Genomic DNA, 922746 nt, shown 5'->3' on the forward strand with positions numbered 1-922746 from the left:
CCTGGCCCGGGGCTATCGGGGCGACCCGCAGCGGACGGCCGACAAGTTCGTCCGGTACGCCGGACGGCGCTGGTACCGCAGCGGTGATCTGGCCCGCTACCGGCCGGACGGGACGCTGGAGTTCCTCGGCCGCGCCGACCACCAGGTGAAGATCCACGGTCACCGGATCGAACCCGGCGAGATCGAGGCGGCGCTGGTCGCGCACTCGGCGATCGAGCAGGCTGTCGTCGTCGTGGCCGGTGAAGGACCGTCCCGGCGACTGTCCGCGGTGGTGACGGTACCGGCCGGCGCCACCGGGACGGGGCCACCGGACGATCTGGACGGTTGGCTCGCCGAGCGGCTGCCCGAACACATGCGGTGCGCGGCCGTCACCGTGTGGCCACGGCTGCCGTTGACCGGCAACGGCAAGGTGGACCGGGCAGCGGTTCGGGCCGCGCTGGCCGCCGACACGCAGCGGCGACGCACCGGTGACCGGCTGACGCAACCGCCCCGGGGCGCGCTGGAGACCCTGGTCGCCGGTGCCTGGTCCGAACTGCTCGGCGTACCGCGGGTGGGCCGGGAGGATTCGTTCTTCGCCCTCGGTGGCGACTCGTTGCTCGCCACCGGCCTGCTGGCCCGGCTGCACGGCAGCGGCGTACGCGGGGCCCGGCTGGCCGCCCTGTTCGCGAACCCCCGGCTGGCGGACTTCGCCGCCGGGCTGGTGCTGGACGCCGCACCCCAGCCCGGGTCGGCGGCCGCCGGCCCGGTGGTGGTCGCCGACCCGGCGCACCGGCACGAACCGTTCCCGCCGACGGACGTCCAACGCGCCTATTTCGTGGGCCGCGACCCCCGGCTGCCGCTGGGTGGCGTCGGCACCTGGCAGTACATCGAGTTCGACGGCGTCGATGTCGACCTGGACCGGCTGCGACGCGCCTGGCAGCGGCTGGTGCACCGGCACGAGATGCTCCGGGCGGTGTTCGACGCCGACGGCAACCAGCGGATCCTGTCCCAGGTGCCGCCGGTACGGATCGAGCTGGTCGACGTGGACGATGCCGATCCGGCCGCGGCGTTGGCGGACCTTCGGGCGACGCGGTCGCATCTGCTGACCGACCTGACCCGCTGGCCGCTGTTCGACCTGGCGGCGGTCCGTTACCGGGCGGCCGGACAGGTACGCACCAGGGTCGCGGTCGGACTCGACTACATCGTCTTCGACGCCTTGTCGATCATGACGCTCTACACCGAAGCCGATCTGCTCTACCAGCAGCCAGAGGCCGACCTGCCACCGATCGAGGTGTCGTTTCGCGACTACCTCCTGCAGGTCGCACCGGACCCCGAGGTCGTCGAGCAGGACCAACGTTACTGGACGCAACGGCTGACCGGTCTGCCGCCGGCACCGCAGCTGCCGACCACCCGTCACCCGGCGGAGGTGACGCGGCCACAGTTCACCCGTCGGCAGCACTGGCTGACGCCGCAGCGGTGGGCCGCGATCAGGGACCGCGCCCGCCGGCACGGGCTCACCCCGTCGACGGTGCTGCTCGCCGCGTACGCCGAGGTGCTCGGCGCCTGGAGCGGCCGCCGCGACCTGACCGTCACTCTCACCCTGTTCAACCGGCGTGACGCGCATCCGCACATCTACCGGGTGCTCGGCGATTTCACCACCTTGTCGCTGGCCGACTACCGGCCGACGACCGGCGGCACCTTCCTGGCCGACGTCACCGCCTTGCACCGACGGATGGGCGAAGACCTGGACCATCGCGAGATCAGCCCGTCGTGGTTGCTGCGTGAGCTGGCCCGCTCCACCGGCAGCATGGAATCGATGCCGGTGGTCTTCACCAGCGCCATCGGCGTCGGCGACGGGGTGTCGATGGACCGCTCTGTCGGCTTTCCGCAGCCGGTCTGGGGCATCTCCCAGTCGCCGCAGGTGTGCCTGGACAACCAGGTGCTGGAGTCACGCTCAGGGCTGCTGGTGACCTGGGACAGTGTCGACGAGCTGTTCCTGCCCGGGGTGCTGGACGCGATGTTCGACGCCTACCTGGGGCTGCTCGACCGGCTCGCCGGCACGGCGTGGGACGCGCCGCTACCGGCGCTGCTGCCGGCCGGTCAGCGGGCGGTCCGGAACCGGGTGAACGCCACCGCCACGCCGGTCCCCCGACAGCTGCTACACGATGCCGCGTTCGCCGCCGCCGGCCGCACGCCGGACCGTTCCGCGTTGATCTGGCACGAGGCCAGCGGCGAACGGGCCGTCCTGACCCACGGTGAGCTGGCCGAGCGGGCACTGCGGGTCGCGGGGGCGCTCGGCACCCTCGGAGTGCGTCGGGGCGACCCGGTGGCGATCACCCTGCCGAAGGGCCCGCAGCAGGTGGCCGCCGCCCTTGGCGTGCTCGCCGCCGGCGCGGTGTACGTTCCGGTCGGCGTGGAGCAACCCGCGCTACGCCGCGAGCGGATCTACCGGGACGCGGGCGCCGTAGCGGTGATCGTCGCCGAAGCCGCGGACAGCGGCGGGCTGCCGGCGCTCTCGCCGCAGGCCGCGCTCACGGCGGCGCCGTTGGCCGCGCCGGTGCCGGTCGGACCGGACGACCCGGCGTACGTCATCTTCACCTCCGGTTCCACCGGCGCCCCGAAGGGTGTCGAGATCAGCCATGACGCCGCGGCGAACACCTGCACCGACATCACCACGAGGTTCGGCGTCGGACCCGACGACCGGATGCTCGCCCTGTCCGCGCTCGACTTCGACCTGTCGGTGTACGACATCTTCGGCGTCCTCGGTGCCGGTGGCGCCCTGGTGCTGCCCGCGGAACAGGAGCGACGCGACGCGACGCGCTGGCTGCGCCTGGTCGCCGAGCATGGTGTCACGCTGTGGAACACCGTACCGACGCTGTTGGACATGCTGCTGGTGGCGGCCGAACCCGGTCCGCTACCGGCGAGCCTGCGGCTGGCGTTGGTGTCCGGCGACTGGGTGGGCCTGGACCTGCCCGGCCGGCTGCGGGCCGCCACGGCCGACCGGACCGGTGGAGCGTGCCGGCTGGTCGCCCTCGGTGGCGCCACCGAGGCATCGATCTGGTCCAATGCGATCGAGGTGGCCGACGTGCCCGGGCACTGGCGGTCGGTCCCGTACGGACTCCCGCTGGCCAACCAGGCGTACCGGGTGGTGGACGACGCCGGACGCGACCGGCCGGACTGGGTGGCGGGCGAGTTGTGGATCGGCGGCCGAGGGGTGGCCCGCGGCTACCGGGGCGACCCGGACCGGACCGCGCGCAAGTTCGTCACCGACGGGTCGGGTCGCTGGTACCGCACCGGGGACCTGGGCCGCTACTGGCCGGACGGGACACTGGAGTTCCTGGGCCGGGTCGACCATCAGGTCAAGATCGGTGGTCACCGGTTGGAGCTCGGCGAGATCGAGGCCGCCATGGAGGCGCATCCGGGGACCGGCCGGGCCGTGGTGGTGGTCGTCGGTGAGCGCGGCGCCCGTCGGCTGCACGCGTTCGTCGAGGTCGGGAGCAGCCGACCGGACGGGGCCGGTGGCGGCCGACCCGACGAGGCCGGTGGCGACGGGTCGGGCGTGGCGCGCTCGTTGCGACGCTTTCTCGGCGAACGGCTGCCCGGGTACGCGATCCCGGCCCGGATCACCGGGCTCGACGCCCTGCCGCTCACCGGCAACGGCAAGGTGGACCGGACGGCGTTGCAGGACCGCGCTGCGACGGCCGGCGGTGAGCCGCGCGGGCGGCCACCAGCCGGCGACGCGGAGACGGCGGTCGCGCAGATCTGGCAGGACCTGCTGGAGACGACGGTGTCCGACCGGGAGGCGAACTTCTTCGCCCTCGGCGGGGACAGCGTCAGCGCACTACGGATGCTCACGGCCGTCCGCCAGCGGTGCGGCGTCGAGATCCCGGTCCGGCGGTTCCTGGCGGCGGCGACCGTGGCCGAGGTGGCGGCGGCCGTCGAGGCGGCGACCCCGGAGACTAATGAAAACGAGTACGATTTCGGACTACTATGACCCGCATCGACAGAACCCGACCGTTGACGACGGTCCTCGGCCCGATCCGGGGCCGGCTGGCGCTCGCGATCGCGCTGCAGGCCCTGGCCAGCGCCGCCGGCGTCGGCGTGCTCGTCGCCATGGTGCAGATCGGCGACCGGTTGCTGAGCCCCACCGCCTCGGACCCGGTGTGGCCGGTCGCCCTGGCCGGCGTCGGCGCGGCGCTGGCCGCCGTGCTGGTCACCACCGCGGCGAACGTCGTCACCCATCTCGCCGACAGCGCGCTGCAACTACGGCTACGCCGGGCGTTGGCCGACCGTCTCGGCCGGGTTCCGCTGACCTGGTACGCGCACCGTGGTTCCGGCCAGGTGAAGAAGGTGGTGCACGACGACGTGCAGGCGATGCACTACCTGGTGGCGCACACGGTGCTCGACGTGACCGCGGTGGTCGTGACGCCGCTGGTCGCGCTGGCGTACCTGGTTGGCGTGGCGTGGTGGCTCGCCCTGGTCTGCGTGCTGCCGCTGGCCGCCGGGCTCGGGCTGTTCCGGTGGGCGATGGCCGGCGCGGGACCGAAGATGGCGGCGTACGGCCGGGCGGCACGCGAGATCAACAGCGCGGCGGTGGAGTTCGTCGACGGCATCGCCGTGCTGAAGACCTTCGGGCAGGCCGGCGTCGCGCACCGCCGGTTCCGGCAGGCCGCCGACGCCTTCAGTGAATTCTTCGCCCGCTGGGCCGCCGGCACCACCGGCGTCACCACCGCGTCACAGCTCGTGGTCACCGCACCCATCGTGCTGCTGATCGTTCTCGGCGTCGGCGTACCCGCCGCCGTCGGCGGGCAGCTCGCGCCGTCGGCGCTGGTCGCGTTCGTCCTGCTGGCCCCTGCGGTGGCCGCGCCGGCGGCCGGTATCGGCACCCGGGTACAGGCCCTGCGGACCGGCCTGGGCGCGGCAGCCGAGGTCGCTGCGCTCATCGACGGCGACGACAGCGACGGCAGTGACAGCCAAGGCAACAGCGACGGCAGCGGCGACGGCAGCGGCGCGCCGGGCCGGGCTCGGGGCCGGCCGGACGGGACCGTCGTGCGGTTGACCGGCCTCGGCTTCTCCTATGACGGCACGCACCGGGTGCTCGATGATGTCGACCTGGAACTCGCCCCCGGCACGGTCACCGCGCTGGTCGGCCCGTCCGGGGCCGGCAAGTCGACGGTCGCCCGGCTGCTCGCCGGCTTCCACCGACCCACCGCCGGCGAGGTCAGCATCGGCGGGGTCGCCGTCGGGGATCTGGACCCTGCGGTCCTGCACCGCACGGTCGGGTTCGTCCTGCAGGAGGTCATCCTGCTGCGGGCCAGCGTGGCGGAGAACATCGCGCTGGCCCGGCCGGACGCCAGCGTCGCCGAGATCACCGCCGCCGCCCAGGCGGCGCACATCCACGACCGGATCACCGAGGAACCGCGTGGCTACGACGCGGTCGTCGGGGTCGACGTGTCCTTCTCCGGCGGCGAGGCGCAACGGATCTCCATCGCCCGCGCCCTGCTCGCCGATCCGCCGGTGCTGGTGCTCGACGAGGCGACCGCCTACGCGGACCCGCACGCCGAGGCCGCGATCCAGCGGGCCCTGTCCGCCCTTGCCGCCGAGCGCACCCTGCTGGTCATCGCGCACCGGCTGGCCAGCGTCCGCGCCGCCGACCAGATCGTCGTACTCGACCGGGGACGCGTCGTCGAGCGGGGCCGCCACGACGAGTTGCTCGCCGCCGACGGCCGGTACGCCCGGTTGTGGTGGGCTCAGGAAACCGGCCGGTCGGCACCGGTCGAGCTGATTCGGGAGTCGACATGATCCGTGCCCTGTCCAGCGCCGTCGGCCCCGCCCAGGCCGGGCCGCTACGGCGGTTGCTCGTGCTGCTGGTCGCGGCGGCCACCGCCCAGGGTGTCGCCTACGCCCTGCTGGTGCCGCTGATCCGGGCGGTGCTGGGCGATCGGCCTGCGGCGGCGCTGCCCTGGCTGGTCGCCTTCGGTGTCGCGGTCGCCGGCTATGCCGTGCTGACCTGGTCGGGGCAGTACCTCGGCTTCGCCACCGGGCAGGCCGTGGCCCGGGTGCTGCACCAGCGGCTCGGCGAGAAGATCGCCCAGTTGCCCCTGGGCTGGTTCACCCCGGCGCGTACCGGCGAGCTCAGCCGGCTGGCCAGCCAGAGCGTGCTGCAGCTGATGAACGTGCCCGCGCACCTGCTGCGGCCGGTGGTCACCGCCGCGGTGACCCCACTGGTGGTGGTGCTGGCGCTGCTGGTCGTCGAGCCACGACTGGGGACGACCGTCGCCGTGGCCGCGCCGGTGCTGCTGCTCATCCTGCGCTGGAGCAACCGGGCCATCGCCCACGCCGACGCCGACCGGCACCGGGTGACAGACGACGCGGCGAGCCGGATCATCGAGTTCGCCCAGGCACAGCCACTGCTGCGGGCGTACGGGCGAACCGCCCGGGAGCACCGCCTGCTCGACGACACCCTGGTGGCGCAGAGCCGGGCGGACCGGGCCCTGCTGCGCCGCGCGGTCGTCGGCCTGGTGTCCTTCGGATTCGCCGTACGGGCCCTGCTCGGCGCCGTGCTGCTGCTCGGGGTCCACCTCGCGCTCGGCGGCGTGCTGGACGCGGCGACGCTGATCGCCGTGCTGGTGCTGACCGTCCGGTTCACCGAGCCGCTGGCCACCGCCGCCGAACTCGGCGCCTCGCTGCGGATGGCGGCCGGACATCTCGCCGGGGTGAACCGGGTGCTGCGGGCCGCCACGCTGCCGGAACCGCGGCACCCGCGGCAACCGGACGGCACCGAGGTCGTCTTCGACGACGTACGGTTCGGCTACGACGGGCGGCCGGTGCTGCGCGGGGTCAGTTTCACGCTGCCCGAACGCAGTATGACCGCGTTGGTCGGCCCGTCGGGTGCCGGCAAGACGACGGCGGCCCGGCTGCTCGCCCGGTTCTGGGACGTCGACGCCGGAGCGGTACGCGTCGGTGGTGTCGACGTCCGGGAAATGACAGCCGCGGATCTGGCGTCCCGGGTGTCCTTCGTCTTCCAGGACGTGTACCTGTTCGAGGGCACGCTCGCCGACAACATCCGGCTCGGCCGGCCGGACGCCGGCGACGACGAGGTGCGCGCGGCCGCCGCCCAGGCCGGTCTCGCCGAGGCCCTCGCCGATCTGCCGACCGGCCTGGACACCCCGGTGGGTGAGGGCGGCACGGCGTTGTCCGGCGGCCAGCGCCAGCGGGTGTCGATCGCTCGGGCGCTGCTCAAGAACGCCCCGATCGTCGTCCTCGACGAGGCGACCGCGTCGCTGGACGCCGAAGCCGACGCGGCGGTGCAGACGGCCGTGGCCGCGCTGGCCCGCCGGGCGACCCTCCTGGTGATCGCCCACCGGTTGCAGACCGTGCGGGCCGCCGACCAGATCCTGGTGCTCTCCGACGGGCGGATCAGCGACCGGGGTACCCACGATGAACTCGTCCAGCGGACCGGCCTGTACGCGTCGTTCTGGCGGGAACGCGTCGAGACGCAGGGATGGCGCCTCGTCGACCGCTAGCGACGTGCCCGGTCACTGGTGTGTTGGCGGCAGGGACGCAACCGGCGGCCACCGTGCCGGTGGCCGCCGGTTTCAGTGGTCGTCCCAGTGCCCCTCGTGCCGGGCGTGTCGGTGCCCGTCGTGCACGTAGTCCACGTGTCCGTCGTGCGGCACCGCGACGTGCCCACACCCGTCGCGGTGCTCGTGGTTGTGGTGGTCGTGCACCTGGTGAGCGCCGGGCTCGCACTCGTCGAAGTGGCCCTGGTGCTCACGGTGCAGGTGACCGTCGTGGACGTAGTCGACGTGTTCCTGGTGCGGAACGGCGACATGCCCGCAGTCCGTCCCGTGTCGGTGTGTGTGCGCCGGGTGTTCCTGATGGGTCTGTGCGGTTGTCATTACCCCTCCTACGACGAAGCCCCGCTATGCCATAAACGGTAACGAAGGCAGCTCTGATTCTCCCGGATTCGGCGACAAACCGCCCGGTCAGCTGTCAGGCACGGGGTCGTTCGGCCGCAGAGGGTTACCAGGACGCCTTGCGGATGCCGGGCAGTTCGCCGCGCAGCGCCATCTCCCGGAAACGCACCCGCGACAGGCCGAAGCGACTCAGCACGCCGCGGGGGCGACCGTCGATCGCGTCACGGCTGCGGCGTCGGATCCGGCTGGAGTCACGGGGCAGGGCGGCGAGTTTGCGGACCGCCTCGGCCCGCTGGTCGGGTCCGGTGCCAGGGGCCGCGATCAGCCTCTTGAGGGCGGCCCGTTGGTCGGCGTGGCGGGCGACCAGGATCTCGCGACGTTTCTCCCGCTCGACCAGGCTACGGCGGGCCATCAGCGCTCCTCCCGGAACTCGACGTGCCGACGGGCGATGGGGTCGTACTTGCGCAGCACCAGTCGGTCAGGGTTGTTACGGCGGTTCTTGCGGGTGACGTAGGTGTAGCCGGTGCCGGCGGTGCTGCGCATCTTGATCACGGGTCGGATCTCGGTGCTTCGGGCCATCAGATCTTCACTCCCCGGGCGCGCAGACGGGCGACGACGGCGTCGATGCCGTCACGGTCGATGATCCGCAGACCGGTGGTGCTCACGTTGAGGCGGATGGTGCGCCCGTCGGCGAGCCGGAACCGGCGGCGCTGAATGTTGGGATTCCACCGGCGGCGGGTACGGCGGTGGGAGTGGGACACCGCGTTGCCGAAGCTGGGCTTGGCGCCGGTGACGTCACAGATGTTCGACATGCGATTCACTTTACAACGACAATCGTTTCCAACAGGATGTGGGGGTGAACACCGACCCGACCACCACCGTTTCTCCACCGGACCTTGACCGACGTCCCGCCGTCACCGTCATCACCAGTTTCTCCGAGGTGGCGGCCGCCGCCGTCGCACGGCGGTTGCTGGACACCGGCGAGCGGCTGCTCGTGGTCAGCCACGACATCGGCGCCATCCGCTCCGGACGGGTGCACCGCACGGTACGCGACGCAGACGGCCTGGTCGAGGACGCCGCCGTGGATCTGGTGCATGGTTGTGTGTCGTGCACGCTGCGCGAAGACGTGCTGCCGACCCTGGCCCGGCTCGCCGACCGGCATCCGGCACACGGGATCGTGCTGGTGCTGCCCACCGTGGTCGAGCCCGAGGCGGTCGCGGCGGCATGCGCACACTGCCTGGTGGACGGGACACCGGTGACGGCCACGGTGCGCTTCGACTCGTACGTCACGGTGGTCGACGCCGCCTCCCTGCTCGACGATCTGGCCAGCACCGACGACCTGTGCGACCGGCAGTTGCACGCCGCTGCCGACGACCACCGGGCCGTCGCCGATGTGGTGGTACGCCAGATCGAGTACGCCGACACGGTGCTGCTGTGGGAACGCTCCGGCGACCCCTTCGAGCGGGCGCGGCTGTCCGCACTGCTGTACCGGCTCGCGCCGTGGGCCAGGCACCTGAAGCTCGGCACGAAGCAGGACAACGGCCGGCACGGCGATCCGGCCGCCGCGTTGCTGCGCACCGGCCGCCACGATCCGGCGGTGCCGGGCACGCTCGGTCGCGCCCTGGAAGGGTTTCCGATCGCCGTGCATGCGCCAGACAGCGACTGTGGAGTGGTGTCGATGCTGTTCGAGGCCCGCCGCCCGTTCCATCCTCAGCGGCTCTACGACGCGTTGGAGGATGTCACCGAGAACCTGCTCCGCGGGCGGGGACAGTTGTGGATCGCCAGCCAGCCCGACGCCGTGGTGGGGTTCGAGTTCGCCGGCGGGGGCGTCGGAATGGGCAGTCTCGGCTACTGGCTGGCGGCACTGCCGACAGACCGGTGGGGTGAGGCGAGCGACTGCCGTCGGCTGGCCGCAGACCTCGACTGGGACCCCTACTACGGTGACCGCCGCACAGCGCTGGCGTTCGTCGGCATGCAACTCGACGCGACGGCGCTCACCGAGTTGTTGACCGATTGCCTGCTCACCGACGACGAGATCGCCGACGGATTCGACACCTGGCGGAACCTGCCGGACCCATTCGCCGGCTGTTTCCCACTCGGCGACGACGACGCCCCGGCGCACGCCACCTCGGCCGACCCGTCGTGACCCCTGCCGCGCGGCCGGCGGCGTCACCGGCCGCCGGCCGCCTCGATCAGGGTCCGGGTGATCTCGTGCCGCGGTGAGCTGAGCACCGCCGGGGTCGCACCGGACTCGACCACCTTGCCGGAGTCGAGCACCACGATCTCGTCGGTCCACCCGGCCACGGCCGCCAGGTCGTGGGTGATCAGCACCACCCCGAGCCCGAGATCCCGGCGCAGTTCGGCCAGCACGGCCAGCACCCTGCCCGCCGTCTGCACGTCGAGCGCGGACGTCACCTCGTCGCAGATCAGCACCCGAGGGCGGCAGGCCAACGCCCGGGCGAGATTGACCCGTTGGCGCTCCCCACCGGAGAGCTGGCCCGGCCGGCGGTCGGCGAAGCCAACCGGCAGATGCACCCGGTCCAGGAGCTCCGCCGCCGCCGCGCGAGCCGCCCGCTGGTCAAGACCACGCAGCTGCCGTAGCGGACGCAGCAGGGCGTGCCCCACCGTCTCCACCGGGTTCAGCGCCGCCGCACTGTCCTGGGACACCAACTGCAGGTCACGTCGCTGGATGGGGCTACGCCGCCGGGTGGCCGCCGCCAGCAGCGCACCGTCGAGGCGTACCGCGCCGTCGTACGGATGCAGTCCGACCAGGCAGCGGGCGAGCGTCGACTTGCCGGCGCCCGACGGACCGACCACGGCGAGGCACCCCCCGGCGGGTAGGGCGAGGTCCACCGCGGCGAGTGCGGCTCGGCGACCGTACCGGGTGCACAGGTGCCGCACCGTCAGAACCGGACCAGCCAGCCCGGCCAGCCCAGCCGGATCAGCCGACCCGGCCAGCCCAGCCAGCCCGGCGACAGTGTCTTGCGCTGTCGGCGACGGTGCCGGCGCGAGCACCCGGGCAGCGGCACCCGCAAGCGCCCGGCGGCCGGCTTCCAGGACGAGCACCTCGTCGCTGACCGCGTGGACCAGGTCCGGATCATGGCTGATCAGCAGAGTGGCCCGGTCGCCGGTCAGCGAGGTGATCAAGTCCCGCACACCGCGTGCCAGAACCGAGTCGAGGCCAACTGTCGGTTCGTCGAGAACCAGCAGATCGGGGTCGGCGGCCAAGGCGACGGCGAACGCGACGCGCTGTGCCTGACCACCGGAGATCTGGTGCGGGTAGCGACGCAGGAACTCGACGTCGGTGGGCAGCCGTACGGTCTCCAGCAGACTGGCTACGTCGGGCGGGCGACCCGCCGCCGCCCCGGTTCCGGCGCGGGTCACCGCCTCGGTGAGCTGGCTGGACAGTCGGCGGGCGGGGTTCAACGTGGCGGTGGCGTCCTGTGGCAGGTAGGCCACCCGACGGCCGCGCACCGCCGCGGCGCCGGCCGGCGTGAACGGGTCGTGGCCGGCGACCCGGACGGTGCCGGCCCGGCGGACCAGCCCCGGCCGGACATGTCCCAGCAGGGTCAGTGCGGTGGTGCTCTTGCCGGACCCGGAACGTCCCATCAGCGCCACCACCTGCCCGGCGGCGACCTGCAGCTGAACACCGTCGACCGTGGGGGGCCCGCCCGACACCGGACCGATGACGAGTCCGTCGACCGCAGCCAACGGCCCGATCTGTGCCGCCGGCCCGCCCCGCGCCGCGTCGGTCGATGGCCCAGCGGCCGGCGCCGGCTCGACACTCACCGGTCGGCCCACCGTGCGGCGGCGTCGTCGGCCAGCAGGTTCACCGAGACGGTGAACACCACCAGCAACAGCGCCGGAAGTACCACCGGCCAGATCGTCAGACCGATCCCGGACGCGTTCTCGCTGACCATACGGCCCCAGTTCGGGGTGGGCGGGCCCGCGCCGAGACCCAGAAAGCCGGCGGTGGCAGTCAGGTGCACGGCGGCCGAGAACCGGATCCCCGCCTCGGCGAGCATGGTGCCGGCGACGTTCGGGATGACGTCGTGCCGGATGATCCGCCATTGGCCGTCGCCCCGCGCCCGGGCGGTGTCGACGAAGCCGCGGACCGCCACCTGCCGGGTCGCCGCGCGCATCACCCGCACCGAGAAGGGCAAGCTGACCAGCGCCACCCCGACGAGAACCGCACCGTTGCTGCCCGGGAAGCCGGCGGCCAACACCAACAGCACCAACAGGCCGGGAACGACGGCGACGACGTCGACCAGCCGGACCACCAGTTCCCCGATCCGCCGCCCGGCCAGGCCGGCGAACACGCCGAGAAGCGCCCCGCACGCACTGGCGAGGGCGGTCGCGCCGACGGCCAGGATCACCACGGCGCGGCCACCGTGCAACAGCCGGCTCAACACGTCGCGACCGACGGCGTCGGTGCCGGCCGGATGCGCGACGCTCGGGGTGTCGAACGGCAGCCCGACCGGAGCTGTCGGCGACCCGGTGGCCAGCAGCGGGCCGGCCAGCGCCACGAGCACGACACCGGCGGCCGCGACACCGGCGGTGAGCAGGGTCACGCGGGAATGGGCGGCGCGCCCGGCGGCCACCACAGGCGCGACGTCGCTCACGACCGGCCCCGCAACGCCGGGCTCAGCACCAGGTGTGCGACATCGCCGAGCAGCAGCACGGCGAGCGCGATGGCGCACGTCGCCAGGGCGAGGCCCTGGACCATCGGCACGTCCCGGTTGGCCACCGCCTGCTGAAGTTCGTAACCGATGCCGGGATAGTTGAACAGGGTCTCGACGACGACCGCCCCGCCGACGAGTCCGGCGAACATCACCGCGGTCACCTGCACGGCGGGTCCCACCGCGTTGGGTAGCACGTGCCGCACGGCGAGCCGGAGTCCGGTCACGCCACGCAGCCGGGCCGCCTCGACGTACGGTGCCGCCGCGATATCCGCGACCGAGGCCCGCAGCAGTCGCGCGGCTGCCGCGATCGCGGCGACCGACAGCGCGGCGACGGGCAGCACCAGGATCCGGGGCTCGTCCCAGGGGCGACCGCCGATCGGCACCAGCGAAACCTCGGGCAGCAGGCCGAGGCCGGCGGCGAAGACGGCGACCAGCAGTGCCGCGACGAGGAACTCGGGTATCCCGACCGCGACCAGGGTCGCGGTGCTGACCAGCCGATCCGCGCGCCGGCCGGCCCGCATGCCCGCGACCAGGCCGACCGCGACGGCGAGCGGTACCGCCAGCGCCATGGCCAGGCTGGTCAGCAGCAGACTGTTCGGCAGCCGGTCGACGAGCACCTCGGTGACCTCGCGACGGCCGACGTACCCGGTACCGAGATCGCCGCGTACCGCAGCGGCTGCCCAGTCGACGTACCGGCGCGCCGCAGGCGCGTCGAGGCCGAGTTCCCGGCGCAGCTGCTCCCGCTCGGACACGGTGGCGTCGGCCCCGGCGACGGCACCGACCGCGTCGCCCGGCAGCACCTCGGTCACGGTGAAGATCAACGCGGACAGGATGGCGAGGACCAGTGCCGCGGCGGCGCTACGCCGGGCGACGAGAACGGCGACCCGGACGAGGCTCACGCCAGGTATGCCTGCTCGAAGCTGCTGAACGGCTCGTCGCGGACGCCGTACACGGCGGTCGTGTGCCCGTTGATCGACGGGGCGAAGACCGGGATCACCTGGTTTCCCTCCTCCCAGATCAACCGCTGTGCCCGCACCGCCGCGTCCCGGCGCAGGTCGGGGTCGACGGCGCTGCGGGCCTGCGCGACGAGGTCGTCGATGTCCGGGCGGTTGAAGCCGAAGGTGGACGGTGAACCGGCGGTGCGGGTCGCGGCGTAGCTGGACAACGGCGGCACCGCCGGACCGTAGCTGGCGGCGAACGGCAACTGGACGTAGGCCGCGAAATCGGAGAACAGTTGTCCGGTGGGACGCTGGTCGAGGGTGGCCTCGATGCCGACCGCTTTGAGATTCTCGACGACGACCGTCGCGGTTTCGGCCATGCCGGCTACCTCGGGCGCGGTGGTGACGGCGACCTCGATGGTGCCGACACCGGCCTCGGTGAGCAGCGCTTTGGCCCGATCCGGATCGTACGGCCGCTGCTCGATCTCGTCGGCGTAGTCGCTGAATCCGAGGGAGGCGAGGTCGTTGCCGACAAAAGCCCGGTCGAAGAAGACATTGCGGACGATCGCCTCCCGGTCGATCGCGTACTTGACCGCCTGGCGGACCCGCACGTCGGCGAACGGGGCGAAGGACAGGTTGAGCCCGAAGGACAGTGACGTGGCGTACGGCAGGTCGGACACGGCGACCGCGAACCGCCCGTCCCCCTCGACGGTACGGGCGGCGACCGGTCCGATGTCGCTGACGAAGTCGACCTGCCCGCCGGTGAGCGCGTTCACCCGAGCGGTGGCGTCAGGGACGGTCCGCAGCTCCAAACCGTCCAGGTACGGCCCGCCGCCGAGGGCGAGCCCGTAGTAGTCGTCGTGACGGGTGAACACGGCACCCTGGCCAGGCTCGAACTCGACCAGCTTGAACGGCCCGCAGGTCGGCATGTCCGGGGTGAACTCGGTGGTGCCGTCCTTGAAGACCAGGGTGCTCTGGCAGAGCACGAGCCGACCGTCGGCGATCGGCCGAAGCGTCGGCAGCACGAGGGTCGCATCGTCGGTGACGGTCGCGGCCGCCAGGTCGAAGTTCTGCGACGGAGGCTTGAGGAAGGGCAGCGAGCCGAGCGCGACCGGGGCGTTGAGCGAGTAGAGCAGGTCACGGGCCGTGAGTGTGGAACCGTCGGTGAAGGTGACACCGGGGCGGACCTTCACGGTGTACGTCCGCAGATCCTCACTGACATCGATCCGCTCGAGTACGCCGTACCGAACACCATGCTCCGCCGCCGGATCGAGCACACCGAGCGCGCCGTGCGTGCACCGGGCCCGGACGTAGTCCAAGCCGGTCGGCCCCATCAGGAAATTGAGCGTCTCGGCCGCGCCGCCGCCGACGAAGGCGGCCCGCAGGGTGCCACCGGACCTGGGCGTCGGTGTGCCGGACACCGCTCCGGCGGCAGGGCCGGTGTCATCGTTCGAACAGGCGGCGAGTATCGGCGCGCCCGCCACGGCGGCCAACGACATCGCGCCGGTCCGCAGCAGTGTGCGCCGGTCGAAAGAACGCGCCAAGGGATGCTCCTCGGGAAGGGTCGAGCACAGGAAGGACGGGAAAACCCCGCTCCCGACAGCATCGCCGGGATGAAAACCATTGTCAACTAGGCAGCTCGCCCACCCATCGAAGGGCACCGGACGGACAGAGGGCGGCCACCTCCCGCAACGCGTCGCCGTCCAACCGGTCCGCGCCACCGCCCCGCCACACCACGACACCGACGTCCGGATCCTGGTCGAACAGTTCCGGCGCGAAGCGCACGCAGTGACCCGCACCGACACAGCGATCAGGATCGACCAGGAGCTCACCCATGCCAGCACCACCAGTACGTCGAGCCGACCGCCAGTAGAAAATGGTTTTCATTGTATCGGGTTGAACGCCGCACGCAACGACCAGGTGCCGATGAGCGACGTCGCGCTCAGCGCCGAGGCCGACCGCTGGGTGTCGACGGGCGAGCCGACGCGGATCAGATCGGGACGATCCCCTCCAGCACGGTGCCGGCACCGGGTGCCGACCGCACCGTCACGGTGCCGCCCGCCGCGGCCACCCGGTCGCTGATGTGGCCCAACCTCGACCCGGCCGGCAGCCCGGCCGGGTCGAAGCCCGGCCCGCGGTCGGAGACCGCGAACCACAGTCCCCGGTAGGTGTCCCGCAGCACCACCGCGGTCTCGGCACCTGGGGCGTGCTTACGCGCGTTGGTCACCGCCTCCAGACAGGCGTAGAAGACGGCGGTCTCGACAGCGGCCGGATAGCGGCGCGGCGGCCCGTCGGGCAGGCTCAGGGTCACGCCGTCATACCGGCCGACCTCCGCCTGCAGTGCCTGCCGCAGGCCGCCGGTGACCAGGCCGACCGGCAGGATACCGGCGGCCGTGTCCCGCAGCACCGCCTCGGCGGCACCGACCTGCTCGGCGAGCGCGTCGATACGGCCGACGACGGCCACGGCGTCACCGGCCGCCACCTCGTGTTCCAGCAGGCCGAGAGTGAGACGCAGGTTGACCAGGTGGTGCTGGGCGCCGTCGTGCAGGTTTCGTTCCAGCGCACGGCGGCGGTCGTCCATCTGCGCTACGGTCCGACGGCGGGACGACGCGATCTCTTCGGCGTGGGCGACGGCCGCGTCGAGTTCGCGGCGCAGCGCCACCGCCAGCCGGGCGGCGTCCAGCACCGGTCCCAGCACGGTCAGCACGTCGCGCAGCAGGCGGCGTCGGGCACCGAACAGCACCGGCCCGGACAGCGCCAGCCAGCCCACCGGTGTACCCGCGAAAAGCACCTCGTGTAGGCGCAGCGGGCCCGGGGCGGCCGCCCGCGACTCGGCGGCCCAGTCGTGCCACTCGATCGCCTCGGCCGGCTCTGCCACCGATGCGCTGCCGTCGCCCGCGCCCAGGTTGCCCGCGCCGGGGTTGCCCGCGCCGGTGCCGTCCACGCCGCCGGGCGAACCGACCAAAGCGATCCGGCACCGCCGTACCCGAAGTCCTCGCCCGACCTCCCGGGCCACGGCGGCCAGGTCGGGTGCCTCGCGTCCCACCCGGCCGGCACCGATGATCCGGCCGATGACGAGCTCCCGGTGGTCGTCGGCCATCCGTTCAGCCCTCGATCCGCAGCGTGCGCAGATAGGTGATCACCGCGAGCACCCGGCGGTGGTACGCGCCGCTGTCGGCGGGCAGGCCGAGCTTGGCGAAGATGGCGGTGGCGTGCTTCTCCACCGCCTTGGTGGACATGAACAACGCGTTGGCGATACCCACGTTGGAGCGTCCCTCCGCCATCAGCCGCAGCACGTCACGCTCCCGTGGTGACATCTCGGCGAGACGATCACCGGTCGCCTGCCGGGCGTCCACCAACTGCTGCGCTATCTCAGGTTCGATCACCACTTCGCCCTCGGCCACCCGCTGCAGGGTGCCGCTGAGCGCCGAGACGTCGACGATCCGGTCCTTGAGCCGGTATCCGATGCGATCGGTGCCGATCTGCAGCATGCGGATCAGATAGTGTGACTGTGCGTAGTTGGACAACAGCAGGATCCCGGTCGCTGGGTGGCTACGGCGCAGGGTGGCCGCCGTGGCCAGGCCACCGTCCGGTTCGGGTGGCATCCGGATGTCGAGGATGACCACGTCGGCGGGCTTCCGATCGAGCAGTGTGACCACCTCGTCGCCGTGCGACGCCCAGCCCACGACCTCGTGCCCCGACGCGCCCAGCAGCATGGCCAAGCCCTCGCGGAACAGAGCCGAGTCCTCCGCGATGGCGATCCGCATGGGGCTATCGTGGCGCACCAACCGGGTTCCCGCCGAGTACCACGCCAGAGTCGCAGCCGACGGCGGGTCGGCCCACGGCACGGATGCCGGTCACTGGGCCTCGGGTGATCGGGGCAACCGGGTCAGCAGCCCTTCGGCCGACCGGGCGAGCTGGCGGTACGCGGCCTGCTCATGCGGATCCACGGCGGCCTGCTCGGCCAACGAACGCCACCAGGAGATCTGCTCGATCGCCACGCGGCGCTGCTGATCCGGATCCGTCTCCTCGGGCAACCCGAGCCGGGCCGGGATGGACCGGCTGACGGTATCGAGCAGCCGCAGCGCCACGTGGCGCTGCGGCTCGGTCAGCGGCAGCGCACCGGTGCGGATTCGGCGCAGCAGTAGGCGCTCGTCGAGTTCATGGCTGTTGGCGCGAAGCCGCTCGTACTCGTAACCCAGCCATCCGCCGGGATCCCGGCGGATGATCTTTCCGAGGCGGTCGATCACCCGTCGGGCCACGGCCAACGCGGCGGCCGGGTCCCCACCGGCACCGGCCAATAGCGCCTCTGGCGCCTCTCGATCAAGCATGGTCAGCAGCTCGCACAGCACGGCCCGATCGGGCTCGTCGGTCACCTCCACCGCAGCCCGCAGCAGGGAGCGCGTCCGCTCGACGAGGTCCGTGCCGTCGTCGGTGTCGACCACCAGGTGCGGCAGCGCCGGCCACACGGCCGGGCCGGCGGCGATCATCGCGGGGACCACCGGCGTCAACCGGGCCGGTACCCAGGCGCGCAGCACCAGCTCCGCACCGCTGGTCTCGGCGCCGATCGCGCCGCCGAGGGCGGCCAGCCGGTCATCGACCGCGGGAAGCATCTCGCGCACCGGGCTCGTCGAGGTCGTCTCCGGCTCGGTCACCGTCACCGTGGCGAGCTCACCGTCGACGCTGAGCCGCACCAGCAGCGGCCGGCCGGTCGGCGCGCCGACCGCCAACGCCGGCAGCACCGCGGCGACGGCCCAGTACAGCCCGGACTCCACCTCCCGGCCCACGTCGGCCAGGGCACCGCGGATCCGCACCGGTCTGGGCAGCGTGGTCGCCAGCTCACGCAGGGCGTCCACGATCCCGCACTCGTCCAGCACGTACGGGTACACCCCACGCGCCATCGCCCGGAAGCGTTCGATCAGATGGTCCAACGCACCGCGCAACTCGGCGATGGCGACCAGCGTCGACTGCCGCGCCGCAGGACCGGACAGATCGGCTCCGCCGGCCTGATCGCGCAGCTGATCGACCCTGGCCCGGATCTCGGCCAGTCTGCCGCCGCCAAGGGTGATCAGGTCGCCGACCATCCGCCGGCTCTCCACATCGGCCGCGGTGGAGAGTCGCTCCCGGGAGGCGGCCAAGGCGGTGGAGAGCGCGGCTGCGTCGTCGATCCGCCGACGCAGCTCCTGATCCAACTGGGACCCGCGAAGCAGCAGCGCCAGGTAGCCGATGGCCGCGCCGACCCGCTGCCGCTCCCGGTTGCTCACCGGACGCCGCCCAGGCAGCTGTGACAGGGCCAGCACTCCCCGATCGACCTCGCCGTCGACGATCGGCATCAGCAGCGCCACGGCCGGCATCGTGCCCAGGACCGCCGCCGAGGGAATCCGGTGCGGCCCGGCCAGCCGATTACCGGACTCGGCGACCCGGGTGAGCCAGCCGTCGGGTGTCCGCGACCAGACCACCGCAGAGCGGTCACCGGCGGCGGTCTCCAGCACCGCGTCGAACAGCCGGTCGCTCGACGCGTCGGGGGTGGCCCGGCGAACAGCACCCAACAGCGCGTCCAGCACCGGCGCGTCGTCCGCAGGGGGATCCGGCCGCGGCGTGGCGGCCGACGAGCGCCCGGTGTCCGATAAGGACCACCCGTGCATGGTTCCTCCCGTCCCTTGACAGCCAGACTACTTCAGGTGCCGCCGCTATCGAGACATCGCCGGCCAGAGCACCCGCCGGAGCCGATGGGTGTCCCGGCGAACCCACCGCCCCGCCTTGGTCGTGCGTATGACGACACGGCCGGTGTACCGGCCGACCGAGACGGAAGGTGGTGGCGGTGACAGCAGCCGTCGAGGCACCGCACGCCTATCGGCACGATCTGCCGCGCCGCGCCGCCGGCCAGGACGGCGGGAACGCCGTCACCCTGACTGAGCAGCTGGTCGGCACCGCTTCCCTGCCCGGCGCCACCGCGGTGCCGCTGGACTGGCCACCGGAGGGGGTGCTGCTGGACTGGTTGCGCCGGCTCACCGCCCCGGCCCTCTACACCACCGGGAACGAGGAATTGGCCGCCCGGCGATGGTTCGCCGGTGACCCGTACGGGTTGCGGGTGTTGCCGGCACCGCCGCCGTTCCTGGCCGGGCGGGACGTCCGGGCGCTACCCGCCGGTCAGGTCGCGCCGCTGCTCCGCCGGCTCAGCATGACCCGGTCGGCACCGGACCCGACCGAGCTGACCGCTGCGGCGCTGGCCGTTCAGGCTGGTCCGCTGAGCGTCGCGGAACGGGATCCACGGTCCCGCCGCTGGGGGCAGCCGCCGGAGTCCGGCGCCCCACCGCTGCCCGACATGACCGAGATCCCCCGGCTGGTGCACGGCATCTGGCTCGGCCGGCCGATCCCGGAGACCAGCGTCTTCTGGCGCAACTACGGCGACCTGGCCGACCGCTATCAGGGCCGGGTGGACGTGGTGCTCTGGACCGATCTGCCACGCGAGCGGTTGACGACCGGGCCTGGGCGCCGGCTCCGCGACTGGGCCCGCGCCCATGGCGTCCACCTGGTCAACGTGCACGAGGTCTTCCACGCCGCCGCTCCGATGACGCTGCACGCGGCGTACACCAACGAGATGTGCAAGCAACTGCCACGCGGGTACGCGGCCGCCAGCGACCTGCTCCGAATCGAGATCGTCCACCGTTTCGGTGGCATGTACGCCGACGGCGACCTGGGGTTCGGCTCCGGGCTCGAAGAGCTGATCGACCGAGTGGCCGGCTGCCCGCACGGCTTCACCTTCAGCCTCAAACAGGACGGATCCGTTTTCTCTGACATGATCATCGCACCGGCCCGCCACCCCGCGATCGCGCTCTACCGGGAGCTGACCCGGCTGCGGTACTTCCTCGACCAGCCCGCCCTCTTCGGTGGTATCCGGCGGATGGCCGGTGCCTTCGCCCAGACGGACCGCCAGGAGGAGCGGTACGTCACCACGCCGCGCACCGGCCGGATGCACATCGCCACGCTGCGCCTGGTCGGCATGCACCGGGGGCATCTGGTGTCCGGCCACCCGGTGGTCCGGGAGGGTCGTGAGATGAGCTGGCTGCCGCCCACTCCCGGTGCCGATCCCACCATGCGCCACCTGGGCGACCAGATGCTGCCGGTACTGCAACGCACCGTCACGTTCCTCCGCTGGCAGTTGCTGGCCCGCAACGGTGACCTCTACCTGACCGCCGCCGCACCGGTCATCCGTGGGTTGCCGGACCCGGACACGGCCTGGGTCGCGCTGCTGCGTGCCCTCGCCGAGCTCACCTCGGACGTCGCCCCGGTCCGGTCGGTCACCGACCTGCGCCGCAACGACGACCTGACTCTCCACCCGGTCGAGCTCCCGCCCACCGCCCGTTGTCTGATTACCCGGCCCGGACACGACGCGTGGATCGGTGCGGTGCTGACCAGCGGCGACACCGCGTGGTTACTGGAGGAACGCACCCGCCGGGCGGGCCTGCGGGCGGCCGGGCGATGACCGCCGTGGCATGCCTGCTGCGCCAGGCCGATCTGCTGGCCGAGGTCCGCGATCAGGCCGCCGCCGAGATGTCGGCCTTCGACGCCGGACTGGCCGAGCGTAGCCGCCGCCGCGCCCCATGGCCGGCGCAGGAGCTGGCCGAGATCCTGGTCGACGCCGACACCGTCGCACGGGTGCTCGGTTCCGGCGCCGCCGACCAGGCGCAGCGGGCGGCGTCCACGCGGGCCCAGGCGATCCTCGCCGGCCACCCCGACCTGCCCGCCGGACGGGTCCGGGCCGCGGTCGCGGCCGCCGGGGCGCTGGTCCGGATGTCCTGCCTGGCCGCCGCGCTGGGCACGCCGACGCACCGGGAACGGATCCGGCGGCTCGCTGGTGAGCTACGCTCGGCCCCCGCCGGTAGCGGGCCGCCGGTCGACCTCGCCCACCCGTCCCCGCTGCGGGCGCACGTCCGTACCGCGGTCCTCGCCCGGGCCGCGGCGGCCGCGCGCACCGCCCGGCTGGCCGGGTCGTGCGCACCGCCTCGGTACGCCCGCCCCGCCCACCGGGAACGCATCGACGAACTGACCGCACGACTGGTCGCCACCGCCTGCGTTCCCGGTGCCTCCGGCGCCCCGCTGGAGGCACCCCGGGATCCGCGGCTGCTCGGCTGGCTGCGCTCCGTCGTCGGTGGCGATCGGCTGTACGAGTACGGCGTCGAGGAGGCGGCCGCCCGGCGGTGGCTGGGTGGGGACATCTACGGCCACCGCCACCCCCGGCCCGCCCCGGACTTCCTGGCCGGCCTGGACGTACGGGCCCTGCCGCCCCGGCTCGTGGCACCGTTCCTGCGCCGGATGAGCCTGACCCGGCCGCGACCCACCGCCGCCGAACTGACACCGGCGGCCCTGGCCGACGAGGCCGCACCGGTCAGCGCCGCCGAGCGGGATCCCGCCGCACCCGCCTGGGCCGACACCGGGGCGGTGCCGGTGCCGCCGCTGCCGGCGCTGATCGAGATCCCACGGGTGGTGCACGGCATCTGGCTGGGCCGCCCGATGCCGCAGAGCAGCGTCTTCTGGCAGCGCTACGGTGACCTCGCCCGAGGCTATGCGGGCGAGCTGGACGTCGTGCTCTGGACCGATCTGTCCCGGGACCGCCTTGACACGCCGGCCGCCGCCCGGCTGCTGGGCTGGGCCCGTGCGCACGGCATCCATGTGGTCGACGCGGCCGAGATCTTCCACGCCACCGCGCCGATGCTGCTGCACAGCCAGTACGCCCTGGAAATGTGCCGACAGTTGCCGGCCGGCTTCGCCGGGGCCAGCGACCATCTCCGGGTCGAGATCGCCTACCGCTTCGGTGGGCTCTACGCCGACGGGGACATGGTGTTCGCCCCGACCGGGATCCCCGAGTTGCTGGACCGGGTCGCCGCCTCGCCCTGTGGATTCGCGCTGAACGCGGTCGGCAGGCTGGCGGTCTCCAACGATCTGATCGCGGCGCCGGCCGGCCATCCGGCGCTGGCACTGTGGCGGGAGATCGGCCGGCTGAACTACTACCGGCCGGTCGGCGACCTGTACGGCGGGACCGCTCGGGTCCTCGCCGATCCGCGACGTAGCGGCGCGGCCTGGACCTGGACCGTCACCCCGGCCCGCAGCGGTCGAATCCAGCACCATCTGCTGCGGCGCCTGGGCATCACCGGTGCCGACCTCACCCGGGTCCAGCCCACGATCACGTTCACCAACGAACTGAGCTGGGTGCCGCCGGCCACCGGCGAACCGCCCGTGCCGCACCCCGACGGCGCCGACGTGCTGCCGGTGCTGCAACGCACCATCGCCTACCTGCGTTGGCAGCTACTCGCCCGCGGCGGCGACCTGCACCTGAGCGCGGTCAGTCCGATTATCGCGGGGCTACCCGAACCGGACCTCGCCTGGTCGGCGCTGATCGCGGCGCTGCGGCCACTCGGCCGGGACCTGCCGGAGATCCGCTCCGCCACCGTCGCCCGCCGGTACGACAACCACGTGGTCCGGCAGGTGACGCTGCCTCCGGCGGCCCGCGCACTGCTGCGGCCCGCATCCGGCGACGACTGGCTCGGCGCCGGTCACGACGGCGGCCGGCGCCAGGTGTGGTTCCTGGGCGAGCAGGTGATGCCGGCGCGGCTGGCCGGTCCACCACGGCGGCCGGCCGCCGTGGCAGCCGCCGGCCCGGTCGACACTCGCTGGCGGCCGCGCTGAACTCCGGCCGCCCACCCGGACGTGCGAAAAGCATGGACCGACCGGCGGTAGGCGACGTTTGCGGTGAAGGGGGATCGGTGTTGAGGTTGGCACACACGGACGGTGACCTCGCCCGAACCAGCGGCTACATGATCGACCTGCCCGACGGCTGGGTCACCGAGACCGTCCCGCCCGGCGTACTCATCGCCGAGGAGGGCCGGCCCGCACTGCCGCCGCTGCCGGTCGACCCGGCTTACCACGACCTCGTCGTCTGGTCGGCGGGTCCGGTGCCGAACACCGTCGTCGCCGCGGTCGCGCGGCTGGCCCGGTCGCTGCCGGCCGACACGCAGCAGCGGCTGCGTCTGGTCGCGTTGGAAGGTACCGACCCACTGCCGCTGATCGACCTGGCCGGTGCCCTACGACTGCCGGTATGCCACCTGCGCAAGGCCGTACCGGCACCCGACCATGCCCCGCCACCGGCCGTCGCGACGAGGTCACCGACGGGTCCGGTCGGCCGGGCGGTCGGCTGGCCGGCGACTATCCCACCGGCGCCACCGATCCCAGCAGCACCGATGATCCCGCCGGCACCACCGATCCCACCAGCGCCAGCGATCCCACCGGCGACGCCGATCCCACCGGCCATGCTGGCGCGGTCCGTGGCCGAGGTTCTACCCGGCACCCCCACCCGGCCGAGGGACACCGCCGTGGGAGTCGAGCCGGCCGCGCCGGCGAGGCGGACCGGCCCGGTCCCGGTCCCGGTCCCGGTCCCGGTCGCATCGACCGTACGGGCCGCGCCGGCGGAATCGACCACGCCGACCGATCCCGCCGGGTCCGCCGATCCGCTGCCGCCGGCACCGGCCACCAGCGGTTCCCCGGCGGTCGGCCGGGCCCCGGCACCGGCCGGCGCGGCCCGGCGAACCCTCTCCGTCGGCGCGGACGGCCGGGTACGGGTGACCAGCACCCGGACGGGCGTCCATCGCCCGCCGCACCTGAGGACCCCGCCGGGCCCGCCTCCCGTCGAGCCACCGCCGGCCAGTGGGACAACGCCGCCGGCCAGCAGAGAAACACCGCCGGCCAGCAGGGGAACACCGCCGGCCAGCGTCCCGGCCAGCCCGACCACGCCCGTACCGGCCATGCCGCCGGCCGTGCCCGCCATGCCGTCGCGGCTTGGACCCGCTCCGCGTCCAGCGGACCCTCCGGCCGGCCGCGCGGAGGCGTCGTCCGCCGTAGACGTGGCCCCCGTGCCACCAGCGCCGGTGCCGCTGGCCGACACCGTGGCCACCGCTGGCATCTCCACACCGGAGCCCGTCGCCACACCGGAGCCCGTCGCCACACCGGACGCGGGGATCGCACCGCCGGGCGAGATCACGGCAGTGCCATGCTGGGACGACCACCGCAGCTCGGCCGAGGACCGCCAGCGATTCCGGTCCTCGTTGGGCTGGCAGTACGACGTCGCCGCCCGGTACGTGACCCGACTGCTGGCCGACCGGCCGGGTCTGCGGGCCACCGGTGACGCTGGTCTGGCGACCGACCTGGCCGCCGTCCAGGTGTTCGCGATGGCATCGGACCATGGACCGCTCGACACCCGCCACGCCGGTTCGTCGTCCCCGGCCGCTCAACCGTTCCTCTCCTGCCTGGTCAGCGGCCTGCACCGATTGCCGGCGGTGTCGGGCCCGGTGTTGCGGGGCGGGCCGGCGGATCGCCGGACGGCGTCGTCCTACCGGCCCGGTGCCGAATTCGTCGAACCCGGTCCACTGCTGGCCGTCGCCGACCTCACCGCGCTGGTGCCCGGATCCGTGGAACTGTTCATCTGGTCGCACACGGCGCGCCGGCTGGCGGGCCTGGTCGATCCGGCGGACGCCGCCGCCGTGACGTTCCTGCCAGGCACGGTGTTCCGGGTGTTGGCGGTGGATGACGACAGCGACCCGGCCCGGGTGCTGCTGACCGAGGTACCGGCGGGTGGGCACCGGCAGTTCGACCAGGCCAGGGCCGACCGCATCGCCACCCGGCTGCGCGGTGCCATCGCCGATCGCACCGCCGATCTGTCGACCGCCGCCGACGCTGCCGGACCGGAGCCCGCCGCGTTCCTGACCCGACTGGCGGTCCTGCCCGGCCCGCGACCGGTCAGCCCGCGACCGGTCAGCCCGCAACCGGGCCAGCCGCGACCGGACGGCGACACACCGCAATCGGTTGGCACCACACTCGGAGGCACGATATGACCATCAATGGTGTGCGGGACGGGTCGGTCACCGCCATGTCCAGAACGGTCGCGTCCAGTCTGGCCGTCCTGTCGACGACACCGGTCCCGGCGGCGGCCGAGACCTTCGCGGCGCTGGCATTCTCCATGGCCGGCCGGCTCGCCGACGACGTCCGAGCCGTGCTCCGTACCCACATCGCCGACGACGCCGTGGCGCAGGCCGGTGCCCTGCTCGCCGAGGCGCTGGCGGACGGGGAGGTGGAGCTCACCGCGCACGAGACCGAGCTGGCCCGTCAATGTCTGAGCGCCGCCGGGGTGGACTCGCGGTGGCTACCGGCCGGCGGAGCGCCGGCCGCACCGACGACACCGGCCATGCCCGAGTACCGGTTCAGCCCCGCGCCGGACGGGCCGGCTCCGGAGCTGCTGGCGGCGGCGACGTCGGTGGTCGGATGGACGCCGGGCCTACACGGGCTGTGGCAGACGCTGCGGACCTCCCGCCGGGCCACCGCCGAGCCGGTCTGGCTGGCCGAGGCGACGGTCGACGCCGACCTGGTCGAGCTCACCGCCGAGATCCAGCATCGGCTGGCGGCTGCTGGCGAGGTGCCGCCCCGGGTCGAGGTGTTCACCCCGCAGACCGCGCTCACCGACTACCACCGCCGCGCCCTGGACCGCGCCGGACTGGTGTGGCTCGCGCCGGAGCTGCCCGAGCTCCAGGTCGCGCGGGTGTACGACGGTGCCGACCCGGACGGCTCACCGTACTTCACGCCGCATCATCCACACACGACCGGCCCGGAGCGCGACCGACTGCTCGCCTATCTGGAGGGAGCCACCGTGGTGCTCGCCGACATCGCGGACGGGGCGGACGTACTGGAGCCGGAGTCGGGCCGTGCGGTACCGATGGCCTTCCGTACCGACGGCACCTGGGTTTGGACCGACGCGATCGCCTACTACCTGCGACAGCACGGGCTGGCACCGGAGCCTGGGCTGGCCGGCCACGTCCTCGCCGCCACGGGCCGGCCGTCGGCCGCCAGCCCACTGACCGTGGCCCGGGCGCTGGTAGCCGTGGCCGACCCCGAGTTCGACGAGCCGGCCCGGCTCACGCGGTGGGTGTAGTCGTGGCCCGCCGCGCCCGGGACGGGCGTCCCTTGTCGAGCCGGTGCCGACGGTGACCGCCAGGCTGGCCCAGAGCCGGGTCATCCTCACCGTCGCGCCCGCGCGGGCCGACTGCTACCGCACCATCGGCGACGCGATCGCGGCCGCCTCGGCCGGCGACGTCATCTCGATCAGGCCGGGGACGTACCACGAGTCGCTGGTGCTGCACCGCGACGTCACCCTGAGCGCCAGCTCGGCCGGGGAGGTGCGGATCGAGCACCACGACGGTCCCGCCATCCGGATGGCCACCGAGACCGCGGTCCTGTCCGGTCTGACCGTGACCCATCGCGGGCAGCGATCGACGGCGATCGAGGTGCCGTCCGGGAGCCTGCGCCTGGAGGAGTGTCTGATCGACGTCGACTCGGCGGCCGGGCTGTGGGTGTACGGCACCGGCGAGGTGGTCGCGCGCTCCTGTCGCTTCCAGAACTCGACCGGCGCCGGCGCCATCCTGACCGACGGCGGTCGCGGGCACATCACCGACTGCACCTTCACCCACATCCACGCCTCGGCGGTGGTGATCCGCTCGGGCGCCGACCCCGTCGTCTCGGGATGCACCTTCACCCACTTGGCGGCGAGCGCCCTGCTGGCCAGCGACGGTGCCCGCGGTGTGGTGGAAGACTGCCGGATCGAGCAGGTCGGCAACCCGGCGATCGCGGTGGAGAGCGACAGCCGCCCCATCCTGCGCCGACTCACCATCCGCCGGCCGGCCGGTGCCGGCATCCTGGTCGCCTCCGCCTCCACCCCGGAATTCGAGGACTGCACCGTGCTGGACGCCGCGGCACAGGGCATGGTCCTGGCCGATCGCGCCGCGCCCGAGGTTCGCCGGCTGTCAGTGCAGAATCCTGGCGGGTACGGCATCCACGTGCTGGGCAAGTCCGGTGGCGCGCTCTCCGGCTGCGAGGTCCTCTCCGCCGGGGCCGCCGCCGTACACCTCAGTGACTGCTCGACCACCTTCGACGCGCTGACCATCCGCGGCGGCGACCACGAGGGCGTGCTGGTGAGCGACGGCCGGGTGGTGGTCACCGACAGCACCGTGCAGGGCACGGCCGGTGCCGGCGTACGGGTCGGTGGCGGCGGGGTGGCCGAGCTGAGCGTGACCACGGTCCGCGAGTGCGGCACCGGGATCGAGTGGCGTTCCGGCGCCGCCGGTAGCGCGCTCAGCTGCGAGGTGACGGGCAACCACGGCGACGGCGTCGTGGTGGACACCGATGGCGAGGTGAGCCTGCGGGACTGTCGGCTGACCGCCAACGGCGGCACCGGGCTGCGGGTGACCGCCGGTGGCCGGAGCCCTCGTCGGGTCGCCGTGGAAAGCGCCGGCAACGGCAGCCCGGACGAGGTTCCCGCGGCGACGGATCGCCACGAGGCCGCCGCGGATCCGGCGGCGCGGCGCGAGGACGGGTCGGAACCGGACGGCCGGCCGGGCCTACCGGCCGACACCGCCGTACGCGCCGACGACGATCCGGATACGGCGGCACCGGACTCCGGTGGCGACACCGGCGACCGCCCCGGTTCGCTGCGTGCTCTGCTCCAGCAGCTCGACGCGCTGGTCGGTCTGGACGGGGTCAAGCGCGAGGTGGCCACGCTGGTCCGGTTGTACCAGATGGCCGAGCGGCGCACCAGGGCCGGGCTGCCCGCACCACCGTTGAGCCGTCACCTCGTCTTCACCGGCAACCCCGGTACCGGTAAGACCACGGTGGCCCGGCTGTACGGCATGATCCTCACGAAGCTCGGCGTGCTGCCGAACGGGCAGCTCGTCGAGGTGGGCCGTCCCGACCTGGTGGCCAGCGTGGTGGGTGGTACCGCGCTGAAGACCACCGAACGGTTCACCGAGGCGATCGGCGGGGTGCTGTTCATCGACGAGGCGTACACCCTGGCACCGGCCGGCGCCGGCGGCCCGGACTTCGGTCGGGAGGCGATCGACACCCTGGTGAAACTGATGGAGGACCACCGCGACGAGGTCGTGGTCATCGTCGCCGGCTACACCCACGAGATGCGCAGCTTCCTGGCCGCCAATCCCGGTCTGGCCTCCCGGTTCTCCAAGACCGTCGAGTTCGCTGACTACGCGCCCGGTGACCTGGTGCAGATCGTCGACGGGTTCTGCCGCAGCCACGGCTACCGGCTGGAGTTCGAGACCCGTTCGGCGCTGCTGACCTACTTTCAGCGACTGCCCCGGGACAACGCCTTCGGCAACGGGCGCAGCGCCCGCAAGGTCTTCGAGGAGATGCTCGGCCGGCACGCCTACCGGCTGGGCGACGAACCCGAGATCAACGAGGCGGCGATGACCTGGCTACTCCCGGAGGACCTGCCCGATCTGCCGGTCGGCGGGGTCGGCGCCGGTGCCGGCGCGGGCGACACCGAGCGGGTGGAGACCCTGCTGGCGGAGCTGGAGCGGATGGTCGGTCTGGGCGATGTCAAGCGGGAGGTGGCCAGTCTGGTCGACCTGCTGGCCTCGGCCCGGCAGCGGCAGGCGGCCGGGTTGCCCGCCCCGCCGATCAGCCGGCATCTGATCTTCGCGGGCCCACCGGGCACCGGGAAGACCACCGTCGCCCGGCTGTACGGGCAGATCCTGGCCTCGCTCGGGGTGCTGCACCGCGGCCAGGTGGTCGAGGTGGGGCGGGCCGACCTCGTCGCCTCCTACGTCGGCCAGACCGCCCGCAAAACCACCGACGCCTTCGACCGGGCCCGCGGTGGGGTGCTGTTCATCGACGAGGCGTACGCCCTGTCCAGCAACTCGGGTGGCGGCGGGGACTTCGGCAAGGAGGCCATCGACACGCTCGTGAAGCTGATGGAGGACCACCGCGACGACGTGGTCGTGATCGCCGCCGGCTATGAAAGCGACATGGCTCGTTTCCTGACGGCCAACCAGGGCCTGGCCTCGCGCTTCTCCCGGCAGATCCGGTTCGGCAACTACAGCACCGACGAGCTCGTCACCATCGTCAACCATCACGCGACCGCAGCCGGCTACGAGTGCACCGGGCCGACGATCGGCGCGCTGCGGGCGCATTTCGCCGGCACCGCGCGTGGACCGTCGTTCGGCAACGGCCGCTATGCCCGTCAGGTGCTGGACGAGGCGATCACCCGGCATGCCCGTCGGATGCGGGCCAGCGCCGCACCGACGGTGGAGGAGATGACCCTGTTGCTGCCCGAGGACATCGCCGATCCTGGCGAGGTGGGCATGCATGCGGCCGGATGACGGCGCGCCCCGCCGCCCGACGGTCAGCCGACCAGCAGGGTGCGGTCGACGACGCCCCGCAGCCGACGGAGGCCGTAGAAGATGCGGCTCTTGACCGTACCGAGGGGAATCCCCAGCCTGCGGGCGACCTGCGCGGCGGTGCGATCGCGCAGGAACATCTCCACCAGCACGATCCGGTGCTCGGCGGGGAGCACACCGAGCGCGTCGTCCAGCGCGATCCTGGTCAGGCCGCCGGTGACGTCCTCCCGGGCGGGTGGCTCCGCCACACCGGCCAGCTCGATCTCCGGCGGCCGGCGCCGCGCCGCGCGGTGCTGGTCCACCGCGATGTTGTGGGCCACCTGCTTCAGCCAGCCACGCACCGAGCCCCGTTCGGCGGTCAGCTTCTCGACGTGTTGCCACGCCTTGACGAAGGTTTCCTGGACGACGTCCTCGGCCATGTGCCGGTCGCCACCGGTCAACCGGATGCAGTAGCCGAGGAGCATTTCCCGATGCTGTTCGATGACGGCCCGTAGGGCCGCGTCGCGCGACGACTCGGTCCTGGGATTCCGGACGTCCGCCTCATGGAGATCCATGAGATCGAGTCTCAGCCGGTGGCGGAGGAAAAACGGTGGGAGCAGCCCGAGAGTACGGTGGGACGACCCGCAAACTCACCGGGGGAAAACCCTACCCGGGCCCGCCGGACCCTGGCAGTTCCCGGTCTTCGGAGGTGACCGGTGCGGATAGCACTCGCGGACGACGGCGCATTGTTCCGCAACGGCCTGCAGATGCTGCTGGAGGCCGCCGGACACGAGGTCGTTGAGGCGTTCGACAACGGCGACGACCTCGTCGAGGCGGTCCACGCCGAGCCGGTGGACGTCGCCATACTGGACATTCGAATGCCGCCCGAGCCGGAGGGTGGGCTCACCACCGCGGGTCGGCTCCGCGCCAGCCACCCCACCCTCGGCATCCTGTTGCTGTCCCATCACGCGGAGACCCGTTACCTGTCCCGGATGCTGGAGATCGGGCCGAGCCGCATCGGCTACCGGCTGAAGGACCAGATCACCAGCGTGGCGGCGCTGCACGATACGTTGACCCGGATCGTCGCCGGCGAGATCGTCATCGACACCCGCCTGACCAGCAAGCTGGTGGAGTACTCGCAGACCCGGCAGGACGAACTGCGCCACGAGTTGTCCGGTCAGGAGCTGCGGGTGCTGCGGCTGATGGCGACCGGGCTGTCGAACGCGGGGATCGCCGAGGAGATGGGCGTGACCCGCAAGGCGGTGGAGAAGCATGTCAGCGCGGTCTTCACCAAGCTGTCCCTGCCCGACACCTCGGCCGACAACCGGCGGGTGCTGGCCGTGCTGCGCTATCTCGGCTCCTGAGCGGGGCGGTGGGCCCGACCGCCCCTGGCCCGTGGGCGGCGGACCGGCACCACCGCCCAGAGCCGCCGACCGACCAGCGCGACCAGCGCCAGGAGTCCGATCACGCCGAGCATCAACAGCTGTGGCAGGGTGCCTGATCCCGTGCCGGCCGATCGGATGTCCCGCGTGGCGGGCGCGATCCCGGATCCCGGCGCGCCGACAGCGGCCGGTGGATCGACCAGCCCCCAGCCGTACCTGCTGTCCGGCGCTGGGCCGCCCAGTGGGTCGGCCGTTGTCTTGATCCGCTGCACCACCTGGGCCGCGGTGAGGTCCGGGTGGGCCGCCCGGACCAGCGCGACCGCCCCGGCGACCAGCGCCACCGCGTACTGGGTGCCGGTGACCTCACGCGGGTCGCCTGCCGTGTCGAGACTGCGCACGCCCGCGCCGGGTGCCGCGACGTCGACGGTGTTCGGCGGGTGGGTCGCGACCAGCGTGCCGTCCTCGGCCACCCCGGCCACCCGCAGCACCGGGCTGAAGAGCCGGTTCGCGACGGTGGGCTGCGTGGTCGGCGCCCCCGCAACGACCACCACGTCGGCGTCGGCGGCGGCGCGGATCGCCGCGACCACCGCAGGGTCGTCGGTCTCCACGTAGGAGCCCAACGCGATCACCGTGGTACCCGCCGCCACCGCCACCTGGATCGCCGTCACCTGGTCCGCCGGCCGAGCGGTGGTGCCGGTCGTCACCACCCGCAGCGGCAGGATGTCGACCTCCGGCGCGACCCCGGGCGGCACACCGGCATCAGCCGGGGCACCGATCAGGTGGGCCATCGCCGTACCGGTGCCGAGGCAGTCGAGGTCTCCCCCACTGCCCCCACCAGCCACGTCGACACCGCTGCCGATCCGGTCGGCCAGCGGTGACCCGCCCACGTCGACCCCGGAGTCGACCAGGGCCACCGTGACCCCGGCACCGCGGGTGCGGGACCAGGCCCGGTCGACGGCGAGGCGATGTTGTGCCCAGTCCGATCCGGTCGCAGTGGCCGGCTCCGGCGTCGGGCATCCCGGCAACGGCGCGCCGGGATCGTCGGCGGCGACAGAACCTTCGGCCGGATCGGCGGCGGTGGGGTCGGGGTCCTCGGCGGTGGGGTCCTCGGCGCCCGGCGATGGCGTGACCGGCCGGTCGCCGGGCTGGCCGGGCCAGCCCGGCCGGTGGGGGTAGCCACCGTCGCCGGGTCGGCCGTACCAGTCCGGCGGCAGTTCCACGCCCACGGCCGCTACGGCCGCGGCCGGCCCGGGACCGACGACGTCGGTCACCGCCACCGCTGGCGCGCCGATCAGCGCGAGACAGCTGCCCCAGACGACAACCCCCCGAGTGGACACCTGCACCCACCTCCGGTCGTGCGGCCACGGGGCTGCGCCCCGCTCGCTTCCAGTGTCACGGCACCGGCGGCGGGGAATTCATCTCCCACTCACCACGGTCATTTATTATCAACGCCCGTCGACTCGGACACCACCCACCGGATCGCCCACCGTGCGGAGCCCGGCACCATGACGGCCGTCGGGTCCACTGCCGGCCGGGGTGAGCCGATGGGAGAGCGGCAGCAGAAAACAGCGCGCCGGAGTGAGGGGCAATGACATACGGTCTCGGAATCGACGTCGGGACCAGCTTCACGGCCGCGGCGCTGGGAAACGGCACGCACGCCGAGATGCTGCCACTGAGCGATGTGTCCCTTGTCACTCCGTCTGTGGTCTTCGCCGATCCCGACGGCGTACTGCTCACCGGCGAAGCCGCGGCGCGGCGGGCCGAACGCGAGCCGGCGCGGGCGGTACGGGAGTTCAAGCGCCGTCTCGGTGACCCGACGCCGATCGTGCTCGGCGGCCGGGAGTACTCGCCACCCGAATTGATCGCCGCCCTGGTGCGCGACGTCGTCGACACGGCCCGGCAGGTCACCGGTGGCCGGGACCCGGACGCCGTGGTGTTGACCTGCCCGGCGATCTGGGGTCCGTACCGACTCGAACAGTTCGCCGAGGTCAGTGCCCTGGCCGAAGTGGAGCACTGCCGGGTGGTCACCGAGCCGGAAGCGGCGGCGGCGTTCTATCTGCCGGGGCGCTCGCCCGCGGTTGGCCGGCTGGTGGCCGTCTACGACCTGGGCGGTACCACTTTCGACACGGCGGTGCTGCGCAGCACCGGCGACGGCTGGGAACTGCTCGGTGATCCGGAAGGAGTCGACGGCACCGGCGGTGTCGACTTCGACCTGGCCGTGCTCGGCCTGCTGGACGAGCGCCTGGGCGGGGCGGTGAGCCGGCTGGACCGCACCCGGCCGGAGCAGGCCGCGGCGCTGACCAGGTTGCGCCAGGACGCGGTCCGGCTCAAGGAGTCGCTCTCCACCGAGACCGAGACGACCCTGTCGGTGCTGCTGCCGGACGGGCCGAGCGAGGTACGGCTGACCCGCGCGGAGTTCGAGGACCGGATCTCCCCGGTCCTCGAGCCCACGATCGAGGCGATGCACCGGGCACTGGCCTCCGCCGGACTGTCCCCCTCGATGCTCGACACCATCCTGCTCAGCGGCGGCTCGTCCCGGATACCGCTGGTGGCCCGACGGCTGGCGAAGGAGTTCGCCCGCCCGGTACGCACCGTCGCTCAGCCCGAGCACGTGGTGGCGACGGGAGCGGCCGCCCTGGCCCACGCCGACGCCGCCGCCCGCGCCGACGAGCCGGGCCGGACCGTCGGCGCGGGCGGCGCTACCACCCCGGGCCGGCGTCCCGACCGCGGCGGTCGCGGCGGCTCGGCCAGGCCGGTCATCGCGGCGGCCGCAGCGCTGCTCACGGTGCTGTCCGTGGGCACGATCTGGTTCGGTGTCGCGGCACCGGACAGCCCGGACGATCCGGCCATCTCGGCCTCGTCGCCGCGGCCTGCCGCAGACACGGGAACCTCGGCGGGAGCGCACCTGACCGATGTCCTGCCGGAGGTGGGCGACCGGCCCCAGGGGGTGGCGGTCTCCCCGGACGGCACCCGGCTGTGGGTGCCCAGCCTGCTCTCCGGCGAGGTCCGAGTGATCGACACGACCACCGGAGAGACCCAGGAGGTCATCACCACCCCGCAGCCGCCGCAGTACGTCGTGGTGGCACCGGACGGCGCGCGGGCGTTCGTCACCACCATGGCCGAGGGGGTGACGAACTCGCTGCTGGCCTACGACACCCGGACCTTCACACTGCTGGCCACGATCGCGGTGGGCCGCACACCCTTCCCCCCGTCGATCAGTCTCGACGGCCGGGTGCTGTGGGTTCCGGACCACAGCGGACCGTCGATCGTGGTGGTGGATCCGGTGGCGCTGCGCTCCTACGGCGTGATCGACGTCGACCCGGCACCCCGCGGGGTGGCCTTCATGCCCGATGGGCGCACCGGCTTCGCGGTGGCCTACGAGTCCGGCGTGGTGGACGTGCTGGACGTCACACAGGCACGGGTCGTCGACCGGTTTCCGGTCGGGCCCGGACCGGTCGCGGTCGCCCTGAGCCGCGACGGTGCGATCGGGGCGACGGCCGACTTCGACGCCGGCACGGTCTCGCTGTTCGACACCGTCAGCCACGAGGTGGTCGCCACGGTGCCGGTGGGCCTGCGTCCCCGGTCGCTGGCGTTCGGTGCCGATGGCCGGTACCTCTACCTGGTCACCGAAGGCGACGACACGTTCACGGTGCTCGACACGGTGACCCACACCGTGGTGCAGACCGTCGTGGTCGGTCAGCAGCCATGGAGCGTCACGGTGGACCGGCGCGGCGAGCACGCGTGGGTGAGTAACGCCACCGACGACACGGTGACCGTGCTGTCGCTGAACTGAGCCCCCGTCGCGTGGCCGCGCCGCCCTCGCCGAGCCGCGCCGTCGGCCCCGGTCGAGCCACGCCGTGATCCTGGTCAACCGGCACCGCCCGACGCGGCCGACGACGTCGCCGCCGGCCGTTGGACCCGCTGGCGTCGGCGGGCCGCGACGATCGCCGCCACCGCCATCGCACCGACCGCCGAGCCGACCGCCACGCCGCCGAGCCAGGCCGCCGCAGCCCGGGTGCTCCGTGGGTCGTACGGCCGCACCGACGGACCGAGCTGCGGCGGGGGTGGTCCGGCGAGTTCGTCGCCCGGCACCGGAACCGGCGGGGGGTCCACCGCGCTGACCGCAGCCATCGGGTCCACCACGCCGGCACCGAGGCTGCGCCGGGCGGACGGCGGGGCCGGGTCTGCGGTACCGGTGAGCCGGGCCCGGACCTGCGCCGGAGTCGCCCCCGGCAGGTAGCCACGGACCAGGGCGGCGACGCCCGCTACGAAGCCGGTCGCCAGCGCCTCGGCCGAGGCGGTGACGTTGCCCCTGCCCGTCGGAGCCACACTGATCAGGTCGGTGCCGGGGGCTGCCAGGTCCGGCACCGCCGGATCCGTGCCGTCGGCACCGACGGCGGTGGCCGTACCGGCGCCGTCGCTGTCGATGGCTGCCACCGACAGCACCGTCGGCAGCACCGCAGGCTGCGCAGGGGTGCCGTCGCCAGCGAACTGGTCGACGGCGGTGGCGACGACCAGCCGGTCGGAGCGCTCGGCGTACTCGACCGCGCTGGTCAGTGCCGGTGACCCGAACGGGGCGGTCGGCACCACCACGATGATCGACGCTCCGCCCTGCACGGCTGCCTCGATACCCTCGGCGAGTCGGTCCGGGTGGATGCTCTCGAACTGGTCGGCGACCCGGATCGGCAGGATCCGGGCGCCGGGCGCGATCCCGGAGAAACCTGTCCCCGGCATCCCGGCCGCGGCGACAAGGCCGGCCACGAACGTGCCGTGGCCGGAGCAGTCGGTGTCGGCCGGCCCGCCGGTGAGCACGTCCCGCCCGCGCAGCACCCGCCCGGCCAGCGCCGGCGCCGTGCCGCTCACCCCGGTGTCGAGGACGGCCACGACGATGCCGTCGCCGCGGCTGAACGTCCAGGCACGCTCCGGCGCAAGCCGCGTCTGTGGCCAGGGCCGCTGCGGGTACGGCGTGGTGGCCGGCGGCGCGCACTCGGCCCGTGCTGCGGCCAGCGTGGCCGTGCCCACGCCCACGTTCACGCCTACGCCCACGGCTGGAACGGACCGAGCCGGGACCGGAGCGGACCGGGCAGGCTGCGCCGCGATCGGCGTGGTGAGCAGCCCGACCAGCAGGACGGCGCCGAACGCCGCGGCGGCGGTCATCCCGCGCCCTCCGATCCGTTCTGGCCGGGTTCGACCCAGCCCAGCTGCAGCTGCGTAGCGGTCCGGCGGGTGACCACCATGCCGCGCCCGGGTGGGAAGACCCGCGGGCGCATGCCGTTGAGCAGTGGCATCTCGTTCGGTGGGCAGGAGAGCACGAGATCAGGGGTGTTCGACTCGTGCAGCCGACGGATCACCGAATCCATCGACAGCCGCGACGATCCGGCGGCCGGGCGGGCGAGCACCACGTGTAGACCGATGTCGGCCGCCACGGGTAGTAGGTCCACGATGCTGTCCAACGGGCTCGCACCCACGGAACTCATCAGCAGGTCGTAGTCGTCGACGAGGAGGTAGTACTCCGGGCCAGACCACCAATCCCGGCGGGCCAGCTGCTGCGGGGTTATCTCCGCGCCCGGCAGCCGGTCGCGCAGCTCACCGGCCAGCCCGGACACCACCTGCCCGGCGAGCGAGCCGGTGTACGCTGCGCCGGCCCGGTACTCCTGCGGCACCTCCGCCAGCATCGCCCGCCGGCTGTCCAGCAGCACGATCTGCACCTCGGTCGACGCGAAGGTGCCCACGAGTGCCCGCGCCACCAGACGCAGCAGGCCGGACTTGCCGCTGCCGGAGTCGCCGAGCACCGTCAGGTGTGGATTGACCCCGAAGTCGTGCCAGACCGGTTGAAGGTCCCGCTCGGCCTGACCGAGCGGCATGCGCAGGCTGCCGCCGGTCGCGGAGCGTTCGCTGGCCGGCAACTCAGCGGCCGGCAGCAGGCCCGGCAGCATCCGTACCTCGGGCGCCGCCGGACCGTACCAGCTGTCCGCCACCGCCTCGGCCAGCGCCCGGGCGGCCTCGGTGATGTCGGTCGTGCGGGACCGGCCGTCGATGCGCGGAATCGTCGCCAGGTAGTGCAGCTTCTCCATGGTCAGCCCACGGCCGGGTTGGCGGGGCACGGTGGCCGCCGCCCGGATGTCGATCAACGAGTCGATCGAGTCGCCCAGTCGCAGCTCCACGCGGTTGCCGAGCTGGTCGCGCAGGGAACTGTGGATGTCCGACCACCTGCTGCTGGTCAGCAGCAGGTGCACCCCGTAGTTGAGCCCGCGCCCGGCCAGCTGGCGAATCGCCGCGTCCTGTTCGTCGAACTCCGCGCGCAGCGCGGACCAGCCGTCCACGACCAGGAACACGTCACCGTACGGGTCCTGCACGGTGCCGGCGCGGCGGGCGGCCCGGTACGCTGCCATCCCCTCCAGTCCGTGCTGGGCGAAGACGCGTTCCCGCCGGGCGACCAGGTCCTGCACCTCGGAGACGGTCCGGCTGACCCGTTCCGGCTGGAGCCGGTTGGCGATACCGCCGACGTGCGGCAGGCCGCTCAGCGAGGCCAGGCTGCCGCCGCCGAAGTCCAGGCAGTAGAACTGCACCTCGGTCGGGGTGTGGGTGAGCGCGAGCGCGGCGATCACCGTCCGCAACAGGGTGCTCTTGCCCGACTGCGGTCCGCCGGCGATGCCGACGTGCCCGCCGACCCCGCTCATGTCCAGCATGTAGAGATCGCGAATCTGCTCGAACGGCTTGTCGATCACGCCGATCGGCACGATCAGCTGGCCACGGCCCGGCCAGGTGGCCGAGGTCAGGCCCAGCTCCGGATCGGGCAGTAGCGGTGGCAGCACCTGGTCCAGGGTGGCCGGCGAGGTCAACGGGGGCAGCCAGACCTGGTGGGCCGGCGGCCCCTTGCCCCGCAGCCGGCCGACCGCCACCTGGAGCAGCGTCTCCTCGGTCTCGGTGGGGCCGGCGGTGGTCGGGACCGGGGTCGGTTCGGGCGCCAGCTCCGCCACCCGGGTGGCACCGAAGCGCACCACCTGCCGACGGACCTCCTCCTGCCGCTGCTCCTGAGTACGGCGCTGGTACCGGCCGGAGACGTAGGCCGCCTTGAATCGGATCAGCGTCGACACGTCGGTGCGGATGTACCCGTTTCCGGGTGCGCCGGGCAGCTGGTAGGCGTCCGGCACACCGATCACCGACCGGCTCTCCATCGCCGAGAAGGTCCGCAGCGAGATCCGGTAGGACAGGTGGCTTTCCAGCTTGTGCATTCGGCCGTCGTCGACCCGCTGACTGGCCAGCAGCAGGTGCACGCCCAGCGAACGACCCAGCCGACCGATCATGACGAACAGTTCGGCGAAATCGGGGTGGCTGGCCAGCAGCTCGCTGAACTCGTCGACCACGACGAACAACGTCGGTAGCGGTTCCAGCGCAGCGCCGGCCTTGCGGGCGCTCTCGTACGCCAGCAACGAGCTGTAGTTGCCGGCCCGTCGCAGCAGCTCCTGGCGGCGGATCAGTTCGCCCTGGATGGCGTCGCGCATCCGCAGGACCAACGCCTCCTCGTCCGCGAGATTGGTGATCACCGCCGAGGTGTGCGGCAGCTCCTCCAGGCCGAGGAAGGTGGCCCCGCCCTTGAAGTCGGTGAGCACGAAGTTCAGGTACTCCGACGAGTGGGTCATGGCCAACGCCAGGACCAGGGTCCGCAGCAGTTCGCTCTTGCCGGAGCCGGTGGCGCCGATGAGCAGACCGTGCGGGCCCATCCCGCCCTGTGCCGCCTCCTTGATGTCCAGCTCCACCACCTTGCCGTCCTCGGCGATGCCGATCGGCACCCGGAACCGGTCCGCCAGGGCCGCGGTGCGCCGCCAGGTGACGGCCGGGTCCAGCGCGTCGATGTCACCGATGCCCAGCAGCGTGCCCAGGTCGAAGTCGGTCACCATGGGCTCGACCACGTCGTGGGTGGCGCCCAGCCGGTACGGCGAGATGGTCCGGGACAGCGCCGCGGCCCGGGTCAGCGACAGGGTGTCGGGTCGGCCCAGTGAGGTACGGGTCTCCTCGCCGGTGCGGTTGGTGTTCACCATGTCCAGTGCCCCGGTGCCGACGTCCAGGCGCAGCGCGCTGCGGCCGCGCGGCAGCGCCGTCTCGGTGGTGACCGCGATGATGATCGCGTTGCGGTAGCCGGCACCGACCAGCCGCGACTCCGGCGGTACGGCGACACCGTCGAGTAGCACGACCACGAACGGTTCCTCCCGGTCCGGAGAGGCACCCGCCTCGAACCGCCCGCGTCGGTCGAGGTCGCCGACCAACAGCCGGTCCAGGGCCGTGATGTCCTCCACCAGCATCCGGGCGCTGCCGGCACCGTCCTGATCGGCCGTGTGCTGGGTGTGTGGCAGCCACTTGACCCAGTCCCACTCGGCCGAGCGCGACGGTGTGGTGCAGACCACGATCCGCAGGTCGTCCGGGGAGTGGAAGGTCACCAGCTGGGCCAGCAGCGCCCGGACCAGACCACGGGCGGGCGCGGCCTCACCTTCCATCTGCACGTGCGCGAATCCCCGCAGGAAGATCGCGGTGGGCAGGTCACCGACCGTGCCGTAGGCCGCGATGAACCGCCGCAGCGCGCGGGCGCTGAGCGGTTCGAGGTCCTCGATCGGCTTGGTCTGCATCGGCTTGATGGTCAACGCCAGCCGCTGCGCGCAGCGGCTGACCCGCACCTCGGCGAAGTCCGCGTGGGCGCGCCGACGTTCCCACAGCCGGCCGGTCAACGCCACCGACCACAGCCCTTCCGGCTCGGGATGCCGCCACAGCAGCGCCGTACGCTGCTCGGCCGCAGCGGACCGGACCTGCTTGCGCATCTGGCCCAGGTACCGCAGATAGTCCCGCCGTTCGCCACGCATCTTGCCGCGCCGGTTCCCACCACCGCGTCCCAGGCCCATGAACATTCCGGAGAGCATCATCAGCCCGAACCCCATGGGCATCAGCGAGCTGCCGAAGTTCGAGGTGCCGCCCTGCATCATCGGGATGACCACCATCATGGACATGGCGAGCCCGCCCACGCCCATCGGGATCATGAAGAACAACCAGTTCATGCCGCCGTTGCCCGCCTCCAGCAGCCCCGGTGGCTCCTGCAACGACAACTCACCGGTCGGCATCTCCGGCGGTTTGCGGCGGGCGGGGCGTCGGTAGATGGTCACGCTCACGGTGGCTCCTCGGCTCGGTCCGCGCGGCGGTACCGGCCGTCGGCCCCGCCGACTACTGCACGCCGGCGAGGCGCCCAACGGATCGATGTCGGCCGGAGAATCCCTCGGCATGGCTGAACCCGGGAACCGACCGACGCCGTGCTCAAGCCATGAGCACTCAGGTGACCGGCACGGGAGAGGTATGCCGGCTGACCGTGTACGGCCCCCGATCCCGGGTGGAGCTGGCGGTGCCCGCGCACGTGCCGCTCACCGATCTGATGCCCACCGTCCTCGGCTATCTGGGCCCGGAGCTGGCCGACTCTGGTCTGACGCACGGCGGCTGGATCCTGCAACGGATGGGCGAACCGCCGCTGGAGGAGGATCTGGGCACCGCCGCGCTGGGCCTCTACGACGGTGACATCCTGCACCTGCGTCCCCGCAACGACCAGCTGGCGCCGGTCGACTACGACGATCTGGCCGATGGGGTGGCCGAGGGCATCGCCGAGCGTGGCGACGCCTGGCGTCCCCGGCACACCCACCAGCTGGTCCTGGCCTGTGCCGGTGGGTTGCTGGCGGTCGGTGTGGCGGTCTCGGCGATGTTGGCCGGCGGGCTGGTGGCGGTCGTCTCCGGGCTGCTGGCCGTGCTCGGCCTGATCGGCGCTGCGGCCGGGTTCGTGCACGGCTACGGCGAACGCGGTGCCGGCGCGGTGCTGGCGGTCGGCGCGGTCGTCCAAGCGGCGGTCGCCGGGCTGATGCTGCCGGCGGTCGAGTCCGGGATCGCCTGGCAGCCGCCGCTGTCGCCGGGGGGTGTGCTGGGTGCGGGTGGACTGGTCGCGGTGGCCGCGCTGGGCGCCCGCGCCGCCACCGGTGCGCTGGTGGAGCCGCTTACCGGAACCGCGCTGGCGGGCGTGCTGGCCGCGCTCACCGCGGCGTTCTGGGCCGTGTTCCAGGACGCGCCGGCCGCCGCCGCCCTGGTGCTCCCGGTCGTGCTGCTGCTGGGCTATCTGGCACCGGCGCTGGCCGCCCGGCTGGCCCGGCTGACCGTCGAGTCGCCGGTGCTCACCGCCGACGAGTTCCAACAAAGACTCGACCCGGTGCCCGCGGCGGACCTACGGCGCCGGACCGCCGCGGCGGACGCCTACCTCACCTCGCTGTACGTCGCCCTTGGGGTGGTCGCGGCCGCCCTCATGATCATCATTGCCATCGAGTCCGGGCTGTCCAGCACGTTGCTGGTGATCGCCGCCGGGATCCTGATCCTGCTGCACTCGCGGGAGCTGGTCGCCGCCCGGCAGCGGATCGCCACCTTCGTCGCCGGGGTGACCGGGCCGGTCGCGCTGCTGATCGGCACCTGTCTCGGGCTGGCACCGGGATGGCGGCTGACCGTCTTCTGGGCGCTGATCTGGGCCACGGTGCTCGCCTGCGTGCTGGCCCGGCGGCTGCCCCGGCAGCGGCTGCTGCCTCGCTGGGGCCTGCTCGGTGACATCACGCACTGGGTGGTCGCGGCGAGCATCCTGCCGCTGGCGATCGCCGTGGCCGGGCTGTACGCACGGGTGCGTGGGCTGTGGCTGTGAGCGTCGCCCGGCCCCGCCGGCCGGCACCTGCCAGGCAGCCGGTCGCCGGGCCGGTCGGGACCGTGGAGGTGTGCCATGCACTCCCGGCGTGACCAGGTCGAGGCGTATTCCTTCGCCAACAACCGGCTGCGCTCGGCGCTGGTGCGGGGCGAGCCGGACGCGCCCCGCGCGCCGCTACGCCGTACCCCGATCGGGCTGATCATCGGCGCGGTGCTGGCCCTGCTCGGAATCGGCGGGGTCGCCCTGCTGGCGCTGATCAAACCGGGCAGCACGCCCCGCTGGCGGCAATCCGGCGTACTGATCATCGAGAAGCAGACCGGCATCCGGTACGTGTACGACGGCGGTCAGTTGCACCCGGTGTTCAACTACGCCTCCGCCCGCCTGCTGCTGCCCGAGGATTTCGACACGGCGGCGGTGAGCGCCTCGACGTTGGCGTCCGTGCCCCGGGGCAACCGGATCGGGATCGAAGGCGCGCCGGAGATACTGCCGGGCACCGCCGCCGGTGGACGCTCCTGGCTGGTCTGCGCCCCGCCGGCCACGGCGGTGGACGGTCAGGTCACGCCACAGGTGACGGTGCTGCTCGACCCGGAACCGCCACCGCAGGACGCCCCCGCCGCGGTGGCGCTGGTCCACGGCCCGGACGGCACCCGCTTCGTCGTGCACGGCGGGGTACGCATGAAGGTCACCGCGGACTGGGTGATCCCGGCGCTGGGCTACCTCGAGGAGCAGTCGGTCCCGGTGACCGGTAGCTGGCTCGACGTGCTGCCGGCCGGCCCGGACCTCGGCGCGCTGGACGTGGCCGGCCGCGGCGTGCCGGGCCCGGACCTCGCCGGCACCGCCACTCGGGTCGGTCAGATCCTCGTCGCCACCGAGCCTGGCCTGCCGAAACGGTACTTCCTCGTCACCTCCGACGGCCTCGTCCCGGTCAATCAGACCGTGGTCGCCCTGGTCCTCGGTGACCCGGCCTCCCGCGAGGTCTACCTCGACGGCGCGTACCCCGTCCCGATCGACCCCGCCACGCTGGCCACGGCACGGCTGCTGACCACCCCGGACTGGGCGGAGCGGCTGCCCGACCTGCCCCGACAGGTGTCGGCGCGGGCCGACCAGGTGCCCTGTGCCCAGCTACGGACCGACGGTGACGAGGTGCACTACACACTGGTGACGGTGCCCGCGCCGAAGGCACAGGTCCCGCCCGTCCGGGAGCCGCACACCGTGGCCGACGCCCGTACGGCCGGAGGCTTCTCGGCGCCAGCCGGCGGCGGTGCGCTGGTCCGCACCCTGCCAGCGCCCGGCGCAGCGGGGATCGGTCTTCATCTCATCGTCGAGACCGGCGCGCGGTATCCGCTGGCCGACGAGGAGGCCGCCACCGCGCTGGGTTTCGCCCCGTCCGGCGCGGCACCGATTCCCGCAGCGTTGCTCACCATGCTGCCGACCGGCCCGGAGCTGCGGGTCCTGGGGGGTGATCGCTGAGGCCGCCGCCGGTGTCCGGGTCGGCACCGACCCGGACGGACACCGGCCGTCCGTGGCCGAGTGCCGCGGACAGACCGACCGTACCTACCGGGGCACGGGCCCCGGCCATCGAACCCGCACAACGATCCGAAGGGAGACCTCACGTGGCGATCACCGGCTACGGCGGCAGCATGACCGCGCAGGAACTCGGTCTGAACGAGTCCATGCTGACGACGATCATCAACGCGTCCGCAACGGCCACCACGGAGATGAACCGCCTGGGCTCGCAGGTCGAGACGACCGGCCAGGCCATGGCCAACGCCATGCGCTCCGACGCCGGCATCATCCTGCGTAACCGGCTGCAGCTCTGGCGCGACGACTACACCGCCATCGCCCGGTCCTTCGACGAGCTCAACAACCGGGCCGAAGCCATGCTGCTGGCACTGCGCAACGCCAACGCCGACGCCGGCAACGAAGCCGCAGCGGGCTGACCGACTACTTGAAGGAGAGACACCATGGCCGACAGCTGGTCAGTCCATAACCCCGGAACCCACGAAGCCAACGACATGCTGCTGGCCGCGGCCGCCCAGTGCGGGACGATCATTGAACAGCTCAATGACGTGCTGCGCAACATGGCCGTGGCGACGCAGAACAGCGGCATCCCGCTCTGGAGCGACCTGATGAACCAGTGGAGCAGGCAGTATCAGGACATGATCCTGCGGATCGAACGCAGCTCGGTCGCCGGGCAGGAGGCGCACCTCGCGTACCTCAACGGCGACCGGCAGAGCGTCCACATCATGCGGTGACGGGGAGCGCACGATGGCCGACGACGGCGACGTCATCAAATTCGACGAAGCCACCTTCGACAATCTCATCAGGTTCATGACGGACTGCAAGGATCAGCTGGACACCGAGTTTCTCCGGCCACGGTCCGGCTGCATGCTCGACAGTTCGCTCGGCACCTACCTACGGCCCGGCTCAAGCGAGTGGCCGGTGGTCACCACGATCACGGAGGGAGGTTCCGGGTTCGGCGGCTCGGTGCGCCAGCGGCTGGAGGCGCTGAGCACGGAGTGGGAGGAGTTCATCACGGCGCTGCGTGACGCCAAGACCGTCTTCAAGGATTCGGACGACCTGGCGACGATGTCCGCGCGCGAGTTTCTGGAGCAGCATCCGGAGCTGGCACCGCCGAACACCCCGTCACCCGACGGCGTCATCTGACCGGCCCGTTTCGCACCGCCGGCCGGGTCCCGGCGCGCTAGCCGTGCCGGGACCCGGCCGTGCGCCCGGCCCGTCCGCCGCCGCACCCGTACGCGGCACCCGCGCCCGCCCGCAGGACAGGAGTTCGCCATGGCCGATCCGGTCACACCCACCGGCAACGAAACCACCCCGCCGCCACCGGGGCTCACCGAGGAGTTGCGTCGGGTGACCGGCGATCAGATCGCGAACCTGTGGGCACTGGGTCAGGCGCGGTGGTTCGTTCTCAATCCGGCCAGCCTGAATACCACCGCCATCACTGCGGACCCGATCGGATACGTCGCCCTCGGCAAGCAGTACTTCGGTGTGTCGGTCGACTGGGCGGCGGTGGACGCCTGGGAACGCACCGTCGACCTGCTCGACACGGTCACCGCTGCCATGCTCACCGGCGTCCGCGGTGCTGAGGACGTCCGGACCCTCGACGCCTTCTTCGACGTACTCACCCTCCTGGCGAACTACCTCGGTGCCCGCGGTCAGCAACTGGACCGCTGGGTCGAACTCGTCGGTTCGACCGGGCAAGGGCTCGACGGCGGCGCGGCGTCGGTGGTACGGGAGACCCTGATCCGGTACGGCACCGCCCTGGGCGAGTGGCGGGCGATGCTGACCACGGACCGGGCCGTGCCGCTACCCACCGCCGTGGACCTCGCCCGCACGGCGCTGCGCCGGTTCAACACCGATGTCGCCGAGTCCTGGGAGAGCGCACGGGGGCAGGGGTTACGGGACCGGATCCGTACCGCCATCGGTGACGAGATCATCGCGATCCAGACCCATCTGGTCAGCGGGGGGATCGTGCTGGGCACGCCCGGTTACGTCCTCGCCGACTGGGATCCGACCGCCCAGTCGGACCTGCCGGCCAGCCAGGCCGACCTCGACGCCTTCGCGGCGCGCACCGAGGCACATATCCTCGCGGTCCTCGGCTCCTACCCACGCGGCGGACTGCAGGACCCTGCGGCCTGGCAGGCCATCAACCAGGCCGTCACCGACCGGGTGGCCCCGCTGATCACGCAGCTCGACCTGGTCGCTTACGAGCGCCGAGTCACGGTGGAGAACGCCTACACCGAGTTGGCCGTCGGACTAAATCCGACGTTGAAGGTCCCAGACACCACGGTCACCATCAGGGATCAGGTGGTTGACCCGAACCAGGACGACGGTGTGGCGGCACCACCGGACACCTCGGCACAGCCCGGCGGGTCCGATGCCGGCGCCGAGACGCCGTTGTTCCTGGTCACCACCCCCGGTGGCGGTGCCCCCGAGGTGATCGCCGTCGGTGCCGGCCCGGGCAGCGACGTCCCAGGCGGTCTCGGCGACCAGCCCGGCGGTGGCGTCGACGGCACAGGGTTCGACGGCATCGAGGTGGTACTGCCGCTGGTCCTGTCCGGCCCCGGCGCCGTGGCAGGGCTCGGCGGGTCCCGCGACGACCTCGCCACGAGAGTCGATCTCGACGTCACCGCGAACTTCGCCGCGCCCGACGACAGCGTCAACGCCGGCATCGACCTCGACTCGACCGACTCGACCGGCGTCGTCGGCGGCGTCGGCGGCGTCGGTCTGCTGGCGCTGACCGGTCTACCGAGGTCCGGCTCCGGTACGGACTCCGATCCGCCGACGGTCGACGCGGCCCGGACCACGCCGGCGGCCGGCACCCTCGGGGACCAGGACTCCGACGGGCCGCCGGTGGTACTGCCTCCGTTCGTTACGACCGTAGGCGTCGGCACCAACCAATCCGGTGCCGGTGCGGGCGGCCGTAGCGCGGCGACGGAGCCGGCCGGTGCCTCATCACCTGCCGCGCCGCCCGGCAGCGGATCAGCCGGCAACGCCCCGGCCCCCTTTCCCCGCACGGGCGCGACCACCACCGTGCCGTCCCTCGGGCCGACCGGCCCGGCGACGCCGACCGGCGGCGCTGCGGGATTGCCCGGGGTGGGCGCAGCGGCGGGGTTCGCGGCCCCGGTCGGCTGGGACGGCCGGATCGGCGGTCCCGGCGGCCCGGGCCCCGTCCCACCAAGCGGGCCCACGGTGCTGCACGGTTCGCCGGGTAGCGGCTACCAGTCGCCGGGTTTCTGGCCGACCGGCCAGTACGGCAGCTCACCGTCCCAGCTCGCCGGCTCGCCGGCGGCGTTCGGCAGGGCGACCGGCCCGCTCGGTGCCGCTGGCGGCCTTGGCCTGGCCGGCCGGTCCGGGCGTTCCGGATTCCGCGGCCGAGCCGAGCTGATCCGCACGCTGGGCCGTCACGGCATGCCGGCGGACCCGCCCGCCGCCCGCCTCGGACCAGTGGACGCACTTTTCGGACCGGCCGATGCGCGGCCCGGACACGGCGGTACACGGCCGGGGAAGAGTGGCCGTGATCAGTCGTCGGGCGAGCACGACGACTCGTGGTTGCCCGCGTGGCCGGGCCGACGATCGGACGGGGTGGTCGGCCCGATCGACGACGAGGAGACTCCCGAGAACTTCGCTCCGGTCGCCGGGCTCGGCACGGTCCTGCTGCTCGGCACCGCCCGACGCCGTGCCGAGGACGAGGACGACGACGAGTACCGGGACCAGTCCCGGCGCGGCCGGGCCAATGGCGTCATCGACGGAAGCGAGTAAGCGGTGGCCGGGGATGATGGAACCCCATCGATCGACAACATCCACTGGAACCAGTGGACGTTCGTCATGGTCCTCAAGGCCCTGACCGGGACCGGCTTGGCGATCGACGACGTGCTACAGGGTCCCTTCGTCGAATGGAATGGCAGCTTCGACGGAGAGAAGGGCGACGCGCAGGGCGACTGGTCCTATCACGCCTGGGAAAAGGCCTACTTCAGCATCACCGTCAACCACGACGCGATCCGGAACCTCAAGGATCGCATGGAGCAGATCACCGACGTCGTGGGCATGCTCTTCACCGACAAGGCGTACGACGACATCGACCTGAACACCCTGACCACCGCACGGGACATGATCTACCAGTTCCAGCGGACGCTGGACACCCTCGCCGACGGGATGCACCAGTGGGTCGCCCAGGCCACCGGCCCGGACGGCCCGCTGGATGGCAAGGCCGTCGACGTCCTCCGCACCCGCGCCGAGGGGTACGCCAAAACCCTCGACCGCTGGGTCAACCAGATCAACGACAATTACGGCAGCTCCCTGCCATCGGCCTTCTACAGCGCCGACAACGACGCCCGTACCCTCGTGCACCTGCTGAAGGTACTCATCTCGGACATCACCATACCGCCGTTCAACAGTTCGGTAGCCGACACCATCAGCCGCCTGCCCGAGTACGCGATCGGCGTCGTCAAGCAGAAGATCTGGCAGCAGATGTACGACAAGGGTCTGCTCGTCGCACACAAGGACACCTACCAGCTCGACAACATTTGGCAGTACTACTATTTCTGGTCGGGCTTCGACGAGTCGACGGCGTACGAGGCCGCCGAGACGTACATCCGGCAGTCACTCTCCGCCGTGCCGGAACTCGGAAACGTGATGGATCCACAGACATGGATCGCAATCAATCGGGAGATCGCCGACAGGCTGGCGGAAGTTCGGCAGAACCACCTGGACGAGCCGGTGCGCTCATCGATCGAACGCACTCATGAACGGTACGAGGTGCTGGGCCGGAGCTTTCCCAACCTGGCCGATCCGATCGTGGCCGAGGCCAACATGGTGGAGTGGGGCCCGTGTGCCTTCGGCAACGGCCCGTTCGGCAATCTCGGACCGAATGACAACCCCTTCGACGGCCTGTTCAACAACATGTTCTGCGGCATGGACGACAACCCTTTCGACGGCCTGTTCAACAACATGTTCTGCGGCATGGACGACAGCCCCTTCGACGGCCTGTTCAACAACATGTTCTGCGGCATGGACGACAGCCCGGCCGACGGCCTGTTCAACGACACGCCGTTCAGAGCCCTCGTCAACGGTCCCGACGGGCTCGGTGGCGTCACCGGCGACGGCCAGGACGTGCCCGTCCCGAACCTCCTCACTTCGACCGGGTTCGAGATTCCACCGGGCGTCAACGCGGACGGGTCCGCCGAGCTGCCCCTGGGGCTGGGCGACGAGGTCATGTTGGGGCCGAACGGGGCGCCCGCCCTCGGACCGAACGGCGAACTCATCGGCACCGACGGTCAATCGATCCTCGGCCCCAACGGACTGCCCATCTTCAGCGCCGTCGGCGGAGGACTCAATCGCGGGCCCAACGGGCAGGTCATCGGCCCGAACGGACAACCCGTGCTGGGGCCCAACGGGGAGCTGCTCGACATCGACGGTACCCCGATCCTCGGCCCCAACGGCGAACTCATCGGACCCGACCGCACCCCGATCCTCGGCCCCAACGGCGAGCCCGTCCTGGGGAACGCGGACGGCTCTGAAGCAGGAGGTGGGATCACACCGCCCAACCTGCCGGGCGGCAACATCGCGACGCTCCTGCCCGAACTCAGCGGTGGCGGTGGTGGCGGCGGATCTCTGCCGGGAATCGGTGCGGGAGTCGGGGGTGCCGGTGGGGGCGGCGGAATCTCTCCGCCGCAGATCGGCGACGGCTCGACCGGTGGCGGGCTCGGCGAGGCTGCCCAGGTGCTCTCCGACGGTAGTATCACGCCGATTGCCGGCCCCACCGCGGCTCCGACACCGATGAACCCCGACGCGCTGGCCAACCACCTCGCCGACCGGGGGATCAGCACCGACGGGTCGGGCGGTATGCCCTTCTATCCGCCGATGGGCGGAATGGGCGGAATGGGCGGTCAGCCCAACCGCGACGACCGGGAACGCCAGACCTGGCTGACCGAGGACGAAGCGGTGTGGGGCACTGCGGTCGGTGCGGCCAGCGGGGTCATCGGCCGTCCCGATGAGGACGATGATGACTCGGTCGAGGAGTTGGTGCTGCTCGGGCCGGTGCGTGGTCCCCGCCCGGGCCCCAAGACCGACCGGCGCCGCCCCGGCGACACCACCGGCGACCAGCGGCGGCCGCGCGCCAGCGACGAGCAGGCCGGCACTACGAGCGACCAGGCAGTCTACTCCGAACAGCGGAACTGACGGCGTAGCCCGGCGGGGGAGCTGGCTGATCCGGGTATCATTCGGTCTCCTCAGGCCGACCGCACCAAGCCCGCCTCCGCGCTACCAGAATGCGGGCCAGTGCTCCGGAAGCCCGCGAAGTACGAGCCTGACCAGAGTTTGTTGGCCCGGTGGTAGTGGCGTGCGAGGTCGGGGAATTCCTGCCGCAGGCGGCGCGACGACCCGCCCTTCAGTGAGTTGACCTGGCGGGCCACGGCGACTTGGGGTGGGTGGTTGACCAGCAGGTGGACGTGGCTGTGACCACCGTTGAACTCGACCAGCTCGGCCTCGAAGTCCGCGCATATGCCCTCAACTCATGCCATAGACCAAGATGATATCGTGTGGTTCGTGCGGCTCCGGTACCAGTTCCGTGTCTATCCGACACCCCGCCAGCAGGTTGAGCTGGCTCGGGCGTTCGGGTGCGCGCGGGTGGTGTTCAACGACGGGCTGCGCGCAAGGCCGCCGGGCAGGCGGACTTCAACGACCGTGGAGCGCGGGTAGGACCGGGACCGCGTCCCGGCACCGCGCGGTGAAACGGTAACCCACCAGAACACTGCGCGTGTCACGCGCAGTGTGGCTGGAATCGCCGCCGTTTAGGACGGCGAGGATGTCAATCCGTCGACCTTCCCGAAACTTCCGGCGAGGTCGCCGCGCGCAAGCCCTTCGGCTGGCTCACCGGGCGCCTCGAAGACGTTCGCTGCCATCGCCGACGACACCGGCACGGTCGAACAGGTTCAGACGCCGCGGGCGCTGAAGGCGGCCCAGCGCAGGCTACGCCGTGCGATCAAGGCCCAGGCCCACGCCCGGGACGTCAGCGACAACAGCGCCAGGCCCGCGGAATGGGCGGGGAGGCCCGGCGGACGAGGAGCTACGTCCCGGCCGCAGTCCCGCCGCCCGGCGATCGCGGGGTCGGGTCGTCGAGCCGGGACAGCGCGCCGTCCATGAAGCCGGCCATGTCGATGTTGCCATCCGGGCTCAGACCGTCCGGCTCAAGGCCACCGGGCATGAGCGCCCGCGCGGCCCGCATCGCCTCCGTCGACGCCTGCTCCAAGGCGGCGTTCACCGTCTCCATCACCACACTGGCCAGTTCCGCCGGCGGCATGGACCGGTGCCGGTTCCCCTTGATCACCAGCTCGGTGAGTCGACCCCGTCCGCCCACGGTGACCGAGACCATCCGGTCCTTGGAGTGCACCGTCGTCGTACGGGCGGCGGTTTCCGCTTGAAACTCGCGGATCCGCTCCCCTTGCTCACGCAACCGCGCCATGGCGGTCTCCAGGTCGTGCATCTGGAACGACATGGTTCCTCATTCCTCACGCCGGACCGCCCACCGCCGGACAGCCGTGTGACCCTGCACGCTCGCCTGCTGCCGGTGGGTTCACTGTCAAGGACGCGGCGGTCCGCTGTGACGGACGTTCACGGCAGGGCGTCCGTCCGGTCGTCATTCGGGTCGGCGGTCTCGTTGCTGCCCGGGTCAACGATTTCGTCGATCACCGGCTCCGGATCAGCGGCCTCGATGTTGTTCTCACGATCCGACTCGGCCGCGCCAAGGCGATCGGTGACGTCGTACCATCGCGCCTCGCCGTTGGTGAAGGCGGCGACGAGGATCACGCGGTCGTCGGTGCGCCATGAGGTCATCGCGGCCACGCTGGCCGGTCCGAGCAGTGTCAGGATTGTGTCGGCACGCGCTGGATCCCACAGTCGGATCGTTGCGTCCTCGCCGCCGGAGGCGAGCAGATCCGCCGACCCGTCGGGCTGGGAGATCGGTGTCAGTGACCGCACCGCGCCGGTGTGGGTGCGTAGCGGTGGCTGGATCGTCACGCCGGTGCGGGGGTTCCACAGAAGTATCGTGCCTGTGCTGTCCGCGGAGGCCAGTATGGGGCCCTGCGGTCGGCTCAGCGAGGTCAGCGCCGTCACCGCGTCGACGTGGGTCCACCCCTGTTCCGGCGCGGTGGTGTCCGTCCACGCCGCCACGATCGCGGTGAGTCGGCCGATCTCCCGGCTGGTCCAGGCGCCGTCGGTCAGGCTCCACAGTCGGATGCTGCCGTGGCTGTCGGCGGAAGCCAGCAGTGGTGGCTCCGCCGGCCCGGTCATCGAGGCCAGGGCGGTCACGGCGGCGGTGTGACCGGTCAGTACGGCGTGGCGCAACAGCACGGTGCCACCCCACGGCCACCGTTGGCGCGCCGACTCGGGCCGCGGCTGCCACAACCGCACCGTACCGTCGCCGCCGGCGGAGGCGAGCAGCGGCTGTCCGCCCGCGCCTGCGGTGGGCGCCAACGCGCTCACCCCGCCGTCGTGGGCGGCCACCGGCCGGCCGATCCGGTCGCCGGTCGACGGATCCCAGATGCTGACCCGCCCGTCCGGGCCGCCGGCCGCGAGTAGTGGCGGTCCCGCCGGCCGTGGCAGCGCCACCAGTAGCTGTGTGCCGGTGCCGTGCCCGGAGGCCATCGGTTCCGGCGCGGCGGCCGGTTCCGGGTCGGGCGCGGCCAGCAGGTCGACGCGGCTATCGGCCGTGTCGGTGTCCGGTGGTGGATTCCAGGTGCTGAGGTGGAGTGTGCCGTCGTGGCTGCCGAGGGCGAGTGTCGTCTCCCCGTCGGGGCCGGACACCGTGGTCAGCGACGACACGTCGGCCGCCGTGGACAGTCCGGTCAGCGCGGCGGGTAGGACGCCGCCGGAGGGAGGCCGGTGCAACCAGTCGGCCCACGGTGGATCGAGGGTGACGTCGAGCAGGCGCACAAACCCGTCGCTGTGGAAGGGGTGTGAGTCGGCCACCACGCTGCGGGTCGGGTGCAGGTAGACCCAGAGTCGACCGTTGGTCGGCCAGTCGTCGTCGGCTCGGATCGGGACGCCGCCGACGGTGGTGTCCCGATCCGGGCTCAGCGCGCTGGCGTCCACCTGCACCGCGGCTGCCTCGGGATGTGGTGCCACCTCGGGTGCGACGTCGCCGAGTTCTGCTGCGGCCTGCTCGACCGCGGTGAGCTGGTCGGCCAGCTGGGTCAGCTGGGTCGTGGAGAAGCCGGTGATCGCCGTACCGACCGTGCCGGGCGTCAACTCGCGCAAGGCCGGCTGCGTTCGCAACGGTAGCCGCGCCCGCCGGTAGGCGGCGTACCGCTGGTCGAGCCGCTCGCGCGCCACGGCGCCGGCACCGGCCTGCTCGGCCGCCGCCCGAGCGTCGATCTCCTGCTCGGCGAGAGTCACTCGGTGGTTCAGGGACCCGTGCCGTGTGGACATCCGCAGCCAGCGGTCGACCAAAGAACTGCGCAGGTTGTCGACGTCCTCCGTCGTGTCGGTGCCCTGGTCGGTGGTGGTCTGCACGGACGCGGCGTTGTCCTCGGCCGGGGTGGTCCACCCGAGGCGTTCCCGGTCCGCCAGGGCGGCGGTGTCGGTCAGGAACAGCGGCACGTAGGTGCCGCCCAGGTGGCCGACCAGTAGCAGCGGGCCGGCGGTGCCGAAGGTCAGGCCGGCCTGCCAGCGCCCGTCCCGCAGCTCTACCAGCTGGACCCGCACCTCGTAGTTGGCGGCGACGGCGTCGAGCAGGCCCGGGTCGTACGCGTCGACGCCCTGTCGGGTGCGCAGGTCCCGGACCGCCGGATGTGCCGCACCCAACGCGGCCTTCAGCGCTTCGAGCAGCTGTAGCGCCTCGACGTCGGCGTACCGCTGCGGCCGGTACGCCCGCAGCAGCTGGGCCAGCGAGTCCAGCAGGCACAGCATGCCCGCGCCGTCGCTGGTGCCCTGCCGCAACCAGGACGGCAGCCTGGTCGCCCACTGCCACCCGGGCGCGTCGGCGATCCGCAACTGCCCGTCCTGCGTGGACCACCGCTGGTCGGCCTCGGCCACCGTGGTCTCCGCATGGGTGTCCCACCGTTCGCTGAGGAACAGGAAGTGGCTGACCGCCCGGTACAGCGGTGCCGGATCGGCCGGAGCCACGGCCTGGCCGTCCGCCGTGGTATCCGGCTGTGCCACCACCGCCTGGTATGTCTGAGCCAACCGCCGGCCCAGATCCACCAGTCGCTGCACCCGGGCTCCCAGCGCCGGATGCCCCGGGCCGTCCAACAGCTCCGCCGCCCGCCGCCACCGATTGCCGAAGTCGGCCGCGTCGGCGCGGCGCGCGATCTCCCGCAGCGCCGACCGTACCCGATGCCACTGTGCCGCCTCGGAGCCGGTGGCCGGCCGCTGCGTCACCGCCGGTGTGCCGGCCGCATCCGCCGGGACGTCGGCGAACGTCGCCTCCACCGGCCACAGGTCGACCGACGACCGGTACTCCAGGACCATTGTCGACAGCCAGCCACCGGGCCAGGCGTGCACCACGAGGAACAACGGCTCGGGTACCGCCAGCTCCGGCGGCGTCAGTGCACCGTCCAGGAAGATGTCCAGCAGGTTCTGAACCGCGGTCTCCGCCGGCAGGACCCCGGTCAGGCCCGGTGCCTGCAGCACCACGACCCGCGCGTCGGCCGGGACAAGGCCCGCTGGCCCCAGATCGGGTGCGTCCCGCCGGTCGCGGTCCTCGCCCGGAAACGGCATATGCTGACGCAGCCAGAGCACCCGCTGTCCGGGTAGACCCCAGCCGGTGTCCGCCTCCACGAACACCCACCCGGTCTCGCCGAGATAGTGGTAGGCCTGCTGCCCGGGGGTGGTCCAGTCACGATCCCGGCTCAGCTGGTACGGCCCCACCCCCGAACCGGTGTCGTCCCGGATACCCTGCGGGTCGAACACCGGGAAGAACCAGATCTGGTATCCGAGCGCCCGGAACGTGCGCCGGCCGGCGAAGTCGAATTGGAACACGTGGTACCTGCTGAACCGGGACGGGTCACCGGAGAACCAGCTCACACTCATCGGCTCGGTCAGCTGCGACTCGAAGACCGCCACCGGCCCGGTGTGCCCGAACTGCATCCGCAGCGCGGCCACCGCCTGAACCGACTCCGGTGTCATCAGCTGACCCCGGTACGGGCGGAGCAGGACGCCCGCGTCCGGGTGAATCCAGACACCGCCGCCCGCACCGGTCAAGTGGGGGCGGATCAGATCCGTCACGCTGGCCGCGTCCGTACGCTGGAACCGCAGCACCATCCACCGTCGGCGGTCCGAGTGCCCCTGCCAGTCCTGCGCCCCCACCAGGTCGAGTCGGGCCTCGGCGAGCGCCTCGCCCGCGGTGTGAGTCAGCGGGGGTTCCAACGCCAGATAGGTGTTCCGTCGGTCGTCCACACCCGCCACGCCCTGGTAGAGCAGATGCGTGACCTGCTCGATCATTCGCTCCATCACGGGCCGGTAGACGCCGGTCGGCGCGTTGATGCCGACCAGTTCGGTCGTCGGCGACCACTCCGGCCCGTGCCTGCTGATGTAGGCGGCGAACTGCGCAGCCGTCACGGGAACCAGCCGGTGACCACCGGTCGTGGGCTCGGGCAGCAGGGGCGCCCCTTCCCGGCTGACGCTGAAGTACACGACCCGCCGGAGTGGCTCGGTGACGAACGCCGGTGCCCGCGGCTCGACCCGATCCCCCTCGTCGAACTGGTCCGCCTCGAAGAACTCGTTCGCCCCCCACCCGACCAGCAGGGCGCCGAACACGATCGAGGTCACCCGCCCGGCGGGTTGCCGGGTCAGCCACACCCACACCGAACTGAAGAAGCCGCCCTGATCAGAACCCTCCGGCCCGGGATCCGGCTCGGCGGCCCACTGCCGGTAGAGGGCCTCGACCGCGGCACCGAACCACACCCCGCTGGCACGCGGCGCCGCACGCTCCCCGTCGGGGGTGACACCACCGTCCCGGGTCGCCGCGGTGAGCGTGAACACCTCACCCCGACCGGTGGCGGGATCCACGTTCGCCAACCACGGCCCGCCGCCGAACCCCGGCCCCAGGACCAGTCCCGCCATCGGCGCGAGCGAGTCCTGCGACACACCGAGAACAGCGGGAAGCTCGGTCCGTCCCACGCCCACCCACAGCTGATCGCCCGAGGCCCGATCGTGTGGCCCGCCCGCCTGCGGCGCATCGGTCGGGTAGCCGAAGGCGTGGAAGTCACGGCCGGGCAGACCCCGGTCGTCGAACCGCACTCGGTGGCTGCCCCCGGCCACCTCGGCCACCTGCCGGCCCTGTCGGGGCCGCAGCGCCACCAGGCCCACGTCGAGCTGGGTCGCGCCCTGCCGGAACTCCTCCGTGACGTTCCAGCGGCGGGCCCGCCACCGGACCAGGGCACCGTCCCCCGCCGGCCCGCCATCGTCGACCCGCACACCATCGTCGACCCGCACACCATCGTCGACCGGCGCGCCGTCGACGCGGTGCTCCGGGAAGTAGACAGACACCTCCTCGGCCAGACCACCATGCGCGGCGTCGAAAAGCACCCGGCCAGCCGTCATCACCAGGTTGCCGGTGACGCTGTCCACGACCACCCCGGTGGCCCAGGCCTCCCCTCCGTCCGGGAAGCGCGCCCACACCCGCCCCACGGTCGCCCGCAACAGGCGCACGGCCGGCTCGCCGAACGAGACGAACGCGTCGCCGGTGAACGGCACCGGCAGCCGCGGTAGCGATGGCGTCACGGTCGGGTTCAGCGCCCGGTGCATCTGCCGGTGCCACAGCCACGGCGCGGGCTCGCCGGCGATCACCAGGTCACTCGCCGCGTGATAGTCGGAGCCGACGATACCGCCCGCGTCCGGGTAGGCCGCGTACAACGCCGCGAGCTCCCGCCGCAGCCTGTCCAGCTCACGGTACTGCGCACTGTTCTGGGTGTTGAGGAACCGGTTGTCGCCGGTGCCGACGGCGAGCATCAGCCGGTGCGGCGCCAGCCGCAACGCCGCCAGCCAGGCTCGGAACAGGGCCGGCAGCCCAGCGGTGCTGTCCGGTCCGAGACTCACCGTCACCCAGTCGATGTCGTACCCCGTCCGCTCCAGCAGCCGCGCGACGTTGGCCAGGCCGTCACGGCCCAGGCGCAGCGGCGGCGGGACCGACACGGCCACCACGAAGCCGCGCGGAAACGACGCCCGCAACTCGGTGACAAGGCGACGCACCAGATCCATCGACACGCCCGCCGCCAGGTTCAGGTCCACCCCGTCCAACTCGTGCCGGTACAGGAACTCCTCCAGCATCGGGTAGACCCGGTCGAAGTCGTATTCGAGCCCCATCAGGCTCACGTCGGTGGCCGCACCGACCCGGGCCAGCACCCGGGTCTCGCGCTCCCGAAGCTGCTCCAGGTCCGCCCACATCCGCTCCAGGTCTGCCGACTCCGGCGAGCGCAGGCCGACCATGATCTGTCCTTCATGGACCCCTACCGGACCCACCACCACGTCCGAAGCGGCACCCGCCACCGGCAGCGGTGACACGTACCGGTTGCCGACCTGCTGATCGAACTGGGTCAGGTAGTTCGCCACCACCCGCGGCGGCCCGGCCACCGGCGGCCCCGGCTCCACCGGCGGAGCCACCGGCGCCATCCAGCCCACCACCAACATCCCCACCAACTGCGGAAGCAACCCCGGCACGCCGCCGCGCAACCGCAGCGGCTCCATCCGCCACGACAGACCCGCGTCCGCCCGTACGAAGACCACCTCGGCGTCCCGACCCGTGACCGGATCCACCGCGACGAACCGATTCGCACCCAGATACCGACCGGTCACCTCCACCAGCCCGGTCTCTCCGGGCACCCGCGCCACGATGGTGGGTCGCAGCCGATCCACCGGCCGGCCGGGCCGCCGACTCCGGGCCGAGGCGACCAAGTCGGTCACCGCATGCCCGAACGCACCAGCCTCACCCCGGCGCAACTCACGCAACGCCGCCGCCCGCCGTGGCGGCAGGTTCGGCACCTGCCGGGAGTCGAGGAAGTTCCACCGGGCGCGCAACTGATCCGGTCTCGGCGGACCCTCACCAGCACCCACCACCAGACGGAACCACCCCTCGGCCCGGACCATCGCCGCCACCAGGTCGGCAAACAGCGCCGCAGGGTCGCCGTCGACCGGTACCAGCACCGACCACCGCGACCTGTCCAGACGCACCCGACCGTCGGTCGACACCCCCACCCGCAGCCGGGTCATTCCGACCAGATCCGCGATCCACTCCACGACCTCGACCACCTCGGCGGGACCAGCCCCCGGCCGGGACAACACCTCGGTGCCCCGCTGCAACGCCCACGCCAACCGGTCGGGCTCCACCAACCGGATCGCACCCCATGCCGTGCGGAACCCGACAGGCGATTCCATCGGCTGATCCAGGATCATCTGGTCGATTCGTCGCCCGCGCAGCGCGGTCACGCCCTCCGACAGGCGAACCGCCAGATCAGCGTCGACCGCCTCGTCGACCACCGGGACCAGGCGGATCACGACCCGGTGACCGCTGTGCTGGCCGATGGCGCGACCCAGCGCCGTGCCGAGTTGCGCCAGCAGAGCCGGGCCGGTCGGGACCGATGCGTGCGCCGGTGAGCCGGCCGGTGGAAGCGGCAGCAGATCCGCGCCGGCCCGGTAGAAGACGACCTGTTCATCGGCGGCGGACCGGGCCGGATTGGCTGCGGCGCCGCCCATCGACCAGATCCCCGCCGCCCGGTCGAGCGGCCGGAGATCACGGAGCCAGATCGACAACCACATATCGTCCAGGTCGACGATCTCGGCCAGGTCGTCCTTGTCCCGCCCGGCATCCGCGGTCAACTCCAGCAGCCGCTGCAACCGTACCGGGTCGACATCGCCGTACCAGTCGGGAGTGACGGTCCGCAGCAGCCGTGCCAGCGCGGTCTCCCCGGCGGGGAACCAGCCGTCGGCGTGGTGGGCGGCCAGCACCCGGTAGGCCGCCGCCAGCCGCTGCGGTGTCAACCCGAACACCCCGTACGCGCGAGCCGCCAGATAGCCGGCGGCGAGCAGGTTACCCCGGGTGGTCCGCTCGTCGACCCCAGTCGCCGCAGGCGCCGCCGACGCAGCCAACCGCCCGGCCAGCCGGTCCAGCGCCGCGACCACGGCGTCCGGGTCCTGCTCGGCCGCTGCGACACCAGCCGTGTCCAACAGTCCAGCCACCAGGTCGTGACCGGAAAAACCGATGTCGGGGCCGTCCGGATCCTCCGGTACGTAGCCGACCTCGTCCAGCATCGACTCCACGCCGAAGGCCGCCGTGACGATCCGACGCTCAGCCTCGCTGACCGGGTGCAGCAGGTCGTCGGCGGCCGTCGGGAGCACCACGGGGCGGGGCTCCGGCCGGTGTACCCGTACGAATCCCGATTCGGTGGTGGCGCCGACATGGCTGGCCAACGCGCGGCCGATCCACATCCCGAGCACCCACACCGCCCACGGGGTCTGCCGCGACGCCAGCCCGATCACCACCGGCGGATCGTCGTCGCGCACCACTGGTGGTTCGTCGGCGGGCCCGATCCACACCCGGCGACCGACCAGCTGCGTGTGCCAACCCGGCATCAGCTGATACCGGCCCGCGCCGACGCTTCGCAGACTGACCGGCTGAAAGTCCAGATCGGGCCGTCTCGGCTCGGTGTGCACGGTGTAGTAGCGGGCTCCTGGGCCGAGGGAGCGACGGTGATCCCCGCTGTAGGCCACGAAATGGTCGGCCACCGCCCCGGAGGGCTCCACCAGGTCGACGTCGAGCGCGAGCACCCGATCGCCGCCCAGCACCGCGGCCAGCTCCACCGCCTGTCGGGCGCTCAGCGGCGCGGCGGGCAGCAGCTCCACCATCGTTCCCGCGGGCACGTCGTCGCGCAGCCGCCGCAGTGCCTGTTCGGCCTGGCCGGCGTCGGCGACCTCGATCACCACCAGCATGCCCTCGCGGCGCGGCAACCGGATCGGCGCGGCCGTCGTCGAGGGCGACGGCCGCAGGAAGACGCCAGCAGCCCCGGCCGGCATGTGGGGGTACCTGTCCGGAGTGCCCAACGGAATGCTGTCGTACCCGTCGGTCGGGGGCAGGTGAGCGGCCGCCGTGCCCCAACGGTGTACCGACCCCGCCTCCTGAATCCACAGGCCGAGCAGGAAGGCCTGGGCCTCGTGCAACAGGCTCAGGTAGAGGGCCCGTCCCGTAGCCGCGAACGTTTCGACCTGGCTCACCGCCCGCCACACGCGTTCCCCGAGCCGACCACCGGCACGGCTGGCGTCCGCCGCCGTCAACCACCGCTGAACGCGGTCCATCAGCTTGCTCCGCCGGGCGAGAAGCTCATAGATCGCACTCTGGTCAGGGTGGTCCAGCCCATGCCGCGACAGCAGCGCCGCCACCGCCCGCTGCGCCGCGTCGAGCTGACTACCCGGCTCGTCCAGCAGTTCGCGGCGTACCTGCGGATCGTCGATCATGTCTTCCAGCACGGTCGGGTCGCCGGTCTCGATCACCCGCCACCGGGCCCGCGTCGCCTCCTGCGCGGAGTGGAGTTTTTCGTGCACCAGCGCGTCCCGCGAGACGTCCGCGTTCAGGTCGTACCGCTGCCGCAATCGCCAACGCCGAGGGCTGAAGGAGGCCGCGGCGTGATGTCCGGCGGGCATCTGCCCCACCCGCTCGTGTCCGCGTGGCCTGGGCGTGTGCAGGAGCCAACTCATCCGGCGGTCGAGGCGTCGCCAGGCGTCCAGCACGCTGCCGCTCTCATCGCTGGTGAGCCGACGGTTGTCCTGCTCCACCAACGTCGGAATCTCGTCGACCAGTTCCCGCGCCCCCAGGACCCGGTTGGTGTAGGCCAGGTGCGGCGCGCCCAACGAGTCGGTGGCGATCTGATGGACGTCACGCAGCACCGACTGCGCCGTCTCGTCGGCGGGGTCGAGGTGGACCCGCCGGGCGTCCAGGTCGACACTGGTGCCATGGTCGCCGACCACCACCGTCCATCCGGCCTCGATCAGGGCGGCCACCCGGGTGTCGAGCGGCAGCGGTGGTTGCGCACTCACCACCCGGACCGCGCGGCCCGCGGAATCCTCCTCCACCCTCGCCCGGACCCGGACAGTCTCACCGAGCACCTGGGCCTGGTAGAGATGCGAGTCGTCGATCGCGATGTCGGGTTGAACCCGCGAACCCGTGCTGACGACGTGCCAGACGAACTCCCGCGCCTTGTCCTCCGCCGATCGCAGCCCGCTCCGCCGCCCCAGCCCGTGCAGCACCTGCGCGACGTGGTCGTCACCCGCCGACGTCCAACCGACCTGCCTCGCCTGCTGGTAGAAGTAGACGCCGTCCGGGGTGGAGAACATCCCACCGCGCACCCCCGGTGCCCGTTGGCCCGACACCAGGCTCGTCAGCGTCGGCCGCGACCCGCCCGAGCCGCCACCCCGCAACCGCGGCGACGGTTCGGCGCCGGTCCCCCGCCGGCTCGGGGCCGGGACGATGTCCCGCAGCATGAACACGACCGGATCGAGCATCAGCGCGATGATCTCCCCGGACAACAGCACCCCGGTATCGACCAGCCGCAACCTCCCCTGCGATCCCGACGTCCCCCCCAGAGCAGCGACGACCGCCTCGGCCGACACACCCCGGACCGTACCGTCCCGACCGATCACCGTGCCCGACGGCGGATGCAGGAAACCATCCGCCACCACCCGCCACCCGGTACCGGGCACCTCCACCCCGTCCGGCCGCCGAACCCGCCCATCGACACTGTTCACCTCGAACGACACCACCGAGTCACCCGAGAAGAACCGCCCACCCCGCCAGTCCGCCACCGGGTCGGCGACCGGTGCCGGATCAACCACCGACTGCGGCGTGTTCGCCGCGTGCGGCTCCTGTCGGATGGCCGCCAGTTCTACCTGCAGTCGCTGTACGCTGCGGGCCTGCTCGGCCTGGTCGCCTCGCTTGTGGTCCATCTCCTCGCGGTGGCGGCGCTGCTCCTCGTATCGCGCCGCTTCTCGCCGCGTGTCGCGCTTCAGCCGCTGTTCACGTTCGGCGTCCTGCTGCTCGCGTTGTCTGCGTTGGGTCTCGTACCGTTTCTCGTCCGCCGCGGTCTCCTGGGCGCGCCGCTCGTCCAGGTCCAGGCGTCGACGCTCGTCCGGGGCAAGTTGTTCCCGGGACCACAGCGGTGTGAAGTGCAGCGCTCGGTGGAGCAGGTAGAACGTCGGACCTGTCGCACCTCTGATGGGGTGCGGTGTGATCCGTGCCGGGGTGTCGGTGCTCTGCAGGATCTGCAGCCGGAAGCCGAATGCCGTGGTGATCAGGTCGTGCAGCTGCGGATCGTAGACGTCGAGCATCCGATCGGCGGTGAGGTCGGCGCGCAGTTCGCTGTCCTGGGGCAGGGTTCCCAGCAGATACCGGTACAGCATGCTGGGGGTCATCAGCTCGTCTCGCGGGTGTTGCGGATCGCGTGTCTGGTGGTTGCGGATCAGTTGGGCCAGCGCGTCGAGCAGACACCGGTTGGCGGTCCCGGAGGCCCTGCCAACGATCAGGGTCTTCGGCAGGTCGGGCGCGGCGGTGCCCCGCCGGAGCTGGAACTCTCCGTCCTCCGCCCTCGTCCATGGTGTCTGCTGGGTGTTCCGTGTTCGGGGGCTGTCCGGTTCCCGGGTCTTGGCCGGCTCCGGCGGCAGGGTCTCTTTGCCGGTGGGGGGCAGGGACCGGTTGGGTGGCGGGGTGACCGACGGGTCGTCCGGGTGGGCGAAGATGTGTCCGTGGTGGCGGCTGAGGAACTCGGCCTCGTCGCGTGGCAGGATGCCGTACATGCGGCCGGGTACCCGTGCCTGCCGGGTGCCGTGGGTGACGAAGGTGCCGGTGAACTCGTAGACCACGAACTGGGTGTCGAACACGAAGTTCGACTCGATGTAGTCTCCGGCCGAGCTTGTCGGCTCGTGCTCGGACTTACGGTGGCCGTCGTATCCGATCCCGCCGCCGGCTGCGCCGTCCGTGCCGAAGATCCGCTGGGGATGGAAGCTGACGTCGCCCTTCCATTCGCTGGCGAGGATTTTCTTGATCTCCGGTTCGACCGCGATCTCCGGAAAGTTGAGCTCGGTGCCGTTGAACGACGCGAGCGGCCGTCCCCCGGTGACCCGGAAACCCTGCCGTAGCTCGCGGCCGTCGATCGAGGGCACCTTCAGCTTGTGCCGCAGCAGGTCGGGGCCGTTGGCACGGATGTTGGCCTTGCTCAACGCCACGGCCAGGATGTCGCCGTCGACCCGGGCCGGGTGCAGGTCCGGGGTCGACCGTGACCGCGGGTTCGACGTCGCGGCGCTTTCCGCGGCCGCCGCGACGCGTGACGCCTGCGGTGCGTCGATCATCAGGACGTAGCGGGCGAGCCGCTCGGTGAAGTCTTCGGCCGTGGTGGGCGATGTCGCCTTCTCCGGGATCTTCGGCGACGGCGAGATCGCGTCGGGTCGGGTCACCGGGTGGTCTCTGACCATGAACTGGGGCACCAGCACCCGGACCCGCCCGGCGATCTTGGGTCGCACGTCCAGCCGGGTGGCGCGGTGGTGGGGCAGCAGCGACCTCGCCGCCCGCGCCGGCGTGGTCGCCACCCGGACCGCTTCGGGCACCTCGGTGACGTCGAACAGTTCGACCCGCAGCGCCAGGTCGTGGGTGAACTCCTCCGAGCGGCCGTCGACCGGTGGTCCCTCGGTCGGCGTCTGCTTCGAGTCCCGGACCGCGACCCGGCGGATGTCCCGTTTGGTGATGGTCCGTTCGTGTTCGTGCTTCGTCAACGACTTGTGGTCGGCGCTGGCGGAGATGTCCCACCGGAAGCGGTCGTGCACGCTACGGCCGACGATCTTGACCAGATCCCACACCCACGAGGAGACCCGCTCGGTGGCGTCGGTGGCGATGTCGAACGACTGCCCGCCCGCCGTGCCCGTGGCGTCCGAGCGCCAGCGCCGGTAGGTTCCCTTCTTCCAGTCGGCGCTCACCCGGATCTTGATCTTCCGTGTGACGCCCGTCAACTCGCCGGTCGTGTTCCGCCACGGCACGGTGATCGTGTGCTCGATCGCGCCGCCTTTGAGGTTGGTCGCGGTGCGACGCAGCGCCCGGTCGGAGAACTTGTTCGTGATGCCCCGGATTGTGTCGGTCGGTACGTCGCGGTGCGCCTGGTCGAGCGCACCGTGCCGCACCAGAAGGTCCTTGATCGTCGTGACCAGCCCCGGTGCCGAGAAATCGATCGGGGTGGCGAGCGCCAGCGCGGCGTCATCGTCGACGTAGCCCGTCGTTGTCTGCTGCTGCGGGGTGGCGTCGACCGTCGGGTCGTCCGCTCGCTCACCGTCGGGCACCGTGAAGTTCAGGTCGGTCGCGGCCACGTGCGGGGCGGCCAGCAGCGCGCCTCCGCCGATCCACAGGTGGTCCTGCTCCGTCGATACCTCACCGGTGTCCTTCCACCGGTAGCTGGTCAGCTCGTAGAACGCGTCGGCCCGGTTGCGGTAGCCCTCCGGGGCGTAGCCGGCCATGGCGATGGTCAGATTGCCTCCAACCTCGTTACGGGACTCGCCCGTGGCCTTCTCCCACGCCGGCCGCGGCGGCGTCCAGAAGATTCGGTTACTGAACGCGCCCCCGTCGGCGACGTCGCCGGTGCGGGTCCCGCCACCGGTCGGCGGCGGTTTGGTACCGCCACGCTGGCGGGGCAGCAGATGGGATCCGGAATGCCCGGCCGTGGCATGATCAAGCCCGGAGTGATCGGAATCCGCGCCGTGTTCCTCGCTGTCGTGGTGTTCCTCGCCGTGCTCGCCGAAAATCTTCGCCAGTCCGGGCAGCCCCACGCCCAGCTCCGCGATCTTGGTTTCGGATCCCCGCACGACGCTGTACCGGCCGTCGGTCTCCAGATAGTCCTCGGTGGAGGCGTCCCGCCGACCTTCGTACCGGGGGTTGAACATCCGCAGCTTGACCGTGAGGGCGCGGTTCCACCCGTCCTTGGGAGCAAGCACGATGACCGCCGGATCATCCGAGATCATCTCCTCGAACCGGCCCGGCATGTTCGTCGTCGCCAATTCCTCACGGATCTCGATCGGAATGTCCGAGCGCTCATAGACCGGATCCTCACCGCCGTGGCGGCGCACCAGGTCGCCGGCGGTCAGGGTGAGGAACTGCGAGCCGTGCAGCATCGCCGCCAACCCGGACAACGCGCCGGAGGGCATCCGCCACTCGCGCTGGCCGGCCAGCGCCTGGTCGATCACCGCCCGGTTGGAGTGCGGCGAGAACCGTTTCACCTCCAGCACCGGCTCCGGCGCCGGCGCACCCGGCTTGCCGGGCTGTACCGGCAGGTACTGCGACGGCACCCACAGCGGCGTCCAGAACCGCGCATCGTCCAGGAACGTCGGAGTCGCCCGCGAGTGCAGAACGTCGCTGCGGCGTACCGCCCCGTACACACCCCACGGCGTGCGGTAGTCGAACCGTCGGGCGGTGCCGTTGAGCCGCTCCCGAAAGTACATCTTGCTGCCCGTGGTGGTCTGCGCGCTGCGGTGACGTCCATACCCGGCGCCATACCGGCCGTTGACGTCCACCAGGTACCCGTGCGGCAGGTGCGGGTGACCGCCGAACTCGACCTCCCCGTCGACCGCCCAGCCCTTCGACTCACCGACATCGGCCGCGAACGCGGTCTTGTTCTGCACGTCGATCGACATCCCCGGCACCTCGACCGAAGGACGCAGCAGATTCTCGATCAACGTCGAAGCGGACACCTCGAAGACGTAGTCACCCAGTGCCAGCTGATAGTCGATACCGCCGGTCACCGCGTCGACATACCGCGCGCGCAGGCCGGGTGCGCCGAACCGGATCGCCAGCTCACGCAGCACCTTGGTGTAGCTCTCCTGGCTCAGCAGGTGACGCACACCGTACGACGGATCGGCAACCATCGACATGAGGGTGGTCAACGCGGCGAAGAACACCTCGTCGGCACCCGGTACCTCCTTCACCCTGGCCGGCCACACCGCCTTACGGCTGGCCAGCTCCGGCGGCTCGTACGGATCCGAAGTCGGTGACGAATCGTCGCCCAGCGGCGTCGACGGAACCGGACGATGCCACACGGTGGGGATCGTCAGGCCGTCGGCCAGAGTCTCGAAAGCGAGCGCGCCGCTGATCGCCCCGTCGTCGTCCACCATGAAACGCAACGGCGTCTGGTCGGCCGTCGCCGCACCGCGCCCGGCCGGAGGCAGCGTCAGCACCCGCACCGAGTCCGGACTCTCCCGCAGCGCATGCCACTGCGGCTGATCGACGATCGCGGCCGGCAGATCGACCTGCACCGGACCGTGCCGCCGGGCGAAGGCCAACAACTGCGTCGCGTTACGGATCGGATTGCCCGCGGTGAACGGACGCCGCCCGTCGACCGCCGTGCGAGCCGTGTCGGCCGCCGTCCGGGAGGTGTCGCCCGTCGGCGCGGTGCCCAGCGGTGCAGTCGCCGGCGGTGTCGCCGCCACCGCCGGCGACTCCTCGCGCCGCAACGGGGTCAGCCACCGCTGCGGGTTCGCCACACCGCCGTCGGCGTCGACGAACCCGTCCAACGCACCGATGATCTCACCGTCGTGGTCGACGAGGAACCGCAGCCGCGTCTGGCCCTGCGGCAGCGGAACGGCCCGGCCATCCCACGCGGCGCGGATCACCCGCACCTGCGGTGGGGACTCGTCGGCGAGCGCCCGCCACTGCGGCGGCACGGCAACCTCCGCAGGCAGGTAGACCTGCACCGGTCCGAACTTCCGGGCGTAGGCGACGAGCTGGTCGACGGTGCGCACCGGGTGCACCGCGGTGAACGGGTCGTTCGGCCGCGCCGGCGGCCGCTCGGGCGCCGGCGCGGTCTGCGGCATCCACCGGTGCGGCAAATCGACCCCGTGGTAGCCGAACGCGCCGAGGACCGCGCCGTCGTCGCCCACCATGAACCGCAGCGGTGTCTGGTCCGGCAGGGGGATCGCCAGCACGGACGGTTCGGTGATCACCGTGATCCGAGGGTCACCGGCCAGCCTGCGCCAGTCAGCGAGAGCAGCCACCTCGGCCGGCACGTGCACCTGGGTCGCACCATGCCTGGCGGCGTACGCCTCCAACTCCTCGACGCTGGTGACCTGGTTGCCCTCGGTGAACGGATCGGTCTGCGTCGTGAAGTAGTCCCGCACGTTGTCGACCACCGCGTGGTACAGGTACTTGCCGCCCCGCCACGCCACGGCGAAGGGCCGCGTCATGCCACGCAGATGGTCCCGCAACTCGTTCGGATGCACACCGGGCCAGCTCGGATCCCACTCGAACCTCGCCGACGCGGCCGTGTCGTCGCCGTCGGCCCGGCGCGCGACACCCGCCGGGCCGAACACGGTGGCGGTGGCGTCGTCGACGAGACTCGGCGTCATCACCGCACCCAGAGCACGGTGCTCGAACTGGGCGGCGTCCTCGTGGGCGATCGCCAACTCACTCATCGTGGTGGCCCTGACCGGCGGACCCAAATCACGATCAGCCGACAAGAGCCGGATCTCCACGTCCCACTCGGCCGCGTACCGCTGCTGCCCCCGCTTCCGGTCATTCATGAAAGCCGTCTTCGCCTGCACCTGCTGCGCGAGGGTGTAGCCGAAGGTCCGTTCCACCTGCACACTCAGCGGAGTGAGCGAGACCGACAGGGACTTCAGCAGGAGAAAATCCAGCGGGAACTTCGCCGCGGCCTTCGTCCCACGCGACCGTCCGCCCTTGACCGTGTACGTGGACGCCTGGTCATCGCGAAGATTGACCGGCGCCCCCCCGACATGCGCCACCCGCCGCAAGGTCGCCCGGGTCAGCAGAGTGGCCTTCGTCCCATCCGGCATCTCGATCTCGTTCGACACGTAGGAACCCGTGGTGACGAACCGGCTCCGGTCCTTGAACCCCTTCTCGTTCACATACTCACCGCGAATCTCCCGCAGCGTCTCGGCCCGCTTGGCGCTGTCGCCCACCGACTGCATCCGGAAGATACGAAAACGCGAGAAATTGGTGTTACGCAGCCGGTCGGCCAGTCGGGTGAGCAGCGGCTCCACGTTGAACGCGTTCAGGGTATGGCCGACCTCGAACAACGCGCTCGGTTCGACCACGTTCCGCCACTCGCCGTACTTCGCCGCGTCCTCCAGCCGGGCGAACGCCGCTGGATAGCCCACCACCACATGCCGCTCCAGTACCGCGCGCTCCGGCAGCAACGTGCCGTCACGCTCCACCGCGACACTGATATCAGCCAAATACACGTCCATCTCGCCGGGCAGCGACCGGGAACCCGACTGCACCTCGTGCGCCACACCCCGGTGCAGGCCACCGCCACGGCCCACCTTCAGCCCGACCTTGCCGGCCAGCAGACCCAGGGTGTTCGTCACCCCACGAAGAAGACCCTCCGGCCCGAAATCTCCCTGATGCCCCACGTCCCGAACAGTGGCGTCCTTCGTCGTCGTATCCCCGTAACGGCTGGTGTTCTGCGTCACCCAACTCCGACCCGCATGCGCACCCACATCCAGATGTTCGGCGTGCTCATGGTTGCTCGTGCCGAACCGGATCACCGCCCAGTGGCCACCCGCCTCGACCACCAGCCCCTCACGCAACAACACCGTCCAACGGGTAGGGTCACGGCTCGCCAACTCCTCACGCAGCACCGTACGAAGCCTCCGCCGCAGAGCCGCCTCCTCTGGATGGCCGTACACCGCCATGATGCGGTCCACCGCGGTATCCAACGCCGCACGCTCCGCCGCCACCACCGCCGCCGTACGGGTACCGCCCCGCGGCACGACCACCACGTCGGGATCAGCGAACGGCATCACATGCTGAACGTACGAGTCACCGTCCATACCCTCCTCGGCGAACCACGGCAGGACATGCTGCGGCTCCACCCGCTCCGTCGGCGTGGGCGACGGCGGCCCACCACCGGGTTCCGACGGCTGCGAATCGGTCAGACCCGACTCCATCGACGGAATCCGGCTCGGACGCCGACGCCGGTTCGACGGCGCCGGCGACGGAGTGGGCGACCGACTCCACGCATCCACCGACGACGGATCCACGTGACCACGCTGACGCACCCGACCATGGCGGCCCCGGGAACCGGTAGACCCCTGCCCGGCGGAGTATTCCGAATCGCTGGGATAGTCGTTGTCCGAGGAAAGCACAGCGTCCTGCCCACCGAGGGTCGGCGCGGATCGACGCGGCCGAACCCCCCGCCCCCGCTGCGACTCAGCGTCGCCACCCTCCGAATCATCAGTGTCCCGACGCGCCCCCGGCGACGACTCGACGTCCGAATCCCGCCTCGGCCGAACCTCCCGACGACCAGCACCCGACACGACGTCCTGACTGGGCTCGTCATCGACGTGACTCACCGTGATCTGCGGCACCCCAGGCGACTGCGACGGCTGCTCACCGGTCCGCCCGACCGGCACCATGCCCTCCTGTGGATCCCTTGGGCTGGCCAGCACGGAGCCGGGGCTGGCCAAATCGGAGCCGGTGCCGCCCGCCTCGGTGGCGGCGACCGCTGCGGCGAGATCCACCTCGATCAGCGACGACGGGTCGAACAGGTCAACCACGACCTGCCGGCGGTGCGGGTCGACCGTCGGCTCACCGGACCGCACCGTCCAGCCCTGCGCGAACAGCTGGCGCAGCCGGGCACTCCGACGACGGTCCCGCTCCACGACCGGGTCCAGTGGCGTCGGTCGCATCGCCCGGACCACCGCGCCGTCGGCGTCGACCTTCGCCCGGATCATCACCTCGGTGCCGTTCACCACGGCCCGGTACATCTGGAAGCCGGGTAGCAGCAAGTCGCGGCGGACCCGGTTGGCGGGGTCGACGACCCGCCGCACCAGGTCGTACGCGACAGCCTGGGCCGGTGCGGGCGGGACCGGCTCCCCGTCGGTGGAGCCGGTCAGGCCGGCCTCCCGGGCCAGCTCGTCGAAGTACCGGACGTCCGACGGCGACAGCACATCCCCGGTCCAGGTCCGAGCGCCGTCCTGGTCGGACCTGGCATGTAGCCGGTAGACGTCGCGCCCGGTGACCGGGTCGACGATCTGAAACGTGTTCGCGTCCACCATCCGCCCGGACACCGGTCGGCTCCGCCCGTCGTCCAGTGTTTCGGTCACCACCGACAGCCGCGGATCGGCCGGCGTCCACCCCGGCCGGTCGCCGGCCCACCGATGGCCGGCCGGTGCCACCGACCGACCGGCCGTGGGCAGCGTCCACCCGGCGCTCTCCAGCTGCCGCCGGGCCGTGTCGTGGACCGCCTCTCGCCGGCCGCGGTAGTGGTGCGCGGCGTCGGTCGATCGGTCGGCGAGCAGCTCCATCCCGTACACATCCTGACGGATCCGCCGGACAGAACTGTTGATCACGTTCGTGGAAAGGAAGAACTCGGTGTCCGTCTGCCGGGTCGCGTCCCAGGTGACCAGATGCAGCGCGCCGGGGACATCCGAGTCGTTGGTCAGCGACCAGGCCTCGACGTGATCGTCACCCGCCCGTACCCGGGCCGTGTACCGACCGCGTGGCTCCCCGTCCGGCGCGAACACCTGGTAGGCGATCTCCTCGCTCTCCGGCCGGCGGGTGACCGTCACGTACGACCCGTCCGGTGCCGTGGCCAGCCGGCCGTCCGACGCCACCGGGGCGGGTCCGACCTGCTGCGCCTCCCGCAGGGTCCGCAGCGCATCCTGCTCGAAGACGTTTATTTCGACCCGCCGGGCCGTCTCGTCGACCACGCCGAAGCGCCCCGGCACGATCGTCCATTCCGCCTCGCGCAGCTCGGCCAGGATCCCGTCCGCGTCGAACTCGAGCAGCGCCTCGTCGAGCGGGACCGGCCGCCGCACACCGAGGACGGTGCCGTCCTCAGCCACCCTCGCCCGAACGGTGACCGGACGCCCGTTGACGATCTGCCGGTAGACGCCGAACCCGGGAAGCAGCAGATCATCGCGAATTCGATGCTCGGGGCGGACCACCTGCTGGACGAATCTGAGGGCCTTGTCCGCCGGGGTACGGCCACCGGACACCTTGTCCAGCCGGTGGCGCGCCCGCTGCCAGCGGCGGTACACGGCGTCCCCCCAGCTCTGGCCGGTATGGTCCGGTCGAGGTTGATCGGCCGAGGTCCAGCCAAGCTCCTTGGCCAATCGGTAGAAGTACCGTGCGGCGGGCGGGGACAGCACACCGCCCATCCACTCCCGGCTGCCCTCCGGCCCGACCGTGGCGAACAGCCGGTAGATTTCCCGGCCATCGTCCGGGTCGACGATCTGGAAAGTGTTCGAGTCGACCTGTCGCCCGGACACCTCCCGGCGGCTCCCGTCCGACAGGGTCTCCGTGACCACGTCGAGCCGCACCCCGTCGACCGAGGTGGGCACCCAGCCGACCCGGTCGCCCCGCTCCCAGGCATGGAAGAACGGTGCCGTTGTCGCCGTACCCCCGTCCGGGGCGAGCGTCCACCCCATCCGCTCCAGTTGCGCCCGCGCCGCCCGGTTCGCCTCCTGCCGCGGCATCTCGTAGGTACGCGCCCCGTCGCCCGAACGCCGTGTGCCGGGTAGCACCCGCATCCGATACGTGCCCTGACGAACCTTGTCCACCTTGTGGTTGACCACGCTGCCGGACCGGAAGCTCGCCTTGGTACTGTGCTGGGTCACGAACCAGGTGTTCAGGTGCAGCGCGCCGGCAAGCTCCGAATTGTTCCGCAGCCGCCACGTCTCGACATAGCCGTGCTCGCCCCCGGTACTCGCCCCATCCTCCTCCACGGTCTTCGACTCAAAGCTGCCGCGCGGCCGGCCGTCCGGACCGATGATCTCGTAGCCGGTATGTCCGGGAGCGGGGACGTCCGGACGCACCCGGGCGACCACGTACGAGCCGTCAGGGGCCTTGGCCACCGTGTACGCGCGCCACCACGCCGGCCGGGAAGTCTCCACGGCCGACGGACCAGGCTGCTGCGGAGTCGACACCGGGGAACGCACCGCCACCGGACCCCGCGCCGGACCACCAGGACTGGCGACGACGTCGCCGTCGACGGCGGCGACCCCCACGCCGGACGGTTGGTCCCCGTCAATGACCTGCGCCCCGTCGGCCGCGGCGACCTCAGCGGCCAGCGACAGGTCGGGGTAGCCACGCCGCGGTGCGAAAAGCCGGTCGAGATGCCGTTCGCTTTCGATGGCCGGCGCCTCCAGCGGCAGCGCGGCGAACTCCGCCAGAGCCGCCCAGTGCGCCGCCCGCGCCTGGATCAGATCGATGGCGAGCCGCAGCCGGTCGCGCAGCCCGGCGGACGAATCGGCCACTGCGGCGTCGTACCGGGCCTGGACCCGCTCCACGTCCCGACGCCGGTCCCGCTCGACCGCCTCGACCCGACGGCGCACCTGCGCATCGTCGCCCAACAGCGACTCGTACAACTCCCGGGCGTACTCGTACTCAGGGGTGCCCGGGATCATCGGATTGTCCACCGCAGCCTGCAACACGGCGTCCTCGTCGGTGTCGAAGACCGTCCTCAGCTCCGCGACCGTTCGGTGGGTGACGGCCAGGTAGCGGGCGATCGCGAAGTGCTGCTCGACGTGCACCCACTCGTGGCGCAGCGTGCCTACGACGGCCGCCCAGGAGGTCACCCGGTCGGCCAGCAACACCCGCCACGACTTGCGGTCGAAGCCACCGTCCAAGCCGTTGAGCTGCTCGCCGGTGACCAGCCGCGGCGCGGGAACGTGCCCCGGGCTCGGCTGACCGGTGTCGACGTGCGACACCGGGTTGCCCTCTGGCCCGGTCAGGTAGGCGAACAGGTCGCCCACGGCCCGGCGCAGCTCAGCCCGGGTCGGCACGGCGCTCAGCTGCCCGCCGATCCGCTCGGCCTGCCGATGGTAGTCGACCAGGGCCCGATCCTCCGGCCGGTGATGGTCCGGCCGCTCACCGACCAACTCCCGCACGTGCAGCCGGGTCAACTCCCCATCCGACAGCCGGTCGAGCCACGCCCGCAGATCGGCCCAGACCGCGTCCGGTGGCTGGTGCCCCGGCGCACCGACGTACAACCGGAGTCGACCGGCAGCGGGCTCGGCGAGCTCCGCCGCGATCACACTCGCCGGTACGCCCGGCGGCCGAACCCAGATGACGTCGGCGAACCGGACGATCGCCCAAACCCGGTCCGAGCCTCGCGGCTGTTGATCCGTGCTCGGCGGCTCGGTCGACCCGCCATCAGCCGGCAGGGCCGGCGACAGCCCCTCCAGTCGCCGCCCCATCATCAGGTCTTCCACCGGTGCGCGTAGCGTCGCCGCCGAATCCCGAGTATCGGTCTGTACGCCGGCGTGGAAGTCGCGCATGGTGACGCTCTCCGCAGAAGCGGCAGGCGGCATCGGGTTGCGCGGCGGTGCCGGGACGATGTCCCGCAGCATGAACACGACCGGATCGAGCATCAGCGCGATGATCTCCCCGGACAACAGCACCCCGGTATCGACCAGCCGCAACCTCCCCTGCGATCCCGACGTCCCCCCCAGAGCAGCGACGACCGCCTCGGCCGACACACCCCGGACCGTACCGTCCCGACCGATCACCGTGCCCGACGGCGGATGCAGGAAACCATCCGCCACCACCCGCCACCCGGTACCGGGCACCTCCACCCCGTCCGGCCGCCGAACCCGCCCATCGACACTGTTCACCTCGAACGACACCACCGAGTCACCCGAGAAGAACCGCCCACCCCGCCAGTCCGCCACCGGGTCGGCGACCGGTGCCGGATCAACCACCGACTGCGGCGTGTTCGCCGCGTGCGGCTCCTGCCCGATGCTGGTCGACGTGGTTTCCTCGTTGACCCGTTGTCGTTCGGCCGTGGTCCACGCGTCCGCCGTGTCCTGCTCGATCGTGTTCCACGTGTCCGCTTCGTCGCGCAGCGCCGCCGCCCACACCCGCGCGGTGTCCTCGCTCACCCGCTGCTGTTCAGCTTCCGCCCACGCGTCTGCCACCTCCCGCTCGATCGTGTTCCACGTGTCTGCTTCGTCAGCCAGCGCCGCCGTCAACGCCCGCGTGGTTTCCTCGTTGACCCGTTGTCGTTCGGCTGTGGTCCACGCGTCCGCCGTGTCCTGCTCGATCGTGTTCCACGTGTCCGCTTCGTCGCGCAGCGCCGCCGCCCACACCCGCGCGGTGTCCTGTCGTGTGGTGTGGTGGCGGCGGTGGGCGGCGATGAGTTGGTCGAGGTTCGCTGGTGTCAGTCCGTCTGGTGGGAGAGGGCCGGCGCCGAGGTAGCGTGCGATCGTGTCGGCGTAGTCGCGTGGCGGTCGGCCGGGCCGCCAGATGGTCTGGGTCAGCTGTGGTGTGTCCGGGTCCGCCGGGACGACGGTGATCGCGGCGTGTGCGTGCTCCGCCGTGTCGACGAACTGGACCCGGACACGTAGGACCGGCCGTTGCGCGTCCACCTGGAGTTTGTGTTTCGGCAGGTTGAGCTCGGTTTCGACGCCTCGCACGACGTCGCCGCGGATCTGCGCCAGCTGTTGTGGTGAGATGTCCGGACCGCTGGTGAGGTGGACGCGGACGAGGGTGTTCCATTGCTTGTGGGTCGCCGACAGCTGGTACCGCACGACGGTACGGCGGTCGTTGTCCGGCGCCGGCCGGCCGGAGGGCCCGGAAGCCTGGTCGTTCAGGTCGGTGTCGATTTCGGTCACCTGCGGCCGGATGTGCTTGATCGTGACGGCGCGGAACGGTTCACCAACCTGGTTGGCCAGTTCCTGTGCTGCTGTGCGTACCCACCGCTCGGCCTGTTCCGGTGTGACGTCCTCCCGGACGTCCAGGCTCATGTACCGGCCGGACTGGTCGTTGGCCTCCCACAGTCCGGTCTCAGGATCCCGGTGGAACTCGCCAGCGACCCGCAGACGGTTCGCGTAGGCGCGGCCCGGTTCCTCGACAACGGTTCGGAAACGGGCGCCGATGGTGGTGTGCCCCAGGTTATCCAGTTCCGCGCGTAGCTGCGCCTCGGTGAGGCCGGGCCTCGCGGCCAGCAGGGCGTCCCGTTCGTCGCGCAGCAGCGCCGAGAACGCCTCCTCGGAGCCGACGAAAACCTGTCCGCTCTCGGTCACGATGTACTGCCAATTCACGTCGGGCCGGTTCCAGTACACCTGCGGCACGAACTCGTCCAGCGGCATCCACAGCGGGTTTATCCGGACCTCGGTTCCCATCACCTCGAATCCCGCTCTGTCTTCACCGTCATCCGGCTGCTCGTGCGGCTTGACCCGCTTGGGGTAGATCGCGGGACCAAGGGTGTGGTCCGCCTCGGCGCCGGACGCCATGCCGGTGGGCGCGTAGGACGGGTACACCATGTTCGGGTAGGGGGCGGGCTCGCGGACGAGATACCAGCCGTCGTTGTCCGGCACGAACTCGTCGCGGGTCATCACGGTGGTCGACGAGGTGTGTTCTCCTGGCTGGTAGACCAGGACATTGCCGTCGGGCTGAACCCGGGCGGCCCGGATCCGCCGGTCCCGCCCAACCGCCACGATGTCGGTGCCGGTGGGCAGCGGGCGCCGCCGGGCCGGAGCACCCGCATCGGTGTCGGAGTGCCCGGCGTCGTCGTCGGGTGACCCGACGCGCAGGGCGGGCGGCTGGCCCAGGCGCCGCCACATGTCCCGGCGTAGCTGATCGACCATGAACCGGGCGGACCGCGGTCCGGCGAGCCGCTGGTGGGTCACCTGCGCCGCAGCGGTTTGCAGGCCGGCTGGATCGAGTTCGTCGACCCGCAGGCCATCGGCGGACGCCCCGTCGACCAGCCACTGCACGGCCAGGTGGGGAACCGCGCTCGCGGTCGCGGTGGGATGCCACACCTGCCCGGCCGGCGCCGGGCCGACCGTGAGCGCACGCCAGCTGGCCGTGACGACGGTGCCCGGCTCGCTGACGTGGATCACGCCCGCGCCGTCCTCGTACAGGTGAGGGCCGGGTCCGGTCGCCGGCGGCGACACGACGGCTGGGCCGGTCCAGACCACGGGCACGCCGGGACCGACCGCCCGCGACGACGGCGGCGACGACGGTGGTGGTGGTGGTGCGGCGGCGGCAGCGATCGCGTCGGCCAGGTCGCCGCCCATCAGCTGGCGCGGCCCACCACCGGCGGGGAAGTACACCCAGGTGCTGGGCGTAACGTCGGTGGGGTCGGCCGAACGGTCGGGCAGCCGGCCAAGACTCACCGCGCGCAGGTGCCCGTCTGTGTCGAGCAGAACGTCGTCGACGCTGGCGACCACACCCTGGCCGAAACGCTGGGCGAACCGGCCGGCCAGCGCCCCGGCCCCGGAGGCGAGACTGGCTCCACGGTTGAGCACCAGGACCAACGGCTGTTCCCGACGCGACGGGTGCTGCGCCCACCAGTCGACGAGCTGCTCCTCGGTCATGCTGTCCACACCGGTCGTTGGCCGACCGTCACCGTCCAGACGGGTGACACCACGGCTGACGGTGCCGGTGTGCGGGTCGTACCCGTCGACGACGAGCACCTGCCATCCATCGACACCCGTCATCATCGACACGGCTCGGCTGCGGGCAGCGTCCGCGGCGGTGTCACCGGAGGGCAGGTGCACCGCGCCGGTCATGGTGACGGCATCGTGATCGGTTCCCCGCCACACCGCGTCGGCTCGCAAACCCGTCGATACCCGTGCGGTCGTCCACTGGTCGGCCGCCCAGGCCAGCACCTCCGCCAACAGCTCTGGATGCGCCATCTGGGCCGAATCGACCCTGAGCTGGTGCGGCTGTTCCCGGTGGCTGCCGACAGCGGCGTGCCACAGATCGTCCGGAGCGAGCCGCAGCTGCGCCCGGGCTCCGGCGCCAAGATCCTCCGAGGTCACCCGCATGACGAAGCGGTCACCACGATCCGGGAGGAACACCTTGACCAGACCGTCCTCGCGCACATCGAACCGGTACCGGCCGACCCGCGCGGTGTCCGTGCCCACCGCGTCCCACAACTGCCCGGCCAACGTCTGCTTGCCGGAGCTGCGGGCCTGCGCCAAGTGCTCGGCGAGCACCCGCCGCGAGGCACCGCGCGGCTTGGGGCCGATCAGCGGGATCTCCCGCAACCTCGACAGCTCGGCGTCGTCCCGCACCGGGTAGCGGTACCGGGCGTCCAGATCGGCGGCGACCGCGGTCCACCGTCGGCCCTCCGGATCCTGCTCACGACGCAGACCCAGCCTGTCCAGCAGCACAACGGTCTTCTTGCGGACCTGCTCGCCGTCCAGATCGGCACGGGCACCGTACCTCGGATCACCGACACGCCGTAGATCCCGCGCGAGCTCGTACAACCGAGCCACGTTCTGCCGGTCCCGGTGCGACAACCGCAGGTCCCCGTCCGGCACCGGCCCACGCGACAGCGCCGGCGGATCGGCGTGGTACCACGCGTCGGTCGCCCGGACGGCACCACGCCGGGCGAGTTGGGCAACGTGCGACAGCCGCAACCGCAACGACCGCGGCAGGTCCCACACCCGGTGCTGCCGGTCCACTGCGGCGATCCTGCCGTTCGCCACCGATGCGATCCCCGCCAACACGGAGACCTCCGCAGCCAGATCCGCCGTCGGTACCGGCTGCCGGGCCTCGCGGAGCTTGCGCTGGACGTCGAAGTACGCGTACTTCGGAATCATGCTCCGGGTCAGGATCTCACCCGTGAGCGCCAGCAACCGGGCGGCGAACGCACCCACCACCGTGACGGGCAACGCCACCGTACCGATCGGGAAGGCCACGCTGCCGGCCACCGCGGCCCCACCCGCCGCCACGAGCGCGGCCGGACCCTTGTAGTAGTAGTTCAGCCGCTTGGAGACCTCACTCGGTCTACCCGCCGCCTTGGCGGCCTTTCCGTACGCCGCCGCCTCAGCCAGACTGCGCAGCCGCACGAACCGCAGAGTCCGCGGTAGCCAGTGCCGTCCCGGGTCGACCGTCTCATCGATCGCCACCGGACGGGCCCGGTCCTGCCGGTTCCGCCCATCGTCGGCGTAGCGGTCCAGCAGATACTCCGCCATCTCGTCAAGGAATATCAGCCGCTGCAGCGCATCCCAGGATGCGACGTTCTGCGCGAGCAGGGCCTCGTGCGGGCGCAACCGCGCCCACCCCGCACCATAGGCGAGGCCGCCGAGCGCGGCGGAGAACAGGTTGCCGTCAGCCAGGTTGATCGCGCTGTTCCAGATGTGCGACAGCGCCGTCGACGGCGCCTGCGCGGCGGCGGCCTGACCTCCGTACCAGGACGCGTTGGTCAGCGCGATCGGCTTGTCGGGCGTGACACCCCGCTCCGTCAGACGGTAGGTCTGCTGTTGGCTGCTCCGCAACGGATTACGGAGCAGCTGGCGCATGTCGTCGTTCAGACTCCTGGACTCGGCCTCGATCCGCTGACGCAGAGGCTGGATCGTCTCGCGGAGGCTGTCCAGGTGTTGCCGAACGTCGGGCGTGAGCGGGATGCCCAGCCCGTCCTGCCGGGTCGCCAGCTCCCGCATCAGGTAGTACATGCGCTCCACCGCGGTGTTGCGGATGTGGTCCACGGTGAGCTGCGCCTCGTGCCGGTTGCGCGCCCCCGTGATCCGGTTCGGGTGGTAGGCCAACCAGTCCCAAAGTGCGTTGACCGAGTTGAATCCGAACGTCAGCGCCGCGCCCTCGAGGCCCATGACCTCCGAGCCGGTCGGCGACGCGGCCAACGTGATCAGGTTGACTCCCGACCGGGCATTGCCGGCCGGCGTTCGTTTCTCGAAGTTCGATCTCGGTCCCGGCAACCGCGGCCAGACGAACTCGCGGGTACCCACCACCTCGGGCGGGTCACGCGTCAGATCCGGCGGTTTGCGCAGCAGGGCCCGCGCCGGCCCTTCCCGGTTACGGCTCGTCCGCGCGGCGCTCGAATCCGCGAACGCCTGCGCCGGCGCGCCGGCACTGCTGCTGGCCATACTGCCCGCGACGAGAGCCGGCAGCCGACCCACGAGCTCGCCGCTCACTCCCGTCGTGACGATCGCCGGCGCGGTAGCGATCACCCGCCGCGCGAAATACAACCAGTAACCAGGAGCATTGGCTGGTATCGGCTCGGCCGCCCGGCCGGTGAGCGCGGCGTTCACCGCGTCCACGACCTCAGCCGGCAGCTCCGCCCGACTGTCCCGCAGCAGGCCCCGGGCACGCTCCGCCGCGCGTGCCTGCGCCAACTCGACCGCCCGATGGCGGTACGCCCTCCACCACACCCGGCCGCGGGCCAGCTTGCCGAACCGCGAACGACCCGCCTGCAACTGCTTGAACGCCTCCAACTCCCCGACCAGCCGCCGGGCGCTCAGCTCGGCCTCACCCGGCACGACACGCGGTGCCGATGCCTCGTCGGAACCGGCCGGTGGCAGCGAGGCGGCAGCCGCCAACCACCGGGCGAGAGCGCCGGCACCACCCACCCGCAACGCGGCGTCACTGGCATCCCGCCGCACCCGCATCACAAATCCGCCGTCGGCCCGTCGAACGTCCACCGGCGAATCCCGCGTCACCCCAGGACCATCGACGTCGACAACAAGCTCGAGAGACATCGTGACGATGTTCTCGGCGTCCGCACCCGGCAGCCGAGAACCCGACTCACCCAACAGGCGCAGAGAGTGACGATCACCATCCCTGGTCACCGCGACCGACCGCAGCTGCGGCAGCACGTCCAACGCCACCGTGATCTCCCGCTCGACCGCTGCGGTGACCGTCTCGGCCTTGGTGTCCGCCCGCGTGTCGAAGACCCGCCTCCAATACAGCTCGGTCGCCGGACCCGGCAACGACCCCACCCGCCGCAGCAACGCCGGACCGCGCACCAGCGAATCCTTCTGATCGCCGAGCACCCCCAGCTCGCCCAGCATGATGGTGACGTCTGTGGCCAGATCGGTCGAGGTCGCAGCTGGCGCGCTGTCGGGCGCTGCCGGTAGCACCGCGAACTCCACGAGTCGTTGCCGCAGCCGAGACACCCGACGGACATCATCCGGCGACCGTGGGTCCAGCTTCGGCGAATACCACTTGGCCGGCCGCCCACCCACAACCAACTCATCACCACGAGGCTGCCGGTACACCACCCTGCGCAACACCCGACCCACGGCCGCACGCCCATCGGCGACCCGGCCACCCACCGACGGCGCGGCCTCGGTGCCCGCGACACTCGCCGACTCGGCGACCACACCCGACTCGGCCCGCTCCAGCGCAACCAGCGGCGGGACTTTCGGCGGAACCAGCGAGTCATCGACCTGACCCACCAGGTGGTCCATCCCGTTCCGCATGCCCTGATACGCCACCAGAACACCACCGAACATCTGCCGCCACCACTGGATGCCGTCCGCCGACGTCGTGACCGGAAGATCCTCGACCACCCGATCAAGCTCCGCGTCAAACCTGTCCAGCTCGCCTTGAGCGAACCTGGCATCGGCATCATCCGCCTGCAGCCGCTGCTGCACCGCAGGCACAGCGTCAAGCCGCTGCTTCCACTGGCCGTGCCAGTCCCGCAGACCGTTCGCGGCCGCCCGGAGACCCTCCAAACTCTCCGGCACGAACACCATCACATCCGGCCGGGACTCATCATCATTCGTTCTCGGCGTCGTCTCCGACTCTGTCGGCACCTCCAACCGTGTTTCGGGCAACGGAGCAGGGACCTCCCGCCCCTTGCCCTTCCACCTCGGATCGCGTTCCGGATCGGACGGGTCGCTACCGGCAACTTCCGTGTCGAATGCCTCCACCGTCAACGGGCGCTGACCCGACGACGGACCACCATCAGCCGACGAACTGGAGGAACCGCCCGGGTGCGCGCCGACCCGCTCGGGCTCCGGTCCGCCCACCGGCCGCCGGTCCTCGGCGGCAACCTGGATGCTCTCGGCCATCGGATAGAACCTCAGGTCCGTAAGGTCCGGCGGGAGCTTCCCTACGGTGTGGTCGTACGCGTTGATGAACGCGGGACCACCGGACGACTTGACCACCAGGTAGAGGTGTCCGTCTGGGCTGCGCGGCGTGGTGACGCGGAGGAAGCCCTGCGAGAACAGCGACGCGTCGGTCATCGCCCGCTCCACCGCGCCGTAGTCGGGCACATCGGTGGCCTGCTGCTCGGACAACCAGGTCAGGACACGGTCCAGCGACCGGGCGTCGCGGAGACCGCCCGGCCGGGTCAACCGCACGCCCTTGCCGGCGAAATACTCATACAACGCCAACGCCGAGTCCACACAGACCTCGACGTAGCCCTTCTCTCCCGCACGTGGATTGACCACCGGCAGCTCCCGGCCCAGCGCGGCGAGCTCGTCGACCAGCTGTTCCTTGGACAACCCGACGTCGACCGTCGGGTCGGACAGGCCTTCCAAGGCCGGGGACAACGGTACGAACCGCACCTCCTGCGGCAGAGCCGGCAGGGTTGCCTGCTCGCGGGTCTCGGCATCGACGAAAGCCACCTCGCCGTTCCACGAGTGGTGCACCACGGTCATGACCGGCGGTGCCCCGGGCCCGGCGTGGGTCACCAGCACCCCGGCAGCGCCCGTGGGAGCGTCCGCCACCACTCGCTCGATCCGCTGGTAGCTGGCCGTGTCCGGGTTCATCCGGTTGCCGACCGGGCCGGACTCCACCCCTGCCTGGCCGAATCCCGCCACGGCCGTGGCGAACAGCCGCGCCGACGCACTAGACCGCCCGCCGGTGATCTGGGCGATCAGCAGGCCTGTCGCCGCCACCCGCCGTTCGACGGTCGACGCGCTCTCCCGCGCATGGTGCGGCGGCAGGTCACCGTACAGGCGACGCACGGTTCCCGGCGGCATTCCCGGCGTCACCGGGTGTCCGGCGCTGGACGGCACGCCGTCCGCCAGGCTGCTCGCGCCGGCCCCGTCCTGCGGGGACTCGTCGTGCCGAGGCGCGTCGTGGCCGGGCCCTCCGTCGGCGAACACGTCCACGTCAACCCTTGGACGAGAATCCGTTTCGCCGCGAGGCGGCTGTTGATCCGTTTCGCCGCGAGGCGGCTGCTGATCCGTGCCCGACGGCTCCTGGCCCGTCCCCGGCACCGCCCCGTCGCCAGTGACCGATTCGGGGCTGGCCAGCCCGTCCGGTCCGTCGCTCGTCAACGCCGGCCCGCGCACGCCGGGCACGCTGCTCTGGGAGATCACGTTCGCCGGGCCGGGCGGCGTGGCGCCACTAGTTCCGGCCCGGCCCGGCGTCGCCGTCGGCGAGGTGCCCGGTGCGCCGGTGGTCGGCGACTCGGGAACCGGCACCCTGGCGGTCGCCGGGTTGGGGGCCGGTGGCTGCGCCGTGCTCTCGCCGGGGGTCGCCTGCGCCGCCACTGGCCGGGCTGCCGAGCTCGCCGCCGATTGTTGACCGCCGGTTGGAGTCGTGCCCTGAGAAGCCGTGCCCGCAGGAGCCACACCGGGCAGCACCGCATCCGGCGCGATCGCATCCGCTGCGACCGCATCCGGCGTGGCCACACCCGAGATGTGCACCGGCGGGCCGGTCGTCTCCGACTCCGGCTCTGTCTCCGGCTGTGGTCCGAGCTCCCTCGCCGACACCGGTGGCGCGATGGGCGTGTAGGCCGGCGGCGGGGTGGTCGGTACCGAGGGTGGCACCGTCGACAGCGCCGGGCCGAACGCGGACTCGGCCCCGGCCCCGGCCCTGGCCCCGGCACCAGTCACCGGCGCCGCCGTCCCCTCCGTCTGCGACGCGCCGTCGCCAGCGGTGTACGGCGGCGGCGGTTCCTCGTCGACCGGTTCCCCGTCCCGATCGGTTCCGCTCGACGTCACGTCCGCCGCGCCGCCGGCTCCGGCCACCGTGATCGGTAGCTCCCATGGATTCGGCGTACGCAGTTTGAAACCGGTTCCCAGCCCGGTGCCAAGCTGCGACGCCAGCCCTGAGGTCAGGCCGGCGCTGGCGGCGAACGGGTTGATCTCGCCGGTGGCCGCCCACTCGGTGAGGAACTCGTGCAGCGATTCCTGGACCAGTTGTTCGGTGTTGTGGATCGCGGCCAGCTTCCACCGGTCGGCACCGACCAGCTTCAACTGGCCGCCGGTCAGCCGGAAGATGTCCTCGGCGATCTCCCGACTCACCTGTTGGGGCGTCTTCGCGCCCAGTTCACCGACCCGTTTGTTGACGATCGCCGCCAGATCCTTCTCGGTGATCGTCACACCAGGTCCTGCGCCGTTCTTGCCTGCGGCTCCCTTGCCCGCGCCGGTGGCACCGTTGCCGCCCAGATCCTTGATCACGGCACCGGCGGCCCCGCCCGCGCCGTCTGCTCCGGCCCGGCCCGCCACGTTCCCGCCGCCGACCCCGACGCCCACCAGAGTCAGCTTGATCTTCAACGCGCCGGTCATCTTCTTCGCCACCCATTGGGTGACGGCACCCAGCGGCACCGCCAGCGCCCCACCGATGGCACCGATCTTGACCGCCATCAGGACCTGCTCGTCGCGGGCCTCCTCCCATCCCGGGGTCCCCTTGTGCACTGCCTTCTGCCACTCCGCCGCGAGCCCCACGATCGCGGTCTGGAAGGCGATGCCGAAGAATTCGGCCTCGGCGATCGCCCACAGCACCCGCAGGATGCCCCGGTTGGCGATGAACCTGAACGCCGCGTACCGCCCGGCCAGCCAGGCCAACGAGCCGCCAAAAGTGACCTCGGCCATCGCGTACGCCCAGATCACCTCGGCCATCAGCTGAACGAGTTCGAGCAGCAGCGCCGACTTGGTGATGCCGACGTTCCAGCCGATCCCGCGCAACATCTGGGCGATCTGCCGGAATTCGGCGGCGAGGCTGGCCAGGTAGTGCGGCTCGGCCACGACGTACGGAGCCAGCCGATCCGCGAACGCCTGCTCACTCTGCCCGAACATGCTCGACCGGATCTTCCGGACGATCTGCACCAGCTCCGGCTCGACCCCGGTTTCCAGGATGGCTGCCCACGCGTCCCACTTGTCGGCGAGTGCCAGCAGAACGTCCTCGTTCTCTGGTGGAAACTCGTCGCCGGCCGCGACCAGGAACAGCTTACGCAGCGCCTCACTCTCGATCATGATCGCCACGAGAACCACCCCAGCCGGCCGACGACGCCATTGAGCCCTTGCTTCGATCTCGAAACTGGCGGTGTCACCCGCCGCGCGGGGCGGCTATCCGCCGCGCCGGCCGCCAGCGGAGTCGATCGCGGAGTCGTCGGCTGCTGCCAGCACCTGGCCGGAGCCCACCACCGAGCCACCGTGGTCAAGGATCAGCGTCTTCAGCATCCGGACGAACTCCCGGCTCGCCTCGGCGGACGGCTTGTAGTTCTTCTCCAGCAGGTGGGTGATGTGGCCGGCGCCGCCGGCCGAGTAGGAAAAGTGGGCGGCCGTCCACTCCATGTCTTCGAGCAGCGCGGCGATGATGTCCGACACCGTCGCGAGATCGACACCACCCCGTATCAGATTCTCCGGATCCGCAGCGATGTAGTCCTCGGAGCCTGCCATCAGACACCACCCTCTCGGCACGGCACGACCGGTCGTCACCTGCACGCCCCATCACCCCTCAAGGGTTCAGGTCGCGTCGTGACGATCCAGCACCGCCGGAACGAGGTTCAGCACCCTGGCATGCCAACCACGCCGGCGCCCGCACGCTTACACTTGCATCTACCGATGCCGCTGGATTTCACCAGCCGGCTGGGCCAACGGCGTTCGGAGGACAGCGACGATGGGTCGGACCTTCTCCGAGAGGCTGCGACATTCGCTCTACCTTGCACACCGCACGGCCGAACAGGCACGCTATCTCGACGCCCTGATGGAGGGGCGGCTCACGGTGGGCGGGTTCGGCGAACTGGCGACTCAGCGGTACTTCATCTTCCAGGCGTTCGAGGAGTCCGCGGCGCTCGTGCGCGACGATCCGGTCAGTGGCCGGTTCGTCTTCGAGGAGCTGGACCGGCTCGCCATCCTCCGCGACGACCTGGCTTTCTACCACGGTCCTGACTGGCAGGACCACATCGAACCGCTGCCCGAGACCTCGACGCACTGCCGGCGCATCACCGAGCTGGCGCGGACCTGGCCGGCCGGGTACGTCGCCCACTACTACGTCCGCTATCTCGGCGACCTGTCCGGTGGGCAGGTGTTCCGCAGCAGGATGGCACGTCACCAGGGCCTGACCGGACACGGCATTAGATTCTACGAATTTGCCGATGTTCCCGATGTGACCGCTTTCCGGGACCGCTACCACGCGTTGCTCGATTCAGTGGCCTGGGACGAGTCGGAACGTGACCGCGTCGCGCAGGAGGCGGTGCAGGCGTTCCGGATGACCAATGCCCTGTTCGCGGCGCTGGCGAACCGGGTGCTGGGCCCGGCCTGACACCCATCACCGGAGAGGTGGCTGACGGAGCCTGATGAGCGACGTGCTGGCGGATCCGATCACCGCCGTCCTGCGGGTGCTTCGGGTGGACAGGGTTCCCATGCTGAGCGGAATCCCGATGTTGGCCGCTGATCTGTACCGGACGAATGCCCGGCTGTGGTCGCTGGAGGACGAGGCGCGTAGTCCCGTCGACGACGCACGGCTCGGGCGGGTGAAGAGATCGGTGGACAAGCACAACGTGGCCCGCTCCGACCTGGTGACGGAGATCGATCACCTGTCGTCCGCGGCCCTGCCTGCCGACGGTGTCGATGTCCCGCCGTTGTCCTGCACGGTTGGCCTGACCCTGGACCGGCTCACCGTGGCAGTCCTACGGGTGCGAAGGTTCGACGAGACGGGAGACCGTCGCGTCGGGTACGCGCGACGCCAGCTTGCCGACCTGAACACCGCCACAGTGACCGATTGGACGGATCTGTGGCTCAGCCGCAGGCGGCTGCCCTGCGCCGGAGTCCTCAAGCGCTATCTGCCGGCTCCGGCGGCGGAACCGATCTGAGCGACCGGCAGTAGGCGTCCAAGATCCGGACAGGCAGGTACTCCGATGCAGCAGACAGGCACGCGACACCGATCATCAGAGTTTGTCTACGCTCGGTGATCGATGGAGTCCCGTGTTTCCGATCGTACGGTCCGCCGGCGCCTGCACCGGTGGTGACCACCATCCAATCCCTCGATCGAGCCGGACATCCCGGTCACGACGGTCCGCAGGTCGCTGGGACGGGCCGAGGACTTGCCGGTCCGCCGGTGCCAGGCGAGGGGGTCTCCCGATCTTTGGCGTTCGCCAACTCGGTCTTCGGCGGGCGGCGACTGCGGCCGTGACCATGCCGTCCTGTTCGGGCCGTCGTTTGAGGTGGCCGTCGAGCGGGCGTTCCTCTCGTGACCGCCGTCGGTCACTCGGCGATGATTAGCTCGGGCGGTGCCACCACATGGACGAGATAGGTGAACAGCGCTGGGTGCGAGATGGAGTGTGCAGCTATCCACAGGTTGACGGACCACGACCCGGAGCCATCGCGCCCGTGCTCGGCGATCGCTGCCCAATCGCGCACCCCCGCAGGGCGCAGGGCTGCGCCGACGTCCCACGTTTCGGCGACGGCGACCGAGGCGGTGATCGTCGACGGCGGGCCGGCGTAGGTGAGCCCGTCGGGGAGTGGCAGCGTCGTCTCGACGATGGTGTCGGTCGACGAGTAGATGCCGAAACGCTTCGGCTTGGCAGCGACCATGCGAATCCGCCCGCTGTGAATCGTCAGGCGTGCTCGGCCGCCTTCGGGCGTGGTGATCAACGAGTCGATCGATGGAGCAGGGTCGATTTTGAACTCGATCTTGGTCGCCACGTTGGCCACCCTACACCGCGGTCGACGGCCGCGTCCTGAAACATCCCGGGCTTGGCTTCGACGAGCGCCGGAGAAGGGACATGGGACGTGCACGCGGACGGTCAGGGGCGGCGTGGTCGCCGGGGCGGCCTGGCCTGGCACGCGTTGCACCCCGGCCTCGCCCGCACTGCCGCCGCCGGCCTCCGCCGGTCCTGGGAACGCCCCGCCAGCGCGCCGAAACCCCTCCCGGCCAGGCCCTGGCCGGCCACCCGGCCGACACAACCACCACCCCGCCACCCGCCACGACGTCCACAACCATCACCAGCACAAAGCCGGCCAACATACGGAAGAAAACTGAAGAAGCCGACCAATCCAAGACCACGCCGAACAGGTTAAAGATCAAGCTTAGGGCCGTACCCGGCCCGCATTCACCCCGCCCGCCGGTCGAGTGGCTCGCGCTCGACCAGCAGGCGGTCCAGGTTCGCGGCCACAACGGCTTCGTCCTTGGTGGAGAAGTACCACTGCGCGGTACGTCGTACTCCTTCGGCTAGGCCGATCCGCGGTACGTACCCGAGCAGCGCGCGGGACAGCGCGGTGTCGGCGGTACGGGTCAGCGGTCCGACCGGCATGTCCGGCCGGCTCACGATCCGGGCCTGACGTCCGGTGACCCGCAGTACCAGTTCAGCGGCACCGCGCACGGTGTGCGACTCGTCGCTGGCGATGTTCACCGCGCCTCCGTCGTCGATGCGTTGGGCGGCCAGCAGGGTCATCCGGACCAGATCGTCGATATAGATCCAGCACCGCACCTGGTCACCGGTCCCCCACACCTCGAACGGATCGGTGCCGACGAACGCCCGGGCGATCATCGCGACAATGGCGTGTGACTCGCCGCACTGGGGTCCGTAGGCGGTGAAGTATCGACAGATCGCGGCACCGAGACCATGCTCCCGGTGCAGGTTCCGCAACGTCAGCTCGCCCATGAGTTTGGCCATCCCGTACATCCCGTCCGGGTCGTACGGCGGCCCGACCTGGTCCTCCCGCAGCGGCCGGTGCCCGGTGTCGGCCCGCTGGAGATAGCCGGGGTAGACGCAGGCCGATGAGGCGAGGACGACCTTGTCCACACCCGCGTTCAGCGCCCCACGCAGAACGTTCTGGTCGATCACGACGTTCTCGGCACAGATTGTCTGGTAGTTGTCGATGTATCCTCGTCCGCCATGGGCCGCCGCGAGGTGGAACACGATCTCCGCACCGGCGCAGGCCGCGTCGGCCGCCGGCCGGGACCGCAGGTCGAGTCGGAGTATGTCCAGGTCACCGGCGATGTCGTGGAGGTTGTGCTGGCTGCCGCTGGAAAAGTCGTCAACGACCCGGACGGCGGCACCGGCTTCCAGCAGGGCGCGGCAGAGGTGCGATCCGATGAACGAGGCTCCGCCGGTGACGGTCACCGCACGCCCGGCGAAGAACCGGCTCCCTGTTGCGTTCATACCGGCGTGCTGACGACGAGTTGGTGCCCTTCGGGCAGCTGGACGGAGAACTCGAACCGCCCCCAGGGCTGGTCCGTGACCGGCTCCGGCACGCAACCTCCAGCACGCAGGCACCGCTCACGCAGCACCTCGGCCGGGGCCCCGGCGTGCAGGTAGACCACCGCCGGGGCGATCCGGCTCGCGGGTGGGGCGAGCGCCAACTGGATGCCACGGCTACTGCTCCACGGCCCGAACCGGACCCCGGCTCTGCTGAGTGGTCGGCCGTGACGGAACGCCAGCGTGCAGTTCAGCGCCTCCTGGAGGAAGTCCAGTGTGCTGCCCACGTCGCGGACCGCGAGCACGACTTCGGCGGCGTACAGGTCCGCGGGATCCTCACTGCGCCGCCTTCCCAGAACCACCGTTTCGTGCCGTTGGCCATCCGGATGGCGGGCAGCGAACCGGCCCCGTTCGGTGAGTCCCGCCCGCCGGGCCACCGCCAGCGACGCGGTGTTGGTCGCATCGGCCCACACCTCCACCAGGTCGAGTCCGCCCTGGCCGAGCAGGTGGGCCACGACCGCGGCGACGGCGTCGCCCATGACGCCCTGCCGCCATGCGTCCTGGCGCAGCATCCAGGACAGGCCGGGGGGCGAGGTGGCCCCGATCAGCTCGACTAGCCCCAGGGCCGTCTGACCACCGGCGAGGCGGATCGACCAGATCCGGGCGCCCGGCAGACCGCACCGGGCCGTCAGCCGGCGCCGGGTCTCGTCGGGTGAGCCCGACGCGGGCTCGTGCAGCCAGCGAGCCATCACCAGCGGATCGGCGTATGCGACGTGTAGGTCCATCAGATCCCGGTCGAGGTCGAGCGGGGCAAGCCGTAGCCGGTCATTCGTCAGCTCCATGGTCGCCTTCCTCGGCCGCAACCGGGTGGAAAGTCAGGCTGTAGAGTTCACCGAAGATCGGCAACACGTAGGGTGCCTCGCCCCGGCCGAGGGCCGCGGCGTCCTCGCGGATCCGGGTGGCGGCGTCCACGGCCGGTCCCGGCCAGCTCACTCTGATCTCGTTCATACCGCTGCGGGTAGTCGTCGCGGATACGGGAAGATTCGTGACACCCCAACTCGGGCCTGCCGTGAACTGCCCGACGGAGGCGCCGTTGACGGTCAGCCGGACAGGATCCGGCGCCCCGGCGCGGTGCCGGTGGGTCACCCGTAGGACGCCGTCGACGGGCCGGTCCAGGGTGAGGCGCAGCTCGGTTTCCCGCAGGTTGGCCTGGAGGTAGCACCTGGGCGGGGTGTAGTTGCGTACCGCGCCGACCCCGAGGATCGTCGAGGCGATGTCGAGCAACTCGACCACCGGTGCCGCCGCGGGCGGGGCACCGTCTGCCCCGGCGCTGGTCTGCACCGGCGTGTCAGCGCCGGTGAGCATCCCGGCCAGGCACTCCCGCAGGGTCCACAGTCTGGACTCGTGCGGCCGGTAGTCGCTGAGCCGTTCGAACATCAGAGCCGCGTTGGGATCGGCGGCCAGCGGGCCGAGATGCGGGCTCGCCCAGACCGGGCCGGGGCGGGCCAGAAGCCGGTCGAGCGAAGCGAGCGTCAGTCGGATCGGCGGGTGGCTGGTCAGGGCCCGGTCGAGGTAGCGGCGGACGACGGCGGCCGGCTGGCCGCAGAACGCATTGTAGGTCGCCGCCAGAACCAGGCTGACGGCGCGTTCGCGTCCGTCGACCGGTCGGTGGGCACCGCTGCCCGGCGGCTCGTCGGTGATCTGCCGGGCCACGGCCGCCATGGCACGGTCGACACCGCTGTGGCTGAGGTGGCAGTAGTCGAGGAAGTGGTCGGGGTCGGGCAGCTCCGGTGCGTCGTCGCTGCCCAACTGGCTGCGCAGATCAACGACGCCGAGGCCGTGCTCGTGGGCGAACGCGACAAGCCGGTCCTGTACCAACCGGGGTGTACGGGGCAGATACTTGATCATGAGACCGCAGACGCTGTCGCGTGACTGCTCGAACGCCTCCCGGGCGGCGGCGTGCCGGCCCGTCGCCGCAAGCGCCGTACCGAGCAGGTGACCCGGTACCGGGCTGAGTCCGTCGTCCAGGCCAATCATCTCCGCGGCGATGTCGGTCACGTCCTCCCAGCGGCCGTCGGCCAGCGCGGCGAGAGCCCGTTGCCGCGCCGCGTACCAGCGGGACAGGGTCTTCTCCTCCATCATCGGAACGTCGATGGCGTCCACCGGTCCCAGCGGTGACCATCCGCAGAGATTGAACTCCGGTATCACCAGCACGACCCGTACCCCGGTGTCGTCACGGAGGCACCGCAGGTCGGCGAGCAGGTCGTCCATCTGCGGCAGCAGGATGTCGTTGAGCAGGGCGTCGCGCATGGCGCGGTATCCGCCGGACCGCAGGGCGTCGGCGAGCAGTGCCGTGCGGCCGGGGTGCAGGCCGTCGTACGACGATATGGTCCAGTTGTTGCCGGCGAAGACCACGACCACGTCGGGGGCGAGCCGGACGACCTCGTGGACCATCTGTCGCAGCTGTGCCAGGCTCAGGCTGGTCCGGGCGAGGTCGATGCACTGGTACCCGGGTCCCCCGGTGGCGTCGAGATGCCGAGCCAGGGACATGGTGGGGTTGTACACCGGGTCGAGCAGATAGCCCCGGGCGGTCGACTCGCCCAGCAGCACGACCCGTCGGGCGTCCCCTTTACCCGGTACGTCCTGCGCAGTCGACCAGGTGCTCGTCTCCGCGGTCGAGACACCGTCGCGGCGGCGCAGTCCCGGGCCCGTCCCGGTGTCGGTGACGTCCCACACGCCGATCCGCGCCGCTGCGGCCGGGGTGGGGTGGGCGGCGTCGCCGCCGGCCCGCAGCCACTGCAGCATCCTGATGGTCTCGGCGCCCCGGGCGTCGCCGAGCAGATCCGCCAACCGGTCCGCGGCCCCGACGGGGTCGGTTGGTTCCGGCACGGGCACCTCCTAGACGAAGAACGAGTAGCTAGACGAAGAACGAGTAGCTGTCGTTGTGGACACGTGGCGCGTACCGGTCGGCGGCCCGGCTGAGATGGTCGCGCCAGGTCGGCGGCACGGCCTCGCGCAGGATCAGGACGTCATCGACCACAAGCGCGTCGAGTCCGGCCCGGACGAAGCAGGACAGCGCGTCCAACGAGTCGTTGACGAGCGGTTCCCCCGCGACGTTGAAGGAGGTGTTGAGCAGTACCGGTACACCGGTACGTCGGCCGAAGCTGGTGAGCAGGGCGTGGAACCGGGGAGCGACGTCCCTCGCCACCGTCTGCACCCGGGCCGAACCGTCGACGTGCGACACCGCAGGCAGCGTCACGCCGGGACGGACGGCCGCCGTCTCCAGCATGAACGGGGAGTCGACATCGAGGTCGAACAGGTCGCTCGCGCGCTCGGCGACCACGGCGGGCGCGAACGGCCGGAACTCCTCCCGCTTCTTCACCCGCCGGTTGATCCGGTCCCGCATGTCGGGGTCGCGAGGGTCGGCGAGGATCGAGCGTCCGCCGAGCGCACGAGGACCGAACTCCATCCGGCCCTGATGCCATCCCACGACAGCGCCCCCGACGAGCAGGTCGGTGACCCGGTCGATCAGTTCGGTCTCGCGGCCGAGATAGTCCTCGTACGGCACGGCCGCCTCCGCCAGCACGGCGGTCAGGGCACCCCGCCCCGGACAGGGACCGAGCCTGGCGTCGGCGAGCCGGGCTACCACACGACCGCCGGTCGCCCGGTGGTGCGCCAGCAGCGCGGCGCCGGCCGCGGATCCGGCGTCTCCCGGCGCCGGTGGCACGAACCAGTGGCGAAACGGGCCGCGGCGGCGGAGCCGGGAGTTGGCCACGCAGTTGAGGGCGACACCGCCGGCGTAACAGAGGTTGTCCGACGGATGGGTCCGGTGCAGGTGCCCCAGCGCCTGCCCGAGCAGGTCCTCAAGAAGCAGTTGGACGCTACTGGCCAGGTCCCGGTGGGTGTCGTCGATCTCGCCGCCGGGTGGCCGCGGCGCGACACCGAGATGCGCGACGAGGGCGTCAGGGTAGAGCGGGCCGCCCAGGCGCGGTCGCACGAGTGTGGGGTCCAACCGGAGCTGGCCGTCCGGGCCGGTCTCGACCAGCGCGGCCAGGCGGTCGTGATACCGGGGACGACCGTACGCGGCGAGGCCCATGACCTTGTACTCGTCGGAGTTGACCGAGAAGCCCAGGAAGGCCGTGATCGTGCTGTAGAGAAGTCCGAGCGAGTGCGGGAACTGGACCTGCGTGGTGATGCGGACGCCGTCGCCGTCACCCGCGCCGTAGCTGGTGGTCGTCCACTCCCCCACCGCGTCCGCGGTGAACAGGGCCGCTTCCTCGAAGCCGGACAGGTAGAAGGCATTGGCGGCGTGTGCCTCATGGTGCTCGACGGTGCGGAACGGGCCGTCGAACCCGAGCCGTTCCCGCAGCTCACGTTCCGGCTGGGTCGCGTCCAGCCGCGGCATGCGCCGCGGGTCGGCGTCGCCGGACAGCGCGAGCCACAGCTGCCGACCCAGCTTGCGCCGTGGGTTCTCGTAGTACGCCAGGACGTCGACGTCGGCCGGGCTCAGGCCGACCTCCGCAAGACACGACCGGTACGCGTACAGCGGCACGTCGCGGTCGTGCCGGCGCCGGGTGAAACGTTCTTCCTGCGCCGCCGCGACCAGGCGGCCGTCCACGACGACCGCGCAGGCCGAGTCGTGGTAGAACGCCGACACCCCGACCACGATCATCCGCGTCCACCGCCTCCCGTGGTCCGGACCCGGAGCCTGCCCTCGTACAGTTCCACCGATGCCAGCTGACGGCTGTCCATATAGGAGCGGATGAACTCGCCCATGCCCGGGTTCAGGGTGATCTCGACGCCGTCGCCGGTCCTGGCGATGCGCTCGAGCTGCATCGAGGTCATGAAGCTGTGCATCTCGTCAGTCCGGTTGGCCTGGTCCCGGCGCACCACCGCCGCGGGGTCGGTGAGGTACGGGTTGACGGTGTCCAGGATCAGCACCACCCGTGGGACGGTCCCTTCGTGCCGGACCTCGTGTTCGAACGAGTCGTCGAAGGTGAAGCTGGCACCTTCCTCCCACCGGCGTTCCCGGTCGCCGACCCGGATCCGTGCGTCCGGGTCGGTACGGACGCAGAAGTGCGTTCGCGCCTTCGCGTTGGTCGGCCCGCAGTGCGGGGCGATCCAGGTGCCGGGCTGCAGCCACGAGACCATCACGAAGCCGATGCCGGCCGCTGTCGCCTCGGGAATGGCGGACACCGCTTCGGCGGTCTCCGGCAGCAGTTCGCAGGCGCGATCGAACCGGCGGCCCCGGTCCCACAGCATCAACTGGTGCCAGAGGCCGCCCCGCACGGTGGATCCGTTCAGCCCGGCGGTGGAGAAGCCGGCTCGGGTCGGGTCCGCGATGGCGTCGATCTCAGCGCGGATCCGCTCCCATCGTTGCCGCAGGTGGGACGTGAACCAGAATTCGCCCGGCTCGAACAACGCGCACCGGTGGGTGACCGGATGCAGTTCGATCGGTCGCTGCAGCCGCTCCGTCCAGAGTCCACCGGCCACCGCCAGGTCGGCGATCTGGTAGGCGGGGCCGGTGAGTCCTTCGCCGAGCAGGTCGCAGATCAGGCTCTCGTACTGTTTGCGCAGTCGGCCGGTCGTGTCGGCGGGGACCGGCGAGCCGGCGGCCCGGGCGGTCGCCTCGGTGCGCGGGTTCATCCAGCCTCCTGCTCGGTACCGGCGGGTCCGATCAGATCTCGGTCGTCGGGTACGGCGAAGTTGAGCTGATCGTGGCAGAACCGTTCCCAGGACGGGGTGACGCGGTCAAAGACGACCTGTTCACCGGGCCAGACCGAACGGGTGACGGTGAGGTCGTCGTGCAGGAACAGCACGCCGTCGGCCGGGTGGTCGGGGTTCGGCGGCCAGTCGTCGAACCTGGCCAGTTCCCGCTCGGGATAGGCACGGCAGTACGGCTGCCAGGGCCGGGCCCGCTCGTCCGTGGCCCGGATCGCCTCGGTCACGGCGACACGGCCGGCTGCCAGTGCGATCTCGTACGGGGTCTGTCCGTCGGGGCCTTCCTCGTACGGGTCGGCACCGGCTGCGAGGAGCCGCACGACCTGCGCCAGGTCACCGCGTCCGGCCGCGTGGTCGAAGGCGCTCCACCCGTCGGCGTCCCGATGGGTCCGGTCGACGTCGGTCATCGTCCCTCCCGTTCCGGTTCCGCCGGGTGCCGGCCGTCCACCCCGGGTGTCCCGGCACCGACCACGAGTCGTCCATCGCGCAGTTCGACCGAGTCGGCGCCCCTCCCGTCGAGGTAATGGGCCACCTGGCGTGCGGTGGCCGGGTCGAGGTCGGCGCGTACCGCGGCACCGTCGCGTTGCACCCGGCGCAGGCCACGGGCGCGTAGGAACCCGGCGGCGCGGTCCTCGAACGAGCCCTGGTTCGCGACGAGCAGATCCAGGTTCACGGGGTCGAGCGCGGGATGGCAGACGTCCATGAGCAGAACCACCCGGGGCGATTCACCCTCGTGCCACACTTCGTGGTCGAACGAGTCGTCGAAGACCAGGCACCGTCCCTCCTGCCAGGTGACGGTCTCCGCGCCGACGCGCATCCGGGTGCCTGCGGGTACCCGCAGGCCGAGATGCACGCGGAGGCGGGCGTTGGTGCCACCGCAGTGTGGCCGGATGTGGGTGCCTGGATGGAGCCAGGAGAGGGTCACCACGCCGATCCCGGCGGCGGTCGCCTCCGGGATGCCCTCGATGAGCGAGGCGGTGACCGGGAAGCGGGCACACGCTTCGGCGAACCGGTGCCCGGCCTCGTAGAAGGTGATCTCCTCCCACCGTCCGGCGCCGACCAGCGACTGGTCTGCGGACACGAACCCCGCCCCGCTCGGGTCGGTGACGCGGTCGACCTCGGCACGGATCAGGTGGTAGTTCTCCTCCAGGTAGCGGCAGAACCAGAAGTCGGCCGGATCGTGGACGGCTCGCGGGGGCAGTGACGGCAGGTAGTGCTCGGGGCGTTGCAGGGGGTCGCGCCAGATGCCTTCGGCGACGGCGAGGTCGGCGTACCTGCGGGCGCCGTCCGGTCCGGACTCCTCGGCCAGGACCTCGATCAGTCGGTTGTAGGCGGTACGCACCGCCGCCGACCAGCGGGGTGTCGTCGACATCGGTGTTCCTTTCGGTCGGACGGCGTGGATTCAGCCACGGCCGAGGGCCAGGCCGTGCGTCATGGTGTAGGCGAGGTGAGTGATGTAGGCCCGGTGGATGGTGGCGGGTTCCATCCGGAAGCCGCGGTCGTCTTCGACGAACCGGCCGCCGCACTCGGCGAGCAGGGCCAGCCACGCGGCGAAGTGCGGGGTACACCGCAGATCCGCGAAGGCGAGCCCGGTCAAGGCGTGGAACCGTTCGTGGTCGATGCCCTCCCTGGTCATCAGGGCACCGCCGACCAGGGCGGTGAGCCGCTGCGGGTGGGCCAGCGAGAACCTCTCGACGTGCGCGAACTCGCGCGGTGCGGCCAGATAGCCGGCGTGATCGGCATTGCCGTTGAGCAGCAGGTGGTGGCCGAGGATCGACTCCGTTCCGCTGCCGAAGCCGATCTTGTCGCCGGCCAGGTCGTACTTGTAGTTCCCGTCGATGTCCTCGTGCCGGGCGTGCCGGACCCAGTATCCGTGGCAGTACTCGTGGTACCCGGCGTCGGTGAGCATGCCCATCGCCAGCTCGTACGAACCGATCATCGAGTCGCGGTCCCAGGCACGCAGGATATTCCGGTCGAGTTGCATCGCCATCACCGTCCGGGGGGTGGCACGGTACGGGTAGACCGAGACGTGCGGCGGATCCAGGGCGAGCACCGCCTCCAGGGTGCGGGCCAGGTCAGCGGGGTCGGTGTCGGTCGGGAAGCTGCTGACCAGGTCGATGTTGAAGTTGTCGATCCCGGCACGGCGCAGGGCGTCGACCGCGGCGATGGCCTGTGCCGGGTCGTGACCCCGGCCGGCGCGGCGCAACTGGCGGGGGTCGAGTGACTGCACTCCGACGCTGACCCGGTCGACTCCCAGGTCTCGCATCGCGGTCAGCTTCTCGTCGGTCAGATCGTTCGGAGTCGTCTCCATCGACCACTGCACCAGCTCCGAGAGGTCGAACGAGTCGTCCAGGGCCTGGTGTATCCGGCGCATCTCGTCCGGCGCCAGGCGCGTGGGGGTGCCACCTCCCCAGTACATGACATGTGGCCGGTACCCGAGCCTGGTGAGGACAGCGCCGTAGAACCGGATCTGGTCGCACAGCGCGTCAAGGTACGGTCGCCGCCCCGCCCCGTCGGTACGCAGCCGACGCGTCGGCACGTCGGCGACCCAGTCGCAGAAGTGGCACTTGGTGGCGCAGAACGGGACGTTGACGTACAGCTCCAGCGGCGGAGCGGACCGGGCGGACGCGACTTCCGCGACGGCGGCCAGCAGGCTGGCAGCCGGCATCCGACGGGTCGGCCCGCCGCCGGAGGCCGCCGGCCCGGTCATCGGGCACCCCGGCGGCCGACGACGAACCCGGGCATGACCAGGCGGTCGAGGCCGCCCTCGACGAAAGTGCGCAGGGCGTCCGACGGGGTCTGCGCGATCGGCTCGCCCTTCGTGTTCAGGCTCGTGTTGAGCACCATCGGGATACCGGTGCGGGCGGCGAACGCGTGGATCAGGTCGTGGTAGGCCGGGTTGTCCCGCCGGGCCACGGTCTGCAGCCGGGCGGTGCCGTCGATGTGGGTGACCGCGTCGACGCCGCCGCGCAGCACCGGGGCCGCCCGGAGCATGAAGGGGCTGTCCCGGATCCCGAACCACCGCACCGCGTGCTCGTCGAGCACCGCCGGCGCGAGCGGCCGGAAGTGCTCCCGGAACTTGACCGTCGCGTTGATCCGGTCCCGCGTCGCCGCGTCTCGGGGGTCGGCGAGGATGCTGCGGTGGCCCAGGGCCCGCGGACCGACCTCACCGGCCCCGTCGAACCAGCCGACCACCTCGCCGGCGGCCAGCAGGTCGGCGGTCCGCGCGATGTAGTCGCCCGTCGACTCGACGGCGATTCGATCGGCGTGCTCGGCCAGCGCTCGCCGGATCGCCGGCTCCGGGTACTCCCGGCCCGCGTACATCAGTTCCGCCGCCGTGTACCCGCGGCGCGGATGCCCGAGTACGTGATGCCAGTGCCACAGCGCCGCGCCGATCGCGGTGCCGTCGTCGCCGCAGGCCGGATGCAGGTGGATGCGCTCGAACCCCGAACGTCGGAACGCGAGTTCGTTGGCGACCACGTTGAGGGCGGTGCCACCGGACAGTGCGATGGCCGGCTCGACGCCGGTGCGGGCGGCGTGGTCGGCGAGTTGCTCGAAGACCGTGCACAGTTGCCGTTCGAGGCCGAGCTGGATATAGAACGCGAGGGTGGCGTTGAGGTCGCGGCCGGCGACCGTGACCATCCGGGGGTCCTTGTCCGCCAGAGTGACCAGCTGCCGGAAGGTGCGTACGTCGGCCGCCTCGGCGGCTGCCCCTGCGGGCGGGCGACCGTACGGTGCCAGTGCCATGACCTTGCCGGCACCGACGATGGCCGACCCGAACTGGAGGTTGGCGACCTGGCAGTAGCCGATGTTGGCGTTGAACCAGGCGTCGAAGTCGACCAGCAGTGGCTGGAGCCGGTGGGCCCGGCCGACGAAGGCCCGGCAGCCGGTGGGGTCGATGGCCAGTGCCACGGCGGACTCGAACGGCGAGGTGTAGTAGGCGGCGGCGGCGTGGATCAGGTGGTGGTCCGGATTGACGGTGCACGGGATGCGGCGACCGCGGATTCGCACGGCCGTGTTGGTCTGGTTGACCCAGAACTCGAACCAGGTGTGTTTCAGATCGGAGCCGTGCAGTGTCCGGATGTCGGGTGAATCCATGTTGTGCAGGTTGCACAGCAACACGTGGTCGACGTCGGCTAGGTCGACGCCGGCCTGGGCGAGCAGTTCTTCCAGGTCCTCCTCGCGCAGGCCGGGATGTTTCTTGAGGCGGGAGAACCGCTCCGTGGTGAGGTAGCCGCGGATTCGGCCGTCGACCAGCACGACGCCGGAGCCGTCGTGGTTGTAGTTGATCGACAGGATCACCCGGGTCGGTCGGGACCGGTCACCGTCCATTCCGTGCTCCGCTCTGGTTGGCACGTAGTTGGTCCGTCGTCGCCGCCCACACCTGGTCGACGTCGAGGTCGGTGAGGCACCGGGGGTACGACGACCGTGGCCCCCGGTACGGCACGACGCAGTCGTACGCGCAGCGCCGCCCGGCCACCTCGTCCACCCCGTGCGTGATGGACTGGCACGGGTAGTACAGCGAGACACCCCGGTGCCGGGGGTACACACGCGACCACAGCGCCTCGGTGCCGGTCGGCCCGTACACCACGACGGTGGGCACGCCGAGTGCCGCGGCGACGTGGGCCAGACCGGAATCGTTGCCGACCACGACCTCCAGCCCGGTGAGGAGGTTGGCCGTCCGGTTGAGCGGATGGTCGACATCCAGGTGGACGACCGCGTCCGGCCGGCGGGCCAGCACGTGATCGCGCAACGCCGTCAGCTCCGGCAGCTCCGCCGCCGTGCCGAGCAGGTACAGGCTGGCCCCGAGTTCGTCGACGAGCCGGTCACACAGCGCCTCGTACCGGGCGAGCGGCCAACGGCGGTTCCAGTGCGGCTGGCCGCCGGGATGGATGCCGACGCGCGGGGCGGGTGCCGCCAGTTCGGCCACCGGTTCGGGCCGTACCGGCAGTGGGGGGACCACCTCCTCCGGACACGGCCGGGGGCCGCCGAGCGCGCCGGCGAAGGCGCACGCGAAGTCATGGAGGTCGCAGCGGTCCGGGCGGGCCGGCAGCCGGACACGACGGGTCAGGTCCGCATCGGACGCAAGCCCTCGGGGCAGGCCGATCCGTACGCCGATGTCCGCCCGGCGGGCATGGCCGGCATCGAGTACCCGCGAGCCGGGATCGACGACGCACAGGTCGAATCGGCGGTCGGCCAACTGCCGCACGAACTCGTCGTAGCGGCCCTCGTCGGTCGTCGTCGGATCGGGACAGATCAGGACGTCGGTCAGGATCATGTGCCGGTGGAGCGGTTCGGCGAAGCGGCGGTGCAGTCCCTCCCCGACGACCAGGGTGATCTCGGCAGCCGGCCGGGTCCGCCGCAGCACCTCCAGCAGGATGTTGCGTTGGAGCAGGTCGCCCAGCCCTGGCAGGTGGAGTTGAGCGAAGACGCAGACGCGCCGGTCGGCGGGAGCGGTGTGCGGCACCGCTCCCGTGCCGGTGGCGCCGTCACGGTTCAACGACACGCTCCAGCTGTCCCTGGCCGGTGAACGTGGCCAGGTCGATGTCGGCCACGCACCGGACATCCTCGAAGTCGAGGTTCAGGGTGCCGACGAGATGGACGGTGCCGGTGCCCGCCGTGAAGTCCGCCGCTGACCGGTCGGTGGCCGTGTCATCGACACGTACCCCGAGTTCGGTGCCGCCGACGGTGCCGGGAAAGCGGACGAACACGTAGCCACGGTCCAGCGCCTCCTTGAAGGCGGCCGGACCGAGTTCGATACGGGGCACCGCCTCCACCGGGTGCGGACCGGCACAGAGCCGGTCCAGCAGGGACGGTCCCTCGTCCGCCGGCGTGGCGAGGTCGTCGTCGTACGGGTCGTCGGCGTGCTCGGCCATGTGACGACGCAGGCTCAACGGCCGCATGTCGGTCCATACCTCGTCGATGTGGGCCAGGCACTCCTGCCGCACACCGGTCATCCCCGACGGCCGCCAGCCATCGGGAAGGTCCTGGTCGACGGGCCAGATCGAATACTGCTCCTCGTCGTTGATCACGACCCGGTAGATCTGCTCATCCGGTTCCATGGTCTGGGTCACTGTTCCTCCTCCGGTTCGTCATCGGTCCGGGCCGGCACGGCCACGGTCCGTGCGGCGACGTCGTCCCAGGCGGTCGGGGCGGCCATGCCGACCACGATCCGACGCGGGCCGGTGAACGGTTCGCGGCCGTGTGCCGCGAGCAGGTTGTCCACCAGCAGCACGTCACCGGCCCGCCAGGGCACGGCCACCTCCTCGGCCGCGTATGCGCAGGCGAGAACGTCCCGCGTGCCGGGGTCGACGGGACGGCCGTCGCCGTAGCGGACGTTGTGGGGCAGATCCTCCTCAGCCACCTGCGACGCCAGCGCCGTCCGCAGTTCGGCCGGCAGGGTGTACGGGTGGAAGAAGGTCGCGTGGTTGAACCACACCTGCTCCCCGGTCACCGGGTGCACGGCGATCGCGGGCCGGGTCTGCCGGGTGCGCAACCGGCCGCCGGGCCGCCACTCCGCCTCGATGTCGTGATCGCGGCAGTACCTCTCGACCTCTTCCCTGTCCCGGGTGCCGAACACCTCCGGCCAGTCCAGTCCGAGGCCGCCACCGAAGGTACGGACGTAGGTCACGCCCAGTTCGAGAAACCGCTGGCGGACGGCGGGCGGGATCCGTCGCAGCACGCGACGGACGTCTGCGAGCGGCGTGGCACCGCCAGTGTCCGGGGCGGTCAGGCAGCCGAAGACCAGCAGACGGGGAAAGACCGACTGGTATGAATTCTCGTTGTGCAGGGCGATGCGCTGGTCGTCGGGATGGTCGGTGGCGGTGTAGACCCGTTCGGCCAGTTCGGTGCGCGGGGTCGACCGTTCACCGTACGCCTGCCGCGCTCCGGCCAGCGCGGTCACCACGTCGCCGAACGAGTCGAGGGTGACCCCGAACCCGCGGAACAGGACCGCTCCCGCCCGGTGCAGCCGCGCCCGCAGCTCGTCCCGGTGCGCCGTGGCGTAGTCGGTCAGGGTCGTACCGGGTCGGGTCGCGGCCAACTCGACCGGAAGCCCGTACCCGGTCGGGGCGACGTGTTCCCGGACGCCCCAGGCGTCCATGACGAGCCGTCCGGCGCGACGCTGTCCGACGACGGGGCCGGTCACCGGGTCGCTCCGGCCGGTACCCCGCCGAGCAGGGCGTGTACGAACCGGTCCTGCGCGCCGAGGGCGAACAGGTCCGGCAACGCGGCGGTGTCCATCGCGCCGACCGGACAGAGTCCGAGGTCACGTTCGGCGGCGACCTGGCCGAGCAGCTGTGTCATCGCGCCGGCCTCGAAGACCGTGAAGTCCCAGGCCAGGTCGGCGTAGTCGGGCTTACTGATCGCCGACATCCGGCCGACCAGGAACAGCGAGAAGGCCGACTGACGGAACGTGGCGCGGTTGATCTCGCGATGGGCGGTGGCGGACAGGGTACCGGCCGGGTCGAGCAGGACGAGCTGGTCTCGTCCAGGGTGGTAGTAGTAGCTTCCCGCAGCCAGGCCGGTGACCCGTCCCGGGGCCACCAGCAGGTACACCTGTACCGGGTAGCTGCCGCCGGCCGACGGGTACCAGAGCTTGTCCCGGCCGCCGGACCGGATCCGGCGGGTGGCTCCCAGCAGAGGGCCGAGCGCGGCGAGATCGACCGGCTGCGGGCCGAAGGTCCGGGTGGTGCGCCGGGCCGCGATCCGGTCGTCGGCGACACCGCCGAGCGCGACGACCGGACGGACGTCAAGGTCGTCGCGGACCGCACCGGTCGGTCGCGGCCCGGCCGCAGCCGCAGCCGTGGCCGGCCCGGTCGGATCGGTGGCCAGGTGGCTGCCGACGATCACCGCGATGGTCGGGTATGCCAGCAGTTCCTCGACGTCGACGGCGATGCCGGCCTCCTCCTCCATCACGGTGGCGAGGCGGACCAGCTGCATCGAGCTCACGCCGAGATCCATCAGGTTGTCGTCCGGTTCGATGTCGTCGACGTCGAGGAGCCGGCTGGCCACGGCGGTCACCCGGCGGGTGAGTTCGATGGCACGGTCGTCCGCCGCCCGGGGCACCGCCTGCGGTGTGACGACCGGCGGGGACGCCGGCTGCGACAGGTCACCAGCGGCGGCCAGCACCGCCCGGTCCACCCGCCCGTCGCGGGCCAGCGGCAGCGTCTCGACGATCTCCGTACGGGCCGGCAGCAGGAAGGGCGACACCCGGCCGCGCAGATGGGTGGTCAGGTCGGCGACCGACGCGGTGGCACCGTTTCGCAGGCGGACGTAGGCCGCGGGTCGGCGGTCGGCGGCCGACACCACGATGACGGCCTGCCGGACAGCCGGGTGCGTATGCAGGGCGATCTCCGCGTCCCGCAGGTTCACCGTCCCCCCTCGCGCGGGCAGCTGTGTCGACTCGTCGCCGACCACCTCGACGAGACCGTCCGGGCGGAGACGTCCGAACAGGTCGGTGGAGAGCAGGTGCTCGCCGGTCTCCGGGTGAGCGACGGCCGCGTCCGGGGTGGCCGGCACCGGTTCACCGAGCAGCCCGCCGGCGTACAGCCGCCCGGTGACCCACACCGGGCAGGGCCGTCGGGTCTCGGACAGGACGTACAGCCGCTGGTTCGCGACAGGGGCGCCCACGGGTACCGACCGCCAGTCGTCCGGCGGCGCGGCCACGTCGTGCAGGACGGTGAACGGGCCGGGCTCCACCGGTGCGGTCGCGTACAGCACCGTCAGGCTCCGCCCTGCGGCCTCGCGGAGTTCGAGAACCCGGCTGGGCGCGAGCCAACCGCCGGAGACGACCACCGCGCGCAGGGTCGACGGCAGCGGTTCGTCCGTCCGGGCCAGGTGGGCGAGCAAATCGTCGAGCATCGCGGTCGTCGGGAACCACACCGTGACCCCGTCGCGGCGCATCTGCGCCAGCCAGTTCCGGGGATCGTGCCGGTGCTCGTTCTCGGCGAAGACCACGGTCGCGCCGGCGAGCAGGGTGCCGAAGGTCTCGTGCAGCCAGCTCCCGGACTCGGCGGGCGCCAGGGAGAACACCCGGTCGTCGGGATCGAGGCAGAGCCGGCGGTTGACCTCGGCGAGGGCGTTGAGCAGCACCCGATGCGGGTATCCCGTCCAGGCCGTCGATCCGTCTGCCGGGACGCCGCGGGGCAGCACGAACGCCATCGCGGTGCCGTCCGCTGCCGCGCGGTCCACAGGTACGTCGGCGGCGGGCGGGTCGCGACGGGGCGTCACGACGACCGCCCCGTCCGGCCGGTCGGTCCGGCCGGAACGTCCCCGGTCGGTCACCACCGCGCTCACGCCCGGTACGGCCGGTCGCCCGGCGTCGCCGCTGGCCGGCAGCGGCGTAACGCAGGTGCCGCCGGCGTGCAGGACCGCGACGGCGGCGGCGAACCGCTCCCACCCGGCCTCGACGTCGAGTAGCACCCGGTGTCCCGGTCCCACCGCCGCCACCAGGTGCGCGGCGATGTCCGCGACGTGGTCCCAGAGCTGTTTTCGGGTCAGGGTCTCCCAGAGCCCGATCACGGCGGCATGGTGCGGGCCGGCAACGACGAGGTCGGCGACCAGGGAGTCCAGGGTGCCGGCGGGGACCGACGCCACGACGCCGTTGACCGCCGTGATCAGCGCGCGTTGGTCGTCCGGCAGCGGGACGAAGACCTGATGGTCGGTACTAGTCATCGGCGGACACCTCGGCGGTAGCGGACGGACGGGACGTGTCCGCTCCGGTGGCCGGGCCGGCCAGGGTACGGAGCAGACGGTGGAAGGCATCGATCATGGCCTCGACCAGGTCCGGTGGAAACGCCTCGGACGCGTAGTCCCAGGTGCAGACCAGCCGTCCGGCGTCCTCGGTCACCTGGTGGTCGAGCAGGACCTGAGGCGTCTGGCTCAGCGCGTACACCGGTCTGGCCACCCAGCCGGCTCCGACGGGTCGGTCACCGGTGGGAACAAGCGCGCTGGTGAACACCACCGGCATCATCGTCTCGCCACGGGCCGCCGGGTCGCTGCGCAGCATGCGCAGCACCTCGACCCCGCTCACCGCGCGGTGCTCCAGATCCGTGAAGATCTGTCGCTGAACCCGGGTCGCGATGTCCCAGAAGGACCCCTCGGTACAGTCCATCACCAGCAGGGTGGTCGTCGTGAAGTCCCCGACCAGCGCGTCGACGTCGGGGTGCACCGGCAGCCGGTCGAAGGTGGTCAGGTTGACCGTGAACCGGGGACGTTCGCTCCAGCCGGCGAGGATCTGCCCGAAGGCCGCACAGATCAGGGCCGACGGAGTGACGCTCGCCTGGGCGGCCCGTTCCCGCAGCGCCCGCCAGCTCAGGCGGTCCAGTTCGACCGTGCGTCGGGCGAAGACCGCTGCGGACAGCTCCTGCGGCCGGCGGAGTAGCGGCAGGGCCGGGGGCGGTGGCAGCTCGGACAGCCGCTGCTGCCAGTAGCGCAACGCGGCCCCGTTCGTGGCGTTCCGGTGGTGCCGCACCGCCAGCACGTAGTCCCGGAACGTCAGTCCGAGCGGCGGCGGGTCGAACGCCGGCTCGGCGTAACGGGCCTGGAGCTCGCCGGTGAGCAGCTGGATGCTGCGGGCGTCGACCATCATCAGGTCGATGCTCAGGTACAACCGGGTCACGGTCCGGTCCAGCCGCACGGCGTGCATCGCGAACAGTGGCCACCGGCCGACGTCGCGCACCTCGTGGGACAGGAGGTCGCGGAGCCGATCCAGTTCGCGCCGGGTCTGCTCCGGCGGGGCGCCGGACAGGTCGGTGACCGGGATCCGGTAGCCGGGCACGGTCGACAGGACCTGCTGCCGGCCGTCGGCGAGGACCACCGTCCGCAGTGCCGGGTGCCGGTCGAGGAGGCCACGGACCGCCGCTTCGAGCCGAGGCACGTCCAGGTCGGTGATGTCGAACTCCAGATAGCTGTGCGTGGCCACGCCGCCCAACGCGGTCTCGGTGCGTCGCCCCAGCCAGTAGGCCTGCTGGATGTCGGTGAGCGGGAACGGTGCGAAGGCTCCCGCCGGATCGGGTTCGACAGTGACCACGGCGTCCGGTGCTACGGCGCGGGCGCGCCGGGCGGCGACCGTGGCCGCCAGTGCGGCGACGGTCGGCGCGTCGAACAGGTCGGGCAGGGATATCCGGATCTGCAACTCCTGCTGCAGCCGGGTCAGCAGGCGTACCGCGACGATGGAGGTGCCGCCGAGGGCGAAGAAGTTGTCGTCTTGGTCGACGTGTTCGGCGGGCAGCATCTCCTGCCACAGGTTCCGCAGGTGCTGGACGAGTTCGTCGGTCACCCCGGACGCCGGGCGCGGAGGGTTCGGGGCGCCGGGCGACCGGAGCAGCCGGGCCAGCGCCTCGTGGTCGACCTTGCCGTTGGTGGTGAGCGGAATCCGGTCCGCGACGGTCCAGGTGGTGGGCAGCAGGTAGTCCGGCAGGACCTCGCCGGCCTGCCGGCGCAGGCTGTCGAGGTCGAGTTCCCGGCCCGGGGCCGGGACCACGAAGGCCGCCAGCCGTCGTCCCTGCTCGGCAGAGCCGACGGCCGCCACCACGACGGCGCCGACCAGCCCGGTACGGTCGATCGCCGCCTCGACTTCGCCGAGTTCGACCCGGAACCCGTTGACCTTCACCTGCCGGTCCTTGCGGCCGAGGAACTCCAGGTCACCGTCGGGCAGGTACCGGGCGAGGTCACCGGTGCGGTACAGCCGCTCGCCCGTTCGGGGATGGGTGACGAAGGCGCGTTCGGTCAGGTCGCTGTCGCGCCAGTAGCCGCGGGCCACGCCGGTGCCAGCGATGTAGAGGTCTCCGGGCACCCAGTCCGGCCGGTCGTCCATGACCGCGTCGAGCACGTACAGGCGCTGGTTGGCCATCGGCCGGCCGTAGGGGATGCTGCGCCATCGCCGGTCGACCTGCCCGATCGGGTACCAGACCGACCAGATCGAGCACTCGGTCGCCCCGCCGAGACTCGTCACCTGGGCCTCGGTGAGCGCTCGGATGCGCTCCGGCAGCGGCACCGGGATCCAGTCGCCGCTGAGCAGCACCGTGCGCAGCGACGCCAGCGACCGCGGGTCGCCGGACTCGGCCCGCTCGACCAGCAGACCGGCCAGGGCAGGCACCGAGTTCCAGATCGTGATGCGTTCCTGGCGTACCAGGCGCAGCCAGTGTGCCGGGTCACGGCGGCCGGCATGTCCCGGCAGAACGACGCATCCGCCGACGGCGAGCAGCCCGAACAGGTCGTACACGGCGAGGTCGAAGCTGAGGGCGGAGACGGCCAGCACCCGGTCGGCCGGGCCCACTCCGAACCGCTCGTTGACGCAGTCGATCGTGTTGGCGGCGGCCGCATGGTCGATCGCGACGCCCTTCGGCTCGCCGCTGGATCCGGAGGTGAAGATGACGTAGGCGAGGTCGTGCGGCGACGATCGGCACGGCACCGGTCCGGGTACGTCGCGTAGCGCCGTGTCGTCGTCGACCGCGATGCTCCGGACACCGGGTACGGCCGGCAGACTCTCCCGCAGCGACACCTGGGTGAGCAGCACCCGTACGCCGGCCCGGCGGACCAGTGAGACGAACCGCCGCGCCGGTAGCTGTGGGTCGAGAGGGAGGAACGCGGCACCGGAGTACAGGATGCCGAGCGCCGCGACGACCTGTTGCCACCCGCCGTGGGTGGCGATCGCCACCAGCGTGTCCGGACGTACGCCCAGGGCCTGCAGGGTGTGGGCGAGCCGGCGGGCCCGCTGGTCCAGCTCCGCGTACGTCATCCGGACATCGCCGTCCACCACCGCCACCGCCGTGGGGTGGCGCCCGGCGGCGACAGCGACGCTGTCGTGTAGGCGGCGGGCGGGCAGCGCGCGGTTGGTGTCGTTCGCCCGGGCCCGTACGGACGCCTGGTGCGGTGGGATGGGTGGGCGGATCGGACCGGACCAGTCGGCCCGGCGGGCCAGGCGTTCCAGGAGATCCTGGTAGGCGGTGAACATGTCGTCGAGAACGCCAGGGGCGAACTGGTCCTCGACCGCGTCCCAGTTGAACAGCAGTTCGCCGCGTACCTCGCTGACCTGGTGGTCGAGCTGCACCTGTGGGGTCTGGGTTATCCCGTAGCGCAGCTCGCCGAGAGTCTCCGGGTTCGCTGGCCCGGTGCCGGTGGCGGTCATCGGCAGGTTGGAGGTGAAGACGACCGGAGTGACCAGTTGCGGGGCGATCCCCCGGGCCAGCGCCCAGTCGCGCAGCACGGTGACCCCGCTGACCGTCGAGCGGTCCAGGTCGGACCAGAGCCGGTCCTGCAGTGCCCGGGCACGCTCCTCGAACGGGCCCGGCGCACGGTGGTCGACCTCCAGCACGGTGAGTGAGGTGAAGTCGCCGACGATGCGGGGCAGTTGCGGGTGCAGCGGTGCCCGGTCGAAGACGGTCAGCATGAGGCAGTAGTGCGGCCGGGCGCTCCAGGCGGTGAGGATCTCGGTGAACGCGGCCAGCAGCAGACCCGAGGGGGTCAGGCCGGCCGCCGCCGCCCGGCGTTTGACGGCGGACCAGTCGGGTTCGGCCAGCCGGGCTTGGCGGCGGTGGAACCGCGGCGGGTCGGCGGATGCGGTTCCCGCAGGCCCGGGCAGGTCGGGGCCGGGCGGAAGCGTAGGTATCCGGGCAGCCCAGTACTCGTGGGCCGCCCGGTGCCGGGCGTGGTCGTGGCGCGCCGTACGGTGCAGCACCCAGTCCCGGAAGTCGACGGTCAGTTCCGGGAAGTCGCGGTCCGGGTGATGGTAGCGCTCGGCCAGTTCGTCCATGACCAGTCCGAAGCTGAACGCGTCGCAGATCAGCGCGTCGATGCTGACCGCGAGCAACGCCCGGGGCGGCCCGGCCGGTCCGGCACGACCGTCGAGGAGTCCGGCCCGCACCTCGAACAGCGGCCAGGTGTGCGGGTCGAGCAACTGGTGGGACATCTGCCTGCGGATGGCCGCCAGCCGGGCCTCGCACCTCGTCGCGTCGAGTCCGCGCAGGTCGTGGGTTGTCATCTGGTACGGCGGTACCTCGGTGAGCACCTGTTGGGTGCCGTCCGGGCGGAGCACGGCACGCAGCATGGGATGGCGCCGGACGACCGCCCGCAGCGCGGCCACGAACCGGACGGGGTCGAAATCGTCGACCGCGATCTCCAGGTAGGCGTGGGTGGAGACGCCGCCGAGCCGCAGGTCCTCCCGCCGGCCGACGTAGTACGCCTCCTGTACCTCGGTCAGCGGGAACGGTTCGTACCGGTTGGCGGGATCGGGCACCAGCGGGTCGGTGGCGGCGGGACCGGACCGCTCCATCCCGACGATGCGGACGGCCAGGTCGACCACGGTCGGCGCGGCGAAGATGTCGGCCAGTTCCAGACTCACCGACAGGCGCTCGGAGAGCGTCCGGACGAGCTCGGCGGCCAGCACCGAGTGCCCACCGGAAAGGAAGAAGTCGTGCTCGCGCCCGATCGCCGGGACGCCGAGCACCTCTGCGAACGCGGCGGCGACGACCTTCTCGACCGGGCCGGGCGAAGCGGTGGGGCCGGGTGCGGTGTCCGGGGCCGGGTGCGTGGTGGCAAGTGCCGACCGGTCGATCTTGCCGGTGTCGGTACGGGGCAACGCGTCGACCGCCACCAGCCGCGAGGGCACCATGTAGTGCGGAAGCCGACCGCGCAGGAAGCCGGCGATCTCGGCCGGGTCGGCCACGGCACCGGTCGCCGCGACGAGGTGCGCGACGAGGGTGGACGCCCCGGTGGTGTCCGGCGGGGCGGTGACCACGGCGGCACGTACCGCCGGGTGGCGCAGCAGTTCCTCCTCCACCTCGCCCGGCTCGATCCGGTGCCCCCGGACCTGCACCTGGCTGTCGCCCCGACCCAGGTAGACCAGGTGGCCGTCGGCGCGGCGGCGGGCCAGGTCCCCGGTGCGGAACACCCGTGCCCCCGGTGGGCCGACCGGATCCGGCCGGAACCTCGCGGCGGTGTCGCCGGGGCGGCCGTCGTAGCCCCGGGCGACGGCGTGACCGCCGATCTGGAGTTCGCCGCGGACCAGGTCGGCCACTGGTCGACCGTCGGCGTCGCCGACCCAGGCCTCGACGCCGTCGATCGGTCGGCCGACCGGCACCGGCCGACCGACCGGCACCCGCACCGTGGCAGCGGTCGCGTCGGCGGCCACCTCCGAGGAGCCGTAGAGGTTGAGCAGCGTGGCATGGGGCAGCGCCCGGTGGAACCGGTCGGCCAGCGCGGACCGCAGTTCCTCACCACTGGTCATCCAGATCCGGACGCCGGCCAGCCGGCTGCGGCGCTCCGGCGCCACGTCGAGCAGCATGGCCAGCAGCGCCGGGACCACCAGCAGACGGTCGATGCGCTGGGCCGCCAGCCAGTCGCACAGCCGGTCGGGGTCGGTGGTCACGCCATCGGTGGCGATCACGACAGTGGCGCCGACGCTCAACGGGCCGAAGGTTTCCGCGATCGAGTCCACGAACGACAGCGAGGTGCGCGCGGCGCACCGCCGCCCGACCTGGATCGGGTACGCCCGTCCCATCCAGCGCAGCCGGTTGGCGACGCCGAGGTGGTGCCCGACGACGAGCTTGGGCCGGCCGGTGGAGCCGGAGGTGTGGATCAGGTAGGCAGCCTGGTGGGGGTGCACCGGAAGGTGTGGATTCCGGTGGTCGCGGGCAGCGATCTCCTTCGCGTCCCGGTCCAGCAGCACCAGGTGGAGATCGTCGGGAACGACGGCGGCGAGGGCCGTGGTCGTGACGGCGGTCCGGGCCCCGGCCGCGGCGACAGCGGCGGCCAGCCGTGCGGGCGGGTGGTCCGGGTCCAGGGTGAAGAAGGCGGCACCGGCCTTGAGTACCGCGAGTCGTGCGGTCACCGACTCCGCCGAGCGGGCCAGGCAGATCGCCACCCGGTGTTCGGCGCGTACGCCGGCCGACCGCAGCTGCCGGGCCAGACGGTTGGCGGCGGCGTTGAGGGTACGGTAGGTCAGCTGTCGGTCACCGTCGCGTACCGCCACGACGTCCGGGTGGCGGGCCGCAGCGTCCTGCACCATGTCGTGTACCGTGCCGGCGTCACCAGCCGCCGGCCGGTGTCCACCGGGTCGGGCCAGGAGCAGATCCGCACAGCGGACGTCGGGATCGTCGGCGGCCCGGGTGAGGACGGCACGCAGGTGCCGGCCGAGCAGCGCCACGGTGTCGGGGACGAATATCGTGCTGTCGTACTGGACGGCGACCCCCAGCCCGCGCGGGCCGTCGCTGACCTCGACGACCAGGTCGAACGGGGTGTTGCCGAGCCGGAGATCGTGGGTGTGCGCCGTCAGCCCGGGCAGGTCGAGCCGGGGTGCCGGCAGCTGGGGCGTGCACAGCACCCGGATCGGTCCGGTGGGTCCGGTCGACCGGTCGACACGCAGCAGGTCTCGCACTCTTTCGTACGGCAGTTCCTGGTGCGCGTAGGCGTCCTGGACCCGGTGCCGGACGTGCGCCCAGAGTTCCCGCAGGCTCGGCCGTCCCGGTACGGCGATCCGCAGCGGAAGTACGTTGACGAAGTAGCCGACCACCCGCCTCCACTCGGGCCGGGTACGGCCGGCGGCGAGCGTTCCCACGACGATGTCGTCCTGCCCACTCACCTGTCGCAGTACGGCCACCAGTGCCGTCAGCACGAGCATGAATGTGGATCCGCCGGTGGTCCGCCGGAGCCTGGCCAGGCGGTCGGACAGGTCGGGCCCGAGATCGACGCGGTGCTGGGCGCCCCGGGGCCCGGTGGCGGGTGTGGCGGGCTCGTCGACCGGCAGGTCCAGCCGGGGCAGGTCGCGGACCACGGTCCGCCAGTAGTCGGTCAGGGCGGTGAGTTCGTCGCCGGTGAGCCGGTTCTGTTGCCACCGGGTGTAGTCCCGGTAGCGGGCCACCGGCGGCGGCACCAGCCAGGGGGTTCCGGCGGTCAGGCTGGTGTAGCAAGCGGACAGTTCGGACACCAGGATGCCGTGCGACCAGCCGTCGGTGATCGCGTGGTGCAGCACGAGCAGCAGGCAGTGGTCGGCCGGTCCGAGGTGGTAGACGACGGCCCGCCACAGCGGGCCCAGGTCCGGGTCGAACGGGCGGCGGGCCTCGGCGCGGGCCAGGCCGGCGACGACCTCCGGCAGGTCGTCGCCGGTGGTGGTGGTCCCGGCCGCGGTGAGGTCCACCAACCGCACCGGCACCCCGACGGTGGCGTGCACCACCTGCGTCAGCCGGCCGTCGACCGGGTGCAGGGTCGTGCGCAGGGACTCGTGTCGCCGGGTCAGCCGTGCGAGGCTCGACCGCAGTGCCGGTAGCCGCAGCGGTCCGCGCAGCCGGATCGCCGTGGCGTACGTGTTCTGTGCGGGATCGTCGCCGATCCACATCCGTTGTTGGCCGGGTGACGCCGGCCAGGACCCCGAGGTGGCATCGGATTCGGTTGGCGGGCCGTCGTCGAGCCGGCGCCGGACGATCGCTTCGAGGCGCCGGCGCTGCTCGGCGGTGAGTGCCTCGACCCGGCGGGCGAGGTCCGGCGGGAGGGCGGCACCGGCGACGTGGTCAGCCATGCCCGACCGCCTCGGCGATGCCGGGCGGGCCGGTGGGCCGGTCCGGGTCGGGAACGGCGAAGCGCACCGCGATCAGCGGTTCCGGGGTGTCGGCGAGGACGGTGACCGGGGTCGTGGCCGTGACGACGAGGCAGCGGCCCGGACCCCAGCCGGTCGGGGTCCCGGCGACCAGTGATGTGCCATGGTCGGGTACCCGCAGGCCGTACCAGACCACGAGGCATCCGTCGGCGACGGCCGGTGCCGTGGGCAGGTCACCCACGGGTGCCAGGACCAGCAGGTCGATGGCGCCGGACTCGGGCAGCGTCGCCTCCGGGATGCCGAGCAGCACGTCTCGCACCACCGGGTGGTCCGTGTGCGCGGCCGGCAGCCATCCACCGTCGGCGAACAGCGGGATCCGTCGGGGTACCGGGGTGGGTTCCGCTATCGCGGCCAGGTCACCGGTCATCCGGTGCCGGTTCTCGGCGAGGTAGTCGGTGAACCAGAAGGTGTCCGCGTCTCGGTGGCCGGCGCGCAGCTTCTCGGCCTCGGCGACACGCTGCGGCGTCGTCCGCAGGAACAGTGCGTGGTCACCGAAGGATTTCCGCCGGGTCATCCGGTGCCGCTGGTACGTCGCGTCGAACGGCGCCTTGTAGTCCTGGTAGTGCAGGTGCTCCACGAAGACGTCGGGGACGGCGTGGAGCCGGCCGGCCCGCTCGGCGATGTCGAAGACCCACGTTTCGACCTCCCACTGGGAGAAGATCGTGGGCACGAAGTAGCCGAGGGTCTCGTACCAGGCGCGGGTGACGATCGGGAAGTCACGCCCGCCGTCGGGATACTGCCCGCCGTCGAAGTACAGGCAGAACAGCTCGTCGGGACGCCGCGCCGACAGATCGCTCACCCGGGTGTCGAGAGCCGCGTCCCAGCCGTGGTCGACGTAGAACTGGTCGTCGTTGGCCATCATCAGCAGGTCGCCGGTTGCCGCGGCGGCGAGGGCGTTCCAGGCTGACGGAACGCCGACCGGGTCGCCGACGAGCAGTTCGCACCGGCACCCCTCGACAACGCCGGAGGCCAGCAGGGCGCGGTAGTCCGGCAGCGCCGGGTCGTCCCCGTCGACATAGAACAGCAGCTCGACGCGGGTCGGGTCGGCCGCGGTGCGGGCAACGCTACGGATGAACCGGCGCACCTGTGCCACCCGGTCGCGGGTGGGGCACAACAGCGACAGTCGCCGCCGAGGGCCGCCGAGGGCGGGGCCGTTGCGCCGGTACGCCCACCGGCTCCGCAGCCGGCGCAACCCGAGCCCTGGCCGGTGCAGCAGATGCCAGCGGGCCGACAGGCTCGCGTTGAGCACGGTGACGACCCAGGCCCGGCCACCGCCGGTGTCCCGCAACGCCCGGGTGGCGACGTCCTGGAGGCTGCGGGCACGGTACCGCCGTAGGTGTCCCGACAGCAGCCGCAGCAGATCGATGATCTGTCCCTTGTCAGGCATCGGCGTCGACCCCGATACCTGACACCGTCCGGCGGCGGGTGGTGCCGAGCCGGTGTGCCGCCCCGTCCCGCAGTGCCTGCCGCTGGTCCTCCCGGCTACGGTCCCAGGCCGCGTGGGCGGTGCCGGCCAGCGCGGCGAGGCGCTGACCGGGATCGGTCACCGCGGCACTGATCGTGACGGCCAGCACGGCGAGTATCCCGTCGACGGTGGGACGGTCCAGCCGTCGGTCGTCGAACCGGGCCCGGAGCACCGGTTCGGTTCCCGGGGCGTACTCCAGCACCAGCGGGTAGCCCTCCTCGACGACCACCGACAGCCGGTCGACACGCAGGCCGGCGACCTCGTCACCGGCGCCGATCCAGGTCGGGTAGTTCTCCACCACCACGATGCTGTCGAACAGGCCGGTTCCGTGGGCCAGTCCGACCTGCCGTTCGATGTCGCTCAGCGCGTCGTGCTGCCGTTGCCGTACCTCGGACAGTCTCGCTTGGACGTCGTGCAGCCAGTCGAGGACGGTCGCCTCCGGCGATGTGGACACTCGTAGCGGGAGTGTGTTGACGAACATGCCGATGCTCTCGGTCACCCCGGGCAGGTGGGGTGGACGGCCGGCGAGCGTGACCCCGTGCACCGTGTCCCAGGTGCCGGTACGCAGGCCGAGCAGCAGCGCCCACGCGGCGTGCACGACGGCGGCGGCCGTGATGCCGTAGGCACCGGCGAGGTCGGTGAGGGTCCCGGCCACCGGTGCGGGCACGGTGAGTTCCGTTATGGGCCGGCCGGACGTCGTCACCTGGCCGTCGACACAGCCAGGGCCGGCGATCCGGGTGGCCTGCGTCAGGTCGGCGAACCGACGCGCCCAGAATCCGTCCCCTTCCCGGACGGTGTCCCTCAACGGGTCGAGGTAGTCCAGGAACGGCGGTCTACGGCGGGGCGACGGCGGTTTCCCTGCCCGCAGCCGGCGGTAGCAGTCGAAGACGTCCCGCAGCACCAGTTGTTGGGACCAGCCGTCCAGGATCAGGTGGTGGTAGGTCCAGACGCACCGGTGTTCGCGCTCCCGCTCGGCGACGACGGTGAGCCGCATCAACGGCCCGGTCTCGAGGTCGAAACCGTCCTGCCGGTCGCTGTCGAGCAGATGGGCGAAGGACTGCTCCCGGTCGGACGGCTCCATCCCCCGGTGGTCGAGGAGGCGCAGCGGCATCCGCAGCCCGGCGACGACCCGCTGGCGGGCCGAAGCGCCGCCGCGCCAAGTGACCACCGTGCGCAGCACCGGGTTGGCGTCGAAGACAGCCTGCCAGGCGTCATCGAACGCGGTGTGGTCGAGGTCACCTGTCAGCCGGCAGGACACCTGCACGACGTAGGCACCAGGGGTGCTGCCACCCACCGCGTGGTACAGCATCCCCTGCTGCAGTGCGGTGAGCGGGTGTTCGCCGTCGGTGTCCGTCGCTTCGGTGTCGTACCCGGCCGGGACCGGTGCCGCCCGGGCCGCGACCACCCGGACGGTACGGCCGGCCAGCAGCTGGTCCGGTTCGAGATGGCAACCCCTCTCCTGGGCACGGGCCACCACGACGATGGCGTGGACCGAGTCGCCCCCCAGCTCGAAGTAGTCGTCGTCGATCCCGACCCGGTCGACGCCCAGCACCTCCTGCCAGATGGTGGCCAGCAGCCGCTCCGCGTCGGTGCGCGGTGGGGCGTACTCGGCCGACGGGCCGTCGACGCGGGCCAGGTCGGCGAGCCAGTGCGCGGGGAGTTCGCCGGTCGGCCCGGTCAGGTCGTCGTCGTCATCGACGCGGGACATCGCCTCCTCCTTCCCCCGCGGTGGCCGCGCCGGCGGCCGTCAGCGGTGCGACGACCGCGGTGGCGTGCGGGTTCTCGACCAGGGCGCGCAGTGCTGCCGTGTAGTGGTCGGCGATCGCCCTGACCTGGGCGGCGCCGAACTCGCGCGGGTCGTACTCCAGCAGTACCGTCGGCCGACGTGCCGCGCCGGTCAGGTGTACGTGGGTGGTCAGCGGTACGTAGGTCTGGTCCGGTGCCCGCAGGTCGTCAAGCCGCAGTCCGGTCCTCGCGGCGAACCGGTCGTACAGGTGGAAGTGGGTGAACACGAACAACGTGTTGAACAGCCGGGCGGCACCGAACCGGCGCTGGGCCTCTACCAGCGGGTACCGCCGGTAGGTGGCGATACGGGCTTCCGCCTGTTGCATCGTCCGGGACAGGTCACCCCAGCTGCCGGTGGTGGCGCCGACACGCAGCGGCAGCAGATTGTTGAACATGCCGACGGTGATGTCCCCGCCGGGGCGCTCGGGGCGGCCGTTGGCCTGTAGCCCGGTCACGATGTCGTCGGCGCCGGTCAGGGCACGCACCACCGCGACGTGCGCGGCCAGGGTCACGTGCTTGACGCCGGTGCCCAGTCGACGGGCCAGCTCGGGGATCGCCGCGGCCACGTCGGGCGGCAGGGGCACGACGTGGCGTCGTTGTGCCCCGCCGGTGTCGGCCGGCGACCAGCGGGGCACCAGGGTCGGGTGGACGCCGGACAGTTCCCGGGCCCAGAACCGCTGGTGGTCGACGGACCGCATGGCGGCCTGCTCGGCCGCCACGAAGTCGCGGTACTCCGGCCCTGGCGGCGGCCCGGCCGGGCCTGTCCGGTCGGCCGCGGCGGCTGCAACGGCAGGCAGGCCATGGTCGGCCAGGATCTCGGTCAGCAGGGTCGCGTCGCACCAGCCGTCGAGCGCGAAGCTGCTCACGGTCAACCGGAACGTGGCGCCGGCGTCGTGGGCGGTGAACCGCACCAGCGGACCGGTCGCCGTGTCGAACAACCGGTGCCGTTCGGCGGCCAGCCAGCCGTCGATCGCCGTCCGCTGTTCGGGGCCGGGAAGTTCGCGCAGGTCGACGACGTCCAGTGGCACCGGCAGGTCGGCATGGACCAGTTGGGTCGGTTCGGCGAACGAGACGAGGTCGAAGGTGGAGCGCAGGTAGGCGTGTCGCCGTACCGCCCGGGCGACGGCCCGCTCCAGTACGCGGCGGTCCAGCGGGACTGGCACCAGCACGCTGGTCAGATACACCTCGTAGTCGGCGCCGCCGGCCCGCCGCGCCAGCAGGGCCCGTTGTCCCATCGAGATCGGGTAGGCGTCGACGACACCGGGCCGGCTGACCGCCGCCGGGCACAGGTCGAAGGGTCCGGTCACCGGCTCGCCGGGCACGTCCGTACCGGCCCGGTCATCGATCGCGGTGGCCAGGGCCCGGACGGTCGGATATCTCAGGACGTCGGTGACGGTGATCGGCAGCCCGTCGACCCGGGCCGCGGCGACCAGGCGCAGCGCGCGTATCGAGTCACCACCGAGGGCGAAGAAGTCCGCGTCGACGTCGACAGCCTCCACGTCGAGGTGGTCGGCCCACAGCCGGCCGAGCCGGCCGTGGGTGCCGGTCGCGGGAACCGGGCCCGCGGCGGGTCCGACGGGTGGCGGTGGCAGGGACGCCAGGTCGAGCTTGCCGTTGCCGGTCGTCGGCAGCCGGTCGACGGGCACGATCGCCACCGGCACCATGTACGCCGGAAGTTCTCCGCGCAGCCGCTCGCGTATCGCCTGCGGTGCCGGTGCGGCGTCGCCGGCCGCCACGACGTAGCCGACCAGCGTCGGCTGTCCATCTCGTCCGAGCCGTACGGCCACGACCGCGTCGGCCACGCCGGGCTGGCGGCCCAGTACGGCCGACACCTCGCCCGGTTCGATCCGGTTGCCGGCGATCTTGACCTGCCGGTCCCGACGGCCGAGGAATTCCAGCGCGTCGTCGTGCCGGGACCGGGCCAGGTCACCGCTGCGGTAGAAGCGTGCGCCGGGCGCGGCGTCGGGAACCGGGACGAAGGTGTCGGCGGTGAGCCCCGGGGCGTCGAGGTAGCCGCGGGCCAGACAGACGCCGCCGAGGAAGAGCTCACCAGGGGCCCGGGGCGGCACCGGACGGCGACCGTCGTCGAGGACCCGGCACTCGACGTTGGCGATCGGGGTGCCGATCGGCACCAGCGCGTCCGGATCGGCGGTGCATCGCCAGGCGGTGACGTCGACGGCGGCCTCGGTCGGGCCGTACAGGTTCGCCACCTGCGCGTCGAGCACCCGGACGGCCCGGGCGGCCAGCGGTCCGGTCAGGGACTCACCGCTGCACACGACCAGCCGCAGCGACCGGACGGCCGCCGGGTCACCGGCCGCTTCGGTCACGAACTCCGTCAGCATCGTCGGCACGAAGTGCGCCACCTGTACCCGCTGAGTCCTGGCGACGTCCAGCAGGTGTCGGGGGTCGCGATGCCCTCCCGGCCCGACGATCACCGCCCGCGCGCCGACGGCCAGCGGCCAGAAGATCTCCCACATCGACACGTCGAACGTGAGTGGTGTCTTGTGCAGGACCCGGTCGCCGGGGGCGAGCGGATAGGTCTCCGCCATCCACAGAATCCGGTTGACCACGGCCGCGTGCGGCACCACGACGCCCTTGGGGGTGCCGGTCGAGCCCGAGGTGTGCAGGACGTACGCGGCCTGGGCCGGGTGGATCGGCACCGGCGCCGGCATCGGCGCCGTATCGTCGAGGCCGTCGGTGGTGACGACCGGTAGCCCGAACCGGGTGGCCCGGGCAGCCAGGTCGCCGTGGGTCAGGACGAGGCGGGCCCCGCTGCCGCCGATCATCGCGGAAAGCCGCGGGCCGGGTTCGTCGGGGTCGAGCGGCATCACCGCCGCCCCCGCGTAGAGGATGCCCAGGTACGCCATGACGGTGCGGGTGCCGCGCCCGGCCAGCAAGGCCACCGGCTCGTCCGGCCGGACACCGTGTCGCCGCAGCCGGGCGGCTAGCCGGAGGGCGGCGGTGTGCAGTCCCCGGTACGTCAGTTGCCGGCCGGCTCCGTCGGCGGCCACCACGGCGACCGCGTCGGGGTGGTTCGTGGCCGTCGCCGCGACGACCTGACCCAGCCCGACCACGGGTCGGGGCCGGAGCGCACCGGCCGCTGCGGCGCGGACCCGCCGGCGACCCGCCGTGTCGAGCAGGGCGAGCGCACCGATCGGGCGGGTCGGCGTGCCGGCGGCGTCGGTGAGTAGTCGGGTGTAGGTGTCGGCGAGCGAGGCGACGGTCTCGGGTCCGAGGAGGTCGGTGCGGTATTCCCAGACGGCGACCAGTTCGCCGTCGACGTCGGCCATCCGGACCGACAGGTCGACCTGTGACCATCTGCTGTGCGCGGGCAGTGTCTCGACGTTCAGGTCGCCGACCCGCAGCGTGGTGGCGATGCCCAGGGCCAGGGCGCGGAGGCCGTCCTCGGCAGCGCCGTACTCCTGGTGCAGGGTGAACAGGGTCTGCACCAGGGCGGCCTGACCGGCCCCCGGGCCGGCACCGGCGTCGGCTCCGGCGACGATCCGGTGGTACGGATGGCTCGCGTGTGCCATCGCGCCGAGGAGCTCACCGGCGACGGCGTGCAGGTGTTCGCGGAAGGGTCGATGCGGCGTGTACCGGGAGCGGATCGGCACCAGGTCGACCAGATAGCCGACCGTCGCGGCCAGGTCCGGGTCGGCCCGGGCCGCGAGCGGGGTGCCGACCAGCAGGTCGGTCTGGCCGGTGAACCGATGCAGGAGCACCTGGTATCCGGCGAGCAGGACGTTGAACAGGGTGCAGCCGTGACCGGCCGCGACCTGCCGCAGCAAGGCGGTCAGCGGTCGGGACAGCCGGGCGACGTGGCTGGCGCCGGTGAACCCCCGCACGGCCGGACGGGCGAAGTCGATGGGCAGGTCCAGGTGGTGTGACGCGCCGGCAAGACGCTCGCGCCAGTAGCCGCCGTGCCGGTCGTCAGGGGGTGGCCCGAGCGCCGCGGGCGGAGCGGGCCGTACGGGCAGGCCGGCCCGATCGGCGGCCAGGTCACGTAGCAGCACCACCATGGACCAGAAGTCCATGACCAGGTGGTGCGCCGCGATCAAGAATACGGTCTCGCCCGGCGTACGTCGGACCGCGACCAGCCGTACCGCCGTGACGGCCAGGTCGAACGGGCGGTCGGTGAGCTCGTCCAGCAGGACGGCGAGGCGTTGCGGGTCCATTCCGGTGGCGTCGATGCGGGTGAGTGGCGCGGGTTCCCCGTCGACCCGGTACCACGGCTGCCCGTCCCGGTCCTCGAACCTGGTCCGCAACGCCGGGTGGCGTCGGCCGAGACGGTCGACGACCGCGGTGAGCCATTCGTCGACCCCGTCGCCGCGAAACACCAGGGCCCGGCCCAGGTGGTAGGCGGCGGCGGCCGGTGCCAGCCGTTGTTCGAACCAGAGCCCACGCCGTCGGTCGGTCACCGGCAGCCAGCCGACGTCGTCCACGGCAGGCGGCGGTGGCGGTGCCGGGATCCGCCGGCCGGCCCGCAGGTCGGCGACCACCCGGGCCGCGATGGTGGTCGCGCTCCGGCCGTCGAGCAGCCAATCCGTCGGGACGTCCACGGCGTAGCGAAGCCGCACGGCGTGGCGGAGTTCGAGGGCCGTCACCGAGCCGATCCCGAGTTCGACAAGCGGGCGGACGGTCGGTTCGGTAGCGGCCGGCGTGGCCGTGGTACCGAGCCGGTGGCCGGCGAGCTCGAGCAGGGCGACGGCCAGGTGGGCGGCGGCCGGGCCGGGATCGCCGTCCCGCAGGTCGTCGACTGCCGGCCAGGTCACCGGCTCCGGACCGGCCGGGCCGTCGAGCGGCACCTCGTGGTAGATCGGTAGCGTGCCCTCGAGGTAGGCCCTTCGGCAGTCACTCCGGCGGATCTTGCCGCTGGTCGTCTTCGGCACGCCGCCCCGGCGCAGCAGGACCAGCGTGGACACCTCGACGCCGTGCTCGCGCAGGATCCCGGCGCGTACGGCGGAGGCGACCGGTTCGGTCCGGCGGGGTCCGGGATAGCTGTTCAGCTCGCCGCAGACCACGATCCGCTCCGAACCGTCGGCCTCGATGCCGAACGCGGCCACGCTGCCGGGTCGGATCAGGTGGTGGGCCTGCTCGACCGTCGCCTCGATGTCATGCGGATAGTGGTTCCGGCCCCGAACGACGATCATGTCGGTGCGGCGCCCGGTGACGTACAGCCCGCCGTCGCGGAGGCAGCCGAGATCACCGGTGCGCAGGTACGACCGCTGCGGCCGGTCGGGCAGCCGGGCACCGAAGGTGGCGGCGGACTCGGCCGGGTCGTTCCAGTAGCCCTGGGCGACGCCGGGGCCGGCGATCCAGATCTCCCCCACCGTGCCGTCCGGGCAGGGCAGTCCGGTGTCCGGATCGACGACGCGTACCTCGGTCGCAAGGCCGGGCGAACCGCACTCGACGAGTTCCACCGAGTCGTCCGGAGCACCGTCGTGGAAGCGTCCGGTCGCGAGGCTGGCCCGGTCGGCGTACCGGGTCAGCAGTCCGCGACCGGCTGGTGGTCCGGTGACCAGCAGGGTCGCCTCGGCCATCCCGAAGCACGGGAAGTGGGCCCCGGCCGCGAAGCCGTACCGGGCGAACTCGGCGCTGAACCGGCGCAGGGTCGAGGCCCGTACCGGTTCCGCGGCGTTGAACGCCACCCGCCAGCTGCGCAGGTCCAGGCCCTCCCGGTCCGCTTCGGTGGTCCGGCGCAGGCACAGTTCGTAGGCGAAGTTGGGTCCGCCGCTGGTGTGTGCGGCGTACCGGGATATCGCCTCCAGCCAGCGGATCGGATGGTGCAGGAAGGCCGCCGGCGGCATCAGGACCGACAACGAGCCGAGAAACAGCGGTTGCATGATCGTCGCGACGAGGCCCATGTCGTGGAAGAGCGGCTGCCATCCGACGAATGTCGAGTCCTCGTCGTGGCCGCAGGCCGCGGCGATGAGCCGTTCGTTGGCCATGATGTTGCCGTGGCTGATCATCGCGCCGCGCGGGGTGCGGGTGGAACCGGAGGTGTACTGGAGGAACGCCAGACCGTCGGGCCGGATGCCGGGCTCCGTCCAGTCGGCGGCGGCATCGTCACCGATGGCGGCGATGTCGATCGCACGCAGTCCGGCCAGTTCGGCGTCGTCGCCGGCGTTGGTGAGTACCGCGGCCGGCGTGCAGGCCGTCCGGATCGCGCGCAGCCGTCGCCGGCCGGCGGCGGCCCGGGGTGAGTCGCACGGCACGGCCACGGCACCGGCGTACAGGCAGCCGAGGAACGCCTGCACGTAGGACGGGCCCGACGGATAGGCGATCAGGATCCGTTCGCCGGCCAACCGGTGTGCGCCGAGCACGGCGGCGATCGCCCGGGCCCGGACGTCCATCTCGCGGAAGGTGTACCGGTGTGTCTCGGCCGCCGTGTCGTCGAGGAACGCGTAAGCCGGGCGGTCCGGGCTGTGCTCGGCGTGCCGACGGGTGACCCCGACGATGGTGTCGGTCAGTCCGGCCATCGGTGCTCCCCCGTCGCGCCGGTGACCTCGGCGAGGGCCTCCTCGATGGCCCGGCGGCCCCGTTCGGCCACCATCTCGTCGACGGTCGCCGCGAGCGAGGCGATGTCGAGCGCCTGGTAGATCCGGCGTACCGGGGCGTCGACCCGGAACTGCTCGACGATACGGGCGTGGAACTGGGTGACCACCAGCGAGTCGCCGCCGAGGTCGAACACGTTGTCCGTCACCCCGATCGCGGTGGCGGACTCGAATCCGAGCAGGTCGGCCAGGATCTCCGCGAGGGCCGCCTCCGTCGACGTGGCCGGACGGCCCCGGCCGACCGGGTCCGGCAGCGTCCCGCTACGGCGGGTCAGTTCGTCCCGGTCCACCTTCCCGTTGCGGGTCAACGGCAGTTCGTCGACGACGACTATCCGGGCCGGCACCATGTACCGCGGCAGCCGGGCGGCCAGTAGCTTGCGTACGGCGTTCTCGTCGACGGCCGCGTCGGCCGCCGGCACCACGTACCCGACCAGATGCGCGCGGTCCCGTGTGGTGCCGAGTACGACGGCTGCCGACCGGATCCCCGGTTGCGCCGACAGCGCCGACTCGACCTCCCCGGGCTCGACCCGGTGGCCCCGGAGTTTGACCTGGTTGTCGCTGCGGCCCTGGTAGGCCAGTCCACCACCGGGCAGGACCCGGGCCAGATCACCGGAGCGGTATCCCCTGCCTCCGCCGGCCAGCGGCCGGAACCGGGCCGCGGTCAGGCCGGGTCTGCCCAGGTAGCCGCGGGACACCCCGACGCCGCCCACGGTGATCTCACCCTTGCCTCCCTCGGGCAGACTCTCGCCGCGGGGATTGTGCACCCGCACCGTCTGCCCGGGCAGGGCCAGCCCGATCGGACTGCCCGGGCCGGTCCCGGCCCGGGCCGCGGCCGTGTCACCGGCGGTCAACCGGCGCACCGTCGCGTGCACGGTGGTCTCGGTGATCCCGTACAGGTTGGTCAGGACCGGCCGCCGATCGCCGAAGGTGGCGAACCAGCGGTCGAGGCCGGCGACGTCGCACGCCTCGCCGGCGAGCAGGACGGTCCGCAGCGGGCCGGGCGTCCCGGCCCCCAGCACGAAGGGTGCGAGCTGCGCGAACGCGCTGGGCGTCTGGCTGAGCACGGCGACCTGTTCGGAGCGCAGGTGCCGGCACAACTCGTCGGGGACGCGGGCGAGGTCCGCCGGGACGATCACCAGCCGGCCGCCCTCGGTGAGCGCGGCCCACATCTCGAAGACCGACACGTCGAAGGCGGGTGCGTGGGTCATCGACCAGACCCGCTCCCGGTCGGCGGGCAGCGCGGTGGACCGGACCGATTCGATGACCCCGGCCAGGTTGGCGTGGGTCACCAGGACGGTCTTGGGCTCACCGGTGCTGCCCGAGGTCGAGATCGCGTAGAGGGCGTTCGCCGGGTCGACCGGAGGGCCGGGGGTCGCCCCGGCGGGACCGGGGTCCGCCAGCGCATCGTCCAGCAGGATCTGGTCGACCGGCGCGTCGAGCAGGCCGGTGCGGCTCACCGCCAGCCGGAGTCCGGCGTTCGCGCAGACCGTCGCCTGCCGACCGGCCGGGTCGTCCGGATCGATCGGCAGGTAGGCACCGCCGGCCCTGGCGACGGCGAGCGCGGCGACGACCAGGCCGGGCGAGCGGTCCAGGCAGATGCCCACCAACGTCTCCGGACCGACGCCCCGGGCCCGTAGGTGACGGGCCAACCGGGCGGAACGGGTGTCCAGCGCGCGGTAGGTGAGATGGGTGCCGTGCCAGGTCACCGCGATGGCGTCCGGCTGGCGGGCCGCCACCTCGGCGACCAGGTCGTGCAGGCAGCGGTGGGCGGCCGGGGCAGGGCCCGGCGCGGCCCGTTCGCGTCGCGTCGGTGGTGTGGTCGGAGCGGGCCGGTCTGCATCGGCGAGGCCGCCGACCAGGGCGGCGTTGACGGTCTGGGCGATTCGTGCCGCCAGCTGGGTGGTGAGACGGCGCGGATCGTATTCCAGGTCGAGGTCGAGCCCTCCATCGCGCGGGCTCGCGGTCAGGGCCAGCGCGAACTTCGGCATCACGGCCACATCGGGACGTGACTCGGCATGGACACCGGGTAGCGCGACCGCCGCCCGTGGGGTGTTCTGCAGGGTGAACGCGGCCGCGAACAGGGGATGGTCACCGAGTGTCCGATGTGGCTGAATTTCCTCGACTATCCGTTCGGGTGGGACGTCCTGATCGGCGAGGGCGGCCCGGACAGCCGTGTGGGTCCGCTGGACGAGGGTGGCGAAGGACGGTTCGCCGGCAAGGTCCAGCCGTAGCGGCAGCATCGTGGCGAAGGCACCGACGAGGGGTTCGAGGGCCGCCCGGGTACGTCCGGCGACAGCCGTACCGATCACCAGGTCGGTCTGGCCGCCGGCACCGTAGAGAGCCCACGCGTAGGCGCTGAGCAGGACGACGAAGGGAGTGGTCCGCATCGCGCGGGCGGCCCCGGTCAGGTCGGTCACCAGCGCGGCGGGCAGCTGCTGCCGGATCGACCGGGCCGGTTCCGAGTGGGTGGCCGGCGGTGCGTCGGCGAGCAGCTCCAGCCCCAGCTTGGCGCCGTCGAGCCGGCGTACCCACCGGGCCAGTCCGGCGTCGTCCTGGGCCGGGCTACCAGGTTCGCGCTGCCAGGCCGCGAAGTCCGCGTACCTGACGGGCAGCGCAGCCAGGCCGGCGGGCCGTCCCTGCGCACCGGCCCGGTAGCCGGCGCTGAGTTCGGACAGGAGGATTCCCAGCGACCACCCGTCGCTGGCGACGTGGTGCCGGGTGATCAGCAAGGTGTGCCGGTCGGCGGCGGTGCGGACCAGCAGTACCCGCAGAACGGGGCCGGTGGCCAGGTCGAAGGGGCGGGCCGCCTCGGCCGCGGCGATCGCGTCCACCGTGGCCTCGCACGCCCGTGGTGGCAGGCCGCTCAGGTCGACCAGTGCGAGCCGGGTCGACCGGGGCCGGGTCGACCCGGGATCGTCGACGATCGTCACCGGACGCCCCCGTCGGCTGCCGTAGCGGGTCCGCAGCACGTCGTGCCGACGGACGACGGTGTCGACCGCCGCCCGCAGCGCGACCTGCCGCAACGGCCCTGACAGGTCCAACCGCAGCGGCAGGTTGTAGGCGGTGTCGTTCGGCCGAAGCATCCATTCCAACCACATCCGCTCCTGGGCGTAGGACAGCACCGACGGCGCCGGGCCGGGCCGCCGCAGCGGTTCCATCCACTCTCCCGCGGTCACCCGACCACCCCCGCCACCGCGCGCTGCACCATGGCGGCGATCGCGGCGGGTGTCAGGTGGTCGAACGCCTCGGCCATGGTCAGTTCGACGCCGTACTCGTCGCGCAGCATCGCCAGGAGCCGCAGGGCGAGCAGGGAGTCGCCGCCGAGGTCGAAGAAGTCGTCGGAGCCGGCCACCTCCGGTACGCCGAGCAGGGACGAAAACAGCGCGGCGACACGCTGCGGCACGCCGGCCACGGGTCCCCGCGCCTGTCCGGTCATGGCCGCGGGGACCGGCCCGGCCCGTTCGGCCGGTGCCGGTTGGTCGGGGTACGCCTGGTGTCGCCGCAGCAGTTCGTCGAGGTCCTGACTCGAGACCACGATCCGGGGTGCCACGCCGTGGGTGAGGACCCGGTCGAGAATCTCGGTTCCTTCCGCACGGCTGATCGCGCCGAGCAGGTCACCGTCTGCTCCGGGGCCTCCGGGCAGCAACGGTTTCGACGCGGCGGGACCGCGTCGCCGCTGGGCCGTGGCCCACATGCCGTCCTCGCTCCAGTCGGTCCAGGCGACCGACACGGTGATCCCCGGGTGCCGGGCCGACCGGTATGCGGCGTACGCGTCGAGGAACTCGTTGCCGGCGACGTATCCGACCTCGCCGAACTTGAGCTTGTGCAGGACGGTGCCGATCGAGGAGCACAGGACGAGGAAATCCAGGCGACGGTCGCCGAGCACGGTGTCGAGCACCAGCACCCCCCGGGTCTTGGCGCCCATCGCCGCGTCGGTGTCGGCACGGCCGCGACGCAGGATCATCCCGGCCGTGTCGGGCACACCGGCCGCGTGTACGACGCCGGTCAACGGGCCGAACCGTCGCTCGGTCTCGGCGACGGCGGTACGCATCGCGGCGAGGTCGGTCAGGTCCGCGTGGTGGACGGCGACCGTGATGCCCTGGTCGCGAAGGCTCAGCAGCCGGCGCACGGCGTCACCGACCGGATCGCCTGCGGGCGCCCCGCGATGGTTCTCCCAGTCCGGCTCGGCCGGCAGGCGGCGGCGGGTGGTCAGCGCGAGCCGGCCGCCGGCCCGACCGAGCCAGCCGGCGATGGCGAGGCCGATCCCGCCGAGACCGCCGCAGATCAGGTACACACCGCCGGGGCGTGGTCGGACCACGCAGGGCCGACTGCCGGGCGGGGTGAGTGGGCGGGCGGCATGGTGGGCGGCGAACCGGCGTCGACCACGGTATGCGACCACGGTGGACCGGTCGGCGCCGAGCAGTTCGGCGACCACCTGGTCGGCCGCTGCGGTTGGTTGCCGACCGGCAGCGGCTGGAAGGTCCACGGCGGTGCACGACACGGCCGGGAACTCGCGCGGGATGACCTTGACCGCGGCCAGGACGGTGGCGCTCTCCGGATGGGTCAGGTCGTCGCCGAGCACGTCCTGGGCGCCGCTGGTCACCGTCACCAGTCGGACCGGCTGCCGCTGTCCGCCGAGGGCGCGAGCGACGTTCAGCAGGCTGTGCAGGCCGTAGGTCTGGCTGCGGTCGACGGTGTCCGGGCCGGCGGCGCTTCCCCGAGCCTCCGCCTCCTGCTGGGCCCACAGGTGTACGACCAGGCCGACCGGGCGTCCGGTGGCGGCGAGCTCGTCGACGAGCAACCGGTACGGCTGCGGGTCGGCGGGGTCGATGGTCCGGTGTCCCGGCCGGTCGACGCTGGCCACCGCGACCACGGCCACCTGGTGGTCGGTTAGTCGCCGGGTGATCTCGTCAGCCAGCGGACCGCCGTCGCTGAGCAGCAGGCAACTGTCACCGTCCACCGGCGGGCCGGCAATCGGCGGTGGGACGTGCCGCCAGCCGGGCTGGTAGGTCCAGCCGGTCAGGTCGGGGCGTTTCGCGGGCCACCGCTCGGCGGTCGCGGCTGGCGGGGCGGCGGGAGAGCCGGGTTCCTGGGCCAGCAGGAGGGCGCCGTCGGTTGGCCCGGTCGACGGGATGACGACGTCCGTCGCGGCGAAGGCCATCCCGTCGAGCAGGGTGGCCCATCGCGCGGCGTCGAGCAGGGGGCCGCCCCGCCGTCCGTCGACAGCGGACCACCATGCCTCCGACAGGCCCCAGATCATCGGCAACCAGCGGTCGGTGGCGGTCGTCTCGACGAACATGAGCAGCCCGCCCGGGGCGAGCAGCGAACGCAGCTGGGTCAGGCTGGCCCGGATGTCGGGGGTCGCGTGCAGTACGTCCAGCCCGCACACGACGTCGTAGCGGCGGCCGGCGAGCCCTTGGTCGGCCGGGTTCCGGCTGATGTCCAGGACGCCGGCGCGGACCCAGTCGAGCCGTCGGCGGCGCGCCTGCGCGGCCAGTCGGGACACGAACGACCGGGAGATGTCGGTAGCGTGGTAGACGGCCCGGTCAGCGCCGAGCGTCGCGGTCACCTCCCGGGTCAGCGCGCCGGTGCCGGCACCGACCTCCAGGATCCGCAGGGGGCGGCCCGATCCGTCGGTGAGCCGTCGCAGCGCCTGCCCGACGAGCCGGGTGAGCCGACCGACGGCACGGTGTTCGACGGTCCGCTCGGTCAGGGTCCGGGTGAACAGGTCGGCCCGGCCGTCCGGGTAGAGCGTGCGGAGCCCTTCGCCGGCCTCCGACAGGGCCCGAGGGTAGTGCTCGGCGCAGTGGACCAGCAGCTCGACGAGCCCGGCGAACCCGGGGTAGGTGTGCGTGAGCCGGGCCGCGCTCGCGTCGATGTGGGCCCGGTCGACGCCGGAAAGGTCCGGCCCGGTCCGGAAGGTCACCAGGGTGCCGGTGCGGTCCACCCGCCCGTCCCGGGCCAGTGCGGCGAGTTGGACGTCGACGAAGGGCAGGTACGGGGCCCGGACGCCGAGCCGGTCGGTGAGGTCGGCGACCTCGTAGGCGCGGCCGGCGCGGACGTCGACTCCGGCCCGCGTGAAGTACCACAGGATCAGCTCGGCGCAGAAGCCGTCCAGTGCGGCACGCAGCCCACGGTGGTCGTCCACCCCGCGTAGTTCGCCGGGTTCGGCGGCCAGCGCGGCCCGCAGCTGCGGGCCGAGGTCGGCGAGGGCGTCCACCGGCGCCGGCTGCGGCATCGGGTCGATCCAGTGCCGGCGGCGGTGCAGCCGGTGGCCGGGCAGGGCGACGCGGCGGTGCCGCTGAGGACGGTGGACGGCCGCCCAGTCGACGGCGCAGCCGGCCGTCCACAGCTCGGCCAACAACGGGGTCAGCGTCGGTCGGGACCCGGTGGGTAGGACGGGCACCAGCCGGTGCGGTGTCTGGAACGCGGGGTGCTGCGGCGGTGCGGTCCGGGTGACGCCGGCCGCCACCACCACGACCGGGCCGGCTTCGGCGTGTCGACCGATCTCGTCGGCACGATCCGCAGAGCCGGCCGACGGGCCGTCGCCGGCCACCGCCCGGACCGCGTCGACGAGGGCGAGCCGGCCGGTCAGCGTGGCCGTCACCAGGACACCGACGTCGCGGCCAAGCACCGCGCCGACCGGTACGCCCCACCCGGTGAGGGTACGGCCGAGGGCGTAGCCGACGGCGAAGGCGGCCGACGGTCGGTGGGTGGACGGATCCGCGCCCGCCTCGGCCAGCAACCGCGTGCACTCGGCCAGGTGCAGGTCGAGCACGGGTTCGGCGCCGCGCGCGACGGTCACTGTCCACGGTTGGTCGCCGAGAGCGATCACCACGGCCGGGTCGTCGGAGACGGGGGTGTCCGGTACGGCGATCCGGTCGAGTTGCCGGGCGACGTCCTGCGGGTCCAGGCCGGTGACGGCGTGTCGGTACGGCAGGGGCCGGCGCAGGGCGAGGGTCGCGGCGACGTCGGCGAGGTCCACCGCCGGGTCGGCACGCAGGTGCCCGGCGATGTCCCGGGCGGTGCGTCGCAACGCCTGCGGACTGGTGGCGGACAGGACGAGGACCTGCTCGTGACGCAGCGCCCGGGACCGGATCGGCGGGGGCGGCGGTTGTTCGAGCACCACGTGGGCGTTGGTCCCACCGATGCCGAAGGAGCTGACGCCGGCCCGGCGCGGTCCGGGACCGGCCGGCCAGGCGACGGTCCGGTCGCAGACCCGAAACGGGGAGTTCGCCCAGTCGATGACGGGATTGGGGTGACGTAGGTGCAGGCTCGCCGGAATCACCGCGTCCCGGACCGCCAGCGCCGCTTTCACCAGGCCGACGATGCCGGCGGCGGCGTCGAGGTGGCCGATGTTCGACTTGACCGAGCCCAGGTGGCAGTAGCCGCGGCGGCTGGTTCCGGCCCGGAACGCCTCGGTCAGTGCGGCGACCTCGATCGGGTCGCCGAGTCGGGTGCCGGTCCCGTGTGCCTCGACGTATCCGATCGACTCGGGTGGGGCGCCGGCGACCGCCTGGGCCTCGATGACGACCTCGGTCTGCCCGGCGGCGGCCGGTGCGGTGAACCCGACCTTCGCGGCACCGTCGTTGTTCACGGCCGTGCCGAGGATCAGGGCGTGGATGTGGTCGCTGTCGCGCAGCGCGTCGGAGCGCCGCTTGAGCAGGACGACCGCGCCGCCGTTGCCGCCGACCGTGCCTGCGGCGGACGCGTCGAAGGCGGCGCAGCGGCCGTCGGGCGAGTAGACGCCGTCCTCGGTCCAGACGTGGCCCTGGCCGTGCGGCGTCTGAACCGCGACTCCCCCGGCCAGGGCGAGGTCGCATTCGTGGCCCTGCAGACTGCGTACGGCGAGGTGGACCGCGACGAGTGAGGACGAGCAGGCCGAGCCGACGGCGAAGCTCGGCCCGGTCAGCCCGAGCTTGTACGAGACAGTGGTCGCCGCGAAGTCCTTGTCGTTGTGCATCAGCAGGTGCAGGCCGTCGCGGCGCTGCCGGGCCCGTCGTACGTGCGGATCGCCGGTGAGGAGATTGCGCACGAGGTAGGTGCTCAGCCCGGTGGCCAGAAAGACGCCAGTCGGCGCACCGGTCGTCGCGGGGTCGACGCCGACGGCGTCGAACGCCTGCCAGGCGAGTTCCAGGCACAGTCGGTGCTGCGGATCCATGATGTCGGCCTCGTGCGGCGGGTAGCCGAAGAAGGACGCGTCGAACATGGCCGGGTCGTCGAGCAGACCTTCCGCGCCGACGAACCGGGGGTGCAGGACATGTTCCGGGTCGTGGTCGTCCATCAGCAGGTCACGGCCCTGGAACCGAGTGATCGACTCGACCTCGCCGCGCAGGTTGTCCCAGAACTGCTCGACGCTGTCGGCCCCGGGGACGCGGGCGGCCATCGAGACGACGGCGATCGGCTCGGCCGCGTCGAGGATCGACTCCATCATGTCCGTCCCCGTCCGGTCGGCCGGGGGCGGCTGACCGCTGCGGCGCGTCGCCGTTCGGCGCGATCGGCGGCCCGTTGCGCGGCCTTGCGGACAGCGTGGACCGCACCGGGTCGGTCAGCCAGGTATTCGGCCAGCGCGGCGACGCTGGCGTACCGGAACAGTTCCCGTACCGTCAGGTCGGGCGCCACCTCGCCGACCAGCTGTCGATGCAGCCGCAGCAACGCGAGTGAGTCGCCGCCGGCCTCGAAGAAGCCGTCGTGGATGCCGATCTCGGATCTCCCGAGGGCCGTCCGCCACGCCTGGGCCAGAATGTGTTCCAGGTCGGTGCGCGGTGCGGCGGTGGCGGTGCCCCGCGGCGTCAGCTGCCCGGCCATCCGGGTCAGCTCGGCCCGGTCGGCCTTGCCGGTGCGCAGCAGCGGAATCCGGGGCAGAAACTCCAGCACGGCCGGAACCAGGTACGCGGGCAGTTCGGCGCGCAGGGCGCGGAGTACGCGGGCCCGGGTCGCGGTCTCGTCACCGGCCGCGCCGCCGGTCTCGTCGCTAGCGCCGCCGGTCTCGTCGCCGACGCCGCCGGTGACCACGAAGGCGACCAGACGGTTGGCGTGGCCGACCACCGCCGCGTCCAGGATTCCGGGTTGCCGACGCAGCGCCGCGCTCACCTCGTCCGGCTCGATGCGACGCCCCAACAGCTTGATCTGCTGGTCGCGTCGGCCGACCAGGTGCACGGTGCCGTCGGGGCCGCGGTGGCCGTAGTCGCCGGTGCGGTAGAAGCGTTCACCGGCGGCGCCCGGTGCGGGCACGAAGCTCTCGGCGGTGAGTCCGGGCCGGGCGGAGTAGCCACGGGCCACGCAGGCACCGCCGAGGGCGAGTTCGCCGACCGCCTGGGCGGGCACCGGCCGCATCCGCCCGTCGACGACGCGGCACTGGGTGTTGGTGATGGGCCGGCCGACGGCGACCGGGATCCGGGCGTCACGGTCACATTCCCAGGCGAGCACCTCGACGGACGCCTCCGTCGGGCCGTAGAGGTTGTACAACCGGGCGACGAGCAGCGTCGCCGCCCGGCGGGCGAGTTCGTCGGAAAGGGCCTCGCCGCTGCACGCAACGGTGCGCAGCGACGCGAGCCGGTCCCCGACGGCCGCGACCTCGGCGAGGAACGGGGCGAGCATCGACGGTACGAAGTGGGTGTAGCCGATGCGTTCGAGGCGGATCAGGTCGACCAGGTAACGGGGGTCGCGTTCGCCGCCGGGTTCGGCGACGACCAGGCAGCCGCCGCCCGCCAGAGGCCAGAACAGTTCCGGGACCGAGACGTCGAACGCGAGGGAGGTCTTGAGCAGCACCCGTTCGGCCGACCGGAGCGGCAGGGCCTCTTGCGCCCAGGCGACCCGGTTCACGATGCCCCGGTGCGGCACCACGACGGCCTTGGGCCGCCCGGCGCTGCCAGAGGTGAACATCACGTACGCCGCCTGCTCCGGGTGTGTCCGCGCGGCGACGACGGACCGCCGGGGGCCGCCGGGGGCCGCCGGGGGCCGGGTGGGCCCACCGCCGATCGGCCGCAGCACATCGTCGACCATCACCGATGGCACGCCGAGGCCGGCGACCCGATCGGTCAGCGGCCGGTGGGTGACCACGACGGTGGCCCCGGCCTCGGCCAGCAGAGCGCGGATCCGCCCGTCGGGATCGTCCGGGTCGAGTGGCACCACGGCCCCGCCGGCCATCAGGATCGCGAGGTAGCTGACGGGGATGCCGATCCCCCGTGGTTGCAGGACCGCGACGGTCCGTTCCGCCCCGACCCCACGGTCGCGCAGGAGGCGGGCGAGGCGGCCAGCGGCCCGCCAGAGCGTGGCGTAGCTGACATGCAGCCGGTCACCGCCGGTGGGAGCGACGACGGCGACCGCGTCAGGACGCCCGCGCACCATCGCCGACACCAGCGTGTGCAGTCCGGTGGTCGGGTCCTGCGGTCGCCGCGGGCCCGACGAGCCACGCAGCGCCTCGGCACGTTGTACGGGATCGAGCAGATCGACGGCGGCCGTCGGGGCGTCCGGGTCGCGGCCGAGCGCGCGGACGAACGTCGCGAGATGCTGTGCGAAGGCCGCCAGTTCGGCCGGTGTGGCGTAGCGCGGGTCGGCCTCCAGTTCGAGTTGCCAGCCGGTGTCGCAGGCGGTGACGGCGACCGTCAACGGATACTTGGCGGCGGCGACCGGCACCGGTTGGACGGCACACTCCAGCCCGGGCAGTTGGGGCGCCGGGGTGGCCGTCTGGTAGGTCAGCAGCACCGGCACGGACGGGTTCCCCGCTTCCGGCCCGACCGGCCCGACCGGCCCGACCGGACCGGTCAGCCGGTTCAGCGGTACGGCGCGCCGGGCGAGCGCGTCGAGCACGACGTCGCGGGCCTGGCGGAGCAGGCTACGCATCGACTGCCGTGGGTCGACCCGCAGTCGCAGCGGGACGACGTTCACCAGCAGACCGACCACGTCGCCGTAGCGGGGCCCGTCGCGTAGCGAGACAGGGGTGCCGACGATGGTCGAGGGCTGTCCGTTGTACCGGTTCAGCAGGAGGGTGACGACGGCGAGCAACCCCATGAACGGGGTGGCGCGCTCGGCGGCGCAGAGCCTGCCCAGCCGGGTGATGTCGGCACCGTCCAGTCGGGTGGTGTACCGGGACGGTTGCCCGCCGGTACGACCGCCGCCGGCGAAGACGCGGCCGTCCCCGCCGGTGTCGAGGTCGGCGACGGGCAGGGCCGGGCGGTCGAGGTGCCAGCCGTGGGCGGCCGCGACGGCGTCGTCGCCGGCCGGACGTGGTCTCGGGGGCAGGCCGCGAAGGCCGGCGGTGTAGCACCGGGTGAGGTCGGCGCAGATCACGGCCAGCGAGTCCCGGTCGAAGATCAGGTGGTGCAGGTCGAGCACGAGCAGATGCCGGACCGGGCCGAGGCGTATCAGCAGCCACCGGGCCGGGCCGTCGGTGCCCAGGTCGAACGGTCGCCGGCTGAGTTCGCCGATCAGCCGCCGTGCCACACCGTCGCGGTCCGCGGCGGGTACGCCGCTCAGGTCGACCAGCCGTGGCCGGGGTGGCTCGTCGCGGACCGTCTGCCACGGACCGTCGGGTTCGTCCACGAACACCGTGCGCAGTGTGTCGTGCCAGCGGCCGACCTGGCTGACGGCACGACGCAGCGTGCTGACCCGCAGTTTTCCGACCAGGTCGATCGCGGTGCAGCAGTTGAACGCGGTGTCCTGCGGGTCGAGTCGGTGCAGGAACCACAACCCGCGCTGGCCGGGCGTCAGGGCGAGCCGGCCGTCGCGGGGGCGGTTCATTCCGGACCGTCCAGCCGCTCGTCCGGAGTCGGCCGGCCGGTGCTGCCCGCACCCACCGCGCCGACCCGGGCGGCGAGTTGAACGACGGTCGGGGCGTCGAACAGCGTCCGGACCGACAGCGTGGTGCCGAACATCCTGTTGGTGGCGGCGATCACCTGCATGGCACGCAGCGACTCGCCGCCGATGTCGAAGAACCGTTCGTACACGCCGACCCGGTCCAGCTTCAGCACGCTGCACCAGATCGCGGCGATGGCGCGTTCGATCTCGTCGCGCGGTGCCACGTACTCGGCGACGTCGGACAGGCGCGCGTGCTCGACGGGAAGCAGCGCCGACCGGTCGATCTTCCCGGTGGCGGTCAGTGGCAGGGTCTCCATCACCACCACCGCCGACGGCACCATGTATCTCGGCAGGCGTTCGCGTACGTGGTCCCGGACCGCCTCGGCGGACACCGGCTGCCCGGCGACCGCTGCCAGGTACGCCACCAGGCGCCGTTCGCCGGTGGCGTCGCCCTCGGCGACGACGATCGCCCGCCGTACCGACGGGTGGGCCTCGAGTACGCCCTCGACCGCGCCGAGTTCGACCCGGAAGCCCCGGATCTTCACCTGGTGATCGTTACGGCCGTGGAACTCCAGGTCGCCCGTTGGCAGTACCCGTCCCAGGTCGCCGGTGGCGTACCAGCGCCGACCCGGCTCCACGGCGTACGGATCGGGCAGGAAGCTGGCCGCCGTCTCGGCGGGTCGCCGATGGTAGCCGCGGGCCACGCCGGCACCGCCGATGTGCAGCTCACCGACGACCCCGATCGGTACGAGATGGCCGTGGTGGTCGACCGGAAGCACGTGGACTCCCTGGACTGGTCGGCCGATCGGCAGCTGAACCTCGTCGGCGGGTGTGGTCGACCCGGGCGGGACGGACCACAGGGTCGCCCACACCGTCGCCTCGGTCGGGCCGTACTCGTTGTGCAGCGTGCCGGCGGGTAGCGAACGCGCGACGTTGCCGGCGAGGTCGGCCGGACACGACTCACCGGCGGACACGACCGCCCGCAGGGAGTGCAGGTCGCCGCCGCGACCCTGGTCGAGCAGCAGGGTCAGCAGCGACGGTACCCCGAGGGTGTGACTCGGCCGCCGGGTGGCGACGAGGTCCACGAGGTCGGCCGGTTCGCGCTGGGCACCCTCTGCCGGCAGCAGCAGGGTGCCGCCCTGGCTCAAGGTCCAGAAGATCCCGGCGACCGAGCTGTCGAAGGCGTACGAGGACAGCAGCAGGTAGCGTTCGACCGGCTCGGGGTACGCCGTGTGCCGGGCCAGGGTGGACCGCACCGCGCAGTGGTGTTCGACGACGACCCCCTTGGGCCGTCCGGTCGAGCCCGACGTGTAGATCAGGTATGCCGCGTTGCCGGGTGCCACGGCCGTGGCCGGTGCCGCCGACGATTGACCGGCGGCGGCCGAGATCGTCGCGTCGACCGGGAGCGTGCGGATGCCGGCCGGCATCCGCACGGCGGGGTCGGCCTGGGCGAGAACGAGGTCGCAGCCGGCGTCGGTCAGGACCATGTCGAGGTGTTCGCCGGGTTGCGTCGGGTCCAGAGGCAGGTACGCGCCGCCCGCCTTGAGCACGGCGAGCAGTGCCACGATCATGCCGGCCGACCGTTCCACGAGTACGCCGACGACCTTCTCCGGGCCGACGCCGTGCGCCCGCAGCAGGTGGGCGAGCCGGTTGGCGCGCCGGTCGAGTTCCCGGTAGCTGACCATCGCGAGGTCGTGTTGCACGGCCACCGCGTCCGGCGTGCGCACCGCCCACTGCTCGACGAGGTGGTGCAGGCACCGGTCGTCGGCGGCGGCGGCCGGCCCCCAGCCGACCTCGCGCAGGCGGGCCAGATCGGCCGACGGTGCACGGGTCCGGGCGTGGTAGAGACCGTCCGGGTCGGCGGCGATCGCCTCCAGCGCCCCGGCGTAGCACTCGCGTACGCCCGCCATCAGCTCCGCCGAGAACTGCAGACTGTCGTACTCGAGCCGGACCTCGAGGTCGCCGGTCTGCCGGTTGAGTCGGAAGATGGCGCAGAACGGGAAGGTGGACTCGCCGTACAGGTCGGTCGCCACGTGGCCGACGCCGCGCTCGGTCCACCGGTCCAGAACTCCGAAGACGTGGTAGTTGGTGAAGAAGAACAGCGTCTCGGCCAGTGGCTCGCTGCCCTGGTGCCGTTTGAGCTCGGCCATCGGCAGCCGCCGGTACGGCATCGACGCCCGTTCGGACTCCAGGCCGGCGAGCATCAGGTCGCGCCAGGTGCCGCCCCGCGTGGCTACCCGCAGGGCGAGGCTGTTGACGAACAGGCCGATGGCGGAGCTGCCGTCCGCGCTCTCCGGACGACCGTTGCCGACGGTGTAGGTCAGCGTGTCGGCGTGTCCGCCGTAGGTGGACATCACAGCGAGGTGCGCGGCCATCAGCACGTTCTTCATCGGCAGGGCGCTGTCGCGGGCGACCTGCTTGAGCCGGTCGGACAGTTCGGCCGGCACCGGCACCTCGATGCGTACGATCTCCCGGGCGCCCTTGTCGGCCCGGGGGCCGCCGACCGGGCGGGGCAGCCGCATGACGGTGGCCCCGTCCAGGTACCGCTCCCAGAACTCGTAGTGGCGGCGGTCCTGCAGGGCTTGCAGTTCCAGCGCGACGGCGTCGCGCATGGTGGACGAGGGTGCGCGCAGCGCGACCGGCTCGTCGAAGACGACGGCGAAGTACTGGCTGAACAGTTCGGCGATCATGAGCGCTTCGCTCCAACCGTCGACGATCTCGTGGTGGAAGCCGTAGGTGAACTGCCACTCATCGTCGGTGAGGCGGTGGACCCGGAAGCGGATCAGCGGGTACTCGTGCAGTTCGAATCCACGTGCCTTTTCCGCCGCGATCCACGCGTCGACGCGTTCGACCCGTCGCGCGGGCGGCAGCGCCCGGAGGTCTTCGGTGGACAGCGGGGACTCGAAGTCGGCGTGCACGAGCTGCAGCGGCCGGCTGAATCCGCTCATGTCGAACGACGTACGCAGCATCGGGTGTCGCGCGACGAGCTGGTCGACCGCGGCGCGCAGGGCCTCGCCGTCGTAGGGTGCCCGGAGCCGGATGGAGGCGATCGCGTGGTAGACCGCCGACTTCTCCGCGAAGTCCCGGTGGAAGATCATGCCTTCCTGGAGGAGGTTCAGTGGGAAGGCGTCCGCCACGCCGGCCGGGACTCGGGCGCGGTCCTCGTCGGACAGAAGGGAGAACGGCTCGCTCACCGGTGCCGGCACCGTGGCGGAGCGGGCCAGCAAATGCTCGGCGCAGGCCCGGACGGTCGGGTGGGCGTGCAGTTCGGCCACGGAGACGTCGATCCCCCGTGCCTGGGCCCGGCTGACCACCATGATGCTGCGGATCGAATCTCCGCCCAGGATGAAGTAGTTGTCGTCGATGCCGACCGCGTCGAGCCCGAGGACGGTGGCCACCGAGTTGGCGAGGATCTCCTCGACGTCGGTGCGTGGAGCGACCAGGTCGACGTCGGGGCGTACCCGCACGCCCGGCTTTGGCAGCCGGGCCCGGTCCAGCTTGCCGTTGACGGTCATCGGCAGGCCGGGCAGGACGAGGATGGCGCGGGGGACCAGTTGTTCGGGCAGCCGGTCCCGGCAGTGCCCCAGCAGCGTCCCACGGTCCACCGCCGGGCCCGGCCGACGGCAGACGACGTACGCGGCGAGAAACGGGTGTCCGCCCAGGGGTGACGAACCGCCCGGGTCCTCGTCGCGGCGCTGCACGACGACGGCCTGGGCGACGTCCGGGTGGTCGAGCAGGACCGCCTCGATCTCGCCGGGCTCGACCCGGACGCCGTTCACCTTGACCTGCGCGTCGGCCCGGCCGAGGTATTCCAGGACGCCGTCGGGTCGCCACCGGCCGAGGTCGCCGGTGCGGTACCAGCGGCCCGGGTCCGGGTCGTCGGGGTCGGTCAGAAATCGCCGGCCGGTCAGCTCCCGCTGGTTGAGGTAGCCGATGGCGACGCCGGAGCCGCCGATGTAGATTTCGCCGACAGCACCGTCGGGAACCAGGTCGGGCAGCGTCCCGTCGCTTCCCGGTGTGGTCCGTACCCGCACCGAGATGCTGGTGCCGGCGATCGGCCGCCCGATCGGTACCGGCCCGGAGTCCGGATCGTCGTCGCCGACCAGGTAGGTGATGCTGCCCACGACGGTCTCGGTGGGGCCGTACTCGTTGACGACCCGCACGCCGGCGTCACGGAACCGGACCGTCGACCGGGCGTCGAGCGCCTCGCCGCCGACGACCAGGGTGCGCACCGAGCGGGTCAGGTCGCCGGTCAGCATGGGGCCGAGCAGGTCCAGATGGGTCGGGGTCAGCTTGACCAGGGTCAGATCGGTGCCCGCCCGCAACGCCGCGCCGACGGCGGTGACTCCGCCGTCGGGCATGAGCAGGGCGCGCTGTCCGACCAGCAGCGGACCGAGCAGGGTGGTCAGGGTGAAGTCGAAGCCGATCGACGAGTGGGTCAGCACGCCGGTGCCGTCGCGCATTCCGTACGCCTCGACGCACCAGCCGAGATAGTTGGCCAGCCCGCGGTGGGGCACCAGCACCCCGTTGGGCTTGCCGGTGCTGCCGGAGGTGTAGAGCACATAGGCGGGGTCGTCCGGCCCGACCGGCGGGCCGGCCGGGCGGGGGGACGCGGCCCGCACCGTGGACCAGTCCTCGGCGGGCACGATCCGGTGGCGGGCGCCGGCGAGTAGCGGCTCGGTGCGGTGCGCGCAGGTGCCGATGAGGACCCGGGCGCCGGTGTCGGTGAGCAGGTGGGCCAGCCGGCGGGGCGGATGGGCCGGGTCGACCGGCACGAAGGCCGCCCCGACCCGAAGGACGCCGAGGAGCGCCACCGGCAGGTCGGTGTCGCGGTCGAGGCTGACCAGCACCGGCTCTCCCCTGGCGACCCCCAGGTGGTACAGGTGGTTGGCGAGTTGGTCGGCACGCCGGTCGAGGTCGCGGTAGGTCAGTTCGTCCGACCCGGCCACCACGGCGACGGCGTCCGGAGTCCGGGCCGCCTGGGCGGCGATCGTGTCCTGGACCGGGCCGGCCCACCGGGCGGGCTCGACGGATCGGCCCCGGGTCAGCAGTCGCGCGCGGTGCGCGTCGCAGACGAGTCGAAGCCGGCCGAGTGGGGTCCGGGGCCGGTCGACGAGGTCGCGCAGTGCGGTCACGAGGCATTCGCCGAACCCGGCCGCTGCGGCCGGGGTGAGCACCCCGTCGTGGTAGCCGAGCCGGATCCATGTCTCGTCGGCCCGTTCGAGGCAGGCCAGTCGGACGCCCGGCGGGCCGGCAGCGGACGTGTCGACGAGGTCGGTCTCGGTCAGCAGGTGGAAGACCACGTCGCCGGCGTGCACCGGCGCGGGTGCCTGGGCGTACTCGAAGCCGAACCACGGGACGCCGTCGCTAGGCTGGGCCAGACGGGGGTCGAGGTGGTCGATGCGGGCGCGGCCCGAGGCGACCGCCCCGGCGACCGTGGCCAGCAGGTCCGCCGTCGGCCGGTCCACGTCCGCCCGTACCGGTACCGGAACGGTCCGGGCGAAGGCGCCGACGGCACGGGAGATGGCCGGGTACCCGCGGGCCGGGTAGACGACGTCGAGGACCACGTCGGTGGCACCGACGAACCGGGCGGCGACGACCGCGAAAACGCCGGCCACCAGGTCCGGTACGGTATGGCCGAGTTCCGCACCGAGAGCCGCCAGCCGGGCGGTGAGGGCCGCTTCCCAGCGCCAGTCCACGGTCCGCGTGCCGCTTCCGGCCGGAGGTGGCGGCTGCGTGGCGGCCGTTTCGGTCGCGGTCAACTGCTCCGCCCAGGCGCGTCGCTCGGCGGCACCGTCGGCGGCGTCGAGCAGATCGTGGTGCCAGGCGGCGAAGTCGGCGTACTGGAGGACGTCGTCCGGGTCGTCGGTGTGCGGTCGCTCGTACCGTGTCGCGAGTTCGGCCGCCAGCAGCCGCAGCGAGGTCCGGTCGACGACCGCGGGGTGCCCGGCCACGTCGACGTCGACCGTTCCGTCGTCCGCCGGCCCGACACGGATCCGGACCGCCGGCCCGGTGGCGAGGTCGACGCCGGCACCGTCGGACGGGTCCGGTGGGGCAGACCCGACGGTGACCGAGGCCGGCATCGGCCCGGAGTGGACGGTCTGGGTCACGGTGCCGTCCCCGAGGTCGCTGACCGTGGTACGCAGCGATTCGTGCCGTCGGAGCACGGCTCGGGCGGCGTCGGCCAGGCGGGACACGTCGACCGGACCGCGGACCTGGATCCGGGCCCGGACGGCGGCGCCGACGAGTTGTCGCAGCCGGATCTGGACCGGCGAGGCGAGAAACGTCGAATCGTCGGTGGCGGTGGTATGCACAGCGTGCCGCTCAGGCCGGGAATGGGGTCGGTCGCGGCGGCGTCTCGCCTGCCGTCCTGTCCGTTGGAGCAGGTTGCGCAGTAACGAGAGAAATCACGCCAAGCCACCCCACAGATCTGCATATTCGAGTAGGTAAATCAAATGCTAATCGCGGCGGCCGACCGGAGCAATGGCTGCGGATCATGGAGCGTCGGGCAACCGCGGTCACACCTCACCGACCAGGCCGTAGCGCAGCCGCAGGGCGCAGACACTGCCGATGACGTGTAGCAGCCGGTCGGACACCGGGCTCACCGCACGTGCGTCACCGGCGATCCGGTCCAGGAAGCTCCGCACCGCCCCGAGATCGAACAGGCCGGCACCGTCGAGCACCCCCTCGTCGATCCAGCGCCGGATCCCGACCGCCGCCCGCGCGGGCCGGTTGCCCGGCGGGGCGAAGAACGGCCGCTTCTCGCCGCCGCGCACCTCTGCGGTCAGATAGCCGGTCATCGCGTCGCGCAACACCTGCTTGACCTGCCCTCGACGGAACTCGGCCAACGGCAACGACCGCACCGCCTCGAACAACCGGTGGTCCAGCAGCGGCAGCCGAACCTCGACCGACCGGGCCATGTCCAGCCGCTCCGCGGCCAGCATGTAGTTGCAGAACCAGGTCCGGAGAAACAGGTAGAGCGACTGGTGCACCGGCGCCCGCCCGTCGAGCTGTGGCCAGGCCGCGTCGATGAGACCGCCGAGGCTGTCGCGATCGACGAACCGCGCCCGCAACTGTGGATGCAGCAGCGGCCGGACGACCGAGGTGGTGGTCAGCTGCCGGTCGACCAGCCAGCCCGGCAGGAACCCGAGCCGGTCGAGCGTGCCTCGCAGGGTCGGCATCGCCGGCGCGGCGGCCAGCACCCGGGCGAACCGCTGCCGGACGGCCGGATCCGCCACCACGCCCAGGGCGAGGTCGGCGTGCAGATGCCGGTAGCCGCAAAAGAGTTCGTCGCCGCCGTCGCCGGCCAGCACCACCCGCAGCCCGGCCCGCCGGACCGCCGAACTGTGGGCCAGCCGCGCGGCACCGTGGCCGTTCTCCTGCAACATCTCACCGGTCTGCGCCGCCTCCGGATGGTGCGCCGAGAGCCGTGCGCCGTCGACGATCACCTCGTGGTGGTCGGCGCCCCAGTAGGCCGCCGTCCGCCCGGCCACCTCGCCCTCGTCCAGGGTGGACCCCGGGAACCGTACCGTGAACGTCCGTGGCGGACCGTGACCCGCCGCGACTCCCACCACCGCCGAGGAGTCGAGGCCGCCGCTGAGATGGAAACCTACCGGCACGTCGGCGACCAGCCGGAGCCGCACCGCCTCCTCGACCTGGCCGCGCACCAGGGCCGCGGCCTCGCCCACGGGGAGCGCCGGGCCGGCCACCTGCCCGGCCGGCGGGTAGTCGAGGTCCCAGTACGGCACGACCCGCACCCCGTCGGCATCGGCACGCAGCATGCTCCCGGGCGGCACCTGGAAGATGCCCGCGAACAGGGTCCGGTCCGGCGCGAAACAGGCATGCAGGTAGTCGTGGAACGACTCGGCGTCCCAGCGGGGTACCGCCCCCGCGGCGAGGAGCGCCTTGATCTCGGACGCCACCACCAGTCGCCCGGCGATCCAGGTGTAGTACAGCGGTTTGACGCCGAACCGGTCGCGCACGGCCAGGAACCGCTGCCGGCTCTCGTCCCAGAGCACCACGGCGAACTCGCCGCGCAGCGACTCCACGAATCCGCTCGGATCCTCCTCATAGAGGTGTACGGCGATCTCGCTGTCGGACTCGGTCCGCAGCCGGTGCCCCTGGGCGACGAGTTTCCGCTGCCACCGCCGATGGTCGTAGAATTCGCCGTTTATCACTGCCCGTACGTCACCGGCCCAGTTGCGGACCGGCTGGTCCCCGTTGGCGATCCCGACCACGGCCAGCCGGGCCTGAGCCAGCCCGGCGCGGCCGGAGGGGGCGACCCAGCACCCGGTGGCGTCCGGGCCCCGGTGCCGGAGCACCGCGATCGGGGCCAGATCGCCTGGTGCCACCCCGGCGTCGGGCGACCAGAGCGCCACCAGTCCGCACATGTCTACTCCCGCCCGCCCCGGTGCCCGGCACCGCGCGCCGCCACCGCGGCGTCCCGCTCGCAGCGCAGGCGGGCCGCCGCGGCCGCCCGTAGGGCGCTGTCCGGCTCGCGGGCCAGCCAGGCGTGGTCCACCTTGCCGTTGGCGGTGCGCGGCAGGGCCGGCACCACGACGAACCGGGCCGGGACGCTCGCCGCCGGCAGTCGCTGCGCCAACAGCCGTCGCACGGTGTCCCGGTCGGGTGCGGCGCCGGATCCGACGACGAGGTACGCCACCAGGACGGTCCGCCCGGCGGCCGGCCGGCCGCACACCGCGGCCTCCCGGATCCCGGGTACCGTCCGTAGCGCCGACTCGACCTCGGCCGGCTCCACCCGGTATCCACGGATCTTGAGCTGCCGGTCGACCCGGCCGTGGAAGTGCAGCACACCGGCGGTATCGGCGCTGGCCAGATCACCGGTACGGTACCGCCGGGCACCCGGCCGGTCGGGATCGGGTCGGAACCGGTCCGCGGTCAGGCCCGGCCGGTCGAGATAGCCGCGGGCCAGGGCCGGCCCGCCGACGGACAACTCGGCCCGGCCGCCGGGCGCGGCGCCGCGGTCCACGGTCGCCGACGCGTACGGCACCGCGACGCCGATCGGCACGGCCTGCGGATCGGTCGGCGCCACCTGGTGTACGCAGCAACCCACGGTCGCCTCGGTCGGCCCGTATTCGTTGATCACCTCGGTTGCCGGCACACCGCGCCACCACGGCTCGACCTGGTTACGGAACAGTGCCTCGCCGCCGACGACGAGGACGTCCACCACGGTCGTCGCGGCGGGGCGTGACGCCAGGGCCGCCGCCACCGCGTCCAGATGCGACGGGGTGAGCTTGACCGTCCCCCACCGGCGGCCCGTCAGCGCGGCGGCCAGCGCCGTCGGCCCGGAGTCGGCGAGCAGCACGACCCGGGCCCCTCGCAACAGGGGCGCGAACAGGCCGGTGATCGTGAGGTCGAACGCGGGCGAGGTCGGCACCAGGACCGGGGCCTGCCGTACGTAACGGGTGGCCGCCCAGTCCAGATAGTAGGCAAGCGCCCGGTGCGGGACCACGACCCCTTTGGCCGCCCCGGTGGAGCCCGAGGTGTACATGACGTACGCCGTCTGGTCGGGATGGACCGTCGGCAGCCGGCACGTCCCGATGTGTGCCAGCGGCCCGTGTACGGACATCGGTGGAGCACCCGGGTCGGGACCGGCGTCCCCGTCGACCAGCAGGACGACGGCTCCGCTGGCGCGGACGATCTCCTGTCGCCGCCGCTCGGGGTGGGCCACGTCGACCGGCACGAACGCGGCGCCGCAGCGGAGCACCGCGAGCAGCGCCACCACCAAGCCGCGGTCGCGACGCAGACAGACGGCGACTCTGTGTTCCGGGCCGGCGCCCGCCGCCACGAGTCGGCGGGCCAGATCTCCGGATCGCCGGTACAGCTGTGCATAGCTCAAAAAGCCGGCGTCGTCCTCGACCGCCACGGCGTCCGGTGTCGTCGCCACGACCTCGGCCAACCGGTCACAGACCAGCGGCGGTTCCTCCCCGACACGCATCAGGCCCGCCCCGGACCGTCGGTGCGGCCCGGCCCCAACCGCGTGCAGCGATGGCCGACAATGGCGGGGTGAGCACTTCGCCGCCCGGTGAGCCGGAGCCCACGCCCGTCCCACCTTGGACCTTCGCCATCAGTCCACGCAACCACGATCCCTCCCGGGCCTGGGACGAGATCGACACCACGGTGCGGCTCGCCGACCGGTACGGGTTCACCGGCGTCCTCGCCCACACCGGCAACGACACGCTGGTCGACCCGTGGTTGGTGGGCCAGCACGCGCTCGCGGTGTCGGACCGGCTGGTGCCGCTGGTCGCGGTGAACCCCGTCTACCACCACCCGTTCGCGGTCGCGCAGCTCGCCTCGTCGCTCAGCTACCGGTACCGTCGCCCGCTGTTTCTGAACTTCGTCGCCGGTACGTCGACACCAGACCGGCTGGCCCTCGGCGACGACACCGACCACGACCGCCGATACGTACGCCTGCGGGAATACGCCGACCTGGTCCTGCGCCTGGTCGGTGATCCCGCGCCGGTGACCGCCGACGGGGAGTTCTACCGACTGCGTGGGGCCCGGCTGCGGCTGCCGGCCGGCGACGGCCTGCGACCGGTTCCGTTCGTGGCCGGGCATTCCCCGGCCGCCCGGGAGACCGCCCGGGCACTGGACGCGGTCCACGTCGGGATGTTCCCGACCGACCTTCGCACGCCCGACCAGACCGGGGTCTACGCCGGCCTCATCGTCCGCGCGGACGATGAGCAGGCATGGCGGGTCGCCCGGGAACGTTACCCGCACGATCCGGACCTCGAAAGGGCCGCCGTCGCCGCGCTGCGGTACACCGACGCCGTCTGGCGGCGGGAGGCGGTCCGCCCATCCGCCGCCGGGCGTCCCGAGGTGGGCCATCTGTGGACCGCGCCCATGCGCAGCCTGCGCGCGGACTGCCCGTACCTGGTCGGCGGCGTCGAGACGCTGGCCCCGGTGTTGGCGGCGGTGCTGGCCGGCGGGGTCCGCGCGGTCGTCGTCGACCTGGCGCCGACCGAGGCCGACTTCCGGTGGGCGCGAGAGCTGTTGCGACGCGCCACCGACCTGGTGGCGGTCACCGCTGCCGCGGACCTGCCCCCACCTCACGGAAGCCTCGGCCGGTAGAGCTGGAACCAGGTCGACGCTTCCAGCAACCACTCCAGCATCCCGCGTCCCGTCTGGTCGAGATCGCCGGGGTCGACGGCGACCGCGCGGCGCAGCCATCGGCCGTCGAAGAACCGCAGCGCGTCGCAGGAGTCCTCGGCGACCAGGTCGGCGACCTGCCGCTGTACCTCGGCCAGGTACCGCCGACCCACCATCGACGGGTAGTGGCTCTTGCGCCGGCGCCTGACCGGGTCCGGCAGCAGATCGGCGGTCGCCGCCCGCAGCAGTGACTTCTCGCGCCCGTCCGCGGCCCGCACGGACCATGAGGTGCCGAACACGTAGTCGACGAGCCGATGGTCGCAGAACGGCACCCGGATCTCCAGGCCGAGCGCCATCCCGATGCGGTCCTTGCGTTCCAGCAGCGCGGGTAGCAGCCGGGTCAGGTGCAGGTGTCCGATCTCGCGAAGTCGCCGCTCGGTGGCATCGCCCCGGTCGTCGCCGGGCACTTCGGCCAGTGCCTCCCGGTACCGCGCGTCGACGTAGGACCACAGCTGCAGGTCGGCGCTGAACGCGGCCGACAGCGGTGTGCGGCCGGCCGCCGCGTCCGCGACCGGGTCGCCCCGCGACGACGGCGGGGCGAGCCACGGAAACGTCGCGGCCGCCTGTGCCCCCGGATCGTGGAACCACCGGTATCCACCGAAGATCTCGTCGGCTCCCTCGCCGGACAGCACCACGGTGCGGTGCCGACGTACCTCCCGCAGGAACAGGTAGAGGGAGCCGTCCAGGTTCGCCATCCCGGCGGCGGCGTCGCGGGCCGTCACGGTCGCCGCACGGACGGCCGGCGCGGCCGCGGAGACCGGATCGACCCGCACCGTCTGGTGGTCGCTGCCGATCGCGGCGACGATTTGCTCCACGTACGGGCGGTCGACGTCCTGCTCGTCGTGGCCGGCGACGCCGTGCGGGCCGGCCAGGGTGAGTGAAAAGGTGGCCGGTGTCCGGTCGGGCCCGTGCGCGGCGGCCAGCGCGGTCAGTACGCTGGAGTCCAGTCCGCCGGACAACAGCAGTCCGACCGGAACGTCGGCGACGAGTTGTGTCGTGACGATGTCGGCGAGCAGGTCGCGCACCGTCGTGGCGGCCAGTACGGGGTCGTCGTCGTGACCGGCCGCCGTCGGGTGCCAGTAGGCGTGTTCGGTGGCGCCGGTCCGGTCGGCCACCAGCAGGTGTCCCGGCCGGAGGGCCCGGACGCCGCGCCACACGCTGTAGCCGGGGGTGGCGGTCAGGCCGGCCAGCTCACGCAGGGCGTCCCCGTCGAGGACCGCCGGTACCAGCGGATGGGCCAGCAGTGCCTTCGGTTCCGATCCGAACAGCACACCGTCGTCGGTCAGCCGGTAGTACATCGGCTTGACGCCGAGCCGGTCCCGGACCAGAAGCAGCCGCTCCCGGCGACCGTCCCAGAGCGCCACCGAGTACATGCCGGTCAACCGGTGCACGAACTCGTCACCCCACTCCAGGTAGGCCCGGAGCACCACCTCGGTGTCGCTGCTGCTGTGGAAGCCATGGCCGTGCCGACGCAGTTCGTCGCGCAGACCGCGGTGGTTGTAGGTCTCGCCGCCGTAGCCGATGACGACCGGCCCGCCGGGAAGACGCGCGACCATCGGCTGGGCCCCGCCGTCCGGATCGATCACCGCCAGCCGGCGGTGGCCGATCGCGGCCCGCCGGTCGCACCAGACGGCGTCGTCGTCCGGCCCACGGTGGGCCAGCGCCGCGGTCATCGCGGCGACCGTCGTCCGGTGCTGCCGGAGGTCCCGCTCGAAGGCCACCCAGCCGGCGATGCCACACATCGCGGCCCGCCCCGTCAGCTGCCGGCCGGGCGGGTCAGCCCGTCGGTCAGCCAGCGCACCGCGGCGGCGACGTCGTCGGCGCGTTGCGGGGACATCAGCTCGATGTGTGTGCCGGGGACGACGGTCACCTCGCACCGACCGGTGAACACCTCCCGCCACAGCTGCGGATCGGGCCTGGTCAGCGTCGAGTCGCTGGCGACGACGACCCCGGTCGCCCCCGGGTACGCCGCGACCTGGTAGCCGGACAGCGCCTCGGCACCGCGTTCGATGTTGTCGTAGAGCCGCCGGCCGGTCTCCAGGTCGAGTCCGCGGAGGGTCCGGGCACAGTCCCGGATGATCGCGGTGATCCGGTCCGGCACGTCCCACGCGGTGAACTCGGCCAGGCTGGCGGTGAGCCCCGCGGTGCGGGCGAACTGCCAGATCGACTCGACGGCGGTCGGCACCTCCTGCGCGCCGAGGCGGATCAGCGCGTCGATCAGGACCAGGGTCGGCGCGGGTCGGCCCGCCGACCACAGCTGCTGGGCCGCTTCGAGGGCGACGAAGCAGCCGAACGAGAAGCCGATCACACAGTCCGGGTCGGGTCGGCCTTTGCGGGCCATCGCGGCGAGTCCCCGGGCCGCCATGGCCGAGATCGAGTCGCCGGCAGGTACCGCCGGCGCGGTCAGGACGCCATACACGGTCCATCCCGGCAGCCTGGCGCTGAAGTGGGTGGCGACGTCCACGCCGCCGTCGATTCCGGGATAGAGCATGGCCGTACGGGCGCCTCCGGCACCGTTGAGCTTGACGGCCAGTGCCCGGGTCGGCGGTGGCGGGGTTCGCTCCACGTACTGTCCCTTCTCTGCTTCGGCCGTGTGGCCCTTCATCCGGTCGTGGTGTCCGGTGGCGGCCCGCCGGCGGCTCCGGCCACCAGCGCCGCCAAGTCGGCGATCGTCGGGCTTTCCATCACCGCGCCGATCGACATCTCGACGCCGAGGTCGTCGTTGATCTGGTCGACCAGCAACGCGGTACGCAACGAGTTGCCGCCGACGGCGAAGAAGTTGTCCGTCGGGTCGACCGGTGCCCCGTCCAGCACCTCCGAGACGATGCCACGGACGAGGGGCAGCCATGCCTCGATCGTCTCCGGTGCCGGCCCGGCTACCACGGCCGACACACCATCCACAGTGATCGTCCGGGGAACGAACTCCGGAGGCAGCATCGATTCCAGCCACTCCGTGAGCACCATCGTGTCGAAGGGGTCGGTCGGATTCGGGTCGGCCAGTCGAATCCGGGCGCTCAGGCCGGCCGGCCCAGGTCCGGCCAGTTCCGCGTCCGAGACGGCCGGATGGCCGACGATGATCCGCTCCACACTGGCGAGGTCGCCGGGTACCCCGTCGACCAAAACGGCCCCTCCGGTGCCCGGCCAGTGCTCCAGGCCGGGCACCGCCGGCTCGTCGGCGCGCCGTACGAGCCCGGCGTCGGCGGGGACCAGCCGCACCCCGAGCAGGCGCTGGAACGCCTCCTCGTCGGCGCTGTCCAGCGTCCCGGCGACGAGCCAGACGACGCGGAGCGTCTCCCGGGCCGCCAGGAGCAGGTACGCCAGCCGGTCACCGGCACCCAACAGGACACGGATCTCGGCAGCGGTCAGTTCGGCGACCGTGGCCCCTTCCCGCCAGATCGCTTCCAGCGCGTACACCAGATGGTGCCGTTCGGCCCGGCTGGCCAGGACCACGCGGGCGCCCGTGGCCAGTGCCGGCAGCATCCGCAGAGGCGCGGTACCCGAGGTCGCCCCGCCACGGTAGAGCACGCTGTCGCACGGGCCGAGCCCGGTGCCGACGACGGCGGCACCGACCGCACGGGCGACCGACTCCTGGTCGATGCGGCGCACGGCGGTCGGCTCGGTGGCGCCGACCGGGCAGGTGAGGTAGCCGTCCCGGGTCGGTCCGCGGTACCGGATGGGTCCGGGACGTGGGCCCCGCAGCCGTACCGGCAGGACCGGGCCGGTGCCGACCCGGCCCCAGCGGCACAGGTCCTCGGTGGCGGCCACGACCGGGCCGACACCGGCGAGACGGGCCATGCCGGTGACGGCCGGCTCGGGCCACGAGCGGTCGACCACCAGTGGAGCGACGCCGGCGGTCAGCGCGGCGAGCAGCCCGACCGGCAGTGTCCCGTCCGGACGCACACACAACGCGACCGGATCGTCGGGGCGGTCGTCGGGCACCGCCCCGATCAGCGCCGCGGCCAGGTTGTCGGCCGCCGCCACCAGGGCGGCGTACCGGATCGAGGTACCGGCCGTGGCGACGGCGACGGCGTCGGGGCGTCGTGCCGCCCAGGTCCGGACCGGGTCGAGCAGATCGACTCCCAAGGGCGACGGGTCAGTGCGCATCGAGGGTCTCCCCGCGGTGCGTCGCCGGCCTGGTTTCCAGCGATGTCGCGACCTGTTCCAGCGGCTGCGGTCCGAGCAGTGCCCGGCCGCGCAGGCCGGTCCAGCCGGCCAGTTCCAGGCTGCGCTGGATGCTCGGCACCAGGGCGGCGTGGCCGCCCTGCGCGTGGTAGCTGTCGTCTCCCCGTACCGTCGGGTTGGCCGTCACCTGCCGGACGGCGGCCAGCAACGCCGTGACCTGCGACCGGTCCGCCGGCGGTGCCGGCGGTGCCGGCGGGCCCGCCGTCGCGGGTCGGACCAGAATCTCGTCGGGCCGCACGACACCCGGATGGTCCCAGTGCGCCAGCAACGGGTGCAGCGGATCGGGCAGGTCGCCGACCACCTCGAGTCGGGCGACCAGCCGTGGGTCGCCGTCACCGGCCGGCCCGACGTGGGCCGTACGCACCCGCGGATCGGCCAGCCAGAGGTCGCGCATGAGTTCCGGGTCGGCCCACACCCCGTCACGGGCAAAGCAGCCGTCCGCAGGGCGTGGCCAGTCGGCGGGCAGCGTGGCCGCGACCTCGTCAGGGGTGGGGTCGGCGCCGGCCGCGACGTCACACAGCAGCGACTCGACGGCCCGCAGCACGGTCAGCATGGCCGGGTCGTCGAAGACCCGGCGTTCGGCCATCAGGGCCAGTACGCAACCGTCCTCGGAGTCCGCGACGGACAGTTCCAGTCCGCGTTTGGCGCTGTCGACCGTTCCCCACTCGATGGTGGTACGCGCCCGAACGCCGGCCGATATGCGGCGGGTGCGGCCGGTGTAGCCGTCGCCGGCCGTACCGGCCATGGCATGGTAGTACGCGTCGACGTGGGTGAGCCCGCCACGGCTCGTCCAGAGCGCGGACCGGTCGTCGAGAAAGTCGGCGTAGTCGTAGTCGGCGAAACGTTGGGCGTGCAGCATGGCCCCGGCGGTGGCCGCGACGGCCGCCGCGAACCGTGTCCGTGGCGGGATGTCGACATCGACGATGACCGGTTGCAGTCGGGTCTCGACCGTGGGGCCGGCACCCGGGCGTACCCCTTTGTCCGACACCAGGGACCAGCGTACCGACGATCCGGTGTAGCAGCGCAGCACCACACTGGCCGCCGCGAGCACCACGCCGGCCGTGGCCTGCCCGCACCGACGGGCCACCGTGGGCAGCGCCAGCGCCAGCGCCGGCGACGTCAGGGTCAGCGTCCGCACGGTGCCGAGGCCGCCGCGCGCGGCCCGGAACGGCAACGACACCGTCGGTACGCCGCGCAGCAGCCTGGCCCAGTGCTCGCGGGCCTGCCGCCGCTGTGTCCGCCGGGCGGTGTCGGATTCATGGGCGAGGCGCTCGTCGATGGTGCCGGCGGCGGGCAGTACCGGCTCGGTGTTGCTGAGCCGGGCACCGAGCAGGGTGCTGAACTCGCGGTCGAGCAGTCCGAGCGCGTCAAGGTCGGCGACGTGCCGGTGGATGGCGACGGCCAGGTACCTCGGCTGCTCGTCGAGGGTCAGCAGGGCCACCTGCATCGGCCAGTACGTCTCGATGTCGGCCGACCGGCGGCTGAGGTCGTCGACCAGGCCGGTCACGCCGACGTACCCGCAGTCCTCCAGCCGCCGTACCGGCACGTCGGTGTCGGTGGCCGGATCGACGACCGCGGCCATGCCCAGTCCTGGGCGGTGCGCGACCCTGGTCCGCAACGCCGCGTGCCGGGCGGCGACCGCCTGCACGGTGGCCGAGACGTCCGTGGTCCGGCATCCGGGCGGGAGCGCGACCAGCCGGGTCGTCACGTACTGGTGCCGCAGCGCCGGCGGCGCTTCGAGCATCTGGAAGATCCAGAAGAACTGGCTGCGGCTCAACGGCCGCGCGGGTTCATCCATCGCCCGCTCCCGCCCAGTCCGCGCCGGTCGGGACCACCGTGTGAGCGGTGGTGACGCGAGAGTCCAGCCGGTTGAGCAGTCCGGTGACCTGGTGTGCGGTGGCTGCCACTGCGGCGGTGGCGTGCGCGCGCTCGTCCACGTACCAGGTCAGATCGACCGTGTCGGCAGTCACCCGGACCTCGACCAGCAGACCCGCCGCCGTGCCGGGGGGCGTGACGACCCGGCTGTCCCGGTCCGGTGGCCGGATCCGGATCTCAGGTACCGCGACGGCGGTCGTCCTCCGCCGGGCCGGCGCGGCCGGCGCGCCACCGGGAACCACGTGCCGGTCCGGGACGGTGGCGTAGCAGCCGACGAGATCGGTTCCCGGTGGTGCCCCCAGAGCTGTGACCGCATGATCCTCCGTCGGGTCGTCGACCGGGATGTCGAGTTCCTGCATGCCGTGAGCCTGTGCCAGCACCGTGCCGACGGCTGACGGCACTGTCGTGCCCGGTGGTGCCGCACTGGTACCGGGGACCACCCGGCCGGCCGGGTCGGGGGCCGTGGATGTGCCTGCGCCGTCGGGCGGCCCCGGATTCGGCGCACGGCCCGGTTCCGGTCCGGTGGCGCCGGTGTCGGTCTGCCTGGTACACCAGTCGCGCCAGGTCGGTCGGGCCGGCTGCGTCACGACCGGCTCGCCGTCGAGGACCACGGCGACGGTCGATCGGAGCGTCCGGACGGCCCGGTCGAAGGACGTGGCGTCGCAGACTACCGGGTGGATGGCGACGAGCAGCCACGGATGGTCCGGACCGTCGTGGTCGAGCAGGACGAAGTGCGTCAACGGCACCGCGCCCACCTGACGCGGATCGGGCAACAGCCGGTGCAGGTCCCATCCGTTCGGCCTGCCGTCGAGCCGGATCCGGGTCAGGACGTCCTCGGTGACCGGCGGATCGGTGATGCGTTGTGCCGGAGTCCCGTCGACGGTGAGCCGGACCCGCAGCGCGTCGTACCGGCTGAGCACGCTGCGGGCAGCGACCTCCAACGACTGGTCGTTCCAGCCCGAAGCACCTCGTGGACGCAGGACCGCGAGGCGCCACCGCGAGCGGGTCGGCCCGGTATGCTCCAGCAGCGCTCGCTGCGCCCTGGTCAGTGGTAGCGCGTCGGGGGCGCCGTCGCCCGGGCTCCGCACCGTCTCGACCACGGCCCACAGGGTCGGTGCCCGGTACAACTGGTCGATGCCGATGTCGATGCCGGTGGACTCGGCCGCGTCCACGATCAGGGCGGCCCGCAGCGAGTTCCCGCCGGCGTCGAGGAACGACCGGTCGAAGGCGGTCTCGTCGACCTCGAGCGTCTCCCGCAGGATGCCCACCAGGTGTGCCCGTGAGCTCATCCGGCGGCGATCTCACGGACGACGGACCGACGCATCTTGCCCTCCCGGGTCCGTGGCAGCCGTTCGGTAAACTGCACCGTTCGTGGAACCCGCGCCTCGTCCAGCCGCTGCCGGCAGTGGTCGAGGACGGTGTTCCCGTCGAGCCGGCCGGCCGCGTGGGAGACCGGCTCGACCACGGCGTGCAGGAGGAGCCGTCCCCCGGCGTCGACCACTCCGACGACCGCGACGTCGGCGACCAGCGGGTGCTCGCCGATCACCTCTTCGAGCATGGACGGGTACACGGTCTGTCCATCGATCCGCAGGGCTTCCGACAGCCGGTCGGCGATGAACAGGTAGCCGTCCTCGTCGAGCCAGCCCAGGTCGGCAACACTGACGTACGTCGGATCGTCGGCGGCGACGCGCAGTTCGCTGCTGCCGACGTAGTAGTTCGCCGGGCCGGAGCTCTGGGCCACGAACACCTCGCCGATGGTGCCGGGTGCCACGTCCTTGCCCTGCTCGTCGAGGATGCGGATACCCTGGCCGCGACCGACGGTGCCCGGTCGCCGCAGCCACTCCTGCCCGTCGCACATGATGGGGCGGGCGGATCCGCCGACCTCGCTGCTCGAGTACACCTCGTGGACGCGCTTGGCCCCGACGAGCCCGATCCAGCCACGTTTGACCCATTGGGGACATTGGGTGCCGCCGTGCGAGACCCGATCGAGGCGGCGGTAGACCGATGTTTCCAGGTCGGGATGGACCAGAATTCGTCCCATGTGGAACGGCGACAGGCACAGGGAGTAGACCGTGTGCTCGCGCAGGACGGCGGTGACGGTGTCGACCGCGAAGTCTCGCATCGTGATGACCCGGCAGCCGGTCAGCACAACGTGCAACGCCAGCGTGAGTTTGCCGGTGCTGTACAGGTCGCCGCAGACCAGCCGGGTCCCGTCCACGCCGCCGGGTTCGGGTACGCCCGTCGCATGCGGCGAACTGGACCGGCCGACGCCGCGGAACGTGTACGACACCACCTTCGGCAGCCCGGTCGAACCGCCCGAGGTGAGGTACAGGTACGGCGCGGACCGTTCGTCGCCGGTCGACGGCGGCCGCGTCGGCGGCGCCCCCGCCGACGCGCCGCCGCCGGCCAGCAGCGTTTCCCGCAGTTGCGCGCCGGCGGCGGCGTCCAGGACCAGGGTCGGGCCGATCGCGTCCTTGACCAGACCGAGCAACGCTTGTTTGTCCGCGACCGGCAGGGTCGTGCTGATCGGCAGGACCGAGCCGCCGTGCATCCAGGTACCGAAGAGGTAGCTCAGGTAGAGCGGGTCGTTGTCCAGGTCGAGGACGATCAACGTCTCGGGGCCGGTGCCGAGGCGCCGCAGGTGGTCGCGGAACCGGCGGCTGGTGGCCAACAGCTGCGCGTAGGTCAGCGACTCCAGTGCGCCGTCGGGCGCCGCGACGGCGAACGCGACGGTGTCCGGGTGATCGCGGGCCAACTCCTCGATCCGCCCGACGAGGTCGGCGCGGCTGGTGGTCGGGATGCTCACAGCTGGTCTCCTCACGGTGGTGGTCCCGGCTACCGACCGGGCCGGGCCGTACCTCATCGCCCCGAGCTCCGGTACAGGGAGGCATAGAGCCCTTCTCGCGCGAGCAGTGTGTCGTGGCCGCCCTTCTCGACGACCTTGCCGTCGGCGATCACCACGATGGCGTCGGCCGATCGGATGGTCGACAACCGGTGTGCCATGACCAGGGCGGTCCGTCCGCGCAGGACTTCGCGCAGCGCCTGCTGAACAAGCCGTTCGGACACGCCGTCGAGGTGAGCGGTCGCCTCGTCCAGGACCACGATCACCGGACTCTTGAGGAACAACCGGGCGAGGGCGAGCCGTTGCCGCTCTCCGCCGGACAGCCGCTGGCCGCGGTCCCCGACGACGGTGTCGAGTCCAAGCGGCAGTCCCTGTACGAACTCCAGCAACTGTGCGGCCTCCAAGGCCCGGTACAGGTCGGCGTCGGACGCGTCCGGCCGCGCATAGCACAGATTGGTTCGGATGGTGTCGTGGAACAGAAACGTCTCCTGACTGACCACTCCGACCGCGGCCCGGACCGCTCCGAGCCGGTAGTCCCTCAGGTCGATGCCGTTGATCCGGATCGACCCGCTGTCCGGGTCGTACAGGCGGGCGAGCAGGTGCCCGATCGTGGACTTACCCGCCCCGGAAGGGCCGACGAGCGCGGTGACCGTGCCGGGCCGCAGCTCGAACGACACGGTGTGCAGTACGCTGGTCCCGCTGCGTCGTCCGGGCAGCCGTACCTCGTCGAGGCCGGCCGTGGTGAGCTGGTCGGTCGCGGGATAGGCGAAGCTGACCTGGTCGAAGCGCACTCGCGGAGGCTCGGTCGGGTCGACGGGACCCTTGCGGCCCGAGTCGACCACCGGAGGCTTCAGGTCGAGGATGGCGAAGACGCGTTCGAAGCTGACCATCGCATTCATCACGTCCACATGCACGTTGATCAGCCCGGCGATCGGGCCGTACAGCCGTCCGATCAGGGCGACGAGCGCGATGAGCGCCCCGAGCTGCATCGATCCCTCGGTCACCAGTACACCACCGAGTCCGTAGACGCCTGCCGTCGCGATCGCGGCGACGCCGGTGAGGGTGACCATGAGAATCTGTCCACGACGGACCGAGACGACCCCGAGCTCCCTGGCCCGGCCGGCGTGACGGGAGAAGGCGGTGGCCTCGTCGTGGTCGCGGCCGTAGAGCATGACCAGCATGGCCCCGGAGGCGCTGAACCGCTCCGCGGCGGTGGACGCCATCTCCGCGTTGACACCCATCTGGGCCCGGGCTACGGACCGCAGGCCACGGGCCACGACCTGCCCGGTCACGAAGAAGGCGGGCAGCAGCAGCACCGCGATCACCGCGACGGGCCAGGAGACCACGAACATGGTGACGATCACCGAGACGACCGCGACCACGTTGGCGAGCAGGCCGGCCAGTGTCGAGGTCAGTGCCCGTTGGGCACCGATGACGTCGGTGTTGAGCCGCGAGACCAGCGCACCGGTGTGTACCTGGGTGAAGAAGGTCAGCGACATGCGCTGGATGTGCCGGACGAGTTCGGTGCGCAGGTCGAAGATGATGGACTCACCGATCCGTGCGGACACCATCCGCTGCGCGTAGCTGAGCAGCGCCTCCCCCACCGCGACGATGGCCGCGATGGTGGCGAGCGCGGCGACCGCCGTGGTGTCCTGGCGGGCGATGCCCACCTCCACGATCGCCTGCAGGAGCAGCGGGGTCGCCACGATCGCAGCGGAGCCGGCCAGCACGAGCAGGCAGAGGATGAGCAGGCCGACGCGGTACGGGCGGGCGTAGCGGAGTATGCGGCGCAGCGTTCCCGGGGCCAGCCTGCGTTCGGCGGGACCATTACCGACCAGCGAGCCGAGCGCTACCCAGCCGATACCGCTCTCCGCCACGACCGACACCTCCCACTATTCGGTCACGACCGCTGCCCGCCAGACGGGTGAGGCCCTGATCTCACGGGGGGTGAACCGGCCGCTGACCCACTGTCCCGCCGAGAACAGCAGGGTCTGGTCGGCGTGGTGCGGTGAGGTCGGGTCAGCCGACTGCGAGTAGGTCATCACGGTCTTCGCCCGGGGCGCGCGGCCCGGACGGAACTCGACGACCTGCACGAAGCTCGACCCGGACGAGACATCGACGTTTCCCCGCGCTGGATCCCAGACCGGCATCACCACGTTCAGCAGACCGACGTGCGGCGCGGTGCCCGGTACCGGAATCGTCATGCCCGCCCGGGTCACCGACTGATGGTCGCCGAGCGGGGCGTCCAGGGGGACGCCGGCGTTCTCCAGCAGCAGTGCCGCGTCGCCGAAAGCCCGCTGCACCTGCGGCTGGTCCCCGGCAAGGGTGTGTGGAGTGGTCAGCGGTTCGGCCGGGTCGAACGGATGCTGCCAGTAGCCGCCGGCGATCCGTCCGGCGTACGAGATGAACCAACTGAACAGCAGCGCGCCGCGGCTGTCGAGCCGGAACGAGCCGTCCCAGGCGGCCAGCGCCGCGCAGCCGTCGGTGACGTCCACCAGTCCACCGCCGGTGGACGGCGCCTTACCGTCGGGGAACGCCGCGCACATCCGCACGACGCCGTCGTGGGCGAGGTCGGCCACCCGGGCGTGGTTGCCGTAGAAGGCGCCGGCAAGGGTGTCCAGGGAGTGGCCGCGACCGGGTAGTCCGTCGGTGCCGGCGATCCGGGCCTCGACCGACAGGAGTCCTTCCTGGGTACGGAAGGAACGCTGCGTGCCGACGTCGCCGACGCCACGCGGATAGCCGGTCAGTGGGGCCTGGGCGTTGGTCAGCCACGGGCTGTCGTTGAAGTTGGCGACGTAGTCGCGGCGGGTGAGGCTGGGCAGCCGGCCCGTCCCGAAGATGCCGGGTTCGACAGCGTCGTCGTCGCGCGCCCAGGCGCAGTCGCTCCGTGCCCCGTCGAGCACCGAGATGCCGACGAGGGGGAACATCTGCCGGCCCAGTGCCGTACCGCAGCGGGTGGCGTGCTCGTCGGTGACGTGTGGAACCACCTGGTAGTCGGCGTAGAGTGCGTGGCCGTAGCGGTCAGCGGCGACGGTGTTGACCCAGGGCGCGCCCTGGCTGGTTGCCAGTGCCCGGGCGACGCTGGTGGTATCCCGCGCGGTACCGATGCCGAGCCAGGTGTTGAGCAGCCGAAGGTTGGTGGCGTTGGCGTCCCGGACCGTGTGCAGGGTGGCGCCCCAGGGCAGCGGGATGCCGTACGCACTGGCGATGACCGGCCCGTAGCGGGTCTCGTGGAAGGTCCGCTCGACCGTGTCGAGGGAGCCGTCCGGCTGTCGGACCTCGACGCTGACGTCCAGGGTCGTCGTCGGCTCGGCAGCGCCGTCGACGACGTACTCGGTGGGCCGACCCGGCGTGGTCGGCATCTCGAACAGACCGATGGTCGCCGCCGTCGAAACGGTGTGGCTCCAGGTCACGTTCTGGTTGTGGCCGACGAGGACCATGGGCAGGCCGAGCAGGCTCGCCCCGGAGACATCCAGCCGGCCGGGAATGGTGAGGTGGCTTTGCCAGAACCGACGGGCTCCCTGCCAGGGGAAGTGCGGGTTGCCGAGCAGTGCGCCGCGCACTCCACGGCTGCCCTGGTCGCCGACGGCGATCGCATTGCTACCCAGCTCCTGATCCACGCGCCGCGCTTCGACGGCCGCGGCGATGCGGTGTGCCGCGGTGGCGGGATCGACCTGCGTGGCCGCGGTGGTGAAGGCCACGGCGGCGGGCGCGGCGGTCACGATGTCGTTGGCGAGGCTGCCCGCCCCGCTCATCGTCGTCACGGCGTAGACGTGCCGGTACACGTCCATGTCACTGATCGGCCGGACCCAGGCGGCACCGCGGCAGGCGGGATCGGAGATCCGGTCGACACCGGTTTGGCGCAGGTACCGGTTGTAGCCGGCGACGTAGCCACGGACCAGGTCCGCGACCTCGGGGCGCGGCCCGAGCGGCGCCCGGGTACGGGCCAGCCGCTCGACCACGCCGCTGGCCTTGATACGTCCGAAGTAGAGGTCGCTGTGCAGGCTGTTGACGGCGGCGGTCAGGTCGCTGGCGGGTGCGTCCGCGCCCAGGTACCGGGATCGCTCGGCACGCACCGTCAGGTAGATGTCGGCGAGGGCGCAGACGTTGTCCTTGGCTGCGGCGTATCCGTAGCCGAGACCGAGGCCGGTGAACGAGGTCGCCGAGATGTGCGGGATACCGTACTCGGTGTACTGGACCAGGGCCCAGGTCCGTCCGCGGCCGGGAGCCGCGGTGGCGGCCGACCCACCGACGAGGATGGTGGCTCCGGCCGTGACGGCCGCCATGACGGCGGCCAGCAGGATCCGTCTCGTGCCCGTGGGACCGCCAGCGCTCTGCATGCGATTCGCCTCTCTGCCGAACGCGGCGGACCCGCCAGGAACGTGGGGAGAACGATAACGGCATCGGCGGACACCGAATCGCTACATCGACGATGATCCTCGCACGCTCGAAGCGCCCCGGAAAGACCATGCGAATGTAATGTTTGCTCACGCGGCTTCGATCAGGACTAGTGCCACCTCTGCGAATGAACCGGACGATCACCTACTTATCAAGGGCAACCGGCACGGCGCCGAAGCAGTGCGGGTCCGGGTGGCGCCTCGCCGCCCTCCACGGGGGTACGCGGAGATCGTCATCCCGGTACCGGCGGTCGGGTCCGGACACGATCGCGGCGGCCGGGGACGCGGCGCTCATCGGCGACGGTGAAGCCGTGCGACGATGGCACCAGCGCCGCGGCAGCCGGTGCGGCGAAGCAGACCACCGCGCAGACGGCGAGGACCGCGGTCGCGCCGAACTGGTCGATCGCAGGGGCGATGAGCGCGAGACCGACGGGTGCGAGGCCATAGGAGAGCAGGAAATCCAGGGAGGAGACCCGGGCGAGTTTGGCCGGCTCGATCTCGCGCTGGGCGGCGGTGAACCACGGCACGTTGAACAGCTCGACGCCGATGCCGGCGAGCACGTACGCGGCGATGATCAGTCCCGGGTGTACCGGCAGGAGCAGGCTCAGCGGCGCGAACCCGTAGAGCGAGAGCCCGGCGAGCGCCGCCCAGCCCTGGGCCCGGGGCCGCCATCTCGCAATGATCATGGCGCCGACGAGCGCACCGATGGTGTACGTGGTCATCGCGGCGGCCAGCACGGCCTCGTTGTCGTAGCGGTCCCGGCTGACCAGCGGCAGGACGACAAAGGTGGCCGAGTATCCGGTGGTGATCACCGCGGTCAGCGCGGCCAGGCCGGCGAGAAACCAGGGGTGCCGGCGGGCCTCACGCACGCCGTCGGCGAATTCGGCCAGGACGTTCGGCCTGGTGGCGGACGGGACGGGCGAGCCGGCTCCGGCGGGCGGGATCAGCGCCGCCACCAGCCACAGCGCGCCGACGCCCCACAACAGCACCGGGGTGGAGACGACCGCGGCCAGCAGGGCGGTGAGGGTCGGCGCCACCAGGGTGGTGACCCGGACCGCGAGGGTGATCGCGGCGTTCGCCTGCTGCCGCTGCGGCTCGGCGACGACCTCGGCGGTCAGCGCCTGAAAGACCGGACGGCACGCGCCCTGCCCGGCGCCCATCACCGCCGCCGCGACCGCGGCCAGCAAGAGTGACCGGCCCAGGCTCATCGCCATCACGGGCGCGGCGACGGCGGCCATCAACCCGGACCCCAGCACCGTCCGCCGCCGCGAGTACCGGTCGGCCAGCACGCCGCCGACCGGCACGGCGACGAGGAAGCCCGCGGTGCGGGTGGCCAGGAGCACTCCGAGCTCGGCCGCGGTCAGCGACCGGTCGAGCACCGCCAGTCCGAGGACGAACGGCAGCGCCCACGTCGCCACGCCGGAGGCCATCGTGCCGGTCCACAACCGGAGGAAGGACAGGCTGCGCAGCAGGGGCACCGGCCTGGCGTGGGTCCCGACAGCGTCGTCGAGCATACGCATCGATCTCCAGTCATGGAAACGACAACGATTGCCAACAGAGTAGCGGTTGTTGTCGCAGTCGTGATGAACTGAGGCACGGTCCGCCACTCGGGTCCGGTCGTCGAAGATCCTTACCGCGGAGCCGTTGCGCGCCGCGGCTCCGCACCTCGTGGCCGGCTCGTTCGACGCGGGCCCGCGCGCGGCGCGACCGCGGCGGCCCACTCGATCGCCGCCTCCAGTCGATGTGCGACGGGCTCCGGGGCGTCGGGCGTCCTGGGACGGCCCCTCACGGCGTCCTGTCCCGTTGCGGACGGACAGGTGTGACACCTGTGCCCGCCGTGGCGGGGTCGTCTGAGCCCTCGTCCCTTTGCCGGGCGGCGCCCCGGCTCACCTCCGAGGTGATCGTTTTCGCGGCGGCCGTCCTCACGTCGGTGGCAGCCAGGTAGGTGACTCGCAGGATGCCGGTGATGGGTTCGCGGTCGACGAGTACGGTGACGCCGTAGACCGACTCGATCAGGTCGGAGGTGAGTACGGTCTGCGGTGTGCCGGCGGCGACCACCTGCCCGTGGTCGAGGACGACGAGGTGGTCGCAGTAGCGGGCGGCGAGGTTGAGGTCGTGCAGAGCGACGACGCAGGTGACCTCCAGGGATCCCAGCAGGTCGAGGAGTTCGAGCTGGTGGCGGATGTCGAGGTGGTTGGTGGGTTCGTCGAGCAGGATCTCCCGAGGCTCCTGGGCGAGGGCCCGGGCGAGTTGAGCGCGCTGCTTCTCCCCTCCCGAAAGGGTGTGCCAGCTCTGGTGCTGCTTGTCGGCGACGTCGACCCGGTCCAGTGCCGCATCGATGATCCGCTGATCGCGCTCGGTCAGTGCGTCGAAACGACCCCGAAACGGTGTACGGCCGAGCTCCACGACCTGGCGGACGCTGACGTGGTTGTGGGCGGTCACGTCCTGTTCGACGACGGCGAGCCGCCGGGCGAGCACCCGGCGGCTGAGGTCGCGCAGGCTGGTGTCGTCGTATCGGACGGCTCCGGTGTCGGGGCGGCGCAGTCCGGCGAGCAGGCGCAGCAGCGTCGACTTGCCCGAGCCGTTGGGGCCGAGGAGCCCGACGATCTTCCGGTCCTGGGCGGCCATCTCGATGCTGTCCAGCAGCCGGTGGCCCTTGACCGACCAGGAGAGGTCGGTGGCGGTGATCCGGCCCATCAGGACTCCAGACGCTTCAGGACCAGCGCGAAGGCGGGCGCGCCGAGAAGTGCGGTGATGACGCCCGCGGGTAGTTCGTGCGGCGTGAACGCGGTCCGGGTGAACGTGTCCACCCAGATCAGGAGGATGGCACCGACGATCGCGGACAGCGGAAGCAGCGAGCGGTGCATCGGGCTCGCCAGAATGCGGACAGCGTGCGGAACGAGCAGCCCGATGAAGCCGATCGCGCCGGAGGCCGCCACGGCCGCCGCCGTCATGAGCGAGGTCAGCACCATCAGCCAGATGCGGACCACGGTGACGTTGATCCCCAGAGCGGCTGCCGCGTCCCAGCCGAACGTGAAGGCGTCCAGGGCCGGCGCAAAGAACACGACGGCGAGCACCCCGACCAGAACGATCACGACAGTGACGGTCACCCCCTCCCATCTGGCTCCCGCGAGGGTGCCGAGCAGCCAGTAGGTGAAGCCGCGGGTGGAGTTCGCGTCGCCGCTGACCATGAGGATGAGCGAGGTGACCGCGGCGAAGAACTGGGACACGAGCACGCCGGTGAGCACCACCCGGGTAGGGCTGGCGACGCGCCCCCCACCGAGCAGTACCAGCAGCAGGCCGAAAGCGACCAGGCCACCGACGAAGGCTCCGGTGGAGAGGGAGATGCCGCCGCCGATACCCAACAGGAGAACGGCTACCGCGCCGGTCGAGGCACCAGAGGAGACCCCCAGCAGGTAAGGATCGGCCAGAGGGTTCCTGGTGATCGCTTGCAGCACCGCTCCCGAGACCGCCAGTGCCGTGCCGACGGCGGCGGCCAGCAACACACGCGGGAAGCGTGACTCCCAGATCAGGGCGTCCAGCAATTTCGGCAGCGGCGGGTTCGGGGCGATCCTGCCCAGGCCGACATGCCGCAGGATCGTGGACACGACATCGAGGAAGCCGATGTCCGCGCTCCCGAACAAAGACGCCACGACGATCGACACCAGCAGCCCGGCTGCGGCCAGGAAAAGGAAGGCCACCACCGAGGCACGGCGCAGACGCGCCGGAACCATCTCATGGCCGCTGATCGGGTTGCTGGCGCGTCCGGCGGTGGTGCGTGGATTCGCTGTCATGACGGGTCGGCTGCTCACCGGAACTTGTTCAGGCCTTCGACCAGCGCGGGAACCACGTACACGCTGCCGTAGGAAGGGTCCATCTGGGCGCCGGGGATGGTGATGAACCGGTCGTCTGTCACCGCGCCGAGATTGCTGGTGAGCGGGTCGTTCTTGAGCAGGTCGATCTTCTCGATCGCGGTGTCGTTGGGTTCGCCCCTGGTCAGATCGGCCAGGATGATGACATCGGGATCCCGGGCGGCGACCTCGTCCCAATTCACCTCGGCCCACTTGGTCGACGCGTCATCGAAGATGTTCTCGACGCCGACGAGGTCGGAGATGTGCTGCGGCAGACCGCCGGGACCCGCGGCCCACGGAGTGCCGTCGTAGGTGGAGTAGAACCACATCACCTTCAGCGGGGTGTCCCGATTCTCGACGGCGCCCAACGCCTCGTCCACCACGGACTGCTGTTCGATCGCCAGCCTGTCCCCGGCGGCCGGCATGTCGAAGATCTTGGCCAACTGGCGGTACTCGTCGTACATCATCTCGAAGTCCGCGCCGGCCACGCTGACGTGCTCGGTGCAGTCGAGTTCGGTGATGTAGGTCGGCACGCCCAACTCGTGCAGCTGGTCCCGGTCGCCGGACTGCGCCGCGGTGAGAAAGCTCCCGAACGAGGTGTAGACGAACTCCGGCTGTGCTTCCAGCAGCTTCTCGTGGTTGATCGGCTGTCCGTGCGCGGACAGGATCGGGATCTTCCGGTACTGCTCGGCGATCTCGTCCGGCGGCTCGTAGATCTCGTAACCCGATCCGACGACCCGCTCGCCCACCCCCAGGTGGATGAGGATCTCGGCGGCTGTCTGGTTCAGCGTGACGACCCGCTGCGGCGCCGCCTCGAAGGTCACGTCGGTCCCGCAGTTGTTGATGGTGAACGGGTAGTTCGTCGCGCCCGTCCCCGTCGTCGCTTCTCCCCCGGCCGCGTCGGAAGACTCACCGCCCGCGCAGCCCGCGAGCACGAGCACCGCCACGGTGATCAAGGTACCAACACCCGTTTTCGTTTTCATTGAAGGCAGGGTATCAGCTCGCATGTGGACGGCGAAGGGCCCGGGAGAACCCCTGATTCCACGGTGGCGCCGTCGGATGTCGTGTCCGTTGCGGCCGAACCCTCGGTCCGGGAACCAGCCAGCGACCCCGAGGCGGCGGCGGACGTCCTCGACGCTCGGGTGGCCATAGGTTGTCGATCGTGGCGCCGGCGAAGGCATGGCCGAACAGTTCCGTGGCCCTCGCTGAGGGTCGAACCACGAAGCGATTGGTTCACCCATGATCAATTTATGCCGGAGTCAAGGCAGTGATCGACGCCAATCGACCTATTGCATATGGTTATCGATTGCAGTAGACATGATGGAGTGACCACGTCGCGATCAGGACAAGGTTTGCTGACCGGAGTCCACCCCTTCCCCCTCACCGCCCTGCGGCATCCCGCCGTCGCTACGCTTCTGGACGAACACCGGGACCTGCTGGCCGAGCTTCTGGACGGTCTGGGCTCACCGCTGCATGTCGTGCTGCCGGAGGTCTTCGAGGAGAACGTCACCGCCCTGCGGCAGGCGTTCGCCGAGACGGGCGCCGACGTCGACATCCTGTTCGCCAAGAAGGCGAACAAGGCCGACTGCTACGTCAGGTCGGCCGCCGCCCTCGGCGTCGGAATCGACGCCGCCAGTACCTCCGAACTGGTCAAAGCCCTGGCCGGCGGAGTGCCCGGACACCGGATCGGCATTTCCGGCCCGGAAAAAGACGACACACTGCACACGCTCGCCGTCCAACACGACTGTCTGGTCGCCATCGACTCGATCAGCGAACTTCGTAGGCTGGCCGCGACCGCACGACTCGCACACCGAAAGGTCAGGGTGCTGCTACGTGCCCGGACGACGAGTCAACCGGGAAGTCGCTTCGGCATGGCCGCCGCCGAGCGCGACGCGACCGTCAACCTGTGTCTGGAACTCACCGACCACGTGAGCTTCCGTGGATTCTCGTTCCACTTGAACGGCTATTCCCCCGAGGAACGGGCGACGGCGGCGAACGAAATGATAGAGCACTGCCTCGACGCCAGACGGCGCGGCGCGCTGTCCGTCGAGTTGGTCGACATCGGCGGCGGGCTACCAATGCGTTATGTCGATCCACCACTCTGGGACGAGTTCATCCGACAGAACGAGCCTGCCCACTACCACCCGACCAAGACCTCCAGGGGCTTCTACTTCTATCCGTACGGAGGACAGCCTCCCACCCAGGCCGCGCGCACGATCATGAACCACCCGGTCGACGGTGACGAAAGCCTGTCAGCGAAGGCTGCCCGCAACGGCATCCGTTTCATCGTCGAGCCCGGCCGGTCGCTGTTGGACCAGGCCGGCTTCACCGTGTACCGCGTCCAGCAGGTCGACGACCGGCGGGACACCGACGGGTACGCGATCGTCACCGTCACGGGCAACAGCCTGAGTCTGTGCGAACAGTGGTTCAACACCGACTACCTCCCGGATCCCCTGCTGGTATCCACCCAGTCCGGTGCCGACGAGGTGTTTCCGGCCTGTGTCGCGGGCTCGACCTGTCTGGAGAACGACATGGTCACCTGGCGGAAGATCGGTTTCCCCCGGCCGGTGCGGCCCGGTGATCACCTGGTCTACCTCAACACCGCCGGCTACCACATGGACTTCCTCGAATCACGGTTCCACGACACCCCACTGCCGTTGAAAGCGGTTCTCCGGCTCGGCGACGCATCACCGCGCTGGCGACTGGACGGAATCTGACCCCGCCTCGAAACGAAGGAGAAGCCTCGCATGTCACAGAGCTACGCCGCGCCCGGACAGTTGTGGTTGTTGCCGCAGTCGGAGCAGGAAGGGCTGGATTTCGACTACCGTCAGGTACTCGACGTCGTCGAGGGGGCCTACCGCGCCCTGCGTGAAAGAGGGTCGAACAACCCGGTCAAGACGGTCATCGAGGACCCGGACGATCACTCGTTGAGCTACTCGATGGTGGCCAGGGACGCCGGTACCGACACCGTGTGTTTCAAGGCCGTCTACGAGTTCGATCCGAGCCGCAGCCGGGACAGCTACCGATTCCATTCGTTCATCTTCATCGCCGATGACACCACCGGGACGCCGATCGCGCTGATGGACGTGGTGAAACTCGGGCCGTTGCGGTCGTCTGCCAGCAGCGCGCTGTTCGCCCGCGCGGCCTGCCCGGACGCTCGAACCGCCCTGGTCGTCGGCACCGGCGTCCAAGGGCAGATGGCCCTGCCGATGCTGCTCGCAGCGCTTCCGGAATTGGATCGCTTGCAGGTGTTCGGCACCTATCCCGATGGTCTGCGCGCCGTGCAGAACAGTGTGGACGGCCGCGAGGTCGAGATCGTGGACGATCTCCAGAAAGCCGCGGGCGAAGCGGACATCCTGATCGGCGCCGCAGGTTTGTCGGTGACGAAGGTGGTCCAGCGCGAGTGGGTGAAACCAGGAGCGATCGCCGTGCTGCTCGGCTACGGCGTGCACGACGTGTTCCACGGCGCGGACTACCGCATCGCCACGGACATCACTCAGATGCATGTCACCTGTGGCAAGCTGCGGGCCGCTGACGGCAGCCTGCCCCCGGTGGACGCCGAACTGCCGGACATCCTGCTCGGCCGGGCACCGGCCCGGCGCGATCCCGACGATGTGGTCTTCGCCTACAACAGCGGTATGGCGGTCACTGACGCCGCGCTGGGCCGGTACATCGCCGATCTCGCGCTGGCAGCCGGACGCGGGCAGCGGGTCGACTTCTGGTGAGCGCTGTCCCGCTGACCACACTGTCCTCCTGGAAGACCGTTCCATGAGTCGCACCCTCGAACCAGCGACGTCGGCGTCCGTGGTGCGCCGGGTGGTGGCGGGCCTGCCCGCCTACGATCCCGGCGCCGACCCGGACGAGGTGGCCACGCTCAGCGGCGCCGCCCGCGTGATCAAGCTCTCCAACAACGAGAGCCCGTTCGGTGTCTCCCCGGCGGCCGCCGAAGCCGTGCGCCTACGCCTGGCCCGTGGTGTCTCCCGCTATCCCGATCCCACTGGCAAACGGCTGGCCGAGGCCATCGGGAAGAGCCTGACCGTGCCTGCCGAGCGGATCATACTCGGCAACGGTTCGGAGAACATCCTGGAACTGCTGTGCCAGGCAGTTCTCGATCCGGGCGATCTGGTGACCACCCAGGCGCCTGGGTTCAGCCTGCATGAGATCTTTCCACGCATGGTCGGCGCCCGGGTCGAGAAGGTCCCGGTCACCGCGGAGTTCGGGTTTGACGCGGCCGCCTGGCGGCACGCACTGGCCGCCGGCCCGAAACTTGTCTTCCTTGCCAACCCCTGCAACCCGACCGGCGCGATGCTCAGTGTCGGCGAGCTGGAGCGTATCGTGGCCGACACCTCGAAGTCGGCCCTACTTGTGCTCGACGAGGCGTACTGCGAGTTCGCCCGCCCCGACCCGGACTACCCCGACGGGCTGGCGGTCCTGCACGGGCAGGACCGACCGTGGATGGTGTTGCGCACCTTCTCCAAGGCCTACGGCCTGGCGGGCGTCAGAGTGGGGTTCGGCGTCGCGTCCGACGCCACGCTGGTCCAGGCGCTCGACCGGGTCCGCGCTCCCTACAACGTCAACCAACTGGCTCAGGACGCCGCCATCGCCGCACTGGGCGACCGCGCGCACCTGGCGGACACCGTCCGGCGGACCGGCCGTGAGATCGCCCGGGTCACGGACATGTTGCGCCGAGCGGGCTTCCGGGTGGCACCGTCCTCGGCCAACTTCGTGTTCATCGACACGAGCTGCCGCTCCGACCGGGTCGCCGAGGAGTTGCACCGCGCCGGGATCATCGTCAAGGCGTGGCGCGAGCCGGGATACGAGAACTTCATCCGAGCCTCACTGTCGCTTCCCGAAGACAACGACATCTTCGTGCGGTGTCTGATGGAAATCTGTGCGAAGGGCTAGCAATGATCAGAGACAAGGTATCCGACCTCATCGGGCGGACACCGCTGCTCAGGCTGGCGGTACCGGACGGAGCAGGAACCGTCCTGCTGAAGATGGAGCAGTACAACCCCACCGGCACCGCCAAGATCCGGATGGCCAGGAACATGGTGGACGAGGCCGAAGAGCAAGGGCTGCTCACCCCTGGCGGGTGGCTGGTGGAGGCCACCTCCGGCAACACCGGGCTCGGTCTGGCGCTCATCGCCGCCGAACGCGGATACAAGTTCACCGCAGTGGTGGACAATCACTCCAGCGTCGACAAGCTGCGCGGAATGCTCGCCTACGGTGCCGAGTTGCTCAACGTCGGCGGAGACGAGGACGGACTGGCCACCGCCGAACGGTACGCTACGGCCCGCCGGCTCGCGGTCGAGCAGGGCGCGTACTGTACCGCGCAGGACAGCAATCCGGGCAATCCCAACGGCTACCGACCCCTCGCCCGCGAGTTGCACGACGACTTGGGTGTGGACATCCACTACCTGTACGGGGCGGTCGGCACCGGTGGTTCGCTCTGCGGCACCGGCCGCGTCCTGCGGGAGCACGTTCCGGACCTGAAGATCATCGGTGTCGAGCCGGTGGGCTCCGTCAACTTCGGCGGGGAAGAGGCTCCTTACCACCAGTCCGGTACCGGGACGCCGGTGCCCTCGGAGATCTGCGACACCCTCGACTACGACCTGATCGACGAGGGGATCAAGGTCAGTGACTCGGAGGCCTTCGAGACCTGTCGCTACCTGGCCAGGAACTTCGGCATCCTGATCGGCGGCTCGGCGGGCGGCGTGGTGTACAAGGCGTTGGAGCGGGCGCTGAGCGTCGGGCCGGAGACCACGATCGTCGTGCTGGTGTGCGACGGCGGTGAGAGGTACCTGGACACCGTGTTCAACGACGGTTGGATGGCGGCCAACGGCTTGTTCGACGCGCGTGTCGTCGACCGGCTCGCCTCGATGCTGCGGTACGCTCCGGCCGACCGCATCAGGAAGATGCCTGACGAATTCCGCTGATTCGCTGTCCAGTGGGATTGTTCAGCGCCACTCGAGCGGCCCGCTACCACGAGTCAGCGCGTCGGTCTCCACCGCGCTGAACAATCCTCAATGCTTGCCCGTGTCGGCGGCTCAGCCCGCCACCCGCCGCCCGATTTGAGAACGACAACGATTTTCATTTAGGGTAGCGACGGTGAGACCGATAACTGATTGTGTTGCCCGGGCGGCGCCACCCGGCCCGTTCTCATGAGGTCAAGGGGTCTACCGGTTGTGGAGGTGCCGCTGTGTGGTCGACGGTGAAGTTGTTTCTGGGCCTGCGTCCGCGAGCCTGGGTGGAGATAGCCGGTCTGGTCGGGTTGATGTTGCTGGTGACAGCGACGTATGTCGGCCAGGGTCTGATGATCGCGGATCTGCTCTTCAGGGTGTTCTCGTCGGTCGATGTCGGTGGCCTGCTGGCACCGCTGGCCGTGATCGGCGTGCTGCAGGTGCTCCGGATCGTGCTGCTCGTGGCGCGGGACTCGTGGGCGCCGCAGGTGTCGGCACGGGTGAAGGAGGCGGTACGTGAAGGGCTGACGCTGAAGTTGATGGAGATCGGGCCCGGGCAGGCGCAGCGAATGCGTGCCGGTGATCTGCAGTCCACACTGGTGGACTCGGTCGAGTTGCTTGACCCGCTGGTGGGCCGGTTCGTGCCGACCGTGTTGGCGTCCGTGTTGGGGTCCTGTCTCGCCTCGGTGTACGTGATAGCGGTCGATCCAGCCGTGGGTCTGGTCGTGCTCGCGTGTGCGTTGCTGGCACCGCTGTCCAAGCTGGTCGGCGAACGATCGATCAGGGAGCGTGGTGGCCGCTGGATGGTGTCCTACCGGGGCATGTACTCCGAGAGCCTGGATGCCGTGCAGGGGATGGCGACGCTCAAGGCGTTCAATGCCAGCGGCCGACGCGGCCGGGAGTTGATCGAGCGTGGTGAGGCGTTTTGCCGGGACTCCATCAGGTTGATGGTCGCGTGGTGCGGCGCATCGAGCATCGGCACGTTGATGGTGCCCATCGGTACGACGGCCGCGGTGGGCCTGGGCGCCTGGCACGCGGCCACTGGCTCGGTGAGCGTCGCGGGACTGTTCACGATCCTGATGCTGACTCGCGAGACCTTCCGGCCCATGAACGAGCTGGAGGTGGCATACCACTCGGCGTACTACGCCATCCCGGCCGGACGCGCGGTCGCCGATGTGCTACGCCTGCAACCGCACGTGAAGGACACGGCGACCACGGCGCCGGCATTGCGGCGCGACCCTCCTGGTCTGGAGTTTCACGATCTCCGGTTCTGCTACCCGACCCGGCGTGCACCGGCACTGGACGGGTTCAACCTGGTGGTCGCGCCGGGTGAGCGGGTGGCCATCGTGGGCCGTTCCGGAGCGGGGAAGAGCACCGTGATCGGGCTGTTGATGCGCTACTTCGACGGCGATGCGGGCTCGGTCCGCGTCGACGGCCGTGACATCCGCGAGTTCCCGCTGGCCAACCTACGATCACTGATTGGCGTCGTGGCACAGGACACCTACCTGTTCCACGGCACGGTTCGCGAGAATCTGCTGCTCGCTAGACCGGACGCCACCGACGCGCAGATCAGTCGCGCGGTGGCCGCGGCGCAGGCCGCCGATTTCATCGCCCACCTGCCCCAGGGCTTCGAGACCATCGTCGGCGAGCGCGGCCTGAAACTGTCCGGTGGCGAGCGTCAACGCATCGCGATCGCGCGTGCGCTGCTCAAGGACGCTCCCGTGCTCGTGCTCGACGAGCCGACGTCGAGCATCGACGCCGCCAACGAGGCGGAGATCACCCAGGCTCTCGGTGACCTGACACGTGGCCGGACGACGGTCGTCATCGCGCACAGGCTGTCCACCGTACGCGACGCCGACCGGATCGTGGTGATGGAGTCCGGCCGGGTGGTCGAGTTCGGCAGTCACCCAGACCTGGTGGCACGCAAGGGCCTCTACGCCGAACTCGTCGCGACCCAGACTGGAGCGCCCGCATGACCTCGACCGCCCATACCCACGTTCACACTCACACCCACGAGCACGGCGTCAGCCACGACCACGACCACGGCGTCGGCCACGGTCAGGATGGCACGCCGGCGTCCGGCCGATCGCTGGTCACCAGGCTGAGGAGCCTGATGCCCCTGCTGGGCGAGCACCGCCGACTCATCACGGTGGCCTATCTGGCCGGTGTGCTGCACCAACTGCTCCTGCTCGCCTCATCCGGGATCGGCGCGTACGTGGTGGCACGGGCGGCCACGGGAGCCTCGCTGGGCCAGCTCACCGGCTGGCTGATCGTGCTCGGCTGCCTGATCGTGCCGCTGGTCGTCCTGACCATCGCCGACAGCACCTACGCCCACGTCGCCGCCTTCCGCGCGCTGGCCGACACCCGGGCGAAGGTGTTCGCCGCCTTCGAACGGCTCTCACCCGGCTACATGCTCGAACGGCGTTCCGGCGACCTCGGCTCGGCCGTTGTCGCCGACGTGGAACAGATCGAGCTGTTCTTCGCCCACACCCTCAGCCCGCTGGCCGTCGCGTCGACCGTCCCGGTGGCCACCACCGTCGCGCTGGGCTGGTTCCACTGGTCGCTGGCCTGCGTTCTTGTTCCGGTCCTGCTGCTGCTCGCCTCGGTTCCGGCATGGTTGCGGCGCCAGGCCGAGCTGCACGGACACGAGCTACGCGACTCCCTCAGCCAGATGAGCGCCGACAACACCGACACCTTCCAGGGACTGCGCGAACTGGTGAACTTCGGTGCACACTCCCAGCGACTCGAGCTGCTCCGCAAACAGAGCGTCCGGTTGGCCACAGCGAAGTCCGCGCACGGACGCCGTAGCGGCATCGAGTACGCCGCCACGGACACCATCGCCCTCCTGGGAATACTCGTGGTGCTGGTCTTGGGCGCGTGGCTCGTCGTCGCGGGCCAGCTCGACCGCACACTCTTTCCGGTCGCTGTCGTACTCGCCGCGATGGCGATGCTGCCGGTGCTGAAAGTGACCGAGGTCGCACGCGAGTTGTCCATGGTCGCGTCATCAGCTGACCGCATCAACACCCTGCTCGACGCGCCTGCTCCGGTCTCGGACCTGGTCAGCCGGCCGCCCGAAGGGCTGATCGTGCCGCATGTCCGCTTCGACACCGTCACCTTCGCCTACCGCGGTGACCTGGCACCGGCCGTGCGGGACATCAGCTTCGAGATCCGCCCTGGCGAGACCGTCGCGCTGGTGGGTCACTCCGGCGCGGGCAAATCGACCTGTGCCAACCTGCTGCTCAGATTCTGGGACGTCACCGCCGGGTCGGTGTCCGTGGGCGGGCACGACGTCCGCGACTTCCCGCAGGAAGACCTCCGCCGCCTCATGACATTGGTGCCGCAGGACACCTTCCTGTTCAATACGAGCCTGCGTGAGAACATCCGCCTCGGCCGTGCCGACGCCTCCGACGACGAGGTCGAGGCTGCCGCGCGGGCCGCCCAGGCCCACGAGTTCATCACGACGCTGCCGGACGGCTACGACACCGTCGCGGGCGAACTCGGCGCACTCATGTCCGGCGGGCAGCGGCAACGGATCGCGATCGCACGGGCGCTGCTGAAAGACGCCCCCATCCTCGTCATGGACGAGGCGGTGTCGAACCTCGACGCCGCGAGCGAGCAAGCGGTCAACCAGGCGATGGACGAGGCCCGGCACGGCCGTACCACCCTGATCATCGCCCACCGGCTGTCCACCATCCGGACCGCCGACCGGATCGTCATGCTGTCCGGCGGGCGAATGGTCGAGACCGGAACCCACGAGGAGCTCGTCGCCGTCGGCGGTGCATACGTCGATCTGCTCGCCTCGCAACTCGAGGGATGAGGTCCCTGCCGCCCCGCACGACGGCCGGGTCACCGACGACGGCGACCCGGCCGTCACGCACTACCAGCCGGCTCCCCCACCAGCAGGTCGCCACCGCTGGCCGGCACACTGGACCGCCCGCCGGATCGGGACCAGGCACGGTCGCCGGTACGCGCCGAGGCACGCCCTCGACCTTCTGGTGATCACTTGCTCTGAGATCCGGGGCGAGCGTACTTCTTGCGGAACTTCTCGACCCTGCCGGCGGTGTCGAGCAGGCGCTGCTTGCCGGTCCAGAAGGGGTGGCTGGCCGACGAGATCTGGACGTCGATGACCGGATAGGTGTTACCGTCGGTCCACTCGATCATCTGGTCGCTGGTAGCGGTGGATCGGGTGAGGAAGGCGAAGTCGGCGCCCTTGTCGCGGTAGACGACAGGCCGGTACTCGGGGTGGATTCCGGGCTTCATCCGTTCTGAACTCCTTCGGTGTCGGTGTCGGTGTCGGTGTCGGTATCGGCTGTCACGGTGCGGGTCGAGGTCTGCGGTGACGACGACACTACGCTCCTCGACAGCTAACGAAAATCATTGTCGTTATTGTCACCGATCGGGCGCCGAAGTCAACGACGTTCCTCGGAAATCGCGACGTCCTGCATCCAGCCGATTCCGACGTGAGCCGGCCAGCCGACCAGGCCGACGACCAGGCCTGACCACGACCAGCCCGACCACGACCAGTGCCCTCGCTCAGGACCGCGTCGCTCGTACGACTCCGAGTTCTCCGAGCTCGGTGGTGAACCCGGCCGCCGACAGTTCGCCGATCAGCTGCGCTGGCGATATCACCTGCCAGGCGTATTCGGCCACGATCTCACGTACTGATCGGTCGTCATCGTCGAGCACCCGGTAGCGCATCCGCCAGGTGACCCGGTCAGGTCCGGCCGGCCGCGCGGATGCGCTGCCCTGGTAGCGGAGCCGGCCGATCCGCACGGTGGTGAACTCGGTTTCGGCGACGGCGACCGCCGTGTCCGGCGGCTGCAGGTTGACCACCAGCGGGGCGCCGACACTCAGCCGGCCGGCCAGGCGCTGCCAGAGCGCGCGGCGGTCCGCCGCTGTCAGATGGCCGATCACGTTGATCGCCAATGCCGCACCGAGCGTTTCCGGCAGCGCGACCTGTTCGGCGGTAGCGGCGACGACCGTCGTGCGGGCGGCGAGATCCGGGTCGTCGACGATGCGGGCGTGCAGGGCCGCGCGTTGGACCGGCGACGGCTCGACCGCGATGATTTCGCATGCCGGCACGGTTTCGGCCAAGACCTGAACGCCGCGCCCGCTTCCCGCCCCCAGGTCCACGGCGGGAGCATCGACGCGGGCGCCCGCGAGCGCCTGTCGGACCGGGTCCCGCAGCGCCTGCCAGGCGTCGATGCTCAGCAGGTCGAGGAACTCGCCGGATTCCTGGTACTGATCGGGCAACGGTGTCTCCTCATGAGTTCTGCGAGTCAGGACGATCGAAGCGCAACGGTCCCATCATGAACCTACGCAGTCGCCGGGGTCGACGTCGGTCGGGTCGACCTCGCCGACGACGACCGCCAGGGTGAAGGCGTCCGACAGCGGTGCGCCGTCGGCCCTGCTGCCGGTACGTTCGAACGCGAGGCAGTAGCTGCCCTGCGCCGTGAACATCCAGTTGCCGTGCGCGTAGGTGCCCGCGCTGATCCTGGCCGAGTCCTGGTGCCCGTTGGTGGAGTCGACGATGTGTATCGGCGCCCCGAACGGCCCGGTCTGGTAGATGAACACATCGCCGGGTCCGTCGACGGCCGTCAACGACCAGGACAGTCCATCCCCGGCGAGGTCGGTGGGGCGGATGCCCTTCGCGGACCAGCCCGGCCAGAGCAGGCCTGGTTGTTCGGCCTGGGGCAGGCCCCAGACGGGACTGCCCACCGGGCCGATGAATCCGTACTCGTCACTGGGCACCGCCGTCTGAGACGCCGGGAGCAGTTGGAGGACCACGTCCGACGGCTCATGCCGGAACACCCCGCTGCCGTCCGAGGAGTGGGAGATCCCCTCGATCGTCAGGTCCCTCACCACGGTTCGCAACCCACCGTCGTCGAGCGTCGAAGCGATGTCCACGTACCCGCTGTTGAGGATGACCGCACCGGATGCGGTCCGGGACCAGTTCGGCACGTTCCAGGGATCGTCGACCGGGTCCGGGTCGCCACCGGGTAGCAGGTCCGCGCACCCCTGCGGGTCGACGCCGCTCGGATCGGCCTCGCCGACGACGACCGCCAGGGTGAAGGCGTCCGACAGCGGCGCGCCGTCGGCCCTGCTACCGGTACGTTCGAACGCGAGGCAGTAGCTGCCCTGCGCCGTGAACGTCCAGTTGGCGTGCACGTGCGAGCCGGCACTGATCCGCGTCGTGTCCGGCAGTCCGTTGGCGGAGTCGAAGATGTGCACCGGCGCGCCGAACGGGCCGGTCTGGTGGACGAAGACGTCGCCCGGCCCCCGGGCGGCGGTGAATGTCCAGTCCAGCCCGCCGCCGGCCAGGTCGGTCGGACGAATGGTCTCGGCGGACCAGCCTGGCCAGAGCAGGCCTGGTTGTTCGGTCTGCGGCAGGTTCCAGATCCGGCTGCCGACCGGTCCGATGAAGGAGTACATCTCATTCGGCACGGTCGTCGCGGACTCCGGGAGCAGTTGAAGGACCACGTCCGGCATTTCGTGCCAGTACGCCCCGTCGCCGTCGGATGCGTGGGCGAGCCCCTCCGTGGTGGTGTCCTTCACCCGGGTACGCAGTCCGCCGTCGTCGAGCGTCGAAGCGATGTCGACGTGTCCGCTGTTGAGGATGACCGCACCGGATGTGGTCCGGGACCAGTTCGGCACGTTCCAGGGATCGTCGACCGGGTCCGGGTCGCCACCGGGGACGGGCACTTCCTCGGGCCGGGTGGGCCGTCCACCGTCGACGCAGGGCCTCGTCAACGTCTCGGCGTCGTGGGTGAACGAGGCACCCGGGTAGGTGCCGTCGGGGTTGGCCCGGACGGTGGGGTCGAGCGGGCCGTCGACCACGAATGTGAGGGTCCGACGATCCACCGCCTCGTGGCCACCGGGCAGGTCAGCCGCCCATTCCAGGGTCAGGCAGTACTTTCCCGGTCGGCTGAAGGACCACCGGACGGCGCTGTTCGTCTCACCGCCGCCCGCACCTGGCCACAACCGGTGGGGCTCGGTCTGGCCGGTGGCGGTGTTGAACACGAACGGCCCGCTCTGGGTGAGGCCATGCGACAATGCCACATCGCCCGGTCCCGCCACCGAGTGCAGCGACCATCGCAGGTCGCCGTGGAGCTGCTCGGGCCGGATCCCGGTGGTGTCCCAGCGGATCACCTGCATGGAGTTGCCGTACACACCGGTGTCGAAGCCGGGCACGTTGCCGGTGCCGGCCCTGAACAGCGCCGCCGGGCGGTGGAAGATCACACTTTCCGGGTCGTGCGGTGTGCCGGGTGCCGCCAGGGTCGGGTCGAGGACCGCGAGCTGGGTCTCCAGGCCTCCACCAGCGATCGTGCTGACCAGGGACGACGCGGCCGAACCGAGCACGGACGGCGCCGACACCGGATCCGCTGCCGGCACGCCGGCGCCGCGCTCGGGGTAGTCCTGCGTCCGTCCGCACGGCGTGACGGTCGACGCGTCGGTGCCGTCCCCGACCGCGAGGGTGAGCTGCTGTGCGTCGGCGACCCGTCGCCCGTCCGCGGTCTGCGCTTCGATGGTCATCGCGATGCAGTAGACACCGGGCCGGGTGATCGACCAGTTGAAGTGGGCGTGTGTGTGCAGCGGTACCCACCGCGCCGCCGGCAGGCCGAGTTTCGTGCCGAACACCGGCAGATCGATGCGCTCCATGCCGATGCCGGCCCGCTGGGGGTACCCCTCCCACAGGACGACATCGCCGGGGGCGGGCTGGTCGTCCGGCCCGGTGACCGCGTCGACCCGCCACAACACCCTGTCCTGTCCCAACCCGACCAATGTCGACGACTCGGTGCTCAGTCCGGCCCAGGGCGCGCCCGGCAGCTGGCCCAGCGGCAGATTCCAGTACGACGTGGCAGGCGGGGCGATGAATGACCAGTCGTCACCGGGCGCGTACGCGGTAGGGGTCGTCAGTTTGACCGAGTCCGGGACGACCATGACCAGGTCGTCGTACTCGATCCACTCGGTCCGAAATTCACCGGGTACGTCGTACCTGGCCCGCAACGACAACGCGTCCACACCGTCGACGGGGTCGATCCGCGCCGCGACCGCGTCGATGTGGCCGTCACGGACGACCCAGTCGGCCACCGACGGGTCACCGGGATCCGTCGGATCGGTCGGGTCCGTCGGATCGGTCGGATCACCGGGGTCGGTGTGGCCGGGGGTGTCACCGCACTGGGCATCGGACGCGATGTCGTCGCCGACCGCCACCCGCAGCCGCACCGAGGCGCTCGCGGTCGCACCATCCGACAGCGGTGCGCTCGTCGTCACTGTCAGGCAGTACATCCCGACCGCCGAGAAGCGAAATCGGTCATTGATCGTCGTACGGGGTGCCAGCTCGATAGGGGTCGACCCCTGCGGCGTGCCGTCGCGTTGGACCCCGGTGCCGAACCGGAAGCCGGCCGGGGCGTTCGGTTCCGGGGACAGGAACGGCAGATCGGGAAGCTGATAGAAGGCGACATCGCCCGGCCCGGTCACCTCCGAGAAGGCGAAGGAGATGCGACCGTCGTCGGCGAGCAGATCGTCGTAGTAGTCGTAGCCCGCGAGCCCCCGGGTGGACAGCGACAGCTTGACCGCCGACGATCCGGTGAGCCAGCCCTCGGTCGCGTAGCCCGGCGCACCCGCCGCGCCCAGCCAGGCGTACGCCTCGGCGTCGGGCACCGGATAGGATGCCTGCGCCGGCAGTCGGAACCCAAGCACACCGCCCGTGACCTCGGTGATCTCACCACGGTCAGCGAGGCCAATGACCATCCCACCGCCCTCGACCGGATACGAGGTCAACTCGTACTCACCCGAGGAGATCTCCTCCGGCACCGTCGCGGCGGCCGACGTCGGGGTGGACATCAGCGTGGTCATGACAGCGACCACCGCCATGACCACGTACGTCGGCCTCGGCTTCCGCCGACACCGTTCAACAGGCTTCACGGGCTTCCTTCCGAGCTACACGGTCCTGTTTCATCCAGCCGGCAGGGGCGGCCGCGCCTCGGCCGCCCCTGCCGCGCGAAGATCAGGGGACGATGACGAACTTCGCAGCCATCCAGTTCTGGGTGGACAGCGGTGCCGAGGCGGAGAATCCGAAGTACAGGTTGTAGGTCTGCGGCGTGGTCGCCTTCGACGGCGCGTAGAAGCGCCACTCGAAGTGGACGTGCGTCCCCGAGGCGAGCGGGTACGTCCCCGACCCGGTGCCCAGTACCTGCGAGCCCGCCGAGTTGAACAGCCGGACGTCACCCGGATTCGCGCCAGCGGCGCTCATCCACGCCGCACCGCTTCCCGGGCAGGATCCTTCGAAGTTGAACCCCACCCAGGGCGCGGACGACTGGGTGGCCGAGGCGATGTCGACCGTCCAGTAGCCGGCGGTCCCGGTCGTCGGCACCCAGGTCACGGCGGTGCTCAGGTCGTCGTAGACGAACGCGTAGTTGTGCATGTCCACCGGGTTGATCGGCGTGCCCGAACCGATCTTCGTCGTCAGGGCGAGCGTCGGGCTGGATGGACACTCGATGTTGACGATGTCGATGTGGCCCGAAGTGATGTCGTTCGTCGCGTAGACACCCGCGTATGCGGCCGAACTACCGACTACGGCCAGCAGGAACCCGCAGACGCCGGTGGCGACGGCGGCGACGGCGTGCCGCCTCACTCCGCGCCAAACGCCGGCTTTTCTCGTTGTCGGGACAGCAGTCACGTCTCAGTCGCCCTTCACTCGCTGGAGCTCGAGATCGCCCGGTCAGCCCACGGTGGACACGAACATCCGCATCACATGAGCTGATGAAAATGGCTTTCATCTTCATCTAAACGGCCGATCATTGCCCTGTCAAGACGGTCTAGTGAGAACCCGAGGAGACCACCGTCCTACCGTGACGCCGGCGTGCCCGTGCACGTCCCGCGGAAGATCGCCGACCACGGATCGCTCAGCACGACGCAGCGATTCCTGGACCCGACCAGGCAAACGCAACAGCGCCCAACCAGGTAACCCCACGGGCACGGCAAAGTCGGAGGGTGTGCGGCTGAGGACTCCGCGTTGAGGTCTGGAGTGGATTTGACGGAACGGGCACGGCTCCGGTGATCTTGAGGTTGTCTACGCCTTCGGATCACCTTGTGGAGTACCGTACCCGCGCCTGCATCATTGCTGATCAACGCTGTCCAGGGCCAGTCGGACCAGAGGACACGGCCTGTCCTGTTGGGCCGTGACGGGCAGGAAAGCCTGGTGACGGCGTTGTCGCGGGTTCCCGATCCGCGAGACGCGCGGGGTGTCCGGCATCGGCTTCCGACGGTGGTCGGGTTGGCCCTCGCCGCGGTCCTGGCCGGAAGTGTGTCGGTGTACGCGGTCGGGCAGTGGATCGCCGGATGTTCGCAGAAGACGTTGAAGGCGTTCGGTGCCCGGGTGGACCCGGTGACCGGCCGGTACGTCGGCCCGGACGAGAAGACGGTGCGGGGGTTGTGTGCCCGACTCGACGGTGACGCGTTGGACGCCGCCGTGGGCCGGTGGCTGCAGCGCCGCGCGGACGCGGCGGCGCGGGCGAAAGCCCGGGTCGGGGTGCGGCCGTCGCGGGACCGTAAGGCCCGACGCCGGGCCAAGGCCGCTGGCCAGCGACGCCGCCGCGCCAGCGCGCGGGACCGTCACCGGCCACGGTTGCCGCAGGTCGCGATGGACGGCAAGACCAGCCGGGGCGCGCGGACCCGCGACCGGGCGGCGCCGCGTCTGCTGGCCGCGCTCACCTGCGCCGGGGTGGTCCTCGCCCAGTGTCAGATCCCGGGCAGGAGCAACGAGATCGCCGCGTTCACCGGGCTGTTGACGCCGTTGGACCTCGCTGATCACGTGGTGACCGCCGACGCGATGCAGACGCGGCGCACGCATGCCCGCTGGCTGCGGGAGGTCAAGAAGGCGCATTTCGTGTTCCCGGTGCTCGACAACCAGCCGACCCTGTTCGACCGGCTCGACGCGCTGGACTGGGCCGGGGTGCCGGTCACCGGGCGCAGTGTGGATGACGACCGGGGCCGCCACGAGGTACGTACCGTCCAGGTCATGCCCGCCCCGCCGGATCTGAACTTTCCGCACGTCGCGCAGGTGTTCCTGATCGAGCGCGCCGTCACCGTGAAGGGCCGTACCAGCTACCAGGCGATGCTGTATGTCACCAGCCTCACCGCCGGACAGGCCGACGCCGCTGATCTGCTGGCCTACGTCCGTCAGCACTGGGGAATCGAGGTCCTCCACTGGGTGAGGGATGTGACCTTCCGGGAGGACGCTTCCCGGATCCGTACCGGCAACGCGCCGCGCGTCATGGCGACCCTACGAAACGTGTCGGTCAGCCTCCTGAGAATCCACGACACCACCAACATCGCCGCCGCCCTGCGCTACAACGCCCGCAACAACAGCCGAATCCTCAAACTCCTACAACTCCAACCAGCCTAAACATCAACCCGGCCGACTTTGCCGTGCCCGTGCAATGACGCACTGCGACGACGAAGCTCCGGGGAACGAGGTCTGTGAGAAGACCTCGTCACGCCGGAGCTTCGTTCTCACTCCACACCAGACACGCCAGACGTGATCACATCGCGATACCCCGCACGCCTGGCCGATCACGATTTTGCCCTGACCTGCGGTGAGCACCCCGTGTTCGGCAGCCGTGCGGATAACGAGCGTAGTGGTAGGATCGTGGGACTAGAGGTTGAAATTGTCCCGGGGAAAGATGTGTGGCTTGTCTCCGGCGATGATCACAAGGTAGGAGAAATTGTCGAGAATGCCCTTGTTTTTCAAACTCTCGACCGCAGGAGCGGCCATGAGCTTGAACCAGCCGCTGGAATCCTGATTCTTCAGGGTATCGAAGGCTGGGCACTCGGTGACATGGATGACCACGAAGACCTCCAGGACGTCCTTGTACTTGGTCAGCTTATTTGACAGGTTACTGGCGATCTGTGTGACCAGGGCATCGCTGTCCTTAGCGTTCTGTACCACTACATGATCGCCTGCCGCCTCATTTTCCTGCTTTCCTTGGAAGCTGTAGTCCGGTTTGAGGGCGCTTCCCCCCTTCTGACTGCCGGGTTCGATCCAGGTGGCGTTGTTTTGCCACAGCATCTTGGCGCTGACCAGCTCCAATAGCTGCTTGTAGGTGTTCGTCGGGAACGTGGTCGCCGGCAGTGGGCGAGCTTCCTTCGTATCCTGATTGATCACGGGCAGCAGTTTCCGCATCTCATCGAGCACCTGCTGAGCTGCCATGGCAGGGTCGTTGGCAATCAGCGTGTCGACCAGTTTCGTCGCCAGATTGCGCATGTTCTCGTTCTTCAGGTGATTCTTCATCAAGTTGTTCTTTGGGCCGAGCACCTCGTTTTTTTCGATCAAGTTCTTGATTGTCGGCCCCCAGACGTCGTTCCAGCTGTGCGCCAGTGGTTGTGCCATCGATGACTCCTCGTGAGTGGTAGCGAACCGCCGACTCCGGCCGGCTCGGATCCGGCGGTGCTGCCGGACCATTCACCAGATGCCGCGCACCGGGCGCCAGATACGGAGAGTCGGGAACCCGACCGCCCACCTCCGGTGGGGTCGTGTCACACGGTGACTTCAAAGTCGTGTGCTTCGCCGGGCCTTCGGCGTTGTGGCTGGTCGAGCGGGTGAGGTCGGTCGGGCTCCGCGTTTTTGATCACGGTGTGGTCGCGGGTGAGTCTCTCTTGGACGTCGTTCGCCCGGGATTGGTGATGCCGCACGGGTGCCTAGGGTCCGCAGGGGCAGCGGTCCGGGCCGGCACGGTACCGCTGGGGGCTCGGAACGGGAGTTGACATGAGGACGGGGTTCCTCGTAGATCAGTGAATCTCTCACAAAACGCTGACCGGAACCAGGAACCCCGTGCCTGCCGAGTGCGCCATCACCGAACGCCCGTTGACCATCGCCGATCTGCCGGATCTGCTTCCCGCCGTGATGGAACCCGTCTACGACCAGGTGTTGCCGGCCTGGCTCGGCGGCGACGCGGCGGTCCTGCCCGAACAGATGCCCCGCGGGCTACCGGCTACCGCGGCCCGCCAGTTGACCACGGCGTTGGCACCCCAGCGGCCGCGGCGGACCGGCCGGGCCGTACCGGTCACCGGGTCAGGGCGGGCCAGAGCCGGTGATCCGGTGACGGTCGACGAGGCCGGGGTGGCCCGGTTGCGGGGCTTTCTGGCCCAGATCGTCGACCGGCGGGCGTTGCGGGGACGCCGGTACCCGCTGCCGTATTTGCTGGCCCTGCCGATGCTGGCGATGCCCGCCGGTCACCTCGACCTGACCGCCATCGGCGAGTGGGTGGCCGACGCCCCTGACGCATTGCTGCTGGCGTTGGGTGCCCCGACCCGCCGTGACGGGCGACCCCGCCGGCCCGACACCAAGACGATCGCCGAGGCCCCGGCCGTGCACGGCGCCGACTACGACCGCGTCCTGTGCGCCTTTACCGCCGCGATGGCCCGCACCCAGCACCGCGACACCAACGGCGGCCCGCTACGCCGCTGCCTGCACATCGACGGCAAGCTCAGCACGGCGCCGCCCGGCCCGGCGAGCGCACACCGATACTGCTGGCCGCCCGCGCCGACGACGGCACCATCGCCGCGCAACACGCGGTCCCGGTCGACAAAACCAACGAAATCACCGTGTTCGGCCCGATGGTCGACCAGATCAGCGACTCCCAGGTGACCGGCACCGTCTTCACCGCCGACCAGCTCCACACCCAACGCGAGCACGCCCGTTACCGGCACAGCCGCGCCGCGTTCTTCGTGTTCACCGTCGGCGGCAACCAGCCCAGGCTGTTCGCCGCCATCGACACCGTGGCCTGGCACCTGATCGGGGTCGAACACGCCACCATCGACCGCGGTCACGGACGCATCGAGGTCCGCACCATCCGCGCCCTGCCCGCCACGCCCACCATCGCCGGCCTGTTCCCGCACGCCGCCCAAGTGTTCCTACTCGAACGCTCCATCTACACGCTCGACGGCGAACCCCTCGGCGCTGTCGCGGTCCTGGGTATCACCAACCTCGCACCCGCCCAAGCCGACCCCGCCGCGCTGCTCGCCTATGTTCGCGGCCACTGGTCCATCGAATCACTTCACTGGCTCCGTGACGCCGTGCTCGGCGAGGACGACAGCCGCGTGTCCACCGCCAGCCGGGCCATGACCGCCCTACGCAACCTGGTCATCGGACTGTTCCGGCTGGCCGGGATCACCCGGATCAGCAGCCAACTACGCCACAACAGCCGCGACCCCTACCGCCGCCCACTACTCCTGCTAGTGCCGTATCAGGGAACGTTTGCCTCGTGACGCGCCGTGCGGGTGCTGGTCCGGGCGGTGGGGTGCCGCCAGGCTGTCCGGGTGGGAGAACGAGTACGCGTCCGTGAGATCGACGACGACGAGGGCCGGCGCCTGTTGCGGATCATCCGTAGAGGTACGGGCTCGGTGGTGACCTGGCGACGGGCTCAGATGGTGTTGCTGTCCGCGCAGGGCATGTCCGTGGGCACGATCGCGGAGGTGACGTTCACCAGCGGAGACCGGGTCCGCGACGTGATCCACAACTTCAACGCTGACGGCTTCGACTCGCTCTACCCGAAGTACAAGGGTGGCCGGCCGAGGACGTTCACCCTGCCGGAACGGCGTGAGATCAAGAAGATCGCCAAGTCCACGCCGGCCGAGCACGGTCTGCCGTTCTCGACCTGGAGTCTGGCCAAGCTGGCCGACTTCCTGGTCGCTGAGGGGGTGGTCGACGACATCAGCCACGAGGGCCTACGGGTCCTGCTCCGCGAGGAGGGCGTCTCGTTTCAACGGGTGAAGACCTGGAAGACCTTCCGCGACCCCGACTACGCCGCCAAGAAGGCCCGCGTCGAGCACCTCTACGCGATCGCCGACGGCGAGGTCGTCCCCGAGGCCGGTGAGCCCGACGTCATCTTCTGCCTGGACGAGTTCGGCCCGTTGAATCTGCAGCCCCACCCCGGACGGCAGTGGGCCGAACGCGGTGGACGGCACAAGGACCCCGAGCGTGGGCCCAGGCCCCGCCGGCGGGCGACATACACCCGCCCCCACGGCGTCCGCCACCTGTTCGCCGCCTACGACCTGGGCGCGGACAAGCTCTACGGCCACATCAAGCCGACGAAGCACCGGACACGGTTCCTGGAGTTCTGCCGCTACCTGCGCGGCCTGCACCCACCCGGGACCCGGATCGCGATCGTCCTGGACAACTACTCCCCGCACCTGAGCACGAAGAAGGACACCCGCGTCGGCGACTGGGCCGCCGCGAACAACGTCGAGTTCGCCTACACGCCGACCAACAGTTCCTGGCTCAACCGCATCGAGGCCCAGTTCACCGCTCTGCGCTACTTCACCCTCGATGGCACCGACCACACCAGCCACGCCGAGCAGGGCAGCATGATCCGCCGCTACATCATCTGGCGGAACAAGCACGCCGCCGACGAACGCCTACGCGAGGTAGTCAACAGGGCCAACGTTGCCTGACGCGGCACTAGGACTCGCGAAACCCGCCAGAGATCAACCAGACACCGAAACGTGACCAAACGCCACAGGCAACCCGAACAACACTCCTCGACAGGAGTCGATGACCTGCACGAACTACCGCCCGTCACGAACTTTGAAGACGCCCTGGGTCGTGTCACGGGCACGGCAAAGTCGAAGCCGGCTGCGTACGTTGTGCGACGACTTGGCCCTCGACCGACGCAACCAGGCATTCGCCACCGGCGCGGAGTCCTGGGAGGTGTGGTGGGCGGCCGTGACGGCCGAACCGATGCTCGCCGACGCGCTCGCCTTGCGCCCGACACTGTGGCCCGACGGTGCGCGTGACTGGACCGGCTCCACACACCACTTCCACGAGTCCGCTCTCCTCGACGCCGGGTTCGCCGAGGCGGGCGTCGTCTGGCAGGACCTCCACGAACGCATCGTCGTCGGACTGCGATGACAGATCTGGCCGACTCTCCTCGTGGCGACGACGGCAGCTGAAACGCCGCGCCGACGGTGTGCCGCACCCACAGCGTACGCGGGCACCTGGACCGGTGATCAGTGTGCTCGAAGGTCGTGCTCGATCGTGGCGAAGAAGTCGTGTGCGAGGGCGGTGAGCTCAGTGCCGGCCGTGTCTGGGGTGCCGGCGCCGAATGGGGGCTGCGGGGCGTATTCGGCACCGAGTTCGAGGAAACGGGCGTAGTCGTTGCCGCGGAGACGTCCGACCAAGGTCAGGGCGAGATCCATCCCGGCTGTCACTCCGGCTGCGGTGAGAATGTTCCCGTCGGCAACGACGCGCTCGTCGACGGGGATGGCGCCGTAGCCGGCGAGCAGGTGTCGCACGGACCAGTGCGACGTGGCGCGGCGGCGGGTGAGCAGTCCTGCTGCGGCAAGGGCGATCGCACCGGTGCAGACGCTGGCGACGGTTGCGGCGGTTGTCCCGAGCCTACGGATCATGGTCATCGCCGCCGGATCGGTGAGCAGGACTTTGGTGTCACCGCCGGGCACGAGGAGCACGGTCGGGGTCTTTGGCACTTCCGCCAGTGTGGTCGTGGGGATGAGCGGGAGCCCGTTCGCGCTGGTGACCGGTTCGGCCGCCGCCCCGGTGGTGGCGAGGTGAATGGTGGCGCCGATCATGGAGGAGAGGAAGTAGTAGGGGCCGATGACGTCGAGGATGTCGAAGCCCGGGTGCAGCACGACGACGAGGTTCTCGTCCCCGCTGAGGGTGACTCCGGGGCGCGCGGCGAGCGCGTTGTGCGCGGTGGCGGAGCGGTCCCACGCGGCCTGCGCGGCGGGGTCGCTGATCTCGCCGCCGGTCGTCGCGGTGAAGGCGTCGTGGAGGGTGGCGAGATGCTTTTGCGCCGCTGCGGCGGTGTCCTGGGGATGGTGATTGGTCATGGTTGGCTCCCTAATGTGTAGACCAGCTGGAGACGTCCGGTCAGGGGGTTGGTGAGTCCGACAGCTCTGACGCCGAAGACCTCGTGGAGCAGGTCGGGGGTGAAGACTGCTTCGGGTGTTCCGACGGCGATGATCGATCCCTGCGAGAGGACGATCACACGGTCGCAGTAGGCGGCCGCGTGGTTCAGGTCGTGCAGGGTGACCAGTGTCGTGATCTGCAGGCTTCGCACGAGCGAGAGCAGTTCGAGCTGGTGGCGGATGTCAAGGTGGTTCGTGGGCTCGTCGAGCACCAGGACGCGTGGCTCCTGCGCGAGCGCGCGAGCCAACTGCACCCGCTGGCGCTCCCCACCGGACAGCGTGCTGACATTACGGTCGGCGAAGGATACGACGCCGGCCGCCGTCATCGCGTGCTCCACCGCACGACGGTCGTCCGCGTCGTCGGCACCGAGCAGGCGGCCGTGCGGAATCCGGCCAGTTGCGACGCACTCGGCGACGGTCAGCTCGAGATCGCTCGGACTGTCCTGGACGACGGCTGCCGTGATGCGGGCGGCCGTGCGAGCCGGCATCGCCCATACGTCCCGGCCATCGGCCTGCACCCGGCCAGTGGTGGGCTTCAGCGTCCGGTAGACGGTCCGGAGCAGGGTGGATTTGCCGCTGCCGTTCGGTCCAACGAGCCCGACGACATCAGCCTCGGCGGTGAGCGCGATCCGCTCGATGATGCGCCGGCCGGCGATCTCGACGCTGACGCCGTCGACGTGCAGTCTGACCCCGCCACGAGCGACGGCATCGGGCCTGCTCATCGGTCACTGCGCCCGGCGCGGCGTAGCAGCCAGAGGAAGAACGGCGCCCCGATCACAGCGGTGAGCAGCCCGACGGGTAGCTCTGAAGGGGCCAGGACCAGGCGGGCGGCGATGTCGACGACGACGAGCAGCACGCCGCCGGCCAGCGCGGAGGCGGGCAGAACCCATCGATGATCGGACCCGACCACCAGCCGAACCGCGTGCGGTACGACGAGTCCGACGAAGCCGATCGCGCCACTGACCGCGACGACGACACCGACGAGCAGCGAGGTAATGATGAACAGGATGAGCCGGACGCGGCCGACGTCGACGCCGAGACTTGCGGCGGTCTCGTCACCGATGAGAAACGCGTTCAGGATGCGGGCCATCAGCACGAGCGCAACCGTGGCGATGACGAGCACGAGGGCGGGCAGACCGAGATCATCCCAGTCGGCGGCTGCCAGGCTTCCGGAGAGCCAGGAGAGGACCTGGCTCACTCCCATGCCGGGCGCGCTCGCGCGCAGGACCAGATAACTGGTGACCGAGCTGAGCAAATACGACATTGCCACCCCTGCCAGCACCAGCCGGTTCGGGGTCACCCGGCCACGACGTTGCGCAAGCAGGAACACGACCAGTGTCGTCACCAGCGCGCCGACGAACGCCGCGGCCGGCACCGAGACCGTCGCCAGCACACCGGTCGCGAGTGTCAGCACGGCCACCGCCGCCACCGAGGCTCCGGAGGAGACGCCGAAGACGAACGGGTCGGCCAGCGGGTTGCGCACGACCGCCTGCAGCACCGCACCGGCGACCGCGAGCGACGCGCCGACGACGAGTCCCAGCAGCGCACGCGGTAGCCGGAACTCCCACACGATCCTCGCCTGCACGTCCGTGGCCGACGACCCGACGCGTGCGGGGATCACATGGTTCGCGATCACCGCGAGCACCCGGTCCGGGCCGATCGGGACGGAGCCGACCGCGACCGAGAGCACCACCGCAACCATGCACGCGATGGTCAGGACGACCACCGCGGTCCGGGGCCGGCGCCAGCGCTCGCGGACCGTGCCCGCCGCAGGCGCCGCAGCACTCACGACGCGGGAACCGGCAGATTCAGGCCCGGATGCAGGCCATTGGCGATCTCAGTCAAGCCCCGCATCACCGAGATGGAGGCGTCCGTGTCGGCGACCGGCACCTCCGCGATCCTGCCGTTCTTGACCGCCGGCAGGTCAGGGAACGTCTGCACCAGGTAGGCGCGCAGCGTCGAGAAGTCCTGGCCAGTGAAGGTTCCGACGAGGATCACATCGGCGTCGCAGACGGCGAAGTCCTCCTTGCTGACATAGACGGAGTCCGCAGGGAAGACATCCGTACCGCCGGCCGTCGTGATGGCGCTGTCGTAGATACCACCGGCCAGCACGATCAGCGGACCTTCGCCGCCGTTGTAGAACGCGACCTTGACGTTCGGCTTGCCCTTCACCGCGTCGACGACGGCCTGCTTCTCGGACTCGAGTTGCGCGATGAGCTCGTGGGCACGGTCGCTGACACCGAAGATCTTCCCGAGATCCCGCAACGTACGAATCGGCGTGTCAAGCGTCATCCTCAGCGCGTCACCGCCGTCGGCGTCACAGACGTTCGCGCCGTAGACCTGGGCACCGCCCCGCTCGATCTCCTCCACCGAGGCGTAGCCCTGCGAGGAGTCGAACGCGTACCCGGCCAAAGACTGCCCCAGAACGAGATCAGGATCCTCGTTCAGCAGCACCTCCTTCGACGGCCAGCTCATCGACGTGCCGATCGACGGAACATCCCCGACCTGCCGCGCCACCGAGGCCGGGTAGTCGGCATAGTCGCCCGCCCTCGCGACGAGACGGTCCCTGAGACCGAGCGCCAGCATCATCTCCGTCGGTGCCTGCCACAGGCTCACCACCCGTTGCGGGGCGGAGTCGAAGGTCAGCGCGCGCCCGCAGTTCTCGACCGATACCGGGTATCCCTGATCCGACGCCGCTGAAGGGTCTGCGGGTTTCGGTGCTGCGGTCGATGCGCATCCGGCGAGCACGAGCACGAGGGTCGCCGCGACCGTTGTGGTGACAGTCGTTTGATTCCTGGTCATGGGTTCCTGTTCTTCATCCGGGCGCGACCGGGATATCTCCACAACTTGTAGAGGCAACCCATCCTCCGGAAGTCCGGTGCCCCCCGACAAGTGGCAGGACCGGCCAATAGCGATAGTTTTCTGCCATGCAACATCCTCAGAGCTGCACGGACTCCAGCCGGCTACATCGCATCGCGGTACTGGCGCTCGAGCACATGCTGCCAATGGAGGTCGGCATGCCGTTCCTCGTCTTCGGCGCACCGCAGTTGCGTTACGAGGTGCTGCTGTGCGGCCGTACGCCAGGCCCCATCGAGACCGATCACGGGTGGCCGATCCTCGCCCCGCACGGGCTCGACGCCCTGGTCACGGCGGACACCGTGATCGTGCCAGCATTCCGCGGCTTCCTCGACGACGTGCCAGACGATGCCCTAGCCGCCCTCAGACTGGCTCACCGCAACGGCGCCCGCATCGCATCCATCTGCACCGGAGCCTTCGCCCTCGCCGCCGCCGGCCTCCTCGACGGCAGGCGAGCCACCACGCACTGGCAGTACACCGACGAACTCGCCCGCCGCCACCCGACCGTCGAGGTCGATCCCGGCGTGCTCTACGTCGACGCCGGGGATGTCGTCACATCAGCAGGTGTCGCCAGCGGCATCGACCTCTGCCTCCATCTGCTCCGTCGGGACCGTGGCGCCGCCGCTGCCAACAAGATCGCCAGCGGGATCGTCGCCGCGCCGTATCGCGAAGGCGGGCAGGCGCAGTTCATCCGCCGCCCGTCCGCTCCACCGCGTCCGGGCGGCCTCGGCGCGACCCAGGACTGGGCGCTGCGTCGCCTCGACCAGCCACTGACCGTCACCGACCTCGCCGACCACGCCCGGCTCCCGTTACGGACCTTCGAGCGCCGATTCACCGCCGAGACTGGCAGCACCCCGATCAGATGGCTCAACGCCGCCCGCATCGACCGAGCACGCGAGCTTTTGGAGACGACCGATGTGAGCATCGAGCACGTCGGCCGGCTCTGTGGCCTCGGCACCCCGGCCAACTTCCGACAGCACTTCCGCCGTGCGACCGGAACCACCCCACGCGAATACCGACGGGCCTTCGCAGCCGCATGAAGCCGCGTGGAGCATCAGTGTTCCGCCCTGACGCGTCACTCCACGCGTTGGAATTCCGACGGGTGCTGCGCTCCGGCTCATCGCGCTGGTCGATGTCCTGGAAGCGGCGGCGGTAGTTCGCGGGCGTGACACCAACGATGCTCAGGAAGGCTCGGTGCATCGTTTTCACAGGGCCGAAGCCGCAGCCGGCTTCACGTGCATGACCGCGAACCGGACCACGATGACGTTCAGATCGATGACGAACACGCCGATAGATCACCCGCAGCTTTTCAGTGGCCATCGGCAGCCCGGCCACACACACCGGATCATCCACCGAGCTGCTTCTCCAAACGATCAACCAATCGGGTTGTCGCCTTCATCTGCGACATCCACTCGCCACGGACAACCTCCATCCGAGTCTCAGGCACCTGTCGATGGAAAGCGTCGACAGGAAGGCCGTTACGTTCGGTGAGCCGCAGCAGGCGCGCGACGAGCCTGGTCTGCTGGCCGAACACCGGCAACTGCGGCCCGCGCGGATCTGCGAGGCCGATGAAGTAGAGCCGTTGAAGTCCGACGGGAACGGTCATGCCCGCAACGCGCAGCGGGACGCCGTCAGCCCACCGCAAAAGCGTCGAATCCAGGAACGGCAGCGTGATCCGGTAACCAGTCGCCCATAGGATCGTGTCGAAGTCGCGAGCGGTTCCGTCGGTAAAACGTACCGTCTGTTCCTCGATGCGGTCGATGGCCGGCACGACCTCGATGCGGCCATGCTGGATCCAGTACAGCAGGAGCGTGTTCAGAACTGGCGGCTGATCGTTGAGATTGCGGGTCAGTGGGAGCGGCAGGCCCGGATACGCCTCGGGCGGACCGGCCACGATGTGCACGAGGACCCGCATGACGCGCTCCTGGATCCGTGGCGGAAGCCGCGCGAGCCAGGCGATCTCCGAACGGGACCGTCCGAAGAACGCCTTGGGTTGAAACACCCTGCCCTGACGTATCGATATTGACACGTCCAGCCGGGCGTTCACCATGTCCACGGCGAGATCACAGCCGGAGTTGCCGGCGCCAACCACCAGAACCCGCTGACCGACGATGTCAGCGGGACCCCGGTACTGAGAGGAGTGCAGCGACCGGCCGGCGAAGTCGGCTGCGTCCTTCGGCAGGTGCGGATCCCAGAAGTGGCCGTTCGCTACCAGAACGCCGTCGAACCGACGGCGCAGGCCGTCCGAGGTACCAACCCACCACCCGTCCCTGCCCTGCGGGCCCTCCGGCGTCACGCTGGTCACCTCCGAGCCGAACCTGATGTGCCGGCGCAGACCAAAACGATCGGCGAAAGACGTGATGTAGGCGCACATCTGGGCACGGCTCGGGTATACCGGCAGGTCCGACGGCATCGGAAACTTCAGAAAACCCGAAACGTTCCGAGAGGAAATCAGGTGCAGCGAGTCGTAGGTTTGGTGCCACTGCCCACCCACATTCTCGCCGCGTTCGAAGCACTCCACCGCGAACCCTTGCGCGGTCAGCACCTGTAGCGCGGCCAGCCCGGCGGCACCTGCCCCGATCACGCAGTACCGGGGAACATCGCCGGATGCCGGTTCAGTCATGGAAGCATCACGCCCTCGACCACGTGAATCGGCGCAGGCGTGTCGATAACGGCGTTCACCCGCAGACCGGCTCTTTCGAAGAGCCGCTCGTACTCCGGCCTGGTCCGCTCCCGGCCACCGATGAGGATCATCATGATGTCGAGCAGCTTCCCGTACGACGGCGTGTTGCCAGGGGTGATCACATCCTGCAACACCAGCACTTTCGCATCGGGCTTCATCGCACGCCGGACCTGGCTCAGGATCGCGATAGCACGGTCGTCGTCCCAGTCGTGCAGGATGTTCTTCAGCAGATAGGCATCAACTCCAGCAGGCACCGACTCGAACATGTCACCCGAGACGATTTCCGTGCGGGCAGCGATGTCGCCTGACAGGAATTTCTCCGCCCGTGGTGTCACGTGCGGAAGCTCGAAGAGAATTCCGCGCATGTTCGGATGCCGGCTCAGTACCGTGGACAGCAGCAGACCATAACCACCGCCAATGTCCGCGACAGTCCCTACCCCGGTGAAAGGGTAGGCGGCCACGACACCGGCCGCCTCGATCGACGAAAGCTCGCTCATCATCTCACCGAACATCTTCGCCCGGTCCGGGTGCGCGGCGAAGTACTCGAAGAAGGTCTGCCCGTGGGCATGTGCCCAGATGTTGTCTCCGGTCCGCAGCCCGTGCAGGAAGCTCCCCCACGCCTGATGGTGCCAGGACTCGCCCATGATGACGGCGAACGCCCGCAGCGACTCCGGGCCGGAGCCGAGGAGACGTCCTTGGTCGGTCAGGTCGAATCGGCCCGCGTCATCCTCAGCGAAGATTCCCTCGCTCGCGAGGGTCCGCAGGACCCGGTACAGCGACGGTGCGTGCGCACCAACCTCCTGTGCAATCTCCTCGGCCGTGCGCGGACCGTTCCGGAGGGTGTCCGTGACACCCAGTGACGCCGCGGCATAGATTGAGTAGGTCAGATAGACGCCACGGCTGATCGTGGTCAGCAGCTGCACCTCTGCGGGCGTTTCAGACATCGGATACTCCTTCAACGAAGCGAGGTTCCTGCCTTGCGGTCACGGCGGACCACCAGTCGTTGATCGCGTTGATCAGCAGGTGGGTGCGGTCCGGGTGGACGATCTCAAAATGGTCGTAGGGCATACGGCGAACCCGCAGATCCGAGCAGAGCTGGGTCCAGGCCGCTCCAGGGTCCTGCCGCCGGGGTACGGCGTCTGCGATGAGCAACAGAGTCGGGGCAGATGTCGGTCGTGGGTCGTGTCCAGTCAAGGCGCGGAGATTTTCCGCGTGCACCGAGGACAATCGTCGGTATGCCTCCCGGTCGGTTCCAGGTGGCACCAGTCCGGCCTCGATCGCGAGCTGGTGGGCAACTCCTTCAGCCGTGCGCTCATCAGCGTCGCGCAACCGCACGACGCCCTGCGGCGGGTGACCGCGAGCGAGATCCGTGAGGAACTCCAGATGCCACTGCCCCGGGTGTGCTGGAAGCCTGCGTGCGGCAGCATCGGAATCGATCATGACGACTCCGCAGCGGACGCCGGTCGTGGCAAGTCCCCGCGCCACCTCGTGGGCCAGCACTCCGCCCATCGACCATCCGCCAAGGAGCACCGGTTCGTCATGCGGCAGCCGCGCGGCGTACGTCCGTGTCAAGTCTTCGAAGTCGACCGGACCAGCCGGGCCATCGCCGGTCAGCGCAGGGCTCTGAAACGCACAGACGGCCCCGGGCCATGCCGCTGCCAACGCGGTGTAGGCCGCCACGGAGCCACCTACCGGATGGAACAGCACGAGCGTCGTCCCTGTGCCGTCGGAGAGCCGCAACGGTCCGTCCGTCCGGGTCGCGGACCGGTCGGTGTTCACTACCTCGGCCAGCGCCCGCGCGGTAGGGCTTCGGAAGACCTGCCCGAACGGAACATCCACCGCGAACCGGTCCCGGATTCGCTGGGTGAGACGCAGCACGAGCAGGGAGTTCGCACCGAGTGAGAACAGGTTCTCATCGGCGCCGACCGCGTCGATCCCGAGTAGTTGCGCGCACAGTGCGGCCACCTGCCTGACGACCAGGGTCAACGGTCCGCCTGTCTCGGCGCGGACGTCCATCACGTCACCGGTCGGTGGGTCAAGACCGGCGAGCGACGTCGCGATGTCGATCTTGCCGTTCGTGTTCAACGCGAACCGCTCGACGATCGCGACCCGGCTCGGCACCAGGTAGTGCGGAAGCAGGGCACGCAGATGCCGAATCAGCTCGTCCGCCGTGAGCTCGGGGTCGTCCGGGACTGCCAGCGCCGCCAGTCGCTGGCCGGCGGTGGCGGATGCCACGGCGCCCACCGCGCATCCGCGTACCCCGGGGTGGCGGTTCAGCGCCGCCTCGACTTCGGCAGGCTCGACCCGGAAGCCGTCGATCTTGATCTGCCGGTCGCGTCGCCCCAGGAACTCGATGGTGCCGTCGGGCCAGTAACGGCCGAGGTCGCCGGTACGGTACTGCCGCTCGCCGGTTCGCGGATGCACGACGAACACCTCGGCGGTACGATCCGGATCACGCCAGTACCCGCGCGCCACACCGGCGCCGCCGATCCAGATCTCGCCGGTTGTCCACGGTGGGCAGAGTTCCCGGCGATGATCCAGTACGCGCATCGTCTGGCCGCGTAGCGGCCTGCCGTATGGCACGGAGCGCCAAGCCGGATCGACCTCGTCGGTCTCGTACCAGTTCGACCAGATCGATGCTTCGGTCGCGCCACCCATCGCGATCACCCGGGCGTCGGGCCACCGTCCCCGCAGCCGGTCCGGCAACTCGGTCGGCACCCAGTCTCCGCTGAGCAGGAACGCCCGCACCGGTGGGACCGGGCTGCTGCCGCATGCTTGGGTGAACAACTCGGCCAGTGCCGGGACGGAGTTCCACACCGTCACCCCGGCCTCGTGTGTCGCGGTGACCCAGCCTGTCGGGTCGGGGTGGGCGGTAGCTGCCGGGAGCACGAGCGCGGCACCGGCGGACAGCGTGGCGAAGACGTCCCAGACCGACAGGTCGAAGCTCAGCGAGGAGATTCCAAAGACCCGGTCGTCCGGCCCGAGGCCGATCCGGTCAGCCACCTCGCGGATCGTGTTCCACGCTGGGCCGTGCTCGATCATCACTCCCTTGGGTGTACCGGTGGATCCGGACGTGTGTATGACGTAGGCCAGGTCGGTCACGGTGTCGACCGGTGCCGCTTCGGGCACGGGCTCACCCTCATCCGGAACCACGCCGTCCAACCTGAGCACTGGTAGCCCTCGATGACCGGCCGGTAGCGACCGAGTGGTCGCGAGCACCGCTGGGGACCCGCAGGTGTCGATGAGCGCGGTACGGCGGTCCTGCGGTAGTGACGCGTCCACGGGACAGTACGCACCGCCGGCCCGCAACACGCCGAGGACCGCGACCACCTGTTCCCAGCCCTTGGCCGCGACAACCGGGACAAGGGTCCCCGGCCCGACGCCGAATCGCCGCAGCCAGGCAGCGACCGCACGGGACCGGCGTTCGAGTCCGGCGTAGTCGAGGACCAGGTCCGGCGCTATCACCGCTGGTGACTGCGGGCGGAGAACCGCTTGGGCCAGGAAGCCCGCCTCCAGCCGGGCCGGCGCGACCGGCTCGGTGTCGTTGTCGACGCTGATCCGCTTCCGGTGATCAGGGGGGATGGCGCTCGGCATGGCGGAGCCTGCGGCCGGGCCGGCCAGCTCATCGAGCATCCGACGGTAGGAGTCGAACATCAGGTCGACCATGCCGTCCGGGTACGCGTCGTCCACACTGTCCCAGACGCAGGTGACGCCGCCGTCGGGGTTGTCGACGAGCTGGTTGTCGATCAAGACCTGCGGTGTGTGGATCTCGGTGGCAGCGCTGCGGCAGGCCGGCCGCCCGATGCCGCGCGAGGCCCGGTTGGTGGCCAGCATGCTGTTGAACACGTAGGGCAGTGCGGCCCGGGTGCTCCAGCCCCGCCGGGCGGCCAGGTCCCGGCTGATCTGTACCCCGCTCACCTGTGCGTTGGCCATGTCGGACCAGAGTTGGCGCTGCAGCCGGACGGCACGGTTCCAGAAGTCGTCCTCGTGGCCGGACTCGACCGCGAGCGGCAAGGTGGCACCGAATTGACCGACAGTGTTTTCCAGCCCGGGAAGTCCGGTGGCCCAGTTCTGGTGCAGGACCGCCACACTGAAGCGCGGCACGGCGGCCCAGGCGCTCAGCGTCTCGGCAAACACATGCAGCATCGCCGTCGCAGGCAGCAGCCGGTGTGCCCGCGCCGCCGCAGTCAACGCCCGCCAGCGGGCAGCGGACAGGCAGGTTTCCCGGCGACGCATCCGGACTCCGGTCAGATCACCGGTCGGACGGGCCAGCGGAAGCTGCGGCGGACCGGGCAGGGTGTCGAGGCGGTCGTGCCAGTAGCGCACCTGGCTGTCGTAGTCGGGACCGGTCCTACGGTCGAGCACGATGCCGAGCAGTTCCCGGAAGGTGCCGGCCGGTGGCAGGACGATCGACGGGTCCTGGCACAGGGCCTGCCATTCCCGCTGCAGCAGGCGTGTCGAACGGGCGTCGAGCAGGAGCAGACTCATCGCGATCTGGACCGTCATCCGACGCCGGCGAAGCAGAAAGGCGCTGACCCGAAACAGCGGCCAGCCGGTGGGCTCGACGCCCTCGGCGGTCAGCCGGGCTCGACTGGCCGCCAGGAGATCTCGCCGCTCATCGGGGGCGAGCCCGGTCAGGTCTGCGACATCAACCGGGGGCGGCACGGCTTCCGCAGCGGTGAGGACGTGGTGAGTGCCGTCGGGAAGGATCTCGGTACGCAGGTGCTCATGCCGCCGGATCAGGGTGGTCAACGCTGCGGTCGCCCGTTCCGGGTCGGCGCCCGCGAGGTCGAACTCCAGGTACATGCTCGGTCGAATGCCGCCGAGTTCGATCATGTCGCTGGCGCCGACCAGGTAGGCGGACTGCAGGTCGGTGAGCGGAAACGTCGCGGAGGTACGGGTCGCAGCCGTACTCAGGTCAACCATGATGCCACCCGTTCTGCCAGAACCATGCAGGTCAGCGCAGGCGGGGCGCTCGGCACCGCCGGCATGGCGGACGCGTCAGCGACGTAGAGTCCCGCCAGCCCGTGCACCCGACCGAACTGGTCGACCACCGCGTACGGGTCCTCGTCCGACCCCATCCGTGCGGTACCCGCCGGATGCCAGCCAGGCACCACGAACCGACGAAGAGCACGTTCGAGCAGATCGTCGTCGTCGACCATACGTGAAGTCCACATCAGGTTCCGCTCCAGTCGTCCGGCGAACGGCGGGGTGCCCATGACCGACCAGGCAAGGCGTACCCCGACTGCCATTCGGCGCAGATCCTGGTCGTCAAGGAGGTCATGGGTGATGACCGGTACCGCCGCGGGGTCCGGCCCGGCGATCCGTACGGTTCCCCGCGCTCTCGGAGACAGGAGCATCGTATTGAGGCACAACCCGGTACGGCCGGCCAACGCCGCGCCGACACCAGGAACTGGCGCCCCGAACACATTGCCGACCAGCAGGACCGTGACGTCGGGGCCTTCTCCTGACGTCGCGAGCCGGACAGCGACCTGGTGCCAGGATTCGGTCGGCGCGCACGTACCAGGTCGCGCAATCATCCACAACGGAATGAGTGGGTGGTCGCTCAAGTTGGCACCCACACCGGGGCGGTCGGCGATCACGGCGACTCCGCAGTCCCGGAGGGCCGCTGCCGGACCGATGCCCGAGCGGAGCAGCAGCGCCGGCGTGTTGATAGCGCCGGCTGTCAGGACGACCCGGGAAGCCGGCACGGTCACGGTGCGGTCGCAGTCGCGCACCTCCACCCCGGTTGCCCGGCTTCCGGAGAACGTAATCCGAAGGGTCGTGGTCCCGGTCAGCACTCCCAGGTTGTTGCGTGAGATCGCCGGAACAAGATGCGTATCGGCGGTCGATACCCGTCGACCGGCCACCGACGTGGTGGGTAGCAGACCGGCTCCGCAGTCGGCGGCGGCGTAGAGGTCGACGTCGCACGGCATCCCGAGCGCGGCGCAGGCACCGAGGAAGGCGGCGGCGATCGGACTCAACTCGGACCGATCGAGGTGGACCACCGGTACCGGTCCACCGTGCGCGGTCTCAAGCTGGTCGAAAAGCGGTGCCACCTGTGGCCAGGCCCACGCGACGTTGCCGGCCGCCGCCCAACTGTCGAAATCAGCGGGCAGCCCTCGTGCCGCGATCGCCCCGTTGACAGCCGACGATCCGCCCAGGGTGCGTCCGATCCGGTATGGAAAGGTGCGCCCGCCGATCCGGACGTCGAAGTCCCAGTTCGCGCCGGTGAGGGTCGGTCTGCCAAGCGGACCGCCGCCGTCTGCCAGGCGGGCCGGACCGGCTTCGATCAGCAGGACTCGCCGATCCGGCTGCTCAGAGAGCCGCGCTGCCAAAACCGCTCCGCAGGTGCCGGAGCCCACAACGACGTCGTCGACGCCAGCGGTCCAGTCGAACCGTGGTCCGGGCAGCGACGGTACGGGCGACGCCAACGCTGTCGTCACCGGGTCTCCCCGGTCCGCACCGCCGCCGCTAGCTCGGCCACAGTTGGTGCCTCGAACAACAACTGCAACCCTTGCTCACCGTCGTCGAAGACCAGACCGAGTTCCCGCCCCATCCGGGACAGGATCGCCACCGCGTGCATCGAATCGGCACCGAGTTCGAACAAGTTGTCGTTCCTGCTCAGTTCGTCCACTTCAAGGATTTCGCGGATGATCGTGTGCAGGCGCCGTTCCCAGTCGTCGACGAGACCCGGATCGTCAGTAGTAGTACCCCGTGCCGGCGCGGCATCTGGTTCCGGCAGCCGCGCCAGGTCGACCTTTCCGTTCGCGGACAGCGGCATCGCCCCGAGCGTCACGTACCGACGCGGGACCATGTACCGGGGCAGCGTGGTACCCAGTGCCTCCTGGACTTTGGCGGGGTCGACCTCGTGGCCCGGCTCCGGCACCAAATAGCCGACCAGTTGTCGGGCGCCGGTCGCCGAACTCGTCCGCACCGCTGCCACCGCCTGGGCGAGTCCCGGCTGGCGGCGAAGCGCCTCGTTGATTTCGCCAAGCTCAACCCGGTAGCCGTTGATCTTCACTTGATCGTCGCGTCGGCCGAGGAACTCGATGTCCCCGTTCGGCAAGTACCGGCCCAGGTCACCGGCACGGTACAGACGCTCGCCGGTCCGCGGGTCCAGAACGAACCGGTCAGCGGTCTGTGCCGCGTCCTCCCAGTAGCCCCGGGCGAGTCCGACGCCACCGATGCAGATCTCACCAATTGCCCAAATCGGACACTCGTCCAACCCGGGAGTCCGGACGTACAGCCGCTGGTTGGCCATTGGCCGGCCATACGGAATACTCGTCCACTCAGGTGGCACATCGCCCACCGGAAACAGCACCGACCAGATCGACGCCTCCGTAGCGCCGCCGAGGCCGACCACCCGAGCATCCGGGCAGCGTTCCCGCACTCGCCCGGGTAGTGCCACCGGAATCCAGTCGCCACTGAGCATGGCGAGCCGCAGTTCGGGCGCCGCGGTGCCGGGCGCGTCCAGGAAAGCCCGCATCAGCGCTGGGACACTGTCCCAGACGCTGACCCGATGGTCACGGGCCAATCGTGACCAGTGCGCCGGGTCACGGACGCCGGAAGGCTCGGGCAGCACGAGCGCCGCGCCGGCCGACAAGGTCCCGAACACGTCATAAACCGACAGGTCGAAACTCAGCGCGGACAGACCCAACACCCGGTCCGCGGAGGTGATGGCGAACCGCCGGTTGATGTCCCGGATAGTGTTCACGGCTGCCGCATGGTCGATCATGACGCCTTTCGGCGCGCCGGTGGAACCAGAGGTGAAGATGACATATGCGAGGTCGTCCGGTGCCGGGCCGCCCGGTAGTGGATCCGTTGAAGCGGCAGCCACCCGGGGCCCTCGGGTGGCCACCACCGTCGGGCCCGGCGGCAGGTCCAGTTCCTCCGCCGTCACCACGGTCCGCACCCGGCAACGCGCCAGAAGTTCGTCCCGCCTCGCGGCCGGCCAGCTGGGATCGACCGGCAGAAACGCTGCCCCGCTCGCGGCGACCCCGAGCACGGCGACAACCTGCTCGATCCCTTTGTCCGCGACAACGCCGACGACCTCGCCAGCGGTGGCGCCCTCCGCACGCAGCGTCCACGCCAGCTGCCGTGCCCGATCGGCAAGGTCGCGGTACGTGATCCGGCCGGTACCCGTCAGCACCGCGTCAGCGCCGGGGGTCGCCTCGGCCTGCAGTTCCACCAGTTCCCAGAGCGTGGTAGGCGGATCATCGGTGTCGGTGGCGTTGACCGACGCCCGCAGCTCCGACTGGTGAGCCGGCAGCCGCACGAGGCAGCCAGGCCGGTGCCATGACCGCGAATCGGTTGCCAGGTCGGCAAGCAGTCCGGCGTGCGCCGTCATCATGTCCTCGACCAGGCCCTCGGCGAACAGTCCGTCCACCGTGTCCCAATTGACCAGCAGACTGCCGTCGACCTCCATGACCTGCAGGTCGAGCCAGACCTGCGGCGTCTGGCTGAGCCCGAACCCAAGCTCGGACAGGAACGCGGAGCCGCCAGGGGTACCCAGAGCGCTGGTGAAGACCACCGGCATCGCTGCCGCCAGTCCGGCCTCCCGCTGGCGGGCCAGCTCACGCAGCACCTGCACACCGGTGAACGACGCGTGTTCCAGGTCACGAAGCAGCTGTTCACCAATCCGCCTAGCCCGGTCGACGAAGGCGTCACCGGACCGGGCTCCTACCTCAAGCATGGTCAACGAGGTGAAGTCACCGAGAACGCGCTCCACATCCGGGTGCAGCGGCGGACGTTCGAACAGAGTGAGGTTGAGCGTCATCGACTCCTGGCCGCCCGCCCACCGGCGGAGGACGTCAGCGAAGGCGGTCATCAACAGCACTGAATCGGTGATGCCGGCGGTACGGGCACCAGCCCGCAGGGCTGCCCACATCTGCGCCGGTATCCGTTGGCTGCGCCGGGTGAACCGTACCTGTGTGACTGACGACGGTGGCCGACGCAGCGGGAGCTCGGGTGGTCCGGGCAGTGCCTCGATGCGGTTCAGCCAGTACCGGCGGGCCTGCTCGTACCGGGCTCCGGAACGCGCGGTCTGGATTGCGAGTACCAGATCGCGGTACCCCACCGAGGTCGGCGCGGGGCGCCATTGCGGTTCACGGTAGCAACGTCGCCACTGTGCGAACAGGAGAGAGATGCTGGCGAAGTCCACGACGAGGATGTTGACGCTCACGTGCAGGCGTAGATGCGCTTCACCGATGCGGGAGGTCCGGACGTCGAAAAGCGGCCAGCTATGCGCCGGTTGTGCCTGGTGAGCCATGGCCTCCCGAGTGCGTAACAGGGCCTGCTCGCGATCAGTTTCCGCGTAGGAACGCAGATCCTGGTACGCGATTCGGTACGGCGGCACCTCGGGCAGGACCCGTTGGGTGCCGTCGGGCCCTACCACGGCGCGCAGCATGTCGTTCGCGGCGACGACCCGGTCGAGAGCAGCGGCGAGCCGGTCCGGGTCGGCGTCGGACCAGTCGCCCTCGACATGGTCGAACTCGAAGTAGCAGTGGGTGGCGACCCCGCCGAGCTCGACAGCTGAGTGCGCACCGGCCCAGTAGGCGTGTTGGATGTCGGTCAACGGGAATGGTTCGTAACGGCCCGCCGGGTCGGCCGACACCGATACGGCGTCACCTGCAGCCTCGCCTCGATCGAGCAGTTCCAGCAGCACGTCCCGCTGATCACGAAGCGCGTCACGCAGTTCGGCGGTGAGCGCACCCGGTGGAGCCGACACGGCGAGTCCTGCGTCGGAGCGATGCAGCCGGACGCCCCGCTGGTGCAGTTCGCGAAGCAACTCGTGAGCGATCAAGTCTTCCTCCATCGCGATGGTCGTAGTCGGCGCGGTACCGTGCTCGTCAGGTGTCGGCCGACGCGGCTGCCTGCATCTCGGCCGCCAGCTGGGCAGCGGACGGCCCGGTGAGCAACGTGTGGTGGGTTCCGGGCAGGACGACCGCCCGGACCGGCCGATCGGTCAACTGCGACCAGCCCCAGTCCGGGGCGCAGGTGTCTGGATGGCCGTCGAACTCCTCGACGACCCCACTGTCGGCACGGATCACGATGACCGGTACCGCCAGCGTCGGTGGAACGTACCGCCCGCACGCCCGCACCACCGCGCGAAAGACCACGAAGGCGGTGTTCAGTCCGGACTCGTACGGCGGTTCGGCCACCTCGGTGCCCGGCCACAATGCTGCGATGTCGGCGTCGAACCAGCGGCGCAGGACATCGTCGTCGAGCTCCCGGACCTGCCGTGGTGCCGGAGCGTCGATGACGACGAGTTGCTCGACCTGGTGCCCGTGGTGGCGCATACGGTCGGCCATGGCCGCCGCCACGACCGCTCCCGAGGACCAGCCGCCGAGCCGATACGGTCCGTTCGGATGCCGCTGCAGCAGCGCCGCGATGTACTGATCAGCCAGCTCCGGCACCGACTCCGGGGTAGGCCTGCCGTTGTCGGGGCCGGGTGCCTGCATCGCGTAGACCCGACCGCTGAGATGGGCGGCGAGGTCGGTGTAGCACAGCACCTGCCCACCCGCCGGATGGACCAGCACCCATGGCGTTCCTGTGCCGGTCGCGGAGGATAGGTCCACCAACGGTGACCAACCGTCCGGCCCGGCCAGACGGGCTGCCAGGCGGGCCACCGTACGTTCCTGCAGCAACGCGGCGAGTGGTACGGGGCGGCCCAGCCGGCGCGCGGCCAACGCGGTGGCGCGCAACGCCGCGAACGACTGCCCGCCGAGATCGAAGAAGTCATCGTGCACACCGATCGGCTGCGTGCCCAGAATCGACTCCCACACCTCGACCAGAACCGTCTGGACGGGGTCGCTCGCCGGTACGGGCCTGTTGTCGCTGACCTTGTTCGACGGTGAGAGACGGGCCAGCCGGGCACGGTCCACCTTGCCGTTGGCCGAGAGCGGAAGCCGATCGAGAATCACGACCTGAGCCGGGACGAGGTAGCCCGGTAGCCGTTCGGCCAGCGCGGACCGGATGTCGGCGGATGCCGGCTCGGTACCGGCGGCGACGGTGACGAAGGCGACCAGCTGCCGCCCTGCGGCCGTGTCCCGGGCCACCACGGCGGCGGCGGTGACGTCGTGACCGCCGACCAGCGCGTGCTCTATCTCCCCGGGCTCCACCCGATATCCCTGGATCTTGAGCTGATTGTCCGCACGTCCGAGAAACTCGATATCGCCGTCGGGCAGGTAGCGACCCAGATCGCCGGTGCGGTAGAGCCGTTCGCCGGTGCGTGGGTGGCTGATGAACGCGGCTGCGGTCCGGGTCGGGTCGTCCAGATAGCCGCGGGCTACCCCGACGCCGCCGATGTACAGGTGGCCAGGCACCCAGGTGGGCACGTCGCGGCCAGTGTCATCGAGCACGTACCACCGCTGGCCCGCCAGCGGTCGCCCGTACGGAATACTCGTCCATCCTGGGTCGACCTCGGCTATCGGGTAGATGATCGACCAGATCGACGCCTCTGTAGCGCCTCCCAGGCTGACGATCTGGGCGGCCGGCGCGATCTGCCGGATCCGGTCCGGCAGATCGACCGGTATCCAGTCGCCGCTCAGCAGGACGAGGCGCAGTGACGGCAGCTCCGTGCCGGCCTGCGCGGCCGCGTCCACCAGGAGTTGCGCCAGGGCGGGCACCGAGTTCCAGACGGTGACGCCATGCCCGCTGATGAGGTCGGGCCAGGCGCTCGGATCAACTGGACCGGCCGGCGGGAGCATCAGTGTCGCACCGGCGGCGACGGAGCCGAAGATGTCGTAGACGGATAGGTCGAAGCTCAGCGACGAAACTCCGAGAAGTACGTCACCTGGGCCGACGCCGAATCGGCTGTTGATGTCACAGATCGTGGCGGCAGGCCCTCGATGATCCAGCACCGCGCCCTTTGGCAGTCCCGTCGACCCCGAGGTGTAGATGACATAGGCGATGTCCTCCGGGCACACGGTGGGCAGCGCCGGCCCGGGTCGCGTCCCCGCCGCACCGACGGTCAGTACGGGGCGACCGGACAACGACTCGACCCGTTCGCGCATGTCTGGGGTGGTGACCACGGCGCAGACCCCGGTCGTCAGTAGTCGAAGCCGTTCATCCGGCCAGTCCGGGTCTATCGGCACGTAGGCCGCTCCCGCCATCAGCACGCCGAACACCGCGACCGGCTGAGCGATGCCCCGGGCCGTCACGACGGCCACCCGGTCGCCCGTGCCCACTCCGGTGGCGACGATACGGCGGGCGAGCGCCGCACTGGCCTCATCCAGCTCCCGGTAGGTCAGCCTCCCGTCCGGGCCGGCCACCGCCAGGTCATCTGGGCTCCGCTCCGCGTGTTCCGGCAGCGGTGCATGGAGCAGAGCCGCAGGTGGTGCGGGCACCGCGGTGTTGAGCCAGGCCCGGTTTTGCACCTGCGACCGTGGAACGAGCGATAGTTGCCGTCCATCCCAGGTGCTGCGCTCGGCGAGCATCGTGAGAGCGGTGCGGTAACCATTTTCCATCGCGTCCAGCAGGCCCGGTGGGAACATGTCCTCGATGACGTCCCAGATCACCCACAGCCCGCCGTCCGGGAGTTCCCAGAATTCGCAGTCGAAGGTCACCTGCGGTGTCTCCAGCAGGCTGAAGACGGGCGGCTCGGTGGGTCCGACGAACAAGGCGCTGCCCACCGCGAACGGACAGACAGCTCGACCTGGCGACTGGCGTTGCCGGTTCAACGCCTGGAGAACCTTGACGCCGCTCCAGTGGGTGTGCTCCAGATCCGCCATCACCTGGCGGTGCAGACGGACGAACCGGTCCCGGACAGACTCGTCGTGCCGCCAGTCGACCTCCAGCGGGTAGAGTGCGGCGAAGTTGCCCATCACCTCGTCGATCTGCGGATGCAGGGCAAGCCGGTGCGTCACCATGTTGTTGATCAAGAAGTGCCGCGAGCCGCTCCAGACCGAGAGCATCTCGGCATGAGCGCCCAGCAGTACTGCGGTGGGGCTCAGCCCGGCACCGGCTCCCTGCAGCTTGAGCGACTCCCACAGCGCAGCGGGGAACCGCATCTCGCGCCGGCTCAGCCGGGATCGCCGGTGGGGATCCGCGCCAGCGGCAAGCGGGATCGCCGGAGCGTCGGGCAGGTCCGCCAGCCGTCGGGTCCAGTACTCCCGGGACCGCTGCCCGGCTCGCGACTCGGCCAGGCGGCGCAGCTCGAGGACGCAGTCACGGTAGCTGATCGGCGGTGCGATCAACGCCTCATCCGGATGGTCGTACGCCCGCAGCACATCGCGGATCAGCCGGAAGCTGCCCGGCGCATCGCTGAACAGGTTGTTGTTGTTCCAGTGCAGGCGGGTACGACCAGGGTCGTACCGAGTCAGTCGCACATCCAGCCATGGCCACCGATCCAGCGGCGGCTCCCGGCGACTCATCGCGGCCCGGACGGCGTCGAGTTCCCGCACCGTTTCCGGTTCGGGGCTGCCCCGCAGATCAGTGACTGGCACGCCCGGAACCACCGGATCGGATACCACCTGCAAGGTCAAATCGTCGCGGAGCACAACGAGGTCCTTGTGCTGGCGGCGCATCACCCGGCCGAGGGCATCCGCGAACCGCTCCGGGTCGAGGTCGCCGAGATCGAACTCCATGTACTGGTGCGGCTGTACGTAGTGCTCCATGCCTGGCCGGGACCCGATCAGAAAGGACTCCTGCAGGTCGGATGGCGCAAACGGGGTGTGCAGGTTGTCCGGGTCCGGTGTGATGACCGGCAGGTCGGCCGGCGCCGCGTCAACGGTGTTGGTGAGGAGCCGGATCAGGTCGGACCGAGCGACCGTCAGACGGTCCCGCAGGGCGGGAGTGAGCGCGTCTCGGGGAGCGTCGACCCGAAGTCGCCCGTCGCCGCCGACAGCGAGCCTGACGCCAGCCGCCGCAAGATCCCGCAGCAGGTCACTGACATCGTTGGTAACCGGAAGGGACGTCGTCACAGGACCAAGACCTCCCGATCGTCCTCGGTGTCGTCTTCGAAGTCCGCGTTGGTCAGTTCGCTGGCCAACAGCTGGGCGCAGATCATGTCGGCCAGTTGTCCGGTCGATGTCCCGAACAGATGCTCTGGTGCCAAATCCACGCCGAGGTCCGTACGCAGCCGCTCACGCAGTCTGATGGTGATCAGTGAGTCCGCGCCGAGCTGACTCAGTCGCCGCCGCTCGAAACCGTCCCGTGCCTCGGCGAGGTCGTCGGAGGTCAGACGCAGCAGGCCGGCAGCCCGGTCGAGTAAGACCATCAGCACGGCGCAGCGGGCGGCATCCGGATCGGTCACCGCCAGTCTGGCCAGCATCCGCGGATCCGCCGGCGCCGGTGAATCGGCCATCACCGACGGGGTCGAATGGTCCCTGGCACGGACGCTGGCAAGGAGCGTATCCGGCCGATCTCGCCCTGCCCCGTACCGCCGCCAGTCGACCCTGGCCAGAGCCACGCTGGCTGGCTGGTCGCCAGGCTGCAGCAGTCCACCGAGTGCGCCCAGCGCGACCGCCGAGGTCAGCGGCATCAGGCCGGTTTCCGTGAGCCTGGCCAGGACGTTCGTGCGCCACGCCATCCCCGTCTCGGCCCAGGGTCCCCAGCCGACGCTGACCGCCGGAAGCCCGAGACGTCGGCGGTATCGCGCCAGTGCGTCGAGATATCCATTTGCCACCGTGTACGCGGCCTGACCCTCGGTACCGAGAGTCGCAGACACCGAGGAATAGAGGACGAAGAAGTCAAGTTCGTCAGCGGTCGTGGCCTGGTGCAGTGCCCAGGCGCCACGGACCTTCGGGGCGAGCACCCGGTCGATCCGTTCGGTGTCGTGGCCGGCGAGTGAGGCGTCAGCAAGGACGCCGGCAGCATGCACGACTCCCCGCAACGGTGGTAGGTCCCGACGGATCCCGTCCACGAGGAACCGCACCGCGGCCTCGTCCGCCACGTCGGCCGGCCGTACCTCCACCTGCACGGCCTGGGCCCGCAGGCTGTCGATTGCGGACTGCTCTGCGTGAGTCCCGGTCCGCCGGCCGGTGAGGACCAGATGGCGGGCTCCGTGGCCAGCAAGCCACTGGGCGGTGGCGATCCCCAGACCACCGAGTCCCCCGGTGATCAAGTATGTCGCATCCTGGCACACTGGTGGGGTGTCGACCGCCACTGGACGTTCCGTGAGGCGGGCCTCGTGCCACCGACCGCCGCGCAGCGCCAGCCGTCGCCAGCCCTCGGTGCTGTCTGCCGCCCGCCGGATGTCGTCGAGGTTCGCCTGTCCAGGCGGCAGTTCGAGGTGGACGCAGCGCACCTGTGGGTACTCGGCGGCCAGCGTCCGGGCGAGGCCGCCGGTGACGCACTCCGTCAGGCCAGGGTCGCCGGTGGTGCAGAGCACGACTGGTCCGGTGCCACCGCCGGCCAGATAGCGGCTCAGGACCGCGATCTGCTGCGCCGTCGCCCGGTGGATCGCCTCAGTCGGTTCCGGCTGGTCGCCGCTATGGGAGTGAACGATCAGCCCGCCCGATGCCAGCAGCGGGTACTCGGCGGCGGCCATTCCCTTGAGGGACCCGGCGACCAGGGTCGATCCGGACCGGGTGGCCTGCGACCGCCACGCCTGTACGGTGGCCGGGTCGGTGCTGATGGCCAGCCACGGCTGCGACCCCGCGTAACCGGGCGGCTCGGAAACCTCATGCCAGCCGATCTCGAGGGCTGCGACCCGAGCCGGGGACAGCTCGTCGAGCGTGCCGCGAGCTATCCGGCGCAGGCGCAGTCCCGTCACGGCGGCAACGAGTCTGTCGTCGTCGGACCATACGGCCAGATCCAGCACGCGGTCACCGGTGTCGTCGACCACCTGTCGCCACGCATGGCACCAGAGAGCCGCCGGCAGCGGCCCGAGCAGCCGGACCTCGCCCGCACCGACAGGTAGCCAGGCTTCGCCGGCACCGGGCGCCAACGCGAGGGCGGTGTGGAAGCAGCCGTCGAGCAGCACCGGATGTGCCAGGTACCGCTCGTCCTCCGGACGGCCGCTGTACCGTGCCTCGATCTGGGCCACCGCCGAGTCGCCGTCGCGCCACAGCCGCCGCAGGACGCGCAGGTCCGGTCCCAGTTCGATGCCGGCGCTGGTGGCCGTCCGGTAGGTGTCCTCGACCACCAGTTCCGGCATCTCCGCGATCCGCAGACGCGGAGGGACCCGGAGCGGGGCCTCGCTCGGTTCATCATCGGGACGGTCGGAAGTCTCGGTCGGGGCGAACGCTGCGGCGTACTCCGTCCAGTCGGCCTCACCGTCAGACCTACCAAACAGCCGGATCCGTCGGCCGCTGGGGCTCTCCGTCACCTGGGTCTGCACCTGGACCGTGGATCCGTCTGGGAGGACCAACGGACGCACCACCGTCAAGTCGGCGATCGTCGTGGCTCTCGACCCCGTGCGGTCCGTGACCGCAACCATGGCCAGCTCGACGGCTGCCGACGCTGGTAGTACCCGGGCGCCGTTGAGCCGGTGCTGATCGAGGTACCACGGCCCGTCCGGTTGCAGCGTTGCCGTGAACCAGCGATGTGACGTACCGGCTACGGCTATGGACACGCCCAGCAGTGGATGCGCCGCCGCCAGCGTCGGTGGCCCGACTGTCCGTTCCGGGACCAACCAGAAGCGCTGTCGCTGGAACCGATAGGTGGGGAGCTTGGCTGCCACCGTTTCATCCGGCAGCATGCCGCTCGGCCATTCCAGTTCGATGCCGCGGACGTGGAGTCCGGCCAGTGCTTCCAGCACGGACCGGTCCTCTGGACAGCCCGGTTTGAGCAGGGCGGCGCAGCTCGCGGATGCCGGAAGGTCCGACCGGCTAAGGAGCAGCTGAGTCAGAACCGGTGTCGGCCCGAGCTCGAGGAAGGTGTTCGCCCCGAGCCCAACCAGACTGGCGACGGCTTCGTCGAAACGGACCGGCCGACGGGCTTGTTCGATCCAGTAGTCCGGCCCGCTCATCGCGTCACCGCAGGGCGCGCCGGTGAGCGTCGAGACCAGGTCCAGCTCGGCCGGGTGATAGGTCAGCCGTCCGGTCACGTCCGCCAACGCGGAAAGGATCGGCTCCATCAGCTCGCTGTGGAAGGCCCTCTCCCCGGGCAGCAGCGACACGGCGATGCCTGCCTGTCTCCATCGGGCAGCTGCCTCTGTCACAGCGTCGCGCGGTCCGGAGACCACTGTGACGTCGCCGGCATTCGTCGCGGCGACCTCAAGCCCGGTCCCCGAGATCAGGTTCCGGACCTGCCCGACGCTGGCCCGAACCGCCGCCATGGCTCCGGAGGCGGTCCGACTCATCAGCTCACCCCGGGCTGCGACCAGCTCGCACGCGTCGGCGAGGTCGAGTACCCCGGCGACGTGCGCCGCAGCGATCTCACCCACCGAGTGGCCGACCAGGTGATCGGGAACGATGCCGCAGGATTCGAGCAGTCGGTAAAGGGCGACCCCCGTGGCGAACAGGGCCGGCTGGGCGTAGCGGGTATCCGCGAGCACGGCCGTGTCAGCGCCGCCCGGCTCGGCGAACACCAAGGGCAGCAGCGGACGTTCGAGATGGCGGGCGAACTGCTCGTCCACGGCGTCGAGCGCGACGGCGAAGGCGGGGAACCGCCGGTACAGCGCCGCTCCTGCTCCCCTGCGTTGAGCCCCTTGACCAGGAAAGAGAATCGCGACGGACGGTGCGGGCTCGCCCGTGCCACGGATCACGGTGGCACCAGTCGGTGCAGTCACCTGCCCGCTGATCGCGGCCAGGCCGTCGCTGAGACTCGCCGGTGGCCCGACGACGACGGCACGTCTGGCCTGTGCGGTACGTGCGGTAGTCAAGGTCAGGGCCACACCGGCGGGATCCTCGGTGTCAGCCGACCGGTGCAGTGCCGCCGCCTGGTCGCGCAGGGCCGCGACCGTGTGACCACTGACCGGCCACGCCAAGACGTGCTCCGACGGAGCATCCCGGTCGACGGCCGGCTGCCCCGGAGCCTCCTCGATGATGACGTGTGCGTTGGTGCCGCTGATGCCGAATGAGGAGACACCGGCCCGGCGGGGCCGCAGCCCAGCCGGCCAGCTCCGGCCCTGGGAAAGCGGGACCACCCCGGACCAGTCCACATGCGGCGAGGGCTCGGTCAGGTGCAGCGAGCGCGGCAGCCGTCCATGCCTCATCGCCTCCACCACCGCGATCACGCCCGCGACGCCGGCGGCCGCCTGCGCGTGGCCGATGGCAGACTTCACCGAGCGGACCCACAGGGGATCGCCTTCCGTACGATCGCTACCGAAGACAGCCTGCAGCGCCCGCGCCTCGATCGGGTCGCCGAGCACCGTCCCGGTGCCGTGCGCCTCCACGACGTCGATATCGTCGGGGTCCAGTGCAGCGGCGGACAGCGCCGCTCGAAGCAACCGCTGCTGCGCGGGACCGCTCGGCGCGGTGAGTCCGTTGCTGGCACCATCCGCGTTGATCGCGCTGCCACGAATGACGGCGAGGACCGGGTGTCCGGCGCGACGGGCATCGTCGAGTCGTTCCAGTAAAAGGATTCCCGCTCCCTCGGCCCAGCCGGTGCCGTTGGCGTCGGCGGAAAACGACCGGCAACGTCCGTCCGCAGACAACCCTCCCTGTGTGGCGAACTCGATGAAGACGCCGGGGGTGGCGAGCACGGTCGCACCGCCTGCGAGCGCCATCCGGCACTCTCCGCGCTGCACCGCGCCGGCGGCCAGGTGCAGCGCCACCAGTGACGATGAACACGCGGTGTCCACGCTCATCGCCGGTCCGCGCAGGTCCAGCACGTAGGCCAGTCGGCCAGAAGCGACGGCCGGGGAGGTACCGGTGAGCACATGTCCCTGATAGCCGGTGGGCGGCCGGTCCAGTTGCCCGGCGTAGCCGTTCGGGCTGATGCCCACGTACACGCCGGTGTCAGTGCCGCGCATCCGGTGCGGTGCGATCCAAGCTCGTTCGAAGGCTTCCCAGGCGAGTTCAAGTAGCAGCCGCTGCTGCGGATCCATCGCGGCGGCCTCGTGGGGTGCGATGCCGAAGAACGCGGCGTCGAAACCTGCGACGTCGCGCAGGAAGCCGCCCCGGTACGCCGTCGTCGCCGCGTCGTCCCAGCCGCGGTCACGCGGAGCCGGACCGACAGCGTCGACACCATCGTCGATCAGCCGCCACAGGCTCTCGGGATCGTCCGCGCCGCCAGGGTAGCGGCAGGCCATCGCGACGATCGCCACCAGCGGAGGGCCAACCGGGCAGGTGGATCTGCGGTCACTCATGGTCACCTCGGGTCTGATAGGTGCCGGTGGGAGTGGTCGCGACGTCGTTCCCCGATGCCAGCAGTTCGCTCAGATGAGCGGCGAGTTCCTGGGGCGTCGGATAGTCGAACGGCAGCGTCGCGGGCAAGGAAAGGCCAGTAGCCGTAGACAGCATCCGCACCATTTCGGTGCCGGCGAGGGAGTCGACGCCTGCGTCACGCAGGGCTCTCCCTGGTAGTACCGCAGCCGGACCGGCATGGCCCAGCACAGTGGCGGCCGAGCTGCGTACCAGTCGCAACAACTCCCGCTGCCGCGGTCCGCCCCTGAGCTCACCGAGCCGGCTGGCCGGCTCACGTCCCGGCTGTCGGTCGTGCGTTACCAGCCGCTGGTTTATGGCAGCGGCAAGCATCATCGGGTACGGAGCGGCCACCGCCCGGTCGTAGAGATCGAGAGCCTCGGTGGGGTTCAGCACGCCGAGGCCGGAACGAGCCAGCCTTCCCCGTTGCGTCTCACCGAGTCGTTCGGTAAGCGCGCTAGGGGTATCCCACAGCCCCCAGGCGATGCTGGTGGCCGGCAAACCGGAGGCGACCCTCAGACTGGCGAGTGCGTCGAGGAAGGCGTTGGCCGCAGCGTACGACGCCTCCCCTGCGTGCCCCAACGCACCTGCGGTGGAGGAGAACAGCACGAACTGGCGCAGGGCCAGCCCGACTGTCAGCTCGTGCAGGTGCCACGCACCGAATGCCTTAGCCCGCAGCGCTTCCTCCAGCAGGTCGGAGCTCTGACGTGCCACCGTCGCCGAGGGCATGACCCCGGCGGCGTGCACGACACCAACGAGCGGATCGGTCCCAGGGATCCGGTCCACCAGGCGGGCGATCGCCGTGCGGTCCGCGAGATCGACGGCGGCGATGTCGATGGCGGCTCCGGCCGCAGACAGTTCCTCCCGCAGGCGGGCGGCATCCGGCGCCGCCGGACCGCGCCGACTGGCCAGTAGGAGCCGGCGTGCGCCGTGGTAGCGGATCAGATGCCGGGCGATCAGGGCACCGAGTGCGCCGGTGCCGCCGGTGACCAGGACCGTGCCTGGAGGCAACAGCGCCGGGTGGGAGGTCTGCGATACGACGGAGAACGCCTCGGCCAGCACCGATCCGCGCCGCACCGCGAGCCGGTCAGAGGTGTCGAGAGCGCCGATGGCGGCGAGCACAGCGGCGGCAGATCCGTGCCAGGGCAGATCCAGCAGGCCGATCCGTCCGGGGTGTTCGGCCTGCGCCGCCCGGCCAAGTCCCCAGACCGCGCCGCCGGCGCCATCCCGTACCGGATCGCTGGTTCCGGTCGTCACCGCCTGCCTGGTGGCCAGGACCAGCCGTCCCGGGGCCGGTCCCGTCCTGGCACACCACAGTCGGACCAGTGCGAGTACCCGGCCAGTGAGTTCCGCAACTGCTGCCGGCATGTCGTCAGTGACGGGATGGCACGGGTAGAGCAGGACCTCCGGATCCTCGACCCGGGTGAGTGCGTCGAGGTCGGCAACGCAGCGGGCGTCGGGTAGACCGAGTGCTGCTGCGGCGGCGGGCGTGCCCAGCACGGCGTACCTGACCGCCTGTCCGCGGCCGGTGACCGGACGCCAGTCAGGTCGGGCGAGGGTGGCCGGGTATGGCGCGTTCCCCGACAACCGGGGCTGCGTCTCGGCCACACTGTGCCAGAAGCGCTGACGCTGGAACGGATAGGTGGGCAGCGTCGGCGGCGGACCCTGGCCGGCCGGCAGCACTGGTGCCCAGTCGACCGGTTCTCCGGCGAGAAAGGCCCGCACGTGCGCATCGAGCGCTGGCCCGAGCGACTCGGGTGGAGCCGGTGTGCGGTCGTGCGGCGTACCGGCGATTTGGGTCAGCTGATGCCTGAGTTCACTGTTGGTGCGACCGTACGCGACGGCTCGACACGCGAACACCTCGCGGCCGGTCGCCAACAGCCGGCCCGCCGCGGCCAGGTTCAGATCAGGGTGGGCGGCCAGCCAGTCGTGCAGCCGGCCGGCCTGAGCCCGCAGCGCGGCGGCGGTTCGCGCGGACACCGGCCAGATCACGGTTGCCCCGCTGGTTGCCGTCTGGCCAGGGCTGCCGGTCGCCATCTCGTCTGTCGGCGGAGACTCCAGAATCAGGTGGGCGTTGGTGCCGCTGATGCCGAACGCGGAGACCGCAGCCCGACGCGGCGTTCCCCGGTCCGGCCAGGGCACAGGTGCGGTGAGCACCCGTACCGCGCCCCCGGTCCGGGTGACCGCAGGGGCGGGTGGTGACGCGTACAGCGTACGCGGCAGCATGCCGTGTTCGAGGGCAAGCAGCATCTTGACGATGCCGATCGCGCCGGCGGCGGCCTGGGCGTGGCCGATGTTCGATTTGATCGACCCGATCCAGAGCGGGCGATCGGCCACGCCGTCCGGGCGGTACGCCTCGGCAAGTGCCGCCACCTCGACGGGATCGCCCAGAGCGGTGCCGGTGCCGTGCGCCTCGACCGCATCGACATCGGAGGGGTGAAGACCGGACCGGCGCAGCGCGATGTCGATGACCTGGCGTTGAGCCGTACCGTTCGGCGCGGTCAGACCGTTGCTGGTGCCGTCGGAGTTGACTGCGCTGCCCCGGATCAGACCGTAGACCCGATGGCCGTTACGCCGGGCGTCACCGAGTCGCTGAATCACGAGGACCGCAGACCCTTCGGCCCAGGTGGTGCCGTCAGCGTGGGCCGAGAACGCCTTGCACCGCCCATTCGGCGCGAGCCCGCCCTGATGGGCGAACTCGATGAACATCCCGGGGGTGGCCATCACGGCAGCGCCACCGGCCAGGGCAAGGTCGCAGTCGCCGGCCCGTAGCCCCAGGGCTGCCTGATGGATCGCTACCAACGCCGAGGAACAGGCGGAGTCCACGGTGACCGCTGGTCCATTCGTGCCGAGCACATAGGCCAGTCGACCGGAGGCCACGCTGACCGCCGTGCCGGTGAGCCGGTACCCGGCATCGCTCGCCGGCTCGTCACCTGGTCCACTTTCGTGCAGCCGCGGGCCGTACTCCATCGGCGTCACACCGACGTAGATGCCGGTCTGGGTGCCTCGCAGTCGACTCGGACGGATGCCTGCGTTCTCCAGCGCCTCCCAGGCCACTTCAAGCAGCAGCCGCTGTTGCGGATCCATCGCGGCGGCCTCCCGCGGGCCGACGCCGAAGAAGTCGGCATCGAAAAGCGCCGCGTCGCGAAGAAAGCCGCCGTGGTAGGCAGGTTCGTCCGACCATCCTCGGTCCTGCGGGGCGGGTCCGGTGGCGTCCGTGCCGTCCGTCAGGAGACTCCAGAGGTCGGCCAATGACGCGACCCCGCCGGGAAGGCGGCATCCCACGCCGATGATGACCAACGCCTCGTCCGATGGCACGGCGTCCAGTCCCGATGGCAACGCATCCAGTGCTGATGGCTCATGCCGCTGTGTGGCCCTCGTGTCAGTGCCGTTACCCAGGTGGCCGGCGAGCGCAGTGACCGTCGGGTGCTCGTACAGGGCCTCGGTCGGCAGCGGTTGTCCGGTGGCGCGGGCGAGGCGTCCTGCCAGATCGATCACGCCGATGGAGTCCAGGCCCAGGTCTCGGAACGACCGGTCGGGAGCGATGTCTGTGGTCGGTGACAATCCGAGTACCGTTGCGGTCTCGGTCCGTACCAAGTGCCGAATCCAGCTCGGGCCGTCCAACAGCGTCTCGTCGTCGGCTCGCGCGACGACTACCGGCGCCTGGTCATGCTCCTCGGCCGCCGTCGGCGCGCCCGGCGATGGGAAGTCATCGTCGAGTGAGCAGCTGACACGTTGGAACGGATAGGTCGGCAAAGTGACCGGCTCGCCCTGCGGAAGCAGTGCCGACCAGGCCACCGGGTACCCGTGCACGTGCAAGGTGGCCAGAGCCTTGCGCACCGCCGACGCCTCGTCTGCGGCGCCGCCGAGGAGTCCCGTGACGCACTGGTCGGCTCCGGGTAGACAGCCGCGGACAAGATCGGCGACGGCGCCGTCGGAACCGAGTCCGACGAAGCAGCCAACGCCGAGCTCGACAAGCGAGCCGATGGCCTCGACGAAGCGGACCGGTTCCCGGATCTGACGGATCCAGTACTCCGCAGTGTCGATGTCGCCTGATTTGGCGAGCTTGCCGGTACATGTCGAGACGAACTTCAGTCGAGGAGCGGACATGGGCGTCGCCAGGGCCACGCGCGCGAAACCGCCGAGCATCGGTTCCATCAGTGCGCTGTGGAAGGCGTGGGTGACCTGCAGAGGACGAAGAGCGAGCCCGGCCGCTGCCAGCACCGGCAGCGCCCGGTGTACGGCATCCGAATGCCCGGCGATCACCGTCGACCGGGGTCCGTTCACCGCAGCGATCTCTACCTCGTGGTCCGCCAGGTGGACGAGTACGTCCTCGGCCGCAGCCCGGACGACTGCCATGGTCCCCCCCGGTGGAAGCAGGTCCATCTCGCGCCCCCGGGCTGCCACCATGGCTGCGGCTGTCTCAAGGCTGAACACCCCGGCGATGTAGGCCGCCGCATACTCGCCGACGGAGTGTCCGGCCACGATGTCCGGTCGAACGCCGGCCTCGGCTAGCAATGCGGCTTGGGCGATCTGGTCGGCGAAGATCGCTGGTTGGGCGTAGCGTGCGAAGCGAAGTGGGTCGTCATGCTGGTCGAAGTCGTCGACCAGCGGTTGCAGGGGGCGATCGAGGTGATCGTCAAACGCGGAGCAGACGTCCCGGTACACCGAGGAATACACCGGGAACATCCGGTTGAGATCTTGTCGAGGGCCGGGTCGTCGGCCGCCTTGACCGGCGAAGACGAACGCGAGCAGACCTGGATCCGGTCGCGTCGCCGCGGTGACGACGGCGGGATGGTCCCGCAGACCAGCTACCGCGTCGAGAGCATCGAGCACGTCACTGTGCCCAGGAGCCAGTACGGCGGCACGGTAGCGAAAGTGGGTTCGGCCGAGCGCCAAGGTACGGCACACCGACTCCAGTGACGGCCGGGCAACGTCACTCAGTGCCGCGTGCAGCCGGCTGGCCTGCGCTTTGAGCGCGCCCATAGTCGACGCGGACAGCAAAAGGACCGAGCGAGCCGGACCTTCGCCATCCGAAACCGGCGCAGGAGCGGATCCCGGTGCCTCGCTGAGCACCACGTGACAGATCGTGCCGCCGAGACCGAGCGAGGTGACCCCCGCGATCCGCGTGCCCTTCGTGGCTGGCCAGGGCTCCAGTTTCGTGGCCACCCGCAGCCCCCACTGCGGCAACGGTAGGCTCGGGATGGAGAAGTTCACGGTGGCCGGGATTGCCCGGTGATGAAGGCAGAGCAGCGTCTTCAGCAGACCGGCCGCGCCTGCGGCTCCCTCGAGGTGTCCCACGGTCGGTTTGACCGAACCGATGATCAACAGGTCGTCGCTGGCCCGGCCCGCCCCGAACACCTCCGCCAGTGCCCGCGCCTCAGCCCGGTCGCCAGCCGGGGTCCCCGTACCGTGTGTCTCGACGTAGCCGACCTGGCCTGGGTCAACACCAGCGCGGACGAGCGCGGCACGCACTGTCCGCACCTGTGCAGTCGGATCCGGATCGGTCAGGCCACGCGCACCAGTTCCTCGACCTCGGGCTGAGCCGATGAGCACCCCGTAGATCCGGTCGCCGGCAGCGACGGCAGCGCGCAACGGTTTCAACAGGACTACTGCCGCGCCTTCCCCACGCACATAGCCGTCGGCCCTCCTGTCGAATGCACGGCAGTCCCCTGTGCGGGAGAGGGCACCGGCGGCGGCTGCCGACAGCGCACCGTCGGGTACCAAATGAATGCTGACTCCACCGGCCAGCGCCATTTCGACAGCGCCAGCGGCGACGTCCTGGGCGGCGAGATCGACTGCGGTCAGCGCAGATGCCTGACCCGCGTCCACGGTGAAGGACGGTCCCCGCACCGCCAGCATGTGCGCGACCCGGTCGCTGATCATATTGCGTCCGGCGCCGGTGAAGTGGTATCGACCAGTTCTACCTGCCGTGACGGCCGCAAAGTCGTCGCCAGTGGTCCCGACATAGACGCCTAGGTCCCGACCGCTCAGCGTGCCCGGGATCGTGCCGGCGTCCTCGAGCGTCTCCCAGGCCAGCTCCAACATCAGCCGTTGCCGCGGATCCATCGCCCCGGCCTGCCGCCGGGAGACTCCGAAGAACTCCGGGTCAAATAGGTCTACCTGGTCGAGAAAGCCGCCGCGGCGCACCCCCCGCGGCAGCTGTGACGTCGCCGGCCAACGGCCGGCGGGCACCTCCGTGACCGCGGAACGCCCAGAACTCAGCAGGTCCCAGAAGGCGACCGGGTCGGCCGCTCCAGGAAGTCGACAGGCCATTCCGACGACCGCGACGGGTTGCGGCGACCAGGCTTGCCCCGCGGTCATCGGGCTGCCCCCGGCCGACGTCGGCGCACGACTCGCGGGTCGAGAGTCGATACGACGAAGAGTTGAGGCATGTCGATCAACACCGCAGTGTTATCCGTCACGCACCATTGGTCACATAGACGAAGCAAAAAGTTCCGACGATCCCTGACTTTTTGGTTAACAAGCCTGCAAACCATCTCGAACCACCCGTGACCTGCTTGCCGAGGAGCGCACCGGTTCGGTACGGCGTCCTGGTGGAGCAGGGAGCCAGCCGGCCTGCGCGGTGCCGGCGCCGACTCACCTCACCGGCTCGACATCCCCCACCAGGTGGATGTAGAGGACGCTACTGGTGACCCCGTCGACACCAAGGACCTCGTTCACGGCGTCATCGAAGTACCCACCCAGACCGATGCAGTCCCGTCCCTGCCAAGCAGCGAGTAGCGCGAGGTTCTGGGCAAGGTGACCACACTCGACCAGAACCAGCCGGTACGACCGGAGACCGTAGGCGAGACGCTGATAGGTGAGGTCGGCGACCGAGAAGACCCAGAGCGGACAGGCCGCAGCGTCGATCCGGCCGGTCGCCTTCGGCGGCGGAAGTCGAGGGTCGAGCCACATCGATGTCGGCAGTAGGCGTTCGCTGAGATCCTCCCGCGAAAGCTCATCGAGAGCATGGCGGTCGGGGTCGTACAGGTACAGCCCACGCGGCACACCGGCTACCTGGTGGCAATAGAGGAGCAATCTGATCGGGTACCGCCCGCCTCCGCTGGGGTGACTGCGCACCAGCTTCGCGGGCTGATCTCCGGGCAGCGGGGCGCTGCCGGTCACGGCCGCCGAAAAGAACAGCAGGCTGCCGAGAGCGTCCAGGCTGAAGCTGCCGACGTACCGGCCGTGCCGGCTACGCCGTCTCAGCAGAACATCCGGCAGGCTCGGGCCGTCGACACCGCTGGCATCTGGTCGTGGCAGCCGCACAGTCCGACCGGACACGGGTAGCGACGCCCGGCCCTGCTCTCCCCCCGTACTGTCATCCGCAGCCTGGTCCGGGCCCCGGAAGGCGAAGTACTTGCTCTGCTCGTGATACTGCCGGTCGAGCGCGGACGGAGCGTCCGCAAAGAACGGCACCCGTGGTTCCGCCGAGGCGGTCACCAGCGACATGATCCACGCCACCTCCGCGAGGTCCGCGTCGACCAGTCCGCAGTGCTCCCGAAGACCTTCTGCGACGAAGGCATGGAAACCACCGACGGCGTCGAAATCCTCGCGCACCATGACCCAGGCCCGCGCGTACAGCCTGGACAGCCTCGCAATCGGTCCGTCGGCGAGACCAACGACCTCGTGAGCCCGGACCGGCTGACCGTGCCAGTCCTGCTGGTTGCGGGCGTAGGACAGTTCCGCCCGGGCCCGCGCGTGCGCGTCGCCCCCGGCGATCGTCCGGGCGAACTGGCGCAGCCAGGCGACCGAGTCGGGCCAGCCAGTCCCGGTCGCCCACATGGCTGCCAGCAGGAGGTCAGCAGCGACCCGTCGACGTCGGGCCACAGATCTGTGCTGCTCGGCCAGCGTGATGAGGTCAGTCTTCGCCTCGGCCGACAGAGCAGAGGACACACGTGACCGAGATGAACTCATACATCGTTGGTCGTCGCTGTGACCGATCTGGTTCCGGGTCGCCCGGGGGGAGCTCAACCACGCCGACTCTCCTCTGAACCTCGATCCGTGGACTCACAGCCTGTACCGTGCCAGAGCTTGTCGCACATATGATCCGGCTGGCCGGTGCGCTCGGTTTGCTGGTCCATAGCGGGACCGCCGTGCTCGCGGAGGTTCTCCCACTACGCCATGAGGTGACGGTGTTGCCCCGCGGGCAGCCGCACGGTCGGCCCCGGTTGTCCTGCCCCCAGTAGGCCGTCTTCACCGGCCTGGCTTGGCCACTACCCACAATGGTTTGTACTGACCGGCTGGTCACTCAGGCCGCGTTGCCGGGCAGGCACCCGCCACACTCCGGGTTTCAGCTCGGTCAGCACGTGCAGCCAGTGCTTCGCGCCCTGACCACCGTCACCGGTCACAGACCGAAGCGACCGCCCCGCTGAAGCGACACACCACAGGTTGAAGATCAAGCTCAGGTCGAGGGCCTTGTCGTGCGGCCATCGGTCGGTGTGGCGGGTGGCCCGTGTTGAGCGGCAGGTGGACGGCGTTCAGGGCAGGGGGTGAGGGCGTCCTGCAAGGCTGCCCGGGCGCCGCGCAGGGCGAGGCGGAGCTGGTCCGGTGTGCGGCGGACCTGGGCCAGCAGGAGGCCGCCCTGGATCGCGGCCATGGTGAGGTCGGCCAGCTCCGTCACGTTCACGTCCGGACGTAGCTCGCCCGAATCCTGCATCCGGCGCAGGCCCGCGATGAGGGGGGCTTCCCAGCGCGCGAAGGCGTCCACGAACGCCTGCCGGGTCAGGTCGTCGCGGCCGCCGAGCTGGGCGGCCAGCGAGCCGATCGCGCAGCCGCCGACCGCGTCCTGCCGCGTCCCGTTGGCCACGATCGCGTCGAACCAGCGGTCGATGCCTGCCAGCGAGTCGACCTCCAGAAGCATCGGCTCCTGGGCGGCCAACACCGTGTCTACGGTGGAGTGAACTACTGAGCGGATGAGATCGTCCCGGTCGTCGAAGTAGTGGTAGAGCTGGCTGCGGCCGACCCCCGCTGCGCGTTCGACGTCGTCCAGCGTCACCGCGGCGACGCCGCGACGCTGGATGAGGTCCGCCGCCGATCCGAGGATGCGCTCCCGGGTCGCGCGCCCCCGCGTGGTGGTCGGCGTGTGTGCCATGGCATCCCCTCCGTGTTCTGAACCTCAGAGTACAGAATTTCTGTACTAGCTGATACAGTCTGCGACGAATCTCTCTGTACCAGACGATACAGTCCGTGGCGAGAAATGGAAGGAGAACCCTGCCCGCCACGTACGAGTGCCGCCGGGCATCCGGCCGTCCGGGAGCCTCTCCGTCCCGCACCACCGAAAGGAAGACCATGTTCCCGTACCGATCCACCAGGCTGCGGCGGCGTGCCACCACGCTCGGCCTCGCAGCCCTGCTCACCGCGGTCGCCGCGACCCCGGCGGCCCTCGCGGCGCCGGTGCCGGCACATCATCCCGGCCATTCCGCCGGCACCCGCCTGAGCGACGTGCGCGTCCTCGCCCACTTCGACCGGTCCGCGGGCCAAGCCGCCGAGAGCATCGCGCTGGAGCCCGACGGTGGCGTGGTCATCGGCATGATCCCCGCCCGCGAGGTGGTACGGGTCGCACCAGACGGAACCGTCCAGAGCCTCGTCACCATGCCGCTGCCTCCGGACGGCGGCGGGACCACCCCGGTCATCGGGATCCCCGTGGTCACCGGGGTCGCCCGGTCGGACAGTGGCGCCATGTACTTCCTCTACTCCGCCGGACAGGGCGGGCTGACCGGCGTCTGGCAGATCCGTCGCGCAGGTCCGCCCCGGCTCGTCGTGCCACTGCCCGCCGACACCATGCCGAACGCCCTGGTCATCGACCGCACGCGCGACCGCTTTCTGATCACCGACTCGACCGGTGGGCGCATCTGGCAGGCCCCGCTGCGCGGCGGCCGTGCCTCCGTGTGGTCGGCGGACTCGGCCCTGGCACCCAGTGGCTTCTTCGGCGCCAACGGCATGAAGATCCACAATGGCGCCGTGTGGGCGAGCAACTCCGACCGCGGCACCATCGTCCGCATCCCGGTGGCCAGGGGCGGGGGCTCCGGCCGGGCCGAGGTCCGGGCCACCGGGCTGGAGGGCATCGACGACTTCGACTTCACCGGTCGGGGCGCCGAAATCCTCGCCGCGATCAACCAGGCCAGCAAGCTCGTCCGGGTCGGCGCGGACGGCGCCCAAGAGACCCTGCTGGACGCCGAGGACGGCATGCAGGGGACCACGGCCGTCGTCGTTCGAGGGAACCGAGTCTATGTGACCAACGGCGCCAACCTGGCCGGGAACGACCCGACCCTGATGCTCGCGGAACTGCGGCGGCGCTGACGCGCCCGCTGTGGGAGGGGCCACCCGGGCGGTAACTCCTCCCACAGGCTGCGCACGCAGAGACCGCGAGGGTGCCCGACCGCTGCTGTGCGCTCGACGGGGCCGGGCCGGCTGCCCTGAAGGCGTACGCCGCAAGAGGCCGATTGGCTGTCATCCCGGTCAGGATGGTCAGCAACGGCGTGGTTGACCGGGCGGTGCACGGATGGATCGCGGACGGCAACAGCCGATCCACGGTGAAGAACTCGCTCGCTGTCCTCGCTCGCGTCATGGAGCAAGCCGTCAGGGACGGCATCATCACCCGCAACCCCGCGCAGGTGACCGGCTGGCAACGCGAGTACCGCCGCGCCGAAGACGAACTCGACGATCCGCCTCCCTCGCACTATCCGACTGGGAAGCCCTGACGGAGCTTGCCGCCGCCCTGGTCGACCGGTCCGCCGGCAACTACTCGGGATGGGCCGACGTGGTGATGTTCGCTGCGTGCACCGCTGCCCGAATCGGTGAGGTGTCCGGCGTACGCGAATAGGACATCGACCGGACAACGTGGATGTGACGGTACGCCGGCAGACCACGCCCGGACCGGGCGGTCTGATCGACAAAGGCACCAAGGGCAAGCGTGCGCGCATGGTGCCGCTCGTAGAGGAAGTACGGCCGATCGTGGCCCACCGCCTGGACGCCGCGAGTAAGCCCGATTCCCAGCTGTTCACCGGTCCACGTGGCGGACGGATCAGCACCGCTGTACTCCCATACGCAACCCACTGGGATGAGGTGGTCACCAAGCTGGGCTACGAGCATCTACGGCGGCACGATCTACGGCATACCGGCCTGGCCTGGATGGCTGACGCCGGTGTTCCGGTGCACGTGCTCCGAAAGATCGCCGGGCACGGTTCGCTGACCACGACGCAGCGGTACCTACACCCCGACCGGCAGACCATCACCGATGCCGGAACGGCGCCCAGCGCGCATCTGAAGGCCCGTCGGTCCCCAGGCGGTCCCCAGCTACGCGCGGTCTAGGTCCAACGCCGCTCGGTTAGAGCGGGTGGATGGTTAGCAAGTCTTTGTGATGATATCGACGGCTATGGTGGCTTTGTAGCTGCGTCGGTCTACGTTGGGTCCGCGGGCCTGTGAAGCTGGCCCGGTCAGGGCTGGTACCGGGCCGGCTGTCGGTGGCGTCGGTCATGGCGGTACGCAGGATCTGGTAGACGACCAGCAGGGCGTAGACCTCCTGGTCGATGCCGTCGGGAGTACGCGCGCGCAGGACCCGGCCGCCGAGGATGCTGGATTTGATCTCCAGGTAGACGGTTTCGACCTCCCACCGGCGGTGGTACAGCTTTATCAATTCGCCGACCGGGTGGGTGCGTGGGTCGAGCAGGGTGGTGACCAGCCGGTAGCCGCCCGCGCGGACGCCGTCGACGGTCCGGACGCTGATCTGAGCGTCGACGACCCGCACCCGCGCCGCGCCGACGGTCGACAGCCAGGATCCGTCGTGGTACCGGCGGGTCACCGGCAGCCGGCGGCCGTTCTTGCAGCGGATCAGCAGGTCGGCCCTGGTGGCGACGAGTGTCTGGATGAGGTCGGCGGCGGCGTAGTTACGGTCGGCCAACAGCAGCATCCCGGCGGCCAGGCTCCGGGCCAGGGTGCGGGCCTGGTCGAGTTCGCTGGTGCCGAGTGGACCGAACACGGCGTCGACGATCGAGCGGGTGCCGCAGGTCAGCAGGACACTCAGCCGTAGTGCCGGGTAGCCCGCGCCGCCGTGGTTACCCCGTTGTCTGCGGTAACGGACCCGGACCGCCTCGGCGTCGGCGACCGACATCGTGGTCCCGTCGATCGCGGTCACCAGCAGGCCCCGCCACCGCACGGCGTGTGTCGCCGTGGTGACCGCCGGGCCGCGCAGCAGATCGGACGAGGCCCGCAACGGCGTCGACCCGAGCCGTTGACGCGCCTGCCGTAACGTGCCTGAGGACGGCTCGGTCAGATCCAGCCCAGTCAGACCGGCGGTCAGTTTCCGCCACACCTGCCCGTAGCCGAGTTCGGCGAACAAGCAACCCGCCAGGATCGGGTAGACCACGACCCGGCCGGGAGTAGCCGGATCCGCTGCTGGGTACGACGGGTCGCGGCGAGGACCTCATCGACCATCTCGAAGGGCTCCCCTACAAGGGTTAGCAACGCTCGGCCCCGGCGGTGTCCTGGGTCTGCACCCTGAGTCCTCATCCTCCTACGAGGGTTAGCAACCCCGACGGGACGTGGAACGGATGGACCATTAACAATCTTTTACAAACTTGGCGGCCTCAGCTCGGTCGATTGTTGTCTAGATTCAACAGCACCCGACGCGGGCCGCACCCCGGCCCCGCCAGCCAGGCGACGCTCGGGCTTGCGGTGGCCCAAGTGGACGGAGAACCTAGATGACGAGCGGTCGGTTTCGGCAACGGAGACGGCGACCACAGCGGACACGGCTGGTGTGGTGGGGACGCGGGTCGGTGCGATGGCTGGCGGTCATGCTTGCCCTGGTCATGATGGCCGGCCTGGTTCCCGGGGCCGCGCTCGCCGCTCCGACCAAGGGGCTGGCCGCTCGTTCTGCGTTCGGCGTCGTGGACGGGCTACCCGTGCGTGTGGCCCCGGCCGGCGAGAACGACGTCGTGCTGACCGTGGACGTCGGGACCGACTACGACGCGGCGGCATTGGCGGGCGTCATCGCCGACATCAACGGCCGCAACACGCGGCTGAGCACCACCGTGAAGCAGCTCCGCGAGGAGCACATTAGCGCGATTCCCGCCACGCCGATCGATGACATCGTCGACTTCCACGGCACCCTGTCCTACGCGAACCAAGAGTTCTCGCTGCTCATTTACGGGGATCAGCCGCACACCAACGCGTCCTGGTGGCTCGAGGCCCTCGCGGCGGCGGTCGGTCTCGCCGTGACGACGCTCCTGGATAGCCTATGCGTCGCCTACCAGCCGTTCCCGTACTGCTTCGCGGCGGCCGGGGTCACCGGCACCTTCGTCTCGACCTTTATAACCGTGGCGGCCGATGGACAGTTGGGCACCGCCGACGGCTGGTTGAAGATCCTGTCGCTCACGCTTATCTCCGCCGTGCCCGGTCAGGCCGCCGGCGAGAAGCTGGCCGAGTTCGCGGAGAGCTACCTCTGGCCCTACCTGCTCAAGATCGGGAACTTCCTCAAGAAGCTGGCTCTGACGGGCTGGTCGCTCATACGGCCGTACCTCGGCGGTGCCGGTGACCTGATCCAGTGGCTCGCGCCCCGGCTTCCGGACGCGATCCGGCGGGGCCACAACCTCGGGGTGCGGTCGGCCCGGGTCATGCCGGTTGGTGACTCGATCACCCTCGGGATCGGCAGTCCGACCCTCTCAAGCTACCGGATGAGCCTTCAGCAACTGCTGCACGAACGGGGCATCCCGTCCGACTTCGTGGGGTCCCAGGTCAACGGGGTCCGGCCGCCGGGCTCGCCCGTCGAGGTGGATCCGTACCACGAGGGCCACTCCGGCTGGCGAATCGACGAGATCGCGGCGCGACTGCCCGACTGGCTGGTGACATACCGGCCCACCGTGGTGACCCTGCACCTGGGGACAAACGACATGATCCAGAACTACCAGGTAGGTACGGCGGTGGACCGGCTCGGCCAGGTCGTCGACCAGATCTTCGCGGGTCTGCCCAGGGCCACCGTCGTCGTCGCCTCGCTGGTGCCGTCCCGTACCCCGGCGATCGACGCGCGGATCCGGACATTCAATGATGGGCTGCGAAACCTGGTCCAAACCCGCGCCGCGGGCGGAGAACACCTTGTCTACGTCGACATGGGCGCGGTGACGAAGGCCGATATCGCCGACGACGTGCATCCCAACGACGCCGGTTACCTGAAGATGGCAAAGATTTTCAGCCTCGGTATCCAGTCGGCCGCGTTCGACGACTGGCTGGCCGACCCGAGCCCGGTCACGCCAGCCACCTGTAGCGGCGACCCGAACCCGGGTGGGCCGCCGTCCGGACCACGACAGGTCCAGTTCGCCGATCTCAACGGCGACGACCGGGCCGACTACCTCGCGGTGGATCCGAGGACCGGTTCGGTGCGCACCTGGCTCAACATCGGCGCCGACCGGGACGGGGACCAGTGGAAGGCATGCGGCATCACCGCCTCCGGTACGAACACCGGTGTGGGGCTCAACGGTCGGCAGGTGCAGTTCGCCGATATCGACGGGGATTTCCGGGACGACTATCTGGCCGTCGACCCGGCGACCGGATCTGTCCGGGCGTGGTCGAACGTGCGGGGCTACCAGTCCGGTGATCACTGGCTCGACCGGGGCATCATCGCTTCCGGTACGAACACCGGTGTGGGGCTCAACGGTCGGCAGGTGCAGTTCGCCGATATCGACGGGGATTTCCGGGACGACTATCTGGCCGTCGATCCGAGTACGGGTTCGGTGTGGGCGTGGCTCAACGAGGGCGCGGAGAACGGCGGCGATCGCTGGGCCGGCCGAGGGATCATCGCCTCCGGCGCCAACACGGGCGTGGGTCCGCAGGGTCGCGAGGTCCTGTTCGCCGATCTCAACGGCGACGGGTTGGACGACTACCTCTCCGTGGAAAACGACGACGGATCCGTGCGGGGCTGGCTGAACGAGTTCGCCTTCCTCGGTGGCGACCGCTGGCGGGACCGGGGCGTCATCGCCTCCGGTACGAACACCGGCGTCGGAACGCTGGGCCGGGAGGTCAGGCTCGCCGATCTCAACGGTGACGGCCGCGACGACTACCTCGCCCTCGACCGAAGCAACGGACTGGTGCACGGCTGGGTCAACGTCCGGGCGGACGACCCCGGCGACAACTGGCTCTACCGGGGTGTGATCGCATCCGGCACCAACACCGGGGTCGGCCTGGACGACGGAGTACCCCCAACCGGGCCGTCCGGTCCCCGGCAGACCATGTTCGGCGATCTCAACGGTGACGGGCGCGACGACTACCTGGCCGTCGACCCGGCCACCGGGTCCGTCCGTGCCTGGCTCAACATCAACGCGGAGAGCGGCGGCAACCGCTGGTCGGACCAGGGGATCATCGCCTCCGGCACGAACACGGGCGTCGGCAACGGCGCCAACGGTACGCCAGGGCGGGAGGTTCGGTTCGCCGATCTCAACGGTGACGGCCGCGACGACTACCTGGCCGTCGACCCGACGAACGGGCTGGTCCACGCCTGGATCAACGACGGCGCCGAGAACGGTGGCGACCGCTGGCTCGACCGGGGCATCATCGCCTCGGGCACCAACACGGGTGTGGGTCTCGGCTCCACCGGTCGGCAGGTGCGGTTCGCCGATCTCGACGGTGACGGCCGGGACGACTACCTGGCCGTCGACCCGCGCAACGGATCGGTGCGTGGCTGGATCAACGTCGGCGCCGATCGCGCCGGTGACCGCTGGGTGGACCGGGGGATCATCGCCTCAGGCACCGGAACGGGTGTCAGCGCTGGGGAGACCGGGCGGCGGGTGGTCCTCGCCGACCTCAACGGGGACGGCCTGGATGACTACCTCGTTCTCGACCCGACGAACGGGCACCTGCGCGCCTGGTTGAACAACGGCGCGCACGTCAGCGGCGACCACTGGCTGGATCGGGGCACCGTCGCCTCGGGCACCGGCACCGGCGTCGCGATCGTCGGCAAGCGGGCTCAGCTTGCCACGGTGGACCCAGACCGCCGGGCCGACTACCTCGCCGTTGACCCGGCCGACGGGTCCGTCCGAGCCTGGCTGAACAACGGTGCCGAGAGCGGCGGTGACCGATGGATCGACCGGGGCATGATTGTCTCCGGTTCCGGCGACAGTCCCACCGATCCCAACGTCGGGAGCGATTAACCGACCAGGTGATTGCCTCGCCCCGGCCACGTCTCGATCAGTCGGCCGGGGCGAGGACGGCCGTGCCGGACCAGTCGATGAACTCGTCGGCGAAGGCAGGGTCCGGCCCGTCATCCTCGTTCAGGGTCCGAGGGCGGCGTAGTACAGCCGAAGCAGTGGCCGCCGGCGGCGAGGGTGGCGACGGCCCAGGGGGGCGCAGTCGCCCGTCCAGCCTCCGCGGCTCGCGCGGATCCATCCTGACCGCGACTCACTGCAGACGACGGCCGTGGTCATGGCTGACACCGGCGGGGCGACCGGCCGTCCTGTCGCGGCCGCTCGACGACGTCGAGGGCCGACCCGCCTGCCGGCGGGTCGGCCCTCGACTGTGTTCCCGGTCAGTGTGAGCGGGGGGCCACCCGCATCCGCAGCCCGTATTTCGGGGCCAGGGTGACCAGCGGCTTGAGCGCCACCTTCTGGTCGGGTTCCAGGGTGAACCGGAACCGCTGGGCGAGCGTCGCGAGGATCAGCTTCGCCTCCATCTCGGCGAAACCCGCCCCCACGCACATCCGCTCGCCGCCGCCGAACGGCATGAACGCGTACCGGGGAATCTGGGCCTCGCGTTCCGGCGCGAACCGCTCCGGATCGAACCGGAACGGGTCCGGGAAGTACTGCTCCAGGTGGTGCATCACGTACGGCATGATGAAGATCCCGGCACCCCGGCGGATCCGGTACCCGCCCAGCTCGACGTCCTCGACCGGGGTGCGCTTGTTCAGCGTCCAGGCCGGTGGGCAGAAGCGCAGCGCCTCCTTGAAGACCATCCCGGTGTACCGCAGCCGGGGCAGGTCCTCAGCGGTCGGCGGGCGGTCCCCCAGCACCTCGTCCAGCTCGGCGCCGAGCTTCTCGGCCACCTCGGGATTCTGGGAGAGCAGGTACCAGGCCCAGGTCAGACCGTTGGCGGTGGTCTCCTGGCCAGCGACGAAGATGGTCACCGTCTCATCCCGGACCTGCTGGTCGGTCATGCCGGTGCCGTCGACCTCGTCCTGCGCCAGCAGGAACATTGACAGCAGGTCGCCCTTGTCCTGCCCGCTGGCCCGCCGCTCGGCGATGATCCGCATGACCGCCTCGTCGAGCACCCGGGTGCCGCGCTTGAGGAGCTGATGCATCGGCAGGAGTAGCCATGGCGACACGAGCATGCCGAACTTGCTGATGTTGATGGCGACGTCCTGGAGACCGGCGACCGCCCGCTGGACCTTCAGCGCCTCCTCGGCTGGCACCCCGCTGCCGAACATCGCCCGGGAGACGACGTTCAGGGTCAGCTTCATCATCTCGTGGTGCATGTCGTGCACCTCGCCCGGCCGCCAGTCCCCGATCTGGCGCAGCGAGTTCTCCACCGCGATCTCGCCGTACCCGGCCATCCGGCGGTGCCGGAACGCGGGCTGCACCAGCCGCCGCTGCCGCCGGTGGTGCTCCCCGTCGCTGGTGAGCAGCCCCTTGCCCATCCACCGGCCGAGGGTCCGCAGGTCGTGCGGGTCCTTGGCGAACTTGTCCCGGCGCAGGACCAGCACGTCGTGGATGTGGTCCGGGTGGCTGAGCAGGTAGTTGCGGGTCGGTCCGATGGTGAACGACGCGACGTCGCCGTGCGTTGCGGTCTCCATCATGAACTCGACCATGCCTTTGCCGAGGCCGGGCAGGTTACCGAGGACCGGAACGCCCTTGGGTCCCGGCGGATGCCGGTCAGCCATGGCGGGCCTCCGCCGCCGTACCGCCGCCGGCGGGCACCGGGGTCGCGGCCCCGCCGCCGGGCACCGAAGCAGCCGCCGCCGGCACGCCCCGCCGCAGCGCCACACCAATCCAGACGAACCAGACCGGGGCGGCCACCGCGCCGCCGAGCACCGCCGACACCAGCACCATCGGGCCGATGCCGAACGCCACCCCGAGGGCGGCAGTGCTGGTCAGCACGCCCAGCGCGATGCCGACGTAGTTCAGCGGTCGGCTCAACAGCCGGTGCCGCAGCGCGAGGATGCTCACCACCAGGAAGAACGGGCCGAGCGCCCCGAATCGCAGCCACGTCGCCGGGTCCATGCGCAGCAGCAGGTCGGTGGTGACGATGGCGGTACGCACCGTCGGGTCGCCGGCTGCGTACTCGCTCGCCCAGAGAGGGGTGGCGGTGACCAGGCGGAACGTCTCCACCGCGGTCACCCCGAAGGACAGGTACGCCAGGCCGGTGGTCCAACGCACCCACCCCTCGTGCCGGTCGCGGACCAGGTCAGCGATGGCGGGGATCGCCCCGAACGCGAAGATCGCGCCTAGGGCGTACCCCCCGTAGTAGAGGATCCGCGGCGTGCCGTTCTCGGCCAGCCGGGTCCACAGCTCGTGTTTGTCGTCGTGGATGAGCTGCGTCGGGTCGAGCACGAAGAACGTGGTGACCACGAGGTACGAAACACCGACCAGGATGGCGCAGGTGCCGCCGAGTCGGTGGAGCTTGAGCCGATTTTCGTCCATAGGGGACATCTCCTCGCAGCCGCCGTCAGGCCGACGGGCGGCGGGGTTCGATGGTCATCCTCAGCCCGTACCGGGGGCTGGTGGTGACCTGCATCTTCGCTTCGACCGGGTGGTCCGACACCATCCGCAGCCGGTAGCGCTGGGCGATCGTCGCCAGGGTGAGTTGCGCCTCCAGTTGGGCCAGCCGGTTGCCGATGCACAGCCGTGGCCCGCCGCCGAACGGGAAGTACGCGAACCGGGGCCGGTCGACCGACTGTTCCGGGAGGAAGCGGTCCGGGTCGAACCGGTCCGGGTCCGGCCAGAAGTCTGGGTGCCGGTGGGTCAGGTACGGGCTGATGTAGATCAGCGAACCGGCCTTGACGTGGTACCCACCGATGGTGTCTTCGGCTGCAGCGCGCCGTTCCAGCCACGGCACCGGGTAGAGCCGCAGAGTCTCCTCGAGCACCCGGTTGGTGTACGCCAACTCCGACACGTCGGCGACGGTGGGCAGCCGGTCGCCGAGCACCCGGTCCAGTTCCTCGTGCAGCCGCTCCTCGACCTCCGGGTTCCGGGACAGCTCGTACCAGGCCCAGCTCAACTGGTTCGAGGTGGTCTCGTAGCCGCCGAGCAGCAGGGTGGCGATCTCGTCACGCATCTGCTTGTCCGGGATGCCCTCGCCGGTCTCCTCGTCCCGCGCCTCCAGCAGCATCGACAGCAGGTCGTGGGTCTCGGTGCCCTGTTCCCGGCGCTCGTGCAGGATTCGGTAGATGATCCCGTCCAGTTCGCCGAGGGCAGCGGTGAACTCCTTGTTACGCCGGGTCGGCACCTTCGGCGGCGGCGCGAACGGCACCATCGTCCGGTACAGACAGTAGTTGATCACCGTGTCGAGACTGCGGGCGATCGTGGTCACCTCGTCGTCGCTGCGCAGGCCGGTGCTGAACAGCGACTTGGTGGCCACGTTCATGGACAGGTTGACCATCTCGGCGGCCACGTCCAGGGGTTCGCCCCGGTCGGCGTACCGCTGCCAGGTGTCGATCCGGTCCACCACGTCCCGCACGATGAACTCGCCGAGCTTGAGGATCCGCTGCCGGTGGAAGGCCGGCTGCATGAGCCGGCGCTGCTTCTTCCAGAAGTCCCCGTCGCTGGTGAATAGTCCCTCGCCGAAGGCCAGCTTGAGCGGCCGGTACTCGTGGGACTGCTTGTCGTAGTTGCGGCTGTTCACCTGCAGCACGTGCCGCAGGTGGTCGGGGTGGTTGACCAGGTGCACGGTGAACCCGGCGACGGTGAACCGTGCGATGTCGCCGTACTCGGTGGTGACCTGCCCGAGGAAGCCGACCAGGTCCCGCCGCAGGTCGAGCAGGCTGCCGAGGAGGAATTTGCCGCGTGGTCCCGGGGCCAGGCGACGGCCCGCCCCGGTCGGCGCGGCCGGGGTGACGCTAGCCATGCTTCTCCTTCTGTCCGATCCCGGACGCGACGCTCCGAAGCGCCGCCGCCGGGGCTACCACTGGAGCAGGACCGCCTCCTGCGAGAAGCCCGGTCCCATGCCGACGACCAGGCCGTAGGTGCCCGGTTCCAGCTCGTACGACGAGAACGTCTCGTCCATCATGTACAGCACGGTCGGCCCGGAGACGTTGCCGACGGTCCGCAGGATGTGCTGGCTGAGCTTCAGGTTCTCGTCGGTGAGGTGGAATTCCTCGGCGGTGGCGGTGAGGACCTTCGGCCCACCGGGGTGGATCAGCCAGTGGCCGATCTTGTCGACGGTGAGATCGTGGTCGGCCAGTAGCGGGTCCAGCACCGGGCGCAGGCCGGTCTTGGCCAGGCCGGGCACGTCCACGCTGAGCCGGTTGCGGAATCCGTTGTCCAGCACGTCCACCCCGGCGACGTGCAGGGTGTCGTGGAGGAACCCGGAGCGGGTGTCGACCACCCGGGGCAGCCCCGGCCGGGCGAGCGGGTGCTCGTCGCCGACCATCAGGGTCGCGGCGACCCCGTCGCCGAACAGCGCCACGGTGACGATCTGCGAGACCAGGTCGGTGTAGAAGGAACTCTCGGTCAGGTCCCGGTCGAGCGCCTCCTGGAGGTAGCCCTGGACGCCGCCCTGCCAGAAGGCGGTGCCGCCCAGTTCGCAGGTGAGCAGAATGACCGCGTCGGTGGGGTGGCCCTTGAGGTAGTCGGCCACCCGGCTGAGCCCGGCCACCCCGGCCATGCAGCCGAGCCCGTTGATCGGCACCCGCTTCATGGTCGGCGCGAACTCGATCCGGTTGATCAGGATCGCGTCGACGGTCGGCACGGAAACCACTGTGGACAGCATCGAGGTGAGCTGGTGGATCTCGGTGGACGCGATGCCCGCGCTGGCCAGCAGCTTGCGGACGGTCTTCTCGCACAGGTCGGCGGCTTCTTCGACGCAGCGCGCGGCAACCTGGCTGAACGGCGGCGGGTCGAAGAAGGTGTCCAGCGGCATGGCGAAGTACCGGCCGTCGATCTGGGTGTTCTGGAAGAGGCTGTCGATGATGTCCAGGTCGATGTCGAGTCCGATGGCCTGACAGTACTTCTTCAGGGTGCTGGCGAGGGTCTGCTGGTCGTAGTAGTACGTCGGCAGACTCGTCTCGGTGGCGACAACGTACGGCATGCTGGTCCTTTCAGCGGTGTGTCGGGGGTCAGGTCAGGTTCGTCGGCGTGGCGGCCGGGGTGGCCGGGGTGGCTGACCGGGCCAGGTCCGCGGTGAGCCGCCGGGTGAGCGCGGCCAGCAGGTCGGTCCGCTCCCGCTGGACGAAAAAGTGGTCGCCAGGGAGCAGCTCGACGGCGAACTCCCCGGTGGTCTGGCTGCGCCAGGCGTCCAGCGACTCCTCGGACACCTCGTCGTCGCGTCGGCCGCCGAACACGGTCAGCGGCATGGACAGCGGCGGCTCGGTGTGGTGGATGCGGGTCTCCACCATGGCGAAGTCCGCCCTGATCACCGGCAGGTACAGCGCGATCGCCTCCGGATCACGCAGCATCTCCTCCGGAGTGCCGTCCATCGCCCGCAGCTTCTCGATCAGCTTTGCTTCGGGCAGCCGGTGCAGCGGTGGCTCCGGGTCCGGCACGTGCGGGGCCCGCGCCGCCGACACGTACAGGTGTGCCGGGCCGGGCAGCCCTTCCCGACGCAGGTACCGGGCCAGTTCGAAGGCGATCAGGCCGCCCATGCTGTGCCCGAACACCGCGTACGGGCGGTCGAGGTGCCCGCGCAGCACGGAGCCGAGCGTGGCGGCCAGCTCGGACATCCGGGTGAACGCGGGTTCCCGGTGCCGCTGCTCCCGGCCGGGGAGCTGGATCGGGCACACGTCGACCCCGTCGGGGAGGCTGCCGGCCCAGCCCCGGAAGAGGGCGGCGCTGCCGCCGGCGTACGGCAGGCAGAACAGCCGCAGCCGGGCCGCCGGGTCGGCGGCGCGCTGGCCCAGCCAGTCGGCCGGGTCCATGCTGACGTCGGCGGTGGCTGGCCGGGACCGGCGGGCCACGATCCGGCGTGGCACCCGCACCGGCACGTCGTCCGAGGGCGAGTCCGAGGCGTCGGGCGGCGTGGTCTGCGGGGTGCCGCCGTCGGCCTGGTCGAGGACGTGCGCGACGATCCGGGCGACCGAGATGCCGGACAGGAACTCCTCCGGGGTTATCTGCGTGCCGTACATCACCCGAAGCCGGTTACGCAGCTCGAAGACCATCAGCGAGTTCAGGCCCAGCCCGAGCAGCGCTTGGTCCACGTCGAGCTGCTGGGGTTGCAGGCCGAGCACCGCCGCGACCTGCTCGCGCAGGTACCCGGTGAGCACCGCCTGCCGCTGGTCGGCGGAGACGGTCAGCAGCGCCTTGAGACTGGTCGGCGCGGCGGTCGGCACCGTCATCCCGGTTGCTGTCGGCCGGACGGCCGGGGCGCCGAGTTCGGACCGCGGTGGCCCGACGACCTGCGCGGCGGCCGACGCCGGATCGGCGACCGGGGCCGCGCCCCGGGTCACGCGCAGTCCGGTCAGCTCGGCGACCACCCGCAGGTTGGGGTCGAGCAGGCGGACGTCGCCGGTGAGGCTTTCGTCGTCGACCTCCTGGAGCGTGACGTGCGCCCACAACTCGCCGGTCGCCGGCCGTAGCACGCGCAGCCGGGCGATCTCGGCGACCCGGTGGGCGGCGGAAGCAACGGCCGGGTCCGGCGCGATCACCGGGAGCAGGTCGGCGACGCCGTGCAGCAGCCGCCAGTCCAGCGGCGACCCGTCCGCCGAGGCCGACACGGTCAGCGACGCCAGCAGTTCGCCGTCGCCGCGCCACAGCTCACGTACGGTGTCCGCGCCCGCGCCGCCGGCCAATCCGGCCGCCGCCCGGCTGGCCCGGTACGCCGCACCGGGGATCTCGGTGGCGCACCGCTGCCGGACCGCGTCGGGGGCCTCCCGGGGCGGCACGACCGGCCGCCCGGCGGGGGCGGCCCGCAGGCTGCCCTGGGCGTGCCCGGTCCACGGCCCGGTGTCATCGCCGGCAGGGCGGCTGTGCACCTGCCATCGGGCGTTCCCGTCCCGCAGGCCGGTCGTCGCCACCTGGACGACGCTCCCCCGGCTGGACGGGACGGCCGGGCCGGCGACGGTCACGTCGGTGAGCACCACCGCCGGCGACCCGGTGAGCGCGCTGGCGGCGGTGAGCGCCAGGTCGAGGTGTACGGCGGCGGGTAGGTCCGGCTCGCCGGCCAGTCCTGGCCGGGACGCCCGATCGACGGGGAGTTCCCAGAAGTGTTCGCCGCCGGGCACGGCCGCCCGCAGGTAGCGCTGCGTCGACATTGCTGTGCCGGGAGCCGGGCCGGCCGGGTCGAACTCCAGCCAGCAGCGCTGCCGCTGCCACGGGTACGCGGGCAGCCGCAGCACCGTCCGGTCGACCGGGTGCTGACGACGGAAGTCGACCCGCCGACCGAGCGCCCACAGCCCGCCGAGGGTGCCGAGCAGTACCGTCCGCTCGTCCTCCTCGCGGCGCAACGACGGCAGCGCGACCACGGCGGCGTCCGCGTGCCGGCCGCACTGTTCCACCGAGGGGAGCAGGATCGGGTGCGGGCTGATCTCGATGACCGCCGTCGGCGCGGCCGTCACGAGCTGCCCCACCACGGTGGCGAACAGCACTGGTTCACGCAGGTTGTCGGCCCAGTACTCGGCGGTGAACTCCCGGCCGTCGGTGGGCTGCCCGGTCACCGTGGAGTGGATCGGCACCGACGACGCGCGGGGGCGCACCGGTCGCAGTTCGGCGAGCAGATCCGCGCGGAGTTCGTCCACCTGCGGGCTGTGCGAGGCGAAGTCCACCCGCACCTGCCGGCAGAACACGTTTTGCTCGGTGAGCGTCTTCAGCACGGTCTCGATGGCGATGGTGTCCCCGGACAGCACGGTGGAGGTGGGGCTGTTGCTCACCGCGATGGCGAGCTGGTCCTCCAGGCCGGTGATGGCCGCCCGCGCCTCGGCCAGTGGCAGCTCCACCACGGCCATCGTGCCCCGGCCCCGGATACGCCGCACCAGGGCGCTGCGCCGGCAGATCACCCGGGCCGCGTCGTCGAGGGTGAGCGTTCCGGCGACGTGGGCCGCCGCGACCTCGCCCATCGAGTGCCCGACCACCGCGTCCGGGACGATGTTCCAGGAGCGCCACAGCGCGGCCAGGGCCACCTGCACCGCCCAGGTCATCGGCTGCACCACGTCGATCTCGTCGAGCTGCGAGGACGCCTCGTCGGCGCGCAGCTCGTCCAGGAGCGACCAGGTGACGTACGGGCGCATCGCCGCCGCGCACTCCTCGATCGCCTGCCGGAACGCCGGTTCGGTGTCGAACAGCCGTCGCCCCATGCCGACCCATTGGCCGCCCTGCCCGGGGAATACGAACACCAGCCGGCGGCGGACGTGCTGCGACCGGTCGCCGCCGGTCACGCCGGGCCGGACCGCGCCGTCGCGGTACGCGCCGAGCCGGTCGACCAGCTCGGCCCGCGAGGCGAAGGCGACCGCCAACCGGTCGTCGAGGTGGGTGCGGCGCAGGCTCGCCGTGTAGCAGAGGTCGTCCAGGTCGACGCCCGGGTCGGCGACCAGTTCCCGGTACGCCCCGGCCAGGTCCCGCAGCGCGCCCGGGTCGTGCGCGGACAGCGGCAGCAGCCGACCCCGGACCGCCGGCCCGGCCGCAGGCGGGGTGTCGGCCTGTGGGGGTTCCTCCACGACCATGTGCACGTTGGTGCCGCCGAAGCTGAGCGAGGTCACCCCGGCCAGCAGCGGCCCCTCGTACGGCCACGGGCCGCACTTGTCCTGCACCCGCAGCCGGTAGTCGTCGAACGGGATGTGCGGGTTGCCCTCGGTGTAGTGCAGGCTCGCCGGAAGCTGGCGGTGTTTCATCGCCAGCACCACCTTGAGCAGCCCGGCAAGGCCGCCGACCATCTGCAGGTGCCCGATGTTGGTCTTGACCGAGCCGATCATCAGGGGCCGGTCGGCGGGGCGGCGCGACCCGAGGATCGTGCCGAGCGCCTGCGCCTCGATCGGGTCACCGAGGATCGTGCCGGTGCCGTGCGCCTCAACGTACTGCACCGCCGCCGGGTCGACGCCGGACCGCTCGTACGCCTCGCGGAGCATCGCCTCCTGGGAGAGCCGGCTCGGCGCGGTCAGGCCGTTGCTGCGACCGTCCTGCGCGACGGCGCTGCCACGCAGCAGCGCGTGGATCGGGTCGCCGTCGGCCAACGCCCGGGACAGCGTCTTGAGCACCACCGCGGCCACGCCCTCGCCGAGCACGATGCCATCACCTTGGGCGTCGAACGCCTTGCAGCGACCGTCCGTGGCCATCACGCCCAGCTTGGTGAACCAGACGAACCCCTCCGGCTTGAGGAAGAGACCCGCCCCGCCGGCGACGGCCATCGTGCAGTCGCCGCTGCGCAGGCTCTCGCAGGCCTGGTGCACGGCCAGCAGCGACGACGAGCAGACCGCGTCCATCGTGTAGCTGGGGCCACGCAGGTCGTACACGTAGGACACCCGGTTCGCCACGATCGACCCGAACGACCCGGTGGCCGTGTAGACGTTGGCCAGGTCGGGATTGTTGAAGTTGAGCCAGCCGTACTCGCTGTGCGCCAGGCCGATGAACACGCCGGTGCGGCTGCCCTGCAACTGGGCGCGTACCTGCCCGGCGTCGTCGAACGCCTCCTGGACAACCTCCAGCATCAGCCGCTGCTGCGGGTCCATGTTCGCCGCCTCCCACGGCGAGATCCCGAAGTAGGCAGGGTCAAAGCCGTCGATCCCGTCGAGGAAGCCGCCCCAGCGGGTGCTCATCTTCCCGGGCGCCTCCGGGTCCGGGTCGTAGTACGCGTCCACGTCCCACCGGTCGGTGGGCATCTCCCGGATGACATCCGCGCCGTCGCGCAGCAGATGCCAGAACGATTCCGGGTCGTTGGCGCCGCCGGGCAGGCGGCAGCCCATCCCGATCACCGCGATCGGCTCGTGTCTGGCCCGTTCCACCTCGTCCAGTTGGGCGCGTAGTTCCCGGAGGCCCAGCAGCGCCCGTTGCAGCGGGGTCAGGTTCGGGGCGGGGCTCTCACTCATGGCGATCCCATTTCCGTGTTTCGGAGAGTTCCTGTTCCAGCAGTGCCTCGACCTCGGCGTCGGAGAGCTGGCCGATCTCCGCCAGCCAGGTGTCCCGGTCCCCGGCGACGGCCGGTGCCGTCCGGGCCGGGGGCGCCTGCGGCGCGGGCGAAGCCGGAGCCGGCTTCGCCTCGGTCGGCTGGAGGTCCCCCGCGACGAAGTCGGCCAGCGCCTCGACGGTCGGGTAGTCGAACAGCACGGTCGCCGGCAGTGACCGGTCGACGCTGAGGCTGAGCGCGTTGCGCAGTTCCACCGCCATCAGTGAGTCCAGGCCGAGCTCGTTCAGCGGACGTCGGGTGTCGAGGGTGTGCGCGGCCGCCAGACCGAGCACCCGCGCCGCCAACTCCCGGATGTGCGCCACGATCAGGTCGGTCCGGTCGTCCGGGGTGGCTTCCGCCAGGAGGGTCAGCAGCGCCCGGTGGTCGCTGCCGCCGCCGGTCGGCCCGCCGCCCGCCCCGGCCACCGTCCCGGCCACCGTGTCGGCCAGGTCGTCCAGCAGCGGCGGGCGCAGCCCGGTCGGGTACTGCCGCAAATAGTCGCCCCACTCGACCGCCACCACCCCGACCTGCGCCCGGTCGTCGGCGGCCAGCAGCGCGGCCAGCTCGGCCATGCCCTGCTCCGGTTCGAGTAGGCCCATGCCGCGTAGCGCCCAGTGCCGGTCGCCCCGGTCGTCCACGGACGCGGCCATACCCGCGCCACGCCACGGACCCCAGTTGACGCTCAACCCGGGCAGGCCCTGCCGGCGGCGTTCGGCGGCGAGCAGGTCCAGGAAGGCGTTGCCGGCCGCGTAGTTGCCCTGCCCGGCCGAGCCGAGCAGCGACGCCACCGACGAGAAGAGCACGAAGAAGTCCAGGTCGAGGCCCTGGGTGGCGCGGTGCAGGTGCCACGCCCCGGCCAGCTTCGGCCCGAGCACCCGGGCGAACCGGGACCACCCCTGCTGGAGCAGCACCCCGTCGTCGAGCATCCCGGCCGCGTGCACCACGCCACGCAGCGGCGGCAGGGACACGCTGATCTCGTCGACGACCCGGGCCACGCCGTCCGCGCGGGCGATGTCGGCCCGGACCACCTCCACCCGAGCCCCGGTCTCGCGCAGCGCCTCGACCGTCGGCCGGGTGGCGTCGGTGACGCCGCTGCGGCCCACCAGCACCAACGTCCCGGCTCCCCGGGCGACCAGCCAGCGCGCCACGTGCAGGCCCAACCCGCCCAGGCCACCCGTGATCAGGTACGTCCCGTCGGCGCGGACCAGGTCGGCGGCGTCGCCTGCCATCGGATCGATGTGGCTGACGACGACCTTGCCGACGTGCCGTGCCTGCGCCATGTACCGGAACGCGTCGACCGCCCGGGGGAGCGGGAAGACCCGCCGGGGCAGCGTACGCAGCGTCCCCGTCTCGAACCGGCGCATCAGCTCAGCCAGCAGGACGCGCACCGTCCCCGGCTCGTCCCGGGAGAGTTCCACCAGGTCGAAGGCGGTGTAGGTGATGTCGTCCCGGAGCGCGGCCACCTGCCCTGCGGACCGGATCTCCCGTTTGCCGATCTCCACGAACCGGCCGCCGGGGCGGAGCAGCCGCAGGCTCTCCACGATGAAATCCCCGGTCAGCGAGTTGAGGACGACGTCCACGCCGGCCCCGCCGGTCTGTTCGCGGATCTGGGCGGCGAAGTCGAGCGTGCGGGAGTGGAACACGTGCCGGACCCCGAGCCCGGTCAGCACCGGCCACTTGCGGGGGCTCGCCGTCGCGTATACCTCGGCGCCGACCGCCTGGGCGAGCTGCACGGCGGCCAGGCCTACGCCGCCGGCCGCCGCGTGCACCAGCACCCGGTCCCCCGGGGCGAGCCGGGCGATGTGCTCCAGCGCGTACAACGCGGTCAGGAAGGTCACCGGGATCGTCGCCCCGTCCGCGTCCCCGACCACCGCCGGCAACGGCGCGACCAGGTCAGCGTCCACCGTAACGAAGCTGCCGAAGCTCGCCGGGGCCAGGGCGACCACCCGGTCCCCCACCGCCAGGCCAGACACGCCCGCGCCGACTCCGACCACCTCGCCGACACACTCCAGGCCCAGCGGGCCAGCCTCACCCGGGTACATGCCGAGCGCGTTGAGCACGTCCCGGAAGTTCAGGCCGGTGGCCCGGACCCGCAACTCCACCTGGCCGGCGGCCGGGGCGCGGCGGGCCACCGGCCGGAGCACCAGTTGGTCCAGCACACCCGGGGCGTCCACCTCCAGCCGGAACGACTCGACGCCTGGCCGGGTCAGGTGCCGCCGGTCGTCGTCCGCGCACCGGCCCAGCCGGGCCACGTGCCGTTTCTCGGCGCGCAGCGCGACCTGGTCGTCGCGTCCACCAGCGTGCAGCTCGGCGACCAGCGACGCCACGTCGTCCCCGGTCCCGGCCGGGTCCAGGTCGATGCGGGTGCAGCACAGCTCCGGGTGCTCCAGCGCTACCGTGCCCGCCAGGCCCCACAGCGGTGCCTGACCGAGCGCGTACGGCCCGGTCGGCTCGCCGACTGGCTGCGCTCCCCTGGTCACCAGGTACGTGCGGGGCGACTGGTTACGGGTGGCCAGCGCCTGGACCAGGTGCAGGGCGCTGCCGAGGACGACCCGCTGGGCGTCCTGGAGGGCAGCCGGGTCCGCGTCCGGGTCGGCGGGCACGTCCAACGCCCACAGGTACAGCACCCCACGCCAGCCGTCGCCGGGTGTCTCGTCGAGCAGCCGGGTCAGATCCTCCGGGCGGTCCGGGTCGATCCGGTACCCGTCCGGTCCCGCCCCGTACTGCTGTCCCTGGTGAACGAACGTGCAGGTGTGGCCCCCGGCGGTCAGCGACGCCGCGACCTCCTGCCCGAGCCCGCCCTGGTCGGCGAAGACCAGCCAGCGTCCCGGTGCGACCTGGTCACCGCCTGCCTCGACCGGGCCGACGACCGGCCAGGTGATCTCGTAGCGCAGCCCGTCGGCGCCGGCGCTCGCCGGACGCACCGCCGCCGGATCCACCTGACGCAGTCGCAGTCCGCGCAGTTCCACTACGGTCCGCCCGGCCGAGTCCACCACCAGCACGTCGCCCATTACGTCGGACGCGGTGTCCCGGGTCCACGCGTACGCGCGCAGTTCGTGCTGGTCGGCGGGTGTTGCCGTCCGAAGCTGCTCCACCCGGAACGGGACGTGGATCGCCAGCCCGTCCGCCGGCTGCGGCCGGGTCAGCCCCAGCAGTTGGAAGCACGCGTCCAGCACGCCCGGGTGCACCGGGTACGAGACCGACCGGTCGAGCTGCTCCGGGACCCGGATCACGCTGGTCGCCACGCCGTCGCCGGTGTGCACGTCGGCCAGCCAGCGGAAGCTCGGGCCGAGGTCGAGGCCGGCGTCGGTGACCCGCCGGTAGAACGTGTCCAGGTCGGCCAGGGGCCGGTCGCAGCGCGCCCTCAGCTCCGCCAGGTCGGCCGGCGGCTCCGCCGGGTGGGCGTCGACGTCCAGCCCGGCCGTGGCGTACTCGGTCCAGGCCCCGTCGTCGAAGGTGACCAGCCGCAGGGTCGCCTCTTCCGAGGTCAGGACGGTCTGTACGGTGCGCTCGCCCGACTCGGGGAGCAGCAGCGGCTGGGCGAAGAGGACATCCCGCAGCCCCGCCGTCGTGGTGCCCGCCTCACCGGCCGCCGCAAGCAGCATGGCCACGTGGTGGGCGCCAGGCACCACCACCTGGTCGTGCAGCCGGTGCTCGGCCAGCAGCGGATGGTCGGTCACGCCCAGCGTGGCCTCGAAGACCGTGTCCCGCAACGACGGCGTACGCAGCCGCTGCCCGAGCAGCCGATGGTCCCCCGACCGTCGCTGGCTCCGTACTCCCGGCGTCGGTGCCGCCCAGTAGCGTTGGCGTTGGAACGGGTACGTCGGCAGGTCGACCGAGGCGGTCGACACACCACCCGCGACAGACTCCCAATCCAGGTCCACCCCTCGGACGTAAAGAACCGCAACCGCCGCCAGCATCTGCCGCCAATCGTCCCGATTCCGCCGCAGCGACGGCACCCACACCATCTCCGTGCCATCCTCAACCGACTGCCTAGCGGCCGCCAGCAACACCGGATGCGGACCGATCTCCTGCACCACCGTGCAGCCCTGACCCACAACAGTCGCCACCCCGTCAGCAAACCGCACCGAAGCCAACACATGGTCAACCCAGTAACCCGGCATACTGATCTCCCGGCCAGCGACACCACCAGTCACGTTCGACACCACCGTCCGCCTGGCCGGATGAAACGCCACCGTCTCAGCGACCCGCCGAAACGCCGGCACCATCAACGCCATCAACGGCGAATGAAACGCATGCGACACACGCAGAGCCGTCGTCCTCACCCCATCGACAGAAAGCCGGTCAGCCAACACCTCCACCGCGTCGGCCGGACCAGCCACCACCGTCTCCACCGGACTGTTCACCGCCGCCACCACGACATCGGTACCCGCCAACAGCGAAACCACCCGACCCTCGGGCAACGCCACCGCCAACATCGCCCCACCCGCCGGCAACGCCTGCATCAAACGACCCCGCGCCGCCACCAACCGCAGCCCATCCTCCAGCGAAAACACCCCCGCCACACACGCAGCGACCAACTCACCCACACTGTGACCAGCCACCACCTCAGGCTCCACACCCCAGTGCCGCCACAGCCCCGCCAACGCCCACTCCACCGCGAACAACACCGGCTGAGTGAACCCCGTCTGATCCAGAACGTCCTGAGCGACCTCACCCTCACCCTGAAACAACACCTCCAACAACGGCCGATCCAACTCACCCGCCAACAACTCCGCACACCGGTCAAGCTCCGCCCGGAACACCCGCTCCGACTCATACAGACCCCGAACCATCCCCACCCACTGGACACCCTGACCCGTGAACAGCCACCCAACCCGAGGCCGACGCCCAACCTCGACCACCCCATGAACCACCGACCGATGCTCCACACCAGCCAACCAACCCCGCAACCGCGCAACCGCCTCCACCGCATCCGACGCCACCACCGCTACACGATGCGCGAAATGACTCCGCGACACCCCCGCCGCCGCACACACCAACCCGAACGACCCCCCACCAGAAGCCTCCAACAAATCCACATACCGCTCGACAACAGCACGCAACGCCACACCATCCCGCGCCGACAACGGCAGGACGTGCACACCCCGCGTCAACCCGACGGCCACACCCTCCACCACCGGCGCCTCAGCCACGACCACATGAGCGTTCGTCCCACTCATCCCAAACGAACTCACCCCAGCAATCCGGGGCCGCTCGCCGCGGGGCCAGGGCGTGGGTACGGTGGGCACCTCGACCGGCAGCCCCGCCCAGTCGATATGCGGACTCGGCGTACGCAGGTGCAGGTGCGGCGGAATCGTCTCCTGCCGCAACGCCAGCACCAGCTTGATCAGACCGGCCATCCCAGCAGCCGCCTCCAGATGACCAATGTTCGTCTTCACCGAACCAACCAACACCGGACGATCCGCAGGCCGGTCCCGGCCGAGGACGGCGGCCAGCGCGCGTACCTCGATCGGGTCACCCAGAGAGGTGCCCGTACCGTGCGCCTCGACGTAGTCGACGTCGGAGGGCGAGATGCCGGCATCGGCCAGCGCGGTACGGATCAGCTCCTGCTGCGCAAGCCCGTTCGGCACCGTGAGGCCACCGCTCGGGCCGTCGTGGTTCACCGCCGAACCCCGGATCACCGCCAAAACCCGATCACCGTCACGCCGCGCATCCGACAACCGCTTCAACACCACAACCCCGCAACCCTCACCACGGCCGTAACCATCAGCGGAGGCATCAAAGGTCTTACACCGACCGTCGACGGCCAGGGCGCGCATCTTCGATAGGGTGATGAACGCGTCCGGGGCGAGCATGGCGTTGACCCCGCCGACCAGTGCGAGGTTGCTTTCGCCCGTGCGGAGGCTGCGCGCGGCCAGGTGCAGCGCGACCAGCGACGACGAGCACGCGGTGGTCACCGCCATACTCGGCCCCTGGAGCCCCAGCAGGTACGACAGCCGGCCGGCCGGGAAGCTCAGGTCGTTGCCGGTGCCGGCGTACAGGTCGAGCTGGCCGGGGTCGCCCGCGCCGGTCTGCAGCTGGAGGTAGTCGTTGGTCATAATGCCGACGTAGACCCCGGTCGGCGTGCCGACGAGCCGGTCCGGCACCTGACCGGCGTGCTCCAGGGCCTCCCAGGCGACCTCTAGGAGCATGCGCTGCTGCGGGTCGAGGCTGGCCGCCTCCCGGGGTGCGATGCCGAAGAAGGCCGGGTCGAACTGGTCGACGCCGTCCACGAAGTGGCCCTCGCGGGGGTACATCTTCCCCGGCCGGTCCGGGTCAGGATCGTGGTAGTCGGCCAGGTCCCAGCGTTCGCATGGCACCTCGCCGGCGGCGTCCACGCCGTCGCGCAGCACCCGCCAGAAGGACGACAGGTTGTCGCCACCGCCGGGAAACCGGCAGCTCGCCCCGATGATCGCAATCGGCTCGTGCTGCGCCCGCCGCACCTCGTCGAGTTCGGCCTCCAGCTCCTCGATGGCGACGAACGCGCGCAGGAGCGCGGACTGCTGCTGCTCGGCCCGCGTCGAGTCCTCGGTCACTTCCTTCTCCGCTCAGCGAGGGCGGCGAGTTTCTTCGCCAGCAGGTCTTCCAGGTCGTTCTCGGAGAGGTCCTTGAGCCGGTCCATCGCGTCCGTACGGGCGGCCGACTTTTCCGGTTCCGTCTGCTCCGGGCCGCTCACGTCCAGGACCAGGACGTCCTGGGCGAGGTAGGTGGTGAGCGCCTCGACGGTCGGGTACTCGAACACCACCGTCGACGGCAGCGGCGTGCCGAGCTGGCTCTGCAGGGTGTTCTTCAGCTCGATCGCCATCAACGAGTCGAGGCCGATCTCGAAGAACTTCTGCCTCGGTTCCAGGTGGTACGTGGCCGGCAGGCCGAGCACCGCGACCACCTGCCCGCAGACGTGCTGCCGGAGCAGGTCGAGGCGGTCCTGCGGCGCGGCCACCGCGAGCCGTTCGGCCAGTCGCGGCCCCGGCGTGGCCACGACCGCCCGCCGTTCCGCGGCGCGCGCCGTCCGAGCCAGCTCCCGCAGCAGCGCCGGTTCGTCCCCGGGCGGGAATCGCCGCAGGTACGTCGACCAGGTGACCGGCAGGACACCGACCTGGACCGGGTCGGCGGGCAGGATCTGCTCCAGCACCTCGATGCCCTGCTCGGGGGTGATACCGCCGATGCCAAGGGCGGCCCAGCGTCCCTCGCTCTGGCCTGCCCGCGCCGCCATCCCGGCCTCGGTCCACGGCCCCCAGTTGACGCTCACCGCCGGCAGGCCCAGTGACCTGCGGTGGTGCGCCAGCCCGTCGAGGAACGCGTTCGCGGCGGCGTAGTTGGCCTGCCCGGTGGAGCCCAGCAGCGAGGCCGCCGAGGAGAACAGCACGAAGAAGTCGAGCGGCAGGTCGCGGGTGGCCCGGTGCAGGTTCCACCCGCCCGCGACCTTGGGGGCCAGCACCCGGACGAAGTTCTCCCACGGCTGCTGGAGCAGCACCCCGTCGTCGAGGACACCGGCGGCGTGCACCACGCCGCGCAGCGGCCGGCCGGCCGGGATCGCCGTAAGCAGGCGGGTCACGTCGTCGGCGCGCGTCACGTCGGCCTGGGCCACCGTGACGGCGGCACCCGCCCGCCGCAGGTCGTCGAGGACCGTCGCGGTCGCGCCGGTCGGCTCCCGCCGACCGACCAGGATCAGATGCCCGGCGCCACGCGCCACCAGCCAGCGCGCGACCGCCAGGCCCAGCGCACCGAGGCCCCCGGTGATCAGGTACGTCCCGTCGCCGGCCACGGTCACCGCCGGTTCTCCGGCCAAAACGGTCCGCTGCGGCACGAGCCGGGCGGCCAGCCGCTCTCCCCCGCGTACGGCGATCCGGTCGCCGGTCGGCGGTGCGAGCAGTTCCCCAACCAGTGCGGCGGCGGCTTCGGTGTCGGCGGCTGCCGGATCGAGGTCCACCTGTCCGCCCCACAGTTCGGGGTGCTCCAGTTCGATCACATTGCCCAGGCCCCAGAGCGGGGTCTGCGCCACGGCCACTGTTGCCTGGCCGGCCGGGAAGGCACCCCGGGTGACCAGGTGCAGCCGCGCCGCAGTCCCGCCCGCCGCGGCGGCCAGTCCCCGGAGCAGGTGCAGCGCGGCCCGCAACGTCCGCGCCTGGGGGACGTCGAGGCCGGCCAGTTCCGGCTCGCCGTCGGCCGGGATCGCCCCCCACAGCAGCACGGCACCCCGGAACGGGACGTCCCGGTCGGCGGCCACGGTACGGAGCAGGCTCGTGACCTGGGTGGGGTCGGCGGGATCGACCTGCCAGGTGTGCTCGCCGACCGCCTCCTGGGACAGGCCGGGGTGCACGACGACCACCTGGTGTCCCCGCGCCCGCAGCGCGGCGGCCACGGCCGTACCGACACCGTTCCGGTCGGCGCAGAGCAGCCAGCGTCCGGTGCCTTCCGCAGGGGCGGACGCTGCGGGCTGCGGCTGCCACGCGATCTCGTGCAGGAGGCCCGTCGCCTCGGACCGGCCGGCGCGCAGCAGCGCGGACCGTTCGGCTCGCTTGAGGTGCAGCCCCCGGGACTCGGCCACCACCTGACCGTCGTCGTCGATCAGTCGAACGTCGGCGGTGATCGTCTCGTCGTTCGGGTCGCTGCCGGGACGCAGTCGGGCGTGTCCCCACAGCGGACGGTCGGCGGGATGAGCCCGGTGCAGCCGGAACCGGTCCAGCCCGAGCGGCACGTAGACGGCGAACTCCCTCCCGGCGGTGGACAACGTCGCGCCGACGATCTGGAAGCTGGCGTCGATCAGGCCGGGGTGCAGCACGTACCGGTCCTGACGGTCCGTGTCCTCGACGGCGCGCATTCGGCACAGAGCTTCGCCGTCCCGCCGCCAGATCCGGCTCTGCCAGCGGAACCCGGCATCGAGTTCGAGCCCGTCCCGCCAACCGCTGTCGTAGAACCAGTCGACGTAGTCCGGGTCAGCGGTGCACCGCTCCTGGATGACAGCGGGCGTCTCGTGTGGTGTACCGCTTTCGTCGTCAGCCGGGCGCAGGATGGCGGTGGCGTGGGTCGTCCAGGTCGGGTCGTCGGTGCTGCGGCTGACCAACTGGATCGGTGCTCCGTCGTCGGTGGCGGTCCCGATGACCACCTGCACCACTCGGGCCTGACCGTCGGCCAGCAGCATCGGCTGTGGGAAGACCACGTCCACGATCGCGGTCGCGGAGCCCTGGCTGTCGGTGGCAGCGGTCAGCATCGTCAGGTGGTGGGCACCGGGCACCACGATCCGGTCGTAGATGCGGTGCTCGGTGAGCAGCGGATGGGATGCCGGGGCCAACGTGGTCTCGAAGACGGTGCCGGCGAGCGCGGGCGAGGTGAGGTTCCGTCCCAGCAGGGGATGCGTGCCGCCCTCGGCGGGCGGGGTCGCGTTCCGCCGAGGAGCGACGGATGCCCAGTAGCGTTGGCGTTGGAACGGGTACGTCGGCAGGTCGACCGAGGCGGTCGACACACCACCCGCGACAGACTCCCAATCCAGGTCCACCCCTCGGACGTAAAGAACCGCGACCGCCGCCAGCATCTGCCGCCAATCGTCCCGATTCCGCCGCAGCGACGGCACCCACACCATCTCCGTGCCATCCTCAACCGACTGCCTAGCGGCCGCCAGCAACACCGGATGCGGACCGATCTCCTGCACCACCGTGCAGCCCTGACCCACAACAGTCGCCACCCCGTCAGCGAACCGCACCGAAGCCAACACATGGTCAACCCAGTAACCCGGCATACTGATCTCCCGGCCAGCGACACCACCGGTCACGTTCGACACCACCGTCCGCCTGGCCGGATGAAACGCCACCGTCTCGGCGACCCGCCGAAACGCCGGCACCATCAACGCCATCAACGGCGAATGAAACGCATGCGACACACGCAGGGCCGTCGTCCTCACCCCATCGACAGAAAGCCGGTCAGCCAACACCTCCACCGCGTCGGCCGGACCAGCCACCACCGTCTCCACCGGACTGTTCACCGCCGCCACCACGACATCGGTACCCGCCAACAGCGAGACCACCCGACCCTCGGGCAACGCCACCGCCAACATCGCCCCACCCGCCGGCAACGCCTGCATCAAACGACCCCGCGCCGCCACCAACCGCAGCCCATCCTCCAGCGAAAACACCCCCGCCACACACGCAGCGACCAACTCACCCACACTGTGACCAGCCACCACCTCAGGCTCCACACCCCAGTGCCGCCACAGCCCCGCCAACGCCCACTCCACCGCGAACAACACCGGCTGAGTGAACCCCGTCTGATCCAGAACGTCCTGAGCGACCTCACCCTCACCCTGAAACAACACCTCCAACAACGGCCGATCCAACTCACCCGCCAACAACTCCGCACACCGGTCAAGCTCCGCCCGGAACACCCGCTCCGACTCATACAGACCCCGAACCATCCCCACCCACTGGACACCCTGACCCGTGAACAGCCACCCAACCCGAGGCCGACGCCCAACCTCGACCACCCCATGAACCACCGACCGATGCTCCACACCAGCCAACCAACCCCGCAACCGCGCAACCGCCTCCACCGCATCCGACGCCACCACCGCTACACGATGCGCGAAATGACTCCGCGACACCCCCGCCGCCGCACACACCAACCCGAACGACCCCCCACCAGAAGCCTCCAACAAATCCACATACCGCTCGACAACAGCACGCAACGCCACACCATCCCGCGCCGACAACGGCAGGACGTGCACACCCCGCGTCAACCCGACGGCCACACCCTCCACCACCGGCGCCTCAGCCACGACCACATGAGCGTTCGTCCCACTCATCCCAAACGAACTCACCCCAGCAATCCGGGGCCGCTCGCCGCGGGGCCAGGGCGTGGGTACGGTGGGCACCTCGACCGGCAGCCCCGCCCAGTCGATATGCGGACTCGGCGTACGCAGGTGCAGGTGCGGCGGAATCGTCTCCTGCCGCAACGCCAGCACCAGCTTGATCAGACCGGCCATCCCAGCAGCCGCCTCCAGATGACCAATGTTCGTCTTCACCGAACCAACCAACACCGGACGATCCGGCGCGCGTCCCTCGCCGAGCGCGGCAGCCAGCGCGTCGATCTCGATCGGGTCACCCAGAGAGGTGCCCGTACCGTGCGCCTCGACGTAGTCGACGTCGGCCGGGGTGACGCCCGCGTCGGCCAGGGCAGTGCGGATCAGCTCCTGCTGCGCAAGCCCGTTCGGCACGGTCAGCCCGGAACTCGGCCCGTCGTGGTTCACCGCCGAACCCCGGATCACCGCCAAAACCCGATCACCGTCACGCCGCGCATCCGACAACCGCTTCAACACCACAACCCCGCAACCCTCACCACGGCCGTAACCATCAGCGGAGGCATCAAAGGTCTTACACCGACCATCCGGCGACAACGCCTTGGTGCGGGACAGGTAGATCGTGCCCTCGGGGGTCAGGACCAGGTGCACGCCACCGGCAAGGGCAAGGTTCGACTCGCCGGAGCGCAGGCTGCGACAGGCCAGGTGCACGGCGACCAGCGACGACGAACACGCCGTGTCGACGGCCAGGCTCGGACCCTGCAACCCGAGCAGGTACGACAGCCGCCCCGCGGCGACGCTGAACGCGTTGCCCGTGCCGGTGTACGCGTCCATGGTGGCTGGGTCGGCGGAACGGAGCATCAGGGAGTAGTCGTCGGTGCCGATGCCGACGAACACGCCCGTCCGGCTGCCCACCAGCCGGGCAGGAACCTGGCCGGCATGCTCCAACGCCTCCCACGCCACCTCCAACAACAACCGCTGCTGCGGATCCAAACTCACCGCCTCACGAGGCGACACCCCAAAGAACCCCGCATCAAAACCATCCACCCCCGACACAAAATGACCCCACCGCGTATACATCCGACCCGCCACATCCGGATCACCATCAAAGAACTCATCCACATCCCACCGATCCCCCGGCACCACACCAACACCCTCACCACCGGCCACCAACAACTCCCACAACCCACCCGGACCCACAACCCCACCCGGAAAACGACAACCCACACCCACCACCGCGATCGGTTCGGGTGCGGAACGCTTCGCTGCGTCGAGGCGCTTCTGAAGGTCGAGGACCAAGAGCGCGAGGCGCTTGGGCGGCAGGTTGGCCAGCCGCTCGTGGAGATCGCTCATGATGCCTGTCCTTCTACGCCTGAACTGTCTGCGAACATGCGGTCGATCTCGTCGTCGGACATTTGTTCGAGGTTGTCGAGCAGGTCACCCAGCTCGTCGTTCTCGGATTTCGCCGTCTGCGGCGGGGCCCCGCTCCGGCCAGCGTCCGGCGCACCGAAGATCGCCTGTTGGAGGTAGCCGACGACGGCGTCGATGGTCGGATAGTTGAAGAGCAGCGTGGCGGGTAGCTCGTACTCGAAGGCGGCCTGTACGCGGTTCTTGAACTCCAGCGCCATCAGCGAGTCCAGACCGAGGTCGAAGAGCCCCTTTCGCGGGTCGAGCGACGACTCGTCGAGCATGAGGATCTTCTCAAGTTCCCGGGTCACGTAGTCGGTCAGCGCGGTCCGGCGGCTCGCGTCGGGCAGGGCCGCGTACTGCGTACGCAGGCGGGGGGCGGTCGTCGTGTCGGCCGATGCCCCGGCGACCGCCGGCTCCCGCCGGACGACCTCCGCCAGCAGGGGACGTTCCGCGCCGAGTGGGTACCGCTCGGCGTACCGGGACCAGTCGACCGGCAGGACGCCGACCTGGGTCACCCTGCGCGCCATGATCCGTTCGAGCAGCCGGATGCCCTGCTCCGGTGGAATGATGCCGATGCCCCGCTCGGTCCAACGCTGCTGGTCGCGGTCGGTGAGGCTGGCGGCCATGCCGGAGTCGCCCCACGCACCCCAGTTGACACTGACCGCCGGCAGCCCGGAGGCACACCGGTGGTGGGCGAGCGCGTCGAGGAAGGCGTTCGCCGCCGCGTAGTTGCCCTGGCCCGGCGCACCGAGCAGGGAGGCGATCGAGGAGAACAGGACGAAGTGGTCCAGGGGCAGGTCCCGGGTGAGGGTGTGCAGATGCCACGCCCCGTCGACCTTCGGCGCGAACACCCGCGCGAACCGTTCCCAGCTCTGCTGGTGCAGCACGCCGTCGTCGAGCACGCCGGCCGTGTGGAAGACGCTCCGCAGTGGCGGCATGGTGGTGCCGATCTTGTCGAGGACGCGTCGTACGTCGTCCGCGTCGCCGACGTCGCCGCGCATCACCCGTACGTCGGCACCCTGTGCGGTGAGGTTTCGCAGCGTCTCCGCGGTGGCCTCGGACGGCGGGCGGCGGCCGACCAGGACGACGTGTCGGGCACCCCGGTCCACCAGCCACCGGGCGACGAGCAGGCCGAGCGCGCCGAGGCCACCAGTGACCAGGTGAGTGCCCTCTGCCGTGATCTGCACGGGGCTGGCGGACAAAGTGGCGGCAGCCCGGGTGACCCGGGCGACGCGGCTGCGGCCGTCGCGCCACGCGAGCTGGTGCTCGCCGCTGGCCGACCGGACAGTCCGCACGATGGTGGCCGCCGGGTCGCCGGCTTGGGGATCGAGGTCGATCAGGCCGCCCCACAGGGTGGGGTGTTCCAGGCCGACGACACTGCCCAGCCCCCAGACCGGAGCCTGGTGCGGCGTGCCGGGCGTGGTGGTGCCGCCGACCGGCTGGCCGCCTCGGGTGACTACCCGGATCTTCGGCGGTTCCGTCAGTTCGAGTGGCGCCAGTGCCTGCACGAGGTGCAGCAGACCGGCGCAGTCACGCCGGTGGGCGGCGTGCAGCGCGTCGGGGGTCACAGTGGTGTGGTCAAGGCTCCAGAGGTGCACGATGCTGGTGAGGCCGCCGCCTACCTCCGCGAGAAGCTGGCGGAAGTGGTCCGGCTGGTCGGGCGTGACCTGCCACTCGTCGTCGGCGAGGGCTGCGTACGAGTCTCCGGCGCGAACCAGATGACAGCGGGCGCCCTCGGCACGCAGCAGCGCGGCGACGGACTCGGCGACGCCGCCGGCGTCCGCGAGGAGCAGCCAGTTGCCCGGGTCGGCAGCGGCGGCTGCCTCAGGCAGGTCGTACGGTCGCCAGCTCAGCTCGTATAGCCAGTCGGCCTGCGGGTCGGTGTGGCCAGAAGGGATCTGGGCGGGGCGGGACGTGTCGACCCAGTAGCGTTGGCGTTGGAACGGGTACGTCGGCAGGTCGACCGAGGCGGTCGACACACCACCCGCGACAGACTCCCAATCCAGGTCCACCCCTCGGACGTAAAGAACCGCAACCGCCGCCAGCATCTGCCGCCAATCGTCCCGATTCCGCCGCAGCGACGGCACCCACACCATCTCCGTGCCATCCTCAACCGACTGCCTAGCGGCCGCCAGCAACACCGGATGCGGACCGATCTCCTGCACCACCGTGCAGCCCTGACCCACAACAGTCGCCACCCCGTCAGCAAACCGCACCGAAGCCAACACATGGTCAACCCAGTAACCCGGCATACTGATCTCCCGGCCAGCGACACCACCAGTCACGTTCGACACCACCGTCCGCCTGGCCGGATGAAACGCCACCGTCTCAGCGACCCGCCGAAACGCCGGCACCATCAACGCCATCAACGGCGAATGAAACGCATGCGACACACGCAGAGCCGTCGTCCTCACCCCATCGACAGAAAGCCGGTCAGCCAACACCTCCACCGCGTCGGCCGGACCAGCCACCACCGTCTCCACCGGACTGTTCACCGCCGCCACCACGACATCGGTACCCGCCAACAGCGAAACCACCCGACCCTCGGGCAACGCCACCGCCAACATCGCCCCACCCGCCGGCAACGCCTGCATCAAACGACCCCGCGCCGCCACCAACCGCAGCCCATCCTCCAGCGAAAACACCCCCGCCACACACGCAGCGACCAACTCACCCACACTGTGACCAGCCACCACCTCAGGCTCCACACCCCAGTGCCGCCACAGCCCCGCCAACGCCCACTCCACCGCGAACAACACCGGCTGAGTGAACCCCGTCTGATCCAGAACGTCCTGAGCGACCTCACCCTCACCCTGAAACAACACCTCCAACAACGGCCGATCCAACTCACCCGCCAACAACTCCGCACACCGGTCAAGCTCCGCCCGGAACACCCGCTCCGACTCATACAGACCCCGAACCATCCCCACCCACTGGACACCCTGACCCGTGAACAGCCACCCAACCCGAGGCCGACGCCCAACCTCGACCACCCCATGAACCACCGACCGATGCTCCACACCAGCCAACCAACCCCGCAACCGCGCAACCGCCTCCACCGCATCCGACGCCACCACCGCTACACGATGCGCGAAATGACTCCGCGACACCCCCGCCGCCGCACACACCAACCCGAACGACCCCCCACCAGAAGCCTCCAACAAATCCACATACCGCTCGACAACAGCACGCAACGCCACACCATCCCGCGCCGACAACGGCAGGACGTGCACACCCCGCGTCAACCCGACGGCCACACCCTCCACCACCGGCGCCTCAGCCACGACCACATGAGCGTTCGTCCCACTCATCCCAAACGAACTCACCCCAGCAATCCGGGGCCGCTCGCCGCGGGGCCAGGCGGTCGGGGCGACCGGGATCTCGGCCGGGATCGTGTCGAGGGCGATCCTGGGGTTGACGGTGTGGAAGTGGATCTGCGGCGGCAGTTGCTCCTGCTGGAGCGCCAGCACCGATTTGATCAGGCCGGCCACTCCGGCCGCCGCCTCTAAATGACCAATGTTGGCTTTGACCGAACCGAGTCGCAGTGGCCGGTCCGGGGTACGGCGGTCACCGAGCACGCTGCCCAGGGCGGCCACCTCGATCGGGTCGCCGAGGGGCGTACCGGTGCCGTGCGCCTCGACGTAGTCGACGTCGGAGGGCGAGATGCCGGCATCGGCCAGCGCGGTACGGATCAGCTCCTGCTGCGCAAGCCCGTTCGGCACGGTCAGCCCGGAACTCGGCCCGTCGTGGTTCACCGCCGAACCCCGGATCACCGCCAAAACCCGATCACCGTCACGCCGCGCATCCGACAACCGCTTCAACACCACAACCCCGCAACCCTCACCACGGCCGTAACCATCAGCGGAGGCATCAAAGGTCTTACACCGACCATCCGGCGACAACGCCTTGGCCCGGGAGAGAAAGATGTACGACTCCGGGATGATCATGAGGTTGACGCCGCCGGCGAGGGCGAGGTCGGACTCCCCGGAGCGCAGGCTGCGACAGGCCAGGTGCACGGCGACCAGCGACGACGAACACGCCGTGTCGACCATGAGGCTCGGCCCCTGCAAGCCGAGCAGGTACGACAGCCGGCCGGCCACGGCGCTGCCGATGCCCCCGGTGCCGTAGTAGGTGTCGATAATCGTTGGATCGGCGAGCTTGAGCTGGAGTTGCATGTACTCGTTGCTGATCATCCCGACGAACACGCCCGTCCGGCTGCCCACCAGCCGGGCAGGAACCTGGCCGGCATGCTCCAACGCCTCCCACGCCACCTCCAACAACAACCGCTGCTGCGGATCCAAACTCACCGCCTCACGAGGCGACACCCCAAAGAACCCCGCATCAAAACCATCCACCCCCGACACAAAATGACCCCACCGCGTATACATCCGACCCGCCACATCCGGATCACCATCAAAAAACTCATCCACATCCCAGCGATCCCCCGGCACCACACCAACACCCTCACCACCGGCCACCAACAACTCCCACAACCCACCCGGACCCACAACCCCACCCGGAAAACGACAACCCACACCCACCACCGCGATCGGTTCGCTGGTCGGTCGAGGTGCGGCGTGCTGGCCGAGGGCGAGCAGAGCCTGCTTGACCGGAGAGAGCCCAGTCGGGTCGCCGAGGTGCCGGCGGAGCAGGGTGAGGGCCTCCTCCTCGGAGATGCCGGCCAGCGCGTCGGCGGTGGGCAGGTCGCTGCCGGCGGCGGCGCGGCGGGGCGGCTCCACGGTCTCGATCCGGAAGACCTCGCGGGCGAGGTAGTCGCTGAGCGCGGCGACCGAGGCGTACTGGAAGACGACGGTCAGCGGCAGTGAGTGCGCGTCGCCGAGGGCCCGCTGGAGCCGGTTCTGGAGGTCGACGGCCATCAGGGAGGTCATGCCGAGGGCGAAGAAGCCCTGCCGGGGGTCGACCGGACTGTCGTCCTCGGTGCCGAGGGTGGCGGCAACCAGGTCGTTGACCGCGTCGGCGATCCGGGCCCGCCGCTCGGCGGGGGGTGCCGCGACGATCTCACGGACCAGGGCGGGCACCTCGGGCGTCCGCGCCGCGCGGGCGGCGGGACGGGACTCGATCCAGTAGCGCTTGCGCTGAAACGGGTAGGTGGGCAGGACGATCCGGGTCGGCGCCGCAGCGGGGGTCGCCGGATCGGCGCCCTGCACGTACGCCTCGGCCTGCCCGCCGGGATCGCTGCCCGGCGCGTCTCCGGCGGTACCCGAATCGGACGGCCCAATCGGGTCGGCCATGCCGTGCCGGACGGCGGGCTGGTTGGCGCCGGCGAGCCAGCCGGCCAGCCGGTCGGCGGCGGTGGCCCGGTCCGGGGCGAGGACGGCGAGCCGGTGCGCGAAGTGGGTCCGGCCGGTGGCGGCGGTCGCGCAGACGGCGGCCAGGTCGGGGGCGTCCGGGGCGCGGAGCAGGGTGACGTACCGCTCAGCGAGGGCACGCAGCGCCGGGGCGGTCCGGGCGGAGAGCGGCAGCAGCAGCGGGGTGGAAGCGTCGGCCGCAGCAGGGACCGCAGGCTGCGGCGCTTCGGCGACGACGAGGTGGACGTTCACGCCGCCGAGGCCGAAGGAGTTGATCCCGGCGAGTCGGCTCCGGTCGCCGGCTGGCCAGGGCAGCGGCGTGTCGGGCAGCAGGAACGGCGCGTCGGCCAGTCCGGTCTGCGGGTTGAGCGTGGTGAGGTGCAGGTGCGGGGGGATGGTGCCGTGCCGCAGGGCGAGGACCACCTTGATCAGGCTGGCGACGCCGGCGGCCAGTTCCAGGTGGCCGACATTGGTCTTGACCGAGCCGAGCGCACACGGCTGGTCGGGGTCGCGGTCGACGCCGAAGACGCGGGTGAGGGCGGTCGCCTCGACCACGTCGGCCAGTGGGGTGCCGACGCCATGCGCCTCGATCAGGTCGACCTGCCCGGGGGTGACGCCGGCGTCCCGCAGGGCCCGCCGGACGACCGCCTCCTGGGCGTGCGCGTCGGGGGCGGTCAGCGCCTCCCCGCGTCCGTTCTGGTTCATGGCCGAGCCGCGGATCACGGCCAGGATCGGGTCGCCGTCGCGCTGGGCGGCGGCGAGTCGCTTGAGGACTACCATCCCGGCGCCCTCGCCGCGTACGTAGCCGTCGGCGGCGGCGTCGAAGCTCTTGCACCGCCCGTCGGCGGCCATCATCCAGGTTTGGGAGAGCCCGATGGTGGCCTTGGGCGAGAGCATGAGGTTGACGCCGCCGGCGAGCGCCACCTGGGTGTCGCCGGCACGCAGGCTCTGACAGGCGAGGTGCACGGCGACCAGGGACGACGAGCAGCCGGTGTCCAGCGCCAGGCTCGGCCCCCGCAGGTCCAGCAGGTACGACAGCCGGTTCACGGCGATGCTGAGGGCGTTGCCGGTGACGAAGTAGGCGTTGAGGTTGGCCGGGTCGTCGAAGGCGACCGAGGCGTAGTCGTCGGTGCCGATGCCGACGAACACCCCGGTCGCGCTGCCGGCGAGCCGGGCCGGGACGATGCCGGCCCGTTCCAGCGCCTCCCAGGTGACCTCGAGGAGCATCCGGTGCTGCGGGTCCATGCTGGCCGCCTCGCCGGGTGAGATGCCGAAGAAGTGCGGGTCGAACCGGTCCACGCCGTCGACGAAGCCGCCCCAGCGGGTGTTGGCTCTGCCGGGCTCGGCGAGATCGGGATCGTAGAGGGCCGCCGCGTCCCACCGGTCCACCGGGACCTCGGTGATTGCGTCCCCGCCGTCAACGAGCAGACGCCAGAACGCGTCGGCGTCGGGCGCGCCGGGGAACCGGCAGCTCAGACCGACGACGGCGATCGGCTCAGCGGCGGGCCGGGACGACAGTCGATCGTCGTCCCGGCGGCTGCGCTCCAGGGCCATGTGGACTCGAACCCTTCCTCGGGAGATGAGACCTACTGCTCCTGCTTGACCTTCAGGAACAGGTCGACGAGTTCGTCGACGTTCTTGAGGTTGGCCAGTTCGGTGCGGGGCACCCGGATCTTGAGTTCGCGCATCGACGCCGAGACGATCTCGACGATGTCGAGGCTGCCGAGCCCGAAGTCCTTCATCGACTTGGTGGTGTCGACGGGCTGGTCGTCCAAGCCCTCGGCGTTTAGCCGGATGTGCTTGGTCACCACGTCCACGACCTGCTGACGGTCCATCTTGGGGTGCCTCCTTGTTTTGATTCGATGGTGCTGGTCAGGTGAGGTAGGTCTCGGCGACGATCTCCGCGACCTCGGGTCGGCCAAAGCAGACCCGGTGCATCAGGTGCTCGCGGGACATCGCCGCGCGCAGCAGTTGGCGTCGGGGCTGGGCCAGGGTCTCCTTGGTCAGCTCCAGCACGTGCCGGGGTTTCTCGGCGATGCGCTGGGCGAACTCCAACGCGATGGGGAACACCTCGTCGGCCGGGACGACGGCGTTGAAGAAGCCACGGTCCTCGAGGTCGCCGCCCCGGTAGTAGCGGGCGGTTAGGGTCAGCTCGGCGGCGGTGGCGGCCCCGACTGCGGCCGGTAGCAGCGCGGTGGTGCCCATCGCCGGGGTGAAGCCCATCCGGGCGAAGTTCATCGCGTACCGGCGGTTGCGGGCGGCCACCACGAGGTCGCAGCAAAGTGCCAGGACCAGCCCGCCGCCGACGGCGTGCCCCTCGATGGCGCCGACGATCGGCACCGGAAAGTCCAGCATCGGCCGGGACAGCAGCAGGTCCTTGACGTGCAGGGCACCGGAGAGCACCCGTTGCAGGGCCTCCATGGTCGCCCCGGCGCAGAACACCTCCGGCCGGCCGCGCAGGATCAGCACCTTGAGCTGCGGGTCCTGGGCGAGTTGGGCCAGGGCGGCCAGCAGCTCGTCGCAGAGCCGGTCGCTGAGGCGGTTGTCGTGCTCGGCGTCGTCGAGGGTCAGCTCGGCGACGCCGGGCTCGACCTCACGTACCCGGATGACCTGGAACATCCGTCCGCCCTCGGTAGCGTGCGAACCACGGCGGGGCGAAGCCCTCGCCGAACGACGTGACCCCCGCCAGGACGTCCGGCCGGGCCAGCCAGCCGGTGAACTGGTCGAGGCCGATCTCGATCTGCTGGTCGAGGTCGGCGGCGCTGAGCTGGTCGTAGTAGCGCTTGGTCTCGGCGAGCGCCTGCGGCGCGGACCGGAAGATCCGCTGGAGCTGGGCGCGCAGCGCCGTGCCGACGCCATTGGTGACCAGTTCGTCGACCAGGTTCCAGGTGTGCGCCTCGGCGGCCGGGATGCCCCGGGTGCTCAGGGTCATCGCCCGCAGCCGGGCCGGGCCGGTGCGCAGCAGCAGGAACGGCACGATGGTCGCCGGCACCAGGCCGACGATCGGCTCGGAGAGCATGAACCGCGCGGCCGGGGTGGCGAGCACCAGGTCGCAGGCGGCGAGCAGGCCGACGCCGCCGCCCATGGCCTCGCCGTCGGCGACCGCGATCACCGGTACCCGGGCCCGCCGGATCCGGGCCAGGCAGGCCGGGAGCCGGCGGAGCTGGTCGCGGTCCGGGAGCCGGCCGTGGACGAAGAACGCCTCCAGGTCGAGCCCACGACAGAACGTCGGCCCCTCGGCGGCGACCACCATCGCCCGGCAGTCCGGATCGGCGTCCACGGCGTCGAGCGCCGCCGTCAGCCCGTCAATCAGATCGAAGTTGATCGCGTTGCCGTTGGCGGGGGCGGCCAGCGTCACGAAGCAGACGCCGTCGGCGATCTCGGCGCGTACCGCGCGGTCCATTCCGTCAGCTCCAGCGGTAGTGACGGTGGTAGTCGCGGACGGCCTCCAGAACCAGCAGATGCTCTCCCTCGTAGCGCTGGGCGTACAGGTCGCCGACGTCCTGGGTCAGCGGCTGGTAGGTGCGTTCGTCGATGTTCGTCTCGCAGGCCTTTTCGATCTGCTCGTACTGTGCGACGGAGAGCCGGACCCGGGAGTCGAGGTGCGCGTCCAGGTCGAGGCCGCGCACGTACCCGGTGGCGTCCGGTCCGACCAGTCCGCTGTAGAACTCGGCCTGGCAGCCGGAGCCGTACGCGAAGACCGAGAGCCGATCCCCGGCGGCCAGGTCGGTGGCGGTGTACAGCATGCCGAGCAGGCAGATGAAGGTGGACGCGCCGTACGCGCTGCCGATCCGCCGGGCGAAGTGGGTGCTGGCGGCGACCCGGTCCCGCCAGCTCGCCTCGATGACCGCCTTGTCGGTGACGTTGAGCCGGTTGAGCAGGGTCTTGTGCGCGACCTTGGTCATCCCCGGGAACGGGGCGTGATAGATGTTCTTCCGGAAGTACGACTCGAAGTCGACCTCGCCGACGATTGCCTCGTACCGCTCGTAGGTCTCCTCCAGCGCGTCCAGGTAGGAGTAGAAGCTGGTCGTGCCGGTGATGATCTCGGTACGCGAGTTGGGGCGCAGCGCGTCGGACAACTCGTTGGTCCAGTAGCCGGCCTTCTCCAGTTCCAGCTCGAACACCGCCGGCTCGGCGCTGACCAGCATGGCGACCGCGCTGCCGCCGGCCATCAGCTCACCGAGGTCGTCGTCCTCGGTCTGCATGTGGTTGCGGGTGCGACTCAGGTCACTGTTGATGACCAGGGCCTTCTTGCCGGGGCAGACGTTCGACGCGACCCAGGAAGCGGCGACGCGCAGCGCGGCCGTGCCGCCGTAGCACATGTGCTTGACCTCGAAGTTGCGGCTGTGCGCGGGCAGCCGGCAGAACCGCTGCACCCAGGTGGAGATGGGCTTGCCGAAGTCCACCGCCGATTCGGTGGCAACCACGACCAGCTCGATCTGCGCACGGTCATCGTCGGTGAGCAGCCGTTCGGTGGCGTTGACGGCCAGGGTGACCGGGTCCTCGTACGGCGGAACGATGGCCCGCGACTCGTACGGGACCATCTGGCGACGTTCCAGCTCGGTGAGGGAGCCGCCACGCGCCGAGGCGAGGTCGGCGATCGTCAGGTACGCCCGACCGCCGTACAGGTTCAGTTTCTCGATGCCTACCCGCATGGGAGTTCTCCTAGCTCAGGTACGTCTGGTCGAGCAGCGCGGCGCTGCCGGGCTGGGTGAAGCAAATTCGGTTCATCAGCGGCTCGCGCGCGATCGCCTCCTGGAGGGCGTGGCGCTTGGGCAGCGCCAGCGTCTCCTTCAGCAGTTCCAGCACGTAGCGCGGCTTCTCGGCGATCTGCCCGGCCAGGTCGGTGGCGTGGGCGAGCACCTCGTCGCCGGGTACGACCGCGTTGAACAGCCGCCGATCGGCCAACTCTCGACCCTTGTAGTACTTCCCGGTGAAAATCATCTCGGCGGCGACGTGGTGACCGACGGCGGCCGGCAGCAGCACCGACAGGCCCATCGCCGGGGTGAAGCCCATGCTGGCGGAGTTGACCGCGTAGCGGCGATTCGCGGCGGCGACGGTCAGATCGCAGCACAGCGCCAGGGCCAGGCCACCGCCGACCGCGTGCCCCTCAAGGGCGCCGATCACCGGCACCGGGAAGCCCAGCAGTCGGTCGGCGAGGGCGAGCAGCCGGCGCTCGTCGTACACGCCGCTGGCCATCTCCCGGAGCATCTGGAGAGTGCCGCCGGCGCACCAGATCTCCGGGGTGCCGGTGACCAGGAGGACCTTGACCGACTCGTCGCCGGCCAGCTCGTCGAGGGCGGCGAACATCTGGTCGACCAGCTCGTAGCTGAGCCGGTTCTCCCGGGTCGGGTCGCAGATGGTGAGCTGGACGATGCCCGAGTCGAGTCGGGCCACCGCCAGAACCGGATCGTGGTGGGTCACCTCGGGTCCTCCGTCGGCCGGCGGTACTGGGCGAGTTGTTCCGGGTCCAGCCAGCAGCGCCGCCGCTGGAACGGATAGGTGGGCAGGTCCACCGGGGCGTGCGCGCCGCCGCCGAAGGCGGTCCAGTCCACCTCGACGCCGTCGGTGTGCAGGGTGGCGGCACTGGCGGTGAGGGTCTCCCAGTTGCCTACCTCCGGGTCCAGCGACCGCAGCCACCGGCCGGTCCCCCGGGGCAGGCAGCGTTTGCCCATCTCGATCAGGGTGTCCTTCGGGCCCATCTCCAGGAATGTGTCGAAGCCCTCGGCGGCGAGCGCCCGGATGGCGTCCAGGAAGCGGACCGGCTCGCGGAGCTGCCGACGCCAGTACGCGGCGTCGTGGCAAATCCCGGAACGCAGCATGGTCGCCTGATAGGTGGACATGAACGGAATGCGCGGCTCGCCGTACTCCTGCCCGGCGATGCCCTTTTCGAACTCGTCGAGGATCGGCTCCAGCAGCGGCGAGTGGGAGGCGTAGGACACCCGCAGCGGGCGGGTGAGCACGAAGTCCTCCTCCAGCCGTTCCAGCACCGCCTGCACGGCGGTCTTCTCGCCGGAGATGACGGTGTGCTCGGGGCCGTTGATGGCCGCGACGGCGACCTGGCCGGCGTACCCGTCCAGCAGCGCGGTGACGTCCTGCGCCGAGGCGGAGCAGGCGGCCATCATACCCGTCGGCGGGAGCGTGCGGGTGAGCCGGCCGCGTTCCACGATCAGCCGCACCCCGGTCTCCAAACTGAACACCCCGGCGACCCAGGCGGCGGCGTACTCGCCGAGGCTATGCCCCAGCACCGCGTCCGGTTCGACGCCCCAGGAACGCCAGGTCGCGGCGAGGGCGCACTGGAGGGCGAAGAGGGTCGGCTGGGCGTACTCGGTGTCGTCGATCGGGTAGGTGACCCCGCCGTCGGGGTAGAGGACGTCCCGCAGCCGCCACGGGTGGTGGGCGTCGAAGAGTTCGGCGCAGCGGTCGATCACACCCCGGAAGACCGGCTCGGTCCGGTACAGCTCCCGGCCCATGTCCCGGTGTTGGCCGCCCTGACCGGGAAAGATGAACGCCAGCCGCCGGCGGGTGCCGGTGGCGACGGCGCCGACCTGGACGTCGTCCGGGCGCTCGCCGGACGCGATCGCGGTCAGTGCGGCACGGGCCTGCGCGAGGTCGGTCACCGGGACCGCCACGCGGTGCGCGAAGTGGGTGCGGCGGGCGTTGGCGGTGTGGCAGAACGCGGCGAGGGTCGGGGTGGGTGGCGCGGCGAGCCGGTCGGCGTACCGGCGGGCCTGGTCGCGCACGGCGTCCTCGGTGCGGGCGGAGAGGGTGAGCAGCCGGACCGGCCGGTCGTCGGCGACCGGATCAACCGAGGCGAGCGGCTCGGCCGGAGTGTCGCCGAGGACGATGTGGGCGTTGGTGCCGCCGAAGCCGAACGAGCTGACGCCGGCGGTCCGCGCGCCCGCCGGGGACGGCCACGGGGTGCGGGCGGTGGCCACCCGCAGCGGCAGTTCAGCCCAGTCGACGTGCGGGTTCAGCTCGCGTAGGTGCAGGTGCGGGGGGATCTCGCCGTGGTGCAGGGCGAGCGCCACCTTGATCAGGCCGGTGATCCCGGCGGCGGCCTCCAGGTGCCCGGTGTTGGTCTTGACCGAGCCGAGCAGCAGCGGGCGGGCCGGGTCGCGGCCCGGGCCGAGGGTCGCGCCGAGGGCCCGGACCTCGATCGGGTCGCCGAGGGTGGTGCCGGTGCCGTGCGCCTCGACGTAGTCGACCCGGTGGCCGGGGGTGCGGGCGTCGGCGAGCGCGGCCCGGATCACCGTCTCCTGGGCGACGCCGTTCGGGGCGGTGAGGCCGTTGCTGTGACCGTCCTGGTTGACCGCCGAGCCCCGGATCACCGCGAGGACCCGGTCCCCGTCGGCGCGGGCGTCGGAGAGTCGCTTGAGAACGATCATGCCGGCGCCCTCGCCGCGCACGTAGCCGTTGGCGCTGGCGTCGAAGGTGCGGCTGCGCCCGTCCGGGGAGAGCATGCCGATCTGCGAGAACGCCGCCATGGTCTCCGGCCAGAGCATCACGTTCACCCCGCCGGCCAGGGCGACCCGGGCGGCGCCGGCGCGCAGGCTCTGGCAGGCCAGGTGCACCGCGACCAGGGACGACGAGCAGGCGGTGTCCACCGCCATGGACGCGCCGCGCAGGTCGAACAGGTACGACAGGCGGTTCGCGGCGATGCTGAACGCGGTGCCGGACAGCCCCCGGATCGGCGCGCCACCGAGCAGCAGCGAGTAGTCCCAGGTGCTGATGCCCACGTAGACGTCGGTGGCGCTGCCGGCGAGCCGGGCGGGCACCTGACCGGCGTGTTCGAGTGCCTCCCAGGCGACCTCCAGCAGCAGCCGCTGCTGGGGGTCCATGCTGGCGGCCTCGCCCAGCGAGATGCCGAAGAAGCCCGGTTCGAACTGGTCGACCCGGTCGAGGAAGCCGCCGTCGCGGGTGCTCATGGTGCCCGGGGTGGCCTGCTCGGGGTCGTGGTACGCGGCCACGTCCCAGCGGTCGGCGGGAACCTCGGAGACCAGGTCCACGCCGTCGCGCAGCCGGCTCCAGAAGGCGTCAGGGCCGTCCGCGCCGCCGGGGAGGCGGCAGCCCACCCCGATGATCGCGATCGGTTCGGTCCGGGCGCGTTCGACCTCGTCCAAGCGGGCCTGCAGGGTCTCGATGGCGACCAGGGCCCGCTTGAGCGGGGACAGCGCCTGAGAGGACGGTCCGGCGTCACTCATTGGTGTTCCTCATCTCCAGGGCGGAGAGCTTCGCGGCCAGCAGCGCCTCGACGTCCGCGTCGTCCAGGGCGGCGACCCGGGCGACCAGGTCGGCCGGGGCCTCGGGGGCAGGGCCCGGGGTCGCCGGCGGCGGGGGGGCCGGGGTGGGCGACGGTCGGGCCGGCTCGGGAAAGAGTTCTGCGAGCAGGTGGTCGGTCAGCCGGGCCACGGTGGGGTGGTCGAAGACCAGGGTGCTGGGCAGGGCGCGGCCGGCGAGCCCGCCGAGCGCGTTGCGTAGTTCGACCGCCATCAGCGAGTCCAGGCCGAGGTCCCGCAACGGTTGCTGCGGGTTGACCGGTTGGCTGGTGGGCAGCCCGAGGATGGTGACGGCGGTGTCCCGGACGTACTCCTGAAGAAGCTGCCGGCGCTCGGTGGGGTGGGCGGCGGTGATCCGCTCGCGCGGCCCACCGGTCGCCGGAGTGGGGGCCGCGCCGGTCGGGGCGGCGGCCGGGATGACGCCGAGCCGGGTCAGCAACGGCGGGGCGGCTCCGCCGTACTGGCGCAGGTGGGCCGGCCAGTCCACAGCGAACACCCCGGCCTGCACGGCGTGCGCGTCGAGGAGCCGACCGAGGGCGGCGGTGGCGTCGTCGGCGGTCAGCGGTCGGAAGCCCTGCCCGGCGAGCCGCTGCCGCTGCTGGTCGCTGAGCCGGGCGGCCATCCCGCCGTCCGCCCACGGCCCCCAGTTGACGCTGGTGGCGGGAAGCCCTCGGGCGCGGCGGTGCTGGGCGAGCGTGTCGAGGAAGGCGTTCGCGGTGACGTAGCCGCTCTGCCCGGCCGAGCCGAGCAGCGACGCGACCGACGAGCAGAGCACCAGGAAGTCCAGCGGCAGGTGCCGGGTGAGCCGGTGCAGATTCCAGCCACCGGCGACCTTCGGGGCGAGCACCCGGGCGAAGCGCGGCCAGTTCTGCTGGTCGAGCACACCGTCGTCGAGCACGCCGGCGGCGTGCACCACGCCGCGCAGTGCCGGCAGGTCGGCGGCGATCCCGGCGAGCAGGTCGGTCAGGGCGTCCGGATCGGCCACGTCGGCCTGCCGGACGTGGACCCGCGCGTCCGGGTGCAGGTCGCGCAGGGCCGCCGCGACCTGCGGTGTGGGGGCGCTGCGGCCGACCAGCACCAGGTGCCGGGCGCCGCGCGCCACCAGCCACCGGGCGATCGCCGGGCCGATCCCGCCGAGACCTCCGGTGACCAGGTACGTGGCATCGGGGTGCACGGCCGGCGGTGGCTCGTGGTTGACCACCACCTTGCCGACGTGCCGGGCCTGGGCCATATGGCGAAACGCGTCCACCGCCCGGTCCCGGACGAACGCGCGCAGCGGCAGCGGGTTGAGCCGGCCCTCCCCGAGCGCGGCGGTCAGGTCCCGCAGCAGGGTACGGACCAGCGCCGGGTCGTCGTCGGCGACCGTCCCGAGGTCGTACGGGTGGTAGGCGACGTCAGGGCGGTGGGCGGCGACCCGCTCGACCGCCCAGATGCCCCGCTTGCCGATCTCCAGGAACCGCCCGCCGGGGCGGAGCAGGTCCAGGCTGTACGGGATGAAGTCGTCGGCGAGCGAGTTGAGCACCACGTCGACGCCCGCACCGTCGGTGCGCTCACGGATCTGGTCGGCGAAGTCCAGGGTGCGCGAGTTGAAGACGTGTTGCACGCCCAGGTCGGTGAGGATCGGCCACTTGGCCGGGCTGGCGGTGGCGAACACCTCCGCCCCGGCCGCCTGGACGAGTTGCATGGCGGCCAAACCGACGCCACCGGCGGCAGCATGGATCAACACCCGGTCGCCGGGCTTGAGCGCGGCCAGGTGGTGCAGCCCGTACGCGGCGGTGCAGAACGCCACCGGGATCGTGGCAGCCTCGGCGTGGCCGAGGGTCGCCGGGAGCGGGGCGACCCGGTCGGCGGCGACGGTGACAAAGCTGGCGAAGCTCGCCGGGGCGAGCGCGAGGACCCGGTCCCCGACGGCCAGGTCCGGCACGTCCGCGCCGGCGGCCACCACCACCCCGGCGCACTCCAGGCCGAGCGGTCCTGCCTCACCCGGATACTCGCCGAGCGCGTTGAGCACATCCCGGAAGTTGAGCCCGGTGGCGTGCACCCGGATCTCCACCTCGTGCGGTGCCGGCGGCCGGCGGGCGGCCGGGTCGAAGGTGAGGTTCTCCAGGACACCCCGCGCGCGGATGCCCAGCCGCACCGGCCCGGCCTCGGCCGGCGGCGTGGCCGGCACCAGCCGGGGCACATGGACGGTGCCGGCGCGCAGCGCAAGCTGGTCCTCGGCGTCGGCGGCGCGCAGCAGGTCGGGCAGTTCCGGCGGGACCGGCCGTGGGTCGGCCGGGTCGAGGTCGAGGCAGGTCCAGCGCAGGTCGGGGCGTTCCCTTCCGACCGCCCGGGCCAGGCCCCAGACCGGCGACTGGGTCACCGCCACCGGCGCGTCGTCCGGGGTGACCGCCCGTGCGCCCCGGGTGAGCAGCCAGACCGGCGGGGTCGGGCCGTCTGCGGAGGTGAGCGCCCGGGCCAGGTCGAGCAGGACGCGGACGGTCCGTTCGTGTGCGGTCAGCACGTCGCCGGTGGTCGGTTCGGCCTCCGCCGGCCCAAGAAACGCCGGGGTGTCCAGGCCGGCGAGGTGCACGACGCCCCGCCACGGCCGGTCGGCGGTGAGCTGGCCGTGCAGCCGGGCGGCCAGGTCGTCGGCCGGGTCGGCGGGCAGCACGACGACCTCGTCGCCCCGGGCCCGCAGCAGGTCGCCGAGCGCCTCGGCGGAACCGTCCCGGTCGGCCAGGAACAGCCAGGCCCCGCCGCCGTCCCAGTCGGCCGGACGGGGTGCCCGCGCTGACTCCCAGGCGATCTCGTAACCGAGGTCAACGTTGCGGCGCAGCGCGTCCCGGCCGGCCCGCCGCAGCAGCAGCCCCTCGACCCGGGCCAGTGGCGTGCCGTCCGGGGCGTACAGGTCGAGGTCGGCGACGGTGGTGTCGTCGTCGCGGCGACGCACCGTGGCGTGGCTCCACACCTGCGCCCCGGCCGGGGCGGCCGCGGCGAACCGGTCCAGACCGATCGGCAGCCAGGCGGCGGCCAGGTCGTCGGGGAGCGCGGCCAGGAACACCTGGAGGGCCGCGTCGAGCAGCGCCGGGTGCCACCGGTACGCGCCGGCGGTGGCGGCCACGTCGGCCGGGAGGGCGACCCGACCGAGCGCCTCGTCGGTGCCCCGCCACAGGTCGCGTACGCCGGTGAAGACCGGCCCGTAGCCGATGCCGACGTCGCGCAGCCGCTGGTAGAACGGCGTGACCTCGGCCGGGGTGAGTCGGTTGCGCAGCGCCGCCACGTCGACCGGTGGTCCGGGCGGCGGGGCGTACCGGGCCACCACGCCTTCCGCGTGCCGGGTCCAGGGCTGGTCGTCAACGGCGGTGGCCGGCTGGCTGAACACACCGACGCTGCTCCGGCCACCGCCGGCGGGGGTGAGCACAGTCTGCACCGCCACCGGCGCGTCGGCGGGCAGCACCAGCGGCTCGTGCAGCACCAGGTTGGTGACCTGGGCCGGGCCTGGGTCGCCGTGGGCGGCCAGGGCCAGTTCCAGGTAACCGGTCAGCGGCAGCAGCACCGCGTCGTGGACGCGGTGGTCACCGAGGGCCCCGACGGTGGCGTCCAGGACGCTGTCGAAGGTGGGCAGGGCGGTGCGGGCCCGCCGGCCGAGCAGCGGGTGCCCGCCGGCCGGCCGGGCGACGGCGGGTCGGGCTGCCCGGCGCAGCCAGTGCCGTCGCCGCTGCCACGGGTACGCCGGCAGCTCCACGCACCGGCCGGCGGTGGGGTGCAGCCGTCCGAAGTCGACGGGGTGGCCGGCCCGGTAGAGGCCGCCGAGGGTGGTGAGCAGGGTGGTCCGTGGGTCCGCGTTGGCCCGCATCGAGGCGAGCACGACGGCCCGTTGGCCGGTGCTCTCGAACTGCTCGACGATGGGCCGGGCCAGCACCGGTTGCGGGGCGACCTCGACCACCGTCCGCAGGGTGGTCTCCACGCCGAGGTGGGCGAGGGCGTCGGCGAAGCGGACCGGTTCGCGGATGTTGCGTCCCCAGTACGCCGCGTCGAAGTCCCCGTCTCCGGCGGCGCGTCCGGTGACGGTGGAGACGATCGGCACGCTGGCCGGCTGCGGGGCGAGCCCGCGCAGCGCCGTCACCAGCGGGGCCTGGAACGGTGCCATCTGCGGGCTGTGGAAGGCGTACTCGACCCGCAACACTCGGCTGACCACGCCCCGGGCGGTGAGCGCGGCGAGCACCTCGGCGAGGGCGTCCGGGTCACCGGCGAGGACGGTGGCGGTAGGCCCGTTGACGGCGGCCACGGTGAGCCGCTCCGCGTACCCGGCGACGACCGCCTCGGCCTCGGCGACCGGCAGCGCGACGCTGGCCATCCGACCGAGCCCGTGCGCCTGCTGCATCACCCGTCCCCGGTGGTACGCGACCCGCAGCGCGTCGGCGAGAGTGAGCACCCCGGCGACGTGGGCGGCGGCGATCTCGCCGACGCTGTGGCCGATCACGGCCTCCGGTTCGATCCCCCACGAGCGCCACAGGGCGGCCAGCGAGGCCTGCACGGCGACCAGGGCGGGCTGGGCGATCTCGGTACGGTCCAGCCGGGAGCGGGTCTCGTCGGCGCGGATCTCGGCCAGCAGTGACCAGTCGGTGTGGGCGCGGAGCAGTTCGTCGCAGTGGCGCATGGTCTCGGCAAAAACCGGTTCCTGGTCCAGCAGATCGCGGCCCATTCCGGCCCACTGGGAGCCCTGCCCGGAGAAGACGAAGAGTGGCCCGGCGGGCGGGTCGGGGACGGTTCCGTCGATCGGCAAGTCGACCAGGGCGGCCAGCTTGTCGGCGAGTTCGGCGGGCGTACGGCCGGTCACCACGGCGCGGAACGGGTGGTGACTGCGCCGCACCCCGGCCGTCCAGACCAGGTCGCGCAGCGCCTGGCCGACGTCGGTGGCCAGCAGCGACCGGTACCCACCGGCCAGGTCCCGCAACGCCTGCGGGCTGCGCGCCGACAGCGGCAGCAGCTCCACCCGGTCGGCCAGGCCGTCCGTGGGCGCGGCCGGTGACGAAGCGTCGGTGGGCGCGGCCGACGTGGGACTGTCGGGTGCCGGGGCGTCGCCCACCACCAGGCAACCGTTCGTACCGGACCAGCCGAACGAGCTGACCGTGGCGTACCGGGGATGGTCGCTGGCCGGCCACGGGCGCGGCTCGGTGGGGATGACGAACCGGGTGCCGGTCAACGAGGTGTTCGGGTTGAGCGTGTGGAAGTGCAGGTGGGCGGGGATCGCCTGGTGCCGCAGGGCGAGCACGACCTTGATCAGGCCGGCAATGCCGGCGGCGGCCTCCAGGTGGCCGATGTTGGTCTTCACCGAGCCGAGCGCGATCGGCCGGCTGGTGTCGGTGGCCGGGCCGAACACCTCGGCGAGCGCCTCGACCTCGATCGGGTCGCCGAGCGCGGTGCCGGTGCCGTGGGCCTCGACGGCGTCCACGTCGGCCGGGTCGACGCCCGCGTTGCGCAACGCCTGCGCCACGATGAGCTGCTGGGAGAGACCGCTCGGCGCGGTCAGGCCGTTGGTCCGACCGTCCTGGTTGACCGCCGAGCCCCGGATCACCGCGAGGACCGGGTCGCCGTCGCGCCGCGCGTCGGAAAGTCGCTTGAGGACGATCGCCCCGCAGCCCTCGCCCCGGACGAACCCGTCGGCGGCGGCGTCAAAGGTCTTGCACCGGCCGTCGGTGGCCATCATCCGCATCTTGGTGGTGGCCATGGTGAAGTGCGGGGCCAGCGCCAGGTTCACCCCGCCGGCCAACGCGATGTGGCACTCGCCGGAGCGCAGGCTCTGGCAGGCAAGGTGCACCGCGACCAGGGACGACGAGCAGGCGGTATCCAGCGCGACGCTGGGCCCACGCAGGTCGAGCAGGTACGAGATGCGCCCGGCCAGGACGCTGTGTGAGGTACCGGTGCCAGTGTAAGTGTCGATCTGGTCGGGGTCGGCGTACTGGAGCCAGGTGTAGTCGTTGCTGTGGCTGTGGACGCCGACGAACACGCCGGTCTGGCTGCCGGCGAGCCGGTCGGTGGTCTGGCCGGCGTGCTCCAAGGCCTCCCAGGCGACCTCCAGCATGATCCGCTGCTGCGGGTCCATCTGGTCGGCCTCCCGAGGGGAGATGCCGAAGAAGGCGGCGTCGAAGCGGTCCACCTGGTCGAGGAAGCCGCCCCAACGGCTGCTGATCCGGCCGGGCACGGTCGGGTCCGGGTCGTAGAGGGTGTCGGCGTCCCACCGGTCGGCCGGGACCTCGGTGATCGCGTCCACCCCGTCGCGCAGCAGCGCCCAGAACGCCTCCGGGCTGTTCGCGCCTCCGGGTAACCGGCAGCTCAGACCGACGATCGCGATCGGTTCGGTGCGGGCACGCTCGGTGACCTCGAGTTTGGCGCGCAGGTCGCGCACTGCGGTCAACGCGCGTTGCAGCGTCGCCGCCGAGGGGTGTGCTGAGGACATGTCGGTTCCTTGTCCGCCGTCAGGTCTCGAGGTCATTGAGCTCTCGGGCGAGGAGCGCTTCGAGGTCGTCGACCGAGAGCCCGCCCAGGTCGTCGTCGCCCGTCTGGTCACCGGAGGTGGAGTCGGCATGGTTGGCGGATTCGGTCGGCTCGTCCTGTTTCGGGGGTTCCTCCGGGGCGTCGAGCGGGACGCCCAGCCGGTCGGCGAGGTAGGGCACGAGCACCTCGATCGTCGGGTAGTTCCAGATCAGCGTCGCGGACAGTGCCAGGTGCAGGCCAGCCTCCAGCCGGTTGCGCAGTTCGAGGGACATCAGCGAGTCGAAGCCGAGGCTGCGCAGCGGCGTGTCCACCCCGACCCGGGACGGGGCCAGCCGCAGCACCCGGGCCGCCTCCGCACGGACGTACGCCTCGACGGCGGCCCGCCGACGGCGACCCGGCGGGGCGGCGAGGAAGCGTCCCCGAACGCCGTCCGACGCGGGCCGCTCGGCGGCTGCGGTGCCGAGCAGCGCGAGCTGGTTGGTCCGCCCGGCGGCCGGGTACGCGGCCACCCACTCGGCGGCGTCGAACGGCATTACCGCGACCTGGGCGCTCTGCTGCCCGAGCAGCGCGCCGAGCACCGCGACGCCCTGGTCGGGGGTGATCGCCCGCAGTCCGCGCAGCGCCTCCTGGCCGCCCTGCTCCAGACGGGCGGCCATACCCACCGCCGACCAGGGACACCAGTTGACGCTGAGCGCGGGCAGGCCGGCCGCCCGACGGGCGTGGGCCAACGCGTCCAGGAAGGCGTTCCCGGCGGCGTAGCTGCTCTGCCCGGGTGAGCCGAGCACCGAGGTCACCGAGGAGAACAGGACGAAGAAGTCCAGCGGGTCGACGCCTGTCTGGGTGTGCAGGTGCCAGGCGGCGTCGACCTTGGGACGGGTCACCCGCCGGTACCGCTGCGCGGTCTGCTGGAGCAGGATGCCGTCGTCGAGAACCCCGGCGGCGTGCACCACACCGCGCAACGGAGGCAGGTGGGCGTGGACGTGGTCAAGCACCCGAGCCACCTCGGACGGGTCGGTGACGTCGGCGGCGAAGGCCGTCACCCGGACGCCGGCGTCGGCCAACTCGTTCAGGGTGGGCTGCGCGGCGGCCGATGCGCCACTGCGGCCGACCAGGACGAGCTGGGTGGCCCCCCGCTCGGCGAGCCAGCGGGCGACCCGCAGGCCGAGCCCGCCGAACCCGCCGGTGATCAGGTAACTGGCGTCGGCGGGCAGCCGGCCGACACCAGCGGTGGGATGGACCTCGACCGTGACCGGGTCGGTCACCGTCAGCACGATCTTGCCGATGTGGCCCGCCTGCTCCATCAGGTGGAAGGCGTGCTGCGCCTGGCCCACCGGGAACCGGCGCACCGGCAGCGGCTGGAGTTCCCCGGCGTCGACCCGGGCGACGATGCGCCGCAGCAGCCCGCCCACCAACGCGGTGCGCTCGGTGAACATCAGGTCCAGGTCGACGGCGAAGAACGACAGGTTCCGGCGGAACGGGCCGAGCCCGAGCGACCGGTCCTGGTAGATGTCCCGCTTGCCGATCTCCACGAACCGCCCGTACGGGGCGAGCGCGCCGACGCCGTGCGCGATGAGGTCCCCGGAGAGCGAGTTGAGGACGACGTCCACACCCCGCCCGTCGGTCTCGGCGCGGACCTGGTCGGCGAACGCCGCCGACCGGGAGTCCATCACGTGCCGCACGCCCAGCGACGTGAGATGGGCGCGCTTCTCGTTGCTGCCGGCGGTGGCGAACACCTCCGCCCCGGCGGCGTGGGCGAGCTGCACGGCGGCCAGCCCGACCCCGCCCGCGGCGGCATGCACCAGGACCCGCTCGCCGGGCTCGATCCGGGCGAGGTGCTCCAGCGCGTGCGCGGCGGTAAGGAAGGCGATCGGGATGGTGGCGGCCTCGGCGAAGTCGAGGCGCTCGGGTTTGGGCGCGACGAGCCGCGCGTCGGCGAGGACGTGGCTGCCGATGCCGTGCGGGGCGACCGCCACCACCGGGTCGCCGACCCGCAGGTCGGTGACGTCCGGTCCGACCGCCGCGATAACCCCGGCGCACTCGTCGCCGAGCGTCACCTCGGCGGTATCGTCGAGCCCGGGGTAGAGGCCGAGGGTCTTCAGGACGTCGCGGAAATTCAGCCCGCTGGCCCGAACCTCGACCAGCACCTGCCCCGGCCCCGGGGCGAGCGGGGCGACGGCGCGCAGGTGGAGCTGGTCGAGGGTGCCGACCCGGCCGATGGCGAGCCGGAACGGGCGGTCCCCGGCCGGCTCCGGTTCGACGGTCGGTTCCTCGGCGGTGGCCGGGACCAGGCGGGAGACCAGCACGTCGGTGCCGCGCAGGGCGAGTTCGGGTTCCTCGACCGGGGCGGTCAAGACGGTGAGCAGCGCGGCGTCCTCGTCGGGCAGGTCCGTCCCGAGGTCGACGCGGGTGCAGTCCAGGTCCGGGTGTTCGTGCGCGATGGTCCGGCCGAGCCCCCAGAGCGGGGCCTGGGCGACCGCCGTAGCCCGGTCCGTGGGGCGAACGGCCTGGCTGTCCCGGGTGACCAGCCAGAGTCGGGGGCGCGTGGTACCGGGCACGTCGTGCAGCGCCGCGACCAGGTGCCGAACGCTGTCGGCGACCAACCGGTGGTTGGGTTCCCAGCCGTCGGCGGTGTCCGTCCCGGGCACCACCGTGTCCAGCGCCCAGCGGTGCACCACCCCGCGCAGCGTGGGCTGCCCCGGGGCGAAGACCTCGGCGAGCAGGTCGCGCAGGTGCTCGGGGCAGGTCGGGTCGACCTGGTAGGCGTACGGCCCAAGACGTTGGTAGCGGTCGCCGGGGCGGGCCACGACGCAGGTGCCGCCCCGGGCGGTCAGCGCGGCGTCCAGGGTGGTGTCCCGGTCGGCGAGGAGCAGCCACCCTCCGGTGAGGTCGGCCGTACCGGCGTCGGCGGTCAACGCCGGGGCGGGCTGCCAGCGGATCTGGTAGAGCAGGTCGGCGCCGTCGGCCACGCTCCGAGCCAGGCGGCGCAGCCGTAGGCCGGTGACGACGACCAGGACCCGGCCGTCCGGGGCGTGGACCGTCAGGTCGGCGGTGTGCTCGTCGGTGTCGGTGGTGTTGCGGAGCCGGGCGTGGCAGGTGACCTCGGTGCCGGGGCGGTTTCGCAGGTCGAGGCGTTCGACGCCGACCGGCACGTAGGTGTCGGCGGGCTGCGTCGGGAGCGCGGCGAGGGCGACCTGGAGGCAGGCGTCCAACAGTGCGGGGTGCATGGTGTAACCGCCGCCGGCCTCGCCGTGGACCTGCGCCCACGCCTCGCCGTCGGTTCGGCGGAGCTGTCGTACGCCCTGGAAGTGGGGGCCGTAGTCGAGTCCCCGGGCGCGCATCGCCGCGTAGTGGGTCTCGCCCGGTTCGGGCAGTTCGGGTCGGGTGGCGTCGGCAGCCGGGGCGGTGTCGCCGGTGCGGCGGGCGGTGCCCCGGGCGTGGACGAGCCAGTCGCCGGGGCGGCCGTCCTCGTCGGGTTGGCGGCTGGCGCACCGGAAGGCGAGCCCGCTGGTCGGGTGGCCAGCGAGAGTCACCTGGACGGTGACCGGCCGATCACTCAACGCGAGCGGCTCGGTGATCTCCAGGTCGGCGACGGAGACGGCCGGGCCGAGCCGGTCGGTCGCGGCGGCCAGCGCCATCTCCAGGTACCCGGTGGCGGGGAGCAGCACCTGGCCCCGGACCCGATGGTCGGCGAGGTAGGGCAGCCGGTCGACGTGCAGGTCGGTGGTCCAGAGGTGGGTGCCCTGGTCGAGGGAGGACTCGACGCGTGCACCGAGCAGCGGGTGGCCGACCGGCTGGCCAGCCCGGACGGTGTGCTCCGGCCAGTGGCGTTCCCGCTGCCAGGGGTACTCGGGGAGGCGGACGACCTCGCCGGCGCCGGGGTGCAGGGCCGTCCAGTCGAGCGGGACGCCCAGCCGGTACAGCTCACCGGCGGTGTCCAGCATGGTGAGTCGTTCGCCGGTGTCTCGTCGGGTGGAGGTGAGGACCACCGCACCACCAGAACGCCGACACGACTCCTCGATCGCCCCACCCAACACCGGATGCGGACTGACCTCCAAAAAACACGTCAACCCATCAACCAGCAACCGCTCCACCATCGGCGCAAATCGCACCGGCTCCCGCAGATTCTCCCACCAGTACCCCGCCCCCAACTCCACACCAGACAACACCTCACCCCGCACCGTCGAATACAACGGCACCGACGCCACCCGCGGCGACACCCCCACCAACCCCGCCAAAAGATCATCACGCAACCCATCCACCTGCGGAGAATGCGACGCCACATCCACCTGCACCCGCCGCGCGAACACCCCCCGACCCGACAACTCCCCCACCACCGCATCCACCGCACCCGACGACCCTGCCACCACCGTCGTCACCGGACCATTCCACGCCGCCACCACCACCTCACCACCAAACCCAGCCACCACCTCCCCCACCTCAACCGCACCCAACCCCACCACCGCCATCGCACCCACCCCCGACACCCGCCGCATCAACCCACTCCGCACACAGATCACCCGAGCCGCATCACCCAACGACAACGCCCCCGCCACACACGCCGCCGCCACCTCACCCATCGAATGCCCCACCACCGCCGCCGGCTCCACACCCCACGACCGCCACATCGCCGCCAACCCCACCTGCACCGCAAACAACACCGGCTGCACCACATCGATCCCCTCCAGGACCGACCCACCCTCCAACACCTCCACCAACGACCAATCCACCAACCCCGCAAACGCCCCCTCACACGCCAACACCACCTCCCGAAACACCGGCTCCCGACGCCACAACTCCCGACCCATCCCCACCCACTGACCACCCTGACCCGGAAACACGAACACCACCTTGCGAGCGGTTCCGCCGGGCACAGGGGTGGCCGGACGGTCGTCGGCGAGCCGGACGGTCAGCTTCTCCACCAGGTCGGCGTGGGAGGTGGCGGCGACGGCGAGCCGAACGGCGTGGTGGTCCCGCCGGAGGGCGGCGGTGTGGCCGAGGTCGCGCAGTCGTACGTTCGGGTGCCGGCCGAGCAGTTCGACGGTGCGTCGGGTGAGGTCGGTCAGCGCGTCCGGGGTGTGGGCCGAGAGCGGGACGAGGACCGGGTCCTGCGCCGTCCGCGCGTCGACGGCGCCGATCACCTCGTCGGCGGTGGGCCCGGCGTCGTCGACCGCCGGTGGGACGGGCGTGGTCGGCGCGGCGGGTCGGGTCGGCGCGTCCGGCAGCGTCAGGTCGACCGGGGTGACGTCCTGCGGGTAGAGGGCGGGCCAGTGCAACGGGTGACCGAGCCGGTAGAGGGTGGCGGCGGTGTCCAGCAGCGCACCGCGCTCGTCCTCGTCTCGTCGGGTGGAGGTGAGGACCACCGCACCACCAGAACGCCGACACGACTCCTCGATCGCCCCACCCAACACCGGATGCGGACTGACCTCCAAAAAACACGTCAACCCATCAACCAGCAACCGCTCCACCATCGGCGCAAATCGCACCGGCTCCCGCAGATTCTCCCACCAGTACCCCGCCCCCAACTCCACACCAGACAACACCTCACCCCGCACCGTCGAATACAACGGCACCGACGCCACCCGCGGCGACACCCCCACCAACCCCGCCAAAAGATCATCACGCAACCCATCCACCTGCGGAGAATGCGACGCCACATCCACCTGCACCCGCCGCGCGAACACCCCCCGACCCGACAACTCCCCCACCACCGCATCCACCGCACCCGACGACCCTGCCACCACCGTCGTCACCGGACCATTCCACGCCGCCACCACCACCTCACCACCAAACCCAGCCACCACCTCCCCCACCTCAACCGCACCCAACCCCACCACCGCCATCGCACCCACCCCCGACACCCGCCGCATCAACCCACTCCGCACACAGATCACCCGAGCCGCATCACCCAACGACAACGCCCCCGCCACACACGCCGCCGCCACCTCACCCATCGAATGCCCCACCACCGCCGCCGGCTCCACACCCCACGACCGCCACATCGCCGCCAACCCCACCTGCACCGCAAACAACACCGGCTGCACCACATCGATCCCCTCCAGGACCGACCCACCCTCCAACACCTCCACCAACGACCAATCCACCAACCCCGCAAACGCCCCCTCACACGCCAACACCACCTCCCGAAACACCGGCTCCCGACGCCACAACTCCCGACCCATCCCCACCCACTGACCACCCTGACCCGGAAACACGAACACCACCTTGCGAGCGGTTCCGCCGGGCACAGGGGTGGCCGGACGGTCGTCGGCGAGCCACCGGTCGAGCCCGGCGGCCAGCTCGTCGCCGGTCCGCGCGGTCACCGCCGTGCGGTACGGCTGCCCGACGCCCCGGCCGGCCAGGGTCCAGCCGAGCCCGGCAAGGGTCCAGCCGAGCCCGGCCCGGTCGAGCGGTCCGGTGGCGGCGTCCCGGACGGCACCAGCCGAGTCGACCGGACCGGCCACGGCGTCGCGGACGATCCCGGCCAGCTCGCGCAGTCCGGCCTCGCTGGCTGCGGCAAGCGGCAGGAGTTGGGCCGGCTGCGCGGTCGCCCCGGCCAGCACGACGTGGCAGTTGGTGCCCCCGAACCCGAACGCGCTGACCCCGGCCAGGGGGATCTCCTCCGGGTACGGCCACGGCTCGGTGGTGCGCGGCACCCGCAGCCGCAGCCCGTCGAAATCGATGTGCGGGTTGGGCGTCTCGAAGTGGAGGTTCCCCGGAATGGTCCGGTGCCGGACGGCCAGAGCGGCCTTGATCAGGCCGGCGATGCCGGCGGCGGCCTCCAGGTGACCGATGTTGGTCTTCACCGAGCCCAGCACGAGCGGACGCTCCGCCGGCCGGCCCGCGCCCAGGACGGCACCGATCGCGTTCGCCTCGATCGGGTCGCCGAGCAGGGTGCCGGTGCCGTGGGTTTCCACGTAGTGCACCCGGTCCGGCGCGACGCCCGCCCGGTCGTACGCGGCCCGCAGCATCGCCACCTGCGCCTGCGGGTTCGGCGCGGTCAGGCCGTTGCTGAAACCGTCGTTGTTGACCGTGGAGCCGGCGATCAGGCAGTACACCGGGTCGCCGTCGGCCAGTGCCCGGGACAGCGGCTTGAGTACGACGAGGCCGGCGCCCTCACCACGGACGTAGCCGTTGGCGCGGGCGTCGAACGCCTTGGAGCGGCCGTCCGGGGCCATCGCCCCGAACTTCGACATCGCCACCGTGCTCTCCGGGGCAAGGGTCAGGTTCACCCCGCCGGCCAACGCCATCGTCGCCTCACCGGTACGCAGGCTCTGGCAGGCGAGGTGGACGGCGACCAGCGCGGACGAGCAGGCGGTGTCGACGGCCAGGCTCGGCCCTTGGAGCCCGAGCAGGTACGACACCCGGGCCGCGACGATGCTGAGGTCCTGCCCGGTCGCGGTGTGCGCGGTGACGTCCTCGGCGTGGTGACCGAACAGGTGGCCGTAGTCGTGCCACATCGCCCCGCAGAACACGCCGGTGGCGCTGTCCCGCAGGGATCCCGGGGCGATCCCGGCGTCTTCGAGGGCCTCCCAGGCCAGCTCGAGGACGAGGCGCTGCTGCGGGTCCATCTGGAGGACCTCGCGGGGGGCGAGTCCGAAGAAGCCTGCGTCGAAGCGGTCGACATGTTCGAGGAAGCCACCCCAGCGGGTGTTCATCTTGCCGGGGGCGTCCGGCGCGGAACTGAAGAACTGTTCGATGTCCCACCGCCCGGCCGGCACTTCAGTAATCGCGTCGACACCCTGCGTCAGCAGTTTCCAGTACGCCCTGACGTTCGGGGCGCCGGGAAAGCGGCACGCCATTCCGACAATGGCGATCGGCTCCGATTCCCGGGTGATCGGAGACCTACTCGGCGTGACCTTCTCTTCGTCGCCGCAAGTGAGGAAACGGACCAACGAGTCGATGGTGGGGTGATCCCAGACAAGCGTTGCAGGAAGGGGCCGTCCGACGAATTCGGCGAGCGCGGCGATGAGGCCGGCGGCGCGCAGCGAATCGAGGCCGTACCGGTGGAACCGTTCGTACGCGTCCAGGCCAGCGGCGTCGAGGTCGAGTTGCGTAGCCAACCATTCCCGCAGCCAGGTCTCCACCTGGACAGCGGTGAGGGAATCGTGACTCGGGACTTCCGGATCGTCGTGACGCATGAACTTGTCCTAACGGGAGAATCCTCCACTTGGCCGGGTTCGTTCGCCGACGAGCGGTACGCGGCGAGAGCCAGGCCGGCCGAGGAAGGCTGCCGACGCGGTGGGTGACTGGCGCGGTTCTACGGGTCAGGAAGTGCGGGGCACCCCGGGCGGCAGGGAAAGTCTCACCGGCTCAGGCCGACGGCGGTGGTGGGCTGGGCCAGGACGGCACGTTCTCGGCGTCGCGACGGAACGCGTCGTCGGCGCGGCGAATGTGACCGATCGAGAACGGCCGGACATCGTCCACCTTGACGTTTCCCCCACAGCTCACCTCGATACGCAGAGCGACCGTCAGCCCGTGTGCGCCAGGCCGGAAAGGACAGGAGTATCGGCAGCCCGAAGGCCCGAACACCTGCTCGGCATGCCGTCCCAGCATTGGCCCGATGACGCCCCCGCGAATCTCCAACGGGCCACGAGGGGGATGCTAGCAGCAAGACGTGAAGGGTGCACGTGACCGCACGGTGTCGGTTTCGGGTGATCTGTTGTGGATCAGTAGCAGTTCTTTCGGAGCAAGCTCCATTACGGATTAGTCGACGGCCACAACCATCAGGGCCGAAACAATTTCCCCCGCCGGCAGCCCAGCCGGCAACCCCGAGCAGGGGTTTCACCACGGCGGCGCGTGCCGCACCATGGCCTGTAGCCATTGGTGATTGTCTCGACGTCGATGCTGAGTGCGGCGCGATGTTCGACGACACAGGGTGAGCTGCCATGCAGACCTCGACCTATCTCGACCCGTTACCTTTTTGATCGTCCCCAGCCGGGGACGGCTCGGTCGCCCGGCCCGGTATGACTGAATGCCCCTGTCGTACGGAGGATCCGGGGGGTGTTGTCGCCGAGCCGGATGGCGTCGGCGGACCGCTGATAGGGACCCAGCCATCCCGACGTGGGTAGGTCTCTCCGTAACGTGGATGCCGGCAGTCCGGCGCCGTGCATCGATCAGTGCTGTGCCGCACCAGCCACCGGCCAGTCTGGCGCACCCGCTGCCGGTCGGTGCGCAGCGCCGCAGCAGCGATGTGTTCGTTGCGGTGGATTGGGACGTCAACGTCGTGGAACGCGTCGCCGAGTTCGCCTCGGTAGCGCATCGGGCTTGCCGAAGTGCGCGTCGAGGATGACAGCGACGTCGACGCCGGCGAGGCGCTGATCTCTTTGGGCCTGCGGTCGATGCCGCCGGCGGTGGAGTTCGTCGTCCGGATACGGCTCGCCGTCACGCGGCAGAGCTGAACTCGGATGTTGCTGATGCAAGCGCAGGGCGTGTTCGAACAGGGTGCTCCGGGGTCCGAGCGATCCAGGCTCGGTCGACACGCTCACCGGCGGACGAAGGACTCGATTCTGTCGATCATGGCGGCGATGATGCCAGCCCCAACCGATCAAGGCAAGCAGAGCAGCGCACCGACTGGCTGCGCCGCCGGGTGTACGAACTGATGGCCGAGGTCGGGGTACGGAAGGTCCGGCCGTACGACGCGCGACATGCCTGCCTGACTTACCTCACAACGGTGGGCGTACCTGATGTGGTGCTGGCAGCCTGGGCTGGCCACGCGGACGGCGGCACTCTTGCCAAGCGAAACGTCAGTACCCAAAGTTTCAGCAGTACGAGCGTACCGGATGGATTGTGAGATAGGGCAGCGAAAGGCCTTGACTCACCGGAGTGAATCAAGGCCCTGACCTGCTGTTGAACTGTCGGGACGGCCGGATTCGAACCGACGACCCCTTGTTACCAACCGTAACCATCCCGACCGTGTCATTGACTGTCAGAAATAGGCACTGAGCTGCACGAACACGATCAAGCGATGATCGCTGCTTGTCACTGGTTGTCAACGTCCGGCGGGGGTTTTCGGGGGGTAAACGAGGGCAGGCCGACAGGACGTCGCCAGGTTCCGCGGCCCCGCTCCCCCACATCGAGACCACCACCGCGGTGTACGAGCAGCGGCGACACAGCGAGCCGACGCCGAGCCGACCGTGGCAGCGAGCCTGCCGGGTGCTGCGCGATATCTCGGTTGGGCTGCGACTGACGCCGGGTGATGATGGAGGCAGGCACCGGGCAACTGGCAACGAATGGGGGTAGGAACGTGGCTGCGGACGATGATGTGCGTCCCGACGGGCGAATCGCCACACCGGCGACGCGCCAGCTCCGCGTAGCTACCCGCGCACTCCGCCTTCACCTGGACGAGCTCCCCATCGACTACCGCCTCGACGTGCCTGGCGATCGCTTCCTGGCTGGGTTGGCATTCATGTTTGCCCGTCAGCGCTACGACTGCGCCGACTCGATGATCGGCGCCGGTTTCGGCGGCACGGTAATCGGCTCCATGGCCCGCAGCCTGTTTGTGGACGGGTTGCGATGGCTATGGATCGCTGAACAGCCCGAGCGTCGCCGGAGCCTGTTGGGCGATCTGCTCGAAGAGCGCAACCGCATCTGCGTGCTGCTCGAAGAGACCGGCGCCAGCTGCCCGAACCTGGCCCGCTGGTTCATGCCCCTCCCCGATGTTGCCGACCTGACGGGCGAGTCTCTGGCGTGGCTGGACGCACGGTCAATGCCGAGTGAGGATGAGCTGCTCAACGACTTCCTCGCCACATCTCGATCGGACCGGTCGATGCCGCAGGCCCACAACAATCACACAATGCTCGTGCAGCGGACGCGGGAGCTAATGGAGTTGGCGGGTCTACGTGGGGCCGTGATGGTTCTCGCCCATGCTGGACACGGCAACCATCTGGGATTGCAGAGCAGCTTGACCGACGACGGGGTGCCTGGCCATGACCTGCGAGCCGATCACGAGGCACTGTTCATGCAGGTAGCAGCCGTTGGAGTCACGGCCGCCCTGCTCGGCACAGCAGCTGCCGTCCCCGAGCTATGGCCGGCCGACGTTGATCGCGAGTCCTTCCTACAACGCACGGTCGACCTAACCGAGGACATCACGGCGACCTGACCCCCCATTTTCACGCCTGCGAGGCGTCCCGAAGAGACCGGGTGACTTGGTAGTGGCTGGACGCGGTAGATGCGGATGGCCGCTGGCCTACCCCGTGCCTGGTTCGGGGCGAACCGGCGAGCGGCCGAACGAGGTGACCGTCTGCCCAGGGCTCGGACATGATCAGGTTCGCACATACCAGCCGGCGATGTCTCACTCCGAGGTTCCATCCGCGACCGCCACTGCTGCTCACGGATGCTGCTTACGCCCTCGTGCGGGCCACGGCTACAACCAAGCATCGAGTTACGGTGCATAGCGCCTGAGCCGCCACCATGTCGTCAAGCACTCAGAGGACGGACTCGCGCCCTGATCCGCATGGAAGTTCCACGCAACCGCCCAGCGCCTATTCGGACGGAAAGGTCCAGGTAGGGCACCAGCGAACGAGAGGGTCATTCGTGACTGGTGCGGTCGGTTGACCAGGCAGTACAGTCCGGAACACTGCACTTGATCAATGGCCGATTGATCGATTGTCTCTACCGGACCACCCTGGGGGTGAGGTGCGTGACCGGAAGTGGGCCGCCAACGAGGCGATCCGGGGGTCGCCGCCGGGCCTGGGCTTCCACCCGACGTCGACCCAGGCACGGCGACCGAGGAATGGGGTGCGGACAGCGACTGCGGTCGAGCGGGGGGTGGTTTCCCGACCGTAGACTGCCGGAACGTCTTCGACGGACTGCCCTCCCCGGAAGCATCCGTCACGCTCCGCACGGGCAGCTGGGACCAACAGCTGCCCACCGCGCTCATCTACCTCCACTTGCTGGACAGGAGGCCGACCGGAACATGCCGCCTGTGCATGTAACGAACGGCGCACCTGAGCGCGCTGCAATTCTCAAGTCAAGGTTCCGCCCGGCGGAAGTAGTCAACCGGTTCGAAGTGGGCGTTCGGAACACCAGCCTGAACGACACGGCGTTCACCCGGAGCGTTCCGCAGCGATGGTTACGGACCTACAACACAGGCAGGTCATAACGGACAAAACTGTCGTTTACGGCTCGCACAACTGTTTACGAACGGTGAACACCTACCCGACCAGTCCTCACGTTGCTATTTCTATCTACCGGGGCACCACTTCACCCTGCAGCGGAGGACCAACCACCGCAGGGCGGAGTACTGCGGAGCGTGCATCCCTCAGCCCTCCACTACATCCGAAGGAGACAGCGTTGTCGCCTGTACAGCGCAACCCGTACCGTCGGTGGCAGGAGTTGGCGGGCTCCGGCACTGCGGTTCCCAACCGGATGACCGGGACCAACGGTCGTCTCGCCTCCCCGCTTCAGAACCTCTCCGTGACGCTTCGCGCGCCGGCACGTCTCGCTCTAGAGCGCCGACGCATGGCTCACCGACAGGGCGGTGCCACCAGTCAGCCCGGCCGTCGGACACGGGAGGGCTGACTCCGCTGCGCCAGGGCGACAGAGGGTCACCCTGCGTATGGCGGCAACTACAATGAAAAATCAAGAACAGCATCCGGCCAGCCCGGAGACTAGCGCGATCGCCCAGTTTGGGTACGACCTCCGCAAGCTGCGTCAAGAGGCCAAGCTCAGCTACGGCGCTATCGCCCTCAGCAGTTACTACTCAAAGAGCGCAGTCTGGGGCGCCGACCAGGGCCACAACCTCCCGTCACCCAACCTCCTGAAAGCCTTCGTGACGGCCTGTGGTGGTGACCCTGACGAGTGGATCGCTCGCAGGAATACCCTCGCCGGCGCCGAAGCAGGCCGGGGGGCGAACCAGCGCCAGATGCCTCGCAGCCAAGACCTGCCTGCCCCTGATCCGGCTGAAGCCTCTACTCCGGATGAGTATGTGGACGCGCTGAAGAAGCTTCGCGAGTGGTCAGGCCTCTCCTTCCGGGAGGTCGCCCAGCGGACGGAGCATCTCCCCAAGCGCGTAGCTCCATCGACGCTGTGCGCTGCCCTGCAGCGAACGAGCCTGCCCAGCCGCAAGCTAGTCGAGAGCTTCCTCATCGCCGCTGACCTGCCAAGTCCGGAGCAAGAAGTTTGGCTCCGTGTCTGGCAGAGGCTCAAGGATGGCAAGTCCAGGGAGCGCCCCAGCAGCCCTCAGACCGCCCGCCCGGACCAGGTGACGCTCGAACAAGCCGATGATCAACTCATCGACCGCAGTCCAGGATCTCCGAAGCCATCGGCGTTCCATCTACGCGACTGGGTACTCGTCGATGGAGAGTGGCGCGAAGCGGAAGCAGGCCGGCCGCGAACCCCACTTCGACAGCGCATCCGGCAGGAGCTACGAACCTGGAGTCACCTGTCAATGAGCCAGAGCGTGGTCATGGCCATCCTGCTCATCACTGTGATCCTGCTGATACTCGTCGCAGTGAGCGGACCCTCGCTGCCGATCGAGTAGGTTCACTCCGGAGCGTCTTGGGGCGAGTGCCGACCGCACCGGCACCAGGGACGCCCCGACGATGAGCCGATAGAACACCGAGCACCACTAGATCGAACACTTGTTCTAGTTCGGGCACCCTCGAGGGCCGCTCCGACGAGAGCGACACGCCGAAGACGTGCGGTGCTTGACTCCACGCACCGGCAGCACAAAGCTATTCGTGAATGAGCCTCGAGAGTTCCACCCGAGGATCAGAATTGTTGGACGCGGGAACATATCTGCGAGCGTCCACAACCCCGGTTCCATCAGCAGGGAACGCCGCTGGACGGAATAGCCTGTTGGGTAATTCGGTTACCTGTGAGCAACCACACGCAAGGCAGGATGATGTGACCTGGAATCCGGGCATTCCACTGAGACGGAGCGAGCCGACGTACCGCGTCAGCGCAACCGACGGCGAAAACGCCACCCGCGGCAACTCCTGCTCGCTCAGCCTCGCGCTGAAGGCGAGGCCAGAGACCTATCCGGATACCGGCGGATGGCACCTCCGACGGCAGCCCATGCTGCTCGGCACCCTGATGAACGCCATCAAACAGGTTGAACGGCATCTCGCAGCAGGGATCGCACGGGACGAGGCTGTTCAACTTGGACGCCTCGCCTTCACCGCGTGGCAAGACGGCGCGCGGCGGTTCCTCGATCACGCCCTCAACCTGTACTACCAGTACCACGAGGCGCGGGTGGAGCAGCTTGGACAACTTCGATTCCTTGGCCCAACGAGCAGCCTCAGGAAGGCCGACACAGCAACCCTCACGGTCTGGGGACCAGTATACGAGGCCCCGGGCGACGTCATCGAGATACGTAGATTTAGGCTGGGCTCAGCTCAGACTCCCACAACCGCATGGGCATACATCGCAGCGCATATTGCCGCACATACCGGTACCGAGAACAGCGTACAGAGGATCTGGGTCAGCGAGATCGGCCTGATTGACGGGATTGAACACCACGTTCTACCGGGCATCACTCCTGAACACGCTGACGAGCTGTATGAACTACACGGGAGGAGTGCCGCGAAAGCCGCCGCTATGGGCACCGAGGCCGTGCCGGGACACGGCTGTGCCCAGTGCAGAATCGGGGGTGCCTGTGGCAAACTAATGTCCCTGCCTGGCTTCCTGGCAGCAAAACAGCGGAGAGATTGGACGGGGTCGCTGTCAGCATCTGACCTTGAGGTGTACGACCGGTGCCCGTCTCAGTGGTACATGGAACGCGACCTGCACCTCCCCAGCTCGCAGGAGCACAGCGAGTACCGGGTTCGCGGCGTGTCCGTCCACCGCTGGCTGGCCGCTGCGCACCGTCGCGGTCATCGATGCTCGCCCTCCGATCTCCCCGTACCAGGATCGGACACCGCGCCCTTCGGTACCGACGTCCTCGATCCCGACGAGTATCGACTTGCCTATCCGTACCTCCTGCAGCACCTGGGCGGATGCCCGCTGCAGGCAGGCCGGATCGACGAGTTCATGCCCGAGCAGACACTGTATGGCTTCGACCCGGCAGCCGACCTGGTGATCGCCACGAAGGTCGACGCCGCGTGGCGTGTTGGCGACAGCTTTGTCCTCCGCGAGGTCAAGACAGTTCATGCGCTGCCTCTGGGCGACAAGGATGAACTCTTCACCCGCTACCTCGCCGTGGCATGGGGACTACGGGCACTTGAGGCGGGCATGGCCAAGCGCTTCGGCGCGGTCCGAGGCGAGGTCGAGCTTGAGCTGCTTTCACCCGAGGGCAGCGTCGTGCACCACTACTCGACGGATGACCTACCCCTGATGAAGATGGCTCGAGGTCGCATCAGGCGACTCGGTCACCGGTGGCTCGCCGACAACGATTGGAGTCCTCAACCAAACCCGGGTTGTAGCAGTTGTGGCGTCCGACGGTGGTGCGCCTCTGCGGATGAGTGGGCGAACCGGACTCCCGCAGCTGTGACCGCCGGATCAAGCTTCCTGTAGGGAAGGACAGACAGGGTGACGTCAGGGCCGGGCAAGCCATCCCCGCGCATGATGCCACAAAGGCAGACGCGGCTACCTCCGGCAGAGACCATGCCGGAACGCCCTCGGCCTGCCTTCAGTCAGGTCCTCCCCCGCCGAGGGTCGCCGGACACTACCCTGTATCTCGACACTGGTGTCATGCTCTGCGCAGCTGCTCGGCAGTGGCTATCGTTCATACTTTTCGGTTACTACGCGGGTCGTGTCCAGATCACCAGCGCCGTACTGGACGAGATCCGCTACCGCACCAAGCCTCGGGCCGAGAACAGTGGCTGGATGCAGTCTGCCGCGTCGGAGGCGGTTCGCGTCATCGGTCTGCGGCCAAGCCTCGTGGACGATAGCGAGCAGTACGACGCCAAGATCTTCGATGACGTCCATCGGCGCCTGCAATCGCTAGCCGAGGCTGCCGGAAAAGCTGTCGGTGGAAACCGGCATACAGGCGAAGCCGAGTCGATTGCCCGCTGCGTCGCCCTTGTCAAAGATGGCGAGAAGGTCATCTTCCTGACGAACGACACCGATGCAAGCAGGGTTGCGGCAGAACACAGGATCGCGACGCTCCATTTTGGAAGCATTCTTCAAGAACTCGTTTGCGCTGGCAGACTCGACACGAATCGAGCCAGCAATCTCCTCCAGGAGGTACTGCAGCACTCCGGGATCAATCCCGGCGCGATCGGAGCGCTGAGCTGTCTCGCTTCCGGCGGCTCCTGCCTCACCTGCGACGACCTGGCCAGGAGACTCTAGCCCTTCCGCCGCACGCAGAGGATCACCGTGGTGTAGGCCGATAGCCCTGCTCACACAGCTCGCGCTCGACTTCTACCAGCTCCGTTGAACGACCAAGCACTCTCGCAACAGTCGGAACTCCAACCAGACTCTGCCGGTAGGCGTCGAGGGCCATCGAGAGACACCAGTTCGAGGCACCACGGGCATGCTGCGTCGCGCACTCCCGGTTCCACTGCTCCTCAAGCCCCGCCTCGCGCATTATAGTCTCAATTCGAGCGCCCGTTCTCGTATACGGCCCCATGGCTTCTTCGGGAACATCCGCAACCTCGACTAGAGTGCGCACGCTAGCGCGACGACTAAGTCCGAAATGCATCATGAACTTTGCGAGAGCAACGCCGTACGTGTCGTAAACCCCTCTTGGCGCATGCTCCGACCAGAATTCCCGAACGGCCAAATCCGGAGCAAGAAAGTGTCGAGCAAACGACTCAGCCCTGATCTCAGCATCATCCATATCCTCATCGTCCTTGCGATTCACGAAGACACCATGGCTGTCTCGATAGAGAATATGGCATAGCTCATGAGCTAAGGTATACCGCTGCCGACCCCACCAGGTAGTACTGTTCACCAGCACAACAGCCTGCCAAGAATCCTGCGATAGATCTCGCACGGTTACGCCTTGAATAGGTTCAGGCAGAGGCTCGAATATGACAGCTGCACCGAGATTTTCGATAAGCTCGGCAATATCGCCGACGGGCTCTTCGTCATCCAGGTCAAGCAGATCACGTAGCCGCTCAGCAGTTTGAGCAGCCACGCCTTTGGCGAACGAACCGGTCGCGACAGCACGACGTGCATATTCTGCGGCCTCGCTTGTACGAATCGCTTCCTGCGGATACCAAGCCAGCAAGAGCTTCAAGTCTTCAAGCGCGTCCTCGGCCCGGCGGCAGGCCGCTTGGATATCCTCCTCCAGCACACTCGCGCTGGAGCGGAGAACCCTGGCTACGTTATTCACCGGCACATCACCCACGAGCACAGCAAGAGAGACACCGCTACAGACCGACAACTCCGCCAGCTGGTGGCGGCGAGGGGCCACGCGTCCCTCCAGTGCATCAGCTAGCCAGCCACCGTCCGCAGGCAGCCCGAGCTGCTCGTATAGATCTTCGACTGGCCGTGGACAGCCCGCGGTAAGCGCTTCACGCAAGCGCCTAGACCACTCCGGCAACCTCTCGACCTGACCCATCCCTACCACTGCGCCCCAGCCATCACTTTTGGTAGTCGGCCTACTACGGCTTGGTGACGGTAACGATACTCTGCCGGTACGGCAAAATCACCCTCCGCAAGCACAAGGCACCTCCGGTCCCGCCAGAGCGGAGGCTGCATGTGCATCTGCACAATACCCAAACAGACCTTCACGTATGCACCCAGAGTCCGCACTCCTTGTAACGGATCGATGAACTACCAGGTTCAAGCCGCATCCTCCCGGACAACCGCAGGTCGAGGTTCGACCATGTTCCCATCGAGCATCCAGGCGAAAGCTACGCCCGACTTGGGTGAAGCCCATCCGTGAAAACTCACGGTGACCGAGGGTGAGGCCAGGCTACGCCGGCTGCGCTGCGCCGCTGCCTGCCACTGGCAATGCAATCCAAGACGTCACGCGTCGGGAAGCCGCGTCCTCCGCACCAGAAACTAACGGCTACACCACGTTTGGCCTGCACAATGTCTACATGAAACAAGTGTCCGCTTCGTTGCCCCACCGACTGGTAAGTGTAGGTGATCTTGCTCAAGGGTCTCTCGGAAATTAGGCCACCTCCAGGGCCTGCCATGTAACTCTGCGCACTTCCCGATGCCAAGCGCCACACAGGGGGCGCACAGCCATCTACGATCAGTTGAACAAGCTGGAAGGCCTCAGGTGATGAGCCATTGAGGCAGCCGACAGGCCGGAAGTGCCAGGCTTTTGCGAGGGTTGCGTCGTGCAGGAGCCGTCGATGGACGGCGTCATCAGACACGCTCACGAAGCGCATGGCAGCAGACGTCGACACCACCCGATACTCGTACCTCGCGGAAGCGACCAACATCGCCCCCTTGCCCGATACAGGTCCACCCTTCCATGGGCTGAGCACCACCGACATGTGCAGGCCGTGCCACCGTTCAGTTGCACACACCACCTGCGAACGGAGGTCCCCGTAGAGGTCCGCAGCAAGGTCACTGTCGCCTGGTCCGACAGTCAGGCAGTTCCGGATGGTCCTGTCGAGGCTCTCCGCAGAAGCAAGCTGCGCCAAGGCCTTCGGCTCGAAGGTGGAGCCCTCAACCACGGCGTTTTCTCGGCGTGCCGGCGCCTCCCGGTTGAGGACCTGGCGCACGCGTTGGATCGCTCGCTCTTCAGCGTCCCTGCGATCAAGGTACTCGAACACGATCATGATGAGGCCTGTCGTCAGCAGTGCTGAGCCAATGTCTGCAACGGGGAACCACCGGAACGCAGACCACCCTGAGGTTGATGGCTCACACGCTGCAACCAGCAACAGCATCACGCTGACAGACGCGGTCAGGGTAGCAGGAAACGCGAGCTTCGTGCGATACAACCGATCTGGCGGATTACCCGCATATCCGTTAGGAACTATATCAACCGTGTCAATGGCTACCCCGCGCTGCATGAAGCGCGCAGAGTCCACAAGCGCTGACGGCTTCGTGCAGCACATGACCATCTCAGCCGCCAGTCCGGCCTCCCCATCACCGCCTAGGCGCTGGGATGTCACGCTCACCACCCGGATTTTGCCTAGTGCGAGCTCTTTCCGTTTGTGTCGTTCGGGTTGGCATAGTCCTGTCGCAGATTAGGTCGGAGTACAGGTTTAGATACCCTTTTGGGCGAGTGGGGTGATGGGGAGCCTGCCGAGGACGGGTACGGGGGCAAAGGCTTCGGCGTACCGGACACCGGCGCGTCCGCCGTGGAGGCGGGCCAGGGTTTCGGCCATGGGGCCGAAGTGTTCGGTGATGGGTTGGGACTGGTGCACGGCGAGCGCGGTGGTCTTGGTGCGCCAGGCAGGGGTGATGTCGATGATGGTGGACAGATGGAGTGGGTGTCCGTGGCGGTCGAGGTTGTGGTAGCTGTCGCAGGTGTAGACGGCGTGGGGTCTGCCGGTGCTGATGACGACGTCGGGTAGCGCGGCGATCAGCGTCTGCGCGGCGTGTTGGTGCTCGGGGTGGATGTCGTCGGGGTTGTGGGTGATGACGACGTCAGGCTGAACGCCGACGAGTAGTTCCCGCACTGTGTCGACGGTGATGGCGTCGAGTAGGTGCGGTGTCGCGCCGAGGATTCGGGCGCCGGCGACGGCTTCCCGACGTCGTGTCGGGTTGAGGCCGGGCACCGCGATGGTGGCGGGTATGCCGGTGGCGGCGTGTACGGCGAGGGTTCCGCCGGCCCAGAGTTCGGCGTCGTCGGGGTGGGCCATGACGGTGAGGATTCCGCCGGTGGGGGTGGTTACCACAGTCCGAGTTCCTCAACGATGTCTGCTGGTCGGGGTAGTGCGGGGCTGGGGGTGCCGGTCGGGTGGTGGGGCAGGTCGAGGGTGGTGGTGAGCCGGATGAGGTCGCGCCATTTGAGGGCGAGGTCGTACTGCTCGGCGACGGTTCGGCCGCGGCCGGTGGTGAGCCGTCCTGAGGCGGGGAGGTCCTCCAGGTGGAGTCCGCCGTCGAGGAGTCGTGCGGCGGTCTTGGCGCCGATGCCATGGACGCCCGGTATCTCGTCGGCGGGGTCGCCGGCCAGGGCCCGGAAGTCGGCCCATTGGTCGGGGGTGACCTGGTGGCGGGCGTACACCTCGTCGGGGGTGACGAGCCGGTGGCCGGCGCGGAAGCGGGTGTTGAGGACGTGTACGCGGTCGGTGACGAGTTGGTAGTAGTCCCGGTCGCGGGACATGACGATCACGGGTCGCGGCGCAGGCGTGGTGTGGACGAGGGTGGCGATGACGTCGTCGGCTTCGGCGTGTTCGAGCTCGATCCAAGCTATGCCACAGTTGTCGAGTCCTCGCTTGACGTCGGGCAGGAAGCGCAGCGGTAGGAGGGCGTCGTCGTCGGTGGGTCGGCTGGCCTTGTACCCGTCGTGTTTCTGCTGGCGTGCCTGCGAGCCGTGTTCGCCGTCCCAGACGACGATGACCTCGGGGTTGCCGCCGGGAATCTCGTTGCGGATCGCGACCCGTAGCAGGGCGAAGAAGGCGAACAGCCCGGTGAGCAGGCGGGTCCTGTCGCGGGAGTAGATCGGTGCCGGGAAGCCGAAGGTGGCTCCCCACAGGAGGTTGTGTCCGTCGACGAGCAGCAGCGGTGGGGCGGCTGTGGCGTCGGCGGGGATCGGGAGCGTTGGCTGCATGGGGCGACCGCCCATCAGCTCACCACCTTCAGGAGTTGGCCAGCGATGTGGGCGGGTCGATAGTCCCGCGCGCGGTAGTAGCCGACCCTGGAGATGCGTTCGTAGCGTACCGGGTCGTGCAGGAGCTGGTCGGCGGCGCGCCACAGCCCGGCGTGGCCGCTGGCCTGCTCGACGATGACTCCACCGTCGCCGATGAGCGTCGGGAGGTGGTCGACGGCGAGGGCGATGACGGGGGTGCCGACGGACATTGCTTCGAGGGCGACCAGGCCGAACGTCTCGGCCAGGGAGGGCATGATGCAGACGCTGGCGGCGGCGAGCCAGGCCGGCACCTCCGCCCATCGCAGACCTGCCCGGAGCTGCACTCCGGCTCCGGCGGCAAGACGCCGCGCTTCACCAAGTAGCTGAGACTGGCCGCCGGTGCAGGTCTCGAACCCGGCCGCGGCCAAGGCGATCTCGACGTCATACCCGGACGGGCGATCGCTCGCAAGAGCGAGCAGCTGCGTGACCCCCTTCTCCGTGCCCAGTCTCGCGACGACGCGGATCGGACCTTCCCGACGTAGCCGATGGCGCTGGGGCTCCGGTGCTGGCGGGTGGTCGGTGAGCAAAGGGTTCGGGACAACCTCCCAGCGGGAGGTGTCGTAGCCGTTGGCGGCGGCGCGTCGCAGGACGATGTCGGAGGGGGCGATGACGGTGTGGGCTCGGGGCAGGGCGGCGGCCAGGTCGGTGTGGTGGCCGACGACGTGCATGCCGAGGACTCGGCGGGGCGTGTCGGTGGTGGGCATGACCCGGCCGAGTCCCCAGAGGCTGTCGACGTACACGGCGATCTCGACCTGGTGCGCGGCGAACGTGCTGGTCAGCTCGGCGCGGATCGTCGTTTCGGCGGCGGTGATGGGGTCGCGCAGGCTGTCGTCGTCGCAGGGGTGCGGAATGCGCAGGCTGTCGAGGGTGACGACGGGTGCGGCGGCGTAGCTGGGTGGCGCGGTGCGGTCGGCGGTGATGATGACGGCACGGTGGCCGCTGGCGGTGAGGCCGGTGACGGTGCCGGCTACGGCGCGTTCCATGCCGGCGGGGGCGTCCGGTCGCCAGGAGGCGAGGATGAAGGCGACGGTTGTCATCGGTGTTGCGCGGCGTCGGGGACGGCGAGGTCTTCGACGGGTGTGGCGGTAGGGAGGGGCGATTCCCAGGGGAAGTGCACCCAGTCGTCGGTGTCCCAGATCCACAGGTGGGGGTTGTAGTCGGCTCCGGTGTTGCGGCACAGGACGGCGGTGTGGACGACCGATCCCGCCCAGAGGTACGGGAACAGTCTCGGGTAGAGCGTGTCGATGGTTGCGCCGGTGCCGCAGATGTCGTCGACGAGCAGGATGTTGCCCAGCAGGCGGGTGTCGCGCAGCACGGTGGTGAGTGGCCGCAGGTCGAGGGTGACGTGGCCGGTGGCCTGGGTGTAGATGGCGTCGGTGGGGTTGTGTTGGGCGTCGACCCGTAGGACCCGGGCGTCGAGGCGTGCGGCGAGGCTGTGGGACAGGGGTACGCCGCCGTTGGCGATGCCGATGATCGCCCCGATGGGTCCGATCCGGTTGGTCACTTCGCGGGCGAGGAGGCTGACCGCCTGTTCGTAGGCGTCTGCGGTGAGCCGTAAGACACGGCGGTGGGTGAAGGTCCGCTGGGCGGTGCGGCTGGTCATGCGGATCCGTCCTTCGCGGTGAGGGTGAGGTCGGCGGGTGTGGTCAGCGGCTTCAGTCCGGCGATGGCCAGGCCGCGCTGGTCGTTGCGCCAGATGCGGCCGTCGGCGCGGACGACGGTGAATCCGCCCGCGAGTTCGCGGGTGCGCAGCCGGACGCGCAGGGTGTCCGGGATGTGCAGGCGGTGCACGTGGTCGAGTGCGGCGACGTCGGTGAGCATCTGGTTCTGTTGGTGCAGGCCGGCGCCGATGGGCAGCATCTGGAGCAGGGTCAGGCCGTTGACGCCGAGGTCGTGTGCGAGGTCGATCATGCGTTGGGTTTCGGGCTGGTTGGTGGCCATCAGCACGGTCTGGATCTGGACGGAGACGCGGGCCTGGACGGCGGTACGGATTCCGGCGATGGCGTGGGTGAAGCTGCCGGTGCCGCGTAGCCGGTCGTGGGTGGCCTCGGTCGCTCCGTCGAGGGAGACCCGGATGGCATCGACGACGCCTGCGAGGTGCGGGACGCGGCGTTGCAGGTGGGTGCCGTTGGTGGTGATCGATACTGCAGCGCGTCCGCCTGCGGTGACGGTGTGGACCAGGGCGGGTAGGTCTTTGAGGAGCAGCGGTTCGCCGCCGCTGATGTCCACGCCGAGGATGTCGCTGCTGGCGAGGATCTGGGCGATGCGGCGGCGGTCGGCGGGTCCGAGCTCGCGGACGCTGGTGTCGTCGAGGCAGTGCGAGCAGTGCAGGTTGCAGCGGACGATCGGTGACCAGCAGATACTGGCCGGTTGGGATCGGGCGTGCTGGTCGGGAGCGACGACCGGCCACCGGTTGACCTCGGCTAGGTCTCCGCTCCATCTGCCGGCGGGTAGCGGGTGTGGGGCGTGGTGGGTCAGTCCGGTCGCCGGGTCGTGGGCGAGGCGCCCATTGACGCCATATACACGAGAGGTCACCGCAGTACCTCCGCGTGCGCGAGCAGGGCGTGTGCCCGGGAGGCGAGGTCGGCTTTCCGCTGGGTGGGGGCGGGCTCGCCGAGGAGGTGCCGGTAGTAGGCGATGCGCGCTGGGGCGCTGGCCAGCTTCGCCCGCCATTGGATTGCGGCGTCGGGTGCGTCGATGTGCCAGGCGCGGAGCTGACGCAGGGGTGTGATCTTGCAGCCGGCGGCGATCAGCGTCGCGCCGAGGTGGGTGTCCTCGGCTCCCCAGCCGGCGGCGGTCCATCCGGGGTCAAATGCGCCGACGTGGGTGACGGCTGCGCGGGGCGCGGCGACTAGGGCGGTGACGACCATCCTCGGCAGGTCCCAGTCGAAGTAGCGGGCGCCGTGGCCGAGATCGACGAAGTCGTGGGTGTCGTCGAGCGGGCGCAGGTCCATTGGCTGGTGGTAGACGTCGCCGGTGTAGAACATGGGTTTGCCGACTGGTGGGGTCCACCGGACGCGGTGGTCAGCGTGCAGGTCCGGCTCGCCTTCGGGGACCTCGGCCCGCAGGTAGCGGCCGGGCTGGTAGCCGATGTTGTGCCGGAATCCGACCTGAACGAGGCCGGGGTGGGCCCGTACGGCGATGTCGGCGAGGGCATGTGCGGTCAACACCATGTCGGCGTCGAGGTAGACGACGGTGTCGGCGTCGGCGAGGTGGGTGCCGACGTTACGGGCGGCGGCGGCACCCACCTGTGCGGGCAGCCGGTAGGCGGTGTCGACGGCGGGGTGCAGCCGGATGATGGCCGGGGTGTCGTCGGTGGACGCGTCGTCGATCACGATGACTTGGACCGTTCCGGAGGTGTCCTGCTTCGCGAGCGCGTCGAGCACGACGGGCAGGCTGTAGGCGTTGTCGTGTGCGGGAATCACCACCGATAGGACGGTTCCCGCCGCCATCGCCGCTGGCGTCGGTTCGTGCCAGCCCAGCCCGGTACGGGCGGTGAACGCTGCGGTCAGGTCGGTGTAGTCGTTGTCGCTGGCGGCCAGCACCTGGGCCAGGGTCGGCATGGTCACCATCCCCAGGTGTCGAGGACACGGGCGGCGTCGGGCCAGCCGTACGCGTGGTCGGCGATCCAGTGCACCCGGGGACGTGCGGCAAGGGCGAGCAGGTCGGCGAGCAGGACCAGGTACAGCGGTTCGGCGACGACGAGGATCTCGTCCGGTACGCCGGTGGCGTCAAACTCGGCGGTCAGCGCCGCCGCTATCCGTGGCCGCAACTCGGCGGCGCGGTGCGGATCCAGCGGCCGGTCGTAGGTGTGCAACGGGGTGTCGGCGTGCACGAATCCGTGTTCGGCACTGAGGAACCGGACTCGGTCACGGTGTGGCCAGTAGCCGAGCCGACCGCGCATCGGGCGGATACAGCCGCCGTCGTAGAGGTCGAACGCGGCCAACGCGTCGCGGGCGGGTGTCTTCTCCGCCGAGCAGCCGACGATGACAAGACCGTCGCTGACAGGCAGCGCAGGGCTGTGGTTCATGCTGGCCTCACCGGGCGTACGCCGATTCCCGCGCTGCGACACTCGGCGTGCACGGCGTTGAGGAACGTGCAGCGGGCGTACAACGAGGGAGAGGCGTAGGAGCCGCCTCTGATCACGTACCCGCGTCCCATGGTTGGTGTGGACGTCCACTCCCAGCAGTTGCCGGCCACGTCGAGCAGGCCCTCCGGGGTCGCCCCGGCCGGGTGGGCGCCCACCGGCCCGCACCGGACGTGTTCGACCTGCGCGCCGCGCAGGCGGGCGAGGTCCGGCCGCCAGGCGTCCTCGCCCCATGGCCAGGTCCGCCGCTGCCGGCCGGCGGCGATCCATTCCCACTCCGTCGAGGTGGGCAGCCGTCCACCGGCCGCGGCGGCGAGCCGGACGGCCTGGGCGTGGTCGACCTCGACGACCGGCAGGTCCGGGCTCGGCGTCTGGTCGGCCCAGCCCAGCTGCCGGTACGTCAGCTGCCGGTACGTCAACGGTGTGGCCGCCACGAGCAGGTCGATCACCGTACGTTCCCGGGCCGTGTCCCCGAACCGGCCGCTGCCGCCGGGCACGGGCAGCCACCGCAGCACCGGCACCGGCCTGCTCCTACCGTCCGTGTTGACGGCCTGCGGCGTATCGGTGCTGTACATGTCTCTCCCCTCATCCATTGATCAGGAACAGGTCTTCGGGATGCGCCAGGTGCGGCGGCCGGATTCGGCTCTTGCGCACGTTCGGCGCGAGCCCCACCGTCGCGAGCGCACGGGCGATCCGCTCGTACGCGATAGCCGCGCCAGCGCGGTCAGGTGCGAGCGCGGCGTAGTTGTCCGCGAAACGCACCACCGTCAGTCCGTCGAGCCGCGCGTCCACCTGTGCCAGCCGCAGGTGGAACACCACCGGCCACAGGCCGCTACCGGGCACCATCGGGGTCGGCAGCGCACCCAACGCGCGGCGGAACCGCGCCAGGAACGCACCGTCCTTCACGTGTACGGCCAGCCAGCCGACCAGCTCGTCGACGGTGCCGCCCTGTGACGCCCCGGCGACGTCGACGTCCGCGACACAACGCCGTCCCGCTCTCTGATGCTCGTCGGCATGCCGCACCGAGGTGATCCGGTTGCGGCCGGCCCGGTACCCCGACACCCAGCCGGCGAGCACCCTCGCCTCCATGATCGGAGTGAGCGCGTCGCGCATCGCCCGGTGCACGATCCGGTCCTCCACCGTCGGGATCGCCGCCGGGAAGGTCTTGCCGGTGTAGCTCGGAATCCACACCTGCCGCAGCGGAGCCGGCTGCCAGGAGCCAGCCCGCAGACGCTCAGCCAGCACCGCGAGCCGGTCCCGCAGACCCACCCGGTACGCCGCCCAGGTCATCCCGTCGACACCGGGTGCCGACGCCCGCCGCATACAGGCGCGGGCCGCCGCGACCAGATGAACCGGATCGACGAGGTACGACATCAGGGAGTGCGCCGCGAGGGCCGAATCCGGTACGCTCGATCCAGCCTGGACGGCAGGAACGATCCCGCCCCCCACAGCGTCACCCGAGCCGCTACCCGACACGCGCGGCCGATGGGGCCGGGAACGACGGCCCCGTCCAGGCCCTTCCCCTTCATGATGGGTCGAGTCACCGGCCACGGACGTCACCCCACGCCAACACGTGCAGCCGCGAGGTCAGGTTCCATCCCCGTCGCACGACCTCGTCGGCCAGGCCCCGCAGCCCGGTCAGCACCTGATCCGCTGCGGTGCCCTCCGGCATCACCCACACCGGGTCCAGTCCGAACCGCTGCTGCAGGCTGGCGATCTCGTCAAGGTCCGCCGGGCCGGACGCGACGAACTTGAACCGCGCCCGCCCGGTGCGCGCGAACGCTTCCAACGCCTCACCGACTGTCCGGCGCAGCTGGTCACGCGGGGCGCTGAAGCTCGCCAGCTTTGGCGAGACGTTCCAGTCCACCAGGTCCGCCACCGCCGGGTCGGGCACCACCGTGCCGTTGGTCTCCACCTCCACCCGCCGGCCGGCAGCAGCCAGCTCGGCGAGCAGCGGCACCAGCTCGGCCTGCTGAAGCAGCGGCTCACCGCCGGTGACCACCACCAGCCGGGCCGGCTGGTCCAGCACCCACCGCAGCACCGCGTCCGTCGAACGCCGGGTCGCTTCACGCGCCGGGTCGAACCGGCTCCAATCCCAGGTGTACGGGGTGTCGCACGACGGGCAGGACAGGTTGCACCGCGACAGCCGGACGAACAACGCCTGCTGGCCGCAGCTCGGCCCCTCGCCCTGCACCGTCGCGAACATCTCTGACACCAGCAGCCCGCCGGCCGACGCGCTCATGACCGACCGTCCGCCGGGGCGTACTCCGCGTACGTCGACGCGGTCTCACCGACGCGGACGGCCCTCAGCTGGACCGTCACGGGCAGGGGCAGGTTCTCCTGGCACCACTCGTAGAGAAACCACGCCAGGTTCTCGCTCGTCGGCGCGACGTCGAGCACCTCCGTCAGGTCCCGGTGGTCGAACGTTGCGGCCAGGTACTCGCCGAGCGGCGCCAGGTCGGCGAAGTCCACCACGAACCCCGGCGGCACGAGGTCGGGACTGGTGACAAGGACCTCGACGGTGTAGCTGTGCCCGTGCAGCCGCCCGCACTTGTGATCGGCGGGCAGACCGGAGATCCGATGAGCGGCCTCGAACCGGAACGACTTTCTGATCGTGAACACCTACCCCACCTTGTATTCCGTCGGGTCCGCCACGTTGGCGACGGAGAAGGCCTCACGACGCTCGACGCAGGTCCCGCACGTGCCGCAGTGCCGTGCGCCGCCTCGGTAGCACGACCAGGTGTCGGCGAACGGCACACCCAACCGGGCGCCTTCGGCGACAACCTCCGACTTGTGCATCGTGATGAACGGTGTGAGGACCGCGAAGTCCGGGTCGAGGAAGCCCTGGTTCGCCACCCGCACCATCTGCTCGTACGCGGCGACGAAGCTCGGCCGGCAGTCCGGATAGATTGGATGGTCACCAGCATGAGCGCCGTACGCGACCGCGACAGCGCCGATGGCGACCGCGTGCGCCACCGCTACATCGAGCATGATCGCGTTACGGTTCGGCACAACCGTCGCCCTCATCGAGGCATCGCTGTAGTGCCCGTCGGGGGTCGCCACCGCGGAATCGGTCAGCGACGACCCCGACAGCAGGTCGGCGATCGTCCCGAGATTGACGACTCGGTGCACGCCTCCGACCCTCGCGGCCGTTCGCCACGCGAACTCCAGCTCCCGGCGATGCGACTGCCCATAGTTGAACGACAGCATCGTCAGGTCGCAGCCCTCGGCCCGCAGGCGGTGGGCGAGCACGGTGCTGTCCAACCCGCCGGAAAGCACCAACACCACTTTCCTTGGCTTTCCCGCTTTCACCCCGCTAGGTCCGTATCCCATCGCCCCTCCTGGCGTCACCTGAAACGTGCGTGAGGTCTGCCGTACGTTCGTGGTCTCTTATCGAGGTGAGAACCTCGGTCACAGCCCGCCGCCCGCAAGCAGCGCGACTCCGGCAAGGGTCAGGAACTCTGCCCTCGCGGACGGATCGTCGGCGAGCGTGCCGCGCCATCCCACGCTGACGGTTGTCGCACCGTGCGCTCTGATGCCTCTGCGGGTCATGCAGGTGTGCTCGGCGACGACGACAGCCCCGGCGCCGCGTGCCCTCAGCTCGTTGAACAGCCAGCCCACGATCTGTTGGGTGAGGCTCTCTTGGACCTGCGGGCGTCGGGCGAACATCTCCACCAGTCGAGCGATCTTCGACAGGCCGAGGATGCGGCCGTCGGGGAGGTAGCCAACGTGCGCGACCCCTGTGAACGGCAAGAAGTGGTGCTCGCACAGCGACACGAACGGCACCGCGCGTGCCAGAACCAGATCCCGGTGCCCCGCGTCGTTCGCGAAGGTCGTCGGTGCGAACTGCGGGCCGGCCAGCAACTCCCGGTAGGCCGCCACCATCCGCGCCGCGCTACGCGACCGGGAGTCCGTGTCCAAGGTGACACCCAGCTCCGTCAGGAACTGCTCGGCGGCACGTTCCGCGGCCTCCACGTCGACAGAGCCGGAGGGCATCGGATCACGCCCCCGACTCGCGGGTCACGTCGCGACCCGTCTGCGCCTGCGCGAGGAGCACATTCAGTACGTCACGCATCGCCGCGCCCTGGGCGAGGCGCACGTAGTGCGAGCGCATCTCCTCGTAGCTGCCCAGCTCCACCCGGATGAAGTCGGTCTTTGGCGGGTCGTCGACGAACCGGACAAGCTGGACAGCTACCTCGGTCGGGTACCGCCCCGGCTGGGGGTTGCAGGAATGCCGGTGGCCCCAGTGCGCGGGCGGCGACGACTCGGGGTGGAACTCGCTGGGGCCGCCGGCGGTGCACTCGCTGAGATCACACCAGTCCGGGTGGTCCAGGTCGGTTGCGGTTTGCAGCTGACTGTCCATATGTAACCTTTCGAGGTACAACTTTGCTGGTCACGCCGGGGCGGCTGACCTGGCGGTGAGGGATCGGACGTCGCGCAGCCGGATCGGACGGGACGAGGTGCCGTCGAGGTCGGCGTCGGGCTCGGTACGGGCCATGACGTTGTGCGGGAGCAGCGAGTCGACGCTGGTACCACCGCCGGGACGCTGGTAGGTCACCAGCACCGCAAGGTTCGACCTGGCTTCCACGACGCCGGGTCGCCACTGGCCGGTGTGTGGGGGCCATACCCAGACGCGGTCGGACGGGCGATAGGTGGCCGCGTCGGCGATGTCATCGGGGCGGCGCTGGTGCGGGTCGGCGGCAGGGGTGGGTGGTGGCATCACGCCTCCTTCCTTGAGTTGCTATGTAATAGGTGTTGAGCCGGGTCCCGGCCTGGGCGGCGAGGTGCAGGGGTGCCGAAGCTTTGCGAGCCGTCGTCGGCCGCGCACGTCGGTCAGTCAGGCGTCCGCTTGATCAGGACCAGGGTCTTCGGGTATGGGACTGGCCGCCGGCACGGTGGAGATCGGGTGGGTGCACTCGATCCCCGCACTCCACGCACCAGCCGCTGACTTCCTTACCGAAGCAGAACCCGACGAAAACGCCGGCGAACAGGCATATCGCGGCTACCAGCACGAGAATCACGCTCTTGCTCCAATCGATAGCCTGGCCAGCGCCAGAACGGTCGGCGGAGAACCTGCGACCACCTCATTACACTTTGAGTGTGTCCAAAAATCAACACCTCAGGGAGATCGGCTTTCCATTAATCGAGCCGACGTGAGATCATCGGTAATTGTCCAGCCCATTTAGGCGGGGCCAATGTGTGTAATGGCAGATCGGTTGTATCATTTGGGCAAGACACACGCCCAAAACAAGCGGGAGGTGGTCGACAGGTGTCGGATATGGTGGGTTCTGCACTGTTGCGTCGGTACGTCGGCCGGCGACTCGAAGCGCTGCGACGACGCGCCGGCCTGACCCAGGAGCAGGCGGCCGACGCGCTCCAGAAGGGACGCGCGACGATCGCCCGTATGGAGGACGGGCACGAGGCCGTGCGCTTCCGGGACATCGACGTCAAGGCCATGCTGGAGCTCTACGGCGCGGAGCCTGAGGACGGGAGGATTCTCCTCGCGCTCACCGCCGAGACCCGCAACGGGCGGCGGAAGTCCTGGTGGCACGATCGCACCGAGACTGAGTTGCCGGCGTTCTTCGCGCTCTACGTCTCGCTGGAGGACTCCGCCGAGACGATCAGGCAGTACGAGGTCGAGCTGATCCCGGGTCTGCTCCAGACCCGGCGGTACGCCGAGGAAGTCCACGGAGTGCCGACCGGCTACATCGATGACGACGAGAAACAGCGACGCGTCGAGGTCCGGATGGAACGGCAGTCGCTGCTCACCCGCCCTCGCGCACCACACCTCAGCGTCATCCTCAACGAGGCCGTACTACACCGGCGCATCGGCGGGCGCGAGGTGATGATCGAGCAGTTCGAGCACCTGCTCGACCTGACCCGGCGCGGCAACATCAGCATCCGGGTGCTGCCGTTCACCGCCGGAGTCCACGGCGGCATGGCAGCGTCCACCCCGTTCGCGCTGCTGACCTTCCCGGTGGACCCGCAGAGCGGTGAGCCGCTGGAGCCGCCACTCGCCTACGTCGACACCCTGACCGGAGCGCTCTACCTGAACAAGCCCGGCGAGTCCGGCACCTACCAGCTCGTCTGGGAAGACATCGACCGCCGCTCACTCAACGAGGACGAGTCGAGAAGCATGATCACTTCTGTATTGGAGGCACTCCGTGAAGCCTGACCAGACCGGTGCCCAGTGGCGTAAGTCCAGCCGCAGCGGCAACGGCAACAACTGCGTGGAGGTGGCCACCAACCTCCTCCCGACGACCGGGCGGGTCCTCGTCCGCGACAGCAAGAACCCGACCGCAGCCATCCTGACCATCAGCCCGGACGACTGGCGATCCTTCGTACGCGGAGCGAGCCGCAGACACTTCACCGCCTAACAGCCAGTACGCCGCAGCCACGATGCCCGTCTCCCGGGTAGGTCCGTCCTTCGGACAGCTGACGGGGTTCGTGGCACCGATCCAGGTAGCCGGCACGCCACTGTGCCGGCTACCGCTACTGGTGGCAGTTACTCCCTCAAGTCATGGGGCTTCTCGGTGTTCTGCACGAAGACCATCACCGAACGATCATCGCCGCCGGAGACGATGAGGTGCCGGCCATCCGGTCGCGGCAGCACCGCAACCGCACTCACCCAGCCGGTATGACCAGTCAACTCGGCCAGCTGTTCACCAGTGTCGGGGTCCCACACCCGCACCGACCCATCACCGCCGCCGAAGCCGTAGCCGCCCCCGGCGCCGGAGACGATGAGGTGTCGGCCGTCCGACCCCGGCAGCACCGCAACCGCACTCACCCAGCCGGTATGACCAGTCAACTCGACCAATTGTTCACCGGTGTCGGGGTCCCACACCCGCACCGAACGATCGTCGCCGGAGACGATGAGGTGTCGGCCGTCCGACCCCGGCAGCACCGCAACCGCCCTCACCCCGCCGATGTGGCCAGTCAACTCGACCAGCTGTTCACCAGTGTCGGGGTCCCACACCCGCACCGACCCATCACCGCCGCCGAAGGCGTCGCCGCCGCCGCCAGAGACGATGAGGTGTCGGCCGTCCGACCCCGGCAGCACCGCAACCGCCCTCACCCAGCCGATGTGGCCAGTCAACTCGACCAGCTGTTCACCAGTGTCGGGGTCCCACACCCGCACCGACCCATCACCGCCGCCGAAGGCGTCGCCGCCGCCGCCAGAGACGATGAGGTGCCGGCCATCCGACCCCGGCAGCACCGCAACCGCACCCACCCAGCCGATGTGGCCAGTCAACTCGACCAGCTGTTCACCAGTGTCGGGGTCCCACACCCGCACCGACCCATCACCGCCGCGGCTTTCGTTGCCGCCGGAGACGATGCGGCTCTGGCCGTCCGACCCCGGCAGCACCGCAACCGCCCTCACCCCGCCGGTATGACCGGTCAACTCGGCCAGCTGTTCACCAGTGTCGGGGTCCCACACCCGCACCGACCCATCACCGCCGCCGCCGCCGGAGACGATGCGGCTCTGGCCGTCCGACCCCGGCAGCACCGCAACCGCACTCACCCCGCCGATGTGACCCATCAACTCGGCCAATTGTCTACTGAAACTGGGGTCCCACACCCGCACCGACCCATCAACGCCGCCGGAGACAATGCGGCTCCGGCCATCTGGGCCCGGCAGCACCGCAACCGCACTCACCCCGCCGGTATGACCAGTCAACTCGGCCAGCTGTTCACCAGTGTCGGGGTCCCACACCCGCACTGACCCATCACCGCCGCGGCTTTCGTCGCGGCCGGAGACGATGAGGTGCCGGCCATCCGACCCCGGCAGCACCGCAACCGCACCCACCCAGCCGGTATGACCAGCAAACTCGACCAGCTGTTCACCAGTGTCGGGGTCCCACACCCGCACCCACCCATCAACGAAGCCGTTGCCGCCGGAGACGATGAGGTGTCGGCCGTCCGACCCCGGCAGCACCGCAACCGCCCTCACCCAGCCGATGTGGCCAGTCAACTCGACCAATTGTTCACCAGTGTCGGGGTCCCACACCCGCACCCACCCATCAACGAAGCCGTTGCCGCCGGAGACGATGAGGTGTCGGCCGTCCGACCCCGGCAGCACCGCAACCGCACCCACCCCGCCGATGTGGCCAGTCAACTCGACCAGCTGTTCACCAGTGTCGGGGTCCCACACCCGCACTGACCCATCAACGCCGCCGCCGGAGACGATGAGGTGTCGGCCGTCCGACCCCGGCAGCACCGCAACCGCACCCACCCCGCCGGTATGACCAGCAAACTCGACCAATTGTTCACCAGTGTCGGGGTCCCACACCCGCACCGACCCATCACCGCCGCCGAAGGCGTCGCCGCCGCCGGAGACGATGAGGTGCCGGCCATCCGACCCCGGCAGCACCGCAACCGCACCCACCCAGCCGGTATGACCAGCAAACTCGACCAATTGTTCACCAGTGTCGGGGTCCCACACCCGCACCGAACGATCGCCGCCGGAGACGATGCGGCTCCGGCCGTCCGACCCCGGCAGCACCGCAACCGCGTTCACCCGGCCGATGTGGCCAGTGAGGGTACGAAAGGTCGTCCCTGACCAGATGGCAGTTTGCGCATACCATGGCCATTCGGAGTAGTCCGCGATGAGCGCGCCAGCCAGGCCGGTTGATCGGGTCTTGCGGGCCCATACATGCAGCCACCAGGCACGTCTTCCGTCAGACCAGTCGTTCCACTCACTGGTGGATGCGCTTTCCAAGGCCGCGACTGCGGCGATGGCGTCCGGAGCGCTCAGGGTGTGTCGGTGCGGCAGGATCTGGCTGGGCGGGCAGGACAGCAGGAATCCTGAATCGGGCATTAACTCGTCGAGCATCCCGGCAGCGGCGGCGTGTGTGGGTAGGCGCAGTCGCGTGTAGTCGTCGACGTCTGACCAGTCGCGCCGTCCGGTGGCCGGGCTGGCGGGTGGGACCAGCCACGTAGTGATCGTCCGGTGCGCGGTCTGCAAGGCGGCGTGCAACTCGTCGGTCAGCCCGCCGTCGATCGGTTCCTCGTTTCCGCCGTCCAGGGCGGCGGTGAACAGGTCACGCAGGCTCTGGTGGCGGACCTGGTACTGGCGGTGACGGTCCGGACCGGTGGTCACGTCGAGGAACGCGCGGGCTGGCCCATCCAGCCACACCGCCAGCTCATTGCCGGCGTCCGGCCTGTGTAGCAAAGTGGCGAGGCCGTTGCGGTCAATCGGGCGGCCGAGGGCGGCGAGCACCGCCAGCGCGGGCAGGTGCAGCGATCGCCAGTTAGGTTGGGTAGCCCATCGCTGCTGGATCTGCAGCTCGTAGTAGCCGCGCAGACCATCCGGCAGGCACAGCACATCGTTCGGTGGGCGTAGCCCAGCGCGGACCTCGTCGAGCACGTACCGCAGATAGATCCACACTCCGCGGCAGCGGTCGAGCAGCGTCGCGACGAACGTCGTCGCAGGGACCCAGCGCTCGGCTAGCACCTTGGTCAGCGCCGGATCCGGGGTTGGACCGGTGGTCGCAGCGTGCAGGTAGGCAGCCATGTCGGCCAGGTTGTCGGCACCCTCTACCTCGATCTGCGACCAGCCGACCCGCAGCGGATCCCGCAAGGCGACCAGCGGAATCCCGTATCGGCTGGTCGCCACGATGTACGCCCCCGCCGGCAAGGCGTCCGGTGCTGGTAGGCCGAGTGGAATCCCGGTGCCCATGCCCGCAGGATCCGCCTCGGCCTCGTCCAACCCGTCGACGACCAGCACCACCGGCCGGCGCTCGGCCGGCGCGAACCGCTCATCACGGGCCGCCACCGCCGCCCGAATAACCTTGGCCAGCCAGTCTGGCCGCTGCGCAGCCGCCGGGAACACGTCTCCCGGGGTGAACCTGTCCGCCAGGCCCCACGCGCCGATCAACTGCGCGGCCAGACTCTTGCGTGCCTCGATTGGGTTGCGCGCTCCGCCGTCGAGCCGAGTGAAGTGGTGCGCGCACGGCCGCGTCCACACCAGATGCGCTGCCAGTGCGCTCTTGCCGACCCCAGCTTCGCCTCGCACCACGACGTACCCACGGTCGGTGGCGGCGATCCGTTTGTCGATTTGGCTGATCAGGCCGGAGCGTCCTTGAAATCGGGCGAGATCCAGCTGCTCGTACAACGGCGCCGGATCAAAGATCGCGTCATTCAGCCGGTCGAACCGGCCCACCGTGACCTGCACGTACGTCGGTCCGGTATGCACCGTCCCGGTGATGTCCCGGCCGGCGGCGACCGCGCCCGGGGCCAGCTGCCATCTCGGTCCCACCGTTACTGAACCGGTCCCTGCTGTCGCGGCGACCAGGCCCTGCCGCCGGTGGTGTCGATGTCCGCTTGTCCGGTGATGTCCCGTCCCGCGACCACCGCGCCCGGGGCGACCCCGGACTGCGGCATCGCCTCATCGCCAGCCGTAGTGGACGGATCGGTCCGGACCCGGCCACCGAGGTCCCGACCAGCGACCACCGCACCAGCACCGATTCGCCGGTGTGATTCCGACGCTCCTCCGGCCAACCAGCCCGCTACCAGCGCCCCGAGCAGCGTCAACACTCCTGCCGCGAGCCACCACTGCCAGCCGCCCTGCAACCTGTTGATCACCGCGCTGTTCGCGGCGGCGATCATCACCGCGATGCCTGCGGCCCAGGCGACTTGCCGACCAGACACGTAACCACCCCATGATCACCAGAAGCGTCGGACCTGATACCGGGAGTCAGATCGTAGTCGGTACGAGCAATCTCCACTGCAGCACCCGGTCTGGCTCGGCAAGTACCTGGCGCGGCAGGAAGGTCGAGTGTCACCGATCACAGGACGTAGACGCCTCGGCCTTGGTGGCCTTGAAGGACGCCCCGCTCCTGGAGGCGGGCGAGGGCTTGGCGGACGGTTGGGGCTGAGCATTCGTACTGTTCGCGGAGTTCCGTTGTGGACGGGATCTTGTCCCCGGGTTTGAGGTCGCCGGTGGCGATGGCGGACTCGATGTCGCGCATGATCCGCCGGAAGACCGGCTCTGCGGGCTGGGAAGGGGTCGGCACGGCAAGGCTCCTCGCGTAGGTGAGGCCATCGCACCACGCCCGACCTGTGTTGGCAAGCAAGGCAAGTAGCTCCCCTTGACTTAGCTTACTTAGCAATCTAAGTTTTCGACCTGGTTGGGGCGTCCCTCTCGCGTAGGGGCTGGGCGGAGCGCCTCGGCCACGGCCTGCCCTCCTTCGATCTGGGCGTCCCCGTCGTCCGGACGGGAGGGCAGGCCACCTTGCCCGCCCCGCCGCCCCTGGCACGAGGGCTCGCCACCCCTTCTGACATGTGTTGCTAAGTAAGCGAGGTTTTCATGGTGTGTACGACCACCCGCCGCCGACTGCTCGCCGGTGGGGTCGCTGTCCTGGCCGGGCCGGCGATCTCGGCCTGCGGCCGCGGATCCTCTGCCGACGACGTTCCGATGGAGACGGTCACCGTGTTGACGGGCGCCGGGTTCCAAGGGCGGGAAGCGCCGCTGCTGGTGGCTCGGGCCCAGGGCTGGTTCCGCGACGAGGGCCTGGCCGTGAAGGTGCTGCCGGGCAAGGGATCGGGCGAGAACCTGAAGCTGCTGGCCGCCGGTCAGGTCGACGTCGCGACGTTGGACGTGAACGCGGCGATGATGGAGGCCAGCAGACCCGACGGCATCCGGGACTTCCGGCTGACGTCGGTGCTGCACCAGCGAAACCTCGCGTGCTTCGTGGCGTTGGCGTCGTCGGGTATCCGCACGCCGAGCGACCTGGCGGACCGGCGACTGTCGTACCTGCCGGGCGGCATCAACCACGTGCTGTTCCCGACGTACGCGAAGCTGGCCGGCTTCGACCCCTCGGGAGTGCAGTGGGTCAGCAACCCGGTGCCAGCCCAGCACGCGGCCCTACTCGCCGCCCGGAAGGTCGACGCCATCAGCCAGTTCGTGCCGGCGGTGGAATCGGTGCGGTCCGTCACCCAACAGGACGTGACCGTGCTGCCGTTCGTCGACTGGATCGGCGACCTGCATGGATCGGCGATGGCCGTGTCCACGGCGACCGCGACCGGCCGCGCCGACGTGGTGCGCCGGTTCAACCGGGCACTGCTACGCGGTCTGGACTACTGCATGCAGCATCCCGACCAGGCCGGCACGGTGTACGCGGCGCAGCCGGAGACGCAGGGCCAACAGGCCGACCTCGCCACCGCCGAACTCACCGCGCTACGCGGCTACGTCACACCCCTGCGCGCCGGACAGGTGGGTCACTTCGACCTCGGCCGGGTCGCCCGCAACATCGCGATCCTGCTCGGCGCCGGTGCCATACCCATAGGGCTGACGCCGGACGACATCATCGCCCCCGACCTCGTCGAGTGAACTGGCCCGGATCACCGATGCCCGGTCCTGCTTCGACGGCCACGACACGGCTGCAGGCGGTGACGGCGCGTGCTGTCGCGCCGGTGCTCGGTGTGGCCGGGCTGGTCGCCGTCTGGTGGACAGCCGTCGAGGTCTCCGGCATCGCCGACTACATCGTGCCGGCACCACCGGCGGTCGCCGCCGTGATCCATGACCAGCTCGGTTACCTGCTCCACCACGCCGGCGTCACCCTCACCACCGCGATGACCGGTTACGCGATCGCCGCCGCCACCGCGGTCACACTCGGCGCCGTCCTGGCCATGTCCCGACCACTCGCCCGAGCACTCACCCCGACCCTGCTGGTCCTCAGCGTGCTACCGAAACCCGCCCTGGTGCCCGTGCTGGTCATCGCACTCGGGTTCGGGGCGGGCCCGAAGATCGTCCTGGTCTGGCTGATGTGCTTCCTCCCGATCACGCTCGCGACAACCGCCGGCCTGACGACCACCCCGGCCGACCTGGTCGAGCTGGCCCGCTCGTTGACCGCGTCCCGCTGGCAGACGTTCGTCAAGGTCCGGCTGCCGGCCGCGCTACCGCACCTGCACTCCGGGCTGCGGATCGCGCTGCCCCTTGCCCTCATCGGCGCCGTCGTGTCCGAGCTGTTCGGCGGGCTCGCCGGGCTCGGCGTCGTCATCCAGAACGCCGGCACCCGCGCGGACCTCGCCTTCGCCGCCATCGCGGTCCTCGCCGCCATGAGCACCGCCCTGTACGGCCTACTCAACGCCACCTGCGCCGCGGCAGCGCCCTGGATCCACCACACCACCATCTGACCCCACATCCCGCTCGTGTAACGGACCCGAGCCGCAGCGACCCAGCCGACCCACCCTTGTCAAGGAGACACAACCGTGACCACCTCCACCTACCTGTTCGGCGACACCCCGCCCGACACCCGCAGCGACAACGCGATGATGCTCGACGCCCTGGCCGGGATGCTCGACCCGTTCTCCCGCCGCCAGCTGCGCCGCATCGGAATCCGCCCGGACGCCCGCTGCCTCGTCGTCGCCGTCGGCGCCAGCTGCATCGCCGCGACCCTCGCCGAGATGGCCGCCCACGGCGAGGTCACGGCCACCGACATCGACCTCGCCCCGTGCCGCCGCCACCCCCGCGTCCGCCTGGTCCGCCACAACATCGTCACCGACCCATTGCCCGACGACGGGTTCGACCTCATCCACATCCGGCTCCTCCTCGCACACCTGCCCGCCGACCAGCGCAGCGCCGTGCTCGCCAGGCTCGTCGACACGCTGACCCCCGGCGGCCTGCTCATCGTCGAGGAGTTCGAGCCCACCTGGCGTACCTCGGTACTGTCCGCGCCTAACCTCGACCACGCCGACCGGCTCTTCGCCACCTACCACCAAGCGTTCGGGACCGCGCTCACCACATCCGGCAACGACCCGGCGTGGGGACGGCGAGCGCACCACGCGATGCGCGGCCTCGGCCTGCACGTCGAGACGACTGGTCACACCGGCACCTGGACCGGCGGACAGGCCGGTTGCCTCCTGCCGTACGCCACCGCCGGAGTCATCCGCGACCGGCTCGCCACCGCCGGCATGACCGTCGACGACATCGACGCGTTCCGCGACCTGCTGCTCCACCCCGACCTGGTGGTCAAAGGCAACCTGGTCCTGTCCCACGTCGGCCGCGCCCCCACCAGCAGCTGACATAGCCGACAAGTGGCGACCTCGCCGACGACCTTAGGACGGAGACCCGCCGTGACCACCCGCACCATCCACGTCCGCCGCGCCACCCCCGACGACATCCCCGCCCTCACCCCGACACTCGTCGCCGCGTTCCTCCACGCCCCCGACGCCCAATGGCTCATCCCCGACCTGAACGAGCGCCGGCGTGTCTACCAGCAACTGTGCCCGGCCTTCCTCACCCACGTGATGACCACCGGCGCCGTGCACACCACCACCGAGCACACCGGTGCCGCCCTCTGGCTACCCCATACCACCACCCACACAGCTGACCCGCGCCACACCGCCCGCATCGAGCGGATCACCGACCGCCACAGCGACCGGTTCGCCACTCTCGCCGAACTCCTGCAGGCACACGCCCCACGCCGCCCCCATCTCTACCTGGCCCACCTCGGCGTAACCCCGGCCCGGCAGCGCCACGGCATCGGCACCGCTCTACTCACCTACCGGCACGCCACCTGCGACACCGCCGGCACCCCCATCCACCTCGTCGCCACCAGCCGTGCCGCACGCGACTTCTACCAGCGACTCGGCTACCACCCCACTACCACGACCACCCTGTACCTGCCCGACGGCGGACCACCCATCTGGCCCATGTGGCGTCAACCCCGCACCAGCCCACAAGGACGACAGCAATGACCCACCACGCCAGCTCATCCCCGGCAGCGCCCACCGCCCCCATCCCAGATGAAGGAACCCCGCTCACCATGCCGCCGTACCTGACGATCACGCCCACCCGGCGCGGACACCGCCCCCTGATCCGCACCCCCATCACCACCCTGCGGCACCCCGACACCCACCGCGCCATCGTCGTCGTGTCCACCATCCACTACGCCGAACCCGCCTACTACCACCAACTCCTCGACGACATCACCACCCACCAACAGCACGGATTCACCGTCCACCACGAAGGCGCCCAATACCGCACCCCCGGCGACGAACCCACCGACGCGGAACAAGACGTCCTCGCCCACCTCACCACCATGCGCGAAACCGAACGCCTCCGCATGACCGCACTCGGCTGGACCTACCAACCCACCCTGCTCCACCACCCCACCTGGCAGCGCCGCGACATGACCGACCTCGACATCATCCGCGCCGCCGGCACCGATGCGATGCTCACCGCCGTCCAACGCCGGCTACGCCTGCTCACCTGGCCCGACGAACACGTCTGGCGCCACGCCGCCTACCACGCCTGGTTCGCCCTCGCCAACCGCGCCGTCGCCCGAGCGGCACGCCGCCCCACCACCACCCGTCGCCCACACCGCAACCCCCACACCGAAGCCGTCCTCCGTGTCCTGACCGACCAACGCACCACCCTCGCCGTCACCGCAGCCACCGACACCACCGACGACCTCGTCATGATCTGGGGCGCCGCCCACCTGCCCGGCATCACCACCGCCCTCCACACCCACGGCTACCAACTCGACACCAACGCCACCCGATGGCGTACCGCCGGACACCTCCCACCGCTCATCACCTCCGCCGCCCGCTACCTCCTGCGGCGACCACCAGCACCCCACCCCCACCACCACACCCGGCCACACCAATCACCCGAATAGCGCCAGCAGACGCGACGAACGCACGCTCGTGTCCCAGCGCAGCGACACCCGCCGCGACCGCGCCGACCGGCAGAGAACCTGGTCCGATGACCGCACCGGTACCCTGCCAGCGGGCGGCGCGGCTACCAGCCGATCTCCCGCAAGAGTCGCCCGCGCCGCCCCACCGGCGAACCGTCGTCACAACCTGCGGCGGCGGCCCGCCGGCCGCGCACAACCCACCACCCGATGCTGGCAGGCAGTCGCCGCCGTCATCATCGCCGGCACCACCGCCGCCACGACCAGCTGCGCGCCAGCCCCACCACCAGCGGCGGTCACCCTCACCAAGGACACCGTCCTGTCCGAACGCATCGCCCGTATCCACCACGACCGCGCCACCGTCCGCCTCCACGACCTCACCGACCACCCCTGGCACCACGTCCGCATATTCCACGAACCCGTCACCCGCGACTACATCCAACGCACCATCGGCACCCCCATCCACATGCCCGACATCTTCACCACCAGAGGACACATCCTCGTCTTCACCAACCACGACGGCACTGTCGTGCGCACCGTCTACACCACCCCCAACAACCTCACCCCCGGCCACTACAGCAACCAGGTCATGCTCCGACCGCACTCCCAACCCGGCACCCCCACCCTGCGGCTGACCGACCCTGTCCCGCCATCACCCCCACGCCCCGAAACACCCCGAACGTGATCGACGTCGTCGTGTCGTGGGGCCGGGCGAGTGCGGCCAGGGTGTCCGTCGGACGGGCCGTCAGCCGAGGAACCCCAACGCGGCACCAGCATCACCGTCGCCACCGCTACGCCACCACCCTGCCGGCCTACACCCCAACCCAGGACCAGAACCCCGACTACCGGAGACCATCACGCAGCTCGATCGATAGGAAAAGTGATCATCCGGCCGCCGTGTTGCTCGGACCCGAGTCGGTCCCTGCAAGGCGACTGTTGAGGAGGACGTAGGGGGAGGTAGTGAGGGCTTGAGCTGTGCGTACGAAGTGGGCTGCGACGGTGTCGAGATCCGCTGTGGTGGCGGGAATGAGTGCGTCGGGTGGGGCGTGGCGTGGAGGCGCGCCAGACGCGTGCGCGTGTAGAGCTGCGCGAACAGCGGTCGCCGCAGCGATCGCGTCGACTTCGGCTTCTGGCAGGCATGCGCGCCTGGCTCGGTATCGAGCCTGATTGAGGATGTTGGGGTCGACGTAGGCGCCTACCTGGCGAAGACCGTCGAGGATTTCGATGGTGCGTCGGTAGTAGGCGTGGGAGAGGCTAGTCAGTGAGACAGGGTCGTCGAGTGGAAAGCCTTCGCCCCATGCGGACGTTCGCGACCACGTCGACCGGATGGTGATTGCGCCGTCACGAAGTGCAAGCCAGAGGGGCCACATCTGCCAGTGGCGCTGCCAGCGGGTCCACCATCGAACCAGGCGGATGTGTGGTCCGATGCTGGTTCGATGCCAGAAGATGGACAGGGCTTGGGGACGTGCTCGTGCCCGGGTAAGCCAGGTGGCGAGAATGTCAGCGGCTAGTTCGGCCTCGTTTTCTTCGGCCGGGTCGCCAGTGTGGCTGTCGACGGGTCGCGCCCCTCGGTGGCCGAGAATGATGTGGGCCAGTTCGTGGAGGACTGTCTGGGTTCGGGCTAGTAGCGGCAGGCTCGCATCGACGAAGATGAGGTCAGTGGTTGTCGAGCCCATCCACACGCCAGGTGCTTCGTGCGCGGGGATCATCAGCGGCACAATGGTGATGGGTCGCGTTCTGGTGGATCCAATGGCCTGACACCAGGCATCAACGGTATAGGGCGGGGGCGGCGGAGGCAGGTGCAGGCGGTGTAGGCGTCGTACCAGGCGGTGCCGGTGGCGCCACTGGACGCCTCCTTCTGCCTGTATACGCACCCTCTGGTCCTCCGGGCTTCTGTTCGGCACGGTCTGAGTGTGCTGGCGGGGCGGCCGCCAGCTGCCAATGATCGTGAGTCCGCGACCGGCCTGGGCGCAGTCGTCCAATCATCATGCCGGTCATCGGCCGAAGTCGGCTACTGGTCCCACTGGATGTTCCCAGCAACGGCTGTCAACGGCGGACGATCTCGCCGCAGCGGGTCAGCCGTACTGTTTGACATGGGCTGTTTGTCTGTCGCAACGGTGCCGGACCGGACGCATGCACAGCCGATGTCGACGTTGACACAACAAGACCGAGATTTCCCAAATCCACTAGCTAGGAACTATGTCCGTATATGCCTGGTCGCCCCCGCAATGTTGTCTGATTTCGACCCAGAGAACGCGCAATGAGGTGAGCATGTACGGCAGGGACTGTGACTGGAACTGATCGGAGCCCTTGGCGTCGTTGCTGTTAGCCTGGGCTGCCGGGCCACCGGGCGGGGTGACCCGACGGGCTCGACGGGGATGTGGCAACGGTCATGGGACGACGGGACTACCGGCTCGGAGCATTGACTCTTGCCACGTCCATGATCGCTGGTTTCACGTTGGCCTTCGCGATCATGCGGCTAGCGGTGCCAAGCGCTGGTCAGTGGGTATATCCCGTCGCGGCAGCCGCGATGATTGCGGTCGGCAACGCGTGTTCGGTGGAGATGCCGGTCCGGTCGGGTGCGAGGCTGACGTTCACGCCGACCGCGATCCTTGTCAGCGCGGTCGTGCTGCCGACGCCGTGGCTGGTACTGGCCACCGTGGTGGGAACCATGATCGCGAGAGTCGTCATCCGGCACCCAACGAGTGCTGCGGTACACAAGGCCATCCAAATTACGGCGAAGGATACGATCGTGGCTGCGGCGGTGGGTGCTGCGGTCGGTGTGGCCGGGGTCCAGCCGGACCTGGGTAGTGAGGTCTTGCCCGCGAGTCTGCCGTCCTATCTGATTGCCTTGGCGCTGTCGGTATTGGCGATGGTGCTCGTGGAGGCAACGGTTACCACGACGACAGTATCCCTCGCGGCAGGCAGCGCGTGGCGTACCGTCGCCGGCACGGCAGTTGATATGCGACTGGCAGTCGTACTGGCCGAGTCTCTGGTGGCTGCGGGCTTGATCGCATTGATCAAGGTGGACCTGCGACTCTTGATCGCGACGCCACTGGCGATGCTGCTGGTCTACGCGGTCTACCACCATCGCATGCAGGTGCGAGCGGAGCGAGACACCTGGCAGCGGCTGGCGGGTGTCACGGACATGCTGAACACCTCGGATCCCACGAAGGTGCTGCACACGGCGACTCGCGGCGCCGTCGAGATGTTCGGGGCTCGACAGGCTGAGGTCGAGGTCACCATTCCCGGCTCGGGTCGGCGTCTGGTCCGTGCGTGTCCGACCTGCCTGTGCTTCGATGGCCCGCCTGACGGGGTGGGTCCCATGGATCACACCGAGGCGGTGCAGACCCTGACGACAGGTAGCACAGACCCAGGCATCATCCGCATCGTTCTGCAAGGTCCGCGTGACGCGCTGTCCGGACGCGAGAGAGCCGCACTCCGAGCCTTCGGCGCGGCGTTGTCGACCTGCCTGGACAACGCAGTGGCCTACACCCATCTTGCTGCTGACGCCAAGGCGTACGCCCGCACCGCCACCCATGACGGGCTGACGGGCCTCGCCAACCGGCACGTCTTCACCGCAACCGCCGACGCGCGTTGCGCCACCGACCCGGCCGGCGTCGCAGTGCTACGTCTGCGCCTGGTGGGCTTCTCCGGCATCGCTGCCGCACTCGGCCATGCCTGCGGTGAATCTCTACTGATCACGGTGGCGGCGAGGCTGACGGACGCGGTCGCCGAAACGGGGTACCTTGCCTGCCGACTCGGCGCAGACGACTTCGCCGTCCTGCTCGCGGGGACCAGCACGGAGATGGAGAGCGAATCCTTACGCATCGCGGCGGCTCTGCATCAACCGACGGATGCAGGTGGCGTCCTGGTCAGTGTGCAAGTCAGCGTCGGACTGGCACTGGGCGGCGCAGGGATCGGTGGCAACGAGCTGCTCCACCAGGCGGACGCCGCGCTTCAGCGGGGCAGGGGTCATGGACCGATGAGGCTACCGTTGTACGACCCACAGAAAGACCAGCACGATCGGGACACTCAGCCGGCGGACCTCGTGCGCGATTTTCCCGTTGATCTTCACGCCGGCCGTGTCGGGGTCGACTTCCAGCCAGTACTTGACCTGACGACGGGCGTGCCGGTCGCCATCGAGGCGCTGGCGATGTGGCGGCATCAGCGCCACGGGGTACTGCATGTGCGGCGCTGGCGGGGGATCGCAGAGTCCGTGGTTCCACCGGTCTCGATAGCCCAAGTGGTGTTGAACGAAGCGCTGGCCGGGGCCAGAGCATTGCGTGACGCCGGCTTCGACTTGCCGGTCGCAGTGACCGTATCGGCGCCCTGCCTGCTCGATGCACGGTTCACCGGCCTGCTGTTCGGTACCCTTCTGCGCCATGCCGTCGCACCGGACCGCCTGATCCTCCAGATACCCGAAACAGACTTACTCGGCCCGGACGCCCTAACCGAGACGCTGTCCGAGATTGACAGAGCAGGTGTCCTACTGTCGCTGGAACGGTTCGGATCCGGTCCGGCGTCGCTAGCGACTCTTGCCAGGCTGCCGATCCGCGGCCTCAAGGTCGATGAGACATTCATCGACAGTATGGCGAGCCGCCAGTCGGCGGTGGTGATCCGAGCTGCGGTGACCCTCGGGGATGATCTACGAATTCCGGTCTGCGCACCCGGAGTGCGCAGCAGCGAGCAGCGGCAGGCTCTGCGCGATCTCGGCTGCCGGGTCGGACAGGGCGACGTGCTCGGTCCGCCGATGGAACGTGAACAACTCCTCGAAGCGTTGAGACAGGGCAATGGCGGTGTGCCTGGGCAGCTTGCGACCCCTTTAAAGGAGGTGCGGGTGCTGCCGTTGCGGTCCCGACACGTCAGCTGAACTACTCGTACGGACCGTGATCGACGCTGGGTCCGAAAAGATGTCCGCCTCACCATCGCCCTGATCCGGCTCGCTGGACACTCCAGGATCAAACAGGTGATGGAACGTCACCACGCCAACAAGATGCTCATCCCGGCCCTGCTCAACGCATCCCAACCATGATCAACTGACTTTGCTTCGGCTCTGCCGGATACGTAGCACAGTGGACTCTCGCGTCGACTACACTCTGTCACCGCCAAAATAAATCGTGTTTACGCCAAATGCGGCAGAAGAGGACGTTCGATGGAACACCACCGAACTCCTCACGCCGCACAATGGAGCCGTGACTGCGAGAGACGAGATCCCTACTGCGCTTCCAAACATCGTTGCGCGGAGCCTGGACGGTGCTTCCTACCTCAGGAAGTAGTCTACGAGCTTCGCCGACGAGGAAGCACCTAATCGATGATTTGGACCCACATCGTCAGCCGGATGTGCGCCAACGCGCCAAACCATCACGCTCGCACCTACGATGACCTGGATGGTGTCACAGAAACGGCTTGGGCGTCGGCAACACATCGCCTCGCCGCCGATCCGTGACGATTGCCGCTACTCCCGCACCGCAACTTCATCCGTTCGAGTCATTTCCTGGAGATCGAGCAGGTGCTTTTCGGTGTAGTCGATGGTCACATGCTCGCCGCAGAGCTCGATCTGCAGGCTACTGCCAAGCCCACCCTCCACACTTGCCTTCCATTGCCGAATTTGCAATAGTAGATCATCGCATCGAACTTCGCCATGAAGGAATTTGCTAGCGCACGTCGGGCAGAGGCACAGTGTGTTCCCCGGACGACCGATCCAAGCGGCAGCCGTGTGCGAGACAAGGTAAATCACTTCAAAGTAGGGCGTCCCGTCGCGCTTCGGGAAAGCTGCGGTACAGATCTGGCACCGGCCAGCGTAGTGCTCCAAGAAGAACTGGCGTACGGCGGGATCCTTGCCGTCCCAAACCTTCCGCCCGATGTGCCGAAAGCGGTCCTGCGATGCGGGCTCGTCCGCCACGGCTTCGCGGATGTCGTCCCGGGTCCGCTGCCGGCGGACCGTCGGGGCTCCGACTCGGCCCACCGAGGTGAGAGGTTCGTACTCCGGCTCGTGCTCCGCTGGTTTGTCAAACGCCTCTTCCAGGACAGCCGCGTACCCCTCGTGAGCAAGACCGGCATCGGCTGGCGTCTCGGTGGGGCTCTGCTCCCATCGTTCTTGGCGTTGACGCATCTGGTCGAGCTCGGCGGCCGCGTCCGGGTTCTCGGCCAGAAAGCGCAGGGTCGCCACGGACAGGTTGAGTTCTGCGCTCACCTGCACAATGGCGGAGGAGACCATGCCGAGTGCGTCGGCAAGAGCCTGGCTGGGCTCAAGATCCTCGGGCAGGTCGTCCAGCGAAAGCTTGGCGGGCTCCACGAACTCGCCTGCCCGCATCGGGAGCCACGCGTGAGAGACCGCGGCTTCCAACGCCTTTGACATCGTCTCGATGGACGTGCTGTGGGAATAGTCCTGCCGGCCCGAGGACTCTACGCTCCCTCGCAGCCGGCTCGCATTCGGCAGCAGCAGCCGATTCCAAACGTACGCCGATCGTCGGCGATCGAGGTGGGTCAGGGCGGTGTCGAGGCCGACGATGCGGAGGCCTGGGTCGAACCCGTGCAGTCCGCGGCTGTGGTCACCCCATCCGGCCCGTATAACTACGTGTCCGTCTGCATTCGGAGGCGACGTCAAGACACGCACGCCCTCCGCGACCCCCAGAAGATTCAGCTCCTGCTGGTAAGGCCGGTAGCGGTCGTGTAGGAACCAGCCGTGCGGACTGGGCAGGAAGTAGTGCTCTAGGTCTTCGTTGGACCAGTAGGCGGCGGATGGCGACCGGAACGAGAAGTCGCTACCACCTGCCGGACGACACAGCAGGAACGGCGTGTTCCGCAGCGTCTCGACCAAGGCGTCCCTGCGTTGTCTCGTCGCAGTCTGCAATGCGCGGAAGATCTTCGCGAGATCGACGTCGTGCTGGTCCGTACCGATGGCATCGGATCCGTCTCGGTATTTCGGCACGACGTATTCGAGAACCTCGTCCACGGCGTCGGGCTCCGACAGGCCGAGCTTTTCGAGGAAAGCCCGCGCCTCTGCATTGGCGGCGATCTCCGCCCGCACCGTCGGAAAGCTCGAGGGCCCCGAGCCAGGCAGGTACGCCTGCGGTCGTTCGTCGGCGCCGAACGGCGCGACATGACGACTGTCGTTCAGCCGGATCAGAGGTAATGCTCGCGCCGGCCCCGGACGGTTCCCTGGCGGCCTCGGCCTGCGCCACAGCGCCGGAGTCTGGGCAAGGAACCGGTACAGATTGACGAGCCATGCGTCCTGAGCTGTCTCCAGGAACTTCCTGTCGAGTTGGCCGACGAGCCACTCCGCGTCGAGTTCGTCGACGTTGACGACGTCGTGGAGGTAGTCCCACAGTTCGCGATTCCGCTCCCGGCTAAGCGATGCTGGCTGCCACTGCAACGGCCCAGCCGCGCCCGCCAGGGCTCCGAGTTGCTCCGGCGTCAACAACTCACGCGGGCCCGCGCCTCGGGCTAGACGCAGCCGGGTGGCGGGAGCGTGGCCCGACGGTCCGGCGACTGGGAGAAGTGGTCGGGCCCGTACAGCCTCGAGAAGCGTGTCGAACAACGGCCGCAGCAGGGAGCCTTCTGGGAAGTCCACCGGTGTGATCGGCAGAACGTCGAGGACGTCGAGCCCAAGACGGCTCTTGCGGCGCAGCTCATCCAGAGTGTCGATCAGCAGGTGGCCGACTTCCGCGATGATTCGGCTGTTATCCGGATCTTGTTCTGCGATGTTGTCCCTTGCAGGGGTGGTCCGCAGGGGAGCCTGCAGCAGGAACCCCAGGCCGGTCGGCTTGTCCGTGGGGAAATAGACGACGAGCGGCGCGTGGGGGATGCGTTCGACCAGGGCTTCGGGCGCACTACCCGTTCGCTTGAATGCGATCTCGACCCGTTGGTCGGCGTACCCGATGTGGTCCAAGGTCCGTCGGAAGACCTCCCAGTGCTGGTGATTGGTCACCCGACGGTCTTGACGGACCAGCAGCTCCACGTCTTGCGACTCTTCGCCCCGCTCCAGCCGGGTAAACGTGACAGATCCGCTGCCCTTTTCGACGATGACCTGCCTGACATCTCGGAGGAACAGCAGCGCGACCGGGTCGAACTTTGTGAGACCTCTGTCGATCTCGGAGTGGGCCCGTTCGCTCGGCACATCCTCACGGTCGAAGGGGAACTCGAACCGGGTGCGGTCGTCGGGCAGGTCCATCGGTGCATCGACGGACTCCGGGCGCACGTAATGGCGGATGCGGAAGTGCTCGCAGCCGGAATGGACAGCGGGCGCAAGGGTATAGGCGTATACGGACTTGAAGCCGATGCCGAACTTGCCGATGCTGGTCAGCTCGCCGGTCTTGGTAGAGGCGTCGACTCCGCAGATACCCCGGACGTCCTGCTCGTTGAACGGGCGGCCGTCGTGCTCGACGAGGAGTCGGTCCGGGTACAGCACGAACGTGAGCTGTGACGCGTGGGCGTCCTCGGCGTTCTGGAGCAGCTCGAGGATGAAGTGGGTACGGTCGGCGTAGAGCCGTTGCAGGAAGTCCAGGTGCCGCGTGCCCTCGCCGTACTCCCGGATGTTGTCCTGTTGAATGAGCGCGTAGTCAGTCGGCATGGCTGATCGTCAGCGCTCCTTCTGCGATCCGATGGCTGACGATGTCGATTCTGCGGCGTTGCTCCAGTTGCTCACGGCGCTGCTCAAAGTTCCGGGCCGCACGTGCTCGTTGTGCCGTCAGCATGGTCCGCATTCGAGCCTCCGTCTCGTCGGTGAGGCGGGCGTCGAGGCGCTGCAGGCCTCGCCGGTGGTGGGCTTCGAGGCTTCCAGTTCGGCGGGCCAGCAGCACCTCGTTGAGGGCGTGGGCGTCCTGCACCGCGTCCCGACGGCGCTGCTCGGCGTATGTGGCCAGCGCCGCCTTCGCTTCCTGCAGGTCGAGGGTGGACTCGTCGCTCGCGGGCAGCGCCCTGGCGAGTAGGGCGAAAAGCCGTTGCTCCACCGTCCTGCTGGCCGCTAGTCCGGCAGCGTCGACGACGAACGACACGGTGCGGAACTCCGGCCGCACGGCAATGGTCTCCCAGGTGTGACAGGCGAAGACATAGCGGCCTTCCGGCAGGCCTGGGTCAACGACCCGAAGGTGAGCCTGCAGCTGCTGGTCCTGAGCCGGTGCGAGGGCCGACACGGCGAGGCGGACGAGCGGATGGGTGGCGGTCAGGAAGGCGACCGATCGATCCTGGCTGGCTGCCTCGTCGGAGAACGTCAGCAGCAGGCCGCCGTCCTTCTGGCCGAGCCAGTTTCGTAGCTGCTGGACGGGCCGACTGCCGCCGATCCTCGCCTCATTTCGGTTCAACGCGGCGAGCAGTTCCGCCCGAGCTGCCTGGGGCAGCCGTAGCCTCAGCAGGTCGGCGGGTAGCCGATCCAGATGCCCGGAGACTGGCGGCTGTGTCACATACGCGCGGGTCAGTTCTTCCAGTTGCTGCTCGGTGACTGCCCGGCCCTCCTCGATGAGACTGTCAAGGTCCTGGGTGAGGCTGTCGTCCAAGCCAAGGAGGTCGCTGCTCGCGTCCTCGACGCCGCGCGTCTCCTCGACGAGTCGTACGGCGTTGTCGGCGAGTTGCCGAGCTCGTTCCTCCATCTGCTGTGGGGTGAGGTCCGTGCTGGTCGCGATGTCGGCCAGCTCCTGGGTCATCTCGCCAAGCACGCCTTCGAGGTCACCTACGGTGTCGCGGAAGAGGTCCAGCCGGTCCCAACAGCGATAGAAGACCCGCTCCTCGACGGTGTCGGGTGTCACGAAGTTGAGGATCAGCACCTTCGGGCTGCGCTGTCCGAACCGGTCTATGCGTCCGATGCGCTGCTCGATGCGCATCGGGTTCCAGGGGATGTCGTAGTTAACGAGTCGATCGCAGAACTCGTAGTCCAAGCCCTCACAGCCGACCTCGCTGGAGAGCAGAACGTCCACAGCGTCGGCGTTTTCTCGGTCGAGGCGGAACCGGTCTCGCAGCCGCTGCCGATCGTGCTCGGCAACGCGTCCGGTGACGACGCCGACGCGGACACCGGCTGCGGTCAGATGTTCAGCGAGGTAGCCGAGGGTGCCGAGGAAGAACGAGAAGACGAGGAGCTTCCCGGGACCGTCGACGTTGCGGGCTTCCATGACGACCTGGAGTAGGCGATCGAGTTTGGGATCGCCCGGCGGTAGCAGACGGGCCATCTCCCGTAGGTCCGGGTCCGTCGGAAGGGGAATCTTCGGTGACGCGCCGTCCGACTGAGCCTCGGGGGCGTCAGTCAGATCGGTGACGGTCGGCTCACCGGCGGCCACGATGCGCCGGGCCAGGGCGGGCAGACAGCTCGATGCCTGCCGCTCAAGGGTGTCGAGGATCAGGCGGACCACGACCGGGTCATAGCGGGCGAGCAACTGGTCACGGCGGGCTTCCAACAAGCGGTCGTAGAAGCGACGCTGTACCGGGGTGAACGGCACCGATACAGTGCGGGGCTCACGGATGGTGAATCCTCCGATGTCCCGACGGCGAGTGCGGTTCACCAGCGGAGCGAGCGTGTTCAGCTCCTCGATCTCGCGAACACACCGGACTCGGTCGTCGGTCACCAGGGTGGTCGTGTCCAGGAGCCTGCGCACGTCGTGATACCGCGGGTCGATCGCGATCGCCTGCCGCCCCCAACTGGTGTTCGCAGCAGCGTCGAGTGCCTCGAGCGCCTCCTTCGCAGCCTCCGGCATGCCGCTGCGCAGTGCCCGGACGGCGGCGTTGAGGTGTCGATTGGGCTCGACGACCTCGAAGAACGCCTGCCGATCGGGAAAGAGGTCCGGGCGGAGCAGGTTGAGCAGGGTGAACAGGTCCCGGGCCTGTGTCTGCACCGGCGTCGCTGAGAGCAGGACGAGGGCTGTACTGATCTCGCTGAGATACTCCGCGAGCGAGTGGGAGTTCGTGCCCGGCGTACGCAAATGGTGCGCCTCGTCAGCGATCACCAGGTCGAAGGAAGGTGGCGGGTCTAGCTCACGCAGCCCCTTGTCCTTCCGCCGGGTTGCGCTGCCGTTCAGGTATGCCGTCCGGGCGAACAACTCATAGTGCACAATCGCCCGCCGGTATTCCTCGGGCCAGGCTCCGTCCAGGTGAGCCTCGTTGAGGCAGTAGCGCAAGCTCGACGAGTCCAGTATCCGGAAGTCCTCATCGAAGCGGCGCATCTCTTCGCGCCACTTGACAGTGAGTGCTTTGGGGCATAGGACAAGCACGTAGTCCAGAGGCTGCCGGGCGGCCAACTCCTTCATGATCAAGCCCGCTTCGATGGTCTTCCCCACGCCGACATCGTCGGCGATGAGTAGCCGCGGCTCGTCGGCGCGGGCGAGGCGCAGGAGTGGGCGGAACTGGAATGGTACGAACTTAATCCGCGCCGCCCGTAGCGAGTAGACGTGGTCAGTCAGCGGGTGACCGAGCCTGGCGGCGACCAGTCTGGCTCTGAACTCCTCGGGAGACATGCCACCTTGGGGTGGCGCTTGTTGCGCCACTGCCAGCATGAGCTGGTCACCGGCATACTCGCGCATGATTCCTGGACCATGGAAGACGCGGTAGCGCCCGAACCCATCGGCGCTGTGGATAACCTCGATGACCGGTCCGAGCCGGCTGATGTCGGCTTGCACGGCAACGATGTCGCCCACCTTGAAGACCACCGTACGCCCCTCGAACTCGTCCCAACTACTGATCCGACCGCCGCTTCGCCCGATTCCCCGAGAGCATATGCCTGCTTCGGCCTCTCCGACCCGACCGTTCAGCCGTATGGAGATCGACCTGCGCTGAAGGAAGGATGCCAAGGAGACGCTTGCCCGAACGGCATGGCGAGGTTGCGCACGGACAGTCGGATCCTGTCGCCAGGCGGCGGTCGGAGTACGCCGGGCACTCTACGGCTCGTCGGCCGGATCTGGTACGGCGCTGACATCGACGACCGCATCATCGACAGACAGGGGCACGCCGGCCCCGGACACCCAAGGCTCAATGCCAGTAACTTAAGCCCGTCAGCGACCATCCGGCGGGCGGTGTTTCCGCAGGTCAACAGGCGTGGCGCGGACCTTATGTTAGTGGCATCGACCCAAGGTCTACCGGCCCCTTCGTCGCCGTACACGAAGGACGCACTACTCTCGGCACGACCGCGCGTCGATCTCCACCGCACTCCATCACTCACCGTGACGCTCGCCCGGCGGCAGATCAGTATGCATAGCCTTGAAGTAAATCCCAGTACTTGGGTTGGCCCTCGCCAAGCCTCTCGGGTTGCGAGTAGCACATGGCAAATCGGCCAATCTGTGACCAAGTCGCCGATCGGTCTGTCCAGCTTCATGGCCTCCAGCAGGCGGGGTTAAGGTGCCGATTCCAGAGCGGTCGCCAGTTCGGGACATTCGATGAGATCTATCGGACCCGCTCCACCCGCTTGCGAGTACCCGACGACGCGGGGAGCGGACAGCGCCAGAAGCGCAGCGTCGCGGACATAAGCCACCGCGACGGTTCGGTCTGGGCAGGCGATATGGCGTGACAGTGTCAACTGGCCGTCACTTATCTCGCACACCTCGCCGCCTGTATGTAGTCTCGCGTCTCGTCTGGGCGCTACCAGTTCCTCGATCGCCGGGACCCATCGACCTCGGGAGGGCAGCCATGGCGCTGGTCGCGCTCGCAAATCTGGAGCCACCGAACTTACCCGAGATTGCCGGCTTCTACTCCCAACTCGCTGGGGTGCTGGCCGGCTTCTCGTTTGCCGGGCTGATCGCGCTCGTGACCACTAAACGCGATGGGCACGGAGGAGCTGCTCCGATCCGGCACAGCGTCTTACCGCTCACAAGTGCTTTTGTCGCACTAGTCGCATCTAGTCTCGACTACGCGCTGGTCGCCGGAGAAACAGCCGGAACCCAGCGGGTGGCGTCGCTGCAGTCTATTGCAGGAATGGGATTCAGCATCGCTGGGATCATGCTCGTGTACTCGATCTTGGTACTGCTGTTGGACTTCGGAGCAACTGTCGGTGGAGCCGCCATCAAATTGCTCAGAAACCTGACCGTCCTTCTCCTGCCGCCCCTACTTGTCCTTCTGATGTGGGGCGGAGTGCGAGATCATCTGCTGCAGAAGTATGGAGCTGACGCGGGGTTCGTCGCAGCAGACTGGATCTCGCTCAGTGCCCTTACGGTCACGGTGGTCGCCACCGTAGGATTTCACTTTTCCTTCTCTGATCGCAGGACCGATCAGACCGGGCGAACGGCCCAACTCGCGAGCGTCGGCGCACAATTAGCATTCCTGTCGTTGCTTGGGTCTACAACCTTGATCACACTGACCACGGCGGACACAGTAATCTCCGATGCACTTCCGGTCTCGGCGACTTTGCTAGTCTGCGCATTCTGCCTCGCCATTGCTTATTCCGCTAGCCGCTACGGCTCGCAAGACGTGCAGGCTTCAGGTGCTGATACGGGAGGACTAAGCCGCGCCGAATCTGCGATGAACAAGGCTGGAGATGTTCGGATGCCGATTCACCCAGATCATCGAGAAGCCGTGCTTGAGGCGCTAGATCGACCAGTCCTCACCCGTCGCTCAGTCGAGATCTTCCCCCAAGCCTACCTGATGAATATTAGTATCATCCAGGGCGTGGCGCTTAGTGTTATGACAATTGAGACCGTGAACTTCCTCAAGACCGCCGAGCGGGAATTCATCCTGCCGTCGCTCGCGCAAGCGGCCCTGAGCCTGGCGGCTCTCGTCATTGTGTCTTACGAGTATCTGTGGTTTACCACGATCATGCGATGGACGCCAACATTCCGTGACACCGCTATACCAGTCACTCTCGGTGTGGCCGAGATCGTTCCACCGATGCTGCTTGGGTATACCACCGCTTGGTGGTTGGCATTATCCGTTTTTGCGATATTGGGCGCGGCGGCGTTCCTCAATACTGTTAGCCGACTCCGAGTGGAGATGTTTCCGGGCCATGCTCCGGTATATGAGGCAATCCGCCGGCTGCTGCGCCGATTGGCTGTCGTCTGCATCCTCACCTCAGGCGCCGGCGTGTCCGCGGCTGTTCTTGTTCAACGGAATCGCAACCACGCACCCCTAGTCTCGACAGTAAGTGCCTGTGTGATCATACTACTCAGTGTCGTCGTCATCATCGGATACAGCGAATCGGTGCTCAACAATACATATTCAGAGTACAGAGTAGGCAGGCGGCCTCCGCTCTTTGACCGTCTGCGAGGTTCTCTGCGAGACAAACGACTGCCGTCTACTAGGATGGGCCAGGCCACGCGACATGATGCCGGCATGTCACGGAATGAAAGCGGTCACGGACCGGGCCTCGGTGGTGTCGGCCTTACGTCCTCCCCGACGCCCGACGAGTGAAGACTTGGGCACTCACACCGGCAGGATAATGGCTACCACGCGTCCATGATCAGGCGCACTACTTTCGGCAGATCCGTGAGTGGGCAAACGCGCGGTGCTCGAGGAGGTCCGTTACGCACGGTTATCTCCGGAAGCCCCCCTCGCTAGACCGACGTTGGCAAGTCGTCGATTACCTGGGATGGGCTGACCAGGGTTGACCATCGTGTACCTGGCTCCGTGCAGCCGTACCCCGGTAGCTCCTCCGGTCAGTCTGGTCTGCGTCCGAGCCCGGCGTGCGCCCCCGAGCCGACCGGGTCGTCAGTGAATTCCTCAGCTGCTCCGGGCCGCCACTCGGGAAGCCAGACGAGTCCAGGCTCCTGCAACTCGAAGCTTCCGAAGAACCGGGCTACCTGTGCCCGTGATCGTGGAGTGGGCAGTGGCGCTGATCGGGCGCCGTAGGCGGCAGCGACACGCTGCGCTTCCTGCAAGGTGTAGGACTCGGCGGCACCATGGCTGATGGCCAGGTAGCTCCCGGGAGATAGCCGGTCACGCAGGTGATCGACGATCTGATAGGGGTCAGCGTCGTCGGGGACGAAGTGCAGCACCGCGACGAGGAGCAGCGCGGTGGGTTGCGCAAGGTCGATGACTGTCTGCACGTCGGGCCGGTCGAGTTGGTCGAGTAGCTGCTCAGGTCGGCGGAGGTCTGCCTCGATCGCGGTGGCGTGGGGGTTCTGGGCCAGAATCTGGTTGGCTGTCATCACGGCCACCGGGTCGATGTCGACGTAGACGACGCGAGCGTCGGGCGCGGCACTTTGGGCGATGTCGTGGACGTTGCCGGAGGTGGGGATACCCGAACCGATGTCGAGGAATTGGCGGATGCCCAGGCACACGAGTTCCTTGACCACGCGTTGCAGAAAGGCGCGGTTGGCGCGCGCCTGCCGTGGCACGTTCGGCGTGATGCTGACAACGGCTTCGGCCGCCTGGCGATCGGGAGGTAGGTGGTACCGGCCTCCCAGGAAGTAGTCGTAGACGCGGGCGGCGCTAGCCCGTCCTGGATCCACGCCGACGGTCCAGGCTTCGTCCTTGTCCACGTCCTTGTCACCTCGTTGGTTGCCGAAGGGAATCTCGGTGTCTGGGCTCAGGGGGGCGGTGCGGGGATTTCGTCGGTGGACGGGTCGTCGTTGCGGGCCGCTTTGCCTTCGATCTTGCGGGCGAGATCGGCCATGGTGGCCAGAGTCTCCAGCGACGGCGCCGACAGGCCGGCAGCTCTGAACGCCAGCCGCGCAACACCGGCGTCGTGTAGCAAGGCGACCCGATCCATGACTTCATCGACCTGGCCGGCTGCCTGCGAGTCGAGGAAGTAGGTGACCGGAACGTTGAAGAAGGTGGCGAGCGCGATCAGGACCTTGATGGTGGGGTTGTCACTCCGGCCCTTGTGTAGACGCCAGAGGTAGGTGTGAGTCACCGCCACACCCTGTTGTGAGCGAATCGCTTCGGCGACCTGCTCGTAGCTGTAGGGCTTGCCGTCCGGGCGGCGGATCCTCTCGAAGAGGTGGTTGAGTCGGCTGGCTAGTGACGCGTCGTCGCCGGCCATGCCACGTCCCTCCGTCACACCTCGGTTGTCTGCCTCCGGCAGCTCATCGATCACGGTCGCCGCTACGTGCCAGACGAGTTTATGCTTCGACCGGACAGTTATCAACCACAGGTGATGCCAGGTCGATCGGGACGGGAGCCGCATAGGTCCAGCAAGGACGTCAGCTGCTGCTTGCTGCCGCTGGTCAAGGTGGCGGCGCCACGCGTCGACCAGGCAAGTGCGCCCGGTGTCACACCGGGCGCCCACGGGGAGTTTCGGTGGGAGGCACCGTGCTGAGCAGTTCGCATCACCCGACGTGCAGCGATCGGGCCCGCAGCCCTGGTCGGCTGATCCGACGGGCGAGGATGCAACGCGGATGGACGCAGGTCCGCCTGGTGAAGGCCATGCAGGAGGAGGCCACACGCCGAGGCATTACCTTAGCCAAAGGCGAATCCCTTCAGGCCAACCTGTCGCGCTGGGAGCGCGGCAGGCAGATACCCGACCAACTGCACCGACGCGTGCTCGGCGCTGCGCTCGGCGTCGATGTCGAGCAGTTGGGCATGGACGCCGACCCCGACTTCCCGTGGTAACGCAAGACGGCCCCAGAACTGGCTAACCCATCAACCTCCGCCGGGTGGCATCCAGTCACGTCTAGTCGCGTCGTCTTCCGGGATGCGGTTGGTTTCCGGCAGGGTCTATTCGTCAGAGTCGTGGCGAGTAGAGGGTGGGGAAGTGAACGTAGACGAGCAAGTCAATCAGGCGACGCGGTCACAGGACCTTAACCAGGATGGACAGCCGCAGTCGTACGCGGAGACAATACGGATTGTCGCCCGAGGTATCCGGCAATTGCGACGCCTCCTGCGAGCCGCCCGCACCCAACAACCGCCGGGTCACGACAGGGCTCTGCGAGAGTTGTACGCGACCACGCGGGCGATAGCCATGTCCCTCAACCGGGCGCTCGACGACGATTCCGAGACCGCTGCCCGAACGGATCGCGGCACGGCGGAGTGACTGCCCACAACGTGAGCGGTGCTCGCCCGCGCCGCGAGAAGACAACCGGTTCCACTGCGCAAGTCACCAGGACTCGGCGCACACATGTCAGGACGAGAATTAGTAGGATTATGGTAGGCGGAGGGATCTACGGGTGCCGTTAGTTATGTTCAACACGCTGATGGGTGTCTGCGCTGGGCTCTCGTTGCTGCTCGTTCCGAGGCTGTGGGCGGTGATGACCAACGATCGACCACCATTGCTATTGGTCTCTTCGACAGGATTCAGTAGGTCCGGGTGGAGCGCCGCTTTCGGAGTTCTCGGCGCCATCCTGACCCTCCTCGGCTTCATCATGACGGTCGCGCACCCGTTGGCGAGGGCGAAGCCATACATCGATTCGGTCTTTGGGGAACCGTGTCTACTCCTGGGTATCGCGCTACTTGCGGCTGCCGTGTGGCTCGCGTGCACACCCGAGTCGCAGGCGTTTGACGAGCAATATGCGCGGGCTTCCCTGGCCCCGATTTCCTGGATCATCTTTGCCATAGGAATCGTGCTCCTCTGGTGCACTTTGGCGATCGTTCGGTTCGACCTTATTGGCTCCGCGCCGCAGCATGAACCGATCACAGGTCTCCTTCACGGTTCTCCCGTGGAGAACATCTTCTTCGCCCTCGTCCTGTACGGGCCATCCGCGGTAGGTTGCCTGCTGTTCCCCGCCGTCGTCCGAGGCGGAGGCCGGATCCCGTGGCTCGTCCTCTATTGGTGCTGGACGGTCGCCGGTGCCGCTTTCCTGTTCTTCAGTGCGATGAATTACTACACCCATGCCGGGATGCTCGTCAACGAGTTATCCGACGGCCCTGCCATCCGTTGGTGAGTCACCGACTGACGCATTATCGAAAGTTGTTCAACGTCATCGATTACCACACACGCGATGCTTTGCGCCTGACACCGAGGCGACGGTTGCCAGTGTCGCCATCTCCATAGACCCGAACGAGTCCGGTAGTGGCCGGACGGTCCCGGCCCGTTGAGGGGGCGGGCCGGGACCACCGAAAAGCACAGATTCAGGTGCGCTGACGAAAATTTGGGGAGTCCACGATGCGCTGGCACGAAGGAAATCATATTAGCCAGAGTGGCCGGCTCACGCCGGAAATAGGGCCGACTCTCGGATCTGGTCTTGGGGAGGAAGGTCCGCAGCGAAATGGCGCGATCAACCGACCAAGATGGAGTCGCGGATTCAGGCTCACTATGGCCATCCTTGGCGCGGTCTCCCTTGCCGGACCTGTCCCGGAAAGCGGTGGTAGCGGAAGCGGGAAAGTTGACTGCGGCGCCAATCCGAGCGCGACCGGGTGCGGTGCCATTATCGGCGCGCCAGATGACGGCGGCAGGGACGGTAACGGTGGCGGTTTGAGCTCTGTGGTGAACCGTCGGCTTATGTCTTGTCTCGTTGGCGCGTTGGCGCTGCTTGCTACGGCGTGCAGCGCCGACGAGACTTACGAGTCGCCGTCTACCTCGCAGCCTGCGACGGCATTGGGTACGTCGAGTCTCGAACCGTCCGACGCAGCAGAGCGGGACGTCCTCGCGGCGTACCGGGGCATGTGGGATGCTTTGGTGGAGGCCGGCAAGGTATCAGACCCTGACGCCCCCGACCTGCGCGAGCACGCCATTGACCAGGCGCTGACGTTGATCGTCAGCGCGCTCTACATCAATCGCGAGCAGGGCGAGATCATCCTCGGTGAACTGGTGCTCGACCCTGAGGTCACCGCTCTCACGCCCGCCGAGGAACCCACCAGGGCCACGGTCCTGGACTGTGTGAACGACGAGAACTGGTTGGAGTACAAAGCATCCGGCGGACTGGCCAACGACGTACCCGGAGGCCGGCACCGTACGACGGCGACCGTCGATCGGACCGCCGAAGGCTGGCGGGTCAGCTGGTTGATTGTGGAGGAGGCAGGGACATGCTGATCTGCGGACGACGGCTCGCGGCTCTGACCGTTGTCGTAGTGGCAGCCCTCGTGGTAGCGCCAGCAGTCGCCTACGCCGGTGGCGGTACCGGCGGTGTGCAGTGCGGCGAGAACGATCCTCGACCGGTCTGTGACGTCAACGCGGGTACCTCCGGCGAGTTGGGAAGTTTGAACCGCGGTGGAGATGGCGGGCGCCAAGGTGGGGACGGCGTGTGTCGGAATCCTTCCGGTGAGGAGATTCCGTGTCAGCGGGACGGGGCGTGGGCGGGGGTGGATGGTTGCTACTACGCGCCTACCGACCCGTCGTCGTCCACGGTCGAGGCTCTTGGAGGTCGGCCTGCGGGCGAGGGTGGCTGGTACATGCGGACCTGCTACGGAGAGGACGCATCGCTCGGGGGCGTGGTGTGGATCGCTGGCGAACCGCCGGTGGTGTCTCCGGCAGTGCTGGCCCGGCAGGCGCGGGCGCGACTCGATCTGCCGAGAGTCGTCGTTCAGATGAATCCTTCGGGCGAGCAGTTGGTCAACTTGCCGGTGTGGCTGGCGCTCGGCGACGAGTCGTGGCGTACCCAGTCGGCGAGGGCTTCCGTGCCAGGTGTCTCGGTGACGGCGACGGCGCGGCCGGTGCGGGCGAGTTGGTCGATGGGAGACGGAACGACCGTGGTCTGTGAGGGTCCGGGGACGCCGTGGGCTTCCGGAGCCGATCCGGCGAAGGCGTCGCCTGACTGCGGGCATGTCTACCGACGGTCGTCTGCTGGTGCGCCGGGCGGCGCCTACACGGTATTGGTCACGGTGACGTGGGAGGTGACCTGGGCTGGTGCGGGGCAGTCCGGCACGGTGCCGGGGCTGACCACGAGCGGGCAGGTGCAGGCCAGGGTTCAGGAGTCGCAGGCGGTCGTTCGCTAGGCCAGCCAGTTCGGTTTGTTCGAGCGCCGAGTCCGAAGAGGAGACGTCATGGCGGTGGATTCCGTGCGCCCAAGATCAGGTCGAGAGGGTGGTGCGACGGCTGCTGCCCGTGCGGGGCGGGGGCCGTGGCGGGCGGTCCGGCGGCGTCGCCGGTTGCCGTTCGTCGCGTTGGGGGGCCTTCTGGTCGTCGTGTGCGTGCTGGCTTACGCGTACGGCGCGGCACAGCTCGGCGACCGTGTCCAGGTGCTCGCGGTGGCGCGGCCGGTGGCAGCGGGGCAGGCGATCACCGCTGCGGACTTGACGCAGGTCTCGGCCGCTCGTGACTCGGGGGTACGGCTGGTGCCGGCTGCGGACGCCGCCGAGGTGGTGGGTCGTACGGCGGTGGTGCCGTTGGTGGCCGGCATGTTGTTGACGCCGGAGGTGCTCGGGGACGCGGCGTTTCCGCCGGGCGGTCAGGTGACTGCCTCGGTGGCGGTGAAGCCGGGCCAGTATCCGCAAGGGCTGGCGGCTGCGGCGCGGGTCGCGGTCTACGTTCCGGCGACGGCACGGGACGGCGGCCAACCGGACCCGGCAGCGACCTCGGCGGCTGCGCCGGACCGGTTGTCGGCGGTGGTGCTGGGGGTCGACCTCGCCGGGGATGGCCAAGGCTCGACCGTCATCACCCTGTTGTTGGACGCCTCGGATGCGCCGCTGTTGGCAGCGGCTCCGGCTGGCGCTGTGGTGTTGATGCAGACCTCACCGGTGGAGGGCTGACATGCCTCTGCTGGCGGTGACGTATGTGAAGGGTCGGCCGGGTGCGACGACGACAGCGCTCGGGTTGGCCGCGGTGGCGCCGGGTTGGGCGTGGCCAGTGGTGCTGGAGTGCGATCCGGCCGGTGGCGACCTGACACGCCGGCACCGGCTGGCGGCGGCGCCGAGCATCGTAGACCTGGCGGCTGCCTCACGGGGTGTGGCGAGCCATGCGGATGTGTTCGTTGTCGCGTCGCAACGGCTGCCGGTGGCTGAGGTGGCAGTGCCCGTGGTGGTGGCTCCGGCGGGTGGTGCGCAGACTCGTGCGGCGGTGCCGGAGTTGACCGGTGGTGAACGGGAGGTGCTGGCCGCGCCGGGTCGGGTGGTGGTGGCGGACTGCGGCCGGTCGGGACCGGGGTCGCCGGTATGGCCGCTGCTACAGCTCGCGGACGTGATGGTGGTGCTGGCGCGAGCGAACGCCGACGACCTGGCGCATCTACGGGAACACCTAGGCGACCTCGTTGGTGCGGCTCCGGGTCGCCTGGTGGTGTTGCTCGGCGCGGGCGGAGCGTATCCAGCGGCGGAAGTGGCGGATGTCCTGGCGACCCACCTCGGACAGGAACTGGCACGTGATCCGAAGGCGGTGAGCGTACTCGGTCCTTTGCCGTACGACCGGCAGGCGGCGGCGGTACTCGACGGAGATCTCACAGCCGGGCGGCGTTGGCGGCGGCTGCCGCTGATGGCCGCGTACACGCGGTTGTGGACCGACCTCACCCCGTACCTGCCTGTGGTGACCCCGCAGCGCACGGATACAGCGCAGGAGGCGACATCGTGACCGGGTCTTCCCTGCCGACCTTGGGCGTTGGTGAGGCTAGCGAGGCCGCGGTGGTGCGGCGCGTCCGGCGGGAGGTTGCCGAGCGGCTTACCTGGGACACGCGGGCACACGAGACAGCGACCGGGTCGCCGATGCCCGCCGGCGACCGCGCGGCGACGACCAGGCAATTGATCGCTGAGGTTCTGGACGCGTACGCCACGGAGGAGATGAACGCCGGCCGGCCGCCGCTGCGTCCGGATGTCGAGTCGCGGGTGGGCCGGGCGGTGGCGGACATGTTGCTCGGCGCAGGCGGCCTGCAGCCGTTGCTCAACGACAGGCGAATCGAGGAGGTCAACGCCAACGGGTGCGATCAGGTGTTCGTCCGGTACTCCGACGGCACTCGGGCACGGGTCGGGCCGATCGCCGACTCGGATGCGGAGATGGTGGAGCTGATCCGCCGGCTGGCGGCCGACGCCGGCCGCGCCGAGACCGGCGGCGAGAGCGCTGAGGAACGCCGCTGGGACCGGGCGGCCCCGGTGATGAACCTGCAACTCGCGGACGGCTCCCGCCTGCACGCAATCATGTCGGTGACGAGGCGACCGGCGCTGTCGATCCGCCGGCACGGCTACGTGAAGGTCACCCTCGCCGATCTGGAACAACTCGGCACCGTCAACCCGGTGCTGCGGGAGCTGCTGTCTGCTGCGGTGCGGGCGAGGCTGAACGTGCTCATCGCGGGGCGGGTCGGCGCGGGCAAGACGACCCTCCTGCGGGCGCTGGCGTCGGCGATCCCACCCGGCGAGCGCATCGTGACGATCGAGGACACCTACGAGCTGGCGCTCGACGCGGACAAGACCGTGCATCCGAACGTAGTGCCGTTGCAGTCGCGGGAGGCCAACGTCGAGGGCGAAGGCGCGATCGACATGAGCATGTTGTTCCGCTCGGGACTGCGCATGTCACCGGACCGCGTCATCGTCGGAGAGATCCGCGGGCACGAGGTCATCCCCATGCTCAACGCCATGTCGCAAGGTAACGACGGGTCGTTGGGCACCATCCACGCCTCGTCGTCAGGCGGTGCGCTGAAGAAGCTCATGCTCTACGCCGCACAGGCGCCGGAACGTCTGGCACCGGCCACCACCAACCTTCTCGTCGCCGAGTCCGTGCACCTGGTAGTGCATATGGGGTTCAGCGGTGACGGCAGTGGCCGGGTGCTGACCTCGGTGCGGGAGGTGGTTGGCGCGGACGGGCTGGCCGTGTCCAGCAACGAGATCTTTCGCCCCGGCCCGGACGGGCGGGCGGTGCCGGGTGCGCCGCCGTCGACCGGGCTGCTGTGGGCACTTACCCGGTACGGCTTCAACCCCGGCCTGCTCGATGACGCCCGCGCCTCGGGTGGGGGGTGGGCGTGATGGTGTTGACGGTGCCGCTGGCTGCGCTGCTGGGGGCCGGAACCGCGGTCGGGCTGGTCCTGCTGGCGGTGGGCCTGTCGCGCCGGGACGGCGGGCCCGCTGACTCCGGAGCGGACCTCGATTCGGAGTCGTGGTGGTCGAGACTGACGGCGGCCCGTGGGGCGGTCGACCGGCGTCGGGTAGCGGCGTGCCTGGCCGTCGGCGTGGTCGTCGGGGTGGTGACGCGTTGGCCGGTCGCGGCAGGTCTGGCGGCGGTCGGGGCGTGGATGCTACCGGCCATCATCGGCCCGGACCGCGATCATGCCCGCCGGGTGGCCCGGATCGAGGCCATCGCGACCTGGACGGAGGCGTTGCGGGACAACCTGTCCGCAGCGGCCGGGCTGGAGCAGGCGATCACCGCCAGCGCAATCGAATCCCCGGAGCCGATCCGTGAGGAGGTGACCCGGCTCGCGGTGCGGCTGCAGCGCAGTTGGCGGCTACCGGACGCGCTGCGCGGGTTCGCCGACGACCTGGCCGATCCGACCGCCGATCTTGTCGTCGCCGGGCTGGTGATGGCCGCGCGGGGCAGCGCCGGACAACTCGGCGACGTCCTGAGCGAGCTGGCGGCCTCGGCCCGCGCCAAGGTGGCCTCCCAGCACCGCGTCGCCGCCGCCCGCAAACGCAACCGCACCTCCGCTCGGGTCATCGTCGGTGCGACTCTCGCCATGGCCGGGATGCTGGCCCTGCTCAACCGGGGCTACCTCGCTCCGTTCGACACTCCGACCGGTCAGCTGGTGCTCCTGGCCGCCGGCGGCTGTTTCGCGTTGGCGTTCGCGTGGCTTGGCCGGCTCATGCGGGATCGAGATGCCTCCAGGGTCTTGGCGGGTGCCGCCGCGCCGGACGTGTCGCGGGCGGTGCCGACATGACCGGGCTGGTGTTGCTGGCTGGGCTCGGCACTGGCCTCGGACTGTGGCTGATGGTGGTGGGCTGGTTTCCCCGTCCACCACGTTTGGACAAAGCCCTCGACGCCCCGTACGGCATCGACGTGGTCGATGCCGCCACTACCGCCCCGCCGGTGGGGTGGTCGGGGCGGTGGGGCCGCCCGGCGGTGCGGTGGTTGCGCCGCGCCGGGCTGCCTCTTGCCTCGACCCGCCGGGACCTCGCCACCGTCGACAAGCCGGTGGAGGTGCACCTGGCCGAGCAGGCGACCGCAGCAGTGTTCGGGCTCCTGCTGCCTCCCGCCGCCGCATCGCTGCTCGCCCTGGCCGGAGTGGGCACCGGCGTGACGACGCCGGCCGCCGCGTCGCTGCTGCTCGGCGTGGCCGGGTTCCTCGCCCCGGAACTGTCGGTGAGATCGGAGGCCGCCAAGCACCGGGCCGCGTTCCGCGACGCCTTGTCGTCGTTTCTCGATCTGGTCGTGATCAGCCTCGCGTCCGGGACCGGGGTGGATCAGGCGCTTGATGACGCGGCGAAGGTCGGCTCCGGCCCTGCCTACACCGAACTGCGCTACGCCCTAGCCGAGGCGCGGCTGGCCCGGGTACCGCCGTGGGACATCCTCGCCGCCCTCGGCCGCCGGGTCGCCGTCGCCGAGTTGCAGCAGCTCGCCGCCACCGTGGGGCTGGCCGGCACCGAGGGGGCCAAGGTCCGCGCGTCCCTGCGGTCCCGCGCCATTGCCCTACGCGCCCGGCGACTCACCGACGCCGAAGGCGAGGCGAACGCCGCGACCGAACGGATGGCGCTGCCCATCGTCGCCCTGTTCGCCGGCTTCCTGATCTTCCTCGGCTATCCCGCGATGGCCGCCGTCCTCGGCGGTCTCTAGGAAGCACTCCAGTTCACCAATCCCGATCAGTCACGAATGCTCCGTACCGCATTGGAGGAACACGCAATGTCCGCTCTCCTCACCTACCTGGCCGCCGAGCTACGGCACCGCTGGCAGGCAGCCCGCGCCAACCCCGACGGCGGCTACTCCACCGAGTCCGTCCTCGTCACCGCACTGCTGGTGACCCTGGCGATCGCGGTCATCGGCATCATCGCGGTCAAGGTCGCAGGCAAGGCCAACAGCATCGACCTCGGCTGACACCAATGCCGCCAACCACCACCGTCGCGGAGCACCGCGCCGAGCGCCGACCCTCCCCAGCGCTCGGCGCGGCCAGGCGGCTACGCGCCCGCCGCCGCCTCGTCGCCGGCTCCGACACCGGCGCCGCGACCGCCGAGCTGGCCATCGCGATGCCGCTCCTGCTGCTCATCGTCATGTTCGTGATCCAGGCCGGAGTGTTCATGCACGCCACCCACATCGCCCAGAGCGCCACGAATCGCGCGGCCAACGCCGCCGCCGGCTACCAGTCCAGCGCCGCCACCGGCCGCGACGCGGGTGAGCAGACCCTCGCCGCGATCGGCGATGGGGTGCTCAAGGACCCGTCGGTGTCGGTGACCCGTACCGCCACCGAGGTCCGCACCGAGATCACCGGCACCGCCGCGACCGTGGTCCCCGGCGTACGGTGGTCGGTCCGCGCCACGGTCGTACGACCCGTTGAACGCTTCGTCCCCGACGACGGAGCCGCGCCATGACCCATGCCGCAACGCGCGCCCGGCTTGGTCAGCGAGCTACGGGCGGGGACCAAGGGACGAGCACCACCGAGGCGGTACTCGTGACCCCGCTGCTGGTCGCCGTCATGCTGTTCGTGGTGCTCTGCGGGCGGCTGGTCTCCGCTCAGATGGACCTCGACGCCGCCGCCAGCGCTGCCGCCCGGTCCGCCTCACTTGCCCGCACCGACGCCGCCGCCCACGCCGCAGCTGACCACACCGCCCGGGAGACCCTGGCCGCCCGCGCCGTCACCTGCCAGCAGGTCAGCGTCACCGTCGTCACCGGTGGACTCCAGCCAGGCGGGGCAGTCACCGTCACCCTGGCCTGCACCGTTCCCCTGTCCGATCTCGCACTGCTGTCCGTCCCCGGAACCCGCACCGTGGCGGCCACAGCGACCTCCCCAATCGACGCCTGGCGCGGAGGCACATCATGAGGCCATCCGACGTCGGCCGCTGGTGGCGGCTACGCGAACGCGCCGGAGACGACTCCGGCCAGGTGACCGCGTTCGCCGTCCTCATGATCATCGCCCTGCTCGCAGTCGCTGGGCTCGTTCTCGACGCCGGGCTGGCCCTGACGGAGAAGGTCCGCGCCCTCGACATCGCCCAGGCCGCAGCGCGCGCCGGAGCGCAGGAGCTGGACCTGTACCAGTACCGCACCCGCAACGTCGCCGAGCTCGACCCGCCACGCGCCGCGTCGGCGGCACGCGCGTGGCTCGCCTCGGCCGGCGCCACGGGTGAGGCCACCGCGACGGCGACCACCGTCACCGTCACCGTGCACCGCGCGAGCCACACCCAACTCCTGCAGATCATCGGCGTACACCAACTCGAGGTCTCCGCGACCGCAACCGCGACTGCCGTGCAAGGCGTCACCGGCCCCACCACCTGAACCCTGCCCATCTGGAGAGGACGATCACGCATGTCCCGCGCCTTCGCCGTCATCGCCCGGACCGTGCGCGCCCTGCTCGCGTTCGCCGCGCTGGCCGGCTTCACCGCCGGGGTCCCGTGGCTGCTGATCGTCACCACAGGCTGGCCCCTCGACTGGATTGGCTGGCCAACCCTCGTAGCGATACCGACCGCGAGTGACCTGCACACTGCGGTCACGAGCCCGTGGTCCGATCAGATGCTCCTCGCGCTGCTCGCCACGATCGGCTGGGTGCTGTGGGCACAGTTCCTCCGCGACACCATCATCGAGATCCTCGAGACGTCCGCCGCCGCGTCAGCAACCCGACGCGGCCAGCCCCGACCCCCGGCGAGTGGACGCGGCCCGATCCGCTGGGTTGCCGCTGTGCTCGTCGGAGCGATCGCCGGAGCAGTGCTGTTCGACGCCGCCCGCGCCGTCACCAGCCCCACCACCGCCAGCCCCACCACCGCCAGCGCCGCTGCCGCTGACGCCGCCGCCCGTCGCCCAGCTGTGAACGTCACCCCCGCACACACCGGCACCCCACAGGCGACGCAGCACGGCCCACGGCCAGCGCTGACCGTCACCGCATCCGCCACCAGCACCGCGCTCCCGCTTACTGCCCACCGCGACAACCCCACCGTCCCGGCCTGGGCACGCGACGCCCCAGGAGGGATACATCAGGTCGTCGCTGGAGACAACCTGTGGGACTTGGCCGCGACTCACCTCGGCGACCCACACCGCTGGCGGGAGATCTACAAACTCAACCGGGGACACGAACAGCCCAACGGGTACTCCCTCACCGACCCCGACCAAATCCATGTGGGCTGGATTCTTGCTCTCCCCGCCGATCAGGCGACACCCTCGTCCGAGGCCGGCAGGCCAGGCACCAGCACGCCAGAGGCCGACGAAACAGCACCACCTGAGCCGGCAATCAGTGCTACGCCAGCGCCTAGCAGCCCAGAGCCAAGCGCGGCGACACCGCGTACCGCCGAACCGAGCGCAACCGACGACTCGGCCGAAGCCGACGCACCTCAGGCGGACACCGATCCGGCCGACGACGAGCCGACCGACGACGCCGGCATCACGCTGCCTACGCAGGGCTGGATCAGCCTCGGCCTGGCCGCCGCCATCGCTGCCGTCGCCGCACTGCTACGCCTACAACGACGACGCCGCGCCCGCCTCACCTTCCCGGCACCGGCCAGCCTCGCGCCGCAACCGTCCCCGATGCCGCCGTCCCTCGCTGAAGCCGACACGATCGGCAGCCGCAACCTCGGCCGCAACGGCGATGACCACCGGCCCGCCGCACCGGCCGTGCCGGCACCGGTCGGCCTCGACGCCGACGCCGCCGAGGTCAGCCTGTTCCAGCTATCCGGCACCGGCATCGCCCTACACGGTGACGGAGCCATCCCGGCAGCCCGCGCCATCCTCGCCGCCGTCCTCACCACCAACGCCACCGAGACCGCCGTCCTACGGCCCGTGGTCGTCACCACCACCAGCCTGCTCCACCAGCTCCTCCCTGAGGAAGCCCCGGCGATGGGCCTGGACCCCGACGGCACCGCCTACGACGGGGAACGACTCATCGTCCTCGCCGACACCGCAGCGGCTGTTACCCACGCTGAAGAAGAGATGATCGGCCGCAGGCGACTGCTGGACACCTTCGACGCGAACACCATCACCGACCTCAACACCCGCACCGACCACGCCGAGACCCAGCCGCCGTACGTGCTGCTCATCGAATCGACCAGCCGCCACGCCGCCCGACTCCAAGCCGTCGCCACCCACCGCGCTGCCCTGGACCTGCACCCAGTGATCCTCGGCGACCACGAAGGCATTCCTACCGTCGATGTCACCGCAGACGGCACCACGACAGGCACCGACGAGCCGTACCCCGTGACAAGGCTGTCCACCCTGGGCGCCGATGGCCTCGCCGCCATCCTGAGCATGCTCACCGACGCCCTCGCCCGCCCCGAGCCCGGCACCGACGTCGACGACCCGCCCGCCGAAACCTCCCCAGCCGCGGCGACCGTCGAGACGACCGAGCCAGTGCCCGTCCAGCCCGACGACGCACCGGCCCTGGTACAGCTCCGAGTACTCGGCCCGGTCACAGTTGCCACCGATACCGGCCCGATCGCGACCGGAATGCGCACCGGCTCGTACACCGTCCTGGCCCTGCTCGCCGCCCACCCCACTGGCCGGACCCTCGACCAACTCGCCGCCGCCCTACACCCCGACGCTGACCCGTCCGTCGCCGTCAAACGGGTACGCACGGACATCACCTCAGCCCGGCGGGTGCTGCGCACCGCAACCGGCCACGAGGAACCCATGTTCATCGTCTACGACCCCGCCACCGGCCGATACCAGCTCGACCCCGAGACCGTCACAGTGGACCTCTGGCAGATACTCACCTCCATCAACCAGGCCACCATCGCCACCGACGAGCAGACGGCCCTCACCGCCCTACGCCGCGCGACCGATCTCTACGCAGGTGACTTCACCGAAGGCCACGACCACACCTGGGCCACCGACTACGCCACCAGCTATCGCCACCAGATCCTCACCGCCCACGCCCGCATCGCCGAAATCCTCGAAACCGACCACCCCGACCAAGCGGTCGCCGCCCTCGAACGCGCCGCCGAACTCGACCCGGTCAACGAAGAGCTGTACCAGCGGATCATGCGCATCCACGGCCGCCAGCACCGCCCTGACGCCGTACGACGCACCCTGCGCCGGCTGGAGGAACGCCTCGCCGACCTCGGCGACGCCGAACCCTCCCAGGCCACCCGTCGCGTCGCCGAACGGCAGCTCCGGCCCACCGTCCCCGTCGGCGGGACACGACCATGACCGACACCCGCCTCCAACGACTGCAGTGGGCGGTACGGGCAACGCTCGCTCTCGGCGTGGCCGCCTCTGTCACCGCGAACATCCTGCACGCTCAGCCGAACCCGATCTCCCAGGCCATCGCGGCATGGCCACCAATGGCACTGCTCATCACGGTCGAGCTGGTCACCCGCGTACCCGTGCACCGCCGTACGCTCGGCATCATCCGGATCGTCGCCGCCTCGGCCATCGCTGCCATCGCAGCCTGGATCAGCTACCACCACATGGTCGGAGTCGTCGCCCGCTACGGCGAAACCGGCACCGTGCCCTACCTCCTACCGCTCTCGGTAGACGGGCTGATCATCGTCGCGTCGGTATCACTCGTCGAACTCGCTGCCCGTCGCCGAGAAGCCGAACGCCACCTGCAGGCGGTACGGGTTCAAGCACCCGCCGCACCGGCGCCCGTTGAGCCTGCGCCCGCCACGAGCGATATCGTGCCACGCGATCGGAGATCGCTGCCCGAGTGGCCGGTCGTCCCCGGGGATACGGGCACGTCGGGTCTCGGTATGGCGCGCGACACTGCCGAACGCGTGGCAGGCGACGATGAAGCAGACGGCCGCGAAACTGGCCACGACCCCGACGCAGAGTCTCGCGATGACGACTCGTCCGACGAACCGGATGATACCGATGTGGGCCTCACCCCGGATCTCGTACCGCTGCTGCCCGCCGCCCGCGCAGCCCGCGACGAGCTGACCCGCGAAGGCAACACCGTCAGCCGAGACGCCCTCGCACGCCGACTACGCCAGAACGGCTACTCCATCCGCAACAGCGCCGTGTCGCAACTCCTCGCCACGCTGCGCCAGGAGGCGCAATCGGTCGGCGGCTCCCGCTCCACCGCGTCGGTGTAGACGTGCCGACACCCTGCTCCGCGCCGCCGACGCAGCCTGGGCGACGCTACTCGATTGTGATCGGCGATGCTCGCCCACGGCGAGCTACTGAGGCCCGGCGGGCTGATCACCTTGGCCGCCTTCAAGTGACCGCGCCGCCCTCGAGCGGCGACGGGGCGCAGGCGGGTTATCCGAGCCGCCCCATGCTGGCGCTGAGGTAGCTGAGGCCAAAGCATGGAACGGCCGGAGGTTCGCCGGCCGTCAAGGATCTCCCTACGCTGTTCTGGCCGCGTGTCTCGGAGCGCCATCTCTGCGAGCGACGTATCGCGATCAGCCTGGATCTTTTCCTTGAGCGCACGGAACGCCAAGGTGGCAACTGTCACGACGCTGCCACTCAGCGGGATCCAGACGAACAGCTCTCCGAGCCCCACGGATCGCCTCCCTCACCGTTGGTCGAGAGAGGCGCACACGCACGACTCAGCTCGACCAGTCAACCTGACTGGACCTGCTGAGTCCGTGCCGCCGGCAGCTTGGACTCTTACCTGCTGATGGTCGCACCAAGAGGTGCGCTCCGCTGAAATCAAAAGTCCGGCTCGCCTGGCTCGTAGGCCGGGCGCAAGGTGTCGGTTCTAGTATAGCCGATCGCAACCCGGCGTCGCTGCGTTCTCAGTCCGGCACCGGTCGCGTTTCAGCGCGAGCCGTACCACCGTCGCGGCGCGGCTCAGGTCGAAAGAGCCTCGTCCGGCGCCAACACCGTACTGGTTCGGTCAGGCTTGATCGTTCCATTGAGACCGGGATGGATAGACGTGGGTGACCCCCCCGGGGCATCTACCGCAACCCATCGGAAGGAATCGAGCATGGACGACCAAATACCCACACGCTGGACGATCGAGATCGATGACGACGTGTACGACGTGCTACAGCGGACTGCCTCCACCCAGGCAACCGACATCAACGGCGCGCTGCGCTACCTAATCGAGGTCCCGACATCCAGGGCTGCCGTAGGCGACGACGAGGACTGACCAGCTCGAAGGCCAAGATGCCGCCGAGGCCACTTCCCGGCCTCGGCGGCATCTCTCGTACTGAGGTGGTCTACTTCCCGCCAGCGGTGCCGCTCGACGCGTACACGGCAGCGAGCAACCTTTGTGCGGTGCGTTGGGTGATGTCGAGTTGCTTCGCCAGCACGGTGCCGAGGCCACGCCGGTCGCGCCCGATGCGATCCGCCTCGCCGACGAGAGCGATGGCGACGGGAAGCCGAGGGTCGTCGGCGTACGGGTGCGGCTTGCGGGCACCGGTCGTGCCGGGGGTACGGCCGGTGGATTGCCGGCCGGTGCGGGCGTCAGCGACGGCCCACACCGTGCGCCGGTACCACAGGCGTCGTCGCCGTCCGTCTGGCAGCATCTCTATGCGGTCGGGACGGTCGAGCAGGGTGTCGGGCAGGTTGCGGTAGGAGCCGTAGCCGAGGACCCTCGCTGCTGTGCCAGAGCCGATGAGGTCATCGGGGTTGCCGCGGCGGTCGACCTTGGTGAGCTCGGCGCGCTTCGCGGCCTGGTGTGCTTCGTGGAATGTCTCGATGTCGTCGAGCCAGAACCACTGGCGGCCGTTGCTACGGAAGCCCTCAGGGAAGCCGAATCGGGCGTGGTGGCGGTGCCAGTGGTTGACGGTGGAGTAGGCCGCGCCGGTGTGCGCGGCGACGCCGGCCCGGTCGAGGGCTGTCCGTCCGTCGATCACGCGTCGTGCCACGCCGTTCATCCTCCCTCGCGGGCGGCTCGGTGGCCGTCCGCGTCGTCGAGGTGCGTGTGGCTCGGGTCGTAGGATCGGCGGTACGTCCGGCCCGGGTATTGGTGGTCGTGTGGCCGGCAGGTGGCCCGGAGCGGGCGAGGTGGCCGGTCGGGAATTGCGCGCACCCTCGGGTGTGCCCGCCGGCCACCGACCCATGCCGAGTTAGACGTGTGGGCGCAGCACTCGCCATGCGACCTGCGCCATGCGGTGCAGGGGCAGTGCGGCGAGTTTGGCCCGGGTAGCGGGTTTGGCGGCGTCGTAGACGGTCAGGATCGCGGCGGCGGTGGTCGGGTCCACCACGACCCCGTCGATCTTGCGTGTCGCGCCGCGCATGGCTTCGCGGAGGACCTCGATCACGTGGGGGTCACCTGCGGTCGCGTCGTCGGGGAGTGCGTCGATGTCGGCCAGTTCTTGACAGTCCGGGCAGGTCACGAGGTGAGGGTCCTCGGTGACGCGGGTCAGCGGTCCGTTGTCGAGGCCGCAGACCGGGCGAGGGTGCCGGACGGACTTGGCGTGGGTGTATGCGGGTGGGCGGTGCCGCGAGGTGGTGTTCACGACGCCGCCTCTGGGGGCTCGGGCCAGATGCCCATCGGGTTGCCGGGTGTGATCTGGCCACGGCCGGGAGCAAGGGTGTCGAAGACCGTCGAGTACGTCTCGTGGAGCAGGGCACGGGTTCGTGCGAGGTGTGTGCCTCGTACCATTTTTGCTGGCATCGCGTCGGCCACCCGCTGGATGAGGCCGTAGATGTTTCGGGTCTCGATGAGGTCGGCGCAGCCGTCGCAGGCGGACCATCGTTCTCCCCATGCTTGGGTGAGTGCGTGCTCGGTGTCGGTGCGGCGGACGCGCGCGGCGTGGTGCCGGTTGCGGTAGTCGCTGACGGCCACGACCTGCGCGGTGACTCGTCGGACATCGGTGAGCTGGTTGGCGCACTGGTAGATCCAGGTGGCGTCGGGTGCGGAGCAGAAGTCGCACTCGATGATCGGGTCGGGGATCTCGGTGACCGGTACCGGCTCGGCTTTGTGGTCGCTGCGTTCGCCGCGCTGCTCGGCCGCGTGGAGGTACTCGACGATGACGCCGTGGGGGTTGAAGCGGACGTTCACGCCTCGGCGGCACCGCCGACAGTAGAGCGGTTCGCCGGTCCGGCCCGGGGGCGTGCCGGGTTCGGTCGCCCTGTCGGGGTGTCCCGGGTGGGGGTGGTTCGAGGGCATCAGTGTCCGCCTCCGGTCTTGTTGTTGCCGGGCCGGTTGGGGTTGGCCGGGTCGAGGGTCAGCGCGAGGCGTAGGCGGGCGAGGTCGACCAGGCGCCGCAGGAGGCTCGCGGTTCCGTTGGCGAGGTCGACGTCGTAGTCGTGGGCGATGCGGCAGGCGTCGCGTAGTGCCACGCACGCGGTGACGAAGGCGGTTTCTAGGGCGGCGTAGTCGTCGGCACGGGTGCACCATCCGACCTGGGCGGCCGGGTAGGTGCGCTCGGTGCCGTTGGGGAAGCGGAGGGTGTAGCTGCGTGCGTGGGTCGTGTGCGGGGTGGAGTAACGCACGTCGATGACGGTGCCGAGTCGGTATTCGGTGGCGTCGGTTGGTGCGATCACCCGGGCGGTGTCGCCGTACTCCATGGATCGGTACATCAGGACTCCGTTCAGGGGTGGGTCTAGCTGGTGGGGTGGCTGGAGGTGTGCTGCCCGTCGCCGTTCGCGTCCTCGGACGGCTCGATTCGGCTCGTCATGCCGCCCGTCGCCTGTTCGCCGGCCGGCTCGTTGTCGGTGCTTGGGCGAGGCGGGAAGGCGGGGAGAATTCCGGCGAGGATGCCGCCGCTGTGCACGTCGGTGACGGCGGCGCAGGCGATGAGCGCGGCTCCGGTGGTGAGTGCCTGGGTCGGGGTGTATCGCACCCGCACGGCGCGGGTGTTGTCGAGGGTGGTGGCGCGGATCTCGACGAGGCGTTGTTGCCAGGTGGCGACGGGCAACTCGGCGTCGGGTACAGCCGTGACGGTCGTGTGAAGCGCCTCGCGCAGCGCGGTCCGCAAGTGCTCGCGTCGGCGGGCGGCAACGGCCTCCCAGCGTGACGCTTTCCTCGTGTTTGCTGTGTGGTCGTCGTCGGTCGAGGTTGCCGCGCAGGTGCGGAACCGTTCGGCGTCGGCGGTTGCCTGGGCGAAGTCGGCAGCAAGGTCGAACAGCTGGTCGGGGTTCATGCGGGTACTCCGTTGTCAGTAAGAGGGAAAGCACTTGGTGTGCCGCGCGGCCCCGGGTCGGACCGTGGGCCGCGCGGCAACACGTGGCGGCGGTCAGGCTGGGGTGGCCGTTGGCCCGGCGACACGGTCGGGGTTGGCCGGTTGTCCGGCGGTCCCGTGGGGGTCGAACGGTGGTGTCGCCTTCAGTTGGGGCAGACTCGGGTCGAGCTTCTGCCCGATGCGGTCGAGGCTGATCGCTCCGTACGCGGTCAGGTGCGCGCCTACGGCGAGGGCCTGCGCGCCGGTGTGTAGCACGACGAGGCGGCGGCCGGTCTCGTCATGGACGTGCAGCTCGACGTGGCCGTTGGTCAGCGGCCGGACCGGCATGAAGTGCTCGACCTGCCCCGTGTGGGGCAGCGCCGCCCTGATCACCTCGACCAGGGCGGGCCACCGCTCGTTGACGAGGGCGTCCCACTGCGCGGCCCGTGCGCTCAACTGGGCGTGTTCGGCCTCGCTTGTCGCGTGCTCGGCCAACACACGGGCGACCTCGGCCGCCGCGAAGGTGGAGCACATCTCGTTGGCCAGCGCGACCACTGTCTCGGCGGTGGGTGCCGGTCCGTACAGCGGCGCGATGCTGGGCTCGGCGGGGATGGCTGCGGTCCCGGTGGCAGGATTCCCTCCGGTACCGGGGCCGGGCATGGTGGCCCGGCCCCCGTGCCGGCCCACGTCAGACCGCCAGGAGTTCGAACGCGCGGGCCTTGATGTCCGCTCCGGCACCGGTCAGCGCTCGGGTGGCCCGGACGAGGTCGGTCTTGGCGGGGGCGAAGTGGTCCACGTACTCGGTGATGGCCTGGTAGCCGGCCCACCGGGTGCCCTTGATGGCCTTCTGCGTGTCGGCGTCGCGGATGAGGTAGCGCAACGTGTTCGTCCGTTGCTTGGCGTTGTTGCGTGCCGTGTCGGAGGCGTCGTCGGCGAGGGGCCACACCTGCGCGATGATCTTCTCGAACTCGCCCATGGTCAGCGACTCGTTGATCATCTTCTCGGCTTCGCTCTCGAAGGCGTCGAACGCCTTCCACATCAGACCGAGTGCCTGGCGCGCCTCGGCGATCTTGCTGGTGACGTTCGAGGTGTGCCGGAACGTGTAGGAGCTGCGCGACCGCTGGTAGGCGAGAGCCTGCGTGTTGGCGCACACGATCCGTACCGGGGTCGCGTCGAGGCGCAGCGAAGCGGTGCCGTCGTGGCTGGTGGTGGCCGCGAGATAGAGGTCCATGTCGTCCACCCCGGCGATCCGCATCGCGCTCGGCAGCTTCATGGTCACGAACACCGACCGACCCTTGCGCATGGAGCCGGCGGTCTCGAAGTGCGCGCCGGAGGCGTCGACCAGGAGGTTGAGTGTCTCGGCGACCTGCTCGTTCTGGACCACGCTGTAGTCCTCGCCGACCACGCCGAGGTACTCGGTCTCGCCGGTGACCGGGTTGGTCCGTACGGTCATGTACTTGTCGGGGCAGTCGACCTTCGTCACGCCCTTGTCGGTGATCTCGATGCCCTGGATGGCGATCTTGCGGACCTCCCAGCCGCCGAGCCACGCCTTGCTCATGACCTCCTGGGCAGTCATGCAGGAGTCGGTGACGGTGCCGAGTTGGTGCCAGGCGGACAGCCGCGCGGAGGCGAAGGCGGTCTCGCCGTTGGCGAACGTCTCGAGTTCGTGTGCCACGGTGGCACCCCTTTCCGGTCGTGTGGTTCGGGTGGGCGGCGGGCCAGGGATTGCGACCCCGGCCGTGCCGTCACAAACAATGTTTCCTACCTCTATGGGTGCATCAAGCCGATCGAATAGAGTCGATCGAGGTTTCTGTGGCGAATCTGACGCCCGCCGCCGGGCGCGGCCTACTGGGTGTCGGTGGCCGGTCGTAGCCGCCCGTCCGGCCCGTACACATAAGCGCGAACGGTTTTGAACGGGGCCGGTAGGTACACGGTGTAGCCGTGTTCGGGGATGAACCGGGTTCGGTAGGTGCGGGTGATTCCCAACAGGTACCGGTCGGGTTTGTCGCCGTGCGACCCCGGCGGGATGGTGCCCGCCCCGGGCCGGTCGGCGCGGGCGCGGCGGTGCCGACCGAGCGCCAGATGCGGGCATAGCGACAGCGCGGCGGTCATGCAGTCGGGGTGCCCCGGTGGGTCCGCGTAGCGCATCAGCTCAGCGGCCCTCGGGCAGCCGAGGAACGCCACCCAGTAGCCCATCGGCCCACCGCACAGCGAGCACCGCCGTTCGACAGCGAGGCGGGTGGAGATAGTGGTGTTGATCGTGGTGAAGTCCACGTGCGACCCACCGCCGGGATTGGGGTGGAGGTTGACCGGCGGGATGGGCAGGCCTCGCCGCGCGTCGTGGGGACGCGCGGCCAGCGACGCCGGGAGGTCGGGCCGGTCGGCGGTGGGATCGATGCCCGATGGGCCGGTCACGACGTACCGGCCGCACGTCCGGGCCGGGCATCGGTCACGGTGATGTGCGGTTGCTGTGCCCGCAGTACGGCGTGTGCCTGTTGCCATTGCGCCTCGGTGAGGCACCGGGTGACCGGTGCGAGGTTCGCGCAGCCCATCGTCACGGCCATGAGGTCGGCGGCTTCCGGCGAGTCGAACACGGCCACCATGTCACCGCCTGCGACGACGTACACGCGTGTCTCGTCGGCGGACCGGCGCGATCTCGGGTCGGTGCGGTGGTACTCGGCCAGCCACCGGCCGACGACCTCGGCCAGGTGGCCGGTCACGTCGTCGGTGTCGTAGCCCTCGCCATCGAGCCACGCGAGGTGATCGCTCACGGTCCAATCAGGGTGGATGAGCCAGGATTGCCGGACGGCCTGCCGCATGGTCAGGCGTGCCGGAGCGCCGATCGGTTCGGCCGGTTGTGAGCCGTCGGGGCCGGGCACTGGACATAGTGGGGTGCCGTCGCGGTGGGAGGTGTCCGGACGTGGGGCGAATCCGTCGAGGGGCCAGTGACGCGGCGGCACGGGGCGGGCCGGTTCCCCGCATTCGGGGCAGCGCAGCGGCCCCGGTGCGTGCGCCGTGGCGTTGGCGGGGTGGTTGTGGTGGGGGTGGTCGTGGGTGGTCATGGTTCTTTCCTTCCGTGGCGTTTGCGGGTGGGCGTGCGGGTGCCGGGGCCGGGCAGGATGCCCGGCCCGGCGGGGCGGTGGGTCAGGCGGCTACCGGCGCGGCGGTGGCCTCGTCGGTGGTCGGATCGTCACCGGTGGTGGTGTCCTTGGGTGGGGCCATGAACGCGCGGACCTCGGCGGTCGGGGCGGGTGGGTTGTCCGTGAGGGCGTAGGTTTCGGGTGCCTCGCGGGTCAGGATCAGCACACCGGCCCCGCCGAGCTTGGCCATGGCGTTGCGGACCGCGCCGGGGCTCCGTCCGCCGATCTCACGGGCGACGGTGCCGGGGGTGACGTCGTGGCCGGTGCCGAGGTCGCGCATGAACGCCTCGACCCGGTTGCGCAACTCGTTCTTGCCGAGCTTGGCCGATCCGTCGCTGTTGATCTCACCGGTCGTACGGCCGGTGCCGGTGACACGGCGAGCGGAGGGGCGGCGGATCTTGCGGGTGTGCCCGCAGGTGGGGCACGTCGTGTGCGTCGGGGCGTTGGCCGGGTCCACAGCGGCGAGGTCGCCATCGGCGATCACCCACAGCTCGTTGCCGTCGTCGTCAACCGGCAGGCGACGGGCGGCACCGGCAACCTCCATCGCGGCGAGGATCGTGTCGCCCATCGCAACCGACAAGCCACTTTCGCCGATCGCCGCGTCAGCGGTGATCCCGTCCGGGTGCCCGCCCAGGACACCAGCCATGATCAGCACCTTCAGGTCAGGCTGACGCGCGGCGACCGGTGCCCCGGACACGGGTGCCTCGGGCAGCGTCGCCTCGTCGGTCGTGTCCGCCGCCTCGTTGGTGGTGGGTGCGTTGTCCGGCGTGGGTCCGTCGGTGGTCGCGGGTGCGTCGTCCGGCGTTGGCTCGTCGGTGGTGGCCGTCGGGTCGTCGGTGCCGGTGGGCTCGTTGGTCGGGTCTGGCGTCGTGTCAGTGGTGGCCGTCGCGTCGTCGGTGCCGGTCGCCTCGTCGGTGGAGGTGTCGTCGTCCGGGGCCGTCTCGTCGGCCGGGTCCGGGGTCGTGCCGCCGGTCGCCGGGGTGTCGTCGGCGGAGGGCGACTCGTCGGTCGTGTCGGGCGTTGCCTCGGTGGGGGTGGCGGGTTCCCAGGTGTCGGCGCTCTTGCGGTTGCCCTTGGTCGGGTCGGGCGTGCGGGTGGCGGTCCCGGCCGTTTCCATGTGCTGGAGTGCCTCGGTCACGACGGGCAGCGGCAGGCTCGCCTGTCCGGCCAACTTGCGGGCAGTGACGCCGGGGTAGTGGCGCAACGCGTCGGCCACGGCGAACCGGGCCTCGTCCGTGCCGGGGGTCAGCAGAATGTTCGCGGTCATGGCGAATACACCTCCATACAAGGGGTCGACAATGGCGATTCCGCATGCGCGTGGTGCGCATTTGTTTTGCGGTTCGCCGGGGCGGTTTTTGTTGCCCACGTCCATGGACGCTCGATACCCCGGTGATTGTCAACCACGTTGCCCAAGACTCTTTAGGTGGGACGCACCCGCACCGCTTCCGCGCTCGATTCGGGAACAGTCATGGTCGTTCGTTGCGCCGTCCGGTGGCCCCTGTTCGTCGCTGGGCCACGTTCGACACTCGCCCCTAGTGCCGCACAGGGTGGGCGACATGCGGGGCGCTCACGCCATCTGACGGGGTCGCGGATTTTCGGCCGAATAGGACGATGTCGCGTGCCTGGTTCGCCGGTCGCGCGGCGGTCACCGCAACCCATGGTGACCTCTGTGGATGGTGCCGAAAATCACTTCACTGATTCACAGGGCTACGCCTCTTTGGTGCATGAACGGAACCGGGTCAACGGCATTGCTACTCGCGGCGGGGTAGCCTTCGTGGATCTCGAAGTGCAAATGTGGTCCGGACGAGTTTCCGGAGCTTCCGACATGCCCGATTGGCTGACCGGCGATCACCGTCTGCCCGACCGTTACGGTCGGTTGCCTGACCATGTGGCAGTAGCGCGACACGATGTCGCCCGCGTGGCGGATCTCGGCGTACCAGCCGCACCCGCCGAGTCCCGGGTGGCCGTCGCTGTCGCACGGCATCGGGTCGCCGGTAGGTTCCCACGAGTTGCCATCGATGTTGCACAGGACGCGCACCACGACGCCGCCGGACGCGGCCCGGATGGTGGTGCCTTTCGGGGCCGCGATGTCGACCCCGTCGTGGCCGGGCCGGCCGGCGGTGCGGAAACCAGAACCGGCCGTACCCGGCACCGGGCGGGCCCATCCGGAGGCGCTGATCGGTGGGCCGTCGCACACGGGCAGCGTGCCGCCGGTGTACGCGGCGACGATCTCGGTTGCCTGTGCCTCGTGCCGGGCGTATGCGTCCGGGTACGCCGACCGTTGCACGGCTTGTGCCGCGTCGGTGAGCGGTAGCCGTTCCCACCCGGGCACGGCGAGGAGACGCTCGTAGAACATGGCGGCGGCGTACTCGGGGTTCATGATCTGTTCCGGGGTGTCCCACCCTTGCGACGGTCGCTGTTGGAACAGCCCCAACGAGTCGTGGTCGTTGTCCGGGCCGAGGTGCCCGTGGTTGATCAACGAGGATTCCTGGAGAGCGGTGGCAACGGCGATCACCCATCCGCGCACCGGTACCCGCATCCGCTCACCCACGGCGACGATGACCGAGGCGTTGTGGGCTTGTTCCGCCGACAACCCCGCCGGGACCGCCCCCGGTGTGGTGACCGTTCCGGCGCAGCTACCCCCGCCACCGCCACCGCCGAACACGGACGAGACGACACCGGCGGTGGCTGAGGTGAGTAGCAGCACCGCGACAGCGGCCCCGACCGCGACCCACAGGGCTACCCGTCCCACGACGCACCACCGTCCCCGCCTGGTGCGGGCAGGTCGGCCAGACGTACCCGGTCGGGGTGCCCCACGATGCGCCAGACCGGTCCCGCCGGACCGCCGGACGTCGCGGCGTGGTCAGCGGCGGCGGTGGCCACGGTCACCCCGTCCGGCACCCCGGACCGCCGCAGATGGGCGTGCAGGTTGGCCTCACGGGCGGCGGTGGGCAGCCAGACCAGCACCGGGTACGCACGTCGGGGCGGTAGTGCGGCGTAGCCGGTCAGCTTGCCCGCCACCCGGGGAAGGGTTTCGGTGCCGAGGTCGACCTCGACCCAGAACGGCACCGCCGGGCCGTTGTCGGACCACACACCGTGCCCGTCCGGGCGGACCAGGTTCCCGCACGCCTCCCGGCAGCGTGCCTCGTTCCACCACCGCGCCAACCGCGTCCCGGGGTGCGTGCGGGCGTGAGCCGTGAGCGCGACGAAGAACCCGTTCACCGTGATCAGGTGGGAGAGGGTTGGGGACATGGCGAGTCGGGCGGTGGCGTCGCGCACAGCAGCCGGACGCGGCAGCGTCTCACCCCGTCCGGCCGCGATGAGGGCCGCGCCGACCGGGCCGAGGGTCCACCTCCATGCTTGCGAGCCGGGCCGTTGGTAGTGGCGGAACCGGTCGAGGACGTCTCGATCGTGGAGGGTGTTGAGCCGGTTACGGGCACGGCCGACGGATCCGAAGGCGAGGTCGACGAGCTGGTCGGTGGTGAAGGTGCGGTGTTGGTCGAGCAGGTCGAGCAGGAGCCGGTCTCGGGGGGTGAGCCGGCCGAGTTCGCTGGCTACGACGGACGCCGTCAGGCGGGGACTGCCGGTGGCAGATGTGCGGGTAGGAGGGATATCTCTTATCAGTCGGTTCCGGTCCACGGGTCCTCCTCACCGCCGTCCACGTGCGCGTACGAGGTGTTCAAGGGGGTGTGTTCACCCGGCTGTTCGTGGTCGTTGGGCTGCTCGTTGGATCGCTCGTTAGAACTCTCGTTAGACCCCTCGCCCTGAACAGAGAAGGTGTTACGGCCCACCAGGTCAGCAGCAGCGGCGTCGACCGGGGCGGACGGTTCAGCGGTGGCCGAGGCGGTGGCGGCTTCGGCAAGTAGCCGTCGCCGCTCCTCCACCGGCAAGCCGGTGTGTTCGCGGGCCGCGCGGCGCAGCTCGCCGGCACGCCCTTTGGCGGCCGGTGGTGGCGGTTCGGCGTCGGCGGTAACCGGTGGGACGATCCGCCCGCCCGCGACCGGGCGCAGGACGACTTCGTAGCCGCCGAGGCGGATCAGGTCGCCGTCGTCGAGGTACGGGCGTAGGTGCCGGGCTTGGTCGATGGCGTCTCGGGGTGCGAGGGCGAAGTACACCTTGTTGCGGGCGTTGGCGTCGATCGCCTCTACCATGTCTCCGGACAGCTGGCCCAGGTACTGATGGGCGAGGACGAACGAGGTGTGCAAGCCACGGGCCTCGGCGAGGGCGTCATCGATCCCGATGGGCAGGTGCAGGAAGTTGTGGCACTCGTCCAACACGATCATCGCGTCGGGGCGGTCGTCCTCGGGGATGCGGGCGCGGGCGGTGGTGGCCTGCCACAGCCCCGCCAGCAGGAGGGAGCCGACCAGGCGGGTGCCGTCCTCACCGAGGACTCCCTTGGGCAGCCGGGCGAGCAGGACGCCGCCGTCGAGGATGTCGGCGAAGGAGAACGTGGTGGCCGGCACCCCGAACAGCGACGCCGCCATGGGGTGCGCCAGCACGAGGCGCAGCCGGGACAGCAGCGGGGCGACGAGGCCGGAGCGTTGGGTGGCGGGCAGCTCGTTGAACCCTTCCCAGAATTCGCCGAGGGTGCTGCCCTCCCACGCGTTCAGCTTGCTGGTGGCCGTGTTGACCCGGCTGGTCCGCCACTTCGAGTCCGACAGCAGCCGCGGTAGTTGGGCGAGGGTGGCGCCTTCGACGTGGGCGAGGGTGAGCAGGCCGTGGTAGCAGATGTCGGCGGTGCGGTGGCCCCACCAGCGTGACCACACCTTCGCCATCACCGCCGTGAGATTCGCGGCGACGTCGTGCGGGCTGCCTCCGTGTACGGCCGGGTCGAGCAGGTTGATTGCCGGTGGCGCGGTCTGTTCGTCCGGGTCGATGAGGACCAGGCGGTCACCACAGTCCTTCGGAAGCCGGGCGAGCAGGTCTCGGATGAGGTCGCCCTTGGCCGGATCGAACGCGGCCACCCCACGTCCGGCGGTCACGTCGTCGAGGATCATCCGCATCAGCAGGGTCGTCTTGCCCGTACCGGTCGGGCCGAGCGCGTGAAGGTGGTAGCGGCAGTCGACCAGAGAGATGCCGACTCGCATCGGTGGTCCGACGTTGGCGACACCGATGACCTTGCCTCCCAAGCCCTGTCGATCCTTGACAGGCACCAGGTTCAGCCTGGGGCCTTCCGGGCTGGAGGGGGGTGCCACGGCCTTGGGGTTGGTCTTGCTCATGAGGTGCTCCACGCGGTTGGCGGGTCGTCGGCGTCGGGCGCGGCATGGACTGCCGCGCGGTGGCGTGTGTCCTGCTCGGTGGCCCGGAAGATGTCGCGGGTCGCGGCCCGGCGGCGTGACGCCGCGCCGGGCAGGCCGTAGGCGGCCGGCTCGGCGGGCAACCCGGCGAGGGCGGCAGCTTCCGCCACGGAGACGAGGATCATTCGAGCCTCGGGCACCCACCGGTCGGCCGCCGCGACCGCACCATGCCGGAGCCGGCGGCGGGTGAAGTGCGCCGACAGCAACCCGAACCCGGAGCTGATATCAGCGACAGCAGCGCGAGCGGCAGGCATGGTGGGACCGGTGGCGATCGCGTGTACGGCGACGAGCAGGTGAGGTGCGTCGGCGTACTTGGCCCGCGCCCGCCGAGCCAGCTCGGCGGTGTACGGGTCGGTCGGATTGGTGCGTCTCTTCGGGCTCGACGGGCCGGGCGTGACGATGTCCAGGACGCCGATGATCAGCGCGCGTAGCCCGTCGGCGAGCAGCCCGGCGACACGGGAGACACCTCGGGGGCGGTGGACGCGCTGCGGGTTGGTCATCGCACGACGCAGCAGCCGCAGCCGGTGAGCCGGAGCCCGGCCGAGGTGGACCTGCAGAAGTGCGCCGCCGGTGCGCCCGGCCGAGGCCAGCCCGCCGTAGACCCCCCGGAGCCGGTCCTCCTCGGGGGCGCTCGCGTCCCTGCCTCGGCGGTGGGTAGGCGTGGTGTCTTCGACCAGGGGCAGCCATTCCGGCTGAGTCGGCCAGACCGCGAGGGCTGCGACGGCACCGGTCGTCGGGACGGCCGGCGGGTGGGTCTGCTCGGCCCTCACGCCGGGCCAGCCGCGTTGCAGCAGCCGCACGACGGCGGTCGGGTTGACCCCGGGTGGCAGCCACAGCCCGCAGCGCATCCCCTCCGGGTCGGCGGCGACTTCCCAGACGAGCCGGGCCGGACGCAGCGCCCACCGGCGCGGCGCGGGCAACACCGTGGCGAGTAGCCGCCACAGGCCGACCGTCGCAGCCGGGGTGGCAGTCACCGGCGGGGTGATCTCCAGCCACCGCGCGTCGGCGGCGTACCGCCGCCAGACGCTCCGCCGCCACACCGCCCACAGGACTCGGATGGCGACGAGTGCCGCCACGGCGGTCAGGAGCAGCGGCCACCGGTCCCGGGCGAGACGCCACACATCGGTGGCGTCGTCGCCCCAGGATCCGCACAGCAGCTCCCCGACGATCGAGTCGGGCACGCCGCCCTGGCCGGGCACACACACGGCGGTGTCCGAGGGCTGCGGGGACAGCGTGATCGAGGGGACCATCGGGAACTCCGATCGGTGGTGAAGGGTAGCGGGCCGGGTCAGCGGCGACGGGCGGCCGGGCCGGTGACGATCAATTCGTGCTCGGTGGTGGAGGCGTGGCTGTGGAACGCCACTCGCGCCGACCCGGCTGTGAGGAGGGCGTCTCCGCGCTGGCAGGACAGCAGGAACGCCCGCTCGCCGTCGGTGAGGCCGAACGCCTCGGACACGGCGTCGATCGCCTGCGGCGCCTGCCGCAGCAGCACCTGCGTGGCGGCGTTGGAGACGACGGCGCGGCCGGTCTTGGTAGCGAGCACATCAGCGGCGTCCTGGGTCACGACGGTCAGACCGACGCCGTACTTACGGGCGGACTTGGCCAGGGTTTCCAGGAACACACCGCCGCGCCCGCCGGACAGCAGCTTCCACGCCTCATCCACCAGCACCATCCGCAACATGTCCGGGCCGGCTCCGGAGGCGGTCGCGCCGCGTACGGTGCGCCAAATCGTGTCCAGGGTGATCAGGGTGCCGACCGGATGCAGCTGTTCGGGGAGGTCCTTGATGGCGAACACCACCAGGTGCCCGAGCGGGGCGGTCGTGGTCGGTCCATCGAACAGGCCCTTCATGCTGCCGGCGATATAGGGATGCAGGCGGGCTGCGACTCGGCGGCCGGCGTCGTCGGTGTCCTCTAGAGCTGCCGTCACGTCAGCGAGCAGCGGCGCCGGTCGTCGCCAGGTGCGCGGGTCGGTGGTGATGCCCTTCGCCCGGTACGCGGCGAGCACCGCCACGTCGAGCGAGCGGGCCTCGTCGCCGGGCAAGGGCGCGCTGGCGGCGGTGTCCCCGCTACCCATGACCGTCACGAGCGTGTGCATGAACCGTGCCCGGTCGTTGAGGGAATCGTCATCGCCGGGCGGCAGGTCGAGGGGGTTGATCTTCACCCCTGGCGCGCCGAGGCGGATGACGGTGCCGCCGACGGCGTCGGCCAGCCGCAGGTATTCGTCTTCGGGGTCGATGACGAACGCCTCCACGCCGAGGCACAGGTTGCGCAGCAGGTCGAGCTTGGCCAGGTAGGACTTGCCTTCCCCGGAGCGGGCGAGGATGACGGCGTTGTAGTTGGACTGCGCCCACCGGTCCCAGACGACCACGCCGGCCGAGTGCAGGTTCAGCCCGAACAACACGCCCATGCCGCTGTCGGCGGCGGTGTCGGGCAGGTCCGGTGACGTGAATGGAAACGTGGCGGCGAGGGCGTCGGTGTCGAAGACCCGTTTCATCTCGAGCGCGTCGAACGCCAGGGGTAGGCCGCTGATCCAGCCCTGCAACTGTCGCCAGGTCACCGGCGCGGTGTCCAGTAGCAGCGACGCGGCCAGGGACCGCACCTCGGCCGCCCGGTCTGCCAGTTCGTCCGGGGTGGTGCCGTGGACGGTCAGGTAGAGGCTGAGGCGGAACAGCCGGGCTTCGCCTCGGGCGACCCGGGCGGCCAGCTCGGCGGCGTCGGCCGCGGCGGCATCGAGCTCCGGGTCGTCGAGGCGGCCCTTGGCCGCGTCCCGCCGGCGGGAGGACTCGAACCGGCCGCGCTGCTTGCGCAGCCGCTGTGCGGCCACCGCCGGCGCGACGGGCTCGATGTGGAAGGCGGCGTCGACCAGACCCGGGTAGGCCAGGATCGGCTCGGCCCACCCCGGGCCGACCTCGGCCGGGTAGCCGACGACAGCCAGGGTGGCGCTGTAGCCGTCTCCGACCCGCACGTGTCGGCCGTCGACCTCGACGGCGTCCGGTGAGCCGGGCAGGATCACGGCCGATTCAGGCACAGCGGGCCGCCGCTTCGGCCGTAGTGCGGAGAGCAGGCTCACCGCTGGTCACCTCCGTCAGATGGGGCGTAGGACACGAGGGGTGGGGCGGCGGGGTCGAGGCTGGCCGCGAGCCGCACCGCCGCGTCCGGTCCGTCGAGGACCCGGGCGGGAACCTCGCAACCGGCGAGGGCACGAGCCGCCTCGGCCGCTGTGTGGGCGGCGTGGTGCGCGCCGCGTCGGCTCCGCACCGCGACGGTGATCTGCCGGTGCAGCAGCTCCCGCCGCGCGGCCAGGTCATCGAGAAACCGGACGTGGGCGTTGGCGGCGTCCTCCAACGCGGGATGCGGCAGCCCTGGCGCGGCGGCGAGGAACCGGTTAGCGAGGTAGGTCAGGTCGACCCGGTGCGCCCGCACCACGATCTGTACCGGGCCGTCGAGGCTGTGCAACCACCGCGCGAACCCGGCCACCAGACCGTTCTGCTCTCCCGCCGTACGCAGACCGAACGCCACCGTCGACGCCGCGACCAGACCGGTGGTGCCGTCTGAGCCGAGATCGACCAGACCCTCCGGCGTGATGCCCTTCGCCGGTAGCCGCAACGGTGCGGGCAGCGGTAGCCGGTCACCCGGCCCGGCGGTGGTGGAAACCCACGCCGGGGCCGGGATGACCGGCCCGTCGGCCGGCACGAGGTGATGCGGGCTGCGGCGGTGCCGCAGCGCCGCGAGGACCCAGGCGTCGAGGCTGATGCCGTCCCGGCGGCCGACCGCGAGAAGGAACGCCCCGGCCGCGACCGGGATCGCACCCGCGAGGAACACCAGCGGATGCACCACCGTGGCCACCGCCGTCCACGCCGCGTACAGCAGCAGACCCGCCACGGCCAGGATCACCAACTGCCGTCCCGACATACCGAACACGATTCGATCAGCACGCTCGACGTCTGCGGGAACCCGCGCCCGCATCGGGGCCTCGTTGCTACGGCGGCTCATCGCTGATCATCTCTCGGTTTCGGGGACGGACGACGCGCCGGAGCGGACGACCCCACCGACGGGGACGGCCCGGTACGGGCGGCGGTCGGACCCGCCGAGGTAGCACTGGTGACCGGGGACGGTGTCCCCGGTCGGGACGGGGCCGGGCGCGGCGACGGGGTTGCCGACTGCCGACCGTCCGGGGACGGCGGTATGGGCGGGGTCGATGGACGGGGCCGGACGGTGCTGGTGGCCGGTGCTCGCCGGGCGGTGGCCACGGGTCCGGCGGTGGGGGTTCCCGCGTTGGCGGCGGCGTGTCCGTTCGCGGTGGCGCGCCGTGCCGCTGTGGGCCGTGTGCCTGGGGTCGAGGCGCGTCGTGGCCCGCCGGTCGTTGGTGTGGCCGGAGCTGCGGAGAACACTGGTGTGACCGGGGCAGGTGGCCTGCGCGGCGCGCTCTGCGGCGCAGGAGCCGCCGAGAACGTCACCGCCGGTGCCGCGCCACCGGGTGCGGCTTTCGGTGTCGTGGTGGTGGCGTTGCTGAAGGCGACCCTGGCCGGTGGCGCGGCCGGTGCCGGCGGACTCGGCTGGGCCGGGGAAGGGTGGGAGAACTGCACGGACGGGACGCCGCCGGACGGCGGTGCCGATGGGGTGGACGGGGTCGTCGGGTGGCTGAAGGTCGGGGTGGCGTTGGTCCCAAACGGCGTCGGCAGCGGCGTGTGGACGGCCGGGGCGTGGCTGAAGGCCACCGGTCTCACCGGTCCCGGCGGGACCGAAGCTGTCCCCGGACGGGGCGGACGGGGCGGACGGGGACTGCCGGGCGACGGACGAGGACCCGGCGGACGAGGCGCTGCCGGACGGCCAGCCGTCCGTCCGGCGCTCGCGCCGCCCAGGACACCGGCCGCCGCCCCGATCGTCTTGACCATCACGAAGGCGTGGACGAGCTGACCGATCAGACCCCGGCCGTTGGATCCGAGCGGGCCGAGGACGAACTGCCGCATCCAGCCCGGCAGCTTGATCAACAGCCACAGCATCGTCAGGCACACCACAACCCCGAGGAGCCCCTGCCCGGTCGCCGGTATGCCCATCACGGTCGGTCCAGCGGGGGTGAGGAAGACCTTCACGGCGGCCATGACGACGATGGCCTGACCGAGTTGCAGGCCGAGGCAGGCCAGGACGCAGCGCCACCACAGCTGGGCCACGCCCTCGGTGAGCGGGCTGGCGTGGCAGATCAACGCCGCCGGGGCGACCCCGAACAGGATGACCAGCGCCGCCAACCGCAGCACGAACGTGAACTCCAGAACGAGGCACATCACGATCACCGCGATGGCCAGCAAGGCCATCAGGAACCCGCCGCCTCGCAGGGCGTTGTCCACGATCTGCCGGATCGCCGTCGCTGCGGTCGGCCCGTCGATCGTGTTGCCAGCGATAGCGATGGTGAGCGCGTTGGTCAGTTCGATGGCCTTCTGCCCGATGATCAGGCTGCAATTGGCCAGTGCGACGCCCACGGCGATGCGGGGCAGCACCTGCTTGAGCCCGTAGGAGGTTTGCAGGGTCTCCCTCGCGGTGACCAGGAACCCGCCGACGACGACGAACAGCACGACGACGCCATTGGCGACGATCAGGCTGGTCGTCCAGATCGCCCGCACTTGCTCATTCGCGGTGAGGTCCGGGGTGGACAGCCACGACGCGCCGAGGGCTTCCACCACCGGCTGCAGCGCCTGCTCAGCGGCCCACACGACCAGGTCAACGACGGCCTTGCGGGTCTGGCCACCGACGTCGTACCAGGCCGGATCGTCATCGACCTCCGGCGACGGCTGTCCAGTAGCCGGGGCGGGACCGGGCGTGGGCGCCGGTATGGGATCGGGATCCAGCACGTCCGGTGGCACGGTGGGAGTGCTGGGCGGGCCGGGTGCCGGGCTCGGCTGGGCGTGCGCCGGCCCGGCGAAGGCCAGCCCTCCAAGGAGCACGACGCCGAGCAGCAGCAACGCCACCCGCTGGACAACGGGATGAGGTCGAATCGAGAAGGTGACCATCACGCCACCCACGCGCCGACGATGGAGACCAGCAGCGGCGCAAGCAAGGCTCCCGCATAGCCGATTGCCGCGCTACGAAGGGCGAGCTTGCCTTTCTCGACCTCGCCGGGCTCACCGCTGGTGTAACGCAGGAAGCCCACCGTGAGGCACAGGGACGCCCACGAAAAGAGGATTCCGACCAACCAGAAACGGATGTTTTCGACAACTTGGTCGATCGACTCAACAGCCAACACAGCAAGGTCAGGCCCAGCCGCGTACGCCGCTGCCGGGACGGCGACGAAAGAGACCATCACCGCAGCGACACCGAACAGCCTCAGCGAGGCGCGGTCCGTACGAGAGAGGTCTCGGCGGGGACGGCGGACGAACGGCCGTCCCCACCCGGCGATCCCGGGGCGACGGCGAGCCGCCGCCCCGGGACGCGCAGAGGGGTTGTGTTCCATGGATGGGGCACCTCCGGTGCGCACGCCCAGGCAGCCCGCAGCAGGGCGTGGGTGCGCGAGTGGCTGGCGAAGGCGGGACCGGGCGATGCGCTTGATGAGGTGACCTCGGATGCCGACCGGAGCGGCCGTCCTCCTCACGGGAAGGCGGTGAGCCGGAGACCGTACGGGGTGTCAGCGCCGTCAGCGGTCCGGTCGGAACAGGGGTCACCTGCGCGGAGAGTCCCGCACTAGGGGATTACAAATCCGGGCCTCGGATTGGAAAACCGCAGCTCAGACAAGCCGCTCACGGACGTTTGCGGGCGGTCGGGGCGTCGAGGACCAGGGTCGAGGTGGCTTCGTTGACCACATCGTCGTACGGGTCGGACAGCTCGCCGGACTCGATCGCGGCCTTCAGCCGGGCGACGGCGGCGGTGCGCCGCTTGTAGAGGTTCCAGCGCGGCTGGCCGGTGCGTTCGGCGTACGCGGTGAGACTGACCTCTTCCAGGTGCGTCGCACCGATCAGCTCTGCCTCCTGCACGGTGATGACCCCGGCGGGGACCGCGCGGGCGAGCACGAGATCCGGGTGCCCGTACGGGGCCGGCGGCAACACCGCACCCGGAGCGTGATTCGGCACCCCGGACGACGCCGGCTCCAGGTCGCGCAGCTCGGCGCGGGCCTTGGAGAACGCGGCGGACAGCAGGTTCCCGACCACGCCCGGCTTGGCCACATCGACCGTGCTGAGCGCGCGAAGGAAGTACTCGACGATGGCGGCCTGCACGTCGCCGCTGAACAGCTTGGCCAGCAGATACGCCCTGAACCGCAGACCCGGCAACGCGACACCGACCGCACCAACCCTCCACGCTGGGTCGCCGGTACGGGCACGCTGCACGAGCAGCCGCCATGCCGCGTCCCGGGCGGCGTAACCGCAGGACGGGTGCATCAGGATCGCCGACAACTCGGGCAGGGCAATTGCCCGGCGGGGCAGAGCCAGGCCGAGGGCGCGGCCATCCACCGATAGCGGGCTCGGTCCCTGCCCCATCAGCCGAAACCGGTACTCGATGTCGTTGAGCAACGTCTCGCCGTGCCGTGCGACGGCCGGCTCGGTAGCGGGGATACGACGGTCCATGGTGGTGCTCCTCCGTGGTGACCGAGTGCCGTCCGGCGGGACTGCCGGTCGGCGCTGTGCCACCACGCCACCAGGGCGTTTGGACAGATCATGAACACTCGCGATCTTGTTCAAGCGGTCTCGACACGTGTTCAGCCCGGCTGCCGCCGATGCCCGTCGATGCGCGTTGGCGGCAGCCGACCGACACCCGGCTGAGGATGTTCAACCCGTGGTCAGGCTGTTCAACGCCCCTGCGCGCGGCCGTTACCGCTCGAGGCAGCTGACTTGAACACTCCCGCAACAGATCCACCTACACGGATGTAGTCGGAGGTCAGGAGAGGCCGCAGAACGCAACCGGCGTGATCGTGTTCAAGCCCCGAGGCGGTGAGCCCGGTCATGTTCAAGCAGAGGGGGATCTTGTTCAATCCGGCTAGCGATCTTGTTCAACCGGTCGCGGCTCCATCGCCGGCCCCTACCGATCAGGTAATGCGAACGGTGAGCCTCGTCGATGCCCGCGACCTGCGTGTACAACCTGCCGATGACCTTGTTTAGCCCCTCGGCGTAGGGCAGTGTGCCAAGGTCGGCGCGCGGCAGGCTTCCAATCCGAGGTCCGGATTTGTAATCCCCTAGTGTCAGCGCTCGTCGGCGGACGTGGCCCACACGCCCATGCCGAAGCCCCACTCCACCGCCCACGGTGACCGGCGGCAGCCGGTACCAGTCGGTCTGCTCCTACCGCCTACCCACGTCCGGCGCACCCCCGGCCGACGAGTGCCGGGGGACTGGCACGGACTTCCCCTGAACCACCTCGCCCACCTCATTCGCCGCTACACCCACGCGGGTGGTGTGGTGCTCGACCTCGACGCGCACCCCGCCGCCACCGCCGCAACCCACTACCTGCGTCGAGTGCCGGCTTGGCTGATCACCGACCGCCACGGCCCGGCCGTGCGGCTCCGAACGTCCGCCGCCGAACGCCAGGCAGCGAGACGGCCTGGTGCCGGCGTCGACCTGATCCTGGCGAGCCTGCCTAAAGGAGCACGGCACCTCACCCGGGACGACGCGGCCACAGCAATGACCACCTGGCGGCCCTTGCTGCGCCCCGGCGGTTTCCTGGTCGCCGGACTCCCACCCCGGCAGCCCCAGCCGGACGAGGTCAGCCGCCGCACCACGGTCATCGCCGCCGCCCGCGCGGTCGGGCTCTTCTACCACCAGAACATCCCCGCTGTCCTCGTCCCGCTGCCCGAGCACGAGCCACGCACCGCCCCCGAACACCCCGGCGGGGCCGACGACGGGCGAGTCCTGCTTGCCGGCCGGCATCTTCCGGTCGTTCGAGACCTGGTCGTGTTCGGGACCACCGCCACTGGTGAGGAGAACGCCCGTGTCTGAGCCTCGTCCGCCGTTTCGGACCACCGGTTTCCCTGACTCCGTGCATCCGAACCTCGCCGGGTCCGACCTTGCGGCCTTGCTCGCCGAGGGCTACCTCGGCTCGGTCTGGCTCACCGGCCAACACCCGGCCCGCGACCTGCGACGCGGCCGGTACACCCCCGAATCGATGACCCACCCCGGCAAGATGCTGCCGACCATCCCCCGATACGCCATCCGCACCTACACCAACCCCGGTGAGATCGTGCTCGACCCCATGGCCGGTATCGGCACAACCGTCATCGAGGCCATGCACCTCGGCCGACACGGCGTAGGCGTCGAGTACGAAGCCGAATGGGTCACGAAGGCTGCGGACAACATCCGCCACACCGTCCGACTCGGAGTACCGGGTCAGGGCGAGATCTTCCACGGGGACTCGACCGCGCTACCAGCCCTGCTGCCGGCGAGCCTGCACGGACAGGTCTCCCTGGTGATCACCTCACCGCCGTACGGGTCGTCCACCCACGGACACGTCCGCACCCCAGGTCCGAGACGCGGCAGGGTCCGCAAGCTCCATCACAAATACGGCAGGGCGGATAACCTCGCCTATCGCAGTCACGGAGAGCTGGCCGACGGGTTCACCGCGATCCTCGCCGGCTGCCGGATCCTGCTGCGGCCCGGTGGGCACGTCGTCGTCACCGCCCGGCCCTACCGCCGCCACGGCGAACTCATCGACATCCCCGGCATGGTCGCCGCCGCCGGCATCAACGCCGGCCTCAAACTCGTCGATGAGTGCATCGCTCTCATCTGCGGCGTCCGCGATGGCATGGTCATCCCCCGCGCCTCCTTCTTCCAGCAAAAGAACACCCGCGACGCCATCGCCACCGGCGACCCGCAATGGCTCCTGCAGCACGAAGACGTAGTGGTCCTCCGCGAGCCGCTAAGGTCCGGAAGTTCCCGCGAACCCAAGTGTTCTCACGGGGAACCGGAGGGCTCTGGTGCCCCATCCTCGCATGTCGGCCCTTGTGTTCCTGGCGAAGCTGAGGAGCCGTTGCCATGAATCGCCGGAAGGGAGATCCCGGCTGCGGCAGCTGCGAGTTCGGAGCGGATCACTTCCAGCAGACGGCCCATCCAGTTGGTGGCTCGTTCGCTACCGACGGACCAGTAGGCGGAGTCGAAGTCGACGGAGATGACGCGGGCGTCGCCGCTGGCGAGCAGGGTCTGTGCCATCTGCGGGTGCTGGGTGTACTTGGCACGCAGCAGGATGGTCATGACGGCCAGACGTGCCGAGGCCCAGTCGGCGCGGCGGGGTGCCTGCTCGGCGAGTTTGCCGGCGTCGTATCCGCGCGGCGCCGCAGCGATCTGGTCGTGCCAGTGCGGGTCGGGAGTCGACAGCGCCCAGTAGGCGTGTGTGACGCTGGGGTAGCTGTTGGCGCCGACGGTGATGGTTGCCGGGTAGTCGTTCTGCAGGACTTCGACGCCGGGTGGATCCGGCCAGCCGCGTGGGTAGACCGTCTTCGGGATCGTCAGCGTGGGCTGCATCGGGTGTTCGGGGCCGTCGGCCGGGACCCGCGCGTCCCATGTCTCGATCGCGATCTTCCGCTCGCGGAAGTACGCGACTGCCTCGGCCCGCTTCTGCTCGGTGACGACGGGGCCGTTTGGCCAGCCGTGCAATGGTTCGCCCAGGTCGGTGATCAGGATCCGCAGTGGAGCGTCTTTGCGGTCCATGTCGCCGAGGGCGTAGACGCGCAGGTGCTCGGGGATTGCCAGGTAGCGATCGCGAACCGTGCGCCGGTTGTCCTCGGTGGGGTCGGCCAGGTATGTCTGCACTGCTTGCAGGCATCGACCGGTGGAGTCGGGCCGTCCGTTGAGCCGGTCGATTTCGTCGGTTACCTCGCCGAGAAGCATCTCGGCGTTGATGGCGGAGCGGGGCTCGGTGAACCGCCACCCCGCCAGGTGGTGCGCCGATGCCCACGCGCCGTCTTCGAGGGTGGTCGCGACTCCGCCACGGCGGAGTTGTTCGGCCAGTCCGTCGAGGTCGGTGAGTCCGCCGGTGCCGCTGTCGATCGCGCCGTCGGCGTAGATGACCAGGTCGGTCAGGAAGTACGTGTCCATGTTGCGGGTGAAGATGTGCCGCCAGGTGCCTTCGACTCGTTGGCCGTCCACGGTGCGGTAGGTGCGGCGATATCTGGTCACCGGCGCACCGTAGTCCAACCGTGCCGGGAGAGTTGTTCTGCCCTCGCGGGCTGCTCAGTGCGGCGGCCGGGGTGGGGTCTGCAGGAGGATTCGGGCGTTGGTGGCGTACCGGATGGCCGTGTCCTCGCTGACGGCGAAGACCGCGGCGATGTGCAGCGGGTCGCCGCCGGTGGCGATGGCCTCCTCGAGCTGGCGGTCGATGCGCAGTCGTTCGATGGTGGCGGTCAGTCCGCGCATGTTCAGGATCCAGGTGTGGCTGACCGGGCCGTGCCGCAGGGCGCTTTCGGTGCTGACGAGCAGGTGCGGGTTGGCGGTGTTCGGCCAGCGGCGGTGCCGGTAGTCGAGCCAGTCGAGCAGTGCGTGGTGGGTCAGCTCGTCGAGTGGGCGGTCGTGGCCGGCGATGGTGATGCGCCGGCCGGGCAGGTCGACGTCGTCGAGGTGCATCGCGCGGATCTGGCCGGGGCGCGCGGCGTGGACCGCGGCCAGTACGAGGAAGAGCCGGGCCTGCGGGGTTGTCGCGGCTGTGACGGCCTGATTCAGCTCGTCGGGACGCAGCGGCTGCCAGATGGCGTCCTCGACGCGTGGTCCTCTGACCCGGGCGGTCGGATTACGAAAGATCAGGTTGCTGTGCTTGGCCCAGCCGAACAGCGACCGCAGGGCGGTGGTCGCGGTCTGGCGTGGGTTGCCGTGCAGCGTGTCCAGATACGTGCTGACGTCGTCACGGGTGACCTCCCGCAGGTGCTCACGATGCCGCGCCCAGTCGGTCAACGCGGGCACGGTAGCGGCGACATAGCCGCGAACGGTCTCGACGCGCCGGGCGCGGGTACGTGGTCCGCCATCGCGCAGGACCCGGGCCCACCGCAGCACATCGCGCTGAATGGGCGGGGCAAGGTCGGCGAGTTTGGCGTGCAGCCATGGTTCGAGGGCGGCCGGTCGGTCATCGTCGACAACGGCCATGGCGGCGAGGATCTCGATGACGTAGCCGAGGTCGGTGCAGCGGCGCACCACGATGTCCGCGAAGTCGCTGACCCGGATCAGATCGCCTTCCTGGTAGTCGGCCAGCAGCATCACCAGGACCCGTTGCATTCCCCGGCGTGTGACCGGGGCCCAGCCACGGGCCTCCGCGTTGGTGTGGGCCAGGTGCAGTGCCCAGGCCAGCCAGGGGTTGTCCGGCGCCGCGCCGTGCCGCAGATCGATTGCGGCGTAGCGGTAACTGCGCACTCCGGCGTCGAGCAGCGGCGGCTGAATCCATCCAGTGACCGGCCGGGCGGCCGGCAGTGGTGGCGGTTTGAGAGGCCGGCCCTTGACTCCGTAGCGTCGCGGCGCAGCCCGGGGCGGGGCCGTCCGCCGGTCCATGTCGGCGAAGAACAACTGGTGGTGCCGGATATCGCGCAGGTATGGCGCCAGCACCACCGCCGACCGGGCGTCATCGGCCAGGACAGTGCGAACGGTGCGGGCCTGGCACCAGCACAGCCGGCAGTAGCCCTTCTTCAGCCGTTCCCGCCGCAGGCAGGCGCCGCACTCGCCCGCCTGATGCCCGTGTCGGGGCGCGGCGAAGTTGTAACAGGCCAGGCAGACGCCTTGGGCGAAGGTCAGCCCCCAGGCCAGACACGCGGCGCAGGTGGTGACGGCTCTGCGGACAATGCTGCCGTCGCGCGCTCTCGCCACCACGGTTCAGACCGGTGGCAGGGAACGGCCGGCTCGGCGTCGGGGCACCACCGCGAGCGGTGTGGCACCGGCTGCCCGGGAGGCCACCTGACCGGCGTCCGTAGGACGGGCCACCGTGTCCGGTTCGGGGAGGAGCAGATCACCGACCTGGCAGCCGAGCACCACGCAGATGACATCCAGGTCGGCGAGCTTGACGGTGACCGGCTGCCCCGACCACAGGCCGGACATCTTGCCGGCCGAGATGACCAAGCCATGCTCGGCGAGCTGGCGTTGCAGGTCAGAAGCCTTCCAGATACCACGCTGGGCGGCGACCAGCCGCAGGTTCCACCGCATTCACGTGACTCCTTCAAGCCGCTGCGCGGCCCGTTGCTGCGCAGCCAGCCACGCCTCTTCGATCCGCGTGCGGTGCACGTGGACGTAGCGCATCGTGGTGGCGACCCAGGCGTGTCCGAGCATCTCCTGGATCGAGATGAGGTCCACGCCGTTCATGTAGAGCTGCGATGCGCAGAAGTGTCGCAGCACGTGCGGGGTGAGCCGGTCGGTCCATACCGGCAGGTGCACGGCGACCGCCGCCGCGAGCGCGGCCCGGACGGCGTCGTAGCCGACTCGGCCGCCGGCCCGTTCGGAGGGGAACAGCGGGGCGCACGGCCGGGTGTGGTCGTCACCGAACTGGCCCCACACGTCCTCGATGAACCAGTGCAATGTCCGGCCAGCGTGGTTGATCAGTGGCACCATCCGCTCTCGAGGACCCGAGCCACGCGAGCCCTTGCCGTGGCGAACATGCAGCTTGCCGAACCGACCGAGGTCCCACTTGATGTCGGCCAAGTCGAGCCGGCGGGCCTCGTTCGCCCGCAGTCCGACCTCAGCCATCAGACGGGCCGCCGTGTAGTTCCGAGCAGACGGGGCGAACTTGCGGCAGCTGGCCAGTTCCTGCGCCCAACTGGTGAACAGGGCAGTGACCTCGGCCTCGCTGGGCGGGATGCGCAGCATGGCGTCCTTGCTACCGCGCGGGCGGTTCATTTCGTCTACCGGGCAGGTCACCACCCGGCCGGTCATGGCATGCAACTCGGTCTGGTAACGCAGCTCAAGGAACGTGAAGTAGGTGCGCAGCGCCTGCGACCGGGCCAGGCGGGTGCCGCTCGGCGCGCGGCGCATCACCCGCCCGAAGTAGGCGTCCGCGTCCGCCGCCTCCATCTCCCACAACGGGCAGCCGAACCACGACCGCACCTGCTCGAGATGGCCCACGTCGCCGCGGATCGTCCCGTCGGTGAGTCCGGCCGACGCCCGCGCCAGAACGAATCCGGCCAGCGCATCCGTCTCGAACCGTTCCAACTCCTCGGCCGACGCCAGACCACGTCGCTCGCGCAGATCACGGACTGCCGCCAGGCCCAACCCAAGCCCCTCACGTTCGAGCTATCCGAGATTTCCCCGGATGCCTTGATAACGCTTCAGAAATCCCGAGGTGACGTCATCACACCCGCCCCGACCAAAATCACCCAGATCACGCTCACCCAAAAGGCTGCGCGATCAGACCGCTACCGAAACCCAAGTGATGTCGGACTCGATGACAGCAACCCCGACACGCGAGCATTCGCACCGCCGCCGACCAACGCCCCAGGTAGCAGCGAGCCGGTTGGAGGTGCGGCATGAGCACCAGCAGCCACCCGACATCCGCACCCCAGCCGTCGGCTCCGTGGTGGAGCGCCGGGCCGGTCACCCTCCACGTCGGCGACGCGCATGACGCGCTCGCCACGATGCCCGACGCATCAGTGGACTGCATCGTCACCTCACCGCCCTACTGGGGACTGCGCTCGTACGACACGGGCCAATGGCACGACGGCCACGCCGACTGCGATCACCGCCTCGCCCCAAACCCGTCAGGTGGGCAGCAGCGCTTGTGTCCGGAATGCGGAGCAGTCTGGACCGACCGCCAGTACGGCCAGGAAGCCACCATCGACGGCTACGTCAACCACCTCGTCGCCGTCTTCAACCAGGCCCGTCGCGTGCTCCACCCCCAAGGCACCCTGTGGCTCAACCTCGGCGACTCCTACGCCAGCACCGGCCCCCGCAAAGCCCAACCCCACGGCACCAACAGCGTCATCAGCGGCAACTACACCCGCCAGAAGTGGACCCCCGGAGCCGTTGCCGGACTACCCGCCAAAAGCCTGATCGGCATCCCATGGCGAGTAGCCCTCGCCCTCCAAGCCAACAACTGGATCTTGCGAAACGCGGCGGTCTGGGCAAAGACGAACGGACAGCCCTCCTCGGCCAAGGACCGGCTGACCACCACCTACGAGATGGTTTTCCTGTTCACCCGCAGTCCACGCTATTTCTTCGACCTCGACGCCATCCGCATCCCGCTGAAGGATTCCAACGACCGCCGGCTACGCGCCCCGGTCACGCACGGCAAGCCCGGCGACTCGAAGACACGCGGCCACGACCGGACCCGACCACCCGGCAAGAACCCCGGCGATGTGTGGCCCTACCCCACACGGGCATTCAAGGAAGCCCACTTCGCGGCCTACCCGATCGAGGTCCCGCTTCGGTGCATCGCAGCCGGATGCCGGCCCGACGGCGTGGTACTCGACCCGTTCAGCGGTGCCGCCACGACCGGACTCGCCGCGCTACAACTCGGCCGCCGCTACATCGGCGTCGACCTGAGCAGCAGCTACGCGGCGATAGCGCACCAGCGCATATTGCATCAGATGCAACAACTCGGGATGTCCGTCGACGACCAGGGCCAGCCAGACGAGAAGGATTGATCGATGATGCTAACTGATCTTCGACGGCTGACCTCGACGTTTGTACGATACGCCTTCCATCCCAACAATGTTGCTTCTGATGCAACGCCGATGGGAGCTGGCTGTGGCGGTGGAAATGGCCGGTTCGGCGCGGTTGGAGCTGGTCGAGGGTGTCGTCCCGCTGGATCCGCAGCGGGCGGTCGTCGAGGCGATGCTGTCGGGCTGGGCCCGGCAACAGGCGGCTCGGTTCCTCGATCAGGAGGCCACGATCGGACCGCGGTTGGCGTTGGTCCGCCGGCTGATGTCGTTCAGCGGCCTGTATCCGTGGCAGTGGACGGCCGCGGAAGCAGAGGCGTTCATCGCCGACCTGCGTTCCGGGGCCAAGCCGATCCGAGTGTCCACCGCACGGGGATACGAGATCGCGTTGCGGATGTTCTGCGAGTACGCGGCCGATGCCCGTTACGGGTGGCCGGAGCAGTGCCAGCAGCGGTTCGGCGCCTCCGTCACGCAGGTGTTCCACGAGCACAACAGCGTGGTCCACGTATCGGACTACGAGGGGGACCCGGGCCGGCGGCCGTTGACCTACGACGAGGCGCAGGCATTGTTCGATGCGTCGGACGGCCGGGTGGAGGAGATCCGGAGCCGGCGTCGGAAGGGCTCGCTGACCGCGATGCGCGACGCCGCGATGCTCAAGACCGTCTACGCGTACGGGTTACGTCGGCAGGAGTGCTGCGGCCTGGACCTGGCAGACCTGCGGCACAACCCGAAAGCAGCTCGGTACGGCCGGTTCGGGGCATTGTTCGTCCGTTTCGGCAAGGCGTCACGCGGCGGTGCGCCCAAACGGCGCACGGTCCTGACGGTGCCGGAGATGGACTGGGTCGTGCCGGTCCTGGAGCAGTGGGTGGACGAGGTCAGGCCGCTGTTGTCGCCGGGGCAGCATCCGGCGTTGTGGGTCACCGAGCGGCGCAGCCGGGTCGGCCGGCACGGACTGGACAAGGCGTTCGAGACCGTGCGGGCGGCGGCCGGACTGCCGCCGGAGTTGGATCTGCACAGTCTGCGGCACTCCTACGTCACGCATCTGGTCGAGTTCGGTTACCCGGAAAGGTTCGTGACCGAGCAGGTCGGACACAGTTACGCGGCGACCACGGCGATCTACACCGGAGTGTCGGACGAATTCCGTAACCGGCTGGTCGAGAAGGCGCTGCGCCAGCAGCTCGGCGATCTGTGGGAGGGTACCGGATGATCAAGAAGATGGGTTACCGCTGGCAGTTGCGGCAGCTGATGGCCCGAGCGGAGATGTATGCCACCAGCGACCTGGTACCGCTGCTGGCCGAGCGCGGTGTGCACCTGTCCCGCGAGCAGGTCTACCGGCTGGTGACCGCCGCGCCGCAGCGGCTGTCGATGGATGTGCTGGCGGCGCTGTGTGACATCCTCAACTGCACCCCGAACGACCTGATCGAGATCACCGAGGTCAACGCGGAGGTCCGCAAGACTGCCTCCGCTGCGGGCGGGGCGGCTCCGTCGGTGCGGCGCAGCACCGTGCGGCGGCCCGAGGGGCTATGAGCCTCGAGCAGAGCCGCCGCCGCGAGGATGCGGTGCAACGCCTCGCCACCCACCTGGTGTCCGTAGTGGATGGAATGGACGAGGCGTCGGCGTTCGCGGTGCTGGCCGTTGCCAGGGTGACCCGGTTACGGGCATTGCACGAGCTGGACGCGTGGATGGACGCGCATCCCGACGCATTGGCCGAACCCGGGGCACACTGCCCGCTGTCGCTGGTCCGCCTCGCCCACGCCCTGCACGCCGCCGGCCACACCGATGTGGTGCTGCCCGCGTGCGTCGCCTGCGGGCGGACCCTGCCCGACCTGGTGACCGGACCCGACGGTCGGATCTGCGGTCGCTGCGCTGCCCGGATGCGGATACGCGCCTGTGTCCGGTGCGGTCGCGAAGGACGGATCCTGGCCCGCCGCGCCGAAGGCGGCATCTGTCACCGCTGCTACCGCGTCGATGAACAGGTGATCACGCCCTGCGCTCGATGCGGCCGGCCACGCCAGCCGGTCGCCAGGCTCGACGACGGCTCCCCGGTCTGCGAGACCTGCTGGCAACCGGTGCGGACCTGCACGACATGCGGCACCACCGGACCGACCCATTACCGCGGGTCGGACGGACCGCTGTGCCCGGCCTGCTACCGGCGGCGTCACCAGCCGCAGCGAGCGTGCAGCCGCTGCGGGGAAGTCGCCCGCATCGCCCACCGCGGCCAGGACCCCACGGCCGAGGTCTGTTACCGCTGCTACCGGCCTCCCACCGTCGATACCCTCTGCGCCACCTGCGGACGCGCCCGACCGTGCCGGCCGGCAGGGCGGTCCGGGCCGCTGACGTGTTCGAGTTGCCGTCCGCTTCGGCGCGTCGCCTGCGCCCGCTGCGCCCGGGTCAGGATCGTCGCGGCAAACTGGCCCGTTGGCCCCATCTGCCACCCCTGCTACCAGACCGTCCTGCGGGACACCCGCGACTGCGCCCGGTGCGGGATCCGGCGCCCGCTCGTCGGACGTGACGAGACCACCGCCGCAGCGATCTGCGGTCCCTGCGCGGGCACGGACATCGGTCACCAGTGCCGCACCTGCGGCAACGAGGGCCGCATCTACGCCGAGGGGCAATGCACCCGCTGCGTGCTCCGCACTCGTCTGGTCGACCTGCTTACCGGCCCGGCCGGCGGCATCGAGCCGCAACTGGTGCCGGTACTGGAAACACTCAGCCGAGCAGATCGTCCCGAAGCGGTCATCAAGTGGCTCGCCCACAGCCCGGCCGCACGGCTGCTCGCCCAACTCGCCGCCCACGGCCGGCCAATCAGCCACGACGACCTCGACGCCGTCGCGCTCGGGCACGGCGAACGCTACGCCCGACACCTGCTCACCCACACCGGCGTCCTGCCACACCGCCACGACGACATCGAGCGCGTCGAGGTCTGGCTCGATCGGCTCCTCACCAAACACCCCGCCCACCACGCCCGCCTCGTGCGCCCCTTCGCAATCTGGCACCTGCTGCGACGCGCCCGCCGCGCCGCCACTCGCCGAACCCCGACCTCAGCGACCGGCGAACGGCTGCGCTCACACGTCAGGGTCGCGCTGGACCTACTCGACTGGATCGATGCCCGCCAGGTGACCCTCGCCGCGCTCACCCAGCCGGATCTCGAACAGTGGCTGGCCGAAGGAGCACGCCGGCGCCACACCGTGCGGCACTTCCTGAACTGGGCCACGGAGCGCGGGCTCACACCGCCTCATGAGATTCCCACTCCACCGCAGCGAGACCCGGGCGCGATCCTGGACGACGACCGACGCTGGCACCAACTCCGCCGCTGTCTGACCGACGAACAGCTACCGGACGAGGTCCGCGTCGCCGGCGCACTGATCTTGCTCTACGGGCTGACCGTGAGCCGGATCAGGCAACTCACCACGACACACATCACCATCGACAACGGCCAGACCTTCCTCACCGTCGGCGCCAAACCGCTGCCCCTACCGCCCAGCCTCGGCGAGCTCACCCAGCGACTCGCCCAAACGCCCCGCAGCCGATCCGCCCTCGCCAGCGGCAGCCCCGCACAGACCGCCTGGCTGTTCCCCGGCCTCAACACCGGACAACCACTCACCATCCACGGCCTCGGCAAAGCGCTGCGACGTCACGGCATCACCACAAGGCCAGCACGGCACGCCGCGCTCATCGCCCTGGCCGGCGAACTGCCAACTCCGATCCTCGCCGAGACCCTCGGCATCCACATCAACACCGCACGCCGCTGGGCCGGCTACCTCCAACGCGACTGGAGCACCTACCTCGCCGAACGAGCCAGCCCAGACACACCTACGGTTCCGCCAACAACGTGAGAATGGGCCGATCAGTCAGCCGGCAACTCCAGCGGCGCGGTGATAGCGAAGTGCTGGTCGACCCTCTCCACCAACGCGGCTCCTCGCGGACCCAGCCCGGTCTGCTTAGCCCACCCGGCCAAGGCGTTCAGGAAGCCGAATAAGTCCCGCTGCACGCCCAACAGGAGTTGAGGGAACGCACGACATGGAAGATCGACCCGCTGCTCGGCCCACCTGCCACGCTCACGGTTGGGCCCCCCGTCCTGCCACACCCGCACATCCTCGCCAATGACCTCAATCTCTGGTCCGGGATCATGCCCCAGCCACGGCGAACCATCGATCAATACCCGGGTCCATTCCCGCCAGTCCTCCAGGCCACAACAACAACCCGGCACGATCACCGTCCCGGCGCTCGTATCACTCAACTGCAGGCCGCCGGCGACGATGAGCAGTTCCTCGGCCAACAGTGCGTCCACAACCTCATCGCGACCGCCCGGAGACGCAACGTCGATCCGCGTGGCGAGGGAGGCCACGAACAGACCCGCCTGTTCAGCGGTGCAGCCAGCACTGAGAACCAACCACGAGCCGGGAGCCACAGCCGCGACCGGCCACGGCGCCGGTCCCTCACTGAACATCGGCACTTGAACCACTGCCTGCAGCATGATCACGCAGTCATTCAATCGGATGCCACCTGCAGCGACATCCGCATTACCAGCAAGTACCCGCATGCTCCTCAGCCAGCACGATCATGAGGAACCGCCAAGTTGGTGAGAAGGAAGCACCGTCAGCTCCGAAGGAACCCGCTCGGCTGAAGGTCAACGCCCATCAACGCCGCCCTCGGCGATGAGAACCTACACCGGCGACGCGCCCCACGCTCATGGCCCGCCCGCCAACGGTTAGGCCGCGACACGATGCCAGCGGCCAGATCAACCTCGACGACGTCTGGCAAGCGCAGACCCGACCAGAACTGCGCAGGACTCGGCCGGACCGGCAACAGGCTGGCCAGCCAGACGGCTGCCGCCAGGCCGTGCGTCCCGATGATCAGCGTGCCGCCGACCGCCGCAGCGTCTCCACCGCCTTGGGCTCGTCGCTGCCGACAAAGTAGGCCGGCGTTGCCACCAGTGGCGCCACGCCCGAGCAGCCGCCCGGCCCTCGGACCCAGACGCCACCGTTCAGCCGGGATCGCCGGATCGACCTCCGGCATCGCGTGTCGAACCAGAACGAGCCTGCCCACCGCGATCAAGGTCGCCGCTGAACCGTACCGACCTGCGGTCAGCTCGATCACCGCCAAGCATCCACCCGGATCGACGCCGCCACTCAACCCCGCACTCAGTCCCGGATAGGAGGAATAGTGCCCGCCTCGAATATTCCTACTCCACCGGTACAACGCCGGCTCCACCCCCACCTCAACCTGCCTAACGCTGACGGGGTCTCCAATGTCTAGGCAGGCACACGGGCTGCAGAGTCTTCCGCGCCCCGCCATCACGCCAGCCGGCGACAGGCTTGACGACTTCGGATCGCCACGCGTGGATCGACGTCCACAACCGGCGCAACCCGCGACCGCGCAATACAGCGGCAGCGCCATCGTCCCCCGGCCCCAGCCGAACCGGGAACCTGAAAGGACACCCAATCCGTGCCCGCCCTATCCCCTACCCGCCCCATGGTCCAGACCACTGGGTGCCACCGGTCACTGGCGGCCTACCGACAGCGTCACGTCGAACCCGCAGCCTGGTCCAGCCGACACGGTAGGCCAGCGATGAACGGCTCGACCGCCCCCGAATGGCGACCAGACCCGCTGCTGACCATCGATGACCTCGCCGCCTGGCTGGGAAAGCCGAAGAACACCCTCTACGCCTGGCACAGCCGAGGCAAGGGACCACGCGCTATCCGCGTCGGCAACACCCTGCGCTACCGGCGCAGCGAGGTCGAACGCTGGCTCGACGCCAACACCGACGCGGAGCGGTGAGCGATGGCCCGACCTGAGCTGCCCATCGGCACCTGGGGCAAGATCCGCACCGAGAAGCTCGGACCCAACCGCTACCGCGCACGGGCCCGGTTCCGCGACTACGACGGCAAGACCCGCGACATCGAGGCCACCGACACCACAGGCCCAGCCGCCGAACGAGCGTTGAAAGTCAAACTCCGCGATCGCACCACCCCCAACGACGACGAGATCACTCGGGAGACCCGCATCAGCAGACTCGCCGAACTATGGGTCGAAGAGATCACCGCCGAGGAGCGGATCGCACCACAGACCATCCACCGGTACCAGACCAGCCTGCGCGCCTCAATCCTGCCGGCCCTCGGCGGCCTCCGGATCAGAGAGGCCAGCGTCGGGCGCCTGGACCGGTTCCTGCGTGACATCGCCAAGGACCGCCCGTCGTCGGCCAAGGGAGCGAAGGTCGTCCTCAGCCAGATGTTCGCGCTGGCCGTACGCCACGGCGCGATACCCACCAACCCCGTACGCGACACCGGCCGGCTACGCAAACCTCGCCGCACGGTCGTCGCCCTCACCGACGACAACCTCCAGGCCGTCCGTACGGCGATCCGCGACTGGCAGCAGCCGATCCCCGGCAAACCCGGACCTCGGCACACCGGAGACCTGGCCGACATCGTCGACCTCATGCTCGCCACCGGCGCACGCATCGGTGAAATCCTCGCTCTGCGCTGGGAAGACCTGAACCTAGCCGCCGAACGCCCCACCCTGACGATCTGCGGCACACTGGTCTTCGTCAAAGGGAAGGGCTTCTTCCGCCAGCCCTGGACCAAGAGCGACGCCGGCTACCGAATGGTCGTCCTGCCCCGATTCGCGGTCGGCATGATCCTGGCCCGCAAGCTCGTCGCCGCAGACAACCCCCATGACGCGATCTTCGCCTCCCGACGCGGCACCTGGCTGTCACCCAACAACGTCCGCCGGCAGTGGCGCCAGGCCCGCGCCGACACCGACCTCGCCTGGGTCACCCCCCACACCTTCCGCAAGACGGTGGCCACCCTCATCAAGGAGGAGACCAACACCAAGAGCGCCGCAGCACAGCTAGGACACTCCAGCGAAGAGGTGACCGACACCTACTACATCGCCAAGCCCGCCCAAGCCCCCGACGTCTCCGAAGTCCTTGAACGCCTCGGCGCTAACCCAAGCGGACAGCGCGCACCCGCAACGCACGACGATGCCCGGGGATGACAAACCTGGTTGCCGAACCAGGTAATTGGGGGGTTTTCGGGGGGCGGTTCAAAACTTTATAGAAGAAAGTCAAAGCCCTAACCAGCGTTCCCGCTGGTCAGGGCTTTTTCTCTGTCGGGACGGCCGGATTCGAACCGACGACCCCTTGACCCCCAGTCAAGTGCGCTACCAAACTGCGCCACGTCCCGTTGCCACCCGCCTAGTGGAGCGAGCGACAGCCGCTACAGCGTAGCGCACCGCAGGCACGACCGACTCGCACCCCCGATCCGGCGGGCGGTGTCTCGACCGTTGACCCCGCCGGCTTAGGTCAGCACGTCAGCCGTGCGCCTTGCCCCTGCCCCCCGGGCCCGACTGCTTGCGTGGCCGTACGGACACCTCGATCGGGCTGCCCTGGAAGCCGTGCTCCTCACGAAGCTTGCGCTCGACGAACCGCTGGTATCCGGCGTCCAACGGGCCGGTGGTGAACAGCACGAAGCGCGGTGGCGCCACCCCGGCCTGGGTGGCGAAGAGGATACGCGGCGCCCGGCCGCCGCGTATCGGGTGCGGCGTCGCCTGGACCAGCGCGGTGAGCCACTGGTTGAGCTGTCCGGTCGGGATCCGGGTTTCCCAGCTGGCCAGGGCGGTACGCAGGGCGGGCGCGAGCCGCTCCACCGCGCGCCCGGTCCTGGCCGAGATGTTCACCCGGATCGCCCAGGGGATGCGGCGCAGGTCCCGCTCGATCTCCTTCTCCAGGTAGTAGCGCCGATCGGCGTCCACCAGGTCCCACTTGTTGAACGCGATCACCAGTGCGCGGCCCGCTTCGACGACCGTCGAGAGCACCCGCTGGTCCTGCTCGCTGAGGGTCTCGCTGGCGTCGAGCAGGACGACCGCCACCTCTGCGGCTTCGATCGCGCCAGCGGTACGCAGGCTGGCGTAGTACTCGGTGCCGCTGGCCCGGTTGGCGCGCTTACGTAATCCAGCGGTGTCGACGAACTGCCACGGCTCGCCACCGATCTCGACGATACTGTCCACCGGGTCGACAGTGGTGCCGGCGACCGAGTCGACCACCGCCCGCTCCTCCCGGGCCAGCCGGTTGAGCAGGCTGGACTTGCCGACGTTGGGCCGGCCGACGAGCGCGACCCGGCGCGGGCCGCGCGGGCCCGGTTCGGTGACCGGCGGGAGATCCGGTAACGCGTCGAGGACCGCGTCGAGCAGATCCCCGGATCCCCGACCGTGCAGTGCGGAGACCGGATACGGCTCACCGAGGCCCAGCGACCACAGGGCCGTGGCGTCCAGTTCGATGTTGGCGTTGTCCGCCTTGTTGGCCACCAGTAGGACCGGTTTGGCGCTGCGGCGCAGCATCTTGACGGCGGCCTCGTCGACGTCGGTCGCCCCGACCGTCGCGTCGACGACGAAGAGGACCACGTCGGCGGTGACGATCGCTGCCTCGGCCTGGGCGGCGATCGCCGCCGCGCGGTCGCGGGCGTCGGGTTCCCAACCACCGGTGTCGACGACGGTGAACTGCCGACCGGACCAGTGAGCGTCGTACGGGACCCGGTCGCGGGTGACCCCGGGGGTGTCCTCGACGACCGCCTGCCGACGGCCGATGATCCGGTTGACCAGTGTGGACTTGCCCACGTTGGGGCGGCCGACCACGGCCACCACCGGCACCGGCACGGTTGCCGCCGGCGCGTCCACCGGCGCCGGGACGGGTTCGGCGCTCATCCGGCGACCCGGGCGCTGAGCAGGTCACGGAGCCGGTTGACCACCTCATCGATGCCCAACGCGGTGGTGTCCAACTCGACGGCGTCGGCGGACTGCTGCAGCGGGTCGGCGGTGCGGGTCGAGTCCAACCGGTCGCGGCGGGCCAGATCCTCGGCGGTCGCCGCGACGTCGGCCGCGGTCTCGGCGCTGCGCCGGCGGGCCCGCGTTTCCGCCGACGCGGTGAGGTAGACCTTGAGGTCGGCGTCGGGGGCGACCACGGATCCGATGTCCCGGCCTTCGACGACGATCGGCGCGTGCGCCGCGATCAGGGCACGCTGCTCGGCGACGAGCAGTTCGCGGACCGCGGGTACGGCGGCGACAGCCGAGACCGCGGAGGTGACCTCGGATCCGCGGATCTCCGCGTCGACGGCGACACCGTCGGCACGCACATGGGGGGTGGCCGGATCGGTACCGATGGTGAGGATGACGTCAGCCGCGACCTTGGTCACTCCGTCGGTGTCGTGCGGGTCGACTCCGGCGCGTAACACCGCCCAGGTGACCGCCCGGTACATCGCGCCGGTATCCAGATAGCGGGCACCGGTCGCGGTGGCAAGATGCCGGGAAACGGTGGATTTACCGGATCCGGACGGACCATCCACGGCCACCACGAACGTCCCGGCCCGCACCTGCTCAGCCACCGTCGGCCTCCTCACCCCTGTCATGCTCCCACCTGGCCGCAGTCATCGCGCGAGAAGTGCGCCCCGGCGGGATGCCCGCTGTCGGGGTCCATCATGCCTGGTTAGTCGTTGACGGCGGCGAACAGGGCGGCCACCTCGGCGTTGTTCAGCCGCCGGGTCCGGCCCGGTTTGAGGTCACCGAGCCGGATCGGACCGATCGCGGTACGGACGAGCCGCGTCACCGGATGTCCGACCTCGTCGAACAACCGCCGTACGATGTGCTTGCGACCTTCGTGTAGGACGATTTCCACCTGCGCGGTCCGCCCCAGAGTGTCCAACAAGGCATATTTGTTCACCTTCGCGGGCCCGTCGTCGAGCTCGATCCCGGCCAACAGGCGCCGGCCGACCGCCCGGGGCACCGGTCCGGCGACCTCGCACAGATAGGTCTTCGGCACCTCGTACGACGGGTGCATCAACCGGTGCGCGAGCGTCCCGTCATTGGTCAGCAGCAACAGACCCTCGCTGTCGGCATCGAGCCGGCCCACGTGGTACACCCGCTGATCGATCCGGTCGAGCAGGTCCGACAGCGCGGCGCGGCCCTTCTCGTCGGCCATGGTGGAGACCACCCCACGGGGCTTGTTCATCGCGAGGTAGGCGAGCCGGCTGTCGGTCACCACCCGCTCCCCGTCGACATGGATGACCGCGTGGTGCGGGTCGACCTTGTCACCCAGGCAGGCCACCCGGCCATCCACTGTGACCCGCCGGCGGAAGATCAGGTCCTCGCAGGCCCGCCGGGATCCGACCCCGGCCGCCGCAAGCACCTTCTGCAGGCGCTGTGCGCCGTTGTCGTCATCGCTGGGCATCGGCAATCTCTTCCACGTCGTCAGGCAGGAACGGCGCGAGCGAGGGAAGTTCCTCGACGCCGTCCAAGCCCAGCTTCTCCAGAAACAGCGTGGTCGTCCGGTAGCGGTACGCACCCGTCTCCGGCTCGGTACCGCACTCCTCGATCAGGCCACGAGAAGCCAGGGTACGGATCACGCCGTCACAGTTGACACCCCGGATGGCCGACACCCGCCCCCGGGTGACCGGCTGCTTGTAGGCAACCACGGCCAGCGTCTCCAACGCGGCCTGGGTCAGCCGCACCGACTGCCCGTCAAGCACGAAACGTTCGACGTACGGCGCGTACTCCGACCGGGTGTACAGCCGCCACCCGCCGGCTATTCTCCGCAGGTCGAAGCCGTGACCGGCCGACGTGTAGCCAGCGGCGATGCGGACGAGTTCGGCGGTGATGCGCTCGCTTGGTTGTTCCAGCACCTGAGCCAGCACCGCCTCGGTCACCGGCTCGTCGACGACCAGCAGGATGGCCTCCAGCGCACCGCGTAGTTCGACGTCGTCGAGCGGTGCCGGCGCCTCGGCGCTGTCCGGCCGCGGTATGGACTGCGGTTGCGGCCGTCGCTGGCGCGGTCCCGACGCCGGCGTCTCCGCATCCGGTGCCGGGCGCGGAGGCAGGTGCGGAGACGGTTGCGGAGACGATTGCGGCTCGGTCTCCGCGACCGCCTCGGTCGGCAGTTGCGACCCGGACGACGCTGCCCGCTCGGCGTCGGGCACCGGCGATGCCGTTGGTGGGGCGGTACGCGCCCATGGCGGAACCCAGGCGGCGGCCTGCTCGGCGAGCGAGTCCGGCGGCTGATCGCTCACGGCGTAGCCTCCTGCGGCCGGGACGGTCCGCCGGCGGGCGTGGCCGGACGCTCGTCGGGCTGGCCGGCGTACTCGTCGATGGTGAGTTCCGCACCGGCGTCGGCGCCGCCGGTCCACCGGACTGTCAGCTCCCCCAACGCCTGCTCCTGACTGAAGCCCACCAGACCCTCACGGTACAGCTCCAGCAACGCCAGGAACCGGGCCACGACCTCCAAGGTGGACTCGCAGTCGAGGCAGAGCGCGGCGAAGGTGGCGGTACGGACGTGGCGTAACCGGTCCCGCAGCAGGGTGGCGTGCTCGCGGACGCTGACCCGTACCTGGTGCACGTGGTCGATCGAGACCACCGGCACCGGCCGCGGCGTCATCGCCTTGAGCGCGATCTTGGCCAGCCGCTCGGGCCCGATCCCGAGCACGAGTTCCGGCAGGGCCTGGGCGTACCGGGATTCGAGCGTGACCGACCGCGGGTAGCGGCGCCCGCCGGCCGTCTCGAGCGCGGCGATGTGCGCCGCCGCCTCCTTGAACGCCTTGTACTGCAGCAGCCGGGCGAAGAGCAGGTCACGGGCCTCCAGCAGGGCCAGATCCGCCTCGTCCTCGACCTGGGCGGCCGGCAGCAACCGGGCGGCCTTGAGGTCGAGCAGGGTGGCGGCGATCACCAGGAACTCGCTCGCCTCGTCGAGGTCCCAGTCGTCACCCATCGCCCGGATGTAGGCGATGAACTCGTCCGTGACCTGGTGCAGCGCGACTTCGGTCACATCGAGCTTGTGTTTGCCGATGAGCTGCAACAGCAGATCGAACGGCCCGGTGAAGTTCGCCAGCCGTACGGTGAATCCGTTGCTCTCTCCGGCCGGCGGGGTCTCGGCCGCGACAGCCGGCGACGCCCCGGCCGTCGCCGGTACGGCGTCCGTCTGGGCAGCTGTCGGGGCACTCACCACTCGACCGTAATGCACCAGGGCTGCGACCTGCACCGCAGGTCGGCGCGTGGCATGGCGAGCTAGCGTTCCGTCTGGTGCGCGATCACCTCGCGGGCCAACTGCCGGTAGTTGCGGGCACCGGACGAGGCCGGGTCGAGGCTGGTGATCGGCGCGCCGGCGACGGTGGACTCGGGAAACTTCACCGTCTTGGTGATCACCGTCTGGTAGACCTTGTCGCCGAACGCCTCCACGACCCGCTGCAACACCTGCCGGCAGTGGGTGGTCCGGCTGTCGTACATGGTGGCTAGGATGCCTTCGAGTTCGAGGTCGAAGTTGAGCCGCTCCCGGACCTTGTCGATGGTGTCGAGCAGCAACGCCACTCCGCGCAAACTGAAGAACTCACACTCCAGTGGAATCAGCACGCCGTGCGCCACGGTCAACGCGTTGATCGCGAGCAGCCCGAGCGAGGGCTGGCAGTCGATGAGGACGAAGTCGTACTCCTTGCGGATCGACTTGAGCACCCGGGCCAGAGCCATCTCCCGGGCGACCTCGTTGACCAGCTGGATCTCCGCCGCCGACAGGTCGATGTTCGCCGGCAGCAGATGCAGGCCGGCGACATCGGTCTTGATCAGCACGTCCTCGGCGGTGACGTCGTCCTGCATGAGCAGGTTGTAGACGGACAGGTCGAGATTGTGCGGGTTGACGCCCAGGCCGACCGACAGTGCCCCCTGCGGGTCGAAGTCGACCAGCAGCACCTTGCGGCCGTACTCGGCCAGCGCCGCACCCAGGTTGATGGTGGTCGTCGTCTTGCCGACGCCGCCCTTCTGGTTGGCCATCGCGATGATCCGGGCCGGGCCGTGGCGGTCGGTGGGCATCGGCTCGGGGATCGGCTTGCGCATGGTGTACGCCGTCGGATCGGCCGGCCCGAGCTCGGCGCTGAGGTCGAGCCCGGCCTGCTGCTCGCGGAGCGTCGAGGTCCACGCCTCGGCACGGTCACTGTTGCCCGCCATGTCCTGTGCGCCCCCTCCCGACGACTGCTCGGCGCCGGAGCCGACCGGCGTCTCCAGCGGCGTCGCCGCTGCGGGCCTCGCCTGCCGCCGTACGAAAGCCCGCGCCGCTGCCCGACTGTACGCCACCGGGTGCGGGTGCGGCGGACACCCGCCCGGCGTGTCGACACCGCACGGCCTGCGCCTGCCGACGATCGGTCAGCGGCGGGCGCGCGGGTGTGCGGTGGCGTACACCTCGCGCAGCCGGTCGACGGTCACCAGGGTATAGACCTGGGTGGTGGTGACCGACGCGTGGCCGAGCAGCTCCTGCACCACCCGCACGTCGGCACCGCCGTCGAGCAGATGGGTGGCGTACGAGTGGCGCAGGGTGTGCGGGGAGACCGCGTAGCTGCCGTTGACCGGAAGCCCGGCTCGCTGCGCGGCGCGGCGCAGCACGGTCCAGGCGCTCTGCCGCGACAGCTGCCCGCCCCGGGCGTTGAGGAAGATCGCCGCGCTGCCCCGGCCGGCCCCGGCCAGGGCCGGCCGGACCCGGGTCAGGTAGGCGCGCAGCGCGTCGGCAGCGTAGCTGCCCACCGGGACGAGCCGCTGCCGGCCGCCCTTGCCACGCAGCAGGGCCACCGCGGCGGTCAGGTCGAGGTCGTCGACGGCGGCGCCGACCGCCTCGGAGATCCGCGCTCCGGTGCCGTACAGGAACTCCAGCAGCGCCCGGTCGCGCAGTGCCAGCGGAGCGCCGGCACCGTCGATCGACCCGGCGGCGGCGAGCAGCCGCTCCACCTGGTCGACGTCGAGGGCGCGGGGCAGCCGACGCGGCGGGGCGGCCGGACGGACGTCGCGACCCGCGTCGGTCGGCGCGTACCCCTCCCGGACGGCGAACCGGTGCAGTCCTCGTACGGCACTGGCCGCCCGGGCGGTGGACGCGGCCGACAGCGGTGGCTGGTCGGGGCCGCCGGAGCGCAGGGCCGCGAGGTGGCCCGTGATGTGTGCCGGTTGCACCTGGGCGAGCTCGCCGATCCCGGCCCGAGCCAGCCCGTCCAGGTAACGTTGCAGGTCGCGGCGGTAGGACCGCAGCGTGTGGCCGGACAGCGCACGCTCGACGGTGAGGTGGTCCAGATAGCTGCGCACCGCCTGACGCAACGCCGCCGGTGCGCCGTCGCCGGTCAGCCGAGTACCTCGGCCACCGTACGGGCGGCCAGTGCGTGGGCTTCGGCGACCGGACCGTAGGTGACCTCGCCGTCGTGGGTGTTCAGGCCGGCCGCGAGGGCGGCGTCGCGACGCGACGCGTCCCGCCAGCCACGGTTGGCCAGTTCCAGCGCGTACGGCAGGGTGACGTTGGTCAACGCGTAGGTGCTGGTGTGCGGGACCGCTCCGGGCATGTTGGCCACGCAGTAGAAGACCGATTCGTGTACCCGGTACACCGGGTCCGCGTGGGTGGTGGGTCGGGAGTCCTCGAAGCAGCCGCCCTGATCGATCGAGATGTCCACCAGCACGCTGCCCGGCTTCATCCGGGAGACCAGTTCGTTGGTGACGAGCTTGGGTGCCTTCGCACCGGGGACCAGGACCGCGCCGATCACCATGTCCGCGTCGCGCACCGCGCGCTCGATCTCGTAGGTGTTCGACGCGACGGTCTGCAGGTGGCCCTGGTAGATGGCGTCGGCCTGGCGCAGCTTGTTGAGGTTGCGGTCCAGCAGCAGCACCTCGGCCTGCATGCCGAGCGCGATCGCGGCGGCGTTCATCCCGGAAACGCCGGCACCGATGACCACCACCTTCGCCGCGTACACGCCGGAGACCCCACCCATCAGCACGCCACGACCGCCGCCGGGACGCATCAGGTGGTACGCCCCGACCTGGGGGGCGAGCCGGCCGGCCACCTCGGACATCGGAGCGAGCAGCGGCAGTGCCCCGGCCGCGGTTTCCACCGTCTCGTACGCGATCGCGGTGACCCGCTGCTGGCGCAGCGCCTCGGTGCACTCCCTGGACGCGGCCAGGTGCAGGTAGGCGAACAGCACCTGCCCGGGGCGCATCCGGTGGTACTCCTCGACGACCGGCTCCTTGACCTTGAGCACCAGGTCCGCCTCGGCCCAGACCTCGTCGGCGCCGGGCAGGATCGCCGCTCCGGCGGCGGCGAACTCGTCATCGGTGATGGACGAGCCCAGGCCGGCGCCGGTCTCCACGACCACCCGGTGCCCGGCGCGCACGAACTCGTGGATACCCGCCGGGGTGATCGCGACCCGGTACTCGTGGTTCTTGACCTCGCGGGGGATTCCGACCTTCACGCTGCTGTCACCTCTTCACCGGCGGCGGTGCCCAATGCCTCCGTCGGCCGCAGTGTAGATCCGGCGGCGGGCCGATCCGCCCCGCATCGTGGCAGCCGATGTCGGATCCGGTTGACGATCTGTCATGCCGGACGGACCCCCGACGTCGGTCGGACGTGTGAACCTGCGGTAGCCGTAAGGTCAATGTTTCCCGATCAGCGTCCCAACATGTGGACCGACCCTCGGTCGAGTCGGTGACCGATCATTAGATTGCGCCCTCATGACCACTCCTCAGTACCCGGGCGCGATGGGTGTCTCGGACAAAAGCAAGGTCGTCGCCGGCGTCCTCGGTATCCTGCTCGGCGGTTTCGGTGTCGGCCGGTTCTACATGGGCGACACCAAGACCGGTGTCCTTCAGCTCGTCGTCAGCGTCCTGACCTGCGGTCTCGGCGGGATCTGGGGCTTCGTCGACGGCATCCTCATCCTGATCAACGGCGGTGTCGACGGGCAGGGCCGGCCGCTGCGCGACTGACCTGGCGATCCGCGCCGAATTGCACGCAGACCCCCGGTGGCCGGGCCGGCGACGACGTTGCCGCCCCGGCCGCCGGGAAACGGACCGTCCAGCCGCACCGGAACGGATCTTCGCACCGGAAACGGGCGTCCAGTCTCAGCGGGGCACCGGCACCGTGACCGGGCGTACCGACCGCCAGCCCGCGTCCCGGCCCCGCGCCGCGGCGAGCAACCCGGCGACCGCCGCCGCGTTGGTGATCTCGCCCGCCAGGACCATCCGCACCGCCTCGTCCAGGCCGATCCGGTGCACCTGCAGCTCCGCTTCCTCGTCGCGCCGCTGGTGCCGCTGCCGCGCCGGCACCGGCGCGAGATCCCGGGCGAGGAAGATCCTGATCAGCTCGTTGGAACAGCCCGGCGAGGTGTGCAGGTCGACCAGCAGATCGATCCGGCCGGCGGTCAGGTCTGCCTCTTCGGCCAGCTCCCGCGCAGCCGCCGCCGGCAGGTCCTCGCCGACCACGTCGATCAACCCCGCCGGCAGTTCCCACAGCCGACGGCGGACCGGGTGGCGGTACTGGTGGACCAGCACCACCCGCTCCTCGTCGTCGAGGGCCACCACCCCGACCGCGCCGACGTGACGCAGGTAGTCCCGGACGGCGAGGTTGCCACCGGGCATCGTCACCTCCTCGCTGACAACCGAGAACACCGGCCCGGTGAATCGGTCGGTCTGGGACCGGACCTGATAGGCGTGCCGCTCGTCACCGGCGCCCGCCGCGCCGCCGCCGGGCATCAGGCCGGCCCGTCGGCAGGTGCGAGATCCACCGGCAACTGGTCGGCCGCCGAGTAGGCGATCACCGCGCCGACGAACGCGTGGAACAGTGGATGGGGTCGGGTCGGGCGGCTCTTCAGCTCCGGATGGGCCTGGGTGGCCACGAAGAACGGATGTTCCGCCCGGTCGAGTTCGACGAACTCCACCAGCCGGCCGTCGGGTGACGTACCGGAGATCCGCAGGCCGGCCTTTTCCAGCACGTCCCGATAGGTGTTGTTCACCTCGTACCGGTGCCGGTGCCGTTCGCTGACCTCGGTCGTGCCGTACGCCCGCGCGACGATCGATCCGTCCACCAGCAGGGCCGGGTACGCGCCGAGGCGCATCGTGCCGCCGAGATCGCCCCTGCCGGCGACGATCTGCTCCTGGTCGGCCATGGTGGCGATGATCGGATGCGCCACGTCCTCGTCGAACTCGGCCGAGTTCGCGCCGACCAGATCCGCCGCGTTGCGGGCCACCTCGATCGCCATGCACTGCAGCCCCAGGCAGAGCCCCAGCACCGGAATGTCGTTCTCCCGCCCGTACCGGGAGGCACCGATCTTGCCTTCGATGCCCCGCACCCCGAAACCGCCCGGAATGACGATTCCGTCCACTCCGCTCAGTGCCGCCGCGGCTCCGTTCGGGCTGACGCACTCGTCGCTGGGCACCCACCGGATGTGCACCCTGGCCCGGTGGCTGAACCCGGCCGCCCGGATCGCCTCGGTCACCGACAGGTACGCGTCCGGCAGGTCCACGTACTTGCCGACCACGGCCACGGTGACCGTGTGCCGCGGATGGTGCACCCGGTGCAGCAGGTCGTCCCACCGGGTCCAGTCCACGTCCCGAAAGGACAGCCCGAGCCGGCGCACCACGTACGCGTCGAGCCCTTCGCGGTGCAGCACCTTCGGGATGTCGTAGATGCTCGGCGCGTCCGGCGCGGCGATCACCGCTTCCCGGTCGACGTCGCAGTAGAGCGACAACTTGTGCTTGAGTTTGTCCGGGATATCCCGATCGGAGCGGCACACGATCGCGTCGGGCTGGATACCGATGCTGCGCAGTGCCGCCACCGAATGCTGCGTCGGCTTGGTCTTCAGCTCCCCGGACGGCACCAGGTACGGCACCAGCGACACGTGCAGGTAGAAGCAGCGGTCCCGGCCCACGTCGTGGCGGACCTGGCGGATCGCTTCCAGGAACGGCAGCGACTCGATGTCGCCGACGGTGCCGCCGACCTCGGTGATCACCACGTCCGGGACGAGGCCCTGCTCGTCGGGCTCGCCCATGGCCCGGATCCGGGCCTTGATCTCGTTGGTGATGTGCGGGATGACCTGAACGGTGTCGCCGAGGTACTCGCCGCGCCGCTCCTTGGCGATCACCTCGGAGTAGATCTGACCGGTCGTCACGTTGGCCTTGCAGGACAGGTCACGGTCGAGGAACCGCTCGTAGTGCCCCACGTCCAGATCGGTCTCCGCGCCGTCCTCGGTGACGAACACCTCGCCGTGCTGGAACGGGTTCATGGTGCCCGGATCGACGTTGAGGTACGGGTCGAGCTTCTGCATCACCACCCGCAGCCCTCGGGCGCTGAGCAGATTGCCGAGGCTGGAGGCGGTCAGGCCCTTGCCGAGGGAGGACGCGACACCCCCGGTGACGAAGATGTGCCGTACCGTCTGTGGCGAAGGGGCCAAGGCGTGCTCCCGTGGGTCGTCTGACTGGTCGTGCAGACCGGCGCGTCACTGGAGAAGCTGCTGGCGCGATCCACGGGACTCCACGGTAACACCTGCCGAAACAGCGGGTCCGGTGACCTCGACGGGCATACCGCCGGTGGTCGGGTCCGCACCGGGCCTCGGACGGGTGCGGTCCGCGGAATGATCCAGCACCCGCAACGCGGCCAGCGCCGCCAGCGGTACGGTGACCGAGGCCGCCGCACCCGCGACGTCGAGTGCCGAGCCGGCCAGCCCTCCACCGATCACCGCCGAGACGGTGATCCCCGCCATGGCGGCCCGCACCGCCGGGTAGATGCCGAACAGCCGCTTCAGCCCGCCCCACGGCTGCAGCAACGCGAACCACACCAGCACCGCGCTGACCAGTGCGAGCACCGTCAACGGGCTGCCCATCAGCGCGGACAGGTTCGCCGCCGACCAGCGGTGCAGGGTCAGCCCGCCGGTGCCTTCGCTCAACGCCGTCACGAACCGGCCCAGGCTGCCCCGTTCCGTCTCCGGCCGCTGCAGGTCGAGCAACGCGAACCCGGCGGTCACCACCAGCCCGGCGATGGTCGCCCAGGCCAGCCGGGGCATGTTCAGCCAGCCCCCGGCGCTGATCGCCGCGGCGATGCACACCCCGGCGGTCAACGCGATCGCCCCGACCGGATCGGCGCCCAGGTACGGGCTGCCGACCAGAATCACGGCGGCGCCGCCCAGGGTCACCACCACGGTGACCCGCCACCAGCGGCGGACCCGCTGCGCCAGGCAGCCGGCGGCGAGCAGCGCACCGGCGATCAGCACCCCGAGGCCGGCCGTGCCGAGGCCGGCGTAGCGGCCGCTTTCCGACGCCGAGTACCCGGTCACACCATTGAGCTGCAGGCGCGCTCCGGTCAACACGTCCGCCGCGACCACCGCGGTAGCGATCGTGGCGACCATCGCCATCGGCCCGAGCGTGCGTCGGAACGCCCCGGTCAGTCGTACCCCGGCGGTCGCCACCGCCACCACCAGCGCCGTGACCATCGTCAGGACGAGACCCGGCTGCCCGGTGCGCCACCACGGCACGACGTGGGCCAGCAGCGTAGCCGGGATGGCCAACGCCGCGGCGATCAGCAGGACCTCGACCACGGCGGTGACCCGGCGGCCGACCGGATCGGGCCCGTCGCGGCCGGCGTTGCGCCGGGCGCGGCGCAGCAGCGGTATCACCGCCACCGCCAGCATCGTCTGGAACGTGGCGAGCAGGCCGAAGAACCAGGCCGCCGCGTGTCTCTGGGAACGGGCCTCGCGGTCGGCGTCGGCGGGGTAGGCGATCGCCGCCGACAGGTCCTCGGGCCGTCCGGGCGCCGAACTCGCCGGTTGCCCGATGAACAGCCCGTCGGGCTGGTCCCGGTCGAGCACCCGCAGGGCGGTCGGGGCCAGGTCGACCAGTTCCAGATAGCCGTCCCGGCCGGTGGTCGGCGAGGTGATCCAGCCGGCCTGCCAGCCCGGCCCTTCGGCGACGGCCACGTGCAGCCGGGTCGGTCCGCCGGTGTCGGCCAACCCGGCGACCAGCACCAGCGATCGTGGTGGGCGGGCGGCCAGCACCCGGGCGAGTTGCGCGTCGGCCCGCCGGGCCGCTGCCGCGCGCTGGTCCGGATCGTCGCCGCTGACCACTCCGGCGTCGACGATGCTGAGCACGCAGGAGGCCAGCAGGTCCCGCGGATCGGCCGGAAGTTGTGGCTCGTACCGGTCGACCCGCCCGAACGGACGCGCCGCGGCCAGTGCCGCACCCGAGCCCACGGCGGCGGTGCACCGTACCGACTCGGCCAGCGCGCCGGGTACGGCGCCCCAGGCGAGCCGTTCCTGGTTGTACCGCACGGTCGCCCGTTGTGACGGCAGGTAGCCACCGATGCCGTCCGGCTGTTCGACCGTGACCTCAAGCGGCGGGCAGGTCTCGGCCTGCTGGGTCGGGCCGAACGCCGCGTAGTTGCCGGCCCCGAGGGTGACCCAGCCGTCGGCCGGGCAGGTCGGCCGCTGTGCCGAGAGCACCGCGAGCGAGCCGATCGAGCCCTGCTCCGCCAGGCGCCACAGGGTCGGGGTGATCTGCTGGTCGACGTCGTCCCACCGCAGACCGGGCACACCGACGAGGACCACATAGTCGGCGGTACGTCCGGACGTGCCCACCGCCGGCCGCTCGGGCAGTGCCGCGATCCCGGCGGCCAGCAGCACCGACAACAGCAGCAGCGGCACGACCCGGTAGCGCATCAGCCACGCCCGTCCACGAACCCGCCGTCGGGGGCGTCCTGCCGGTCCGGGCGGGCGGCGGCGACCTCCTGGTAGACGGCGCTGACCAGATCGACGGTGTCGGTCTCGGTCGGCCAGTTCCGGGCCCGAACCGGCCCTCGCTCGGCGTAGTCGGCGCGTCGCTGGTGGTCCCGGAGCAGGTCACGTACCGCAGCGTCGAGGGCGTCGACGTCACCGGCGGGAATCAGCACCGCGGCGTCGCCGACCAACTCGGGCAGCCCGCCGACCGCGGTCGCCACCAGCGGTACGCCGGCCCGCAACGCCTCCTGGGCGAACAACTGGCGGGCCTCCCAGTCGCTGCACACCACGGCGAGATCCGCCCCGAGCAGCAGATCGGACACGTCGTTGCGGTGTCCGAGCAGGGTGACCGGTGCCCGTACCGCGGAGATCTGCGCCGCCAGCGACAGATAGCTGGGTCCGGTGCCGGCGATCGCCACCTGCGCGGGCGGGCTCAGCTCCCGCCACCGGGCCGAGACATCGACCAGCAGGTCGTACCGCTTCTGCGGATGCAGCCGGCCGACGGACAGCACCAGCGGTTGCTGGGCGCCGAGGCCGAATTCCGCGCGGACCGCGGCACGGCTGCGCCGCGGTGGCGGGAGTTGGGGCGCGGCTACCGGACCGAGCCTGGCGTCCGGTGCGCCGAGCGCGGTCGCCGTCGCGACCAGGTCCGCCGACGCGCCGAGGGTGACCTGAGCGGCCCGGGCCACCCGTCGCTGCGCCCACCGGGAGAGCCGGCCCCGCAGGCCGGTGCCGAGCACGCTGTTGTGCCAGGTGACGATGAGCGGCGCGGCCGGGCGGGCCAACGCGGCGACCAGCCCGGCCCGCAGTCCGTGCGCGTGCACCACGTCGGGACCGGCGGCGAGCACCCGGCGCACCGCGCGGACCGAGCCCACGTCGCCCGGTCCCGGGTCCGCCGGAATCTCCACCGGCACGAATCCGGCGCCGGTGGCGGTGAACCGGAACTGCTGCTCGGTGGCGAGCGGACCGCAGACCGTCACCTGGATGCCACGCTCACGCAGGCCACGGGTCAGTGACGCGACGTGCTGCCCGATCCCGCCCGTGCTGGAGGCGAGCAGCAACACCACCGAGCCGGTCCAGCTGCCCTGCGGCTGATCGCTCACCGCCATCCCGTCCCCTTCCTGTCCGGCGAAACACCGGATGTCCGCCGGCGCACCCGGCGAACCACCCCGGTCAGCAGCGGCCGCAGGTCCCGGCCGTCCAGCGCAAGCGCCACGGCGAGGAAGACCGTCACCGTGACCGCCCCCGACAGGATGCCCTGCAGCACTGCCGCCGGTACGGTCAGGGTCGCGGAACCCGCACCGCACAGGTACGCCACCGCGTGACCGGCCGCCGCGGCGGCGACGCTGGCGGTGAGCCCGGTCGCCAGAGCCCAGCTGAATCCGGCGAGCGCGCCCGCGCCCGCGCTGTGGCGCAGCGCACCGACCAACAGGGTAGCCATCACCACCATGCCCAGGCTGTTGGCCAACGCCAAGGCCAGCACCCGATGATCATCGGGCAGCGCCGCGGCCAGCAGCACGGCAGACCCGGCGACGCCGCACCAGCCGGCGGCGACCGCCGCAGCCGCGGGAGCCGGGCGACCGGCGGCGTAGAGGGCACGGGAACAGACGGCGAACAGTCCGTAGCCGATCAGACCGGGGGCGAACCCGGCGATACCGCTGGCGAGCGCGCCGGCCTGGTCAGCCGGCACGAGGAACGCCGCGACCGGATCCCGGACCGCGACGAGCACGGCCGTGCCGAGGCAGGACGACAGCAGCACGGTACGCACCGCCGGGGCCAGGGTGCTCCGGTAGCCGCTCAGGTCGCCGCTGCCGTGGGTGGCGACGAGGGTGGGGTAGGCGGCGGTGGCCAGCGGCACCGCCAGCACCGACCAGGGCAGCAGGAACACGGTGTACGACAGGGTGAACAACACGACGCTGCCGCTGGGCGGATCGCCGGCCAGGGACAGCCGTACGGCCACCAGCAGGGCCACCTGCTGGGTACCGACGGTGACCGCGCCGGCCGCGGCCAGCGCCCCGACCCGTTCCCGGGCGGCACCGGTGAACCGTAGGCCGGGCCGCAGCCGCAGTCGCAGCCGGCGCAGCGGGACGAACAGACACAGCGACAGCACCGCGACACCGGCGGTGGTGCCGACGGCGAGCAGCGCCTGTCCGGCGGCACCGACCCCGGGCAGGTCGGCCAGCCGACCCTCGGTGACGGCGAAGGCGAGATAGGTCCCGATCACGGTGACGCTGGACAGCAACGGCGCCACGACCGGCCAGGCGAACCGGTGATGCGCCTGCAGCACACCGGTCAGCACCACCGCGACGCCGTACAGCGGCAGTTGCGGGGCGAACAGCCGCAGCATCCGCGCACCGGCGTCGACCTGGTCGGGGCTGGCGTCGCCGGCGAGCAGCCCGATGATCGGCCCGGCCGCCACGGCGACCAGCACGGCGAGCGGGATCAACAGGCCCAGCGTCCAGCTGAGCAGCGCCGACGTGGTCGCCGACACGGCGGCGCGGTCGCCGGCGGCGACCGCGCCGGCGAGCAGCGGCACGACCAGGCTGGCCAGCGCGCCACCGGCGACGATCTCGAAGATGATGTTCGGGACGGTGTTGGCCGCGGTGTAGATGTCACCGAGCGCGGTCGGCCCGACCGACCAGGCGAAGACGGCGGTACGCCCGAAGCCGGCCAGCCGGCTGGCCACCGTCAGGGCGGCGATCAGGGCCGCTGCGCCGACGAGGCGGGTGGCGCCGGCCCGGGCCGCCGGCGACGCGGAGGTCATCGCCGCTACCCGGTCAGGGTGTCCGCCGCCCCAGGGCGTCGAGCTCCCGCAGTCCGGGGGTGCCCTGGATGACCTGGGTGAAGCTGACCCGCTCGCTGGCGACGGTGAGGGCGGTGAGCACCCCGAGTGCGGCGGCCCGGCCGGCCAACCCGCTGCGCTGCGCGATCGCGACGCCGAGGAGCGCGCCGAGCGCGTTGGCCCCGCAGTCACCGAGCATCACCTGCTCGTCGAGGTCGTCGCGGAGCAGCCCGGCGACCGCTCCGGCGGTGCCCGCCACCACCCCACCGGTCGGACCGGCGAGTAGCGGCGCGGCGATCAGCAGCCCGGCCTTGCCCGCCCGACCCGGTCGCAGGTCGAGCAAATTGACCAGGTTGGCGGTGCCGGCGATGACGCCCGCGCCGAGCAGCAGATCGGCTCCGGCGACGATCGGCGAACGGGCGCGGGCGCGGTGCCCGGGCGCGGCGGCGAGCAGCGAGGCCGCACCGATCCCGGCGGCACCCACGCCGATGATCTTCACCAGTCCGCTGGTGACCTGGCCCGCACGCAGCGCGGCGAGGTGTCCGGTGAAGCCTTTCGCCGTGCGCTGGCCGGGCCGGTCACCGGCGATGTCGTCGTACAGCCCGACCGCGCCCGCGCCGGTCCCGGCGACCAGCGCCGCGGCGGCGACCGCCGGATGGGCCGCGCCCAGTGCCGCGGCGGCGGACGCTCCGGCGGCCAGCGCCGGACCACCGGCGAGGCTGACCGTGCGCCCCCGGAAGTTGGTGCGGTCGAGCACGCCGCGGGCCGCGACCCGCCGGGTGGTGCGCAGCGCGGCACGGACGGCGAGGGCACCGGCACCGGCGACCAGCAGCCGGCCCAGCAGGACACGTTTGTGCATCAGGGGTTCAACTCCGCTGGCTGGCTACTCGGGACGTTTGGGCATCAGGGAGGTGGCACCGGCGCCCAGGCCGTAGTGCCCGGACTGGCCGAGGGTGAACTGCTCGGCCATGGCGAGGGCGCTGACGGCCTGCCCGGCGGTGGTGTTGCCGTTGTCGACGGTGGAGATCGTCTGGCTGATCGTCGGGTCGTCGCGGACCGCGGAGACGAGGTTGCCGTCGCTGGATCCGGTACCGGCCACCACGACCCGGCTGACCCGGTCGAACTGCACGACCAGGGTGACCACCGCGGCGTCCTTCTTGGCCGCGTCCCGGTCGACGTACGGCTGGCCACTGACCACGACCACCGCCTCGGCCGACCCGGTGACCGGCTGCTCGACCGTGATGTAGCCGGCGTCGCCGTACGCGTCGAGCACGGCGGCCAGATCGGCCGGGTCGACGGCGGGTTGCTCGGTCCGGTCCACCAGCGCGCTGGCCAGGAGGGCGCTGGAGGTCTCCACCCCGTCGCTGTTGCCCGGCAGACCGGTGGTGGGAATGGTCGGACGTGCCGCGGCGGTCGCGAGTTCCAGCAGTTCCACCCCGTTGTCGGGGTTGACGAACTTGTCCTGCACGTCGATCCGGCCGGTGATGGTGGCGCCGGCGATGTCGAGCGCGGCCAGCACCCCCTCGGCCTGGTCGCGACCGCTGGGCAGGCAGACGACCAACAGGCGGCGGCCAGCGAGCTTGTCGGCCAACAGGATCGGAGCGGCCTCGGTGACGAAGTCCTCCTCCCGGTTGACCTCCTCGCGCAGGCTGTTGACCGTCTCCCGGAGCTGCTGATTGTCCTTACGCAAAGCGTTGACATTGTCACTCAAAGAATCGACGACCGGGCCGTTGAGTGCGGCGGTGCCGACCACGAGCCCGATCGCCAGCGCGAGGAACACCGCGGTGAGCGACACCACGTGGTACCGGAAGTTGATCAAACCTGCCGCCTTATCCGATCCGTCCAGGTCGCCGCCGGTTCAGGCTAGAAAAGCTGCCCGAGCTGGAAGACGAAATTGTCCCACCACTCGGAGGCCACCCCGAGATAGGCCTTGCCGACGGTGGATACCGCAACGGCCGACGACATCGCCGCGATCGCGGACAGGACGAGCAACAGCAGCGATGAACCCGAGATGCTCTGCCGGTACAGCCGGCTGACCCCCTTGGCGTCGACCAGCTTACCGCCGACCTTCAGCCGGGTCAGAAACGTGGAGGCCATTCCGCCGCGACCCTTGTCGAGAAACTCGACCAACGTGGCGTGCGTGCCCACCGCGACGATCAACGAGGCGCCTTTCTCATCGGCCAGCAACATCGCCAGGTCCTCGCTGGTCGCGGCCGCGGGAAAGGTCAGTGCCGGCACCCCCAGTTCGCGGACCCGGTCCATGCCCGGTGCCCGGCCGTCCGGGTAGGCGTGCACGACCACCTCGGCGCCACAGCGCAACACGTCGTCGGTCACCGAGTCCATGTCCCCGACGATCATGTCGGGCGTGTAACCGGCCTCGACGAGCGCGTCCGCTCCCCCGTCGACGCCGATCAGCACCGGTTTGAACTCCCGGATGTACGGCCGCAGCACGTCCAGGTCCGCCTTGTAGTCGTAGCCCCGCACCACGATCAGGCAGTGCCGGCCACCGATCCGGGTCTCGATCGCCGGCACGCCGACGCCGTCGAGCAGCAGGTCCCGTTCCTGCTTGAGATACTCCATGGTGTTCGCGGCGAACGCCTCGAGCTGGACCGACAGTCCTTCCCGCGCGTCCGCCATCGCCCTGGCGACCGAGTCGGCGTCCTGTCGCACGCCGGTCGCCACCTGCTCGTCACCGAGCAGCACCGTGCCGGCCTCGACGCGCACGACGTCACCTTCGCGGATCCGCTCGAACGCGTCCTCGCCCACGTCGTCGATCAGCGGGATGCCGGCCTGGACGAGCACCTCGGGACCGAGGTTCGGATACCGCCCGGACACCGACGGCTTGACGTTGAGCACCGCGGCGACGCCGACCGCCACCAGCGAGTCGGCCGCGACCCGGTCGAGGTCGACATGGTCGATGACCGCGATGTCCCCTGGTCGCAGCCGGCCGACCAGGCGCTTCGTCCGGCGGTCGAGCCGAGCGGTACCGGAGATCGTTCCGGGCTCGGCGGCACGGACCCGGCGCAAGGTGGGTAGACGCATCCTGACCATCCTGGCATGTGGGGCAGCGGAATCCGACGCGACATGCCCGCGCTGCCATCGCCGGCCGGGGTGCCCCGCCGCCCGGTCCCGCGCACCCTGTTCCAGCGAACCACACTCACGCTCGCGCGGACCACACCACGTCGGGAGGCACCAGTTCGGGACTCGGCCGGCGTCTCGCTGGGTTTCGCCAGGGACGCGGTCGGTCAGCCCCGCCGTTCGCGGGCCGCGACGGCGAGGAGTTCCTCGGCGTGCGCGATACCCAGATCCGAATCGGGCAAACCGGCCAGCATCCGAGCAAGCTCCCGGGCCCGGTCGGTATCCTCCACGACCCGTACCCCGCTGGTCGTGACAGCGCCACCGGTGTCCTTGGCGACCACCAGGTGCCGGTCGGCGAACGCCGCCACCTGCGGCAGGTGGGTCACCACGAGCACCTGATGGCTACGCGCCAGCCGGGCCAGCCGGCGACCGATCTCCACCGCGGCCTGACCGCCGACGCCAGCGTCCACCTCATCGAACACCAGAGTCGGCGGGCCGCCGGAGCCGGCGAAGACAACCTCGATGGCGAGCATCACCCGGGACAGCTCACCACCGCTGGCGCCGCGCTGCAACGACAGCGCCGGTGCCCCTGGATGGGCCAGCAACCGCAGTTCGACCTCGTCGGCCCCGTCGGGTCCGACGCCCGACTCGACGCCGTCGACGCTCAGCGCCGGCTCGCCCCGGCCCACCGGACGGGCCAGCACCGCCACCTCGATCCGGGCATGCGGCATGGCCAACCCGGCGAGCTCCACGCTGACCTGTTCGGCGAAGCGGACCGCTGCCTGCCGGCGGGCCGCCGAAACCCGACTCGCCAGCTCCGCCACCTCGTCGGCCAGCCGGGCACGTTCCCGGTCGAGTTCGTCGAGCAGTTCGTCGGAGGTGTCCAACTCGGCCAGCCGGGTCTGGGCCCGCTGCGCCCAGGCGATGACCCCGTCCACGTCGTCGGCGTACTTGCGGGTGAGGCCGCGCAGTACCATCCGGCGTTCGTACAGCGCCTGCAGCCGCTGCGGATCAGCGTCCAGACCGGCCAGGTATGCCGACAGTTCCGCGGCGACGTCACCGACCAGGGTCGCCGCCTCGGCGATCCGGGCCGCCAGGTCACCCAGCACCCGGTCCACCCCGGCCTGCGCCTCCAGCGAACGGCGGGCGGTACCGAGCAGGTTGGTCGCGTCCGGGGTGTCGTCGGCCAGTTCGGCGCCGCCGGCGAGGCTGACCGCGGCCAACTGGGCGGCGGTTCGCAGGCCCTCGGCGTGTTCCAGCCGCTGTGCCTCCGCCTTGAGCTCGTCCTCCTCACCCGGCTGCGGATCCGCCCGGGTGATCTCGTCAAGGCCGAGCCGCAGCAGATCGGCCTCCTGGTTGCGTTCGCGGGCGTTACGGCGCCGGTCGTCGAGATCCTCACTGACCTGGCGCCAGCGGGCGTAGGACTCGCGCAACGCGTCGAGCAGCTTCTCGTGGTCGGCACCGGCGAAACGGTCCAGGGCGGCCCGTTGTTCGGCCGGACGCAGCAGTCGCAGCTGGTCGGACTGGCCGTGCACCGCGACCACCTGCTCGCCGATCTCGCCCAGCACCGACACCGGCATGCTCCGTCCACCGACATGGGCGCGGGAGCGCCCTTCGGCGGTGACCGTACGGGTCAGCAACAACACACCGTCGTCGTCGGGCTCGGCGCCGGCGTCGGCGATCCGCCCGTGTACGGCGGCACCGGTCGGACCGGCCAGCCGCAGCCGACCCTCCACGATGGCCCGGCCCGGATCGGCCCGCACCCGTCCCGCGTCCGCCCGGCCGCCGAAGAGCAGCCCGAGGCCGGTCACCACCATCGTCTTGCCGGCACCGGTCTCGCCGGTGATCACATTCATGCCGCGGGTCAGCGACAGCGTGGTGTCCTCGATGACGCCCAGCCCGGTGATGCGCAGCTCTTCCAGCACAGCCACCGACAGTAGTAGTGGGAAGCGTCGTTGACCACCCGGGGTTGGTCAGCGGCGGTGGCCCCGCCAGCCGTTCACCGGCAGGTCGAACTTGGCGACCAGCCGGTCACTGAACGGTCGCGGATGCAGGCGGACCACTCGGACCGGCTGCTCTCCCCGGCGGATCGTGACCCGTGCCCCCGGTGGCAGGTCGTAGACCCGCCGGCCGTCGCAGCAGAGCACCGCGAAGGTGGTGTACGGGTCGACGGTGATGACGAACGTGGAGCTCGGCGCAGTGACCAGCGGCCGGCTGAACAGCGCGTGGGCGCTGATCGGCACCAGCAGCAGGGCCTCCACCTCCGGCCACACCACCGGGCCACCGGCGGAGAAGGCGTACGCCGTGGAGCCGGTCGGCGTGGCGCAGACCACCCCGTCGGCACCGTAGCGGGACAACGGCCGCCCGTCCACGTCGACCATCAGTTCGAGCATCTGGGCACGCTGGCCCTTTTCGACGCTGATCTCGTTCAGCGCCCACGACTCGATGGTGACCCCGCCGTCCAGCTCCGCCCGTACGTCCAACGTCAACCGCTCATCCACGGTGTATTCGCGGGCGACCACCTGGCGTACCGCCCGGTCCAGGTCCCCGATCTCGGCCTCGGCGAGAAACCCGACCTTGCCGAGGTTGATACCGAGCAGCGGAGCCTTCGCGGGGCGGGCGAGTTCGGCGGCGCGCAGGAACGTGCCGTCACCGCCGAGGGCGAAGACGATCTCCGCACCGTCCGCCGCAGCCGGCCCGCCGACCGGGTGCACGCCCGGCAGATCGAGGTCGTCGGCCTCCTCGGCGACGACCCGCACCTCGAAGCCGGCCTCGATGAGATCGGCCGCGACGGTCCGGGCGTGATCGGTGCTGCGCTGCCGGCCGGTATGGGTCACCAGCAACGCCGCGCGGGCGACCGGCGACGCCACCGGAGCGCCGCCGGACGGGACTGTCGCGCTCACCGCGCTCCACCTTCTTCCATCACCGGGCCGGTCTGTATCGCTGTGCCGGTCTGGTCTGCCGGGCCCGCTTCGACGACCGCCCGCACGTGCTCGGGGTCGGCGGCCGGCGCACCGCGACGGAACCAGACAAAGAATTCCACGTTGCCCCGTGGACCTGGCAGCGGGCTGGCGATCACGGACGATACCCCGAGTCCACGGTGCGCACCGGCCGCGGTCACCGACAGGACCGCCTCGGTACGCAACGTCGCGTCCCGCACCACCCCGCCCGGACCCACCTTGTCCCGGCCGACCTCGAACTGGGGCTTGACCATCAGCAGCAGATCCCCGTCGGGCACCGTGCAGTCGGCCAACGCCGGAAGTACCAGCCGCAGCGAGATGAACGACAGGTCCGCGACGGTCAGCTCGACCCGACCACCGATCTGTTCGGCGGTGATGGCCCGCGCGTTGGTCCGTTCCAGCACCCGCACCCGGGGATCGCTGCGCAATGGCCAGGCCAACTGGCCGTACCCGACGTCGACCGCGATCACCTCGGCGGCGCCGGCGCGCAGCAGCACGTCGGTGAAACCGCCGGTCGACGCACCGGCGTCCAGGCAGCGGCGACCCGTGGCGGTCAGGCCGGTACCGGCGAGCGCACCGGCCAGTTTGTGAGCGCCCCGGGAGACGTACCCGAGCGCCGGATCGTCGCCGAGCACCCGAACCGCATCCGCCGGGTCGACCATGGCGGCGGCTTTCGCGGCGGCGACACCGCGGACCTCGACCCGGCCGGCGTCGATCAACGCGGCGGCCTGCTCGCGGGACCGGGCGAGACCGCGACGGACCAACTCGACGTCCAGACGGTTACGGCGTGCCATGGGTCTCCGGCGGGTTGCGGCGCTCAGGCCTGGTCGATGGTGGCAAGGGTTTCCTGCAGTGTCGCGTGCGCCGCCTCGTACTGGGCGATCTGGTCGGCAGGTGGCAGCCCAGCGGCGTTTCGGACCGCCTGGACCGCCGCGTCGACCGCCGGATGCCCGGTCGACTCACCAGCGGCGATCGGTCCGCCCGACGCGACCGGCCGGTCGGACCCAACCGCGCTCACGCCTCGGCCGCCGCTGCTCCGCCGGCCTTCTTCCCAGGGGTCTTCTTGGCAACGGTCTTCTTGGCGACGGTCTTTTTCGCGACCGCCTTCTTGGCGACGGCTTTCTTCGCCGTTTCCGGGGTCGACGCCGTGCCCGGCACCGACGCCTCGGGGTCGGCGGCGGTCGGCGGAATCGTCTCCTCCGCCACCGCCTCGGCGGCGGCAGCGGCGGCCCGCTGCGCCCGGGACTGCTCAAGATCACGTTCGAGTTGCGCGACCCGCTGGTTCAGCGCCGTGACCTCGTCCGCCTTCGCCAGGCCGACCGCGCCGAGCGCCCGGTCGACCTCCACCCGGACCAGCCGCGTCAGCGACTCCCGATTGGCGGTCCCCGCCGACAACACGTCCTCGACGACCGATTGCAGTTGCGCAGCGGTGGCACCGCCCTTGCCCACCAGCGACCGCGCGGTCTTCTCCGCCTTCTTTCTGGATGCCTCGGTCAGGCCGAGAGCCATTTCCAGGTACGCCCGCCAGGCGTCACGCATGTCCTTGCTCCTTCACACGAAGTGTTCGGCTGCCACGCTACCGGGACCGCCGGCCGCAGTGCGGTACGGTGCCAGTGCGACCGTTCGGCGTAATCGCCAACGGTCGCCGACCGGTGAAACGGCACCGGCGATGGGTGATGGCAGCAACGGTGCCCAGGAGGTTCAGGTGGCCAGCGTCGACGAGTGCCGGCACGCACTGCAGGAACTCGCCGGCCGGTTGGCGGCCAGCGCCGACGAGGTCCGCGAGCGGGTCAACCTGGACCGGACGCTGGCCTGCCGGATAACCGATCTCGGCACGGCCTTCCACGGACGGCTCACCGACGGGCGGCTGGTCGGTCTCGCCGACGGCGACGACCCGAGCGCGAAGATCGCCATGAGCATCGCCAGTGACGACCTGCTCGCGCTGGTCCGTGGCGACCTCGACGCCGGTCGTGCACTCGCCAGCCGGCGGCTGTCGATCAGCGCCAGTCCGTTCGATCTGCTCAAGCTACGTAAGCTGCTGTGAGCACCGGACGTCCCGGACAGCTGCCGTACCGCTCCGGGTGCCCGTCGGGCAACCGGATCAGGCCAGGCCCAGCTCGCGCAGTGCTGATCCCGCTGCCGGGCCGCTCGCCTCGACCCGTGTCGGCGCCTCGCCCTGCCAAGCCGTCCGGCACAACAGCCGCAACGCGTCCAGGGTCCGGCCGTGACCGTCGAGGGTCAGCCCGCCGTCGGCGTCACGCTGGGCCCGCCAGGATGCGGTCGCCCCGGTCGCGGTGGTGATCGGTACGGCGTCGACCTGTTCGAACAACCCGGTCAGGTCGGCCGCGACGTACGTCGGACGGCGTACCGGCGGGGCACCGAGAAGCTCTTCGGCGCCGCTGATCCCGGTCAGGACCAGCAGGCTCGCCATGCCGGCCCGATTCGCCCCTTCGATGTCGGTGTCCAACCGGTCGCCGACGACCAGCGGGCGATCGGCACCGGCACGTCGGGCCGCAGTGGTGAACAGCCCGGGCGCGGGCTTGCCGACCACCTGATCAGGCTCCCGCCCCAGCGCGGTACGCAGTGCCGCCACCAACGCACCGTTGCCCGGCAGTGGCCCACGCTTGCTGGGCAGCGTACGGTCGGTGTTGGTGGCGACCCAGGTCGCCCCGCTGCGGATCGCGACACACGCCTCGGCAAGGTCCGACCAGCCGATCCGCGGGCCGTATCCCTGTACCACCACCGCCGGTGCGGCGTCCGCGCCCGCCACCGGGATCAGGCCGACCGCAGAAATCTCCTGCCGCAACGCCTCGGCCCCGACGACGAGAACCTTGGTACCGGGCGGGTGCCGGCCGGCGAGCATCGCGGCGGTCGCGCCGGCCGACGTCAACACCTGCGCGTCGGTCGCTGGCACGCCCATCCCGGACAGCAGCGCGGCGACGTCGCCCGGGCGTCGGGAGGCGTTGTTGGTCGCGTATGCCACCGGCGAGCCACGACGCAGCAACCGGTCGACCGCGTCGACCGCGGCCGGTATCGGTTGGTCGATCAGGTAGATGACGCCGTCCAGATCGAAGATGATCAGATCGAACTCGGCGGCGAGACCGTCCTCGGCTGTGCCAGGGCCGTGGTCGTGGTCGTCGGGTGTCACGGTGCTCCGCCGACAGCCACACCGCCGCCGGGTTCGTCGTCCCCGGCGTCGTCATTTTCAGCGTCGTCGTCCTCGATGTCGTCGTCCTCAGCGTCGTCGGCGAGGACCACACCGTCGAGTTCCAGCAGGCGCTCCGCCGCGTCGGTGGATCCTTCCTCATCGGCCTCCGCCGCCCGGGCGAACCATTCCCGTGCCTCCTCGTGCCGTCCCGCGTCCAGCAACGCGTCGGCGTACGCGTATCGCAGCCGCCCGGCCCACGGCTCGCCGGAAGCGGCGGACAGCTCCCGCACCTGCAGCATGGCCACGGCGGCATCCGGCTGGCGAAGATCGCGCCGGGCGCCGGCCGCGACCATCAGCAACTCGATCGCGGCGGCCGGATCGGCGGCAGCTCGGTCGGCGCCCCGGAAGATGTCGATCGCCCGCTCCGGCCGACCGAGCGCCCGTTCGCAATCGGCCAGGACCGCGAGGTGGGTCTGCCGGCCGGTCATCCGGTGGTACGTCCGCAGTTCGGCGATCGCGGTCTGCCACTCACCAGCGTGATAGGCGGCCAGGCCCACCGCCTCGCGTACCGCGGCGATCCGGGAGGCGAGGCGGCGCGCGGCAAGCGCGTGGCCAAGTGCCGACTCCGGCTCTTCGTCGATCAGGCGTCCGGCGGCGACCAGATGCCGGGCGACCGTTTCCGCGATCGGGCGGGCCAGCCCGAGCAGTTCCGCACGGATCTCGCCGTGCAGGTCGCTGGCGGCGATGTCGTCGGCCAACGGCGGAGCGGCGACCGTCGCCGGCTCGTCGGGACGCCTGTCCTGCTCACGCCCGTCCCGGGGGGTACGCGCCCGGCGGTCACCGGCCGGTGGCGTCGCGTCGGACGGGCCGCGGCGATACGCACCCGGATTCCGCTCGGTGCCACGGTCGGTACCGCGGCGTTCGCCACGTGGTCGCGCGTCCCGATCGCGGCCAGCACGCTCCCCACCACGCCGGTCCTGTCCCTGTCTGGGCCCTTCTCCGCGCCACTCCGCCCGGCCGGACCGGCCCGGTTCGGTCTCCCGTGCGGCCCGCTGGCCTCGGTAGCCACCGCTACGGGAGCCGTCGCTACGGGCGTCACCTGGTCCTTCTTCACCCCGGTCGGGACGGCGACGGTAGCCGCCGCTGCCGCTCGACTCCGCCCGGCCGTCGCCGCGGCCGGTACGCCAGTCGTCCGATCGACGTCCGGCTGGACCGTCTCGACGTCCGGCTGAACCGTCGCCGGCGCGGTTGGATCGCGGTCGCCAGTCCCCGGACCGCTCAGTGGTGCGCGGGTTCTCGGCCCGGGTACCCCGGAAGGTGCCTGCCCGTGGCAGGTCGTCCGCCCGGCGCGACCGCTCCGGACGCCGTGCGGCGTCACCCTGGCTGGTGGAGCGGTCGGACCATCGACGGTCGCCGGATCCACTCCGGTCGGTCGGGAACCGCCTGCCACGCGACTCGTCGTCGGAACGCGTGCGACCGGAACCGCCGCCACCAACCCGGTCGCCGCGGTCGCGGCCACTCCGATCGGTCCAGGAGTCACGGTCGGTGTTCCGCCGTTGTTGGTCACGGTCGGCGGATCGCCCACTCCCGCCGTCACGGCGGCGCGGCGCGCCACCGCGGCTGTCGGTTCGACGGCTGTCACCTTGGTCACGGCGGTACCGGTCGCCGTCCTGCCCAGTAGGGTTCACGACGCTATCCTCCCTGATGCCACCCGGCCGTCACGCAGCGGGCGCACATACAGTTGAGGGTCGCTCCCCTAGGGGAGCGACCCTCAACTGTTAATGATGTCCGGCGGTGACCTACTCTCCCACACCCTCACGAGTGCAGTACCATCGGCGCTGGAGAGCTTAGCTACCGGGTTCGGAATGTAACCGGGCGTTTCCCCTCCGCCAAAACCGCCGTAACCCTCAACACAAACAACACACAGTCGTTTGCCCAGAATCACACAGTGAACGCGAACACCCTCGAAGTCAAGTCCTCGGCCTATTAGTACCGGTCAACTCAACCAGTCACCTGGCTTACATCTCCGGCCTATCAACCCAATCATCTACTGGGAGCCTTACCCCACAAAGGGTGGGATACCTCATCTCGAAGCGAGCTTCCCGCTTAGATGCTTTCAGCGGTTATCCCTTCCGAACGTAGCCAACCAGCCGTGCCCCTGGCGGGACAACTGGCACACCAGAGGTTCGTCCGTCCCGGTCCTCTCGTACTAGGGACAGCCCTTCTCAAGTATCCTACGCGCGCGGCGGATAGGGACCGAACTGTCTCACGACGTTCTAAACCCAGCTCGCGTACCGCTTTAATGGGCGAACAGCCCAACCCTTGGGACCTGCTACAGCCCCAGGATGCGACGAGCCGACATCGAGGTGCCAAACCATCCCGTCGATATGGACTCTTGGGGAAGATCAGCCTGTTATCCCCGGGGTACCTTTTATCCGTTGAGCGACACCGCTTCCACACGCAAGTGCCGGATCACTAGTCCCGACTTTCGTCCCTGCTCGACCTGTCAGTCTCACAGTCAAGCTCCCTTGTGCACTTACACTCAACACCTGATTGCCAACCAGGATGAGGGAACCTTTGGGCGCCTCCGTTACCCTTTAGGAGGCAACCGCCCCAGTTAAACTACCCACCAGACACTGTCCCTGAACCGGATCACGGTCCGAAGTTAGATACCCAAACCAACCAGAGTGGTATTTCAACAACGACTCCACCGATACTGGCGTACCAGCTTCACAGTCTCCCACCTATCCTACACAAGCTACTTCGAGTACCAATGTCAAGCTATAGTAAAGGTCCCGGGGTCTTTCCGTCCTGCCGCGCGTAACGAGCATCTTTACTCGTACTGCAATTTCGCCGGGCCTGTGGTTGAGACAGTAGGAAAGTCGTTACGCCATTCGTGCAGGTCGGAACTTACCCGACAAGGAATTTCGCTACCTTAGGATGGTTATAGTTACCACCGCCGTTTACTGGCGCTTAAGTTCTCAGCTTCGCCCCAAAGAGCTAACCGGTCCCCTTAACGTTCCAGCACCGGGCAGGCGTCAGTCCATATACATCGAATTACTTCTTCGCATGGACCTGTGTTTTTAGTAAACAGTCGCTTTCCCCTGGTCTCTGCGGCCATACAACGCTCCACCCGCAAAGGGGCTTCACGTCTCCGGCCCCCCTTCTCCCAAAGTTACGGGGGCAATTTGCCGAGTTCCTTAACCACAGTTCACCCGATCGCCTCGGTATTCTCTACCTGACCACCTGTGTCGGTTTAGGGTACGGGCCGCTCAGAACTCGCTAGAGGCTTTTCTCGGCAGCATAGGATCACTGACTTCACCTGAATCGGCTCGGCATCACGTCTCAGCCCACGCACCACGGATTTACCTATGGCACAGCCTACACGCTTACCCCGGCACAACCACCGGCCGGGCCCAGCTACCTTCCTGCGTCACCCCATCGCTTGACTACTACCCGCCAGGTTCCCACGCTCCCCGCCATCAACCCGAAGGCATCAAACAGATCGGATGGTTAGCACAACGAAGTTCATCATGGGCGTTCCTTCGCGGGTACGGGAATATCAACCCGTTATCCATCGACTACGCCTCTCGGCCTCGCCTTAGGCCCCGACTCACCCAGGGCGGATTAACCTGGCCCTGGAACCCTTGGTCATCCGGCGGAAGGGTTTCTCACCCTTCTTTCGCTACTCATGCCTGCATTCTCACTCGTGCCGCGTCCACAACTAGGTCACCCCGCTGCTTCACCCCCGGCACGACGCTCCCCTACCCATCCACACACCTGCACCACTTCCCAAAGAAAGCAGCGAAGTACACGCGTGAATGCCACAGCTTCGGCGGTGTGCTTGAGCCCCGCTACATTGTCGGCGCGGAACCACTTGACCAGTGAGCTATTACGCACTCTTTAAAGGGTGGCTGCTTCTAAGCCAACCTCCTGGTTGTCTAAGCGACCCCACATCCTTTTCCACTTAGCACACGCTTAGGGGCCTTAGCTGGCGATCTGGGCTGTTTCCCTCTCGACTACGAAGCTTATCCCCCGCAGTCTCACTGCCGCGCTCTCACTTACCGGCATTCGGAGTTTAGCTGATTTCGGTAAGCTTGTAGGCCCCCTAGACCATCCAGTGCTCTACCTCCGGCAAGAAACACGCAACGCTGCACCTAAATGCATTTCGGGGAGAACCAGCTATCACGGAGTTTGATTGGCCTTTCACCCCTAACCACAGGTCATCCCCCAACTTTTCAACGTTGGTGGGTTCGGCCCTCCACGCGGTCTTACCCGCGCTTCAGCCTGCCCATGGCTAGATCACTCCGCTTCGGGTCTAGAACATGCGACTCAACGCCCTCTTCAGACTCGCTTTCGCTACGGCTACCCCACACGGGTTAACCTCGCCACATGCCACTAACTCGCAGGCTCATTCTTCAAAAGGCACGCCGTCACCCCTCAAGGCTCCGACGGATTGTAGGCGAACGGTTTCAGGTACTATTTCACTCCCCTCCCGGGGTACTTTTCACCATTCCCTCACGGTACTCGTCCGCTATCGGTCACTAGGAAGTATTTAGGCTTACCAGGTGGTCCTGGCAGATTCACGGCAGATTTCAGGAGTCCGCCGCTACTCGGGAACATCCACAGAAGACCAGCCACTTTCGCCTACCGGACTATCACCGCCTACGGTTGGCTTTTCCACACCATTCAGCTAGCAACTGGCTTTCTCACTTCCCGACCAGATGTCAGTCTGATCAGCAGAGTCCCACAACCCCGACCACGCAACCCCTGACAGGTATCACACGCAACCGGTTTAGCCTCATCCGCTTTCGCTCGCCACTACTCACGGAATCACAATTGTTTTCTCTTCCTGCGGGTACTGAGATGTTTCACTTCCCCGCGTTCCCTCCACACACCCTATGAGTTCAGGTGCAGGTGACACCACATGACTGATGCCAGGTTACCCCATTCGGACACCCTGGGATCACAGCTCGGTTGACAGCTCCCCCAGGCCTATCGCGGCCTCCCACGTCCTTCATCGGCTCCTAGTGCCAAGGCATCCACCGTCCGCCCTTGACAACTTGACCACAAAGATGCTCGCGTCCACTGTGTAATTCTCAACAAACGACCAACCCGCAACCCCAAGCCCCACACCCAACACCACCACACGATGGCCGGTATGCGAGACCAGGCCACGCCTGGCACCAGAGACAACAACCCACACGGCTTGTTCCCTCAGGACCCAACAGGATGCCCACCACCCACACCAGCCGCACCGACACCACCCTCCACACCCCCCACACGAGGAGCAGTACTAGCAGCACCAGCCGTTGCCGGCACGAACTCACCAGTGTCTCCGCCACACGAGCACCCCCACCCCACATCCGGAGGCGGCAGGCTCCCTACCCGACCTTCGCCGGGAGAGCGCTCCTTAGAAAGGAGGTGATCCAGCCGCACCTTCCGGTACGGCTACCTTGTTACGACTTCGTCCCAATCGCCAGCCCCACCTTCGACAGCTCCCTCCCACAAGGGGTTGGGCCACCGGCTTCGGGTGTTGCCGACTTTCGTGACGTGACGGGCGGTGTGTACAAGGCCCGGGAACGTATTCACCGCAGCGTTGCTGATCTGCGATTACTAGCGACTCCGACTTCACGGGGTCGAGTTGCAGACCCCGATCCGAACTGAGACCGGCTTTTTGGGATTCGCTCCACCTCACGGTATCGCAGCCCACTGTACCGGCCATTGTAGCATGCGTGAAGCCCTGGACATAAGGGGCATGATGACTTGACGTCATCCCCACCTTCCTCCGAGTTGACCCCGGCAGTCTTCGATGAGTCCCCGCCATAACGCGCTGGCAACATCGAACGAGGGTTGCGCTCGTTGCGGGACTTAACCCAACATCTCACGACACGAGCTGACGACAGCCATGCACCACCTGTGACCGCCCCCGAAGGACCCCACATCTCTGCAGGTTTTGCGGCCATGTCAAACCCAGGTAAGGTTCTTCGCGTTGCATCGAATTAATCCGCATGCTCCGCCGCTTGTGCGGGCCCCCGTCAATTCCTTTGAGTTTTAGCCTTGCGGCCGTACTCCCCAGGCGGGGCGCTTAATGCGTTAGCTGCGGCACAGAGAACCGGAGAGGCCCCCCACACCTAGCGCCCAACGTTTACAGCGTGGACTACCAGGGTATCTAATCCTGTTCGCTCCCCACGCTTTCGCTCCTCAGCGTCAGTATCGGCCCAGAGACCCGCCTTCGCCACCGGTGTTCCTCCTGATATCTGCGCATTTCACCGCTACACCAGGAATTCCAGTCTCCCCTACCGAACTCTAGCCTGCCCGTATCGACTGCAAGCCCACAGTTGAGCTGTGGGTTTTCACAGTCGACGCGACAAGCCGCCTACGAGCTCTTTACGCCCAATAAATCCGGACAACGCTCGCGCCCTACGTCTTACCGCGGCTGCTGGCACGTAGTTGGCCGGCGCTTCTTCTGCAGGTACCGTCACTTACGCTTCGTCCCTGCTGAAAGAGGTTTACAACCCGAAGGCCGTCATCCCTCACGCGGCGTCGCTGCATCAGGCTTCCGCCCATTGTGCAATATTCCCCACTGCTGCCTCCCGTAGGAGTCTGGGCCGTGTCTCAGTCCCAGTGTGGCCGGTCGCCCTCTCAGGCCGGCTACCCGTCGTCGCCTTGGTAGGCCATCACCCCACCAACAAGCTGATAGGCCGCGAGCCCATCCCAAGCCGAAAAACTTTCCACACACCACCATGCGGCAACATGTAATATCCGGTATTAGCCCCGGTTTCCCGGGGTTATCCCAAAGCCTGGGGCAGGTTGCTCACGTGTTACTCACCCGTTCGCCGCTCGAGTACCCCGAAGGGCCTTTCCGCTCGACTTGCATGTGTTAAGCACGCCGCCAGCGTTCGTCCTGAGCCAGGATCAAACTCTCCAACAAAAACCTGTGAAGAAATCAAACCCAGCATAAAAATGCCAAGAAAACCAACCAGAAAACCATCCAAACAGACAGTCAACCAGCCGGAAACCAAACAAACTTTGGCACTGGCTTATCAAGCACCCTGTTGAGTTCTCAAAAAACAAACACACACCAGCAGAACCACCCACACCAAGCAGGCAACCCCACCAGGGCCAACCACCACACCCGACAGCCGTCGGGCGCTCTTGCTACCTTACTCCGACTCTTTCGCCCCGTCAACCCGAATTTTCCCGGATCGTGGTGCTCAGTGCCGTTTTGACCGTCTGTTCCGGTGCGCGAGGCATCGCCTCTGCTCCGTACCAGATTGTGCAGGCCGGCCGCGACGTCTCCGTCTGCTCGCCCGGTGCCCCGCCGGTCGTCAACCTTAGCCGGTCGGTTCCGTCGCGCCAAATCCGCTCCGCTGTCGCGGTTGTGACCTGTGCGACCCCGCCCGTTCAGCTCCGTTCGGCGTAGTCTCGCCCGGACCTGGTGGTCGTTCCCGCAGTCCGGCCGTACACCTTGGCTTTTAACCGCCTTTGGTGTTTTCGTCCGTTCCCTGCGGGCAGAGAGAAAGTTACGCGGCCGGATGACGGGCCGTCAAATCGAGCGGACGCGGCGCACGTCACATCATCGTCAGTCGACTATTCAAGCAGCTCGACGCCTGCAAAGGTGCGCTTCCCACGGCGCAACACCAGGAACCTGCCGTGCAGCAGCGCGGATGTCGGGACCTCGGCCTCTGCGCCCGGCACCCGCTGGTTGTTGACGTAGGCCCCACCCTCCGCGATGGCCCGACGGGCCTCGTTGAGGCTGTTCACCAGGCCAGTCTCCTTGAGTAGCGCGGCCACCGGCGGAAGCTGGCCACGGACGGTGACCAGACCTGCCTCCTGCAGCGCGGCGCGCAACGTTTCCGGTGCCAGTTCGTCGAGTGAGCCCCTACCGAACAGCGCCCGGCTGGCGGCCACCGCCTGCGCTGTCTCTAGCTCCCCGTGCACCAGAGTGGTGAGTTCGTCGGCGAGTGCCCGCTGGGCGATCCGGGCGGCCGGCCGGGCAGCGCTCTGCTCCAGCAGCTCGGTGATCTCGTGCCGGCTACGGAAACTGAAGTAGCGCAGGTACCCTGCGACGTCGCGGTCGTCGACGTTGATCCAGAACTGGTAGAAGGCGTACGGACTGGTCAACGCCGCGTCCAGCCAGATCGCACCACCTTCGGTCTTGCCGAACTTCGTCCCGTCTGCCCGCGTCACCAACGGAGTGGTGAAAGCGTGCGCCGGGCCGGCACCCCGGCGACGGACGTAGTCCACTCCGGCGGTGATGTTGCCCCACTGATCGGATCCGCCGAACTGAAGCCGGCAATCGTGCCGGCGGTGCAGCTCGAAGAAGTCGTTCGCCTGCAGCAGCTGGTAGCTGAACTCGGTGAAGCTGATCCCGCTGTCCAGCCTGGCGCGGACAACGTCGCGGGCGAGCATTCGGTTGACCGGGAAATGCTTGCCGACGTCACGCAAGAAGTCGATCACCGACATCGGGCTGGTCCAGTCGAGGTTGTTCACAGCGACCGCGGCGTTGCCCCCGGTGAACGAGACGAACGGCGCCAGCTGCGACCGGATCCGGGCGACCCATCCGGAAACCACCTCCGGTGGGTTGAGGGTACGTTCACCGCCCTCCTTCGGATCGCCGATCTGGCCGGTGGCACCTCCCACCAGGAGCAACGGTCGATGACCGGCCTGCTGTAGCCGCCGCGCGGTCAGCACCTGGACCAGGTGCCCCACGTGCAGGCTCGGCGCGGTCGGGTCGAAGCCCACGTAGAACGTGGTCGGCACGCTCAGCTGTCGGTTCAGCTCGGCGAGGTCCGTCGCGTCCTGGACCAGGCCGCGCCACTGCAGCTCGTCCAGCACCGTCGCGGTGTCGGCAGGGTGTCGTTCGTCGGTCACGGCGCGATTGTCTCCCATCGTCACCGATGCCAGGCATCCGGTTTCCCACCTGGGCGGGTGGCTCGGGCCAACTTCGCAAGGCATCGAAATATGTCGTTAATACCGTCGGTCGCCGCCGGCAACAGCTCGCACACATGATCGGCCTCCACCTATTCCATCGATCGGAGGCTCCCGTGACGGACACCACCCCCGATGTCAGCCGACGCCGGTTCCTGCAGTCGGTCGGTATCAGCGGCGGCGCCGGAGCGCTGTTCGCCACCATGGGTGCGCTGGGCCTGGCACCGACCGCCACGGCGGCGATCCCCGCGTACGAACCGCCCCGCGGCGGCGATCTGCGGGTCACCGGCCGCACACCCGGCCGGGTGATGATCCTCGGCGGTGGGATCGCCGGGTTGACCGCCGCGTACGAGTTGGGCAAGGCCGGCCATCGCTGCACCGTGCTGGAAGCCCGCGACCTCGCTGGCGGCCGGAACCTCACGGTACGCCGAGGCACCACCGAGACCGATCTGGACGGGCGGACCCAGCAGGCGGACTACTCACCCGACGGCTACTTCAACGCCGGCCCGGCCCGCATCGCCCAATGGATGGTGACCATGGACTACTGCCGGGAACTCGGTGTGCCGGTCGAGGTTTTCACCAACGCCAACGCCAACGCGCTGATCTACAACGAGACCGCGGGCATGCCACCGGGTGCCCCGGTGCGTTACCGCACGGCAAAGGCGGACATGTACGGCTACGTCGCCGAGTTGTTGGCCAAGGCGACCGATCAGGGCGCGCTCGACGGCGAGCTCACGGCCACCGACAAGGACCGGCTGCTGGCGTTCCTGCAGAGCTTCGGCGCCATCGGCGGGCGCAGCGCGGGCTGGGCGTACACCGGGACCAGCCGCCGCGGCTACACCAGCGACCCCGGCGCGGGGAACGACGTCGGCGTGCCGTTGGGCGCGCCTGCGCCGCTGTCGGAGGTCTTCGCCAGCAATGTCGGCCGGTACTTCAGCTTCGAACTCGGTTACGACCAGGCGATGCTGATGTTCCAGCCGGTCGGCGGGATGGACCGGATCGTGTCCGCCCTCGTCCGGGCGGTCGGGCCGGGCAACGTACGTACCGGTGCCGAAGTGGAGCAGGTCAGCACCGACGGCTCCGGGGTGACGGTCGCCTACCGCCGCGCGGGGCGGGTACGGCAACTGCGGGCCGACTTCTGCGTCGCGACGCTGCCGCCGCACCTGATGGCCCGGGTGCCGCACAACCTCGGTGCCGACGTCCAGTCGGCGCTGAGCGCCTTCCCCGCCTCGGCGGCCGGGAAGATCGGCATCGAGTACCGCAGCCGGTGGTGGGAGCAGGACCTGCGGATCTACGGCGGGATCACCGAGACCGACCTCGATCTCGCGCACATCTGGTATCCCTCGCACGGTTTCCACACGCAGCGGGGAATCGTCGTGGGCTACTACAACACCGGCGCGGCGGCCCGCGCCTACGGCGCGCTCACCCCGGCCGAGCGGTACGAGCGCGCGCTCGCCCAAGGTGTCAAGATCCACGGAGAGCGGTACCGGGCCGAGGCCGACGCTTCCTTTTCGATCGCCTGGCACCGCACCCGCCACATCGAGGGTGCCTGGGTCTCCGCCCCGTACGGCACCGCGGCCTACGAGCTGCTGCTACGGCCGGCGGGTCGGGTCTACTTCGCCGGTGACTGGCTCAGCCGCACGGTCGCCTGGCAGCACGGAGCGTTCCTGTCGGCCCGCGCCGCGGTCACCGGCTTGCACTCCCGGATGCTGAGCGAGCCCGCGACGACCGTCACCGATTGACCGACCGGGGTCGGCCGGCCCGGGCAGGCCGGGCCGGGTGGCCCTGCCGCGACGGCGACGGGTGCGGTCGACTGGTGGTGCCGGCACCGGCCCGGCGGTAGCGGACCGGTCGACATCCGGCGGGAGGAGCAACGACCATGAACACGACGGTGACCGCCACCGCAACCCCACCCCGGGAAGGGAGCAGCGGGTCCGCGCTGACGGTCCGGCACGTCGACGGCGAGAGCTACGCGGTCGAGGTACGGGGCCACCGGGTGCTGGTCGACCAGCCGGTCAGCGGAGGCGGCACGGACAGCGCTCCGACACCCGTCGAGCTGTTCGTCGCGTCGCTGGCCTCGTGTGTGGCGTTCTACGCCGGCCGCTACCTGGTCAGACACGGGTTGTCGCGGGAAGGACTGAGCGTGTCGGCGCGGTACGCCATGGCCGCGGATCGTCCGGCCCGGGTGGCAGCGGTCCGGATCCAGGTGGGCGTTCCAGCTGACCTGCCGCCGGGCCGGCGCGCCGCGCTGCGGGCCGTCGCCGCCCACTGCACGGTGCACAACACCCTGATCGACGCGCCGCCGGTCGAGATCACTCTCGATCCGCAGTGACCGGACCCCTCGATCCGCAGCGACCGGACCCGGTGCCGGCCGGTGTGACCGGCCGCACCGGCCACGGTACGCGGCGTCGGTGACCGCCTCGGCACGACCACGTCACGGTGATCACCGCACCGTGATCACCGAGTCGTGCCGGCGAAGTCAGTCTGTGGCAGGGTGGCACCGTGGCGACGACACCCGTGAGCCCGGCTGCCCGCGGCGCGCACCGGGCCGCACGGCTGGAGGATGCCATCCACGCCCTGCTGGAACGGCGACTGCGCCGCCGTGGCTGGGACCTGACCCTCATTCCGTACACCGGTTACGGTGCACCGGGTTGGGTACGGGTGATGGCCCGGGTGCTGCTGGGGCGCCCGGAGCCCCGGCCCCGGCGGACCAAGAAGGTCCGTGGTTGGCGCAGCTTCGCCACGTTGCCGGTCAAGCACGCCCCCGTGGTGATCGAGGCCGGCGGGAAGCGGCACGAGGTGCAGGCCGACCGCAGCGGGTTCGTCGACGAGGTGGTGCCGACCGATCTGGAGCCGGGCTGGACATCGGTCCGGCTGCACAGCGGCGAATCCGAGCCGGTGGACGCCCCGGTTCGGATCGTCGACCCGCGGGTACGGTTCGGCATCATCTCCGACATCGACGACACCGTCATGGTGACGGCACTGCCGCGACCGATGCTGGCCGCGTGGAACACCTTCGTCCTCGACGAGCATGCCCGCGCGTCGGTCGCCGGGATGGCTGTGCTGTACGAGCGGCTGGTGACGGCCCACCCCGGCGCACCCGTGCTGTACCTGTCGACGGGCGCGTGGAACGTGGCGCCGACGTTGCGCAGGTTCCTGTCCCGGCACCTCTATCCGGCGGGGCCGCTGCTGCTCACCGACTGGGGGCCGACCCCGGAACGGTGGTTCCGCAACGGCCGGGAGCACAAACGTGCGAGCCTGGCCCGGCTCGCTGAGGAGTTCCCGCAAATACGGTGGCTGCTGGTGGGCGACGACGGCCAGCACGACCATGAGATCTACGCGGAGTTCGCGGCGCAGCATCCGGACAGTGTCGCGGCGGTGGCGATCCGCCGGCTCTCTCCCACCCAGGCGGTGCTGGCCGGTAACCTGCCGGCGCCGGCCGGCGAGACCTCCCGTACCGCCGGGCCCGGGGGGCGGCGGTGGTTGTCCGCGCCGGACGGAGCCGGCCTGGCGCATCTGTTGCGCGAGGCCGAGTTGCTGTGACCGGCGTCGGTCAGCCGGCCGGCTCCTCCGTCTCGGCGACACGCTCACGCAGCCGATCGCGGATCTGTTCGGGCGTGTACGCGCGCCGACGTCGTTCCGCCCGCACGACCACGACGCCGGTCGCGGCGACTCCGACGAACGCGGCCAGGCCCACTACCTTCCACCAACGCATCGGCCTAGGGTAGTCGGGTGACCGGCGGCTCGCTGACCCTCGACGCTGCGGTGGAGTTGTCCCGTACCGGCGATTTGTGGTTGTTCCGCGGCCGGACGGTGCCGGACCGGGCGATCCAGTTGACCACCAACAGCCCGGTCAACCACGTCGGTATGGCGGTGGTGATCGAGGATCTCCCGCCGTTGATGTGGCATGCCGAACTGGGCCGGTCGCTGCCGGACATGTGGTCGGGCAACCACCACCGTGGCGTCCAGTTGCACGACCTGCGTGACGCGGTGACGGTGTGGGCCCGCCGATACGGCCAGCGCGCCTGGCTGCGGCAACTGGAGCCGCCAGCGGACACCGCGATGGAAGACGCGGTGCTGCGTACGATCGCCCGGCTCGACGGGACGCCCTTCCCGTCGACCGCCCAGCTGGGTTGGCGGTGGTTGCGCGGTCGGGTACCGACGCGCTTCGGCCGCCGTGCCGCCCGCCGGCCGGTGGAACGCGACCACCAGGAACTGGAGAGCGTGTACTGCGCCGAAGTGGTCGCGCTGACCTACGAGGCGATGGGACTGTTGCCGGCCGGGCGGCGGACCAACTGGTACGACCCGGGGCGGTTCTGGAGCGGTGACGCTCTGGCACTGCGAGCCGGGGCCCGGTTGGGCGCCGAGCTTGCCGTCGATGTCCCGGCCGCGACGGCGGACCAGGGGCGGGTCGCCGACCAGCAGGGATGACCGGCACCGGGGACGCCGGGGAGTTCGATGGCGGGCGGACCGCGCCGCAACGCCGCGATCCTGTCGGCGGCGACCGTTCGGCCCGCTGGGAACAGCGGCTCGCCGTACCGGTCGTGGTCGCCGCGTTGGCCTCGGTGCCGGCGGTGTTCCTGACCCTTGCCGGTGGGCTGCTCGCGGCGGTCGGTGAGGTGCTGCACTGGGCGAGCGGCGCGGTGCTGGTGGCCGAGACGCTGGTGCTGCTCGCGCTGTCCGCCGACAAGCTGGCCTGGCTGCGACGCAACCGTGGTCTGGTGGCGTTCACGATGGTCGTGGTCCCGGTGACGGTGCTGGTGGTAGGCCCGCTACAGGTGCTCCGGCTGCTACTCACGATCGGCACGCTGCGGCTGGTCCGCGCCCGCCGGATCGTCCGGGCCGCGATGGTGCTGCACGCCCGGTTCGGTCCGGGCGGACCGTGGTCGGGTGCGTTCGCGCTCGGCGCGGGCACCCTGGTCGCCGTGTTCGTCGCGATCACTCTGGTGGACCCGTCCTCGCGGTCCCGGGTGCTGGTGCGGCAGTGGTTCGGCTGGACCGGCAGCGGTCAGGTGGTCGCGGTCTGCCTGGCCGGCGTGATCGTGTTCGTGGCTACCTTCGTGGCGATGCGCGTCCGGCGCTCGGCCGGCGACGGCGACGGCGACGGCGACGAGCGTGGCGGCCCTGGTTCCGGACCGGCTGGCGACCCGGGGTAGTACCGGGTCAGCCCTCGGTCCCGCGGCGCTCAGCGGGCGGAGCCGTGCTCCGCGCCGGGGCCGTGTCCGGCGCCGCGGGCGCCGTACCAGTCGCCGTCGTGCAGGATCGTGGTGACCGCCCGGGTGGTCTGATCGGTCGGGTTGACGTAACGGTGCGGCAACATCGACGGAAAGTGCATGCTGTCGCCGGTCCGCAGGTGGTAACACTCGAATCCGATGTAGATGTCGAGCTCACCGGCGAGGATGAGGATCATCTCCTCGCCGGTGTGGCGGTACAGCGCCGAACTCGACTCGGCGCCGGGCCCGTAGACGAGTTCCAGGAACTCCACGTTGTTCAGTGGTCCCGGGGTCAGTCGCTCCCACCGGACGTCGCTTTCGATCTCGATCGTCGCGCGATCGGCACGTCGCACCACATAACGTGCCTCGTGCAGGTCCGTCGGCACGCTGACCGACGATGACGCCGGTTCGGCCGCGGCCTGATGTGCCACCGACCGTCCCACCGCACCGTTCGACACCGGCTCCACACCCGGGGTCATCTCCCGGAAGAAGGCGTCGACCGGCAGGTCCAGCGCCTCGGCGAAGGCGAACAGTGTGGAGACCGACGGCCGGGACTGCCCGCGCTCGATCTGGCTGACCAGGCTTGCCGACACGCCGGCCGAACGGGCCAGGTCGGACACGCGGACGCCGCGTTGGGCCCGGTAGGCGGCCAACCGCCGGCCGATGCCGTCGGCGGGATCCACGCGCGCGTCCCGGGTCCGCAGCCGGCCGGAGTGAGCAGCGAGGGCGGGGTCCGCGTCGGCCGTGTCTTGAGTAGCACTGATATCGACCATGTCCCCTTCACCATCACTACATATCCGTCGCCAACCGTGAGTGACGGTGGCTCCGAGGAGGAGTCTAACTCCTCCCGCCACCGGCGCCACACTCGGTCAGGGACCTGGGAAAACGGCCGAAACAAGGGGTTAACAAAGTCATTAAGCGCTGCTACTGTCTCTCACCAACCAGCCGGCAAAGCCGACAGTGACACTAAACGATGTGTTGTTGGTCACCCGGCGCCCGTGTCGCCTCCGAGGGGAGACCGTCCGATGAGAGAAGCCTTTGCTGGCCTCAGCAGCGACTGGAAGGAGGGCATCAACTGGTCCTCGGTGCGCTCATGGCGGTTGAACCGGGCCCGCGAGGCGATGCGCCGCCACGGACTCGGCGCCCTGCTGCTCATGTACGACGAGAACATGCGCTACGTCTCGTCCACCTACACGCCGGGCTGGAACCGGCTCAAGCCGGGACTGCGCTACGTCGTGCTCTGCGAAGGTCGCGAACCGATCGTCTACGAGCAGGGTGACATCGGCATCCATCTCAAGGCCCACAACCCCTGGATTCCGCCGCAGAACGTGCGGCACTCGTACGCCTGGATCAAGGGCGCCGTCGGGCCCGCCGCCGAGCAGCAGGTCACCAAGTTCGTCGACGCCCTGATCGGCGACCTCGACGAGGCCGGCGTGCGGGACCTGCCGCTCGGCGTCGATTTCATCGACATCAACATGATGCGGGCCTTCGAACGGGCCGGCGTCACCTGGACCGACGGCATGTCGCCGATGATGGAGGCCCGGGCGATCAAGAGCCCGGACGAGCAGAAGGCCTCCCGCATCGTCGGGGCGATCTGCGACAGCCTGCACTACGAGTTCACCCAGTTCCTCAAGCCCGGGCTGACCGAGAACGAGGTGGCCGCGTTCGGCTTCGAGTATCTGTACAGCATTCCCGGCATGGAGGACGTCGAGGACGTCATCGTCTCCTCCGGGCCCAACGCCTGGCCCAACTGGCGCAACTTCTCCGACCGGATCATCCGCCCCGGCGAACTGGTCATCATCGACCTCGCCGCGCTGACCTGGAACGGATTCAAGTCGTGCGTCTACCGCACGTACTGCGTCGGCGGCAAACCCACCGACGAGATGAAGCACTACTACGACACGGCGCACCGCTGGCTGTGGGACGCCATCGACGCGGTCAAACCCGGCGCCACCACGGCGGAGATCGCCGCCAAGTGGCCGTCGGCCAAGGAGGCCTGGGGCTACGAGGAGGAGGACCAGGCCGCCGCGAACCTGTGGGGCCACGGGCTCGGCCTGGCCCAGTACGACCGGCCGGTCATCTCCCGCATCTGGTCGCTGGACCACCCGGAGGTCATCCAACCCGGCATGGTCTTCGCGCTCGAGACCCAGCACGGCCGCAACCACGAGTTCGGCGTGCGCCTGGAGGAGATGCTCCTGGTCACCGAGTCCGGGCACGAACTGCTGTCGACGTACAAGTCCGATGAGATCATCGTCGTCGGCTGAGCGGGCGGTCCTGCCGATCGCGCTGGACGACCCCCGGGCCGCCGACCCGGCCGTCGCCGGCGCCAAGGCCGCGGCCCTGGCCAGGGCCCGCCGGGCCGGGTTGCCGGTGCTGCCCGGGGTGGTGCTGCCGGTCGCGGCAGCCGGCCCGGCGGTCGCCGCCGCCCGGCACGCGCTGGCCGAGCGGGGCGTCGGCGGGGCACGGCCGGCGGCCGGCGCGGTAGGTGTCCCGGCACCGCTACGCGCGGCCATGGCCGCCGCCGTCGACCGGCTGGGTGGGCGGGTCATCGCGCGCTCGTCGAGCCCGTTGGAGGCCGACCACCGCTGGTCCGGCGCGTTCTCCTCGATCTGCGAGGTACGCGCCGCCGACGTCGCGACCGCGGTCCGCAGTTGCTGGGCGGCGGCGTTCGCCCCCGACCCGCTCGAACGGGCCCGGCACAGCGGGTACGACCCCGCTGAACTGGCCCTGGCGGTGCTGCTGCAGCCCGAGATCGCCCCCGAGACGGGTGGGCTGATCCGCCTCGACGGGGACCGGGCCCAGGTCACCGCGGTCGCCGGGCATCCCGGGGCGCTGCTGTCCGGCTGGGTGACCGGCCAGACGTACCGGGTCGACGCGCGGACCGGCAGGCCGGAACCCGTGGCCGAGACCCGGCCCGTGCTCGGCGACGACGCCATCGCCGAGCTGGTCGAGCTCGCCCGACGTACCCACCGCCACACCGGCGGCGACCTCCTCGAATGGGCGTTGGCCGCAGGCCGGTTGCACCTGCTGCAGGTCGGCCGGCAAGAGCGCGGCGCGACGGCCCCCGGGCCGCCTGCGAGCGGACGGCCCGGCACCGGACTGCCCGCACTGCCCGGTGCCGGGCGACGGGTGACCGGCACCGTGTCGGTCGCCGGCGACGCCGTCGGTCCGCTGCGCTACGTGCAACCGCACCAGCCGTACCAGCACACCACCACCGGCGGCATCCTGGTCTGCGACCGGCCGGTGCCCGCGCTCGCACCGTTGCTGTTCGGCGCGCGCGGCCTGGTCAGCATCGCCGGACCGGTCGACTGCCACCTGGTCGAGGTCGCCCGCGCCCTCGGCGTACCGACTCTTCTGCACACCCCGGTGGAACGGATCACCGGCGGGCTCGACCGGATCAACACCGTCGACTGGCTCGCCGCCATCGACGGTGCCCGGAGCGAGCTGGTCGTCCTGCCCGCACCGGCCGGACGGCCGTCCCAGCACGACCTACCTTCCGCAGTTCGCACCTTCACCTCAGCGCTGGAGCCGACACGGCGATAGCGACCTGGGGAACAGATCGGAGTCGACGATGTCCACACCAATTCCGCGGCGGCCGCAGCGGCCCCGCCCGTTGAGCCGACGAGATCTTCTGCGCATGACCGTTTTCGGCACCGGCCTGCTGGCCGCCACGCCCAGCCTCAGCGCCTGCTTCCTGGGCGACGGGGACAGCGGTGGTGGCGACAGCGATCCGATCCGGTTCGCCTTCGCTCCCGACCCGGTCTGGGACTACCTGCTGCAGACCGGCGCCATGACCGAGTGGGAGCAGTCCGAAGGGCTACGTATCGAGACCTCATCCACCTGGGACGAGTTCGCGTTCTTCGCCGGCGGGCACGGCGACATCGTCTCCACCGCCACCTACGAACTGCCGCTGCTGGAGCAGCAGACCGGGATCAAGACGGTCACCTTCGGCAAGTACAACCTGCTGCGGATCACCCCGATCACCCGGGCGGACGCGCCGTACCAGACACTGGCCGACATCCCGAAGGGCTCCCGGATAGCGGTGCCCAGCTCGGTGGCCTCCACCCTGGTCTGGGGCATGTTCGCCCGCGAGCTGCACGACCTTGACTTCCGGGTCGGCGGCGGCGACTTCGACCTGATCGTCGAGGACCACTTCGTGATGGCCGAGCACGTCGACCGCGGCGAGGTGGAAGCGGCGCTGGTCATCCCGGAAGCGGCGATCAGCCTGCTGCGCCAGGACCGGCTCAGGGTGATGTACGGCAACCAGCTGCCGTACGAGATCTACGGCGGGATCTGCAGCTGCCAGCACCAGGGCGTGATGGGCAATCTGTTCACCGCCACCGAACAGTGGTACGACAGCCACGAGGACCAGGCACGGGCCTTCCTGGCGCTGTGGGAACGGGGCATCGACCTCTGGCGGGAGAACCAGGCCGAGATCATCCGCAGTTTCCCGCAGCACTTCTCCGTCGAGGCGGAGGAGGACATCGAGGCGATGCAGGAGTATCTGGCCGCGCACGACTGGTTCGCCGAGTCCGTCTACCTCGACCAGGGGTGGATCGACGTGGAGACCGGCATCTACGACCAGATGAAGTCCACCGGGTTCATGGAGTCCGACGCCCCGGTGCCGCGCTTCGAAGCGCTACAGCCGAGCTGATCCCCTCACCCCGCCGACCGCACCTGATCGGCCCCGCCAGCCCTGATCTCGCCCGACCTTCCCGCGGAGACATCACATGCAGACCGAAACGCTCGACGCGCGGCCCACCGGGCCGCCGGACGGGCCCGACCGGAAGCGGGCGGCGATGCGCCGGGCCGAGCGGCACAGCCGCTGGGCCTGGCGCGTCGCCGGATACCTGTTCTTCCTCGGGCTCTGGCAGTTCACCTCGACGTTCCTGGTGGCCGACTTCATCCTCCCGCCGCCGCTGGAGATCCTGACGCGGATGGTCGAGATCGTCACCTCCGGCCAGGTCTTCATCCACTTCGGCGCCACGTTGCAGACCATCGCGGTCGGCTTCCTGATCGCCTGTGTGCTGGGCACCGCGCTCGGCCTGCTGATGGGTCGCAGCCCCTGGTGGGACTCGTTCTTCCGGGACTGGGTGATGGCCACCCTGTCCACCCCGGGTCTGGTCTTCGCCCTGGTCACCGCGATGATCTTCGGCCTGGGGCAGACCGGTCCGGTCGTCGCGGTGGTGATCACCTCGATCTCGTACGTGACGGTCAACGTCGTCGAGGGGGTCCGCGCGGTCCCCCGCGACCTGGTGGAGATGTCCCGGTCTTTCGGGCGCAGCCAGACGCAGCTCATCCGGCACGTCTACCTGCCGTTCCTCGCCCCGTACTTCTTCACCGCGACCCGGTACGGCTTCTCCATCGCCTGGAAGATCGCCACCCTGACGGAGATCATCGTCGGTACCGCCGGCATCGGGTTCATGATGCGCCAGCAGTTCCAACTCTTCTCGATGGCCGGGTTCCTCGCCTGGGTGTTGTTGTTCTTCGCGTTCGCGCTGTTTCTCGAACGGGTGGTGCTGCAACGCCAGATGCGCCGGGTCCTGCGCTGGCGACCGGAGGTGGCCCAATGACCACGACCACCACCGCCGGACGCCTGTCGGTGCTGGCCGGGCCACGCCGGCAGGCCAACCGGGCCGCCCGGCACCCGCGCAGCGCCCGGGTGCTGTCCTGGGTGGCGTTCATCGCCGCCTGGCAGCTGGTCGCGCCGTTCTTGCCGACCACGCTGGTGCCGGCGCCCGCCGAGGTCGCCGTGTTCATGTGGAACGAGCTACGGATGGACACGGTCGCCCCGCACACCGTGTACGAGTCCTTCGCGCTGAGCTTCCAGCGGCTGGGCGTCGGCCTGTTCATCGCGTTCCTCGTCGGCGTACCGATCGGGCTGCTGATGGGGTTGTTCAAGCGGGCCGAGCACTTCCTGCACGACTTCGTCGTGGTCGGCCTGGCCATGCCGTCGCTGGTGTGGGCGCTGATCGCCGGCATGTGGTTCGGCTTCGGCGACACCGCCCCGGTGGTCACCGTGGTGCTGGCCGCGGTCACCTTCGTCGTGATCAACATCGCCGAGGGAGTCCGTGGCGTACCCAAGGATCTGCTGGACATGAGCGGCGCGTACGGGGTCGGCCGACTGCGCACGATCCGGCACGTGATCTTCCCGGCGCTGATGCCGTTCTTCTTCGCCGCGCTGCGCTACGGCTTGGCCAACGCCTGGAAGGGCCTGGTTCTCGCCGAGGTGTGGGCGTCCACCGAGGGCGCCGGCTGGGTGATCAAGTTCTTCTACGACGCGCACCGGGCACAGGGCATCGTCGGCTACGCCCTGTTCTTCATCCTGGTCGCCGTGTTCATCGAGCGGGTCGTGTTCGGCCGGCTGTCCAACTACGTCTTCCGGTGGCGCCCCGCCATCGGCGCCGCCCCGCCCGAGCCGGCCGGTGCCGGCGCGACGACCGACCGCACCGCAGAGAAAGCAGGGAGAGGCTGACATGGCAACGATCCGGGTGCACGAGTTGCGCAAGGAGTTCGTCACCGACACCAGCAGTGTGGTCGCGATCGAGAACATCTCGTTCGAGGTCACCGGACACGAGTTCGTCAGTGTCGTCGGCCCGTCCGGCTGCGGCAAGTCCACCCTGCTGAACATTCTCTCCGGAATCGAGCCGGTCACCAGCGGGCAGGTCGAGATCACCGAAGGCGAACGCCGGGCCCGGATGGGGTACGTGTTCCAGGCGGCCCGACTGCTGCCCTGGCGTACGGTGCTGGACAATCTCATGTTCGTCCAGCCGACCGGTGGGCCGCAGGCCCGGCAGCGGTGCGAACGCTACCTCGACATGGTGCAGCTCAAACACACCGCGAAGCAGTACCCCGGGCAGCTTTCCGGCGGCATGCAGCAGCGGGTCGGCATCGCCCGGGCGTTCTCCATCGAACCGGACATGCTGCTGATGGACGAGCCGTTCAGCCATCTCGACGCGATCACCGCCCGGTCGCTGCGCCGCGAGTTGCACGCGATGTGGATGGAGACCAAGAAGACGGTCCTGTTCGTCACCCACGACGTCAGTGAGGCGGTGGAGCTGTCCACCCGGATCGTGATGCTCGCCAAGGGTGGCCGGCTCGTCGCGGACATCCCGGTCGAGCTGCCGTTTCCCCGGGATCCGTCCTCCGACGACGTGGCACTGGCCCGCGCCGACCTGCTGCGCCGCTTCGAGTCCCTCGACCTGCTCGCCACCTGAGCGCTGTGCACGGCGCGAGAGCCGAATGCGCGAGAGCCGAAAGAAGGAACACGTGCTACGGGTAGACATACACAGTCATTTCGCCCCGGCCGACATCATCGCCGGGGCCCGGGCCGGCCGCGGGTTCGACGGCCTGCGCATCGAGCGGGACGCGGCCGGCCGGGAGCGGGTCCGCCACCGGCAGGGCTTCTGGTGGGCGGTGGATCCGACCTTCTACGACATCGAGGCCCGCCTCGCCGCCATGGACGAGCACGGCTGGGACCTGGCCGTGCTCTCGCTCACCCCGACCCTGCTGATGTACTGGCTGGCCGACGCGAGCGAGGCGGCCGGGTTCTGCCGGATGGCCAACGACACGCTCGCCGCCGCTGCCGCCGACTCCGGCGGCCGGGCGGTGGCGGTGGCCACCCTGCCGATGCAGGATCCGGCCGCCGCCGTCACCGAACTGCGCCGGGCCGTGCGGGAGCTGGGCATGAAGGGCGCCCAGATCGGTCCCCGGGTGGAGGACCTGGGGTTGGATCACCGCAGCCTCCGCCCGGTGCTGGCGGAGGCCGCCACGCTCGGCGTACCGCTGATTCTGCATCCGTACAACGCCGGTATCCGCACCGGCCTGACCGACTACTACCTCACCAACCTGGTCGGCAATCCGCTGGAGTCGACCGTCGGCGCGGCCCGGCTGATCTTCGGTGGGGTGCTCGACGAGTTGCCGGAACTGAAGTTGGTGCTGATGCACGGCGGGGGCTACCTGCCGTACCAGATCGGACGGTTCGACCACGGCCACCGGGTGCGCACCGAGACCAAGGGCTGCCAGGCCGCGCCGTCGACGTACCTGCGCCGCTTCTGGTACGACACCATCACCCACGCACCGAGCCCGCTGCAGTTTCTGATCGGACAGGTCGGCGCGGACCGGGTGGTCTACGGCACCGACTTCCCGTTCGACATGGGCGGTGGTCCGGTGGCCGCTCAGCTGGCCGGTGTCGCCCTGGCCGAGGCGGACCGGACGCGTATCGCCGGCGGCAACGCGGTCGAGCTGTTCGGGCTGGACGTGCCGGCGGGGCTGGGTGTGCGGTGATGGCCGGGTTCCGAGTGGTCGTCACCGACCAGGTGTTTCCCGACGTCGAGGTGGAGCGGGCGCTGATCGAGCAGGCCGGCGGCACCCTTGAGGTGGCCAGCGGGGATCGGACGGACGTGCTGGCCCTGGCCCGGGACGCCGACGCGCTGCTCAACACGTACTTTCCGCTGTCGGCCGCGGACCTGGCCGGGTTGTCGCGATGCCGGATCATCGCCCGGTACGGCATCGGGGTGGACAACATCGACCTGGTGGCGGCCCGAATGCGGGGGATCGCGGTGACCAACGTGCCGGACTACTGCGTCGAGGAGGTGGCGCTGCACACGGTGGCACTGCTGCTCGCCACCGTGCGGCGGGTGCCGGCCGGGGACGCGCTGGTACGGGCCGGTGGCTGGGGGGTGGGCGGGCTCGGCGAGATACACCGGCTGTCCACCCGCACCGTCGGCCTGCTCGGCTACGGCCGGATCGCCCGCCTGGTGGCCGACGTCCTGCGGCCGCTGGTCCGCCAGGTGCTGGTGCACGATCCGTACCTGGCCGGTGCCGGGCCGGACCGGTCGGTGGAACTCGCCGAACTGTACGCCGAGTCGGACATCGTCTCGGTGCACTGCCCGCTGACCGACAAGACCAGGGGCATGATCGACGCCGCCGCGCTGGCCGCGATGCGCCCCGACGTGACCGTGGTGAACACCTCGCGGGGCCCGATCGTGGTGCTGGCCGACCTGCTCGACGCGCTGCGATCCGGGCAGGTCGGCGCGGCGGCCCTGGATGTGTTCGACGCTGAACCGCCACCGGCGGCGGCCCTCGACAAAGTTCCGAATCTGCTGGTCACCCCGCACTCGGCGTTCTACTCCCTGGAGGCGATCGGCGAGTCGCAGCGCAAGGCGACCGGCCAGGTGCTGGCCGCGTTGCGTGGCGAGCCGCTTGCCTACCAGGTCACCTGAGACATCCGGAGGAACAGTGTCCAACGCATCGACACCAGCCGACACATCGACACCAGCTGGTCTGCGACGCCCGATCGGGGTCGCGGTAATCGGCTGCGGCACGGTCGGCCGGATCCGGGCCGGCATCGCCCGTGACTATCCCGCGGTGGGCTGGCTCGGCCTGTGCGACCGGGACGAGCCGCTCGGACGCAAACTGGCCGGCGACACCCGGGCCGATCTGTTCACCACCGACGCCGCCGCGCTGATCGCCCGGCCCGAGGTCGACGCGGTGATCGTGGCGACCGACGAGAACCAGCACGAGATCCCGACGACGCTGGCCGCCCGGGCCGGCAAGGCGTTGTTCATCGAGAAGCCGTTGGCCACCACCGCGGTCGGGTCGCAGCGGATCCTCACCGAGATCACCTCGGCCGGGGTGGACGCCGTGGTGGGCTACACCCAGCGGTTCCGCCGCCGGTTCCTGGCCACCAAGGCCCGGCTGGAGTCGGGCACCATCGGCGCGGTCACCACGGTGGTGACCCGGGCCTTCATGAACCAGATGGTGCCGCTGGCGACGCTGCGGCGCACCGCCGAACGGGCGACCCTCACCCCGATCGTCGTCTCCGGCACGCACAGCGTCGACATGTGCATGTGGCTGATGGCCGGTAAGGAACCGGTGAGCGTGTACGCCCGGTCGGTGGACCGGTCGCTGGGTCGGCACGGCACCAAGGACGCGACGCTGGCGATCGTCACCATGGCCGACGGCACCATCTGGAGCATGAACATCAGCTGGGCGCTGCCGACGGTGTGGCCGGGATCGGTGTACGGGCTGGAGATCGGCATCGTCGGCACCCACGGTGTGATCGACATCGAGGACACCCACCGGGACCTGGTGCTGGCCTCGGATTTCCCGCAGCCGGCCGGCTACCAGCCGGAGGGCTTCGCCGCCGGCGCCGCGCGACACGTGGACTTCCTCACCAGCTATCCACCTGGTGACCTGTGGAACGGCCAACTGTGGGGGCCGATGCGCGAGGAGACCGTCTCCTGGCTGACCCGGCTGATCAACGGTGGCCGTACCCCGCACGCGACCGTCGCCGACGGCCACCGCAACCTGCTGCTGACCATGGCGATGGACCTGTCCGCCGCCCGGCGCACCGAGATCGACCTGCCGGCCGACCCGGCCGAACTGGACACCCTGCTCGGGACGAGCGGGAAGGAGCGAGCATGACCACGATCGACGTAGGAGTGATCGGCACCGGCTGGTGCGGCGGGATCCGGGCCGCGGTGTGCGCGGCGAGCCCACTGGTGGAGTCGCTGCACGTCGCGGAGATCCGCCCGGACCGGTTGGCCGAGGTCGCGGCGCGGACCGGCGCCGTGACGGCGACGGCCGACTACCGGGAGTTCCTCGACAAGGTGGACGCGGTGTTGATCTCCGCGACTCCGGAGACCACGCACTACCCGATGGCCCGTGACTGCCTGGCCGCCGGCAAGCACGTGCTGCTGGAGAAGCCGCTGGCGCTGACCCTGGACGAGGCGGACGAGCTGATCGACCTGGCCGACTCACGGGGCCTGAAGTTCGCCGTCGGCTATTCGCAGCGGTTCAACCCCAAGCAGGCGTACGTCAAGCAGTGCCTGGTCGACGGCACCCTGGGCACGCCGGTCAGCGCGCTGGTGAGCCGGCACATCACCCGCAACCTGGGCAGGAAGATCGGTGGCCGGATCAAGCTGTCGCCGGCGGCGATGGAGGCCACCCACGACATCGACTTCGTGATGTGGTGCCTGGCACCGGCCCGGCCGGTGAGCGTGTACGCCCAGTCGGTACGCCGGGTGATGGCACCCGATCACGACGTGCCCGACTGCTCCTGGATCACCATCACCTTCGACAACGGCGTGGTCGTGGTGATCGGGGCGGGCTGGATCCTGCCGCCCGGCTACCCCAACTTCTCCACCACGACCATCGAGTTCGTCGGCTCCGACGCGGCGCTGCTGATCGACGACAGCCACCGCGACATCGTGCTGAACCGCATGTCCGGCGGCGTGGTGTTCCCGCTGTCCACCATGCCGGGCGAACAGGTCGGGCACGTCTACGCCGGCCCGATGGCCACCGAGACGACGCATTTCCTGACGGCGGTGACGGGCGACGGGCCAGTGCTGGTGCCGGCCCGGGAGGCGCGCGAGGTGATGCGGGTCTATCTGGCCGCCGATCTGTCGGCGGAGTCCGGCCAGCCGGTCGCGCTGGACCCGTACTGGCGGCCGCCGGTGCTCTCGGCCGCCGGTACGGGTTGAGGCCCGCCCCGGCAGCTCGCGGACCTGGTCCCGGTCAGCCGGGCAGGATGGCCGACGGGTCCAGGTCCCTGGCGGACGCGACGCAGTCGTGGCGCATGGTGCCGATTCCGTCGATCCGGGTCTCCAGCACGTCGCCCGGTGACAGGTAGCGGGCCGGGGTACGGCCGAAGCCGACGCCGGGCGGGGTGCCGGTGAAGATCAGGTCACCCGGGTACAGCGGGCAGACCGCGGACAGGTAGCTGATCAGCACCGGCACCGGGAACACCATGTCCCGGCTGCGGCCGTGCTGCACCACCTCGCCGTTGATCAGACAGGTCAGTTCGAGGTCGTCACGGTCGGCCAGCTCGTCCGGGGTCACCAGGTACGGACCGATCGGTCCGTAGCCGGGGAACGACTTTGCCAGGCTGAACTGCGGCGGCGCCCCGCGCATCTGCAACGTCCGGTCGGACAGGTCCTGGCCGACGGTCAGCCCGGCCACGTGGTCCCAGGCCTCGTCCACCGGTACGGCCACGGCGGTGCGGCCGATCACGGCGACCAGTTCGACCTCCCAGTCGACCGTGTCGCCGGAGAGCGTGATCGGCCCGGTCGGGCCGGCCAGGCAGGACGCGAACTTGGTGAAGATCATCGGCTGAGCGGGTTGGCTGAACCCGGACTCGGCGCTGTGATCGACGTAGTTGAGACCGACCGCGAAGATCTGCCGGGGGCGCGGCACGACCGGGCCCAGCCCCTTCTCGTCGAGACCGACGGTCACCGCGGCGGACAGGTCGGTGCCGGCCGAACCGGCACGGTGCAGGCCGGTGCTCTGCATCCAGGCGCACAGCTCGGCCCAGTCCTCGTACCCGGACTGCGGGTCGGGACCGAATCGGCCGTCGCTGGCGACGGCCACGTCGACCACACCGGCAGACGTGACGATGACCAACCGGCCGTGCAGGTTCCCCAGACGCATCGCTGCCCTCCCTATCGTGCCGGTTGATCGAGCCGGCGGCTGACCGAGACCGTATCCCAACTTTTTCGATCCTGGCAAGAATTTTCGAAAATCATCGTGATCATCAGGTCGGCACCGCTCACGCGGCGGCTACCATACCGGCATGGCGAAGGAGAAGCCGTCCGGTGCGCGTACCCTGACCGAGGATCTCCACCACCGGATTCGGGCCGACATCCTCGCCGGCAGGTTGGTGCCCGGCCGCCGGCTACGCCTGACCGAGCTGCAGCAGCAGTACGGTGCCAGCCTCGGCGTGGTCCGGGAGGCTCTGATCCGTCTCGCCGGCCAGGGCTTCGTCGACGCGCAGCCGCAGGTCGGCTTCTCGGTGACCGCGCTCAGCCGCGACGACCTGTCGGATCTCACCGAGGCGCGGGTCGCGATCGAAACTCTGGTGCTCGATCAGTCCATCACTCATGGCGACACCCGCTGGGAGGCGGATCTGGTCGCGGCCCACCATCTACTGGACCGCACACCCGAGCGCGACGCCACCGACCCCGGCATGGTCAGCGAACAATGGGCGACCACGCACCTGGCGTTTCACCGGGCGCTGCTCGACGGCTGCCCGAACCGCCGGCTGCGCGAGACCGCAGCCGCGCTGCGGTTGGCCGCCGAACTGTACCGGACGTGGTCACAGACGACGGCCACCGGCCAGACCCGCGACATCCGCGGTGAACACGCCGGGCTGCTCGCCGCCGCGCTCGACCGCGACCACGCACGAGGACGGCGGCTGCTGGCGGCGCACATCCGGTGCACCACCGAGATCCTGCTCGGACTCGGGCTGGCCGGCGACCCCGGTACCGGCAGCGGCGCACCCGTCGGAGGACAATGATCGGGTGAAACCCTGGATCCAGTTGTCCAGCGCGGATCTGGCCGCGCAACTACCGGCCGGCGAGGATCAGGAGGTGCACTTTCCGGAAGCGCTGGTCGAGACGGTACTCGCCGACTACACCACGCCGGGTCAGACGGTGCTCGACCCGTTCGCCGGATTCGGCACCACCCTCGTCACCGCGCAACGGATGGGCCGGCGCGCCATCGGCGTGGAACTGCTCCCGGACCGGGTGGCACTCATCCGCCACCGGTTGTCCGGGCACGACGACGTCGAGGTGATCAACGGTGACGCCCGGAAGCTGAGCACTCTGGTGCACGGTCCGGTCGATCTCTGCCTCACCTCGCCGCCCTACATGGACGCCGTCGACCACCCCGAGAACCCGCTCAACGCCTACGAGACCCTCGACGGCGACTACGCCACCTACCTCGACGAGCTCGGCGCGGTGTTCGAACAGGTCGCGCAGTTGCTACGGCCCGGCGGGCACGCCGTCGTGAACGTCGCGAACATGCGCGTCGACGATCGGGTGACCACTCTGGCCTGGGACGTGGGCCGGGTGGTCTCGGCACACCTCGTCCTGCGGCAGGAGTCGTTCCTCTGCTGGGACCGGCAGCCGGAGTGGCTGACCGGCGACTACTGCCTGGTGTTCCAGCGCGACGCCGCTGATACCTGCGGATGAGCCCCACCGGGCAGGTCTTCCACCGCAGCGCCAACGGTGTGTGGCTGATCGTCCGCCCGCCCGGTGGTTCCGGACGGCTCCGGACGACGGGACAGTCGTACGGCGCTGATCGCGTGATGGTCCACGGCGGCGACCGTGAGACTCCATCCGTCGATGTCGAACGTTTCCCCGGCCGACGTCGGAATGTGCCCCAGGTGGGTCAGCACCAGCCCGGCGACCGTGGTGTAGTCGCCAGCCGGGCGGCCCGGCAACTCGACCCCGATATCGGTCAGATCGTGCATCGGAAAGGTGCCCGGCACCAGGAGTGCGCCGTCGGGCTCGGTACGCACCGCCTGAACGTCCCGGTCGGTCTCGTCGTAGATCTCCCCGACGATCTCCTCCAGGACGTCCTCCAGGGTGACGATGCCGTCGACCGCGCCCCGCTCGTCCACCACCAGCGCGATGTGCTGGCGTTCCGCCTTGAACTGCCGCAGCGCGTCCACCACCGGCAGCGACTCGGGCAGCAGCATCGCGGGCCGGGCCGCCGTGTCGATCGGCCGGTCGTCCGGCATGCCCACCAGGTCACGCAGATGCACGACACCGACCGTGTCGTCGAGCATCCCGTTGCGGACCACCGGGGCCCGGGAATGACCGGAGGCGGCCAGCACGATCCGGGCGGCCTCGGCCGAGGTCCCGCTGTCCAGGGCGAAGACTTCCAGCCTGGGCACCAGCACGGCCCGCAGCCGTCGGTCGGCGATCTCCAACGCGCCCGAGATGATGGTCTGCTGCTCGGTGGTGAACGCCCGGTGCCCGCTGACGATGTCCCGCAGCTCGTCCGGGCTGATCTCGTCGCGGGCCGCCGTCGGGTCGCCACCGGTGAGCCGCACCACCAGATCGCTGGTCGCGCCGAGGGCCCAGACCGCCGGCCGGGCCAGGCTGGCCATCACGTCGAGTGGCCGGGCCACCGCCAGCGCCCATTGTTCGGCCCGTTGCATGGCGATCCGCTTGGGCGCGAGCTCACCGAAGACCAGCGTCACGAACGTGAGCAGCAGGGTGATCCCGACGATCGCCACCGGTTCGGCGGCCCGGCCGAGCCCGTCCAGCAGCGGCACGAGTGGCCGGGCCAGGGACACCGCGGCGGTGGCCGAGGCGAGGAACCCGGCGAGGGTGATCCCGATCTGGATCGTGGCGAGGAACCGGTTGGGGTCTCTGGCCAGTTTGGCCAGCACCCGCCCGGTGCGGCGGGATCGCTCCAGGCGGTGCAGTTGGCTCTCCCGCAGCGACACCAGGGCGATCTCACTGCCGGCGAAGACCGCGTTCAGGACCACCAGGATCCCGACGAGCGCCAACTGCGTCCCGTACCCCTGCACGTCTCACCTTCCGTCATCGCCCGGCGGGTCCACGCCCGCCCCGGGCGTGCACGCCTGCAATGCCCAGCCGGACCGGCCGCGAATCATGCCGGCCGGCACCACCGCGATCTTTCCGTACCGAGGACCCCTAGCATTCTCTCAGGCAGACTTCGTAGTGTCCGACCGTATGAGTTGGAAGCAGCACCTCGCCGTACGCATCGCCCGCTCCACCGGAGTCCACATCACCCGCCGCGGTGGCCGACCCGCGCTGATCCGCCGGCCGCACCGGTTGCTGCGCCAGCCGGTGTTTCTGCTCTCCTCGGTACGCTCCGGATCCACCCTGTTGCGGATGATGCTGAACAGCCATCCGGCGCTGTACGCCCCGCACGAGTTGCACCTGAGCAAACTGCAGGTGCGCTTCGGCGATCACTACATCACCGACAGCATGGCCGAGTTGGGCTGGGACGCCAACGAGGTCACCCACCTGCTGTGGGACCGGGTGCTCGACGCCGCCCTGCAGCGCAGCGGCAAGCAGGTGCTGGTCGAGAAGACGCCGCACAACGTCTTCATGTGGTCGCGGATCGCGCGGGTCTGGCCGGACGCCCGGTTCCTGTTCCTGCTGCGTCATCCGGCCGCGATCCTCGACTCGTGGAGCCGGGCCCGGCCGCAGCAGAGCCCGCAGGAGGCGGTCGAAAGCGTCGGGCGATACCTCACCCGGCTCGCCGAGGCGCAACAGGTGCTGTCCGGGCACACGGTGCGGTACGAGGATCTGGTGGCCGATCCGGCGGCGCAGACCCGGCGCATCTGTGCCTTCCTCGGACTTGAGTGGGAGCCGGCGATGATCGAGTACGGCCGGTTCGACCACGGCAGAATCAAGGCCGGGCTGGGCGACTGGACGGGTCGGATCCGCTCCGGCAACGTACAACCGGCCCGGGATCTGCCGGCCGATGTCTCGCTGCCGGATCCGCTGTACGAGCTGGCCCGCGGCTGGGACTATCCGGCCCGGCCGGCCGACTGACCGGCGTCCGACTCACCGGTACCCGGCCGGCCGGCGTCCGAGGCTGCGCTGTTCGGCCCAGCGGTGTTCGGCAGCGCCCGGCCGAGATGGATGGCCGCGGTGGCCTTGCGGAAGGCGTCCACGGCGCCGACCGGATCGCCGGCCTCGGCCAGCATCTCACCCAGCTCCGCCCAGGCCCGGGACGCCTGCCGGGAGGCGTTGAGCCGGCTCAGGGTCTGCGCGGCCTCAGCGAACGTCTCGCGGGACTCGTCCGGTTCGTCGGCCGCGGCCAGCGCGGCGGCGAGCGCCATCTGGGCCCGCGCCCGCTCCAGGTGCGCCTGCCCGCCGAGTTCGTCCAGCGACCGGCGGGCACTGCGCACCGCGCCGGCCACGTCGCCCTCGAGCAGCAGGGTGCGGGACAACTCGGTGAGCACGTAACCACGGTCGATCCCGCCGCCGATCTCGGTCAGTTCGTGCAGTGCCCGTTCGAAGGCCGAGCGGGCCTCGCCAAGGCGCGGTGGGGCGTGGCTGAGCAGGATGCAGCCGTACGCGGTGAGCAGCCGCGCCGCGCTGCGCCGGTCCCGATCGGACCGGAAGAACGCCAGCGCCTCTTCGGCGAGCTCCAGTGCCTCGCGGTAACTGCCCTGTTCGCAGGCGATCTGGCTGGCGTTCCACAAAACGGCGGCGCGGGCACGGGGGGAGCCGATCCGGTCCGCACGCTCCATCCCCTCCCGCAGCAGCCGTTCGGCCTGCCGCAGATCGCCCAGCTCCGCGTGGGCAGCGGCGACGGTGGCCAGCAGCCGGATGGCGTCTTCGGATTCCCAGGCACCGATCCGGTCGACCCGCTCCAGGGTGCCCATGCCGACCTCGACGACGCGGGTCAGCTCGCCCAGCTCGTACAGGCAGCGGATCCAGCTGATCACCATGCCGAGCGAGGCCACGAAGGCCGGGCCGTCGGCGTTGTCGCGCAGCAACGACTCGTACTGCTGGGCGGCTTCCGCCAGGCGGCCCTGCTCGGCCAGGGCCCGTGCGAGGCCGAGTTCGGCTTCGGTGCGGGTCAACGGATCCGGCGGTGCGGCGGCCAGGACGGTGCTGAACTGCCGCTCCGCCTCGCCGGGATCACCGGCCTCGATAGCGAGCCGCCCGTAGCTGAGCGTCAGTGTCGCCGGACGGGTCGCGACGGCCTCGACCTCACCGGTCAACTCGGCCACCGAGCAACCCAACGCCTCGGCGAGGTCGCGCAGCACCTCGGGCTTTGGTGACCGCCGACCGGCCTCGAGCAACGATATGTAGCTGACCGACAGACTGCCCCTGGCCAGCTCACGCTGGGTCATGTTGCGCGCGACACGCAGCGCCCGCAGCCGGCGGGGGAAGTCACGGTGAACTTGTTGACTCACGTCCGACCCCCTTATTTACTGCAGGCACGGTTATATCACCAGCAAGGGGATCCGATGAAGCTTCTTCGCGCGGGCACGGTGACCGCGCTCATCGCAGCAATCGTTCTCACCGGCGCGGGCCGCGCTCCCACGACGGGCTCGGACCTCGCGCACAGCCTGCAGGGGTGGCCGAGCTGCTGCGGAGAGCGTCACTAGTTGCAGTCAACTCGTTGACTGCTCACTGGTCAAATGCGTAACCTCCGGAACATCAGATCCACCTCCGGAGGAACATCGTGTCCGAGCCCCCCGTCGTCGTCGGTGATCCGCGACTGTCCCGGCAGGAGAGCGCGGTGCTGCTCGCCTACGTCTCCGGCCTCACCATGGCGGCCGTCGCCCGGCGGACCGGCATCGGTCTCGGCACCGCCAAGCAGTACCTGGACCGGGTCAAGCGCAAGTACGCGGCGGTCGGCCGGCCGGCCCGCACCAAGCTGGAGCTGGCCCGGCGCGCCGTCGAGGACGGCCTGCTGCCCTGGGCCGAACGGCCGCACCAGCCGGATCCGCTGACGCGACAACCGGTCCGCCGGTGACGCCCTCCCGCGCTCTGATGACGCAGCGCTAGCTCCTATCCAGCGGGACGATCAGTTGGGGGGACAGGTGGACGTCGGCGCGGTCCGCTCCGGCGGTACGGGCTGACCGTCGGATCGCCGTCGAGCCAGAACCGCCACGGTGTGTCGGAGCCGAGTGCCACCCCGACCCTGGGTCCGGCCCGGTGCGCCGCCGGTGGCACCGGCGCCACCGGCGGCGACAACGACGCCGGGCCGGTGCCGTCGAGCAGCGACGAACCGTTCGCGCCACCGTCGAGGCCGAGGGCGACCAGCAACCGGGCCGGGCCGCGCGCCAGGTCCCGGTCCGGGGCCGCCACTCCCCGGCGGACACGGGCGGACCGGTGGCCGGTGATCACCTCACCGGCGCGCAACAACACCGCCGCCGCCTGCCCGGACGGACCGGTCGTCACGTTGCCGCACCAGTGCATGCCGTAGGTGAAGTAGACGTAGAGCCGCCCCGGCGGGCCGAACATCACGGCGTTGCGCGGCGTACGGCCCCGGTGGGCGTGCGAGGCCGGATCGGCACCGACCCCGCCGTACGCTTCGACCTCGGTCAGCCGGACCGCGATGTCGCCGGCGGTGATCACGCAGCCGAGCAGGGCGCGGGCCGCCGGCACCACCGGACCGGCCAGTACGGTGGCGAGATCGATCAACGGCTGGGTCATCCCCGCAGCATGCCCGACGGACCCGGAGTTGCCGGCGGCGGCCGACGGCTGCGACGCTGTCGGCCACGGGGCGCCGACCCCACCCGCCGTCGCCGAGGAGCCGAATGACTCCCGCCACCACTCCGCAACCGCCGTACTACCTGGTCGTGTTCACCTCCACCCGGACCGACGGCGATCACGACGGGTACGCCGCAGCCGCGCGTGAGATGCTCGACCTCGCGGCCCGCCAGCCCGGTTTCCTGGGGGTGGACAGCGCCCGGGGAGCCGACGGGCTCGGCATCACCGTGTCCTACTGGCGCGACGAGCGATCCATCGCCACCTGGCGGCGGCACCTGGCCCACCGGGCCATCCAGGACCGGGGTCGCGCCGACTGGTACGCCGGGTTCGCGGTGCACGTGGCCCGGGTCGAGCGGGCCTACCGGTTCACCCGCCCGACCTGACCCACCGATCAGCGGGGTACCACCGGCTCGGCCGCCCACTGCCGCCAGCCGGCGAGTTGGGCCGCCACCGTCGCCAACTGGTCGGCGACCGGGCCGGGGCCGGTCGAGCCCGGCGTGGTCCGGGCCGCCAGGGCCGAGCGCACCGTCAGCGCCTCCCGGACGGTGCCGTCCAGGTGTTCGCTGACCAGCCGCAGGTCGTCGTCGGAGACCTCGTCGAGGGCACACTCGCGGGCCACGCACAGCGCCACCAGCTTGCCGGTGATCTCGTGCGCGTCACGGAACGGCACCCCCTTGCGGACCAGCCAGTCGGCCACCTCGGTGGCCAGAGTGAAGCCGACCGGCGCGGCGGCGGCCAGCCGGTCCACCCGTACCGTCATGGTGGAGACCATCCCGGCCAGGGCCGGCAGCAGCAGTTGCAGCGTGTCGACCGCGTCGAACGCCGGCTCCTTGTCCTCCTGCATGTCCCGGTCGTAGCTCATCGGCAGACCCTTGAGCATGGTCAGCACCGCCACCAGGCCGCCGACCAGCCGCCCGGACTTGCCCCGGGCGAGCTCGGCGATGTCGGCGTTCTTCTTCTGCGGCATGATCGACGACCCGGTGGCGAACGCGTCGTCGAGCTCCACCCAGCCGAACTCCTGCGAGGTCCAGAGCACCACCTCCTCGCCGAGCCGGGACAGGTGCACGCCGATCATCGCGGTGGCGAAGAGGAACTCGGCGGCGAAGTCGCGGTCGGCCACCGCGTCCATCGAGTTGGCGAACGACGTCCGGAAACCCAGCTCCTTGGCCACCGCCGCAGGATCCAGCGGCAGCCCGGAGCCGGCCAGCGCGCCGGCGCCCAACGGTGACACGTCGGTCCGGGCGTCCCAGTCGCGCAGCCGGTCCAGGTCGCGCAGCAACGGATGAACGTGGGCGAGCAGCCAGTGCCCGAACGTCACCGGTTGGGCGTGCTGCACGTGGGTCATCCCGGGTGCCGGGGTGTCCAGGTGTCGTTCGGCCTGCTCGGTCAGCGCGGCGGCCAGCTCGACCAGCTGCCGGGCCAGGCCACGGGCATGATCGCGCAGATAGAGACGCAGGTCGGTGGCGACCTGGTCGTTGCGTGACCGGCCGGCGCGCAGCTTGCCGCCAAGCGTGCCGAGCCGTTCCAGCAGGCCGCGTTCCAGCGCGGTGTGCACGTCCTCGTCGTCGACGCTCGGCCGGAACGACCCGGAGGCACAGGCGGCCTCCAGGTCGTCCAGCGCGGCGAGCATCCGACCCAGTTCCTCCGGGTCGAGCAGGCCGGCGGCGGCCAGCACCCGGGCGTGCGCCCGGGAGCCGGCGATGTCGTACGGTGCCAGCCGCCAGTCGAACTGGACGCTGACCGACAGCCGGGCCAACGCCTCGGCCGGCCCGCCGGCGAAGCGACCACCCCACAGGCTGGTGCGGTTGGGTCCGGCGGTGTTCTCGGTCAGGCTCTTGTCGTCCACGGCGACCATTGTGCGGGTCAGTCCCCGCTACCGGACAACCGGGCGTCGCGGGCGGTGGCCAGCCTGCTGGGCAGGCCCCACAGCTGCACGAAGCCCTTGGCCAGGCTCTGGTCGAAGGTGTCCCCGGTGTCGTAGGTGGCCAGGTTGAAGTCGTACAGGCTGGCCTCGGAGCGCCGGCCGACGACCACCGCCCGGCCGCCGTGCAGCACCATCCGGATCTCCCCGCTGACCTGGCGCTGGGTCTCGTCGATGAACACGTCGAGGGCCCGCTTGAGCGGGGAGAACCACAGGCCGTCGTAGACCAGCTCGCCCCAGCGCTGGTCGACGGTCCGCTTGAACCGGGCGAGCTCGCGCTCCACGGTGACGTTCTCCAGCTCCTGGTGGGCGGTGATCAGCGCGATCGCGCCCGGGGCCTCGTACACCTCGCGGCTCTTGATGCCGACGAGCCGGTCCTCGACCATGTCGAGCCGCCCGACGCCCTGTGCGCCGGCCCGCCGGTTCAGCTCCACCACCGCCTGGTACGGGGTGACCGTCTCGCCGTCGACGGCGACCGGGACGCCGGCGTCGAAGGTGATGGTCACCTCGTCGGCGTCGCGGGCGGTGGCCGGGTTGGCGGTGTAGGAGTACAGGTCCTCGACCGGGGCGTTCCAGATGTCCTCCAGGAAGCCGGTCTCCACGGCCCGGCCCCACAGGTTCTGGTCGATCGAGTACGGCGACTTGTGCGACACGTCGATCGGCAGGCCCTTCTCCTCGGCGAGGGCGATCGCCTTGTCCCGGGTCCAGGCGAAGTCGCGAGCCGGGGCGACGACCTTCAGCTCGGGCGCGAGCGCGCCGATGCCGACCTCGAAGCGGACCTGGTCGTTGCCTTTGCCGGTGCAGCCGTGCGACACCACGGTGCCGCCGTGCTTGCGGGCCGCGGCCACCAGGTGCTTGACGATCAGCGGCCGGCTCAGCGCCGACACCAGCGGGTAGCGGTCCATGTAGAGGGCGTTCGCCCGCAACGCCGGCAGGCAGAAGTCGGCGGCGAACTCGTCGCGGGCGTCGATCACCTCGGACTCGACCGCGCCGCAGTCGAGCGCCCGCTTGCGGATGACGTCCATGTCCTCGCCGCCCTGGCCGACGTCGACCGCGACCGCGATCACCTCGGCGCCGAGTTCCCCGGCGAGGTACGGGATGGCGACCGAGGTGTCCAGGCCGCCGGAGTAGGCGAGTACCACCCGCTCAGTCATGATGTCGTGCTCCTTGTTCTCCGTGTGCAGGGGTGGGACAGGTCAGGTGATGACTGGGCTGGGTGGGGTGGCGGCCCAGGCGGAAAGCTTGCCGGCCAGGTCGGCACCGCCGACCGGATCGCGGGCCACGACCAGGATGGTGTCGTCGCCGGCGATGGTGCCGACCACCTCCGGCAGGCCGGAGCGGTCGAGCGCGCTGGCCAGGAACTGCGCGGCACCCGGTGGGGTACGCAGCACGCAGATGTTGGCACTGGAATCTACGCCGGTCAGCAGTTCGTGCAGCAGCCGGACCAGCCGGGCCGGTGCCTGCTCGGCCGGGCGCAGCGTCGGGTTGCCGTCCTCGGGGATCAGGTAGACGGCCGGTCCGCCGTCGCGACCGCGTACCTTGACCGCGCCGAGTTCTTCCAGATCCCGCGACAGGGTGGCCTGGGTGACCTGCATGCCGTCGCCGGTGAGCAGCTCGGCCAGCTCGGTCTGCGAGCGGACCGCCTTGGCCCGGATCAGCTCGACGATGCGCGCGTGCCGCGCGGTGCGGGTGGCCGGCCCGGTCACCGGGGTGCCCCACGCTGACCGCCCGGCTGCGCGAGCAACCAGGCCAGCAGGGCCTTCTGCGCGTGCAGCCGGTTCTCCGCCTGGTCGAACACGGCGCTGTGCGCGCCGTCGAGCACCTCGTCGGTGATCTCCTCGCCGCGGTGCGCGGGCAGGCAGTGCAGCACGACCACGTCCGGCGAGGCCGCCGCGAGCAGGTCCTTGTTCACCTGGTAGGGCCAGAACGGGGTCCGCCGGTTACGCCCGTCGCCTTCCTGGCCCATCGACGTCCAGGTGTCGGTGGCGACCACGTCGGCGCCGTCGACCGCCTCCCGCGGATGCCGGATGACCTGCACCGAGCCGCCGGTCCAGGCGGCGATCTCACCGGCCCGGGCGACCACCGCCGGCGACGGGTCGTGCCCGGGTGGGCCGGAGACCCGCACGTGCATGCCGGCGGTGGCGCCGGCCAGCAGGTAGGAGTTGGCCATGTTGTTCGCCGCGTCACCGACATAGGTCAGGGTCCGCCCGGCGGTGCCGCCGCAGTGTTCCCGTACGGTCAGCAGATCGGCCAGCAGCTGGCACGGGTGGAAGCCGTCGGTGAGCGCGTTGACCACCGGTACGCCGGCGCCGGCGGCGACCTCGGCGAGCCGCTCGTCGCCGTAGGTGCGCATCACGATCGCCGCGACGTAGCGCGACAGCACCCGGGCGGCGTCGGCGAGGGTCTCGCCCCGGCCGAAGTGGGTGGCCTGGGTGTCCACCACGATCGGGTTGCCGCCGAGTTCGGCGATGCCGGCGTCGAAGGACAGCCGGGTGCGCAGGCTCTGCTTGTCGAACAGCACCGCCACCGAGCGCGGGCCGGCCAGCGGTCGGTGGCCGTACCGGTCGGCTTTCATCTCGACCGCCAGGTCCAGTACCGTGGCCTGCTCGGCCGGGCTGAGGTCGTCGTCACGCAGCAGGTGCCGGATCATGTCGCGCCTCCGGTGGTGGTGGCGGTGTCGAGGGCGCCCGGCAGCGCGGTGAGGAACTCGTCGGCCTGCTCGGCGGTGAGGATCAGCGGTGGGGCGAGCCGGATCACGTCCGGCTGGGCCGGGTTCACCAGGAAGCCGGCGTCGCGCAGCGCGGTGGCCACCGCCGCGGATTCGGGTGCGGTGAGCACGACGCCGAGCAGCAACCCGGCGCCGCGCACCGAGTCCACGAGCGGGTGGCCGAGCGCCTCGATGCCGCGCCGCAGCTGCTCACCGATCCGCTTGACGTGGTCGAGCAGTCCCTCGGCGGCGATGGTGCGCAGCACCGCGAGCGCGGCGGCGCAACAGACCGGATTGCCGCCGAAGGTGCTGCCGTGGCTGCCCGGAGTGAGCAACGCGGCCGGGTTGCCGGCCACTGAGCCGGCACCCGACGTTCCGGTGCCCGACGTTCCGGTGCCCGACGTTCCGGTGCCCGGCGAGTCGGCGAAGGCGATGCAGGCACCGATCGGCAGCCCGCCGCCGAGCCCTTTGGCCAGGGTGACCACGTCCGGCGCGATACCGTCGGCCTGGTGGGCGAACCAGTGGCCGGTACGCCCGACGCCGGTCTGCACCTCGTCGAGGGTGAGCAGGGCGCCGTGCCGCAGGGTGATCTCCCGGGCGGCGGCCAGGTAGCCCGGCGGTGGCACCACGACTCCCGCCTCGCCCTGGATCGGCTCCAGGATGACCATGGCGGTGCGCTCGGTGACGGCGGCGGCCAGCGCGTCGACGTCACCGTACGGCACGTGGGTCACCTCGCCCGGCAGCGGCCGGAACGGATCAACCTTGGTCGGCTGCCCGGTCAGCGCCAACGCCCCCATGGTCCGGCCGTGGAAACCGTCGTGGGTGGCGACCACGTGGGTCCGCCCGGTACGCCGGGACAGTTTGAACGCGGCTTCGACGGCCTCGGCCCCGGAGTTGCCGAAGAACACCGCGCCGGGCCGGCCGGTCAGCGCCAGCAGGAGTTCGGCCAGGGCGACCGGCGGCTCGGCGACGTACAGGTTGGACACGTGGCCGAGGGTGCCGATCTGGCGGGTCACCGCCTCGACGATCGCCGGGTGGGCGTGGCCCAGCACGTTGACCGCGATGCCGCCGAGCAGGTCGAGGTAGCGGCGGCCGTCCTCGGCGACGACGGTGGCGCCCTCACCACGGACCAGCGCCAGCGGCGGCGTGCCGTAGTTGTCCATCAACGAGGCGGACCAGCGGTCCCGCAGCGAGGCCATGCTAGGACTCCCCGTCGTTCGTCGGGTCAGTGACCATGGTGCCGAACCCTTCCGAGGTGAACACTTCCAGCAGTGTCGAGTGGGCGACCCGGCCGTCGACCACGTGCGCGGCGGGCACCCCGCCACGGACCGCCCGCAGGCAGGCCTCCATCTTCGGCACCATGCCGGCGGCGAGGCCGGGCAGCAGGCCGGTCAGCTCGTCGGCGGTGATCCGGCTGATCAGGCTGCTGGTGTCCGGCCAGTTGGCGTACAGGCCGGGCACGTCGGTGAGCACGACGAGCTTGCGGGCACGCAACGCGACGGCGAGCGCGGCGGCGGCGGTGTCGGCGTTGAGGTTGTGCAGCACGCCGTCGACGTCGGGAGCCACGGTGGAGATCACCGGAATCCGGCCGGCGGCGATCAGATCGGTCACCGCGGACGGGTTGACCGTGTCGACGTCACCGACCTGGCCGACGTCGACCGCTTCCCCGTCGACGTACGCGGGACGGCGTACCGCGGTGAACAGGTGCGCGTCCTCGCCGGACAGCCCGACGGCGAACGGACCGTGCTCGTTGATCAGGCCGACCAGCTCCCGGCCGACCTGGCCGACCAGCACCATCCGGACCACGTCCATGGCTTCCGGGGTGGTGACCCGCAACCCGCCCCGGAACTCGCTGGCGATGCCGAGGCGCCGCAGCATGCTGGAGATCTGTGGGCCGCCGCCGTGCACCACCACCGGGCGGATGCCGGCGTAGCGCAGGAAGACCATGTCGGCGGCGAACGCCCGCCGCAGTTGCGGGTCGATCATCGCGTTGCCACCGTACTTGACCACCACGGTGGTGCCGTGGAAACGGGCCAACCAGGGCAGCGCCTCGATCAGCGTGGCCGCCTTGGCCTGCGCGGCGCTCAGGTCGCGGCTCAACGCGCCCGGCGCGGGGCGCGAGTCGGTGCCGGTCACGTCGAGTACGCCGAGTTCTCGTGCACGTACGCGTGTGACAGGTCGTTGGTCCAGATGGTCGCGGCGTCGCCGCCGGCGTGCAGGTCGATGCGGATGTGCACCTGCCGGCCGGTGAGGTCGACCTGGTCGCGGGACGCGGCGGCGGCCCCGTCGCGGCAGATCCACACGTCGTTGATCGCCACGTCGAGCTGGTCGGGATCGAACGCGGCGTGGGTGGTGCCGACCGCCGCGAGGATCCGCCCCCAGTTGGGGTCGTTGCCGAACACCGCCGTCTTCACCAGGTTGTTACGGGCCACGGCGCGGCCGACCTCGACCGCGTCGGCCTCCCCGGCCGCGCCGGTGACCTCGATGGCGATCTCCTTCGTGGCGCCTTCGGCGTCGGCGATCAGCTGCCGGGCCAGGTCGGCGCAGGCCGCGGTGACGGCGGTGGTCAGCTCGGTCGGCTCCGGGGTGACCCCGGAGGCACCGCTGGCCAGCAACAGCACCGTGTCGTTGGTGGACAGGCAGCCGTCGGAGTCGATCCGGTCGAAGGTGACCCGGCAGGCTGCCCGCAGCGCGGCGTCGCAGGTGGCGGCGTCGACCACCGCGTCGGTGGTGAGCACGCACAGCATGGTGGCCATCGCCGGGGAGAGCATCCCGGCGCCCTTGGCCATCCCGCCGACCCGCCAGCCGGCCCCACCGGGTGGAGCCGTCCGGTCGACGACGGTGATCTTCGGCCGGGTGTCGGTCGTCATGATCGCCTCGGCGGCGGCCGACCCGCCCTCGCCGGACAGTCCCGCCACCGCCCGCTCGACCCCGGCCAGCAGGTTGCCCATCGGCAGCCGCACGCCGATCAGCCCGGTCGAGCAGACGGCGATCTCGCCGGCGCCGACCTCGACCCGCGCGCCCGACCCGGCGGGCCCGGCCGACTTGCTGAGGGTGGCGGCGACGTGCTCGGCGGTGGCGTGAGCGTCCTGGAATCCACCCGGCCCGGTGCAGGCGTTGGCACCACCGGAGTTGAGCACCACCGCCCGCAGCGCACCGGCGCGCAGCACCTGCCGGCTCCACCGTACCGGCGCGGCCTGTACCCGGTTGGCGGTGAACACCCCGGCGGCGGCGCTGACCGGCCCGTCGTTGACGACGAGGGCGACGTCGGAGGCACCGTTGCTCTTGAGACCGGCGGCCACCCCGGCTGCCCGGAACCCCCGCGCGGCGGTCACGCTCATGGTGCCGTCCCGAAAGCGGTCAGTCCGGTGGTCTCCGGCAGGCCGAGCATCAGGTTGGCGCACTGTACGGCCTGGCCGGCGGCGCCCTTGCCAAGGTTGTCGACGGCGCTGGAGACGATCACCCGGCCCGAGTCGACGTCGGCGGTCACCTGCAGGTGGCAGGCGTTGGAACCGAGGGTGGCGGCGGTGGCCGGCCAACTCCCCCGCGGAAGCACCCGCACGAACGGCTCGTCGGCGTACGCGGTGGTGAGCGCCGTGCGCGCGGCGTCGGCCGGGTCGGCGTCCGAGGTCGGTCGGGCGGTCACCGTGGCCAGAATGCCACGCGGCATCGGAGCCAGCACCGGAGTGAACGACAGGCTGGCCGCGCCGGTGGCCTGCTTGATCTCGGGCACGTGCTGGTGCGCGCCGACCTTGTACGGCGCCAGGCTGCCCATCACCTCGCTGGCCAGCAGGTGGGTCTTGGCGGCCCGGCCGGCACCGGAGGTGCCGCTGGCGGCGACCACGACGACGTCTTCGGCGGACACCACGCCAGCGGCGATGAGCGGGGCGAGCGCGAGAATGGTGGCGACGGCGTAGCAGCCGGTGGCGGCCACCCGGCCGGCGGCGGCGATCAGGGCACGCTGGCCGGGCAGCTCGGGCAGCCCGTACGTCCAGGTGCCGGCGTGCTCACTGCCGTAGTAGCGCCGCCAGGCGGCGGCGTCGCGCAGCCGGTGGTCGGCACCGATGTCGACGAGCTTGACGCCGGTGGGCAACATCGCAGCGACGGCACCGGACTCGCCGTGTGGCAGGGCGAGGAAGACCAGGTCCGCGTCGGCGAGCCCGGCCGGATCGGTCGCGGTGAGCACCAGGTCCAGGCCGGCCAGGTGCGGGTGTACGGCGGACACCGGCGCGCCCGCCTGGCGGTGTGCGGTGGCGGCGACGAGGTCGAACTCGGGGTGCCCGGCGATCAGCCGCAGCAGTTCTCCCCCGGCGTACCCGCTTGCTCCGGCGACAGCGACCCGGATACCCATACCCACCTCCGCATTTCTATGCATCGGACAGTATCAGGATGCGCCCACCCCGGCAACCCCTCTCCCACGCCCCGCGGGGCGTCAGTCGGGCAGGACCTCGACGTCGCGCCAGAAGGCCACCCGGCCCCGGATGGACTCGGCCGCAGGAGAGGGATCGGGGTAGTACCAGACAGCGTCCAGGCTGCGTCGTCCGTCGTGTTCGAGGGTGTAGTACGAGGCGTCGCCCTTCCACGGACAGTGGGTATGCGTGACGGAGTCGCGGACCAGGTCGTCGCGCAGCGCCGACCGCGGGAAGTAGTGGTTGCCCTCGACGACGACCGTGTCGTCACTCTCGGCGATCACGAGTCCGTTCCAGATGGCCTTCGGCATGCGATCCAGCGTAGCCACCGGGACCGCCGCCGCGGTCGGTGTCGAGGTACGGACGGCTGATCCACCGGTGTCCATTGTCGGCTACGGTCGGTGCACCAGTTGCCGGCCGCGCGAACGTCCCGGGATCCCGCGGCGGTGTCGCACCGGAGCGTCCTGGCGATCTTCGTCGACGTGCGCGTCTTCACCCGGTGGTCGGAGACCAACGAGTTCGCAGTTCGTGCCCCGCGAACGGCTACGCGAGACGCCGGAGGTGCACGTCGCCGGAATCTGTTTCACCGAGGACCACGGCGGTGCCATCCAGCTGCTGTATTCCGGCGTCCGGTTCCTCTGTCGGCGGGTCGGCCGAGGCGAGCCGTCCTCACGCAACCACTCCGAGCTGCGCTGGATGGGCGAGGAGGAGTTCGCCGCCACCCCGGCGGCCGAGTTCATCGATGGGCTGAAGGCCGAGGTGCTGGAGCTGCTCGTCCGCTACCGGCAGTCCCGACCGCAACGCTGATCACGGCACTCGCCGATCACGGAGCTCCTATCCGGGCGACGTGGCCCCGATCAGGATCAGCAGTCCGGAGGCGGCGCCCAGCAGCGCGGCGACGAAGGCCAGACCTTCCCGGACGTGGCGCGGCACGACCAGGTTCCGGGTCGACGGCACCGCGACGGTCGCCCGGCCGGCGCGTTCGGCGGTCGAGACCCGCGCATCGCCGGTCAAGGCCCGTGGTTCGCCGGTCAAGGCCCGTGGTCGGGTGCCGAAGAGGCGCTCGATCTTGTCGAGACGGTGCAGATGGCAGCCGATCAACAGGCCGGATCCTGGGTACGGGCAGGCACCGTCGCACCACAGTGGCTCGGCACACCGTACCGGCAGGAACATCACCGCGTACGGCAGCAGGACGACCAACGCCACGAACCAGCCCCACCGTGACGAGCCGCTGGCAAACAACGACAGCGACACCGCAGCGGCGATCGCGCCGCCGCCGAGCCGGCGGGTCTTCCATCGGGGCATGCCTCCAATGGTATGCGTGACCTCCTTGCCGACGGACACCGGGAGATACACCACCCAGCCCTTGACATAGACTTCTGTCTATTGAATGGCGGTTCGCCGGACTGCGCTGCGGCGCTACGGCGATCGACGAGGAGGTAGGCGTGCACCCCAGCGACAATCATCATGGATCGGGCGCCGCGGCGCCGGGCAGCACCCCGGGCCCCGGCATCCGGGCGACGCTCGTCGGTGCCGCGGTGTTGGCGACCACGCTGGCCGTGGCCCTGGCGGTCGCGGCGCACGGCACGCCACCACAGCTGGCCGGCGCCACCGGAGAATCCGCCACCGCCGGATCCGCAGTAGGCGCGGCCGACGCCGGCGCGGCCGACGCGGGCTCGTCCGACGCGGGTGTTGGACGGCACGGTTCCCGGTGGGTGGCCGCCTGGGCGCCGAGCCCGGTCGAAGGCAGCACGATCCCCTGGTCGGACTGCCCCGCCGGGGCCGGCCTGGCCGATCAGACGGTACGCAACGTCGCGTTCGTCAGCACCGGCGGCAGCGCGGTCCGGGTCCGGGTCACCAACACGTTCGGCACCCGGGAACTGAGGATCGGCCGCGCCTCGGTGGCGGTGCAGGGCGACGGTGCGAACGCCGCGCCGGGGACCATGCGGGAGCTGACGTTCGGCGGGCGGACAGCGACCACGGTGGCCGCCGGTGGTCGGGCGCTCAGCGATCCGGTGCAGCTGCGCGTCGCCCCGCTGAGCACCCTGCTGGTCAGCGTGCACGTGCCGGAACAGACCGGGCCGGTCACCAACCACCCGTTCACCGCGCAGGGCAACTACCTGGCCGACGGTGACCGGGCCGGGGCGACCGGCGCCGATGGGTACGCCGACACCCCGTGCTGGATGCTCGTCGACGGCATCGACGTGCGGGCGCCCGGTCGGGTGGTCGGCTCCGTCGTCGCGCTCGGCGACTCGATCACCGACACCTCGGCGACCACCGGCAACGCCAACCGGCGCTGGCCCGACCACCTGGCCCGCCGGCTGCACGCCCGCCCCGGGTCCACCCTGTCCGTGGTCAACGCCGGGCTCGGCGGCAACCGGCTGCTCGCGCCACGCGACGGTGAACCGTACTGGGGCGTGCCGGCGCTGGCCCGCCTGGAACGCGACGTCTACGCGCAGACCGGGGTCCGGTCGGTGATCCTGATGGAAGGCGTCAACGACATCGGCTACAGCGCGCCGGCCGCCGACATCATCGCCGGCTACCAGCAGGTGGTCGCACAGACCCGGGCGCAGGGGCTGCCGATCTTCGGCGGCACGGTCACCCCGTTCGGCGGATCGTTCCTGGACACGCCCGAGCGCCAGCAGATCTGGCGGGAGGTCAACGACTGGATTCGCACCAGCGGGGCGTTCGACGGCGTGATCGACTTCGCCGCGGCGGTCGCCGATCCGGTCGACCCGGCCCGGTTGGCGGCGGCCTACGACAGCGGTGACGGCCTGCACCCCAACGACGCCGGCTGTGCGGCGATGGCCGACGCGGTCGATCTGGCCGCGCTGCTGGGCACGGCCTGACCGATGTCGTTCCCGGGCCCGGACATCCCCGGCCCGGCCCGGGAACGACACCCACCCGGCGATCCCGCCCGTCCGGCGGTCAGCCGCCCACCCGGCGATCAGCTCCGCACGGGGCTCAGCTGCCGCGCAGGGTGGCGCCCAGCCGGGAAGCGGCCTCCGCTACCGCGGCGTCGCGGGCCGCCACCGCCTCCTCGACGGTCAACGTGCGGTCGGCTGCCCGGAAGGCCAGCTTGTAGGCCAGCGACTTGCGTCCGGCACCGAGCTGCTCGCCGGCGTACACGTCGAACAGCCGGACCGATTCGAGCAGCTCGCCGGCACCCTCGACGAGCGCCCGGCGGACCTGCTCGGCCGGGGTGGTCGTGTCGACGACCACCGCGACGTCGATCAGCGCGGGCGGAAATCCGGAGATCCGGGGCGCCGGGGTCACCGGGGCGTCCGGCAGCGCGTCCAGATCCAGTTCCATGGCACAGGTACGCCGGGGCAGCTCCAGCGCGGTGACCACGGTCGGGTGCAGCTCCCCGGCGTGACCGACCACCGATCCGTCGACCAGCAGTTCGGCGCAGCGCCCCGGATGCCACGGCAGGTGCTCACCGGCCCGGACCTCGACCCGGTCGGTGGGCACGCCGGCCGCGGCGAGCACCATCCGGCCGGCCTCGACCGCGTCCGCCCAGCTTGCCGTCCGGCCGGCACCCCACCAGCCGCCCGGTTCGACGTCACCGGCGAGCACCGCCGCGACGTGCCACGGCTGGTGCGGCACGGCGGCGTCGGCGGCGGCGAACTCCGCCTCGCTCGGTCGCCGGTCGACCCCCATCGCCGGGGGGGCGTCCGCGCCGGCCCGGGGATGGAACACCACGCCGATCTCGTAGAGGGCGAGGTCGCGCTGGCCACGACCGACGTTGCGACGCAGCGTGGTCAGCAGCGGCGGCAGCAGGGTGGTGCGCAGCAGCGGGTCGGTGTCGGCCAGCGGGTTGGCCAGCCGGACCGTCCGGCGGCGCGGATCGTCGGCCGACAGGCCCAGGTCGTCGGCGGCCTGCGGGGAGACGAACGGGTACGACAGCACCTCGACGTAGCCGGCTTCGGCCAGGGTGCGGGCCACCGACCGGCGGCGCCGCTGGGTGGCGGTGAGCCCGCGCCCGGCCGGGGCCGGTGGCAGCACGCTGGGCACGGCGTCGTAGCCGTCCAGCCGGACGACCTCCTCGACCAGGTCGGCCGGGTCGGTCAGGTCCGGTCGCCAGCTCGGCGGGGCGACGACCAGCGGGGCCGCCGCATCGTCCGGGGCCGAGGCCGCCGAGGTGGCGGTCGCCGGCCCGGTGGCGAGCGCACCGGCACTGGCCACCCCGGCGGTCGTACCGGTGGCGACCGTGCAGCCGACGCCGCGCAGCAGCTCGACGACCCGCTGCGGCGGGTACGGTACGCCGATCCGGCGCGCCGGTTCGGCGGCGTCGATCAGGATCGGGGCGGGCGGGGCGACATGGTCGAGGTCGAGGACCTCGGCGCCGATCTCACCGCCGGCGTGTTCGGTGAGCAACCGGACGGCGCGGTCGATGGCGACCAGCGGCAGCGCCGGATCCACGCCGCGTTCCCACCGCTTGGCGGCCTCGCTGAACAGCTTGTGCCGCCGCGCGGTCCGGCTGACCATCACCGGATCCCAGTGGGCGGCCTCGAACAGCACGGTACGGGTGCCGGGCACCACCTCGCTGGTCTCGCCGCCCATCACCGCGGCGAGCGAGATCGGCCCGGTGTCGTCGCAGATGACCATGTCCTCGGCGTCCAGCGCCCGGGCCATCCCGTCCAGGGTGGTCAGCTTCTCCCCGGCGACCGCCCGACGCACGACCAGCGGGCCGTTGACCCGGTCCAGGTCGAAGGCGTGCATCGGCTGGCCGAGTTCGAGCATCAGGTAGTTGGTGATGTCGACGGCGAGGCTGATGCTGCGTACCCCGGCGGTGGTCAGCCGACGGACCAGCCAGGCCGGCGAGGGCGCGGTCGGGTCGATGCCGCGCACCACCCGCGCGGCGAACCGGTCGCAGCCGACGGTGTCACGGACCTCGACGGGGTACGCCGGGGTCGCGGTGGCGCCGGGAGCGTCGACCGCCGCCGGGTCACGCCACGGTACGCCCAGCGCCTGGGCGAGCTCGCGGGCGATGCCACGCACCGACATGGCGTACCCCCGGTCCGGGGTGATCTCCACCTCGACCACGACGTCGTCGAGGCCGACGACGGGGCGGGCGTCGTCGCCGGGGGCGGCGGCAACCTCCGGCGCCAGCACCAGGATGCCGCTGTGGTCGTCGCCGAGACCCAGCTCCCGGGCCGAGCAGATCATGCCGTTGGAGGTGCGGCCGTACGTCCTGCGGGCGCCGATGGCGAACCCGCCGGGCAGTACGCCACCGGGCAGGATCACCACGACCCTGTCGCCCGGCGCGAAGTTGGTGGCGCCGCAGACGATCTCCTGCGGCTCGCCGGTGCCGTTGGCGGTGCCGACGTCGACCCGGCAGAACCGGATCGGCTTCTTGAACCCGGTCAGCTCCTCGATGTCGCGGACCTCGCCGACGACGAGCGGCCCGGCGACCGTACCGGCCAGGTCCACGATCGACTCGACCTCCAGGCCGAGACCGACCAGGGCGTCTTCGAGCTGCTGCGCCGACAGGTCGGCGGGCAGGTCGACGTGTTCACGCAGCCAGGAAACTCCGACCCGCATGACTTCAGACCTCCATCCCGAACGCGCGAGTGAACCGCACGTCGCCTTCGACCATGTCGCGCATGTCGCTGACCCCGTGGCGGAACATCAGGGTGCGTTCGATCCCCATGCCGAACGCGAATCCGGAGTAGACCTCCGGGTCGATGCCGCAGGCGCGCAGCACCCGGGGATTCACCATGCCGCAGCCGCCCCACTCGACCCACCGGGGGCCGTCGCGGTGCTGCGGGAACCAGACGTCGAACTCGGCGGACGGCTCGGTGAACGGGAAGTAGTGCGGCCGCCAGCGGGTACGCGCGTCCGCGCCGAACATCGCCTGGGCGAAGTGGTCGAGGGTCCCTTTGAGGTGGGCCATGGTGATGTCCCGGTCCACGACGAGCCCTTCGACCTGGTGGAACACCGGGGTGTGGGTGGCGTCGAGTTCGTCGGTGCGGTAGACCCGCCCCGGGCAGACCACGTAGATCGGCGGGGTGCGGGTGAGCATGGTGCGGGCCTGCACCGGCGAGGTGTGGGTACGCAGCACCAGACCGGGCAGGTCCAGGTGGAAGGTATCCATCAGGCCACGCGCCGGGTGGTCGGGGCCGATGTTGAGCGCGTCGAAGTTGGTCCACTCCAACTCGGCCTCGGGACCTTCGGCGATCTCGTAGCCCATGCCGACGAACAGGTCGCCGATGCGCTCCATCAGGGTGGTCAACGGGTGCCGGGCGCCGCGCGGACGCCGGTCGAACGGCAACGTGACGTCGACGCGTTCCTCGGCGAGGACCCGCCGGGCCTGCTCGATCTCCAGTTCGGCGCGGCGGGTGTCGAACGCGGCCTGCACCCCGGCGCGGGCCTCGTTGACCCGCCGGCCGGCGTCGGCCTTGGCCGCCGGCGGCAGGGCGCCGATCTCGCGGCGGGCCAGCGAGACCGGGGCACGGTCGCCGAGGTGCTGGTGGCGCAGCCCGGTCAGGGCGTCCAGGTCGCCGGCGGCGGCGAACGCCTTCTCGGCGGCGGCGACCGCCTCGGCCAGGGCATCCGGGTCGAGCAGGGCGACCTGCTTGGGATCGTATGGGTCGTTGCGGTAGGTCATGACGAGCGGGCACTCCCTCGCGGCGTGCGGCACCGGGACCGGTGACCGGCAAGAGTCTACGGACGCGCGGCGCTGCCGCAGCCCGCCGGTGGGAGCAGGGAGCAGAGTCCGGTGATCAGCCCTGCCGCCCGCCGCGACCGGCGGGCTGGCTAAACATCCGGGCGATCATCTCGTGGACTCCTCGACGGCGCTCGACGCGCCCGTCCTCGGCCGCGCTCAGCGCGCGGGTTTGCCGGGTCGTTGTGCTCTGCCTGGGCGTTGTGCTCTGGCCGAAGTGTACAGGCAGACCGCGGCGGCGGCAGCCAGGTTGAGGCTCTCGGCGCGGCCGTGCAACGGCACCCGGACCCGGGCGTCGGCCCGGGCGGCCAGGTCGGCCGGCAGGCCGTGCGCCTCGGTGCCGAACAGCCAGGCGGTGGGTGCGGCCAGCGCACCCGCGTCGGCCAGATCGTCGAGGTCGGTCTCACCGTGCCCGGTGGCGGCCAGCACCCGCAGCCCGGTGGCACGCAGCGTGTCGAGGCAGCCGGCCGGATCGGCGGCCCGGACCACGTCGACGTGGAACAGGCTGCCGGCGCTGGCCCGGACACACTTGCCGTTGTACGGATCGACGGCGGCACCGGCGAAGACGACGACGGCGGCACCGGCGGCGTCGGCGGTGCGCAGGATGGTGCCGGCGTTGCCGGGGTCGCGCACCTCGGCGAGGACCGCGACCAGCGCGGGGACGCGGCGCAGTGCGGTGGCCAGCGGTACGTCGAGGTGCACGCCGACGGCGACGACGCCCTGCGGGGTGACGGTGTCGGTGAGGGCGGCCAGCGCCTCGTCGGTGACCGGCGAGACGGTGATCCCGGCGGCGGTGGCGGCCGCGATCAGGTCGCCGTACCGGTCCGCGCCCGTGACGGTGGTGAAGACCTCGCGTACGACGCCCGGGGTCGCCAGGGCCTCCCGGACGGCTTGCGGTCCTTCGACGAGGAAACGCCGGGCGCTGTCGCGCTCGCGGCGCCGGTGCAGCCGCCGGGCGGCCACGATCCTCGGCGTACGGATGGTGAAGGGTGCCGTGCCCGCGCTCCCGGCACGGTCGAGGCGCCCGGCTGGCCGTGGTGCGGTCATGCCGGGCGCCTCGATTCGTGCCGGTTCGCGGATCAGGTCGTGCCGGTTCGCGGATCAGGTCGTGCCGGTTCGCGGGTCAGCGCTACGCCGAGGGTCGGTCCTCAGGCGGCCTGGGCGGCGGCGCCACCGGTGCCTTCGGCGGCGACCGCGTCGCGGGCCACCGTGACCAACGCCGCGAACGCGGTGGCGTCGTTGACCGCCAGATCGGCGAGAATCTTGCGGTCGACCTCGACACCGGCCAGTCGCAGGCCCTGGATGAGCCGGTTGTAGGTCATTCCGTTGGCGCGGGCGGCCGCGTTGATCCGGGTGATCCACAGCTGCCGGAAGTCGCCCTTGCGGTCGCGACGGTCCCGGTAGGCGTACTGCATCGAGTGCAGCACCTGCTCCTTGGCCTTACGGTAGAGCCGGGAGCGCTGGCCCCGGTATCCGCTGGCGTCCTCCAGCAGGGTACGGCGCTTCTTCTGGGCGTTGACGGACCGCTTGACGCGTGCCATTTCACCTACTCCTTCGGGTCACCTGGCGCGCGTCAGCGGCCGAGCAGCTTCTTGATGCGCTTGACGTCGGCCGGGGACACCTCGACGGTGCCGGTGAGCCGGCGGGTCCGGGTGGAGGGCTTACCCTCCAGCAGGTGGCGCTTGCCGGCCTGCTCGGACAGAATCTTGCCACGGCCGGTCACCTTGACCCGCTTGCCCATGCCGGTGTGGCTTTTCATCTTTGGCATTTGTTGCGTCTCTCCCCTGTCACTCGCCGGTGGTCCCGGCGGGTCCGGACGCGGCGTCCGGTGATGCCTCGACGGCACTGTCCCGGTCCCGCGACGATCCGCTACCGCGGGCTGCGGTGGCGGCAGCCGCAGCGGCCTTGGTGGCCCGGTGCGGGGCCAACACCATGATCATGTTCCGGCCGTCCTGCTTCGGCGCGGCCTCGACGTATCCCAGATCCGTGATCTCCGATTCGAGCCGGCGCAGGAGCCGGTAGCCCAGCTCCGGTCGGCTCTGTTCACGACCCCGGAACATGATCGTCACCTTGACCTTGTCGCCGGCCTTGAGAAACCGCATCACGTGACCCTTCTTGGTCTCGTAGTCGTGCGGATCGATCTTCGGCCGGAGTTTCATCTCCTTGATGACGGTCTGTTGCTGGTTACGCCGCGCTTCGCGCGCCTTCAGTGCGCTCTCGTACTTGAACTTGCCGAAGTCCATGAGCTTGCACACCGGTGGGCGCGCCATCGGCGCTACCTCAACCAGGTCCAGGTCGACGTCCGCGGCCAGCTGCAGGGCGCGCTCCAGCGGGACGATGCCCACCTGCTCGCCTTCAGGACCGACCAGTCGGACCTCACGCGCCCGGATCTGCTCGTTCACGCGCGGTTCGACGCTGATGGGGCCTCCTCCAGTCAGTGAATTTTCGGGTGCCGTATCGGCCCTGGGCGCGATCCCCTGGTGGGAGGGCGTCCGGGAAAGCAGAAGGCCCTGGCACGGGCCAGGGCCTGCTCGACCGGTCGACAGCGCCAGGTGGCGCTGACCCGGCGATGGGCTCGACCCACCGCCGAGTGACCGGACCCGACCGCTGGACGGATGTCCGCAGTGCGGGTGGGAGCAGGCGCTCCGCTTTCGCCGCCGCCATTGCCCGGCCTTCGCAGTGCCCGGCATGTGCGAACAATCGGGCGAGCGAAACACCGACAATGACAGCGTGGTCGACGCGGACAAGCCTACCAGGTCGGCTGCCTAGCCGGGGTTCCGGCACCCGTCAAGCCTCACCGGTTGCCGGTTGACGCTTTCCGGGCGTCCCGGTCCCGTCCCCGATCTCCGCAGTCGGCGGCCGGTTGGCGTCGTGCAACGCCCGCAACGCCCGGACGGCGTCGACGGCATGGTCACGGTCCACCGCCTGCAGCGCCAACACCGGCACCGTCTCGTCGTCGTGCAGCTCCAGGCTGGCCCAGGCCGCGTCACGGTCGAAACGGACCGCCCGGATCACCGGCCAGGGCAACTCGTAGGAACGGAACACGTTGCGCACCCGTACCCCGGTGGCGTCGGCCTCGATCCGGGGCCGGGCGAACATCGCGATGATGATCGCCCCCACCACGCCGAGTCCGATCATGGCGACCTGGTCGCCCCGTTGGAAGCTGCCCATGTTGTCGCCGGTGGCGCCGTCGAGCCCGAAGCTGACCGCGGTGAAGACCAGCAGCAGCGCCGCCGCCAGCGAGAAGCACATCACCCGGATCCGCCGGGGTCGCGCCGACACCGACGGCGCCGTCTTCTGTGCCCCGGCTGTTTCCTGTCCCACCACCCCACCGAGTCTGCCACACCCCGCCCGCCCACCTCGACGATCTTGGACTCATCGCGAGGTCTTGCCCGTTTCGTCCGTCGATAACTCCAAGATCGTCGCTGTCGATCGAGGAGGAGTGGGCCGGCCGGGGCTGGAGCCGCGACCGGAGATGACCACGGCGAGCAGGATCAACGCCGCACCGGCCAGCATGCCGGCTCCCGCCGACGGCCCACCCGGAACGAGGACGTCGATCAGCAGTGCCCCGACGAGCTGCCCGCCGAGGATGCCCAGCCCGGTCCGCAGCACGCCCACCGACCGGACCCCGACCAGCAGGGCGATCATCACCAGCACCCCGAACAGACCGCCCAGGTAGAGGAACCAGTCCGCCGGCCAGCCGCCGCGTGCCGCGACACCGAACGCGCCGAGCAGCGCCGCCACACTCAGCACGAACGGGGTCGCGACGGCGAAATTGACCACCGTGCCCGCAGCGGTGGTGCTGGCAGCGGAGACCCGACCGATGACCGCCGACTGCACCGCGACGGTGAGGCCGGCGGCGACGGCGAGGGCGACCAGACCGACCGCGAGCTGCCCGACCGGGCGGCCGGCCTGGGCGACGACCACCGCCACGATGCCCAGCACCGCGCCGGCCACCCGGGGCCCGGAGATGACCAGCCGGCCAGCCGGGGCCAGCCCGGTCCGGTCCACCGCCAGCCCGCCGACACTGTTGCCGGCGACCTGGGCGATGGTGAACACCGCCACGCCGAGCACGGGTACGGCGTACGTGGCGGCGATCACGAAGAAGCCGCCGCCGATCCCGCCGAGGTAGCTCCACCACGGCAGCCGGGCCCGACGCAAAACACGCAGCCCGGTCCGCATCGTCGGGAACAGCAGCAGGCCCAGCCCGATCAGCAGGGATCCGACGACGTTGTTGACGATCGCGCCGACCGGGGCGCTGCCCATCCGGGCGCCGAGTTCGGCGTTGACCGCGCTCTGCGACGCCGACGCGACCCCGCCGAGCGCGGTGACGGTCAGCGCCAGCCAGGCGGGCACGACGCGACGCGCGGTGGTGGACGGCCCGCCCGCAGCCACTGGTGGACCGGCTGTGGCAGGTGCTGGGCTGGCTGGTCGACGCACCCGCCTACTCTCACAGCCGGCCGGCCCTGGTGTCTGTGACCGAGATCGCCAGTGGTCGCCCGGCCAGGGTCAGCCAGCCGCGGTCGTCGGTGCCGCGGGCGTGATCGGCGTGATCGGCGCCATCGGCGGGATGACGGCGACCGGCGCCACCGAAGCGACCGACGCCACCGGCCCCACCGAAGCGACCGGCGGGACAGTGACCGGCGGGACGACGACGGCGGCGGACGACGGCGTGGCCGCAGCCGACGACGGCGTGGCCGGGAAGAGGCTGTCGAACACCGTGCCGCGGTCGAACTGCATGGCCCAGGCCCGGGCACGCTGCGCCAGGTCGCGCTTGTCCGCCTCCGGCATGTCCAGTACCACCCGGTCGACGGTGTCGGCGAGGGCGGTGATGTCGCCCGGCTCGACGATGACCGCCGTGTCGCCGACCGCCTCGCCGGTGCCGCCGGTCAGCGTGGTCACCACCGGCCCGCCACCGGCGAGCATCTTCTCCGTCAGGGCGATGCCGAACGTCTCGATGAAGTCGGGCTCGGGCTTGGTCGGCAGCACATAGGCCGCGCAGCCGGCCATCAGCAACGGCTTCTCGCGGTCGTCGACATCGGTGAGGAAAGTGATCCGGTCGTCCTCCACCGACAGTGCCCGGACATGCTCCAGCGCCGGTCCGGTGCCGGCGACGATCAGCCGCACCTGGTCGCGGCAGCGCATCTGGCCGTACGCGATCACCAGGTCGTAGATCCCCTTGGCCCGCGCCACCCGGGACAGGAAGAGGAGGTAGCCGCCGCGTCGCAGGCCACGGTGGGCGAGCGCGGCGTCCACCGCCGCCGGATCCGGATCGAGGTACGCCGACGCGTCGATCGGCGGGTAGCTGACGGTGACCCGTCGCCGGCACTGCTCGGCGAAGCTGGTGCCGCAGCGCGCGTCGACCTGCTCGGCGCTGGCCACGATCTCCTCTCGGGTGTACTCGGACACCGCGACGACCTCGTCGTTGGCGAGAAACGTGGTGAACAGCACGGTCGCCGCGCCGAGCCGCCCGTCCCGCAGGCACGACCTGATCACGTTGGTGACGTCGGAGCCGACGGCCTTGGCCACGGTGTGCACGTCCGGTGCGAAACCGGCCGCGCGGGCGGCCCGGACCGCGTCCTGCACGACCGTGGTGTGCGGCACCAGGTACATCGACAGGCAGGTGGTGGGCACCTGATCGGCGAGCAGCTCCACCAGCCGGCCGGTGAGACCGGCGAGGTGCCGGCCGTCGGGCACCCGGTAGTCCCCGACCGCTTCCGGCCGCTCGACGCTGATTCCCGGGCTGTACGGCAACAGCCGGTCCAGTGGCTTGAGCGGCAGGCCGGCCGCCTGCAGCGTCGGTATCGGCCAGGTCAGTAGCCGTACGTCGGAGAAGCCGCGGGTCAGCGCCACCTCGGCGAGGTTGCGGGCTTCGCCGGAGTGGCCGCAGATGACCGGGTCGGCTCTGACCACGATGACGAGACGGCGGGACGGACGGATCATCGGTTTCCTCGTTCGAGATGTAATGCTGGTGCGGATCAGCCGGGAATGAGGTGCGGGTCGGACGGGACGATCCGCGGATCGGACAGCGACGGCGGGCGGCTCTCGCATCCCCAGGCCGAGGGCCGCGGACCGAGCCGCAGATGCAGCCGGCCGCCCCGGTGCACGTCGGCCGCGCTGAGGTGGGTGGTGTCCAACGGCCTGCCGTTGAGGGTGGCCGACTGCACGTACTGCGGCGGTGGATCGCCGTCGGGGCCGTCGGCCCCGATCGGCATGTCCCGGTGCCCGCTGGTCTCGATGACGAACTCCCCGTCGCCGACGCGCAGCACGGCCCGGGCGAACGCGGGCACGTTGACCAGGAACAGACTCTGCCCGGCGACCGGAAACAGTCCCAGCGACGCCCACACGTACCACGAACTGAGCGCCCCGGAATCGTCGTTGCCCGGCAGTCCGCCGGGCCCGACGCCGAACTGCCAGGTCAGCGCCGACTGCACCACCCGGGCGGTGCGATCCGGCCGGCCGGCGTAGTGGTACGCCCAGGGCGCTTCCATGTCGGGTTCGTTGTTCAGTCCTTCGAACCGGTTGAGCGCGTACCCGGCGAGCATCTCGGCGGGCGACGGACGCCGACCGGGTTGGGTGACCGGCGCGGCGCCGAAGCCGAAGAACTGGTCGAGCTTGCCGACGAACGCCGCGTCACCGCCGGCCATGGCGATCCGGGCGGCCATGTCGTGCAGCAGCCGGAACGAGTAGTTCCACTTGCCGCCCTCGTAGAACTCCGAGTCGCGCAGCAGCCCGGTCACCGGGTCGAAGGCGTTCGACCACTGCCGGCTGCGCCGTTCCAGGTCGTCGGCGAGCCGCTGGTCGTTGAGCGCCCGGGCGATGAGGGCGGTGCAGTGGTGGGCGTACGCGAGGTCGAGGGTGTGCGATATCGGGTGCACCAGGCCGTGTTCGAAGAAGTCCTCGCCGTAGAGCCGACGCAGGTCGTCGACCATGTGCACCAGCGCCCAGCTCCAGTCCAGGCCGGCGTCCAGCCCGGCGCGCCCGAGCGCGTGGGCGTCGGCCAGCGCGGTGTGCGCCAGCGCGCTGGCCTGGCGGAAGAAGCGGTCGGCGCCGCGCGCCATCCGGTAGCCGATCGGGAAGTTGCCTTCCTCCTCGCAGACCCGGATGAGCGACTCCAGCAGGTCGGTGGCCCGGTTCGGGACGATGGCCGCGAGCAGCGGCAGCTGGGTCTTGTAGATGTCCCACATGGTGCAGATGTCGAACGCGTACGGCCCGGAGGTCGGCCAGAACGGGCTCTCGTCGTCGGCGAAGCACGGCTTGATCAGCGAGTGGTACAGCGCCGTGGCCATGACGGTGCGCCGGGCCGGCGTACCGCCCTCGACCTGGACGCGGTGGATGTGGTCGGCCCACCGGGCCCGGGTCGCGGCGCGCACCCCGTCGAACCCCGGCTGCGCCGGCCAGCACTCGCGTTCCAGGTTCTGCCGGGCCTGCTCGCAGCCGCGTAGCGAGAACCCGAGCCGGACCTCGATGGTCTGCCCGGACCGGACCGGACCCATGAACAGCATGCCGAACGGGCGCAGCGTGGTGTGCCGGATGCTGTCGAAGTCCAGCCGGGTGCCGCCGTTGATCAGCCGCCGGTCGTACCAGAGCATCTGCTGCCAGCCCGGTGGGCTGTCCACCTCCAGGTAGACCGACAGCGGCACGCCCTCCATCACCACGGTGCCCTGCGCCCGGCCGCGCCCCATGCTCTCGACCTGCGCCCGCAGCGGTACGGTGCGGCCGAGCTCGATGTCCAGGCCGCCGCAGGACAGGTCGACCACCACCCGGGCGCTGTGGTGCTCCGGGAAGGTGTAGCGGTGCACCGCGACCTTCTCCCCGACGGTCACCTCGCACCGCACTCCGGTGTCGACGGTCGCCGCGTAGTAGCCCGCCTCGGCGGTCTCGTCGTGCAGCGGCCACGCCTGTCCGAGCACGTCCAGCGGCTGCACCATCGGGGTGATCCGGACGTAGTTGTAGTACTTGCGGATCGCGCCGGTGCCGGACTGCTGGAAGTGGGTGAAGCCGGACGCCTGCAGCCGGTCGAACATCTCCTCGGGCACGCCCTCGGTGTTCTTGCTGTACCGGCCGTAGCCCGTCGGGTAGGCCCCGGAGTAGGCGCACGCCGAGACCATGCCCAGCGGCGAGGTGGCACCCGGGTGGGTGTTGCCCACCTGGGGTTTCGGCCACCACCAGGTGGCGGCCAGGCCGCGTGCTCGGGGCAGGTCGGTCGCGGCGGTGCCGATGAACGGGTCAATGTCGTCGAGAATGGCGGCACGGTACCAACGGCGGACCGTAGCCAGGTTTCGGCCAGATGAATTTCTTCCACAGGTCGATCCACGCTGATCGGTAACGACTATCCGCGTTCGGCGGTTCGCTGCACCAGCCGGCCGGTGAGGAACGGGCTCGGCGTGCCGTGCCAGCAAAGCACGAGCACATCACGGGCACGAGTGGCCGCCACGAAGAGCAGCGACCGGTCGCGCTGTCGTTCCCGCTGGTACCGCTTGGGGTCGGTGGCCCGGTACCGGTTAATCCGCTGCCGGGGCACCAGCCCGTCGCTGACCGCCGCGATGATCATCCGCTGGTACTCCAGGCCCTTGAACCGGTGCATGGTCCCGACGTGGACGCCGTCGGCCCGCTTCGGGCCATCAGGGCCGATCTCCCCGACGGACACGCCGTCCGCCGCCAGCCGGGCCATCACCTCGGCCGCCATCTCCTTGGTTGGTACGCAGACCGCCACTGACCCGTCATCAGGGCGGCCCCAGTCACGCAGCTGCTCGGCGATCAGGTCACGCTCCTGTGCCCAGGTGGCGGCACCTCGCAGGACGGGTCGGGGACCGTGCAGCACCGACCGGTACCCGGTGAGGTTCTCCTCGCCCCCGTCGAGGTCGTCGTAGACCTCGCCGGTCATGATTTCCAGCGCGTCGGCCAGGATCTGTCGGGTGGTGCGGTAGCTGAGCGTCAACCGGCGGGAACGCCCTCGGATGTTGATGCCGAGGCTGCCCAGGGTGACGTGGTTGTCGTAGATCCGCTGGTGCGTGTCACCGGCAAGGAACATGTCGTTGGGGCCGGGTGCCACCATTGCCCGCAGCAGCTTCCAGTGTGCGGCGCTGAGGTCCTGTGCCTCGTCGACGACAACATGCTGATACCTGGGCCGGTGGAAGCCCCCCGACGACTCGCTGGCAGAGTTGGCGGCGGCGACCCGGTCCATCTCCAGCCGCGCCGCCCGCTGGGCGACCTGCCGCCAGGTCCACAGACCCTGGCCGTCCAGCCAGCTGACGAACCGTTCGGTGATCTGCCAGATCCGGTCCCGCTCCGCCCGGCTCAGGCTGCGACCCCGGTTGGGGCGGCGGGCCCGGAAGTAGTCGGTACGCGAGTCGAGCACCTGCCCGAGGATGACCTGGTTCCACTCGGCGGCCAGGAACTCGGCGTCCCAGTCCGTGGTGCCAGTCTCGGCCAGGTACTCCTCCCACAGCCGCAGCACCCGGCTGTCGTCGACGATCCGCCGGCCACCGCCACTGTTGGCCTCGGCCACCACCCGGCCCGCCAGCCGGTCGATATTGACGATGTCGACCCGCTCGACGAGCTTCTCACCGCCCAGCGCCAGCAGCCGGGTGCGCAGGTCGGCGGCGAGGTTGCGGTTGAAGGTGGTGAGCAGAACGGGCTTGTCCTTGCCGGCGGGAAGCCGCCTGACCAGGTGGGCTACCCGGTGCAGGGCAACGATCGTCTTGCCGGTGCCCGGTCCGCCGCCGACCCGGGCCGGGCCGCGGAAGTTCTTCTCGGCGAGCTCGCGCTGGGCGGGGTGAAGGAAGACCTGCCACCGCTCGAAGGGCAGGTCGAGCATGGCCTGAAGGGCCTCGTCGTCGGAGGACACCTGGGTGGCGGGTCGCTGCAGCGCGGCGGTGAAGTCCTCCGGGTCCACCGACTCCCGGACCCGTACCGGTTCGGTGATGTATTCGCGCACTTCGTCTATCGGCCGGCCGTCGAACAGGGCGAGCAGCACGTCGACGGTGAGCTGTGGGGCCCGGTCGATCAGCCCGAGCAGGTCGGTTTCGGTGGCGAGTACACGGATCTGCGGCAGCAGCGGCTCCGCGACGCCGAGCGAGACCAGTTGCTTATCGGTGTAGGCGTCGAACAGCGCCTTGCTGGCGGGCTCAGGCTCGGGCTCAGGCGGCAGGACCCGGCCGACGATGCTGTCGCCGACCGGGGTCAGGTCGACCACCTCGATGCCGCCGGTGACGCGGTTGATCCGGTACGCGTAGCGGTCGAGGTTGTCGTACACCTCACCCCGGTGCTTGACCGCGACGAGGAGATACTCGCGGTTTTCGATATGCAGCAGCAGAGCCCGCAGTTCCCGGCTGATCCGGGCCGACATCAGTCGGGAGTCGCCATTCAGCGGCTTCAGATGCAGGCCCGGGTTGTCCGGGTTGTCGCGGAACTTGTGCATGAACTCGTACACGGCGCCCTTGTCGGCCCGGGTGAGCTTCATGACCTCCTTGTCGGCCCGATCCAGCATCTGCAGACCCGCCCTGGTGTTCGTCATCCCTCTCCCTTGCCGTTGGCTGCGATCCGTTCCACCAGGTCGGCGACCGACCAGTCCCGGGCCGGTCGGGCGTGCCAACCGTCCGCCGCGTACGCCTGGTCACGCCCCTCGATTTCGGGGTCGTCGTCGGGCCCGGCCAGCACGATGGCGATCCGCTTGTCGGGCCAGGCGAGCTCGGCCTGCCAGCCCTGGTCGCCCAGTTCGTAACCGACGACCGGAGCGGGCAGGCCGTGGCTCGCCAACTGCCGAGCGAGCCGGTCCAGAGTGGTTTCGTCGCGGTCGAGGTAGCGCAGCACGTCCTGCCATTGCGTGTCGACGTCGTCCGGCGCCGCCTGCGGTGGTGTCGGGTCGGCAGCCACCCCGAGCCAGGTGGCGGTCTCGTCGTCCAGCGGCGACACGCGGTGTGCCGGCGCGACGCCGGTCTGTTCGGCGGCCGGCAGCAGCGCCGGGTCGAAGGCGGTGCCCAGCGTGGAACGAGCCAACTGCCGGCCGTCACCGTCGCCCAGGGCGAGAAACTGGATCACATTGCCCCAGGCGAGCCAACTGCCCCAGCGTCGCCGATGGCCCGGTTCGCCGACGCCGGTAGCCGAGTCGTCGATGGCGGCCAAGGCCGACCAGGCCGGCGGCTGGTGGCGGGTGTCGGCGAGCAGCGTCACCGGGCACCCGTCGTCGTCGGTGGCCCGCGCGACGATGATCCGGCCGGCGGTCTTCACCGGCAACGGTTCGTCTTGTAGCGCGGCGATCACGGCGTCCGGAACTCGGGCGGAATCCACCACCGTGTGCTCGCGGGCCTGTTTGAACAGCCCGAGGACCAGTGCCTGCGCCCGACGCCGCCACCGGTCGAGATCGGGGTCGGCCAGGAAGTGCATCAGCTGGTCGATCGGGTTGGCCCAGACCGCGCGTTCCAGCTCGTCCGGATCACCACCGCCGTCCTGGTACGACGTCCGCGCGTTCCGCCGGCTGACCCCGCCGTACGGCGACCACCGGCCCGGATCTCCCTCGTCGCCCCAGGAACGTGCGTCCTCCCAGGTCGCGGCGAAGACCAGGTAGTCGTGGTCGCGCAGCCGGGCCCGCTTGTCGGCGTCGTCAGCCAACCGGTTGTACGGCGGTTGCCCGTGGTAGCGGAAACCGTCGAGGTAGACGACGACGTCCGGTGACGACGCGTCGAGGCGTTTGAAGTGCACGTCCGGGCGGGTGCCACGGATGGTGTTCTGCAGCTTCATCTGCCAACGGCTGACGTGTCGCCCGTCCGCGCCGGAGAAGGTCAGGTCCGCCAGCCGGGCCCCGTCCCGGTCGGTGCGGCGCTCGATTCGCAGCCTGGAGTCGGGCTGCTTGGGCCGGTCCAGCAGTTTGTTGAGGAACAGCAGTTCCAGCTCGCTTTCGACCTGGTCGATCAGGGAGATCTCGTCGGTCCGGGTGCCTTCCCGGATCTGCCAGCCGTCGAGCAGCCGTTCCAGCATCCCGAGCGCTTCGGCCCTGCTCATCAGCGGGAACTCGTCGTCGCGGGCATAGCGCAGCAGGCAGCGGTGGCAGACCGGCCGACCCTCGTGCCAGCATTCGCAGCTCAAGATCCGGTCGCGGGCCAGCCGCAGCACCGAGCGGAACTCCTCGGGGCGGGCCAGCCGGTGCAGGTATCCGGTGCCCTGCGGTTGGGTGTCGAAGACGACGACGAAGTTTCGGGTCTCGCCGCTACCGACCTCACCTGTGCGGCGAGGCGCGGTGTCGGGCATCGTGGCGAGCACCACCCGCAGGTGGGCCGGGTCGCCGCCGTACCGGGCGGCGATGCCGAGTCGGATGGCGGCGGCGAAGGAGACCAGTCGCTCACGCACGGCGGCGGTCACCGCCGGGATCAGGATCCGCAGCGCCTCGGTCTCCAGCTCGTGGGCGAGGATCAGGCTGACGTGGTTGGTCAGTCCGGCGGCTGTCCGCCGGTTGGGGCACCACGGCCGGTGATGCTCGGCGCCCTGCGGGACGGTCACGCCGGAGTCATGGGCGGCGACCTGTTGACTGGTGGCCGGCTCGCCGTCGACGGTGGTGCCGCCGCAGGCGGTGCAGGTGTGGAAATGGTTGATCCGTACTTCGTCGCCGGCGAACAGCTCGGTGGCCCGGTCGTAGCGTTGGGCGCCGAGGTTGAAGTGTCGGATCACCGCCCGGCGGCTGTAGTCGACACCGAACGTGTCGCGGGTGTGTCGCCAGGAAAAGTCGATCTGCTCGGGGTCGACGTCGACCGCGACGGTGGTCGAGTAGTACCGGTGTTCGCGGTCGTCGCTGTCGTCACGGATCCGGGCGTCGTCTCGTTTGTCCCGGCTGAGCACCCGGGCCGGTCGCAGCACGTTGAACAGTCGTCCGTGGTCGGCGATGCCCCGGTCGAGGCAGCGCGGGCAGGCGCTCAGGTCCTCGGCCGCGAGATGGGTGCGCACGTAGCCGCACTGGGCGCACACCCGCCACTGCCGGTACGCCGGCCGGTCGGGGGTGCCGACGTCGAGCCCGGAGATCTCGTGCCGGTAGCCGCGTACGTAGTAGTTGTTGCCGGGGGCGAGTTCGCGTAGCGCCTGGCGGGCCGGTCGGTCGTACTCCCGCAGTTCGCTGCGGAACCGACGGTCGCCCTCGCCGCTGCGTTCCTCCCAGGTGAGGGTGGCTTCCAGCGCGGTACGGGTATCGATGAGGGCGTAGTTGGGCAGCAGCCCGAGCTCGACCATGGCACCGTGCGCGGCGGCCGAGTTGATCTCGTTCATCCGGTTACGGATGGCTTTCGCCTCGGATCTCAGCTGTTTCAGCTCACGGGCGTGGCCCGGGTCGGTCTTCACCATCGTGCCGCTGGTCTGCCGGATCTCGTCGAGGCGTCGGCGCAGGTCGGATAGCCGGTCGTCCCAGGACTGTTCGGCCTCGGCCACCCGGTCGCTGATGCCGCCCCGGGCGAAGTCACGTAGCTCCTCGGCGGCGGTCGGCAGCACCCGGTCGCCGAAGAGTGCGAGGAATCCCTCGACGAGCCGGCTGGCGTCCCGGCGGGCGGCGTCGGCCAGCCCGGTCAGCCAACCGGTCGGGCCGAACAGCTGGTTGGCGCGGCGCGGCAGCGGCTGCGTCAGCCCAGGCACCTGGTCACGGGCGGCGAGGTCGATCAGGTGGGCGAGGTACTGCCGACGCAGGATCTCCACCGCAGACAGGAAACAGCCCGGCGGCACGATCTGCCCGGCGATCATGTCGCGCGGTGAGGTGAGGTAGTAGCGGTCCCGTTCCTTGCGGCCGAGCAGGGTCAGCACCAGGGCGTTGCCGCTGCGGCGACCGGCCCGCCCGGCGCGTTGCACGTAGTTGGCCGGGCCGCGCGGCAGTGACGCCAGCACCACCGCCGACAACGCCCCGATGTCGATACCCAGCTCCAGCGTGGGTGTGCAGGCCAGCACGTTCGGATCGGTGTAGCGCACGCCGTCGCGGAACTGCCGCTCGACGGTTTCCCGCTGCGCCCGGGTCAGCATGCCGGTGTGCTCACCGGTCACCACCCGGAACACCGGCCGGTGCAGGTAGAGCCGGCGGTAGTAGTCGTCCGGGGCGGTGCCGTCCAGGGCCGGGCGCAGCCGACCGGAGCAGCGGTACTGCCGGCACGGCTGGCCGACCCAGTCGACCACCCGACCCGGGTGTTCGGTCTGCTGCCAATGGCAGGTGTCGCAGCCGATACCGGCGGCGACGGCCGCATCGTCGTCCAGCCGGGTGACCCGCAGGTGGCCGGGGAGCAGCCCGTAGACGGTGTTGCCGCCCTCGGTGCTGCCGGCGGCGACGATCTGGGCGGCGGCGAGCGCGGGCAGCAGCCGGCTCAGGTAGCCGGCGGCGTCGGTCGGCTCCAGACCGAGGCAGCGGATCGCCCAGTCCTGGTACCAGTTGCCCTTCGCGGTGATCGCGTCGAACTCGGAGCGGGACTGCGGGCTGGCGAGCAGGAACGCCGGTGCGGACAGTCCACGGGGGAACGCCGGCAGACCGGGCGGGCGGCCGCCCCAGATCTGCCAGCGGGTGCCGCCCCGCTTGAGGTACGGCCGCAGCCACTCGTGGTAGACCGCTCCCCTGCTGCGCAGCCGCTCCAGCAGGCCACGCAGGAAGGCCAGGTACCGGGCGTCGTCGGGCGGATCGGTGAGCTGCCCGGGGCCGGTGAGGTGCACGTCGCGGCAGAGCGCCGCCGCGCGGGCCGGGTCGTCGAGGGCGACCTCGACTGCGACGCTGCGGGTCAACTCCAGGGTGCGGCCCTGCCGGGCCCGCAACCCGGTTTCCATGATCGCGGCGAAGACGAGCCGTTCGGCGATCAACGTCCAGGTTTCCCGGTCGCCGGTGTGTTCCCCGGCGAGCAGCCCATCAACGCCGGGCTGGTCGTGCAGGTCGGGCGGGACGACGCTGGCCAGGGTCTGCGGATCGGTGGCGGCGGCGACCATGCCGGCGAGCAGCTCGTCGAGCCCGACCGGCTCGCCGGCCGTCAGCTGGGCGGCGAGCAGTGTACGCAGGGAGAAGCCGTAGGAGCGGCTGGCGACGAAGCCGGCCCGGTGCGCCGCGTCCTGCACGGAGTCGTTGAACAGCAGTGTCTTGCGTTCCTGCGCCGCCAACTCGCCGCTGGTGAACAGCTGGGTGATCGCCACCGAGGCCAGGGTGGCCAGGCCGGCACCGAGGAACCGGATGCCGTGGTCGAGCCCGCAGGACGGGCAGCGGTCCCGCTCAGCCGCCTCGACGTTGGTGAGCTCACCGAGCACGACCACCGCGTCGTCGGTCGTCTCCCGGTCGCGAAATCTGTCGAAGGGGCGGACCCGGTGGCCGTGGTCCAACACCAGCAGGGTGCGGGACCGTTGGCGTACCTCGTCGTCGGTCGCGGCGATGAAGGCTCGGACCCGGCGCTTGTCCCGCCCCACACTGGCCCGGTAGGTCTTGTCCGGGTCGTCGTCCAGCTCGTGCGGGTCCTTCTCCGGCGACAGGGCCGCCCAGCCGGACCGTCCGCAGTGCCGGCAGTAGATGGCGGGCAGCAGCTGGTGGCGGGCACCGGCGACGACGTCGTCGTGGTCTTCGGAGCCGACGAATTCGAGGCTGCGGTGCGGTTCGCCGTACCAGCCGAACATGGGTCGTGGGGCGACGGCGCGCAACAGCCGGGAGACCGACCGCGCCCACAGGTGGGTCTCGATGTGCAGCAGTGGCCGGGTCGGGTCGTCCGGGTTGTGGGCCAGGGACAGCAGCCCGACGAAACGGGCCAACGCCCGTGCGGTGATCTCCGGACGGGTCCGCAGCGCGCCGCCCCAGCCGGTGACGTTCTTGCGCGGCAGCACGTCGATGACCTCAGCGAGGGTGCGCGGCTGGGGTCCGATGGCCTGGAGCACCGCCCGGGTCAGCGGGTGCCGGCGCAGCAGCCGGCCGAGCCGCGCCGGGTCGTCGGCGCAGCGCTCACCGAGCAGCAGCTCGGCGGCGTCATCGGCGGCGGACCGGCCACCGTCGCCGTCGCTGTCCCGGATCGCGGCCAGCTCCTCGGGGTTGGGCAGCGGTAGGCCGTACTCCTGCTCGGCGACGAACTCGTCCGGGTCGTAGCGTTCCTCGCCGATCACCGAGGTGTCGTCGAAGGCGACGCCGAAGACCTGCTCGGCGACGTCGCGGATCGCGGTGGCGCCGTCCTGGCCGCCGCCTTCGCCCAGGGTGGCGGAGGTGGCGACGGGGCAAATCGGGCCGAGTGGCCGGTCCGGGCGGGCCAGGCCGAGGGCGGCGGCGAGCCGCCGCAGCAGCATCGCCACGTCGGTGCCCTGCGCGCCGTCGTAGGTGTGGAACTCGTCGAGGACGACGTACTCCGGTTCGGCGCCTTCCCACAGCGGCAGGTCGTCGGCGCGTTGCAGCAGCAGGTCGAGCATCTTGTAGTTGGTGATCAGGACATCCGGTGAGGTGCGGCGCATCTCCGACCGTTTGGTCATCACGTGCGGGTATTCGACGGCCGCGACGTCACCGATGTAGAGCCCGGCGGTCACCCCGGCCAGTGCCGGGTCGGTCAACAGCTCGTTGACGCGCTGGGTCTGGTCGGTGGCCAACGCGTTCATCGGATAGAGCAGGATCGCCTTGACGCCGACGTGCCCGGCGGCCCGTCGCCGACGGCAGTGGTCGAGCACCGGGATCAGGAACGACTCGGTCTTGCCGGATCCGGTACCGGTGGTGATCAGCGTCGGCTGCGCCGGGCCGTCCCTGGTGGCGAGCCGGGCGAACGCCCGGGCCTGATGCAGGTAGGGCGTGAAGTCGGCGGGCGCCCAGTCGAGGTCCGCGCGCCAGTCACCCGTGGCGGGTCGGAACGGAGTGCGGATCCGCAGGTACGGGCCGCGAAAGATGCCGTGCTCGGGGTGGGTCAGGAAGCGCTGCAGCCCGTCGCGCATCCGGTCCTCACTGAGCCCGAAGGTGGTGGTGAGGTACTGCGTCAGGGTGTCACGCAGGGTGTCGGCGGCGATGGTCGGCCTCATGACGCACTCACCGGGGCATGCTACTGCGATCACACCCGGTGTCCGCATCCACCGTTGGGTCTGCGCTAACGGCGACGCCAGACTACAACCGCGCCGGCCTTGGGCAGGATCCAGTCGTCGACGGAGATCGCGATGAACCGGGTGTCGTCAAGTCCGGGTGCATACTCCACCGACGCCGGCCGGGTGAGGCCGAAGTAGTCCAGCGCCCGGATCCGGGCGATGTCCGGGACGGAGACGCTGATCGAGTAGGTTGCGGAGAACGTCGGTCTGGGTACTTCGAAGCTGAGCAGGTTGCCGTCCGCGAGAACCTTCGCGTTGAACGAGTACTGGACGAACAGGTCGGTCCGGTCGGCGAACTCCTCGGCCGGCGGGAACGCGACGTACTCACGCTCCAGGTCGTTCTTCTGAAACTGCACCTGCTGGCCGCCGAAGTTGACGCTCAGCAGCGAGAATCCCTCGTCCCACCGGCCGTCGAACTCGCCGGTCGACGGCAGCCGCCAGACCACGCCCAGGTCCGGGGAGCGCAGGAGGCGGTCGTAGTCCTCCTGCCAGGTGCCGACCTTGAAGGTGAATCTGGTGCGCTTGACGTCCGTCGTGTGGTAACCGAACTGGAGAAAGACGTCGTAGTAGTCGTGCTGTCGCCCGCTCGCCTCAGCGGTGTCCAGCCCGAACAGCTCGGCCCGCACCACCAGGTTGCGCCATCGCTCCTGGGACTCGAAGACGTTGGTACGCAGCTTGCGTGCGATCACCGTCCCCAGGTCGGCGCTCCCACTACGCAGCCGCGCGGCGTTTTCGATCACCCGGTCCAGTTCCTCGGGCGCGAGCCGGAGCGCCTCGATCCGCGAGCCCGCCGCCAACGACTGGGCCACCGCCGTGCGTACCCTGTCCTCCTGCTGCGCCAGCGCGGACCGCACCATCTCCATGAACCGGTCCTCCGCCACCTGATTCAGCAGCACCTGAAAGATGGTGATCGTCAGGCCGGCCTGGAACACCGCTATCCCGACGTCGTAGATCCGCAGCTTCGACCAGAGACTCGCCGGTGTCGAGATCGTGAGTGCCCCGTCGGGCCCGCTGGTGATGGTGGGGCTCTCCGAGGGAGTGATCAGGATCAGCAGCAACCCGACGGCCATCGCCAGCGTGCCGAGCAGCAGTCCCCGGCTGCGGTACAGGTCGGAGAGCGCTCCCAGCAGGGTCCGGCGCGATGGCGTGAGGGGGTGCACGGAACCTCATCTCCGCGACGTACTGCCGCTCGGCGGTAGGTACCTGATGACCGGCTGGTTCGCCGCCTCACTCATCGCGAGGTAGTGCCGCACGTTGGAGTAGCCAACCTGCTCACCGTCTCGGGCGAACAGCGCCGACTCGCTGCCCAGGCGTTTGAGCACCGGCACGCCGACCTCGGCCGGCACATCGGCCTGCCGGCACACCTCGACGAGTGAACGTCCCTCGTCCACCTCATCGAGCAACACCACTTCGAGCGGGGTGAACACGTGCGACGGCAGATACCCGGCGCAGAAGGCGTCGAGCAGCGCCGTCGTGTCGTCGTTCCAGCTGCCGCGCGGCAGGTCGAGCTGGCCGAACGTTCCGGAGAAGACCGCGATCTCCGCCGCGTGGATGCTGGCGCGTCCTCGATGGGCGAGCTCGACGAGACCCTCGATGCCGAACTCCCGGTACAGCAGGTTCGCTTGCCGGGTGTGGTCCCGGTAGAGCGACCAGAGCTTCGGTCGCTCGACTCCGTGGCGGCCGTAGACAAGCACATTGCGCAACGCGGCCAGTGGCACGGCGGCGGTCGCGGCAAAGCAGGTGCCGAGCACCTCGGCGATGCCCTCTTCCAGGCCCATCGCGTAGACCTCCGGGTCGACCCGGCCCGGCACCGTGTGGATGAGTTCGTGGGCGAAGAGCGCCTCGCTGTAGATCGGTCGGAGCGCGTCGCGCCGGAAGTAGACGCCGGGTCGGATGTCGTAGCGTTCCTCGTCCTCCCGGTCCGGTGCGAACGCCGCCCACCCGAACTGGTTGAACGGCGCCGGGAACTCGTCCACGATGTGCAGGTCCGACTCGCCCAGGTCCAGACCGACTTGGGTGAGCCTGGTCTTGATGGACCCGGCGGCCGCGTCGATCCGCTCCCGGACGGAGGATTCCGCATCGGGCAGCGGCGTCGCGGCGATTGTCCGCAGGTCCTCCGCGACGAGGATGTGCAGCGCCGAGGCTTCATCCCTGACCGGCCCCTGCCCCTGCGGCGCGAGGTCGTCGGCCAACGCCCGGAGCATCGCGGCGGCCGCCTCTGCGGTGACCACGGTGTCCAGGTCGATGCGCGCGGCGACGAACTCGACGAACCGATCGACGTTCGCGAACCTGCACGCCGCGAGGTACATGCCGCCGTACATGACATCGCGCACGGTCATTCCCACGATGAAACTCCCTCGTCAGCCGCCACCGCCGTTGCCATTGACCCAACCTCCGTCGCGCTTCATCGCATCATCGCCCCCGTCTCCTCCTCGTCGTCTCGGCCGTGAGGTTTTCCGGTTGCAGCGCTGCCGCAAGTCGGGACGTCTGGATGGCGACCTCTGTGGCGACCTGGCCGAACGACGCGGCCAGCCCTTCCTCGGACACCTCGGACAGGCATCTACCGGCCGCCGCGACCAGAGATGACGAGATCTCGTCCGCGCAGGCCCGCAGCAGGGCAAGGCGCTGATCCGAGGCATCGTCATGACCCCGCGCGGCCTGGAACCTCTGCGTCTCGCAGATCGTCTCGACCTGCTGGTACGGCGCGAGTACCTGGCGCATGCCGGCGTACAGGTGCGACACCAGATCATCGGCGAAGTCGTAGTAGACCCGGTAGCCGCCGGCCCGCAGCGCAACGCCTTGCCGCTCGTAGAAGCGCAGCAGCGGGGCGCCCGGGTACAACTCAAGTCGGTTCGTGAGCCGACGGTAGTTGGTGATCCGGTTGCGCGCGAGAAAGGCGAGATTCTCCGCCACGCCGTCCAGCGTAGACGTCGGCTGGAACATGATGAAGCCAGTCGAGAAGTCGATGTTCAGCCGCCGCAGCGTGGCGATGGCATCCTCCACCGCCGCTGTCGTGGTCCGCTTGCCGAAGAGCTTGATGTCTGGGTCCGTGGCCGACTCGATGCCGATCAGCACATGCCGCAGCCCGGCCGACCGCAACCGGGCCAGAATCTGCTCGTCGATCTCGTCGACCCGGCACTCGATCGAGTAGGTGATCCGAAACGGCAGGCGGTCGAGCAGGTCCGCGAACTCGAAGGCGCGGTCACGCCCCTGACCCGCGCCGCCGAGGAAGTCGTCGTCGACGATGCTGACCGCGTCGACGCCGTGGACATCGTGCAGGTAGGCGATCTCGTCAACGACCGACCTGGCGCTGCGGTGACGCCATCGCGGCAGCTCGTGGTAGCGATTGGCATAGTTGCCGGACTGGCAGAAGGTGCAGTGGGCGGCGCATCCACGACTGGTCGACATCGTGGCGTGCCCACCCCGGTACGCTCCGGCGTTCGGTTCGCGGTACGCGAACGGCAGGTCGTCGAGCCTGACGACTGGCGGACGGGGTCCAGCGCTCACGACACCGGCGCCGTCACGTACGTACAGGCCTTTCACCCCGCGGTCGTCCCGGTCGCTGAGCAGCCTCGACCAGACCTCGGAGATCACCTCATCGCCCTCGTACATGCATGCCGAATCGAGCTCAGGGCAGTCACGCATGACGTCTTCCCACAGGAACTGGAGTCCCTGGCCGCCGATCATGTAGTAGGCAGCCGGGGCGTCACGGCGCAGCCAGCGGACCAGCTCGATCGCGTCGGGAGTCTGCCTCGTGAACAGCACTCCGACACCTACCAGGACCGCGTCGCGCGCGAACTGCCGGACAGCATCCGGAGGCGGCATCGGGCACTCGTCGACCACGTGCACGTCAGCACCCAGCCGGTGCAGCATCGCCGCCACGGCTCGAAGACCCAGGCTCTCGGCGGATAGATACTCGCCATGGTCGTACGCTGGCGCGAGAAGCAGCGCCGATGGTCCACGTCGAATGGACACGGCATCCTCCGCCACCGCCTGGCACGCCGCCGGTCCCCGACCGACCTCCCCACCAGATTAAGGTTCCGTCACCGCCGAGCACTGTCGGAAATCATCACGGTCACCTGACGGGTCTCGCATCCATGCTGCGAACGGAGCTACCCCCGGAAGATGTTCTCCCGGTGCCATCTGAAGTAGCCAGCACTGGCCAGGGCGTACTCAACGATCTTTTTTCCGGCGAGCAGGTCGAGTCGTTCAGCGAGGGCGATACCAGCGTCGGCATCGTCGGCCGCGATGACACAGCCGTCGTCGCCAACGGCGATGTAGCCGGCCTCGAACAGGGCGTCGCAGCCGAACAGGCAGGCCGGCATGGCGATGTTGTCCAGGTCGCGCAGCTCGTCGTCGCTGCACGCGGCCCGTTTCTTGATGTGCGCGGCCCAGAGGAAGCGCACCGGGTATCGCTGGCCGCACAGCGCGCAATTCGCTTCAGCGGCTGACCCGAACAGCCGGCGGCGTAGGGACGCCTGTTCACCACGATGTTCGGCAGTGCCGACACGCCGGAGGTCGCCTTCGAAGGTGAAGTCACCGACCGCTGCGGAGTCCTCGTCGGGTGCCGCCAGCCTGACCACCGGCGGGCTTCCGGTAGCCCGGGCGCCTGGCAGGGTCAGCAGCACGGCCCCGATGAAGGCGCTGCGGTGGCCGACGGCACGAGGGTGGATCTCGACGCTCCGCTCCTCGACGAGGCGGGTGAGCGCATCATCGACCCAGGCGATCGGCACCTGTTGCCCTTGCGGCGACCGGCTGGTCGCCACTTTGACGTGCGGTGGCTGCACTTCGAGGATGGTGTTGGTGCGGCCGGACACGGTCGGCAGTAGCTGTCCGATGAGACGTCGCAGCAGGTCGGCGGCACCAGCAGTAGCCTCCGGCGGCACGAAAGGTGCTGCGCCGCGATCTCCGACGTGTCGGAGCAGGGCGGCCCATTCCGTGTCGGTCACCCGAAACGGGCTGCCGGCCATGGGTTGCCGGATGATCGCACTGTCAGCAAACTGCGGATCCGCCGCCAGCTCGGCTTTGGGCACGGCATCGTCGATGAAGTTGCTGGTCAGGGTGATCGGTAGCAGCCAGCGGCGGTGCCCCCGGCCGGGCGCGACCGCCCACTGTACGCCGTCCGCCGCGTCGTCCGGGTCCTCCTCAGTCGGGCTGCCCGCCACTTCGCCCAGGCCGACGACGCCGGCGTTCTTGCCGCTGACCCACAACGCGAACTGATCTCCGCTGGCGATCTCCGAGGCGTACCGCGTGATGGACCAGGAGCCCAGCTGCTGGCCAGAGGCGAAGAAGTCGTGAATCTGCCACCGCTCCGGGTTGCACTGCAACACCCACTGCGCCATGCGGCCTGCCTTCAACTCGTCACTGGCACCGCCACTTACACCGGAACGTCGGGCCACCGAGGTGTGGCCCGACGTTCCCGGCACGAGCAGCGGTTGCCATCCCGGCAAGGGGCCGGTCAGCGGGGGTCGGCGGCCTTAATGGTGGTGAGGAAGCCGGTCCAGGCCGACGGATCGAAGGCCAGCGACGGGCCGCCGCGGTCCTTTGAGTCGCGTACGCCGATGGTGTCGGCGGTGAGGCGGACCTCGACGCAGGCGGCGTTGTCGGAGCTACGGGAGGACTTGAACCAACCGCGTACCGGGTCTTGCTCGGTCATTCCATCTCCTGGGCGACCTGGCGGATCAGGGCGAGGGACTCCTCGAAGCTTAACGCCCGCTCCAGCGTCTCACCGAAGGTGATCGTGTAGTCGGCGACCCGGGTGGACTGGTCGATGATGTCGCTGGAGGTCAGCACCTCCTGCCAGACCAGGTCCGGCACCCGCATCGACGGGAACGACAGGATCTGGAACGGCCCACCGAGCGCCGGGTAGGCACCGGCCGAGAACGGGACGACATGGATCCGAGCGTGTTCCGGGTGCCGGGTCATCAGGTCCGCCAGGTGATCGAGCTGGGCGCGCATCACCGTCGGGCCGCCGATCTGCTGGCGAATCGCCCCCTCGCTGAAGATGGCGGTGACCCGCAGCGGCGGGTTCTCGGCGAGCCGGCGCTGGCGGGCCAGGCGCACCTCGATGCGCTGCTCGGTCTCAGTGAGCCGGACGTAGGTGTTTCCGCCGCGCAGGATCGCGCGGGCGTACGCCTCGGTCTGCAGCAGGCCGTTGATGAGTTCGCCCTGGTAGGTGCGGACGTGGTCGGCACCCGCTTCGTAGCCGAGGAAGCGCAGGAACTCGGCCGGGAAGAGCTGCTTGTACGTGTGCCACCAGGCGCGGGCCATCGCGCCGATCCGCAGCGCCTCCAGCTCGGTGGCCTCCTGGTCGTCGATCTCGTAGATCTTGACGAGTTGGGCGAGCCGGTCGGCGGGGAGTTTGACCTTGCCGATCTCCACTCCGGAGACGTACGCCTGGGTGATGCCGCTGCTGCGGCCGACGCCGACAGCGGTCATGCCGAGCTCCTCGCGGCGCTCACGCAACCGGAGCCCGAGCTCCATGGCGTGCACGGTGGGCGACATGGCGGCGCTGGTAGGTGTCTTACGTGTCCTTGGTGCACGTGCCATCGGTGGTCTCCCTCGCGATTGGATGGTGACCACGACATCACACCAGGTGATCATGAAACACACAAGGGGTTGATATAACTTCCCTGTCGCGCCATGCTTCCTCCACAGACCAGCATGAGTTGATCAAGGAGGCCACAGTGGCAGGACAGTTGGTGTGGGTGGACGGCGAGCAGCACGAACGGTACGGATTCTCGCTATGCCAGGTGATTAACCCGGGCACGACCGACGAGCGCTACGACCTGCTCGGGGTAATCGAGGTTCCGTTCGACCAGCGCCACCCCGAGCGCGTCGCCGACCAGCTCCACCCGTGGGCGGTCGCCACCCTCCGGGCCGCCGGATACGGCTTCGGCCACTACCTCGCCGAGCTCACCGGCCTCGACGAGGACGGCGAACCGTGGCACCACATCCGGAACGAGCACATCAATTGGTCAGGCACCGCCGTGCTGGTGCCCCAGACCTGACCGAGCGCTGGCGACGCACAGCGCCTCACTCGCCGACAGCCGAGTCGCAGTTGCCCGCTTCACCGGCGAGAACGGGATTCCGCAGGTCCCGTCGCGTGGCTATACAAGCTACGACGGCTCCCAGCCCGCATCGATGGCGTCTTGGAGTCGCTTGCTGAACACGGCATGCGCCTGGCGGTACTCGTTCTCGCGGTCAGCCTTGTAGAACGGCGCCGCGTATCCACCCGGCACCGGATTCCGCTCCGGGTCCTCCAAGTACGCTATCAGTTCATCGATACTCTCGCGCCGCTGACGCCTTCCCCACACGATGCGCTCTGACGCAATCCGACGACCGGCGGCATCGAAGTACATGCCCACTTCATACTTAGCAAGTGTTCCGTAACGCGATCGATAGACTGAAACGAGCGAGTCAGCCGTCATGCCGAGCCACACAGCAACTAGGGCGTCAAGCTCAATTAATGCAGAGCGACGGGCAAGATCCGTACGCAGCGGAGCCGCCTCACCCCACTCCCTGGAGACATCACCGAGACTGCCGACAGACGGCCACGGAATGGCCCAATCTTCAATCCTCCATGCCGATGAGTACAATTGTGACCACAGCTCACCGTACGATTCGGTTAAGCAGTTCAAACGAAGTGCCCTAAGCAGTAAAGGAAGCTCGAGGGGATGACCTTCATCAGGCACAGGCATCACAAGGGCTTCAGCTCTACTCATATGCTCGCGACCCGTTACTCTCAAAAGGTAGTCAAGAGGCAATGAGGCCCAGAATCCAGCGGTCAGCACGGTAAGCTTATCACTCTCTCGCGCCATACTCCGGACCGAATGAACATGAGTTGGCCCCGGAGGAAATATTGCAGGAAAGAGGCTGCGCTCATTTTCGGCTTTTGTCATTTCGCGCCAGAAAACGCGATACAAATCTGTGCACTTACGGGGATTTTCGCATTCCTTGAACCAGATATCCGCCTTGCTCTCATAGCGAATTCGATCACTCGCTGGAATATATTGAGTCGCCGGAAGAAAGTCTCTCGGCAGCAGCTCAAGATCCACCGGGAAATCAAAGTTACCAGTATTCGGCTCTTGTTTTGCAAATGGCGTTGCAAGAGAAAAGTTTGGTCCTTTAATTATTACATCATTCCAGGAGCTACGCAACCCTGGACGTTCATCAAACAGCCCGGCGACCCTGTCAGTTCGCTCATTAAATCCAGAACTTAGACCAAAAGCCCGATCTGACAGCCTCGGCCTCGCCCGAGCCAAGGCTTCCATCGCCGCATTCTCGGCAGTTGTCACCGGGTGGAGAAGTGGCGTCTCCTCGGCACCCAAGTCATTTCGATTCAAGAGTTGCCGCCAGACCTTCAACCTAGCCACGTCGACACGAATTAGACGGTCACGATGCGCTCGAATATCCCAATCCCGACCATTCTTGATTGCAGGCAGGGGGCCAACGCCGTGCAGGTCAGCCAAGGAGTCCATGAAGGTTTTCACCGAAAAAAGCTTGCTAGCTCGTAAGAAGTTTATACCTTTTGGTGACCCGTAAACACTCAATCCGAACTCCTGCTTCCTACCCACCGGTGGAGCAAACGCCCAGTTTGAGACATTCACAAATCCTGCCTGAATGCGCAAACGTCGATATGAAGCCGGGCGAAGAGCTCCTTCTGCGGGCCCCGTCAAATGGGTATCAGGATGCAGCAGTCCTGATACCCCGACGACCGATGCATGCCTCCACACCCGAACGATGAAGCATCGGTAGAAGTCAGCTCGTGCTCCCCCGAGAATCTGATACTCAACCCCACTTCCAACGAATGCCGAAAGTCCACTAGCAGCCGCCCTTTCGTCGAGGTAGAACTTCGATTCTGCAGGCCGGCACACTAATCTCAACCTCCACTCAGCCTCCACCTCGGCACTTGCATGACGATGCAAGACAAGCCAAGGATCAAGCTCAGCCAGCACAACCGTTTCCGTCCAATCCGGACGGACCCAAGGTGGGTTGCCGACTTGGAGGTCGAAGCCACCGTTGGCGAAAGTGTGGGCGAAGGTGAGCTCCCAGTGGAAGAAACCCTGCTGGTCGGCGATCGTCTCGGCGGCGGATAGCCAGGGAAACCGGCCGGGAAGCCGGTGTGTCTGCTCCATGCCCATCGGGCCGATCAGCGAGTCCTCGTAGTCGGTCAGCTCCTCCAGCTTGGTGAAGCCGCTGACCAGTGAGTCAGCCGGGATGTCGTGCCGGCCGACCAACGCTTCGGCGAAGGTGAGCCAGTCGTCGAGGCTGGCCAGGGCTGCCGGCCGATCGATCCGCTCAGGCCGGCTAACCTTCCGGGTCCCGGTTGGCCGCAGCGGCATCGCCAACTGCTGCGGCGGCACCTCACCCCAGAGCGAGGGTGCTTCGTAGCTGACTGGGTCGGCGTACGACGGCTCTTCCCTTACGTGGGTGACCTCGACCGGCGCGGCTGGGTACGTCGACTGGTCGGAGCCGTCCAGCAGCCCGACCTTGTCCAGCGGCCAGAACCACAGGGCGCACCAGGTGTCCATCAGGGTTTTCAGCCGCCAGTACGGCGTTCCTGCGGCGGTCAGATCGGCGAGGATCTCCTCGCGGGGCACCGCCTCGGTCACCGGGGGCAGATCGTCGGCACCCCAGACCGGGATGTGCCGGCGGATCTCCTGCTCGGAGAGGGCCAGCCGACGGCGGACCAGGGTCCACAGGAACTCGACCCGGCCAGCGAGCGCCTGGAGCCTGGCCACCTGCGACGGATTGTTCTTGCTGCCCTTCGCGTTCGGGGTGCGGCGCATCGCCGTACGCCATTTGCGGAGCCGTTCGGTCTCAGCCTTCGCCAGCTCGCGGGCCTCCTTCTCCCCCGCGACCGCGCCCCAGCCGTCGGCCGGCAGCAGGAAGTGGTGGATGGTGCCCGGCTCGATGTCGCCGTCGCGGAACGGCCTGTCCTGCGGGGCGGTGGTCAGCCACGATTTGTCGGCCAGCTGCTTCGGGTCGTACAGCTTGCGGGCACCGCCGATCAGTGAGTTACCGCGCCGCAGGTGCAGGCCGAACCAGGGCGCCTGCAGGCCGGCGTGCATGACGTTGAGCCAGATCGACACCTCGGCCAGCTCGACGGCAGTGCGGTTGAGGTCGACGCCGTAGCTGTTGTGCAGCGCGATGTACGCCTTCACCCGCTGCAGCTCCAGGTGGTACGCCTCCGGGTCGAGGCTGACGCCCAGCTCCTTCTGCCGGCGGCGCAGGTATTCGGCGGCGACCTGGTTGATCGCCTCGTTGAGGAACGCGCCGGAGCCCAGCGCCGGCTCGCAGATCGTCCAGTCGAGCAGCTCCCGCGCCCGGGTGACGGTGCCGTCCTGGTCGAGCCGGTACTTCAACGCCAGCTGGACGGTGACCTCGGTCAACGACTGCGGGGTGTAGTAGGAGGCACTGGTCTGCCGGTCGCGGCCGGCGAGCCGCCAGACAAACTGACCCGGCTCGTAGCTGACCCGGCTCCGCACCCCGGTGTAGAGGTTCTCCCGGTAGACGAAGACGCTGTCGTCGTACTCGTCGGCCTTGGAGGCCGGGATCATCCACGAGCCGTCCTTCGGGTCGCCGTGCTTGGCCACCTCGTAGAGCATTTCGGTGGCGACGAAGCCGGTGTAGGACATCAGCCCTTCGTAGACCGCGCCGAGCTGGTTGATGCCGAGCTGGGCGTACGAGATGAAGCCGCCGCGACGTTTGCGCCCGCCCTTGGTGAGCATCAGCCGGCGCAGCACCTGGTAGAGCGTGATGTTGCGTAGCCGGGTGTCGATGGTAGGGGCGGCCGGGTCATCCGGGTCGGCGTCCGGGCGCGGCAGCCGCCGGCCGATCAGGTGGGTCTTCTCCGGCAGGAACAGGTCGGAGCGCAGCGGTTCGAACCGCAGCCCGACGCCGTCGCTCGCATCGTCCGCCACCGCCACCCCGTCGCGCTGCCGGTGTCCTTTGTTGACCTTGGCGAACAGCAGGTCGAGGGATTGGTACAGGTGGAAGCCGTTTTCGGCGGACGGCGGCAGCCTGCGGGCGACCAGATCGCCGAGGCGGGCCATGCTGTAGCCGCTGACGTACTCGGGGTCATCGACCGGCAGCACGCCCAGCTCGGGGCGGGCCTCGGCGTAGAGCAGGAACAGGATCCGGTAGAGGTAGCGCAGCGCTTCCCGGCCCAGCTCCTTGGCCAGTTCGTCCAGCTGCATCACCTCCTGCGGCTGGAAACCGGCTTCCCGGATGCGGTCCAGCACCTCGTTGGCGATCAGCTCGACCGAGTCCCGCAGGCCCTGGCGCAGCTCACCGGAGACGCCGACGGCGTGCGACCGGGAGCCGGCGACCAGGTCGGCGAGGGGTTCGCTGCCGCCTTCGGCGGGCGGGCGCAGCGAGTCGGCGCCGAACAGCGCCGCGACGACGTCGAGCTCGCGCTCGTCGTTGCGGGCGTACGCGGTGTCCAGGCTGACCGCCAGGTAGCGGCCCTCACCCCAGACCGCCCGGTCTGCGAGGGTGATCACGCCACCGCTGAGGATCAGCACGTACCGCAGATTGGGCTGCTCGGCCGCGAACAGCCAGGAGGCGAGTTTCTGCCCGGTGGTGATGGTCTCGCCGCCGGCCGGGGTGAACGGGTCGAGCAGCCGACCGGCGCCGCCGGGGTCCTGGGCGGCGTCGGTGTCGACGGCCCAGCCGCAGTCGAGCGCGACGATGCCGTGGCCGGTGCTGCTGACCTCGGCGTGAGCGACCCGCACCTCGTGGTCCTGGCCGGAGCGTTCGACGGTGAGCAGCTGCGGGGCCGGGTCGAAGCCGAGGCGGCGCAGCACCTCGTCGTGCAGTTTGCGCAGCCGTTCCGCGTCGTACAGGTCGGTGTCGGCCAGCTCGGTGCGGGCGTCGAAGTAGTCGCGGCGCATCCCGCGCAGCCCGGCCCGGGGCGTTACCCGGCCGGATTTCTCCTCCTCGGCCCAGCGTTTCAGCAGGCCGCCCTTGAGGGTGGTGGGCAGCACCTCGGCGAGGTAGTGCGGAGAAAGGTATTCGCCACGGTTGGTCAGTGCGTCGAAACTCATGCGGCGGTCTCCGGCGGCGAGGCGGGCGAGGTGGGCAAGGTGGACGGAGTGAGGACGGCGAGCACCCGCAGCAGCGGGTCGCCGGCGGTTTCCAGCCGGTCGAGCAGGTCGTGCTGCTCCTGCACGGTGGCGCTGACCCGCTGGCGGCGGCGGGTCTGCTGGGCGACCGGCAGCTCGTCGAAGAGGCTGGCCTGCTCGAACCGGCCGAGCCGTTCCCGGTAGCGGCGCAGCGGTTCGGCGTTGGCCTCGGTCACCTCGTCGCGGCGGTCGGCGAGATAGTCGCGGGCGGCGTCGACGGCGGCCGGGAGCAGGTCGGTCAGCGGGTCCAGCGGGACGGGCCGTGCGGGGTTGACCATCTCGGGGCCGACGCCGGCTTCCCGCAGCACCTCGTCCATCGGGCGGATCGTCGGCGTGTCGGGCAGCCCGGCGACGGCCATCCACTGCACCACGGTCGGCTGGCCGAGCCGGTTGGTGTAGACGCCCTGGATCAGGAAGACCGGGCCGGGCACGTCGGCGGTGAGCACCGGCGCCTGCTGGCGACCGAGCCGGATCAGCACCTTGTCGACCAGCCAGTCGATCATCGGGTGTACGTCGCTGAGGTAGGCGATCTCCGGCCAGACGGTGGTGCGGCTTTCCCGCGCCTCGGCGAGTTTGCGCTGGGCGAGCCGGCGATCGAGGGTGACCTTGAGCCGCAGCTGGTCGCCTTCCTGATGTGCTTTCAGGTAGGAGCGGGGCAGGTCGGACAGGCGCGCCACCAGGTCGTCAGGGGCGTGGAAGGTCAGCAGCGTGTCTTCGCGGCGCAGGTCGAGGGCGTCCTCGGGCCGGTCGGCGTAGAGCTCCCGCAGCGCGGTGTCGACGAAGTCGCGGGTGGAGTCGAACAGTTTCGGCACCTGCGCCCGGGGCACCTCGGCGGCCTCCGGTGCGCTGCCGACCTCGGCGAGCAGCTGCGCCATCGGGTCCAGCTCGGCTTCGATGCCGGCCTCGGCGTACGACTCCTCCACGGTCTTGCCGGCGAGCAGGTCCTTGACCAGCCGGTCCTCCTCCACCTTGGCGTCGAAGTAGCCGGTGGCCGCTTCGACGCTGCCGAGAGTGCGGTGCGCGTGCTGCTCCCGGTGCAGCAGCTTCTCCGCCACCGTCCGGTCGTCCTTGGCGTCGGGCACCTCGGAGGTGAGGATCAGCGCCCGGAACTCGGGGCTGCGCCGCTGGTCGTAGCGGTCGACCCGGCCGTTGCGCTGCTCGATGCGGATCAGGCTCCACGGGATGTCGTAGTGGATCAGGTGGTGGCACTGCCGGTGCAGGTTGACGCCTTCGGAGGCGACGTCGCCGGTGAACAGCAGTCGCACCGTGCTGCCTTCCAGCTCGAACTCCTGCAGGAACCGCTGCTCCTCAGCTTCTGCGACACCGCCGTGCAGCACCCGGATGGCGGCCGGGCGGAGGCCGAGCCGGGCGGGCACCACCTCGGCGAGCCAGTTCAGCGTCGGCACCCGCTCGGAGAAGATCACCACGCGGGTGGTGCTGCCCGGCCCGACGCCGATGGACCGCAGCTCCTCGATCAGGTGGTCGAGTTTGCTGGAGTCACGGTCGGTCATCGCGGAGGTCAGCTCGGCGAGTCGGTCCAGCGCCGCCCGTTCGGTGCCGGTCGCCTTGCGGCGGCGGACGGCGACCGTCTCGGCCAGCGCGACGTGCGAGGACAGGAACGACTTCAACAACGTGTACGGGAACAGCCGGTCCTGGCCGCGGGCCGGTTCGTCGCTCCACTTGCCGGCCAGCCACACCTGGGTCAGCTCGGCGAAGATCTCCTCCTCGGCCGGGGTGGCCGGGCAGGGCACCGGCAGCGACGGTCCCCGGTCGGCCCAGCGGTCGCCGATCTGGTCCCGCACCTCCGGGCTGATCTTGGTGCGGCGCAGGTAGAGGTGGGCGATGTCGTCGGGCTGGTAGTTGCGTTTGTCGACGATCGCCGCCGGGTCGAGCAGCGAGATCAGCTCGGCGAACGACTCCTTGTCACCGTTGTGCGGGGTGGCGCTGGCCAGCAGCAGCGCGTCGGTCTTGGCGGCGAGCCGGCGGGCCAGCTCGTTACGTTGGGTGCCTTTGTTGATGAGATTGTGTGACTCGTCGATGACCACCGCGTCCCAGGTGATCGCGTCGAGGTGGTGGCCGAACTGGCCGGCGTCCTTGAGGGTGTCGACCGAGATGATCGCCCGCTTGAAGTAGGTGAACGGGTTACGCCCGGCCGGGATCTCCTGCTGGATGCGCTGGATGCCGGTGGAGTCGAGCCGCACCAGCGGGATCGCGAACCGGGTCCACAGCTCCCGTTGGAACTGCTCCAGCACCTGCTGTGGCGAGACAACCAGGATCCGTTCCCCTCGACCACGCCGGATCAGCTCGGCGAGGATCAGACCGATCTCCAGGGTCTTGCCGAGGCCGACGACGTCGGCAAGCAGAATCCGTGGCCGCAACCCGGCGAGGGCCAGCTCGACTGGGCGCAGCTGGTAGGTCAGCGGGTCGAGCAGGAACCGGTCGGCGAGCGCCAGGCCGCGCTCGGACCGGGGCAGCGGGGTGCGGCGCAGCACCGCCTCCAGGAACAGCCGGCTCTGCCGGAACCGGGACGTGTCGTCCTGGACCAGGACCGTCTCCTCCGGCCGCATCGACTGCACCTCATCGATCCCGGTGAAGAAGGTCGCCTCGATGTCCTGGACGAACTCGGACACCCCGACCGCCTTGATCATCGTGCCGTCGGGCGGGGCCGGTGTCGCCGTACGCACCAGCCACTCCTCGTCACGGACGACGATCCGCGAACCGGGCGCGAAGATGGCCTGCGAGGTGCTCATCAGGAAACCTTTCCTACCGGGTGGGGCTACGGCCGGCGGCCGGTATGACGGGCGGTCGGGGCGGCGGCCGTCAGCTGAGCAGTGTCGGCCGGCGGGCGTAACGCTGTCGCACCTGCTCCACCAGCCAGGACACTTCGGGGCGGGGCATGGGCGGGGTCGGGGTCGGTGCCGGGTCGACCGGTGCGGGCTGTTCAGCGCCCGACGGTCCGGGGTCCGTCGATGGTGGCTCCGGCTCCGGGTCGCCGAAGATCCCCCGCTCGGGGTCGACGACCGGGTCGGTCAGCTCCGGCGGGATCGGCAGGTCGCGGCTGGCGTCGAAGGTCGTCTCGACGACCATGCGGCGCAGGTCGGCGACGCTGGAGCCGCTGGTCGCGGTGGCGACCTGCAGCATCCGGTCCTTGACCGCGGCCAGGCTCGGCCGGGCAGTCGGGTCGAAGGCCAGCATCGCCCCGATGAGCTGCGTCAGCTCGACCGGCAGCCCGGTCAGGTCCGGCGGGTCCGCCGGGTCGGCGATCCGCCGCACCAGGTGCCAGCCATGCGCCTGCGGGTAAAGGTGGTGCCCGGTCAACGCGTACACGACAGTGGCGGCCAGCCCATAGACGTCCACCGCCGAGGTCAGCTCGCCGTCGCTGTCGATCTGCTCCGGCGCCATGTAGGCGGGGGTGCCGACCATCTCACCCGGTCGGGTCTGCCCGTGCTCACGACCGATCAGCACCGCCAGGCCGAAATCGATCAGCCTGGGGCCGGCGGGACCGAGGATGATGTTCTGCGGCTTCAGGTCGCGGTGCAGCAACCCTTGCTGATGCACCTTGGCCAGCCCGTCGGCCAGCAGCGCGGCGATCATCGCGGCGGTCGGCAGCGGCATCGGACCATGGGCGTCGACGTGCTGGCGCAGGGTGGCCCCCGGCACGTACTCCACCGCCAGCCAGGGTGGATCGGCATACGGGTCGGCATCCTCCAGGCGAGCCACCAACGACCCGTACACCTGCTTGAGACTGTCAACCTCGGCGGCGAACCGCGCGCGGATGCTCTCATCCTCGACGAGCTCGGGTTTGATCAACTTAAGGGCGACCCGATCGGCGGTCTGGGAGACAGCGAGATACACCTCCCCCATGCCCCCGGGCGCGATCAGCTCGACGATGCGGTAGCCGCCGATCCGCTCCGGCGCCACGTGACCTCCTCGGCGGACGCGAACCCAAGCCCAACCCAATTGACGGAACGTGTCCGTCAGGACGCATGACGCTATCGCGTCATAGATCGTCCCGCTACCAACCGAATGGCGTTTTCCGCCAAGTACCTACGCCTGATCCGCGCCCGCTTGTCCGCCAGCCGGGAAAGGGCGTGGCGGCCGGTGAGTCAGAGGCGGCAGGCGTGGATGTCGGTGACCAGGATGGCGCGGGCACCCAGGTCGTACAGCTCGTCCATGATCCGGTGCACCTCGGCGCGACGCACCATCGCCTGCACCGCCACCCAGCCCTCGCGGTGCAGCGGCGAGATGGTCGGCGACTCGATGCCCGGGGTCAGCGCGGTCGCCTGCTCCAGCAGGTCGGCGCGCACGTCGTAGGCGAGCATCACGTACCGACGGGCGACCAGGACCCCCTGCAGCCGGCGGATCAGCTGGTCGGCCTGGCCGGTGGTGGCGGCCCTGGCCGGGTGCACCAGCACCGCCGAGGAGCGCAGGATCGGCTCGCCGACGGTGACCAGGCCGGCCTGGCGCAGCGTGGCGCCGGTCTCCACCACGTCGGCGATCACGTCGGCGACGCCGAGCCGGATGGCGTTCTCCACCGCGCCGTCGAGGCGGACCACATCGGCTTTGAGGCCGTGTTCGCCGAGGTAGCTCTCGACCACCCCGGGGTACGCGGTGGCGATGCGCCGCCCGGCGATCTGCTCGGGCACCCGGGTCAGCGTCTCCGGGCGGGCGGCGAAGCGGAACGTCGCCCCGGCGAAGTCGAGGTCCAGCACCTCCTCGGCCGGACTGGCGGAGTCGATCAGCAGGTCCCGGCCGGTGATACCGAGTTCCAGCTCGCCGCTGCCGACGTAGGTGGCGATGTCGCGGGGACGCAGGTAGAAGAATTCGACGTTGTTGGCCTCGTCGCGGCAGAGGAGGTCCTTGGGGTCGGCGCGCTGCCGGTAGCCGGCCTCGCGCAGCATGTCGGCGGCCGGTCCGGAAAGGGTGCCCTTGTTGGGTACGGCGATGCGCAGCATCTCTGTCTCGCTCCTGTCGAGGGTGTGGGTCACGCGATGGTGAGGGTCACGGTCGCAAGGGCGGGTCAGAGATGTCGGTAGACGTCGTCGAGTTCCAGTCCGGTGGCCAGCATCAGCACCTGCGCCTGGTAGAGCAGCTGGGAGATCTCCTCGGCGGCCCGTTGCGGCCCTTCGTGCTCGGCGGCCATCCACGCTTCGGCCGCCTCCTCGACGACCTTCTTGCCGATCGCGTGTACGCCGCGTTCCAGCGCGGCCACCGTCGACGAGCCGGGGGTCCCGGCCGCCGCCTTGGCCTGCAACTCGGCGAACAGCTCCTCGAACGTCTTCACGGGGCCCGATTGTGGCAGCCGGTCCCCCGCCCGGTGCCCACCGGGTCCGCACCGGCCCACCAGCCGGTCACCGCACGGTGACGTCCGCGTCGACGAGGTTGCGTTTCCCGCCGCCGGAGACCATCGACTCCTCGTACGCCTCGACGGTGTAGTCGCCCGGCGGCAGGGTCAGCTCGACCGACGCCTCGCCCCGACCGGGTGCCCCGGCGTCGAGGGTGACGAACTGCTCGTGCACCACCTGGTTACCCCGGCGGACCCGCAGCTGAGCGGTGGCCTCGAAGACGCTGCCGGCCAGGTGCACGGTGAAGGTACCCCGGACCGTGGCGCCGTGCTGCGGCTCGATCAGCCACAGCAGACCGAGGGCGTCCAGCGCGGGCGCCTTGGTGAACGCCTGCGAGGTGTCGACGTGGCCCCACAGCCGAGGCACCGGTTCCCCATCGATCAGCAGCAGGATCTCCGGGTCGCCACCGACCACGCCGGCCACGGTCCAGGCGAGCTGCTGCACCGCCGCCTGCGCCGCCGGCTCGTCGAGGTTGGCGACCCGCGCGTCGGCGATGTTGACGCCGACCATGCCGTACTGGGTCCAGACGCTGGACACGGCGGCGCCGGTCGGCCACAGGGTGCGGTAGTCAGGGTCACGCAGCCGTGCGGCGGTGAGCATCTCGGTGATGGCGGCGCGCAGCTCGGGCACGGTGCCGGCGGCGGTCAACTCGAACTGGTGGAACTCGCGGTAGAGCCGCAGCCGGCCGTCGACCTCGCCGGCGTAGTAGACGGGCAGGGTGACGACGGTGGCGCCGGCCTGCTCGCCCGCCCCGCCGGCGGTGGGCGTCCCGGTCGCGGATCCGGCGACGGTGCCACCGGGACCGGGCTCCGCGGTCGCCCCGGTGGCGGCCGCGCTGGACGGGACGGGGGTGGCGGTGGCCGCCCCGGGCGGCGGCCCGGGGGGCGCGGTCGGTGGCAGGCAGCCGACGACGCCGACCATGGCGGCGGCCGCGGTCGCGACGGCGGTGCCGAGCAGGGTGACGGGCAGCCGGCGGCGACGCCGGGCGGTGATCCGCTCGCGGATCACCGGCAGCGCGTCCGGCCGTACGTCGACCCGCGCGGCGTGCCGGTGCAGCTCCCGCCGCAGCACGGTCTGGGCAAAGTCGTCGGTCTTCGGATCGTCGTCATCCATCACAAGCCGTCCAGGCTGTTGCGCAGCGCGGCGATGCCGCGCGCGGTGTGGCTCTTTACCGCACCCCGGCTGACACCCATCATGTCGGCGGTCTGAGCCTCGGACAGGTCGGCGTAGTAGCGCAGCACGATCGCCTCCCGTTGGCGCGGCGGCAGGGCACGCAGTGCGGTGATCATGTCGTCGTGGCGGAGCTGGTCGAGCGCGCCGGCTTCGGCACTGGGAGCGTCGGGGGCGGGCCGGGCGGCGGCGAGGTGGGCCTGCACGACCCGGCGGTGCCGGATCGCCGACCGGCTGCGGTTGACCACGGTCACCCGTAGGTAGGCCAGGGCCTTGTCGGCGTCGCGCAGGCGCCACCAGCGGCTGTGCAGGGCCACGTACGCGTCCTGCACGATCTCCTCGGCGAGGCCCGGCTCGTGCAGCAGCAGGGTGGCGAGGCGCACCAGCGGGCGGTAGTGCGCGGCGAACAGGCGGGTGACCGCTTCGTCCGCCGCCCACGCCGACGCTTCGCTGCGCTGCCGCGGCATCGTCCTCCCCGGATACACGTCGGTCACCAGTTCGGGTGTCACGCCGCTACGACGTGTGACACCCGCGCCTGGTTTACCGGTTGGCCGGGCAGAACGTGACGGGTCGGCGATCGGCCAGATTGGCCGCGCCGGTCAGGTCGGTCAGGTCGGTCAGGTCGCCGCAGGCGACCCGGAAGCGCCGGCGACCGCCGCGAGCGTCCGCAGGGCCAGTGCCGCGTCGAGTACGGCGACCATCGCCGACCAGCCCTTGTCCTCGACCGAGCCGGGCAGCCCGGCTCGGTCGCGGGCCTGCTCGACGGTCTCCACGGTGAGCACTCCGTGCCCGACCGGGGTGGACTCGTCCAGCGACACCCTGGTCAGGCCCTCGGTGACCGACTTGCAGACGTAGTCGAAGTGGGCGGTGGCACCGCGCACCACCACCCCCAGGGCGAGCACCGCGTCGCAGCGTCGGGCCAGGGCCTGGGCGAGGATCGGCAACTCGACCGAGCCGGCGACCCGTGCCACCCGCACGTCGGCGACGCCGCAGGCGTCGGCGGCGGCGAGAGCACGGGTGAGCATCGTGTCGACCAGGGACGCGTGCCAACGGGCGGCGACCACGCCGACGGTGAGCCCGCTCGCGTCGACGATGGAGACTCCCGGCTCCCCGAACCCGGCCACTACCCCCGCCCCCCGGCCACTTCACCGGCGGAGTCGAGCTCGTCGAGCAGGTGGCCCATCCGGTCACGTTTGGTGCGCAGGTAGCGCAGGTTCTCCGGGTGCGGATGGATGGTGAGCGGCTCCCGGCCGACGACGGTCAACCCGTACCCGGTCAGTCCGGAGATCTTGTCGGGGTTGTTGGTGAGCAGCCGGATCGAGCGCAGTCCGAGGTCGTGCAGGATCTGCGCACCGGTGCCGTAGTCGCGGGCATCGGCGGGCAGCCCGAGTTCGAGGTTGGCGTCGACGGTGTCGCGGCCCTGGTCCTGCAGCTGGTAGGCGCGCAGCTTGTGGGCCAGCCCGATGCCACGCCCCTCGTGACCCCGCAGATAGAGCACGACGCCGCGGCCCTCGGCCGCGACCCGGCGCAGGGCCGCGTCGAGCTGCGGGCCGCAGTCACACCGTAGCGAGCCGAACACGTCGCCGGTGAGGCACTCGGAGTGCACCCGCACCAGCACGTCCCGCCCGTCGTCGATGTCACCGTAGACCAGGGCGATGTGCTCGGCCGGGTCGTGGGCGACCCGGTAGCCGACGGCGCGGAACACCCCGGACGGCAATGGCAGCCGGGTCTGGGCGACCCGCTGCACGTGGGTCTCGGTACGCCGCCGGTAGGCGATCAGGTCGGCGATGGTGATCAGGGTCAGCCCGTGGTCGGCGGAGAACTTCTCCAGGTCCGGCAGGCGCATCATGCTGCCGTCGTCGTTGACGAGTTCGCACAGCACCCCGGCGGGACGCAGCCCGGCGAGCCGGGCCAGGTCGACCGCGGCTTCGGTGTGGCCGGGACGGTGCAGCACCCCACCGGCGCGTGCCCGCAGCGGCACGATGTGCCCGGGTCGGGCGAGGTCGGCGGGGCCGGTGGCCGCATCGGCGAGCAGTCGCAGGGTGTGTGCCCGGTCGGCGGCGGAGATGCCGGTGCTGACGCCTTCGCGGGCGTCGACCGTGACGGTGTACGCGGTGCCGCGCCGGTCCTGGTTGGTGTGGTACATCGGCGGCAGGTCGAGCCGGTCGCACTCGGTCTCCGGCAGCGGGGCGCAGATGTAGCCGGAGGTGTAGCGCACCATGAAGGCGACCAGCTCGGCGCTGGCGTGCTCGGCCGCGAAGATCAGATCACCCTCGTTCTCCCGGTCGGCGTCGTCGACGACCACCACGGCCCGCCCGTCGGCGAGGTCGTCGAGGGCCTGTTCCACGCTGCCGAACCGTCCGGCGGCGGTCACCGGCGGGCCTCGCTGACCTGCACCTGCTTCGCCACGTACTTCGCTATCACGTCGACCTCCAGGTTGACCGGGTCCCCGACCGTCCTACGGCCGAGGGTGGTGAGCTGCAGTGTGGTGGGGATCAGGCCGACCTCGAACCAGCCGGATGCCACACCGGTGACGGTCAGCGACACGCCGTCGACCGCGATGGATCCCTTTTCGACGACGTACCGGTGCAGGTCGCCGGGGAGACTGATCCGGACGGTGTCCCACCGCTCGCCCGGGGTCCGGGCGAGGACGGTGGCCACCCCGTCGACGTGGCCCTGCACCAGGTGTCCGCCGAGTCGGGTGGCGAGGGTCGCGGCGCGTTCCAGGTTGACCGGGTCGCCGGGCCGCAATCCGCCCAGCGAGCTGCGGTCGAGAGTCTCCTTCATGACGTCCACGGTGAACCGGTCGCGATCGACGGTGACCACGGTCAGGCAGACCCCGTCGACCGCGATGGAGTCGCCGTGCTTGGCGTCGGTGGCGACCAGCGGTCCTCGTACGGTGAGCACGCCGCCGTCGCCGTGCCGGTCGAGGACGCCGACCTCGCCCAGCTCCTCGATGATGCCGGTGAACATCGACTCAGCCCTCTTTCTGCCGCGGTACGGCGGTGATCCGCAGGTCGGGGCCGACCTGGGTGATGTCGACGATGGCGAGTTCGACCGCGTCGTCGATGGTGGACACGCCAGCGTCGGCGAGCGCCGTGGCGCCGGCACCGAGCAGCTTGGGCGCCAGGTAGCCGATGACCCGGTCGACCAGTCCGGCGCGCAGGAACGCTCCGGCGAGCACCGGACCCCCTTCGAGCAGTGCGGCCCGGATGCCGCGCTCGTAGAGGCGGCCGAGCAGCGCGGTGAGGTCGACCTGGCCGCGATGGTCGGCGCCGACATCGGCGGCGGTGGCGATCCAGGTGGGGGCGGCGGCGTCGCGGACCCGGGCGGCGACGGGGGTACGCCCGGCGCTGTCCACCACGACCCGCAGCGGCTGGCGGACGGCGGGGCGGTGGTCCCGCGGGTCGTCGTCGCACGGGTTGTCGTCACGTGGGCCACCGTCACGTAGGTCGCGGACGGTGAGCCGGGGGTCGTCGGCGAGCACCGTGCCGACCCCGGCGATGATCGCGTCGGCGGTGCCGCGCAACGTGTGCACGTCGGCGCGGGCCGCCTCCGAGGTGATCCACATGCTGGTGCCGTCGGCGGCGGCGGAGCGGCCGTCCAGGGTGGCGGCGTACTTCCAGGTGATGTACGGCCGCCGCCGACGTACCGCGGTCAGCCAGGTGACGTTGGCGGCTTCGGCCTCGTCGGCGCGTACCCCGAACTCGACGTCGATGCCGGCGGCGCGCAGGGTGTCGGCGCCGCCGGCGGCGATCGGGTTGGGATCTGGTACGGCCAGCACGACGCGGGACACCCCGGCCTCGATCAGGGCCCCAGAGCAGGGGCCGGTGCGGCCGATGTGGTTGCAGGGTTCGAGGGTGACCACGGCGGTGGCACCGCGGGCCCGGTCGCCGGCCTGGGCGAGGGCGACGAGTTCGGCGTGCGGGCCGCCGGCGTAGGCGTGGAAGCCTTCACCGACGACGGTGCCGGCGGCGTCGAGCAGGACGCAGCCGACGATCGGGTTGGGGCTGGTGGCACCGAGGCCGCGCAGGGCGAGCCCGATGGCACGTCGCATCGCTTCGTCTTCGGAGGGGCTCGCCATGGCCGTCCCTTTTCTCCTCGCCTGCCAGGGGTGCGCGATGGCGGGCGGGAGGGATGCGCCGGTCCCGGTGGGGCCGGCGACAGCCAGGCGGCGGCGGTGCCCCGGCTCGGCCACGGCGGGCCAGCCCCGGGGCGCTGCACGGAAGCGGCGTGGCGCAGGGGTGCCGTCCCGAGGCGTCCGTCCCGCGCGCTGTCTCCCATCCGGACTGTCTGGGCCGGTCCGTGCCGTGGTGGCACGGTCTGGCCCAACCGTCGGCCCCGGGGTCTCACCGGGTCCACCGGGCGTCGTTGCCGACGACCGGGTCGCGGGCTGACCACGGCTCGCGCCGTGGATCACCGCCGGTTCGGAATTTCACCGAGTCCCGCCAGCGCGTGGTGGGTGCTGTCTCTGAGTCTTACATGCCGGATGCGGCCGACCGCCAGAGACGCGACGGACGTCACAACTGTCAGATAGCCGACAGTTATTCGAGGTTGCCCAGTTGCCGGCCCTGACCGCCGATCAGTTGTGGTGCAGCCGCCGATCAGTTGTGGTGCAGCCGCCGGTCAGTTGTGGTGCAGCCGCCGGTCGACCGCGATGAACGACCCGGGCTGGCTCTTGGCGACCGACTTCATCTCGTTCGCCACCGTGATGATCTCCCGGGGGTCGCTGAACCGGCGATCCCCCGCCGACACCGCCACCCCGACCGACAGGGTGACCAGCGCGGCCTTCTGCAGTTTGCCGCGCCGGTCCTTGACCTCGATGAAGCCACGCTCGGCGTCGGACGGGTCGTAGAGCTCGTCGGCGGCCTTCTCGAACTCGACGATCGCCTTCTCGATGATCGGCCGGACCTGCTCCGGGGCGCAGACCACCACGAAGTCGTCGCCACCGATGTGGCCGAGGAAGGCCGGCGGCAACCCGACGGCCACCACCGACCGGTGCAGGCAGCGGGCCAGCGTGGCGATGAACTCGTCGCCGCGACCGAAGCCGTACACGTCGTTGACGCTTTTGAACCGATCGATGTCGATGTAGCCGACGGCGTAGTCGGCACCGCTGCGGACCCGGTCGGTGATCTCCCGGCTGACCCGGGTGTTGCCCGGCAGACCGGTCAGCGGCGACACCTCGCGGTACTCCCGGTTACGCCGCAGCGTGGAGACCACCCGGGCGATCAGCTCCGAGGTGTCGAAGGGCTTGACCAGATAGTCGTCGGCGCCGGCGGTCAGGCCGACCACCTTGTCGACCGTCATGCCCTTGGCGGTCAGCATGATGATCGGCAGGGCGGCGGTCATCGGGTCGGCGCGCAGCCGCCGGGTCAGGTCGAGCCCGCCGATGCGCGGCATCATCAGGTCGACCACCGCCAGGTCGGGACGGTGCTGCTCGATGATCTCCAGAGCTTCCTGGCCGTCGTGGGCGAGCATCACCTCGAAACCGTGCAGCCGCAGGTTGACCTCCACGAACCGGGCGATGTCGACGTCGTCGTCGACGACCAGGATCAGATCCGGCCGGGACTCGGCCCCCTCCGGGCTCACCACCGTGGCGTGGTCCGCTGGGCGACCTGGCGCAGCTGGCGTACCGCCTCGGCGGGGTCCGCGGCGCCGTACACGGCGGTGCCGGCGACGAAGGCGTCCGCGCCGGCCGCGGCGGCCTGCTCGATGGTGTCTGCGGCGATCCCGCCGTCGACCTCGATCCGCAACTCCAGGTGGCCGGTGGCGGCGTGTCGGCGCGCGGTGCGCACCTTGTCCAGCAGTTCGGGGATGAAGCGCTGCCCGCCGAACCCGGCCTTGATCGTCATGACCAGCAGGGTGTCGAAGCTGGGCAACAGGTCGAGGTACGGTTCGACCGGGGTGTCCCGGTCGATCGCCAGGCCGGCCTTTGCCCCGGCCGAGCGCAGCTCCTTGGCCAGGGCGATCGGGTCGTCGCAGGCCTCGGCGTGGAAGGTGACGTTGTAGGCGCCGGCGTCGGCGTAGCCGGGTGCCCACCGCCGCGGGTCGGTGATCATCAGGTGTACGTCGAACGGCAGCGTGGTGGCCGGCAGCAGGCTCTGCACCACCGGCAGCCCGATGGTCAGGTTGGGCACGAAGTGGTTGTCCATCACGTCGACGTGCAGCCAGTCGGCTGCGCCTTCGACCGCGTGGGCCTCGTCGGCCAGGCGGGAGAAGTCGGCGGCCAGGATGCTCGGCGCGATGATCGGCGCTGCTGCGGTCACCGCGCCAGTCTACGAACGTGAGCAAGCATCCCACAGCGGCCACCGAGGATCCCACCGGCCGGGGCACCCGGCACGCGACGGCAGGCGCCGGGGTGCTTGGGGGTCGCCCGGGCGGTGCCATCGAATCGCCGGTGGCGTCGACACCGTGCAGGAGAATCGGCGCATTTGCCGGCATCGTCGACTCATGCTAGCAGGGAAGGGATAAGTCAGAAACAAATCAGAACGTAAACAGTTCGTTACTCCCCTTGGTGGCAGCGCCAGTACCTTCGGTAAGGTGACGGCATGGGCAACGTACGGCGCATTGACGCCGGTCCGGATTCGTCCTGCACGCCACGGCCGGTTCCGCGGCTCAGCTTCCGCGAAAATCTGGCCGGAGTCCGCGCCATGCGCCGTGACCAGCTCGCTTTTCTGCAACGTTCCCGCAAGACGCACGGTGACATCTTCCGGATGCGGCTCGGCGGCCTGCCGATGGTGGTGCTCACCAACCCCGATCACGTCCACCATGTCCTCGTCGACCGGCACACGAACTACGACAAGGAGAATTTTCTCTACCGGACGGTGCGGGCGATCCTACGGGAAGGCCTGATCGGTAATCCGGGCGGTGCGACCTGGTCGCGTAATCGCCGGTTGATGCAGCCGACGTTCAACCACGCGAGCGTCGCCCGATTCGCCCCGAACATGACCGGTCAGACCGCTGAGCTGCTGCGTGCCTGGCCGCCCCGGGCCGCGTCCGGTGCGGTGGTGGACGTCGTGCCGCCGTTGGCCGACCTGGCGTTGAAGATCGTGCTCCGGTCCCTGTTCGGAGTCGACCCGGACGCCCGCAGCCGCAAGTTCGAGCGGGACTTCCTGGAGGTCAACCGCCGCCTCGGGGACTTTCTCCGGTTCCCTTTTCCGCCGCTGCACTGGCGAACACCGGCGCGCGACCGGCTGCGTTTCCTGACCCGGGAGATGGACGGCTTCGTCAGCTACCTGTTCCAGGTCCGCCAGGGCCGCACCGAGCAGGCGGACGGCCACCGGTCCGGTCCGCAGCAGCAGGACCTGTTCACCCTGCTGGTGCGCGCCGTGGACGCCGAAACCGGCACCGGACTCACCCCGACGCAGCTCGCCAACGAGGTCCTAGCCATGATCATCGCTGGCTACGAGACCACCAGCAACTCCATCGCCTGGGTGTTCTACCAGCTGGCGAGGCATCCCGAGGTGCAGCACCGGGTGCACGACGAGGTCGACGACGTCCTCGGTGGACGGATGCCGGCCTTCGACGACCTGCCCCGGCTGCCGTACTCCCGGATGGTGGTCGACGAAACCCTGCGCATGTTCACCCCCGCGTGGCAGACCATGCGTCGCGCCGTCGACGACGACGTCATCGACGGATATCACATCCCTGGCGGGACCGAACTGCACCTGAACATGTTCCTGTTACACCGCCACCCGGACTTCTGGCCCGCCCCGGACCGGTTCGACCCCGACCGGTTCACCCCGGAGGCGGTGGCCGCCCGACCCCGTCACGCGTACCAGCCGTTCGGCAGCGGCCCCCGCTACTGCATCGGCAAGCACTTCGCGTTGGCCGAACTCCACCTGATCCTCGTCATGCTCGCACAGACCTTCTCCGTCACCCTGCCCGCGGCGGATCAGCCACCGGTGGGATTCGCCCCACTGGTCACGCTGCACCCGAAGGGCGGACTCCACCTGCGGCTGTACCGCCGCTGACCGATCGGAACCCGAGAGCATATGCCCACCTACGTACGTGGTCGTCCGCAATCTGGCCTGAAGGAAATCCCGACCGTACGGGCCCGGGACCGCATCGGCGGCACCCTGGCCTTCAAGCGTGATCAGCTCGGCTTTCTCGGCCGGGGGATCGAACGCCACGGCGACATCTTCCGGTTCCGCCCCCTCGGCATTCCGATGGTGCTGGTCAATCATCCCGACTACATCCGGCACGTGCTCGTGGACGAGGGCGAGAAGTACGACAAAAACGCCGTACTGTTCAAAGTCGTCCGCCCGGTGCTACGCAAAGGGCTGATCGCGAATCCGGACATGGAGTTGTGGCGCCGGCAGCGCCGGATGATGGCGCCGCATTTCACTCCCCGTACGGTCAGCACTTTCACCCGCAACATGACGGACGAAGCCGAACAAATGCTTGTCCGCTGGGAGGCGAATTACGGCCGGGGTAAGACCCTCGACGTGACCGACGAGATCGGTCAGCTCGCACTGCGGATCGTCAACCGGTCACTGTTCAGCGCCCAGGTCGGCGACATCGCCCAGGCGTTCGAGCGGGCCTTCGGTGTCGCCAACGGCATCCTCGGCGCGTTCTTCCGCTTCCCGTTCCCGCCGCTGAGCGTGCCCATCCCCCGGCACCGGCGGTTACGCGCCGCCATCGCCGACATGGACGCCTTCGTGTCGACGTTCATCAACCGCCGGTTGCACGAACAGGTGCCCACCGGCGAGGAGACCGACCTGCTCACCCTCCTGCTGCACACCGTCGACGAGGAAGACGGCAAGGGAATGGACCTTGAGCAGCTGCACCACGAGGTGCTCAACATCTGCATCGGCGCGTACGAGACCACCACCAACACCCTGTCCTGGGCGTTCTACCTGCTCGCCCGCCACCCGGAGGCGGAGGCGAAGCTGCACGCCGAGGTCGACGAGGTGCTCGGCGGTCGGACACCGACCTTCGACGACCTGCCCCGGCTGCCGTACACCCGGATGGTCGCCGACGAGACGCTGCGCATCTACTCGCCGGCGTACCAGTTCATGCGCCGGGCGACCGACGACGACGTGATCGACGGCTACCGGGTGCCGGCCGGCACCAACATGCTGATAAACAGCTACCTCCTGCACCGGCATCCGGACTTCTGGGACGAACCGGAGCGGTTCGTGCCGGAGCGGTTCGCCCCAGGGCCGACCGCCGCCCGCCCCAAGCACGTGTACGTGCCGTTCGGCAGCGGCCACCGGGTCTGCATCGGCAAGCACTTCGCCCTCGCCGAGCTGGTCCTGGTGCTGGCCACCGTCGCCCGCCGGCACCGCCTGGTGCCGCCGCCCGGCGCGCCCGAGGTGCAGCCGGAAGCCCTGATCACGCTGCACCCCAAGGGCGGGGTGCACCTCAACCTGGAGTACCGGTGAGCCTCGATCCGATCCAGCAGACCCTCGACCGCTTCCCCTTCCAGATCAACCCGCACGTCGAGCAGGCCCGCGCACAGCTGACCCGGTGGGTGCACGACACCGGTCTGGTGCTGCGCGACTCGGCCCGCGAGCGGTTCGAGCACGCCGACTTCGGCTGGTTCGCCTCGATGGTCTACCCGAGCGCAGACGCCGGGCACGCCGAGCTGATGGCCGACTGGTTCGCCTGGCTGTTCCTGGTCGACGACCAGCTCGACGACGGGGCCGACGGGCGCAGCCTGGCGCACCTGGCCGAGGTGATGGCCGCCATGCGCTCGGTGCTGACCAGCGCCGACTTCGGCGCCTCGGTCGCCGGGCGCCGGGACGTGCCGCGCGCCGTGTCGTCGCTGGCCGACCTGTGGCGGCGCACCGCCCCGGACGCCACCGACCGCTGGCGGCGACTGTTCGTCCAGCACCTGGAGGAGTGCCTGAGCACGGCGGCCACCTGGGAGGCCGGCAACCGGCTCGCCGGCACCGTGCCGGACGAGGCGACCTACATCGCCAAGCGCCGGCACACCGGCGCGATCTACGTCTGCATGGACTTCATCGACATCGTCGAACGCATCGACGTGCCGGACACGGTCTACGACAGCCCGGCGTTCCGCACCGCGCTGGACGCCGCCTGCGACGTGGTCTGCTGGACCAACGACGTCTACTCGCTGGAGAAGGAGCGCTCCCTCGGCGAGGTGCACAACCTGGCGTACATCGTGGAACACCACCACGGCCTGGACCGGGATGCGGCGGTGGCCCGGGTGTGCGCGGCGATCGAGGCGCAGACGCGACTGTTCCTGGCCACCGAGACCGAGCTGCGGCAGACCTTCCCGCAGCACGCGGCGGTGCTCGACCCCTACCTGGCCGGGATGCGCAGCTGGATGCGCGGCAACGTGGACTGGTCCAGCCGCACCAAGCGCTACCAGTCGGCGGAGCTGGTCGGCCCGGCCCGCACCGGGGAGTATCTGGAGACGACGCTGCTCGGGAGTCAGGGTTGACCGCGCCGGCCACGGCGGCGCGTGACGCCTGGGGCCGGCTCGCGGCGGCGCGCGAGCTGATCGAACCGCAGCTGCGCCAGGCGGTGGGCCGCCTGGCGCAGCCGGTGCGCACCGTCGCCAGCTACCACTTCGGCTGGTGCGACGCCGACGGCGGCCCGGCGCAGGCGGGCTGGGGCAAAGGGTTGCGCGGCGGACTCGCGCTGGCCGGCGCCGAAGCGGTCGGTGCCCCGGTGGCGCGGGCGGTACCCGCCGCGGTCGCGGTCGAGCTGGTGCACAACTTCACCCTGCTGCACGACGACGTGATGGACGGCGACCAGACCCGGCGGGGGCGGCCGACCGCCCGGGCCGCGTTCGGCGACGCACAGGCCATCCTGGCCGGCGACGCGCTGCTCGCGCTCGCCTTCGACACGGTACGTGAGCAGCCGGACGCCGCCGCCGAGCTGTGCCAGGTGCTGTTGGATCTGGTGGCCGGGCAGAGCGCCGACGTGTCGTTCGAGTCCTGTAGCACGGTCGAGCTGGACGCGTGCCTGGCGATGGCGGCCGGCAAGACGGCGTCGCTGATCGGCGGTGCCTGCGCGGCCGGCGCGTTGAGCGGCGGTGCCGACCCGACCCGCGTCCGCGGGCTGGCCGGCTTCGGCCGCCATCTGGGAATGGCGTTCCAGCTGGTCGACGACATGCTCGGGATCTGGGGCGACCCGGCGGTGACCCGCAAGCCGGTCGGTGCCGACCTGCGGCGGCGCAAGAAGTCGCTGCCGGTGGTGTTCGCCCTGGGCAGCGGCACCCCGGCCGGCGCCGAGCTGGCCGCCCTCTACTCGATCCCGGTGCCGCTGACCGACGCTCAGGTGGACCGGGCGGCGGCGCTGGTCGAGCAGGCCGGCGGGCGGGACTGGGCGCGGCGGGAGGCGGACCGGCAACGGGCGGCGGCCATGGAGCGCCTGGCGTCCGTACGGCCGGAGCCGGCCGCCGCCGAGGCGCTGGCCGGCCTGGCCGAGCTGGCCGCGCACCGCGACCGCTGAGTCCTTCCTTGACAGGCCGAAAAGGACCGCGCCTGCCGACTGCTCGTCGTATCATGATGAATCGTGCCGTCAGACTTCGCCTTGAAAACCCTGAACACCGTCCACCGGACACTGCTGCGAGTCAGCGGCGGACGGATCGGCCGCCAGGCCATCGGCATGCCCGTACTCGAACTGGTCACCACCGGGCGACGCAGTGGAAGGTCCCGGGCGGTGATGCTCACCTCGCCGATGCGCGACGGCGAGGCGTACGTCGTGGTCGCCTCCCGCGGCGGAGACGACCAACACCCGGCGTGGTTCCTCAACCTCCGCGACGAGCCGCGGGTGCAGGTGGCCGTCGGTGGCGGTGCGCGGCAGCCGATGCTCGCCAGCATCGCCACACCGGATCAACGGGCTCGCCTGTGGCCCCAGATCACCGCGCGCCATCAGAACTACGCGAACTACCAGAAGCGGACCCGGCGTGAGATTCCGTTGGTTCTTCTTGGTCCCGTCGGCTGAGTTCCGCGGTGCCGTAGGCTCGACGGCCGGAATCCGGCTGAGGAGGAGTGGGCGGGCATGGCACGGCGGTGGAGCAGACGGTCACGGGCGATGACGCTGGTGGTGGCAGCGGCGATGACGCTGGTGACGGCCAGCGGCTGCCTGCGGCTGCCCGATCGGGTGGACCGGGCGATGACCGACGACTGGCCGTCCTTCGCCGAGCCGGTCCAGTTCGTGCCGGAGGCCGGCCGCTGCCACAACCGGGTGACGACGATCGGCACCCTGGACGACTATCTCCCGTTCGACTGCAAGCACGAACACCTTCTGGAGACCGTGTACGTCGGCACGCTGACCGGGCAGCACGACGAGGACGGCGACGCCACGGCGGAGCCGGGTTCGGCCGTCCGGCTGGCCGCTCGTGCCGAGTGCGACCAGCGGGTCGACGAGTTCCTCGGCGGCCCCTGGCAGTCCGCACGGATCGACCTGGTGGTGGTGACCCCGTCGCCGGACGCCTGGGACGGCGGTGCCCGCTGGTTCCGCTGCGATCTCGGGGAGACCGTCGGGGTCATCGACGACGACAATCTCATGCGGCGCACGACGACCTTCGCCGACGCCCTGGCCGATCCCGACAACTGGCTACGGCTGGGGTGTTACGACTCGGCGGCGGTCGGGCAGGACGACGACTCGCTCGTCGAACCACTTGAGTGCGATGTCCCGCACCAGGCCGAGTTCGTCGGCACGTACGTGGAGGACAAGCTGGGCTCCGACGCGATCGACTCGAACTCCGCCGAGATCCACGCCCGCTGTCGCAAGCTGGTGGCGAGCTACGCGAAGGTGCCGAACGATGACGACCTGCAGTACCGGGCCGGTACGATCTACCTCGGACCGTCCATGCCGGCGTGGTCCGACGGCAACCGGACCGTGCGATGCTTTGTCTGGCGTTTCGAACCACTGCTGACCCGGTCGGTGCGCGGCGGCGGCCCCGACGCCCTGCCGATCAGGTACGAGTGAGCATGGGACGATCGTACGGACGACGAGCGGTACTTCTGCTGGTGCTGGCGACGCTGGCGACCATGTTGACAAGCGGCTGCGGGCTGCTGCCGCCGGAGGGGGCCCGCGACGTGGTCGAGCGGTCCGGCCCGATGCGGGCCGCCGCGCTGGCACCTCGGCCAGGCGTCTGCTACGCGGTTGCAGGTCGTGGCGATGACTATGCCCGCTATCGGCTGGTGGCGTGTCACCGCCCGCATCTGCTGGAGACGGTGTACGTCGGTTCGATCGCCGGGGACGAATCCATGAGGGACGTTCCCCCGTCCATCGGATCGCCGGCCCGGCTGGCCGCCCGCGCGGAATGTGATCTGCCCTTCGCCGACATCCTCGGTGACGAATGGCGGGCCGGTCTGCTCCGGTTGCTCGTCGTCTTGCCGTCGGAGCAGGCCTGGCGCAACGGCGCCCGGTGGTTCCGCTGCGACCTCGGCGAGACCACCGGGGTGAACAACGACCGGCTGGTGGAGCGCGCCTACCCGTTGCATGGCGCGCTGGCCAGCGGCCGGCCGCTGGCGCTCGGATGCTTCACCTCGCCGGCGATCCACCGAGCCGGCATCGTCCTGACCAACCGGGTCGACTGCCTCGTCCCGCACCAGGCCGAGTTCGTCGGGACCTACGTCGAGGAGGAGCTCAGCTACGCAGAGGTCACCTCGGACGCCCGGCAGGTCCATGCCCGGTGCCGGCAGGTGTTGGCCCGCGCCGCGGGTCTGCCCATCGACGACGACCTGCCCCGCCGCGCCGCGACGGTCTACAGCGCGCCCCTGGAGCAGGACTGGTCGGACGGTGACCGCACGATTCGCTGTCTGGTGTGGCGCGACGACCCGCCGCTCACCCGCTCGGTGCACGGCGGCGGCACCAGCGTCCTGCCCGTCCCGCGCGGCTGATCGTCGAGTCGGGCGGTCTCCATCCCGACGACCGCCCGACTCATCGCCCCATGCCGGACATGCGACGGCAGTCGATCTGTTCAGGTCGCGTCATCCTGCCGGCCGACACATTGTTATGTGTCGATCTTGTGCCTAGGGTTGGTGATCCGTCACCGATCCACAGCTGGAGGACATCCCATGGCTATCGCCCGACGCGCGTTGACCGCCACTGCCCTGGCCGGTGCTTTGCTGTTCGCCACCGCCGGAGCGGCTGCGGCCGCCCCCGTCACGGCACCCGAGCGCGAGGCGGGAGCCGTCGTCCAGGCCGACGACTGGATCCTGCGCAACGTCTACTCGGATCAGGCTTTCTGCATCTGGTACGCCGGCTACGGGGTCGACAACGGCCTCTGGACCCAGTGGCGCTGCGAGCGGACCGTCTTCGGCACCTCCGTGTACTACTTCCTCTGGACGAACTGACATCCTCGGTAACTGTCGGTGGCAGGTCGTGGGGGCAGCGGGTAGCGCACCTGCAGGACCCGGACGGCAGCCTGATCAACCTGACCCAGCAGCTCTGACACGGACGCCGGTCGCGGCGTTCAGATCAGCCAGACGAGTTCGAGGTCGTCGATCGTGCCGCCGATACGCACCTCGGCGAGATAGCGGCGCATCAGCTTGCCCGGGTCGACGGCCTGCTCGATCTGGATCAGCGCGCCTGGCTCGCGGGCCGCCAGGGTGCTGAGCACGAGGTGTTCGAGCTGCTCGGCGGGGACCACGGCGAGCCGACAGCCGCACGGCGACCCGTACGCCCGGCCGCCGAGCATCTCCATACCGGTCAGCGCCCGCTCGCAGGCAGCGCAGAACAGCAGCCCGTCGAGCGGGTACTCCGGCCGGGCCGCGCCGCCGCGCGCGACCGGCGGCCAGTGCCCGCCGTTGCCGCCACCCCCGCCAGCGCCGCCGCCGGTCCCGGCGGCCGGTGCCGGTGCCGCGCCGCCGTGGCCTGCGGTTTCCCAGCGGTACGGGGTGTTGCCGCGCGGGTCGGGACGCTCCACGCCGCTGGCGTCGCGCCGCACGCCGCGCGCGGCCAGGGAACGGACCAGGCGTGGCTCACGGCCGATCGGCTCACCACGGAACAGGCACATGCTTGACCTCCGTCACGAGTTTCGGAATTTCGTTGTTCCACCCTTGTGGCGGACCACGTTTCCAGCCCTCGTGAGGCAGACTCAATCGTGGACGCCGGCTCGTCTCCACTGTGATGTGGCGAATTCGGCGACCAGCCCGACCAGCGGTTTCTCTTTGAAACATTGGCGCGGGTAGTGATGTGTCGGACGAGAGGAAGGTGAATCGATGCCGGTCACCGGACCGACCGTGGTGCGCCGTCAACTCGGGCGGCGGTTGCGCCGCCTGCGCGAGGAGGCGGCCCGCACCGAGCAGGAGGTGGAGCGGGCCAAGGTCTGCTCCCGTACGACGTTGTGGCGCATCGAGAACGGCAAGTTCCCGGTCAAGATGAACACCGTTCGCGGGTTGTGCTGGTTCTACGGTGCCGATCCGGAGACGACGGACGCATTGACCCGGCTCGCCGGGGCCAGTGACGACCACGGTTGGTGGGAGTCGCACGGTGACGCCGTACCGGACTGGTTCCGTTTGTACGTCGGTCTCGAAGCCGCCGCCACCGAGATCCACAACTACAACCCCGAGCTGATCCACGGCCTGTTGCAGACTCCGGACTACATGCGCGCGGTGTTCCGCGCCGCCGAGCCGCAGGCGTCCGAGCAGAAGATCGAGGGTCAGGTGTCGCTGCGGCTGGACCGGCAAATCTCCTACTACGACCGCGAGCAGCCGGCCCGGATCGTCGCCATCCTCGGCGAGGGCGCCCTCGCCCGCGAGGTCGGCGGCCCGGCGGTGATGGCCGAGCAGCGCGCTCACCTGGCCGGGCTCGGCCGACGGGTCCGGGTGGAGATCCGCGTCCTGCCTTGGTCGGCCGGTGCGCACGCGGCGATGGTCAGCCCGTTCACGTTGCTGGACTTCGCCGACCCGGACGACCCGGACATCGCCTACGTCGAGTCGCATGTGGGTGCTCGTTATCTGGAGCGTCCGGAGGAGTTGGCGGAGTACCGTCGAATTTTCCGGCTGATCCGCGAGCAGTCGGTCCCGATCGAGGAGCACCTGCGATGAAGCCCGACACCCCTTGGTTCACCTCCAGCCGCAGCGGTGGCAACGGCGGCGAGTGCGTCGAGGCCCGCCGGCACGCCGGCCACGCCGAAGTACGCGACAGCAAGGACCGCACCGGCCCCACCCTGACCTTCACCACCCGACAGTGGGGCGACTTCACCACCGCTCTACAGATCGGCGCCCTCCCCCACTGACCACTACCGATCGCCCTGTCCCCCACCCCACACCCTCAGGGTGGGGGACGCTCGTCCTCCTGACACTGGTGACGCGTGGACGTCCTTGATCCCAACCGCACTGGAGACGAAACGAGCTACTTTGCGCTGGGCAGGACACCCGACCGGACGGAGCTGGTCGACGGCTGCCTGTGGATCAGCTCGGCACCGAGCAAGCGTCACCAGCAGCTCTCCTTCCTGCTGATGTCCACGCTGTATCCGGCGGCCCGGTCTGCCGGTCTGAAGGCGTACGAGGCGATCAACGTCAGGCTGCGTACCGATCGGATCGTGATCCCAGATCTCGTCGTCGCAGACACCGACAGCGAGGGATCCGTTACCGACGCGACCGAGGTTGTGCTGATCTGCGAGATCACGTCTCCGAGCAACGCCGCCACCGATCGACTGCTCAAGATGCAGTTGTACGCCGCCGCCCGAATCTCGTGGTACCTGCGGGTTGAGCCAGAGTCGCCGGGCTCCTCCGCTGTGGCACTCCGGCTCTTCCGGCTCGACAACGAGCACTACGTCGAGCACGTGACCGCGGACAAAGGCGACGTGATGACCACCGATCAACCGTTCCGGTTCAAGATCGATACGGCCACGCTGCTCGACGAGCAGACAGCCGCCCGTCCAAAGGGCCGTGCCGTCGCCTGACCGGATCTGGGTTGGCTCACCTGGTCCAGATCGTGCCCCGAGCCTGGTATTCGAGCGCCTCCTCCACTCGGACGGCAACGTCCGCGCCCAACTCGCGCTTGACCAGGTGCAGCCCCAGGTCCAGCCCGGAGGTGATGCCGCCAGCCGTGACCAGATCGCCGTCATCGACGACCCGGGCGTTCTTGACGATGCCGCCGCGCGAGGTCAGCTGCTGCTTCGCGACGGTGTGCGTGGTGCAGGGACGGCCGTCGACCAGGCCGGCCACGGCGAGGAGCACTGCGCCGGTGCACAACGACGACATGATGAGCCTCGGCCGGGGAGCTGCGGCGAGCGCGCTGGGCAGCGCCCCGTTTTCGATCTCCGCCCAGATGCCGGGCTCGCCGGGCCGACCGCCACCGGGCACGATGATCACGTCGGCCGTCTCGGGATGCCAACCGTGCTTGACCCGCACCTCGGTGCCGAACGCTGCGGTGACCAGACGTGGCCGCCCGTGTCACGCGGTGGCGCGGCCGTCGCCGCAGCCGCAACCGGTCCGCCGGTCAGCGCCCCGACGCCCACCGCCGCCCCACCCGTCAACATCGCCCGTCGCTTCATCTACGTCCCTCCGCCACGAAGGCCAGCGGATAGATAGTCGGCGATCGGAAGGTGATGGTTCCCGGCAGACGGCTCGTCGAGTTTCCGCTGATCCGCGAGCCGTCCATGGCCGAACAGCGCCGAGCTGTAGGAGATAATGGCCGCATGGCGCAGCCACGGACGTTGTACGAGGACGGCCGGCCCTACACCGTGCCGGGGTCGCTGGAGGAGCTGACCGGGCCCACCAAGGGTGTGGTCGAGCTACCGCTGCACCTGGACTGGTCGGAGCAGGGCCGATATGACCTGTCCGACGCACGCCAGCGGAATCTGATGTACGAACGGGTCATCCGCGAATCGACGCAGGTCGAAGACCTGCGCACCTACCTACACGGCCCTACCCTGCGCCGTGTATGGCACCAGCTCTGGCTGCCCCGCAGAGTCCGATGGCTGTGGGAGTCTCGATTCCAGACTCTGGTAGGCGCTGCCTGATCATGGACCCGTTTCACCAACGACTCGCGAGTCGCGCTGGGTGCTGCGGCCAAATTCGGGTTCTGCCTGGCCGGCGGGTACGCCGTACAAGCTCACGGCTTAGGAATGGAATTCGGATCGGGCAGCGTCGGGGGTGCTGACCTGCGGAGGCGCGGCGATCTCAGCCACCGACGTTCAAGATCAGTCCGTGAATGGTCCGCGACGCGGGCGACCCTGCCGTCGGGTCTGTGTGGGAGTATGTGACGTGGCCGAGAGCCGCGAGGAGGTGAGCCGTGATGTCGAGCAACGCCGAGCAGTCGTCCGAGTGGCCGACCGCTGAGCACGTGCCGGCTGAGGAGTTGGCGCGTCGTCAGGGCGTGCGCCCGGTCGTCTCCGTCGACGACCTTGCCCGGCCGGACCTGTTCGAGTCGGATGCGGAGCTGGATGACTTCCTCGCGGACCTGTACGCCTCCCGTCGGGCTGGGGCAGAGTGAGCCTGGTTGTCCTGGATACCGATGTCGCGTCGGCAATCCTCCGGGGCCGGGTGCCTGACCGGCTTCGTGCCCGTCTGGCCGGTAGGACCCTGTGCATCACGTTCGTGACGCTCGGGGAGCTGACCAAATGGACCGTGCTGCGTAGCTGGGGGCCGCGCAAGTTGGCTGACCTGGCGCAGTGGCGGTCAGATGTCGTCGTTCTTCCGTTCGATGAGGTGGTGGCGACGACCTGGGGGCAGATCCAGGCGCGGGCGCAGCATCGGGGCCGGCCTCGGCCGACGAATGACTCCTGGATCGCGGCGTGCTGCCTGGTCGAGCGGCTACCCCTGGCGACGTTCAACGGCAAGGACTACGCCGACTTCGCCGAGTACGAGGGCCTCCGCCTCTTCGACGTCTCGTAGCTGCTGCTGCGCCTTCGGAGCCTCAGTTTGGAAGATCGTTTCCGGCTGTTGCGATCTGCCCGGATCGCCTGGTCAACGGCGGTGTCGTGCTACCCGATCATGACCGCTGCTGACCCGCCTGGGACACGGGTTACTGGCACGTGGCTGGCGCGGCAGCGCGATGGGCGCGTGGCTGTCCGGCGGCGTGTGGCTTACCGCCCCCCGGCCTGTTGGGCCGGGGGGCGGCTTGCCGTGCCGCCGGCTCTCCGCGCGCCTGTACCCCGGTACCCGGTGGCAAGCCGCGGAGCGGCGCGGCAGCCGATCGCTCCGGCCCACGATCGGGTTGAGTGCCATCGCGATCGTCACGGCGTGGCGGGGCCGCTCGTGGCCAGCGGGGTGCGACTGGCCCCGTTCGACCTAGCTAGGAACGCGCCGAGGCCGAGAAGCGCCAACGGCAGCGCCGTGGCGAGGCTGAGGAGCCGGTTGCGGGTGGTTCGACCGGCCAGGACGATCACCAGTACGCCGAGCACCGCCCGGACCACGACATGCGGGATCGGCTCGCTGCCGTAGCTCGGATCGCCGATCCGGGCCGCCTCCAAGGCCGCCTCGGTGAAGCACACCGCTCCCGGCAGGGCCGTACCGATGGTCTGTCGCCAGCCCGAGCCGCGTGCCCAGACGCCGCCGATGCCGAAGACCACTCCGGCGAGGACCCCGAAGGCCATCCAGAGCAGCGACGTCGGCGACCAGAGCCGCGACCAGTTGTCGCCCTGGATCAGCGCCGCCGCCACGTAGTAGGCGGGTCCGGCGATCACCAGTCCGGCGGCAGCACCGGCAGCCGCCCGCAGCCATCCGGTCCGGACCCAGTAGCCGAAGAAGAACGCGGCGACCGCCCACACCGCCGACGAGTTGCCGAGGTCGGCAAGGGGCCACCAAGGCATGAACTTGATCCATACGAAGTCGACGAATCCCAGCAGGAAGCCGCCGAGCACCGCGACGAGCGCGACGCGCCGATTGTCCGGATACATGATGCCGGACGTTACCGTGCCGCGAGCGCGACAGCCTCTCCTGCAGCGGGCGGCCAGCCGCGCCGCCACCTGCCCCACTCCTACGTTCCTACACGCCCTTGGGCGTGACGTGGCTTCTGACGCCGCCGCTGATCGCCGCGACCACGGCCGCGTACACGTCGGGTTTCTATACGCCCTTGGGCGTGACGTGGTTTCTGACTCGTCGACAACATTCCAGCCAACGCCAAGGTGACGTTCTCCAGTTTCTATACGCCCTTGGGCGTGACGTGGTTTCTGACGACCGACCACAGCACGAGCTCGCCACCCGCGACAAGATGTTTCTATACGCCCTTGGGCGTGACGTGGTTTCTGACTTGTGGGGGTGCGCCGGTGAGCCCGCTGACTGTCGCCCGGTTTTTATACGCCCTTGGGCGTGACGTGGTTTCTGACCTCGTGCCGGAGGATCGGGTCGAGGACCTGGAGCGGCATCTAGTTTCTATACGCCCTTGGGCGTGACGTGGTTTCTGACGCGCACCCTGGCCAGCGTGGCGGTGCTGGCCGTCCTGGTGTTTCTATACGCCCTTGGGCGTGACGTGGTTTCTGACCCGCAAGACCAACGCCAGCTGGTGGATCGACTGGACCAACAGGTTTCTATACGCCCTTGGGCGTGACGTGGTTTCTGACTCCCCCGAGAGGGTCCATGACGATGAAGCCGTGACCGGTTTCTATACGCCCTTGGGCGTGACGTGGTTTCTGACAGGCCAGGCAGGCGGTATTGGTATCCGTCGCCATGCGAGATGTTTCTATACGCCCTTGGGCGTGACGTGGTTTCTGACTGGACGTCGGTTGCCGGCACGGAGGATTTCACGCACTTCAGTGTTTCTATACGCCCTTGGGCGTGACGTGGTTTCTGACCTGGCGCGGCAGCCGCGTTGAGCGCGAGGGGGAAATCATCCCGTTTCTATACGCCCTTGGGCGTGACGTGGTTTCTGACTCGGTGGCTGGCGCGAGCCGGACACCAACCGCCTATGGCTAGACGTTTCTATACGCCCTTGGGCGTGACGTGGTTTCTGACCCGCAGGGGACCTCATGGCGGATGGCGCGCACGCCAACGCGTTTCTATACGCCCTTGGGCGTGACGTGGTTTCTGACTTGTATCAACAGGCCAGCGAGCGAATTCAGATGACACGTTTCTATACGCCCTTGGGCGTGACGTGGTTTCTGACGATCAAGGCTGCTACCAGGGAAGTCACTGGTGTCACGGGTGTGTTTCTATACGCCCTTGGGCGTGACGTGGTTTCTGACCTGAGCCGCTGTGGTCGGTCGGCGGCATCACCGCGTTTCTATACGCCCTTGGGCGTGACGTGGTTTCTGACGACCACGGCCGCGTACACGTCGGCCGCGTTTGCGCTCGCGTTTCTATACGCCCTTGGGCGTGACGTGGTTTCTGACCTTGGAATACGGCTACGCGTTAAAGGTAGCTAACAGGTTTCTATACGCCCTTGGGCGTGACGTGGTTTCTGACTTTCTAGCATGAGGTCGACAACCGCAACGCTTGTCGATCCGTTTCTATACGCCCTTGGGCGTGACGTGGTTTCTGACGATCAAGGCGGGCGTAGAACGTGACCAGATCGCTATCTAGTTTCTATACGCCCTTGGGCGTGACGTGGTTTCTGACATGGCGGGCATGCCGGGAGTCGAGACGCACCACCACTCGTGACGTTTCTATACGCCCTTGGGCGTGACGTGGTTTCTGACGGCCTATTCGCTTGCACCGTGCCGGGCGAACAGGGCACGTTTCTATACGCCCTTGGGCGTGACGTGGTTTCTGACCTGTATGCTATTGCGTCACAATTGGCACATGTGACAGCAACTGGTTTCTATACGCCCTTGGGCGTGACGTGGTTTCTGACTCGCCGCCGGCAGCCACATGCCCGTCTCCGACAGCGAACGTTTCTATACGCCCTTGGGCGTGACGTGGTTTCTGACTCGCCCTGGGCGAGGGCGACGGGCCGGTCATTGGGTTTCTATACGCCCTTGGGCGTGACGTGGTTTCTGACCACCATGGACGCAAAGAGCGTCGCGGCGGCGGCCTTCGCGTTTCTATACGCCCTTGGGCGTGACGTGGTTTCTGACTGGAGGATTAGCACACATAGAGAGGGGGTTTCATGGGTCGAGTTTCTATACGCCCTTGGGCGTGACGTGGTTTCTGACTGTAGAATTCCTTGTTGGCAAAAAACATTTGCATGTTTCTATACGCCCTTGGGCGTGACGTGGTTTCTGACCTTGTTGTCGACGGTCGATTAGGTCGAAAGAGCATTAGTTTCTATACGCCCTTGGGCGTGACGTGGTTTCTGACCACCATCTGGCGGATGGTCGCCGCCTGCCGGCACCAGAGGTTTCTATACGCCCTTGGGCGTGACGTGGTTTCTGACCCCCACGTTCCGGCGTTTCTATACGCCCTTGGGCGTGACGTGGTTTCTGACTGCCGGTGTACAAGGACGCGCTGATCTTCAACCGTAAGTTTCTATACGCCCTTGGGCGTGACGTGGTTTCTGACTGGGGTCGCCCTGTGGAAGAACTGGGACACGGTCACCAAGTTTCTATACGCCCTTGGGCGTGACGTGGTTTCTGACCTGGTCCTGCTGCGCAACGGGATCGACGAGATGATCGACCTGTTTCTATACGCCCTTGGGCGTGACGTGGTTTCTGACGCTTTAGGAATGAGGCGGACCCCATTCGAGGTTTCCTGGAGTTTCTATACGCCCTTGGGCGTGACGTGGTTTCTGACGCTTTAGGAATGAGGCGGACCCCATTCGAGGTTTCCTGGAGTTTCTATACGCCCTTGGGCGTGACGTGGTTTCTGACCGGTTGAGCTAGGTCTTGCTGACCAGGTGTACAAGTTTCTATACGCCCTTGGGCGTGACGTGGTTTCTGACTTGTCATTGCTACCAAGACGACATGGTTTCAGGTTTCTATACGCCCTTGGGCGTGACGTGGTTTCTGACCAGGGCCGCGTACCGTGAGGCGGACCTGTCGGGCAACAGCGTTTCTATACGCCCTTGGGCGTGACGTGGTTTCTGACATAGCACGTGGAACAGGTGATGAACGTGGCCTCCCCGGTTTCTATACGCCCTTGGGCGTGACGTGGTTTCTGACATAGCACGTGGAACAGGTGATGAACGTGGCCTCCCCGGTTTCTATACGCCCTTGGGCGTGACGTGGTTTCTGACATAGCACGTGGAACAGGTGATGAACGTGGCCTCCCCGGTTTCTATACGCCCTTGGGCGTGACGTGGTTTCTGACGCGTTGATGCGCCCGGTGGGCAGCCTGAATCGCGGCCAGTTTCTATACGCCCTTGGGCGTGACGTGGTTTCTGACGGCGACTCTCCAATCTCGGGGTCCGCGCCAACCCGCTCGGAGTTTCTATACGCCCTTGGGCGTGACGTGGTTTCTGACCAACTTGCCGCTGATGAACGTCGTCGACGCAGTAAATTGTTTCTATACGCCCTTGGGCGTGACGTGGTTTCTGACAAGACATCGCATTCACCATTGGTGGCGGTGTTGGTGAGCCGGTTTCTATACGCCCTTGGGCGTGACGTGGTTTCTGACGTCGGGAGGTCTGGCACGGGATGTTCGCCGTGGCACAGGGTTTCTATACGCCCTTGGGCGTGACGTGGTTTCTGACCCTACCCGCTCTGGCAGGCCCGTGACCAGCGCAGATGCACAACCCCTGCACGGCGACCTCCGGAGATCCACATTCGATAGGTGACACAGGTCACTATTTCTAGTGTTTCCGCAGCTCAGCGGCTTGCACGGCGTACCACCGATTTTCATGACCGCCTACCCAGGCCCGGATCGTCCGTCATCCGGCCTACCTTGCGCCTCCCGCACCTTTCGTCACAGCACCACCCAGTAGGGTGGCTCTGGGTCGATCCGGTGCTGACCGATCACCACCAGCTGATCCTGACAGCCAGCACAGATCGGCACGATGTGAATCGTATCCGTCTCCACGTCGATCATGCGCTCCAACCGGGCGGCGAGTCGCGCCAGCCCGGCCCGGTCGATCTGGCAGAGGAAGACGCTGCGCTGGATCCGTTCACCCCACTGGTGCAGCGCCGCCGCCACCCGCAGCCGACAGCTGTCCCGCGAGATGTCGTAGCACACGAGCACCGTCGTCAACGCCACTCCAATCCGTCCCACGGCACATCCCGCTCCACCCACGCGGCCAGCCGCTGTGCCTGCCGGTGCAGGTGGCGACGGATCGACCCGGTGAAGCCGGGCAGCGCGCTGCGGGTCACCGTCGCCATCCTCTGCTCGTACGCGTCGATCAGCACCGCCCGCCCCTCCCGGTTGAGCAGCACGCCGGCCCGGTCGGCCTCCTCGCTGCCGTGCTCCAGACCCAGCCGGTCAGTGCGGGCCAGATGCAGCACCACCTGGTCCACCACGTACGGCCGGAACTCCTCGATCAGGTCCAACGCCAGGCTCGGCCGCCGGTCCGCCGGGGTGTGCAGCAGCCCGATCGCCGGGTCGAGGCCGGCCGTCGTCAGCGCGGTCACCGCCTCGCCAAGCAGCAACGTGTAGCCGAACGACAAAGCCGAGTTGATGACGTCCAGCGGCGGTCGACGCGACCGGGTGGCGAACCGCAGCGGTGCCGGCAGCAACGCGCCCAGCGCCGCGAAGTAGGCACGGGCCGCCGCGCCCTCAGCCCCCATGATCTCGTCCCGGCTGGTCGCGCCCGCCACGGTGTCGATCGACCGGATGATCCCGAGAATCGCGGTGTCGACCTGATCGTGCCGTTCCTGCCGGCGGCTGCGGTGCAGCAGCGCCGCCTGCTTCGACAGCTTCGCCGTCACCACCGCCCGCCCGAACGTCACCGCCCGCCCCGGGTCGTCCGAGGCCGCCAGCAACGCCCGCAGCCGCTCCACCCGGCGGGTGCCGGAGCCGGCCAGGTGGCCCAGATACTGCCCACGCCAGGAGGCGAAGACCACGTCGACATCGCCGCGTAACGCCCAGTTGCGGGCACCCGCCGACAACCCCACCGGCCCGCAGAGCGCCAGGCCACGCACGTGACCGGCCGGCACGCTCAGCAGGGTGACACCGTCGGGTGAGTCCACGATCAGCCGTCCGGCCGTCACCCGCACCGTCGCGCCCGGCACGCCGACGTAGATCACCTTGGTCGGTGCCCGCTCGTCGTCCGGCGACCCGATCCCGCCGTACGGGTCGATATCACCCATATCGACGCCGAAACTCACCGCCGGACCGCCCCGTCTCCTACCGCTGTCACCACCCGCCGTTACCCGGTCGCCCGCCGATTAGCTGACCGACCTGGGCTGTGTCCGGGCGAGCAAGCGTGGTGAGATCAGGCGATGATGCGACCGCTGCTCGACGCCGGACACCGGTTCTACGTCCGCCGGCTGCGCGCCCAGCTCACCGCCACCGAGCTGCCCCGCCACCTGGCGATGGTGATGGACGGCAACCGGCGGTGGGCCCGGCAGATGGGGTTCGACGACCCAAAGGTCGGGCATCGGCACGGTGCCGAACACCTCGACGAGGTGCTGAGCTGGTGTGCCGAGATCGGCATCCGGCACGTCACGGTGTTCGTCGCCTCCGTCGACAACGTCCGCAAACGCGCGTCGGACGAGGTCGACAACCTGATGGGCATGATCGAGACCGTCGTCACGGATCGGCTGACCCGCGACGACAACATCTGGCAGCTGCACCTGGCCGGCCGACTTGAGGTGCTGCCCGACTCGACCCGGGACGCGCTGAAGCTCGCCGAGGAGGCGACCCGGCAGCGGGAGACCGGCCACCACGTGACCGTGGCCATCGGCTACGACGGCCGGGAGGAGATCGTCAACGCCGTACGGTCGCTGTTGGAAGACCAGGCACGACGCGGGGCGACGCTCGACGACATCGCGCAGCAACTGACCGCCGACCAGATCGCCGCCCACCTCTACACCAACGGACAGCCTGACCCGGATCTCGTCATCCGCACCAGCGGGGAACGCCGGGTATCCGGCTTCCTGCTGTGGCAGGCAGCCCACTCCGAGCTGCACTTCTGCGACGTCTACTGGCCCGGCTTCCGCAAGATCGACCTACTCCGGGCGCTGCGCTCGTACGCCGCCCGCAAGCGGAAACCCTGAACCCGGCTGGCCGACCCGTTCCCGTTCGCACCCGAGACCCGGCGTAGAGGCTGAAGGAGGAGCGATGAGCCCGACGAAGTGGAGGGACTGGAGGGACGTCAAGGCTGGGGCGCGTGCCGCCGGCCCCGAGTGGGACAGCCCTGACCGGGTGGCTCGACGTGCCAGGCTGCGTGAGGAGATGTCGCCGGCCGTGAGCGGTGCCCAGTTACCCGAAACCACCCGGGGCCAGGTCCAAAGGTAGCCTCGCCGACGTCACCGCCAGGTCGGTTCGAGGCGGACCAGGCCGAAGCCGCGTCCGCGCTGCGCGCCGACCCCGCTGTACGGTGCCAGCCGCATCAACCGGTCCACCGCGCCGACCAGGGCGGTCGGCCCGTCACAGACGTAGCGGATGCGGCCGAGGAAGCCCGACACCGTACGTCCGCTGACCTTGACCACGTCACTGGTGCCGTCGATGTCGCTCACCCACAGCGCGTCCCGGTCCGACCGCTCCGCCTGCCCGCCACCGCTCGGCCCGCCACCGCCCGGCAGCGGCAGCACCAGCTCCGGCAGCCCGGCAGGCGCGCTCGCCCGCCACATCGACCGCAGCCCGGCCACCACCGCCCACGGGTCCGGCCAGGGCGTGAATCCGTTGCCCCGGCGGAACGTCGCCGGGGTCAGGAACCGCAGCGACCACGCCGCATCGCCGGACGGCCGCGCCAGTTCCAACCACGACACCCCGGCCACCTGTCGCGCCCCGGTGACCAACGCGCCGACCTGACCGCCGAACCGGATCACCGCCCCCGACCCCGCCCCGGCACGCAACTTGTCGACCAAAGCGTCGTCGAGCAGGCCGACCTCGACCAGGGTGCCGGCCGGGTGCGCCACCGGCGGGCTGACGCTGTACGCCTTCGCATGTGACCGGTGCGCCGCCTCGTCCACATCGAACCACCGCGACACCACCGCGTGGACGTGTTCGAGCCGCACCCCGGCCGGGTCGACCCCCGGCACCACGAACTGCCACCTGCTCGGCATCACACACTCCTCCGCCCGGCGAACACTCGAACGTAGGCCAGCCGATCCACCCGCGACAAGTCACCGCGATCAGCCCGGTCGGTCAGGCGGGCTGGTCGAGGCGGGCCAGGTGCTCGGCGGACAGGTCGAGGTCGGCGGCGGCGGCCGAGTCACGGATCGTCTCCGGGCGCGACGCGCCGGGGATCGGGATCACGACCGGCGCCTTGGCCAGCATCCAGGCCAGGCAGACCTGCTGCGGGCTGACCCCGTACTCCCGGGCGACCTGCGCGAACACCGCGAACCGCGACCCCAGGTCGGCGGCACTGGCGATGCCGCCGAGCGGGCTCCACGGCAGGAACGCGATACCCAGCTCGGCGCAGAGCGTCAGCTCCGGCTCGCTGGAGCGAAAGGCCGGGGAGAACTGATTCTGTACGCTGACCAGCCGCCCGCCGAGGATGTCGTTGGCGAGCCGGATCTGCTGCGGGTCGGCGTTGGAGATGCCGGCGAGCCGGATCTTCCCGGCGTCGAGCAGGTCCCGGATCGCGCCGATCGAGTCCGCGTACGGCACGGTGGGGTCGGGCCGGTGGAACTGGTAGAGGCCGATCGCCTCGACGCCGAGCCGTTTCAGCGACGCCTCGCAGGCGCGCTTCAGGTAGTCGGGCGAGCCGTTCTTGGTCCACGAGCCGTCGCCGGGTCGCAGGTGGCCACCCTTCGTGGCGATCAGCACGTCGGAGGTGTCACCGCCGTAGGTCGCCACGGCGTGGGCGATCAGCGACTCGTTGTGGCCGACGTCGTCGGCGTACAGGTGGTAGGCGTCGGCGGTGTCGATCAGCGTGACACCGGCGTCCAGCGCGGCGTGGATCGTGGCGATCGACCGCTGCTCGTCGGGCCGGCCCTCGATCGACATCGGCATGCCGCCGAGGCCGATCGCGCCGACGCCGACGTCGCCGATGCGGCGGGTGTCCATGATGACTCCTTCGCGAGATGGTCCGAGTGCGCACCGCGGGTCGTGTCCCCGCGTCGCCCGGATTCCACCCTCTTACCCCACGGCTAAGCTGTCCAACAGAAGGATCCGATCCCGGCGATCAGTGTTGGTGATGAATCGTGGAGCTACGCCAGCTCGAATACTTCGTGGCGGTCGCCGAGGAGCGACACTTCACCCGCGCCGCCGAACGGATGCACGTCGCGCAGTCCGGCCTGTCGACGTCCATCCGTTCGCTGGAGCGTGAGCTGGGCGTCAGCCTGTTCGTCCGCAACACCCGCAGCGTCGAGCTGACCAACGAAGGTCGGGCTCTGCTCACCCAGGCCCGGCACGCCCTGGCCAACGTCGCCGCCGCCAAGGACGCTGTCGCCGCCGTACGCGGGCTGCTGCACGGCAAGCTGGCGGTCGGCACCCTGCAGTGCCTCGGCGCGGTCGACCTGCCGGCGGCACTGGCCCGGTTCCACACCGCCCACCCCGGCGTCGAGATCCGGCTCCGCCAGGGCGGGTCACCGGACCTGATCGAACGCGTCCGCACCGGCGACCTCGACCTGGCCTTCGTTTCGACGCCCGCGAGCCCAGTGTCCGGCGTCACGCTGGCCCCGATCCGCACCGAGCCGATGGTGCTGGCCTGCGGACCGGACCACCCACTGCGCGAACGGGCCGAGGTCGACCTGGGTGAGCTGTCCGGCGAGATCTTCGTCGACTTCTCACCGGGCTGGATCACCCGCGACGTCGCCGATCAGGCGATGGCCGCCACCGGCGTCGAACGGCGGGTCGCGTTCGAGGTCAACGACGTGCACTGGCTGCTCGACCTGGTCAGTCACGGACTGGGCGTCGCCGTCGTACCACGGTTCTTCACCACCAAGCGGACCGCCGCGCGCTTCGTACCCGTCACCGATCCGCCGCAGTGGAACCTCGCCGTCGCGACCGCGAGCGGGCGACACCCCAGCACGGCCGCGACCGCGCTGCTGGCCCTCGACGGCATCCGACCCTCGACGACGACCGGGTGAGACGTGACGTCGACTGGCCCGGCTTCCGCAAGTCGACCTGCCGCGCACACTGCGCTCGCCCGCCGACCGCAACTGGCTATCGGCCGAGGTTGAGCCGGGGCACGGTGAACGTGCCGTTACCGACCGAGTGCACCAACGGCCACAGCTCGCGGGGCCAGCCGGGTTGCCGGGCGGACCGGATGCCCAGGCCGACCGACACCTCCTGCGGCACCTGCGCGCCGAGCAGGATCGTCGCGCCCGGCGCGGTGGCCGCCTGGTCGGCGATCCACTGGGCCGCCACCGCGACGATCTGCGGATAGTCCTGCCACTGGTGGTAGATCTCCCCCGGCCGGGGCAGGTAGCGCCACTCCCGCACCGTCGTCGACGCGGTGTCCGGCAGGCCCAGCCCGGCCGCGTCGTACAGCTCGACGACGATCGGCTCCCGGCCGTTCGACGCCGCCGCGTCGTCGTGCGCGGCCCGCTGCGTCACGTCGACCGGCAACCTGGGCAGCGGGCCGAACTCGTGATGGTTCGTTCGCAGCACCAGCAGCAGCACCTCGCCCGGCTGCTGCTGGTGACCGCCCGCCGTTCCCGTCTCGTCGTCCCGGACGACCTGGAGCTGCGCGGGATGACGCTGCACCCGCAGCTCGCCGAACAATCCACCGTCCGGCCGGTCGACCGGGCTCTGAAAGGTGTGCCCGTCGTCGAGCTGCCCCACCCGCAGCGGCCCCTGCCGACCGAAACTGTCCCGCTGACGGACCCGTAGCGCCCGCCCCCGTTCGTTCGCCGTCACCCGTTGCCCGAACGCCACCGCCACCGGCCACGGTGCCCAGACGAACAGGGACCGGTCCAGCGCGGCGTCCCGGCCGTCCGGGTCGTAGCTCGCCACCTGGAAGTGCCGGACCAGCGTGTCGACGTCACGGCCCCACCGGGTCGCTTCCTTCCCCTGCGGCCACACCGCCGCCCGGTCGAAGGTGCGCAGCGGCGGCACCGGTCGGAACACGGCGAACCGGTCCCGTACGTCGCTGAGGAAGCCTTCCTTCTGCTCCGGGGTCCAACCGGCCGTCACCTCGTTGACGACGTAGGCGACGCCGAGCGTCTCCCGTAGCCGGTTCCGCCACCACCAGAGCATGACACCACTGGCGAGCGTCCCGACCGCCAGAACGCCGAAGGTCACCAGCCAGCCACCCCGGCCCCCGGTCCAGCCCTCGGCGGCCAGGTCGGGCACGATGCCACCGGCCGCGCTGAACGCGGCCGTCGCGACCGTGAAGAACACGCCGATGAACCCGGTGCCCGCCGGACCGGCCAGCCACCGCGCCAAGCGCGCCGGGTCGACGGTCCGGCGGGCAGGTCGCGCCTCCCCCGGCTGTTGCTGCGCCCCTTCGGACACTGGTCACCTCGTCCTCGTCACCGGTACGGTCAGCCGACCGTAACCACTGCACCGGCGTACGCAATCCTCCGGTCGGCCCTGCCCTGGCCCGGACGACAGGCAGTCATGGCCTGTCGGGATACCTGCGGAGCACATCCACCCGCGAGTCTGGTTGCACACGGAAGCCCACAATGAAACGATAAACTTCTATGTTGTACGCCGGAAGCGATGGCGAGCGGCAGTCCCCCGCTGCCCGCTCGGCCACCCGAGCTGACCCCGAGGCGCCCAGTTGCGCGAGGTTGCCGCCGCCCGCATCACGGTGGCGGTAGAGAGGAAAGCCCGATGAGGCTCACCCCCCGTGGCAAAGTCCCACCGTCCCACCTCCGTCGCAGAGCCGGCGCGGCCGCCGTACTCGCCGCGGCGACGGCGATGGCCACCGTGGCGGGAGTCCTGACCGCCCCGCCGCTGCTGGCCGCAACGCCCGACATCACCGTCGACACCGCCTCGTCGTACCAGACGATCGACGGCTTCGGTGCCGCCACACCGATCTTCAGCAGCGGCGGCGCCCAATGGACGACCAGCGAAGCTCAGACGCTCGTCGGCATGGGCCAGGGACAGCTCGGCCTGTCCATCGTCCGGACCGTCGTGTCACCGACGTCGAGCGAGTGGAGCTGGCCGGTCAGCAGCCTGCAGACGGCGAAGTCCTACGGATCCGACGTCAAGATCCTCGCTTCGCCGTGGACGGCTCCGGCGCACTTCAAGACCAACAACAGCCGGGTCAACGGCGGCAAGCTCCGGACCGACTACTACGACGACTACGCCGAACATCTGAACAGCTTCGTGCAGTACATGAAGAATCAGGGCGTCACGATCGACGTGACCTCGATCCAGAACGAGCCGGACTGGCACCCGGACTACGACTCGATGGACTGGACCGGCACCGAGATGCGCAACTTCGTCCGCGACCACGGTGCCAGGGTCACCGACACCGAGCTCATGGTTGGCGAATCGCTGAGATTCGCCCGCTCGTACAGCGACCCCACACTGCAGGACGCCACCGCGCGCAACAACATCGGTTATGTCGGCGGTCACCTGTACGACGCCGAAAACAGCGGAAACCTGTCCCCCTACCCACTGGCGACCCAGTACGGCAAGAACCAGTGGATGACCGAGTGGAACCTGCACGCGGCCGACGGCAGCGGTTCCAACATCTGGGGAGATCCCAGCAACACGGCCGTCTGGAACGAGACCTTGGACGACATCATGCGGACCGTACACAGGTCGATGGAGTCCGGCTGGAGTGCGTACATCTGGTGGTACGGCCGCCGCTTCTACTCCTTCATCGGCGACGGTGAGGCGCAGTACGGGACCACGAAGGGAGCGCCCCTGCGCCGCGGCTACGCGTTCTCCCAGTACGCCAAGTACGTCCGGCCCGGTGACAAGCGGGTCGCCGTCTCGAAGGGTTCGCGGGCGTCCTCTCTGGAGGTGACCGCCTACCAGGGACGGGGCAAGGTCACGTTGGTGATTCTCAACCGCTCGAACAGTACGGTCAACGACGCCGTCGTTCAGGTGCCGCAGAACATCTCGTCGGCCGAATACACCGTCACCTCACGAACCCAGAGCTCCCAGTCCCAACCGGCGAGTGTCAGCGGCGGACAGGTGAGCGTCAACGTCCCTGCCCGGAGCATCTCCACCATCACCCTCACCGAGGGCACCGCACCGCCCACCACCGCACCGCCGACGACGGCACCGCCGACGACCCCACCGCCCACCACCGCACCGCCGACCACGGCACCGCCGACCACCGCGCCACCCGCCGGAGCGTGCCGGGTGACCAACGCGGTCAACGCGTGGAACACCGGGCTGGTCGACAACATCACCATCACCAACACCGGTACGGCCGCCGTCAACGGCTGGTCGCTGCGGTTCACCCTCGCTCCCGGGCAGACCATCACCTCGGGTTGGAACGCCACGTACTCACCCACCAGCGGTCAGGTGACCGCGACGAACCTCAGTTACAACGCCTCCATACCACCAGGAGGCTCGACCAACATCGGCTTCCAGGCCACCCATGGTGGAAACAGCGCCACGCCGAGCGGCTTCAGCCTCAACGGCGCCGCCTGTAGCTGAACACGCGTTCTGGCCGGGTCCGGGAATCCGCCCGGGCCCGGCCAACGCCATCGCACCGTGCCGGAGCTCTCGCGGCGGCCAGGGGAGTACCCCAGTCGACGCTTGACGGACATCGCCGGGCGTCGTGGACTGAAGGTCCCATTGCGGTCCAGCCGTCCTGACCTTGTGTCCCATCCGTTCGGGGGATGTTGTCATGCCGGCGGTCCGTGGAGACCTGAGGAGAGATCAGTCGTGAGATTGAAGCATCGCGGTGTCGTGTTCGCGCTCGGCCTCGCAGCGACGCTGGCAGCGGTCACGCTCGGCGGTCCGCCGGCCGCCGCCGCCCACAGTGCACCAGCATCGGCGGTCTCTGCCCCCGTGGGCCGTACGAGCCAGGCGACCTGGCAGGCTGCGGGACTGTCCGAGGACGGGCAGACCATCTGCACCCGCCCCACCGTGGGCCAACGGAGCTTGGTTCTCATCAGACTCATCGGGACCTGGCCCCAGCTCGAATCGGGCGCGCAGAACCTGCCGGCTGGCTCGTCCTACGAGACGTACCCGATCTACCCGGGATCGAACGACAGCCCCACCCACCTGCGCTCCGCGGTCAACGTGCTCCTTCCAGCGCTGCCGATGGGGACCGAGGGCACCGCCGAGATCTGGCTTTCCGACGGCGTACACACGCAGACCTTCCCGTTCAACATCGTGGTGACCCCGGACTGCACGGGCTTCCGGCTCTGATGCCCGATCCGCACCGGTTTGGCACTGGCGCCCGGGGTTCCGGACGAGAAACCGGGACCCCGGGCGACGGTGCGATGGTCCGGGCCGGCCAGCGGCCCGGGCTGGGTTACAGGTTCAGCGTCCAGCTGTCCAGGTAGCCGGTGTCCAGGCTGGCCGAGTCCTGCACCCGCAGCTTCCAGACACCGTTGGCGACCTCACTCGACAGGTCCCGGGTGTAGGTCTGGAAGATGTTGTCGGTGCTGCCGCCGCTCCGGCTGTGCAGCACGTACGCGCTGCCGTCCGGCGCGATCAGCGACACGGTCAGGTCACCGATCCAGGTGTGGTAGATGCTCACCTCGATGGTGCTGTTCGGTCGGGCGAGACCGGAGCAACCGCTGATCACGACCGAGCTTTCGATGGTGGTGTGGTCGGTGATCGCGTAGTCGGTCGCGTTGGTCTGGCTGCAACCGGGCGGACCGTTGATGGTGAGGGTGAACGTGGCGGTGTGCGAGGTCTCCGGGCCGGTGCCGGTGACGGTCAACGGGTAGATCCCCGGGATCGCGGTGCCGGCGGTGCTCAGGGTGAGCCTGGCCGAGCCGCCGGAGGTGACCGAGGCCGGGGTGAAGGCGGCACGCACGCCGGTCGGCAGCCCGCTGATGCCGAACGTGACGGTGCCCGGCACGCCGACCGTGGTGGTGGTGCTGACGGCGACGGTCACCGAGTCACCCGGGTCGACCGCGCCCGCGCCCGGGCTGACGGTCAGGTCGAAGTCCTGGGTGGGCGGCACGATGTTGCCGACGTAGAGCAGTTCGTTGGGTGAGCCGCTGCCCGGGTTGGTGACGACGCCGCTGGTGGCGTCGGCGACCAGCAGGTCACGGATCTGCGCCGGGGTGTAGGCGGGGTTCGCCGCCACGGCGAGCGCGGCGGCGCCGGCGACGTGCGGGGCCGCCATCGAGGTACCGCTGATGGTGTTGGTGGCGGTGTCGCTGGTGTGCCAGGCCGAGGTGATGCTGCTGCCGGGGGCGAAGATGTCCAGGCAGGTGCCGTAGTTGGAGTAGCTGGCCCGGGCATCGGTGTTGGTGGTCGCACCGACGGTGATCGCCGTCGGGGTGCTGGCCGGCGAGTAGCTGCACGCGTTGGCGCTGGAGTTGCCGGCGGCGATCGAGTAGACGACACCGTCTGCGATGGAGGCGGTGACCGCGTCGTTGGTGGCCTGGTCGAAGCCACCGCCGAGGCTCATGTTCGCGACCGCCGGCTCGCCCGCAGCGTGATCGGCGGTGACCCAGTCGATGCCCGCGATCACCTGCGCGTAGCTGCCGCTGCCGCTGTTGTTCAGCACCCGTACGCCGACCAGGGTGACGTCCTTGGCCACACCGTACGCGGTGCCGCCGACGGTGCCGGCCACGTGCGTGCCGTGACCGTTGCCGTCGTCGGCGCTGCCGCCGTCGACGGCGTCGAAGCCGGTGACCGCCCGGCCGCCGAAGTCGTTGTGGGCGAACCGGATGCCGGTGTCGATGATGTAGGCGGTCACCCCGGACCCGGTGTTCGGGTAGGTGTAGCTGTTGTTGAGCGGCAGCGCGCTCTGGTCGATGCGGTCCAGGCCCCAGGAGGGGGTGGGGGCCTGGGTGCCGGCGAGCGAGACGGTGCGGTTCTGCTGGACGTACTTGACCGCCGGGTTGGCGGCGAGCCGCTTGGCCGCCCTTTCGGTCAGCCGCGCCTCGAAGCCGCGCAGCGCGTCGGTGTAGGTGCGGGCGACGCTGCCGCTGTGCCGGGCAGCGAGGGCCCGGGCCGTCGCACCGACCCTGGTGCGGGCGACCCGGTCGTCCTTGAAGACCACGATGTACGAGTCGGCGACGACCGATTCGCCGCCCGCGTAGAGGATGTCGCCCTTGGCCGGTTCGGCGTTGGCCGGCGCGGCGAGGGCCACCGTGGTGGCTACCGCGGTCGCGGTGAGTACGAGACGCCCGAGGCGTCGGGATGGCCGGGAGAAGATCAACTCCCGTCTCCTTTCCGATGCCCAGCCGGCCCGCTTGTGACAGGCAGGCTGGTGACGGTGTACCTGACTGACACAGATGCTAGGCCCAAATCAGATCGATGTTGAGATATGTGATTTTCGCCTGCGTTCCCGTACGCTGGCGATTTTGGCATCTTTATCCGTCAATGCCTTTCGTTGCGACAGAAAGGTGAAGACAAGACGACGTCAACGATAAATGTGGCAAACTCCGGGCAGCTACCGGGCAACTACCGGGCAGGACGTCTCATTCGCGCCCGGACAAACTCGCGCCCGTGCCGCGCGGTGTGCGGGTTCAGCCCACCGACGGGTGCACGCCGGCCGCATCGAGCACGGCGAGGTTGTCCTCCCGGGCCCGCGCGAACGCCTCGATCTCGTCGACGAACGCGTCCGTCTCGATCCTCGTCGGCTCACCCGCGCCCAGCGCCGTCAGATCGACCTCGGCCCGGTAGACGTACGACGCGTTGCCCTGCAGGGTGGCGTGCCAGGCGGACGGTTCGCCGGCCAGCCAGGCCACCGCGACGCCGCCCGGATTACGCACGGTGATCCGCTCGCCGGGCGCGGCCAGACCGAGCCGGGAATACACCGCCCGGGACGCGACGACGCCCGAGCCGCACGATCGCGTCAGCCCGGCCCCCCGCTCGTACGTCTGCACGTAGATCTCACCGTCGTCGAGCGGATGGATGAACGACAGGTTCGCCCCACGCGGCACGACGTCGGTGGCTGCGCTGATCCGCTGGCCGGTCGCCACCAGTTCGTCCTCGTCGAATTTCTCCACCACCGCCACCAGGTGGTCGTTGGGCACGGCCAGCGCGGTCAGCCCCAGCGTCGGGTGCAGCGCCGGCAGCGGCGTGTCGATGTGCGGCTGCGCGCCGGTGACCACCGGCTCGGCCGGGGCGAAGTCGATCCGCGGCATCTCGACGGCGGTCTGCCGGACCCCTTCTGCGGTCGACTCGGCCCGACGTACGACGAAGTCGGCGCCGCCGGCACGCACCACCGCCTGCTGCTCGTCGCGGGTGTCCAGGACCAGCCGGGCCAGGCAGCGCATCCCGTTGCCGCACAGCTTGGCGAACGATCCGTCGGGGTTGAAGAACGCCGCCTGCGGCACCGCCGGGGCGAGGTCGACGAAGTAGACGCCGTCGGCGCCCAGCGGGCCGGACCGGTCGCACAGCCGGCTGACCAGTCGCGGCACGTCGGCCTCGGCGGCATGGTCGCCGGGGCGGCCCTGGACGATCAGGATGTCGTTCTGCGAACCGTGCGCCTTCAGAACCGACACGCGTGTATTCATCTGGTTGCTCCAACGCCACGACGGATGACCGGACCCGGCCGCCCCACGACCGAGCCCCCGGCGTCCGGCCGAGGTGGTCTCGCGGGTTGTCCGCGACCGTCGGACGCCGGGGATCGAGTGTAGCGCCGGGCAAACCGCTACAGCGGCCAGAGGAATGTCGGTACGCCGGTTCCGGTCACCACGAATCCGAACGTGGTCGAGGCACCGGGGTTGAGGGAGCCGGCCCAGGTCGGGTTGATCACGACGTAGTGCGGCGTGGTCGCGGCGCTCTGGGCGTTCCAGAGGGAGGAAACGGCCGTACCCGCAGGCAGGGTGAACCCCACCTCCCAGCCGGTGATCGGGATGCTGAAGTTGTTGGTGACGGTCACCTCGCCGACGTAGCCGGTCGACCATACGCTGGTTTGAGTGAAGGTGATCGCGGTCGCCTGCGCCGGCGAGGAAACAGCCAACGCGGCCACCGCCCCGACGACAAGAGCCACGAGTACACCCAACATTTTCCGCATGGATCCACCACCATTCCGAAGTCGTGAACGGACTGTATCAAGCCTACTCCGGACATCGAAATAAATCCACGTAGATAAATGCATCAAATGGAGTTGGATAACGGCATACATGCGCACCCCGCCATCGAACACCCCGGACGAGACATCTCGTTGGTTGACGACAATGTGACGGCAACAATGTAACTGTCCTCCGATGAAACGGATGTCGTCAATCGGCCGCGTTCACGGCGTCCACGGTGAACAGGGCGGCCTGTGCCGGCGCGAGCAGCGGTGCCGGTAGGCCGACCTCGGCGAGCACCCGGCCGGACAGGGTGACGTCGCCGGATCTCAGCCAGCCGGGCGGCGTCACCTGTATCGCCGTTGGCTGCGGCCCGAAGTCCAGTGGGCGGACCGTGTAGCAGCGGTCCGGGTCGAGCCCGGCGAGCCGCAGCGGCACCGGCACCGCGCTTCGTGGTGCGTCCAACGCCACCAGGGCGAACACACCCGTCGACCGGTCGGCGGCGACCACCCCGTGCACCTGGCGGCCCGGATCGGGGCTGTCGTCGCGCACCAGGGTGCCGGTGTGCAGCAGTGGCCGCAGCCGCTTGTAGCAGGCGATCCACCGGGCCACGTACCCACGCTCCAAAGCGGTCGCGGCGGTGAGGTCCCACTCGATGCCGGCGTGGCCGAACAGCGCGGTGGCGAGCCGGAACCCCAGGTCCGTGGCCCGCCCGGTGATGTGGGCCGTGCCCGCGCCGAGGTGCCCGCCGAGGAACTCCAGCGGCATCAGCACGCTGGTCCAGCGCGTGATCCGCTGCCGGTCCACCGGGTCGTTGGTGTCGGAGGTCCAGAACCGGTCGACCAGGTCGAGGACACCCAGATCGATCCGGCCGCCACCGGAGGCGCAGCTTTCGATCTCCAGACCCGGGAAGGACGCCCGCAGGGCGGCGATCAGCCGGTAGGCCGCCAGGGTCTGCCGGTGCGCGCCGCCGGCGGCCAGCAGGTCCCGGTTGTGGTCCCATTTCAGAAACGCGATCGGGTACGTGGCGAGCAACGCGCTCAGCCGGTCCAGGACGTGCTCGTACGCGTCAGGCCGGGTCAGGTCGAGCACCCGCTGATGCCGCCAGGTGGGTGTGTCCGGCGCGCCGAGCACCCAGTCGGGGTGGGCGCGGGCGAGATCGGAATCCGGACTGACCATCTCCGGTTCGACCCACAGCCCGAAGTCCATGCCCCGGGCCCGCACCCGGTCGATCAGCGGGTGCAGCCCGTCCGGCCAGCGGTGCGGGTCGACGTACCAGTCACCGAGCGCACGCCGGTCGTCGGTACGCCCGGTGAACCAACCGTCGTCGAGGACGAAGCGTTCCACCCCGACCTCGGCGGCGACGTCGACGAGCCGGTCGAGCCGGTCACGGTCCTGGTCGAAGTAGACCGCCTCCCAGGTGTTGAGTACCACCGGGCGGTGGCCGCGCGCCGGCCGCCGGGACCGGATCCACGAGTGCAGGCGGGCCGACAACCCGTCCAGACCAGCGCCGGACCAGGCGGCGACGACCCACGGGGTGGTGTAGGCGTCCTGCGGTGCCAGCCGCATCTCGCCGGCGGCGAGCAGCTCGCCCGCGCCGAGCAGGCTCTGCCCACTCGGCTGCCGTTCGACCCAGAGCCGCTTGTCGCCGCTCCAGGCCAGGTGCGCCGCCCACACCTCGCCGCCACGGAAGCCGAACCCGGGCGTACCGGCGATCATCAGGTACGGGTCGTCATGACCGGGGCGGCCGTGGCGGCTCTCCCGGCTCCACGCGCCCTGGCGCATGTTCGCCCGCTGCGGGCGGCGTTCCTGCGCCCACTGGCCGGTGAAGTCGAGCAGCTCGTCGGCGCGATCGGGCACCGGCAGCAGCACGTCCAGCGAGGCAAGGTGCAACGATTCGGCGGCGGTGTTGCACACCCGGTGACGCATCCGCAGGACGCCATGTTCGGTCAGCTCGATCTCGGTGCTCACCCGCAGCCCGCCGTCGACGGCCACCGACTCGACGGTCAGCCGCTGCCCACCGGCACGGCGTACCGCCTGCAGCCGTAACCCGTCGACGCACCTGGCGACGGCTCCCGCGCTGGCCGATCCGGCCTCGCCCGCCACCCAGTACCCGGCGATGCCGGGTCGGCCGGTCCAGCCCTGCCCGGCGGTCGGCAGCAGGCTGAGCCGCAGTGGATGGTCGACCGCGCTGGGCGGCACCGGGGGCACCGCGGCGTCGGCGAGCGTGGCCAACTCGGGCTCGGCGAGGTCACCCAGGTCGGCACCCCAGTGCAGGACGACCGGTGGGTGCGGGCCGCGGGCGTCCAACACCAGGCTGGTGCCCGCCGCCCGGAGGTACGCGATCACATCGACGAAGCGTAGCCGGTCGCCGGCGTGCTGCCGGACAGCGCCGAGGCCGCGGCGGTCATCGGCAAGACGCGCGACGCGGCAGCCGGCTGACCTGCCCCAGTCCAGCCGAATGCGTTTATTCTTCTCTTTCACGAGCGGCGGCGGGTGCGACAATTCATCAGGTTAATAAACAAGAAACAGTCGCCCCAACCGCACCTGCAACCAGCATCGACGCTCTTCACGTGCTACAAACGCAGCTAGCACGTACCCCGTTGGATGAAACACGAAAGGGGCAATCTCCGTTGAGGCTTATTCAGTTTTCCGCCCGGCGGAAAGGCGGCGCGCACCGGGCCGCCGAACCGCGTTCAGCGGGCACCCGTAAAAAGCGATTGATACTCGGATCCGTCGTGGCCTCGGCACTGGTCACGGGTGCCACCGTCGCGCCTCAGGCCTACGCGGCGGAATTCACCGGTCCAGGCGTTCGCACCAGTGTCGTCGACGCGGCCACCGGTGAACCGGTGGCCGACATCTGCGTCTTCGCGGTGCCGGTATTCACTCTCAGTTTCTCCGGCCTGTGCCCGACCCGCAGCGATTCCCGGGGTCGGGTCGACGTTGCGGTTCCCGGGCCCGGCTCCTACAACCTGTTCGTGCTGCCCGACTCCGGCAGCCAATACGGGGCGCAATGGGTGAGCCAGACCGGTGGCACCGGGACGCAGAAAGAGGCGCGCTGGTTCACGTTCACCGCGGACGAGATCCTGCCGGGACCGACGATCAGACTCGACCACCGATCGGTGATCACCGGTGCGGTCAGCGACGCCGACGACGCGCCCGCCGTGCACGGGACGGTCGGGATCGTCGCGCCGGTCCCGGACGGCTCCCGCGACCCGCGCTACTCCCTGGTCGGCGAGGACGGCACGTTCGTCATCGACTGGCTGGGCCCGTACGACTGGCCGTTGCTGTTCAGCGCCGACGGGTACCCGTACCAGTGGAGCGGTCATGTCGGCAACCGGCTGCGCGCCGAGCTCGTCTCCGCGGATCCCAACGCGCTGCCGTACGACTACCAGCTCGAAAGCGGCACCGAGGTCACCGTGGAGATCCCCGACCCGCCGCAGGGCCCCGGCTATCTGGTCCTGCACAACCAGGCCACGAAGGATCCGGTCGCCGTCGCCGAGTTGGCGGCGGCAGCCACCAGTGCCCAACTCGTCGTCCTGCCCCGGCAGCCGGTGAAGATCTCCTGCCTGTGCACCGGCGAGCTGCGCTGGCATGGTGGCACCGACTTCGCCACCGCGATCGCCGAGCCGATCCGTACGAACGGGCCGCAGACGATCACCTTCGCGCTGCCCAGCTGACCCGGCCCGACCATCCGGTACGGCCCGTGGGTCCACGTCGACCTGCGGGCCGTACCGTCGCGGGGCGGCACCGTAGTCACGCAAGAGATTCGTTTGACTACGTGAAGTACAATTAGGTGCCTACGATCACCCGGCGGCGGGGGAGGCGTACGGCATGCGACGGTGGTGGTACGGGCCGGTGCTGGCGGCCATGATCCTGGCAGCGACCACGGGGTGCCTGCCCCCACCGAGAGACGGCGACGGCGCTCTCACCGACAGCTGGGCGGCGTTCGAGACACCGACACCCTTCCTGCCGCAGGTCGGCGTGTGCCACCCGTCCTCCACCAGCGACATCGGCCACCGCGACGACTACACGCCGGTCGACTGTGGCCAGCCGCACGACGTGGAGACCATCTTCGTCGGTATCTTCACCGGCGCGCACGCCGTCGACGACGACGCTCCGGCGGCCGGCTCCGCGGCCCGGCACGCCGCCCGCGAGGTCTGCGACCAGCGGGCCGAGGAGTTCCTCGGTGCCCCCTGGCAGACCGGACGAATCCGGCTACGGGTCGTCGTACCGTCGTCACCGGCCTGGCAGGGCGGTGCCCGCTGGTATCGGTGCGACGTGGGCGAGATGACCAGCATGGAGGACCGCAGTTTCGTCCCGCGCACCTCCAGTCTGGCCAACGCCCTGGCCGGGGACGCGCCACTGCGGTGGGGCTGCTTCACCCCCGAGTCCGTCGCTGGCGGAGAAGTCGGCGACCTCGTACCGGTCGCCTGCTCACAGCCGCATCAAAGTGAGTTCGCCGGGGTCTACGCCGAGCAGGACCTCGCCTACGACGAATTCGCCGGCAACGCCGACCAGGTGCACGAGCGGTGCCGCCGGGTGGTCGCCAGCTACGCCGGCCTGCCCATCGACGACGACCTGCGGTACCGCTTCGGCACCATCTACGACTATCCGTTCAAGGACGAGTGGGACGACGGCAACCAGGTGGTCCGGTGCCTGCTCTGGCGTGACGATCCGGCACTGACCGGGTCGGCCCGGGGCGGCGGCACCGAGTTCCTGCCCATCCGCTACGAGTGAGTGCTTCCCGCGGGCTCACCCGGTGCGGCGCAGCACCGCCAGGAACATCGCGTCGGTACCGTGCCGGTGTGGCCACAGCTGCACCGACGGGCCGTCCCCGAGGCCCGGCATTCCGGCCGGCAACAGCGGGCGGGCGTCGACGAAATCCACCGGTACGCCGCACCGGCGCGCCGCCTCGGTCACCGACACGTGCGTCTCCACCCGGTGCGGCGAACACGTGACGTACGCCAGCACACCGCCGGGCCGGGTCGCCCGCAGGCCGGCCACGAGCAACTCGCGCTGCAGCCGGGTCAGCGGCGGCAGATCCGCCGGCTGCCGGCGCCAGCGGGACTCGGGACGGCGGCGCAGCGAACCGAGCCCGGTGCACGGCGCGTCGACCAGCACCCGGTCGAACGACGCCGCCGGCAACTCCTGGCCAGCCCCGACCCGGCGGCCGTCCATCGCGTGCACCGTCACCGGCAGGCCGCGTACCGACTGCTCCACCAGGCGCGCCCGGTGCTCGGCGACCTCGATCGCGGTGACACCGGCCCCCCGGCCGGCGGCGAGGGCACCGAGCAGCGCGGCCTTGCCCCCCGGCCCGGCACACAGGTCCAACCAGCGGGCGTCGGAGCCTTCCGAGACCGGGGCGGCGGCCAGCGCCACGGTCACCAGCTGGGAGCCCTCGTCCTGCACGTGGGCCCGCCGCTGCCGGATCGCCGGCAACTCGCCCGGCGCGCCGCCGGACAGGTAGACCGCGTACGGGGAGAACGCCCCTGGCGCCCCGCCGACCTCGTCGGCCAACTCGACCGCGTCGGCCCGGCCCGGCCGGGCGCACAGATGCACCGACGGCCGGTCGTTGTCCTCGATCAGCAGGCGGACGGTCTCGTCCAGGTCATTGCCGAGTGCCTCGGCGAACGCCCGAACGATCCACACGGGATGGTGGTACGTCACCGCCAGATTGCCGATCGGATCGGCGGCGGGGTCCGGGGCCAGCTCCTCGATCCAGGCATCCAGATGCCGGCTGGACACCTCACGCAGTACGGCGTTGGCGAACCCGACCGCACCGGGCGCCACGTTGTGCACCAGATCCACCGTCACCGACACAGCGGCGTGCGGCGGGACCCGGGTGTGCAGCAGTTGGTACGCACCCAGCCGTAGCGCGTCGCGGGCCGGCGGGTCGATCCGGGCCACCTCGCGTCCGGACGCCCGCTCGATGATCAGGTCGAGGGTGCCGAGCAGCCGCAGCGTGCCGTACACCAGTTCAGTGGCGAACGCGGCGTCCCGGCCGGACAGCTCGCGCTCACGCAGGATCGTCGGCAGCACCAGGTTGGCGTACGCGGCGTCGCGCTGCACCGCCGCGACCGCCTCGTACGCGGCGTCGCGCGCCGGATCGATCCGCCGCCGACCATGCCGCGCCCGTTCTCCCCGGCCGCCCCGCTCTGACGCTCGCTCACTCCTCGCGCTCGCCGAGCCCTCCGTCCGCTCACGACTGCGGGGCTCACTCGCTGACGCTCGCTCACTCCTCGCGCTCGCCGAGCCCTCCGTCCGCTCACGACTGCGGGGCTCACTCGCTGACGCTCGCTCACTCCTCGCGCTCGCCGAGCCCTCCATCGTGCTCATCGGAGGAACTCACCGGTGGTGACGCGGGCACCGCGGGCCCAGTCGGCGGCGGGCATCGCCTTCTTTCCGGCCGCACGGACCTCGCCGAGCGCGACCGGCACCGACGCCGTGCCGGCCAGCAGCCGGTTGCGTTCCACCAGCAACTCCCCTGGTTTCAGGTCGGGTCCGTCGGGCACCGGCCGCACCGGACCGAGCTTGACCCGCTCGTCGCGCCACGTGGTCCACGCCCCCGGTGCCGGTGTGCACGCCCGCACCCGCCGGTCCACCGCGAACGCCGGATCGCCCCACCGCAGCTGCGCGTCCTCGACGGTCAGCTTGGGCGCGAGCGAGACCCCGTCGCCGGGCTGCGGCACCGCCCGTGCGGTGCCAGCGGCGATCGCGTCCAGGACCGCCACCAGTAACTGTGCACCGCTGTGCGCCAGCCGCTCCAGCAGATCGCCGGCCGTGTCGGTGGGCGCGATCTCGTCGGTGACGGTGCCGTACACGGGACCGGTGTCCAGCCCTTCTTCCAGTTGGAACACGCTGGCCCCGGTGACCTCGTCGCCGTGCAGCACCGCGTGCTGCACCGGCGCGGCGCCCCGCCACGCCGGCAGCAACGAGAAGTGCAGGTTCAGCCACCCGTGGGTGGGGACGGCGAGAGCAACCGGCGGAACCAGTGCGCCGTAGGCGACCACCGGTGCGCAGTCGGGTGCCAACGCGGTCAGCCGATCGAGGAACTCCGGCTCCCGTGGCCGTCGCGGGGTGAGCACCTCGACGCCACGTTCGTCGGCCCAGGCGCCCACCGGCGAGCGCACCAGCCGCCGACCCCGGCCGGCGGGGGCGTCCGGCCTGGTCACCACGGCGATCAGGTCGTGGCTGGAGGCGGCGATCGCCGCCAGCGCGGGTACGGCGACGGCCGGGGTACCGGCGAAGACCAGTCGCACGCGATCAGCCCCCCAGCCCGAACGGACTTCTCGACCCGCGCCCCAACCCACCGGCCGGCGAGCGGTGCGGGCTGACCTTGACCGTCGGCGGCGCGGCGTCGTCGTACCAGTCCGCCTCCCGGATGGCCTTCATCGCCTCCTTGCGGGTGGCGGGGTCGAGCCGGTCGAGAAAGAGCACCCCGTCGAGATGGTCGGTCTCGTGCTGGACACAGCGTGCCATCAGACCGGTGCCCACGATCTGCATCGGGTCGCCGTACTCGTTGAAGCCCTTCGCCACGACGTTGTTCCGGCGCTTGGTGTCGAAGTAGAGCCCCGGGATGGACAGGCAGCCCTCCGGGCCGTCCTGTTCCTCGGCGTCGGGGAAGTCGAGCACCGGGTTGATCAGATGGCCCAGGACGTCGTCGACGTGGAAGGCGAACACCCGCAGCCCGACCCCCAGCTGAGGGGCGGCGAGGCCGGCGCCGTTCTGCTCGACCATCGTGTCGGTGAGGTCGGCGACGAGCCCGCGCAGCTCGGCGTCGAAATCGACGACAGCCTCGGCCGGGGTGCGCAGCACCGGGTCGCCGAAGAGTCGGATGGGCTGGACGGTCACGCGGTCAGGCTCCTTGTCGTGGACGACGGTGCCTCCAGTCTACGGACGTCCGCCGACGCCGGTGACGCTCGTGTGGGCAACCGGCGCCCGGTGCCACGCCGGTCCCCGACGGCCGGCTTGCCGCCCAGATGAGCCGATCGGGCGAGTGAACGTGGACAAGAGCTGGCCGACGAACCCGACGAAGGATGGAACCGGGCGTCCCAGGCGCTGACCGCACTGATCCTGACCTATTGACGCGACGGTGATCCGGCCGTAATACTCCGAGTCTGTTAGCGCTCACATAGACGAAACTTACAGTTGTTGCGACCCGCAGGGGGCACCTCATGTTCCGACGATCGCCCCGACCAGGCCCGGGCGGACCACCACGGCCAGGTTTGGTGGCCGGCACGCTGCTGGTTGGCGCGCTGGTCGCCAGCACCCTCGCCGCCGCCGCACCGGGCCTGGCCGACCCGCCACAGCCGGATCCGGAATACACGATCACCGTCGATCCGGCCGCTGCCGGCGTGCCGATCAGTGACACCATGTACGGGGTCTTCTTCGAGGACATCAACTACGCCGCCGACGGCGGCCTCTACGCTGAACTGGTCCGCAACCGGTCCTTCGAGTTCCTGCCGGTGGACAACCAGTCCTTTACCGGGCTGACCGCCTGGACCCCGGACAGCGAGGCCGGCGGAGCCGGTGTCGCGACCCCCGTCGACGACGCCGAGCGCCTCAACGACCGCAACCGCACCTACCTGCGACTCGACCTGGACAACAGCACCGGCGGACGCTACGGGGTGACCAACTCCGGCTACAACAGCGGGATCGCGGTCGAGGCCGGCGACCGCTACGACTTCTCGGTCTGGGCCCGCACCGACGCACCCGGCAACCAGCTGACGGTCAGGCTGGTCGACGTCGACGGGCGCCGGCTCGCCGAACCGCAACGGTTCAGCGTCCGAGGCGACACCTGGACCAGGTACACCGCCACCTTCACCGCCCACCGGACCTCCGATGCCGGTCGGCTGGCGGTGCTCGCCGGCGGCACCGGCACCGTACGGCTGGACATGGTGTCGTTGTTCCCTCGGGAAACCTTCCGGGGCCGCGCCAACGGCCTGCGCAAGGACCTGGCCCAGAAGATCGAGGCGCTGCGGCCGGGCTTCGTCCGCTTCCCCGGCGGGTGTCTGGTCAACACCGGCAGCATGTACGGCTACGACGCCGGGTCGGACTGGGAACGCGCCCGATCCTTCCAGTGGAAGGACACCGTCGGCCCGGTGGAGACCCGGGCCACGAACGCCAACTTCTGGGGCTACAACCAGTCGTACGGGCTGGGCTACTTCGAGTACTTCCAGTTCGCCGAGGACATCGGCGCGATGCCGCTGCCGGTGGTGCCGGCCCTGGTCACCGGCTGCGGTCAGAACCAGGCCACCGTCGACGAGGAGTTGCTGGCCCGGCACATCTCCGACACCTTGGACCTGATCGAGTTCGCCACCGGCCCGGCCACCTCCACCTGGGGCGGGCTGCGCGCCGAGATGGGCCATCCGGAACCGTTCGGCCTCACCCACCTCGGCGTCGGCAACGAGGAGAACCTGCCCGACGAGTTCTTCGCCAACTTCCAGCGGTTCCGGTCGGCGATCGAGGCGGAGCACCCGGAGATCACCGTGATCAGCAACTCCGGCCCGGACGACCAGGGTGCCACCTTCGATCGGCTCTGGCAGCTCAACCGCGCCGCCGGGGTGGACATGGTCGACGAGCACTACTACAACAGCCCGGCCTGGTTCCTGCAGCACAACGACCGCTACGACAGCTACGACCGCACCGGGCCGAAGGTGTTCCTCGGCGAGTACGCCTCCCGGGACAGCAAGCTGTTCAACTCGCTGGCCGAGGCGGCCTACATGACCGGGCTGGAGCGCAACGCCGACATCGTCGAGATGGCCTCGTACGCCCCGCTGCTGGCCAACATCGACAACGTGCAGTGGCGGCCGGACCTGATCTGGTTCGACAACGACGAGTCCTGGGGCACCACCAGTTACCAGGTGCAGAAGCTGTTCATGACCAACGTCGGCGACCGGACGGTGCCGAGCGAGGCGACCGGGCCGACCATCGGCGCCCAGCCGATCACCGGCCGAATCGGCCTGTCCACCTGGGCCACCTCGGCGACCTACGACGACGTGAAGGTCACCACCCCGGACGGCACGGTGCTGTTCAGCGACGACTTCTCCGCCGGGGCGCAGAATTGGACGCCGGTCGCCAACCGGGGCAACTGGGCGGTGGTCGACGGCGCGTACACCCAGAGCGACACCGCCGCGCTGGACACCATGGTCGCTGCCGCCGAGATCACCGCCACCGACTACGACCTGTCCTTGACCGCCACGAAGAACGCCGGGGCGGAGGGCTTCCTCATCGGCTTCGGCGTCAAGGACGCCGGCACCTTCTACTGGTGGAACCTCGGCGGCTGGAACAACACCCAGGGCGCGGTGGAGAAGGCCACCAACGGGGCCAAGGAGACGCTGATCGCCAAACCGAACCAGGTCGCCACCGGCACCACGTACGACGTCACCGTCCAGGTCCGGGGCAACCACGTCACCCTGATCCTCGACGGACAGGTGTGGGGCGAGTTCGTCGACGACCGGGCCACCCACCCGTTCGCCCAGGTCGTCACCCGCGACGAGGCCACCGGAGACCTGCTGGTCAAGGTGGTCAACGCGCAGGAGAAGGCGGCGGTCACCCAGATCGACCTGGGCGACCTGCCGGTGCGGTCGCAGGCCCGGATGACCGTGATCAGCGGCGACCCCGGCCAGCAGAACACCCGCTCGGCCGAGCCGATCCAGCCGGTCACCACCCAGCTCACCGGCGTGGCGTCCCGTTTCACACACACCTTCGAGCCGTACTCCGTGACCTTCATCCGCATCCGCACCCAGTGAGGTGACCCAATGACGAATGAGGTGGCCCCATGACGTACGACGTGAACCGGCGTGCCCTGCTGCGCGGCGGCCTGGGCTTCGCCGCCGCCGGCCTGGCCGGCGGGCTGGCCTCCGGCGCCGGGCGCCCGGACGTCGCCGCCGCCGCACCGACCGCCGGCAACACCCCCGGCCCGGCCGGCGCACCCACCGACGCGCAGGTGTACGGCGTACCGACGATCGACCCGCTCGTCGCCCAGCGCGCCGACCCGTTCGTCACCTACCCGGTGGCCGGGATGTACTACTTCACCGGCTCGGTGCCCGAGTACGACCGGATCGTGGTCCGCGGTGCGCCCACCATCGCCGGCCTGGCCACGGCGGCGGAGACCGTCATCTGGCGGCGCCCGGCCAGCGGCCGGATGGGCGGTCACATCTGGGCTCCGGAGCTGCACCGCATCGACGGCGCGTGGTACGTCTACTTCGCCGCCGGCGACTCCGACGACGTGTTCCGGATTCGGATGTACGTGCTGGAGTCCCCGCTGGACGATCCCCGCGACCCGGCGGGCTGGCAGTTGCGTGGCCAGCTGGTCACCGAGTGGGACAGCTTCGCGCTGGACGCCACCACGTTCAGCCATCACGGCAGGCGGTACCTGGTCTGGGCCCAGGGCGAGCCGGAGATCGCGGTCAACTCCAGCCTCTACATCGCCGAGCTGGCCAACCCCTGGACGCTGCGGACCAAGCCGGTCCGCATCGCCACCCCGACCCGGCAATGGGAGGTGCAGGGGTTCGCGGTCAACGAAGGAGCGGCGGTGATCGTCCGCAACGGGCAGGTGTTCATGACCTTCTCGGCCAGTGCCACCGACTCGCGCTACTGCATGGGCCTGCTCACCGCCGACGCCGACGCCGATCTGCTCGACCACCGGTCGTGGACGAAGACCCCCGAGCCGGTCTTCGTCACCAACGAGCAGACCAGCCGGTACGGCCCGGGGCACAACTCGTTCACCGTCGCCGAGGACGGCAGGACCACCGTGCTGGTCTACCACGCCCGTGACTACCGGGACATCACCGGCGACCCGTTGTACGACCCGAACCGGCACGCCCGGGTGCAGCGGCTCTACTGGGATACCGACGGCAGTCCGCTGTTCGGCGTCCCGGTCGGCGAGGGCGGCCCGATCGTGCGGCTGTCCCCCGCCGACGCGACCCGCGACGCCTTCGTTCGCCACATCGACGCGACCGTGGTCGTGGACACCGACTCCCGGCGGCTGGCCGACACCCAGTTCCGCATCGGGGCCGGGCTGGCCGGAGCGGACACGGTGTCGGTCCAGTCGGTCGACCGGCCCGGACACTACCTGCGGGCGGTCGACGGCACGGTACGCCTGGACCCGGCCGTCGAGGGCGCCGACGGTACGGAGTTCGCCGCCCAGGCGAGCTTCCACCGGATAGCCCGGGTGAACGGGCGCATCTCGCTGCGCCTCGCCGGGGTCTCCGCGGCCTTCGTACGCCACGACAACGGGCAGCTGACCATCGGTCCCGCCGCCGGTGCGCAGTCCGCGTTCCGGCTCAGCTGAACTGGCACGGGGCCGGGGCTCCCTAGCGTCGGGCTCCCTAGCGTCGGGCTCTGCCGTCGGGCTCCATAGCGTCGGGCACCCCCTACCGTCGGGCTCCCTACAGCAGGTCGAGCGGGTCGATCTGGATCCGCACCGGCTGACCGGTCTTGCGTACGCTGCGGGTGCCGGCCGCCGCGCGTAGGCGTTGGGCGAGCTCGGCGGCCCGCGCGCGGCGGACCCGGATGAGCATCCGCTCCTGCCCCTGCCCGGCCGGCACCGGGCCGAGCAGTTCGGCACCGTCGGGCAGCAGCAGCACGGTGAGCAGGTCGGCGACGGCGTCGGCCGCACCGGTCAGGCTGGCCATCCGGGCCGCCGGCGGAAACCCGAGCTCGCGCCGGTCGGCCAGCTCCCGTGCGGCGAACCAGGCCGGATCCCAGCGCAGCAGGGCCTGCACCGGAGCGAGCCCGCCGTCGGCGACCACGACGACGCGACCGCCGGCGGCGGCGGGGCGGGCCAGCGCCGCCGCGGCCAGCCAGCGGCGCAGCGCCTCCTCGGCGGCCCGCAGGTCCGCCCGGGTCAGCAGGGCCCAGGTGTCCAGCAGCAGCACCGCGCCGTAGCCCTCGGCGGCCACCGGTTCGGCGCCGGGAGTGGCCACCACCACGGCCGACTCCGCCGGAACCCTCGTCAGCACCTCGTCGCGGCCGGACGTACGCACCGCGACGTCGGGGAAGGCCCGGCCGAGTTCCTCGGCGGTGCGCCGGGCACCGGTCACCGCGGCCCGCAGCCGCCGTTGCCGGCAGTTCGGACAGGCGTAGCCGGCGGCGGGGCGCCCACACCAGCGGCATGCGGGGGTGCCGGTGGCCGAGGGCAACGCGAGCGGCCCGGCACAGTGCGGGCAACGGGCCGGCGTACGGCAGTCGGCGCAGGACACCGCCGGCAGGTAGCCCCGGCGCGGTACCTGGACCAGCACCGGCGTGCCGGCCTGCAGGGCGGCACGGGCGGTGGTGAACGCCAGGCTGGGCAGCCGGGCGGTGGCGGCGGCCGCGTCACGGGCGAGTTGCGGGTCGTCACCGGTCGGGGTGACCAGCGCCGCCCGCTGGCGGATGGTGGCCCGGGCGGCGACGATCTCCCGGGCCCAGCCGGTCTCGACGAGTTGCTGGGCCTCACCGGAACGGGCGTGCCCGCCGAGCAGTGCGGCGGTGTCGCCGAGCTGTGCCCGGGTCAGCAGGACGTCACGGGCGTGCGGGTACGGTGCCCGGGGCTCGGCGTGCACGTCGTCGCCGTCGTCCCAGATGGCCACCAGGCCGAGGTCGGCGACCGGCGCGAACATCGCCGCCCGGGTGCCGATGACCACCTTGATGACGCCCCGGCTGGCGGCCAGGAACGCCCGGTAGCGGCGGGCCGGGCCGAGCGCCGCGGTGAGTACGGTGTGCCGGCCGGTGCCGAACAGGTCCCGCAGGGCGGCGTCGAGCCGGTCGACGTCGCGTCCGTCCGGCAGGACGGCCACCGCGCCCCGGCCACCGGCGCAGGTGGCGGCGATCGCTTCGGCGTAGCGGGCGGCCCAGTCCTCACCGGGTAGCGCACCCCACACGGCCCGCGCCGGCCGGCCGGCGGTGAGCGCCCGCAGAAACGGCGCTCCGGCCGGGTACGCCTCCCACCCGCGCCCACCCGCTCCCCCGACGATCTTGGAGTTATCGCGGTTATCTGTACCGTTTTGTCCGTCGATATGTCCAAGATCGTCGGGGGAAGGGGGTGGAGGTTCCCGCTCCACCCGGGCGTGGCGCGGGGGCACCGCCAACCGCAGTACGTCGGCGAGGTGTCCGGCGTAGCGGTCGGCGACCGCCCGGGCCAGCCGGGACACCTCGGCGGTCAGCACCGGCTCCGGCGAGACGAGCTTGTCGAGAAAGGTCAGCTTGCCGCTGTGCTCGGACACAGCGCCCCGGTCCAGTACCCAGCCGTCGACGAGCTGACCGGCGAAGCGCACCCGCACCCGGGTGCCCGCCCGCACGCCCTCGTCGAGTTCGGCCGGCACCAGGTAGTCGAACGCCCGGTCCAGGTGCGGCAGCGGCACGTCGACACAGACGCGAGCGACCGGCAGCCGCTCAGCCGGCCGCCGGCCGCTGGTGGCTCGCGGGCTCACCGCGCCATCCTGCCCACCGGCGGGCGCGGTGGACACCCTGACGACACGGCGCTCGGGTCGCGCCGAGGTGTCAGGCGCCCGCAGCGGACTTCAGATCCGCAGCCCGCTCAGTGCTCTCCCACATCAACTCGGGAATCTCCCGACCGAAATGCCCGTACGCCGCGGTCTGCTGGTAGATCGGCCGCAACAGGTTCAGGTCCCGGATGATCGCCGCCGGCCGCAGGTCGAACACCTCGCCGATCGCCCGCTCGATCCGCTCCACCGGCACGTTCTCGGTGCCGAACGTCTCCACGAACAGGCTCACCGGGTGCGCCTTGCCGATCGCGTACGCGACCTGCGCCTCGCAGCGCTCCGCCAGCCCCGCCGCCACCACGTTCTTCGCCACCCACCGCATCGCGTAGGCCGCCGAACGGTCCACCTTCGACGGGTCCTTGCCTGAGAAGGCGCCGCCGCCGTGCCGGGCGTATCCACCGTAGGTGTCAACGATGATCTTGCGACCGGTCAGACCCGCGTCGCCCATCGGCCCACCGATTTCGAAACGGCCCGTGGGGTTGACCAGCAGCCGGTAACCCTCCGTCGCCAGCTCCAGCCCTTCCAGCTCCGGCGCGATGACGTGCTCGCGCACGTCCGGCGTCAGCAACGACTCCAACGAGATGTCCGCCGCGTGCTGACTGGACACCACGACCGTGTCCAGCCGGATCGGCCGCAACCCGTCGTACTCGATGGTGACCTGCGTCTTGCCGTCCGGTCGCAGGTACGGCACGGTCCCGTCCTTGCGCACCGCCGACAACCGCCGGGCCAGCCGATGCGCCAGCGCGATCGGCAGCGGCATCAGCTCCGGCGTCTCGGAGCAGGCGAAGCCGAACATCATCCCCTGGTCGCCGGCACCCTGCGAATCCAACGCGTCACCGTCGACACCGCCCGAACGCAACTCGATCGCGGTGTCCACACCCTGCGCGATGTCCGGCGACTGCGCCCCGATCGACACGCTCACCCCGCACGACGCCCCGTCGAACCCCTTCTTCGACGAGTCGTACCCGATCCTCAGGATCGTCTCCCGTACGATCGCCGGAATATCGGCGTACGCCTGCGTCGTCACCTCACCAGCCACGTGCACCTGACCAGTCGTGATCAACGTCTCGACCGCGACCCGCGACCGCGGGTCCTGCGCCAGCAGCGCATCGAGGATCCCGTCGCTGATCTGATCAGCGATCTTGTCTGGGTGACCCTCCGTGACCGACTCGGAGGTAAAAAGACGGCGTGCCACGGTACTCCTTGATTCTGAAGTTAATCGGTTCACGGAAGTCTAGTCATCAACTCGGGGGTATGGCGCCCAGGCGAGCATCCCAGGAAAAGTCACCGGGCTTCAGCCCGGCGCGTCGGGTATCAGCCCCGCCCGAGCCGGGTGGACACCAGATCCCACACGTCGTCGGCCAACTGCTCCTTGTCGCGCTCGTCGAGCACGACGACCGTGCCGTCCGCGCCGAGCACGGTCGCCGAGTTGGCGTCCGCGCCGAACACCCGCTCGGCTCCTACCTGGTTGGCCACGATCAGGTCCGCCCGCTTGCGGGCCAGCTTCGTCCGGGCGTTGGCGACCAGGTCACCGGTCTCCGCGGCGAACGCGACCAGAATCTGTCCGGCGGGCTTGGTCGCGCCGAGCTCGGCGGCGATGTCCGGATTCGTGACCAGCTCGACTACCGGAGCCGCACCCGACTCGGCTTTCTTTATCTTGGTCGGTGCGTAGACGGCAGGTCGGAAGTCGGCCGGGGCGGCCGCCATGATCACCACATCGGCGCCGGCCGCCGCATCGACGGTGGCGGCACGCAGTTCCTCGGTCGTACCCACCCGCACCAGGTCCGCCCCGGCCGGATCGGGCAGCGACACGTTGGCGGCGACCAGCGTCACCCGTGCACCCCGGGCCACGGCGGTGCGGGCGAACGCGTACCCCTGTTTGCCGGACGACCGGTTACCGAGGAAGCGCACCGGGTCGAGCGGCTCACGGGTACCGCCGGCGGTCACCACCACCCGCAGCCCGGCGAGATCGGCCGGTGGGTTGCGGCGCCGGGCCAGTACCCGACGGGCGACCGCGAAGATCTCGGCCGGCTCCGGCAGCCGGCCCTTTCCCGAGTCGGCACCGGTCAACCGGCCGACCGCCGGCTCGATCACCAGTACGCCCCGCTCGCGCAGCAGTGCCACGTTGTGCGCCGTGGCCGGATGCTCCCACATCTCGGTGTGCATCGCCGGGGCGAGCAGCACCGGGCATCGGGCGGTGAGCAAGGTGCTGGTCAGCAGGTTGTCGGCGAGCCCGTGGGCGGCCCGGGCGAGCAGGTCCGCGGTGGCCGGGGCGACCAGGACGAGATCGGCCTGCTGTCCGAGGCGTACGTGCGGGACCTGGTCGACGTCGGACCACACGTCCTCGGCCACCGGTTGCCCGGACAGCGCCGCCCAGGTGGGCGCACCGACGAAGCGTAACGCCGCGGCGGTCGGCACCACCCGCACCCGGTGGCCGGACTCGGTCAGCAGCCGCAGCAGCTCGCAGACCTTGTAGGCGGCGATACCGCCGCCTACACCGAGGACCACCCGAGGCGACCCACCCGGCGCCGGCCCTGCCGCCGGCGGAACTCCGACCGGGGTACCGCTCAGGGCTGGTCGGTGGGCTCGGCGGTGAGCAGCCCTGCGTTGATCTCCCGCATCGCGATGGAGAGAGGCTTCTCCTGTGGAGTGGTCTCCACCAGCGGTCCGACGTACTCCAGCAGGCCCTCACCGAGCTGGCTGTAGTAGGCGTTGACCTGACGGGCGCGCTTGGCGGCGAAGATCACCAGAGCGTACTTCGACGAGGTCTTCTCCAACAGCTCGTCGATGGGTGGGTTGGTGATGCCTTCCGGATTTGCGATGGATCCCACGGATGCAACCTCTGTGTCGTCGAGTCGGTCCGCCTCGGCGAGGAAGGCATCCGCCCGGCTGTGTGCACGGCACGCGACCGGAGTGAACGCACACCGTCGGTGATGCACACCGTCGGTGACGCAGCCCCCGCTCACACCGTGCGCTGCCGCTCGGGCGACGCGCTCCCGCTCAGGCGGTGCGCTGCGGATGTGCAGGTGTCAATAATGATGAACCGAGCAATCCTACCAGCTCGGCAGCGGCGCGCTCGACATGGTCGTTGACCACGGTGACGTCGAATTCGCCCTCTGCCGCCAACTCCTCGTCGGCGTGCGCCAGGCGCCGCTGGATCGTCTCCTCGTCGTCGGTGCCGCGACCGATCAACCGCCGTTTGAGTTCCTCGACGCTCGGCGGGGCGAGGAACACCAGCTGCGCTTCGGGCATCGCGGCCCGCACCTGCCGGGCACCCTGCAGATCGATCTTCAGCAGCACCGGCTCACCGCGTCGCAACCGCTGCTCGACGGCTGCCCTCGGGGTGCCGTACAGGTTGCCCGCGAACTCGGCCCACTCCAGCAGCTGGCCGGTGGCGGCCATCCGCTCGAACTGGGGCCGGTCGACGAAGAAGTAGTGGACGCCGTCGACCTCGTAGTCGCGCATGGGGCGGGTGGTCACCGACACGGACAGCCAGATCCAGGGCGAGCGCGCCCGGATCAGCTCGATCACGCTGTCCTTGCCGACCCCGGAGGGGCCGGACAGGACGGTGAGCCGAGCTGCCGGGCGCGCGTCGTCATGCATGGTCACTGCTTGTTTCTACACCTTGCCGCGAATTAGTTCGCGGCGAACTCCCCGAGCAGGGCCTTCCGCTGCTGCTCGCCGAGACCCCGCAGGCGACGGCTGTCAGCGATCTTGAGCTTCTCCATGATCTGGGTGGCCCGGATCTTCCCGATACCGGGCATGGCCTGCAGCACGGCGGAAACCTTCAGCTTGCCGACAACGTCGTCGGACTCCGCCCGGTCGAGCACGGCGGCGAGGGTGGTCTTGCCCTGCTTGAGCTGCTCCTTCAACTCAGCACGGGCCTTACGGATCTCCGCGGCCTTCTCCAGCGCGGCTGCGCGCTGTTCGGGGGTCAGTGACGGGAGCGGCACCAGTTCTCCTCAGGTCCCTATCGCGACGGGCGGATCGCACCGCCGCATCTGAAACGTGGTGTAGCCGAGAACCAAAGGGGCATGTGGTTCCCAGCGCGGGGAAAACTAGCGGTCAGCGACGTTTTCGGCAACGTGGGTACGCCAAGATCACCTCGTCGTGAGGGATCGCTCACTCAGAACTCGACCCCGAGCACGGCCCGGCACTTAACAAGCGTCTGTTCGGTAGCGGCGCGTAGAGCGGACGGTTCGGGGCCGCTCGACAGGATCTCCCGGGAGTACGACGGCAGCACGTTGGCAAGCGCTTGCCCGAAGACGGCACGCAGGTCCTCGGGTCGTCCACCTTGCGTGCCGAGCCCCGGCGCAAGCAACGGCCCATTGACATGCGACAGTTCGTGTCCGGTCTCGCCAACAGTGGCACCGACCACCAGACCGAAACTGCCAATCGGCTCCGCACCCACGTTGAGCTGCGAAATCTCATCGATCACCATCTGCGCCACGGTGCGCCCGTCGGACGTACGGGCGTGCTGCACCGCGCGCCCTTGTGGATTTGACGTCAACGCCAGCACGAAGACACCCGCGCCATGCTTGCGTGCAAGATCGAACATCGGCGACAACGCTCCGACACCGAGATATGGGCTGGCGGTAACCGCGTCGGCGGCCAGCGGGCTGGCCGGATCGAGGTACGCGCTGGCGTACGCGGCCGCCGTCGAGCCGATGTCGCCGCGCTTCACGTCGAGTAGGACGAGCACCCCGGCGGCGCGCAACTGTCGGATAGTTGACTCAAGGACGGCCACGCCAGCGGACCCGAAACGTTCGAAGAACGCCGATTGCGGCTTTGCCACCGCGATCACGTCACCGAGCGTCTCGACGACGGTCCCGGTGAACCGGGCGAGCCCGTCCGCGTCGTCGGACAGTCCCCACCGGGCGAGCAACTCAGGGTGCGGGTCGATCCCGACACACAGTGGTCCCCGGGCGGACACCGCCCGGTGCAGTCGCTGGCCAAAGGTCTCCATCGGTTGTCCCTCCGATTCAGGCGGCACCACCGGTCCGGCCTCAGCGCGGCACAGCGGCGGCCGCGGCCGCCATCGCACGGGCGATCCGCGCGACGTCATCGTCATCCGCCAGGTACGGCGGCATGGTGTAGATCAGATCCCGGAACGGCCGCAGCCAGACCCCGGCGTCGACCGCCGCCGCCGTGGCCGCGCGCAGGTCCACCGGGCGGTCGAGCTGCACCACCCCGATGGCGCCGAGGACCCGGACCTCCCGTACCCCGGGTTGGGCGGCCACCGGCGCCAGCCCGGTACGCAGCCCCGATCCGATCCGCCGCACGGCCGCCTGCCACCACGGCGGACCTGCCGGTGTCCCGGCCCGCAGCAGGCCGATCGAGGCGCTGGCGACCGCGCACGCCAGCGGGTTGCCCATGAAGGTCGGGCCGTGCGCCAGCGCACCGCCGCCGGCGGAGATCCCGGCGGCGACCGCCGGGGTGCACAGCGTCGCCGCCAGCGTCAGGTAGCCGCCGGTGAGCGCCTTGCCCAGGCAGAGCACGTCCGGGGTGACGTCGGCGTGTTCCGCGGCGAAGAACTCCCCGGTACGGCCGAACCCGGTCGCGATCTCGTCGAAGATCAACAGGATGTCGTGTGCCGCGGTGACCTCACGCAACGCGCGCAGATACGCCGGGTGGTGAAAGCGCATGCCGCCGGCACCCTGCACCACCGGTTCCACGATCACCGCGGCCAGTTCGTCGGCGTGCCGCACGATCCCGTCCACCAGCTGGTTTAGGTACGCCTCGGCCGGCGGGGTGTCGAAGCCGCCCGGCGGCGCCGGCACGAACACCTGGGCCGGCAGAACGCCGCGCCACAGGTGGTGCATCCCGCCCACCGGGTCGCAGACGCTCATCGGGTGAAAGGTGTCCCCGTGGTAGCCGCCCCGCCAGGTGGCCAGCCGCCGCTTGCCGGGGCGGCCGCGGGCGAGCTGGTACTGCAGGCACATCTTGATCGCGACCTCGACACCGACCGACCCGGAGTCGCAGAGGAAGACGTGCTCCAGCCCGGGTGGGGTGAGTTCGACCAGGGTACGGGCCAGCCGTACCGCCGGCTCGTGGGTGAGGCCGCCGAACATCACGTGCGCCATCCGGCCGAGCTGGTCGGTGACAGCGGCGTCCAGCACCGGATGGCGGTAGCCGTGCACCGCAGCCCACCACGACGACATGCCGTCGACCAGTTCGCGGCCGTCGGCCAGCCGCAGTCGCACCCCGGCGGCACTGTCGACCACGTACGGCGGATGGGTGCCCGGCATCGCCGCGTACGGGTGCCAGACGTGCTGGTGGTCCAGCGCGAGCAGCTGGGCCACGCGGCCGTCCGACCCGCCGACGGTCATCGTGCCGGCCCGCCGTCGGTCATCATGCCGGCCCATCGTCGGTCATCGTGTCCGGGCCGCCCGGGCGATCGCCCGCACCAGCGCGGGGCCACGGTAGATGAAGCCGGTGTAGAGCTGCACCAGGCTGGCACCGGCGTCGAACATCCGGGCCGCGTCGTCGGGATCGACGATGCCACCGACCCCGACGACCGGCAGCGCTCCCCCGGTCTCCCGGTGCACGAAGGAGACCACCGCGCGGGCCCGGGCCGCCAGCGGGCGTCCGGACAGCCCGCCGGCCTGCGCAGCCAGGTGGGCGTCGGTGCCGGCCAGGCCGTCGCGCGACAGTGTGGTGTTGGTCGCGATCACCCCGGCGGCCCCACGGGCCAGACAGACCTCCAACAGTTCGGCGATGGCCGGCTCGGACAGGTCCGGCGCGATCTTCACCAGGATGGGTCGCTCCCCGGTCAGCGTCGCCAGCAACGCGTCCAGGTGCTGCCGGTCCTGCAGTTGGCGCAGCCCCGGGGTGTTCGGCGAGGAGACGTTGACGGCGAAGTACTGCCCGTACCCGCTCAGTGCCTTGTACGCGGCCACGTAGTCGTCGACCGCGTCGGCCAGCGCGACGACCTTCGACTTGCCCAACGAGATGCCCAGCGGCACCGGGCGGTCGGCGTACGCCGGGTGGGCCGGGCCGAAGCCGGCGCGTTCGTCGAGCCGGCCGAAGGCTGCCAGCCGGGCGGCGAGGGCATCGGCACCGGCGTTGTTGAATCCCATCCGGTTGATCACCGCTTCGCTGGCCGGCAGCCGGAACAGCCGTGGCCGTGAGTTGCCCGGCTGTGGGCGGGCGGTGACCGTACCGACCTCGACGAAGCCGAAGCCGAGCGCCGGCCAAGCGGGCAACGCCAGACCGTTCTTGTCCATCCCGGCGGCGAGCCCGACCGGGTTGGGAAAATCGACCCCGAAGACGGTACGCGGCGCGGCGACGGCGTAGCGGGCGCGCAGCCCCGCCAACGCCGCCGGATGCCGGGCCAGACCGGCCAGCCGGTGCAGGGTCCACTCGTGGGCGGTCTCCGCGTCGCCGCCGCCGAGCCGGAACAGCGCGTGGCGGGCCAGCCGGTAGCCGGCGGAGGTGCTCACCGGCTCGGGTCCGCCGGCACGATGCCCGGCGGCCCGGCGGCGCCCGGTCGCAGGGCGGCGTGCAGTTGCTGCAACGGGCGCACCGCCATCTCACCGTTGATCAGCGCCTCGATGCCCATCACCGCGGCGGCGACCCCCGGCACGGTGGTGACGCACGGGATGTCCGCGCCGACCGCGGCGCTGCGGATCTCGTACCCGTCGGAGCGGGCGCTGGCCCCGGACCCCTGCGGAGTGTTGACGACCAGGGACACGTCGCCGGAGGCGATCAGCGACACCGCGTCCGGCTGGCCGTCGCCGGTTTCCTCCCAGTGCTTGCTGACCAGCTCGCAGGCGATGCCATGACGGCGCAGCACCTCTGCGGTGCCGGCGGTGGCGACGATGTCGAAGCCGAGGTCGGCCAGCCGCTTCACCGGGAAGATCATCGCTCGTTTGTCCCGGTTCGCGACCGACACGAAGATCGTGCCGCTGGTCGGTAGCGAACCGTACGCGGCGGCCTGTGACTTGGCGAACGCGCTGCCGTACGCCGGGTCGATGCCCATCACCTCACCCGTGGACTTCATCTCCGGGCCGAGCAGCGAGTCGACGCCCTGGCCGGCGCGGGTGCGGAAGCGCTTGAACGGCAGCACCGCCTCCTTGACCGCGATCGGCGCGTGCGGCGGCAGGGTGCCGCCGTCGCCGGTGGCCGGCAGTAGTCCCTCGGCACGCAGTTGCCCGATGGTGGCGCCGAGCATGATCCGGGCCGCCGCCTTGGCCAGCGGCACCGCGGTCGCCTTCGAGACGAACGGCACGGTCCGCGAGGCCCGCGGGTTGGCCTCCAGCACGTACAGCACGTCGTCCTTGAGCGCGTACTGCACGTTGAGCAGGCCGCGCACCCCGACGCCCCGGGCGATCTGCTCGGTGTAGTGCCGGATGGTGGCCAGGTGCGGGGCGGCCAGGGTGATCGGCGGCAGCGCGCAGGACGAGTCACCGGAGTGGATGCCGGCCTCCTCGATGTGCTCCATCACCCCACCGAGATAGATCTCGCCGGTGGCGTCGCACAACGCGTCCACGTCGATCTCGATGGCGTCGTCGAGGAACCGGTCGACGAGCACCGGATGCTCCGGCGAGATGTCGGTGGCCCGGGTGATGTAGTCGCGCAACGTCGCGTCGTCGTAGACGATCTCCATGCCCCGCCCGCCGAGCACGTACGACGGGCGGACCAGCACCGGATAGCCGATCTCGTCGGCGATCGCCTTGGCCTGCTCGTACGACACGGCCGTGCCGTGCGCCGGGGCACGCAGCCCGGCCCGGGCCAGCACCTGCCCGAACGCGCCACGCTCCTCGGCCAGATGGATCGACTCCGGCGGGGTGCCGACGATCGGCACCCCGGCGTCGGCGAGGCGTCGGGCCAGCCCGAGCGGGGTCTGCCCGCCGAGCTGCACGATCACCCCGACCACCCCGGGCCCGCCGGCCGCCCGGCCGGCGGCGTCCTCGGCCTGCCACACCTCCAGCACGTCTTCGAAGGTGAGCGGCTCGAAATAGAGCCGATCGGCGGTGTCGTAGTCGGTGGAGACCGTTTCCGGGTTGCAGTTGACCATGACGGTTTCGTACTCGGCGAGCGCCATCACCGCGTGCACGCACGAGTAGTCGAACTCGATGCCCTGGCCGATCCGGTTCGGCCCGGAGCCCAGGATCAGCACCTTGGGCCGCTGCGACGGAGTCACCTCGGTCTCGGCGTCGTAGCTGGAGTAGTGGTACGGCGTACGGGCGGCGAACTCGGCCGCGCAGGTGTCCACGGTCTTGTAGACCGGGCGCAGGCCGAGCCGGTGCCGCAGCGTGCGGACCCCGTCCTCACCGGCCAGTTCGGGACGCAGCGCGGCGATCTGCCGGTCGGACAGCCCGGCCCGCTTGGCCCGGCGCAGCAACGCGCCGTCGAGCACCGGGGCCGCCTCGATCTCGCCACGCAGCTCGACCAGCCCGGCGATCTCGTCGAGGAACCACGGGTCGATGCCGCCGGAGGCCTCGGCGACCTGGGTGACGCTCGCGCCCAGCCGCAGCGCCCGCTCGACGGTGTAGAGCCGCCCGTCGTGCGGGGTGGCCAGCTCGGCCAGGGTGGACTCGACGGTGGCACCGGCCGGATCGGGCACCGTCCAGAAGCCGGCGGCTCTGGTCTCCATCGAGCGCATCGCCTTGTTCAGCGCCTCGGTGAAGTTGCGGCCCAGGCTCATCGCCTCGCCGACCGACTTCATCGTGGTGGTCAGCTCCGGGTCCGCGCCGGGGAACTTCTCGAACGCGAACCGGGGGATCTTGACCACGACGTAGTCGAGGACCGGCTCGAACGCGGCCGGGGTCTGTTTGGTGATGTCGTTGGGGATCTCGTCGAGGGTGTAGCCGATCGCCAGCTTGGCGGCGATCTTGGCGATCGGGAAGCCGGTGGCCTTGGACGCCAGCGCCGACGACCGCGACACCCGGGGGTTCATCTCGATCACCACGAGCCGGCCGGTGCCCGGGTGCACGGCGAACTGGATGTTGCAGCCGCCGGTGTCGACACCGACCTCGCGCAGCACCGCGATGCCCATGTCACGCATCCGCTGGTACTCGCGGTCGGTGAGGGTCATCGCCGGGGCGACGGTGACGCTGTCGCCGGTGTGCACCCCCATCGGGTCGATGTTCTCGATGGAGCAGACCACCACCACGTTGTCGTTGCGGTCGCGCATCAGCTCCAGCTCGTACTCCTTCCAGCCGAGCACGCTCTCCTCGATGAGCACCTCGTGCACCGGGGAGGCGGCCAGCCCGGCGCCGGCGATGCGGTCGAGGTCCTCGGGGGTGTGGGCCATGCCGGAGCCGAGCCCGCCCATGGTGAACGACGGCCGCACGACCACCGGCAGGCCCAGCTCGGCCACGGTGTCGTGGACCTCGGCCATGCCGTGACAGACCCGGCTGCGCGGGGTCTCGCCGCCGGCGGCGGCCACGATGTCCTTGAACAGCTGCCGGTCCTCGCCACGGCGGATGGCGTCGATGTCGGCGCCGATCAGCTCCACGCCGTACTTGTCCAGCACGCCGGCGGAATGCAGGGCGACGGCGGTGTTCAGCGCGGTCTGCCCGCCCAGGGTGGGCAGCAGTGCGTCCGGGCGTTCCCGGGCGATGACCAGCTCGACGAACTCCGGGGTGATCGGCTCGACGTAGGTGGCGTCGGCGAACTCGGGGTCGGTCATGATGGTCGCCGGGTTGGAGTTGACCAGCGATACGCGCAGCCCTTCGGCGCGCAGCACCCGGCAGGCCTGGGTGCCGGAGTAGTCGAACTCGCAGGCCTGCCCGATGATGATCGGCCCGGAGCCGATCACCAGGACATGGCGCAGATCAGTCCGCTTAGGCATGCTTTCCCTCGATGAGTTCGACGAACCGGTCGAACAGGTAATCCGCGTCGTGCGGGCCGGCGGCGGCCTCCGGGTGGTACTGGACGGTGAAGGCCGGCACGTCGCGTGCCCGCAGCCCCTCGACCACGTCGTCGTTGAGGCACAGGTGGCTCACCTCGACGCCGCCGAAGTCGGTGTCGATCACCGTGTTCAGTGGGGCGTCCACGGCGAACCCGTGGTTGTGGCTGGTCACCTCGACCTTGCCGGTGGTGCGGTCGAGCACCGGCTGGTTGATGCCGCGGTGGCCGTAACCGAGCTTGTAGGTGCCGAAGCCGAGCGCCCGACCGAGGATCTGCGAGCCGAAGCAGATGCCGAACAGCGGGGTACGCCGGGCCATCACCTGCCGGGCCAGTTCGACCGCGTGGTGGGCGGTGGCCGGGTCACCCGGACCGGGTGAGAAGAACACCGCGTCCGGTGCGGTGGCCAGGATCTCGTCCAGCGTCGAGGTGGCCGGCAGCACGTGGGTGGTCACCCCACGTTCGGCGAGCCGGCGCGGCACGTTGCGCTTGATCCCCAGGTCGAGGGCGGCGACGGTGTACCGGTGCTCGCCCTGCGCGGTCACCGTGTAGGGCTTGGCCGTGGTCACCTCGGCGGACAGGTCCGCACCGACCATCTGCGGGGACTCGCGCACCCGGGCGAGCAGCCGCTGCGGGTCGTCGGTGACACTCGACACGCCGACCCGCATCACGCCCCGGTCGCGCAGGTGCCGGGTCAGCGCCCGGGTGTCGACGCCGCAGACGCCGACCACGCCCTCGGCGGCCAGCCGCTGCTCCAGGTCGCCGGTGGCCCGCCAGTTCGACGGACGACGGGCCGGGTCGCGCACCACGTAGCCGGCCACCCAGATCTGGTCGGACTCGTCGTCGTCGGTGTTGACCCCGGTGTTGCCGATGTGCGGCGCGGTCTGCACCACCACCTGCCGGTGGTAGGACGGGTCGGTGAGGGTTTCCTGGTAGCCGGTCATCGCGGTGGTGAACACCGCCTCGCCGAACGTCTCCCCGACCGCCCCGTAGCTCTCCCCTGGGAAGACCCGGCCGTCTTCGAGGACCAGCAGCGCCGGCACGCGCCGCGGCCGGCCGCCGGTCGGCTCGCTCCGGCTGGTCGTTCCGCCCCGGCTGGCTGTCGTCTCGTTCATCGCAGGGCCTTCCCGTTCATCGCAGGGCCTTCCCGTTCATCGCAGGGCCTTCCCGTTCATCGCAGGGCCTTCCCGTCGAGCACGGTCGGCACCCCGTGCAGGAAGGTGGCGATCACCTGACCGGGCAGCACCATGTGCGCGTACGGGGTGTTGCGGCTACGGCTGGCCAGTTCGCCCGGATCGACGGTGCGGCTGGCGGTCGGGTCGACCAGGGTCAGGTTGGCCGGCGCGCCCGGCGCCGGGGTGTGCCCGTGGGCGCTCAGCCCGGCGATGCGGGCCGGGGCCCGCGACATCCGCTCGGCGATCAGGTCCCAGTCTGGGGCACCGTCGGTGCCGTGCAACGCGGTCGTGAGCAGCACCACGGACAGGGCGGTTTCCAGGCCGAGCATGCCGGGCCGGGCGTACGCCCATTCACACTCTTTGTCCTCGACCGCGTGCGGAGCGTGGTCGGTGGCGACCACGTCGATGACCCCTTCGGCGAGAGCGGCGCGCAGCGCGGCGACGTCCTCGCCGGTACGCAGCGGCGGGTTGACCTTGAACACGGGGTCGTAGCTGGCCGGTGCCTCGTGGGTGAGCAGCAGGTGATGCGGGGTGACCTCGGCGGTGATCCGGACCCCACGGGCCTTGGCCTGCCGGACGATCTCCACGCTGCCGGCGGTGGACAGGTGGCAGACGTGCAGCCGGCTGCCGACATGCTCGGCGAGCAGGGCGTCGCGGGCGATGATCGCCTCCTCGGCCACCGCGGGCCAGCCGGTCAGTCCGAGCCGGGTGGCGACCTCGCCTTCGTGCATCTGGGCACCCTCGGTCAGCCGCGGTTCCTCGGCGTGCTGGGCGATCACCCCGTCGAAGGCCTTGACGTACTCCAGGGCACGGCGCATCAGCCGGGGATCGGCCACGCAGTGTCCGTCGTCGGAGAAGATCCGGACGGTGGCCGCGGAGTCGGCCATCGCGCCGAGTTCGGCGAGGCGCCCACCGGCCAGGCCGACGGTGACCGCGCCGACCGGCTGCACGTCGACCAGCCCGGCCTCCCGGCCGAGTCGCCACACCTGCTCGACCACGCCGGCGGTGTCGGCCACCGGCGAGGTGTTGGCCATCGCGCAGACCGCGGTGTAGCCGCCCAGCGCGGCGGCCCGGGAGCCGGTCTGCACGGTCTCGGCGTCCTCGCGACCCGGTTCGCGCAGGTGGGTATGCAGGTCGACCAGGCCGGGCAGGGCGACCAGTCCGTCGGCGTCGATCGACTGGGCGCCGGCCGTACTCAGCCCGGAACCGGCCTCGGCCACGACGCCGTCGTGCACCAGCAGGTCGGTGCGGTCGCGGCCGACGACACGGACCCCTTTGATCAGGTACGAGCTCACAGCGAGTTCCTTTCCGTCGTCCGCGTGGGGTCGGTGGTGCCCGCGGTGTACCGGTGAGCGCTACCCCTCATGCGCCGGTACGCCTCATGCGCCGGCCCGGCCGCCGAGCAGCAGGTAGAGCACGGCCATCCGCACGCTTACCCCGTTGGCGACCTGTTCCACGATGGTGGAGCGGGGCGAGTCGGCGACCTCGGCGGAGATCTCCATGCCCCGGTTCATCGGTCCGGGGTGCATGACGATGGCGTGGGGAGGCAGCCGGCGCAGCCGGGAACCGTCGAGGCCGTAGCGGCGGGCGTACTCGCGGGCCGACGGGAAGTACGAGTCGGCCATCCGTTCGTGCTGCACCCGCAGCATCATCACCACGTCCGCGGTGGGCAGCGCCGCGTCCAGGTCGTAGCCGACCTGGACGCCGGGGGTGAGCGCGGTGGCGATCTCGACCGGGATCAGCGGCGGTGGCCCGACCAGGGTGATCTTGGCGCCGAGGGTGGCCAGCAGCAGGACGTTGGAGCGGGCGACCCGGCTGTGCAGCACGTCGCCGACGATCACCACGTGCAGGCCGGCCAGCCGGCCCAGCCGGGCCCGGATGGTGTACGCGTCGAGCAGCGCCTGGGTGGGGTGTTCGTGGGTGCCGTCGCCGGCGTTGACCACCGACCCGTCGACCCAGTTGGCCAGCCGGTGCGGGGCGCCCGAGGCGGGATGCCGGATGACCACCGCGTCGGCGCCCATCGCCTGCAGGGTGAGCGCGGTGTCCTTGAGGCTCTCGCCCTTGGAGACGCTGGAGCCCTTCGCCGAAAAGTTGATCACATCGGCGGACAGCCGCTTGGCCGCCGCCTCGAACGAGATGCGGGTCCGGGTGGAGTCCTCGTAGAACAGGTTGACCACGGTGCGCCCGCGCAGCGTGGGCAGCTTCTTGACCTCCCGGCCGGCCAACGCGGCGAGTTCGACGGCGGTGTCCAGGATCAGCGTGGCGCTGGCCGCGTCCAGGTCCGCGCCGGAGAGCAGGTGCTTGATCATCATCGGCCCCTGCCCTGCGGTCCGTAGAGCCGAACCTCGTCGACGCCATCGGTCTCGGCGAGCAGCACCTTGACGTTTTCGGTCAACGCGGTCGGAACGTTCTTGCCGACGTAGTCGGCCCGGATGGGTAGCCGTCGGTGCCCCCGGTCGACGAGCACGGCCAGTTGCACCGAGCTGGGCCGCCCCAGATCGCTGATCGCGTCCAGCGCCGCGCGCACGCTGCGGCCGGAATAGAGCACGTCGTCGACGAGGATCACCCGTTGACCGTCGATGCCGCCGGGCGGCAGGTCGGTCGGCCCGAGTGCCCGGGTGGCCTTGTGCCGCAGGTCGTCACGGTAGAGCGTGATATCGAGCACACCGAGGCCGACGCTGACGCCCTCGAAGGCACGGATCCGCTCGGCGAGGCGGCGCGCGAGCGGGACGCCTCGGGTGGGGATACCCAGCAGGACGGTGTCTTGCGCCCCGCTGGTCTTCTCCAGCACCTGATGGGCGATACGGTCGACCACGCGCTGAATGTCTGCGCTGGTCAAGATGGTCTTTACAGACGGTGTCAGCGCCGCCGGTGATTCGGTGGCCGGTGGGTAGGCCATGGCGGACCTCCTTCCCCGCCTCACGGGACGGGTCGTTAAAGGACGTCGGGTACCACCGGCCAGCGTCAGGCTGGTCAGCGGCCGGTCCGAAGGTTACCAGTGTCTCGGGCATGGACCGGTTCTGGGCACTGAGTGTCGCATCAGTAAGGCGAAATTCCGGGCAAGTCGTTACGATCTTGCCCACTGGCCGCCATTCACCACTTGACCACGCTTGCGAACCGCCGTACCGTCACGCTCCGTAGCGATCGCTGGGGAAAGCCCCGGGCAAGCACTGGGAGTGTCCGTATGCCCTCTGAGTACGCCAAGTCGTTGGGCGCCCGCCTGCGCTCCATCCGTCAGCAGCAGGGGCTGTCCCTGCAGGGGGTGGAGGAGAAGTCGAACGGGCGTTGGAAGGCTGTCGTCGTCGGTTCCTACGAGCGTGGGGACCGGGCAGTCACCGTCTCCCGCCTCGCCGAACTGGCCGACTTCTACCGGGTTCCGGTGTCGGAACTGCTGCCTGACGGCAGCGGTGTACGGCACGAACCCACCAGCAAGATCGTCCTGGACCTGGAGCGGCTGTACGACGAGGTCTCCGAGGACCTCGCCTACGTCGCCCGGTACGCCCGGGCGATCCAGCAGCAGCGCGGCGACTACAACGGCCGGGTGTTGTCCATCCGCGCCGACGATCTGCGCGCCTTGGCGATCGTGTACGACTCGTCGCCGTCCGGCCTCATCGAGCGGCTGAACGAGCACGGCGTACTGGTCGCCGACCCACGGGCGTTCTTCGCCTCCTGAGTACCGGCACCGGTGGGTGGGCGGTGACCTTCGCGAAGGTCACCGCCCGTCCGCCGATCACCGCCTAGTGCGGCGTGTACTCCGCGATCCGGTCGAGCAAACCGTTGAGGAACCGCGGTGAGTCGTCGGTCGACATCTGCCGGGCCAGCTCCACCGCCTCGGTGATCGCCACCGGGTCGTCGATCTCGTCGACGTAGAGCAGTTCGTACACCGCGATGCGGGCCAGGTTGCGGTCCACCACCGGCATCCGCTCCAGCGTCCACCCCTCGGCGTAGCTGCCGATCAACTCGTCGATCCGGTCGTGATGCTCGGCGACGCCCTCCACCAGGCCGATCGCGTAGTCGAGATGCTCCGGGCGGGGCGCCAGCCGCGCCACGTAGCCGACCAGCACCTGCTGCGGCGGCAGATCACGCAGGTCCGCCTCGTAGAGCACGTCCAAGGCCCGTTTACGCGCCTTGCGGCGCGCCGGCATCGGCGTCTTGGCTCCCTCGGCCATCAGGCGCGGCCGAGATAACGGCCGTCGCGCGTATCGACCTTGATCTTCTCGCCGGTGGTGATGAACAGCGGTACCTGCACCGTGGCACCGGTCTGCACCGTCGCCGGTTTGTTGCCGCCGGTCGACCGGTCGCCCTGCAGGCCGGGCTCGGTGTAGGTGATCTCCAGGACCACGCTGGTGGGCAACTCGATGTACAGCGGGACACCCTCGTGAGTGGCGACGGTCGCCTCGGCCTCGGGCAGCAGGTAGTTCGCGGCCTCACCGACCGTGCCGCCGGGCACCGGGATCTGGTCGTACGTTTCCAGATCCATGAAGACGTAGTCTTCGCCGTCGGCGTACAGGTACTGCATGGTCCGCTTGTCGACGGTGGCGGTGTCGACCTTGGTGCCCGCGTTGAAGGTCTTGTCGACCACCTTGCCGGAGAGCACGTTCTTCAGGGTGGTGCGCACGAAGGCGCCGCCCTTGCCGGGCTTGACGTGCTGGAACTCCACGACGGACCACAGCTCGCCGTCGAGGTTGAGAACCAGCCCGTTCTTCAGGTCATTGGTGGTGGCCATTTCCTGCCTTGATCTTCAATTAGCGGACGGACCCGCCAAGTCTATCGGGCAGGCCAGGACCGCCGGGAATGGGCAGCGGCGAGCGCGGCGACGTGCAGCAGCGCCAGCCGGTAGCCGTCGACGCCGAGGCCGGCGATCACCCCGGTCGCCACCGCCGACACCACCGAATGGTGCCGGAAGGCCTCCCGGGCGTGGATGTTGGAGATGTGCACCTCGACCAGCGGGCCGCGCAGCAGCGCGCAGGCGTCGCGGACCGCGTACGAGTAGTGCGACCAGGCACCCGGATTGAGCACCACCGCCGCCTCGACGTCGGCCGCCGCGTGCAACCAGCCGAGCATCTCGTGTTCGGCGTCGGTCTGGCGCACCTCGACATCGAGCCCGGCGTCGCGGCCGACCTGCTCACACATCGCCACCAGGTCGGCGTAGCTGGTCGACCCGTACACGTCGACCTGGCGGCTGCCCAGCCGGCCCAGGTTCGGTCCGTTCAGCACGTACGTCTTCATGCCGCCGCCACCTGCCGGTACGCCTCGGCCAGCAGCTCGTCGGGCGGGCCGTCGAGGATCCCCGGTCGGGCCAACTCGTCCAGCACCACCAGCCGCAGCCGGCTGCCCCGGGCCTTCTTGTCCACCCGCATCGTGGCCAGCAGATCCGGCCAGGCGTCGGCACGGTAGCCGGTCGGCAACCCGAGTGCGGTCAACACCGCCGCGTGCCGGTCGGCGACCCCGGCGTCGAGGCGTCCGGCCAGCCGGGCCAGCGTCGCCGCGTACACCAGGCCGACCGACACGGCGTGCCCGTGCCGCCAGCGGTAACCTTCCACCTTCTCGATCGCGTGCGCCAGGGTGTGCCCGTAGTTGAGCACCTCACGCAGGCCCGACTCGCGCAGATCGTCACCGACCACGTCGGCCTTGACCCGGACAGCGCGCTCGATCAGCTCACGCACGGCGGGGCCGGCCGGGCTCGCGGCGGCCGCCGGATCGGCCTCGATCAGGTCCAGGATCGCCGGATCGGCGATGAACCCGCACTTGACCACCTCCGCCAGCCCGGCCACCAGGTCCACCGGCGGCAGGCTGGCCAGCAGATCCAGGTCGGCCAGCACCCCGGCCGGTGGATGGAAGGCACCGACGAGGTTCTTGCCGGCGGCGGTGTTGACGCCGGTCTTGCCGCCCACCGCCGCGTCGACCATACCGAGCAGGCTGGTCGCGACCGGCACCCAGCGGACCCCGCGCAGCCAGCAGGCGGCGACGAACCCGGCGACGTCGGTCACCGCACCGCCGCCGACCCCGACCACCGCGTCGGTACGGGTGAAACCGGCCGCCCCGAGCGCGGCCCAGCAGTTCGCAGCCACGTCGATCGACTTGCCGGCCTCGGCGTCGGGCACCTCCACCAGCAGCGGACGGACCCCGGCGCCGGCGCACGCCGTGGCGATCCGCTCGGCGGGCGCCGTCAGCGGCGGGGCGTGCAGCACCGCCACCCGGTCCGCGCCGGGCAGCAGGTCGGGCAGGCTGGCGAGCAGGTCGCGGCCGACCAGCACGTCGTACGGGCGGTCGCCGGGCACCGGGATGCGGGTCGTGGAGTCCATCGCGGCCGAGCCTAGTCCCCGACCGGGCCGGCGGTCTTCAGCAGCATCGCCACGTCGGCGGCAACCTGCTCCGGGGTACGCCCGTCGGTGATCACCCGGTGGGTGGCGACCTGCTCGTAGAGCGGGCGGCGCTGGTCCAGCAGGTGCTTGAGGGTGGCCCGTGGGTTGAGCGCCAGCAGCGGCCGGCCGGTGCCGAGGCCGACCCGACGGACCGCGTCGGCCAGGTCGACACTCAGGTAGACAACGGTCTGCCCGGCCAGAACTGCCCGGTTCTCCGCCGCGAGGATCGCGCCGCCGCCGAGCGCCAGCACGCCCGGAAAGGTACGCGTCGCGGCCCGGACCGCCGCGCGTTCCAGCGCCCGGAAATGATCTTCGCCGTCGTCGACGAAGATCTCCGGGATCGGTTTGCCGGCGGCGGCCTCGATGTCGGTGTCGGTGTCGCGGAACTCACAGCCCAGCAACGCGGCGAGTGCCAGGCCGGTGCTGGTCTTGCCGGCACCGGGCGCCCCGACCAGCACACAGACCGGAGCCATCAGCGGATCACCAGATGGTCGAGATACCCGGACAGGTTACGGCGGATCTCGGCGACCGAGTCACCACCGAACTTCTCGGTCAACGCCTCGGCCAGCACCAACGCCACCATCGACTCGGCGACGATGGCGGCGGCCGGCACCGCGCACACGTCGGAACGCTGGTTGATCGCGGTCGCCGGCTCGCCGGTGGCCACGTCGACGGTGGACAACGCCCGGCTGAGCGAGGAGATCGGCTTCATCGCCGCCCGGACCCGCAACGGCTCACCGGTGGAGATACCGCCTTCGAGGCCGCCCGCGCGGTCGGTCACCCGGCGTACCCCGGCAGCGGTGGGGATGATCTCGTCGTGCGCGGCCGAGCCGCGCGAACGGGCCTGCTGCCAGGCGTCGCCGATCTCCACGCCCTTGATCGCCTGGATCGACATCAGCGCGGCGGCCAACCGGGCGTCGAGCTTGCGATCCCACTGCACGTGGCTGCCCAACCCCGGCGGTACGCCGTAGGCGAGCACCTCCACGACGCCGCCGAGGGTGTCGGCGTCGGCCTTGGCCGCGTCGACCTCGGCGACCATCCGCGCGCTGGCGTCCGGATCGGCGCAGCGCAGCGGGTCCGCGTCGATGCGCTCGGCGTCTTCGGGACGCGGCTGCAGGCCGGGCTTGGCCACGACGGTGCCCAGTTCGACGACGTGCGAGACGATGTCGACGCCGAGTGCCTGCCGGCACAACGCCTTGGCCACGGTGCCGACCGCGACCCGGGCGGCGGTCTCCCGGGCGCTGGCCCGTTCCAGGATCGGCCGAGCGTCGGTGTGGCCGTACTTCTGCATGCCGGCGAGGTCGGCGTGTCCCGGCCGGGGCCTGGTCAGCGGCGCGTTGCGGGCCTGGTCGGCCAACTCCTGGGGATCGACCGGGTCGGCGGCCATCACGGTGCGCCACTTCGGCCACTCCGAGTTGCCCACCCGGATCGCCACCGGGCTGCCGAGCGTCACCCCGTGCCGCAGCCCACCGACGATCTCGATCTCGTCCTGTTCGAACTTCATCCGGGCACCGCGGCCGTAGCCGAGTCGGCGACGGGCCAGCTCGCGGCCGATCTCGGCGCTGGTCACCTCGATCCCGGCGGGGACGCCCTCCAGCATCGCGACCAGCGCGACCCCGTGCGATTCACCTGCAGTCAGCCAGCGCAACACGTCGGAAAGTGTGACACGGCCCGGTCCGGGCGCCGCGCGTGTACCGGCACCGTCCCGACCTCCGGAACATCGTCCAGCTCAGCTGCCGTACGGTGGGTTCAAGATCCGGGGGGTGGTTCGTGCCGTACGACATCCGCCGCCGTCCGGTGGCGCTGCTCACCCTGCTCGGCGCGCTCACCGCCATCGGACCGTTGTCGGCCGACACGTACCTGCCGGCACTCCCGGTGATCACCGACGATCTGTCCGCCGCACCGGCCCGGGTGCAGCTGTCGCTGACCACCTGCCTGATCGGGGTGGCGCTCGGGCAACTGGTCAGTGGCCCGCTCAGCGACCGGTGGGGCCGCCGCGGACCGGTGCTCGCCGGCACCGCCGGCTACGTGCTGATCACACTCGCCTGTGCGGCCGCTCCCACCGCCGAGGTGCTCGCCGGGCTGCGCCTGGTGCAGGGTGTCGCCGGCGGGGTCGGGGTGGTGGTGGGCCGTACGGTGGTGCGGGACCTGTACTCCGGCGCGGAGGCGGCCCGGTTCTTTTCACGACTGCTGATCATTTTCGGGGTGGCGCCGATCGCCGCGCCGGTGCTGGGCGCGGTGGTACTGCGGATCACCTCCTGGCGCGGCATCTTCGTCGCGCTGGCGGTGATCGCCACCCTACTCATCGCAGCGCTGGCCCGGTGGCTTCCGGAGACCCTGCCGGTGGAGCGGCGCAATCCCGACGGGCTCGCCGGCACCGCCCGCGCTGCCCGGTCGCTGGTCACCGACCGGGCCTACCTCGGGTACGCGCTCACCCAGGGGCTCGCCTTCGCCGGCCTGTTCGCCTACCTCGGTGGTTCGTCGTACGTGCTGCAGGACGGGTTCGGACTGTCCCCCACCACGTACAGCATGGTCTTCGGCGCCAACGCGCTCGGGATGATCGTGCTCGGCCAGCTCAACGCCCGGCTGGTGCGCAGCCGTGCGCCCCGCACGCTGTTCGTCGGGGCGCTGGTCGCCGGGCTGGTGGCGGCCGGTCTACTCGTCGCCGGCGCGGCCACCGGTGAGTTGTGGCTGGTCCTTGTCCCGCTGGCCGGCTACGTCTCGACCCTCGGCATGTTGATGCCCAACGGCACGGCGCTCGCACTCGAGGACCACGCCCGGCACGCCGGCACCGCGGCGGCGTTGCTGGGCGCCATCCAGTCGGGTATCGGTTCCCTGGCCGCACCGCTGGTCGGGCTGGCCGGCACCACCAGCGCCGTGCCGATGGCACTGGTCATCGTCGCGGCGGCGACGCTGTCACTGACCGCCGTGCTGACGCTGGCCCGGCGCCGGCCCGGCTGAACGGGGCGGCGTACAGCGCGGCCCGCATCGCCGCCACCGGCGCGGTCACCCCGGTGAACTGCTCGAACTGCCCTACCGCCTGGGCCAGCAGCAGATCCAGGCCGGACACCACCGTGGTGCCGGCGGCGGTGGCGGCAACGGCCAGCGGGGTCGGCCACGGGTCGTACAGCGCGTCGAAGAAGACCTTCACCGAAGCCCAGGCCAGGTGGGCTGCCAGCGGATCGGCGATCCCCTTGGGCACCGTCGAGATCAGCACGTCGGCATCGGCCGCTGCCTGTGGCGCCGCGGTCCAGTCGGATCCGCCGACCGGTACGCCGAGCGCCGCCGCGACCGGTGCCAGTTCGTCGATCGCGGCCGCTCGGCGGGCGATCACGACGACTCCGGTGGCGGCCAGCGCGGCGGCGGCGGCCAGCGCGGCACGGGCGGTGCCACCGGCGCCGAGTACGGCGATCCGGGCGCCTGGTCGCACGCCCGCCTCGCGCAGCACGGCGACCATGCCGGGCACGTCGGTGTTGTCGGCGAACCAGCCGCCGTCGGGCCGGCGTACCAGGGTGTTGGCCGCGCCGACCGCGACCGCGACCGGCGACGCGTCGACGGCGACCGCCAGCGCCGCTTCCTTCAGCGGCATGGTGAGCGACAACCCGGCCCACTGCGGGCCGAGCCCGGCCACCAGGTCCGCCAGCTCCGTCTCGGCGCACTCGGTCGCGGTGTAGCTCCAGCCGGACAGTCCGGCGGCCCGGTAACCGGCGTTGTGGATCACCGGGGACAGTGAGTGGGCGATCGGTTTACCGAGCACACCGGCCCGCCAGCTGCCGGTCCGGCGGACGCCGTCCAGGGCGGCACCCGCCGGCTCAGAGGATGCCATTCTCCCGGGCGATCTGAATGTTGGCGTTGTGTTCGTCCAGGGTCTCCGCGAACGCCGAGCGACCTTCCTTGTCGATGGCGACGAAGTAGTGCCAGTCCGCGTCGGGCGGGTCGACCGCCCCTTCGAGCGCGACCTTGCCGGGGTTGTTGATCGGGGTGGGCGGCAGCCCGCTGTGGGCGTGGGTGCTGTACGGGTTGCTGTCGTCGTACAACTCGTCGCGGGTCATGTCCTTGGAGGCCTTGGTCGGCTGGCCGGTCAGCTCCCAGTAGTAGTTGACCGTGACGTCGAACTGCAGGCAACTACAGGGAAAGGAACCGCTGTACACCCGGTTGTAGGCGACCCGGGCCACCTTGGCGAGGTCCTCGGCGATGCCGGCCTCGGCCTGGGCGAGCGAGGCGACGATCAACGCCTCGTACGGGCTGATTCCGCCCCGCTCCGCCTGCACCCGCTCGGCGAACTCCATCTCACCGGTGACCGTGAGGAACCGGTCGACCATCAGCTTCAGGATGTCAGTCGCGGTGAGGTTGGGATCGAAGTCGTAGGTGTCGGGAAAGAGGAACCCTTCAGCGGAGGCGTCCACCTGCTTGCCGTCGGTGCGGGTCAGCCACCAGTCGGGTATCCCGAGCGCGAGCGGGTCAGCGGCCGCCGCGGCGAACTCCTCGGCCGGGATGTCGGTCGCCTCGGCCAGGGCCTGGTACATCTGCTTGGCGGTGCGCCCCTCCGGGATGGTGATCCGGTTGGACACCTTGTTCTCCAGATCGAGCAGCAGGCTCAGCGCCGTCGCCGCGCTCATCTGCAGACGCAGTCGGTAGAACCCGGGCTGGATGTTCTGGCTACGGGAGTTGGTCCTGGCCTCGCTGGTGAACGCCTTGGTGCTCTTGACCACCCCGGCCTCGACGAGCGTGTTGCCGATGTCGGTGGCGGTGTCACCCGGGCGCACCTGCACGACCACCTCACCGGTGCCGCCGCCGTCGTAGTCGGGGGTGGTGAGGAAGGACTGCACCCGGTCGAAGCCGTACCATACCCCGCCACCGAGCGCGCCGAGCAGCAGCAAGGTGACCAGCAAGGCGGCGACGGTCTTGCCCCGGCCACCGCCGGCGGACTTCTTGCGGCGGGCACCGCGCCGGTGCCGGCCCTTCTCCGCCCGGTCCTCGAAGGCAAGGTCCAGTTCGTCGATCATCACATCCGCCTCCGCTGCGCATCCAGCCAGCTCTGCAGGATCTCCACGGCAGCCGCCTGATCGACCACCGCGCGCTGGCGCCGCCCTCGGACACCTCGCTCGGACAGCCTACGGCTAGCGACCACCGTCGACATCCTTTCGTCGGTCATCAGAACGGGAATCGGTGCAATCGCCACGGTCAGTGACTGGACGTATGCCTTGACAGCCTCGGCGGCCGGGCCAAGGCGGCCGGCGAGGTTGACCGGCAGGCCGACGATAACCTCGTTCACCTCGTATTCGTCTGCTATTTGGACAATTTTCGCGATATCGGCCGGAGTCGCCGACGGCTCCAGCCGGCGGCCGTCTCGGGGCACCGTCATCAGCGGAGTGGCCAGGATGCCGTCCGGGTCGCTGATCGCCAGTCCGACCCGGACCTGCCCCACGTCGACGCCGAGTCGCCGGCCGCGCCGCGGCATCACGCCGACGCGGCGATCGCCTGCTCGACGGCGGCCAGCAAGCTGGGCGCCTCGGCCGCTGGCAGCCCGCCGCCCTGGGCCAGCTCGGCGTTACCACCGCCCCGACCGTGCAGGGCGCCTTTGACCAGCTCCGCCGCTGACAGGCCACGGCTCTTGCCCGCCGCGTTGACCGCCACCACCATCGACGCCTTGCCGTTGGCCCGCGCGACGACCGCGACCGCCGCTGGCCGACTCGGATCGATCTTTGCGCGGATCTCCTGGGCGAGGGTCCGTACCTCGTTACCGGCGGTGCCCTCGGGTGCCTGCGTGCCGACGTAGGCGACTCCGCGCACGTCCCGGGCCTGCTCCGCGAGCGTCGCCGCGCCGCCGAGGACCAGCTGCCCGCGCAGCTTCTCCAGCTCTTTCTCCGCGTCGCGCAGCTGGGTGACGGTCTGCTGTACCCGGTCGACGACCTGGTCGGCCGGCACCCGGTACAGCTCGGCCAGTCGGGCCACCAGCAGGTGCTCGCGGGCCAGGAAGTCGAATGCGTCGATGCCGACCAGTGCCTCGACCCGCCGGACTCCCGACCCGATCGACGACTCGGAGAGGATCTTCACCATGCCGAGCTGCGCCGAACGGGTCACGTGCGTGCCGCCGCACAGCTCGCGGGCGTAGTCACCGACCTCGACGACCCGCACCTCGTCGCCGTACTTCTCACCGAACAGCGCCATCGCGCCCAACCGGCGCGCCTCGTCCTGGGTGGTGAGGAACGCAGACACCTCCAGGTCTCGCAGTAGCACCTCGTTGACCTGCTGCTCGATGTCGTGCAGGACCGACGGCGAGACCGCGCCGGGGGTGTTGAAGTCGAAGCGCAGCCGTCCGGGCGCGTTCAGCGAACCGGCCTGGGTGGCCGACTCGCCGAGGAAGTTACGCATGGTCTGGTGCACCAGGTGGGTCGCGGTGTGCGAGCGGGATATCGCCCGCCGCCGGGGGATGTCGATCTCGGCGTACGCCGTCTCGCCGGCGCGCAGCTCGCCGCGGACCACCCGGGCGGAGTGCACGATCAGCCCCGGCACCGGGGACTGCACGTCGAAGATCTCCACCTGCCCGGCACCGACGGTGAGCAGCCCGGTGTCCGGCTGCTGGCCGCCGCCCTCGGCGTAGAACGGGGTGCTGTCCAGCACCAGCTCGACCACGTCACCCTCACTGGCGGCCGGCAGCACCGCACCGCCCGCGCCGAGCAGGGCGCGTACCGTCGACTCGCGGGCCACCTCGGCGTAGCCGGTGAACTCCACCGGGCCACCGGAGTCCAGCACCCCCCGATAGGCGGACATGTCGACGTGACCGGTCTTGCGCGCCTGCGCGTCCGCCTTGGCCCGGGAGCGCTGCTGCGCCATCAGCCGGCGGAATCCGTCCTGGTCGACGGCCAGTCCCTGCTCACCGGCGATTTCCAGGGTCAGGTCGATCGGGAAGCCGTACGTGTCGTGCAGCTGGAACGCCTTGTCCCCGGACAGCTGCCGGCCACCGGCCGACTTGGTCTCGGTGATCGCGGTGTCCAGGATCGTGGTTCCGGCGCGCAGCGTCGCGAGGAAGGCGTCCTCCTCGGCGTACGCGTAGGACGAGATCCGCTCGAAGTCGGCGGCCAGCTCGGGGTAGGACGGCGCCATGCAGTCCCGGGCCACCGGCAGCAGCTCCGGCAACGCGCGTTCCTGCCAGCCGAGCAATCGCACCGCCCGGATCGCCCGACGCGTGATCCGGCGCAGCACGTAGCCGCGGCCCTCGTTGGACGGGGTCACCCCGTCGCCGATCAGCATCAGCGCGGTCCGCACGTGGTCGGCGATCACCCGCAGCCGTACGTCGTCGGGGTGCGACTCGCTCGCCGCGGGTCCGGAACCGGCGCCGTAGCGTTTACCGGTGAGCTGGGCGGCCCGGTCCAGGATCGGGCGTACCTCGTCGATCTCGTAGAGGTTGTCCACCCCTTGCAGAATCGACGCGATCCGCTCCAAGCCCATGCCGGTGTCGATGTTCTTCTGCGGCAGGCCGCCAACGATCTCGAAGACCTCCTTGCTCTGGACGTTGGTGATCTCGTACTCCATGAAGACGAGATTCCAGAACTCGAGAAAGCGGTCCTCGTCGACGTCCGGGCCACCGTCCGACCCGTACGCCGGGCCCCGGTCGTAGAACAGCTCGGAGCACGGACCGGCCGGGCCGGGAATGCCCATCGACCAGAAGTTGTCCTTGTTGCCCCGGCGCACGATCCGCCGAGCCGGCACTCCGGTCCGCTGCCAGATGTCGGCCGCCTCGTCGTCGAGGTAGACGGTGACCCAGATCCGCTCCGGGTCCATGCCGAACCCGCCGTCGGACACCGGCCTGGTGACCAGGTTCCAGGCGAGCGGGATCGCCCCTTCCTTGAAATAGTCGCCGAACGAGAAGTTGCCGTTCATCTGGAAGAAGGTGCCGTGCCGGGAGGTCCTGCCGACCTCGTCGATGTCCGGGGTACGCAGACACTTCTGCACGCTTGCCGCCCGCGGGTACGGCGGGGTCCGCTGGCCCAGGAAGTACGGCACGAACTGCACCATGCCCGCGTTGATGAACAGCAGATTCGGATCATCGATCGCGGGCAGCGGAGCGGACGGCACAACGGCGTGGCCGTTACCCTCGAAGTACGCGAGGAACCGCCGCTTGATCTCCGCCGTCTTCACCGGGCGTCCTCCTGGGGAAAGATCTCGTCGTCACCGATACGCGGGTCGCCCCGCAGCTCGGCGAACTGGTCGTCGAAGGCCACGCCTTCGGCGAACGCCGCCTGGATCTGCTGCTCGCGCTCGACCATGCCCTCGCGTACGTCTTCCACGAAGGTACGGACCGACTCGACCAGGCCGCCAGCGGATTCCGACAGCGAGGCGGCGATGCCGGACGGGGAGTACGACTGGGCGGTACGGCTCAGTTTACGGACGACGAGCGCACCGACGGCGAGCCCGACGCCGAGCCACAGCAGGCGTTTCATCAGGGCGTCCTCCCGTCATCCGGCGTTGCGCCGGGCCGCCCGGCGCCGCTGCTTGAGTTCCGTACGCACGTCACGCTCGGTCTCGGCATGCCGGCGAGCGGCCGCCGCACGACGCACGCCGTATCCGAAGGCAGCCACCTTGACCAGCGGATTCGCCGCTGCCGCGGACACCACAGTGGCCAGGTTCGCGACGTTGGCCGTGACGTTCTGAGCGTGGCCGGTCATCGTGTCGATCTTGGCAAGCTGGATGTTGACCCCGTCCAGGGTGGTGTGCACCTGGCCGAGCGCGGTGTTCACGTTCTCCATCGAGGTGTTCACCTGGCCGAGCAGCGGACCGGTACGGTCGTTCAGGTCGTTGATGGCCCGGGTGGCCGCGTCCACGGTGTGCCGCAGGCGCAGGATCGGCACCGCGAGCACGAGCGCCAGCATCAGGAACGCACCAGCTGCCACCAGCGCCGCGATCTGCCCACCGTCCATGCCTGTCCTCCTCGTTCACCCGCTGCTCCGGCCAGCTTCGATCAGTGCTCCGGCCGGCTTGGGTCAGCGCACGCTGCACCACCGTGCAGACCCTACCGTCAGTGATGGCGGTCCGCTCACGACGGTTCCGTCTCCAGGTCCAGCAGCGGGTCGTCGGTGAAGATCGGGTCCGGATCCTCGCCGGTGAGCGACGGGTCGATACTCGGCTGCGGCTTCATCCGGTCGTCGCCGATCGCGTTGCGTACCTTGATCGAGACCACCGATCCGGTGCAGGTCTCCTCCGGAGGCGCCGCTGGGGCGTCGCCGGCGTCCTCGTCGGCGTCGCCGTCGGCCGGCGGTTCGACCGTGGGCCGCTGCGCCAGCAAATCGTCGGAGCAGGCCGGGGGCCGGACCCACAGGTCAAGGGTCAACTCGTCCCGGGTCCAGCAGGTGTACTGCCCGTCGACCGGTTGGGACGGGCAGAGTTCGACCTCCCACGGCAGCCAGCCCGCGTCACTGAGTGCCGCGGTGTAGACCTGGGCGGTCTCCTCGGTGCCCCGCTCGGAGGCGCTGGTGCGTTCCCGGAACCGGCAGTCGATCAGGCACCATCGGCTGCCGCTGACCGCGTCGGTGCTCTCCCCCGCCGCCCACTGCGGCACGTCGAGCCGGTCCAGTGAGTTGAAGACGGGATCCCGGGTCGCCGCCCGGATGCCGAAGTAGAGCGGAAGGGCGGCCAGTACCAGTACCGCGACCATGATGAGGGCGACAGCGCGCAGTTTGCGGTGCTGCGGGCTGAGTCCCCCCGGCTCGCTGCTTTCGCCGCCGGTTCCGATGTCTGTCTCGTCCGCCGGACCCATTGCTGCCGGACGGGGCCGTTCCCCGACGGCGCGCGGCAACTCCCCCGAATCGGAGGTGTTGACCGACGGGCGTCGAGTCACCATGGTCGGCAGGTCGGCGTGCGGGGTACCGCCGCGCGCCGGGTGCCCGCCGGGTCCACCAGGCCGGCCAGGTCCGCCGGGGCCAATGCCGCCCGGACCCATGCCGCCCGGACCCATGCCGCCCGGACCCATGCCGCCCGGCGCGTCACCGGGCACGGGACGCGGGCCGGGGCCGGTCTCCGGCCGGGACATCGGTGCGGGGCGCGGGCGTGCCTCGGGCGACGGTCCGCCGGGCCGGACCGGAGCTGACACCGCCGCACGGGCGATCGGCGGACCGGACATCGGTCGCGGTGGACCAGACATCGGCTGCGGTGGACCAGACATCGGCTGCGGTGGACCAGACATCGGCTGGGCCGGGCCACCCGAGGTCGGCCGCGGTGGAGGGCCGGAGGTGGGCTGCGGTGGCCCGCCCGACGTCGGCCGCGGCGGCCCGGACATCGGCCGCGGCACACCCGAGGTGGGCTGGCTGCCTCCCGCCGATGGCGGTGTGAACGGACCGGGCGCGGACGGCGCGGACGCGACACCGCCGGGACGGGGCGGTCCCGGTGGGCGCGACTGGGTGCTGGGGAAGGGAATCGGGCCGGAAACCGCACCCCCGGCGGCGGTCGGACCGGCCGGGCCTGAGGCCGGCGGACGCGCGTGACCAGTCGGCGGCCCCGGCGGCGGTCCGGCCAGGGCGGCGTTCGGCGGACCGGCGGGCCGGTTTTCCGGACGCGGCACCGGCTCCGGCGGACCGGCCGGCCGACGATGGCCCGGCTGTTGCGCCCCACCGGGTCCGGGAACGACCGGGGCGGCGGCACGGCTCTCCCGGTTCGGCCGATCTGGCTGTCCGTGGGAGGGACGGGCGCTGACCGGTGACACCGGGGCGACCGGCGAGCCGGGACCGGGCAGCGGCGGCACCGGACCCGGCAGCGGTCCGGACGCAGCGGGATACGCCCGGCCTGGCCCGGGCCGTCCGTCACCGTCCGGCCCGGGCCAGGCCTGTTCCGACTCGCCAGCGGGGGAAGCGTGTCGTCCTGCCCGTGGCCGTTGTGCCGCCGGGCCGCCACTTTCCGCCCCGGCCGGCCGGGTCCATCCGCCGGTCGGTTCGTCCGGCGATTCCGGTGCCCGTCGTCGGCCGACGGGCGGTTTGGCCTGGGATGGCGCGGCGGCCGGCGGCGGGCCGGCGGCCGATCCCGGTGCCGGGCGCCGAGTACCGGACGGCCCGGTCGGCACACCCGGCGGGCCCTGTGGTGCCCGCTCGGCGGGCCGCCCGGCGTCTGGCAATGGCGGAGCGTTTCCGGACTGCGGAACCACCGGCCCGGCCGTACCGGGCCGCCGGAAGGCGTCCGGAACGGAGCGTCCAGGGCGCGGATCGATCTGGTGTGCTCCGGCCACCCGTGGGTCGACCTGCCCGGCGGGCCGGGAGTCGCCGGCACGGGGGTCGACCTGCCCACGGCCACGACCGGGCTCCGGACCACGACCGGGCTCCGGACCACGACCGGGCTCCGGACCACGACCAGATTGTGGCTCGGGCCGGGCGGTGGGAGCCCGGTTCGCGAGCTCGTCGGGCCGCGTGCGCGGCACCGACCCGGCTAGCCCTTCCCCGCCGGGTCCGATGTCGATCCGCTGTTCCTTCGCCGTACGCAGATCGTCGAGCCAGCCGATTTCCTCTCCGCTGACCTCCTCCTCGACTGGTGCCCCCCGACCCCAGCGGCGGCCCTTGGCCTTGGCCTCCCGGCGCTCGTCGGGTTCCTCAGGGCGCTCAGCACCGCGCGCTCTCACTGCTGTACCTCCCCGGCAGCCTGACTGCCGCTGTCATCGGACCCCGCACCGGTGTCGGCCACCGGGCTGGACGCGCCACGCACGATCCGGCGCAGCACCGGCAACCGCGCGGCGACCGCGCGTTCGGCACCGTGCTCCGTCGGTCGGTAGTAGTCAACACCGGCGAGTTCGTCCGGTGGATACTGCTGGGTGAGCACCCCACGATGATCGTCGTGCGGGTAGTGGTAGCCACGCCCATGGCCGAGCCCGCGTGCGCCGGAATAGTGGCCGTCACGCAGGTGCGCTGGAACGGCCCCGCCCTTACCAGCCCGTACGTCGGCGACCGCGGCCGCCAACGCGGTGGTCGCGGAGTTGGACTTCGGGGCGGTGGCGAGATGGATCGTGGCCTGGGCCAGGTTGAGCTGTGCCTCGGGCAGGCCGACGTACTCGACCGCGTGTGCGGCGGCGGTGGCCACCGACAGGGCGCCCGGGTCGGCCATGCCGACGTCCTCGCTGGCGAAGATCACCATCCGGCGGGCGATGAACCGGGCGTCCTCCCCCGCCACCAGCATCCGGGCCAGCCAGTGCAGCGCCGCGTCGACGTCAGAGCCCCGCATGCTCTTGATGAACGCACTGGTCACGTCGTAGTGAGCGTCGCCATCCCGGTCGTAGCGCACCGCCGCGACATCGATTGCCTGCTCTGCGGTGCTCAGGTCGATCTCGTCGGCGTCGCGGGCGGCAGCCGCTGCCGCGGCGGCTTCCAGCGCGGTCAGCGCCTTGCGTACGTCGCCACCGGCCAACCGGACCAGATGGTCCTCGGCGGCCTTCGCAAGTCGTCGCCGGCCGCCGAGTCCGCGCTCGTCGGTCACCGCGCGCCGCAACAGGCCACGAACCGCGTCGGCGTCCAACGGCCGCAGGGTAAGCAGGACACACCGCGACAATAGTGGCGAAATAACCGAAAAGTGAGGATTTTCGGTAGTTGCGGCCAACAGCGTCACCGTCCGGTCCTCGACGGCCGCCAACAACGAATCCTGTTGGGTCTTGCTGAACCGGTGAACCTCGTCGATGAACAGCACGGTCGGCAGGCCGCCGGTACGGCGCTGCCGCCGCGCCTCGTCTATCACCGCGCGCACGTCGCGAACACCGGCGGACAACGCCGACATGGCCACGAACCGGCGATTGGTCGCCCGGGCCACCAGATGGGCGACCGTGGTCTTGCCACACCCGGGCGGCCCCCAGAGGATCACCGACATCGGTGCGTCGCCGGTCACGAGTTGCCGCAGCGGCGCGCCCGGAGCGAGCAGATGATCCTGGCCGATCAGCTCGTCGATGCTCGCCGGTCGCATCCGTACCGGCAGTGGAGCGGTGTCCGCGCCGGTCCCGCCGACTCCACGGTCCATTCCCGCAGCGCCGCCGGCCGGCGGCGCTGCGGGCAGCCCGCCCGCGGCGGAAACGGAGAAGAGGACGTCGGACTCCATCAACAAGACAGTACCGGCCCGATCTCGGACGCCGGAAATGCGCCGAGATCGGACCGGCGAGCAATGACGTGGCGCGCCCGGCTCAGCCGCGGCCGGGCCGGCGGCCCCGGTACCAGCGACCGCCTCCGGTGCTGCCGCGACCCACACCGGCGAAGTACAGGGCGAGGCAGAACAGGCCGATCAGCACCAGCGTGTTCCAGTTGAACAGGTCCGGGGCACCAAGATCGGAGTTGAGCAGGTCGAGCAGCAGAGCGAAACCAAAGACAACCGCCGCGACGATGGCGAGCATGAAATCCTCCTGGGGGGTTCAGTCGGTCGGCCACTCCATACCCAACGGCGGCGCCGGCCAATCCAGGTTGGACCGCATCACTGGTGGTCAACCGAGGTCACGGCCACGTACGGCGGGTCGGCCGGCGTCGTCGCCGTCGCCGCCAGCGCTGGCTGTGGCGATGGCGACGACGGCCGGGCGGAGCGGCGCGGAGCGACCAGGTACAGCGGTGCGGCGGCGGCCAGGGCAACGGCGCCGACCAGCATGGCGATGCTGGTGGTCAGCGCCCCGGCGATACCGGTCAGCACGAGCAGGCCGAGCGCACCCGCTGGCTGCGAGACCATCGAGTTGAGCGACACCAGGCTGGTGCGATACCGCCCTTGCGCCTGCCGGTGCAGCAGACCCATGTGCAACGGGTTTGCCGCCCCGTGCACGGCGTAACAGAGCAGGTACGCGACCACCACGGCGGCCGGGCCGGCGAACAACGCCATCGCCACCACGGTGGCGCCCTGCAGTACGCGTAGCACCGCAGCGGCGACCGGCGCGCCGACCCAGCGACTCACCACGGCCGCGCCGGCCGCCCCCGCCGCCGAGGCCACCCAGGCGGCAGTGCCGACCGGCCCGAGCCAGACAGCGGCCCGGTCGGCGTCACCCACCACCTCGGCCAGCCGGACCGGCATCAACGTCTCGAAGGCGACCATGCCGAATCCCCAGAACAACTCGACCGAGACCAGCGCGAGCACCACCCGGGACCGACGCAGCAGACCGGCGGCACCGGCGATGGCGTGCGACATGTCACGTACCGACGCGCGCAGCGCCCCGACCCCGGCTGCCGGGCGGACCTCGACCATCAGTCGGGCCACCGCCACCAAACCGGCAATCTGCAGCGCCACGGCAGCCAGCGCTGGCAGGGTCAACGCCGAGGCCGGGCCGATCCCGCCGACGGCCGGCAGCCCGCCGGTCGCCACCAGAGCGCCCGCGGCCAGCGCTCCGGCGGCGATGGCGAGGCCGCCGACCACTCCCCCAGCGCTGAGGCCCCGCTCGATGTCCGCGTCCGGTTCGACGGCCAGCGTCGCGTCCACGTACCAGGATTCCAGCGGACCGCTCTCCAACGCCCGGAAGATCCCCTGCAACGCCAGGACGACGACGAACATCGCGACCGAGTCGGCGACGACGAACATCGCCAGCGACACCAGATGCGTCACCGCCGCGGCGAGCAGCACCGGCTTACGCCCGAGTGCGTCGGCCAGACCACCGGTGGGCAACTCGAACCCGAGTACCACGAACCCTTGGACCGCCATGACCATGCCGACCTGGGGCAGGGACAGCCCACGCTCCAGCATGAACAGCACCATCACCGGGATCAGCAGGCCGGTCGGCAGCCAGCGCAGACCGAGCAGGAGCAGGTAGCGGTGACGGACCTGGGTGGTGGCCAGACCCGGCGGGTCGCCGCTCACGGCCGCTGCTCCGGTGCCGTGCCGGCCCGGCCGCCGCCACTGACACGTGGAAAGCCGTACGTGTAGAGCATCACCTGCTCGGCCGCCCCCTCGCCCGGACCGGGGTCGACGCGGAAGCGCTCGACGACCGCATGGAGTTCGGTGTTGAGCCGCCGCAGCTGATCCGGGGTCAGCGTCAACACGTAGTCGGAGTACTCAGCGGCGTCGCGCCATCGGGCCGGATAGCCGTCACGGGCGGCGTGCCAGTCCTCCGCATTGCGGACGAACTGCTGCACGAAGTAGCTGTTCAGCCAGTCGGCGGCGGCGCGGGCGTCCGGGTCGTCGTCGAACGAGGTGTTGTGCCACGACGAAACCTGGTGCACCGACCGCCACCAGCGCTCGCGACCGGTGCCCCGGGTCGGCTCCTCGCGTACCAGCCCAGCGTCGGCCAGCTTGCGCAGGTGGTAGCTGGTGGCTCCGGTGTTCGTGCCGAGTTCGTGGGCGAGCGCGGTGGCGGTCGCCGGGCCGTCCAGGCGCAGCGCGCCGAGTAGCCGCAGCCGCAGTGGATGGGCCAGGGCACGGACCTGCTCCGGGCCGAGCCAGACCGTCGACAGTTGCTCGTCCATGTCGCTCACGTCGTCCATGCCAAGCACACTATCTTTGCAGAAGATATTTGCACAACTTCTTTGCACACTGTCTCTGCGTTCCGGTCCCGGCGACGCGGACAGGCCGGGCCGCAGGGCGATTCCCACGCCCGGGGCCCGGCCCGGTGGTCCGGCAGGATGGTCCGGCAGGGTGCTCGATCAGGAGGGTTCGACCGGGGCGGCCACGCCCGCCGTACCGGCCGCCGGGGCCGGCGCGACGCCGGCCGACGGCTTCGGCTTGGCGTCCACCCCCGCCTCGGCCCGTTGCTGGGCCGTGATCGGCGTCGGCGCCCCGGTCAGCGGGTCGAAGCCACCGCGCGTCTTCGGGAAGGCGATCACCTCGCGGATCGAGTCCGCGCCGGCCAGCAGCATGCAGATCCGGTCCCAGCCGAAGGCGATGCCGCCGTGCGGCGGCGGCCCGTACTTGAACGCCTCCAGCAGGAAGCCGAACTTGTCCGCCGCCTCCTGCTCGGTGATGCCCAGCAGCTCGAACACCCGCCGCTGCACGTCCGCCCGGTGGATACGCACCGAGCCGCCACCGATCTCGTTGCCGTTGCAGACGATGTCGTACGCGTAGGCGAGGGCCGCGCCCGGCGCGCCGTCGAAGCGGTCCAGCCACTCATCGGTGGGCGAGGTGAACGGGTGGTGCACCGCGGTCCAGCCGCCCTCCTCGGTCGGCTCGAACATCGGCGCGTCCACCACCCAGCAGAACGCCCAGGCACTCTCGTCGACCAGGTTGGCCCGGCGGGCGATCTCGATGCGGGCCGCGCCGAGCAGCTCCTGCGCCTCCCGCCGGTCGGCCGACGCGGCGAAGAAGATCGCGTCGCCCGGCTTGGCGCCGACCGCGTCGGCCAGCCCACCGAGATGCTCGGCGGACAGGTTCTTCGCCACCGGGCCTCGCGGCTCGCCGGTCTCCGCGTCCAGCACCACGTACGCCAGCCCGCGTGCACCGCGCGCCTTGGCCCAGTCCTGCCACCCGTCGAGTTCCTTCCGGGTCTGCGCGGCGCCGCCGGGCATCACCACCGCGCCGACGTAGCCACCCGCGTCGATCGCCCCGGCGAACACCCGGAACGCCGTCCCGCGCAGGAAACCGGTCAGGTCGGTCAGCTCCACGCCGTAACGCAGGTCCGGCTTGTCGGAGCCGTACCGGTCCATCGCCTCGTGCCAGGTGATCCGGGGCACCGGGCCGGCGATCTCGTGCCCGGCCAGCTCCCGCCACAACGCGCCGACGATGGTTTCACCGAGCTCGATCACGTCGTCCTGGGTGACGAACGACATCTCGATGTCCAGCTGGGTGAACTCCGGCTGCCGGTCGGCCCGGAAGTCCTCGTCGCGGTAGCAGCGGGCGATCTGGTAGTAGCGCTCCATCCCGGCGACCATCAGCAACTGCTTGAACAGCTGCGGCGACTGCGGCAACGCGTACCAGGTGCCGGGCTGCAACCGCACCGGCACCAGGAAGTCACGGGCGCCCTCCGGGGTGGACCGGGTCAGCGTCGGCGTCTCGATCTCCACGAAGTCGCGTGCGTGCAGCACCGTACGGGCGATCTGGTTGGCCCGCGAGCGCAGCCGCAGGGCGCCGGCCGGGCCGCGGCGGCGCAGGTCCAGGTAGCGGTACTTGAGCCGAATGTCGTCGCCGGCGTCGACCTGGTCGTCGATCGGCAGCGGCAGCGGCGCGGCCTCGGACAGTACGGTCAGCTCGGTCGCGGTGACCTCGACCTCTCCGGTGGCCAACTCCGGGTTGTCGTTGCCCTGCGGCCGGCGCTCGACGACGCCGGTCACCCGTACGCAGAACTCGTTGCGCAGCGCGTGGGCCTGCTCCATCTCCTCGCGGAACACCACCTGCGCCACGCCGGAGGCGTCGCGCAGGTCGACGAAGATGACCCCACCGTGGTCGCGCCGGCGGGCCACCCAGCCGGCGAGTGTCACCGTCGTGCCGGCGTGCGTCGGGCGCAGGCTGCCGGCGTCATGGGTACGAATCACGGCACGGAACTCCTCATCGCGGGTACGGGGCTGCACCCGCATTCTGTCAGCCCGTCCCGCCCGCCTCGGCGGCGATCCCGGCCGCCCGACGTACCATCACCGGACCTGGCACCACCGCTGCCACCGACACCACCGCACCACCGGTCTCCGGAGTTCCCATGCTGCTGTTGAGTTTCGCCGCCGTCCTGCTGCTCGCCGTGCTGGTCTCGGCGGTCGCCCACCGCACCATCCTGTCGACGGCGGCGCTGTTCCTGGTGGCCGGCTTCCTGCTCGGACCGCAGACGACCGGGGTGCTGGACGTACGGGCGGACTCGTCGATCGTCAACACCCTGGCCGAGCTGGCGTTGTTCGCGGTGCTGTTCACCGACGGCATGCGGGTCGGCTGGTCGGACCTGCGCTCGGCCTGGCGGCTGCCCGGACGGGCGCTCGGCTGGGGCCTGCCGCTCACCCTGGTGATCACCGCGGTGCTGGCCCACTACGTGGCCGGGCTCGCCTGGCCGGAGGCGCTGCTGATCGGCGCGGTGCTGGCACCCACCGACCCGGTGTTCGCCGCCGCGCTGGTCGGCAACGAGAAGGTGCCGTACCGGCTGCGACACCTGCTCAACGTCGAGTCCGGGATCAACGACGGCCTCGCCCTGCCGTTCGTCATCCTGTTCCTGGCCGTCGCCACCGGCTCCGGCGACCTGCACCTGGGCGACCTGGCCACCGAACTCGCCATCGGTCTGGTCATCGGGGTCGCCGTACCGGCGCTGGCCATCGCGCTGGAACGGACCCGCTGGTTCGCCGCGTCCGCGCTGTACGAACCACTCAACGGAGTGGCCATCGGTTTGCTCGTGCTGGCGCTCGGCCAGGCCACGCATGGCAACCTGTTCCTGGCCGCGTTCGCCGCCGGCAGCACCATCGCCACCTTCGGCCCCCGCCAACGGGCTGCCTTCGAGCACTTCGGCGAGAGCGTCTCCGAGCTGCTCAAGCTGGCCGCGCTGCTGGTCTTCGGCGCGCTGATCTCGATCGAGTTTCTCGGTGAGATCTCCTGGCCGGGCTGGGTGTTCGCGGTGCTGGCCATCTTCGTCGCCCGGCCGGTGGCGCTGGCGATCGCGTTCGTCCGCTCCGGGCTGGCGCCCCGGGAGCAGGCGGCGGCGATGTGGTTCGGACCGAAGGGGTTCGCCTCGGTGGTCTACGGCCTGCTGGTGCTCAAATCGGGGATCAGCGCCGCCGACGAGGTGTTCCACCTGGTCGCGCTGACCATCGTGATCTCCATCCTGCTGCATTCGTCGACCGATGTGGTGGTCGCCAACGCCTTCGACGACGAACGGGAGACCCCGGCCTGGCACCACGCCCTGCGCCGCCGCAGCGCGCCGGCCACCGCTGGCAACGCCGACGATGTCCCGGACGACACCGGTGGCGCCGGTCCCGTCGGGGCGGCCGAACCGGCACGTCGCCCCGACGGCGACCAGGACTGACCGATGATCGACGTCTACCGTTGCCAGGTCATCTGACCCGGTGCCGCCTCACTGCGGAATGTCCCACGCGGTGAGCAGCAGCGTCACGGCGCCGTCGTCGGCGACACCGGTGATCTCCAGCAGGACGACCCGCCGCGCATGGCCCGCGTCGAGTGCTGCGGCGTGGCTGGTCCAGAGGCATAGGACCGTGCCTTGTCGGGCCGGTACCTGCGCCTCCGTGCCCAGCGGCGCCGTTCGGATCCGCTCGGAGCAGTCATGCGGCGTGAGCTCGGGTTGGTCGGTCTGGCTCGCCTGTACGCCGGATCCCAACCTCAGGTAGGCAGCGGCATTGCCGTACCTGCCGTACAGGGTGATTTCGACTCCGCCGGAAGAAGGGACGTCTGCCCGGGGTTCGTCCAGGTCGGCATGCATGTACCTATTGCTTGCGGTGCGCAACGTGATCGATTGTTTCTGATACCACAGGTCGTACTTGGTCTGCTCGTTGAGCACCGGCGGGTCGCTCGTATCCGCGCCCGGCGGCGAGCTGGAGACGGGGTCGGTCTCCGGGTCTCCTACTGGCGCGGTCACCGCGGAGTCACCGTCGAGCGGCGCAGACGGCTCGATCGGCGGTGCTGCCTGGCCACCGCCGCCCAGCGCGATGGCTTTGGCGTCGCCGGCCTGGTCAAGCGCGCGCCAGGCGATTACGGCAGTGGCCATCGAGGTCAGCAGCGCCAGCAACGACACGGCCGCCACCAGCAGCAGCAGACCCCGCCGGAACCGACCGCCGACCGACCGGGTCGGGCTCCCCCCGGCCGGCGGATCGACCGGAGAAGACGACGACGGACCGGGACCCGCTTCACGGATCGACATCAGAACCTCCTCAATGAATCAGCCGGTGGCCGATGTGCGTGGAAATGTTGCACCCCGCGCGGACACCACAGCAGACATACCCGAGCCGCTCGATCAAGTTATCTGATCGAGTACCGTAATAGTGCCATGCTGAAGCAAAGAATCACCTCACCGATACGGGTGTCTCATGTCTGATACCGAACATCGCCCAGCTAGCGTCACCGACAAAGCACAGCGACGCCGGATGACTGCGCCCGAAAGGTGGGTCGCAGCCGGCGCGATAGGGACCGTCATCATGGCGCTTGTGGCAGTGGCGGCCTACCTGACTCCGCTGCTCGGCTCGACCGATCACGCGAAGACCAGTGGCCCGACTAGCCCATCGGTTCCGGCTACCGCACCGCAGCAGTCGCCCACGGATTCGGCACCGTCCACACCAGGACCGGATCCCGCTGCTGCTCCGTCTGCCGCCTATCTTGCGGCGATTTCCCCCCAGGCAGGCGGATCCAATCTGACCGACCTGCCACGCGAACTGCGAGACACCTCAGAATTCGATCAAGCCGTCAAGATCGAATGCCCGAGCAATCAGAGCAACGACAAGATGCGGGATGTCATATACGAACTGCGTGGTCGGTACGACTCGTTCGAGGCCACCGTTCGGCCATTTTTCGCGAACCAGTCGGACGCGGTAATGTACGTAGACGTCTTCGCAGCGGAACGCGCACGCGACGGCAGTCTGATCTGGACAAAACGGGGCGGTCAGTACACCGCCACCGCCGCACAGCCGGCCCCGTTGACCGCAGTCGTCGACGGGGCGGAGCAGATGAAGATCCAGGTCCGGTGCGAGCTCCCGGACGGCATGGCGATCTTGGTCGACGCAGCGCTGCGTGAATGACGTCACCCGTGAGCCGGTCCAGGTGAAGACCCTCGCAGGTGAGCCCGATACGCGTACGTAACGTGATTGAAATGTCAGAATGTCAACATCTGGCACGACCCAGGTCTCGATCGCTCATGGAGGTCCGGTTTGTTTCTCACCCGGCACGAGCAGGAGCGACTGCTCATCCACGTCGCCGCCGACGTGGCCTGGAAGCGCCGTGCGAGGGGCATCCGGCTCAACCACCCGGAAGCGACCGCGGTGATCACCGCCTTCCTGCTGGAAGGTGCCCGGGACGGCCGCAGCGTGGCGGAGCTGATGGAGGCCGGGCGCACCGTGCTCGGTCGCGAGGACGTGCTCGACGGAGTGCCGGAGATGCTCCCCGAGGTGCAGGTGGAAGCCACCTTCCCCGACGGGACCAAGCTGGTGACCGTACACGAGCCGATCTCCTAGGAGCGCAGTTTGAGTGCACCACCCTCGCCGTCGGGCACCGACGGCGGCACAGTCGTTCCCGGTGAACTGATCCCCGGCGATGGGCCGATCACGCTCAACCCCGGCCGGCCGGTGCTGACCCTGCCGGTCACCAACACCGGCGACCGGCCGGTGCAGGTGGGCTCGCACTACCACTTCGCCGAGGCCAACCCGGTGCTGGACTTCGACCGGGCCGCCGCGTGGGGACACCGGCTGGCGGTCCCGGCCGGCACGTCGGTGCGCTTCGAGCCGGGCGTCGACCGGGAGGTGGCGCTGGTGCCGTTCGGCGGTCAGCGCATCGTCGCCGGGCTGCGTGGCGAATGCGCCGGTGCCTTGGCGGACGGGCGGCGGACGGGCACCGTGGGCCGCGGACACGAGGCGGGAGGTACGGCGTGAGCGGCGCCCTGGACCGGCGGCGGTACGCCGCCCTGCTCGGCCCGACCGTCGGTGACCGGATCCGTCTCGCCGACACCAACCTGCTGATCGAGGTCGACGAGGACCGGTGCGCGCCGCCCGGCGCCGACGGCACCCCGGCCTACGGCGACGAGGTCGTCTTCGGCGGCGGCAAGGTGATCCGCGAGTCGATGGGCCAGTCCCGGGCCACCCGGGCCGAGGGCGCCCCGGACACGGTGATCACCGGCGCGGTGGTGCTCGACCACTGGGGCGTCGTCAAGGCCGACGTCGGCATCCGCGACGGCCGGATCGTCGCGCTCGGCAAGGCCGGCAACCCGGACACCATGGACGGAATCCACCCTGACCTGGTGATCGGGCCGAGCACCGAGATCATCGCCGGCAACGGCAAGATCCTCACCGCCGGCGCGATCGACAGTCACGTACACCTGATCTGCCCGCAGCTGCTGGAGACCGCGCTGGCGACCGGTGTCACCACGATCCTGGGCGGCGGCACCGGGCCGGCCGAGGGCAGCAAGGCCACCACCGTCACCCCCGGCCCGTGGCACCTGGGCATGATGCTCGCCGCGCTCGACCCGTGGCCGGTCAACGTGCTGCTGCTCGGCAAGGGCAACACGGTCAGCGAAGACTCCATGTGGGAGCAGCTGCGCGGCGGTGCCGGCGGGTTCAAGCTGCACGAGGACTGGGGCACCACCCCGGCGGCGATCGACGCCTGCCTGCGGGTGGCCGACGCCTCCGGGGTGCAGGTGGCGATCCACACCGACACCCTCAACGAAGCCGGGTACGTGGAGAGCACCCTGGCGGCGATCGCCGGCCGGGCGATCCACGCGTACCACACCGAAGGTGCCGGCGGCGGGCACGCGCCCGACATCATGCGGGTGGCGTCGGAGCCCAACGTGCTGCCGTCGTCGACCAACCCGACCCGCCCGCACACCCGCAACACCCTCGACGAGCACCTCGACATGCTGATGGTCTGCCACCATCTGAACCCGAGCGTGCCCGAGGACCTGGCGTTCGCCGAGAGCCGGATCCGGCCCAGCACCATGGCCGGCGAGGACATCCTGCACGACCTCGGCGCCATCTCGATGATCGGCTCCGACTCCCAGGCGATGGGACGCATCGGCGAGGTGGTGCTGCGGACCTGGCAGACCGCGCACGTGATGAAGGCACGGCGCGGCTCGCTGCCCGGTGACGGCGCCGCCGACAACCAGCGGGCCCGACGGTACGTCGCCAAGTACACGATCTGCCCGGCGGTGGCGCACGGCATCGAGGGCGAGGTCGGCTCGATCGAGCCGGGCAAGCTGGCCGACCTGGTGCTGTGGGATCCGGCGTTCTTCGGCGTACGGCCGCATCTGGTGGTCAAGGGCGGCATGATCGCCTGGGCGCAGATGGGTGACGCCAACGCGTCGATCCCCACCCCGCAACCGATGCTGCCCCGGCCGATGTTCGGCGCCTTCGGCACCGTGCCGTCCGCGACCAGCCTGGCCTTCGTCGCGCCGGCGGCGATCGACGCGCTGCTCGGTGACCGGCTCGGCATTCGCCGGCGGCTGTCCCCCGTCGCCGACGTACGCCGCCGGGGCAAGGCCGACATGCCGCTCAACGACGCGACCCCGCGGATCGAGATCGACGCGGACACGTTCACCGTCCGCATCGACGGGGAGACGATCGAGCCGGCACCCGCGATGGAGCTGCCGATGGCGCAGCGCTACTTTCTCTTCTGATGACCGGCCGCCGATGACCGGCCTCGCGACGCTGCTCATCCTCGCCGACGGCCGGCTGCCGGCCGGCGGGCACGCCCATTCCAGCGGGCTGGAGGCGGCGGTCACCGCCGGCCGGGTGCGCGACCTGGACACCCTGGCGGGGTTCCTCACCGGCCGGCTGGCCACCGGCGGGCGCACAGCCGCCGCGTTCGCCGCTGCCGCTGCCGCGGCGGCCCCAGTCACGGCGGTCGTGAGCGGCGCCACCGGCTCCGTCGGCGGCCCGGCGCGGCTGGACGCGCTCGACGACGGACTCGACGCGCGTACCCCGTCACCCGCGCTGCGCCGCGCCTCGCGGGCCCAGGGCCGGGCGTTGCTGCGCGCCGGGCGCAGCATCTGGGCCATGCCGGCGCTCGGGCCACGCGAACGCCACCAACCGGTGGCGCTCGGCGCGGTCGCCGCCGCCGCCGGACTCGGGCCGGCCGATGCGGCGCTGGCCGCCGCCTACGGCACGGTCACCGGCCCGGCCAGCGCCGCCGTGCGTCTGCTGGGCCTCGATCCGTACGCGGTACACGCCCTGCTCGCCCGGCTGGCCCCGCAAACCGACCGGGTCGCCGCCGAGGCGGCCACCATGGCCGGGTGGCCGGTCGACGAGCTGCCCGCCGGGTCGGCCCCGCTGCCGGAGGTCGACGCCGAACACCACGCCACCTGGGAGGTGCGTCTCTTTGCGTCCTGAACCACACGTCCACGCGCACGACGGAACCGCCGAACCGCACGCCCACCCGGGCGGCGAGACACCGCACGCCCACGAGCCGGGCGAGGTGCCCCACACCCACCCGGATCCGGGGGTGGACCCGCACCCACCGCGCGCCGCCGCTGAGTCCCCGGCGTTACGTATCGGCATCGGTGGGCCGGTCGGTTCCGGCAAGACGGCGCTGGTGGCCGCGCTGTGCCGGGCACTCGCCGACGAACTGCGGCTGGCCGTGGTCACCAACGACATCTACACCACCGAGGACGCCGACTTCCTGCTGCGAAACGGTGTCCTGCCGGCGGAGCGGGTGCGCGCGGTGGAGACCGGCTGCTGCCCGCACACCGCGATCCGCGACGACATCTCCGCCAACCTCGACGCGATCGAGGACCTGTCGTACCAGCTCGGCGAGCTCGATCTGGTGCTGGTGGAAAGTGGCGGCGACAACCTGACCGCCACGTTCAGCCGAGGCCTGGTGGATCAGCAGATTTTCGTGGTCGACGTGGCCGGCGGCGACAAGGTGCCGCGCAAGGGTGGACCGGGGGTGAGCACCGCCGACCTGCTGGTGATCAACAAGACGGACCTGGCACCGCTGGTCAACGCCGATTTGTCGGTGATGCGGCGGGACGCCGCCGCCCGCCGGGGCGAGCTGCCGACCGTGTTCCTGTCGCTGGTGCAGGACCGGACGGCCACACCGGTGGCCGACTGGATCCGGGGGCTGCTGCGGGCCAGGGCGCACATGCGGGCGGAGATCGCCAGCTGATGCGGGCCCGCGCGCGGGTGGTCGCCGAGGTCGGCGCCGACGGGCGGACCCGGCTGGCCTGCCTGCGCGGCGAGCCGCCGCTGGTGCCGCGCCGCACCGGTCCCCGGCCGGTCGGTGACCGCGACGGCGAGGTGCAGGTGCATCTGGTCGGTGCGGCGGCCGGGCCGCTGGGCGGCGACGATCTGCGACTGGACGTCGAGGTCGGGCCCGGGGCCCGGTTGTGCCTGCGTACGGTGGCGGCGTCGTTGGCGTTGCCCGGGGCAGACGGCGCGCGTTCGACGCTGGAGATGGTGGTCCGGGTCGCGGCCGGCGGCGAGCTGCGCTGGCTGCCGGAGCCGCTGATCGCCGCCGCCGGCTGCCACCACCTGTCCCGCTCGGTGGTGGAGCTGGCCGACGGCGCCGCCCTGGTGTGGCGGGAGGAACTGGTCTGCGGGCGGGCCGGTGAGCCGTGCGGTGACGCCCGGATCGACACCACAGTGCGGTACGCGGGTCGGACAGTGCTGCGGACCGATCTGGCGGTCGGGCCGCACGCCGACGGCTGGGCCGGGCCAGCGGTGCTCGGCGGCGCGAAAGCGACCGGCTCGGTGCTGGTGGTACGCCCCGCATGGGCGGCCGGCGACGCTCCGGCCGCCGCCCCGCTCGGCCCGGGTGCCGCGCTGCTGCCGCTGGCTGCCGGCCCTGCGGTGCTGGTCACCGCGACCGGTGAGACCGCGCGTGGCGTCCGCGCCGCACTGGACCGCGCCGCGCTGGACCGCGCCGACCTGGACCCAACCGCGCTGGACCGTGTCCAGGTCGCCGTCGTCGGCCCGCCACCGGCAGGTGCTCAGCTGCCGACGTAGACCGCGAGGTGCTCGCCGGTGAGCGTGGAGCGGGCGGCGACGAGGTCGGCGGGGACGCCTTCGAAGACGATCCGGCCGCCGTCGTGGCCGGCACCGGGACCCAGATCGATGATCCAGTCGGCGTGTGCCATGACCGCCTGATGGTGCTCGATGACGATCACCGACTTGCCGGCGTCGACCAGCCGGTCGAGCAGGCCGAGCAACTGCTCGACGTCGGCCAGGTGCAGACCGGTGGTCGGCTCGTCGAGGACGTAGACGCCGCCCTTGTCCGCCATCTTGGTGGCCAGCTTCAGCCGCTGGCGCTCACCGCCGGACAGCGTGGTCAGCGGCTGGCCGAGGGTGAGGTAGCCGAGCCCGACGTCGGCGAGCCGACGCAGGACGGCGTGGGCGGCCGGGGTGCGCGCCTCGCCGGTGGCGAAGAACTCCTCGGCCTCGGCCACCGACATCGCCAGCACCTCGCTGATGTCGCGGCCACCGAGGAGGTACTCCAGCACCGCCGCCTGGAACCGCCGGCCCTCGCAGTCCTCGCAGACGGTGGCGACACCGGCCATCATCGCCAGATCGGTGTAGATGACCCCGGCGCCGTTGCAGGTCGGGCAGGCACCTTCGGAGTTGGCGCTGAACAACGCCGGTTTCACCCCGTTGGCCTTGGCGAACGCCTTACGGATCGGGTCGAGCAGCCCGGTGTACGTCGCCGGGTTGCTGCGCCGCGAGCCACGGATGCCGGTCTGGTCGATCGAGACCACCCCCGCGTTGGCCGGGATCGACCCGTGCAGCAGGGAACTCTTGCCGGAGCCGGCGACCCCGGTCACCACGACCAGCACTCCGAGCGGGATGTCGACGTCGACGTCGTGCAGGTTGTTGGCGTTCGCGCCACGGATCTCCAGCGTGCCGGACGCCTCGCGTACGGTCTGCTTCAGGGTGGCACGGTCGTCGAGATGACGACCGGTGACGGTGTCGCTGGCGCGCAGCCCGTCCACCGGACCTTCGAACATCACCTCGCCGCCGGCCGTGCCGGCACCCGGACCGAGGTCGACGACATGGTCGGCGATCGCGATCGTCTCCGGCTTGTGCTCGACGACGAGCACGGTGTTGCCCTTGTCTCGCAGCCGCAGCAGCAGGTTGTTCATCCGGGCGATGTCGTGCGGGTGCAGCCCGATCGTCGGCTCGTCGAAGACGTACGTGACGTCGGTCAACGACGATCCGAGGTGCCGGATCATCTTGGTGCGCTGCGCCTCACCGCCGGACAGGGTGCCGGACGGGCGGTCCAACGACAGGTAGCCGAGGCCGATCTCGACGAACGAGTCGAGGGTGTGCCGCAACGCCGTCAGCAGCGGCGCGACCGACGGCTCGGCCAGCGCCTGGACCCACTCGGCGAGGTCGCTGATCTGCATCGCGCACACGTCGGCGATGGTGACCCCGTTGATCTTCGACGACCGGGCGGCCTCGTTCAGCCGGGTGCCGTCGCAGTCGGGGCAGGTGGTGAAGGTGATCGCCCGCCGCACGAACGCCCGGATGTGCGGTTGCATCGCATCGACGTCCTTGGCCAGGAACGACTTCTGGATCCGCGGGATCAGGCCCTCGTAGGTCACGTTGACGTTGTCGACCTTGATCCGGGTCGGCTCCTTGTACAGCAGGTCGTGCAGCTGCCGCTTGGTGAACGTGCGGATCGGCTTGTCCGGGTCGAAGAAGCCGCAGCCGCCGAAGATCCGCCCGTACCAGCCGTCGACGCTGTAGCCGGGGATGGTCAACGCTCCCTCGTTGAGCGATTTGCTGTCGTCGTACAGCGCGGTCAGGTCGAAGTCGGTGACCGAGCCCCGACCCTCGCAGCGCGGACACATGCCGCCGAGCCGGGTGAAGGTCTGCTTCGTGGTCTTGCTGGCACCGCGCTCGACGGTGATCGCGCCGCTGGCCCGCACCGAGGCGAGGTTGAAGGAGAACGCGTTGGGCGGACCGACGTAGGGCTGTCCGAGCCGGCTGAACAGGATCCGCAGCATGGCGTTGGCGTCGGTGGCGGTGCCGACCGTGGACCGGGGATCACCGCCCATCCGCTCCTGGTCGACGATGATCGCGGTGGTCAGCCCGTCGAGCACGTCGACCTCGGGCCGGGCCAGCGTCGGCATGAACCCCTGGACGAAGGCGCTGTACGTCTCGTTGATCAGTCGCTGCGACTCGGCGGCGATGGTGCCGAACACGAGCGAGCTCTTGCCCGAGCCGGAGACGCCGGTGAACACGGTCAGCCGGCGTTTCGGGATCTCGACGCTGACGTCCTTGAGGTTGTTGACCCGCGCACCGTGCACGCGGATCAGGTCGTGGCTGTCGGCGGCGTGCGGCGCGGGCGGCGGTGTGCCCGTCGTGGTGGCCCTACTCATCGGATAGCCCTGTCCTATCGGGTCTCCTGGATGCGGATCAGGTTGCCGGCGGGGTCGCGCACGGCGCAGTCGCGGACCCCGTACGGCTGCTCGGTGGGCTCCTGGACGATGTCCGCGTCGGCGGCCTGCAGCTGCTCGAAGACGCTGTCGAGGTGCCTGGTGGCCAGCAGGATCCCGGCGTAGGTGCCCTTGGCCATCATCTCGGTGATGGTACGGCGTTCGTCGGCGGTGATGCCGGGGTCGACGCCCGGCGGGTGCAGCACGATGGAGGTGCCTGGCTGGTCCACCGGCCCGACCGTGAGCCAGCGCATCCCGTCGTACCCGACGTCGAGGCGGACCTCGAAGCCGAGGGTGTCGCGGTAGAAGGCCAGTGCGGCGTCCGGATCGTCGTGTGGCAGGAAGCTGGAGTGAATCGTGATGTCCATGGCGGTCACGCTAGCCACGGCGCCGGCACCCGCGCTTCTCGATTCCTGATCGGTCTGGTCACCTGTTTGGCCAGGCAGGCCGGCATCTCGGCGCGCCCGGGACCGGACCGACGCCGGTAGACGCTGGGCGGCACGCCGACCAGTTCGGTGAACCGGGTGCTGAAGGTGCCCAGCGACGCGCAACCGACCGCGAAGCAGACATCGGTGACGCTCAGGTCGCCTCGGCGCAACAGCGCCATGGCGCGTTCGATGCGCCGGGTCATCAGATAGCCGTACGGCGACTCGCCGTAGGCACGCCGGAACTCACGGCTGAGATGCCCGGCCGACAGGTGCACGCCACGGGCCAGCGCCTCCACGTCGAGTGGTCGGGCGTACTCCCGATCGATCCGGTCCCGCACGCGACGCAACAGCACCAGGTCGCGCCTGCGCTGCGCATCGGTCGGGCTGCTGGTCACCAGCGCGATGCTGCCACATCCCACCGACATCGCCCAGCCGGGACCTGGCCGCCGCGCGTCTCCTCAGGTCTGTCCGCGTTTGCTCAGGTCTGTCTGACCGGCCCCGCGACCCGCTTCTTGGGCGCGAGCCGCGGGTTCGGCGTGTGGACGACCCGCAGAAAGGCCGGCAGTCGCCATGGCCGAGGCCCGCCGACGACGACGTCGCGGCGCAACGCGGCGACGACGATGCTGATCCGGCCGGACAACATCAGACTGAAGCGGGCCGGGCGGAACCACATCCGTACGTCGACGGGGTGATCGGGTGGGGCGAGCCAGGCCCGCCGGTCGTCGAGCACGATGGTCGCGGTCGGCGTGTACGCGGTGCGGAACCGTACCGCGATCGGCCGCTTCGGCATCGCCTGTTCGGTGTTCAGCAGCTTGCCGTGGTCGTGGTGGAGCGTGCCGAGGAAGAACAGTTCCCAGTGCAGGGCGGCGTGCTCGTCGGGTATCACCCAGGGGCGGCCCAGCGCCCGGGCCATGTCCCAGCCGTGCAGCAGCAACTCACTGACCAGGTGTGCCATCAAGCCGGCCACGGGCACCCGCGCGCCGCCCAACCACCGTACGGTCCTTTCCGGCGGTATCCGCTCGGTCGCCGTCAGGATCGCGTCGATCGCGTCAGCGAGCTGGGCGGCGAGGAGATCCGGATCCCGTTCGGCGTAATGACGCAGCAGGAGTTCGTTGACCTCGGCGATGGTGTCGACGTTCGTCGAGGGAAGGATCACGTCGAGGCCGGGTGCCTGCAGCGGCGAGGCGGTGTCGTCGACGAGCGACAGATACAGCATCGCGACGGTCAGCACGTGGGCGGCGGACTCCGCCACCGTCCAGTCACGGGTCGCCATCGCCGTCGGGTTGCTGTCGACGGTCAGTAGGGACCGGAATCTGTCGCCGCTGACGCGCAGCGCCGTCCGGGCAAGCGTCCAACGCTCTGCAGGCACCACATAGCTCACTCGATCACCTTCGCACCGCCCTTCCGGGCGGTGTTCTCACAGGTTGCGCTCTGCCTGCGGCGGATCACGTATCGGCTGTCGAACCCTCGCGGACGAGGCGGTGCTGGCGTGCGTCGTACCTGGTGGCGACACGGGCGAGGGAACGCAGCATGGTACGCATGAACCAGTCGAAGCCGCGGTCGGACAGGATCCGCCGGGCCGCCAGGATCACCTTCGCGCCGCTGCCCACGGCGTATCGGGTCCGTGGCCGGCGGGCACGCACCGCCCGGGCGACGGCGTCGGCGACCACCGAGGGCGGCGACGCCGGGGCCTCCGCGACGGTGAGGATCGCCGCGCTGCGGGCGGCCTGGTCGGCGTACGGGCCGTGTCCCGAGGTGGCGAGCAGGTGCTGGCCGGCGATGGCGGGCCACTCGGTGGCGATCGCACCGGGCTGGATCACGATCACGTCGATACCCAGCGGGGCAAGTTCCATCCGCATCGAGTCGCTGAGTCCTTCGACGGCGAACTTGGTGGCGTGGTACCAGCCGCCGAGCGGCTCGTAGATCTTTCCACCGACCGACGAGATGTTGATGATGCGCCCGCTGCCCTGCCGGCGCATCTGCGGCAGCACCAGCTGCGCCAGCCGGGCCAGGCCGAACACGTTCACGTCGAACTGGCGGCGGGCCTCGTCCAGCGGCACCTCCTCGACCGCGCCGTAGGAGCCGTACCCGGCGTTGTTGACCAGCACGTCGACCCGCCCGGATTCGGCCAGTACCTGCTCGACGAGACCGACCAGCGCGGCGTCGTCGGTGACGTCGACCCGGACGGGCCGGACGCCGATGTCGGCCAGCGGGGTGATCCGGTCGAGCCGGCGGGCGACTGCGTAGACCTGATAGCCCATGGCGCGCAGCTTGCGGGCGGTGGCCTCGCCGATGCCGGAGGAGGCGCCGGTGACGATGGCGACCTTGTCGCTCATGATCTCTCCCTAGGGGTAACCAACTGGATGGTTAGATAGTCCACCTCCACACCCCAGTTGTCAACCAACCAGTTGGTACTTGAGTAGGCTGGCAGTATGGCCCGCGATTCCACCGCCACCAAGCACCGGATCCTTGACGCCGCCACCGTCGAATTCGCCGCCCACGGTCTGGCCGGCGCCCGGGTCGACCGGGTGGCCGACCGCGCCGGCGCCAACAAACAGCTCATCTACGCGTACTTCGGCAGCAAGGAACGACTCTTCGACACCACCCTCGCCACGCATCTGGAGCGGTTCATCGAGGCGGTGCCGTTCGACGCCGACGACCTGCCCGGCTACGCCGCCGCGATGTTCGACTTCGCCGTCACGCACCCGGACCTGCTCCGGCTGCTGCGGTGGCACACCCTCGAACGCCCCGGCGAACTCGCCCGGATGGAGCAGAACCACCACTCGACGCGACGCAAACTCGCCGCCCTCGCCGAGGCCCAGGCCGCCGGCCGGGTCGACGACACCCTCCCGCCTGCCGAACTGCTCGCCGTCATACTCGCCGTCGCCCAAGCCGGCGACGATCCGGCACCCGCCTCGGTGGCGGTGCGGCGGGCCAGCGTGGCCACCGCCGTACGCCGACTCGTCACCCCCGGCCAGCGACCATAGGACCGGTCGGGAACTCCTCGGTGCCGAGCACCAGCAGTTGCTGGCCCTGATCGCGGGTGACCAGCGTCTCGACGGTCGCCGGAAACTGAGCCGGATCAGCGCCGAGCGGGCCCGACGACGGCCATCGCCTGGTCGATGGCCGCTGCGAAGGTCCGCTCGGCGCCGCCGGCCAGCCACGCCTGCTGTGCGGCGAGCAGGCAGCCGAAGGCGCCCGCGACGAGCGCCCGTGGCGCCGGGTCGTCGGCGGGGTACGGCGCGCCGGCGGCGCGGGCGCGATCGCGAAGTACGGTCTCGGCGGCGTCCCCCATCAGGTGCAGTTTCGCCAGGTAGCTGGCGAGCAGGGCCGGCGTGGTGAACAGGATGCGCTGCATCGGGGCGGCGAGTTCGCGCCGGCCGGGTGCGTCGACGTGCGGGACGAACAGGTCGAAGCTGCGGCGCAGCGACTCCCACACCGGCTCGTCGGCGGGTCGCTCCCGCAGAGCCTGGAGCATTTCCTCGGCGACGAGGCCGAGCTTGCCGACCACGATGTCTTCCTTAGTGGCGAAGTAGCGGAACACGCTGCGTGGCGACATGCCGACCGCCGCAGCGACGTCGTCGATCGTCGTGGCCTCGTAGCCGCGCTCGACGAACAGCCGTTGGGCGGCCTCGGCGATTTCTCGTTGGATCGTGCGGCGGGTGCGCTCGCGCAGGCCGAGCTGGGACTCCTTCATGATACGACCACCCTAGCACCCACCGCCCTACTTGGCGGCCACTGACAACTTTGGCGTACGCTGTCGCCTGTACGACACGTACGCCAGAGAGGAACTCGTCCCATGTCCAGGCCCACCCCCACCAAGACGATCGTGATCACCGGCGCGAGTGACGGCATCGGCGCAGCCGCCGCCCGTCAGTTGCACGCCAACGGACACCGGGTCGTCATCGTCGGCCGGTCACCGCGCAAGACCCGGGCCGTCGCCGGCGAACTCGGCGTCGACTGCCACGTCGCGGACTTCGCCCGGCTCGACGACGTACGCCGGCTGGCCGCCGACCTCCACGCCGCCTACCCGCGCATCGACGTGCTCGCCAACAACGCCGGCGGGGTGTTCGGCGACCACGCCAAGACCGTCGACGGGGTCGAAAAGACCTTCCAGGTCAACCACCTGGCACCGTTCCTGCTCACAAAACTGCTGCTCGACAAGCTGATCGCGAGCCGGGCCAGCGTCATCCAGACCTCCAGCGTCGGGGCCCGCCTGGTCGGCCGGCTCGTGATCGACGACCTTGAGCACGACCGGGACTTCACCCCGGAACGCGCCTACGGCACCGCGAAGCTGGCGAACATCCTTTTCACCCGGGAGCTGCACGCCCGTTTCCACGACCAGGGCATCTCCGGCGCCGCCTTCCACCCCGGCAACGTCGCCAGCAGCTTCGGCGCCAAGTCCGACAGTCTCACCGGCCGCATCGCCCGCAACCGGCTCGCACGCGTCTTCTTCGTCAGCCCGGAGAAGGGCGCCGACCAGCTCGTCTGGCTCGCCGAGGGCGCACCCGGCAAGGACTGGCACTCGGGCGTCTACTACGAAAAGCGCAAGCCCGCCCGGCGCGTCAACAAGCAGTCAACGGACAACGCACTCGCCCATGAGTTCTGGAACCGCACCGAGACACTGCTCGCCTCCGCCGGGCAGGTCGGCGGCGTCAGTGACAGATGAGCCAAGAATCGAACCCCGCGACGTATCGTCGACCGGCGTATCCATCTCGAACGATCGGCGTCGCTCTCCTGCGTCAGGCTCGGCACAGGACCTCGCCGTGCAGGACGGCGAACCAGCCGTCGGGCGCGTCGGCCCAGCGGAGCCAGCCCGCCGAGAGACGTTCGAGGTCGGCGGGGGTGGCGGCGCCGCCAGCGACGATCTGCCGGGCCATGTCGGAGGAGACGATGCGCTCCGACCACATGGTCCCCCACCAGTGCCGGTCCTCGTCCGTGGCGTAGCACCAGACGGAAGCGCCGGGGGTGACATCGTTGAAGCCGGCGGCCAGCGCCCAGGAGAGCAGGCGGCGGCCGGCGTCCGGCTCGCCGCCGTTGGCGCGGGCGATCGCCCCGTACAGCGCGAGCCATTCGTCGAGCTCGGGTACGGCGGGATACCAGGCGAAGCGGTCGTAGTCGCTGTCGCGGGCCGCGACCACTCCCCCGGGCCGGCAGACACGGCGCATCTCGGCGAGCGCGCGGACCGGCTCGGCGACATGCTGGAGGACCTGGTGGGCGTGGACCACGTCGAACGCGTCGTCGGGGAACGGCAGTTCGTGCACGTCGGCGGTGGCGAAGTCGACGGTGGTGATGCCACGGGTCCGCGCCTCGGCCCGGGACAGCGACAGCGCTTCGTCGGTGACCTCGGTGGCGGTGACCCGGCCGGGGGCGACGAGCGCGGCGAGGTCCATGGTGAGGGTGCCGGGACCGGCACCGATGTCGAGCAACGCCTGGCCGGGCCGCAGGTGCGGCAGCAGGTACGCGGCCGAGTTTCCGGCGGTACGCCAGCGGTGGGAGCGCAGCACCGACTCGTGATGGCCGTGCGTGTATACGGCTGACATGCCCCGACGATAGGCCGATCGTCTCGTAATTCGGGAGCACCTTCTCATAGTTTGGTCACGCAGACGGCGCGGGCGACGCCGCGTCGGGGGTTCGTCCGTGCATCACAGTGGTACGCGTGTCAGCTGGCCCGGGGCGGCCGGTTCTCCTGGATCCACCGCTCGACGTCGGCCTTCAACCACACAGAGCCCATGACAAGTTCTGCGACCGGTTCCGGAAATCCTTTGCTGCGGGTAATCACGTGAACCCGTTGACGGGAGACGCCGAGCATGTGCCCGATCTCAGCCGCACCAACCAGTTCGAGGTTCACGACCTTGATACTGACCGTAGGCTTAAGCCGTTGACATGAGTCAACGTCATGCTTCATGCTATCGGGTATGACGGGCAAGGGTGACGGTTGGAGGGCCGGGACGTACAACGGGAGAGATTGCCGGACGGCGGTCAGCAACGCGCAGGCCGGTGGGACGGCACTGCTGCGGCGTCAGGTGGGGCGGTGTTTGGTGGCGCTGCGGCTCGGGGCCGGGCTGTCCCAGGACGTCGCCGCCGACAAGCTGCGACGCGGCAGCGGCACGCTGTGGCGGATCGAGGCAGGCGACCCGCTGGTCCGTTGGACCGAAGCGGACATGTCGGCGATGTGCCAGCTGTACCGGGCCGACGACGAGATCCGAAAACGGCTGCTCGCCCTCGCGGCGGAGATCGACCGCCCCAGCGGCGGCCACTGGTGGCACGACGAGTTCGCCGGACCGCCGATCGACGCCGACCCGTACCCGGTGTTCGAACAGTCCGCGACGCTCGTCCACTGCTACGGCCAGGCGACGGTCCCGGACCTGGTGCAGACCCCCGAGTACGCCGAAGCACTGCTGCGGTGCCCGGCCGGCCACCGCGACGATGACGACATCGCCGCCCGCCTCGACCAACTGGCGAACCGGCAGCGGCACCTGCTCGCCCACCCACGCCCACCGGTGCTGCAGGTGATCATCAACGAGGGCGCGCTCTGATCCGCCTCACCGCCCTGACCGGGGCGATGTATCTCGACCGGCCGGCGCATCTCGCCGCGGACGAACGGGTCTGGTCGGATCTGGCCGCCCGCGCCGCCGACGAGGACGCCAGCCGGCTGCTGACAGCGGATACCCGACAGCAACGGTCCGGCAAAGTGACCGAAACCGCAGCGGCGTCTACTCCGGGTGACTCACCAACGGTGAGGCGCACCTAGGGTTCCGCCGCCGCCGGGCAGCCGGGGACGGGACAGGTCCGAGAGGTGCAGGCGTCGGACCCGCCGGCACGGTGGGGGTGGCGTTCCACGGCGGGACAAAAGCCCGGGAGGCAGCCGGATGTCTGGCTGTGCCTCAGCCAGGCCCTCATTCGGAGGTGCCCGTGGGCTTCCACCACCACCATCACCACCATCATCAGCACCACGACCAGCAGCCCAGCGACCAGCCCGAACTGCACGGCAACTACGGCCCGGAGGCGGCGTACGCGGTCGCCCGCGAGGCCGGACTGCCCACCACCAAGTGGGAAGAGGAGGTCGCCCGGGGTCTGGAGTACGGCCTGCCCGGTGCCGACTCGATCGTCGACAAGCGGATCCCGACGTTCTCCCGTGGCGAACTGCCGCACTTCGCCGGGATCAACACCTTCCTGAAGGCACCGTACGTCGAGGACGTGCGCCGCTGCGGCGAGTACGACGTGGCGGTGCTCGGCGCACCGTTCGACGGCGGTACGACGTACCGCTCGGGGACCCGGTTCGGCCCGCAGGGCATCCGCAAGATCTCCGCGCTGTACGGGCCGTACTCGTTCGAACTCGGCGTCGACCTGCGCGAGTCGATCACGATCGCCGATCTCGGTGACGTGTTCACCATCCCGGCGAACATCGAGAAGACCTTCGACCAGATCTCCAAGGCGGTCAGCCACGTCTACTCCTCCGGGGCGTTCCCGGTGGTGCTCGGCGGTGACCACTCGATCGGCTACCCGACGGTGCGCGGCGTTGCCGAACACCTCGACGGCAACCTGGGCATCATCCACTTCGACCGGCACGTCGACACCCAGGAGACCGACCTCGACGAGCGGATGCACACCACCCCCTGGTTCCACGCCACCGACATCCCGAACGTGCCGCCGAAGAACCTGGTGCAGATCGGCATCGGTGGCTGGCAGGCACCCCGCCCCGGGGTCAAGGTCGGCCGGGAACGCGGCACCACGATCATGACGGTCACCGACTGCGTCGAGATGGGCATCGAGGCCGCCGCCGAACGGGCCCTCGACGTGGCCTGGGACGGCGCGGAGGCGGTCTGGCTGTCGTTCGACGTGGACTGCCTGGACGCCGCGTTCGTGCCGGGCACCGGCTGGCCCGAACCGGGCGGTTTCCTGCCCCGCGAGGTGCTCAAGTTCATCCAGTTGATCGCCGAGAAGCCGCTGGCCGGCATCGAGGTGGTGGAGTGCTCACCGCCGTACGACAATGCCGACATCACCTCGCTGATCGCCACCCGGGTCATCTGCGACACCATCGGCTGCCTGGTCCGGGCCGGGCATCTGCCCCGCCGCTGACCGCAGGCGGTGCTGCGCCCCTGCACCACGGTCCGCTCGGCGCGATCGGGAATCCCCGTTCAGGCGGGGCCGATCAGGTCCCACCGGTTACCGGCGATGTCGACGAAGACCACGACCCGGCCGTACGGTTCGGTGCGCGGCGTGGTCACGAACCGCACGTCGTGGTCGATCATCCGCTGGTACGCGGCCTCGAAGTCGTCCACCCGCAGGAAGAAGCCGACTCGGCCGGCCGTCTGGTTGCCGACCGCCGCCCGCTGGGCGTCGCCGTCGGCGCGGGCCAGCAGGATGCCGGTCTCGGCACCGGGCGGCCGCACCACCACCCACCGCTTCGCGCGGCCGTCGTTGGTCGTCGACGGTGAGTCCTCGACCAGCTCGAAGCCGAGGACGGTGGTGAAGAAGTCGATGGCCGGGTCGTAGTCGTCGACGATGATGGCGGTGAGCGAGATGTGCACGCCCGCAGCGTAGGTCCTCAGCTGATCGGCTGGCGGCGGCGGGCGCCGGGGCCGGGGCGGGGCAGCGCCTCGCGCGGGCTGGTCAGGTCGTGGCCGGCGGCACAGCGCAGGACGACCCCGACCTCGGCGTCGCAGTCGCGGTGTACGACGTTCAGCGGCGGGCCGTCGGGGTCGGCGCAGTAGGCGTCGCCCCACTGCAGCAGCGCGACCAGCACCGGCCACAGGTCGAGTCCCTTGCCGGTGAGCCGGTACTCGTACCGCTGCCGTTCCCCCGGCTCCTGGTACGGGTGCCGGCGCAGCAGTCCGCGCTCGACCAGCATGGTGAGCCGGTTGGTCAACACCTGGCGCGGGACGCCGGTGCGGTCGCGCATCTGGTCGAAGCGCCGTACGCCGTTGAACACCTCGCGCAGCACGACGACGGTCCACCGCTCGCCGAGGATCTCCATCGTGCGGGCGATGGTGCAGTTGTCGATCGACCAGTCGAGTGCGGTGGGTCTCACCCGCACCAGGCTAGGTCTTGTTGACAGACGCAGCAACCAGCTGCCAGGCTGCGTCTATGACGCAGACTCAGGAGCCGGCACCCGCGACCCCGCCCGCTGCCGGCGCCCGCAGCCGTACGTTCTCGTGGACCGACCCGGCGTCGCTACCGACGGCGGCGCTGAGCCAACTGTCCGGGCTCGACCAGCTCCGGTCGATGACCTCCGGCGAGGTCCCCGCCCCGCCGGTGCTGCACATGCTCGGGCTCGACGGGTTCGAGGTCGAGGCCGGACGGGCGGTCGCGCTGCTCACTCCGCAGGAGTTCCACTACAACGCGCTCGGCACCGTGCACGGCGGGGTGCTGTCGATGCTGCTGGACACCGCCGCCGGCTCAGCGGTGCACTCCGTGCTGCCGGCCGGGACGAGCTACACCTCGATCGACCTGAACGTAAAGTTCCTCCGCCCGGTCACTCTCGCCTCGGGCACGGTGCGCTGCGAGGGCACCGTGGTGCAACGTGGCCGGCGCACCGCGTACGCCGAGGCGAAGCTGACCGACGCCGCCGGGCGGCTGGCCGCCCACGCCACCTCGTCCTGCCTGCTGTTCGAGCTGCCACCGCCCAGCTGAGGGCGGCGATCGGTCAGACCGACAGCAGCCGGCGCACCGACTCGTCGCGCAGATCCTCCTTGCCGCCGGCGCGCACCACCTCGCCGGCGTCGAGGATGACGAACCGGTCGGCCAGCCGCAGGGCCAGTTCGAGGTACTGCTCGACCAGCAGGATCGCCAGGCCGGCCTCGGTGTGCAGCCGTTCGATCGCCTCCTCGATCTCGATGATGATCGACGGCTGGATGCCCTCGGTCGGTTCGTCGAGCAGCAACATCTTCGGCCGGGTGACCAGGGCGCGGGCGATCGCCAACTGCTGTTGCTGGCCGCCGGAGAGGAACCCCGCGCGGCGGCGCAGCAGCCCGCGCAGCGCCGGGAACAGATCCAACGCCTCGTCGACCGCGGACTTGTCGGTCCGTGCCGCCTCGACCGCCACCTGCAGGTTCTCCGCGACGGTCAGCTGCGGGAAGGTCTCGTGGCCCTGTGGGACGTAGCCCAGGCCGAGCCGCACCCGCTCGTGGGTGCGCAGCTTGGTGATGTCGCGGCCGGCGAAGGTGACCCGACCGGCGCGCACCGGCAGCACCCCGGTGATCGCCTTCAGCAGGGTGGTCTTGCCGACCCCGTTGCGTCCCATCACGCAGACCAGGGACCCGGCCGGGGCCTGCAGGTCGACCCCGAACAGTACTTGGGCCCGCCCGTACGAGACGTCGAGACCTTCGACGGTCAGCATGGCACTCACGACGCCTCCCGCTGGACGAGTTCGACGCTGTCCTCACCGGAGCGCCCCAGGTAGACCTGCTGCACCCGGGGGTCCGCCCGCACCTGGGCGACGGTGCCCTCACAGAGCAGTTTCCCCTCGTGCAGCACGGTGACGGTGCTGGCGAAGCGGCGCAGGAACTCCATGTCGTGCTCGATCACCAGCACCGTGTGGTCCTTGGCGACCTCGCGCAGCAGTTCACCGGTGCGTTCCCGTTCGCCGCGGCTCATCCCGGCCACCGGTTCGTCGAGCAGCAGCAGGCTGGGCTGCTGCACGATCAGCATGCCGATCTCCAGCCATTGGCGCTGCCCGTGCGACAGCACCCCGGCCGGACGGTACGCCAGCTCGGCCAGGCCGGTGGTGTCCAACGCCCGGGACACCTGGTCGGAGACACCGTGGCGGCGGCGCAGCAGGCCGACCAGCGGCCGACGGAAGCTGGCCGCCAGGTCGAGATTCTCCACGACGGTGAGCTGCTCGAACACCACGGACGTCTGGAAGGTCCGGCCGATGCCGAGCCGGACGATCCGGTGCTCACGGCGGCCGACGAGCTCCTCGCCGTTGAACCGCACCGACCCGGCCGCCGGCCGGGTCCGGCCGGTCACCACGTCGATCAGGGTCGTCTTGCCGGCACCGTTGGGGCCGATCAGGAAGCGCAGCTCCCCCGGCTCGACGGTCAGGTCGAGGTCGCTGATCGCCCGGAACCCGTCGAAGACGACGTCGAGACCGCGTACCTCCAGCTTGCCGCTCATGGCTTCGTACCCCCGACCCCGACGCTGGTCGTCGCCGGCCGCCCGGCGGCGTCGGCGGGCTCGCCGCCCGCCGCGCCGGCCGGGGAGACCGGTGCCGCCGGGCCGGATCGGCCCGGCCAGCGGTGGCGCAGCGCCGCCCAGCCGTCGGCGAGCAGCCCGGCGAGGCCGCGCGGCGCCCACATCATCACCGCGATGAACAGGCCGCCGAGCAGGTAGAGCCAGCCGGAGGGCCACTGCTCGCTGAGCACCGTACTGCCGTAGTTGAACAGGATCGCCCCGCCGACCGCACCGGCCAGCGAGAACCGTCCGCCGATGGCGACCGCCACCAGCATCTCGATGGACGGTACGACGCCGAGGTCCGCCGGCCCGAGGATGCCGACCACCGGCACGAACAGCGCACCGGCGATCCCGGCCATCGCCGCCGACAGCGCGTACACGATGGTCTTCACCACGGCCGGGTCGTAGCCGAGGAACCGCACCCGGTCCTCGCCGTCGCGGATGGCGACCAGCAGCTTGCCGAACCGGGAGTGGGTGAACTGCCAGGCGGCCAGGAAGACCAGGCCGAGCGCGCCGACCGCGACGTAGTAGACGATCCGTTTCTGCGCCGGGTCGTACAGGTCCAGACCGAAGAAGAACTGCACGTTGGTCAGGCCGTTGGTGCCGCCGGTCAGGCCCTGCTGGCCGACCAGCAGGATCACGAACGCGGCGGCCAGGGCCTGGGAGAGGACGGCGAAGTAGGCCCCGCGCACCCGCTGGCGGAACACCAGGATGCCCAGGACCAGCGCCACCACGGTGGGCAGTACCACCACCATGACCAGCGCGAACGCCGGATTGCGGAACGGCGCCCAGACCGCCGGCAGGGTCTCCACCCCGCTCCACACCATGAAGTCGGGCAGGTTTCCCGGCCCGGCGTCGGCGAGCTTGAGGTACATGCCCATGGCGTAGCCGCCGAGGCCGAAGAAGACGCCCTGGCCGAGCGTCAACATGCCGCCGCGTCCCCAGGCCAGGTAGATGCCGACCGCGACGATCGCGTAGCAGAGGTACTTGGCCAGCAGATCGAGCCGGAACGGGCTGAGCACCAGCGGTGCCACGACCAGCAGCAGCACCCCGACCGCGACGAACCCGACCGGTCCGGGCCAGCGGGCGGCCGAACGGGGCGGCCGCGCGGTGAGATCGGTCGGTCGCGCCGCGGGATCGGTCGGCCGCGCCGCGGGGTCGGTCGGCCGCGCCGCGTTCACGTCAGCGTCCGGGAACGGAGCACGAACATGCCCTGCGGACGGAACTGGAGGAAGGCCACGATCACCGCGAAGACCACCACCTTGGCCAGGCTCGCATCGGTCCAGAATTCGACGAAGCTGTTGATCACGCCGAGCGCGGTCGCCGCGATCACCGCCCCGCGCAGCTGTCCGAGTCCCCCGGCCACGACGACGAGGAACGCGTCCACGATGTAGTAGGTGCCCAGGGACGGCCCGACCGGTCCGATCAGGGTCAGCGCCACCCCGGCGACGCCGGCCAGACCGGAGCCGATGAAGAAGGTGAGCTGGTCCACCCGCTGGGTGGCCACGCCGGTCACCGCGGCGAGCTCACGGTTCTGCATCACCGCGCGCATCCGCCGGCCGTACGACAGTTTGCCCAGGTAGAGCGAGATCGCCAGCACACAGGCAATCGCCAGGGCCATGATGAACAACCGGTTGTACGGCAGCCGTACGCCGGCCACGTCCACCCCGCCGGTGAGCCAGCCGGGCGCGGTGACCTGCACGTTGGGCGCGCCGAAGATGTCCCGGGCCAACTGCTGCAGGATCAGGCTGACCCCGAAGGTGAGCAGCAGGGTGTCCAGCGGCCGGCCGTAGAACCGGCGGATCACCAGCCGTTCCAGGATCAGTCCCATGGTGCCGGCGATGACGAAGGCGACCGGCAGGGCGGCCGGGACGGCCTGCGCCCCGACCAACCCCTGCAGCATGTACGCGGTGTAGGCGCCCGCCAGGATGAACTCCCCGTGGGCCATGTTGATGACGCCCATCTGTCCGAAGGTGAACGTCAGTCCCAGCGCGATCAGGAGCAGCACCGCTCCGATGCTCGCACCGATGACCAGTTGGTTGAGAATCGCCATGGCGGGCACCTCCCTCCGTCAGCCGCCGGCCGCCGCTACGACAGGCCCTCGGCCCAGTCGTAGCCGGTCAGGTACGGGTCCGGCTTGATCGGCTCGCCGGAGTTCCACACCTCCTCGATCTGGCCGTCGGGCTGCACGACGCCGATCCTGGCCGTCTTGAAGACGTGCTGGTTGTCGCCGTCGATGGTGACCGTGCCTTCGGGGGCGTCGATGCTGATCCCGCCGGCGGCCTCCTTGACCGCCGCCACGTCGGTGCTACCGGCCGCCTCGACCGCCGCCGCCCACAGATAGACCGCGTTGTAGCCAGCCTCCATCGGGTCGGAGGTGACCTTCTCCGCGCCGTACTTGGTTTTGAACGCCTCGACGAAGGCGTCGTTGCGCTCGCCTTCGGTGGTCTGGTAATAGTTCCAGGCCACCAGATGTCCGGCGATGTTGTCCGGGCCGATGCCGACGACCTCCTCCTCGGCGACGCTGACCGACACCGTCGGCATCGCTTCGGCGCTGACTCCGGCGCTGGTCAACTGCTTGAAGAAGGCGACGTTGCTGTCGCCGTTGAGGGTGTTGAACACCGCATCCGGCTGGGCCTGCTGCAGTTTGTTCACCACGGTGCTGTACTCGGTGTGGCCCAGCGGGGTGTACTCCTCGCCGACGATCTGCATGCCGTTGGCCTCGGCGTACGCCGTGATGATCTTGTTTGCGGTACGGGGGAAGACGTAGTCGCTGCCGACCAGGAAGAGCGTCTTGTGGCCCTGCTCGGCGAGGTAGTCCAGGGCCGGGACGATCTGCTGGTTCGTGGTGGCGCCGGTGTAGAAGATGTACTCCGAGCTCTCCAACCCTTCGTACTGCACCGGATACCACAGCAGCGCCTTGTTGCGCTCGAAGACCGGCAGCATCGCCTTGCGACTCGCCGACGTCCAGCCGCCGAAGACGGTGGCGACCTTGTCCTGGGAGATGAGCTTCTGCGCCTTCTCGGCGAACGTGGGCCAGTCCGACGCGCCGTCCTCGACGACGGGCTCGATCTGCTTGCCCAGCACGCCACCGGCGGCGTTGATCTCCTCGATCGCGAGCAACTCCGCATCGCGTACGGTGACCTCGCTGATCGCCATGGTGCCGCTCAGCGAGTGCAGGATACCGACCTTGATGGTGTCGGAGTCACCACCGCCGCCGGCCGAGGACGTGGGGTCCTCGGCGCAGGCGGTCATGGCGACCAATGTCGACAATATACAGAGTGCGGCTAGGCCGCCCCGCAGGCGTCGTGGCATCCAACTTCCCTTCAGCCGAAGTGTGGGTGCCCCGAAACGTATGAAGGTCGAGTTTCACAGATCTCGACTCATCGATGTCCAACAGGTTAAGCCCGCCTCACAACCATCCTGAGCGGAGAGTGAGGACACCGGTCCAGCCAGCCACGGTGGACGGATCAGCCCCGGCCGTGCGCCGTCCGGGCCCGCCGCTCGTCGCGACGCTGCTCGAAGCGCGACGCCGCCCGCTCCAGCTCGGCCATCTGGTCGGCGAGCTGCTCGCGGGCCACCTCACCGTCGGCGTCGAGCCCGGTCACGTTCCAGATGTCCCACTGACGCAGCACCGGCGCCAGCACCTCGTCACGGTGCTGGCGCAGGTCGTAGATGCCGGCCAGGGCGATCGCCACCGACTTGCGGGCGAATCCGTCGATGCCCGCTCCCGGCATCTGGAAATCGGCGGCCACGTCGGCCACCGCCCGCATCGCCTGGCTGGGCGCCACTTCGAAGGCCGCACCGAGCAGGTTGCGGTAGAACATCATGTGCAGGTTCTCGTCGGCGGCGATCCGGGCCAGCAGCCGCTCGCAGTGCGGGTCACCGGTGGCTCTGCCCGTGTTGCGATGCGAGATCCGGGTGGCCAGCTCCTGAAACGACACGTACGCCAACGAGTGCAGCACCTCGTCACCGTGCTGGTTGACGTAACCGGTGGACATGTGCACCATCCGGGCCCGCTCCAGCGCCACCGGATCGACCGCCCGGGTCACGGTCAGATAGTCACGGATCGCGGTACCGTGCCGCCCCTCCTCGGCAGTCCACCGGTGCACCCAGGTGCCCCACGCCCCGTCGCGGCCGAACAGACTGGCGATCTCGTGGTGGTACGACGGCAGATTGTCCTCGGTCAGCAGGTTGACCACGAGCGCGGTCCGGGCCACGTCGGGGATCCGCGAGTCGTCCGGCGACCAGGGCTCGCCACCGAGCGGGCCGTCGAAGGTGCGTCCGTCGCTCCACGGCACGTACTCGTGTGGGAACCACTCCTTGGCCAGGCCGAGGTGCCGGTCGAGGTTGGCGGCGACCACCGGTTCGAGCTCGATCAGCAGCGCGGTCTGGGACATCGGGGCGGTGGTGGCGACGACGGTCAAGGACGGACTCCCTACGACGAGTAACCTACGGCAACGTAACTTACGCAACCGTAGGTTATCTCGCCCGCCACCGCCACTTCTCCCGCCCCACCCCGACAATCTTGGGCTTATCGCGGCCTTATATCCCTTTTGTCTATCGATCAGTCCAAGATCGTCGGGGACGCGGTGATGTGCGGGTGGAGGTCGCCCGGCGGTGGATGCCAGGCGGTCGCGTCCGCGGTCACCTGGTCACCGGAGCGGATGTCCTTGACGCTGTCCGGCTCGCCGTCGGCGCCGAGGAACCAGACGTACGGGATGCCGCGACGCTGCGCGTAGCGGATCTGCTTGCCGAACTTCGCCGCCGACGGCGACACCTCGGTGGCGATCCCCCGCCGCCGCAGCGCGTCGGCCACCCGGTTGCCCGCCGGCCGGTCCGCCTCGGCCGGCAACGCCACCAGCACACAGGTCGGCACCGGGCGGGACACGGCCAGCGCGTCCGCGCCGAACAGCAGACCGAGCAGCCGGGACACGCCGATGGAAATGCCGACACCGGGAAACCGGTCGGCGCCGGACGAGGCGAGATCGTCGTACCGGCCGCCGGAGCAGATTGAGCCAAACCGCTCGTACCCCCGCAGTTGGGTTTCGTAGACGGTGCCGGTGTAGTAGTCCAGGCCCCGGGCGATGCGCAGGTCGGCGACGCACAGGCCGGGCGTGTGGGCGGCGGCCGTCTCCACCACCGTGACCAGTTCGGCGAGCCCTTCGTCGAGCAACGGGTGCTCCACCCCGAGCCCGTGCACCGCGTCGGCGAACGACGCGTCCGGCGCACCGATCTCGGCCAGCGACAGGCAGGCCTTGGCCTGGCTCTCGGTGGCGCCGGCGGTGGCCATTAGCAACTCGGCCACCTGTTGTGGGCCGAGCTTGTCGAGCTTGTCGATCGCCCGCAGCGCGGCCTCGGGGTCAATCAGCCCCACGCCGCGGTAGAAGCCCTCACAGACCTTACGGTTGTTGACCTGGATGCGCACCGGTGGGATCGGCAGGGCGGCCAGCGCGTCACCGATGATCAGCGGCAACTCGGCCTCGAAATGCGGGGCGATCGTGTCCCGGTCCACGATGTCGATGTCGGCCTGCAGGAACTCGCGGTAGCGCCCCTCCTGCGGCCGTTCCCCCCGCCACACCTTCTGGATCTGGTAGCGACGGAACGGGAAGGTCAGCTTGCCGGCGTTCTCCAGCACGTAGCGGGCGAACGGCACGGTCAGGTCGAAGTGCAGCCCGAGTGCGTCGTCACCGGCTTCGGCCCCCGGATCGGCCTGCAGCCGGCGCAGCAGGTACACCTCCTTGGAGGTCTCCCCCTTGCGCAGCAACTGGTCGAGTGGCTCGACGGCCCGGGTCTCCAGCGGCGCGAAGCCGTACAGTTCGAAGGTGCGACGCAGCTGGTCGATCACGTACTGCTCGATCATCCGCTGCGGGGGCAGCCACTCCGGGAAGCCGGAGATCGGCCTTGGCTTACTCATCGGTGTCCTCGTCACAGTCCGGTACGGCGGGCCGGGGGCGCAGCCTCACGGCCAGCGACCTCGCGCAGGTGCGGATCAGCGGTCGCGCCAGCGACCTCGCGCAGGTGCGGATCAGCGGTCGCGCCAGCGACCTCGCGCAGGTACGGGTTGCTGGCACGCTCCCGGCCGATGGTGGTGGCCGGACCGTGCCCGGGCAGCACGACGGTGTCGTCGGCCAACGGCAGGATCTTGTCCCGCAGGCTGGTCAGCATCGTCGGCATGCTGCCACCGGGCAGGTCGGTGCGCCCGATCGAGCCGGCGAACAGCACGTCACCGGAGAGACAGACCTGTTCGGCGTCCCACGGCGACCCGGCGCCGGGCAGCCGGAACAGCACCGACCCGCCGGTGTGCCCGGGTGCGTGGTCGACGGTGATCTCCAGACCGGCGAGGGTCAGCGTGGTGCCGTCGGTGAGCTCGGCGACGTCGTCCGGCTCGCTGTACGGCAGCCGCCCACCGAACATCGCCGACAGGTCCGTGGACAATCCCTTGGCCGGGTCGGCCAGCATCTCCCGGTCGCCGGGATGGACGTATGCCGTGATGCCCCGCGCCCCACAGACCGGGGCCACCGAGAAGGTGTGGTCGAGGTGTCCGTGAGTGAGCAGGACCGCGGCCGGTCGCAGCCGGTGCTCGGCCAGGACCGCCTCGAGTTGGTCGAGCACCCCGATGCCCGGATCGACGACCAGGCACTGCTCGCCAGGCCCGACCGCCACCAGGTAACAGTTGGTGCCGAACATCTGCGCCGGGAACCCGGTGATGAGCACGCCTCTCCCTCCGTCCGGCCCGGCCGTTGCGGACCGCCATCGTCGAGCCTAACCGTCGCGGCGAACGGTTTGACGTGGCCCGCCCGGCGGCACCGGAGACCCATCGTTCACAATGATGATCTCCGATTGGATACGAGGTAGACCTCGTACAACAAATTCCCAGCCGATACCCGTACACTCTGGCGGGCATGTGGCGTGGCGCACCGCAATCGCGCCCGGGTCCGGCACGCCCGTCGCACGCGGTGCACGGATGATCAGGAAAGGGGAGCACGGGTGGCTTCCAGCAGGGACCGGCAGCGCAAACTGGCGCGGGCGAAGCTCGACCGGCAGATGGCCCGCCGGGCCGCCGCCGCCCGACGCAAGCGGCGAATCCGTGCCGGCGTCGGAGCGGGCGTCGCGCTGCTGGTCGTCGCCGGCGCCTCGGCCTGGGCACTCGGCGCCTTCGACCGCGAGCCGCAGACGCCCGAGGCGGCCGGCATCTGCACCTGGACACCGCAGGACGCGGCAGCCAACAGCAACCTCACCGACGTCGGTCTGCCGGAGACCACCGATCCGCCGACCACCGGGGTCCGCCCGATGACCATCACGACCGACCAGGGCGAACCGATCACCGTCGAGCTGGATCTGGCCAACGCGCCGTGCGCGGCCGCGAGTTTCGCCCATCTGGCCAGCCGCAACTTCTTCGACGACAGCACCTGCCACGAGATCACCGACGAGGGCGCCATTCTCTGCGGCGATCCCAGCGGCACCGGGCAGGGCGGGCCGACGTACTCGTACTACAGCGAGAACGTACCGACCGCGCCGCAACTGGACCCGTCCGCCGACCCGACCGTGGACCCGGCCGACCAGCCGCCGCTGTATCCGGCCGGCACCGTGGTCGCCGTCGGCGTGCCGCAGGGCAGCAACGGCAGCCAGTTCAAGATCTTCTTCGAGGACTTCACCACCGAGTTCCCCGAGTACCCGATCATTGGGCGGGTCACCAGCGGGATGGAGACCGTCGCCGCCATCGCCGCCATCCCCCGGGTGGAAAATGAGGCCGGGGCACAGGTCAAGCCCGAAACCGACGTGGTCGTCCAGAGCGTGACGGTGGGTGAGCCGGTCGAGTCCGGCCAGGCCGAGCCGGCCCCATCCACCGACCCCAGTGCGTCGGCACCGGCGGACCCGGCCTCCCCCGCAGCGGACGGGGAGGCCACCGACGGCACCGCCGGGCAGTCCTGACCAGATAATTCGATTCCAGGAGGATCCACCGTGACGTCGACCAGGGAGCGGCAGCGCGCCGCGGCTCGGGCCCGGCTCGAAAGGGAGATGGCCCAGCGCGCCGCGGCGGCGCGCAAGCGCCGCCAGTTGCAGGCCAGCATCGGCGCCGGGGTCGCCCTGCTGATCGTGGTGGCCGGCACGGTATGGCTGATCGCCAGCCTCGGCGACGACGAGACCACCACCCCCCAGGCCGAGGACGACGCCGCCGCGGTCACCTGCGTGTGGAACGAGGTGCCCGCCGAGCAGCGCAGCGGGACCACCAAGGACGTCGGCGTGCCGCCGACCACCACCCCGCCGACCAGCGGCACCCAGATCATGACGCTGGACACCAGCTTCGGCGAGATCCAGGTGACGATGGACCTGTCCGAGGTGCCGTGCACCGCCGCCAGCTTCCATCATCTGGCCAGCGAGCAGTTCTGGGACGGCACCAAGTGTCACCGGATGTTCCCGGGCATGCTGCAGTGCGGCGATCCCAGCGCCAGCGGTGATGGTTACCGGGAGACCGACGGCACCGGCGGGCCGAGCTACCAGTTCGCCAACGAGAACCTGCCGGTCGACGAGCGGCCCGCCTACCCGGCGGGTGTGGTGGCGATGGCCAACAGCGGCCCGGACACCAACGGCAGCCAGTTCTTCTTCATCTACGAAGACGTCGAGCTCAGCCCGGACTACACGGTGCTCGGCCAGGTCACCGAGGGCCTCGATGTGATCAAGGAAGCGACCGAGGCGGGACACGACGGCGCGTTCGAGCCGTCGCCGGGCGGTGGCCACCCGAACAGCGACATTGTGATCAACTCGCTGACCGTCAGCGAGCCCCAGTAGCAGCCAACCGCGATGCCCCAGAAGCATGATGATGCCTCTGGGGCATCAGGTCTGTCAGCGGTACGTGCGCTCCCGGCCGGTCGTGACCCGTGACAGGTGCCGGTACCCGTCGCCCACGGGCCGCGCCGTCGTCGGTCAGGTGCCGGAGGTGACCCGGTAGGCGTCGAAGACGCCGTCGACCTTGCGGACCGCGTTCAGCAGGTGCCCGAGGTGCTTCGGGTCGGCCATCTCGAACGAGAACCGGCTGACCGCGACCCGGTCACGGGTGGTGGTCACGGTGGCGGAGAGGATGTTGACCCGTTCCTCGGACAACACCCGGGTCACGTCGGCCAGCAGTTTGTGCCGGTCCAGCGCCTCGACCTGGATCGCCACCAGGAACGTGGACGCGGAGGTGAGCTTCCAGCTGACCTCGACCAGGCGCTCCTGCTGGACCTTCAGATCCTCCGCGTTGAAGCAGTCCTCGCGGTGCACGCTCACCCCGCCGGAGCGGGTGACGAAGCCGAACACGGCGTCCGGCGGCACCGGGGTGCAGCAGCGGGCAAGCTTGATCCAGACGTCGCTGACCCCGCGGACCACCACACCCGGGTCACCGCCGGCGTGCCGGGTTCGGGGCGGCCGGGTGGCCACCGCCGACTCGGCGATGTCCTCGGCCGCACCTTCCTCCCCGCCGAAGCTGGCCATCAACCGCTGTACGACGGTCTGCGCCGACACCTGGCTGTCGCCGACCGCCGCGTAGAGCGAAGCCACGTCGGGCAGGTGCAGATCACGGGCGATCGTCATCAGCGACTCGGAGGTGAGCATCCGCTGCAGTGGCATGCCCTGCTTGCGCATCGCCTTGGCGATCGCGTCCTTGCCGGCCTCGATCGCCTCCTCGCGGCGTTCCTTGTTGAAGTACTGCCGGATCTTGGTACGGGCACGTGGGCTCTTGACGAAGCCGAGCCAGTCCTGGGTCGGCCCGGCGGTGGCGGACTTCGAGGTGAAGATCTCAATCACGTCGCCGTTGGACAGCGTCGACTCCAGCGGCACCAACTTGCCGTTGACCCGCGCGCCGATGCACTTGTGGCCCACCTCGGTGTGCACCGCGTAGGCGAAGTCCACCGGGGTCGACCCGGTGGGCAGCGGGATCACGTCGCCCTTGGGGGTGAAGACGTACACCTCCTGGCTGGACAGGTCGAAGCGCAGCGCGTCGAGGAACTCACTCGGGTCGCTGGCCTCCCGCTGCCAGTCGAGCAACTGACGCAGCCAGGTCATCTCGTCGATGTGTGCCGGCGGACCGACGACGGTCGCGCCTTTCTGTTCCTTGTACTTCCAGTGCGCGGCGATGCCGAACTCGGCGGTGCGGTGCATCGCGTACGTCCGGATCTGCATCTCCACCGGCTTGCCGGACGGGCCGATCACCGTGGTATGCAGCGACTGGTACATGTTGAACTTCGGCATCGCGATGTAGTCCTTGAACCGGCCGGGAACCGGCTGCCAGTTCGCGTGGATCACGCCGAGTGCCGCATAGCAATCACGCACCGTGTCGACGAGAATACGGACGCCGACCAGGTCGTAGATGTCGTTGAAATCGCGCCCGCGCACGATCATCTTCTGATAGATCGAGTAGAGGTGCTTGGGCCGGCCGGTCACCTCGGCCTTGATCTTGGCCGACCGCAGGTCCAGCTGGACCTTCTGGGTCACCTTGCGCAGCTGGGTGTCGCGCTGCGGCTGGTGCTCCCCGATCAGCCGGTTGATCTCCTCGTACCGTTTGGGGAACAACGTGCCGAAGGCAAGGTCTTCCAGTTCCCACTTGACGGTGTTCATACCGAGCCGGTGCGCCAGCGGGGCCAGGATCTCCAGCGTCTCCTTCGCCTTCTGCTCCTGCTTGGCCTTGGGCAGGAAGGTGAGGGTACGCATGTTGTGCAGCCGGTCGGCGAGCTTGATCACCAGAACCCGGGGGTCCTTGGCCATCGCGACCACCATCTTGCGGATCGTCTCCGCCTTGGCCGCGTCGCCGAGCTTGACCCGGTCCAGCTTGGTGACCCCGTCGACCAGCAGCGTGACCTCGCCGCCGAAGTCGGCGCGCATCTCGTCCAGCGTGTAGCCGGTGTCCTCGATCGTGTCGTGCAGCAGGGCGGCCACCAGCGTGGTGGTGTCCATGCCCAGGTTGGCCAGGATGGTGGCGACGGCGAGCGGGTGGGTGATGTACGGGTCACCGGACTTGCGGTACTGCCCGGAGTGCCACTTGGAGGCGACGTCGAACGCCTTCTGCAGCACTCGTGGATCAGCCTTGGCGTGGCTCTGCCGGTGGGTCGCGATCAGCGGCTCGAGGACCTCGGGAATGTGCGGGGTCTGCCACGGGGCGTTGAACCGGGCCAGCCGGGCCCGTACCCGGCGTCCGGTCGGCGCACCGGCGAACCCGAAGCCGCTGGTGACGGCCGCATCCGCCGCCGGATGGTCACCGCTGCCGGCCACACCGTTGGCCACGACGGTGTCATGGCCGACGCTGACGTCCTGACCCGCGTCAGCCTCGTGATCAGCGAAGGCACCGTCACCAACGACGGCATCGTGACCCGCACTGGGATCGTGGCGCGTAGCGCCGTTTGCGCCGTTTGCACCGTTCGCACCAGGGAGCACGGGATCGGCCGACGGCTCGCCGTTGGTGGCGCTTGTCGCCGGTTTGGCCTCGCCAGTCGGGTGCACAGTGCCCTCCATGGAAGGGGCGACGTTGTAGGACACCGGCCTCCTTCAACTCTGCCGGGCTCAGCCGACCGTATCCGGCTGAGTCGCTACCGCGCTAGCCAGGAGGACCCGCCCCTGACTGACAGGGAGAGCAATATTACCCGTCTGGACCTGCCCCTGCCGGTCTGCCGGGCCGGTAGTCGTGGTCGGGTCGCCAGCATCACACCCGCCACAGGGCGTGCACCGGTCGCGGTGACAGCCGTTGCCGGCCGGCGAGAAAGCTGAGTTCGAGCAGTACGGTGAACCCGACAACGCTGCCCTGTGCCCGGTCGACGAGATCGAGGGTGGCCGCGGCGGTACCGCCGGTGGCGAGCACGTCGTCGACCACCAGGACCCGCTGACCGGCGGTGAAGGCATCCTGGTGCACCTCCAGCACCGCCTCGCCGTACTCCAGCGCGTAGGAGGCGGAGTACGAGGCCCGCGGCAGCTTGCCGGCCTTGCGGATCGGTATCACCCCGGTGCCGGTGGCGTAGGCGATCGCCGCCGCCAGCACGAACCCGCGGGCCTCGATTCCCGCCACCACGTCGAACGACTCCGCGCCGTAGTGCTCGATGATGCCGTCGATGACCTCACGGAAGGCCGGCCCGTCGGCGAACAGCGGCATCAGGTCCTTGAACACGATGCCCGGTTTGGGAAAATCCGGTACGTCGAGCACCCGGCTGGCCACCAGCGCCGCCGCCGCCGGGCCGCTGTCCCCGACGACTGATGCCTCGCTCCTCGTCACCTACGTGCCTCCGTGGCTGGGAAGGAAACCACCCGGTCAAACTGCGGCGCTCAGCGGCGCTTGGCGCCGCTGGGACGCTTGCGGCTGCTGCCCCCGCCGGGGCGTCCGCCTCGGCCACCGCCCTGACGCTTGCCGCTGGGCCGGGCACCGACCTTGGGTGCGCTGCCAGCCAGCGCGGCGTCCGGCTCCGGAGCGTCGGCATCGGTCCGCGCCGCCGCGTCCGGGTCGCCAGCGCCCGCGGCGACGGCGGTACGGCTGGCCGAGCGCTTGGCCGGGGTCTTCTCCGCCCGCTCCGCCAGCGAGGCTCGCTTGGCCTGCACCCGCTGAGTGTGCAGCCGGTATTTCGGCTCCTGCTCCTTGAGCACGGTCAGCAGCGGCGCCGAGACGAAGATCGAGGTGAAGAAGGCCGCGCCCATACCGACGAAGAGCACCAGACCGAGGTCCTTGAGGGTACCGGCACCGAGCAGGCCGGCACCGATGAACAGCAGCCCGCCGACCGGCAGCAGCGCGACGATCGAGGTGTTGATCGAGCGCATCAGGGTCTGGTTGATGGCCAGGTTGGCTGCCTCGCCGTAGGTCTGCACGCTGCTGCCGGTGATCGCCCGGGTGTTCTCCTGGATCTTGTCGAAGACCACCACGACGTCGTACAGGGCGAAACCGAGAATGGTCAGGAAGCCGACGATGGTCGACGGGGTCACCTCGAACCCGGAGACCGAGTAGATGCCTGCGGTGACGACCAGGTTGAGCACCAGACCGACGACCGCGGCGATCGCCATCCGGTATTCGAAGCGCACCACCAGGTAGATCGTCACCAGTACCACGAAGACCGCCAGGCCGAGCAGCGCCCGCTGGGTGACCTGCCCGCCCCAGGCCGCGCTGACCCGGCTGTCACTGATCTGGTCCTCGGCGATGCCGAAGCGTTCGGCCAGTGCGGTCTTGACCGCCGAGGCCTGCTCCGAGGACAGCTCGCTGGTGCGGAACAGGTAGGTGTTGCCGCCGACCTCCTGGCTGGAGACCAGCCGGACCGGCTCGTCGGTGTCGACCCCGGCGAACTCGTCGGTCAACGCCTCCTCGGCCTGCTGCAGGGTACCGACGCTGGACGGCACCTGGAACTCGTTGCCGCCGCGGAACTCGATGCCGAGGTTGAACCCGCTGAGCACGATGCTCAGCACCGCGCCGACGACCACCGCCGCGGCGACCCCGAACCAGATGTTGCGGCGGGCAATGACCGGGAGTCCGGCCTCGCCGCGGTACAAGCGGCCGGCGAAACTGCTCATGTCACGCCTCCTTCACGCGCGGGGTACGGACCGGGGTGCTCTCCTCGTCGGCGGATCTCGCCGCCCGGCCGAGGCCGCTGACCCGGGGCGACAGGAACGCCCGGGTGCGGGCCAGCATCGACATGATCGGATGCCGGAAGAGGAAGACCACGACCAGGTCGAGGACGGTGGCCAGGCCGAGCGCGAAGGCGAAGCCCTTGACCGTGCCGACCGAGACGATGTACAGGACCACCGCTGCCATCAGGGTGATCGCGTTGGCGGAAATGATCGTCCGCCGGGCACGGATCCAGGCCCGGGAGACCGCGCTGCGCGGACTCCGGCCTTCGCGGATCTCGTCTTTCAACCGTTCGAAGTAGATGACGAACGAGTCTGCGGCCACGCCGAGCGAGACGATGAACCCGGCGATGCCGGCGAGGGTCAGGGTGAAGCCGATCTGCCGGCCCAGCACCACCAGCGCGCCGAAGACCAGCAGGCCGGACAGGATCAGGCTGAAGAAGATCACCGTGCCGAGCAGTCGGTAGTAGAAGAACGCGTAGATCGCCACCAACAGCATGCCGATGCCGGCGGCCAGCAGCCCCGCCCGCAGCTGCTCGACACCCAGCGTGGCGGAGATGCTCTGCGCCTCCTGCTGCTCGAAGGTCAGTGGCAGGGCACCGTAGCGCAGGTTGCTGGCCAGCTCGTTGGCGGTTTCGTTGGTGAAGTCACCGGTGATCTGCGAGTCGCCGGTGAGCACGCCCTGGATCTCCGGCGAGGAGATGACCTCGTTGTCCAGCACGACCGCGACCCGGCACTTGCCGTCCTGGCCGAGCGCGCTGGCGTCGCACTCCTGGTCGGTGTTGTTGAACGCCTCGCGGGTCAGTTCGGTCCAGGCACGCTGCCCGGAGCCGGTGAACGACAGGCTGACCACCCACTGGCTGGTGGTCTGGTCGAGAACCCCGCTGGCGTCACTGACGTCGGTGCCGACCACCTTCGCCTCGTCGAGCAGGTACTTGATCAGCCCTTCGCAGGCGACGACCTGCTGGGACGCGTCACGGATCGAGCCGGGCTGGCGCAGTAGGAGCTTGTCGCAGGTCACGTACGGCACGTTGTACTGGACCTGCGGGGGCAGCACCCGGACCTGGGCCGGTGTCAGCTCGCCGAACGGGCGCAGCGTGTCGGCCAGCGCCGGGTCCGCGCTGAAGTCCGCCGGCGCCTGCAGCGCGGTGGCCGCTGCCCAGGCTTGCTCACCGACCGTGGCCTGTACGGCGGCCAGGTCGACCGGCCCGTCGGCCGGTGCCGGAGCCGGGGTGGCCGTCGCCGCCGGGCTGGCCTCGGCGCTCGGGCTGGGGTCGGGGCTGGGCTCGGCGGCCGGTTCGCTCGGGTCGGGCTGGGCCATGCCGCCCTCGCCGCCGGTGGCCGGGCTTTCCTCGGCCCCGGGTGAGGCGTCGGCCCCCGGGGACGCCTCGGCCTCCGGGGAGGTGCCGGGCGACGGTGACGCGTCGGCACCCTCACTCGGCGTCGGGGTCGGCTGCGGCTGCACCGGCTCGCCACCGTCGGTGGCCTTGAGCACCTTGCGGAAGCGCAACTCAGCCGCGTTGCCGATCTCGTTGAGGTCGCGATTCTGGCCCGGCAACGAAACGACGATGTTGCGGTCGCCTTCGGTGACCACCTCGGCCTCGGAGACGCCGAGGCTGTTGACCCGGTTCTCGATGATGCCGCGGGCCCGCTCCAGCGAGGCGGCCGGCGGCGGGCTGCCGTCCTCGGTGGTGGCCTCCAGGGTGACCCGGGTGCCGCCGATCAGGTCGAGGCCGAGCTTGGGCTCCAGGCGTTCCTGCCAACTGCCGCTCGCTCCGGCGAAGAACACCATGAGGTAGAGGACGGCGAAGATGAGCCCGAGTACGGCGAGTTGCCGACCGGGACGCATCTGTCCCTGAGGTGGTGCCACGGCGGTCCTGTCTCCCTGCGCGATCCGGCCGCTGGCGCCCGGTGCGGCGATGGGTGGTGCCACCGGTGCGAGCGGCTGTGGGGTGGTCGTCGTGCGTGCCGCAGCCGACCGGACGGATCAGCCATGACCGGCAGCACAACGATCAGTATCTTCGATGTAACGCGAGCCGGGTAACCCGGGGTCGTTCAATCCTTGGTCGGCACTTCGTCCGAGGTGGTGGATTCGGCCGCCGGGACGTCGTCGGCCGGGGTCTTCTGCACGACGCGGGCGATCGCCGGGCGGGCGTAGCGGGCGTGCACGCCGGGCGCCACCTCCAGCATGACGGTCTCGTCGTCGACGCTGGCGACGATGCCGTACAGCCCGCCGATGGTGACCACCTCGTCGCCGGGGCCGATCGACGACTGCATCTGCTCGGCCTCCCGGCGCCGCTTCTGCTGCGGCCGGATCATCATGAAATACATGACGCCGAACAGCAGACCGATCATCAGGATGGGCATGAAGCTGGCGCCGCCCGCGCCGTCTTGCGCCAAAAGCACAACAACAACCTTTCGTCAGCCACCCGCGGGGCCGGTTCGCGCTGCGGAGGCAGGATCCCACGTGCCGTACAGACCGCGGCGAGTCTAGTCGGTGTGACTGAGAACCTTACGGTCGGCACAGATCACGTTCAGATCACGAGACAATCTAAGCCTCATCCCCGAATAAATCCGGCAAACCGGACGGGCTGCTGCTGGGTCCACCGCGACCGGACGTCCCTACGCCGAGGGTGCCCGGCGGCGGCACCCGGCCGAAGTGCCGCCAGGTCGACTCGGTCGCCACCCGCCCACGCGGGGTCCGGGCGAGCAGACCGGCTCGGACCAGGAACGGCTCGCAGACCTCTTCCACCGTGTCCGGCTGCTCCCCGACCGCCACCGCGAGGGTGGACAATCCGACCGGACCGCCACCGAACGAGCCGATCAGCGCGGTGAGCACCGCACGGTCCAGCCGGTCCAGGCCGAGTTCGTCGACGTCGTACACGGCCAGCGCCGCCCGGGCGGTCTCCCGGTCGACCACCCCGGCGGCCCGTACCTCGGCGTAGTCGCGCACCCGGCGCAGTAGCCGGTTGGCGATGCGTGGGGTGCCCCGGGACCGGCCGGCGATCTCCGCCGCACCGTCTGGGGTGATCGGCACCGCGAGGATGCCGGCCGACCGGGTCAACAGCAGCTCCAGCTCGTTCGATTCGTAGAAGTCCAGGTGCGCGACGAAGCCGAACCGGTCGCGCATCGGACCGGTCAGTAGACCGGCCCGGGTGGTCGCGCCGACCAGGGTGAACGGCTCCACGTCGAGCGGGATGGCGGTGGCACCGGGCCCCTTGCCGACCACCACGTCGACCCGGAAGTCCTCCATCGCGCTGTAGAGCAGTTCCTCGGCCGGCCGCGCGATCCGGTGAATCTCGTCGATGAACAGCACGTCGCCCTCGGTCAGGCTGGTCAGGATCGCGGCCAGATCCCCGGAGCGCTCGATGGCCGGTCCGCTGGTCACCCGGATACCCGAGCCCAGTTCGGCCGCGACGATGTTGGCCAGCGTCGTCTTGCCCAACCCCGGCGGACCGCTGAGCAGGATGTGATCCGGCGGCGCGCCCCGGCCCATCGCGCCCTTGAGCAGCAGGTCGAGCTGGTCGCGGACCCGGTGCTGGGCGATGAACTCGGCCAGCCGGCGCGGGCGCACACTGGCCTCGGCGTCGCGCTCGGCATCGCTGGCGTACGCCGACACCAGGCCCTCGACGTCACCGTTCACCGGCTCTTGCCCAACAGCCGGATCGCCTGCTTGAGCAGCACCGGGACCGGCGGCGGCGGGTCGTCGAGGCTGTCCGCCACCGCGGCCACCGCCTGATCGGCCTGCCCGGCGGTCCAGCCGAGCCCGACCAGCGCCTGGCGTACCTGCTCGGGCCAGGCCCCGCCGGTCACCCCCGCCGCGCCGTCGGCGCCCACCGGCACCGGCCCGATCCGATCGCGCAGTTCGAGGACGAGGCGTTCGGCGCCCTTCTTGCCGATGCCCGGCACCCGGGTCAACGCCGCCGTGTCGGCGCCGCCGATCGCCTTGCGGACCGCGTCCGGGGTGAGCACCGACAGCACGGCCTGCGCCAGCCGGGGCCCGACCCCGCTGGCCGTCTGCAGCAGCTCGAACAGTTGCTTCTCGTCGTCGTCGGCGAAGCCGTAGAGGGTGAGCGAATCCTCGCGTACCACCAGGCTGGTGGCCAGCCGCGCCGGGTTGCCCGGCCGCAGGTTGGCCAGCGTGCCCGGGGCGCAGTACACGGCCAAACCGACGCCGCCGACCTCGATCACCGCGCTGTCCGGCGCCACCGCCACCACCGTGCCCCGCAGGCTCGCGATCATCGGTTCCCTCCGCTCCGGGCCGCCCGCGCCGCCGCGGCCAGCCGGTCATGCGTACCACCTCGCCAGATGTGACAGATGGCCAGGGCGAGCGCGTCTGCGGCGTCCGCCGGGCGGGGCGGTCGATCCAGCCGCAACAGCCGGGTCACCATCGCGGTCACTTGCGCCTTGTCCGCCTGGCCGGAACCGGTCACCGCCGCCTTGACCTCGCTCGGGGTGTAGGTCTGGACCGGCAGTCCGGCACGTGCGCCGGCCAGCACGGCGACCGCGCTCGCCTGCGCGGTGCCCATCACGGTACGGACGTTGTGCTGGCTGAACACCCGCTCGACGGCGACACTGTGTGGCTGGTGCTCGGCGACCAGGGCGGTCAACCGCTGGTCGAGCCGCAGCAGCCGGGCCGGCAGGTCGTCACCCGGATCGGTCTGCACCACGTGGTACGCGACCAGCCGGCACGGTCGGCCCGGCACGCCTTCCACCACGCCGACCCCGCACCTGGTCAGGCCGGGGTCGACCCCGAGCACCCGCACGCGACTCCTCCCCAGCCGACACACCCACCACACGTACGTGTGTTCGACACCCTAGCCAACCGGGCGCGGGCCCGGACAGCCGACACGCGTACCGGGGTGATCACCAACCGGCCGGGCAGCTGCAACCGCCGTGCCGATGGGCTGGGATTCCCATCTGCTGTGAGCCGTTCGAGCCAGTACTCTTCGTATCCAGAACGTTGCTCAGGTGCTCGATGCCGAGGTGATGGAGATGCCCGGGACCGATCGGCCGATCCCGCCCGGTCTCGGCAGTCCGAGTGGCGACATTAACAATGATATATCGGGTATCGTCCTAGGCCCGGTCGTCCAGGCAGGCGTCGTGCAGGGGGACGTCAATCTACGCTCACCGCTGCTGCCGGCGGCGGCCGTGGCCTCGCTCGCGCCAGCGGCGAATCTGCCTCGCCGGCCGGCAACTCGGTTCTGGGGACGGCAGTCGGCCCTGGCCGCAGTCGTGCGCCGACTCGACGAGCCCGAGCCGCGTCTGATCGGCTCCGCCGTGGTGGGCATGGCCGGCGTCGGCAAGACCGAACTCGTCCTGCAGGCGATCGACGCGCGGCGGGCCCGGTTTCCGCTCGTGTGGTGGGTCACCGGCGCGGACGCGGAGGCGGTCCAGTTCGGACTGGCCAGCCTCGCGCATCATCTCCATCCCGACACCCGGCAATGGCGGTCGGCCGCAGACGGCGCCGAGTGGGCCATGGACTGGCTTCAGTCACACGACGGGTGGCTGCTGGTGCTCGACAACGTCGAGGCCCGGTCCGATGTGGCGGCGGTGCTCGCGCGGATCGGACGGGGACCGGTGCTGCTGACCAGTCGCTGGAACCTCGACTGGTCCCGGTGCGGACTGGCGGTGAGCCCGCTCGGCGTGCTGGCCAGGGCCGACAGCGTCCGGTTCCTCCTCGATGGCACCGGCTCCACCACGGACACCGAGGGCGCCGAGCGTCTGGCCGCCGACCTGGGCGATCTGCCGATAGCGCTGCAGCAGGCGTCGGCCTACGTCAGGGAGCAGGACATGTCGTTCGACGACTACCGCGACCTGCTGGCGGCCGAGCCAGACGTGCTGTTGGATTCGCCCGCCTGGGCAGATGTGCATCGCGACAACACATCCCGGACTCTTCGGCTCAGTATCGCCAAGGTGGCCGAGACCCGCCCGAGCGCCGAGAGGTTACTCCGGGTCACCTGCTGCTTCGCCCCCGATCGGGTGCCGAGGCGGTTACTCACCGCCCGGCACCCCGAGCCGGCTGACCACCGTTCGGACGTCGCGCTGCTTCACTCGTACTCGCTGGTCAACCCCCACGACCGGAGGCTGAGCGTCCATCGGCTGCTGCGGCAACTCGTCCGCGACAGCATGGCCGTCGGCGCCGAGGAGGTGTCCTGGGCGGCGGTGCTGTTGGGCCGGGCGCGACCGGATGATCCCTTCAACGGCGTACCTGATTGGCCGCTGTGGGTGGAACTGATTCCGCATGCCGAGGCACTGGCAGCGATCGTGGCCTCCGTCGGGACCCGTCGCTCGGTCATCGACCTGGCCGACTCGGTGCACGAGATCGGTACGTTCATGCTCGCCCAGGGCTGGAACGGTCAGTCAGTGCGTTTTCTGGACCGCGCTGCCCGTGACCGGGCGGAGCGGCTCGGCCCCGACGACGCCGCGACACTCGACTCCTGGCACCGGCTCGGTGAATCGCTGCGCGGGCTCGGCCAGTTGACACAGGCCCTCGACCTGCATGAAGCCACCCTCGCGGCGCGGCTGCGACGCTTCGGAGCGGCCGACCGGCGGACGTTGCAGACGCGGGAGACGCTGGCCATCACGTACAAGGCTCTGGGCCGCACGAACGAGGCGATTCAGCAGCATGAAGCCGTCCTGCGGGACCGGATCGCCGCCCTGGGCGAGACCGATCTGGACGTACTCTGGTCGATGCACAACCTCGCCCTCGCGTACAAGCAGATCGGGCGGCTCGACGAGGCGCTAGCACTGCTGCAACGGGTGTACGCAGAACGGACCCGGGTGCTGGGGCCGGATCATCCGGACACGTTGCGCTGCCCGCACAACATCGCGAACATCCACCACGACGCCGGTCGCCATGCCGAGGCTATCGCCGTTCAGCAACGGAACGTCAGCGACCGGGTCCGGGTTCTCGGCGCAGAGCATCGTGACACCCTCCGGTCCCAGTCGAACCTCGCGGACACCTACCTCGCCGCAGGGCGAGTGGCGGATGCGCTGGCCCTTCACCGGCACACGCTCGACCAGCGGGAGAAGGCACTGGGCACCGACAACGCCGACACCCGCTGGTCACGCGAAAGGGTGAGGATCGCGCTCGGCAGAGCGGGGGGAAGTCACGACGCGTCAACTCCGCCTCCATAAGGTCACGGCGTAAGGCTCGATTCGGCGGCGCATCACTCGCTGATATATGGCGGCATGTGCAGGAGTGCATGTAAGGAAAAGCAAGATCCAGGACGTTGCCCGATCGAAGCGGCCGGGCCGACCATTCGGCGGAACGATTCGCACTCCGGACAACCGTACGGTAGTTGTGTGCGGTGCCCACAGAGGATGAAAGCTGAGACGAAACGCCAGCGGCTGACGGCGGTGCTGGTGCTACTGAGTACGTTGGTCGGCATCGGCGCCTGCGTCCCGGGCCAAGAGCCGCCACCGCCGCCGTCTCAGCGGCTCGACGTCGTCGTGAACATCTTCCCGCTCCGGTGGCTGGCCGACCGGATCGGCGGTGACCTGGTCACCGTGCGCACCATCGAGGCGGAGCCGCACGAGGAGGGACACGGGGCCGCCGACGATCCCCTGTCCGAACCGGACAGGGAGCTGATCCGTCGGGCCGACGCGAACCTCTTCGCCGGCAACATGTCCGCTGACCTGCGCGCCACGCTGGAGCAGTGGCGGCGCGCCGACCCGAACGCCCGCCTCTACGACATATCCGAACTCAACCGGCTCGATCTGAGGCCAGGTCCGGCCGAGCTGGCGGACGACCTCGTCGCGGACCGCCTCGACCCGCACTTCTGGATGGACCCGCAACGGATGGTGGTCGCCGCGGACTGGGTCACCACCCAGTTGTTCTCCGCAGTCACGTTGGATGAGGCGCTCAAGACCAACCCGGACAAGTACAAGACTGAGCTGGAGAAAAGACACGGTGACGTGGTCATCGAACTCCAGGAGTTGGACCATGACCTCAACGCCGCATTGCCAGAGGAATGCCGCGGTCGGTGGATCGTTCCGGAGCACCCGGCGTTCATGTACCTGGCAATGCGCTATGGGCTGCAGCAGTTCGCGGTGTCCGGCTTGTGGAGTGAAGACCTACCCGTACAGGTACGCCGGCAACGGGAGAAGGACCTCGCCAAACTCTTTCAGGCGGACCCCAGGCCGGCGTTTTTCTACACTATCGACAAAGACCTCAGCGATGAGGACCGCAACCAGCTGTCGAGGCTCGCCAGCGAGTACGGCATGACTCCCGGTGTCCTGGACTCGTTGGAGGAGGAACCGGCTATCACCGGCCCGGACGGCAAGACGATCACCGGCTATCCTGACGCCATGCGGGCGAACGCGCGCAACATCGCGCGCGAGTTCCGGTGCGACTAGGCAGGGGTGAGCAGTGTCCGCCATCATCGCGTCAGTCGCCGGAGTCGTCGCGGTTGCGCTCCTTCTCGTCGCTGTCGTTCCTTGGTACACCCGCCGCCGGCTGCACGGCGCGGACGACAAGGCGTACGAGCAGTTCACCGCGACCACCGAGTTGCGACGCGTCGTGGTGGAAACCATGGTCGCCGTGCTACTGCTGATCGGTGCCGTTACCGCGATCAGCGAGTACCGCGCTACCAAGAGCCGGCAGGACAGCGAGCGGTTCGCACAGGTCATCGAGCTGCTGGGCTCGTCCGACGTACCGACTCAGATCGGCGCGGTCTACGGCATGGAGGGCGTCGCCAGGTCCGATGCCGCCTACTACCCCATCGTGGACGACACGCTCAGCGCGATGATCCGGACCCGCGTTCCCTACGGTGAGTCCGCACCGGGCACGGCACCGACCGGCGATCCAGCGGACACCCCCGTCGACCCGGTGGTGCAGGCCGCCATCCGCGTCCTCGGCCGGGTACCGCACCGCAGCGATCGCCGCCTGGACCTGAGCCGGTCCAACCTGCGCGGGGTTGACCTGCTGGGAGGCGACTTCCGTAACGCTTCCTTCGACGATTCCAATCTGTACGAGGTGACAGCCTCCGGAGCGGACCTACGCGGGGCAAGCTTCCACGGCGCGGTCAGTGGCCGAGAGCTCTGCGTGGCCCGCCTTGGCGACAATCCAGGGCTGCCCACCGGCGGCTGCTGAGCCAGCCGGCCGGTAGATCAGTTCAGCTGCACGTCGATGACCGCGTTCTGGCTCAGGTCGACCGCGTACTCCAGTCGCAGACCGGTGGTGCCGGCCGGGACCTCGAACGGGACGTACCCCTCGACCGAATCGCCGGGGGCGAGAGTGACGGCGTCCGGAGCCTCCCCGACCTCGGCGTCGTAGAAGGACGGCGCGTACGTCTCGTCCGTCTCGTCGAGGAGGAAGAACTGAACGACGTTCGACTCCCACGGGTCGGCGTCGATATTTTCCACCTTCACCTGGATGTACAGCACGTCGTTACCCTCCTCGACCTCCCACAACGGGGAGCCGGCGGCGGAGGTGCCGAACGATTCGACGGTGAGCCGGCGGCCGTTGAGTTCCTCGGTGAACGGGAGTGGATCCGCCGCGGTGCTGGTGTCACCGCCGGCATCGGCGCCGTCGGCCGGTTCGTCGGCCTGCGACGGCGCCGCTGTTTCCTCGACGCTCGACGACGGCGTCCCCTCCGTCGACGAACAGCCTGCGGCGATGAGCCCGAGTACGCCGAGCACGGCGATCTGGGCAACTGCGGCAGCGAGTTTCCTGTTGGCCATCGTGTCCTCGTTTCCGGCTCTGTTTGCGACTGGGTCTGCGCACCCGAACCACGACAGCGGAGAAGCCGGCGGCTCAGGTGATCTTCGGCGCTCCCGTGAGGCTAGAGGTGGTTGTCAAACCTGGGCGTCACGTCCTCGCGATGTGGGCGGCGACCCTCGCGGCCTGACCGGGGCGTCGAGGGATGGACGGGGGACCTGCTGGCGGCCCTCCCTGGCAGCACCACCAGGTCCCCCTAGTCTGACCCAAGGTCTACTGTGGGTCGGGGTCCGGGCCGTCTGGTTGGCGTCGTGCAACGTCCGGGACAGTTCCGGCGACCGGGGCACCGGGGATTTCTCAGAACTGGGCGGAACGGGCGGGGCGGCTTCCGCGACGTCGAGGTCGGCCCCGTGGCAGCAGGTGCCACGGGGCCGACCGGACCGATGGGCGGTCAGCGGGCGGTGCCCCGGTAGCGCAGTTCGATGGGCGTGCTCGGGTACTCGACCCTGCCGGCGAAGTCGCGGTTCGCCCCGAAGGTGATGTTGGCGTCACCCTGCGGGCCGGTCCAGGTCACGGTCGTGTCGGCCGGGATGGTCTGGTCGTCGACGATGACACGGCGGTTGCTGATCATTGCGGTCAGGTCGGTGTCCGCGGTCCATGGGAGTGGGGACAGCCGGGACTCGGTCGCGAAGATCGCCGCGTCGTCGCAGATCATCGGGGTGGACGAGGCGAGCGTGCCGCGATAGCCGACGCCACCTTCGCCCGGGAACCGAGCACTACCGGTGAACGTACCGTCCGCACCGAAGGTGATGTCGGCATTGCCGTTCGGGCCAGTCCAGGTCAACTGCGTGCCTGCGGGGACCTTCTCGCCGTCGATGATGGTCTTCCGGTTGTCCAGCAGCAGGTGCAGATCGGCGTCCTTGTGCCACGGAGCTGAGCTGCTGCCCCAGCGGATCTCGGTGTCGAACACCGCCACGTCACAGACCGCCTTGAGTGCGCCACGGTAGCCGACGCCACCTTCGCCCGGGAACCGAGCACTACCGGTGAACGTACCGTCCTCACCGAAGGTGATGTCGGCATTGCCGTTCGGGCCGCTCCAGGTCAGCTGCGTACCCATGGAGGCCGACTCGGCGTCCACGATGGTCTGCCGGTTCTTCACCATGATCGTCGTCTCGGCGTCGCCGTGCCACGGGTCGGAACTGCCGCCCCAACGGATCTCGGCCGCGTAGGTCGCCGCCTCGTCGCAGGCCACCGGGGTGGACGAGGCGAGCGTGCCGCGATAGCCGACGCCACCTTCGCCCGGGAACCGAGCACTACCGGTGAACGTACCGTCCGCACCGAAGGTGATGTCGGCATTGCCGTTCGGGCCAGTCCAGGTCAACTGCGTGCCTGCGGGGACCTTCTCGCCGTCGATGATGGTCTTCCGGTTGTCTAGCAGCAGGTGCAGATCGGCGTCCTTGTGCCACGGTGCTGAGCTGCTGCCCCAGCGGATCTCGGTGTCGAACACCGCCGCCATTCCGCAGCCGGGCAGCGGTGCGGCATGCGCGGTGCCGGCGCCGAGGCCGGCGCCGAGCAGGCAGCCGGCGAACGACGCGGCGAGCAGCGCACTGGCACTACGGCTCCGGCGGTGGCCGACACCTGCGGCCGAACGTTCGGTGGCAGTCTCGTTCATGATTCTGTTCCCCTCGAAGATAGGCGGACTCTTCCATCCTGGTGCGGTTTCGCCGACGGGCTTGGAAATCATCCCGGCCGCGTCGCCCCGCTGACTGCGAGGCAGGAATTCGAGTCCGTCGTGGAATTGCATTCAGCATGGGCGCCTATTTGCCTCGACACTTCACGGAAACCTGAGGGACTTCTGAGGGAACTCTGATCAATAGATCAATGACATTCGCGAAACTTTCTTGGGAGAAATTCGCTGTCGATTAGACGACTCTGCCAATGTCGAACTTGCGACCCAGGTGTCGGGCAGTTGACACTCGGGGTCGCTCTCCGGCAGAACAACAGCGACCGTCAGGCGATCCGTTCCTGAGCCAGTTGCGGCACGAAGCGGGCGACGGTCTCGAAGTCGGCGTCCTGGTGGAGCACCGTCAACTTCAGACGGATCGCGGTGGCGATCACGAGATGGTCGGCCACCGACACCCCTCGGTGGGCGCTGTGGCCGGCGAGTTCGGTCCGCACCGCCCGAACGACCTGCCAGGCGTCGTCCGGTACCGGAACCCAAGGGTACAGGTCACGCAGCCCGCGTTCGACCTGCTCGTACGCCTTGGCATCCGCGATGGTGAGCACTTCCACGAGCACGGGATCGCAGACCGCGATCAGGCCACGCACTGCCAGGTCGGACCAGTGCGGATCGACCTGGCGGCGCAGCATCCGAACCAGGGCACTCGTGTCGACCAGGCACGACGTCACCTGTCGAGTTCGTCGAGCTGGTCGAAGTGGAGACCGCCGGAATCAGCGATTTCCTGGAGGTCAGCCAGTGCCCGCTGCCGGCGCTCGCGGCTGGACTCCACCGCCTGCCGGAGTGCCTCCGTCACCGTTTCCCGCTTCGTGCTTGTGCCCAGCGCGGCGGTGGCTTCCGCCAGCAGGTCCTCATCAAGATCCAGCAAAGTCTTGGCCACGAGATACACCTCCCAGCTGAAAATATATCGCGGTGAAGCGTATATCCCGAGGATGACGGAGACGGTCAGCCGACGGCGGCCATGATCTCGTCGGAGACGTCGAAGTTCGCGAAGACGTTCTGCACGTCGTCGCAGTCTTCGAGCACGTCGATCAGCTTGAAGATGCGCCGGGCGCCGTCCTCGTCCAGCGGCACGTTCACGCTCGGGACCAGGGACGACTCAGCCGACTCGTAGTCGATGCCGGCGTCGACCAGCGCGGTGCGCACAGCGATCAGATCGCCGGGCTCGCTGACCACCTCGAACGCCTCGCCGAGGTCGTTGACCTCCTCGGCCCCGGCGTCGAGCACCGCCAGCAGGACGTCGTCCTCGCTGAGTTCGGCCTTGGGCACGATCACCACGCCCTTGCGGGAGAACAGGTAGGACACCGAGCCCGCGTCGGCCAGCGAGCCCCCGTTGCGGGTCAGCGCGGTGCGTACCTCGGTCGCCGCCCGGTTGCGGTTGTCGGTCAGGCACTCGACCAGCAGCGCGACGCCACCTGGCCCGTACCCCTCGTACATGATGGTCTGCCAGTCGGCACCGCCGGCCTCCAGGCCGGAGCCACGCTTGACCGCCCGGTCGATGTTGTCGTTCGGGACCGAGCTCTTCTTCGCTTTCTGGATGGCGTCGTACAAGGTGGGATTGCCGGCCGGGTCGCCACCGCCGGTGCGGGCCGCGACTTCGACGTTCTTGATCAGCTTGGCGAACATCTTGCCGCGTTTGGCGTCGATGACCGCCTTCTTGTGCTTGGTCGTCGCCCACTTGGAGTGGCCGGACATGTGCACCTCCGTCGCTTCCCACCTGTGGGGTCAGCCTGCCGCAGCAGCCATCTCCACGAAGAGCTGGTGGACGCGACGGTCGCCGGTCAACTCCGGGTGGAAGGCCGTGGCGAGCAGATTGCCCTGCCGAACCGCGACAATCCTACCCGTGGCCTCTCCGGCCACCACCCGGCCCAGTACCTCGACGCCGGGTTCGACCCGTTCCACCCAGGGTGCCCGGATGAAAACGGCGTGGAACGGCGGTCCGTCGACGCCGTCGATGGCCACCGGGGCCTCGAACGAGTCGACCTGGCGGCCGAAGGCGTTGCGCCGGACGGTCATCGGGATGCCGGTGAACGACTGCTGGTCAGGTCGTCCGTCCAGAATCTCGTCGGCCAGCATGATCATTCCCGCGCAGGAGCCGTAGACCGGCATGCCGGCGCCGATCCGCTTGCGGACCGGCTCCAACAGCTCGAACTCGACGGCCAGCTTGCTGATCGTGGTCGACTCGCCCCCCGGTACGACCAGCGCGTCGACCTGGTCGAGTTCGCCCGGCCGGCGCACCGGCCGGGCGGCGGCACCGCACTCGGTGAGCGCCCGCAGGTGCTCCCGGACGTCGCCCTGCAGGGCGAGCACCCCGACCCGCAGCGAAACGCTCACCAGCCGCGCTCGGCGAGGCGGTGCGGGACCGGGATGTCGCCGACGTTGATGCCGACCATCGCCTCGCCCAGCCCTCGGGAGACCTTGGCGAGCACGTCCGGATCGTCGTAGAAGGTGGTGGCCTTGACGATCGCCGACGCCCGCTGCGCCGGGTTGCCCGACTTGAAGATGCCGGAGCCGACGAACACACCCTCCGCGCCGAGCTGCATCATCATCGCCGCGTCGGCCGGGGTGGCGATGCCACCGGCGGTGAACAGCACCACCGGCAGCTTTCCGGTCTGCGCGATTTCCTTGACCAACTCGTACGGTGCCTGCAACTCCTTGGCCGCGACATACAGCTCGTCGACGGACATCGAGGTCAGCCTGCGGATTTCCGCGCCGATACGGCGCATGTGGGTCGTGGCGTTGGAGACGTCGCCGGTGCCGGCCTCGCCCTTGGAGCGGATCATCGCGGCGCCCTCGGTGATCCGGCGCAGCGCCTCGCCGAGGTTGGTCGCCCCGCAGACGAACGGCACCGTGAAGGCCCACTTGTCGATGTGGTTGGCGTAGTCGGCCGGGGTGAGGACCTCGGACTCGTCGACGTAGTCGACGCCGAGCGCCTGCAGTACCTGGGCCTCGACGAAGTGCCCGATCCGGGCCTTGGCCATCACCGGAACGGAGACCGCGTTGATGATGCCGTCGATCATGTCGGGGTCGCTCATCCGGGACACCCCGCCCTGGGCACGGATGTCGGCGGGTACCCGTTCGAGCGCCATCACCGCGACCGCGCCGGCGTCCTCGGCGATTTTCGCCTGCTCGGGCGTGACCACATCCATGATCACCCCGCCTTTGAGCATCTCGGCCATGCCCCGCTTGACGCGGGCGGTGCCGGTGACCGCGCTGGTGGCGGCGCTGGCCGAGGCAGTCGCCTGGGCCACGGTGGTTGCCTGGTCGGTGGTCTCGGACACGACGGATCTGCTCCTCAGCGCGCGCGACGAGATCGAGATGGACGTTGCGATGCTACGTCGGCTGGCACCGGCCGCCGACAGCCAATCGGCATCCCGGTGGCCTGCACTGTGCCGTAGATCACTTCCGGTCGCGGTTACCCGCCGTCAGGCCGGCGGCGACGACTGCGCGGTGGTGGGAGCGGAAGGTGTCCCTCCCCGGGGGTGCGGATCGGATTCCCGGGCGAGCGTCGGGTCGTCGATGTCGAAGTAGCGCGGTGCGTCGTGGCGGCGGCCAAAACGCATCAGCCGCACCAACGGCCGGCGGCGGGCCAGCAACGCGTCGCGTACCAGGTCGGTGTGCAACTGCCGGGCCAGCACCAGCCGGCGGCTGGCCACCACGACCGCCTCGGTGGCGGCGTCGGCGCCGGTCAGCGTGGTGGTTCGCAACTGCCGGGTGAGGTCGTTCTCGGCCGCCTCCCGCTCCTCGGGAGAGGCTGCGTCGAGGGCGATCCGCGCCGCGGCGTACAACTCGACGGCGCGGCTCTCCTCGGCCAGCACCGCCGCCGCGGCGGCCCGGCGCAGCAGGTGGGCGTCGAGGGCCCGGGCCGCCGCCGCCACCCGGACGTGCAGCCGGTCCACCCGCGCCGCGGTCCAGGTGAGGTACGCCGACACCAGGACGACCGCGGCGCTCACGCCGACCACCCACCACATTCCCGGCATCGTAGTGCGGTCGGCCGGGCCGCTGCGGAACTGATCATCGTGGCTCAGCCCACTCCTGGTAGAGCACCCGCCCGTCGGTGGCCTCGATCGCGGCGGCGTACACCTCCAGCACCCGCCGGGCCACCGCCGGCCAGTCGAAGGCCGCGACGACCTGCCGTGCGTGCGCGGCCAGCGCCAGCCGGCGGGCGTCGTCGTCGAGCAGGCTCTCGATCGATCGCCGTAGCGCGACTGGATCACCGGTGGGGAACAGCTGACCGGCCCGCCCGTCGTCGAGCACCCGACGGAACGCATCGAGATCGCTCGCGACCACCGCGGTCCCGGCGGCCATCGCCTCGGTGAGGATCATGCCGAAGGACTCACCCCCGGTGTTCGGTGCCACGTACAGGTCCACGCTGCGTAGCATCCGCGCCTTGTCCGGCTCCGACACGAGTCCGAGAAAGGTCACTCTGTCCCGCAGCTCGGGCGGGATGCCGACGTACAGTTCGTCGCGCCGGCCTGGGCCGGCGACCAGCAACCGCAGGCCGCTGCGCTGCGGTGCGATCGCGATGAAGGCCTGGCGGAGCAGGTCGAAACCTTTACGAGGTTCGGTGAACCGGCCGAGGAAGCCGACCGTGCCACCGGATCCGGGCCGGCACTCGCCCGGCCAGCCGGGCAGGGGTTCGGCGTCGGCGAACCTGGCCACCGCCACCCCGTTCGGGATCTCCACCGCCCCACCGTCGAGGTGTTCGACCTGCACCTTGCGGGCCAGTGCGGAGACCGCGATCCGGGCGGTGATCTTCTCCAGTACCAGTTGCAGGACGCCCTGTGCGACAGCGAGTGCCCGGGAGCGGGTCATCGCGGTGTGGAAGGTGGCCACCACCGGCCCTCGGGCGCAGAGCACGGCGAGCAGGCTGACGCTGAGCGCGAACGGTTCGTGTACGTGCAGGACGTCAAAGTCACCCCGGTTGAGCCAGCGCCGGACCCGGGCGGTGACCACCGGTCCGAAGCTGACCCGGGCCACCGAGCCGTTGTACGGCACCGGCACGGACCGGCCGGCGGCGACGACGTACGGCGGCAGTGTCGCGTCCTCGTCCGCGGGCGCCAACACGCTCACCTCGTGACCGAGTTCGATCAGCGCCTCGGCGAGATCGATGACGTGGTTCTGCACTCCCCCGGGCACATCGAAGGAGTACGGGCAGACGATACCGATCCGCACGGCGCCCCTCCGCTCATCCCGGCCCGGCACCGGCGGCGGCAGGAACCTCGTCCAGCCACAGTCGCTGCATCATGTGCCAATCCTGCGGATGGCGCGCAATACCGGTCGCCAACCGGTCGGCGACCTGCTGGGTGAGCCGACGCACCCGCTCGTCGAGGGAGCCCGTGGCGGGATCGGGCAGCGGCAGCGGCCCGTCCAACGCGCCGTGCGCGACGTCCGGCTCGAACCACATGGTGGTGACGTACAACGGGGCACCGGTCCGCAGGGCGAGCAGCGCCGGCCCGGCGGGCATCCGGGTCCGACCGCCGAAGAAGGTCACCTCGACCCCACGGGCGGACAGGTCACGGTCGGCCAGCAACGGGACGATGTGCCCGGCGCTGATCCGGTCCACCAGTACGTCGAACGGGGGTCGGGGCCCCCCGGTGGCCGGAATGATCTCCATACCGAGGCGCTGCCGTACCGCGACGAACCGCTCGTACACGCCTTCCGGCCGCAGCCGTTCCGCCACCGTGGTCAGCGGCCAGCCGTTGGCCGCCACCCAGGCACCGGCGGCGTCCCAGTTGCCGGCGTGCGGCAGCGCCACAACCGCGCCCTGCCCGGCGGCCACGTGCGCTCCCAGCATGTCCGCACCGGCCAGGTGGAAGGCGGCCAGCCGCTGCGCGCGGGTGAGTGAAGGCAACCGGAACATCTCCATCCAGTACCGCGCGTACGAGCGCACCGCGTCCCGGGCAAGCAGGTCGAACTCGGCCGCCGGCAGGTCCGGGCCGACGACCCGACGCAGGTTGGCGGCCAGCCGCCGTACCCCGGGGCCGCCACGCCGGTGGGCCCGGTCGGCACCCGCGCGGAACACCGCCGCCGCGACCGGCCGGGGCATGGCCCGGACCAACCGCCAAGCCGCCGCGTAGCCCCACTCGACCGGGGTGACGCGTCGACGCCCGGTCACCCGTCCACGCCCGGTCACGCGTCGACGCCCTGGGCGCACCGCCGGGCACGGTCGGCGGCGACCGTCTGCTGATGCACGTGAGCGATCCGCTGCCAGATGGTGATCAGGGACAGCACCGCGAGCAGCCACAGCACGGCCGGCAGCCCCCAGCTCAGGCCGAGGCCGCTGAGCAGCCCACCGAGGCCGACCAGGATCAGTCGCTCGGCGCGCTCGGCTATCCCCACGTTGCAGCTCATGCCGAGTCCTTCGGCACGGGCCTTGACGTACGAGACGATGCCGCCGCCGACCAGGCAGACCAGCGCCGCTACCGCCCCGGGCCGGTCGCCGCTGACCGCGAGCCAGTACGCCACCGAGCCGAAGATCGCTCCGTCGGCGACGCGGTCCATGCTTGAGTCGAGGAAGGCACCGAAGGTGCTCGACCCGCCGCGCAGCCGGGCCATCGTGCCGTCCAGCACATCGGTCAGGGCGGACAGGGTGACGATGACCAGGCCGGCGATCAGGTGCCCGCGCGCGCCGAACCCGATCGCGCCGACGAGCACACCAGCGGTACCGGCGACCGTGACCACGTTCGGGGAGATCCCGACGCTGAGCAGTCCGCGGGCTACCGGCTCGATCACCCGGGTCATGCCCGCGCGGACGGACACTCTGAAGATCTTCGCCATGGCGGTCCCACGATAACGGTCGACGGAAACGGACGGCACGGTGGTCGTGAGCGCAACCCGGCGGCGGTCACCTCGCGCGCCGGACTTGTCTACCACGCGTCGCGGGTGTGGGATCAACATGTGAACGTGAGCAAGCTCGGCCGGGCACGGTTCACGTTACCGGCCGGGCCGTGCTCACCTCACGGTGTCGCCGCGGAATCACCCCCGCGTTCACCCCACGCACTGCAGGCAGCCAGGAGGTGCGCAGTCATGGCGCAGAAGAACCAGGACAAGGGGGCCACCGGCACCGTGCCGGTGGTGACCGACCCCGACAGGGTCCGCAACGTGGTCGTCGTCGGGCATTCCGGTGCCGGCAAGACCACGTTGGTCGAGGCACTGCTGGCCGCGTCCGGGACGATCGGTCGGGCCGGCAGCGTGCCGGACGGCACGACCGTCTGCGATCACGATCCGGCCGCCGTACGCCAGCAGCGGTCGGTCGCGCTGGCCTGCGCACCGCTGTTCCATCAGGACGTCAAGGTCAACCTGCTGGACACGCCGGGCTATGCCGACTTCATCGGTGAGTTGCGCGCCGGGCTACGGGCCGCGGACGCCGCGCTGTTCGTGGTTTGCGCCGCTGACGGAATGGACGCGGCCACCGCCGCGCTGTGGGAGGAATGCGCCACGGTCGGCATGCCGCGGGCGGTGGCGATCAGCCGGCTCGATCATCCACGCGCCGACGTCGACGAGACCGTCGCGCTGTGCCGGCGGGTGTTCGGCGACAACGTACTGCCGTTGCACCTGCCGTTGCTGGCCGACGACGGGGCGGGCGTCGCCGGGCTGCTGGACCTGCTCGACCAGCGGGTGCTGGACTACTCGGCCGGACACCCGCCGCAGGTGCGTGACCCCGATCCCGAGCACCTGCCGGCGATCGGTGCGGCCCGCAACGAACTGATCGAGGGCATCATCGCCGAAAGCGAAGACGAGACCCTGATGGACCGGTATCTGGCCGGTGAGCAGCTGGATCCGAAGGTGCTCGTCGAGGACCTGGAGACCGCGGTCGCCCGAGGGCACTTCTATCCGGTGCTGCCGGCGTGTGCGCACACGGGTGTCGGGCTCGACGCGCTGCTGTGGCTGCTGACCGCAGCCTTCCCGGCCCCGCCGGAACACCACCTGCCGGCGGTCACCGGACTCGACGGCACCCCCCGGCCGCCGCTGACCTGCGACCCGGCCGGCCCGCTGGTCGCCGAGGTGGTCCGGACCGCCGCCGACCGGCACCTGGGCCGGGTGTCGCTGGTCCGGGTCTTCTCCGGTACGTTACGTCCGGAGTTGACCGTGCATGTGTCCGGGCACGGGCTCGGCGAGCGAGGCCATCCCGATCACGACACCGACGAACGGGTCGGACACATCTACAGTCCGCTCGGCGCACAGCTGCGCGAGGTCGGCGTCTGCGTCGCCGGCGACATCTGCGCGTTGACCAAGTCGGGCAGCGCGGAGACCGGCGACACGGTCTCGGCCAGGGACGAGCCGCTGCTGATCGAGCCATGGGCGATGCCTGAACCGCTGCTGCCGGTGGCGGTGGTGGCGCGGACCCGCTCCGATGAGGACGCGATGGCCCGCAACCTCGGCCGGTTGATCGCCGGCGATCCGGCACTGCGGTTGGAACGCAACGCCGAGACCCAGCAGTTGGTGCTGTGGTGCATGGGTGAGGCGCACGCCGACGTGGTGCTGGACCGGCTGCGTGCCGGCGGAGTCGAGTTGGACACCGAGCCGGTCCGGGTGCCGCTGCGCGAGACGTTCACCGCGCCGGCCCGGGGGCACGGCCGTCACGTCAAGCAGTCTGGCGGACACGGCCAGTACGCGGTATGCGACATCGAGGTGGAACCGTTGCCGCCGGGCAGCGGGTTCGAGTTCGTCGACCGGGTGGTGGGCGGCGCGGTGCCGCACAACTACATCCCGTCGGTGGAGAAGGGGGTACGGGCGCAGCTGGGCCGCGGCATCATCGGCGAGCACCCGGTGGTGGACCTGCGGGTGACGCTGGTCGACGGCAAGGCGCACCCGGTGGACTCGTCCGACGCGGCGTTCCAGACGGCGGGTGCGCTCGCCCTGCGGGACGCGGCGGCCACCGGGCGGACGGCGCTGCTGGAACCGGTCGACGAGATCGTGGTCCGGGTGCCGGACGACTATCTCGGCGCCGTACTCAGCGATCTCAGCGGCCGTCGGGGGCGGGTGCTGGGGACCAGCCCGGACGACGACGCCGGTGCGCGAACGGTGATCCGTGCCGAGGTACCGGCCGCCGAACTGTTGCGCTACGCGGTGGAGCTGCGGTCGATGACCAGCGGGGCGGGCACGTTCCGGCGGGCGTTCGCCCGCTACGAACGCGCGCCGTCGACCTGAGGTCGTCGCCGAGGCCTGCCCCGGGGGCGCCCGCCGCGCCCCCGGCCGGTCTCGCTGCACCCGGCCGACCCAAAGTCGAACAGCAAACAAATGCGCTTTCCGAAATAAAGGAAAGCCTTACCTAATGCTGTTTGCCCAAAAAATGGTCGACCAAGCGACTTCCTGGTCCACCAGAAAGCGATGTACGGTGGTAGCGAACAAGGAGGTTGCGATGACCACTCTGCTGGAAATGCCACGCGTTCACGAATGCACGGTCACCGGGTGTGACTACAACCATGAGGGGTGCCACGCGTTCGCCATCACGATCGGCCAGCAGTCGGCGAACTGTGCCACATTCATCGACATCGGCGTCAAGGGCGGTCTGGACCGTGTCACCGCGCAGGTCGGCGCGTGCAAGCGGACGGACTGCCGGCACAACGCCGAACTCGAGTGCACGGCCCCGGCGATCCGGGTCGGTCCCGGCCGGGACGAGGCCGACTGTCTGACGTACGAGGCGCGCTGACCCACATCACCACTTTCGGAAGGCTACCCACGCCGAATCTGATCGCGCGTTGTCCGTCAGGCGTACTCATGCCTGTGCGGTATCGGGCCCAATCCGACTTTCCCCGGGCCAAGCCGCGGCAAACAGATCACGGGTATCGGCGAGCAGTTGCGGCAGCACCTTGGTCCGTCCGATCACCGGCATGAAGTTGGCGTCGCCGCCCCAGCGCGGCACCACGTGCTGATGCAGGTGGGCGGCGATGCCCGCACCGGCGACCCCGCCCTGGTTCATCCCGATGTTGAACCCGTGGGCATTGCTGACGCTGCGGACCACACGCATCGCCGTCTGGGTGACGGCGGCCAACTCCACCGTCTCCGGTCCATCGAGGTCGGGGTAGTCGGCCACGTGCCGGTACGGACAGACCAGCAGGTGCCCCGGGTTGTACGGGTAGAGGTTCAGCACCGCGAACACCCGCTCGCCCCGCGCCACCACCAGGCTCTCCCCCGCCGGTCGCCCCGGTGCCAGGCAGAACGGGCAGCCGGACGGCTTGTCGTAGCCGCCTTCGGGTCGGTCCTCACCCGAGATGTAGGCCATCCGGTGCGGGGTCCAGAGCCGTTCCAGCCCGTCCGGCTCCGGCTGCCCCGTCACACCAGTCACACCATGATCCTATCGGGCGCTCAGTTGGCGGTCGGGCTACTGTTCGTGCGCGAGGCCACCACGTCGACGACGTGGGCCACCGCCTCAGCCACCGGCACCCCGTTACGTTGCGAGCCGTCGCGGTAACGGAACGAGACCGTGCCGGCGGCCACGTCGGCGTCACCGGCGATCGCCATGAACGGCACCTTCTGCTGTTGGGCGGTGCGGATCTTCTTCTGCATCCGGTCGTCGGAGAAATCCACCTCTGCGCGTACCCCCTCGGCGCGCAGCATGGCGACGAACTCGGCCAGGTAGTCACCGTGCTCGGTGCGGATCGGAATGCCGATCACCTGCACCGGCGCGAGCCAGGCCGGGAACGCACCGGCGTAGTGCTCGGTGAGGATACCGAAGAACCGCTCGATCGAGCCGAACAACGCCCGGTGGATCATCACCGGCTGCTGTCGGGTGCCGTCCGCCGCCTGGTACTCCAGTCCGAACCGCTTCGGCTGGTTGAAGTCGAGCTGGATGGTGGACATCTGCCAGGTGCGGCCGATCGCGTCGCGTGCCTGCACGGAGATCTTCGGACCGTAGAACGCCGCCCCGCCGGGGTCGGGCACCAGATCCAACCCGGAATCGACCGCGGCCCGCCGCAGCGTCTCGGTGGCGTCCGCCCACTCGGCCGGGTCACCGATGAACTTGTCCGAGTCGTCCCGGGTGGACAGCTCCAGGTAGAAGTCGTCCAGGCCGTAGTCGCGCAGCAGGTCGAGCACGAAGGCGAGCAGCGACCGCAACTCGCCGGGCATCTGCTCCTTGGTGCAGTAGATGTGCGAGTCGTCCATGGTCAGCCCGCGCACCCGGGTCAGCCCGTGCACCACACCGGACTTCTCGTACCGGTAGACGGTGCCGAACTCGAACAGCCGCAGCGGCAACTCCCGGTACGAGCGTCCGCGCGAGCGGAAGACCAGGTTGTGCATGGGGCAGTTCATCGCTTTGAGGTAGTACCGCGCGCCCTCCAGCTCCGCCGGCGGGAACATGGTGTCGGCGTAGTACGGCAGGTGTCCCGAGGTCTCGAACAGCTGCGACTTGGTGATGTGCGGGGTGTAGACGAATTCGTACCCGGCCTGTTCGTGCCGGCGCCGTGAGTAGTCCTCGAGCTCGCGCCGGATGATGCCGCCCTTGGGGTGGAACACCGGCAGCCCGGAGCCGATCTCGTCGGGAAAGCTGAACAGGTCCAGCTCCGCGCCGAGCTTGCGGTGGTCGCGGCGGGCCGCCTCGTCGAGCAGTTTGAGGTACGCCTTGAGGGCGTCCCGGGTCGGCCAGGCGGTGCCGTAGACCCGCTGCAGCTGGGGGTTACGCTCGGAACCCCGCCAGTACGCGGCCGCGCTGCGCATCAGCTTGACCGCCCCGATCAGCCGGGTCGACGGCAGGTGCGGGCCACGACACAGATCCGACCAGCACACCTTGCCCGACTCGGGATCGATGTTGTCGTAGCTGGTCAGTTCCCCACCGCCGACCTCCATCACCTCGGCGGCGTCGAGGTCGGCGACGCCCTTGACGTCGACCAGCTCCAGCTTGTACGGCTCGTCGGCCAGCTCGGCCCGCGCGGCGTCGAGGTCCGGGAAGCGCCGGCGACGGAAGCGCTGACCCGACTTGATGATCTCCCGCATCCGCTTCTCCAGCCTGTCGAGGTCTTCGGGCTGGAACGGCTTGGCGACGTCGAAGTCGTAGTAGAACCCGTTGACGATCGGCGGACCGATGCCGAGCTTGGCCTCGGGGTACAGGTCCTGCACCGCCTGGGCCAGTACGTGTGCGGCGGAGTGGCGCAGCACGTTGAGCCCGTCCGGGGAGTCCAGCGCGACGGGCTCGACGGCGGTGTCGGCGTCGGGGACCCAGTCGAGGTCCCGCAGCGCGCCGTCGGGATCGCGGACCACGACGATCGCCTTGGGGCCGCTGGCCGGCAGGCCCGCCGCGGCGATCGCGTCCGCGGCCGTCGTCCCGGCCGGGACCACGACGGGTTCGGCCTGGTTCTGGGCTGCGCTTGCGGACACGACGGACTCCTTCGGTCTGGTGGCTCGGCGCGTCAGATGCTATCGGTCGACGCTGCAACCCCTGACGGCGACGCGGGCGCGGCGTTAGATTGACGCCGTGGCTCCTAACGACATGGTCAGCGCGCTGCGGCGACGCTACGACTCCTTTTTCGCCAGCCGGCCACCGGTGCCGTTCGCGGTCGTCGACCGCGCTGGCGCGCAGCACCGTCTCGGGCCGGGCGAGCCCGAGTTCACCATCAGTGTGCAGGATCCCCGCGGCGGTCGTGCCCTGGCCGGCCTGGACCAGTTCGCGGTCGCGGTGGCGTACCTGCAGGGTTGGCTCGACGTCGACGGCGATTTGGCCGCCGCCCTGCGAATGCGCGCGTTCTTCACTGATTTCCACCCGGTCACCCGGTTTTCCGGGCTGGTCACCGGGCTACTACGCGGGCGACGCGAGGACGACCGGCGGGCGATCTCACACCACTACGACGAGGAGTCCGAGTTCTTCCTGACGTTTCTGGACAGCCGGCATCGCTGCTACACCGAGGGCGTGTTCGCCGCCGACGACGAGCTTCTGGAAGATGCGATGACTCGCAAGATGGACCTGGCGCTGGAGGCGATCGAGGTCAAGCCGGGTGACCGGGTGCTGGAGGTCGGCGGCGGCTGGGGGGCGTTCGCCGAGCATGCGGCCCGGCGCGGGATCAAGGTGACCACGACCACCCTGTCCCACGAGTCGGAGCGCTACCTCACCGGGTTGTTCGACCGCGAAGGGCTCGACGTACGGGTGGTGCGCCAGCACATCTTCGGCTTCACCGACGAACGACGCTACGACGCGATCGTCAACATGGGTGTCACCGAGCATCTGCCGGACTACCGGCGCACCCTGCACAAGTACGCCGAGTTGCTCAAGCCGGGCGGTCATGTCTATCTCGACGCCCTCGCCATGCGGCGCAAACACGGCGTGTCCGCGTTCATGAAGCGCTACGTCTATCCGGGCCGGTCCGCGCCGTTGCTGCTGCACCAGTACCTGCGGCACGTGGCACGCTCCCCGTTCGAGTTGCGCAGCATCGCCGACGACCGGCACAACTACTACCTGACCTGCCGGGAGTGGGCCCGCCGGCTGGATGCGGCACGCGAGGAGGTCGTCCAGCGCTGGGGCGAGGCGATGTACCGGCGGTTCCGCATCTTCCTATGGGGGTCGGCGGCCGGCTTCGACACCGGGCTGGTGCAGGCGTACCGGTGGGTGCTGCGGCTGCCCTGACCGGCTATCGTCGACACGGATCCAACGATTCTTGTCGATAGCTCGCGCATGGCGGGGAGCGGCGCCGTACGTGTGCCCGAGCACAGCTCGTGAAGGAGCACCCGCGTGCGCACCTGCTCGCCCGCGTCCCGCCGCCGTACCCGGCTGCTGCTCGGCAGCCTGACCGCCGCGCTGCTCGGCGCCAACCTGACCGCGACCCCGCTGACCGCCGCGCCACCCGACACCGATCGCGGTAGCGCCTCCGGCGCTCAGGCCGTCGCCGCCGCGCCCTACCAGGACCCGGACCTGGCGATCGCTGACCGGGTCGAGGACCTGCTCGGCCGGATGGGCCTGGACGACAAGATCAGCCAGATGACGCAGGCCGAGCGGGCCTCGGTCACCCCGGCCGAGCTGACCAGCTACCGGCTCGGCTCGGTGCTGTCCGGCGGCGGCTCCGCGCCGACCCCGAACACTCCGGCCGGCTGGGCCGACATGTACGACCGCTTCCAGGCCGGGGCGTTGGCCACCCCACTGGGCATCCCGATGCTGTACGGGGTGGACGCGGTGCACGGGCACAACAACGTGGTCGGGGCGACGATCTTTCCGCACAACATCGGGCTCGGTGCCACCGGCAACCCGGACCTGGTCGAACGGATCGGGCGGGCCACCGCCACCGAGGTACGCGGCACCGGCATCCCGTGGACCTTCGCCCCGTGCCTGTGCGTGGTCCGCAACGACCGGTGGGGACGTGGCTACGAGTCCTTCGGCGAGCACCCCGACCTGCCCACCGCGATGACCAGCGTGATCACCGGCCTGCAGGGATCCTCGCTGGCCGAGCCCACGTCGGTGCTGGCCACCGCCAAGCACTATCTCGGCGACGGCGGCACGGCCGGCGGGGTGGATCAGGGCGACACCAGGCTGACCGAGGCCGAGCTGCGAGAACTCCATCTTCCGCCGTTCCGCGCGGCGATCCGTCGCGGCGTCGGCTCGATCATGATCTCCTACAACAGCTGGAACGGCGCCAAGCTGCATGGCCACCAGTACCTGATCACCGACCTGCTCAAGGGCGAGCTGGGCTTCACCGGCTTCGTGATCTCCGACTGGAACGGCATCGACCAGATCGACGGCACCCCGGGGCTGAGCGCCACCGACGTACGACAGGCGGTCAACGCGGGTATCGACATGGCGATGGTGCCGACGCAGTGGTCCCGCTTCATCGACCTGCTGCGTGCCGAGGTGCAGGCCGGCCGGGTCGGCACCGCCCGCATCGACGACGCGGTCCGACGCATCCTGACCAAGAAGTTCGAGCTGGGCCTGTTCGAACGGCCGTACGCCGACCGGTCGCTCGGCTCGACCGTCGGTAGCGGCGCCCACCGGGCCCTGGCCCGCCAGGCGGTGGCCGAGTCGCAGGTGCTGCTGAAGAACGCCGGTGGCATCCTGCCGCTGGAAGCGGCGGACAACCGGATCTTCGTGGCCGGGCGCAATGCCGACGACATCGGCCACCAGAGCGGCGGTTGGACCATCAGCTGGCAGGGTGGCAGCGGTGCGACCACCCCGGGTACGTCGATCCTGGCCGGCATCCGGGCCGCGGCGGCCGCGTCCACGACGGTCACCTACAGCCCTACCGGCAGCGGCATCGACGGCTCCTACCGGGTCGCGATCGCCGTCGTCGGCGAGACCCCGTACGCCGAAGGGGCCGGCGACCGGCCCGGCGGCATGGGGTTGAGCAGCACCGATCTGACCACGATCAACCGGTTGCGGGCCGCCGGCGTGCCGATCGTCGTGGTGCTGGTGTCCGGCCGGCCGCTGGACATCGCCGGCGAACTGCCCAACTGGGACGCGTTGCTGGCCGGCTGGCTGCCCGGCACCGAGGGCCACGGGGTGGCCGATGTGCTGTTCGGCACTCACCCACCGACCGGCAAGCTGCCGGTGACCTGGATGAGCAGCGCCGGGCAGCAGCCGATCAACACCGGCGACGGGCAGCAGCCGCTGTTCCCGTACGGCTTCGGGCTGACCTATCCCGACCAGCCGGACCCGAGCCCGACGCCGACGGTCAGCCCGACACCACCGCCGAGCCCCACACCGACACCACCGCCGGCCAGCCCGACACCGACACCGACCGGGGCGACCGGTTGCCGGGTCGGCTACACCACCAACGACTGGAACGACGGCTTCACCGCCACCGTGACGATCACCAACCGCGCCGCCGACCCCGTCGACGGCTGGGAACTGCGCTTCGACCTCGCCGGCGGCCAACGGGTGACGCAGGCGTGGTCGGCCCGGGTGACGCAGACCGGCGCGCAGGTCAGCGCCCGCAACGAGTCCTGGAACGCCCGGATCGCGCCCGGCGCCTCGGTCAGCTTCGGTTTCAACGGCTCACACCCCGGCAGCAATCCGCGTCCGAGCGCGTTCACTCTCGACGGCGCACCCTGCTCCATCGCCTGAGCCGGTCCGCTCGGCCGAGCGGGCGGATCTCGGCCGAGCGGGCGGATTCAGCCCAGCCAGTCAGGCAGCGGCTCGCGGGCGGCCAACCAGCGCGCCGGCACCCCGCCGGGGCCGGCGAGACCGGTGTACGCGGCGACGACACCGCCCGCGATCGCCGCTGTGGTGTCCACGTCGCCGCCGGCCGCCACGCACGCGGTCACCGCCGCCGGATAGTCGTCGAGGTGCTCGGCGGCCACCCACAGGGCGAACGGGACGGTGTCGGCCGCCGTGGCGGCCGAGCCGTTACCCAGCCGCGCGCCGGCCGCCGACGCGGTGTGTCCGGTCAGTGCCCGGGCCTGCTGCAGCCCACGATGTACCTGGCTGCCCCGGTCGACCACCGTGCAGACCGCGTCGATCAACTCCCCGGCGCGGCGACGATGCCCGCTGATCCGGGCGCGGGCGGCTACCGACGCGGCTGCCGCCACCGCCACCGCACCGGCAATCCCCTCCGGATGCGCGTGGGTGACCTCCGCCGCCGCGACCGCCTCGGCACCGGCGCGGACCAGCGAGTCGGCGAAGTACGCGCCGAGCGGCGCCACGCGCATCGCGGCCCCGTTGCCCCACGAGCCCCGGCCGTCGAACACGGTCGAGGCGGCGACCGGCCACGGCGTGCCGGCCCGGACGAGTTCCAGCAGTTCGGTCGCGCCCCGGCCGTAGCCGCGGGTCGGGTCGTAGCGGGCGGCGAAGCCGGCGGCCAGCCGGTCCCGGTCGACCCGACCGGCGCTGGTGAGGACCTCGACCAGCACGCTGGCCATCTCGGTGTCGTCGGTCCACCGCCACGGCGGTGCCGGCAGCCGACCGGCGACGAGCGCCTGCGCCGGATGACCGGTGCGCGCGCAGCGCTCGCCCAACGCGTCCCCGACGGAAAGCCCGGCGAGGCTGTCCCGGGCCAGGTCCGCCCGGCTGTCGTCGTACAGCGTGAACGTCATTACCCTGCGATGATGCCGGCGGCCGCGAACGGCCGCAACGACCCCGACTTGCCAGGGGCAGTACGGTCGTGAGGTGGCTACGGTGCTCCTGGTCGAAGACGACCACGTTGTGCGCGGCGCCATGTTGCGCTCGCTGGCCGACCGTGGGCACGCCGTCCACGCGGTCGGCACCGCCCTGGACGCGCTGCGCCGGGTCGCCGCGGAAACCCCCGACCTTGTCGTACTCGACCTGGGTCTGCCCGACCTCGACGGTGCCGACGCGCTGCGGATGCTGCGCGGCATCACCGACGTGCCGATCATCATCGCCACCGCACGCGACGACGAGCAGGCGATCGTCCGGCTGCTGCGGGCCGGTGCGGACGACTACATGGTCAAGCCGTTCACCGGGGCACATCTCGACGCCCGGATCACCACCGTCCTGCGCCGCGCCGGCCGGGCCAGCCGCTCGGTGGCGCCGGCCGTGCACCAGGTCGGCGGGCTGCGGGTGGACGTCGGTGAGCGTAGCGCGACGCTGGACGGCGAGGCCCTGGCGCTCACCCGCAAGGAGTTCGACCTGCTGGCCTATCTGGCCGCCCGACCGGGGCGGGTAGTGTCCCGCCGGGAGCTGTTGGAGGAGGTATGGCGGCAGCCGTCGGTCGGCGAGGACCAGACCATCGACGTGCATCTTTATTGGCTGCGTCGCAAAATGGGCGAATCCGCAGCGAAGCCACGCTACCTGCGCACCGTGCGGGGGGTCGGCTTCCGGTTGGTGGTACCGGACTGAGGTTGGCGCTGGCCTACCTCACCGCCGGCATGGCGTCGATCATCGCGCTGGTCTTCCTCATCCCGCTGGGCCTGCAACTGCAGCAGGAGACGCGGGAGCAGGCCCTGGCCGACGCGGCACGGCGGGCGGCGGTGATCCGGGGCGCGTTGGCCATCAGCAACGACCCGGAAACGGTACGCCGGGCGATGGCGAGCCTCGGCGACAGCGCCGACCGCCAGCCGGTGGTACACGGCCTCGACCTGGGTGGTACGTCCCGCGCCAGCGCCCAGCAGATCGCCGAGGCCGTCGAGGCGGCCGCACCGGTTGTCGTGGCTACCGAGGGCGGGATGCTGCGGCTGGAGCCGGTGACCGTGGGCGAGGCGGACACGGCCATCGAGGTGTTCGTCTCCGACGCGGAACTCGACCAGGGCACCGCCGGCGCCTGGTTGCCGCTGATCGCGATCGCCGCCGGGCTGGTGGTCTTCTCGGTCATCGTGGTCGACCGGATCGCCGCCCGCGCGGTGGCGTCGGCCAAAGGGCTGGTCCAGGCGGCGATGACGGTCGGGGACGGCGATCTGCAGATGCGCATCCGACCGAGCGGACCTCGGGAGCTCGCGGAGGCGGGCTACGCCTTCAACCGGATGGCCGACCGGCTCGTCGCCTCGCGTACCGACGAACGCGAACTCGTCGCCGACCTGTCCCACCGGTTGCGGACCCCGCTGACCGTGCTGCGGCTGGACGCCGACGCGTTGGACTCCGACGACACCAGCGTCGGCTCCTTCAGCGAGGCAGAGCTGGATCGGCGACGCACCATCCGTCGCATCCGCCAGGCGATCGTCACGCTGGAGGGCGAGGTGGACGTACTGATCAACACCACCCGTAAGACCGTCACCCAGGAGGCCGCGCCGGGCAGCTGCGACGTGGCCGAGGTGGTCCGGGACCGGATGGTGTTCTGGTCGGCGCTGGCCGGCGACCAGAACCGCCCGTACAAGGTGATCGGCGCCCAGCTGCGCACCCCGGTGCAGGTGGCCCGCGCCGAGCTGGCCGCCGCGCTGGACGCGGTGCTCGGCAACGTCTTCCGCTACACGCCCCAGGGCACCGCCTTCGAGGTGGCGGTCTCCCGCCGGGACGGGTACGTGGCGATCCGTGTCGACGACGCCGGACCGGGTATCGCCAACCCGGACCGGGCGCTGCGCCGGGGGGCCAGCGACCAGGGATCCACCGGGCTCGGGCTGGACATCGCCCGCCGGGTCGCGTTACAGGCCAACGGCTCGGTGAGCCTGGATCGGGCCCGGCTCGGCGGCGCGAGCGTGGTGATGCTGTTGGCCGACGCCGAGGCGGCACCGCCCCGGCCGGTCAGCCGGTTCGGACTCGTCGGACGGCTGGCCCGGGAACGGGACCGCGACCAGCGGGAGCGGGGCCGACGAAACCGGCCGACGACGCGGTGACATCACGTCAGGGTCTTCGCTGACGCAAGTCTTCCTTAGGTCTGGGTTAACGACATTCCGCCCGCCGGGCCCCGGGTGGCAGCATCTGCTTCACAACCCATCGGCGTCGCCTGGACCGTCACCCCGCAGTACCGTCCCGATATCCCTGGTCCAGGGACGTTCGCGCGCGGCGGGGCTCGGTCCCCAGATCCTGTCCCGCCGCGCGCCCACTCTCGACAGAGGCAGGTCGACGTGCCACCGCCGCTACGGAATTCCCCGACCGGGACCATGCGGGATCCGGCCGACGTCTCCCCGCCGGTCACCGCGGCGGAGGAACCTGCGCTGCTGACCCCTCGCCGGTTGCTCCGCTGGGCAGCGGTGACCGGATCACTGGTCGTCGCGGTGCTGGCCTGCTGGCAGGATCCCGTCTACGCCAGCGGTCTGTGATCGGGCGTAGCCGTCGATCTCGGCCAGCAACCGGGCCTGGTCCGCCGGCGGTAGGAACGCGGCACTCACCCCGTTACGGGCCAGCTCGGCGAGCCGCTCGACGCCGCCGCCGGCGAGCTGCGCGGCCACCGCGTACTCGTGGTTGAGCGTCGTACCGAACATCGGGGGGTCATCCGAGTTGATGGTCACCATCAGCCCGGCGGTGAGCATCTCGGCGAGCGGGTGCGCGGCGAGTGCGGCGATCGCCCCGGTGCGTACGTTCGACGTCGGGCACACCTCCAGCGGGATGCGCCGGTCGGCGAGAAACGCCACCAGCTCGGGATCCCGTACGCAGGAAATGCCGTGACCGATCCGCTCGGCGCCCAGCTCGCGGATCGCGTCCCAGATCGTCTGCGGTCCGGTGGTCTCCCCGGCGTGCGGCACCGAATGCAGCCCGGCGGCCCGCGCCTGGTCGAAGTAGGGCTTGAACTGCGGTCTCGGCACGCCGATCTCCGGCCCGCCGAGACCGAAACTGATCAGTCCGTCGGGGGCCTGGGTCAAACTGATGCGCAGCGTCTCCTCGGCCGCGGGCAGCCCCGCCTCACCGGGGATGTCGAAACACCAACGCAACTCGACGCCGAAGTCGGCCCGGGCCCGCACCCGGGCGTCCTCGATCGCCGCGCAGAACGCCGGCGCCGCGATCCCCCGGCTGACATGGCTGTACGGGGTCACCGTCAGCTCCGCGTACCGGACCTGCTGGGCGGCGAGTTCGCGGGCCACCTCGTGGGTGAGGATCCAGACGTCCTCCTCGTCGCGGATCAGGTCGACCACGCTGAGATAGATCTCGACGAAGTGGGCGAAGTCCCGGAAGACGAAGTAGTCGGCCAACGCGGCCGGATCCGTTGGTACCGGCGTGCGTCCCGCATGCCGTTGGGCCAGCTCGGCGACGATCCGTGGCGAGGCCGACCCCACGTGGTGCACGTGTAGCTCGACCTTTGGCAGGCCGGCGATGAATGTCGTCAGCTCGGTGGGGATCACCGGCGGCAACTGGCTCACGTGACGACTCGACCTCCTTCGTCGACAGACCTACCGGGCAGCGCAGGCAGCGCCGAGCGTACCGGTCGGCGGGTCGGCTAGGCTCGGGCCGGTGGACACGCGGACGTTTGCGCGGCTGGGCCGCTCGGTAGGAGTGATCGGTCTCGGTGCCTGGCAGCTCGGCGCGGACTGGGGGTCGGTCAGCGAGGACGACGCGCTGGCGACCCTGACCGCGGCGGTCGATGCCGGCAGCACCTTCCTGGACACCGCCGACGTGTACGGCGACGGCCGCAGCGAGCAGCTCATCGGGCGGTTCCTGCGCGACCGGGCCGGTGGTGCCGACCTGCTGGTCGCGACGAAGATGGGCCGGCGGGTGGCGCAGCATCCGTCGGCGTACGTGCTCGACAATTTCCGGTCCTGGACCGACCGGTCCCGGGCCAATCTCGGGGTGGATCGTCTGGACCTGGTCCAGCTGCACTGCCCGCCGACCGAGGTACTGCACTCCGACGCCGTCTTCGACGCGCTGGACACCCTGGTCGAGCAGGAACGGGTGGCGGCGTACGGGGTGAGCGTGGAGACCGTCGACGAGGCCCTCGCGGCCGTCGCCCGGCCCGGGGTGGCGAGCATTCAGATCATCCTCAACGCCTTACGGCTCAAGCCGCTGGAGAAGGTCCTACCAGCTGCCGCGGCGGCGGGGGTGGGCGTCATCGCCCGGGTCCCGCTGGCCAGCGGCCTGCTCTCCGGGCGATACGACGAGCACACCACGTTCGCGGCGGACGATCATCGCACGTTCAACCGGCAGGGCGCGGCGTTCGACGTCGGGGAGACCTTCTCCGGGGTCGACTTCGACACCGGCCTGGCCGCGGTGCGCCGACTCGCGCCGCTGGTCCCGCCCCGGGCGACCATGGCGCAGTTCGCGCTGCGCTGGATTCTCGATCAGCCAGGGGTGACGGTGGCGATTCCCGGTGCCCGCAATCCGCAGCAGGCCGTCGCCAACGCGACCGCCGCCGATCTGCCGTCGTTGGACGAGTCGGCGCGGCAGGCGGTGACCGTCGTCTACGACGAGCTGATCCGCCCGCAGGTGCATCACCGCTGGTGACGGCATCGCTGGTGACGGCCGAGGGCCCCGCATCCGGCCGGATGCGGGGCCCTCGTCACGACCTTCGCGGGGTCGATACCGGCGCCGTCGACCAAGCGCCGGCAGCCGGGTCAGATGGGGCGGACCTGCTCGGCCTGCGGCCCCTTCTGGCCCTGGGCGATCTCGAACTCCACCCGCTGGTTCTCCTCCAGCGTGCGGTAGCCGCTGGTCTGGATGGCCGAGAAGTGGACGAACACGTCAGCACCCCCGCCGTCGACGGTGATGAAGCCGAAGCCCTTGTCTGCGTTGAACCACTTCACGGTTCCCTGCGCCATGTGCATCTCCTTCATGAAACTGGCGGCCAAGCACGCCGTGCGGCCGGTTGGCCGTTTTCGAGCAGCGGCGCCTGAGGTGGCCCCCGGTGAAGGAGGACTTCTCAACCCACGCGTCTCGCAACAGCGTGGACAGCAAACCACGTACGCAAAAACTTCGTACAGCCTACCTGAGGAACGTCTCCGACATGTGACCTGAGACCGCGCTCACCCGCTCGTGGCGTGCCGAAACCGCTGCCCCGCCGGGGGAATCGGGGTGCAGCGTGGCCGGACGGGTTCAGCCCGGCCATCGACCGGTGAGCCGGCGTACGCCGATCGCGCCGCCGCGGTCCACCGCCGCACGTACCACGGAGAATATGGCACCCTGCAGCGCCGCCGCGGCGAGAACCTCGGCCCAGCCCCGGTCCTCATCGACCGGGCTGGGCGCGTCGTCGTCTCCGGCGGCCATCTTCCAGGCCTGCCGGAAGATCACCCCGGCGAGTGCCCCGGCAGCCATGCCGAGCAGCAGGCCGACCGGCCGGTACGCCACCTTTTCCATTGCTTTGTTCACCGGCGCCTCCCGCGCATCGTCAGCCAGGCGACCGCGGTGGTGACCACCACGCCGGCCACCACCAGTACCGGCAGGGTCCGCCGGAGGTCGATCCGGCGTGGATCGACGCGCTGCAGATCGACCCGGCGCGGATCGATCCGGCGCAGGTCGGCTCCGGTACGGTTGGCCCGGTCCCGGACCCGTTGCCCGGTGCGGGCGGCGCCGAGCCGCAGCCGGGTCTTCACATCGGTCTTCGCGGCCAGTGCCTGGATCGTCTGCCCCAGTTCCGCCCTGGTCTGGCGGATTTCGGCCCGCAACGACTCGAGGTCTCCGCTTCCGTTGCCGGACCTACCGTTGTGCGACGTCATGGCCGCCGCCCCCGCTTCATCGCAGCGCTGACCACCGTCACGTCGGCCCGCACGCTGTCCGCCGCGGCGGTCGGGACCGGCGGCGCCGCCTGCCGGACCTGGCGCCGTCCGGCCAGCGCCAGCGCACCGGCGACGACGAACAGCACGACAGCGACGGTCAACGCCGCCAGCCAGGGCGGCCAGGCCTGCCCGAGCAGCAGCACGGCGGCGGCGACCAAGGTCGCCACGCCGTAGAGCGCGAGCACGCCGCCACCGCCGAACAGGCCGACGCCGAGGCCGGCGTGCTTGCCCTTCTCCGCCAACTCGGCGCGCGCAAGGGCGAGTTCGTCACGGACCAACCGTGAGATCTGCTCACCGGCCTGCTGTACGAGTTCCGCGGTGGACTGCTCGGCAGGCGGCCGGTGCAACACGTCGGCCATGGTGCCTCCTTTCCCGCTGTTCGCCGCTGTATGCCCGGCCCGGCCGTCGTTCAATCTCGCAGCGACCAGCGGCCACCAGTCAATCCTGCCTGCGCGGGACGACCCGGGCAATCCTGTCGGCCGTTCTGTGGGCAACTGGCGGACGAACGATCCGGCGACGGCTCCACCGGTTCGCCGATGTCAATCCGCTCGGTGCCGGTTCGGGTCCGTCGGCTCGTCCGGCCCGACGAACACCGACGCGCGGGCGTCGCCTTCGGCGTCGCCGCCGAACAGTCGGGCGTCGTCCGGTAGATCATCGATCGCGAAGTCGCCGGTCGGCGGATCGCCGCCGTCGAGTTCCCGGGCGTCGTCGGGTGCCCGCGACGACGTGTGGCCGTCCATCCCGGCCCGGTGGCGTAGCTCCAACCAGTCCAGCAGGCCGGCGCCGTCGCCCACCTCGGCCCGCCAGCGCGGCAGCGCGGTCGGCCGCTGCTCGCGTACCCATCGCACCAGGTGTTCGCGGACCAGGCAGCGCAAGTCCCACAGGCGGGGTGAGTCGGCCGCGCTGACCAGCGCCCGCAGTCGGACGGTGCCGCCGGTGGCGTCGGTCACCTGGAGCACGCACACCCGACCGTCCCACAGGTCGGTCCCCTCGACCATGCGACGCATCTCCTCGCGCATCGCCTGGACCGGCACCGACCAGTCGACGTCGAACTCGGCGGTGCCCAGCACCGCGGACCGGGTACGGGTCCAGTTCTGGAACGGCTTGGTGGTGAAGTAGGAGGTCGGCAGGATCAGGCGCCGGTCGTCCCAGATGTGTACGACGACATAGCTCAGCGTCAACTCCTCGATCCGGCCCCACTCCCCCTCGACGACCACCACGTCGTCGATGCGGACCGCGTCGCTGAAGGCCAGCTGAAGACCAGCGAAGACGTTGCTGAGCAGGCTCTGCGCGGCCAGCGCGGCGACCACGCCGATGACGCCGGCCGAGGCGAGCAGGCTGGCGCCGATGCCCCGGACGGCTGGAAACGTCATCAGCATCACCCCGACGGTGAGCACCGTGATGACCGCGATGGTCACCCGACGCAGCATCACCACCTGGGTGTGCAGCCGACGGGCCTCCCGGTTGTCCGGTACGTCGGTGCGAAACCGCGCGAGCGTGGCGTCCTCCAGCGCCAGCAGTACCGCGCCGACCAGCCAGGCACCGGCGGCGATCATCGCCAGCACCAGCAGGTGCAGCGTGGTGCGTCGCCACGGCTCGCCCACCGCGAAGGTCGTGGAGAAGCGGATCGCTAACTGGACCGCCGTCACCGTGGCGGCCGCCAGCAGCGGCCGATGCGCGTGTGCCGACATCTCCGCCAGCAGCACCCACCGCCGGCCCAGTCGACGGGTGATCCGGTGGCTGATCGCCACCAGGACCACCGCGAGCAGCGCCGCCCCGACACTGACGATCGCCGTCCAGACAACCGGATACACGAAACCGTCTCCCCCTCGGCGGATAGCCATCATTGGCGACAAAACGCCAAGGATGCCGGGAACGGCGCCGGTTCGCCAGGCGCCATGCGGCGAGGTGATCTGTCCCACTTTGCCCGCCGGCGCGGATCCGGGCCCGAGCGGGATCAGACCTTGCGGTAGCGGCTCTGAGCGAAACAGTAGACGCCGAACGCGGCGAAGCCCACCGCCACCAGGCAGAGCAGGATGGATCCGTACGCCTGCTCGCGCAACGTGTGCAGGGCGGCGTCCAGGCCCCTGGCCCGTTCGGGTTCGAACCGCACGGCGGCGATCACCACCAGCAGGCCGGCCGTGCCGTACGCGACACCCTTCGCGAGGTAGCCGACCATGCCGAGCCGGCAGGTGAACCGCCGTACCCGGGCACTCATCGTCCGGGTCTTCAGATGCTTGGCGAAACGCTGGGTGACACCGTTGAAGACCATGCCGGCACCGACCACCAGGACCACCACCCCGGCCAGGGCGACCAGCCACTGGCCGCCCGGCGCGGACATCACCCGTTCGCTGGCCGCCTGCTGCTGCCCGGCGGTGTCGGCGTCGGCGTGGCGCAGGACCTGGCCGGCCGTCCACGCGAACGACAGGTAGACGACGGTTCGGCCGGCGGACAGCACCCGTTCGAGAGCCCGCCGCCGGCCCTGCTCGGCCTGATGCCCGCCGGCCGCCTCGATCGCCTGCCAGAGCGCCATGGCGGCGAGGCCGACCGCGACTGCGATCAGCAGGATCCGGCCGAGCGGCTGCTGGGCGAGGGTGCGCATGGCCCCCGACTGGTCACCGTCGGCGGCGGAACGGCCGAACGCGATCTGCACCGCCAACCAGGCCACCAGCAGATGCACCACGCCGTAGCCGATGAATCCGAACCTGGCCAGCGACTCCAGCCAACGGCTGTTCCCGACCTGATGCGCGGCGCGGTGAGCTTCCCGGGTGTTCGGCATGGGCGCATCTATGACCGTTGGCGACCGCTGCCAAACCTTCCACCGGACGCGGGTCCGACCGGGGCGCCCGGCTGGGTGATCAGCCGGGCTGGCGGGCGACCTGGATCGCCACCTGCGACTCGGTGACCCGTTCCAACGTGACGTACAGCCCGGCGACCTCGGTGGCCTGCTCACCGACCGTGAGGGTTAACTGCTCGCCAGCGACCTCGACGGTGACCCGGTCGCCCTCGGCACCGACCAGTCTCGCCTCGACACCGAGGATGCTGGCACTGGCCTCGACGCCACGATCGAAGGTGACGGTGCACGCGTCCAGCCCGCACTCCGTGCTGGCCCCCTCCGAGCTGCAACCGGCGAGCAGGGCCGCACCGAGCACCAGCGCGGCGGCCAGGCCCGCGGGTCGGCGGGCGGAAATCGACGTCGGAACTAGCGACGGTGTCACCGTCCCAGCGTACTGGCCGCCGCCACCGCCCGGTCGCGGCGCCGACGGGCCGGTTGCCGGCTAGGCTCGCGGCAGCGGAGCCAGCAGGTCGCGCGGCACGCGGCGTCCATCTGCGGTGACACTCCGCAAGACAGCAGTGACCATCCTCAAGGAGGTGTCCAGCGGTGACTATCCTGGTGGAGGACAATCCGGCCCGGCGCCGGTTCGAGATCCTGGTCGACGACGCGCTGGCCGGGTTCGCGACGTACCACGTCCAACCCGGCGAGATCGTGGTGGCGCACACCGAGATCGACCCCGCCTACCGCGGTCAGGGTGCTGGCGAGGCACTCGCCCATGGGCTGCTCGAACAGATCCGCGGCCGCGGAGAGCAGGTGGTGCCGCAGTGTCCGTTCATCGCCGCCTACATCGAGCGGCATCCGGAGTTCGCCGACCTGGTGGTCGGTGGCTGACCAGGTGCCTGGGCCGGCGACGGCCGGGCCGCACGCCGCCGCGCCGGCCTCCGCCGGGCGCACCGCACGGCGTATGGTCGCGGCGCTGGCCGCGGTCCTGGCGCTGGTCGCCGCGGTGCTGGTGGCCGGCGGCCGGTTCGGCTGGTTCAGCGACCCGCTGATCTCCGGCGCGCCGGAGGCCCACGCGGACGTCGAGGTCGTCGCGACCGGTCTGGTGGCACCGTGGGACCTGGCGTTCCTGCCGGACGGTACGGCGCTGGTGACCGAGCGGGACAGCGCCCGGCTGCTGGCTGTCAACGGTGCCGGCGCGGTGCGTGAGGTCGCCCGGATCACGCAGGCGAGCCCAGGTGGCGAGGGCGGTCTGCTCGGCGTGGCCGTCTCCCCCGACTATCCCACGGACGGCCGGATCTACCTCTACTACACCACTGCCGACGACAACCGGATCGCCCGGATCAGGCTGGCCGGCGACGGCGTGGCGACCCGGCCGGAACCCGTGCTGACCGGCATCCCCCGAGCCCGCACCCACAACGGTGGACGGATCGCCTTCGGCCCGGACGGGATGCTCTACGCCGGCACCGGCGACGCCGGCGACCGCGACGCCGCACAGGATCACACGAGCCTGGCCGGCAAGATCCTGCGGTTGACGCCGGAGGGCGCGCCACCGGCGGACAACCCGTTCGCCGGGTCCACCGTGTTCAGCCTGGGACACCGCAACGTACAGGGGCTGGACTGGGGACCCGACGGCGACCTGTTCGCCAGCGAGTTCGGCCAGGACCGGCACGACGAGTTGAACCGGGTCCGGGCCGGCGGCAACCACGGCTGGCCGGTGGTGGAAGGGGTGGCCGGGCTGGCGGACTACGTCGACCCGGTGGCGACCTGGGCGACCCGGGATGCTTCGCCGAGCGGCATCGCCTTCCACGGCGGTCGGATCTGGCTTGCCTGTCTGCGGGGACAGCGGTTGTACCGGGTCACCGCACAGGGCGAGCAGGCCGAGACGCTGCTCAGCGGCACATACGGCCGGTTACGCCATGCCGCCACGGCACCCGACGGGACGTTGTGGGTGCTCACGTCCAACCGGGACGGACGAGGGTCACCCGCCGCTGACGACGACCGGATCCTGCGGATCACCGGCTGACCGCGACGCGGCCGGAGCCGGCACCCGTTCGGGTTGCCCCAGTCGGCGGCCGGCGAGAATCTCCGCAGCCGCCAGCGCGTTGGCCCGGCTGGCGCCGTACGTGGCGAGATACGCACCGCCGGTGGCACGTACCGGGACACCCAGCTCGACCACGACCGCGTCCGGGCGGGCCGCCAACGCGTGATCGACCGCGGCCGACATCCACCGATGCCGGTGCAGGTCGCGTACGACCAGCACCAGTGCGTGCCCGGTGGCCGCCGCCAGCACCGCCGCGGGCAGCCGCGAGCCGTCGCGGCCGGTGGTCGGGTCGCCGGCACCGCTGTCCGGCGCCGTCTCGGCGGCGGACAGCCGGATGGTGACCGTGTCGGGACGCAGTTCGGCGAGAACACCGCCGATGCCCCACGGGGTTTCCGCGCCGATGGCGATGTTGCGCTGCGGCGCGAACTCGACCACGTACGCGGGCCGGTGCAGCGGCAGCGTGGTGCCGTCGGCCTGGAACCGTACCGCCCGGCGGGCCGCGACCAGCCCGACGGCCGACCCCGCCGCGTCGGGCCGCGCCGCCGCCTCGGGCACGACCGTACCGCGGTGACCGGCGGCCGCCCGGTCACGGTGGCGGATCGTCCAGCCGGCCAGCCGGACGATCCGCTGTGCCGCGTCGGCGAGTCGGCGCACCGGCAGCCGACCGTCGGTCACCGCCTCGACGATGGCGTCGCGCAGCAGCCGGGTGGTCGCCTCGTCGGCGTGCTCGCCGCCCACGCAGACCGCGTCGACGCCGGCCGCGAGGGCCCGGACGGTGGCACCGGCCAAGCCGTACCGGCGGGTGACCGCCTGCATCTCGATGCCGTCCGTGATCACCACCCCGGTGAAGCCGAGCTGCTCCCGGAGCAGGTCGATCAGCACCCGGCGGCTCATCGTCGCCGGGTGCTCGTCGTCGAGCGCGGGCACCAGCAGGTGTCCGGTCATCATCGCCTGGGTGCCGGCGGCGACCGCGGCGCGAAACGGGACCAGCTCCACCGTGTCGAGCCGGACGAGGTCACCGGCGATCCGGGGCACCGCGACATGGGAGTCCACACTGGTGTCACCGTGTCCGGGGAAGTGCTTGGCGCAGGCGGCCACCCCGGCGGCCTGCAGACCGCGTGTCCAGGCGGCGGTGTGCCGGGCGACCAGATGCGGATCGGCGCCGAAGGAACGGACCCCGATCACCGGGTTGTCCGGGTCGGAGTTGACGTCGGCGACCGGGGCGTAGTTGAGACTCACGCCGGCCCGGGCGAGTTCCTGACCGAGGTCGTAGGCGACCTGTTCGGTCAGTTCGGGGTCGTCGACCGCGCCGAGCGCCAGGTTACCGGGACGGGAGCTGCCCTGACCCGACTCGATGCGGGTGACGTCGCCGGCTTCCTCGTCGATCGCGACAAGGACGTCCGGGCGTTCGGCCCGCAACCGCGCGGTGAGTGCCGCGACCTGTTCGACATCGCGCACGTTGCGGGCGAACAACGCGACTCCCCCCAGCCCGTCGGCGATCCATCGCCGTACCCAGTCCGGCGGGGTGGTTCCGGTGAACCCGGGTTGCAGCACCGTGGCCGCCATCCACCGCAGGCTGGGGCTGGAGTCGGTCATCCGGCAATCACCTTCCGGGGTCGGCCAGCGTGTCGGAGCTCATGTTCACACCCCGCCGATCTTTCAGTCAATAAACCTTCCTATTGAGCGGGACCGGTATCCGCCCGACGGTGCCCGTACCACCGGTCGCCGATCGGATACCGCCGGTGTCCGGGCCGGCCACGCTGTGGCACAGTTCGGCAATGGCACCGTTCGTCCTACCCGTGGCCGCGGAAACGAGCTGGCACGACATCCCCGGCGTACAGCTGATCGGGGGTGTGCTCGGCGTCCTGCTGTTGATCGCCGCCCTGCGCGCGATGTTCGGCAAGGGTCGCTGAGCCCTTTGTCCGGCAAGGGCCGCTGAGCGGCGCTCGTTTGCCGGACCGCTCCGCCGGGTAACCACGGCCTCCGATGACGTTGTCCTTGCACTCACCCCGCCTGCGCCGGGTCGCCCGCCAACGGTTCGGTTGGTCCGCGCTGCGGCCGGGCCAACTCGGTGCGATGCGTGCGCTGCTGAAGGGGCGCGACGCACTGGTCGTACTGCCCACCGGTGCCGGCAAGTCCGCCGTCTACCAGGTCCCGGCCACCCTGCTCGCCGGCCCGACCGTGGTGATCTCACCGCTGCTCGCGCTACAGCAGGACCAGGTCACCGCTCTCAACGAGCGGGGACAGCCGGACCTGCGCGCGGTACGGATCAGCTCGGCGGAAACCGGACAGCAGCGCCAGGCCGCGTTGGGCGACCTCCGCGAGGGCCGGGCCCGTTTTCTGTTCACCACACCGGAACAACTGTGCGACCCGGACCGGCTGGCCCAGGTACGCCGGCTGACACCGGCGCTGGTGGCGGTTGACGAGGCGCACTGCGTCTCCGCCTGGGGGCACGATTTCCGTCCCGACTACCTGTCGATCGGGCATCTGGTACGCCAACTGGGCCGGCCCCCGGTGGTGGCGCTCACCGCGACCGCCTCGCCACCGGTACGCGACGACATCGTGCATCGGCTGGGTCTGGTCGATCCGCATCTCGTCGTCGCCGGCCTGGACCGGCGCAATCTCTTTCTCGAGGTCGCCCACTGTCCGACCGAGGACTACCGGTGGCGGCGGCTGGTCGCCCTGCTCGACGCCGCCGCACCGCCCGGCATCGTGTACGGACCCACCCGCCGGGCCGTGGAGGAATTGAGCCAGCGGCTGACCGGTGCCGGTTACCCGGCCCGTTGCTACCACGGCGGGATGGCCGCCGCCGCACGGGAACGCCTGCACGAGGAGTTCCTCGACGGTCGGGTGCCGGTGATGGTGGCGACCTCGGCGTTCGGCATGGGGATCGACAAGCCGGACATCCGCTGGGTGGTGCACACCGCGTTACCGGACTCTCCGGACAGCTATCTGCAGGAGATCGGACGGGGCGGTCGCGACGGCGCGCCCGCCCGTGCCCTGCTGCTGTGGCGGGCCGAGGATGTCGGGCTACAGCGCTATTTCACCACCAGCCGGCCGGACGCCGACGAGGTGCGTGACCTCGCCGCGCTTGTCGGCACGCAGCCGCTCACCCGGGCACAGCTGCGTGAGCGGACCGGGCTGGGCGTGCGCAAGCTGGGTCAACTGATCGCCCTGCTGGAGGAGGTCGGCGCGGCGCGTACCGTGACCGGCAACCGGGTCGTCCGCCCGACGTACGCTCCGCTGCCGGCGCAGGCCGGTGCGGACGCGGTCGCCGCCGCCACCCGCCGCCAGCAGGTGCAGCGGTCCCGGACCGACATGATGCGGGCATTCGCCCAGGCTCAGGGCTGCCGGAGCCAGGCGCTGCTGGCCTACTTCGGTGAGCACATGGCCGACGTCTGCGGGCACTGCGACAGTTGCCACGCCGGCACCAGCGCCGCAGACGACGGCGCCGGTGGCCCGTTTCCGGTGCACACTATGGTGCGACACGCCGAATGGGGCGCCGGCATGGTGCTCGGCTACGAAGCCGACCGGATGACGGTGCTCTTCGACGGTGTCGGCTACAAGACGTTGTCCGTGCCGGTGGTCAGTGAGCAGAACCTGCTGGCCGCCGAATCACACTGAGGATTCTCCACCGGGCACCAGCGCGGTGGCTGCTGTCGAGAGGGGCATAGCGTGACGGACCTGCCGGTGTACACCGAACTCGGGTTCTCCGACGAGGAATGGGGGCTGCTGGTCGGGCTGCCGCACGCGGTGCTGACCGCGGCGAGTGCGGCGGAGTCCGACGGCGGGCGGCGGACCCGGGCGGAGAACGCCGCCGGGCTGGACGCGGTTGGTGCCGGACGGGAGTCGGCCAGTCCGCTGGTCGCCGCGGTGGCCGGCGAACTGGTCAGCCGGGTCGGGGATCCGGAGGCCGGCGAGGAGTTGCCGGTGCTCGAACCGGCCGACCCCCAGGCACTGATCTCCGACGTACTGGGCCGGGCCACCGAAGCGGCCCGGCTGCTTGCCGACCGGGCCGACGACGGCGAGGCCGGCGCGTACAAGCACTGGCTGGTCGGGATCGCCGAGCAGGTGGTCAGCGCCGCGCCGTCCGGCGGGGTGTTGGGCATTGGTGGCGACACGGTGACCGAGTCGGAGCGACGCTTCCGCGACCGGCTCGCCCACGTGCTGTACGACTGAGCACAGCCGCCCGCCGGCTCGCCCGGCCGGCGAGCGGCCCGGTAGCGGGTAGCTTGACGCCCCGCAGTACGGTCTGCATTCGCAGGGTCCGCGCCGGCCCTGCGGATACCCCCTGACCTGGGAGCGTCATGGAGCTTCTGACCAGCCCCGAGCTGTGGATCGCGTTCGCGACCCTGCTGCTGCTCGAAGTCGTGCTGGGCATCGACAACGTCGTGTTCATCTCGATCCTCGCCGGCCGACTGCCCGAACATCAGCAGGCTCGGGCCCGGACCATCGGCATCTCGCTGGCCCTGATCACCCGGCTGCTGCTGCTCGCCTCGCTGTCCTGGGTGATCGGGCTCACCGCGCCGCTGTTCACCGTGTTCGGTCAGGAGATCTCCGGACGCGATCTGATACTGCTGTTGGGTGGGTTGTTCCTGCTGGTCAAGGCGACCTACGAGATACACGAGCATCTGGAGGGCGCGGACCACGGCGCCAGCGGCAAAGCGGTGTCGTTCACCGGGGTGATCGTGCAGATCCTGCTGCTCGACGTGGTCTTCTCGCTCGACTCGGTGATCACCGCGGTCGGCATGGTCGATCAGCTGTTCATCATGGTCGCGGCGGTCGTGGTGGCGATGGTGATCATGCTGGTCTCCGCGGGTGCGGTCAGCGGCTTCGTCAACCGCCATCCCACCGTCAAGATGCTCGCCCTGTCGTTCCTGCTCCTGATCGGGGGCAGCCTGGTCGCCGAAGGACTGGGCCAGCACATCGCCAAGGGCTACGTGTACGGGCCGATCGCCTTCTCGGTGTTCGTGGAGTTCCTCAACCTGCGGCTGCGTTCCCGCCAGCGACGCGAGGCGGCCGAGCCGGTGAACCTGCATCCGACGTTCGTCAAGGCCGGGCGCTCACCGCAGCGCGAGTAGCCGGCGGACCGCTTCCTCGGCCGCGGGCCGGGTCGGCTCGGCGGCGTCCAGCCGAGCCACCCGGCCCCGCTGGAACAGCTCGATGACCCGTGGATCCACGTACGATGTGCGGGCCACCGTCGCGGTGTTGCCGAGCAACTCGGCGACCTCCCGCATCACCGCCGCCACCGCCCGTCGGCGGGCAGCGGTCGACCGTGGCACCGGATGCGCGGCCAGCCTGGTCGCGGCAAGGACCGTGGCGTGCCAGGTCCGGAAGTCCTTGGCGGTCATGTCCGTACCACTGGCCTGACGGAGATAGTCGTTGATCTCGTCGCTGCGCACGTCCCGCCACTGCCGCCCGTCCCAGTAGCAGAACAGCCGCTGGTCGCCCCGGCAGCGGCGACGCAACGCCCGCAGCACCGCGCACACCCGCACGTCGGTGATCCGACGGACCTGCGCCTGCCCGCCCTTGGCGGGAAACTCGAAGACCACGCAACCACGGGCCACCCTGGTGTGCGAACCACGCAACGTGGCCACCCCGAACGTCGGGTCGTCACCTGCCGCGTACTGGTCGCTGCCGATCCGGAACATGCCCAGATCCAGCAGGCTCACCAACGCTGCCAACACCCGCTCGCGACACAGCCCACGCTCACGCAGGTCGGCCGCGACCTGTCGGCGCAGCCGGGGCAGCCGATCGGCGACCTGCCGGACGTGGCGAAACTTCGCCACGTCCCGACGCACCCGCCACTGTGGGTGGTAGAGGTACTGCCGGCGCCCGGCGGCGTCCGTCCCGACCGCCTGGATATGACCGGCCGGGTGCGGGCAGATCCACACGTCCCGCCAGGCCGGCGGGATCACCAGGTCCCGTAGCCGGCCCAACTCCGCCCGATCGGTGATCGGACGTCCGTCGGCATCGAGGTAACGGACCCCACGACCCCGTCGGTGGCGCCGGTAGCCCGGCCGGGCCAGGTCGCTACGCCGCAGCCGCACCGCGTTCCGCCTCACCGGCCGCGGCCAGCACCTCGTCGACGCAGATCGCCGCCATCGCCGGGTCCGGCACGAGGGTCGCGATCCCGCTGGCGGCCTCGGTGCCGTCGACCGGGTCGGAGTCGTCGGCGCCGGGCACCTCGGCCCCGCCGGACAACGCCGGATAGTGCACCACCCGGTGCCGATCCCGGTCGACCAGCGGACCCCACCGCGCCGGCGACGTCGGGCCGAACAACAGCACCGACGGCACGCCGAACGCGGTCGCCAGATGCCCCGCGCCGGTGTCGGCGGCGACGAGCAGCCGGGCGTGCGACAGCAGGGCGGTGAACCGGCTCAGATCCATCCGACCGGCGCAGACCGCCGTACCGGACAGACCGGCGGCGGCGGCCACCGACTCCGCCAGCGCGCGTTCCCGCGCCGACCCGGTCACCACCACCCGATGCCCGGCTGCCGCCAACCGCCGGGCCACCTCGGCGAACCGGTCCGGCGGCCAGCGCCGCCGAGGCGCGGCGGCGCCGGGATGGATCACGGTCACCCCGACCGGGACCCGACCCGGTGCGGGACGCCGCAACGCCAGATCGGTCGGCTCGGCCGCCACCCCGTACCAGGCCACCAGCCGACACCAGCGCAGCACCTCGTGTTCGCCGTCGGCCCATTGCGGGCCGTCGTCCTGGCCGGCCGCCGGACAGGCGTACGCCCACAGCCGGCCGGGCCGGGCCGTCTGCAGCACCCGGTGCGACTGCGGCCCGTGGCCGTGCAGGTTGACCGCCCAGTCCGGGGCGGGGTCAAGCCCCTGGATCGGTGTGGACCCCGGTGTGGACCCCGGCGCGGGACCGGCCGGACGGGTCAGTCCGGCCAGCGGTAGCAACCGGTCGACCGCATCGGTCAGCTCGACCAGCGGCGCGAGCGCCGCCGGCGCGGCGAGGGTGATCGTCGTCGCGGGGTACGCCGCCCGCAGCCCGCGCAGCGCCGGCACCGCCGTGGCCAGGTCGCCGATGCCGAGTGCCCGCAGCACGAGGATCACGGGTAGGACGGCTCCGTGTCCGCGCAGACGACCATCTCGCGGACCGCGCAGCCGGCCGGTTGCTGCAGCGCGAACAGCACCGCCGCCGCGACGTTGCCCGGCTCGTTCAGTGCGGCGTCGGCCGACGGCCGGTACTGAGCCTGCCGGTCGTCGAAGAACGCGGTCCGCATCCCGCCCGGCACCAGCAGCGTCACCGCCACCGCACCGGCCAACTCGGCGGCGAGCGCACGGGTGAATCCCACGACACCGAACTTCGCCGCACAGTACGCGGTGGCATCACCGACCGCCTTCAGGCCCAGGGTGGAGGCGACGGTCACCACCGATCCGCCGGTCTCGGTCAGCCACGGCAGGGCCGCGCGGATCACCGCCGCGGTGGCCAGCAGGTCGACCGTGACGATGCGCTCCCAGGTCTCGGCGGGAACGTCCGCCAGCCGACCGGGAACGTCCATCCCGGCGGCGGTGACCACCCCGGTCAAACCGCCGGCCTGACCGGCCAACTGGCGGGTCGCCGCCTCGGCGGCGCGGGTGTCGGCCAGGTCGCACTCGGCCCACGGCACCCCGTCGGCCGGCCGCCGTCGGTCGATGACGTGCGGCCGGTAGCCGGACTTGCCCAGCAAATCGACCACGGCGGCGCCGAGGCCGCTCGCACCGCCGGTGACCAGCACGGCAGGGCCGGCGAAGTTGTTCGTCATCGGGCTCCTTCGAGTAGCGGGCCGGTCGGCCGGGGCCGGCCGGCACGGGCAGCGGCGATCATGCTGGTGGTGGAGCGCCCGTCGAGGTACGGCACGATCGCGGTCTGCCCGCCCCATCTGCCCACCAGCTCGGCTTCGGGCAGGTCGGGTTGGCCGGTGCCGCCGCCGGCGTAGTCACCGCCCTTGACCCAGATGTCCGGGCGCAACCAGCTGAGAACGGCGTGCGGAGTGTCCTCGTCGAAGACGATCACCGCGTCGACGCAGCCGAGCGCGGCCAGCAGCCGCGCCCGGTCCGGTTCCGGAACCACCGGACGGTCCGGACCTTTGAGCCGGGCCACACCTCGGTCGGAGTTGAGGCACACGATCAGGCAGTCCCCCATCTGGCGGGCCGCCTGCAGTGCCGACACGTGCCCGGCGTGCAGCAGGTCGAAACAGCCGCCACTGGCCACCACGGTGCCGCCGACGCCGCGGACCCGGGCCACCAGAGCCGCAACGGCCTGCGCACCGATCCGTTCAGGCGCGTCCGCACCAATCCGGCCAGGCGCGTCCGCACGGATCCGGCCAGGCACGTCCGCACCAATCCGGCCAGGCGCGCCGCCGGACGAGAGCCGTACCGCGGCGGCACCGCCGTCGGCGACGTACCGGGAGGCCTGCGCGACCGCGGACTGCACGGCTTCGGAGACCACCGCTCCGCCCGCCAGTGCGATCGCGGCGGCGGTGGCGAAGCGGTCCCCGGCACCGCAGGTGTCCCCCTCGGTGCTGGCCGGCGCCGGCACCACCAGCGGAGTCGCACCGGCGTGGCAGAGCAGTGCGCCGTCGCCGCCCATGGTGACCGCTACCGCTCCCGCCCGCCACCGGCGGCGCAGCTCGTCGGCGCTGCGCGCGGCGCTGGCGACCCGGCTGTCGCCGGCGGGATGCCCGGTGAGCTGCCGCACCTCGGCCTCGTTCGGGGTGACCAGTCGTACCCCGGCGATGGCGGCCGGCCCCCGGGGATGGGGATCCCACACCACCGGGACCCGGGCAGCCGCCAGCGCGGCGCGCAACGCGCACACCCGAGCCACCCCGCGTCCGTAGTCGCTGACCACTACCGCCGCCGCCGCCGCGAGCAGGTCCCTGGTGGACGTCGGTAGGCCGTCGCCCACCGACCCGGTGCCGCCCCGGTCCAACCGCACCAGCACCTGGCCACGGGTACGGAGCCGGATCTTCTCCGCGGTCGCACCGCCGAGCGACAACGGGTGCAGATCCACCCCGGCGGCGGTGAGCAGCGCGGCCAGCCGCAGGCCTGCCGGGTCGGCGGCGAGCGCGGTGACCAGCGCCACCGGATGTCCCTGGTCGGCGGCGAGCACGGCGGCCAGGCCGGCGCCGCCCGGCCGGTCGGTGACGTGGCGTTCGTCGAGCACCGGGGCGGCGGCGTCGGGACAGACCCGGGTGACGGCGCCGTCGATGTCGCGGTCCAGCAGGGTGTCACCGACGACGACGATCGGGCGGGCGGTCATGGCCGGGAGCCGTTCAGATCCATCACCGGAAGTTCGGACACCACGCCGGCCAGCCCGAGTACGTCCGGCAGGGTCCGGTCGACGTACTCGCACAGCAGATGGGCGGTGACCAGGTGCAGTTCCTGCACCACCTGCGGGTCGGCGGCCGGCACCGCGAGCACCTCGGGGCAGACGCGAGCGAGCGGGTTCGGTGCCGGACCGGTACAGGCCCAGCAGTGCAGTCCGGCGGCTCGCCCCGCCCGTGCCGCAGCGAGCAGGTTGCGGCTGCGACCGCTGGTGGACAGCAGCAGCAGGATGTCGCCGGGACGGCCGTGCGCCCGGACCTGCCGGGCGAACACCTCCTCGAATCCGAAGTCGTTGCTGATCGCGGTGAGCGAGGACGTCTCGGCGGTCAGCGCCACGGCGGACAGCGGCGTACGGTCGTCGCGCAGCTTGCCGACCAGCTCGGCGGCCAGGTGTTGCGCCTCGGCCGCGCTGCCGCCGTTGCCGGCGACCAGTAGCCGGCCCCCATTGCCGAGGGTCCAGGCCAGTTCGCTACCCCAGCGGCTCAGCATCGCCGCCACCTGTCGGTACGGTGGCAGCGCCGCGGCGAGCCGGGCGAGGTGACCGTCGAGCAACGGTTCGGTGTCGGTCATCAAGCCACCACCCGGCTGGGCTGGCGCACCCTGCTGACCGCACCGTAGACGGCCACCAGTTGTTCCGCGGCCCGCTGCCACGAATAGCACTGCCGGGCCCGGTCCAGTGCCGCCGTGGCGTAGGCGAACCGGCGTACCCGGTCGTTGAGCAGCCGGCGCAGGGCCAGGCCGAGGGCACGCGGATCGCGCGGCGGCACCAGATCGCCGGTGAGCCCGTCGACGACCGTGTCGGTCAGCCCGCCGACGGCGGTACCGATCACCGGTACGCCGCAGGCCATCGCCTCCAGCGGAGTGAGCCCGAACGGCTCGTACCACGGGGCGGCCACCAGCACGTCGGCCGACCGGTACCAGCACGGCATGTCCTCGCGCGGTACCCCACCGACGAGCCGGACCCGGTGTCCGACACCGCAGTCCTCGGCCAACTGGCGCAGCTGCCGGGCCTGTGGGTCGTCGTCGAGTTCCGCCGCCGGTGGGCCGCCCACGATGACGCATTCGGCTTCCGGCACCAGCTGCATGGCCCGGATGACGTCCTGAAACCCCTTGCGGGCCACCAGGCGGCCGACGGTGAGCACCCGGTGGACGCCGGCGTCGCGCCGGGCGGTCGTACCGTCCGGCGCGAACGTCTGCCCGTTCACACCGGACGGTACGACCGACAGCCGGCCGCGTGGCACTCCCATCCCGATCAGCTCGGCGACCTCGTCCTGGGACTGCGCGATCACCCGGTCGACGCTGCGCCCGAGGGCCCGCTCGTAGCCGATGCGCCGGGGTGGGCTGGTGTCCATCGCGCCTTGGTGGCGGCGTTTGACCGTGCCCAGCGCGTGGTAGGTCTGCACCACCGCGACCCCGGTCAGCCGGCCGGCGTTCACCGCCGCCAACCCGCTCATCCAGAAATGGGCGTGCGCCACGGCCGGCGACCATTCGCCACCATCCCACTGGCGGACCAGCCACTGGCTGAACTCCCCCATGTACGGCAGCAGCCCGTCCTTGGCGATGTGCCCCGGTGGTCCGGCGGGAACGTGCACCACGGCGACCCCGTTGTCCATCTGGACCAGCTCCGGCAGGTCCGGCGCATCGCGACGGGTGTACACCCGCACCTCGTGACCGTCCGCGGCCAGCGCGGTGGACAACTCGGCCACATGGGTGTTCTGGCCGCCGGCGTCCACGCCGCCGAGCGCGGCGAGCGGGCTAGCGTGCTCCGAGATCATCGCGATGCGCATAGCTCCTCCTGCAGCAACTCGTCCCAGTCCGCGAGGAACCGGTCCAGTCCGTAGCGGGCCAGTGCCACACGCCGGGCCTCGGCGCCGAGCCGGCGGGCCGCGTCCGGTTCGTCGATCAGCCAGTGGGCGGCGTCGACCAGGGTCTGCACGCGGGTGGCCAGCACTCCGGCCGATGGAGGCACCGCCGCGACCGCCTCGGTGGTGCCGAGCACGATCACCGGCACGCCCATCGCCATCGCCTCGATCAGGCTCAGCCCGAGCGACGTCCATCGACACAGGTGCAGGTACGCCCGACGCCGGGCGACCTCGGCCTGCATCGCCGCCTGCGGTACGTCCTCGTACGGGGTGATCCGCGACGCGGCGGGTGGGCCCAGTGCCGCAGGCAGGCCGCTCACCCCGATGCCGTACACGTCCACCGGTGCCACCCGGGTGAACCGGGGTATCAGGTCGGCGCCGGTGACGCGGCGGCGGCGCACCGGCTCGTTGGTGACCACGGCGAGCCGGTCGAGATCGCCGGTATAGCTGGCGGCCGGCGCGACGACGCCGTGCTCGATGACCCGGGTCCGGCTGGCGCCGGTGTCCCAGAACAGCTCGTTGAAGTGGGTGACCTGGACGACGGTCAGGTCGTTGCGGTCGGCCATCGGATGGCGGGTGTGCGGCACGTCCCCCTTCGGCGTGTTGTGCTCCACGTAGATCGCCGGCACGTCGCGTCCGACGACCCGGCCGAGCCAACTGGTCGCCAGCTCCACCTCTTCCGGGCGCTGCAGGATCACCAGGTCGACCTCGGCGGTGGCGAGTTGCCCGGGACGTACCTCGACGACGTTGTCCGGCCACGGGTACGTCCGTGCCCGCCCCAGGCCGTACGGACCCCGGTCCGGGGTGACCGGCACCAGGTAGTGATGCTTACCCTGGACGAATGCGGTGGTCCACGATCCGTGGACGTGCCAAAGAAGAATGTTCATCCGGCCGTCCCATGCAGCAGCCGGACCGCCTCGACGACGCTGGCCGCCGACACCGCCGACAGGCATGGATGGCCCGGCACCGGGCAGCGGGCCGCGCGGGTGTTGCGGCAGCCCGCCACCGGATCGCCCAGACGCACCCACGGGACCCGGTACGGCCCCCACTGGCCGAACGGCACGGTCGGCGCGAACAGGCTGATCACCGGCGTACCGACGGCCGCGGCCAGGTGCGCCGGTCCGGTGTTGCCGACGACCAGCGCGCCCGCCGCCGCGATGATCGCCGCCAACCGCGCCAGCGACGTCTGCCCGCTGAGGTCCACCCCGTCGCGCCCGGCGACCCGGGCGCACAGTGTCTGTTCGCCGGGGCCGCCGGTCACCACGACCCGGTGCCCGGCGGCGGTGAGCGCGACCACGAACTCGGCGCAGCGTTCGGGTGGGCACGCCCGCGACTCGACCGACGATCCGGGATGCAGCACGACATAGCCCGGCGGCCCGGCGGCACCCGACGCCGGCCCGCCGGCCGGGCGCAGGCAACCTGGACGCAGTCGCAGCACCGGCTCGTCGTCGGCGGGCAGGCCGAATCCGGCGGCGGCCGCCAGTGACAGGGCCCGCTCAGGCTCGGGCACCCCCGGCGGAACCCGGTGCCGAACGTCGAGCAGCGACCCGGGGTAGTCCTCGCTGATCGCTGAGATCCTCGGCACGCCGGCCATCCGCAACAGCAACGCCAGCGGCAGCGGGGACTGGTGGTACGAGGTGAAGATGATCGCCTCGTCGGCACCGACCGCCGCGAGTCGGCCGGTCAACTGCGCCATCTCGGCCGGCTCGACCCGCGCCGGGTCCGGGTCGATCCACGGAAGCGACCACTCGATGATCCCGGTGACGCCGGGAAGGAGCCCGGCGGCGGCCCGGCCCCTCGGTCCGCAGAGCAGCACCACCTCATCGGCGCCGGCCGCCACGGCCCGGATCGCCGGTCCGGTGACGAGCACGTCGCCGACCGAGTCGCTGCGGACCACCAGGACCCGCCGACGGCCGACGGGCGGTGCCCCCGCGTTGGACATCAGGTGCCGACGCAGCACGAGGTCCACGGCACCGGCCAGGTCACCGGCGACCGCCGGTGCCGCGGCGACCTCTTCGGGCCGGGTCGCCTCGGTCGGAACCAGGATGCCGGCGGCACCGGCGGCACCGGCGGCGGTCATGTCGCGGCCGATGTCACCGACGACGACGCATCGCTGTGCGACGGTCCCCAACGCGTGAGCGGCGGCGTGGATCAGGCCAGGTGCCGGCTTGCGGCACCGGCAGCCGTCGACATCTTCGTGCGGGCACACCTGCCAGGTGTCGAACGGGCCGAGCAGGTCCTCGGTCCGGGCGTGCACCCGGTCCAGATCGACAGCGGAGAAACAGCCCCGGGCCAGGCCAGACTGGTTGGTGACGACGCCGATCAGCAGTCCTGCGGCGCGTAACCGGTCCAGGGCGGCCCGGGCACCGCGCATCGGGCGCACCCGTCCCGGGTCACCGTTGTACGGCACGTCGTGCACGAGCGTCCCGTCACGGTCGAACAGCACCGCGTCGAAGAGCCCGCGGTCGCGACTGATCCGTTGGCTACGCACCAAGCACGGTTTCCCGTCGGTCCGCTGAGTAAACATCTTCCGTGTTCGTCCGGTCCGCCCGATTCCACGCCTGCCCGCATAGGTTCCAGGGCCCGGGGTACGCAGCTGGTGTGGCTGTGGTGCAACGGGTGATTCCGGCCCCTCCGGACCAGGTGTTCGCCATCCTGAGCAACGGGTGGTCGTACAGCGACTGGGTGGTCGGTACCGGGCACATCCGGGATGTGGACCGCCACTGGCCGGCCCCGCACGCACGGCTGCACCACAACGCCGGACCGTGGCCGCTGACCATCTCCGACACGTCGACGGTGGTCTCCTGCGATCCGCCGCGCGAGTTGACCCTACGGGCGGGTCTCTGGCCACTCGGTGAGGCGACCATCGTGTTCCGGCTGACCGCCACGCAGGCGAACGGGACCCGGGTGACGATCGCCGAGTCGTTCACGGCGGGCCCGTTGCGCTGGATCCGTACCAAGATCGACGACCTGATCCTGCACCATCGCAACCGCGAGACGCTGCGCCGGTTGTCAGACATCGCGACCAGACAAGCCCTCAGGTAGGTGAGACGCCGATGAGCCAGACCGTAATGATCACTGGCGCGAGCGCCGGAATCGGGCGGGCGACCGCGCAACGCTATGCCCGCCGCGGCGCGCGGCTGGGATTGATCGCCCGCGGCGCGGCGGGACTCGCTGCGGCGGCCGCGCAGTGCCGCGAACTCGGCGCCGAGGCGGTGGCGACCTACCAGGTCGATGTCGCGGACGCGGACGCGATCGAGCAGGCCGGCGCGGATCTGGCCCGGCGACACGGCGGCCTCGACGTGTGGATCAACAACGCGATGGTGTCGGTGTTCGCCCCGACCTGGGAAATCAGCGCCGACGAATTCCGCCGGGTCACCGAGGTCAGCTACCTCGGCACGGTGCACGGTACCCTCGCGGCGCTGCGGCAGATGCGCCCGGCCGGCATCGGCACGATCGTGCAGGTCGGATCGGCGCTGGCCTACCGCGGCATCCCGCTACAGTCGGCCTACTGCGCGAGCAAGCACGCGATTCAGGGCTTCAACGATTCGCTGCGGGTGGAGTTGCTGCAGGCCTCGCCAGAGATCAAGCTCACGATGGTGCAGCTGCCTGCGGTGAACACCCCGCAGTTCTCCTGGGTACGTACCCGGCTGCCCCGCCACCCGCAGCCGGTCCCGCCCATCTTCCAACCCGAGGTGGCCGCCGAGGCCATCTGCTGGGCGGCGGACAAGGGACCACGCGAGGTCAACGTCGGCGGACCGACCCTACGCGCGCGGCTGGGCAACATCCTGGCACCCGGGCTGCTTGACCGGTACCTGGCGCTGCGGCAGGTGGGGTTCGATTCCCAGCAGACCGACGCGGTGATCGACCGGGCCGGCTGGCACGACAACGTCGACAAGCCGGCCGACGCGGATGTCGATCACGGCTCGCACGGCATCTTCGACGACCGGGCACGCCGCCGCTCGCCGGCGTTGTGGGCGGTGATGCACAAGCAGACCGTGGCGGCCCTGCTCGCCGCCGGGCTGGCTGCCGCCGCGCGTGCGCTGGCCGCGGGCGCCGGCCGGGCAGGTCCCGCCATCGCCCCGCTGTCCAGTCGCCGACGGACAATCGATTGATCGTTTGCCAATCGGTTAGGTGGCAGCTGACTGACCTGGCCATTCCGTCAACGAGGCTACCGCCCGCTGCTCCGCCGATGGATCTTCAGGACACCGCTTTCGACCCTGCTCCGGTGGCACAGAAGGGGGATACAGGCGCGTTCGAGCCGGTGCGATCATCGAACGCAGCGGCAGGCGACGATCACGAACCGTACGTGGTGCGGTCGACCTGTCCCCGACAGGAAGAGGCACCCCCCGATGACCACCGATTCCGCCTGGGACGACTACGTCACCAGCGATTCCAGCTCGATGGACGTGTCGAGCGACCCGGTGACGCTGCCCGAACCGGTCGCGTCGGCGGTGGAGACCAACATGGACGCCGCCGTCGCCGACCAGGAGTGGTCCGACTGGCACTCCGACATCAGCGACTCGTGGACCCAGTCCGCCGACGACTATCTGCAGCACGCGGTGGACAGCGCCGCTGCCGGCTTCGACGGGGCGGCCGAGTCTTCGTTCGAGTCCGCCGCACGCCAGTACGACCTGGCTGCGGAGGAGGCGGCCACGGCGAACGACTACGCCGACGCGGCCGACTACAACGCCACCGCCGCGGTGAACGAGGTCAACCTCTACGACAGCACCAGCGGTTACGACACGACCGCCACCAGCAGCGACTCCTTCGACACCGGCAGCTCCTTCGACACCGGCAGCTCCTTCGACACCGGCAGCTCCTTCGACACCGGCAGCTCCTTCGACACCGGATCAGACTTCGGACTCGGCACCGAATGACCTGGGACAACGGGAACGGCTCCGGGCCTACGGTCGCGGGCGCTGCCGGCGGGAGCCGGCAGTCAGGGCAGCTCGCGGCCGGCGCGGAGCGGAGCATCCGGGCACCGCTGACGATCACCCGCCAGCACCTGATCGTCGCGGTCCGGGACCTGGGTTTCCAACTGACCACCGAGCAACTGACCGCGCTCGAAGCGGTCCGGGGATCCAAGCTCGGCGCGGTCACGCTGACCCCGAGTCGGATGCCGGTCGGGGTGCAGTTCAACCTGGAAACCGTCGGCCAGGATTGCCGGGTGACGGTACGGGTGAGCGACCGCTGGCCGGCGAAGGTCGGCCGCAACTGGGGGGCCACCTCGGTCTATCTCGAAGTGTTCGATGCGGTCCTGTCCACGGTCGACGCCGTGCTGGCCCGGCTGGATCCGGCCGCTGCCGGCAGCTTCACCGCCCGGTGGCGCGACGTCGGGCCGGGGGACGTGACGGCCATGCAGAACGCCGGAGGATGGGCGGCGCAAGCCAGCTCGATGATCACCAGGCACACCACCCGGCTGCTCGACGGCGACGGGCCCAAGCGCGGCGCGCCGGTCAGCCGTACCGGTGCCGGCACCTTCACCTTCGTGGCCCCGGAACGGATCGCCGAGGTCTCGACCGAGTTGGCCGACGGGATGCTCACCGTGGGCACGCTGATCACCAGCCGGCCGGGGCAGATGCCGGCGAACCTGGTCAGCCAGATCCAGTCACTGGTGTACCGCGTCGAGGAGCAGGTGGCGGCGGCCGGCGCGACCGGCGCCGATCCCCGGTTCCGGTTCACGGTCGACGAATCTGAGGTGCCCGTGGTGACGTTCCTGCACCAGCAGGCACAGCTGCGGGAGATGCTTCCGGTTCGGACCCTGCAGGTCTGCACCACCTGCAAGCTGGAGAAGATCGTCAACCCGGAGTTGGAGCGGCTACAGGAACGCAACCGCCGGACGCGTCAGTTGGCGACCACGGTCAGCGCGGTGGTCAGCCCGTTCGTGCTGGCTGGCCGGCTGGCCCAGACCAAGGGACCGGCCTTTGCCTGCCCGCGTTGCCAGGGAATGTCCGCCGACGAGTCGGTGGTCACCTTCTGCCGCCAGTGCGGCGACCGACGGGCCGAGACCGCGCTGCGCTCCTGCAGCAAGTGCACGTTCGACTTCCGTTCGATGCTGCCCAAGACCCCGTTGTGGGTCCGTCCGGACACCGAGCTGACGGCCGACGAGGGCGGCACCGCCGCGCCGCCGCAACCGATCACCGGACCACCCACGCCACCCACGCCACCCACGCCGCAACCGCCGCAACCGTCGCAACCGTCGCAACCGGCCACCGGACCACCCGCGCCGCCCCCGCAACCGGCCACCGGACCACCCGCGCCGCCGCCAGCGGTCGTGCCCGCGCCCGGGTCGGCGTCGGAGCCGGTACCGGTCCAGCGGGCGACCCCGGTGGAGGAGTCCTGGCCCCGACCACCCGGACAGTGATTCGCCCGGCGGCGTCAACGGTAGATGGCCCGTTGCGCGGCGGAGACCACGGCGCCGTACAGGCCACCGGAGACGCTCCGGTCGCGGGCGAGCGCCGCCCGCGCGGCGTTGGCCCCGGGCGCGCCGTGCACGCCACCACCGGGGTGCGCTGACGCCGAAGCGAGGAACAGTCGGTCGACCGGCGTGTCCGCCCGTCCCAGCCCAGGCACCGGGCGCAAGAACAACTGCTGGTACGCGGCGGCGGTGCCGCCGCCGACAGCTCCCCCGACGAGGCTCGGGTTGTGCTCCTGCAACTCGGCGGGTCCGGCCACGTGCCGGGCCCGGACGAGTGTGCCGAACCCGGGCGCGTGCCGCTCCAGCACCGCTTCGATCCGGGCCACGTGTTCCAGGATCTCCTCGGCCCGCCAGGTGGTGCGGTGCGGCAGGTGCGTGTACGCCCACAGCGACTCGGTGCCCGTCGGCGACCTGGTGGGATCGGCCGTGGTCAGCTGTCCGAGCAGCAGGAACGGCTCCTTCGGCACCTCGTCGCAGGCCAGCGCGGCGGCGTACCGGGTCAGGCCGTCCAGGTCGGCGCCCAGATGAACGGTGCCGGCCGTGGCGATTGCCCGGTTGCGCCACGGCATCGGCCCGGACACCGCCCAGTCGACCTTGACCGTCGACCCGTCCCAGCGGAACCGGCGCAGGTCGTCGGTCATCCGGATCGGTAGCCAGGCGGCGCCGACCAGGTCGAGGAAGAGGACCGGCGCCGGTACATCGGCCAGCACGGCCCGTCGGGCCCGCCACAACCGCCCGTCACCGGTGCGTACCCCGACCGCCCGGCTGCGGGCGATCAGCACCTGCTGGGCGGCGGCCCCGGTCACCAGCCGCCCGCCCCGGGTCCGCAGGCGGGCGACCAGGGCGTCGGTGATGCGCTGCGCCCCGCCGACCGGGACCGGCCAGCCGACCTCCTGGCCGAGCATGGCCAGCAGCCATCCGTACACCCCGGACGCGACGTCGTCGGGTGCCAGATCGGTGTGCAGCGCGCAGCCGGCGAGCAGCGCCGGACCGCCCGCACCGGTGAACAACTCCCGGCCGAGCTGACGTACCGGCAGTAGCAGCCGACGGGCGAGCCGCAGCGCCCCGGCGGTCCGCAACCGGCGCACCAGACTGGTGCCGGCGCGCACCGGCGGGAACGGGGTGAACAGGGCGTCGATCAGCGGAGTGGACACGGCACGCCAATCGGCGTACGCGGACAGCCAGCGTTCGCCGTCACCGACGGCGAACGCGTCCAGTGACTCCGCCGTACGCTGCGGGTCGAGGTTGACCACCGCCGCCCGGTCGTCCGGCAGCAGGTGGGCGACGACGTCCGGGGCGTGCCGCCAGCGCAGCCCGAACTCGGCGAGCCGCAGCTCGCGCAGCACCGGTGAGGCGAACCCCAGCGGGTAGAACGAGCTGTACAGGTCGCTGAGGTAGCCGGGCGCGGTCACCTCGGCTGAGCGTACCGCGCCACCGGGCGCCGCCGTCGCCTCCAGCACCAGCACGTCCCAGCCCGCGTCGGCCAGTATGTTCGCCGCGACCAGCCCGTTGTGACCCGCACCGATGACGACCGCGTCAGCTGTCTCCACGACCGAGATTGTCATCGGCGCCCGGCTACCCACGACGCCGGGGGGTCAAACGTTTGCCGACAGTTGCCACGGGAACTACGGCCGGGTGTACGACGTGGAGCAGTTCATCGACGGCGTGTGGGGACGTTTCGGCGACGGCGACGCGGAACTCGTCGTCGACGATCCGTCCGAGGGCGTGCCGGTCAGCCGCAGCCCGGTCGCCACCGCCGCCGACGTGGCGACCGCCGTCAAGTCGGCGGGCGAGGCCGCACCGCGGTGGGCGGCCGTCCCGGCGGCCGAGCGGGCCGCCGCACTGCGCCGGATGGCCGACGCGTTGGCCGGTGCCACGGACCGGATCGCCGAGCTGCAGAGCGCCGAGATGGGCAAGCCACTGGCCGGGGCGCGGGCCGGGATCGCCGCCGGGGTCGCGACGCTGCGCCAGTACGCCGAACTCGGGCCGGTGCACCGTGGCCGGACCCTGGCCGGGGACCCGGCGGCATTCGACCTGATGGCGTACGTGCCCCGAGGAGTGGTGGCGGCGCTGACCCCGTGGAACGATCCGGTGGCGGTCGCCTGCGGGCTGCTCGGCGCCGCGCTGGTCACCGGCAACACGGTGGTGCACAAGCCCAGCGAACGCTGCCCGGCCACCGGCGCGCTGCTGGGCCGCATCGTCGCCGACGAAGTCCCGGACGGCGTGTTTTCGCTGCTGACCGGCGACGGTCCGGTTGGCGCGGCGATCGCCGGGGCGAGCGGTGTCGACCTGGTGGCGCATGTCGGATCGACGGCCGCCGGGACGGCGATCGCGCGGGCGTGCGCCCGGACCGGGACGAAGGCGCTGCGGGAGAACGGCGGCAACGACGCGCTGATCGTCGACGAGCGGGTCGATCCGCAGTGGGCCGCGGAGCAGGCCGCGCTCGGTGCACTGGCCAACTCGGGTCAGCTCTGCGTCAGCGTCGAACGGATCTACGTCCACACCGCGGTCGCCGACGCGTTCGTCGACGCGCTGACCCGGCACTGTCACCGGCTACGGCTCGGGCCGGCACGGGATCCGTACACCGAACTGGGACCGCTGGTGGACCGTCGACACCGCGACCAGGTACACGCCCAGGTGACGGCGGCGATCGCCGACGGTGCCACGGCGCGCTGCGGCGGGGAGATACCGCAAGGACCAGGAGCCTACTACCCGCCGACCGTGCTGAGCGAGTGCACCGACAGCATGACGGTGCTGCGGGAGGAGACGTTCGGCCCGGTGGCGCCGGTGATGGTGGTCGGCTCGTTCGACGAAGCGCTCTCCCGGGCCAGCTGCTCGCCGTACGGGCTGTCCGCGACGGTGCTCACCCGATCGATGACGCACGCGCACCGGGCCTGGCGGGAACTGCCGGTCGGCACGGTCAGGATCAACGCGGTGTTCGGCGGGGCACCGGGCGGGGCGGCCCATCCCCGCCGGGGCAGCGGCGACGGCTACGGGTACGGGCCGGAGCTGCTCGACGAGATGACCGTCAGCAAGGTGCTGCACCTGCAGCCACCCGGTGGCCCCGACGGTCGTTGGTAGTCGCCAGGACGGATCGCCGACGCCACCGACCGTGATCCGCGCCGGCACCGCTATCCTGCGTACCGGCACCCAGGTTTGTCCCAGACAGCCTGCCGGGTAACGGGAGCTGACATGCCGCCGACCAGCACACCTGCCGCAGGTCCCGCCGCCGGCTCCGATAGGCCGGAGCGGGACACGGATGCCTCGGCGAGCGCCACCCACCACCGCGGGGCGCTCGTCGACGAGACCCGCCCCGAGCGTCCGCAGCGCCTGCGTGACCTCCGGTTGGCGACTTGGCGCACGGTACTTGTCAACAGCGGCAAGGAGTTCATGAGGGACAACTGCCCGGACTGGGCAGCCGCGCTGACCTACTACGGCGTGCTCGCGCTGTTCCCCTCGCTGATCGTGATCGTCGCGCTCGTCGGGCTGGTTTCCGAGGGCGACCGGACCGTCGACACCATCGTCGATCTCGCCAACGACGTGGGTGCCGGTGCCGTCGTCGGCAACGACGCCTTCATCGACGTGGTCAACGGGGTCGTCGAGCAGCGTAGTTCGGCCGGCGTCCTGCTCAGTTTCGGTCTGCTCGGCGCGCTCTGGTCAGCCTCCGGGTACGTGCGGGCTTTCACCCGCGCCGCGAACGCCATCTACGGGGTCACCGAAGGGCGGCCCTTCTACAAGCTACAGCCGGCGCAGCTCGGGCTGACCGCCGCAGGCCTGGTACTGCTCGCCCTGGTAGCGGCGATGCTGATCGTCAGCGGACCGGTGGCCGACGCGGTCGGCGATCTGCTCAATCTGGGTCAGGTTCCCCGTACCGCCTGGGATCTGCTCAAGTGGCCGGTGCTGATCGCCATCGCGATGGTGCTGCTGTCGCTGCTGTTCTGGATGGCACCCAACGTCCGCCAGCCCAAGGTCCGGTGGCTGGCGCTCGGTGGGGCGGTCACCCTGCTGATCTGGGCGCTCGCCTCGGTGGGCTTTGGCACCTACGTCGCGTACTTCGGCACCTACGACGTCACCTACGGCAGCCTCGGCGCGGTGATCGCCTTCCTGGTCTGGCTCTATCTCACCAACGTCGCGGTGCTGCTCGGGGTGGAGATCAACGCGGAGGTCCAGCGCGGGCGGGCGATCCAGGCCGGCGAGCCCGATCCGACCGACCCGGTGCTGCCGCCACGTACCCCGGCCGCCTGAACAGCCGGCTCCGGCTGCGGTCTGGTCCCGAGCGGCGCCCAAGTCGAACCCTGCCCGAGTCCGGGTTTAGCCCTGCCCGAGTCGGGTAGTCGATTAGCTATGGAACGCGGCAACAGCAAGCACGGCCCCCGGATGGACGACAGCATGGCCCAGGAGATCCGCGGGACCACGCAGGGCACCACCGGTGGCCGGGCAGAGGAATGGCATGAGGCGGAGCCGCCGGGCGAGGACCAGCCGGAGCCGAGCACGGTGCCGGCCGGTGACAACCGTTCCGGTACGCCACAGGGTATGACCAGCGAAGAGGTGGAACAGCGGAGCCGACTCGGCCGCTACATCAACCTTTCCGCGTTGCCCGGAGACCGGGCGACGCTGCGCCGCAGCGCCGAGGAGAACGAAGCGCCCGACGACGTGCTCGACGAGATCGAGCACCTTCCGGCGGGGCGCACGTTCCAGACGGTCTCCGAGGTGTGGGCCGCCCTCGGCCATGCCAACGAGACGACACGCTGGTGACCGCCCGCGCGCGGGCCAGCAGGTAAGGAGGATCGTCGAAATGGGTGCAGTGACCGAATACGTCGATGTCGCGGTGCCGGTCCGTGCCGCGTACAACCAGTGGACCCAGTTCGAGGAGTTCCCCGAGTTCATGGAGGGGGTCTCCCAGGTTCGGCAGGTGTCGGACACGATGACGCACTGGCGGACCGAGATCGCCGGGGTGACCCGGGAGTTCGACGCGAAGATCACTGAGCAGATCCCGGACGAGCGGGTGGCGTGGACCGCCACCGGCGGAGTGAAGCAGGCCGGTGTGATCACCTTCCACCGGCTCGACGACCATCACACCCGGGTGACGGCCCAGCTGGAGTTCGATCCCGAAGGCCTGGCCGAGCAGGCCGGCGACAAGCTGGGGATCGTCGATCATCGGGTCTCGGGTGACCTCAAGCGCTTCAAAGAGTTCATCGAGAACCGTCATGGCGTGGAAACCGGCGCCTGGCGCGGCGAGGTTCCCCGGCCGCAGCCGTGACCGCCGACGCATCCACTGACACCGTCCGCTGACACCCGCCGCTGAAGACGGGCAGCGGGGCCGGCGAGCGGCTGGTTTGTCCGGTGTCGGCCCGGGTACGCCAACCGGTATGACTGAATCCACCGACGGGGTGTGGCGCGACGAGCAGCGGCTACCCCTGCGTGATCTGGACCGGGCCGTCGCCCCGGCGGCGCTCGATGGCGAATTCGACGACGTGACGGGTAACGAGGCAGGAGCCGAGGAAGAGTTCGGCAACGGCCCTGAGCCCGCCGACCGGGGCGGTACCCACCGGGCGAGCGATCCGCATCGGGCCTACCGTCCCTCGACGACCGGCCGCAACGGACCGCACTGACCGACAGCCGCACCGACCGACAGCCGCACCGACCGACACCGAGTCGACCGGCCGGGCCGTGTTCGACTGGCTCTCGACGGATCGGACAGCCATCCCCGGCCGATCGGCTGACGGCGGTCCGCGCCTGGCGCGCGAGACTTTCTGGATGCGTCCCGCCACTGGATTCCTCAGCACGCGCCAGCGACGCTTCGCCTGGCTCGGTTTTGTGTTGGCCGCGCTTCAGGCTCCGCTCTCGGCCTATCTGCTCACCGACGGCTCCTGGCTGTTCAGCGTGTGCGTCGCGCTGATGGTGGCCACGGTCATCCTCGCGGACGACGCCATGCGACGGCGGCCGGCCGAGGCCGACCGCCGGGTCGAGTAGCCTGCGTTTCGATCGTGACCCCCTTCGGCACTTCTGCGCGTGGTCTGCTGGCCGCGCCGTCGGCGATCCGCTCGGCACGTACCGCCCTCAACGAGCTGCAGGTGACGATCGGCGGTCCTGGTCTGGCGGCAATCGCCGCCCGGCCTGGCCTGCTGGCCGAGGTCGACCAGCACCGCGCCGCGGTCAGGGACCGCCTGCTGGGTGACTTCCGGCCACTAAGCGAGGTGACGCTCGCCAGGTACGCCGAGGGGGTGCGGGACGCGGCGATCGAGTGCGGCTGGCAGCCGCCCGCCGAGCCCGTCCAGGACTGGTCGGGCACCGACTGGGTGACTGCCCGGCTGCTCGCCGTCTGCCAACTCGCCCGTACCTCACGATCAACTCGCCCGTACCTCACGATCTTGGACTAGTCGCGACTTTTTGTCCGATCAATCCCACGACTAGTCCAAGATCGTCGAGGTGGGTGTGGCGTCAACTGCGGGTCGTACCGCCGGGCCGGCTACCGCCCGGCATGGTGCCGCCCGGTTGACCGGCGCCGGGTCCGGCGGTACCGCGTCCGCTGGCTGACTCCCGGCCACCGGACATCGCCGGAGCCTGCTGGGTCTGCGGGATCACCTGGGTCGGCTCGGCCATCCGCCGCCCGACGTCGTCGCGACCCGCCTGGTACGCCTGGGCGCTGTCGCGTACCGCCTGGGATTCTTCCGCCATCCGGGTCAGCCAGCCTTCCCACCGTTGCTGCATCGGCCGCACCAGCCCGCCACCGACACCGACGATCAGGATGCCGGCGATCGCGGCGAGCACCGCGATCAGCACCGGAGTCGTGACCGTGGTGGCGATGCCGACCTGGTTCAGCGCGGCGATGATGCCGAGTGCGATGATGAACACCGACGCGGCGGTGGCCAGCAACCGGCCGTAGGACAGACCGCCGAGAGCGCCCGAGACGAGGTCGCGCACCGCGGTGGCGATCGCCGCGGCGACGACCACGATGACTATCGCGACGAATGCCCGGGGCAGCCACGCCACCACCGCGCCGATCAGGTCACTGATCGGGTTCGGTCCCCAGACGCCGAATGCGAACTGCAGCGTGAACAGCAGCACCGCGTAGTACGCCAGGCGGGCGAGAATGTCGCTGGCGTCGTACCGGGTCCGCTCCAGCGCCCGGCCGACTCCCCCACGTTCCACGGCACGGTCGAATCCGACGCGTTCCAGCGCCGCGTCGACTCCCTTGAGCACTGCCCGCGCGATCAACCACCCGACCACCAGAATCACGATGAACGCGATGGCCCGGGGCACGAAAAGTATTACTGAACGCCACATATCGCTCAGCGCATCGCCGATGTCGACCTGCGCCGACGCGTACGTCGAGGACATCCGGTCCCCCCTTCGCCTCGTCTACCGATGCGTCGCCTCGCTGTCGTACGGACGCGCTGCATCGCCTACCGCCGGCCCGGGTACCCACCCTCGGGCGGTCCACGCCACCCAACGGCACGGCGTCCGGATAGGCTGCAACCCGTGACAGGCACGGCCGGGCAGACCCGGGACAGTTCCCCGGGGGTGCCGGCTGCGCGGGTTCAGCCGCCGGCCGCAGCCGACGGCGAGGCACCGTCTGGGTCAGCCGCGACGCAGTCCAACCCGGCTGCCCCGCCGCCGCAGCTTCGGCAGTACGAGTACGACTGGTCGGGCACCGCGCTGGGTCCACTGCCCTCCTGGGATCCGTCGCTGCGGGCGATCGTCGAACTCGTACTCGCCTCGCCGGTGCCGATGGCGCTGGTCTACGGCGACGACTTCTTGATGATCTACAACGACGCGTACGGCGATCTACTCGGTGCCAAGCACCCCGAGGCGTTCGGGCAACCGGCGGCGGACGTCTTCGCCGACGTGTGGCATCAGGCCGGCGTCGGGGACGTGGTCGAGCGGGTCTACCGTACGGGTGAGCCGTTTCTCGAGTCGGAGACCGTGGCCCCGTTCAGCGGGAGCGCCGGTCGACTCGCCCGCACCGCGTTCACCCGCGGCTATTCCGCGGTCCGGGACAGCCACGGGAAGATCATCGGCATGCTCTCGGTGGCCACCGAGACCGGCGGCGCCATCACTCACCGGTTGCAGGGCCTGTCCGAGTTGACCTCGGCGCTGGCGGGCACCCTCACTTTGGACGACGTGGCCCGGGTCGGGCTGCGCTACGGCCTGGCCTCTCTCGACGTCGACCAGGTGGCCATCGGCATCGACGACGGCGGTGGGTGGCGGGTGGTCCGCCGGGTACGCGGCGAGCTGCTCGACGAGGCGGACGAGCGGCTGCCGCCGGTGTGGCGTCGCTTTCCCCGGGACGCCACCACTCCGTTGGTGACCGTGGGCGGCACCGGCGTGCCCCGCTTCACCACTGCGGGCCGACCGCTCGCCAGGCATGCCGCCGACCGGCACGACGAACGCGTCGAAGCGCTCGCCGCGCTGCCGTTGCGCACCGGCTCGTTGCGCGGCGGGATCACCTTCGGCTACCGGGAACCGCACCAGTGGGCACCGGCCGAACGGGCCTTGCTGGCCGCCGTGGCGGAGCTGATCACCCAGGCGGCCGAACGCGCCCGCCGGTTCGAGACCCAGCACGGCACCGCGCAACTGCTCCAACGCAGCATGCTGCCGGAGCAGCTGCCGGACCTGCCCAGGTTCCGGCTGGCGGCACGCTACGACCCCGGGGTGGACGGCAACTCGGCCGGCGGGGACTTCTACGACGCGTTCCGGCTGCCCGGCGAACAGCTGGCCGTCGTCCTCGGCGATGTCGCCGGACATGACGTACACGCCGCCGCGCTGATGGGTCAGGTCCGGGCGGCGTTGCGTGGTCTGGCGCTGACCGATCCGCAGCCCGCCGCCGTGCTGCACGGCCTCGACCGGCTGGTGCAGAGCCTCGGCGCGGAGAGCCGCAACGAGGAGCTGTTCGTCACCGTCCTGTACGGCGTACTGGACCTCAGCAGCGGTCGGTTGACCCTCGCCAGCGCCGGCCACCCATCGCCCCTGGTCCGTCGCTGGGCGCCAACGCCAGCGCCGGCCCTGGCTCCCGCCCCGGCCGCGGTGCCGCCAGCGCCAGCTGCGGTGGCGCGGTTCGTCGATGTGCCACCCGGCGTGCCGCTCGGGCTGACCGGCGACCGCCGACCGATCATCGTCGATCTGCTGCCCGGCGACACCCTGCTGATGTTCAGCGACGGTGTGGTGGAGCGGCGCGGTCAGGCTCTCGGTACCGGGCTGACGGATTTGGCGCGGGCGGTGGCGGCGACCAGTACCAGCGACCCCCGCAACCTCTGCGCGGTGGCGAGCGCGGCGGTGGCCGGCACCACCGACGACGACGTGGCCGTGCTGGCCGTGGAGCACGCCGCCGCACCGAGCCGGTCCGCCGGACTACTGGTGCCCGCCGAGCCGATCGCGCCGAGCCGGGTACGGCATTGGCTGGCAGACCAGTTGGCCCAGTGGCGGGTACCGGAATCGGTCATCGGGGCGGCGGTGCTGTGTGCCAGCGAGCTCACTACCAACGCGTTGCTGCACGCCGGTACCGAGGCACGGGTGGAGATCGACCTCAGTCAGGAACGGCTGTTGGTGTCGGTGTCGGACAGCGGCACCCGCGGGACGGTCAGCCGGGCTCGCACAGACACGCTGAGTAGTCGCGGTCGTGGACTGGGGCTCATCGAACAGTTGAGCGACGCGTGGGGCACGGACCCCTCGGTACGCGGGTCCACCGTCTGGTTCGAGATCATGCTGCCCGACCTCGGCACGCCGGACCGGTAGCCACAGAATAACGCTAAGCAAGGACAAATCGGCCATTCAGCCGAGCCGCGCCAGGCCGCTTCGTAGCGTAGGGTGGCTAACCACGCTGATCGGGATGAACGACGCGGAGAGGTACGGCAGGGTGCGAATCAGAGGCTACGCTCCGGGGACTCCGTGCTGGTCCGAGCTTGTCAGTAACGACCCCGCGAGCTCGATCGAGTTTTATCACGAGCTGTTCGCCTGGAAGCCGGTCGACCGCCCTGCGTCCCCCGGTCACGTCGACTTCCACCTGCGCAACATGGCCGTGGCCGGGCTCGCCCCCACAGTAACCGATCAGCAGCCGTCGGCCTGGCTGACATACCTGGCCACCGACGACGTGCCGGCCGCCGTCGACGCGATCACCGGTGCCGGTGGGCAGGTGGCGCAGCCACCCACCGGCTATCCCGGCCGGGGCGCTGGCGCCCTGGTCGCCGATCCGCAGGGAGCTGTCTTCGGGTTGTGGCAGCGAGGTCCCTTCCCCGGCGCCCAGGTGTCCGGCGAACCCGGCGCCACATGCTGGAACGAGTTGGCGGTCCGGGACACAGCGAGCGCCGCCCACTTCTACGGCGGGCTCTTCGGATGGACGACCAGGGCAAGCATCTACAGCGACTCGGACAGTTACCGCGAATGGTTGGACGGCAGCCGCGAGATCGCAGGGCTCATCGAGATGGGCGAACTCTACCCGCCGCAGGTGCCGGCACACTGGCGGACCACGTTCGAGGTGGACGACTGTCCGGTGACGGTCGGCCGCTGCCGCGAGCTGGGCGGCCAGGTCAGCTATGGGCCGGTCGAGGTCGGACCGGGAAGCTACGCACAGCTGACCGACCCGCAGGGGGCCGCGTTCGGCATCATCGCCCTGCTCCCCGAGTTCCGCGCACCCATGGCGTGATCCGTTCCGTGACCGGCATTCGGCGCACGACATGACTCGGGGCCTTCGCCCCGAGTCGTACTGATATTTCACTGTCTGTCAGATTCACCCCTGCTGGCGTCACAGCCTCTTCACATATCGGCAACACACCCGTACGGTAGTCGATATCCATGGGAGCGCTTCCACTGAGCTCTCTCAATATATCGTCCCTACCCGGAGGGAGTCAGCGATGCGCAGGAAATCTGCGCTCACCGCGGTCGGTACCGCCGCCGTCATGGCGTTCACGGTGGCCGCGGTAGGTGTCGGGCTGTTGCAGCCCCGCGCTGCCGAGGCAGCCGATTCTGTCTTCTACGTCGACCCCGACACCCAGGCCGCGCGCTGGGTCGCGGCGAACCCCGGCGATTCGCGGGCAGCGGTGATCCGCGACCGGATCGCCAGCGTGCCGCAGGGCCGCTGGTTCACCCAGTACAACCCCAGCGAGGTGCGTGCCGAGGTCGATGCCTTCGTCGGCGCCGCAGCCGCCGCCGGCAAGATCCCGATCCTGGTCGTCTACAATATCCCGAACCGTGACTGCAGCAACCACAGCGGCGGCGGCGCGCCCAACCACAGCGCCTACCGGCAGTGGGTCGACCAGGTCGCCGCCGGGCTCGGCGGCCGGCCGGCGTACATCGTGCTCGAGCCGGACGTACTCGCCCTGATGGGTACCTGCATGGACGCCGGCGAGCAGGCCGAGGTCCGGGCGTCGATGGCGTACGCGGGCAAGGCGCTCAAGGCCGGTTCGACGCAGGCCAAGGTCTATTTCGACGCCGGCCACTCCGCGTGGCACGCTCCCGCCACCATGGCCAACCTGCTGGTCGGGGCGGACGTCGCGAACAGCGCGGACGGCATCTCCAGCAACGTCTCCAACTACCGGAGCACCAGCGAGGTCACCAACTACGTCAAGGCGGTCATCAACGCGACCGGCGCCAACCAGCTGACCGCAGTCATCGACACCAGCCGCAACGGAAACGGTCCGCTCGGTTCGGAGTGGTGCGACCCCGAGGGCCGGGCCATCGGCACGGCAAGCACCACGAGCACCGGTGACACCAAGATCGATGCGTACCTGTGGGTGAAGCTGCCGGGCGAGGCGGACGGCTGCATCGCCGGCGCCGGACAGTTCGTGCCGCAACGGGCGTACGAGCTGGCGTTGGCCGCTGGACCGACGACCCCTCCGCCACCGACCACCGCACCACCCACGACCGCACCACCGACCACCGCACCACCGACCACCGCACCGCCTACGACCGCACCACCGACCACCCCGCCACCGACCACCGCACCGCCTACGACGAACCCGCCCGCCGGCACCTGCGGCGTCAGCTACAGCACCAACCAGTGGACCGGCGGATTCACCCGCGAAATCCGGATCACCAACCGGGGCGGTGCGATCAGCGGCTGGACGCTGGTGTTCGACGGGGGTTCCAACACCAGCCTGAGCAACGGCTGGAACGGCGTGTGGAGCCAGTCAGGTGGCCAGGTCACGGTACGCAACGCCGCATGGAACGGCTCGCTCGCCTCCGGGGCGACGGTCAGCATCGGATACCAGGGCACCTACAGCGGAGGTAGCCTCCCACCGCCGACCAACTTCACCCTCAACGGCGCAGCCTGCAGCAGCTAGCGCCAGCGGATAACGACCGCGTACGCCGGTCGGCCGCCCCTGGTCCGGCCCCTGCCCGACATCGTCGGGCAGGGGCCGGACCCCGTAGCGCGCGTTGCGTCCCGGTGGATCGGGTTACCACCGCACGGTTGCGGGCACTCAGCACCGGGAAGGAGGCCAAGATGACGAGATCCACTATCCGGACCGACGCCGCGTCGCCGGGCACGCTGGGCGACACGGCCAACTTCCCGGCAGGTCCTGCCGGGTATCCCACGACTCCGGGGGCCGTACCAGGTGCCACCGACCAGTCCCAGGCGACGGTGACGGTAGCGACCTTTCCCGACTACGCGTCGGCACAACGGACGGTCGACTATCTGTCGGACCACCAGTTCCCGGTCGAGCGGAGCGCGATCGTCGGCACCAGCCTGCGGTTGGTGGAGGACGTGACCGGTCGGCTCACCATCGGACGGGCCGCACTGGCCGGCGCCGGCACCGGTGCCTGGTTCGGCTTGTTCATCGGCCTGCTCGTCGGGATCTTCGCGGTGGTGAACTGGTTCGGCATCATCATCACCGCGCTGGTCATCGGTGCGGTGTGGGGTGCGGTGTTCGGTGCCGTCGCGCACGCGATGACCGGTGGGCGGCGGGACTTCTCCTCCCGCAGCCTGCTGCAGGCCAGTCAGTACGGAGTGGCCGTGGACGCCCAGTTCGCCGAGCAGGCGCGGCAGGTGCTCCAGCAGATGAACCCGTCGGCGGGCTACGCCATGCAATGACCACGCCGCCCGCACCTCCCGTGTGACCGCGACCGGACAGCATCCGCTGCCCGGTCGCGGTGTTTCGTGCGGTGATGGCGGGTATACGGAGGGCGCACGGGACACCGTAGGTGGCACAGGTTCGGGATTCGCTGACGTCGCCGGCTGCCTACCGTCATTGTCAGACCAACACGGCAGTAGGCGTCAGACCAGCGACAGCAGCAGGCTGAGGAGGCACGATGAGCACGGAAATCGTCACCCCGGATCCCCAGCAGACCTATTCGGGCCAGCCGGTCCAGAGCGAGCAGGGTCTACTGCTGGCAGTACTGGTGATGGTGATACTGGGAGTGCTCGGGGTGTTCCTGGTCTCCGCCTGAGACCGACCGCTCCCGACCCGACCTCTGTTCGCGTGCCGGCGTGGCCTTGAGCCCCGCCGGCAGATTTTTCGCCAGTTGGGCCGGCCGCGTCGGCTGGGTATCAATAGGCCATGAGTGATCGGATGGCTGCTGCCGGCTCCGTCGGCTGCGACTTGGTGTACGAGGTGGCGGCGGCCGCCACGGTGGTGCTTCAGGTGACGGCGTATCGGCAGTCGCCGGATGCCCGGTTGATCGTCACCGCCGACGGAGAGAGAGCCGACGGCAAGAGAGCCGACGGCAAGGGCGCCGCCGCCGAGGAAATCGCCGGTTCCTGGGCGGCGGGCGGGCGACAGCATCTGCTGCGTGCCCCGGCCGGGCGACTGAGCATCCACTACCGGTCGTCGACGGCCGTTCCAGGGCCTGTCACGCCGGCCGAGGTGACCGTACTGGACCGGGTGGTCTGGGCACGGCCGAGCCGGTACTGCCCGTCGGACCGGCTCGGCGGCTTCGCGGCCGGGCACTTCGGCCATTACGGCAGTAGCGCAGACACCGTCCGGGCGATCTGCGACTACGTGTACGAGCACACGGCGTACACAGCCGGGGCGAGTGGCCCCAGCACGGACGCCGCCGAGACGCTGTTGGCCGGGGCGGGTGTCTGCCGCGACTTCGCCCATCTGGTCGTCGCGCTGTGCCGGGCCCTGGACATCCCCGCCCGGGTGGCCGCGGTCTACGCTCCCGGGCTGTCTCCGATGGATTTCCATCTGGTGGCCGAGGCGGCCGTCGGTGACCGGTGGTACGTCTGGGACGCTACCCGGCTGGCCCCCCGGGCCAGCATGGTCCGGATCGCCACCGGACGGGACGCGACCGATGTCGCCTTCGCGACGATCATAGGCGGTCAGGGAAGCATGGATCAGATGTCCGTATCAGCGATCGCGCCGACAGACCTGCCGGTCGACGACCACCATGCGTTGGTGGCGCTTCGGTGACCCTCGAACGGGTACCCGGAGGCGGCAAGCAATGCAATGACGCATTGCGCGATGTCCGAAATGCCAGGTTATGTGCGTTAAATACATCGTACTTTCGGCTAGCTTTTTGATGGCCGACAGGTCTAACGTTAAAGGCCGAAAGACTCTAGCAGGCACTGCTGAACGCACACCCTCCATATTCACGGACGAGGTGCAGGGAGGACCGCCATGACCGCGACCCTGACCGGACACCGCCCGGTGCACGAGCCGGCGACAGTCAGCCAGACCATGACCACGGCCGCCCTCGGCCAGCAGGCCGCAGCGCCTGCCGACAGCGCGACCGACCTGCTCAACGCGATGGCGGTGCTGCCCGCCGACCACCCTTCCCGGGAGGCGATGCGAGCCCGGGCGATCGAGGCATGGCTACCACTGGCCCAGCACCTCGCCCAACGTTACAGCGGACGCGGCGAGCCGACCGACGATCTGGCGCAGACCGCGGCGGTCGGCCTCATCAAGGCGATCGACAAGTTCGACCCCGACCGGGGCGTCGACTTCGCGGGGTACGCCATCCCGACGATCATCGGCGAGCTCAAGCGGCACTTCCGTGACCGCACCTGGGACATCCGGGTACCCCGCCGGCTGCAGGAGCTGCGGCTGAGCATCTCGGAGGCGAACAGCACCCTGCTGCAGACCCTCGGCCGCTCGCCGACAGTGGCCGACATCGCCGCCCACTTGAAGATCACCGAGGAGGAGGTGTTGGAAGGGCTGGAGGGTGCCCGCGCGTACAACGCGGTGTCGCTGTCCACCCCGACCGGCGACGGCGAGCGCGCCACCGAACTGGCCGACATGCTCGGCACCGAGGACCGGGAGTACGAGCTCGCCGAGCTGCGCGTCGCGCTGGGTCCGGCGTTGTCCAGCCTGGACGAACGGGAGCAGAAGATCCTGACCCTGCGGTTCTACGGCAACCTGACCCAGTCGCAGATCGCCGACCAGATCGGTGTCTCCCAGATGCACGTGTCGCGGCTGCTGGCCCGGGCGTTGACCAGGCTGCGTGACCAACTGCAGGCGACGTACTGACGATCCGACACCGACGAAGGTGTGGCGTGGGGCGACCCCGCGCCACACCTTCGTCGTTTTCAGGTGGTGACCTCGGCGATGTCGCCGATCACCACCGTGATGTTGTCCGGGCCACCGGCCCGGATCGCCAGGTCGACCAGGCGTTGCGCCCCCGCCAGCGGATCCGCGTACGTGGCCAGCACCTCCGCGATGCTCTCCGCGCGGACCACGTTCGACAATCCGTCGCTGCAGATCAACCAGCGGTCTCCGGTCTGCGGTTCGAGAACCCGGTAAGCCGGGTTGACGTCGTCGCCCTGGAGCGCCTGGGTGATCACGGCCCGACGCGGATGGCTGGCGGCCTGTTCCTGGGTGATCACGCCTTCGTCGACCAGCAACTGGACGAACGTGTCGTCACGGGTGACCTGCTCCAGGCTGCCTCCGCGCAGTAGGTAGGCCCGCGAGTCCCCCACGTGTGCCAGCGCGATCGCGGCCCCTGAACCGGCGAACAGCAACGCGGTCAGCGTGGTCCCCATCCCCTCACGGGCCGGGTCGTCGTCGACGGCCGCACGGATGCGCGCGCTGGCGGCGTCGACTGCCTCCTGCAGCCTCGGCACCAACTGGTCGTCGGCTACCGCAACGTCGAGCGGCGCGATCGTCTCGATGGCGATCTTGCTGGCCAGATCCCCGGCAGCCATCCCTCCCATACCATCTGCAACCGCGATAAGCCAGTCGCCGGCATGGACCGAATCCTGGTTTCCACTCCGGATCAGGCCACGGTCGGTCACCGCCGCGGAGCGCAGCTTCAGGGTCATGGCTGGCAGCCTGCCAGGAAGTGGGCAGAAAAGTCTCTAGTAGATGACCACGGAGATGCCGAAGGGCCCGGAGATTTTGCCGCAGTATACCCACATGAGTGAATCTAAAGGATATAACGGACACAATTTCAAACACGGATCGTCACTCACCGACATCACCGAGGTCCGACTACCGAGTGCGCCTGCCCGCCGATCCGGGACGCGCACTCCCATCGGCCGGTCACGATTGACACTCCGGTAACGCCCTGGCAACATCAGCTGAGGTCAATGGGAGCGCTCCCAATGGTGCTTCCTACACATGATGACCGCCTCCCCCGGACCCCACGCACCGGAAGGATCCTCGTGACCCGATCAAGACGACGACGGACCGTCACACTGCTGGCCGGCGTCACCGCCAGCGCTCTCGCGCTGACCGCGGCAACCGTGGCAACGGCCCACGCCGAGGAACGCGAGCACATCGTCAACGGCACCTTCGACAACGGCGCCGACCCCTGGTGGGCGACCGAAAACGTCACCCTGACCGCCGCAGACGGGCGGCTGTGCGCCGCGGTACCGGGCGGCACCGTCAACCCCTGGGACGCCAGCATCGGGCACAACGACATCCCGTTGATCGATGGCGCGAGCTACCGTCTCGTCTTCTCCGCGTCGACCGACGTGGCCACCGCCGTACGGGCCAACGTGCAGCTCAACGCGGCACCGTACACCACGGTACTCAGCCGCGAGGTCGGTGTCGGCCCCGCCGCCGAAACGTTCAGCTACGAGTTCACCGCCAGCCTCGACTCGCCGGACGGCACCTTCACCTTCCAGCTCGGTGGCGGCGCCGAGGCGTACACACTGTGCCTCGACGACGTCTCGCTGATCAGCGACGACAGTGTCGAACCGCCGCCGGGTGGGCCCGAACAGATCACCAACGGCGACTTCGGCAACGGCACGAACGGCTGGATCAGCTACGGCACCGGCGGCACCGGTGTCACCGACGGACGGCTCTGCGCGGTGGTTCCGGCCGGCCTGGCCAATCCGTGGGACGCCGGCATCCTGCAGGACGGACTGCCGCTGATCGCCGGCGAGGAGTACACCATCGCGTTCGAGGCATCCGCCGAGCCGGCGGCCACCGCACGGGCAGTGGTGCAGCTCGGTGCCAGCCCGTACACCGGGTACTTCAGCCGCGACCTGGCGTTAAGCGCCGAACCGTCGCGGGTCGAGGCGACCTTCGTCGCCACCGAGGACACCGAGCGGGCACAACTCGCCTTCCACGTCGGGGGCAACGCCGCCGAGTACACCTTCTGCCTGGACAACGTCTCGCTGCGCGGCGGCGAGGAGGAACCGCCGTACGTGCCGGACACCGGTCCACGGGTGCGCGTCAACCAGGTCGGCTACCTGCCCGGCGGGCCGAAGAACGCCACCATCGTGACCGATGCCGCCGAGCCGCTCGGCTGGGAACTGCACGATGCCGCCGGCACCGTCGTGGCCAGCGGCACCAGCACGGTACGCGGGCTGGACACCGCCTCCGGTGAGCAGACCCACAGCGTCGACTTCTCCACGTACCGGGGCACCGGGACCGGATTCACGCTGGTCGCCGACGGTGAAACCAGCTATCCGTTCGCCATCTCCGGTGACGTCTACGACCAACTGCGCTCGGATGCGCTGCAGTTCTTCTACATCCAGCGCAGCGGCATCGCCATCGACGGGGACCTGGTCGGCGAGGAGTACGCCCGCCCGGCCGGCCACCTCGGCGTGGCACCCAACCAGGGCGACACCGACGTACCGTGCCAGCCCGGCGGGTGCGACTACCGGCTCGACGTCCGTGGCGGCTGGTACGACGCCGGCGACCACGGCAAGTACGTGGTCAACGGCGGCATCGCCACCTACCAGCTGCTGAGCGCGTTCGAGCGGACCAAGACCGCGCCGAGCGCCGACGGCGGCGACGCCCTCGGCGATGGCACCCTGCGGGTGCCCGAGCGGGACAACGGCGTGCCGGACATCCTCGACGAGGCCCGGTGGGAGCTGGAGTTCCTGATGCGGATGCAGGTGCCGGCCGGCGAGCCGCTGGCCGGGATGGCCCATCACAAGATGCACGACCGGAACTGGACCGGTCTGCCGCTGCAGCCCGAGGACGACCCCGAGCTGCGGGAGCTGCACCCACCGTCGACCGCGGCCACGCTCAACCTGGCGGCGGTGGCCGCCCAGTGCGCTCGGCTGTTCGCCCCGTACGACACCGACTTCGCCGGCCGGTGCCTCGACTCGGCGAAGACCGCGTATGCGGCGGCCAAGGCCAACCCGGACCGTCTGGCCGACCCGAACGACGGCAACGGTGGCGGTTCGTACAGTGACGGCACCGTCAGCGACGAGTTCTACTGGGCCGCCGCCGAGCTCTACCTGACCACCGGCGAGCAGACCTACCTGACCGACGTGACCGCGTCGGCGCACCACACCGACGACGTGTTCGGTCCGACCGGCTTCGGTTGGGGCAGCACCGCCGCGCTCGGCCGGCTCGACCTGGCCACCGTGCCGAACGGGCTGGTGCCGGCCGACCGGGAACGGATCCGGGACTCGGTGCGGGCCGCCGCGGACGAGTACCTGGCCACCATCGCGGGCCAGGCGTACGGCCTGCCGATGCCCGGCCACCGTGGCGGCTACTTCTGGGGCGCCAACAGCAACCTCATCAACAACGCCGTGGTGCTGGCCACCGCGTACGATCTGACCGGGGACGTCGGCTACCGCGACGGCGCGGTGCAGGCGATGGACTACATCTTCGGCCGCAACGCGTTCAACCATTCGTACGTCACCGGCTGGGGCACCGTGTTCCCGCGCAACCAGCACAGCCGGATCTTCGGCAACCAGCTCGACCCGAGCCTGCCGATTCCTCCGGCCGGATCGATCGCCGGCGGTGCCAACGCCAGCCTGGACGACCCGTTCGCCCGCGACCTGTTGGCCGGGTGCGCGCCGATGTTCTGCTACGTCGACGACATCGAGTCGTACGCGACCAACGAGGTGGCGATCAACTGGAACTCGGCGCTGAGCTGGATCGCCTCGTTCCTGGCCGATCAGGAGGACGCGGTCGTCGCGCCGGCGCCGCTGAGCTGCCACGCCGAGTACATCAACTACGGCAGCTGGGCCGGTGGCGGTGGTTTCACCGCGCAGGTCGACATCACCAACACCGGCGACACGACGGTGAACGGCTGGACCGTCCGGTTCGCCTTCACCGGTGACCAACGGTTGCGGGAAGCCTGGATGGCTCAGGTCACCCAGACCGGGGCGACCGTGACGGCCCACAACGAGACCTACAACGGCCGGCTCGACCCCGGCGAGACGGCGATGTTCGGTCTGAACGCCACCACCGCCGGTGGCGCCAACCCGGCACCGGAACTGATCACCATCAACGGGGTGGCCTGTTCCTGATCTGCCGTTGAGGGCCGGCCGCTGCCCGCTGCGGCGCGGTCGGCTCTCTGGCCGGTCGGTCCCACGGTGATCACGGCGATCGCCGACTGGCTGTACGACCGGACGAACCGGCTGCCGCCCTGGGCAGGGCCAGCAACACCAGCAGGCCACCCAGCCCCATCACCACGAAGACCATGGACAGTCCGATCAATCCGGTCAACGAGCCCACCACGACCGGTGCGCTGATCGCCCCGACCCGCGAGAGCGCCGAAATGATCGAGGCCGTGGCTGCTGGCGCGATGCCATATCGTGTCGACAGGTAGTCGGCGCCGCCGAACAGAAGCGGGAACACCACCCCCGCGCCGAGTCCGGCGCCGCCGACAGCGGCAAGAGCCCACCACGCCGAACCGCCGACCATGACGATCATCAGGCCGGCAACCATACTGAGCGCGATCATTCCCCCGGCCGAGGCTGCGACGGCACCCGCGCTCCAACGCAGCAGCAGAGCGTCCAGAGCGAGACGTGACGCGACCAGACCTGCCGAGAAGACCACCGGAGCGGCCGCCGACAATCCCGCGCCAGCGTCGAACCCCCGGCTGAGCAGCAGGCCGGTCCATTCCTGCCCCGGGCTCTCGACGTAGCTGGCGGCGAAGGCCGCCACCCCCAGCACAGCCAGCAGGACGCGCAGTTGCGGCCGCTCTCGCGGCCGGCGGACCGACGTCGGCTGGGCGTCGGCACCGCCGTCGGCAGGAGACACGCCGCCGATGTTCCGCCAGCCGACGAACATGGCCAGCTGTGCCGCGATCGCGAGAGCAGCGACCGTGCCGATGTGCACGTCAACGGGTACGCGCAGCGCTGCGGCCGCTGCCCCGAGGATACCGGCCGCGGTCAGCGATATCGACCAGACGGCATGCATCTGGCCCATGATCGGGCGTCGCAGTCGCTGCTGCACCTGCACCGCCAGGGCGTTCATGGTCACGTCGTGGGCACCGTCGAACACGCCGAGAACCAAAAAGGCAGCACCCAGTGCGAGCAGTTCGGGAGCCCAGGCCACGCCGACCGCCAAGAGCACGAACGCGGAGCCGACCGCCACGGTCGCCACGACCTCGTCCGCGGCCCGAACTGCCAGCGGCGCAACCAGCGAACCGCATAGACCGCCCAGCGCGGCAGCGAACAGCACCGCGCCGAAGGCCGCCTCGGAAGCACCCACCCGGTCTGCGATCTCGGGGAAGCGGGGTAGCAAGCTGCCGTACACCCCGCCGTTGACGGCGAAGGCGCACAGCGGCGCCGCTCGCACAGACATCACCCAGCGTCGCATCACGCTTCCTTTCCGGTGGGACTCGGGCTAACTTATACGTATCAGAGCGCAGACGGGAGGGCAGGACCCGCTCATGTCACTTCCCGCACGGCCCCGGATGAGGGATCTCGCCCGGGCGCTCGGGGTCAGTCAGGCGACCATCAGCAACGCCTTCCACCGACCTGATCAGCTCAGCGAGGAGCTCCGCCAGCGCATCCTCACGGCGGCTCGCAACGCCGGGTACGCCGGCCCCGACCCGTTGGCGAACACGTTTCGCAAGGGTCGGACCGGTGCGGTCGGTCTGATCGTGCATAAGCCGCTGCAGTACCTGTTCGAGGACCAAGCCGCGCAGCTGACCATGTCCGGCGTCGCGCGCGCCTGCGGCGAGCACGGGTCGTCGCTGGTTCTCGTCCCCAGGGCCGAGCCAACGCACCCCGACATCGTCTCTTCTGCCCTGGTCGACGGGTTCGTCGCCTTCTGCGACCCGCTTGAGCCGGCGCGCCGCGAGCTGATCCGAAGCCGACGGCTGCCTGTGGTGGGGCTGGACGCGCCGATCACGGCCGGCAAGCCGTTCGTCGGGATCGACGACTCGTCAGCTGCCCGCACCGCAGCGACCCACATCGCCGCGCTCGGGCACCGTCGGATCGGTGTCATCTGCTTCCGGCTGAGCCCGGATCGTCCGCCGGGACCGGTCGAGGAAGGACTCACCGTAGCCACCGCCTACGCCGCCAACCGAGCACGGCTGCAGGGATATCGCGACGGTCTGGCACCCGTGCTGGCCGCAGGAGCCCAGGTCACGGTCGTCGCCGCAGACGGGGTATCGGAGCAGGACGGCGCGTCGGCGGCCGGGGCACTTCTCGACCGGGCCGACCGGCCCACGGCGCTCCTCGTGATGGGTGACCGCCTCGCCCTTGGTGCCATCGCTCAAGCACGCAGCATGGGCATCGACGTCCCGCGGCAACTGTCCGTGGTGGGCTTCGACGACGTGCCAGCGGCGGCCGCCGCCACACCAGCCTTGACGACGATCAGCCAGCCGCACGTGGACAAGGGCGCCTGCGCCATCCACCTGCTGCTGTCGAGCGAACCAGCGCCCGTCTCGCGCCTCCTACCGACGCGGCTGGTGGTGCGTGCGTCTACCGCGCCACCGTCGCAACAACGCGGGTGAATGCCATCCGAGCCAGGCTTCCATCCTTCATCGACATCATCCAGGAGCAGTGATGGAGTATCCCGCCGCAGCCACTGTCGCCTTGGAAGCAGTCCGTCGGCCGCCGTGCTCCGGCAGCCGCCCGGCCCTGGCCGTCGGGCGGCTCGGTTCACTCGAACAGTGAGTACTTCGCGGCCGGATCGTCGCGCCGGCGGGCCCGGCGGCGGCGCTGGACGACCACCAGGTCGACCACGGCGATCACGGCCAACACCCACAGGATGACCGCGCCGGCGATCAGCCCGGCCCGCCAGGCCAGGACACCCAACGCCGTGCACACGACCAGCCCGAAGCCTGCCAGCAGCAGTCGCAGATTCAACGCGCTGTACGCGTGACCGACGGTCCCTCTGGCCCTCTTGGGCTGCGATTTCGTGGCCATGCTGGCGGTGTACCCGACACCCGAGGGGCCGTAACCCCCCACCACCGGTGTCCGCCGGGCCACACACCGGAGTCCGGTCGCGGCACCAGGTCGGACTGAGCACCCCTGCCAGGGGGCGGCCCGACCTGCACGGCACCGACGTGGTCGTACATCTGGCCGCGGCGGTCGGCGATCCGGCACCCGGCCCGGCCGCGCAGGCCGCGTATCACGCGGTCAACGTGGCGGGGACGCGGCGGCTGCTGCACGCCGCCGACGACCGGCCGGTGGTCTGGGTGAGCAGCGCCAGCGCACCGTCTACGGCCGGACGAAGGCGGCCGGGGAGCGGATCGCGTTGGACGCGGGTGCCGTGGTGCTGCGCCCCCGCGCGGTGTACGGACCGGGGGATCCGCACCTGCTGCCGCGGCTGCTGGCCGCAGTGCGTCGGGGCTGGGTGCCGTTGCCCGGCCCCGACGTCCGGCTGAGCCTGACCGCGGTGGAGAACCTCGCCGGACGCCTGCCTGGCCGCGCTGGGTTGGCCGCCGGGGGCGTACAACATCGCCGACGCGGCGCCGTACTCCCGGGACGCGGTGGTCACCGGGGTGCTGGCGGCGCTGGGCCGTCCGGCCCGGCCGCTGCGGGTGCCGGTGCCGCTGGCACTCGGCGCGGCAGCGGTGGCCAGGCCCGCCGCCCGGCTGGGTGTGCCGGGAGCAGGCAGGGTGACCCGGTACGCGGTGGAACAACTGGCGTACGGCACCGTGCTGGACATCGACCGGGCCACCGCCCGAGTGGTCGGTCTCCGGTCAGCGGCCGGCGAGGATCGCGTCGACCACCGTGGTCGCGGCCGCTTCGTGCTGGGCGTAGTGCTCGGGGTACGCCGAGACCTGCACCGCCTGCGCGGCGTCGGTGAGCCGCATCTGTTCCCACCCGGGAACCCGTTGCAGGGCGAGGTAGAACTGCGTCGCCGCGTACGCGGGATTCATCAGGTCGGCGACCGCGCCCCAGCCGGTGCTGGTGCGCTGTTGGAACAGGCCGACCGAGTCGTGGTCCCAGCCGGTGCCCTGATGTGGGTAGTTCTTGGATTCCGGCAGCACCTCGCTGGCCCGGTTGAGCAGGGTGGATTCCTGCATGGCGGTGGCCACCGCGATCACCAGCGCCCGGCGCGGCAACTGCAGGGCGAGGCCGGCGTCGACGATTGCCGTCGCGTTGTCCATCTGCACCTGCGAGAGTCCGGCCACCGGCGCCGCGCTGGCCGGGGTGGGCTCCGGTGTCGGCGACGCCGACTCGGCCGGTGCCGTCTCCTGCTGCTCGGTCTGCTCGGCCGCTGCCGCGTCTTCGGCCGCTGCCACGTCTGGGTCGGCGGACACGGTACCGGTCTGCGGGGTGGCGGAGGCGGGTCGGGCGGCCGCTGCGGCGGCCTCGCGGGCCGACCGGTCCGCCCGGTCCGCTCCGCGCACGGCGTCGGCCCGTCGGAGCAGGTCGGACTCGGCCGCTGATGGGTTTTCCGCGGTGCTGGCCGGCAGGCCTGCGGTGGATTCGATCACGGCGGCGGCGGCAAGGGCGACCACGACGGCGGCGGCGAGGGCGAGCCGGGTACCGGGCCACGTGCGCCGGACGTTCGTGGCCCGGGTGAGGTGTCGCCGACCCGCGATCGGGTACGGGGTGGAGGGCAGCCAGTCGCGAAGCCGTTGCCACCAGGCGATGGCCCGGGTCGCACCGGTCGGCGTGGTGTCGGAGGGGACATCAGCCGAACGGTCACCGCGACGCAGGGTGGTGTCCTCGTTCCTTGTGGTGTGCTCATCAGGCATTCGACGAGGCTAGGCAGGCCCCCAGTCGATCACCTAGAGTGATTTTGTGATCCGTGCCACAATCTTCTGCCTGGCAATCGGGCACCCGGGCAGCGCTGCGGTCAGCTGGCACCTGTACGGGTAAATCAGAGATAACCCCTATTCATCTTTTCTCATTTCATCTGGGCATTTGCTGGTAGCAACTTCTGCTGCAAGCGTCGCCGAGAGTGCCATCCGCCGCACGGAGTACCCGGACGACCCATCCGGCCGAGACCGCCTCCCCCAGTCGGACCAGCCCACCCGCGCCGGCCCTGTTCCGTCCCGGCGTCCCGGCCCACTCCCTCGCCGCCGGCTCACCACCGGCCGGATCGGGAGCCCGGAAACCGGAATGCGTCAGGATGCGACTAGCGTTGCGGCAAATGGGATGCCGTCCCCGCCGTACCGTTTCGACAGGAGGTTGCGCCCGGTGCTCGACCCACACGAGCTCTACGACGTCGTTGACGAGGTGCCCGAGCTCGGCCAGCCGGTGCTGATCCAGGCGATGACCGGATTCGTCGATGCCGGCAACGCGACTCGAATCGCGCGCGAGCACCTGCTCGCCAGCTGCGAACACGACGTGATGGCGACTTTCGACATCGATCAGCTGCTCGACTACCGTTCCCGCCGCCCGGTGATGCTCTTCGTCGAGGACCACTGGGAGCACTACGAAGAACCACGACTCGAGGTCCACCTGCTGCGCGACGACGCCGGTACGCCGTTTCTGCTGCTCGGCGGTCCCGAGCCGGATCTGCAGTGGGAGCGGTTCACCGCCGCCGCGATCGCCGTCGGCCAGCGCTTCGACGTCCGGATGACGGTCGGGCTCAACGCGATTCCGATGGCCGTGCCGCACACCCGGCCGACCGGGGTCACCGCCCATGCCAGCCGCCGTGAGCTGATCGGCGGCTACGAGCCGTGGCTACAACGGGTGCAGGTCCCGGGTAGCGCCGGGCACCTGCTCGAGTACCGCCTCGGCCAGCAGGGCCACGACGCGGTCGGGTTCGCGGTCCACGTCCCCCACTACGTGGCCCAGGCGGAGTACCCGGCCGCCGCCGAGCTGCTGCTCAATTCCGTCTCCCGCACCACCGGGCTGCTACTGCCCACCGAGCAGCTGCACACCGCCGCCGAGGCGGTACGCGAGGACATCGACCGGCAGGTCGCACAGACCGACGAAGCCGCGTCGTTGGTCCACGCCTTGGAGGAGCAGTACGACACGTTCACCAGGGGCCGGGCAAGCACCAACCTGCTCGCCGAGCAGACCGGGCCGCTGCCGACCGCCGAGGAGCTCGGCGCCGAGCTGGAACGCTTCCTGGCCGAGCAGACCCGCCCCGGCGACCTACCAGGCTCAAGCTGAACTACCAGGCTCCAGCTGAGCCGCCCAGCCCCGGCAGGCTCGCGCCCCGCCCGGCGGCCCCGTGTGGCAGGCTTGCCCGGGTGCGGATCGCCACCTGGAACGTCAACTCGGTCAAGGCCCGGCTCCCCCGACTGCTGGCCTGGCTGGCCGACACCGCTCCCGATGTCTGCTGCCTGCAGGAGATCAAGTGCGCTGTCGACGCGTTCCCGGCCGCTGATGTCGCTGAGCTGGGTTACGCCAGCGCCGTACACGGTGACGGCCGATGGAACGGCGTCGCGGTGCTGTCCCGAGTCGGTCTGGATGACGTACGTCCGGGCTTCCCCGCCGAGCCTGGCTTCCCACTGCCCGAGGCTCGCGCGGTATCCGCGACCTGCGCCGGGGTGCGCATCTGGTCAGTGTACGTGCCCAACGGGCGTACGCCGGATTCGGAACACTACGCGTACAAGCTGGCCTGGCTGGCCGGGCTGCGCTCGGCGCTCGCCGCGGAGGTCACCGCCGACCTGGTGGTCTGCGGCGACTTCAACGTCGCGCCCACCGACGACGACGTCTGGGACCCGGTGGCGTTCGCCGGGGCCACCCACGTCACCGCGGCCGAGAGGGAGGCGCTGGCCGCGCTGCGGTCGCTCGGGCTGGTCGACGTGATACCGCAACCGATGAAGGGGCCGTACCCGTACACCTACTGGGACTACCGGGCGGGGATGTTCCCCAAGAACATGGGGATGCGCATCGATCTGGTCTACGCCAGCGCGACAGTCAATCAGCGAATCCGGGCGGCCTACGTCGACCGGGATGCCCGCAAGGGGCCGGGGCCGTCGGACCATGCCCCGGTCGTGGTTGACCTGGACTGAGCGCACTGACTGAGCGCACTCGATCCGAGCGGCGCCACGGCGGCCGGGTCCGGCCGAGCAGGGCCGGAGCCGGCCGCCGTGACAGGCGACGCCGGATCAGCGGGCGGGCGTCTCGCTGCGGTCACCGGCCCAGAGCACGTGGAAGCTGCCCTCCGCGTCGACCCGGCGATAGGTGTGCGCGCCGAAGAAGTCCCGCTGCCCCTGGATCAGCGCGGCGGGTAGCCGGGGCGCGCGCAGCCCGTCGTAGTAGGCCAACGCGGAGGCGAACCCGGGCGCCGGCACGCCGATCTGTGCGGCGGTGGCGACCACCCGGCGCCAGCCCTGCTGGGCACCGGCCAGCGCCTGGGCGAAGTAGCCGTCGGTCAGCAGCGTCGGCAGTTCGGGCGCGGCGTCGTACGCGGCCCGGATCTTGTCCAGGAACGCGGCCCGGATGATGCAGCCGCCGCGCCAGATCCTGGCCACCGCGCCGAGGTCGATGGTCCAGTCGTACTCCAGGCTGCCAGCCTGGATCTGGTGGAAGCCCTGCGCGTACGCGACGATCTTCGACGCGTAGAGCGCCTGCTCCACGTCGGCGATCAGCTCGTCGGCCGAGCCGGCCCACTTCTCCGCCGGGCCGGGCAGGTCCGCGGCGGCGGCCCGGATCTGGGCGTGCCCGGACAACGCGCGGGCGAACACCGCTTCGGAGATGCCGCTGACCGGTACCCCGAGGTCGAGCGCACCCTGCACCGTCCAGCGCCCGGTACCCTTCTGACCGGCCTGGTCGAGCACGACGTCGACGAAGGGCTTTCCGGTCGCCGCGTCGGTGTGGCCGAGCACCTCGGCGGTGATCTCGATCAGGTACGACGACAGCCGGCCGGAGTTCCAGCCGCGGAACACGTCGGCGATCTGCGCCGGGCTCAGCCCACCGGCGTTGCGCAGCAGGTCGTACGCCTCACCGATGAGCTGCATGTCGGCGTACTCGATGCCGTTGTGCACCATCTTGACGAAGTGTCCGGCACCGTCGGGGCCGATCCGGACGCAGCACGGCGAGCCGTCGACCTTGGCGGAGATGTCTTCCAGCAGCGGTCCGAGCGCCGCGTACGACTCGGCTGAGCCGCCGGGCATGATGCTCGGGCCGTGCAGGGCGCCTTCCTCCCCGCCGGAGACACCGGTACCCACGAAGTGCAGGCCGCTTTCCCGCAGCGCCGCCTCGCGGCGGCGGGTGTCCAGGAAGTGGGCGTTGCCGCCGTCGATGATCATGTCGTCCGGCTCCAGCAGGGGCGCGAACTCGTTGATCACCGCGTCGGTGGCGGCACCCGCGTTGACCATGATCACCACGCGGCGGGGGCGCTCCAGCGAGGCGACGAACTCCTGCGGGCTCTCCGCCGGCAGGAAAGTCCCCTCGTGGCCGAACTCGGCCATCATCTCCTTGGTTCGACCGACCGACCGGTTGTGGACCGCCACCACATGGCCGTGCCGCGCCAGGTTACGGGCCAGGTTACGGCCCATCACCCCCAGACCGGTGACCCCGATCTGCGCCGTCTGGCTCATGACTCCTCCTCGGTGCTGCTGGGTGTGCTGGTTATCTTTCCGCCTTCCGCATGGCGGGACACCTCCGGGGCGGCCGGCGGTGGTGGAGGCTCGTCCACCGACCGCCCCGGAGGTCGACCGGGGTGGGCCTACCGCCGGCCGGCACCCGCCCCGGTGCTCACCAGCGCCGCGACGACAGCCATACCCCGCTATACGTGATCACCCTGACGGTGGTTCAGACGGTGGTTCACCCGGATGGAGCGGTCCCGAACGGCGTCACGCGTCGCGGACGTCCACCAGGGACGCGAACACCACGATGTTGTCGGCGTACCCGATACCGTCACCCAGCCACCGACCACCGCAGGTGATCAGTCGTAGGCCGGGCCGGACATAGTCGCCGTACACCCGCTCGATGGGCAACTCGTCCTTGTCGAAATGCTCCACCGTGTTGACCTCGAAGACGGCGATCGCCCGGTCCCGCCGGGTCACCTCGATCCGGGCCCCCGGCTCGATGTCGGGCAGGTCATGAAAGACCGACGGCCCGTCGCGGGTGTCCGCGTGCCCGACGATGATCGCCGGGCCGAACTGCCCCGGGGTGGGTCCCCGCTCGTACCAGCCGGCCTGGTTGTGCCGGTACAGCTTGGGTACGGCGATCGTGCCGTCGTCGGCGACCCCGACCGAATGCACCGGGGCGCGCACGTCCAGCGACGGGATGGCGAGCCGGATCGGCCGGCTCGGTTCCAGGACCGGGAACTCCCGTGGCGGCGGGTTGTTGCCGCCGGCCAGGATGTCGCGCCAACTGCCCTCGCCGCTCGCCGCGATCGCCACCACGCCGAACAGCGCCAGCGCGATCGCGGCCGGTCCGGTCCAACCGCGCCGCCCCTTACCCGCCATGGTCGTCCGTCCTCCCGACCGTCACCGCGGTGCCCGACCGCCCGCTACGCCGCGCGGCGGCGACGCAGGGTCACCAGGCCGAGCAGGCCGCCGGCGGCGAGCGCGACCACGCCGACCCCGGCGAGCACGCCGCCGGCGTCCTGGTCACCCGAGCCAGGCTCACCGGCGGTGCCGCCGAAGCCGGTGGCCGGCCCGCGACTCGGTCGCGTGGGGTCGAGCACGTACAGCGTGGTGGTGGCGACCCGGTCGTCGGGGCAGCGCAGCCGCACCCGGTAGCTGCCCGCCTCGGTTCCGGCCGGGACGGTGACCGCGGCGGTGAGGAAGTCGAACTGCGGGCGTACCTCGACCGACCCGAACGCGTCGGACTCCACCGTGGCCGGCTGCGTGTTCTCCGTGCAGCTGGCCCGGATGCCGACCAGGTAACCGGACTCCACGGTGCTCGGATTCAGCTCGATGAACACGTCGGCGGCGCGAGCCGGCACCGCCACGAGCAGGACACCCGCGACCGCGGCAACGGTAGCGGCGGCACCGGCGGCAGTTCTGGCAGCGGCTCTGGCAGCGGCTCTGGCGGCCAGCGACCGGCGACCGGACATCAGGCACCATCCTTCCCGCAAGGCTGCCGGAATCCTCTCACCTGGCTGCCCTGGATGACACCCCGGACACTCTCGGTGTCGCGGATATGCTGCTGTGGCGTGAGCATCCGCACCTTCCACCCACGCCGGGGCCGGCTCAGCGGCCGGCACCACGACGCACTGGACCGGCTGCACGCCGTGCACGGCCTGGTGGTCGCCGACCTGGTGGGTCCACTGGACCTGGTGGCGTCGTTCGGCCGCAGCGCACCGGTGGTGCTCGACATCGGCTTCGGCATGGGTGACGCCACCGCCACGATGGCCGCCGCCGACCCGGGGCGGGACTACCTGGCGGTGGAGGTGCACACTCCCGGCATCGCCAACCTGCTCGCGCTGATTGAGCGCGACGGCCTGACCAACGTCCGGGTGGCCACCGGCGATGCCCTCGACCTGGCCCGTCGCTGCCTGTCCGAGAACAGCCTGGACGCGGTGTACGCGTTCTTTCCCGACCCGTGGCCGAAGACCCGCCACCACAAGCGACGACTAATCCAGCCCGATCACGTGGCGCTGCTGCGGTCCCGGCTGCGCCGGGGCGGGCGGCTGCACTGCACCACCGACTGGGCGCCGTACGCCGAGGTGATGCTGACGACCCTGCAGGCCGATCCGGAGCTGGTCAACCCGCACGACGGGTTCGCGCCACGGCCGGCGTACCGGCCGGAGACGAAGTTCGAACGGCGCGGTCTGCGGGCCGGCCGGCCCGCGTACGACCTGATTCTCGTACGCCGTTGAGCGCACCTGGTACGCCGCTGAGCTCACGTCGTACGCACTCGCCCGCACGCCGATCCGTGACCCCGCGTTGGCGAGCGGTAGCGGTCACAGGCACGATGGACGAACCATGACGCAGACCGCCCTGACCCTCACCGACCGCCTGCCCGACGGCGCCGACCCGGACGAACTGTACGACGCGTTCACCTCGTGGGCGGCCGGCCAGGGCCTGGAACTCTACCCACACCAGGACGAAGCGGTCATCGAGCTGGTCTCCGGGGCGAACGTCATCCTGAACACCCCGACCGGATCCGGTAAGAGTCTGGTCGCCACCGCCGCGCACTTCGCCGCCCTGGCCGACGACCGGGTGACCTTCTACACCGCGCCGATCAAGGCGCTGGTGTCGGAGAAGTTCTTCGCGCTCTGCGACACATTCGGCGCCTCCGAGGTCGGCATGCTCACCGGCGACGCCAGCGTCAACGAGGACGCGCCGATCATCTGCTGCACCGCCGAGGTGCTGGCCAACATCGCCCTGCGCCACGGCGCCGACGCCGACGTCGGCCAGGTGGTGATGGACGAGTTCCACTTCTACTCCGAGCCGGACCGCGGCTGGGCCTGGCAGGTCCCGCTGATCGAGCTGCCACAGGCCCAGTTCGTGCTGATGTCGGCCACCCTCGGCGACGTCACCCGGTTCGTCGACGATCTGACCCGGCGGACCGGCCGGTCCACCGCCGTGGTCTCGTCGGCGCAGCGGCCCGTGCCACTGATGTTCAGCTACGCGGTGACCCCGCTGCACGAGACTCTCGAAGAGCTGCTCAGCACCCACCAGGCCCCGGTGTACGTGGTCCACTTCACCCAGGCGGCGGCGCTGGAGCGGGCGCAGGCGCTGATGAGCATCAACGTGTGCACCCGCGCCGAGAAGGACGCGATCGCCGCCGCGATCGGCAACTTCCGGTTCACCTCCGGCTTCGGGCGCACCCTGTCCCGGCTGGTCCGCCACGGCATCGGGGTGCACCACGCCGGCATGCTGCCGAAGTACCGCCGGCTGGTGGAGACCCTCGCCCAGGCCGGCCTGCTGAAGGTGATCTGCGGTACGGACACCCTCGGGGTGGGCATCAACGTGCCGATCCGCACCGTGCTGTTCACCGGCCTGTCCAAGTACGACGGGGTACGGACCCGGCTGCTCAAGGCACGCGAGTTCCACCAGATCGCCGGCCGGGCCGGGCGGGCCGGCTTCGACACCCTCGGCACGGTCGTGGTGCAGGCGCCCGAACACGTCATCGAGAACGAGAAGGCCCTGGCCAAGGCCGGTGACGACCCGAAGAAGCGGCGCAAGGTGGTCCGCAAGAAGCCACCGGAGGGCGCGATCGGCTGGGGCAAGCCGACGTTCGAACGGCTGGTCGCCGCCGAACCGGAGCCGTTGACCTCCAGCTTCGGAGTCAGCCACGCCATGCTGCTCAATGTCATCAGCCGGCCCGGGGACGCGTTCGCCGCGATGCGCCGGCTGCTCACCGACAACCACGAGGACCGGGCCGCGCAACGCAGGCACATCCGCCGGGCGATCGCCATCTACCGGGCGCTGCGCGCCGGCGGGGTGGTCGAACAGCTGCCCGAACCGGACGCCGAGGGCCGGCGGGTCCGGCTCACCGTCGACCTGCAGCTCGACTTCGCGCTCAACCAGCCGCTGTCGCCGTTCGCCCTGGCCGCGCTGGAACTGCTCGACGTCGAGTCGCCGACGTACGCCCTCGACGTACTGTCGATCATCGAGGCGACGCTGGACGACCCCCGGCAGATCCTCTCCGCCCAACAGCACAAGGCGCGCGGCGAGGCGGTCGCGCAGATGAAGGCCGACGGCATCGAGTACGAGGCCCGCCTCGAACTGCTCGACGCGGTCACCCATCCGAAGCCGCTGGCCGACCTGCTCGACGCGGCCTACGAGACGTACCGGCGGGGTCATCCCTGGGTGGCCGACTACGAGCTGGCCCCCAAGTCGGTGGTCCGCGACATGTACGAGCGGGCGATGACGTTCACCGAGTACGTCAGCTTCTACGGGCTGTCCCGTTCGGAAGGTCTGGTGCTGCGTTACCTGGCCGACGCGTACAAGGCGCTGCGCCAGAGCGTGCCCGACGACGCCAAGACCGAGGAGCTCATCGACCTCATCGAGTGGCTCGGCGAGCTGGTCCGCCAGGTCGACTCCAGCCTGATCGACGAGTGGGAGCGGCTGCGCAACCCGACCGACGACCCCGACGTCGCGGTGGTCGCCGACGACCGGCCACCGGCGGTCACCGCAAACCTGCGGGCCTTCCGGGTGCTGGTGCGCAACGCGATGTTCCGCCGGGTGGAGCTGGCCGCGCTGCGCCGCTGGGACGAACTCGGCGAGCTGGACGCCGGGTCGGGCTGGGACGCCGACGCCTGGGCCGATGCCATGGAGTCCTACTTCGACGAGTACGACGAGCTCGGCACCGGGCCGGACGCCCGTGGCCCGGCGCTGCTGATGATCACCCAGGAGCGGGACCGCTGGCTGGTGCGGCAGATCTTCGCCGACCCGGCCGGCGACCACGACTGGGGCATCAGCGCCGAGGTCGATCTCGCCGCCTCGGACGAGGCCGGTGCCGCCGTCGTGCACGTCACCGACGTCGGCCAGCTCTGACCTCGCAGCAGTCGGCCTGGTCGGCCTCTTGGCGAAGGCCGGCGACTGCCCGCGCCGGAGCCCGTCAACCAGACAGGCGCAGCGTGACCGAGGACTGGGCGCAGCGTGACTTCTCGATTAGAATGGGTGTACTAATCCGGCTCCTGACCTGGGAAGGAACGCCGTGATCGCACCCCCTCGCGCCGCCGAGTCGACCCCCTCCGCAGCACCCGCCAATCCCGCACCGGTCCCCTACGCCACCTTGCTCGGTTTCGCCCGGTACGTCGGCCAGTCCGGACCGGCCAAGGCCACCTTCGTCGGCGGACTGCGCCGCCAGCGGGCCAGCCGGTCCGGCTTCAACCCGCACGGGCAGTTGGTCAAGGCCTTGAAGGCGGACATCCGGTTCCGCACCGGCGGCAGCCACCTCGCCGCCGTCGGCGGGCAGGTCAAGCAGCGCTGGCAACCGCTGTACGCGGCCCTGGTGCCGGGCGCGTCGCGCTACCTGGCCTCGCTCGGTGATCTGTCCCAGGTGGAGCTGGCACCGACCCACGACGCGCTCGGCATGCTCGGCGACCTGCCTGTCAAGATCAACCCGCACTTCGGGCTGCGGTACGCCGACGGCCGCGCCGAGGCCGTCCGGATCCACTTCGACGAGCAGCCGCCCAGCGTCGAAGCCCGCACCGCGATCTGGCATCTGATGGCCCGGCACATGGACCAGGTGTTGCCGCACGCCGAGCCGGTCCTGGTCGACCTGCGCCGGGGCACCGCCCACCGGCCCGACGCCACTTTCCGGCCCGACCAGGTGGAACGCTGGCTGGCCGGCGAGGCCGCCGCGTTCACCGCCATCTGGAGCACCTCGGCCTGACCACACCGTCCGCGACGTCCGCAACCGGCGTGGCGCCGCTGCGGACGTCGCCGGGACGGCGCCGCGCCCGACGGCGTATCCTCGGGCACCGGTGAATCTCTGGTCCGACCTACGCGCCGACGCCGTCCTGTACGAGGACGGCGCCGCGCTGGTGCTGAACAAGCCCGCCGGCACAGCCGTGATGGGCGAGCGGCACGGCACCGACCTGGTCCGTCTCGCCGAGGAGACGGGCGAACAGGTCTTCCCGGTGCACCGGATCGACAAGAACACGTCCGGGGCGATCCTGTTCGCCAAGGAACTGCGTCACCACGGTGACCTGACCCGTCAGTTCAACCGCCGTACGGTGGACAAGGTCTATCTGGCCGTGGTCTGCGCCGCCGACGACGCCGGGCCGCCGCCCGAGGTCGGCGTCGTCGACCTGCCGCTGAGTGTGGGTCGCAAGAACCGGGTCCGGGTCGCCGGCAACCGCGCCGACATCGGTTACGACCAGACCGCCGGGCGGTGGGCACTCGCTCCCGGTACCGCCTTCGACGACGTCCGCAGCTACCCTTCGCAGACCCGGTTCGTCCACGTCGCGGGCGACCCGGCGCACCGTCTGCTCGCCGTCGCGCCGCTCACCGGCCGGCGGCATCAGATCCGGGTGCACCTGGCCTGGATCGGCCAGCCGATCGTCGGTGACCCGCTGTTCGACAAGGCCGCCGCCGCGAACGGCACCCGCACCCACCTGCACGCGTGGCGGCTCGGCTTCGACACCGCTGACGGCGATCGGGTCGAGGTGACCGCGCCGCCGGACGCCGAGTTCTGGCAGCCGCTGCCCGGCGGCCCGCCTACCGGGGCCGACCTGCACCGGGCCTACCAGCGACTACACGAGACAGGCTGAACACGACACGACAGGCTGACGCGGTGGCGCGGACAGCGGCCCCGACCGCACCCGCACCACCGCGCGTACCGCCCCGATCAGCGCGCGTGCCGCCCGATCAGCTGGTCCAGCCGCCGTCCGAGGTGATGATCGCGCCGTTGACGTTGACCGCCTCGTCGCTGCCGAGCCAGGCGACCAGGGTCGCGATCTCGTCCGGCTGCGCGGTGCGGGTCACGTGGCCGGCGAAGGACTTCGACAGCCGCTCGTAGGCCCATTCGACCTTCGGCTGGGCGCTACGGCCGATGTTCGTCTCCACTCCGCCGGGGCAGATGGCGTTGGTACGGATACCGTCCGCACCGTACAGGAAGGCCGTCGAGCGGGTCAGGCCGATCAGACCGTGCTTCGACGCCACGTACGCGCTTCCGGCGACCGAACCGGTCAGCCCACCGATCGAGGCGATGTTGACGATGGCACCCTTGCCGGCCTGCTTCATCAACGGAAGCACCGCCCGGGCGAGCCGCATCGGGCCGGTCAGGTTGACCGCGAGCACCCGGTCCCAGGTGGCGTCGTCCAGTTCGGTCACCGGCAGGAAGAAGTCCATCACGCCGGCCACGTTGGCCAGCAGGTCGATCCGGTCGCCGGGCAGCCGGGTGACCAGTTGGTCGATGTCGGCCTGTACGGTCACATCGGCAGTGACCAGATCGGCCGCGTGTCCGGCGGCGGCGAGGAGCTTGCCGGTGCCGTCCAGCCCGTCGGCGTCGACGTCGCAGCCGACGACCTTCGCTCCCTCGGCGGCCAGCCGTAGTGCCACCGCCCGGCCGATGCCGGAGCCCGCGCCGGTGACCAGCGCGACCTTGCCTGCGTACCGCTGCTCGGTCATGGGATCCACCTCCTCCGGCGGCCCGGACCGGTCGTCCGGCCCGCCCACGTCCACCCTTACCCGGCGGGCGTGAGAGCCGCCAGGCCCAAGGTCACGACCTGTCGGGCCGACCGGCTCAGCCCTGGCCCTCGGAACCTTGATCCGCGTGGTCGAGGGAACCGTCATTGTCGTCAAACCGGCCGATGAGACAACCATGGGGGTGCCCTGGGTGCCCTCGGCCGTGGCCACTCGACGCAGGCTCGCGCTCCCGCGACCACCACACCGAGATCAGCTACGTGGCATTACGTCTGCCGCTCCAGTCGCTCCCGGGTCATCTCCAGGTGACCGCCAGGTCGTCGGGCGGCAGCGACCGGCCCGTCTCGTAGTGGCCGAGCTGCGAACCGGTCACGTGCACCTGTGCTCCGAGCGCGTCAAGTGACCCCAATACCGCCACACATCCTCGCGGGCGGACGACGCTCCACGTAGGGGAACAGTGCCCAGGAACGACGGAATCGGCGGGACACCCCGACTCCGCGCTCAGCCACGCTCCACCGCACTTGAGGCTGCGATTCGGCAGGCCAACGAAACGGCTCGTACCCACATCCCGAACCGGACCACCGGCGAGTGCCACCGGTGCGGCGGGGTGGTCGCGCCGTGCCGGCCGTCGCTGCGGGCCCTCGCCATCCTGGACCGGTGGGACCCGAGCTCCGCGTGGCGGATCCGGGCGGTGCTGCGACTCTCCGGCCTGATGCCGGCCGGCTACCCGCACGCCGACGCCGAGCTCACCCGACGCAGACGGCGAACCGCCCGACGCAGACAGCGACCCATCCGACGGCGTCAACGACGACTGAACCGCCGTCCGTAGACACCCTGGGGCCATTCCCGACGTTCGCACGATCCTGACGCATCGATGTGAGGCTGAGATACCTATTCCCCGCCGGATAACGTATCTCAGCCTCACATCGTGGAGCGGGAGCGGCAGGCAGCGCGCGACGGACAGCGTGTGACGGACAGCGCGCGGGGCAGTCGACGACAGCGCGCCGGCCGGCTACGCTCGACGGCAGCGCGCCGGGGATCGCGCCGAGACCCGCCGGAGCCGAGGTCGACCGGATGCGCGGTACGGCCGACACCGCCGATCCGGCCCTTGCCCAGACGATCGCCGACCGGTTCGACCTCGGCGCCGTCGTCGGCGCGATGCGGTCGCTGGCCCGCCCCGACGACATGGGCCGCCGCTGGTCGGTCGACACCGACCGGGGACGGTTCACCGTCCGTACGATGGACAACTGGCTGCCGATCGTCGACGCCGGCACCGACGTCGCCCTGCAGCAGGCCGCCGCCGCGGCCGGTGTGCTGCTGCCCACCCCGGTACGCAGCCGCGACGGCAACATCATCGAGTCGATCGGTGGGCACCGGTGGCGGGCGTACCAGCACCTGCCGGCCGGGCCGCCCCTCGCCGGCCCGGTGAGCAGCGGCGGTCGCCCGCGCGGTCGGCGACGTGCTCGCCACGCTGCACGGCCTGGCGTTGCCGGTCGACCGGGTCAGCCCGTGGCACGCCAAGCGACTCGGCCCGGCCAGCTGGGCTGGGCTGGCGTCCACCGCGACCGCCCGGCAGGCACCCTGGGCCGGGCAACTGGTGGCGGCGGTACCGACGCTGGAGGACCTGGCCGGCATCGGTCATGACGCGTCGGTGCCGGATCCGGTGCTGACCCACAACACGCTCGGGCCGGCGCAGACCCGGCTCGCACCCGACGGTCGCCTCGTCGTCGTCGGCTGGGAACACGCTGGTGGCCAGCCGCCGGCCTGGGAGGTGGCGAACGCGCTGCTGGACTGGGCGGTCGCTGCGCCGGATCGGATCGACGTTGTCGGTGCGCGGGCGCTGGTCGACGGCTACCGGCAGCGGGCCGACGGCGGGCCGGAGCTGCGCCTGGCCGATTTCCGAGGTGCGGCGACCAGTCTGGTCAACTATGGGTCCGAGCAGGTCGAGGCGGCGCTGGCCGCCGAGACGACCGAGGATCGGCGGTACGCCGACCGCAGCGTCCGGCACCTGCTGGCACGTCTGCCGACCCGCACCACCCTGGAGCATCTGCTCGACGCGCTGGCCTGAACCAGGGACAGGTGGCCGGAAACCCAGGCGACCGGCAGCGGGGCGGCGGGTATCGTGGTCAGCGCCATGAACCCGCCCTCCACCGTTGCACGATCAATACCTGACCTGCTGAAGCTTCTCCCCGAGCTGACGATCCGCGACGAGCGGCGGCTGCACCGGCGCCTCGACGGGGTGCGCAAGGTCCGCGACCCGCAGGCCCGGCAGTCGGCGATCGACGAGATCGCCACGGCGGTGCGATCCGCCCAGCAGGCGGTGCAGCGGCGACGCGACCGGGTCCCGCGGATCCGCTACCCCGACGGGCTGCCGGTCAGCGGACGGGCCGGCGACATCGCCGCGGCGATCCGCGACCATCAGGTGGTGATCGTGGCCGGCGAGACGGGCTCCGGCAAGACCACCCAGATCCCGAAGATCTGCCTGGAGCTCGGACGCGGAGTCCGCGGGCTGATCGGGCACACCCAGCCGCGCCGGCTGGCTGCCCGTACCGTCGCCGACCGGATCGCCGACGAGCTCGGCACCTCCCTCGGCGACGTCGTCGGCTACAAGGTCCGCTTCACCGACCAGGTCGGTGACCAGACCCTGGTGAAGCTGATGACCGATGGCATCCTGCTGGCCGAGCTGCAGCGTGACCGGATGCTGCGCCAGTACGACACGCTGATCATCGACGAGGCGCACGAGCGCAGCCTGAACATCGACTTCATCCTCGGCTATCTCAAGCAGTTGCTCCCCCGCCGCCCCGACCTCAAAGTGATCATCACGTCGGCGACGATCGACCCGCAGCGCTTCGCCGACCATTTCACCGAGCCGGGCAAGCCGCCGGCGCCGATGGTCGAGGTGTCCGGGCGCACCTATCCGGTGGAGGTCCGCTATCGGCCGCTGCTGCGCGAGACCGACGAGACCGACGACGATCCCGGCGCGGCGCCAGGCACGCCGGGCACCGTGACGCTGGACCAGATCGACGGGATCAGCGAAGCGGTCGAGGAACTCGCCGACGAGGGCCCCGGCGACATCCTGGTCTTCCTCAGCGGGGAGCGGGAGATCCGCGACACCGCCGACGCGCTCGGCAAGCTGGTGGCCGACCGACCCCGGCTGCGCGACACCGAGATCCTGCCGCTGTACGCCCGGCTGTCCGCCGCCGAGCAGCACCGCATCTTCCAGCCGCACCGGGGCCGTCGGGTGGTGCTGGCCACCAACGTCGCGGAAACCTCGCTGACCGTGCCGGGCATCAAGTACGTGATCGACCCGGGTACGGCGCGGATCTCCCGCTACAGCAACCGACTCAAGGTGCAGCGGCTGCCGATCGAGCCGGTGTCGCAGGCGTCGGCCAACCAGCGCAAGGGCCGCTGCGGGCGCACCTCGGACGGTATCTGCATCCGGTTGTACGACGAGGCCGACTACGAGTCGAGACCGGAGTTCACCGACCCGGAGATCGTGCGGACCAACCTGGCCTCGGTCATCCTGCAGATGACCTCGATCGGGTTGGGCGACATCGGCGCGTTCCCGTTCGTCGAGCCGCCGGACCGCCGGCAGATCACCGACGGCATCGCGCTGCTGCACGAGCTGGGCGCGATCGAGCCGCCGGTGCCTGGCGGTCCGCCCCGGCTGACCCAGGTCGGCCGGCGGTTGGCCCAGCTGCCCGTCGATCCGCGACTGGGCCGGATGGTGCTCGCCGCCGAGGGCAACGGCTGCGTCGACGAGGTCACCGTGATCGCCGCTGCACTGTCTATCCAGGACCCTCGGGAGCGGCCGGCCGATCAGCAGGCCCAGGCCGATCAGGCACACGCCCGGTTCGCTGACGCCGAGTCGGATTTCACCGCGTTCCTCAACCTGTGGCGCTACCTGCGCGAGCAGCAGCGGGAGCGTTCCGGCAGCGCGTTTCGGCGGATGTGCCGGGCCGAGTTCCTCAACTACCTGCGGGTACGCGAGTGGCAGGACATCCGCAGCCAGCTGCGGCAGACGCTACGGACGATGAACGTGCCGGTCGACCGGGGTGGCGAGCCGGCGCCGCCGGTGGCCGTGCACCAGTCGCTGCTCGCCGGCCTGCTGTCCCACGTCGGCCTGAAGGACCCGGCCAAACAGGACTATCTCGGCGCGCGGGGGGCGCGGTTCGGGGTCTTCCCCGGTTCGGCGCTGTTCCGCAAGCAGCCCCGCTGGGTGATGGCCGCCGAGCTGGTGGAAACGTCCCGGCTGTGGGCGCGCACGGTCGCCAAGGTCGAACCGGAGTGGGTCGAGGCGCTCGCCGGTCACCTGGTGAAACGCTCGTACAGCGAACCGCACTGGGAGAAGAAGCAGGCCGCGGTGGTGGCCTACGAGAAGGTCACGCTGTACGGCATCCCGCTGGTCGCCGCGCGCAAGGTCACCTTCGGCCGGATCGACCCGGCGCTGAGCCGGGAGCTGTTCATCCGGCACGCGCTCGTCGAAGGCGACTGGCACACCCCGCACCGGTTCTTCCACGACAACCGCGCCCTGCTCGACGAGATCGGCGACCTGGAGCAGCGGGTACGCCGCCGCGACATCCTGGTCGACGACGAGACCCTGTTCGAGTTCTACGACCAGCGGCTGCCCGCCGACGTCGTCTCGGGGCGACACTTCGACGCCTGGTGGAAGAAGGCCCGCCGGGCCACGCCCGACCTGCTCACCTTCGACCGCGACATGCTGGTCAACCAGGGCAAGGGGCGGATCGACCCGGCCGGCTACCCGGACCAGTGGCACTCCGACGGGGTGGCGCTGCCACTGACGTACCGTTTCGAGCCGGGCACCGAGACCGACGGGGTGACCGTCGACATCCCGCTGCCGATGCTCAACCACGTGCCGGACGACAGTTTCGACTGGCACGTCCCCGGGCTGCGCGAGGAGTTGGTGGTCGCACTGATCCGCTCGCTGCCCAAGCAACTGCGGCGCAACTTCGTACCGGTACCGGACTTCGCCCGCGCGGCGTTGGCCGCGATCACCCCGGGTCAGGAACCGCTGCTGGAGGCGCTTGCCCGCGAGCTGCGCCGGCTGACCGGGGTGGTGGTGCCACACGACGCGTGGGAGCCGGACAAGGTACCGCCGCACCTGCGGGTCACCTTCCGGGTGGTCGACGACCAGAACAAGCCGCTGGCCGAGGGCAAGGACCTGGCCGCGCTGCGCCGGGAGCTGACCACCGAGGTACGCCGGGTGGTGGCCGCCGCAGCCCCGGACGTGGAGCGGCGTGGGCTGCGCGAGTGGAGCATCGGTACGCTGCCCCGCAGTATGGAGCAGGACCGGGCCGGCTACCGGGTCACCGCCTACCCCGGGTTGGCCGACGAGGGCGGCAGCGTCGCGGTGCGGGTCTTCGACAGTGCCGCCGTACGGGATCGACAGATGTGGTCCGGCACTCGGCGGCTGCTGCTGCTCACCCTGCCGTCGCCGGCGAAGTTCGTCTCCGGACGGCTGTCCAACCAGGACAAGTTGGCGTTGAGCCGCAACCCGTACCGCACCGTGGTCGAGCTACTGGACGACTGTGCGGGGGCGGCGGTCGACACCCTGATGGCGCAGGCGGGCGGGCCGGCCTGGGACGCGGATGGTTTCGCGGCGCTGCGCGAGCAGGTCCGCGCCGGTCTGGTGGATACCACGGTCGATGTCGTCTCCCGGGTCCGACAGGTCCTGGCGGGCGCGTACGCGGTGCAGCAGCGGCTCGGCCGTACCTCCGATCTGGCCTTGGTGGCCGCCCTGGCCGATATCCGCGAGCAACTCGCCGCCCTGGTCTATCCGGGCTTCGTGACCGCCACCGGGCACGCGCGTCTGGCGGATCTGCCCCGCTATCTGGCCGCGATCGAGCGCCGGTTGGAGAAACTGCCGCAGAATCCGCGCCGGGACCGCGATCAGCAGGCCAGGATCGACACCGTACGCCGGGAGTACCAGCAGATGCTCGACGGGCTGCCACCGGCCCGGCACAACACCGACGCCGCCCGGCAGATCCGCTGGATGATCGAGGAGTTGCGGGTGAACGTGTTCGCCCAAGCCCTCGGCACCCCGTACCCGGTGTCGGAGCAACGCATCTACAAAATGATGGATACCGCTGAGCGCGAGGAGTGAGCGAGCGCCAGCGAGCGAGCCCCGCAACGCCAGCCCGACCGACCCCGCTGAGCGCGAGGAGTGAGCGAGCGCCAGCGAGCGAGCCCCGCAGCGCCAGCCCGTGGCGTCAGTTGCGCTGCAGGGACAGTACCGAGACGCCGGCTATCGCGTCGATGTCGTAGCGGTCGGCGGCACTGTTCCAGCCGTTGCCGGTGAACACCGACCCGGGTGCGATGCCGTCGGTGTCGTCCCCGTCGATGATGGCGCTGGCGGCACCGGCGCCGAACCGGACCTGCGCCGGCGGACCGGGTGGTGCCTCGATGAGAAACTGGTTGGCTCCGCCCGACATCCGGACCGGCAGGGTGCCGTCCGGTGGCGGCAGCGTCAGGTCGATGCGCGCCGCGCCACCGACGATGTCCAGACCGGCCAGGTTGGCGTCGCGCAGGTCGATGGTGTGCTGGGCGACCCCGCCGGTGAGGCGCAGCCGCCAGCGGACCGCCGAGTGCAGTTCGATGTCGACGACTCCGGGCCCGGTCTGCCCGCTGGGCACCAGATGCAGGGCGATCTGGCCGTTGTCGGCGATCACCCGGGGCAGCACGTCACCATCGATAGGGGTACTGATCCGGTACAGTTCGCCACCCAGGTCGGCGGTTCGGATGCTTACCGTGGTGGTGCCGCTGACCAGGTCGAACTCGGCTTCCCGCACGTTGCCCAGCGGCCCGGAGACAAGCCGTTCGGTGGCCGGGGAGGTGTCCGTCGCGCCGCCGGGTGCAGCGGTCGGGCCGGCGGCGGGATCGTCCGAGGCGTTGCCGGCGGAGGTGGTCCGGAGTGCGTCGACGACGCCGGCCCCGGCGAGTACGGCGACGAGAAACAGCGCCAGCAGACCGGCACCGACCAGCACGAGCCGGCGGGTATCGCCGACGTGGCGAGGTGACGGTGGTGGTGGCGGTTGGTGAAAGTCATCCGGATCCGGGTCGAAGAAGGGCACCGCCGGGGTCACCGGCTCTGGCAGGTCGAGCTCGCGGGCCAGCCAGGGCGGCGGCGGGATGTGTGGGCCCGCGCCGGCCACCGGGGTGTCGTCTTCGGGTGCGAGCGGATAGGCATCCGTCAGGTAGTCCTGTTGACGTGGGGCCGGGCCGGGCCAGACGGTGCCGGGGCGGGCGGGCGCGGGGGCGTTCATCTCGGCCGCGCCAAGCGACGCCGCGCCAAGCGACGCCGGGGCGGGCGCCTCGGCCGGCACCGCGCGCTGCACCGGACCCAGATCGATCTCGGCGGGTTCACCAGGCTGTCCCGGTCGCGGCATGACGACCCTCCTCGGCGTGACGGGCACGGCGCATCGACGGGCCCGCTCAGGAATACGACCGGGACACCGATCCGGATCGACCGACACCGGAGAATCTTGTATTCATCTCTGCCGCCGCCCTGATCAGGCGGTCAGCCGTCGCTCATACTCAGGAGTAGGGCCGCACCCCACCCCGACATCCGGTGCGGCCCGGAGGGTGACCATGTACATAGAGGTTGAAACGGTCATTCCGGCCGAGCTGTCCGACCCGACCTGGCGGCTCTACACCGAGGCGTTCGACGAGTTGCGGACCACCGCGGTCCAGCGGCATGTCATGCACCGCGACGAGTTCGACGAAGTGCTGCGTGATCAGCGGGTGCTGAAGTATCTCGGGCACGACCCCGAACGGGCACACCAGTTGGCCGCGCTGGCGACGTTCACCAACGAACTCGACACGATGCCGCTGATCTCACCCGATTACTTCGCCCACCGCTGGCCACAGTTGTACGCGGAAAAACGCATCTGGTACATCGGGTTCTTCGCGATCCATCCCGACTGCCGTGGATCCGGGATCTTTGAGCTGGTGATCGCCGACATGTGGCAACGGGTGCAGGCCAGCGACGGCATCGCGGCCCTGGACATCTGCCGCCGCAACGACCGGATCGGTCTCGCCCGGGCCATCCATCAGACCTTGACGTCGTTGACCGAAGGGGCCAGCGCCAGCCGCATGGACGAGCAGACCTACTGGCTCTACGAGTTGCCGGCCCGTCCCTGAGCGGTGTCGGCCGGCACCGTCGACGAGACCGCCCACTGCTTGACGAACTCCGCCGGCCCAACCGGCTCGCCCCAGAGCCTGCCCTGGCCGTACAGCACGCCGAGGACCGCGAGCACACCCTGTTGCAGGGTTGTCTCGACGCCTTCGGCGACGACGGTGAGGTGCAGGGCACTGCTCATCGCGACGACGGCCCGGACGATTTCTTCGTCCTTGGCGCTGGCGCCGAGCCCGGCCACGAACGCACGGTCCACCTTGACCCCGGTGACCGGATGGCTACGCAGATAGCCGAGTGCCGAGAAACCAGTGCCGAAGTCGTCTACGACGATTTTGATGCCACGACCACGCAGGTCCGCCAGCACCTGCCCGGTGACGCTGGACGGGTCGATCATCACGGATTCGGTGATCTCCAACACGACGGCCGCGGCAGGTACGCCGTACCGGGTCAGTGCCTCGTCCAACGCGCGGGCCAGGCCCGGGTCGCGCAGCTGGCGTGGCGACACGTTCACCGACATCCAGAAATCGGCGGTGACAGTGCCGTCCGCGCGCCACTGCGAGAGCTGGCGCAGGGCGTGGTCCAGCACCCACCGGCCGATCGAAGCGATCAGGCCGGTGTCTTCGGCAATCGGGATGAACACCGACGGCGGCACCATGCCACGGTCCGGATGCTCCCACCGCAGCAACGCTTCCGCCCCGATCAACTGCCCGGTCTCCAGGTCGACGATCGGCTGGTAAGCCAGGCGCAGGTCGTCCTGGACCAGCGCCGCACGCAACGCCTGCTCGATGTCGACCCGTTCGCGCACGCGTTCGTGCATGGACGCGTCGAACATCACCCAGCGTCCCCGGCCGTCCGCCTTGGCCTGGTACATCGCGGTGTCCGCGTCCCGCATCAGCGCGTCGGCGGTGACCGGCGGACTCTCGTCCGGTCCTACGGAGCCGAGCCGGGTACCGGCAATGCCGACCGAGGCGGTGATCACCGCCTCGGCCTGCCTGATCTGCAACGGCTCGTTGACACAGTTGATGATCCGCTCAGCGAGCGCGATCGCGTCGGGCCGGTCGCCGAGGTGCACGACGACGAACTCGTCCCCGCCGACCCGGGCCACGGTCACCGCCGCCGGCAACGCCGCGCGCAGCCGGGCAGCGACCTCGGCGATCAGCTGATCGCCAGCGTGGTGCCCCCACGAGTCGTTGACCAGTTTGAACCCGTCGAGGTCGAGGAAGTACACCCAGATCCAGGTCTCCTCCGCCGGATTGGTGGTCAGCAGGCGGCGAACCTCGGTGGCGAGCATGAGCCGGTTCGGCAGGCCGGTGAGCGGATCGTGGGTGGCGCGGTGCTCGTAGCGGCGTTGCGCGGCGGCATAGCCCTGCACCGCGGAGACCGCCCGCATCATCAGCAGCACGACCATCGCGGCGCCACCGATGCCCAGCACCAGTCGGTCGGTGGCCGACCGGCCGGAGACGACCACGGTCAGCAGGAACGGGGCCGCCAGCGCCGGGCCGATCAGCAGCAGCCGCTGCCAGGACCAGGCCTGCACCGGCAGCCGCGCCGCCCGGCCCAGATCGACCACGGACGGGTGCAGCGCCGCCGCGCCGATCAGCGGGAACCCGATCAGGAACGGCAGGTCCAGCAGCCGCGAGCCGGTGAGCTGCCCGGAGACGCCGATGATGGCGTACAGCACATCGCCGACCAGCAGGCAGGTCATCGAGGCCACCAGCAACAGGTAGCTCGGCCGCCGTACCGCGGTGGTGAACGCCAGGCTGACCAGGATCAGGACCAAGATGACGTCGAAGATCGGGTAGAGGGCGGCGAACGCGGAGACCAGTACCGGGCGGTCGGCGATGCTGCCCGCCGGCACCGCCAGCAGCAGCACCGAGCACAGCGCCGCGCCGATGAACACGATCAACCCGTCGATCACCGCGTGCGACGGCAGCCGACCGCGGGTACGTAGCAGCCCGGCCAGTCCGAGCAGCATGAACAGATAGCCCGGCACGGTGGCAGCGTCAGCGGCCAGCCCGTACAGGCCGTCCTGCTCGACAGCCCACGGGCGGGCCAGTGCCCCGGCGAGGAAACTCAGACACGCGGCGGCGAGCAACCGCCATGCCCATCGGGGTCGGGCCCGATGCCATTGGGGGCCGACCGCCACGGCCGCGGCACCGGCGATCCCGGCGGCGCCGAACGCCGAGCCGTTCACCAGCACAGCGTCGGAGACGCAGTACAGCACCGCGATGGCGGCGCCGAACGCCAGGAACACCAGAGCGGGCAGCGGCGAGCTAGCGGCACGCCCCGCCCCCGGCGCCGCGGGTCGTACCACCATGGCCCCTGCGCACATGTCATCCACCGACTGATTCGCCAAACAGGCGCACACCATACCAAGCAAGGCTCACAACCGGCCTGGTCAGGACAGACCGCAGTGTTCGGGCCGATCGGCCGAAGCGGATGGCTGGCACAGCCGCTAGCGGAGGGCGCCGGGTTTGGCATCCTGCGGTGCTGGATACATGAGCGGCCACCGCATTGCGCGGCGGCGAGGACCCCGATCACGGTCGGACCGCCACCTACCGCACCGGCCCGAACGGAAGGATCGTAAGCTGCCCGCCACACCCTCTGCCCCGGGACGCCTGCCGTCACTGACCGGACTGCGCTTCGCCGCGGCGCTGCTGGTCTTCGGGGTACACGCGTACTCGTTCCTCCCGTTGACTGATCAGCGGCACGACCAGTTCGCCGCGATGCTGCTCAACGCCGGTGACCTCGGTGTCTCCTTCTTCTTTGTCCTGTCCGGCTTCGTGCTGACCTGGTCGGTACGTACCGGTTACCGGCCCGGCCGGTTCTGGATCGCGCGGGTCGTCCGGGTATACCCGGCCCATCTGGTGGCACTGCCGCTGGCGCTGGCCGGGCTGGCCGCGACCGACCGGATGCCGGGAATCTGGCCACAGCTGCTGGCCACTTCGGTGCCGCTGGTCCAGGCCTGGCACCCGTGGGACGTCCACTATCTCGGCATCAATCCGGTCACCTGGTCACTGTCCTGCGAGATGGCCTTCTACCTGGCCTTCCCGCTGGTTCACGCTGCGGCACGCCGGTTCACCACCGCCTGGCTACGGGTCGCGGCGCTCGCGCTGCCGGCAGCGGTCTGGCTGATGCCGGTGCTGGCTGAAGTGGCCGTACCGGCCGAGCACCGGCGCTGGTTCGTCTACATCTTCCCGCCGGTACGGATGCTGGAGTTCGTCCTTGGCGTCGTACTGGCGTTGCTGGTGCTGCGCGGAGCATGGCGGGGACCCGGGCTGGCCCTGGCGAGCGCGCTGTGGGTGGTCAACTACCTCGCCGTGGGCTGGTTGCCGGCGCAGGCCCGGGACACGGCGGCCACCATCGTCACGCTCGCCCTGCTGGTTCCGGCGGCGGCCGTCGCCGACGTACACGGCCGGCGATCGCCGTGGCGGGGCCGACTCGCCGTCCATCTGGGCACCATCTCGTACGCGTTCTTCCTCGTCCACCTGGTGGTGATCGTCACCGCGATGCAGCTGATCGGCCGTGACCAGACCTGGTCGGCGCCACAGGCGCTCGGCCTGGCCACGGCATTTCTGCTCGGGTCGTACGCGCTGGCCGTCGCGCTGCACCGCTGGGTGGAGCAACCGGCGATGCGGCTGTTGAACCGGCTGCCGAAGACACCTCGCCGGGCCAGCGACCGGCCACCGGCGTCGGCACTGCCTCACCAGCCGGCGGTACCAGCGCTGCCTCACCAGCCCGGGGTACCAGCGCTGCCTCGTCAGCCGGCCGAACCGGTCCCGGACGACGGCCCTAGGCCGGGCAACGACCCTGGACCGGGCAACGACCCTGGACCGGGCAACGACCCTGGACCGGGCAACGACCCTGGACCGGGCAACGACCCTGGACCGGGCAACGACCCTGGACCGGGCAACGGCACGCCCGCCGGCAACAGACCGGCGCCGGCCAACGCCGGCCACAGCCCGGCGGGTGGTGCCGCGTCCAGCAGCGCCGCGTTGCGCCGTACCTGATCGGCGCCTGCCGCACCGAGCACCAGAGCGTGCACCGCCGGGTGCGCCGCGGAAAAGGCGATGGCGGCCGACGGCAGCGTGGTGCCGTGTCGCTGGCACAGCTGCGCCATCGCCACCGCGCGCGCCAGTACCGCCGGTGGTGCCTTCTGGTACTCGTACGGCAGGTCGGCGGTGGGGCGGGCGACGGCCAGCAGTCCGCTGTTGAACACCCCGGCGAGCAGCACCAGCACCCCCCGGCGCCGGCAGGCGGGCAGCAGGGTGGTCGCGGCCGTCTGTTCCAGCAGCGTGTACCGCCCGGCGACGAGAACCGCGTCAAGGTCGGTTTCCGTGACGAAACGTTCCAGCACCCCGACATGCTTGGAGCCGACGCCGATGGCACGCACCACGCCCTGGTCGCGCAACGCCCGCAGCGCGGGATAGGCCTGGTCGAGCGCGGTCGACTGATGTTCCTCCGGATCATGCAGCAGCACCAGGTCGACGTGGTCGAGGCCGAGCCGGTCCAGGCTGGCGTCCAGGCAACGGCGCACTCCGTCGGCGCTGAAGTCCCAGACCCGGCGGTGGTCGGCGGGCACGTCGAAGCCGTCCGGGTCCCGTCGCCCGGCACCGCCCGGATCTGGCACCAGGCGCCGGCCGACCTTGGTGCTGACCAGGTACTGCGACCGTGGCCGGCCCCGCAGAGCGGCACCGAGGCGGCGTTCGGACAGGCCCAGGCCGTAGTGCGGGGCGGTGTCGAACAACCGCGCCCCACACTGCCAGGCCGCCTCGACGGTGGCCGCGGCCCGCTCGTCGTCGATCGCCGAATAGAGGTTGCCGAGTTGGGCGCACCCGAGCCCGAAGCGGCCGGCAGGCGAATCACCGAACGGCGCGAACCGTGGCATCTGCGCTTCCTCCCTGTCGAAGAGCCTCGACAGCCGCCGGTGGTGCTTCAGGTCGCGGTAGGCGGACGCATCCGCAGCCCGTGCATCCCGCCGTCGACGGCGAGCACCGTGCCGGTCGTCGCACCAGCCTGCGGGCTGGCCAGGTAGGCGATCGCGGCGGCGACCTCGGCCGAGCTGACCAGCCGACCGGTCGGCTGGCGGGCCCGCAGCGCGGCAAGTTCGGCCGCCGGGTCGGCGGTGGCGTCGAGCAGCCGGCGGACCCAGGGAGTGTCGACCGTGCCGGGATTGACGGCGACCACCCGGACGCCTTCCCGGACGTGGTCGGCGGCCATCGCGAGGGTCAGCGACTGCACCGCTCCCTTGCTCGCGCTGTACAGGGCGCGTTCGGGCAGACCGGCGGTCGCCGCGATCGAACACGTGTTGACCACGACGGCATGGGCCGACCGGCGCAGATACGGCAACGCGGCCCTGGTGACCCGGACGATCCCGACGACGTTGACGTCCAGCACCCGATGCCACTCCGCGTCCGGGTTGGCCTCGACGGAACCGACCGCGCCGATACCGGCATTGTTGATCACGATGTCGAGGCCACCCAGTGTGTCTGCGACAGCGGCGACGGCGCGGCGTACCGTGGCGTCATCGGTGACATCCGCCGCGAAGCCGAGCAGCGGCGACGGCAGCCCGTCCGGACGCAGATCCAGGCAGGCGACCCGGGCGCCACGGTCGGCGAGCAGCTGGGCGGTGGCCAGCCCGATACCGGAAGCGCCCCCGGTGACCACCGCCGCGCAGCCGGAAAAGTCGTCCACGCCACCCCCACCAACTCGTCCCGCCGCATCGACAGATCTGATGATGATGGGGTCCTCGGCCGGTCTCCGGCAAGTTCCGCACTCGGTCAAGATTCCGCTGTCGCGGGTGAGGTGGAGAAGGCACCCGGGCAGCCACGGGCTAGGCTCTCGGTGCCGGCTGCCCGACCGGATCGCCGGTGGCGGCAGACGATCTGACCACAGCGACCAGCGCGCGCGAGGCGGGAGATCCAGATGAGCCAGGCACCTCAGGTCGGCGCTACCCCCGGCGGAGGCGACACCAGCGCCGCGCCGTCCGGTGGTCTCGACGGGTTGATCGGTGCCCGGATCGAGGAGGCCGACGCGGATCACGTACGGCTGCGGTTGCCGGTGACCGCCGCGCTGCACCAACCGTACGGAATCGTGCACGGTGGTGTCTACTGTGCTCTGGTCGAGAGCGCGGCGAGCATCGGCGGTGCGTGCTGGATCGGTGACCAGGGGCGGGTGGTCGGGGTGGCGAACCAGACCGACTTTCTGCGGGCGGTCAGCAGCGGTGAGCTGACGGCGCTGGGCACCCCCCTGCACCGGGGTCACAGCCAGCAACTCTGGCAGGTCGAGATCACCGACCGGGACGGACGGCTGGTCGCCCGGGGACAGGTGCGGTTGCAGAATCTACGACCCGGCGGCGCCCGCTCGACATGAGTCACGGCCACGGCCAGCAGCAGCGGCACCGGGCACGAGCGGAACCGGTCATCCGCCCGGCGAACCGGACACCTCGCCCACCCGTAGGAACGGGAAGGAGGCGATGAGACATGGGCATCATGGTCAACCCTGCACGCTGTGACCCGACCGGCACCGATCTGTACATCCTGCGTGGGGTGCTGCGCTGCGGGACGAGCACGTTGATCCCGGCCAGCTCCGGCACCGGGACCCGCTTCTACGCCTGCCCGGACCCGGATTGCACCCGAGGGCCGATCAACGCGGAGGAAATCGAACAGCAGGTATGGCAGCGCTACGTACAGCTGAACGCCGAAGCCGCCGACATCGTCAGCCGCGACCAGCGGCGGTCCGCACTGGTCGCGGTCCTGGTCTGGGTCACCGTCGGGACCAGCCTGGTCGACCTCGACTACGAATGGCGGGACTGACCGGGTGTCGCCTCGTCAGCGTGGACGAACCGGCGGAGCGCAACCGGTCACAGCACGAACGCGTCGGTCCACAGCTGCCCGGAGCGTCCGGTGAGGGCATCGAGCAGCGCCACCGCCTGGCTGTCGGTGAGCGAGGCGACGTAGTCGACGATCGCCCGTCCGCGGGCGGCGGTCACCGGATCCGCCACCAGCCCGGCGAGTTCCGCCTCGGCCAACTCGACCAGGTCGTGCAACCGGCGGGGCAGTCGGCTCTGCTCCTGCGGGTCGGTCAGCCAGGACAACAGGGCGTCGACCAGCGTGGCCACCAGGTCGGCCTGGCCACGCTGGTGCAGCGCGAGATCCGGACGGGCGAGAACGAACCGGTGGTGTACGAACTTGAGTACCTGCACCTCGTGCCACTGGGCGATGGCCAGCTGCACGTGTCCGGACCGGATGGACGGTTCGGCGGTGACCGTGATCGCGTCGACCAGTCGACGGGTCCAGCTGGCGGAGAAGCTCGTCACGTTCTCCTCGGCCTCGATCGACCCGTCGAACGGGACCATCAGCAGCCCTTCGACCAGCTCACGCCGGACGTGCTCGACGGCGTCGGCGAACGCGACGTCGGCGGCGATCCAGCTGTCCTTGCGGTGCAACTGGCGACGGAGTCGCTCGATGGACCGGCCCGGCCGGTGCGCGGTCGCGGTCAGTTCGGCGCCGGCCAGCTGCCCCAGCTCGGTGGCGCCGCGCTGCCAGGCCACCAACTCACCGGCGACCGCACCCTGCTGCAGCACGCCGACGCGGTGGAAGTCCTCGACGTCGTGGATGGCGTACGCGATGTCGTCCGCAGTGTCCATGATGGATGCCTCGACGGTCTGCTGCCAGGCGGCGATCGCCCCGACGAACGGCTCCCGGGCCTGACGCAGGTCCGCCGCCTCGGTGGTGTAGGCACCGAACTTGACCGAACCGACGTGCGGGTCGTCCGGCGCGACGGCCGCACCGCGCGGCGCCGGACGCAGTTGACTCGGGTGCGGCAGCGGATAGGTTCGCCGGGTCCACGGATACTTGAGCATCGCCGCGCGCACCGCCGCGGTCAGGTCCAGGCCGACCGCGGTGGTGCCTCGGATCTCGGTGCTGGTCACGATCCGGTACGACTGGGCGTTGCCCTCGAATCCGTCCGGCAGGCCGAGCCGGTGCCGGGCGATACGGTCCAACACCCGCTCACCGAGATGGCCGAACGGCGGATGGCCGAGGTCGTGGGCGAGCGAGGCGGCCTCGACCACGTCGGGATCGCAGCCGCCGAGATCGTCCAGCAACGGCCGGTGCCGCCCGTCGGCGACCAGGCGCTCCGCGATCGCCCGCCCCACCTGCGCCACCTTCAGGCTGTGGGTGAGCCGGTTGTGCACCAACAGGCCGGCACCGCCCGGGCTGATGACCTGGGTGACGCCGCCGAGGCGGGCGAAGAACGGCGAGGAGACGATCCGGTCACGGTCGGCCCGGAACGGGCTCGCGGCCAGATCGCCGGCGGCGGCGGCGCCTCGGCCGGACAGCCGGCGAGCGCGGGGATCTTCGGGCCGGTCCACCAGCAGACGCTAACCCAGCCGCAGCCGCCGGACCCGGTCCGGGGGCCGATGTGCGGTTGCCCCGACAAAAGAGTGGGTTGAGCGGATTGATCCCGCCCCGTAAGGTTCCGCTTCAACAAGGTCATCCTTGCCGGGCCGCTCCACCGGCTCGGCTCGGCTCGCGCACCAGAAACCGCCGCAGGGGACGATCCGATGCGCCGTGCTCGAACTCCATCGGAGTTGACGCTGACCGAGGAGTTCTTCCTGGTTGCGCTCGACGAGAGTACCGGCCGGCCGATGATCGACCGGGACATGCTCGGTGCCGGGCTGGCCGGTGCCGTCATCGCCACCCTCATTCTGGCCGGGCGCGCGGCGGTGCAGGACGCCACGCTGGTCCCGGTCGACGGTCAGCCGCTCGGCGACCCGGTCGCCGACCCGCTGCTGGCCGAACTGCGCCGGGAACGCCGGGCACCGGTCACCGCCTGGATCGACCTGATGCGTCCGGGCCTGTCCGCCGTGATCGCAGAGGACCTCGCAGCGCTCGGCGTGATCCGGATCCAGTTGGTACGCCAGCAGCTCACCCGCCGGGTGGTCGCCCGCTTTCCCGCCGCCGATCCGGTCCGCGCCGTCGGGCCACGGGTCCGGCTGGGGCACGCCCTGGGCAGGGTGGTCGCGGTAGACGCACGCACCGCCACCCTGGCGCAGATAACCCAGGCGACCGGGGTGCACCGCTGGTTCGTCACCATGTACGGACCGATCGTCCGGGAGCAGTTGGCGGCAGCCGCGAGCGCGTTGGTACCCGAGTTGGCGGCGGTGGTGGCGGCGATCACCGGTCCGGCACCGCGCTCGCGGATCGCGGTCCGGTTCTGGCCGCAGCGCGACACGTCCATCGCCTGGTGACCACAGGTACGCGGGCACGACCCGGCGCCGGGTCACGCGACACCGTCGGCCCGCGACCGGCACAATGTTGTCGGACCACGCACCGTGGTCCCCGGTGGTCCGCTGGCCGACCGCCGGGTCACAGGCACCGGGGTGGGCAGGCACCGCAGCACTGCCCCGGTCGCCGAACGTTGGAGCGGGGAACTCGACGTGACCACAGCGGTTGATCAGCGGATCGCCGAGGAGCTGGGAGTACGAGCGGGACAGGTGGCGGCGGCCGTCGAGCTGCTCGACGGTGGTGCGACCGTGCCGTTCATCGCCCGTTACCGCAAGGAAGCGACCGGCATGCTCGACGACGCGCAGCTGCGGACCCTGGAGGAACGGCTGCGCTACCTGCGTGAGCTGGAGGAACGCCGCAGCGCCATCCTGGAGTCGATCCGCAGCCAGGGCAAGCTCGACGAGGCGTTGACCGGGCAGATCATGGCCGCCGATTCGAAGGCCCGGCTGGAGGACATCTACCTGCCGTACAAGCCGAAGCGGCGGACCAAGGCCCAGATCGCCCGCGAGGCGGGCCTGGAGCCGCTGGCCGAGTTGCTGCTCGGCGATCCTACGCAGGAGCCACGGACGGCCGCCGCCGGCTACGTGGACGCGGACAACGGCGTCGCCGACGCGGCGGCGGCGCTGGACGGCGCCCGAGCCATCCTGGTCGAACGCTTCGCCGAGGACGCCGACCTGATCGGCGAGCTACGCGAGCGGATGTGGGTGCGCGGCCGGCTGACCGCCCGGGTCCGCGAGGGCCGGGAGAGCGACGGCGCCAAGTTCGCCGACTACTTCGACTTCACCGAGCCGTTCACCAAGCTGCCGTCGCACCGGGTGCTGGCCATGTTCCGGGGTGAGAAGGAGCAGGTGCTCGATCTGACCATGGAGCCGGAGGAGGTGCCCGAGGGCGCCGTCGCCGGGCCGAGCAGCTACGAACCGCTCATCGCCGGCCGGTTCGGCATCGCCGACCAGAACCGGCCGGGCGACAAGTGGCTGGCCGACACGGTGCGCTGGGCGTGGCGGACCAGGATTCTCATCCACCTCGGGGCCGACCTGCGCATGCGGCTGTGGCAGGCGGCCGAGGACGAGGCGGTGCGGGTCTTCGCCGCCAACCTGCGGGATCTGCTGCTGGCCGCGCCGGCGGGCAGCCGGGCCACGATGGGCCTGGACCCGGGGATACGCACCGGAGTGAAGGTGGCCGTGGTCGATGCCACCGGCAAGGTGACGGCCACCGAGACGGTCTACCCGCACGAGCCGCGCCGGCAGTGGGACGCCTCGATCGACGCCCTGGCCCGGCTGGCCGCGGCGCACCGGGTCGACCTGGTCGCGATCGGCAACGGCACCGCGTCGCGGGAGACCGACAAGCTGGTCGCCGACCTGATGACCCGGCACCCGGAACTGTCGCTGACCAAGGTGATGGTGTCCGAGGCCGGCGCCTCGGTGTACTCCGCATCGCCGTACGCCTCGCAGGAGCTGCCGGATCTGGACGTGTCGCTGCGCGGCGCGGTCTCCATCGCCCGGCGGCTGCAGGACCCGCTCGCCGAACTGGTCAAGATCGACCCCCGGTCGATCGGGGTCGGCCAGTACCAGCACGACATTTCCGAGACCAAGCTGTCCCGCTCGCTGGACGCGGTGGTCGAGGACTGCGTCAACGGGGTCGGGGTGGACGTCAACACCGCGTCGGCGCCGCTGCTGACCCGGGTGTCCGGCATCGGCGCCGGGCTGGCCGAGAACATCGTGCTGCACCGTGACACGCACGGGCCGTTCCGGTCGCGGGAGGCGCTGCGGTCCGTACCCCGGTTGGGGCCCAAGGCGTTCGAGCAGTGCGCCGGCTTCCTGCGGATCCGCGACGGCGACGATCCACTTGATTCGTCCGGTGTACACCCGGAGGCGTATCCGGTGGTGCGCCGGATCCTGGCCGACACCGGTGCCGAGTTGCGTACGCTGATCGGCGACACGAAGACGCTGCGCCGGATCAAGCCGGACAAGTTCGTCGACGCGATGTTCGGCCTGCCGACGATCACCGACATCCTGGCCGAGTTGGAGAAGCCGGGCCGCGACCCACGGCCGGCGTTTCGCACCGCCAGCTTCGCCGAGGGCGTGGAGACCCTCGCCGACCTGCGTCCGGGGATGGTGCTCGAAGGTGTGGTGACCAACGTGGCCGCCTTCGGCGCGTTCGTGGACATCGGAGTCCATCAGGACGGCCTGGTGCACGTGTCGGCGATGGCCAAGACCTTCGTCAAGGACCCTCGGGACGTGGCCAAGCCGGGCGACATCGTCCGGGTGAAGGTGCTCGACGTCGACGTGGCCCGCAAGCGGATCTCCCTGACCCTGCGGCTCGACGACGAGCCGGCTGCGGGCCGGCCACCGGGCCAGCGTGACGGCGGGACGGGACGCGGCGGCACGGACGGCGGTCGCGGTGCTTCCTCCGGCCAGTCCCGGCAGGGCCGAGGCGGGCAGCCCCGGCAACAGGGCGGCGGGCAGCAGGGACGCGGCGGGCAGCAGGGACGCGGCGGCCGTGGGTCCGGCGGCGGGTACGGCGATGGCGCGCTCGCCGACGCGCTGCGCCGCGCCGGCCTGGCCTGATCCGACGTTCGCACGGCGGTGTGCGGGAGTCCGGTCGGACGCCCCGCACACCGGTGTCCGGCTCGCTCGGGGTCAGATGTTCGACGAATAGGTTACGAAGAAGTCGTTTGGTGTCTGCGCGCCGGCGGCGTTGAAGCAGATGACGTTACGGATCAGCACCGTGCTGCCGGACAGTGCCCAGGGCGCCTGCAGGTTGCAGTAGTCCGGGGTGGTGCCGAACGCGGTCACCTGCACGGTAGTCATCCGGAACCCGACCATCGGCATGATGACCAGGTACTGACCGACGCCGGAAACCATGACGCTGTTGACGCCACCGGCGGAGTTGAAGTCGGTCGGGCCGCCGAGTGCCGGGGTCCAGAGGTAGGCGAAGTTGACCGGCGGCACCGCGCCGAAGACCGGCCGCTGCCGATGGTAGGTCAGGTTGAAGAAGCTGTCCGCCATCGCACCACCGGGGTCGAAGCAGAACACGTACGCCAGGATGCTGCCGCCGGTGGACGTCCAGCGGGCGACCTTGCACCGGCGCGGGCTGTTCGGGTGCTCGGCGGTGACCTGCAAATTGCCATCGACCACAGGATTGCCGAGCAGGTTGAGTTGCACCTGGTAGAAGCCGACGCCGAGTTGGGTCACCACGTTGCCGCCGCCGGCGGAGTTGTAGGAATGCAGTAGCGCGCCGATCGGGTTGACCCTGACATATCCGAACGCGTCAGCGCCCGGGGGCAGCGGACCGGAACTGGTGGTGTAATCGACGACGAAACGGGAATTGTCCGGTGCGCCGCCGGGCCGGTAGCACTGCACTTCGACGATCTGGTTGGTGCCGGACGGGTAGAACTGCCAGATCTGGCACCAGTGCGGCGCGTTCGAGACCGCGGTGACGTGAGCGACGCCGTTGGCCGACGCGGTGCCGGGGAAGGAGACGCGGTAGCGTCCGAGGCCGATCTGGTTGACGGTCGCCCAGGCCGCGGGCATGGTCGCCTTCCAGCCGCCCCATTGGCGGCTGGTGTCCATGACCAGGCCAGCCGCCGGGGTCGGGGTCTGCAGGTAGGCGAAGCCCCACCGGTCCGGTACGGCGGCCTGGGCGGGCGCCGCGGCACCGGCTAACGCGGTGGTGGCCGCGAGCACAGCGGTCGCGAGCAGGGTCAGGCCCCGGCGTGCCAAGGCCCGCTTGGGGCGGGATCGACTGAGGACGGACATGATCCACCTCCATCTATGGATCGAGAGATTTCGTCAGCCTAATCAACACACACAGTTCACGTACAGTTATTGACCGTGATTGGACTTGACGCGGTATTCGGTCTGGCTCGCAATCCGGGAATCACCTACCACCAGCGGTTTTTACCTGATGCGTACCGGAAGCTGATGTCCCGCTCCCCCGCTGCCGGCATGATTGGCGGGTGACCACCGTGCCGCAATCGGACAGCCCCACCGCCCCGGACCGCGCCGGGGACTCGCGCCCGGCAGAACGCGGTCTGGTGCTCGTCGTCGAGGACGAGAAGCCGATCGCCGACCTGATCCGGCTCTACCTGACCCGCGACGGGTACGGCGTACACGTGTGCGCCGACGGTCCGAGCGGGCTGGCCGCCGCCCGACGGCTGCGTCCGGTGCTCTGTGTCCTGGACATCGCGCTGCCCGGCCTGTCCGGCACCGACATCTGCCGGCAGTTGCGCGCCGACGGTGACTGGACACCGGTCATCTTCCTCACCGCCCGCGACGACGAGGTCGACCGGATCGTCGGCCTGGAAATCGGCGCGGACGACTACGTGACCAAGCCGTTCAGCCCGCGCGAACTGGTCGCCCGGGTACGCGCGATCCGGCGCCGCAGCAGTGTGACGGCCGAGGCCGACGCGGCCCGCACCGTCGGCACGGTCGCCCTCGACCCGGCCCGGCGCACCGTCACCACGGCGGCCGGCCCGGTCACCCTCACCTCCACCGAGTTCGACCTGTTGGCCCACCTGATGCGCCGGCCAGGGCGGGTGTACACCCGGGAGGAGCTGCTCGCCTCGGTCTGGGGGTACGCCGCGCACGCCGGCACCCGCACCGTCGACGTTCACATCGCGCAGGTCCGGGCCAAACTCGGCGAGGCGGCCACCGTGATCCGCACGATCCGCGGGGTCGGTTACACCGCCGATGGCTAACCCTGGCACGCTGCCGCCGGTCGACGGCTGGCAGCGGCTGACCGGCACGCTGACCGCCCGTACCGTCGGGGTCGTCTGCGCGGTCGCCGTGCTCTCTGTGCTGGTCACCGCCTCGGTGGCGATCCCGCTCGGGGTCCGGTCCACCGAGCGGGGCGCCCGGCAGGCCCTGGCCGGCAAGGCGGACGTGGCGGCGGCGGCCCTGGCCACCGCCGAGCAGGCCGGCCAGCCGGTCGGCCAGCGGGCCGCGCTGGCCGACCGGCTGGTCGACGAACTCGCCGCCCAGGGCCTGCAGGTCTACCTGGTCCGACCCGGCGATCCGGCGCCGGCCGGACTACCCGAGCCGGTGGTGCGCCGCCTCGCCGCAGGGCAATCGGTCAGCCGCCGCCCGGTGTTGCTCGACGGCCGGCCCGCCCTGCTCGAAGGCCGCCCGGCCGGCGGCGGTTCCGTGCTCGTGCTGGTCCAGCCGCTGCGCACCGGAACCGGCCGGATCGTGTGGGGCAACCTGTGGCTGGCACTGGCCGCCGGGTTGGCCGCCGGCCTGCTCGCCGGGGTGCTGCTGGCCGCCCGGCTGTCCCGGCCGATCCGGGCGGCGGCCGACGCCGCGGTACGGCTGCGCGCCGGCGAGCGTACCGTGCGCGTCCCGGTCGAACCGCCGATCGAGGCGGCGCAGTTGGCCCGGGCGCTCAACGACCTCGCCGCCGCGCTCGCCACCAGCGAGGCCCGGCAGCGTGAGTTCCTGCTGTCCATCTCGCACGAGTTGCGGACCCCGCTGACGACCCTGTCCGGGTACGCCGAGGCGATCGCCGACGGTGTCGTCGACCCGGCCACCGCCCCGGACACCGGCCGGCTCATGCTCGGCGAGGCGCGACGACTCGACCGGCTGGTCAGTGACCTGCTCGCCCTCGCCCGGTTGGAGGCGTCCGAGTTCAGCCTCGATCCGGTCGAGGTGGATCTGGTGGCGTTGGTCGGCGACGCGGCGGCTGCCTGGCGGCCACGGTTCGCCGCCGAGGCGGTGACGTTGGAGGCCGCGACCCCACGGCGGTCGCTGCCGATCCGTACCGATCCGGGCCGGCTCCGGCAGGTGATCGACATCCTGTTGGACAACGCGCTGCGGGTGGTGCCGGCCGGCGGCACGGTGCGGCTGGCCGTGTCACCGCCGGGGCGGGACCCGGTGTCGACACCGCCGCAGGACGCCGACGGGGACATGGTCGCGTTGCAGGTCAGCGACAACGGTCCGGGGTTCGCCGACGACGACCTCGCGGTCGTGTTCGAGCGCGGCGCGTTGCATCGCCGCTACCGGGGGGAGCGCTCGGTCGGCACCGGCATCGGACTGGCGCTGGCCGCCGGGCTGGTCCGCCGCCTCGGCGGGCGGATCTCCGCCGGGCATGCCCTCGGCGGTGGCGCGGCCTTCACCGTATGGCTGCCACCCGTGCCCTGACCGACCCGGATGCTCTCTTACCTGACTCGAACATTGGTCTGACCGGACCTTCGCGGTCACCGCCGACAGTGGTTGCCATGAGACGAACTTCGTGGCTACGAGCCATTACCGCGACGCTGGCCGGTACGGCCATGCTGGTGGCGCTGGCCGGTTGCGCGTTCACCCGGCCGAGCGAGGCGGCCATCGCCGCCCCGCTGGACGCCGAGGTCGAGACGCTGATGCTGCTCGGATTCGACGACGCCGAGGACTACGCCGCCGACAGCGGTTGGCCACGCGGTCGGGGTCGCGGGCCCTTGGCCGGCCGGCCGGCGCTGCGTAAGAACCAGTTGCACGGCGAGGTGACCGTGCAGACCGACGACGGGCTGCGCACGATCGTCGGGCAGCGTGGCGAGGTGACCACCGTAGACGGCTCGTCACTCACCGTCGAATCGACGGACGGCTTCGTGCTGACCTGGGACTGCGCCGATCAGTGCCGGATCGTCGACCAGGGCACCAGGGCCGAAGACCTGTCGGTGGTGGAGGTCGGTGACCTCGTCGGCGTGGCCGGTGTCCGCCAGGACACCGACCTGGTCGCGCGGCTGGTCATCCTGCCGAAGGCGGATTGACGATGCCGACACGGGCCGGGCGCCGTCCGGCACGTCCACACCTGCGGCGGGGGCACCGGAGGTTCACCCTGCTCGCCACCGCGACGGTCGGACTGCTGCTCGCCAGCGGCTGCGCCAGCCCGCTGGTGGTGACCCGCAGCGGTGGCGACGCCGGGTCGGACAGCGGCATGGGGAGCTCCGGCACTACCGAGACGGACACGGTCAGCGACGGTACGACGACCGGCACCGGCGCGGTGACGCTGACCCTCACCGAGCCCGTGCCGGCGAACGGTTCCGGTCCCGCGGCGGTCACCTGCACCGAGTCCGGGCGGATCTACCAGGCTCAGACCAGCAGCACGCAGATCGGTGAACACCAACTGTCATTTACCGTACGTATCGCCCGCCACACCGGTGCCGGCAGCTACCTGGCCCTGGTCACGATGCGGGTGGACGGTACGGATGGGACGGTGAGCACGGTCAGCGGCATACCCGCCGTGCCGGCGGAGATCGACGCGGCCGGCAACGGGCAGTTCGCCATCGACGCCACCGGCGCCAACGGCCGGTCGCTGGTCGCCACGGTCGCCTGGACCTGTGCCGGATAGACCATCGCCGCAATCGACCGATATCAGCAATAGTCTTCTTTCCGGAAACACCCGCACTACCGGGCCGGCCGCCTCCGTGTGGCCGGCCCGCAACCATGTCCACCGGCGGGAAGGAGAACCAACTCGCGGCTGTCACGGTGACGCCGGTAAGGTGCACCGGTGGAGCGCACCGCGTTGGTCACCGGGGCATCGTCGGGCATCGGCCAGGCGACGGCGCGCGAGTTGGTCGCCCGCGGCTACCGTGTGCTGGGCACCAGCCGGAGTCCGGCCTCGTTGACGCCACGGCAGTGCACACCCGGCGTGGAGTACCTGCCGCTCGATCTGGCCTCGGACGCGTCGATCGAGGCCTTGGCCGAGCGGCTCGTCGACGTCGACGTCCTGGTCAACAATGCCGGCGAGAGTCAGTCGGGCCCGATCGAGGAACTGCCCACGGACGCATTGCGCCGATTGTTCCAGGTCAATGTCATCGGGCCGGTCCAACTGACCCAGCTCGTCCTGCCCGGCATGCGCGAACGCGGCTACGGTCGAGTGGTCATGATCGGCTCGATGCTCGCCTCGTTCCCGCTGTCCTACAGATCGTCGTACGTGGCGAGCAAGGCGGCGTTGAAAGGTTTCGCCGACGCCGCCCGCCACGAGTTCTCCCCGTACGGGGTGTGGCTGACCACCGTCGAGCCCGGCTCGATCAACACCGGGATCAGCGAACGCCGCACCAGGTACCTCCGCTCCGACTCGCCGCACCGGCACGATTTCGAGACGATGGTGACGGCGCTCGACCGCAACGAACGCACCGGCACCGACGCGCGGCGGGTCGCCAGGACCATCGTCACCGCGATCGAGGCCGCCCGTCCCAGGCCCCGGTACGCGGTCGGCAGCAACGCGCCACTCGTGTTCGCCCTGCGCCGGCTGCTGCCGTCAGCTCTCGTCGAGCGGGCAACCCACCGCAGGCACGGACTGCGCCGCTGACACCGGCCGGGTCGCCCAGCGGTTCACCGCCGCCGTGGCGGTCCGGCCGTGATCCGACGGGACGTTGCCGGCAGCCAGGGCAGCAGCGCGACGATGAACAAGAGAGACAGCAGCGGCAGCCGCCAGGTCCAGCTGATGTTCGCCACCGGTGGATCCGGTGGATCGGCGACCCACGGCAGGGCGGTCTTGGACCAGGCGAGGAACGCGTCCCCGATCGGCACCAGGCCGCCGGCGTACCGCTTGGTGTGCGGGGTGTCGACCGGCAGGCCGGCGAACTCGCCGTAGTTGGCCAGCGCGGCGGCCAACGGGGTGTCGCCGTGCACCTGGGCGGCGCCGAGCGCGACCACGGTCGCGGACAGGCTCACCCCGAGCGGCAGCGGCCCGGAGTCGACATCGGCCGGGCCGGCGGTGCCGACCCGGTACTCCAGCACCGCCGGTCCGAGCCGCAGCGGGGCGGCCACGAACTCGTCCCGGAAGGACAGATACTGCGCGCGGGCGAAAGCCGGGTCGATCTCCGGCAGGAACCGGTGGATCAGGCTCTGCGAGGTGCCGCGGGCCACCTCGGCCGGCGCGCCGGTCACCGGATCGGCCCGGTGCGGCAACAGGCCGGTCGCCGGGTCGAGGCGCTGTCGTACGCCGTCCAGCCAGCGGGCGACCGTGTCGCCGAACCGGGCCGGCAGCAGGCTGTCGTGCAGCCGCAGCGACGCCATTGCCACAGTGGAGTCGACTGGCCACGCCTGTCCGTGGTACGCCGGCAGGTACGGCGACCCGGCCGCGTCGAGCGACGCGTCGAAGGCCGCACCGAGGGCCGTCGCGGCTGCGGCGAACCGGGCCAGTTCGCCGGGGTCACGACTCGCCACCGGCTGCAGGCTGAGCACGCCGCCGCGTAGCCAGTTGGTCCAGCCCTGGTAGAACACGCCGTACGCCGGAACCAGGTCGGCGGGAAACGGCGCCCGGCCGGCGGGCGACTCCAGTCTGGCCAACGCCCACCGGGCCTCGGCCAGGGCCGTTTCCCGTTCGTCGGACGGGACACGTAGCCCGAGGTCGACCCAGGCCAGCCCGTACAGAGCGTGACTGAAAAAGTAGCCCTCCGGGAAGAGTCCCTGCGCCTGTTCGCCGGCCCCGTTGTCCAGGGCGCCGCGCAGAAAGGTCAGCTGCCGCCGTACGCCGGGCGGTTCCGCCTGCGGTCCGGCCGTGGCCGGTGCGACCAGACGCACCGCACCGACCACGGCCGCCGATCCGACCAGCACCGCGACCATCAACCGTAAGGCCTGGCCAATGCCCGACCTCGGCTGCGGGCCGGACCGACCACGTTGCTCAGGCATGGACCCATCCTCTCAACCGGGAGGACGGGTCCATGATCCGAGGTAACGCCGTGTCGTGCCTCAGCTGACCACGCAGGCGACCGACACCGAGCCGCCGCCGTTGCCGGAGGCCAGGAACCCGAAGCTGGCCGAGCCATCGGCCGCCAGACTGCCGTTCCAACTCGCGTTGCGGGCGGTCGCGACCGCGCCCGCCTGGGTGACCGTGGCGTTCCACGCCTGGCTGATCTGTTGGCCGCCGCCGAAGGTGAGCGTCGCGGTCCACCCCGACGAGGCCGTCGAGCCGGTGTTGCGCACGCCCACCTCGCCCTGGAACCCGCCGTTCCACTGGCTCACCACCCGGTAGCTGGCCGTGCAGTTACCGCTGGCCGGTGGCGTGGTCGGGGTGACCGGCGGGGTGCTGGTCGTCGTCGGTGTCGGGGTGACCGGCGGCGGACTGGTCGTGCTCGGTGTCGGGGTCGGCGTGGTAGGCGTGCCGAGCAACTGCGCGAGCGCGGGAGCGAACCGGTTGGCCATCTTCCGGAACCCCGCGTCGTTCGGGTGCACCCCGTCGCCGGTGTCCGTCGCGGCGTTGAAGCCGGTCCACTGGTCCACCACGACGATCGGTGACTGGGTGGTGGTCAGGCCGGCGGCCCAGCCGGGGATCCGGTTGTTGAGCGTCACCGTGTCATCGGGACAGGTGGCGCAGCCGTGGTGCGGGATGATCTGCGCGACCACGATCTTCATATTCGGATTGTTCGCCCGCATCTGCCCGATCAACTTGGTGAAGGCGGCCATGATGGTGTCCATCGACTGCCAGCCACCCCACAGGTCGTTCGTCCCCAGATGCATCACGACGACGTCCGGATTCGCCGCGCTCAACCACGGCGGCAACTGGTTGTTGTCGGCGATGCCGACCGCCGAGAAGCCGCCGTGGCCCTCGTGGTCCGGGTCGTACGAGAAACCGTAGTTGCAGCTGCCACCATCGGACGCGCTGCCGACGAAGTCGATGTCGGTGTGTCCGGCGCTGCGCAGCTGATCCCAGACGAGGGCGCGCCAGCAGCCGGGACCGGCGGTGATCGAATCGCCGAGCGGCATGATCCTGACCGGGGTAGCGGCCGAAACCGCAGGTGATGCCGCCACCACCAGACCCAAGGCCATGGCGAGCGCGGCAAGTACCGAGCACACGAGGGCTCTTCGTGACATGATCTGCGTTCCTTTCGAGGTCACGTCGGACCGGGCGACCACACCAGGGTTGGCCGCAGGTGCCGTGGGGACATCGATGGGAGCGCATCCCCAGCTTTGTTTAGCTTTCGAACTAAGTCAAGCAACACCTCAGGCAGCCCGAAGCTGCCCACCACCGGGCCCGGCGACCGCTCCCGACCAGGTCCGAAGCATCTGTCGGTGGCAGATCGGACCATCGGCACGACCTCACGATGGCGGCCGAAATCGCGAATGTCGCTTATCTCGCGCTCGGCCAGCATGATCGCGCCGAGGCCGTACGCCAACTGATCGAGCAGGGTGGCGCGGTCCGACACGATTGGCCCGGGGCGGACCTGATCCGCCAGTTGCGTCAGCAGTCGGAGAGCCATCGGTACGACCTGACCGACACGACCGAGTTCGCGACCGGCAACTCCCACATCGACGCCTGGTTCCGGGTCACCACCGACGACGTCGTGTTCGCCCGTACGCTTCTCAACCGCAGCTCGGACGCTGGCTGGTGGAGCCGTCGATCGAGCCCGCCCTCGACCACCTGTGCGACCTGGCCGACCATCTCCCCGGCTAACGTCTGCTGACGTGACCGCCTCCCCCGTGCACCCGGTTGACGTACTGCTGCTGCTCACCCATGCCGATGAGGTCCTGCTGGCGCTGCGGCACGGCACCGGTTTCGCGGACGGACAGTGGAATCTGCCATCCGGGAAACTGGAGCGTGGCGAGCACGCCCTCGACGCCGTCGCCCGCGAGGCGTACGAGGAGATCGGCGTCCGGTTCGATCCAGCGGACCTGCGGCTGGCCGCGACCGTGCACCGCCGTAACACGGACGGATCGACCCGGATCGGCCTCGTCTTCGCCGCCGAGTTCGTCCCCGCCCGACACACCGAACCGGTCAACGCCGAGCCGCACAAGTGTGCCGGGATCGGGTGGTTTCCCGCCGGCCGCTTCCCATCCAACACGTTGCCCTACACCGCCGACTGCGTAACGGCGGCGCGCAACAGCGCCGCGTTCACGCTCAGCGGGTGGTCGTAGGGCAGCTGCCACGGAGCCACGCTGTTCTGGGCGGCGTCCCGGTCGTCACCCGTACCCGGAGCAGACCGGCTGGGTCTCAAGGCGTACCTGGAGTCGCCCGGCGGACCCGCCCACATCGGCATTGCCGCCAACCCAGCACGCCCCACCAGAGCATGACCGGCAGGTGCAGGACGTACCCGGCCTGCTCCAGTGCTGCGGAGGGCCCAGCGGTCCCGGTCGTCCAGGGCAGGCCACCGCAGCGAGACCGGACGCCGCTGCGGCCACCCCGGCACGCCGCAGCCCGACCGGCAACGAGGTGCCGGACGCGGCCGTCGCGCACGCGGCCGTGCCGGTAGCAGCCGCCCAGAGCAGCCCGGCCAGGTTGACCGTCCACTTCGCGGTGAGCAGCACCCCTTCGGCCACGGCGGCGGCAGCCGGATCAGTGGGATCGGCGGCAAGCTGGGTGACCGCCAGGTTCCCGGCGTCGTGCAGCAGCCCGGCCAGGCCGGCACCGGACAGCAACCCGCCGGCCAGCGCCGCCACATGCGCTCGGGGACTGTCAGCACGCGCGGCCAGCATCAGGCCGGCGGCGAGCAGGGCGAGCCAGCCGAACGCGTCGAAGGCCAGCTCGATCAGGTGCAGCTCGACCCGAGCGTGCACGGCCGCCAGGACGGCAGCCGGCTCGGCAGGATTCAGAGTCAGCCCGGATGGCAGGACGACGCCGACACCGGCGAGCATGGCGACCAACGACCCCAGCAGCAGTACGCCTGTCAGCCGGGCGGCGGATTCGCGTTCGACAGCGTTCATGGCGGCACGCTAGAACCCTGCCGCAGGGGCAGGGTCGAGGCAACCCGACAGACCCCGACATCAATCACACAAACTGTCCGAATATTATCCGATTTACACCATAGACATGGAGTTGAGCACCACCCCTCGCTGGCGCAAGTCGACCCGCAGCAACCCCGCCGGCGGCAACTGCGTCGAGGTCGTCGACAACCTCCCCGGCCGGGTCCACGTCCGCGACACCAAGGACCGCGACGGCGGCACCCTGACCTTCGCCCCCGCCGCCTGGTCCGCCTTCGTCACCCTGGCCAAGACCACGTCCGTACGCTGAGGTGGGCATCTCCGGTTACACCTGTGCTCCTACCTGTGCCCGCCGACCAGGCGGACAGCACCGCTGCGGTCAAGGAGCTTGAGCGCCGGGGTCTGGTTCAGCGACCGAATCCCAGAAGTGTGCTGCTGATCCTGACCAACTGAACGTAGGTCGGTTCAGCATGTGAGGAAGCGATGGGCGTTGCCGCCGCGCAGCGCGGTCCGCTGCTCGGCGGTGAGGAAGTCAGCCTTGTCGACCACCGCGCCGACCGGCCGCTCCCCCAACGGGTACGGGTAGTCGCTGCCGAGCAGCACCCGGTCGACGCCCATCGTGTCGACCAGCAGCCGCAACGCCGCCGGGTCGAAGACCACCGAGTCGACGAAGAAGCGGTCGACGTAGCGGCTCGGTGGATACGCCGACCGGCCGCGTACCACGTCACCGCGCCGATGCCAGGCATTGTCGGCGCGACCCAGCCAGAACGGGAAGCTACCGCCGCCGTGGGCGAAACAGATCCGCAGCGAGCGCGGCAACCGGTCGAAGCCGCCGCCGAGGATCAGCGCCAGCACCGACAGGTGGGTCTCGGCGGGCATGCCGGCCAGCCAGCGGGCCATCCACCGGTCCAAACGCGGTCCGCCGGGCATGTCCCACGGATGGACGAACACCGGCGCCCCCACCTCCGCGCAGTGGTGCAGGAAGGTGACGATGCCCGCGTCGTCGAGATCCCGGTCGCCGACGTGGTTGCCGATCTCCACGCCGGCGTGCCCGGCGGCCAGGCAGCGGTCCAGTTCGGCACAGGCGGCGTCCGGGTCCTGCAGCGGCACCTGGCAGAACGGGATCAGCCGGTCACCACCGGCCGCGGTGACCTCCAGTGCCAGATCGTTGAAGATGCGGGCCACCCTGACCGCCTGGTCGGCCGGCCGGTCGTACGAGAAAAACACCGGTGTCGGCGACACCACCTGCACGTCCACCCCATCGTCGTCCATGTCGGACATCCGGGTGGCCGGATCCCACGCTGGCGGGCCGACCGGTCGGAACTCGGTGCGCCCTACCATGATCATGGCGGCGCGTTCGGAGTCGATCCGCAGCCACGGCCAACCAGATCCGCCGCAGGCGGCGGCGAGGTCCGGCCAGCCCCTGGGCACCAGGTGGGTATGGACGTCGATGGTCTGCTCGGCGACGGTCACGGTGCGGCTCAGCCCTTGCCCGGGTGCAGCGCGCCGCACGTGTCGCAGGTGCGGGCCGACTCGTCGGCGTAGAAGGCGGTGAACACCGGCGGCAGGTCGGCGACGATGTCCCGGACCTGCAGCTCGACCTCGTGCACCAGGTTGGCGCACTGCGGGCAGTACCACTGGAACTTCTCCAGGGTGCCTTCCTGGCGCACCCGCTCGATCACCACGCCGATCGAGCCGGCCTCGGGACGCTGCGGCGAGTGCGGCGTGTCGCCCGGCAGCACCCACATCTGGCCTTCCCGGATCTGCACGGTCTGCGGCCCGTCCGGGGTCATCAGGTTGACGTGCATGTTGCCTTTGACCTGATAGAAGAACTCTTCGTACGGGTCGACGTGGAAATCGGTGCGTTGGTTGGGGCCGCCGACGACCATCACGATGAAGTCGTCCCCGGTGGGGAACATCTGCTTGTTGTTGACCGGCGGCTTGAGCAGGTGCTCGTTCTCGCTGATCCAGCTCGGGAGGCTGACCGGCTCGGCGGTGTCAGTCACGGTTGTCGCTCCTTCCGGTGGTCGCGGTCTGCGGTGCCACGGCGCTGGTCTGCGATGCCACGGCGATCGCCTGCATCTCGATGAGCAGGTGCGGGTGGGGCAGCTGGTGCACCGCGACGGTGGTACGGGTCGGTCCGGTGTGGTCGAAGTACTCGGCCCAGACCTGGTTGTAGCCGCCGAAGTCGTTCATGTTGACCAGGTACGTGGTGACGGAGACGAGATCGGCCAGGTGGGCTCCGGCGACGCTGAGCAGATCGGCGATGTTGGCGATGACCGCCCCGGTCTGCTCGCGGATGTCCAGCCGGGTGGTGCCGTAGGAGTCGATCTCGGCGCCGGCGATCGTGTCGTCGGGACGACGGCTCGACGTCCCGGAGACGAAGATGAACCCGCCAGCGACCTTGACGTGCGGGAACGCGCCGCGTGGGGTGGCCTTGCCGGCGACGAGGTGCGCGGTCACGACGCACCGCCGGTGGTGGTGAAGCTGGCGGTGCCGAGGCCCTGGACGGTGGCCCGCACCTGTGCGCCGGGTGCCAGCGGCACCGCGGCGGTGGCCGCACCGGCGAGGAAGATCCAGCCGGCCCGCAGCGCCGGGCCGTGCCGACCGGCGAGGGCGACGCCGGCGGCGAGCGCCCGGCGGGGGTCGCCGAGGATGGCCGCCGTCGATCCGGTCTGCACCGTCCGCCCGTCGATCTCCAGCAGTACGCCGAGGTTGTCGACGCCGTCGGGCACCGGTCGCCAGGCGCCGACGGTGAACAGCGCGGCGGAGGTGTTGTCGGCGATCACGTCGGGCAGCGAGAAGGTGAAGTTGGCGTACCGGGAGTCGATGACCTCCAGGGCGGGGGCGACGGCCCGCACGGCGTCGGTGAACGGCGTGCCGGGGGTCGGCGCCCGGTCGAGGAGGAACGCGATCTCCGGCTCGACCCGGGGGTGGATCAGCCCGCCGATGTCGGCGGTGCCGCCGTCGGGCACCACGGTGGTGTCGGTGAGCTGGCCGAGGATCGGCTCCTCGACGCCGACCTGCGCCATCTTGGCCCTGCTGGTCAGTCCCATCTTCGCGCCGACGAGGTGTTCGCCCCGGGCGAGGCGGCGGTCGACCAGCGCCTGCTGCACGTGGTAGGCGGTGTCGACGTCGATGCCGTGGTCGGCGGCGAGCTGTGGGATCGGTGTCCCGGTGACCGCCGCCTCGTCGAGGCGGGCGGCGAGGTCGGCGATGGCTACGCTGGTGACGGTCACGGGTTGGCTCCGTTGGCGAGGTCGAGGGCCACGTCGGTGATCATGTCTTCCTGGCCGCCGACCATCCGCCGCCGGCCGAGTTCGACGAGGATGGACCGCACGTCGAGGCCGTACCGGTCGGCGGCGCGCTCGGCGTGGCGCAGAAAGCTGGAGTAGACCCCGGCGTAGCCGAGCGACAGGGTTTCCCGGTCGACCCGCACCGGGCGGTCCTGCAGCGGCCGGACCAGGTCCTCGGCGGCGTCCATCAACGCGAACGTGTCGCAGCCGTGTTTCCAGCCGTGCAGGTCGGCCACGGCGGTGAACACCTCCAGAGGAGCGTTGCCTGCCCCGGCGCCCATCCCGGCCAGCGAGGCGTCGACCCGGGTGGTGCCGTGCCGCACCGCGACGACGCTGTTCGCCACCCCGAGCGACAGGTTGTGGTGGGCGTGGATGCCGATCTGGGTGGCCGGGTCGAGGGCCTCCCGGTAGGCGTCGACCCGGACGGCGACGTCGTCCATCAGCAGCCGGCCACCGGAGTCGGTGACGTAGACGCAGTGCGCGCCGTACGACTCCATCAGTCTGGCCTGGCCGGCGAGCCCGGCCGGGTCGTTCAGGTGCGCCATCATCAGGAACCCGGCGACGTCCATGCCGTTGTCCCGCGCCCACGAGATGTGCTGGGCGGCGATGTCGGCCTCGGTGCAGTGGGTGGCGATCCGGACGCTGGTGACTCCGAGGTCGCGGGCCGCTTTCAGGTCGTCGATGGTGCCGATGCCGGGCAGCAGCAGGGTGGTCAGCCGGGCGTTGGTGATCGACTCGGCGGCGGCGGTGATCCAGTCGGCGTCGGAGGCCGCGCCGTGGCCGTACGTCACGGACGATCCGGCGAGCCCGTCGCCGTGTGCGACCTCGATCGCGTCGACCCCGGCCGCGTCGAGCGCGGCGGCGATCCCCCGGACCTGCGCCACGGTGTACCGGTGCCCGATGGCGTGCATGCCGTCGCGCAGGGTGACGTCCTGGATGTACAGGCGGGTCATCACCTCACCTCCTGGGCGGCGCGCAGGGCGACGAGGCGTTCGGCGGTGCGCAGCGCCGCCGAGGTCATGATGTCGAGGTTGCCGGCGTACGCGGGCAGGTAGTGCCCGGCACCGGAGACCTCCAGGAACACCGACACCTGGGTGCCGGTGAACCGATCGCCGAGCGCCGGCACGTAAGCGTCGACCGGGTCGAACTGCACCTGTTGTTTGAGCCGGTAGCCGGGGACGTACTCGGCGACCGACGCCACCATGGCCCGCACCGAGGCGGCGATCGCGCCGGTGTCGGCACCGGCCGCAACCAGGCAGTAGACGGTGTCGCGCATCAGCAGCGGCGGATCGGCCGGGTTGAGCACGATGATCGCCTTGCCGGTGCCGGCGCGGCCGACGACCTCCAGGGCGCGGGCGGTGGTCCGGGTGAACTCGTCGATGTTGGCCCGGGTGCCCGGCCCGGCCGAGCGCGACGCGATCGAGGCGACGATCTCGGCGTACGCCACCGGGGCGACCGCCGCGACGGCGGCGACGACCGGCACGGTGGCCTGCCCGCCGCAGGTGACCATGTTGACGTTCGGCTCGCCCAGGTGCGCGTCCAGGTTGACCGGTGGCACCACGTACGGGCCGATCGCGGCCGGGGTCAGGTCGACGACGGTCCGCCCGTGCGCCTGCAGGATCTCGTTGTTGCGCCGGTGCGCGCCGGCCGAGGTGGCGTCGAACACGAGTCGCACGTCGGCGAACTCGGGCATCGCCACCAGGCCGTCGACCCCGTCGGCGGTGGTCGCCACGCCGAGCCGGCGGGCCCGGGCCAGCCCGTCGGAGTCGGGGTCGATGCCGACCAGCGCCACCACGTCCAGCGACCCGGACAGCCGCAACACCTTGATCATCAGGTCGGTGCCGATGTTGCCCGACCCGATCACCGCTACGCCGACGCTCACTGCCACCCCTTTCCGCTGAACCTGGTCCGTACGCCGCCGAGCCCGGCGATCCGCGCCTCGTACGCCGCTCCCGGGCTCACCTGCACCATCGGGCCGAGCGCACCGGTAAGCACGACGTCCCCGGCCCGCAGCGGGTCCCCGGCGGTGGCCAGGGTCGAGGCCAGCCAGGCGAGGGCGTGCAGCGGGTTGCCGAGGCAGGCCGCCCCGGCACCCACCGACACCGGCTCACCGGCCGATTCCAGCACCATCCCGCACTCGCGCAGGTCGACGTCGGCCGGCCGCACCGGCCGGTCACCGAGCACGAACAGCCCGGAGGAGGCGTTGTCCGCCACCGTGTCCACGATGGAGATGTCCCAGCCGGCCACCCGGGAGTCGACGATCTCGATCGCCGGCAGCAGAAAGTCGGTGGCGCGCAGCACGTCGACGACGGTCACCCGCTCGTACGGCAGGTCCGCCGACAGCACGACGGCGACCTCGGCCTCCACCCGGGGCTGGATCAACCGCCCCAGGTCGACCTCGTCGCCGTCGCAGACCGCCATGTCGGCGAAGAGCACCCCGAAGTCCGGCTGGTAGACACCGAACGCGGCCTGCACCGACGGTGACGTCAGGCCGATCTTCGCGCCGACCCGCCGCCGCCCGGTGTCCGCCCAGCCGGCCGTCATCGCCCGCTGCACCGCGTACGCGGTGTCCACGTCGCCGGCCGGCAGCAGCCGGTCGCGCACCGGCGGGCACGGACTGCCCGTGTCGTACGCCTCGGTGAGCGCCGCGACGGCGGCCTCGATGTCCACGTCACCGGTCATGTCAGGTCCACACAGACGTTGGTCAGCTCGGAGTAGAAGTCCAGCGAGTGCACGCCGCCCTCGCGGCCGACCCCGGAGGCCTTCACCCCGCCGAACGGGGTCCGCAGGTCCCGCAGGAACCAGGTGTTGACCCAGACGATGCCGGCGTCCAGCCGCGCGCCGGCCCGGTGCGCCCGCCCGACGTCGCGGGTCCACACCGTGGCGGCCAGGCCGTAGTCGGAGTCGTTGGCCAGGGCGAACGCCTCCTCCTCGGTGTCGAACGGGGCGACGTGGCAGACCGGGCCGAAGACCTCCTCGCGGACCACCCGCGCGCCGCAGTGCAGTCCGGTCAGGACGGTCGGCGCCACGTACGCGCCCCGGTCACGGGCGTCGTCGAACACCGGCACCCCGCCACCGGCGAGGACGTCCGCGCCCTCGGCGCGGGCCAGGTCGTAGTAGCCGAGCACCTTGTCCCGGTGTCCGTGCGAGATCAACGGCATCGTCGTGACCGACTCGTCGGTCGGCCAGCCGTAGCGGGCGTCGCGGGCGGCACCGGCCAGCCGGGTGACGAACTCGTCGAAGACGGGGCGCTGCACGTACAGCCGCTCCGTGCACAGGCACACCTGGCCGCCGTTGGTGAACGACGAACGCACCGAGCCGGCCACGGCGGCGTCCAAATCGGCGTCGGCGAAGACCAGGCCGGCGTTCTTGCCGCCCAACTCGAACGACACCGCCTTGACGCCGTCGGCGGCGGCCCGCATGATCGCCGATCCGGTGGCGGACTCGCCGGTGAAGGTGATCGCGTCCACGCCGGGATGCCGGGTCAGCCACTCCCCCGCCGCGTCCGGCCCGAACCCGTGCACCAGGTTGAACACCCCGTCGGGTACGCCGACCGCCGCCATCACCTCGGCGAGCAGCGTCGCCGACGCCGGAGTCTCCTCACTGGGCTTGACCACCACCGCGTTGCCGCAGGCCAGCGCCGGGGCGACCTTCCAGGTGAGCAGCAGCAGCGGCAGGTTCCACGGCACGATCACCGCGACCACGCCGACCGGCTTGCGCACCGCGTAGTTCAGTGCCCGCCCACCGGTCGGGGTGAGCGTGGTGAACGACTCGGTCGGTGCGGTCGCGGCGATCTCCGCGAACGCCCGAAAGTTGGCCGCGCCGCGCGGGATGTCCAGCGTGCGGGCCTGGCTGACCGGCTTGCCGGTGTCGGCGACCTCGGCGGCGACCAGGTCGTCGAAGCGGCGGTCCAGCTCGTCGGCGACCGCCCGCAGCACCGCCGCCCGGTCCCGCTCCCCCGTCGCGCCCCACGGGCCGCGCAGCGCCGACCGGGCCGCCGCCACCGCCGCGTCCACGGTCGCCGAGTCCGCCTCGGCCACCTCGAAGACGGTCTCCCCGGTCACCGGGGACACCTTCGGGAACCGTCTGCCCGACTCGACGAACCGGCCGCCGACGAAGTTACGTAACAGGCCGGGACCTGCGGCGGCCGGCCGGCCCACGCAGAGTTCCGGATGCCACAGGGTCATCAGCGTCCCTTCCGGGCAGACCGGGCAGACCGGGTTGGCCGGGCAGGCCGGGCAGGCCGTCGGGCCCGGACGGACCGGGTGACGGCGGCGCCGAGTGCCCCTACCAGCAGCGCCGCCGTCCCGGCCACCACCGCCGCGAGGAGCTGGTGCTGCCGGCGGACCCGTCGCCCGACCTCGGCGTACGGGATGGTGGTGAAGGAGACCATCTCGTAGCGGGACACGTAGCGCCCCGGCAGTGCCCGCTCCAGGGCGTGTTCGACCTTGCGGAAGGTCTGGAACGTCGGGGAGGCGACCTTGTCGCGCATCTCGACGAAGTTGGCCAGCGCCATCCGGGCGATCGCCTCGGCGTTGTCCTGGCGGCGCTGCTGGTACAGCGGCAGCGCCGCCGCCCAGTCGCCGCCGGCGTCGTCGAGGCAGCGGTCGAGCTCGACGACGTCCTCGAAGGCACAGTTGGCGCCCTGGCCGTAGAACGGCACCACCGCGTGGGCGGCGTCGCCGACCAGGGCCACCCGGCCGCCGACCTGCCACGGGTCGCAGCGCACCGTGCCGAGCAGGCCGACCGGGTTGTGCTGGTAGTCGTCGACCAGGTTCGGCGCCAGCGCCGGCACGTCCGGGTAGTGCGTACGGAAATGCCGTTCGATCGCGGCCGGGCTGCTCAGTGAGGCGAAGCTCGACGTGCCGCCGGTTGGCCAGAACAGCGTGCAGGTGAAGGAGCGGTCCGGGTTGGGCAGCGCGATCATCATCGAGGTGCCGCGCGGCCAGATGTGCAGCGCACCCGGGTCGAGGGCGTACTCGCCGCCGACCGCCGGGACGGTCAGCTCCTTGTAGCCGTAGTCCAGGAAGTCGAGGCTCTCGTCGACCAGGCCGTGGGCGAGCAGTTGGCCGCGTACCGCCGAACCGGCGCCGTCGGCTCCGAGCACGACCGGCGCGGTGGCCTGGACCTTGCCGCGCGGGGTGTCGAAGGTCAGCTCGCCGGTGCCGGGATCCAGGCCGACGAGGCGGTGGTCGAAGGCGACGGTCACGCCGGGCGCGGCCTCGGCGGCATCCAGCAGGGCGTTGTTGAGCGCGCCCCGGCTGATCGAGTTGATCGCCCGCTGCCCGTCGGCGCTGTACGGCTGGAAGTCGAGCTCGCCGTCGACGGGGTGGATCATCCGGCCGCGCATCGGCAGCGCGTCGGCGAGCACCTGGTCGGCCAGGCCGATGCGGCGCAGCGCGTCCAGGCCGCGTTCGGACAGCGCCAGGTTGATCGACCGGCCGCGTTCGGCTGCGCCGCGCCGTGGGTCGGGCCGACGCTCGTACAGCGTGACCGGCAGGCCCCGACGGGCCAGGAAGCAGGCGAGCAGGCTGCCGGCCAGGCCGGCGCCGACCACCGCGACAGGTTGCGGGTCAGTCATCGTCGCCTCCCTGGGTGCCGGTCGGGCGGATCGTCGCGGCGAGCGCCTGGGCGGCCCGCCAGCAGTCGTGGTACGTCGAGTAGAGCGGCACCGGGGCGAGCCGGACGATGTCCGGTTCCCGGGCGTCGGTGATCACCCCGTACTCGTGGCGCAGCCGGGCGGTCAGCGCCTGTGCGCCGCCACCGGCGGTGCCCGCGCTCGCCCCGGCACCGACGCGCAGCGACAGCTGGCAGCCGCGCCGCTGCGACTCGCGCGGGGTGACGATGCTGATCGGCCGGCCCGGCCGGATCGCGTCGAGCAGTTGCTCCAGGTAGCCGGTGAGCCGTTCGCTGCGGGCCCGCAGCGCCGGCATCCCGACCTTGTCGAAGATCTGCAGCGAGGTGCGGACCGGGCCCATCGCGAAGATCGGCGGATTGGAGATCTGCCAGGCGTCGGCGGTGGCCGGCGGCCGGGACACCGGCGTCATCTCGAACCGGGTCGCCGGCTCGGTGCTCCACCAGCCCTCGAAGCGGGCCAGCGCCGGGTCGCCGTGGTGACGTTCGTGCACGTACGCGCCGGCCAGCGCACCCGGGCCGGAGTTCAGATACTTGTACGAGCACCAGGCCGCGAAGTCGACGCCCCAGTCGTGCAGCCGCAGCGGCACGTTGCCGGCGGCGTGCGCCAGGTCCCAGCCGACGAGCGCGCCGGCGGACCGGCCGGCGTCGGTGATGGCCGCGATGTCGAGCAGTTCGCCGGTGAGGTAGTTGACCCCGCCGAGCAGCACCAGCGCCACCCGGTCGCCCTCGGCGCGCAGGTGGTCGACGACGTCGGCGGTGCGCAGCGTGTCCTCGCCGGGGCGGGGACGCAGCCGGACGACCGTACGGTCGGGGTCGAGGCCGTGGAAGGCGGCCTGGCTGCGCACCGCGTAGCTGTCCGACGGGAACGCCGAGTCCTCGATCACGATCCGGGTGCGGTCACCGGCCGGCCGGTAGAACGACACCATCAGCAGGTGCAGGTTCACCGTCAGCGAGTTCATCACCACGGCCTCGCTGGGCAACGCGCCGACCAGTCGCGCGGTCGGCCCGGTGAGAAACTCGTGGTACGGCAGCCACGGCCGGCCGGCTTCCAGATGGCCTTCGACGCCGAGCCGGGCCCAGTCGTCGAGGTCGTCGAGCAGGTCGGCGCGGGTCGCCCTGGGTTGCAGGCCGAGCGAGTTGCCGGCGAAGTAGGCGACCTCGGCGTACCGGCCGCCGGTGGCCGGCGGGACGTGGAACAGGTCGCGGTGGCCAGGGTCGGCGGCGTCGCGACGGCGGGCGTCGTCCTCAGTCAGCATGCTGCGCCTCTCACCTGCCGGCCCGGTCACATGCCGGTCCGAGCGGACCAGATCTCGGGGAACACCACGCGGGCCAGGCTGCGCTGCAGCCAGGCCAGCCCGGCCGAGCCGCCGCTGCCGGCCTTGGCACCCATGGTCCGCTGCACCGCCTTGAGATGCTTGTAGCGCCAGTCGCCGAACTGCTCGGCGACCTCGGTCAGCGCCTCGCCGAGCAGCCGCAGGTGGTTGTCCGGGGTGTTCACGCGGTACACCTCGACCCAGGCGTCCTCGACCGCCGGGTGTGGCTCGTGTTCGACGGCGACGTCGCGGTCGAGCAGCTCGGCCGGGATGTCGTGGCCGCTGCGGGCGAGCAGGGCGATCACGTCGTCCCACAGGCTCGGGGCGTGCAGCGCGGCGTCGAGCTCGGCGTACACCTCGGGTTGGCGGCGAAACGGACGGATCAGCGACGGGGTCCTGATGCCGAGCAGGAACTCCAGCTGCCGGTACATCGCCGACTGGAAGCCGGAGCCCTCGCCGAGCAGGTTGCGGAACCGGTTGAAGTCGGCCGGGGTCATCCAGCGCAGGGTCTGCCAGGAGGCGTTGAGCCCTTCCAGGTGCAGCCCGGCGCGACGCAGTGGGGCGAGCGCCTCCCACACCCGGTCGGCGCGGAGCAACCGCTGGGCGTCCCGCAGCTCATGGCGGGTCAACCCGAAGTACAGCTCCATGATCTGGCTGACCATCAGGAACGACATCTCGCCCGGGTCGTCGCTGAGCGTGCGCTGCAGGCTGTGCAGGGTGCTGGCGTGCACGTACGCGTCGTAGGGCACCCGGCCGCCGAACTCCAGGGTCGGCTCGCCGGCGTTGGCCGCCGCCCGGGTGTCACGCTCGGCGGCGTCCACCGGCCGCACGGCCGGCGGGCTGACCAGCTCGGTGCTGTTCACGTCCACGGCCCTCCTTCAGCGTCGTGTGCCGCCCATGATTGCCCACTTGCTGGCCGCGACTGAATACCGGATCAACGGTCGTACGCGATCCTGACCAGCAGGTCAGTGGCTAGATTGGGGCGGACGGTTAACGAAGGGAAAGTGCGCCGTGGACGAGATGGATTGGGCGCTGCTGCGTGAGTTGCAGGCCGACGCCCGGCTGTCGTTCAGCGAGCTGTCCCGCCGGGTGCACCTGTCGCCGCCGGCGGTGGCCGAGCGGGTACGCCGGCTGGAGGAGTCCGGGGTGATCAGCGGCTACCATGCGCACGTCGACCTGACCCGGGCCGGCTGGTCGGTGGTCGCGCTGATCCGGATGTCCTGCTACGGCTCGCACTGCATCCTGCGGGATCCACAGGTGGCGACCTGGCCGGAGGTCCTGGAGATCCATCGGATCACCGGGGACGCCTGCAGCATGTTGAAGGTGGCGGCGGCGTCGATGGACGCGTTCGAGGACGTGATCGACCGGCTCGCCCCGTACGGCCAGCCGTCGAGCACGATGGTGCTGTCCACCCCGCTCGACTGGCGCCCGGTCACCGCCGCCGACTGACCACCGTTGGCCGTTGCGGCGTCACATGCCAGTGCGGAACAACGTCTGAGCAGAACTCCTCCTGAGCGGAGACTGAATTGACGACTACCCGGCCGGACGACGACGGGGTGTGGGTGCCGCTGGCGCGGGCCCGGCAGCGGACCAGCGTCAAGTGGCGCACCTACCCGCCGGACGTGCTGCCGGTGTGGGTCGCGGAGATGGATGTCGACCTGCCCGAGCCGGTGGCTGAGGCGATCGTCGCGGCGGTGCGCGCCGGTGACCTCGGGTACGCCACCGGCGCCGGCTACGCCGAGGCGGTCGCCGGGTTCGCCGTACGGCGGTGGGGGTGGGACGGGCTGGTGCCGGGACGCACCGCGATCGTGCCGGACGTGATGCTCGGCGTGGTGGAGATGCTGAAGCTGGTCACCGCGCCCGGTGACACCGTCGTCGTCAACCCGCCGGTGTACCCGCCGTTCTACGCGTTCGTGCGCAGCATGGACCGGCAGGTGCTGGAGGCGCCGCTCACCCCGGGCGGCCGGCTCGACCTCGACACGCTGGCGGCAGCGTTCGACCGGGCCAGGTCCGGTGCCCGCAGCGCGGCGTACCTGCTGTGCAGCCCGCACAACCCGACCGGCACCGTGCACACCGCCGACGAGCTGGCGGCGGTCGCAGCCCTGGCTGCCGGCCACCGGGTACGGGTCGTGGTCGACGAGATCCATGCGCCGTTGACCGCACCCGGGGTGCGCTTCGTGCCGTACCTGTCGGTGACCGGCACCGACGACGGCCTGGCGGTGTTGTCCGGGTCGAAGGGCTGGAACCTGGCCGGGCTCAAGGCCGCGCTCGCGGTCGCCGGGCCGGCCGCCGCCGGGGACCTGGCCCGGCTGCCGGAGGAGGTCAGCCACGGGGTCAACCACCTCGGGGTGATCGCGCACTCGACGGCGTTCCGCGACGGCGGCGACTGGCTGGACACGGTCCGCGCGGCGATCGACGCGAATCGGCGGCTGCTGGTCGAGCAGCTGGCGGCACACCTGCCGCAGGTACGGTACGCGCCCGGCCAGGCCACCTATCTGGCCTGGTTGGACTGCCGGGCGCTCGGGCTGGGCGACGACCCGGCCGCGGTGTTCCGCGACCGCGGCCGGGTGGCGCTCAGCGCCGGTCCCGACTTCGGCAGCGGCGGGGCCGGGCACGCCCGACTCAATCTGGCCGCCGCGCCGCAGGTCGTCGTCGCGGCGGTCCGCCGGATGGCGGCCAGCCTCGATCCTCGACGCCGCCAGCCTCGCGTACCCTCGCGCGGGTGATCCCTGATCATCTCCGCGACGCCGCCGCCACCGGCGCGATCTTCGGACTCGCCGCCTCGGTCTGGTTCGGTTGGGCGTTGCCGCATTCGCCGAAGTCCTGGCGCCGCTGGCTCGTCGCCGGCCTGATCCCCGCGTACGCGACCCTGGTCACCGGGCTCATCCTGACCGTGCGCAACTGGAATGGCGGCACTGTCTTCGACGCCACGACGAGCCCTCGGTTCGGCATCGTGGTCGGCGTCGAAGTGGCGATCGCCGGCATCGGGGTCGGTGTCCTCGCCGCCCGCCGCCGGTCGGACCTGGTCCCGATCTGGATCGCGCTCGTCGTGGGAGTCCATCTCTTTCCGGTCGCGGTGATCCTGCGTTACCCCTGGATTCACGTGGTCGGGGCGCTGACCACCGGCGCCGCGCTGGTAGCGGCACCGATCGCCCGGCGGCGGTCGTTGGCGGTCAGCACCGTCAACGGCGCCTGCGTGGGGCTGGCGCTGCTGACCGGCGCCGTCGTCGCGCTGGTCACCGCCCTGACCTGGTGACGACGGCCCGACACAGGACGTATCAGCAGGTCGCAACCATGATCAGGTTAGCGGACCGGCCGCCGACGCTGGTAGCGTGGCGCGATCCTGACCGAAGGGGGAGCCAGGTCATGCCACGCGTCCTCGTCATCAACCCGCTCGGCCTCGACGTGCACAACGAGCACGACCGGCAGGCGGCGCGGCAAGCGGTCGGTCCGGACACCGAGATCGTCGTCCGCAACCTGCGCGGCGTGCCGCCGAGTGCGTACATCGCCTCCGACGATTTGCTGTTCAGCCCGCTGCTCGGCGCGGTGCGCGCCGGCGCCGACGACGGATTCGACGCGATCGCCGTCGCCTGCGCCTCCGATCCGGCGGTACGCGAGGCGAAAGCGCTGGTGCCCGTACCGGTGACCGGGCCATTCGAGGCGGCCACCCGGATCGCCGCCGCCTTCGGCCGGTTCTCGGTGCTCTATCCCGGCGTCGCCTCCGGCCCGAACGAGCAACTGCCGCAGGACGCCAACTGGATACGCCGGCTGGCCCGCGAGTACGGCTGCCTGGACCTGCTCGCTGGCGCGGCACCGGTGCCGGTGCGACGCCCGCAGCGCGAGGTCACCCCGGGGCTGACCGGGGAGGCCGCGATCGCCGAGGCGGCGGCGGTCGGCACCGAGGTCCGGCAGCGGATGACCGAGGCGATCGGCACGCACGGCCCTGAGCTGGCCCGCCGTGCCTACGTCGACCAGGAAGCCCAAGCGATCTTCGTCGCCTGCACCTTCTGGTCCGGGCAGCTCGACCCGCTACGGGCGGCGGTGCCGGTCCCGGTGATCGACCCGATCCACGCCGTCGCCCGCTACGCCGACCTGCTCGCCCGCACCCGCTGACTACAGGAACACCACCGCGCGGTCGTCGACGAGCACCGCCGCGCCGGCAGAGTATTCGAGCCCGGCGCTACCGTCGGTGTTCTCGACGCCGATCGTGGCGTAGGCGCCGCGCTCGCCAGGGCTCGCCGGGTCGATGCCGGTGTAGCTCACCGTCCAGTAACCCTGCGCGCTGAGCGTGATCTGGAAGGTGACCCGCTCGGTTGGGTCGGCGGCCCGACGCACGTCGCGCCACTCCACGACGAACTCCTGGAACGGCCCGGACCCGCGGGCCTGCGTGACGACGCTGGCCTGGGCGTCGACGATCAGATCGTCCCAGAAGGCAGCGATCATCGCGTCCGGACCGCCAGCGCTGGGAACGCCGACCGGGACGGGGTGCGAACCCCCAGGATCGATGAAGGTCAGAATGCCGCTGGTGTCCACCCAGGCCGTGCTGTACGGCTGGCCGTAGAAGGTGACCGGGAACGGCAGGGCGACCTCGATGATCGCGTTGTCGCCGGTCAGCGGCAGCGCGGTGCCGACCGCCGGAACGTAGGGCTGGATCAGTTCCTGGCAGAGGTTGCCGGCCGGATCGGCCACCGGGAACAGGAACAGGGCGACGTCGCCGGGCCCGGGGACGGTGACCTCCGAGCTGGCGCCGAGTCCGCAGTCACCGGTTCCGGCGCTGGCGGCCACGGTGTAATGACCCGGGGCGATCGCGAGGAAGGTGAACACGCCGCCAGGGCCACTGGTGGTCTGGTGACCGCCGGGCTCCAGAGTGACCGGCACCCCCTCGGCCGGCGCGAAATCGGGCCGTACACGGTGCCGGTGACGGCCACCGGCGCCGGCAGCACCTCGACGGCCGCTGTCGCGATCTGACTGGCGAGACCTGTCGCGGTGCGGCTGGCGGCGAACAACGGCACCACGCCGATGCTGCCCGCAGTGACGGTCACCGTGACCGAGCCACCCGGCATGTCCGGCTGGGCGCTCTGGTTCAGGATCGCCGACCCGAGGCTGTAGCGGAACTCGGTCACGTTGGTGTCGCCGGCCGCGTCGAGGGTGACCTGCAGCGGGTCGCCGAGCGGCACGGCGGTGCCGGCGGGGAAGCCGATCCGCGGTGCCGGCGAACCCGTTGCTCTGCTCGGCCGTCGCCTGCTGGGCGACGCCGTTGACGTAGAGCCATAGCAGGCCAGTCGGCCGGTCGTGGACGGCGGCGAGATGGGTCCATCGACCGGGCACCGGGGCTTCGTCGGAGTCGACAGTGATCTGGGTCGGATGATCCGAGTCGGCGTCGGCCATGGTGAACCGCCACCGGTCGGACACGCCGTCGTAGCCGAGCACCGCCGCCGAGGTACGGGTACCGTCGACCGAGACGACGCTCTGCGACTGCCCGGTCGCGTCGACCCTGGCCCAGGTGGACAGGGTGAATGTCAGATCCGTACGCAGGGTGAGCGGGTCTGCGGTGTCCGAATGCGGCCGGCTGACAGCTGCGGCAGTGGCCGCGTGACCGGTGACGCCGTCCAGCGACAGCGCCCGGCCGGTCCGGCCAGCGCCACCGGTGCCTCCGATCCGGCGGCCACGACGAACTCGTACTCGATGGCGGTGGAGAACAGACCTGCCGCGTCCCTGGCCCAGACCCGCAGCGTGTGATGACCGTCGCGGGTCGGTTGCAGCTCCAGGGTGGCCGCGCCACCGGACGCGGCCGGCGCGATCGGAGCCGAACCCGGGCCGATCCCGCTGTCCAGCGTGTACGCGTACCCGACGATGTGTTGAGCGCCGAGGGCCGGCGGGGTGATGGTGAAGACTCCGGGGATCCCGGCGCCGCCGCGGCCCGCGTTGTTGGGATCCGCAGGGTCGTACTCGGGATAGTCGATCGAGGAGACGTCGGCCGGCGGGTCGGGCGCCACGACGTCGACCTGGAACCGGCACGGCACCGACCACGGGCCGTCCGCGGTGCCGTCGGTGGTCCGGGCCCGGACGACGTAGGACGTGGCATGCTCCAGCGCCATGGCCGCCGGGACAGCTGCGTGCACGGTTGCCGGGTTGGCCGAGGTCCCGTGCACCGTGTCGGCGGTGGACGGTGGCTGGCCGGCCCGCCGTACGGAGAAGACCGTGGACAACGACTGCTGGCCCGCGTCTGGACCGCTGCCCCAGGCGGTGAGAACAGGTGTCGTGCTGGTGACCCAGGTTCGGGCGGTCTGCGGGCTGCACGGCCGGCCGTCGACGGCCAACTCGGTGGGGCGGTCGGGCCGCTGGTTGACAGCGGCACCTGCCGCGCCGGCCGGGACCATCGCCGCGACCAGTCCGAAGGCTGTGGCGGCCGCCGTGGCGGGCCAGACGTGTGCCGTCCGCTGCGCACGCTGAACCTTGCCGTACGGCATGACCGCCCCGTGCTGTAGCTAGTGACTGCGGAAGAACACTAGCGGTCAGGGACCGGCGTCCGTCAATCATTTCCACGAAGGGGATTCACGAGAAGGTAGAGATCAGTGACCCTGTGTAGCGCAATGCCGATCGCATGTCGCCCGCACGAGCTTCGACCAGCGCCGACCAGGGTCCACGGGGTTCCGGTCAGGCAGGTTAGTTCGATACCATCAAAAATTATCTCGGCGCGGTCCGGTGAGCGGTCCGCGCGGCCCTCAGGGGAGGTCGGGTGCGCAGGTCGGACCGTGCCGTCGCGGACGGCGACGTGCGCCAGGATCTGGTCGGCGCCCGGATGCGCCAGTTCCGTAAGGAACAGGGTCTGACCCTGCGCGGCCTGGCCGGCCGGGCGAACCTGTCCATCGGCTTCCTGTCCCAGGTCGAGCGAGGTGTCTCCTCCATCGGGCTGACCGCCCTCAACAGCGTCGCCGCCGCGCTGGACCGGCCGGTCGCCGAGTTCTTCAACGAGGAGCCCGAGCCGGTCGAGACTCCGGAGGCACCGGAGGCGAGGCTGCCGGTGCACTTCACGCTCACCCGGGCCGACAACGGCGCCACCGAGTACGTGTCCGGCCAGCAGACCTACCGGATGCTCTCCGACCGTGGGCCCAGCCTGGTGCTGGAGCCGATGCTGGTGCACATCGCGCCGGGTGGACGCCGCGAGGAGGCGTACGGGCACGCCGGTGAGGAGTTCGCCTACGTGGTCAGCGGCGAGCTGCTGTACGAGGTGGACGGCGTGGAGCACCGCCTCCACCCAGGCGACAGTCTGCACCTGCGGTCCAGCACCCCGCACCGGATGTACAACGACACCGACCAGGTGACCACCGTCGTCTCGGTGGTCACCCCACGGCTGTTCTGACACACCGAAACTGCCCACCGATGTGCAACGTGTTCACTGTCACGTAATAATTGGCGACGAATACGGCCGGTTCAGCTCAGCGGCCGAGCCGGCGGTCCAGCTCGGTCACCGTGGCCTTCCAAATCGGTGCCGCCGGGTCGATCACCGAGAAGTGGTCGCCGGGCTGCTCCAACCAGCCCGGATCCTCACCCGCCGCCCGAGCCGCGGCGACGTACCGCCGGTTGAAGTCGATCAGATCGAGGTCGTCGCCGGCGCCCTGGACGATCAGCTGCGGCACGCCCACCGGCAGCCGGGCCATCGGGTCGGACGCGGCGTACACCTGGCCGATCTCGGTCGGCGTCCCACCGAGCGCGGCCGCGACCGCACCGGTGCCGACCTGCCGCCGCTGGCCCTCGACCAGGTCCAGCACTCCGGCCAGGGACACCGCGAGCGCCACCCGCACGCCGTCGCCGCCCACGTCCCGGCTCCCGTTGCGGCCGGCAGCGGTGTCGGCGGCAGTGTCGGCGGCGGCCCGCAACGCCAACTGCCCGCCGGCCGAGTGGCCCAGCACGGCGATCCGGTCCAGGTCCAGCAGTCCCGCGGGCACCCCGCCACCGGCCAGGGCGGGCAGCCTGGCCAGCACCGCCAGCCCGGTGGCCACGTCGGCGGTGGTGGCGGCCCAACCGTGCCGGTCCGGTCGGCGGTATTCCAGGTTCCACGTCGCATAGCCCCGGTCGGCCAGGTCGATCGCCATCGCGTCCATCAGGTCGGCGGCCCAGACGGAACGCCAGAACCCGCCATGCAGCAGCACCGCCACCGGCAATGGGCGCGACACGGGCACCGGCCGGTCCGCCAAGGCGGCGGCGATCCGGTCGGCCACCGCCGGCGGCAGCCGCAACTCGCCCCACTGCTGCGGGTGCCGACCGTATCCGATACGCCGCGCCGGTCGGCGCAACCGCTGCACCGCGTGCCGGATCGCCCAGGCCAGCCCCCACACTCCCCGGCCGTACAGGTGCACCGAGCCGGCCGCGACCGGCTGCGGCCCAGTGTCGTCGAGATCATAGTGGACGGTCCACCGGGACCAGTCGGCGTCCTGCACCAGCAGGGCCCGAACCGCCGGATCCGGCCCGGGCAGCAGCACCGCCGCCCGCTGCGGGCCGGGACCGTCGAGCAGCCGCCGCACCTGCGCCGCGTCGACGGCGGCCACGAACTCACCGGCCACCCCGAGCCCGGCGGCCTCGCCGGCGGTGAGCCCGGCCAACAGGTCCGGATCGGCGACCAGCCCCGGCCCGGCGACGACCAGCACCGCGTCCACGTTCATCAGCGTCGTCCTTCCCGGCGCAGCAGCGGCAGCACCGCGCTGCCCAGCAACTGCACGCCACGGTCGTCGGTCAACCCGTGCGGGGTGCCGAACTCCACCCGGCGAACCCCGGCGTCGATCAGCGCCTGCGCCTGAGCGGCGACCTGCTCCGGGGTGCCGGAGAAGGCGAACCGGTCGAGCAGGTCGTCGGGCACCAGCCGGCCGGCGGCGGTGTCCCGCCCGGCGGCGACCAGCGTCTTCACCTCGGCCAGCAGATCGTCCGGCACGGTGACGGTCGGGTCCAGGTCGGCGACCACCGCCAGGTACATCGCCACCTCGGTGCGGGCCTTCGCCCGGGCCGCCGCGCCGTCGGTGTCCACCACGGTCACCGCGCCGAACACGATGCCGACGTCGTCGACCGACCGGCCGGCGGCCTGCGCGCCCGGGCGCAGCCGGTCCCGGATCACCGGTACCATCCGCGCATTGGCGCTGCCGCCGACCTTGATCTCGTCGGCGATCCGGCCGGCGAGCGCGGCACCGCGCGGCCCCCACGCGCCGATCAGCAGCGGCGGATCGGGGCGGGCCACGGCGTATCGCAACGTGGTGTCCGGCGCCAACCGGAACGCCGAGCCGGTGAATCCGCCGGTGTCGCCACGTAGCAGCCGGTAGACCACCTCGGCGGCCTCGGCGAGCACGGTCAGCGGACGCGGTTGCTCGATGCCGACCGCGCCGAGCCAGGTGCCCCGGGCCAGCCCCAGATAGGCCCGCCCGCGCGAGGCCAGGTCGAGGGCGGCGAGCTGGCCGGCGATCTCGTACGGTGCCATCGAGTACGGGTTGAGGCAGGCCGGGCCCAGCCGCACCCGCTCGGTGACGGCGGCCATCTCCAGCAGCGGAAAGATCGGCGGCTGGTACATCAGATCGCCGAAGACGCTGAGGACGTCGAACCCGTACGCCTCGGCGGCTCGGGCCAGCCGCGCGTAGTCTCCGGCCCGCTTGTCGCTCTGCAGACCGAGTCCGATCTCGACGGTAGCCACCGGTTCCCTCCCCCGTCAGGTCAGATCGGCCGAGTTCATCCGTCGCCGGCAGGTCCGCTCCACCCGCATCACCAGCCGCTCCTGCGGATCCGGGCAGGCGAACAGCGAGTCCTGGGCGAGCCAGTCGCCAGCGGGGATCTCGCGCTGCTTGGCGGCGAGGAACGGCAGCACCGACGCGAGGGCGTACACGCAGAAGTGCTTGCCGTCCGGGATCTTCAGGTGCGCGCTGTCGGTGAGCTCGAAGTGGTCGCCGACGGCCATGCCGCACACCGAGCGGCCGTCGATGCGGTCCACACTGACCCGCAGGTCGTAGATCTCCATGTCCGCGACGGTTTCCCCGTCGCCGTCGGCGGTGTGGTCGGTCACGATGACTCCCTCGGGTCGATCCGGACGACGATCTTGCCGGTGGTACGCCGGTCGGCCAGGTCCGCCAGCGCGGCCGGGGTGCCGGCCAGGTCGACGACCCGGTTGACCGGTGGTCGGACCGCACCGGCGCGGACCAGGTCGAAGATCCGTCGGTACGCGGTGGCGACCGCGTCGGGGCGCTTCCACGGGTACGTCGAGCCCCAGGAGAGCCCGATCAGGGTGGCGTTGCCGGCGATCAGCCGCATCGGGTCCACCGGTGGCGGGTCGCCGCCGGCCGCGCCGACCGCGACCAGGCGGCCCTCGAAGGCGAGGCAGTCCAGCGAACGGGCGAACACCTCGCCGCCGACCGGGTCGACGATCACGTCGGCGCCGGCACCGCCGGTGGCGGCGCGCACCGCGTCGACGAAGTCGTCGGCCTGGTAGTCGATGGCGACGTCGGCACCGTTGTCGCGGCACAGCGCGGCCTTCGCCGGCCCGCCCGCCGTGCAGATCACCCGGGCGCCCCGGGCGGCGGCCAACTGGGTCGTGGCGATGCCGACCCCGCCGGCACCGGCGTGTACCAGGACCGTCTCGCCGGCCCGCACCCCGGCCCGCTCCAGCGCGAACCAGGCGGTCTGGTAGGTGACCGGCACGGCGGCGGCGACGACCGGGTCGATGTCGGTCGGGCGCGGTACGGCCAGCGCCATGTCGATGGTGACCGTCTCGCCGAGCGCGCCGTGCGGCAGCGCCGGGCAGGCCACCACCTCGACGCCGGCGAATTGTTCGGCACCGGAGCCGGTGGCGACGACCCGGCCGGCCAACTCGACCCCGGGGGTGAACGGCGGCTCGGGACGCACCGGGTAGCTGCCCCGGCAGAGCATCACGTCGAGGAAGTTCAGTCCCACGGCGGCGACCGCGACGCGTACCTGGCCGGGGCCGGGTGGCGGATCGTCGGGTAGGTCGGCGACGGTGAGCACCCGGTCGGGCTCGCCGTAGCCGGTGGCGATCAGGCGTCTCATGCCGCCTCCCGAACCAGTTCGGAGTGGTGGTGCACGATCCGCCAGCCGTCACCGGCGCGGCGCAGCACGTCGGTGACCCGGCTACGGCCGACCGGCCCGCCGTCGGTCGGCACCGCGACCAGTTCGTAGCGGGCCAGCGCGGTGTCACCCCACACGTCGACGCGCAGCCGCTCGGCAGCGAGACGGTCCAGTCGCGGCCGGACACCGGCGGCGTCGCGCTGGTCTCGGTAGGCGTCCAGCTCGGCACGGGTACGCAGCGGGCCGGGCAGGTGTGTCTCCCAGGTGGTGACTTCGGCGTGTAGATGCCGGTCGAAGCGGGCCCGGTCGCCGGCAAGGAACGCCTCGTACATGTCGCCGATGCCGGCGGCGACCGCGGCGCCGTCCTGGTCGTCCATGCTGTTCCTCCCGCTCGCCGCGCTCACCATGAACTCCAGCCGGCCCGGTCGTCGCGGACGACGCGTCCGCCGGACATCACCCAGCGGACCCCCCGCAACGCCGACGTGTCGGTGACCGGGTCGGCGTCCATCGCGATCAGGTCGGCGTACTTGCCGGGCTCCACGGTGCCGAGGTCGGCCTCGACGCCGAGCCAACGGATCGGGCCGAGAGTGCCGGCGTAGAAGGCTCGGGCCGGACCGATGCCGGTCTCCGACATGTACTCCAGCTCCCGTACCGAGGCGTTGGTGCCCTCGAAGTGCCAGAACGGCGGCATGTCGCTGCCGAGCAGCACCTCGACCCCGGCGGCCAGGGCCATCGCGTAGCTGTCCAGGTGACGCGGGCCGGCGCCCAGCGAACGGCACTGCATCCACTGCGGTACGCCGAGCTCGTCGAAGAACTCCTTGCAGCGGGTGACCAGCAGGGTCGGCACCAGCGCGGTGCCCCGTCGCGCCATCGCGGCGGCGACCGTCTCGGTGAGCTGGTAGCCGTGCTCGACACAGTCCAGGCCCAGTTCGACGGCCTCGCCGATGACCGACCCGGGTCCGGCGTGCGCGGTGACCTTGCGGCCCCAGGCGTGCGCGGTGTCGATCACGGCGGCCATCTCCTCGGGGAACAGCTGCCGGGTGTGGATCGACTCGTGCTCACCGGCGATCCCGCCGGAGATCATCACCTTGATCAGGTCGGCGCCGGCCTTGATCTGGCTACGTACGCCACGCCGGAAGCCGTCCGCGCCATCGCATTCGAGGGTGTCGCTGCTCTCGTGACCGTGCCCGCCGGTGCAGACCAGCGCCTGACCGGCGGTGAAGATCCGCGGTCCGGTGACCCGGCCGGCGATGATCGCCCGGCGCAGCGCGAAGTCGGCATGGTCCTTCTCCGCGACGCAGCGCACCGTGGTGACCCCGCAGAGCAGGGTACGCCGGGCCCCGTCGGCCATGTAGAGGGCGAGTTCGTGTGGGCTCAGGTTCCGCACGTCCTGCCCGCCGGTTCCGGGCAGCGACAGCGACAGGTGGGTGTGCATGTTGACCAGCCCGGGGGTCAGGTGCGCCCCGCCGAGGTCGATCTCGGTGGGTTCGGTCTCGGCACGGGCGGCGGCAGCGACGTCGGCGCGCGGGCCGACGGCGACGATCCGGTCACCGCTGACCCAGACGGCCGCGTCGGCGAGCGGGCCGACGCCGTCGAGGACACGGGCGTCGACGACGGTGCAGTTGGTCAGAACGGTGTCGGCCGATTCCGGGTGGGTGGCCGCGCTCATGTCGGCGTCCGGTCGGGTGGGGTGATCATCGGTACCTCTTTCGGTGCGGCGTCGGGACCGCCGGTCGATACGGCGCGGGGACCGCCGGTCGATACGGCGCCGGCGCCGCCGAGCACGTCGACGCCGTAGACGTCGCGGGCGGCCGACGCGGAGACGTAGCCCTCGGCGACGTCGGCGCGGACCGCGGCGGCGTCGCGCAGCCGGGCGTCGCCGTGCCCGCCGCCGCCGGCGGTGAGCAGAGTGATCCGGTCACCGGGAGCGACCGGGGTGCGTCTGGTGCTGATCCGCCGCTCCCGACTGGTGCCGGGGTGGACGATCACCTGGATCGGGTCGGGCCGGGCCCCACCGTCGAGCGCCCACGGTGGCGACTTCGTCTTCTTCACCACCGACAGGAACTCACCGGCGGTGACGAACCGGATGTCACGCCGCAGGCCGGGCCCGCCACGGTGGCGACCGGCGCCGCCGGAGTCGGTACGGATCTCGACCCGTTCGAACAACATCCCGGTCCGGGCTTCGAGCACTTCGACCGGGGTGTTGCGGGCCTGGGTCTGACACAGGTGGTTGGCCGGCCCGATGCCGTCGTGGTCGGGCGACGCGCCCCAGCCCACCGGATCGTTGTTGCTGACCGCGTAGAGCTGCCCGGTGTCCGGGTGGGTGCCGACCATCATGAACCCGGGCACGTCCCCGCCGGAGGAGGCGGCCAGGCGCTCCGGCATGCCCTGGGCGAGGGCCTGGTAGATCAGTTCCAGGGCGACGGTGCCGGTCCACTGGGTGAAGGTGGCGGCCGGATAGACGGCGTGGAACAGGCTGCCCGGTTCGGCGATCACCCGCAGCGCGCTGAAATGCCCGGCGTTGGTCTGCTCGCCGGGGGTGGTGAGGGCCTTGAACGCGACCCGGGCGGTGGCGATGGTCGACCCGAACGGCAGGTTGACCGGGCCGGCGACCGCCGGTGACGAGCCGGTGAAGTCGACGGTGCAGGTGCCGTCGGCGACGGTGACGGTGACCTGCATCTTGATCGGCTCGTCGGTGATGCCGTCGTCGTCGATCCAGTCGACGGCCGTCCAGGAGCCCTGCGGCAGGGCGGCGAGGGCGTCGGCGGTGGACGCCTGCGCGGCGGCGATCGCGGTGTCGACGACGGTGGTGACGGTGGCCAGCCCGAAGCGGCGGATCAGTTCGATCAGCCGGCGTTCGCCGGTGCGCAGCGCGGCGACCTGGGCGTGCAGGTCGCCGATGACCAGGTCCGGCATCCGGGAGTTGAAGCGGATCAGCTCGACGATCTCGTGCACCGGTTCGCCCCGGCGCACCACCTTGGTGCCGGGAAAGATGATGCCTTCCTGGTGCATGTCGGTGGAGTCGAGCACGTACCCCGGGTCCTTGGCACCCAGGTCCATCCAGTGCGCCCGTACGCACAGGAAACCGACCAACTCACCGTCGCCGTCGAATCCCTCGGGCAGGAAGACCGGGGCGAACAACGTGGCGTCGTAGGCGTGCGCCGCGTTCCAGTACGGGTAGTTCAGCAGCACCACGTCACCCGGGTGCAGGTTGTCCCGGCCGACGTATTCGACGCCCTTGCGGATCGAGTAGTCGTTGGCGCCGAGGAAGCGGCTCAGTCCGGTGGATTCGGCGACCAGCCGCAGCCGGGCGTCGTAGATGGAGATGCCGAAGTCGTACACCTCGTAGATGACCGGGTTGAACGCGGTACGTACCAGCGCGGAGCGCATCTCCTCGGCGGCGGCCACCAGGTAGCTGCGCACCACCTCGACCGCCGCGCCGTCGACCACGGGTCCGTCACCCATCGACGCCGACCCCGTAGACCTCCCGGGCGGCGGCCGGCGACACGTAGCCTTCGGCGACGTCTTCGCGTACCGCGTCGGGGTCGCGCCCGCGCGGATCGCCGTGCCCGCCGCCACCGGCGCTGAGCAGGGTGATCCGGTCACCCGGCACCACCGGGGTCCGCTTGGTGCTGACCCGGCGCTCCCGCGCGGTGCCCGGAAAGACGATCACCTGATTGGGGTCGGGCCGGGCGCCGCCGTCGAGCGCCCACGGCGCCGACTTCGTCTTCTTGATCACCGACAGGAATTCACCGGCGGTGACGAACCGGATGTCGCGGCGCAGCCCGGCGCCGCCGCGGTGGCGGCCGGCACCGCCGGAATCGGTACGCATCTCGACCCGTTCGAAGAACATCCCGGTCCGGGCTTCGAGCACTTCGATCGGGGTGATCCGGCCGGTGCTGCCGGAGACGTGGGTGGCGGCGTTCATGCCGTCGTGTTCGCTGGTGGCGCCCCAGCCCACCGGGTCGTTGTTGCTGACCGCGAAGAGCTGCCCGGTGTCCGGGTGGGTGCCGACCATCATGAACCCGGGCACGTCCCCGCCGGAGGAGGCGGCCAACCGGTCCGGCATGCCCTGGGCGAGCGCCTTGAGGATCAGCTCGACGGCGACGATGCCGGTCCACAGGGTGAACGTCGGCTGCGGATAGACGGCGTGGAACAGGCTGCCCGGCTCGGCCCTGACCACCAGCGGAGCCACCGTGCCGGCGTTGGACGGCTGGTCCGGCGAGGTGAGTGACTTGAGGATCACCTTGCAGATCGCTTCGGTGGCGCCGAACGGCATGTTGATCGGCCCGGCCACCGCCGGTGACGAGCCGGCGAAGTCGACGGTGAAGCTGCCGTCGGCGATGGTGACGGTGACCTGCATCTTGACCGGGTCGTCGGTGATGCCGTCGTCGTCGACCCAGTCGACGGCGGTCCACGAGCCCTGTGGCAGGGCGGCGAGGGCGGCCCGGCTGCGCGCCTCGCCGTCGGCGATGATCGCCGCGACGGCGGCGTCCACCGTGGGCCGGCCGAACTTGGCCAGGATCTCCAGGAATCGCCGCTCGCCGGTGCGCAGCGCGGCGATCTGCGCGTGCAGGTCGCCGAGCACCTCGGCCGGCATCCGCGAGTTGAAGCGGATCAGTTCGTGGATCTCGTGCACCGGCTCGCCACGCGACACCACCTTGGTGCCGGGGAAGATCAGTCCTTCCTGGTGCATGTCGGTGGAGTCGAGCACGTACCCCGGGTCCTTGGCACCCAGGTCCATCCAGTGCGCCCGCACGCAGAGAAAGCCGACCAGCTCGCCGTCGGCACCCGGTCGGGCCGGGTCGGGCTGGAACACCGGGGCGAACAGGGTGGCGTCCGAGGCATGCGCCGCGTTCCAGTACGGGTAGTTGAGCAGCACGATGTCGCCGGCGTGCAGGTTCGCCCGGCCGACGTAGTCGACGCCCCTGGCCAGCGAGAAGTCGTTGGCGCCGAGGAAGAACGTCAGGCCGGTGGCCTCGGCGATCAGCCGCAGGTCGGCGTCGTACATCGACATGCCGAAGTCGTGCACCTCGTAGATGACCGGGTTGAACGAGGTACGGATCAGGGTGGCCCGCATCTCCTCGGCGGCGGAGATCAGATAGCTGCGCACCACCTCGGCGGTGGCTCCGTCCAGGGCGGTCACTGGGTCTCCTCCAAGGTCACCAGCAGGTGGCCGTACGGGTCGACCTCGATCCGCTGGCCGCTTGGCACCACCGTGGTGGAGGTGCCCTCGTCGACCAGGGCCGGGCCGGTGAACCGGTCGCCGGGGGCGAGCCCGGCCCGGTCGTACACGGCGAACGGGACCACCTCGCGGGTGCCGAAGTCGAAGGCGTCGCGCCGGCCGAGCAACGCCCGCGTCGGGTCGCCGTCACCGACCGCCGGCCGCACCAGCTCCGGACGGGCGGTCCGGCCGATGCCGCGTACCCGCAGGTTGAGGATTTGCAGTCGGTTGCTCATCGCGTGGCCGTAGCGGGTGCGGTGCAGTTGCTCGAACGCGGCCCGGATCGCGTCGCGATCCAGCTCGGTGCCGATCGTGACGGTGAGGGTGTGCTCCTGGCCCAGATAGCGCAGTTCCAGCTGTCGCTCCAGCACCGCCGAACCGGCGTCGATCCCCTGCTCCACCAGGGATTCGACGGCCTGCGCCTCGACCTCGACGAACCGGGCCGCCAACTCGGCCAGGTCGACGCTGCCCTCGGGCGCGTCTGCGTCCAGGGTGGCCAGCACGGTACGGGAGAAGTCGTTGACGATGTCGGCAGAGAGCATCCCCCAGGCGGAGAAACCGGACGGGGCGAACGGCACCACGACCTCGCGGATGCCCATCTCGCGGGCCAGCAGCGGGGCCAGCAGCGGGCCGGCACCGCCGAAGGCGAGCAACGAGAAGACCCGGGGGTCGTGGCCGCGTTCCACGGTGATCTGTCGGACGGCGCCGACGGTGCGGGCCAGCAGCACGTCGTAGATGCCGGCCGCGGCGGCGGTCGGGCCAAGCCCGAGCGGGGTGGCGATCTGCTCGTCGATCGCCTGCTGAGCCGCCTTGGCCTGCAGCCCCATGGTGCCGGCCAGGAACCGGTCCGGGTCGACGTAGCCGAGCACCACCGAGGCGTCGGTGACGGTGGGCCGCTGCCCGCCCCGGCCGTAGCAGACCGGCCCGGGGTCGGCGCCGGCGCTGTGCGGACCCACCTTGAGCAGACCCCGGTCCAGCCAGGCGATGGAACCGCCGCCAGCGCCGATGGTGCGGATGTCGTAGGTGGGGATCAGCAACGGGAAGTGTTCCAGCTGGGCCTCGTAGGCGGCGACCGGGCTGCCGCGTTCGATCACGCAGGCGTCCAGCGAGGTGCCGCCGATGTCGAAGGTGAGCAGGTTGTCCCGGTCCAGCGCTTCGGCCAGGTAGGCGGCGCCGACGATGCCACCGGCCGGACCGGACAGCACGGTGTGCGTCGGCGACGTCTTGGCCACCGCCGAGGTCATCGACCCGCCGCCGGAACGCATGATCAGAAATTGGCCGGTGAAGCCCCGGGCGGCCAGCCCGGACTCCAGCTCGTCGACGTAGCGTTCGAAGATCGGCCGGATGTACGCCTCCAGCACCGTGGTGCTGGTCCGCTCGTACTCGCGGTGCTCGCGCACGATGTCGGTCGACACCGAGACGCTGACCTGCGGGTACGCTTCGCGAATGATCGCAGCGGCGGCGCGTTCGTGGCGCGGGTCGACGAACGAGTGCAGGAAACAGATGGCGATCGACCCGACGCCCTGCTCTTCGACCAGAGTGCGGGCGGCGGCCCGGACGCTGTCCGGGTCGAGTTCGTCGACGACCCGGCCCCGGTAGTCCAGCCGTCCTTTCACCCCGGCGGTGTAGCGGCGCTTGACCAGACTCTCCGGCCGCTCGTACTGAAAGTCGTACATGTGGTCGGCGGGCACGTTGCCCCGTCCGAGCAGGAAGATGTCCCGGAAGCCCTCGTTGGTGATGATGCCGGTGGCGCCGCCGCGCCGTTCCAGTACCGCGTTGAGCCCTAGTGTGGTGCCGTGGATGAACAGCTCCACCTGTGACGGGTCGGTGCCGAGCGCGGTCACCGCGGCCAGCACCCCCTGCGACGGACGGGCCGGGGTGGTGGACGCCTTGCGGAAACGTACCCGGTTGGTGCGGGTGTCCAGCTCCATCGCGTCGACGAAGGTGCCGCCGATGTCGACGGCGAGCCGGATGTGCGGTTGCGGCATCGTCTCAGGTCACCTTTCGGGGTGCGGTGGAGTCCGGCAGGTCGGGGCCGAGCAGGGCGGGGATCTCCGCCACCCGCCAGCAGGCGGCGCGGGTGTCGCCGTACGGCTGCAGGTGTTGGCGCTCGCTGAGGCACCGGTCGGTGGCGAACGGGCAGCGGGCCGCCAACGGGCAGCCGGCCGCGGCGTCGGCCTCCTCCAGGTCCTTGACCAGCTCGACCCGGCCGCCGTCGAACCCGGCACCGAGGCTCGGCGCGCTGGACAGCAACGCCCGGGTGTACGGGTGCGCGGGGTGGGTGAAGACCTCGCCGACCGGCCCTTCCTCGACGATACGGCCCAGATACAGCACGATCACCCGGTCGGCGAAGCCGCGCACGGTGGCCAGGTCGTGCGAGATGAAGACGACGCCCCGGTCGCGGTCGGCGGCCACATCGCGGATCACTTCGAGGATCTGCGCCTGCACGGTGACGTCCAGCGCCGAGGTGGGCTCGTCGAAGACGATCAGGTCGGGGTCGCCGACCAGAGCCCGGGCGATGCCGACCCGCTGGGCCTGGCCGCCGGACAGTTCGTGCGGGCGGCGGGCGAGGATGGACCGGTCCAACTCCATCCGGTCCAGCACGGCAGCGACCCGCCGCGCCCGCTCCGCAGCCGGTACGCCGAGAGCGCGCAACGGCTCGGCGATCGCGTCGGCGACGCTGCGGCGCGGGCTGAGCGAGCCGAACGGGTCCTGGAACACCATCTGGGCTCGGGTCCGCAGCCGGCGCAGTGCCCGCCCGCGCAGTTCGGTCATTCGGGCTCCGCCGATCTCGACGCTGCCGCCGGCCGGCTCGGCCAGACCGAGGATCAGCTTGGCCAGGGTGGACTTGCCGCAGCCGCTCTCCCCGACCACGCCGACGGTCTCGCCGGCGGCGACGGTCAGGTCCACGCCGCGCAGCGCGTGGTGGCCGCCGCCGCCGAACCGGCTGCGGTAGACCACATGCGCGTCACGGATCCGCAGCACGGTCCGCTGCGGCTCGGACTCGGGCCGCACCAGCCCTGGGCCAGGTACGGGCCCGGGTCGCGGTCCGGTCGGCGGTGGCGGCGCGGGTCGCGGTCCGGTCGGCGGTGGCGGTTCGGCCGTGATCGGGCCGGTTTGTGGGTGGAAGCAGGCCACAGTCCAGCGCGGGGTGCCGCCGGGCACCGCGCCGGTCGGCGGGCGCTGCCGGCCGCACCGCTCGGTGGCGTGCGCGCACCGGGTCACGAACGGGCAGTCGTGCGGCGGTTCGCGCAGCAACGGCATCGACCCGGCGGTGGCCCGTACCGGTCGGCCGTCCACGTCGGGCACGGACGCCAGCAACGCCCGGGTGTACGGGTGCGCCGGAGCCCGCAGCACCTGTTCCGCCGGCCCGGATTCGACCACGGTGCCGGCGTAGAGCACCACCACCCGGTCGCAGACCTCGGCGATCGAGGCCAGGTCGTGCGAGATGAGCAGTACGCCGCGCCGGTCGGTGTCGGCGGCGTGCCGGAACTGCCGCAGGATCTCCCGGGCCAGGGTGACGTCCAGACCGGTGGTGGGTTCGTCGGCGATCAGCAGCCCGGGTGCGCAGCCGGTCGCCAGCGAGATCATCACCCGTTGCGCCATCCCGCCGGACAGTTCGTGCGGGTACGCCGCGAGCCGCCGTTGTGGACTGCGGATACCGACCGCGGCGAACAGTTCCCGGGCCGTCTCGCGGGCCTGCTGCTGGCTCATCCGCTGGTGCGTGGTGAGCCGGTCGGTGAGCTGGCGCCCGACGGTACGGGTCGGGCTGAGCGCGCCCCGTGGGTTCTGGAAGCAGATCGCCGCCCCGTGCCCGCGGTGGCGGCGCAGCTGTTCTGGTCCGAGCCGCAGCACGTCGACCGCCCCGGCACCGGAACCCGACACGTCGGCGTCATGGAAGCGGACCCGGCCGGTGGCGTGCGCCCCGCCCGGCAGCAGCCCGACGATGGATCGGGCCACCATGCTCTTCCCGCCGCCGCTCTCCCCCACCAGGCCGACCACCTCGCCGCGGTCGACGTGCAGGCTGACCCCGCTGAGCGCGGCGACCTGCCGGCCGGGCCGGCGGATCAGCACCGACAGGTCCTCGATGGATAGTAGATCGTGGAGGGCCGCAGCGGTCGTCCGGGTCGTCGCCGTCATCGTCACCTCACCGCCGCTTCGCCTCGGCGCGTTCCTGCAGGCCCTCGCCGAGCAGGCTGAACCCGAACACGCTGACCAGCAGGAACAACCCGGGCGGTACGGAGGTCCACCAGCGGCCGGCGACCACGTCGGGCGAGCCGAGGCTGATCATCGACCCCCATTCGGCGGTCGGCACCGAGATGCCCAGCCCGAGGAAGGACAGCCCGGCCAGGGTGAGCATCGCCCACCCGCAGCCGAGCGGGGCGATCACCCGCACCGGCGTGAGGCTGTTGGGCAGCACGTGCCGCCACAGCACCCCGGCCGGCGAGGTGCCGGAGGTGACCGCGGCGTCGATGAACGGCAGTTCCCGTACCGAGCGGACCTCGGCGCGTACCAGCCGGGCGTACCCGGGGGCGTTGACCAACGCGATGGTCAGGATCAGGTTGACCGTGCCGCCGCCGAGCAGGGCGGCGACGGCGAGCGCCAGGATGAAGGTGGGGAACGCCTGGAAGATGTCGAGCAACCGCATCAGTACGTCGTCGAGCCAGCCGCCGAAGTAGCCGGCGACCAGCCCGAGGGTGGTGCCGGCGAGCACCGCCAGGGCGACCGCGGCCACCGCGATGCCCAGGTCGAGGCGGCCGGCGTGCAGCACCCGACTGAACACGTCCATCCCGTTGACGTCGGTGCCGAGCAGGTGGCCACCACCGGGCGGGGTCAAAGAACCGGCCGGGTCGATCTCCTCCGGCCCCCACGGGGTGAGCAGCGGGGCGGCGATCGCGGCCAGGGCGACCACGGCGAGGATGCCGGCGCCGACGGCGATCAGCACGGTGGCGAACCGGCCGCCAACGGCGGTGCCGCCAGCGACCACCGGGGCGGCGTCGTCGGCACTGTCCCCGGGGCCGGGGGTGGCGCGCAGGTAAACCATCAGATCTTCACTCTCGGGTCGAGGATCGCGTGCACCACGTCGGCGATCAGGAAGACGAGGACGTAGCAGACGGCGATCAGCAGCACCGACGCCTGTACGACCGGGAAGTCGCGGTAGAGCAGCCCGCGCAGCGCCCACTGGCCGAAGCCCTGCCACGAGTAGACGTACTCGATCAGCACGGTGGAGCCGATCGCGGTGCCGAACACCAGCGCCGCCAGCGACGGCAGCCGGACCAGGGCGGCCCGGACCAGGTAGCCGCGCCGCAGCAGCCGATCGCGCAGCCCGTGCGCGGCGGCCGCGGTGTACGCCTCGGAGTGCAGCACCTCCAGCGCGGAGGCGCGCACGCTGCGCAGCAGCGGCGCCACCACCACGATGGCCAGGGTGGCCACCGGCAACGCCAGGTGCGCCAGCGCCGAGGCGAATGCCGGGCCGTTGGCGGTCAGCGCGGCGTCGACGAGTTCGGCGCCGGTGACCGGGACGAGGTCGGTGTCCGGGTCGACCCGGCCGCTGGGTGCCGGAAACCAGCCGAGCATGCTGTAGCCGACCAGGACCAGCACCAGGCCGAGCCAGAACTCCGGGATCGAGTTGCCGATCAACGCCAGCACCCGGATGCCGTGGTCGGCGGCCCGGTCGGCGTGGCGCGCCGACCAGATGCCGCCGACCACGGCGATCAGCACCGCGAGGGCGACCGCCAGCACCACCAGTTGCAGGGTGGGGCCGACCCGCAGGGCCAGCTCACCGGCGACCGCGTTGCCGCTCTGGATCGACGTGCCGAAATCGCCGGTGACCAGCCCGCCGAGGTAGTCCACGAACTGCTTCCACAGTGGCTGGTCCAGGCCGAACCGGGCCCGCGCCGCCGCGGCCTCCGCCTCGGTGGCGTTGGGGCCGAGGATGGTCCGGATCGGATCCCCGGGCAGGACCCGCACCAGGACGAAGGTCACGACGATCACGCCGAGCAGCACCGGGACGAGCTGCAGCAGCCGGCGGGCGACGAAACGGGCGATGCGCATGGGGTGGTTGGACGCCGCCGGTCAGGCCGAGGCGCTCAGGTAGCGCAGCCGGGCCAGCCCGTCCATCGGCTGCACCCAGCCGGACACCGCCTCGCGTACCGGCAGGTTGAAGTTGGGCTGGCAAATGATCACCCACGGCACGTCGGCGGCGAAGATCTCCTGCACCCGCAGCCAGAGCTGGTTGCGCTCGTCCGCGTCCACCACGGTGTGCGACTGCTCGTAGATCTGCTCCAACTCCGGATTGACGTAGTTGGAGTAGTTCAGGTTGGCGCCCTCGACGAAGCTGGTGGCCAGCGCGTACTCGACGTCGTTGACCCACAGCTGGCCGGAGGTGATCTGCAGCGGGATGTTCTTCTGCTGCCGCCGCTCGGCCAGCGTCGCCGGGTCCAGCGGGGTCAGCTCCAGCTCGATGCCGACCTTGCGGGCCTCGCTCTGCACGAGCACCGCGATCTGCTGCTGGGTGTCGTTGTCGGTGGCGTAGATCAACTCCGAGCTGACCTGGGTCGCCCCGGCCGCGGCGAGCGCGGCGCGGGCGGCGTCCGGGTCGTAGCCGTACGGGTAGCCGCGCTCGTCGTAGCCGGGCATGTCCAGCGGCACCAGGCTCTTGGTGGGGCGGGCGTCACCGCCGTACACGTTGTTGACGATCTGCTCGTACGGCACCGCGTACGCCAGCGCCTTGCGGACGTTGACATCGTCGAACGGCGCGGTCACCACGGACATCTGAATGGCGACCTGTGCGTTGCTGGCCGCCGAGATGACCTTGATGCCGTCGGCGTCCTTCAGGTCGGCGATGTCGCGCTGGCTGACGCCGAGCGCGACGTCGATGTCGCCGGCCTCCAGCTGCAGCCGCTGGTTGGCGGCGGCCGGCACCACGGAGATCCGGATGGTCGGGGTCTGCGCCGGGTCCGGCCCGGGGTAGTCGCCGTTGGCCGACAGGACGATCTCCTGGCCCTGCACGGCCTGCTCGACGTTGAAGTAGCCACCGGTGGGGGCGTTGTTGGCGAACCACTCGGTGGCCCACGGATCCGCGTCGGTGGCGTGCTGCTTGGCTTCCTCGGAGTCGAACACGTACAACGAGATCGCCTGGATCTGGCGGGTCAACGCGCTCGGGAACGCCTGGGTGAACTGCACCGTGTAGTCGTCGACGACGGTCACCTGGTCGGGCTCGGTCAGCCCGATGGTGCGGTAGATGCCGGCGACGTTGGCCTGCGCGGCGAAGGCCCGGTCCTTGGACCACTTCACGTCGGCGGCGGTCATCTCGTTGCCGCTGGCGAACCGGACACCTTGCCGCAGCGTGAGGGTCCAGACGGTCTGGTCCTCGTTGGGTTCGAACGATTCGGCGAAGGTGGCGACGATGTTCTCGGTGTCGAGGATCCGGGAGCCGTCGGCTTCGGTCACCCCGTAGTCGATCATGTACGGGAAAATGTTCTTGTAGAGCATCAGGGCCACCGGGTCGAAGCCCACGAAGTCCTGGTCCCAGCTGCCCGGGTAGCTGGAGACGGCGATGCGCAGGGTGTCCGCGCCGGCGCCCGGTGAGGCGTCGTCGGAGCCGTCGGTACGCGAGCCGGAGGCGCAGGCACCGGTCGCGAAGAGTAGTGCGCCGACGCCCCCGAGCTGGAGCACTGACCGGCGGGAGACGGCGGGTGAGGCGGCTCCGCCTCGCGGAGAGGTACCAGCCATGGAAGAACTCCTCCGTGGTGAACGGCGAGGGTGACAGGACAAGGATGTCCAGCGAGATGTTCAACAGACGAGCGAGTTGTTCATCAGGTGAAACTGCAGGGCGAGAAGGGCCTCACCACCACTCGTGTTCTATCAGGCTGAACGTATGTGAACAAGAGATGAAACCCGTTCACCACGACATTCGCGCGAGCGGTCACCGGCAACGACCGAACGGTGGAGCCCACCGCAGCCAACTTGTTCACAAAGTTTCACACACCTGATACAAACTCCTGCTGCCCGCGACACGCAACCGTCATCCTCCCACCAGCCATCCCGAGCGTCCGTCACCAGCCGTGATCGACAAAAGTAGATGACAGGCATAAGCTGCCAGACTGACCTCTGGTAGCGCTCCCAAGCCGTCCTGCACCGGAGGTGCACCGATAGGAGGAAGTGTCATGCGCCGCTACACCGCGCGCGTTCTCGTCGGGGTGGCCGCCCTGGCACTGGTCACCGGGTGCGAAACACCGCCCGCGAACACTGCGGGCAACCCCTCGCCGCCGGCGGTCGGCACGCCGGACGTCAGCCAGGAGCCGATCCAGGTCAATGTCGCCGAGGCGCTCGACCTCGCGCAGCAGGAGTTCGACCTGATCACGAGTGGCGACTGGTCCGGCGCCTGGCAGCTGTGGACCGCGGAAGCGAAGAAGTCCGTGCCCGAAGAGGTCTACGTCGAGACGAACGAGGCCTGCCCGGTGCAGGACGGGGTGGAGTTCCAGCTCCAAGAGGTGACGCCGGTGAGCGAGACCGCGGTGGACCTCACCTGGCGCCGCGATGACACCGTCGGCAACAGTTCACTGCGTCTGGAGGAGGACACCTGGCGCTTCGACCCGGGCGGCGGCATGCTCGTCGAGTACGCCTCCGGCGCCGAGGACGCGGTCGCCAAACGCCAGGCGGCCGGCAGCTGCGGCTGATCGACCACCGCTGACGCCCTCGGCCGGCCGGCTACGCCGAGGCGCGACCCGCGCGGTCGTGGGTGCCGGCCCGGCAGGTCCTGCCGGGCCGGCACCCACGACGTGACATCCGGGTACGCCTGGCTAGCGCCAGGTCCGCCGCCGGTTCTGGTGCAGCATGTCCCCGGCCCGGCGCAGCAGCTTCGAGGTACGCGACGACGGCCCCCGCCGCGACTCCACCAGCGAGCCCAGCTTGCGGACCCCAGCCGCCGCCAGCGGCACCGCAACCGCCGCGACCGCGTAGCGCTTGATCATCTTGCTGACCATGGTCGCCTCCTTCGTCACCACCGGCGGAGTACCGCTACCCGTCGACGGTGGGTCGTGTCCAGGCTGGTCCGGCATCGCACAAAGCGAACAGCGCCAGCGGGCCGGACCAGCTCACTCCGGTCTGGTACCCGGTGCGGCTCGCCGGTACGCCTGCCGCCCACGCGCGTTCGGGTATCAGTCGCTTCTTCCCGGCGCCTGCTTGCGTCGCATTGTCCTGACCCAGCTCTGCGCGGTGTGCCGGGGTACCGCATAGTGCGCCGCCACCGCAGCCACGCTGTCCCCCGCCTCGGCGTAGACGGTGCCGAGATCGTCCGGTGCCCGACGGTACGCACGGGTTCCGGCGACGGCCGGCTTGCGGGTGCTGGCAGCTGCCGACCTGCCGGATGCCGACCTGCCGGATGCCGATCGACCACCGTCGGAAGCAGCCTTGCCGGCCGCCGTGGCCGTCTTGCCGGTGGCGGTCTTGCCCGCCGTGGCCGTCTTGCCGGTGGCGCGACCGGTGCTGCGGCTGGTGTTGCCTTTCCGGGCCGTCACGGCCGGAGCGTTGCCCGCTGACGCCGGTGCCGTTGCCTGCGTGCTCGCGCTGGCCTTTGTGGATGTCCCTGGCTGGTCCGGCGCGACGGGACCGCGCCGCGTGCCGTCACGGCCGGCAGATCGGCGCCGCCGGGCCGCCGTCGGCGCGGGTTCGGCCGCCGGATCGGCGGCACCTCCGACGGCGGGTTCGACAGCAGGATCGGTTTCGGGTTGCGTCGGCGCGCTGGACAGCATGCCGTCAGCCGCAGTGTCCACGCTGTCCGGCGCCGCGTCCGGCGGCGTCGGACCGTGGTCGCCGGGATGCTGGTCGTCCGACCGCGCCGGCTGGTCACCGAGCGCCCGGGCGGGCGACGACTTGGCGGCGTCGGCGGCCGGGGCGGTTGGTCGCGGGTCGGCCTCGATCGCGGGGTCCGCCGGCTGACCGACGATCGACCGGAGCAGCTGTTCCACGTTGACCGCCGGGAGTTGTCCCGGCGTGAGGCCTGCTCCCGTACCCGCCCGGACAAGCAGTTCGGTGATCCTGGCACCGCTGCTGGTCATCTCGACGCGCAGCGTCGTGGTTGCCCGGGTCTGATCGTCCGGGGCGATCGTGATGGTGTAGGAACTCACCGTTTGTCGAACCTCCATGACTGCGGACGCCGCGACCGGCACAGAACCAGCCCCGTCGAGGTCACCCACCGGGCGGACGCCTGACTATTTCCGCAGCAAAGCTACCCCTTGGTACACAGAACTACCAAGCGAACTCTTGCTCCACAGGAGACCCGCGGTGAGTCCGACAGCGGAACTGTGACCACCACGTTCCACCGAAACCGTTGCGCACGAAAAGATCTTAACATTCGCCGATCTAGATTTATCGTGATCAGCGTGACATGATCGGCCGAGCGTAACTCTTTGCTTCCGATCAGTCATCACCGGACCGTCTGAGACTGCACTCAGCAGCGGCGGAACCGGAATCACGGCAGGTGACAGCATGACAGACAAGACACGCCGGCGTGGCAACGGCCAGGCGGCGATGACGACGGTACCGGCCTGGCGGATCCTCCCGGCCCTGGTCCGCAATCCGCTGAAGGCGCTCGTTGATCTGGCGACCGACGCCGCTGGCGGTATGGTCGAGTTGCGGTTGGGACCGGAACGCCTTTATCTGCTCAGCGATCCAGCTCAGGTCGCGCATGTGCTCCGCGACAACGCCGGCAACTACCGACGCGACGGTCGAGGACTGCTCTGGGGTCCGATCAAGCGGCTGTTCGGTGAGGGCGTCCTCGGTGAAGGTCCGGTCTGGGCAGCCAGCCGGCAGACGCTGCAGCCGCTGTTCGCCGCACGCCGGCTGGACGCGCTCGCCGACGACCTGGCCGACGCGATCGGCGAGGCGAGCGAGCCGCTGGACGCCGCCGCACGGCAGGGACACAGCGTCGACATCGGCGCGGAGTTGTGCCGTATCGTCTGCCGCGCCATGGTGCGGGTCCTGTTCGCTGACCGCTTCTCCACCACGCAGGCGCTGCGCATCACCGCAGCCCAGGACGTCATCGCCACGGCCGTGTTGCCCAGGCTGCTGCTGCCGTTCGTACCCGAGGTGGTTCCGCTGCCCGGTGACCGACCGTTCCGCCGGGCGGTGCGTGAGATCGACGGCATCGTTCTGCCGGTCGTGCGCCAGGCGCGGGCCGATCCGTCCGGTGACGACGTCGTGGCCACCCTGGCCCGTGGCCACGACGCGCAGGGCCGACCGCTGAGCGAACGCCAACTCCGCAACGACACGGTCGCCATGTTCGCGACGAGTACCGAGACGACCTACGGCGTGCTCACCTGTCTCTGGCCGATGCTGGCGCGCTATCCACAAGTGGCACGGCGACTCACCGCCGAGATCGACGAGGTGGTCGGTTCCGGTCCGGTCCGGGGCCGCCACCTGCCGCGGCTGCGCTACACCCGGATGGTCCTCGACGAGTTGCTGCGTCTGTTCCCGGTGGGATGGCTGGTGCCCCGTACCGCGACCAACGACGACGTCATCGGCGGGGTCGCGCTGAAGGCGGGGGCCCAAGTGCTGATCAGCCCGTACCTGACGCACCGGCTGCCGTCGGTCTGGCCGCAGCCGCTGCATTTCGATCCGGACCGTTTCGACCCCGACCGCGTCGATGCGCAGCAGACCGATCCGCGACAGACCGATCCGCGACAGGGGGTCGTCGTCGCGGCGGCGGCGCCGCGACGACGGGCCCGCTACGCGCACTTCCCGTTCGGCGGCGGCCCGCACCAGTGCCTTGGACAGTACCTGTTCTACCTGGAAGCGACGCTGATCGTGGCGACGATCCTGAGCCGGTTCCAGGTGACGGTACCCGACAGCCGGGTCCCCGAGCTCCGACCGGGCGCGGCGCTGCGGGCGAGCCGTCCGGTACGTGTTCTCCTGCGGCCGCACACGGCCAACCGGGTTGCCTGATGCCGACGGGCGACACCGTGTCGGCCGTAGCGGCAATGTCGGTCGACGACAGTCTGCCCGCCGCAGCCGAGCACGGGCGGATCTGCGCCGTCGCCGTCGACGGTCAGCGGGACCTGTTCGACCGGGCCCGTGTCTTTCCGGCGCTGTTTCCGGCCGACCTGTTCGATCCCGCCGTGCTGAGCGCCATTTCGGCGGCCACCGCCTTCAGCGCCCCGTGGTGCGCACCGCGGCACCTGCGCGTGGCCAATCGGACGGCGCTGTGGGTGTTCGGGGTGGACTGGCTGATCGACTACCGGGCCCGCACCGATGGTGAGGTCGACGACCTGATCGAGCGGTGCCGGGCGATCGTCGACGAGATGGCCGGGCCTGATCACCCCGGTCCCGGCGTCAGTACCGGGGCCGGCGTCAGTACCGGGGCCCGGGCCGCCAGACCTACGCCGCCCGGCCAATCAGCGGCCGAGCCGGTCGACGAACTCGTCCGCTTCCTCGGCGAGATCGTCGCCGAGCTGACGCCGGCGCCCGCCTTCGCGTCGCGACGGCAGCGGTGGCGTGCCGAGTTGGACCGCATGCTGACCGCGATGCGACGGGAGTGGCGGTGGAAGTCCTCGTCCGGCTCAACCACCGACGCCGTACCGCCGACCCTGGCCGAGTATCTCGACAACGCGGACAACTTTGGTTCGACATTTGTCAATATCACGTACTGGCTGCACATGGGCGACACCACGACCTTGACCTACCTGGACGAATTGATCACCGTCAGCCGCGCCGTACAGCGGGTGCTGCGGCTGGCAAACGATCTCGCGTCCGAGCGCCGCGACGGCAGCTGGGGCGATCTCAACGCGATGCTGGTCGTCGCGGACCGCGCGGAGGTGCCGGCGCTGGCCGACGAACTGGCCCGGCGCTGCCGTGAGCTGTTGCGGTCCCTGCACGCGCACTGCCCGGTCCAGGCCAGCTACCTGTCCCGGCAGCTCGGCTACACCAGCGGTTTCTACCGGATCACCGACTTCTGGGGTACACAGTGACCGATTTCTGGGCCGTCCACCGGACCGTGACTGATCACCGGGACGCACGGTGACCCTCGACGAGGTCCGGGGCCGGACCGCGCCGCCGCTGCGTGACCAGTGGACGCGGGTCGCGCAGGAGACCGTCGACCAGCTCGCCGCAGACCCCTGGGGGCACAGCAGCGTCTCCGTCTACGAAACCGCCCGGCTGGTCAGTCGGGCACCATGGCTGGCCGGTCATCACGCGCGGATTCGCTACCTCGTCGCCAGTCAGCAGCCCGACGGCAGCTGGGGCATGCCGGGCGGGTACGCGTTGGTACCGACGTTGAGCGCCACCGAAGCGCTGCTGGGCGTCGTCGGTCCGACGTCGGAGCCGACCGGCCGGGTACTGGCGGACACCCTGCCGGCGACGCAGCTGGCCGCCGCGGCCGACCGGGGTCTGGCCGCCGCGCGCAAGCTGCTCACCGCCGCCGCGGCGGGCGGACTGGCCGACACACCGGCCGTCGACCTCATCGTGCCGGCGTTGATCACGGCGGTGAACCGGAGGCTGCGACCGGGCTGCGACTCCGTCCCAGCCGCCGGGCAACCGCCGCTGCGACTGCCACCGCCGCTGGACTCGGGCCGGCCGCAGGCCGTCCGGACGCTACTCGCCACCGGTCGCGAACTGCCGATCAAGCTGCTGCACGCGTTCGAGGCGTTGGACGAGGAGTGGACCGCGGCCCCGCAGATCGGATCGCAGCGAATCGGATCGCAGCAGGCTGGATGGCGGCGGGCCGGATGGCGGCAGGCCGGGTCGCCGGTCGCGGTAGAGGTCACGCCCGAGGCCTGCGGCACCATCGGCGGCTCGCCGGCGGCAACCGCCGCCTGGCTGGCGGCGGGCGGCTCTTCCGTACCGGATCGGCCCGGTGCCGGAGCCGCCCGCCGCTACCTCGACTCGGTGGTACGCCGGCACACCGGCCCGGTGCCGTGCGCCGCCCCGATCGCCACCTTCGAACGCGCCTGGGTGCTGGCCGCCCTCCTGCGCGCCGACGTTCCGGTCCTCGTACCACCGGAGCTGGCCGCCAGTCTGCGGGACGCCGTCACCCCCGACGGCGCGACTGCCGGAGCCGGCCTGCCACCGGACGCCGACACCACCGCGGTCGTCCTGCACGCACTGGCGCTACTCGGCCAGCCCGCCGACCCGACGGCGCTGCTGGCCTTCCAGGCGGGTGACCATTTCGCCACCTGGCCAGGTGAGGACGGCGCCTCGGTGACCACCAACGCACACGTCCTCGACGCCTTCAGCGCCTCCGACGTCGTCGGCGCGGTGGCCGGACGCCGGCACACCAGCTGGCTGGCGGTCCACCGGCGGGCGGTTACCAACTGGCTGTGTGACCAGCAGCAACCGGACGGCTCGTGGCAGGACCGCTGGCACGCCTCGCCCTACTACGCGACCGCGACGTGCGCGCTCGCGCTGCACGCCGGCGGAGTCGGAGCACGGGCCGCGGCGGCGGTGCTGCGCTCGGTGGACTGGGTGCTGCGCACGCAGCGCGCGGACGGATCGTGGGGTCGTTGGTACGGCACCGGCGAGGAAACCGGGTACGCGCTGCACGTGCTGCTCGCCACGGCGGATCCGCCCAGCCGGCGGATGCTGCGGGCGGCCCGGGCCGGCTCCGCCCACCTCGGACGGTCCGACGCCGATACCGGCCCGCCGCTGTGGCACGACAAGGATCTGTACCGGCCCGGGCGGGTGGTACGAGCCACCATCACCGCCGCCGGACATCTCGTCCACACCATGGCCACCGGCGTCAACAGGCACGCTTGAGCCGTACACCGCGACGCTGCTAGCGTGCGCCGTGCCCATGCGCTCGCCGATGGCCGCGGCCCACCGGCCGTACGAGCACACAGCAGTAGCAGGCAACTGACGTTCATTCGTAGGTCCAGCCGGGGACGGTGTAATGGCTTCGCGCGGTTTTCGCCTGCGTACCAAGATTGTCGCCCTCCTGGTGTCGCTCTGCGCGCTGTGGATATTCGCGGCCTGGGTCACCGTGCGCGACGGTCTCAACCTGCTGTGGGTACAGACCTATGACAGCCGGATCTACCAACCGAGCGAGCCGCTGCTGCTCGGTCTGCAGGCGGAACGCCGGCTGGCGGCCGAATACCTCGGCGACCCGACCGAACAGCGCCGTACCGAACTGGCGCGGGTGCGTACGGACAACCAGCGGCTGGCCGACAGCTTCGCGGCGTCGGCCCAGAACTGGTGGGTCGATCTGGCCGCGCACGACCAACTCGCCGCCCAGGTCGACGAGGTCGTCAGCCGGCTCGACGATCTCGAACCCGTCCGGATCAGCGTCGACTCCAGCAACATCGACCGCACCTCCACGGTCGAGGCATACACCACGGCGATCGCGGCCATCTTCGGGATGTTCGACGCCCTCGGCAACCTCGACGAGCGCAACATCGCCGAGGACACCGCGACCCTGATCGACCTGAACCGGGCCCGGGAGCTCATCGCCCAGCAGGACGCCCTGATCGCCGGTGTGCTCGCCGCCGGACAGCTGACCCCGGCCGAGCACACCCGGTTCGTCCAGTTGGTCGGCGCGGAGCGGTTCCTCACCGACAGCGTCGTGGCACGGCTGCCGGAGTTGGACCAGGCCCGCTACGCCGAGGTGGTCGACGGCACGGACCACCGGAACTTCCGCGCCGCCCAGGAGCGGATCACGACCGCCCCACGCACCGGCGGTCAGGTGCCGATCAGCGACGAGCAGTGGCGGCCGGCGGCCGAGTCCACCCTGGCCGAACTGCACCGGATCGTGCTCGCCGGCGGTGACGACGTGGTCGACCGGGCGGTTCCGGTCGCCCTGCTGGTGCTGCTGCGGTTGCTGCTCGCGGCCGGCCTCGGCATGTTCGCGGTCATCGCGTCGATCATCATCTCGATCACCACCGCGCGGGCGATCGTGGCGCAGCTGGAGCGGTTGCGCGACGCCGCGCACCGGCTGGCCACCGAACGGCTGCCCGGCGTGGTGGAGCGCCTCGGCCGGGGCGAGGAGGTCGACGTGGCGGCCGAGGCTCCACCGTTGGAGTTCGGTGCGGATGAGATCGGCCAGGTCGGGCGCGCGTTCAACCAGGTGCAGGAGACCGCGGTACGCACCGCCGTGGAGCAGGCCGAACTGCGGCGCAGCGTCCGTGACGTGTTCCTCAGCCTGGCCCGACGGACCCAGGCGTTGGTGCACCGTCAGCTGACCCTGCTCGACACGATGGAGCGGCGCGAAGACGACGCCGACAAGCTCGAAGAACTGTTCCGGGTGGACCACCTCGCTACCCGGATGCGGCGCAACGCCGAGAACCTGATCGTTCTCTCCGGATCGACGCCGGGGCGCACCTGGCGCCGCGACGTACCCATGATGGACGTCATCCGCGGTGCCGTGGCCGAGGTGGAGGACTACACCCGGGTCATGGTGCTGCCGGCCGGGCAGGTCGCGTTGGCCGGCCGTGCCGTCGCCGACGTCATCCACCTGCTGGCGGAACTGGTCGAAAACGCGTTGTCGTTCTCCCCGCCCCACACCACCGTTCAGGTGAAGGGGCAACTCGTCGCCAACGGATACGTCGTGGAGGTCGAGGACCGCGGGCTGGGCATGGCGCAGGAGGATCGCGACGCGGCGAACGAGCGCATCACCAGCCATCCGGAATTCCGACTGTCCAGCACGGTACGGCTGGGCCTGTTCGTGGTCAGCCGGCTGACCGAGCGGACCGGAATTCGGGTGCACCTGAAGGAATCGCCGTACGGCGGCACCACCGCGGTCGTGCTGATCCCGCCCGACCTGATCACCGCCGTGGTCACCGCGGTTCCTACCGCTGCTGCCGCCGCTACCGCCGCCGGCCTGTCGTCGGACGGCGACGGCGGGCAGACCGGACAGTTGCCGGCGGTCATGACGATGACCACTGTCGGTCGACCGATGCCGAGAATCGACGACATCGCACCGGCGCAGCCCGAGCGATCCGAGCGACACGAAACGATACGTGCGGTCGTGCCGGTGGTCACCGCGCAGCCTCCTGGCGAGGTCGCCACCGGTGCGGGTGGGCAGGAGCAGCCGGAGCGACTGCCCGGACCGCCGCGGACGTCGACCTACACCCCGTCCGGACTCCCGGTGCGGCGTAGGCCGGCCGCGAGCGCACAGCCCAGGGCCGTACCCGATACCGCGGCGGAGCGAGGTGAGCTGAGACAGCCCGACACCGACACCGGTAGCGTCCGCCCGCCCGAACAGGTGCTGCGCATGATGAGCGCGTACCAGAGCGGCACCCGGCAGGGCCGGTCGGACGCGGCCCGACTGTCGCAGGAGCCGGCGGTACCGCCGGACGAGGATCCCCCCGCCGGTGGCGGAACCGGCCAGTGATGACCAGTACCTGCCGACACGGTCGCTGACAGCCACCTGTGCCGGTACGAAGAGGAGAACGACTGATGCAGCAGACCGCCTCGATCGCGGACCTGACCTGGTTGCTCGATGATCTGGTCGGCCGGGTCAAGCAGGCCGAGCATGCCATCGTCCTTTCCGTGGACGGCCTGCTGATGGCCTCGTCGCGCGACCTGGGCCGGGACGACGGAGAGCACCTGGCCGCGCTGGCAGCCGGGATCCAGAGCCTCGCCCGTGGCGCGGGCAAGCGGTTCCGTGGTGGCTCGGTACGTCAGACCATCATCGAGATGGAATCGTCGTTCCTGTTCGTCACCGCCGCTGGGCACGGCGCGTGCCTGGCGGTGCTCGCCAGCGAGGAGACCGACGTCGGTCTGATCGCTTACGAGATGGCCATGCTGGTCACCCGGGCCGGGAAGTATCTGGCCTCACGTACCCGGCCCAGCGAGACCACCCCCACAGAGAAATAAACCTGCCACGATGAGTCAGCCCGATGATTCCGGCCAGGACCAGTGGGTCGACGACCACGCCGGTCCGGTGGTCCGACCGTACGCGATGACCCGTGGTCGGACCCGCCCCAGCCGCGGCCGGTTCGACCTCATCTCGCTGGTCCTGGCCACCCAGCGGACACCTCCGTCCGACGCCGGCCTCGGTCCGGAGCATGTGGCCATCCTCGACCGTTGCCACGAGCCGCTGTCGGTGGCCGAGGTCGCGGCTTATCTGGACCTGCCCCTGGGCACCGTCCGGGTCCTTCTCGGCGACCTGCTTGAGCACACGCTCGTGCAGGTACAGGAGCCCCGGCCGGCGTCGACACCCACCGACGACAGCGTATTCGAGGCGGTTATCAATGGACTACGAGCGCTCTGAGCAGCCCGGCGGCAGGGTCGCCACACCGACCGCGGTGAAGATCCTCATCGCCGGTGGGTTCGGGGTGGGCAAGACGACAATGGTCGGCGCGGTCAGCGAGACCCGCCCGCTACGGACCGAGGAGTTGCTGACCGAGGTCGGCGTCGCCGTCGATGACGTCTCCGGGGTCGAGGGCAAGACGACGACCACGGTCGCGATGGACTTCGGCCGGATCACGGTGAGCAAGGATCTGGTCCTGTACCTGTTCGGGACGCCAGGGCAGGACCGGTTCCTATTCATGTGGGACGAACTGTCCCTCGGGGCGCTCGGGGCGGTGGTGCTGGCCGACACCCGCCGCCTCGCCGACTGTTTCCCGTCCATCGACTACTTCGAACAACGGGGGACGCCGTTCATCGTCGCGGTGAACTGCTTCGACGGGGCCCGCCGGTACGCCATGGAGGAGGTCCAGCTCGCGCTGAATCTCGATCCGGAAGTGCCGGTGGTCCTGTGCGACGCCCGCGAACGCGCGTCGGGCAAGGACGTGTTGATCGCGTTGCTGCAGCACGCCCGGGGGTCCTCCCGCCGGGCGGCACCGGCAGCGCGGTAGCCAGGCACTACGTCGGTGCGCAGGACCTACGCGGAGTCGACCTACGGCACCTGTGCTGTGGGACTTGTGGCCCTGCCAGGTCACCCTGCCAACCCCAGATGATTGGTGTGTCGGACGGCAAGGTACCAACCGACATCGATCATAAGAAGTTGGGGAGGGATCGAGATGGCACACACTACTCACCCGGCATCCGCGACGGCCGGTGCCTTGACGCAGTCCAGCACCCCTGCGGCACCGAGGTTCGGCGAAGCGGTCTGGGCGGTGGCCCGGGTGGCACTGGGCTTCGTCTTCCTCTGGGCGTTCCTGGACAAGCTGATCGGCTTGGGCAAGGCGACCCCGAGCGAGCGGGCCTGGTTGAACGGCGGGTCGCCGACCACCGGTTTCCTGAGCAATGTCGAGGGCCCGTTCGGCGGCTTCTTCAGCGGCATGGCGGGGCAGGCCTGGGCGGACTGGCTGTTCATGGTCGGGCTGCTGGGCATCGGGGTCGCGCTGATCCTCGGTGTCGGAATGTGGGTGGCGGCCGTTTCCGGCACCGTGTTGTTGAGCCTGATGTGGCTCGCGTCGCTGCCGATCGCGAACAACCCATTCCTCGACGACCACTTGGTCTACGCCACAGTCTTGCTGGGCCTGGCGGCGACCGGCGCCGGCCTGCGGTACAGCGTCGCGGCCTGGTGGCAGGGACTTCCGGTGGTGCGGCAGAACGCCTGGTTGCGCTGACCGACCCACAGCAGTACGACGACAAGGCCCCGCTGGTCCGACCAGCGGGGCCGCTTCATGGAAAACGCACATGAGCACCGGCTGGCGGCATATGCCCCCAGCCGGTGCCCACGTCCATCAAACGGCAGCGAACGAGTGTCCGAACCGGACGCTCACCACATGCTACGGTCGCCGCCTGAACCAGGCGATCATCGCTGCACCCCTATCGTAGTGAGTCGCCGTCCGCCCGGTAATGGATTGTGGGCCATCCCACGCCGGAACCACGGCCAGGTCACGTCGCGCGGAAGCGGTCGTACGGGAAGGTCGCGGACGATCATGGTCGGTACCGTCGAGTACGGCATTGACCGCGCCGAACCAGGGATTCGGCAGCGGTAAGGGCAGTCTGACCGGCACTTATTGAGCGAGGAACGAGATCCCGCAGGGGCCTCTGCCACCCTGCACCAGCCGCAGACAATGTCAGAAGTGTTGCGGAATCACATGCCAATGCGTCAGACTCAATTCCGAACACGGCCGTATCCCGAGGAGTGAGCATCTGTGGCCAAGAAAGTCATTACTCTGCTGACCGACGACCTTGACGGCAGCGAGGCTGATCGCACGGTGGAGTTCTCGCTGGACGGCGTCAGTTACACCATAGATCTGTCCGAGAAGAACGCCGGCAAGCTGCGCAAAGCGCTCGACGCCTACATCGCCGCCGGGACCCGGGTGAGCCGCAGCGCGGCGACCGCACGTGGCCGGGGCGGGTTCGCGGCACCCGCACGCTCCGACCGCGAGCAGAACCGAGCCATCCGCGAATGGGCTGCCAAGAACGGCTACACGGTCTCGGAGCGCGGGCGGATCCCGGCGAACGTGATCGCGGCGTACCACAAGGGCTGAGCGCGTCACGGTTTCGGCGCCGACGGCGCTGCCGGCAGGCTCAGCGGGCCCAGGCAGCAGGGCGGAAGTCCGTCGGCGCCAACCGGCATCGGGTCGACCGGCACCGACGGTCAGCCGAAGGAAACGTGTTCAAAGGCGAACTCGCCGGCCATCTCGGCCCGACGCGAACGCAGCAGGTGCAGCTCCCGGCTCAGTGCGTCGCGTTCACGCAGGTTCGGTTCGCCTAGCTCAAGACCCTTCAACCGCTCGCCGATCGCCGCCGCGGCCAGATCCTCGACGAATCGTCCAGGTTCTATCCCACATTGCAGCCGGTGCGGCCAGATTCGTACCCGCTCAAACAGGAAAAGGTTCTCGCGTACGGCCAACCATGCCCAGCCCTCGGCGGACCCGTCCCGCCAACTGGCGTGCAGACCGCGCAACAGCGGATCCACCAGCTGCCGACCGACGAATGCGTCGACCGCCCGGGCCCGCGCAACCGCGCCCAGATCGTTGACGTAGCCCGTGCGGCCGTCCGGCAGCCGGCCGATGATGTCCCGATAGCTGATCACGCTGATCGCCTCGGGCGTTTCCGCTGCCGGTTCCTGCCCTGGTTGCCGTCCCGCTTCCTGGAACCTCCGCGCGTCCAGTACGTATTCGACGATCCGCCGGCCGGGCCCAGCCGGCGCCAGCACCGCCGACTCTATCCGCAGAAGTTCCAGACCGAGCGCCGCGCACACCGCGTCGGTCATCCGCTCGTCCCGCTGCTGGTGCGCCGTCCGACCCCCCGGATCCACGAAGTCGACCGCGAAGACCGGGTGGTACCCGTCGCCGTCGCACACGACGAAATCCAACTGCGCGCGGGTCGCGACACTCCATTGGTGCGTGGTGATTCCGGGCGGGCGGCCACTCACGATCTGACTCAGGCGGCAGCCCGGCTGGATGAGGTAGCCGGCACGCTCGACAAGGTCACCCCGCTGCACGCCAGCGGCGTGCTCCGCCCGGCTCAGCACCGGACGCAGCCGGGAGGTCCGGCTGCTGTCGTCGTTGGTCATATCTGTCCGTCACGTCCTGCTCACCGCACCACGCCGGCGCTGGCGAGGCACCCGACCATGCTAGTGCTCGGCCGGGCGAGGTCGTCAACGACGCCGGGCCGACGGCTGCGACGGGATCAGCCGCAACGCGAGCTCAGGACAGTTCGCGACGGCACGCTCCGCGTGCCGTCGCAGTTCGACCGGGACCATCGGCTCCCGGTCGCCGTCACGCGAGACCGGGAACCCCCAGTCATCGCGGGTCAGCATCTCGGGCAACAACTCGATGCAGAGCCCGCGACCGTCACAAGCCGCCCAGTCGATCTGCAGCCGGCGGCCGTCGCGATCGTTCACCTGTCGTCACTCCTAACGGCGCCACCCCGATGGGACCGTACTCGGGTCCCCACCATAACCGTCGGCGTCGTCGTACCACGGCGAGCGGGCACTGCCGGCCGGCTGCGCCGGCTCCGCGACGGGCCAGGCACCGGCCGGTGCCGCCCGCTCGGCGGGTCGCGGACGGCGGTACATCTCATCGTCACGGTACGAACCGCCGTCACGGTACGAACCGCCGCCGCGGTAGGAATCACCGCCGCGGTACCCGTAGTCCTCGTCCGAGCGGTAGACACCGCTGCCAGGGCTCGCGTGCCGGCCCGCAGGGTAAGCCGCCGCAGGGTAAGCCGCCGCAGGATAGGCCGCGCCGGGATAGGCCGCCGCTGGCCGGCGGTACGTGTCCGGCGGAGGACCGTACGACCAGTCGTCCACCGGCGCGACGCTGACCTCACCGGAGTCACGGCCGGCTCGGCGCCGTCCGCCGGTGGCAGTGGCAGCGGTGGCAGTGGCGGCAGCCGTCTGTCGCGGACGGGGCCGGATCCACAGCAGCAGGCGCCAGCCGAGCGCGCCCGACACGGCCAGCAGGCAGCCTGCGGACACCGCGAGCATCCACCGCTCGCCACTGTCGGTACCGGTTCCGATGGAGTGCCCGAACGCCGCCGGCCACGACGCGTACGCCAGCCAGTGCACCGCCCGCCACAGCCGTACGCCGAGATGCCTGCGCAGCAGGCTGGTGCCGACCAGGACCAGCATCACGTCACTGGCCAGGGTGCCCAGGCCCATGTACAGCGGCCGGTACTCGGCACCGAACGGCACGAACAGGTCGAGCACCCGCAACTTCGCGTACGGATCGAACAGCAGCGTCACGACGTGCACCACCAGCAGCCCGATGGCCAGCAGCGCGGCGTTGCGGTGCACCAGGCTGACCGCGAACCGTGGCAGCCCGAACGCCGGCCGGCCGGACCGGCTGCCCACTCCCAGCACGACCACCACGGACAGCAGGATCAGTGCCATCACCCCGGTGCCCCGCGCGACGAACCAGCCAGCCTCCGTCACTGCGCCTCCTCTTTCGCAGACCAGTCCCCGGTGGTCCGGATCCTGCCGTCAGCGGCCACCAACCGGCCCGGCGCACCGAGCCCGGTCAGCCAGGGCACGGCGCGGTCACCACGGACCAGCGCCGCGGTGCTCAACGTGTTGGCCCGTACGCAACTGAACGCGGCGACCGAGACGGTGCGCCAGACACGGCTCGCCGGCCGCCCGGTACGCGGATCGACGATGTGGTGCATCGTGGTGTCGCCGACGGTCCACTGCCGGCTGACGGTGCTCGAGGTGGCCAGGGCGGCTCCCGCCGGCACGCCGACCACGCAGTACGGATCGCCGGGTTGGTCCTGCACCCGGACCCGCCAGCCGCCGGCCGGTGCCGGACCCGCGGTGGCGATGTCGCCGCCGAGCGCCACCAGCGCACCCACCCGGCACCGCCTGGCCACCTGCCGCGCGGCCCGGTCCGCGGCCCAGGCCTTCGCCGTCGCACCGAGGTCGAGTTGCGTTCCGTAGGGAACGGTCAACTCACAGTCCTGTAACCGGACCCGCCGCCAGCCGGCGACCGGCGACGGCTCCGGCAATCCTGTGGGTGGGGCCGACGACGTCGGTGCCGACGACCGGTCACGCAGGACGACCCATCTCAGGTCGGCGTCGTAGCCGAGGTGGCACAGCGCGGCGCCCACGGTCGGATCGACGTCGCCGTCGGTCTCCCGGGCCGCCTGCAGCGCCACCGCGACCAGGCCGGCCAGCAGTGGGCTCACCCACACCGGCGATCCGCCGGCACGGCAGGCGCGAACCAATTCGGAATCGGGGCGAAACCGGCTACAGGCACTGTCGACGGCGGCGAGCACATCCTCGACAATGGTCCGGGCGGCCGGCACCGCCGCCGGCTCCGTCACCACCAGCCGCGCCAGCGTCCCCCATACGTTCCACTGGGCGCAGTCGGGTCCGACCGGCAGGGTCTCCAGCAGTGGCGGCATCGCCTCACGACCCGCCGGAGGTGGCTTGGCCGGGACCGCCGCCACCGCCGGTCACCGGCGGAAACTCCGCCGGTGCTGGCGCCCCGGCCGGGGCCGCCTGCTCGCGCTCGGGGTCGTCGGCCGGCGTACCCGTCCCGGTCGACACGCCTGTCTCACCGGCCGTGCCCACGTCGGCGGGCGGTGCCTGCGGCGCTTCCTCGACCGCGGCCGACGCACCGCCGGGATCGACGGCCGACGTCTGCCCGGCCGGCCCGTTGCCGACGCTGCCGGCCGGGACGTTCGTCTCCTGGTCCGCGACGTGCTCGGCGTGTGCCGCCATGGCCACGCCGACAGTGCCGGCGATGCTCACCGCGGCGAGGCCGCCGGTGAGCATGGTGACCCGCCGCAACCCGCGTTCCCGCTCCCCCAACGCCGCCTCCCGCGCCACCATCGACGGCGGACCACCCGCCGTCAACCCGGGATACGGCTGCTGCCGGCACCCGGTTCAACCGACTGGGCAACTACCGGCGGCGGTCCGCCAGGATTTGCGCCGGCGGATTTACAGCGCTGGAGATCAATGACACCGTGTCCACTGCGGAGAGGCGATCGCCCCCGCGACCGGTGGGCAGCCGGACCGGCGGCCACCGACGGTCGACACGGAGGGATATGGATGTCGATAAGGACAGCGACGAGGTCTGCGGCGGCTACCCTGACAGCGGCTGCCGCCGCACTGCTCATGCTCGTATCGGCGGCACCGGCCAGCCAGGCAGCGCCACCGCGCTTCGCCCACCTCGATCCGGGCGGCCAGCCGACGTTGACCGAAAAGGTCCCGGTCAACGTGGTGTTTCTCGGCTACAGCCGGGCCCAGGTGAGTCGGTCGCACTATCTCGCCGAGCTGCCCAAGCGCTACGAGCCGGTGGTCCGGTCCCGCTTGTGGTACGACGAGGTGGAGAAGCTCGGTCTGACCTACACATACGACTATCAGGTCCAGTACGCTGACCGGCGCTACGAGGAACGGTTCTTCGCCGAGTTGAAGCGGCTGGCCGAGCCCGCACCGCTGACTGTCTACCAGGAGCTCTACAACGAGCAGGAAAACAACCTGGTCACGGTCACCGACAACCACCACATCGACGCGCCGAGCGTGGAGCGCTGGCTGGCGCTGCATCCGCCGGCCGGTGTCGACACCCGACGCAACACGATCTTTTTGATCAACTGGTACGGCCGCTCGGACTTCCGTTTCCACGTCTACACCAAGACCGACGAGCCCGACCCGGACACCGGCTACAACTTCGGCACCGAGCGGGACAGCCGCAAGCTCACCGCGTGGGGCGGCACCACCGCCGACGACGAGGAGAACGGACTCGGCACGACCCGCCGGGTGTGGTTCCACGACCTGTCGGCCGGGCCGGAGTCGTGGACCGAAAACTGGAACGTCGACGAGCCGGACCTCGACGGCAACGGGGTGGAGGACTACCGGATGCCGCCGGTCTGGGAGTACGCGGCGGACGGCTACCGCTCCCCTGCGCTACTCGGCAGCGATCTCGGCCTGATCACCCGCTACGTGGCGCTGAACCTGCTGTTCACCACCTCGCCGCTGTACCCGGCGGAGTTGCCCGCCCCTGCCCCGCCCAAGTCGATCAACATCGACAGCAACGTCTACGAGGGCTGGGAGGGCGTCGACGCGTCGGTCCGCTACATCGACGAGGAGCTGCTGCAGCTGGAGCTGCGGGAGCTGCGCTGGCGCAACGTGTTGGACTACGACGGCCAGAACCTCGCGTTCGAGGGTGACGCCGAACGCTGCTACTACGCGACGATGATCGATGACGAGTCCTGTTACCCGGAGCTGGGCTACCCGCCGTTCGCCAATTTCTACCTGCAGAACACCTTCGAACTCGACCGGGTCCTCGACGACCAGGAGCGGGTCGACTACGAGCTGCCGGTGTTCAGCTACGCCCTGCCGGCGGGCACCCCGGTACCGGCGCTGGGTTTCGCCGAGGACAACTACGCCGACGGTACGCAGTCGTACGTCTTCGCGTTCGTCTCCCCCGAGATCGTCGACGCCGGATACGGGCTCACCACCACGCTGATCCACGAGGTGGGGCACCACCTCGGGATGAGTCACCCGCACGACGGTTACGACAGCGAGACCGGCATCGACTACGGTCCCGAGGACGACTACTTCTTCGCCTGGGTCGGCGACGAGGTCAACTCGATGATGAGCTACATCGACCTGAACTGGGACTTCAGCCAGTTCGACCGGGACAACAGCGACCGGTTCGGCACCGCGGCGTACAACGAGGCGGCGAACCAGCTGGCCGAGGCGGTGCTGGACAGTGATCGTGCCCGCCGCGCCTACGGCGAGCTACGGGCCGCCGACCACCTGCTCGGACAGGCGCAGCACGCCTTGGCCGGGCACGACTACCGGCGGGCGCTGTGGTTCGCCGAGCAGGCGTACGGCAAGGTCGTCGACGCCGCCGAAAAGGTCGGCGTGGCACCGGACGCGGCGGCCGAGGCAATGGCGGCCCGGGCGAGTCAGGCCCGGATGTCCAGCGATCTGACCGGACCACACGAGTTCATCGACACTCTGCAACCTGACGGGCCACGTAGCCAGCCCTGATCGGCGTGCGGGAGTGGGCCGGGCGGCGAGTCGGCCGCCCGGCCCACTGTTTTCGGTATCGGGTGTGACGGGGCCGGCCGCCAGGACAGTGGCGGCCGGCGCCGAGGCCTCGTCACCGCCGGATCATCCCGGCGGCCACCCGCTGGTCACAGCGGCGGGTACGCGTTCTGCATCAGCTGTCGGATCTGGGCGGAGAACCAGTGTCCGGACACCGGCGCGTCGGGCAGTGCGCCACTGGCGCTGTTGCCGTTACGGGGGTTACCGCCGTAGGTCGGGTCGCACATCCGGTCGAAGCCCTTGCCCTCGTCGTTCGGGATCTCCGAGCTGGAGCCGTCGGACTCACCCGGCGGCTTGATCCAGACGTAGGCATCGATACCGGACGCGGGAGCGGCCGTCGGCCGCTCACCCAGACCGGCACCGGACTGGTTGCACCAGTTGCCCTTGTGGATCCGCCGGTCGATACGCGACTCGTTGATCCGGGTGTTCAGGTCACTGGCGTTGCTCGGCCCGCTCGGCCGGGCCGAACCGCCCCACCCGTTACGCGAGGTGTCGATCAGCATCCCGATACCGGAGTTGAAGCCGGCCTGCACCAGCCGCTGCCGGAACGCCTGGGCGAACGACAACTCGTCGTTGTACTGGTTCCAGTCGATCCAGGACGACTGGCGGGTGGTGGAGTCGACGGTGATGTACGGCTCCCGCAACGCCGAGTAGTTGGCGGTGTTGGTGATGAAGCCGTGCACGTTGGCCAGCGTGCTACCGGAGGCCCGGGCGGCCTCGGCCATCAGTTGGGCGGTGGGGCCGAAGTTGTCGTCCCAGCCGATCCAGCCGTGGTGCGCGGCGTCCACGTAGTTGTAGACGTTGGGAACCGAGCCGAGCTGCGCCAGGGCGTAGCCGACACCGTTGACGTAGTTGCCGTTGGCCAACATGGTGTCGCACTGAGCGGTCGCGCCTGGCCGGCTGCCGACGTTCGTGACCAGGTTCGGCAGCGAGTCGATCTCGATCACCGACACGATCCGCAGGGCCCGGTACTCCGCCCTCGACATGATCTCCCGAATCGGATCGATGTACTCCGTCCGGTAGACACCGATCTCAGTCGGACCCAACTCACCGTTGGACGCCAACGCCGCACAGTCACGACCCGGCAGGTTGTAGATCACGATCTGAACCACCAACGGACGACTGCCATTGGCCGCGTCCTGCCGGACCGCCTCATCCAGATGATCCGCCAGACCCATGTCACCCGTCGTCGGGCTGTTGTTGCCGTAGATCGCACTGGTGCGGTCCAACCACACACCCGTCGGCTGGTTCGCGATCCGGCTACCACCCGGCTCCGCCGAAACGTTCGCACTCCAGATCGGGTTCACATACACATCCGCACCCACGTACGGGTTGTCCACCCGCGGACCACCCGTCGGCGGCGGCGACGTCGGCGGCGCGGTCGTCGGCGGGGCGGTCGTCGGCGGCGCCGTGGTGGGCGGGGGTGCCGTAGTGGGCGGTGGAGCGGTCGTCGGGCCGGTACCGCCGTTGCACGCGACCCCGTTCAGGGTGAACGCGGTCGGGCTGGAGTAGCTGCCGGTCCAGCGCCCGTTGAACCCGATCGAGGTGGATGCTCCGGTGCCGAGGTTGCCGTTCCAGGAGGCGTTGGTCGCGGTGATCGCGCCCGACGTGCCGCTCCAGTTCGCCGACCAGCCCTGGGTGAAGGTCTGCCCGGACGGCAGGGTGAAACGCAGGGTCCAGCCGTTGACCGGATCCTGCCGGTTGTTGATCGTGATGCTGGCGGTGAAGCCGCCACCGGAACCTTCGTTCCAGGTGTTGGCCTGGTAGGTGACACTGCAGACGACCGCGGCGTGCGCGGCCGTGGCGGGGATGATCAGGGCGGCGGCGACCAGCGCGCTCGCGCCGCCGGCCGCGAGCAGGCCGCGGCGTACGGTACGTCTCGGTGCGGTTGACATGGCTGGTTCTCCTACAGGTCGCGGGACCGCCACGACTGTCAGGTGCGGATGGCCGACCGTGATCGGTGCACGGACGGTTGGCAGGGGATGGCCGGCCAGCGGCGCTCAGCGTGGCGGATTGCCGAAAGAGGACTGCCCGGCGCCGGGTGGTCGGCCACCCTGCCCGTCCTCTCCGCTGGGATCGAGCGACTCGCACTGGCTCCCGGTGCGATTGAGGCGAATTTTGACACGCATCAATGATCGACACAATCCTCCGATTTACATCGCCTCCGGTGAGCCGTATCGTCGATAGCATCGGACGGCACCACGGGGGAATGATGCCTGAGACGATTGGCCTTGGCGCGCCATGGACCAGCCTGGCGGACAGCCACGTACTCGTGGCCCAGCAGTGGGTCAACGCCACCTACCACGGTGTGCCGGGATACCTCAGCTGCCCGGAGGACGGGCTCACCGGCTGGCCCACCGTGCTCTCCCTGACCCAGGCACTGCAGTACGAGCACGGCATCTCGCCGACGGTGCAGAACTTCGGCCCCGGCACCTTCAACGCGGTCCAGACACGCAACCGGCTACCGGCCGAGGAGACCAACACCAATCTGGTGCGTATCTACAACGCCGCCCTGTGGTGCAAGGGCTACTGGACCTCCACCGACCAGGGGGTCTGGACCGGCGACTCGGAAGCCTCGTTCAGCCAGCTCTACGCCGACGCGGGGCTGTCGTACGCCGGTCTGTCGGCCCGCCGGGCGATGTGGCCGCACATCGCGCGGGCGATGCTGCGGATGGACCAGTTCCGCCTGGTGCCGCAGGGTGACGGCGTCGTGCGGGGCATCCAGCAGCAGCTCAACTCGCGTTATGTGGCCGGCGTCGGCATCCCGGCGATGAGCCTGGTGCCCTGCGACGGGATCTACGCCCGGGACGTGCAGCAAGGGCTGATGATGGCCATCCAGTACGAGGTCGGTATTCCGCTCGGCTCGATCAACGGCAACTTCGGGCCGGGCACCCAGGCCGGGCTGCGTGGTGTCGGGTCCGGGCAGCTCACCGGCGACCTGCGGCATCTGTTCCGGTCGGCCTGCTACGTCAACTCGCCGACGATGCTGCCGGGCGATCCGCAGGTGCCGCTGGCCTACCGGCCGCAGGACATCGACACCGACGTCGAGACCGCCACCCACCTGGCGTGGCTGCGCGCCTTTCAGCGTTTTGCCCAGATCCCCGAGACCGGTACCAACGACTACACCACTTGGGCCCAGTTGCTCGTCTCTTCCGGCGACACAAGCCGACCCGCCACCGGCTGCGACTGCGTCGCCGAGATCACCCCGACGCGCGGCGCACAGCTGGTGGCCGCCGGGTACCGGATCGTCGGGCGCTATCTCGACGAGCACCTGCCGCCGTCAGATCCGTACTTTTTAGACAAGGCGCTCAAGCCCGGCGAGCCGCAGACCATCCTGGACGCCGGTCTGCGGTTCTTCCCGATCTTTCAGTACAACGGCACCCAACTGTTCAACTTCACCTACGCCAAGGGGTACGACCAGGGCCTGATCGCCCACCAGAAGGCCGACGAGCACCGTATCCCCACCGGCACCTGCATCTACTTCGCGGTCGACTTCGACGCGCTGGACGTCGACATCGACGCCGGTGTCAAGCCGTACTTCCAAGGGGTGCGGGACGCGCTCACCGAGCTGGGTGACCGGTACCTGTTCGGCGTCTACGGCTCCCGCAACGTCTGCACCCGTGTCTCCCGCGAGGTGGGCGCCCGGTGGTCGCTGGTCTCCGGCATGTCCTGGGGCTACTCCGGCAACCTCGGCTTTCCGCTGCCGGAGAACTGGTCGTTCAACCAGATCCGGGAGTACGAGTTCGCGCCCGGCTGGGGTCTGGACCACGACGTCTGGCGCGACGGCGCCGACCCCGGCGTGTCCGCCCTCGTGCCCGTCCAGTGAGCGAGTGAGGAACCCGAAATGATCACCAGACGAAGCCTGCTCGGCGGCGCTGTCGGTGCCGTCGGCGCCGGGATGCTCACCCAGGCCCCCGCCGGCGCGGCCCACGCAGCCGGTGCGCCCGAGGCCCACGGCTGGACCGGTGACGTGTCCGCCAACGGCTGGCGGATCGACCCGGCCGCCATCGCCACCTACCGCGTCGAGGGTTCTACCGCCTCGGTGGCGTTGCGGCACGGCCCCGCCGCCGTGGTGCTGCTGCACGTCGCCCGCCGCTGGCACTACGAGATCGGCCCGGTCGACACCGGTGAGGGCGGCGGCATCGCCGGCCACCGCACCGACCGCGCCGTACGGGCCGACTTCGAGTCGGCCTATCTTTCCGGCACCGCGATCGCCCTGCACCCCACCGCCTACCCGCTGGGCGGCAGCGAATCGCCGTGGCCGCACCAGGAGGCGATCGTGCGGGACGTTCTCGCCGACTGCGACGGCGTCCTGGTGTGGGGCGGTGACCTGGCCCCGACGACGGCCTCGCACTTCCACATCGCCGCCCGGCCCGGTGACCAGGCCCTGGCCCGCGTCGCCGCCCGGCTGGGTGCCGGCGCCCACGTCGTGCGCCGGCGTGCCGGGACCGCCGATGACCGGGCGGCCAAGGATGACCGGGCGGCCAAGTCCGACCACCCGGTTGGTGACTGACCGCCGGCCGCGTCTGGCGCGGGTACGGGCCCCGTACGCTCAGCTGGACCGGCTGAGCTGTGGTGCGACGACGGGCAGTGGCTCCCGGGCCAGTTCCGTGGCCAACGCCGAAGGCACCGTCTCCGCGACGGGCGCCTGCGGACCCGGCTTCTCGGCCGGCAGCGGCGCGGAGCTGAGCCGCCAGGCGGCGAGCCATCTGGGCGTGACGGCTGCGACCACGACGACGGTCACGCCGACGATCGCGGCCACGACGTCGGCCGGTTGCGGGCTCGCGCCCATCGGCTGCAACGAGAACACCAGCCCGACGCTGACGGCCACCAGGCCGCGACGGGCCAGCCAGTGCGTGGTTCCGGCGGCCAGCAGCACCAGCCCCCACAGCAGGTACCACGGGTGCACGACCGGGCCGAGCACCACGACCGCGGTCAGCACCAGCCCGGCGGCGGTGACCGGGTTGAGTCGGTCCCGGTGCCACCAGACCAGCGCGGTTACCGCGACCACGGCGAGCAGCCCACCGACGCGGGTGGTGGCCACCGCCGTGTCGACCGTGGCGAGTCCGAGGCGCTGCGGCAACCAGCCCAGGATCATGCCGGCGTTGGTGCTCAGCGACATGCCGTTACGGACCACGGTCGGCGTGCCGAGTGCCTGCACCCAGCCGTACCCGGATCCGAGCAGCCAGGTGACGGCTACGGTGGCGGTGACCGCGACCGTGATCACGGCGGACGCCGCCCGGGCCGGACGCCACCGGCCGGCCATGGCGGCGGCCCAGGCCGGTACGACGAACAGCAGGGCCGCCGCCGCTGGGGCCTTCACCAGCACGGCGAGCGTCAGCACCAGCACCGCGAGGATCCGCTGGCCGCGCAGCACCAGCAGCAGACCGGCGGCCATCAGGGTGATCATCAGCGCGTCGTTGTGGATCCCGCCGACCAGGTGAGCGATCACCAGCGGGTTGACCACGCCGAGCCAGAGGGCCCGGGCCGGGTCGACGGCGCAGCGCAATGCCATTTCCGCCACGCACCGGGCGAGCAGCCCCAACGCCGCCACGACCAGCAGCCGCAGGGCGAGCAGGGCAATCACCGGATGATCGCCGGCGAACCGGATCGCGACCGCCGCGACCGCCAGGAAGACCGGTCCGTACGGGGCCGGGGTGTGCTGCCAGATCTGCGGGATATCCGCGGCGAGGTGCCCACCGAGCGCGGCCGGCCCGAAGTGGTACGGGTCGATCCCCCGGTCGAACATCGCGCCTTGCGCCAGATAGCTGTACGCGTCCCGGCTGAACAGCGGTGGCACCGCGAGCAGCGGAGCGCTCCACCAGACCAGCGTGCCGGCCAGCTCACGTGGGGCCGGTAGGCTCCGGCCGAGCCGCAGCCAGGCCAGTACCAGCACGGCAAGCCCGGCGAAGACCAGCCCGGCGGCGAGGCCGGGAAGCTGCCGCAAGGTCCCGACCAACGGCAGGCCGACGTACGGATCCTGGTGGGACAGCGCGCCCGCGCCGAGCGCGCCTACCCCCACCAACGCCGTACCGGCGAATCCCCACCAGCGGTACTGCCGCGACCCGGACCGGGACCACAGGCGAAGATCGGGTGCCGGCACGGGGACACGCTTCCATCAGTCGGTGTCCGACCGGCAACGGCCGGGCGACGATGGTGTGGCAGCTGGGTGGCGGCCCGCCGTCATCCCGAGGGCGGCACCGGCGAGCCGTCGAAGGTCGCGGTCACTCGTCACCGACGACCAGACCCGCCACCGTGGCCGCAGGCACCGGTCGAGGGTGGCCGGTCACACCGGCCGCCCTCGGGTCATCGGGTACGGAGGTCAGTTCACGGGCAGGGCTGCCAGGCCAGGTGGTACATGGTTTCGATGCTGCCGTCGGTCGAGTCCATGGTCAGGAAGCTGACGTCCGTCGAGGTGCCCTTGCTGAGGCGCAACTCTGTGTTGATGTTGAGATTGCGCTGCTCGCCGCAGGGGTGCCAGACCACCGAGGCGATCGGCACCTCGTCACTCACCATCCAGTTGTCGTCGAGTGGTGCGGGGATGGGGTGGTTGCTGAAGGTGCCCTGGGTCATCCCCTGGAAGTAGTAGTTGGCCCGCTGCGAGGCGATGGCACCCGGGCTGAGCAGCCCGTACCCGCGGTAGTCCACCTCTCGCCGGATTCACCAGAGCGCTGGGCTGAGCCGTCCGGGTGCACCGGTCGAGTCCCGTGCGCCTGCGGTTCACCTGGTCGACGCCCGCCGAACGCCGACTGGACCGATCCGGGCAGCAGCATGCCATCGGACGTGACGGATCGACCAGACAGGACGTCTCATGGTCACTTTTCGATGGCGGTGGCGCCGGCTCCTCGGCAGCGTGCTCGCCGCCGCGACCGCCGCGACCGGGCTGATCGGCCTGGCCGGGCCGGGCGCACCAGCCCAGGCCGGCGGGCGGCACGACCACAGTGGGCTGTTCGACCTGCAGGCCCACCGAGGTGGGCTGGGGTTACGGGTGGAAAGCACCCTGGCCGCTTTCGGCAACGCGCTGCAACTCGGCGTACGCACCCTCGAACTCGACGTACAGATCACCGGTGACGGGCAGGCGGTGGTCACCCACGACCGGCGGATCAGCGCCGCGAAGTGCGCCGACACCGCGCCGGCGCGCCCGGGCGACCCCGACTTTCCGTACGTCGGGAAGTACGTGCACACGCTGACCCTCGCCCAGGTACGCACCCTGGACTGCGGCAGTCGTACGCTGCCGGGCCATCCCGGCCAGACAGCCGTGCCCGGCGCCACCATGCCGCTGCTGCGCGAGGTCCTCGCGCTGGTCAACCGCTACGGAGCCCGCGACGTACGGCTCAACATCGAGACCAAGGTCGAAGCCGGCGCGCCACACGAGACCGCGCCCCGGGAGCAGTTCGTCCAGGTCACCGCCGCCGAGATCCGCGCCGCCGGACTGCTGCGCCAGGCCACCGTCCAGAGCTTCGACTGGGGCGCGCTGATGCGGATGGGTGAGGTGGAGCCGCGACTGCCGCTGGTGGCCCTGACCAACTACGACTTCCTGCAGGTCGGCCAGCCGGGCGCGTCGCCGTGGCTGGGCGGCATCGACATCGACGACTTCGGCGGAGACCCGATCCGGGCGATCAGGACCTTCGGCGCCAGCGCCTTCTCCCCCGTACACGGATTCCCGCAGGACGGCACGGTCACCGACCCCGACTACCGGCCGTACGTGACCAAGGACCTGGTCCGGCACGCGCACCGGCACGGCATCGCGGTGGTGCCGTGGACGGTCGACGACCCGCCGACGATGGCGAAACTGATCGACGACGGGGTGGACGGCATCATCACCGACTACCCGGACCGGCTGCGGGACCTGCTGGCGCAGCGCCGGATGCGGCTGCCGAGGGCGTACGCGTCGCCGTTCGACGTGCAGGCCCACCGGGGTGGGCGCTGGGAGCGCCCGGAGAACACCCTGCCCGCGTTCGCCCACTCGCTGGCCGATCCGGCGGTGTCCACCCTGGAGTTGGACACCGGAATGACCCGGGACGGACACCTGGTCGTGCTGCACGACCGGACGATCTCGGGCTCGCACTGCGCCGACACCGGCCCGGTCCGCACCGGCGACCCGATGTTCCCATACGTCGGCAAGCTGGTCCGCGACCTGACGCTGCGCCAGCTCAAGACCCTCGACTGCGGCTCGGTGCCGGTGCCGGCCCTGCCCGAGCAGGTGCTCGTGCCGGGTGCCCGGATCCCGACCCTGGACGAGGTGTTCGCGCTGGTCCGCGACAGCGGCCGGCGTGACATCCGGTTCAACATCGAGACGAAGATCAGCCCGATGGTCGACGACACCGCCCCGTACCGGGTCTTCACCGCCGCCCTGGTGCACGCGGTCGAGCGGGCCCGGCTGGTGGACCGGGTGACGATCCAGTCGTTCGACTGGCGGACCATCATGCTGGCCCGCAAGCTCGACCACCGGATCGCCACGGTCGCCCTGGTCTGGCAGTACGGGCCGGCCGAGTGCGCGTCGCTGGCTGACGAGTGCTCACTGCAGGCCGTGTACGGCGACCCGTCAGTGACCAGCCCGTGGACCGGCGGGCTGGACTGGTGGGACCACCGCGACCTGGGCAAACTGGTCCGCGCCGCTGGCGCGTCGACGGTGTCGGCGAACTGGCAGGTGCACGACCCGGATCAGCCGACCGTGGTCGATCCGGACTGGTACCTGCGTCAGGACCCGCGCTACTTCCACGGGCCGACGGTGCCGGTGTTGCAGCAGCGGGACCGGCTGCTGGTGGTGCCGTACACGATCAACGACGCCACCCACATGCAGCGGGCGATCGACCTCGGCGTGGACGGCATCATCACCGACGATCAGCGGACGCTGATCGAGGTGGCGATCCGTAACGGCCTGCGCTAGCCCCGACCCCCCACCCCCGGCGATCTTGGACTCATCGCGAGGATCCGTCCGTTTTGCCGCTCGATAAGCCCAAGATCGTCGAGGTGGGGGTCGGGGTGGGGGTGGCGGGGAGCGGGGTGAGGTGGTGGGCGCGGAGGAAGCCGTCGACCGCCGCCGACCAGGGGAAGCGCTCGGCCCGGCAGCGGGCCGCCGCACGCCGGGCCGACACCGGGCGGGCGGCGAGTGCGCAGATCGCGTCCGCGTAGCCGTCCCCGCCGCCGGCCACCGCCAGCCCGGCGCCACCGATCACCTCCGGTAGTGCGCTTTCCGCAGCGACCACCACCGGGGTGCCGCTGGCCAGGGCCTCCAGGGCGGCCAGGCCGAACGTCTCCACCGGCCCGGGCGCGATCACCACGTCGGCGCTGGCCAGCAACCGGGCGACCTCGTCGCGGTCACTGACATAGTTGACGAAGTGCACGTTCAGCCCGACCTCGATGGCATGCGCGCGCAGGCCCGCCTGGCGGGGGCCGGTCCCGACGATCACCCCGACCGCGGGTACGTCCCGCTCCCGCAACGCCGCCAGGGCCGCGAGGACCCGCTCCGGGCACTTCTCGGCGGACAACCGGGCGCAGTGCAGCACCAGCAGTTCACCGTTCGGCGCGTAGCGCCGGCGTACCGCCTCGTCGTGCCGCCGTGGATGGAACTGGTCGAGGTCCACGCCGAGCGGTACCCGTACCAGGTTGTCGGCGCCGATGCGGGTGAACTCCCGGGCGGCCCACTCGGTGGTGCACACGACCCGGTCGTACGCCGCGGCGGTGGCCGTGTTGAGCCGGTCGGCGATCCGATCGGTGATCCGGTCGGTCAGTTTCGTCGGGCCGTCGGCGCGCCCGCCGAACGGCAGCCGCAGCAGACCGTCGAGCGTCTCGTGGGAGACCATCAACGCGGGTACGCCGTGCCGGCGCGCCCACTGGCCGGTCCACCGCAAAGTGGTGCGGTCGGAGACCTCCAGCCGGTCCGGAGCGAGGTCGTCGAGCAGGCGACGCACCCGGGAACGGCCCAGCAGCACCCGGTAGCCACCGGTGCCCGGCACCACCGGGCCGGCGACGGTGATCACCCGACCCTGCGGCGTGTCCTCGTCCGCGTCGGCCCGCCCGGGCACCAGCAGCACCGGATCGTGGCCGGCGGCCAGATAGCCGGTGCCGAGCTCCCGCAGCGCGGTGCGCAACCCGCCGGAGCTGCCGGTGATGAAATTCGCCAGTCGAACGATCCTCATGATGCCGTCACCATTTGGCCAGCATGGCGGCCGCCGGGCGGCGGACAGGACACAGGATCGTGACGTGTCGGCGAACTGTGATCGACGGTAATCTTCGTGGTCGCCGCCGCAGGCGGACGGTGGCCGGGTCAGGACCAGCCGTAGCCGGCCCGCAACGCCTGGCACACCCGGTCGAACCGGCCACGATCCAGGATGGCACCCTCGCGCCGGATGCTGTCCTCACGCATGGTGAGTACCCGGTCGAGTCGGATCCAGCTCGGCCGACCGTCGTCGCCCCAGGTCCCCAGCGACAGCCAGTGCCGCTGCCCGTCCCGGTCGGACTGGCTGGACAGCATCAGCCCGAACAGGGTCCGGCTGCGCCGACCCACCACCAGCACCGGACGGTCCTTGCCCTGGCGGGGGTCCTCCTCGTACGACACCCAGGTCCAGACGATCTCCCCCGGGTCGGCGTGCCCGTCCAGTTCCGGGGCGTACGACAGCTGTCGCCGCTGCAGCGCGGCGACCTGCCGGGGCCGGGCCAGCTTGGCCGGTGTCGGGCGTCGTTGCGCCGGTACCCGCTGGCCGGCCAGGCGGCCGACGGTCGACGTCACGCCCTGCCACAGTCTTCCCACGGCGCAAGAGCCTAGCCGGACCGCCGGCCGGTGGTGTGCGGCGGGTTCGCAGCCCGCCGCACACCGCTGCCACGTCCGCCGCCGCCGGACTCAGTCGAGCATCCCGACGACGGTCCGCGCCTGGTGGGTCAACGTCGCCGCGGCGGCCGGATCGACCCGGTCGGCGTGGTGCGGATGCGCCAACTGGTGCACGAAGCGCTGCAACGCCTGCACCGCCTGATCGGTTCGGCCCCGGTCGAGGTGGTGCTGTGCCTGGTCCAGCGCGGCGGTCAGCCGGTGGGTGATCGGTCCGGTGATCGCGCCGTCGCGGCGGAATCCGTCGTACGCGGTCCGCAGCGCCGCCAGGCTGCCCGGCGCCCAGTAGTCCGGCACCGGCACCTGGCTGAAGTCGGTGTCGGCGGCCAGGTAGAAGCCGGGGTACGACGGCTGGTTGTAGGTGGTCTGCTGGCGGGCCACCTCGACGCGGTACTGCGGGTCGTGCATCAGGGTGTAGAGCTTGCGGTCGGTCAGCTCGGTGCTGAGGTAGATCCGGATCGCGGCGCTGTCGACCGTACGGACCAGCATCTCCTCCCGCCAGTCACCGAGAACGTCGGCGACCAGGCCCGGGTTGCCCTTGGTGTAGTTGTTGGTCCGGGTGTCCTCGGCGGTGAGCAGCCGGCCCCGGCGCCAGTCCTCGATCGTCGGGGTCTGGTCGATGGCGCCGTCGACGATCTGGGTGGTGCCGTCGGCCGCCCATCTGATGCTCATGTTCGTGCCGGGGATCTGCGAACCGAGCGGTTCTCCGGTGGCGGTGTGCAGGCCGAGTCCGCTGACCGCCCAGACCTCGTGGCCGGGCAGGTCCGGATCGATGTCGCCGATCATGCCGCGTCCGGTGTCCACTCCGGAGTACGCGCCGAAGATCACCTCGCCGGTGGCTGCGTCGAGCAACCCGTGCCCGTACGGCGCCCACCGCCCGCCCTCGAAGACCATGTATGCCTCCAGGCCGGGGCGGTCCGGGTCGATGTCGGTGACGTGCATGGCGTCGCCGTGGCCGAGCCGGGCCGTGGTGCCGGGCGCCGCGCTCTGCGGCGGCATCTGCGCGAAGGCGCTGTAGAGCAGGCTGCCGTCGTGGTCGATGGTGGCGGCTCCGTAGACGATCTCCTGGCGGCCGTCGCCGTCGACGTCGGCCGCGCTGATCGAGTGCTGGCCCTGGGTGGTGATGGTGGCGAACTCGTCGTCGGTGCCGTCGCGGCCGTGCGGCGAGTCGTTGAACGGGTTGGTCATCGGCGTCCAGCCGCTGTCGACGTACCACTGCTCGGTGAGCCTGCGCCCGTCCCAGCCGTAGGCGACCAGCGTGGAACGGGTGTAGTAGCCGCGGGCGAAGACCGCCGACGGGCGCCTGCCGTCCAGGTAGGCCACTGCCGCGAGGAACCGGTCGACCCGGTTGCCCGGCTCGATGCGCGACATCGCGTAGTCGCCCCACATCAGGCCGTCGTCGTGGCGGCCGGGCTTGTAACGGACGGTCTGCAACTCCCGCCCGGTGGCGCCGTCGAACACGGTCAGGTACTCGGGCCCGTCGACGATGAAGCCCTCGAATGCGCGCAGGTTGTTGCGAGTGCTGCGGGCCGGGGCGTAGACGTCGACGAAGTAGTCGGCGAGGGTCTGCGCGTCGGCCCGCGACAGCGGATAGTCGTACGTCGGTTCGATGCCGAACGCCGCCTCCAGGGTGGCCGGCCAGTTGCCGGCGACCACCTCGGGGTGGGCGTGCCAGCCCTGGAACATCGCCACCAGGTGGTCGTAGTAGTCCGCGGCCGACATCCGGTAGTCGTCGCTGTGCGAGTAGCCGGCCCGCCGGTCCGACTTCGGCATGGTGACGTAGCGCTCGCCAGCGATTTGGCCGTCCGGACGGTAGCTGACGGTCTTCGTGCCCGGGGCGGTCTTGAGCATCATCTCGCAGCGGCCGTCGCCGTCGAAGTCGTAGACCAGGAACTGGGTGTAGTGGGCACCGGCCCGGACGTTGACCCCGAGGTCGATGCGGTGCAGCAGGGTACCGTCCAGGCGGTACGTGTCGAGGTAGACCGGCCCGGTGTAGCCGACCTGGGAGACGTCCTTGGAGTTGGACGGGTCCCACTTGACGATGAACTCGTACTGCCCGTCGCCGTCGACGTCGCCGACGCTCATGTCGTTGGCGGAATAGGTGTACGTCTCGCCGACCGGGGTGACACCGTCGGCCGGTCGGCGCAGCGGCAGCTCGTAGTAGTGCTGCGACCAGGGCGACACGGTCGCGCTGCGGTCGACCTCGGTGCCGTCGACCACGGCGGCGACCTGGTAGCCGGCGGTCATGCCGCCGTCGGTGTCGAGGTAGTTGGTGGCGTCGGTGACGGTGGCGATGTGCTCGCCGTCGCGGTAGACGTGGAAGTCGGCGCCGGCCATGCCGGTGCCGGTGTGGCCGGTCACCTCGTGTCCGAGCAGCCGCCAGCTGAGGAAGACCCCGTCGTCGGTGGCGGCGGCCACCAGGCCACGGTCGAGGTGTTCGAGTTGGACGGCGGCCGGGCCGGGATGGCCGCCACCGTGTCCACCGCCGCCCTGCCCACCGCCGTCGGGATACGGTCCGGCTCCGGCGCTGGCCGGGACGGTGGCCAGCAGCAGGACGGTGGCGGTGGTGGCGGCGATCGACGTGGTACGGACACGTCGGCGACGGTGACGCGGAGTGGGACGGCGCATCGCGATCTCCTGGGGTCGACGGCGCCGGTCGCAGCCGGATGCGGGCGGGCTGGCTGTCGGGCTGGCTGTCGGAACCGGCACCCCGTGATGAACATGAAACGATACAACTCGATGAAGGCTATGAATGTCCATCCATGATTGTCAAGACCAGGTTTCACCTGCGATAACACCGGATGAAGCGGCCAGCCGGCGGCGCGGCCCGCTGGTCATGAACCGTTCCACCTGGCCGCCGGGGGCCGACCGACCGGGGTGACGGCACCTTGGGTCACCGAGTTGTGACCACCAGGTCGATCGACTAGGGTCGGTTCTCAGCACGGCCGGGCAGGCACCCGGCCGACCAGAGGCCCGGCCACGCGCCGGGCCGGCGGCGACGAGATGTCGAGTCCGCCGGACCGTCGACGGTGGACAGCGGCGGTCCACCTTGGCGGGGGGCCACCACCGACCGGCCACTGTTCCCAGACGGTCACCGTCCCCAGCCCGTCAAGCCCGTACCGGCGACAACGAGGTAGGAGAAGACGGTGAACCGCACCCCTGCATCCCCGTACCGGTGGATCGCCCGCACCGGGCGGGCCCGGCACCAGGCCGGCGGCGCCGGCGGACCCGGTGCCGGCCGCACCGGCCGCATCGGCCTCGTCGCTGTCGCCGCCACCGTACTCGCCCTCGCCGCGTGCTCGACCGGCGAGTCGCTGGAGCCCGACGGCGATGCCGCCCCGTCAGACGGCACCCTGGTCGTCGCCATCTCCAGCGAGCCGGACAGCCTCGACGTGCACGTCTCCACGGCTTCGCCGACCTTCCTGGTGCTGGAGAACGTCTACGACACCCTCGTCGAGCCGGCACCGGACCTCAGCTTCCAGCCCGCCCTGGCCACCGAGTGGGCGGTCAGCGACGACCTGCTCACCTGGACCTTCCAGCTGCGCGAGGACGTCACCTGGCACAACGGCAATCCGTTCACCGCCGATGACGTGGTGGCCAGCTTCGACCGGATCACCAACGCCGAGGTCGCCGCCAACGCCTGGCGGTTCGAGTCGGTCGACGAGGTACGCGCGGTCGACGACCACACCGTCGAGTTCGCCCTGAACCGGCCCACCCCGAATCTGCTGGCCAACATCGGCGGTTTCAAGGGCATGGCGATCGTCGCCCCCGAACTGCTCGACGGCGACGGGCTGACCAGTGACGCGATCGGCACCGGCCCGTTCCGGTTCGTCAGCTACACCCCGGGTGACCGGATCGTGCTGGAGGCCAACCCGGACTACTGGGGCGAGGGCCCGTACGTCGACCGGGTCGAGTTCCGGTTCATCTCCGAGTCCACCACCGCGCTGACCAACCTGCGTACCGGCGCGGTGCACCTGACCAACAACATCCCGCCGCAGGAGATCGCGGCGCTGCGTGACGACGCCGACGTCGAGCTCGGCCAGCAGGCCAGCAACGACTACTGGTACTTCACCTGCAACTTCGACCGGCCGCCGTTCGACGACATCGACGTACGCCGGGCGCTGTCGTTCGCCATCGACCGCGAGCAGGTCGCGCAGGCCGCCTTCTTCGACGCGGCCACGCCGATCCAGTCGGCGATGCCACCGGGCAACTTCTGGGCCACCGACTACGCTCCGTTCAGCTACGATCCGGACCAGGCTCGCGAGCTGTTGTCCGGCGCCGGTGTCGAGGACCTCACGATCGACCTGATGCTGACCAACGAGTTCCCGCACACCCTGCAGGCCGCCGAGGTGATCGCCAGCCAGTGGCAGGACGTCGGCGTCGACGTGGAGATCCGCACCCTGGACTTCGCCAGCTGGCTCGACGAGCAGGGCAACGGCACGTACGACTGTTACATCCTCGGGTGGCTGAACAACCTCGACGGCGAGTACGCCTACTACGCCCAACACCACTCGCAGGGATCGTTCAATTTCCACGGCTACGCCAACGCCCAGGTCGACCAGTACCTCGACCAGGCCCGGGCCAGTGTCGAGGACACCGAGCGGCGCGACCTCTACCACCAGGCGGCACGGCTGATCATCGACGATGTCAGCTACGGCTACCTGTACAGCCCGCAGGCCGCGTTGGCCTGGGTGCCGCAGGTGTCCGGGGTGGAGCTGCACCCGGACGGCAAGACCCGGCTGCGCACCGTACGGTTCGCCGGCTGACCTGCCGTCATGGGGCGCTTCCTGCTGCGGCGGGCGCTGCAGACGGTGGTGGCGATGCTTGGCGTGAGCATCGCGGTGTTCCTGATCGTCCACCTGGTGCCCGGCGACCCGATCCGGCTGGCCCTGGGCACCCGCTTCGACGAGGAGCTGTACCAGGCGATGCGGGCCCGCGCCGGGCTGGACCAGCCGCTGCTGACCCAGTACGGCCGCTGGCTGGCGCGGGCGCTCACCGGTGATCTCGGGGTCAGCTTCCGCAGCGGTGAGCCGGTGACCCGGCTGCTGCTGGCCCGGCTCGGCCCGACCAGCCTGCTGGCCTTCGCCGCCCTGGCGGTGGCGTTGGCCATCGCCCTGCCGTTGGGGGTGGTGTCCGCGGTGCGCTCCGGATCGCTGGTCGACCGGGCCGCCACCGCGTTCAGCCAACTGTGGGTCTCGGTGCCCGACTTCTGGAGCGGGATCATGTACATCCTGCTCTTCGCCCTGGTGCTCGGCTGGCTGCCCGCCTCCGGCTACGTGTCGCCACTGGACGATCCGCTGCGGGCGGTGCGCCACCTGGTGCTGCCGGCGGTCACCGTCGGGTTGATCTCCGGGTCGGTGCTGACCCGGTTCGTCCGTTCCGCGGTGCTGGAGGCGATGCACCAGGACTACGCCCGCACCGCCCGGGCCAAGGGCCTGTCCCGTTGGCAGACGGTACGCCGGCACGTGCTGCCCAACGCCTGGATCTCCATCGTCACCGCCGTCGGCCTGCAACTGGGTTTCCTGCTCGGCGGCGTCGTGGTGGTCGAGGTGATCTTCGAGTGGCCCGGGTTGGGCCGGCTGGCCTACGACGCGGTGGTGCGGCGGGACTACAGCCTGCTGCAGGGCGCGGTGCTCGCCATCGCGCTGATGTTCCTGCTGGTGAACTTCCTGGTGGACCTGCTCTACAGCTACCTCGACCCACGGGTACGGCACCGATGACCCGCCGCGTACTCGTCCTGCTGCTGGGCAACCGGTTGGCCCTGGCCGGGTTGCTGGTGCTGGCCGGGCTGGCGGTGGTCGCCGTGTTCGGCCCGGCGTTGGCACCGTACGACCCGAACGCGGTCGACGTACCCGGCCGGCTGGCCGCGCCGTCGTTGGCGCATCCGTTCGGCACCGACAACCTGGGCCGCGACGTGCTCAGCCGGGTGCTCGCCGGCGCCCGGGTGTCGCTGCAGGTCGGCCTCGTCGCGGTCGGCATCTCGCTCGGCGCGGGCCTGCTGATCGGCCTGGTCGCCGGCTTCTACACCGGGCCGGCCGACGCGCTGCTGATGCGCACGATGGACGTGCTGTTCGCGTTCCCGGCGATCCTGCTGGCCATCGCGGTGCTGGCCATTCTCGGCCCGGGGATCACCAACGCGATGATCGCCATCGGCATCGTCTACACCCCGATCTTCGCCCGGATCGTGCGGGCCGCGACGATGGTCGCCGCGACCGAGCTGTACGTCCGGGCCGCCCGCGCGGTCGGCGCCTCCGACCTGCGCATCCTCGTGCGACACGTGCTGCCGAACATCACCGCGCCGGTGATCGTGCAGACCTCGTTGAGCCTGGCCTTCGCCATTCTCGCCGAGGCGGCGCTGTCCTTTCTCGGCCTCGGGGTGCAGCGCCCCGATCCGGCCTGGGGCCGGATGCTGGCCGAGGGGCGTGACTTCGTCAGCCAGGCACCGTGGATGGGCATCTTTCCCGGCCTGGCGATCTTCGTCACCGTGCTGGCGTTCAACGTGGTCGGCGACGGACTGCGCGACGCGCTCGACCCCCGGCAGCGTTCGGTGATCGAATCGAGAGGGGCGGCCCGGTGACCGGCGAGCCCGTACCGGCAGAACCCGTACTGTCGGTACACGATCTGACCGTGCGCATCGGCACCCGGCGCGGGGTGGCCGAGGTGGTCAACGGGGTCAGCTATGCCGTGCGGGCCGGCGAGACCCTGGCGATCGTCGGTGAGTCGGGTTCGGGCAAGACCGTCGCCGCGCTGGCGGTGATGGGGCTGCTCGACGAGGCCGCCCGGGTCACCGGTCAGGTGCTGCTGGGCGGGGTCGACCTGCTGGGCGCGTCGGAACGACAGCTGTGTCGAATCCGGGGCAACGACATCGCGATGGTCTTCCAGGACCCGATGACCTCGCTCAACCCGGTCAGGACCATCGGATCCCAACTCGTCGAACCGATCGTGCTGCACCGGCAGGCCGGCGCGGCGGCCGCCCGAGACCGGGCGGTCGAACTGCTCGCCGAGGTCGGCCTGCCCGACGCGCACCGGCGCCTCGACGACTACCCGCACCAGTTCTCCGGCGGCATGCGCCAACGGGTCATGATCGCGATGGCATTGGCCTGCGAGCCCCGGGTCCTGCTCGCCGACGAGGCCACCACCGCGCTGGACGTCACCACCCAGGCGCAGATCCTCGACGTGGTCGCCGGGCTGCAGCGCCGGCTCGGCTTGGCGGTGGTGTGGATCACCCACGACCTGGGTGTGGTGGCTGGCATCGCCGACCGGGTCGCGGTGATGTACGCCGGGCGGATCCTGGAACAGGCCCCGGTCGAGGCGCTGTACGCCACGCCGCGGCACCCGTACACGGCCGGTCTGCTGGCCGCCGTCCCCCGGGTCGGCGGTGCGCGACCCCGCCGGTTGCGGACCATTCCCGGTCTGCCGCCCGACCCGGTGGCGTTGCCGCCTGGTTGCCCGTTCTGGCCGCGTTGCGGCTACCGGCACGACGAGCGTGCCGCCACGCAGGTGCCACCGCTGCGTACGGTCGGCCCGGACCATCTGGTCGGTTGTTTCTACGACATCGACGGCGGCCCCGCCGGGCACGGCACCGGCAGCGGCTCGGGTGGTGGGCATGGCTGAACCGGCGCTGCTGAACGTGACCGACCTGCGGGTGCACTTCCCGAGTGCCGGCGGCGGGCTGCGCCGGCGGCCGGGCGCCGCGGTCCGGGCGGTCGACGGGGTGAGCTTCGGCGTGGCCACCGGCGAGACGCTGGGGCTGGTCGGCGAGTCCGGGTGTGGCAAGAGCACCACCGGGCTGGCCCTGCTACGACTGATCGAGCCCACCGCCGGTCAGGTCACCCTGGACGGGATCGACCTGACCACGCTCAGCCGCCGGCGGATGCGGGCGATGCGCCGCCGGGTGACGATGATCTTCCAAGACCCGTACGCGTCCCTGGATCCCCGGATGACGATCGGCTCGATCATCGCCGAACCGCTTGCCGTGCACGGACTGCACCGGGGGTCGCGGGCCCGCCGGCACCGCATCGGCGAACTTCTGGAGTTGGTCGGACTCGACCCGGGTCACGCCCACCGGCATCCGCACGAGTTCTCCGGCGGGCAGCGTCAGCGGGTGGGCATCGCCCGCGCACTGGCCTGCGAACCCGAGCTGATCGTCGCCGACGAGCCGATCGCCGCGCTCGACGTGTCGATCCAGGCGCAGATCATCAACCTGCTGGAGGATCTGCGCGACGAACTCGGGTTGGCGTACCTGTTCATTGCCCACGACCTGGCCGCGGTCGGGCACCTCAGCGACCGGATCGCGGTGATGTATCTCGGTCGGATCGTGGAGGTGGCCGACCGGGCCACGCTGTTCGACCGGCCGGCACACCCCTACAGCCAGGCGCTGCTGTCCGCGGTGCCGTTGCCGGATCCGGTCGCCGAGCGGGCCCGGGAGCGGATCATCCTGCGGGGCACGGTCCCCTCCCCCGCCGATCCACCGAGCGGCTGCAACTTCCGGACAAGATGTCCTGCGGCGTTCGACCGGTGCGCGGTCGAGGATCCGGTGCTGACCGTACGCGGCGACGGTCACCAGGCGGCCTGCCATCTGCCTGGCGGCCGGCCGGGCTGAGACGCGACGGTGGCTCGGCCGTCAGCGGTCACCGGCGGCGTCGTCAGCCAGGATCGCGTACAGCTTGCGCCGGGTCTCGTCGAGCACCGCCAGGGCACGTTCCCGCTGCTCACCGGTGCCGTTGAGCATGACGTGCCGCAGCGCGTCCATGGCCTGCAGCCCGGCGTCACGCACGTCGTGCCAGCTCTCCACGGTCTCCGGGGCGAGCTCGGTCCACGGGGCCTGCTGGGCGGCCTGCTCGGCCTCGGGGCGACCGGCGTCGGTCAACGCGTACTGCCTGCGACTGCCGCCGGTGTCGTCGACGGTGCCGACGATCAGTCCCTCGTCCTCGAGTAGCTGCAAGGTGGGGTAGATCGATCCCGGGCTCGGCCGCCAGGCACCGCCGGTGCGGGAGTCGAGCTCCCGGATCATCTCGTAGCCGTGCATCGGCCCCTCCACGAGCAGGGCGAGCACCGCGGCGCGGACGTTCGGGCGACGCCGACCACGCCCGCCGCCCCGACCACCCATCCCCCGACCACGCCATGGCCCCGCGCCGGGACCCGGACCGAACGGCGGGAAACCGAACCCGCCTCGCATCCATGCTTCCGGTCCGCCGTGGAACCGGTGGTGAAACTTCATGTCCTGCCTCCTACGATGGCTTGTCGATACACCAACGATATATCGCCAAACCATCGCCGACAACCGCCTGGCCGCCCGCCTCCGGGCAGGACCTCGGCCGCACCGCCGATCCAGAAGGACCTGGCCCGGATGCTGACAGCGGACCTTCTGAATCGGCGAGATCAACGCGGGGCGGCTCAGCTGCGCGCGCCGAGGTTCGGGTAGCTGCGCGGGAGCAGGAAGTTCGAACTCCGGATGCTGCCGTCGGCGGCACGTGGCCCGGTCAGCACCGACGGGTCCGTGCTGGCGAGATCCGCGCTGCTCCAGGAACTCTTGATGTCCCACGAGTTGCCGGTCGCCGTCGAATTGCCCAGCGACACCCCCGCGCCGTTGCCGACCGCCAGGTTGCCGGTCAACCGGGACGTGGAGTTGGCGAACTTGAACCCGCCGTCTCCGTTGCGCCAGGCGGTGTTGCGATCGACGGTGATGGTGCCCGGGTTGCCGTTGTCGATGAAGCCACCGACCGCGTTGTCGAACGCGAAGCTGTTGCGGATGGTGTGATTCGCCGGCGGGTCCGGGTCGCCCCCGCCCATCTTGAACCCGTTGCCATCGCCGGTGTAGTCGGGCAGGTTCCACCGGTTGACGCCGTTGCCCCAGGCAGCCGAGTCCTCGACCAGGATCGGCGAGGTGAACAACCAGGCGTCGAATCCGTCGTCGGAGTTGTTCCACAGCCGGGCACCCCGCACCACGTTGCCGCTGCCAAAGCCCTCCTTGATGGCCAGGCCGTCCGCGCTTTCCCCGTTCTTGCGCGGATCGCGGTTGCCGTACGAGTCGAGGTTGATCACCTGGTTGTTGCTGGCCGCGCCCTGGATCTGCAGGCCGGACTCGTAGTTGTCCCTGGTGATCAGCCGTTCGAAGACGTTGTTGCTGCAGTCGCGGCAGAAGATCGCGTACGGGCCGTGGGCGATTTCCAGGCCCCGCACCCGCCAGAAGTCGGCTTCGATGTGCAGCACACCGCGTTCGAGGTTCGGGATGCTGCCGCCGACCGGCGCCGGGGTGTGCGGCAGGTTCTCGCCGTCGAGCACCACCCGCTCGCCCTGGTAGCTGGTGATCGTGTACGGGTCGGCCGCGGTGCCGTCCTTCATGATCCGCACGTTGGTGCTGAACTGGTACGTACCGCCACGCAGCGCGATCGTCGTGCCCGGGGTGGCCAGGGCGACCGCCCGGGCCAGTGTCGCCAACGGGGCGGCCGACGTGCCGGCGTTGGCGTCGTTGCCGTCGGTCGCCACGAACAGCGTGTCAGCCGACGGCGTGGGGGGCGGCGCGGTGGTGGCCGGCGGCGCGGTCGTGGCCGGCGGCGCGGTCGTGGCCGATGGCGGGCTGGTCGGCTCGCCGGGTCCGGTGCAGACCGTGCCGTTGAGGGTGAAGGTCGACGGCACCGGATTCGACGAGTTGTCCCAGGTACCGTTGAAGCCGCCGGCCACGGTCGCGCCGGTCGGGATCGACGCCGTGTAGCCCGCGCTACGGGCGACGATGGCGCCGCTGGCCGGGTCCGCGGTGAATCCCCAGGACTGGGTGATCGTCTGGCCGGCGGTGAACGTCCAGCTCAACGTCCAACCGTCGATCGGCTCGCCGTGGTTGGTGATGGCGAGGTTGGCGCCGAAGCCACCCGGCCACTGCGCACCGATGGTGTAGGTGACCTGGCAACCGGCGGCGGCGTGCGCCGACAGCGTGGCCACCCCGGCGGTGGTGACGGTGACGGCTACGGGTGCGAGGATGGTCGCCGCCAGCATCGCCCGACGCGGGTGTCGAGACATGAGCATCTCCTGGTGTGTCGACCGGCGGTCAGCCGGTGGGCGCGCGGGACTACGCGCCCACCGGGCGACCTGTACGGGTCAGCGATAGGTGAGGTCGGACGAGGAGTAGAGGCAGTTCGTGCTGTCCGGGCCGGTGCCGACCTGGCTCGGCTCGTCACCACTGCTGTTGCCGTTGTACTTGCGGCAGATCACCATCGAACGGCTGGAGTCGTTGACGATGGTGATCCCGCTGAACCGGGCGGTGTCACCGTAGTTGACGTTGATGCCGGCGACCGTGCTGCCGGGCCGGGTCAGCGTCACGTTGCGGATCACCACGTCGCGCTGATGCTGGGTGGAGCAGTTGCCGCACGAGCGGTAGAAGGTGCCGAAGTTACTGGCCTGGAAGTTCTGGATGGTCAGCGTGCCCGGACCGTTGTGTTGGAAGACCTTGTCGCTTGCCGCACGGGCACCACCGCCATCGACCAGGAAGCTCGGGTCGCCGCTGCCGCGGAAGGTCGCGGCGTCCTCACCGACATCCTCCCACCACACGTTGCGCAAGGTGCACGGCCCGGAACAGTGCACACCGTCACCGGCAGGGGCACCGATGATGACGTTCTGCAGGGTGGCTCCGGCGGCGAGTCGGAACACCGGATCCTGGCTCTCTTCCTGACCGCCGTCGCCGATGCAGCAGTAGCGACGCATGCCACCGTCGAGCGTGCCGGATACCTCGATCGTGCCGTTGACGTTGACCTGCCCGGTCGGGGTCGGCCACGAGGTCGGCGGCGGCGGTGGCGGGTTGCCGCCGTTGACGGTGATCATCTGCCATTGCTGGTTCCAGCCGTTGAGGTCGGTGTAGCCGGTGAGGGCGCCGCCGTCGGCGGTGGACCATTCCCAGACGTCGATGACTTTGTTGCTGTGTCGGTTGACGAAGCGGACGTAGCCGCTGTCGGAGTCGGCGAGGCGGAAGTGTTGGCGGGTGGTGCCGTTGTCGGGGTTCTGGACCAGGGCGGTGCCGTCGGTGGCGTTGGGGAGTTCGAGGAACTTGCCGCTGTGTACGGAGCGGATGCGGTAGTAGCCGCTGCCGACGTCGACGAACTGCCACTGTTGGACGGCGAGGTCGTTGCGGGTCCATTGGACGATGGGTGCGCCGTCGGTGGTGGCCCAGTTGTAGAGGTCCATGGCTTTGCCGCTGTGTCGGTTGACGAACACGTAGGTGGCGCCGGTGTCGACGGTGGCGGCCGACGCCGCGGTGACACCCACGGCACCGATCGCCGCGGTGGCGACCGCCGCGGTCGCTGCGGCCAGGATCGCCACGCGCCGTCGGCTTCGGCGGCCGCCGGGGACGGCAGCCACAGGTCGGTTCATGGTTGCGTTACCTCCTAGGACGGATCCGTGACCGCACTGGCCACGTGCATGAAAGCGCTTTCCAGCATCGTATTGATAGGTTTCAATTACATCAACGCCCATCCCCGGACGCCCGGCGTGTCGAGCCGGCCGGGCGCCCGGGAGCGCGTCGGTCAGCCGATGGCGGCCTGCGGGCCGGAGTAGGTCGACACCAGGCTCGGCACATCCGAGGCAGGGTGCAGGGTGTACGAGTAGAAGCCGCTCGGATCGAACGCACTGCCCTTGGACGTCACCCGCCCGCTGCGCCAGCTGCTGTTGACGGTGATGTTGCCCCGCTGGACCAGTTCGCCTTCCTCGACGTAGTACGGGTCACGCACGTTGTCGTAGTAGCTGTTCTCGATGACCGCCTTGGTGTAGCCACGCACGTAGTTGCCGTACCCGGTGACGTTCCGCAGGTAGTTGTTGTACATGTGCAGGTACGCCAGGTTGTCCGCGCTCGGGTTGCGGGAGTTGGTGCCCCGGAACCAGTTGTGGTGGATGGTCATCCGGGCGGTCACGTTGTCGGTCCAGCCGATACCGAACGTCTTGTTGTTGTCGAGGAACTGGTTCCACGACACGGTGATGTTCGTGGCGTCCTTGCGGCTGTCCAGCAGACCGTCGTTCATCCGGGCGAGCCGGTTGTGGTCGATCCAGATGTTCGACGCCGTGTCGATCTGGATGGCGTCGTAGTCGTAGGCGTCGTCGTCCGGGTCGTCATCGGGCATGAGGGTGTCCCGGATGGTCAGGTTCCGGATGATCACGTTGCGCACACCCGTACCGATGAAGAAGCCACCACTGACGATCTCGCCACCGGTCCCGACCCCGATGATCGTCTTGTTCGACGCCACCCGCAGTTCGGTGCCGCGCGGGCTGATGGTGATCGACCCGGTGACGCGGATGACGTACGGCTCGCTGGCCGTCACGTACCGGTTGAGATCGGCCTGGTTGGCGACGGTGACGGTCTGGCCACCGGCACCACCGGTCGTGCCCTGGGCGAACCCGTCCGGGATGTTGCCGTACGGCACGCCACTACCGACCCGGTGCAGTTGCCATTGCTGGTTCCAGCCGTCGGTGTCCGTGTACTGCGAAATCCGCCCACCATCCGCCGTGGACCACTCCCACACATCCAACGCCTTACGACTGTGCCGATTAATCAACCGCACAAAACCACCATCCGAATCCGACACCCCAAAATGCTGCCGAGTATCCGAACCCGCCGCCTGCTGCGTCAACTCCGCACCATCCTGCGCACTCGCCACCTGCAACACCTTGCCCGAATGCCGCGACCGCACCTGGTAATAACCATTGTCCACCGGCACGAACTGCCACTGCTGCACCGCAAGATCATTACGCGCCCACTGCACAATCGGCGCACCATCATGCGTCGCCCACTCGAACAAATCGATCGCCTTACCACTATGCCGCGACGTCAACACGTAGTACGCACCCGTGTCGATCGTCGCCGCATGCGACGGCGACACCGTCACCGCCACCGTCGACACCACCGCCACCGGCAACGCCACCACGACCACCGCCACGGCAGCCCACCGACGGGTCGCTCTCTCGAAGATCTTGAGTCTGGGCATGGTCTTCCTCCTCGTCGACGGGTCGGCTGCCGGTTGCCGGACGGAGCAGCAGACGGTCACACAACGCACACGCCGCTCTAGACGGGAGCGGCATTTAGGTGGACGTCCCAACTAACTCGGGGATAACAGGAACCGGTAGGAAAATCTTGACGCAGTCCCGACAGCAGGAACATCGACCCCGGAAGTTGACCTTCTTTACAGACGAACATCACTGTGTCACCATCGGCGTGGGTGAGACGTCGACCAGCAAGGCAACGGTGCATGCATGACGCAAAGTAGCGCCGAGGTTGAGCCGGACCTGCGCGCCCTGGTGCTCGACGCCCAGGGCGGCGATCGACGGGCGCTCAACGAACTCCTCACCGGTCACCTACCGCTGATCTACAACATCGCCGGTCGCGCCCTGCACGGCCACGCCGATGTGGACGATCTGGTACAGGAGACCGTGCTCAGGCTGATCCGCGGCCTGCCGTCGCTGCGCGACCCGGATCGCTTCCGCTCCTGGGCGGTGTCGATCACCTACCGACAGATCCAGCAGTACCTGCGGGACCGCCGACGCCGGCTGCTCCGTATCCAGGACGGCGTGGTTCCCGCCGACCTGGCCGATCCCGATGGCGACGTCGCCGAGCACACCATCGGGGAGCTGATGCTGGCCGGGCAGCGACGCGAACTCGCGGAAGCGGTTCGATGGCTCGACACCGAGGACCGACACCTGCTCGCCCTGTGGTGGCAGGAGGCCAGTGGCGGACTGACCCGCGCCGAACTCGCCACGGCGCTGGACGTCTCGCCGCCGCACGCGGCCGTGCGGTTGCAGCGTCTGCGTGAGCGACTCGACGCCAGCCGGGCGGTGGTCCGGGCGCTGCGCGGCGCCCCCCGCTGCGCCAGCCTGCACGACGTGCTGGAGGGCTGGACCGGCAGCACCGACAGCCGGTGGCGCAAACGGCTGGTCCGGCACACCCGCTCCTGCGACCAGTGCGGCGTCCACCGGCTGGGCCTGCTCGCCCCCGACGAACTGCTGCCCGGCATCGCACCGCTGCCACTGCCGCTGGCGCTGCTGGAGGGCGTGCGCATCGCCTGCGAAGCGGCGGCACCTGTGGCGTTGGTCCCTGCCGCCAGCGCCGGACAGTCGCTCGGCCAACTGGTCCTGACCCAGCTACACGGGCTGTTCCCGCACAAGACAGCGGCGGCGGCAACCGCCGTGACCATCGCCGCAGCCGGCGGATTCGCCTTCGCGGTGCACGAGGCCCCGCTGCCCGACGCAGGCGGCCCGATCGCGATCGCCACCCCGACCGCGGCCCGCCGGGCCGCCGTGCCGGCGATCCCGGCACCGGCGGCAGACTCGCCGTCACCGCCGGCGACGTCGGTGCCGACACCGACCTCGGTCACGCCCGACGGTGTCACCACCGCCGACGTGTACGTCGCACCGGACGGCTCGGACGACAACGACGGCAGCCGGCAGCGGCCCTACGCCACCCTCGGCAAGGCGGTGTCCGTCGTCCAGCCGGGCCAGACCATCGCGCTGCGCGGCGGTACGTACCGGCCGACCGAGCCGGTGGTGATCGACACCGACGCCGAGCCGCGGCGTCGGATCACGCTCAGCAACTTCTCCGGCGAACGCCCGGTCATCGACGCCAGCGGTGTGCCGGCAGACAAGTGGATGGTCACCCATCGCGGCAGCTACTGGACCGTGCAGGGGCTGGAGGTGATCAACTCGGCCAGCCACGCGTATGTCTGCGTGTCCTGTCGGGACAACGTCTTCCGCCGGTTGTCGATGCACCACAACGCCCGGTCGGGACTGACACTGCGCGACGACGGCACCACCGGCAACCAGGTGCTGGACAGCGATTTCTACGCCAACTACGACCCGGCGGAGGCCGGCGGCGCCGGCATCGGGCTGGCGATCAAGTTCGGCAGCGGCACCGGCAACGTCATCCGGGGCTGCCGGGCGTTCGACAACGCCAGCGACGGCTTCGACGTCGGACACTTCGCCGATCCGGTCACGTTGGCGGCCAACTGGGCGTACGGCAACGGAGTCAACCGTTGGGACGTGACCGGCTGGCGGGGCCCGGCCGACGGGTTCCGCCTCGGCGGAGGCAGCCCGGCACCGGCCACGGCGCACCTGCTGCGGGGCAACGCCGCCTGGGACAACACCGGTCACGGGTTCGCCGACGGTGGCAACTCCGGTGCGCTGGAACTGACCGGCAACACGGCGTTCCGCAACGGCGGCACCGGCTTCCACCTGGCGGTCCCGCAGGCGATCCTGCTCGCCAACGCGGCCGTCGACAACGGCACCGACGTCGCGTCGCTGGACGCCGCCCGGTCGCAGGGCAACACCTGGGACGGTGGATCGTGGTCGGCGGCCATGTTCCGGTCGACCGATCCCGCCAGCGCGCAGGGTCCGCGCCGGCCCGACGGGCGGTTACCGGAGACGACCTTCCTGACCGGCGACAGCGATGTCGGTGCCCCGATGACCGTCCCCTGACCGGCGAGGGTCGCAGACCGGTCCGTCGGCCCGCCCGGCCGGTCAGCCCCTCGGGCGCCACCGGGACAGGCGCAGGCTGTTGCCCACCACGAGCAGGCTGGAGCAGGCCATGGCGGCGGCGGCCAGCAACGGGCTGACCAGACCGAGCGCGGCAAGCGGAATCGCCAGCACGTTGTACCCGAGGGCCCAGCACAGGTTTGCCTTGATCACCCGTAGGGTCGCCCGGGACAGCGCGAGCGCGTCGGCGGCGGCGTGCAGGTCGATGTCGCCCGCACGAACCCGCAGGACGGTAATGTCGCTCGCCTCGATCGCGACGTCCGCGCCGGAGGCGACGGCCACTCCCAGGTCCGCCTCAGCCAGTGCGGCCGCGTCGTTGACCCCGTCGCCGATCATCGCGACCGTTCGCCCAGCGGCCCGCAGCGCCTTGATCACCTGCTGCTTCTCCTCCGGCAGCACCTCGGCGATGACCTCCGGGTCGCCGAGCTGGGCGGCGATCGGACCTGCTGCGGCGACAGTGTCGCCGGTCAACATCACCGGCCGCATCCCCATGTGCCGAAACCGGTCGAGGGCAGGCGTCGCGGTCGGGCGCAGCCCATCCGCCACCACGATCAGGCCCTGGTCCCGTCCGTTCCACGCGACGTGCACCGCCGTATGCGCACCGTCGGGTGCCGGCAGCGGGGCGGCGACGCCGGCCCCGTCGAGCATGAGCGCTCTGCCGATCAAGACCTCACGACCGTCGACCCGGGCACGGGCACCGAGCCCCGGTAGCGCGACGAACCCGTCGCCCTCGGGTAGCTCGGGGCCGAACTCGGTGACGGCCGCCTGCACGATCGCGCGGGCGATGGGATGTTCGGCGTACTGTTCGACCGCCGCGGCGTACCGCAGCAACTGTCGACGGTCCATGCCGGGGGCCGGCAGTACCTCGACGACACGCATCCGACCGGTGGTCAGCGTGCCGGTCTTGTCCAGTACGACGGTGTCGATCCGGCCGGCGGACTCCAGCGCCGCCGCTCCCCGGATCAGCACCCCCAGTTGGGCTCCCCGTCCGGTGCCGACCAGCAGCGCGGTCGGCGTGGCCAGGCCCAACGCACAGGGACAGGCGACGATCAGCACGGCGACGGCGACACCCACCGCGGTGCCGAGGCCGGCGACGGCCCACCAGCCGGCGAGGGTGGCCACGGCGAGCACGACGACAAAGGGTACGAAGACCCCGGCCACCGTGTCGGCGAGACGCTGCGACTGTGCCTTGCCCTGCTGTGCCTGGGTCACCAGCCTGGCGACCTGCGCGAGCCGTGTCTGCTCGCCGACCCTGGTCGCGCGGACCAGCAGCCGTCCTCCCGCGTTGACGGTGGCACCGACCACGGCCGAGCCCGGCCCGACCTCGACCGGGACGCTCTCACCGGTGAGCAGGCTGACGTCGACGGCGCTCGCGCCCGCCTCGACCACCCCGTCGGTGGCGATCTTCTCTCCGGGTCGTACGACGAAGCGGTCACCGACCCGCAGCCGCCGCACCGGTACGCGCCGTTCGGCACCGTCCGCACCGACCACGGTGGCCTCGCGCGCCCCGAGCGCCGCCAGCGCCCGGATGGCCGAACCGGCCCGATGCCGGGCTCTGGCCTCCAACCAGCGGCCAGCCAGCAGGAAGGTGACCAACGCGGCGCCGACTTCGAAATAGACGCCGTGGCCGTGCCGTGCCGGCAGCCAGGACATCGCCATCCGCATGGCGGGGTCACCGGCACCGCCGGCCAGAAGTGCCCACCCGCTCCACAGGTAGGACACGAGGGCGCCCAGCGAGACCAGGGTGTCCATGGTCGCCGTGCGGTGCCGCAGCCCGGCGACGGCGGCCCGGTGGAACGGCCAACCCGCCCACCAGACGACGGGTGCGGCCAACGCCGCGACGAGCCACTGCCAGTAGTCGAACTGCAGTGCCGGCACCATCGACAGCACCACCACCGGCAGCGTGCCGGCGACCGCGCCGACCAGTCGCCAGCCGGCGGTGACTGCCGCCGCCGCACTGCCCGCGACGGGATCCGGCAGGCTCGGGGGCAACGCCGAGTAACCCAGCGCCCGGATCGTCTCCAGCAGCTCGGTCACCGGTACCGCCGCCGGATGCCGCACGTACGCGGTCTCGGTGGCGAAATTGACGGTGGCGGTCACCCCGTCGAGCCGGTTCAGACGACGTTCGATCCTGCCCGCGCAAGCGGCGCAGGTCATCCCGCCCACCTGCACAGTGGTCGTCCGCGCCTCGACCGCGACGGTCACGACGTACGGCCGATCAACTCGAACCCGGCGTCGTCGACGGCGGCGCGCAGGTCTTCGATCGGCACTTCGCCGACGCTGACCACGGCGACCGTGCCCGCCGGCAGCTCGACCCGTACGGCTTCGACGCCGGGCAGCGCGGTGATCGTCTTGGTCACGGCCTGGACGCAGTGATCGCAGTTCATGCCGCTGACCTGATAGGACAGTTCCATGGGTCCTCTACTTCGGTTCATGAGACGGGCAAGCTGATTCATCTCCAGTGACCGGGCCATCGTCGCCTCGGTCTGCTCTGGAAGTTACCCGGAATTCTTCGGCCACTCATCCGGCCGGTTGCTCGGCTGCCCACGGAAGATGATACGGCACGACGATCGAATTGGTTCACGCGACGGCCGTCTTGCTGCCGGCAGTTCGTGGTCATCCGTGCTGCCACGTCAGTGACGCGTGCAAGGACGCCAGGCGGGACCCATTACATTGATGTGTATCAACGCGAATACGCCGCGATCCTCCACAGCGGATCGCGGCGTAGGTGTCGGCCGGAGTTCGGCCCGGACTAGCGGTTGTGCGGTCAGCTACGCCTTGGCGGCCTCGTCGAGCGAGCCGGCACGGGCGAGCTCGATGATGTCGCCGAGCTGTGCTCCGCTGAGCCGGATCGTGTTTCCGAAATCATCGGTGATCGCGATCCGCTGCTCGGCGGGTGCCGTCGGATCAAGGTAAAGCTCCGGACAGCCGCAACTGCAGTTGCCGCAAAGCGTCAGGACATGGATGAGATCCTCGGCTGCCATCGCGCCTCCAGACAAGAACATGCCGGTTCCACGGGTATGGTAACGACCATCAGGATCCCGACAGGTCACCCGGGACTCTTCCCCCACTATTCGCCGATTTTCTGGTCACCGGGAACCGAAGCCGGGTTCTGACCGACTCCCTGTCGAGGGGCTCCGCTCGCTGCTCCCGCCGGGATGCTCTTTCCTGGCAGCGTCCCCACCGTCGAGCGCACCGGTCGTACAGGACTCGCCCGGTGCGCCAGCGCAAGGAGCAACGCGGCAACCGCGACGACCAAGGCCGCGATCGCCAGCCCGAGCGCGAGCGCCGCACTCCGGGTTCCGGCACCCGGCAGTTGCCGGACGGTCGTCTGTGACAACCCGTGGTCATGGTTGTCGGCCGGCGCAGCGCCTGTCGCCCACAGCACCGGTGCCGGTCGGGACGGACTGTCGGCGCCCGCCTGGGGCGGCTGGTCCCAAGCGACCACCTGCTGGTCGGAGTAGGTCTGGTACGCGACGAACACCACCCGTTCCACGTCGGGTACCGGACCGATCGTCACCGCGAACTCCTGGAAGTTGTCACCGTCTATGGCAGCGTCGGCGGTCAGCGCTGTCCAGGTCACCGCGGCGACGGCACCGCCGCTGGACCGGGTCCCCGGGCCGCCCGCTGACACCCGGGCGACCTCGGCGTGCCAACCTGCCGTTTCCCGTACCGACGCGACGGTGATCGGTGGGTCGGTCGGGACCTCGACCCGGATCGCGACCGTACTGGCGTCGGGGTCCTCATTGGGCACCCGAAAAGTGAGCGTGACGGTCTCTCCCGGGTTGGCCTGCGTGGGGAGGACGGTCACGTGCGCGGCCGCCGTACCGGCCAGCGGCCCGGCAAGCAGGAACACCGCGATCAACCCGGCGATGGTCAGCCGACGTCCCGTGATCATTCGCCCATTATCGTTGCCCGACCGGGCGAGCCGGCGACACACGTCCGGGAACCCCACACCGGACCGGGCCGACTGATGTTGCGGGTGAGAGGAGATCAGCGGATGGGGACGCGATGGTGGCCGCCGGCCGCGGTGGCGACGGCGGCGATGGCCGTGTCGATGTTGCCGCTGTACGCGGTGAGCGCGTTGGGGCCCGAGTTGGCACAGGACCTGGCGCTGTCACGCGCAGCGGTCGGGGCGCTGGTGACAGTCGTGTTCGGGGTGGCGGCGGTGGTGTCGCTGTCGGCCGGCCGGTTGGTCGACTCGGCCGGTGCGCGGCGTAGCCTGCTGGCGCTGGCCGCGATCGTGGCGGTGGCGCTGTTGGCCGGCTCGGCGGCCGGCAGCTACCCGTTGCTGCTGCTTCCGGTGGCGGTGGCCGGGCTGGGTCTGGCGCTGGCGAATCCGGCCACGAACGTGCTGATCGTCGTGGCCGTGCCCGAATCGCGTCGTGGTGTGGCGGTCGGTCTCAAGCAGTCCGGTGTCCAGGTCGCGGCGGTCGTCTGCGGAACCGTGTTGCCGGTGGTCGCGGCCGGCTACGGCTGGCGGGCGGGGCTGCGGCTGGCCGCTGTGCTCGCGTTACTGCTGCTCGTGGTGACCTGGTGGCAGGTGCCGCAGGCGCCCCGCCGGGGCGCTGCGGGGGGACCCTGGTGGCAGTGGAAGCGACCCTCGGCGGCGGTAGCCCGCCTGATGGGCTATTCGCTGTTGCTCGGTGCCGGGCTGTCCACGGTCAACACCTACCTGCCGTTGTACGGCGTGCAGGAGCTGCGCCTTGCGGGCTGGTCCGCCGGAGTGTTGTTGGCGGTGTTCGGGGTCGCCGGAGTGGCCGGGCGGTTGTGGTGGACACGCTGGGCGGACAGGTTGACGGAAGTCACTTCCGCGCTGGTCTGGCTCTCCGGCGCCGCCGCCGGGTCGATGGTGTTGGTGCTTCTCGCGGTGTGGTGGTCACCGCTGGTCTGGCTCGGGGCGATCGGGGTCGGGATGTCCGCCACCGCTGCGAACGCGGTGTCGATGTTGGCGGTGATCCGGCGCAAGGAGGCGGCCGGTCACGCCTCGGCGTTGGTGTCGACCGGCTTCTTCAGCGGGTTCGTGGTGGCGCCGACGACCTTCGGGTTGCTCGCCGACCGGGGCGGCTACCCGCTCGCCTGGGTCCTGGTCACGGCCGTCTTCGCCGCGTCCGCTCTGGCCGGGCTCCGGCTCTCGGCCCGCCGGCCCGAGTCGGCGGTGGCGGCGTGACGACGCCCGGCACGGAGCTGACCGTGCCCGGCAGGGAGCTGACCGTGCCCGGCAGGGCACTGACCGCGATGCTGGGCCGGCTGTCCCGGATCGAGGCCGCGGTCGGCGAGCGTTTCCCGCTGTACGCCGACCCGGCCACCGGACAGTGGGCCAGCACCCGCCGTGGATCGTGGACCGGCGGGTTCTGGGCAGGCCTGCGTTGGCTCGCCGCGGCGGTCGACGCCGATCCAGCCGAGCGGACCGCGGCGGCGACGGTGACCGGCCGGCTCCTCCCGCGTGCCGCCGATGACACGATCACTCGCGCCATGATCTTCTGGTACGGAGCCGGCGCCACCGGCGGGCAGCTCTGCGCCGATGACGAGGCCGCCGCCGCCGCGCTCACCGGAGCCCGTGCGCTCGCCACGTCGTTCGACGGCCGGCTCGGCGTGTTCCCGGTCGGATCGGCGTTCGGCGGGTCGACCGATGAGCCACGACTCGGCGTCGACGCGTTGGCCGCGGTGGTGGCGCTGATGTGCTGGGCCGACCAATCGGTGCCAGGCGCCCAAGGGCTCGCCGGGCGGCACGCGGCGACCTGCCGGCGGATGCTGGTGGCGCCTGACGGCCAGGTGTGTGCGGAGCGTGCGCTGCCGGCCCGGCTACCGCCGCCGGTACGTGACCGGGTCTGGGCCCGTGGACACGCCTGGGGCATGCTCGGTTTCGCCGTCGCCGCTGAGCGGCTCGGCGACGGGTTCCTCGACGTGGCGTTGCGCACCGCCGACTGGTGGCTGGCGTCGGTGCCGACCCAGATACCCCTGGCGGTGCTGGGCCGGCCGGACGCCCCGCCGGACACCTCGGCCGCGGCGATCGCCGCGGCAGCTCTGTGGACGCTGGGCGGACTGCCGGTGGCGGCCGCCGTGCGCTACCGCACGGCAGCCGCCGCCACCGTCGCGCGGCTGATCGACGATCACCTGAGCCGTGACGGAGTGCTCCGGGACGGCTGCTACGACCTGACCGGTGCCCTCGCCTGCCGGCACGAACTCATCTGGGGAAGCTATTTTCTCGCCGGATTGCTCGCGGTGACCGGTGGTGCGGTCTCGGAGGCGATCTGGTAGTCGGCGAGCAGCCGGGCGGCGACGGTGGTGACGTGCAGTTCGTCCGGGCCGTCGAGGATCCGGGCGGCACGGGCGGTACGCAGCAGCATCGCCAACGCAGTGTCGTCGGTGAGCCCTTCCGCGCCGTACACCTGGATCGCGCGGTCGACGACGGCGTGCAACGCCCTGGCGGTGACGACCTTGGCGGTGCCGGCCGTTGTCCGGGCGTCGGCACCGGCGGTCAGCGTGGTGAGGGCGGCGTGGGTGAGAGCGCGCGCCGCGCCCAACTCCGCGTAACTGTCGAAGACGTACCCGTGCAGCAGTTGCTTGTCGGCCAGCGCCGACTCCCCGACCCGGCGGCTGGCCAGCCGGTGGCACAGCAGGTCGAAGGCGCGCGCGGTCTGACCCAGCCAGCGCAGGCAGCGTAAGGTCCGGCCGAGGGTGAGCCGCTCGGCGACGATCCGCAACCCACGGCCGGGAGCTCCGACGAGATGGTCCACCGGCACGCGTACGGCGTCCAACTCGATCTCGTACTGTCCACCCACGCCGAGCACCGCGACCTCGCGGACCACCCGGTAGCCCGGCACCCCGGTAGGAACCACCACCAGGCTGAACGTGTCCTTGCCGGATCGCGTCGGCCCGGTACGGCACACCACTGTGGTGAAACCGGCGTCGGCGGCCCTGCTGGTGAACCACTTGCGGCCAGTGACCACCAGGTCGTCGCCGTCGGCAACCACGGTGGTGGACAGCGCGGCCGGATCGGTACCAGGCACCCCCGGCTCGGTCATCGCGAAGCTCGGCGGGCAGTACCCGGCTGTCATCGGCCGCAGGAAGCGTTCCCGGACCGCTGCGGTGCCGTGCCGCTGCAGCATGGTCGCGTCGAGCAGCAGGTCCGACCCGAGCGCGGCGGGCCCGAAGTCGCTGTGGCCCTCGGTCTCGGCGATGCTGGCGTAGTCGGCCAGGGGCAGCCCTCGTCCACCGAGCGGCTCCGGCAACGGGATGCCCCACAGTCCTGCCGCACGGGCCTGTTCCTGGAGTCGGCGCAGGACCGCCGCCGCCGCTTCGTCATGTCTGGCGAGAGTCGGTTCCGCCGGCACCACCTTGGTCCGGACGAATTCGTCCACTCGGCGCAGGAGCTGCTGCATCTTTTTCCTTCGGGCATCGGGGTCGTACTCGTACGGACTGGATATCGCCGCGCCCCGGGAACCGGACCGCTGGAGCGCACGACTACTGCAGACGTGACAGTCGACGTCGGAAGCACCGGTACGGTAGTCGGGTCAGCGAGCGGTCTGGTTCCGGGCGATCCGTTGGCCGGATACGACTTCGCCGGTGCCACAGCCACCCACGCGGACCGGACACTCGGTCGGCACCTGGCGTCTCTCGGGGCCCGCCGGGTCGCTGGCGACGGCCAGCTGCGGCTGTCCGGTGACGGCGCGGCGGACCTGCCCGTCCGACTGGATTGGACCGATCCGGCGGCGACGCTGCTGGACGAGGTCACCGCTCAGGCACGGTGCGGGCTGATGGCCGTACACGGGCGGGCGCGGGGCGGGCCGGCCCGGATCGGGCTGGACTATGTCGGCACCGTGGCCGGGGTGGCTGCCGGTCAATCGGCGCTGGCCGCCGTGCTGGCCGGGTTGCGCGGCACACCCCAGCGCGCGGTCGAGGTCTCGGTGGCCGCGACGGCGCTGCTGACCGTGTCGCAGTACCTGGCCGCAGGCAGCGCCGACGATCCCGAGTACGTCGAGCCCTCGACCACGGTCGGCACGCCGCCACCGTTTGTCTGTGCCGACGGCACCCGGGTGGAGCTGGAAACGCTGGATCCACAGCCGTGGCTCCGGTTGTGGGCCGAGCTCGGTGTCACCGATGCCTCCGTCGTGGCTCGCGGCTGGCGGTCCTTCGTGCTGCGGTACGCCACCGCGACCGCCGCGCTGCCGCGCGAGCTGCACGCGGCCGTCGCTTCGGTGCGGCTCGACCAGCTTCGGGAGCTCGCCCACCGGGCCGGGGTGGCGGTGCAACCGGTACGTGGACACGCCGACCGGCGCAGCGACGGATACCAGCCCGGGGTCGACGTGGCCCCGTGGACCGTCCGCCCCGGCCCCGGACGCCTCGCCGCCACCGGACGCCTCGCCGCCACCGGTCGGATCGCCGGTGGCCCTGCGCTCGACGGCATGGCGGGCTCGGTCGGTCCGCTGGCCGGCCTGCGGGTGGTCGAGGCGGGCCGACGCGTCCAGGGTCCGCTGGCCGGCCAGCTGCTGCGGCTGCTCGGCGCGGATGTCGTCAGGGTCGAGCCGGTCGGCGGCGATCCCCTGCGCGCCATGCCGCCGATGGTGGGCGACTGCTCCGCCCGGTTCCTCGCCCTCAACCGGGGCAAGCGGATCGTCGAGGTTGATCTCCGCAGCCCCGCCGGCCGGGAGACGGTACGGGATCTGACCGCCACCGCGGACGTCTTCCTGCACAACTGGGCACCGGGCAAGGCGGCCGGTCTGGCTCTGGACGCCACTGACCTGTGGGCAGTCAACCCCCGGCTGACCTATGCGTACGCCTCCGGATGGGGTGCCGCCCTCGGTGACGACCCGCCGCCGGGGACGGATTTCATGGTGCAGGCGTACGCCGGTCTGGGTGAGCATCTTCGCCCACCCGGGGAGCAGCCCGCGGGCTCGCTGATGACGCTGCTCGACGTCCTCGGTGGATTCGTCGCCGCCGAAGGCGTCCTCGCTGGTCTCGTCGCCCGCTGGCGCAGCGGGCACGGCCAGCGGGTGGACAGCAGCCTGCTGTCCTCGGCAGGGGTGCTGCAGTCGCCGGTGCTGCGAGGCCGCACGGATCCCCGTCCCGCCTGGGGGCCGCTCGACGGCCCGGTGACCGGCACGGACGGACAGCTGGCCATGCCGGCCGGAGCGGACGCGGCGTCGGTGTGCCGACTGACCGGCACCACCGACGTGGCGGGTGCGCTTTCCCGGCTACACGGGTTGCCCGTGGACGAGGCTGTCGCGCTGCTGCGTGCCGGCGGTATCGCCGCCGTCCCGGTCTGCCCGGAGCCCGGCCTGCTGGCCCGCGACCCGGCCATGTCCACGCTACTCGACATCGACGGCTGCGCGTTCGTCAGATCCCCGTGGAGGTTCACCGCATGACCGTGCTGAACGTCGCCGACCTGGTGCCCGGTGAACTGCGGGACTGGTGGCGCCATGCCGGCTACTACCCTGGCACCGACCTGTACTCCTTGTTCACCACCCGGGTCGGCGAGCATCCGCAGCGTGCCGCGGTGATCGACGACGACGGCAGCCACTCGTACGCCGAACTGGCGGCGACGGCGGCACGGCTGGCCGGTGCCTTCGTCGAAGCAGGTATCGCGCCGGGCGAGGTCGTCGCGGTGCAGCTGCCCAACGGCTGGCGGGCGGTCGCGGTGGACCTCGCCGCAGCCGCGATCGGCGCGGTGGTGCTGCCGTACCCGATCGGGCGAGGCCGCCGCGACACGCTCACGCTGCTGCGACGTTCGCGTGCCGTGGCAGCGGTGGTGACCCACAAGTTCGGTGACGTCGCGTACGCCGATATCCTGCACGAGCTGCGCGGCGAGCTTCCGGACCTGCGTACCGTGATCGTGTCGGGCGCGGGTGGCGCGGCCAGCCTGGAAGGCCTGGCCACTGGTAGCGCGCCGCTGGATCGCCGGCCCCCGGTGCGGCCCGACGCGCCGGCCCGGATCCTGGTCTCCTCCGGTTCCGAAGCCGCGCCGAAGATGATCGTCTACTCGCACGAGGCACTCGCCGGAGGCCGCGGCGCGTTCATCGGTGCGCTGCACACCGATCCGGGTCCGATGCGCAATCTGTTCCTGGTCCCACTCGCGTCGTCGTTCGGTTCGTCCGGGACGGCGGTGACCGTGGCACGGTTCGGTGGGACCCTGATCGTACAGTCCCGGTTCGACGCGGGACGGTCCCTCGACCTGATCGACCGGCACGGCCCGCACCTGGTGTTCGGGGTGCCGACGATGTTCGCGATGATGCTGGATCAATCGAGGATCGCCGACATCGACACGTCGACGTTGCGGGCGGTGGTGGCCGGCGGTTCGCGGATCGATCCGGCGACGGTGGCGGCCTGCCGCGAGCGCTTCGGCTGTGCGTTCGTCAACTGCTACGGCTCGGCGGACGGGGTCAACTGCACCACCGATCCCGTCGCCGCGCCGCCGGACGTGCACTCGGCGGTCGGCCGGCCGAGCCCGGCGGTCGCGGCGATCCGTGTCGTCGGGGAGGACGGCGCGGATGTCGCCGCCGGTGAGGTCGGTGAGATCTGGGGACTCGGCCCGATGAGTCCGTTGTGCTATGTGGACGCGGAATTCGACGCCCGGTACCGTGCGGACGGCGGCTGGGTGCGCACCGGGGATCTGGGTCGGATCGATGACGACGGTTTCCTGCACGTCGTGGGCCGGCGCAACGAGATCATCATCCGGGGTGGGCGCAACCTTTCCCCGGTGGAGGTGGAGTTGCTGATCGCCCAACACCCGGCGGTACGCCAGGTCGCCTGCGTCGGGGTGCCCGATCGGCTGATGGGCGAGCGGATGGCTGCCTGCGTGGCGCTGCGGGCCGACGTGGACGTACCGACCCTCGCCGAGCTGACCGACTACCTGACCGAGGTGCACGGGTTGGAGCGGGCCAAACTGCCGGAGCACCTACGGGTGTTCGAGGCGCTACGGCTGTCGCCGGCAGGCAAGGTCGACAAGCGGTGGCTACGCGAGCAGTTGGCCAGCGGGCTCGACCGGTGATCCGACGCCCGCGCACCACGGCACCGGTGGTGGCCGACCGCGACGTGGCCGGCGGTTCGGCCGGTGCGAGTGTCGTGTTCACCGGCGTCACCTGCCGGTACGGCCGTCGTAGGGTGGTCGACGCGGTCGACCTGGCGGTCGAGCCCGGCGAGCACGTCGCGCTGACCGGGGCGAACGGTTCCGGCAAGACGACGCTGCTGCGTACGGTTCTGGGGTTGCATCCGATCGTCGAAGGCACGGTCGCCGTCGGCGGCGACGTCTGCGACACCGGTCGGTCCGGCTGGACGCGCCGGCGGCGGCAGGTGGCGTGGGTGCCGCAACGGCTGACACCGGGCCGGTTCCCGCTGCTGGTACGAGAGTTGCTGGCCAGCGTCGGCGACCGGACGGCGGTTGGTGCGGCGGCCGGTGCGGCGACGACGCTCGGTGTCGCCGAGCTCGACGACCGACCGCTCCACACCCTCTCTGGTGGACAGTTGCAGCGGGTCTTTCTCGCCAGGGCGCTCGGCGCGGTCGCCGCCGGCGCCCAGGTACTGCTGGCCGACGAACCCACCGCCGCGCTCGACTTCGACGGCCAGGAACGGGTCGCGTCGCTGCTCGCCACGCTGGCGGTCACCGTCGTCGTGGTCTCCCACGACCGGGCGATGGCCCGGGCCTGCGACCGGGTCGCCGAGATGGCCGCCGGCAAGCTCAGGGTGATCTGACCGGTGGAGCAGTTCCTCGATTTGTGGCACCTGACGGCGGTCCGGCGGTCGGCGGCCGGTCTGGCGATCGCGGCCGTCGGCCTCCCGATCGTCGGTGTGTTCATCGTCGGGCTGGACATCATCGCCGTCCGGTTCGCGATCATGCATGTGGCCCTGCTCGGCATCGCCGTCGGGCTGCTGACCGGGCTCGACCCGATGCTGTGCGGGCTGGCCGCCTGCGGCATCGCCGGCGCCGGCGTCGCGCCACTGGCCCGGCGTCCGACCGGGCTGCCCGGCGCGATGGGTCTGTTGATGACCTTCGCGATCGCCGCGGCCCTGCTGGTGCTGTCGGTGTCCGGAGTCAACGCCACCGGTGCCTTCGAGCTGTTGTGGGGCTCGATCCTGGCGACCCGCACCGTCGACCTGGTCGTCCTGACGGTGCTCACCGTCGTCGTACACCTGCTGTTCTGGCGCTACCGGCGACAGCTCGCGCTCCTGCTGTTCGACCGGGAACTCGCCCTGTGTTCCGGCGTGCCGGCCGGCGGGCTGATGCTGGCGCTGCTGGTCGTCGTGGCGGTCGCGATCGGTGCCTCGATCCGGCTCACCGGAGCGCTGCTGGTCGACGCACTCACCATTCTCCCCGCCCTTGCCGCCCGCAATCTCGGCCGGTCGCTGACGTCGATGGTCGGCTGGGCGGTCGCTTTCGGTATCGCCGGAAACAGCGTCGGTTTCACTGTCGCGCTGCTGCTCGACCAGCCGCCCGGGCCCGTCCTGGTTCTGGTGGCCGGCACCCTGACCCTGCTCACCTATCTCGTTCCCGAAGGAGCCATTGATGCGCTGGTCCCGAATTCTCGTCGCGCTGACCGCGACGGCCGCACTCGCCCTGTCGACGACCGGGTGTGGCAGCACTGACACCGATTCCGACGCCGGGACCGAGGGCCCGGCCCCGGCGGCCGGCCCGGCCGTCGTCGCCTCCACCACCTGGGTCGGTGCGTTGGCAAAGGCCGCCGGCGCCACCGACATCACGGTGATCGCCCCGGCCAGCCTGCAGCATCCGCCGGACTACGACCCGAAGCCCAGCGATCTCGCTGCGGTCACCGACGCGGACTATGTGCTGTACGCGGAGTTCGACGGCTTCGCCGACCGGCTCACCGAAGCGGCCGGCAGCGGCGCCGAGCTGGTCACCGTACAGCTGGAGAACACCCCGGCGGCGATCACCGCCGAGGTGACCCGGCTCGGCGAACTGTTCGGCACCGCCGACGCGGCCGCTACCTGGCTGGCGGAGTTCGACAGCACCTACGCCGACCTGTCCGAACAGGTCAAGGCGGCGGCACCGGCACCCAAGACGGCGGTGGCGCAGCTGTTCGTGGCGTACTGGGCCGAATTCGCCGGCCTGCAGGTCGCCGGCACCTACGGCCCGCAGCCGGTCACCGCGAGCGAGCTGGCCGACCTGACCGCGAAGCAGCCGGCGCTGGTGCTGGCCAACGGTCACCTGCCGGGGGCGAACCCGGAGGTCGACGGCGCCACTCGGGTCGACATCGTCAACTACCCGGCAGCAGACCTCGACCTGCTCGCCGTGTTCCGCACCAACGCCGACAGCCTCAGCACCGCGCTCGCAGGCTGACAACCGCGGGCCTGGGCTGGAACCGATGTCGGAGGAGAAGACGACACGGGCCACCGCCGTGCTCGTCGTCGGCGGCGGGCCGGTCGGGCTGAGCCTCGCGATCCGCCTCGCGCAGTTCGACGTGCCCGTGCTGCTCGTGGAACGGCACCGCGACACCGCCGTGTTCCCCAAGGGGCGGGCGTTGAGCGTGCGCACCATGGAGATCTACCGCAGCTGGGGTTTGGAGCGGGCCGTCACCGCCGCCGGCCTGCCCCGCGACCACCTGGCCTTCTACACCGGTCGCAGTCTGACCGACCCCGACGGCGCCCGGATCGTCACCGATCCGGGCGCCCGGCCGCTGCCCAGTCCCACGCACACGCTGCTCTGCTCGCAGGATCGTCTCGAACCGTTGTTGCGCTCCTGTGCCGAGCGGCTCCTGCCGGACCGGATCCGGTTCGGGACCGAACTGGTCGAGCTGGCGGTCACCGGCTCCGGGGTGTCCGCGTTGGTGTACGACCGGCGCGGTGGCCGGCACATGTCGATCACCGCTGACTACCTTGTCGGCTGCGACGGCGCCGGCAGCGGCGTCCGCCGGCGCAGCCAGATCGCCCTGGCCGGCCCCAGTGATGTATCCAGCAATCTCAACATCCTGTTCGAGGCCGACCTGGCCGGGCTGGTGGCGGATCGGCGTAGCGCGGTTTACACGATCACCCGACCGGGCCTGCACGGGGCGTTCCTCGCCGTGGACAACGACCGACGGTGGCTGTTCAACGTGGTCGACGACAGCGACGGCACGCGCCTGGACCGATTGGACGTCGCTGCCTGCCGTGCGCTGGTCCGGCAAGCCGCCGGTGTGCCGGAACTCGCGGTCACCGTGGTCGACCGCCAGCTGTGGCGCGCGGCGGCCCAGGTCGCCGACCGCTTCCGGTGCGGTCCGGTGTTTCTCGCCGGGGACGCCGCCCACGTCACCACCCCGTACGGCGGGTTCGGGATGAACTGCGGCATCGCAGACGCGGACAACCTGGCCTGGAAGCTCGCCGCGGTCCACCACGGCTGGGCCGACGCCGGCCTGCTCGACACGTACGAGGCCGAACGACGCCCGGTCGCGCTGGCCAGCGCGGCAGAGAGCCATCGCCGGCTGGTCGACGCGCTGCGGGCATACCGGGCCGGCGCACCGCCACCGGTCGGGCGGCCCAGTGAAGGTCTCGTCCTCGGCTACCGGTACGCGTCGACCGCGGTGCTCGCCGACGGCACGCTGCCCCCGGACGGCGATCCGGTCGCCGATTACGTGCCGACCGCGCGGCCCGGCCACCGGATGCCGCACCGGTGGCTGCACCGGGACGGTCGGCGGCTGTCCACGCTAGATCTCGTGGGTCCCGGACTGACCCTGCTCGCCGGCCGGGACGCCGAGTGGGTGGCCGATCCGGCGGGCGTGCCCAGCGAGGTGCCGCTCACTGTGTGGCGCATCGGCGTGGGCGGCCTGCGCGATCCGGATGCGGAGTGGCACGACAGCTACGGGATCGCCACCGACGGCGCGGTGCTGGTCCGCCCGGACGGCCATGTCGCCTGGCGGACCCGACGAGCACCGGCAGAGGCTCTGGGTGATGTCGTACGGAGGTTCTGCCAGCGGCCAGGGCCGGGCCGGCCAGACGGCGTGGGAGGCCCGGGCAACCGGGGTCAATCGCCGGTTGGCTGATAGTCGAACCAGTCGAACCGGACGGTGCCGGTGGCCGCGTACATGCCGATCACCCGGCCGCCGTACGTCGTCACTCGGGCAGGCTAACCGAGCTCGGGTTGGGTCCGCACCGGTGTGTCGTGCGCCGACAACGCCACGCTGCGCGGCAGCAACTGGGCGGTGAGCAGGGTGGACAGTGCCGACGTGTCGCCGCCGCCCGCACCGTCGGTACGCACCACCACCGGCTGCGGTGCCTTCTCGGCCAGCGTGGCGCCGACCTCCAGCCGGCGCAGCGCCAGCTCGTACTGCAGCACCGCCCGGTTGTCCCGGTACGCCTGGGCCAGCCGGCGTTGCGCCTTGGCCTCGTTCTCCGCGGCGATCAGGCCGCTGCGACCCCGGGTCTCGATCTCGAACCGGACCCGCTGGGCGTTGGTCTCCTGCTCCTCCAACAGCTGGGCGACCTGCTCGCGGGCCTTGTTCAGGGCCGCCTTGACCTCGACGAACCGCGCGTCGCGCACCTTCTTGGCCCGCTCGATGTCCATCTGCAGGCTGTCGATGCGCCGCTTGCGGATCAGGCCCCATTCCTGCTCGTACGCGGCGTGCTCCTTGGCGACCCGTTCCCGGGTGGCCAGGTGCTGCTGGTACTGGGTGGGCAGTTGCACGTCCGGGATGTTGCAGCCGGTGATCCGTACCCCGTAACGGGACAGCTGCCGGTTGAGCAGCTCCTGCATGTCGGCCACGTCCGAGCCACGCAGGTCGTACGCCCGCTCGGTCTGCACCAGCCGGGCCCGCTGGCGGATCGCGTCCTGCACCGCGCTGGACAGCACCAGGTCGAAGTTGCCGGCCCCGATGGCCCGGACGAACAGCACCGCGTCGGTGATCCGCAGCTTCATGAAGAACTCGATCGAGCGCAGCGGCACGTTCTCCCGCGTCGGGCAGGCCATCACCGGCGCCGAGTACGGGATCTCGGTGGCCACGTCGACCACGAAGTCGACCCGCGACCACGGGTGCCACAGGTAGTGCCGGCCCGGTTCCAGGGTGCGGGTGACCGCGCCGTAGCGGGTCAGCACGCCGTTGGTGCCCTGCTCGATCTCGACGATCGAGGAACGCCACCACCACAGCGCCCCGATCACCAGCAACAGCGCGCCGGCCGGGTACGCCAGGCCGGCCAGTGCCCCGTACGCCGCCCCGAGCAGACCCTCGTCGCCACGGACGGTGAGCATGACACCGGAGAGCACGGACAGCGTGCCGAGCCAGAGCGGCACCATCCAGCCGAGCCGACGGCGGTGCTTGGGGATGACGACCGGCACCAGGGTGCCGGCTTCGCCGCCACGCAGCAGCTGGGCGAGTTCGCTCCAGGGCGCGACCACTTCCGAGATGACCGACCCGCGGCCGATCGTCGCCGTACTCACCGCCGTACCTCCGTCGCGTCGTCAGCCACGTCCGCCACGCCGGCCGCTGGACCGGCGGCGCCCGGCACGGTCGGCTCGTCGGCCGCCCGCAGGTCGTTGATCTCGGACTCGCGTTCGGCGATCCGGGCGGCCACCTCGGCCAGTCGGGTCCGCATCGCGGTCATGTCGGCCTCGGTGAACAGGTCGGCGTTGCGTTCACCGACCATCTCCCGGGCCAGCTGCAGCAGGTCGACACCGGCCGCGCCGTTGGGGTCGGCGGAGCCACCGATGCGCACCAGCCGGGGCAGCCGGTCGGCCACCGACTCCAACGTGTCGAGCACCTCGCGCTGGTAGCGGTATTCGAGGATCTCCGGCGCCTCGGCGGCGGTGACCGCTCGGATGTCCAGGGCCTGTGCCTCCAGCAGGGCAGCGTTGGCCCGCGCCTCGGACTCGGCGAGCACGTACCGCTGCCGGGCCAGCGCCTCGGCCCGGTTGGTCTCCCGCTCCACCGCGGTGTCCATCTGTGCCTGGTACTGGGCGATCTCGGCGTGGATCGCCGACAGGGTTTCCTGCAGCGTGGCCAGTTCCTTGCTCAGGTCACCCTCGTCCTGCTCCTTGCGCAGTTGCAGGGCGTACTGGTGGGTGTAGGCGTCCTTGGCGACCCGGACCATCTCCGGTGCGGCCAGGTCCATCCGGTAGCCGCGGTCGGCCGGTTCGGCGTGGGTGATGTTGGCGTTGGTCAGCTCCACCGCCGGGCGGAACTGCTGGTTGAGCTGTTCCAGCAGACGTCCGGTGTCCTCGCCGACCATGTTGTAGATCTCGGCCGCTTCCTGCTCGTAGATCAGGCTACGGATGGTCTCGCTGACCGCGTTGGCGAGCTTCTCCTCGAAGCCACGGACCGCGCCCAGGGTGTAGACGAACTCCACCGGGTCGCTGATCCGGAACTGGATGAACAGGTCGATCGAGGCCTTGACCCCGCCCTTGGTCGGGGCCTCGCGCACCGGGGCGTTGAACGGGTACTCGCGGGTGGTGTTGACGATGTACGACACCCGCTTCCATGGGTTGAGCAGGATCACCCGGCCCGGCCCGACGACCTGTTCCAGCTTGCCGAACCGGGTGATCAGTGCGGCGCAGCCGTCCGGCACCATCACCATGCCCTGGCGCCACCAGACGAAGCCGACCGCCAGCACCGACAGCACCCAGTAGTGGATGCCGAAGAACGGGTTGGTCAGCACGCTGCCGCCGGCGATCCAGATCACCGCCGAGGCGACGGCACCGAGCACCAGCAGCAGCGACACCGGCAGCATCGTCGCCAGGGACCGGCCCCGGGGGATCACCATCGGGCAGATGACGTGCACCTGCTCGCCCTCGTCACGGCGCTGCTCGCTGCGGTTGAGCACCTCCCCCGCGTCGTCGAGCGGCACCCGGCGCTGTTCCATGACGGTGTCGATGCTGCCGCCGAGGTCGCGGGCGGCCGGGAAGTCGACCGGGTCCATCCCGCCTTCCTGCGGCTGCCCCCGCCCGCCGCCACCGTCGGTGGCACCGGCACCGCCGGTGGCCATGCCGGTGGCCGTCCCGGTCGCCATCCCACCGCGCCGGCGGAGTTCAGCCATGGCCAGCGCCTGCGGATCGACACCCTCAGCCATCGACTGAGCGACTCTGCGTATACCTTGTTGGACCCGTGCCACAGTTCCCCTTCCGTGGTTCTCCGGCCCTCGGATGCTATCCAGCCAGGTCAAGCCGGCCGGCAGGGGCAATGCGCACAACTGTCGAGCCGGTGGACGGAGTTCCTCGTGATCATCGTCATCCCCGGTGTGTGACGACGGGCCGCAGGGCGACCAGGAGGTCCGCGACCGGCAGCCGGTCCCGTGGGGCGTTCTCCCGGGTGGCGTACGGCTCATCGAGCCGGATGTGTTCGCCGCGCCGCCCGACCGCCACGACCACCAGGGGCACGATGCCGTCCGGGCCGGCCAGCAGGCCGGCGATCCGGTTCCGGTCGAAGCCGCCGAGCTGGTGCACGGCCAGCCCTTCGTGCTCGGCCTGGATGGTCAGGTGCGCCACGGCCTGACCGGTGTCGTACACCGGTCAGGGGCGGTCGGTGCCGTCGCCGGCGGTGGTCTGCGCCGCGACCACGAGCAGCGCCGAGGCGGCATGCGCCCAGCCCTGGTTGCCTGCGGACAGTGCGGCGAGGACGGCGTCGTGTTCGGCGCTGCCGCGCGGCGCGACAGCGAACCGCCAGGGCTGGGTGTTGGACGCGCTCGGCGCCCAGCGAGCGGCTTCGAGTAGCGCGGCCACCTGTCGGTCGGTGAGCCGGTGCTCGGGGTCGAACCCGCGTGGGCTCCACCGCTGCGCCAGCAGCTGGTGCAAGGGCTGGGACGTGGTAGCGGTCTTCATCGCACGCTCATCTCGTGATCCCGGATGGTCCGATCTGGATGACGGTACGAGGAAGTGTGTCGACCCCTCAACCATTCCTTCTGGTGGCCCGGGTCCTGGGTACCGTCCACACCCATCAGCACGCGGCCGGTGCGGTCCTGCTCCGGTCAGTCCTTGAGCGGGTACGGCACGAACGTGCTGCGGTTCTCGTCCACATCGAGCTGCCGGCTGATCGGCGGGGCGGCCCGCTGCGGACAGGTCATCCGTTCGCAGGTCTTGCAGCCGGGACCGATCGGGGTCGCCGCGTCGGCCGCCTGCAGGTCCATCCCGGCCGAGTAGACCAGCCGACCGGCGTGGCGGATCTCGCAGCCGAGGCCGATCGCGTACGCCTTGCCGGGCTGTCCGTATCCGCCGTGGTGGCGGATGATCGTCCGGGCGATCCACAGGTAGCGCTGCCCGTCCGGCATCGCGGCGATCTGGGTCACCACCCGGCCCGGTGAGCTGAACGCCTCGTAGACATTCCACAACGGACATGTGCCGCCGGTGCGGGAGAACGGGAAGCCGGTGGCCGACTGCCGCTTGGACATGTTGCCGGCCCGGTCGACCCGCACGAACGAGAACGGCACGCCGCGCATGCGCGGCCGTTGCAGGGTGCTGAGCCGGTGGCAGACGGTCTCCCAGCCCATCGAGAAATGTTCGGTGAGCAGATCGATGTCGTATCGACGACCTTCCGCAGTGGTGAGGAACTGTTCGTACGGGAGGATCAGCGCGGCCGCGAAATAGTTTGCCAGGCCGACCCGGGTGAGAATCTGGGTCTGGATGTCGTCGAACTGCTCCTCTTCGATGATCTCGTCGATCACGTCGGCGAATTCGAGCAGCGCGATCTGCGCAGCCATCCGGATCGCCTCCTGCCCGGCCCGCAGCGAGGTGGACAGGTGCAGGGTGCGGGTCTGCGGACGGTAGCGGTGCAGCTCACCGCCGAGGGAGTCGGCCTCGTCGCGGGAGATCCGTACGCCGTGCAGTTGCGCCAGCCGGTCCTGCAGCGCGGCGCGCGCCTCGCCGCGGCGCAGCCCGATCCGCCCGGCCAGCCGTTCGGCCGCCTCGTCCAGATCAGGCACGTAGTTCTGCCGCCGGTAGAAGAACTCGGTCACCTGGTCGTGCGGGCTGTGCCCGACCAGGTCCCGGTCGCCGACCAGCTCGGCCAGCTGCTCGCCGGTCTGCTGGCAGCGGCGGTGCAGGTCGATCACGGCCTCGGCCACCTCGGGCAGCCGGGAGGCCAGTTCGGTGAGGTCGCCGACGCCGGCCCGCGAGCCGAGCGCCTCGCGCAGACCGGCGACCAGCCGAGGGGTGTCGTGCGGGGCGAAGCTGGTCGGGTCGACGCCGAACAGCTCGGTGATGCGCATGAGCACGGCGACGGTCAGCGGCCGGGAGTCGTGCTCGATCTGGTTGAGGTAGCTCGGCGAGATGTTGAGCCGGCGGGCCAGCTCGGTCTGGCTCAGGCCCCGGCCTTCACGCATCCGACGCAGCCGGGCACCGGCAAAGGTCTTGGACATCACCGTCACGTTAACACGTCGGAGGCGCACCATTAGCAGGTCTGCGAATGGACCGATTCGCAACTTGGCAAAATCGCTCTCTGACTTTTCAATAATTGGCTATTTCCGTCTCTCGACCGACCGCCGGTGCCCGTGTGACCGTGGGTCGCACACCGCCCTTCGAAGGAGACGACGATGCAGACCGTGGCCGAACAGTTGCGGCACGAATGGGAGACCGACCCACGCTGGCGCGGCGTGCGGCGCAGCTACCACGCCGGGGACGTGGTGCGGCTACGCGGCGCGATCCAGGAGGAACACACCCTGGCCAGACATGGGGCGCGGCGGCTGTGGCAGTTGCTGCGCGACGAGGACTACGTCCACGCGCTCGGCGCAATCACCGGCAACCAGGCGGTGCAGATGGTCCGGGCCGGGCTCAAGGCGATCTACCTGTCCGGCTGGCAGGTGGCCGCCGACGCCAACCTCGCCGGGCACACGTACCCCGATCAGAGCCTCTACCCGGCCAACTCGGTGCCCGCGGTGGTCCGCCGGATCAACAACGCGCTGCTACGGGCCGCGCAGATCACCACCGCCGAGGATGCCGGCGGGCCGTCCGGCACCGGCCCGTCCACCGACTGGCTGGCCCCGATCGTGGCCGACGCGGAAGCCGGGTTCGGCGGCGTGCTCAACGCGTACGAGCTGATGACCGCGATGATCGCGGCCGGTGCCGCCGGGGTGCACTGGGAGGACCAGCTCGCCGCCGAGAAGAAGTGCGGCCACCTCGGCGGCAAGGTGCTGATCCCGACCGGCGCGCACATCCGCACCCTGGAAGCCGCCCGGCTGGCCGCCGACGTGGCCGGCGTGCCGAGCGTGCTCATCGCCCGCACCGACGCGCAGGCGGCCACCCTGCTCACCACCGACATCGACGAGCGGGACCGGCCGTTCGTCACCGGCGAGCGCACCGCCGAGGGCTTCTACCGGGTGCGTAACGGCGTCGAGCCGTGCATCGCCCGCGGCCTGGCCTACGCGCCGCACGCCGACCTGTTGTGGATGGAGACCAGCACCCCGGACCTGGAGGTCGCCCGCCGGTACGCCGAGGCGATCAAGCGTGAGTACCCGGACCAGTTGCTGGCGTACAACTGCTCGCCGTCGTTCAACTGGCGCAAGCACCTCGACGACGCGACCATCGGCAAGTTCCAGCGCGAGCTGGGGCACATGGGATACAAGTTCCAGTTCATCACGCTGGCCGGCTTCCACGCGCTCAACTACTCCATGTTCGACCTGGCCCGGGGCTACGCCAGCGACGGGATGAGCGCCTACGTCTCGCTGCAGGAACGCGAGTTCGCCGCCGAGGCGTCCGGCTACACGGCGGTGAAACACCAGCGGGAAGTGGGTACCGGCTACTTCGACCTGATCTCGACGGTGCTCAACCCGGCCGGCGAGACCACCGCACTGCGCGGTTCCACCGAGGAGGAGCAATTCGCATGAGGTACGAGGTCCTGGGACCGATGGCGGACCGCTTCGACGAAGTGCTCACCGCCGAGGCGCTGGAGTTTCTGATCGCCCTGGACGGCGAGTTCGCCGCCCGCCGGGCGGCGTTGCTGGACACCCGCCGCGCCCGGCGGGCCCGGTACGCCTCCGGCCAGCTGCCCGACTTCCTGCCGGAGACCGAACACGTCCGCACCGACCCGACGTGGCGGGTCGCCCCGCCCGCACCCGGGCTGGTCGATCGGCGGGTGGAGATCACCGGACCGACCGATCGGAAGATGACCGTCAACGCGCTGAACTCGGGTGCGAAGGTGTGGCTGGCCGACTTCGAGGACGCCACCAGCCCCACCTGGCGCAACGTGATCGGCGGGCAGCTGAATCTGATGGACGCCCTCGACCGGCGGATCGACTTCACCGACGAGCGAGGCAAGCGCTACGCCCTGGGCGACGACCTCGCCACGATCGTCGTCCGCCCGCGCGGCTGGCACCTGGTGGAGAAGGGCATCGTGGTGGACGGGCGACCGATCTCGGCCAGCCTGGTCGACTTCGGGCTGTACTTCTTCCACTGCGCGCGCCGCCAGCTCGACGCCGGTGCCGGACCGTACTTCTACCTGCCGAAGCTGGAGAGTCACCGCGAGGCACGGCTGTGGAACGACGTGTTCGTCGTCGGCCAGCGCTGGCTGGGCCTGCCGGCGGGCACCATCCGGGCCACCACGCTGATCGAGACGGTCACCGCCGCGTTCGAGATGGAGGAGATCCTGTACGAGCTACGCGAGCACTCGGCGGGACTGAACGCCGGCCGGTGGGACTACATCTTCAGCGTGATCAAAAACTTCGGGCAGTGGCCGGACTTCGTCCTGCCGGACCGTGCCGAGGTCACCATGACCGTGCCGTTCATGCGGGCGTACACCGAGCTGCTGGTGCGGACCTGTCACCGGCGCGGCGCGCACGCCATCGGCGGGATGGCCGCCTTCATCCCCAGCCGGGATCCGCAGGTCAACGAGGCGGCGCTGGGCAAGGTCCGGGCGGACAAGCAGCGGGAGGCCGACGACGGCTTCGACGGCTCCTGGGTGGCCCACCCGGGCCTGGTGCCGACCTGCCGGCAGGTGTTCGACTCGGTGCTCGGCGACCGGCCGCACCAGGTCGACCGGTCGCGCGACGAGGTGGCGGTGACCGCGACCGATTTGCTGGCCGTGGACAAGACGCCCGGTCAGGTGACGGTGGCCGGGGTGCGGTCCAACGTCGCGGTGGCGTTGCGGTACGTGGACGCCTGGCTGGGCGGTACCGGCGCGGTGGCGCTGTGGAACCTGATGGAGGACGCGGCGACCGCCGAGATCGCCCGCTGCCAGGTCTGGCAGTGGCTGCACCACGGCACCCCGCTGGCCGACGGCGGGTGCGTGACCGAGGACCTGGTCCGGTCGATGCTCACCGAGGAGCTTGCCGCCGTGGTCGACGGGCGTGACGGCCCGGACCGCGATCGCGCGGTGGCGGCGGCCCGGATCGTCGAGGAGACCGCGCTCGGTGAGGACCTGCCCGCGTTCTTCACCACCGAGGCGTACGCGCGCCATCTCGCCCCGACCGGTGCCTCTGCCGGGGGGTAGGGGCGATCACGGGCCGTCGAAGGATCGGTCGCGCGCAACGGGCTGCGGTGCCACCCGCCCAGGTGGCTCCGCAGCCGTCTCGACGCGCGGCGGCGGTTCACGCAGGCAACAGTCGCTGCCGATGGTTGCGCACCTCGTCGGCAAGCTCGGGGTCGACTGCCAGACACGCCTGGAACTCCTTGTCGGCCTCTGCGTCCCGGCCGAGGGCGAGCAGGCAGGCGCCCCGGCGCAACCGCGTCAAAGAGTCGCCGTGTTCCTGTGCCACCAGTGTGAAGTCAGCCAACGCCTCGTCGAAGCGCCCGGCGTCGAGCAGCGCCGTCCCCCGGTTGAACCGGTTCGTCGGATCGTCGTCAAGCTCGATCGCCCGGTCGAGGTCGGCCACCGCCGCCGCCAGATCGCCGCAGGAATGGGCGGCGAGACCTCGTGCCCCCCACGCGGCGGCAAGCTCGGGAGCACGGGACAAGGCCGCCGTCAGAGTCCGCCGGGCGAGATCGGCATCTACCACGAGCTCCAACTGCCCGCGCACACAGAGCAGGTGCGCATTGCCGGGATCCAGCTCCAGACCGGCCCGGACGTCGTGCCAGGCGCCCTCGTCGTCGTCACGCGCGTACCGTAGGCCAGCCCGGTTGAGCCGGGCGTCCAGATGGTTCGGATCGAGCTCGAGTACGTAGTCGAACGCAGCCAGCGCGGCTTCGACCTCACCGAGTTCCAGTAGGGTGTCCGCCCGGTTGTAGTGGACCTCCGGAAACGGCGGGGAGAGCCGCAGTGCCTGTTCGTAGCTGGCCAGCGCTGCCACGGGTCGACCCAACCGCCGCAGCGTCGTTCCCCGGTCGAGGTGATACTCCGCGTAGTTCGGATCGCTTGCGATGACCGCGTCCAGTTCCACCAACGACTCCTCGTGTCGGCCCACCGCAGCCAATAGTTGCGCGCGGTTGTGCCGCAGCACTGAACGGTGCAGCTGATGCTGGTCGGGGCCGAGCGTCCGGTCCAGCTCGGCCATCCCCTCGGTGACCAGTTCCAGTGCTTCCTCCAGCCGGCCCTCGTGCATGGCGACCAGCGCCAGTCCGTTGCGGTTGAAGACCAGGTGCGCCGCCCGCTCCCGGGCGTCGGTCAGCAGGCGGGCATAGGCGATCGCTGCGTTGCTCCAGGCGCGGGCGCGACGGTGGTCACGTTCGCCGATGTCCAGATGTCGGGTGTAGATCATGGAGGTGGCGTAGGCCGCCTGCATGTGAACCATCGAATTATCGGTATGTCCACGGGCCTCGTCGTACAGGGCCAGAGCCTCAACCGGTCGAGCCAGTGCAAGCAGCGACGTAGTCATCTTGGTGGTGAACGCCCACCAGTGGCTCAGCTGCTCGGTCCAGTCGACCAGCGCTCGTCCGCGCTGACCATAGTCGATCGTCGCGTGGTAGAAGCCCATGTTGACGCAGTACTCCAACGCATCCCGCAAGACCTCGACGCCGGCCTGTCGGGGCGCGCTGCCGCGCTCGCGGTGGATCGCGATGGCGCCGAGTCGCAGCGACCACTCACCGAGCTGGGCGAGTTCCTCGGCCCGTTCGTCATGCCATCGCGCACGCATCTCCGGTGCCACTGTGGCGTAGGCCCGCAGGACCAGTGGGTCGTCATCGGTGCAGTCGCCGCGCACATAGCCGCGAGCAAGGTCGATCACCGTGTTCTCGGCAGCCGGATCCTCGGTCTGCTGCGGCTCCTCGGTCGGTCGGGGCCGGTCGGCCTCGACCGGCACGGCGAACCGCCGGAGCGCGGCTTCCAGCGCCACCGCCACCGCCCCCGCTGGTTCCGGCACGGTGTCACCGGCAGTAGCCAGTCGTAACCTGAGCAGGGCGGGATCGGCTCGACGAAGCAACAGCGCGAAGAACTCCCGATCGGTCGGATCCGCCTCGTGCAGGTTGTCGACCAGTAGTAGTTGCGGGCCGTCGGAAATCTCCCGTAGTCCGCTGTCGAGCAACTCGACGATCCCGTGGGCATGCCGCAGCGTACGCAGCCGGGAGTAGAAACGGGTCCGTTCCGCCGGCACGGCCAGTGACGTCAGGGTCTCCCGACGCGCCGGGAGCAGATTACGCAGTTCATGGGCCAGCGACAGGATTTCGGTCTCGTGCCGCGCGACGAGTTCCGGACAACGGTCCAGCAGGACCGGCACCAAGGCCCGCAGCAGCATCCCGGTAGCCGTGTACGGACCACGAAGGCGACGGTGGGCATCCAGATCAGCGAGCACCGGTTGGTCGATCCCAGCGGTCAGAAGACGGTGTCGGTCGCGCTGGCGGGCGGCACGGATCCAGTGATGCGCGAGATCTGACATGTGCAAACCCTTCGGGACTCGAATCCATGGTGGTGCTGTCGATGCCGGCGGCCGGTCGCATCCGGGTCATCTGGAGACGGCGGCCGGTGTCGTACGGGATGGCGCTGCCTGTTGGCGGCGGTTGCGGATCGCCAGGAAGACGACCAGGCCGAGTTGGCCGACCGCGAGGGCAAGGATCACCGCGGAGTCGATCAGGTTCACGGCGCCCGCCCTACCGTCCAGTTCGGCGATGGCCTCACTGATCATCGCGACGGCGAGGGGCACGATGGCGAAGACCAGCGTCGCCAGTGTGATGGCGTAGCCGAGCACCATGAACCAGACGTACCATCGGGCCGCCTGACGGTCAGTAGGGTGGATGTCCGGCTCTTCACCATCGCCCGGCGGCGGTTGGCGCCACAGTTGCCGTAGCCGCCGACGCAGCAGCAGGGTGGCCGCCTGGTGCAGGTTGACCGTGCCCAGCACCAGGGAGAGCAGGTAGTAGATGTCGGTACGCAGATAGAAGAAGAACTGCCACAGGATGCGCAGCATGGTGCCGAAGCTGATCGCCAGGAGTATTCGTGCGGCCAAGGGCAGAGATCCGTCCGGCTCGCGCATCGCCGCCGCGGCCAGCGTGAGAAGTGCCATGACGATCAGGTCCACACCGATCCCAGCAAGCATCGGCACCCATCGGCGTCGGCGGGGAACCGTCACCAGCCCATCCATCGACGTTTCAAACACCAGGTACTGCAAGCGGTGGCTGAAGGTCAGCTTGGTGGCTAGGCCGAGGCGGCGCCCGGCAAGGGCGTGCGCGGCTTCGTGTAGAAAAATGAACGGCCACTGGCCAACAGCGAGCACGACCGCGACCAGGGTCAGATAGTCAGTGAAGAAGATGTCCGCGTAGTCCGGGCGTAGATCGGGTTGTGCCCAGGCGGTGAGGACCCCGGCGGTGAGGACGAGCCCGTACCCGACCATCGCTACGGGAGAGAAGGCGACCGTGCCGAGTCGCTGCCAACGGACCGGTTTGGAATCAGCCGGCGGGACAACCGCTGTCCCCGGCGGGTCGAGGACGCCGATCTCGACGAGGTCGTCCAGCATGCTGAGGACGTCTATCTCCTCGTCGTATCGCGCGGCGTACCAGTCGCCAGCCTCCCGAGGGGTCGACCCATCGACGAGTCGGTGCAGTACGTCCACGGTGTCAGCGGGTACGACTGCGTACGATCCGGTCTCGTGCCGCCCGATCACGACGTCATCGCCCTCCCGGAGAAAGGTCAACGCGGGCACCACGACCGGGTCGTCCGGTTGGAAACCAGTGGCCGAGGTGGCGATGTCGTCCTGGTCGTACCTGATGTCGCCCATCCCACTCTCCATGTCCGTCACCGATCGTTTCCCGCAGCGCCGTCCGGCCGGATCAGACCGGCCGGACGGCCAGCTGATCAGGCCGCGATGATGCACTCCCACGGGATGTACGCCGCGTTCGCCGCACCGGTCAGCCGCACCGGGCCGGCCTTGCGGACGGCGACCTTCTTCATCCGCCGCTCGGTGCTCGCCACCTTCGTCTCGATCATGCAAACCTCCTGGCTACGGGCTCGGGGGTTCGAGCCAGCCGTAGTTTGGCCCGCAGCGCTTAAAAAGGACTTAAAATCGACCGGACCGGTCGGGCAAACGTGACCGTCCTCTCCCCGCCGGATACGGATCACAGGCTGATGACGTCGGATACCAGTCGAGCGTCGCGTCCTGCGCGACTACCGCATCGTGCAGGGCACGCAGGCGCGGGCTGGGGGGTATGCCGAGTTCCTCCTGCAGACCGGTCTGAATCGACCGCAGTGCCTCCAGGGCCTCGATGCGACGGCCTGAGCGGTAGAGGGCGAGGGCACGCAGTTCCCAGGCGTTCTCATGCAACGGATAGTCGTCGGTCAACGACCGTGTCTGGCCGAGTAGCCGCCGGTGTTCACCGAGTGCGAGCCCCGCGCTGATCCGGTCCTCGCGGGCTGCGGCATGGAGCGCCTCCAGATGCCGGACGGTACTGTCGACAAAGGTGGTGGAGCCGAGATCAGCGTAGGGTGCGCCACGCCACAGCGCGAGAGCGTCGTCGAGCTGGCGCGACGCCAGCTCAGCCTCGCCCTCGGCGAGCGCCGCCGCACCAGATGCGGCCAGTGCGGTGAACTGCTTGGCGTCGACCTTGTCCGGCTCGACGATCAGCGAGTAGCCGTCCGTGTGCCGCCGCAGGACGGTTGCTCGCTCCCGTGGGGCCCGATCCGGCTCGATCGCTCGCCGCAGATGGGACACGTACGTGTGTAAGGCCTGGCGGGCGCTGCGCGGCGGCTGACCGTTCCAGGCGTTCTCGATGATCCGGTCCTGCCCAACCACCATGCCGTCGGCCAGCAGCAGCGTCGCCAGGATCGCTTTGGGTCGCAATCCACCAAGCCGAGCGGACACGCCGGTCACCGTCACCGCGATCGGACCGAGTACACCAATCCGCACCAATAACACCTTTCCCAATCGGAAAATTGGCACCAACTTCACGTTCAGGAGTTAGTGAATATTATTCACGATCGACCATGCGGCCTCAAGCAGACGAATTGACCCCTCTTGATTCACTTCGCAATTGCCCCCAGTCCGGTTCGTAGCCGACCACCGATGACGCATATCACCAGGTCGGCACCCTTCGATGGACGCCGTTCCCACCATTCGCACATTCGAGATTGTCCGCAGATTCAGTACGCATTGTCGGGCTCGCCGCTTTCGCTCGCATGCAGCCCACGCCAGAGGGCGACTACACCCTCGACGGCGTAGACACCGCAGACCCATCCCCGAGGAGACGGACCCGCCCGAGAAGACCAGCGCCCGATTTACGGCACTTCTGCGCAATCGCGACACCAGTCAATTGGCGTCGATGGATGTCGAGAGTTGGCCAATTTGTTTGGATTCCAAACTAAGATCGTCGAGGAAGGCGTACCGTCTGCCCCCTGGGGAGGGATCCCACATGCGCCTCGTCCGACTTCTCGCCGTCGGCTCCACCGTCCTGCTGATGATCGCCACGACGACGGTCATCACCGCCTCATCCGCCCATGCTGCCGTCTGGTGGTCGTCCGACCGGTGGGGCACCTGGAGCAGCGGCGGCTACACCCTCTACAACAACATCTGGGGATCCGGCTACGGCGCCCAGACCATCTGGGCGAACTCCCCCAGCAACTGGGGCGTGTGGGCCGACCACCCCAACACCGGTGGCATCAAGTCCTACCCCAACGCCACCCGGCACATCGGCCGGCGGGTCAGCCAGCTCGGCCAGGTCACCAGCGACTTCAACGTCTCCGTGCCGACCAGTGGGGTCGCCTTCACCACCGCGTACGACGTGTGGACCACCGACCACGCGCACGAGATCATGCTGTGGATGAACACGTACGGCCCGGTCGGACCGCTGGGCAGCTTCCAGACCACCGCCAGCGTCGGCGGGCACACCTGGAACATTTACCGCGGTTCCAACGGCCACAACCAGGTCTACTCGTTCATCCGGACCAGCAACACCAGCTCCGGCCGGGTCGACGTGGCCGCCGTCGTCCGCTGGATCCGCGACCGAGGCTGGTTCGGTGACGTGACCATCGGCGACGTCCAGTTCGGCTACGAGATCACCTCGTCGGCCGGCGGTCGGGACTACGTCACCAACTCGTTCTCGGTCACCGGCTGACGCTTGCCGCGAGGTGAACGTCCGTCCTTATCGGATCACCCGTCTGCCTGCCCGCAGCCGGCGGACGGGTGGCCCAGTTGCCCGATCGTCGCCAATCGCGCCCGCCCCCGCGCGTCGGGTTGCGGCTACCTGGAACCCGCCGGAAACATGCGGCCCCTGTCCGATCGGAAGGAGCCATGGTGGAGGTATCGAACAAGATCTGGCGACGCGTCCGGGGCAACGTTGCGACGCCGGACGAGCATCGGCTCGGGCTCACCACGGCCGATCCGGTCCCCCGGCCGCGCTCCGCGCCGCCGCGGTCCACTGGCGGCTTCGCGGTGGTCGACGTCGAGACGACCGGCCTGTTCACCTCGCGGGACCGGGTGGTCGAGGTGGCTGTCGTCGCCACCGACCCGGCCGGGCAGATCGTCGACGAGTGGACGACACTGGTCGACCCGCAGGGTCCGGTCGGCGCCACCCGAATCCATCGCATCACCGCCGCGGAGGTCAGGCGAGCGCCACGGTTCGGCGAGCTCATCGGCGAGCTGAACGCCGACGCGCACTGCGCGCTGGCGGACGCCCGGGCAAGCGCCGCCCTGCTGCGGTCGTACCTCGACAGCGACGCCGGCCGCACCCCGCGACCTGGCCACACCCGGCTTGCTGCCCGTGCCGTTCACGTCGAGTGGCCGCAGATTCCGCGACGGCCGGTCGACCCGCGTACCTGGAACTGCTCGCCCAGGTGCTGGAGGACGGTGTGCTCACGAAGGACGAGGCCGCCGCCCTGGCCGACCTCGCCGGTGCCTATTCACTCACCCGGACCCAGGTCGAGGCCGCACACCGGGGCTTCCTGCTCGCGCTGGCACGCCGGGCGGTCGGCGACGGTACGGTCACCCGCGCCGAGCGGCGGGAACTGATTACCACCGCCGGGCATCTCGGTCTGCCGGAGAAGCTCGTGAGGACCGTGCTGGACGACGCCCGAGCCGCGCTCGACGATCAACGCGGCCGGCTCTGCCGCCCGCTCCCGCCGGGCTGGTCGCACGGGGAACCACTACGCCTCGGCGACGGCGTCGCGTTCACCGGATGCGACGATCTGGTCCGTGCTCGCCTCGAAGGCCGGGCAAAGACGGTCGGCCTGCGGGTCACCGGATCCGTATCGGGCAGAACCGCGATCCTGGTCACCGATGGTTCGGCTCCGTCGACCACCAAGTCGGCTGCTGCCCAGCGGCTCGGCACCCGGATCGTCCACCCCGACGTCTTCGCGGAACTGATCGAGTACGTCCAGCCCGCCACGACGCCGGAACGTTCCGGTGGGGACGCGACACCGGCAGCCGGCTCGGCCAAAGGATCCCCGCCGACGTGGTGACCTGGACCATCAGACTATTACTCACGAACAGGAAGCCGGATTCGAAGATCGATTTCAGGACGTCACCTCGTATTCGGCATCTGCGAATATTCGCTTTTGCCGAGTGGATCGGCCGACTGGCACCATCGACAGAGTGGATCCGTCGTCGATGGTGCCGCTCGCCGACCACAGCCCGACCCAAAAGGTCGGTTGAGGATCATGGGTGCGCCGCCGGACGCAACAGGCACCCGCCTCTGGGACGCGCAACACCCGGTATTGGAGATCATCCGGCGAAGACGGGCTTCCGGCAGCCGGCCCGGTGCCCGTGACCACGGTGACACGGCAAAGGTCGGCCTCGCCGTCGAGGGCGGCGGAATGCGGGGAGTCGTCTCCGCCTCGATGCTCGCGGCACTGGAGGATCAGGGCTTCAGTGACGCTTTCGACGGGGTGTACGGCTGCTCGTCCGGCGCGGTGAACAGCGCCTATTTCCTCGCCGGCGGAACCTGGTATCCCGTTTCGATCTACTACGACGACCTGACCAGCCGGCGGTTCATCAACTTCGCCCGCGGCATCCGGGGCGGAAACATCCTCAATCTCGACTACGCGTTCGGGGAGGTCGTGGAGATCGTCAAGCCGCTCGCCTACGATCGTGTTCTGGCGGCCGACACTCCGCTTCACATTGCAATCACAGACGTCGATGCGATCCGTACCCGGTTGATTTCCGACTTCACCGACCGGGCCGATCTCAAGGCCGCGCTGCTGGCCACCGCCTGGCTGCCCATCGCCGTACGGGGGACGGCGGAGTTCCGCGGCTGGCGGGCCCTCGATGGTGGCGTGGTCACCGCGCTACCGTTCCGGCTGGCGCTGCGCGACGGATGTACCCATGTGCTCTCCCTGAGCACGCGCCCCATGCGCAGTGGCAACGGAGGACTCGGTCTGCAGCACCGCTACACCCACCGGTACCTGGAGAAGATCAAGGAAGGGCTGGGCGCCGCCTACCTGGCCTCGGTCCGGCAACGACTCTGCGACCAGGCCGACCTCACCGCCCGGCGAGACGCCGCCAGCTACCTGCCGCCGTACGTCCTCGACCTCGCCCCGTTGCCCGAGGAAACCGAGGTCAAGCGGCACGAACTGCGTTCGCATCTGCTGATGAGCGCGGCCCGCCGGGCGTACTCCCTGATGTACTGCGCGGTCGAGGGACGACCGCTGACACTGCTGCGGTCGGGGCGCCTCCACGCGGTGCCCCGCCTGATGGTCGTGGACCAGCGCTGATGACCGGCCGACCGACCCTCGACCAGCTGGTCGAGGAGCTCTCCCGACCGTCCGGTCCGGCCGGTGCGGATCTCGACCGGTTGGCGAAGCTGCTGCTGCCGGCCGCCGCGATGGGGGCCGACGCGCACCGGCCGAGGCCCGCGCACCGGCCGACGACCGAGGACCTGGCCGCGTGGCGGGCGCTGCTGCGCGACATTCCCTTCGACCGGCGGTCCTTCGACGACCGGTTTCGTCCGGGCAGCTGGGATGCGGTCCTCGGCGGGCTGGCCCGGCACTGCGACCGGTTCACCGACGGTGCCGTCGGCCTGCCGGCGCCACATCGGCAGGCGGTCGGGTTTCTGGCCCTGTTGTTGATCACCCTGACCGGTCTGGCCGAATCGAGTGATCGGCGGACGGCCGCGCCGGCCCGGACAGTCGCCGCAGACGGGAACGTGGCCCCGCCCGGCCACGACTGTCCCGGCGTGTGCGGGCGCCTCGTCCGGCAGCCGCCGGTGCGTGAAGTGATCCGCGACCTGTACCGGCCAGGGGGCGGACCGCTGCCGAACCAGGACGACCAAGACGACCAGGACACCATCGCGAGCTTCGAGTGGGCAGCCGGGATCGACTTCGACACCCTGGAATTCCACGAGCACGGCACCACCTCGATGATCCTGCGCGGGTCCGGCACCCGGCGGGGCGGGCTACGTCGGCCATTCGCACTCAAGCTGATCCTCTACCCGTACCTGCGGATCCCGCGCATCGCGAGTACGACCAAGGCGTACGCCGGACTCTACGACCTCGCCGGTGTCCAGGCGGAGCATCTGGTTCCGATCTGGGCCAGCTCGCAGGGTTGGATTCTGATGGACTTCGTCGCCGGGCGTCCGCTACACGAGGTGTGGCGGGAGCGCACCGGTCGACGCCGCGCCGCTCGCCGCGTCCGGCCCGGTAGACCGGCAGCTCCGGGTGACGACCAGGGGCTCGGTGAGGCCTCGGTCGACCGGTTCGCGCTCCTGGCGGATTTGCGGGACTACGGCACGGCCGCCTTCCGGGCACTCGCGGAGCTCGACCGGTTCCTCAACGCCGGGGACCGCACCAGTGGGGACCGGTCCGCCCGGCCGACGAGGCGGGGGCACGGCGACCTCGCCCCGTCAAACATCATGGTCACCTATCGGGACGGCCGGCCCGCCTTCCGGCTGATCGACATCGGCGCGAACTACCTGTACACGTACGCCTTCGGTGCGCTCGAAGGCCCGGACGGACAGTTCGTCGCTCCTGAGGTGAAGGCCGACGGGGTGGCCGGTGACAAGTCCGACGTCTACTCACTGGGCAAGTTGCTGGCCATGTTCGGTGGCGGCGAGCCCGGTGATGTCGTACCGGACGAGTTCTACGCACACGCGCCCCTGCTCGCCAGGTTCATCGAGGACCTCATCGACAAGCACCCGGCCAACCGGTTGCTGCTGTTCTCCCCGGACGCCGACTCCGACGGACAACGTGCCGCGGCCGACCACAATGTACCGGACCCGGATACCACCCGGTACGACCGGCTCCGCGCCGACTTCACCGCAGAGCTCGACGCCGAAGCCGCCCGGACCCCACCCACGGACGGCCACCTGGTCCGGGGGACCTGGGACCTGTTCCAGACCCGCCTCACCCTCGGGCTGTTCCGCCCGCTCGCGGGCACTCCCGGCCAGCTACGCCGGATCTACCGGACCCGCCGGGGTGAGCCGGGCGCCGCCGGGCACGCGTCGGCCGTCGCGGCGGCCCGGTTGCTGGCCTGGTCGTGGCTCTCCTCCGTGGCCTGGGCGGTCACCTTCTCCATCACCCTCATCTGGATCGTCCGGCAGTTCGACTGGTCCTGGGGCAACCGGATGGTGGAGTCGCTGCAACGGATGCTCGGCGGCTCGCAGGACCAGTTCCCGGTGCTCGACTCGCTGCGCGCTCCCGGCTACTCGATGCCGGACATCGAGGCGAACGCGCCCGCCCTGTTGGTCGGTCTGACCTATGCGATGGTGTCCGCGAAGTATTACCACAACATCTTCGCCGGCATGAACCCGCTGGCCGCCGGCTGGCGAGCCGGCGGCCTCACCGTCCATGCCGTCCTCGCCCAGTTCGCCATCCGGATACAGACGGTCACCGGTGCCGCGCTGGTGCTGCCGATCGTGCTCTACGACCCCCGACTCTGGCCGATCAACAGTGCCATCGGCCAGACCCTGTCGCTGTTCACGAACAGCGCGACGCTCCTGTTCGCCCGGCGTGCCCTCGCCGACGCGCGTCGACGTGGGCTGAGCACCGTGCCGCCGAGCGACGCGAGGACCACCGGACTCGCGTCGTTCGCGGAATGGACACCGTCCTCGCTGTTCTACGCGGGAATCGTCTGGGCGATCGGGACCGCGGTCTACCAGGGCGCCCTGCAGGACGTGTACGTGTACGCCCTGTCCGTGGCGTCGATCAACCTCTTCCTCTTTTACATGATCAAATGCGGGCGGGGGGCGACCGAGGTCAGGATCGTGCTGACCCGGGCCACCTGGGCGGCCGAGCGACTTCGGTGCCTGTCCCATCGCGGCGGTGACCGTTAGCTTGCCCCCGCCAGCACCCGGTGCCGCGGATCTGACACGACGGCGCGCCACGAGAGAGCGTCACCGGGTGACGGTGGTCAGCCCGAGCACCGTCGCCAGGCGCGACGCCGGGGATGTCCGGGCCGCGTCGAGTGACGTCGACGATCACCGTCCAGCGTCCGCACGCCCCGCTCGACCTTGTCGACCCAGCTTTTCGACCGGCCGAGCCGATCCGCGAACACCTGCTGCGTCATCCGCCGCCGCACCCGCCACTGCGCCGCCCGGCGCCCGATCGGCGCACTTCGCCGCCGCTCGACCCCAATTCACGTCCACGCCACGAACCGCTCGAACAACTCCGCCGCGTCCACGATCCCCGCCTCGGCGGCGGCGAGGGGCAGCATCGACGCCGCCTGCACCGACAGCCCCACCGGACAAATTCGGCAGGTCCAGGACGGCCGATGCGGCTCATGCACCGGCTCGCCTGCGGTCACGGCAGGTGGTAGCGGCCGGTGTCACCACCCCGGGACAGTGCTGAGCGATTCACGGCGACGCACACCGGTGCCAGCGCGGGGTGCTCCGGTCCATTCGCCACCGCCGAGCGGTCGACCAACTCCCCGACCAGCGCGGATACATCCACCTTCAGCACACGGGCAATGCAGTCCAGCATATTGGAGTGATGGCCTTGGCCGCTGTCTCGGCGGTGGCCTTGGCAATGGCCGTGGAACGTCGCAGCGACATCACGGCTCGCGGCGGTACCTGCCACCCGCGCTCAGTTCTCCTCAGGCGCGTCGTCGGCGCTGACCTCGACGACGATGTCGAGCCCGCCGGACGCCTGTTCCGCCGCCGACTCGTAGGCCTGAAGCTCTGCGGCAGGGATCTCCTCACCGGCGGAGAAGACCGTGACGACCACCGTTTCGGCCTCCGGCTCGTAGCGGGCCGCCTTGGGCCGGGCGTCGTAGTCGAGTGCTTCCAGGACGGCCAACTCGACATCGGTCCTCGACTCGTCGGGCTGTCCCGACGATGGCACCGTCGGCGTGCCCGGAGCCTCCCCGGTGCTGCCCGCGCAGGCGCTCAAAACGACCGTGGCGGACAGTCCGATCAGGAGGCAGACCAAGAATCGTCTGACCACAGCAACCTCCAGTCTTCGAACACCCCTAGCTGGTCTTCACGCTCGGACAGCCGGAGATGGAGCATACGTATGCGATCGGGGTGATGTACGAACCCCCGGAGTTGCTGCCGGTCGTGAACGCATAGCCCGTGTACGCGACGAACCACGGCCCGCCGGAGTCACCACCCTCAGTAACTTTACTCTCCGTGTAGTAGAGATTACACCAGACGTTCCCCGAACTGAACGTGACACAACCGGCGTAGGACTCGACCGTCGTGCCGGAGGAGGTGTATCCCGTCGTCTTGCCGAACTTGAACAGCAGGGCCCCGGTCGTCACGATGCCGGTCGAGGTGATCGTCCGGTAGGCGCCGAAGTTGTACCGGAACTGGTTCTGTGGCGTTCCGCCGCTCAGCGTCGTGAAGCGTACGTCGCGGTTGCTCGATGCGACGTACGTCGCGCCGGTCGTGTCGCCGTCGTAGGAGCCTGGCTTCGAGGTGCAGTGCGCCGACGTGGTGATGCCGTAGCTCGAACCCCGGTTGGCGACGAACCCGCCGGTACACGTGCTGTACGTCTCGCCGCCCTGTGTCGTCGACGCCTCCCGGGGCAGATCGTCCGCTGTGCCGTACTCGATGGTCAACGCCGGTCCGGTGTAGGCCCCGGCCCGCTGACCGGCCAAGGCCCGGCCGATGGCGAGAGCGGACGCGGCCCGGTCATCGGTGCGTACGGTGACGACGACCCTGTCGCTCGCGGCGTCGTACCGGGCCGCGAGGTAGCCGGCGTCCGCAGGCTTGAGCACCTCGATCGCCGCCAGCTCGACGGCCGTACGGTCGACGTAAGGTACGGCGCCCGGCACCGATGTGCGCACTGCCACCCGCACGGCACGCTCCTGGCTCGCGGCGTATCCGCGCACCGCCGATTCGCCCTCCGGCGCGGCGAGGACCACGCCGTGGTCGCCCTGCCAGGAGAAGTCGACGACGTACCGGGGCGCCTTTTCGAGTAGCCCCGCCAGGAAGTCGCTGAACTCGCCCTGCCCCGGAGTGGCGCTCACCTCTTGGGCGATCACCTGCGCGGTGACTCCGTCGGTGATCCCGTCCTCCGTCGGGCTCGCCAGCGTCGCACCCGGCAGAGCCGCAGCTGCGGCAACTGTCACCGCAACCGTCACGGCGGCTCCCCCGAGCCGCTGCCATGCAGTAACCATGCTCCCCGGGCCTTTCTGGACTTGGCCTGACAGTTGACACACAGTGAGAGTCCTCGCAGCACGACCAGGACGACCGGCGCTCGGATACACCGTCCTGTGGTCGCCCAGTTACCTGCGCCTACAGCGTGTGCCGGGGAGGCGGGCAGCGGCAACCCCGTCGACGCACCGGCCGTGGTCGGCGCGCCACGGACCCGCCCGACAACACGGAGGGTGATGAGCTGTAGCCGCTCGACGTCCATCGGGCAAGGTGACTCCGGCAACGATTGACCGGCACCGCCGCAAGATCACCCGGACAGCGGATGACTACATTCGGTTACTGTCCGCATTGCTAACGATTCAGTAACGATTGATCAATAACACTGGACTCGTGACGACAAAGACGACCGGAACAGCGGTGTGGCCGACCCGTCCGGGGTCGGCCACACCGATTGCCTAAACGGTGTTCGGTTCAGGTCGCGCAGATCGCGTACGCCCGGGTGTACCAGTTGCCGGCGATCCCGGTCGGATCCTCCACCGAGACGTCGACGGCGGTGGTCAACGCGGCGTCCGGGTAGACACCCGCGTGGATGGCCTGGCCCACCCCGCCGTTGGTCTCGGCGCCCAGGCCGTGCAGCCGCTTGCCGGCCGGGCACGCGGCGCCGACCGCCTTGTCGGCGGAGTTGACCGCCGAGGTCGCGGTGACCAGCTGGAGTCCGGGCAGCGGGTTGGCGCAGACGCCGTACGACCACAGGCTCCAGTCGCCGGCATGACCTGCCTCGTCCTCGTAGCCGGTGACCGTGGCGCTGGTCAGCGCCGTGTTCGGCCGGAGATCGTCGATCACCACGTTGCCGCCGCCGTTGGTGGTGCGGGCACCGACGCTGATCAGTTGCTTGCCGGCCGGGCAGCTCGCCGTCGCGATCTTGTAGCTGTTCGAATCGCTGACCGTGTGGAACGCGATGTACTGCAGCCCGGCCGGAGCCCGTCCACAGATGCCGTACGCGTGCACCCGCCAGGAGCTGGCGTACGCACCGTTCTCCGCAGCCCCGGCGGCGAACCGGTCACTGCTGCCGAGCGCCTGCAGCCGGGTGAACCCGACCTGCCGCCCGCCACCGACGAGGTAACCACCACCGCCGAGGATCCGGGTGCCCGCCGGGCAGACCGCGAGGGCCTCCTTGCTGCTGGTCGAGTCGGACGCGCTGACACCGCTGACGAAAACCAGGCCGGGCACCGCCGACGCCGGGGTGGCCGCAGCCACCCCGACCAGGGCGCTGCCGGTTACCACCAGCGCGGCCAGTACGAGACGTACCAGTCGATTCCTCACTGTGCTCTCCCCTCTCATGGGATCTGTCGGAGGTGGGAGCACGGTGTGGCCCGGGGACCAACGACTTTTCGAGAATCCTCTGTGGGCCGCTACGGACGGATCATTGTGGCTGGGCGACGTTGACCATCCATCCGATGCCGAACCGGTCGACGCACATGCCGTAGAGATCGCCCCACATCTGCTTCTCGAACGGCATGGTGACGGTGCCGCCATCGGACAACTTCTCCCACGCCTCCTCAAGGCCCTCGGCGGGGTCGCCGCTGAGACTGCAGGTGATGGTGTCGCCCGGGTTGTACGGCATGCCGGGGGCGGTGTCGGAGGCCATCAGGGTGTATCCCTGTTCGGTGGTGAGCATCGCGTGCATCACCTTGTCGGCGAGGCCGGGCTCGGTCGAGCCGAACTCGCCGAACGTGTTGATCCGCAGTTCGCCGCCGAACACCGAGTGATAGAACTCCATGGCTTCGCGGGCGTTGCCGTCGAACGTGAGGTACGGGTTGAGTCGGGACGTCATCGCAGAGCTCCCTCTGATCGGGTGAACGTGCTTTGGCTGGGTGAACGTGCCGCCCCGGACGCTAGCCCCACCCACCGACACGCAGACCTGTCCCCGTGGTCGACACTCCGACCGGGGGATGCGATCCACCCGCTGCGAATCCCTGTCGACGGTGCGCGCAGGCTCTGGCACACTCCGGGCATGGACCACGCGGCGCACGCCACGGCACCCCGCCACCTGTCCAGCGCCGAACTCACCGCCGGCCTCGCGGCGGTGGCCCGCTCCCCACGCGGCTCCGGCACCTTGGACCTCGTGGTCCGCCGACCCGCCGTCGACGAACGGGAGGTGCTGGCCGAGGGCACCCTCGACATCGTCGAAGGGCTCGCCGGCGACACCTGGGCGGCACGCGCAAGCTCAGCAACCGGCGACGGCTCGCCACACCCCGACCGCCAGCTCACCGTGATGAACTCCCGATTCGTCCGGCTGATCGCCGGCGACGACCCGCAGGACTGGGCGCTGGCCGGCGACCAGCTCTTCGCCGACCTCGACCTGCACACCGACGCTCTGCCCGCCGGCACCCGACTCGCAATCGGCGCCGAAGCGGTCCTCGAGGTGACGGCCGAGTCACACAACGGATGCGTGAAATTCGCCAACCGCTACGGACGGGACGCGCACAAACTGGTCTGGAGCGAGCAGGGTCGCCAGGCCCGACTGCGCGGCCTCTACGCCCGCGTCGTGATCCCAGGCGTCATCCGGCAGGGAGACACGATCCGGGTTCTCGGCACCGCCGCGGCTTGCACGTCGGTGGCGGTGGTGACCTGACGGATCGCGGCGGCGAGTCGCCGCGCGGTGAGCGTGGACTGCGGCACCGGGGCGCTGCCCGCGCCGAGCGCGGCGTACGCCGGCCAGGCGCAACGCTTCGCCGACGGCGCGGGTGAGACGGCCCGGGTCGCGCCCGGCCATGCTGCCGAACACGCCGAGCTTCTCGGCGGCGTGCGGGGCGGCCAGTGCCTTGGGGTGGGAGACGATCATCTCCGGGTCGGCCTGATGTTGGTCTTGACCGAGCCGAGGAGCCCTTTGGTGTCCTCCATCGCGGCACGGCCCGCCGCCGAATCGAGCAGGTGCAGGATCTCGTCGCTGAGGTAGCCGTACGCCAGGCCGTGGCCGGTGACGAAGGACCGGACCGGGCGCAGGTGGCCAGGGTGACGTCGTGTCCGGCGGCCTGCAGGCCAGCACCGAGCGCCAGGTACGGCTGGACGTCGCCGCGCGATCCGACGGTGACCACCAGCACCCGCATCGTCAGATGTCCCGCTTGGTCTGCCGGCGGAACTCCTCCATCAGGGCGGGCGTCCGTTCGATCATGAACGTGTAGAAGTCGCGGGTGTGGCGGAGCCGGTTCGCCCCGGGGGCGTCGGCGTCACCGACGAGGTCGATGCCGCGCTGCATCAGCTCGATGAAGGTGCGCATCTTGTCGGTGGGGTCGATCGCCCGGGCGAAGGCGTCCGGGTGCATCTCGTACGCGTGGCCCCGGCCGCTGGTCGGCACCCGCCGCACCATCCCGGACTGCTCCAGCGCCCGCATGCCGGCCGAGACGGAGGCTTTGGACAGCCCGACCGCCTGGCACAGCTGCGCCGTCGTCTGGCTCGGCGGATCGCAGATGAGCAGCCAGCCGAGCAACTTGCCGAACGCGGGAGTGGTGCCCATCTGGGCGAGGGCCACACCGACCTCCTCGGCGTACCGCCGGCCGGCGTCCGGATCCACGCGCCTCTCCTTGCCGTCGAAGACGTATCATCACGAATGTTCAGGACTATCCGAACGTCAACGGTACACGGTCGTCGGTGACCCGGCCCGTCACGGCGACACCGTCCGGTAGCTACCACGGCCCCGGTGGCCGGCCGCGCCGGCCCCCGCAGCCCACCGCGGTGCTCGTCCTTCGTCAGCGGCGGGCGAGCGCCTGGTCGATCAGCCGCTCGCTGTCGGCCCACAGCTGCCGCGCCCGGGCGACGTCGTACGACTCGGGTGAGGACCGGGCGAGCTTCGGCCCCTCCAGGTAGCCGCCGGTCGTGCCGTCGAACCGGGCGTCGTCGACGAGACCCGCGAGGTGCCGGGCCGAGGCCCGCGACGTCCGGGCGCCCGGCAACAGCACGCTGACCAGCGGGGCGGCCACCCGGTACCCGGCCTGTACGAGTGCCGGGTAGTCGCGGGAGAGGCTGGTGTCGGGCATCAGACCCGGGTCGTACGCGTTGACGGTGACCGGCCGGCCGTCGAGCCGGCGGGCGAGCTCGTAGACGAAGTAGAGGTTCGCCAGCTTCGAGGTGGCGTAGCGGACCCGTCCCGCCGTCGGGGCGGGATCGGCGCCGCGCGCATCGGCGAGTTCGCGGGCGCTCGTCCAGCGGGGCTCCGGAAAGCCCATGCTCTTCTCCCGCCAGTGGGTGCCGCTGCTGACGATCGCGATGCGGCCGCCGTCGGGCAGCTCGTCGAGCAGGCCGGTGACGAGCAGGTGGTGGCCGAGGTGGTTGGTGGCGAAGGTGAGCTCGTAGCCGTCGGCGGACCGGCGTACCCCGTCGACGACCTGGATGCCGCCGTTGCCGACGATGGCGCGCAGCGGCGGACGCTGCCCGGACCGGCGCAGCGACTCGGTCGCGTCGGCGACCGAGCGCAGGTCGGCGAGGTCGATTCTGAGGAGTTCGAGGCTCGCCCGGGGCAGCCGACGGCGAATCCGCCGGGCGGCGGCCTGCCCCCGGCTCTCTCCCCGGTGACCGAGTACGACATGCCAGCCCCGCGCGGCGAGACGCGCCGCGGTGTGCAGCCCGAGGCCGGCGGTGGCTCCGGTGATGACGACGGTTCTCATGGCAACAGACCCCCTGTGGGTTGACGTTGTCAACCGAAGGCTACGTCGCCAGGTTGACAGCGTCAACCTGCACTACGATCGGACGATGAGCACCCGGGACGACCTCGTCGCCGCCGCGACCGCACTCCTCGACGAGGGCGGTCCGGAACGAGTGACGTTGCGGGAGGTCGGGCGCCGGGCCGGCGTGTCGCACAACGCGCCCTACAAGCACTTCGCCGACAAGCAGGCCCTGCTGGAGGCCGTCGCCATCCAGGAACTCGTCCGGCTCGAACACGTCATGACGGATACGCCGTCAGGTCGTGGCGATCCGGCCGGCACGGAGCCGACTGGCAGGGACCCGACTCAGCTGGAGGCCGGCACGCTGCTGCGGCTCGTCCTGCACGAGTACGTGAGCTGGGCGCTGCGCCATCCCCGCCGTTTCGAACTGGTCTACGGGGGGTCGATGAACGCCTCCGCCGACCTGCACGAGCGCGCCGGCGCGACCTGGCGCCGCCTCGTCGGCCTGACCGCCGAGGCGCAGGCCACCGGAGCCCTGCCCGCCGGTGATCCCGAGCGGCTCGCCGCCCTCGTCCGTGCCCTGGCGCACGGCGCCGCCGACCTGGCCATCACCGGCCATCTGTCGGCCGATGGGAAGGGCCGTGCCGACGCGGCGGACCTGATCGAGGAGATGCTCCGGGTGCTGCGCCACGCCGCCGGGTCGGCCGGTGCGATCATGACGCTATGACGGCATGGCGGGACGTGGAACAGGCGGCACCGGAGTTCGCGGGGCGGGTACGGGCGTTGTTCGACGCCAACCGGCACAAGACGATCGCGACGCTGCGCGCCGACGGGTCGCCGCGGATTTCCGGCATCGAGGTGGTCTTCGAGGACGGCCAGCTTGCCTTCGGGTCGATGCCGAACGCCCGCAAGGGCGCGGATCTGCGGCGGGATCCCCGGTTCGCCCTGCACAGCGCCACGATCGACCCGGTCGACGGCGCCGAGGCGCAGTGGCCCGGCGAGGCGAAGATATCTGGCCGGGCGGTGGCCGCCGCACGGGTCAGCGACGGCCCGGAGGGCGAGCGTTTCCACGCCGACATCACCGACGTCGTACACACCCACCTCAACGACGAGGCCACCCTGCTCGTCGTCGAATGGTGGACGCCGGCGCACGGGCTGCGACGGGTCGAGCGTCAATAGGGCATCCCCGTCCCATCCAGCCCGGCTGGTCGCGTCGAGCCGGTCGCGTCAGGCCGAACGGTCGAGCGCGCCCGGGCCGGCCACCTGGTCCAGGGCGGGATCGTGGCGCAGCACGGCGACGTGGAGGTTTTGCAGCGCCGGTGCCGGATCGACACCCAGCTCGGTGGAGAGCCAGACCCGGCGCTGGTGGTAGACGCTGACCGCCTCGGCGCTGCGCCCGGCCCGATGCAGCGCGAGCATCACCGCCGACGTCAGCCGGTCCCGGGTCGGATGCGCGGCCGACAGCGCCACCAACTCGTCCGCGATCGACCTGTGGTTGCCCAACCGCAGCTCCACCTCGTAGAGGTCCTCGATCGCGGTCAGCCGGGCAGCCTCCAAGCTGCTCACCAGCGCACCCGCCGGTCCGGCGGGCGACCAGCCACCCAGGACCGGCCCGCGCCACAGTTCGAGGGCCTGCCGCAGCACGTCGCGCGCCCGCAGATCGGAAGCGATCCCCCGGGCGTCGATGATCAGCTGCCCGAACCGGTGGGCGTCAACCGCCGGGGTGGGAATCCGCAGCGCGTATCCGTCGTCGCCGGTGACGATCGACGGCTGGGCCGGGCCGTCGCCGGCCACGCGCAGCATCGCCCGCAGCTCCGACAGGCGGCTGTGCAGGACAGCCCGTGGACGGGCAGGCGGCTGTTCCGGCCACAACAGCTCGATCAGACGTCCGCTGGAGACTTCGCGGTTGGCTTCGATGCCGAGAATCCCCAGGATCAGGCGGTGCTGGCGCTTGGCGAGGCGGACCGGCGTACCTCCGATGAGGACCTCGATCGGCCCCAGGATTCGTACTTCCAACCCAACTCCCGGTGGTATGAGACCCCGACCCCCACCGTAGAGCCGAAGCCGAAACGCGGGAACCGTGCGGGAACCACGCGGGATCTGTACGGGAAGCATCCGGGAAGCGGTGCGGAAGCCACCGGCAAGGACACCGCCGAACAATCACACCTACGTATCGATCAACAAGGGAGGGTCATCATGCCGACCGCGACACAGCTCGATCTCGACCCGGCGCTGGCCGAGGACATCATCACCCGGTGGCTGACCGGTACGCCGGTCGAAGGCTGGGAGAACCCGGCCGGCCAACTGTTCACCAGTGGCGAATACGCCGTGCAGGACATCACCATGACCATTGGTGGGTGCGGCACCAACTGCAGTTCCTGCACCGGCTCCCGGCCTGTTGCGTGCTGCTGATCCGGCCATGACCGATACCACGGCGCCGACGGCGACGCGCGAGTCCGTCCTGATGACGGCGGGGCCGGATGGCCCGGTCGACCCGCCGGCAGCGGTGGTACCGGACCGGATGACAGCGAGTTTCGACCCTGTGCTGGACCGTCTGGTCGTGCCAGCAGCTGAGCGACTGGCGGTCCAGCTCAGGGACGTCCCGGACCTGGGCACCGGTGAACGGGCGGCGATCACCGCCGCCGCCACCCGGGCGTGGCGCGAAGCGGTTCGACCGAAGGTGACCCGGGTGCTGGTGCTGGACGTGCACGCCGCGCGGATCAGCGGCCGGTTGGCTGGTCCGGACCCGTGTGCCCGGTGGGAGCACTGGCTGGAGCTGGCCAGCGCCGACGGGTTCTGGCCGTCGCTGGACGCCCGCTTCCCGACGCTGCGCCAGCGGATCGGCACGGTGCTGGGCAACGCCCACCGGGCGGTGACGGCGTTCGCGTACCGGTTCGCGGCCGACCGGGCCGACCTGTCGCCCACGGTGCTGCCGCCGGGCGACGCCACGCTGCTCGACGTCGAGTTCGGCTCCGGTGACACGCACCGCGGCGGGCAGAGCGTCGCGGTGGTGCGCTGCGCCGCCGGCCCGGTCGTCTACAAGCCGCGGTCCCTGCACGTCGACGCGGCACTGGCCGGGCTCGTCGCCCGGCTGCTGCCCGACGAGCCGGCAGCCGCCCGGATCCGGGTGCCCACGGTCCTGGCCCGCGACGGGTACGGCTGGGCCGCCCACGTCGCCCACCGCTACTGCGCGGACGACGACGAACTGCACACGTTCTACCGTGGACTCGGCCAGTGGACCGCGATCATGCGGATGCTCGGCGGCAGCGACCTGCACGCGGAGAACCTGATCGCGGCCGGACCGGTGCCGGTGGTCGTGGACTGCGAGACCCTGTTCACCCCGCAGCCGCCGCTGCTGCCCTCGGGGTACGGGCTGGCCACCGACCGGGCCGCCCGCGCGCTCAGTTCCTCGGTGCTGGGCACCGGGCTGCTGCCCGGACGTGGCGTGGCGCTGGCCTGGCGCGGGCTGGACCCGTCCGGTGCCGGCGGCCTCAAGGGCGAACAGCCGACGGTGTCCGTGCCGGCGCTGGTCGACGAGGGCACCGATCAGGTCCGCCTCGCGTACGCCGATTTCGACCCCCCCGAGGCCGCCAACCAGCCGAGCGCCGAGCCGGTCCTGGCCCGGTTCTGGGGCGACGTGTGCGACGCCTTCGACGAGCTGACCGACCGGCTGCGGGAGATGGACCGGCGCGGCCGGCTCGATCCGCTGCTCACCGGGTTCGTCGGCGGCGAGGTGCGCTTCGTCCGCCGCGACACCGAGACGTACGCCGAACTGGCCCGGATGCTGTGGCACCCGACCTCGCTGCACGACGAGCCGACGGCCCGGGCCACGGTCGCCGATCTGCTGACCCGGCACGGGCAGCGCGCCGCCGCCGCGCCCGACGAGCCCGAGGTCGTCGCCGCCGAGGTCGCCGATCTGCTCGTCGGGGACATCCCGATGTTCACCATGCCGGCGAGTCCGGACCTCATTCGCGGGGCGCTGCGCCGCTGGCGCGAGGCCGACCAGGAGCTGGACCGCCAGGTGCTACGGTCCACGCTGATCAGCGCCTATCTCAGCGAGACGCCACCCGCCCCGCCCGGCCCGCCGCTGGTCCCCCGGCTGGTGCGACCGGACGATCTGGACCGACGCCGGCGGACGCTCGCCGCCGACGTCGTCCGCATGCTGCTCGCCACCGCCGTGCGGGGCACGGACCGGACGGCCACCTGGATCGCGCCGGTGATCGTGGCCAACTCCGGTTGGGCGGTGCAGCCGTTGCCCACCGACATGTATCTCGGCACCGCCGGGATCGCGGTGCTGCTCGCGGCGTACCGGTACGAGGAGTCGGCGGGGCGCGCCGATCCGGTCGACGGTGCCGCCGAGCTGCTCGACGCCGTACTGGCCAGCATGCGCGCCGCCGAGGACCAGGCCGAGGCCGACCGGGCCACCGGCATCCCGATCCGGCCCGATCCGGCCGGCGGCTATGTCGGGCTCGGTGCCCGGATCTGGGCCTGGCTGCTGCTGCGCCGGCTCCTCGGCGACGGGTCGGTGTCCGCCGGTGCGACGGCCGGCGGGCAGATGGCCGGCGAACCGATGGTCGACGAGGCGCTGCGCCGGGCGCGGGCGGTCGCCGCGCTGGTGCCGGCCGCCGTGCAGGCCACCGATGCGTACGATCTGCTGCGCGGGCCGGCCGGAGCGATCGTGCCGCTGCTGCGGCTGGCCGAGCTCGACGGCGACGCCCGATGGGTGCAGACCGCCGGCGCGATCGGCGAACATCTGCGCGCCGCCGCCCGCCCGGCCGGCCCCGCCACCGGCGGCGGCCCCACCACCGTCGCCGAGGCGGCCTCCCCGGCGGCGGCGTGGTGGCCGGGTCCGTTCGCCACCGACGGGCTGGGCGGGGTGTCGCACGGCACCACCGGCATCGGCTGGGCGCTGTCGCACCTCGACGGCTACCACGACCTGGCGGCGGCGGCGTTCCGCTACGAGGAGTCGCTCTACGACCCTGGCCTGCCCGGCTGGCTGGACATGCGCAAGCCGGAGCGGCCGACCGACGCCGCGGCGTGGTGTCACGGGTCGGTCGGCATCGGCATCGTCGCCGCCGACCAACTGCGCCGCTCCGCCGACCCGCCGACCCGCGACCGCTGGACCGACATGCTGCGCCGGGCCGCGGCGGCGAGCTGGCCGGCAGGCATGGGCGCCAACCACACCCTGTGCCACGGCGAGCTCGGCACCTGGGAGCTGCTACGAACGGCGATGGCGGCCGGCGCGGCCCCACCGCAGGTGGATCCCGACGAGCTCGACGCCCGGGTGCTGACCGGGATCGAGGAGTTCGGGGCGGTCGCCGGCCCCAACCGGGACGCGTTCCGGCCCGGTCTGCTGCATGGCCTCGGCGGCATCGGCTACCAGCTGCTGCGGATGCACCCGCAGTGCCCGCTGCCGTCGGTGCTGCTGCCCGATCCCGGTCCGCCGGACGGGTTGGCGTAGGGCGGGCACGCCGCGATGTCCGACGTGACCGCGCCGTACTGGCGATTGGAGACCCCGACCGACGGGCTGGGTCCGTGGCAGGTCGTCCGAGGGCTGCCGGCCGCGCTCGGACCCGCCCTGCGGCTGATCCGGCAGGCGGCCCCGCGCGCGGCCGTGACCGTTCTGGTCCTGCACCTCGTCGCCGGGGTCGCGACCACGTACGGGCTGGTCGCGACCGCCGGGGTGCTGGAGCGGTTGTTCGCCGGCGGGCCGACCGGGGCCCGGCTGGCAGCGGCCGCACCCGCGCTCGCCCTCGTGGTGCTGGCCTTCGCCACCCGGGCCGGCCTGGAGATCGCGGTCACCCTGGCCCAGGCGCGGATCGCCCCGGCGGTGCGCCGCCTCGCCGACGAGCGGCTCGTCGCGGCCGGGCTGGCGGTGGAGCTGACCGCGTTCGACGATCCACGGTTCCTCGACCGGATGTTCCGGGCCCGTGACCGGGGCCTGCTCTACCTGCAGCGGATCGTCGACAACCTGGTCGAGGCGATCGGCGCGCTGCTGGCGGTCACGGCGGCGGCGGTCAGCCTGACCGTGCTGCACCCGGTGCTGCTGCCGATCCTGCTGGTCACCGTGCTGCCGGACGGGTGGGCGGCGCTGCGGGCGGCCCGGCTCGGCTACGCGGGCAACGCCCGGCTGGTCGCGCTGAACCGCCGGGTGTCGATGGTGACCGACCTGGCGACCGAGCGGGAACCGGCCGCCGAGGTGCGGGCCACCCAGGCCCAGGACAGTGTGCTGGCCCGCTACCGGCAGGCGGCCGACCTGGTCCGCGACGAGGAGATCGCGGTCGCGTCGGCGCAGGTGCGGGCCCGGGCCCGGGGACGCGCCCTGGCCGGTGTCGCGCTCGGCGGCGTGTTCGCGGCGTTGTGGCTGCTGCTCGACGCCGGATGGATCCCACTCGCGGTCGCCGGCACGGCGCTGATCGCCACCCGGACCGCCGTGGCGGCGCTGGCCCGCCTGGTCCGCACCGCCGACCAGCTGTTCGAGCAGGGCCTGTACGTCGCCGACTTCCACGCGTTCCTCGCCGACGCGGCCACCCGCACCCGGGCATCGGCCGGGCCGGCGGCACCGGCCGCCCCGCAGCGGATCGAACTGCGCGACGTCGGCTTCCACTACCCCGGGTCAGCGCCGGTGCTGCACGGGGTGGACCTGACCCTGCACGCCGGACAGACGGTCGCCCTGGTCGGCGAGAACGGCTCCGGCAAGACCACCCTCGCGAAGATCATCGCCGGGCTGTACCGGCCGACCGCCGGGTCGGTGGCCTGGGACGGCACCGACCTGGCCACGCTGCACCCGGACACCGTCGCCGACCGGGTGATGATGGTGCTGCAGAACCCGGTCCGCTGGCCCGACTCGGCCCGGCTCAACGTCCGGATGGGACGGTTCGACCGGGCCGACCCGCACGACGAGGCGCTGCGCCGGGCCGCCCGCCAGGCGCTCGCCGACGAGGTGGTCGACCCGCTGCCGCAGGGCTGGGAGACGCTGCTGACCACCGCGTTCACCGGCGGCGTCGACCTGTCCGGCGGCCAGTGGCAGCGGCTCGCGGTGGCCCGGGGCCTGTTCCGCGACGCGCCCGTCCTGATCTGGGACGAGCCGACCGCGCCGCTGGACGCCCGCGCCGAATACGCCGTCTACGAGGCGCTGCGCCGGCTCGCCGCCGGCCGCACCGTCGTGCTGATCACCCACCGGTTGGCCAGCGTGCGCAACTGTGACCGGATCTATCTGATGCACGACGGCGAGATCGTCGAGCAGGGCAGCCATCAGGAGCTACTCGCGCTCGGCGGCCGGTACGCCGAACTGTCCACCCTGCAGGCCCGGATGGCGGAGGACCCATGGCTGTCGCTGCAGCCCCGTTGACCCGGCTCGCGGGCGAGCTGTCCGGGACGCTGCTGACCCCGGAGAATCCGGAGTACGTCGACTGCCGGCTGCCGTTCCTCGCCCGGCTCGACGAGCGGCTGCCGCAGGTCGTGGTGCGGGCGGCCACCGCCGCCGACGTCCGGGCCGGGCTCGCGTTCGCCCGCGCCCACCGGCTCGACGTGGCGGTACGCAGTGGCGGGCACAGCTTCGCCGACCGGTGCAGCACCGACGGGCTGCTGCTGGACCTCGGCGGGCTGCGGCAGCTGCGGACCGACGGCGACCTGGTCACCGCCGGCCCCGGGCTACGGATGCGCGAACTGCGGCGACGGCTGGCCACCGGCGGGCGGACCGTCTCCGCCGGCTGGTGCCCGGACGTCGGACTCGGCGGTGCCGTGCTCGGCGGCGGGTACGGCAGCCTCAGCCGGCTGTACGGCCTCGGCAGCGACCATCTGGTCGCCGCCGAGGTGGTGCTCGCCGACGGCCGTACCGTGTGGTGCGACACCGACCGCGAACCGGACCTGTTCTGGGCGCTGCGCGGCGCCGGCGGCGGCCTGCTCGGCGTGGTCACCACGTTCGTGCTGCGCACCCGGCCGACGGTGCCGGCCACGTTCTTCGAATGCCGCTGGCCGGTACGGCACGCGGCGGACGTCATCGGCACCTGGCTGGGCTGGGCACCGGAAGCACCCGACGAGATCAACTGCGAGTCCGTACTGATCGGCCCGCACGACCCGGCCGACGAGCCGTACGTGGCCGTGTTCGGGATGAGCGTCGGCGCCGGCACCGGCTTCCTGGACCGGTTCGCCCCGGACCCGGAACACGTCGAGATCCGCGAACTGCCCGCGCCGGCAGCCGCAGCGGTGAGCTACCCCGAAAGCCCCGACGACCTGGAAGTGACCGGGCCACCGTGGGGCACCTCGGCAGGCCGACGACTGTGCCGCTCGGAATTCTTCGACCAGCCGCTGCCGCCGGACACGGTCACGGCGCTGGTCCAGCACCTGGTAGCCGGCCGGACCGCCGCCGGCCAGTCCCGCGAACTGGAGTTCATCCCATGGGGCGGCGCCTACGGTCGGGTCGCGCCACACGCGACGGCGTTCGTACACCGCCGGGCCAGATTCATCCTCCGGCACACCGGCTACGCGATCCGCCGCACCACCGACGCCGTCCGCCAGGACACCCGACGCTGGGTCGACCGGTCCTGGGCGATCGCCCACCCGTGGGGATCGGGCCTGATCTACCCCAACTACCCGGAGCCCGACCGGTCCCCGCTGGACCCGACCTACCACGGCGCCAACCTCGACCGGCTCCGCCGGATCGTGACCCGCTACGACCCCGACGCCGTCTTCGCGCACGGATAAAAGGGGGGTCCTGCCGGCGGTCCCGCCGAGGGTGCTCGGTGCAGGCCGCCGCTCAGGATCGGTGCGCCGCGTACAAGCGATCCAGGTCGACAAGCTGGACGCTGGGATCCGCAGCCGCCACAGGGCGAAGGTCGTCGGCGAAGCCACCGCCGCTGAACAGCAGCAGCCGGCACCGGTCGGCCCGGACCCCGTCGCTACCGGCCAACAGGCTACGGATGTGTGCCAGGCGTCGCAGGTGACCGGTCCCGACGGCCTCCTGCCACTTGGCCTCGCCGATCGCGAGGAGTTCCTCGCTGCCCTGCTCGTCACGGCCGAATACCGCCACGTCCACCTCGTGCTGCGTGCGTGCGGCGGGGTCGTTGACGACACCGGCCGCGACCCGGGTCGGAAAACCGCCAAGAACGTCCGGATCGGCCTCCCAGCGGGCCCATTGGCGGCAGATCGTTTCGAAGTGCGGTCCGACGACCTTGCTCAGGAACGTGCGCTGCAGCCGGGGCCAGACCTGCCGGGACCGACCCGCGCGCTCCAGGTCGCCCCATGCCGGCCGCATCACGGCGTGGTAGAAGACGAGCAACGGCTCGACGATCCGGTAGACGCCCCGGTTGCTCTTGAACGCGTCCTCCTCCCGCACGACCAGACCGACGTCCTCCAGCACACCCAGCGGATGGGCCAGGTCGGACGTCTGCCGACCCAGGAAGTTCGCGATCTCCCCACGCCGGGTACGACCGTCCGCGATCGCCGCCAGCACCGAGTGATACAACGCGGGGTCGCGAATGTCGGGCTCCTCCGCCAACAGGTAGCGAGCCTCCCGGAACAACGGGCGGGCCGGGTTCAACACGGCCCGCACCACCCAGTCGTCGAAATCGTCCGGCCCGGCCGGCGAGTCATCCTGCGTGAACTCGTGCCGATAGGCGGGGGTGCCGCCGACGATCGCGTTGACCAGCAGGGCGGTGCGTGGGTCGGCGATCCCCCAGAACCGGGCCGCTGCCTGGTAGTCGAGCGTGCGGACCACCAACTCCAGGCCGGCCCGTCCGCGCAGCGGCGCGGTGCCAGCCAGCAGGCCACCCATGAACGACAGCGCCGAACCGCACAGCAGCAGCCGCGCCTGGGTGTTCGACCGCTGTCCCGCCGGGTCGAGCGCCCGCTGGATGATCGAGGGCAACGCCGGACTGGCTCGGGCCAGGAACGGAAACTCGTCGATCACCACCGGAAGTGGCCCGGCAGGGGCGAGTGTCATCGTCCGGGTGACCGCCTCGTCCCAGTTCGCGAACCGCAGCGGCGTCGCCTCACCCAGATAGTCACCGAGCGCCTCACCGTACTGGCGCAGCGCGTCAGCCTCGGACGACTCCGTGGCGGTGAACATGAACCCGCCAGCTACCCGTACCAGTGCGTCGAGCAGGAACGTCTTGCCCTGGCGACGACGGCCGGAGACCACTCCCAGCGTGGCCCCGCCCTGCGGCAGGCGCGCGAACCGGACCAACTCGTTCCACTCGACGTCACGGTCGAAAATCTCCGCCGGCTTCTCCACCTCACCATCCCGTCACGCTAGTGTAAGCGTAGTTACTATAACTATACTTACACCTTGCCGGCCCGGTATGGCCTACCCCCCTTGACCCGCTGACAGAAGAGGCGCACAGGTTCCCTTTCCCTGGCCTTCCGGCAACAAGGCCGGCAACTGGTCAAGGTGATACAAGATGGCGAAGCGGCACGAGAGGCAATGACCGAGTTCCACGACTGGGAGGACGTCCGCAGCGAACTACACGACGGGGACGACGCCGCGCTGGCGACCGAACGCGCGCGTACCGAGGCATGGAGCAGTGCCTTCCACCTCGCCGAGGAACGTCAGCGGCTCGGACTCACCCAGCGAGGTCGCCACCCTGAGTCAATACGCACGAGCATTGGGCGCGCGGATGCGAATCATTTTCGACTACGGCAAGGACCTTCGCCAGATCGCCTGACGCCAGCAGACGGCTCCATCGGACCGTGCCCGCTACGACCCCGACGCCGCCTTCACCTGCTGACCCGACGCGGTGACGCTGCCCGGCTGACGCTGGCGAGGGAACCTGTGTTGTCGTAGAACTGGCGGGTTGAGGGTCATACAGGTTCTCTCGTCACGAAACGCTGGTCGTCAGCCCGAGCGCCGTCGCCAGCCGGGCGACGCCGGCCGTGTCCGGCCCGCACCGGGCGATCTCCGCCACGACCGTACGGGCGGAGGGCCGGCAGCGGATCTCAGCCGGTACGACGCGGTCCGCCTCGACCAACCACCGTCCCGCCGCCGCGAAGTCACCGACAGCGAGGTACGCCCGCGCGGCGTCCACCAGGTACGCCGCCCGATGCTCTGCCGGCAGCCCGCGCCACGTCTGCTGCCGGATGGCCGTTTCGTGTCGGCGTACCGCCTGCCGGGCATCGCCCGACTCCACGGCCGCCACCACGTGCGCCAGCTCGACGGCCGCCGGGCCGAAACTCGCCGTACGGTAGTCCAGCCCGTCGCCGATCCGGCCGGCCACGTCAGCGGCTCGGCCGAGCAGCTCGTCGACGCTGCGGGTTTCGCCGCAGCCGGCGGCGGCCAACCCGGCCTGCAGCAGCAACGTCCCGTACACCGCCCGGACCTGCGGCGACGCGGCTCCGCCGCTCGACGCGGTGAGCCGGTCGGCGGCGGCGACCGTCGTCGTCATCGCCAACCGGTCCTGGCCCAACCCGCGCAGCGCCTGCCCGAGCGGTACCGCCGCCGACCCGGCCAGCACCGGATCGCTGCCGGCCACGGCCAGCACCGGATCGCTGCCGGCCACGGCCAGCGCCCGATCGGCCGCCAACCAGGCCAGCTCGGGTTCGCCGACCTTGACCAGCACGAGCGCGATGATCCGGTACGCGCGCACCAACAACTCCGCCCCAGGCCCAGGCCGGGTCGCGTGCAGCCGCCGAGCGGCGTCCAGCAGCTGCGGTGTCATCCGCAGCAGCCGGGGATAGTCCCCGTGCTGGTACGTCGACCACGCATGCTCCACCCGCCGCGTGACCTCCTGCTCCACCGCCGGTCCGCTGTCGACGGCGGTGAACACCTCGTAGCTGGCCAACGCCACCCGGACCACCGCCACCCCGTCGACCGCCCCGCCATGCTCCGATGGCCGGTCCGAGCCGATCAACTCCGCCGGGTCGACCCGTAGCACCTCGGCGACCTGCCGGATCAGCGAGAACCGGTCCAGTGTCCGGACACCACGCTCGACCTTCTCCACCCAGCTCTTCGACCGGCCGATCCGATCGGCGAACACCTGCTGGGTCATCTGCCGCCGCACCCGCCACAGCGCGACCCGACGCCCGACGGCCACGCTCATCGCCGGCCACCCGCGTCGATCCAGGTCCACGACACGAAGCGTTCGTACAACTCGGCCGGGTCGGTGATCCCGGCCTCCTCGGCGGCGGTCGTCAGCAGGTCGCCGACGTCGATCGACAGCGCCAGCGGCTCACCGACGTACGCCTCCGCCAACTGCGTCCGGCCCGGCGGGCACGGCCACGGCGTCCCGTCCGGACAGACCGCACAGCACCACGACGGACGCAGCGGCTCATGCACCGGCCCACCGCCGGCCCGGTGCTTCTTCGCCGCAGGTAGTGCCGGCCGGCGTTACCACCCCGGGCCTGCGCCCGATCCGTCCGGGTCGCCGGCCGCCGATCCGGCGGCGGCACCGTCCGATCGGCGAACCGCCGCCGACCCGGCACCGGATAAACCACATCCACCGGCACGTCCGCACGCTGAAACCACTTCCCGAACACGCTGCCCCCTCAACGAGAGTTGGAAGGGCGGCGACCCGAGGTGGCTCTCCACGTCAACCCCGAGCCGCCGCCCGGCACCCGCCGCCGCAGCTCAAAGGCGTGCACGGCGGCGGGGCCACATGTCCAGGTTGGCCGGTTGAACCCTCAGCGGAAATGTCCGCACGGTGCACTGACGGTGCACGTCCGTGAACCTACGTACGGTTACGATCAGCGGCACGCACCTGAGCTTTGCCCGTCGAAAGGACGTGCAGATGACGACCGTGAGTGCCTGGACCGGTTGGGAAGCGAACGCGCTACGCAAGGCACTACGAATGAGTGTGACCGACTTCGCCGAGCATCTCGGGGCAGCGCGACGTACCGTGGCGAAGTGGAGCAGTCGAGGCCGTGACATCCAGTTGCGTGCCGAGATGCAGGCGGCGCTGGACACCGTCCTGGCCCAAGCGTCGGCGGAGGCTCGTCAGCGTTTCGCACAGCTCTGCGATGCGAGCACCAGCGGTGCACCCACGGGTCAGTCAGCTGCCCTCGTCGCACTCCACGCCGGTTGTCTGGCTCATACTGACGGCGGAGGCAATCCCGATCTTGACCAGGATGAGAACGTGCGGCGCAGAGATTTTCTGACCGATACGGCTGTCAAAGGCGCCGCCGCGATCCCGACCGTGGCGCACCTGCTCGACGTGCTGTTGTCTCCCGGCCGTGATGCTGCCGGACCTGGTTCGCCCATCTCCGTGCAGGACCTCGCCGCCCAGGTCGCTCAGGTCAAGGGTGACTACCAGGCATGCCGCTACGGGCGCACCCTCGACCGGCTCGTAACCCTCCTCCCAGCCTTCACCGCAGCGAGATCGCAGCAGGCCAGCGAGCGTTCCGTACTCGATGCACTCGCCGCCGACCTCTACCACGTCGTCGGTAGCGTGCTGCTGAAGCACGGCGACACCTCGATGGCGCTTGTGGCAGCCGAGCGCAGCACCCGATACGGACTCGACAGCGGCGATCCTCTCGCGATCGGCACCAGTGCACGGATAATGACCCACGCGCTGATGAGCAACGGCCACACCCGACAAGCTGTCACCTTCGCGCAGGTATCCGCCACTACCGTCAGTGACGTCACCGGGCTCGACTCCAAACACGCCCTCGCCGTCTACGGCGCGCTCCTGCTCCGTGGCTCGATCGCCGCTGCAAGGATCGAAGACCGCGACGTTGCCGCCACCATGCTGGACGAGGCGACTCAGGCCGCCAACCGGCTGGGGCACGACGGCAACGACCGGTGGACCGGCTTCGGCCCTACCAACGTGCTGCAGCACCGGGTCAACGTTGCCCTCGCCCTCGGCGACGCCGGCACCGCCATCACCTACGCTCGCCAGGTACAGATCGACAAGATCATCCTCAAGGAACGCAAAGCAGCCTTGTTCGTCGACGTCGCACAGGCGTACGCCCAGTGGGGACGTCATGAGCAGGGACTGTCAGCGCTACGGACCGCCTTCGGGATCGCGCCGGAGGAGATCTGTGCCCGCCCGGCGGTGCACCGCATCGTCGAGAACCTCGCCGCTCTGTCACGCGGGCACCTACGAAGCCACGTCACCGAGTTCGCCGCCAATGCAGGGATTCGGCTGTGACCTCAGGGCACCTCCGGATTGTTGTGTGCGGTGCTGGGCCCGCCGCCGATGTTCTCCGACTCGTTGAAGCGGCACAGGAGCAGTCGTGGGCGACGACGGTCGTCGCAACCACCAGTGCACTCGACTTCATCGACGCCTCCGCCGTCACCGGGCTGACCGGCAACCCCGTACGCAGCTCATACCAGACTTCAGACGTCGGCGGTCGGCGGACCTTGCCACCGGTGGACGCGGTGATCATCGCACCCGCGACGTACAACACAGTCAACAAGCTCGCCTGCGGCGTCGCCGACACCTACCCGCTCACCTCAACCGCCGAGCTGATCGGACGCGGTGTCCCCACCGTCATCGTGCCGTTCGTCAACGCCGCGCTGGCCGCCCGTGCACCCTTCCAACGCTCCATCGCCGACCTACGGGCCGAAGGCGTCCGGGTCATCTCCGGCCCGAACGACGACTGGACACCACACCCACCAGGCACCGGCACCGACCGGCAAGCCGCGTTTCCGTGGAGGAAGGCGTTTCGGCTCGCCGTCGAGCCGGACCAGCATCGTGCTCGCCCGTAGCGAAACTCGGCAGTGACGAGGAGACATGTGACCCGTCATTCACTTGCCGACAGCACCTGTATGACCAAACAGGTGCTGTCGTCAGTGCAGGCGATCTCCGAGCCGGCGGAAGGCGTCCTCGATCGCCGCGCGGTCCAGCAGCGGATCATCGGCGCTCACGCGACGTTCAATTCCTGCGGCGAGACGTAGACTCCGCGACGGCGGAACGCCGCCGGGGCGTGCACCACCGCGTCGACCCGCGCGGCCCGCGTGTTGAACGGGAACCAGAACCGGCGCAATGATCGTGTTTCCACCCATGCCGGTGCCCCGCGACCCTCCTTGGTTGCCAGGTGTTCCGTCAACGCGGCCAGAAACACGTCCCAGCGCTCATCGCCGGTGACAGCCGGCTCCTGCTCCAGCAGAACGGCCCGCTCCTGCGCCGGCTCCCAGCGGTACTCCTCAAGAAACTCCGCCACCAACCGCCACCGTCGCGCCTCGTCGGCGCCGACGAGCAGTGCGCCCAGCCGCGCCACCGTCAGGGGCTCGCAACTCTCACCATGACGCCGCACGTCCTCGACGCGGCAGTCCCGCAACTGATCATCGTCGCTGAGACTGATCATCTGTACCAGCGCCCAGTTGTTCCGGTGGTTCGGAGCGTCGAGAGGTGCTCCTGCCAGTCCTCGGCGTACTCGCGCAGCGCCACGATCATCTCGGTGATCGCCTCGTCGAACGTCTCGCCATCCCCCGCGATGGGCAGGCCAGGGATGAAAACCGACCATTCGCCCGCTTCGGCGACGACCTGCGCGCGGGGTGTGCTAGGCGATGCGAGGGAGAAGCGGAGGCGTTCAACATCCACCACGGCTGTCCGCGCCGCGTCCCGCCTGACCGTAGCCACGCGACCCCGCTCGGCCGCGTCCAGCAGATCCTTCAAGTGCGCGCGCGCCTCGGTGTAGCTGTCAGAGTGCGCGATCGACATCGGGCGCCTCCTCGTCCTCTTGGAGACAAGCAAGCCGCAGGCGGGGACGTACGTCAAGTACGTCAAGCACTCGACGCTCAGCTTGCCGAATGGGACGGCCTGGCCGCGCACCGCGACTACCCCATGATCAGCCTGGACAGCAACGCTGCGGAAAGGTCGCCCCGCAGGCCGGTCGTGACCTGCAAGAACGCCTACGACTCCCGCACCGACGACGCCGCCCGCCTCGCCGCGACCATCTGGACCGTCACTGCGACCGCCGAACAGACCGGCCTCAACGTCCTGACCTACCTCACCGCCTACCTCGACGCCTGCGGCCGCCACGACGCAAAGCCACTGACCGGTTCCGAACTGCAACGATTCCTGCCCTGGACCGCATCGGCCGCCGACCTGCGCGCCTGGGCCCAACCTCCCGAGGCCGGCTGACACCCACCCCGCCATCACGACAGCACCGCCGCAGCCGGCCACGCCGACCGTCAGCGTGCCCACGATCCGCATCACCCACGAGACCTGGGACTACTTACTGTACGTCAACTCAGCAGATCCTCAGACTTTCCTCAAGCATGCTGTCCTGTTATCAGTAGACGATTGGCGTGCGAAACCGGAAGGCATGGCGATCGTACGTGGAGTGACATGGGTACAGCTGTGATTTCATCCCGGACTGGCATCCGACGGCAGCGCAATCTTGCTACCTCTTCTGCTCTTTCCCGGTCGGTGGACAGGCCGGACAACGTTGCGGCATTCGCTGGACCGCGCGTGTTGTCGATCTACGAAGGATTCTTCGTCGGCGGAGCCCGGGTGCTGCACAGCAACATGGTGGCCGAGCTGCAGTCCACCGGCCGGCAGTCCCACTCGGTCCTGAGCATGCACCGCCGGATTCAGCGCGAGACGCTGATCCAGCGCATGGAGGACGACGCCTGTTACCAGATGCTGCGCACGGCCGACGTTCCGGTCACCGCCCTGACCGGGGCTCTCGGCGGCACTGGCCGGGACCCCGCCATCGGCCCCGCCGAGCAGGCCGCAGCCGCCCGGCAGGCGATGCGCGCCGACGTCATCCTGTCCCTGAAGGAACAGCCCCTCCGCCTGGTCAACCAGCTCGACTTTCCCGACAAACCGGTTATCGTCTGCCTGCATCGCTCCGATCCGCAGAACCAGGGAGCCGCGCTGACCGAGTTGCTCACCGCTGTCGCCAGCGGTCGGGTGGTCGCGGGCGTGTGCTGCGCCGAGGCCACCCGGTCGGCCTACCAGGCGGCCGGCGTTCCGGGCGAATTGCTGCACGTCATCCCCAACGGGGTCGACCTGGGCCGGTTCCGGCCGGCCGGCGCCAGGGAACGCGGCCGGCTGCGACGTGCTCTGGGCCTGCCGCGTACGGCCGCGGTGGTGGTTTTCGCCGCACGCTACGACCCGATGAAGAACGTGCCGCTGTTCCTGGAGGCGGCCCGCCGGTTCCTGACCCGGCAGCGGAGTGGCCAGGTGGTCATGTGCGGAGCCGGTATGAGCGAGCGCAACCCTGAGCTGCGCCACGACATTGAGACCGCCTTCGCCAACGCCGACCGGCTGCGGTGCCGGCTCCGCTTGCTCGGGCCGCGACGCGACATGCGAGCGGTGTACGCCAGCGCGGATGTGGTGTCGCTCACCTCGGGCGTCGGCGAGGCGGGGCCGCTGTGTCTCATCGAGGGAACGATGTGTGGCGCGGTCCCGGTCAGTACCGACGTCGGCGATTGTTCGTCCATCGTGGCCGGGCGTGGCCTCGTCACTCCAGCGGACCCGGACGCCGTCGCCTCGGCCTGGACAGAGGCGATGGACCGACGGATCGAGTTCGCCAGCGCGTTCGCCGACGACCGCGAGCGGTTCAGCCAAACCCGGATGGCCGCGGCGTACGCGGCGCTGATCGAACGCACCTACCGGGAGTGCGGCCTTTAGCCGGTACCCCACCGTTGACGGTGCCGGCGGGGCACCATCCGGTCTCGTGACTCGCAACCGATCTTTACGCAAGGAGTCGACATCATGGACAGCTACCCGCTCACACCATCGCAGGCGAGATCGCTGGAAGGGCGATCACTCGCCGATGCCGAGCGCAGCGTGCTGCCGGTGGTCCTGGGCAGTAGCAAGCGTCTCGACGAGCGGCGGCTTCGTACCGCCCTGAGGTCGCTGACCCGAAGCCACGCCGCGCTCAGGCTCCGGCTGATCCGGACACCGGACGGTGAATACCGCCAAGTGCTGGCCCCGCCCCGGGATGACGAGGACCTTCTCACGGTCATCGACATCGGCCCGGTGCCGCAGGCGGCGCAGAACCATGCCATCGCAGTGGCCTTCGAGCGGATGGCGCTGTCGTTCGACCTCCGTGCGGGGCCGGTGTTTCGGGCGGCGCTGGTACGGACCGGCGGTGACGATGTCCTGGTGCTGGCCGTGCATCACTTCTCCTGCGACGTGGTGTCGCTGGGCGTGCTGGCCCTCGAACTGCAACGTGCCTACGACGGTGACCATGCGCAGCCGCCCGTCCCGCCGGGCAGCGGCTACGCCAGCTATCTGAGCACGCTGCGTACCGGTCCGCCGGTGGGCGCGGCGCCGCCGGCGGAGGCGTGGTGGCTCGACCGCCCGTGGCGGGAGGTGTCGCAGCCGGCCGGCGTCGACACGACGGCGATGTTCGAGTTCGGCACCGACAATTTCTTCTCGACATCCTTGACGTTTCCGGCGGCACCGACATCGCGGGAGTTTGAGGCGTACCTGTTGTCGGCGCTGGCGTCGGCGATGTTCGAGGTGTGCGGTTTGCGGTGGGCACGGCTGGATACGTTGCACCACGGTCGACGAACGGGCACCCGCCACCTCGTGGGCTGGATCTCGCGGATGGTCCCGCATCTGCTCCCCGCCGACGCGAGCCCGGACGTGCACCTGAAGGAGATCGACGAGGTCCGCGGTAAGGCGGCGGCGTGGGAGGATGCGCAGGCTCGGATCCGCGCTCACCATGCCGGGCTGTGGGAAACGATCTGCCGCACCGGGCACGTGCTCGTGAATTTCTACGGAACCGTCCTCGCCGACGTGCGCCGGAAGCTCAGCACCTTCTACCCTTTTCCGTACCAGCCACAGCGCATGATCCCGCCGCGGCGGCCCTCGGTCTACCCGGTACGGCTGCTGGTCCAGCGCCAAGAAACGAGCGTCGACCTCTCGTGGACGTTCGACAGCCTGTTCCGGGATCGGCAGATCCCCCGAGAGATCGCCACACACGCGACGTCAAGCCTGGCGAAGATCGGGCGGTCCCTTCCGGGCTGGGGTCTGTCAACGTAACGGCTTTGTCAGCGCCAGGCTGGCCGGTGCCGGCTTGGACAGCGGCAGCACCATCCGCGCCCAGATGCCGTACTCGTTGAGCCTGTCGATACGGGCGGCCTCGGTCAGCCCGTCGGGGATGGTCAGGTAGTACTGCCGGGCTACGGATGCGCGAACTGCGGCGACGGCTCGCCACCCACGGGCGGACCGTCTCCGCCGGCTGGTGCCCGGGCGTGGGGCTCGGCGGTCTGCGCACCCGGCCAACGGCGAGGTCAGGCTGGTCGTGACGACCGGCGGCAGCGGCGGTGACCTGCCGGTCACCGGAGCCAACGCCGCGCTCGTCGGCGCGGTCGGCGGTGGTGTCGTGGCGATCGGCGCAGCGCTGCTCTTCTTCGCCAGACGACGTCGGATGGTCGTCGTCAGCGAGTAGCACCGGCTCCACGAAGGGGGCACCGACGAGCGTCGGTGCCCCCTTTCCCGTCCGGAGGTGAGTCGGCTACGGGGATCACCATCGACCCCCGTCACCGACCGGCCACGGCGGCACCGCCTACGACGGCGGCTCAAGCACCCGGCGGCCCACACCGTTCACCCCGAATGGGACCGGGCCTTGCCGCCGAGGGCGGCCTCCGGGTCTCGCTGCGGGAAGATTGACCGCCCTGGGCGGGGCGCACTCGCCGGGCTGATTCACTGGTCGTTGCCCTGGTGGAGCCAGGCGATGTAGTCGGCGGCCGCGCGTTCGGTGTCGTATTCCGGGGCGTAGCCGGTGTCGTGTTGGAGGCGGCTGATGTCGAGGTAGGTCTGCTGGGCGGTCCCTCCGGTGGGCAGGTCGATCCGGGCGTCGGGAACGACCTGTTTGATTGCGGAGATGATCTCGGCGTTGGTAGTCGCACGACCGGAGCCGACGTTGTAGGTGTGGTGGTTGAGCCGGTCGGTGAGGTGGAGGAGTGCGATGGCCCGGCCGGTGTCCTTGACGTAGCACAGGTCGAGTGAGTCCTCCTCGTACGCGGGTGCGACGAGAGTGGAGAGGTCCGGTTCGGTTGCTCTGGCGGCGGCGTGGACAAGCGCGGGGGCGGCGAAAAAGATCGCGCCGTGGGGGTCGCGCGGGCCCCAGGTGCCGGAGATGCGGTAGTTGACGACGTCGATGCCGGTCACGCCGGACAGGTGCTCGTTGAGCAACTCGCCGATTTTCTTGAAGGTCGGGATCACGTGGGGTGCGGTCATCGGCAACGGCATGTCCTCCGTGAGCGGGCCCTCACTGGCGATGCCCGAGTACACGCCGATCGTGCTGGCGACGCCCACCCGGTCGACGTCCCATGCCTGGGCGGCCTGCATGACGTTGAGCAGGCTGCCCAGAGCCTTGCGCGTCTGCTCGACGGGCTGCCCGGGGTCGGGTGGCCAGGGCATGGAGAACGCGAGGTGGACGATGCCGGTGATCTTGTGGCGCTCGCCGACGGCGAGTAGGGCGCTCAGATCGGTGATGTCGGCCCGCTCGATCGCCACGTTCTCGTCGACGAGGTCGGCCGGGATCTCACCGGTCCGACGCTGGACCAGCACGCAGCCCTGGCCGCGGTCGAGCAGCGCCCGAACGGTGTGAGAGCCAATGAAACCGAGACCTCCGGTAACCAGGATCATCGCGACTTCCTTTCTGTTGAGGTGCTGATTGTCAGTGTAGCTGACGATCAGTCTAGCGATAGAGTGGCGTGGTGTCGACTGACCACGGGCCGGGGCCCGCACTGCGTAGGAATCTCGTCTACCTGCTCAAGCACGCGTATCTGCGGATGACCGAAATGACCACGAACGCGGTGACGCCGTACGGCATCGAAGGGCGCGAACTAGGAGTGCTGCTCGTCCTCGCCGGCCGGGAGCCGGCCTCCCAGCAGCAGGCGGCGCAGCGGTTGGGCATCGACCGCACGACGATGGTCGCGCTGCTGGACGCGTTGGAAACCAAGGGCCTGGTTTCGCGTCACCCGCACGCCGAGGACCGACGCCGCAACGTCGTGAGCCTGACCGCCGCCGGCGACGCGACCCTCCGGCAGGCCATCGAGGCGAACGACGACGCCGAGCGCGAATTTCTCGCCCGGCTCAGCCCAGCGGCCGCCGAACAGCTACGACTCTCGCTACAGACGATCGTCACCGACCCGGGAGCAGGTAGACCGGCCCGGTGACGTGGGCAGAGTCCCGGGTGATGATTGTCCCGTGGTAAGCGTCCGGGATGACAGTGACGGGGAGACTCCGCCGTCGGATGCGGCGGGCTCGCGCGGGTTGGCCATGGCCCTGGCGGTCGAGTTGTCGGATAGCGCACAGGTACTTGTCACGGAGGTCGCTGCGGGGATCTCGGTCGACATCGTCCCCCGCCGTGTGGGAACCCGCCCGGTGAGCTGGGCGGACTTTGGCGATCAGATCGTCGTTCAGGTCGGCGACGTCGGCGGCCGCTGGGAGATCGGCGGCGGCGAGGAGGACCTGGCGTTTCTGGAGGACATCGTCAGGTCGGTGGTGGCCGGCCGGGTCGTGGAGGTGTTCGGGAAAAGCCGTTCCCGCGTTGTCGTGATCCTTGCAGACGGCACCAGGGAAACAGAGACGGGCTACGAGGGTCCTGCGGGTTGCCTGCCGATGCCGCTGTGGCCGAAGTGGTCCAGACGGGTCGAGTACGTGCCGTACGAGCCGTAGGGCTCCGAAAGCGGTTCCAACCTCCGACTTCGGCGACGGCTTGGTCCGTGGCTCAGTCACCTATCCTTGGGGAAACGGATGGTGTGTCCGGCGGACGGCCGGCAAGTGCCTGCCTGACGCGGTCCTGCCCCGATGCGCACCTGATCTATGCCGGAGAATGTGATGTCCTGGCTCCGAAGGTGCCGACCTGTCGTGCTGTCCACCGGCGGCAGCAAGGTGCACGTGTGGGAGTTGGCCACCGGCCGTCCTGTCCGGCCCGCCTACCGGGGCCACCGTAGAGACGTCACCGCGATGGCGGTCACCGCCGTCGGCGACGGGCGGGCGGTGGTGGCCTCCAGCGACGACGGCGGTACGGTCCACGTCTGGGACCTGACGCGACGCCGGCCCCTGGGCCCGCCGTTCACCGACAATTCCGGTCTGGTCGGTCGCGGTCGCGGTCGCGGAGACGGGTGGACGCACGCTCGTTGCCTCCGCCGGGATCGACGCCACCATCCGGATCCGTGACCTGATCACCCGGGAACTTGACCGCCAGCTTGCGCGATCCCCGCATGGGGCAGGGCATGGACACCCGGTCCTGGGACGTCCACGCCGGCCCGATCTACTGCCTGGCCACCGGCGTGCTGGACGGCAAGACGGTGATTACGTCCGGCGGTGCCGATTCCACGGTGCGGGTCTGGGACCTCGCCACCTGCCAGCCGCTCGGGCAACCGTACACGGGCCATCGCGGCGAGGTGGTCGCCGTGACGCTGGCCGACCTCGATGGTCGTCTCGTCGTGGTGTCCGCCGGCGAGGACGGCAGCGTGCACGTGCGGAATCTCGCGACCGGGCAGCCCGTCGGCGCGCCTTTCACCTGCGGCGAAAGGATCGGCTGCTTGGCGGTCAGCGCCGGCTGACATGCCACAACACCATGGCCGCCAGCCGTGGTGCGCCGAGGTCGGCGTCGACTGTCGCCCTACGGTTCTCGCCGTACCGTCTGGCGCAACGGCGGTCTGGCGCGACGGCGGTGGGGCGGTACGGCGCCCCGACGGCCCGATCGGGTGTCACCGGTCGGTGGCATCGTGGTTCTCCTGGTCCGGTTGGTCGTCGAGCATTGTCACCAGGGCAGCGGCGAGGAGTGCCACGGGTCGGTCGTCGTCGTGGGTCAGTCGCCGTACGGTGTCCAGCGCGATGGTTGTGGGCATCTCGGCGAGTGCCTGGGTCAGTCGCATCCGTACCGCCGATTCCGCGGTGGGCGCCGCGAGTTCGTCGATCAGCGCGTCCATGATCCGCTCGGCCCACGTCGCGTCTCGCGCCAACGCCCCCAGGAGTTCGGCCGCCTCGACGTCGTTCGAACCCTCGACCACCATCGCGAGAAGCGTCGCAACGGCTCCGGTGACTCCCCGCGCGCCTACCGCGAGAGCGGCGCGTCTGCGGATCGTCGGGTCCGGGTCCCCCAGCGCGTCCGTGAGCACCGCGGTCGCCTCCTCGTCGGGTAGCTCGGCGAGCGCCGCGACCGCCCGCCGCCGGACATCGACGTCGTCGGAGGTCATACCGCAGGCCAGCGGTGCCACAGCGGCACCGCCGGCTCGTGCCAGGGCCCATCGCAGGGCCCCGGCGACGTTCGGATCGGATTCGGCCAGGACCGCCCTGGCCAGCAGTTCGGCGGGAATCGGCGCCGTCTGCTCGGCCGGGGCCAGGACCGCCTGCTGCCGGCGGGCGGCACTGCGCGATCCCAGCCCGCGCAGGAGATCAACGAGGCGTGCGACGTCCCGCCAGCCGGTGGGCCCGGCCGCGTCGACGGTACGGAGCCGATCGAGGAGCTCGCGCTCGCGGTCCAGTCGTTCCTCTGTTCTCCGGATGAGGTCGCCGACCAGCGCGGACGGCGCGAATCCGGGATCGTCGAGAGTGCGGGCGATCTGGCGCAGCGACAGTCCCAGGGACCGCAGACCTTCCACGTAGAAGATCCGTCGGACGTCGTCGGGCGTGTACTCCCGGTAGCCGCCCACGGTGCGGCCCGTCGGCCGAACCAGTCCCAGGGACTCGTAGTGCCGCAGCATCCGGGCGCTCACCCCGCAGCGGCGGGCCACCTCGCCGATCAGCACGCCGGTGTCTCCCCGTGCTCCGGACCGAGCGCGACGACCCGTTTCGCCTCGTCGACGGCGAGGTCGAATCCGGCGTCCGGGTCCCGCAGGAGACGCTCGGTGGCGTTCGCGTGCGCACGCACAGCCGCGTCGGGATGTGTCACCGCCGTCCGCAGGATCGGCTCGATCACGTCGCCGAGCGCGGCGAGGGCGCGGCTCAGGCTCAGCCGTACCTCCCGGTCACCCCGGCCGAACTGCGTCGCCAACTCCGCGGCCAGCGCCCTCTTCTCCTCCTCGGGCACGAGAACGACGGCGGCGCGCCATGCCGTGCGCGCCACCTCGTCGTCGGCGTCGCGCAGCAGGGACGGTGTGATCGCGGGCCAGGCGTCCCGGTGGCCGATCTTGGACAGGGTGTGCAACGCCTGGCTACGGGCCTGCGCGGGTGCGCGGTGTAGCTCCGCGCGCAGCTTCGGCACCGTGATCTGCGACGGGAGCCGGGTCAGCGCCCAGGTGAGCATGTCGCGTACGAAGAAGTCCGGCTCGATCGCGCACCGGGCCACGAGCGCGTCGACGAACGCGGGCTGCGGATGCGTACCGATCGCCAGGGCCGCCTTCAGCCGTGTCGACGAGTCCCCGGCGGCCAGCGCGTCAAGCAGTCGTGGGTCCGGCGAGGAGTGGTGTGTCGAGTCGATGGGGACCACCTCCGACCACCAGTCAAGACCTTGTCACAGTGACAATGTCAAGCTCACCGCGCCGGCCGCTGACGGGCGGCCGACGATCGAGTGGTACGGGAGGTGCCGCAGGCGATCCGCGGCACCTCCCGTCGCATCTGCGACACCGTCGACGGGCGCCACCGGCCCCGGTGAAGACGCGCTACGGCGATATCGCTTCGGCGTAGTAGAAGAGGCCGGCGTTGAGGTCGTCGAAGTACGGTCCGTAGACCTCGTTTGGGAGCGGATCGTAGATGTGGCTCGCCACGCTGGTGAGGTATCCGAGCCCGGACCCCAGCACGCCGAAGTTGAGCAGCATCGGCCCGCCGCTGCCGCCCGGGGCGAAGCTGCACGGACTCATCCCGATCTGCCCGGACCCCCCGGAGTAGGTGGCGCCCACGCAGACCCGCTGGGTGTTGATGCCCCCGGGGTAGGCCACGACCGTCACCGCCGGCCCCACCGGCTGGTTCCACGCCAACCCGTTACCGCCGACCACGGACGCGATCGGTGTACCGCTCATGATGGCGACGCCGACGTCCGCCGACGTCCTGGCGTAGTAGATCCAGTCCGTGCGGGCGGCGAGGTTCTCCGCGATCCAGAACCCGTACGGCGCTCCGTTGTCGTACCCGGGCGCGAAGATCCAACCCTGCATCCACAGACCGTCGTGTACGCAGTGCCCCGCGGTCGCGACCAGCCTGCCCTTCGTGCTGCTCACGACCGCCCCGGAGCAGACGTGTTCCCGCCCGTCGATCGGGTCGATGAAGAAGACCTTGCCGGCTGCGGCCGACGCTGCCGCGGCCGGTGATACCGACGCACCGGCGGCGCGGGCGGCCTCGGCGATCGCCTCCGCCGACGGTGGCGTCGGTGCGGTCCTCATCGGCTTGCCGGTTGGCGTCTCCGTGCCGGCACCGGCCGTGTCGGTGCCGGCGTCACGCTGCGTCCTGTTTCGTTGCGGCGGGGTCGCGGCGCGCATCCGCTCCGGCGTCCAGTATTCCCGGATGTCGGCGACCGCGTCGACGCCCGCCCGCCCGTCCGGCGTGGTGGCCGCGCCGCTGAGGAAGGCTCCCTGCCGTTCGCCCAGTGGCCCGGCCCCGACGATCGCGTTCGGCGAGACGCGTGAGTAGCCCTCGTCAGGTGTGGCGACGGCCGGTAGTGCCGTCACGGCGAGGATGACGGCGACCCCGGCGGCCACCGTCACCGTTCTTGCTCTGCCTCTTCGCATGAACCGCTCCTCATGTCCCACGCGACGTGTCCCACGCGACGTCCAGACGCGTCCGTTCAGGCTGGCGGAGCCATCTGGTCACGGTCTGGACGAGAACTGGTCGGCGTGCCGCCGGAGCCGGATCAGGACATTCGATCGCCAATCGTCCGAACGGCTGAGCCCTCGGCGGCGGCTGTCGACAAAGATGGGTGCGGTCGTTGCCAGGAGGCAGCACAGTCCATCCCGCGTCCATATTGGACGTTGACACCAACGGGGAGTTCACGTGTCCCAATCTCGCCGAGCCGGCCGCTCGGCCCTGGCCGGGATCGCCATCGTCGCGGTCACGGTCGCCGCGACGATCACCGGCACGGGTGCCGCGCAGGCCCACCCGCCGGTGCCGGCCAAGGCTCCAGGCCTCTTCGGAGCCACCGCCAGCAGCGTCATCAAGGACAGCTACATCGTGGTGTTCAAGGACACCAAAGCCCAGCCGACCGAGGTCGGCGCCAACGCGGCGGCCCTGACCAGGCGGTACGGCGGCACCGTCTCCCACACGTACACCCGCGCGATCCGTGGCTTCGCCGCCCGGATGAGCCAGGCGCAGGCCACCTCGCTCGCCACCAACCCTGCGGTGGCGTACGTGGAGCAGAACCGCACGATGTCCAAGTACGACACCCAGGTGAACCCGCCGTCCTGGGGTCTGGACCGGGTGGACCAGATCTTCGCGCCGATGAACAAGCGCTACATCTACCCGAACACGGCGGGCAACGTGCACGCCTACGTCATCGACACCGGCGTCCGGATCAGCCACCAGGAATTCGGTGGCCGGGCCAGTTACGGCTACGACTTCGTCGACAACGACCCGGTCGCGAGCGACTGTGACGGCCACGGCACGCACGTCGCCGGCACCATCGGCGGCGCCAACTACGGCGTCGCCAAGGGCGTCAGCCTGGTGGCCGTGCGAGTGCTCGACTGCGAGGGCCGCGGGACGCTGGCCGGCGTGATCGGCGGCGTCGACTGGGTGACCGCGAACGCGGTCAAGCCGGCGGTCGCCAACATGAGCCTCGGTGGCGCGCCGAGCGCCGTGCTGGACGCCGCGGTCGAGTCCTCGATCGCCTCCGGCATCAGCTACTCCGTCGCCGCCGGCAACAGCGGCGCGGACGCCTGCGAGGAGTCGCCCGGCCGTGCGGCCTCGGCCATCACGGTCGGCGCCACCGACGAGGTCGACTTCCGAGCGTCGTTTTCCAACTATGGTCCATGCGTCGACATCCACGCACCGGGCAACCACATCCCCTCGTCGGTGGCCAGCAACGACACGGCGATCGACCGGTACAGCGGCACCTCGATGGCCAGCCCGCACGTGGCCGGCGCCGCCGCGCTCGCGCTGTCGGCCAATCCTGGCTGGACGCCCACCGAGGTGCGCAACTTCCTCGTGTACGGCGGCACCCGGCGGGTCGTGCGCAACACCGCCGCCTACAACACCAGCGACGTGATGCTGCGCATCGGCACCACTGCCGTGCCGTTGGCCACCGGCCTGCGGTCGCTGACCAACGGCCGCAACGTCTCGGTCGGGTCGAACGGCACGCTGCCGCTGACCGCGACCAAGCCGCTGAGCGAAATCGGCGACTCGGAGAAGTTCACCCTGGTCAACGCCGGTGACGGCTACTACGCGTTCGCGTCCTGGGTGCACGGCAAGTACGTCAGCGCCACCTCGGGCGGTGCCGGCTCGTTGGTCGCCAACGCGACCGCGATCACCGACGCCGAGCGCTTCCAGCCGATCATGAACGGTGACGGCACGGTCAGCCTGATCGCCAAGATCAACAGCAGGTACGTCACCGCGCCGTCGGGCGGGGCCAGCCCGCTGATCGCCAGCGCCACCACGCTCGGCGTGGCGGAGAAGTTCATCTGGGCCTCGCCAGCGGCGGTCGTCGCGTTGCGATCCGCGGTCAACAGCAAGATCGTGACCACCCCGGGCCTCGGCGCGAGTCCGCTGATCGCCAGCGCCACCGCCGCCAACAAGTCGGAAAAGTTCGACATGCTCGACCTGGGTGGAGATGCGATCGCGCTACGGGCACACTCCAACCGGCACTACGTCAACGCGCCGGCGGGTGGCACCCAACCGTTGATCGCCAACAGTATCGCGGTCGGCACGGCACAGACGTTCTGGCTCTACCACGGCGGAAACGGCAGTGTGGTGTTGCAGTCCGCCACCAATGGGAAAGTGGTGGAGGCACCGAACAACGGCAACTCGCCGCTGATCCCCAGCTTCGTCCCATCCCCTGAAGGGGACGTTGGGCCCTCGACGATGTTCTTCCACGAAGATCTTTCGGTGAACTGACCATTCTGATTCGGTCTGGCCGGCCGCTGGAACACCCACCACACGCAGGTGTTGCAGCGGCCGGCCGCCGGCCCGCCGGGCCGGGCCGCCCCCGCGATCACTGATGGTTTCCGGCCACGGACGTCACGAGCCGCCGGATCTCCTCGGTGATGAGGTCGGGCTCGGTGATCGGGACGTAGTGGCTGGAGTGCTCGGCGACGACGTGCCGTCCACCTGCGGACCGGGCCGCGCGTTGCTTGTGTGCGGCGATCGCCGCGGCGCGGATCGCCGGGGGCATTCCGTCGCCGGGACGGGCGCCCGAGATGACGGTCACCGGGATGTCGCCGATGTCGGGTGGGGCGGTACGCCACGCGGCGATTTCGTCGAGGAACGTACGTGCCTGCGCGGCCTGGGTGCGGATGACGGTCGGGGTGAAACCTTCGCGTTCGAGGTCGGCGCGTACGTCGGCCGGGCAGGCATCGAGCAGGAAGCCGTACAACCGTTTCAGGGTGCCGGTGCGGGCGAGAACGGTGCCGGCCATGATGGCCAGTCGTTCGGCGTGCCGGAATCGCCGGCTGAACAGGACGTCTGCGCTTTCGTCGGTGGGGTCGACGAGCACGAGGCCGCGGATCCGGTCGGGACGGCGGGCGGCGGCCAGACGGACGATCGGCCCGCCGGCGCTGTGCCCGGCAAGGATGAACGGACCGGGACCGTAGTGATCGAGCAGGTCGTTGAGATCGTCGGCGATCCGGTCCAGGGTCCGCCCGACCGGATCCGGCGCGGAGCGGCCGAGTCCGCACCGGTCGTAGGCGACGGCGCGGGCGAATCCGGCCACCCGGGGCTGGACGAGAGCCCAGGACGACCGGCTTCCCGCGGCGCCGGCTTCGAACACCACGGTCGGTGCGGTGTCGTCACCCGGCCCGGGCAGCATCGCGGCGTGCAGCCGACGGCCGTCCCGGGTCATGATCCATTCGGACAGACCCTGCGTGTGTCGGCCGGCATCCGTCACGGAGACCTCCCAGTCGGACCAACCCTGTTAGGTCAGCCTAATCTCGATGGTTACCTGCCGACGAGCGGGGCCGGCAGCCAACGAACGAAAGCAGTCGATGGATGGAGCCAACGACCGGAGCCGACGAGGCCGGCAGCTCTGTCAGTAGGCGTCCCAGTCGGGGCGTTCCCCCAGCACCGGAACGGCGGCGAGCAACTCGCGGGTGTAGGTGTGCGTCGGCGTCGACAGGATCTGTCCGGTCTCGCCGTTTTCGACGATCCGGCCGTGGCGCATCACGCTGACCGTGTCGCAGACGTAGCGCACCACCGCGAGGTTGTGCGAGATGAACAGGATCGTCAGCTCGAGCGAGGTTTGCAGTTCACGCAACAGGTTGAGGACCACACCCTGCACCGACACGTCCAATGCGGAGGTGATCTCGTCGGCGATGATCACGGTCGGTTCGGCGGCCAGGGCGCGGGCGATGGTGATCCGCTGGCGCTGGCCGCCGGAGAAGGCCGCCGGCAGGTCGCGGGCGCGACCCGGATCGAGGTGGACCATCTCCAGCAGTTCGGCCACCCGCCGGGCCCGCCCGGCCCGCGACAACGATCGGCCGCTGGCCCGCATCGCCTCGACCAGCGAGGCGCCCACCGACATGCGCGGATCCAGCGCCGAGTACGGGTCCTGGAAGATCAGTTGTACGCGGCGGCGGGCCCGGCGCGCGGCCGACGATCGTCCCGCGATGTCCGTGCCGTCCAGCAGGATCGCGCCGTGTGACGGCCGAACCAGTCCGACCGCGGCGGCGGCCAGGGTGGACTTGCCCGAGCCGGACTCGCCCACCAGCCCGTGCACCGTGTTCGACGCGACGGTCAGGTCGACGGCGTCCACCACCGTGGTGTGCCCGTACCGGACGCAGACCCGCGAGAAGGCGAGGGTGCTCACGGGATCACCGCCAGCGGCCGGTTGCGGTCCGTCGTCATGTGCGGCACGCAGGCGATCAGCGCCCGGGTGTACGGGTGCCGGGCCTCGTGCAGGCGGTCGGCCGCCAACTCCTCCACGATCTCGCCGTCGCGCATCACCAGCACCCGGTCGCAGAACGTGCTGACCAGGGCGATGTCGTGGGAGATGAGCAGGATGGCGCTGCCGGTGCCGCGCCGGGCCCGGTGCAGCACCCGCAACACGGTGCGCTGCACGGTGACGTCGAGCGCGGTGGTCGGCTCGTCGGCGATCAGCAGTCGGGGCCGGCCCATCAGGCCCATGCCGATCATCACGCGTTGTCGCATGCCGCCGGAGAGTTCGTGCGGGTACTGCCGGACCCGCCGGGCGGGGTCGTCGATGGTGACCGTGGCGAGCGACTCCCGCGCCCGTTTCCGCGCCGCGCTCCGGCCGATCCGCTCGTGCACCTCGCTCACCTCGGTGAGCTGCCGGCCGATGGTCAGCGCCGGGTTGAGTGAGGTGAGCGGATCCTGGAACACCATGGCGAGTTCGAGCCCGAGCCGCCGGCGCGCGGCCGCGTTCAGCGGCGCGGCCATGTCGATGTCGCGCAGCCGCAGCGCGGCGGCGTCGACCCGGGCGTCGGGCCCGAGCAGTCCGGCCAGGGCCATCGCGGTGACCGATTTGCCCGATCCGGACGCCCCGACCAGGCCGACCGTCTCCCCCGCCCGGATGCAGAACGACACTCCGCGTACCCGTTCGTGCAGGTGGCCGTCGGGCGCGGGGAAGCTGACCCGCAGGTCGCTGACCACGGCGACCACGTCCCCGGCGGGAGCGTCGGCCGGGGCGGCCGGGGCGGCCGAGCCGGGCAGGCGCCAGAGCCCGAAGCCGGGCCGCACCGGCTGGCCCGCGAACAACGCGAGCGAGTTGAGCACCAGCCCGGTGAGTACGACGGCCATGCCGGGGCCGAGCGCGGCCATCGGGTTGCTGTAGATCTGCTCGATCCCGTTGCGCAGCAGGCGCCCCCAGTCGTACGCCGGTGCCTGCACGCCCAGCCCGAGAAACGACAGCCCGGTGAACGCCAGCAGCGTCGCCGACGCGACGGCGGCCGTGTTGACCAGCAGCAACGCGCGGATGTTCGGCAGGATGTGCCGCCACACGACGCTCACCGGGCCGACGCCCACGATCCGGGCGGCCCGGACGTAGTCGCGTTCGTTCACCGACGCTGCCGAGGTGTAGGTCAGCCGGGCGAAGGTCGGCACGCCGGCGAAGCCGACCGCGAGCATCGCCCCGGTCACGCTCGCGCCCCAGATCGCCGAGAAGAACAGCGTGAGCAGCAGCCACGGGAACGACATGAGGATCTCGATCGCGGCGGTGGCGAACCGGCGCAGCATCCGGGGCAGCAGCACCACACCCACCCCGACCGTGACGCCGCCGAGGCCGGCGATCGCCGTCGATCCCAATGCGACCAGCACCGACAGGCGGGCGGCGACGAGCGTGCGGGCGAACAGATCGCGGCCGAGTTCGTCGGTGCCGAACCAGTGGGCGGCGCCGGGTCCGTCGAGCCGTCGCTCGATCACCGTGGTCGTCGCGGCGTCGCCCCAGATCAGCGGGGCGAAGGCCACGGTCGACACCAACGCGAGCACGCCGACCACGGTCAGCACACCCTGCGGGCTACGCGCCCCGCGCGGCACGGACACCGGTCAGCCCTCCATGATCGACGAGCGCGGGTCGAGGGTGGCCAGGATCAGGTCGACCAGCAGGTTCAGGGCGAGCACCAGGGTCGCGTACACCAGCACGACGCCCTGGATCATCGGGTAGTCCTTCGCGGTGATCGACGAGACGATGGTGGTCCCGAGGCCGGGGATGGCGAACACCGTCTCGATCACGACGGTGCCGGCCACCATCCCGCTGAGCACCAGTCCGCCGGCGGTGAGCGCTCCGGTGATCATGTTGGGCAGCGCGTGCCGCAGGTAGAGCAGCCGGGCCGGCAGGCGTTTGCTGCGGGCGGTGGTGAGGTACGGGGTGTCGAGCACGGCGAGCATTTCGACGTGCACGATCCGGGCCAGGTACGCCATCGGGCCCAGCGCCAGCGCGACGACCGGCAGGATCGCCTGGTCGAGATCGCCCCAGCCGGCCACCGGCAGGACGCCGAGCGTGACGCCGAACAGCGCGACCAGACCGATCGCGCTGAGCAGTTCGGGCACGGCGATGATCGCCCCGAGCAGCCAGGACACCACGGCGTCGGCGATCCGGTGCCGGCGACGGTGGGCGCCGACGGAGGTGGTGATCCCGATGATCAGCGCGCCCAGTGCCGCCAGGACGAATCCGAGCAGGGCGAGGGTGAGCGTGGCGGGCAGTCGTTCGGCGAGCGTGGCGCCGACGTCGCGGTGCGTCTGCAGGGAGACGCCGAGGTCGCCGCGCGGCAGCCCGGTGACGTAGGCCACGAACTGCCGCGCGGCGGGCGTGTCCAGGCCGAGTTGCGCTCGGGTACTGGCCACCAGCTCCGGTGTGGCGCTGGGACCGAGCGCGGCGCGCACCGGGTCGCCGGGCACGAGGTGCACGATGGCGAAGGTGGCGACCACGACGACGGCCAGGCAGAGCACCGCGCGACCGACCCGGTGCAGGACGAACGCCGCGCGCGGCGGCAGCCGGCGGCGGGCGCGACGGTCCCCTCGGCGCGCGGCCGTGGGTTCCGTCGGCAGGGCAGGCGGCACCGGGTCCACGGTCGAGGGGATCGTCATGGCGATCAGCCCAGCATGCGGATCTCGGCCGGCGAATGGAAGACGTCCGCCGTCAGTTCCGCACCGGACAGGTACGTCGTCAGCTCGTTGTCGGCCAGCGGGAAGACGTCGGTCCGGTCGACCAGTTCGGCCTCTGCCTGCTGCCAGAGGTCACAGGTCGCCTCGGGGGTGGCCTCGGCGGCCTGGGCGATCAGCGCCTCGTACGCGGGGTTGTCGACGAACATGAAGTTGTTGCCCCCCTGGTCCGGGGTGGCGGCGGCGAAGAAGCTGGCCAGCACCGGCGGGCTGCCCGGCGCGACCTGGACGAAGCCGGTGTCCCAGTCGAAGGTCTGGAACAGCTGCTCGGACCAGGCGGCGGCGTTGTTGCCGGACAGCTCGGTGGTGATGCCGAGCTGGTCCCAGGTCTGCTGGACGAGTTCGGCGGCCGGGGCGTGGGTGGCCGTCGCGGCGTCGTAGATGAACTTCACGGTCAGCGGCGCACCGTCCTTGGTACGCCGGCCGTCCGCGCCGGCCGTCCAGCCGGCCTGGTCGAGCAGTCGCTCGGCTTCGGCGAGGTCGGTGTCGGGCAGCTGCCACTTCGGGCCGCCGGCGACGCAGACGAACGGAGCCGTGACGATCAGCGACCGCGAGTCGATGGCGGTGCCGTTGCTGACCACGTCGCCGACCGCCGCCCGGTCCAGGGCCAGGACCAGGGCCCGGCGTACGAGCGGGTCGGCGGTGACCCGGTCGGCCTTCTCGTTGAACAGCATCTCGCCGACCGGATTGCGCTGGGTGATGGTCGCCAGCTCCATCGCGTCGAGCCGGTCGCGGCTGGCACCGGTGATCACGGCGGCGTTGATGTCCTTGGCGACCAGCAGGTTCGCGGCGGTGGTCTCGTCGGTGACGACCCGCACCTCGACCGTGTCGGGCAGGCCCTCGGTGGTGCTGGTGACGCCGTCGGGGCCCCAGGTGTAGTCGGTGCGCCTGGTGTACGTGTAGGTCGAGCCCGGGGTGGCGGAGTCCAGCTGGAACAGCCCGGTGCCGGCGGTCGCGTCCTGCAGGCTGTCCGGGTCGGCCAGACCCGACGGGCAGACCATCTCGACGGTGGCGGTGTTGGCCAGCAGCAGCGGGTCGTTCCTGCTGCGGGCGACGGTCAGCGTGTCGCCGTCGGCGGTGGCCGTCACCTCCTCGTTGACCTGTGACCCGTAGTAGAAGGTCGCGTGCTCGGGGTCGGCGTGGTAGTTGATGTTGTCGGCCGCGGCCTGCGCCGTGAACGGGGTGCCGTCGGCGCAGGTGATCCCCTCCTTCAGGGTGTAGCTGACGGACGTGCCGGTCTCCTCCCACGAGGCGGCCAGCCACGGTTTGAACTCGCCGTCCTTGGTGACGGCGGCGAGCGACTCGTAGGCGTACGCGACCATCGCGCGGGCGGCGAGCGAGACGCCGGTCATCGGGATCAGGTGGCCGGGGTCCGAGGAGATCGCGGCGACGTAGCTGCCGCCGGAGACGTAACCGGCGGCCTCCCCGTCGCCGTCGCCGTCGGATGAGGTGCCACCGCAGGCGGCCAGGCTGGTCGTGGTCAGCAGGGCGGCGGCTCCGGCCGCGTACGCCCGCATTCGGGTTCTGGTCATATCTGGTTCCTTCACCGCTCGCTGGTGGGTGGGAAGTGTCTGAACTGGGCGAGTGGCCCGGCCGCCTTGACCGAGACCTTGAGGGTGGGCCGTACGGAGTAGGAGACAGGTGATTCGAGTACGTCGATGATTTTCACCCGGGTCGGGTCGGCACCGGCCTGGATGGCCCGGTCGATGGCCGCGCGACTGGCCTGGCCGATCGCGGCTGCCCGGTCGACGAAGTCGCAGACCTCCTCGGCGCGCCCGCCGGCCAGGGCGATCGCGGCACCGACCGCGTTGGCGACGTCGCCGTGCTCGGGGCGCAGCACGTCACCGGCGCCGAGCACCCGGTCGGGCACCAGGAACCCACCGCCGCCGACCACGACCAGTGGCAGGCCGGTGCGACCCAGCGACATCCGCTCGACCGCCGACTCGATCCGGTCGTGCGCGCTCGCCAGCGCCGTGGCCAGGCCGGCGCGCGTGCTGCCGTCGAGGTCGGCGAGCCTGGTGCGGGCGAGGTCGGCGAGCGTACGGCCGGCGGGCCCGCCGCCCTGCGCCGCCGCCGCGTCGGTCAGCGTGGCGGTCGAGCCGCCGAAGATCAACGCCTCCTCGGTGATCCGATAGCCGACCGAGTCGTGCCCCGGCACCCCGGTCGCCGGGTCGACGATCGTGCCACCGCCCAGGCCGAGACTGAGGATGTCGGGCATCCGGAAGTTCGTCCGTACGCCGCCGACTTCCCGGGGCATCGTCGACTCGCGCGGAAAGCGGTCGACCAGCACGCCGAAGTCGCTGGTGGTACCGCCGACGTCGACCACGATCGCGTTGTCCGCGCCGGTCAGGTACGCGGCGCCACGGATGGAGTTGGCCGGGCCGGAACCGATGGTGAGGACCGGGTAGCGGGCCGCGTACTCGACCGCCATCAGCGTGCCGTCGTTCTGCGCGAAGTACGTGGTCGCGCCGATGCCCTCCTCGGCGGTCACCGTGGTCAGCGCCGAGGTCACGTCCTGCGCGACGCGGTGCAGGGCGGCGTTGAGCACCGTCGCGTTCTCCCGTTCGAGCAGGCCCAGCGCCCCGATCTCGCTGCTCAGCGCCACCGGGATGGCGGCACCGACGTGGTCACGAATCAGCTGTTCGACCTCGAGTTCCTGATCGGGGAAGGACGGGCTGAAGATGCCGCTGACCGCGACCGCGTCGAAGGCCCCGGCGTGGAAGTCCAGGAACCGCAGGATGACGTCGCGGTCGAGCGGCTTGATCGGATAGCCGTCGACCATGTGGCCGCCACCGACCAACGCCACGCCGGCCAGCACGGTGTCGCGCAGGTCGCCCGGCCAGCCGATCAGTGGCGGATAGACGGTGGCGGCCGGCGCGCCGAGCCGGATCACGGCGACCCGGCCCAGGTCGCGACGGCGCACGATCGCGTTCGTGGCGTGGGTGGTGCCGAGCATGACGCGGGAGACCGCGTCGCGCCGTTCGCCCAGGTCGGCGAGCACCCGGGTCAGGCTGGCCCGGATGCCGCCGGTGACGTCGGGGGTGGTCGGGCTCTTGGTCCAGGCGATGACCTCGCCGGCGGCGGACAGGGCGACCGCGTCGGTGTTGGTGCCGCCGACGTCGATCCCCACGGCGATGCTCATCGGGCGGGCTCCCGCGCCACGAAGGGGACGTACGGCAGGTCGTAGCCGAAGGCCGCGGGCCCGGCGAGTTCAAGGCCCCGGCGGGTACGCCACAGCGGGTCGCAGGCCCAGGCGATGACGCTGACCCGCTGGCCGAAGCGGAGCAGTTCGGTGGAGATCGCCTCACCGGTCTCCGAGTCGACGATGCTGACCAGGTCGGGGACGCTGGCGAGCACCTCGCCGTCCTCGAGGACCACCAGGTTCTCGTTCTGGATCTCGACCCGGGCCAGCCGGCCACGGTCGTCCCCGACGCCCTCGACGGTCACCGATCCACGGGTGAAGCCGGCCTCGGTGTTCCGCTCGACGTCAATGATCTTCCCAGAGATGATCCTGCCGCCGCCCAGTTCGTCGACCAGTTCGTCGACCGGGTCGACGGTGCCGCGCCGGGCCGCCGAGCCGGGTCCGCACCGCAGCAGGCGGTGACCGACCTGGATCGCCCGGCTGACGGTGCCCTCGACGACGGCGCCCGGTGCGTTGCGCTTGGTCATCACGTAGTGCGCGCCGAGCGAGATCGCCCCGCTGGCGACGGTGATCGCCCGGGCGTGCCGCTCCAGCCAGCCGAGGTCGACCGTGCGCAGCACCGAGACATTGCCGACCACGTCGCTCATCACGGCGAACGGGCTGGGCAGACCGGCCACGTTCATCGCGATCATGGTGGCTTCGGGAAACGCCCGGCCCATCCCGTCCGCGTCGAGGACCTTGAGCCCCAACTCGGCGGCCCAGCGCACCGGGGCGACACCGTTGCTGCCGCCGATCTCGGCCGCCATCACCGCGGTCACCCGCCGTTCGATGATCTCCTCGACCTCCCGGACGATGCTTTCGGCCTGGCCGACGGCGCCGAGCATCTCGATGCCCACCGACGGCGCACCGATGCCGGACAGCACGATCGCCGCGTCGTCGTCGGTGAGTTCGCCGACGCTGACGACGCCCACCGGCCCGTACTCGTCGATCGCCGCCTCGACGGCGAGCCGTTCGGTGTGCACCGCGCCGCCGCCGCCGGTGCCGAACACGGCACAGCCGGCGGCGAGCGCCGCGATGTCGGACCGGGAGATCACGCGGACCGGGTGCCGCGAGCCGCCGGACAGGGGGTGATCAGGCATGGACCGAGCCTAGAGAGGCCGCTCAGCGGGCACTATGTGTTGTCAGACCTGAAAAATGCGTCAGACTGTGCCTGTGAACCAGGTGCATCTCGACGACGTGCTCACCCAGGGTGCCCGGCTCGGTCTGCGGCACGTGGCCGGCCCCCGAGGTGACGTCGTCGCCTCGGGCGTCGAGATCGTGCCCCCGGAAGACCTGGCCGCGGTGTCCGCCGGCCGCGTGGTGATCGTGTCGCGCGCGGCGCTGCGGCCCTTTCAGGTGGACGTCGCCGTACGCCGGGCGATCGCCGCGGGCTGCGCCGCGCTGGTCTTCGTCGGGGACTTCCGGCTCGCCGAGACCGCCCGGGTGCTCGCCACCCGCGGTGGCCTGCCGGTGCTGACGGGCGCTGCCGGCCCGTCCGAGCTGGCCGTCTTTCTCGATCGGAGCATCCGCGGCGGTGCCGAGGAATCGCTGTCGCGGGCCGAGGACGCGATCGCCCGGGCCACCCGCGCCGCCGCCGACGTACCCACCCGCCCGGCGCTGGACCTGTTGGCCGAGGCCGGCGCGGCGCTCGGCACCGAGCTGCGGCTCATCGAGGATCCCGGGGTGGCCTGGTCGGCACCGGACGCGGTGTGCGTGGGCGAGGTACCGATGGGCCGGCTGGTCGCCGACCGCGACGACGCCTCGGTGGCCATCGCGCTGCCGGTACTCGCCGCCCTGCTGTCCCGCTCGCTGCAACGCGAACTTCAGGCCCGGTTCGGCCCGGCCCGCTCCCGGGCCGACCTGATCGTCGAACTCGTCTACGCCGAGTCCTCGCGGATCGACGGGTTGGCCGTCGAGGCCACCCGGGCCGGGCTACCGGTGTCACTGTCGCACGCGGTCGCCTGGCTCACCCCCACGCACCGCTACAACCCCGCGCTGCGGGCGCCCGAGGTGCTCGCCTCCTCGATCGAGCTGTACGCGCTGCAACTGGTCGACCGGCGCGACGAAGTGTGGCATCTCGCGGTGCTGCACGACAACGTGGTGATCGTCGCGTCCGAGGAGCCCGGCGCCCCGGACCATCAGCGCCGGCTGCGCGAGGTGGTCGAGACGGTGGTCGCGCACGGCAGTTCGGTGGCCGGTAGGGACTGGCGGTTCACCGCCGGGCTGGGCACCCCGCAGAGCGGGGCGGGCGGGCTACGGCAGTCCGCCACCGAGGCCCGGATCGCCGCCGAGGCCGCGATCGCCGGCGGGCGGGCCGGCAGCATCGAAGCCACCGACGTGACCGGACTGCGGCGGGTGCTGCTCGACTTCTACGCGTCGCCGCTGAGCCGGTCGCTGCTCGACGACATCCTCGCACCCCTCGACGGGTTGGCGCCCGACCGCGCCACGACCGCGCTGCAGACGCTGCTGGCGTACCTGCGCAACCGCAACTCGCTGGTGCGAGCCTCGGCGGAGCTACGGCTGCACCCGAACGCGGTCAACTACCGGATCCGGCGCATCGAGCAGACCCTCGGTCTCGACCTCACCGAGCCGGACACCCGTTTCGCCGTCGAACTGGCCTGCCGGGTCCGGCTGATCGCCCGCCGGTGACGCCCGCATCAGGTCCGTGCAGGGTCCGTGCGGACGATCAGTCGGGCCAGGCGCGCCGGTCGGGGCCACCGGGATCGCAGCCGACGGTCGGCGGGACGTCCCAGATCAGGGTGGCCCGGTCGGTGGGCCGGTAGGGCGGCCAGGGCTCGCCGCCGACCCGGGGTACGCCGTCGCGGGCGAACGACGCCCAGGCGGCTGCCATCATCGTGGCGAGGGTGTCGGCCGCCGGTGCGTCGCGCAGGGCGGGAACGTCGGCCAGGTTGCCGAAGACCAGGGACGTCTCCACGCCGTGGCCGGCGCCGACGTCGGGGCGGGCCGGGTTCTGCCACCGGAGCAGGTACATGAAGACCGGCGCGCCTCCGGCGGTCGTCCGCAGCTGCGCGACCCGGATGGTCGGGATGCGGAACATCGCGTCGCCCAGGGCCCGTTCGGCGGACAACGCGAAGTCGTCGCCGCTACCCGCGTAGTGCTCGGCCACCGGGGTGGCCCCGGTGGCCCCGCTCAGCCCGGCCAAGCCGCCCAGCCCGACCAGCAGCGTGGCCAGTTCGTCCACCGTTGCGGGCAGGCCCCGGCCGCGCATCAGCACCCGCATCTCGTCGGCGTCGGTGCCGAGGATCAGCGGGATGTCAGCGCCGGCGCCGGCGGCGAGCGCCGGCGCCACCGGGACGGGCAGGGTCTCGTCGTCGAGCACCGGCTGCCAGCCGCTGCCGCCCGGCAGCGGGATGGTGGCCAGCGCGGCGGCGGGAAGTTCGCGCAGCTCGGCGGGGTCGCCGACGGCCGACAGCACGGCTTCGGTCATCGGTTGGGCCTGCTCCGGGGTGAGGCCGCCGGGTGCGCCCGGCGAGGGCATCACGCCGCTCTGGCAGATGGCCCGGTGGAACAGCCCGGCGGCGGACGGCATGGCGAGCAGGGTGGTGATCTTCACGCCACCGCCGGACTCGCCGAACAGGGTGACGTTGGCCGGGTCTCCGCCGAAGGTCTCGATGTTGTCGCGGATCCACTCCAGGGCCAGCACGATGTCGCGCATGCCGACGTTGGCGTCGCCGCCCAGCAGCGTACGGGTGTCCAGGTAGCCGAGCAGGCCCAGGCGGTGGGACGGAGCGACGACCACGACGTCCTGGGTCGCGCACAGCCGGCGGCCGTTCTCCCGGGGGCGGGTGGCCTGCCCGAAGAGAAGACCGCCGCCGTGCAGCCACACCATGACCGGGCGGCGGGCGCCGTCGGCCGCCGGGGTCCACAGGTTCAGGTACAGGCCGTCCTCGGTGGACTCGGTGACGTACGGCGCGCCGAAGACGGCGCCGTAGTACGCCTCGTCGTCGGCGGACATGCCCCACGGCTGCGGGGCCATCAGCGGCCAGCGGGTGGCGGCGTAGGTCTGCGTCCAGGACCTCGGCGGGACCGGGGCGCGGAACCGGCGGTCGCCGCCGATCGGGCCGGCGTAGGGGATGCCACGGAATTCGCTGACCCCGTCGAACCGCAGTCCGCTGACCGGGCCGCTCGTGGTGGGTAGCGCGGCAGTCTCAGCCATGAGCCGGATGCTGCCACAACGGTCGGCCGAGCTGGACCGAACATGGTCTGTCAGCACAATCAGCACGATTTTGCTGGGCCGACGGAACATTGAACACCGGGCCGTGGTCTTCCTACTCTCGGAGGATGCACCCGGATGTCATGTTGCGGGACGCCCGCCTACCCGGCGTGGACCGGCCACACGACGTGCTGCTGCGCGGCGGCAGGGTCGCCGCGGTCACCCCGGCCGGCGGCCCGCGCCCCGCCCCCGCCGGAGTGCGGGCCGGCGGTGTACGACTGGACGGACGCTGGCTGTGGCCCGGGCTGTGGGACGAGCACGTGCACTTCACCCAGTGGGTCAAGCACCGCTCGCGGGTCGACCTCGCCGGCACGGCCAGCGCCGCCGAGGTGGTCGACGTGGTACGCAGGGCGATGCCGGCCGGGCCGGCGCGGGCCGGCGCGACGTACGTCGTCGGCTACGGGTTCCGCGACGGGCTGTGGCCGGACCGGCCGACCCGCGCCGCGCTCGACGCGCTCGACGCGCACCGGCCGATCGTGCTGATCAGCAAGGACCTGCACTGCGGCTGGTTGAACTCGGCCGCCGCCGCCCTGCTCGGCGCGGACCCGGGCGCCGGCACCGACCCGGACGACAGCGGGCTGCTGCGGGAGACCGCCTGGATCGGCACCCTCGACCGGCTGGACCGCGAGACCGCGCCCGGTGTCGACGACTACCGGGCGGGCGCCGACGCGGCTGCCCGCCGGGGCGTGGTCGGCGTCGTCGACTTCGAGAACGCCGACAACCTGCGGCTCTGGCCGCAGCGGGTGGCCGGCGGCGTCACCGCCCTGCGGGTGGAGGCGTCCATCTGGCCGGCCCGGCTCCCGGCCGCGATCGCCGCCGGCCACCGCACCGGGGCACCGCTGGACCGGCACGGGCTGGTCACCGTCGGCCGGCTCAAGGTGGTCGTGGACGGGTCACTCAACACGCGGACCGCGCTGTGCTGGGACCCGTACCCCGGTACGGTCAACCACGGCGTGCAGGCCGTGGCCCCCACGCAGTTGCGCGATCTGCTGGCCACCGCCCACCGGGCCGGCATCCGCCCCGCCGTACACGCGATCGGCGACCGGGCGAACACCCAGGTGATCGACGAGTTCGAACGGCTCGGCATCCCCGGCGTGATCGAACACGCCCAGCTGGTCGCCGAGGCCGACTTCGCCCGCTTCGGACGTCTCGGCCTGGTCGCCAGCGTGCAACCGGAGCACGCCATGGACGACCGCGACGTCGCCGACCGTTACTGGGCCGGGCGTACCGGGCGGTCGTTCGCCTACCGGTCGCTGCTCGACGCCGGAGCGACACTGCGGCTCGGCTCGGACGCGCCGGTGTCGCCGCTCGACCCGTGGGCCGCGCTGGCCGCCGCGGTCGACCGGTCCCGCGACGGACGCGACCCCTGGCACCCCGAACAGGCCCTGCCGCGCGCGGCGGCGCTGGCCGCGAGCGCCCGGGGGCGCACCACGGTGGTGGTCGGCGATCCGGCCGACCTCGTCGTGCTCGACCACGACCCGACGGGCGTCGAACCGAGAGAGCTCCGCGACATGACGGTCGCGGGGACCCTGCTGGCCGGCCGCTGGACCTGGAACGGCCTGGAACAGACCGGACGCCTGGAACAGACCGGACACAGCCTGGAGCAGACCGGATGACGAGCTATGTGATGGCCGACGATGACGACGCCAAGACGCTGATCCGGGCGCACCCGTGGGCGACCCTGGTCAGCAACGGGCCGCACGGGCTGGTGGCCGCGCACTACCCGGTGCTGCTCGACGAGGACGCCGACGGGATGGTGCTGCTCAGCCACCTCGGCCGACGCGACGCCGACCGGTTCGGGCTCGGCTCGTACGAGCTGATGGTGATCTTCCACGGCCCGCACGGATACGTCTCGCCCAGCTGGTACGGCCTGCCGACCGCGGTCCCGACGTGGAACTTCGCGGTCGTGCACGCCTACGGTGTCCCACGCCGCCTCGACGCCGCCGAGAACCTGCGGGTGCTCGAACGGCTGGTCGACCGCTTCGAGGATCCGCTGCCCAATCCGTTCCGCCTGCACGTCACCGAGGCCAACACCGCGTACGCCGAGCGGATCGTCGGCGGCACGGTCGGCTTCTCGATGCCGGTGCGCCGGTTCGTCGGGCGCGACAAGATGAGTCAGGACAAGCCGGCCGAGGTCGTCGACCGGGTGATCGCCGCGCTGCTCGCCCCCGGGCCGTACCGCAACCCGGAGCTGGCCGACCGGGTCGCCGGCCACCGGCACAGGTGACGCCGTGCTCGACGATCTCGATCTGCGGCTGGTCGACGCGCTGCAGATCGTGCCCCGCACGCCGTGGAGCGTGCTGGCCCCGATCCTGCACACCGATGCGTCGACCCTGTCCCGGCGCTGGTCCCGGCTGACCGCGACCGGGCTGGCCTGGACGACCTGCTACGCGACGCCCGCTCGGGCCGGTCTGGCGCTGGCCGAGATCAGGTGCGCGCCCGGCCGGCGCGACGAGATCGCCGCCGCGCTCGCCGCGCTACCGCCGGTCGTCACCGTCGAGTACACCTCGGGGCCACGCGAACTGGCCGTGAACGTGTCGGCACCCGGGCCGGCCGCGATCGACAGGTACGTCGCCCGGCACATCGCGCCGCTGCCCGGGGTGCGGGCGATCAGCACCCGGTTCGTGCGTTCGCTCTACCAGGAGGGTGTCGGATTCGATCTGCGGACGCTGACCCCGGCCCAGCGCGCGAGACTCCTCGACCTGCGCCGGGCGGGGCCGGATCCGCAGGTTCCGCAGCCGGTGATCGAGCGGACCGTGCGCGCACTGCAGTCCGACGTACGGCGGCCGGCGGTCGATGTCGCCCGGGAGATCGGTGTCTCGGTGCCGCTGGCCCGCCGGGCCATCGCCCAACTGGCCCGCACCACCTGGGTCCGTGTCCGGGCGGACTTCGCGCACGACGTCGCCGGCTGGCACGCCACCGTCCAGTTGTGGCTCACCGTGGCGCCGGAGCGGCTCGACGAGGTCGCCGCCGCGCTGGCCGGCCACCCCGCCGTACGGCTGTGCGCCTCGACCGTCTCGGCCGAGAACCTGGTGGTCGTGCTCTGGATGCGGTGCCTGGCCGACCTCGACCGGATCGAGTCGGCCCTGCGGGTGCGGTTTCCGCAGGCGCGGGTGACCGACCGCTGGCTGGTGCCCCGAGCGGTCAAACGGATGGGCAACGTCCTCGACGCGGCGGGACGACGCAGCGGCTACGTCGCCGTTTCCTGAGCCAGCCGGCGCCAGGCCAGCTCGGCGAGGGTCTGCGCCTGGATACTCAGCACCGCGTCGTCGAACGCGGCGCGCTCGGAGTGCATCGGCGGCGCGTCGGCGGCCGGCACCCCGGCCGGGCGGGCACCGAGAAACAGCAACGCGCCGGGGACCTCCTCCAGCACGTACCCGAAATCCTCGGAGGCCATCGCCGGGGCGGGCAGTTGGCGGACCCGATCGCCCAGCAGGTCCAGCACGGCCGCGGTCTCGGCCGGGTCGTTGTGCGTCACCGGGTACGAGTCGATGAACTCGGTCCGGGCGGTGCAGCCGTGCGCGGCGGCGAGCCCGGCCACCAGCCTGCCGAGTTCCTCGCGCACCAGGCGGAGGGTCTCGCGCGAGAGCGTACGGATGTTGAGGTCGATCGCCACCGACGACGGCAGCACGTTCGGGGCGTTCGAGTCGCTGTGCAGGCGCACGACCGAGACGACCGCCGGATCGGTGACGGGCACCCGCCGGGTGACGAAGGTCTGCAGCGCCAACACGATCTCGGCGGCGACCGGGACCGGGTCGACGGCCTGGTACGGGTACGCGGCGTGGCCGCCGGTGCCCTCGACCCGGATGTTCAGGCCGCTGGCGCTCGCCATGATCGGACCGGCGCGGGTGACGAACTCGCCCGCGCCGAGTACGCAGTCGACATGGATGGCGTACGCGGCGACGGGCCGCCGCCCGGCCGCGTCGAGCACCCCTTCCTCGATCATGAGCCGGCCGCCGGCGTAGCCCTCCTCCCCCGGCTGGAACATGAACACGACGGTGCCGGGCAGTTCGTCGCGGCGCGCGCCGAGGATCCGGGCGGCACCGACCAGACCGGCCATGTGCATGTCGTGGCCGCAGGCGTGCATCGCCCCGTTCGTCGAGGCGTACGGCAGACCAGTGGCCTCGGCGATCGGCAGGGCGTCCATGTCGGCGCGCAGCAGGACCACCGGGCCGGGCCGCGCACCACGCAGCACCGCCGTGACCGAGCTGAGCTCCTGGCCGAGCGTGGTGTCCAGGCCGAGACCGGCGATGGCGTCGCGGACGATCGCCTGGGTGGCGGGCAGGTGCAGGCCCACCTCGGCGGTGGCGTGCAGCGTGCGGCGGAGCGCGACGAGATCGTCCATCCGCCGAGGCTATTTCGGGTCCACCGGGCGCCGGCGCGACCCCGCACGGAAACGTCCGGCGGAGCGGGCCGCGTGCACGGATCGGACACCGTGCCGTCGACGGTGGCCAGTCGCGTCGTCCTGCTCAGGTATGCAGGACGGCATCGGGTCGTGGCTCGTCCCGCGTCGGTCTGCGGCGCCACCAGGCCGCGACGGCAAGTGCCACGATGATGTCCCAGATACCCCACCAGGCGGCGACCAGTGCCATGCCGCCGAGACCGGCGAAGTAGCTGAAGACGAGCAGCAGTCCAAGCCCCGCGTTGCGGACACCGACCTCGAAGGTCATCGCCCGCCTACTGCGTCCGGGCAGCCGCGTGACGGTGGCGATGCCGTAGCCGAGGCCCAGTGCGAGTGCGTCGTGGAGCAGGACGGCCAGAAAGACGATCCCGATGTAGCCGAGGAACAGCGACAGGTTGTTCGCCAGCGCGATGGTGATCAGGCCGCCGAGGAGGAGGAACCCGGCCGGGGCGATCACCTTCGACGCCCTGGCGGAAACCTGCGGGAAGCGGTCGGCCAGCGCGACGCCGACCAGGAACGGCAGGCCGATGACGAGGCCAACCTCGATGAGCATGTCGACCGGGTCCAGCGCGATGGCGCGCATCATCGGCCCGCCCGTGGGATGCAGGCTGCCCCACAGGGCGAAGTTGATCGGCATGAGGATGATGGCGAGCAGGTTGCCCACGGCCGTCATCGACACCGACAGGGCGACGTCGCCCCGGGCCAGGTGGGTGACGATGTTCGACACGTTTCCCGGCGGACAGCAGGCGACGAGAATCATGCCGAGGGCGACCGAGCCGCGCACGTCGAGCGCGAGGGTGAGAACGAAGGTGATCGCCGGGAGGACGAGAAACTGCGCCGCCACCCCGATGGCGACCGTGCCTGGTCGTCGGGCGGCCCGCCGAAAGTCCTCGACGCGGGTGTCGAGGGCGATCCCGAACAGTATCGAGGCGATCGCGATCCGCAGGATCGCCATCGCCTCCTGGTTGAAGGCGATCCGGATGGAGTCGACGTCTCCGGTCGTCCCGTCGGCGAGCACGGGAACCGCGTGCGCCAGGGCGATCATGTCCGTGCCTTCCGGCGCGCGGCCGTGCCGCCCGTACGTAGTCGACGTGCCATCAGGCGAACGTAGAGGTTCGGCGCCAGCCGGTTGACGTACCAGGACAACCGCGCGGTTCGACCGATGAGAACGAGGTCGCGACCCCGCTCGATCCCGGCGACGATCGCCGCGGCCACGCCGGCGGGCGTGAGTTCCCTGCCCGTGCTGGCACGTTCACGCCCGGGCACCCGGGCGCTGGCCTCCGTCATGCCGCCGGCGACGAACGTCGGATGGACCACAGTGATCCGCACGCCGGACGGCTCGAGCTCGCATCGCAGCGCCGTGAACAGCCCCGTGACGGCATGCTTGGCGGCGACGTACGGCGGTCGGCCGAGGACCGGTGCGAAGCCCGCGACGGACCCGACCACGACGATCCGACCCGACGCGGCCCGCAGCGCGGGCAGGGCCGCGAGGGTCACCGAGACCGCGCCGAGATGCGTGACCTCCATGACCCTGCGGTGGGTGGTGAGGTCGTGGTCCTCGAAGCTGCCGATCGCCGACAGACCGGCACAGTGGACGAGGACGTCGATGCGGCCGTGACCGGCCACGATCCGCTCGATGCTGGTCCGCACGGCGTCCTGCTCGGTGATGTCGCAGGCGAGGTAGCGGGCGTCGCCCACCGGACAGGATCGGGCCAGGTCAAGTCCCACGACCGTGGCGCCGGCGGACTCCAGCTCCTCGACCAGGCACCGGCCGATCCGGCCGGCGGCCCCGGTGACCACGACGACGGCGCCGCGCAGCTCGGACACCCGTGCCGCCATCACGACCGCCTCGCTCGACGATAAAGGTCGTAGGTCTCGCGACTGGTCAGGCTGGGCAGCCCGGGGAAGGCACGACGGAGCCGGGCGTTGTCGAGCACCGGTCGGTGCCGCAGGAAATCGACCTGTTCGGGGCCGTACCGCGCGATGCCGAGCCGGCTGCCGACCGCCAGGGCACGCCGGATGCCGGACGCCGGCAGCCGCACGAGGCGGCGCCCTTCCACAGCGGCGATCTCGGCGAGGGTCATCGCCCCGTCTCCCGCCACGTTGAACGTCCCCGTCACGGCGCGCTCGACCCCGGTGACGATGATCTCGGCGACATCCTCGTCCCACACGAACACGAACGGCGTGTCCGACTCGCGTAGCCCGAGGATGACAGGCTGGCGGAAGAGCGCGGTGATCTGGTTGTCCGTCGCCGCGCCGAGGATCGTCCCCGGCCGCAGCAGCAGGATGCCGAGTTCGGGGTGCAGCCGCCGGGTACGCGCGACGAGCGCCTCGACCATCGCCTTGTGCCGGGAGTATGCGAACTTTGGGCTCCCCGAGGCGGGGGCGTCCTCGTCCAGCAGCCGGCCGTCGTTGCGCGCCGTGTAGCCGTAGGCCGCGCCGGACGACAGGACGGTGAGATGAGCGATGCCCGTCGCGACGCACGCGTCCACCACCGCCCGAGTGCCGCCGACCTCGATCGACTCGAGCTCCGGCTCGCCCATCGCGCGCGGCGGCTCGACGATCGCCGCGAGGTGGACGACGGCCGTCGTACGGTGCTCGCGCAGCAGCGCGACCAGATCGAGCGCTCTCAGGTCGTCCACGATGTCCACGACGCCGTCGCGGTGCGCGGCCGGCTTCCGGATGTCCACGGACACCGTGGGGACACCCGCCGCGACGAACCGGGAGACCACGAGCTGGCCGAGGTAGCCGGTGCCCCCGGTGACGAGAGCCCGTTGCGGCGGCATGTCACTCACCCCTTCGGCTCCTGGTGCATCTTCTTGAACGCCCGCAGTCCGGGCGCCCACATGTGCCCGACGTTGTCGACCTGCACGTGCACGACGGCGGGACCGCCGCAGTCGCGCGCACGCTCGAACGCGGCGCGCAGGTCCGCCGCCGACGTGACGTGTTCGCCGTGGGCACCGAGCGCCCTCGCGAGTTGGTCGTACCGGCACGCCTCGAAGTCTGCGTAGACGATCTGCTCGTCGGGCAGCGAGGCGTTCCAGACCACCTTGCGGACGACGGTCGCGAGGGGCGCTGCGGCGATCTGCTGACTCATCTTGACCATGCCCCACTGACCGTCGACGAAGACGACGAAGACGATCGGCAGGCCGAGCCGGACGGCCGACTCGATCTCGCTCGCGTGCATGCCGAACGCTCCGTCGCCGATCAGGCAGCACACCCGCCGGTCCGGCGCGGCGACGGCAGCGCCGAGCGCCTGCCCCAGGCCGGCACCGAGCATGCCGAACTTGAACGTCGACAGAATGGACCGCGGCACGCGTGCCTCGTGATGGAAGTTCGACCAGACAACCGTGTTTCCGCCGTCGAAGACCCACACCGTGTCCTCGGGCATGGTCTCCTGGGCGATCGTCGGCACCAGGCCGGGGGGCACGGGGGCGGAGCCGGTGGCCGTGGCCAGCGACTTGTCGAGCTTGGCCCGTGCCTGCGCCTTGGCCACCTGCCAGCCGTCGAGCCTGCCGAGCCGGTCCGGACGGTTCGGTACGTCGAGTGATGCGACGGCGTCCGCCAGCGCTCGCAGCGCCTCCCGGGCGTCCGCGACGAGCGCGATGTCGACGGGCTTGTTGACGCCGACGCGCTCCTCGTCGATGTCGACCTGGATCGTCCGCTGCTCTCCGGGCCGACCCCAGTTCGGGGCCTTGCCCCACCAGTCGGTCTCGCCCAGCCGGGAGCCGACGACGAGGACGACGTCGGCCCCGCAGCGGACCTTGTCGTTGAGGTCGAGCGCGGTCATCGGGATCGCTTCGCGCCGGGACTCCGGCAGGACGCCGCGGGCCGCCCACGACGTGGTGACGGGAGCGGCGAGGAGTTCGGCCAGCCGCGCCAGTTCCGCTTCGGCGCCCGCGTGATAGACCCCGGATCCCGCATGGATGGCCGGCTGGTTCGCCGCCACGAGCAGGCGAGCGGCGCGCTCGACGAGAACCGGATCGGGTTGCAGCGGCATGACCCGGCGATAGGTGTGCGGCGCCCGGATGACACTTGGGTCGATGTCGGTCGGCCCGTTGATGAGATCCTCCGGCACGTCCAGGTGGACGACGCCGGGCCGGCCGGTGAAGGACATCCGCAGCGCCCGGCGGAGCAGTTCGGGAATGCGGTCGGCCGATGGCACGTACCCGGACCACTTCGACATCGGGCCGATCACCGCCGACTGGTCGAAGTACTGGTACGCGCCGCCGCGGTCCGGGTTGCCCACGCCGACCCGGCGGGCGGACGTGATGAGCAGGACGCGGTTGCCCTCGCCCTCCTCGACCGCCACGCCGGGAAGGACGTTCGCCACGCCCGGACCGTTGGACGCCATGACGACACCCAGTCTGCCGGTCAGTCGCGCATAGGCGCCGGCCATGTGTGCCGCGGCCGCCTCATGCCGCGGCGAGTGCAGGGTGATGCCCGCCCCGGCCAGCGCGCGGTACAGCCCGAAGTACGTCCCGTCGATGATCCCGAAGAGGTGCTCGACCCCTTCCACGGCGAGCATTCTCGCGATCACTTCACCGCCGGTCATGCTCCTGGACATGGACCCGAGCCCTCTCTGTTGACGTTGTGGCTGCGGACAGGAACCTAAGCCCCGTGACCCGGGCGTGTCTTGGACCTGCGACCCAGCGGCGAGCGCGTCGTTGTGGCCGGTCACAAGCGCCCGGCAGAATCAGGCCGGTGAGCGATGCAGCGAACTGGGACGAGATCGTCGCGCTCATCGAGTCGGTCTCCTCGACGCCGAAGATGTTGACCGAAGCCGTCCGCGACGTACGAGCGACGAGTCAGGTGATGGCCGCCCTCGACGCCGCCGACATGGCCCGGCATACCCGAGACCTGATGACCGCGGCCACCCGGGCCATCGCCGCCCGTCGGGGGCCCACCGAGGCGGAACTCGCCTTCGTCGAGGACCTCGCGGTCACCCGCGCCCAGCAGGGCATCCCGATCTCCGAGGTGCTTGCCGCCGTCCACGTCGCCGCCCGTCGGATCTGGGCCGAGACGGGCGTTCTCGCTCGCGAACTAGCGGTCGACAGCGCGCTTCTCCTGCAGGCGCACGAGCTCTACGACGACTGGGCCGAGGCCGTCCGGCAGCGCCTTCTCGCCGCGCACCGGGCGGCCGTGATCCCGGCGCGCCTCCCCCACCGCGATCACGACGACGAGGCGATCCGTCGGCTCCTCCAGGGCGGCTCCGCCGCCGTCCTCGCCGCGAAGGACGTGGGGATCGGCCCCGACGGCGTCTGGGTCGGCGTGGCTCGGGACCCCGAGGCGATCGGCTGGGTGCGCTCGTGCTTGACGATGCCCGGCGTACTGGGTTTTGACGACGGCAAGCTCGTCCTCGTGGCGTCGCGGATGCCGAGCGGCGGCTCCGGAGACGGCACCCCGATGGGGGTAGCCGGACCGGGGGAGGTCCGTGAGCTACCCCAACTGCGCCGCCTGGCCTCCGCCGCGGCCACCGCCTCGCTGACCCTCGGTCGCGCCGGCACCGTACACGTCGCCGACGTCGCGCCCGTCGTCGCGCTCCTCGATCGTCCCGACCTCGGGGCGACCCTCGTCGAGCGGCATCATGCGGCGCTGGCCTCGCTGGGCGCGCACCGCGAGGCGATCCTCGACACCGTCCGGCTCTGGCTCGAGCACGGCCGGGACGCCAACCGCGCCGCGCGGGCGGCGTTCGTCCACCCGAACACCGTGCGCAATCGCGTCAACGCTCTTTGCTCGGCAACCGGCCTGGATCCCGGCAGCACCTTCGATGCCGTGGCGTTGTGGTGGCTATGCCGGCAGGCGAGCGATGCGGGGCCGCCGCCCGGTTGAGGACCCGAACCGTGATCTTCGATGTGTGCCCCGCCAACTGCTGGACCTGTGGGGATGCCGCAGCCATCTGCTGGAACTCGGCCATCATCGTGGCGCGTTGTTGGGGAGCACCGCGTAGGCGAAGCTGGCATGTTCGCCGAATCCGGCTCGGTACGGAAGGGCACCACCGACCGTGCCACGGATCTTCCCTCCCACCGGTGGCCAGTTGGGGTTAGGCTCACCTAACTGTTAGCATGCCCGCGTTCGATTAGAACGGTGTTCAGACTATCGTTTCGCATCGCGAGAGTCGAGGTCGGCGGCATGTCACGAAGGTCTGGTGAAGGTTTCTTCGCCCCGGTAAGAGGGAGCCTGGCGGCGATCATCAGCCTGAGCGTGCTCGGCGCCGTCGCCAGTATCGTCCCGTTCGTAGCGATCATTGAGCTGGCCCGCGTCCTACTTCCCGGTCTGGCCGGCGAACCGGTCGATGCCGGGCGGGCCTGGGCGATCGTGTGGATCGCGGTCGGTGCGCTGGTGATGGCGTTCGGTGGGGCCTTCGCCTCGGGGATGATCAGCCATCTCGCCGATGCGGAGTTGCAACTGTCGCTGCGTCAGCGCATCGTCGCGCACCTGCAGCGGCTCCCGCTGGGCTGGTTCGATGCGCGCAGCTCCGGCACGGTGCGAAAGCTGGTGGAAAGTGACGTATCGGCCATCCACCAGCTCATCGCCCACGCCATCCACGACGTGATCGTGGCAACCGTCGTACCGGTCCTGATCCTGGTCTATCTGTTCACAACGCAGTGGGTGATGGCGCTGGCCGCGCTCCTGCCGCTGATTCTCGTGATGGTCCTGTACGTGGTGATGATCGGTGGCGGGACCGAGAAGTTCCAGCAGTACGACGCGGCCACCGAGCGCCTCGCCGGGGCGACCGTCGAGTACGTGCACGGGATCGCGGTCGTCAAGCGGTTCGGCCAGGTCGGTCGGTCGCATCGCCGTTTCCGGGACGAGGCGAAGCGGTATGTCGACTTCGCCAGCGACTGGACGAAGGACACCCTCGCGCAGATGGCATTCGTCGAGATCCTGACCTCGCCCGCGGTCGTCATCGTCTACCTGCTCGCGGTCGGGGTGGGCATCGTCTCCGCCGGATGGGCGGCACCGGTCGACATCCTGCCTGCCCTGCTGCTCGGGTCGGGCGTCGCCGCCCCGATGATGTCGCTCGGCGCGACCGCACAGTTCCTGCGTAGTGCGGTGAAGGCACAGGGTTCGCTGGCAGCGTTCCTCTCGGTGCCACCGATCCGGTACGCCGACCGGCCCGTCACCCCCGACGGTCGCGCGCTCGATGTGCGGGCCGTGTCCTTCGGCTACGACGGTGAGCACGACGTGCTCCACGACATCAGCGCCTCGTGCCGGCCGGGTACGGTCACCGCGCTGGTTGGCACGTCCGGGTCGGGCAAGTCGACGCTGGCCCGGCTCGTGCCGCGCTTCTATGACGTCGGCTCCGGTGAGGTGTCGATCGGCGGAGCGGATGTGCGCTCGATCGCCGCAGACCAGTTGTACCGTCAGGTCGGCTTTGTCTTCCAGGACGTAGCGCTATTGCGAGCGAGCCTGCGCGACAACATCCGTCTGACCCGTCCCGAGGCGAGCGACGACGAGGTCGAGCGCGCGGCGAGGGCCGCTCAGATCCACGACCGGATCCTGCGTTTCGATCGAGGCTACGACTCGGTGGTCGGCGAGGACGCCCACCTCTCCGGTGGTGAGGCACAGCGGGTGACGATCGCCCGGGCGCTGCTCGCGGATGCGCCGATCCTGGTGCTCGACGAGGCTACCGCGTTCGCCGATCCGGACTCCGAGGCGGCGATCCAGAAGGCGCTCAGTGCGCTTGCGGCCGAGCGGACGGTGCTGGTCATCGCGCACCGGCTGCACACCATCGTCGGCGTCGATCAGATTCTCGTGCTCGACGCGGGTCGGATCGTCGAACGCGGCACCCACCGCGAACTCGTCGCCGCTGGTGGGCGCTTCGCGCGGATGTGGCGCGACTACCAGGCCAACCACGCCCGATCAACGCCGCAAGGGGCCAAGGCATGATTCGTCAGATTCTCACATATGCGAACCAGGCCGCCCGCCGCGGCCTGATCAGCTCACTCGTCCTCGTCGTAGTCTCCACGGTCCTGCAAGGGGTCGTGTTCGTCCTGCTCGTCCCGCTGCTGCGCGCTCTGTTCCAAGGCGATATGGACGCGGTCGGTCAGTGGCTCGTCGTTCTCGTCGGTGTCGCGATGGTCTACGCGATCATCTTCTATATCGCGAGTTACAAAAGTCAGATCGCGGCGATGGACCTGCTCGACTCGCTGATCGCCCGCCTCGGTGACCGCGTGGTCGAGCTACCGATCAGCTGGTTCGCGGCCGACCGCTCGGGGCAGCTCAGCCACATGGCCACGCACGGGGCGATGTTCGTCTCCTCGACGCCGTACTCGATCCTGCGGCGCATCCTCGGCGGCTTCATCACCCCTGGGACGGTGCTGGTCGGGATGTACTTCTTCGACTGGCGGCTGGCGTTGGCCATGACGGCGTGCGTGCCGATCATGTGGTTCGCCTTCGTGACGATCCGACGGGCCATGTCGAGGGCGGACGCCGTGCACGTCGAGGCAGTCAGCGAGGCATCGAACCGGGTCATCGAGTTCGCGCGCGTACAGCCGGCTCTGCGCACCGCCGGGTCCGACTCGATCAGTAATCGCATGATCGCCGAGGCGCTACGCGAGCAGCATCATGCCTACCGAAGGTTGCTGTTCACCGGCGGCACGGGCATCGCTGCCTTCGGCGGCTTCGTGCAGCTCGCGCTCACCGTCGTCATCGTGCTCGGTGCCTACCTCACGCTCGGCGGCTCGCTGGACGTCGCGACGCTCATCGCCCTGCTCGTGCTCGCCGCCCGCTTCGTTGAGCCGATAACCAGCTCAGGCGCACTCAGCGGTGGTCTCGCCGTCGCGTCCACAACGCTCAATCAACTCGACGAGTTGCACCGGGTCACTCCACTGCCCGAACCAGCCTCACCTCGCCGGCCCGCGCACTGGGGCGTCGAACTGGCCGACGTGACCTTCGGCTACGGTGCCGCACCGGTGCTGCGCGGCGTCACCTTCACCGCGCCGCCCGGTCGGATGACCGCGATCGTCGGGCCGTCCGGCTCGGGCAAGACCACGATCACCCGGCTCATCGCCCGCTTCTACGACCCGGAGGCCGGTGCGGTCCGCATCGGTGGCGTCTCGCTGCCCGAGCTCGGCACCGCAGCGGTCCAGGCTGCGGTCGCACCGGTCTTCCAGGACGTCTACCTCTTCGACGACACGATCCTGAACAACGTCTGGATCGGCGACCCGGAGCTCAGCCGCGAGGACGTCATCGCGGCGGCCACCCGCGCCCGCGTCGATGAGATCGTGGCCCGGCTGCCCGGAGGCTGGGACGCCCGCGTCGGCGAGGGCGGCTCGAACCTCTCCGGTGGGGAACGCCAACGGATCTCGATCGCACGGGCGCTGCTCAAACAGGCCCCGATCGTGCTGCTCGACGAGGCGACATCCGCGCTGGACATCGGCAACGAGATCGCGATCGGTGAGGCCATCGACGCCATCCGGGCCGACCGGACCCTCATCGTGATCGCCCACCGGCTACAAACGATCATGACCGCCGACCAGATCATCATGCTCGACGAGCACGGCAGCATCCGGGAGTCCGGAACTCACGCCGAGTTGCTCGCCGCCGACGGCGCCTACGCCCGCTACTGGCACGAACGCATCGACGCCACCGGCTGGCAACTCGCCAATCCCAACTGATCGTGTGGGAGGGCAGAGTCCGCACGGCGAGAGGTCCGACCGGCCGCCGCCGACAGGGACGTCGACATCGTGATCTCGATCAACCCGGCTCGGGCGTTGACCGGCGACATCTGAGGTCAGTGCCAGGCGGTACGGCGCCGGGCGGCCGGTACCCAGCTCCTGGCATACCCGCATGGCCGCCGCCCGCCGACGACATGATCCAGCTCCGCTGACATCAGGTATGCCAAATCAATCCTGGGAGGTTCCATGGCGATGACCGTGGTCGAGGCCGACGGGCTCGTGAAATCGTTCGGCACGGTCCGGGCGTTGGACGGCCTGTCGCTCCGTATCGAACGTGGGTCGATCTTCGGACTGTTGGGACCCAACGGTGCCGGCAAGACGACAGCCATCAACGTATTTACCACCCTGCTGAGCGCCGACGCGGGCCAGGCCACCGTAGCCGGCCACGACGTCACCCACGAGGCGGCCCGGGTCCGGGAGGTGATCGGAGTGACCGGACAGTTCGCCGCGCTCGATGACAACCTGACCGGGCTGGAGAACCTCGTCCTGTTCGGCCGGCTGATGAAACTGGGCAGGGCCCGGGCCCGCGCGCGGGCGCGGGAGTTGCTGGAGCGCTTCGACCTGGCCGACGCCGGCGGCCGGCGGGTCGGCACCTACTCGGGAGGCATGCGCCGACGCCTGGACCTCGCGGCATCGCTGACCCGTGAGCCGACCGTACTGTTCCTCGACGAGCCCACCACCGGGCTGGACCCGCGCAGCCGGATCGGCCTGTGGGACACCGTCCGGGAGCTGCGCGAACGTGGCATCACCATCCTGCTCACTACCCAGTACCTGGCCGAAGCGGACGAGTTGGCCGACCGCATCGCGGTCATCGACCACGGTCACGTCGTCGCCGAGGGCACAGCCGCCGAGCTCAAGCAACGCGCCGGCGGCTCGGTCTGCCACATCACACTCCCCAACGCCGACGATCGGGAACGGGTCGGTCGAGAGCTGGCCGACCTCGGTGAGGTGAGCATTCTGCCCGACGGCGTGAGCCTGCCCGCCGCCGGCCCGGACACTCTTGTCGCCGTCGTGCGCCGGCTCGACGCCGCCCGCGACGGGAAACTGTCCGGCGTGGAGGTCGAAGACATCGGCATGCGCCGACCGACTCTCGACGACGTCTTCCTGCGCCTGACCGGCCACCCTGCCCAGGCCCGGACCGCCGGCGTGGCGGAGGTGGCGCGGTGAGTCTGGGCGCGGTGAGTCTCGACTCGGCCATCCTCGCGGGGCGGCACCTGCGGCTGATGTCACGCCGACCGGCCTCGGTGCTCGGTGCCGTGGTCCTCCCGTTGGTGTTCGCGCTGCTGTTCTTCACCGTCTTCGGCCGCGTCATGCAGCGGGCCGGCATCGACTACGTCTTCTACCTGCTGCCTGCGGTCATCACCCAGGCCAGCTTCTTCACCGCCATGTCCAGCGCTATCCTCGCCGCCGAGGATGTCACCGGCGGCGCGCTGCGTCGGTTGCGGGCGATGCCGGTCGGCCGGGCAGCCCCGGTGCTGGGGCTGCTCGGAGCCGAAGTGGCCCGGGCCGCGTTGTCGATCGGGGTGCTGGTGCCGTTGGCCCTGGCGCTGGGTTTCCGGTTCCGCGGCGGACCCGCGGCCACGGTCGGGTTCGTGTTGTTCTTCCTCTGCTTCGCCGCCGTACTGTGCACGTGCTTCATCGCGCTGGGGCTGTCTCTGCGCCGGGTCGAGGCCGTCCAGGCCGCCGTCAACCTGATCTACTTCCCGTTTCTGCTGCTGTCCACCGCCTTCGCCCCGGCGTCGGCCTTCCCTGCCTGGCTGCGACCCGTGGTCGAGCACCAGCCGGTCAGCCGGATCGTCGACGCCGCCCGAGCCCTGGCCGACACCGGTGCCGGCACGGCCTTACCAGTGCTGATCGCCGCAGCCTGGCTCGGCGGCCTGCTAGTTGTCGGTCTCACGATGGCCACCCGAGCCGTAGGAAGGTCCGCATGACCGTGCCCCCACTGCCCGCCACACGGGCCTCGATGCTGCACGACAGTCTGGTGATGACCGGTCGGACACTGCGGGTCACGCTGCGCTACCCCGCAGTGCTGTTCATCGCTATCGTGTTCCCGGTCATCCTGCTGCTGTTGCTCACCGCCAGCTTCGCGACGATCGTCCTGCCCGGACAGAGCTACAGTGCCTACGTTGACTTCAGCCTTCCCCTGTTCGCCGTCATGGGCGTCCTGTTCTCCACTCTCGGTACCGCAGCGGCCATGCTCAACGATCTACAGGCCGGCTTCGACGCCCGGCTGCGGACCATGCCGATCTCGGCATCCGCGCCCCTGATCGGTCGGATCGCCGCCGATGCCGTCCGCAACCTCATCACCCTGGTGCTGGTCGTCGCCGTCGGCACCGTCGTCGGCTTCCGGTTCACCACCGATCCCGCCTCCATCGCCGGGTTCTTCCTGCTGCCGCTCGTCTTCGCCGTCGGCATCGTGTGGCTGGTGCTCGCCGCCGCCGTGCGGGCTCGCAGCGCCGAGTCCGTCACCGCCGGTCTCAACGCAGCCTTCCTCGTCGCGTCCTTCCTGTCCACCGGCATGGTTCCCCTTGCCGACCTGCCCAGCTGGGCCCAACCCATCGCCGCCGCCAACCCGCTCTCGCTGCTCGTCGATGCCATGCGAGTTCTCGCCCACGGCGGAGAACTAGCCAGGCCGCTTCTCGGCACCGTCGCCTGGGCAGTCGGCCTCACCGTCGTCTTCGGCCCGCTCGCCGTCCTCGGCTACCGGCACCGACGCAGCGCCGGACAGCCGGCAAGGTGACTCGGAGCAGGACAACCCTCCCGATCGGCAGAGACATCAGCGGATCGGCGCATGTGAAGCCGCGTCGCGCAGGTTGAGGCTGGTTTGGCGGGACCGTTACGGCAGTGCCAGCCCGATGCCAGCCCGATGAGGTCGCCGACCAGACCGACCGCGGCGAACGCCGCCATCGGACCTATATCTACAGTAGATCTCTGGACCAAACAGCGGATGTTCTCCAGGACCAAGAACGCGGCCTGACCAGCGGATTCACCGCCTGCACAGGCCGCGTTCGGGTACGCGTTTCGGGGTGAACCATACGTGGCAGAACAAGAACCGCGTTTTCCCAGTTCACGGGCCAGACGTGCCAGTCACAGCCGTACGCCGACGCGTCGTTTGACCACCAACCTGCGCATCTCTCCAAGAACTTGGCCGACGGCGGCCCGTTCGCTGACCGGAACCGGATGCTGCTACCTGCGCAGCAGGTGATCGGCGTGGACGCGACCCCGGTGGGGGTCGCTGGCGGCTGGAAGAATGTCCATGTGATCCCGGACGGTCCATTCTGGCGCTGCCGGGTCAACGACCACTTTTGGGAGCAGCTCGACGTCATGTGGGCGCTCGGCGAGAGATGCACGCCAAGCGAACCTGGCAGCGACAACCGCTCGCGGACTACTCCTCGCCGTCGGCGCCATCGTCCTGGTCTTTAACTCCATCAGCCTGACCATCGGTTACGGCGTACCGCGGCTGGCCGGGATAAGCATGCCCGAGTCCATCGCGACGGGCATGGGGATCGGCATCCACAACAGCACACTCGCCATCACCCATCGCGATCAGCCCGGCGCTGCTCGACAGCACCCGGATCGCGATCCCGGCCGCCGCCTACGGCATCGTCATGTTCTTCACCGCGGCGGCCTTCGGCTACCTGACAACCAGCCTGAGAGCCTTGCGCGGGCGGCAACCAAGCTCGGCATGGCGGCTCGCCTGCTGGCCTATCCTGACGGGTACAAGCACTCGGAGGCCGGAGTTGAGTCGACATGAACCATCCGCCCCGGAGGACTACTCGCGGCGTGGTGAGGCCGCGCTCGCCGATCAGACCACGCTTGACGAGAGCGTACGGTGGTTCGGCCTCGCCGTTCGCCACACGACCGACGGTGATCCTGGGATGGCCGGAAGGTTGCTTGACCTCGGTGTCGCGGTCGATCGGCGGTGGGAGCGCGACGGTGTACAGTCTGATTTGGACGACGCGATCGATTTCTACAGGCGGGCGGCCGCGGCTCCGGAGCCGGACCTGGTCGGCGCGTGCCTGGTCAACCTTTGCCACGCCTTGCGGGTCCGTTACCGCGTGACTGGCTCGCGCGATGACCTCGATGCGGCGGTGGAGGCCGGCGATGCTTGCATCCAGGCGACCGTCACGGTCGGCGACCGTCACGCAGATCGACTCGAACAGGTCGCTCACGCTTACCGCGAGCGCTACGAGCTCAGCGGAGACCTCGTTGATCTTGATTGTGCGGTGTCCCGGTACCGCGAGGCGTCCCCGCACGTCGCCCAGGAAGGGCTGGTCGGACGGGCGCTTGTGCACGCGCGCAACTACGCGCTCGCGACGCGGACGTACGCCGAGGTCGCCGGCGACGCCGGCCGCTTGGCCGAGGCGATCGGAGCCTCGCTGCGGCTTGTCGGCGATCCTGCCGCAGCCGGCCAAGTGCAGTGGGCGGCCCGCCAACTGCTGGAGACCGCGGTCGATGTCACGGACCTCGACCGCGCTGTGGCGGCGCTGCGACACGTCGCCGATTCGCTGACCGGATCGGATCGGATATCCATTTGGATGGACCTCGTGGCGACGCTACGCCGGCGCGCGGAACTCACCGGCGGCATCGAGGAGGCGGAGGCCGCCGTCGCCGAGGCGCGCCGGGCTTTCGACGCCGCAGCCACCGGCGGGACCGGGGATGACCGACGAAGCGTGCTCAGCACCCTGGGGGCCACCCAGCTCAACAGGTACGAACGTACCGGGTTGCTCGCGCACCTCGATGAGGCGATCACGAGCTTGCGTGACGTCGCCGCGTGGGCCATCTCCCCCACCCCGGTCGCCCTGACGAATCTCGCGAACGCTCTCGTGATCCGGTATGAGCGGCTGTCCGAGCCGCAGGACCTGGATCAGGCGATCGCGCTGAGTAGGCGGGTACTGGCCCTCGCCGGCCTCGACGCAGAGGTACGCTCGTCGGTCGCGTCGACCCTGGGGCGAGCGCTGTCGATGCGCTACCTGAAGACCGGCAGGTTGCAAGACATCGACGATGCGATCGACGCGGTCGGTGTGGCGATGCGGGCGGCGCCCGCCGCCCCGCGTTACGCGGCGATCGCCGCAGCCAATCTGGGCCTGCTGCGGCTCGACCGGTTCCGCAGGACGCGTCGACCCGAAGATCTCGTCGAGGCGGTACGACTCGCGCGCGCAGGGCTGAAGGCCATGACCGACGGATCGATCGCCGCGGAACGGGTTCCCGGTCAGATGGTCAATCTCGCGGTCGCTCTCGCCGAGACGTACCGGTCGGGCGGGGAGGCCGCGCCACTGGACGAGGCCATCGAGCTGGCGACTCGGGCTGCTCCGCTGCTGAACGGCGTGGAACGGCACCGCCAGGGCGTCGCGGGTACCCTGCTCACCGACCGGTTCCGCCGCGACGGGGACACCGCCGACGCCCGAGCCGCGCTCGACCATCTGCGTGCGTCGGCCGAGACCGCGACGGCCCCCGCCATCGTCCGCGTCGACGCGGCCATGGGGTGGGGGCAGCTGGCGCGTGAGGTCGGCGACGCAACCGGCTCGGCCGCTGCGCTCACGCTCGCCCTGGACCTGATACCGCAGGCGTCGTGGCAGGGCACCACCCGGAGAACGCGAGAGCACGCGTTGGCCTCGGTGCGGGGTGTCGCCAGCGACGCGGCTGCGGCGATGCTCGACATCGCCGATCCCGCCGCGGCGGTGTCCTGCCTGGAACGCGGGCGAGGTGTGCTCTGGACGCAGCAGCTTGAGCTGCGTGGCGGCCTGGACCAGCTGGCGGTCGTGGCCCCCACCCTCGCCGACCGGGTCGAGTCCGTCCGCCAGCGACTCGGCGGCGGACCGGAGGAGGGGGAGGCGCTGGAGCTTCAGCCTCTTGTGAAGGATGGCACTCATGTGGCGCGGTGGTGATCGGGACGCGTTGGTCGATCGGGTACAGCGGCGGATCGACACGTTGGTGGAGAGCGGCGATCCAGAGCTCGTGGTGGAGCCGGCGGCCGTCGCCGACGCGTCGGCGCTGCTGGAGCTGGCGGTCGAGGCGACGGGCCCAGAGAGCTTCACCGTTGTTGACGGCGACGCGTACCAGATCGCGGGCTGGTTGCACTGGGTCCGGTTCCACCAGTTGCCCGATGGGGAAGGCGAGATCGACCGACAGATCGCGTTGAGTGTCTTCGCCACGCTGCACCCACGGTTTCCCGAGTTCCTGCCGGCGCAGCTGCGTGAACACTTTGACAACGGCGTGACACTCGCGGACGCCGTCGGGCTCTCCTGGCCGGAACGCGTGGGCGCAGCGCAGGACGCGTACGCGAAGACCGGTGACGCGGAGACGCTCGACCTGCTCATCGCGCTGCTCCGTGGTGGGTTACCGCACCTGGCCGGCGATGACGCCCGACGGTTCGCTGTCCTGAACGATCTCGGCAACGCACTCGTCGGCCGGTACGAACGGGCTGGGGAGCCGGCTGACCTGGACGAGGCGATGGAGGCCATCAACTCCGCGCTGCGCCTCGCGCCGTCCGGCGAGGCGGTGACGGCGGTGCTCCGGTCGAATCTGTCCAACGCCCTTCGGCTCCGGTTTTTCCGGCTGGGTCGGCGTACCGACCTGGACGACGCGATCACGCTGTCTCGCGCGGCGGCCGGGGAGGCCGCCGACCAGGAGCACATGCCGCTGATCCTGTCCGGGCTCGGCGCGGTCCTCCAACTCCGCTACGACCGTGACGGCGACCTGGCCGACCTGGCCGACGCGATCGCGGCCGGCCGGACAGCGGTGGCCGAGGCTCCGGCCGGCAGCGAGCTGCGGCACGTGTGTTTGTCCAACTTGGCCGGCTCGCTGTGGGCGCGACTGCGGCGCTTTGGCCGCGACGCGGACGCCGACGAATGCATCACGCTCTGCCGCGAGGCCCTCTCGTGGCTCGACGCAAAGCACCCCGGGCGGGCGGTTCTCGAAGCGAACCTGGCCGCGGCGCTCTGGATGCGGTTTCAGTCCACCGACGACCTGGTCGAGATAGGCACCGCCGCCGAGGCCATCGAACGAGCGCTGCTCGGCACCCCGGCGGGGGACCCCAACCGGCCCTTCTGGCTCGCCTCCGCGAGCTGGATCCGGCTGGACCAGTTCCGGCGGTCCGGACAGGTGGCCGACCTGGACGCGGCGATCGCCGCGATGCGCGAGGGCGTCCGGACGGTGCCAGCCGACCATCCGTACCGGGCACGGATACTCAACGACCTCGGATCGGCTTTGCTGGCCAGATATGACTGGCGGGGCGAGCGGGCCGACCTGACCGAGGCGGTGAGGGCCGCCCGCGAAGCGACCAAGCAGCCCGTCGACGCGGACGCGTCGGGTCTGCTCACGCTGGGGCAGGCTCTCCTGACCGCCTGGCGGAACGGCGTCGATGGCGTGGGCACCCATGAGGCGGTGACCGCGATGCGGGAGGCCCTGCGTCAACTACCCGATGACCACGCCATGCGTCCGGTCGTCCTGTCCGGGCTCGGGTCCGCTCTGATGGCGAGGTTCCGCGACAGCGGCCACCGACCCTACCTGGATGAATCGATTGCGGCCGATCGGGCGGCGGTGGCGGCCACTCCTGACGATCACGCGAGCCTTCCCAGGTACCTGTCGAACTACTGCGCCGCACTCGCTACCCGGTTCGAGTACACGGCTGCCACCGCGGACATCGAGGAGGCGGTGACCGTTGGCCGGCGGGCGGTGGCCGCGACGCCGATGGGGCACCCGGCACTGTCGCGGCGGGAGCGCCACCTCGCCGCGAGCCTGCGCCAACGGTTCGCGCACGCCGCGCGTGTCGAGGACGGGGCGGAATCGTTGGAGTTCTTCCGGCGGGCGGCGACCCGACCGGAGGCGGCCGCTGGCGACCGGCTTCTCGCCGCACTGGCCTGGGGCGACCTCGCCGCCGAACGTGGTCTGCCAGAGTCGGCGGCGGACGGGTACGCGACCGCGCTGGCTGCGCTCCCCGACCTTGCCTGGCGCGGTCTCGGCCGCGGCAGCCAGGAGAAGCACCTTGGCGACCGGGCGGGCTTGGCACCGGCCGCCGGGGCCTGGGCGCTCACCGCAGGCCGCCCACACGACGCCGTCGGTCTCATCGACCGGGGGCGCGGCATCCTGTGGACACAGTTGCTGGACACTCGGTCCGATCTGGCAACCCTGGCGGCGAGGGCGCCCGGCCTCGCCGCACGGCTCGACGCCGTACGGACGGCACTCGACGCTCTCGGCGCCGAAGTCACCATCGACCTTCCGAGGGTAAGATTTACGGCTAATCGCGGCACGAGACCTGGTGAGGACGAAGCGCCCGGATGACAGAAACGGACCCGGACATTTCCCGGGTGGTCGACCGACGGATGGCCCTCGCCCGCGAGTGGGACGAGCTGGTGGCACAGGTCCGGGAGCTTGAGGGCCTCGAGGACTTCCTACGACCTCCCCGGCTGGAGAACCTGCTGCCCGCGGCGGCAGAGGGACCGGTCGCGATCGTCAACGTGAGCCGATGGCGCTGCGACGCGCTGCTCGTCCGCGCCGACGGCGTCGATGTGGTCCCGCTGCCCGGCCTGACATCGGCGGCCACCTTCGAGAAGACCAACAACTACCTGCGGCTACTGCAACAGGTGGACCAGGCGACCGCAGCGGCGCATGCCGCGCGTCGTGGAGTGGACGAGCAGCCGGGGCTCTCGGCGGTCAAGCGGTACACCGACGCGAAGAAGGCGCTGGCAACCGCGGTCGCCCAGCGGGACGGCATGCTGGCCACGCTGCTGACGTGGCTGTGGGACGAGGTCGCCGCGCCGGTACTGGCCGCGACGGGCTTCACCTCCCCACCCGACGACGAGCAGCCGTGGCCGCGGCTCTGGTGGTGCCCCACCGGCCCGTTGACGCTGCTACCGCTGCACGCCGCCGGCTATCACGACACCGCCGGTAGGGCCGGCGACAACGTGCTGGACCGCGTGGTGTCGTCGTACGCACCGACGCTGCGTGCGTTGCTGGAGGCACGCCAGCCGCTGGCCCAGCCGTCGGCGGATGATCGGCTTCTGGTCGTGTCGATGCCGCAGACTCCCGGCCAGCTTCCGCTCGAGAACGTGGTCCGCGAGCGAAAGCTTCTGACCTCGCTGCTGCGTGATCGGCACACCTTGCTGGAAGATACCTCCGCCACCACCACGGCAGTGTTGGACGAGCTTCCCCGCCACCGCTGGGCCCACTTCAGCTGCCACGGCGGGCAGGACTTGGCCGACCCGTCGCGCGGCGGGCTACTGCTCCACGATCGCGTCCTGACCATCCCCGACATCAGCGCCCGGCAGCACGATGGCGAGTTCGCGTTCCTCTCGGCCTGCAAGACCGCCGTCGGCGGGACCACCCTGCCAGATGAGGCGATCACGCTGGCGGCGGCTCTGCACTACACCGGGTACCGCCGGGTGATCGGGACGATGTGGTCGGTACACGACGACACGGCGGCGGATGTCGCCGAGATGGTGTACACGGACCTGACCGCCACCGGCCGCTTCGAGCCGGCCGGGGCGGCCCGTGCACTGCACCGGGCGATCCGGCGACTGCGCGACGTGCGCCGCTTGCCGGCGAGCGCCTGGACGCCTTTTACTCACACGGGTGCCTGACCGAGTCCACTGAGGGGTGTTCGTTGAGCGGCACGGCTGAGCCAATCCCGTACCGGGAGATGACCGACCCCGGGTACGCCCAGGCAGCGGCACAGAGTTTCACCGTCACCGAGGTGAGCCTGGGCACGCTGGTCCTCCGAGGACCGTGCCCCCGTTGCCACGCGGTGATCGATATCCCCCTCGTACACGAGATCTTCCGGTCCTCTCGGCTGCTCATCAATCCGAATCCGCCCGCGTACCGTCCCGGCCCGCGCGACGAGTACGTCGAGCCAATGATGTGCACCTGCGTGGACGCCCACCCCGACCGGCCCGACGACCAGTACGGCTGCGGCGCCTACTGGACCCTCACGATCACGAAGCGACCATCGTGACCCAGCCGTCATACTCGCTCTCGCCTGGCCCGCGCCCCGCCACGGCGGATGACCTGCGGATCGCGCAGGACCGCGACCGGCTGCTCCGCACCGAGCTTCCCCGCGTACAGCAGGCCGCCGCGGCCTGGCGAAACGGCCTCGGGGCGCTGCTGGTCGCGCTGGTCGGGTTCGGCCTGATCAAGGGACGCGGCGACATCGGCCAGCTGGCCACCGGCTGGGCCGCCGCGGTGGGCGTGCTGCTGCTGACCGCGCTGCTGTCGGGTACGACCGGCGCGCTCCTGCTGATCCGCGCCGCGCATGGCCGGCCGGCGATCACCTCCGTAAGGGAACTCTCCTCCAGCCGGGCTGCCGACCACGTCGAGGCACTGGCCAGCGCCACCGCGCTGCGCCGGGGCATCGCCGCGACGCTGGGCTGTACCCTGCTGCTCGTCGCCGCCGTGGGGACGACCTGGTACGGCCCAGAGCGGGCCAAACCGGCGCTTGGAGTACTCACCGACGCGGGCGTGGTCTGTGGAACGCCGATCCGGCTCAACCCCGGCGGCTTGCTCGTGCTCAAGACCGGCTCCGGCGAGGTGACCGTTGACCTCACCTCCGCGATAACTATCGCCGCAGTGGACAAATGCCCGTGATACCTACGGCGCCCCAGACCAGGTGGGCCTTTCATTGATGGACAGAAGCGCGGCCACATCGGTCAGGCGATCCGCGAGATGCGGCGCGACCGCGTGCAGGCGTGCCAGGTCACTTCGTACGTCAAGTAATTGCGACCACTGTACGGCGCGCCCGCGCTCGGCCAGGTCGACGGCAAGCTCGGGCCGCCCGGCACGCAGCGCGACAGCGATCGCGTCGGCGCCGAGCGTCGCGGCGTCAGCGCGCAGGGTTCGCTCACGGCCGGTCCGGTCCAGGCCGCGCCACACGGACCTGGGTAGCAGGTCCACCGCGGTGGCCACGGCGTCGAGCGCGCCCGGCCAGTCACCCGCGCCAGCGGCGAGGGCGAGCCATCCCTGCGCGCTGCTCAGGCGGTCCAGCGCCGGGGACACCTCATCGTGGGCCGCCTCCCGGTACGCCGAAACCGCCGTCCGAAGGTCGGCTTCGGCACCCGCCAGCCGGTGCCGCGAGGCGTAGGCCCGCCCCCAACCAGCTCCGGTAGTACCGACCATCGCCTGGACCTCGCGCGAGTCCGGCTGGAAGACGCACGATGATCTCGGACGCGCTGAACGTCACAGCCGTAGTGCCATCGAACCCGCCCGCCGGCCGGCCCTTGGCCCCCGCTGTCAGGACCGGTCAGGCCGGGGGGAAGTCCAGATGGCAACGGCCGGCTTACACGGACGCCGCCGCAGACCAGACACAACCTGACCGAACCGGACAGCGCACGTCAGGCCGGTGAACATCGAGGTCACTGCTCGTCGGCTCCCTGAAAACTGCCGGCTCATACGCTGACACCAGTGGTGACCAGATCCCGGCCTGCCCCGCAACGGCTCCCGAAGCCCTCGGCGGCGTGCGCAGCACCCGGTGCGAACCACCCAAAAAGCGCGGCCTGACCAGCGGATTTACCGCCGTGGCAGGCCGCGCTTGGGTACGCGTTTCGGTGGACCATACGTGGCGGAATAAGAACTGCGTTTTCCCAGTTCAGGGGCCAGATGTGCCAGTCGCGGCGGACCGCCGTCGCATGGCTTGACACCTGCTGCTGTGACTACCGGGATCGGCGACTTCGGCCGCTGACGCCCGACTTGCCGAGGCCGGCGGAGGTTGATGATCACCATGGAAGGAAGGGGGAGCGCGGCGCGAACAGCGGTGATCCGACGTTCGTGGTGCTGCACGGCGGGTGGCCGCCGCCGCCCCGTCCACGTCAGTTCGGTCTTGGGTCGATCGGCGGGCCACCCGCCCGCTTGCACGCGTCTTACATCGCGTCTTACACTGATCGTATGGCTGACACGGTCACGATCCGGACTGACCCGGACACTGAACATGCCCTGGATGTGCTGACCCGAGATGGCGCCAACCGGTCTGAAGCGATCCGCCAGGCGGTGTTGGAGGCGGCGATGCGCCGTGAACGTCTTGTCGAGATGAAGCGCGCGTTCCTGCGCCGGCCTATGTCCGCGCCGGATGGGGTCAATCTCGCTGACGACATCGCGCGTGAGCGCGAAGGGGCATGAGCGTTGATCTATCTGGACTCCGCAGCCATGGTCAAACTCGTCCACCCCGAGGTCGACTCCGCCGCACTGCGGGATTTCCTTGACCGGCGCACCGAGGTCGAGTGGGTCAGCTCCGCTCTTGTGGAGGTCGAGACGTACCGAGCACTGGCCCGGGCCACCGCATCTGTCGACATGCCCACGGTGGTAAACGAATTCCACGCGCTACTCGACCTCATCGTCCGCATCGAGATCGACCCCAGCGTCCGCATCCGCGCGCAGACCGTCAGCCCACCCGCGGTGCGTAGTCTCGACGCCATCCACCTGGCCACCGGGCTGCGCCTTCGCGATCGAGGCCAACTCACGTCGTTCGTCACCTACGACAAGCGATTGGCAGACGCGGCCTCGGCGGCCGGCCTTACCGTGGATGCGCCCACCGATTGATCAGGTAGTTGCCCAACCGAGTCCTCCGCCGGGGCCGGCCGTCTGCTGACGCTTCCCGTCGCGTTGCCAGGTGGGGCCTGCCCAACAGCCCGACGAAAACTCCGCCGGCCCAGTCAGCGCACCGCCCCGACGGCACGTACGAACAGAGCCGATGCGAAACACCCAAAAACGCGGCCTGACCAGCTGATTCACCGCCTGCACAGGCCGCGTTCGGGTACGCGTTTCGGGGTGGGCGATACTGGGATCGAACCAGTGACCTCTTCGGTGTGAACGAAGCGCTCTCCCGCTGAGCTAATCGCCCTCAGCGCGCACGACTGTACCTGATCGCCCCGCTCCGGCGCACGCCAGGGCCAGGCGATCAGGTCGTGGCGAGATAGCGCAGGAAGCTGGCGATGACGTCGATGCCGAGTCCGACCTTGAGCGAGATCGCCAGAACGGCACCGACGAAGAGCAGACCGACCGCACCGATGGCCAGCCTGACCGGCCAGCTCTGCCTGGTCACCCACCGGGTCCAGCCCTGGACGTTGCGGCGGGTGAAGGCGAGTAGCCGCTTGGCCCAGTGGAACTCGACGCCGAGCACCGCCAGGCCGGCGATGACGATCAGCCAGCCGGGGCCGGGCAGCGGGATGAGCATCAGCCCGATCACGATGATCAACCCGCCGAGCAGACCGACCGCGACCTTCAGCGCGATCCGGCCGGTCGGGTTGGACCGGATCAGCGCGAGTGTCATCCGGATCCGTTGCCGCAGACCGGATGGCGCGCCCGGAGTCGGCGGTTCAGGGCGTTCGGTGACCGAGACCGACCCGCCGGTGTGGCTCACGTCGGTCTGACTCAGGCCGGTCTCGCTCGTGCCAGTCTCGCCACGATGCCCGTTCAGGTGAGACATCCGACGTTCCCCTTCCGGCGCCACCCCTGCGACAGCCTCGTCCACCGCTTCGTACGGCGAATGACCCAGCGTTGAATTCTCGGTCATCCGCTTCGAGGAGGAGGGCTTTATCGCCATTTTGCCCCTTATTGTCGCCTGCCCCGTCACCCGAGGGCACCACTGGACGTTACCGGAGTGAGTCGACGTCTGAGACCGCCCGACGCCGGGCGCATCCAGATACTCCAGCAGATCCGGACAAGCAACCCAGGAAAGACATAGCGGCCGTATCCGGAAATCACTTCCCTCTACTGGGTGAGATCAGCGTTAGACGGAGCGTAACTACGAGCAGAACCTGAGTATGGGGAAAGCGGGGCGGGCGTCCCGCAGCGGTGCCGGGGGGAGAACGTCCATGAGTGTCATCCGACCGACGACCGTCGAGGTCGAGACGTCACTACGGCTCATCGCGCCAGACGCTACCGCGCTGCCGGTGCGGGCCAGCCTGCGCTACGAACCGACGGATCCCTATGCGGTCCACGTCCTTTTCCACGCGGAGTCCGCCGGCGGCGAGGCGGTCAGCTGGTCGTTCGCCCGCGAACTGCTGGTCACCGGGCTCGACGAACCGGCCGGAATCGGTGACGTGCGGGTCTGGCCGTGGGCGACACCACGCGGCGACTTCGTCGCGCTCGCGCTCAGCTCCCCCGACGGCAACGCGCTGTTCGAGGTGCCGCGCAGCGTGCTGGTCCGTTTCCTGCGCCGGACGTACGTGGTGGTGCCGCGCGGTCGCGAGTCGGAGCATCTGGACGTGGACACGGCGGTGAACCGACTGCTCGCTGGACGTTGACCGGATCCGGGTGGGACTCACCGCCGGCGGGGCACGGCCACCGGGGGTGACGCCGTGCCCGGACCCGAAAACGGAACGGCCGGTTCGGCGCTGTCCGGCGACGATCAGGACCGTTTCGCGTGACGGGAGTACGGCGATGCGCCGTACTCCCGCCGCTGCGCGTGCCAGGGCGTACGCAGCCACCGGATGCGGCGAGGCCGGCCGGCGGTTACCGTCGAAGCGATGGTTCTCCCTGATCGTCCTGCGCACGTCGTCGCCAGCCCCGCGACCGGCTACCCCGGCACCGGACCCGGCCTGGACGCCCAGGGGTCGGGAATCAGCGCGACTACGCTGCGCGACCACACGGTCAACGGGAAGCAGCCCGATCCTCAGTTGCTCGATCATGACGAACTGATCCTGGTCACCGCCGGTCACGGCAGCCACGACATCGACTTCGTCACCTATCCGTGTCGGCCCGGTACCTTGTTGCGGGCGCGCGCCGGCCAGGTGGTCTGGCCAGGCGGTCAGCCCGGTCTCGACGCGGTCATCGTCCGCTGGCCGGCCCGCAACGGGGGTCAGCCCGCCGATCCGTACGGCGCGGTCCGCTGGCAGCTCGCCGGCGAGGACGAGGACGCGATCATCAACGAGGTCAGTCAACTCGTCGTGGACACCCAGCGGCCCCGTCGGTCACCGCTGATCGACGACCTGCTGCGACATCAGTTACGGGTGCTGCTGGTCCGGATCGCCCTGTTGCCCACGGGCGACGCCGACGCTGCCAACAGCGGCAGCAGGCAGGAGCCGCCGGACGTCGGCGAAGGATCCTCGCGGTGGGTCACCTTCCGCCGCTTCCGGTACGAGGTCGAGCGCGACTACGCGCGTACCCGCCGGGTCGAGGCGTACGCCGAGCGGTTGCAGTGTGCGGTGCGCACCCTCACCCGCGCCAGCCTGACCGTTACCGGACGGACCGCCAAACAGATCATCGACGACCGGGTCATGCTGCAGGCCAAACGGTTGCTGGCCGCCACCGACCAGCCGGTCGCCGAGGTGGGCCAGCTGCTCGGATTCGCAGAACCGACCAACTTCGGGCGGTTCGTGCAGCGCGAGATCGGACACAGCCCTGGAGCGTTCCGGGCGGCCGTACGGGGACAGCACCGGTGACCGGCCGGATCAGGCCGACCGGCATGATGGGGGCGTGCAGATCTCCGCGCGCGGCGACTACGCGGTACGGGCAGCCCTGATCCTGGCCGCCGCCTACCCGTCGCTGATGTCCACCCAGGCGATCGCCGCCGAGCAGGACATGCCGCGCAAGTTCCTCGAAGCCGTCCTGGCCGACCTGCGACGCGGCGGGGTGGTACGCGCCCAGCGCGGCGCCGAGGGCGGCTACACGCTGACCCAGCCGCCTCGCGACGTCACCATCGGTGCCGTGCTACGGGCCGTGGACGGCCCACTCGCCGGGGTGCGCGGGCTGCGTCCGGAGGAGACCCGCTACGAGGGCGCCGCCGAGAATCTGCCCCGGTTGTGGGTGGCGGTGCGCGCCGCGGTACGCGAGGTGGTCGACGAGGTCAGCCTGGCCGAGGTGCTCAGCGGACGGATGCCGGCGCACGTCCGCAAGTTGACCTTGAAGCCGGATGCCTGGGAGTCCCGCTGACCCTGCCCGCCCTCGGAGGTCTACGTTGGAACAGCGGCGACCCACGTCGAAGCGGCGGTGGTGGCGGTGGCGCGGTGAGTTTGCCGACTGGCGACAGTGGGAATTGACGAACCTACCTGCTGTTGGCGGCCTACCTGCTGTTGGCGATCGAAGGGAGCGCGGCGATGGGTGTGATGTTCCGTAAGCGGAAGCGCTTCGGTCCGTTGCAACTGAACTTCACCGAGAACGGTTTCTCCTCGTGGAGCATCCGGATCGGTCGTTGGTCCTGGAACTCGCGCACCCGTGCGCACCGGTACGACCTGCCCGGACCGCTGTCCTGGAAACAGGACAAGTCACGTCGCTGAGCAGGCCACGCGCCGGCGTGGGGGCTCGACGGGGATTTCCCCGTCGAGCCCTCACCATTTATAGCAATAATCGTCCTATGTCCGAAATAGCGCGAGAGGCCACCAGCCAGCGCACCGGCGGCCGGGGCCGAGGCCGAGCCGAGGTATGGCAAACCGCCCTGATCTGCCTGCTCATCGTCGCGCTCTACTACCTCGTGCCGGTCGAGCCCGGCGTGGCGGGTCTGCACCTCGCCGTCCGGGCCGTCGTCACCAGTGTCGGGGTGGTGCTCGTCGCCGCGCTGGTGCTGCGGCAGATCCGCCGGCAGATCGCCGCGGACGTGACGGACGTACGGCTCGCCCGGCTGGCGATGGCGGTCGTCGGCGGGGTGGTCACCTTCGCCCTCGCCGACCTGGTGATCTCGTTCAGCGATCCGGACCAGTTCGTCAACATGACCACCAAGACCGACGCGCTCTACTTCGCGATCGCCACCCTCACCACCGTCGGCTACGGCGACGTGCATGCTCAAGGTCAACTCGCCCGCGCCGCGGTCTGTGTCCAGATGGTCTTCAGCGTCGGAGTGCTCGCCACCGGGGCGTCGTTGTTCGTCAGGCGCTGGACCGAGCAGGTGGGCCGGCGCCGGGACGCGCCGCGGTGACGACGACGTCTCCGCCGAGCCGGTCGCCGGCCGGCCACCGCCGCACCAGCCCTTCGGTGATGAGGCCGGCGACCACCCGGCTGGCGTCACTCGCCCGGTAGACGGTCTGGGTAACGGCGAACTGTCGTATCTCGGCGACGGTACGTGGACCGGTCGCGGTGAGGTGGGCCAGCAGCGTCCGACGCAGCGGGCCGCTGTCCGCCGGAGCCGACGGGTCCGCCAGATCACACAGGTCGAACCCAGTTCCGGGCGCGTCGACCGCCCACAACGCGTCCTTGAACGCCTCGATCCGCTTGCCCGACCCGGTGGCGAATGCCAGTACCCGGGGCTGCGGCGCGCCGGTCGTCGCCGCACCGACCGGTCTCAGTACGACTGCGCTGACCAGCGGAAATCCGGCCCCGGTGAGGATCTGGCGCAGGCGGTCGGGCCGGCCGGGGTCGCCGGCCGGGCGGTGCGCCCCGGTGATCAGCAGTTCGGCGGGCCGGCCGCTGGCCACCGCCCGCAGCACACCGGGCTCGGGCAGCGGTCCGCCCGCCAGATCGAGGTAGGCGAGCAGTGGTGCCCGGGCGGCGGTCGTCGCGGCTATCGCGACCGGCAACTGCGCCGAACCGCCGGGCAGCAGATGGACCGATACGGTCGGCGGCAGGCCCGCTTCGGCCGCGCCGAGCCGGGTCGCCAGCTCTGCCGGGTCACCCGCACCCGCCGGTACGCCGGCCAGGGTGACGATCGACAACTGGCACCCGGCGGGCAGCGCGGCGTGGGTGGTGCCGGCCGGGCCGGCGGCGCCCCGGGTCGCGACGGCCCGCAGCGCGGCGTCGGCCGCGCCGGTGTCCGGCCCGTCGTACGCCTGCACGAACGTCGCCCGGCGGGCCTGTCGTGTCGCGGCACCGAGCCAGCCGCTGAGGTGCCGGACGAGCAGGTCGCGATGAACGGTGGCGATCGGGTCGAAGGTCATGCCCTTGTTCTACCGTCAAACCGGCACGGACACCCCGACACCGCCGCGCGTCTGACCACCGTACCGTTGCTTCTCCCGGCCGATGTCGAGTGGCCGGATCCGCTTGCGGGCGGCGAGCGTCTGTTCGTCGAGCCGGTCGGCGGGCACCAGCCAGACCACCTCGAACTCCAGACCGTCCGGATCCTTGCCGTAGAGGCTCTTGGTGGTGCCGTGGTCGGAGGTGCCGACCAGGGCACCGGCGGCGGCCAGGCGGGTGGCCAACACGTCGAGTTCGTCGAGCGTGTCGACCTCCCAGGCGAGATGGTAGAGGCCGACCGTGCCGCGCCCGGCACCCGACGGGCCGGCGTGCGCACCGATGTCGAACAGCCCGAGGTCGTGGTCGTTGGCGGAGCCCGGAGCCTGCAGGAACGCGGCCCCGGTGAAGGTGTCCGGAGTCATCGGGACCAGCCGGAAGCCGAGCACGTCGCGATAGAAGGCGAGGCTGCGCTCCAGCCGGGAGACGAAGAGTACGGCGTGGTTGAGACGGTGGATTCCCATCCCGACACGGTATCGCCAAATAGTTGAGTGCTCAACTATTCTCGCTATGATGGTGACCATGACCCGCTGGCTCGACGACGACGAACAACGCACCTGGCGAGCGTTCCTGGCCGCCGCGCGGGCACTGATGGCGACGTTGGACCGCGAGCTGCAGAGCCGGTCGGCCATGCCGCACGCCTACTACGAGATCCTCGTACGGCTGTCCGAGGCGCCCGGGCGGACACTGCGGATGAACGAGCTCGCCGATGCCACCGATTCGTCCCGCAGCCGGCTCTCACACGCCGTGTCACGCCTCGAGGAAGCCGGTTGGGTACGCCGCGAGGAGTGCCCGACCGACCGGCGCGGGCAGTTCGCCGTCCTGACCGAGCCCGGTTTCGCCGCGCTCGCCGCAGCCGCCCCCGGGCATGTGGCCGCGGTTCGCGAGCACCTGTTCGACCAGCTGTCCCCGGAGCAGATCGCGCAGTTGCGCACCATCAGCGAGACGGTCGTCAAGCATCTGGCCGGTAACAATCCGCCATCATGAGCGAACTGTCCCACATCAGACCCTTGTACAGACGGTTGTCGGGCACGCACGATGGGACGTGTCTCTCGGCCTGGGCGAAATCACCACGCAGGCGCACGGCCTGATCAGCATCGGCGACCTGCCCGCCGCGCGGAGTCTGCTGACCGCCGCGCTCGCCGACACCGATCCCCGCCCGGGGCAGGCCAGCGCCGAGCACGCCGACGCGGCCGGCCTGCTCGCCAGGGTCATGGTGGCGCTCGGTGCGGCGCCGGCGGCCCGGGCCTGGGCGGCGTTCGCGTACTCGGCGAGCCAACGCCTGCACGGTGTCTCGGACGAGCGCACCATCGGTGCCGCCGCCACCCTCGCCGCTGTCCTGCACCGGGTAGGCAGCCACGCCCGCGCCGCCCACCTGTACCGCGAGGTGATCGACGAACTGTGCGCCATCGACGGCCCGGAGTCGCTGCGGGTGCTCGCCGCGCACGCCGACCTGGCCACGGTCGAGTTCGCCCACGGCCAGTGCGACATCGCCCGGGACCGGCTGGAGGACGCCTGGGAACTGCACCGGGAGGTGTACGGCGAGGGACATCCGGCCGGGATCAAGATGCTCGCCCGGCTCGGCGCCATGCAGCGCGACTGCGCTCGCCTCACCGAGTCCGACGTCAGCCTCTCCCTCGCCGTCGATCTGTGCCGCACGCAACTGCCCGCCGATCACCCGTTGGTCGGCCAAGTGGTCGCGCTGGCCGAGTCACCCGCCGATCCCGGCCACCGGTGCGGCGGTGACGGCGGGCCCGACCAGGTCGACCCGGACCGACCGGATGACACGCCGGACGCCGGCGACGACGACGGCGACCGGGCCGGGCCGCTCATCGCGACCCACCCGGACGGCGCCTCGGCCGGTCCTCCACAGCAGCGCGCACCGGCCGAGCCGGGTACCGCCCGGCACCGTGCCGACGCCGCCGCGAACGGGAATCAGGGCGCTCCCGCCGGATACGATGACGACCAGCCGTGGGCCGAACCCGGCTGGATCGAGCCGGGACCGGCGGCGGCCGAACTGGCCGACCCCCGCTGGGCCGACAGCCTCTGGCCACCGCCGACCGACCCGTTCGCCGAACCGCCGGCGGAGCAACCGTCGGAGCAGCCGGTTGCCTGGCCGGTAGGGCCGCCGGAGGGCGCCGT

At 70.5% G+C, this 922746-nt stretch carries 700 protein-coding genes, 2 tRNA genes, 3 rRNA genes, 14 pseudogenes and 1 CRISPR repeat array (1 of these 720 cut by a window edge); of the genes and pseudogenes, 284 read left to right on the forward strand and 435 right to left on the reverse strand.

Annotation, left to right across the window (positions count from 1 at the left end; translation table 11 throughout):
* The 3 genes in view from ACN27F_RS02665 to ACN27F_RS02675 are tightly spaced (each overlapping or abutting the next) and all read left to right on the forward strand, a layout consistent with a single transcriptional unit that may run on beyond the window.
* A protein-coding gene (locus ACN27F_RS02665; RefSeq protein WP_421430958.1) for an amino acid adenylation domain-containing protein crosses the window boundary here: on the forward strand, window positions 1–3973 show its 3' portion. The gene continues 2879 nt to the left of window position 1, outside the view; 3973 of the gene's 6852 nt are visible here — the last part of the coding sequence; the start codon falls outside the window, past its left edge; its stop codon occupies window positions 3971–3973.
* Entirely contained in the window at window positions 3970–5781 is a 1812-nt protein-coding gene (locus ACN27F_RS02670; protein ID WP_421430959.1) for an ABC transporter ATP-binding protein, read from the forward strand. The genes ACN27F_RS02665 and ACN27F_RS02670 overlap by 4 nt, the downstream gene beginning before the upstream one ends.
* Window positions 5778–7505 carry an ABC transporter ATP-binding protein gene (locus ACN27F_RS02675; protein WP_421430960.1) on the forward strand — a complete coding sequence of 576 codons (1728 nt, stop codon included), beginning with the start codon at window positions 5778–5780 and terminating at the stop codon, window positions 7503–7505. The genes ACN27F_RS02670 and ACN27F_RS02675 overlap by 4 nt, the downstream gene beginning before the upstream one ends.
* Window positions 7506–7577: 72 nt before the next feature.
* Here ACN27F_RS02675 and ACN27F_RS02680 read toward each other — a convergent pair whose 3' ends face one another.
* The 4 genes from ACN27F_RS02680 to rpmB all read right to left on the reverse strand — a co-directional run bounded on the left by ACN27F_RS02680 (window position 7578) and on the right by rpmB (window position 8710).
* Window positions 7578–7880, reverse strand: a complete 303-nt coding sequence (locus ACN27F_RS02680; protein WP_421430961.1) for a hypothetical protein — start codon at window positions 7878–7880, stop codon at window positions 7578–7580.
* Window positions 7881–8004: 124 nt separating this feature from the next.
* Window positions 8005–8310, reverse strand: coding sequence for a 30S ribosomal protein S14 (rpsN, locus tag ACN27F_RS02685; RefSeq protein ID WP_421430962.1), 306 nt, complete (start codon window positions 8308–8310; stop codon window positions 8005–8007).
* The gene (gene rpmG / locus ACN27F_RS02690; protein ID WP_421430963.1) at window positions 8310–8477 is read right to left on the reverse strand and encodes a 50S ribosomal protein L33; all 168 of its coding nucleotides are present in this window, start codon (window positions 8475–8477) and stop codon (window positions 8310–8312) included. Before rpmG ends, rpsN begins: the two co-directional genes overlap by 1 nt.
* Window positions 8477–8710, reverse strand: a complete 234-nt coding sequence (gene rpmB, locus ACN27F_RS02695; RefSeq protein ID WP_421430964.1) for a 50S ribosomal protein L28 — start codon at window positions 8708–8710, stop codon at window positions 8477–8479. The genes rpmG and rpmB overlap by 1 nt, the downstream gene beginning before the upstream one ends.
* A 44-nt stretch (window positions 8711–8754) precedes the next feature.
* Between rpmB and ACN27F_RS02700 the strand changes: the two genes are divergently transcribed.
* A complete protein-coding gene (locus ACN27F_RS02700) occupies window positions 8755–10044 on the forward strand; it encodes a CobW family GTP-binding protein (protein ID WP_421430965.1) in 1290 nt (429 codons plus the stop codon).
* 23 nt (window positions 10045–10067) lie between these two features.
* Here ACN27F_RS02700 and ACN27F_RS02705 read toward each other — a convergent pair whose 3' ends face one another.
* The 8 genes from ACN27F_RS02705 to ACN27F_RS02740 all read right to left on the reverse strand — a co-directional run bounded on the left by ACN27F_RS02705 (window position 10068) and on the right by ACN27F_RS02740 (window position 19163).
* A complete protein-coding gene (locus ACN27F_RS02705; protein ID WP_421430966.1) occupies window positions 10068–11687 on the reverse strand; it encodes an ABC transporter ATP-binding protein in 1620 nt (539 codons plus the stop codon).
* On the reverse strand, window positions 11684–12520 hold the full coding sequence (locus tag ACN27F_RS02710) for an ABC transporter permease (protein WP_421430967.1): 837 nt from the start codon (window positions 12518–12520) through the stop codon (window positions 11684–11686). The genes ACN27F_RS02705 and ACN27F_RS02710 overlap by 4 nt, the downstream gene beginning before the upstream one ends.
* Window positions 12517–13479: an ABC transporter permease gene (locus tag ACN27F_RS02715; RefSeq protein WP_421430968.1), complete on the reverse strand. Its 963-nt coding sequence runs from the start codon at window positions 13477–13479 to the stop codon at window positions 12517–12519. The genes ACN27F_RS02710 and ACN27F_RS02715 overlap by 4 nt, the downstream gene beginning before the upstream one ends.
* The gene (locus tag ACN27F_RS02720; protein WP_421430969.1) at window positions 13476–15062 is read right to left on the reverse strand and encodes an ABC transporter substrate-binding protein; all 1587 of its coding nucleotides are present in this window, start codon (window positions 15060–15062) and stop codon (window positions 13476–13478) included. The genes ACN27F_RS02715 and ACN27F_RS02720 overlap by 4 nt, the downstream gene beginning before the upstream one ends.
* Before the next feature lie 82 nt (window positions 15063–15144).
* Window positions 15145–15354, reverse strand: a complete 210-nt coding sequence (locus ACN27F_RS02725; RefSeq protein ID WP_421430970.1) for a (4Fe-4S)-binding protein — start codon at window positions 15352–15354, stop codon at window positions 15145–15147.
* Between the two features lie 154 nt (window positions 15355–15508).
* Window positions 15509–16618 (reverse strand): sensor histidine kinase, encoded by a 1110-nt coding sequence (locus ACN27F_RS02730; protein ID WP_421430971.1) that lies wholly within the window; start codon window positions 16616–16618, stop codon window positions 15509–15511.
* A gap of 4 nt (window positions 16619–16622) precedes the next feature.
* Window positions 16623–17285: a response regulator gene (locus ACN27F_RS02735; RefSeq protein ID WP_421430972.1), complete on the reverse strand. Its 663-nt coding sequence runs from the start codon at window positions 17283–17285 to the stop codon at window positions 16623–16625.
* Between the two features lie 90 nt (window positions 17286–17375).
* Entirely contained in the window at window positions 17376–19163 is a 1788-nt protein-coding gene (locus tag ACN27F_RS02740; RefSeq protein ID WP_421430973.1) for a hypothetical protein, read from the reverse strand.
* A gap of 176 nt (window positions 19164–19339) precedes the next feature.
* Between ACN27F_RS02740 and ACN27F_RS02745 the strand changes: the two genes are divergently transcribed.
* The 5 genes from ACN27F_RS02745 (at window position 19340) to ACN27F_RS02765 (ending at window position 29726) form a co-directional block, all read left to right on the forward strand.
* Complete coding sequence (locus tag ACN27F_RS02745) at window positions 19340–21004, forward strand: TcdA/TcdB catalytic glycosyltransferase domain-containing protein (RefSeq protein ID WP_421430974.1); 1665 nt, start codon at window positions 19340–19342, stop codon at window positions 21002–21004.
* Window positions 21001–23205: a hypothetical protein gene (locus ACN27F_RS02750; protein WP_421430975.1), complete on the forward strand. Its 2205-nt coding sequence runs from the start codon at window positions 21001–21003 to the stop codon at window positions 23203–23205. The genes ACN27F_RS02745 and ACN27F_RS02750 overlap by 4 nt, the downstream gene beginning before the upstream one ends.
* A gap of 86 nt (window positions 23206–23291) precedes the next feature.
* The gene (locus tag ACN27F_RS02755; protein ID WP_421430976.1) at window positions 23292–25403 is read left to right on the forward strand and encodes a hypothetical protein; all 2112 of its coding nucleotides are present in this window, start codon (window positions 23292–23294) and stop codon (window positions 25401–25403) included.
* Window positions 25400–26494 carry a hypothetical protein gene (locus ACN27F_RS02760; protein WP_421430977.1) on the forward strand — a complete coding sequence of 365 codons (1095 nt, stop codon included), beginning with the start codon at window positions 25400–25402 and terminating at the stop codon, window positions 26492–26494. Before ACN27F_RS02755 ends, ACN27F_RS02760 begins: the two co-directional genes overlap by 4 nt.
* Before the next feature lie 52 nt (window positions 26495–26546).
* Entirely contained in the window at window positions 26547–29726 is a 3180-nt protein-coding gene (locus ACN27F_RS02765; RefSeq protein ID WP_421430978.1) for a right-handed parallel beta-helix repeat-containing protein, read from the forward strand.
* A 23-nt stretch (window positions 29727–29749) separates the two neighbouring features.
* Here ACN27F_RS02765 and ACN27F_RS02770 read toward each other — a convergent pair whose 3' ends face one another.
* Window positions 29750–30298, reverse strand: coding sequence for a sigma-70 family RNA polymerase sigma factor (locus ACN27F_RS02770; RefSeq protein ID WP_421430979.1), 549 nt, complete (start codon window positions 30296–30298; stop codon window positions 29750–29752).
* Window positions 30299–30439: 141 nt separating this feature from the next.
* On the opposite strand from ACN27F_RS02770, the gene ACN27F_RS02775 reads away from it, so the two are divergent.
* Window positions 30440–31087 carry a response regulator transcription factor gene (locus tag ACN27F_RS02775; protein WP_421430980.1) on the forward strand — a complete coding sequence of 216 codons (648 nt, stop codon included), beginning with the start codon at window positions 30440–30442 and terminating at the stop codon, window positions 31085–31087.
* On the opposite strand, the gene ACN27F_RS02780 is transcribed toward ACN27F_RS02775, so the two are convergent.
* The gene (locus tag ACN27F_RS02780; protein ID WP_421430981.1) at window positions 31072–32442 is read right to left on the reverse strand and encodes a S8 family serine peptidase; all 1371 of its coding nucleotides are present in this window, start codon (window positions 32440–32442) and stop codon (window positions 31072–31074) included. The genes ACN27F_RS02775 and ACN27F_RS02780 overlap by 16 nt on opposite strands.
* A 251-nt stretch (window positions 32443–32693) precedes the next feature.
* Here ACN27F_RS02780 and ACN27F_RS02785 point away from each other — a divergent pair, with 251 nt between their 5' ends.
* Entirely contained in the window at window positions 32694–34898 is a 2205-nt protein-coding gene (locus tag ACN27F_RS02785) for an Hsp70 family protein (protein WP_421430982.1), read from the forward strand.
* Between the two features lie 74 nt (window positions 34899–34972).
* Here ACN27F_RS02785 and ACN27F_RS02790 read toward each other — a convergent pair whose 3' ends face one another.
* Window positions 34973–36262: a S8 family serine peptidase gene (locus ACN27F_RS02790; protein WP_421430983.1), complete on the reverse strand. Its 1290-nt coding sequence runs from the start codon at window positions 36260–36262 to the stop codon at window positions 34973–34975.
* Window positions 36259–40215: a type VII secretion protein EccCa gene (eccCa, locus tag ACN27F_RS02795; RefSeq protein WP_421439923.1), complete on the reverse strand. Its 3957-nt coding sequence runs from the start codon at window positions 40213–40215 to the stop codon at window positions 36259–36261. Before eccCa ends, ACN27F_RS02790 begins: the two co-directional genes overlap by 4 nt.
* 197 nt (window positions 40216–40412) lie before the next feature.
* On the opposite strand from eccCa, the gene eccD reads away from it, so the two are divergent.
* The 7 genes from eccD (at window position 40413) to ACN27F_RS02830 (ending at window position 49514) form a co-directional block, all read left to right on the forward strand.
* On the forward strand, window positions 40413–41813 hold the full coding sequence (gene eccD, locus ACN27F_RS02800; protein WP_421430984.1) for a type VII secretion integral membrane protein EccD: 1401 nt from the start codon (window positions 40413–40415) through the stop codon (window positions 41811–41813).
* Between the two features lie 75 nt (window positions 41814–41888).
* Window positions 41889–43283, forward strand: a complete 1395-nt coding sequence (eccB, locus tag ACN27F_RS02805) for a type VII secretion protein EccB (RefSeq protein ID WP_421430985.1) — start codon at window positions 41889–41891, stop codon at window positions 43281–43283.
* Window positions 43284–43426: 143 nt separating this feature from the next.
* Complete coding sequence (locus ACN27F_RS02810; RefSeq protein WP_421430986.1) at window positions 43427–43753, forward strand: hypothetical protein; 327 nt, start codon at window positions 43427–43429, stop codon at window positions 43751–43753.
* Between the two features lie 24 nt (window positions 43754–43777).
* Window positions 43778–44068 carry a hypothetical protein gene (locus ACN27F_RS02815; protein ID WP_421430987.1) on the forward strand — a complete coding sequence of 97 codons (291 nt, stop codon included), beginning with the start codon at window positions 43778–43780 and terminating at the stop codon, window positions 44066–44068.
* 13 nt (window positions 44069–44081) lie between these two features.
* The gene (locus tag ACN27F_RS02820) at window positions 44082–44480 is read left to right on the forward strand and encodes a hypothetical protein (RefSeq protein WP_421430988.1); all 399 of its coding nucleotides are present in this window, start codon (window positions 44082–44084) and stop codon (window positions 44478–44480) included.
* 129 nt (window positions 44481–44609) lie between these two features.
* Window positions 44610–47096, forward strand: coding sequence for a hypothetical protein (locus ACN27F_RS02825; protein WP_421430989.1), 2487 nt, complete (start codon window positions 44610–44612; stop codon window positions 47094–47096).
* 3 nt (window positions 47097–47099) lie between these two features.
* Window positions 47100–49514, forward strand: coding sequence for a hypothetical protein (locus ACN27F_RS02830; RefSeq protein WP_421430990.1), 2415 nt, complete (start codon window positions 47100–47102; stop codon window positions 49512–49514).
* A 50-nt stretch (window positions 49515–49564) separates the two neighbouring features.
* On the opposite strand, the gene tnpA is transcribed toward ACN27F_RS02830, so the two are convergent.
* Entirely contained in the window at window positions 49565–49837 is a 273-nt protein-coding gene (tnpA, locus tag ACN27F_RS02835; RefSeq protein ID WP_421439925.1) for an IS200/IS605 family transposase, read from the reverse strand.
* On the opposite strand from tnpA, the gene ACN27F_RS02840 reads away from it, so the two are divergent.
* Window positions 49836–50033, forward strand: a complete 198-nt coding sequence (locus ACN27F_RS02840; RefSeq protein WP_421439927.1) for a helix-turn-helix domain-containing protein — start codon at window positions 49836–49838, stop codon at window positions 50031–50033. The two genes, tnpA and ACN27F_RS02840, sit on opposite strands and share 2 nt — an antisense overlap.
* Window positions 50034–50400: 367 nt before the next feature.
* On the opposite strand, the gene ACN27F_RS02845 is transcribed toward ACN27F_RS02840, so the two are convergent.
* The 3 genes from ACN27F_RS02845 to ACN27F_RS02855 form a co-directional block, all read right to left on the reverse strand.
* The gene (locus ACN27F_RS02845) at window positions 50401–50829 is read right to left on the reverse strand and encodes a YbaB/EbfC family nucleoid-associated protein (protein ID WP_421430991.1); all 429 of its coding nucleotides are present in this window, start codon (window positions 50827–50829) and stop codon (window positions 50401–50403) included.
* Between the two features lie 116 nt (window positions 50830–50945).
* Window positions 50946–83213, reverse strand: a complete 32268-nt coding sequence (locus tag ACN27F_RS02850; protein ID WP_421430992.1) for a hypothetical protein — start codon at window positions 83211–83213, stop codon at window positions 50946–50948.
* A 93-nt stretch (window positions 83214–83306) separates the two neighbouring features.
* Complete coding sequence (locus tag ACN27F_RS02855; RefSeq protein WP_421430993.1) at window positions 83307–83639, reverse strand: hypothetical protein; 333 nt, start codon at window positions 83637–83639, stop codon at window positions 83307–83309.
* A 220-nt stretch (window positions 83640–83859) separates the two neighbouring features.
* On the opposite strand from ACN27F_RS02855, the gene ACN27F_RS02860 reads away from it, so the two are divergent.
* Together ACN27F_RS02860 and ACN27F_RS02865 are read left to right on the forward strand one after the other, a co-directional pair.
* Window positions 83860–84504 carry a heme oxygenase (biliverdin-producing) gene (locus ACN27F_RS02860; RefSeq protein WP_421430994.1) on the forward strand — a complete coding sequence of 215 codons (645 nt, stop codon included), beginning with the start codon at window positions 83860–83862 and terminating at the stop codon, window positions 84502–84504.
* 34 nt (window positions 84505–84538) lie between these two features.
* Entirely contained in the window at window positions 84539–85054 is a 516-nt protein-coding gene (locus ACN27F_RS02865; RefSeq protein ID WP_421430995.1) for a DUF4254 domain-containing protein, read from the forward strand.
* Window positions 85055–85445: 391 nt separating this feature from the next.
* Here the strand turns inward: ACN27F_RS02865 and ACN27F_RS02870 are convergent, their stop codons facing one another.
* The 24 genes and pseudogenes from ACN27F_RS02870 to ACN27F_RS02985 form a co-directional block, all read right to left on the reverse strand.
* Window positions 85446–85886 carry a hypothetical protein gene (locus ACN27F_RS02870; RefSeq protein WP_421430996.1) on the reverse strand — a complete coding sequence of 147 codons (441 nt, stop codon included), beginning with the start codon at window positions 85884–85886 and terminating at the stop codon, window positions 85446–85448.
* A gap of 407 nt (window positions 85887–86293) precedes the next feature.
* Entirely contained in the window at window positions 86294–87346 is a 1053-nt protein-coding gene (locus ACN27F_RS02875) for an NAD-dependent epimerase/dehydratase family protein (RefSeq protein ID WP_421430997.1), read from the reverse strand.
* Window positions 87343–88224 carry a GNAT family N-acetyltransferase gene (locus ACN27F_RS02880; protein ID WP_421430998.1) on the reverse strand — a complete coding sequence of 294 codons (882 nt, stop codon included), beginning with the start codon at window positions 88222–88224 and terminating at the stop codon, window positions 87343–87345. Before ACN27F_RS02880 ends, ACN27F_RS02875 begins: the two co-directional genes overlap by 4 nt.
* On the reverse strand, window positions 88208–90271 hold the full coding sequence (locus tag ACN27F_RS02885) for a hypothetical protein (protein ID WP_421430999.1): 2064 nt from the start codon (window positions 90269–90271) through the stop codon (window positions 88208–88210). Before ACN27F_RS02885 ends, ACN27F_RS02880 begins: the two co-directional genes overlap by 17 nt.
* A gap of 28 nt (window positions 90272–90299) precedes the next feature.
* Window positions 90300–92054 carry a carbamoyltransferase gene (locus ACN27F_RS02890; protein WP_421431000.1) on the reverse strand — a complete coding sequence of 585 codons (1755 nt, stop codon included), beginning with the start codon at window positions 92052–92054 and terminating at the stop codon, window positions 90300–90302.
* Complete coding sequence (locus tag ACN27F_RS02895) at window positions 92051–93028, reverse strand: aspartyl/asparaginyl beta-hydroxylase domain-containing protein (protein WP_421431001.1); 978 nt, start codon at window positions 93026–93028, stop codon at window positions 92051–92053. The genes ACN27F_RS02890 and ACN27F_RS02895 overlap by 4 nt, the downstream gene beginning before the upstream one ends.
* On the reverse strand, window positions 93025–93510 hold the full coding sequence (locus ACN27F_RS02900; RefSeq protein WP_421431002.1) for a hypothetical protein: 486 nt from the start codon (window positions 93508–93510) through the stop codon (window positions 93025–93027). Before ACN27F_RS02900 ends, ACN27F_RS02895 begins: the two co-directional genes overlap by 4 nt.
* Entirely contained in the window at window positions 93507–94475 is a 969-nt protein-coding gene (locus ACN27F_RS02905) for an aspartyl/asparaginyl beta-hydroxylase domain-containing protein (RefSeq protein WP_421431003.1), read from the reverse strand. Before ACN27F_RS02905 ends, ACN27F_RS02900 begins: the two co-directional genes overlap by 4 nt.
* Before the next feature lie 30 nt (window positions 94476–94505).
* Window positions 94506–95813: a coproporphyrinogen-III oxidase family protein gene (locus ACN27F_RS02910; RefSeq protein WP_421431004.1), complete on the reverse strand. Its 1308-nt coding sequence runs from the start codon at window positions 95811–95813 to the stop codon at window positions 94506–94508.
* Entirely contained in the window at window positions 95810–97435 is a 1626-nt protein-coding gene (locus ACN27F_RS02915; RefSeq protein ID WP_421431005.1) for a carbamoyltransferase C-terminal domain-containing protein, read from the reverse strand. Before ACN27F_RS02915 ends, ACN27F_RS02910 begins: the two co-directional genes overlap by 4 nt.
* Window positions 97425–98603 (reverse strand): glycosyltransferase family 9 protein, encoded by a 1179-nt coding sequence (locus ACN27F_RS02920; protein WP_421431006.1) that lies wholly within the window; start codon window positions 98601–98603, stop codon window positions 97425–97427. The genes ACN27F_RS02915 and ACN27F_RS02920 overlap by 11 nt, the downstream gene beginning before the upstream one ends.
* 370 nt (window positions 98604–98973) lie before the next feature.
* Window positions 98974–99165 (reverse strand): annotated as a pseudogene (locus tag ACN27F_RS02925) (MbtH family protein); the annotation flags it as partial.
* 8 nt (window positions 99166–99173) lie between these two features.
* Complete coding sequence (locus tag ACN27F_RS02930; RefSeq protein ID WP_421431007.1) at window positions 99174–100250, reverse strand: TauD/TfdA family dioxygenase; 1077 nt, start codon at window positions 100248–100250, stop codon at window positions 99174–99176.
* Window positions 100247–102778, reverse strand: a complete 2532-nt coding sequence (locus ACN27F_RS02935; RefSeq protein WP_421431008.1) for an AMP-binding protein — start codon at window positions 102776–102778, stop codon at window positions 100247–100249. Before ACN27F_RS02935 ends, ACN27F_RS02930 begins: the two co-directional genes overlap by 4 nt.
* Entirely contained in the window at window positions 102771–110618 is a 7848-nt protein-coding gene (locus tag ACN27F_RS02940; RefSeq protein ID WP_421431009.1) for an amino acid adenylation domain-containing protein, read from the reverse strand. Before ACN27F_RS02940 ends, ACN27F_RS02935 begins: the two co-directional genes overlap by 8 nt.
* Window positions 110611–112083 carry a hypothetical protein gene (locus tag ACN27F_RS02945; RefSeq protein WP_421431010.1) on the reverse strand — a complete coding sequence of 491 codons (1473 nt, stop codon included), beginning with the start codon at window positions 112081–112083 and terminating at the stop codon, window positions 110611–110613. The genes ACN27F_RS02940 and ACN27F_RS02945 overlap by 8 nt, the downstream gene beginning before the upstream one ends.
* A complete protein-coding gene (locus ACN27F_RS02950; RefSeq protein ID WP_421431011.1) occupies window positions 112076–113869 on the reverse strand; it encodes a condensation domain-containing protein in 1794 nt (597 codons plus the stop codon). Before ACN27F_RS02950 ends, ACN27F_RS02945 begins: the two co-directional genes overlap by 8 nt.
* Complete coding sequence (locus ACN27F_RS02955; RefSeq protein WP_421431012.1) at window positions 113853–120425, reverse strand: amino acid adenylation domain-containing protein; 6573 nt, start codon at window positions 120423–120425, stop codon at window positions 113853–113855. Before ACN27F_RS02955 ends, ACN27F_RS02950 begins: the two co-directional genes overlap by 17 nt.
* Window positions 120413–123658 (reverse strand): amino acid adenylation domain-containing protein, encoded by a 3246-nt coding sequence (locus tag ACN27F_RS02960; RefSeq protein WP_421431013.1) that lies wholly within the window; start codon window positions 123656–123658, stop codon window positions 120413–120415. The genes ACN27F_RS02955 and ACN27F_RS02960 overlap by 13 nt, the downstream gene beginning before the upstream one ends.
* A gap of 14 nt (window positions 123659–123672) precedes the next feature.
* Window positions 123673–128934, reverse strand: a complete 5262-nt coding sequence (locus ACN27F_RS02965; protein WP_421431014.1) for a beta-ketoacyl synthase N-terminal-like domain-containing protein — start codon at window positions 128932–128934, stop codon at window positions 123673–123675.
* Window positions 128931–132242, reverse strand: a complete 3312-nt coding sequence (locus ACN27F_RS02970) for a non-ribosomal peptide synthetase (RefSeq protein ID WP_421431015.1) — start codon at window positions 132240–132242, stop codon at window positions 128931–128933. Before ACN27F_RS02970 ends, ACN27F_RS02965 begins: the two co-directional genes overlap by 4 nt.
* Window positions 132239–138613 carry an amino acid adenylation domain-containing protein gene (locus ACN27F_RS02975; RefSeq protein ID WP_421431016.1) on the reverse strand — a complete coding sequence of 2125 codons (6375 nt, stop codon included), beginning with the start codon at window positions 138611–138613 and terminating at the stop codon, window positions 132239–132241. The genes ACN27F_RS02970 and ACN27F_RS02975 overlap by 4 nt, the downstream gene beginning before the upstream one ends.
* Before the next feature lie 204 nt (window positions 138614–138817).
* Window positions 138818–140689 (reverse strand): asparagine synthase (glutamine-hydrolyzing), encoded by a 1872-nt coding sequence (asnB, locus tag ACN27F_RS02980; protein ID WP_421431017.1) that lies wholly within the window; start codon window positions 140687–140689, stop codon window positions 138818–138820.
* A 2-nt stretch (window positions 140690–140691) separates the two neighbouring features.
* Window positions 140692–142257, reverse strand: a complete 1566-nt coding sequence (locus tag ACN27F_RS02985; RefSeq protein WP_421431018.1) for an amino acid adenylation domain-containing protein — start codon at window positions 142255–142257, stop codon at window positions 140692–140694.
* A gap of 68 nt (window positions 142258–142325) precedes the next feature.
* Here ACN27F_RS02985 and ACN27F_RS02990 point away from each other — a divergent pair, with 68 nt between their 5' ends.
* Window positions 142326–143390: an LLM class flavin-dependent oxidoreductase gene (locus tag ACN27F_RS02990; protein WP_421431019.1), complete on the forward strand. Its 1065-nt coding sequence runs from the start codon at window positions 142326–142328 to the stop codon at window positions 143388–143390.
* On the opposite strand, the gene asnB (ACN27F_RS02995) is transcribed toward ACN27F_RS02990, so the two are convergent.
* The 12 genes from asnB (ACN27F_RS02995) to ACN27F_RS03050 form a co-directional block, all read right to left on the reverse strand.
* On the reverse strand, window positions 143369–145210 hold the full coding sequence (gene asnB / locus ACN27F_RS02995; RefSeq protein ID WP_421431020.1) for an asparagine synthase (glutamine-hydrolyzing): 1842 nt from the start codon (window positions 145208–145210) through the stop codon (window positions 143369–143371). The two genes, ACN27F_RS02990 and asnB (ACN27F_RS02995), sit on opposite strands and share 22 nt — an antisense overlap.
* 14 nt (window positions 145211–145224) lie before the next feature.
* Entirely contained in the window at window positions 145225–146073 is an 849-nt protein-coding gene (locus ACN27F_RS03000; RefSeq protein ID WP_421431021.1) for an alpha/beta fold hydrolase, read from the reverse strand.
* Complete coding sequence (locus tag ACN27F_RS03005) at window positions 146070–147572, reverse strand: AMP-binding protein (protein WP_421431022.1); 1503 nt, start codon at window positions 147570–147572, stop codon at window positions 146070–146072. The genes ACN27F_RS03000 and ACN27F_RS03005 overlap by 4 nt, the downstream gene beginning before the upstream one ends.
* Entirely contained in the window at window positions 147562–149448 is a 1887-nt protein-coding gene (locus tag ACN27F_RS03010) for a condensation domain-containing protein (protein WP_421431023.1), read from the reverse strand. The genes ACN27F_RS03005 and ACN27F_RS03010 overlap by 11 nt, the downstream gene beginning before the upstream one ends.
* Complete coding sequence (locus ACN27F_RS03015; protein WP_421431024.1) at window positions 149441–150814, reverse strand: condensation domain-containing protein; 1374 nt, start codon at window positions 150812–150814, stop codon at window positions 149441–149443. The genes ACN27F_RS03010 and ACN27F_RS03015 overlap by 8 nt, the downstream gene beginning before the upstream one ends.
* Window positions 150811–152331, reverse strand: coding sequence for a class I adenylate-forming enzyme family protein (locus tag ACN27F_RS03020; protein ID WP_421431025.1), 1521 nt, complete (start codon window positions 152329–152331; stop codon window positions 150811–150813). The genes ACN27F_RS03015 and ACN27F_RS03020 overlap by 4 nt, the downstream gene beginning before the upstream one ends.
* 53 nt (window positions 152332–152384) lie before the next feature.
* Window positions 152385–154244, reverse strand: a complete 1860-nt coding sequence (locus ACN27F_RS03025; protein ID WP_421431026.1) for an ABC transporter ATP-binding protein — start codon at window positions 154242–154244, stop codon at window positions 152385–152387.
* Between the two features lie 15 nt (window positions 154245–154259).
* Window positions 154260–156707 carry a penicillin acylase family protein gene (locus ACN27F_RS03030; RefSeq protein ID WP_421431027.1) on the reverse strand — a complete coding sequence of 816 codons (2448 nt, stop codon included), beginning with the start codon at window positions 156705–156707 and terminating at the stop codon, window positions 154260–154262.
* Window positions 156708–156997: 290 nt separating this feature from the next.
* Window positions 156998–158284 carry an MFS transporter gene (locus ACN27F_RS03035; RefSeq protein WP_421431028.1) on the reverse strand — a complete coding sequence of 429 codons (1287 nt, stop codon included), beginning with the start codon at window positions 158282–158284 and terminating at the stop codon, window positions 156998–157000.
* A gap of 265 nt (window positions 158285–158549) precedes the next feature.
* The gene (locus tag ACN27F_RS03040; protein ID WP_421431029.1) at window positions 158550–159461 is read right to left on the reverse strand and encodes an ABC transporter ATP-binding protein; all 912 of its coding nucleotides are present in this window, start codon (window positions 159459–159461) and stop codon (window positions 158550–158552) included.
* Entirely contained in the window at window positions 159461–160558 is a 1098-nt protein-coding gene (locus ACN27F_RS03045; RefSeq protein ID WP_421431030.1) for a FecCD family ABC transporter permease, read from the reverse strand. Before ACN27F_RS03045 ends, ACN27F_RS03040 begins: the two co-directional genes overlap by 1 nt.
* A gap of 14 nt (window positions 160559–160572) precedes the next feature.
* Window positions 160573–161598, reverse strand: coding sequence for an ABC transporter substrate-binding protein (locus ACN27F_RS03050; protein ID WP_421431031.1), 1026 nt, complete (start codon window positions 161596–161598; stop codon window positions 160573–160575).
* 369 nt (window positions 161599–161967) lie between these two features.
* Between ACN27F_RS03050 and ACN27F_RS03055 the strand changes: the two genes are divergently transcribed.
* From ACN27F_RS03055 to ACN27F_RS03080, 6 genes are all read left to right on the forward strand, one after another.
* Window positions 161968–163332: an alanine racemase gene (locus ACN27F_RS03055; RefSeq protein WP_421431032.1), complete on the forward strand. Its 1365-nt coding sequence runs from the start codon at window positions 161968–161970 to the stop codon at window positions 163330–163332.
* A 30-nt stretch (window positions 163333–163362) separates the two neighbouring features.
* Complete coding sequence (locus tag ACN27F_RS03060) at window positions 163363–164340, forward strand: hypothetical protein (RefSeq protein WP_421431033.1); 978 nt, start codon at window positions 163363–163365, stop codon at window positions 164338–164340.
* A gap of 43 nt (window positions 164341–164383) precedes the next feature.
* Window positions 164384–165520, forward strand: a complete 1137-nt coding sequence (gene hisC, locus ACN27F_RS03065) for a histidinol-phosphate transaminase (RefSeq protein WP_421431034.1) — start codon at window positions 164384–164386, stop codon at window positions 165518–165520.
* 2 nt (window positions 165521–165522) lie between these two features.
* Window positions 165523–166551 carry a PLP-dependent cysteine synthase family protein gene (locus ACN27F_RS03070; protein ID WP_421431035.1) on the forward strand — a complete coding sequence of 343 codons (1029 nt, stop codon included), beginning with the start codon at window positions 165523–165525 and terminating at the stop codon, window positions 166549–166551.
* Between the two features lie 263 nt (window positions 166552–166814).
* Window positions 166815–168551, forward strand: coding sequence for an ABC transporter ATP-binding protein (locus ACN27F_RS03075; protein ID WP_421431036.1), 1737 nt, complete (start codon window positions 166815–166817; stop codon window positions 168549–168551).
* Window positions 168552–168688: 137 nt separating this feature from the next.
* Window positions 168689–170392: an ABC transporter ATP-binding protein gene (locus ACN27F_RS03080; protein ID WP_421431037.1), complete on the forward strand. Its 1704-nt coding sequence runs from the start codon at window positions 168689–168691 to the stop codon at window positions 170390–170392.
* 182 nt (window positions 170393–170574) lie between these two features.
* Here the strand turns inward: ACN27F_RS03080 and ACN27F_RS03085 are convergent, their stop codons facing one another.
* From ACN27F_RS03085 to ACN27F_RS03100, 4 genes are all read right to left on the reverse strand, one after another.
* Window positions 170575–170835 (reverse strand): type B 50S ribosomal protein L31, encoded by a 261-nt coding sequence (locus tag ACN27F_RS03085; protein WP_421431038.1) that lies wholly within the window; start codon window positions 170833–170835, stop codon window positions 170575–170577.
* A gap of 273 nt (window positions 170836–171108) precedes the next feature.
* A complete protein-coding gene (locus tag ACN27F_RS03090) occupies window positions 171109–171828 on the reverse strand; it encodes a class I SAM-dependent methyltransferase (protein WP_421431039.1) in 720 nt (239 codons plus the stop codon).
* Window positions 171829–171882: 54 nt separating this feature from the next.
* Window positions 171883–175434, reverse strand: coding sequence for a choice-of-anchor M domain-containing protein (locus tag ACN27F_RS03095; protein WP_421431040.1), 3552 nt, complete (start codon window positions 175432–175434; stop codon window positions 171883–171885).
* 151 nt (window positions 175435–175585) lie between these two features.
* Window positions 175586–176212, reverse strand: a complete 627-nt coding sequence (locus ACN27F_RS03100; protein WP_421431041.1) for a hypothetical protein — start codon at window positions 176210–176212, stop codon at window positions 175586–175588.
* A 567-nt stretch (window positions 176213–176779) separates the two neighbouring features.
* Between ACN27F_RS03100 and ACN27F_RS03105 the strand changes: the two genes are divergently transcribed.
* The gene (locus tag ACN27F_RS03105) at window positions 176780–177985 is read left to right on the forward strand and encodes an ISAs1 family transposase (protein ID WP_421431042.1); all 1206 of its coding nucleotides are present in this window, start codon (window positions 176780–176782) and stop codon (window positions 177983–177985) included.
* Window positions 177986–178234: 249 nt separating this feature from the next.
* Here ACN27F_RS03105 and ACN27F_RS03110 read toward each other — a convergent pair whose 3' ends face one another.
* Window positions 178235–178969 (reverse strand): hypothetical protein, encoded by a 735-nt coding sequence (locus ACN27F_RS03110; RefSeq protein WP_421431043.1) that lies wholly within the window; start codon window positions 178967–178969, stop codon window positions 178235–178237.
* Between the two features lie 582 nt (window positions 178970–179551).
* Between ACN27F_RS03110 and ACN27F_RS03115 the strand changes: the two are divergent.
* The 4 genes and pseudogenes from ACN27F_RS03115 to ACN27F_RS03130 all read left to right on the forward strand — a co-directional run.
* Window positions 179552–179920: pseudogene (locus ACN27F_RS03115) on the forward strand (transposase family protein); the annotation flags it as partial.
* 56 nt (window positions 179921–179976) lie between these two features.
* Window positions 179977–180846, forward strand: coding sequence for an ISAs1 family transposase (locus tag ACN27F_RS03120; RefSeq protein WP_421431044.1), 870 nt, complete (start codon window positions 179977–179979; stop codon window positions 180844–180846).
* A 51-nt stretch (window positions 180847–180897) separates the two neighbouring features.
* Window positions 180898–182031: an IS630 family transposase gene (locus ACN27F_RS03125; protein ID WP_421431045.1), complete on the forward strand. Its 1134-nt coding sequence runs from the start codon at window positions 180898–180900 to the stop codon at window positions 182029–182031.
* Between the two features lie 190 nt (window positions 182032–182221).
* Window positions 182222–182488, forward strand: a complete 267-nt coding sequence (locus ACN27F_RS03130; protein ID WP_421431046.1) for a hypothetical protein — start codon at window positions 182222–182224, stop codon at window positions 182486–182488.
* 98 nt (window positions 182489–182586) lie between these two features.
* Here ACN27F_RS03130 and ACN27F_RS03135 read toward each other — a convergent pair whose 3' ends face one another.
* Genes ACN27F_RS03135 through ACN27F_RS03150 form a run of 4 tightly spaced genes read right to left on the reverse strand, consistent with a single transcriptional unit; the run spans window position 182587 to window position 186348 of the window.
* The gene (locus tag ACN27F_RS03135; RefSeq protein WP_421431047.1) at window positions 182587–183426 is read right to left on the reverse strand and encodes a DJ-1/PfpI family protein; all 840 of its coding nucleotides are present in this window, start codon (window positions 183424–183426) and stop codon (window positions 182587–182589) included.
* Window positions 183423–184226 (reverse strand): ABC transporter ATP-binding protein, encoded by an 804-nt coding sequence (locus ACN27F_RS03140; RefSeq protein WP_421431048.1) that lies wholly within the window; start codon window positions 184224–184226, stop codon window positions 183423–183425. The genes ACN27F_RS03135 and ACN27F_RS03140 overlap by 4 nt, the downstream gene beginning before the upstream one ends.
* Window positions 184223–185293, reverse strand: a complete 1071-nt coding sequence (locus ACN27F_RS03145; protein WP_421431049.1) for a FecCD family ABC transporter permease — start codon at window positions 185291–185293, stop codon at window positions 184223–184225. Before ACN27F_RS03145 ends, ACN27F_RS03140 begins: the two co-directional genes overlap by 4 nt.
* Window positions 185290–186348 (reverse strand): ABC transporter substrate-binding protein, encoded by a 1059-nt coding sequence (locus ACN27F_RS03150; protein ID WP_421431050.1) that lies wholly within the window; start codon window positions 186346–186348, stop codon window positions 185290–185292. The genes ACN27F_RS03145 and ACN27F_RS03150 overlap by 4 nt, the downstream gene beginning before the upstream one ends.
* A gap of 83 nt (window positions 186349–186431) precedes the next feature.
* Between ACN27F_RS03150 and ACN27F_RS03155 the strand changes: the two genes are divergently transcribed.
* On the forward strand, window positions 186432–187400 hold the full coding sequence (locus tag ACN27F_RS03155; RefSeq protein WP_421431051.1) for a GlxA family transcriptional regulator: 969 nt from the start codon (window positions 186432–186434) through the stop codon (window positions 187398–187400).
* A 305-nt stretch (window positions 187401–187705) separates the two neighbouring features.
* Here ACN27F_RS03155 and ACN27F_RS03160 read toward each other — a convergent pair whose 3' ends face one another.
* The 10 genes from ACN27F_RS03160 to ACN27F_RS03205 form a co-directional block, all read right to left on the reverse strand.
* Entirely contained in the window at window positions 187706–188983 is a 1278-nt protein-coding gene (locus ACN27F_RS03160) for a flavin-containing monooxygenase (RefSeq protein WP_421431052.1), read from the reverse strand.
* On the reverse strand, window positions 188980–189987 hold the full coding sequence (locus ACN27F_RS03165; protein WP_421431053.1) for a methyltransferase: 1008 nt from the start codon (window positions 189985–189987) through the stop codon (window positions 188980–188982). The genes ACN27F_RS03160 and ACN27F_RS03165 overlap by 4 nt, the downstream gene beginning before the upstream one ends.
* Complete coding sequence (locus ACN27F_RS03170; protein WP_421431054.1) at window positions 189980–193969, reverse strand: non-ribosomal peptide synthetase; 3990 nt, start codon at window positions 193967–193969, stop codon at window positions 189980–189982. The genes ACN27F_RS03165 and ACN27F_RS03170 overlap by 8 nt, the downstream gene beginning before the upstream one ends.
* On the reverse strand, window positions 193957–195489 hold the full coding sequence (locus tag ACN27F_RS03175) for a GMC family oxidoreductase (RefSeq protein ID WP_421431055.1): 1533 nt from the start codon (window positions 195487–195489) through the stop codon (window positions 193957–193959). The genes ACN27F_RS03170 and ACN27F_RS03175 overlap by 13 nt, the downstream gene beginning before the upstream one ends.
* A complete protein-coding gene (locus tag ACN27F_RS03180; protein WP_421431056.1) occupies window positions 195486–198860 on the reverse strand; it encodes an amino acid adenylation domain-containing protein in 3375 nt (1124 codons plus the stop codon). The genes ACN27F_RS03175 and ACN27F_RS03180 overlap by 4 nt, the downstream gene beginning before the upstream one ends.
* A 34-nt stretch (window positions 198861–198894) precedes the next feature.
* On the reverse strand, window positions 198895–202968 hold the full coding sequence (locus ACN27F_RS03185) for an amino acid adenylation domain-containing protein (RefSeq protein WP_421431057.1): 4074 nt from the start codon (window positions 202966–202968) through the stop codon (window positions 198895–198897).
* On the reverse strand, window positions 202965–208241 hold the full coding sequence (locus ACN27F_RS03190; protein ID WP_421431058.1) for a type I polyketide synthase: 5277 nt from the start codon (window positions 208239–208241) through the stop codon (window positions 202965–202967). Before ACN27F_RS03190 ends, ACN27F_RS03185 begins: the two co-directional genes overlap by 4 nt.
* On the reverse strand, window positions 208234–214620 hold the full coding sequence (locus ACN27F_RS03195) for an SDR family NAD(P)-dependent oxidoreductase (protein WP_421431059.1): 6387 nt from the start codon (window positions 214618–214620) through the stop codon (window positions 208234–208236). Before ACN27F_RS03195 ends, ACN27F_RS03190 begins: the two co-directional genes overlap by 8 nt.
* A 276-nt stretch (window positions 214621–214896) precedes the next feature.
* On the reverse strand, window positions 214897–216084 hold the full coding sequence (locus tag ACN27F_RS03200; RefSeq protein ID WP_421431061.1) for a SagB/ThcOx family dehydrogenase: 1188 nt from the start codon (window positions 216082–216084) through the stop codon (window positions 214897–214899).
* A 619-nt stretch (window positions 216085–216703) separates the two neighbouring features.
* On the reverse strand, window positions 216704–217393 hold the full coding sequence (locus ACN27F_RS03205; protein WP_421431062.1) for a TetR/AcrR family transcriptional regulator: 690 nt from the start codon (window positions 217391–217393) through the stop codon (window positions 216704–216706).
* 197 nt (window positions 217394–217590) lie between these two features.
* On the opposite strand from ACN27F_RS03205, the gene ACN27F_RS03210 reads away from it, so the two are divergent.
* The gene (locus tag ACN27F_RS03210) at window positions 217591–218601 is read left to right on the forward strand and encodes a hypothetical protein (protein ID WP_421431063.1); all 1011 of its coding nucleotides are present in this window, start codon (window positions 217591–217593) and stop codon (window positions 218599–218601) included.
* Between the two features lie 89 nt (window positions 218602–218690).
* A pseudogene (locus ACN27F_RS03215) lies at window positions 218691–219612 on the forward strand (tyrosine-type recombinase/integrase); the annotation flags it as partial.
* Between the two features lie 16 nt (window positions 219613–219628).
* Here ACN27F_RS03215 and ACN27F_RS03220 read toward each other — a convergent pair.
* The gene (locus tag ACN27F_RS03220; protein ID WP_421431065.1) at window positions 219629–220666 is read right to left on the reverse strand and encodes an IS4 family transposase; all 1038 of its coding nucleotides are present in this window, start codon (window positions 220664–220666) and stop codon (window positions 219629–219631) included.
* Window positions 220667–221075: 409 nt separating this feature from the next.
* On the opposite strand from ACN27F_RS03220, the gene ACN27F_RS03225 reads away from it, so the two are divergent.
* Window positions 221076–224438 carry an FG-GAP-like repeat-containing protein gene (locus tag ACN27F_RS03225; RefSeq protein ID WP_421431066.1) on the forward strand — a complete coding sequence of 1121 codons (3363 nt, stop codon included), beginning with the start codon at window positions 221076–221078 and terminating at the stop codon, window positions 224436–224438.
* 374 nt (window positions 224439–224812) lie between these two features.
* Here the strand turns inward: ACN27F_RS03225 and ACN27F_RS03230 are convergent, their stop codons facing one another.
* The 16 genes from ACN27F_RS03230 to ACN27F_RS03305 are packed head-to-tail and all read right to left on the reverse strand — an operon-like array spanning window position 224813 to window position 274930.
* Window positions 224813–226159, reverse strand: coding sequence for a cytochrome P450 (locus ACN27F_RS03230; RefSeq protein WP_421431067.1), 1347 nt, complete (start codon window positions 226157–226159; stop codon window positions 224813–224815).
* Window positions 226152–226919, reverse strand: coding sequence for a DUF4386 family protein (locus ACN27F_RS03235; RefSeq protein WP_421431068.1), 768 nt, complete (start codon window positions 226917–226919; stop codon window positions 226152–226154). Before ACN27F_RS03235 ends, ACN27F_RS03230 begins: the two co-directional genes overlap by 8 nt.
* Before the next feature lie 25 nt (window positions 226920–226944).
* Window positions 226945–228342 (reverse strand): cytochrome P450, encoded by a 1398-nt coding sequence (locus ACN27F_RS03240; protein ID WP_421431070.1) that lies wholly within the window; start codon window positions 228340–228342, stop codon window positions 226945–226947.
* Between the two features lie 54 nt (window positions 228343–228396).
* Window positions 228397–229524: a type III polyketide synthase gene (locus tag ACN27F_RS03245; RefSeq protein WP_421431071.1), complete on the reverse strand. Its 1128-nt coding sequence runs from the start codon at window positions 229522–229524 to the stop codon at window positions 228397–228399.
* 28 nt (window positions 229525–229552) lie between these two features.
* Window positions 229553–234445 (reverse strand): beta-ketoacyl synthase N-terminal-like domain-containing protein, encoded by a 4893-nt coding sequence (locus tag ACN27F_RS03250; RefSeq protein ID WP_421431072.1) that lies wholly within the window; start codon window positions 234443–234445, stop codon window positions 229553–229555.
* Entirely contained in the window at window positions 234438–241061 is a 6624-nt protein-coding gene (locus ACN27F_RS03255; protein WP_421431073.1) for an SDR family NAD(P)-dependent oxidoreductase, read from the reverse strand. Before ACN27F_RS03255 ends, ACN27F_RS03250 begins: the two co-directional genes overlap by 8 nt.
* Window positions 241058–246667, reverse strand: a complete 5610-nt coding sequence (locus ACN27F_RS03260) for a type I polyketide synthase (protein WP_421431074.1) — start codon at window positions 246665–246667, stop codon at window positions 241058–241060. The genes ACN27F_RS03255 and ACN27F_RS03260 overlap by 4 nt, the downstream gene beginning before the upstream one ends.
* Window positions 246664–253587 (reverse strand): SDR family NAD(P)-dependent oxidoreductase, encoded by a 6924-nt coding sequence (locus ACN27F_RS03265; protein ID WP_421431075.1) that lies wholly within the window; start codon window positions 253585–253587, stop codon window positions 246664–246666. Before ACN27F_RS03265 ends, ACN27F_RS03260 begins: the two co-directional genes overlap by 4 nt.
* A 32-nt stretch (window positions 253588–253619) precedes the next feature.
* A complete protein-coding gene (locus tag ACN27F_RS03270; protein WP_329101439.1) occupies window positions 253620–253868 on the reverse strand; it encodes a phosphopantetheine-binding protein in 249 nt (82 codons plus the stop codon).
* 37 nt (window positions 253869–253905) lie between these two features.
* Complete coding sequence (locus tag ACN27F_RS03275; RefSeq protein ID WP_421431077.1) at window positions 253906–254652, reverse strand: polyketide synthase; 747 nt, start codon at window positions 254650–254652, stop codon at window positions 253906–253908.
* Window positions 254627–255436, reverse strand: coding sequence for an enoyl-CoA hydratase/isomerase family protein (locus ACN27F_RS03280; RefSeq protein WP_421431078.1), 810 nt, complete (start codon window positions 255434–255436; stop codon window positions 254627–254629). The genes ACN27F_RS03275 and ACN27F_RS03280 overlap by 26 nt, the downstream gene beginning before the upstream one ends.
* Window positions 255437–255440: 4 nt before the next feature.
* Window positions 255441–256688, reverse strand: coding sequence for a hydroxymethylglutaryl-CoA synthase family protein (locus tag ACN27F_RS03285; RefSeq protein WP_421431079.1), 1248 nt, complete (start codon window positions 256686–256688; stop codon window positions 255441–255443).
* A gap of 10 nt (window positions 256689–256698) precedes the next feature.
* Window positions 256699–257457 carry a polyketide synthase gene (locus tag ACN27F_RS03290; RefSeq protein WP_421431080.1) on the reverse strand — a complete coding sequence of 253 codons (759 nt, stop codon included), beginning with the start codon at window positions 257455–257457 and terminating at the stop codon, window positions 256699–256701.
* Window positions 257454–260237 (reverse strand): type I polyketide synthase, encoded by a 2784-nt coding sequence (locus tag ACN27F_RS03295; RefSeq protein WP_421431081.1) that lies wholly within the window; start codon window positions 260235–260237, stop codon window positions 257454–257456. The genes ACN27F_RS03290 and ACN27F_RS03295 overlap by 4 nt, the downstream gene beginning before the upstream one ends.
* Window positions 260230–266754, reverse strand: coding sequence for an SDR family NAD(P)-dependent oxidoreductase (locus ACN27F_RS03300; RefSeq protein WP_421431083.1), 6525 nt, complete (start codon window positions 266752–266754; stop codon window positions 260230–260232). The genes ACN27F_RS03295 and ACN27F_RS03300 overlap by 8 nt, the downstream gene beginning before the upstream one ends.
* A gap of 19 nt (window positions 266755–266773) precedes the next feature.
* On the reverse strand, window positions 266774–274930 hold the full coding sequence (locus ACN27F_RS03305; RefSeq protein WP_421431084.1) for an SDR family NAD(P)-dependent oxidoreductase: 8157 nt from the start codon (window positions 274928–274930) through the stop codon (window positions 266774–266776).
* 1134 nt (window positions 274931–276064) lie between these two features.
* Between ACN27F_RS03305 and ACN27F_RS03310 the strand changes: the two genes are divergently transcribed.
* The 5 genes from ACN27F_RS03310 (at window position 276065) to ACN27F_RS03330 (ending at window position 283022) form a co-directional block, all read left to right on the forward strand.
* On the forward strand, window positions 276065–276190 hold the full coding sequence (locus ACN27F_RS03310; protein ID WP_421431086.1) for a hypothetical protein: 126 nt from the start codon (window positions 276065–276067) through the stop codon (window positions 276188–276190).
* An 845-nt stretch (window positions 276191–277035) separates the two neighbouring features.
* Window positions 277036–277890, forward strand: coding sequence for a hypothetical protein (locus ACN27F_RS03315; RefSeq protein WP_421431087.1), 855 nt, complete (start codon window positions 277036–277038; stop codon window positions 277888–277890).
* Window positions 277891–279363: 1473 nt separating this feature from the next.
* Complete coding sequence (locus ACN27F_RS03320; RefSeq protein ID WP_421431088.1) at window positions 279364–280272, forward strand: hypothetical protein; 909 nt, start codon at window positions 279364–279366, stop codon at window positions 280270–280272.
* Window positions 280273–280808: 536 nt separating this feature from the next.
* The gene (locus ACN27F_RS03325; RefSeq protein WP_421431090.1) at window positions 280809–282245 is read left to right on the forward strand and encodes a PD-(D/E)XK nuclease family protein; all 1437 of its coding nucleotides are present in this window, start codon (window positions 280809–280811) and stop codon (window positions 282243–282245) included.
* A gap of 177 nt (window positions 282246–282422) precedes the next feature.
* A complete protein-coding gene (locus ACN27F_RS03330) occupies window positions 282423–283022 on the forward strand; it encodes a hypothetical protein (RefSeq protein WP_421431092.1) in 600 nt (199 codons plus the stop codon).
* A 22-nt stretch (window positions 283023–283044) separates the two neighbouring features.
* Here ACN27F_RS03330 and ACN27F_RS03335 read toward each other — a convergent pair whose 3' ends face one another.
* The 16 genes from ACN27F_RS03335 to ACN27F_RS03410 all read right to left on the reverse strand — a co-directional run bounded on the left by ACN27F_RS03335 (window position 283045) and on the right by ACN27F_RS03410 (window position 296240).
* Window positions 283045–284091, reverse strand: coding sequence for an ImmA/IrrE family metallo-endopeptidase (locus tag ACN27F_RS03335; RefSeq protein ID WP_421431094.1), 1047 nt, complete (start codon window positions 284089–284091; stop codon window positions 283045–283047).
* Window positions 284092–285844: 1753 nt separating this feature from the next.
* Complete coding sequence (locus ACN27F_RS03340) at window positions 285845–286480, reverse strand: PIG-L deacetylase family protein (RefSeq protein ID WP_421431095.1); 636 nt, start codon at window positions 286478–286480, stop codon at window positions 285845–285847.
* On the reverse strand, window positions 286474–287355 hold the full coding sequence (locus ACN27F_RS03345; protein WP_421431096.1) for a 5'-3' exonuclease: 882 nt from the start codon (window positions 287353–287355) through the stop codon (window positions 286474–286476). The genes ACN27F_RS03340 and ACN27F_RS03345 overlap by 7 nt, the downstream gene beginning before the upstream one ends.
* A gap of 14 nt (window positions 287356–287369) precedes the next feature.
* Window positions 287370–288470: a glycosyltransferase family 4 protein gene (locus tag ACN27F_RS03350; protein WP_421431097.1), complete on the reverse strand. Its 1101-nt coding sequence runs from the start codon at window positions 288468–288470 to the stop codon at window positions 287370–287372.
* On the reverse strand, window positions 288467–289036 hold the full coding sequence (locus ACN27F_RS03355) for a phosphoribosyltransferase (protein ID WP_421431099.1): 570 nt from the start codon (window positions 289034–289036) through the stop codon (window positions 288467–288469). Before ACN27F_RS03355 ends, ACN27F_RS03350 begins: the two co-directional genes overlap by 4 nt.
* Entirely contained in the window at window positions 289033–289968 is a 936-nt protein-coding gene (locus tag ACN27F_RS03360) for a radical SAM protein (RefSeq protein ID WP_421431101.1), read from the reverse strand. Before ACN27F_RS03360 ends, ACN27F_RS03355 begins: the two co-directional genes overlap by 4 nt.
* Window positions 289965–290996 (reverse strand): glycosyltransferase family 2 protein, encoded by a 1032-nt coding sequence (locus ACN27F_RS03365; RefSeq protein ID WP_421431102.1) that lies wholly within the window; start codon window positions 290994–290996, stop codon window positions 289965–289967. The genes ACN27F_RS03360 and ACN27F_RS03365 overlap by 4 nt, the downstream gene beginning before the upstream one ends.
* A gap of 2 nt (window positions 290997–290998) precedes the next feature.
* Window positions 290999–291463: a DUF6884 domain-containing protein gene (locus tag ACN27F_RS03370; RefSeq protein WP_421431104.1), complete on the reverse strand. Its 465-nt coding sequence runs from the start codon at window positions 291461–291463 to the stop codon at window positions 290999–291001.
* On the reverse strand, window positions 291460–292095 hold the full coding sequence (locus ACN27F_RS03375; protein ID WP_421431106.1) for a formylglycine-generating enzyme family protein: 636 nt from the start codon (window positions 292093–292095) through the stop codon (window positions 291460–291462). The genes ACN27F_RS03370 and ACN27F_RS03375 overlap by 4 nt, the downstream gene beginning before the upstream one ends.
* A gap of 10 nt (window positions 292096–292105) precedes the next feature.
* Window positions 292106–292894, reverse strand: a complete 789-nt coding sequence (locus ACN27F_RS03380) for a reverse transcriptase domain-containing protein (protein ID WP_421431108.1) — start codon at window positions 292892–292894, stop codon at window positions 292106–292108.
* Between the two features lie 166 nt (window positions 292895–293060).
* Window positions 293061–293762, reverse strand: coding sequence for a 7-carboxy-7-deazaguanine synthase QueE (locus tag ACN27F_RS03385; RefSeq protein WP_421431109.1), 702 nt, complete (start codon window positions 293760–293762; stop codon window positions 293061–293063).
* Window positions 293759–294142: a 6-pyruvoyl trahydropterin synthase family protein gene (locus tag ACN27F_RS03390; protein ID WP_421431111.1), complete on the reverse strand. Its 384-nt coding sequence runs from the start codon at window positions 294140–294142 to the stop codon at window positions 293759–293761. The genes ACN27F_RS03385 and ACN27F_RS03390 overlap by 4 nt, the downstream gene beginning before the upstream one ends.
* Window positions 294143–294853 (reverse strand): 7-cyano-7-deazaguanine synthase QueC, encoded by a 711-nt coding sequence (queC, locus tag ACN27F_RS03395; RefSeq protein ID WP_421431112.1) that lies wholly within the window; start codon window positions 294851–294853, stop codon window positions 294143–294145.
* Between the two features lie 78 nt (window positions 294854–294931).
* A complete protein-coding gene (folE, locus tag ACN27F_RS03400) occupies window positions 294932–295516 on the reverse strand; it encodes a GTP cyclohydrolase I (protein ID WP_421431114.1) in 585 nt (194 codons plus the stop codon).
* A 4-nt stretch (window positions 295517–295520) separates the two neighbouring features.
* Window positions 295521–295883, reverse strand: a complete 363-nt coding sequence (locus ACN27F_RS03405; RefSeq protein WP_421431115.1) for a hypothetical protein — start codon at window positions 295881–295883, stop codon at window positions 295521–295523.
* Between the two features lie 30 nt (window positions 295884–295913).
* The gene (locus ACN27F_RS03410) at window positions 295914–296240 is read right to left on the reverse strand and encodes a hypothetical protein (protein WP_421431116.1); all 327 of its coding nucleotides are present in this window, start codon (window positions 296238–296240) and stop codon (window positions 295914–295916) included.
* Between the two features lie 558 nt (window positions 296241–296798).
* Here ACN27F_RS03410 and ACN27F_RS03415 point away from each other — a divergent pair.
* Complete coding sequence (locus ACN27F_RS03415; RefSeq protein WP_421431118.1) at window positions 296799–297695, forward strand: helix-turn-helix domain-containing protein; 897 nt, start codon at window positions 296799–296801, stop codon at window positions 297693–297695.
* Window positions 297685–297897 carry a DUF397 domain-containing protein gene (locus ACN27F_RS03420; RefSeq protein WP_421431120.1) on the forward strand — a complete coding sequence of 71 codons (213 nt, stop codon included), beginning with the start codon at window positions 297685–297687 and terminating at the stop codon, window positions 297895–297897. Before ACN27F_RS03415 ends, ACN27F_RS03420 begins: the two co-directional genes overlap by 11 nt.
* Before the next feature lie 128 nt (window positions 297898–298025).
* On the opposite strand, the gene ACN27F_RS03425 is transcribed toward ACN27F_RS03420, so the two are convergent.
* The 3 genes from ACN27F_RS03425 to ACN27F_RS03435 all read right to left on the reverse strand — a co-directional run bounded on the left by ACN27F_RS03425 (window position 298026) and on the right by ACN27F_RS03435 (window position 302535).
* The gene (locus tag ACN27F_RS03425; protein WP_421431122.1) at window positions 298026–301778 is read right to left on the reverse strand and encodes an NACHT and WD repeat domain-containing protein; all 3753 of its coding nucleotides are present in this window, start codon (window positions 301776–301778) and stop codon (window positions 298026–298028) included.
* Window positions 301779–301780: 2 nt separating this feature from the next.
* A complete protein-coding gene (locus ACN27F_RS03430; protein ID WP_421431123.1) occupies window positions 301781–302170 on the reverse strand; it encodes a hypothetical protein in 390 nt (129 codons plus the stop codon).
* A gap of 137 nt (window positions 302171–302307) precedes the next feature.
* Entirely contained in the window at window positions 302308–302535 is a 228-nt protein-coding gene (locus tag ACN27F_RS03435; protein ID WP_421431125.1) for a winged helix-turn-helix domain-containing protein, read from the reverse strand.
* Between the two features lie 293 nt (window positions 302536–302828).
* On the opposite strand from ACN27F_RS03435, the gene ACN27F_RS03440 reads away from it, so the two are divergent.
* The 6 genes from ACN27F_RS03440 (at window position 302829) to ACN27F_RS03465 (ending at window position 307843) form a co-directional block, all read left to right on the forward strand.
* Window positions 302829–303851, forward strand: coding sequence for an ABC transporter substrate-binding protein (locus tag ACN27F_RS03440; RefSeq protein WP_421431127.1), 1023 nt, complete (start codon window positions 302829–302831; stop codon window positions 303849–303851).
* A 59-nt stretch (window positions 303852–303910) separates the two neighbouring features.
* Entirely contained in the window at window positions 303911–304657 is a 747-nt protein-coding gene (locus tag ACN27F_RS03445) for an ABC transporter permease (protein ID WP_421431128.1), read from the forward strand.
* Between the two features lie 75 nt (window positions 304658–304732).
* Window positions 304733–305545 carry a class I SAM-dependent methyltransferase gene (locus tag ACN27F_RS03450; RefSeq protein ID WP_421431129.1) on the forward strand — a complete coding sequence of 271 codons (813 nt, stop codon included), beginning with the start codon at window positions 304733–304735 and terminating at the stop codon, window positions 305543–305545.
* A gap of 51 nt (window positions 305546–305596) precedes the next feature.
* Window positions 305597–306220 carry a GNAT family N-acetyltransferase gene (locus ACN27F_RS03455; RefSeq protein ID WP_421431131.1) on the forward strand — a complete coding sequence of 208 codons (624 nt, stop codon included), beginning with the start codon at window positions 305597–305599 and terminating at the stop codon, window positions 306218–306220.
* Window positions 306221–306288: 68 nt separating this feature from the next.
* Window positions 306289–307143, forward strand: coding sequence for a hypothetical protein (locus ACN27F_RS03460; protein WP_421431133.1), 855 nt, complete (start codon window positions 306289–306291; stop codon window positions 307141–307143).
* A 28-nt stretch (window positions 307144–307171) separates the two neighbouring features.
* The gene (locus ACN27F_RS03465; RefSeq protein WP_421431134.1) at window positions 307172–307843 is read left to right on the forward strand and encodes a hypothetical protein; all 672 of its coding nucleotides are present in this window, start codon (window positions 307172–307174) and stop codon (window positions 307841–307843) included.
* Between the two features lie 199 nt (window positions 307844–308042).
* Here ACN27F_RS03465 and ACN27F_RS03470 read toward each other — a convergent pair whose 3' ends face one another.
* Window positions 308043–308867 (reverse strand): DUF6545 domain-containing protein, encoded by an 825-nt coding sequence (locus ACN27F_RS03470; RefSeq protein WP_421431136.1) that lies wholly within the window; start codon window positions 308865–308867, stop codon window positions 308043–308045.
* A gap of 683 nt (window positions 308868–309550) precedes the next feature.
* Here ACN27F_RS03470 and ACN27F_RS03475 point away from each other — a divergent pair.
* Window positions 309551–312031, forward strand: a complete 2481-nt coding sequence (locus tag ACN27F_RS03475; RefSeq protein ID WP_421431138.1) for an EAL domain-containing protein — start codon at window positions 309551–309553, stop codon at window positions 312029–312031.
* A 585-nt stretch (window positions 312032–312616) separates the two neighbouring features.
* Here ACN27F_RS03475 and ACN27F_RS03480 read toward each other — a convergent pair.
* Complete coding sequence (locus ACN27F_RS03480; protein WP_421431139.1) at window positions 312617–315733, reverse strand: sacsin N-terminal ATP-binding-like domain-containing protein; 3117 nt, start codon at window positions 315731–315733, stop codon at window positions 312617–312619.
* Window positions 315723–318791 carry an SNF2-related protein gene (locus ACN27F_RS03485; protein WP_421431140.1) on the reverse strand — a complete coding sequence of 1023 codons (3069 nt, stop codon included), beginning with the start codon at window positions 318789–318791 and terminating at the stop codon, window positions 315723–315725. Before ACN27F_RS03485 ends, ACN27F_RS03480 begins: the two co-directional genes overlap by 11 nt.
* Window positions 318792–319764: 973 nt before the next feature.
* Here ACN27F_RS03485 and ACN27F_RS03490 point away from each other — a divergent pair.
* Window positions 319765–321477, forward strand: coding sequence for a hypothetical protein (locus tag ACN27F_RS03490; protein WP_421431142.1), 1713 nt, complete (start codon window positions 319765–319767; stop codon window positions 321475–321477).
* Between the two features lie 245 nt (window positions 321478–321722).
* Here ACN27F_RS03490 and ACN27F_RS03495 read toward each other — a convergent pair whose 3' ends face one another.
* Both ACN27F_RS03495 and ACN27F_RS03500 read right to left on the reverse strand, forming a co-directional pair.
* Window positions 321723–322547 carry an SAM-dependent methyltransferase gene (locus tag ACN27F_RS03495; protein ID WP_421431144.1) on the reverse strand — a complete coding sequence of 275 codons (825 nt, stop codon included), beginning with the start codon at window positions 322545–322547 and terminating at the stop codon, window positions 321723–321725.
* Between the two features lie 47 nt (window positions 322548–322594).
* Window positions 322595–323050 carry a helix-turn-helix domain-containing protein gene (locus ACN27F_RS03500; protein WP_421431146.1) on the reverse strand — a complete coding sequence of 152 codons (456 nt, stop codon included), beginning with the start codon at window positions 323048–323050 and terminating at the stop codon, window positions 322595–322597.
* A gap of 374 nt (window positions 323051–323424) precedes the next feature.
* On the opposite strand from ACN27F_RS03500, the gene ACN27F_RS03505 reads away from it, so the two are divergent.
* The 16 genes from ACN27F_RS03505 to ACN27F_RS03580 all read left to right on the forward strand — a co-directional run bounded on the left by ACN27F_RS03505 (window position 323425) and on the right by ACN27F_RS03580 (window position 338012).
* Window positions 323425–323619 carry a hypothetical protein gene (locus ACN27F_RS03505; RefSeq protein WP_421431148.1) on the forward strand — a complete coding sequence of 65 codons (195 nt, stop codon included), beginning with the start codon at window positions 323425–323427 and terminating at the stop codon, window positions 323617–323619.
* A 566-nt stretch (window positions 323620–324185) separates the two neighbouring features.
* On the forward strand, window positions 324186–324887 hold the full coding sequence (locus tag ACN27F_RS03510; RefSeq protein WP_421431150.1) for a DUF981 family protein: 702 nt from the start codon (window positions 324186–324188) through the stop codon (window positions 324885–324887).
* A 578-nt stretch (window positions 324888–325465) separates the two neighbouring features.
* Entirely contained in the window at window positions 325466–325975 is a 510-nt protein-coding gene (locus ACN27F_RS03515; RefSeq protein ID WP_421431152.1) for a hypothetical protein, read from the forward strand.
* The gene (locus ACN27F_RS03520; RefSeq protein WP_421431153.1) at window positions 325969–326877 is read left to right on the forward strand and encodes a hypothetical protein; all 909 of its coding nucleotides are present in this window, start codon (window positions 325969–325971) and stop codon (window positions 326875–326877) included. Before ACN27F_RS03515 ends, ACN27F_RS03520 begins: the two co-directional genes overlap by 7 nt.
* A 153-nt stretch (window positions 326878–327030) precedes the next feature.
* Window positions 327031–327630, forward strand: coding sequence for an SAF domain-containing protein (locus tag ACN27F_RS03525; RefSeq protein WP_421439929.1), 600 nt, complete (start codon window positions 327031–327033; stop codon window positions 327628–327630).
* Window position 327631: 1 nt separating this feature from the next.
* Window positions 327632–328441 carry a hypothetical protein gene (locus ACN27F_RS03530; protein WP_421431154.1) on the forward strand — a complete coding sequence of 270 codons (810 nt, stop codon included), beginning with the start codon at window positions 327632–327634 and terminating at the stop codon, window positions 328439–328441.
* Window positions 328438–329823, forward strand: a complete 1386-nt coding sequence (locus ACN27F_RS03535) for a CpaF family protein (protein ID WP_421431156.1) — start codon at window positions 328438–328440, stop codon at window positions 329821–329823. Before ACN27F_RS03530 ends, ACN27F_RS03535 begins: the two co-directional genes overlap by 4 nt.
* Window positions 329814–330728: a type II secretion system F family protein gene (locus ACN27F_RS03540; RefSeq protein WP_421431158.1), complete on the forward strand. Its 915-nt coding sequence runs from the start codon at window positions 329814–329816 to the stop codon at window positions 330726–330728. Before ACN27F_RS03535 ends, ACN27F_RS03540 begins: the two co-directional genes overlap by 10 nt.
* On the forward strand, window positions 330725–331621 hold the full coding sequence (locus ACN27F_RS03545) for a type II secretion system F family protein (protein WP_421431159.1): 897 nt from the start codon (window positions 330725–330727) through the stop codon (window positions 331619–331621). Before ACN27F_RS03540 ends, ACN27F_RS03545 begins: the two co-directional genes overlap by 4 nt.
* Window positions 331622–331687: 66 nt before the next feature.
* Entirely contained in the window at window positions 331688–331879 is a 192-nt protein-coding gene (locus tag ACN27F_RS03550) for a hypothetical protein (protein ID WP_421431161.1), read from the forward strand.
* Between the two features lie 5 nt (window positions 331880–331884).
* Window positions 331885–332370 (forward strand): TadE family protein, encoded by a 486-nt coding sequence (locus ACN27F_RS03555; RefSeq protein ID WP_421431162.1) that lies wholly within the window; start codon window positions 331885–331887, stop codon window positions 332368–332370.
* Complete coding sequence (locus ACN27F_RS03560) at window positions 332367–332819, forward strand: TadE/TadG family type IV pilus assembly protein (protein WP_421431163.1); 453 nt, start codon at window positions 332367–332369, stop codon at window positions 332817–332819. Before ACN27F_RS03555 ends, ACN27F_RS03560 begins: the two co-directional genes overlap by 4 nt.
* Window positions 332816–333271: a pilus assembly protein TadG-related protein gene (locus ACN27F_RS03565; RefSeq protein ID WP_421431164.1), complete on the forward strand. Its 456-nt coding sequence runs from the start codon at window positions 332816–332818 to the stop codon at window positions 333269–333271. The genes ACN27F_RS03560 and ACN27F_RS03565 overlap by 4 nt, the downstream gene beginning before the upstream one ends.
* 30 nt (window positions 333272–333301) lie before the next feature.
* The gene (locus ACN27F_RS03570) at window positions 333302–336127 is read left to right on the forward strand and encodes a BTAD domain-containing putative transcriptional regulator (protein ID WP_421431165.1); all 2826 of its coding nucleotides are present in this window, start codon (window positions 333302–333304) and stop codon (window positions 336125–336127) included.
* Window positions 336124–337011, forward strand: a complete 888-nt coding sequence (locus ACN27F_RS03575) for a DUF2637 domain-containing protein (RefSeq protein WP_421431167.1) — start codon at window positions 336124–336126, stop codon at window positions 337009–337011. Before ACN27F_RS03570 ends, ACN27F_RS03575 begins: the two co-directional genes overlap by 4 nt.
* 836 nt (window positions 337012–337847) lie before the next feature.
* A complete protein-coding gene (locus ACN27F_RS03580; protein WP_421431169.1) occupies window positions 337848–338012 on the forward strand; it encodes a hypothetical protein in 165 nt (54 codons plus the stop codon).
* A gap of 70 nt (window positions 338013–338082) precedes the next feature.
* Here the strand turns inward: ACN27F_RS03580 and ACN27F_RS03585 are convergent, their stop codons facing one another.
* The 19 genes from ACN27F_RS03585 to ACN27F_RS03675 form a co-directional block, all read right to left on the reverse strand.
* Window positions 338083–338742 carry a hypothetical protein gene (locus ACN27F_RS03585; protein WP_421431170.1) on the reverse strand — a complete coding sequence of 220 codons (660 nt, stop codon included), beginning with the start codon at window positions 338740–338742 and terminating at the stop codon, window positions 338083–338085.
* A gap of 192 nt (window positions 338743–338934) precedes the next feature.
* The gene (locus tag ACN27F_RS03590; protein ID WP_421431171.1) at window positions 338935–339327 is read right to left on the reverse strand and encodes a hypothetical protein; all 393 of its coding nucleotides are present in this window, start codon (window positions 339325–339327) and stop codon (window positions 338935–338937) included.
* On the reverse strand, window positions 339324–339872 hold the full coding sequence (locus ACN27F_RS03595; protein ID WP_421431172.1) for a hypothetical protein: 549 nt from the start codon (window positions 339870–339872) through the stop codon (window positions 339324–339326). The genes ACN27F_RS03590 and ACN27F_RS03595 overlap by 4 nt, the downstream gene beginning before the upstream one ends.
* Window positions 339873–339979: 107 nt before the next feature.
* Window positions 339980–340393: a hypothetical protein gene (locus ACN27F_RS03600; protein WP_421431174.1), complete on the reverse strand. Its 414-nt coding sequence runs from the start codon at window positions 340391–340393 to the stop codon at window positions 339980–339982.
* 23 nt (window positions 340394–340416) lie between these two features.
* Window positions 340417–340956: a hypothetical protein gene (locus tag ACN27F_RS03605; protein WP_421431176.1), complete on the reverse strand. Its 540-nt coding sequence runs from the start codon at window positions 340954–340956 to the stop codon at window positions 340417–340419.
* Window positions 340957–341049: 93 nt separating this feature from the next.
* Window positions 341050–341661, reverse strand: coding sequence for a hypothetical protein (locus ACN27F_RS03610; RefSeq protein WP_421431177.1), 612 nt, complete (start codon window positions 341659–341661; stop codon window positions 341050–341052).
* A gap of 1 nt (window position 341662) precedes the next feature.
* Complete coding sequence (locus tag ACN27F_RS03615; protein ID WP_421431178.1) at window positions 341663–342649, reverse strand: DUF932 domain-containing protein; 987 nt, start codon at window positions 342647–342649, stop codon at window positions 341663–341665.
* Between the two features lie 170 nt (window positions 342650–342819).
* Window positions 342820–343389, reverse strand: coding sequence for a hypothetical protein (locus ACN27F_RS03620; protein WP_421431179.1), 570 nt, complete (start codon window positions 343387–343389; stop codon window positions 342820–342822).
* Window positions 343386–344036 carry a hypothetical protein gene (locus ACN27F_RS03625; RefSeq protein ID WP_421431181.1) on the reverse strand — a complete coding sequence of 217 codons (651 nt, stop codon included), beginning with the start codon at window positions 344034–344036 and terminating at the stop codon, window positions 343386–343388. The genes ACN27F_RS03620 and ACN27F_RS03625 overlap by 4 nt, the downstream gene beginning before the upstream one ends.
* 82 nt (window positions 344037–344118) lie before the next feature.
* Complete coding sequence (locus tag ACN27F_RS03630; protein WP_421431183.1) at window positions 344119–345381, reverse strand: hypothetical protein; 1263 nt, start codon at window positions 345379–345381, stop codon at window positions 344119–344121.
* Between the two features lie 432 nt (window positions 345382–345813).
* Entirely contained in the window at window positions 345814–346866 is a 1053-nt protein-coding gene (locus ACN27F_RS03635) for a M23 family metallopeptidase (protein WP_421431184.1), read from the reverse strand.
* Window positions 346854–347687, reverse strand: a complete 834-nt coding sequence (locus ACN27F_RS03640; protein ID WP_421439931.1) for a replication-relaxation family protein — start codon at window positions 347685–347687, stop codon at window positions 346854–346856. The genes ACN27F_RS03635 and ACN27F_RS03640 overlap by 13 nt, the downstream gene beginning before the upstream one ends.
* Before the next feature lie 47 nt (window positions 347688–347734).
* A complete protein-coding gene (locus ACN27F_RS03645; protein WP_421431186.1) occupies window positions 347735–349243 on the reverse strand; it encodes a type IV secretory system conjugative DNA transfer family protein in 1509 nt (502 codons plus the stop codon).
* An 86-nt stretch (window positions 349244–349329) separates the two neighbouring features.
* Complete coding sequence (locus tag ACN27F_RS03650; protein ID WP_421431187.1) at window positions 349330–350661, reverse strand: hypothetical protein; 1332 nt, start codon at window positions 350659–350661, stop codon at window positions 349330–349332.
* A 38-nt stretch (window positions 350662–350699) separates the two neighbouring features.
* A complete protein-coding gene (locus ACN27F_RS03655; protein WP_421431188.1) occupies window positions 350700–352481 on the reverse strand; it encodes a VirB4 family type IV secretion system protein in 1782 nt (593 codons plus the stop codon).
* Window positions 352478–353404, reverse strand: a complete 927-nt coding sequence (locus ACN27F_RS03660) for a PrgI family protein (protein WP_421431190.1) — start codon at window positions 353402–353404, stop codon at window positions 352478–352480. The genes ACN27F_RS03655 and ACN27F_RS03660 overlap by 4 nt, the downstream gene beginning before the upstream one ends.
* A complete protein-coding gene (locus ACN27F_RS03665) occupies window positions 353401–355428 on the reverse strand; it encodes a hypothetical protein (RefSeq protein WP_421431191.1) in 2028 nt (675 codons plus the stop codon). Before ACN27F_RS03665 ends, ACN27F_RS03660 begins: the two co-directional genes overlap by 4 nt.
* Entirely contained in the window at window positions 355416–355856 is a 441-nt protein-coding gene (locus tag ACN27F_RS03670) for a pilin (RefSeq protein WP_421431193.1), read from the reverse strand. Before ACN27F_RS03670 ends, ACN27F_RS03665 begins: the two co-directional genes overlap by 13 nt.
* Window positions 355857–356139: 283 nt before the next feature.
* Window positions 356140–356961, reverse strand: coding sequence for a hypothetical protein (locus tag ACN27F_RS03675; RefSeq protein WP_421431194.1), 822 nt, complete (start codon window positions 356959–356961; stop codon window positions 356140–356142).
* 645 nt (window positions 356962–357606) lie between these two features.
* Here ACN27F_RS03675 and ACN27F_RS03680 point away from each other — a divergent pair.
* Window positions 357607–358323: a hypothetical protein gene (locus ACN27F_RS03680; RefSeq protein ID WP_421431195.1), complete on the forward strand. Its 717-nt coding sequence runs from the start codon at window positions 357607–357609 to the stop codon at window positions 358321–358323.
* A gap of 40 nt (window positions 358324–358363) precedes the next feature.
* Complete coding sequence (locus tag ACN27F_RS03685; protein ID WP_421439933.1) at window positions 358364–359359, forward strand: TRM11 family SAM-dependent methyltransferase; 996 nt, start codon at window positions 358364–358366, stop codon at window positions 359357–359359.
* Here the strand turns inward: ACN27F_RS03685 and ACN27F_RS03690 are convergent.
* Genes ACN27F_RS03690 through ACN27F_RS03705 form a run of 4 tightly spaced genes read right to left on the reverse strand, consistent with a single transcriptional unit; the run spans window position 359275 to window position 363555 of the window.
* Window positions 359275–360495, reverse strand: coding sequence for an NADAR family protein (locus tag ACN27F_RS03690; RefSeq protein ID WP_421431196.1), 1221 nt, complete (start codon window positions 360493–360495; stop codon window positions 359275–359277). The genes ACN27F_RS03685 and ACN27F_RS03690 overlap by 85 nt on opposite strands.
* Window positions 360496–360549: 54 nt before the next feature.
* On the reverse strand, window positions 360550–362166 hold the full coding sequence (locus ACN27F_RS03695) for an integrase (protein WP_421431197.1): 1617 nt from the start codon (window positions 362164–362166) through the stop codon (window positions 360550–360552).
* Window positions 362167–362169: 3 nt separating this feature from the next.
* The gene (locus ACN27F_RS03700; RefSeq protein ID WP_421431198.1) at window positions 362170–362496 is read right to left on the reverse strand and encodes a helix-turn-helix domain-containing protein; all 327 of its coding nucleotides are present in this window, start codon (window positions 362494–362496) and stop codon (window positions 362170–362172) included.
* Entirely contained in the window at window positions 362497–363555 is a 1059-nt protein-coding gene (locus tag ACN27F_RS03705) for a tyrosine-type recombinase/integrase (RefSeq protein ID WP_421431199.1), read from the reverse strand.
* 254 nt (window positions 363556–363809) lie between these two features.
* Here ACN27F_RS03705 and ACN27F_RS03710 point away from each other — a divergent pair, with 254 nt between their 5' ends.
* The 4 genes from ACN27F_RS03710 (at window position 363810) to ACN27F_RS03725 (ending at window position 368776) form a co-directional block, all read left to right on the forward strand.
* On the forward strand, window positions 363810–364925 hold the full coding sequence (locus tag ACN27F_RS03710) for a DNA-methyltransferase (RefSeq protein WP_421431200.1): 1116 nt from the start codon (window positions 363810–363812) through the stop codon (window positions 364923–364925).
* A 67-nt stretch (window positions 364926–364992) separates the two neighbouring features.
* Complete coding sequence (locus ACN27F_RS03715) at window positions 364993–366147, forward strand: tyrosine-type recombinase/integrase (protein ID WP_421431201.1); 1155 nt, start codon at window positions 364993–364995, stop codon at window positions 366145–366147.
* Window positions 366144–366467, forward strand: coding sequence for a helix-turn-helix domain-containing protein (locus ACN27F_RS03720; RefSeq protein WP_421431202.1), 324 nt, complete (start codon window positions 366144–366146; stop codon window positions 366465–366467). Before ACN27F_RS03715 ends, ACN27F_RS03720 begins: the two co-directional genes overlap by 4 nt.
* Window positions 366464–368776, forward strand: a complete 2313-nt coding sequence (locus ACN27F_RS03725) for a hypothetical protein (protein WP_421431203.1) — start codon at window positions 366464–366466, stop codon at window positions 368774–368776. Before ACN27F_RS03720 ends, ACN27F_RS03725 begins: the two co-directional genes overlap by 4 nt.
* Window positions 368777–368787: 11 nt before the next feature.
* On the opposite strand, the gene ACN27F_RS03730 is transcribed toward ACN27F_RS03725, so the two are convergent.
* Window positions 368788–369417, reverse strand: a complete 630-nt coding sequence (locus ACN27F_RS03730) for a hypothetical protein (RefSeq protein WP_421439935.1) — start codon at window positions 369415–369417, stop codon at window positions 368788–368790.
* A gap of 1094 nt (window positions 369418–370511) precedes the next feature.
* Here ACN27F_RS03730 and ACN27F_RS03735 point away from each other — a divergent pair.
* On the forward strand, window positions 370512–370721 hold the full coding sequence (locus ACN27F_RS03735; RefSeq protein ID WP_421431205.1) for a helix-turn-helix transcriptional regulator: 210 nt from the start codon (window positions 370512–370514) through the stop codon (window positions 370719–370721).
* Window positions 370722–370724: 3 nt separating this feature from the next.
* The gene (locus ACN27F_RS03740) at window positions 370725–371936 is read left to right on the forward strand and encodes a tyrosine-type recombinase/integrase (RefSeq protein WP_421431206.1); all 1212 of its coding nucleotides are present in this window, start codon (window positions 370725–370727) and stop codon (window positions 371934–371936) included.
* 114 nt (window positions 371937–372050) lie between these two features.
* On the opposite strand, the gene ACN27F_RS03745 is transcribed toward ACN27F_RS03740, so the two are convergent.
* The 9 genes from ACN27F_RS03745 to ald all read right to left on the reverse strand — a co-directional run bounded on the left by ACN27F_RS03745 (window position 372051) and on the right by ald (window position 380185).
* A tRNA-Pro gene (locus ACN27F_RS03745) sits at window positions 372051–372124 on the reverse strand.
* Between the two features lie 127 nt (window positions 372125–372251).
* Window positions 372252–373640, reverse strand: coding sequence for a ribosome biogenesis GTPase Der (gene der, locus ACN27F_RS03750; protein WP_421431208.1), 1389 nt, complete (start codon window positions 373638–373640; stop codon window positions 372252–372254).
* Entirely contained in the window at window positions 373637–374317 is a 681-nt protein-coding gene (gene cmk, locus ACN27F_RS03755) for a (d)CMP kinase (RefSeq protein WP_421431210.1), read from the reverse strand. Before cmk ends, der begins: the two co-directional genes overlap by 4 nt.
* A gap of 101 nt (window positions 374318–374418) precedes the next feature.
* Entirely contained in the window at window positions 374419–375159 is a 741-nt protein-coding gene (locus ACN27F_RS03760) for a pseudouridine synthase (protein WP_421431211.1), read from the reverse strand.
* On the reverse strand, window positions 375146–375994 hold the full coding sequence (gene scpB, locus ACN27F_RS03765; protein WP_421431212.1) for an SMC-Scp complex subunit ScpB: 849 nt from the start codon (window positions 375992–375994) through the stop codon (window positions 375146–375148). The genes ACN27F_RS03760 and scpB overlap by 14 nt, the downstream gene beginning before the upstream one ends.
* Window positions 375991–376944 carry a segregation and condensation protein A gene (locus tag ACN27F_RS03770; RefSeq protein WP_421439937.1) on the reverse strand — a complete coding sequence of 318 codons (954 nt, stop codon included), beginning with the start codon at window positions 376942–376944 and terminating at the stop codon, window positions 375991–375993. Before ACN27F_RS03770 ends, scpB begins: the two co-directional genes overlap by 4 nt.
* 41 nt (window positions 376945–376985) lie before the next feature.
* A complete protein-coding gene (locus ACN27F_RS03775) occupies window positions 376986–377915 on the reverse strand; it encodes a ParA family protein (RefSeq protein ID WP_421439939.1) in 930 nt (309 codons plus the stop codon).
* Between the two features lie 195 nt (window positions 377916–378110).
* Window positions 378111–379073, reverse strand: coding sequence for a site-specific tyrosine recombinase XerD (locus ACN27F_RS03780; protein ID WP_421439941.1), 963 nt, complete (start codon window positions 379071–379073; stop codon window positions 378111–378113).
* Window positions 379070–380185: an alanine dehydrogenase gene (gene ald, locus ACN27F_RS03785; RefSeq protein ID WP_421431213.1), complete on the reverse strand. Its 1116-nt coding sequence runs from the start codon at window positions 380183–380185 to the stop codon at window positions 379070–379072. Before ald ends, ACN27F_RS03780 begins: the two co-directional genes overlap by 4 nt.
* A 193-nt stretch (window positions 380186–380378) precedes the next feature.
* Here ald and ACN27F_RS03790 point away from each other — a divergent pair, with 193 nt between their 5' ends.
* Complete coding sequence (locus ACN27F_RS03790; protein ID WP_421439943.1) at window positions 380379–380696, forward strand: TM2 domain-containing protein; 318 nt, start codon at window positions 380379–380381, stop codon at window positions 380694–380696.
* 135 nt (window positions 380697–380831) lie between these two features.
* On the opposite strand, the gene ACN27F_RS03795 is transcribed toward ACN27F_RS03790, so the two are convergent.
* The 13 genes from ACN27F_RS03795 to ACN27F_RS03855 all read right to left on the reverse strand — a co-directional run bounded on the left by ACN27F_RS03795 (window position 380832) and on the right by ACN27F_RS03855 (window position 395830).
* Complete coding sequence (locus ACN27F_RS03795; RefSeq protein WP_421431214.1) at window positions 380832–381461, reverse strand: NUDIX domain-containing protein; 630 nt, start codon at window positions 381459–381461, stop codon at window positions 380832–380834.
* Window positions 381461–383158, reverse strand: coding sequence for a CTP synthase (locus ACN27F_RS03800; protein WP_421431215.1), 1698 nt, complete (start codon window positions 383156–383158; stop codon window positions 381461–381463). Before ACN27F_RS03800 ends, ACN27F_RS03795 begins: the two co-directional genes overlap by 1 nt.
* A gap of 45 nt (window positions 383159–383203) precedes the next feature.
* A complete protein-coding gene (locus ACN27F_RS03805; RefSeq protein WP_421431216.1) occupies window positions 383204–385414 on the reverse strand; it encodes a hypothetical protein in 2211 nt (736 codons plus the stop codon).
* Window positions 385414–386580: a glycosyltransferase family 4 protein gene (locus tag ACN27F_RS03810; RefSeq protein WP_421431217.1), complete on the reverse strand. Its 1167-nt coding sequence runs from the start codon at window positions 386578–386580 to the stop codon at window positions 385414–385416. The genes ACN27F_RS03805 and ACN27F_RS03810 overlap by 1 nt, the downstream gene beginning before the upstream one ends.
* Window positions 386571–388235 (reverse strand): murein biosynthesis integral membrane protein MurJ, encoded by a 1665-nt coding sequence (murJ, locus tag ACN27F_RS03815; RefSeq protein WP_421431218.1) that lies wholly within the window; start codon window positions 388233–388235, stop codon window positions 386571–386573. Before murJ ends, ACN27F_RS03810 begins: the two co-directional genes overlap by 10 nt.
* Window positions 388236–388248: 13 nt before the next feature.
* On the reverse strand, window positions 388249–389112 hold the full coding sequence (locus ACN27F_RS03820; RefSeq protein WP_421431219.1) for a hypothetical protein: 864 nt from the start codon (window positions 389110–389112) through the stop codon (window positions 388249–388251).
* A gap of 24 nt (window positions 389113–389136) precedes the next feature.
* Window positions 389137–390072: a copper transporter gene (locus ACN27F_RS03825; protein ID WP_421431220.1), complete on the reverse strand. Its 936-nt coding sequence runs from the start codon at window positions 390070–390072 to the stop codon at window positions 389137–389139.
* Window positions 390073–390116: 44 nt separating this feature from the next.
* Window positions 390117–391295, reverse strand: a complete 1179-nt coding sequence (steA, locus tag ACN27F_RS03830; protein WP_421431221.1) for a putative cytokinetic ring protein SteA — start codon at window positions 391293–391295, stop codon at window positions 390117–390119.
* A gap of 203 nt (window positions 391296–391498) precedes the next feature.
* Entirely contained in the window at window positions 391499–393256 is a 1758-nt protein-coding gene (recN, locus tag ACN27F_RS03835) for a DNA repair protein RecN (protein WP_421439945.1), read from the reverse strand.
* Window positions 393257–393304: 48 nt separating this feature from the next.
* Window positions 393305–394201 (reverse strand): NAD kinase, encoded by an 897-nt coding sequence (locus ACN27F_RS03840; RefSeq protein ID WP_421439947.1) that lies wholly within the window; start codon window positions 394199–394201, stop codon window positions 393305–393307.
* 29 nt (window positions 394202–394230) lie between these two features.
* Window positions 394231–395085, reverse strand: a complete 855-nt coding sequence (locus ACN27F_RS03845) for a TlyA family RNA methyltransferase (protein ID WP_421431222.1) — start codon at window positions 395083–395085, stop codon at window positions 394231–394233.
* Between the two features lie 23 nt (window positions 395086–395108).
* The gene (locus ACN27F_RS03850; protein WP_421431223.1) at window positions 395109–395309 is read right to left on the reverse strand and encodes a hypothetical protein; all 201 of its coding nucleotides are present in this window, start codon (window positions 395307–395309) and stop codon (window positions 395109–395111) included.
* Window positions 395306–395830: a phasin family protein gene (locus ACN27F_RS03855; RefSeq protein ID WP_421431224.1), complete on the reverse strand. Its 525-nt coding sequence runs from the start codon at window positions 395828–395830 to the stop codon at window positions 395306–395308. The genes ACN27F_RS03850 and ACN27F_RS03855 overlap by 4 nt, the downstream gene beginning before the upstream one ends.
* 166 nt (window positions 395831–395996) lie before the next feature.
* Between ACN27F_RS03855 and ACN27F_RS03860 the strand changes: the two genes are divergently transcribed.
* A complete protein-coding gene (locus tag ACN27F_RS03860; RefSeq protein ID WP_421431225.1) occupies window positions 395997–396335 on the forward strand; it encodes an SCP2 sterol-binding domain-containing protein in 339 nt (112 codons plus the stop codon).
* Window positions 396336–396392: 57 nt separating this feature from the next.
* On the opposite strand, the gene ACN27F_RS03865 is transcribed toward ACN27F_RS03860, so the two are convergent.
* From ACN27F_RS03865 to tyrS, 6 genes and pseudogenes are all read right to left on the reverse strand, one after another.
* Window positions 396393–397439 (reverse strand): HAD-IIA family hydrolase, encoded by a 1047-nt coding sequence (locus ACN27F_RS03865; RefSeq protein ID WP_421431226.1) that lies wholly within the window; start codon window positions 397437–397439, stop codon window positions 396393–396395.
* A 26-nt stretch (window positions 397440–397465) separates the two neighbouring features.
* Window positions 397466–398146 (reverse strand): annotated as a pseudogene (locus tag ACN27F_RS03870) (tetratricopeptide repeat protein); the annotation flags it as partial.
* Window positions 398147–399225: 1079 nt separating this feature from the next.
* Window positions 399226–399342, reverse strand: a 5S ribosomal RNA gene (gene rrf, locus ACN27F_RS03875).
* Window positions 399343–399405: 63 nt separating this feature from the next.
* Window positions 399406–402508, reverse strand: a 23S ribosomal RNA gene (locus ACN27F_RS03880).
* Window positions 402509–402856: 348 nt separating this feature from the next.
* Window positions 402857–404373, reverse strand: a 16S ribosomal RNA gene (locus ACN27F_RS03885).
* Together the 16S, 23S and 5S rRNA genes form the textbook arrangement of a ribosomal RNA operon.
* A gap of 659 nt (window positions 404374–405032) precedes the next feature.
* On the reverse strand, window positions 405033–406334 hold the full coding sequence (tyrS, locus tag ACN27F_RS03890) for a tyrosine--tRNA ligase (protein ID WP_421431227.1): 1302 nt from the start codon (window positions 406332–406334) through the stop codon (window positions 405033–405035).
* 155 nt (window positions 406335–406489) lie between these two features.
* Here tyrS and ACN27F_RS03895 point away from each other — a divergent pair, with 155 nt between their 5' ends.
* The 3 genes from ACN27F_RS03895 (at window position 406490) to ACN27F_RS03905 (ending at window position 409916) form a co-directional block, all read left to right on the forward strand.
* Entirely contained in the window at window positions 406490–408115 is a 1626-nt protein-coding gene (locus tag ACN27F_RS03895) for a flavin monoamine oxidase family protein (protein ID WP_421431228.1), read from the forward strand.
* Between the two features lie 137 nt (window positions 408116–408252).
* Complete coding sequence (locus ACN27F_RS03900) at window positions 408253–408705, forward strand: OsmC family protein (RefSeq protein WP_421431229.1); 453 nt, start codon at window positions 408253–408255, stop codon at window positions 408703–408705.
* 170 nt (window positions 408706–408875) lie between these two features.
* A complete protein-coding gene (locus ACN27F_RS03905) occupies window positions 408876–409916 on the forward strand; it encodes an App1 family protein (RefSeq protein WP_421431230.1) in 1041 nt (346 codons plus the stop codon).
* A gap of 10 nt (window positions 409917–409926) precedes the next feature.
* Here the strand turns inward: ACN27F_RS03905 and ACN27F_RS03910 are convergent, their stop codons facing one another.
* Complete coding sequence (locus tag ACN27F_RS03910) at window positions 409927–410088, reverse strand: hypothetical protein (RefSeq protein WP_421431231.1); 162 nt, start codon at window positions 410086–410088, stop codon at window positions 409927–409929.
* A gap of 17 nt (window positions 410089–410105) precedes the next feature.
* On the opposite strand from ACN27F_RS03910, the gene ACN27F_RS03915 reads away from it, so the two are divergent.
* Window positions 410106–410804: a hypothetical protein gene (locus ACN27F_RS03915; protein ID WP_421431232.1), complete on the forward strand. Its 699-nt coding sequence runs from the start codon at window positions 410106–410108 to the stop codon at window positions 410802–410804.
* Window positions 410801–411529, forward strand: a complete 729-nt coding sequence (locus tag ACN27F_RS03920) for a hypothetical protein (protein ID WP_421431233.1) — start codon at window positions 410801–410803, stop codon at window positions 411527–411529. The genes ACN27F_RS03915 and ACN27F_RS03920 overlap by 4 nt, the downstream gene beginning before the upstream one ends.
* Before the next feature lie 29 nt (window positions 411530–411558).
* Here ACN27F_RS03920 and ACN27F_RS03925 read toward each other — a convergent pair whose 3' ends face one another.
* Window positions 411559–412359, reverse strand: a complete 801-nt coding sequence (locus ACN27F_RS03925; protein ID WP_421431234.1) for a helix-turn-helix domain-containing protein — start codon at window positions 412357–412359, stop codon at window positions 411559–411561.
* Between the two features lie 252 nt (window positions 412360–412611).
* Between ACN27F_RS03925 and ACN27F_RS03930 the strand changes: the two genes are divergently transcribed.
* The 10 genes from ACN27F_RS03930 (at window position 412612) to ACN27F_RS03975 (ending at window position 423072) form a co-directional block, all read left to right on the forward strand.
* The gene (locus ACN27F_RS03930; protein ID WP_421431235.1) at window positions 412612–413850 is read left to right on the forward strand and encodes a M24 family metallopeptidase; all 1239 of its coding nucleotides are present in this window, start codon (window positions 412612–412614) and stop codon (window positions 413848–413850) included.
* Window positions 413828–415129, forward strand: coding sequence for a PEP/pyruvate-binding domain-containing protein (locus ACN27F_RS03935; protein ID WP_421431236.1), 1302 nt, complete (start codon window positions 413828–413830; stop codon window positions 415127–415129). Before ACN27F_RS03930 ends, ACN27F_RS03935 begins: the two co-directional genes overlap by 23 nt.
* A gap of 94 nt (window positions 415130–415223) precedes the next feature.
* Window positions 415224–416240 carry an ABC transporter substrate-binding protein gene (locus ACN27F_RS03940; RefSeq protein ID WP_421431237.1) on the forward strand — a complete coding sequence of 339 codons (1017 nt, stop codon included), beginning with the start codon at window positions 415224–415226 and terminating at the stop codon, window positions 416238–416240.
* Between the two features lie 76 nt (window positions 416241–416316).
* Complete coding sequence (locus tag ACN27F_RS03945; protein WP_421431238.1) at window positions 416317–417159, forward strand: ABC transporter permease; 843 nt, start codon at window positions 416317–416319, stop codon at window positions 417157–417159.
* The gene (locus ACN27F_RS03950; protein WP_421431239.1) at window positions 417156–418061 is read left to right on the forward strand and encodes an ABC transporter permease; all 906 of its coding nucleotides are present in this window, start codon (window positions 417156–417158) and stop codon (window positions 418059–418061) included. Before ACN27F_RS03945 ends, ACN27F_RS03950 begins: the two co-directional genes overlap by 4 nt.
* A gap of 1 nt (window position 418062) precedes the next feature.
* On the forward strand, window positions 418063–418803 hold the full coding sequence (locus ACN27F_RS03955; RefSeq protein WP_421431240.1) for an ABC transporter ATP-binding protein: 741 nt from the start codon (window positions 418063–418065) through the stop codon (window positions 418801–418803).
* Between the two features lie 25 nt (window positions 418804–418828).
* Window positions 418829–419872: an amidohydrolase family protein gene (locus tag ACN27F_RS03960; RefSeq protein ID WP_421431241.1), complete on the forward strand. Its 1044-nt coding sequence runs from the start codon at window positions 418829–418831 to the stop codon at window positions 419870–419872.
* The gene (locus tag ACN27F_RS03965; RefSeq protein ID WP_421431242.1) at window positions 419872–420810 is read left to right on the forward strand and encodes a C-terminal binding protein; all 939 of its coding nucleotides are present in this window, start codon (window positions 419872–419874) and stop codon (window positions 420808–420810) included. Before ACN27F_RS03960 ends, ACN27F_RS03965 begins: the two co-directional genes overlap by 1 nt.
* 16 nt (window positions 420811–420826) lie before the next feature.
* Entirely contained in the window at window positions 420827–422014 is a 1188-nt protein-coding gene (locus ACN27F_RS03970; RefSeq protein WP_421431243.1) for a Gfo/Idh/MocA family protein, read from the forward strand.
* A complete protein-coding gene (locus tag ACN27F_RS03975; protein ID WP_421431244.1) occupies window positions 422011–423072 on the forward strand; it encodes a Gfo/Idh/MocA family protein in 1062 nt (353 codons plus the stop codon). Before ACN27F_RS03970 ends, ACN27F_RS03975 begins: the two co-directional genes overlap by 4 nt.
* A gap of 34 nt (window positions 423073–423106) precedes the next feature.
* Here ACN27F_RS03975 and ACN27F_RS03980 read toward each other — a convergent pair whose 3' ends face one another.
* A complete protein-coding gene (locus ACN27F_RS03980) occupies window positions 423107–424018 on the reverse strand; it encodes a fumarylacetoacetate hydrolase family protein (RefSeq protein ID WP_421431245.1) in 912 nt (303 codons plus the stop codon).
* A 142-nt stretch (window positions 424019–424160) separates the two neighbouring features.
* On the opposite strand from ACN27F_RS03980, the gene ACN27F_RS03985 reads away from it, so the two are divergent.
* Complete coding sequence (locus ACN27F_RS03985; protein WP_421431246.1) at window positions 424161–424883, forward strand: GntR family transcriptional regulator; 723 nt, start codon at window positions 424161–424163, stop codon at window positions 424881–424883.
* 4 nt (window positions 424884–424887) lie between these two features.
* Window positions 424888–425559, forward strand: coding sequence for a TRM11 family SAM-dependent methyltransferase (locus ACN27F_RS03990; protein WP_421431247.1), 672 nt, complete (start codon window positions 424888–424890; stop codon window positions 425557–425559).
* Here ACN27F_RS03990 and ACN27F_RS03995 read toward each other — a convergent pair.
* A complete protein-coding gene (locus ACN27F_RS03995; RefSeq protein WP_421431248.1) occupies window positions 425514–426908 on the reverse strand; it encodes a hemolysin family protein in 1395 nt (464 codons plus the stop codon). The two genes, ACN27F_RS03990 and ACN27F_RS03995, sit on opposite strands and share 46 nt — an antisense overlap.
* Before the next feature lie 166 nt (window positions 426909–427074).
* Between ACN27F_RS03995 and ACN27F_RS04000 the strand changes: the two genes are divergently transcribed.
* Entirely contained in the window at window positions 427075–427905 is an 831-nt protein-coding gene (locus tag ACN27F_RS04000; protein WP_421431249.1) for a sulfotransferase family protein, read from the forward strand.
* Here ACN27F_RS04000 and ACN27F_RS04005 read toward each other — a convergent pair.
* Window positions 427881–429281 (reverse strand): helix-turn-helix domain-containing protein, encoded by a 1401-nt coding sequence (locus ACN27F_RS04005; RefSeq protein ID WP_421431250.1) that lies wholly within the window; start codon window positions 429279–429281, stop codon window positions 427881–427883. The two genes, ACN27F_RS04000 and ACN27F_RS04005, sit on opposite strands and share 25 nt — an antisense overlap.
* Before the next feature lie 272 nt (window positions 429282–429553).
* Here ACN27F_RS04005 and ACN27F_RS04010 point away from each other — a divergent pair, with 272 nt between their 5' ends.
* The gene (locus tag ACN27F_RS04010) at window positions 429554–429847 is read left to right on the forward strand and encodes a sigma factor-like helix-turn-helix DNA-binding protein (RefSeq protein ID WP_421431251.1); all 294 of its coding nucleotides are present in this window, start codon (window positions 429554–429556) and stop codon (window positions 429845–429847) included.
* 35 nt (window positions 429848–429882) lie between these two features.
* Here ACN27F_RS04010 and ACN27F_RS04015 read toward each other — a convergent pair whose 3' ends face one another.
* Window positions 429883–430530 carry a DNA-3-methyladenine glycosylase gene (locus tag ACN27F_RS04015; protein ID WP_421431252.1) on the reverse strand — a complete coding sequence of 216 codons (648 nt, stop codon included), beginning with the start codon at window positions 430528–430530 and terminating at the stop codon, window positions 429883–429885.
* Between the two features lie 104 nt (window positions 430531–430634).
* On the opposite strand from ACN27F_RS04015, the gene ACN27F_RS04020 reads away from it, so the two are divergent.
* Complete coding sequence (locus tag ACN27F_RS04020) at window positions 430635–430970, forward strand: antibiotic biosynthesis monooxygenase family protein (protein WP_421431253.1); 336 nt, start codon at window positions 430635–430637, stop codon at window positions 430968–430970.
* An 8-nt stretch (window positions 430971–430978) separates the two neighbouring features.
* Here ACN27F_RS04020 and argH read toward each other — a convergent pair whose 3' ends face one another.
* The 9 genes from argH to ACN27F_RS04065 form a co-directional block, all read right to left on the reverse strand.
* Window positions 430979–432442, reverse strand: coding sequence for an argininosuccinate lyase (argH, locus tag ACN27F_RS04025; RefSeq protein ID WP_421431254.1), 1464 nt, complete (start codon window positions 432440–432442; stop codon window positions 430979–430981).
* Between the two features lie 8 nt (window positions 432443–432450).
* Window positions 432451–433662: an argininosuccinate synthase gene (locus ACN27F_RS04030; protein WP_421431255.1), complete on the reverse strand. Its 1212-nt coding sequence runs from the start codon at window positions 433660–433662 to the stop codon at window positions 432451–432453.
* A 42-nt stretch (window positions 433663–433704) separates the two neighbouring features.
* Window positions 433705–434214 carry an arginine repressor gene (locus ACN27F_RS04035; protein ID WP_421431256.1) on the reverse strand — a complete coding sequence of 170 codons (510 nt, stop codon included), beginning with the start codon at window positions 434212–434214 and terminating at the stop codon, window positions 433705–433707.
* Window positions 434211–435158: an ornithine carbamoyltransferase gene (gene argF / locus ACN27F_RS04040; protein WP_421431257.1), complete on the reverse strand. Its 948-nt coding sequence runs from the start codon at window positions 435156–435158 to the stop codon at window positions 434211–434213. The genes ACN27F_RS04035 and argF overlap by 4 nt, the downstream gene beginning before the upstream one ends.
* Window positions 435155–436414 carry an aspartate aminotransferase family protein gene (locus ACN27F_RS04045; RefSeq protein ID WP_421431258.1) on the reverse strand — a complete coding sequence of 420 codons (1260 nt, stop codon included), beginning with the start codon at window positions 436412–436414 and terminating at the stop codon, window positions 435155–435157. Before ACN27F_RS04045 ends, argF begins: the two co-directional genes overlap by 4 nt.
* A gap of 1 nt (window position 436415) precedes the next feature.
* Window positions 436416–437351 (reverse strand): acetylglutamate kinase, encoded by a 936-nt coding sequence (gene argB, locus ACN27F_RS04050; protein ID WP_421431259.1) that lies wholly within the window; start codon window positions 437349–437351, stop codon window positions 436416–436418.
* Window positions 437348–438556 carry a bifunctional glutamate N-acetyltransferase/amino-acid acetyltransferase ArgJ gene (gene argJ, locus ACN27F_RS04055; RefSeq protein ID WP_421431260.1) on the reverse strand — a complete coding sequence of 403 codons (1209 nt, stop codon included), beginning with the start codon at window positions 438554–438556 and terminating at the stop codon, window positions 437348–437350. Before argJ ends, argB begins: the two co-directional genes overlap by 4 nt.
* Complete coding sequence (argC, locus tag ACN27F_RS04060) at window positions 438553–439566, reverse strand: N-acetyl-gamma-glutamyl-phosphate reductase (RefSeq protein WP_421431261.1); 1014 nt, start codon at window positions 439564–439566, stop codon at window positions 438553–438555. Before argC ends, argJ begins: the two co-directional genes overlap by 4 nt.
* An 81-nt stretch (window positions 439567–439647) precedes the next feature.
* Window positions 439648–439935 (reverse strand): DUF427 domain-containing protein, encoded by a 288-nt coding sequence (locus ACN27F_RS04065; protein WP_421431262.1) that lies wholly within the window; start codon window positions 439933–439935, stop codon window positions 439648–439650.
* Between the two features lie 217 nt (window positions 439936–440152).
* Between ACN27F_RS04065 and ACN27F_RS04070 the strand changes: the two genes are divergently transcribed.
* On the forward strand, window positions 440153–440431 hold the full coding sequence (locus ACN27F_RS04070) for a hypothetical protein (protein ID WP_421431263.1): 279 nt from the start codon (window positions 440153–440155) through the stop codon (window positions 440429–440431).
* A 27-nt stretch (window positions 440432–440458) separates the two neighbouring features.
* Here ACN27F_RS04070 and ACN27F_RS04075 read toward each other — a convergent pair whose 3' ends face one another.
* Entirely contained in the window at window positions 440459–440929 is a 471-nt protein-coding gene (locus ACN27F_RS04075; RefSeq protein ID WP_421431264.1) for a hypothetical protein, read from the reverse strand.
* Window positions 440930–441069: 140 nt separating this feature from the next.
* On the opposite strand from ACN27F_RS04075, the gene ACN27F_RS04080 reads away from it, so the two are divergent.
* Entirely contained in the window at window positions 441070–442473 is a 1404-nt protein-coding gene (locus tag ACN27F_RS04080; protein WP_421431265.1) for an SGNH/GDSL hydrolase family protein, read from the forward strand.
* A gap of 115 nt (window positions 442474–442588) precedes the next feature.
* Here ACN27F_RS04080 and ACN27F_RS04085 read toward each other — a convergent pair whose 3' ends face one another.
* The 18 genes from ACN27F_RS04085 to ACN27F_RS04170 form a co-directional block, all read right to left on the reverse strand.
* Window positions 442589–445168, reverse strand: a complete 2580-nt coding sequence (locus ACN27F_RS04085) for a phenylalanine--tRNA ligase subunit beta (protein ID WP_421431266.1) — start codon at window positions 445166–445168, stop codon at window positions 442589–442591.
* Window positions 445169–445172: 4 nt separating this feature from the next.
* Window positions 445173–446234, reverse strand: a complete 1062-nt coding sequence (gene pheS / locus ACN27F_RS04090; RefSeq protein ID WP_421431267.1) for a phenylalanine--tRNA ligase subunit alpha — start codon at window positions 446232–446234, stop codon at window positions 445173–445175.
* 216 nt (window positions 446235–446450) lie between these two features.
* Window positions 446451–447338: a TrmH family RNA methyltransferase gene (locus tag ACN27F_RS04095; RefSeq protein ID WP_421431268.1), complete on the reverse strand. Its 888-nt coding sequence runs from the start codon at window positions 447336–447338 to the stop codon at window positions 446451–446453.
* 101 nt (window positions 447339–447439) lie between these two features.
* Complete coding sequence (rplT, locus tag ACN27F_RS04100) at window positions 447440–447832, reverse strand: 50S ribosomal protein L20 (protein WP_421431269.1); 393 nt, start codon at window positions 447830–447832, stop codon at window positions 447440–447442.
* Between the two features lie 32 nt (window positions 447833–447864).
* Window positions 447865–448059: a 50S ribosomal protein L35 gene (gene rpmI, locus ACN27F_RS04105; protein WP_421431270.1), complete on the reverse strand. Its 195-nt coding sequence runs from the start codon at window positions 448057–448059 to the stop codon at window positions 447865–447867.
* 19 nt (window positions 448060–448078) lie between these two features.
* Window positions 448079–448693 (reverse strand): translation initiation factor IF-3, encoded by a 615-nt coding sequence (infC, locus tag ACN27F_RS04110; RefSeq protein ID WP_421431271.1) that lies wholly within the window; start codon window positions 448691–448693, stop codon window positions 448079–448081.
* Window positions 448694–449078: 385 nt separating this feature from the next.
* Complete coding sequence (locus tag ACN27F_RS04115) at window positions 449079–449543, reverse strand: PH domain-containing protein (protein ID WP_421439949.1); 465 nt, start codon at window positions 449541–449543, stop codon at window positions 449079–449081.
* Window positions 449544–449666: 123 nt separating this feature from the next.
* Complete coding sequence (locus tag ACN27F_RS04120) at window positions 449667–450647, reverse strand: DMT family transporter (protein ID WP_421431272.1); 981 nt, start codon at window positions 450645–450647, stop codon at window positions 449667–449669.
* 153 nt (window positions 450648–450800) lie between these two features.
* Window positions 450801–452234, reverse strand: coding sequence for a glycosyltransferase (locus ACN27F_RS04125; protein ID WP_421431273.1), 1434 nt, complete (start codon window positions 452232–452234; stop codon window positions 450801–450803).
* A 35-nt stretch (window positions 452235–452269) separates the two neighbouring features.
* The gene (locus ACN27F_RS04130) at window positions 452270–454693 is read right to left on the reverse strand and encodes a glycoside hydrolase domain-containing protein (RefSeq protein ID WP_421431274.1); all 2424 of its coding nucleotides are present in this window, start codon (window positions 454691–454693) and stop codon (window positions 452270–452272) included.
* On the reverse strand, window positions 454624–456810 hold the full coding sequence (locus tag ACN27F_RS04135; RefSeq protein WP_421431275.1) for a UvrD-helicase domain-containing protein: 2187 nt from the start codon (window positions 456808–456810) through the stop codon (window positions 454624–454626). The genes ACN27F_RS04130 and ACN27F_RS04135 overlap by 70 nt, the downstream gene beginning before the upstream one ends.
* Complete coding sequence (locus ACN27F_RS04140) at window positions 456807–463265, reverse strand: DEAD/DEAH box helicase (protein WP_421431276.1); 6459 nt, start codon at window positions 463263–463265, stop codon at window positions 456807–456809. Before ACN27F_RS04140 ends, ACN27F_RS04135 begins: the two co-directional genes overlap by 4 nt.
* Window positions 463266–463330: 65 nt before the next feature.
* Entirely contained in the window at window positions 463331–464485 is a 1155-nt protein-coding gene (locus tag ACN27F_RS04145) for a hypothetical protein (RefSeq protein ID WP_421431277.1), read from the reverse strand.
* A gap of 6 nt (window positions 464486–464491) precedes the next feature.
* Window positions 464492–465664, reverse strand: a complete 1173-nt coding sequence (locus tag ACN27F_RS04150) for a hypothetical protein (protein ID WP_421431278.1) — start codon at window positions 465662–465664, stop codon at window positions 464492–464494.
* Window positions 465665–465737: 73 nt separating this feature from the next.
* Window positions 465738–467300, reverse strand: coding sequence for a B12-binding domain-containing radical SAM protein (locus ACN27F_RS04155; protein ID WP_421431279.1), 1563 nt, complete (start codon window positions 467298–467300; stop codon window positions 465738–465740).
* 137 nt (window positions 467301–467437) lie between these two features.
* A complete protein-coding gene (locus ACN27F_RS04160) occupies window positions 467438–468667 on the reverse strand; it encodes an EVE domain-containing protein (protein ID WP_421431280.1) in 1230 nt (409 codons plus the stop codon).
* Window positions 468668–468783: 116 nt separating this feature from the next.
* A complete protein-coding gene (locus tag ACN27F_RS04165; RefSeq protein ID WP_421431281.1) occupies window positions 468784–468981 on the reverse strand; it encodes a DUF397 domain-containing protein in 198 nt (65 codons plus the stop codon).
* On the reverse strand, window positions 468978–469829 hold the full coding sequence (locus ACN27F_RS04170) for a DUF5753 domain-containing protein (RefSeq protein ID WP_421431282.1): 852 nt from the start codon (window positions 469827–469829) through the stop codon (window positions 468978–468980). Before ACN27F_RS04170 ends, ACN27F_RS04165 begins: the two co-directional genes overlap by 4 nt.
* Before the next feature lie 182 nt (window positions 469830–470011).
* On the opposite strand from ACN27F_RS04170, the gene ACN27F_RS04175 reads away from it, so the two are divergent.
* Complete coding sequence (locus tag ACN27F_RS04175) at window positions 470012–470335, forward strand: hypothetical protein (RefSeq protein WP_421431283.1); 324 nt, start codon at window positions 470012–470014, stop codon at window positions 470333–470335.
* A gap of 108 nt (window positions 470336–470443) precedes the next feature.
* Here the strand turns inward: ACN27F_RS04175 and ACN27F_RS04180 are convergent, their stop codons facing one another.
* From ACN27F_RS04180 to rpe, 13 genes are all read right to left on the reverse strand, one after another.
* Window positions 470444–475375, reverse strand: a complete 4932-nt coding sequence (locus tag ACN27F_RS04180; protein ID WP_421431284.1) for a class I SAM-dependent DNA methyltransferase — start codon at window positions 475373–475375, stop codon at window positions 470444–470446.
* The gene (locus ACN27F_RS04185; RefSeq protein WP_421431285.1) at window positions 475372–478203 is read right to left on the reverse strand and encodes a helicase-related protein; all 2832 of its coding nucleotides are present in this window, start codon (window positions 478201–478203) and stop codon (window positions 475372–475374) included. The genes ACN27F_RS04180 and ACN27F_RS04185 overlap by 4 nt, the downstream gene beginning before the upstream one ends.
* Before the next feature lie 70 nt (window positions 478204–478273).
* Window positions 478274–479374, reverse strand: a complete 1101-nt coding sequence (locus ACN27F_RS04190) for a serine/threonine-protein kinase (RefSeq protein ID WP_421431286.1) — start codon at window positions 479372–479374, stop codon at window positions 478274–478276.
* A gap of 185 nt (window positions 479375–479559) precedes the next feature.
* Complete coding sequence (hisG, locus tag ACN27F_RS04195) at window positions 479560–480408, reverse strand: ATP phosphoribosyltransferase (protein ID WP_421431287.1); 849 nt, start codon at window positions 480406–480408, stop codon at window positions 479560–479562.
* A 65-nt stretch (window positions 480409–480473) separates the two neighbouring features.
* A complete protein-coding gene (locus ACN27F_RS04200) occupies window positions 480474–480737 on the reverse strand; it encodes a phosphoribosyl-ATP diphosphatase (protein ID WP_421431288.1) in 264 nt (87 codons plus the stop codon).
* A 67-nt stretch (window positions 480738–480804) separates the two neighbouring features.
* Window positions 480805–481911: a Gmad2 immunoglobulin-like domain-containing protein gene (locus ACN27F_RS04205; protein WP_421431289.1), complete on the reverse strand. Its 1107-nt coding sequence runs from the start codon at window positions 481909–481911 to the stop codon at window positions 480805–480807.
* On the reverse strand, window positions 481911–482477 hold the full coding sequence (locus tag ACN27F_RS04210; protein WP_421431290.1) for a SigE family RNA polymerase sigma factor: 567 nt from the start codon (window positions 482475–482477) through the stop codon (window positions 481911–481913). The genes ACN27F_RS04205 and ACN27F_RS04210 overlap by 1 nt, the downstream gene beginning before the upstream one ends.
* 108 nt (window positions 482478–482585) lie before the next feature.
* Window positions 482586–483092, reverse strand: a complete 507-nt coding sequence (gene ribH, locus ACN27F_RS04215) for a 6,7-dimethyl-8-ribityllumazine synthase (protein WP_421431291.1) — start codon at window positions 483090–483092, stop codon at window positions 482586–482588.
* A complete protein-coding gene (locus ACN27F_RS04220; RefSeq protein ID WP_421431292.1) occupies window positions 483092–484342 on the reverse strand; it encodes a bifunctional 3,4-dihydroxy-2-butanone-4-phosphate synthase/GTP cyclohydrolase II in 1251 nt (416 codons plus the stop codon). The genes ribH and ACN27F_RS04220 overlap by 1 nt, the downstream gene beginning before the upstream one ends.
* Entirely contained in the window at window positions 484339–484941 is a 603-nt protein-coding gene (locus tag ACN27F_RS04225; RefSeq protein ID WP_421431293.1) for a riboflavin synthase, read from the reverse strand. Before ACN27F_RS04225 ends, ACN27F_RS04220 begins: the two co-directional genes overlap by 4 nt.
* 4 nt (window positions 484942–484945) lie before the next feature.
* The gene (gene ribD / locus ACN27F_RS04230) at window positions 484946–486052 is read right to left on the reverse strand and encodes a bifunctional diaminohydroxyphosphoribosylaminopyrimidine deaminase/5-amino-6-(5-phosphoribosylamino)uracil reductase RibD (RefSeq protein WP_421431294.1); all 1107 of its coding nucleotides are present in this window, start codon (window positions 486050–486052) and stop codon (window positions 484946–484948) included.
* A 542-nt stretch (window positions 486053–486594) separates the two neighbouring features.
* Window positions 486595–487557 carry a GGDEF domain-containing response regulator gene (locus tag ACN27F_RS04235; RefSeq protein ID WP_421439951.1) on the reverse strand — a complete coding sequence of 321 codons (963 nt, stop codon included), beginning with the start codon at window positions 487555–487557 and terminating at the stop codon, window positions 486595–486597.
* Complete coding sequence (rpe, locus tag ACN27F_RS04240) at window positions 487554–488234, reverse strand: ribulose-phosphate 3-epimerase (RefSeq protein WP_421431295.1); 681 nt, start codon at window positions 488232–488234, stop codon at window positions 487554–487556. Before rpe ends, ACN27F_RS04235 begins: the two co-directional genes overlap by 4 nt.
* Before the next feature lie 282 nt (window positions 488235–488516).
* Here rpe and ACN27F_RS04245 point away from each other — a divergent pair, with 282 nt between their 5' ends.
* The 8 genes from ACN27F_RS04245 to ACN27F_RS04280 all read left to right on the forward strand — a co-directional run bounded on the left by ACN27F_RS04245 (window position 488517) and on the right by ACN27F_RS04280 (window position 496253).
* Window positions 488517–489941: a cytochrome P450 gene (locus ACN27F_RS04245; RefSeq protein ID WP_421431296.1), complete on the forward strand. Its 1425-nt coding sequence runs from the start codon at window positions 488517–488519 to the stop codon at window positions 489939–489941.
* 21 nt (window positions 489942–489962) lie between these two features.
* Window positions 489963–491354 (forward strand): cytochrome P450, encoded by a 1392-nt coding sequence (locus ACN27F_RS04250; RefSeq protein ID WP_421431297.1) that lies wholly within the window; start codon window positions 489963–489965, stop codon window positions 491352–491354.
* Window positions 491351–492379 (forward strand): terpene synthase family protein, encoded by a 1029-nt coding sequence (locus ACN27F_RS04255; protein ID WP_421431298.1) that lies wholly within the window; start codon window positions 491351–491353, stop codon window positions 492377–492379. Before ACN27F_RS04250 ends, ACN27F_RS04255 begins: the two co-directional genes overlap by 4 nt.
* Window positions 492376–493395, forward strand: coding sequence for a polyprenyl synthetase family protein (locus ACN27F_RS04260; protein WP_421431299.1), 1020 nt, complete (start codon window positions 492376–492378; stop codon window positions 493393–493395). The genes ACN27F_RS04255 and ACN27F_RS04260 overlap by 4 nt, the downstream gene beginning before the upstream one ends.
* 63 nt (window positions 493396–493458) lie before the next feature.
* Window positions 493459–493890 carry a nitroreductase/quinone reductase family protein gene (locus ACN27F_RS04265; protein WP_421431300.1) on the forward strand — a complete coding sequence of 144 codons (432 nt, stop codon included), beginning with the start codon at window positions 493459–493461 and terminating at the stop codon, window positions 493888–493890.
* A gap of 90 nt (window positions 493891–493980) precedes the next feature.
* Window positions 493981–494880 carry a septum formation family protein gene (locus ACN27F_RS04270; protein WP_421431301.1) on the forward strand — a complete coding sequence of 300 codons (900 nt, stop codon included), beginning with the start codon at window positions 493981–493983 and terminating at the stop codon, window positions 494878–494880.
* Window positions 494881–494882: 2 nt separating this feature from the next.
* The gene (locus ACN27F_RS04275; RefSeq protein WP_421431302.1) at window positions 494883–495797 is read left to right on the forward strand and encodes a septum formation family protein; all 915 of its coding nucleotides are present in this window, start codon (window positions 494883–494885) and stop codon (window positions 495795–495797) included.
* Between the two features lie 177 nt (window positions 495798–495974).
* The gene (locus tag ACN27F_RS04280) at window positions 495975–496253 is read left to right on the forward strand and encodes a hypothetical protein (protein WP_421431303.1); all 279 of its coding nucleotides are present in this window, start codon (window positions 495975–495977) and stop codon (window positions 496251–496253) included.
* Window positions 496254–496372: 119 nt separating this feature from the next.
* Here the strand turns inward: ACN27F_RS04280 and ACN27F_RS04285 are convergent, their stop codons facing one another.
* Window positions 496373–496915 (reverse strand): hypothetical protein, encoded by a 543-nt coding sequence (locus tag ACN27F_RS04285; protein ID WP_421431304.1) that lies wholly within the window; start codon window positions 496913–496915, stop codon window positions 496373–496375.
* Window positions 496916–497120: 205 nt separating this feature from the next.
* Here ACN27F_RS04285 and ACN27F_RS04290 point away from each other — a divergent pair, with 205 nt between their 5' ends.
* From ACN27F_RS04290 to ACN27F_RS04300, 3 genes are all read left to right on the forward strand, one after another.
* Window positions 497121–497948 carry a DUF5753 domain-containing protein gene (locus ACN27F_RS04290; RefSeq protein WP_421431305.1) on the forward strand — a complete coding sequence of 276 codons (828 nt, stop codon included), beginning with the start codon at window positions 497121–497123 and terminating at the stop codon, window positions 497946–497948.
* A complete protein-coding gene (locus ACN27F_RS04295; RefSeq protein WP_421431306.1) occupies window positions 497945–498139 on the forward strand; it encodes a DUF397 domain-containing protein in 195 nt (64 codons plus the stop codon). Before ACN27F_RS04290 ends, ACN27F_RS04295 begins: the two co-directional genes overlap by 4 nt.
* A gap of 75 nt (window positions 498140–498214) precedes the next feature.
* Window positions 498215–498808, forward strand: coding sequence for a Uma2 family endonuclease (locus ACN27F_RS04300; protein WP_421431307.1), 594 nt, complete (start codon window positions 498215–498217; stop codon window positions 498806–498808).
* A gap of 16 nt (window positions 498809–498824) precedes the next feature.
* On the opposite strand, the gene ACN27F_RS04305 is transcribed toward ACN27F_RS04300, so the two are convergent.
* The gene (locus ACN27F_RS04305) at window positions 498825–499286 is read right to left on the reverse strand and encodes a DJ-1/PfpI family protein (RefSeq protein ID WP_421439953.1); all 462 of its coding nucleotides are present in this window, start codon (window positions 499284–499286) and stop codon (window positions 498825–498827) included.
* 260 nt (window positions 499287–499546) lie between these two features.
* Here ACN27F_RS04305 and ACN27F_RS04310 point away from each other — a divergent pair, with 260 nt between their 5' ends.
* The 3 genes from ACN27F_RS04310 to ACN27F_RS04320 all read left to right on the forward strand — a co-directional run bounded on the left by ACN27F_RS04310 (window position 499547) and on the right by ACN27F_RS04320 (window position 500744).
* Window positions 499547–499870: a hypothetical protein gene (locus tag ACN27F_RS04310; RefSeq protein WP_421431308.1), complete on the forward strand. Its 324-nt coding sequence runs from the start codon at window positions 499547–499549 to the stop codon at window positions 499868–499870.
* Window positions 499871–500145: 275 nt separating this feature from the next.
* Window positions 500146–500343 (forward strand): hypothetical protein, encoded by a 198-nt coding sequence (locus tag ACN27F_RS04315; protein ID WP_421431309.1) that lies wholly within the window; start codon window positions 500146–500148, stop codon window positions 500341–500343.
* The gene (locus ACN27F_RS04320; RefSeq protein ID WP_421431310.1) at window positions 500340–500744 is read left to right on the forward strand and encodes a type II toxin-antitoxin system VapC family toxin; all 405 of its coding nucleotides are present in this window, start codon (window positions 500340–500342) and stop codon (window positions 500742–500744) included. The genes ACN27F_RS04315 and ACN27F_RS04320 overlap by 4 nt, the downstream gene beginning before the upstream one ends.
* Window positions 500745–501085: 341 nt before the next feature.
* On the opposite strand, the gene ACN27F_RS04325 is transcribed toward ACN27F_RS04320, so the two are convergent.
* The 3 genes from ACN27F_RS04325 to cas1 all read right to left on the reverse strand — a co-directional run bounded on the left by ACN27F_RS04325 (window position 501086) and on the right by cas1 (window position 506983).
* Window positions 501086–501748, reverse strand: coding sequence for a DUF6518 family protein (locus ACN27F_RS04325; protein ID WP_421431311.1), 663 nt, complete (start codon window positions 501746–501748; stop codon window positions 501086–501088).
* Window positions 501749–501832: 84 nt separating this feature from the next.
* A CRISPR array of direct repeats spans window positions 501833–505416; the repeat unit is 37 nt; unit sequence GTTTCTATACGCCCTTGGGCGTGACGTGGTTTCTGAC.
* Between the two features lie 212 nt (window positions 505417–505628).
* Complete coding sequence (gene cas2, locus ACN27F_RS04330; protein WP_421431312.1) at window positions 505629–505931, reverse strand: CRISPR-associated endonuclease Cas2; 303 nt, start codon at window positions 505929–505931, stop codon at window positions 505629–505631.
* Entirely contained in the window at window positions 505907–506983 is a 1077-nt protein-coding gene (gene cas1, locus ACN27F_RS04335; RefSeq protein ID WP_421431313.1) for a CRISPR-associated endonuclease Cas1, read from the reverse strand. The genes cas2 and cas1 overlap by 25 nt, the downstream gene beginning before the upstream one ends.
* Window positions 506984–507097: 114 nt before the next feature.
* Between cas1 and uppS the strand changes: the two genes are divergently transcribed.
* Window positions 507098–507874, forward strand: a complete 777-nt coding sequence (uppS, locus tag ACN27F_RS04340; protein WP_421431314.1) for a polyprenyl diphosphate synthase — start codon at window positions 507098–507100, stop codon at window positions 507872–507874.
* 252 nt (window positions 507875–508126) lie between these two features.
* On the opposite strand, the gene cas6 is transcribed toward uppS, so the two are convergent.
* Complete coding sequence (gene cas6, locus ACN27F_RS04345) at window positions 508127–508885, reverse strand: CRISPR system precrRNA processing endoribonuclease RAMP protein Cas6 (RefSeq protein WP_421431315.1); 759 nt, start codon at window positions 508883–508885, stop codon at window positions 508127–508129.
* Window positions 508886–508967: 82 nt separating this feature from the next.
* Window positions 508968–509831 (reverse strand): aldo/keto reductase, encoded by an 864-nt coding sequence (locus ACN27F_RS04350; protein WP_421431316.1) that lies wholly within the window; start codon window positions 509829–509831, stop codon window positions 508968–508970.
* 137 nt (window positions 509832–509968) lie between these two features.
* Here ACN27F_RS04350 and ACN27F_RS04355 point away from each other — a divergent pair, with 137 nt between their 5' ends.
* Window positions 509969–510856, forward strand: coding sequence for a LysR family transcriptional regulator (locus ACN27F_RS04355; RefSeq protein ID WP_421431317.1), 888 nt, complete (start codon window positions 509969–509971; stop codon window positions 510854–510856).
* 76 nt (window positions 510857–510932) lie between these two features.
* Here the strand turns inward: ACN27F_RS04355 and ACN27F_RS04360 are convergent, their stop codons facing one another.
* Window positions 510933–512225 carry a hypothetical protein gene (locus tag ACN27F_RS04360; RefSeq protein WP_421431318.1) on the reverse strand — a complete coding sequence of 431 codons (1293 nt, stop codon included), beginning with the start codon at window positions 512223–512225 and terminating at the stop codon, window positions 510933–510935.
* 321 nt (window positions 512226–512546) lie between these two features.
* Between ACN27F_RS04360 and ACN27F_RS04365 the strand changes: the two genes are divergently transcribed.
* A complete protein-coding gene (locus ACN27F_RS04365; protein WP_421431319.1) occupies window positions 512547–514334 on the forward strand; it encodes a cellulose binding domain-containing protein in 1788 nt (595 codons plus the stop codon).
* A gap of 231 nt (window positions 514335–514565) precedes the next feature.
* The gene (locus ACN27F_RS04370) at window positions 514566–515054 is read left to right on the forward strand and encodes a DUF5980 family protein (RefSeq protein ID WP_421431320.1); all 489 of its coding nucleotides are present in this window, start codon (window positions 514566–514568) and stop codon (window positions 515052–515054) included.
* 106 nt (window positions 515055–515160) lie between these two features.
* Here ACN27F_RS04370 and ACN27F_RS04375 read toward each other — a convergent pair whose 3' ends face one another.
* The 4 genes from ACN27F_RS04375 to ACN27F_RS04390 form a co-directional block, all read right to left on the reverse strand.
* On the reverse strand, window positions 515161–517029 hold the full coding sequence (locus ACN27F_RS04375) for a S8 family peptidase (protein WP_421431321.1): 1869 nt from the start codon (window positions 517027–517029) through the stop codon (window positions 515161–515163).
* 310 nt (window positions 517030–517339) lie between these two features.
* A complete protein-coding gene (gene dapF / locus ACN27F_RS04380) occupies window positions 517340–518332 on the reverse strand; it encodes a diaminopimelate epimerase (RefSeq protein WP_421431322.1) in 993 nt (330 codons plus the stop codon).
* A 137-nt stretch (window positions 518333–518469) separates the two neighbouring features.
* Window positions 518470–518835 (reverse strand): cellulose binding domain-containing protein, encoded by a 366-nt coding sequence (locus tag ACN27F_RS04385; protein WP_421431323.1) that lies wholly within the window; start codon window positions 518833–518835, stop codon window positions 518470–518472.
* A gap of 208 nt (window positions 518836–519043) precedes the next feature.
* Window positions 519044–521182 carry an alpha-galactosidase gene (locus tag ACN27F_RS04390; protein WP_421431324.1) on the reverse strand — a complete coding sequence of 713 codons (2139 nt, stop codon included), beginning with the start codon at window positions 521180–521182 and terminating at the stop codon, window positions 519044–519046.
* Window positions 521183–521571: 389 nt separating this feature from the next.
* Here ACN27F_RS04390 and ACN27F_RS04395 point away from each other — a divergent pair, with 389 nt between their 5' ends.
* Both ACN27F_RS04395 and ACN27F_RS04400 read left to right on the forward strand, forming a co-directional pair.
* Window positions 521572–522513: a hypothetical protein gene (locus ACN27F_RS04395; RefSeq protein WP_421431325.1), complete on the forward strand. Its 942-nt coding sequence runs from the start codon at window positions 521572–521574 to the stop codon at window positions 522511–522513.
* A 154-nt stretch (window positions 522514–522667) separates the two neighbouring features.
* Window positions 522668–523573 carry a septum formation family protein gene (locus tag ACN27F_RS04400; protein ID WP_421431326.1) on the forward strand — a complete coding sequence of 302 codons (906 nt, stop codon included), beginning with the start codon at window positions 522668–522670 and terminating at the stop codon, window positions 523571–523573.
* Window positions 523574–523588: 15 nt separating this feature from the next.
* Here ACN27F_RS04400 and ACN27F_RS04405 read toward each other — a convergent pair whose 3' ends face one another.
* Genes ACN27F_RS04405 through def form a run of 3 tightly spaced genes read right to left on the reverse strand, consistent with a single transcriptional unit; the run spans window position 523589 to window position 526687 of the window.
* A complete protein-coding gene (locus ACN27F_RS04405) occupies window positions 523589–525163 on the reverse strand; it encodes a transcription antitermination factor NusB (protein ID WP_421439955.1) in 1575 nt (524 codons plus the stop codon).
* Window positions 525164–525168: 5 nt separating this feature from the next.
* Window positions 525169–526095, reverse strand: coding sequence for a methionyl-tRNA formyltransferase (gene fmt / locus ACN27F_RS04410; RefSeq protein WP_421431327.1), 927 nt, complete (start codon window positions 526093–526095; stop codon window positions 525169–525171).
* A 4-nt stretch (window positions 526096–526099) separates the two neighbouring features.
* A complete protein-coding gene (def, locus tag ACN27F_RS04415; RefSeq protein ID WP_421431328.1) occupies window positions 526100–526687 on the reverse strand; it encodes a peptide deformylase in 588 nt (195 codons plus the stop codon).
* A 377-nt stretch (window positions 526688–527064) separates the two neighbouring features.
* On the opposite strand from def, the gene ACN27F_RS04420 reads away from it, so the two are divergent.
* Together ACN27F_RS04420 and ACN27F_RS04425 are read left to right on the forward strand one after the other, a co-directional pair.
* Window positions 527065–529587: an alpha-L-arabinofuranosidase C-terminal domain-containing protein gene (locus ACN27F_RS04420; RefSeq protein ID WP_421431329.1), complete on the forward strand. Its 2523-nt coding sequence runs from the start codon at window positions 527065–527067 to the stop codon at window positions 529585–529587.
* A gap of 29 nt (window positions 529588–529616) precedes the next feature.
* A complete protein-coding gene (locus ACN27F_RS04425) occupies window positions 529617–531131 on the forward strand; it encodes a family 43 glycosylhydrolase (protein WP_421431330.1) in 1515 nt (504 codons plus the stop codon).
* Window positions 531132–531228: 97 nt separating this feature from the next.
* Here the strand turns inward: ACN27F_RS04425 and ACN27F_RS04430 are convergent, their stop codons facing one another.
* The 14 genes from ACN27F_RS04430 to pyrR all read right to left on the reverse strand — a co-directional run bounded on the left by ACN27F_RS04430 (window position 531229) and on the right by pyrR (window position 548250).
* Window positions 531229–533208 carry a primosomal protein N' gene (locus ACN27F_RS04430; RefSeq protein WP_421439957.1) on the reverse strand — a complete coding sequence of 660 codons (1980 nt, stop codon included), beginning with the start codon at window positions 533206–533208 and terminating at the stop codon, window positions 531229–531231.
* A gap of 112 nt (window positions 533209–533320) precedes the next feature.
* Window positions 533321–534517, reverse strand: a complete 1197-nt coding sequence (gene metK, locus ACN27F_RS04435) for a methionine adenosyltransferase (protein ID WP_421431331.1) — start codon at window positions 534515–534517, stop codon at window positions 533321–533323.
* A 119-nt stretch (window positions 534518–534636) separates the two neighbouring features.
* Window positions 534637–535830, reverse strand: coding sequence for a bifunctional phosphopantothenoylcysteine decarboxylase/phosphopantothenate--cysteine ligase CoaBC (coaBC, locus tag ACN27F_RS04440; protein ID WP_421431332.1), 1194 nt, complete (start codon window positions 535828–535830; stop codon window positions 534637–534639).
* Window positions 535831–535889: 59 nt separating this feature from the next.
* On the reverse strand, window positions 535890–536153 hold the full coding sequence (rpoZ, locus tag ACN27F_RS04445) for a DNA-directed RNA polymerase subunit omega (protein ID WP_091462737.1): 264 nt from the start codon (window positions 536151–536153) through the stop codon (window positions 535890–535892).
* 169 nt (window positions 536154–536322) lie between these two features.
* The gene (gmk, locus tag ACN27F_RS04450; protein ID WP_421431333.1) at window positions 536323–536925 is read right to left on the reverse strand and encodes a guanylate kinase; all 603 of its coding nucleotides are present in this window, start codon (window positions 536923–536925) and stop codon (window positions 536323–536325) included.
* A gap of 32 nt (window positions 536926–536957) precedes the next feature.
* The gene (mihF, locus tag ACN27F_RS04455) at window positions 536958–537275 is read right to left on the reverse strand and encodes an integration host factor, actinobacterial type (protein ID WP_088970961.1); all 318 of its coding nucleotides are present in this window, start codon (window positions 537273–537275) and stop codon (window positions 536958–536960) included.
* Between the two features lie 173 nt (window positions 537276–537448).
* On the reverse strand, window positions 537449–538288 hold the full coding sequence (gene pyrF, locus ACN27F_RS04460) for an orotidine-5'-phosphate decarboxylase (RefSeq protein ID WP_421431334.1): 840 nt from the start codon (window positions 538286–538288) through the stop codon (window positions 537449–537451).
* Window positions 538289–538328: 40 nt separating this feature from the next.
* On the reverse strand, window positions 538329–539651 hold the full coding sequence (locus tag ACN27F_RS04465) for an adenosylmethionine--8-amino-7-oxononanoate transaminase (RefSeq protein WP_421439959.1): 1323 nt from the start codon (window positions 539649–539651) through the stop codon (window positions 538329–538331).
* A 42-nt stretch (window positions 539652–539693) separates the two neighbouring features.
* Window positions 539694–540764 (reverse strand): quinone-dependent dihydroorotate dehydrogenase, encoded by a 1071-nt coding sequence (locus tag ACN27F_RS04470; protein WP_421431335.1) that lies wholly within the window; start codon window positions 540762–540764, stop codon window positions 539694–539696.
* A complete protein-coding gene (carB, locus tag ACN27F_RS04475) occupies window positions 540761–544120 on the reverse strand; it encodes a carbamoyl-phosphate synthase large subunit (protein ID WP_421431336.1) in 3360 nt (1119 codons plus the stop codon). Before carB ends, ACN27F_RS04470 begins: the two co-directional genes overlap by 4 nt.
* A complete protein-coding gene (carA, locus tag ACN27F_RS04480) occupies window positions 544113–545291 on the reverse strand; it encodes a glutamine-hydrolyzing carbamoyl-phosphate synthase small subunit (RefSeq protein ID WP_421431337.1) in 1179 nt (392 codons plus the stop codon). The genes carB and carA overlap by 8 nt, the downstream gene beginning before the upstream one ends.
* 56 nt (window positions 545292–545347) lie before the next feature.
* Window positions 545348–546646: a dihydroorotase gene (locus ACN27F_RS04485; RefSeq protein ID WP_421431338.1), complete on the reverse strand. Its 1299-nt coding sequence runs from the start codon at window positions 546644–546646 to the stop codon at window positions 545348–545350.
* A gap of 84 nt (window positions 546647–546730) precedes the next feature.
* Window positions 546731–547660, reverse strand: a complete 930-nt coding sequence (locus tag ACN27F_RS04490; protein ID WP_421439961.1) for an aspartate carbamoyltransferase catalytic subunit — start codon at window positions 547658–547660, stop codon at window positions 546731–546733.
* Window positions 547660–548250, reverse strand: a complete 591-nt coding sequence (gene pyrR, locus ACN27F_RS04495) for a bifunctional pyr operon transcriptional regulator/uracil phosphoribosyltransferase PyrR (protein WP_421431339.1) — start codon at window positions 548248–548250, stop codon at window positions 547660–547662. Before pyrR ends, ACN27F_RS04490 begins: the two co-directional genes overlap by 1 nt.
* A gap of 285 nt (window positions 548251–548535) precedes the next feature.
* On the opposite strand from pyrR, the gene ACN27F_RS04500 reads away from it, so the two are divergent.
* Entirely contained in the window at window positions 548536–549024 is a 489-nt protein-coding gene (locus ACN27F_RS04500) for a transcriptional regulator (protein ID WP_278116601.1), read from the forward strand.
* A gap of 64 nt (window positions 549025–549088) precedes the next feature.
* Here ACN27F_RS04500 and nusB read toward each other — a convergent pair whose 3' ends face one another.
* The 6 genes from nusB to aroC are packed head-to-tail and all read right to left on the reverse strand — an operon-like array spanning window position 549089 to window position 553367.
* On the reverse strand, window positions 549089–549496 hold the full coding sequence (gene nusB / locus ACN27F_RS04505) for a transcription antitermination factor NusB (RefSeq protein WP_421431340.1): 408 nt from the start codon (window positions 549494–549496) through the stop codon (window positions 549089–549091).
* 23 nt (window positions 549497–549519) lie between these two features.
* Window positions 549520–550077 carry an elongation factor P gene (gene efp, locus ACN27F_RS04510; protein WP_421431341.1) on the reverse strand — a complete coding sequence of 186 codons (558 nt, stop codon included), beginning with the start codon at window positions 550075–550077 and terminating at the stop codon, window positions 549520–549522.
* 41 nt (window positions 550078–550118) lie between these two features.
* A complete protein-coding gene (aroQ, locus tag ACN27F_RS04515; RefSeq protein WP_421431342.1) occupies window positions 550119–550580 on the reverse strand; it encodes a type II 3-dehydroquinate dehydratase in 462 nt (153 codons plus the stop codon).
* Window positions 550577–551656 carry a 3-dehydroquinate synthase gene (gene aroB / locus ACN27F_RS04520; RefSeq protein WP_421431343.1) on the reverse strand — a complete coding sequence of 360 codons (1080 nt, stop codon included), beginning with the start codon at window positions 551654–551656 and terminating at the stop codon, window positions 550577–550579. The genes aroQ and aroB overlap by 4 nt, the downstream gene beginning before the upstream one ends.
* Window positions 551657–551667: 11 nt before the next feature.
* Window positions 551668–552189, reverse strand: coding sequence for a shikimate kinase (locus ACN27F_RS04525; RefSeq protein ID WP_421431344.1), 522 nt, complete (start codon window positions 552187–552189; stop codon window positions 551668–551670).
* Window positions 552189–553367: a chorismate synthase gene (aroC, locus tag ACN27F_RS04530; protein WP_421431345.1), complete on the reverse strand. Its 1179-nt coding sequence runs from the start codon at window positions 553365–553367 to the stop codon at window positions 552189–552191. The genes ACN27F_RS04525 and aroC overlap by 1 nt, the downstream gene beginning before the upstream one ends.
* A 119-nt stretch (window positions 553368–553486) precedes the next feature.
* Here aroC and ACN27F_RS04535 point away from each other — a divergent pair, with 119 nt between their 5' ends.
* Window positions 553487–554677 carry a multidrug effflux MFS transporter gene (locus ACN27F_RS04535; protein WP_421431346.1) on the forward strand — a complete coding sequence of 397 codons (1191 nt, stop codon included), beginning with the start codon at window positions 553487–553489 and terminating at the stop codon, window positions 554675–554677.
* On the opposite strand, the gene ACN27F_RS04540 is transcribed toward ACN27F_RS04535, so the two are convergent.
* The 12 genes from ACN27F_RS04540 to aspS all read right to left on the reverse strand — a co-directional run bounded on the left by ACN27F_RS04540 (window position 554610) and on the right by aspS (window position 569103).
* Window positions 554610–555542 carry a shikimate dehydrogenase gene (locus tag ACN27F_RS04540; RefSeq protein WP_421431347.1) on the reverse strand — a complete coding sequence of 311 codons (933 nt, stop codon included), beginning with the start codon at window positions 555540–555542 and terminating at the stop codon, window positions 554610–554612. The genes ACN27F_RS04535 and ACN27F_RS04540 overlap by 68 nt on opposite strands.
* On the reverse strand, window positions 555529–556722 hold the full coding sequence (mltG, locus tag ACN27F_RS04545) for an endolytic transglycosylase MltG (protein ID WP_421431348.1): 1194 nt from the start codon (window positions 556720–556722) through the stop codon (window positions 555529–555531). Before mltG ends, ACN27F_RS04540 begins: the two co-directional genes overlap by 14 nt.
* On the reverse strand, window positions 556722–557177 hold the full coding sequence (gene ruvX, locus ACN27F_RS04550; RefSeq protein ID WP_421431349.1) for a Holliday junction resolvase RuvX: 456 nt from the start codon (window positions 557175–557177) through the stop codon (window positions 556722–556724). The genes mltG and ruvX overlap by 1 nt, the downstream gene beginning before the upstream one ends.
* Window positions 557177–559858: an alanine--tRNA ligase gene (gene alaS / locus ACN27F_RS04555; protein WP_421431350.1), complete on the reverse strand. Its 2682-nt coding sequence runs from the start codon at window positions 559856–559858 to the stop codon at window positions 557177–557179. The genes ruvX and alaS overlap by 1 nt, the downstream gene beginning before the upstream one ends.
* A complete protein-coding gene (locus ACN27F_RS04560; RefSeq protein ID WP_421431351.1) occupies window positions 559855–560160 on the reverse strand; it encodes a hypothetical protein in 306 nt (101 codons plus the stop codon). The genes alaS and ACN27F_RS04560 overlap by 4 nt, the downstream gene beginning before the upstream one ends.
* A gap of 15 nt (window positions 560161–560175) precedes the next feature.
* Window positions 560176–560637 carry a DUF948 domain-containing protein gene (locus tag ACN27F_RS04565; RefSeq protein WP_421431352.1) on the reverse strand — a complete coding sequence of 154 codons (462 nt, stop codon included), beginning with the start codon at window positions 560635–560637 and terminating at the stop codon, window positions 560176–560178.
* Between the two features lie 116 nt (window positions 560638–560753).
* Window positions 560754–561473: a hypothetical protein gene (locus tag ACN27F_RS04570; RefSeq protein WP_421439963.1), complete on the reverse strand. Its 720-nt coding sequence runs from the start codon at window positions 561471–561473 to the stop codon at window positions 560754–560756.
* Between the two features lie 1841 nt (window positions 561474–563314).
* The gene (locus ACN27F_RS04575) at window positions 563315–564775 is read right to left on the reverse strand and encodes a replication-associated recombination protein A (protein WP_421431353.1); all 1461 of its coding nucleotides are present in this window, start codon (window positions 564773–564775) and stop codon (window positions 563315–563317) included.
* 82 nt (window positions 564776–564857) lie between these two features.
* Window positions 564858–565064, reverse strand: a complete 207-nt coding sequence (locus tag ACN27F_RS04580) for a hypothetical protein (RefSeq protein ID WP_421431354.1) — start codon at window positions 565062–565064, stop codon at window positions 564858–564860.
* A 77-nt stretch (window positions 565065–565141) separates the two neighbouring features.
* Window positions 565142–566500 (reverse strand): MFS transporter, encoded by a 1359-nt coding sequence (locus ACN27F_RS04585; protein WP_421431355.1) that lies wholly within the window; start codon window positions 566498–566500, stop codon window positions 565142–565144.
* Window positions 566497–567123 carry a helix-turn-helix domain-containing protein gene (locus ACN27F_RS04590; protein ID WP_421431356.1) on the reverse strand — a complete coding sequence of 209 codons (627 nt, stop codon included), beginning with the start codon at window positions 567121–567123 and terminating at the stop codon, window positions 566497–566499. The genes ACN27F_RS04585 and ACN27F_RS04590 overlap by 4 nt, the downstream gene beginning before the upstream one ends.
* A gap of 159 nt (window positions 567124–567282) precedes the next feature.
* Window positions 567283–569103, reverse strand: coding sequence for an aspartate--tRNA ligase (aspS, locus tag ACN27F_RS04595; protein WP_421431357.1), 1821 nt, complete (start codon window positions 569101–569103; stop codon window positions 567283–567285).
* Between the two features lie 158 nt (window positions 569104–569261).
* Here aspS and ACN27F_RS04600 point away from each other — a divergent pair, with 158 nt between their 5' ends.
* Window positions 569262–570563, forward strand: a complete 1302-nt coding sequence (locus tag ACN27F_RS04600) for a cation:proton antiporter (RefSeq protein WP_421431358.1) — start codon at window positions 569262–569264, stop codon at window positions 570561–570563.
* A gap of 48 nt (window positions 570564–570611) precedes the next feature.
* Here ACN27F_RS04600 and ACN27F_RS04605 read toward each other — a convergent pair whose 3' ends face one another.
* Complete coding sequence (locus tag ACN27F_RS04605; protein ID WP_421431359.1) at window positions 570612–571295, reverse strand: hypothetical protein; 684 nt, start codon at window positions 571293–571295, stop codon at window positions 570612–570614.
* A gap of 391 nt (window positions 571296–571686) precedes the next feature.
* Here ACN27F_RS04605 and ACN27F_RS04610 point away from each other — a divergent pair, with 391 nt between their 5' ends.
* The 7 genes from ACN27F_RS04610 to ACN27F_RS04640 all read left to right on the forward strand — a co-directional run bounded on the left by ACN27F_RS04610 (window position 571687) and on the right by ACN27F_RS04640 (window position 577191).
* The gene (locus ACN27F_RS04610; protein ID WP_421431360.1) at window positions 571687–572283 is read left to right on the forward strand and encodes a hypothetical protein; all 597 of its coding nucleotides are present in this window, start codon (window positions 571687–571689) and stop codon (window positions 572281–572283) included.
* A 129-nt stretch (window positions 572284–572412) separates the two neighbouring features.
* A complete protein-coding gene (locus tag ACN27F_RS04615; protein ID WP_421431361.1) occupies window positions 572413–572715 on the forward strand; it encodes an urease subunit gamma in 303 nt (100 codons plus the stop codon).
* Between the two features lie 9 nt (window positions 572716–572724).
* On the forward strand, window positions 572725–573129 hold the full coding sequence (locus ACN27F_RS04620; RefSeq protein ID WP_421431362.1) for an urease subunit beta: 405 nt from the start codon (window positions 572725–572727) through the stop codon (window positions 573127–573129).
* Window positions 573126–574865, forward strand: coding sequence for an urease subunit alpha (locus ACN27F_RS04625; RefSeq protein WP_421431363.1), 1740 nt, complete (start codon window positions 573126–573128; stop codon window positions 574863–574865). Before ACN27F_RS04620 ends, ACN27F_RS04625 begins: the two co-directional genes overlap by 4 nt.
* A 13-nt stretch (window positions 574866–574878) precedes the next feature.
* Entirely contained in the window at window positions 574879–575577 is a 699-nt protein-coding gene (locus ACN27F_RS04630; RefSeq protein WP_421431364.1) for an urease accessory protein UreF, read from the forward strand.
* Window positions 575578–575689: 112 nt separating this feature from the next.
* Window positions 575690–576352 (forward strand): urease accessory protein UreG, encoded by a 663-nt coding sequence (gene ureG / locus ACN27F_RS04635; RefSeq protein ID WP_421439965.1) that lies wholly within the window; start codon window positions 575690–575692, stop codon window positions 576350–576352.
* Complete coding sequence (locus ACN27F_RS04640) at window positions 576352–577191, forward strand: urease accessory protein UreD (protein ID WP_421431365.1); 840 nt, start codon at window positions 576352–576354, stop codon at window positions 577189–577191. The genes ureG and ACN27F_RS04640 overlap by 1 nt, the downstream gene beginning before the upstream one ends.
* Here ACN27F_RS04640 and ACN27F_RS04645 read toward each other — a convergent pair.
* The 5 genes from ACN27F_RS04645 to ACN27F_RS04665 form a co-directional block, all read right to left on the reverse strand.
* Window positions 577176–579563 (reverse strand): ATP-binding cassette domain-containing protein, encoded by a 2388-nt coding sequence (locus ACN27F_RS04645; protein ID WP_421431366.1) that lies wholly within the window; start codon window positions 579561–579563, stop codon window positions 577176–577178. The genes ACN27F_RS04640 and ACN27F_RS04645 overlap by 16 nt on opposite strands.
* 14 nt (window positions 579564–579577) lie before the next feature.
* Window positions 579578–579988, reverse strand: a complete 411-nt coding sequence (locus ACN27F_RS04650; RefSeq protein ID WP_421431367.1) for a VOC family protein — start codon at window positions 579986–579988, stop codon at window positions 579578–579580.
* A gap of 5 nt (window positions 579989–579993) precedes the next feature.
* Entirely contained in the window at window positions 579994–580443 is a 450-nt protein-coding gene (locus ACN27F_RS04655) for a helix-turn-helix transcriptional regulator (RefSeq protein WP_421431368.1), read from the reverse strand.
* Window positions 580444–580526: 83 nt separating this feature from the next.
* Window positions 580527–581429 (reverse strand): maleylpyruvate isomerase N-terminal domain-containing protein, encoded by a 903-nt coding sequence (locus ACN27F_RS04660; protein ID WP_421431369.1) that lies wholly within the window; start codon window positions 581427–581429, stop codon window positions 580527–580529.
* Between the two features lie 64 nt (window positions 581430–581493).
* The gene (locus ACN27F_RS04665; RefSeq protein ID WP_421431370.1) at window positions 581494–582384 is read right to left on the reverse strand and encodes an oxidoreductase; all 891 of its coding nucleotides are present in this window, start codon (window positions 582382–582384) and stop codon (window positions 581494–581496) included.
* A gap of 96 nt (window positions 582385–582480) precedes the next feature.
* On the opposite strand from ACN27F_RS04665, the gene ACN27F_RS04670 reads away from it, so the two are divergent.
* On the forward strand, window positions 582481–583035 hold the full coding sequence (locus ACN27F_RS04670) for a TetR family transcriptional regulator (protein ID WP_421431371.1): 555 nt from the start codon (window positions 582481–582483) through the stop codon (window positions 583033–583035).
* Window positions 583036–583130: 95 nt separating this feature from the next.
* Here ACN27F_RS04670 and ACN27F_RS04675 read toward each other — a convergent pair whose 3' ends face one another.
* Window positions 583131–583745, reverse strand: coding sequence for a TetR/AcrR family transcriptional regulator (locus tag ACN27F_RS04675; RefSeq protein ID WP_421431372.1), 615 nt, complete (start codon window positions 583743–583745; stop codon window positions 583131–583133).
* Window positions 583746–583847: 102 nt separating this feature from the next.
* Between ACN27F_RS04675 and ACN27F_RS04680 the strand changes: the two genes are divergently transcribed.
* A complete protein-coding gene (locus ACN27F_RS04680; protein WP_421431373.1) occupies window positions 583848–584717 on the forward strand; it encodes an SDR family NAD(P)-dependent oxidoreductase in 870 nt (289 codons plus the stop codon).
* Between the two features lie 73 nt (window positions 584718–584790).
* On the opposite strand, the gene ACN27F_RS04685 is transcribed toward ACN27F_RS04680, so the two are convergent.
* The gene (locus ACN27F_RS04685) at window positions 584791–585591 is read right to left on the reverse strand and encodes a class I SAM-dependent methyltransferase (protein WP_421431374.1); all 801 of its coding nucleotides are present in this window, start codon (window positions 585589–585591) and stop codon (window positions 584791–584793) included.
* Window positions 585592–585710: 119 nt separating this feature from the next.
* Window positions 585711–585899, reverse strand: a complete 189-nt coding sequence (locus ACN27F_RS04690) for a helix-turn-helix transcriptional regulator (protein WP_421431375.1) — start codon at window positions 585897–585899, stop codon at window positions 585711–585713.
* 67 nt (window positions 585900–585966) lie between these two features.
* On the opposite strand from ACN27F_RS04690, the gene ACN27F_RS04695 reads away from it, so the two are divergent.
* Both ACN27F_RS04695 and ACN27F_RS04700 read left to right on the forward strand, forming a co-directional pair.
* Window positions 585967–586587, forward strand: coding sequence for a Scr1 family TA system antitoxin-like transcriptional regulator (locus ACN27F_RS04695; protein ID WP_421431376.1), 621 nt, complete (start codon window positions 585967–585969; stop codon window positions 586585–586587).
* A gap of 370 nt (window positions 586588–586957) precedes the next feature.
* Complete coding sequence (locus tag ACN27F_RS04700; RefSeq protein WP_421431377.1) at window positions 586958–588130, forward strand: agmatinase family protein; 1173 nt, start codon at window positions 586958–586960, stop codon at window positions 588128–588130.
* Between the two features lie 59 nt (window positions 588131–588189).
* On the opposite strand, the gene ACN27F_RS04705 is transcribed toward ACN27F_RS04700, so the two are convergent.
* Together ACN27F_RS04705 and ACN27F_RS04710 are read right to left on the reverse strand one after the other, a co-directional pair.
* Entirely contained in the window at window positions 588190–588582 is a 393-nt protein-coding gene (locus tag ACN27F_RS04705) for a VOC family protein (protein ID WP_421431378.1), read from the reverse strand.
* A 17-nt stretch (window positions 588583–588599) separates the two neighbouring features.
* Window positions 588600–589082, reverse strand: a complete 483-nt coding sequence (locus ACN27F_RS04710) for a winged helix-turn-helix transcriptional regulator (RefSeq protein WP_421431379.1) — start codon at window positions 589080–589082, stop codon at window positions 588600–588602.
* Between the two features lie 56 nt (window positions 589083–589138).
* Between ACN27F_RS04710 and ACN27F_RS04715 the strand changes: the two genes are divergently transcribed.
* A complete protein-coding gene (locus tag ACN27F_RS04715) occupies window positions 589139–589684 on the forward strand; it encodes a PaaI family thioesterase (RefSeq protein ID WP_421431380.1) in 546 nt (181 codons plus the stop codon).
* Between the two features lie 13 nt (window positions 589685–589697).
* Here ACN27F_RS04715 and urtE read toward each other — a convergent pair whose 3' ends face one another.
* The 8 genes and pseudogenes from urtE to ACN27F_RS04755 all read right to left on the reverse strand — a co-directional run.
* Window positions 589698–590390 carry an urea ABC transporter ATP-binding subunit UrtE gene (gene urtE / locus ACN27F_RS04720; protein ID WP_421439967.1) on the reverse strand — a complete coding sequence of 231 codons (693 nt, stop codon included), beginning with the start codon at window positions 590388–590390 and terminating at the stop codon, window positions 589698–589700.
* A 5-nt stretch (window positions 590391–590395) separates the two neighbouring features.
* Complete coding sequence (urtD, locus tag ACN27F_RS04725) at window positions 590396–591166, reverse strand: urea ABC transporter ATP-binding protein UrtD (protein WP_421431381.1); 771 nt, start codon at window positions 591164–591166, stop codon at window positions 590396–590398.
* A complete protein-coding gene (gene urtC / locus ACN27F_RS04730; protein ID WP_421431382.1) occupies window positions 591163–592404 on the reverse strand; it encodes an urea ABC transporter permease subunit UrtC in 1242 nt (413 codons plus the stop codon). Before urtC ends, urtD begins: the two co-directional genes overlap by 4 nt.
* Entirely contained in the window at window positions 592401–593276 is an 876-nt protein-coding gene (gene urtB, locus ACN27F_RS04735) for an urea ABC transporter permease subunit UrtB (RefSeq protein ID WP_421431383.1), read from the reverse strand. The genes urtC and urtB overlap by 4 nt, the downstream gene beginning before the upstream one ends.
* A 35-nt stretch (window positions 593277–593311) precedes the next feature.
* Window positions 593312–594538, reverse strand: a complete 1227-nt coding sequence (gene urtA, locus ACN27F_RS04740; RefSeq protein ID WP_421431384.1) for an urea ABC transporter substrate-binding protein — start codon at window positions 594536–594538, stop codon at window positions 593312–593314.
* A 155-nt stretch (window positions 594539–594693) separates the two neighbouring features.
* Complete coding sequence (locus ACN27F_RS04745) at window positions 594694–595623, reverse strand: acyl-ACP desaturase (RefSeq protein WP_421439969.1); 930 nt, start codon at window positions 595621–595623, stop codon at window positions 594694–594696.
* A gap of 167 nt (window positions 595624–595790) precedes the next feature.
* Entirely contained in the window at window positions 595791–597140 is a 1350-nt protein-coding gene (gene hisS, locus ACN27F_RS04750; protein WP_421431385.1) for a histidine--tRNA ligase, read from the reverse strand.
* Between the two features lie 107 nt (window positions 597141–597247).
* Window positions 597248–597940: pseudogene (locus ACN27F_RS04755) on the reverse strand (MBL fold metallo-hydrolase); the annotation flags it as partial.
* Between the two features lie 273 nt (window positions 597941–598213).
* Here ACN27F_RS04755 and ACN27F_RS04760 point away from each other — a divergent pair.
* Window positions 598214–599158 carry a peptidylprolyl isomerase gene (locus tag ACN27F_RS04760; protein WP_421431386.1) on the forward strand — a complete coding sequence of 315 codons (945 nt, stop codon included), beginning with the start codon at window positions 598214–598216 and terminating at the stop codon, window positions 599156–599158.
* A 30-nt stretch (window positions 599159–599188) separates the two neighbouring features.
* Window positions 599189–600016 carry a peptidylprolyl isomerase gene (locus ACN27F_RS04765; RefSeq protein WP_421431387.1) on the forward strand — a complete coding sequence of 276 codons (828 nt, stop codon included), beginning with the start codon at window positions 599189–599191 and terminating at the stop codon, window positions 600014–600016.
* Window positions 600017–600151: 135 nt separating this feature from the next.
* Here ACN27F_RS04765 and ACN27F_RS04770 read toward each other — a convergent pair whose 3' ends face one another.
* From ACN27F_RS04770 to ruvC, 8 genes are all read right to left on the reverse strand, one after another.
* A complete protein-coding gene (locus tag ACN27F_RS04770) occupies window positions 600152–602734 on the reverse strand; it encodes a RelA/SpoT family protein (RefSeq protein WP_421431388.1) in 2583 nt (860 codons plus the stop codon).
* Between the two features lie 163 nt (window positions 602735–602897).
* A complete protein-coding gene (locus tag ACN27F_RS04775) occupies window positions 602898–603461 on the reverse strand; it encodes an adenine phosphoribosyltransferase (RefSeq protein ID WP_421431389.1) in 564 nt (187 codons plus the stop codon).
* Between the two features lie 50 nt (window positions 603462–603511).
* A complete protein-coding gene (secF, locus tag ACN27F_RS04780; protein WP_421431390.1) occupies window positions 603512–604738 on the reverse strand; it encodes a protein translocase subunit SecF in 1227 nt (408 codons plus the stop codon).
* A gap of 1 nt (window position 604739) precedes the next feature.
* Window positions 604740–606662, reverse strand: coding sequence for a protein translocase subunit SecD (gene secD, locus ACN27F_RS04785; RefSeq protein WP_421439971.1), 1923 nt, complete (start codon window positions 606660–606662; stop codon window positions 604740–604742).
* Between the two features lie 185 nt (window positions 606663–606847).
* Window positions 606848–607198: a preprotein translocase subunit YajC gene (gene yajC / locus ACN27F_RS04790; RefSeq protein ID WP_421431391.1), complete on the reverse strand. Its 351-nt coding sequence runs from the start codon at window positions 607196–607198 to the stop codon at window positions 606848–606850.
* 145 nt (window positions 607199–607343) lie between these two features.
* Window positions 607344–608435: a Holliday junction branch migration DNA helicase RuvB gene (gene ruvB / locus ACN27F_RS04795; protein ID WP_421431392.1), complete on the reverse strand. Its 1092-nt coding sequence runs from the start codon at window positions 608433–608435 to the stop codon at window positions 607344–607346.
* The gene (ruvA, locus tag ACN27F_RS04800) at window positions 608432–609034 is read right to left on the reverse strand and encodes a Holliday junction branch migration protein RuvA (RefSeq protein WP_421431393.1); all 603 of its coding nucleotides are present in this window, start codon (window positions 609032–609034) and stop codon (window positions 608432–608434) included. The genes ruvB and ruvA overlap by 4 nt, the downstream gene beginning before the upstream one ends.
* Window positions 609031–609558, reverse strand: coding sequence for a crossover junction endodeoxyribonuclease RuvC (ruvC, locus tag ACN27F_RS04805; protein ID WP_421431394.1), 528 nt, complete (start codon window positions 609556–609558; stop codon window positions 609031–609033). Before ruvC ends, ruvA begins: the two co-directional genes overlap by 4 nt.
* Before the next feature lie 337 nt (window positions 609559–609895).
* Between ruvC and fxsT the strand changes: the two genes are divergently transcribed.
* From fxsT to ACN27F_RS04820, 3 genes are all read left to right on the forward strand, one after another.
* Window positions 609896–611932, forward strand: a complete 2037-nt coding sequence (gene fxsT / locus ACN27F_RS04810) for an FxSxx-COOH system tetratricopeptide repeat protein (RefSeq protein WP_421431395.1) — start codon at window positions 609896–609898, stop codon at window positions 611930–611932.
* Between the two features lie 186 nt (window positions 611933–612118).
* On the forward strand, window positions 612119–613153 hold the full coding sequence (locus ACN27F_RS04815) for a metal ABC transporter substrate-binding protein (RefSeq protein WP_421431396.1): 1035 nt from the start codon (window positions 612119–612121) through the stop codon (window positions 613151–613153).
* Between the two features lie 13 nt (window positions 613154–613166).
* Complete coding sequence (locus ACN27F_RS04820) at window positions 613167–613889, forward strand: pentapeptide repeat-containing protein (protein WP_421431397.1); 723 nt, start codon at window positions 613167–613169, stop codon at window positions 613887–613889.
* 17 nt (window positions 613890–613906) lie between these two features.
* Here ACN27F_RS04820 and ACN27F_RS04825 read toward each other — a convergent pair whose 3' ends face one another.
* The 11 genes from ACN27F_RS04825 to pgsA all read right to left on the reverse strand — a co-directional run bounded on the left by ACN27F_RS04825 (window position 613907) and on the right by pgsA (window position 622974).
* A complete protein-coding gene (locus tag ACN27F_RS04825) occupies window positions 613907–614479 on the reverse strand; it encodes a DUF4352 domain-containing protein (protein WP_421431398.1) in 573 nt (190 codons plus the stop codon).
* A gap of 428 nt (window positions 614480–614907) precedes the next feature.
* The gene (locus tag ACN27F_RS04830; RefSeq protein WP_421431399.1) at window positions 614908–616128 is read right to left on the reverse strand and encodes a hypothetical protein; all 1221 of its coding nucleotides are present in this window, start codon (window positions 616126–616128) and stop codon (window positions 614908–614910) included.
* A 338-nt stretch (window positions 616129–616466) separates the two neighbouring features.
* The gene (locus ACN27F_RS04835; RefSeq protein ID WP_421431400.1) at window positions 616467–616865 is read right to left on the reverse strand and encodes a PIN domain-containing protein; all 399 of its coding nucleotides are present in this window, start codon (window positions 616863–616865) and stop codon (window positions 616467–616469) included.
* Complete coding sequence (locus ACN27F_RS04840; protein WP_421431401.1) at window positions 616862–617083, reverse strand: type II toxin-antitoxin system VapB family antitoxin; 222 nt, start codon at window positions 617081–617083, stop codon at window positions 616862–616864. The genes ACN27F_RS04835 and ACN27F_RS04840 overlap by 4 nt, the downstream gene beginning before the upstream one ends.
* A 56-nt stretch (window positions 617084–617139) precedes the next feature.
* Window positions 617140–617889, reverse strand: coding sequence for a YebC/PmpR family DNA-binding transcriptional regulator (locus ACN27F_RS04845; protein WP_421431402.1), 750 nt, complete (start codon window positions 617887–617889; stop codon window positions 617140–617142).
* Window positions 617890–617919: 30 nt separating this feature from the next.
* Window positions 617920–618528, reverse strand: a complete 609-nt coding sequence (pdxT, locus tag ACN27F_RS04850; RefSeq protein WP_421431403.1) for a pyridoxal 5'-phosphate synthase glutaminase subunit PdxT — start codon at window positions 618526–618528, stop codon at window positions 617920–617922.
* On the reverse strand, window positions 618525–619445 hold the full coding sequence (pdxS, locus tag ACN27F_RS04855) for a pyridoxal 5'-phosphate synthase lyase subunit PdxS (protein ID WP_421439972.1): 921 nt from the start codon (window positions 619443–619445) through the stop codon (window positions 618525–618527). Before pdxS ends, pdxT begins: the two co-directional genes overlap by 4 nt.
* Window positions 619446–619619: 174 nt before the next feature.
* Window positions 619620–620174, reverse strand: a complete 555-nt coding sequence (locus tag ACN27F_RS04860) for a hypothetical protein (protein ID WP_421431404.1) — start codon at window positions 620172–620174, stop codon at window positions 619620–619622.
* A gap of 34 nt (window positions 620175–620208) precedes the next feature.
* Window positions 620209–621369, reverse strand: coding sequence for a glycosyltransferase family 4 protein (locus ACN27F_RS04865; RefSeq protein ID WP_421431405.1), 1161 nt, complete (start codon window positions 621367–621369; stop codon window positions 620209–620211).
* 13 nt (window positions 621370–621382) lie between these two features.
* Window positions 621383–622330, reverse strand: a complete 948-nt coding sequence (locus ACN27F_RS04870) for a phosphatidylinositol mannoside acyltransferase (RefSeq protein WP_421431406.1) — start codon at window positions 622328–622330, stop codon at window positions 621383–621385.
* Window positions 622327–622974, reverse strand: coding sequence for a phosphatidylinositol phosphate synthase (gene pgsA / locus ACN27F_RS04875; RefSeq protein WP_421431407.1), 648 nt, complete (start codon window positions 622972–622974; stop codon window positions 622327–622329). Before pgsA ends, ACN27F_RS04870 begins: the two co-directional genes overlap by 4 nt.
* A 249-nt stretch (window positions 622975–623223) precedes the next feature.
* Here pgsA and ACN27F_RS04880 point away from each other — a divergent pair, with 249 nt between their 5' ends.
* Window positions 623224–625347 carry an elongation factor G-like protein EF-G2 gene (locus tag ACN27F_RS04880; protein ID WP_421431408.1) on the forward strand — a complete coding sequence of 708 codons (2124 nt, stop codon included), beginning with the start codon at window positions 623224–623226 and terminating at the stop codon, window positions 625345–625347.
* 211 nt (window positions 625348–625558) lie between these two features.
* Entirely contained in the window at window positions 625559–625849 is a 291-nt protein-coding gene (locus ACN27F_RS04885) for a DUF1540 domain-containing protein (RefSeq protein WP_421431409.1), read from the forward strand.
* Window positions 625850–625915: 66 nt separating this feature from the next.
* On the opposite strand, the gene ACN27F_RS04890 is transcribed toward ACN27F_RS04885, so the two are convergent.
* The gene (locus tag ACN27F_RS04890; protein WP_421439974.1) at window positions 625916–626422 is read right to left on the reverse strand and encodes an HIT family protein; all 507 of its coding nucleotides are present in this window, start codon (window positions 626420–626422) and stop codon (window positions 625916–625918) included.
* An 83-nt stretch (window positions 626423–626505) separates the two neighbouring features.
* The gene (gene thrS, locus ACN27F_RS04895; protein WP_421431410.1) at window positions 626506–628512 is read right to left on the reverse strand and encodes a threonine--tRNA ligase; all 2007 of its coding nucleotides are present in this window, start codon (window positions 628510–628512) and stop codon (window positions 626506–626508) included.
* 97 nt (window positions 628513–628609) lie between these two features.
* On the opposite strand from thrS, the gene ACN27F_RS04900 reads away from it, so the two are divergent.
* Window positions 628610–629752: a class I SAM-dependent methyltransferase gene (locus tag ACN27F_RS04900; protein WP_421431411.1), complete on the forward strand. Its 1143-nt coding sequence runs from the start codon at window positions 628610–628612 to the stop codon at window positions 629750–629752.
* A gap of 105 nt (window positions 629753–629857) precedes the next feature.
* Window positions 629858–632176, forward strand: coding sequence for a glycoside hydrolase family 3 N-terminal domain-containing protein (locus tag ACN27F_RS04905; protein WP_421431412.1), 2319 nt, complete (start codon window positions 629858–629860; stop codon window positions 632174–632176).
* Window positions 632177–632223: 47 nt separating this feature from the next.
* Here the strand turns inward: ACN27F_RS04905 and ACN27F_RS04910 are convergent, their stop codons facing one another.
* Window positions 632224–633144 (reverse strand): ADP-ribosylglycohydrolase family protein, encoded by a 921-nt coding sequence (locus ACN27F_RS04910; protein WP_421431413.1) that lies wholly within the window; start codon window positions 633142–633144, stop codon window positions 632224–632226.
* A gap of 73 nt (window positions 633145–633217) precedes the next feature.
* Here ACN27F_RS04910 and ACN27F_RS04915 point away from each other — a divergent pair, with 73 nt between their 5' ends.
* A complete protein-coding gene (locus ACN27F_RS04915) occupies window positions 633218–633907 on the forward strand; it encodes a response regulator transcription factor (protein WP_421431414.1) in 690 nt (229 codons plus the stop codon).
* A 29-nt stretch (window positions 633908–633936) separates the two neighbouring features.
* Window positions 633937–635334, forward strand: a complete 1398-nt coding sequence (locus tag ACN27F_RS04920) for an ATP-binding protein (protein WP_421439976.1) — start codon at window positions 633937–633939, stop codon at window positions 635332–635334.
* A gap of 366 nt (window positions 635335–635700) precedes the next feature.
* Here the strand turns inward: ACN27F_RS04920 and ACN27F_RS04925 are convergent, their stop codons facing one another.
* Complete coding sequence (locus tag ACN27F_RS04925) at window positions 635701–636786, reverse strand: adenosine deaminase (protein WP_421439978.1); 1086 nt, start codon at window positions 636784–636786, stop codon at window positions 635701–635703.
* A gap of 100 nt (window positions 636787–636886) precedes the next feature.
* Between ACN27F_RS04925 and ACN27F_RS04930 the strand changes: the two genes are divergently transcribed.
* Window positions 636887–637873 carry an aldo/keto reductase gene (locus ACN27F_RS04930; RefSeq protein WP_421431415.1) on the forward strand — a complete coding sequence of 329 codons (987 nt, stop codon included), beginning with the start codon at window positions 636887–636889 and terminating at the stop codon, window positions 637871–637873.
* Window positions 637874–637983: 110 nt separating this feature from the next.
* On the opposite strand, the gene ACN27F_RS04935 is transcribed toward ACN27F_RS04930, so the two are convergent.
* From ACN27F_RS04935 to ACN27F_RS04965, 7 genes are all read right to left on the reverse strand, one after another.
* On the reverse strand, window positions 637984–638187 hold the full coding sequence (locus ACN27F_RS04935; RefSeq protein WP_007075740.1) for a cold-shock protein: 204 nt from the start codon (window positions 638185–638187) through the stop codon (window positions 637984–637986).
* A 274-nt stretch (window positions 638188–638461) separates the two neighbouring features.
* The gene (locus tag ACN27F_RS04940; RefSeq protein ID WP_421431416.1) at window positions 638462–638734 is read right to left on the reverse strand and encodes a DUF4235 domain-containing protein; all 273 of its coding nucleotides are present in this window, start codon (window positions 638732–638734) and stop codon (window positions 638462–638464) included.
* A complete protein-coding gene (locus ACN27F_RS04945; RefSeq protein WP_421431417.1) occupies window positions 638731–639081 on the reverse strand; it encodes a DUF3618 domain-containing protein in 351 nt (116 codons plus the stop codon). The genes ACN27F_RS04940 and ACN27F_RS04945 overlap by 4 nt, the downstream gene beginning before the upstream one ends.
* Complete coding sequence (locus ACN27F_RS04950) at window positions 639078–639500, reverse strand: phage holin family protein (protein ID WP_421431418.1); 423 nt, start codon at window positions 639498–639500, stop codon at window positions 639078–639080. Before ACN27F_RS04950 ends, ACN27F_RS04945 begins: the two co-directional genes overlap by 4 nt.
* A 180-nt stretch (window positions 639501–639680) precedes the next feature.
* The gene (locus ACN27F_RS04955; protein ID WP_421431419.1) at window positions 639681–640955 is read right to left on the reverse strand and encodes a mechanosensitive ion channel family protein; all 1275 of its coding nucleotides are present in this window, start codon (window positions 640953–640955) and stop codon (window positions 639681–639683) included.
* Window positions 640956–641098: 143 nt separating this feature from the next.
* Window positions 641099–641920, reverse strand: a complete 822-nt coding sequence (locus ACN27F_RS04960; RefSeq protein ID WP_421431420.1) for a DUF1206 domain-containing protein — start codon at window positions 641918–641920, stop codon at window positions 641099–641101.
* Between the two features lie 79 nt (window positions 641921–641999).
* Complete coding sequence (locus tag ACN27F_RS04965; protein ID WP_421431421.1) at window positions 642000–642359, reverse strand: hypothetical protein; 360 nt, start codon at window positions 642357–642359, stop codon at window positions 642000–642002.
* Between the two features lie 164 nt (window positions 642360–642523).
* Between ACN27F_RS04965 and ACN27F_RS04970 the strand changes: the two genes are divergently transcribed.
* Window positions 642524–642808 carry a GNAT family N-acetyltransferase gene (locus tag ACN27F_RS04970; protein WP_421431422.1) on the forward strand — a complete coding sequence of 95 codons (285 nt, stop codon included), beginning with the start codon at window positions 642524–642526 and terminating at the stop codon, window positions 642806–642808.
* A 73-nt stretch (window positions 642809–642881) separates the two neighbouring features.
* Window positions 642882–643943, forward strand: coding sequence for a PQQ-dependent sugar dehydrogenase (locus ACN27F_RS04975; protein ID WP_421439980.1), 1062 nt, complete (start codon window positions 642882–642884; stop codon window positions 643941–643943).
* Here ACN27F_RS04975 and ACN27F_RS04980 read toward each other — a convergent pair.
* Window positions 643899–645557 (reverse strand): glycoside hydrolase family 3 protein, encoded by a 1659-nt coding sequence (locus ACN27F_RS04980; protein ID WP_421431423.1) that lies wholly within the window; start codon window positions 645555–645557, stop codon window positions 643899–643901. The two genes, ACN27F_RS04975 and ACN27F_RS04980, sit on opposite strands and share 45 nt — an antisense overlap.
* Window positions 645558–645739: 182 nt before the next feature.
* Between ACN27F_RS04980 and ACN27F_RS04985 the strand changes: the two genes are divergently transcribed.
* The 4 genes from ACN27F_RS04985 to ACN27F_RS05000 all read left to right on the forward strand — a co-directional run bounded on the left by ACN27F_RS04985 (window position 645740) and on the right by ACN27F_RS05000 (window position 649042).
* Window positions 645740–645874 carry a hypothetical protein gene (locus ACN27F_RS04985; RefSeq protein WP_421431424.1) on the forward strand — a complete coding sequence of 45 codons (135 nt, stop codon included), beginning with the start codon at window positions 645740–645742 and terminating at the stop codon, window positions 645872–645874.
* A 73-nt stretch (window positions 645875–645947) separates the two neighbouring features.
* The gene (locus ACN27F_RS04990; protein WP_421431425.1) at window positions 645948–647585 is read left to right on the forward strand and encodes a RecQ family ATP-dependent DNA helicase; all 1638 of its coding nucleotides are present in this window, start codon (window positions 645948–645950) and stop codon (window positions 647583–647585) included.
* A 51-nt stretch (window positions 647586–647636) separates the two neighbouring features.
* On the forward strand, window positions 647637–648140 hold the full coding sequence (locus ACN27F_RS04995) for a hypothetical protein (protein WP_421431426.1): 504 nt from the start codon (window positions 647637–647639) through the stop codon (window positions 648138–648140).
* Between the two features lie 128 nt (window positions 648141–648268).
* A complete protein-coding gene (locus ACN27F_RS05000; protein ID WP_421431427.1) occupies window positions 648269–649042 on the forward strand; it encodes a TerC family protein in 774 nt (257 codons plus the stop codon).
* On the opposite strand, the gene ACN27F_RS05005 is transcribed toward ACN27F_RS05000, so the two are convergent.
* Genes ACN27F_RS05005 through ACN27F_RS05040 form a run of 8 tightly spaced genes read right to left on the reverse strand, consistent with a single transcriptional unit; the run spans window position 649025 to window position 657674 of the window.
* Window positions 649025–650011: a DNA topoisomerase IB gene (locus tag ACN27F_RS05005; protein WP_421439982.1), complete on the reverse strand. Its 987-nt coding sequence runs from the start codon at window positions 650009–650011 to the stop codon at window positions 649025–649027. The two genes, ACN27F_RS05000 and ACN27F_RS05005, sit on opposite strands and share 18 nt — an antisense overlap.
* Window positions 649995–651032, reverse strand: coding sequence for a glycosyltransferase family 9 protein (locus tag ACN27F_RS05010; protein ID WP_421431428.1), 1038 nt, complete (start codon window positions 651030–651032; stop codon window positions 649995–649997). The genes ACN27F_RS05005 and ACN27F_RS05010 overlap by 17 nt, the downstream gene beginning before the upstream one ends.
* A complete protein-coding gene (locus tag ACN27F_RS05015) occupies window positions 651029–651724 on the reverse strand; it encodes an SDR family oxidoreductase (protein WP_421431429.1) in 696 nt (231 codons plus the stop codon). The genes ACN27F_RS05010 and ACN27F_RS05015 overlap by 4 nt, the downstream gene beginning before the upstream one ends.
* Entirely contained in the window at window positions 651721–653220 is a 1500-nt protein-coding gene (locus ACN27F_RS05020; protein ID WP_421431430.1) for a PfkB family carbohydrate kinase, read from the reverse strand. Before ACN27F_RS05020 ends, ACN27F_RS05015 begins: the two co-directional genes overlap by 4 nt.
* Complete coding sequence (locus tag ACN27F_RS05025) at window positions 653217–653855, reverse strand: D-sedoheptulose-7-phosphate isomerase (protein ID WP_421431431.1); 639 nt, start codon at window positions 653853–653855, stop codon at window positions 653217–653219. The genes ACN27F_RS05020 and ACN27F_RS05025 overlap by 4 nt, the downstream gene beginning before the upstream one ends.
* The gene (locus ACN27F_RS05030; protein ID WP_421431432.1) at window positions 653855–655072 is read right to left on the reverse strand and encodes a glycosyltransferase; all 1218 of its coding nucleotides are present in this window, start codon (window positions 655070–655072) and stop codon (window positions 653855–653857) included. Before ACN27F_RS05030 ends, ACN27F_RS05025 begins: the two co-directional genes overlap by 1 nt.
* The gene (locus tag ACN27F_RS05035; protein ID WP_421431433.1) at window positions 655057–656034 is read right to left on the reverse strand and encodes a glycosyltransferase; all 978 of its coding nucleotides are present in this window, start codon (window positions 656032–656034) and stop codon (window positions 655057–655059) included. Before ACN27F_RS05035 ends, ACN27F_RS05030 begins: the two co-directional genes overlap by 16 nt.
* A complete protein-coding gene (locus ACN27F_RS05040; RefSeq protein WP_421431434.1) occupies window positions 656031–657674 on the reverse strand; it encodes an HAD-IIIA family hydrolase in 1644 nt (547 codons plus the stop codon). Before ACN27F_RS05040 ends, ACN27F_RS05035 begins: the two co-directional genes overlap by 4 nt.
* Window positions 657675–657766: 92 nt before the next feature.
* Between ACN27F_RS05040 and ACN27F_RS05045 the strand changes: the two genes are divergently transcribed.
* From ACN27F_RS05045 to ACN27F_RS05060, 4 genes are all read left to right on the forward strand, one after another.
* Complete coding sequence (locus tag ACN27F_RS05045) at window positions 657767–658192, forward strand: SRPBCC family protein (protein WP_421431435.1); 426 nt, start codon at window positions 657767–657769, stop codon at window positions 658190–658192.
* A gap of 11 nt (window positions 658193–658203) precedes the next feature.
* Window positions 658204–659262 (forward strand): SDR family oxidoreductase, encoded by a 1059-nt coding sequence (locus ACN27F_RS05050; protein ID WP_421431436.1) that lies wholly within the window; start codon window positions 658204–658206, stop codon window positions 659260–659262.
* Between the two features lie 237 nt (window positions 659263–659499).
* A complete protein-coding gene (locus ACN27F_RS05055; protein WP_421431437.1) occupies window positions 659500–660027 on the forward strand; it encodes a hypothetical protein in 528 nt (175 codons plus the stop codon).
* Window positions 660024–661514: a hypothetical protein gene (locus ACN27F_RS05060; protein ID WP_421431438.1), complete on the forward strand. Its 1491-nt coding sequence runs from the start codon at window positions 660024–660026 to the stop codon at window positions 661512–661514. The genes ACN27F_RS05055 and ACN27F_RS05060 overlap by 4 nt, the downstream gene beginning before the upstream one ends.
* Window positions 661515–661528: 14 nt before the next feature.
* Here the strand turns inward: ACN27F_RS05060 and ACN27F_RS05065 are convergent, their stop codons facing one another.
* Complete coding sequence (locus tag ACN27F_RS05065; protein WP_421431439.1) at window positions 661529–663133, reverse strand: phytoene desaturase family protein; 1605 nt, start codon at window positions 663131–663133, stop codon at window positions 661529–661531.
* Window positions 663134–663203: 70 nt separating this feature from the next.
* Between ACN27F_RS05065 and ACN27F_RS05070 the strand changes: the two genes are divergently transcribed.
* The 7 genes from ACN27F_RS05070 to ACN27F_RS05100 all read left to right on the forward strand — a co-directional run bounded on the left by ACN27F_RS05070 (window position 663204) and on the right by ACN27F_RS05100 (window position 667948).
* Window positions 663204–664649: an aldehyde dehydrogenase family protein gene (locus tag ACN27F_RS05070; RefSeq protein ID WP_421431440.1), complete on the forward strand. Its 1446-nt coding sequence runs from the start codon at window positions 663204–663206 to the stop codon at window positions 664647–664649.
* Window positions 664650–664760: 111 nt separating this feature from the next.
* Window positions 664761–665813: a YihY/virulence factor BrkB family protein gene (locus ACN27F_RS05075; RefSeq protein ID WP_421431441.1), complete on the forward strand. Its 1053-nt coding sequence runs from the start codon at window positions 664761–664763 to the stop codon at window positions 665811–665813.
* A 99-nt stretch (window positions 665814–665912) separates the two neighbouring features.
* Window positions 665913–666323, forward strand: coding sequence for a DUF2795 domain-containing protein (locus tag ACN27F_RS05080; RefSeq protein WP_421431442.1), 411 nt, complete (start codon window positions 665913–665915; stop codon window positions 666321–666323).
* Between the two features lie 40 nt (window positions 666324–666363).
* Window positions 666364–666828, forward strand: a complete 465-nt coding sequence (locus tag ACN27F_RS05085) for an SRPBCC family protein (RefSeq protein WP_421431443.1) — start codon at window positions 666364–666366, stop codon at window positions 666826–666828.
* Between the two features lie 109 nt (window positions 666829–666937).
* Window positions 666938–667180 carry a hypothetical protein gene (locus ACN27F_RS05090; RefSeq protein WP_421431444.1) on the forward strand — a complete coding sequence of 81 codons (243 nt, stop codon included), beginning with the start codon at window positions 666938–666940 and terminating at the stop codon, window positions 667178–667180.
* Between the two features lie 58 nt (window positions 667181–667238).
* Complete coding sequence (locus ACN27F_RS05095) at window positions 667239–667541, forward strand: hypothetical protein (protein WP_421431445.1); 303 nt, start codon at window positions 667239–667241, stop codon at window positions 667539–667541.
* Between the two features lie 14 nt (window positions 667542–667555).
* Window positions 667556–667948 carry a DUF6401 family natural product biosynthesis protein gene (locus tag ACN27F_RS05100; RefSeq protein WP_421431446.1) on the forward strand — a complete coding sequence of 131 codons (393 nt, stop codon included), beginning with the start codon at window positions 667556–667558 and terminating at the stop codon, window positions 667946–667948.
* A 61-nt stretch (window positions 667949–668009) separates the two neighbouring features.
* Here the strand turns inward: ACN27F_RS05100 and ACN27F_RS05105 are convergent, their stop codons facing one another.
* Entirely contained in the window at window positions 668010–668909 is a 900-nt protein-coding gene (locus tag ACN27F_RS05105; RefSeq protein ID WP_421431447.1) for a mechanosensitive ion channel family protein, read from the reverse strand.
* A 141-nt stretch (window positions 668910–669050) separates the two neighbouring features.
* On the opposite strand from ACN27F_RS05105, the gene ACN27F_RS05110 reads away from it, so the two are divergent.
* The 7 genes from ACN27F_RS05110 (at window position 669051) to ACN27F_RS05140 (ending at window position 676972) form a co-directional block, all read left to right on the forward strand.
* Entirely contained in the window at window positions 669051–671303 is a 2253-nt protein-coding gene (locus ACN27F_RS05110) for a SpoIIE family protein phosphatase (RefSeq protein WP_421431448.1), read from the forward strand.
* A 94-nt stretch (window positions 671304–671397) separates the two neighbouring features.
* Window positions 671398–672210: a VOC family protein gene (locus ACN27F_RS05115; protein ID WP_421431449.1), complete on the forward strand. Its 813-nt coding sequence runs from the start codon at window positions 671398–671400 to the stop codon at window positions 672208–672210.
* A gap of 208 nt (window positions 672211–672418) precedes the next feature.
* A complete protein-coding gene (locus ACN27F_RS05120; RefSeq protein ID WP_421431450.1) occupies window positions 672419–673846 on the forward strand; it encodes a glycoside hydrolase family 6 protein in 1428 nt (475 codons plus the stop codon).
* A 161-nt stretch (window positions 673847–674007) separates the two neighbouring features.
* Window positions 674008–674595, forward strand: a complete 588-nt coding sequence (locus ACN27F_RS05125) for a general stress protein (RefSeq protein ID WP_421431451.1) — start codon at window positions 674008–674010, stop codon at window positions 674593–674595.
* Window positions 674596–674813: 218 nt separating this feature from the next.
* Window positions 674814–674951, forward strand: coding sequence for a hypothetical protein (locus ACN27F_RS05130; RefSeq protein ID WP_421431452.1), 138 nt, complete (start codon window positions 674814–674816; stop codon window positions 674949–674951).
* Between the two features lie 110 nt (window positions 674952–675061).
* Window positions 675062–675916 carry a transglutaminase-like domain-containing protein gene (locus tag ACN27F_RS05135; protein ID WP_421431453.1) on the forward strand — a complete coding sequence of 285 codons (855 nt, stop codon included), beginning with the start codon at window positions 675062–675064 and terminating at the stop codon, window positions 675914–675916.
* Window positions 675917–676183: 267 nt separating this feature from the next.
* Window positions 676184–676972 (forward strand): SigB/SigF/SigG family RNA polymerase sigma factor, encoded by a 789-nt coding sequence (locus ACN27F_RS05140; protein ID WP_421439984.1) that lies wholly within the window; start codon window positions 676184–676186, stop codon window positions 676970–676972.
* A 59-nt stretch (window positions 676973–677031) separates the two neighbouring features.
* Here ACN27F_RS05140 and ACN27F_RS05145 read toward each other — a convergent pair whose 3' ends face one another.
* The gene (locus tag ACN27F_RS05145) at window positions 677032–677763 is read right to left on the reverse strand and encodes a PP2C family protein-serine/threonine phosphatase (RefSeq protein ID WP_421431454.1); all 732 of its coding nucleotides are present in this window, start codon (window positions 677761–677763) and stop codon (window positions 677032–677034) included.
* Between the two features lie 342 nt (window positions 677764–678105).
* Between ACN27F_RS05145 and ACN27F_RS05150 the strand changes: the two genes are divergently transcribed.
* Window positions 678106–681162, forward strand: coding sequence for a glycoside hydrolase family 9 protein (locus ACN27F_RS05150; RefSeq protein WP_421431455.1), 3057 nt, complete (start codon window positions 678106–678108; stop codon window positions 681160–681162).
* Window positions 681163–681232: 70 nt separating this feature from the next.
* Here the strand turns inward: ACN27F_RS05150 and ACN27F_RS05155 are convergent, their stop codons facing one another.
* Window positions 681233–682444: a hypothetical protein gene (locus tag ACN27F_RS05155; RefSeq protein ID WP_421431456.1), complete on the reverse strand. Its 1212-nt coding sequence runs from the start codon at window positions 682442–682444 to the stop codon at window positions 681233–681235.
* Between the two features lie 88 nt (window positions 682445–682532).
* Here ACN27F_RS05155 and ACN27F_RS05160 point away from each other — a divergent pair, with 88 nt between their 5' ends.
* Window positions 682533–683603 carry a substrate-binding domain-containing protein gene (locus tag ACN27F_RS05160; RefSeq protein ID WP_421431457.1) on the forward strand — a complete coding sequence of 357 codons (1071 nt, stop codon included), beginning with the start codon at window positions 682533–682535 and terminating at the stop codon, window positions 683601–683603.
* Window positions 683604–683751: 148 nt separating this feature from the next.
* On the opposite strand, the gene ACN27F_RS05165 is transcribed toward ACN27F_RS05160, so the two are convergent.
* A complete protein-coding gene (locus ACN27F_RS05165) occupies window positions 683752–684018 on the reverse strand; it encodes a hypothetical protein (protein WP_421431458.1) in 267 nt (88 codons plus the stop codon).
* 140 nt (window positions 684019–684158) lie between these two features.
* Here ACN27F_RS05165 and ACN27F_RS05170 point away from each other — a divergent pair, with 140 nt between their 5' ends.
* Window positions 684159–684479: an NAD-dependent epimerase/dehydratase family protein gene (locus ACN27F_RS05170; RefSeq protein WP_421439986.1), complete on the forward strand. Its 321-nt coding sequence runs from the start codon at window positions 684159–684161 to the stop codon at window positions 684477–684479.
* A 318-nt stretch (window positions 684480–684797) separates the two neighbouring features.
* Here ACN27F_RS05170 and ACN27F_RS05175 read toward each other — a convergent pair whose 3' ends face one another.
* Window positions 684798–685802: a hypothetical protein gene (locus tag ACN27F_RS05175; protein WP_421431459.1), complete on the reverse strand. Its 1005-nt coding sequence runs from the start codon at window positions 685800–685802 to the stop codon at window positions 684798–684800.
* Window positions 685803–686247: 445 nt separating this feature from the next.
* Here ACN27F_RS05175 and ACN27F_RS05180 point away from each other — a divergent pair, with 445 nt between their 5' ends.
* Window positions 686248–687171: a proteasome assembly chaperone family protein gene (locus ACN27F_RS05180; protein ID WP_421431460.1), complete on the forward strand. Its 924-nt coding sequence runs from the start codon at window positions 686248–686250 to the stop codon at window positions 687169–687171.
* Between the two features lie 80 nt (window positions 687172–687251).
* Entirely contained in the window at window positions 687252–688019 is a 768-nt protein-coding gene (locus ACN27F_RS05185; RefSeq protein WP_421431461.1) for an exodeoxyribonuclease III, read from the forward strand.
* A gap of 96 nt (window positions 688020–688115) precedes the next feature.
* Here the strand turns inward: ACN27F_RS05185 and gndA are convergent, their stop codons facing one another.
* From gndA to ACN27F_RS05200, 3 genes are all read right to left on the reverse strand, one after another.
* The gene (gene gndA / locus ACN27F_RS05190; RefSeq protein ID WP_421431462.1) at window positions 688116–689549 is read right to left on the reverse strand and encodes an NADP-dependent phosphogluconate dehydrogenase; all 1434 of its coding nucleotides are present in this window, start codon (window positions 689547–689549) and stop codon (window positions 688116–688118) included.
* A 255-nt stretch (window positions 689550–689804) separates the two neighbouring features.
* Window positions 689805–690422: a class F sortase gene (locus tag ACN27F_RS05195; protein WP_421431463.1), complete on the reverse strand. Its 618-nt coding sequence runs from the start codon at window positions 690420–690422 to the stop codon at window positions 689805–689807.
* A 44-nt stretch (window positions 690423–690466) separates the two neighbouring features.
* Entirely contained in the window at window positions 690467–691015 is a 549-nt protein-coding gene (locus tag ACN27F_RS05200; RefSeq protein WP_421431464.1) for a hypothetical protein, read from the reverse strand.
* 99 nt (window positions 691016–691114) lie between these two features.
* On the opposite strand from ACN27F_RS05200, the gene trmB reads away from it, so the two are divergent.
* The 4 genes from trmB to ACN27F_RS05220 all read left to right on the forward strand — a co-directional run bounded on the left by trmB (window position 691115) and on the right by ACN27F_RS05220 (window position 696130).
* Complete coding sequence (gene trmB / locus ACN27F_RS05205) at window positions 691115–691780, forward strand: tRNA (guanosine(46)-N7)-methyltransferase TrmB (RefSeq protein WP_421431465.1); 666 nt, start codon at window positions 691115–691117, stop codon at window positions 691778–691780.
* A 121-nt stretch (window positions 691781–691901) separates the two neighbouring features.
* Entirely contained in the window at window positions 691902–694406 is a 2505-nt protein-coding gene (locus ACN27F_RS05210; RefSeq protein ID WP_421439988.1) for a DEAD/DEAH box helicase, read from the forward strand.
* 166 nt (window positions 694407–694572) lie between these two features.
* Window positions 694573–695250 (forward strand): hypothetical protein, encoded by a 678-nt coding sequence (locus ACN27F_RS05215; protein ID WP_421439990.1) that lies wholly within the window; start codon window positions 694573–694575, stop codon window positions 695248–695250.
* A gap of 91 nt (window positions 695251–695341) precedes the next feature.
* The gene (locus ACN27F_RS05220) at window positions 695342–696130 is read left to right on the forward strand and encodes an RluA family pseudouridine synthase (RefSeq protein ID WP_421431466.1); all 789 of its coding nucleotides are present in this window, start codon (window positions 695342–695344) and stop codon (window positions 696128–696130) included.
* A 97-nt stretch (window positions 696131–696227) separates the two neighbouring features.
* On the opposite strand, the gene ACN27F_RS05225 is transcribed toward ACN27F_RS05220, so the two are convergent.
* Window positions 696228–696989, reverse strand: coding sequence for an SDR family oxidoreductase (locus tag ACN27F_RS05225; protein WP_421431467.1), 762 nt, complete (start codon window positions 696987–696989; stop codon window positions 696228–696230).
* Between the two features lie 1089 nt (window positions 696990–698078).
* On the opposite strand from ACN27F_RS05225, the gene ACN27F_RS05230 reads away from it, so the two are divergent.
* From ACN27F_RS05230 to hrpA, 3 genes are all read left to right on the forward strand, one after another.
* Entirely contained in the window at window positions 698079–698648 is a 570-nt protein-coding gene (locus ACN27F_RS05230) for a hypothetical protein (protein ID WP_421431468.1), read from the forward strand.
* Window positions 698602–699072 (forward strand): hypothetical protein, encoded by a 471-nt coding sequence (locus tag ACN27F_RS05235; RefSeq protein ID WP_421431469.1) that lies wholly within the window; start codon window positions 698602–698604, stop codon window positions 699070–699072. Before ACN27F_RS05230 ends, ACN27F_RS05235 begins: the two co-directional genes overlap by 47 nt.
* Window positions 699073–699138: 66 nt before the next feature.
* Complete coding sequence (gene hrpA, locus ACN27F_RS05240) at window positions 699139–703128, forward strand: ATP-dependent RNA helicase HrpA (RefSeq protein ID WP_421431470.1); 3990 nt, start codon at window positions 699139–699141, stop codon at window positions 703126–703128.
* A 106-nt stretch (window positions 703129–703234) separates the two neighbouring features.
* Here hrpA and ACN27F_RS05245 read toward each other — a convergent pair whose 3' ends face one another.
* Window positions 703235–704410, reverse strand: a complete 1176-nt coding sequence (locus ACN27F_RS05245) for a hypothetical protein (RefSeq protein WP_421431471.1) — start codon at window positions 704408–704410, stop codon at window positions 703235–703237.
* Between the two features lie 202 nt (window positions 704411–704612).
* Between ACN27F_RS05245 and ACN27F_RS05250 the strand changes: the two genes are divergently transcribed.
* Window positions 704613–705164: a hypothetical protein gene (locus tag ACN27F_RS05250; protein WP_421431472.1), complete on the forward strand. Its 552-nt coding sequence runs from the start codon at window positions 704613–704615 to the stop codon at window positions 705162–705164.
* Here ACN27F_RS05250 and ACN27F_RS05255 read toward each other — a convergent pair.
* A complete protein-coding gene (locus ACN27F_RS05255) occupies window positions 705140–707476 on the reverse strand; it encodes a putative bifunctional diguanylate cyclase/phosphodiesterase (RefSeq protein WP_421431473.1) in 2337 nt (778 codons plus the stop codon). The two genes, ACN27F_RS05250 and ACN27F_RS05255, sit on opposite strands and share 25 nt — an antisense overlap.
* Before the next feature lie 181 nt (window positions 707477–707657).
* Between ACN27F_RS05255 and ACN27F_RS05260 the strand changes: the two are divergent.
* Window positions 707658–708746: pseudogene (locus ACN27F_RS05260) on the forward strand (acyltransferase family protein); the annotation flags it as partial.
* A 173-nt stretch (window positions 708747–708919) separates the two neighbouring features.
* Here the strand turns inward: ACN27F_RS05260 and ACN27F_RS05265 are convergent.
* Together ACN27F_RS05265 and ACN27F_RS05270 are read right to left on the reverse strand one after the other, a co-directional pair.
* Window positions 708920–710047, reverse strand: coding sequence for an aldo/keto reductase (locus tag ACN27F_RS05265; RefSeq protein WP_421431474.1), 1128 nt, complete (start codon window positions 710045–710047; stop codon window positions 708920–708922).
* Between the two features lie 47 nt (window positions 710048–710094).
* A complete protein-coding gene (locus ACN27F_RS05270; RefSeq protein WP_421431475.1) occupies window positions 710095–710853 on the reverse strand; it encodes an SDR family NAD(P)-dependent oxidoreductase in 759 nt (252 codons plus the stop codon).
* A gap of 231 nt (window positions 710854–711084) precedes the next feature.
* On the opposite strand from ACN27F_RS05270, the gene ACN27F_RS05275 reads away from it, so the two are divergent.
* A complete protein-coding gene (locus ACN27F_RS05275; protein WP_421431476.1) occupies window positions 711085–711531 on the forward strand; it encodes a PaaI family thioesterase in 447 nt (148 codons plus the stop codon).
* 110 nt (window positions 711532–711641) lie between these two features.
* Window positions 711642–711974 (forward strand): zinc ribbon domain-containing protein, encoded by a 333-nt coding sequence (locus tag ACN27F_RS05280; RefSeq protein ID WP_421431477.1) that lies wholly within the window; start codon window positions 711642–711644, stop codon window positions 711972–711974.
* A 47-nt stretch (window positions 711975–712021) separates the two neighbouring features.
* Here the strand turns inward: ACN27F_RS05280 and ACN27F_RS05285 are convergent, their stop codons facing one another.
* The gene (locus ACN27F_RS05285) at window positions 712022–713533 is read right to left on the reverse strand and encodes a deoxyguanosinetriphosphate triphosphohydrolase family protein (RefSeq protein ID WP_421431478.1); all 1512 of its coding nucleotides are present in this window, start codon (window positions 713531–713533) and stop codon (window positions 712022–712024) included.
* A gap of 192 nt (window positions 713534–713725) precedes the next feature.
* Here ACN27F_RS05285 and ACN27F_RS05290 point away from each other — a divergent pair, with 192 nt between their 5' ends.
* Entirely contained in the window at window positions 713726–714412 is a 687-nt protein-coding gene (locus ACN27F_RS05290) for a GOLPH3/VPS74 family protein (RefSeq protein ID WP_421431479.1), read from the forward strand.
* A 189-nt stretch (window positions 714413–714601) separates the two neighbouring features.
* Entirely contained in the window at window positions 714602–717016 is a 2415-nt protein-coding gene (locus tag ACN27F_RS05295; protein WP_421431480.1) for a Tex family protein, read from the forward strand.
* Between the two features lie 72 nt (window positions 717017–717088).
* Here the strand turns inward: ACN27F_RS05295 and ACN27F_RS05300 are convergent, their stop codons facing one another.
* A complete protein-coding gene (locus ACN27F_RS05300; protein WP_421431481.1) occupies window positions 717089–718207 on the reverse strand; it encodes a hypothetical protein in 1119 nt (372 codons plus the stop codon).
* A 209-nt stretch (window positions 718208–718416) separates the two neighbouring features.
* Between ACN27F_RS05300 and ACN27F_RS05305 the strand changes: the two genes are divergently transcribed.
* The 5 genes from ACN27F_RS05305 to ACN27F_RS05325 all read left to right on the forward strand — a co-directional run bounded on the left by ACN27F_RS05305 (window position 718417) and on the right by ACN27F_RS05325 (window position 722735).
* Complete coding sequence (locus ACN27F_RS05305; RefSeq protein WP_421439992.1) at window positions 718417–719148, forward strand: response regulator transcription factor; 732 nt, start codon at window positions 718417–718419, stop codon at window positions 719146–719148.
* Window positions 719141–720586, forward strand: coding sequence for a sensor histidine kinase (locus ACN27F_RS05310; RefSeq protein WP_421431482.1), 1446 nt, complete (start codon window positions 719141–719143; stop codon window positions 720584–720586). Before ACN27F_RS05305 ends, ACN27F_RS05310 begins: the two co-directional genes overlap by 8 nt.
* A 77-nt stretch (window positions 720587–720663) precedes the next feature.
* On the forward strand, window positions 720664–721191 hold the full coding sequence (locus ACN27F_RS05315; protein ID WP_421431483.1) for a hypothetical protein: 528 nt from the start codon (window positions 720664–720666) through the stop codon (window positions 721189–721191).
* Between the two features lie 2 nt (window positions 721192–721193).
* Entirely contained in the window at window positions 721194–721772 is a 579-nt protein-coding gene (locus ACN27F_RS05320) for a hypothetical protein (RefSeq protein WP_421431484.1), read from the forward strand.
* Window positions 721773–721931: 159 nt separating this feature from the next.
* Window positions 721932–722735: an SDR family oxidoreductase gene (locus tag ACN27F_RS05325; protein WP_421431485.1), complete on the forward strand. Its 804-nt coding sequence runs from the start codon at window positions 721932–721934 to the stop codon at window positions 722733–722735.
* Window positions 722736–722758: 23 nt separating this feature from the next.
* On the opposite strand, the gene ACN27F_RS05330 is transcribed toward ACN27F_RS05325, so the two are convergent.
* Together ACN27F_RS05330 and ACN27F_RS05335 are read right to left on the reverse strand one after the other, a co-directional pair.
* Window positions 722759–724060: a hypothetical protein gene (locus ACN27F_RS05330; RefSeq protein ID WP_421431486.1), complete on the reverse strand. Its 1302-nt coding sequence runs from the start codon at window positions 724058–724060 to the stop codon at window positions 722759–722761.
* A 60-nt stretch (window positions 724061–724120) separates the two neighbouring features.
* A complete protein-coding gene (locus tag ACN27F_RS05335; RefSeq protein ID WP_421431487.1) occupies window positions 724121–725242 on the reverse strand; it encodes a cellulose binding domain-containing protein in 1122 nt (373 codons plus the stop codon).
* A gap of 230 nt (window positions 725243–725472) precedes the next feature.
* On the opposite strand from ACN27F_RS05335, the gene ACN27F_RS05340 reads away from it, so the two are divergent.
* The gene (locus tag ACN27F_RS05340; protein ID WP_421431488.1) at window positions 725473–725832 is read left to right on the forward strand and encodes a hypothetical protein; all 360 of its coding nucleotides are present in this window, start codon (window positions 725473–725475) and stop codon (window positions 725830–725832) included.
* A gap of 1 nt (window position 725833) precedes the next feature.
* The gene (locus ACN27F_RS05345; protein ID WP_421431489.1) at window positions 725834–726283 is read left to right on the forward strand and encodes an NUDIX hydrolase; all 450 of its coding nucleotides are present in this window, start codon (window positions 725834–725836) and stop codon (window positions 726281–726283) included.
* A 45-nt stretch (window positions 726284–726328) separates the two neighbouring features.
* Here ACN27F_RS05345 and ACN27F_RS05350 read toward each other — a convergent pair whose 3' ends face one another.
* Window positions 726329–727069 carry a hypothetical protein gene (locus ACN27F_RS05350; RefSeq protein ID WP_421431490.1) on the reverse strand — a complete coding sequence of 247 codons (741 nt, stop codon included), beginning with the start codon at window positions 727067–727069 and terminating at the stop codon, window positions 726329–726331.
* A 106-nt stretch (window positions 727070–727175) separates the two neighbouring features.
* On the opposite strand from ACN27F_RS05350, the gene ACN27F_RS05355 reads away from it, so the two are divergent.
* Entirely contained in the window at window positions 727176–727376 is a 201-nt protein-coding gene (locus ACN27F_RS05355) for a DUF397 domain-containing protein (protein WP_421431491.1), read from the forward strand.
* Between the two features lie 155 nt (window positions 727377–727531).
* Here the strand turns inward: ACN27F_RS05355 and ACN27F_RS05360 are convergent, their stop codons facing one another.
* From ACN27F_RS05360 to ACN27F_RS05410, 11 genes and pseudogenes are all read right to left on the reverse strand, one after another.
* Window positions 727532–728578, reverse strand: coding sequence for an amidohydrolase family protein (locus ACN27F_RS05360; RefSeq protein WP_421431492.1), 1047 nt, complete (start codon window positions 728576–728578; stop codon window positions 727532–727534).
* Window positions 728548–729072 carry a 3-hydroxyanthranilate 3,4-dioxygenase gene (locus ACN27F_RS05365; protein ID WP_421431493.1) on the reverse strand — a complete coding sequence of 175 codons (525 nt, stop codon included), beginning with the start codon at window positions 729070–729072 and terminating at the stop codon, window positions 728548–728550. The genes ACN27F_RS05360 and ACN27F_RS05365 overlap by 31 nt, the downstream gene beginning before the upstream one ends.
* Window positions 729065–729529: a RidA family protein gene (locus ACN27F_RS05370; protein WP_421431494.1), complete on the reverse strand. Its 465-nt coding sequence runs from the start codon at window positions 729527–729529 to the stop codon at window positions 729065–729067. The genes ACN27F_RS05365 and ACN27F_RS05370 overlap by 8 nt, the downstream gene beginning before the upstream one ends.
* The gene (locus tag ACN27F_RS05375) at window positions 729526–730305 is read right to left on the reverse strand and encodes a 2-keto-4-pentenoate hydratase (RefSeq protein ID WP_421431495.1); all 780 of its coding nucleotides are present in this window, start codon (window positions 730303–730305) and stop codon (window positions 729526–729528) included. The genes ACN27F_RS05370 and ACN27F_RS05375 overlap by 4 nt, the downstream gene beginning before the upstream one ends.
* Complete coding sequence (gene dmpG / locus ACN27F_RS05380) at window positions 730302–731315, reverse strand: 4-hydroxy-2-oxovalerate aldolase (RefSeq protein ID WP_421431496.1); 1014 nt, start codon at window positions 731313–731315, stop codon at window positions 730302–730304. The genes ACN27F_RS05375 and dmpG overlap by 4 nt, the downstream gene beginning before the upstream one ends.
* Complete coding sequence (locus tag ACN27F_RS05385; protein WP_421431497.1) at window positions 731315–732244, reverse strand: acetaldehyde dehydrogenase (acetylating); 930 nt, start codon at window positions 732242–732244, stop codon at window positions 731315–731317. Before ACN27F_RS05385 ends, dmpG begins: the two co-directional genes overlap by 1 nt.
* A complete protein-coding gene (locus ACN27F_RS05390; protein ID WP_421431498.1) occupies window positions 732241–733044 on the reverse strand; it encodes a 2-keto-4-pentenoate hydratase in 804 nt (267 codons plus the stop codon). Before ACN27F_RS05390 ends, ACN27F_RS05385 begins: the two co-directional genes overlap by 4 nt.
* The gene (locus ACN27F_RS05395; protein ID WP_421431499.1) at window positions 733041–734549 is read right to left on the reverse strand and encodes a 2-hydroxymuconic semialdehyde dehydrogenase; all 1509 of its coding nucleotides are present in this window, start codon (window positions 734547–734549) and stop codon (window positions 733041–733043) included. The genes ACN27F_RS05390 and ACN27F_RS05395 overlap by 4 nt, the downstream gene beginning before the upstream one ends.
* Before the next feature lie 65 nt (window positions 734550–734614).
* Window positions 734615–735943, reverse strand: a pseudogene (locus ACN27F_RS05400) (FAD-dependent oxidoreductase); the annotation flags it as partial.
* On the reverse strand, window positions 735936–737255 hold the full coding sequence (gene kynU, locus ACN27F_RS05405; RefSeq protein ID WP_421431500.1) for a kynureninase: 1320 nt from the start codon (window positions 737253–737255) through the stop codon (window positions 735936–735938). The pseudogene ACN27F_RS05400 and the gene kynU, both read right to left, overlap by 8 nt.
* 26 nt (window positions 737256–737281) lie before the next feature.
* Window positions 737282–738175 carry a tryptophan 2,3-dioxygenase gene (locus ACN27F_RS05410; protein ID WP_421431501.1) on the reverse strand — a complete coding sequence of 298 codons (894 nt, stop codon included), beginning with the start codon at window positions 738173–738175 and terminating at the stop codon, window positions 737282–737284.
* Window positions 738176–738323: 148 nt separating this feature from the next.
* On the opposite strand from ACN27F_RS05410, the gene ACN27F_RS05415 reads away from it, so the two are divergent.
* From ACN27F_RS05415 to ACN27F_RS05430, 4 genes are all read left to right on the forward strand, one after another.
* Window positions 738324–738761, forward strand: a complete 438-nt coding sequence (locus ACN27F_RS05415; RefSeq protein WP_421431502.1) for an Lrp/AsnC family transcriptional regulator — start codon at window positions 738324–738326, stop codon at window positions 738759–738761.
* A gap of 77 nt (window positions 738762–738838) precedes the next feature.
* Window positions 738839–740038, forward strand: coding sequence for a MalY/PatB family protein (locus ACN27F_RS05420; RefSeq protein WP_421431503.1), 1200 nt, complete (start codon window positions 738839–738841; stop codon window positions 740036–740038).
* Window positions 740035–740568 carry a hypothetical protein gene (locus ACN27F_RS05425; protein ID WP_421431504.1) on the forward strand — a complete coding sequence of 178 codons (534 nt, stop codon included), beginning with the start codon at window positions 740035–740037 and terminating at the stop codon, window positions 740566–740568. The genes ACN27F_RS05420 and ACN27F_RS05425 overlap by 4 nt, the downstream gene beginning before the upstream one ends.
* Window positions 740569–740678: 110 nt before the next feature.
* Window positions 740679–741425 (forward strand): aspartate/glutamate racemase family protein, encoded by a 747-nt coding sequence (locus ACN27F_RS05430; RefSeq protein ID WP_421431505.1) that lies wholly within the window; start codon window positions 740679–740681, stop codon window positions 741423–741425.
* On the opposite strand, the gene ACN27F_RS05435 is transcribed toward ACN27F_RS05430, so the two are convergent.
* Window positions 741426–742136, reverse strand: coding sequence for a hypothetical protein (locus tag ACN27F_RS05435; RefSeq protein WP_421440606.1), 711 nt, complete (start codon window positions 742134–742136; stop codon window positions 741426–741428).
* A gap of 162 nt (window positions 742137–742298) precedes the next feature.
* Here ACN27F_RS05435 and ACN27F_RS05440 point away from each other — a divergent pair, with 162 nt between their 5' ends.
* Window positions 742299–742421, forward strand: coding sequence for a hypothetical protein (locus tag ACN27F_RS05440; protein ID WP_421440608.1), 123 nt, complete (start codon window positions 742299–742301; stop codon window positions 742419–742421).
* Between the two features lie 171 nt (window positions 742422–742592).
* Here ACN27F_RS05440 and ACN27F_RS05445 read toward each other — a convergent pair.
* Both ACN27F_RS05445 and ACN27F_RS05450 read right to left on the reverse strand, forming a co-directional pair.
* A pseudogene (locus ACN27F_RS05445) lies at window positions 742593–742931 on the reverse strand (LamG-like jellyroll fold domain-containing protein); the annotation flags it as partial.
* Window positions 742832–743782, reverse strand: a complete 951-nt coding sequence (locus tag ACN27F_RS05450) for a hypothetical protein (RefSeq protein ID WP_421440609.1) — start codon at window positions 743780–743782, stop codon at window positions 742832–742834. The gene ACN27F_RS05450 and the pseudogene ACN27F_RS05445, both read right to left, overlap by 100 nt.
* 269 nt (window positions 743783–744051) lie before the next feature.
* Here ACN27F_RS05450 and ACN27F_RS05455 point away from each other — a divergent pair, with 269 nt between their 5' ends.
* Entirely contained in the window at window positions 744052–744675 is a 624-nt protein-coding gene (locus ACN27F_RS05455; protein ID WP_421431506.1) for a helix-turn-helix domain-containing protein, read from the forward strand.
* Window positions 744676–744751: 76 nt separating this feature from the next.
* On the opposite strand, the gene ACN27F_RS05460 is transcribed toward ACN27F_RS05455, so the two are convergent.
* Genes ACN27F_RS05460 through ACN27F_RS05520 form a run of 13 tightly spaced genes read right to left on the reverse strand, consistent with a single transcriptional unit; the run spans window position 744752 to window position 761328 of the window.
* Window positions 744752–745975 (reverse strand): alpha/beta hydrolase, encoded by a 1224-nt coding sequence (locus ACN27F_RS05460; protein WP_421431507.1) that lies wholly within the window; start codon window positions 745973–745975, stop codon window positions 744752–744754.
* The gene (locus ACN27F_RS05465) at window positions 745975–746988 is read right to left on the reverse strand and encodes an LLM class flavin-dependent oxidoreductase (RefSeq protein ID WP_421431508.1); all 1014 of its coding nucleotides are present in this window, start codon (window positions 746986–746988) and stop codon (window positions 745975–745977) included. The genes ACN27F_RS05460 and ACN27F_RS05465 overlap by 1 nt, the downstream gene beginning before the upstream one ends.
* A 15-nt stretch (window positions 746989–747003) precedes the next feature.
* Window positions 747004–747354, reverse strand: coding sequence for a TIGR04076 family protein (locus ACN27F_RS05470; RefSeq protein ID WP_421431509.1), 351 nt, complete (start codon window positions 747352–747354; stop codon window positions 747004–747006).
* Window positions 747351–748352, reverse strand: a complete 1002-nt coding sequence (locus ACN27F_RS05475; RefSeq protein WP_421431510.1) for an NADPH:quinone oxidoreductase family protein — start codon at window positions 748350–748352, stop codon at window positions 747351–747353. The genes ACN27F_RS05470 and ACN27F_RS05475 overlap by 4 nt, the downstream gene beginning before the upstream one ends.
* Entirely contained in the window at window positions 748349–748747 is a 399-nt protein-coding gene (locus tag ACN27F_RS05480) for a nuclear transport factor 2 family protein (RefSeq protein WP_421431511.1), read from the reverse strand. The genes ACN27F_RS05475 and ACN27F_RS05480 overlap by 4 nt, the downstream gene beginning before the upstream one ends.
* A 23-nt stretch (window positions 748748–748770) precedes the next feature.
* Window positions 748771–750039 (reverse strand): amidohydrolase family protein, encoded by a 1269-nt coding sequence (locus ACN27F_RS05485; RefSeq protein ID WP_421431512.1) that lies wholly within the window; start codon window positions 750037–750039, stop codon window positions 748771–748773.
* Window positions 750036–751835, reverse strand: a complete 1800-nt coding sequence (locus ACN27F_RS05490; RefSeq protein WP_421431513.1) for a hydantoinase B/oxoprolinase family protein — start codon at window positions 751833–751835, stop codon at window positions 750036–750038. The genes ACN27F_RS05485 and ACN27F_RS05490 overlap by 4 nt, the downstream gene beginning before the upstream one ends.
* On the reverse strand, window positions 751828–753516 hold the full coding sequence (locus tag ACN27F_RS05495; RefSeq protein ID WP_421431514.1) for a hydantoinase B/oxoprolinase family protein: 1689 nt from the start codon (window positions 753514–753516) through the stop codon (window positions 751828–751830). Before ACN27F_RS05495 ends, ACN27F_RS05490 begins: the two co-directional genes overlap by 8 nt.
* Entirely contained in the window at window positions 753513–755582 is a 2070-nt protein-coding gene (locus ACN27F_RS05500) for a hydantoinase/oxoprolinase family protein (protein WP_421431515.1), read from the reverse strand. The genes ACN27F_RS05495 and ACN27F_RS05500 overlap by 4 nt, the downstream gene beginning before the upstream one ends.
* A gap of 4 nt (window positions 755583–755586) precedes the next feature.
* On the reverse strand, window positions 755587–757734 hold the full coding sequence (locus ACN27F_RS05505) for a dipeptide ABC transporter ATP-binding protein (protein ID WP_421431516.1): 2148 nt from the start codon (window positions 757732–757734) through the stop codon (window positions 755587–755589).
* A 7-nt stretch (window positions 757735–757741) separates the two neighbouring features.
* The gene (locus ACN27F_RS05510) at window positions 757742–758638 is read right to left on the reverse strand and encodes an ABC transporter permease (protein WP_421431517.1); all 897 of its coding nucleotides are present in this window, start codon (window positions 758636–758638) and stop codon (window positions 757742–757744) included.
* The gene (locus tag ACN27F_RS05515; RefSeq protein WP_421431518.1) at window positions 758638–759648 is read right to left on the reverse strand and encodes an ABC transporter permease; all 1011 of its coding nucleotides are present in this window, start codon (window positions 759646–759648) and stop codon (window positions 758638–758640) included. The genes ACN27F_RS05510 and ACN27F_RS05515 overlap by 1 nt, the downstream gene beginning before the upstream one ends.
* Window positions 759649–759669: 21 nt before the next feature.
* Entirely contained in the window at window positions 759670–761328 is a 1659-nt protein-coding gene (locus ACN27F_RS05520) for an ABC transporter substrate-binding protein (protein ID WP_421431519.1), read from the reverse strand.
* Between the two features lie 434 nt (window positions 761329–761762).
* On the opposite strand from ACN27F_RS05520, the gene ACN27F_RS05525 reads away from it, so the two are divergent.
* The gene (locus tag ACN27F_RS05525) at window positions 761763–762275 is read left to right on the forward strand and encodes a hypothetical protein (RefSeq protein WP_421431520.1); all 513 of its coding nucleotides are present in this window, start codon (window positions 761763–761765) and stop codon (window positions 762273–762275) included.
* Window positions 762276–762398: 123 nt separating this feature from the next.
* Here ACN27F_RS05525 and ACN27F_RS05530 read toward each other — a convergent pair whose 3' ends face one another.
* On the reverse strand, window positions 762399–762581 hold the full coding sequence (locus tag ACN27F_RS05530; RefSeq protein ID WP_421431521.1) for a hypothetical protein: 183 nt from the start codon (window positions 762579–762581) through the stop codon (window positions 762399–762401).
* 174 nt (window positions 762582–762755) lie between these two features.
* Window positions 762756–763724 (reverse strand): hypothetical protein, encoded by a 969-nt coding sequence (locus ACN27F_RS05535; RefSeq protein ID WP_421431522.1) that lies wholly within the window; start codon window positions 763722–763724, stop codon window positions 762756–762758.
* A 361-nt stretch (window positions 763725–764085) separates the two neighbouring features.
* Here ACN27F_RS05535 and ACN27F_RS05540 point away from each other — a divergent pair, with 361 nt between their 5' ends.
* The 9 genes from ACN27F_RS05540 (at window position 764086) to ACN27F_RS05580 (ending at window position 773972) form a co-directional block, all read left to right on the forward strand.
* Entirely contained in the window at window positions 764086–765540 is a 1455-nt protein-coding gene (locus tag ACN27F_RS05540; protein ID WP_421431523.1) for a cytochrome P450, read from the forward strand.
* Window positions 765540–766562 (forward strand): terpene synthase family protein, encoded by a 1023-nt coding sequence (locus tag ACN27F_RS05545; protein ID WP_421431524.1) that lies wholly within the window; start codon window positions 765540–765542, stop codon window positions 766560–766562. The genes ACN27F_RS05540 and ACN27F_RS05545 overlap by 1 nt, the downstream gene beginning before the upstream one ends.
* Before the next feature lie 49 nt (window positions 766563–766611).
* Window positions 766612–768345, forward strand: coding sequence for a prenyltransferase (locus ACN27F_RS05550; protein ID WP_421431525.1), 1734 nt, complete (start codon window positions 766612–766614; stop codon window positions 768343–768345).
* 133 nt (window positions 768346–768478) lie between these two features.
* On the forward strand, window positions 768479–770914 hold the full coding sequence (locus tag ACN27F_RS05555) for a nitrate- and nitrite sensing domain-containing protein (protein WP_421431526.1): 2436 nt from the start codon (window positions 768479–768481) through the stop codon (window positions 770912–770914).
* A gap of 65 nt (window positions 770915–770979) precedes the next feature.
* Window positions 770980–771399 (forward strand): roadblock/LC7 domain-containing protein, encoded by a 420-nt coding sequence (locus tag ACN27F_RS05560; protein ID WP_421431527.1) that lies wholly within the window; start codon window positions 770980–770982, stop codon window positions 771397–771399.
* A 10-nt stretch (window positions 771400–771409) separates the two neighbouring features.
* Window positions 771410–771796, forward strand: a complete 387-nt coding sequence (locus ACN27F_RS05565) for a DUF742 domain-containing protein (protein WP_421431528.1) — start codon at window positions 771410–771412, stop codon at window positions 771794–771796.
* Window positions 771777–772382: a GTP-binding protein gene (locus ACN27F_RS05570; protein ID WP_421431529.1), complete on the forward strand. Its 606-nt coding sequence runs from the start codon at window positions 771777–771779 to the stop codon at window positions 772380–772382. Before ACN27F_RS05565 ends, ACN27F_RS05570 begins: the two co-directional genes overlap by 20 nt.
* Window positions 772383–772547: 165 nt before the next feature.
* Window positions 772548–773099, forward strand: coding sequence for a hypothetical protein (locus ACN27F_RS05575; protein ID WP_421431530.1), 552 nt, complete (start codon window positions 772548–772550; stop codon window positions 773097–773099).
* 534 nt (window positions 773100–773633) lie between these two features.
* Window positions 773634–773972: a histone-like nucleoid-structuring protein Lsr2 gene (locus tag ACN27F_RS05580; RefSeq protein ID WP_421431531.1), complete on the forward strand. Its 339-nt coding sequence runs from the start codon at window positions 773634–773636 to the stop codon at window positions 773970–773972.
* A gap of 110 nt (window positions 773973–774082) precedes the next feature.
* On the opposite strand, the gene ACN27F_RS05585 is transcribed toward ACN27F_RS05580, so the two are convergent.
* The 5 genes from ACN27F_RS05585 to ACN27F_RS05605 form a co-directional block, all read right to left on the reverse strand.
* Window positions 774083–775003 carry a DUF2726 domain-containing protein gene (locus tag ACN27F_RS05585; RefSeq protein ID WP_421431532.1) on the reverse strand — a complete coding sequence of 307 codons (921 nt, stop codon included), beginning with the start codon at window positions 775001–775003 and terminating at the stop codon, window positions 774083–774085.
* Window positions 775004–775087: 84 nt separating this feature from the next.
* On the reverse strand, window positions 775088–775333 hold the full coding sequence (locus ACN27F_RS05590; protein WP_421431533.1) for a ferredoxin: 246 nt from the start codon (window positions 775331–775333) through the stop codon (window positions 775088–775090).
* Window positions 775334–775345: 12 nt separating this feature from the next.
* Window positions 775346–776365 (reverse strand): ferric reductase-like transmembrane domain-containing protein, encoded by a 1020-nt coding sequence (locus ACN27F_RS05595; protein WP_421431534.1) that lies wholly within the window; start codon window positions 776363–776365, stop codon window positions 775346–775348.
* Entirely contained in the window at window positions 776362–777330 is a 969-nt protein-coding gene (locus ACN27F_RS05600) for an FAD:protein FMN transferase (RefSeq protein ID WP_421431535.1), read from the reverse strand. The genes ACN27F_RS05595 and ACN27F_RS05600 overlap by 4 nt, the downstream gene beginning before the upstream one ends.
* 4 nt (window positions 777331–777334) lie before the next feature.
* Window positions 777335–777760, reverse strand: a complete 426-nt coding sequence (locus tag ACN27F_RS05605; RefSeq protein WP_421431536.1) for a hypothetical protein — start codon at window positions 777758–777760, stop codon at window positions 777335–777337.
* Between the two features lie 219 nt (window positions 777761–777979).
* Between ACN27F_RS05605 and ACN27F_RS05610 the strand changes: the two genes are divergently transcribed.
* Complete coding sequence (locus ACN27F_RS05610) at window positions 777980–779926, forward strand: hypothetical protein (protein WP_421431537.1); 1947 nt, start codon at window positions 777980–777982, stop codon at window positions 779924–779926.
* A 146-nt stretch (window positions 779927–780072) separates the two neighbouring features.
* On the opposite strand, the gene ACN27F_RS05615 is transcribed toward ACN27F_RS05610, so the two are convergent.
* On the reverse strand, window positions 780073–781878 hold the full coding sequence (locus ACN27F_RS05615; protein WP_421431538.1) for a glycoside hydrolase family 6 protein: 1806 nt from the start codon (window positions 781876–781878) through the stop codon (window positions 780073–780075).
* 317 nt (window positions 781879–782195) lie between these two features.
* Between ACN27F_RS05615 and ACN27F_RS05620 the strand changes: the two genes are divergently transcribed.
* Both ACN27F_RS05620 and ACN27F_RS05625 read left to right on the forward strand, forming a co-directional pair.
* Window positions 782196–783809: a glycoside hydrolase domain-containing protein gene (locus ACN27F_RS05620; protein WP_421431539.1), complete on the forward strand. Its 1614-nt coding sequence runs from the start codon at window positions 782196–782198 to the stop codon at window positions 783807–783809.
* An 18-nt stretch (window positions 783810–783827) separates the two neighbouring features.
* The gene (locus tag ACN27F_RS05625; protein ID WP_421431540.1) at window positions 783828–784496 is read left to right on the forward strand and encodes a hypothetical protein; all 669 of its coding nucleotides are present in this window, start codon (window positions 783828–783830) and stop codon (window positions 784494–784496) included.
* A 39-nt stretch (window positions 784497–784535) separates the two neighbouring features.
* On the opposite strand, the gene mptB is transcribed toward ACN27F_RS05625, so the two are convergent.
* The gene (mptB, locus tag ACN27F_RS05630; protein ID WP_421431541.1) at window positions 784536–786086 is read right to left on the reverse strand and encodes a polyprenol phosphomannose-dependent alpha 1,6 mannosyltransferase MptB; all 1551 of its coding nucleotides are present in this window, start codon (window positions 786084–786086) and stop codon (window positions 784536–784538) included.
* Between the two features lie 224 nt (window positions 786087–786310).
* Complete coding sequence (locus tag ACN27F_RS05635) at window positions 786311–786631, reverse strand: DUF4360 domain-containing protein (RefSeq protein ID WP_421431542.1); 321 nt, start codon at window positions 786629–786631, stop codon at window positions 786311–786313.
* A 163-nt stretch (window positions 786632–786794) separates the two neighbouring features.
* Between ACN27F_RS05635 and ACN27F_RS05640 the strand changes: the two genes are divergently transcribed.
* On the forward strand, window positions 786795–788873 hold the full coding sequence (locus tag ACN27F_RS05640; protein WP_421431543.1) for a glycerophosphodiester phosphodiesterase family protein: 2079 nt from the start codon (window positions 786795–786797) through the stop codon (window positions 788871–788873).
* Window positions 788874–788904: 31 nt separating this feature from the next.
* On the opposite strand, the gene ACN27F_RS05645 is transcribed toward ACN27F_RS05640, so the two are convergent.
* The 3 genes from ACN27F_RS05645 to ACN27F_RS05655 form a co-directional block, all read right to left on the reverse strand.
* On the reverse strand, window positions 788905–790125 hold the full coding sequence (locus ACN27F_RS05645; RefSeq protein ID WP_421431544.1) for a glycosyltransferase: 1221 nt from the start codon (window positions 790123–790125) through the stop codon (window positions 788905–788907).
* Between the two features lie 128 nt (window positions 790126–790253).
* Window positions 790254–790736, reverse strand: a complete 483-nt coding sequence (locus ACN27F_RS05650) for a type II toxin-antitoxin system PemK/MazF family toxin (protein ID WP_421431545.1) — start codon at window positions 790734–790736, stop codon at window positions 790254–790256.
* Window positions 790737–790826: 90 nt separating this feature from the next.
* Complete coding sequence (locus tag ACN27F_RS05655; RefSeq protein ID WP_421431546.1) at window positions 790827–793439, reverse strand: rhamnogalacturonan lyase; 2613 nt, start codon at window positions 793437–793439, stop codon at window positions 790827–790829.
* 623 nt (window positions 793440–794062) lie between these two features.
* On the opposite strand from ACN27F_RS05655, the gene ACN27F_RS05660 reads away from it, so the two are divergent.
* The 5 genes from ACN27F_RS05660 to ACN27F_RS05680 are packed head-to-tail and all read left to right on the forward strand — an operon-like array spanning window position 794063 to window position 799413.
* Entirely contained in the window at window positions 794063–795577 is a 1515-nt protein-coding gene (locus tag ACN27F_RS05660) for an ABC transporter substrate-binding protein (RefSeq protein ID WP_421439994.1), read from the forward strand.
* A gap of 9 nt (window positions 795578–795586) precedes the next feature.
* A complete protein-coding gene (locus ACN27F_RS05665) occupies window positions 795587–796531 on the forward strand; it encodes an ABC transporter permease (protein WP_421431547.1) in 945 nt (314 codons plus the stop codon).
* Window positions 796528–797388 (forward strand): ABC transporter permease, encoded by an 861-nt coding sequence (locus ACN27F_RS05670; protein WP_421431548.1) that lies wholly within the window; start codon window positions 796528–796530, stop codon window positions 797386–797388. The genes ACN27F_RS05665 and ACN27F_RS05670 overlap by 4 nt, the downstream gene beginning before the upstream one ends.
* Window positions 797389–797438: 50 nt before the next feature.
* A complete protein-coding gene (locus tag ACN27F_RS05675; protein WP_421431549.1) occupies window positions 797439–798425 on the forward strand; it encodes an ABC transporter ATP-binding protein in 987 nt (328 codons plus the stop codon).
* Window positions 798418–799413 (forward strand): ABC transporter ATP-binding protein, encoded by a 996-nt coding sequence (locus tag ACN27F_RS05680; RefSeq protein WP_421431550.1) that lies wholly within the window; start codon window positions 798418–798420, stop codon window positions 799411–799413. Before ACN27F_RS05675 ends, ACN27F_RS05680 begins: the two co-directional genes overlap by 8 nt.
* A gap of 21 nt (window positions 799414–799434) precedes the next feature.
* Here ACN27F_RS05680 and ACN27F_RS05685 read toward each other — a convergent pair whose 3' ends face one another.
* The 4 genes from ACN27F_RS05685 to ACN27F_RS05700 all read right to left on the reverse strand — a co-directional run bounded on the left by ACN27F_RS05685 (window position 799435) and on the right by ACN27F_RS05700 (window position 804775).
* Window positions 799435–800031 carry a PadR family transcriptional regulator gene (locus ACN27F_RS05685; RefSeq protein ID WP_421431551.1) on the reverse strand — a complete coding sequence of 199 codons (597 nt, stop codon included), beginning with the start codon at window positions 800029–800031 and terminating at the stop codon, window positions 799435–799437.
* Between the two features lie 176 nt (window positions 800032–800207).
* Window positions 800208–801827, reverse strand: a complete 1620-nt coding sequence (locus ACN27F_RS05690; RefSeq protein ID WP_421431552.1) for a cellulose binding domain-containing protein — start codon at window positions 801825–801827, stop codon at window positions 800208–800210.
* Window positions 801828–801905: 78 nt separating this feature from the next.
* On the reverse strand, window positions 801906–803171 hold the full coding sequence (locus tag ACN27F_RS05695; RefSeq protein WP_421431553.1) for a pectate lyase: 1266 nt from the start codon (window positions 803169–803171) through the stop codon (window positions 801906–801908).
* 152 nt (window positions 803172–803323) lie between these two features.
* Window positions 803324–804775 carry an RICIN domain-containing protein gene (locus ACN27F_RS05700; protein WP_421431554.1) on the reverse strand — a complete coding sequence of 484 codons (1452 nt, stop codon included), beginning with the start codon at window positions 804773–804775 and terminating at the stop codon, window positions 803324–803326.
* A gap of 265 nt (window positions 804776–805040) precedes the next feature.
* Between ACN27F_RS05700 and ACN27F_RS05705 the strand changes: the two genes are divergently transcribed.
* The gene (locus ACN27F_RS05705) at window positions 805041–807254 is read left to right on the forward strand and encodes a sigma-70 family RNA polymerase sigma factor (protein WP_421431555.1); all 2214 of its coding nucleotides are present in this window, start codon (window positions 805041–805043) and stop codon (window positions 807252–807254) included.
* Between the two features lie 42 nt (window positions 807255–807296).
* Here ACN27F_RS05705 and ACN27F_RS05710 read toward each other — a convergent pair whose 3' ends face one another.
* The 4 genes from ACN27F_RS05710 to ACN27F_RS05725 all read right to left on the reverse strand — a co-directional run bounded on the left by ACN27F_RS05710 (window position 807297) and on the right by ACN27F_RS05725 (window position 811209).
* Window positions 807297–809516 carry a heavy metal translocating P-type ATPase gene (locus ACN27F_RS05710; protein ID WP_421431557.1) on the reverse strand — a complete coding sequence of 740 codons (2220 nt, stop codon included), beginning with the start codon at window positions 809514–809516 and terminating at the stop codon, window positions 807297–807299.
* Complete coding sequence (locus tag ACN27F_RS05715) at window positions 809513–809725, reverse strand: heavy-metal-associated domain-containing protein (protein ID WP_421431558.1); 213 nt, start codon at window positions 809723–809725, stop codon at window positions 809513–809515. The genes ACN27F_RS05710 and ACN27F_RS05715 overlap by 4 nt, the downstream gene beginning before the upstream one ends.
* Window positions 809726–810082: 357 nt before the next feature.
* Window positions 810083–810295: a hypothetical protein gene (locus tag ACN27F_RS05720; protein ID WP_421431559.1), complete on the reverse strand. Its 213-nt coding sequence runs from the start codon at window positions 810293–810295 to the stop codon at window positions 810083–810085.
* Window positions 810296–810381: 86 nt separating this feature from the next.
* On the reverse strand, window positions 810382–811209 hold the full coding sequence (locus tag ACN27F_RS05725) for a YcnI family protein (RefSeq protein ID WP_421431560.1): 828 nt from the start codon (window positions 811207–811209) through the stop codon (window positions 810382–810384).
* Between the two features lie 102 nt (window positions 811210–811311).
* On the opposite strand from ACN27F_RS05725, the gene ACN27F_RS05730 reads away from it, so the two are divergent.
* Window positions 811312–812481, forward strand: coding sequence for an MFS transporter (locus ACN27F_RS05730; protein WP_421431561.1), 1170 nt, complete (start codon window positions 811312–811314; stop codon window positions 812479–812481).
* Window positions 812478–813572, forward strand: coding sequence for a hypothetical protein (locus ACN27F_RS05735; protein ID WP_421431562.1), 1095 nt, complete (start codon window positions 812478–812480; stop codon window positions 813570–813572). Before ACN27F_RS05730 ends, ACN27F_RS05735 begins: the two co-directional genes overlap by 4 nt.
* Here the strand turns inward: ACN27F_RS05735 and ACN27F_RS05740 are convergent.
* The gene (locus tag ACN27F_RS05740; protein ID WP_421431563.1) at window positions 813512–814696 is read right to left on the reverse strand and encodes an acyl-CoA dehydrogenase family protein; all 1185 of its coding nucleotides are present in this window, start codon (window positions 814694–814696) and stop codon (window positions 813512–813514) included. The genes ACN27F_RS05735 and ACN27F_RS05740 overlap by 61 nt on opposite strands.
* A 93-nt stretch (window positions 814697–814789) precedes the next feature.
* On the opposite strand from ACN27F_RS05740, the gene ACN27F_RS05745 reads away from it, so the two are divergent.
* From ACN27F_RS05745 to ACN27F_RS05770, 6 genes are read left to right on the forward strand one after another with little or no spacing between them, the layout of a single operon-like run.
* Entirely contained in the window at window positions 814790–816679 is a 1890-nt protein-coding gene (locus ACN27F_RS05745; protein WP_421431564.1) for a CoA transferase, read from the forward strand.
* Window positions 816676–818301 carry a class I adenylate-forming enzyme family protein gene (locus ACN27F_RS05750; protein ID WP_421431565.1) on the forward strand — a complete coding sequence of 542 codons (1626 nt, stop codon included), beginning with the start codon at window positions 816676–816678 and terminating at the stop codon, window positions 818299–818301. The genes ACN27F_RS05745 and ACN27F_RS05750 overlap by 4 nt, the downstream gene beginning before the upstream one ends.
* Window positions 818298–819002 (forward strand): ATP-binding cassette domain-containing protein, encoded by a 705-nt coding sequence (locus ACN27F_RS05755; RefSeq protein ID WP_421431566.1) that lies wholly within the window; start codon window positions 818298–818300, stop codon window positions 819000–819002. The genes ACN27F_RS05750 and ACN27F_RS05755 overlap by 4 nt, the downstream gene beginning before the upstream one ends.
* Window positions 819003–819005: 3 nt before the next feature.
* Window positions 819006–819893 carry a metal ABC transporter permease gene (locus tag ACN27F_RS05760; protein ID WP_421431567.1) on the forward strand — a complete coding sequence of 296 codons (888 nt, stop codon included), beginning with the start codon at window positions 819006–819008 and terminating at the stop codon, window positions 819891–819893.
* Window positions 819814–820605 (forward strand): metal ABC transporter solute-binding protein, Zn/Mn family, encoded by a 792-nt coding sequence (locus tag ACN27F_RS05765; protein WP_421431568.1) that lies wholly within the window; start codon window positions 819814–819816, stop codon window positions 820603–820605. The genes ACN27F_RS05760 and ACN27F_RS05765 overlap by 80 nt, the downstream gene beginning before the upstream one ends.
* A gap of 25 nt (window positions 820606–820630) precedes the next feature.
* Complete coding sequence (locus ACN27F_RS05770) at window positions 820631–822280, forward strand: FAD-dependent monooxygenase (RefSeq protein ID WP_421431569.1); 1650 nt, start codon at window positions 820631–820633, stop codon at window positions 822278–822280.
* An 83-nt stretch (window positions 822281–822363) separates the two neighbouring features.
* On the opposite strand, the gene ACN27F_RS05775 is transcribed toward ACN27F_RS05770, so the two are convergent.
* The 5 genes from ACN27F_RS05775 to ACN27F_RS05795 form a co-directional block, all read right to left on the reverse strand.
* Window positions 822364–823671 carry an SPFH domain-containing protein gene (locus ACN27F_RS05775; protein ID WP_421431570.1) on the reverse strand — a complete coding sequence of 436 codons (1308 nt, stop codon included), beginning with the start codon at window positions 823669–823671 and terminating at the stop codon, window positions 822364–822366.
* Window positions 823668–825296: an SPFH domain-containing protein gene (locus ACN27F_RS05780; protein ID WP_421431571.1), complete on the reverse strand. Its 1629-nt coding sequence runs from the start codon at window positions 825294–825296 to the stop codon at window positions 823668–823670. The genes ACN27F_RS05775 and ACN27F_RS05780 overlap by 4 nt, the downstream gene beginning before the upstream one ends.
* 157 nt (window positions 825297–825453) lie before the next feature.
* On the reverse strand, window positions 825454–825732 hold the full coding sequence (locus tag ACN27F_RS05785; RefSeq protein WP_421431572.1) for a hypothetical protein: 279 nt from the start codon (window positions 825730–825732) through the stop codon (window positions 825454–825456).
* A gap of 3 nt (window positions 825733–825735) precedes the next feature.
* On the reverse strand, window positions 825736–826044 hold the full coding sequence (locus ACN27F_RS05790) for a nitroreductase family protein (protein ID WP_421431573.1): 309 nt from the start codon (window positions 826042–826044) through the stop codon (window positions 825736–825738).
* Window positions 826045–826190: 146 nt separating this feature from the next.
* Window positions 826191–827576, reverse strand: a complete 1386-nt coding sequence (locus ACN27F_RS05795; protein WP_421431574.1) for a short-chain fatty acyl-CoA regulator family protein — start codon at window positions 827574–827576, stop codon at window positions 826191–826193.
* Window positions 827577–827750: 174 nt separating this feature from the next.
* Here ACN27F_RS05795 and aceA point away from each other — a divergent pair, with 174 nt between their 5' ends.
* Window positions 827751–829040, forward strand: a complete 1290-nt coding sequence (aceA, locus tag ACN27F_RS05800; RefSeq protein ID WP_421431575.1) for an isocitrate lyase — start codon at window positions 827751–827753, stop codon at window positions 829038–829040.
* Complete coding sequence (gene aceB / locus ACN27F_RS05805) at window positions 829037–830641, forward strand: malate synthase A (protein WP_421431576.1); 1605 nt, start codon at window positions 829037–829039, stop codon at window positions 830639–830641. The genes aceA and aceB overlap by 4 nt, the downstream gene beginning before the upstream one ends.
* Before the next feature lie 97 nt (window positions 830642–830738).
* Here aceB and ACN27F_RS05810 read toward each other — a convergent pair whose 3' ends face one another.
* From ACN27F_RS05810 to ACN27F_RS05825, 4 genes are all read right to left on the reverse strand, one after another.
* Window positions 830739–832817, reverse strand: coding sequence for a tetratricopeptide repeat protein (locus tag ACN27F_RS05810; RefSeq protein WP_421431577.1), 2079 nt, complete (start codon window positions 832815–832817; stop codon window positions 830739–830741).
* 207 nt (window positions 832818–833024) lie between these two features.
* A complete protein-coding gene (locus tag ACN27F_RS05815; RefSeq protein WP_421431578.1) occupies window positions 833025–834293 on the reverse strand; it encodes a hypothetical protein in 1269 nt (422 codons plus the stop codon).
* 77 nt (window positions 834294–834370) lie between these two features.
* Window positions 834371–834502, reverse strand: a complete 132-nt coding sequence (locus ACN27F_RS05820) for a hypothetical protein (RefSeq protein ID WP_421431579.1) — start codon at window positions 834500–834502, stop codon at window positions 834371–834373.
* 70 nt (window positions 834503–834572) lie between these two features.
* A complete protein-coding gene (locus ACN27F_RS05825; protein WP_421431580.1) occupies window positions 834573–835418 on the reverse strand; it encodes an AfsR/SARP family transcriptional regulator in 846 nt (281 codons plus the stop codon).
* A 502-nt stretch (window positions 835419–835920) separates the two neighbouring features.
* Here ACN27F_RS05825 and ACN27F_RS05830 point away from each other — a divergent pair.
* The 5 genes and pseudogenes from ACN27F_RS05830 (at window position 835921) to ACN27F_RS05850 (ending at window position 841770) form a co-directional block, all read left to right on the forward strand.
* The gene (locus ACN27F_RS05830) at window positions 835921–836622 is read left to right on the forward strand and encodes a GH12 family glycosyl hydrolase domain-containing protein (protein WP_421431581.1); all 702 of its coding nucleotides are present in this window, start codon (window positions 835921–835923) and stop codon (window positions 836620–836622) included.
* A gap of 176 nt (window positions 836623–836798) precedes the next feature.
* A pseudogene (locus ACN27F_RS05835) lies at window positions 836799–837137 on the forward strand (exonuclease domain-containing protein); the annotation flags it as partial.
* A 146-nt stretch (window positions 837138–837283) separates the two neighbouring features.
* Entirely contained in the window at window positions 837284–837964 is a 681-nt protein-coding gene (locus ACN27F_RS05840; RefSeq protein WP_421431582.1) for a BRCT domain-containing protein, read from the forward strand.
* Between the two features lie 198 nt (window positions 837965–838162).
* A complete protein-coding gene (locus tag ACN27F_RS05845) occupies window positions 838163–839215 on the forward strand; it encodes a patatin-like phospholipase family protein (RefSeq protein ID WP_421431583.1) in 1053 nt (350 codons plus the stop codon).
* Entirely contained in the window at window positions 839215–841770 is a 2556-nt protein-coding gene (locus ACN27F_RS05850) for a hypothetical protein (protein WP_421431584.1), read from the forward strand. Before ACN27F_RS05845 ends, ACN27F_RS05850 begins: the two co-directional genes overlap by 1 nt.
* A 149-nt stretch (window positions 841771–841919) precedes the next feature.
* On the opposite strand, the pseudogene ACN27F_RS05855 reads toward ACN27F_RS05850, so the two are convergent.
* The 6 genes and pseudogenes from ACN27F_RS05855 to ACN27F_RS05880 form a co-directional block, all read right to left on the reverse strand.
* A pseudogene (locus ACN27F_RS05855) lies at window positions 841920–842072 on the reverse strand (helix-turn-helix domain-containing protein); the annotation flags it as partial.
* 212 nt (window positions 842073–842284) lie between these two features.
* Window positions 842285–842416: pseudogene (locus ACN27F_RS05860) on the reverse strand (XRE family transcriptional regulator); the annotation flags it as partial.
* 102 nt (window positions 842417–842518) lie between these two features.
* Window positions 842519–842878 carry a hypothetical protein gene (locus ACN27F_RS05865; RefSeq protein ID WP_421431585.1) on the reverse strand — a complete coding sequence of 120 codons (360 nt, stop codon included), beginning with the start codon at window positions 842876–842878 and terminating at the stop codon, window positions 842519–842521.
* 25 nt (window positions 842879–842903) lie between these two features.
* Complete coding sequence (locus tag ACN27F_RS05870) at window positions 842904–844019, reverse strand: hypothetical protein (protein ID WP_421431586.1); 1116 nt, start codon at window positions 844017–844019, stop codon at window positions 842904–842906.
* Between the two features lie 484 nt (window positions 844020–844503).
* Window positions 844504–845355, reverse strand: a complete 852-nt coding sequence (locus ACN27F_RS05875) for a hypothetical protein (protein WP_421431587.1) — start codon at window positions 845353–845355, stop codon at window positions 844504–844506.
* A gap of 100 nt (window positions 845356–845455) precedes the next feature.
* A complete protein-coding gene (locus ACN27F_RS05880; protein WP_421431588.1) occupies window positions 845456–845866 on the reverse strand; it encodes a VOC family protein in 411 nt (136 codons plus the stop codon).
* Window positions 845867–846046: 180 nt separating this feature from the next.
* Between ACN27F_RS05880 and ACN27F_RS05885 the strand changes: the two genes are divergently transcribed.
* The gene (locus ACN27F_RS05885; protein WP_421431589.1) at window positions 846047–846667 is read left to right on the forward strand and encodes an MOSC domain-containing protein; all 621 of its coding nucleotides are present in this window, start codon (window positions 846047–846049) and stop codon (window positions 846665–846667) included.
* 150 nt (window positions 846668–846817) lie between these two features.
* On the opposite strand, the pseudogene ACN27F_RS05890 reads toward ACN27F_RS05885, so the two are convergent.
* From ACN27F_RS05890 to ACN27F_RS05900, 3 genes and pseudogenes are all read right to left on the reverse strand, one after another.
* A pseudogene (locus ACN27F_RS05890) lies at window positions 846818–847142 on the reverse strand (glycosyltransferase); the annotation flags it as partial.
* A 2-nt stretch (window positions 847143–847144) separates the two neighbouring features.
* On the reverse strand, window positions 847145–847606 hold the full coding sequence (locus ACN27F_RS05895; RefSeq protein ID WP_421431590.1) for a GbsR/MarR family transcriptional regulator: 462 nt from the start codon (window positions 847604–847606) through the stop codon (window positions 847145–847147).
* A gap of 175 nt (window positions 847607–847781) precedes the next feature.
* A complete protein-coding gene (locus tag ACN27F_RS05900; RefSeq protein ID WP_421431591.1) occupies window positions 847782–848696 on the reverse strand; it encodes an SDR family NAD(P)-dependent oxidoreductase in 915 nt (304 codons plus the stop codon).
* Window positions 848697–848781: 85 nt separating this feature from the next.
* Here ACN27F_RS05900 and ACN27F_RS05905 point away from each other — a divergent pair, with 85 nt between their 5' ends.
* Window positions 848782–849420: a TetR/AcrR family transcriptional regulator gene (locus ACN27F_RS05905; RefSeq protein WP_421431592.1), complete on the forward strand. Its 639-nt coding sequence runs from the start codon at window positions 848782–848784 to the stop codon at window positions 849418–849420.
* The gene (locus ACN27F_RS05910; protein WP_421431593.1) at window positions 849417–849872 is read left to right on the forward strand and encodes a pyridoxamine 5'-phosphate oxidase family protein; all 456 of its coding nucleotides are present in this window, start codon (window positions 849417–849419) and stop codon (window positions 849870–849872) included. Before ACN27F_RS05905 ends, ACN27F_RS05910 begins: the two co-directional genes overlap by 4 nt.
* Window positions 849873–849920: 48 nt before the next feature.
* Here the strand turns inward: ACN27F_RS05910 and ACN27F_RS05915 are convergent, their stop codons facing one another.
* Window positions 849921–850709 (reverse strand): AfsR/SARP family transcriptional regulator, encoded by a 789-nt coding sequence (locus tag ACN27F_RS05915; protein ID WP_421431594.1) that lies wholly within the window; start codon window positions 850707–850709, stop codon window positions 849921–849923.
* Between the two features lie 180 nt (window positions 850710–850889).
* Here ACN27F_RS05915 and ACN27F_RS05920 point away from each other — a divergent pair, with 180 nt between their 5' ends.
* From ACN27F_RS05920 to ACN27F_RS05935, 4 genes are all read left to right on the forward strand, one after another.
* Window positions 850890–851105 carry a DUF6229 family protein gene (locus ACN27F_RS05920; RefSeq protein ID WP_421431595.1) on the forward strand — a complete coding sequence of 72 codons (216 nt, stop codon included), beginning with the start codon at window positions 850890–850892 and terminating at the stop codon, window positions 851103–851105.
* A 109-nt stretch (window positions 851106–851214) separates the two neighbouring features.
* Window positions 851215–854154: a type 2 lanthipeptide synthetase LanM family protein gene (locus ACN27F_RS05925; protein ID WP_421439996.1), complete on the forward strand. Its 2940-nt coding sequence runs from the start codon at window positions 851215–851217 to the stop codon at window positions 854152–854154.
* Window positions 854155–854169: 15 nt separating this feature from the next.
* The gene (locus ACN27F_RS05930; RefSeq protein WP_421431596.1) at window positions 854170–856044 is read left to right on the forward strand and encodes an ABC transporter ATP-binding protein; all 1875 of its coding nucleotides are present in this window, start codon (window positions 854170–854172) and stop codon (window positions 856042–856044) included.
* Complete coding sequence (locus ACN27F_RS05935; protein ID WP_421431597.1) at window positions 856020–857399, forward strand: FAD-binding oxidoreductase; 1380 nt, start codon at window positions 856020–856022, stop codon at window positions 857397–857399. Before ACN27F_RS05930 ends, ACN27F_RS05935 begins: the two co-directional genes overlap by 25 nt.
* A 52-nt stretch (window positions 857400–857451) precedes the next feature.
* On the opposite strand, the gene ACN27F_RS05940 is transcribed toward ACN27F_RS05935, so the two are convergent.
* The 3 genes from ACN27F_RS05940 to ACN27F_RS05950 form a co-directional block, all read right to left on the reverse strand.
* Window positions 857452–858927: an AAA family ATPase gene (locus ACN27F_RS05940; RefSeq protein WP_421431598.1), complete on the reverse strand. Its 1476-nt coding sequence runs from the start codon at window positions 858925–858927 to the stop codon at window positions 857452–857454.
* Between the two features lie 583 nt (window positions 858928–859510).
* On the reverse strand, window positions 859511–860728 hold the full coding sequence (locus tag ACN27F_RS05945; protein ID WP_421431599.1) for a helix-turn-helix domain-containing protein: 1218 nt from the start codon (window positions 860726–860728) through the stop codon (window positions 859511–859513).
* Window positions 860725–860964 carry a hypothetical protein gene (locus ACN27F_RS05950; RefSeq protein ID WP_421431600.1) on the reverse strand — a complete coding sequence of 80 codons (240 nt, stop codon included), beginning with the start codon at window positions 860962–860964 and terminating at the stop codon, window positions 860725–860727. Before ACN27F_RS05950 ends, ACN27F_RS05945 begins: the two co-directional genes overlap by 4 nt.
* A 451-nt stretch (window positions 860965–861415) precedes the next feature.
* Here ACN27F_RS05950 and ACN27F_RS05955 point away from each other — a divergent pair, with 451 nt between their 5' ends.
* Together ACN27F_RS05955 and ACN27F_RS05960 are read left to right on the forward strand one after the other, a co-directional pair.
* Window positions 861416–862774: a hypothetical protein gene (locus ACN27F_RS05955; RefSeq protein WP_421431601.1), complete on the forward strand. Its 1359-nt coding sequence runs from the start codon at window positions 861416–861418 to the stop codon at window positions 862772–862774.
* Window positions 862771–863334 (forward strand): flavoprotein, encoded by a 564-nt coding sequence (locus ACN27F_RS05960; protein WP_421431602.1) that lies wholly within the window; start codon window positions 862771–862773, stop codon window positions 863332–863334. The genes ACN27F_RS05955 and ACN27F_RS05960 overlap by 4 nt, the downstream gene beginning before the upstream one ends.
* Before the next feature lie 155 nt (window positions 863335–863489).
* Here the strand turns inward: ACN27F_RS05960 and ACN27F_RS05965 are convergent, their stop codons facing one another.
* Together ACN27F_RS05965 and ACN27F_RS05970 are read right to left on the reverse strand one after the other, a co-directional pair.
* Window positions 863490–863933, reverse strand: a complete 444-nt coding sequence (locus ACN27F_RS05965; protein ID WP_421431603.1) for a hypothetical protein — start codon at window positions 863931–863933, stop codon at window positions 863490–863492.
* Window positions 863930–864289: a type II toxin-antitoxin system HicB family antitoxin gene (locus ACN27F_RS05970; RefSeq protein ID WP_421431604.1), complete on the reverse strand. Its 360-nt coding sequence runs from the start codon at window positions 864287–864289 to the stop codon at window positions 863930–863932. Before ACN27F_RS05970 ends, ACN27F_RS05965 begins: the two co-directional genes overlap by 4 nt.
* Here ACN27F_RS05970 and ACN27F_RS05975 point away from each other — a divergent pair.
* The 3 genes from ACN27F_RS05975 to ACN27F_RS05985 all read left to right on the forward strand — a co-directional run bounded on the left by ACN27F_RS05975 (window position 864275) and on the right by ACN27F_RS05985 (window position 867571).
* Window positions 864275–864712, forward strand: a complete 438-nt coding sequence (locus ACN27F_RS05975) for an IS66 family transposase (RefSeq protein ID WP_421431605.1) — start codon at window positions 864275–864277, stop codon at window positions 864710–864712. The two genes, ACN27F_RS05970 and ACN27F_RS05975, sit on opposite strands and share 15 nt — an antisense overlap.
* 330 nt (window positions 864713–865042) lie before the next feature.
* Window positions 865043–866209 carry a glycosyltransferase gene (locus ACN27F_RS05980; RefSeq protein ID WP_421431606.1) on the forward strand — a complete coding sequence of 389 codons (1167 nt, stop codon included), beginning with the start codon at window positions 865043–865045 and terminating at the stop codon, window positions 866207–866209.
* A gap of 84 nt (window positions 866210–866293) precedes the next feature.
* Window positions 866294–867571: a condensation domain-containing protein gene (locus tag ACN27F_RS05985; protein WP_421431607.1), complete on the forward strand. Its 1278-nt coding sequence runs from the start codon at window positions 866294–866296 to the stop codon at window positions 867569–867571.
* Here the strand turns inward: ACN27F_RS05985 and ACN27F_RS05990 are convergent.
* Window positions 867563–867814 (reverse strand): hypothetical protein, encoded by a 252-nt coding sequence (locus ACN27F_RS05990; RefSeq protein ID WP_421431608.1) that lies wholly within the window; start codon window positions 867812–867814, stop codon window positions 867563–867565. The two genes, ACN27F_RS05985 and ACN27F_RS05990, sit on opposite strands and share 9 nt — an antisense overlap.
* 19 nt (window positions 867815–867833) lie before the next feature.
* On the opposite strand from ACN27F_RS05990, the gene ACN27F_RS05995 reads away from it, so the two are divergent.
* Window positions 867834–867980, forward strand: a complete 147-nt coding sequence (locus tag ACN27F_RS05995; RefSeq protein WP_421431609.1) for an LPXTG cell wall anchor domain-containing protein — start codon at window positions 867834–867836, stop codon at window positions 867978–867980.
* Between the two features lie 254 nt (window positions 867981–868234).
* Here the strand turns inward: ACN27F_RS05995 and ACN27F_RS06000 are convergent, their stop codons facing one another.
* Window positions 868235–869182: an NAD-dependent epimerase/dehydratase family protein gene (locus ACN27F_RS06000; RefSeq protein ID WP_421431610.1), complete on the reverse strand. Its 948-nt coding sequence runs from the start codon at window positions 869180–869182 to the stop codon at window positions 868235–868237.
* A 71-nt stretch (window positions 869183–869253) separates the two neighbouring features.
* Between ACN27F_RS06000 and ACN27F_RS06005 the strand changes: the two genes are divergently transcribed.
* From ACN27F_RS06005 to ACN27F_RS06020, 4 genes are all read left to right on the forward strand, one after another.
* Window positions 869254–869715, forward strand: a complete 462-nt coding sequence (locus ACN27F_RS06005; protein WP_421431611.1) for a MarR family winged helix-turn-helix transcriptional regulator — start codon at window positions 869254–869256, stop codon at window positions 869713–869715.
* A 103-nt stretch (window positions 869716–869818) separates the two neighbouring features.
* The gene (locus tag ACN27F_RS06010) at window positions 869819–870217 is read left to right on the forward strand and encodes a hypothetical protein (RefSeq protein ID WP_421431612.1); all 399 of its coding nucleotides are present in this window, start codon (window positions 869819–869821) and stop codon (window positions 870215–870217) included.
* A 192-nt stretch (window positions 870218–870409) separates the two neighbouring features.
* Window positions 870410–870721: a hypothetical protein gene (locus ACN27F_RS06015; RefSeq protein ID WP_421431613.1), complete on the forward strand. Its 312-nt coding sequence runs from the start codon at window positions 870410–870412 to the stop codon at window positions 870719–870721.
* Between the two features lie 17 nt (window positions 870722–870738).
* Complete coding sequence (locus tag ACN27F_RS06020) at window positions 870739–871110, forward strand: WD40 repeat domain-containing protein (RefSeq protein ID WP_421431614.1); 372 nt, start codon at window positions 870739–870741, stop codon at window positions 871108–871110.
* 147 nt (window positions 871111–871257) lie between these two features.
* On the opposite strand, the gene ACN27F_RS06025 is transcribed toward ACN27F_RS06020, so the two are convergent.
* The 3 genes from ACN27F_RS06025 to ACN27F_RS06035 all read right to left on the reverse strand — a co-directional run bounded on the left by ACN27F_RS06025 (window position 871258) and on the right by ACN27F_RS06035 (window position 874209).
* Window positions 871258–872298, reverse strand: coding sequence for a MerR family transcriptional regulator (locus tag ACN27F_RS06025; protein ID WP_421431615.1), 1041 nt, complete (start codon window positions 872296–872298; stop codon window positions 871258–871260).
* The gene (locus ACN27F_RS06030) at window positions 872292–872969 is read right to left on the reverse strand and encodes a HEAT repeat domain-containing protein (protein WP_421439998.1); all 678 of its coding nucleotides are present in this window, start codon (window positions 872967–872969) and stop codon (window positions 872292–872294) included. Before ACN27F_RS06030 ends, ACN27F_RS06025 begins: the two co-directional genes overlap by 7 nt.
* Before the next feature lie 181 nt (window positions 872970–873150).
* The gene (locus tag ACN27F_RS06035) at window positions 873151–874209 is read right to left on the reverse strand and encodes a trypsin-like serine peptidase (protein WP_421431616.1); all 1059 of its coding nucleotides are present in this window, start codon (window positions 874207–874209) and stop codon (window positions 873151–873153) included.
* Between the two features lie 262 nt (window positions 874210–874471).
* On the opposite strand from ACN27F_RS06035, the gene ACN27F_RS06040 reads away from it, so the two are divergent.
* Window positions 874472–876523 (forward strand): S8 family serine peptidase, encoded by a 2052-nt coding sequence (locus ACN27F_RS06040; RefSeq protein WP_421431617.1) that lies wholly within the window; start codon window positions 874472–874474, stop codon window positions 876521–876523.
* 97 nt (window positions 876524–876620) lie between these two features.
* Here ACN27F_RS06040 and ACN27F_RS06045 read toward each other — a convergent pair whose 3' ends face one another.
* The 7 genes from ACN27F_RS06045 to ACN27F_RS06075 all read right to left on the reverse strand — a co-directional run bounded on the left by ACN27F_RS06045 (window position 876621) and on the right by ACN27F_RS06075 (window position 885520).
* Window positions 876621–877511 (reverse strand): alpha/beta fold hydrolase, encoded by an 891-nt coding sequence (locus tag ACN27F_RS06045; protein WP_421431618.1) that lies wholly within the window; start codon window positions 877509–877511, stop codon window positions 876621–876623.
* Between the two features lie 141 nt (window positions 877512–877652).
* A complete protein-coding gene (locus ACN27F_RS06050) occupies window positions 877653–878429 on the reverse strand; it encodes an ABC transporter ATP-binding protein (protein WP_421431619.1) in 777 nt (258 codons plus the stop codon).
* The gene (locus ACN27F_RS06055; protein ID WP_421431620.1) at window positions 878426–880120 is read right to left on the reverse strand and encodes a dipeptide/oligopeptide/nickel ABC transporter permease/ATP-binding protein; all 1695 of its coding nucleotides are present in this window, start codon (window positions 880118–880120) and stop codon (window positions 878426–878428) included. Before ACN27F_RS06055 ends, ACN27F_RS06050 begins: the two co-directional genes overlap by 4 nt.
* A 3-nt stretch (window positions 880121–880123) precedes the next feature.
* Complete coding sequence (locus ACN27F_RS06060) at window positions 880124–881164, reverse strand: ABC transporter permease (RefSeq protein WP_421431621.1); 1041 nt, start codon at window positions 881162–881164, stop codon at window positions 880124–880126.
* A 5-nt stretch (window positions 881165–881169) separates the two neighbouring features.
* On the reverse strand, window positions 881170–882771 hold the full coding sequence (locus ACN27F_RS06065; protein WP_421431622.1) for an ABC transporter substrate-binding protein: 1602 nt from the start codon (window positions 882769–882771) through the stop codon (window positions 881170–881172).
* Window positions 882772–882782: 11 nt separating this feature from the next.
* Entirely contained in the window at window positions 882783–884381 is a 1599-nt protein-coding gene (locus ACN27F_RS06070; RefSeq protein WP_421431623.1) for a hydantoinase/oxoprolinase N-terminal domain-containing protein, read from the reverse strand.
* Entirely contained in the window at window positions 884378–885520 is a 1143-nt protein-coding gene (locus ACN27F_RS06075; RefSeq protein ID WP_421431624.1) for a DUF917 domain-containing protein, read from the reverse strand. The genes ACN27F_RS06070 and ACN27F_RS06075 overlap by 4 nt, the downstream gene beginning before the upstream one ends.
* Before the next feature lie 73 nt (window positions 885521–885593).
* Between ACN27F_RS06075 and ACN27F_RS06080 the strand changes: the two genes are divergently transcribed.
* Window positions 885594–887069: a PucR family transcriptional regulator gene (locus ACN27F_RS06080; RefSeq protein ID WP_421431625.1), complete on the forward strand. Its 1476-nt coding sequence runs from the start codon at window positions 885594–885596 to the stop codon at window positions 887067–887069.
* Window positions 887070–887106: 37 nt separating this feature from the next.
* On the opposite strand, the gene ACN27F_RS06085 is transcribed toward ACN27F_RS06080, so the two are convergent.
* Window positions 887107–888597, reverse strand: a complete 1491-nt coding sequence (locus ACN27F_RS06085; protein ID WP_421431626.1) for a carboxylesterase/lipase family protein — start codon at window positions 888595–888597, stop codon at window positions 887107–887109.
* A 125-nt stretch (window positions 888598–888722) separates the two neighbouring features.
* Between ACN27F_RS06085 and ACN27F_RS06090 the strand changes: the two genes are divergently transcribed.
* Genes ACN27F_RS06090 through ACN27F_RS06100 form a run of 3 tightly spaced genes read left to right on the forward strand, consistent with a single transcriptional unit; the run spans window position 888723 to window position 891863 of the window.
* On the forward strand, window positions 888723–890270 hold the full coding sequence (locus ACN27F_RS06090; protein ID WP_421431627.1) for an amidohydrolase: 1548 nt from the start codon (window positions 888723–888725) through the stop codon (window positions 890268–890270).
* On the forward strand, window positions 890267–890881 hold the full coding sequence (locus tag ACN27F_RS06095) for an FMN-binding negative transcriptional regulator (RefSeq protein ID WP_421431628.1): 615 nt from the start codon (window positions 890267–890269) through the stop codon (window positions 890879–890881). The genes ACN27F_RS06090 and ACN27F_RS06095 overlap by 4 nt, the downstream gene beginning before the upstream one ends.
* A 4-nt stretch (window positions 890882–890885) precedes the next feature.
* On the forward strand, window positions 890886–891863 hold the full coding sequence (locus ACN27F_RS06100; protein WP_421431629.1) for an Lrp/AsnC ligand binding domain-containing protein: 978 nt from the start codon (window positions 890886–890888) through the stop codon (window positions 891861–891863).
* Here the strand turns inward: ACN27F_RS06100 and ACN27F_RS06105 are convergent.
* The 5 genes from ACN27F_RS06105 to ACN27F_RS06125 form a co-directional block, all read right to left on the reverse strand.
* On the reverse strand, window positions 891845–892999 hold the full coding sequence (locus ACN27F_RS06105) for a M20 metallopeptidase family protein (RefSeq protein WP_421431630.1): 1155 nt from the start codon (window positions 892997–892999) through the stop codon (window positions 891845–891847). The genes ACN27F_RS06100 and ACN27F_RS06105 overlap by 19 nt on opposite strands.
* Window positions 893000–893123: 124 nt before the next feature.
* Window positions 893124–894101 (reverse strand): bile acid:sodium symporter family protein, encoded by a 978-nt coding sequence (locus ACN27F_RS06110; RefSeq protein WP_421431631.1) that lies wholly within the window; start codon window positions 894099–894101, stop codon window positions 893124–893126.
* The gene (locus ACN27F_RS06115) at window positions 894098–894895 is read right to left on the reverse strand and encodes an SDR family NAD(P)-dependent oxidoreductase (RefSeq protein ID WP_421431632.1); all 798 of its coding nucleotides are present in this window, start codon (window positions 894893–894895) and stop codon (window positions 894098–894100) included. Before ACN27F_RS06115 ends, ACN27F_RS06110 begins: the two co-directional genes overlap by 4 nt.
* Entirely contained in the window at window positions 894895–895842 is a 948-nt protein-coding gene (locus tag ACN27F_RS06120; protein WP_421440000.1) for an NAD-dependent epimerase/dehydratase family protein, read from the reverse strand. Before ACN27F_RS06120 ends, ACN27F_RS06115 begins: the two co-directional genes overlap by 1 nt.
* A gap of 5 nt (window positions 895843–895847) precedes the next feature.
* On the reverse strand, window positions 895848–897611 hold the full coding sequence (locus tag ACN27F_RS06125; protein ID WP_421431633.1) for a thiamine pyrophosphate-binding protein: 1764 nt from the start codon (window positions 897609–897611) through the stop codon (window positions 895848–895850).
* A 149-nt stretch (window positions 897612–897760) separates the two neighbouring features.
* Between ACN27F_RS06125 and ACN27F_RS06130 the strand changes: the two genes are divergently transcribed.
* From ACN27F_RS06130 to ACN27F_RS06185, 12 genes and pseudogenes are all read left to right on the forward strand, one after another.
* On the forward strand, window positions 897761–898888 hold the full coding sequence (locus ACN27F_RS06130; protein WP_421431634.1) for a helix-turn-helix domain-containing protein: 1128 nt from the start codon (window positions 897761–897763) through the stop codon (window positions 898886–898888).
* 300 nt (window positions 898889–899188) lie between these two features.
* A complete protein-coding gene (locus tag ACN27F_RS06135) occupies window positions 899189–900949 on the forward strand; it encodes an ABC transporter ATP-binding protein (protein ID WP_421431635.1) in 1761 nt (586 codons plus the stop codon).
* On the forward strand, window positions 900946–902679 hold the full coding sequence (locus tag ACN27F_RS06140; RefSeq protein ID WP_421431636.1) for an ABC transporter ATP-binding protein: 1734 nt from the start codon (window positions 900946–900948) through the stop codon (window positions 902677–902679). The genes ACN27F_RS06135 and ACN27F_RS06140 overlap by 4 nt, the downstream gene beginning before the upstream one ends.
* 246 nt (window positions 902680–902925) lie before the next feature.
* Window positions 902926–903906, forward strand: a complete 981-nt coding sequence (locus ACN27F_RS06145; protein WP_421431637.1) for an ATP-binding cassette domain-containing protein — start codon at window positions 902926–902928, stop codon at window positions 903904–903906.
* Window positions 903903–904670: an ABC transporter permease gene (locus ACN27F_RS06150; protein WP_421431638.1), complete on the forward strand. Its 768-nt coding sequence runs from the start codon at window positions 903903–903905 to the stop codon at window positions 904668–904670. Before ACN27F_RS06145 ends, ACN27F_RS06150 begins: the two co-directional genes overlap by 4 nt.
* Window positions 904667–905479, forward strand: a complete 813-nt coding sequence (locus ACN27F_RS06155) for an ABC transporter permease (protein ID WP_421431639.1) — start codon at window positions 904667–904669, stop codon at window positions 905477–905479. Before ACN27F_RS06150 ends, ACN27F_RS06155 begins: the two co-directional genes overlap by 4 nt.
* Before the next feature lie 625 nt (window positions 905480–906104).
* Window positions 906105–906398 (forward strand): annotated as a pseudogene (locus ACN27F_RS06160) (bile acid:sodium symporter family protein); the annotation flags it as partial.
* Between the two features lie 567 nt (window positions 906399–906965).
* Window positions 906966–908627, forward strand: a complete 1662-nt coding sequence (locus ACN27F_RS06165; RefSeq protein ID WP_421440610.1) for a hypothetical protein — start codon at window positions 906966–906968, stop codon at window positions 908625–908627.
* Complete coding sequence (locus tag ACN27F_RS06170; protein WP_421431640.1) at window positions 908611–911022, forward strand: hypothetical protein; 2412 nt, start codon at window positions 908611–908613, stop codon at window positions 911020–911022. Before ACN27F_RS06165 ends, ACN27F_RS06170 begins: the two co-directional genes overlap by 17 nt.
* Window positions 911019–912320 carry a CHAT domain-containing protein gene (locus ACN27F_RS06175; RefSeq protein WP_421431641.1) on the forward strand — a complete coding sequence of 434 codons (1302 nt, stop codon included), beginning with the start codon at window positions 911019–911021 and terminating at the stop codon, window positions 912318–912320. The genes ACN27F_RS06170 and ACN27F_RS06175 overlap by 4 nt, the downstream gene beginning before the upstream one ends.
* Before the next feature lie 23 nt (window positions 912321–912343).
* Complete coding sequence (locus tag ACN27F_RS06180) at window positions 912344–912691, forward strand: hypothetical protein (protein WP_421431642.1); 348 nt, start codon at window positions 912344–912346, stop codon at window positions 912689–912691.
* Entirely contained in the window at window positions 912688–913320 is a 633-nt protein-coding gene (locus ACN27F_RS06185; RefSeq protein ID WP_421431643.1) for a hypothetical protein, read from the forward strand. Before ACN27F_RS06180 ends, ACN27F_RS06185 begins: the two co-directional genes overlap by 4 nt.
* 3 nt (window positions 913321–913323) lie before the next feature.
* On the opposite strand, the gene ACN27F_RS06190 is transcribed toward ACN27F_RS06185, so the two are convergent.
* Window positions 913324–913848: a hypothetical protein gene (locus ACN27F_RS06190; protein ID WP_421431644.1), complete on the reverse strand. Its 525-nt coding sequence runs from the start codon at window positions 913846–913848 to the stop codon at window positions 913324–913326.
* 765 nt (window positions 913849–914613) lie between these two features.
* Here ACN27F_RS06190 and ACN27F_RS06195 point away from each other — a divergent pair.
* Together ACN27F_RS06195 and ACN27F_RS06200 are read left to right on the forward strand one after the other, a co-directional pair.
* Entirely contained in the window at window positions 914614–914844 is a 231-nt protein-coding gene (locus tag ACN27F_RS06195; protein ID WP_421431645.1) for a hypothetical protein, read from the forward strand.
* Between the two features lie 3 nt (window positions 914845–914847).
* Window positions 914848–915264, forward strand: coding sequence for a type II toxin-antitoxin system VapC family toxin (locus ACN27F_RS06200; RefSeq protein WP_421431646.1), 417 nt, complete (start codon window positions 914848–914850; stop codon window positions 915262–915264).
* A 229-nt stretch (window positions 915265–915493) separates the two neighbouring features.
* Here the strand turns inward: ACN27F_RS06200 and ACN27F_RS06205 are convergent.
* Together ACN27F_RS06205 and ACN27F_RS06210 are read right to left on the reverse strand one after the other, a co-directional pair.
* Window positions 915494–915565: transfer RNA gene (locus tag ACN27F_RS06205), tRNA-Val, on the reverse strand.
* A gap of 57 nt (window positions 915566–915622) precedes the next feature.
* The gene (locus tag ACN27F_RS06210; RefSeq protein WP_421431647.1) at window positions 915623–915994 is read right to left on the reverse strand and encodes a TIGR02611 family protein; all 372 of its coding nucleotides are present in this window, start codon (window positions 915992–915994) and stop codon (window positions 915623–915625) included.
* 544 nt (window positions 915995–916538) lie between these two features.
* Between ACN27F_RS06210 and ACN27F_RS06215 the strand changes: the two genes are divergently transcribed.
* The 5 genes from ACN27F_RS06215 to ACN27F_RS06235 all read left to right on the forward strand — a co-directional run bounded on the left by ACN27F_RS06215 (window position 916539) and on the right by ACN27F_RS06235 (window position 919576).
* Window positions 916539–916970 carry an SsgA family sporulation/cell division regulator gene (locus tag ACN27F_RS06215; protein ID WP_421431648.1) on the forward strand — a complete coding sequence of 144 codons (432 nt, stop codon included), beginning with the start codon at window positions 916539–916541 and terminating at the stop codon, window positions 916968–916970.
* 222 nt (window positions 916971–917192) lie between these two features.
* Window positions 917193–918107 carry a helix-turn-helix transcriptional regulator gene (locus tag ACN27F_RS06220; RefSeq protein ID WP_421431649.1) on the forward strand — a complete coding sequence of 305 codons (915 nt, stop codon included), beginning with the start codon at window positions 917193–917195 and terminating at the stop codon, window positions 918105–918107.
* Window positions 918108–918141: 34 nt separating this feature from the next.
* Window positions 918142–918597 carry an RrF2 family transcriptional regulator gene (locus ACN27F_RS06225; RefSeq protein ID WP_421431650.1) on the forward strand — a complete coding sequence of 152 codons (456 nt, stop codon included), beginning with the start codon at window positions 918142–918144 and terminating at the stop codon, window positions 918595–918597.
* 164 nt (window positions 918598–918761) lie between these two features.
* Entirely contained in the window at window positions 918762–918941 is a 180-nt protein-coding gene (locus ACN27F_RS06230; protein WP_421440002.1) for a DUF4236 domain-containing protein, read from the forward strand.
* Between the two features lie 77 nt (window positions 918942–919018).
* Window positions 919019–919576 carry a potassium channel family protein gene (locus tag ACN27F_RS06235; RefSeq protein WP_421431651.1) on the forward strand — a complete coding sequence of 186 codons (558 nt, stop codon included), beginning with the start codon at window positions 919019–919021 and terminating at the stop codon, window positions 919574–919576.
* Here ACN27F_RS06235 and ACN27F_RS06240 read toward each other — a convergent pair.
* Window positions 919527–920531, reverse strand: coding sequence for a hypothetical protein (locus tag ACN27F_RS06240; protein WP_421431652.1), 1005 nt, complete (start codon window positions 920529–920531; stop codon window positions 919527–919529). The genes ACN27F_RS06235 and ACN27F_RS06240 overlap by 50 nt on opposite strands.
* Window positions 920532–920546: 15 nt before the next feature.
* Window positions 920547–921068, reverse strand: a complete 522-nt coding sequence (locus ACN27F_RS06245; RefSeq protein WP_421431653.1) for a VOC family protein — start codon at window positions 921066–921068, stop codon at window positions 920547–920549.
* Between the two features lie 49 nt (window positions 921069–921117).
* On the opposite strand from ACN27F_RS06245, the gene ACN27F_RS06250 reads away from it, so the two are divergent.
* The gene (locus ACN27F_RS06250; RefSeq protein WP_421431654.1) at window positions 921118–921591 is read left to right on the forward strand and encodes a MarR family winged helix-turn-helix transcriptional regulator; all 474 of its coding nucleotides are present in this window, start codon (window positions 921118–921120) and stop codon (window positions 921589–921591) included.
* A gap of 103 nt (window positions 921592–921694) precedes the next feature.
* Window positions 921695–922453 (forward strand): annotated as a pseudogene (locus tag ACN27F_RS06255) (tetratricopeptide repeat protein); the annotation flags it as partial.
* Between the last annotated feature and the right edge of the window lie 293 nt (window positions 922454–922746).

The sequence above is a fragment of the Solwaraspora sp. WMMB335 genome (assembly GCF_049179075.1).
Classification (GTDB): domain Bacteria; phylum Actinomycetota; class Actinomycetes; order Mycobacteriales; family Micromonosporaceae; genus Micromonospora_E.

Coding starts and splice junctions, on each gene's coding strand:
- ACN27F_RS02670 (WP_421430959.1), top strand. CDS start 3,970: ATGACCCGCATCGACAGAACCCGACCGTTGACGACGGTCCTCGGCCCG.
- ACN27F_RS02675 (WP_421430960.1), top strand. CDS start 5,778: ATGATCCGTGCCCTGTCCAGCGCCGTCGGCCCCGCCCAGGCCGGGCCG.
- ACN27F_RS02680 (WP_421430961.1), bottom strand. CDS start 7,880: ATGACAACCGCACAGACCCATCAGGAACACCCGGCGCACACACACCGA.
- rpsN (WP_421430962.1), bottom strand. CDS start 8,310: ATGGCCCGCCGTAGCCTGGTCGAGCGGGAGAAACGTCGCGAGATCCTG.
- rpmG (WP_421430963.1), bottom strand. CDS start 8,477: ATGGCCCGAAGCACCGAGATCCGACCCGTGATCAAGATGCGCAGCACC.
- rpmB (WP_421430964.1), bottom strand. CDS start 8,710: ATGTCGAACATCTGTGACGTCACCGGCGCCAAGCCCAGCTTCGGCAAC.
- ACN27F_RS02725 (WP_421430970.1), bottom strand. CDS start 15,354: ATGGGTGAGCTCCTGGTCGATCCTGATCGCTGTGTCGGTGCGGGTCAC.
- ACN27F_RS02730 (WP_421430971.1), bottom strand. CDS start 16,618: ATGGCCGACGACCACCGGGAGCTCGTCATCGGCCGGATCATCGGTGCC.
- ACN27F_RS02735 (WP_421430972.1), bottom strand. CDS start 17,285: ATGCGGATCGCCATCGCGGAGGACTCGGCTCTGTTCCGCGAGGGCTTG.
- ACN27F_RS02740 (WP_421430973.1), bottom strand. CDS start 19,163: ATGCACGGGTGGTCCTTATCGGACACCGGGCGCTCGTCGGCCGCCACG.
- ACN27F_RS02750 (WP_421430975.1), top strand. CDS start 21,001: ATGACCGCCGTGGCATGCCTGCTGCGCCAGGCCGATCTGCTGGCCGAG.
- ACN27F_RS02760 (WP_421430977.1), top strand. CDS start 25,400: ATGACCATCAATGGTGTGCGGGACGGGTCGGTCACCGCCATGTCCAGA.
- ACN27F_RS02770 (WP_421430979.1), bottom strand. CDS start 30,298: ATGGATCTCCATGAGGCGGACGTCCGGAATCCCAGGACCGAGTCGTCG.
- ACN27F_RS02785 (WP_421430982.1), top strand. CDS start 32,694: ATGACATACGGTCTCGGAATCGACGTCGGGACCAGCTTCACGGCCGCG.
- ACN27F_RS02790 (WP_421430983.1), bottom strand. CDS start 36,262: ATGACCGCCGCCGCGGCGTTCGGCGCCGTCCTGCTGGTCGGGCTGCTC.
- eccCa (WP_421439923.1), bottom strand. CDS start 40,215: ATGCCGACCGGTGAGTTGTCGTTGCAGGAGCCACCGGGGCTGCTGGAG.
- eccD (WP_421430984.1), top strand. CDS start 40,413: ATGAGCACTCAGGTGACCGGCACGGGAGAGGTATGCCGGCTGACCGTG.
- eccB (WP_421430985.1), top strand. CDS start 41,889: ATGCACTCCCGGCGTGACCAGGTCGAGGCGTATTCCTTCGCCAACAAC.
- ACN27F_RS02815 (WP_421430987.1), top strand. CDS start 43,778: ATGGCCGACAGCTGGTCAGTCCATAACCCCGGAACCCACGAAGCCAAC.
- ACN27F_RS02820 (WP_421430988.1), top strand. CDS start 44,082: ATGGCCGACGACGGCGACGTCATCAAATTCGACGAAGCCACCTTCGAC.
- ACN27F_RS02825 (WP_421430989.1), top strand. CDS start 44,610: ATGGCCGATCCGGTCACACCCACCGGCAACGAAACCACCCCGCCGCCA.
- ACN27F_RS02840 (WP_421439927.1), top strand. CDS start 49,836: ATGCCCTCAACTCATGCCATAGACCAAGATGATATCGTGTGGTTCGTG.
- ACN27F_RS02845 (WP_421430991.1), bottom strand. CDS start 50,829: ATGTCGTTCCAGATGCACGACCTGGAGACCGCCATGGCGCGGTTGCGT.
- ACN27F_RS02850 (WP_421430992.1), bottom strand. CDS start 83,213: ATGATCGAGAGTGAGGCGCTGCGTAAGCTGTTCCTGGTCGCGGCCGGC.
- ACN27F_RS02855 (WP_421430993.1), bottom strand. CDS start 83,639: ATGGCAGGCTCCGAGGACTACATCGCTGCGGATCCGGAGAATCTGATA.
- ACN27F_RS02860 (WP_421430994.1), top strand. CDS start 83,860: ATGGGTCGGACCTTCTCCGAGAGGCTGCGACATTCGCTCTACCTTGCA.
- ACN27F_RS02865 (WP_421430995.1), top strand. CDS start 84,539: ATGAGCGACGTGCTGGCGGATCCGATCACCGCCGTCCTGCGGGTGCTT.
- ACN27F_RS02875 (WP_421430997.1), bottom strand. CDS start 87,346: ATGAACGCAACAGGGAGCCGGTTCTTCGCCGGGCGTGCGGTGACCGTC.
- ACN27F_RS02880 (WP_421430998.1), bottom strand. CDS start 88,224: ATGGAGCTGACGAATGACCGGCTACGGCTTGCCCCGCTCGACCTCGAC.
- ACN27F_RS02890 (WP_421431000.1), bottom strand. CDS start 92,054: ATGATCGTGGTCGGGGTGTCGGCGTTCTACCACGACTCGGCCTGCGCG.
- ACN27F_RS02895 (WP_421431001.1), bottom strand. CDS start 93,028: ATGAACCCGCGCACCGAGGCGACCGCCCGGGCCGCCGGCTCGCCGGTC.
- ACN27F_RS02900 (WP_421431002.1), bottom strand. CDS start 93,510: ATGACCGACGTCGACCGGACCCATCGGGACGCCGACGGGTGGAGCGCC.
- ACN27F_RS02905 (WP_421431003.1), bottom strand. CDS start 94,475: ATGTCGACGACACCCCGCTGGTCGGCGGCGGTGCGTACCGCCTACAAC.
- ACN27F_RS02910 (WP_421431004.1), bottom strand. CDS start 95,813: ATGACCGGGCCGGCGGCCTCCGGCGGCGGGCCGACCCGTCGGATGCCG.
- ACN27F_RS02915 (WP_421431005.1), bottom strand. CDS start 97,435: ATGGACGGTGACCGGTCCCGACCGACCCGGGTGATCCTGTCGATCAAC.
- ACN27F_RS02935 (WP_421431008.1), bottom strand. CDS start 102,778: ATGACTAGTACCGACCATCAGGTCTTCGTCCCGCTGCCGGACGACCAA.
- ACN27F_RS02940 (WP_421431009.1), bottom strand. CDS start 110,618: ATGGCTGACCACGTCGCCGGTGCCGCCCTCCCGCCGGACCTCGCCCGC.
- ACN27F_RS02945 (WP_421431010.1), bottom strand. CDS start 112,083: ATGCCTGACAAGGGACAGATCATCGATCTGCTGCGGCTGCTGTCGGGA.
- ACN27F_RS02950 (WP_421431011.1), bottom strand. CDS start 113,869: ATGTCCCGCGTCGATGACGACGACGACCTGACCGGGCCGACCGGCGAA.
- ACN27F_RS02955 (WP_421431012.1), bottom strand. CDS start 120,425: ATGGCCGGACTGACCGACACCATCGTCGGGGTCACCCGTCGGCACGCC.
- ACN27F_RS02960 (WP_421431013.1), bottom strand. CDS start 123,658: ATGGAACCGCTGCGGCGGCCCGGCCCGGCGCCGTCGGTGCTGTCCTAC.
- ACN27F_RS02965 (WP_421431014.1), bottom strand. CDS start 128,934: ATGATGGAGTCGATCCTCGACGCGGCCGAGCCGATCGCCGTCGTCTCG.
- ACN27F_RS02970 (WP_421431015.1), bottom strand. CDS start 132,242: ATGAACCGCCCCCGCGACGGCCGGCTCGCCCTGACGCCCGGCCAGCGC.
- asnB (WP_421431017.1), bottom strand. CDS start 140,689: ATGTGCGGACTGGTGGCGCTCTGGTCGCCCGACGCCGGGGTGGCACCA.
- ACN27F_RS02985 (WP_421431018.1), bottom strand. CDS start 142,257: ATGCGTGTCGGGGAGGAACCGCCGCTGGTCTGTGACCGGTTGGCCGAG.
- asnB (WP_421431020.1), bottom strand. CDS start 145,210: ATGTGTGGCATCGCCGGCTGGGTGGCCTTCGAGCGGGACCTCCGGCAG.
- ACN27F_RS03000 (WP_421431021.1), bottom strand. CDS start 146,073: ATGAAGGGCCACACGGCCGAAGCAGAGAAGGGACAGTACGTGGAGCGA.
- ACN27F_RS03005 (WP_421431022.1), bottom strand. CDS start 147,572: ATGCGCACTGACCCGTCGCCCTTGGGAGTCGATCTGCTCGACCCGGTC.
- ACN27F_RS03010 (WP_421431023.1), bottom strand. CDS start 149,448: ATGGATGAACCCGCGCGGCCGTTGAGCCGCAGCCAGTTCTTCTGGATC.
- ACN27F_RS03015 (WP_421431024.1), bottom strand. CDS start 150,814: ATGAGCTCACGGGCACACCTGGTGGGCATCCTGCGGGAGACGCTCGAG.
- ACN27F_RS03030 (WP_421431027.1), bottom strand. CDS start 156,707: ATGCAGAGCGCTGGCGGTCCCACGGGCACGAGACGGATCCTGCTGGCC.
- ACN27F_RS03035 (WP_421431028.1), bottom strand. CDS start 158,284: ATGCGTATGCTCGACGACGCTGTCGGGACCCACGCCAGGCCGGTGCCC.
- ACN27F_RS03040 (WP_421431029.1), bottom strand. CDS start 159,461: ATGGGCCGGATCACCGCCACCGACCTCTCCTGGTCGGTCAAGGGCCAC.
- ACN27F_RS03045 (WP_421431030.1), bottom strand. CDS start 160,558: ATGACAGCGAATCCACGCACCACCGCCGGACGCGCCAGCAACCCGATC.
- ACN27F_RS03050 (WP_421431031.1), bottom strand. CDS start 161,598: ATGAAAACGAAAACGGGTGTTGGTACCTTGATCACCGTGGCGGTGCTC.
- ACN27F_RS03060 (WP_421431033.1), top strand. CDS start 163,363: ATGTCACAGAGCTACGCCGCGCCCGGACAGTTGTGGTTGTTGCCGCAG.
- hisC (WP_421431034.1), top strand. CDS start 164,384: ATGAGTCGCACCCTCGAACCAGCGACGTCGGCGTCCGTGGTGCGCCGG.
- ACN27F_RS03070 (WP_421431035.1), top strand. CDS start 165,523: ATGATCAGAGACAAGGTATCCGACCTCATCGGGCGGACACCGCTGCTC.
- ACN27F_RS03080 (WP_421431037.1), top strand. CDS start 168,689: ATGCCCCTGCTGGGCGAGCACCGCCGACTCATCACGGTGGCCTATCTG.
- ACN27F_RS03085 (WP_421431038.1), bottom strand. CDS start 170,835: ATGAAGCCCGGAATCCACCCCGAGTACCGGCCTGTCGTCTACCGCGAC.
- ACN27F_RS03095 (WP_421431040.1), bottom strand. CDS start 175,434: ATGACCACGCTGATGTCCACCCCGACGTCGGCCGCCGCGACGGTGCCG.
- ACN27F_RS03110 (WP_421431043.1), bottom strand. CDS start 178,969: ATGGCACAACCACTGGCGCACAGCTGGAACGACGTCTGGGGGCCGACA.
- ACN27F_RS03135 (WP_421431047.1), bottom strand. CDS start 183,426: ATGACCAATCACCATCCCCAGGACACCGCCGCAGCGGCGCAAAAGCAT.
- ACN27F_RS03140 (WP_421431048.1), bottom strand. CDS start 184,226: ATGAGCAGGCCCGATGCCGTCGCTCGTGGCGGGGTCAGACTGCACGTC.
- ACN27F_RS03155 (WP_421431051.1), top strand. CDS start 186,432: ATGCAACATCCTCAGAGCTGCACGGACTCCAGCCGGCTACATCGCATC.
- ACN27F_RS03160 (WP_421431052.1), bottom strand. CDS start 188,983: ATGACTGAACCGGCATCCGGCGATGTTCCCCGGTACTGCGTGATCGGG.
- ACN27F_RS03165 (WP_421431053.1), bottom strand. CDS start 189,987: ATGTCTGAAACGCCCGCAGAGGTGCAGCTGCTGACCACGATCAGCCGT.
- ACN27F_RS03170 (WP_421431054.1), bottom strand. CDS start 193,969: ATGGTTGACCTGAGTACGGCTGCGACCCGTACCTCCGCGACGTTTCCG.
- ACN27F_RS03180 (WP_421431056.1), bottom strand. CDS start 198,860: ATGGAGGAAGACTTGATCGCTCACGAGTTGCTTCGCGAACTGCACCAG.
- ACN27F_RS03190 (WP_421431058.1), bottom strand. CDS start 208,241: ATGAGTGACCGCAGATCCACCTGCCCGGTTGGCCCTCCGCTGGTGGCG.
- ACN27F_RS03195 (WP_421431059.1), bottom strand. CDS start 214,620: ATGACCGCGGGGCAAGCCTGGTCGCCGCAACCCGTCGCGGTCGTCGGA.
- ACN27F_RS03200 (WP_421431061.1), bottom strand. CDS start 216,084: ATGTGGGCGACCGGGACTGGCTGGCCCGACTCGGTCGCCTGGCTGCGC.
- ACN27F_RS03205 (WP_421431062.1), bottom strand. CDS start 217,393: ATGGCACACACGCCGACCACCACGCGGGGGCGCGCGACCCGGGAGCGC.
- ACN27F_RS03210 (WP_421431063.1), top strand. CDS start 217,591: ATGTTCCCGTACCGATCCACCAGGCTGCGGCGGCGTGCCACCACGCTC.
- ACN27F_RS03230 (WP_421431067.1), bottom strand. CDS start 226,159: ATGGCTGACCGGCATCCGCCGGGACCCAAGGGCGTTCCGGTCCTCGGT.
- ACN27F_RS03235 (WP_421431068.1), bottom strand. CDS start 226,919: ATGGACGAAAATCGGCTCAAGCTCCACCGACTCGGCGGCACCTGCGCC.
- ACN27F_RS03240 (WP_421431070.1), bottom strand. CDS start 228,342: ATGGCTAGCGTCACCCCGGCCGCGCCGACCGGGGCGGGCCGTCGCCTG.
- ACN27F_RS03245 (WP_421431071.1), bottom strand. CDS start 229,524: ATGCCGTACGTTGTCGCCACCGAGACGAGTCTGCCGACGTACTACTAC.
- ACN27F_RS03250 (WP_421431072.1), bottom strand. CDS start 234,445: ATGAGTGAGAGCCCCGCCCCGAACCTGACCCCGCTGCAACGGGCGCTG.
- ACN27F_RS03260 (WP_421431074.1), bottom strand. CDS start 246,667: ATGAGCGATCTCCACGAGCGGCTGGCCAACCTGCCGCCCAAGCGCCTC.
- ACN27F_RS03265 (WP_421431075.1), bottom strand. CDS start 253,587: ATGGCCCTGGAGCGCAGCCGCCGGGACGACGATCGACTGTCGTCCCGG.
- ACN27F_RS03270 (WP_329101439.1), bottom strand. CDS start 253,868: ATGGACCGTCAGCAGGTCGTGGACGTGGTGACCAAGCACATCCGGCTA.
- ACN27F_RS03275 (WP_421431077.1), bottom strand. CDS start 254,652: ATGTTCCAGGTCATCCGGGTACGTGAGGTCGAGCCCGGCGTCGCCGAG.
- ACN27F_RS03280 (WP_421431078.1), bottom strand. CDS start 255,436: ATGGACCGCGCGGTACGCGCCGAGATCGCCGACGGCGTCTGCTTCGTG.
- ACN27F_RS03285 (WP_421431079.1), bottom strand. CDS start 256,688: ATGCGGGTAGGCATCGAGAAACTGAACCTGTACGGCGGTCGGGCGTAC.
- ACN27F_RS03295 (WP_421431081.1), bottom strand. CDS start 260,237: ATGAGTGACGCCGGACCGTCCTCTCAGGCGCTGTCCCCGCTCAAGCGG.
- ACN27F_RS03300 (WP_421431083.1), bottom strand. CDS start 266,754: ATGTCCTCAGCACACCCCTCGGCGGCGACGCTGCAACGCGCGTTGACC.
- ACN27F_RS03305 (WP_421431084.1), bottom strand. CDS start 274,930: ATGCGTCACGACGATCCGGAAGTCCCGAGTCACGATTCCCTCACCGCT.
- ACN27F_RS03320 (WP_421431088.1), top strand. CDS start 279,364: ATGAAAAATCAAGAACAGCATCCGGCCAGCCCGGAGACTAGCGCGATC.
- ACN27F_RS03325 (WP_421431090.1), top strand. CDS start 280,809: ATGCTGCTCGGCACCCTGATGAACGCCATCAAACAGGTTGAACGGCAT.
- ACN27F_RS03330 (WP_421431092.1), top strand. CDS start 282,423: ATGCTCTGCGCAGCTGCTCGGCAGTGGCTATCGTTCATACTTTTCGGT.
- ACN27F_RS03345 (WP_421431096.1), bottom strand. CDS start 287,355: ATGCAGCCAACGCTCCCGATCCCCGCCGACGCCACAGCCGCCCCACCG.
- ACN27F_RS03350 (WP_421431097.1), bottom strand. CDS start 288,470: ATGACAACCGTCGCCTTCATCCTCGCCTCCTGGCGACCGGACGCCCCC.
- ACN27F_RS03355 (WP_421431099.1), bottom strand. CDS start 289,036: ATGACCAGCCGCACCGCCCAGCGGACCTTCACCCACCGCCGTGTCTTA.
- ACN27F_RS03365 (WP_421431102.1), bottom strand. CDS start 290,996: ATGCCGACCCTGGCCCAGGTGCTGGCCGCCAGCGACAACGACTACACC.
- ACN27F_RS03370 (WP_421431104.1), bottom strand. CDS start 291,463: ATGAACCACAGCCCTGCGCTGCCTGTCAGCGACGGTCTTGTCATCGTC.
- ACN27F_RS03375 (WP_421431106.1), bottom strand. CDS start 292,095: ATGTACAGCACCGATACGCCGCAGGCCGTCAACACGGACGGTAGGAGC.
- ACN27F_RS03380 (WP_421431108.1), bottom strand. CDS start 292,894: ATGTCGTACCTCGTCGATCCGGTTCATCTGGTCGCGGCGGCCCGCGCC.
- ACN27F_RS03385 (WP_421431109.1), bottom strand. CDS start 293,762: ATGAGCGCGTCGGCCGGCGGGCTGCTGGTGTCAGAGATGTTCGCGACG.
- queC (WP_421431112.1), bottom strand. CDS start 294,853: ATGGGATACGGACCTAGCGGGGTGAAAGCGGGAAAGCCAAGGAAAGTG.
- folE (WP_421431114.1), bottom strand. CDS start 295,516: ATGCCCTCCGGCTCTGTCGACGTGGAGGCCGCGGAACGTGCCGCCGAG.
- ACN27F_RS03405 (WP_421431115.1), bottom strand. CDS start 295,883: ATGGACAGTCAGCTGCAAACCGCAACCGACCTGGACCACCCGGACTGG.
- ACN27F_RS03410 (WP_421431116.1), bottom strand. CDS start 296,240: ATGCCACCACCCACCCCTGCCGCCGACCCGCACCAGCGCCGCCCCGAT.
- ACN27F_RS03415 (WP_421431118.1), top strand. CDS start 296,799: ATGGTGGGTTCTGCACTGTTGCGTCGGTACGTCGGCCGGCGACTCGAA.
- ACN27F_RS03440 (WP_421431127.1), top strand. CDS start 302,829: ATGGTGTGTACGACCACCCGCCGCCGACTGCTCGCCGGTGGGGTCGCT.
- ACN27F_RS03460 (WP_421431133.1), top strand. CDS start 306,289: ATGCCGCCGTACCTGACGATCACGCCCACCCGGCGCGGACACCGCCCC.
- ACN27F_RS03470 (WP_421431136.1), bottom strand. CDS start 308,867: ATGATCCCCGCGCACGAAGCACCTGGCGTGTGGATGGGCTCGACAACC.
- ACN27F_RS03475 (WP_421431138.1), top strand. CDS start 309,551: ATGGGACGACGGGACTACCGGCTCGGAGCATTGACTCTTGCCACGTCC.
- ACN27F_RS03480 (WP_421431139.1), bottom strand. CDS start 315,733: ATGCCGACTGACTACGCGCTCATTCAACAGGACAACATCCGGGAGTAC.
- ACN27F_RS03490 (WP_421431142.1), top strand. CDS start 319,765: ATGGCGCTGGTCGCGCTCGCAAATCTGGAGCCACCGAACTTACCCGAG.
- ACN27F_RS03500 (WP_421431146.1), bottom strand. CDS start 323,050: ATGGCCGGCGACGACGCGTCACTAGCCAGCCGACTCAACCACCTCTTC.
- ACN27F_RS03510 (WP_421431150.1), top strand. CDS start 324,186: ATGTTCAACACGCTGATGGGTGTCTGCGCTGGGCTCTCGTTGCTGCTC.
- ACN27F_RS03520 (WP_421431153.1), top strand. CDS start 325,969: ATGCTGATCTGCGGACGACGGCTCGCGGCTCTGACCGTTGTCGTAGTG.
- ACN27F_RS03530 (WP_421431154.1), top strand. CDS start 327,632: ATGCCTCTGCTGGCGGTGACGTATGTGAAGGGTCGGCCGGGTGCGACG.
- ACN27F_RS03545 (WP_421431159.1), top strand. CDS start 330,725: ATGACCGGGCTGGTGTTGCTGGCTGGGCTCGGCACTGGCCTCGGACTG.
- ACN27F_RS03550 (WP_421431161.1), top strand. CDS start 331,688: ATGTCCGCTCTCCTCACCTACCTGGCCGCCGAGCTACGGCACCGCTGG.
- ACN27F_RS03555 (WP_421431162.1), top strand. CDS start 331,885: ATGCCGCCAACCACCACCGTCGCGGAGCACCGCGCCGAGCGCCGACCC.
- ACN27F_RS03560 (WP_421431163.1), top strand. CDS start 332,367: ATGACCCATGCCGCAACGCGCGCCCGGCTTGGTCAGCGAGCTACGGGC.
- ACN27F_RS03565 (WP_421431164.1), top strand. CDS start 332,816: ATGAGGCCATCCGACGTCGGCCGCTGGTGGCGGCTACGCGAACGCGCC.
- ACN27F_RS03570 (WP_421431165.1), top strand. CDS start 333,302: ATGTCCCGCGCCTTCGCCGTCATCGCCCGGACCGTGCGCGCCCTGCTC.
- ACN27F_RS03575 (WP_421431167.1), top strand. CDS start 336,124: ATGACCGACACCCGCCTCCAACGACTGCAGTGGGCGGTACGGGCAACG.
- ACN27F_RS03580 (WP_421431169.1), top strand. CDS start 337,848: ATGGACGACCAAATACCCACACGCTGGACGATCGAGATCGATGACGAC.
- ACN27F_RS03585 (WP_421431170.1), bottom strand. CDS start 338,742: ATGAACGGCGTGGCACGACGCGTGATCGACGGACGGACAGCCCTCGAC.
- ACN27F_RS03600 (WP_421431174.1), bottom strand. CDS start 340,393: ATGTACCGATCCATGGAGTACGGCGACACCGCCCGGGTGATCGCACCA.
- ACN27F_RS03605 (WP_421431176.1), bottom strand. CDS start 340,956: ATGAACCCCGACCAGCTGTTCGACCTTGCTGCCGACTTCGCCCAGGCA.
- ACN27F_RS03625 (WP_421431181.1), bottom strand. CDS start 344,036: ATGACCACCCACGACCACCCCCACCACAACCACCCCGCCAACGCCACG.
- ACN27F_RS03630 (WP_421431183.1), bottom strand. CDS start 345,381: ATGACCGCGAACATTCTGCTGACCCCCGGCACGGACGAGGCCCGGTTC.
- ACN27F_RS03650 (WP_421431187.1), bottom strand. CDS start 350,661: ATGGTCCCCTCGATCACGCTGTCCCCGCAGCCCTCGGACACCGCCGTG.
- ACN27F_RS03660 (WP_421431190.1), bottom strand. CDS start 353,404: ATGAGCCGCCGTAGCAACGAGGCCCCGATGCGGGCGCGGGTTCCCGCA.
- ACN27F_RS03670 (WP_421431193.1), bottom strand. CDS start 355,856: ATGGAACACAACCCCTCTGCGCGTCCCGGGGCGGCGGCTCGCCGTCGC.
- ACN27F_RS03675 (WP_421431194.1), bottom strand. CDS start 356,961: ATGGACCGTCGTATCCCCGCTACCGAGCCGGCCGTCGCACGGCACGGC.
- ACN27F_RS03680 (WP_421431195.1), top strand. CDS start 357,607: ATGCCGAAGCCCCACTCCACCGCCCACGGTGACCGGCGGCAGCCGGTA.
- ACN27F_RS03700 (WP_421431198.1), bottom strand. CDS start 362,496: ATGCGGTGGAACCTGCGGCTGGTCGCCGCCCAGCGTGGTATCTGGAAG.
- ACN27F_RS03710 (WP_421431200.1), top strand. CDS start 363,810: ATGAGCACCAGCAGCCACCCGACATCCGCACCCCAGCCGTCGGCTCCG.
- ACN27F_RS03715 (WP_421431201.1), top strand. CDS start 364,993: ATGTTGCTTCTGATGCAACGCCGATGGGAGCTGGCTGTGGCGGTGGAA.
- ACN27F_RS03720 (WP_421431202.1), top strand. CDS start 366,144: ATGATCAAGAAGATGGGTTACCGCTGGCAGTTGCGGCAGCTGATGGCC.
- ACN27F_RS03725 (WP_421431203.1), top strand. CDS start 366,464: ATGAGCCTCGAGCAGAGCCGCCGCCGCGAGGATGCGGTGCAACGCCTC.
- ACN27F_RS03730 (WP_421439935.1), bottom strand. CDS start 369,417: ATGCTGCAGGCAGTGGTTCAAGTGCCGATGTTCAGTGAGGGACCGGCG.
- ACN27F_RS03735 (WP_421431205.1), top strand. CDS start 370,512: ATGAACGGCTCGACCGCCCCCGAATGGCGACCAGACCCGCTGCTGACC.
- ACN27F_RS03740 (WP_421431206.1), top strand. CDS start 370,725: ATGGCCCGACCTGAGCTGCCCATCGGCACCTGGGGCAAGATCCGCACC.
- der (WP_421431208.1), bottom strand. CDS start 373,640: ATGAGCGCCGAACCCGTCCCGGCGCCGGTGGACGCGCCGGCGGCAACC.
- ACN27F_RS03760 (WP_421431211.1), bottom strand. CDS start 375,159: ATGCCCAGCGATGACGACAACGGCGCACAGCGCCTGCAGAAGGTGCTT.
- ACN27F_RS03775 (WP_421439939.1), bottom strand. CDS start 377,915: ATGGCGGGCAACAGTGACCGTGCCGAGGCGTGGACCTCGACGCTCCGC.
- ACN27F_RS03795 (WP_421431214.1), bottom strand. CDS start 381,461: ATGCCCGGCGGCGGCGCGGCGGGCGCCGGTGACGAGCGGCACGCCTAT.
- ACN27F_RS03805 (WP_421431216.1), bottom strand. CDS start 385,414: ATGCGCTACCGGGTCGTGCCGCTGCTGCTGTTGTCGGTGCTGCTGGCC.
- ACN27F_RS03810 (WP_421431217.1), bottom strand. CDS start 386,580: ATGGCGGTGAGCGATCAGCCGCAGGGCAGCTGGACCGGCTCGGTGGTG.
- murJ (WP_421431218.1), bottom strand. CDS start 388,235: ATGACCTCCGCGTCGCCGGCGGCCCGGGCCGGCGCCACCCGCCTCGTC.
- ACN27F_RS03820 (WP_421431219.1), bottom strand. CDS start 389,112: ATGCACAAACGTGTCCTGCTGGGCCGGCTGCTGGTCGCCGGTGCCGGT.
- steA (WP_421431221.1), bottom strand. CDS start 391,295: ATGCGTCTACCCACCTTGCGCCGGGTCCGTGCCGCCGAGCCCGGAACG.
- ACN27F_RS03845 (WP_421431222.1), bottom strand. CDS start 395,085: ATGGCACGCCGTAACCGTCTGGACGTCGAGTTGGTCCGTCGCGGTCTC.
- ACN27F_RS03855 (WP_421431224.1), bottom strand. CDS start 395,830: ATGCGTGACGCCTGGCGGGCGTACCTGGAAATGGCTCTCGGCCTGACC.
- tyrS (WP_421431227.1), bottom strand. CDS start 406,334: ATGGGAGACAATCGCGCCGTGACCGACGAACGACACCCTGCCGACACC.
- ACN27F_RS03900 (WP_421431229.1), top strand. CDS start 408,253: ATGAACACGACGGTGACCGCCACCGCAACCCCACCCCGGGAAGGGAGC.
- ACN27F_RS03910 (WP_421431231.1), bottom strand. CDS start 410,088: ATGCGTTGGTGGAAGGTAGTGGGCCTGGCCGCGTTCGTCGGAGTCGCC.
- ACN27F_RS03920 (WP_421431233.1), top strand. CDS start 410,801: ATGACCGGCACCGGGGACGCCGGGGAGTTCGATGGCGGGCGGACCGCG.
- ACN27F_RS03925 (WP_421431234.1), bottom strand. CDS start 412,359: ATGGTCGATATCAGTGCTACTCAAGACACGGCCGACGCGGACCCCGCC.
- ACN27F_RS03930 (WP_421431235.1), top strand. CDS start 412,612: ATGAGAGAAGCCTTTGCTGGCCTCAGCAGCGACTGGAAGGAGGGCATC.
- ACN27F_RS03935 (WP_421431236.1), top strand. CDS start 413,828: ATGAGATCATCGTCGTCGGCTGAGCGGGCGGTCCTGCCGATCGCGCTG.
- ACN27F_RS03940 (WP_421431237.1), top strand. CDS start 415,224: ATGACCGTTTTCGGCACCGGCCTGCTGGCCGCCACGCCCAGCCTCAGC.
- ACN27F_RS03945 (WP_421431238.1), top strand. CDS start 416,317: ATGCAGACCGAAACGCTCGACGCGCGGCCCACCGGGCCGCCGGACGGG.
- ACN27F_RS03950 (WP_421431239.1), top strand. CDS start 417,156: ATGACCACGACCACCACCGCCGGACGCCTGTCGGTGCTGGCCGGGCCA.
- ACN27F_RS03955 (WP_421431240.1), top strand. CDS start 418,063: ATGGCAACGATCCGGGTGCACGAGTTGCGCAAGGAGTTCGTCACCGAC.
- ACN27F_RS03960 (WP_421431241.1), top strand. CDS start 418,829: ATGCGCGAGAGCCGAAAGAAGGAACACGTGCTACGGGTAGACATACAC.
- ACN27F_RS03965 (WP_421431242.1), top strand. CDS start 419,872: ATGGCCGGGTTCCGAGTGGTCGTCACCGACCAGGTGTTTCCCGACGTC.
- ACN27F_RS03975 (WP_421431244.1), top strand. CDS start 422,011: ATGACCACGATCGACGTAGGAGTGATCGGCACCGGCTGGTGCGGCGGG.
- ACN27F_RS03980 (WP_421431245.1), bottom strand. CDS start 424,018: ATGCGTCTGGGGAACCTGCACGGCCGGTTGGTCATCGTCACGTCTGCC.
- ACN27F_RS03985 (WP_421431246.1), top strand. CDS start 424,161: ATGGCGAAGGAGAAGCCGTCCGGTGCGCGTACCCTGACCGAGGATCTC.
- ACN27F_RS04000 (WP_421431249.1), top strand. CDS start 427,075: ATGAGTTGGAAGCAGCACCTCGCCGTACGCATCGCCCGCTCCACCGGA.
- ACN27F_RS04015 (WP_421431252.1), bottom strand. CDS start 430,530: ATGACCCAGCCGTTGATCGATCTCGCCACCGTACTGGCCGGTCCGGTG.
- ACN27F_RS04020 (WP_421431253.1), top strand. CDS start 430,635: ATGACTCCCGCCACCACTCCGCAACCGCCGTACTACCTGGTCGTGTTC.
- argH (WP_421431254.1), bottom strand. CDS start 432,442: ATGGTCGCCGTGGACGACAAGAGCCTGACCGAGAACACCGCCGGACCC.
- ACN27F_RS04030 (WP_421431255.1), bottom strand. CDS start 433,662: ATGACTGAGCGGGTGGTACTCGCCTACTCCGGCGGCCTGGACACCTCG.
- argF (WP_421431257.1), bottom strand. CDS start 435,158: ATGATCCGGCACCTGCTGCGTGACGACGACCTCAGCCCGGCCGAGCAG.
- ACN27F_RS04045 (WP_421431258.1), bottom strand. CDS start 436,414: ATGGCCTCGCTGCGGGACCGCTGGTCCGCCTCGTTGATGGACAACTAC.
- argJ (WP_421431260.1), bottom strand. CDS start 438,556: ATGAGCGTGACCGCCGCGCGGGGGTTCCGGGCAGCCGGGGTGGCCGCC.
- argC (WP_421431261.1), bottom strand. CDS start 439,566: ATGGGTATCCGGGTCGCTGTCGCCGGAGCAAGCGGGTACGCCGGGGGA.
- ACN27F_RS04065 (WP_421431262.1), bottom strand. CDS start 439,935: ATGCCGAAGGCCATCTGGAACGGACTCGTGATCGCCGAGAGTGACGAC.
- ACN27F_RS04075 (WP_421431264.1), bottom strand. CDS start 440,929: ATGCCCCGATGGAAGACCCGCCGGCTCGGCGGCGGCGCGATCGCCGCT.
- ACN27F_RS04085 (WP_421431266.1), bottom strand. CDS start 445,168: ATGCGGGTCGGAGTTTCCTGGCTGCGTGAACACGTCGACCTGCCCGCC.
- pheS (WP_421431267.1), bottom strand. CDS start 446,234: ATGACCTACCGCAACGACCCATACGATCCCAAGCAGGTCGCCCTGCTC.
- ACN27F_RS04095 (WP_421431268.1), bottom strand. CDS start 447,338: ATGACCGCACCACGGCCAGCCGGGCGCCTCGACCGTGCCGGGAGCGCG.
- rplT (WP_421431269.1), bottom strand. CDS start 447,832: ATGGCACGCGTCAAGCGGTCCGTCAACGCCCAGAAGAAGCGCCGTACC.
- rpmI (WP_421431270.1), bottom strand. CDS start 448,059: ATGCCAAAGATGAAAAGCCACACCGGCATGGGCAAGCGGGTCAAGGTG.
- ACN27F_RS04115 (WP_421439949.1), bottom strand. CDS start 449,543: ATGTGCTTCTCGCTGGCGGCGGCGCTGCTGCTGGTCTTCACCGCGGTC.
- ACN27F_RS04125 (WP_421431273.1), bottom strand. CDS start 452,234: ATGATCCGTCCGTCCCGCCGTCTCGTCATCGTGGTCAGAGCCGACCCG.
- ACN27F_RS04135 (WP_421431275.1), bottom strand. CDS start 456,810: ATGACGAACACCAGGGCGGGTCTGCAGATGCTGGATCGGGCCGACAAG.
- ACN27F_RS04140 (WP_421431276.1), bottom strand. CDS start 463,265: ATGAGGCCGACCATCGCCGCCGACACCCTGCGTGACACCCTGACGCAG.
- ACN27F_RS04150 (WP_421431278.1), bottom strand. CDS start 465,664: ATGACCGTGCGCGATGTCATGTACGGCGGCATGTACCTCGCGGCGTGC.
- ACN27F_RS04160 (WP_421431280.1), bottom strand. CDS start 468,667: ATGGCGCAGTGGGTGTTGCAGTGCAACCCGGAGCGGTGGCAGATTCAC.
- ACN27F_RS04165 (WP_421431281.1), bottom strand. CDS start 468,981: ATGACCGAGCAAGACCCGGTACGCGGTTGGTTCAAGTCCTCCCGTAGC.
- ACN27F_RS04170 (WP_421431282.1), bottom strand. CDS start 469,829: ATGTCGCCCACCGTGCACGCCATGGAGCTCGGGCTCCGGTTGCGTGAG.
- ACN27F_RS04180 (WP_421431284.1), bottom strand. CDS start 475,375: ATGAGTTTCGACGCACTGACCAACCGTGGCGAATACCTTTCTCCGCAC.
- ACN27F_RS04185 (WP_421431285.1), bottom strand. CDS start 478,203: ATGAGCACCTCGCAGGCCATCTTCGCGCCCGGTTCGCGGATCGTCGTC.
- hisG (WP_421431287.1), bottom strand. CDS start 480,408: ATGCTGCGCATCGCCGTACCCAACAAGGGCACCCTTTCCGGACCGGCC.
- ACN27F_RS04205 (WP_421431289.1), bottom strand. CDS start 481,911: ATGGATGACGACGATCCGAAGACCGACGACTTTGCCCAGACCGTGCTG.
- ACN27F_RS04225 (WP_421431293.1), bottom strand. CDS start 484,941: ATGTTCACCGGCATCATCGAGGAGCTGGGCGAGGTCGGCGTCCTCGAC.
- ribD (WP_421431294.1), bottom strand. CDS start 486,052: ATGGCGAGCCCCTCCGAAGACGAAGCGATGCGACGTGCCATCGGGCTC.
- ACN27F_RS04245 (WP_421431296.1), top strand. CDS start 488,517: ATGGGCAACGTACGGCGCATTGACGCCGGTCCGGATTCGTCCTGCACG.
- ACN27F_RS04250 (WP_421431297.1), top strand. CDS start 489,963: ATGCCCACCTACGTACGTGGTCGTCCGCAATCTGGCCTGAAGGAAATC.
- ACN27F_RS04270 (WP_421431301.1), top strand. CDS start 493,981: ATGACGCTGGTGGTGGCAGCGGCGATGACGCTGGTGACGGCCAGCGGC.
- ACN27F_RS04275 (WP_421431302.1), top strand. CDS start 494,883: ATGGGACGATCGTACGGACGACGAGCGGTACTTCTGCTGGTGCTGGCG.
- ACN27F_RS04280 (WP_421431303.1), top strand. CDS start 495,975: ATGGCTATCGCCCGACGCGCGTTGACCGCCACTGCCCTGGCCGGTGCT.
- ACN27F_RS04285 (WP_421431304.1), bottom strand. CDS start 496,915: ATGTGCCTGTTCCGTGGTGAGCCGATCGGCCGTGAGCCACGCCTGGTC.
- ACN27F_RS04290 (WP_421431305.1), top strand. CDS start 497,121: ATGCCGGTCACCGGACCGACCGTGGTGCGCCGTCAACTCGGGCGGCGG.
- ACN27F_RS04295 (WP_421431306.1), top strand. CDS start 497,945: ATGAAGCCCGACACCCCTTGGTTCACCTCCAGCCGCAGCGGTGGCAAC.
- ACN27F_RS04310 (WP_421431308.1), top strand. CDS start 499,547: ATGGCGCAGCCACGGACGTTGTACGAGGACGGCCGGCCCTACACCGTG.
- ACN27F_RS04315 (WP_421431309.1), top strand. CDS start 500,146: ATGTCGAGCAACGCCGAGCAGTCGTCCGAGTGGCCGACCGCTGAGCAC.
- ACN27F_RS04325 (WP_421431311.1), bottom strand. CDS start 501,748: ATGTATCCGGACAATCGGCGCGTCGCGCTCGTCGCGGTGCTCGGCGGC.
- uppS (WP_421431314.1), top strand. CDS start 507,098: ATGATGCGACCGCTGCTCGACGCCGGACACCGGTTCTACGTCCGCCGG.
- cas6 (WP_421431315.1), bottom strand. CDS start 508,885: ATGCCGAGCAGGTGGCAGTTCGTGGTGCCGGGGGTCGACCCGGCCGGG.
- ACN27F_RS04350 (WP_421431316.1), bottom strand. CDS start 509,831: ATGGACACCCGCCGCATCGGCGACGTCGGCGTCGGCGCGATCGGCCTC.
- ACN27F_RS04365 (WP_421431319.1), top strand. CDS start 512,547: ATGAGGCTCACCCCCCGTGGCAAAGTCCCACCGTCCCACCTCCGTCGC.
- dapF (WP_421431322.1), bottom strand. CDS start 518,332: ATGAATACACGCGTGTCGGTTCTGAAGGCGCACGGTTCGCAGAACGAC.
- ACN27F_RS04385 (WP_421431323.1), bottom strand. CDS start 518,835: ATGCGGAAAATGTTGGGTGTACTCGTGGCTCTTGTCGTCGGGGCGGTG.
- ACN27F_RS04400 (WP_421431326.1), top strand. CDS start 522,668: ATGCGACGGTGGTGGTACGGGCCGGTGCTGGCGGCCATGATCCTGGCA.
- ACN27F_RS04405 (WP_421439955.1), bottom strand. CDS start 525,163: ATGGAGGGCTCGGCGAGCGCGAGGAGTGAGCGAGCGTCAGCGAGTGAG.
- ACN27F_RS04425 (WP_421431330.1), top strand. CDS start 529,617: ATGACGTACGACGTGAACCGGCGTGCCCTGCTGCGCGGCGGCCTGGGC.
- gmk (WP_421431333.1), bottom strand. CDS start 536,925: ATGCATGACGACGCGCGCCCGGCAGCTCGGCTCACCGTCCTGTCCGGC.
- pyrF (WP_421431334.1), bottom strand. CDS start 538,288: ATGGAGACCTTTGGCCAGCGACTGCACCGGGCGGTGTCCGCCCGGGGA.
- ACN27F_RS04465 (WP_421439959.1), bottom strand. CDS start 539,651: ATGACCGTCGGCGGGTCGGACGGCCGCGTGGCCCAGCTGCTCGCGCTG.
- carB (WP_421431336.1), bottom strand. CDS start 544,120: ATGCCTAAGCGGACTGATCTGCGCCATGTCCTGGTGATCGGCTCCGGG.
- carA (WP_421431337.1), bottom strand. CDS start 545,291: ATGAACGAGACGACAGCCAGCCGGGGCGGAACGACCAGCCGGAGCGAG.
- ACN27F_RS04490 (WP_421439961.1), bottom strand. CDS start 547,660: ATGATCAAGCACCTGCTCTCCGGCGCGGACCTGGACGCGGCCAGCGCC.
- pyrR (WP_421431339.1), bottom strand. CDS start 548,250: ATGGCCTACCCACCGGCCACCGAATCACCGGCGGCGCTGACACCGTCT.
- ACN27F_RS04500 (WP_278116601.1), top strand. CDS start 548,536: ATGCCCTCTGAGTACGCCAAGTCGTTGGGCGCCCGCCTGCGCTCCATC.
- nusB (WP_421431340.1), bottom strand. CDS start 549,496: ATGCCGGCGCGCCGCAAGGCGCGTAAACGGGCCTTGGACGTGCTCTAC.
- efp (WP_421431341.1), bottom strand. CDS start 550,077: ATGGCCACCACCAATGACCTGAAGAACGGGCTGGTTCTCAACCTCGAC.
- aroQ (WP_421431342.1), bottom strand. CDS start 550,580: ATGAAGACGTACGTGCTGAACGGACCGAACCTGGGCCGGCTGGGCAGC.
- aroB (WP_421431343.1), bottom strand. CDS start 551,656: ATGGACTCCACGACCCGCATCCCGGTGCCCGGCGACCGCCCGTACGAC.
- ACN27F_RS04525 (WP_421431344.1), bottom strand. CDS start 552,189: ATGGCTCCGGTCTGTGTGCTGGTCGGGGCGCCCGGTGCCGGCAAGACC.
- ACN27F_RS04540 (WP_421431347.1), bottom strand. CDS start 555,542: ATGGCATCCTCTGAGCCGGCGGGTGCCGCCCTGGACGGCGTCCGCCGG.
- mltG (WP_421431348.1), bottom strand. CDS start 556,722: ATGATCGACGAACTGGACCTTGCCTTCGAGGACCGGGCGGAGAAGGGC.
- ruvX (WP_421431349.1), bottom strand. CDS start 557,177: ATGCCGCGGCGCGGCCGGCGACTCGGCGTCGACGTGGGGCAGGTCCGG.
- ACN27F_RS04560 (WP_421431351.1), bottom strand. CDS start 560,160: ATGAAACGCCTGCTGTGGCTCGGCGTCGGGCTCGCCGTCGGTGCGCTC.
- ACN27F_RS04565 (WP_421431352.1), bottom strand. CDS start 560,637: ATGGACGGTGGGCAGATCGCGGCGCTGGTGGCAGCTGGTGCGTTCCTG.
- ACN27F_RS04570 (WP_421439963.1), bottom strand. CDS start 561,473: ATGGGTCCGGCGGACGAGACAGACATCGGAACCGGCGGCGAAAGCAGC.
- ACN27F_RS04575 (WP_421431353.1), bottom strand. CDS start 564,775: ATGGAGTCCGACGTCCTCTTCTCCGTTTCCGCCGCGGGCGGGCTGCCC.
- ACN27F_RS04580 (WP_421431354.1), bottom strand. CDS start 565,064: ATGCTCGCCATCGTCGCGGCGGTTGTCTTTGGTTTCGCTCTGCTGCTC.
- ACN27F_RS04590 (WP_421431356.1), bottom strand. CDS start 567,123: ATGGACGACGTGAGCGACATGGACGAGCAACTGTCGACGGTCTGGCTC.
- ACN27F_RS04600 (WP_421431358.1), top strand. CDS start 569,262: ATGCTGCTGTTGAGTTTCGCCGCCGTCCTGCTGCTCGCCGTGCTGGTC.
- ACN27F_RS04610 (WP_421431360.1), top strand. CDS start 571,687: ATGGCGCTTGTGGCAGTGGCGGCCTACCTGACTCCGCTGCTCGGCTCG.
- ACN27F_RS04630 (WP_421431364.1), top strand. CDS start 574,879: ATGACCGGCCTCGCGACGCTGCTCATCCTCGCCGACGGCCGGCTGCCG.
- ACN27F_RS04640 (WP_421431365.1), top strand. CDS start 576,352: ATGCGGGCCCGCGCGCGGGTGGTCGCCGAGGTCGGCGCCGACGGGCGG.
- ACN27F_RS04645 (WP_421431366.1), bottom strand. CDS start 579,563: ATGAGTAGGGCCACCACGACGGGCACACCGCCGCCCGCGCCGCACGCC.
- ACN27F_RS04650 (WP_421431367.1), bottom strand. CDS start 579,988: ATGGACATCACGATTCACTCCAGCTTCCTGCCACACGACGATCCGGAC.
- ACN27F_RS04665 (WP_421431370.1), bottom strand. CDS start 582,384: ATGAGCGACAAGGTCGCCATCGTCACCGGCGCCTCCTCCGGCATCGGC.
- ACN27F_RS04670 (WP_421431371.1), top strand. CDS start 582,481: ATGGCCCGCGATTCCACCGCCACCAAGCACCGGATCCTTGACGCCGCC.
- ACN27F_RS04675 (WP_421431372.1), bottom strand. CDS start 583,745: ATGAAGGAGTCCCAGCTCGGCCTGCGCGAGCGCACCCGCCGCACGATC.
- ACN27F_RS04680 (WP_421431373.1), top strand. CDS start 583,848: ATGTCCAGGCCCACCCCCACCAAGACGATCGTGATCACCGGCGCGAGT.
- ACN27F_RS04685 (WP_421431374.1), bottom strand. CDS start 585,591: ATGTCAGCCGTATACACGCACGGCCATCACGAGTCGGTGCTGCGCTCC.
- ACN27F_RS04695 (WP_421431376.1), top strand. CDS start 585,967: ATGACGGGCAAGGGTGACGGTTGGAGGGCCGGGACGTACAACGGGAGA.
- ACN27F_RS04715 (WP_421431380.1), top strand. CDS start 589,139: ATGACGCAGACTCAGGAGCCGGCACCCGCGACCCCGCCCGCTGCCGGC.
- urtE (WP_421439967.1), bottom strand. CDS start 590,390: ATGCTGACCGTCGAAGGTCTCGACGTCTCGTACGGGCGGGCCCAAGTA.
- urtD (WP_421431381.1), bottom strand. CDS start 591,166: ATGAGCGGCAAGCTGGAGGTACGCGGTCTCGACGTCGTCTTCGACGGG.
- urtB (WP_421431383.1), bottom strand. CDS start 593,276: ATGGCGATTCTCAACCAACTGGTCATCGGTGCGAGCATCGGAGCGGTG.
- urtA (WP_421431384.1), bottom strand. CDS start 594,538: ATGCCACGACGCCTGCGGGGCGGCCTAGCCGCACTCTGTATATTGTCG.
- ACN27F_RS04745 (WP_421439969.1), bottom strand. CDS start 595,623: ATGTCCCAGACCGCGCTGCTGATCGAGCTCGAACCGGTGGTCGCCGCC.
- hisS (WP_421431385.1), bottom strand. CDS start 597,140: ATGAGTAAGCCAAGGCCGATCTCCGGCTTCCCGGAGTGGCTGCCCCCG.
- secF (WP_421431390.1), bottom strand. CDS start 604,738: ATGAGCAGTTTCGCCGGCCGCTTGTACCGCGGCGAGGCCGGACTCCCG.
- ruvA (WP_421431393.1), bottom strand. CDS start 609,034: ATGATCGCGAGCCTGCGGGGCACGGTGGTGGCGGTGGCGCCGGACAGC.
- ACN27F_RS04815 (WP_421431396.1), top strand. CDS start 612,119: ATGAAAGCTGAGACGAAACGCCAGCGGCTGACGGCGGTGCTGGTGCTA.
- ACN27F_RS04825 (WP_421431398.1), bottom strand. CDS start 614,479: ATGGCCAACAGGAAACTCGCTGCCGCAGTTGCCCAGATCGCCGTGCTC.
- ACN27F_RS04830 (WP_421431399.1), bottom strand. CDS start 616,128: ATGAACGAGACTGCCACCGAACGTTCGGCCGCAGGTGTCGGCCACCGC.
- ACN27F_RS04845 (WP_421431402.1), bottom strand. CDS start 617,889: ATGTCCGGCCACTCCAAGTGGGCGACGACCAAGCACAAGAAGGCGGTC.
- ACN27F_RS04860 (WP_421431404.1), bottom strand. CDS start 620,174: ATGCCGGGAATGTGGTGGGTGGTCGGCGTGAGCGCCGCGGTCGTCCTG.
- pgsA (WP_421431407.1), bottom strand. CDS start 622,974: ATGGCGAAGATCTTCAGAGTGTCCGTCCGCGCGGGCATGACCCGGGTG.
- ACN27F_RS04880 (WP_421431408.1), top strand. CDS start 623,224: ATGGCGCAGAAGAACCAGGACAAGGGGGCCACCGGCACCGTGCCGGTG.
- ACN27F_RS04885 (WP_421431409.1), top strand. CDS start 625,559: ATGACCACTCTGCTGGAAATGCCACGCGTTCACGAATGCACGGTCACC.
- ACN27F_RS04890 (WP_421439974.1), bottom strand. CDS start 626,422: ATGGCCTACATCTCGGGTGAGGACCGACCCGAAGGCGGCTACGACAAG.
- ACN27F_RS04910 (WP_421431413.1), bottom strand. CDS start 633,144: ATGACGTTCACGCTGTACGACGACAGCCGGGCGGACCTGGCCCGGGAC.
- ACN27F_RS04920 (WP_421439976.1), top strand. CDS start 633,937: ATGGCGTCGATCATCGCGCTGGTCTTCCTCATCCCGCTGGGCCTGCAA.
- ACN27F_RS04935 (WP_007075740.1), bottom strand. CDS start 638,187: ATGGCGCAGGGAACCGTGAAGTGGTTCAACGCAGACAAGGGCTTCGGC.
- ACN27F_RS04945 (WP_421431417.1), bottom strand. CDS start 639,081: ATGACGTCGCACAACGGTAGGTCCGGCAACGGAAGCGGAGACCTCGAG.
- ACN27F_RS04950 (WP_421431418.1), bottom strand. CDS start 639,500: ATGGCCGACGTGTTGCACCGGCCGCCTGCCGAGCAGTCCACCGCGGAA.
- ACN27F_RS04960 (WP_421431420.1), bottom strand. CDS start 641,920: ATGCCGAACACCCGGGAAGCTCACCGCGCCGCGCATCAGGTCGGGAAC.
- ACN27F_RS04975 (WP_421439980.1), top strand. CDS start 642,882: ATGGTCGCGGCGCTGGCCGCGGTCCTGGCGCTGGTCGCCGCGGTGCTG.
- ACN27F_RS04980 (WP_421431423.1), bottom strand. CDS start 645,557: ATGACCGACTCCAGCCCCAGCCTGCGGTGGATGGCGGCCACGGTGCTG.
- ACN27F_RS04985 (WP_421431424.1), top strand. CDS start 645,740: ATGGCACCGTTCGTCCTACCCGTGGCCGCGGAAACGAGCTGGCACGAC.
- ACN27F_RS04990 (WP_421431425.1), top strand. CDS start 645,948: ATGACGTTGTCCTTGCACTCACCCCGCCTGCGCCGGGTCGCCCGCCAA.
- ACN27F_RS05000 (WP_421431427.1), top strand. CDS start 648,269: ATGGAGCTTCTGACCAGCCCCGAGCTGTGGATCGCGTTCGCGACCCTG.
- ACN27F_RS05015 (WP_421431429.1), bottom strand. CDS start 651,724: ATGACGAACAACTTCGCCGGCCCTGCCGTGCTGGTCACCGGCGGTGCG.
- ACN27F_RS05020 (WP_421431430.1), bottom strand. CDS start 653,220: ATGACCGCCCGCCCGATCGTCGTCGTCGGTGACACCCTGCTGGACCGC.
- ACN27F_RS05025 (WP_421431431.1), bottom strand. CDS start 653,855: ATGACCGACACCGAACCGTTGCTCGACGGTCACCTCGCCCGGCTCGCC.
- ACN27F_RS05030 (WP_421431432.1), bottom strand. CDS start 655,072: ATGCGCATCGCGATGATCTCGGAGCACGCTAGCCCGCTCGCCGCGCTC.
- ACN27F_RS05035 (WP_421431433.1), bottom strand. CDS start 656,034: ATGAACATTCTTCTTTGGCACGTCCACGGATCGTGGACCACCGCATTC.
- ACN27F_RS05040 (WP_421431434.1), bottom strand. CDS start 657,674: ATGTTTACTCAGCGGACCGACGGGAAACCGTGCTTGGTGCGTAGCCAA.
- ACN27F_RS05050 (WP_421431436.1), top strand. CDS start 658,204: ATGAGCCAGACCGTAATGATCACTGGCGCGAGCGCCGGAATCGGGCGG.
- ACN27F_RS05055 (WP_421431437.1), top strand. CDS start 659,500: ATGACCACCGATTCCGCCTGGGACGACTACGTCACCAGCGATTCCAGC.
- ACN27F_RS05060 (WP_421431438.1), top strand. CDS start 660,024: ATGACCTGGGACAACGGGAACGGCTCCGGGCCTACGGTCGCGGGCGCT.
- ACN27F_RS05065 (WP_421431439.1), bottom strand. CDS start 663,133: ATGACAATCTCGGTCGTGGAGACAGCTGACGCGGTCGTCATCGGTGCG.
- ACN27F_RS05075 (WP_421431441.1), top strand. CDS start 664,761: ATGCCGCCGACCAGCACACCTGCCGCAGGTCCCGCCGCCGGCTCCGAT.
- ACN27F_RS05080 (WP_421431442.1), top strand. CDS start 665,913: ATGGAACGCGGCAACAGCAAGCACGGCCCCCGGATGGACGACAGCATG.
- ACN27F_RS05085 (WP_421431443.1), top strand. CDS start 666,364: ATGGGTGCAGTGACCGAATACGTCGATGTCGCGGTGCCGGTCCGTGCC.
- ACN27F_RS05090 (WP_421431444.1), top strand. CDS start 666,938: ATGACTGAATCCACCGACGGGGTGTGGCGCGACGAGCAGCGGCTACCC.
- ACN27F_RS05105 (WP_421431447.1), bottom strand. CDS start 668,909: ATGTCCTCGACGTACGCGTCGGCGCAGGTCGACATCGGCGATGCGCTG.
- ACN27F_RS05115 (WP_421431449.1), top strand. CDS start 671,398: ATGAACGACGCGGAGAGGTACGGCAGGGTGCGAATCAGAGGCTACGCT.
- ACN27F_RS05120 (WP_421431450.1), top strand. CDS start 672,419: ATGCGCAGGAAATCTGCGCTCACCGCGGTCGGTACCGCCGCCGTCATG.
- ACN27F_RS05125 (WP_421431451.1), top strand. CDS start 674,008: ATGACGAGATCCACTATCCGGACCGACGCCGCGTCGCCGGGCACGCTG.
- ACN27F_RS05130 (WP_421431452.1), top strand. CDS start 674,814: ATGAGCACGGAAATCGTCACCCCGGATCCCCAGCAGACCTATTCGGGC.
- ACN27F_RS05135 (WP_421431453.1), top strand. CDS start 675,062: ATGAGTGATCGGATGGCTGCTGCCGGCTCCGTCGGCTGCGACTTGGTG.
- ACN27F_RS05140 (WP_421439984.1), top strand. CDS start 676,184: ATGACCACGGCCGCCCTCGGCCAGCAGGCCGCAGCGCCTGCCGACAGC.
- ACN27F_RS05145 (WP_421431454.1), bottom strand. CDS start 677,763: ATGACCCTGAAGCTGCGCTCCGCGGCGGTGACCGACCGTGGCCTGATC.
- ACN27F_RS05155 (WP_421431456.1), bottom strand. CDS start 682,444: ATGTCTGTGCGAGCGGCGCCGCTGTGCGCCTTCGCCGTCAACGGCGGG.
- ACN27F_RS05160 (WP_421431457.1), top strand. CDS start 682,533: ATGTCACTTCCCGCACGGCCCCGGATGAGGGATCTCGCCCGGGCGCTC.
- ACN27F_RS05165 (WP_421431458.1), bottom strand. CDS start 684,018: ATGGCCACGAAATCGCAGCCCAAGAGGGCCAGAGGGACCGTCGGTCAC.
- ACN27F_RS05175 (WP_421431459.1), bottom strand. CDS start 685,802: ATGCCTGATGAGCACACCACAAGGAACGAGGACACCACCCTGCGTCGC.
- gndA (WP_421431462.1), bottom strand. CDS start 689,549: ATGAGCCAGACGGCGCAGATCGGGGTCACCGGTCTGGGGGTGATGGGC.
- ACN27F_RS05195 (WP_421431463.1), bottom strand. CDS start 690,422: ATGGCGGGTAAGGGGCGGCGCGGTTGGACCGGACCGGCCGCGATCGCG.
- ACN27F_RS05200 (WP_421431464.1), bottom strand. CDS start 691,015: ATGTCCGGTCGCCGGTCGCTGGCCGCCAGAGCCGCTGCCAGAGCCGCT.
- ACN27F_RS05225 (WP_421431467.1), bottom strand. CDS start 696,989: ATGACCGAGCAGCGGTACGCAGGCAAGGTCGCGCTGGTCACCGGCGCG.
- ACN27F_RS05230 (WP_421431468.1), top strand. CDS start 698,079: ATGCGCGGTACGGCCGACACCGCCGATCCGGCCCTTGCCCAGACGATC.
- hrpA (WP_421431470.1), top strand. CDS start 699,139: ATGAACCCGCCCTCCACCGTTGCACGATCAATACCTGACCTGCTGAAG.
- ACN27F_RS05245 (WP_421431471.1), bottom strand. CDS start 704,410: ATGCCGCGACCGGGACAGCCTGGTGAACCCGCCGAGATCGATCTGGGT.
- ACN27F_RS05250 (WP_421431472.1), top strand. CDS start 704,613: ATGTACATAGAGGTTGAAACGGTCATTCCGGCCGAGCTGTCCGACCCG.
- ACN27F_RS05255 (WP_421431473.1), bottom strand. CDS start 707,476: ATGGTGGTACGACCCGCGGCGCCGGGGGCGGGGCGTGCCGCTAGCTCG.
- ACN27F_RS05265 (WP_421431474.1), bottom strand. CDS start 710,047: ATGCCACGGTTCGCGCCGTTCGGTGATTCGCCTGCCGGCCGCTTCGGG.
- ACN27F_RS05275 (WP_421431476.1), top strand. CDS start 711,085: ATGAGCCAGGCACCTCAGGTCGGCGCTACCCCCGGCGGAGGCGACACC.
- ACN27F_RS05280 (WP_421431477.1), top strand. CDS start 711,642: ATGGGCATCATGGTCAACCCTGCACGCTGTGACCCGACCGGCACCGAT.
- ACN27F_RS05290 (WP_421431479.1), top strand. CDS start 713,726: ATGCGCCGTGCTCGAACTCCATCGGAGTTGACGCTGACCGAGGAGTTC.
- ACN27F_RS05300 (WP_421431481.1), bottom strand. CDS start 718,207: ATGTCCGTCCTCAGTCGATCCCGCCCCAAGCGGGCCTTGGCACGCCGG.
- ACN27F_RS05310 (WP_421431482.1), top strand. CDS start 719,141: ATGGCTAACCCTGGCACGCTGCCGCCGGTCGACGGCTGGCAGCGGCTG.
- ACN27F_RS05315 (WP_421431483.1), top strand. CDS start 720,664: ATGAGACGAACTTCGTGGCTACGAGCCATTACCGCGACGCTGGCCGGT.
- ACN27F_RS05320 (WP_421431484.1), top strand. CDS start 721,194: ATGCCGACACGGGCCGGGCGCCGTCCGGCACGTCCACACCTGCGGCGG.
- ACN27F_RS05330 (WP_421431486.1), bottom strand. CDS start 724,060: ATGCCTGAGCAACGTGGTCGGTCCGGCCCGCAGCCGAGGTCGGGCATT.
- ACN27F_RS05335 (WP_421431487.1), bottom strand. CDS start 725,242: ATGTCACGAAGAGCCCTCGTGTGCTCGGTACTTGCCGCGCTCGCCATG.
- ACN27F_RS05340 (WP_421431488.1), top strand. CDS start 725,473: ATGGCGGCCGAAATCGCGAATGTCGCTTATCTCGCGCTCGGCCAGCAT.
- ACN27F_RS05350 (WP_421431490.1), bottom strand. CDS start 727,069: ATGAACGCTGTCGAACGCGAATCCGCCGCCCGGCTGACAGGCGTACTG.
- ACN27F_RS05355 (WP_421431491.1), top strand. CDS start 727,176: ATGGAGTTGAGCACCACCCCTCGCTGGCGCAAGTCGACCCGCAGCAAC.
- dmpG (WP_421431496.1), bottom strand. CDS start 731,315: ATGACCCGCCTGTACATCCAGGACGTCACCCTGCGCGACGGCATGCAC.
- ACN27F_RS05390 (WP_421431498.1), bottom strand. CDS start 733,044: ATGACCGGTGACGTGGACATCGAGGCCGCCGTCGCGGCGCTCACCGAG.
- ACN27F_RS05395 (WP_421431499.1), bottom strand. CDS start 734,549: ATGACCCTGTGGCATCCGGAACTCTGCGTGGGCCGGCCGGCCGCCGCA.
- kynU (WP_421431500.1), bottom strand. CDS start 737,255: ATGCTGACTGAGGACGACGCCCGCCGTCGCGACGCCGCCGACCCTGGC.
- ACN27F_RS05430 (WP_421431505.1), top strand. CDS start 740,679: ATGCCACGCGTCCTCGTCATCAACCCGCTCGGCCTCGACGTGCACAAC.
- ACN27F_RS05450 (WP_421440609.1), bottom strand. CDS start 743,782: ATGCCGTACGGCAAGGTTCAGCGTGCGCAGCGGACGGCACACGTCTGG.
- ACN27F_RS05460 (WP_421431507.1), bottom strand. CDS start 745,975: ATGAACGTGGACGCGGTGCTGGTCGTCGCCGGGCCGGGGCTGGTCGCC.
- ACN27F_RS05475 (WP_421431510.1), bottom strand. CDS start 748,352: ATGAGACGCCTGATCGCCACCGGCTACGGCGAGCCCGACCGGGTGCTC.
- ACN27F_RS05480 (WP_421431511.1), bottom strand. CDS start 748,747: ATGGACGACCAGGACGGCGCCGCGGTCGCCGCCGGCATCGGCGACATG.
- ACN27F_RS05485 (WP_421431512.1), bottom strand. CDS start 750,039: ATGAGCGCGGCCACCCACCCGGAATCGGCCGACACCGTTCTGACCAAC.
- ACN27F_RS05490 (WP_421431513.1), bottom strand. CDS start 751,835: ATGGGTGACGGACCCGTGGTCGACGGCGCGGCGGTCGAGGTGGTGCGC.
- ACN27F_RS05500 (WP_421431515.1), bottom strand. CDS start 755,582: ATGCCGCAACCGCACATCCGGCTCGCCGTCGACATCGGCGGCACCTTC.
- ACN27F_RS05505 (WP_421431516.1), bottom strand. CDS start 757,734: ATGACGGCGACGACCCGGACGACCGCTGCGGCCCTCCACGATCTACTA.
- ACN27F_RS05510 (WP_421431517.1), bottom strand. CDS start 758,638: ATGGTTTACCTGCGCGCCACCCCCGGCCCCGGGGACAGTGCCGACGAC.
- ACN27F_RS05515 (WP_421431518.1), bottom strand. CDS start 759,648: ATGCGCATCGCCCGTTTCGTCGCCCGCCGGCTGCTGCAGCTCGTCCCG.
- ACN27F_RS05520 (WP_421431519.1), bottom strand. CDS start 761,328: ATGGCTGGTACCTCTCCGCGAGGCGGAGCCGCCTCACCCGCCGTCTCC.
- ACN27F_RS05525 (WP_421431520.1), top strand. CDS start 761,763: ATGCGCCGCTACACCGCGCGCGTTCTCGTCGGGGTGGCCGCCCTGGCA.
- ACN27F_RS05530 (WP_421431521.1), bottom strand. CDS start 762,581: ATGGTCAGCAAGATGATCAAGCGCTACGCGGTCGCGGCGGTTGCGGTG.
- ACN27F_RS05540 (WP_421431523.1), top strand. CDS start 764,086: ATGACAGACAAGACACGCCGGCGTGGCAACGGCCAGGCGGCGATGACG.
- ACN27F_RS05545 (WP_421431524.1), top strand. CDS start 765,540: ATGCCGACGGGCGACACCGTGTCGGCCGTAGCGGCAATGTCGGTCGAC.
- ACN27F_RS05555 (WP_421431526.1), top strand. CDS start 768,479: ATGGCTTCGCGCGGTTTTCGCCTGCGTACCAAGATTGTCGCCCTCCTG.
- ACN27F_RS05560 (WP_421431527.1), top strand. CDS start 770,980: ATGCAGCAGACCGCCTCGATCGCGGACCTGACCTGGTTGCTCGATGAT.
- ACN27F_RS05565 (WP_421431528.1), top strand. CDS start 771,410: ATGAGTCAGCCCGATGATTCCGGCCAGGACCAGTGGGTCGACGACCAC.
- ACN27F_RS05570 (WP_421431529.1), top strand. CDS start 771,777: ATGGACTACGAGCGCTCTGAGCAGCCCGGCGGCAGGGTCGCCACACCG.
- ACN27F_RS05575 (WP_421431530.1), top strand. CDS start 772,548: ATGGCACACACTACTCACCCGGCATCCGCGACGGCCGGTGCCTTGACG.
- ACN27F_RS05585 (WP_421431532.1), bottom strand. CDS start 775,003: ATGACCAACGACGACAGCAGCCGGACCTCCCGGCTGCGTCCGGTGCTG.
- ACN27F_RS05600 (WP_421431535.1), bottom strand. CDS start 777,330: ATGCCGCCACTGCTGGAGACCCTGCCGGTCGGACCCGACTGCGCCCAG.
- ACN27F_RS05605 (WP_421431536.1), bottom strand. CDS start 777,760: ATGGTGGCGCGGGAGGCGGCGTTGGGGGAGCGGGAACGCGGGTTGCGG.
- ACN27F_RS05610 (WP_421431537.1), top strand. CDS start 777,980: ATGTCGATAAGGACAGCGACGAGGTCTGCGGCGGCTACCCTGACAGCG.
- ACN27F_RS05615 (WP_421431538.1), bottom strand. CDS start 781,878: ATGTCAACCGCACCGAGACGTACCGTACGCCGCGGCCTGCTCGCGGCC.
- ACN27F_RS05620 (WP_421431539.1), top strand. CDS start 782,196: ATGCCTGAGACGATTGGCCTTGGCGCGCCATGGACCAGCCTGGCGGAC.
- ACN27F_RS05625 (WP_421431540.1), top strand. CDS start 783,828: ATGATCACCAGACGAAGCCTGCTCGGCGGCGCTGTCGGTGCCGTCGGC.
- ACN27F_RS05640 (WP_421431543.1), top strand. CDS start 786,795: ATGGTCACTTTTCGATGGCGGTGGCGCCGGCTCCTCGGCAGCGTGCTC.
- ACN27F_RS05645 (WP_421431544.1), bottom strand. CDS start 790,125: ATGAGGATCGTTCGACTGGCGAATTTCATCACCGGCAGCTCCGGCGGG.
- ACN27F_RS05655 (WP_421431546.1), bottom strand. CDS start 793,439: ATGCGCCGTCCCACTCCGCGTCACCGTCGCCGACGTGTCCGTACCACG.
- ACN27F_RS05665 (WP_421431547.1), top strand. CDS start 795,587: ATGGGGCGCTTCCTGCTGCGGCGGGCGCTGCAGACGGTGGTGGCGATG.
- ACN27F_RS05670 (WP_421431548.1), top strand. CDS start 796,528: ATGACCCGCCGCGTACTCGTCCTGCTGCTGGGCAACCGGTTGGCCCTG.
- ACN27F_RS05680 (WP_421431550.1), top strand. CDS start 798,418: ATGGCTGAACCGGCGCTGCTGAACGTGACCGACCTGCGGGTGCACTTC.
- ACN27F_RS05685 (WP_421431551.1), bottom strand. CDS start 800,031: ATGAAGTTTCACCACCGGTTCCACGGCGGACCGGAAGCATGGATGCGA.
- ACN27F_RS05690 (WP_421431552.1), bottom strand. CDS start 801,827: ATGTCTCGACACCCGCGTCGGGCGATGCTGGCGGCGACCATCCTCGCA.
- ACN27F_RS05695 (WP_421431553.1), bottom strand. CDS start 803,171: ATGAACCGACCTGTGGCTGCCGTCCCCGGCGGCCGCCGAAGCCGACGG.
- ACN27F_RS05700 (WP_421431554.1), bottom strand. CDS start 804,775: ATGCCCAGACTCAAGATCTTCGAGAGAGCGACCCGTCGGTGGGCTGCC.
- ACN27F_RS05705 (WP_421431555.1), top strand. CDS start 805,041: ATGACGCAAAGTAGCGCCGAGGTTGAGCCGGACCTGCGCGCCCTGGTG.
- ACN27F_RS05715 (WP_421431558.1), bottom strand. CDS start 809,725: ATGGAACTGTCCTATCAGGTCAGCGGCATGAACTGCGATCACTGCGTC.
- ACN27F_RS05720 (WP_421431559.1), bottom strand. CDS start 810,295: ATGGCAGCCGAGGATCTCATCCATGTCCTGACGCTTTGCGGCAACTGC.
- ACN27F_RS05725 (WP_421431560.1), bottom strand. CDS start 811,209: ATGATCACGGGACGTCGGCTGACCATCGCCGGGTTGATCGCGGTGTTC.
- ACN27F_RS05730 (WP_421431561.1), top strand. CDS start 811,312: ATGGGGACGCGATGGTGGCCGCCGGCCGCGGTGGCGACGGCGGCGATG.
- ACN27F_RS05740 (WP_421431563.1), bottom strand. CDS start 814,696: ATGCAGCAGCTCCTGCGCCGAGTGGACGAATTCGTCCGGACCAAGGTG.
- ACN27F_RS05750 (WP_421431565.1), top strand. CDS start 816,676: ATGACCGTGCTGAACGTCGCCGACCTGGTGCCCGGTGAACTGCGGGAC.
- ACN27F_RS05765 (WP_421431568.1), top strand. CDS start 819,814: ATGCGCTGGTCCCGAATTCTCGTCGCGCTGACCGCGACGGCCGCACTC.
- ACN27F_RS05770 (WP_421431569.1), top strand. CDS start 820,631: ATGTCGGAGGAGAAGACGACACGGGCCACCGCCGTGCTCGTCGTCGGC.
- ACN27F_RS05780 (WP_421431571.1), bottom strand. CDS start 825,296: ATGGCTGAGGGTGTCGATCCGCAGGCGCTGGCCATGGCTGAACTCCGC.
- ACN27F_RS05790 (WP_421431573.1), bottom strand. CDS start 826,044: ATGAAGACCGCTACCACGTCCCAGCCCTTGCACCAGCTGCTGGCGCAG.
- ACN27F_RS05795 (WP_421431574.1), bottom strand. CDS start 827,576: ATGTCCAAGACCTTTGCCGGTGCCCGGCTGCGTCGGATGCGTGAAGGC.
- aceA (WP_421431575.1), top strand. CDS start 827,751: ATGCAGACCGTGGCCGAACAGTTGCGGCACGAATGGGAGACCGACCCA.
- aceB (WP_421431576.1), top strand. CDS start 829,037: ATGAGGTACGAGGTCCTGGGACCGATGGCGGACCGCTTCGACGAAGTG.
- ACN27F_RS05810 (WP_421431577.1), bottom strand. CDS start 832,817: ATGCTGCTGCGGGCCTTGGTGCCGGTCCTGCTGGACCGTTGTCCGGAA.
- ACN27F_RS05815 (WP_421431578.1), bottom strand. CDS start 834,293: ATGGGCGACATCAGGTACGACCAGGACGACATCGCCACCTCGGCCACT.
- ACN27F_RS05820 (WP_421431579.1), bottom strand. CDS start 834,502: ATGATCGAGACGAAGGTGGCGAGCACCGAGCGGCGGATGAAGAAGGTC.
- ACN27F_RS05830 (WP_421431581.1), top strand. CDS start 835,921: ATGCGCCTCGTCCGACTTCTCGCCGTCGGCTCCACCGTCCTGCTGATG.
- ACN27F_RS05845 (WP_421431583.1), top strand. CDS start 838,163: ATGGGTGCGCCGCCGGACGCAACAGGCACCCGCCTCTGGGACGCGCAA.
- ACN27F_RS05850 (WP_421431584.1), top strand. CDS start 839,215: ATGACCGGCCGACCGACCCTCGACCAGCTGGTCGAGGAGCTCTCCCGA.
- ACN27F_RS05880 (WP_421431588.1), bottom strand. CDS start 845,866: ATGACGTCCCGACTCAACCCGTACCTCACGTTCGACGGCAACGCCCGC.
- ACN27F_RS05885 (WP_421431589.1), top strand. CDS start 846,047: ATGGACCACGCGGCGCACGCCACGGCACCCCGCCACCTGTCCAGCGCC.
- ACN27F_RS05900 (WP_421431591.1), bottom strand. CDS start 848,696: ATGAGAACCGTCGTCATCACCGGAGCCACCGCCGGCCTCGGGCTGCAC.
- ACN27F_RS05905 (WP_421431592.1), top strand. CDS start 848,782: ATGAGCACCCGGGACGACCTCGTCGCCGCCGCGACCGCACTCCTCGAC.
- ACN27F_RS05910 (WP_421431593.1), top strand. CDS start 849,417: ATGACGGCATGGCGGGACGTGGAACAGGCGGCACCGGAGTTCGCGGGG.
- ACN27F_RS05920 (WP_421431595.1), top strand. CDS start 850,890: ATGCCGACCGCGACACAGCTCGATCTCGACCCGGCGCTGGCCGAGGAC.
- ACN27F_RS05925 (WP_421439996.1), top strand. CDS start 851,215: ATGACAGCGAGTTTCGACCCTGTGCTGGACCGTCTGGTCGTGCCAGCA.
- ACN27F_RS05930 (WP_421431596.1), top strand. CDS start 854,170: ATGTCCGACGTGACCGCGCCGTACTGGCGATTGGAGACCCCGACCGAC.
- ACN27F_RS05935 (WP_421431597.1), top strand. CDS start 856,020: ATGGCTGTCGCTGCAGCCCCGTTGACCCGGCTCGCGGGCGAGCTGTCC.
- ACN27F_RS05945 (WP_421431599.1), bottom strand. CDS start 860,728: ATGAGCGTGGCCGTCGGGCGTCGGGTCGCGCTGTGGCGGGTGCGGCGG.
- ACN27F_RS05955 (WP_421431601.1), top strand. CDS start 861,416: ATGACGACCGTGAGTGCCTGGACCGGTTGGGAAGCGAACGCGCTACGC.
- ACN27F_RS05965 (WP_421431603.1), bottom strand. CDS start 863,933: ATGATCAGTCTCAGCGACGATGATCAGTTGCGGGACTGCCGCGTCGAG.
- ACN27F_RS05970 (WP_421431604.1), bottom strand. CDS start 864,289: ATGTCGATCGCGCACTCTGACAGCTACACCGAGGCGCGCGCGCACTTG.
- ACN27F_RS05985 (WP_421431607.1), top strand. CDS start 866,294: ATGGACAGCTACCCGCTCACACCATCGCAGGCGAGATCGCTGGAAGGG.
- ACN27F_RS06000 (WP_421431610.1), bottom strand. CDS start 869,182: ATGATCCTGGTTACCGGAGGTCTCGGTTTCATTGGCTCTCACACCGTT.
- ACN27F_RS06010 (WP_421431612.1), top strand. CDS start 869,819: ATGGCCCTGGCGGTCGAGTTGTCGGATAGCGCACAGGTACTTGTCACG.
- ACN27F_RS06035 (WP_421431616.1), bottom strand. CDS start 874,209: ATGCGAAGAGGCAGAGCAAGAACGGTGACGGTGGCCGCCGGGGTCGCC.
- ACN27F_RS06060 (WP_421431621.1), bottom strand. CDS start 881,164: ATGACGATCCCCTCGACCGTGGACCCGGTGCCGCCTGCCCTGCCGACG.
- ACN27F_RS06065 (WP_421431622.1), bottom strand. CDS start 882,771: ATGACCAGAACCCGAATGCGGGCGTACGCGGCCGGAGCCGCCGCCCTG.
- ACN27F_RS06070 (WP_421431623.1), bottom strand. CDS start 884,381: ATGAGCATCGCCGTGGGGATCGACGTCGGCGGCACCAACACCGACGCG.
- ACN27F_RS06075 (WP_421431624.1), bottom strand. CDS start 885,520: ATGCCTGATCACCCCCTGTCCGGCGGCTCGCGGCACCCGGTCCGCGTG.
- ACN27F_RS06085 (WP_421431626.1), bottom strand. CDS start 888,597: ATGGCTGAGACTGCCGCGCTACCCACCACGAGCGGCCCGGTCAGCGGA.
- ACN27F_RS06090 (WP_421431627.1), top strand. CDS start 888,723: ATGCACCCGGATGTCATGTTGCGGGACGCCCGCCTACCCGGCGTGGAC.
- ACN27F_RS06095 (WP_421431628.1), top strand. CDS start 890,267: ATGACGAGCTATGTGATGGCCGACGATGACGACGCCAAGACGCTGATC.
- ACN27F_RS06105 (WP_421431630.1), bottom strand. CDS start 892,999: ATGGACGATCTCGTCGCGCTCCGCCGCACGCTGCACGCCACCGCCGAG.
- ACN27F_RS06110 (WP_421431631.1), bottom strand. CDS start 894,101: ATGATCGCCCTGGCGCACGCGGTTCCCGTGCTCGCCGACGGGACGACC.
- ACN27F_RS06115 (WP_421431632.1), bottom strand. CDS start 894,895: ATGGCGGCACGGGTGTCCGAGCTGCGCGGCGCCGTCGTCGTGGTCACC.
- ACN27F_RS06120 (WP_421440000.1), bottom strand. CDS start 895,842: ATGCCGCCGCAACGGGCTCTCGTCACCGGGGGCACCGGCTACCTCGGC.
- ACN27F_RS06125 (WP_421431633.1), bottom strand. CDS start 897,611: ATGACCGGCGGTGAAGTGATCGCGAGAATGCTCGCCGTGGAAGGGGTC.
- ACN27F_RS06135 (WP_421431635.1), top strand. CDS start 899,189: ATGTCACGAAGGTCTGGTGAAGGTTTCTTCGCCCCGGTAAGAGGGAGC.
- ACN27F_RS06140 (WP_421431636.1), top strand. CDS start 900,946: ATGATTCGTCAGATTCTCACATATGCGAACCAGGCCGCCCGCCGCGGC.
- ACN27F_RS06145 (WP_421431637.1), top strand. CDS start 902,926: ATGGCGATGACCGTGGTCGAGGCCGACGGGCTCGTGAAATCGTTCGGC.
- ACN27F_RS06155 (WP_421431639.1), top strand. CDS start 904,667: ATGACCGTGCCCCCACTGCCCGCCACACGGGCCTCGATGCTGCACGAC.
- ACN27F_RS06170 (WP_421431640.1), top strand. CDS start 908,611: ATGTGGCGCGGTGGTGATCGGGACGCGTTGGTCGATCGGGTACAGCGG.
- ACN27F_RS06175 (WP_421431641.1), top strand. CDS start 911,019: ATGACAGAAACGGACCCGGACATTTCCCGGGTGGTCGACCGACGGATG.
- ACN27F_RS06190 (WP_421431644.1), bottom strand. CDS start 913,848: ATGGTCGGTACTACCGGAGCTGGTTGGGGGCGGGCCTACGCCTCGCGG.
- ACN27F_RS06195 (WP_421431645.1), top strand. CDS start 914,614: ATGGCTGACACGGTCACGATCCGGACTGACCCGGACACTGAACATGCC.
- ACN27F_RS06210 (WP_421431647.1), bottom strand. CDS start 915,994: ATGACACTCGCGCTGATCCGGTCCAACCCGACCGGCCGGATCGCGCTG.
- ACN27F_RS06215 (WP_421431648.1), top strand. CDS start 916,539: ATGAGTGTCATCCGACCGACGACCGTCGAGGTCGAGACGTCACTACGG.
- ACN27F_RS06220 (WP_421431649.1), top strand. CDS start 917,193: ATGGTTCTCCCTGATCGTCCTGCGCACGTCGTCGCCAGCCCCGCGACC.
- ACN27F_RS06230 (WP_421440002.1), top strand. CDS start 918,762: ATGGGTGTGATGTTCCGTAAGCGGAAGCGCTTCGGTCCGTTGCAACTG.
- ACN27F_RS06235 (WP_421431651.1), top strand. CDS start 919,019: ATGTCCGAAATAGCGCGAGAGGCCACCAGCCAGCGCACCGGCGGCCGG.
- ACN27F_RS06240 (WP_421431652.1), bottom strand. CDS start 920,531: ATGACCTTCGACCCGATCGCCACCGTTCATCGCGACCTGCTCGTCCGG.
- ACN27F_RS06245 (WP_421431653.1), bottom strand. CDS start 921,068: ATGGGAATCCACCGTCTCAACCACGCCGTACTCTTCGTCTCCCGGCTG.
- ACN27F_RS06250 (WP_421431654.1), top strand. CDS start 921,118: ATGGTGACCATGACCCGCTGGCTCGACGACGACGAACAACGCACCTGG.